The organism is Acidimicrobiales bacterium, assembly GCA_016716005.1.
In the GTDB taxonomy this organism is placed as follows: Bacteria; Actinomycetota; Acidimicrobiia; order Acidimicrobiales; family JADJXE01; genus JADJXE01.
The window spans coordinates 1,980,372-2,898,955 of the sequence record JADJXE010000001.1 but is presented as its reverse complement, the minus strand read 5'-3'; the positions used below and the strand labels follow the sequence as shown (position 1 = coordinate 2,898,955).

At 74.2% G+C, this 918,584-nt stretch carries 873 protein-coding genes, 18 tRNA genes, 1 other RNA gene, 16 pseudogenes and 4 riboswitches (2 of these 912 cut by a window edge); of the genes and pseudogenes, 384 read left to right on the top strand and 524 right to left on the bottom strand.

What is annotated here, in order from left to right:
* Both IPM45_14265 and IPM45_14260 read left to right on the top strand, forming a co-directional pair.
* Positions 1–2,095, top strand: the 3' portion of a protein-coding gene (locus tag IPM45_14265) for a DUF4012 domain-containing protein (protein MBK9180701.1). The gene continues 266 nt to the left of window position 1, outside the view; 2,095 of the gene's 2,361 nt are visible here — the last part of the coding sequence; the start codon falls outside the window, past its left edge; its stop codon occupies positions 2,093–2,095.
* A gap of 118 nt (positions 2,096–2,213) precedes the next feature.
* Complete coding sequence (locus tag IPM45_14260; GenBank protein MBK9180700.1) at positions 2,214–3,263, top strand: cell wall-binding repeat-containing protein; 1,050 nt, start codon at positions 2,214–2,216, stop codon at positions 3,261–3,263.
* A 65-nt stretch (positions 3,264–3,328) separates the two neighbouring features.
* Here the strand turns inward: IPM45_14260 and IPM45_14255 are convergent, their stop codons facing one another.
* Together IPM45_14255 and IPM45_14250 are read right to left on the bottom strand one after the other, a co-directional pair.
* Positions 3,329–4,195 (bottom strand): GerMN domain-containing protein, encoded by an 867-nt coding sequence (locus IPM45_14255; protein MBK9180699.1) that lies wholly within the window; start codon positions 4,193–4,195, stop codon positions 3,329–3,331.
* A 59-nt stretch (positions 4,196–4,254) separates the two neighbouring features.
* Positions 4,255–4,551 carry a DUF1049 domain-containing protein gene (locus IPM45_14250; protein MBK9180698.1) on the bottom strand — a complete coding sequence of 99 codons (297 nt, stop codon included), beginning with the start codon at positions 4,549–4,551 and terminating at the stop codon, positions 4,255–4,257.
* Between the two features lie 71 nt (positions 4,552–4,622).
* Between IPM45_14250 and IPM45_14245 the strand changes: the two genes are divergently transcribed.
* Both IPM45_14245 and IPM45_14240 read left to right on the top strand, forming a co-directional pair.
* Positions 4,623–4,982 carry an OB-fold nucleic acid binding domain-containing protein gene (locus IPM45_14245; protein ID MBK9180697.1) on the top strand — a complete coding sequence of 120 codons (360 nt, stop codon included), beginning with the start codon at positions 4,623–4,625 and terminating at the stop codon, positions 4,980–4,982.
* A gap of 32 nt (positions 4,983–5,014) precedes the next feature.
* Entirely contained in the window at positions 5,015–6,286 is a 1,272-nt protein-coding gene (locus IPM45_14240) for a nucleotide sugar dehydrogenase (GenBank protein MBK9180696.1), read from the top strand.
* A 56-nt stretch (positions 6,287–6,342) separates the two neighbouring features.
* Here the strand turns inward: IPM45_14240 and IPM45_14235 are convergent, their stop codons facing one another.
* The 5 genes from IPM45_14235 to IPM45_14215 form a co-directional block, all read right to left on the bottom strand.
* Complete coding sequence (locus IPM45_14235) at positions 6,343–6,888, bottom strand: hypothetical protein (protein ID MBK9180695.1); 546 nt, start codon at positions 6,886–6,888, stop codon at positions 6,343–6,345.
* Positions 6,889–6,966: 78 nt separating this feature from the next.
* On the bottom strand, positions 6,967–7,905 hold the full coding sequence (locus IPM45_14230; protein MBK9180694.1) for a hypothetical protein: 939 nt from the start codon (positions 7,903–7,905) through the stop codon (positions 6,967–6,969).
* A 107-nt stretch (positions 7,906–8,012) separates the two neighbouring features.
* A complete protein-coding gene (locus IPM45_14225) occupies positions 8,013–9,449 on the bottom strand; it encodes a hypothetical protein (GenBank protein MBK9180693.1) in 1,437 nt (478 codons plus the stop codon).
* Positions 9,446–10,222 carry a TrkA family potassium uptake protein gene (locus tag IPM45_14220; GenBank protein MBK9180692.1) on the bottom strand — a complete coding sequence of 259 codons (777 nt, stop codon included), beginning with the start codon at positions 10,220–10,222 and terminating at the stop codon, positions 9,446–9,448. The genes IPM45_14225 and IPM45_14220 overlap by 4 nt, the downstream gene beginning before the upstream one ends.
* Positions 10,222–10,887, bottom strand: a complete 666-nt coding sequence (locus tag IPM45_14215; protein ID MBK9180691.1) for a TrkA family potassium uptake protein — start codon at positions 10,885–10,887, stop codon at positions 10,222–10,224. Before IPM45_14215 ends, IPM45_14220 begins: the two co-directional genes overlap by 1 nt.
* A 183-nt stretch (positions 10,888–11,070) precedes the next feature.
* Here IPM45_14215 and IPM45_14210 point away from each other — a divergent pair, with 183 nt between their 5' ends.
* Positions 11,071–12,918 carry an APC family permease gene (locus IPM45_14210; GenBank protein MBK9180690.1) on the top strand — a complete coding sequence of 616 codons (1,848 nt, stop codon included), beginning with the start codon at positions 11,071–11,073 and terminating at the stop codon, positions 12,916–12,918.
* 66 nt (positions 12,919–12,984) lie between these two features.
* Here the strand turns inward: IPM45_14210 and IPM45_14205 are convergent, their stop codons facing one another.
* Genes IPM45_14205 through IPM45_14190 form a run of 4 tightly spaced genes read right to left on the bottom strand, consistent with a single transcriptional unit; the run spans position 12,985 to position 15,598 of the window.
* The gene (locus IPM45_14205; protein ID MBK9180689.1) at positions 12,985–13,569 is read right to left on the bottom strand and encodes a ferric reductase-like transmembrane domain-containing protein; all 585 of its coding nucleotides are present in this window, start codon (positions 13,567–13,569) and stop codon (positions 12,985–12,987) included.
* A complete protein-coding gene (locus IPM45_14200) occupies positions 13,566–14,636 on the bottom strand; it encodes an FAD:protein FMN transferase (GenBank protein ID MBK9180688.1) in 1,071 nt (356 codons plus the stop codon). Before IPM45_14200 ends, IPM45_14205 begins: the two co-directional genes overlap by 4 nt.
* Before the next feature lie 49 nt (positions 14,637–14,685).
* Entirely contained in the window at positions 14,686–15,102 is a 417-nt protein-coding gene (locus tag IPM45_14195) for a hypothetical protein (GenBank protein ID MBK9180687.1), read from the bottom strand.
* On the bottom strand, positions 15,095–15,598 hold the full coding sequence (locus IPM45_14190) for a hypothetical protein (protein MBK9180686.1): 504 nt from the start codon (positions 15,596–15,598) through the stop codon (positions 15,095–15,097). Before IPM45_14190 ends, IPM45_14195 begins: the two co-directional genes overlap by 8 nt.
* Before the next feature lie 134 nt (positions 15,599–15,732).
* Here IPM45_14190 and IPM45_14185 point away from each other — a divergent pair, with 134 nt between their 5' ends.
* On the top strand, positions 15,733–16,431 hold the full coding sequence (locus tag IPM45_14185) for a response regulator transcription factor (GenBank protein MBK9180685.1): 699 nt from the start codon (positions 15,733–15,735) through the stop codon (positions 16,429–16,431).
* A gap of 58 nt (positions 16,432–16,489) precedes the next feature.
* Positions 16,490–17,974 carry a HAMP domain-containing protein gene (locus IPM45_14180; protein ID MBK9180684.1) on the top strand — a complete coding sequence of 495 codons (1,485 nt, stop codon included), beginning with the start codon at positions 16,490–16,492 and terminating at the stop codon, positions 17,972–17,974.
* A gap of 82 nt (positions 17,975–18,056) precedes the next feature.
* Here the strand turns inward: IPM45_14180 and IPM45_14175 are convergent, their stop codons facing one another.
* Positions 18,057–19,022 (bottom strand): aldo/keto reductase, encoded by a 966-nt coding sequence (locus IPM45_14175; protein ID MBK9180683.1) that lies wholly within the window; start codon positions 19,020–19,022, stop codon positions 18,057–18,059.
* Positions 19,023–19,052: 30 nt separating this feature from the next.
* The gene (mscL, locus tag IPM45_14170) at positions 19,053–19,454 is read right to left on the bottom strand and encodes a large conductance mechanosensitive channel protein MscL (GenBank protein ID MBK9180682.1); all 402 of its coding nucleotides are present in this window, start codon (positions 19,452–19,454) and stop codon (positions 19,053–19,055) included.
* Between the two features lie 124 nt (positions 19,455–19,578).
* On the opposite strand from mscL, the gene IPM45_14165 reads away from it, so the two are divergent.
* The 6 genes from IPM45_14165 (at position 19,579) to IPM45_14140 (ending at position 25,574) form a co-directional block, all read left to right on the top strand.
* Positions 19,579–20,496, top strand: coding sequence for a TIGR01777 family protein (locus tag IPM45_14165; GenBank protein MBK9180681.1), 918 nt, complete (start codon positions 19,579–19,581; stop codon positions 20,494–20,496).
* A gap of 5 nt (positions 20,497–20,501) precedes the next feature.
* Positions 20,502–21,761 (top strand): FAD-dependent oxidoreductase, encoded by a 1,260-nt coding sequence (locus tag IPM45_14160; protein MBK9180680.1) that lies wholly within the window; start codon positions 20,502–20,504, stop codon positions 21,759–21,761.
* Positions 21,758–22,204, top strand: a complete 447-nt coding sequence (locus IPM45_14155; GenBank protein ID MBK9180679.1) for an SRPBCC family protein — start codon at positions 21,758–21,760, stop codon at positions 22,202–22,204. Before IPM45_14160 ends, IPM45_14155 begins: the two co-directional genes overlap by 4 nt.
* 167 nt (positions 22,205–22,371) lie before the next feature.
* Positions 22,372–23,409, top strand: coding sequence for a cell wall-binding repeat-containing protein (locus IPM45_14150; protein ID MBK9180678.1), 1,038 nt, complete (start codon positions 22,372–22,374; stop codon positions 23,407–23,409).
* 88 nt (positions 23,410–23,497) lie between these two features.
* Entirely contained in the window at positions 23,498–24,532 is a 1,035-nt protein-coding gene (locus tag IPM45_14145) for a cell wall-binding repeat-containing protein (protein MBK9180677.1), read from the top strand.
* Positions 24,533–24,545: 13 nt separating this feature from the next.
* Positions 24,546–25,574 carry a cell wall-binding repeat-containing protein gene (locus IPM45_14140; GenBank protein ID MBK9180676.1) on the top strand — a complete coding sequence of 343 codons (1,029 nt, stop codon included), beginning with the start codon at positions 24,546–24,548 and terminating at the stop codon, positions 25,572–25,574.
* Between the two features lie 12 nt (positions 25,575–25,586).
* On the opposite strand, the gene IPM45_14135 is transcribed toward IPM45_14140, so the two are convergent.
* Complete coding sequence (locus tag IPM45_14135) at positions 25,587–26,348, bottom strand: SDR family NAD(P)-dependent oxidoreductase (protein MBK9180675.1); 762 nt, start codon at positions 26,346–26,348, stop codon at positions 25,587–25,589.
* 98 nt (positions 26,349–26,446) lie between these two features.
* Here IPM45_14135 and IPM45_14130 point away from each other — a divergent pair, with 98 nt between their 5' ends.
* On the top strand, positions 26,447–27,781 hold the full coding sequence (locus IPM45_14130; protein MBK9180674.1) for a DUF1800 domain-containing protein: 1,335 nt from the start codon (positions 26,447–26,449) through the stop codon (positions 27,779–27,781).
* Positions 27,778–29,013: a DUF1501 domain-containing protein gene (locus IPM45_14125; GenBank protein MBK9180673.1), complete on the top strand. Its 1,236-nt coding sequence runs from the start codon at positions 27,778–27,780 to the stop codon at positions 29,011–29,013. Before IPM45_14130 ends, IPM45_14125 begins: the two co-directional genes overlap by 4 nt.
* A 136-nt stretch (positions 29,014–29,149) precedes the next feature.
* On the opposite strand, the gene IPM45_14120 is transcribed toward IPM45_14125, so the two are convergent.
* Together IPM45_14120 and IPM45_14115 are read right to left on the bottom strand one after the other, a co-directional pair.
* Entirely contained in the window at positions 29,150–30,700 is a 1,551-nt protein-coding gene (locus IPM45_14120; GenBank protein ID MBK9180672.1) for a hydantoinase B/oxoprolinase family protein, read from the bottom strand.
* Entirely contained in the window at positions 30,697–32,487 is a 1,791-nt protein-coding gene (locus tag IPM45_14115; protein MBK9180671.1) for a hydantoinase/oxoprolinase family protein, read from the bottom strand. The genes IPM45_14120 and IPM45_14115 overlap by 4 nt, the downstream gene beginning before the upstream one ends.
* Before the next feature lie 68 nt (positions 32,488–32,555).
* Between IPM45_14115 and IPM45_14110 the strand changes: the two genes are divergently transcribed.
* Positions 32,556–33,824: an MFS transporter gene (locus IPM45_14110; protein ID MBK9180670.1), complete on the top strand. Its 1,269-nt coding sequence runs from the start codon at positions 32,556–32,558 to the stop codon at positions 33,822–33,824.
* A gap of 21 nt (positions 33,825–33,845) precedes the next feature.
* On the opposite strand, the gene IPM45_14105 is transcribed toward IPM45_14110, so the two are convergent.
* On the bottom strand, positions 33,846–34,916 hold the full coding sequence (locus tag IPM45_14105; GenBank protein ID MBK9180669.1) for a ribonuclease HI: 1,071 nt from the start codon (positions 34,914–34,916) through the stop codon (positions 33,846–33,848).
* The gene (locus IPM45_14100; protein ID MBK9180668.1) at positions 34,913–35,995 is read right to left on the bottom strand and encodes a hypothetical protein; all 1,083 of its coding nucleotides are present in this window, start codon (positions 35,993–35,995) and stop codon (positions 34,913–34,915) included. The genes IPM45_14105 and IPM45_14100 overlap by 4 nt, the downstream gene beginning before the upstream one ends.
* 107 nt (positions 35,996–36,102) lie before the next feature.
* Between IPM45_14100 and aceE the strand changes: the two genes are divergently transcribed.
* The 4 genes from aceE to IPM45_14080 all read left to right on the top strand — a co-directional run bounded on the left by aceE (position 36,103) and on the right by IPM45_14080 (position 42,729).
* A complete protein-coding gene (gene aceE / locus IPM45_14095; protein MBK9180667.1) occupies positions 36,103–38,793 on the top strand; it encodes a pyruvate dehydrogenase (acetyl-transferring), homodimeric type in 2,691 nt (896 codons plus the stop codon).
* A 4-nt stretch (positions 38,794–38,797) separates the two neighbouring features.
* Positions 38,798–39,376: a Fe-S cluster assembly protein HesB gene (locus IPM45_14090; protein ID MBK9180666.1), complete on the top strand. Its 579-nt coding sequence runs from the start codon at positions 38,798–38,800 to the stop codon at positions 39,374–39,376.
* 67 nt (positions 39,377–39,443) lie between these two features.
* The gene (locus IPM45_14085) at positions 39,444–40,793 is read left to right on the top strand and encodes a hypothetical protein (protein MBK9180665.1); all 1,350 of its coding nucleotides are present in this window, start codon (positions 39,444–39,446) and stop codon (positions 40,791–40,793) included.
* A 46-nt stretch (positions 40,794–40,839) separates the two neighbouring features.
* Positions 40,840–42,729, top strand: coding sequence for an endo alpha-1,4 polygalactosaminidase (locus tag IPM45_14080; GenBank protein MBK9180664.1), 1,890 nt, complete (start codon positions 40,840–40,842; stop codon positions 42,727–42,729).
* A 16-nt stretch (positions 42,730–42,745) separates the two neighbouring features.
* On the opposite strand, the gene IPM45_14075 is transcribed toward IPM45_14080, so the two are convergent.
* From IPM45_14075 to IPM45_14060, 4 genes are all read right to left on the bottom strand, one after another.
* On the bottom strand, positions 42,746–43,507 hold the full coding sequence (locus IPM45_14075; GenBank protein MBK9180663.1) for an alpha/beta fold hydrolase: 762 nt from the start codon (positions 43,505–43,507) through the stop codon (positions 42,746–42,748).
* A gap of 29 nt (positions 43,508–43,536) precedes the next feature.
* On the bottom strand, positions 43,537–43,794 hold the full coding sequence (locus IPM45_14070; GenBank protein MBK9180662.1) for a hypothetical protein: 258 nt from the start codon (positions 43,792–43,794) through the stop codon (positions 43,537–43,539).
* 286 nt (positions 43,795–44,080) lie between these two features.
* Positions 44,081–44,536, bottom strand: coding sequence for a hypothetical protein (locus IPM45_14065; protein MBK9180661.1), 456 nt, complete (start codon positions 44,534–44,536; stop codon positions 44,081–44,083).
* Between the two features lie 92 nt (positions 44,537–44,628).
* Positions 44,629–45,744 carry an acyl-CoA/acyl-ACP dehydrogenase gene (locus IPM45_14060; protein ID MBK9180660.1) on the bottom strand — a complete coding sequence of 372 codons (1,116 nt, stop codon included), beginning with the start codon at positions 45,742–45,744 and terminating at the stop codon, positions 44,629–44,631.
* Between the two features lie 100 nt (positions 45,745–45,844).
* On the opposite strand from IPM45_14060, the gene IPM45_14055 reads away from it, so the two are divergent.
* The 6 genes from IPM45_14055 (at position 45,845) to IPM45_14030 (ending at position 50,084) form a co-directional block, all read left to right on the top strand.
* On the top strand, positions 45,845–46,447 hold the full coding sequence (locus IPM45_14055) for an MBL fold metallo-hydrolase (GenBank protein ID MBK9180659.1): 603 nt from the start codon (positions 45,845–45,847) through the stop codon (positions 46,445–46,447).
* Positions 46,448–46,497: 50 nt separating this feature from the next.
* Entirely contained in the window at positions 46,498–47,085 is a 588-nt protein-coding gene (locus IPM45_14050; GenBank protein ID MBK9180658.1) for a nitroreductase, read from the top strand.
* Complete coding sequence (locus IPM45_14045; protein ID MBK9180657.1) at positions 47,082–47,489, top strand: hypothetical protein; 408 nt, start codon at positions 47,082–47,084, stop codon at positions 47,487–47,489. Before IPM45_14050 ends, IPM45_14045 begins: the two co-directional genes overlap by 4 nt.
* Positions 47,490–47,568: 79 nt before the next feature.
* Complete coding sequence (sufC, locus tag IPM45_14040) at positions 47,569–48,306, top strand: Fe-S cluster assembly ATPase SufC (protein ID MBK9180656.1); 738 nt, start codon at positions 47,569–47,571, stop codon at positions 48,304–48,306.
* Complete coding sequence (sufS, locus tag IPM45_14035; GenBank protein ID MBK9180655.1) at positions 48,303–49,592, top strand: SufS family cysteine desulfurase; 1,290 nt, start codon at positions 48,303–48,305, stop codon at positions 49,590–49,592. The genes sufC (IPM45_14040) and sufS overlap by 4 nt, the downstream gene beginning before the upstream one ends.
* A 12-nt stretch (positions 49,593–49,604) precedes the next feature.
* Positions 49,605–50,084 (top strand): SUF system NifU family Fe-S cluster assembly protein, encoded by a 480-nt coding sequence (locus tag IPM45_14030; GenBank protein ID MBK9180654.1) that lies wholly within the window; start codon positions 49,605–49,607, stop codon positions 50,082–50,084.
* Between the two features lie 39 nt (positions 50,085–50,123).
* On the opposite strand, the gene IPM45_14025 is transcribed toward IPM45_14030, so the two are convergent.
* Positions 50,124–50,414: a 4a-hydroxytetrahydrobiopterin dehydratase gene (locus IPM45_14025; GenBank protein ID MBK9180653.1), complete on the bottom strand. Its 291-nt coding sequence runs from the start codon at positions 50,412–50,414 to the stop codon at positions 50,124–50,126.
* A gap of 225 nt (positions 50,415–50,639) precedes the next feature.
* Between IPM45_14025 and IPM45_14020 the strand changes: the two genes are divergently transcribed.
* Together IPM45_14020 and IPM45_14015 are read left to right on the top strand one after the other, a co-directional pair.
* The gene (locus IPM45_14020; GenBank protein ID MBK9180652.1) at positions 50,640–50,996 is read left to right on the top strand and encodes a zf-TFIIB domain-containing protein; all 357 of its coding nucleotides are present in this window, start codon (positions 50,640–50,642) and stop codon (positions 50,994–50,996) included.
* Between the two features lie 14 nt (positions 50,997–51,010).
* Entirely contained in the window at positions 51,011–51,898 is an 888-nt protein-coding gene (locus IPM45_14015) for a M48 family metalloprotease (GenBank protein MBK9180651.1), read from the top strand.
* 25 nt (positions 51,899–51,923) lie between these two features.
* On the opposite strand, the gene IPM45_14010 is transcribed toward IPM45_14015, so the two are convergent.
* Both IPM45_14010 and purE read right to left on the bottom strand, forming a co-directional pair.
* On the bottom strand, positions 51,924–53,009 hold the full coding sequence (locus tag IPM45_14010; GenBank protein ID MBK9180650.1) for a 5-(carboxyamino)imidazole ribonucleotide synthase: 1,086 nt from the start codon (positions 53,007–53,009) through the stop codon (positions 51,924–51,926).
* Positions 53,010–53,074: 65 nt separating this feature from the next.
* Positions 53,075–53,545: a 5-(carboxyamino)imidazole ribonucleotide mutase gene (gene purE / locus IPM45_14005; GenBank protein ID MBK9180649.1), complete on the bottom strand. Its 471-nt coding sequence runs from the start codon at positions 53,543–53,545 to the stop codon at positions 53,075–53,077.
* Positions 53,546–53,666: 121 nt separating this feature from the next.
* On the opposite strand from purE, the gene IPM45_14000 reads away from it, so the two are divergent.
* Positions 53,667–53,990, top strand: a complete 324-nt coding sequence (locus IPM45_14000; GenBank protein ID MBK9180648.1) for a helix-turn-helix domain-containing protein — start codon at positions 53,667–53,669, stop codon at positions 53,988–53,990.
* Here the strand turns inward: IPM45_14000 and sufC (IPM45_13995) are convergent.
* From sufC (IPM45_13995) to IPM45_13980, 4 genes are all read right to left on the bottom strand, one after another.
* On the bottom strand, positions 53,962–54,744 hold the full coding sequence (gene sufC / locus IPM45_13995; GenBank protein ID MBK9180647.1) for a Fe-S cluster assembly ATPase SufC: 783 nt from the start codon (positions 54,742–54,744) through the stop codon (positions 53,962–53,964). The genes IPM45_14000 and sufC (IPM45_13995) overlap by 29 nt on opposite strands.
* Entirely contained in the window at positions 54,745–55,056 is a 312-nt protein-coding gene (locus tag IPM45_13990; GenBank protein ID MBK9180646.1) for a non-heme iron oxygenase ferredoxin subunit, read from the bottom strand.
* Positions 55,056–56,111, bottom strand: a complete 1,056-nt coding sequence (locus IPM45_13985; protein ID MBK9180645.1) for a SufD family Fe-S cluster assembly protein — start codon at positions 56,109–56,111, stop codon at positions 55,056–55,058. The genes IPM45_13990 and IPM45_13985 overlap by 1 nt, the downstream gene beginning before the upstream one ends.
* 314 nt (positions 56,112–56,425) lie before the next feature.
* Positions 56,426–56,764: a hypothetical protein gene (locus IPM45_13980; GenBank protein ID MBK9180644.1), complete on the bottom strand. Its 339-nt coding sequence runs from the start codon at positions 56,762–56,764 to the stop codon at positions 56,426–56,428.
* A gap of 138 nt (positions 56,765–56,902) precedes the next feature.
* On the opposite strand from IPM45_13980, the gene IPM45_13975 reads away from it, so the two are divergent.
* Together IPM45_13975 and IPM45_13970 are read left to right on the top strand one after the other, a co-directional pair.
* A complete protein-coding gene (locus tag IPM45_13975) occupies positions 56,903–58,165 on the top strand; it encodes a hypothetical protein (protein MBK9180643.1) in 1,263 nt (420 codons plus the stop codon).
* Between the two features lie 104 nt (positions 58,166–58,269).
* The gene (locus IPM45_13970; protein MBK9180642.1) at positions 58,270–59,601 is read left to right on the top strand and encodes a hypothetical protein; all 1,332 of its coding nucleotides are present in this window, start codon (positions 58,270–58,272) and stop codon (positions 59,599–59,601) included.
* Positions 59,602–59,682: 81 nt separating this feature from the next.
* On the opposite strand, the gene sufB is transcribed toward IPM45_13970, so the two are convergent.
* The 4 genes from sufB to IPM45_13950 form a co-directional block, all read right to left on the bottom strand.
* Complete coding sequence (gene sufB / locus IPM45_13965) at positions 59,683–62,229, bottom strand: Fe-S cluster assembly protein SufB (GenBank protein MBK9180641.1); 2,547 nt, start codon at positions 62,227–62,229, stop codon at positions 59,683–59,685.
* Positions 62,230–62,325: 96 nt separating this feature from the next.
* Positions 62,326–62,868 carry a hypothetical protein gene (locus tag IPM45_13960; protein MBK9180640.1) on the bottom strand — a complete coding sequence of 181 codons (543 nt, stop codon included), beginning with the start codon at positions 62,866–62,868 and terminating at the stop codon, positions 62,326–62,328.
* Positions 62,869–62,973: 105 nt separating this feature from the next.
* The gene (locus tag IPM45_13955; protein ID MBK9180639.1) at positions 62,974–64,884 is read right to left on the bottom strand and encodes an ABC transporter ATP-binding protein; all 1,911 of its coding nucleotides are present in this window, start codon (positions 64,882–64,884) and stop codon (positions 62,974–62,976) included.
* Positions 64,812–66,692 carry an ABC transporter ATP-binding protein gene (locus IPM45_13950; protein ID MBK9180638.1) on the bottom strand — a complete coding sequence of 627 codons (1,881 nt, stop codon included), beginning with the start codon at positions 66,690–66,692 and terminating at the stop codon, positions 64,812–64,814. The genes IPM45_13955 and IPM45_13950 overlap by 73 nt, the downstream gene beginning before the upstream one ends.
* Positions 66,693–66,770: 78 nt before the next feature.
* On the opposite strand from IPM45_13950, the gene IPM45_13945 reads away from it, so the two are divergent.
* The gene (locus IPM45_13945) at positions 66,771–66,989 is read left to right on the top strand and encodes a DUF2892 domain-containing protein (GenBank protein ID MBK9180637.1); all 219 of its coding nucleotides are present in this window, start codon (positions 66,771–66,773) and stop codon (positions 66,987–66,989) included.
* 14 nt (positions 66,990–67,003) lie between these two features.
* Positions 67,004–67,852, top strand: coding sequence for a sigma-70 family RNA polymerase sigma factor (locus tag IPM45_13940; protein ID MBK9180636.1), 849 nt, complete (start codon positions 67,004–67,006; stop codon positions 67,850–67,852).
* Positions 67,853–67,869: 17 nt separating this feature from the next.
* On the opposite strand, the gene IPM45_13935 is transcribed toward IPM45_13940, so the two are convergent.
* Both IPM45_13935 and IPM45_13930 read right to left on the bottom strand, forming a co-directional pair.
* Positions 67,870–68,751, bottom strand: a complete 882-nt coding sequence (locus tag IPM45_13935; protein MBK9180635.1) for an LLM class F420-dependent oxidoreductase — start codon at positions 68,749–68,751, stop codon at positions 67,870–67,872.
* Positions 68,752–68,820: 69 nt separating this feature from the next.
* Positions 68,821–69,339: a gamma carbonic anhydrase family protein gene (locus IPM45_13930; GenBank protein ID MBK9180634.1), complete on the bottom strand. Its 519-nt coding sequence runs from the start codon at positions 69,337–69,339 to the stop codon at positions 68,821–68,823.
* Positions 69,340–69,425: 86 nt separating this feature from the next.
* Between IPM45_13930 and IPM45_13925 the strand changes: the two genes are divergently transcribed.
* Complete coding sequence (locus IPM45_13925; GenBank protein ID MBK9180633.1) at positions 69,426–71,489, top strand: S9 family peptidase; 2,064 nt, start codon at positions 69,426–69,428, stop codon at positions 71,487–71,489.
* Between the two features lie 139 nt (positions 71,490–71,628).
* Here IPM45_13925 and IPM45_13920 read toward each other — a convergent pair whose 3' ends face one another.
* The 3 genes from IPM45_13920 to IPM45_13910 form a co-directional block, all read right to left on the bottom strand.
* Positions 71,629–72,003 (bottom strand): hypothetical protein, encoded by a 375-nt coding sequence (locus tag IPM45_13920; GenBank protein MBK9180632.1) that lies wholly within the window; start codon positions 72,001–72,003, stop codon positions 71,629–71,631.
* A gap of 21 nt (positions 72,004–72,024) precedes the next feature.
* Positions 72,025–72,516, bottom strand: a complete 492-nt coding sequence (locus IPM45_13915; GenBank protein ID MBK9180631.1) for a flavin reductase family protein — start codon at positions 72,514–72,516, stop codon at positions 72,025–72,027.
* A 68-nt stretch (positions 72,517–72,584) separates the two neighbouring features.
* Positions 72,585–73,427: an MBL fold metallo-hydrolase gene (locus IPM45_13910; GenBank protein ID MBK9180630.1), complete on the bottom strand. Its 843-nt coding sequence runs from the start codon at positions 73,425–73,427 to the stop codon at positions 72,585–72,587.
* Positions 73,428–73,570: 143 nt separating this feature from the next.
* On the opposite strand from IPM45_13910, the gene IPM45_13905 reads away from it, so the two are divergent.
* The 4 genes from IPM45_13905 to IPM45_13890 are packed head-to-tail and all read left to right on the top strand — an operon-like array spanning position 73,571 to position 76,409.
* A complete protein-coding gene (locus tag IPM45_13905) occupies positions 73,571–74,440 on the top strand; it encodes an alpha/beta hydrolase (protein ID MBK9180629.1) in 870 nt (289 codons plus the stop codon).
* A complete protein-coding gene (locus tag IPM45_13900) occupies positions 74,437–75,882 on the top strand; it encodes a thioredoxin family protein (protein MBK9180628.1) in 1,446 nt (481 codons plus the stop codon). Before IPM45_13905 ends, IPM45_13900 begins: the two co-directional genes overlap by 4 nt.
* Positions 75,879–76,157, top strand: a complete 279-nt coding sequence (locus IPM45_13895; GenBank protein MBK9180627.1) for a hypothetical protein — start codon at positions 75,879–75,881, stop codon at positions 76,155–76,157. Before IPM45_13900 ends, IPM45_13895 begins: the two co-directional genes overlap by 4 nt.
* A 21-nt stretch (positions 76,158–76,178) precedes the next feature.
* Positions 76,179–76,409, top strand: a complete 231-nt coding sequence (locus IPM45_13890) for a hypothetical protein (GenBank protein ID MBK9180626.1) — start codon at positions 76,179–76,181, stop codon at positions 76,407–76,409.
* 33 nt (positions 76,410–76,442) lie between these two features.
* On the opposite strand, the gene IPM45_13885 is transcribed toward IPM45_13890, so the two are convergent.
* The 3 genes from IPM45_13885 to IPM45_13875 all read right to left on the bottom strand — a co-directional run bounded on the left by IPM45_13885 (position 76,443) and on the right by IPM45_13875 (position 78,539).
* A complete protein-coding gene (locus tag IPM45_13885; protein ID MBK9180625.1) occupies positions 76,443–77,204 on the bottom strand; it encodes an A/G-specific adenine glycosylase in 762 nt (253 codons plus the stop codon).
* A 168-nt stretch (positions 77,205–77,372) separates the two neighbouring features.
* Positions 77,373–77,888, bottom strand: coding sequence for a MaoC family dehydratase (locus IPM45_13880; protein ID MBK9180624.1), 516 nt, complete (start codon positions 77,886–77,888; stop codon positions 77,373–77,375).
* 87 nt (positions 77,889–77,975) lie between these two features.
* Entirely contained in the window at positions 77,976–78,539 is a 564-nt protein-coding gene (locus IPM45_13875) for a hypothetical protein (protein ID MBK9180623.1), read from the bottom strand.
* Between the two features lie 96 nt (positions 78,540–78,635).
* Between IPM45_13875 and IPM45_13870 the strand changes: the two genes are divergently transcribed.
* Entirely contained in the window at positions 78,636–80,372 is a 1,737-nt protein-coding gene (locus IPM45_13870; GenBank protein MBK9180622.1) for an EAL domain-containing protein, read from the top strand.
* Positions 80,373–80,405: 33 nt separating this feature from the next.
* Positions 80,406–82,013: an acyl-CoA/acyl-ACP dehydrogenase gene (locus IPM45_13865; protein ID MBK9180621.1), complete on the top strand. Its 1,608-nt coding sequence runs from the start codon at positions 80,406–80,408 to the stop codon at positions 82,011–82,013.
* A 4-nt stretch (positions 82,014–82,017) separates the two neighbouring features.
* Here IPM45_13865 and IPM45_13860 read toward each other — a convergent pair whose 3' ends face one another.
* From IPM45_13860 to IPM45_13805, 12 genes are all read right to left on the bottom strand, one after another.
* Complete coding sequence (locus tag IPM45_13860) at positions 82,018–82,290, bottom strand: hypothetical protein (protein MBK9180620.1); 273 nt, start codon at positions 82,288–82,290, stop codon at positions 82,018–82,020.
* A 114-nt stretch (positions 82,291–82,404) separates the two neighbouring features.
* The gene (locus IPM45_13855; protein MBK9180619.1) at positions 82,405–83,475 is read right to left on the bottom strand and encodes an LLM class flavin-dependent oxidoreductase; all 1,071 of its coding nucleotides are present in this window, start codon (positions 83,473–83,475) and stop codon (positions 82,405–82,407) included.
* A 41-nt stretch (positions 83,476–83,516) separates the two neighbouring features.
* A complete protein-coding gene (locus tag IPM45_13850; protein ID MBK9180618.1) occupies positions 83,517–84,392 on the bottom strand; it encodes an aldo/keto reductase in 876 nt (291 codons plus the stop codon).
* 50 nt (positions 84,393–84,442) lie between these two features.
* On the bottom strand, positions 84,443–85,513 hold the full coding sequence (locus tag IPM45_13845; protein MBK9180617.1) for a Gfo/Idh/MocA family oxidoreductase: 1,071 nt from the start codon (positions 85,511–85,513) through the stop codon (positions 84,443–84,445).
* 73 nt (positions 85,514–85,586) lie between these two features.
* Positions 85,587–86,696: an FAD-dependent oxidoreductase gene (locus tag IPM45_13840; protein ID MBK9180616.1), complete on the bottom strand. Its 1,110-nt coding sequence runs from the start codon at positions 86,694–86,696 to the stop codon at positions 85,587–85,589.
* 46 nt (positions 86,697–86,742) lie between these two features.
* A complete protein-coding gene (locus IPM45_13835) occupies positions 86,743–87,582 on the bottom strand; it encodes a CoA ester lyase (protein MBK9180615.1) in 840 nt (279 codons plus the stop codon).
* A 41-nt stretch (positions 87,583–87,623) separates the two neighbouring features.
* Positions 87,624–88,670, bottom strand: coding sequence for a CoA ester lyase (locus IPM45_13830; protein MBK9180614.1), 1,047 nt, complete (start codon positions 88,668–88,670; stop codon positions 87,624–87,626).
* Positions 88,671–88,681: 11 nt separating this feature from the next.
* Entirely contained in the window at positions 88,682–89,479 is a 798-nt protein-coding gene (locus tag IPM45_13825) for an HAD hydrolase-like protein (GenBank protein ID MBK9180613.1), read from the bottom strand.
* 60 nt (positions 89,480–89,539) lie between these two features.
* Positions 89,540–90,238, bottom strand: coding sequence for a dienelactone hydrolase family protein (locus tag IPM45_13820; GenBank protein ID MBK9180612.1), 699 nt, complete (start codon positions 90,236–90,238; stop codon positions 89,540–89,542).
* A 49-nt stretch (positions 90,239–90,287) separates the two neighbouring features.
* Positions 90,288–90,722: a pyridoxamine 5'-phosphate oxidase family protein gene (locus tag IPM45_13815; protein ID MBK9180611.1), complete on the bottom strand. Its 435-nt coding sequence runs from the start codon at positions 90,720–90,722 to the stop codon at positions 90,288–90,290.
* Between the two features lie 40 nt (positions 90,723–90,762).
* Positions 90,763–91,563 (bottom strand): hypothetical protein, encoded by an 801-nt coding sequence (locus IPM45_13810; GenBank protein MBK9180610.1) that lies wholly within the window; start codon positions 91,561–91,563, stop codon positions 90,763–90,765.
* A 25-nt stretch (positions 91,564–91,588) separates the two neighbouring features.
* Positions 91,589–92,014, bottom strand: a complete 426-nt coding sequence (locus IPM45_13805; protein MBK9180609.1) for a hypothetical protein — start codon at positions 92,012–92,014, stop codon at positions 91,589–91,591.
* Positions 92,015–92,127: 113 nt separating this feature from the next.
* On the opposite strand from IPM45_13805, the gene IPM45_13800 reads away from it, so the two are divergent.
* Complete coding sequence (locus IPM45_13800) at positions 92,128–92,616, top strand: hypothetical protein (protein MBK9180608.1); 489 nt, start codon at positions 92,128–92,130, stop codon at positions 92,614–92,616.
* A 10-nt stretch (positions 92,617–92,626) separates the two neighbouring features.
* Here IPM45_13800 and IPM45_13795 read toward each other — a convergent pair whose 3' ends face one another.
* Complete coding sequence (locus IPM45_13795; protein MBK9180607.1) at positions 92,627–94,009, bottom strand: class II fumarate hydratase; 1,383 nt, start codon at positions 94,007–94,009, stop codon at positions 92,627–92,629.
* Between the two features lie 78 nt (positions 94,010–94,087).
* Between IPM45_13795 and IPM45_13790 the strand changes: the two genes are divergently transcribed.
* The gene (locus IPM45_13790; protein MBK9180606.1) at positions 94,088–95,731 is read left to right on the top strand and encodes a fumarate hydratase; all 1,644 of its coding nucleotides are present in this window, start codon (positions 94,088–94,090) and stop codon (positions 95,729–95,731) included.
* A 3-nt stretch (positions 95,732–95,734) separates the two neighbouring features.
* Here the strand turns inward: IPM45_13790 and IPM45_13785 are convergent, their stop codons facing one another.
* Complete coding sequence (locus IPM45_13785) at positions 95,735–97,279, bottom strand: AMP-binding protein (GenBank protein MBK9180605.1); 1,545 nt, start codon at positions 97,277–97,279, stop codon at positions 95,735–95,737.
* 117 nt (positions 97,280–97,396) lie between these two features.
* Here IPM45_13785 and IPM45_13780 point away from each other — a divergent pair, with 117 nt between their 5' ends.
* Positions 97,397–97,873 (top strand): DUF2752 domain-containing protein, encoded by a 477-nt coding sequence (locus tag IPM45_13780; protein MBK9180604.1) that lies wholly within the window; start codon positions 97,397–97,399, stop codon positions 97,871–97,873.
* Here IPM45_13780 and IPM45_13775 read toward each other — a convergent pair.
* The 3 genes from IPM45_13775 to IPM45_13765 are packed head-to-tail and all read right to left on the bottom strand — an operon-like array spanning position 97,854 to position 102,504.
* Positions 97,854–98,546 carry a hypothetical protein gene (locus tag IPM45_13775; protein ID MBK9180603.1) on the bottom strand — a complete coding sequence of 231 codons (693 nt, stop codon included), beginning with the start codon at positions 98,544–98,546 and terminating at the stop codon, positions 97,854–97,856. The two genes, IPM45_13780 and IPM45_13775, sit on opposite strands and share 20 nt — an antisense overlap.
* Before the next feature lie 24 nt (positions 98,547–98,570).
* Entirely contained in the window at positions 98,571–100,478 is a 1,908-nt protein-coding gene (locus IPM45_13770) for a propionyl-CoA synthetase (GenBank protein ID MBK9180602.1), read from the bottom strand.
* Between the two features lie 16 nt (positions 100,479–100,494).
* Positions 100,495–102,504, bottom strand: coding sequence for a molybdopterin-dependent oxidoreductase (locus tag IPM45_13765; GenBank protein ID MBK9180601.1), 2,010 nt, complete (start codon positions 102,502–102,504; stop codon positions 100,495–100,497).
* Positions 102,505–102,606: 102 nt separating this feature from the next.
* Here IPM45_13765 and IPM45_13760 point away from each other — a divergent pair, with 102 nt between their 5' ends.
* Complete coding sequence (locus IPM45_13760) at positions 102,607–103,509, top strand: TIGR03564 family F420-dependent LLM class oxidoreductase (protein ID MBK9180600.1); 903 nt, start codon at positions 102,607–102,609, stop codon at positions 103,507–103,509.
* A gap of 25 nt (positions 103,510–103,534) precedes the next feature.
* Entirely contained in the window at positions 103,535–104,923 is a 1,389-nt protein-coding gene (locus IPM45_13755; GenBank protein ID MBK9180599.1) for an NAD(P)/FAD-dependent oxidoreductase, read from the top strand.
* A gap of 49 nt (positions 104,924–104,972) precedes the next feature.
* Here IPM45_13755 and IPM45_13750 read toward each other — a convergent pair whose 3' ends face one another.
* Positions 104,973–105,770: a glucose 1-dehydrogenase gene (locus IPM45_13750; protein MBK9180598.1), complete on the bottom strand. Its 798-nt coding sequence runs from the start codon at positions 105,768–105,770 to the stop codon at positions 104,973–104,975.
* A gap of 45 nt (positions 105,771–105,815) precedes the next feature.
* Here IPM45_13750 and IPM45_13745 point away from each other — a divergent pair, with 45 nt between their 5' ends.
* The 3 genes from IPM45_13745 to IPM45_13735 all read left to right on the top strand — a co-directional run bounded on the left by IPM45_13745 (position 105,816) and on the right by IPM45_13735 (position 108,556).
* Positions 105,816–106,544: an alpha/beta hydrolase gene (locus IPM45_13745; GenBank protein MBK9180597.1), complete on the top strand. Its 729-nt coding sequence runs from the start codon at positions 105,816–105,818 to the stop codon at positions 106,542–106,544.
* Positions 106,541–107,434 (top strand): LLM class flavin-dependent oxidoreductase, encoded by an 894-nt coding sequence (locus tag IPM45_13740; GenBank protein ID MBK9180596.1) that lies wholly within the window; start codon positions 106,541–106,543, stop codon positions 107,432–107,434. Before IPM45_13745 ends, IPM45_13740 begins: the two co-directional genes overlap by 4 nt.
* Before the next feature lie 183 nt (positions 107,435–107,617).
* Complete coding sequence (locus tag IPM45_13735) at positions 107,618–108,556, top strand: hypothetical protein (GenBank protein ID MBK9180595.1); 939 nt, start codon at positions 107,618–107,620, stop codon at positions 108,554–108,556.
* A gap of 31 nt (positions 108,557–108,587) precedes the next feature.
* Here IPM45_13735 and IPM45_13730 read toward each other — a convergent pair whose 3' ends face one another.
* A complete protein-coding gene (locus IPM45_13730) occupies positions 108,588–109,478 on the bottom strand; it encodes an alpha/beta hydrolase (GenBank protein ID MBK9180594.1) in 891 nt (296 codons plus the stop codon).
* An 80-nt stretch (positions 109,479–109,558) separates the two neighbouring features.
* Between IPM45_13730 and IPM45_13725 the strand changes: the two genes are divergently transcribed.
* Both IPM45_13725 and IPM45_13720 read left to right on the top strand, forming a co-directional pair.
* Positions 109,559–110,917 (top strand): LLM class flavin-dependent oxidoreductase, encoded by a 1,359-nt coding sequence (locus tag IPM45_13725; protein ID MBK9180593.1) that lies wholly within the window; start codon positions 109,559–109,561, stop codon positions 110,915–110,917.
* A 231-nt stretch (positions 110,918–111,148) separates the two neighbouring features.
* Positions 111,149–112,363 (top strand): IS110 family transposase, encoded by a 1,215-nt coding sequence (locus tag IPM45_13720; protein ID MBK9180592.1) that lies wholly within the window; start codon positions 111,149–111,151, stop codon positions 112,361–112,363.
* A 21-nt stretch (positions 112,364–112,384) separates the two neighbouring features.
* Here the strand turns inward: IPM45_13720 and IPM45_13715 are convergent, their stop codons facing one another.
* Positions 112,385–113,071 (bottom strand): rhomboid family intramembrane serine protease, encoded by a 687-nt coding sequence (locus IPM45_13715; protein MBK9180591.1) that lies wholly within the window; start codon positions 113,069–113,071, stop codon positions 112,385–112,387.
* A 96-nt stretch (positions 113,072–113,167) separates the two neighbouring features.
* Positions 113,168–113,656, bottom strand: a complete 489-nt coding sequence (locus IPM45_13710; GenBank protein ID MBK9180590.1) for a peptidylprolyl isomerase — start codon at positions 113,654–113,656, stop codon at positions 113,168–113,170.
* A 153-nt stretch (positions 113,657–113,809) separates the two neighbouring features.
* Here IPM45_13710 and IPM45_13705 point away from each other — a divergent pair, with 153 nt between their 5' ends.
* Positions 113,810–114,952, top strand: a complete 1,143-nt coding sequence (locus IPM45_13705) for a beta-lactamase family protein (GenBank protein ID MBK9180589.1) — start codon at positions 113,810–113,812, stop codon at positions 114,950–114,952.
* A 7-nt stretch (positions 114,953–114,959) separates the two neighbouring features.
* On the opposite strand, the gene IPM45_13700 is transcribed toward IPM45_13705, so the two are convergent.
* Both IPM45_13700 and IPM45_13695 read right to left on the bottom strand, forming a co-directional pair.
* Entirely contained in the window at positions 114,960–115,886 is a 927-nt protein-coding gene (locus IPM45_13700; protein MBK9180588.1) for an alpha/beta fold hydrolase, read from the bottom strand.
* A gap of 139 nt (positions 115,887–116,025) precedes the next feature.
* Entirely contained in the window at positions 116,026–116,922 is an 897-nt protein-coding gene (locus IPM45_13695) for a hydroxymethylglutaryl-CoA lyase (GenBank protein ID MBK9180587.1), read from the bottom strand.
* A 32-nt stretch (positions 116,923–116,954) separates the two neighbouring features.
* Between IPM45_13695 and IPM45_13690 the strand changes: the two genes are divergently transcribed.
* Complete coding sequence (locus IPM45_13690; GenBank protein ID MBK9180586.1) at positions 116,955–117,695, top strand: SDR family oxidoreductase; 741 nt, start codon at positions 116,955–116,957, stop codon at positions 117,693–117,695.
* A 17-nt stretch (positions 117,696–117,712) separates the two neighbouring features.
* On the opposite strand, the gene IPM45_13685 is transcribed toward IPM45_13690, so the two are convergent.
* Positions 117,713–118,858, bottom strand: coding sequence for a DUF2332 domain-containing protein (locus IPM45_13685; GenBank protein MBK9180585.1), 1,146 nt, complete (start codon positions 118,856–118,858; stop codon positions 117,713–117,715).
* 71 nt (positions 118,859–118,929) lie between these two features.
* Between IPM45_13685 and IPM45_13680 the strand changes: the two genes are divergently transcribed.
* On the top strand, positions 118,930–120,183 hold the full coding sequence (locus tag IPM45_13680; protein ID MBK9180584.1) for an acyl-CoA dehydrogenase family protein: 1,254 nt from the start codon (positions 118,930–118,932) through the stop codon (positions 120,181–120,183).
* A 44-nt stretch (positions 120,184–120,227) separates the two neighbouring features.
* Here the strand turns inward: IPM45_13680 and IPM45_13675 are convergent, their stop codons facing one another.
* Positions 120,228–121,313: a murein L,D-transpeptidase gene (locus IPM45_13675; protein ID MBK9180583.1), complete on the bottom strand. Its 1,086-nt coding sequence runs from the start codon at positions 121,311–121,313 to the stop codon at positions 120,228–120,230.
* Positions 121,314–121,459: 146 nt separating this feature from the next.
* Here IPM45_13675 and ppk2 (IPM45_13670) point away from each other — a divergent pair, with 146 nt between their 5' ends.
* From ppk2 (IPM45_13670) to IPM45_13660, 3 genes are read left to right on the top strand one after another with little or no spacing between them, the layout of a single operon-like run.
* Positions 121,460–122,314 (top strand): polyphosphate kinase 2, encoded by an 855-nt coding sequence (gene ppk2 / locus IPM45_13670; protein ID MBK9180582.1) that lies wholly within the window; start codon positions 121,460–121,462, stop codon positions 122,312–122,314.
* Between the two features lie 38 nt (positions 122,315–122,352).
* Positions 122,353–123,186, top strand: a complete 834-nt coding sequence (locus IPM45_13665) for an alpha/beta hydrolase (GenBank protein ID MBK9180581.1) — start codon at positions 122,353–122,355, stop codon at positions 123,184–123,186.
* A complete protein-coding gene (locus IPM45_13660; protein ID MBK9180580.1) occupies positions 123,179–123,742 on the top strand; it encodes a WHG domain-containing protein in 564 nt (187 codons plus the stop codon). Before IPM45_13665 ends, IPM45_13660 begins: the two co-directional genes overlap by 8 nt.
* A gap of 135 nt (positions 123,743–123,877) precedes the next feature.
* Here IPM45_13660 and IPM45_13655 read toward each other — a convergent pair whose 3' ends face one another.
* Both IPM45_13655 and IPM45_13650 read right to left on the bottom strand, forming a co-directional pair.
* A complete protein-coding gene (locus IPM45_13655) occupies positions 123,878–124,909 on the bottom strand; it encodes an alcohol dehydrogenase catalytic domain-containing protein (protein ID MBK9180579.1) in 1,032 nt (343 codons plus the stop codon).
* 352 nt (positions 124,910–125,261) lie between these two features.
* A complete protein-coding gene (locus tag IPM45_13650) occupies positions 125,262–125,822 on the bottom strand; it encodes a TetR/AcrR family transcriptional regulator (protein ID MBK9180578.1) in 561 nt (186 codons plus the stop codon).
* Positions 125,823–125,873: 51 nt separating this feature from the next.
* Here IPM45_13650 and IPM45_13645 point away from each other — a divergent pair, with 51 nt between their 5' ends.
* Both IPM45_13645 and IPM45_13640 read left to right on the top strand, forming a co-directional pair.
* Entirely contained in the window at positions 125,874–126,266 is a 393-nt protein-coding gene (locus IPM45_13645) for a nuclear transport factor 2 family protein (protein MBK9180577.1), read from the top strand.
* The gene (locus tag IPM45_13640) at positions 126,263–127,141 is read left to right on the top strand and encodes an alpha/beta hydrolase (GenBank protein ID MBK9180576.1); all 879 of its coding nucleotides are present in this window, start codon (positions 126,263–126,265) and stop codon (positions 127,139–127,141) included. The genes IPM45_13645 and IPM45_13640 overlap by 4 nt, the downstream gene beginning before the upstream one ends.
* A gap of 37 nt (positions 127,142–127,178) precedes the next feature.
* Here IPM45_13640 and IPM45_13635 read toward each other — a convergent pair.
* Positions 127,179–127,265: transfer RNA gene (locus IPM45_13635), tRNA-Leu, on the bottom strand.
* Positions 127,251–127,703, bottom strand: a complete 453-nt coding sequence (locus IPM45_13630; protein MBK9180575.1) for a hypothetical protein — start codon at positions 127,701–127,703, stop codon at positions 127,251–127,253. Before IPM45_13630 ends, IPM45_13635 begins: the two co-directional genes overlap by 15 nt.
* A gap of 114 nt (positions 127,704–127,817) precedes the next feature.
* On the opposite strand from IPM45_13630, the gene IPM45_13625 reads away from it, so the two are divergent.
* The 4 genes from IPM45_13625 (at position 127,818) to IPM45_13610 (ending at position 135,115) form a co-directional block, all read left to right on the top strand.
* A complete protein-coding gene (locus tag IPM45_13625; GenBank protein MBK9180574.1) occupies positions 127,818–128,753 on the top strand; it encodes an acyltransferase family protein in 936 nt (311 codons plus the stop codon).
* Positions 128,754–128,775: 22 nt separating this feature from the next.
* The gene (locus IPM45_13620) at positions 128,776–129,912 is read left to right on the top strand and encodes an NAD-dependent epimerase/dehydratase family protein (protein MBK9180573.1); all 1,137 of its coding nucleotides are present in this window, start codon (positions 128,776–128,778) and stop codon (positions 129,910–129,912) included.
* Complete coding sequence (locus tag IPM45_13615) at positions 129,909–130,661, top strand: enoyl-CoA hydratase (protein ID MBK9180572.1); 753 nt, start codon at positions 129,909–129,911, stop codon at positions 130,659–130,661. Before IPM45_13620 ends, IPM45_13615 begins: the two co-directional genes overlap by 4 nt.
* A 62-nt stretch (positions 130,662–130,723) precedes the next feature.
* Entirely contained in the window at positions 130,724–135,115 is a 4,392-nt protein-coding gene (locus IPM45_13610; GenBank protein ID MBK9180571.1) for an HAD-IC family P-type ATPase, read from the top strand.
* Here the strand turns inward: IPM45_13610 and IPM45_13605 are convergent.
* The 8 genes from IPM45_13605 to IPM45_13570 form a co-directional block, all read right to left on the bottom strand.
* A complete protein-coding gene (locus IPM45_13605; protein ID MBK9180570.1) occupies positions 135,112–135,702 on the bottom strand; it encodes a GNAT family N-acetyltransferase in 591 nt (196 codons plus the stop codon). The genes IPM45_13610 and IPM45_13605 overlap by 4 nt on opposite strands.
* Positions 135,703–135,706: 4 nt before the next feature.
* Positions 135,707–136,810, bottom strand: a complete 1,104-nt coding sequence (locus IPM45_13600; protein ID MBK9180569.1) for an alanine--glyoxylate aminotransferase family protein — start codon at positions 136,808–136,810, stop codon at positions 135,707–135,709.
* A 53-nt stretch (positions 136,811–136,863) separates the two neighbouring features.
* The gene (locus IPM45_13595) at positions 136,864–137,766 is read right to left on the bottom strand and encodes an exopolyphosphatase (protein MBK9180568.1); all 903 of its coding nucleotides are present in this window, start codon (positions 137,764–137,766) and stop codon (positions 136,864–136,866) included.
* A 36-nt stretch (positions 137,767–137,802) separates the two neighbouring features.
* Positions 137,803–138,210 carry a DUF501 domain-containing protein gene (locus IPM45_13590; protein ID MBK9180567.1) on the bottom strand — a complete coding sequence of 136 codons (408 nt, stop codon included), beginning with the start codon at positions 138,208–138,210 and terminating at the stop codon, positions 137,803–137,805.
* Positions 138,211–138,323: 113 nt separating this feature from the next.
* Positions 138,324–139,070, bottom strand: coding sequence for an SRPBCC family protein (locus IPM45_13585; GenBank protein ID MBK9180566.1), 747 nt, complete (start codon positions 139,068–139,070; stop codon positions 138,324–138,326).
* Positions 139,061–139,618 carry a nucleotidyltransferase family protein gene (locus IPM45_13580; protein ID MBK9180565.1) on the bottom strand — a complete coding sequence of 186 codons (558 nt, stop codon included), beginning with the start codon at positions 139,616–139,618 and terminating at the stop codon, positions 139,061–139,063. The genes IPM45_13585 and IPM45_13580 overlap by 10 nt, the downstream gene beginning before the upstream one ends.
* Positions 139,615–140,226, bottom strand: a complete 612-nt coding sequence (locus IPM45_13575; GenBank protein ID MBK9180564.1) for a DUF1707 and DUF2154 domain-containing protein — start codon at positions 140,224–140,226, stop codon at positions 139,615–139,617. Before IPM45_13575 ends, IPM45_13580 begins: the two co-directional genes overlap by 4 nt.
* 7 nt (positions 140,227–140,233) lie before the next feature.
* On the bottom strand, positions 140,234–141,400 hold the full coding sequence (locus tag IPM45_13570) for an acyl-CoA/acyl-ACP dehydrogenase (protein MBK9180563.1): 1,167 nt from the start codon (positions 141,398–141,400) through the stop codon (positions 140,234–140,236).
* Positions 141,401–141,456: 56 nt separating this feature from the next.
* On the opposite strand from IPM45_13570, the gene IPM45_13565 reads away from it, so the two are divergent.
* Positions 141,457–141,945 (top strand): hypothetical protein, encoded by a 489-nt coding sequence (locus IPM45_13565; GenBank protein MBK9180562.1) that lies wholly within the window; start codon positions 141,457–141,459, stop codon positions 141,943–141,945.
* Positions 141,946–141,968: 23 nt separating this feature from the next.
* Here IPM45_13565 and IPM45_13560 read toward each other — a convergent pair whose 3' ends face one another.
* Genes IPM45_13560 through IPM45_13545 form a run of 4 tightly spaced genes read right to left on the bottom strand, consistent with a single transcriptional unit; the run spans position 141,969 to position 145,115 of the window.
* Positions 141,969–142,751 carry an XdhC family protein gene (locus IPM45_13560; protein ID MBK9180561.1) on the bottom strand — a complete coding sequence of 261 codons (783 nt, stop codon included), beginning with the start codon at positions 142,749–142,751 and terminating at the stop codon, positions 141,969–141,971.
* A 2-nt stretch (positions 142,752–142,753) separates the two neighbouring features.
* Positions 142,754–143,071 carry an XdhC family protein gene (locus IPM45_13555; GenBank protein ID MBK9180560.1) on the bottom strand — a complete coding sequence of 106 codons (318 nt, stop codon included), beginning with the start codon at positions 143,069–143,071 and terminating at the stop codon, positions 142,754–142,756.
* On the bottom strand, positions 143,068–144,204 hold the full coding sequence (locus IPM45_13550; GenBank protein ID MBK9180559.1) for a VWA domain-containing protein: 1,137 nt from the start codon (positions 144,202–144,204) through the stop codon (positions 143,068–143,070). The genes IPM45_13555 and IPM45_13550 overlap by 4 nt, the downstream gene beginning before the upstream one ends.
* Entirely contained in the window at positions 144,201–145,115 is a 915-nt protein-coding gene (locus tag IPM45_13545; GenBank protein ID MBK9180558.1) for a MoxR family ATPase, read from the bottom strand. The genes IPM45_13550 and IPM45_13545 overlap by 4 nt, the downstream gene beginning before the upstream one ends.
* A 94-nt stretch (positions 145,116–145,209) precedes the next feature.
* Here IPM45_13545 and IPM45_13540 point away from each other — a divergent pair, with 94 nt between their 5' ends.
* Positions 145,210–145,560, top strand: coding sequence for a Dabb family protein (locus IPM45_13540; GenBank protein ID MBK9180557.1), 351 nt, complete (start codon positions 145,210–145,212; stop codon positions 145,558–145,560).
* Between the two features lie 144 nt (positions 145,561–145,704).
* On the opposite strand, the gene IPM45_13535 is transcribed toward IPM45_13540, so the two are convergent.
* The 22 genes from IPM45_13535 to glgP all read right to left on the bottom strand — a co-directional run bounded on the left by IPM45_13535 (position 145,705) and on the right by glgP (position 171,274).
* Positions 145,705–146,526, bottom strand: coding sequence for a xanthine dehydrogenase family protein subunit M (locus IPM45_13535; GenBank protein MBK9180556.1), 822 nt, complete (start codon positions 146,524–146,526; stop codon positions 145,705–145,707).
* Positions 146,523–148,910 carry a molybdopterin-dependent oxidoreductase gene (locus IPM45_13530; GenBank protein ID MBK9180555.1) on the bottom strand — a complete coding sequence of 796 codons (2,388 nt, stop codon included), beginning with the start codon at positions 148,908–148,910 and terminating at the stop codon, positions 146,523–146,525. Before IPM45_13530 ends, IPM45_13535 begins: the two co-directional genes overlap by 4 nt.
* Positions 148,877–149,392 carry a (2Fe-2S)-binding protein gene (locus IPM45_13525; GenBank protein MBK9180554.1) on the bottom strand — a complete coding sequence of 172 codons (516 nt, stop codon included), beginning with the start codon at positions 149,390–149,392 and terminating at the stop codon, positions 148,877–148,879. The genes IPM45_13530 and IPM45_13525 overlap by 34 nt, the downstream gene beginning before the upstream one ends.
* Positions 149,393–149,466: 74 nt before the next feature.
* Positions 149,467–149,853 (bottom strand): cytochrome c, encoded by a 387-nt coding sequence (locus tag IPM45_13520; GenBank protein ID MBK9180553.1) that lies wholly within the window; start codon positions 149,851–149,853, stop codon positions 149,467–149,469.
* A gap of 1 nt (position 149,854) precedes the next feature.
* Entirely contained in the window at positions 149,855–150,490 is a 636-nt protein-coding gene (locus IPM45_13515; protein ID MBK9180552.1) for a copper chaperone PCu(A)C, read from the bottom strand.
* Positions 150,490–151,140, bottom strand: coding sequence for an SCO family protein (locus IPM45_13510; protein MBK9180551.1), 651 nt, complete (start codon positions 151,138–151,140; stop codon positions 150,490–150,492). Before IPM45_13510 ends, IPM45_13515 begins: the two co-directional genes overlap by 1 nt.
* Positions 151,141–151,219: 79 nt before the next feature.
* Positions 151,220–152,017 (bottom strand): ABC transporter permease, encoded by a 798-nt coding sequence (locus IPM45_13505; protein MBK9180550.1) that lies wholly within the window; start codon positions 152,015–152,017, stop codon positions 151,220–151,222.
* A complete protein-coding gene (locus tag IPM45_13500; protein MBK9180549.1) occupies positions 152,014–152,814 on the bottom strand; it encodes an ABC transporter permease in 801 nt (266 codons plus the stop codon). Before IPM45_13500 ends, IPM45_13505 begins: the two co-directional genes overlap by 4 nt.
* On the bottom strand, positions 152,811–153,851 hold the full coding sequence (locus tag IPM45_13495) for an ATP-binding cassette domain-containing protein (protein ID MBK9180548.1): 1,041 nt from the start codon (positions 153,849–153,851) through the stop codon (positions 152,811–152,813). The genes IPM45_13500 and IPM45_13495 overlap by 4 nt, the downstream gene beginning before the upstream one ends.
* Positions 153,848–156,124 carry a xanthine dehydrogenase family protein molybdopterin-binding subunit gene (locus IPM45_13490; GenBank protein MBK9180547.1) on the bottom strand — a complete coding sequence of 759 codons (2,277 nt, stop codon included), beginning with the start codon at positions 156,122–156,124 and terminating at the stop codon, positions 153,848–153,850. Before IPM45_13490 ends, IPM45_13495 begins: the two co-directional genes overlap by 4 nt.
* A gap of 38 nt (positions 156,125–156,162) precedes the next feature.
* Complete coding sequence (locus IPM45_13485) at positions 156,163–156,555, bottom strand: DUF1622 domain-containing protein (GenBank protein MBK9180546.1); 393 nt, start codon at positions 156,553–156,555, stop codon at positions 156,163–156,165.
* Positions 156,556–156,568: 13 nt separating this feature from the next.
* Entirely contained in the window at positions 156,569–156,907 is a 339-nt protein-coding gene (locus IPM45_13480; protein MBK9180545.1) for a septum formation initiator family protein, read from the bottom strand.
* A gap of 61 nt (positions 156,908–156,968) precedes the next feature.
* Entirely contained in the window at positions 156,969–158,252 is a 1,284-nt protein-coding gene (eno, locus tag IPM45_13475; protein MBK9180544.1) for a phosphopyruvate hydratase, read from the bottom strand.
* Positions 158,253–158,333: 81 nt separating this feature from the next.
* Positions 158,334–159,782 carry a MazG family protein gene (locus tag IPM45_13470; GenBank protein ID MBK9180543.1) on the bottom strand — a complete coding sequence of 483 codons (1,449 nt, stop codon included), beginning with the start codon at positions 159,780–159,782 and terminating at the stop codon, positions 158,334–158,336.
* On the bottom strand, positions 159,779–160,783 hold the full coding sequence (locus IPM45_13465) for a peptidylprolyl isomerase (GenBank protein ID MBK9180542.1): 1,005 nt from the start codon (positions 160,781–160,783) through the stop codon (positions 159,779–159,781). The genes IPM45_13470 and IPM45_13465 overlap by 4 nt, the downstream gene beginning before the upstream one ends.
* Positions 160,780–164,334, bottom strand: a complete 3,555-nt coding sequence (gene mfd, locus IPM45_13460; GenBank protein ID MBK9180541.1) for a transcription-repair coupling factor — start codon at positions 164,332–164,334, stop codon at positions 160,780–160,782. Before mfd ends, IPM45_13465 begins: the two co-directional genes overlap by 4 nt.
* 123 nt (positions 164,335–164,457) lie before the next feature.
* Positions 164,458–165,393 (bottom strand): hypothetical protein, encoded by a 936-nt coding sequence (locus IPM45_13455; protein ID MBK9180540.1) that lies wholly within the window; start codon positions 165,391–165,393, stop codon positions 164,458–164,460.
* A 110-nt stretch (positions 165,394–165,503) separates the two neighbouring features.
* Positions 165,504–166,061, bottom strand: coding sequence for an aminoacyl-tRNA hydrolase (locus IPM45_13450; GenBank protein MBK9180539.1), 558 nt, complete (start codon positions 166,059–166,061; stop codon positions 165,504–165,506).
* A gap of 69 nt (positions 166,062–166,130) precedes the next feature.
* Positions 166,131–166,772, bottom strand: coding sequence for a 50S ribosomal protein L25 (locus IPM45_13445; GenBank protein MBK9180538.1), 642 nt, complete (start codon positions 166,770–166,772; stop codon positions 166,131–166,133).
* Positions 166,773–166,856: 84 nt separating this feature from the next.
* Entirely contained in the window at positions 166,857–167,840 is a 984-nt protein-coding gene (locus IPM45_13440; protein ID MBK9180537.1) for a ribose-phosphate diphosphokinase, read from the bottom strand.
* A 52-nt stretch (positions 167,841–167,892) separates the two neighbouring features.
* Complete coding sequence (locus tag IPM45_13435; protein ID MBK9180536.1) at positions 167,893–168,996, bottom strand: NTP transferase domain-containing protein; 1,104 nt, start codon at positions 168,994–168,996, stop codon at positions 167,893–167,895.
* A gap of 118 nt (positions 168,997–169,114) precedes the next feature.
* A complete protein-coding gene (glgP, locus tag IPM45_13430) occupies positions 169,115–171,274 on the bottom strand; it encodes an alpha-glucan family phosphorylase (GenBank protein ID MBK9180535.1) in 2,160 nt (719 codons plus the stop codon).
* A 286-nt stretch (positions 171,275–171,560) separates the two neighbouring features.
* Here glgP and IPM45_13425 point away from each other — a divergent pair, with 286 nt between their 5' ends.
* Positions 171,561–171,956 (top strand): ATP-binding protein, encoded by a 396-nt coding sequence (locus IPM45_13425; protein MBK9180534.1) that lies wholly within the window; start codon positions 171,561–171,563, stop codon positions 171,954–171,956.
* The gene (locus IPM45_13420; protein MBK9180533.1) at positions 171,956–172,612 is read left to right on the top strand and encodes a hypothetical protein; all 657 of its coding nucleotides are present in this window, start codon (positions 171,956–171,958) and stop codon (positions 172,610–172,612) included. Before IPM45_13425 ends, IPM45_13420 begins: the two co-directional genes overlap by 1 nt.
* On the opposite strand, the gene IPM45_13415 is transcribed toward IPM45_13420, so the two are convergent.
* Positions 172,613–172,975 carry a cupin domain-containing protein gene (locus IPM45_13415; GenBank protein MBK9180532.1) on the bottom strand — a complete coding sequence of 121 codons (363 nt, stop codon included), beginning with the start codon at positions 172,973–172,975 and terminating at the stop codon, positions 172,613–172,615.
* A gap of 234 nt (positions 172,976–173,209) precedes the next feature.
* Positions 173,210–173,282 (bottom strand) — tRNA-Gln (locus IPM45_13410).
* A 76-nt stretch (positions 173,283–173,358) separates the two neighbouring features.
* Between IPM45_13410 and IPM45_13405 the strand changes: the two genes are divergently transcribed.
* Entirely contained in the window at positions 173,359–173,451 is a 93-nt protein-coding gene (locus IPM45_13405) for an AURKAIP1/COX24 domain-containing protein (GenBank protein MBK9180531.1), read from the top strand.
* Positions 173,452–173,473: 22 nt separating this feature from the next.
* Here IPM45_13405 and IPM45_13400 read toward each other — a convergent pair whose 3' ends face one another.
* Genes IPM45_13400 through IPM45_13365 form a run of 8 tightly spaced genes read right to left on the bottom strand, consistent with a single transcriptional unit; the run spans position 173,474 to position 181,524 of the window.
* Positions 173,474–176,050: a PQQ-binding-like beta-propeller repeat protein gene (locus tag IPM45_13400; protein ID MBK9180530.1), complete on the bottom strand. Its 2,577-nt coding sequence runs from the start codon at positions 176,048–176,050 to the stop codon at positions 173,474–173,476.
* Positions 176,051–176,080: 30 nt separating this feature from the next.
* Entirely contained in the window at positions 176,081–176,824 is a 744-nt protein-coding gene (locus IPM45_13395) for a 4-(cytidine 5'-diphospho)-2-C-methyl-D-erythritol kinase (protein ID MBK9180529.1), read from the bottom strand.
* A complete protein-coding gene (rsmA, locus tag IPM45_13390; GenBank protein MBK9180528.1) occupies positions 176,821–177,675 on the bottom strand; it encodes a 16S rRNA (adenine(1518)-N(6)/adenine(1519)-N(6))-dimethyltransferase RsmA in 855 nt (284 codons plus the stop codon). The genes IPM45_13395 and rsmA overlap by 4 nt, the downstream gene beginning before the upstream one ends.
* A complete protein-coding gene (locus IPM45_13385; GenBank protein ID MBK9180527.1) occupies positions 177,672–178,439 on the bottom strand; it encodes a TatD family hydrolase in 768 nt (255 codons plus the stop codon). Before IPM45_13385 ends, rsmA begins: the two co-directional genes overlap by 4 nt.
* 5 nt (positions 178,440–178,444) lie before the next feature.
* The gene (metG, locus tag IPM45_13380; protein ID MBK9180526.1) at positions 178,445–179,956 is read right to left on the bottom strand and encodes a methionine--tRNA ligase; all 1,512 of its coding nucleotides are present in this window, start codon (positions 179,954–179,956) and stop codon (positions 178,445–178,447) included.
* 53 nt (positions 179,957–180,009) lie between these two features.
* A complete protein-coding gene (locus IPM45_13375; GenBank protein MBK9180525.1) occupies positions 180,010–180,309 on the bottom strand; it encodes a hypothetical protein in 300 nt (99 codons plus the stop codon).
* A 32-nt stretch (positions 180,310–180,341) separates the two neighbouring features.
* Positions 180,342–181,190 carry a 16S rRNA (cytidine(1402)-2'-O)-methyltransferase gene (rsmI, locus tag IPM45_13370; protein ID MBK9180524.1) on the bottom strand — a complete coding sequence of 283 codons (849 nt, stop codon included), beginning with the start codon at positions 181,188–181,190 and terminating at the stop codon, positions 180,342–180,344.
* A 4-nt stretch (positions 181,191–181,194) separates the two neighbouring features.
* On the bottom strand, positions 181,195–181,524 hold the full coding sequence (locus IPM45_13365) for a DUF192 domain-containing protein (GenBank protein MBK9180523.1): 330 nt from the start codon (positions 181,522–181,524) through the stop codon (positions 181,195–181,197).
* 224 nt (positions 181,525–181,748) lie between these two features.
* Here IPM45_13365 and IPM45_13360 point away from each other — a divergent pair, with 224 nt between their 5' ends.
* Both IPM45_13360 and IPM45_13355 read left to right on the top strand, forming a co-directional pair.
* Positions 181,749–182,549: an ABC transporter ATP-binding protein gene (locus tag IPM45_13360; GenBank protein MBK9180522.1), complete on the top strand. Its 801-nt coding sequence runs from the start codon at positions 181,749–181,751 to the stop codon at positions 182,547–182,549.
* Entirely contained in the window at positions 182,546–184,894 is a 2,349-nt protein-coding gene (locus tag IPM45_13355; protein MBK9180521.1) for an FtsX-like permease family protein, read from the top strand. The genes IPM45_13360 and IPM45_13355 overlap by 4 nt, the downstream gene beginning before the upstream one ends.
* On the opposite strand, the gene IPM45_13350 is transcribed toward IPM45_13355, so the two are convergent.
* Complete coding sequence (locus tag IPM45_13350) at positions 184,829–185,548, bottom strand: DUF523 domain-containing protein (GenBank protein ID MBK9180520.1); 720 nt, start codon at positions 185,546–185,548, stop codon at positions 184,829–184,831. The two genes, IPM45_13355 and IPM45_13350, sit on opposite strands and share 66 nt — an antisense overlap.
* A 266-nt stretch (positions 185,549–185,814) precedes the next feature.
* Between IPM45_13350 and IPM45_13345 the strand changes: the two genes are divergently transcribed.
* Positions 185,815–187,236, top strand: a complete 1,422-nt coding sequence (locus tag IPM45_13345; protein ID MBK9180519.1) for a DUF2252 domain-containing protein — start codon at positions 185,815–185,817, stop codon at positions 187,234–187,236.
* Positions 187,237–187,308: 72 nt separating this feature from the next.
* On the opposite strand, the gene IPM45_13340 is transcribed toward IPM45_13345, so the two are convergent.
* The 8 genes and pseudogenes from IPM45_13340 to IPM45_13305 form a co-directional block, all read right to left on the bottom strand.
* Positions 187,309–188,529, bottom strand: coding sequence for a CoA transferase (locus IPM45_13340; protein ID MBK9180518.1), 1,221 nt, complete (start codon positions 188,527–188,529; stop codon positions 187,309–187,311).
* 89 nt (positions 188,530–188,618) lie between these two features.
* Positions 188,619–189,539 carry a CoA ester lyase gene (locus IPM45_13335; GenBank protein ID MBK9180517.1) on the bottom strand — a complete coding sequence of 307 codons (921 nt, stop codon included), beginning with the start codon at positions 189,537–189,539 and terminating at the stop codon, positions 188,619–188,621.
* A 3-nt stretch (positions 189,540–189,542) separates the two neighbouring features.
* The gene (locus IPM45_13330) at positions 189,543–190,385 is read right to left on the bottom strand and encodes a MaoC family dehydratase N-terminal domain-containing protein (GenBank protein ID MBK9180516.1); all 843 of its coding nucleotides are present in this window, start codon (positions 190,383–190,385) and stop codon (positions 189,543–189,545) included.
* Positions 190,386–190,523: 138 nt separating this feature from the next.
* Positions 190,524–191,282 (bottom strand): class I SAM-dependent methyltransferase, encoded by a 759-nt coding sequence (locus IPM45_13325; protein MBK9180515.1) that lies wholly within the window; start codon positions 191,280–191,282, stop codon positions 190,524–190,526.
* 79 nt (positions 191,283–191,361) lie between these two features.
* The gene (locus IPM45_13320) at positions 191,362–191,859 is read right to left on the bottom strand and encodes a hypothetical protein (GenBank protein MBK9180514.1); all 498 of its coding nucleotides are present in this window, start codon (positions 191,857–191,859) and stop codon (positions 191,362–191,364) included.
* A 459-nt stretch (positions 191,860–192,318) separates the two neighbouring features.
* Positions 192,319–192,807: a transposase gene (locus IPM45_13315; protein ID MBK9180513.1), complete on the bottom strand. Its 489-nt coding sequence runs from the start codon at positions 192,805–192,807 to the stop codon at positions 192,319–192,321.
* 92 nt (positions 192,808–192,899) lie between these two features.
* On the bottom strand, positions 192,900–194,084 hold the full coding sequence (locus IPM45_13310) for an IS110 family transposase (GenBank protein ID MBK9180512.1): 1,185 nt from the start codon (positions 194,082–194,084) through the stop codon (positions 192,900–192,902).
* A gap of 242 nt (positions 194,085–194,326) precedes the next feature.
* A pseudogene (locus IPM45_13305) lies at positions 194,327–194,809 on the bottom strand (transposase).
* Between the two features lie 290 nt (positions 194,810–195,099).
* Here IPM45_13305 and IPM45_13300 point away from each other — a divergent pair.
* Positions 195,100–195,360, top strand: coding sequence for a hypothetical protein (locus IPM45_13300; protein MBK9180511.1), 261 nt, complete (start codon positions 195,100–195,102; stop codon positions 195,358–195,360).
* Positions 195,361–195,366: 6 nt separating this feature from the next.
* Here the strand turns inward: IPM45_13300 and IPM45_13295 are convergent, their stop codons facing one another.
* On the bottom strand, positions 195,367–196,311 hold the full coding sequence (locus IPM45_13295; protein MBK9180510.1) for a metallophosphoesterase: 945 nt from the start codon (positions 196,309–196,311) through the stop codon (positions 195,367–195,369).
* A gap of 320 nt (positions 196,312–196,631) precedes the next feature.
* On the opposite strand from IPM45_13295, the gene IPM45_13290 reads away from it, so the two are divergent.
* Positions 196,632–197,105 carry a hypothetical protein gene (locus IPM45_13290; protein MBK9180509.1) on the top strand — a complete coding sequence of 158 codons (474 nt, stop codon included), beginning with the start codon at positions 196,632–196,634 and terminating at the stop codon, positions 197,103–197,105.
* Between the two features lie 488 nt (positions 197,106–197,593).
* Here IPM45_13290 and IPM45_13285 read toward each other — a convergent pair whose 3' ends face one another.
* From IPM45_13285 to IPM45_13275, 3 genes are all read right to left on the bottom strand, one after another.
* Positions 197,594–197,899, bottom strand: coding sequence for a helix-turn-helix transcriptional regulator (locus IPM45_13285; protein MBK9180508.1), 306 nt, complete (start codon positions 197,897–197,899; stop codon positions 197,594–197,596).
* Complete coding sequence (locus IPM45_13280) at positions 197,899–198,240, bottom strand: type II toxin-antitoxin system RelE/ParE family toxin (protein ID MBK9180507.1); 342 nt, start codon at positions 198,238–198,240, stop codon at positions 197,899–197,901. Before IPM45_13280 ends, IPM45_13285 begins: the two co-directional genes overlap by 1 nt.
* Before the next feature lie 115 nt (positions 198,241–198,355).
* Positions 198,356–198,859 (bottom strand): tyrosine-type recombinase/integrase, encoded by a 504-nt coding sequence (locus IPM45_13275; GenBank protein ID MBK9180506.1) that lies wholly within the window; start codon positions 198,857–198,859, stop codon positions 198,356–198,358.
* 57 nt (positions 198,860–198,916) lie between these two features.
* On the opposite strand from IPM45_13275, the gene IPM45_13270 reads away from it, so the two are divergent.
* Positions 198,917–199,510, top strand: coding sequence for a hypothetical protein (locus tag IPM45_13270; GenBank protein ID MBK9180505.1), 594 nt, complete (start codon positions 198,917–198,919; stop codon positions 199,508–199,510).
* Here the strand turns inward: IPM45_13270 and ychF are convergent.
* Positions 199,462–200,538 (bottom strand): redox-regulated ATPase YchF, encoded by a 1,077-nt coding sequence (gene ychF, locus IPM45_13265; protein MBK9180504.1) that lies wholly within the window; start codon positions 200,536–200,538, stop codon positions 199,462–199,464. The genes IPM45_13270 and ychF overlap by 49 nt on opposite strands.
* Before the next feature lie 68 nt (positions 200,539–200,606).
* Here ychF and IPM45_13260 point away from each other — a divergent pair, with 68 nt between their 5' ends.
* From IPM45_13260 to IPM45_13245, 4 genes are all read left to right on the top strand, one after another.
* A complete protein-coding gene (locus IPM45_13260; GenBank protein ID MBK9180503.1) occupies positions 200,607–201,626 on the top strand; it encodes a PHP domain-containing protein in 1,020 nt (339 codons plus the stop codon).
* Between the two features lie 223 nt (positions 201,627–201,849).
* A complete protein-coding gene (locus IPM45_13255) occupies positions 201,850–202,515 on the top strand; it encodes a glyoxalase (protein MBK9180502.1) in 666 nt (221 codons plus the stop codon).
* A gap of 65 nt (positions 202,516–202,580) precedes the next feature.
* Positions 202,581–203,192, top strand: coding sequence for a hypothetical protein (locus IPM45_13250; GenBank protein MBK9180501.1), 612 nt, complete (start codon positions 202,581–202,583; stop codon positions 203,190–203,192).
* 61 nt (positions 203,193–203,253) lie between these two features.
* A complete protein-coding gene (locus IPM45_13245; GenBank protein ID MBK9180500.1) occupies positions 203,254–204,042 on the top strand; it encodes an enoyl-CoA hydratase in 789 nt (262 codons plus the stop codon).
* A gap of 6 nt (positions 204,043–204,048) precedes the next feature.
* Here the strand turns inward: IPM45_13245 and IPM45_13240 are convergent, their stop codons facing one another.
* Together IPM45_13240 and IPM45_13235 are read right to left on the bottom strand one after the other, a co-directional pair.
* Positions 204,049–205,020, bottom strand: coding sequence for a DUF459 domain-containing protein (locus tag IPM45_13240; GenBank protein MBK9180499.1), 972 nt, complete (start codon positions 205,018–205,020; stop codon positions 204,049–204,051).
* A 73-nt stretch (positions 205,021–205,093) separates the two neighbouring features.
* A complete protein-coding gene (locus IPM45_13235) occupies positions 205,094–206,518 on the bottom strand; it encodes an MBOAT family protein (GenBank protein MBK9180498.1) in 1,425 nt (474 codons plus the stop codon).
* A 62-nt stretch (positions 206,519–206,580) separates the two neighbouring features.
* On the opposite strand from IPM45_13235, the gene IPM45_13230 reads away from it, so the two are divergent.
* Positions 206,581–207,678 (top strand): adenylate/guanylate cyclase domain-containing protein, encoded by a 1,098-nt coding sequence (locus IPM45_13230; protein MBK9180497.1) that lies wholly within the window; start codon positions 206,581–206,583, stop codon positions 207,676–207,678.
* Here the strand turns inward: IPM45_13230 and IPM45_13225 are convergent.
* Both IPM45_13225 and IPM45_13220 read right to left on the bottom strand, forming a co-directional pair.
* Positions 207,675–210,107 (bottom strand): HAD-IC family P-type ATPase, encoded by a 2,433-nt coding sequence (locus IPM45_13225; GenBank protein ID MBK9180496.1) that lies wholly within the window; start codon positions 210,105–210,107, stop codon positions 207,675–207,677. The genes IPM45_13230 and IPM45_13225 overlap by 4 nt on opposite strands.
* A gap of 61 nt (positions 210,108–210,168) precedes the next feature.
* Positions 210,169–210,516, bottom strand: a complete 348-nt coding sequence (locus IPM45_13220) for a hypothetical protein (GenBank protein MBK9180495.1) — start codon at positions 210,514–210,516, stop codon at positions 210,169–210,171.
* Between the two features lie 48 nt (positions 210,517–210,564).
* Between IPM45_13220 and upp the strand changes: the two genes are divergently transcribed.
* Positions 210,565–211,188 (top strand): uracil phosphoribosyltransferase, encoded by a 624-nt coding sequence (gene upp / locus IPM45_13215; protein MBK9180494.1) that lies wholly within the window; start codon positions 210,565–210,567, stop codon positions 211,186–211,188.
* A 33-nt stretch (positions 211,189–211,221) separates the two neighbouring features.
* Here the strand turns inward: upp and IPM45_13210 are convergent, their stop codons facing one another.
* Entirely contained in the window at positions 211,222–212,889 is a 1,668-nt protein-coding gene (locus IPM45_13210) for a phospho-sugar mutase (protein MBK9180493.1), read from the bottom strand.
* Between the two features lie 59 nt (positions 212,890–212,948).
* On the opposite strand from IPM45_13210, the gene IPM45_13205 reads away from it, so the two are divergent.
* A complete protein-coding gene (locus IPM45_13205; GenBank protein MBK9180492.1) occupies positions 212,949–213,896 on the top strand; it encodes a hypothetical protein in 948 nt (315 codons plus the stop codon).
* 28 nt (positions 213,897–213,924) lie between these two features.
* On the opposite strand, the gene IPM45_13200 is transcribed toward IPM45_13205, so the two are convergent.
* The gene (locus IPM45_13200) at positions 213,925–214,917 is read right to left on the bottom strand and encodes an adenosine kinase (protein MBK9180491.1); all 993 of its coding nucleotides are present in this window, start codon (positions 214,915–214,917) and stop codon (positions 213,925–213,927) included.
* Between the two features lie 49 nt (positions 214,918–214,966).
* Here IPM45_13200 and IPM45_13195 point away from each other — a divergent pair, with 49 nt between their 5' ends.
* From IPM45_13195 to IPM45_13185, 3 genes are read left to right on the top strand one after another with little or no spacing between them, the layout of a single operon-like run.
* Complete coding sequence (locus IPM45_13195) at positions 214,967–217,546, top strand: M1 family metallopeptidase (protein ID MBK9180490.1); 2,580 nt, start codon at positions 214,967–214,969, stop codon at positions 217,544–217,546.
* Positions 217,543–218,715 carry a metallophosphoesterase family protein gene (locus IPM45_13190; protein MBK9180489.1) on the top strand — a complete coding sequence of 391 codons (1,173 nt, stop codon included), beginning with the start codon at positions 217,543–217,545 and terminating at the stop codon, positions 218,713–218,715. The genes IPM45_13195 and IPM45_13190 overlap by 4 nt, the downstream gene beginning before the upstream one ends.
* A gap of 46 nt (positions 218,716–218,761) precedes the next feature.
* A complete protein-coding gene (locus tag IPM45_13185) occupies positions 218,762–220,090 on the top strand; it encodes a GTPase (GenBank protein MBK9180488.1) in 1,329 nt (442 codons plus the stop codon).
* 13 nt (positions 220,091–220,103) lie between these two features.
* On the opposite strand, the gene IPM45_13180 is transcribed toward IPM45_13185, so the two are convergent.
* The 3 genes from IPM45_13180 to IPM45_13170 all read right to left on the bottom strand — a co-directional run bounded on the left by IPM45_13180 (position 220,104) and on the right by IPM45_13170 (position 225,114).
* Positions 220,104–221,648 (bottom strand): FMN-binding glutamate synthase family protein, encoded by a 1,545-nt coding sequence (locus tag IPM45_13180; GenBank protein MBK9180487.1) that lies wholly within the window; start codon positions 221,646–221,648, stop codon positions 220,104–220,106.
* A 144-nt stretch (positions 221,649–221,792) separates the two neighbouring features.
* Positions 221,793–222,431: a lysoplasmalogenase gene (locus IPM45_13175; GenBank protein ID MBK9180486.1), complete on the bottom strand. Its 639-nt coding sequence runs from the start codon at positions 222,429–222,431 to the stop codon at positions 221,793–221,795.
* A 58-nt stretch (positions 222,432–222,489) separates the two neighbouring features.
* Positions 222,490–225,114, bottom strand: a complete 2,625-nt coding sequence (locus IPM45_13170) for a cation-transporting P-type ATPase (GenBank protein ID MBK9180485.1) — start codon at positions 225,112–225,114, stop codon at positions 222,490–222,492.
* Positions 225,115–225,273: 159 nt separating this feature from the next.
* On the opposite strand from IPM45_13170, the gene IPM45_13165 reads away from it, so the two are divergent.
* The 4 genes from IPM45_13165 to IPM45_13150 all read left to right on the top strand — a co-directional run bounded on the left by IPM45_13165 (position 225,274) and on the right by IPM45_13150 (position 230,439).
* Complete coding sequence (locus IPM45_13165; protein ID MBK9180484.1) at positions 225,274–226,779, top strand: AAA family ATPase; 1,506 nt, start codon at positions 225,274–225,276, stop codon at positions 226,777–226,779.
* 22 nt (positions 226,780–226,801) lie between these two features.
* Positions 226,802–227,809: a zinc-dependent alcohol dehydrogenase family protein gene (locus IPM45_13160; GenBank protein ID MBK9180483.1), complete on the top strand. Its 1,008-nt coding sequence runs from the start codon at positions 226,802–226,804 to the stop codon at positions 227,807–227,809.
* A gap of 102 nt (positions 227,810–227,911) precedes the next feature.
* Positions 227,912–230,227: a phosphoenolpyruvate synthase gene (ppsA, locus tag IPM45_13155; GenBank protein MBK9180482.1), complete on the top strand. Its 2,316-nt coding sequence runs from the start codon at positions 227,912–227,914 to the stop codon at positions 230,225–230,227.
* A gap of 11 nt (positions 230,228–230,238) precedes the next feature.
* Positions 230,239–230,439, top strand: a complete 201-nt coding sequence (locus IPM45_13150) for a DUF1918 domain-containing protein (protein ID MBK9180481.1) — start codon at positions 230,239–230,241, stop codon at positions 230,437–230,439.
* On the opposite strand, the gene IPM45_13145 is transcribed toward IPM45_13150, so the two are convergent.
* Positions 230,436–231,038 carry a TetR/AcrR family transcriptional regulator gene (locus IPM45_13145; GenBank protein MBK9180480.1) on the bottom strand — a complete coding sequence of 201 codons (603 nt, stop codon included), beginning with the start codon at positions 231,036–231,038 and terminating at the stop codon, positions 230,436–230,438. The two genes, IPM45_13150 and IPM45_13145, sit on opposite strands and share 4 nt — an antisense overlap.
* 71 nt (positions 231,039–231,109) lie before the next feature.
* On the opposite strand from IPM45_13145, the gene IPM45_13140 reads away from it, so the two are divergent.
* The 3 genes from IPM45_13140 to IPM45_13130 are packed head-to-tail and all read left to right on the top strand — an operon-like array spanning position 231,110 to position 232,936.
* Complete coding sequence (locus tag IPM45_13140) at positions 231,110–232,051, top strand: carbamate kinase (protein ID MBK9180479.1); 942 nt, start codon at positions 231,110–231,112, stop codon at positions 232,049–232,051.
* Complete coding sequence (locus IPM45_13135; protein MBK9180478.1) at positions 232,051–232,500, top strand: universal stress protein; 450 nt, start codon at positions 232,051–232,053, stop codon at positions 232,498–232,500. Before IPM45_13140 ends, IPM45_13135 begins: the two co-directional genes overlap by 1 nt.
* Before the next feature lie 10 nt (positions 232,501–232,510).
* Positions 232,511–232,936 carry a cyclic nucleotide-binding domain-containing protein gene (locus tag IPM45_13130; GenBank protein ID MBK9180477.1) on the top strand — a complete coding sequence of 142 codons (426 nt, stop codon included), beginning with the start codon at positions 232,511–232,513 and terminating at the stop codon, positions 232,934–232,936.
* On the opposite strand, the gene IPM45_13125 is transcribed toward IPM45_13130, so the two are convergent.
* Together IPM45_13125 and IPM45_13120 are read right to left on the bottom strand one after the other, a co-directional pair.
* Positions 232,933–233,361, bottom strand: a complete 429-nt coding sequence (locus IPM45_13125) for a hypothetical protein (GenBank protein ID MBK9180476.1) — start codon at positions 233,359–233,361, stop codon at positions 232,933–232,935. The two genes, IPM45_13130 and IPM45_13125, sit on opposite strands and share 4 nt — an antisense overlap.
* A gap of 33 nt (positions 233,362–233,394) precedes the next feature.
* On the bottom strand, positions 233,395–235,281 hold the full coding sequence (locus IPM45_13120; GenBank protein ID MBK9180475.1) for a DUF4214 domain-containing protein: 1,887 nt from the start codon (positions 235,279–235,281) through the stop codon (positions 233,395–233,397).
* Positions 235,282–235,365: 84 nt separating this feature from the next.
* Here IPM45_13120 and IPM45_13115 point away from each other — a divergent pair, with 84 nt between their 5' ends.
* Together IPM45_13115 and IPM45_13110 are read left to right on the top strand one after the other, a co-directional pair.
* Positions 235,366–236,769, top strand: coding sequence for a beta-lactamase family protein (locus IPM45_13115; GenBank protein MBK9180474.1), 1,404 nt, complete (start codon positions 235,366–235,368; stop codon positions 236,767–236,769).
* 156 nt (positions 236,770–236,925) lie between these two features.
* Positions 236,926–238,902 (top strand): ABC-F family ATP-binding cassette domain-containing protein, encoded by a 1,977-nt coding sequence (locus tag IPM45_13110; protein ID MBK9180473.1) that lies wholly within the window; start codon positions 236,926–236,928, stop codon positions 238,900–238,902.
* Between the two features lie 10 nt (positions 238,903–238,912).
* On the opposite strand, the gene IPM45_13105 is transcribed toward IPM45_13110, so the two are convergent.
* Positions 238,913–240,043 (bottom strand): methyltransferase domain-containing protein, encoded by a 1,131-nt coding sequence (locus IPM45_13105; GenBank protein ID MBK9180472.1) that lies wholly within the window; start codon positions 240,041–240,043, stop codon positions 238,913–238,915.
* 141 nt (positions 240,044–240,184) lie between these two features.
* Complete coding sequence (locus IPM45_13100; protein MBK9180471.1) at positions 240,185–240,952, bottom strand: SDR family oxidoreductase; 768 nt, start codon at positions 240,950–240,952, stop codon at positions 240,185–240,187.
* Positions 240,953–241,055: 103 nt separating this feature from the next.
* Here IPM45_13100 and IPM45_13095 point away from each other — a divergent pair, with 103 nt between their 5' ends.
* Entirely contained in the window at positions 241,056–241,745 is a 690-nt protein-coding gene (locus tag IPM45_13095) for a pentapeptide repeat-containing protein (GenBank protein MBK9180470.1), read from the top strand.
* 31 nt (positions 241,746–241,776) lie between these two features.
* Here the strand turns inward: IPM45_13095 and IPM45_13090 are convergent, their stop codons facing one another.
* The 5 genes from IPM45_13090 to moaC form a co-directional block, all read right to left on the bottom strand.
* A complete protein-coding gene (locus IPM45_13090; GenBank protein ID MBK9180469.1) occupies positions 241,777–242,841 on the bottom strand; it encodes an alpha/beta hydrolase in 1,065 nt (354 codons plus the stop codon).
* 19 nt (positions 242,842–242,860) lie between these two features.
* Positions 242,861–242,933: transfer RNA gene (locus IPM45_13085), tRNA-Ala, on the bottom strand.
* A gap of 45 nt (positions 242,934–242,978) precedes the next feature.
* Complete coding sequence (locus tag IPM45_13080) at positions 242,979–243,632, bottom strand: haloacid dehalogenase (protein ID MBK9180468.1); 654 nt, start codon at positions 243,630–243,632, stop codon at positions 242,979–242,981.
* A gap of 8 nt (positions 243,633–243,640) precedes the next feature.
* On the bottom strand, positions 243,641–244,141 hold the full coding sequence (locus tag IPM45_13075) for a hypothetical protein (protein ID MBK9180467.1): 501 nt from the start codon (positions 244,139–244,141) through the stop codon (positions 243,641–243,643).
* Between the two features lie 168 nt (positions 244,142–244,309).
* Positions 244,310–244,804, bottom strand: coding sequence for a cyclic pyranopterin monophosphate synthase MoaC (gene moaC, locus IPM45_13070; protein MBK9180466.1), 495 nt, complete (start codon positions 244,802–244,804; stop codon positions 244,310–244,312).
* Between the two features lie 92 nt (positions 244,805–244,896).
* On the opposite strand from moaC, the gene IPM45_13065 reads away from it, so the two are divergent.
* The gene (locus IPM45_13065; GenBank protein ID MBK9180465.1) at positions 244,897–246,609 is read left to right on the top strand and encodes a thiamine pyrophosphate-binding protein; all 1,713 of its coding nucleotides are present in this window, start codon (positions 244,897–244,899) and stop codon (positions 246,607–246,609) included.
* Positions 246,606–247,643 carry an NAD-dependent epimerase/dehydratase family protein gene (locus tag IPM45_13060; GenBank protein MBK9180464.1) on the top strand — a complete coding sequence of 346 codons (1,038 nt, stop codon included), beginning with the start codon at positions 246,606–246,608 and terminating at the stop codon, positions 247,641–247,643. Before IPM45_13065 ends, IPM45_13060 begins: the two co-directional genes overlap by 4 nt.
* Positions 247,644–247,681: 38 nt before the next feature.
* Here the strand turns inward: IPM45_13060 and moaA are convergent, their stop codons facing one another.
* Together moaA and IPM45_13050 are read right to left on the bottom strand one after the other, a co-directional pair.
* The gene (moaA, locus tag IPM45_13055; protein MBK9180463.1) at positions 247,682–248,725 is read right to left on the bottom strand and encodes a GTP 3',8-cyclase MoaA; all 1,044 of its coding nucleotides are present in this window, start codon (positions 248,723–248,725) and stop codon (positions 247,682–247,684) included.
* Positions 248,726–248,735: 10 nt separating this feature from the next.
* On the bottom strand, positions 248,736–249,935 hold the full coding sequence (locus tag IPM45_13050; GenBank protein ID MBK9180462.1) for a molybdopterin molybdotransferase MoeA: 1,200 nt from the start codon (positions 249,933–249,935) through the stop codon (positions 248,736–248,738).
* Between the two features lie 87 nt (positions 249,936–250,022).
* Between IPM45_13050 and IPM45_13045 the strand changes: the two genes are divergently transcribed.
* The gene (locus IPM45_13045) at positions 250,023–250,589 is read left to right on the top strand and encodes a putative glycolipid-binding domain-containing protein (GenBank protein ID MBK9180461.1); all 567 of its coding nucleotides are present in this window, start codon (positions 250,023–250,025) and stop codon (positions 250,587–250,589) included.
* A gap of 6 nt (positions 250,590–250,595) precedes the next feature.
* Here IPM45_13045 and galU read toward each other — a convergent pair whose 3' ends face one another.
* On the bottom strand, positions 250,596–251,513 hold the full coding sequence (gene galU / locus IPM45_13040) for a UTP--glucose-1-phosphate uridylyltransferase GalU (GenBank protein ID MBK9180460.1): 918 nt from the start codon (positions 251,511–251,513) through the stop codon (positions 250,596–250,598).
* A gap of 101 nt (positions 251,514–251,614) precedes the next feature.
* On the opposite strand from galU, the gene IPM45_13035 reads away from it, so the two are divergent.
* Both IPM45_13035 and IPM45_13030 read left to right on the top strand, forming a co-directional pair.
* Positions 251,615–251,971, top strand: a complete 357-nt coding sequence (locus IPM45_13035; protein ID MBK9180459.1) for an FmdB family transcriptional regulator — start codon at positions 251,615–251,617, stop codon at positions 251,969–251,971.
* 70 nt (positions 251,972–252,041) lie between these two features.
* Positions 252,042–252,701, top strand: coding sequence for a hypothetical protein (locus tag IPM45_13030; GenBank protein MBK9180458.1), 660 nt, complete (start codon positions 252,042–252,044; stop codon positions 252,699–252,701).
* On the opposite strand, the gene IPM45_13025 is transcribed toward IPM45_13030, so the two are convergent.
* The 4 genes from IPM45_13025 to IPM45_13010 are packed head-to-tail and all read right to left on the bottom strand — an operon-like array spanning position 252,702 to position 257,238.
* The gene (locus IPM45_13025) at positions 252,702–253,532 is read right to left on the bottom strand and encodes an undecaprenyl-diphosphate phosphatase (GenBank protein ID MBK9180457.1); all 831 of its coding nucleotides are present in this window, start codon (positions 253,530–253,532) and stop codon (positions 252,702–252,704) included. It abuts the gene before it with no gap.
* Positions 253,533–253,542: 10 nt separating this feature from the next.
* Positions 253,543–254,256: a PHP domain-containing protein gene (locus tag IPM45_13020; protein ID MBK9180456.1), complete on the bottom strand. Its 714-nt coding sequence runs from the start codon at positions 254,254–254,256 to the stop codon at positions 253,543–253,545.
* Between the two features lie 20 nt (positions 254,257–254,276).
* Positions 254,277–255,617 carry a TldD/PmbA family protein gene (locus IPM45_13015; GenBank protein MBK9180455.1) on the bottom strand — a complete coding sequence of 447 codons (1,341 nt, stop codon included), beginning with the start codon at positions 255,615–255,617 and terminating at the stop codon, positions 254,277–254,279.
* 31 nt (positions 255,618–255,648) lie between these two features.
* Positions 255,649–257,238, bottom strand: coding sequence for a TldD/PmbA family protein (locus IPM45_13010; GenBank protein ID MBK9180454.1), 1,590 nt, complete (start codon positions 257,236–257,238; stop codon positions 255,649–255,651).
* Here IPM45_13010 and IPM45_13005 point away from each other — a divergent pair.
* The 3 genes from IPM45_13005 to IPM45_12995 all read left to right on the top strand — a co-directional run bounded on the left by IPM45_13005 (position 257,237) and on the right by IPM45_12995 (position 259,455).
* Positions 257,237–257,545: a thioesterase gene (locus tag IPM45_13005; GenBank protein MBK9180453.1), complete on the top strand. Its 309-nt coding sequence runs from the start codon at positions 257,237–257,239 to the stop codon at positions 257,543–257,545. The genes IPM45_13010 and IPM45_13005 overlap by 2 nt on opposite strands.
* Positions 257,546–257,613: 68 nt before the next feature.
* Positions 257,614–258,096, top strand: coding sequence for a hypothetical protein (locus tag IPM45_13000; GenBank protein MBK9180452.1), 483 nt, complete (start codon positions 257,614–257,616; stop codon positions 258,094–258,096).
* A 21-nt stretch (positions 258,097–258,117) separates the two neighbouring features.
* Positions 258,118–259,455: a hypothetical protein gene (locus IPM45_12995; GenBank protein MBK9180451.1), complete on the top strand. Its 1,338-nt coding sequence runs from the start codon at positions 258,118–258,120 to the stop codon at positions 259,453–259,455.
* 51 nt (positions 259,456–259,506) lie between these two features.
* Here the strand turns inward: IPM45_12995 and IPM45_12990 are convergent, their stop codons facing one another.
* The 4 genes from IPM45_12990 to IPM45_12975 all read right to left on the bottom strand — a co-directional run bounded on the left by IPM45_12990 (position 259,507) and on the right by IPM45_12975 (position 263,835).
* A complete protein-coding gene (locus tag IPM45_12990) occupies positions 259,507–260,313 on the bottom strand; it encodes a hypothetical protein (protein MBK9180450.1) in 807 nt (268 codons plus the stop codon).
* A gap of 97 nt (positions 260,314–260,410) precedes the next feature.
* The gene (locus tag IPM45_12985) at positions 260,411–262,051 is read right to left on the bottom strand and encodes an acetolactate synthase (protein ID MBK9180449.1); all 1,641 of its coding nucleotides are present in this window, start codon (positions 262,049–262,051) and stop codon (positions 260,411–260,413) included.
* Complete coding sequence (locus IPM45_12980) at positions 262,048–262,899, bottom strand: alpha/beta hydrolase (protein MBK9180448.1); 852 nt, start codon at positions 262,897–262,899, stop codon at positions 262,048–262,050. The genes IPM45_12985 and IPM45_12980 overlap by 4 nt, the downstream gene beginning before the upstream one ends.
* Positions 262,900–262,911: 12 nt before the next feature.
* Positions 262,912–263,835: a hypothetical protein gene (locus IPM45_12975; protein MBK9180447.1), complete on the bottom strand. Its 924-nt coding sequence runs from the start codon at positions 263,833–263,835 to the stop codon at positions 262,912–262,914.
* A 184-nt stretch (positions 263,836–264,019) separates the two neighbouring features.
* Here IPM45_12975 and IPM45_12970 point away from each other — a divergent pair, with 184 nt between their 5' ends.
* Positions 264,020–265,000, top strand: a complete 981-nt coding sequence (locus tag IPM45_12970; protein ID MBK9180446.1) for a flippase-like domain-containing protein — start codon at positions 264,020–264,022, stop codon at positions 264,998–265,000.
* Positions 264,997–265,830, top strand: coding sequence for a phosphatase PAP2 family protein (locus IPM45_12965; protein MBK9180445.1), 834 nt, complete (start codon positions 264,997–264,999; stop codon positions 265,828–265,830). Before IPM45_12970 ends, IPM45_12965 begins: the two co-directional genes overlap by 4 nt.
* Here the strand turns inward: IPM45_12965 and IPM45_12960 are convergent.
* On the bottom strand, positions 265,827–266,594 hold the full coding sequence (locus IPM45_12960; GenBank protein MBK9180444.1) for an SDR family oxidoreductase: 768 nt from the start codon (positions 266,592–266,594) through the stop codon (positions 265,827–265,829). The genes IPM45_12965 and IPM45_12960 overlap by 4 nt on opposite strands.
* Before the next feature lie 107 nt (positions 266,595–266,701).
* Here IPM45_12960 and IPM45_12955 point away from each other — a divergent pair, with 107 nt between their 5' ends.
* On the top strand, positions 266,702–268,570 hold the full coding sequence (locus IPM45_12955) for a 1-deoxy-D-xylulose-5-phosphate synthase (GenBank protein ID MBK9180443.1): 1,869 nt from the start codon (positions 266,702–266,704) through the stop codon (positions 268,568–268,570).
* A 136-nt stretch (positions 268,571–268,706) separates the two neighbouring features.
* On the opposite strand, the gene IPM45_12950 is transcribed toward IPM45_12955, so the two are convergent.
* The 5 genes from IPM45_12950 to IPM45_12930 all read right to left on the bottom strand — a co-directional run bounded on the left by IPM45_12950 (position 268,707) and on the right by IPM45_12930 (position 273,409).
* Positions 268,707–269,411, bottom strand: a complete 705-nt coding sequence (locus IPM45_12950; protein MBK9180442.1) for a maleylpyruvate isomerase family mycothiol-dependent enzyme — start codon at positions 269,409–269,411, stop codon at positions 268,707–268,709.
* A complete protein-coding gene (locus IPM45_12945) occupies positions 269,408–270,607 on the bottom strand; it encodes an acetyl-CoA acetyltransferase (protein MBK9180441.1) in 1,200 nt (399 codons plus the stop codon). The genes IPM45_12950 and IPM45_12945 overlap by 4 nt, the downstream gene beginning before the upstream one ends.
* Before the next feature lies 1 nt (position 270,608).
* The gene (locus IPM45_12940; protein ID MBK9180440.1) at positions 270,609–272,018 is read right to left on the bottom strand and encodes an OB-fold domain-containing protein; all 1,410 of its coding nucleotides are present in this window, start codon (positions 272,016–272,018) and stop codon (positions 270,609–270,611) included.
* 50 nt (positions 272,019–272,068) lie between these two features.
* Complete coding sequence (locus IPM45_12935; protein ID MBK9180439.1) at positions 272,069–272,701, bottom strand: NifU family protein; 633 nt, start codon at positions 272,699–272,701, stop codon at positions 272,069–272,071.
* Positions 272,702–272,797: 96 nt separating this feature from the next.
* The gene (locus tag IPM45_12930) at positions 272,798–273,409 is read right to left on the bottom strand and encodes a class I SAM-dependent methyltransferase (protein MBK9180438.1); all 612 of its coding nucleotides are present in this window, start codon (positions 273,407–273,409) and stop codon (positions 272,798–272,800) included.
* A 129-nt stretch (positions 273,410–273,538) separates the two neighbouring features.
* Between IPM45_12930 and IPM45_12925 the strand changes: the two genes are divergently transcribed.
* Together IPM45_12925 and IPM45_12920 are read left to right on the top strand one after the other, a co-directional pair.
* The gene (locus IPM45_12925; GenBank protein ID MBK9180437.1) at positions 273,539–274,078 is read left to right on the top strand and encodes a carbonic anhydrase; all 540 of its coding nucleotides are present in this window, start codon (positions 273,539–273,541) and stop codon (positions 274,076–274,078) included.
* A complete protein-coding gene (locus IPM45_12920) occupies positions 273,969–274,940 on the top strand; it encodes an enoyl-CoA hydratase/isomerase family protein (protein MBK9180436.1) in 972 nt (323 codons plus the stop codon). Before IPM45_12925 ends, IPM45_12920 begins: the two co-directional genes overlap by 110 nt.
* A gap of 59 nt (positions 274,941–274,999) precedes the next feature.
* Here the strand turns inward: IPM45_12920 and IPM45_12915 are convergent, their stop codons facing one another.
* Positions 275,000–275,776 (bottom strand): SDR family oxidoreductase, encoded by a 777-nt coding sequence (locus IPM45_12915; GenBank protein MBK9180435.1) that lies wholly within the window; start codon positions 275,774–275,776, stop codon positions 275,000–275,002.
* A gap of 22 nt (positions 275,777–275,798) precedes the next feature.
* Here IPM45_12915 and IPM45_12910 point away from each other — a divergent pair, with 22 nt between their 5' ends.
* The 8 genes from IPM45_12910 (at position 275,799) to IPM45_12875 (ending at position 287,176) form a co-directional block, all read left to right on the top strand.
* Positions 275,799–276,749: a cation diffusion facilitator family transporter gene (locus tag IPM45_12910; GenBank protein MBK9180434.1), complete on the top strand. Its 951-nt coding sequence runs from the start codon at positions 275,799–275,801 to the stop codon at positions 276,747–276,749.
* A gap of 15 nt (positions 276,750–276,764) precedes the next feature.
* Positions 276,765–276,890, top strand: a riboswitch (TPP riboswitch).
* The gene (locus tag IPM45_12905; protein MBK9180433.1) at positions 276,875–277,519 is read left to right on the top strand and encodes a thiamine diphosphokinase; all 645 of its coding nucleotides are present in this window, start codon (positions 276,875–276,877) and stop codon (positions 277,517–277,519) included. (Overlaps the previous riboswitch by 16 nt.)
* A gap of 22 nt (positions 277,520–277,541) precedes the next feature.
* Complete coding sequence (locus IPM45_12900) at positions 277,542–278,609, top strand: thiamine ABC transporter substrate-binding protein (protein MBK9180432.1); 1,068 nt, start codon at positions 277,542–277,544, stop codon at positions 278,607–278,609.
* Between the two features lie 41 nt (positions 278,610–278,650).
* Entirely contained in the window at positions 278,651–280,246 is a 1,596-nt protein-coding gene (locus tag IPM45_12895; GenBank protein ID MBK9180431.1) for an iron ABC transporter permease, read from the top strand.
* An 11-nt stretch (positions 280,247–280,257) separates the two neighbouring features.
* A complete protein-coding gene (locus tag IPM45_12890) occupies positions 280,258–281,265 on the top strand; it encodes an ABC transporter ATP-binding protein (GenBank protein ID MBK9180430.1) in 1,008 nt (335 codons plus the stop codon).
* Between the two features lie 39 nt (positions 281,266–281,304).
* Positions 281,305–285,399: an EAL domain-containing protein gene (locus IPM45_12885; GenBank protein MBK9180429.1), complete on the top strand. Its 4,095-nt coding sequence runs from the start codon at positions 281,305–281,307 to the stop codon at positions 285,397–285,399.
* A gap of 25 nt (positions 285,400–285,424) precedes the next feature.
* Complete coding sequence (locus IPM45_12880; GenBank protein ID MBK9180428.1) at positions 285,425–286,474, top strand: Gfo/Idh/MocA family oxidoreductase; 1,050 nt, start codon at positions 285,425–285,427, stop codon at positions 286,472–286,474.
* Positions 286,475–286,540: 66 nt separating this feature from the next.
* Entirely contained in the window at positions 286,541–287,176 is a 636-nt protein-coding gene (locus tag IPM45_12875; GenBank protein MBK9180427.1) for a peroxiredoxin, read from the top strand.
* A 4-nt stretch (positions 287,177–287,180) separates the two neighbouring features.
* Here IPM45_12875 and IPM45_12870 read toward each other — a convergent pair whose 3' ends face one another.
* Positions 287,181–288,140: an aldo/keto reductase family protein gene (locus tag IPM45_12870; protein MBK9180426.1), complete on the bottom strand. Its 960-nt coding sequence runs from the start codon at positions 288,138–288,140 to the stop codon at positions 287,181–287,183.
* A gap of 84 nt (positions 288,141–288,224) precedes the next feature.
* On the opposite strand from IPM45_12870, the gene IPM45_12865 reads away from it, so the two are divergent.
* A complete protein-coding gene (locus IPM45_12865; protein ID MBK9180425.1) occupies positions 288,225–292,421 on the top strand; it encodes a PAS domain S-box protein in 4,197 nt (1,398 codons plus the stop codon).
* Positions 292,422–292,473: 52 nt separating this feature from the next.
* A complete protein-coding gene (locus tag IPM45_12860; protein ID MBK9180424.1) occupies positions 292,474–293,025 on the top strand; it encodes a 2'-5' RNA ligase family protein in 552 nt (183 codons plus the stop codon).
* A 92-nt stretch (positions 293,026–293,117) separates the two neighbouring features.
* Here the strand turns inward: IPM45_12860 and IPM45_12855 are convergent, their stop codons facing one another.
* Positions 293,118–293,873, bottom strand: coding sequence for a glutamine amidotransferase (locus IPM45_12855; protein MBK9180423.1), 756 nt, complete (start codon positions 293,871–293,873; stop codon positions 293,118–293,120).
* Positions 293,866–295,146, bottom strand: a complete 1,281-nt coding sequence (locus tag IPM45_12850) for a DUF1727 domain-containing protein (GenBank protein MBK9180422.1) — start codon at positions 295,144–295,146, stop codon at positions 293,866–293,868. Before IPM45_12850 ends, IPM45_12855 begins: the two co-directional genes overlap by 8 nt.
* 116 nt (positions 295,147–295,262) lie before the next feature.
* On the opposite strand from IPM45_12850, the gene IPM45_12845 reads away from it, so the two are divergent.
* Positions 295,263–295,679, top strand: a complete 417-nt coding sequence (locus IPM45_12845) for a PaaI family thioesterase (GenBank protein ID MBK9180421.1) — start codon at positions 295,263–295,265, stop codon at positions 295,677–295,679.
* A 64-nt stretch (positions 295,680–295,743) separates the two neighbouring features.
* On the opposite strand, the gene IPM45_12840 is transcribed toward IPM45_12845, so the two are convergent.
* Positions 295,744–296,967, bottom strand: coding sequence for a trypsin-like serine protease (locus IPM45_12840; protein MBK9180420.1), 1,224 nt, complete (start codon positions 296,965–296,967; stop codon positions 295,744–295,746).
* A 67-nt stretch (positions 296,968–297,034) separates the two neighbouring features.
* A pseudogene (gene gnd, locus IPM45_12835) lies at positions 297,035–298,061 on the bottom strand (decarboxylating 6-phosphogluconate dehydrogenase).
* 110 nt (positions 298,062–298,171) lie between these two features.
* Between gnd and IPM45_12830 the strand changes: the two are divergent.
* Positions 298,172–299,110: an aldose 1-epimerase gene (locus tag IPM45_12830; protein ID MBK9180419.1), complete on the top strand. Its 939-nt coding sequence runs from the start codon at positions 298,172–298,174 to the stop codon at positions 299,108–299,110.
* A gap of 106 nt (positions 299,111–299,216) precedes the next feature.
* Positions 299,217–300,812, top strand: a complete 1,596-nt coding sequence (locus IPM45_12825; protein MBK9180418.1) for a phosphoenolpyruvate carboxykinase — start codon at positions 299,217–299,219, stop codon at positions 300,810–300,812.
* A gap of 16 nt (positions 300,813–300,828) precedes the next feature.
* Here IPM45_12825 and IPM45_12820 read toward each other — a convergent pair whose 3' ends face one another.
* The gene (locus IPM45_12820) at positions 300,829–302,994 is read right to left on the bottom strand and encodes a cell wall-binding repeat-containing protein (protein MBK9180417.1); all 2,166 of its coding nucleotides are present in this window, start codon (positions 302,992–302,994) and stop codon (positions 300,829–300,831) included.
* Between the two features lie 87 nt (positions 302,995–303,081).
* On the opposite strand from IPM45_12820, the gene IPM45_12815 reads away from it, so the two are divergent.
* Entirely contained in the window at positions 303,082–303,627 is a 546-nt protein-coding gene (locus IPM45_12815; GenBank protein ID MBK9180416.1) for a TIGR03086 family protein, read from the top strand.
* A 129-nt stretch (positions 303,628–303,756) separates the two neighbouring features.
* On the opposite strand, the gene IPM45_12810 is transcribed toward IPM45_12815, so the two are convergent.
* Both IPM45_12810 and IPM45_12805 read right to left on the bottom strand, forming a co-directional pair.
* Entirely contained in the window at positions 303,757–304,254 is a 498-nt protein-coding gene (locus IPM45_12810; protein MBK9180415.1) for a VOC family protein, read from the bottom strand.
* A 93-nt stretch (positions 304,255–304,347) separates the two neighbouring features.
* Entirely contained in the window at positions 304,348–305,127 is a 780-nt protein-coding gene (locus IPM45_12805) for a hypothetical protein (GenBank protein ID MBK9180414.1), read from the bottom strand.
* A gap of 88 nt (positions 305,128–305,215) precedes the next feature.
* Here IPM45_12805 and IPM45_12800 point away from each other — a divergent pair, with 88 nt between their 5' ends.
* A complete protein-coding gene (locus tag IPM45_12800) occupies positions 305,216–306,064 on the top strand; it encodes a methylated-DNA--[protein]-cysteine S-methyltransferase (GenBank protein MBK9180413.1) in 849 nt (282 codons plus the stop codon).
* 69 nt (positions 306,065–306,133) lie between these two features.
* Here the strand turns inward: IPM45_12800 and IPM45_12795 are convergent, their stop codons facing one another.
* Positions 306,134–306,859, bottom strand: a complete 726-nt coding sequence (locus IPM45_12795; protein MBK9180412.1) for a hypothetical protein — start codon at positions 306,857–306,859, stop codon at positions 306,134–306,136.
* 60 nt (positions 306,860–306,919) lie between these two features.
* Here IPM45_12795 and IPM45_12790 point away from each other — a divergent pair, with 60 nt between their 5' ends.
* Positions 306,920–307,651, top strand: a complete 732-nt coding sequence (locus IPM45_12790; protein MBK9180411.1) for a sulfite exporter TauE/SafE family protein — start codon at positions 306,920–306,922, stop codon at positions 307,649–307,651.
* Here IPM45_12790 and xylB read toward each other — a convergent pair.
* The 8 genes from xylB to IPM45_12750 all read right to left on the bottom strand — a co-directional run bounded on the left by xylB (position 307,611) and on the right by IPM45_12750 (position 315,573).
* On the bottom strand, positions 307,611–309,119 hold the full coding sequence (gene xylB, locus IPM45_12785; GenBank protein MBK9180410.1) for a xylulokinase: 1,509 nt from the start codon (positions 309,117–309,119) through the stop codon (positions 307,611–307,613). The genes IPM45_12790 and xylB overlap by 41 nt on opposite strands.
* A gap of 15 nt (positions 309,120–309,134) precedes the next feature.
* Complete coding sequence (locus tag IPM45_12780; protein ID MBK9180409.1) at positions 309,135–310,304, bottom strand: xylose isomerase; 1,170 nt, start codon at positions 310,302–310,304, stop codon at positions 309,135–309,137.
* Complete coding sequence (locus tag IPM45_12775) at positions 310,301–310,591, bottom strand: 2TM domain-containing protein (GenBank protein ID MBK9180408.1); 291 nt, start codon at positions 310,589–310,591, stop codon at positions 310,301–310,303. Before IPM45_12775 ends, IPM45_12780 begins: the two co-directional genes overlap by 4 nt.
* Positions 310,592–310,668: 77 nt before the next feature.
* Positions 310,669–311,361 (bottom strand): DsbA family protein, encoded by a 693-nt coding sequence (locus IPM45_12770; GenBank protein MBK9180407.1) that lies wholly within the window; start codon positions 311,359–311,361, stop codon positions 310,669–310,671.
* A 5-nt stretch (positions 311,362–311,366) separates the two neighbouring features.
* A complete protein-coding gene (locus IPM45_12765) occupies positions 311,367–312,704 on the bottom strand; it encodes a carotenoid oxygenase family protein (protein MBK9180406.1) in 1,338 nt (445 codons plus the stop codon).
* 241 nt (positions 312,705–312,945) lie between these two features.
* Complete coding sequence (gene msrA / locus IPM45_12760) at positions 312,946–313,611, bottom strand: peptide-methionine (S)-S-oxide reductase MsrA (protein ID MBK9180405.1); 666 nt, start codon at positions 313,609–313,611, stop codon at positions 312,946–312,948.
* 9 nt (positions 313,612–313,620) lie between these two features.
* A complete protein-coding gene (locus IPM45_12755) occupies positions 313,621–315,105 on the bottom strand; it encodes an SDR family oxidoreductase (GenBank protein ID MBK9180404.1) in 1,485 nt (494 codons plus the stop codon).
* A gap of 48 nt (positions 315,106–315,153) precedes the next feature.
* Positions 315,154–315,573: an isoprenylcysteine carboxylmethyltransferase family protein gene (locus IPM45_12750; GenBank protein ID MBK9180403.1), complete on the bottom strand. Its 420-nt coding sequence runs from the start codon at positions 315,571–315,573 to the stop codon at positions 315,154–315,156.
* 97 nt (positions 315,574–315,670) lie between these two features.
* Between IPM45_12750 and IPM45_12745 the strand changes: the two genes are divergently transcribed.
* On the top strand, positions 315,671–316,249 hold the full coding sequence (locus IPM45_12745) for a histidine phosphatase family protein (GenBank protein MBK9180402.1): 579 nt from the start codon (positions 315,671–315,673) through the stop codon (positions 316,247–316,249).
* Between the two features lie 7 nt (positions 316,250–316,256).
* On the opposite strand, the gene IPM45_12740 is transcribed toward IPM45_12745, so the two are convergent.
* Genes IPM45_12740 through IPM45_12725 form a run of 4 tightly spaced genes read right to left on the bottom strand, consistent with a single transcriptional unit; the run spans position 316,257 to position 319,781 of the window.
* A complete protein-coding gene (locus IPM45_12740) occupies positions 316,257–317,054 on the bottom strand; it encodes a 1-acyl-sn-glycerol-3-phosphate acyltransferase (protein MBK9180401.1) in 798 nt (265 codons plus the stop codon).
* Between the two features lie 2 nt (positions 317,055–317,056).
* Complete coding sequence (locus IPM45_12735; GenBank protein MBK9180400.1) at positions 317,057–318,088, bottom strand: NADP-dependent oxidoreductase; 1,032 nt, start codon at positions 318,086–318,088, stop codon at positions 317,057–317,059.
* Between the two features lie 59 nt (positions 318,089–318,147).
* Positions 318,148–318,993, bottom strand: coding sequence for an LLM class F420-dependent oxidoreductase (locus IPM45_12730; protein ID MBK9180399.1), 846 nt, complete (start codon positions 318,991–318,993; stop codon positions 318,148–318,150).
* The gene (locus tag IPM45_12725; GenBank protein MBK9180398.1) at positions 318,990–319,781 is read right to left on the bottom strand and encodes a phytanoyl-CoA dioxygenase family protein; all 792 of its coding nucleotides are present in this window, start codon (positions 319,779–319,781) and stop codon (positions 318,990–318,992) included. The genes IPM45_12730 and IPM45_12725 overlap by 4 nt, the downstream gene beginning before the upstream one ends.
* Positions 319,782–319,840: 59 nt before the next feature.
* Between IPM45_12725 and IPM45_12720 the strand changes: the two genes are divergently transcribed.
* Complete coding sequence (locus IPM45_12720) at positions 319,841–320,884, top strand: TIGR03617 family F420-dependent LLM class oxidoreductase (protein ID MBK9180397.1); 1,044 nt, start codon at positions 319,841–319,843, stop codon at positions 320,882–320,884.
* Entirely contained in the window at positions 320,877–322,004 is a 1,128-nt protein-coding gene (locus tag IPM45_12715; protein ID MBK9180396.1) for a YihY/virulence factor BrkB family protein, read from the top strand. The genes IPM45_12720 and IPM45_12715 overlap by 8 nt, the downstream gene beginning before the upstream one ends.
* Positions 322,005–322,046: 42 nt before the next feature.
* On the opposite strand, the gene IPM45_12710 is transcribed toward IPM45_12715, so the two are convergent.
* Positions 322,047–322,391 (bottom strand): SHOCT domain-containing protein, encoded by a 345-nt coding sequence (locus IPM45_12710; GenBank protein MBK9180395.1) that lies wholly within the window; start codon positions 322,389–322,391, stop codon positions 322,047–322,049.
* Between the two features lies 1 nt (position 322,392).
* Positions 322,393–322,737 (bottom strand): carboxymuconolactone decarboxylase family protein, encoded by a 345-nt coding sequence (locus tag IPM45_12705; protein MBK9180394.1) that lies wholly within the window; start codon positions 322,735–322,737, stop codon positions 322,393–322,395.
* 294 nt (positions 322,738–323,031) lie between these two features.
* On the opposite strand from IPM45_12705, the gene IPM45_12700 reads away from it, so the two are divergent.
* The 3 genes from IPM45_12700 (at position 323,032) to IPM45_12690 (ending at position 325,746) form a co-directional block, all read left to right on the top strand.
* A tRNA-Arg gene (locus IPM45_12700) sits at positions 323,032–323,104 on the top strand.
* 244 nt (positions 323,105–323,348) lie between these two features.
* Complete coding sequence (locus IPM45_12695; protein ID MBK9180393.1) at positions 323,349–324,995, top strand: hypothetical protein; 1,647 nt, start codon at positions 323,349–323,351, stop codon at positions 324,993–324,995.
* A gap of 52 nt (positions 324,996–325,047) precedes the next feature.
* Positions 325,048–325,746 carry an alpha/beta hydrolase gene (locus IPM45_12690; GenBank protein MBK9180392.1) on the top strand — a complete coding sequence of 233 codons (699 nt, stop codon included), beginning with the start codon at positions 325,048–325,050 and terminating at the stop codon, positions 325,744–325,746.
* Positions 325,747–325,762: 16 nt separating this feature from the next.
* On the opposite strand, the gene IPM45_12685 is transcribed toward IPM45_12690, so the two are convergent.
* Complete coding sequence (locus tag IPM45_12685) at positions 325,763–326,128, bottom strand: hypothetical protein (GenBank protein MBK9180391.1); 366 nt, start codon at positions 326,126–326,128, stop codon at positions 325,763–325,765.
* Positions 326,129–326,183: 55 nt separating this feature from the next.
* On the opposite strand from IPM45_12685, the gene IPM45_12680 reads away from it, so the two are divergent.
* The 3 genes from IPM45_12680 to IPM45_12670 are packed head-to-tail and all read left to right on the top strand — an operon-like array spanning position 326,184 to position 329,753.
* A complete protein-coding gene (locus IPM45_12680) occupies positions 326,184–326,975 on the top strand; it encodes a DUF2786 domain-containing protein (GenBank protein ID MBK9180390.1) in 792 nt (263 codons plus the stop codon).
* A complete protein-coding gene (locus IPM45_12675; protein MBK9180389.1) occupies positions 326,956–327,603 on the top strand; it encodes a hypothetical protein in 648 nt (215 codons plus the stop codon). Before IPM45_12680 ends, IPM45_12675 begins: the two co-directional genes overlap by 20 nt.
* Positions 327,604–327,650: 47 nt before the next feature.
* On the top strand, positions 327,651–329,753 hold the full coding sequence (locus tag IPM45_12670) for an EAL domain-containing protein (GenBank protein ID MBK9180388.1): 2,103 nt from the start codon (positions 327,651–327,653) through the stop codon (positions 329,751–329,753).
* 239 nt (positions 329,754–329,992) lie between these two features.
* Here IPM45_12670 and IPM45_12665 read toward each other — a convergent pair whose 3' ends face one another.
* Genes IPM45_12665 through IPM45_12655 form a run of 3 tightly spaced genes read right to left on the bottom strand, consistent with a single transcriptional unit; the run spans position 329,993 to position 336,345 of the window.
* Complete coding sequence (locus IPM45_12665; GenBank protein ID MBK9180387.1) at positions 329,993–331,024, bottom strand: phosphotransferase family protein; 1,032 nt, start codon at positions 331,022–331,024, stop codon at positions 329,993–329,995.
* Between the two features lie 38 nt (positions 331,025–331,062).
* On the bottom strand, positions 331,063–332,667 hold the full coding sequence (locus tag IPM45_12660; GenBank protein MBK9180386.1) for an N-acetylmuramoyl-L-alanine amidase: 1,605 nt from the start codon (positions 332,665–332,667) through the stop codon (positions 331,063–331,065).
* A gap of 57 nt (positions 332,668–332,724) precedes the next feature.
* A complete protein-coding gene (locus IPM45_12655; GenBank protein ID MBK9180385.1) occupies positions 332,725–336,345 on the bottom strand; it encodes an EAL domain-containing protein in 3,621 nt (1,206 codons plus the stop codon).
* 67 nt (positions 336,346–336,412) lie between these two features.
* Here IPM45_12655 and IPM45_12650 point away from each other — a divergent pair, with 67 nt between their 5' ends.
* Positions 336,413–337,081, top strand: coding sequence for an NUDIX domain-containing protein (locus IPM45_12650; protein ID MBK9180384.1), 669 nt, complete (start codon positions 336,413–336,415; stop codon positions 337,079–337,081).
* A gap of 20 nt (positions 337,082–337,101) precedes the next feature.
* On the opposite strand, the gene folE is transcribed toward IPM45_12650, so the two are convergent.
* A complete protein-coding gene (folE, locus tag IPM45_12645; protein MBK9180383.1) occupies positions 337,102–337,698 on the bottom strand; it encodes a GTP cyclohydrolase I FolE in 597 nt (198 codons plus the stop codon).
* Between the two features lie 194 nt (positions 337,699–337,892).
* On the opposite strand from folE, the gene IPM45_12640 reads away from it, so the two are divergent.
* Entirely contained in the window at positions 337,893–338,162 is a 270-nt protein-coding gene (locus IPM45_12640; protein ID MBK9180382.1) for a metal-sensitive transcriptional regulator, read from the top strand.
* A gap of 26 nt (positions 338,163–338,188) precedes the next feature.
* Here the strand turns inward: IPM45_12640 and IPM45_12635 are convergent, their stop codons facing one another.
* On the bottom strand, positions 338,189–341,677 hold the full coding sequence (locus IPM45_12635) for a tetratricopeptide repeat protein (GenBank protein ID MBK9180381.1): 3,489 nt from the start codon (positions 341,675–341,677) through the stop codon (positions 338,189–338,191).
* A gap of 127 nt (positions 341,678–341,804) precedes the next feature.
* Here IPM45_12635 and IPM45_12630 point away from each other — a divergent pair, with 127 nt between their 5' ends.
* The 6 genes from IPM45_12630 to IPM45_12605 all read left to right on the top strand — a co-directional run bounded on the left by IPM45_12630 (position 341,805) and on the right by IPM45_12605 (position 348,705).
* Positions 341,805–343,106, top strand: a complete 1,302-nt coding sequence (locus tag IPM45_12630; GenBank protein ID MBK9180380.1) for a sensor histidine kinase — start codon at positions 341,805–341,807, stop codon at positions 343,104–343,106.
* The gene (locus tag IPM45_12625) at positions 343,103–343,771 is read left to right on the top strand and encodes a response regulator transcription factor (GenBank protein MBK9180379.1); all 669 of its coding nucleotides are present in this window, start codon (positions 343,103–343,105) and stop codon (positions 343,769–343,771) included. Before IPM45_12630 ends, IPM45_12625 begins: the two co-directional genes overlap by 4 nt.
* A 95-nt stretch (positions 343,772–343,866) precedes the next feature.
* On the top strand, positions 343,867–344,628 hold the full coding sequence (locus IPM45_12620; protein MBK9180378.1) for an ABC transporter ATP-binding protein: 762 nt from the start codon (positions 343,867–343,869) through the stop codon (positions 344,626–344,628).
* A 7-nt stretch (positions 344,629–344,635) separates the two neighbouring features.
* On the top strand, positions 344,636–347,179 hold the full coding sequence (locus IPM45_12615; protein MBK9180377.1) for an FtsX-like permease family protein: 2,544 nt from the start codon (positions 344,636–344,638) through the stop codon (positions 347,177–347,179).
* Between the two features lie 62 nt (positions 347,180–347,241).
* Positions 347,242–347,634, top strand: coding sequence for a TIGR03618 family F420-dependent PPOX class oxidoreductase (locus IPM45_12610; protein ID MBK9180376.1), 393 nt, complete (start codon positions 347,242–347,244; stop codon positions 347,632–347,634).
* Between the two features lie 288 nt (positions 347,635–347,922).
* Positions 347,923–348,705 carry an LLM class flavin-dependent oxidoreductase gene (locus tag IPM45_12605; GenBank protein MBK9180375.1) on the top strand — a complete coding sequence of 261 codons (783 nt, stop codon included), beginning with the start codon at positions 347,923–347,925 and terminating at the stop codon, positions 348,703–348,705.
* Positions 348,706–348,841: 136 nt separating this feature from the next.
* Here IPM45_12605 and IPM45_12600 read toward each other — a convergent pair whose 3' ends face one another.
* The 10 genes from IPM45_12600 to IPM45_12555 all read right to left on the bottom strand — a co-directional run bounded on the left by IPM45_12600 (position 348,842) and on the right by IPM45_12555 (position 361,875).
* Positions 348,842–349,255, bottom strand: a complete 414-nt coding sequence (locus tag IPM45_12600) for a hypothetical protein (protein MBK9180374.1) — start codon at positions 349,253–349,255, stop codon at positions 348,842–348,844.
* A gap of 141 nt (positions 349,256–349,396) precedes the next feature.
* A complete protein-coding gene (locus IPM45_12595) occupies positions 349,397–349,714 on the bottom strand; it encodes a hypothetical protein (protein ID MBK9180373.1) in 318 nt (105 codons plus the stop codon).
* A 114-nt stretch (positions 349,715–349,828) separates the two neighbouring features.
* Positions 349,829–350,263: a pyridoxamine 5'-phosphate oxidase family protein gene (locus IPM45_12590; GenBank protein MBK9180372.1), complete on the bottom strand. Its 435-nt coding sequence runs from the start codon at positions 350,261–350,263 to the stop codon at positions 349,829–349,831.
* A 121-nt stretch (positions 350,264–350,384) separates the two neighbouring features.
* Complete coding sequence (locus IPM45_12585; GenBank protein MBK9180371.1) at positions 350,385–351,257, bottom strand: DUF1801 domain-containing protein; 873 nt, start codon at positions 351,255–351,257, stop codon at positions 350,385–350,387.
* Positions 351,258–351,293: 36 nt separating this feature from the next.
* A complete protein-coding gene (locus tag IPM45_12580; protein MBK9180370.1) occupies positions 351,294–352,442 on the bottom strand; it encodes an acyl-CoA dehydrogenase family protein in 1,149 nt (382 codons plus the stop codon).
* 62 nt (positions 352,443–352,504) lie between these two features.
* Entirely contained in the window at positions 352,505–353,620 is a 1,116-nt protein-coding gene (locus tag IPM45_12575; protein MBK9180369.1) for a ribonucleotide-diphosphate reductase subunit beta, read from the bottom strand.
* Entirely contained in the window at positions 353,620–356,028 is a 2,409-nt protein-coding gene (locus IPM45_12570; protein MBK9180368.1) for a ribonucleoside-diphosphate reductase subunit alpha, read from the bottom strand. Before IPM45_12570 ends, IPM45_12575 begins: the two co-directional genes overlap by 1 nt.
* 181 nt (positions 356,029–356,209) lie before the next feature.
* Positions 356,210–356,629 (bottom strand): hypothetical protein, encoded by a 420-nt coding sequence (locus IPM45_12565; GenBank protein MBK9180367.1) that lies wholly within the window; start codon positions 356,627–356,629, stop codon positions 356,210–356,212.
* Entirely contained in the window at positions 356,530–357,327 is a 798-nt protein-coding gene (locus IPM45_12560) for an Fpg/Nei family DNA glycosylase (GenBank protein ID MBK9180366.1), read from the bottom strand. The genes IPM45_12565 and IPM45_12560 overlap by 100 nt, the downstream gene beginning before the upstream one ends.
* A 12-nt stretch (positions 357,328–357,339) precedes the next feature.
* Positions 357,340–361,875, bottom strand: coding sequence for a DEAD/DEAH box helicase (locus IPM45_12555; protein ID MBK9180365.1), 4,536 nt, complete (start codon positions 361,873–361,875; stop codon positions 357,340–357,342).
* Between the two features lie 66 nt (positions 361,876–361,941).
* Between IPM45_12555 and IPM45_12550 the strand changes: the two genes are divergently transcribed.
* The gene (locus IPM45_12550; protein ID MBK9180364.1) at positions 361,942–362,595 is read left to right on the top strand and encodes a metal-dependent transcriptional regulator; all 654 of its coding nucleotides are present in this window, start codon (positions 361,942–361,944) and stop codon (positions 362,593–362,595) included.
* Positions 362,596–362,625: 30 nt separating this feature from the next.
* Here the strand turns inward: IPM45_12550 and bfr are convergent, their stop codons facing one another.
* The gene (gene bfr, locus IPM45_12545) at positions 362,626–363,102 is read right to left on the bottom strand and encodes a bacterioferritin (protein ID MBK9180363.1); all 477 of its coding nucleotides are present in this window, start codon (positions 363,100–363,102) and stop codon (positions 362,626–362,628) included.
* A 76-nt stretch (positions 363,103–363,178) separates the two neighbouring features.
* Positions 363,179–363,370 carry a (2Fe-2S)-binding protein gene (locus tag IPM45_12540; protein MBK9180362.1) on the bottom strand — a complete coding sequence of 64 codons (192 nt, stop codon included), beginning with the start codon at positions 363,368–363,370 and terminating at the stop codon, positions 363,179–363,181.
* 333 nt (positions 363,371–363,703) lie between these two features.
* Here IPM45_12540 and IPM45_12535 point away from each other — a divergent pair, with 333 nt between their 5' ends.
* Positions 363,704–363,907, top strand: coding sequence for a heavy-metal-associated domain-containing protein (locus tag IPM45_12535; GenBank protein ID MBK9180361.1), 204 nt, complete (start codon positions 363,704–363,706; stop codon positions 363,905–363,907).
* Here IPM45_12535 and IPM45_12530 read toward each other — a convergent pair.
* Positions 363,883–364,176: a CDGSH iron-sulfur domain-containing protein gene (locus IPM45_12530; protein MBK9180360.1), complete on the bottom strand. Its 294-nt coding sequence runs from the start codon at positions 364,174–364,176 to the stop codon at positions 363,883–363,885. The two genes, IPM45_12535 and IPM45_12530, sit on opposite strands and share 25 nt — an antisense overlap.
* Positions 364,177–364,224: 48 nt before the next feature.
* Positions 364,225–366,291 carry an AAA family ATPase gene (locus tag IPM45_12525; protein ID MBK9180359.1) on the bottom strand — a complete coding sequence of 689 codons (2,067 nt, stop codon included), beginning with the start codon at positions 366,289–366,291 and terminating at the stop codon, positions 364,225–364,227.
* A gap of 159 nt (positions 366,292–366,450) precedes the next feature.
* Between IPM45_12525 and IPM45_12520 the strand changes: the two genes are divergently transcribed.
* The 6 genes from IPM45_12520 to lnt (IPM45_12495) all read left to right on the top strand — a co-directional run bounded on the left by IPM45_12520 (position 366,451) and on the right by lnt (IPM45_12495) (position 373,186).
* Entirely contained in the window at positions 366,451–367,443 is a 993-nt protein-coding gene (locus IPM45_12520) for a patatin-like phospholipase family protein (GenBank protein MBK9180358.1), read from the top strand.
* A gap of 12 nt (positions 367,444–367,455) precedes the next feature.
* Positions 367,456–368,541 carry a uroporphyrinogen decarboxylase gene (hemE, locus tag IPM45_12515; GenBank protein MBK9180357.1) on the top strand — a complete coding sequence of 362 codons (1,086 nt, stop codon included), beginning with the start codon at positions 367,456–367,458 and terminating at the stop codon, positions 368,539–368,541.
* A complete protein-coding gene (gene hemH, locus IPM45_12510) occupies positions 368,538–369,455 on the top strand; it encodes a ferrochelatase (protein ID MBK9180356.1) in 918 nt (305 codons plus the stop codon). Before hemE ends, hemH begins: the two co-directional genes overlap by 4 nt.
* Positions 369,456–369,493: 38 nt before the next feature.
* Positions 369,494–370,942: a protoporphyrinogen oxidase gene (gene hemG / locus IPM45_12505; protein ID MBK9180355.1), complete on the top strand. Its 1,449-nt coding sequence runs from the start codon at positions 369,494–369,496 to the stop codon at positions 370,940–370,942.
* The gene (locus IPM45_12500) at positions 370,939–371,631 is read left to right on the top strand and encodes a class E sortase (GenBank protein MBK9180354.1); all 693 of its coding nucleotides are present in this window, start codon (positions 370,939–370,941) and stop codon (positions 371,629–371,631) included. The genes hemG and IPM45_12500 overlap by 4 nt, the downstream gene beginning before the upstream one ends.
* A gap of 64 nt (positions 371,632–371,695) precedes the next feature.
* The gene (lnt, locus tag IPM45_12495) at positions 371,696–373,186 is read left to right on the top strand and encodes an apolipoprotein N-acyltransferase (GenBank protein ID MBK9180353.1); all 1,491 of its coding nucleotides are present in this window, start codon (positions 371,696–371,698) and stop codon (positions 373,184–373,186) included.
* Positions 373,187–373,207: 21 nt separating this feature from the next.
* Here lnt (IPM45_12495) and IPM45_12490 read toward each other — a convergent pair whose 3' ends face one another.
* The gene (locus IPM45_12490; protein MBK9180352.1) at positions 373,208–373,645 is read right to left on the bottom strand and encodes a D-tyrosyl-tRNA(Tyr) deacylase; all 438 of its coding nucleotides are present in this window, start codon (positions 373,643–373,645) and stop codon (positions 373,208–373,210) included.
* 93 nt (positions 373,646–373,738) lie between these two features.
* Between IPM45_12490 and IPM45_12485 the strand changes: the two genes are divergently transcribed.
* From IPM45_12485 to IPM45_12470, 4 genes are read left to right on the top strand one after another with little or no spacing between them, the layout of a single operon-like run.
* Positions 373,739–375,025 (top strand): glycosyltransferase family 4 protein, encoded by a 1,287-nt coding sequence (locus IPM45_12485; GenBank protein ID MBK9180351.1) that lies wholly within the window; start codon positions 373,739–373,741, stop codon positions 375,023–375,025.
* A 3-nt stretch (positions 375,026–375,028) separates the two neighbouring features.
* Positions 375,029–375,772: a methyltransferase domain-containing protein gene (locus tag IPM45_12480; protein ID MBK9180350.1), complete on the top strand. Its 744-nt coding sequence runs from the start codon at positions 375,029–375,031 to the stop codon at positions 375,770–375,772.
* Position 375,773: 1 nt separating this feature from the next.
* Positions 375,774–376,844 carry a prenyltransferase gene (locus IPM45_12475; protein ID MBK9180349.1) on the top strand — a complete coding sequence of 357 codons (1,071 nt, stop codon included), beginning with the start codon at positions 375,774–375,776 and terminating at the stop codon, positions 376,842–376,844.
* Positions 376,845–376,856: 12 nt separating this feature from the next.
* A complete protein-coding gene (locus IPM45_12470) occupies positions 376,857–378,242 on the top strand; it encodes a DUF1298 domain-containing protein (GenBank protein MBK9180348.1) in 1,386 nt (461 codons plus the stop codon).
* Positions 378,243–378,258: 16 nt separating this feature from the next.
* On the opposite strand, the gene IPM45_12465 is transcribed toward IPM45_12470, so the two are convergent.
* The 4 genes from IPM45_12465 to IPM45_12450 are packed head-to-tail and all read right to left on the bottom strand — an operon-like array spanning position 378,259 to position 381,259.
* Complete coding sequence (locus IPM45_12465; protein ID MBK9180347.1) at positions 378,259–378,888, bottom strand: class I SAM-dependent methyltransferase; 630 nt, start codon at positions 378,886–378,888, stop codon at positions 378,259–378,261.
* On the bottom strand, positions 378,888–379,541 hold the full coding sequence (locus IPM45_12460; protein MBK9180346.1) for a nitroreductase family protein: 654 nt from the start codon (positions 379,539–379,541) through the stop codon (positions 378,888–378,890). Before IPM45_12460 ends, IPM45_12465 begins: the two co-directional genes overlap by 1 nt.
* Before the next feature lie 46 nt (positions 379,542–379,587).
* Positions 379,588–380,040, bottom strand: coding sequence for a GtrA family protein (locus IPM45_12455; GenBank protein ID MBK9180345.1), 453 nt, complete (start codon positions 380,038–380,040; stop codon positions 379,588–379,590).
* Positions 380,041–380,050: 10 nt separating this feature from the next.
* Complete coding sequence (locus IPM45_12450) at positions 380,051–381,259, bottom strand: glycoside hydrolase family 1 protein (protein MBK9180344.1); 1,209 nt, start codon at positions 381,257–381,259, stop codon at positions 380,051–380,053.
* Between the two features lie 17 nt (positions 381,260–381,276).
* On the opposite strand from IPM45_12450, the gene IPM45_12445 reads away from it, so the two are divergent.
* From IPM45_12445 to IPM45_12385, 13 genes and pseudogenes are all read left to right on the top strand, one after another.
* A complete protein-coding gene (locus IPM45_12445) occupies positions 381,277–382,134 on the top strand; it encodes an acyl-CoA thioesterase II (GenBank protein MBK9180343.1) in 858 nt (285 codons plus the stop codon).
* A gap of 49 nt (positions 382,135–382,183) precedes the next feature.
* Positions 382,184–383,446 carry a PQQ-dependent sugar dehydrogenase gene (locus tag IPM45_12440; protein ID MBK9180342.1) on the top strand — a complete coding sequence of 421 codons (1,263 nt, stop codon included), beginning with the start codon at positions 382,184–382,186 and terminating at the stop codon, positions 383,444–383,446.
* A 150-nt stretch (positions 383,447–383,596) separates the two neighbouring features.
* Positions 383,597–385,147: a GGDEF domain-containing protein gene (locus tag IPM45_12435; GenBank protein MBK9180341.1), complete on the top strand. Its 1,551-nt coding sequence runs from the start codon at positions 383,597–383,599 to the stop codon at positions 385,145–385,147.
* A 140-nt stretch (positions 385,148–385,287) separates the two neighbouring features.
* Positions 385,288–386,040, top strand: coding sequence for a DUF4118 domain-containing protein (locus IPM45_12430; protein MBK9180340.1), 753 nt, complete (start codon positions 385,288–385,290; stop codon positions 386,038–386,040).
* A 21-nt stretch (positions 386,041–386,061) separates the two neighbouring features.
* Positions 386,062–386,235 (top strand): hypothetical protein, encoded by a 174-nt coding sequence (locus tag IPM45_12425; protein MBK9180339.1) that lies wholly within the window; start codon positions 386,062–386,064, stop codon positions 386,233–386,235.
* Complete coding sequence (locus tag IPM45_12420; protein MBK9180338.1) at positions 386,235–386,357, top strand: potassium-transporting ATPase subunit F; 123 nt, start codon at positions 386,235–386,237, stop codon at positions 386,355–386,357. Before IPM45_12425 ends, IPM45_12420 begins: the two co-directional genes overlap by 1 nt.
* Positions 386,357–388,086: pseudogene (gene kdpA / locus IPM45_12415) on the top strand (potassium-transporting ATPase subunit KdpA). Before IPM45_12420 ends, kdpA begins: the two are co-directional and overlap by 1 nt.
* Before the next feature lie 97 nt (positions 388,087–388,183).
* Positions 388,184–390,181: pseudogene (gene kdpB / locus IPM45_12410) on the top strand (potassium-transporting ATPase subunit KdpB).
* Positions 390,178–390,752, top strand: a pseudogene (kdpC, locus tag IPM45_12405) (K(+)-transporting ATPase subunit C). Before kdpB ends, kdpC begins: the two co-directional pseudogenes overlap by 4 nt.
* Positions 390,753–390,791: 39 nt before the next feature.
* On the top strand, positions 390,792–393,311 hold the full coding sequence (locus IPM45_12400; protein MBK9180337.1) for a sensor histidine kinase KdpD: 2,520 nt from the start codon (positions 390,792–390,794) through the stop codon (positions 393,309–393,311).
* Entirely contained in the window at positions 393,308–393,994 is a 687-nt protein-coding gene (locus IPM45_12395; GenBank protein MBK9180336.1) for a response regulator, read from the top strand. Before IPM45_12400 ends, IPM45_12395 begins: the two co-directional genes overlap by 4 nt.
* Before the next feature lie 210 nt (positions 393,995–394,204).
* Entirely contained in the window at positions 394,205–396,154 is a 1,950-nt protein-coding gene (locus IPM45_12390; protein ID MBK9180335.1) for an APC family permease, read from the top strand.
* Positions 396,154–396,489 carry a hypothetical protein gene (locus IPM45_12385; GenBank protein MBK9180334.1) on the top strand — a complete coding sequence of 112 codons (336 nt, stop codon included), beginning with the start codon at positions 396,154–396,156 and terminating at the stop codon, positions 396,487–396,489. Before IPM45_12390 ends, IPM45_12385 begins: the two co-directional genes overlap by 1 nt.
* Positions 396,490–396,499: 10 nt before the next feature.
* Here the strand turns inward: IPM45_12385 and IPM45_12380 are convergent, their stop codons facing one another.
* Positions 396,500–397,291, bottom strand: a complete 792-nt coding sequence (locus IPM45_12380; GenBank protein ID MBK9180333.1) for an enoyl-CoA hydratase/isomerase family protein — start codon at positions 397,289–397,291, stop codon at positions 396,500–396,502.
* A 143-nt stretch (positions 397,292–397,434) separates the two neighbouring features.
* Positions 397,435–398,292, bottom strand: coding sequence for a DUF3097 family protein (locus IPM45_12375; protein ID MBK9180332.1), 858 nt, complete (start codon positions 398,290–398,292; stop codon positions 397,435–397,437).
* A 100-nt stretch (positions 398,293–398,392) separates the two neighbouring features.
* On the opposite strand from IPM45_12375, the gene IPM45_12370 reads away from it, so the two are divergent.
* Positions 398,393–399,202 carry a glucose 1-dehydrogenase gene (locus tag IPM45_12370; protein MBK9180331.1) on the top strand — a complete coding sequence of 270 codons (810 nt, stop codon included), beginning with the start codon at positions 398,393–398,395 and terminating at the stop codon, positions 399,200–399,202.
* A gap of 40 nt (positions 399,203–399,242) precedes the next feature.
* On the opposite strand, the gene IPM45_12365 is transcribed toward IPM45_12370, so the two are convergent.
* Complete coding sequence (locus tag IPM45_12365; GenBank protein ID MBK9180330.1) at positions 399,243–399,704, bottom strand: GNAT family N-acetyltransferase; 462 nt, start codon at positions 399,702–399,704, stop codon at positions 399,243–399,245.
* 131 nt (positions 399,705–399,835) lie between these two features.
* On the opposite strand from IPM45_12365, the gene IPM45_12360 reads away from it, so the two are divergent.
* Entirely contained in the window at positions 399,836–400,678 is an 843-nt protein-coding gene (locus IPM45_12360; GenBank protein MBK9180329.1) for a hypothetical protein, read from the top strand.
* A 42-nt stretch (positions 400,679–400,720) separates the two neighbouring features.
* Here the strand turns inward: IPM45_12360 and IPM45_12355 are convergent, their stop codons facing one another.
* Positions 400,721–401,563: a protease inhibitor I42 family protein gene (locus tag IPM45_12355; protein MBK9180328.1), complete on the bottom strand. Its 843-nt coding sequence runs from the start codon at positions 401,561–401,563 to the stop codon at positions 400,721–400,723.
* Positions 401,564–401,687: 124 nt separating this feature from the next.
* Between IPM45_12355 and IPM45_12350 the strand changes: the two genes are divergently transcribed.
* Genes IPM45_12350 through IPM45_12330 form a run of 5 tightly spaced genes read left to right on the top strand, consistent with a single transcriptional unit; the run spans position 401,688 to position 407,091 of the window.
* A complete protein-coding gene (locus tag IPM45_12350; protein MBK9180327.1) occupies positions 401,688–403,070 on the top strand; it encodes a diacylglycerol kinase in 1,383 nt (460 codons plus the stop codon).
* Between the two features lie 51 nt (positions 403,071–403,121).
* Positions 403,122–404,222 carry a redoxin domain-containing protein gene (locus IPM45_12345; GenBank protein MBK9180326.1) on the top strand — a complete coding sequence of 367 codons (1,101 nt, stop codon included), beginning with the start codon at positions 403,122–403,124 and terminating at the stop codon, positions 404,220–404,222.
* Positions 404,223–404,250: 28 nt separating this feature from the next.
* Positions 404,251–405,111 (top strand): PAC2 family protein, encoded by an 861-nt coding sequence (locus IPM45_12340; protein ID MBK9180325.1) that lies wholly within the window; start codon positions 404,251–404,253, stop codon positions 405,109–405,111.
* An 8-nt stretch (positions 405,112–405,119) separates the two neighbouring features.
* Positions 405,120–405,626: a hypothetical protein gene (locus IPM45_12335; protein MBK9180324.1), complete on the top strand. Its 507-nt coding sequence runs from the start codon at positions 405,120–405,122 to the stop codon at positions 405,624–405,626.
* Positions 405,616–407,091: a hypothetical protein gene (locus IPM45_12330; GenBank protein MBK9180323.1), complete on the top strand. Its 1,476-nt coding sequence runs from the start codon at positions 405,616–405,618 to the stop codon at positions 407,089–407,091. Before IPM45_12335 ends, IPM45_12330 begins: the two co-directional genes overlap by 11 nt.
* Here IPM45_12330 and IPM45_12325 read toward each other — a convergent pair.
* The 7 genes from IPM45_12325 to IPM45_12295 form a co-directional block, all read right to left on the bottom strand.
* On the bottom strand, positions 407,088–407,810 hold the full coding sequence (locus IPM45_12325) for an NUDIX hydrolase N-terminal domain-containing protein (protein ID MBK9180322.1): 723 nt from the start codon (positions 407,808–407,810) through the stop codon (positions 407,088–407,090). The two genes, IPM45_12330 and IPM45_12325, sit on opposite strands and share 4 nt — an antisense overlap.
* An 11-nt stretch (positions 407,811–407,821) precedes the next feature.
* Entirely contained in the window at positions 407,822–410,125 is a 2,304-nt protein-coding gene (locus IPM45_12320) for a [protein-PII] uridylyltransferase (protein ID MBK9180321.1), read from the bottom strand.
* Positions 410,126–410,228: 103 nt separating this feature from the next.
* Positions 410,229–412,202: a cell wall-binding repeat-containing protein gene (locus IPM45_12315; protein MBK9180320.1), complete on the bottom strand. Its 1,974-nt coding sequence runs from the start codon at positions 412,200–412,202 to the stop codon at positions 410,229–410,231.
* Positions 412,199–412,783, bottom strand: a complete 585-nt coding sequence (locus IPM45_12310) for a cell wall-binding repeat-containing protein (GenBank protein MBK9180319.1) — start codon at positions 412,781–412,783, stop codon at positions 412,199–412,201. The genes IPM45_12315 and IPM45_12310 overlap by 4 nt, the downstream gene beginning before the upstream one ends.
* A 180-nt stretch (positions 412,784–412,963) precedes the next feature.
* Complete coding sequence (locus IPM45_12305; protein ID MBK9180318.1) at positions 412,964–413,302, bottom strand: P-II family nitrogen regulator; 339 nt, start codon at positions 413,300–413,302, stop codon at positions 412,964–412,966.
* Between the two features lie 28 nt (positions 413,303–413,330).
* The gene (locus tag IPM45_12300) at positions 413,331–414,578 is read right to left on the bottom strand and encodes an ammonium transporter (GenBank protein MBK9180317.1); all 1,248 of its coding nucleotides are present in this window, start codon (positions 414,576–414,578) and stop codon (positions 413,331–413,333) included.
* 102 nt (positions 414,579–414,680) lie between these two features.
* Positions 414,681–416,030 carry an FAD-dependent oxidoreductase gene (locus IPM45_12295; GenBank protein MBK9180316.1) on the bottom strand — a complete coding sequence of 450 codons (1,350 nt, stop codon included), beginning with the start codon at positions 416,028–416,030 and terminating at the stop codon, positions 414,681–414,683.
* A 70-nt stretch (positions 416,031–416,100) separates the two neighbouring features.
* Here IPM45_12295 and IPM45_12290 point away from each other — a divergent pair, with 70 nt between their 5' ends.
* Positions 416,101–416,280, top strand: a complete 180-nt coding sequence (locus tag IPM45_12290; GenBank protein ID MBK9180315.1) for a hypothetical protein — start codon at positions 416,101–416,103, stop codon at positions 416,278–416,280.
* 20 nt (positions 416,281–416,300) lie between these two features.
* On the opposite strand, the gene IPM45_12285 is transcribed toward IPM45_12290, so the two are convergent.
* Together IPM45_12285 and IPM45_12280 are read right to left on the bottom strand one after the other, a co-directional pair.
* Positions 416,301–416,645: a hypothetical protein gene (locus tag IPM45_12285; protein MBK9180314.1), complete on the bottom strand. Its 345-nt coding sequence runs from the start codon at positions 416,643–416,645 to the stop codon at positions 416,301–416,303.
* Positions 416,642–417,097, bottom strand: a complete 456-nt coding sequence (locus IPM45_12280; protein MBK9180313.1) for a hypothetical protein — start codon at positions 417,095–417,097, stop codon at positions 416,642–416,644. The genes IPM45_12285 and IPM45_12280 overlap by 4 nt, the downstream gene beginning before the upstream one ends.
* 18 nt (positions 417,098–417,115) lie before the next feature.
* Between IPM45_12280 and IPM45_12275 the strand changes: the two genes are divergently transcribed.
* Genes IPM45_12275 through IPM45_12265 form a run of 3 tightly spaced genes read left to right on the top strand, consistent with a single transcriptional unit; the run spans position 417,116 to position 418,746 of the window.
* Positions 417,116–417,610, top strand: coding sequence for a DUF427 domain-containing protein (locus IPM45_12275; GenBank protein ID MBK9180312.1), 495 nt, complete (start codon positions 417,116–417,118; stop codon positions 417,608–417,610).
* Positions 417,607–417,897: a hypothetical protein gene (locus IPM45_12270; protein ID MBK9180311.1), complete on the top strand. Its 291-nt coding sequence runs from the start codon at positions 417,607–417,609 to the stop codon at positions 417,895–417,897. Before IPM45_12275 ends, IPM45_12270 begins: the two co-directional genes overlap by 4 nt.
* Positions 417,898–417,942: 45 nt before the next feature.
* Positions 417,943–418,746 (top strand): phytanoyl-CoA dioxygenase family protein, encoded by an 804-nt coding sequence (locus IPM45_12265; protein ID MBK9180310.1) that lies wholly within the window; start codon positions 417,943–417,945, stop codon positions 418,744–418,746.
* A gap of 32 nt (positions 418,747–418,778) precedes the next feature.
* Here IPM45_12265 and IPM45_12260 read toward each other — a convergent pair whose 3' ends face one another.
* The 3 genes from IPM45_12260 to IPM45_12250 are packed head-to-tail and all read right to left on the bottom strand — an operon-like array spanning position 418,779 to position 421,981.
* Entirely contained in the window at positions 418,779–420,335 is a 1,557-nt protein-coding gene (locus tag IPM45_12260) for an AMP-binding protein (GenBank protein MBK9180309.1), read from the bottom strand.
* Between the two features lie 28 nt (positions 420,336–420,363).
* Positions 420,364–421,155 carry an ATP-dependent sacrificial sulfur transferase LarE gene (larE, locus tag IPM45_12255; protein MBK9180308.1) on the bottom strand — a complete coding sequence of 264 codons (792 nt, stop codon included), beginning with the start codon at positions 421,153–421,155 and terminating at the stop codon, positions 420,364–420,366.
* Complete coding sequence (locus tag IPM45_12250; protein MBK9180307.1) at positions 421,148–421,981, bottom strand: alanyl-tRNA editing protein; 834 nt, start codon at positions 421,979–421,981, stop codon at positions 421,148–421,150. The genes larE and IPM45_12250 overlap by 8 nt, the downstream gene beginning before the upstream one ends.
* A 56-nt stretch (positions 421,982–422,037) precedes the next feature.
* On the opposite strand from IPM45_12250, the gene IPM45_12245 reads away from it, so the two are divergent.
* Entirely contained in the window at positions 422,038–423,366 is a 1,329-nt protein-coding gene (locus IPM45_12245) for an ABC transporter substrate-binding protein (protein MBK9180306.1), read from the top strand.
* A 61-nt stretch (positions 423,367–423,427) separates the two neighbouring features.
* On the opposite strand, the gene IPM45_12240 is transcribed toward IPM45_12245, so the two are convergent.
* The 12 genes from IPM45_12240 to groL form a co-directional block, all read right to left on the bottom strand.
* Positions 423,428–424,162, bottom strand: coding sequence for an ABC transporter ATP-binding protein (locus tag IPM45_12240; GenBank protein MBK9180305.1), 735 nt, complete (start codon positions 424,160–424,162; stop codon positions 423,428–423,430).
* Positions 424,159–425,043, bottom strand: coding sequence for an ABC transporter ATP-binding protein (locus IPM45_12235; GenBank protein MBK9180304.1), 885 nt, complete (start codon positions 425,041–425,043; stop codon positions 424,159–424,161). Before IPM45_12235 ends, IPM45_12240 begins: the two co-directional genes overlap by 4 nt.
* A complete protein-coding gene (locus IPM45_12230; GenBank protein ID MBK9180303.1) occupies positions 425,033–426,019 on the bottom strand; it encodes a branched-chain amino acid ABC transporter permease in 987 nt (328 codons plus the stop codon). Before IPM45_12230 ends, IPM45_12235 begins: the two co-directional genes overlap by 11 nt.
* 4 nt (positions 426,020–426,023) lie before the next feature.
* On the bottom strand, positions 426,024–427,286 hold the full coding sequence (locus IPM45_12225) for a branched-chain amino acid ABC transporter permease (GenBank protein MBK9180302.1): 1,263 nt from the start codon (positions 427,284–427,286) through the stop codon (positions 426,024–426,026).
* A gap of 217 nt (positions 427,287–427,503) precedes the next feature.
* Entirely contained in the window at positions 427,504–430,221 is a 2,718-nt protein-coding gene (ppc, locus tag IPM45_12220) for a phosphoenolpyruvate carboxylase (protein ID MBK9180301.1), read from the bottom strand.
* 44 nt (positions 430,222–430,265) lie between these two features.
* Positions 430,266–430,949, bottom strand: a complete 684-nt coding sequence (locus tag IPM45_12215) for a chlorite dismutase family protein (GenBank protein ID MBK9180300.1) — start codon at positions 430,947–430,949, stop codon at positions 430,266–430,268.
* A 27-nt stretch (positions 430,950–430,976) separates the two neighbouring features.
* Complete coding sequence (locus IPM45_12210; protein ID MBK9180299.1) at positions 430,977–433,433, bottom strand: AAA family ATPase; 2,457 nt, start codon at positions 433,431–433,433, stop codon at positions 430,977–430,979.
* Positions 433,434–433,470: 37 nt separating this feature from the next.
* Complete coding sequence (locus IPM45_12205; protein ID MBK9180298.1) at positions 433,471–434,127, bottom strand: hypothetical protein; 657 nt, start codon at positions 434,125–434,127, stop codon at positions 433,471–433,473.
* A gap of 129 nt (positions 434,128–434,256) precedes the next feature.
* Positions 434,257–436,386, bottom strand: coding sequence for a molybdopterin-dependent oxidoreductase (locus IPM45_12200; GenBank protein ID MBK9180297.1), 2,130 nt, complete (start codon positions 436,384–436,386; stop codon positions 434,257–434,259).
* 150 nt (positions 436,387–436,536) lie between these two features.
* On the bottom strand, positions 436,537–437,340 hold the full coding sequence (locus tag IPM45_12195; protein ID MBK9180296.1) for a formate dehydrogenase accessory sulfurtransferase FdhD: 804 nt from the start codon (positions 437,338–437,340) through the stop codon (positions 436,537–436,539).
* Between the two features lie 42 nt (positions 437,341–437,382).
* The gene (locus IPM45_12190) at positions 437,383–437,859 is read right to left on the bottom strand and encodes an FABP family protein (GenBank protein ID MBK9180295.1); all 477 of its coding nucleotides are present in this window, start codon (positions 437,857–437,859) and stop codon (positions 437,383–437,385) included.
* A gap of 82 nt (positions 437,860–437,941) precedes the next feature.
* Entirely contained in the window at positions 437,942–439,564 is a 1,623-nt protein-coding gene (groL, locus tag IPM45_12185) for a chaperonin GroEL (protein ID MBK9180294.1), read from the bottom strand.
* Positions 439,565–439,738: 174 nt separating this feature from the next.
* Here groL and IPM45_12180 point away from each other — a divergent pair, with 174 nt between their 5' ends.
* Positions 439,739–441,196 carry an FAD-dependent oxidoreductase gene (locus IPM45_12180; GenBank protein MBK9180293.1) on the top strand — a complete coding sequence of 486 codons (1,458 nt, stop codon included), beginning with the start codon at positions 439,739–439,741 and terminating at the stop codon, positions 441,194–441,196.
* A gap of 28 nt (positions 441,197–441,224) precedes the next feature.
* On the opposite strand, the gene IPM45_12175 is transcribed toward IPM45_12180, so the two are convergent.
* Positions 441,225–441,500, bottom strand: a complete 276-nt coding sequence (locus IPM45_12175; protein ID MBK9180292.1) for a MoaD/ThiS family protein — start codon at positions 441,498–441,500, stop codon at positions 441,225–441,227.
* A 65-nt stretch (positions 441,501–441,565) separates the two neighbouring features.
* Here IPM45_12175 and IPM45_12170 point away from each other — a divergent pair, with 65 nt between their 5' ends.
* Entirely contained in the window at positions 441,566–442,471 is a 906-nt protein-coding gene (locus IPM45_12170; protein MBK9180291.1) for a glucosyl-3-phosphoglycerate synthase, read from the top strand.
* A gap of 96 nt (positions 442,472–442,567) precedes the next feature.
* Here IPM45_12170 and IPM45_12165 read toward each other — a convergent pair whose 3' ends face one another.
* Positions 442,568–444,004 (bottom strand): amidase, encoded by a 1,437-nt coding sequence (locus tag IPM45_12165; GenBank protein MBK9180290.1) that lies wholly within the window; start codon positions 444,002–444,004, stop codon positions 442,568–442,570.
* Positions 444,005–444,075: 71 nt separating this feature from the next.
* Between IPM45_12165 and IPM45_12160 the strand changes: the two genes are divergently transcribed.
* On the top strand, positions 444,076–444,276 hold the full coding sequence (locus tag IPM45_12160; protein MBK9180289.1) for a hypothetical protein: 201 nt from the start codon (positions 444,076–444,078) through the stop codon (positions 444,274–444,276).
* Positions 444,277–444,301: 25 nt separating this feature from the next.
* On the opposite strand, the gene IPM45_12155 is transcribed toward IPM45_12160, so the two are convergent.
* Genes IPM45_12155 through IPM45_12145 form a run of 3 tightly spaced genes read right to left on the bottom strand, consistent with a single transcriptional unit; the run spans position 444,302 to position 446,164 of the window.
* Positions 444,302–445,309: a glycerate kinase gene (locus IPM45_12155; GenBank protein ID MBK9180288.1), complete on the bottom strand. Its 1,008-nt coding sequence runs from the start codon at positions 445,307–445,309 to the stop codon at positions 444,302–444,304.
* Positions 445,310–445,353: 44 nt separating this feature from the next.
* On the bottom strand, positions 445,354–445,896 hold the full coding sequence (locus IPM45_12150) for a LytR C-terminal domain-containing protein (protein ID MBK9180287.1): 543 nt from the start codon (positions 445,894–445,896) through the stop codon (positions 445,354–445,356).
* A gap of 7 nt (positions 445,897–445,903) precedes the next feature.
* A complete protein-coding gene (locus tag IPM45_12145) occupies positions 445,904–446,164 on the bottom strand; it encodes a DUF3263 domain-containing protein (GenBank protein MBK9180286.1) in 261 nt (86 codons plus the stop codon).
* A 229-nt stretch (positions 446,165–446,393) separates the two neighbouring features.
* On the opposite strand from IPM45_12145, the gene IPM45_12140 reads away from it, so the two are divergent.
* Both IPM45_12140 and IPM45_12135 read left to right on the top strand, forming a co-directional pair.
* Positions 446,394–446,466: transfer RNA gene (locus IPM45_12140), tRNA-Thr, on the top strand.
* Between the two features lie 52 nt (positions 446,467–446,518).
* Complete coding sequence (locus IPM45_12135; protein MBK9180285.1) at positions 446,519–447,514, top strand: GNAT family N-acetyltransferase; 996 nt, start codon at positions 446,519–446,521, stop codon at positions 447,512–447,514.
* Between the two features lie 36 nt (positions 447,515–447,550).
* Here the strand turns inward: IPM45_12135 and rlmB are convergent, their stop codons facing one another.
* From rlmB to IPM45_12120, 3 genes and pseudogenes are all read right to left on the bottom strand, one after another.
* Positions 447,551–448,261: a 23S rRNA (guanosine(2251)-2'-O)-methyltransferase RlmB gene (gene rlmB, locus IPM45_12130; GenBank protein MBK9180284.1), complete on the bottom strand. Its 711-nt coding sequence runs from the start codon at positions 448,259–448,261 to the stop codon at positions 447,551–447,553.
* 350 nt (positions 448,262–448,611) lie between these two features.
* A pseudogene (ispD, locus tag IPM45_12125) lies at positions 448,612–449,738 on the bottom strand (2-C-methyl-D-erythritol 4-phosphate cytidylyltransferase).
* Between the two features lie 64 nt (positions 449,739–449,802).
* Complete coding sequence (locus tag IPM45_12120; protein ID MBK9180283.1) at positions 449,803–450,282, bottom strand: CarD family transcriptional regulator; 480 nt, start codon at positions 450,280–450,282, stop codon at positions 449,803–449,805.
* A 121-nt stretch (positions 450,283–450,403) separates the two neighbouring features.
* On the opposite strand from IPM45_12120, the gene IPM45_12115 reads away from it, so the two are divergent.
* Positions 450,404–451,063, top strand: a complete 660-nt coding sequence (locus IPM45_12115; GenBank protein MBK9180282.1) for a Crp/Fnr family transcriptional regulator — start codon at positions 450,404–450,406, stop codon at positions 451,061–451,063.
* Between the two features lie 24 nt (positions 451,064–451,087).
* On the opposite strand, the gene IPM45_12110 is transcribed toward IPM45_12115, so the two are convergent.
* The 5 genes from IPM45_12110 to IPM45_12090 form a co-directional block, all read right to left on the bottom strand.
* Positions 451,088–451,741 (bottom strand): dienelactone hydrolase family protein, encoded by a 654-nt coding sequence (locus IPM45_12110; protein ID MBK9180281.1) that lies wholly within the window; start codon positions 451,739–451,741, stop codon positions 451,088–451,090.
* On the bottom strand, positions 451,741–452,925 hold the full coding sequence (gene disA / locus IPM45_12105) for a DNA integrity scanning protein DisA (GenBank protein ID MBK9180280.1): 1,185 nt from the start codon (positions 452,923–452,925) through the stop codon (positions 451,741–451,743). Before disA ends, IPM45_12110 begins: the two co-directional genes overlap by 1 nt.
* Complete coding sequence (gene radA, locus IPM45_12100) at positions 452,867–454,315, bottom strand: DNA repair protein RadA (protein MBK9180279.1); 1,449 nt, start codon at positions 454,313–454,315, stop codon at positions 452,867–452,869. Before radA ends, disA begins: the two co-directional genes overlap by 59 nt.
* A gap of 132 nt (positions 454,316–454,447) precedes the next feature.
* Positions 454,448–455,314, bottom strand: coding sequence for a hypothetical protein (locus IPM45_12095; protein MBK9180278.1), 867 nt, complete (start codon positions 455,312–455,314; stop codon positions 454,448–454,450).
* Between the two features lie 114 nt (positions 455,315–455,428).
* A complete protein-coding gene (locus IPM45_12090) occupies positions 455,429–457,945 on the bottom strand; it encodes an ATP-dependent Clp protease ATP-binding subunit (GenBank protein MBK9180277.1) in 2,517 nt (838 codons plus the stop codon).
* A gap of 134 nt (positions 457,946–458,079) precedes the next feature.
* Between IPM45_12090 and IPM45_12085 the strand changes: the two genes are divergently transcribed.
* Positions 458,080–459,075, top strand: coding sequence for a polyprenyl synthetase family protein (locus tag IPM45_12085; protein ID MBK9180276.1), 996 nt, complete (start codon positions 458,080–458,082; stop codon positions 459,073–459,075).
* A gap of 25 nt (positions 459,076–459,100) precedes the next feature.
* On the opposite strand, the gene IPM45_12080 is transcribed toward IPM45_12085, so the two are convergent.
* The 11 genes from IPM45_12080 to nadC all read right to left on the bottom strand — a co-directional run bounded on the left by IPM45_12080 (position 459,101) and on the right by nadC (position 467,352).
* Positions 459,101–459,958, bottom strand: coding sequence for an alpha/beta fold hydrolase (locus IPM45_12080; GenBank protein MBK9180275.1), 858 nt, complete (start codon positions 459,956–459,958; stop codon positions 459,101–459,103).
* Positions 459,959–459,994: 36 nt separating this feature from the next.
* Complete coding sequence (locus IPM45_12075; GenBank protein ID MBK9180274.1) at positions 459,995–460,711, bottom strand: hypothetical protein; 717 nt, start codon at positions 460,709–460,711, stop codon at positions 459,995–459,997.
* A complete protein-coding gene (locus IPM45_12070; GenBank protein MBK9180273.1) occupies positions 460,708–461,712 on the bottom strand; it encodes an NAD-dependent epimerase/dehydratase family protein in 1,005 nt (334 codons plus the stop codon). Before IPM45_12070 ends, IPM45_12075 begins: the two co-directional genes overlap by 4 nt.
* A gap of 287 nt (positions 461,713–461,999) precedes the next feature.
* Positions 462,000–462,788 (bottom strand): type III pantothenate kinase, encoded by a 789-nt coding sequence (locus IPM45_12065; GenBank protein MBK9180272.1) that lies wholly within the window; start codon positions 462,786–462,788, stop codon positions 462,000–462,002.
* A 22-nt stretch (positions 462,789–462,810) separates the two neighbouring features.
* Positions 462,811–463,218: a hypothetical protein gene (locus IPM45_12060; protein ID MBK9180271.1), complete on the bottom strand. Its 408-nt coding sequence runs from the start codon at positions 463,216–463,218 to the stop codon at positions 462,811–462,813.
* Between the two features lie 29 nt (positions 463,219–463,247).
* The gene (locus tag IPM45_12055) at positions 463,248–463,826 is read right to left on the bottom strand and encodes a copper chaperone PCu(A)C (GenBank protein ID MBK9180270.1); all 579 of its coding nucleotides are present in this window, start codon (positions 463,824–463,826) and stop codon (positions 463,248–463,250) included.
* A gap of 12 nt (positions 463,827–463,838) precedes the next feature.
* On the bottom strand, positions 463,839–464,492 hold the full coding sequence (locus IPM45_12050) for an SCO family protein (protein MBK9180269.1): 654 nt from the start codon (positions 464,490–464,492) through the stop codon (positions 463,839–463,841).
* Positions 464,489–464,998 carry a copper chaperone PCu(A)C gene (locus IPM45_12045; GenBank protein ID MBK9180268.1) on the bottom strand — a complete coding sequence of 170 codons (510 nt, stop codon included), beginning with the start codon at positions 464,996–464,998 and terminating at the stop codon, positions 464,489–464,491. The genes IPM45_12050 and IPM45_12045 overlap by 4 nt, the downstream gene beginning before the upstream one ends.
* A 47-nt stretch (positions 464,999–465,045) precedes the next feature.
* A complete protein-coding gene (locus IPM45_12040) occupies positions 465,046–465,585 on the bottom strand; it encodes a sigma-70 family RNA polymerase sigma factor (protein MBK9180267.1) in 540 nt (179 codons plus the stop codon).
* Between the two features lie 51 nt (positions 465,586–465,636).
* A complete protein-coding gene (locus tag IPM45_12035) occupies positions 465,637–466,431 on the bottom strand; it encodes a copper chaperone PCu(A)C (GenBank protein MBK9180266.1) in 795 nt (264 codons plus the stop codon).
* Positions 466,432–466,500: 69 nt separating this feature from the next.
* Positions 466,501–467,352 (bottom strand): carboxylating nicotinate-nucleotide diphosphorylase, encoded by an 852-nt coding sequence (gene nadC, locus IPM45_12030; protein ID MBK9180265.1) that lies wholly within the window; start codon positions 467,350–467,352, stop codon positions 466,501–466,503.
* A 44-nt stretch (positions 467,353–467,396) separates the two neighbouring features.
* On the opposite strand from nadC, the pseudogene IPM45_12025 reads away from it, so the two are divergent.
* Positions 467,397–467,498, top strand: a pseudogene (locus IPM45_12025) (DUF2510 domain-containing protein).
* Here the strand turns inward: IPM45_12025 and IPM45_12020 are convergent.
* From IPM45_12020 to topA, 18 genes and pseudogenes are all read right to left on the bottom strand, one after another.
* Positions 467,453–469,750 (bottom strand): annotated as a pseudogene (locus IPM45_12020) (FAD-binding protein). The pseudogenes IPM45_12025 and IPM45_12020 sit on opposite strands and share 46 nt — an antisense overlap.
* The gene (locus IPM45_12015) at positions 469,747–470,592 is read right to left on the bottom strand and encodes a pantoate--beta-alanine ligase (GenBank protein ID MBK9180264.1); all 846 of its coding nucleotides are present in this window, start codon (positions 470,590–470,592) and stop codon (positions 469,747–469,749) included. The pseudogene IPM45_12020 and the gene IPM45_12015 overlap by 4 nt, the downstream one beginning before the upstream one ends.
* Positions 470,589–471,350, bottom strand: coding sequence for a DUF2520 domain-containing protein (locus tag IPM45_12010; GenBank protein ID MBK9180263.1), 762 nt, complete (start codon positions 471,348–471,350; stop codon positions 470,589–470,591). Before IPM45_12010 ends, IPM45_12015 begins: the two co-directional genes overlap by 4 nt.
* A 3-nt stretch (positions 471,351–471,353) precedes the next feature.
* Positions 471,354–471,815, bottom strand: coding sequence for a 2-amino-4-hydroxy-6-hydroxymethyldihydropteridine diphosphokinase (gene folK, locus IPM45_12005; GenBank protein ID MBK9180262.1), 462 nt, complete (start codon positions 471,813–471,815; stop codon positions 471,354–471,356).
* Complete coding sequence (gene folB / locus IPM45_12000; protein ID MBK9180261.1) at positions 471,812–472,171, bottom strand: dihydroneopterin aldolase; 360 nt, start codon at positions 472,169–472,171, stop codon at positions 471,812–471,814. Before folB ends, folK begins: the two co-directional genes overlap by 4 nt.
* 10 nt (positions 472,172–472,181) lie before the next feature.
* A complete protein-coding gene (locus tag IPM45_11995; GenBank protein MBK9180260.1) occupies positions 472,182–472,694 on the bottom strand; it encodes a hypothetical protein in 513 nt (170 codons plus the stop codon).
* Between the two features lie 19 nt (positions 472,695–472,713).
* Entirely contained in the window at positions 472,714–473,517 is an 804-nt protein-coding gene (gene folP / locus IPM45_11990) for a dihydropteroate synthase (GenBank protein MBK9180259.1), read from the bottom strand.
* Positions 473,518–473,541: 24 nt separating this feature from the next.
* The gene (gene hpt, locus IPM45_11985) at positions 473,542–474,093 is read right to left on the bottom strand and encodes a hypoxanthine phosphoribosyltransferase (GenBank protein ID MBK9180258.1); all 552 of its coding nucleotides are present in this window, start codon (positions 474,091–474,093) and stop codon (positions 473,542–473,544) included.
* A gap of 13 nt (positions 474,094–474,106) precedes the next feature.
* Entirely contained in the window at positions 474,107–475,033 is a 927-nt protein-coding gene (tilS, locus tag IPM45_11980; GenBank protein MBK9180257.1) for a tRNA lysidine(34) synthetase TilS, read from the bottom strand.
* On the bottom strand, positions 475,030–476,097 hold the full coding sequence (locus IPM45_11975; GenBank protein MBK9180256.1) for a zinc-dependent metalloprotease: 1,068 nt from the start codon (positions 476,095–476,097) through the stop codon (positions 475,030–475,032). The genes tilS and IPM45_11975 overlap by 4 nt, the downstream gene beginning before the upstream one ends.
* Positions 476,094–476,234, bottom strand: coding sequence for a hypothetical protein (locus IPM45_11970; protein MBK9180255.1), 141 nt, complete (start codon positions 476,232–476,234; stop codon positions 476,094–476,096). Before IPM45_11970 ends, IPM45_11975 begins: the two co-directional genes overlap by 4 nt.
* A 300-nt stretch (positions 476,235–476,534) precedes the next feature.
* Positions 476,535–476,807, bottom strand: coding sequence for a mycothiol system anti-sigma-R factor (locus tag IPM45_11965; protein ID MBK9180254.1), 273 nt, complete (start codon positions 476,805–476,807; stop codon positions 476,535–476,537).
* A complete protein-coding gene (locus IPM45_11960; GenBank protein MBK9180253.1) occupies positions 476,800–477,396 on the bottom strand; it encodes a sigma-70 family RNA polymerase sigma factor in 597 nt (198 codons plus the stop codon). The genes IPM45_11965 and IPM45_11960 overlap by 8 nt, the downstream gene beginning before the upstream one ends.
* Positions 477,397–477,481: 85 nt before the next feature.
* A tRNA-Thr gene (locus tag IPM45_11955) sits at positions 477,482–477,557 on the bottom strand.
* A gap of 13 nt (positions 477,558–477,570) precedes the next feature.
* Positions 477,571–478,725 carry a hypothetical protein gene (locus IPM45_11950; protein MBK9180252.1) on the bottom strand — a complete coding sequence of 385 codons (1,155 nt, stop codon included), beginning with the start codon at positions 478,723–478,725 and terminating at the stop codon, positions 477,571–477,573.
* A gap of 52 nt (positions 478,726–478,777) precedes the next feature.
* The gene (gene tmk, locus IPM45_11945) at positions 478,778–479,392 is read right to left on the bottom strand and encodes a dTMP kinase (GenBank protein MBK9180251.1); all 615 of its coding nucleotides are present in this window, start codon (positions 479,390–479,392) and stop codon (positions 478,778–478,780) included.
* 1 nt (position 479,393) lies between these two features.
* A complete protein-coding gene (locus IPM45_11940) occupies positions 479,394–480,944 on the bottom strand; it encodes an MFS transporter (protein ID MBK9180250.1) in 1,551 nt (516 codons plus the stop codon).
* Positions 480,945–481,039: 95 nt separating this feature from the next.
* A complete protein-coding gene (gene topA / locus IPM45_11935) occupies positions 481,040–483,760 on the bottom strand; it encodes a type I DNA topoisomerase (protein ID MBK9180249.1) in 2,721 nt (906 codons plus the stop codon).
* 122 nt (positions 483,761–483,882) lie between these two features.
* On the opposite strand from topA, the gene IPM45_11930 reads away from it, so the two are divergent.
* Positions 483,883–485,103 (top strand): acyl-CoA dehydrogenase family protein, encoded by a 1,221-nt coding sequence (locus tag IPM45_11930; GenBank protein ID MBK9180248.1) that lies wholly within the window; start codon positions 483,883–483,885, stop codon positions 485,101–485,103.
* A 158-nt stretch (positions 485,104–485,261) separates the two neighbouring features.
* Here the strand turns inward: IPM45_11930 and IPM45_11925 are convergent, their stop codons facing one another.
* On the bottom strand, positions 485,262–485,762 hold the full coding sequence (locus tag IPM45_11925) for a hypothetical protein (GenBank protein MBK9180247.1): 501 nt from the start codon (positions 485,760–485,762) through the stop codon (positions 485,262–485,264).
* A 107-nt stretch (positions 485,763–485,869) separates the two neighbouring features.
* Here IPM45_11925 and IPM45_11920 point away from each other — a divergent pair, with 107 nt between their 5' ends.
* Entirely contained in the window at positions 485,870–488,107 is a 2,238-nt protein-coding gene (locus tag IPM45_11920; GenBank protein MBK9180246.1) for a DEAD/DEAH box helicase, read from the top strand.
* A 30-nt stretch (positions 488,108–488,137) separates the two neighbouring features.
* Here the strand turns inward: IPM45_11920 and IPM45_11915 are convergent, their stop codons facing one another.
* From IPM45_11915 to IPM45_11890, 6 genes are all read right to left on the bottom strand, one after another.
* Positions 488,138–488,518: a pilus assembly protein gene (locus IPM45_11915; GenBank protein MBK9180245.1), complete on the bottom strand. Its 381-nt coding sequence runs from the start codon at positions 488,516–488,518 to the stop codon at positions 488,138–488,140.
* A gap of 88 nt (positions 488,519–488,606) precedes the next feature.
* The gene (locus tag IPM45_11910) at positions 488,607–488,825 is read right to left on the bottom strand and encodes a DUF4244 domain-containing protein (protein MBK9180244.1); all 219 of its coding nucleotides are present in this window, start codon (positions 488,823–488,825) and stop codon (positions 488,607–488,609) included.
* Between the two features lie 26 nt (positions 488,826–488,851).
* Positions 488,852–489,667, bottom strand: a complete 816-nt coding sequence (locus IPM45_11905; protein MBK9180243.1) for a type II secretion system F family protein — start codon at positions 489,665–489,667, stop codon at positions 488,852–488,854.
* Entirely contained in the window at positions 489,664–490,572 is a 909-nt protein-coding gene (locus IPM45_11900) for a type II secretion system F family protein (GenBank protein MBK9180242.1), read from the bottom strand. Before IPM45_11900 ends, IPM45_11905 begins: the two co-directional genes overlap by 4 nt.
* Positions 490,569–491,540, bottom strand: a complete 972-nt coding sequence (locus tag IPM45_11895) for a CpaF family protein (protein MBK9180241.1) — start codon at positions 491,538–491,540, stop codon at positions 490,569–490,571. Before IPM45_11895 ends, IPM45_11900 begins: the two co-directional genes overlap by 4 nt.
* 275 nt (positions 491,541–491,815) lie before the next feature.
* Positions 491,816–492,514 (bottom strand): hypothetical protein, encoded by a 699-nt coding sequence (locus IPM45_11890; protein ID MBK9180240.1) that lies wholly within the window; start codon positions 492,512–492,514, stop codon positions 491,816–491,818.
* A 165-nt stretch (positions 492,515–492,679) separates the two neighbouring features.
* On the opposite strand from IPM45_11890, the gene IPM45_11885 reads away from it, so the two are divergent.
* Both IPM45_11885 and IPM45_11880 read left to right on the top strand, forming a co-directional pair.
* Positions 492,680–493,621: an HAD-IB family hydrolase gene (locus tag IPM45_11885; GenBank protein ID MBK9180239.1), complete on the top strand. Its 942-nt coding sequence runs from the start codon at positions 492,680–492,682 to the stop codon at positions 493,619–493,621.
* Positions 493,622–493,631: 10 nt separating this feature from the next.
* Positions 493,632–493,724: transfer RNA gene (locus IPM45_11880), tRNA-Sec, on the top strand.
* A 57-nt stretch (positions 493,725–493,781) separates the two neighbouring features.
* On the opposite strand, the gene IPM45_11875 is transcribed toward IPM45_11880, so the two are convergent.
* Positions 493,782–494,720 carry a sigma-70 family RNA polymerase sigma factor gene (locus IPM45_11875; protein MBK9180238.1) on the bottom strand — a complete coding sequence of 313 codons (939 nt, stop codon included), beginning with the start codon at positions 494,718–494,720 and terminating at the stop codon, positions 493,782–493,784.
* 209 nt (positions 494,721–494,929) lie between these two features.
* On the opposite strand from IPM45_11875, the gene IPM45_11870 reads away from it, so the two are divergent.
* Entirely contained in the window at positions 494,930–495,250 is a 321-nt protein-coding gene (locus tag IPM45_11870) for an antibiotic biosynthesis monooxygenase (GenBank protein ID MBK9180237.1), read from the top strand.
* Positions 495,251–495,265: 15 nt separating this feature from the next.
* Here the strand turns inward: IPM45_11870 and IPM45_11865 are convergent, their stop codons facing one another.
* The 4 genes from IPM45_11865 to IPM45_11850 all read right to left on the bottom strand — a co-directional run bounded on the left by IPM45_11865 (position 495,266) and on the right by IPM45_11850 (position 499,185).
* The gene (locus IPM45_11865; GenBank protein ID MBK9180236.1) at positions 495,266–495,841 is read right to left on the bottom strand and encodes a hypothetical protein; all 576 of its coding nucleotides are present in this window, start codon (positions 495,839–495,841) and stop codon (positions 495,266–495,268) included.
* Positions 495,842–495,845: 4 nt separating this feature from the next.
* Positions 495,846–496,676: a DUF455 family protein gene (locus tag IPM45_11860; protein MBK9180235.1), complete on the bottom strand. Its 831-nt coding sequence runs from the start codon at positions 496,674–496,676 to the stop codon at positions 495,846–495,848.
* Complete coding sequence (locus tag IPM45_11855; GenBank protein MBK9180234.1) at positions 496,673–497,329, bottom strand: hypothetical protein; 657 nt, start codon at positions 497,327–497,329, stop codon at positions 496,673–496,675. The genes IPM45_11860 and IPM45_11855 overlap by 4 nt, the downstream gene beginning before the upstream one ends.
* Before the next feature lie 131 nt (positions 497,330–497,460).
* Positions 497,461–499,185, bottom strand: a complete 1,725-nt coding sequence (locus tag IPM45_11850; GenBank protein ID MBK9180233.1) for an NAD+ synthase — start codon at positions 499,183–499,185, stop codon at positions 497,461–497,463.
* Between the two features lie 68 nt (positions 499,186–499,253).
* Between IPM45_11850 and IPM45_11845 the strand changes: the two genes are divergently transcribed.
* Positions 499,254–501,932, top strand: a complete 2,679-nt coding sequence (locus tag IPM45_11845; protein MBK9180232.1) for a bifunctional [glutamine synthetase] adenylyltransferase/[glutamine synthetase]-adenylyl-L-tyrosine phosphorylase — start codon at positions 499,254–499,256, stop codon at positions 501,930–501,932.
* Here the strand turns inward: IPM45_11845 and IPM45_11840 are convergent.
* A complete protein-coding gene (locus IPM45_11840) occupies positions 501,917–502,870 on the bottom strand; it encodes a M48 family metalloprotease (GenBank protein MBK9180231.1) in 954 nt (317 codons plus the stop codon). The two genes, IPM45_11845 and IPM45_11840, sit on opposite strands and share 16 nt — an antisense overlap.
* A gap of 66 nt (positions 502,871–502,936) precedes the next feature.
* The gene (locus IPM45_11835; protein MBK9180230.1) at positions 502,937–503,299 is read right to left on the bottom strand and encodes a hypothetical protein; all 363 of its coding nucleotides are present in this window, start codon (positions 503,297–503,299) and stop codon (positions 502,937–502,939) included.
* A 229-nt stretch (positions 503,300–503,528) separates the two neighbouring features.
* On the opposite strand from IPM45_11835, the gene IPM45_11830 reads away from it, so the two are divergent.
* The 4 genes from IPM45_11830 to IPM45_11815 are packed head-to-tail and all read left to right on the top strand — an operon-like array spanning position 503,529 to position 506,403.
* Positions 503,529–504,350 carry a hypothetical protein gene (locus IPM45_11830; GenBank protein MBK9180229.1) on the top strand — a complete coding sequence of 274 codons (822 nt, stop codon included), beginning with the start codon at positions 503,529–503,531 and terminating at the stop codon, positions 504,348–504,350.
* Between the two features lie 57 nt (positions 504,351–504,407).
* Positions 504,408–504,893 carry a low molecular weight phosphotyrosine protein phosphatase gene (locus IPM45_11825; GenBank protein ID MBK9180228.1) on the top strand — a complete coding sequence of 162 codons (486 nt, stop codon included), beginning with the start codon at positions 504,408–504,410 and terminating at the stop codon, positions 504,891–504,893.
* 17 nt (positions 504,894–504,910) lie between these two features.
* A complete protein-coding gene (locus IPM45_11820; GenBank protein ID MBK9180227.1) occupies positions 504,911–505,768 on the top strand; it encodes a fructosamine kinase family protein in 858 nt (285 codons plus the stop codon).
* Entirely contained in the window at positions 505,765–506,403 is a 639-nt protein-coding gene (locus IPM45_11815) for a TetR/AcrR family transcriptional regulator (GenBank protein ID MBK9180226.1), read from the top strand. The genes IPM45_11820 and IPM45_11815 overlap by 4 nt, the downstream gene beginning before the upstream one ends.
* Here IPM45_11815 and IPM45_11810 read toward each other — a convergent pair.
* Genes IPM45_11810 through IPM45_11795 form a run of 4 tightly spaced genes read right to left on the bottom strand, consistent with a single transcriptional unit; the run spans position 506,363 to position 510,229 of the window.
* A complete protein-coding gene (locus tag IPM45_11810; GenBank protein ID MBK9180225.1) occupies positions 506,363–507,958 on the bottom strand; it encodes a bifunctional 3-(3-hydroxy-phenyl)propionate/3-hydroxycinnamic acid hydroxylase in 1,596 nt (531 codons plus the stop codon). The genes IPM45_11815 and IPM45_11810 overlap by 41 nt on opposite strands.
* 20 nt (positions 507,959–507,978) lie before the next feature.
* The gene (locus IPM45_11805; protein ID MBK9180224.1) at positions 507,979–508,887 is read right to left on the bottom strand and encodes a VOC family protein; all 909 of its coding nucleotides are present in this window, start codon (positions 508,885–508,887) and stop codon (positions 507,979–507,981) included.
* A gap of 11 nt (positions 508,888–508,898) precedes the next feature.
* Positions 508,899–509,321 carry a pyridoxamine 5'-phosphate oxidase family protein gene (locus IPM45_11800; protein MBK9180223.1) on the bottom strand — a complete coding sequence of 141 codons (423 nt, stop codon included), beginning with the start codon at positions 509,319–509,321 and terminating at the stop codon, positions 508,899–508,901.
* A 26-nt stretch (positions 509,322–509,347) separates the two neighbouring features.
* Positions 509,348–510,229, bottom strand: coding sequence for a fumarylacetoacetate hydrolase family protein (locus tag IPM45_11795; GenBank protein MBK9180222.1), 882 nt, complete (start codon positions 510,227–510,229; stop codon positions 509,348–509,350).
* A gap of 74 nt (positions 510,230–510,303) precedes the next feature.
* Between IPM45_11795 and IPM45_11790 the strand changes: the two genes are divergently transcribed.
* Positions 510,304–510,978, top strand: coding sequence for a GntR family transcriptional regulator (locus IPM45_11790; GenBank protein ID MBK9180221.1), 675 nt, complete (start codon positions 510,304–510,306; stop codon positions 510,976–510,978).
* A 22-nt stretch (positions 510,979–511,000) separates the two neighbouring features.
* Here the strand turns inward: IPM45_11790 and IPM45_11785 are convergent, their stop codons facing one another.
* The gene (locus tag IPM45_11785) at positions 511,001–511,666 is read right to left on the bottom strand and encodes a hypothetical protein (protein ID MBK9180220.1); all 666 of its coding nucleotides are present in this window, start codon (positions 511,664–511,666) and stop codon (positions 511,001–511,003) included.
* 61 nt (positions 511,667–511,727) lie between these two features.
* On the opposite strand from IPM45_11785, the gene IPM45_11780 reads away from it, so the two are divergent.
* The 5 genes from IPM45_11780 (at position 511,728) to IPM45_11760 (ending at position 516,206) form a co-directional block, all read left to right on the top strand.
* On the top strand, positions 511,728–512,093 hold the full coding sequence (locus tag IPM45_11780) for an SHOCT domain-containing protein (protein ID MBK9180219.1): 366 nt from the start codon (positions 511,728–511,730) through the stop codon (positions 512,091–512,093).
* A 13-nt stretch (positions 512,094–512,106) separates the two neighbouring features.
* Positions 512,107–513,456: a 1-acyl-sn-glycerol-3-phosphate acyltransferase gene (locus IPM45_11775; protein ID MBK9180218.1), complete on the top strand. Its 1,350-nt coding sequence runs from the start codon at positions 512,107–512,109 to the stop codon at positions 513,454–513,456.
* 127 nt (positions 513,457–513,583) lie between these two features.
* A complete protein-coding gene (locus IPM45_11770; GenBank protein ID MBK9180217.1) occupies positions 513,584–514,156 on the top strand; it encodes a hypothetical protein in 573 nt (190 codons plus the stop codon).
* Position 514,157: 1 nt separating this feature from the next.
* A complete protein-coding gene (locus tag IPM45_11765; GenBank protein ID MBK9180216.1) occupies positions 514,158–515,555 on the top strand; it encodes a DUF2252 domain-containing protein in 1,398 nt (465 codons plus the stop codon).
* Positions 515,556–515,636: 81 nt separating this feature from the next.
* The gene (locus tag IPM45_11760) at positions 515,637–516,206 is read left to right on the top strand and encodes a DUF308 domain-containing protein (GenBank protein MBK9180215.1); all 570 of its coding nucleotides are present in this window, start codon (positions 515,637–515,639) and stop codon (positions 516,204–516,206) included.
* Here IPM45_11760 and cobD read toward each other — a convergent pair.
* The 11 genes from cobD to IPM45_11705 all read right to left on the bottom strand — a co-directional run bounded on the left by cobD (position 516,169) and on the right by IPM45_11705 (position 525,422).
* A complete protein-coding gene (gene cobD / locus IPM45_11755; GenBank protein ID MBK9180214.1) occupies positions 516,169–517,110 on the bottom strand; it encodes a cobalamin biosynthesis protein CobD in 942 nt (313 codons plus the stop codon). The genes IPM45_11760 and cobD overlap by 38 nt on opposite strands.
* 17 nt (positions 517,111–517,127) lie before the next feature.
* Positions 517,128–517,856 carry an adenosylcobinamide-GDP ribazoletransferase gene (locus tag IPM45_11750; GenBank protein ID MBK9180213.1) on the bottom strand — a complete coding sequence of 243 codons (729 nt, stop codon included), beginning with the start codon at positions 517,854–517,856 and terminating at the stop codon, positions 517,128–517,130.
* Positions 517,857–517,863: 7 nt separating this feature from the next.
* On the bottom strand, positions 517,864–518,352 hold the full coding sequence (locus IPM45_11745; GenBank protein ID MBK9180212.1) for a bifunctional adenosylcobinamide kinase/adenosylcobinamide-phosphate guanylyltransferase: 489 nt from the start codon (positions 518,350–518,352) through the stop codon (positions 517,864–517,866).
* Positions 518,349–519,026: an adenosylcobinamide amidohydrolase gene (locus IPM45_11740; protein ID MBK9180211.1), complete on the bottom strand. Its 678-nt coding sequence runs from the start codon at positions 519,024–519,026 to the stop codon at positions 518,349–518,351. Before IPM45_11740 ends, IPM45_11745 begins: the two co-directional genes overlap by 4 nt.
* 2 nt (positions 519,027–519,028) lie before the next feature.
* Entirely contained in the window at positions 519,029–520,093 is a 1,065-nt protein-coding gene (gene cobT / locus IPM45_11735; protein ID MBK9180210.1) for a nicotinate-nucleotide--dimethylbenzimidazole phosphoribosyltransferase, read from the bottom strand.
* Positions 520,090–520,677: a cob(I)yrinic acid a,c-diamide adenosyltransferase gene (gene cobO, locus IPM45_11730; GenBank protein MBK9180209.1), complete on the bottom strand. Its 588-nt coding sequence runs from the start codon at positions 520,675–520,677 to the stop codon at positions 520,090–520,092. Before cobO ends, cobT begins: the two co-directional genes overlap by 4 nt.
* Positions 520,674–521,495: an ABC transporter ATP-binding protein gene (locus IPM45_11725; protein ID MBK9180208.1), complete on the bottom strand. Its 822-nt coding sequence runs from the start codon at positions 521,493–521,495 to the stop codon at positions 520,674–520,676. Before IPM45_11725 ends, cobO begins: the two co-directional genes overlap by 4 nt.
* A complete protein-coding gene (locus tag IPM45_11720) occupies positions 521,492–522,538 on the bottom strand; it encodes an iron ABC transporter permease (protein MBK9180207.1) in 1,047 nt (348 codons plus the stop codon). The genes IPM45_11725 and IPM45_11720 overlap by 4 nt, the downstream gene beginning before the upstream one ends.
* 122 nt (positions 522,539–522,660) lie before the next feature.
* Complete coding sequence (locus tag IPM45_11715) at positions 522,661–523,650, bottom strand: ABC transporter substrate-binding protein (GenBank protein ID MBK9180206.1); 990 nt, start codon at positions 523,648–523,650, stop codon at positions 522,661–522,663.
* A gap of 106 nt (positions 523,651–523,756) precedes the next feature.
* A riboswitch (cobalamin riboswitch) is annotated at positions 523,757–523,816 on the bottom strand.
* Between the two features lie 203 nt (positions 523,817–524,019).
* Positions 524,020–524,886 (bottom strand): aminotransferase class I/II-fold pyridoxal phosphate-dependent enzyme, encoded by an 867-nt coding sequence (locus IPM45_11710; GenBank protein ID MBK9180205.1) that lies wholly within the window; start codon positions 524,884–524,886, stop codon positions 524,020–524,022.
* A gap of 86 nt (positions 524,887–524,972) precedes the next feature.
* On the bottom strand, positions 524,973–525,422 hold the full coding sequence (locus IPM45_11705) for a transcriptional repressor (GenBank protein ID MBK9180204.1): 450 nt from the start codon (positions 525,420–525,422) through the stop codon (positions 524,973–524,975).
* Between the two features lie 227 nt (positions 525,423–525,649).
* Here IPM45_11705 and IPM45_11700 point away from each other — a divergent pair, with 227 nt between their 5' ends.
* From IPM45_11700 to IPM45_11690, 3 genes are read left to right on the top strand one after another with little or no spacing between them, the layout of a single operon-like run.
* Positions 525,650–526,612, top strand: coding sequence for a zinc ABC transporter substrate-binding protein (locus IPM45_11700; GenBank protein MBK9180203.1), 963 nt, complete (start codon positions 525,650–525,652; stop codon positions 526,610–526,612).
* Complete coding sequence (locus tag IPM45_11695; GenBank protein MBK9180202.1) at positions 526,609–527,436, top strand: metal ABC transporter ATP-binding protein; 828 nt, start codon at positions 526,609–526,611, stop codon at positions 527,434–527,436. The genes IPM45_11700 and IPM45_11695 overlap by 4 nt, the downstream gene beginning before the upstream one ends.
* Complete coding sequence (locus IPM45_11690) at positions 527,433–528,278, top strand: metal ABC transporter permease (protein MBK9180201.1); 846 nt, start codon at positions 527,433–527,435, stop codon at positions 528,276–528,278. Before IPM45_11695 ends, IPM45_11690 begins: the two co-directional genes overlap by 4 nt.
* A gap of 14 nt (positions 528,279–528,292) precedes the next feature.
* On the opposite strand, the pseudogene IPM45_11685 reads toward IPM45_11690, so the two are convergent.
* The 12 genes and pseudogenes from IPM45_11685 to IPM45_11630 all read right to left on the bottom strand — a co-directional run bounded on the left by IPM45_11685 (position 528,293) and on the right by IPM45_11630 (position 541,089).
* Positions 528,293–529,541: pseudogene (locus IPM45_11685) on the bottom strand (cytochrome P450).
* 12 nt (positions 529,542–529,553) lie between these two features.
* On the bottom strand, positions 529,554–529,748 hold the full coding sequence (locus IPM45_11680; GenBank protein MBK9180200.1) for a ferredoxin: 195 nt from the start codon (positions 529,746–529,748) through the stop codon (positions 529,554–529,556).
* A gap of 48 nt (positions 529,749–529,796) precedes the next feature.
* Positions 529,797–531,086 (bottom strand): hypothetical protein, encoded by a 1,290-nt coding sequence (locus tag IPM45_11675; protein ID MBK9180199.1) that lies wholly within the window; start codon positions 531,084–531,086, stop codon positions 529,797–529,799.
* 10 nt (positions 531,087–531,096) lie between these two features.
* On the bottom strand, positions 531,097–531,975 hold the full coding sequence (locus IPM45_11670; GenBank protein MBK9180198.1) for an alpha/beta hydrolase: 879 nt from the start codon (positions 531,973–531,975) through the stop codon (positions 531,097–531,099).
* Positions 531,972–532,901: a Gfo/Idh/MocA family oxidoreductase gene (locus IPM45_11665; protein MBK9180197.1), complete on the bottom strand. Its 930-nt coding sequence runs from the start codon at positions 532,899–532,901 to the stop codon at positions 531,972–531,974. The genes IPM45_11670 and IPM45_11665 overlap by 4 nt, the downstream gene beginning before the upstream one ends.
* A gap of 10 nt (positions 532,902–532,911) precedes the next feature.
* Positions 532,912–534,525 carry a Gfo/Idh/MocA family oxidoreductase gene (locus IPM45_11660; protein ID MBK9180196.1) on the bottom strand — a complete coding sequence of 538 codons (1,614 nt, stop codon included), beginning with the start codon at positions 534,523–534,525 and terminating at the stop codon, positions 532,912–532,914.
* Positions 534,522–534,854 carry a helix-turn-helix transcriptional regulator gene (locus IPM45_11655; GenBank protein ID MBK9180195.1) on the bottom strand — a complete coding sequence of 111 codons (333 nt, stop codon included), beginning with the start codon at positions 534,852–534,854 and terminating at the stop codon, positions 534,522–534,524. The genes IPM45_11660 and IPM45_11655 overlap by 4 nt, the downstream gene beginning before the upstream one ends.
* A gap of 75 nt (positions 534,855–534,929) precedes the next feature.
* Entirely contained in the window at positions 534,930–535,910 is a 981-nt protein-coding gene (locus tag IPM45_11650; protein ID MBK9180194.1) for a YbjN domain-containing protein, read from the bottom strand.
* Positions 535,910–537,868, bottom strand: a complete 1,959-nt coding sequence (locus IPM45_11645; protein ID MBK9180193.1) for an acetoacetate--CoA ligase — start codon at positions 537,866–537,868, stop codon at positions 535,910–535,912. Before IPM45_11645 ends, IPM45_11650 begins: the two co-directional genes overlap by 1 nt.
* Positions 537,869–537,913: 45 nt before the next feature.
* The gene (locus IPM45_11640) at positions 537,914–539,629 is read right to left on the bottom strand and encodes a solute carrier family 26 protein (protein ID MBK9180192.1); all 1,716 of its coding nucleotides are present in this window, start codon (positions 539,627–539,629) and stop codon (positions 537,914–537,916) included.
* Positions 539,630–539,785: 156 nt separating this feature from the next.
* The gene (gene menC, locus IPM45_11635) at positions 539,786–540,892 is read right to left on the bottom strand and encodes an o-succinylbenzoate synthase (GenBank protein MBK9180191.1); all 1,107 of its coding nucleotides are present in this window, start codon (positions 540,890–540,892) and stop codon (positions 539,786–539,788) included.
* Positions 540,889–541,089 (bottom strand): hypothetical protein, encoded by a 201-nt coding sequence (locus IPM45_11630; protein MBK9180190.1) that lies wholly within the window; start codon positions 541,087–541,089, stop codon positions 540,889–540,891. Before IPM45_11630 ends, menC begins: the two co-directional genes overlap by 4 nt.
* A gap of 352 nt (positions 541,090–541,441) precedes the next feature.
* On the opposite strand from IPM45_11630, the gene IPM45_11625 reads away from it, so the two are divergent.
* From IPM45_11625 to IPM45_11615, 3 genes are all read left to right on the top strand, one after another.
* Entirely contained in the window at positions 541,442–541,891 is a 450-nt protein-coding gene (locus tag IPM45_11625; protein MBK9180189.1) for an SRPBCC family protein, read from the top strand.
* Positions 541,892–541,987: 96 nt separating this feature from the next.
* A complete protein-coding gene (locus IPM45_11620) occupies positions 541,988–542,437 on the top strand; it encodes an SRPBCC family protein (protein MBK9180188.1) in 450 nt (149 codons plus the stop codon).
* A 143-nt stretch (positions 542,438–542,580) separates the two neighbouring features.
* Positions 542,581–543,390 (top strand): alpha/beta fold hydrolase, encoded by an 810-nt coding sequence (locus IPM45_11615; protein MBK9180187.1) that lies wholly within the window; start codon positions 542,581–542,583, stop codon positions 543,388–543,390.
* A gap of 113 nt (positions 543,391–543,503) precedes the next feature.
* Here the strand turns inward: IPM45_11615 and IPM45_11610 are convergent.
* Positions 543,504–543,577: transfer RNA gene (locus IPM45_11610), tRNA-Lys, on the bottom strand.
* 148 nt (positions 543,578–543,725) lie between these two features.
* Between IPM45_11610 and IPM45_11605 the strand changes: the two genes are divergently transcribed.
* A complete protein-coding gene (locus IPM45_11605; GenBank protein ID MBK9180186.1) occupies positions 543,726–545,000 on the top strand; it encodes a cytochrome P450 in 1,275 nt (424 codons plus the stop codon).
* 33 nt (positions 545,001–545,033) lie between these two features.
* On the opposite strand, the gene IPM45_11600 is transcribed toward IPM45_11605, so the two are convergent.
* Positions 545,034–545,375, bottom strand: a complete 342-nt coding sequence (locus IPM45_11600) for an antibiotic biosynthesis monooxygenase (GenBank protein ID MBK9180185.1) — start codon at positions 545,373–545,375, stop codon at positions 545,034–545,036.
* Here IPM45_11600 and IPM45_11595 point away from each other — a divergent pair.
* Entirely contained in the window at positions 545,374–545,904 is a 531-nt protein-coding gene (locus IPM45_11595) for a nuclear transport factor 2 family protein (GenBank protein MBK9180184.1), read from the top strand. The genes IPM45_11600 and IPM45_11595 overlap by 2 nt on opposite strands.
* 7 nt (positions 545,905–545,911) lie before the next feature.
* A complete protein-coding gene (locus IPM45_11590; protein MBK9180183.1) occupies positions 545,912–546,880 on the top strand; it encodes a TIGR03621 family F420-dependent LLM class oxidoreductase in 969 nt (322 codons plus the stop codon).
* Between the two features lie 119 nt (positions 546,881–546,999).
* Here IPM45_11590 and IPM45_11585 read toward each other — a convergent pair whose 3' ends face one another.
* The gene (locus tag IPM45_11585) at positions 547,000–547,839 is read right to left on the bottom strand and encodes a hypothetical protein (protein MBK9180182.1); all 840 of its coding nucleotides are present in this window, start codon (positions 547,837–547,839) and stop codon (positions 547,000–547,002) included.
* Positions 547,840–547,916: 77 nt separating this feature from the next.
* Entirely contained in the window at positions 547,917–548,594 is a 678-nt protein-coding gene (locus IPM45_11580) for a hypothetical protein (protein ID MBK9180181.1), read from the bottom strand.
* A gap of 156 nt (positions 548,595–548,750) precedes the next feature.
* Here IPM45_11580 and IPM45_11575 point away from each other — a divergent pair, with 156 nt between their 5' ends.
* Positions 548,751–550,103, top strand: a complete 1,353-nt coding sequence (locus IPM45_11575) for a diguanylate cyclase (protein ID MBK9180180.1) — start codon at positions 548,751–548,753, stop codon at positions 550,101–550,103.
* A gap of 185 nt (positions 550,104–550,288) precedes the next feature.
* Here the strand turns inward: IPM45_11575 and IPM45_11570 are convergent, their stop codons facing one another.
* Positions 550,289–550,684 carry a hypothetical protein gene (locus tag IPM45_11570; GenBank protein MBK9180179.1) on the bottom strand — a complete coding sequence of 132 codons (396 nt, stop codon included), beginning with the start codon at positions 550,682–550,684 and terminating at the stop codon, positions 550,289–550,291.
* 116 nt (positions 550,685–550,800) lie between these two features.
* Here IPM45_11570 and IPM45_11565 point away from each other — a divergent pair, with 116 nt between their 5' ends.
* Entirely contained in the window at positions 550,801–551,874 is a 1,074-nt protein-coding gene (locus tag IPM45_11565) for a TIGR03857 family LLM class F420-dependent oxidoreductase (GenBank protein MBK9180178.1), read from the top strand.
* Between the two features lie 13 nt (positions 551,875–551,887).
* Here the strand turns inward: IPM45_11565 and ppk2 (IPM45_11560) are convergent, their stop codons facing one another.
* Positions 551,888–552,847: a polyphosphate kinase 2 gene (gene ppk2 / locus IPM45_11560; GenBank protein ID MBK9180177.1), complete on the bottom strand. Its 960-nt coding sequence runs from the start codon at positions 552,845–552,847 to the stop codon at positions 551,888–551,890.
* A 39-nt stretch (positions 552,848–552,886) separates the two neighbouring features.
* Between ppk2 (IPM45_11560) and IPM45_11555 the strand changes: the two genes are divergently transcribed.
* From IPM45_11555 to IPM45_11540, 4 genes are read left to right on the top strand one after another with little or no spacing between them, the layout of a single operon-like run.
* The gene (locus IPM45_11555) at positions 552,887–553,426 is read left to right on the top strand and encodes an SPOR domain-containing protein (GenBank protein MBK9180176.1); all 540 of its coding nucleotides are present in this window, start codon (positions 552,887–552,889) and stop codon (positions 553,424–553,426) included.
* A gap of 59 nt (positions 553,427–553,485) precedes the next feature.
* Positions 553,486–554,535: an aldo/keto reductase gene (locus tag IPM45_11550; protein MBK9180175.1), complete on the top strand. Its 1,050-nt coding sequence runs from the start codon at positions 553,486–553,488 to the stop codon at positions 554,533–554,535.
* Positions 554,536–554,543: 8 nt separating this feature from the next.
* Complete coding sequence (locus IPM45_11545; protein MBK9180174.1) at positions 554,544–555,353, top strand: thioesterase family protein; 810 nt, start codon at positions 554,544–554,546, stop codon at positions 555,351–555,353.
* Positions 555,354–555,357: 4 nt separating this feature from the next.
* The gene (locus IPM45_11540; protein ID MBK9180173.1) at positions 555,358–555,849 is read left to right on the top strand and encodes a DUF4262 domain-containing protein; all 492 of its coding nucleotides are present in this window, start codon (positions 555,358–555,360) and stop codon (positions 555,847–555,849) included.
* A gap of 110 nt (positions 555,850–555,959) precedes the next feature.
* On the opposite strand, the gene IPM45_11535 is transcribed toward IPM45_11540, so the two are convergent.
* Complete coding sequence (locus IPM45_11535; protein MBK9180172.1) at positions 555,960–556,763, bottom strand: Bax inhibitor-1/YccA family protein; 804 nt, start codon at positions 556,761–556,763, stop codon at positions 555,960–555,962.
* A 107-nt stretch (positions 556,764–556,870) separates the two neighbouring features.
* Between IPM45_11535 and IPM45_11530 the strand changes: the two genes are divergently transcribed.
* Complete coding sequence (locus tag IPM45_11530; protein MBK9180171.1) at positions 556,871–559,252, top strand: flippase-like domain-containing protein; 2,382 nt, start codon at positions 556,871–556,873, stop codon at positions 559,250–559,252.
* Here IPM45_11530 and IPM45_11525 read toward each other — a convergent pair.
* Positions 559,249–559,752, bottom strand: a complete 504-nt coding sequence (locus IPM45_11525) for a DUF983 domain-containing protein (GenBank protein MBK9180170.1) — start codon at positions 559,750–559,752, stop codon at positions 559,249–559,251. The genes IPM45_11530 and IPM45_11525 overlap by 4 nt on opposite strands.
* Here IPM45_11525 and IPM45_11520 point away from each other — a divergent pair.
* The 3 genes from IPM45_11520 to IPM45_11510 are packed head-to-tail and all read left to right on the top strand — an operon-like array spanning position 559,751 to position 562,064.
* Positions 559,751–560,416: a TMEM165/GDT1 family protein gene (locus IPM45_11520; GenBank protein ID MBK9180169.1), complete on the top strand. Its 666-nt coding sequence runs from the start codon at positions 559,751–559,753 to the stop codon at positions 560,414–560,416. The genes IPM45_11525 and IPM45_11520 overlap by 2 nt on opposite strands.
* Complete coding sequence (locus IPM45_11515; GenBank protein ID MBK9180168.1) at positions 560,413–560,922, top strand: hypothetical protein; 510 nt, start codon at positions 560,413–560,415, stop codon at positions 560,920–560,922. The genes IPM45_11520 and IPM45_11515 overlap by 4 nt, the downstream gene beginning before the upstream one ends.
* Positions 560,919–562,064, top strand: a complete 1,146-nt coding sequence (locus IPM45_11510; GenBank protein MBK9180167.1) for an HTTM domain-containing protein — start codon at positions 560,919–560,921, stop codon at positions 562,062–562,064. The genes IPM45_11515 and IPM45_11510 overlap by 4 nt, the downstream gene beginning before the upstream one ends.
* On the opposite strand, the gene IPM45_11505 is transcribed toward IPM45_11510, so the two are convergent.
* On the bottom strand, positions 562,033–564,672 hold the full coding sequence (locus IPM45_11505; GenBank protein ID MBK9180166.1) for a glucosidase: 2,640 nt from the start codon (positions 564,670–564,672) through the stop codon (positions 562,033–562,035). The two genes, IPM45_11510 and IPM45_11505, sit on opposite strands and share 32 nt — an antisense overlap.
* Before the next feature lie 93 nt (positions 564,673–564,765).
* Here IPM45_11505 and IPM45_11500 point away from each other — a divergent pair, with 93 nt between their 5' ends.
* Positions 564,766–565,917 carry an acyl-CoA dehydrogenase family protein gene (locus IPM45_11500; protein MBK9180165.1) on the top strand — a complete coding sequence of 384 codons (1,152 nt, stop codon included), beginning with the start codon at positions 564,766–564,768 and terminating at the stop codon, positions 565,915–565,917.
* Positions 565,918–565,929: 12 nt separating this feature from the next.
* Here the strand turns inward: IPM45_11500 and IPM45_11495 are convergent, their stop codons facing one another.
* From IPM45_11495 to ugpC, 5 genes are read right to left on the bottom strand one after another with little or no spacing between them, the layout of a single operon-like run.
* The gene (locus tag IPM45_11495) at positions 565,930–566,469 is read right to left on the bottom strand and encodes a PIN domain-containing protein (GenBank protein ID MBK9180164.1); all 540 of its coding nucleotides are present in this window, start codon (positions 566,467–566,469) and stop codon (positions 565,930–565,932) included.
* Between the two features lie 53 nt (positions 566,470–566,522).
* Positions 566,523–567,980 (bottom strand): ABC transporter substrate-binding protein, encoded by a 1,458-nt coding sequence (locus IPM45_11490; GenBank protein MBK9180163.1) that lies wholly within the window; start codon positions 567,978–567,980, stop codon positions 566,523–566,525.
* Positions 567,981–568,002: 22 nt separating this feature from the next.
* Positions 568,003–568,869 (bottom strand): carbohydrate ABC transporter permease, encoded by an 867-nt coding sequence (locus tag IPM45_11485; protein ID MBK9180162.1) that lies wholly within the window; start codon positions 568,867–568,869, stop codon positions 568,003–568,005.
* 4 nt (positions 568,870–568,873) lie between these two features.
* Positions 568,874–569,824, bottom strand: coding sequence for a sugar ABC transporter permease (locus IPM45_11480; protein ID MBK9180161.1), 951 nt, complete (start codon positions 569,822–569,824; stop codon positions 568,874–568,876).
* The gene (gene ugpC / locus IPM45_11475) at positions 569,824–570,909 is read right to left on the bottom strand and encodes a sn-glycerol-3-phosphate ABC transporter ATP-binding protein UgpC (GenBank protein ID MBK9180160.1); all 1,086 of its coding nucleotides are present in this window, start codon (positions 570,907–570,909) and stop codon (positions 569,824–569,826) included. The genes IPM45_11480 and ugpC overlap by 1 nt, the downstream gene beginning before the upstream one ends.
* 160 nt (positions 570,910–571,069) lie before the next feature.
* On the opposite strand from ugpC, the gene IPM45_11470 reads away from it, so the two are divergent.
* Positions 571,070–571,447: a TraR/DksA C4-type zinc finger protein gene (locus IPM45_11470; protein ID MBK9180159.1), complete on the top strand. Its 378-nt coding sequence runs from the start codon at positions 571,070–571,072 to the stop codon at positions 571,445–571,447.
* A gap of 17 nt (positions 571,448–571,464) precedes the next feature.
* Entirely contained in the window at positions 571,465–573,216 is a 1,752-nt protein-coding gene (locus IPM45_11465; GenBank protein MBK9180158.1) for an alpha-galactosidase, read from the top strand.
* A 96-nt stretch (positions 573,217–573,312) separates the two neighbouring features.
* Here IPM45_11465 and IPM45_11460 read toward each other — a convergent pair whose 3' ends face one another.
* From IPM45_11460 to IPM45_11435, 6 genes are all read right to left on the bottom strand, one after another.
* A complete protein-coding gene (locus IPM45_11460; GenBank protein ID MBK9180157.1) occupies positions 573,313–574,602 on the bottom strand; it encodes an ABC transporter substrate-binding protein in 1,290 nt (429 codons plus the stop codon).
* 84 nt (positions 574,603–574,686) lie between these two features.
* Positions 574,687–575,781 (bottom strand): branched-chain amino acid ABC transporter permease, encoded by a 1,095-nt coding sequence (locus IPM45_11455; protein MBK9180156.1) that lies wholly within the window; start codon positions 575,779–575,781, stop codon positions 574,687–574,689.
* A gap of 104 nt (positions 575,782–575,885) precedes the next feature.
* Positions 575,886–576,782: a branched-chain amino acid ABC transporter permease gene (locus tag IPM45_11450; GenBank protein MBK9180155.1), complete on the bottom strand. Its 897-nt coding sequence runs from the start codon at positions 576,780–576,782 to the stop codon at positions 575,886–575,888.
* A 7-nt stretch (positions 576,783–576,789) separates the two neighbouring features.
* Complete coding sequence (locus IPM45_11445; protein MBK9180154.1) at positions 576,790–578,628, bottom strand: AMP-binding protein; 1,839 nt, start codon at positions 578,626–578,628, stop codon at positions 576,790–576,792.
* A 19-nt stretch (positions 578,629–578,647) separates the two neighbouring features.
* Complete coding sequence (locus IPM45_11440) at positions 578,648–579,418, bottom strand: ABC transporter ATP-binding protein (protein ID MBK9180153.1); 771 nt, start codon at positions 579,416–579,418, stop codon at positions 578,648–578,650.
* The gene (locus IPM45_11435; protein ID MBK9180152.1) at positions 579,418–580,230 is read right to left on the bottom strand and encodes an ABC transporter ATP-binding protein; all 813 of its coding nucleotides are present in this window, start codon (positions 580,228–580,230) and stop codon (positions 579,418–579,420) included. Before IPM45_11435 ends, IPM45_11440 begins: the two co-directional genes overlap by 1 nt.
* 305 nt (positions 580,231–580,535) lie before the next feature.
* On the opposite strand from IPM45_11435, the gene IPM45_11430 reads away from it, so the two are divergent.
* Together IPM45_11430 and IPM45_11425 are read left to right on the top strand one after the other, a co-directional pair.
* Entirely contained in the window at positions 580,536–582,821 is a 2,286-nt protein-coding gene (locus IPM45_11430) for a copper-translocating P-type ATPase (protein ID MBK9180151.1), read from the top strand.
* A complete protein-coding gene (locus IPM45_11425; GenBank protein MBK9180150.1) occupies positions 582,818–583,474 on the top strand; it encodes a class I SAM-dependent methyltransferase in 657 nt (218 codons plus the stop codon). The genes IPM45_11430 and IPM45_11425 overlap by 4 nt, the downstream gene beginning before the upstream one ends.
* Before the next feature lie 52 nt (positions 583,475–583,526).
* Here the strand turns inward: IPM45_11425 and IPM45_11420 are convergent, their stop codons facing one another.
* The 4 genes from IPM45_11420 to IPM45_11405 form a co-directional block, all read right to left on the bottom strand.
* Positions 583,527–585,431, bottom strand: a complete 1,905-nt coding sequence (locus tag IPM45_11420) for an ABC transporter ATP-binding protein (GenBank protein MBK9180149.1) — start codon at positions 585,429–585,431, stop codon at positions 583,527–583,529.
* A 74-nt stretch (positions 585,432–585,505) separates the two neighbouring features.
* Entirely contained in the window at positions 585,506–586,456 is a 951-nt protein-coding gene (locus tag IPM45_11415) for a cation transporter (GenBank protein MBK9180148.1), read from the bottom strand.
* Between the two features lie 272 nt (positions 586,457–586,728).
* Complete coding sequence (locus tag IPM45_11410; GenBank protein ID MBK9180147.1) at positions 586,729–587,058, bottom strand: helix-turn-helix transcriptional regulator; 330 nt, start codon at positions 587,056–587,058, stop codon at positions 586,729–586,731.
* Positions 587,058–587,414 carry a type II toxin-antitoxin system RelE/ParE family toxin gene (locus IPM45_11405; GenBank protein ID MBK9180146.1) on the bottom strand — a complete coding sequence of 119 codons (357 nt, stop codon included), beginning with the start codon at positions 587,412–587,414 and terminating at the stop codon, positions 587,058–587,060. The genes IPM45_11410 and IPM45_11405 overlap by 1 nt, the downstream gene beginning before the upstream one ends.
* A 90-nt stretch (positions 587,415–587,504) precedes the next feature.
* On the opposite strand from IPM45_11405, the pseudogene IPM45_11400 reads away from it, so the two are divergent.
* A pseudogene (locus IPM45_11400) lies at positions 587,505–587,927 on the top strand (relaxase domain-containing protein).
* Here the strand turns inward: IPM45_11400 and IPM45_11395 are convergent.
* The 3 genes from IPM45_11395 to IPM45_11385 form a co-directional block, all read right to left on the bottom strand.
* Positions 587,927–588,016 (bottom strand) — tRNA-Ser (locus IPM45_11395). The pseudogene IPM45_11400 and the gene IPM45_11395 overlap by 1 nt on opposite strands.
* A 21-nt stretch (positions 588,017–588,037) precedes the next feature.
* Positions 588,038–588,472, bottom strand: a complete 435-nt coding sequence (locus IPM45_11390) for a nucleoside deaminase (GenBank protein MBK9180145.1) — start codon at positions 588,470–588,472, stop codon at positions 588,038–588,040.
* Between the two features lie 55 nt (positions 588,473–588,527).
* Positions 588,528–588,612: transfer RNA gene (locus tag IPM45_11385), tRNA-Ser, on the bottom strand.
* Positions 588,613–588,663: 51 nt separating this feature from the next.
* Between IPM45_11385 and ffs the strand changes: the two genes are divergently transcribed.
* The 6 genes from ffs to recR all read left to right on the top strand — a co-directional run bounded on the left by ffs (position 588,664) and on the right by recR (position 593,763).
* Positions 588,664–588,762, top strand: an RNA gene (ffs, locus tag IPM45_11380) — signal recognition particle sRNA small type.
* A gap of 124 nt (positions 588,763–588,886) precedes the next feature.
* Entirely contained in the window at positions 588,887–589,225 is a 339-nt protein-coding gene (locus tag IPM45_11375; GenBank protein ID MBK9180144.1) for a helix-turn-helix transcriptional regulator, read from the top strand.
* A 62-nt stretch (positions 589,226–589,287) separates the two neighbouring features.
* Positions 589,288–590,964, top strand: a complete 1,677-nt coding sequence (locus tag IPM45_11370; GenBank protein ID MBK9180143.1) for a SulP family inorganic anion transporter — start codon at positions 589,288–589,290, stop codon at positions 590,962–590,964.
* Positions 590,965–591,014: 50 nt separating this feature from the next.
* Positions 591,015–592,817, top strand: a complete 1,803-nt coding sequence (gene dnaX / locus IPM45_11365) for a DNA polymerase III subunit gamma/tau (GenBank protein MBK9180142.1) — start codon at positions 591,015–591,017, stop codon at positions 592,815–592,817.
* Between the two features lie 16 nt (positions 592,818–592,833).
* Complete coding sequence (locus tag IPM45_11360; GenBank protein MBK9180141.1) at positions 592,834–593,154, top strand: YbaB/EbfC family nucleoid-associated protein; 321 nt, start codon at positions 592,834–592,836, stop codon at positions 593,152–593,154.
* Positions 593,155–593,163: 9 nt separating this feature from the next.
* On the top strand, positions 593,164–593,763 hold the full coding sequence (recR, locus tag IPM45_11355; protein MBK9180140.1) for a recombination protein RecR: 600 nt from the start codon (positions 593,164–593,166) through the stop codon (positions 593,761–593,763).
* 144 nt (positions 593,764–593,907) lie between these two features.
* Here the strand turns inward: recR and IPM45_11350 are convergent, their stop codons facing one another.
* Positions 593,908–595,089 carry an acetyl-CoA C-acetyltransferase gene (locus tag IPM45_11350; GenBank protein MBK9180139.1) on the bottom strand — a complete coding sequence of 394 codons (1,182 nt, stop codon included), beginning with the start codon at positions 595,087–595,089 and terminating at the stop codon, positions 593,908–593,910.
* Between the two features lie 104 nt (positions 595,090–595,193).
* On the opposite strand from IPM45_11350, the gene ccrA reads away from it, so the two are divergent.
* The 4 genes from ccrA to IPM45_11330 are packed head-to-tail and all read left to right on the top strand — an operon-like array spanning position 595,194 to position 597,884.
* On the top strand, positions 595,194–596,531 hold the full coding sequence (ccrA, locus tag IPM45_11345; GenBank protein ID MBK9180138.1) for a crotonyl-CoA carboxylase/reductase: 1,338 nt from the start codon (positions 595,194–595,196) through the stop codon (positions 596,529–596,531).
* Entirely contained in the window at positions 596,531–596,974 is a 444-nt protein-coding gene (mce, locus tag IPM45_11340; protein MBK9180137.1) for a methylmalonyl-CoA epimerase, read from the top strand. Before ccrA ends, mce begins: the two co-directional genes overlap by 1 nt.
* A 3-nt stretch (positions 596,975–596,977) precedes the next feature.
* A complete protein-coding gene (locus IPM45_11335; protein MBK9180136.1) occupies positions 596,978–597,259 on the top strand; it encodes a hypothetical protein in 282 nt (93 codons plus the stop codon).
* Between the two features lie 7 nt (positions 597,260–597,266).
* Entirely contained in the window at positions 597,267–597,884 is a 618-nt protein-coding gene (locus IPM45_11330; GenBank protein ID MBK9180135.1) for a GNAT family N-acetyltransferase, read from the top strand.
* On the opposite strand, the gene IPM45_11325 is transcribed toward IPM45_11330, so the two are convergent.
* The 6 genes from IPM45_11325 to IPM45_11300 form a co-directional block, all read right to left on the bottom strand.
* Complete coding sequence (locus tag IPM45_11325) at positions 597,869–599,341, bottom strand: amidase (GenBank protein ID MBK9180134.1); 1,473 nt, start codon at positions 599,339–599,341, stop codon at positions 597,869–597,871. The two genes, IPM45_11330 and IPM45_11325, sit on opposite strands and share 16 nt — an antisense overlap.
* 5 nt (positions 599,342–599,346) lie before the next feature.
* Positions 599,347–599,991: an SIMPL domain-containing protein gene (locus tag IPM45_11320; GenBank protein ID MBK9180133.1), complete on the bottom strand. Its 645-nt coding sequence runs from the start codon at positions 599,989–599,991 to the stop codon at positions 599,347–599,349.
* An 18-nt stretch (positions 599,992–600,009) separates the two neighbouring features.
* Positions 600,010–600,579 (bottom strand): YqgE/AlgH family protein, encoded by a 570-nt coding sequence (locus tag IPM45_11315; GenBank protein MBK9180132.1) that lies wholly within the window; start codon positions 600,577–600,579, stop codon positions 600,010–600,012.
* A gap of 81 nt (positions 600,580–600,660) precedes the next feature.
* Entirely contained in the window at positions 600,661–601,914 is a 1,254-nt protein-coding gene (locus IPM45_11310) for an aspartate aminotransferase family protein (protein MBK9180131.1), read from the bottom strand.
* A 47-nt stretch (positions 601,915–601,961) separates the two neighbouring features.
* Positions 601,962–603,074, bottom strand: coding sequence for a patatin-like phospholipase family protein (locus IPM45_11305; GenBank protein ID MBK9180130.1), 1,113 nt, complete (start codon positions 603,072–603,074; stop codon positions 601,962–601,964).
* Between the two features lie 66 nt (positions 603,075–603,140).
* A complete protein-coding gene (locus IPM45_11300) occupies positions 603,141–603,941 on the bottom strand; it encodes a hypothetical protein (protein MBK9180129.1) in 801 nt (266 codons plus the stop codon).
* A gap of 143 nt (positions 603,942–604,084) precedes the next feature.
* Between IPM45_11300 and IPM45_11295 the strand changes: the two genes are divergently transcribed.
* The 4 genes from IPM45_11295 (at position 604,085) to IPM45_11280 (ending at position 608,341) form a co-directional block, all read left to right on the top strand.
* On the top strand, positions 604,085–604,318 hold the full coding sequence (locus tag IPM45_11295; protein ID MBK9180128.1) for a DUF3039 domain-containing protein: 234 nt from the start codon (positions 604,085–604,087) through the stop codon (positions 604,316–604,318).
* Positions 604,319–604,395: 77 nt separating this feature from the next.
* Positions 604,396–605,505 (top strand): metallophosphoesterase, encoded by a 1,110-nt coding sequence (locus tag IPM45_11290; protein MBK9180127.1) that lies wholly within the window; start codon positions 604,396–604,398, stop codon positions 605,503–605,505.
* Entirely contained in the window at positions 605,505–607,739 is a 2,235-nt protein-coding gene (locus tag IPM45_11285; GenBank protein MBK9180126.1) for an AAA family ATPase, read from the top strand. Before IPM45_11290 ends, IPM45_11285 begins: the two co-directional genes overlap by 1 nt.
* 65 nt (positions 607,740–607,804) lie before the next feature.
* Positions 607,805–608,341: a sugar O-acetyltransferase gene (locus IPM45_11280; GenBank protein MBK9180125.1), complete on the top strand. Its 537-nt coding sequence runs from the start codon at positions 607,805–607,807 to the stop codon at positions 608,339–608,341.
* Positions 608,342–608,350: 9 nt separating this feature from the next.
* Here IPM45_11280 and IPM45_11275 read toward each other — a convergent pair whose 3' ends face one another.
* Complete coding sequence (locus tag IPM45_11275; GenBank protein ID MBK9180124.1) at positions 608,351–609,670, bottom strand: GNAT family N-acetyltransferase; 1,320 nt, start codon at positions 609,668–609,670, stop codon at positions 608,351–608,353.
* Positions 609,671–609,773: 103 nt separating this feature from the next.
* On the opposite strand from IPM45_11275, the gene IPM45_11270 reads away from it, so the two are divergent.
* Both IPM45_11270 and IPM45_11265 read left to right on the top strand, forming a co-directional pair.
* Positions 609,774–609,938: a hypothetical protein gene (locus IPM45_11270; protein MBK9180123.1), complete on the top strand. Its 165-nt coding sequence runs from the start codon at positions 609,774–609,776 to the stop codon at positions 609,936–609,938.
* Between the two features lie 25 nt (positions 609,939–609,963).
* Positions 609,964–610,863: a 1,4-dihydroxy-2-naphthoyl-CoA synthase gene (locus tag IPM45_11265; GenBank protein MBK9180122.1), complete on the top strand. Its 900-nt coding sequence runs from the start codon at positions 609,964–609,966 to the stop codon at positions 610,861–610,863.
* A gap of 20 nt (positions 610,864–610,883) precedes the next feature.
* Here IPM45_11265 and IPM45_11260 read toward each other — a convergent pair whose 3' ends face one another.
* Complete coding sequence (locus tag IPM45_11260) at positions 610,884–612,614, bottom strand: MBL fold metallo-hydrolase (GenBank protein MBK9180121.1); 1,731 nt, start codon at positions 612,612–612,614, stop codon at positions 610,884–610,886.
* Positions 612,615–612,810: 196 nt separating this feature from the next.
* Here IPM45_11260 and IPM45_11255 point away from each other — a divergent pair, with 196 nt between their 5' ends.
* The 7 genes from IPM45_11255 (at position 612,811) to IPM45_11225 (ending at position 619,001) form a co-directional block, all read left to right on the top strand.
* Positions 612,811–614,043: an alpha/beta fold hydrolase gene (locus tag IPM45_11255; protein ID MBK9180120.1), complete on the top strand. Its 1,233-nt coding sequence runs from the start codon at positions 612,811–612,813 to the stop codon at positions 614,041–614,043.
* A 243-nt stretch (positions 614,044–614,286) separates the two neighbouring features.
* The gene (locus IPM45_11250) at positions 614,287–615,147 is read left to right on the top strand and encodes a flap endonuclease (GenBank protein MBK9180119.1); all 861 of its coding nucleotides are present in this window, start codon (positions 614,287–614,289) and stop codon (positions 615,145–615,147) included.
* 102 nt (positions 615,148–615,249) lie between these two features.
* Positions 615,250–615,492, top strand: coding sequence for a hypothetical protein (locus IPM45_11245; protein ID MBK9180118.1), 243 nt, complete (start codon positions 615,250–615,252; stop codon positions 615,490–615,492).
* Between the two features lie 49 nt (positions 615,493–615,541).
* Positions 615,542–616,276 carry a hypothetical protein gene (locus IPM45_11240; protein MBK9180117.1) on the top strand — a complete coding sequence of 245 codons (735 nt, stop codon included), beginning with the start codon at positions 615,542–615,544 and terminating at the stop codon, positions 616,274–616,276.
* A gap of 225 nt (positions 616,277–616,501) precedes the next feature.
* Positions 616,502–617,065 (top strand): DUF4190 domain-containing protein, encoded by a 564-nt coding sequence (locus tag IPM45_11235; protein MBK9180116.1) that lies wholly within the window; start codon positions 616,502–616,504, stop codon positions 617,063–617,065.
* 14 nt (positions 617,066–617,079) lie between these two features.
* Positions 617,080–618,354: a sensor domain-containing protein gene (locus IPM45_11230; protein ID MBK9180115.1), complete on the top strand. Its 1,275-nt coding sequence runs from the start codon at positions 617,080–617,082 to the stop codon at positions 618,352–618,354.
* Complete coding sequence (locus IPM45_11225) at positions 618,354–619,001, top strand: response regulator transcription factor (GenBank protein MBK9180114.1); 648 nt, start codon at positions 618,354–618,356, stop codon at positions 618,999–619,001. The genes IPM45_11230 and IPM45_11225 overlap by 1 nt, the downstream gene beginning before the upstream one ends.
* Here the strand turns inward: IPM45_11225 and IPM45_11220 are convergent.
* Positions 618,976–620,052 (bottom strand): ATP-dependent DNA ligase, encoded by a 1,077-nt coding sequence (locus IPM45_11220; GenBank protein ID MBK9180113.1) that lies wholly within the window; start codon positions 620,050–620,052, stop codon positions 618,976–618,978. The two genes, IPM45_11225 and IPM45_11220, sit on opposite strands and share 26 nt — an antisense overlap.
* A 76-nt stretch (positions 620,053–620,128) precedes the next feature.
* Between IPM45_11220 and IPM45_11215 the strand changes: the two genes are divergently transcribed.
* The 5 genes from IPM45_11215 to IPM45_11195 all read left to right on the top strand — a co-directional run bounded on the left by IPM45_11215 (position 620,129) and on the right by IPM45_11195 (position 624,870).
* Positions 620,129–620,854, top strand: a complete 726-nt coding sequence (locus tag IPM45_11215; protein MBK9180112.1) for an SIMPL domain-containing protein — start codon at positions 620,129–620,131, stop codon at positions 620,852–620,854.
* Between the two features lie 72 nt (positions 620,855–620,926).
* The gene (locus IPM45_11210; protein ID MBK9180111.1) at positions 620,927–622,486 is read left to right on the top strand and encodes an acyl-CoA carboxylase subunit beta; all 1,560 of its coding nucleotides are present in this window, start codon (positions 620,927–620,929) and stop codon (positions 622,484–622,486) included.
* 16 nt (positions 622,487–622,502) lie between these two features.
* A complete protein-coding gene (locus IPM45_11205) occupies positions 622,503–622,688 on the top strand; it encodes a hypothetical protein (GenBank protein ID MBK9180110.1) in 186 nt (61 codons plus the stop codon).
* A gap of 14 nt (positions 622,689–622,702) precedes the next feature.
* Positions 622,703–623,713 (top strand): metallophosphoesterase, encoded by a 1,011-nt coding sequence (locus IPM45_11200; GenBank protein MBK9180109.1) that lies wholly within the window; start codon positions 622,703–622,705, stop codon positions 623,711–623,713.
* Complete coding sequence (locus IPM45_11195) at positions 623,710–624,870, top strand: CoA transferase (protein MBK9180108.1); 1,161 nt, start codon at positions 623,710–623,712, stop codon at positions 624,868–624,870. The genes IPM45_11200 and IPM45_11195 overlap by 4 nt, the downstream gene beginning before the upstream one ends.
* Positions 624,871–624,908: 38 nt before the next feature.
* On the opposite strand, the gene IPM45_11190 is transcribed toward IPM45_11195, so the two are convergent.
* The 6 genes from IPM45_11190 to IPM45_11165 form a co-directional block, all read right to left on the bottom strand.
* Positions 624,909–625,124 (bottom strand): dodecin domain-containing protein, encoded by a 216-nt coding sequence (locus IPM45_11190; protein MBK9180107.1) that lies wholly within the window; start codon positions 625,122–625,124, stop codon positions 624,909–624,911.
* 103 nt (positions 625,125–625,227) lie between these two features.
* A complete protein-coding gene (locus IPM45_11185; protein MBK9180106.1) occupies positions 625,228–625,902 on the bottom strand; it encodes a diguanylate cyclase in 675 nt (224 codons plus the stop codon).
* 57 nt (positions 625,903–625,959) lie between these two features.
* Positions 625,960–627,915, bottom strand: a complete 1,956-nt coding sequence (locus tag IPM45_11180; protein MBK9180105.1) for a protein meaA — start codon at positions 627,913–627,915, stop codon at positions 625,960–625,962.
* Positions 627,916–627,919: 4 nt separating this feature from the next.
* Entirely contained in the window at positions 627,920–628,588 is a 669-nt protein-coding gene (locus IPM45_11175; GenBank protein MBK9180104.1) for a leucyl/phenylalanyl-tRNA--protein transferase, read from the bottom strand.
* Positions 628,589–628,620: 32 nt separating this feature from the next.
* Positions 628,621–629,478, bottom strand: a complete 858-nt coding sequence (locus IPM45_11170; GenBank protein MBK9180103.1) for a 3-hydroxybutyryl-CoA dehydrogenase — start codon at positions 629,476–629,478, stop codon at positions 628,621–628,623.
* A 61-nt stretch (positions 629,479–629,539) separates the two neighbouring features.
* Positions 629,540–629,965, bottom strand: coding sequence for a universal stress protein (locus tag IPM45_11165; protein ID MBK9180102.1), 426 nt, complete (start codon positions 629,963–629,965; stop codon positions 629,540–629,542).
* A gap of 161 nt (positions 629,966–630,126) precedes the next feature.
* Between IPM45_11165 and IPM45_11160 the strand changes: the two genes are divergently transcribed.
* Genes IPM45_11160 through IPM45_11145 form a run of 4 tightly spaced genes read left to right on the top strand, consistent with a single transcriptional unit; the run spans position 630,127 to position 633,453 of the window.
* The gene (locus IPM45_11160; GenBank protein ID MBK9180101.1) at positions 630,127–630,903 is read left to right on the top strand and encodes a tyrosine-protein phosphatase; all 777 of its coding nucleotides are present in this window, start codon (positions 630,127–630,129) and stop codon (positions 630,901–630,903) included.
* A gap of 26 nt (positions 630,904–630,929) precedes the next feature.
* Positions 630,930–631,538, top strand: coding sequence for a hypothetical protein (locus tag IPM45_11155; protein ID MBK9180100.1), 609 nt, complete (start codon positions 630,930–630,932; stop codon positions 631,536–631,538).
* Complete coding sequence (locus tag IPM45_11150; GenBank protein ID MBK9180099.1) at positions 631,535–632,200, top strand: Type 1 glutamine amidotransferase-like domain-containing protein; 666 nt, start codon at positions 631,535–631,537, stop codon at positions 632,198–632,200. Before IPM45_11155 ends, IPM45_11150 begins: the two co-directional genes overlap by 4 nt.
* Before the next feature lie 14 nt (positions 632,201–632,214).
* Complete coding sequence (locus tag IPM45_11145; protein MBK9180098.1) at positions 632,215–633,453, top strand: acyl-CoA dehydrogenase family protein; 1,239 nt, start codon at positions 632,215–632,217, stop codon at positions 633,451–633,453.
* Between the two features lies 1 nt (position 633,454).
* Here the strand turns inward: IPM45_11145 and IPM45_11140 are convergent, their stop codons facing one another.
* The gene (locus tag IPM45_11140; GenBank protein MBK9180097.1) at positions 633,455–634,273 is read right to left on the bottom strand and encodes a peptidylprolyl isomerase; all 819 of its coding nucleotides are present in this window, start codon (positions 634,271–634,273) and stop codon (positions 633,455–633,457) included.
* A gap of 52 nt (positions 634,274–634,325) precedes the next feature.
* Here IPM45_11140 and IPM45_11135 point away from each other — a divergent pair, with 52 nt between their 5' ends.
* The gene (locus IPM45_11135) at positions 634,326–635,555 is read left to right on the top strand and encodes an aspartate kinase (GenBank protein ID MBK9180096.1); all 1,230 of its coding nucleotides are present in this window, start codon (positions 634,326–634,328) and stop codon (positions 635,553–635,555) included.
* A gap of 21 nt (positions 635,556–635,576) precedes the next feature.
* Here IPM45_11135 and IPM45_11130 read toward each other — a convergent pair whose 3' ends face one another.
* On the bottom strand, positions 635,577–635,828 hold the full coding sequence (locus IPM45_11130) for an HNH endonuclease (GenBank protein MBK9180095.1): 252 nt from the start codon (positions 635,826–635,828) through the stop codon (positions 635,577–635,579).
* A gap of 53 nt (positions 635,829–635,881) precedes the next feature.
* Positions 635,882–636,493: pseudogene (locus IPM45_11125) on the bottom strand (DUF222 domain-containing protein).
* A gap of 515 nt (positions 636,494–637,008) precedes the next feature.
* Between IPM45_11125 and IPM45_11120 the strand changes: the two are divergent.
* A complete protein-coding gene (locus IPM45_11120) occupies positions 637,009–638,034 on the top strand; it encodes an aspartate-semialdehyde dehydrogenase (GenBank protein ID MBK9180094.1) in 1,026 nt (341 codons plus the stop codon).
* Here IPM45_11120 and IPM45_11115 read toward each other — a convergent pair whose 3' ends face one another.
* Positions 638,035–638,286: a pyrophosphohydrolase gene (locus IPM45_11115; protein MBK9180093.1), complete on the bottom strand. Its 252-nt coding sequence runs from the start codon at positions 638,284–638,286 to the stop codon at positions 638,035–638,037.
* Positions 638,287–638,419: 133 nt separating this feature from the next.
* Here IPM45_11115 and IPM45_11110 point away from each other — a divergent pair, with 133 nt between their 5' ends.
* The 3 genes from IPM45_11110 (at position 638,420) to IPM45_11100 (ending at position 640,610) form a co-directional block, all read left to right on the top strand.
* Positions 638,420–639,388, top strand: a complete 969-nt coding sequence (locus IPM45_11110) for an ABC transporter ATP-binding protein (protein MBK9180092.1) — start codon at positions 638,420–638,422, stop codon at positions 639,386–639,388.
* Positions 639,385–640,134, top strand: coding sequence for an ABC transporter permease (locus IPM45_11105; GenBank protein ID MBK9180091.1), 750 nt, complete (start codon positions 639,385–639,387; stop codon positions 640,132–640,134). Before IPM45_11110 ends, IPM45_11105 begins: the two co-directional genes overlap by 4 nt.
* A gap of 98 nt (positions 640,135–640,232) precedes the next feature.
* Positions 640,233–640,610 (top strand): hypothetical protein, encoded by a 378-nt coding sequence (locus IPM45_11100; GenBank protein MBK9180090.1) that lies wholly within the window; start codon positions 640,233–640,235, stop codon positions 640,608–640,610.
* A gap of 63 nt (positions 640,611–640,673) precedes the next feature.
* Here the strand turns inward: IPM45_11100 and IPM45_11095 are convergent, their stop codons facing one another.
* The 5 genes from IPM45_11095 to IPM45_11075 form a co-directional block, all read right to left on the bottom strand.
* The gene (locus IPM45_11095; GenBank protein ID MBK9180089.1) at positions 640,674–642,143 is read right to left on the bottom strand and encodes a site-specific DNA-methyltransferase; all 1,470 of its coding nucleotides are present in this window, start codon (positions 642,141–642,143) and stop codon (positions 640,674–640,676) included.
* 83 nt (positions 642,144–642,226) lie between these two features.
* Positions 642,227–642,304 (bottom strand) — tRNA-Pro (locus IPM45_11090).
* Between the two features lie 62 nt (positions 642,305–642,366).
* Complete coding sequence (locus IPM45_11085) at positions 642,367–642,783, bottom strand: response regulator transcription factor (GenBank protein MBK9180088.1); 417 nt, start codon at positions 642,781–642,783, stop codon at positions 642,367–642,369.
* A 20-nt stretch (positions 642,784–642,803) separates the two neighbouring features.
* The gene (locus tag IPM45_11080) at positions 642,804–643,883 is read right to left on the bottom strand and encodes an ArsA family ATPase (protein MBK9180087.1); all 1,080 of its coding nucleotides are present in this window, start codon (positions 643,881–643,883) and stop codon (positions 642,804–642,806) included.
* Positions 643,880–644,815: an ATPase gene (locus tag IPM45_11075; protein ID MBK9180086.1), complete on the bottom strand. Its 936-nt coding sequence runs from the start codon at positions 644,813–644,815 to the stop codon at positions 643,880–643,882. Before IPM45_11075 ends, IPM45_11080 begins: the two co-directional genes overlap by 4 nt.
* A gap of 104 nt (positions 644,816–644,919) precedes the next feature.
* On the opposite strand from IPM45_11075, the gene IPM45_11070 reads away from it, so the two are divergent.
* The 3 genes from IPM45_11070 (at position 644,920) to IPM45_11060 (ending at position 647,649) form a co-directional block, all read left to right on the top strand.
* Positions 644,920–646,251, top strand: coding sequence for a hypothetical protein (locus tag IPM45_11070; GenBank protein MBK9180085.1), 1,332 nt, complete (start codon positions 644,920–644,922; stop codon positions 646,249–646,251).
* A 105-nt stretch (positions 646,252–646,356) separates the two neighbouring features.
* Positions 646,357–646,620, top strand: a complete 264-nt coding sequence (locus IPM45_11065) for a WhiB family transcriptional regulator (protein ID MBK9180084.1) — start codon at positions 646,357–646,359, stop codon at positions 646,618–646,620.
* Positions 646,621–646,698: 78 nt separating this feature from the next.
* Complete coding sequence (locus tag IPM45_11060; GenBank protein MBK9180083.1) at positions 646,699–647,649, top strand: alpha/beta hydrolase; 951 nt, start codon at positions 646,699–646,701, stop codon at positions 647,647–647,649.
* Between the two features lie 30 nt (positions 647,650–647,679).
* On the opposite strand, the gene selB is transcribed toward IPM45_11060, so the two are convergent.
* Positions 647,680–649,407, bottom strand: coding sequence for a selenocysteine-specific translation elongation factor (gene selB, locus IPM45_11055; protein MBK9180082.1), 1,728 nt, complete (start codon positions 649,405–649,407; stop codon positions 647,680–647,682).
* A gap of 10 nt (positions 649,408–649,417) precedes the next feature.
* Complete coding sequence (selA, locus tag IPM45_11050) at positions 649,418–650,728, bottom strand: L-seryl-tRNA(Sec) selenium transferase (GenBank protein MBK9180081.1); 1,311 nt, start codon at positions 650,726–650,728, stop codon at positions 649,418–649,420.
* 62 nt (positions 650,729–650,790) lie between these two features.
* Between selA and IPM45_11045 the strand changes: the two genes are divergently transcribed.
* The 5 genes from IPM45_11045 (at position 650,791) to IPM45_11025 (ending at position 656,707) form a co-directional block, all read left to right on the top strand.
* Entirely contained in the window at positions 650,791–651,252 is a 462-nt protein-coding gene (locus tag IPM45_11045; GenBank protein MBK9180080.1) for an FxsA family protein, read from the top strand.
* 1 nt (position 651,253) lies between these two features.
* Positions 651,254–652,141 (top strand): NUDIX domain-containing protein, encoded by an 888-nt coding sequence (locus tag IPM45_11040; GenBank protein ID MBK9180079.1) that lies wholly within the window; start codon positions 651,254–651,256, stop codon positions 652,139–652,141.
* Positions 652,142–652,166: 25 nt separating this feature from the next.
* A complete protein-coding gene (locus IPM45_11035; GenBank protein ID MBK9180078.1) occupies positions 652,167–653,000 on the top strand; it encodes an MBL fold metallo-hydrolase in 834 nt (277 codons plus the stop codon).
* A gap of 21 nt (positions 653,001–653,021) precedes the next feature.
* Positions 653,022–654,386 (top strand): aminotransferase class III-fold pyridoxal phosphate-dependent enzyme, encoded by a 1,365-nt coding sequence (locus IPM45_11030; GenBank protein MBK9180077.1) that lies wholly within the window; start codon positions 653,022–653,024, stop codon positions 654,384–654,386.
* A 74-nt stretch (positions 654,387–654,460) separates the two neighbouring features.
* Positions 654,461–656,707 (top strand): dynamin family protein, encoded by a 2,247-nt coding sequence (locus IPM45_11025; protein ID MBK9180076.1) that lies wholly within the window; start codon positions 654,461–654,463, stop codon positions 656,705–656,707.
* Positions 656,708–656,720: 13 nt separating this feature from the next.
* On the opposite strand, the gene IPM45_11020 is transcribed toward IPM45_11025, so the two are convergent.
* Complete coding sequence (locus tag IPM45_11020) at positions 656,721–657,956, bottom strand: Mrp/NBP35 family ATP-binding protein (protein ID MBK9180075.1); 1,236 nt, start codon at positions 657,954–657,956, stop codon at positions 656,721–656,723.
* A gap of 40 nt (positions 657,957–657,996) precedes the next feature.
* Here IPM45_11020 and IPM45_11015 point away from each other — a divergent pair, with 40 nt between their 5' ends.
* Both IPM45_11015 and erpA read left to right on the top strand, forming a co-directional pair.
* A complete protein-coding gene (locus IPM45_11015; GenBank protein ID MBK9180074.1) occupies positions 657,997–658,692 on the top strand; it encodes a helix-turn-helix domain-containing protein in 696 nt (231 codons plus the stop codon).
* Positions 658,693–658,724: 32 nt separating this feature from the next.
* Positions 658,725–659,045, top strand: a complete 321-nt coding sequence (gene erpA / locus IPM45_11010; GenBank protein ID MBK9180073.1) for an iron-sulfur cluster insertion protein ErpA — start codon at positions 658,725–658,727, stop codon at positions 659,043–659,045.
* 9 nt (positions 659,046–659,054) lie between these two features.
* Here erpA and IPM45_11005 read toward each other — a convergent pair whose 3' ends face one another.
* Positions 659,055–659,927, bottom strand: coding sequence for a hypothetical protein (locus IPM45_11005; protein ID MBK9180072.1), 873 nt, complete (start codon positions 659,925–659,927; stop codon positions 659,055–659,057).
* Positions 659,924–660,289: a RidA family protein gene (locus IPM45_11000; GenBank protein MBK9180071.1), complete on the bottom strand. Its 366-nt coding sequence runs from the start codon at positions 660,287–660,289 to the stop codon at positions 659,924–659,926. Before IPM45_11000 ends, IPM45_11005 begins: the two co-directional genes overlap by 4 nt.
* Positions 660,290–660,398: 109 nt before the next feature.
* On the opposite strand from IPM45_11000, the pseudogene IPM45_10995 reads away from it, so the two are divergent.
* Positions 660,399–660,866: pseudogene (locus IPM45_10995) on the top strand (2Fe-2S iron-sulfur cluster binding domain-containing protein).
* Between the two features lie 1,027 nt (positions 660,867–661,893).
* Here the strand turns inward: IPM45_10995 and IPM45_10990 are convergent.
* The 3 genes from IPM45_10990 to glnA (IPM45_10980) form a co-directional block, all read right to left on the bottom strand.
* Positions 661,894–663,804: a chorismate-binding protein gene (locus tag IPM45_10990; protein ID MBK9180070.1), complete on the bottom strand. Its 1,911-nt coding sequence runs from the start codon at positions 663,802–663,804 to the stop codon at positions 661,894–661,896.
* Positions 663,801–664,301, bottom strand: a complete 501-nt coding sequence (locus IPM45_10985; GenBank protein ID MBK9180069.1) for a response regulator transcription factor — start codon at positions 664,299–664,301, stop codon at positions 663,801–663,803. Before IPM45_10985 ends, IPM45_10990 begins: the two co-directional genes overlap by 4 nt.
* Positions 664,302–664,493: 192 nt before the next feature.
* Complete coding sequence (glnA, locus tag IPM45_10980; GenBank protein ID MBK9180068.1) at positions 664,494–665,828, bottom strand: type I glutamate--ammonia ligase; 1,335 nt, start codon at positions 665,826–665,828, stop codon at positions 664,494–664,496.
* 54 nt (positions 665,829–665,882) lie between these two features.
* Here glnA (IPM45_10980) and glnA (IPM45_10975) point away from each other — a divergent pair, with 54 nt between their 5' ends.
* The 4 genes from glnA (IPM45_10975) to IPM45_10960 all read left to right on the top strand — a co-directional run bounded on the left by glnA (IPM45_10975) (position 665,883) and on the right by IPM45_10960 (position 670,473).
* A complete protein-coding gene (gene glnA / locus IPM45_10975) occupies positions 665,883–667,391 on the top strand; it encodes a type I glutamate--ammonia ligase (GenBank protein MBK9180067.1) in 1,509 nt (502 codons plus the stop codon).
* Positions 667,392–667,823: 432 nt separating this feature from the next.
* Positions 667,824–668,039 (top strand): hypothetical protein, encoded by a 216-nt coding sequence (locus tag IPM45_10970; protein MBK9180066.1) that lies wholly within the window; start codon positions 667,824–667,826, stop codon positions 668,037–668,039.
* Positions 668,040–668,856: 817 nt separating this feature from the next.
* Positions 668,857–670,065: a DUF222 domain-containing protein gene (locus IPM45_10965; protein MBK9180065.1), complete on the top strand. Its 1,209-nt coding sequence runs from the start codon at positions 668,857–668,859 to the stop codon at positions 670,063–670,065.
* A gap of 153 nt (positions 670,066–670,218) precedes the next feature.
* On the top strand, positions 670,219–670,473 hold the full coding sequence (locus IPM45_10960) for a GlsB/YeaQ/YmgE family stress response membrane protein (GenBank protein MBK9180064.1): 255 nt from the start codon (positions 670,219–670,221) through the stop codon (positions 670,471–670,473).
* On the opposite strand, the gene IPM45_10955 is transcribed toward IPM45_10960, so the two are convergent.
* The 10 genes and pseudogenes from IPM45_10955 to IPM45_10910 all read right to left on the bottom strand — a co-directional run bounded on the left by IPM45_10955 (position 670,451) and on the right by IPM45_10910 (position 683,446).
* A complete protein-coding gene (locus IPM45_10955; GenBank protein MBK9180063.1) occupies positions 670,451–671,734 on the bottom strand; it encodes an MFS transporter in 1,284 nt (427 codons plus the stop codon). The two genes, IPM45_10960 and IPM45_10955, sit on opposite strands and share 23 nt — an antisense overlap.
* A gap of 48 nt (positions 671,735–671,782) precedes the next feature.
* Positions 671,783–672,229, bottom strand: a complete 447-nt coding sequence (locus IPM45_10950) for a TIGR03618 family F420-dependent PPOX class oxidoreductase (protein ID MBK9180062.1) — start codon at positions 672,227–672,229, stop codon at positions 671,783–671,785.
* A gap of 66 nt (positions 672,230–672,295) precedes the next feature.
* Positions 672,296–673,564 (bottom strand): hypothetical protein, encoded by a 1,269-nt coding sequence (locus IPM45_10945; protein MBK9180061.1) that lies wholly within the window; start codon positions 673,562–673,564, stop codon positions 672,296–672,298.
* An 11-nt stretch (positions 673,565–673,575) separates the two neighbouring features.
* Entirely contained in the window at positions 673,576–675,189 is a 1,614-nt protein-coding gene (locus IPM45_10940; protein ID MBK9180060.1) for a hypothetical protein, read from the bottom strand.
* 47 nt (positions 675,190–675,236) lie between these two features.
* A complete protein-coding gene (locus IPM45_10935) occupies positions 675,237–675,392 on the bottom strand; it encodes a hypothetical protein (protein ID MBK9180059.1) in 156 nt (51 codons plus the stop codon).
* Positions 675,393–676,163: 771 nt separating this feature from the next.
* A pseudogene (locus tag IPM45_10930) lies at positions 676,164–676,847 on the bottom strand (polysaccharide deacetylase family protein).
* A gap of 142 nt (positions 676,848–676,989) precedes the next feature.
* Positions 676,990–678,180, bottom strand: a complete 1,191-nt coding sequence (locus IPM45_10925; protein ID MBK9180058.1) for an FAD-dependent oxidoreductase — start codon at positions 678,178–678,180, stop codon at positions 676,990–676,992.
* 76 nt (positions 678,181–678,256) lie between these two features.
* Positions 678,257–679,615, bottom strand: a complete 1,359-nt coding sequence (locus tag IPM45_10920) for an FAD-dependent oxidoreductase (protein ID MBK9180057.1) — start codon at positions 679,613–679,615, stop codon at positions 678,257–678,259.
* Positions 679,616–680,113: 498 nt separating this feature from the next.
* Positions 680,114–682,414 carry a bifunctional diguanylate cyclase/phosphodiesterase gene (locus IPM45_10915; protein MBK9180056.1) on the bottom strand — a complete coding sequence of 767 codons (2,301 nt, stop codon included), beginning with the start codon at positions 682,412–682,414 and terminating at the stop codon, positions 680,114–680,116.
* A gap of 192 nt (positions 682,415–682,606) precedes the next feature.
* Positions 682,607–683,446 carry an SDR family oxidoreductase gene (locus IPM45_10910; protein MBK9180055.1) on the bottom strand — a complete coding sequence of 280 codons (840 nt, stop codon included), beginning with the start codon at positions 683,444–683,446 and terminating at the stop codon, positions 682,607–682,609.
* Positions 683,447–683,564: 118 nt separating this feature from the next.
* Here IPM45_10910 and IPM45_10905 point away from each other — a divergent pair, with 118 nt between their 5' ends.
* From IPM45_10905 to IPM45_10895, 3 genes are read left to right on the top strand one after another with little or no spacing between them, the layout of a single operon-like run.
* Positions 683,565–684,296 (top strand): dienelactone hydrolase family protein, encoded by a 732-nt coding sequence (locus tag IPM45_10905; protein MBK9180054.1) that lies wholly within the window; start codon positions 683,565–683,567, stop codon positions 684,294–684,296.
* Positions 684,293–685,531, top strand: coding sequence for a CoA transferase (locus IPM45_10900; protein ID MBK9180053.1), 1,239 nt, complete (start codon positions 684,293–684,295; stop codon positions 685,529–685,531). Before IPM45_10905 ends, IPM45_10900 begins: the two co-directional genes overlap by 4 nt.
* 48 nt (positions 685,532–685,579) lie before the next feature.
* A complete protein-coding gene (locus IPM45_10895) occupies positions 685,580–686,809 on the top strand; it encodes a YibE/F family protein (GenBank protein MBK9180052.1) in 1,230 nt (409 codons plus the stop codon).
* Here IPM45_10895 and dut read toward each other — a convergent pair.
* A complete protein-coding gene (gene dut / locus IPM45_10890) occupies positions 686,771–687,208 on the bottom strand; it encodes a dUTP diphosphatase (protein MBK9180051.1) in 438 nt (145 codons plus the stop codon). The genes IPM45_10895 and dut overlap by 39 nt on opposite strands.
* Here dut and orn point away from each other — a divergent pair.
* Both orn and IPM45_10880 read left to right on the top strand, forming a co-directional pair.
* On the top strand, positions 687,207–687,818 hold the full coding sequence (gene orn, locus IPM45_10885; protein ID MBK9180050.1) for an oligoribonuclease: 612 nt from the start codon (positions 687,207–687,209) through the stop codon (positions 687,816–687,818). The two genes, dut and orn, sit on opposite strands and share 2 nt — an antisense overlap.
* 25 nt (positions 687,819–687,843) lie before the next feature.
* Positions 687,844–688,920: an MBL fold metallo-hydrolase gene (locus tag IPM45_10880; protein ID MBK9180049.1), complete on the top strand. Its 1,077-nt coding sequence runs from the start codon at positions 687,844–687,846 to the stop codon at positions 688,918–688,920.
* On the opposite strand, the gene IPM45_10875 is transcribed toward IPM45_10880, so the two are convergent.
* On the bottom strand, positions 688,905–689,660 hold the full coding sequence (locus IPM45_10875; GenBank protein ID MBK9180048.1) for an acyl-[acyl-carrier-protein] thioesterase: 756 nt from the start codon (positions 689,658–689,660) through the stop codon (positions 688,905–688,907). The two genes, IPM45_10880 and IPM45_10875, sit on opposite strands and share 16 nt — an antisense overlap.
* A 420-nt stretch (positions 689,661–690,080) precedes the next feature.
* On the opposite strand from IPM45_10875, the gene IPM45_10870 reads away from it, so the two are divergent.
* The 3 genes from IPM45_10870 to IPM45_10860 all read left to right on the top strand — a co-directional run bounded on the left by IPM45_10870 (position 690,081) and on the right by IPM45_10860 (position 692,184).
* Positions 690,081–690,464 carry a WhiB family transcriptional regulator gene (locus IPM45_10870; GenBank protein ID MBK9180047.1) on the top strand — a complete coding sequence of 128 codons (384 nt, stop codon included), beginning with the start codon at positions 690,081–690,083 and terminating at the stop codon, positions 690,462–690,464.
* 230 nt (positions 690,465–690,694) lie between these two features.
* A complete protein-coding gene (locus IPM45_10865; GenBank protein MBK9180046.1) occupies positions 690,695–691,288 on the top strand; it encodes a TlpA family protein disulfide reductase in 594 nt (197 codons plus the stop codon).
* On the top strand, positions 691,288–692,184 hold the full coding sequence (locus IPM45_10860) for a cytochrome c biogenesis protein CcdA (protein ID MBK9180045.1): 897 nt from the start codon (positions 691,288–691,290) through the stop codon (positions 692,182–692,184). Before IPM45_10865 ends, IPM45_10860 begins: the two co-directional genes overlap by 1 nt.
* A 9-nt stretch (positions 692,185–692,193) precedes the next feature.
* On the opposite strand, the gene IPM45_10855 is transcribed toward IPM45_10860, so the two are convergent.
* Positions 692,194–692,661, bottom strand: coding sequence for a PPOX class F420-dependent oxidoreductase (locus tag IPM45_10855; GenBank protein ID MBK9180044.1), 468 nt, complete (start codon positions 692,659–692,661; stop codon positions 692,194–692,196).
* Positions 692,662–692,708: 47 nt separating this feature from the next.
* Between IPM45_10855 and IPM45_10850 the strand changes: the two genes are divergently transcribed.
* The 3 genes from IPM45_10850 (at position 692,709) to lnt (IPM45_10840) (ending at position 696,592) form a co-directional block, all read left to right on the top strand.
* Entirely contained in the window at positions 692,709–693,332 is a 624-nt protein-coding gene (locus IPM45_10850; protein ID MBK9180043.1) for a poly-gamma-glutamate hydrolase family protein, read from the top strand.
* A 132-nt stretch (positions 693,333–693,464) separates the two neighbouring features.
* A complete protein-coding gene (locus IPM45_10845) occupies positions 693,465–693,770 on the top strand; it encodes a hypothetical protein (GenBank protein ID MBK9180042.1) in 306 nt (101 codons plus the stop codon).
* Between the two features lie 26 nt (positions 693,771–693,796).
* Complete coding sequence (gene lnt / locus IPM45_10840; protein ID MBK9180041.1) at positions 693,797–696,592, top strand: apolipoprotein N-acyltransferase; 2,796 nt, start codon at positions 693,797–693,799, stop codon at positions 696,590–696,592.
* Between the two features lie 114 nt (positions 696,593–696,706).
* On the opposite strand, the gene pdxH is transcribed toward lnt (IPM45_10840), so the two are convergent.
* The 5 genes from pdxH to IPM45_10815 form a co-directional block, all read right to left on the bottom strand.
* Positions 696,707–697,381, bottom strand: coding sequence for a pyridoxamine 5'-phosphate oxidase (gene pdxH / locus IPM45_10835; protein MBK9180040.1), 675 nt, complete (start codon positions 697,379–697,381; stop codon positions 696,707–696,709).
* A 10-nt stretch (positions 697,382–697,391) separates the two neighbouring features.
* Positions 697,392–697,682 (bottom strand): isoamylase early set domain-containing protein, encoded by a 291-nt coding sequence (locus tag IPM45_10830; protein ID MBK9180039.1) that lies wholly within the window; start codon positions 697,680–697,682, stop codon positions 697,392–697,394.
* A 123-nt stretch (positions 697,683–697,805) separates the two neighbouring features.
* Positions 697,806–698,783, bottom strand: coding sequence for a glycine/betaine ABC transporter substrate-binding protein (locus IPM45_10825; GenBank protein ID MBK9180038.1), 978 nt, complete (start codon positions 698,781–698,783; stop codon positions 697,806–697,808).
* A 19-nt stretch (positions 698,784–698,802) separates the two neighbouring features.
* Positions 698,803–699,507, bottom strand: coding sequence for an ABC transporter permease (locus IPM45_10820; protein MBK9180037.1), 705 nt, complete (start codon positions 699,505–699,507; stop codon positions 698,803–698,805).
* A gap of 1 nt (position 699,508) precedes the next feature.
* Positions 699,509–700,195, bottom strand: coding sequence for an ABC transporter permease (locus tag IPM45_10815; GenBank protein MBK9180036.1), 687 nt, complete (start codon positions 700,193–700,195; stop codon positions 699,509–699,511).
* Between the two features lie 188 nt (positions 700,196–700,383).
* Here IPM45_10815 and IPM45_10810 point away from each other — a divergent pair, with 188 nt between their 5' ends.
* Positions 700,384–701,514 carry a betaine/proline/choline family ABC transporter ATP-binding protein gene (locus IPM45_10810; GenBank protein MBK9180035.1) on the top strand — a complete coding sequence of 377 codons (1,131 nt, stop codon included), beginning with the start codon at positions 700,384–700,386 and terminating at the stop codon, positions 701,512–701,514.
* Here IPM45_10810 and IPM45_10805 read toward each other — a convergent pair.
* On the bottom strand, positions 701,498–703,990 hold the full coding sequence (locus IPM45_10805) for an RND family transporter (protein MBK9180034.1): 2,493 nt from the start codon (positions 703,988–703,990) through the stop codon (positions 701,498–701,500). The genes IPM45_10810 and IPM45_10805 overlap by 17 nt on opposite strands.
* A 181-nt stretch (positions 703,991–704,171) precedes the next feature.
* Here IPM45_10805 and IPM45_10800 point away from each other — a divergent pair, with 181 nt between their 5' ends.
* Both IPM45_10800 and IPM45_10795 read left to right on the top strand, forming a co-directional pair.
* Complete coding sequence (locus tag IPM45_10800; GenBank protein MBK9180033.1) at positions 704,172–704,882, top strand: SDR family NAD(P)-dependent oxidoreductase; 711 nt, start codon at positions 704,172–704,174, stop codon at positions 704,880–704,882.
* Positions 704,879–706,114 (top strand): cytochrome P450, encoded by a 1,236-nt coding sequence (locus IPM45_10795; protein ID MBK9180032.1) that lies wholly within the window; start codon positions 704,879–704,881, stop codon positions 706,112–706,114. The genes IPM45_10800 and IPM45_10795 overlap by 4 nt, the downstream gene beginning before the upstream one ends.
* A 25-nt stretch (positions 706,115–706,139) precedes the next feature.
* Here IPM45_10795 and IPM45_10790 read toward each other — a convergent pair whose 3' ends face one another.
* The 3 genes from IPM45_10790 to serS form a co-directional block, all read right to left on the bottom strand.
* Positions 706,140–706,544, bottom strand: a complete 405-nt coding sequence (locus IPM45_10790; protein ID MBK9180031.1) for a succinate dehydrogenase hydrophobic membrane anchor subunit — start codon at positions 706,542–706,544, stop codon at positions 706,140–706,142.
* Positions 706,544–706,933: a succinate dehydrogenase, cytochrome b556 subunit gene (gene sdhC / locus IPM45_10785; protein MBK9180030.1), complete on the bottom strand. Its 390-nt coding sequence runs from the start codon at positions 706,931–706,933 to the stop codon at positions 706,544–706,546. The genes IPM45_10790 and sdhC overlap by 1 nt, the downstream gene beginning before the upstream one ends.
* 179 nt (positions 706,934–707,112) lie before the next feature.
* Positions 707,113–708,402, bottom strand: coding sequence for a serine--tRNA ligase (gene serS / locus IPM45_10780; protein MBK9180029.1), 1,290 nt, complete (start codon positions 708,400–708,402; stop codon positions 707,113–707,115).
* 60 nt (positions 708,403–708,462) lie between these two features.
* Between serS and IPM45_10775 the strand changes: the two genes are divergently transcribed.
* Both IPM45_10775 and IPM45_10770 read left to right on the top strand, forming a co-directional pair.
* Positions 708,463–709,461: an ABC transporter ATP-binding protein gene (locus tag IPM45_10775; protein MBK9180028.1), complete on the top strand. Its 999-nt coding sequence runs from the start codon at positions 708,463–708,465 to the stop codon at positions 709,459–709,461.
* A complete protein-coding gene (locus IPM45_10770; GenBank protein MBK9180027.1) occupies positions 709,458–710,186 on the top strand; it encodes an ABC transporter permease in 729 nt (242 codons plus the stop codon). The genes IPM45_10775 and IPM45_10770 overlap by 4 nt, the downstream gene beginning before the upstream one ends.
* Positions 710,187–710,275: 89 nt before the next feature.
* Here the strand turns inward: IPM45_10770 and IPM45_10765 are convergent, their stop codons facing one another.
* The 8 genes from IPM45_10765 to IPM45_10730 form a co-directional block, all read right to left on the bottom strand.
* A complete protein-coding gene (locus tag IPM45_10765; protein ID MBK9180026.1) occupies positions 710,276–710,662 on the bottom strand; it encodes a cytochrome C oxidase subunit IV family protein in 387 nt (128 codons plus the stop codon).
* A 7-nt stretch (positions 710,663–710,669) separates the two neighbouring features.
* The gene (locus tag IPM45_10760; GenBank protein MBK9180025.1) at positions 710,670–711,287 is read right to left on the bottom strand and encodes a cytochrome c oxidase subunit 3; all 618 of its coding nucleotides are present in this window, start codon (positions 711,285–711,287) and stop codon (positions 710,670–710,672) included.
* A 7-nt stretch (positions 711,288–711,294) separates the two neighbouring features.
* Positions 711,295–713,283, bottom strand: a complete 1,989-nt coding sequence (gene ctaD / locus IPM45_10755) for a cytochrome c oxidase subunit I (protein MBK9180024.1) — start codon at positions 713,281–713,283, stop codon at positions 711,295–711,297.
* Positions 713,284–713,301: 18 nt separating this feature from the next.
* Positions 713,302–714,381 (bottom strand): cytochrome c oxidase subunit II, encoded by a 1,080-nt coding sequence (gene coxB / locus IPM45_10750; GenBank protein MBK9180023.1) that lies wholly within the window; start codon positions 714,379–714,381, stop codon positions 713,302–713,304.
* Positions 714,382–714,487: 106 nt separating this feature from the next.
* Positions 714,488–715,555, bottom strand: coding sequence for a cupredoxin domain-containing protein (locus IPM45_10745; GenBank protein ID MBK9180022.1), 1,068 nt, complete (start codon positions 715,553–715,555; stop codon positions 714,488–714,490).
* Positions 715,556–715,564: 9 nt separating this feature from the next.
* A complete protein-coding gene (locus tag IPM45_10740; protein MBK9180021.1) occupies positions 715,565–716,170 on the bottom strand; it encodes a cytochrome c oxidase subunit 3 in 606 nt (201 codons plus the stop codon).
* Positions 716,167–717,777 (bottom strand): cbb3-type cytochrome c oxidase subunit I, encoded by a 1,611-nt coding sequence (locus tag IPM45_10735; GenBank protein ID MBK9180020.1) that lies wholly within the window; start codon positions 717,775–717,777, stop codon positions 716,167–716,169. The genes IPM45_10740 and IPM45_10735 overlap by 4 nt, the downstream gene beginning before the upstream one ends.
* A gap of 169 nt (positions 717,778–717,946) precedes the next feature.
* The gene (locus tag IPM45_10730; GenBank protein MBK9180019.1) at positions 717,947–718,915 is read right to left on the bottom strand and encodes a protoheme IX farnesyltransferase; all 969 of its coding nucleotides are present in this window, start codon (positions 718,913–718,915) and stop codon (positions 717,947–717,949) included.
* 9 nt (positions 718,916–718,924) lie between these two features.
* Between IPM45_10730 and clpS the strand changes: the two genes are divergently transcribed.
* The 5 genes from clpS (at position 718,925) to IPM45_10705 (ending at position 720,146) form a co-directional block, all read left to right on the top strand.
* A complete protein-coding gene (clpS, locus tag IPM45_10725; protein MBK9180018.1) occupies positions 718,925–719,314 on the top strand; it encodes an ATP-dependent Clp protease adapter ClpS in 390 nt (129 codons plus the stop codon).
* Positions 719,311–719,784, top strand: a complete 474-nt coding sequence (locus IPM45_10720) for a DUF2017 family protein (protein MBK9180017.1) — start codon at positions 719,311–719,313, stop codon at positions 719,782–719,784. The genes clpS and IPM45_10720 overlap by 4 nt, the downstream gene beginning before the upstream one ends.
* Positions 719,785–719,846: 62 nt before the next feature.
* A tRNA-Glu gene (locus IPM45_10715) sits at positions 719,847–719,919 on the top strand.
* Positions 719,920–719,955: 36 nt separating this feature from the next.
* A tRNA-Asp gene (locus IPM45_10710) sits at positions 719,956–720,033 on the top strand.
* Between the two features lie 40 nt (positions 720,034–720,073).
* Positions 720,074–720,146: transfer RNA gene (locus IPM45_10705), tRNA-Phe, on the top strand.
* On the opposite strand, the gene IPM45_10700 is transcribed toward IPM45_10705, so the two are convergent.
* Both IPM45_10700 and pyrE read right to left on the bottom strand, forming a co-directional pair.
* Positions 720,120–721,553 (bottom strand): NAD-dependent malic enzyme, encoded by a 1,434-nt coding sequence (locus tag IPM45_10700; GenBank protein ID MBK9180016.1) that lies wholly within the window; start codon positions 721,551–721,553, stop codon positions 720,120–720,122. The genes IPM45_10705 and IPM45_10700 overlap by 27 nt on opposite strands.
* Before the next feature lie 88 nt (positions 721,554–721,641).
* Positions 721,642–722,196, bottom strand: coding sequence for an orotate phosphoribosyltransferase (gene pyrE, locus IPM45_10695; GenBank protein ID MBK9180015.1), 555 nt, complete (start codon positions 722,194–722,196; stop codon positions 721,642–721,644).
* An 89-nt stretch (positions 722,197–722,285) separates the two neighbouring features.
* On the opposite strand from pyrE, the gene IPM45_10690 reads away from it, so the two are divergent.
* Together IPM45_10690 and IPM45_10685 are read left to right on the top strand one after the other, a co-directional pair.
* Entirely contained in the window at positions 722,286–723,077 is a 792-nt protein-coding gene (locus tag IPM45_10690; protein MBK9180014.1) for a ParA family protein, read from the top strand.
* Positions 723,074–723,388 (top strand): hypothetical protein, encoded by a 315-nt coding sequence (locus IPM45_10685; protein MBK9180013.1) that lies wholly within the window; start codon positions 723,074–723,076, stop codon positions 723,386–723,388. The genes IPM45_10690 and IPM45_10685 overlap by 4 nt, the downstream gene beginning before the upstream one ends.
* Positions 723,389–723,422: 34 nt before the next feature.
* On the opposite strand, the gene IPM45_10680 is transcribed toward IPM45_10685, so the two are convergent.
* The 4 genes from IPM45_10680 to purL all read right to left on the bottom strand — a co-directional run bounded on the left by IPM45_10680 (position 723,423) and on the right by purL (position 728,720).
* On the bottom strand, positions 723,423–723,806 hold the full coding sequence (locus IPM45_10680; protein ID MBK9180012.1) for a phage holin family protein: 384 nt from the start codon (positions 723,804–723,806) through the stop codon (positions 723,423–723,425).
* An 82-nt stretch (positions 723,807–723,888) separates the two neighbouring features.
* Positions 723,889–724,920, bottom strand: coding sequence for a phosphoribosylformylglycinamidine cyclo-ligase (locus IPM45_10675; protein ID MBK9180011.1), 1,032 nt, complete (start codon positions 724,918–724,920; stop codon positions 723,889–723,891).
* A complete protein-coding gene (gene purF / locus IPM45_10670; GenBank protein MBK9180010.1) occupies positions 724,913–726,415 on the bottom strand; it encodes an amidophosphoribosyltransferase in 1,503 nt (500 codons plus the stop codon). Before purF ends, IPM45_10675 begins: the two co-directional genes overlap by 8 nt.
* Positions 726,408–728,720 (bottom strand): phosphoribosylformylglycinamidine synthase subunit PurL, encoded by a 2,313-nt coding sequence (gene purL / locus IPM45_10665; protein ID MBK9180009.1) that lies wholly within the window; start codon positions 728,718–728,720, stop codon positions 726,408–726,410. The genes purF and purL overlap by 8 nt, the downstream gene beginning before the upstream one ends.
* A 58-nt stretch (positions 728,721–728,778) precedes the next feature.
* Between purL and IPM45_10660 the strand changes: the two genes are divergently transcribed.
* Positions 728,779–729,198 carry a hypothetical protein gene (locus tag IPM45_10660; GenBank protein MBK9180008.1) on the top strand — a complete coding sequence of 140 codons (420 nt, stop codon included), beginning with the start codon at positions 728,779–728,781 and terminating at the stop codon, positions 729,196–729,198.
* Between the two features lie 13 nt (positions 729,199–729,211).
* Here IPM45_10660 and purQ read toward each other — a convergent pair whose 3' ends face one another.
* The 4 genes from purQ to IPM45_10640 are packed head-to-tail and all read right to left on the bottom strand — an operon-like array spanning position 729,212 to position 732,368.
* Entirely contained in the window at positions 729,212–729,886 is a 675-nt protein-coding gene (gene purQ / locus IPM45_10655; GenBank protein ID MBK9180007.1) for a phosphoribosylformylglycinamidine synthase subunit PurQ, read from the bottom strand.
* Positions 729,883–730,155 carry a phosphoribosylformylglycinamidine synthase subunit PurS gene (gene purS, locus IPM45_10650; GenBank protein MBK9180006.1) on the bottom strand — a complete coding sequence of 91 codons (273 nt, stop codon included), beginning with the start codon at positions 730,153–730,155 and terminating at the stop codon, positions 729,883–729,885. The genes purQ and purS overlap by 4 nt, the downstream gene beginning before the upstream one ends.
* Positions 730,156–730,167: 12 nt before the next feature.
* A complete protein-coding gene (locus tag IPM45_10645; protein MBK9180005.1) occupies positions 730,168–731,049 on the bottom strand; it encodes a phosphoribosylaminoimidazolesuccinocarboxamide synthase in 882 nt (293 codons plus the stop codon).
* Between the two features lie 14 nt (positions 731,050–731,063).
* A complete protein-coding gene (locus tag IPM45_10640) occupies positions 731,064–732,368 on the bottom strand; it encodes an adenylosuccinate lyase (GenBank protein MBK9180004.1) in 1,305 nt (434 codons plus the stop codon).
* A gap of 44 nt (positions 732,369–732,412) precedes the next feature.
* On the opposite strand from IPM45_10640, the gene IPM45_10635 reads away from it, so the two are divergent.
* Positions 732,413–732,847: a hypothetical protein gene (locus tag IPM45_10635; protein MBK9180003.1), complete on the top strand. Its 435-nt coding sequence runs from the start codon at positions 732,413–732,415 to the stop codon at positions 732,845–732,847.
* Between the two features lie 7 nt (positions 732,848–732,854).
* Here IPM45_10635 and purD read toward each other — a convergent pair whose 3' ends face one another.
* From purD to dnaK, 10 genes are all read right to left on the bottom strand, one after another.
* Positions 732,855–734,078, bottom strand: a complete 1,224-nt coding sequence (purD, locus tag IPM45_10630) for a phosphoribosylamine--glycine ligase (protein MBK9180002.1) — start codon at positions 734,076–734,078, stop codon at positions 732,855–732,857.
* An 11-nt stretch (positions 734,079–734,089) separates the two neighbouring features.
* Positions 734,090–735,370, bottom strand: a complete 1,281-nt coding sequence (locus IPM45_10625) for an adenylosuccinate synthase (GenBank protein ID MBK9180001.1) — start codon at positions 735,368–735,370, stop codon at positions 734,090–734,092.
* Positions 735,371–735,465: 95 nt separating this feature from the next.
* Complete coding sequence (locus IPM45_10620; protein MBK9180000.1) at positions 735,466–736,152, bottom strand: hypothetical protein; 687 nt, start codon at positions 736,150–736,152, stop codon at positions 735,466–735,468.
* An 18-nt stretch (positions 736,153–736,170) separates the two neighbouring features.
* Positions 736,171–736,253: riboswitch (cyclic di-GMP riboswitch) on the bottom strand.
* A gap of 110 nt (positions 736,254–736,363) precedes the next feature.
* Positions 736,364–737,686: a hypothetical protein gene (locus tag IPM45_10615; GenBank protein ID MBK9179999.1), complete on the bottom strand. Its 1,323-nt coding sequence runs from the start codon at positions 737,684–737,686 to the stop codon at positions 736,364–736,366.
* A 153-nt stretch (positions 737,687–737,839) separates the two neighbouring features.
* Entirely contained in the window at positions 737,840–739,201 is a 1,362-nt protein-coding gene (locus tag IPM45_10610; protein ID MBK9179998.1) for a hypothetical protein, read from the bottom strand.
* Between the two features lie 50 nt (positions 739,202–739,251).
* Positions 739,252–739,331: riboswitch (cyclic di-GMP riboswitch) on the bottom strand.
* Positions 739,332–739,511: 180 nt separating this feature from the next.
* Positions 739,512–741,989 (bottom strand): AAA family ATPase, encoded by a 2,478-nt coding sequence (locus IPM45_10605; protein MBK9179997.1) that lies wholly within the window; start codon positions 741,987–741,989, stop codon positions 739,512–739,514.
* Positions 741,990–742,025: 36 nt separating this feature from the next.
* Complete coding sequence (locus IPM45_10600) at positions 742,026–742,439, bottom strand: helix-turn-helix transcriptional regulator (protein ID MBK9179996.1); 414 nt, start codon at positions 742,437–742,439, stop codon at positions 742,026–742,028.
* Positions 742,436–743,635: a molecular chaperone DnaJ gene (gene dnaJ, locus IPM45_10595; GenBank protein MBK9179995.1), complete on the bottom strand. Its 1,200-nt coding sequence runs from the start codon at positions 743,633–743,635 to the stop codon at positions 742,436–742,438. The genes IPM45_10600 and dnaJ overlap by 4 nt, the downstream gene beginning before the upstream one ends.
* Positions 743,587–744,159 (bottom strand): nucleotide exchange factor GrpE, encoded by a 573-nt coding sequence (locus IPM45_10590; protein MBK9179994.1) that lies wholly within the window; start codon positions 744,157–744,159, stop codon positions 743,587–743,589. Before IPM45_10590 ends, dnaJ begins: the two co-directional genes overlap by 49 nt.
* A gap of 4 nt (positions 744,160–744,163) precedes the next feature.
* On the bottom strand, positions 744,164–745,993 hold the full coding sequence (gene dnaK, locus IPM45_10585) for a molecular chaperone DnaK (GenBank protein MBK9179993.1): 1,830 nt from the start codon (positions 745,991–745,993) through the stop codon (positions 744,164–744,166).
* Between the two features lie 130 nt (positions 745,994–746,123).
* Between dnaK and gpmA the strand changes: the two genes are divergently transcribed.
* On the top strand, positions 746,124–746,897 hold the full coding sequence (gene gpmA / locus IPM45_10580; protein ID MBK9179992.1) for a 2,3-diphosphoglycerate-dependent phosphoglycerate mutase: 774 nt from the start codon (positions 746,124–746,126) through the stop codon (positions 746,895–746,897).
* A gap of 19 nt (positions 746,898–746,916) precedes the next feature.
* Here the strand turns inward: gpmA and IPM45_10575 are convergent, their stop codons facing one another.
* The 3 genes from IPM45_10575 to IPM45_10565 are packed head-to-tail and all read right to left on the bottom strand — an operon-like array spanning position 746,917 to position 749,674.
* The gene (locus IPM45_10575) at positions 746,917–747,594 is read right to left on the bottom strand and encodes a GerMN domain-containing protein (protein ID MBK9179991.1); all 678 of its coding nucleotides are present in this window, start codon (positions 747,592–747,594) and stop codon (positions 746,917–746,919) included.
* Entirely contained in the window at positions 747,591–748,988 is a 1,398-nt protein-coding gene (locus IPM45_10570; protein MBK9179990.1) for a HAMP domain-containing histidine kinase, read from the bottom strand. Before IPM45_10570 ends, IPM45_10575 begins: the two co-directional genes overlap by 4 nt.
* Positions 748,985–749,674: a response regulator transcription factor gene (locus IPM45_10565; protein MBK9179989.1), complete on the bottom strand. Its 690-nt coding sequence runs from the start codon at positions 749,672–749,674 to the stop codon at positions 748,985–748,987. The genes IPM45_10570 and IPM45_10565 overlap by 4 nt, the downstream gene beginning before the upstream one ends.
* 254 nt (positions 749,675–749,928) lie before the next feature.
* On the opposite strand from IPM45_10565, the gene IPM45_10560 reads away from it, so the two are divergent.
* Positions 749,929–750,954 (top strand): glucosyl-3-phosphoglycerate synthase, encoded by a 1,026-nt coding sequence (locus tag IPM45_10560; GenBank protein MBK9179988.1) that lies wholly within the window; start codon positions 749,929–749,931, stop codon positions 750,952–750,954.
* A 259-nt stretch (positions 750,955–751,213) separates the two neighbouring features.
* Here IPM45_10560 and IPM45_10555 read toward each other — a convergent pair whose 3' ends face one another.
* The 8 genes from IPM45_10555 to IPM45_10520 form a co-directional block, all read right to left on the bottom strand.
* Positions 751,214–751,771, bottom strand: coding sequence for a NifU family protein (locus IPM45_10555; protein MBK9179987.1), 558 nt, complete (start codon positions 751,769–751,771; stop codon positions 751,214–751,216).
* 25 nt (positions 751,772–751,796) lie between these two features.
* Positions 751,797–753,695, bottom strand: coding sequence for a ferrous iron transporter B (locus tag IPM45_10550; GenBank protein ID MBK9179986.1), 1,899 nt, complete (start codon positions 753,693–753,695; stop codon positions 751,797–751,799).
* On the bottom strand, positions 753,692–753,925 hold the full coding sequence (locus tag IPM45_10545) for a ferrous iron transport protein A (protein ID MBK9179985.1): 234 nt from the start codon (positions 753,923–753,925) through the stop codon (positions 753,692–753,694). Before IPM45_10545 ends, IPM45_10550 begins: the two co-directional genes overlap by 4 nt.
* A gap of 331 nt (positions 753,926–754,256) precedes the next feature.
* Positions 754,257–755,237 (bottom strand): alpha/beta hydrolase, encoded by a 981-nt coding sequence (locus IPM45_10540; protein MBK9179984.1) that lies wholly within the window; start codon positions 755,235–755,237, stop codon positions 754,257–754,259.
* Positions 755,234–756,829: a CRTAC1 family protein gene (locus IPM45_10535; protein ID MBK9179983.1), complete on the bottom strand. Its 1,596-nt coding sequence runs from the start codon at positions 756,827–756,829 to the stop codon at positions 755,234–755,236. Before IPM45_10535 ends, IPM45_10540 begins: the two co-directional genes overlap by 4 nt.
* A gap of 514 nt (positions 756,830–757,343) precedes the next feature.
* Positions 757,344–758,849: an ammonium transporter gene (locus tag IPM45_10530; GenBank protein MBK9179982.1), complete on the bottom strand. Its 1,506-nt coding sequence runs from the start codon at positions 758,847–758,849 to the stop codon at positions 757,344–757,346.
* A gap of 56 nt (positions 758,850–758,905) precedes the next feature.
* Positions 758,906–759,244, bottom strand: coding sequence for a P-II family nitrogen regulator (locus IPM45_10525; protein ID MBK9179981.1), 339 nt, complete (start codon positions 759,242–759,244; stop codon positions 758,906–758,908).
* 164 nt (positions 759,245–759,408) lie between these two features.
* Complete coding sequence (locus tag IPM45_10520; protein ID MBK9179980.1) at positions 759,409–759,924, bottom strand: helix-turn-helix domain-containing protein; 516 nt, start codon at positions 759,922–759,924, stop codon at positions 759,409–759,411.
* Positions 759,925–760,016: 92 nt separating this feature from the next.
* On the opposite strand from IPM45_10520, the gene IPM45_10515 reads away from it, so the two are divergent.
* The 3 genes from IPM45_10515 (at position 760,017) to IPM45_10505 (ending at position 763,310) form a co-directional block, all read left to right on the top strand.
* A complete protein-coding gene (locus tag IPM45_10515) occupies positions 760,017–760,445 on the top strand; it encodes a cyclic nucleotide-binding domain-containing protein (protein MBK9179979.1) in 429 nt (142 codons plus the stop codon).
* Between the two features lie 62 nt (positions 760,446–760,507).
* Positions 760,508–762,754 (top strand): 4Fe-4S dicluster domain-containing protein, encoded by a 2,247-nt coding sequence (locus IPM45_10510; GenBank protein MBK9179978.1) that lies wholly within the window; start codon positions 760,508–760,510, stop codon positions 762,752–762,754.
* Between the two features lie 25 nt (positions 762,755–762,779).
* Complete coding sequence (locus IPM45_10505) at positions 762,780–763,310, top strand: hypothetical protein (GenBank protein ID MBK9179977.1); 531 nt, start codon at positions 762,780–762,782, stop codon at positions 763,308–763,310.
* A 134-nt stretch (positions 763,311–763,444) separates the two neighbouring features.
* Here IPM45_10505 and IPM45_10500 read toward each other — a convergent pair whose 3' ends face one another.
* Complete coding sequence (locus IPM45_10500; GenBank protein MBK9179976.1) at positions 763,445–764,014, bottom strand: dCTP deaminase; 570 nt, start codon at positions 764,012–764,014, stop codon at positions 763,445–763,447.
* Between the two features lie 87 nt (positions 764,015–764,101).
* On the opposite strand from IPM45_10500, the gene IPM45_10495 reads away from it, so the two are divergent.
* From IPM45_10495 to IPM45_10480, 4 genes are all read left to right on the top strand, one after another.
* Entirely contained in the window at positions 764,102–766,147 is a 2,046-nt protein-coding gene (locus tag IPM45_10495) for an EAL domain-containing protein (protein ID MBK9179975.1), read from the top strand.
* A 47-nt stretch (positions 766,148–766,194) separates the two neighbouring features.
* Positions 766,195–766,265: transfer RNA gene (locus tag IPM45_10490), tRNA-Gly, on the top strand.
* Positions 766,266–766,387: 122 nt separating this feature from the next.
* On the top strand, positions 766,388–767,533 hold the full coding sequence (locus tag IPM45_10485) for a site-specific integrase (GenBank protein ID MBK9179974.1): 1,146 nt from the start codon (positions 766,388–766,390) through the stop codon (positions 767,531–767,533).
* Positions 767,534–767,638: 105 nt separating this feature from the next.
* The gene (locus IPM45_10480; GenBank protein MBK9179973.1) at positions 767,639–768,313 is read left to right on the top strand and encodes a hypothetical protein; all 675 of its coding nucleotides are present in this window, start codon (positions 767,639–767,641) and stop codon (positions 768,311–768,313) included.
* An 11-nt stretch (positions 768,314–768,324) separates the two neighbouring features.
* On the opposite strand, the gene IPM45_10475 is transcribed toward IPM45_10480, so the two are convergent.
* Both IPM45_10475 and IPM45_10470 read right to left on the bottom strand, forming a co-directional pair.
* Positions 768,325–769,104 carry a hypothetical protein gene (locus tag IPM45_10475; GenBank protein ID MBK9179972.1) on the bottom strand — a complete coding sequence of 260 codons (780 nt, stop codon included), beginning with the start codon at positions 769,102–769,104 and terminating at the stop codon, positions 768,325–768,327.
* 64 nt (positions 769,105–769,168) lie between these two features.
* Positions 769,169–769,948, bottom strand: coding sequence for a hypothetical protein (locus IPM45_10470; protein ID MBK9179971.1), 780 nt, complete (start codon positions 769,946–769,948; stop codon positions 769,169–769,171).
* A gap of 118 nt (positions 769,949–770,066) precedes the next feature.
* On the opposite strand from IPM45_10470, the gene IPM45_10465 reads away from it, so the two are divergent.
* On the top strand, positions 770,067–770,513 hold the full coding sequence (locus tag IPM45_10465) for a helix-turn-helix domain-containing protein (protein ID MBK9179970.1): 447 nt from the start codon (positions 770,067–770,069) through the stop codon (positions 770,511–770,513).
* Positions 770,514–770,528: 15 nt separating this feature from the next.
* Positions 770,529–771,071 (top strand): PIN domain-containing protein, encoded by a 543-nt coding sequence (locus IPM45_10460; protein ID MBK9179969.1) that lies wholly within the window; start codon positions 770,529–770,531, stop codon positions 771,069–771,071.
* Between the two features lie 6 nt (positions 771,072–771,077).
* On the opposite strand, the gene IPM45_10455 is transcribed toward IPM45_10460, so the two are convergent.
* From IPM45_10455 to IPM45_10440, 4 genes are all read right to left on the bottom strand, one after another.
* Positions 771,078–771,548, bottom strand: coding sequence for a hypothetical protein (locus IPM45_10455; GenBank protein ID MBK9179968.1), 471 nt, complete (start codon positions 771,546–771,548; stop codon positions 771,078–771,080).
* 63 nt (positions 771,549–771,611) lie between these two features.
* Positions 771,612–774,800: a relaxase domain-containing protein gene (locus tag IPM45_10450; protein MBK9179967.1), complete on the bottom strand. Its 3,189-nt coding sequence runs from the start codon at positions 774,798–774,800 to the stop codon at positions 771,612–771,614.
* Positions 774,801–774,994: 194 nt separating this feature from the next.
* Positions 774,995–775,354 (bottom strand): hypothetical protein, encoded by a 360-nt coding sequence (locus IPM45_10445; protein MBK9179966.1) that lies wholly within the window; start codon positions 775,352–775,354, stop codon positions 774,995–774,997.
* Between the two features lie 40 nt (positions 775,355–775,394).
* Positions 775,395–775,613, bottom strand: coding sequence for a helix-turn-helix domain-containing protein (locus tag IPM45_10440; protein ID MBK9179965.1), 219 nt, complete (start codon positions 775,611–775,613; stop codon positions 775,395–775,397).
* A gap of 306 nt (positions 775,614–775,919) precedes the next feature.
* Between IPM45_10440 and IPM45_10435 the strand changes: the two genes are divergently transcribed.
* The 4 genes from IPM45_10435 (at position 775,920) to IPM45_10420 (ending at position 783,991) form a co-directional block, all read left to right on the top strand.
* Complete coding sequence (locus tag IPM45_10435) at positions 775,920–777,419, top strand: SAM-dependent DNA methyltransferase (GenBank protein ID MBK9179964.1); 1,500 nt, start codon at positions 775,920–775,922, stop codon at positions 777,417–777,419.
* Positions 777,412–778,602 (top strand): restriction endonuclease subunit S, encoded by a 1,191-nt coding sequence (locus IPM45_10430; protein MBK9179963.1) that lies wholly within the window; start codon positions 777,412–777,414, stop codon positions 778,600–778,602. Before IPM45_10435 ends, IPM45_10430 begins: the two co-directional genes overlap by 8 nt.
* Positions 778,599–781,607, top strand: a complete 3,009-nt coding sequence (locus tag IPM45_10425; protein MBK9179962.1) for an HsdR family type I site-specific deoxyribonuclease — start codon at positions 778,599–778,601, stop codon at positions 781,605–781,607. The genes IPM45_10430 and IPM45_10425 overlap by 4 nt, the downstream gene beginning before the upstream one ends.
* 119 nt (positions 781,608–781,726) lie before the next feature.
* Positions 781,727–783,991 carry a hypothetical protein gene (locus IPM45_10420; GenBank protein MBK9179961.1) on the top strand — a complete coding sequence of 755 codons (2,265 nt, stop codon included), beginning with the start codon at positions 781,727–781,729 and terminating at the stop codon, positions 783,989–783,991.
* Positions 783,992–784,119: 128 nt separating this feature from the next.
* Here IPM45_10420 and IPM45_10415 read toward each other — a convergent pair whose 3' ends face one another.
* Complete coding sequence (locus IPM45_10415) at positions 784,120–785,613, bottom strand: hypothetical protein (GenBank protein ID MBK9179960.1); 1,494 nt, start codon at positions 785,611–785,613, stop codon at positions 784,120–784,122.
* Between the two features lie 585 nt (positions 785,614–786,198).
* Here IPM45_10415 and IPM45_10410 point away from each other — a divergent pair.
* Both IPM45_10410 and IPM45_10405 read left to right on the top strand, forming a co-directional pair.
* Entirely contained in the window at positions 786,199–786,534 is a 336-nt protein-coding gene (locus IPM45_10410) for a DUF2384 domain-containing protein (GenBank protein ID MBK9179959.1), read from the top strand.
* A gap of 1 nt (position 786,535) precedes the next feature.
* Positions 786,536–787,072 carry an RES family NAD+ phosphorylase gene (locus tag IPM45_10405; protein MBK9179958.1) on the top strand — a complete coding sequence of 179 codons (537 nt, stop codon included), beginning with the start codon at positions 786,536–786,538 and terminating at the stop codon, positions 787,070–787,072.
* Positions 787,073–787,160: 88 nt separating this feature from the next.
* Here the strand turns inward: IPM45_10405 and IPM45_10400 are convergent, their stop codons facing one another.
* From IPM45_10400 to IPM45_10390, 3 genes are all read right to left on the bottom strand, one after another.
* Complete coding sequence (locus IPM45_10400) at positions 787,161–787,448, bottom strand: LapA family protein (protein MBK9179957.1); 288 nt, start codon at positions 787,446–787,448, stop codon at positions 787,161–787,163.
* Between the two features lie 111 nt (positions 787,449–787,559).
* Positions 787,560–787,766: a hypothetical protein gene (locus tag IPM45_10395; GenBank protein MBK9179956.1), complete on the bottom strand. Its 207-nt coding sequence runs from the start codon at positions 787,764–787,766 to the stop codon at positions 787,560–787,562.
* 264 nt (positions 787,767–788,030) lie between these two features.
* Positions 788,031–788,720: a hypothetical protein gene (locus IPM45_10390; protein MBK9179955.1), complete on the bottom strand. Its 690-nt coding sequence runs from the start codon at positions 788,718–788,720 to the stop codon at positions 788,031–788,033.
* Between the two features lie 109 nt (positions 788,721–788,829).
* Between IPM45_10390 and IPM45_10385 the strand changes: the two genes are divergently transcribed.
* Positions 788,830–789,366 (top strand): VOC family protein, encoded by a 537-nt coding sequence (locus IPM45_10385; GenBank protein ID MBK9179954.1) that lies wholly within the window; start codon positions 788,830–788,832, stop codon positions 789,364–789,366.
* The gene (locus IPM45_10380) at positions 789,363–790,544 is read left to right on the top strand and encodes an alpha/beta hydrolase (protein MBK9179953.1); all 1,182 of its coding nucleotides are present in this window, start codon (positions 789,363–789,365) and stop codon (positions 790,542–790,544) included. Before IPM45_10385 ends, IPM45_10380 begins: the two co-directional genes overlap by 4 nt.
* Here IPM45_10380 and IPM45_10375 read toward each other — a convergent pair.
* The 13 genes from IPM45_10375 to panB form a co-directional block, all read right to left on the bottom strand.
* Positions 790,510–791,223, bottom strand: a complete 714-nt coding sequence (locus tag IPM45_10375; GenBank protein ID MBK9179952.1) for an endonuclease V — start codon at positions 791,221–791,223, stop codon at positions 790,510–790,512. The two genes, IPM45_10380 and IPM45_10375, sit on opposite strands and share 35 nt — an antisense overlap.
* Before the next feature lie 57 nt (positions 791,224–791,280).
* Entirely contained in the window at positions 791,281–792,111 is an 831-nt protein-coding gene (locus IPM45_10370; GenBank protein MBK9179951.1) for an MBL fold metallo-hydrolase, read from the bottom strand.
* Positions 792,112–792,190: 79 nt separating this feature from the next.
* Positions 792,191–793,285: an ACR3 family arsenite efflux transporter gene (arsB, locus tag IPM45_10365; protein MBK9179950.1), complete on the bottom strand. Its 1,095-nt coding sequence runs from the start codon at positions 793,283–793,285 to the stop codon at positions 792,191–792,193.
* Between the two features lie 4 nt (positions 793,286–793,289).
* Positions 793,290–793,526: a TM0996/MTH895 family glutaredoxin-like protein gene (locus IPM45_10360; protein MBK9179949.1), complete on the bottom strand. Its 237-nt coding sequence runs from the start codon at positions 793,524–793,526 to the stop codon at positions 793,290–793,292.
* Positions 793,527–793,545: 19 nt separating this feature from the next.
* Complete coding sequence (locus tag IPM45_10355; GenBank protein MBK9179948.1) at positions 793,546–794,616, bottom strand: permease; 1,071 nt, start codon at positions 794,614–794,616, stop codon at positions 793,546–793,548.
* Positions 794,613–794,906, bottom strand: coding sequence for a helix-turn-helix transcriptional regulator (locus IPM45_10350; GenBank protein ID MBK9179947.1), 294 nt, complete (start codon positions 794,904–794,906; stop codon positions 794,613–794,615). Before IPM45_10350 ends, IPM45_10355 begins: the two co-directional genes overlap by 4 nt.
* Positions 794,907–795,052: 146 nt before the next feature.
* The gene (gene dnaB, locus IPM45_10345; GenBank protein MBK9179946.1) at positions 795,053–796,918 is read right to left on the bottom strand and encodes a replicative DNA helicase; all 1,866 of its coding nucleotides are present in this window, start codon (positions 796,916–796,918) and stop codon (positions 795,053–795,055) included.
* 157 nt (positions 796,919–797,075) lie between these two features.
* Positions 797,076–797,522 carry a 50S ribosomal protein L9 gene (rplI, locus tag IPM45_10340; protein MBK9179945.1) on the bottom strand — a complete coding sequence of 149 codons (447 nt, stop codon included), beginning with the start codon at positions 797,520–797,522 and terminating at the stop codon, positions 797,076–797,078.
* Between the two features lie 7 nt (positions 797,523–797,529).
* A complete protein-coding gene (locus IPM45_10335; GenBank protein ID MBK9179944.1) occupies positions 797,530–797,943 on the bottom strand; it encodes a 30S ribosomal protein S18 in 414 nt (137 codons plus the stop codon).
* Positions 797,943–798,401, bottom strand: a complete 459-nt coding sequence (ssb, locus tag IPM45_10330) for a single-stranded DNA-binding protein (protein ID MBK9179943.1) — start codon at positions 798,399–798,401, stop codon at positions 797,943–797,945. Before ssb ends, IPM45_10335 begins: the two co-directional genes overlap by 1 nt.
* A 17-nt stretch (positions 798,402–798,418) precedes the next feature.
* Positions 798,419–798,907 (bottom strand): 30S ribosomal protein S6, encoded by a 489-nt coding sequence (rpsF, locus tag IPM45_10325; protein MBK9179942.1) that lies wholly within the window; start codon positions 798,905–798,907, stop codon positions 798,419–798,421.
* Positions 798,908–798,954: 47 nt separating this feature from the next.
* On the bottom strand, positions 798,955–799,248 hold the full coding sequence (locus IPM45_10320; protein MBK9179941.1) for a DUF192 domain-containing protein: 294 nt from the start codon (positions 799,246–799,248) through the stop codon (positions 798,955–798,957).
* A 254-nt stretch (positions 799,249–799,502) separates the two neighbouring features.
* A complete protein-coding gene (gene panB, locus IPM45_10315; GenBank protein MBK9179940.1) occupies positions 799,503–800,366 on the bottom strand; it encodes a 3-methyl-2-oxobutanoate hydroxymethyltransferase in 864 nt (287 codons plus the stop codon).
* A 106-nt stretch (positions 800,367–800,472) separates the two neighbouring features.
* Between panB and IPM45_10310 the strand changes: the two genes are divergently transcribed.
* Positions 800,473–800,649, top strand: coding sequence for a hypothetical protein (locus tag IPM45_10310; GenBank protein MBK9179939.1), 177 nt, complete (start codon positions 800,473–800,475; stop codon positions 800,647–800,649).
* A 13-nt stretch (positions 800,650–800,662) separates the two neighbouring features.
* Here IPM45_10310 and IPM45_10305 read toward each other — a convergent pair whose 3' ends face one another.
* Together IPM45_10305 and IPM45_10300 are read right to left on the bottom strand one after the other, a co-directional pair.
* Positions 800,663–802,828: a PBP1A family penicillin-binding protein gene (locus IPM45_10305; GenBank protein ID MBK9179938.1), complete on the bottom strand. Its 2,166-nt coding sequence runs from the start codon at positions 802,826–802,828 to the stop codon at positions 800,663–800,665.
* Between the two features lie 205 nt (positions 802,829–803,033).
* Positions 803,034–803,402 (bottom strand): DUF5318 family protein, encoded by a 369-nt coding sequence (locus tag IPM45_10300; protein MBK9179937.1) that lies wholly within the window; start codon positions 803,400–803,402, stop codon positions 803,034–803,036.
* Positions 803,403–803,562: 160 nt separating this feature from the next.
* Here IPM45_10300 and IPM45_10295 point away from each other — a divergent pair, with 160 nt between their 5' ends.
* On the top strand, positions 803,563–804,297 hold the full coding sequence (locus IPM45_10295; GenBank protein ID MBK9179936.1) for a class I SAM-dependent methyltransferase: 735 nt from the start codon (positions 803,563–803,565) through the stop codon (positions 804,295–804,297).
* On the opposite strand, the pseudogene IPM45_10290 reads toward IPM45_10295, so the two are convergent.
* From IPM45_10290 to IPM45_10280, 3 genes and pseudogenes are all read right to left on the bottom strand, one after another.
* A pseudogene (locus IPM45_10290) lies at positions 804,294–805,744 on the bottom strand (CCA tRNA nucleotidyltransferase). The gene IPM45_10295 and the pseudogene IPM45_10290 overlap by 4 nt on opposite strands.
* Before the next feature lie 19 nt (positions 805,745–805,763).
* On the bottom strand, positions 805,764–806,876 hold the full coding sequence (locus IPM45_10285; protein MBK9179935.1) for a PilT/PilU family type 4a pilus ATPase: 1,113 nt from the start codon (positions 806,874–806,876) through the stop codon (positions 805,764–805,766).
* On the bottom strand, positions 806,869–807,894 hold the full coding sequence (locus tag IPM45_10280; GenBank protein MBK9179934.1) for a histone deacetylase: 1,026 nt from the start codon (positions 807,892–807,894) through the stop codon (positions 806,869–806,871). The genes IPM45_10285 and IPM45_10280 overlap by 8 nt, the downstream gene beginning before the upstream one ends.
* A gap of 98 nt (positions 807,895–807,992) precedes the next feature.
* On the opposite strand from IPM45_10280, the gene IPM45_10275 reads away from it, so the two are divergent.
* From IPM45_10275 to trxA, 9 genes are all read left to right on the top strand, one after another.
* Positions 807,993–808,742, top strand: a complete 750-nt coding sequence (locus IPM45_10275; GenBank protein MBK9179933.1) for a GNAT family N-acetyltransferase — start codon at positions 807,993–807,995, stop codon at positions 808,740–808,742.
* Positions 808,743–808,744: 2 nt separating this feature from the next.
* The gene (locus tag IPM45_10270; protein MBK9179932.1) at positions 808,745–810,772 is read left to right on the top strand and encodes a hypothetical protein; all 2,028 of its coding nucleotides are present in this window, start codon (positions 808,745–808,747) and stop codon (positions 810,770–810,772) included.
* A gap of 61 nt (positions 810,773–810,833) precedes the next feature.
* Positions 810,834–811,673, top strand: a complete 840-nt coding sequence (locus tag IPM45_10265; GenBank protein MBK9179931.1) for a DegV family protein — start codon at positions 810,834–810,836, stop codon at positions 811,671–811,673.
* Between the two features lie 69 nt (positions 811,674–811,742).
* The gene (locus IPM45_10260; GenBank protein ID MBK9179930.1) at positions 811,743–813,290 is read left to right on the top strand and encodes a serine/threonine protein kinase; all 1,548 of its coding nucleotides are present in this window, start codon (positions 811,743–811,745) and stop codon (positions 813,288–813,290) included.
* Positions 813,287–813,883 (top strand): RNA polymerase sigma factor, encoded by a 597-nt coding sequence (locus tag IPM45_10255; GenBank protein MBK9179929.1) that lies wholly within the window; start codon positions 813,287–813,289, stop codon positions 813,881–813,883. The genes IPM45_10260 and IPM45_10255 overlap by 4 nt, the downstream gene beginning before the upstream one ends.
* On the top strand, positions 813,880–814,656 hold the full coding sequence (locus IPM45_10250; GenBank protein ID MBK9179928.1) for a hypothetical protein: 777 nt from the start codon (positions 813,880–813,882) through the stop codon (positions 814,654–814,656). The genes IPM45_10255 and IPM45_10250 overlap by 4 nt, the downstream gene beginning before the upstream one ends.
* Positions 814,657–814,750: 94 nt before the next feature.
* Positions 814,751–815,191: a phage holin family protein gene (locus tag IPM45_10245; protein ID MBK9179927.1), complete on the top strand. Its 441-nt coding sequence runs from the start codon at positions 814,751–814,753 to the stop codon at positions 815,189–815,191.
* 58 nt (positions 815,192–815,249) lie between these two features.
* Positions 815,250–816,191 (top strand): thioredoxin-disulfide reductase, encoded by a 942-nt coding sequence (gene trxB / locus IPM45_10240; protein ID MBK9179926.1) that lies wholly within the window; start codon positions 815,250–815,252, stop codon positions 816,189–816,191.
* Positions 816,192–816,261: 70 nt separating this feature from the next.
* Positions 816,262–816,588, top strand: a complete 327-nt coding sequence (gene trxA, locus IPM45_10235) for a thioredoxin (protein ID MBK9179925.1) — start codon at positions 816,262–816,264, stop codon at positions 816,586–816,588.
* A gap of 84 nt (positions 816,589–816,672) precedes the next feature.
* Here trxA and IPM45_10230 read toward each other — a convergent pair whose 3' ends face one another.
* The 8 genes from IPM45_10230 to rpmH all read right to left on the bottom strand — a co-directional run bounded on the left by IPM45_10230 (position 816,673) and on the right by rpmH (position 821,805).
* Positions 816,673–817,566: a ParB/RepB/Spo0J family partition protein gene (locus tag IPM45_10230; protein MBK9179924.1), complete on the bottom strand. Its 894-nt coding sequence runs from the start codon at positions 817,564–817,566 to the stop codon at positions 816,673–816,675.
* The gene (locus tag IPM45_10225) at positions 817,541–818,317 is read right to left on the bottom strand and encodes a ParA family protein (protein MBK9179923.1); all 777 of its coding nucleotides are present in this window, start codon (positions 818,315–818,317) and stop codon (positions 817,541–817,543) included. Before IPM45_10225 ends, IPM45_10230 begins: the two co-directional genes overlap by 26 nt.
* 224 nt (positions 818,318–818,541) lie before the next feature.
* Positions 818,542–819,159: a class I SAM-dependent methyltransferase gene (locus IPM45_10220; protein MBK9179922.1), complete on the bottom strand. Its 618-nt coding sequence runs from the start codon at positions 819,157–819,159 to the stop codon at positions 818,542–818,544.
* Between the two features lie 13 nt (positions 819,160–819,172).
* Positions 819,173–820,033, bottom strand: coding sequence for a Jag N-terminal domain-containing protein (locus IPM45_10215; GenBank protein ID MBK9179921.1), 861 nt, complete (start codon positions 820,031–820,033; stop codon positions 819,173–819,175).
* Positions 820,034–820,039: 6 nt separating this feature from the next.
* A complete protein-coding gene (gene yidC, locus IPM45_10210) occupies positions 820,040–821,050 on the bottom strand; it encodes a membrane protein insertase YidC (protein ID MBK9179920.1) in 1,011 nt (336 codons plus the stop codon).
* 1 nt (position 821,051) lies between these two features.
* Positions 821,052–821,336, bottom strand: a complete 285-nt coding sequence (yidD, locus tag IPM45_10205) for a membrane protein insertion efficiency factor YidD (GenBank protein MBK9179919.1) — start codon at positions 821,334–821,336, stop codon at positions 821,052–821,054.
* Entirely contained in the window at positions 821,333–821,674 is a 342-nt protein-coding gene (gene rnpA / locus IPM45_10200) for a ribonuclease P protein component (protein ID MBK9179918.1), read from the bottom strand. Before rnpA ends, yidD begins: the two co-directional genes overlap by 4 nt.
* A complete protein-coding gene (gene rpmH / locus IPM45_10195; protein ID MBK9179917.1) occupies positions 821,671–821,805 on the bottom strand; it encodes a 50S ribosomal protein L34 in 135 nt (44 codons plus the stop codon). The genes rnpA and rpmH overlap by 4 nt, the downstream gene beginning before the upstream one ends.
* Positions 821,806–822,203: 398 nt before the next feature.
* Between rpmH and dnaA the strand changes: the two genes are divergently transcribed.
* From dnaA to IPM45_10135, 12 genes are all read left to right on the top strand, one after another.
* Entirely contained in the window at positions 822,204–823,571 is a 1,368-nt protein-coding gene (dnaA, locus tag IPM45_10190) for a chromosomal replication initiator protein DnaA (protein MBK9179916.1), read from the top strand.
* Positions 823,572–823,848: 277 nt separating this feature from the next.
* Complete coding sequence (dnaN, locus tag IPM45_10185) at positions 823,849–824,943, top strand: DNA polymerase III subunit beta (GenBank protein MBK9179915.1); 1,095 nt, start codon at positions 823,849–823,851, stop codon at positions 824,941–824,943.
* On the top strand, positions 824,944–826,026 hold the full coding sequence (gene recF / locus IPM45_10180; protein MBK9179914.1) for a DNA replication/repair protein RecF: 1,083 nt from the start codon (positions 824,944–824,946) through the stop codon (positions 826,024–826,026).
* Positions 826,023–826,361: a DUF721 domain-containing protein gene (locus IPM45_10175; protein ID MBK9179913.1), complete on the top strand. Its 339-nt coding sequence runs from the start codon at positions 826,023–826,025 to the stop codon at positions 826,359–826,361. The genes recF and IPM45_10175 overlap by 4 nt, the downstream gene beginning before the upstream one ends.
* Positions 826,362–826,533: 172 nt before the next feature.
* Positions 826,534–828,459 carry a DNA topoisomerase (ATP-hydrolyzing) subunit B gene (gyrB, locus tag IPM45_10170; GenBank protein MBK9179912.1) on the top strand — a complete coding sequence of 642 codons (1,926 nt, stop codon included), beginning with the start codon at positions 826,534–826,536 and terminating at the stop codon, positions 828,457–828,459.
* 8 nt (positions 828,460–828,467) lie between these two features.
* On the top strand, positions 828,468–830,951 hold the full coding sequence (gene gyrA, locus IPM45_10165; protein ID MBK9179911.1) for a DNA gyrase subunit A: 2,484 nt from the start codon (positions 828,468–828,470) through the stop codon (positions 830,949–830,951).
* 64 nt (positions 830,952–831,015) lie between these two features.
* Positions 831,016–831,366, top strand: coding sequence for a hypothetical protein (locus tag IPM45_10160; GenBank protein MBK9179910.1), 351 nt, complete (start codon positions 831,016–831,018; stop codon positions 831,364–831,366).
* Between the two features lie 17 nt (positions 831,367–831,383).
* Complete coding sequence (locus IPM45_10155) at positions 831,384–832,142, top strand: DUF3566 domain-containing protein (GenBank protein MBK9179909.1); 759 nt, start codon at positions 831,384–831,386, stop codon at positions 832,140–832,142.
* A 60-nt stretch (positions 832,143–832,202) separates the two neighbouring features.
* Positions 832,203–832,276: transfer RNA gene (locus IPM45_10150), tRNA-Ile, on the top strand.
* A gap of 34 nt (positions 832,277–832,310) precedes the next feature.
* Positions 832,311–832,469 (top strand): hypothetical protein, encoded by a 159-nt coding sequence (locus IPM45_10145; GenBank protein MBK9179908.1) that lies wholly within the window; start codon positions 832,311–832,313, stop codon positions 832,467–832,469.
* Positions 832,469–833,470 (top strand): Gfo/Idh/MocA family oxidoreductase, encoded by a 1,002-nt coding sequence (locus IPM45_10140; GenBank protein MBK9179907.1) that lies wholly within the window; start codon positions 832,469–832,471, stop codon positions 833,468–833,470. Before IPM45_10145 ends, IPM45_10140 begins: the two co-directional genes overlap by 1 nt.
* A 145-nt stretch (positions 833,471–833,615) precedes the next feature.
* Positions 833,616–834,464, top strand: coding sequence for a sigma-70 family RNA polymerase sigma factor (locus IPM45_10135; GenBank protein ID MBK9179906.1), 849 nt, complete (start codon positions 833,616–833,618; stop codon positions 834,462–834,464).
* Between the two features lie 53 nt (positions 834,465–834,517).
* Here IPM45_10135 and IPM45_10130 read toward each other — a convergent pair whose 3' ends face one another.
* The 4 genes from IPM45_10130 to IPM45_10115 form a co-directional block, all read right to left on the bottom strand.
* Positions 834,518–835,291: a hypothetical protein gene (locus tag IPM45_10130; protein ID MBK9179905.1), complete on the bottom strand. Its 774-nt coding sequence runs from the start codon at positions 835,289–835,291 to the stop codon at positions 834,518–834,520.
* Positions 835,288–835,686, bottom strand: coding sequence for a flagellar export chaperone FlgN (gene flgN / locus IPM45_10125; protein MBK9179904.1), 399 nt, complete (start codon positions 835,684–835,686; stop codon positions 835,288–835,290). Before flgN ends, IPM45_10130 begins: the two co-directional genes overlap by 4 nt.
* Positions 835,687–835,755: 69 nt before the next feature.
* Positions 835,756–836,490: a maleylpyruvate isomerase N-terminal domain-containing protein gene (locus tag IPM45_10120; GenBank protein MBK9179903.1), complete on the bottom strand. Its 735-nt coding sequence runs from the start codon at positions 836,488–836,490 to the stop codon at positions 835,756–835,758.
* A 14-nt stretch (positions 836,491–836,504) separates the two neighbouring features.
* On the bottom strand, positions 836,505–837,308 hold the full coding sequence (locus IPM45_10115; GenBank protein MBK9179902.1) for an ATP-binding cassette domain-containing protein: 804 nt from the start codon (positions 837,306–837,308) through the stop codon (positions 836,505–836,507).
* Positions 837,309–837,371: 63 nt separating this feature from the next.
* Between IPM45_10115 and IPM45_10110 the strand changes: the two genes are divergently transcribed.
* Positions 837,372–837,875 (top strand): transcriptional repressor, encoded by a 504-nt coding sequence (locus IPM45_10110; GenBank protein ID MBK9179901.1) that lies wholly within the window; start codon positions 837,372–837,374, stop codon positions 837,873–837,875.
* Here the strand turns inward: IPM45_10110 and IPM45_10105 are convergent.
* The 3 genes from IPM45_10105 to IPM45_10095 all read right to left on the bottom strand — a co-directional run bounded on the left by IPM45_10105 (position 837,846) and on the right by IPM45_10095 (position 840,607).
* Entirely contained in the window at positions 837,846–838,379 is a 534-nt protein-coding gene (locus tag IPM45_10105; protein MBK9179900.1) for a DUF1003 domain-containing protein, read from the bottom strand. The two genes, IPM45_10110 and IPM45_10105, sit on opposite strands and share 30 nt — an antisense overlap.
* A gap of 13 nt (positions 838,380–838,392) precedes the next feature.
* A complete protein-coding gene (locus tag IPM45_10100) occupies positions 838,393–839,607 on the bottom strand; it encodes a magnesium transporter (protein ID MBK9179899.1) in 1,215 nt (404 codons plus the stop codon).
* Between the two features lie 85 nt (positions 839,608–839,692).
* A complete protein-coding gene (locus IPM45_10095) occupies positions 839,693–840,607 on the bottom strand; it encodes a MerR family transcriptional regulator (GenBank protein MBK9179898.1) in 915 nt (304 codons plus the stop codon).
* Positions 840,608–840,732: 125 nt separating this feature from the next.
* Here IPM45_10095 and IPM45_10090 point away from each other — a divergent pair, with 125 nt between their 5' ends.
* From IPM45_10090 to IPM45_10075, 4 genes are all read left to right on the top strand, one after another.
* Complete coding sequence (locus IPM45_10090) at positions 840,733–842,115, top strand: PAS domain-containing protein (GenBank protein ID MBK9179897.1); 1,383 nt, start codon at positions 840,733–840,735, stop codon at positions 842,113–842,115.
* 185 nt (positions 842,116–842,300) lie between these two features.
* Positions 842,301–843,890, top strand: a complete 1,590-nt coding sequence (locus tag IPM45_10085) for a PQQ-binding-like beta-propeller repeat protein (GenBank protein ID MBK9179896.1) — start codon at positions 842,301–842,303, stop codon at positions 843,888–843,890.
* Between the two features lie 287 nt (positions 843,891–844,177).
* The gene (locus IPM45_10080; protein ID MBK9179895.1) at positions 844,178–844,324 is read left to right on the top strand and encodes a hypothetical protein; all 147 of its coding nucleotides are present in this window, start codon (positions 844,178–844,180) and stop codon (positions 844,322–844,324) included.
* A 450-nt stretch (positions 844,325–844,774) separates the two neighbouring features.
* Complete coding sequence (locus IPM45_10075; GenBank protein MBK9179894.1) at positions 844,775–845,314, top strand: hypothetical protein; 540 nt, start codon at positions 844,775–844,777, stop codon at positions 845,312–845,314.
* Positions 845,315–845,403: 89 nt separating this feature from the next.
* Here the strand turns inward: IPM45_10075 and IPM45_10070 are convergent, their stop codons facing one another.
* Positions 845,404–845,601, bottom strand: coding sequence for a hypothetical protein (locus IPM45_10070; GenBank protein MBK9179893.1), 198 nt, complete (start codon positions 845,599–845,601; stop codon positions 845,404–845,406).
* Positions 845,602–845,711: 110 nt separating this feature from the next.
* On the opposite strand from IPM45_10070, the gene IPM45_10065 reads away from it, so the two are divergent.
* From IPM45_10065 to IPM45_10055, 3 genes are all read left to right on the top strand, one after another.
* On the top strand, positions 845,712–846,575 hold the full coding sequence (locus IPM45_10065; protein ID MBK9179892.1) for a CPBP family intramembrane metalloprotease: 864 nt from the start codon (positions 845,712–845,714) through the stop codon (positions 846,573–846,575).
* Positions 846,576–846,946: 371 nt separating this feature from the next.
* Complete coding sequence (locus IPM45_10060; GenBank protein MBK9179891.1) at positions 846,947–847,246, top strand: ParB N-terminal domain-containing protein; 300 nt, start codon at positions 846,947–846,949, stop codon at positions 847,244–847,246.
* 193 nt (positions 847,247–847,439) lie between these two features.
* Positions 847,440–848,972, top strand: coding sequence for a Ppx/GppA family phosphatase (locus IPM45_10055; GenBank protein MBK9179890.1), 1,533 nt, complete (start codon positions 847,440–847,442; stop codon positions 848,970–848,972).
* Here IPM45_10055 and IPM45_10050 read toward each other — a convergent pair.
* The 3 genes from IPM45_10050 to IPM45_10040 all read right to left on the bottom strand — a co-directional run bounded on the left by IPM45_10050 (position 848,969) and on the right by IPM45_10040 (position 852,138).
* Complete coding sequence (locus IPM45_10050) at positions 848,969–850,195, bottom strand: LLM class flavin-dependent oxidoreductase (protein MBK9179889.1); 1,227 nt, start codon at positions 850,193–850,195, stop codon at positions 848,969–848,971. The two genes, IPM45_10055 and IPM45_10050, sit on opposite strands and share 4 nt — an antisense overlap.
* Before the next feature lie 72 nt (positions 850,196–850,267).
* The gene (locus IPM45_10045; protein MBK9179888.1) at positions 850,268–851,242 is read right to left on the bottom strand and encodes a TIGR03560 family F420-dependent LLM class oxidoreductase; all 975 of its coding nucleotides are present in this window, start codon (positions 851,240–851,242) and stop codon (positions 850,268–850,270) included.
* A 71-nt stretch (positions 851,243–851,313) separates the two neighbouring features.
* The gene (locus tag IPM45_10040) at positions 851,314–852,138 is read right to left on the bottom strand and encodes an RNA methyltransferase (GenBank protein MBK9179887.1); all 825 of its coding nucleotides are present in this window, start codon (positions 852,136–852,138) and stop codon (positions 851,314–851,316) included.
* 22 nt (positions 852,139–852,160) lie between these two features.
* Here IPM45_10040 and IPM45_10035 point away from each other — a divergent pair, with 22 nt between their 5' ends.
* A complete protein-coding gene (locus tag IPM45_10035) occupies positions 852,161–853,540 on the top strand; it encodes an aspartate aminotransferase family protein (protein ID MBK9179886.1) in 1,380 nt (459 codons plus the stop codon).
* Between the two features lie 67 nt (positions 853,541–853,607).
* Positions 853,608–853,681: transfer RNA gene (locus IPM45_10030), tRNA-Ala, on the top strand.
* A 41-nt stretch (positions 853,682–853,722) separates the two neighbouring features.
* Here the strand turns inward: IPM45_10030 and IPM45_10025 are convergent.
* Complete coding sequence (locus IPM45_10025; protein MBK9179885.1) at positions 853,723–853,950, bottom strand: hypothetical protein; 228 nt, start codon at positions 853,948–853,950, stop codon at positions 853,723–853,725.
* Positions 853,951–854,065: 115 nt separating this feature from the next.
* Here IPM45_10025 and IPM45_10020 point away from each other — a divergent pair, with 115 nt between their 5' ends.
* Genes IPM45_10020 through IPM45_10010 form a run of 3 tightly spaced genes read left to right on the top strand, consistent with a single transcriptional unit; the run spans position 854,066 to position 856,638 of the window.
* Positions 854,066–855,016 carry a hypothetical protein gene (locus IPM45_10020; GenBank protein ID MBK9179884.1) on the top strand — a complete coding sequence of 317 codons (951 nt, stop codon included), beginning with the start codon at positions 854,066–854,068 and terminating at the stop codon, positions 855,014–855,016.
* A 13-nt stretch (positions 855,017–855,029) separates the two neighbouring features.
* Positions 855,030–855,710, top strand: coding sequence for a response regulator transcription factor (locus tag IPM45_10015; protein MBK9179883.1), 681 nt, complete (start codon positions 855,030–855,032; stop codon positions 855,708–855,710).
* A complete protein-coding gene (locus IPM45_10010; GenBank protein ID MBK9179882.1) occupies positions 855,703–856,638 on the top strand; it encodes a Rieske 2Fe-2S domain-containing protein in 936 nt (311 codons plus the stop codon). The genes IPM45_10015 and IPM45_10010 overlap by 8 nt, the downstream gene beginning before the upstream one ends.
* Before the next feature lie 27 nt (positions 856,639–856,665).
* On the opposite strand, the gene IPM45_10005 is transcribed toward IPM45_10010, so the two are convergent.
* Positions 856,666–858,297 (bottom strand): FAD-dependent oxidoreductase, encoded by a 1,632-nt coding sequence (locus tag IPM45_10005; protein ID MBK9179881.1) that lies wholly within the window; start codon positions 858,295–858,297, stop codon positions 856,666–856,668.
* Positions 858,234–859,043, bottom strand: coding sequence for a class I SAM-dependent methyltransferase (locus IPM45_10000; protein ID MBK9179880.1), 810 nt, complete (start codon positions 859,041–859,043; stop codon positions 858,234–858,236). Before IPM45_10000 ends, IPM45_10005 begins: the two co-directional genes overlap by 64 nt.
* Here IPM45_10000 and IPM45_09995 point away from each other — a divergent pair.
* From IPM45_09995 to IPM45_09940, 12 genes are all read left to right on the top strand, one after another.
* A complete protein-coding gene (locus IPM45_09995) occupies positions 859,042–860,259 on the top strand; it encodes an aminotransferase class V-fold PLP-dependent enzyme (protein MBK9179879.1) in 1,218 nt (405 codons plus the stop codon). The two genes, IPM45_10000 and IPM45_09995, sit on opposite strands and share 2 nt — an antisense overlap.
* A gap of 34 nt (positions 860,260–860,293) precedes the next feature.
* Positions 860,294–861,415 carry a hypothetical protein gene (locus IPM45_09990; protein MBK9179878.1) on the top strand — a complete coding sequence of 374 codons (1,122 nt, stop codon included), beginning with the start codon at positions 860,294–860,296 and terminating at the stop codon, positions 861,413–861,415.
* Between the two features lie 156 nt (positions 861,416–861,571).
* Complete coding sequence (locus IPM45_09985) at positions 861,572–863,632, top strand: ATP-binding cassette domain-containing protein (GenBank protein ID MBK9179877.1); 2,061 nt, start codon at positions 861,572–861,574, stop codon at positions 863,630–863,632.
* On the top strand, positions 863,622–864,515 hold the full coding sequence (locus IPM45_09980; protein ID MBK9179876.1) for a carbohydrate ABC transporter permease: 894 nt from the start codon (positions 863,622–863,624) through the stop codon (positions 864,513–864,515). The genes IPM45_09985 and IPM45_09980 overlap by 11 nt, the downstream gene beginning before the upstream one ends.
* Before the next feature lie 12 nt (positions 864,516–864,527).
* The gene (locus IPM45_09975; protein ID MBK9179875.1) at positions 864,528–865,961 is read left to right on the top strand and encodes an ABC transporter substrate-binding protein; all 1,434 of its coding nucleotides are present in this window, start codon (positions 864,528–864,530) and stop codon (positions 865,959–865,961) included.
* A gap of 2 nt (positions 865,962–865,963) precedes the next feature.
* Positions 865,964–867,766 carry an acetate--CoA ligase gene (acsA, locus tag IPM45_09970; protein ID MBK9179874.1) on the top strand — a complete coding sequence of 601 codons (1,803 nt, stop codon included), beginning with the start codon at positions 865,964–865,966 and terminating at the stop codon, positions 867,764–867,766.
* A 41-nt stretch (positions 867,767–867,807) separates the two neighbouring features.
* On the top strand, positions 867,808–868,788 hold the full coding sequence (pdhA, locus tag IPM45_09965) for a pyruvate dehydrogenase (acetyl-transferring) E1 component subunit alpha (protein ID MBK9179873.1): 981 nt from the start codon (positions 867,808–867,810) through the stop codon (positions 868,786–868,788).
* Between the two features lie 5 nt (positions 868,789–868,793).
* On the top strand, positions 868,794–869,783 hold the full coding sequence (locus IPM45_09960) for an alpha-ketoacid dehydrogenase subunit beta (GenBank protein MBK9179872.1): 990 nt from the start codon (positions 868,794–868,796) through the stop codon (positions 869,781–869,783).
* Positions 869,776–871,218, top strand: a complete 1,443-nt coding sequence (locus IPM45_09955; protein MBK9179871.1) for a 2-oxo acid dehydrogenase subunit E2 — start codon at positions 869,776–869,778, stop codon at positions 871,216–871,218. The genes IPM45_09960 and IPM45_09955 overlap by 8 nt, the downstream gene beginning before the upstream one ends.
* Positions 871,219–871,232: 14 nt before the next feature.
* Positions 871,233–871,487 carry an acyl carrier protein gene (locus tag IPM45_09950; GenBank protein MBK9179870.1) on the top strand — a complete coding sequence of 85 codons (255 nt, stop codon included), beginning with the start codon at positions 871,233–871,235 and terminating at the stop codon, positions 871,485–871,487.
* The gene (locus IPM45_09945; protein MBK9179869.1) at positions 871,484–871,960 is read left to right on the top strand and encodes a hypothetical protein; all 477 of its coding nucleotides are present in this window, start codon (positions 871,484–871,486) and stop codon (positions 871,958–871,960) included. Before IPM45_09950 ends, IPM45_09945 begins: the two co-directional genes overlap by 4 nt.
* A gap of 13 nt (positions 871,961–871,973) precedes the next feature.
* Positions 871,974–872,402, top strand: a complete 429-nt coding sequence (locus tag IPM45_09940; protein ID MBK9179868.1) for an archease — start codon at positions 871,974–871,976, stop codon at positions 872,400–872,402.
* Between the two features lie 31 nt (positions 872,403–872,433).
* Here IPM45_09940 and IPM45_09935 read toward each other — a convergent pair whose 3' ends face one another.
* Entirely contained in the window at positions 872,434–873,798 is a 1,365-nt protein-coding gene (locus IPM45_09935; GenBank protein ID MBK9179867.1) for an RtcB family protein, read from the bottom strand.
* Positions 873,799–873,974: 176 nt separating this feature from the next.
* On the opposite strand from IPM45_09935, the gene IPM45_09930 reads away from it, so the two are divergent.
* The 3 genes from IPM45_09930 to IPM45_09920 all read left to right on the top strand — a co-directional run bounded on the left by IPM45_09930 (position 873,975) and on the right by IPM45_09920 (position 876,436).
* On the top strand, positions 873,975–874,586 hold the full coding sequence (locus IPM45_09930; protein MBK9179866.1) for a FixH family protein: 612 nt from the start codon (positions 873,975–873,977) through the stop codon (positions 874,584–874,586).
* 93 nt (positions 874,587–874,679) lie between these two features.
* Entirely contained in the window at positions 874,680–875,948 is a 1,269-nt protein-coding gene (locus tag IPM45_09925) for an aminotransferase class III-fold pyridoxal phosphate-dependent enzyme (GenBank protein ID MBK9179865.1), read from the top strand.
* Between the two features lie 203 nt (positions 875,949–876,151).
* Positions 876,152–876,436, top strand: a complete 285-nt coding sequence (locus IPM45_09920) for a DUF2516 family protein (protein MBK9179864.1) — start codon at positions 876,152–876,154, stop codon at positions 876,434–876,436.
* A 137-nt stretch (positions 876,437–876,573) separates the two neighbouring features.
* Here the strand turns inward: IPM45_09920 and IPM45_09915 are convergent, their stop codons facing one another.
* The 4 genes from IPM45_09915 to IPM45_09900 form a co-directional block, all read right to left on the bottom strand.
* Entirely contained in the window at positions 876,574–877,794 is a 1,221-nt protein-coding gene (locus tag IPM45_09915) for an ABC transporter permease (protein ID MBK9179863.1), read from the bottom strand.
* On the bottom strand, positions 877,791–878,984 hold the full coding sequence (locus IPM45_09910; protein MBK9179862.1) for an ABC transporter permease: 1,194 nt from the start codon (positions 878,982–878,984) through the stop codon (positions 877,791–877,793). The genes IPM45_09915 and IPM45_09910 overlap by 4 nt, the downstream gene beginning before the upstream one ends.
* Before the next feature lie 9 nt (positions 878,985–878,993).
* Entirely contained in the window at positions 878,994–879,905 is a 912-nt protein-coding gene (locus IPM45_09905; protein MBK9179861.1) for an ABC transporter ATP-binding protein, read from the bottom strand.
* A 65-nt stretch (positions 879,906–879,970) separates the two neighbouring features.
* Positions 879,971–881,764, bottom strand: coding sequence for an AMP-binding protein (locus IPM45_09900; protein MBK9179860.1), 1,794 nt, complete (start codon positions 881,762–881,764; stop codon positions 879,971–879,973).
* A 217-nt stretch (positions 881,765–881,981) separates the two neighbouring features.
* On the opposite strand from IPM45_09900, the gene IPM45_09895 reads away from it, so the two are divergent.
* Together IPM45_09895 and IPM45_09890 are read left to right on the top strand one after the other, a co-directional pair.
* Positions 881,982–883,142, top strand: a complete 1,161-nt coding sequence (locus IPM45_09895) for a thiolase family protein (protein MBK9179859.1) — start codon at positions 881,982–881,984, stop codon at positions 883,140–883,142.
* Positions 883,143–883,206: 64 nt separating this feature from the next.
* Positions 883,207–883,467, top strand: a complete 261-nt coding sequence (locus IPM45_09890; protein MBK9179858.1) for a hypothetical protein — start codon at positions 883,207–883,209, stop codon at positions 883,465–883,467.
* 96 nt (positions 883,468–883,563) lie between these two features.
* On the opposite strand, the gene IPM45_09885 is transcribed toward IPM45_09890, so the two are convergent.
* Entirely contained in the window at positions 883,564–883,893 is a 330-nt protein-coding gene (locus IPM45_09885) for a cell division protein CrgA (GenBank protein ID MBK9179857.1), read from the bottom strand.
* A 39-nt stretch (positions 883,894–883,932) separates the two neighbouring features.
* Here IPM45_09885 and IPM45_09880 point away from each other — a divergent pair, with 39 nt between their 5' ends.
* Positions 883,933–884,499 carry an aminodeoxychorismate/anthranilate synthase component II gene (locus IPM45_09880; protein ID MBK9179856.1) on the top strand — a complete coding sequence of 189 codons (567 nt, stop codon included), beginning with the start codon at positions 883,933–883,935 and terminating at the stop codon, positions 884,497–884,499.
* 23 nt (positions 884,500–884,522) lie between these two features.
* Here IPM45_09880 and pknB read toward each other — a convergent pair whose 3' ends face one another.
* The 6 genes from pknB to IPM45_09850 all read right to left on the bottom strand — a co-directional run bounded on the left by pknB (position 884,523) and on the right by IPM45_09850 (position 891,858).
* Positions 884,523–886,385: a Stk1 family PASTA domain-containing Ser/Thr kinase gene (pknB, locus tag IPM45_09875; GenBank protein MBK9179855.1), complete on the bottom strand. Its 1,863-nt coding sequence runs from the start codon at positions 886,383–886,385 to the stop codon at positions 884,523–884,525.
* A 64-nt stretch (positions 886,386–886,449) separates the two neighbouring features.
* Complete coding sequence (locus IPM45_09870; protein ID MBK9179854.1) at positions 886,450–887,925, bottom strand: penicillin-binding protein 2; 1,476 nt, start codon at positions 887,923–887,925, stop codon at positions 886,450–886,452.
* Complete coding sequence (locus tag IPM45_09865; protein ID MBK9179853.1) at positions 887,922–889,262, bottom strand: FtsW/RodA/SpoVE family cell cycle protein; 1,341 nt, start codon at positions 889,260–889,262, stop codon at positions 887,922–887,924. The genes IPM45_09870 and IPM45_09865 overlap by 4 nt, the downstream gene beginning before the upstream one ends.
* Positions 889,262–890,722, bottom strand: a complete 1,461-nt coding sequence (locus tag IPM45_09860) for a Stp1/IreP family PP2C-type Ser/Thr phosphatase (GenBank protein MBK9179852.1) — start codon at positions 890,720–890,722, stop codon at positions 889,262–889,264. The genes IPM45_09865 and IPM45_09860 overlap by 1 nt, the downstream gene beginning before the upstream one ends.
* Positions 890,719–891,189, bottom strand: coding sequence for an FHA domain-containing protein (locus IPM45_09855; protein MBK9179851.1), 471 nt, complete (start codon positions 891,187–891,189; stop codon positions 890,719–890,721). Before IPM45_09855 ends, IPM45_09860 begins: the two co-directional genes overlap by 4 nt.
* 9 nt (positions 891,190–891,198) lie before the next feature.
* Entirely contained in the window at positions 891,199–891,858 is a 660-nt protein-coding gene (locus IPM45_09850; GenBank protein MBK9179850.1) for an FHA domain-containing protein, read from the bottom strand.
* 72 nt (positions 891,859–891,930) lie between these two features.
* On the opposite strand from IPM45_09850, the gene IPM45_09845 reads away from it, so the two are divergent.
* From IPM45_09845 to IPM45_09835, 3 genes are all read left to right on the top strand, one after another.
* The gene (locus tag IPM45_09845; protein MBK9179849.1) at positions 891,931–893,286 is read left to right on the top strand and encodes a sulfatase-like hydrolase/transferase; all 1,356 of its coding nucleotides are present in this window, start codon (positions 891,931–891,933) and stop codon (positions 893,284–893,286) included.
* A 118-nt stretch (positions 893,287–893,404) separates the two neighbouring features.
* Positions 893,405–893,491: transfer RNA gene (locus IPM45_09840), tRNA-Leu, on the top strand.
* 192 nt (positions 893,492–893,683) lie between these two features.
* On the top strand, positions 893,684–893,866 hold the full coding sequence (locus tag IPM45_09835) for a hypothetical protein (GenBank protein MBK9179848.1): 183 nt from the start codon (positions 893,684–893,686) through the stop codon (positions 893,864–893,866).
* A gap of 126 nt (positions 893,867–893,992) precedes the next feature.
* Here IPM45_09835 and IPM45_09830 read toward each other — a convergent pair.
* From IPM45_09830 to IPM45_09800, 7 genes and pseudogenes are all read right to left on the bottom strand, one after another.
* Positions 893,993–895,163 (bottom strand): annotated as a pseudogene (locus IPM45_09830) (beta-lactamase family protein).
* A 51-nt stretch (positions 895,164–895,214) separates the two neighbouring features.
* Positions 895,215–896,369 (bottom strand): nitronate monooxygenase, encoded by a 1,155-nt coding sequence (locus tag IPM45_09825; protein ID MBK9179847.1) that lies wholly within the window; start codon positions 896,367–896,369, stop codon positions 895,215–895,217.
* Between the two features lie 102 nt (positions 896,370–896,471).
* Positions 896,472–896,771, bottom strand: a complete 300-nt coding sequence (locus tag IPM45_09820; GenBank protein ID MBK9179846.1) for an AzlD domain-containing protein — start codon at positions 896,769–896,771, stop codon at positions 896,472–896,474.
* Between the two features lie 25 nt (positions 896,772–896,796).
* Positions 896,797–897,486, bottom strand: coding sequence for an AzlC family ABC transporter permease (locus IPM45_09815; GenBank protein ID MBK9179845.1), 690 nt, complete (start codon positions 897,484–897,486; stop codon positions 896,797–896,799).
* Positions 897,487–897,591: 105 nt separating this feature from the next.
* Positions 897,592–898,455 (bottom strand): YihY/virulence factor BrkB family protein, encoded by an 864-nt coding sequence (locus IPM45_09810; protein ID MBK9179844.1) that lies wholly within the window; start codon positions 898,453–898,455, stop codon positions 897,592–897,594.
* Positions 898,456–898,558: 103 nt separating this feature from the next.
* A complete protein-coding gene (locus IPM45_09805; GenBank protein MBK9179843.1) occupies positions 898,559–900,148 on the bottom strand; it encodes a right-handed parallel beta-helix repeat-containing protein in 1,590 nt (529 codons plus the stop codon).
* A gap of 65 nt (positions 900,149–900,213) precedes the next feature.
* A complete protein-coding gene (locus IPM45_09800; protein MBK9179842.1) occupies positions 900,214–900,630 on the bottom strand; it encodes a transcriptional repressor in 417 nt (138 codons plus the stop codon).
* A gap of 108 nt (positions 900,631–900,738) precedes the next feature.
* Between IPM45_09800 and IPM45_09795 the strand changes: the two genes are divergently transcribed.
* From IPM45_09795 to IPM45_09780, 4 genes are all read left to right on the top strand, one after another.
* Positions 900,739–901,209 (top strand): DNA starvation/stationary phase protection protein, encoded by a 471-nt coding sequence (locus IPM45_09795; protein MBK9179841.1) that lies wholly within the window; start codon positions 900,739–900,741, stop codon positions 901,207–901,209.
* A gap of 46 nt (positions 901,210–901,255) precedes the next feature.
* Entirely contained in the window at positions 901,256–901,666 is a 411-nt protein-coding gene (locus IPM45_09790) for a sterol desaturase family protein (protein MBK9179840.1), read from the top strand.
* Between the two features lie 100 nt (positions 901,667–901,766).
* Entirely contained in the window at positions 901,767–902,900 is a 1,134-nt protein-coding gene (locus tag IPM45_09785) for a multicopper oxidase domain-containing protein (GenBank protein ID MBK9179839.1), read from the top strand.
* 55 nt (positions 902,901–902,955) lie between these two features.
* Complete coding sequence (locus IPM45_09780) at positions 902,956–903,633, top strand: helix-turn-helix domain-containing protein (GenBank protein ID MBK9179838.1); 678 nt, start codon at positions 902,956–902,958, stop codon at positions 903,631–903,633.
* Between the two features lie 22 nt (positions 903,634–903,655).
* On the opposite strand, the gene IPM45_09775 is transcribed toward IPM45_09780, so the two are convergent.
* Positions 903,656–905,059, bottom strand: coding sequence for a diguanylate cyclase (locus IPM45_09775; protein MBK9179837.1), 1,404 nt, complete (start codon positions 905,057–905,059; stop codon positions 903,656–903,658).
* Positions 905,056–906,405 carry a DUF2254 domain-containing protein gene (locus IPM45_09770; GenBank protein ID MBK9179836.1) on the bottom strand — a complete coding sequence of 450 codons (1,350 nt, stop codon included), beginning with the start codon at positions 906,403–906,405 and terminating at the stop codon, positions 905,056–905,058. Before IPM45_09770 ends, IPM45_09775 begins: the two co-directional genes overlap by 4 nt.
* A gap of 87 nt (positions 906,406–906,492) precedes the next feature.
* On the opposite strand from IPM45_09770, the gene IPM45_09765 reads away from it, so the two are divergent.
* A complete protein-coding gene (locus IPM45_09765; protein MBK9179835.1) occupies positions 906,493–908,457 on the top strand; it encodes an AarF/ABC1/UbiB kinase family protein in 1,965 nt (654 codons plus the stop codon).
* 64 nt (positions 908,458–908,521) lie between these two features.
* Here the strand turns inward: IPM45_09765 and IPM45_09760 are convergent.
* The 4 genes and pseudogenes from IPM45_09760 to IPM45_09745 all read right to left on the bottom strand — a co-directional run bounded on the left by IPM45_09760 (position 908,522) and on the right by IPM45_09745 (position 913,302).
* Positions 908,522–909,990, bottom strand: a pseudogene (locus tag IPM45_09760) (50S ribosome-binding GTPase).
* A 17-nt stretch (positions 909,991–910,007) separates the two neighbouring features.
* Complete coding sequence (locus IPM45_09755; GenBank protein MBK9179834.1) at positions 910,008–911,903, bottom strand: dynamin family protein; 1,896 nt, start codon at positions 911,901–911,903, stop codon at positions 910,008–910,010.
* Positions 911,893–912,198, bottom strand: a complete 306-nt coding sequence (locus tag IPM45_09750; GenBank protein ID MBK9179833.1) for a hypothetical protein — start codon at positions 912,196–912,198, stop codon at positions 911,893–911,895. Before IPM45_09750 ends, IPM45_09755 begins: the two co-directional genes overlap by 11 nt.
* Positions 912,199–912,222: 24 nt before the next feature.
* Positions 912,223–913,302 (bottom strand): hypothetical protein, encoded by a 1,080-nt coding sequence (locus tag IPM45_09745; GenBank protein ID MBK9179832.1) that lies wholly within the window; start codon positions 913,300–913,302, stop codon positions 912,223–912,225.
* Positions 913,303–913,449: 147 nt separating this feature from the next.
* On the opposite strand from IPM45_09745, the gene IPM45_09740 reads away from it, so the two are divergent.
* Positions 913,450–915,267, top strand: coding sequence for an Hsp70 family protein (locus IPM45_09740; protein MBK9179831.1), 1,818 nt, complete (start codon positions 913,450–913,452; stop codon positions 915,265–915,267).
* Positions 915,268–915,396: 129 nt separating this feature from the next.
* Here IPM45_09740 and IPM45_09735 read toward each other — a convergent pair whose 3' ends face one another.
* A complete protein-coding gene (locus IPM45_09735; protein ID MBK9179830.1) occupies positions 915,397–918,087 on the bottom strand; it encodes a DUF2791 family P-loop domain-containing protein in 2,691 nt (896 codons plus the stop codon).
* Positions 918,084–918,584, bottom strand: partial view of an AAA family ATPase gene (locus tag IPM45_09730; protein ID MBK9179829.1) — the final stretch only. 2,358 nt of this gene lie beyond the right edge of the window; only the last 501 of its 2,859 coding nucleotides appear in the window; its start codon lies beyond the right edge, outside the window; its stop codon occupies positions 918,084–918,086. The genes IPM45_09735 and IPM45_09730 overlap by 4 nt, the downstream gene beginning before the upstream one ends.

Genomic DNA, 918,584 nt, shown 5'->3' with positions numbered 1-918,584 from the left:
CACCACCCTCGCCATGGCCGGTTGGCTGGCCGTGGTGCCCGCCGCGGCGCTGGTCACCGTCGTCGTGCTGTTCCGCCTCGACCGGCGCGAGCCCGTGGTGGGCGCGGCCGTGGCCGCCGTGGTCGCCAACGCCGCCCTCCGCCTGGGCTGGGACCCGTTCGTGGGCGCCAGCGCCCTGGTGGCCGCGGCCGCGGTCCTGCCCATCCTCGCGTCGGGCTGGCGGCACGCCCGCAAGCGGGCGAAGCGGGTCGTCGGCGTCGCCGTGGGCGTGGGCGCCGCGGTCGCCGCCGTCGTGATCGTGCTGTTCACCGTGGCCCTGCTGTCCGTGCGCAGCGACGCCCAGGCCGCCATCGACGCCGCCCGGGCCGGCCTGGTGTCGGCCCGCGACGCCGACACCGCGGCCGCCACCGCCCAGTTCGACCGGGCCGCGGAGGGCTTCGCCCGGGCCGACGAGCGGGTGGGGGCGTGGTGGGCGCTGCCGGCCCGGGCCGTCCCCGTGCTGGCCCAGAACGCCCGGGTCCTCCAGGACGTGGCCGGACAGGGCGCCCAGCTGGCCTCGGCCAGCGCCGCCGCCGGCCGCAGCGCCGACGTCCAGACCCTCCAGGTGCGCGCCGGCGCCCTCGACCCCGGGCGCATCGCGGCCATGGAGCCGGCGCTGGTGAGCGTGGCCGGGTCGCTGGACGACACGTTGGGGGTGCTCGACGGGATCGACTCGCCGTGGGTCGCGGGCCCGGTGCGCGACCGCCTCGATCGGCTGGAGACCGAGGTCGTCGACGCCCTGCCCGAGGCCGAGCTGGCCATCGACGCCGTGCGGGTCGCCCCCGGCCTGCTCGGCGGCGAGGGCCCCAGGCGCTACTTCGTGGCCGTGGTCACCCCGGCCGAGTCCCGAGGGCTGGGCGGCTACATGGGCAGCTTCGCCGAGCTCACCGCGGTGGACGGCCAGCTCGACCTGGCCCGCGACGGGTCGACCAGCGATCTCGGGCAGGCCAGCGCCAACCGCGACCTCACCGTCACCGGTCCGCCCGACTGGCTGGAGCGCTACGGGTCGCTCTCGCGCAGCGTGATCTGGTCGAACCTCACCCTGCCCCCCGATCTCCCCACCGTCAGCGCCGTCACCGCCCAGCTCTACCCGCAGACCGACGGCGGCTCGCCCATCGACGGGATGATCACCGTCGACCCTGCCGGGCTGGCCGCCCTCCTCCGGCTCACCGGGCCGGTGAGCGTGCCCGGGATCCCCCAGCCCCTCACCCCCGACAACGTCGAGCAGTTCCTGCTGGTCGACCAGTACCAGCTGTTCGCCGACGACCAAGCCCAGGAGGACGCCCTCGGCGAGGTCGCCCGGGCGGTGTTCGACCGCCTCACCACCGGCGACCTCCCCGGCCCGCGGGCCCTCGGCGAGGCGTTGGGCCCCGCGGTGCGCAACGGCCACCTGCAGATCGCCACGTTCGACGCCGAGGAGAACGGCTTCTTCGACCGCTGGGGAGCCACCGGCGCCATGGCCCCGGTCGACGGCGACTTCGTCGAGCTGGTCACGAACAACGCCGGCAACTCCAAGATCGACGTCTTCCTCCACCGACGCCTCGACTACACGGCGACGGTCGACCCGAGCGGCCAGGTGCGGGCCGCGGCCATCGCCACGCTCCGCAACGACGCCCCCACCAGCGGCCTCCCCGACGAGGTGATCGGCAACAACCGTGACCTGCCGAACGGCACGATGCTCGTGGGGTTCAACCTGTACACGCCGCTGCCCCTGCAGTTCGCCACCGTGAACGGCCAGTTCACCCCGTTCGCCACCCAGGTGGAGCTGGGCCGCTACGTCCACTGGGCGTTCCTCGAGGTCCCCCCCGGGCAGAGCGTCGAGGTGCGCCTGGACCTGGTCGGCGCCGTGGCCCTGCCCGACGGGCGCTACGCCCTGGAGGTGGGCCGCCAGCCCGTGGTGCACCCCGACGAGGTGGCGGTGACCGTGTTCCCCGGCACCGGCAGCGAGCTGATCCGCCCGCGGGACCTCGATCTCGACCCGGCCACCGGCGCCGCCTCGACGTCGTTCACCCTGGAGCACCCCCAGCGGGTGTCGGTGGGCACGCGACCGGCCTGAAGGCCGTTCAGCCGCGCCCGGGACGACGATGGTGACGGGACCCCTCCCGATGGGCGATACTGAACCGGACTCGGCAAGACATCCCCCCGGGCGGCGGAGGTACGACATGGTGCGGCGCATGCTCATCGGCCTGGCGGCGGCCCTCATGCTGCTCGCCCTTCCCACCGCGGCCTCGGCCCAGTACGGCCCGATCCCGCCGCTCCCAACCCCGCCCCCGCCCGGGCCCCCCTCGCCCGTGCCGATCCCGGTGCCCACCCCCACCACCGGCCAGGTGGCCCAGATCGGTGGCACCGACCGGGCCGGCACGGCGATCCTGCTGTCGCGTGACGCCTTCCCCCGCAACGGCTCGGCCGGCGCGGTGATCCTCGCGACCGGCCTGAACTTCCCCGACGCCCTGGCCGGCACGCCGCTGGCGAGGTTCCTGAACGGCCCGATCCTGCTCGCCACCATCCAGGGCAACCGGGAGGCCAAGGCTGCCGTGCTCAGCCCCGACACCCTGGCCGAGCTCCAGCGGGTGCTGCCCGCCGGCGGCAAGGTGTACGTCCTCGGCGGCCCGGCCGCGGTGGGCGGGTCGGTCGACGGGCAGCTGCGGGGCCTCGGCTACGTGGTCACCCGCCTCGCCGGCCCCACCCGCTACGAGACCGCCGTCGCCATCGCCAACGCCCTCGGCAACCCCAACAACGTGATCCTGGCCACCGGCACCGACTTCCCCGACGCCCTCTCGGGCGGGGCCGCCGCCGCCAAGATCGGCGGGGCGGTGCTGCTCACCGCCGGCAACGTGATCCCGCCGGCGACCGGCGCGTACATCGGCGGGAAGAAGATCTACGCGATCGGCGGGCCCGCGGCGGCGGCGTCCCCGTCGTCGGAGTCGATCGTGGGTGCCGACCGCTACGCCACCGCCTCGGCGGTGGCCACCAAGTGGTTCTCGAGCCCCAGCGCCGTGGGTGTGGCCACCGGCCTCGACTTCCCCGACGCCCTCACCGGTGGCGCCCACATCGCCATCCGCGCCAGCGGCCCGATGCTGCTCACCCAGACCACGGCGCTGCCCACCTCCACCAACGGCTACCTGATGGCCAAGAAGGTGCCCATCGCCGTGGCCTTCGTCTACGGCGGCCCGGCCGCCGTGGCCGCCAACGTGGTCCAGGCGATCCAGGTGGCCATCACCTAGCACCGCCGGCACCACCGATCTCACGGGCCCCGGCTCTCCGGCCGGGGCCCGTGCGCGTCAAGCGGTCAACGCAGGGCGCCGAAGTCGGCGCAGGTGACCGGGCGGGACAGGTCGACACCGTTCAGCGAGGTGAGCGGGCGCCCCTCCACCGCCAGAGTGACCGCCTCGACGCCCTCGAAGGGGTCGACGGTGCACACCACCTGGGCGATCCGCAGGGTGGTCTCCTCACCACTGTCGGGGTTGGCGAACTCGCCGCTCAGGTCGACCTCGGCCACGCCGCCCTGCAGGGTCACGGCCAGGAGCCGGGTTCCCGGCGGCACCTGGCTGCTGTAGCCGGCGGCCTGCTCGGCCTCGCTCGGGCCGGCGAGCAGGGCACGCAGCGCCGTCGTGGCCGCCTCGGCCACAACCACCTGGCGCACCACCGGCACCAGCCTGCCGGCGGCCACCCAGAACACCTCGACGTCGACGACCGAGGGGGCCGTGGTGCCGGGCCTGGTGGTCGGCGGCGCGGCCGTCGTGGGCGGCGCGGCCGTGGTGGGCGCCGTGGTGGGCGCCGGGGTGGGCGCGGTGGTGGTCGGCCGGGGTGCCGGCGCTGCGGTCGTGCCCGGCCGGGCCGTGGTGGGGGTGGAGGTGCGGGGCCGGGCGGTGGTGGACGTGACGATGGTGGGGGTGGTCGACGGCCCGGCGCTGGTCGGCGGCGTGGTGATCACCACCGTCGACACCGGGTCGGGCAGCGTCGCCCCGGTGTCGGCGGTCGCCGGGTCGGTCGCCTCGGTCGTGGTCGACCCGCCCTCGGTGCGCACCCGCTCGGCGTCCTCGGAGCCCCCGAAGTCGGGCCCCCCCGTCAGCATCAGGGCCACCACCACCGCCACGACGGCGACGGCGACGACCTGGACCCACCGCTCCCGCCACACGTCCCGCCAGGACTGCACGGTCGACGAGCGTACGGCAGCGCGACCCGGCCGCCGGCGCGCCCGGCTACTGGGCGCGGCTACTCGTGGTCGCGGCGCTCGCGCCGGCGGCGCCACCAGAAGCCGAAGGCCCGGTCGGCGAGGACGCCGAGCACGACGCCGATCACGATCACCACCCACGCCGACGCGGTGAAGTCGAGGAACAGGAAGTTGACCTCGACCTCGTTGGTGTTCTGGGCGATGAACAGCACCAGCGCCAGCGCCACCAGGCCGCCGACCACCAGCCCGACCGACGGGCCGCGCTTCGCGTCACCGCCCGGCGTCCCCACGCCGCCGGCGTCCTTCCAGAGCCTGGGGTCTCGCCCCTCCATCGCCATCGTGCCCAGCCTCCCCGGCGGGTCCGGCGCCCCGTCGCGGCCCCGACGCTAGCCGTGGCAGGCTTGCCGCCATGGCTCTCAAGGGCTTCATGAAGCGACTCACCGCCTCGGTCCAGGAGCTGGACGCGGCCCGGCTGTCCGACCGCTACTGCGGGCTGGGGCTCACGCCCATCGCCGAGGTGCCGCTGCGCCGTCCGGTGCGGGTCGCGGGCGAGCTCCAGCGCAGCCGGGTGGTGCCCCGGGCCGGATCGCCCAGCCTGCAGATCCTGATCAAGGACGGCACCGGCGAGATCTACGCGGTGTTCACCGGGCGCCGCCGCATCGGCGGCCTCGACGCCGGGCGAGGTGTGGTCCTCGAGGGCGTCGCCCGCGAGGAGGGCAGCCGGCGGGTGATCCTCAACCCGGCGTATACGCTCCTCGGCCGCGGGTGATCGGCGGATCGCCCAGGGCGGAGGAGGCGGGCGTGACAGGTCGACCCCAGCGGGTGGCGGTCGTCGGGCAGGGCTACGTGGGCCTGCCCCTGGCCGTGCGGGCGGTGGAGGTCGGCCACACGGTGGTCGGCTTCGACGTCGACGAACGGCGGGTGAAGGCCCTGGCCGCAGGTGAGAGCTACGTGGGCGACGTGCCCTCCGACCGGCTGGCCGCGGCGCTGGGGACGGGCCGCTACAGGCCCACCGCCGACGAGGCCGACCTCGACGGCTTCGACGTCGCCGTGATCACCGTCCCCACCCCCCTGCGCGACCACGTGCCCGACCTCTCCTACATCGAGGACGCGGCGCGAACGGTCGGCCGCCACCTGCGGCCCGGCGCCACCGTGGTGCTCGAGTCGACCACCTACCCGGGCACCACCGAGGAGATGGTCGGCCCTCTGCTGGAGGAGGGGTCCGGTCTGGCCGTGGGCCCCGACGTGCACCTCGGCTACAGCCCCGAGCGCATCGATCCCGGCAACCGCACCTGGACCCTGGAGAACACCCCGAAGGTGGTGTCGGGCGTCGACCTGCCGTCGCTGCGCGCCGTCCAGCGCTTCTACGACACCGTGGTCGAGCGCACCGTGCCGGTGTCGTCGCCCAAGGAGGCCGAGCTCACCAAGCTGCTGGAGAACACCTTCCGGCACGTGAACATCGCCCTGGTGAACGAGCTGGCCATGTTCGCCGACGACCTCGGCATCGACATCTGGGAGGCCATCGACGCGGCCGCCACCAAGCCGTTCGGGTTCATGCGGTTCACCCCCGGACCCGGCGTGGGCGGCCACTGCCTGCCCATCGACCCCTCGTACCTGTCGTGGAAGGTCCGCACCACGCTGGGCTCGCCGTTCCGGTTCGTCGAGCTGGCCAACGACGTGAACGCCCACATGCCCGACTACGTGGTGCGCCGCCTGGTGGTCGGCCTCAACGAGCGGGGCCGGGCGGTGAAGGGGTCGCGGGTGCTGCTGCTGGGCCTCGCCTACAAGCCCAACACCGGCGACGCCCGCGAGTCGCCGGCGCTGCCGATCGCCCGCCAGCTCGCGACCCTGGGCGCCGAGGTGCGGGCCTGCGACCCGCACGTGGTGGAGGAGGTGGGCGACCTGCCCGCGGTGCGCGTGGCCTTCTCGGCCGACGAGCTGGCCGCGGCCGACGTGGTGGTGCTGCTCACCGACCACGCCGAGTTCGACCTGCCCATGGTGGGGCGGGCGTCGAGCTACGTGCTCGACACCCGCCACCGGGTGCCGGCCGGGCCCGGGGTCGACCACCTCTAGTGCTGCCGGGCCGGAGCAGCGGCCCCTGTCAGCCCTCCGTCGTCAGGGGCCCGCCGCTACACGCAGAAGACCTTGCCGACCTGGCTGTCGAAGGAGCACTGCGGCGGAGGCTCCTCGCACGCCCCGTTCTTGAGCCCCAGGGTGTCGACCGGCTCGCAGGGGTCGGGCGGCGGGGGGGTGGGATCCGGGATCTCGAAGAACGAGCTCGAGCCACCGGTGCTCTGACCCCCCGTGCCCAGTGAGCGGCCCTGGATCACCACCGTGACCACGGCAGGCTCCGACCGGCTGCCGTCGGCGCCGACGGCCACGATCTCGAACGAGAACTTCCCTTCGACGCCGCGGCCGATCTGCTCGACGACGTTCGTCAGCTCGGTGGTGGTGAGCAGCTCACCGTTGAGGTACACCTCGTAGGCGGCCGCCCCCGGCACCGCCTCCCAGGACACCCGCACCGAGCCGTCGGCCTGCACGATGAACCACGCGCCGGTCGGGCTGGACAGCGTGGCCTTCACCGCCGCGCCGGCCGGCGATCCGGGGAGCCCCACCGCGGCGAACCCTCCCAGGGCGAGCACCGCGATCACGATCGCTACCAGACGCCGTCGCATGGGGACCTCCTCCACCTCACCGGCCACGCTACCGGGCCGGGCCGGCGCACGCCGGCCGCAGTCGGCTGGTCGCCCCGCTCACGCTGCCCGCCCGCCGGCGCCCTCGAGGCGAACCCGCCACCGCCGGAGGTCGGCCGCCACCCGGGCCGGGGCCGCGTCGACCTGGCGCAGCGGGTAGCGCCGGAACCGCCAGCCGCCGTCCTCGAGGGCGTGCTGGCGGCGGCGGTCCTCGTCGGCGGTGGCCATCCGGGCGTGGACGGTGCGCCCGTCGATCTCGACCGCCGCGCGCAGCTCCGGATGGGCGACGTCGAGCTCGAAGCGCTCCCCGCCCGCGGCGACCAGCAGGTGGTGGACGGGCGCCGGGACCCCGTGGCGAGCGACGAGCAACGCCAGCCGGGTCTCGCCGCGGCTGTCGGGGTCGCCGTCGACCAACCGCTGCCGGTCGAGCGCCCATCGCAGGGCGGCGGTGCCCGGGCGCCCCGGCCGCCCGGCCGTCGCGAGGAGCTGCCGCAGGGCGTTCCCGTCGACCAGCCCCTCGATCAGCCACGCCTCGAGCGCCCGCTCGACCAGGCCGCGCCTGGCCACGGCACCGAGGTCGAGCAAGGCGCGGGCCGGCGTGGTCACGGGGATGCCCTGCTGGCACCCGACGTCGGCGTCGCGGAGGTCGCCGGAGCGGTGCACGATCACGCCACCCAGCCGGGGCTGGCGGGGCCGCGGCACCGAGATCTCCACGCAGGCGATGTCGAGGCGGTCGACGCCCCACAGCCACGCGGCGGAGCGGTGCGACACCACCGCCCCCTCACCGGCGGCCAGGCACGCGGCCAGCAGGCCCTGCTCAAGCGTCGGCGGCACCACGCCGAGGCGCAGAGCGCCCGGCTGGGCGGCGACGAGCACCCCCGACCGACGACGCCGGGCGATCGCCGGGTCGGACACGCCCGCTGACCGGAGCTGCTCCCGTGTGGCCAGCCATCGCTGCGGGCTGGCGATCGCGAGGATGGCGCGATCGGTGTCGTTCACCCCCCCCCCACGATGGCGCCGGGGTGTGTCACCGACCCCGCTCCCCCACCCGCTCGTCCGCGCCGGGGAGGTGACGTCGGCGGCGGCGACGTGACCCCGGCGGGGGCTCAGGCCGCGGGCAGGGCCTCGACGCGCGCCCGGACCTCGTCGAGGAGCTCGGGGCGCTGCTTCATCGCGGTGCGGGTGGCGCCGCTGCGGTAGGCGGGGCGCAGCCGGGGGATCGCCGTGCGCACCGCGGCCGCCCCCACCGCGGCGACCCCGGACGCCACCGCCCGCTCGGCCCCCACCTGCAACGACAGCGACGACACCAGCTCGGCCAGGTCGGTGGCCAGCAGCAGGTCGGACGCGGCCAGCTCGGAGAAGCCGAAGTCGATCATCCAGACGCGACCGTCGGCGGCGAGGAACAGGTTGGCCAGGCGCAGGTCTCGGTGGGCGATGTCCTTGGCCCGCAGCAGGGCCACCTGCTCCCACAGCGACGCCAGCACCTCGTCGGTGACCTCGGCCGGCTCCACACCGTCGAGGGAGCGGCCCTCGATGGCCTCGTAGGCCAGCACGAACGAGCTCGGCTCCACCCTTGCGAAGGCCGCCACCTGGGGTGTGCGCACCCCCTGGTCGTGGGCCGCGAGCGACACGAGCAGCTCGTGCTCCACGGTGCGACGCAGCGAGGTGAAGGGCTTCTCGTCGCCGAGGTCGTGGGGGACGATCCGCCGCCACAGCCGAAAGAGCGTGTCGGCGCTGCGCTCGTCGGCGCCCAGCACCTTCACGAAGAGCTTGTCGCCATCGGCGGTCCGGCCGAAGTAGGGCGTCGAACCCCGGGCGTCGACCTTGGCCCGCTCCAGCCGGGCCAGCGGGATGCCGGCCCGCACCAGGCCGGCGGCGACGGCGTGGCCCGCCGCCCGCCGGCTGGGCGCGCCCAGCAGCACCAGCACCAGGGCGCCCGCCACCCAGCCGGCCACCAGCGCCACCGGCACCGCCACCGACACGTCCGCGCCGAGCACCGACCCGACCGCCAGGCCGAACACGAGCGCCCACCCGACACGCCGCCACCGCCGGGCCACGAACGGCGCGCCCGCGGTCATCAGCCCCGCCCCCGCCGCCACGACCTCCGGCGGGAACTCGTCGCTCGTCACCGGGCCGAGCGAGTCCGACGCCTCGGCCACCGCAGGGCGCTCGTTGCCGTCGGCGAGGGCGTCGATCCCTGCGAACAGCGCCACGCCGAGGGCGGCGCCCAGGATCACGGTGAGCAGGAAGCGCAGGCGACCCCGGGCGATGGAGGCGACCGCCCCACCCACGAGCATCGCCACCGTCCCGACCCGGGTGACGACCACCACGGCGGTGAGGAGCCACGAGGGCAGCGCGGTGAGCCCCCCGAAGAGCTCGGCGAGGAACTGCGAGATGCCGTCGCCGGCCAGCCAGTGGAGCAGGGCGAGCACCACGAGGACGGATCCGGCGACGACCAGCCGCAGCACGTCGACCGGGGAGCGCTCCGTGGCCGGCGACGGGGGCTCGACGACCTCCACCGCGGCGGCGGCCGCCAGGCTCACGCCGACCCCGCCTCCGGCGACCCGGCCTCGGACGGCCCGGCCTCGGGCGACCCCGCCTCCGGCGACCCGGCCTCGGACGACCCCATCTCGCCCGGCGCGCCGAGCGCCCCTTCCCCGACGAGGATCGCCTTCACCTCGGGCTCGCTGTCGTCGGTGACGAGCACCAGCACCTCGTCGCCCACCCGCAGCAACGTGTCGCCCCGGGGCACGATCACCTTGTCCTTGCGGATCACCGCGACCACCGTGGAGTCGCGCGGGAAGCCGAGCTCGAGGATCTCGCGGTCCTGGGCCGGCGAGCCGTCGGCCAGCTTCACCTCCGACAGCCGGGCCTTGCCCCCCTCGAAGCTGAGCAGCCGCACCAGGGTGCCAACCGAGACGGCCTCCTCCACCATGGAGGTGAGCAGGTGCGGGGTGGACACCGAGATGTCGACCCCCCAGCTCTCGTTGAACATCCACTCGTTCTTGGGGTTGTTCACGCGGGCGACGACCCGCGGCACCCCGAACTCCTGCTTGGAGAGCAGGGAGATCACCAGGTTGTCCTCGTCGTCGCCGGTGACCGCGGCCACCACGTCGGCGGTCTCGAGGCCGGCCTCGGCCAGCCGGCTCACCTCGCAGGCGTCGCAGCGCTTCCAGGGCACGCCGGCGATGTCGGCCTGGTGGCGGCCGATCACGTCGCGGTCCTGGTCGAGGATGAGCACCTCGTGGCCGGCACCGTGGAGCTGCTCGGCCATGAAGCGACCCACCTTGCCGCCGCCGGCGATCACGACCTTCATCAGTGCCCACCCCCCTCGGTGCCCGCCAACCTGCCGTCGAGCTGATCGACGGCGTCGCCGGCCACCCCCACGAACACCACATCGTCCTCCTGGGCCACCAGGTCGTCCTTGGGCACCATGCCCACGCCCAGCCGCTGCACCGCCATCACCCGGCTGACCCCGGCCACGTCGAGCTCCGCGTACCTCCGGCCGGCCCACGCCCGAGGGACGGTGCGCTCCACCAGGAGCACCTTGGCACTCGGGTCGACCCACTCCACCCCGGGCTCCTCGGGCAGGATCCGGCGGAGCACCCGCTCGGTGGTCCATGACACGGTGGCCACCGTGGGGATCCCGAGTCGCTGGTAGATCGCGGCCCGGCGGGGGTCGTAGATGCGAGCCACCACCCGGTCGATCCCGAACGTCTCCCGGGCGACGCGGGCGATCATGATGTTCGAGTTGTCGCCGCTGGTCACCGCGGCCACCGCCGCGGCCCGCTCGACGCCGGCCTCGACCAGCACGTCGCGGTCGAAGCCGATCCCCTCGATGGTCGTCCCCTCGAACCCCTTGCCCAGGCGCTCGAAGGAGCTGGCGCTGCGGTCCACCACGGCCACGGTGTGTCCGGCCTCCGTGAGCTGCTGCGCCAGCTGCGAGCCCACCCGGCCGCATCCGACCACCACGAAATGCACGGGCGACACCTCCTCGGTGCTCGTCGGGTCGCGGTCCCGGTTCGGGCCGGGAGCGGGCCCGGCCGGCGATCGTAGCCCTCGCCGCGGGCCGGCTCGCCCGGCGCCGCTTCGCTGACGCGCGGATGACACGCGCCACGCCCGAGGTGCGCCCGCCCACCGGTGCGGTGGCATGCTGCGGGGCGCATGTACGCGTCGATCAAGCGACTGTTCGTCGGGACGCCGATCGCCAGCTCCGAGGAGCACCACCACCGGCTGGGCAAGGTCATCGCCCTGGCGGTGTTCGCGTCGGACGCCATCTCCTCCACCGCCTACGCCACCGAGGAGATCCTCCTCGTGCTGGTGCCCATCGCCGGCATGGCGGCGCTCGAGGACCTGGTGCCGATCGCGCTCATCGTCACGATCCTGCTGGCCATCGTGGCCACCAGCTACCGCCAGACGATCTTCGCCTACCCGTCGGGCGGCGGCTCCTACGTGGTGTCGCGCGAGAACCTGGGCGAGACGCCCTCTCTGGTGGCCGGGGCGTCGCTGCTCACCGACTACATCCTCACGGTGGCGGTGTCGGTGTCGGCAGGCGTGGCCGCCATCACGTCGGCCTTCCCCGAGCTGCGCGACTGGCGCGTGCCGTTGTGCCTGCTCGCGATCCTGCTCATGACGGTGGCGAACCTGCGCGGCGTGAAGGAGAGCGGGCGCCTCTTCGCCGGGCCCACGTACATCTACGTGGTCTCGCTGATGCTCCTGATCGGCGTGGGCCTGTTCCGCTCCTACTTCGGCGACCTCGGGCCCATGCCCGTGGACGAAGAGGCCCTGAAGGAGGTGATGGGCGACAACTTCGGCAACGCCACCGCCCTGGGGCTGTTCATCCTGCTGCGGGCCTTCTCGTCGGGCGCGGTCGCCCTGTCGGGCGTGGAGGCCATCTCCAACGGCGTCCCCGCCTTCCGCCGGCCCGAGTCCCGGAACGCTGCGACCACCCTGGTGTGGATGGCCGTCATCCTCGGCAGCACGTTCTTCGGGGTGTCGGTGCTGGCCCACCGCCTGCAGCCCACGGTGTCGGAGCAGGAGACGCTCCTGTCGATCATGGGCGGCTACGTGTTCGGGGGCGGCACGTTCATCTACTACGTGCTGCAGTTCTCCACGTTCGCCATCCTGATCCTCGCGGCCAACACCGCCTACGCCGACTTCCCGCGCCTCTCGTCGATCATCGCCCGCGACGGCTTCCTGCCCCGCCAGCTCGCCAACCGCGGCGACCGGCTGGTGTTCTCCAACGGCATCGTCAGCCTGTCGCTGGTGGCCGGGGCCCTGGTGGTCGCCTTCGGCGGCCAGGTCGCCGCCCTCATCCCCCTCTACGCCGTGGGCGTGTTCACGGGCTTCAGCCTGTCGCAGACCGGCATGGTGGTGCACCACTGGAAGGAGCGCGAGCCCAGCTGGCGGCGGGGCGTGATCGTCAACGGGCTCGGCGCCATCGCCACGTTCGTCGTGCTGCTCGTCGTGGTGGTGTCGAAGTTCACGATCGGGGCGTGGATCCCGGCGGTGCTGATCCCCTGCATCGTCGTGGTGCTCAAGCGGATCGGCAACCACTACAAGCGGGTCGCGGCCACGACGTCGGTCGAGCCGGGCTGGCGGCCGAAGCGGCGCACCCACAACGTGGTCGTGCTGGTCGGGCGGGTGAACAAGGGCGTGATGGAGGCGCTCTGGTACGCCCGGTCGCTGGCGCCCGACAAGCTGATCGCGGTCACGGTGGTGTACGACCACGAGGACGAGGAGCGGGCCCACAAGGACTGGGCCGAGTACGACATCCCCGTCGAGCTCCACACCCTCTACTCGCCCTACCGGGAGCTGACCGGGCCGGTGCTCGCGTACCTCGACGAGCTCGACGCCGAGTCGCCCGACGACATCATCACCGTGGTGATCCCCGAGTTCGTGGTCGACCACTGGTACTCGCAGCCCCTGCACAACCAGTCGGCCCTCGCCCTCAAGACCAGGCTCCACTTCCGGCCGAAGACCGTCGTGACCTCGGTGCCCATCCACCTGTAGCCGCCGGGGATCCGGGGCCGGGGACCACCGGGGGGTCGGGGGACCGGGGACCGGGGACCGCGAGGGTCAGGTCGGGCGCAACGAGGCCGTCCGAGCCGACGACGGGATCCGGCGCGAGGTGCTGGCCCGCCCGGGGCCGACCACGCGGTACACGGTGAAGAAGACCACCGCCGCCGCCGACGCCAGGGCCGACCACTGCAGGATCGGGTTCGCGCGGTCGGTGCCGGCGGTGAACAGGTGCACCGTGCCCAGCACGTACACGCCGTACGACAGCAGGTGCACGCCGTGCCAGACCCGCCGGGGCAGGCGCTTCATCAGCAGCGAGGTGACCTCCACCGCGACCAGCAGGTAGAAGGCGACGATCCCCCAGGCGACCGCCACGGGCTTCCACGCCGAGGCCAGCGGGACGAACAGGTCGGCCAGGCCCCAGTGGGTGTAGCTGTCGGCCGCCAGGCCCACGAGGTGCACGCCCACGAACGCGACCGTGAGCCCACCGAGGAAGCGGTGCAGGTCGAGCAGCCAGGGGGCGCGCGGCTTCGAGCCGAGGGCGCGGGTGGACAGCGCAAGGCCCCACAGCACCGAGGCTGCGGCCAGGGCCCAGGCCACGATGCCGCTGGCCCGGGCCACGTACCACCAGAACTGCTGACTCATCGGGGGGTGCCTTCCTGCGAGATCGGGACCGACCGCTCCCCGGCGGGGGAGTCGGCGAGCGGGCCCGAGACGACGAAGCGATCGAGACCGTCGAAGGCCAGCACCTCACCGTCGTCGGTGACGGCCAGGCCGGTGGCGCCGGCCCCGGCCAGAGCCTCGGCACCGTCGACCGGGCCGGCGAGGAACACGGCCTTGGCCAGGACCTCGGCCCAGGCGGCGGTGGCGGCGAGCACCGTGACCGACGCCAGCCCGCTGTCGGCCGGGCGGCCCGTCGACGGCTCGATGAGGTGGTGGGCGGGGCGGCCGTCGACGTGCCACGCCCGCTTCAGGCGGGTGCTGGTCACCACGCCCCCGGCGGCCAGACCCAGGCGCCCGATCTCCACGGCCGGGTCGAGCGGGTGGGGCACCCCGATCACCCAGGACGACGCGCCGGCCGGGGGGGTGCCGGCCACGCTGACGTCACCCCCCAGGTCGACCAGCGCCCCGGCCAGGCCGGCTGCGACCAGCTCGGCCACGACCAGGTCGGCGGTGCGGCCCTTGCCGATGCCCCCGAGGTCGAGGGCGACGCCGGCCGGCAGGGTGACGGCGCCGAGCTCGGGGTCGAGCTCGATGCCGGCGCAGCCCGGGGTGGGCGCGGCCGGCGACGGGGTCGACGGGGCGGCCAGGTCGCGGCCCACCACCGCTTCGTGGCTCCGGTCGTAGCCGGCCGCCTCGAGGGCCCGCAGCACGGTGGGGTCGAAGCGGCCGCCCGTCACCCGCCAGGCCTCGATGGCCAGGTGCACCAGCTCGTAGGTGTCGCGGGGCAGGAGCACGGGGGCGCCCGCCGCAGCGTTCAGCCGGCTGAGCTCGCTGGCGGGCCGGAACCGGCTCCACCGGGCGTCGAGCAGCTGGATCCGCACCTCGGCCCGGGCCAGGAGGTCGTCGGCGTCGGGCCCGCCGGGCGCGGCGACCCCCACCAGCAACGCGTCGGTGCCCATGGCGCGAAAGCGCCGCTCGGCCGCGCCCGGCCCACCCGGGCCGGCTGCGGGAGGGGCGGTCGCAGCGGCGCCGGCGGTGGGCCCGGGCACGGTCGAGGGGAGGGAGGGTGGGGAGGGCGGGGAGGGTGCCATGTCGGCCTCAGCTGCCCTGGGTCTGGGTGACCGGGGCCGGCGCGGGGGCCGCGACGACGGGCGCCGGGGCCGGCCGGGTGGTGGGCGCCGGCGTGGCCGGCGCGGGCGCCGGGGTGGGTGCAGGCGCGGCGGCCGCACCCGAGCCGGACCCCGAGCCGGACCCGGAGGGCACGGGCACGATCACGTAGCGGGGCACGACGATCACGCGGGGCTGGGCCGGGGGCAGCGTGGCGGGCACGGTGGAGGCCGGGGCCGCGGGCACGGTGACCGGCAGGGCGACGGGCGCCGCGACCGGCTCGGCCTGCGCCGCCAGGCCCAGGTAGGCGACGATCCCGAAGGCCCCGGCCGCGCTCACGCCGCCGATGGCGATGCGCGACAGGGCGGCCTGGTGGCGGCGGCGGCGGGCCGACGTGGGATCAGTCATCGTCGTCCGACCCCTCGGGGCGATCGCCGTCGTGGTCGTCAGCGGTGTCGCCCCCGTGGTCGTCAGCGATGTCGCCGTCGTGGTCGGCACCGTGATCGTCGGCGGTGACCGGGGGGGTCTCGCCGACCGCGGTGGCCACCGGCGCCGGCGCCGGCACGGCCGTGGTCGATGCCGTGGTCGATGCCGCGGTCGATGGCGCCGCCGGGGTGGAGGCGACCGACCCGGCCGGCGTCGAGGCCGCTCCCGCCCCGCCCACCGGCACCTCGATCGGCACGTCCTGGTAGACGACGATCACGCCGGGATCGGCGGTGGTCGCCGTGGTCGCGGCGCTCGACCCCGAGAGGTCGGACACGTTCGCCGCGGTCAGCTTCCCCACCGGGATCGACGGGTCGGCGGCGAAGCCGAGCAGGCCGAGGTTGGCGGCCATGGCGGCGCCGGCGGCGAGGGTCACGCCGGTGGCGGTGAGGGCGAGGGTGATGGCTCTGCGTCGCTGCATGGGTGCCACCGTACGGACCCTCCCTCCAGGGGCCTGCTAGGGCCAGGTAAGCGTTGGGCAAAGATCGCCGGGATCCCGTGCCCGACCGCCGTGGCGGTGCCGTCGCCGCCGGCGGATGTGCCACCGTGGGTGCCGTGCGGCTGCTGCTCGTGGAGGACGACGACTCCATCGCCGGCCCGTTGGCCAAGGGCCTCGAGCGGGAGGGCTTCGCCGTCACCCGGGCCGCGACCGGGGCCGCTGCCCTCCTCGCGGCCGAGGTGGAGGAGCCCGACCTGGTGCTGCTCGACCTCGGCCTCCCCGACGTCGACGGGTTCGAGGTGTGTCGCCGGCTGCGGGCCCGCTCGGCCGTGCCCGTGATCGTCGTCAGCGCCCGCGGCGAGGAGATCGACCGGGTCGTCGGCCTCGAGCTGGGCGCCGACGACTACGTGGTGAAGCCCTTCGGCCTGCGCGAGCTGGTGGCCCGGATCCGCGCCGTCCACCGCCGTGCGGGCACCGCTGCGGGCGACGCCGGCCCCCCCGACCTCGCCCACGACGGTGCGGGGCCGGTGCGGGTGGGCGAGCTCGAGGTCGACACCCGCACCCGGAAGGTCACCGTGTCGGGGCAGCCCGTCGAGCTCACGCCCAAGGAGTTCGACCTGCTCGCCCTGCTGGGCAGCGACCCGGGCGCGGTGTTCACCCGCCAGCAGATCCTCGAGGAGGTGTGGGACCCGCACTGGTACGGGCCCACCAAGACCCTCGACGTGCACGTGGCCTCGCTCCGCAAGAAGCTCGGCGACCCCGGCCTGGTGGAGACGGTGCGTGGCGTGGGCCTCCGCCTCCGGGCCGAGGCCTGAGCGCCGCGGGGCCGGGGCGGGCACGGGCACGGGCACGGGCAGCGAGGCTGACGCGACCATGACCCGGCGACTCGTGCTGTCCTACCTGGCCGTCACCCTGGTGCTGCTGGCCGTGCTCGAGATCCCGCTCGGCATCACCTACGGGCGTCGCCAGCTCGACGACCTCACCACCCAGGTCGAGCGGGACGCGGTGGCGCTGGCCACCTTCGCCGAGGACGCCCTCGACGACGTGGCCGCCGACGGGAGCAGCCCGGGCACGGCCGGCCTCACGGCCATCGCCGGGCGCTACGCCGAGCAGACCGGCGGGCGGGTCGTGATCGTCGACGACCAGGGGTTGGCGTTGGTCGACACCGACCCGCCCGCCCCGGGCGAGCGCACCTTCGCCACCCGCCCGGAGTTCGAAGCCGCCCTGCGGGGCGAGGTGGCCACCGGCAGCCGCCACTCCGCCACCCTCGACACCGACCTGGTCTACGTGGCCGTACCGGTCGCGTCGGGCGGCGTCGTGCACGGGGCCGTGCGCCTCACGTATCCCTCGTCGGCGGTCGACGCCCGCGTGCGGCGGTACTGGCTCGGGCTCGGGCTGGTGGCCGCGGTGTCGCTCGGCGCCGTGGCCCTGGTGGGCGTCGCCCTGGCCCGCGGCGTCACCCGGCCCCTGCGGCGGGTGCAGGAGGCGGCCACCCGGCTGGGCGCCGGCGACCTGGCCGCCCGGGCCCCGGCCGACGAGGGCCCCGAGGAGGTGCGCGCCCTGGCGCGGGCCTTCAACGACACCGCGGCCCGTCTCGAGGAGCTGGTTCGATCCCAGGACGCCTTCGTGGCCGACGCCTCCCACCAGCTGCGCACCCCCCTCACCGCCCTGCGGCTCCGGCTCGAGTACCTCGACGCCGACGTGGCCGAGCCCGCCCGCGAAGACCTCGACGCCGCACTGGCCGAGCTGGCCCGCCTCTCCCGGCTCGTCGACGGGCTGCTGGCGCTGGCCCGCGCCGACCGCACCGCCAGCGGCACGGGGACCGGGCCGCTCGACGTGGGCGCCGCCGTCGAGGAGCGGCGGGCCGTGTGGGCGCCGCTGGCCGCCGAGCGGGGCGTGGAGCTGTCGGTTACCCGCCCCGCCGCCGGCGGCCCCTGGGCGCTGGCCACCGCCGACCACCTGGCCCAGGTGCTCGACAACCTGCTGGCCAACGCCCTGGAGGTGTCCCCCGCGGGCGCCACGCTGGCCCTCCGGGCCTCGACCTCCACCTCAGGTTCAGGCGCAGTGGAGCTGCACGTGGTCGACGAGGGCCCCGGCCTCGGCCCCGAGGAGCGCGAGCGGGCCTTCGACCGGTTCTGGCGCTCGGATCCGGGCCGCCACCGCGACGACCTGGGGGGCAGCGGGCTGGGGCTGTCGATCGTGGCCCGCCTGGTCGCCGCCGACGGCGGCACGGTCGGCCTCGAGCCGGCACCCACCGGTGGCATCGACGCCGTCGTGCGCCTTCGGTCGGCGCCCCGCCCGCCGCAGGCCCCGACGCCGGGCGCCACCCCCGCCTCCCGATCCCTGGCCGGCGGATGACCCCGCTCGTTGCGGTTCTTCGCCAGGTCGACCACCCTGGCGGTGGCCAGCCGGGCTGAGAACGCCGACCGCCGCCCCGCCGTCAGCGCCCCAGGCGGGCGCGCACCAGGCCGGGCCAGGCCCCCACGCCCCGCACCGGCTGGAACGCTCGGGCGGCCTCGGTGAGGTGCTCGTCCTCGGCGTCGGTGAGGGTCAACGAGGCCGCCTCCACGTTGGCCTCCAGCTGGGCGACGCTCGACGCACCGGGGATGGCCACCACGTTGGGCCGCCGGATCACCCAGGCCAGCGCCACCTGCGAGGGGGTCACGACGTGGGTCGCGGCCACGTCGCGCAGGGCGTCGAACAGGCCCCTGGCCCGCTCCAGGTTCTGGGGCAGGAACAGCGGGTTGGTGGCCCGCACCCCGCCGGGCCGGTTCCCGGCGTGGTAGCGGGTGGAGAGGAACCCCTGGGCCAGCGGGCTGTAGGCGATCACCAGCCGGTCGGCCTGCGCAGCATGGGGGAGGACGTCGCGCTCGGGCCCCCGCACCACCAGGCTGTAGGACACCTGGTTCGACAGCACCGGCGCCCCGAGGAGGCGCTCGGCCCCGCGCCAGCGGTCGGCCGAGAAGTTGCTCACCCCCACGTGGCGCACCAGCCCCTCGGCCGCCAGCGCGCCCATCCCGCCCATGGTGGCGGCCAGGGGCACCACCGGGTTGGGCCAGTGCACCTGGTACAGGTCGATCACGTCGACGCCGAGGCGCCGGGCCGACTGGCGGCCCCGCCAGGCCACCACCGGCCCCACCGGCAGCACCGGAAACACCTTGGTGGCGAGGAAGGCCTCGTCGCGCCGCCCGGCGACGGCCTCACCGACGATGCGCTCGGACCGGCCGAAGGCGTACACCTCGGCGGTGTCGATGAGGTTCACGCCCAGGTCGAGGGCCCGGTGCACCAGCTCGGCCGCCGTCGTCTCGGCGTAGGCGTCGCCGTAGCCCCACTCGCGGGAGCCGAACTGCCAGGTGCCCAACCCGATCGCGGAGACGCGCACGCCCCCGGCCTCGACGTATCTCATGGCGCCACGGTACGCCCGCCGCGCCCGGGTCTACGACCCCTGCTGCTGGCGGAGCAGGTCGCGGATCTCCGACAGCAGCACGGCCTCGTCGCTCGGGGCGGGGATCTCGTCCTCGGCCAGCTGCCCCCGCTTGCGCCGCTCCTGCAGGGTGCTCACGCCCTTGACCACCAGGAAGATGGCGAAGGCCACGACGAGGAAGTTCACCACGGAGGTGAGGAACTGCCCGATGAGGATGTTGCCGTCGCCCAGGTGCCAGACGATGGAGTCGAAGCTGGGCTGGCCGAAGATCGCGGCCACGAAGTTCATGAGCACGCCGTTGGCGAAGGAGTTGACCACCGCGACGAACGCGGCGCCGACCACGACCGCGACGGCCAGGTCGAGGACGTTGCCCCGCAGGATGAAGGCCTTGAACTCGCCGATGAACTTCTTCATAGGCGCGGCAACCTACCCTGACCGGGCCGGGGCCGCCGACCGGTCCCTCCATTGAGGAGTAAATCACCGCCCAGCGGTGCTGTAGCACCCCGGACCCACCCGTGACCGAGCAAGCGAGGAAACCATGGACGTCGCCGTCACCGGAGCCAGTGGCCTGATCGGCACCGCCCTCCTCCCCGCCCTGCGCGCCGCCGGCCACCGCCCCGTCCGCCTGGTCCGCGCCACCCCGGCCCCGGGCGACGACGCCGTCGCCTGGGACCCGGCCACCGGCCAGATCGACGCCGCCAGCCTCGAGGGCATCGGCGCGGTGGTGCACCTGGCCGGCGCCGGCATCGCCGACAGGCGCTGGACCCCGGAGCACAAGGCCGCCGTGCTCGACAGCCGGGTGCAGGGCACCAGCCTGATCGCCCGGACCATCGCCGGCCTGGCCACACCGCCGGGGGTGCTGGTGAGCGGGTCGGCCATCGGCTTCTACGGCGACCGCGGCGACGAGGTGCTCACCGAGGCCAGCCCCCGGGGCGAGGGGTTCCTGGCCGACGTGGTCGTGGCCTGGGAGGCCGCGGCGGCGCCCGCCGAGGAGGCCGGCATCCGCGTGCCGCGGATCCGCACCGGCATCGTCCTGTCCCCCGACGGCGGGGCGCTGAAGAAGCAGCTGCCCCTGTTCAAGCTGGGCCTCGGCGGCCGGTTCGGGAAGGGCGCGCAGTGGCAGAGCTGGATCTCGCTGCCCGACGAGGTGGCGGCGATCCTGCACCTGCTCGACCCGGCGTGCACCGTCACCGGGCCGGTGAACCTCACCGCCCCGAACCCGGTCACCAACCGCGAGCTCACCAAGACCCTGGCCGGCGTCCTCCACCGCCCCGCGGTGCTGCCCATCCCGCGCTTCGGGCCGGCGCTGCTGCTCGGCGGCGAGCTGGCCGACAACCTGCTGTTCGGGAGCCAGCGGGTGCGGCCCACGGTGCTCGAGGCCGACGGCTTCGCCTTCCGGCACGCCACGCTCGAGGTCGCGCTGCGCGAGCTGCTCGGCAGGCCGGCCGCAGCGTGAGCGGGATCCCCGACCGGGCGCCCGTGGTGATCGTGGGCGCCGGGCTGGCCGGCCTGGCCTGCGCCCGGACGCTGCACGGCGCCGGGGTGAGCAGCGTGGTGCTCGAGGCCGGCGACGGCGTGGGCGGGCGGGTCCGCACCGACCACGTCGACGGCTTCCTGCTCGACCGCGGCTTCCAGGTGCTGCTCACCGCCTACCCGGAGCTGGCCCGCCAGCTCGACGTGGCCGCCCTCGAGCTGCGCCGGTTCGAGCCCGGTGCCCTGGTGTGGCGCGACGGCTCGCTCCACCGGGTCGCCGATCCCCTCCGCCAGCCCGGCCACGCCCTCGCCACCCTGCGCGCCCCGATCGGGTCGCTGGCCGACAAGGCCCGCGTCGGGTGGCTGCGCCAGCAGCTGCGCCGGGGCCCGGCCGCCGACCTGCTCCGCCGGCCCGAGACCACGACCGCGGACGCCCTCCGCCGGCGGGGGTTCTCCCCGGCCATCATCGAGCGGTTCTTCCGGCCGCTCGTGGGCGGGATCCAGCTCGACCCCTCCCTGGCCACGTCCAGCCGCATGTTCGACGTCATCTTCCGCACCCTCTCCGACGGCGACGCCGCCGTCCCCGCCGCGGGCATGGGCGCCATCCCCGCCCAGCTCGCCGGCGTCCTGCCCGCCGGCTCGGTGCACCTGGGCACACGGGTCGAGGCGCTCGACGGCACCGCCGCCGTCCTCGCCGGCGGCCGCCGCGTCGACGCCGACGCCCTGGTGGTGGCCGTGGAGGGCCCGGAGGCGGCCCGCCTCCTCGGGCTCCCGGCGGTGGGGTCGAAGCCCGCGAGCTGCGTCTACTTCGCGGCCGACGCCGCCGACGCCCCCGTCCACGAGCCGGTGCTGGTGCTCGACGGCGCGTCCTCGGGCCCGGTGGCGAACCTGGCCGTGCTGTCGGCGGTGGCGCCGGCCTACGCCCCCGCCGGGAAGGCGCTCGTCGCCGCCGCGTGCCCGGGCACCCTCGCCGCCGATCTGGAGGACGAGGCCCGCCGCCAGCTCCGAGGCTGGTTCGGTGCCCCGGTCGAGCGCTGGGAGCTGCTCCGCACCTACCGGATCCCCCACGGCCAGCCCGACCAGCGCCCGCCCCTGCATCCCAGGCAGCGCGTGCGGCTGGGGGGCCGTCGGTACGTGTGCGGCGACCACCGCGACACCGCCTCGATCCAGGGCGCGCTCTTCTCGGGGCGCCGCACCGCCGAGGCCCTGATCCACGACCTGCGACACACGGAGGAGCGAGCAGCATGAGCGACGAGGGAACGCGCCGGGTGACGGTCGAGCGGGTGATCGCCGCTCCGCCGGAGACGATCTTCGAGGTGCTCGCCGACCCGACCCAGCACGCGGCGATCGACGGGTCGGGCACCGTGAAGGCGGCCCGGGCCGGCGACCCGGCCCGGCTGTCGGCCGGGGCCACGTTCGGCATGGACATGCGGTTGGGCGTGCCCTACCGGATCACCAACACCGTGGTGGAGTTCGACGAGGGCCGGCGCATCGCCTGGCGCCACATGGGCGGCCACGTCTGGCGGTACGAGCTCGAGCCGGTCGAGGGCGGCACGCGGGTGGTCGAGACCTTCGACTACGCCACCAACCGGGCGCCCTGGCTGCTCGAGCTGCTCCGCGTGCCCGACCGCAACCGGCAGGGCATGGTGCGCACCCTCGAGCGCCTCGACGCCCACGTGACCGCGGCCTGACCGGCCGCGCGGCCGATCGGGGGGAGAAGGCCGACGCTGGGGCCGCGTCGCGCTCGGCCGGGACGACCCCCGCCACCGGTGGCGATCCCTCGTCACCTCCAGGGGTGTACGCGCCAGCCCGCGGGGTTCACGATGGAGTCGACACACGTCGAGGAAAGGGGTCAGTCGTGCCTCGACATCATCATCGGTTCGTCGTCCCGCTCCTGTGCGCGCTGGGGCTGGTCGTCTCCATCGTCGCCATCCCCGAGCCGGCCGCGGCCCAGCCGGTGTTCCGCATCGCCGGCCCTGACCGCTACACCACCGCCGCCCTGATCTCGGGCCAGTTCGCGCCCAGCGGGGCGCCCGTGTTCATCGCCTCCGGCGAGAACTACCCCGACGCCATCGCCGCCGGGTGGATCAGCGGCGTCGCCGGGTTCCCCGTGCTCCTGGTTCGGCGCGACTCCATCCCCACCGTCACCCAGAACGAGCTGGCCCGCCTGGCGCCGCCCGGCATCTACGTGCTCGGGGGCACGGCCGCCGTGAGTGACGCCGTGTTCGCGCAGCTCGGCCAGCCCGGCGTGGCGGTGATCCGCCTGGCCGGGGCCGACCGCTACGCCACCGCCGCCGAGATCGCCAACAACTTCGCTGCGCCGGCGATGGTCGTGAGCCAGCCCACGGTGCTGGTGGCCAGCGGCACCGACTTCGCCGACGCCATGGTGGCCGGCGCCGCCGGCGCCGTCTACGGCGGCCTCCCGCTGCTCCTCGTGCCGCCCAACGGGCCGCTGTCGCTGCCGGTGGTCAACGCGCTGACGACCCTGGCCGGGGCCGGCTACGTGAACATCGCCATCATGGGCGGGCCGGCCGAGGTGTCACCCGCCGTCGAGGCGGCACTGGCCGGTCTGGGCTTCGCCGTGGCCCGCGTGCCCGGCCTCAACGCCTACGAGCGCTCGGTGGCCATCTGGCTGTTCCTGCCACCGGCCGCCTACGACGTGGTGGTCACCACCGGCGAGAACTGGCCCGACGGCCTGGCCGGCGCCCTGTTCACCGGGCAGGCCCAGGCGGCCGGCATCACCGCCAACCAGAACGTGATGGTCCTCACCCGCACCGCCTGCGTCCCCGGCGTGGTGGCCGCCGGCATCGCCGCCGCCGCCCCCAGCCGCATCACCATCCTCGGCGGGAACGCAGCCGTGTCGCCCGCCGTCGAGGCCGGCACCGTCTGCCCGTAGCGGGGACTGGCCCTTCGCGACACCGCACGTGGTGGGGTCGTCCGCCGTCGAGGCGGGCGACCCCACCGCTGACCGAGGGAGTCACCCCATGGCCACACCGAACCGTCGCCGCCCCCTCCTCCCCGTGCTGGCCGCCATCGGGCTGGTGATGTCGATCGTCGCCATCCCCGAGCCGGCCGCAGCCCAGCCGGTGTTCCGCATCGCCGGGCCTGACCGCTACACCACCGCCGCCCTGATCTCGGGCCAGTTCGCGCCGAGCGGGTCGCCGGTGTTCATCGCCTCCGGCGAGAACTACCCCGACGCCATCGCCGCCGGGTGGGCCAGCGGCGCGGCCGGGGTCCCCGTGCTGCTGGTGCGGCGCGACTCCATCCCCGCCGTCACCCAGAACGAGCTGGCCCGCCTGGCGCCGCCCGCCATCATCGTGCTCGGGGGCACCGCCGCCGTGGGCGACGCCGTGTTCGGCCAGCTCAGCCGGCCCGGGGTGGCGGTGATCCGCCTGGCCGGCGCCGACCGCTACGCCACCGCGGCCGAGATCCTGAACGCAGGCCTGCCGGCGCCGGGCCCGTTCGCCACCGTGCTGGTGGCCAGCGGCACCGACTTCGCCGACGCCATGATCGCCGGGGCTGCCGGCGCCGTCTACGGCGGCCTCCCGCTGCTCCTCGTCCCGCCCAACGGGCCGCTCCCGCTGGCGGTGGTCAACGCGCTGACGACCCTGGCCGGGGTCGGCTTCGTGAACGTCGCCATCGTGGGCGGGCCGGCCGAGGTGTCACCCGCCGTCGAGGCCGCGCTGGCCGGGCTGGGCTTCGCCGTGGCCCGCATCCCCGGCGCCAACGCCTACGAGCGCTCGGTGGCCATCTGGCTGTTCCTGCCACCGGCCGCCTACGACGTGGTGGTCACCACCGGCGAGAACTGGCCCGACGGCCTGGCCGGCGCCCTGTTCACCGGGCAGGCCCAGGCGGCCGGCATCACCGCCAACCAGAACGTCATGGTCCTCACCCGCACCGCCTGCGTCCCCGGCGTGGTGGCCGCCGGCATCGCCGCCGCCGCCCCCAGCCGCATCACCATCCTCGGCGGGAACGCAGCCGTGTCGCCCGCCGTCGAGGCCGGAACCGTCTGCCCGTAGCAAGGAGCGCGCCATGCCTCGCCGGAACCATCGACTGCTCCTCCCCGTGCTGGCCGCCATCGGGCTGGTGATGTCGATCGTCGCCATCCCCGAGCCGGCCGCAGCCCAGCCGGTGTTCCGCATCGCCGGCCCTGACCGCTACACCACCGCCGCCCTGATCTCGGGCCAGTTCGCGCCGAGCGGGTGGCCCGTGTTCATCGCCTCAGGCGAGAACTACCCCGACGCCATCGCCGCCGGGTGGTTCAGCGGCGTCGCCAGGTTCCCCGTGCTGCTGGTGCGCCGGGACTCCATCCCCACCGTCACCCAGAACGAGCTGGCCCGCCTGGCGCCCCCCGCCATCTTCGTGCTCGGGGGCACCGCCGCCGTCAGCGACGCCGTGTTCGCGCAGCTCGGCCAGCCTGGCGTGACCGTGATCCGGATCGCCGGCGCCGACCGCTACGCCACCGCCGCCCAGATCGTGAACTCGACCCCGCCGCCGCCGGGCCCGTTCGCCACCGTGCTGGTGGCCAGCGGCACCGACTTCGCCGACGCCATGATCGCCGGGGCCGCCGGCGCCGTCTACGGCATGCCGCTGCTCCTCGTCCCGCCCAACGGACCGCTCCCGCTGCCCGTGGTCACCACGCTCACGAACCTGGCCGGGCTCGGCTTCGTGAACATCGCCATCATGGGCGGGCCGGCCGAAGTGTCACCCGCGGTCGAAGCCGCCCTGGCCGGGCTCGGCTTCGCCGTGGCCCGGGTGCCCGGCGCCAACGCTTACGAGCGCTCGGTGGCCATCTGGCTGCCTCTCGGCCCGGGCGCCTACGACATCGTGGTCACCACCGGCGAGAACTGGCCCGACGGCCTGGCCGGCGCCCTGTTCACCGGGCAGGCCCAGGCAGCCGGCATCACCCCCAACCAGAACGTCATGGTGCTCACCCGCACCGCCTGCGTCCCCGGCGTGGTGGCCGCCGGCATCGCCGCCGCCGCCCCCAGCCGCATCACCATCCTCGGCGGGAACGCGGCCGTGTCGCCCGCCGTCGAGGCCGGAACCGTCTGCCCGTAGCGGGCGGGGTGGCTACTTGGGCGCCATCCGTAGGGCGCCGTCCAGGCGGATGGTCTCGCCGTTGAGGTAGCCGTCCTCGACGATGGCGATGGCCAGCCGGGCGTAGTCGTCGGGCGTGCCCAGCCGCTTCGGGAAGGGCACCCCGGAGGCCAGGGCCGCTCGGGCCTCCTCGGGGAGCTGGCCGAGCAGCGGGGTGTCGATGATGCCCGGGGCGATGGTGCACACCCGCACCCCGACGGCCGACAGGTCGCGGGCCGCGGGCAGGGTCATGCCGACCACGCCGCCCTTGGAGGCGGAGTAGGCCACCTGGCCGATCTGCCCGTCGAAGGCGGCGACCGACGCGGTGTTGACCACCACGCCCCGCTCGTTGAACTCGAGCGGCTCGGTGGCGGCCATGGCCGCCGCGGCCAGGCGCATCGTGTTGAACGTGCCGATCAGGTTCACCTCGACCACCTTGGCGAAGGCCTCGATGGTGGCGGGCGTGTTGCCCTTGCCCACCGTGCGCTCGGCCCAGCCGATGCCCGCGCAGCTCACGTTCACGCGCAGCGGGCCCATGGCCGAGGCCGCGTCGACCGCGGCCTGCACCTGGGCGGGGTCGGTGACGTCGGCCCTGGCGAACACGCCGCCGAGCTCCTTGGCCAGCGCCTCGCCCTTGTCGACCTGCAGGTCGACGATGCAGACCTTGGCGCCCTTGGCGGCCAGCCGGCGGGCCGTGGCCTCGCCCAGGCCCGACGCGCCACCGGTGATGAGTGCGGATACCCCGTTGATCTCCATGGCGGCGCAGCCTATTGACCGGTCGGTCAAGTGTTCCAGACGGCGGCGCCGGCAACGCTCTCAGCGCGTCCTCAGCCGCGATGGGTCACCATGTCGCCATGGCGATCCCGGCCACCCGTGCCAACGCCTCCCACCTCCTGCGGCGAGCCGCCTTCGGCGGCGTCCCGGAGGAGGTCGACGCCGCCGTGGCTGCCGGCATCGAGGCCACCGTCGAGCGACTCCTGCAGGTCGGCGCCTCGCCCCCCGACACACCTCCGTTCGCGATCCCGTCGGCGCTCGACCAGGTGCGCGACCCGGCCGGGGTCCCCCGGGTCACCCGCGACCTGCAGGCCTACTGGCTCGGCCGCATGGCGGTGTCGCCCACACCGGCCCTGGAGAAGCTGGTGCTGTTCTGGCACGGCCACTTCGCCACGTCGGTGCGCAAGGTGATCGCCGACAGGTCGATGTGGCAGCAGAACCAGCTGTTCCGCCGCATCGGCGCGGGCTCCTTCCCCGCCCTGGTCAAGGCCGTCAGCCGCGACCCGGCGATGGTCCGCTGGCTCGACCTCCGCGAGAGCGACAAGGGCGCGGTGAACGAGAACTTCGCCCGCGAGCTGCTCGAGCTGTTCACCATGGGCCGCGACAACGGCTACACCCAGCTGGACGTGGCCGAGGCCGCCCGGGCCTTCACCGGCCACAAGCTCGACCCCCGGGCCGACCTGGCGTTCGTGTTCGTGCCCGCCGCCCACGACGCCGGTCGCAAGACGTTCCTCGGGGTGAGCGGCAACCTCGGCGGCGACGACATCGTCGACATCGTCGTGCGCCAGCCCCAGACCGCCCGGTTCGTGGCCTCGCGACTGTGGTTCCGCTACGCGTCGGCCACGCCGCCGGCCGGCGTGCTCGACGACCTGGCCGCCGCCTTCGCCCGGCGCCTCGACGTCACCGACCTGCTCCGGGCCCTGCTCACCCACCCCGCCTTCTACGGCGACGACGTGCGCCACGGCCTGGTGGCCACCCCGGTCGAGGTGTTCGTCCGGGTCGTCCGGGCGCTCGCCTGGGGACCCGACCAGTGGGGGCAGGGGGCCGGCGCCCCCGCCCTCCTCGGCCAGATCCTGTTCGCCCCGCCCAACGTCGGCGGCTGGGGCCACAACGGCACGTGGCTCGGCTCGTCGGTGGCCGCCAGTCGGGCCCTCGTCGCCCGCCAGGCCGGCACGCTGGCCGTCGCCCTGGCCCGAGCGGGCAACCAGGTGTGCGCCGGGCTCCGCGGGAGCGTGGGCGACGCCGACGCCTTCACGTCGGGGGTGATGGGGCGCCTCGGCGTGACCGAGGTGTCCACCGGCACCCGTGACGCCGTGAGCCGCTACGTGGCCGGCGCCCGGGGGCAGAGCACCGACCGGGTGTTCGCCGGAGCGGTCTCGCTCGCCCTCGTGGCCCCGGAGGCGGTGCTGCAGTGAACCCGATCTCACGGCGCCAGCTGCTCAAGGCCCTCGGTTGGGGGGCGGGCGCGGCCGCGGTCGCGCCGACCACGCTGGCGTCGCTCCTCGCCCAGGCCGCCCCGGCCGGCGCCGCCCCGCCCGGCCGGGTGCTGGTGCTCGTGCAGCTCGGCGGTGGCAACGACGGCCTCGACACCGTGGTGCCGATCGGCGGCCCCGACGCCGGCGCCTACGCGTCCGCACGGGGCCCGCTGGCCCGCACGCCCGACCGGCTGCTCCCCCTCGACGGCTCCTTCGCCCTGGCCGGCGAGCTGCCCCGCCTGAAGCAGTGGTGGGACGCCGGCCACCTCGCCGTCGTCCACGGCGTGCACCACGACCACCACGACCTCAGCCACTTCGGCTGCCTGGCGATCGTGTGGGCCGGCAGCACCGACGCGGCGGAGCAGACCGGCTGGGTGGGGCGCACGCTCGATCGGCTCGGTGGCGGCGCGGCCGGCGGGCCCGACCCGCTCCTCGCGGTGTCGCTCGACGGCCCCACGCCGATCCTGGTGGGCCGGACCGCCATCGGGGCGTCGGTGAGCCCCGACCCGTCCCGGGTGTTCGGCTCCCCCACCGACACCGACGCCGACCCGGCCGTGCTCGCCGCCTACCGGGCGATGAGCACCCCGGTGGTCGGCGAGCCGGCCCTGGACGCCGCCGCCCGCTCGGCCCAGGCCACGGCGCTGCACGTGGGCGAGGCCCTCGGCCCGCACCTGCCGGCGCCACCGGCGGCCAGCGCCGTCGACGCCCTCGGCACCCAGCTCGCCGCGGTGGCCGCCCTCGTCACCGCCGGGCTCCCCACCCGCGTGTACCACGTGACCCACGACGGCGACTTCGACGTGCACGCCAACGAGGCCGGGCGCCAGCCCGCGCTGCTCGCCACCCTCGACGGCGCCATCGGCGGGTTCTTCGACCTGCTCGGTGCGGCCGGAGCCGGGGTGGTGCTGGCCACGTACTCGGAGTTCGGCCGGCGGGTGGCCTTCAACGGCAGCGGCACCGATCACGGTGCCGCGGCGCCCTGGTTCGTGGTCGGCCCGGCGGTGAAGGGCGGCCACCACGGCCAGCCCCCGTCGCTCACCGCGCTCGACGACCACGGCAACCTGGTGCCCACCACCGACTTCCGCAGCGTCGGCGCCACCCTCGTGGGGCCCTGGCTCGGCGTCGACCCCGCGGCCGTGTTCGGCCCGGGCGTCCCCACCCTCGGCTTCGTCTAGGCCGCCGGGCCCCAGCCGCCGCCTCGTCGCCCCCCGGGGAGGGGCCAGTCCTCGACCGGCCTGCTCCTGGTGTCGGTCGAGGTACGCCTGACCCCCGGCACGCTCCGGAGCTGGAGGCGCCACCTGACGCCGGACCTCAACGGGCCGGCACGCCCCACCCACCTCCGCCGGGCGTCAGCATCCGGAGCACGTCGCCGGCCTGCAGCCGGATCGTGCACTTGTCGGGCAGGCGCTCGGCCCTGCTCTCGTCGCCGCCCGGCAGCAGCCAGTTCTCCCCCACCGCCCCCGGCTCGCCGCCGGCCAGCCCCCACGGCTGCGAGACCCGCCGCTCGGTGATCAGGCTCACGGTCGCGTCGGTCAGCACCTGGAGGTCCCGCTCGATGCCCTCGCCGCCCGGCGCCGACCCGGCCCCGCCGCTCCCCCGGCGCAGCCGGTAGCGCAGCACCCGCATCGGATACGCCCGCTCCAGCGCCTCGACGGGCGTGTTCTTCGTGTTCGTCATGGCCGTGTGCACGCCGCTCATGCCCGCCCGGCCGGGGCGCCCGCCCTGCCCGCCGGCGACGGTCTCGTAGTAGACCCAGCCGTCGCCCCCCACGAGCAGGTTGTTCATGGTTCCCTGGCCGGCGGCACCGATGCGCTCGGGCACGGCCTGGGCCAGGGCGCCGAGGCACACGTCGGCCACCCGCTGGCTCACCTCCACGTTGCCCGCGCCCACGGCGGCGGGCGGGCGGGCGGCCACGATCGTGCCGGGCGGGGCCACCACCGTCACCGGCCGCAGCGCGCCCCCGTTGGCCGGGATGGTCGGATCGACGGCCGTCCGCAGGGCGAACGCCACCGCCGACACCGTCACCGCCTCGACCGCGTTCACGTTGCCCCACCGCTGCGGGTCGGTGCCGGTGAAGTCGAACGACACCTCGTCGCCCCGCACCTGCACGGTCACCACGATCCGGGCCGGCCGCTGCTGGTCGGGCCGGGGCCCGCAGGAGTCGAGCACGTCGGCGAAGCGCCACTCGCCGTCGGGCAGGCCGGCCAGCGCGGCGCGCATGCGGCGCTCGCCGTAGGCCAGCACCTCGTCGAAAAGCGCGCCGGCACGGGCCAGCTCGGCCAGCCGGGCGACGCCCAGCACGTTGGCGCCCACCTGGGCGTCGAGGTCGCCCGCCCGCTCGGCCGGGGTGCGCGAGCTGGCGGCCAGCACCGCCCGGATCTCGGCGGTGAGCCGCACGGGCGGCAACCGGAGCCCCTCCTGGTGCACGTCGACGGCGTCGGCCGGCATGGAGCCGGGCGCCGCGCCCCCCAGGTCGGCGTGGTGGGCCCGGTTCGCGGCCCACCCGACCAGCTCGCCGCCGGGGAGCACGCACGGGGCCACCAGGGTGACGTCGTTGAGGTGCGTGCCCCCGGCGAAGGGGTCGTTGAGGATCACCTGCTCGCCGGCACGGGGCGGCGCGCCGAAGGCCGCGAGGGCGTCGATCGCGGCCCGCACCGACGCCGGCATCGATCCCAGGTGCACCGGGATGTGCTCGGCCTGCACCAGCATCTCGCCGTCGGCGGTGAACAGCGCGGCCGAGCAGTCGGCGCGCTCCTTGATGTTCGGGCTGAACGCGGCCCGGCGCAGCACCGCCCCCATCTCCTCGGCCACGCCGGTCAGCCGGGAGAGGAGCACCTGCAGGGCCGCCGGGTCGAGGCTCACCCGGCGTCCACCCGCCGGAGCACCAGGGCGCCGGCCGCGCCCGGCTCGCCGGCCCAGCCGGGGGGCACCCACACCGTGCAGTCGTGCTCGGCGACCACGGCCGGCCCGCGCACCGGGCGCCGGTCGGGGGCGGGCAGGTCGGCCAGGGCCACCGGCGACGGCCGCCGGGCCCGGGCCCGCAGGGCGATCACCTCCACGGGGTGGCCGGGACGGCTGGTGCCGTTGCGCCGCAGGTGCTCGGCGTGGAGCTGGTCGGTCGAGCGGACCGTGAGCTCGTGGCTCTGCCCCGCGTAGCGGCAGTCGAGGAAGGTGTCGACCTCGGCGCCGTCGCCCACCAGCCGGGCGGCCTCGGCCGCCAGCGCACCCCGGGCCGCCGGGAGCCGGCGATGGTCGAGGGGCTCGGGCCAGCTGCGGACCAGGTCGCGCTGGTGGGGGGCGCACACCAGCCCCTGCGCCGACAGCACGCCGGCCCGGGCCGGCACCAGCACCGTCGGCATCCCCACGGCGTCGGCCAGCTCGCAGGCGTGGAGGGGCCCGGCGCCGCCGAAGGCCACCAGGGCCAGGCCCCGCGGGTCGACCCCCCGCTCTACCGACACCGCTCGCAGGGCCCGCTCCATGTTCGCGTTCACCACGCGCACCACGCCCTCGGCCGACACCCCGGCGGCGTCGAGGGCCCGCCGGGCCGCGCCGACGTCGAGGCGGCCCAGGCCGGGGAAGGCGGCGTCGGCGGGGATGCGGCCGAGGACCAGGTCGGCGTCGGTCACCGCCGGGCGCGTCCCCCCTCGCCCGTAGCACGCCGGGCCGGGCTCGGCGCCGGCCGACTCGGGCCCCACGATCAGGGCGCCCCCGGTGTCGATGCCGGCGAGCGAGCCCCCACCGGCGCCGATGGTGTGGACGTCGAGGGCCGCCAGCCGCACCGTGAGACCGCCGACCACCAGGCCCGGCGCCGGTTCGGGCACCCCGCCCAGCACGAGGCACACGTCGGTGGACGTGCCCCCCATGTCGAAGGTCACGACGTCGCGCAGCCCGTTGGCCGCCGCCACCGCGGCCGCCGCGGCCACCCCGCCGGCCGGACCCGACAGGAGCAGCGCGGCGGGCAGGGCCGCGGCCTCGGCCACGCCCACCAGGCCGCCCGCCGACGTCATCACCAGCACCTCGTCGGCCACGTCGCGCAGCCCGAGCAGGTACGAGCGGCACACCGGGCGCAGGACGGCGTTGACGACCGTGGTGACCGTGCGCTCGTACTCGCGGAACTCCGGGGAGACCTGGTGCGAGCAGGTCACGTCGAGCCCGGAGTCGCGCAACGCGGCCGCGACGGCCCGTTCGTGCGCGGGGTTCAGGTCGGCGTGCAGCAGGCACACCGCCACCGCCCGCACCGCCGGGTCGACGGGCGGCAGCGAGGCCGGGTCGACCGGACGCAGCTCGGAGCCGTCGGCGGCCAGCCGGCCCTCGACCTCGTAGCGCCAGGCCCGGGGGACGAGGGGCTCCGGCCGGTCGGCCCACGGGTCGTAGAGCGACGGCCGGTCCTGGCGCGCGATCTCGATCACGTCGGCGAACCCGGCGTTGGTCACCAGCGCGACCGGCGCGCCCCGCCGCTCCAGCAGGGCGTTGGTGGCGACGGTCGTGCCGTGGGCGACCACCCCCGGTCGCCCGAGGGGGACGAGCCCCTCGATCCCCTCGCGGACCGCCCGGCCCGGGTCGGCCGGCGTCGACGGCAGCTTGGCCGACCGCCCGTCGTCGCCGACCAGGTCGGTGAACGTGCCGCCGGTGTCGGCCCCGAGCCGCATCACCGGCACCGTAGAGCGTCGGGCCCCGGCCGGGGCCGACACGGCCGGGACCGGGCAGAATGGGCGCCGTGCGCGCCCGCCCCCACCGCACCGCCGCGTCCGAGCGGCTGCTCACGCCGGGGTTCGCGCTGGTCACCGCCTCGGCCCTGGCCCTGTTCCTCACCATCGGCATGACCCTGCCGGTCCTCCCCCAGTTCATCGAGGACCAGCTGGGCGGCGGGGCGGTCGCCGTCGGCCTGGGGGCCGGGATCGTGGCCGTGTCCGCGGTGCTGGGCCGGCCCTTCATGGGCTGGATGGGCGACCGCTCGGGCCGCAAGGTGCTGATGGTGGGGGGGAGCCTGGCCGCGGCCGCGTCCACCGCGGCCCTCGCCGTCATCGACTCGTACGGCCTGCTGCTCGTCATGCGGTTCGTGCTCGGCTTCGGCGAGGGCTGCTTCTTCGTGGGGGCCGCCACCCTCGTGAACGACCTGGCCCCGGCCGACCGTCGGGGCGAGGCCGCCAGCTACTTCTCGGTGGCGGTGTACCTGGGCATCGGGGTCGGGCCGGTGCTCGGCGAGGCCGTGCTCGGCGACGGGCGCTTCCGGCTCACCTGGCTCGTCGCCGGCGCCTTCGGGGTGCTGAGCACGCTCATCGCCCTCTTCGTCCGCGAGCGCCGCCCGACCCCGCACACGGCCCCGGCCCCGCACACGGCCCCGGCCCCGCACACGGCCCCGGCCGCGCACCCCCCGAAGCGCCGGCTCGTCCACCCGGCCGGCCTGGGCCCCGGAGCGGTGCTGGCCCTCGGGATCATGGGCTTCACCGGGTTCGCCACCTTCGTCCCCCTCTACGTGGAGCACATCGGGATGACCGACTCCGGTGGCGTGTTCCTGCTCTACGCCGCCATCGTGCTGGTGCTGCGGATCGGCGGGGCGCGGATCCCCGACCGGGCGGGCACGGCGCGCACCGGGCGGGTCGCCCTGGTGGCGATCGCCGGCGGGCTCGCCCTGGCCGGGCTGTGGCAGACGCCGCTCGGGCTCTACGCGGGGACCGCGGTGCTGGCCGTCGGCATGGCCCTGCTGTACCCCGCGCTCATGGCCATGGCGGTGGCGCGGGCCCCGGAGGAGGAGCGGGCGGCCGTGGTCGCCACCTTCACCGGCTTCTTCGACCTGTCGTCGGGCATCGGGGGGCTGATCCTCGGCGGTGTCGTGGCCGTGTCGAGCGAGCCGGCCTCGTTCGTGGTGGGCGGGCTCATCGCGGCGTCGGGGCTGGTGATGCTCGGGCGGCTGGTGCGACCGGCGCCGCCCCGCGGTGCCGGCGAGCCGGGCGGCTCGGCGCTGGCGCCGGCCGCGGCCGACTGACCGCGCACCTCGACGCGGCCCTCAGGCCTCGTCGGGCACGACCACCCACACCTCGGTCTCGCCGAGGTGGTCCTCGAACGACCGCACCAGCCGACCCAGGTTGGGGTCGCGGCGGTCCCACACCACCAGGGCCTGCTGGGCGTGGCGGGCCAGCCAGGCGTCGCGGCGTCCGAGCGCCATGCCGGCCGCCTGCGGCGACGTCGGCGCCTCGGGCTCGAGGACGATCGTCTCGGCCGCACCTTCGAGGAGCGCCGCGAAGCGCCGGCGGGCCGCGGCCGGCCACTTGCCCTCGACCCCCGGGAACGCCAGCACGGCCACGTAGGGCACGCCGGCCGCCGCCGCCGCCTCGGCGCCCAGCTGCTCGGCGCCCAGGCCGAGCCCGGTGAGCACGACCACGTCGGGGTGCATCACCTTGTGGGCCCGGAGGATCTCGGTGAGGCGCCGGCGGACGAGGTCGACCAGCTGGTTCCGGGCGTACCCGCCCAGCTCCGGTGGCTTGTGCCCGGCGATCACCACGCGGTGGCCGGCGGGGCCGCCCACCCCCGGGGCCGCGGTCGGGGACGCGGTCGCCGACGCGGTCGGGGTCGGGGTCGGGCTGTCGGCCGGCCCGAGCTCGCCGGGCACCCCGACTCCGGCGCGGCCCTCCTGGCGGGTCGCGGCCTCCACCGCCAGCCGGTCGACCAGATCGTTGAAGGGGTCGCCGCCGTGGCCCTTCACCCACGTGAACGTCACGTCGCCCCGGGACCGGACCAGCTCGATGAGCGGCTCCCACAGGTCGCGGTTGGCCACGGGCTCCTTCTTGGCGTTCAGCCAGCCCCGGCGGAGCCAGGCCTCCCACCACCGGTCGCGGAAGCAGTGCACGACGTAGGTCGAGTCGCTGTGCACGGCCACCGGTCCGCTCACCCCGTGCAGCGGAAGGGCCCGCAGGGCCTCGAGCACCGCGGTGAGCTCCATGCGCTGGTTGGTGGTGCGCGCCACCGCCCCGGACTCCCACCGCCCGTGGGGAACGGCCCAGGCCCAGGCCCAGCCCCCCGGGCCCGGGTTCCCCGAGCAGGCGCCGTCGGTGTAGACGACGACCCCGTCGCCGCTCACGCCGCGGGCGCCCGGCGGAGCGACCACAGCCAGATCGCCCCGAAGTCCTTCACCCGCCGCGGCCCGATGGGCGAGCAGCGAAAGCGCGGGTCGTCGCGGAGCTCGTCGCGCAGGTCGGAGGGCACGACCACCGACCCCCGCCGGGCCAGCCCCACCAGGCGCGACGCCCGGTTGACGGCGTCGCCGAAGTAGTCGCCCTCCCGCACCAGCAGCGACCCGACGTCGAGCCCGACCCGCACGTCGGGCAGCAGGTCGTCGTCGGCGTGGGCCTCGATGAGCCCCACGCTGATCTCGGCGCCGGCGCCGGCGTCGGGCGCCACGAACATCACCTCGTCGCCGATCGTCTTCACCAGGCGCCCGCCCCGCTCGGCGATCACGTCGTGGGTGACCGCCTCGAAGCGCTGGACCAGCTCGCCCAGCTCGTCGTCGGTGAGCTCCTGGCTGAGCGAGGTGAAGCCGGCCAGGTCGGCGAAGCCCACCGCCAGGTGGGTGTCGCCCTCGAGGGGGTCGTCGCCCCACGTGAACCGCCGGGCCAGGGCGGCGATGATCTGGCGGCGGTGGACGTAGTCGAGCACGGGCGCCACCTGGTCGAGGTCGAGCCGGTCGACCAGCTCCAGGGCCGCGGCGCCGATGTCGGCCTGCCCGTGCCGCAGCACCTTGGCCTGCTCGATCAGGGTGTCGACCCACACCTCGGCCACCCGGGCCAGGGCGCCGGCGATCACCCGGGTCTGCTGCACCGCGTCCTCGACGCCGGCGTCGCGGGAGGCGAGGCGCTGCACGGTGGCCTGCAGGGCGGTGACGTCGTAGTCGGTGAACACCCGCTCACCGACGTCCACGTCGGGGAAGCCCATGGCCCGCCACAGCCGGGTGGCCACCTCGACCGACACCCCGGCCTCGGCGGCCACGTCGTCCAACGTCCAGCGGCGGGCCCCCGGCAGCACCGCCCGCTCCAGCACCAGGCCGGCCAGCCAGCGGCCGTGGCCCGCCGCCCGGATCTCGGCGTCGCTGGCGCCCCGTTGGCGCAGGAACCCGTAGACCGCCCCCACGGCCGGGGTCGGTTGCGTGGGGACGTCCGCCATGCGGTCATGTTCACACACGCCGCGTCCGCCGGCCCCACCGTGACCACCGACGGCCGGTCGGCCCGGCCGAGCCGCCGTTGCCGCCCCGACCCGGCGAGAATGGGCCCATGATCATCGACGGGTTCGTGCACCAGCTCCCCGACGTCGACCCGGTCGAGACCACCGAGTGGCTGGACAGCCTCGACGGCGTCGTGGACGCCCGGGGCAAGGGCCGGGCCCGCTTCCTGCTCTCCAAGCTGCTCGAGCGGGCCCGGCAGCTGGGCGTCGGCGTCCCCGCCGCGGTGTCGACGCCCTACGTGAACACCATCCCCCCCGAGCACGAGCCGTGGTTCCCCGGCGACGAGGGCATCGAGCGCCGCATCCGGCGGTTCATCCGCTGGAACGCGGCGGCGATGGTGATCAAGGCCAACAAGCACCACGAGGGCATCGGCGGGCACCTGTCGACGTTCGCCAGCTCGGCCGCGCTGTACGAGGTGGGCTTCAACCACTTCTTCCGGGGCAAGGACGACGGCCAGGCCGGCGACCAGGTGTACATCCAGGGCCACGCCGCCCCCGGCGTGTACGCCCGGGCCTTCCTCGAGGGGCGGCTGGGCGAGGACGACCTCGACCACTTCCGGCGGGAGATCGGCCGCACCGGCCTGAGCTCCTACCCCCACCCGCGGCTCATGCCCGACTTCTGGGAGTACCCCACGGTGTCGATGGGCCTCGGCCCCATCAACGCCATCTACCAGGCCCGCTTCAACCGCTACCTGCAGAACCGCCGGATCGACGACACGAGCCGCAGCCGGGTGTGGTGCTTCCTCGGCGACGGCGAGACCGACGAGCCCGAGGCCCTCGGCGCCCTCTCCCTCGCCGCGCGGGAGAAGCTCGACAACCTCATCTTCGTCGTGAACTGCAACCTGCAGCGCCTCGACGGGCCGGTCCGCGGCAACGGCAAGGTCATCCAGGAGCTCGAGGCCGTGTTCCGGGGGGCGGGCTGGAACGTGATCAAGGTGATCTGGGGCTCCAAGTGGGACGAGCTGCTCGCCCGCGACGTCGACGGGGTGCTGCTGAACGCCATGAACACCACCGTCGACGGCGAGTTCCAGCGCTACACGGTGGAGAGCGGCGCCTACATCCGCGAGCACTTCTTCGGGCCCGACCCCCGGTTGCGCCGCCTCGTCGAGCACCTCTCCGACGACGAGCTGCGCTGGCTGCCGCGGGGCGGGCACGACTACCGGAAGCTCTACGCGGCCTACAAGGCCGCGGTCGAGCACGAGGGCGGCCCCACGGTGATCCTGGCCAAGACGGTGAAGGGCTGGACCCTCGGCCCGGACGTGGAGGGCCGCAACGCCACGCACCAGATCAAGAAGATGACGATGGACCAGCTGCGGATCCTGCGCGACCGGCTCCACCTCGCCGACGAGATCCCCGACGAGGCCCTCACCGGCGACGAGCCCCCGTACTTCCGGCCGGCCGAGGACTCGGTGGAGATGCAGTACCTCCGCCAGCGCCGCCTGGCCCTGGACGGCTCGGTGCCCCGCCGGGTGGTGCGCACCAGCCGCCCCCTCGCCCTGCCCGACGACCGGGTGTTCGCCGAGCTCACGGCCGGCTCGGGCAGCCGGGCGGTGAGCACCACCATGGCGTTCACCGGGCTGCTGCGCTCCCTCGCCCGCGACGAGGGCTTCGGGGCCCGGGTGGTGCCGATCGTGCCCGACGAGGCCCGCACCTTCGGGATGGACGCGCTGTTCCGCGAGCTGAAGATCTACGCCAGCCAGGGCCAGGCCTACGAGCCCGTCGACGCCGACCTGCTGCTCTCCTACACCGAGGCCAGGGACGGCCAGATCCTCGAGGAGGGCATCACCGAGGCCGGGGCCACGTCGAGCTGGATCGCGGCCGGCACGAGCTACGCCAACCACGGCGTGCCCATGGTGCCCTTCTACATCTTCTACTCGATGTTCGGCTTCCAGCGGGTGGGCGACCTGCTGTGGTCGGCGGCCGACTCGCGCACGCGGGGCTTCCTGCTCGGCGCCACCGCGGGGCGCACCACCCTGCTGGGCGAGGGCCTCCAGCACCAGGACGGCCACAGCCTGGTGCTGGCCTCCACCGTGCCCGTGTGCCAGGCCTACGACCCGGCGTTCGCCTACGAGCTGGCGGTGATCGTCCGCCACGGGCTCCAGCGCATGTACCGCGACGGCGACGACGTCTACTACTACCTCACCGTCTACAACGAGAACTACCCGATGCCGGCCATGCCCGAGGGCGCCGAGGAGGGCATCGTCCGGGGGCTGTACCGCTGGGCGGCGGCACCCGACGGGCCCCGGGCGCGGGCCACGGTGCTGTTCTCGGGGTCGGCCCAGGGGGCGGCCCGGGCCGCCGCGGCCGAGCTGGCGCACCGGTGGGACGTGGGCGTCGAGCTGTGGTCGGCCACGTCGTACAAGGCCCTGCGCGAGGAGGCCCTCTCGGTGGAGCGGTGGAACCGGCTCCACCCGGGGGAGGGGCGCCGCACCCCCTACGTCACCGATCGGCTGGCCGGGGCCGAGGGCCCCGTCGTCGCCGTCACCGACTTCATGAAGGCGGTGCCCGACCAGGTGGCGCGCTGGGTGCCGCGCCCGTTCACGCCGCTCGGCACCGACGGCTTCGGCCGCTCCGACACCCGCGAGGCCCTGCGACGGTTCTTCGAGGTCGACGCCGGCCACGTGGTGGTGGCCGTGCTGTCGGCCCTCGCCGCTGCGGGCGAGGTCAGGCCCGAGACGGTCCTGGAGGCGATCGCGGCCTACGCGATCGATGCCGACGCCACCGACCCGCGTACCCTCTAGACCGATGCCCGCCACGCTCCCCGTCACCGGCGACGCCGACGCCGACCGGCTCCTCGCCACCGACCCGCTCGCCCTGCTGATCGGCATGCTGCTCGACCAGCAGGTGAAGATGGAGGTGGCGTTCCGGGCGCCGTTCGTGCTCCGCCAGCGCCTGGGCGGCACGCTCGACGCAGCGTCGATCGCGGCGATGGACACGGCCGAGCTCGAGGGCGTGTTCGCGGCCAAGCCGGCGCTGCACCGCTTCCCGGCGGCCATGGCCCGCCGCACCCAGGAGCTGTGCCGCCAGGTCGCCGACGGGTACGGCAACGACGCCGGGCAGATCTGGAAGGGCGTCCGCTCCGCCGAGGTGCTGTTCGCCCGGCTGCGCGCCCTCCCCGGCTTCGGCGACGAGAAGGCCAAGATCTTCCTCGCCCTGCTGGCCAAGCGGTTCGGCCGGGCGCCGGCCGGCTGGGAGACGGTCAGCGCCCCCTTCTCCGACTCGACTCCCCGCTCGGTGGCCGACGTCGACTCGCCCGGCACGCTGGAGAAGGTCCGCGACTTCAAGAAGCTCATGAAGGCCCAGGGCAAGGGCAAGGCGGGCTGAGCAGCCCGCAGCGGCCCGTCGCTCAACCTGACGGCCGTCGGGCCGACTGGCTAGCGTGCTGCGGTCCATGTCTCTGAGCGCCGAGCCGGCCAATCGGCGGGTTGCCGTCCGCAACCCGCTCCCCGAGGGCACCCTCGCCATCGGCATCGGCCTCATCGTCAACGGCATCGCGTCCTACGGGTTCCTGATGCTCCCGGCCCGCACCGGCCTCCTCGACGCAGCCCAGTACGCCAGCCTCACCGCCCTCTGGTTCCTGGTCTTCACCGCCGGACCGGGCGTGTTCATGCCCCTCGAGCAGGAGGCCGGCCGGGCCCTGTCGGCCCGGCTCACCAGGGGCGTGGGCGGCGCACCCGTCATCCGGCGCGCCGCCCTGCTGGGCGGCGTGCTGGCCGGCGTGCTGGTGGTCGCCGGCCTGATCGCCGGACCGCTGCTCGTCGACCACCTCTTCTCCGGCCAGACCCTGCTGCTCGTCGGGTTCCTCATCAGCCTCCCCGCCTACGCCGCCGTCCACCTGGCCCGTGGCAGCCTGTCGGGCACCCACCACTTCGGGGGGTACTCGCTGCTCATCGGCTCCGAGGGGGTGCTGCGCCTGGCGGTGGGCGTCGTGCTGGTCGTGGTGGGCGTGGCCACCGCCGGACCGTACGGCCTGGTGATGGGCCTGGCCCCCTTCGCCGCCCTGGCGCTGGTGGCCGCCCGCGAGCGCAACGTGCTGCAGCCCGGTCCGGAGGCCCGGTGGTCCGAGCTGTCGAAGGCGCTGGGGTTCCTGCTGTCGGCCCAGATCCTCGCCCAGCTGCTGGTGAACGCCGCCCCCATCGCGGCCACCGTCCTGGCCGACAACGACGCTGAGCAGGATCTGGCCGGCCGCTTCGGTGCCGGCTACATCCTCGCCCGCATCCCCCTGTTCCTGTTCGCCGCGGTGCAGGCCGCGCTGCTCCCCAAGCTGGCCGGTCTGGCCGCCTCGGGCCGCCACGACGACTTCCGCACCGGGCTCAAGCGGCTGCTGCTGGTCGTCGCGGCCGTCACCGTCGCCGCCGGTGTCGGGGCCTTCGTCTTCGGCCCGTGGGCGGTGCGCACCCTCTTCGGTCCCGAGTTCGAGCTCGGGCGCGCCAACCTGGCGATCCTGGCCACGGCCAGCGGCGCCTTCATGTTCGCCACCACCCTGGCCCAGGCGCTGATCGCCCTCGAGAGCTACCGGCGCGTGCTCGTCGGCTGGGCGGTCGGGGTCGTCACCTTCATGGTGGCCCTGGCGGTCGGCACCGAGCTGCTGCTGCGGGTGGAGCTGGCGTTCCTGCTGGGCTCCACCTCGGCGACGGCCGTGATGGGGCTGCTGCTGGCGCTGCGGATGCACCGCGGCGCCGTCCCGACCGAGCTCGACCCGCTCCTCGACGCGGTGGAGCACGAGTTCGTCGAGCCCTGATCGGCCCGCGGTCCCGGCGCCGCCAGGGCGGGCGTACCGTGGGCTCGTGAGGATCCGGCGGCTCCTCGCCGGGGCCGCGCTGGCCGCGCTGGTCGCGGCCACGGCGGCCGCGGCGTGCACCGCCCCCGACGACGGACCACTCCCCCCGGGAGCCGTGGTCTGGGGCGACCCCGCCGACGCGTGCCGCCTTCTCCCACCCGACCGCGGCGCCTACCACGCCGCCTTCCCCTTCTTCGGGAACACCGAGGACGAGGTGAGCGCAGACGCGGTCGAGGCCTTCGAGGCGCTGGCCGGGACGCCGCTCGTGTGGGCCAGCCTGTCCGACAACTGGTTCGACGGGATCCGCTTCCCGGCCGACGCGGTGGACACGGTGCGGGCCGAGGGCGTGATCCCCCTCGTGCGCCTCATGCCCTGGAACCGGTCCGCCTACGAGGACACCTGGGACGGCGACGGACCAGCCGACCCGGGGCCCTACGCCTACCAGGCGATCATCGACGGTCGCTGGGACGCCGACCTGCGGGCCTGGGCCCGGGCGGCGGCGGCCGTGCCCGGTCCGCTGCTCGTCGAGCTGGGCGTCGAGGTGAACGGCGACTGGTTCCCGTGGAGCGGCCTGGCCAACGGGGGTGGTCGCACCGACGGGTTCGGCGACCCCGCCCGGGCCGACGGGCCCGAGCGGTTCCGGGGCGCGTACCGGCACGTGGTGGAGCTGTTCCGGAGCGAGGGCGCGACGAACGTCACCTGGTTCTTCCACGTGAACGCCGACAGCTGGCCGGCCGAGTCGTGGAACACCATCAGCGAGTACTACCCGGGCGACGACGTGGTCGACTGGGTGGGCGTGAGCGCGTACGGCCGCCAGGCGCCGGGGGACGAGCCCGAGCCGTTCGTCGACGTGCTCGGCCCGGCCTACGCCGAGCTGCGCTCGCTCACCACCAAGCCGCTCGCGGTGGAGGAGCTGGGCGACGCAGACCTGGGCGACCCGGCGACGAAGGCCCGGTGGATCACCGAGGCGTACGCCGCGGTGCGGTCCGGGGACTTCCCCGGCGTGCGGGCCATGGCGTGGTGGCACGAGCGCTGGGAGAACGGCGAGGGGCAGCCACCGTCGGATCTGCGCGTCGACTCGTCGCCGGCCGCCCTGGCCGCCTACCGGGCCGCGGTGGCCGATCCCTGGTTCACGCCCCCGGTCCGGCTGTCACTCGGCTGCTGGCCGTCGCCGGCGGCGGGCGGCTGGGGTCGGTGGCGACCGGAGCCCGGTCTCACCTGGCAGCTCCAGCTGAGCGGACCGGTCGACACCTCGGTCGACGCCGACGTGTACGACGTCGACCTGGTCGAGACCCCGCAGGCCACCATCGACGCCCTGCAGGCGGCCGGGCGCCGCGTCGTCTGCTACCTGTCGGCCGGGTCGCACGAGGACTGGCGACCCGACGCCGGAGCCTGGCCGGCCGAGGTCCTGGGCCGGCCACTCGTGGGCTGGCCGGGCGAGCGGTGGGTCGACGTGCGGCGCCTCGACGTGCTCGCCCCGCTGCTGGCGGCCCGCCTCGACCTGGCCCGGGCCAAGGGCTGCGACGCCGTCGACCCCGACAACGTCGACGGCTACGCCAGCGACACCGGCTTCCCGCTCACCGCCGACGACCAGCTCCGGTTCAACCGGTGGCTGGCCGGGCAGGCCCATGCCCGGGGCCTCGCGGTGGGCCTGAAGAACGACGTCGAGCAGGTGGCCGGGCTGGTCGACGCCTTCGACTTCGCGGTGAACGAGCAGTGCTTCGCCCACGACGAGTGCGAGGCGCTGGTGCCGTTCGTCCGGGCGGGCAAGGCCGTGTTCGGGGTGGAGTACGAGGGTGACCCGGCGGCGTTCTGCCCGCAGGCCGACCGCCTCGGCTTCTCGTGGATCCTCAAGCGCCCCGAGCTCGACGCCTGGGTGCGCCCCTGCCCGACCTAGCCGGTTCCCCTCGGTGCTAGGCGGCCGCTCGGGAGCGCTCCCGCTCGAGCCAGCCGAGGAGCACGGCGACGGCCCGGGGATCGTGGCGGAGGCGGTGCCCGCCACCGACCAGCACCCGCAGCTCGGCGTCGCCGTGGGCGGCGGCCAGCTCACGGGCCTCGGCGACGGGCACGACGTCGTCGTCGTCGCCGTGGAGGACGAGCAGCGGCCGGGGGGCGAGCCGGCGTACGGCCTCGAGCGGCCGGATGGCCCGCAGCTCGCGCGACCACCGCTCGAACGACCGGGGGAAGCTGGCGTCGCGCACCGCGCCGATCTCCCGGGCGTGCTCGAGGAAGCGGCGGGGCTGCGCCGCCCAGTCGTCGAAGTCGGCCCGGGCGCCCAGCACGGCCACGCCCTCGATGGTCGGGTCGTCTGCGGCCAGCGCGATGGAGAGCGACCCGCCGGCACCGGTGCCCGCCAACCACACCCGGTCGACCGGGGCGCTCTCGCGCAGGTGGGCGACCGCGGCGGCCAGGTCGTCCAGCCACCCGGCCAGCGAGAAGTCGCCCTCGGACGGGCCGCAGCCCCGGAAGTTGAAGGTGAGGGCGAACCACCCCATCTGCGAGGCGATCCGGTCGCACAGCTCGGGGAACGTGTGGGCGGACCGCCGGGCACCCAGCGCCTCGAGGGGGAAGCCGTGGCACAGCACCACGCCGGGCTCGCCCGGGCCGAGCCGGGTCTCGGGGCGGGCCAGGTGGCAGCCGAGCCGGAGGTCACCGGATCGGAACCGCTCCTCCACGTCGGACGGGCGCCCTCGGCCGGGGGAGGTCAGGAGCCGGCCGCGGCCTTGTCGGCCAGCGCCCGCTCGCGGGCTGCGGCCTCGCGAGCACCCTCGCACCGGGTGCAGCACCGGTAGCCGCGGTTGCGGGCCTCGGCCAGCAGGTCGGGGCCGAAGCAGATGAAGGTCTCCGCCTCCATCAGCTCCTCGATGACCTCGGGCTCGGTGCAGTGGTCGACGTCGTGGACGACCTGGGTGCGCTTGTCACCGACCCAGCGGTTGTGCTCGAAGCGGGCGGGGCGTTCCATGCCCGCCACCGTACGCGACGCCGGCCGGGTGACGCGAACGAGGGGCCGGCCGGGCCGACCCCTCGCTCGTCGAGATGCTGCTGGAAGAGGCTCGGAGAGCGTTTGGGATGCCGGGCGGGACCATGTCCCGGCCGCTGGCTCCGAGGGTGTCTGGCGGGGATTCGCCGGTGGTCCAGCGGGCCGCCTAGCGGCCAGCCACCTCCGAGGTCCCACAACAATCACCGTTCAGCTGGACCACCTCCTTTCCTCGGTGCGACGAGTGTAGACGGCGGCCCGCCCGCTCACGTCACACCTCGGGGGGAGGCTCCTCCGCCGGCGCCACCGCGCCGATGCGCTCGAGGTAGGCCATGTGGGCGTCGATCACCGCCTGCACCTGGTCGGCCGTGTAGCCGGCGCCCGACAGGGTCGCCCGGTCGGCCAGCACGTCGACGGCGTCGGCCTCGTCGACCACCACCACGGGCGCCTGGGCCACCGCCGGGTCGTCGGGGTCGTCGGGCGGCGGGGTGATGCCCTGGGCCCGGAACCAGTCGAGGTGCCAGCGCAGCAGCCGCCGCACGTCGGCGTGGCTCAGCTCGGCCGCGACCTCGAAGGGGAGCCGGTCGGCCACGTCGTCGACGGCCTCGTCGAGGTCGTACACGGTACGGGGCGGGGTGCGCCCCAGGCGACGTGCTTCGCGCCCGACCACCACCGCGGCGATCGCGAACACCAGGGCCGTCGCCAGCACCACCAACAGGAGCGTCATGGCGTCCCCGAGGCTAGCGGTGCGCCGAGCGCCCCGGGCGCGCCGGGGGGCCCCGCAGGGCGCCGCCGGACGAGACCCGGCCGTCGCCGGCGTCAGATGCCGATGCGCTGGGCCAGCAGCTCGCGGTGGTACGTCGGATCGCCGAACAGCAGCTCGGCGCTCTTGGCCCGCTTGAAGTACAGGTGGGCGGGGTGCTCCCACGTGAAGCCGATGCCACCGTGGATCTGGATGTTCTCGGCCGCGGCGTGGAAGTACGCCTCGGTGCAGTACGCCTTGGCCAGGCTGGCCACCGACGGCAGCTCGTCGTTCATCTCGGCTGCGCACCACGAGGCGTAGTACGCCGCCGACTTCGACGACTCGACCTCGAGGAGCATGTCGGCGCACTTGTGCTTGATGGCCTGGAACGACCCGATCGGCCGACCGAACTGCACGCGGACCTTGGCGTACTCGACGGCCATCTCCAGCACGAACTGGGCGCCGCCCACCGACTCGTCCGACAGGCCCACGGCCGCCAGGTCGAGCACGGTCGACAGCACGTCCCAGCCCTTGCCCTCGGCCCCCACCAGGCGGGCCGGCGTGCCCGAGAAGTCGAGCCGGGCCTGCTTGCGCGTCTGGTCCATCGTCGACAGGGCCGTGCGGGTGAGCCCGGCGGCGCCGCCGTCCACCGCGAACAGGCTCACGCCCGACCCGCTGCGGGCGGCCACCAGGATCAGGTCGGCGACGTGGCCGTCGAGCACGAACATCTTGGTGCCGTCGAGCGTGTAGCCGTCGCCGCTCTTGGTGGCCTGCATGGTGATGCCGGCCTCGTCCCAGCGGCCGCTCTCCTCGGTGAAGGCGAGGGTGGCGATCGTCTCGCCCGACGCGATCCCGGGCAGGTACTCCTTCTTGGCGGCCTCGTCACCCGACTGCATCAGCGTGTTCGCACCCAGCACGACGGTGGAGAAGTACGGAGCGCAGAGCAGGGCCCGGCCCATCTCCTCGAGCACGACGCACAGCTCGACGTAGGAGTAGCCGGAGCCGCCGTGCTCCTCTGGGACGATCAGGCCCTGGAGACCGAGCTGCTCGGCCATCTGGCTCCAGACGGCCGGGTCGTAGCCGTCCTCGGTCTCCATGAGCCGCCGGACCTCGGTCTCGGGCGACTTCTGCTCGAGGAAGCTCCGGACGGTGCGACGGAGCTCTTCCTGCTCCTCGCTGAAGGCGAAGTTCACGTTGGTGCCCCCTGGGAGTGCTCGACTGAGGTGCCGTCCTGTTTACTAGACCGCACGGTCAAGGCGCACACCGACGCCCGGGCCGGCTCCCGGAGGCCCCGTGCTGCACTACCAGGACACCCTCGTCGAGGTCCACCGCCTCGTGGTCGGGCCCGTCGACAACAACGTCTTCGTGGTCCGCTGCCGGGCCACCGGCGACGCCGTGCTGCTCGACGCGGCCAACGAGCACGACAAGCTGCTCGAGCTCTGCCGCCGGCTCGGGGTGCGCACCGTGCTCGAGACCCACGGGCACTGGGACCACATCCAGGCCGTGCCCCAGGTGCGCGACGCCGGCTACGAGGTGGGCGTGACCGCCGCCGACGCAGCCATGCTCCCCGCCTACGACTTCGTGCTCGAGGACGACACCGTGCTCGAGGTCGGCCGCCTGCGGCTGCGCACGATCCTCACCCCCGGACACACCCCCGGCTCCATCTGCTTCGCGGTGGAGGGCACGCCGCTGCTGTTCTCGGGCGACACGCTGTTCCCGGGCGGCCCGGGCGCGACCAAGTTCCCGGGCGGCGACTTCCCCGCCATCATCGAGTCGATCGACCGCAAGCTGCTCACGCTGCCCGCCGACACGCTGGTGCTGCCCGGTCACGGCGCCGACACCACGATCGGCACCGAGCGACCCCACCTGCAGGAGTGGATCGACCGGGGCTGGTAGCCGCCGGCGCCCTGGTGCCGCCCGACCGATGGGGCGGCAGCGCCGGTAGCGTGCCACCCATCGACGCCATCACCGCCATCAGCACCCGCCGGTCGACCAGCCGCCTGGGCGAGCCGGCACCCACCGGCGACGACCTCACCGCCCTGCTGGAGGCCGCCGCCTGCGCGCCCGACCACGGTGAGCTCCGCCCCTGGCGCTTCGTGGTGCTGGCCGGCGACGCCAAGGACGCCTTCGGCGCCGTGCTGGAGGACGCCTACCGGGCCCGGTGCGCGGCGGCCGGCACCGAGCCGGTCGAGGCCAAGGCGGCCAAGGAGCGCACCAAGCTGGGCCGGGCGCCGCTGGTGGTGGTCGTGGCCGCGGTGCGGCGCGAGGCCACGGTGCCGTGGGACGAGCAGGTGGCGTCGGCGGCGGCCGCGTGCCAGAACGTGCTCGTCGCGGCCACGGCCCTCGGCTACGGCTCCATGTGGCGCACCGGGGAGCCGGCCCGCGACGAGCGGGTGAAGGCCGCGCTCGGCCTGCGGCCCGACGACGCCGTCGTCGGGTTCCTCTACCTCGGCACCCACCTGGCCGACAGCCCGCCCAGGCCGCCCCGCCGACCGGACCTCACCGCCCTCGTGCACGCCTGGCACCCGGCATGACCGACGGCCCCGAGCCCCACGGCGCCGCCCTCCCGGCCGACGAGCGCCCCCTCGACCACACCCCGGTCCACACCGCCGACCTCCCGCCCACGCCGATCCGCGACCGGAACATCCCCGCCACCGCCTGGATCGAGGCCCCGCCGGCCCTGCTCCACCTGGGCGACGACCTCGAGCTGGCCCAGCCGCTGCCCACCTACAAGCGCCGGATCGGGCCCTGGCTGCTGTGGCGAGCCGGCCCGGCCAGCCGGGCCGACGCCCGCTACCTGGCCGTCCGCGCCGACGACCTCGACGACCAGTGGACGTTCCGGCTGTTCCCCGACGGATCCGGCGACGGGGTCGGGCCGGACGGCTCCCGGCACACGCGGTTCCGGTCCTGGAAGGAAGCGCTGCTCCGAACCCCCTAATAGCACTACGGGAATAGTGCAATTAGGGGGCCCCGTGTAGCCTGGGCGCGTGGTCGCGCCGCTGTTCCACATCGAAGACCTGCACGTCCGGGTGGCCGAGCCCGAGGCCGCCGCGACCGCCGGCGCCGAGATCCTGAAGGGGCTCGACCTGGTGGTGCACGCGGGCGAGGTGCACGCCCTCATGGGCCCGAACGGCTCGGGGAAGTCGACCCTCGCCAGCACCCTGCTCGGCAGCCCCGAGTACGAGGTCACCGCCGGCCGGCTGCTCTACCGGGGCGACGACATCACCGACTGGCCCACCGACGTGCGCGCCAAGGCCGGCATCTTCCTCGCCTTCCAGTACCCCCAGGAGATCCCGGGGGTGCCGGTGATCCAGTTCCTCCGCCAGGCCCTCTCGGCCCGCAAGGGCATCGACCTGTCGGTGCTCGAGCTGCGGCTGGCCATCATGGACTGGATGAAGCGCCTCGACATGGACCCGTCCTTCGCCGACCGGTACCTCAACGAGGGCTTCTCGGGCGGCGAGAAGAAGCGCAACGAGGTGCTCCAGCTGGCCATCCTCGAGCCCGACCTGGCGATCCTCGACGAGACCGACTCGGGCCTCGACATCGACGCCCTGCGCGTGGTCGCCCACGGTGTGCAGGAGGTCCGCCGGGACCGCCCCGAGCTGGGCGTGGTGCTGATCACCCACTACCAGCGCCTGCTCCAGCACCTGCGCCCCGACCGGGTCCACATCCTCGTCGACGGCCGCATCGTCGACAGCGGCGGGCCGGAGCTGGCCGAGCGCCTGGAGCGCGAGGGCTACGAGGCCTGGCGATGACCGCGGGGGAGGCCACCGCCGAGGCCACCGCCGAGGCCACCGCCGAGGCCACCGAACCCCTCGACGGCGCCGCGATCCGCAAGGACTTCCCGCTGCTGCAGCGCGAGGTGCACGGCCGGCGGCTCGTCTACCTCGACTCGGCCTCCACGTCCCAGAAGCCCCGCTCCGTGCTCGACGCCATGCAGGGCTTCTACGAGCACTCCTACGCCAACGTCCACCGCGGCGCGTACCAGCTGGCGGCCGAGGCCGACGCCGCGTACGAGGGGGCCCGCACCGCCGTGGCCCGGTTCGTCAACGCCACGAGCACCCGCGAGGTGGTGTTCACCAAGAACGCCACCGAGGCCATCAACCTGGTCGCCCACTCGTGGGGCCGCACCCACCTGGGCGAGGGCGACACGGTGCTGCTCACCCACCTCGAGCACCACGCCAACATCGTCCCCTGGCACATGCTGGCCGCCGAGCGGGGGCTGCAGCTCCGCTGGATCCCCCTCACCCCGGACGGCCGTCTCGACCTGACCGACCTCGACCGCCTCCTGGACGGCGTGCGGCTGGTCGGCGTGTCGGCCATGTCCAACGTGCTCGGCACCTTCCCTCCGGTGCGCCCCATCGCCGACGCCGCCCACGCCGCCGGCGCCACCGTGCTGGTGGACGCCTGCCAGTACGTACCCCACCACCCCACCGACGTGCAGGCCCTCGGCGGCGACTTCGTCGCCTTCTCCAGCCACAAGATGTGCGGGCCGTCCGGCGTGGGCGTGCTCTGGGGCCGCGAGGAGCTGCTCGACGCCATGCCGCCGTTCCTCGGCGGTGGCAACATGATCCTCGACGTCCGCCTCGACGGCTTCGTCCCCGACGTCCCCCCGGGCCGGTTCGAGGCCGGCACCCCGCCCATCGCCGAGGTGGTCGGGCTGGGGGCTGCGGTCGACTACCTCGGAGCCATCGGCATGGACCGGGTGCGGGCCCACGAGCGCACCCTCACCGCCTACGCCCTCGAGCGCCTCCGCGAGCGCTTCCCCGACACCGTCACCGTGTACGGCCCCGACGACGTCGACGCCCGCGGCGGCACGATCTCGTTCGCGCTCGAGGGCGTGCACCCCCACGACGTCTCCCAGGTGCTCGACCAGTCCGGCGTGTGCGTGCGGGCCGGGCACCACTGCGCCAAGCCGCTCATGCGCCTGCTCGGCGTGACCGCCACGGCGCGGGCCTCCGTCTACCTCTACAACGACACCGACGACGTCGACGTCCTCTGCGAGGCCCTCGACGCCGCCCGGGACGTGTTCGCCCTCTAGCCTGGAACGACGATGCCCGGCCTCGAAGACCTCTACCGCGAGATCATCCTCGACCACTACCGCAACCCCCGGAACCGGGGGGAGCTGCCGGTGCCCCCGGCCGTGCGCGAGGAAGGCTTCAACCCGCTGTGCGGCGACGAGATCGTGGTCTACCTCGAGGTCGAAGGGGGCCAGATCGCCGACATCCGCATCGGTGGGCAGGGCTGCTCGATCAGCCAGTCGTCGGCATCGATGATGTCCGCGGCGATCAAGGGCAGGAGCCTCGACGAGGCCCGGGCCCTGGTGCGGGCCTTCAAGGCCATGATGTCGATCCACGAGCACACGCTCGAGGGCGAGGCCGACAGCCTGGCCGAGGGCCCCGAGGTGAAGCTCGGCGACCTCGAGGCCCTCCGGGGCGTGGTGAAGTTCCCGGTGCGCATCAAGTGCGCGACGCTCCCCTGGAACACCCTCACCAACGCCCTCGACCGCGCCGCCGCCTCCGCCGGCGCGTAGCCCGACGGGGCCCCGCGGCCCTCGTGCGGCTCGACCGTCCTAGGTCTCGCCCAGGGCCACGTTGATGGCGCCGGCCAGGGCCACGTCGAGCTCGGTCAGCCCGCCGGCGGCGTGGGTGGTCAGCTTGATCTCCACCCGGTTCCAGCTGTTCGACCAATCGGGGTGGTGGCCCAGCCGCTCGGCGAGCAGGGCGACCATCGACATGAAGCCGAACGCCTCGACGAAGTCCTTGAACACGAGGTCGCGGCAGAGCTTCCCGTCGACCACCGCCCAGCGGGGCACGTCGGCCAGTCGGGCCTCGATCTCGTCGGGGGGGAGCGTCTCGGGCACCCCGCCAACCTAGCCGGGGGTGCCCCCGGCCCGGCCGCGGACGCCCGCCGACCCGATCTTCGAGCGGCGTGACATTCCTGAATCTCACTGCTATGCTTCTGCCAACGAGAAGGGGAGTATCCCTCCGCAGCGGCATCGTCACCACGGCTCCGGCCCGGTGCCGCTGGCCCCCAGGGGCGGGAGAGACCTTCTGTGGATCGCAACGGATCGACAGGAGGATCCCCCATGCAGTGCCCCACCTGCGTCGACGAACGCCTGGTGATGTCCGAGCGCCAGGGCATCGAGATCGACTACTGCCCCCGCTGCCGCGGGGTGTGGCTCGACCGGGGCGAGCTCGACAAGATGATCGAGCGCTCCGCCCAGGCGGCCCTCGACGACCTCGATGCCGAGCGCCGGGCCGCGGCCCGGGTGCCCGACCGTGACGATCGCCGCACGGATGCTCGCCGCGGCGACGAACGGCGCGACGAACGGCGCGACGAGCGGCGGTACGACGAGCGGCGGTACGACGACGACGACGACTGGTCTCGCTACGGCAAGGGCAAGAAGAAGAAGTCGTTCCTGTCCGAGATCCTGGACTTCTGAGGCGGAGAACCACCATGTCGACGAACACCATCAAGACGTACACGCTCCTGGCCGGGCTGGCCGGCCTGGCCGTCGTGGTCGGCGGCCTGCTCGCCGGCACGTCGGGACTGTTCCTGGGCCTGCTCCTCGGGCTCGGCATCGTCGGTGCCTCGTACTGGTTCAGCGACCGGATCGCCCTGCGGGCGGCCGGCGCCCACCCGGTGACCGAGGCCGACGCGCCAGGGCTGCTCGCCATGGTGCGCACCCTCGCCGACCGGGCCGGCATGCCCGCGCCCACGGTGGCGGTGTCGCCGGCGCTGCAGCCCAACGCCTTCGCCACCGGCCGCAACGAGCAGCGGGCCGTCGTCTGCGTCACCCAGGGGCTGCTGCAGATGCTGCCGCCCGACGAGCTCGAGGCCGTACTGGCCCACGAGCTCGGCCACATCCGCAACCGCGACATCCTCATCGGCTCGGTGGCCGCCGCCATCGCCACCGGCATCAGCTACATCGCGCAGCTGGCCATGTTCACGTCGATCTTCGGCAGCGACGACGACGGCCCCAACCCCGTCGGCGTGCTGGCGTTCGCGCTGCTGGCGCCGGTCGCCGCCATGTTCATCCAGTTCGCCATCTCGCGCTCCCGCGAGTTCGAGGCCGACCGCTTCGGCGCCGAGCTGGTGGGGCGGGGCGAGCCCCTCGCCCGGGCGCTGCAGCGGATCGAGTCCACCGCCACCCGCGTGCCGATGGCGGTGAACCCGGCCCAGGCGTCGGCCTGGATCCACAACCCGCTGGCCGGCGAGCAGCCCGGGGGCCGGCGACCGCGCCAGCGCCAGCCGAACGTCACCAAGCTGTTCTCGACGCACCCCCCGACCAGCGAGCGCATCGCCCGCCTGCGGGCGTTCGACGCCCAGCGGCTCGTCGGCTGACAGGGGCGTCGCCGACGGGGCCCGCCTACGGGGCCGGCGGCGCGAGCCCGCAGGCGCCGAGCACGTCCGCCAGCCGCTGGTCGCGCGTGGCCTCGTCGGGCGCGGTGACGGTGACGTGCGCCAGCTTGCGGCCCGGCCGGGGGGCCTTGCCGTAGCGGTGCAGGTGCGCCCCGGGCACGGCCAGCACCGCGGCCGGGTCGGGCTCGTCGCCGACCAGGTTCACCATCGCCGACCAGCCGCGGGCGGCCGCCGACCCCAGCGGCAGCCCGCAGACCGCACGGAGGTGCTGCTCGAACTGGCTGGTCTCGGCGCCCTCGATCGTCCAGTGGCCCGAGTTGTGCACCCGGGGCGCCAGCTCGTTGGCGAGCAGCGCGCCTCCCACCTCGAACAGCTCGACGGCGATCACCCCGACGTAGTCGAGGGCGTCGAGCACCCGCCCCACCAGCGCCTCGGCCTGCTCCTGGAGCCCCCGGTGGAGCGCCGGGGCCGGGGCCGGGGCCGGGGCCGGGGCCAGCGTGAGCCGGAGGATCCCCCCCTGGTGGTGGTTCGCCACCACCGGGAACGCCGCCACCTCACCGCCAAGGCCGCGGGCGGCCACGATCGACAGCTCGCGATCGAACGCGACGAAGCCCTCCAGCAGCAGGGGGACGCCGCCGAGCGTCTCCCAGGCCGCGTCGACGTCGCCGGCGGCGCGCAGCACCACCTGGCCCTTGCCGTCGTAGCCGAGCCGGCGGGTCTTGAGCACCGCCGGCAGACCCACCTCGGCCACGGCCGGCCGGAGCCCGGCCCGGTCGTCGACGGCGACGTAGGGCGGGGTCCCGATCCCGAGGGCGGTGAACAGCCGCTTCTCGGCCAGACGGTCCTGCGCCGTCCCGAGGGCGAGGGGACCGGGCCGCACGGGCACCCGCTCGGCGAGCCACTCGGCTGCGGCGACCGGCACGTTCTCGAACTCGTACGTCACCACCTCGCAGCGCCGGGCGAGCGCGGCCAGGCCGTCGAGGTCGTCGTACGGCGCGGCGACCACCTCGGCCACGGGGCCGGCTGGCGGGTCGGCGCCGGGCTCCAGCACCACGCAGCGCACCCCGAGGGGGATCCCGGCCAGGGCCAGCATGCGGCCCAGCTGCCCGCCGCCGACGACACCGACGGTGCGGGGGCCCGGCTCGGGCGTGGCGCCCCTCACCCCTCGACGCGCGGGTCGGGGTGGGCGAGCACGTCGGCGGTCTGGCGGCCCCGCCAGATCCGCAGCGCCTCCCGCAGCTCGGGCCGACCCCGCGAGACGATGGCGGTGGCGAGCAGGGCGGCGTTGATGGCGCCGGCCTTGCCGATGGCGAGCGTGCCCACCGGCACCCCGCCGGGCATCTGCACGATCGAGAGCAGCGAGTCGAGCCCGTTCAGGGCCTGGCTCTGCACCGGCACGCCGAGCACCGGGACGACCGTGTGGGCCGCGACCATGCCTGGCAGGTGGGCGGCTCCGCCGGCACCGGCCACGATCACCTCGATCCCGCGGTGCTCGGCCTCGCGGGCGAACTGGGCGAGCAGCTCCGGGGTGCGGTGCGCCGACACCACCCGCGCCTCGTTGGGCACGCCCAGGGCGTCGAGCGTGGCGACCGCGTGCTCGAGGGTGGCCCAGTCGGACCGCGACCCCATGATCACCGCCACTAGCGGATCGCCCACGGCCGCAGCATAGGCAGTGCGGGCCGGGGCGCCGCCCGTGCGATAACCTACGAATCGTAGTTCGTCAGATGGACGACGCACGGGGAGGCAGCCGATGTCGGACGGCACGCCGGGGAACGAGGACGGCCGAGCGAGCTGGACCTTCCTGACCAACCACGCCCACGTGCTCCTGTGCATCGCCGAGGACCCGGGGGCCCGACTGCGTGACGTGGCGACACGGGTGGGGATCACCGAGCGGGCGGCGCAGAGCATCGTGGCCGACCTGGTCGCGACCGGGTACCTCACCCGGGAGCGGGTCGGCCGGCGGAACCACTACGAGATCCACCCGGCGCGTCCGCTGCGCCACCCCATCGAGCGCCACCACGACGTCGGCGAGCTGCTGGCCCTCCTCACGGCAGAGACGACCACGGGCCGCTGACCCCGGCCTCCGCGTCGTGCTCGGCGTCGGCCACGAAGGCGGCGTAGCCGCTCTCCTCCAGCTCGGCCGCCAGCTCGGGTCCGCCCGACGCCACGATGCGGCCACGCACCAGGATGTGGATCCGGTCGGCTCGCAGCTCGTGGAGCAGCCGGCTGTAGTGGGTGATGGCCAGCACCCCGAGGCCGAACTCGCCGGTGGCGGCCTCGACCCGCCGGGCGCAGGCCCGCAGCGCGTCGAGGTCGAGGCCGGAGTCGAGCTCGTCCAGGATCGCGATCTTCGGCTGCAGCACCGCCAGCTGGAGCGTCTCGTTGCGCTTCTTCTCGCCGCCCGAGAGGTCGACGTTGAGGGGTCGGGACAGGAACCGCTCGTCGAACCCGATGCGCTCGGCCTCGGCGACCAGGCGGGCCCGCATCCCCGCCGGGTCGCCCCCGCGGGCCGCCACCGACTCGGTCAGGAGATCCTCGAGGCCGACGCCGGGCACCTCCACCGGGTACTGCATGGCGAGGTACAGGCCGGCCTGGGCCCGCTGCCACGGCTCCAGGCCGAGCAGCTCCACGCCGTCGAGGGTGACGCTGCCCTCCAGGATCTCGTAGCCCGGCTTGCCCATCACCACGTGGGACAGGGTCGACTTGCCCGAGCCGTTGGGCCCCATCACCGCGTGGACCTCGCCGCCGGGCACGACGAGGTCGATGCCGTGGAGGATCTCTCGGCCGTGCACGCCGGCCCGCAGGCCGCGGATCTCGAGGGTGCTCACTCAGATCTCCACGAAGACGTCGCCGTCGCGGATCGTGACGGCGTAGACGGGCACCGGCACGGTGGCCGGAAGGGTGTCGGGATGGCCGGTGACGAGCGAGAACGTGCTGCCGTGCTTGGGGCACTCGAGCTCGCAGGTGTCGGGGTGCACCTCGCCCTCGGCGAGGGAGTAGTCGGCGTGGCTGCAGCGGTCGCCGATGGCGTACACGTCGTCACCGATGCGCACCAGGGCGACGCGGTGGCCGGGCAGGTCGACCCGCCGGGCCTCGCCGGGGGCCAGCTCGGCGAGGGCGCACACCCGCTGGGGCGCCATCAGCCGTCCCTCCGGGCCAGCTTCTCGGCGACCCGACGACGCAGGCCGTCGACGATGCCGGGCACCGGCAGCGCCAGGAGCACCTCGTCGAAGAAGCCGGTGACGATGAGCCGCTCGGCCACCTCGGTCGGCACGCCGCGGCTCTCCAGGTAGAAGCGCTGGTCCTCGTCGATCGGGCCGACGGCCGAGGCGTGGCTGCAGCGCACGTCGTTGTTCTCGATCTCGAGGTTGGGCACCGACTCGGCCCAGGCGCCCTCCGACAGCTTGATGTTGCGGTTGGTCTGGTGGGCGGTGGTGCCCGGCGCCTCCTTCCGCACCCGGATGAGGCCCGAGTAGACGCTCTTGGCGTGGCCCTCCACCGCCCCCTTGAACAGCAGGTCGCTCGACGTGTTGGGCGCGGCGTGATCCTGCAGGGTGCGGAAGTCGTGCATCTGCCCGCCCTCGCCGAAGTACACCGCCACCTGGTCGCCGGTGGCCCCCTTGCCCACCAGGTGGGCATCGGAGCGCAGGCGGGCGTAGTCGCCCCCGAGGGCGACGGTGGCGGTGCGCAGCGTGGCGTCGCGCTCGGCCCGGGCCACCTGCGAGGCGATCTGCCAGACGCGCATCCCGAGCTCCTGCGCGGCCACGTAGCGCACCCGCGCTGCCGGGCCGGCGTGCAGCTCCACCACCGGCAGGACCAGGGAGGCGACGTCGGCCGAGCCCTGGTGGTCGAGGACGGTGACGCCGCTGTCGGGCCCGGCCTGAACGACCAGACGGGGCAGCACGACCAGCCCGGCGCTCTCCACCCAGTGGGCCACCACCACCGGCCGGTCGACCTCCACGCCGGCCGGCACCCGCAGGAGCACCGGCTCGGCGCTGAAGGCGTCGTTCAGCAGGCTGAACACGTCGGTGGGCTCGCGGAGCACGGCGCCCAGGGCGGCGCCGTCCGGGTCGAGGTCGGCCAGCGCGCCGAGGGCCACCCCTCGGGCCGCCAGGGCCGGGTCGAGCTGGGTGTGCACGATGCGCCCGTTGCACACCACCACGGTGCCGGCCCGGTCGGGCACGGCGTCGAGCACGGGGCGCACCCCGGCGGGCACACCGGCGGGGGCGTCGCCGGCGGGCGCGAGCAGCCGGTAGGCGTCGAGGTCGACCTCCGCGATCCGGCTGTAGCGCCAGATCTCCTCCTCGGCCGTGGGCAGACCGGCGGCGGCCGCCTGCTCGGCGGCGGCGGTCCGGCGCGCCCGGAGCCAGTCGGGTCCGGCCAGGCCGGCGGCGGCGTCGGGGGTGAACGTTCGCAGGGTGGGCTCCTCGGGTCGCGTGGGGGGCGACGGGGCGAATAAGCACTATGAGGATAGTGGAAATGCGGGCCGCTCCGACAGCCCGGCTCGGCTCACCCCTTGCGGCGCAGGGCCCGCTTCCACCACGGGCGCCGGCCCCGCTGCACCTCGGCGAGGATCTCGGGCCCGGCCGCGTTCACGATGTCCTCGGCCTCGTCGAGGATGGCGGCGGCCCGGCCGTCGTCGAGGCCCGGGGGCTCGGGAGGCGCCTGGGGCGCCACGAGGGTGCCGTGGCTCCAGGCCACGTCGGCCAGGCGTGGGCGATAGGAGCCGCAGTCGTCGGGGCAGCGCCAGGGGGCCTCGGGGGCGAGGTCGAGGTTGCACTTCCGCACGGTCTCGCCGTTGGCGTAGGTGCGGCTCTCGTAGTTGAAGCACTCCTCGCGCATGGGCATGGCCACCAGGCTAGGGAGCCGTCCGGCCTTCGCCCAGGCGCGTGGGGCTCGACCGGACGATTGACGTGTTCTCACGGATGAACGTCGCGCCGGCGCCCGCCATGCTCTCGTTCGACCGCGATCGGCGAGGAGGACCCCGTGGCCAAGCGACCCATCCCCCGCATCGAGCGCCGGCCCGACGAGCGGCCGACGGCCACCCGCGCCACCGAGGCGGCCAAGGCCAAGGCCAAGGCCGACGCCGAGGCCGACGCGGCCAGGGCCGACGCCGAGGGCCGCCCCGACGCGCCGGGCGCAGCCGCGGCCAAGGGCCCGGACCGGGCCGCCGACCTGCTCCGGGGCAAGGGCCCAGCCTCTCCCGACGACACCGACGACACCGACGACACCCCGTCGGGCACGCCCACCGGGCCGGCCGCCGCGGCGAGCACCCTCCCCACCGTGTCCAGCCCCGCCCGAGCGCTGCGCGACGACACCGCGCTCACCGCCGACGTCACCCGGCGCCCCGCCTTCGACCAGGGCCTCGACGACGGACCGGACAAGGCCGAGGTGGCCGCGGCCGCCGACGCGTCCGGCCTCGGCCGCAACCCGGTCAGCACCCTCACCGACGGGAGCGTCGTCAGCGGCCCCCTGGCCGACGCCGCCGCCCAGGGCGACGGCACCACCGGTATCGCCGAGCAGGGCACCGGCGCCGTCGGCGTCGTCTTCAAGGGGACGACCCACGACTTCGGTGATCACCAGGTCACCACCGAGCGGGTGCTCGATGACGACGGCAGGGTGGTGAAGATCATCACCAGCGAGCGCTTCGACTCGCTCCGGACCGAGGAGAACCCGGAGGGCACCCGGACAACCACGGAGGAGGACTTCGAGACCGGGCTGACCACGACGTTCGAGCACCTCCCCGACGGAACGAAGAAGGTCACCCCGGACCCCGACGCCCCACCCGACGACTTCGCCGTCGCCATCCCGAGCGAGGACGCGCCGAACGTCGAGCGGGCCCAGCAGTTCCTGGCCGACAACCCGGCGGTGGCCGCCCAGCTCGCCCAGGCCCGCTCCGGCGGCAGCGGCGACATCGACCCCGTCGACGACGACACCGCCTTCGGCGTGGGCGCCGGCGCCATCGTCCCCGACCAGCAGGACGCCCTGCTCGGCAACCCGGGCGTCCCGGGCGGCCTGGCCGAGGGCGGCGTGCCGCAGGGCCCGGACTTCGACGGCGACCTCGGTGCCATCGACCCGGGCCCCGACGCCGTGTTCACCGGTGGCGGCATCCAGGAGGACCCCGGGGACGTCTTCGGCACCCAGCCATCCCTCGCCGTCGACCTCTCCGTGCCCTCCTCGTCGGACGACGAGGACGACACGGGCGACGACGCGACGGCCGCCGGCACCACCGACGACGGGGCCGACTGACCGACGCTCCACCCGACCCGGCCCCCGGACCCGGACCCAGGCCCCGACCCGGCCCCCCGGCCGCAGCACCGCTCGACCCGAGACGCACCGCCCAGGAGGATCCCGTGGCCAAGCGACCCATCCCCCGCATCGAGCGCCAGCCCGACGAGCGGCCCACGGCCACCCGCGCCACCGAGGCGGCCAAGGCCAAGGCCAGGGCCGACGCCGAGGCCGACACGGCCAGGGCCGACGCCGACGGCCGCCCCGACGCGCCGGGCGCAGCCGCCGCGGCCAAGGGCCCCGACCGGGCCGCCGACCTGCTCCGGGGCAAGGGCCCAGCCGCTCCCGACGACACCGACGACACCCCGTCGGGCACGCCCACCGGACCGGCCGCCGCGGCGAGCACCCTCCCCACGCTCGACAGCCCCGCCCGAGCGCTGCGCGACCAGGCCACGCTGGCCACCGACGCCACCCGGCGCCCCGCCTTCGACCAGGGCCTCGACGACGGACCGGACAGGGCCGAGGTGGCCGCGGCCGCCGACGCGTCCGGCCTCGGCCGCAACCCGGTGAGCACCCTCACCGGCGGGAGCGTCGTCACCGGTGCCCTCGCCGACGCCGCCGCCCACGGCGACGGCACCACCGGCATCGCCGAACAGGGCACCGGCGCCGTCAGCACCGGCCCCGTGGGAAAGCAGATCGTCTCCAAGCTCTTCCCCACCGAGACCAAGCCGGACGGCACGCAGGTGTCCGACAAGCCCGACGGCGGGCGGATCATCATCAAGCCCGACGGCACCACCATCGACACCAGCCCCGACGGCAGCGCCGTGATCGTCGACCCCGGCCAGGGGACGATCGACCGGATCGCCGCCGACGGCCAGCTGACGACCACCGAGATCAAGGGCCCGGACGACGTCGGCGCCACGGCGTTGCGGCGCGACCTGGAGGCCCTGGTCGACGGTGGGGACGAGGCGAAGGCGCCGCCGGCGCCGGCCGGTGGGGCCGCCCCTGTCGGCATCCCCGACCCCGAGGGCTCCGACCCGGCCCGGACCCAGCAGTTCCTGGCCGACAACCCCGCGGTCGCGGCCCAGCTGGCCCAGGCCCGCTCCGGCGGCGCCGGCGACGTCGACCCCGTCGAAGGCGACGACACCGCGTTCGGCGTGGGCGCCGGCGCCATCGTCCCCGACCAGCAGACGGGTCTGCTCACCAACCCCGGCGTCGCGGGCGGCCTGGCCGAGGGCGGCGTCCCCCGCGGCCCCGACTTCGGCGGTGACCTCGGCGCCGTCGACCCCGGCCCCGACGCCACCTTCGGCGGTGGCGGCGGCATCCAGGAGGACCCCGGCGACGTCTTCGCCGCCAGCCCCTCGCTCGACGTCGACCTCAGCCTCGACTCGTCCACCGACGACACCGCCGACGACCCAGCAGCCGACGACGCCACCACCGACGACGGGGCCGACTGACCGACGCTCCGCCCGACCCGACCCGACCCGACCCGCTCCGACCGCTCCGACCGACCCGGACCCCGACCCGGACCCCGGCCGTCAGCCGACCGAGCCCTCCATCTGGAGCTCGATGAGGCGGCTCCACTCCACCGCGTACTCCATGGGGAGGGTGCGCGTGACCGGCTCGATGAAGCCGTTCACCACCATGCCCATGGCCTGCTCGGCCGAGAGGCCGCGGCTCATCAGGTAGAAGAGCTGCTCGTCGGCCACCTTGGACACGGTGGCCTCGTGGCCGACCTGGGCGTCGCGGGCGCCGACCTCCATGTAGGGGTAGGTGTCGCTCACCGACTGCTCGTCGAGGATGAGGGCGTCGCACTGCACGTGGCTCTTGCAGCCGTACGCACCCTCGTCGACCCGCACCAGGCCCCGGTACGACGTGCGCCCGCCGTCCTTCGAGATGGACTTCGACACGATCTTGGAGGTCGTCTCGGGCGCGGCGTGCACCATCTTGGCCCCGGCGTCCTGGTGCTGGCCGGGGCCGGCGTAGGCCACCGAGAGCACCTCGCCCGACGCCTTCGGGCCCACCATGTAGACGGCCGGGTACTTCATGGTGAGGCGGCTGCCGATGTTGCCGTCGATCCACTCCATGTGGCCCTCGGCCTCCACCCGGGCCCGCTTGGTGACCAGGTTGAAGACGTTGTTCGACCAGTTCTGGATGGTGGTGTACGTGACCCGGGCCGACGGCTTCACCACGATCTCGACCACGGCCGAGTGCAGCGAGTCGCTGGTGTACACCGGGGCCGAGCAGCCCTCGATGTAGTGCACCTGGCTGCCCTCGTCGGCGATGATCAGGGTGCGCTCGAACTGGCCCATGTTCTCGGCGTTGATGCGGAAGTAGGCCTGCAGCGGCATCTCGACGTTCACGCCCGGCGGCACGTAGATGAAGGACCCGCCCGACCACACCGCCGAGTTGAGGGCGGCGAACTTGTTGTCGGCCTGCGGGATCACCGTGCCGAAGTACTGCTTCACGACCTCCGGGTACTCCCGGAGGGCGGTGTCCATGTCGCAGAAGATGACGCCCTGGGCCTCGAGGTCGTCGCGGTTGCGGTGGTAGACGACCTCGGAGTTGTGGACCACGAAGCCCTCGGCCACGAAGTTGTGGTGGCCCTCGACCGTGATGTCGTAGACCGTCTCGACGCCCAGGGGGGTGATGGACTCGACCCGGGCGTAGCCGAGCTGGTCGCTGGTGTGGGCCCGGAAGTCCGTCCCCTTCGCCGTCCGCAGCGTGTGCCGGTAGGCGCGGGCGCCCAGCCGCTCGGCGCGCCGCGGGGAGCGGACGGGCAGGCGGTCGAACCCACCGGAGAGGTGGAGGCGGAAGCCGGTGATCGTGCGCTCCGGCTGGGTCGGATGGCGGGACTCGAACGACGAGATCCGGCTCACCCCGATCCCGGAGATCTGGGCGAGGAGCCGGGCGTCCTCGAGGAGCGCCTCGTTGGCGCTGGTGAGCACCACGTTCTTCGCCGAGTCCGACCGACGCACGTACCCGTCGGCGTCCACGTAGCCAGCGAGCAGGCTGAGGCGCTGCGACCGCGGCAGCGTGAAGGCCCACTCGGGGATCCGCTTGGTGAGCGAGGTGCCTCCCACACCGTTCAGGTCGAGGAAGCGCACGAGTGCCGCCGTGCCGCGGGCCGTGAGCCGCTGCCGGTCGGGAGCCAGCTCGAAGTCGATCCCGAACAACGCGCGGCTCACGCGCACGATCTCGTCGACGAGGGCGGTGTCGTCGGCGTCGACCGCGAACTCCACCGAGAGGTGGCCGGCGCGGTTGTGGACGTAGCCGTCGCCGAGGAAGAGCCCGACCCACCAGGCGAAGTCGTCGCTCGTCACCTCGGGGCCCGTGGGGAGGGTGTCGTCGGTGTACGACAGCAGCTCGGCCGGCTCGCCCCACTCGGGGGTGTCGGTGGCCACGGCCACGTGGTCGCCGACTCGGAGGTCGTCGACGGTCACCCACTGGGGCTCGTACCGGGCACGCCGGCGGCCCGGCTCCCGGACGTCGCGGAGGACGAGGAACGGGTGGTTGCCCGAGGCGACGATGCGCCGGCCACGCGCCGTGATCTCGAAGACCTGCTTCTCGCCCGACTCGCCGCCGGCCAGCACGAGCGCCGGCACGAGCCGCTTCTGGTCGCGATCGAGAGCGAGGACGTGCTCGCCGCCCTGCAGCTCCTTGATCATCCGGGGACCACGCGTGGTCCACACCAGGGTCGAGCCGCGGAGGCACTCGTACTGCGCGGTGACGCCGGCGAGGTACTTGCGCTCGGCCTCGGGGATGCCCAGCTTCTCGTAGGTGGCCTTCACCGACTCGGGCAGCTCGTCCCAGGCGTCGACCTGCCCCTCGGTGGGCTTGATGTAGTAGTAGATGTCGTCGAAGAAGATCTCCGACATGTCGCCGCCCCAGGTGGGCATGGGCTTGCGGCCGAAGATCTTCAGCGAGCGCAGGCGGAGGTCGCGCATCCAGTCGGGCTCGCCCTTCCACCACGAGATCTCCCGGACGATGTCCTCGTCGAGCCCCCTCTTGGGCTTGAAGACGTAGTCCTCCTCGTCGGCCCAGCCCAGCTTGTAGCGACCGAGATCGAGATCGGTGACGGCCATCGGGCGTTCAGCTCCTCGCGGCGGGGATAATTTCCACTACGCCGATAGTAACAACTCCGGCTCCGATCGGCAGCCCCCGCGGAGCGGTCGGCCCCGTCAGTCGTCGTCGTCGACCTGGCTGCCGCCACCTCCGGCGGGCTGCTCCTGCACGTCGGACCACGTGGCCTCGGCCCCGCTGTGGCCGGTGTAGGCGATTCGCACGGTGGCGCCCACTGCAGCCAGCACCGCCAGCACCGAGATCACCACGCCGAGCGGCCTCACCCACGCCGGGGCGGCCACGGCCGAGGGGCGGGTCGCCGGCGACGCCGCCGAACGCTGGCGCCACAGGTCGAACAGCATCACCGCCAGGATCCCGAGGAGCAGCAGGAACGCGAACAGGTGCATGCTGTCGCCGAGGCCGGCGTGGCGCTCGACCAGGTTGGCCTCGCCCACCTGCTCCTCGAGCGACTCGCCGCTGGTCACGGCCAGCTGGCAGGCGATCAGCGAGGCCGCCGCGAACCCGACGGTGATCCACCCGATCCGGCGGCGGGCCGCCGGCCAGACCGCCGAGAGCACCGTGCCGATGGCGGTGAGCGGCACGAGAACGACCGCGGCGTGCACCACGAGCGGGTGCGCCGGCAGCCCGAACAACGAATCCATGACCACGACCTCCCGGCCCGGGGCGCTCGCCCGCGGACCGCCGGTCACCGTAGGCAACGGCTCGTCTGGGGAACCCCAGGACGAGGTGAAGAGACGGCCAAATCGTCAGCCGGCGTGGCTGCCCGCCCACGCCCGGTACAGCGCGGCGTAGGCCCCGCCCAGCTCCACCAGCTCGGGGTGCGGACCGATCTCGAGGATCCGCCCGTCGGCCACCACCGCCACCCGGTCGGCCCGCTCGGCCGTCGACAGGCGGTGGGCGATCACCAGCACGGTGCGGCCGGCCATGAGCCGGTCGACCGCGGCCTCCACCAGGGCCTCGGTGCCGGGATCGAGGCTGGACGTGGCCTCGTCCAGCACCAGCACCGCCGGGTCGACCAGCGCGGCCCGGGCCAGCGACACCAGCTGGCGCTCCCCGGCCGACAGCCGTGAGCCCCGCTCGCGCACCTCGGTGTCCAGCCCCTCGGGGAGCGCCGCGAACCGCTCGAGCACCCCCACCGCGGCCATGGCCCGCTCCACCTCCGCGTCGGTGGCGCCGGCGCGGGCCAGCCGCACGTTGTCGCGGATGGTGCCGCTGAACAGGAAGCCCTCCTGGGGCACCACCACGATGCGCTCGCGCAGCGAGCCCAGGGTGGCGGCGCGCAGGTCGACACCGCCGAACGTCACCCGGCCGTCGCCGGGGTCGTAGAGGCGGGCGCACAGCTTGGCCAGCGTGGACTTCCCGGCGCCGGTGGGGCCCACCAGCGCCAGCTTCTCCCCGGGCGTCACGACCAGGTCGACGTCGCGGAGCACGAGGTGCGGGGCCTGGCCGGTGCGGCCTCCGGCCTCACCGTCGGGCGCCTCGCCCTCGGCCGGGCGGGCGCCGTACGCGAACGACACGCCCTCCACGCGGAGCTCGCCCCGGCCGGGGAGGTCGACGGCGCCGGGGCGCTGGGGCAGCTCGGACCGGGTGTCGAGCAGGGCGTAGAGCTTCTGCAGGCCCGCCCCCGCCGACTGCAGGGTGTTGAACAGCTGGCTCAGCTGCTGCACCGGCTCGAACAGGTTCGACAGGTACAGCACGAACGCGGCGACCGTGCCGAGCGTGAGGGCGTCGCGGTCGACCATGAGGCCGCCCACCCCCACGACCAGCGCGGTGGTGGCGATGCCGGCGAACTCGATGATCGGCAGGTACCAGACCGAGATCCTCACCGACGCCATGTGGGCGTCGAACAGGGCCCGGTTGCTCTGGGAGAACCGGTCGACCTCGACCTCCTCGCGGCCGAAGGCCTGGATGACCCGCACCCCGGTGATGCCCTCCTGCAGGGTGGACAGGTTGTGGCCGATGCGGTCGCGCACCGTGAGGTACGCGCGGTTCGAGTCGCGCTGGAACTTGACGCTGGCCAGGATCACCAGCGGCAGCGACACCAGGCACAGCAGGGCGAGCTGCCACGACATGGCCAGCAGCACCGCCACAGAGAGGACGAGCAGCAGCCCGTTGCTCAAGAAGGCGAGGAGCCCCATCTGGATGAGCTCGGCCAGGGAGTCGACGTCGGAGGTCATGCGGGAGACCAGCACTCCGGCCTTCTCCCGGTCGTAGAACGACATCGACAGCGACTGGAGGTGGTCGAACACCCGTACCCGCAGGTCGCGGAGGAAGCCCTCGCCGACCCTGGCGACCACCAGGATCTGGGCCCGGTACACCCCGTAGCTCACGATGGCGACCACCACGTAGGCGGCCACGGCCTTGTTGAGCTCGGCCGCGTCGCCGGGGCGGAGGCCATGGTCGATCGCGTACCGGACCAGGGCCGGGCCGGCCAGCACGGTGAGGGTCCAGATCACCACCAGCACCCCGGCTGCCACCACGAGGCGCCGGTAGGGGCGGAGGAACTCGCCGGAGCGCCGGAGCACCTGCCTCGCGCCCCGTCGGTCGAGGCGGTCCTCGTCGGAGACGGCGCCCTGGAACCACATCAGGCGGGCACCCCCGACGGGGCCGGCGCCGGGCCGGCGTCCCCGTTGCCGCTGGCCGACCGGGCCGCCCACGCCTCGTCCTCGGCCGCGTCCAGCACGCGGCGGTAGGCCTCGCTCTCGGCCAGCAGGGAGTCGTGCGTCCCCTCGGCGACGACCCGGCCGTGGTCGAGGAGGACGACCCGGTCGGCCAGCGCCACCGTGGCCGGCCGGTGGGCGATCACGATCGTGGTCCGCCCCCGCATCACCTCGGCCAGGGCGTCGCGGATCTCGTGCTCCTTGGTGGGGTCGACCGCGCTGGTGGCGTCGTCGAGGATCAGCACCCGAGGGTCGGCGAGGATCGCCCGGGCGATGGCGATGCGCTGGCGCTGCCCGCCCGAGAGGGAGAAGCCCCGCTCGCCGATCTCGGTGTCGTAGCCCTCCGGCAGCCGGCTCACGAACTCGTGGGCCCCGGCCAGGCGGGCGGCCCGCACCACCGCGTCCATGGGGGCGTCGGGCTGGGCGAAGGCGATGTTGGCCCGGATCGTGTCGCTGAACAGGAAGGTGTCCTCGAACACGATGCCGACGGCCTTGCGGAGGTCGCGCACGCGCAGGTCGCGCACGTCCACGCCGTCGAGGACGACCCGGCCCCGGTCCACGTCGTAGAAGCGGGGGATCAGCCGGGCCACCGTCGACTTGCCGCACCCGGTGGCCCCCACCAGGGCGACCGACTCGCCGGCCCGGACCAGCAGGTCGAGCCCGTCGAGCACCGGGCGGTCGTCGCCGGCCAGGTAGCCGAAGGCCACGCCGTCGAAGCGCACCTCGCCGAGGGCCGACTCGCCCGGCGCCGGGACGGACGGCAGCGGCCGGGCGTGGGGACGGTCGACCACCTCGGGCGCGGTGGCGAGCACCTCGTGCACCCGCCCGGCCGAGGCCGCGGCCCGCTGGGCCTGCGCCACCACCATGCCGAGCATGCGCAGCGGCCAGACGAGCATCACCACGTACACGTTGAAGGCGACGAGCTCACCCACGCGGAGCGACCCGTCGAGCACCTGGTGCCCGCCGTAGGCGAGCACCAGCACCAGCCCGAGGTTCGGCAGGAGCTCCAGCGCGGGCAGGTAGGTGGCCCGCACGCGCGAGGCCTCCATGGAGCGCTCGTACACGCCGTCGGCCTCGGTGCGCAGCCGCGCCGACTGCACTCCCTCCGACCCGAAGCCCTTCACCACCCGGATCCCCGACACCGTCTCCTCGACCACGGTGGCCAGCTCGGCCGACTCGGCCTGGATGCCCAGCACGGCGGGGTGGAGCCGGCTGGAGAACCGCTTGGCCAGCACGTTCACGAACGGCAGCCCGCACAGGGCCAGCACGGCCAGCACCGGGTCGATGCTCAGCATGATCACCAGCACCGCGAAGACGGTGATGAAGTTGGAGATCGTGATGGGGATGAGCACCACGAAGGCCTGCACCTGTTGCAGGTCGGTGTTCGCCCGGCTCATGAGCTGACCCGTCTGGGCGCGGTCGTGGAAGGCGAAGTGCAGCCGCTGCAGGTGCGCGAAGAGCCGGTCTCGCAGGGTGGTCTCCGACCACCGCGCCTCGCGGAAGGCGAACCACCGTCGCAGGCCGGTGAACACGGCGACGACCACCCCGGCGCCGAGGATCAGCAGCACCCACCTGGCCAGGGCGGTCGTGTCGTCGCCCTGGATGCCCTCGTCGATCGCCTGCTGGACGAACAGGGGCACCGACACCTTGGCGACGCTCCACACCAGGCCGGCCCCCACGCCGGCCGCGACCCCGCGCCACTGCGGGCGGAGCGTGGCGCGCAGCAGGCGCCAGCCGTCGTGGCCGGCCCGCGGTCCCTCGGTCGCGCTCAGCGTCCCTCCCCCCAGGAAACTTGCAGACCGCAACCATAGCGGCCGGGTGTATCCCTCGGGCCCGCTCGTGCGTCTCCGGTGTGGCACATCCCCACCACCGGAGGACCCCCGATGCACAAGAACATGGGCACCGTCGACCGCCTCGTGCGCACCTTCGTGGTCGCGCCGCTCGCCGTGGTGCTGGCGATCGTGGCCGGACCCGGCAGCGTCGGCTTCGTCGTCGGCCTGGCCGTCGCCGCCATCATGCTGGGCACCTCGGCCATCGGCTTCTGCCCGCTCTACCCCATCTTCAAGGTGAGCACCTGCTCGCGACGCGGGGCGGCCGCCTGACAGGCTTCGCGGCGGTGACCGTCCCGCCGACCGCCGATCCCGCCGCCGGCGAGGGGTCCCGCCCCGACGTGGGATCCCTCGCCGTCACGTGCGGGCCCGCGCTGTACCGCTACGCGGTGTCGCTCACCCGCGACCCGGCCACGGCCGAGGACCTGGTGCAGGACACCTTCCTGCGAGCCCTCGAGCGCGGCGGCACCTACCGCGGCGACGCCCCGCCGCTGGCATGGCTCCGGCGGGTCCTGCACAACCTCGCGGTCGATCGGTTCCGGCGCACCGGGCGCGAGGAGCCGGTCGACGCAGCCGATGCCGTCGCCGACGACGTGGAGCGGCGGTGGCGGGCCGACGACTACACCGTCGACGCGGCGACGGTGGTCGAGCGGGCCCAGACCCGCGAGGAGCTCGAGGACGCGCTCGTGCGACTGCCGTTCGTGTACCGGGCGGCCGTCGTGCTCCACGACGTGGAGACGTGGACGGCCGCCGACATCGCCGACGCCCAGGGCATCGGGCTGGCCAACGCCAAGCAGCGGATCCGCAGGGGGAGGATGATGCTCGTGAGCGAGCTGGCCCGCGGGGCCGAGCGGCGAGTGGCGCTCACGGGCGTCGTGCTGCGCTGCTGGGACGCCCGCCGCTACGTGTCCGACTACCTCGACGGCGAGCTCGACCCCACCACCAGCCTCGCCCTCGAACAGCACCTCGAGGGGTGCCCGACGTGTCCACCGCTGTACGCGGGCCTGGTGGGCGTGCGCGCCGAGCTGGGCGCCCTGCGCGACCCCGACTCGGTGGTGCCGCCCGACCTGGCCGAGCGCGTGGCCGGCCACGTCGCCGACCGCGTGGCCGACCGCGTGGCCGACCGCCGCACCTGAACGGGCCTCGACCGGGGTCAGCCCACGAGGGCGCCGGCCAGGTCGCGCCAACCCTGGAGGGGCAGCCCCCCGGGGTCGGCGGGAAGCACCTGCAGGCACACGTGGTCGGCGCCGGCGTCGTGGTGGGCCTGCACCCGCTCCACCACCGCGTCGACGTCGCCCCAGGCGACGATGGCGTCGACCAGCCGGTCGCTCCCGCCTCCGGCCAGGTCGTCGTCGGTGAAGCCGAGGCGCATCAGGTTGTTCGTGTAGTTCGGCAACCCCAGGTACGTCTGCATGTGCTGGCGGGCGATGCGGCGGGCCTCGGCCGGATCGGCCTCGAGCACCACCGCCTGCTCCGGTGCCAGCAGCGGCCCTGCGCCCAGCACGGCCCGGGCCGCCACCGTGTGCTCCACGGGCACGAAGTAGGGGTGCGCGCCCGCGGCCCGCTCGCCGGCCAGCGCCAGCATCCGAGGGCCCAGGGCCGCCAGCACCCGGCGCGGCTCGGTCGCCGGCGCGGCGGCGAAGAAGAGCCCCCTGTCCATGGCGTCGAGGTACGCCTTCATCGTGGAGTACGGCCGGTCGTAGGCCTTGCCGAGCACGCCCTCCACCATCGGTGCGTGGCTCACCCCGACGCCGAGCAGGAACCGGTCCGGGAACGCCTCCGAGAGGGTTCGCCAGCCGGCGTTCATGACCAGGGCGCTGCGGGTCTGGAGGCTGGCGATGCCGGTGGCCACCACCATCCGCCGGGTCGCCGACAGCAGCAGGGCGCAGCTGGCGAAGGGCTCGCGGCCGACGGCCTCGGGAACCCACAGCGCGCCCCACCCGAGCTCGTCGAGCTCGGCGGCGATCTCCTGCGCCCGGCTCATGGGCTGCAGGTCGAGCTGGAACGTCCACAGGCCGACGCGTCCGAGGTCCATGCGCCGACGCTACGTGAGCCGCCGGCGTTCGGCACGCGCCGGCCCGGTCCTGCGCAGGCGCTCGTCTGTTCAGTCCAGGCGACGGAGCTGCTCGTGGTACCGCCGGGCGTTGTCGCGGTAGGTCTCGACGCCCCGCACGATCGCGATGCGGTCTGCGCTGTCGGGCAGGATCTTGGCCGGCACGCCCAGCGCCATCGCCCCCTCCGGCACCACCATGCCGCCCGGCACGAGCGCGGCCGCGCCCACGAGCGAACCGGACCGCACGACCGCTCGGTGCAGCACGACGGATCCCGACCCGACCAGCGCGCCGTCGTGGATGGTGCAGCCCTCGAGGTGCACCAGGTGGCCGACCACGCAGTCGGCCCCGATCACCGTGGCCAGCTCTGCGGTGGCATGGACGACCGCGCCGTCCTGCACCGACGTGCGGGCGCCCACCTCGATGTGGCCGTAGTCGCCCCGGAGCACCGCCCCGGGCCACACCGAGGCCTCGGGCCCGATCACCACGTCGCCGATCACGGTGGCCTGCGGGTGGACGTAGGCGGTGCGGTCGATGGTGGGGGTGCGGTCGCCGAGCGCGTAGATGGCCATGCCCCTCCGTAGCCGACCGCGACCCCGACGCGCCAGGGGGCGCAGCACCCGTGGCGTGCCCCGCAGCGCCCGGTAGCGTCGCCCCGATGCCCGAGCTCGCACCGGCCACCCCACCCGTGGCCAAGCAGGTCCCGCACACCCGGACGATCCACGGCGACGCCGTCGACGACCCCTGGTCCTGGCTCCGGGAGCGCGACGACCCCGACGTGGTCGCCTACCTCGAGGCCGAGAACGCCCACACCGAGGCGGTGCTCGCCCCCACCCGCGACCTCCAGGAGCGCCTGTTCCAGGAGATCAAGGGGCGCTGGCAGGAGACCGACCTCTCCGTCCCCGCCCGCAAGGGGGACTGGTGGTACTACCAACGCACGGTCGAGGGCCTGCAGTACCCGATCCACTGCCGGAGCCGTTCGGAGGCGGGCGACGACGGCACCGAGCAGGCGCTGCTCGACGAGAACGCGCAGGCCGAGGGGCACACGTACTTCGAGACCAGCGGCCTGCACGTGAGCCCGGACCACCGGCTGCTGGCCTGGGGCGAGGACACGAGCGGGGCCGAGGTGTACCGGACTCGCTTCCGCGACCTCGACACGGGCGCCGACCTCCCCGACGAGCTCCCCCGCACGTACTACGGCGGCGCCTGGGCGGCCGACTCGAGGACCTACCTCTACGTGGTCCCCGACGAGGCCATGCGGCCCTGGCAGGTGTGGCGCCACGAAGTCGGCAGCGACCCGTCGGCCGACGTGCTCGTGTACCAGGAGGACGACGAGCGCTTCGAGGTGGGCCTGGGCGCCACCCGGAGCGAGGCCTTCGTGGTGATCCACGCCGGCAGCCGCATCACCGACGAGGTGCACGTGCTCGACGCCCGCGACCCGACGGGCGCTCCTCGCGTGGTGGCGCCCCGCCGGGACGGCGTCGAGTACCACCTCGACCACCAGGGTGACCGCTTCCTGGTGGTGACGAACGACGGGGCGGTCGACTTCCGCCTGGTCGAGGCGCCGGTGGCGTCGCCCGGCCCCGAGCACTGGACCGAGCTCCTCCCACCCCGGGACGACGTCGCGCTGGTGACCGTCGAGGCCTTCGCCGACCACGTCGTCGTGCACGAGCGGACCGGGGCCCTCCCCCGGATCACCGTGCTGCGAGTATCCGACGGCGTGCAGCGCCAGCTGGCCTTCGACGAGGAGGTCTACGAGGTGGGCCCGGGAGCGAACCCCGAGTACCACACGTCCACGTACCGCTTCACGTACACGTCGATGGTCACGCCGCCGTCGGTCTACGACGAGGACCTCGACGCCGCGACTCGGGTGCTGAAGAAGCGCCACCCGGTCCTGGGCGGGTACGACCAGGACGCCTACGTCACCTCGCGGGAGTGGGCCACCGCACCCGACGGCACGCGGGTGCCGCTCTCGATCGTCCGTCGACGAGACACGCCGGTCGACGGGACGGCGCCGTGCGTGCTGTACGGCTACGGGTCGTACGAGGCGTCGATGCCGGCGGCCTTCTCCCCGGCCCGTCTCAGCCTGCTCGACCGAGGCGTCGTGTTCGCCATCGGCCACGTCCGCGGCGGCGGCGAGCTGGGCCGCCGCTGGTACGAGCAGGGGAAGATGGAGGCCAAGACCAGCACCTTCACCGACTTCATCGCCTGCGCCGAGCACCTGGTCGCGACCGGGTACGCCGCCGCCGGGCGCCTGGCCATCCGGGGCGGGAGCGCCGGTGGGCTCCTGGTGGGAGCGGCCACCGCGATGCGGCCGGACCTGTTCGCGGCGGTGGTGGCCGAGGTGCCGTTCGTCGACGTGGTGAACACCATGCTCGACGCGTCGCTCCCGCTCACCGTGGGCGAGTGGGAGGAGTGGGGGAAACCCGAGGAGCCCGCGGCCTACGCCCGGATGAAGGGCTACGCCCCCTACGAGAACGTGGCCTCCGTCGCCTACCCGGCCATGCTGGTCACCGCCGGCCTCAACGACCCGCGGGTCCAGTACTGGGAGCCGGCCAAGTGGGTCGCCAAGATGCGCGCCGTCACCACCGGCGACCGGCCCGTCCTGCTGCGCACCGAGCTGGGCGCCGGGCACGGGGGGCCGTCGGGCCGCTACGACGCCTGGCGCGACGAGGCGATCGTGCTGGCGTTCCTCCTCGCCGCCCTCGGCGTCGATCGCTGAGCCCCTCGCCGACCGGCCCACGGCCCCGCCCCCCCCGCCGGGTCGACCGTTCTGTGAAGGCGAATCCCGATGGGATGCGGGTTCGTCCACACAGAACGGCGCGTGCCACCCGCCGAGGTCGCCGCCGGGCCGGCCAGGCTCAGGCCGCGACGGCCGCCAGCACGGCCAGGGCGACGAGCACGGCGTTGCGGACGATCGTGCCCGGGCCGATCGGCGCGGCCGAGAGCCGGCCGAAGCAGGCGCACGGCACCCGCCGGCCCTGCACGAGGCGCGCCACGACCAGCACCGTGAACAGCACGAGGAGCGCGACGGCCGCCCAGGCGGTCCACGGGAGCGCGACGTGGACGACGAGCAGGGCGCCCAGCACCAGCTCGACCCAGGGCAGCACGGGGATCACGACGGCCGGCGCCCCGAGCCCGCGTGCCTGCGAGGGCCATGCCGGGTCGCGCAGCTTGGCGCCCCCGGCCACGAGGAGCGAGACGCCGACGGCGGCGCCCGCCAGCCAGCCGATCACGGCGCCCGGACCCGGGCCGGCTCAGCTGGCGACGCTGCCGTAGCCGCCACGGAAGAACACGAGGGGGCGCTCCGCACGCTCCACGGCCAGCGCGGTGACCCGACCCACCACGATGAAGTGGTCGCCGGCCTCGTGCACCGCGTCGATCGCGCAGTCGATCCAGGCCAGCGCGTCGGCCAGCACCGGTGACCCCGCCGGCGACGGCCGCCAGCCGAGGCCGGCGAACTTGTCGTCGCCCTTCCCCGCGAACACCCGGCACACGTGCTCCTGGTCGGCGGCCAGGACGTTCACGCAGAACACACCGGTGGCCTGGATCCTGGGCCAGCTCCCCGAGGTCCTGGCCGGGCAGAACGCCACCAGGGGCGGCTCGAGCGACACCGAGGTGAACGAGCCCACGGCCAGGCCGACCGGGGCCTCGCCGGCCGGGTGGGCGGTGATCACGGTGACGCCGGTCGGGAAGTAGCCGAGCACCTGACGGAACGAGGCCGGGTCGAGCGGGAGCTGGTCGGCCACGGAGCGGCCTCCTGGAGCGGGGGGACGAGACACCAGATCGTGCCACGGCCCGCCGGGCCGCCCACACCTCAGCCGTCGAAGGCGACGGTGAGGCCCTCGTGGGCGGTCAGCACCTCGAGGCCCACGCGCTCCCCGGCGTCGGACGCGTTGCGCGAGATCACGTCGAGGACGGCGTCGTGGTGGTCGGGGTCGTGGTGGAACAGGGCCAGGCGCCGGGCGCCCGCCTCGCGGGCGACGTGCACCGCGTACTCGACCGTGCAGTGCCCCCAGTGGGGCTTCTGACAGAACTCCTCGCGCGTGTACTGCGCGTCGTGGATCACCAGGTCGGCGCCGTCGCACAGCTCGAGCACGTCGTCGGGCACACGCAGCGACCCGTCGAGGGGCTGCTGGTGGTCGCTGACGTACGCCACCGACGCCCCGCCCCACTCCACCCGGTAGCCGCTGGTGAGGCCCACGTGGGGGACGGGGCGGGCCCGCACCTTGGCCGTGCCGATGGCCACGTCGTCGACCCCCAGGTCGTGGAAGCGCACCTCGCCGGCAAGGCCGTCGAGCTGCACCGGGAAGTACGGCGGCCGCATGAACTCGTGGAAGGCGTCCTCGACCGACGGGCTCCCCTCCTGGTGCGGGCCGTACACGTCGAGGGTGGCGCCCGGCCGGTTGATCGGCACGAAGAACGGCAGCCCCTGCACGTGGTCCCAGTGGAGGTGACTCACCAGGGCGGCTCCGTGGAAGGTGCCGTCGTCGGGCTGGGTGTGGCCCCAGAACCGCAGGCCCGTGCCCAGGTCGAACACCAGCGGGTCCTCGCCGGGCACCTCGAGCGCGACGCACGAGGTGTTGCCCCCGAAGCGCCGGTTCGCCTCGCTCGAGCAGGGCGTGGAGCCCCGCACCCCGTAGAAGCCGACCGTCAGCACCCATCCCCCCGGACTGGAAGACAACAGGGTAGTCAGGTGAACGGCAGGTGACGCAAGGGTTGGTGACGCAGGTCACGAGCGGGCGGTCGGCGGGTGGCCGACGGCCCGTGGCGACCGCCCCCACCGGCGGTTAGCGTCGATGCATGGAGCTGTTCGAGGGCCGGGTCACGGCCAACGGGGCCGAGTTCGCGTTCCTCGAGTGCGGCCGGGGCCCGCTGGCCCTCTGCCTGCACGGCTTCCCCGACTCCGCCCGCACCTGGCGCCACCTGCTGCCAGACCTGGCCGACGCCGGCTACCGGGCGGTGGCCCCGTGGATGCGCGGCTACGCCCCCACCTCGGTGCCCCCCGACGGCCGCTACCAGACGGGCGCGCTGGCGGCCGACGCCATCGCCCTGCACGACGCCCTGGGCGGCGACGGCGACGCCGTGATCATCGGCCACGACTGGGGGGCGATGGCCACCTACGGCGCCGCGGCCCACGCGCCCGACCGCTGGCGGCGGGTGGTCACCGCCGCGGTCCCCCCGGCCAGCTCGGTGGCCCAGGGGTTCCTGCGCTACCCCCAGCTGCAGCGCAGCTGGTACATGTTCTTCTTCCAGCACCCGCTGTCCGACGTGGTCGTGGGCCTGGACGACCTGGCCTTCATCGACGGGTTGTGGGCCGACTGGTCGCCGGGGTTCGACGCCTCCGCCGAGCTGCGCCACGTGAAGGCCGCCCTGCGCGACCCCGCCAACCTGCAGGCTGCCCTCGGCTACTACCGGGCGACGCTCGGCGACGGGTTCAAGGACCCGGCCCTCGAGCCCGAGCAGATCGCCACGACCCTCCCCACCCCGCAGCCCACGCTGTACCTCCACGGCGCCGACGACGGCTGCGTCGGCGCCGAGGTGGCCGATGGCGCCCTGGCGTCGCTCGGGCCGGGCAGCGAGGTGGTGATCGTCGAGGGGGCCGGGCACTTCCTGCACCTCGAGCGCCCGGCCGAGGTCAACCAGCGCATCGTCGGCTTCCTCACGGCATGAGCCCGGCCCCCGCGCCGGCCCTCCCCGACGGCCTGGCAGTGATCGTGAAGCGCGACTGCGCCACGTGCCGGCTCGTCGAGCCGGTGCTGGCCGAGCTGGCCGCGGCCGGTCGCCTGACCGTGCTCACCCAGGACGACCCGGCCTTCCCGGCCTCGGTCGAGCACGACCACGACGCCGACCTCGCCGTCTCCTGGCACTGGGCGATCGAGACCGTGCCGACCGTGCTGCGGATCGAGGGCGGCGAGGAGGTCGCCCGCGCCGAGGGCTGGATGCGATCCCGGTGGGAGGCGCTCACGGGCGTCAGCGGGCTGGGCGCCGGGCTCCCCGAGTTCCGGCCCGGCTGCGGCTCGCTCTCGGTCGACCCCGACCGGGTCGACGAGCTCCGCGCCCGCTTCTCGGGCGACCGCCTGCGCAGCCGCCGGGTGGAGCTGGCGTCGGCCGAGGACGAGATGGAGGCCCTCTTCGCTCGGGGATGGACCGACGGGCTCCCCGTGGTGCCGCCCACCCCCGAGCGGGTCCTGCGGATGCTGGAGGGCACCAGCCGGGAGCCCGATGAGGTGGTCGCGGTGGTGCCCCCCGACCTGGTGGCCGGCACCGTCGAGAAGGTGGCGGTCAACGCGGTGATGGCGGGCTGCCTGCCCGAGCACCTCCCGGTGGTGCTGGCCGCGCTGGAGGCGGCGTGCACCGACGAGTTCAACGTCCACGGTGTGCTGGCCACCACCATGCCGGTGGGGCCGGTGATCGTGGTGAACGGGCCGATCCGCCGGCGCCTCGGCATGAACAGCGGCGTGAACGCCCTCGGTCAGGGCAACCGGGCCAACCTGGCCATCGGCCGGGCCCTGCAGCTGGTGGTGCGCAACGTGGGCGGCGGGCGCCCCGGCGAGGTCGACCGGGCCACGCACGGCAACCCGGGCAAGCTCTCGTTCTGCTTCGCCGAGGACGAGGAGGGATCGCCGTGGGAGCCGCTGTCGGTGAGCCGCGGCGCGCCCGCCGGCACCTCCACCGTCACGCTGTTCGCGGGCGAGGGCCCCCGGTGCGTGGTCGACCAGCTGAGCCGCACGCCCGAGTCGCTGGCCGGCACGTTGGCGTCGTGCCTGCGCACCGTCCACCACCCGAAGCTCCCCCTCGGGTTCGACGCGGTGCTCGTCGTCGGGCCCGAGCACGCCCGTGTCTTCGCCGACGCCGGCTGGGACCGGGCCCGGATCGTCGAGGAGCTCCACGCCCGGCTACAGCTGCCCGGCGACGAGATCGTCCGGGGCGCCGGCGGGATCGCCGAAGGCGTCCCGGAGGCGTTCGCAGCGCTCACGCTGCCGAAGTTCCGCCCCGACGGGATCCTGCTGGTGCACGCCGGCGGCGGAGCGGGGCTGTTCTCGACGATCATCGGTGGCTGGGCCAACGGCGACGTGGGCAGCCAGCCCGTGACCAAGGAGATCCTCGCATGACGACCGTGATCCTGGATCCCACCGGCGAGCGGGCGCCGGCCACGCGCGAGCGGGTCCGCCGCCCGCCGAGCCTGCAGGGGCGCACCGTCGGCCTGCTCGACATCTCCAAGCCGCGGGGCGACGTGTTCCTCGACCGCCTCGAGGAGCGCCTCACCGAGCTGGGCGTGCGGGTCGAGCGCTACCGCAAGCCCACCTTCACCAAGCCCGCGCCCATCGACCTGCGCCACCAGATCTCCATCACGTGCGACCTGGTGATCGAGGCGCTGGCCGATTGAGGCAGCTGCACGTCGTGCAGTGTGCACGACATCGTCGATCTCGAGTCCCGTGGGGTACCCGGCGTGTTCGTGGCCTCGTCGGAGTTCGCCCGGGCCGCTGAGGCCCAGGCCGGCGCCCTCGGGTTCCCGTCGGTGGCGCGGGTGCTCGTGCCCCACCCCATCCAGGACCGCACCGACGACGAGATGCGGGCCCACGCCGACGCCGCCCTCGACGCCATCCTGGCCGAGCTCACCGACCGGGACCGGCCGTAGGCACGGTTCGCCGGGGCGGGCCAGCGCGGGCGGTCAGGGCAGGTGGAGCGCGCCGTCGCGCTCCACCGCCAGCCCGTCGGCCAGCACGGTGGCCGCGACCTGCTCGGCGCGTGAGCGGTCGGCCGGCCAGCCCATCACCGCGGCCAGGTCGGCCCGGGCCACCGGCCCCGCCCGCAGGGCGTGCACCAGGCGACCCCGGCCCTGGCGGTCGGACCCGGCGAACGGCGACTGCCCACCGCTCACACCGGCCGAGCCCACCGCCGGGTCGGCCCGACCGGCCGGCCCGCGGCCGCCACGCCAGGCGCACCCGCGGGCCACCGGGCAGCGACCGCAGGCGGGCGCGGTGGCGACGCAGACGGTCGCACCCAGGTCGAGCACGGCCTGGTTCCAGGCCCATCCCGCTCCGGACGGCACCGCGGCGTCGGCGAGGCCCTGCACGTCCCGGCGGCCGAGACGGCGGCCGGCGACCCTGGCCAGCACACGCGCCGCGTTGGTGTCGACCACGCCCACGTCGGCCTCGAAGGCGAACGCCAGCACGGCTCGGGCGGTGTAGGGCCCCACCCCCGGCAGCGCGAGCAGGGCGTCCAGGGCGGCGGGCAGCGAACCGCCGTGGCGCTCCACCACCGCCGTCGCGGCGCGATGGAGGTTGACGGCGCGACGGTTGTAGCCGAGGCCTTCCCAGCGGCGCACGACCTCGCCCAGCGGGGCGGCCGCGCACGCCGCCGGGGTGGGCAGGGCGGCGAGGAACGCCTCGTAGCGGGGGATCACCCGCGCCACCTGGGTCTGCTGGAGCATCAGCTCCGACACCAGCACGGCCCACGGGTCGCGGGTGCGGCGCCAGGGCAGGTCGCGCCGCTGCGCGCCGAACCACCGCAGCAGGGCCCGGTCGGGGATCAGGGTCGCCGACCGCACCCGTGCACGTCGGTGTGGTGCAGCGCCGGCGGCCCGCCGCCGGCGGTCACGCTAGGCGTCCCAGACGTCGTCGCCGTAGGGCCGACGCCGCGGCGGGGCGACCTCGCGCTTCCACACCATCACCTTGCGGCGGAAGTAGCAGACCTCTTCGCCGCGCTGGTTGAAGCCCTTCGTCTCCACCGTGACGATGCCCCGGTCGGGCTTCGACGACGACTCCACCTTGTCGAGCACGCGGGTCTCGGCGTAGATGGTGTCGCCGTGGAAGGTGGGCCGCTTGTGGGTGAGCGACTCGACCTCGAGGTTGGCGATGGCCGCGCCCGATACGTCGGGCACGCTCATCCCCAGCACGAGCGAGTAGACGAGGTTGCCCACCACCACGTTCTTCTTGTGCACGGTCTCGTTCTCGGCGAACCACTCGTTGGTGTGCAACGGGTGGTGGTTCATGGTGATCATGCAGAACAGGTGGTCGTCGTACTCGGTGATGGTCTTGCCGGGCCAGTGCCGGTAGATGTCGCCGACCTCGAAGTCCTCGAGGTAGCGACCGAAGGGGCGGTCGTAGACGGTCACGCGCCTCACCTCGCTGTGAGCGGCCGTGGGGACAGCCCCGACCTTACGAGAGGGGTGCCCAGCGCCACCAGCCCGCGCCGGGCCGGCTCACGCGCCAGCGGTCGTCGAGGTGCCCTGGTCCGCCGACGTCACCGGGACGGTCGTCTCGGTGGTGGCCGGCGGGACGGGGATCTCTCCGTGCGGCATGGGGTTGGTGACCACCTCGTCGGTCAGCGACGGGGGGTAGATCGGCTTGCACTGCTCGTTCAGCTCGACGAGGTACGTGGCCTCCGGGTTCACCGGGCCGCACGCGAAGCGCACCGGCGGGCCCAGGTTCACCATGCACGTCGCCCACGAGACGTAGCGCTGATCCTTCTCGCTCAGCTCGGACACCCGGTCGCGCATGGCCTCGAACTGGTCCGGCGACACCGAGGCCCCGGCCGTCGCCTCCTCGAGGCCGGCGATGTCGTCCAACAGGTAGGCGAGCGGGTCCTCGACCGTGGTGGCCAGCTCCTCGCACTGCGACGAGAGCTCCTCGAGGTCGACGTCGGCCGAGCCGCCGCCACCGCCGCTGTCGTCGTCGTCTCCACATCCGGCGAGCAGGGCGGTGAGCAGGATCGCGCCCAGCGCGAGCGCGCCGGCGCGACGGAGGGTGGGCATGAGCTGGGGCACCCCACGACACTACCGACGCCTCCACCCCAGGTGGGTCGCGCCCGGGTCCGGGCGACCATCCCCGTCCGGCGGATCCCGCCGGTCCACACTCGTCCGGTGCTCGCAGACGCGCTCGCCGGCGCCGTGCTGGAGAGCCTGCCCGTAGGCGTGCTGGTGCTCGGGATCACCCCGGGTCGGCCACCCCGGGTCGTGGTGACCGCCGCCAACCCGGCGGCCGGGCGCGTCCTCGACCGGGGGGCCGCGACCCTCGTGGGGCGGCCGCTCACCGCCCTGTTCCCCGGGCTGGCCGAGCAGGGCGCCGAGGCCCTGCTGGCCCACGCCGCCGCCGTCGGGGCTTGCGTGGACCTGCAGGAGGTGGCCCTCGCGGGAGCGGCCGGCGGGACCCGCCTCACCCTGCGCGCCGTCCCGGTCGACGCCGACACGGTGGCCGTCGTGCTCGACGACGAGACCACCCGCCTCGCGACCGAGGCCCGGCTGGCGCGCCAGGCCGTGCGCGATCCGCTCACCGGTCTCCCCAACCGGGCGCTGCTGGTCGATCGGCTCGATCAGGCCCTGGTGGCGGCCCGGCCGAGTCGCCCCGTCGCCCTCCTCGTGGCCGACGTCGAGCAGTTCCAGCAGGTGAACGAGACACTCGGGCACCACCACGGCGACCAGCTGCTGCGCGAGGTCGCGGTGCGCCTGGCGGGCACGATCGACGAGTCGGCAACCGTCGCCCGCGTGGGGGGCGACGAGTTCGGCATCGTGCTGCCCGGCTCGGGCCGCCAGGAGGCCGAAGCCGTGGCCGGCGCCGTGGTGGGCGCCCTGCAGTCGCCGGTCGTGCTCGACGGCCTGGCCCTGCCGGTGCGGGTGAGCATCGGGATCGCCCTCGCGCCCGACCACGGCGACGACGCCGACAGCCTGCTGCGCAGGGCCGACGTGGCTCTGGCCGTGGCCAAGCGGTCCGAGGCCGCCCAGGCCGTGTACCAGCCCGACCACGAGCGCCACAGCCGGCGTCGCCTGGCGCTGGCCGCCGACCTGCGCCGGGCCCTCGACGAGGGGGAGCTCGAGCTCCACCACCAGCCCATGCTGGCGGTGCGCTCCGGCCGGGTCGCGGGGGTGGAGTGCCTGGTGCGCTGGCGCCACCCGGAGCACCAGCTGCTCCCCCCCTCGGAGTTCCTCGACCTGGCCGCCGTCACCGGCCTGCTGGCCCCGCTCACCCGGTGGGTGCTGGCCGAGGCCATCCGCCAGTGCGCGGCCTGGCGGCGCCAGGGCCTCGACCTGAGCGTGGCGGTCAACGTGTCGGTCCGCGACCTCCACGACCCCGCGCTCCCGGGCCACGTCGGCCGGCTCCTGGCCCGACACCGCGTGCCCGCGGACCGGCTCGTCCTCGAGCTCACCGAGAGCGAGGTCATGGAGGACCCGGCGGCTGCGCTGGCGGTGCTGGTCGAGCTGGACCGGGTGGGCGTGCGCACCAGCGTCGACGACTTCGGCACGGGCTGGTCGTCGCTCGCCTACCTGCGCCGGCTGCCGCTCGACCAGATCAAGATCGACCGGTCCTTCGTGGCCGGCATGGCCGAGCACGCGCCCGACGAGGTGATCGTGCGCACCATCGTCGACCTGGGGCACAACCTGGATCTCGAGGTGGTCGCCGAGGGGGTCGAGCAGGAGGCCACCCTGGCCCGGCTGGTCGAGCTGGGCTGCGACCGCGTCCAGGGCTTCCTCGTGAGCCCGCCCCTGGAGGCCGCCGCACTCCCCCGGTGGCTGGCCGGGTACCGGCCGCCGGCCTCGCTCGTCCTCGATCTGACGGGAGTGCGGCCCCGGACCTCGGAGACCGCCGCCGACCCGCCGAGATGACCGGCCGGGTGACCCGTCGGTAACCTCGGCGTCATGACCGCTGCGCCCGATCTCGCCACCGCCGCCACGATCGTCGACCTCGCCCACGGGGTCGTGGGGCGGGCCGTCCGCCACCTGGCCGCCCAGGGCGACCTCGACGCCAACCAGGTGGTGGCCTACGACCTGGCCCACGCGGCCGCCGCCGTCGAGACCGCCCGGTCGCTGCTCGACTACGGCGCCAAGGGTGACGCCGAGCGGCGGCTGGCCTGCGCCTTCATCGCCGACGCGGTGGCCGACCTGGGCGCCAAGGTCTTCGGGCGCGAAGCCGACTGGGGCGTCGAGCCCGGCTCGCTCGACGGTGCTCGCGAGTTCCTCGCCGCGTACCGCAGCCCCGCGTTCCTCGCCGGCCTGGCCGAGGTGGAGGGGCCCCGCCACCTCGATCCCGACTTCGAGATGGTGCAGGACACCTTCCGCCGCTTCGCCGACGAGAAGATCAAGCCGGTCGCCGAGCACGTGCACCGGGCCAACGCCGACGTGCCCGAGGACATCATCGCCGGCCTGGCCGAGATGGGCGGCTTCGGCCTGTCCGTGCCCGAGGAGTACGGCGGCTTCGCCGCCGGCGGCGAGCACGACTACCTGGGCATGGTCGTGGCCACCGAGGAGCTCTCACGCGGGTCCCTCGGCATCGGTGGCTCGCTCATCACCCGGCCCGAGATCCTCACCCGGGCCCTGGTGAAGGGCGGCACCGAGGAGCAGAAGCAGCAGTGGCTCCCCAAGCTGGCCACGGCCGAGGTGATGGCCGCGGTCGCGGTCACCGAGCCCGACTACGGCTCCGACGTGGCCGGCATCAAGGTCACCGCCGCCGAGCAGGCCGGCCCCGGTGGCGAGCCCGGGTGGGTCATCAACGGGGTGAAGACCTGGTGCACCTTCGGCGCCCGCGCCGACGTGCTCATGCTGCTGGCCCGCACCGACCCCGACCGCTCGAAGGGCCATCGCGGCCTGTCGCTGTTCGTCGTGCCGAAGCCCCGCGGCGAGGGCCACGGCTTCGAGTTCACCCAGGAGGGCGGCGGCAAGATGGAGGGCCGCCCCATCGACACCATCGGGTACCGGGGCATGCACTCCTACGAGGTCGCCCTCGACGCCTGGTGGGTGCCCGAGTCGTGCCTGGTGGGCGGCCGCGACGGCCTGGGCAAGGGCTTCTACCTGCAGATGGAGGGCTTCGAGAACGGCCGGCTCCAGACCGCGGCCCGCGCCCTAGGTGTGATGCAGGCCGCGTACGAGTCGGCCCGCCAGTACGCCCTCGACCGCGTGGTGTTCGGCCACCCCATCGCCGACTACCAGCTCACCCAGGCCAAGCTGGGCCGGATGGCGGCGATCATCCAGGCCAGCCGCCAGTTCTCCTACGCGGTGGCCCGGATGATGGCCAAGGGCGAGGGTGCTCTCGAGGCGTCGATGGTGAAGGCGTACGTGTGCAAGGCCGCCGAGTGGGTGACGCGCGAGGCCATGCAGATCCACGGCGGGTTCGGCTACGCCGAGGAGTACCCCGTCAGCCGGCTCTTCGTCGACGCCCGCGTGCTGTCGATCTTCGAGGGCGCCGACGAGACCCTCTGCCTCAAGGTGATCGCCCGCCGGCTCGTCGCCGACGCCCAGCAGGCCAGCTAGGCCGTCAGGCCCCGCCGCAGGCGCCGGCCACCAGGATCCCGGTCGCCCAGGCCTCGGCCAGCGCGGCGGTCGCGGCCGCATCAGGTGGGCCGGGAGTGATCACGGCCACCGCGAAGGGGCCCGCGCCCACGGGCCGGTGCCCGCCCATCACCGCGACCGCCTCGGCCGGCTGGGAGGGCGTGAGGGGGTTGATCATCCCGTCGGCGGACACCGCCGCCAGCAGCGCGCCGTCCCAGCGGGCCGCCCGCGCACAAGACGCCGACCCCCACGTCCCCATCGCGCCCACGACGCCCCACACGCACCGCCCGCGCACAAGACGCCGACCCCCACGTCCCCATCGCTCCCACGACGCCCCACACGCACCGCCCGCGCACAAGACGACGGAGCCGGGTCAGGCGAGGGCGACCGGCTGGGGCGTGACGGCCAGCGGCGCGTGGGGCAGGTGCGGGAGCACGTAGCGGGCGACCAGATCGCACTCGGCCGCGTGCGGGTAGCCCGACAGGATGAAGGCGTCGACACCGAGGTCGCGGAGGCCCTCCAGGGTGGCCAGCACCTGGTCGGGATCGCCCACGATGGCCGCGCCGGCCCCGCTGCGGGCCCGGCCCACCCCCGTCCAGAGGTGGCGCTCCACGTAGCCCTCGTCGTCCGCGCCGGCGCGCAGCTCACCCTGCCGCCGCACCCCGGCCGAGGTGCTGTCGAGGGAACGGGCCCGGATGCGGGCACCCTCGTCGGGATCGAGGCGGCTGAGCAGCCGGCGCGCCGCCGCCTGGGCCTCGGCCTCGGTCTCCCGCACGATCACGTGGGAGCGCCAGCCGAACCGCAGGCTGCGGCCCCTGCGGGCGGCCCGCGCCCGCACGTCGGCGATCAGGGCAGCGACCCGGTCGGCGGTGTCGGGCCAGGTGAGGTACACGTCGGCCCCGGCCGCCGCGCACTCGCGCGCCTCGTGGGAGAGCCCACCGAAGTAGTACGGCGGGCACCCCCGCCCGTCCACGGCCACCCGGGGAGGGTCGACGGCGAGGCGCACGAACTCGCCGCGCACGTCGACGGGCCGGCCGTCGAGCAGGTCGCGCAGCACCGCCATCACCTCGAGGGTGCGCCGATAGCGGGCATCGGCCGGCAGCTGCTCGCCGGGCACGTCGCTGGAGATCACGTTCACGGCCAGACGCCCCTCGGCCAGCTGGTCGAGGGTGGCGAGCTGGCGGGCCAGCTGCGGCAACACCAGCTCGCCCACGCGCACCGCCAGCAGCAGGCCGATCCGCCGGGTGAGCGGGGCGATGCCGGCCGCGAACGCCACGTTGTCGATGCCCATGGCGTAGCCCGACGGGAGCAGCAGGCTGTCGAACCCGTGGCGCTCGGCGAGCAGCGCCAGGTTCCGGCAGTGCTCCCACGAGCTGCGCAGGTACGGGTCGGCGACCCCCAGGAACTCGTGGTCGTCGTCGCACAGCGCCGCGAACCAGGCCACCTCCACCGGGCGCACCCCCGGCCCCTCGCCGGACCCGGCGGTCACGGCAGCGGCTCGCCGGTCGACGCCTCGATCACGGCGTACACGTCGGCGCGGGTCAACCGGACGCGGAGGGCGGCCGTGGCCGCCCGGATCCGGTCGGGCCGCTGGGTGCCCACCAGGGCCACGGGTCGGGACGGGTGGGAGAGCACGAACGCCAGCGCCACCGCGGTGCGGTCGACGCCCTCGCGCCGGGCCAGGCGGTCGAGTACGGCCAGCAGCTCGGTCCGGACCGCGCCGTCGCCGGGCCCGGCGCCGGTGGCCAGCCGGCCGCCGGCGAGCGGGCTCCAGGCCGTGGGCACCGTGCCGTCGCGCAGGCACCGGTCGAGGGTCCCGTCGACGAGCGGGTCGAGGTGCGCGGCAGACAGCTCTACCTGGTTGGTGGCCAGCGGGAACGGCAGGTGGGCCTGGAGGGCGTCCAGGTGGGCGACGGTGCAGTTCGACACGCCGGCGGCGAGGATCTTGCCCTCGTCGCGCAGCGCCACCAGGGTCTCGGCGACCGCGGCCGGGTGGGTGAAGGGATCGGGCCGGTGGATCATCCAGAGGTCGACGGCCTCCACGCCGAGGCGCCGCAGCGACGCCTCGCACGCCGCTCGCAGGTGGGCGGGGCTCGAGTCGTACGGCACGCCCGGCACGATCCCACCCTTGGTCGCGAGCACCATGCGCTCCCGCAGCGACGGCGCCTCGACCAGCACCGCCCCGAGGCGCTCCTCGACGCTGCCGAGGCCGCGGCCGCCCCAGTCGAGCCCGTACACGTCGGCGGTGTCGACGAGGGTGAGCCCGGCGTCGAGCGCCGCCTCGACCAGCACCCGCGCCTCGGCGGTGGAGGGCGTGGTGAGGCGCCAGCACCCGAACCCGAGCGGCCCCACGGGGAGCAGCCCTGGCGCCAGCGACCGGGGGCCGGCGTCGACCAGACCCCCGCCGGCCGTCACCCCAGCACCTCGTCCATGGTGACCACCCGACCCTCGTCGATCGAACGGTGCGCGGCCACGCCCATGGCCACCGACCAGAGCCCGTCGTCGAGACCGACCGCCGGGCGGCGGCCGGCGCGGATCGCCTCCAGCAGGTCGGCGTGCTCGAGGTAGCAGGCGCCGTGATGGAACCCCTCGTAGCGAACCCGGTCGTCGGCCACCCGATCGTGCTCGACGCCGCCGATCCAGTGCTCGCCCCGACGACCGACCCGCACCGTGCCCTGGGGCAGCAGGGCCTCGACCTTGCCCCGGTCGCCCACCGCGACCAGCTCCTCGGAGTGATGGGTGGCCTCGGCGAACATGCACAGGTCGAGCAGGGCGCGCACCCCGTCGGCGAAGTCGACGATGACGTAGGCGTTGTCGAGGATGTCGGGCACCTCGCCGCCGTACACCTCGTCGAGGTGGTTGACGCTCTGCCCGCCGGAGGCCAGCAGCCTCACCGGGTCGCTGCCGGCCACCAGCCGCATGAGGTCGAAGAAGTGGCAGCACTTCTCGACCAGCGTGCCCCCGGTGTTGCGGTTGAAGCGGTTCCAGTCGCCGACCTTCACCAGGAACGGGAAGCGGTGCTCCCGGATGGCGAGCATGCGCAGCCGGCCGACCGTGCCGCCCCGCACCTCGGCCACGAACCGCGCCGTCGAGGGCATGAACCGGTACTCGAGGCCCACGGCGACGAGGGCCCGGCGCCCCTCGGCCGCGGCGGCCACCCGCCGGCAGTCCTCGACCGTGGTGCACAGCGGCTTCTCCACCAGCACGTGCACGTCGGTGGCGAGCACGTCGACCAGCACGTCGGCGTGGGTCATGTTCGGCGACGCGATCACCACGGCATCGCAGCCGCCCGAGTCGAGCAGCTCGCGGTGGTCGCCGTAGACGTGCACGCCGGCGGCGTCCTCGCCCAGCGCGGCCACCGCGGCGCCCAGCGAGGGCTCGTGCGGGTCGGCCAGCGCCACCACCCTGGCTCCGTCGAGGGCCCGCAGGCTGGCCACGTGCTCGATGCCCATCATCCCGGTCCCGATGATCCCGTACCGCACCTCGCCGGCCACCCGCCCAGCCTGCCAGGCCGGCGGGCCCTGGTCCCCGATCGGGACCGCGGCCGCACGCCCGTCAGGCGAGGGCCCAGCGGGGGTCGTGGGCCCGGTCGGCGGTCCCGTCGGCCAGGTCGGCCAGCATCCGCCCGATCACCGGGGTGAACTTGAAGCCGTGGCCCGAGCACGGCGAACCGACCACGATCGGGCCGACCCGGTCGATCACGAAGTCCTTGCCGGGCGTGCTGGTGTAGAGGCAGGTGGCCGGGTGGACGGGCTCGGGGTCGCAACCGGGCAGCCAGCGCTCGGCGTACGACCGGGCCCAGGCCAGCACGGCCGGGTCGGGCGCGAACGAGCGCCCGTCGCCCGTGGTGCGGCTGCCGGCGTGGTGCGAGGCCAGCTTCACGCCCTCGGGCCCGGCCAGGCCGTACACCTCGGGCGCCAGGTGGTGGATGTAGCTGGGCCAGGCCGCGCCGGGGTCGAGGGGGCGGGCGTGCTGCCACTGCTCGCGGGTGACGACCAGGTCGGGCAGCGACGGCCCGAGCCGCTTGAGCGCCGGCCCCAGGACGGGCTCGGCCCACGAGCCCACGGCCACCACCGCCACCGGTGCCCGCCACGACTCGCCGGGGTGGTCGCCGTCGTCGCCGGCGCGCACCACGACGCCGTCGACGCCGGGCTCGACCGTGGCCGCACCGACCGAGCTCCGCACGTCGGCCCCCAGGCCCGCGGCGAGGGCCCGGAGGGCGGCCACGGTGTCGGCGGCGCGGCAACGCCCGCCCTCGGGCTGGTGCACGACCTCGCCGTCGAAGCGCATCCCGGTCCAGCGCTCGGCCGCCTCGCCGGGGGTGAGGCGCTCGAACGGCGCACCGCACGCGGCCAGGGCGTCGGCCACCGCGGCCACCGCCACCGGGTCGCCGTGGTCGGTGGAGCCGGTGACGTCGAGCAGGGGCCGGCCGGCCTCGTCCTCGAGCTCGCGCCACAGCGGCAGGGCCTCCTGGGCCAGCCGCACGTAGAGCGGATCGTCGTAGGCGAGCCGGAAGAGGCGGGTCGACCCGTGGCTCGACCCCCGACCGTGGCCGGGCTCGAAGCGCTCGAGCAGCGCGACCGACCGGCCCCGGCGGGCCAGCCACCAGGCCGCGGCCGACCCCATCGCGCCGGCCCCCACCACCACCACGTCGACCTGCTCCACCGGGCCGACCCTACCGGTGCGGCCCGGCCCGGGGCCCGGCTCGGGCTCAGCCCTCCTCGAGGGCGGCGATGGCCTCGGCCATGGCCAGGGCCCGCCGGGCGTTGTCGACGTGGAGGTTCTCGATCATGCGGCCGTCGACCGTGACCACGCCCCGGCCCTCGGCCCGGGCCTGCTCGAAGGCCTGGATGATCCGGCGGGCCTGGGCCACGTCGGCCTCGCTGGGCGCCCACGCGGCGTTGCACGGCTCGAGCTGGCTGGGGTGGATCAGGGTCTTGCCGTCGAACCCGAAGGCCACCCCCTGGCGGCACTCGGCCGCGAACCCGTCCGGGTCGTCGATGGCGTTGTAGACCCCGTCGAGGATCACCTTGCCGGCCGAGCGCGCCGCGGCCACGCAGGCGCCGAGGGCGTAGAGCATGGGCTCGCGTCCCGGCTGGATGGCACAGCGGAGCTCCTTGCTCAGGTCGTTCGTGCCCATCACCAGCACCGTCAGCCGCTCGCTGGCGCCGGCGATCTCGGCGGCCCGCAGGACGGCCAGGGGCGTCTCGAGCATCACCCACAGGCTGGTGCCGGCAGGGGCGCCGGCGGCGTCGAGGGCACGCAGCGCCTCGTGCACGCCGTCGGCGCTCTCCACCTTGGGCACCAGCACCGCGTCGGGCCCGGCTCCGGCCGCGGCCCGCACGTCGTCGGCGCCCCACGGCGTGCCGAGGGCGTTGACGCGGATCGCCAGCTCACGCCGGCCGTAGCCGCCCCCCGTGACGGCGGCGACCACGTTGGCGCGCGCCTCGGGCTTGGCATCGGGGGCCACCGCGTCCTCGAGGTCGAGGATGAGGGCGTCGGCCGCCAGCCCCTTGGCCTTCTCCAGGGCCCTGGTGTTGGCGCCCGGCATGTACAGCACCGAGCGGCGGGGACGGATCGCGGTGTCGGTGCTCACAGCCCGTAGGCCTCCTTCAGCTCGGGGTCGCGCGCCGCCAGCAGCTCGGCCAGCTCCACCACCGACCGGCACTGCTTCACGGTCGCGTCGTCCTGCATCTTCCCGTCGATCATCACCGCGCCGGTGCCGTCGCCCATGGCGTCGATCACCCGCTTGGCCCACGCCACCTCGGCCACCGGGGGGCTGAACACCCGCTTGGCGATCTCGATCTGCACCGGGTGGAGGCTCCACGCCCCGACGCACCCCAGCAGGAACGCGTTGCGGAACTGGTCCTCGCAGGCGACGACGTCCTTGATGTCGCCGAAGGGGCCGTAGTACGGGAAGATCCCGTTGGACCGGCAGGCGTCGACCATGCGGGCCAGCGTGTAGTGCCACAGGTCCTGCTGGAAGACGGCGCGGGGGGCCGACTCGTCGTCGCCCGGGTCCTCGCGCACGAGGTAGTCGGGGTGCCCGCCGCCCACCCGGGTGGTCTTCATCCGACGGTCGGCGGCCAGGTCGGCCGGGCCCAGCGACAGGCCCTGCATGCGCGGCGAGGCCGCGCAGATCTCCTCGACGTTGGCCACGCCCCGCGCCGTCTCGAGGATGGCGTGCACCTGGAGCGGCTCGGCGAGCCCGGCGCGGGCCTCGAGCTGGGCCAGCAGGCGATCCACGTAGTGGATGTCCTCCGCGCCCTCGACCTTGGGGACCATGATCACGTCGAGGGCGTCGCCGATCTCGGTGACCAGGGTGATCAGGTCGTCGAGCACCCAGGGCGAGTCGAGGCTGTTCACCCGGGTCCACAGCTGGGTGTCGCCGAGGTCGAGGGTGCGCCCCACGTGCACCAGGCCGGCCCGGGCCGCCTCCTTGCGATCGGACGCGATGGCATCCTCGAGGTTGCCGAGCAGCACGTCGACCTGCGGGGCCAGGTCGGGGAGCTTGGCCACCATCTTCTCGTTGCCCGGGTCGAAGAAGTGGATCATCCGGGACGGCGTGAAGGGGGCCTCGCGCAATGGGGTCGGGGCGCCCACGGCGAGGGGCCGGAAGAAGTCCTTGGGGTTCCGCATCACCCTCGACGCTACGGACCGGAGGCAGGGCCACGCCAGACGGCGGCGTCGGGCGCGGACGGCGCGGGCTCGCCCGAGCGGCCGAGGCGGCCGGCGATCTCGGTGAGCGAGCGGGCGTGGGGGTGGTCGGTCGCCCGGCAGAGGCCGTAGGGATCGAGGTGCAGCGGCTGCAAGCCGGCGGCGCGGGCCCCTCCCACGTCGAACAGCGCCGAGTCGCCCACGTAGAGGGCCCGCTCGGGCGCGACGCCCAGGGGGTCGAGGGCGAACGAGAAGATCCGGGGGTCGGGCTTGGCCACGCCCACGACCTCGGAGTCGACGATGGCGGCGACCGCCACGCCGGGGCCGGGCCCGACCTGGCACAGCCCGGCGACGGCGAGGAGGGTCTCCACCGAACCGTCGCTGTTGCTCACGACGGCCAGCGGCAGGCCGGTGGCGGCCAGCGCGGCCAGGCCGGGCGCGGCACCGTCGAGCACCTTCGACCACACCAGGTGCGCCTGCCCGTCGAGGGCCCGGTCGAGGTGGCCGACGGCCTCGGCCAGGTGATCCTCGGCCACGCCCACCGCCGACGCGTAGGCCAGCTGGTACGCCGTCCAGTCGCCGGGACGGGGTCGGGCGTCGCCCTCGACGTCGACCGCGTGCATGCCCGCGTAGTGGGCCCGCTCGTAGGCCGCCGGCTCGGTGGTGGCACCGTACGGGACCAGGGCCGGAGCGAGGTGCTCGTGGTGGGGGACCACCAGCACGCCGCCGACGTCGAGGACCACGGCCTCCACCGGCGGTGCGCCCGGTCGAGCACGAGGGGCGGCCGGCACGGCAGTCAGGGTAGGGAGGCGCGCCCCCGGCCGCCACCCGGCGACCGGTGCGACCGGCGGCTAGGCCAGCTCGGACCGCAGGAAGTCGATGGTGCGGGCCCAGGCCTGGGCCGACGCCTCGGGGCTGTACACGTCGGGGCGGGTGTCGTTGAAGAAGGCGTGGTCCTGGCCGGGGTAGATGAGCAGATCGACCCGCCTGCCGTGCACCTTCAGCTCGCCCTCGAGGGCCTCCACCACGTCGGGCGGGGCGAAGGCGTCCTTCTCCGCGTAGTGGCCGAGCACGGCCACCCGACCCGCGAGCCGCGACCAGTCGGGCTTGACTCCCGGCCAGGGGATGACCCCGTAGAACGGCACCACCGCGGTGACGTCGTGGGAGCGGTGCGCGGCCAGCACCAGGGCCAGACCGCCGCCCATGCAGAAGCCGATCACGCCCACGCCGCCGGACGAGTCGACGTCGCCGTGCGCCTTCAGGCGGTCGACCGCGCCACCCAGGTCCTTGGCGGCCTGCTCCATGTTCAGGGCCATCATCAGCTTGGCGGCCTCGTCGGGCTCGGTGGTGGTCTCGCCCCGGTAGAGGTCGGGCGCCAGGGCCACGAACCCCTCGGCCGCGAGCCGGTCGCACACGTCGGTGATGTGGGGAACGAGGCCCCACCACTCCTGGATCACCACGACCCCCGGGGCCGGCCTCCCGCCCGCCGGGACGGCCAGGTAGCCGGTGCAGGTGCCGCCGTTGCTCGGGAAGGTCACGATCTCGCCCACGGAAGTGACGATAGCCACGCCGGGCCGGCGGGCTCCAGCCGTCAGCCGGTCAGTACGTGCCGCGGAGCTTGGCGTGGTCCCAGCTCACGACCTTCTCCACGTCGATCACCACCGCCACCCGCTTGCGGGCCTGCGCCTCCAGGAAGGGGCGGACCTCGTCGGTGACCGGCCCGGTGTAGCGCTCGGCCACGCTCGTGCCGACCGCCAGCACGTCGTCGAACCGATCGAGCACCCGTGCCGTGCCCACCAGCTCGACGCCGCGGAGCTCGGCGTACTCCACGCCGTCCTCGAGCAGGCAGGTGACGTGGGCGTCACGGCGGAGGTTCACGACCTTCTGCGACTTGCCGTACGTCCAGAAGGCCGGCTTGCCGTGGAGGAAGCCGTACCACATGGCCACCAGATGGATGCGGCCGTCGCCGCCGAGCGTCGCCACGTTCATCACGTGGCGCCCGTGGAGGAACGCGTCGATCTCCTCGGGGGTCATCTTGATCTGGTCACGTCGGCTCACGGCTCCCACCTCTCGTTCACAGGTTCACCTGCCGCAGCAGCTCCGGGGCCACCGGGCAGTCGGCGCCCGCCAGGGCGGCGGCCACGTCGTCGACGCCCCGGGGCCCGGCCACCCGGTCGACCAGGTCGAGCGGGACCAGCTCGTCGTCGGCCTCCCAGGGGTCGTCGGCGTCGAGGCGCTCGACCAGCGCCTCCCACAGCCGGCCGGGGAGCACCCGGCCCACGCCGGCAACGGCCCACACCGGCGTGCCGGCGTGCCGGGCGACGGCCGCCGCGGCGCGGGAGCCGGCGATGCCCACCAGACCCCCGGGGCCCAACGCCGAGGCCTCGAGCAGCACCAGGTCGGTGCGGGCAGCCGCGACGCCCAGGCCGGACACGGGCACCTCGACGGCCTCCACGTCGGAGCGGCGGAGCCGCCGCACCAGCCCCACGCCCTCGTCGAGCACGTCGACCGCGAGCACCTGCACGTCACCCCGCCGGGGCAGGGCCTCGCCGATCTGCTCGGGCCACCCGAGCACGAGCACGGTGGCGTCGTCGGGGAGGGCGTGGGCCAGCTCGAAGGCGGTCGGGTCGTCGGCGAGGTCGTCGGCCGCTCGCCACGCCTCGGCGACCGGGTCGTCGGCCACGAGCACCCGACAGGCGAGCCACCACAGAGGCCCCGACGTGGGGTGACGCTCGATGATGCGCCGGCAGGCGGTGACGATGCCCGGCGGGTCGAACCCGAGGGCGGCGAGGGCGCCGGCGGTCTCCCGGACGAGCAGCGCGTGGTCGGTGCCCGAGGCCCGGGCCACGTAGCGGAGCCGCTCGATGGGGTGCACGGGAGGCGACGGCGAGAGCCGAGGGCTACGCGCCGGGCTTCCAGATCATGTCGACGATGGCCACGAACAGCAGCAGGTGCAGCACCCCGCTGTACATGCTCACCCGCTTCAGCAGCGGGGCCGTGGCCGTGTCGCCACCCGCCCGGTCGGCCAGGTCGACGATCTGGCGCTGGGTGGGGAGGAGCAGGAACAGGGCCACGGCGATGGCGGCCAGGTTGAGGAGGAAGGCGAGCGAGATCCAGGGATCGGAGAACTCGAAGCCGAGCGCGCTCACCAGGGCCAGGCCGAACACGAACAGCCCGACCAGCCCGGGGAGCACGATCCACTGGGTGGCGCGGGGCGGCGGGGCCACCCCGCTGGCGCCCAGCATCGGGTAGACGAGCAGGGGCCCGAAGGCGGCGATGGCCGACAGGAGGTGCAGCAGGAAGAGGATCTTGTCGCTGGTCGACACGGGGTCTCCGTTCGGGGAGGGGTGCGCCGCCGTGGGGCGGGACGGCGGACGATGCAATCTAGCCGGACCAGGGGTTTCCCCGGCCCGACGTCGCTGCGCTACCTTTCGCGGCCGTGCCGATCGACCCCCCCGCCGACCTGGCGCTCACGCCGCTCCACGGGCGGGCGCGCACCGTCCAGGAGTGGCTCACCACCTTCCACCTGGCCCTGGTGGTGCTCGACCCGTACACCAACGAGAGCGCCTGGATCCTGCCCACCGCGAGCCGGATCCTCCGCGAGTTCGCCCAGGCCGACTGCCGGACCGCGTGGCTCGTCACCGCCGAGGCCGACGACACCCGCGCCTTCCTCGGGCCCCTCGCCGACGAGCTCCTCGCCTTCTGCGACCCGGACCGGGTCGCGGTGAGGGCCCTCGGGCTCGATCGCCTGCCGGCGTTCCTGCACCTGGACATGGCCGGTCACGTGGTCGGTTCGGCCGAGGGCTGGGACCCGCCGGCGTGGAAGGCGGTCGCCGACGAGCTGGCCGACCTCATGAGCTGGGCCACCCTGCTGGTGCCGGCACCCCGCGACCCGGCGCCGTTCGCGGGCACGCCGGCCGCCGGCTGAGCCCGGCACCTCAGGCCAGCAGCCCGCCCCGGGTCATCCCCAGCACGTCGAGGGCGCGATCGACCTCGTCCTCGGTGAGCAGCCCTCGATCCAGCACCACCTCGCGCACCGTCCGGCCCTCGCGGAGCGACTGCTGCACCACCGACGCGGCCGCCTCGTAGCCGATGGCCGGGTTGAGGGCCGTGACGAGGGCGGGCGACGACAGGGCGTAGCGCCGGCAGGTCTCCACGTCGGCCTCGATGCCCGACACGCACCGGTCGGCGAACAGGCGCGACACGGCCGCCAGCAGCCGGATCGACTCGAGCAGGTTGCGCCCCATCACGGGGAGCATCACGTTCAGCTCCAGGTTCCCGGCGGCGCCCCCCCAGGCCACGGCCGCGTCGTTGCCGATCACCTGGCAGGCCACCTGCACGACGGCCTCGGGGAGCACCGGGTTCACCTTGCCCGGCATGATCGAGCTGCCCGGCTGCAGCGACGGCAGGCGGATCTCGGCCAGGCCGGCCCGTGGGCCCGACGCCATCCACCGGAGGTCGTTGGCGATCTTGGTGAGCGACACCGCCACGGTGCGGCACGCCCCGCTGGCCTCGACCAGCGCATCGCGCGCACCCTGGGCCTCGAAGTGGTCCTGGGCCTCGCGGAGCGGCACGTCCAGGGACGCGGCGACCGCATCGATCACGGCCGCCGCGAACCCCGGCGGGCAGTTCAGCCCGGTGCCGACCGCCGTGCCGCCGAGCGGCAACTCGCCGAGCCGGGGCAGGCAGGCCCGGAGGCGCTCGACGCCCAGCTCGACGGCGCGGGCATAGCCCCCCAGCTCCTGGCCGAGGGTGACGGGGACGGCGTCCATCAGGTGGGTGCGGCCGGCCTTCACCACCCCGGCGAACGCGGCCTGGCGTTCGCGGAGGGCACCGGCCAGGTGCTCGAGCGCGGGGATCAGATCGTGCACCAGGCCACGGACGGCGGCGACGTGGATCGCCGAGGGGTACACGTCGTTCGACGACTGCGAGGCGTTCACCTCGTCGTTGGGGTGGACCGGGCGCCCGAGGCGCTCCGACGCCAGCGTGGCGAGCACCTCGTTGGCGTTCATGTTCGACGAGGTGCCCGAGCCGGTCTGGAAGACGTCGACCGGGAACTCGTCGTCCCAGCGCCCGGCGACGACCTCCCGGGCGGCCTCGGCGATGGCTGCGCCCACGTCGGGGGCGATCACCCCCGACCGGGCGTTGACCGCGGCCGCGGCGCCCTTGACGGCGGCGAGGGCGGCGATGAGCCCGCGGCCCTTGCGGTACCCGGAGATGGGGAAGTTCTCCACGGCCCGCTGGGTCTGGGCCGACCACTTGGCGTGGGCCGGCACCCGCACCTCGCCCAGCGAGTCCCGCTCGATCCGGTGCTGCGTCATGACCTCACGGTAGGGGCACCAGCCCTCCGACGCGCCTGCGCTTTGGCACGTCGCGGACGTGGGCGTACCCTCGCCGCCATGAGCGAGTTCGCCTTCCAGGACCTGCTGCCGCTCGGTGCGGACACCACGCCCTACCGCCTGCTCACCACCGAGGGCGTGTCCACCTTCGAGGCCGCGGGCCAGACGTTCCTTCGGGTCGAGCCCGACGTGCTCACCCTGCTCACCCACACCGCCATGCGCGACATCGCACACCTGTTCCGGCCCGGCCACCTGGCCCAGCTGCGCTCCATCCTCGACGACCATGAGGCGTCGGCCAACGACCGCTTCGTGGCCCTCGAGCTGCTCAAGAACGCCGACATCGCGTCCGAGGGCGTCCTCCCCTCGTGCCAGGACACGGGCACTGCGCTGGTGAAGGCCAAGAAGGGCCAGCTCGTGTTCACCGGTGGGGGCGACAAGCAGGCCATCGCCCGCGGGGTGTGGCAGACGTACCACACGTCGCACCTGCGCTACTCGCAGATGGCACCGATCGACATGTACCGCGAGGTGAACACCGGCACGAACCTGCCCGCGGAGATCGAGATCGAGGCCGTCGACGGGGCCGCCTACTCGCTGCTCTTCATGGCCAAGGGCGGCGGCTCGGCCAACAAGAGCTTCCTGTACCAGGAGACCAAGGCCCTGCTGAACCCGGTGAGCCTCCTGCGGTTCGTCGACCAGAAGATCCGCACCCTGGGGACGGCCGCCTGCCCGCCCTACCACCTCGCCATCGTGATCGGCGGCACGTCGGCCGAGCTCACGCTCAAGGTGGCCAAGCTGGCGTCGGCCCGCTACCTCGACACCCTCCCGACCGAGGGCAACGAGCTGGGCCGGGGCTTCCGGGACGTGCACCTCGAGGCCGACGTGCTGCGGCTGGCCCGGGCGACCGGCATCGGCGCCCAGTTCGGCGGCAAGTACTTCTGCCACGACGTGCGGGTCATCCGCCTCCCCCGCCACGGCGCATCCTGCCCGGTGGCCATCGCGGTGTCGTGCTCGGCCGACCGTCAGGCGCTGGGCAAGATCACCGCCGACGGCGTGTTCCTCGAACAGCTCGAGGAGCACCCCGCCAGGTACCTGCCCGACGTCACCGAGCAGGACCTGGGCGGCGAGGTGGTGCGCATCGACCTCAGCCGGCCCATGGCCGAGATCCGGGCCAAGCTCAGCCGGTACCCGGTGAGGACGCGGGTGTCGCTCACCGGCCCGCTGGTCGTGGCGCGCGACATCGCCCACGCCCGGATCAAGGAGCGCCTCGACCTCGGCAAGGGCCTCCCCCAGTACCTGCGGGACCACGCCGTGTACTACGCGGGCCCGGCCAAGACCCCCGAGGGCCACGCGTCGGGCTCCTTCGGCCCGACCACCGCCGGGCGCATGGACTCCTACGTGGAGGAGTTCCAGCGGGAGGGCGGCAGCTTCGTGATGCTGGCCAAGGGCAACCGCTCCAAGGCGGTCACCGACGCCTGCAAGACCTACGGCGGCTTCTACCTCGGCTCGATCGGCGGGCCCGCGGCCAAGCTGGCCCGGGACTGCATCAAGAAGGTCGAGGTGCTCGAGTACCCCGAGCTCGGCATGGAGGCCGTGTGGCGGATCGAGGTCGAGGACTTCCCGGCCTTCATCGTCGTCGACGACAAGGGCAACGACTTCTTCGCGCAGGTCGCCGAGACCTCGACGCCCGTGGCGATGCCCCGCTGATCGTCAGCCCACCTGCCGGCTGCGGCCCTCCCAGTAGGGAGCCCGCAGCCTGAACTTCTGGAGCTTCCCGGTGGCCGTTCGGGCCAGCCCGTCGCGCAGCTCCACCGAGGTCGGGCACTTGTAGTGCGCGAGGTGCTCGCGGCAGTGGGCGATCAGCTCGTCCTCGGTGGCCTCGGCGCCCGGCTGCAGCACGACCAGCGCCTTGACCGTCTCCCCCCACCTCTCGTCGGGCACGCCGATCACGGCCACCTCGGCCACGGCCGGGTGCGAGAACAGGCAGTCCTCCACCTCGATGGAGGAGACGTTCTCCCCCCCGGAGATGATCACGTCCTTCTTGCGGTCGGAGATCGTCAGGTAGTGGTCGTCGTCGAGGTAGCCGCCGTCGCCGGTGTGGAACCAGCCGTCGACGATGGCGTCGGCGGTGGCCTCGGGCTGCTGCCAGTAGCCGTCCATGACCACGTTCGACCGGGCCAGCACCTCGCCCTGGGCGTCGATCTCGAGCTCCACCCCGAGTGCCGGCGCGCCGGTGCGCCCCAACCGGGCGGCCCGCTCGGCCGAGCCGAGGCCGTCGTACTCGGCCCGGCCGCGGTTCATGGTGAGCAGGGGCGCGGTCTCGGTGAGCCCGTAGATCTGCACGAACTCCCAGCCCAGCTCCGTCTCGACGCGCTCGATGGTGCGCGTGGGGGGCGGGGCGCCGGCCACCACCATGCGCACCCGGTCACGACCGGGGATCGGGCCGTCCCAGGTGGCGGCGGCGTCGAGGACCATGGCCGCGACGGCAGGCGCGCCGCACAGCAGCGTCACCCCGTGCCCGTCGACCCGCCGCAGGATCTCGGCGCCGTCGACCTTGCGCAGCACCACGTGGGTGCCGCCCATGCCGGTGACCGCGTACGGCATGCCCCAGCCGTTGCAGTGGAACATGGGGAGGGTGTGGAGGTAGACGTCGCGGTCGCTCACGCCCAGCTGCCAGCCGAACGTGGCCGCGTTGACCCAGAGGTTGCGGTGCGTGAGCTGCACGCCCTTGGGCCGTGCCGTCGTGCCGCTGGTGTAGTTGATCGACGCGGTGGCGTCCTCGTCGGGCTCCCACGGCACGGGTTCGGCGCCGGTTCGGTACAGCACCTCGTCGCTCTCGGCCCCGATCACGAAGCGGTGCGGTGCGGTCACCCCTGCGAGCTGCTCGTCGAGCTCCGGGTCGACCAGCAGCACCGATGCGCCCGAGTGCTCGAGGATGTACGCCACCTCCTCGGCGTTCAGGCGGAAGTTCACGGGCACGATGATCCGCCCGAACGCGCTCACCCCGAACAAGCCCACGAGGAGCCGGGCGGCGTTGTGGCTCACGACCGCGACCCGTTCGCCGGGGCCGACGCCGAGGGCGTCGAGGCCGGCCGCCTGGGCCCGCGCCAGCTCGGCCACCCGCCGCCACGTGAGCGGCTCGGCCGCGCCCAGCGGCACCGCCGGCTGGTCGGGCTCGTCGACGATGCCGACGCGGTCGCCGTAGACGAGCTCGGCCCGGCGGAGGTGGTCGGCGACCGTGAGCGGAACCTTCATGCGTCCTCCCCCTGGACATGGCGGCGCGGCCGGAGGTTAGGCCGTGGCCGCGACCGGCGCGGCGCCGGGTCCCCGCGCGCAGCACCGGCGACGGCGACGGCATGCGAGACTGCACCCGTGCTGCCGGCCGGGGCCACCTCCGATCACCGGGTCGACACCGCCCACGATCACGCCCACCCGGCGGGCCGGCGGCAGCTCCCGGCGTGGACCGGCCCGGCCGCGGTGGCCGCGGGGGCGCTGGCCGGCTGCGCCCTGCTGGCCGGCGTCGACCCCAACGACGGCGGCTTCCCGGCCTGCCCGTTCCACGCCGTGACGGGGTGGTGGTGCCCCGGCTGCGGCACCCTGCGCGCCACCCACGCCCTCACCCGGGGCCACCTGGGCGAGGCCGCCGGCCTCAACGTGCTGTGGGTGCTGGCCGTCCCGGTGCTGGTGTACGTGTGGGTCGCCTACGCGCTGCGCAGCGTGGGCGGGCCCCGGCTCCCCCGCCTCGAGCGCCTGCCCCGGTCGGTGCTGGCCGGGCTGCTCGTCGTCACGGCCGCGTTCTGGGTGGCCCGCAACCTGCCCTCGGCGCCCTTCAGCGGGCTCGCGCCGTAGGGCCGCGCGCCGCCCCTCGCGGCGCCGCCGTGCCGGGCGCAGGGCCGACGGCCAGCAGGATCACGCGGGCCAGGGCGCGGGCGCCGGCCGGGGTGAGGTGCAGCCCGTCCCCGGCCACCAGGCCGGGGTTCCGCGCCGCCACGGCCCGCCAGTCGGCGATCACCACCCGGGGGTCGCGCAGGGCCACGTCCAGGATCGCGGCGTTCACGGCGGCCCGGTCGGGGTCGTCCTCGGGGTAGCCCACCAGCACGACCCGCTCGACCCCGTCGAGCCCGGCCACCAGCGCACCGAGGCGCTGGGCGAGCACCCCGGCGTCGCCGCCGTCGTTGGCGCCCAGCTGCACCACCACGACGTCGCCCACCTCGCCCCACCGGGCCCGCAGCGTCGACGCCCCGTGCCCGATCGACCGCCCGACGAGGGTGTCGACGACCACGGACCAGCCAGCGGCACCCAGCACCTGGCGGGCGGTGTCGGTGTGGCCCGGCCCCAGCATCTCCGTCACCGAATCGCCCACCAGCACCAGCCGGGCGTCGGCCGTGCGCACGGCGGGGGGGCGCGCCGGGGGCACGGCCCGGGGCACGGCCGCGGGCGCGGACACCTGCACCGGCACCGGCACCGGCACCGCGGCCGGCCCGGCCAGCAGGGCGAGCACCAAAGCCAGGCCCACGATCACCCCACCATGGTGGCGCGGCCGGCGTCAGCCCCGCCGTCGCCGGTCGTCGAGGGCCGCACCGATCTCGTCCAGGACGACGGGATCGTCGATGGTCGAGGGCACCTGGTAGGCGCGCCCGTCGGCGATGGCTCGCATGGTCGCGCGCAGGATCTTCCCCGAGCGGGTCTTGGGCAGGCGGGCCACCACCGACGCCTGCTTGAAGCTGGCGACCGCACCGATCTGCTCCCGCACCAGCCGCACCAGCTCGGCCTCCACCTCGGCCGGCTCGCGGTCGGCCCCGGCCTTCAGCACCACGAGCCCCACCGGCACCTGACCCTTGAGGTCGTCGGCCGCCCCGATCACCGCGCACTCGGCCACGTCGGCGTGGGTCGCGATCACCTCCTCCATCGCACCGGTGGAGAGGCGATGGCCGGCCACGTTGATCACGTCGTCGATGCGGCCCATCACGAACAGGTAGCCGTCGGCGTCGATCGAGCCGCCGTCGCCGGTGACGTAGAAGCCGGGATGGGCGCTCAGGTACGACGCCACGAACCGCTCGTCGTCGTGCCACAGCGTGGGCAGCGTGCCGGGCGGCAGCGGCAGCCGCAGGGCCACCGCCCCCTCGGCGCCCGCCGGCAGCTCGCGACCGTCGGGGTCGAGGATCACCACCTCGTAGCCGGGCACCGGCTTGGTGGGCGAGCCCGGCTTCACCGGCAGCCGCTCGATGCCGAGGCAGTCGGCGGCGATGGGCCAGCCGGTCTCGGTCTGCCACCAGTGGTCGACGACCGGGACGCCCAGCAGCCCGGCGGCCCAGTGGTACGTGTCGGTGTCGAGGCGCTCGCCCGCCAGGAACAGCGCCTCGAACCTCGACAGGTCGTGGCGGCGCAGGTGCTGGCCGGTCGGGTCCTCCTTCTTGATGGCCCGGAACGCGGTGGGTGCGGTGAACAGCGTCTTCACCCCGTGCTCGGCGATCACCCGCCAGAAGGCGCCGGGGTCGGGCGTGCCGACCGGCTTGCCCTCGTACAGCACGGTGGTGCAGCCGGTGAGGAGGGGCGCGTAGACGATGTAGCTGTGGCCGACGACCCATCCCACGTCGGACGCGGCCCAGAACACGTCGCCCGGGTGCACGTCGTACACGTTGGGGAGGCTCCACCGGAGGGCCACCGCATGGCCGCCGTTGTCGCGCACCACGCCCTTGGGCCGGCCCGTGGTCCCGCTGGTGTACAGGATGTACAGCGGGTCGGTGGCGGCCACGGGCACGCACGGCGCCGGATCGGCCGACGCCACCAGCTCGTGCCAGTCGACGTCGCGACCGTCGATCAGCTCGGCGTCCGGGGCGCCCAGCCCGAGATCGCCGCGCTGCAGGATCACGCAGGCCGCCGGCTGGTGCTCGGCCTGGGCGATGGCCAGGTCGAGCAGGGGCTTGTAGGGGATGACCCGCTGCACCTCGATGCCGCACGACGCCGACACGACCACCTTGGGGGTGGCGTCGTCGATGCGGATGGCCAGCTCGTGGGGGGCGAACCCGCCGAAGACCACCGAGTGGACGGCGCCCAGCCGGGCGCAGGCCAGCATGGCGATGGCCGCCTCCGGCACCATCGGCAGGTAGATGACGACCCGGTCGCCGCGCGCCACGCCCAGCGAGCGCAGGGCGCCGGCGAAGCGGGCCACCTCGTCACGCAGCTCCCGGTACGTGAAGGTGCGGACGGTGCCGGTGACGGGGCTGTCGTGGATCAGGGCCGGCTGGTCGGCGCGGCCCGCCTCCACGTGGCGGTCGAGGGCGTTGTGGCACGTGTTCAGGACACCGTCGGGGAACCAGCGGACGAACGGCGCGTCGGACGTGTCGAGCACCTGCGACGGCGGGTCGACCCAGTCGACGGCGAGGGCGGCATCCGCCCAGAAGGCCTCGCGCTCGTCGATGCTCCGGCGGTAGACGTCGTCGTAGGCTCCCACGACCGCTGAACGGTAGTCAGGCCCGCTGCACCTCGACCCGCGCGTCGTTGAAGCAGGCGCCGCCGGCCAGGTCGGAGACGTCGGCGGGCACGAGGGCGTTGGCGGTGAGCCCCCCGGCGACGTGGCGCCGCCACAGGCCCTTCGGGATCGAGCACACCCCCGGGCGCAGGTCGGCATCGACCCGGGCCGACAGGATCACCTCGGCCTGGTCGTTCCACACCCGCACCCGGTCGCCGTCGGCCACGGAGCGGGCGGCGGCATCGGCCGGGTGCAGCGCCACGACGGCCGCGGCCGGCTGCACCTCGCCGAAGATGGAGTTGACGGTGCGGTGCGTCGCCGGGCTCACCAGCGTGAGCGGGAACGGGCCGGTGCGCTCGACGGGCAGCTCGCGGTAGCGGGGCACCTCGTCGACGCCGTCGAGGCCGGGGTGGGCGAGGCGGGCCCGGCGGTCCGGGAACCCCGGGAAGGTGTCGCGCAGCTGCACGGTGGTGCCGGCGGGCCGCAGCACGGGGCCCACGTCGCCGGGCGCCGCCCCCCCGAGGCCGTCGCGCAGCAGGCGCTGGGGCGACGGGTCGTACGTGTCGGCCGGGTAGCCCAGCCGCTCCGCCAGCGCGGCGATCACCTCGTCGTTCGTCCTGCTCTCTCCCACCCGGTCGATCACCGGCCGGATCGGCTGGAGGGTGTAGCCCCCGTAGGAGTCGGCGGCGTCGTCGACCTCGAAGTGGGTGGTGGCCGGCAGCACGACGTCGGCGAAGCACGCCGTGTCGGTGAGCACCTGGTCGTGGACCACCGTGAACAGGTCGTCGCGGGCGAGGCCGGCCAGCACCGCACCCTGGTCGGGGTTCATCACCGCCGGGTTCGCGCCCTGCACGAACAGCACGGCCACCGGCGGGTCGAGGGCCGGATCGGTGAGGTCGGCGCCGAGGCGGTTCATGTTCAGCCGCCGGCGGGGCGGGCGGCCGGGGGCGACGCCGGGATCGCGCTGGCCGAGGCCCCAGGGGGAGCCCCGGCCGGTGCTGCCCAGCACCCCCCCGCCGAGCCCGCCGAGCTGGCCGGCCAGCACCGGGAGGGCCAGCACGGCCCGCACCGCCGCGCCCCCGTTGCGGTTGCGCTCGAGACCCCACCCGAGCCGCAGCATGGCCGGGCGCGTGGCCGCGTACCACTCGGCGAGGGTGGCGATGGCGGCGGCGGCGACGCCGGCCACGGCCGATGCCCGCTCGAGCGTCCACGGCTCGGCCGCGTCGAGGAACGCCTCGACGCCGGTGGCGTGCTCGGCCAGGAAGGCGTCGTCGAGCAGGCCCTCGTGGGCGAGGTGGCGGGCCGCAGCCAGGGCGACGACGACGTCGGTGCCGGGCCGCACCGCCAGGTGCAGATCGGCCCGGCGGGCCATGCCGGTGCGGCGGGGGTCGACGACCACCAGGCGCGCCCCGGCGTCCTGGGCCCGGCGCACCAGGGGCGGGAGGTGCACGTTGGACACGGTGGGGTTGGCCCCCCACACCACCACCAGGCGGGCGTGCACGACGTCGAGGGGGTCGGCCGAGAGCATGTCGCCGTACGTGAGCGCCCAGGCGGCCCCCGCGGTGGCCGCGCAGATCGTGTGCTGCACCAGCGACGCGCCGAAGCGATGCCAGAAGCGGCCGCCCAGACCCTCCTGGGCCAGCACGCCACCCGACGAGTTGTACGTGTAGGGCACCACCGACTCGGGCCCGTCGCGCTCGGCGGCCTCGCGCAGCCGGGCCACCACCAGGTCGAGGGCCTCGTCCCAGGAGGCGGCGCGGAGCTCGCCCGAGCCCTTGGGCCCGGTGCGGACCAGCGGGGTCCGCACCCGCTCGGGCGCGTACACCCGCCGGGCGTGGTGCATCACCTTCTGGCAGATGAACCCCTGGGTGAGGGGGCTGGTGTCGGCGCCGGGCGGAGCCGCGTCGACGCGCACGAGCCGCCCGCCCTCCACGAGCACCTCGAGGCTGCACGTGTCGGGGCAGTCGAGCGGGCAGGCAGTGCGGACGCGACCGTCGGGCGAGGCCATGCGGCCATGATCCCAGGCTCCACGGCAGGGTTGCCCGGGATTCGGCGCCGGCCGCGGGATACCCTCGCCCCCGGCCGTACGGCCGGCCTGGAGGAGGGCGACATGCGGATCGGCATCTTCGGGGGCGACGACGGCGGAGGCCTCGACGCCATGGTCGCCGCCGCCCGCCAGGCGGCCGCCGACGGCTTCGCCGCCTACTGGACGCCGCAGATCTTCGGCCTCGACGCCCTCACCGCGCTCGCGGTCGTGGGCCGCGAGGTTCCCGGCATCGAGCTGGGCACGTCGGTGGTGCCCACGTACCCGCGCCACCCGATGGTGCTGGCCCAGCAGGCGCTCACCACCCAGGCGGCCAGCGGCGGACGCCTGGTGCTCGGCATCGGCCTGTCGCACCAGGTGGTGGTGGAAGGCATGTGGGGCTACTCGTTCGACAAGCCGGTCCGGCACCTGCGCGAGTACCTCTCGGTGCTGCTGCCCCTGGTGCGGGGTGAGTCGGTCGCGTTCGAGGGCGACACGATCAAGGGCGTCGGCGCGGTCGCCGTCCCCGGCGCCACGCCGTTCCCGGTGGTGATCGCGGCGCTCGGCCCGCAGCTGCTCGCGCTGGCCGGGACGGTGGCCGACGGCACGATCACCTGGTGCGTGGGGCCGGCCACCCTGGCCGCCCACACGGTGCCCGCCATCACCGTCGCGGCCGAGGCAGCCGGCCGGCCGGCACCCCGCGTGATCGCCGCCCTGCCGGTGTGCGTCACCGACGACCCCGCCGGGGCCCGCCAGCGCGCCGCCCAGGTGTTCGCCATCTACGGCCAGCTGCCCTCGTACCGGGCCATGCTCGACCGCGAGGGCGCGGCCGGCCCGGCCGACATCGCCGTCGTCGGCGGCGAGGGCGAGGTCGGGGAGCGCATCGCCGGGCTGGCCGAGATCGGCGTCACCGACTTCGCGGCCGTGGAGTTCGGCGCCACCGGCGACGAGCGGGCGCGCACCCGGGCCGCGCTGCGCGCCCTCCTCTGACCACCGCTGCCGGCGGGGCGGACCCGTGGCTGCGCCGCTCGACCTGGTGATCGTCGGCCTCGGCGCCGCCGGCACCGCCGCGGCCGAGTTCGCGTCGGGGCTCGGGCTCCGGGCCGCGGCCGTCGACCCTCTCGACGATGCGGCCGGCCACGCCGACACCGCGGCGGGCGCGGCCCTCACGGCGGCCGCAGCCCTGGCCCACGCCGCCCGGCACGCCGACCGCGTCGGGCTGGCCCCGATGGACCCCGACCCCGACCTGTCCAGGCTCTGGCAGCACCTGCGGGCGGTCCGGGCGGCGTCCGAGCCGCACCGGCGGGTGCCGGTCGGCATCGAGCTGGTTCGGGGCCGGGCCAGGCTGACCGGACCCCACGAGGTGGCCGTGGGCGACCGCGTGCTGGCCGCCGAGTCGGTGCTCGTGTGCACCGGCAGCCGGCCCACCCTGCCCGACGTCGACGGCCTGGCCGAGGTGGGCGCTCTCACGCCCGACGCCCTCTGGGCCCTCGAACGCCCGCCGGCCCGGCTGCTCGTCGCCGGCGCCGACCCGCCCGCGCTCGAGCTGGCCCAGGCCCTGGCCCGCCTGGGCGTCGAGGTCACCCTGGTCGCCGCGGGGGCCCGGCTGCTCCCCGGCGACGAGCCCGAGCTGGTCGACCTGCTCACCGACCGGCTCCGGGCCGACGGGGTCACGGTGGAGCCCCACGTGCAGCTCCAGGCGGCCACGCGGGTGGGTGGCCGGCCGGTGCTGTCGGGGCGGCGCGCCGGGCGGCCCGCCACCTGGTCGGGAGCGGAGCTGCTGGCCACGACCCGTCGGCCCGACGTGGAGGGGCTCGACCTGCAGGAGATCGGCGTCGAGGTCGGCCCCGACGGCGTGGCCGTCGACGACCGGGGCCGCACGGCCGTGCCGTCGGTGTTCGCGGCCGGCGACGTGACGGGCGGCCCCGCCTCCCCGCACGCCGCCGCGCACGGCGCGGTGCGGGCCCTGCGGACGATGTTCCCGTCCTCGCCCCTGGCCGCGCTCGACCGGCGGCCCGACGTCGTGGCGTGGTGCACCGCCACCGATCCCGAGCTGGCCCGGGCCGGCGCCACCGTCGCCGAGGCCGAGGCCCGCCACGGCGACACGGTCGAGGTGTGGCGCCACGACGTGCCCCCGGCCGCCGGAGCCGGGCCGATCGGCGGGCGCGTGCTCCTGGTGACCGGCCGGAACCGCCTCGTGGGCGCCCACCTCCTGGCGCACGGGGCCGGCGAGCTCGTCCACGAGCTGGCCCTGGCCGTGCGCCAGCAGCTGAGGCTCACCGACGTGGCCGCGCTGGCGCACGTGCCCGGCACCCTCGGCGCGGTGGTCGAGCGGATGGCCACCGGCGCCGCCTCCGAGCGGGCCGGGAAGCTGCGCTGGATCGCCGGCCGGCGGCGCCGCTGAGGCCGACCCGCCCGCGGCCCGGAGGCAGCGGCGCGGGCGGGCCGACCGGCTACCGGGCCGTCCACCCTCCGTCGATCACCACCACCTGGCCGGTCAGGTAGCTGCCGGCCGGGCTGGCCAGCAGCAGCAGGGCGCCGTCGAGCTCCTCGGGCTCACCCATCCGCACCATCGGGAGGTTCGCCTGAAGGTAGCGCTGCGAGCCCTCGTCGCTCTCCATCCCGGCCGTCATCTCGCTGGGGAACCACCCCGGCGCGAGGGCGTTCACCCGCACGCCCTTGCGGGCCCACTGCACGGCCAGCTCCCTGGTCAGGTTGATCACCGCCCCCTTCGACGCGGTGTAGTGCGCCTGCTTGATCGGTGCCGCGGCCACCAGCCCGAGCATCGACGCCACGTTCACGATGCTCCCCGAGCGCTTCTCCACCATGGTGCGCCCCACGAGCTTCGACAGGTGCCACACCGCGGTGACGTTCACCTCCATCACCCTGCGGAAGTGCTCGAGCGTCTCCTCCTCCACCCCCACCGTCTCCCCGATGCCCGCGTTGTTCACCAGGACGTCGACGGTGCCCAGCTCGGCGAGGGTGGTCTCGACCAGCGCCTCGCGATCCTCCGCCGACGACACGTCGCAGCGCACGGCCAGCGAGCCGGGCAGCTGGGCCGCCAGCGCCTCGAGCCGGTCCTCGCGGCGGGCCGCGAGCACGACGCGCGCCCCGACGGCGTGCAACGCCCGCGCGAACTGCACCCCCAGCCCGGACGACGCACCGGTGACGATGGCCACCCTCCCGTCCAGCCGGAAGCGGGCGAGGGGGTCGGCGGGCGCAGCCGGGGGGTCGGGGAGCGGGGTCGTCATGGTCGGGCACGCTACGCGCCCCGCTCCCGTGGCAGCATCCCGGGCATGAGCGATCCTGCGACCGTCGTCCTGGTCCACGGCGCCTGGCACGGCGCGTGGTGCTGGGAGCGGCTGGTCGACGAGCTGGCCGGCCGGGGCGTCCCGTCGATCGCCGTCGACCTGCCCGGCCACGGTGCCAGCACCGGGCCGCTCGGCGACCTGTACGGCGACGCGGCCGAGGTGGCCGCCACCCTCGACCGGGTCGACGGGCCCGCGGTGCTCGTGGGCCACAGCTACGGCGGCGCGGTCACCACGGTGGCCGCCGCGGGCCGCCGCGACGTTGCCCGGCTGGTGTACGTCACGGCCTTCATGCTCGACGCCGGCGAGGTGGTGATGGACCTGGCCCGGCGCCCACCCGAGCCCGGCGAGATCGGCCTGCTCGGCGCGGCCGTGCGACCCCGGGCCGACGGCACCGCCGTGCTCGACCCGGAGGCGTGTGTCCCGGCGCTCTACCACGACTGCGACCCGGCCACCCAGGCCTGGGCGGTCGACCACCTGGGCCCGCAGCCGCTGGTGACGTTCACCCAGCCGGTCGAGGTCGCGGCCTGGCGGTCGATCCCGTCGACGTACGTGGTCTGCAGCGCCGACCGGGGCGTGCTCCCGAGCCACCAGCGGTTCATGGCCGGCCGGGCCGACGAGGTGATCGAGCTCGACGCCGGCCACTCGCCGTTCCTGTCCAGGCCCTCCGAGCTCGCCGCCGCCCTGGCCCGGGCCGCGGCCGAGGCCGGCCGGTGAAGGTCCGCATCGGGCTCGGCCTGGGCACGCGGACCCCCACCAACGACGACCGCTTCGGCCCCTTCGTCGACCACCTCGAGCGGCTCCGCTTCGACAGCCTCTGGCTGTCCGAGCGGGTCACCGGCGAGGCCCCCGACCCCCTGATCGGCCTGGCCGTGGCCGCCGGGCGCACCCGCCGGCTGAAGCTGGGCACCGCCGTGCTGGTGCTGCCGGGACGCAACCCGGTCCTGCTCGCCAAGGAGCTGGCCAGCCTCGACCGCCTCTCGGGTGGCCGCCTGCTGCCCGCCGTCGGCCTGGGGGCCGTGGATCCCCGAGAGCAGCAGGCCTTCGGGGTCGAGCGCTCGGAGCGGGCCGGCTGGCTCGACGAGGCCCTCCCCCTCGTGCGGCGCCTCTGGGCCGAGGACGCCGTCGACCACGACGGGCCCCGCTGGCACCTGCGCGGCGCGAGCGTGCTCCCCCGTCCGGTGCAGCAGCCGATCGAGCTGTGGCTGGGCGGCATCGCGCCCTCGGAGCTCCGACGGGCCGGCCGCCTCGGCGACGGTTGGCTGCCGTCGTTCGTGACGCCGGCCGACTGCGCCGCGGGACGACCGGTGGTGGAGGAGGCGGCGGCGCGGGCCGGGCGGGCCATCGACCCGGAGCACTGGGGCGCGCTGGTGCCCTACTCGCTGGGGCCGGTCCCCGACGGCATCGCCGCCTTCATCCGGGCCCGACGGCCCGACCTCGAGCCGACCGACCTGGTGCCGGTCGGCTTCGACGCCCTGCGGTCCCACCTCGGGGCCTTCGTCGACGTCGGGTTCTCGAAGTTCGTGGTGCTGCCGCTGGCCGAGCCGGCCGAGTGGGGCGCCCACCTCGCGGAGCTCGCCGCCGCCGTGCTGCCCCTGGAGACCTGAGCGCCGGGCCCGCCCGCGCACCGGCCGTGCTGCCCCTGGAGACCTGAGCGCCGGGCCCGCCCGCGCACCGGCCGTCCGTTCTGTGTGGACGAATCCCGATGGGATCCGGGTTCGGCCACACAGAACCGGCGCTGGGAAAACGACGGTGGCGACGTGGGCGGCGATCCGTAGCCTCACCCCGCGATGAAGCAGGTCGATGCTCGCATGCTCGGCCTCGGGGCCGGGCACCACGGCCTCCTCACCACCGCCCAGCTGCACTCGATCGGCATGAGCGCCGCGCAGATCGAGCACCGTGTCCGGCTAGGGGTCCTGGCGCCGGTCCACCGGAGCGTGCACCGGCTCGCGGCCTGGCCGGGGAGCCTCGACCAGCGGGCCCTCGCCGCCGTGCTGGCCGGTGGCACCGGCGCCGTCGCGTCGCACCGCACGGCCGCCGTCCTGTGGGGGATGCACGACGCCGAGATCGCATCGATCGACCTGGTGATCCCGCGCACCAGGACGGTGCGACTCGAGGGCGTCGAGGCCCACCGGTGCGGGCCGCTGAGCCGGACCGACGTCGTGCGACGGACCAGCGGGCTGGTCCTCACGTCGGCGCCGCTCACCCTCCTCCACGTGGCTGCGTCCGGCGACCTCGACCTGCTGGAGTCCTGCTACGAGGCCGGCGAGCACCTCGGCCTGATCACGCGCCGGCGGGCGCAGCGGGTGCTCGACCGCACCGGGGGCAGGGGCGTCGCCGGCACCGGGCTGCTGCGGGCCTTCCTCGAGGGGCGCCCGGTCGGCACCCGGCCCACCGAGAGCCCGCCCGAGCTCAGCCTCGTCCGACTCCTCCGCCGCGCCGGACTGCCCCCGCTGACCCGCCAGCTCTGGGTCGAGGTGGCCGATGGGCGCCGGTTCCGCCTCGACACCGCCTGGCCGGACCTCCGGATGGCCATCGAGATCGACTCACGCCGCTACCACGGCAGCGATCGCTCCCAGGGCCGCGACGACGACCGCGACCTCGCGCTCCTCGAGGTCGACTGGCTCCTGCTCCACCTCCGGGGGGTCGACATCCGGCGCGACCCGGCCGGCACGCTGGACCGGGTCGAGCGCATGCGGCGCCTGCGCCGAGCCCGGCTCGCGGCCTGAACGGAGGGATCGGGCGGAGGGCACCTCGGGCTCAGGCGGTGCGCCAGCGCTCCAGCAGGGCGGCCAGCTCGAGCGGGCGGTCACCCTGCACGCTGTGCCCGGCGCCCTCGACCACCACCACCTCGGCCGTGGGCTGGCGGCGCCGCAGCTCGGCCACGTCGTCGTCGTCGACCACTGGCGACAGCCCGCCCCGCACGAGCAGCAGGGGCGCGGCCACGGCCGAGACGTCGTCCCACAGCGGCGAGTGGCGGCCGTCGGCGTCGATCGGCGTGCCGTCGGGGCGGCGCCGGTCGTAGCGCCACACCCACGAGCCGTCGTCGAGCTGCCGGGCGTTGTGGAGGATCCCCCGCCTGAGCGACGACTCCGAGCGGGTGGGGTTGTGCTCGATCGTGCGGGCCAGCAGGTCGTCGAACGACGGGAACGACTGCGGGCCGGCGATGAAGTCGATGACGGCCCTGGCCTTGTCGCGGTTCACCCCCGGGGTGACGTCGACGACGACGAGCCGCGCCACCAGCTCCGGCTGGTGGGCGGCCAGGGCGATCGACGTGAGCCCGCCCAGCGACATGCCGCACACCACCGTGGCCGCGGGGGCGAGCTCGGCCACGGCCACGGCCACGTCGGCGGCCAGCGACCGGGGGTCGTAGGCGAGGTCGTCGCGCCAGTCGGAGTGGCCGTGACCGGGAAGGTCGAGCGCCACGAGGGGACGCCCGAGGGCGAGGGCGACCGTGTCCCACGTGTGGGCGTTCTGGGCGCCGCCGTGGAGCAGCACCAGCTCGGCCGGCTCGGTGCCCCACACCAGCGCGCTGACCCGCCGGCCGGGCGCGACATCCACCGCACGCCGGGCCACCACCGGCGGGCCCGCGAGGGCCAGGCCGTACTCGGCGGCGTTCTCGTGGAACAGCGCGAGCTCGTCGTAGGGGATCCGGCCGGGGGCGTCGCTCGACGTCACCGGGACATCTTGACCTGTGCGACCATCTCGTGGCGCCGACCGAGGGGGGACCGATGAAGTTCGGCATCTTCTACGAGCACCAGCTGCCCCGACCCTGGACCGCCGACTCCGAGCGCCAGCTGATCCAGGACGCGCTCGATCAGGTGGAGCTGGCCGACCGCCTCGGCATCCACTACGTCTGGGAGGTCGAGCACCACTTCCTCGAGGAGTACTCGCACTCGTCGGCCCCGGAGGTGTTCCTGGCCGCCGCCAGCCAGCGCACCAGCCGGATCCGCCTGGGCCACGGGATCATCCTCGCGGCCCCCCAGTTCAACCACCCGGCCCGCACCGCCGAGCGGGTCGCCATGCTCGACCTGGTGTCGAACGGGCGGGTCGACTTCGGGAGCGGCGAGAGCTCCAGCGAGGCCGAGCTGGCCGGGTTCGGCGTCGACCCGGCCGTCAAGCGCGAGGCCTGGCTCGAGGGCCTGCAGACCGCGATCCGATGCATGACGGAGACCCCGTTCACCGGCGTCGACGGGCAGTTCGTGTCGATGCCCCCCCGCAACGTGCTCCCCAAGCCGGTGCAGCAGCCGCACCCGCCCCTGTGGGTGGCGTGCTCGCGGCGCGACACGATCATGCTGGCCGCCGAGAAGGGCATGGGGGCGCTCACCTTCGCCTTCATCGACCCCGAGGAGGCCCGCCAGTACGTGCACGACTACGAGCAGACGATCGCCGAACGGTGCGTCCCGGTCGGTGAGGCGGTCAACGCCCAGGTCGCCTGCGTCACGCCGATGATGTGCCACCCCGACGAGCGCGAGGCCATCGCCCGCGGCCTGGAGGGCGGCAACTTCTTCGGCTACTCGCTGGCCCACTTCTACGTGTTCGGCGAGCACCGCCCGGGGGTCACCGACGTGTGGGCCGAGTTCCTGGAGCGCCGGGACCATCTCGGCTACTCGCCCGAGGCCGCGGTCGCCCTCGAGCAGGAGCGCCTCGGCGCCAAGATCGCGGCCGGCGACAACAGCGGCCTGCGGGGGGCGATCGGCACCCCCGACCAGATCCGCGAGTTCCTCCGCCGCTACGAGGAGGCCGGCGTCGACCAGGTGATCTTCGTGCTGCAGGCCGGCAAGAACCGCCACGAGCACATCATGGAGAGCCTCGAGGTCTTCGGCCGCGAGATCCTCCCCGAGTTCGCCGAGCGCGACGACGCCGCCGTGGCGGCCAAGGCGGCACGCCTGGCCCCCGCCGTCGAGGCCGCCCTGGCCCGCAAGGAGGCCGCCCGCCCGCGTCGCGATCTGGGGGACTACGTGTTCCCGGCGATGCCCCGGAAGTGGGCCGACGCCAGCGGCAGCACCGACATGCAGGAGTGGCTGCAGCGCTTCGCCGACGAGCGGGCGCTGGGCCAGCGCGACGCCGACGCCGGGATCATCGGCTGAGCCGGCCTAATGGGGTCCGATCGGTTCGGCCTTCGGGCAGGCTGGTCACCGAGCCGCCAGCAGGGCAGCACTGTTTCGGCCCGAGCCTTGAGCTCTAGTTCTAGATCGTGCCCCTGCTGGTCGGTGAGGAGGTCGACAGCTTGTGGGGTGGCGTGCCGTTGAGCACTGATCCATTAGGTCGCTGCGGAACTCCTCGAGGCTCAACAACCCATCGAGCAGAGGAGGGGTCCGATGATCTTCGTTGGCGTCGACTGGGCCGAGGCCCATCACGACGTCTGTGTGCTCGACGACCAGGGCGCTGTGCTGGGCCGCCGCCGGGTGAGCGACGGTGTCGCCGGTGTCGCGGAGCTGCACGCGCTGCTGGCTGAACACGCCGAGGACCCCAGTGACGTGGCGGTCGGGATCGAACTGGACCGTGGCCTGCTGGTCGGGGCGCTGGTCACGGTGGGCTACGAGGTCTACGCGGTGAACCCGATGGCGTCAGCCCGCTATCGGGAACGCCACGGGGTGTCGGGTGCTAAGTCGGACCGGGGCGACGCCAAGGTGCTGGCCGATCTGGTCCGCACCGACCGGCACAACCATCGCCGCATTGCCGGTGACTCTGAGCTGGTGGAAGCGGTGAAGGTGGTGGCCCGGGCCCACCAGTCGGCGATCTGGTCCCGGCAACGTCATCTGAACAGCCTCCGGTCGGCGTTGCGGGAGTACTACCCGGCTGCGCTGATCGCGTTCGGCACCGACCTGGCCAGCAGCGACGCCACGTCGGTGCTCGCCATCGCCCCGACACCCGAGCAGGGCCGCCTGCTGTCCCGGTCCAAGATCGCGTCGGCGTTGCGCCGCGGCGGCCGGCAACGCAACGTCGACGCTCGAGCCGCCGAGATCCAGGCGGCGTTGCGGTCCGAGCAGCTCGCTGCTCCCGGCCGGCTCAGCGCCGCCTACGGCGTCGTGGCCCGCTCCACGGTGGCCGTGATCGTGTCGCAGACCCGGGAGATCGCCGCGCTGGAGGAGGCCCTCGGCGAGGGGTTCGACGAGCACCCGGACGCCAAGATCGTCCGATCCCTGCCAGGACTGGGGACGGTTCTCGGCGCCCGGGTGCTGGGCGAGTTCGGTGATGACCGAACCCGTTTCGCCACCGCCAAGTGTCGCAAGAACTTCGCCGGCAGCGCACCCATCACCAAGGCGTCCGGCCGATCCCACGTCGTGCTGGCACGCCACGCCCGACCCCGCCGCTTGGCCGACGCGCTCGACCAGTGGGCCTTCTGCTCCCTCACCCACTCACCTGGGGCCCGCCGCTACCACGACCAGCTCAGAGCCCGGAACAAGACGCACCGCCAAGCGCTCCGCCAGCTCGCCAACCGCTGGGTCGGCATCCTCCACACCTGCCTCGAACGCAACGAGCTCTACCACGAGCACCTCGCCTGGGGCCACCACCTCCCCGTCGCCGCTTGACCCCTTCCAGCCGTGGGGTGTCTAGAGCCGGCCGGTCCAGCTGCCGGCCGCGTACACCGCGGCCCACGTGACCACCACCACCAGCGCTGCGCTCGCCAGCAGGGTGGGCAGCGCGGGTTCGCGTGGCCGGCCCTGCTCGCCGACCAGCAGGGCACCGGCCAGCGCCCCGCCGATCACGCCGCCGACGTGCCCGCCGACGGAGATGCCCGGCACCGCCAGGGTGAACAGCAGGTTCAGCACCAGCAGGGTGACGAGGCCGTTCTGGTTCAGCGGGATCCCGGCCCGGCGGGAGAGCACGATCGCCGCGCCGAGCAGGCCGTACACCGCGCCCGACGCCCCCACGGTGAGGGCCAGGGGGTCGATGATCAGGGCGCCGAGGGAGCCGGCCACCAGGGACACCCCGTAGACGGCGACGAAGCGGGCCGTGCCCAGGCGGGGCTCGAGCATGGAGCCCAGCCACCACAGGGCGAGCATGTTGAGGGCCAGGTGGATGAGGCCGGCGTGCAGGAAGCCGGAGGTGACGATGCGCCACCACTCGCCCTGCACGTCGACGGCCGGCCCGAACAGGGCGCCGTCACGCATCACGCGGCTGCCGGTGACGCCCTGCAGGTCGCCGCCGGTGGCCAACGACAGCGCGAACAGCGCCACGTTCAGCCCGATGAGGACCTGGGTGGCCGGTGGCGTCCGGGTGCGAAAGCGCGTCCACATGGCGACCCCCTTTGTAGGCCATGACGGACGGGAATCCACATCGCGCCCGCGGGCGCTGGCGCTCGTCGCCCGCCCCTGCCCGGGGAGCGGCCCGCCTCAGTCGGCCTCGGTGATCGTGATCGACTCGATCACGACCGGGTCGCGGGGCCGGTCACCGGTGCCGGTGGGCACCGACTGCATCTGCTCGACCACGTCGAGGCCCTTCACGACCTTGCCGAACAGCGAGTACTGCGGGGGCAGGCGGGTGCCGTCGGGGCCGCTGATGAGGAAGAACTGGCTGCCGTTGGTGTCGGGGCCCGCGTTGGCCATGGCCAGCGACCCGACCTCGTAGCGGCCCGCCTTGGGCAGCTCGTCGGCGAACCGGTAGCCGGGGCCGCCCCGGCCGCTGCCCTCGGGACAGCCGCCCTGGCACACGAAGCCCTTGATGATCCGGTGGAACGTCAGGCCGTCGTAGTAGTGCCAGCGGGCGAGGAACACGAAGCTGTTGACCGTCTGGGGGGCGGCGGCGGCGTCGAGCGCGATCACCATCGTGCCCAGCGAGGTGTCCATCGTGGCCGTGTAGCGCTTGGCCGGGTCGATGCACATCGGGGGCGGGCCGTCGAAGCGGGTCCTGCGGGGGCTGGAGCCGTCGGGCTCCGGGCACTCGGTGGCCATGTGGTCTCCTCGGTCGGGAACGACCGATCCTGCCACCCCGACCGGTCGAGCAGGACGCGCGGCGGCGTGGCAGGGTGTCGGGCCGTGACCGCCATCCTGCCCCCACGCCTCGACCCGGCCAGGGTCGAGGCCCTGCTCACCCGAGCCCACCGCGAGGTCGACCAGGGCCTGCTGCCGTCGTGCCAGCTGGCCCTGGCCGTCGACGGAGAGGTCGTGGTGCACGAGGCGATCGGCGACGCCACCCTCGACACGCGGTACGTGGTCTTCTCCTGCACCAAGGCCCTGGTCGCCGGGGCCATGTGGGTGCTCATCGGCGAGGGGCTCGTCGATCCGGCATCGAGGGTCGTCGAGCACGTGCCCGAGTTCGGGACCAACGGCAAGGAGGTGGTCACGGTGGAGCACGTGATGCTCCACACCTCGGGCTTCCCCTACGCGCCCCTCGGGCCGCCCGCGTGGTCCACGCGCGAGGGCCGCCTCGCGGCCTTCGGGCGCTGGCGGCTCGACTGGGAGCCCGGCACCCGGTACGAGTACCACGCCACCTCGGCCCACTGGGTGCTCGCCGAGATCATCGAGCGGGTGACCGGCCGCGACTACCGCGACGTGGTCGAGGAGCGGGTGACCCGGCCGGCCGGCCTGACCCGGCGCGTTCTCGGCGTCCCCGAGGACCAGCAGGACGGCGTGGCCACCCTCGTGGCCGTGGGCGAGCCGGCCACACCCGACGAGCTGGAGGCCGCCTTCGGGGTGCGCGAGCTGCCGGCCACCGAGGTGACGCCCGACGCCATGCTGGCGTTCAACGCACCCGAGGTCAGGGCCGTCGGCGTGCCGGGCGGGGGCGCGGTGATGGGTGCCGCCGACCTGGCCACGTACTACCAGGCGCTGCTGCACGACCCCGGCGGGATCTGGCGGCCCGACGTCCTGGCCGACGTCACCAGCCACGTGCGGTGCAACCTGCCCGACCCGTGGAGCGGCGTCCCCGCCATGCGCACCCTGGGGCTCGTGCTCGCCGGCGACGACGGCCGGGCGTCGCTGCGCCACAACTTCGGCAAGACCGTCTCCCCCGGCGCGTTCGGCCACGCAGGGGCGGCCGGCCAGATCGCGTGGGCCGATCCGGCCACCGGGCTGTCGTTCGGGTACTGCACCAACGGCATCGACCAGCACCAGGTCCGCGAGCCCCGGCGGGGCACCGCCCTGTCGAGCCTGGCCGCCGTGTGCGCCGGGCCCCGCTGACCCGGGCTCAGCTCCCCGTGGCCAGGGCCCGTCGCAGCGCGCCCACCACCGGGTCCAGCGCCTCGTCGACGGCCTCGGTGAACACCAGGTGGCAGTCGAGGTCGAGCTCGACCAGCTCCTTCACCGGGGCGACGATCCGCTCGAACACGCTGCGGGTGTAGTCGAGCGTGAACAGCGCGTCGCCGGTGGCGGCCACCACGACCACCGGGCAGCGGATCGACCCGTCGCCGATCCCCGACAGGTCGGCGGTGAGCAGGCCGGCCAGCAGCCCCAGCGGGTACGAGCGCAGTCCCAGCGGGTCCGACTCGAACTGCTCCCTGCTCCACTCCTCGTGAAAGACGCGGTCGGCGTCGAGATAGGCCGACACCGGCACGGCGACGTCGGGCGCCACCCGCGCCACCAGGGCCAGCAGCACGGTGAGGGTGGGGCCCACCGGCGCCAGCCACTCCGGGAAGCGGGTGACGCCGAACGACTCCGGCAGGGTCGGGTCGAGCACGTTGTGGGCGACCACGGCCGCCACCCGCTCGTCGCCGGTGGCGGCCAGCGCCACCGCCAGGATGCCGCCCTGGCTGGACCCCATCACCACCACCGGGCCCCCGAAGCGGTCGGCGGCCCAGCCCACGGCGACGCGGGCGTCGTCGAGCAGGCCGTCGAAGGTGGGGGCCACCCCCCGGGGGCTCTTGCCGTGCCCGCGGAAGTGCACGCCCACCACCGGGAAGCCGCTGGTGGCCAGGGCGTCGCACCACTCCTCGTAGAAGAGCGGGTGGGTCATGGTGCCGGGCAGGAACACCACCGGGGGTCCGGCCGAACCGCCGTCGCCGTCGGCCCTCCACACCGACAGCACGATCTCGGCCCCCCCGGCAGGCACGAGGTGCTCCTCGTAGATGCCGATCCGGGAGACGTGGTTCAACAGGCGCTGCTCTCTGGTCCGCACGCCTGCCAGGATGGCGCACCGCCGAGCCATCCGCGCGCCGCCGCCACCCGGAGGGCCGCGTCCCGCCCCACCCCGCAGTTCTCCGTCCCGATCGGCCCGGGAAGCGGGCCATCTCGGACGCAGAAGCCGGGAAGGGCCGTCAGGAGGGCGAGAGCCGCCAGCGGGGCCCGTGGGTGGCCACCCGGCCGGGGACCGGGCGGCCGACCAGGCCGGCCACCAGGGCCGCCGCCTCGAGCAGCAGCTCCAGGTCGAGCCCGGTGCGCACGCCCTCGTCGTCGAGCAGGTGCACCAGATCCTCGGTGGCCAGGTTCCCCCCGGCCCCGGCCGCGAAGGGCGAGCCGCCCAGGCCACCGACCGCGGTGTCGAAGCGGGTCACGCCCCGCTCGAGGGCGGCGTAGGCGTTCACCAGCGCCGTGCCGCGGGTGTCGTGCAGGTGCAGGCCCACGCCGGGGCCGGTGCGGGCCAGCAGCTCGTCGATGCGGCGCGGGGTGGCCATCCCGGTGGTGTCGGCGTAGGTGAGCGAGGTGGCCCCGGCCTCGAGGCACCGGCGTCCGACGGCGTCGACGGCGGCGGGGGCCAGGTCCCCCTCGTAGGGCGACCCGAAGGCGCAGGACACCACCACGTCGACCGGCAGCCCGCTGGCGGCACCGGCCGCGGCGATGCGGCCGGCCTCCTCGACCGACTCCTCGACGGTCATCCGCACGTTCCTCTCGCTGTACCCCGGGGAGGCCGACACCGTGACCGTGAGGGCGTCGGCCCCGGCCTCGACGGCCAGCTCCGCACCGCGGAGGTTGGGGACGAGCACCCAGCGCCGCACCCCGTCACGCCAGCCCAGGGCGGCGACCACCTCGGCCGCGCCGGCCATGGCCGGAACGGCTCTGGGCGACACGAAGGCCGCCACCTCCACCTCGGTGACGCCCGCCAGGATCAGGGCCTCCACCAGGGCGACCCGGTCCTCGACCGCCACGGGCGCCTCGCCCTGCAAGCCGTCGCGGGGGCCGACCTCGCGGATCGTGACCGACACCGGCAGCTCCATGGCGGCGACTGTAGGAGGTACCGTCCGGCGCCATGGATCTGGGGATCAGCGGGAAGCGGGCCGCGGTGGCGGCGGCGTCGGCCGGGCTCGGGTTCGCGTCGGCCGCGGCCCTCGTCGCCGAGGGCGCGCGCGTGGCGATCTGCAGCCGCGACGAGCGCCGCGTGCGCGAGGCCGCCGAGCGCCTCGGGCCCGCGGCCGTGCCGCTCACCCTCGACGTGTCGACGCCCGGCGGCGGCGAGGCGTTCGTGGCTGCGGCGCACGAGGCGCTCGGCGGGGTCGACATCCTCGTCACCAACGCCGGGGGACCTCCCCCCGGCACCTTCGCCTCGACCCCCCTCGACGCCTACCCGGCCGCCCTCGACCTGAACCTGCTCTCGGTGGTGGCCATGTGCAAGGCGGCGGTGCCGGCCATGCAGGAGCAGCGGTGGGGGCGGGTGGTGGCGATCACGTCGGTGGCGGTGCGCCAGCCCATCAGCACGCTGATCCTCTCCAACACGGCCCGGGCCGGCGTGACCGGCTTCCTGAAGACGGTGGCCCTCGAGGTCGCCAAGGACGGCGTCACGGTGAACTCCGTGCAGCCCGGCCTGCACGCCACCGACCGCATCCGCGCCCTCGGCTCACCCGACGACCTGGCCCGCGCCGTGCCGGCCCAGGTTCTGGGCGATCCCGCCGACTTCGGCCGCGTGGTGGCGTTCCTGTGCTCGGAGCACGCCCGCTTCCTGACGGGCACCGCGATCCAGGTCGACGGCGGCCAGTACCTCGGGCTGCTGTAGCCCCGGTCGGCCGGCGGTCAAGCCCGCCGACCGCTCCCGGGGTCGCGCCACTCGATCCACGACAGGTGGGGGTGGCACCGGGCCAGCACCAGGTCGGTCCGGGCGCCGCCCTCGAAGCGGGTGAGGGCCACCACCGTCGCGTAGCGCTCGCGGGCCGGGGCGTCGGGGGCGACCACGGGCGCCACCACCCCGGGGGCGACGCCGGGTGCCTCGATGGAGATCCACGTGAGCGGCCCGCCGGTCGCGGCCGCCTCCAGCAGCTCGACGAACCGGGCCCGGTCGGCCGGCGACAGGTAGACGAGCGCCCAGCTGTGCAGCACCACCGGCTCGGTGCCGGGCGGCAGGCCGGCGAGCACCGCCGGCAGCACGCGCAGGACGTCGCCGGCCACGATTTCGGGCGGGTCGCGCCGGACCACCCGCACGGCCCCTCTGAGCCTGGCCAGCCGATCGGGCTGCTCGGGCCAGACGCAGGCCTCCAGCCACCGCACCGCCTCCGGATCGAGCACGTCGACCGGGGCCACGTCGATGCCGGTTCGGGCGGCCACCTCGGGGGCGGGTGCGAGCGGCGGCGGGCGCAGGTCTCCGCGCACCTCGGCCCGCACCAGCACGCCGCTGCCGGCGTCGCCGGCCCGCTCACCGCCGAGGTCGTAGGCGAACCGGTCGAAGCACAGGTTGAGCCCGGCGCTGCACCCCACCTCCACCAGGGAGAGCGGTCGGCCGGCCCGCGCCGCCGCCACCCGCAGGGCGGGGAGCACGGCCGCGCACCGGTTCACCTCGTTCGTCTGGACCGTGCGGTTGGCGAGCCGGGCGTCGAGCTCGGCCCGGTGCTCGGTCACGAAGGCCCGGAAGGCCGGGAGCGGATCCTCGTCGGGCACCGCCGAGCCGGTGACCGAGGGGTAGAAGCGGGCCAGCGGCGCGTCGGGGTGGGCCAGGACCAGGTCGTGGACGCCCGCGAACAGCAGCACCGGGCCCCGCCGCTCCTCGGGCGCGGCGGCAACCAGGCCGAGCAGCCCAGGGTCGGCGGCGATGGCTGTCGACAGCCGCTCGTACAGCGGAGCGTAGCCACGGCCCTCGGTCGCGCCGAAGGTCGCGAACAGCTTGCCCAGCTCCACCGTGGGCAGCACCGGGCTGACCGCAGGGCCGGCGGGCCCGTCGGGCGTCACCCGGGCAGTCTCGTTGGTACCGTCGTCCCGCCGCACGGCCGGCGAGGCCGCACGACCTTGGGGGACGCACCGTGGACTTCTCCATCCCGCCGGAGATCCAGCAGACGCTCGACGCCCTCGACGCCTTCATCGACGCCGAGATCCGCCCGCTCGAGCAGCAGGACGACAACATGCGCTTCTTCGACCACCGCCGCGAGTGGGCCCGCACCGACTGGGAGGGCGGCGGCGTGCCCCGCCGCGACTGGGAGGAGCTGCTGGGCGAGATGCGTCGCCGCGCCGACCGGGCGGGCTTCCTGCGCTACGCCCTGCCGGCCGACCTCGGGGGCCAGGACGGCAGCAACCTGGCCATGGCGATCATCCGCGAGCACCTGGCCGCCAAGGGCCTCGGCCTGCACAACGACCTCCAGAACGAGTCGTCGGTGGTCGGCAACTTCCCCACGGTGCTGATGATGCGCGACTTCGGGACCCCGGAGCAGCGGGCCGAGTGGATGCACGCCATGATCACCGGCGAGCGGCGGCTCGCCTTCGGCCTCACCGAGCCGAACCACGGCAGCGACGCCACCTACCTCGAGACCACCGCCCACCTCGACGGCGACGAGTGGGTGCTCAACGGGACCAAGCGCTGGAACAGCGGCCTGCACTCGGCCACCCACGACATCATCTTCGCCCGCACGTCGGGAGACCCGGGCCAGCCGACCGGCATCACCGCCTTCCTCGTGCCCACCGACGCCCCCGGCTTCGAGGTGCCCTTCTTCTGGTGGACCTTCAACATGCCGACCGACCACGCCGAGGTCACCCTCTCCGACGTGCGTGTGCCCACCTCTGCCGTGTTCGGCCAGGTCGACCAGGGGCTGCTGCTCGCCCAGCACTTCGTGCACGAGAACCGCATCCGCCAGGCCGCCTCCGGCGTGGGCGCCGCCCAGTACTGCATCGATCGTGCCGTCGGGTACGCCAACCGACGGGTCACGTGGGGCAAGCCGCTGTCGACCAACCAGGCGATCCAGTGGCCCCTGGCCGAGCTGCACACCGAGGCCGAGATGGTGCGTGGCCTCGTCCGCAGGACGGCCTGGGAGCTCGACCGCCGGAACCACCTGGAGGTGACGCACCTGGTCGCCATGTGCAACTACCGGGCGAACCGGCTCGTCTGCGAGGCCGCCGACCGGGCCATGCAGGTGCACGGCGGCGTCGGGTACTCGCGCCACGAGCCCTTCGAGCACATCTACCGCCACCATCGCCGGTACCGGATCACGGAGGGATCAGAGGAGATCCAGATCCGCAAGGTCGCCCAGGAGCTGTTCGGCTTCGGCCGCCGCCCCGCCCGCTGAGCCGGTCTCGCCGGGCGCGGGCGGCAGGACCGGGCGGGGGCTGGCTAGGGGAACGAGATCGGCGGGAGCGACGCCGGCATCGACGGCTGGGTGGTGTCGCTGGCCGGCGGGTCGGTGGCGGCCGGCGCGGTGGTGTCGCTCGACGGCGGGACGGTGGTGGTCTCCGCCGGCAGCGTGGTGGTGGTCTCCGGCGGGACGGTGGTCTCCGGCGGGACGGTGGTGGTCTCCGGCGGGACGGTGGTCTCCGGCGGGGCCGTGGTGGTGGTCTCCGGGGGCGCCTCGGCGATGGCCGGCGGTGCGCCCCCGTCGATCACGTACACGGGCTCGCCCCGCTCGACCAGGCTCGGGAAGTACTCGGCGACGTGCATGGGGATCCGCACGCAGCCGTGGCTGGCCGGGTAGCTGGGCACCGAGCTGGCGCCGTGCACGGCGATGCCGCCGTTGAAGTACACGGGGTTGTACAGCCTGCCGAGCGGACCGTCCTCCCAGCCCGTGTAGCGGCGGCCGAAGCGGAACGAGCCAGGGTCGGTGACGGCGTCGCCGCAGTGGCCGTTCTCGCAGTAGGACCGGCGCGAACCCGACGAGATGTGGGTGATCAGGCGCAGCTGCCCGCCCTGGTACAGCAGCAGCACCTGGCGGGGGATGTCGACCTCGACCCGGTTGGCCCCGCCCCCCGGCACGAGCGGGGCCGGGTCGCCGCCCTGCTGCATCAGCGCCCACACGCCCAGGGTGACGACGCCGTCGGCGGAGAGGCCGTGGAGCTTCTGGAACGCCCAGACGGCCTGGGTGGTGGCCGTGCCGAACTTGCCGTCGACGGGGCCCGGGTCGTACCGCAGCTCCGTCAGCCGCCGCTGGAGCTGCTCGACGCGCGGGCCCTGCGCGCCCTCGGCCAGCACGTCGGACGGCGCCTCACTCGTCGTCGTCTCGGGCGGGGCCGTCGTGGTGGTGGTGCTGGGCGCGGTGGTGGACGTGGCCCGGCTCGTCGACGTGCTCGCGGCGGTCGTCGACGTGGTGGAGCCGGCCTCGTCGGCGCCCGACGCGGTGCACGCGGCGGCGCCGAGCCCGCCGATCACGACGAGGCCGGCGGCCGCCACCAGGCGGCGCGCAGAGAGGAGCGCAGGGCGCGACATCTCCGTCACGCTACGCGGTGGGGCTCCCCTTCTCCAGTCACCCGGCGGCCGCGTGCCCCGGCGACGGCCCGCGGCGCGGGATCCCGGCCCGCCCGCTCCGGCACCGTTCGTGCGTCGGCCCCGGCCCCGCGTGAGAAAGTGGCGTCGTGGCTCACGACAAACGCGCCCAGGCGGTCGAGACGGCGAGCCGGGTGCCGAGGAAGACGTACGAGGACGAGCTGACCAGGCTGCAGGCCGAAGCGGTCAAGATGATGTACTGGGTGCGCCACACCGGCCAGAAGCTGGTGCTGGTGTTCGAGGGCCGGGACGCGGCCGGCAAGGGCGGGATGATCAAGCGGCTCACCGATCCGCTCAGCCCCCGCATCGCCCGCATCGTCGCCCTCCCGGCGCCCAGCGAGCGCGAGACCACCCAGTGGTACTTCCAGCGCTACGTCGCGCACCTGCCCGCCGCGGGCGAGATCGTGGTGTTCGACCGCAGCTGGTACAACCGGGCCGGCGTCGAGAAGGTGATGGGCTTCTGCACCCCCCAGGAGCACCGGCTGTTCCTGCGCCAGTGCCCCATCTTCGAGCGGTTGGTGGTCGAGTCGGGGATCCTGCTGCTCAAGTACTGGTTCTCGGTGAGCGACGAGGAGCAGGAGCGCCGCTTCCAGGAGCGGGTCGAGGATCCCTCGAAGCGCTGGAAGCTCAGCCCCATGGACCTGTACGCCCGCAGCCGCTACGTCGACTACTCGCGGGCCCGTGACGAGATGTTCGTGCACACCGACATCCCCGAGGCCCCGTGGTTCGTGGTCGAGGCCGACGACAAGCGTCGGGCCCGACTGAACTGCCTGGCCCACATCCTCGAGCAGGTGCCCTACGAGGACCACGTGCCGGCCCGGCTCGACCTGCCCGCCCGCCAGTCCGACGAGGGCTACGTCCGCCCGCCCCGCGAGGCCAGCACCTACGTGCCCGACCACGTGGCCGGCCTGCTGGGCGAGGAGCACCGCCACCGCGGGGGTTGACGGCCGTGGCTAATTAGCTTAGCGTAACAGCTATGCAGATGAGCCCGGCGCCGACCGTCCCTGCCGAGACCCGCTTCCTCGCCCGCCCCGAGGGCCGCATCGCCTACGAGGTCCACGGGGACGGCCCCCTCGTGGTCTGCCTGCCGGGCATGGGCGACGTCCGCTCCGTCTACCGCTTCGTCGTACCCGCCCTGGTGGCCGGCGGGTACCGGGTGGCCCTCGCCGACCTGCGCGGCCACGGTGACAGCGACGCCGGCTTCACCCGCCATGACGGCGTGGCCGCCGGCACCGACCTGCTGGCCCTGGTGGACCACCTGGGCGGCGGGCCGGCGGCGCTGGTCGGCGGCTCGCTGGGCGCGGGCGCGGCGGTGTGGGCCGCAGCCGAGGCACCGGGACAGGTCGCAGGGCTGGTGCTGATCGGACCCTTCGTGCGCGACGTCCCCCTCGGCCTGGCCAGCCGCCTGGCGCTGCGCCTCGGCCTGTGCCGGCCGTGGGGCCCGGCCGCCTGGAGTGCCTTCTACGCCCGGCTCTACACGGGCCGCCCGCCCGCCGACCTGGCCGAGCACCGGGAGCGCATCCGGGCGAGCCTGCGCCGCCCCGGGCACTGGCGCTCGTTCGTGGCCACCGCCCGCAGCTCCCACGCAGCCATCGAGGCCCGGCTCGACGGGGTCTCGGCGCCCACCCTGGTGATCATGGGCGAGCGCGACCCCGACTTCCCCGACCCGGCCGCCGAGGCCCGCCTGGTCGGCGGCCGCCTCCGCGGCGAGGTGCTCCTCGTTCCCGACGCCGGCCACTATCCCCAGGCGGAGTGGCCCGAGGTGGTGGCCCCGGCCGTGCTGGGTCTGCTGGAGAGAGCCGAGCACCGTGCCTAGGGCCGGGCTCACCCCCGCCCTCGTCGTGGGCGAGGCCGCGCTGGTGGCCGACGACGTGGGCTACGACCACCTCACCCTGGCGGCCGTGGCGCAGCGCCTCGGGGTCAGGCTCCCCAGCCTGTACAAGCACGTCGACGGCCTCGACGCCCTCCACCGCGGTCTCGCCGTGCAGGCCACGGGCGAGCTGGCCGCCGCGCTGTCCGCTGCTGCGGTGGGCCGGGCCACGGGGGACGCCCTGGCCGCCATGGCGAACGCCTACCGCACGTACGCCACCGAGCACCCCGGCCGCTACGCGGCCACGGTGCGGGCACCCGACCCGGCCGATGCCGAGCACGTGACCGCCAGCGACGCCGTGCTCGTGGTGGTGCTCGCCGTGCTCGCCGGGTACGGCCTGCGCGGTGACGACGCCATCGACGCCACCCGCGCCCTCCGGAGCGCGCTCCACGGCTTCGTGGCCCTCGAGGCGGCCGGGGGCTTCGGGTTGCCCCAGGCCGTCGACCGCAGCTTCGCCCGGCTCGTCGCCACCTTCGACGCCGCCTTCGTCTCCTGGGCCTGATCGAGCAGTCGACGCGACCCGCGGCCAGAGGCTGGTGCGCAGGTGTCCGCTGGGCGACCACCCACGCACCAGCCTCGGCGCGACCCCGGACGTGGGCCGGCCGCACGGGCCGCCCACGCCCGGCGAGGGCACCGGTCACCCGTCGTTGGTGAAGACGATCTTCACCGCCGGGTCGGTCATGGCGTCGACGGCGTCGGCGAACGGCACGACGCGGCTGACGACGCTGGTGGGGTCGAGCCGGCCGGCGGTGACGAGGTCGAGGACGGGTTCGGCGGTGGCACGGGCGTGGACCCGGCCGATCTCGTAACGGATCCCCTTGAGGTACATCGACTGCAACGGCAGGTCGGCACTGGCGCCGGCGCCGCCGGAGACGCTGGTGCAGGTGCCGCACGGTCGGGTCGAGCGCAGGGCGTGGTTGCGGCCCTGGTCGAGGACGCAGGCGTCGACGGTGACGGCGAACTGCTCGGTGGCGGTCAGGTCGGCCAGCGCGACGGCGGCGATCTCGGCGCCGAGGGAGCGGGCGACCCGGAGGCGCTCGGGGTCCTGGTCGACGTAGACCACGCGGGGTGCCCCCAGCGCGGCGGCCGCCGCCACGGCGTAGAGGCCGACCGACTGGGCGAGACCGCCGACGACGAGCACCGCTTCGCCGGGCCACTCCGCCATGGGTCCGGCAACGCAGCGGTAGCCGTCGGCGACGTTGTCGGGGATGCCGGCCGCGGCGACCGGGTCGACCCCGTCGGGCAGGGGGAGCAGCAGGTGGTCGGCGTGGGGCACCCGGACCAGATCGGCCAGGGCCCCGCCGTGCTCGACGCCACCATGGGGTCCGAGGCCGAACGCCGATCCCGGTGGGACCGACTCGCAGGCGTTGGTGAGTCCCCGCCGGCACATCGGGCAGGTGCCGCAGCTGATCTGGAACGGCACGATCACCCGGTCGCCCACCTCGAACGGCCCGGCGGCCTCACCACGGTCCACCACCTCCCCCACCATCTCGTGGCCCATGGGGAACGGCCCGCGCATCGGGTAGAGGCCCAGCGCGATGGCGGGGTCGAGGTCGCAGCGGGCGACGGCGATCGGGCGCACCAGCGCCTGGTGATCGTCGTCGATGGTGGGATCGGCCACCTCCCGCCACTGCAGGTCGCCGGGGGCGTTGAAGACGAGGTGCCTCATGGGATCAGCTCCTGGGCTCGATGGTGGGCGAGTTCACCGGCGTCGACGGGCGCGGTGGCGTCCCTCGGGGCGCGGCCCGCCAGCCCCGCGCCCGCTCGACCACCGGCCCGATGGCCGCCGTCTGCGACCCCGCGCCTGGTGCGCAGGTGTCCGCTCGGCGACCACCGACGCACCAGGCGCGAGCAGGCGCGCCCGGGCGTCATCGGACCTGGATCGAGGGACATCTCCAGAGCATGGCCCGTCACCCGGACTCCGTCCGAGCCCCGGGGCGGGACTCGAACCCGCAGATCCTCTCGGACCGAGCGGTTCAGGACCCCGACGGGGCGTCCCGAGCCACAGGCGCAGCCAGCAGCTAGCGGATCCCGATCCTTCGGGCGGCGCGACCAGCGGCGTCGGGTCCGGCGAGCTGGCGGAGCAGCAGCAGACCGTCGAGGACGGCGATGGCGGCCTCGGCCTCGGCGCGGCGCCGTGCCGGCACGCCGCGGATGAACTCGCTGGCCCAGACGATCCAGGCTTCGACGAGCTGGGGCACGAGGGAGCGGTAGGGCTCGCGGCCGGTCGCGGCGAGGCCGCCGGCTTCGAAGAAGAGCGCGAAGACCGGGTCGGCGTCGGGGTGGGCCAGGATCGGCCAGGCCGCGCGAAGGAGCTCGAGGTGGTCGGCCGCCGGCGCGGAGAAGGTCGGGGCCAGGGTCTCCTGGAGCTCGCTCCCCATGGCGACCAGGACCTCGCTGATCAGATCCTCCTTCGTGGGGAAGTAGTAGACGACGATCCGGTCGCTGATGCCGAGCCGCTTGGCGACGCGTCCGAAGGTGAGCTGGCTCAGCCCGTCGTCGAAGGCGGCTCCGAGCGCTCCATCCAGGATGTCCGCCTTGGCGTGCTTGTGGCCCATCTCGCCCTTGATTGTAGTGATCACTGCATCTATGGTTTCGCAGCGATCACTACACACCGTCGCGAGGAGCCTCACATGACCGAACACGCTGCAGGATCGCTCGGGGTGGTGGAGGCGTTCCTCGACGCCTTCGTCGCCATGGACTTCGACACCGCGTTGGCCTACCTCGCCGACGATGTCGAGTACACGAACATCCCGATCACGACCGTGCGGGGCCACGCCGGGGTGCGGGAGGTGCTCGAGCCGTTCTTCGCCCCGATCCACGAGAACGAGTTCGTCATCCTGCGGAAGGCGGCTGCGGGCCCGGTGGTCTTCCTCGAGCGCCTGGACCGCCACCGCCTCGACCACGGGTGGCGGGAGCTGCCGGTCAACAGCGTCTTCGAGGTGCACGACGGCAAGATCACGGTGTGGCGGGACTACTTCGACCTCGGAACCGCGATGAAGATCCACGGGGCGGGCGAAGCATGAGCATCACCCCGGCAGCCGCCGCCGACCTGTTCCGCCGCGAGCCCGACCGGTTCCTCGACGTCGGGGCCGGCGAGGTGGCCCACCGTGCGGTGGGCAGCGGCCCCGACGTGCTGTTCGTCCACGGCTGGCCGGTCAGCGGGGCCACGTTCCGGACCCTCCTGCCACACCTGGCCGACCACGTCACCTGCCACGTGATCGACCTGCCGGGCGCCGGGTCCAGCCGGTTCACGGCCGACACCCCACTGACGATCGGCCAGCACATCCACAGCGTCCGCCGTGTGCTGGACGTCCTCGAGCTGGACGACGTCGCGGTGGTGGGGCACGACAGCGGTGGGCTGATCGCCCGGCACGCAGTGGCCGGCGACACGCGGCTGCGCGCCTTGGGGCTGATCGACACCGAACAGCCGAGGGGTCTGAGCTGGCGGTTCACGTCGTTCGTCGCGGCGCGTCGCGTGCCCGGGTTCGGCGCAGGCCTCGGCTGGGTCGCCGGACGACCGCGGCTGCGCCGCAACCGGTTCGTGCTCGGCGATGCGTTCGCCGACTCGTCCCTGCTCGACGGCGAGTTCGACGAGTTCTTCCTCCAGCCGCTGCACACGTCGCCGGAGCGCCGTGACGCCGCCGTGCGGCTGCTCCGGAGCTTCGACCAGCAGCTCGTGCGCGACCTGACGGAGCTGCATCGCCGGATCGACGTCCCCGTCCAGCTCGTCTGGGGCGATCGCGACCCGTTCTTCCCCGTCGGATGGGCGAAGGAGATGGTCGGGACGTTCCCCGACGCCCGCCTCCAGGTCATCGAAGGTGCCGGTCTGTTCGCACACGAGGAGCGACCGGCCGAGGTCGCCCGGGCCCTGCTCCCAGTCCTCACGGGAGCGAGCTGATCGAGTCGTCGACCGACAGGTGGCTCCAACTCACCGTTGGTGCCCGGGGCGGGACTCGAACCCGCACGTCCTCGCGGACCGAGGGGTTTAAGCCCCCTGCGCCTGCCGGTTACGCCACCCGGGCGGGTGCATCCACGGTAGGTGAACGCGGACGGCGAGGCGGCACGTCCCCGGGCTGCGGCACGTCCCCGGGCTGCGGCACCGGCACGAGCCGCCGCTCCGGCCCACCGACCCCACGAGCTGCGGCCTCGCCCGCCTGATCGTCCACCTGGTCGCCCACCGCGCCCCACAGGGCGGCCCGCACCCGGTCGGCCTCGACGCCGCCGAGCCGGTTGGCGGCCACGACCCCCTCGACCAGGTCGGCCAGCACCGCCGGCCACGGCCGCCCCCGCAGCCGCACCGCCACCGACACCGAACCGTCGGCGCGGCGGCGCAGGGTGCGGTCGACCCCGGGCAACCGGGGCGGGCTGCGGAACCCCGGGACGGCCAGGCCCAGGGCGCGAGCAGCCCGGCTGAGGGCTCGCACCGCGCCGGCGAAGCGCACGGCTGAGGACACATCCATCACGGCGAGTATGGGCCCCGGGTGTGTCACTCTCCTCGCCTTGCGGCTCGGGCCCCCACCGGCGGCCCGGTCGATCCGGCCGGGCCCGTTGGGGCGCTGCGTACCATGGGCGGCGTGGAGGACGACTGGCGGTTCGAGTCCGCTGAACCACCCGCGGTCGCGACCCGCCCGGACCGCGTCCTGGCCCCCACCGGCTCGGCCGAGTCCGCCGGTGCACTCGTCCCGGTGAGCACCCGAGCCGAGCCGGAGGTCGCGCTGGCCGACCCGCGGCGGTCCGACGTCGACGAGTGGGGGCGCTCCGAGCACCTCCGGGCGCTGGCCCGCCGGGCCTACGACCCCCTCTACCGTCGCTGGCACCGGGTGGAGTGGGAGGGCTTCGAGCACCTCCCGCCCACCGGCGGCGCCCTGCTGGTGGCGAACCACGCCGCCGCGGTGCCGTCCGACGCCCCCGCGATCATGCACGGCCTCGAGACCGAGCTCGGCCGCCCCGTCTACGGACTGGCCGACCACCTCTTCCGCGAGATCCCCGTGGTGGGCACGCTCTGGTCGCGGCTCGGTGGCGTGCTCGCCCATCCGGACAACGCCTACCGGCTGCTGCGCGAGCAGCAGCAGCTGGTGCTGGTGTTCCCCGAGGGCAGCAAGGGCCCGGCCAAGCCCTTCAGCCAGCGCTATCGCCTGCGCCGGTTCGGGCGCGGCGGCTTCGTCGACATCGCGATGCGGGCCGGCGTGCCCGTCGTGCCCCTCGCGATACTGGGCGCCGAGGAGTCGATGCCCACCCTGTTCCACCTCAACCCGCTCGCCCGGGCGCTCGGGCTGCCGTACCTGCCCGTCACCGCCAACATGCTGCTCCTCGGGCCGATGGGCCTGGCCGTGCACCTCCCGGCCAAGTTCCGCATCCGCGTCCTCGAGCCGGTCCGCTTCGACGTCGAGCCCGACCAGGTGCGGTACTCGCGCAGCAAGGTGATGGACGCCTCGGAGGAGATCCGCCAGCGGATCCAGGAGGCCCTCTACGAGATGCTCCGGAGCCGGCGCAGCGTGTGGTTCGGATGACCCCGCCGCGAGGGGACCGACCGTGAACGGGGGCGGCGGCCGCCGCGTGCTCATCACCGGTCTCGGGTCGTTCTGGGGTGGCCGCGTCGCCCAGGCCCTCGAGTCCGACCCCGACGTCGAGGTGATCGTCGGCCTCGACATCCACGAGCCCACCGTGGCCCTGGAGCGCACCGAGTACGTCCGCTGCGACGAGAGCTACTCGATCCTGTCGCGCATCGTGAAGGCCACCGGCGTCGACACGATCCTGCACACGTTCCTGGTCGTCGACTCCACGATGATGCGGGCCCGCACGATGCACGAGATCAACGTGATCGGCACCATGAACCTGTTCGCGGCGGCCAGCGCCCCCGGGTCCACGGTGCGCACGGTGGTCGTGAAGTCGGCCACGCTGGTGTACGGCTCGGCCCCGCTGGACCCCGTCTGGTTCTCGGAGGAGACCCCCCGCAGCGCGCCCCCGGTCACCGCGGTCGAGCGCTCGCTGGTCGAGGTGGAGGGCTACGTCAGCGACTTCGCCGAGGACAACCCCCACGTCAGCGTGACCCTGCTGCGGTTCTCGAACGTGCTGGGGCCCGACATCTCCACCCCGCTCTCCCGGGCCCTCGAGCAGCCGTTGGTGCCCTCGGTGCTCGGCTTCGACCCCCGGATCCAGTTCGTGCACGAGGACGACGTCATCCGCTCGCTGCTGTTCGTGATGGACGCCGACCTGCCCGGGGTGTTCAACGTGGCCGGCGACGGCCTGCTCCCGTGGAGCGAGGTCGCGGCCCTGGTGGGCAAGCGCACCTTCCCGCTGCCGGCGGTCGGCACCGAGGTCGCGGCCGGGCTGCTGCGGCGGCTGGGGGTGGTGCACCTGCCCCCCGAGACCCTCACGCTCCTCCGCTACGGGCGTGGGGCCGACAACCGCCGCCTGAAGGAGGCCGGGTTCCGCTACCAGCACACGTCGGCCGGCACCGTCGACGACTTCGCCCGGGCGCTGCGACTCCGCGAGACCGTGGGTGCCTCACCCGGCTACCGCTACCAGAGCGACGTCGAGGAGTTCTTCCGCCACTCGCCGGCGGTGATCCACCGGCTCGGCGAGCGCCACGACGAGCGCCGGCCCGTCGGGGGTCGGCCCGTCGAGGGCCGTGAGGGCCACGAGGGGATGACAGACTCGGCGCCGTGAGCCTCGTCCGCACCGACATCGCCGACGGCGTCGCCGTCGTCACCCTCGACGACCCCGACCGCCGCAACGCCCTCACCCTCCCGATGGTCGACGAGATCATCGCCGCGTTCGAGGAGGTCGAGGCCGACCCCGGTGTGGGCGCGGTGGTCGTCACCGGGGCGCCCCCGGCGTTCTGCGCCGGCGCCAACCTCGACCACCTGGGCGCGGCCAAGCGCGAGGGCCTCCGCCGGATCTACGAGGGCTTCCTGCGGGTGGGCCGGTGCCCGCTGCCCACCATCGCCGCCGTCAACGGCGCCGCCGTCGGCGCCGGCATGAACCTGGCCCTCGTCTGCGACGTTCGGCTCGCCGGCCGGCGGGCGCGCTTCGACACCCGCTTCCTGCAGCTCGGCCTCCACCCCGGGGGCGGCCACACCTGGATGTTCCAGCGCGCCGCCGGGCCCCAGACCGCGGCGGCCGCCATCCTGTTCGGCGAGGTGCTCGACGGCGCCGAGGCCGAGCGGACCGGGCTGGTCTGGCGCTGCGTCGACGACGACACCCTGCTGGAGGCCGCGCGCACCCTGGCCACCAGGGCGGCCGAGGCTCCCCGTGAGCTGGCCGTCACCGTGAAGCGCACGCTCGGAGACATGGGCAACGTCGCCGACCACGAGGCCGCGGTGAACCGTGAGCTCGATCCGCAGGTGTGGTCCATCGAGCAGCCCTGGTTCGCGGAGCGCCTCCGCGCCCTGCAGGCCAAGATCACCAGTCGGTGACCCAGATCACGGCCGTCCGCCCCTAGCCCACCGCCCCCGACAGGCCGAACATGGTAGGCGCCATGGCGCTGCTCGACCGCCTCCGCCCCGTGTACGACCTCCCCCACCGCCATCGGCGGGTGTGGGCCACGCCGGAGGGCGGCCGGGTGCACGTCGAGCTGCGCGAGCTCGACGGCGAGGCCACCGCGTCCTTCGCCGAGCACCTCGTCGGCGCCCTCGACGGCCGGCCCGGCATCCGGTGGGTCGAGGTGCTGTCGGCCCCGGGTCGGGCCGTCGTGGCCTTCGACCCCGACGTGGTCGGCCCGGCCTGGTGCGTCGCCGTCGTCGACGACGTCGAACGCCGCCTGGGCGTCGAGCACACCCCCTTCGCCAACGGCCGCCCGGACCACCCGGGCGACCACGAGCCGATCGTGCGCGACCTGGTCGCCCTGGGCGCCGACGCCACCGGCCTGGCCCTGGCCCTGGTCGGACGGGCCCTGCGGGTGCCGACGCTGCCCATCGAGGTCGACACCGCCGCCCTGCTCTCCCTGCTCGCCAACGTGCCACGCGCCCGCGACCCCATCGACCGCCGCCTGACGACCCCGGTGGCCGAGCTGGCCCTGGCCGTCGGGAACGGCATCGCCGCCGGCCTGGCCCAGGGCCCCCTCGGGCCCCTGCTCGACATCGTCCACCGGGGGTCGCTGCTCGGCGAGGCCGAGGGCCGCCGGCGGGCGTGGGTCGCCCGAGAGCCCGAGCTGTGCGCCACGCCGTCGGCCCACCCGATCGGCCCGCTCTACCCGCCCACCCGCCCGGCGCCGCTGCGGCCCGGGCCCATCGAGCGCTACGACGAGCGGGTGCTGCTGGCCTCGCTGGGCGGGTTCGCGGTCGCCGTCCCCCTCCTGCGCAGCCTCGACCGCGCCGCCGCCGCCCTGCTGGCCGGGGTGCCCAAGGCGGCCCGCCTCGGCCGGGAGGCCTTCGCGGCCCAGGTCGGGCGGCTGCTCGCCCAGCGGGGCGTGGTGATCCTCGACCCCGACGCCCTGCGAACCCTCGACCGCCTCGACGTGGCCGTGCTCGACGGGCGCCTCCTCGTGGCCGACCAGCTCGAGCCCGCGACGATCGAGGTGCTCGACGACACCGAGCTCGCCGTCGCCCGGCGCCGGGTCACCGAGCTGTTCCGCCCCGACGCTCCCACGGTCCGCCACGAGGTCGAGGGCTGGGCGCTCGGCCCGCTGACCGGCGCCGACGAGCACGTGGCCCGCCGGGCCCGTCTGCTGGCCGCCGGCCGGCCGGTGCTGCTGCTGGAGCACCACGACCGGCCGCGTGCGCTGGTGCAGCTGCGGACGGCGCTGGCCCCCCAGGCGGCCGACCTGGTGGCCGCGGTCCGCAGCGCCGGCCTCGAGGTCATCGTGACGGCCGACGACGAGCGCACCGTGCTGGCCCTGCAGCCCGACCGGGTCGTACCGCCCGTCGCCGCGGCCAGGGTGGTGGAGGGCCGCCAGGCCGAAGGGCACGGGGTCCTCATGGTCGCCATGGGGACGCACGCCGGCCTCCGCGAGGCCGACTGCGGCGTCGGGGTGCCCCGGCCGGGCGAGCCGGTGCCCTGGGACGCCGATCTGGTGGGCGGGCCCGACCTGGCCGACGCCTGCCTGGTCGCCGTGGCCGGCCAGGCCGCGCGCGAGGTGAGCCGTCAGAGTGCGGCGCTGGCCTTCGGCGGCGCCACGGCCAGCACGTTCATCGCCTTCGGCGGCCTGGTGCCCGGCACCACCCAGCGGGTCATGACCACGATCAACGTGGCGACCGCCCTGGCCCTGGTCAACGGCACCCGAGCCGGGCTCGCGCTGCGGGGTGCGGCCCTCCCGCCCCCGGCCGACGACGTGGTGCCCTGGCACGCCCTCGATGCCGACGCCGTGCTGGCGCGCCTCCGCACCACCCCGGCCGGCCTGGCCCCCGACGAGGCCGCCCGGCGACGCCCGCCGGCGCCGCCGACCAGCCCGCCCGGCCTGGCCCTCGCCCGGGCCGTGGCCGACGAGGTGATCAACCCGCTCACCCCGGTGCTGGCCGTCGGGGCCGGCCTCTCCCTGGCCGTGGGCTCGGTGGGCGACGCGGCCATGGTCGCCAGCGTGGTGGCCCTCAACGCGGTGATCGGGGGCGTCCAGCGCCACCGCACCGAGCGGGCGATCGCCCGGCTCGGACGGCGTGAGCGCCAGCACGTGACGGTGCGTCGGCACGGCCGGCTCGTCACCGTACCGGCCGACTCGCTGGTTCCCGGCGACGTCGTCCGCCTCGCCGCCGGCGACGCCGTCCCGGCCGACTGCCGCATCCTGACGGCCGAGGCCGTGGAGGCGGACGAGTCGAGCCTCACCGGCGAGTCGCTGCCGGTGGCCAAGCACGCCGAGGCCTCCCATGCCGCGTCCGTGGCCGACCGCACCTCCATGCTCTACGACGGCACGTCGCTGGCGGCCGGCACCGCCACCGGCGTGGTGGTCGCGGTGGGAGCGGCCACCGAGGCCGAGCGGGGGGCGACCGCCGGGGCCGGGAGGGCACCGGCCAGCGGCGTGGAGGCCCGGCTGGAGTCGATCACCACCCTGGTCACGCCGGTGTCGGTCCTGGCCGGCCTGGGCGTGGTCGGCTCGGGTCTGCTGCGCGCCCGGCCCCTCGCCGACCTGGTCGGAGCGGGCGTCAGCCTGGCGGTCGCAGCCGTGCCCGAGGGCTTGCCCCTCCTGGCCACCGTCGCCCAGCACAGCTCGGCCCGCCGGTTGTCGGGGCGCGGCGCGCTGGTGCGCAACGTGCGGGCCGTCGAGGCCCTCGGGCGGGTCGACGTCCTCTGCGCCGACAAGACCGGCACCCTCACCGAGGGGCACATCCGGCTGCGGGTGGTCTCCGACGGCGACTCGGAGTGGCGGGACGGTGGCACGCCGCTCACCGGCCAGCACCGCCAGGTGCTGGCCGCCGCGCTGCGCGCCACCCCCGACGTGGCCAGCGCGCCGCGCCTTCCCCACCCCACCGACCGGGCCGTGGTGCGGGGAGCGGAGGTCGCAGGGCTGGCCGCCGCCGACGCCGTCGGGGCGTGGGTCCGCGTCGACGAGCTCCCCTTCGAGCCGGGACGCGCCTTCCACGCCACCCTCGCCGACACCCCCGCGGGGCGGCTGCTCAGCGTGAAGGGCGCACCGGAGGTGCTGCTCCCCCGCTGCACCCACCGCCGCACCGCCGAGGGCGCCCGACCCCTCGACGAGGGCGAGCGCGCTCGCCTCGCGGCCGGCGTGGACCCGCTCGCCCGCCGCGGGTTCCGCGTGCTGGCGGTGGCCGAGCGCCAGGTCGACGACGCCTTCACCGTCGACGACCCGGATGCCGTGGACGGCCTGGTGTTCGCCGGCCTCCTCGGGCTGTCCGACCCGGTCCGGCCCACCGCGGCCTCGGCCGTGTGCACCCTGCGCCGGGCCGGGGTGAGCGTGATCATGATCACCGGCGACCACCCCAGCACCGCCGAGGGCATCGCCGCCGAGCTCGACCTGCTGGACGAGGCGGCCGTGCTGACCGGGCCCGACATCGACGAGCTCGACGACGACGAGCTGGCCGTCGCCCTGCTCCACACCTCGGTGTGCGCGCGGGTGACGCCGCTCCACAAGGTGCGCATCGTGCGCTCCCTCCAGCACGCGGGCCGGGTGGTGGCCATGACCGGCGACGGGGCCAACGACGCACCGGCGATCCGGCTGGCCGACGTGGGCGTCGCCCTCGGCACCCGGGCCACCACCGCGGCCCGTGACGCCGCCGACCTGGTGGTGACCGACGATCGGATCGAGACGATCGTCGACGCCGTCGTCGAGGGCCGGGCCATGTGGGCCTCGGTGCGCGACGCGGTGGCCATCCTCGTGGGCGGCAACCTGGGCGAGATCACCTTCACCCTGGCCGGCAGCGTGCTGAGCGGCACGTCCCCGCTCAACGCCCGCCAGCTGCTCCTGGTGAACCTGCTCACCGACGTGGCGCCGGCCATGGCCATCGCCGTGCGACCCCCCACGCGGACCACGCCCGAGCAGCTGCTGCTCGAAGGCCCCGACCGCTCCCTCGGCACGGCGCTGAACCGGGCCATCGCCGTGCGGGCGGTGGCGACCGCCGGTGGAGCGGGGACGGCGTGGGCGGTCGGGCGGCTCACGGGCACGGCCGAGCGGGCCTCCACCGTCTCCCTGGTCGCCCTGGTGGGCTCGCAGCTGGGGCAGACGCTGGTGAGCGGCGGGGCCAGCCTGCCGGTGCTCGCCGCCGGCCTCGGGTCGTTCGCGGTGATGGCCGGCATCGTCCAGACGCCGGGCGTGAGCCACCTTTTCGGGTGCCGGCCCCTGGGCCCCGCGGGGTGGGCGACCGCCCTGGGCGCCTCGGCCGCCGCCACCGCCGCCTCGCTGGCCCTGCCGAGCCTGCTCGACCGGCTCGGCGCGGTCGGCCCGCTGCCCACCCCGGCCCTGCCGGCAGGGCCGTCGGCCTAGGCGATCCAGGCCTCGAGGAGCTCGTCGCGGCGCTCGTCCCACTCCTCGGCGGTGATGCCGAAGCGCAGGTGGTCCTCCCACACCCCGTTGATCTCGAGGTAGCGGAGGGCGAGGCCCTCCTCGCGGATCGCCAGCTTCTCGACCACCCTGCGGCTCGACCGGTTGCGGGGGATGATCGCCACCTGGAGCCGGTGGAGGTGCAGCTCTTCGAAGGCGTGCTTGCACAGCAGCACCAGCGCCTCGGGCACGTAGCCGTGGCCGGCCCGCTCCTCGTCGATCCAGTACCCGACGTAGGCGTTCTGGAACGGCCCCCGCTGCACCGCGTTGAGGTTGATCTCACCTGCGAACTGCCCGTCGACGAAGATGGCGAAGCCGTGCCCGGCGCCCAGCTGGCGCTCGCGCTCACGGGCGTTGCAGCGCAGGGCGAAGGCGTGCGGGTCGAGGGCGGGGTCGGACGCGCCGGGCGCGCGTCGCGGCTCCCACCGGGTGAGCCAGTCGCGGTTGCGGAGGCGCACCTCGCTCCACTGGGCGAAGTCGGAGGCGACGAGGGGGCGGAGGATGACCCGCCGTCCGATGAGGCGTATCACCCGCTCACCGGCCCAGCAGCTCGCCGAGCGCCCCGAGCAGCAGGGTGACGTTGCGGGGCCGGGCGGTGTGGCCCATGCAGCCGATCCGCCACACCCGGCCGGCGACCGGGCCCAGGCCACCACCGATCTCGATGCCGTATCTCTCGAGCAGCAGGCGCCGCACCGTGGCCTCGTCGAGGCCGGCGGGGAGGTCGTCGGGCACCCAGACGGTGGTGAGCTCGGGCAGCCGGTGGCCCTCCTGGGCGAACAGCCCGAACCCCAGCTGCTCCAGGCCGTCCTGCAGCTGCTGCCCGCACGAGGCGTGGCGCTCCCACGCCCGGTGGAGCCCCTCGTCGAGCACGGCCCCGAGGCCGGCGTGCAGGGCGTACACCATGGAGATCGGCGCGGTGTGGTGGTACCGGCGGGGCGAGCCCGACGTGGCGTAGTCGGAGATGAGGCGCAGGTCGAGGTACCAGCTCTGGGCGCGCTCGACGAAGCGCTCGCGGGCGGCCTCGCTGACCGTGAGGGGCGCCAGCCCCGGTGGCACGCCCAGGCACTTCTGGGTCCCGCTGTAGGCCAGGTCGACCCCCCAGGTGTCCACCTCGACGGGGATGCCCCCGAGCGACGTCACGCAGTCGACGAGGAGCAGGGCGTCGCCCTTGGCCTCGCCGAGCGGCTCGACGTCGTTGCGGACGCCGGTGGAGGTCTCGGCGTGCACCACGGCGATCACGTCGGGTGACGGGTGGGCGTCGAGGAGGCGCTGCGGGTCGATGGCGTGCCCCCACTCGGCCTCGACGCGGTGCACCTCGGCGCCGCAGCGCCCGGCCACGTCGCACATGCGCTCGCCGAACACCCCGTTCACGCCGATCACCACGACGTCGCCGGGGGCCACCACGTTGACGAAGGAGGCCTCCATTCCGGCGGAGCCCGTGCCGCTGATCGGCACGGTGAGCTCGTTGGCGGTGAGGAAGACCTGGCGGAGCCGCTCCGACGTCTGGTCGAGGAGCGCCAGGAACTCGGGGTCGAGGTGCCCGAGGAGCGGCCGGGCGAAGGCCGCGGCCACCTCCGGGTACGGGTTGCACGGGCCGGGCCCCATCAGGATGCGGTCGCTCAGCGGCACGGCCGGCATGCTAGGCGGCGGTCCCCGGCGCGGCCGGGGCCACGCCCGACCGCACCGCCGCCTCAGCGGAGCAGGCCGGCCACGATGCCGTCGAGCAGGTCGGCCTCGCTCACGAGGAGCTCCTCGAAGCCCAGCACCCGGAACAGCTGGACCAGCACGCAGCAGCCGCCCACGATGACGTCGGCCCGGTCGGCCGGCAGCCCGGGGTTGTGGAGCCGGTCGGCGAGGGCCTCGGTGGCGAGGGTGCGGAAGACGTCCTCGACGGCTGCTCTCGTCAGCACCAGGTGGTGGATCCGGTCGCGGTCGTACGCCGCCAGGCCGAGCTCCACCGCGGCCACGGTGGTGACCGTGCCGGCCACGCCCACGAGGGTGCGGACGTCGCGCACCGCCGGCAGCTCGCGCACCACGTCGTCGAGGTGGGCCTCCACCACCGAAAGGGCCGCGACCAGCTCCTCCGGCCCAGGTGGATCCCGGTGCAGGTACGCCTCGGTGAGGCGCACCGACCCGACGTCGACCGACACCACGCCCTCGCAGGCGGTCGTCCCCACCGAGAACTCGGTGGACCCGCCGCCCACGTCGACCACGAGGAACGGGCCCTGCGCGGGCTCGAGGGCGGCGGCGGCGCCCGCGAAGGCGAGGCGGCCCTCCTCGGCGCCCCCGAGCACCTCGGGCCGCACGCCCAGGGCCTCGGCGGCGGCCTGGAGGAACACGTCCACGTCCCCGGCGTCGCGACCCGCCGAGGTGGTGACGGCCCGCACCCGCTCGGCCCCGAGGCGGTCGAGGACCTCCCGGTACTCGCGCAGGGCCGCGACGGTGCGCTCGACGGCACTCGGCGCCAGGCGGCCGGAGGCCTCGACCCCCGCACCCAGCCTGGTCACCCGCAGGAGGCGGGCCAGGTCGCGTCGGCCTCCGTCGCTGACGAGCAGGCGGGTGGAGTTGGTGCCGATGTCGACGGCCGCCACCACCGGGCCGCTCACGCCCGCCCCCTCATGCCCGGGGGCTCACGCCCAGCCCGTGCCGGCGGCGCCATCGGTCCCGGCGGCCAGGCGCTCGGCCACCCACCGGCCCACCGGGTCGTCGCCCCCGGCCAGGTGCCACGCGTAGTGGGCGTGGAGGCACTTCACCCCGCGGGCCGTGCCGCCCACGCCGCCCGACGGGCGGGGGCCCCGGTGGCCCGGCGGGAGCTCGGCCTCGCGCTCGGCCGCGTAGCGGCGGTGGGCCTCGGCCAGGGCCACCGCGTCGACGGCGCGGTCGGCCGCCCTGACCCCGCCGGCGGACTCGAGGCGGCTCACGGCGCGCTGCTCGGCGTCGCCCACCAGCCAGAAGCGGGTCGGCATCGGCGTCCCGCCGTCGAGGAGGGGCGCGTTGCGGATCACGACCGGCTGGCCCACGACATCGCGCACGACCACCGCGAACGACCCCTGGGGGGTCCGCCCGAGCAGACGGGCGACGGCGGCCGCGTCGTCGGCGGCCAGGTCGTCGGCGGCCGCGTCGTCGGCAGCCGGGTCGTCGGCGGCGAGCGTCATCGGCGGCAGCCGCGCTGGTGCCGGCGGCGGCGCCACCGCGCCCCGAACAGCAGCACGAGGAGCAGCGCCACGATCGCCGCGGGCACGAGGCGCTTGGCCACCGAGGCGCCGGCCGCGCCCACCAGGTCGACGGGTTCCACCTCGGGGTGGTCGATGCGCCGGACGGCGCTGGGCGGGGCCGCCGAGCCGAGCGCCCCGGAGGGCGGCGGGGCCGCACCGAGCTGCCCTGCGGGCCCGGCGCCCGGCTCGAGGGCGCCCGACGGGCCGGCCGCGGGCTCGAGCTCGGCGACGGGCTCCTCGGCCTTGAGGACCGTGTCGTGCAGCTGATCGACGAACTGGTCGAGCAGCTTGGCGCTGACCTCGGCCAGCACCCCGCGCCCGAACTGCGCGACCCGGCCGGTGACGTGCAGGTCGGTGAGGACGGTGACCCTGGTGCCGTCGCCGTCGGGGGCGAGGTCGGCGGTGATGGTGGCGGCCGCGTTGCCCTGACCGCGCGTCTCGCGCCCCTCGGCCCGCAACACGGCCCGGTGGTTGACGTCGTCCCTCTCGAGGAACCGGGCGACCCCCTTGTACTGCGCGGTGATGGGGCCCACCTTCACCTTCACGATGCCGCGGTACTCGTCGCCCTCGATCTCCTGGAGCTGGGCGCCGGGCAGGCAGGGGGCGATGCGCTCCACGTCGGTGAGCGTGTGCCACGCGTGGTCGATCGGCACCTCCACCCTGAACTCGTTCGTCAGCTCCATCGCGCCAGGTCCTCCACCGTGTCCACGTCGGCCGGGTTGCCCAGGCACGGTACTTCCCCGACGAGCGCAGGGCACCGGCGCATCAGCACCCGCGCCCCCTCGTCGCCGTCGACGGGCAGCCGGTCCCACACCTCGGCGCCCAGCCTGACAGGGTTGCGGCGGAGCCCGCCGTAGGTGGCCACGGCGACGGCGTCGGCCGACGCCGCCACCGCCCGCCAGGCCTCGGGCGGCACCAGGGGCTGGTCGCCCAGGCCCACCACGACGGCCAGGTGGCCCCGGGCGCGGGCGTGGCCCAGGGCCACCTGCAGCGACGTGGCCTGCCCGTCGGCCCACCGGGGGTTGGCGAGCAGCACCACGCCCTCGGGCAGCGCCGCCCGCAGGTCGACCGCACCGCCCACCACCACCGTCTCGTCGAGGCCGGCGGCGCGAGCGTGCTCGACCGCCCACCACACCAGGGGGCGCCCCCGGAACGGGACCAGCAGCTTGGCCGCGCCCCCGGCGAAGCGGGTGCTCCCGCCCGCGGCCAGCACCACGGCGGCGACGGTCACGGGCGCCGGAGGCCGCGCCGCATCCGGTGCGACCGCACCGTCGCCCCGCCCAGCACGCAGAAGGCCCGCACCCGCACCAGCGGCATGCTCGGCAGGGGCTCCATCTTCCGCACCCGCTCGTCGATGCTGCCGATCAGGGCCACCCCGCCGACCTCCACCGGCACCCCCTCGGGCACCAGCACCTCGACGCCGCCGAGGAACGTCACGACGTACACGGTGACCTCGTCGCCGACGATGTCGGCGTCGCACAGATCCAGCTGGCAGTGCCCCACCACGGCCAGCGCGTGCACGTGGTCGTCGAGCAGCCACCGCCCCCGCACCCGGTTGCCCGACAGGATGCCCAGGGCCCAGCGGCGGGCGAGGCGCCGGGCCGGCGGGCGGTCGGCCGGGTGGACCTCGGCGGCCGGAGGGTCGGGCAGGGCGGGGAGGTCGGCGGTGAGCTCGTCGAGCTCGGCGCGGGTGCGGGCCCGCCACACGTCGCCGACCCGGTCGCCGAACTCGTCGAGGTCGAGACGGCCCTCCGAGCAGTGGACGCGCAGCGCCTCGACCACCTGCTCGCGCTCGGGGTCGCCCACGCGCTCGTGGCCGGCTCGATCGGGGAGGCCCACGACCGCCTCAGTACGACCGGGGCAGGCCGAGCACGTGCTCGGCGACGTAGGCCAGCACCAGCTCCTGCGAGATCGGCGCCAGCCGCATGAGGCGGGCCTCCCGCCAGTAGCGCTCCACGTCGTACTCGGTGGCGTAGCCGAAGCCGCCGTGGGTCTGCACGGCCTGGTCGGCGGCCTGGAAGCCGGCGTCGGCGGCCAGCCACTTGGCCAGGTTGGCGTGCTCGCCGCACGGCAGGCCGTGGTCGTAGCGCCAGGCCGCCTGGCGCACCGCCAGCTCGGCCGCGTGGAGCCGGGCGTGGGCCTCGGCGAGGGGGAAGGCCACCCCCTGGTTCCTGCCGATCGGGCGGCCGAACACCACGCGGTCGTTGGCGTACTGCACTGCCCGCCGGACGGCGGCCCTGCCGATGCCCAGGGCCTCGGCGGCGACGAGGATGCGCTCGGGGTTGAGGCCGTCGAGCAGGTAGCGGAAGCCGTGGCCCTCGTCGCCCACCCGGTCGCCCACCGGCACCGGCAGGTCGTCGTAGCGCACCTCGCACGACACCACCGCGTTGCGCCCCAGCTTGGGGATCGGCCGGATGTCGACCTCGGCGCGCTGCAGGTCGGCGAGCAGCAGGGTGAGGCCGTCGGTGCGGCGTGCGCACTGCTCGAGCGGGGTGGTGCGCACCAGCAGCAGCACCTTCTCGCAGTACGGGGCCTTGGTGGTCCAGACCTTGCGGCCCCGCACGACGTAGGTGTCGCCGTCGCGCCGGGCGGTGGTGGTGATGGCGGTGGTGTCGGTGCCGGCGTCGGGCTCGGTCACCCCGAACGCCACGTGCAGGTCGCCGGACGCGACCCGCGGCAGGTAGCGGCCCTGCAGCTCGGGCGAGCCGTGCTTGACCACGGGGTTCATGCCGAAGATCGACAGGTGGATCGCCGAGCAGCCGTTCATGGCCGCGCCCGAGGCGGCCACCTCCTCCAGCACGATCGACGCCTCGGTGATCCCCCGACCCCCACCCCCGAAGGCCTCGGGGATCGCGATGCCGACCCAGCCACCGTCGGCCATGGCCCGGTAGAAGTCCCAGGGGAACTCGTGGGCCTCGTCGCAGCGCCGCCAGTAGGCGTCGTCGAAGCGGGCGCACGCCCGGCGCACCCCGTCGCGGATCGCCTCGTGGTCGTCGTCCGGGGCGAAGTCCATCGGCCCACGCTACCGACCCGCCGTCGCGGGGATCCGTCGCATGCCAGCCTGGAGCCGTGGCCACGGTGCGCTACCGCGAGGAGCAACGGCCCCGTCAGGTCTGGCTCTGGGCGCTGGTGGCGCTGACCGCGGTTGCCTCGTGGGCCGCGGCGGTGGGCCTCCTCCGCTCCGAGGCGGCCGACACGACGTGGTGGATCGCCGGGCCGGTGTGGGTCCTCTGCGGGCTCCTGATCCCTCTGCTCTTCGCCGTCAACCGCCTGGTGCTCGTGGTCGACGACGAGTCGGTGCTGATCGACTACCGGCCCCTCCGGCGTCGGCGGATCGCGCTCGACGACATCGCCTCGGCCGAGGCCGTCACGTACCGCCCCATCCGCGAGTACGGGGGGTGGGGGATCAGGGGGATCGGCGCCAGGAAGGCCTACAACGTGTCCGGAGACCGGGGGGTGCAGCTGGTGCTCACCGACGGACGGCGCGTGCTGCTGGGCTCGCAGGAACCCGAGCCGCTCGCCGCCGCCATCGTGCTGGCCAAGCAGCGCCGGCCCTGAGCTGAGCGGGCGCGCCCGCCCGGTCAGCGATGGATGGGGCCGTCGGTGTCGCGGAGCGACGGCGCGTCCCGCCCGGTGCGGCGGGCGATCACCTCGGCGCAGATCGACACCGCCGTCTCCTCGGGGGATCGCGCCCCGATGTCGAGACCGATCGGCGCCATCACCCGCGCCAGCTGCTCGTCGGTCACGCCGGCCTCCCGCAGCCGCTCGAGGCGCTTCTCGTGCGTCCGCCGCGACCCCATCACCCCCAGGTACCCCACGTCGCTGGCCAGCGCACCCACCACCGCGGGCACGTCGAACTTCGGATCGTGGGTGAGGACGCAGACGGCGTCGCGCGGCCCGAGCCGGGGGCCGAGCCGGGCCAGCAGCCGATCGGGCCACTCCACCAGCACCTCGTCGGCCATCGGGAACCGCCTGGCCGTGGCGAACACCTCGCGGGCATCGCACACCGTGACCCGGTAGCCGAGCACCTTGGCCACCCGTGCCAGCGCAGCCGTGAAGTCGACGGCCCCGAAGATCACCATCCGGGGCGGGGGTGCGAACGACTCGACGAAGACGTCGACGTCGGCCTCGTTGGCCTGGCCGGCGGCGCCGTAGTGCCGCACCCCCGTGCGACCCGCATCCAGCTCGGCCAGGGCGTCGCGCGCCACCACCCGGTCGAGCTCGGGGTGGCCCAGCGTGCCGAGCGGGGGCTCGCCCGGCCGAACCAGGAGCTTCGCCCCCAGCCCCGGGCCGCGGATCACCGTGACCAGGGCGACGGGCTCGTCGGCCCGGAGCGCGTCCCGCAGGGTCTCGTAGAGCGCCACCGCTACCAGTCGAGGGGCTCGATGAACAGGTGGATGGTGCCGCCACACGTGAGGCCCACCGCGAAGGCCTCGTCGTCGCTGTACCCGAACGTGACGAGCCGGGGCGTCCCGTCGCCGCCGAGCACCCGCAGGGCCTCCTCCACCACGGCTCCCTCGACGCAGCCGCCCGACACCGAACCGGCCACCTCGCCCTCCTCGCTCACGGCCATGGCCGCGCCCGGGTCTCGGGGCCCCGAGCCCTCCACGTTCACGACCCGGGCCACCGCGACGCGCTTGCCCGCCGCCCGCCAGCGCTCGATGTCGTCGAGCACCTCTCTCATCGTGCGATCACCTCCGCGAGCTGCTCCAGCGAGGCCACCGAGTGGCCCTCCACGAACTCGTCGACGTAGGGGAGCGCGGCCGCCATCCCGCGGGCGAGCGGCGCGTAGCCGGGTGTCGCCTTGAGCGGGTTCACCCACACCACCCGGTGGGCCACCCGCCGCAGCCGCTGCATCTGCTCGGCCAGCACCTCGGGCGCGCCGCGGTCCCAGCCGTCGGAGAGCACCACGACCACCGCGCCCCGGGCCGTGCCCCGCACCCCCCACTGGTCGTTGAAGGCCCGCAGGCCCTCGCCCAGGCGGGTGCCACCCGACCAGTCGGCCACCGCCCGACCGGCCGACGCCAGCGCCAGGTCGGGGTCGCGGCTCGCCAGCTGGCGGGTGATGCGCGTCAGCCGGGTGCCCAGGGTGAAGGCCTCGACCCGGGTGCGGCCCACCACGGCCGCGTGGACGAACCGCAGCAGGGCCCGGGCGTAGGGCTCCATCGAGCCGCTCACGTCGAGCAGGAGCACCAGCCGCCGGGGGCGGCGGTCGGGCTCGAGGTGGGCGCGCCGCACCGGCTCGCCACCCGCCCGCAGCGCGCCCCGCACCGTCCGGCGGACGTCGGGCCGGCCGCGGAGCCGCCTCGAGGGCCGGAGCCGGCGCGACCGCCGCAGGGCACCGGCGAGGCGCAGGTCGGCCATGAGCCGCTGCGCCTCCTCCAGCTCGGAGCGGGAGCACGCCGCGAAGTCCTTGTGGCGGAGCACCTCGTGGCCGCTGAAGCGCACCACGAGGGTGGCGTCGGGGGGCTCTCCGCCGTCGTCGGGCTGCTCGCCCCCACCGGCCGGCTCGTCCTCGGCGTCGAGCAACAGGGCGATGCGCTGCACCTCAGGCGGGGCCGGCGGGCCGGCGCCCGGCGCACCCTCCCAGAAGGCGGCGAAGGCCCGCTCGTACAGGTCGACGTCCTCGGGGCGTCGCACCAGCGTGGTCCGGCCGGCCCAGTAGACCGCGTCGCGGCGCGTCACGCCCACCGCCCCGAGCGCCTCCACGAAGGTGAGCACCGAGCCCACGGGGACGTCGAGCCCGGCCCCCCGCAGCACCCGCGCGAAGCCGACGGCCAGGCGCTCGGGCGCGGTGGTCGGGCCCGCGCCGCTCACGCCCCCCTCGCCATCGCCGCCCGCACGAGGTCGGGCAGCCCGTGGTCGTGCACGCGCGCCTGGTCTTCGCGGTACTTGAGCACCGTGCCGAGGGTGACCGCCACCGACCCCTCGTCGAGCTGGGACCGCCCGAGCGTGGCGAGCGCCTGGGCCCAGTCGATCGTCTCGGCCACGCCGGGCGGCTTGTAGAGCCCGAGGCCCCGCATGGTCTCCACCGCCGCCGCGACCTGCCGAGCGAGCGCATCGCCCACCTCGGGCGCCCGTACCCGCACGATGGCGACCTCGCGCTCGAAGTCGGGGTGCTCGACCCAGTGGTAGAGGCACCGGCGCTTCAGCGCGTCGTGCACGTCACGGGTGCGGTTGGACGTGATCACGACGACCGGCGGCTCGAGGGCGCGGAAGGTGCCGAGCTCGGGCACCGTCACCGCGTAGTCGGAGAGGATCTCGAGCAGGAACGCCTCGAACTCGTCGTCGGCCCGGTCGACCTCGTCGATGAGCAGCACCGGCGGGGGACCCTCGCCGTGGGCGATGGCCCGCAGCAGCGGGCGACGCACCAGGAACCGCTCGGAGTAGAGCTCGTCCTCGAGCCGGTCCGCGCCCTCGCGCGCCGCGTCGCCGGTGGCCTCGGCGGCCCGCAGGTGCAGCAGCTGGCGGGCGTAGTCCCACTCGTACACCGCCTGGGCGACGTCGATGCCCTCGTAGCACTGCAGGCGCACCAGCTCGCCGCCCGTCCACCGGCTGAGGACCTTGGCCACCTCGGTCTTGCCCACGCCGGCCTCGCCCTCGAGGAGCAGCGGCCGGTGCAGCGAGAGGGCCAGGAAGATCGCCGTGGCGAGGCCCTCGTCGGCGAGGTAGTCGTGGGCCGACAGGGCGGCGGCGACGCCGTCGGGGGTGCTGGCCGGAAAGGGCATCCGGGCCAGCGTACGGGCTCACCCCGTCCCCCGCGCCTCCCCGACCGGGCTCGCCGGCCGGCGGGGAGGCGCGCCGGCCGTCGCAGAACGTACGGTGTCGCGACAGGCCCCCGAGGGGCCCGCGCCGGGGGCCGACGAGGAGGTCGGGGTGATCCGTCACGTGGTCGTGCTGAGCTGGGTCGAGGACGTCACCGACGAGCAGGTGCAGGCCGTGATCGACGATCTGCGACAGCTCCCGGCGCTCATCCCCGAGATCCGCAGCTACCAGGTCGGTCCCGACCTGCGCCTCTCGATGCACAACGCCGACCTCGCCATCGTGGCCGACTTCGACGACGACGCCGCCTTCCGGGCCTACGACCGCCACCCCGCCCACGAGCAGGTGCGACTGGCCCGCATCCGACCCATCCTGGCGGGGCGCAGCGCCGTGCAGTTCCGGCTCGACTGACCGGCCCCGGCACACCCCCACCGCGGTTCTGCGTCCCGATCGAACCCGTCTGCGGCACCTCTCCGACGGAGAACGGCGCGGGGGCCGTGATCGCGGGCTCCGCCCGTGGTCGCCGGCCCCGCCTGCGTCCGGAGCGACCGGCGGCTACGCGCCGGCCTCCTCCAGCGCTCGGCGCACCAGCACCCGGGCCAGGTGGCGGCGGTACTCCTCGCTGGCGTTGAGGTCGGCGCCGGGCTCGGTGCCCTGATCGGCGACGGCAGCGGCCTCGGCCGCCGACGCACCGGCGGCCAGGGCGGCCTCGGCCGCGCTGGCCCGCACCGGCGTCGACCCCATGTTCACGAGGGCGATCCCGGTGCTGCCGTCGTGCACCGCCGCGACCCCGACGATGGCCCAGTCCTGGGCCCGCCGGTTGAACTTCTGGAACGACCAGCCCGCTCCCGTCACCTTGGGCACGCGAACCTCGGTGAGCAGCTCGTCGGGCTCGAGCGCCGTCTCGAGGAAGCCCTGGAAGAACTCGGTGACGGGGATCGTGCGCTCGCCGCGGCTGGAGCGGGCGACGACGGTGGCGCCCAGGGCGAGGGCCACGGCCGGGAGGTCGGACGCCGGGTCGCCGTGGGCGAGGGTGCCACCCAGGGTGCCGCGGTGGCGGACCTGCGGGTCGCCCACGTGGCCGGCGGCGTGGGCGAGCAGGGGCACGTGCTCGCGCAGCACGTCCGAGTGCTCGACCGCCGCGTGCCGGGTGAGGGCACCGATGGCGATGTGGTCGCCGGCGTCGCGGATGTAGGACAGGTCGTCCACCCGGCCCACGTCCACCAGCATCGCGGGGGCGGCGAGCCGCAGCTTCATCAGCGGCAGCAGCGAGTGCCCGCCGGCGAGGATCTTGGCGTCCTCGCCGTGCTCGGCGAGCGCGGCCAGCGCCTCGTCGGCCGACGAGACGCGCTGGTAGTCGAACGGGGCGGGGATCACTGCGAACCTCCGGCGTGACGGGCGGCCTGGATCGCCGACCACACCCGGAGGGGCGAGGCCGGCATGGGGACGTCGGTGACGCCGAGGTGCGACAGGGCGTCGACCACGGCGTTGATGACCGCAGGGGTGGAACCGATGGTGCCGGCCTCGCCGATGCCCTTCACGCCGAGGGCGTTGGTCGGGCTGGGCGTGACCGTGCTGTCGGTGACGAGGGCGGGCACGTCGGACGCGGCCGGAACCAGGTACTCGGCCATCGTCGACGTCCTCAGGTTGCCGTCCTCGTCGTAGACCGCCTCCTCGAAAAGGGCCTGGGCCAGACCCTGGATGATCCCGCCGTGCACCTGGCCCTCGACGATCATGGGGTTCACCTGGTTGCCGCAGTCGTCGACCGCGACGTAGCGCAGCACGTCGACCTGGCCCGTCTCCTCGTCGACCTCCACCACGCAGATGTGGGTGCCGAAGGGCCACGAGAAGTTCGGGGGGTCGTACGTGACGTGGGCCTCGAGGTTCGGCTCCATGCCGTCGGGCAGGTCGTGGGCGGTGAACGCCGCGAAGGCGATCGCCGCCAGGGCGAGCTCCTTGTCGGGCGAGCCCTTCACCCGGAAGGTGCCGGCATCGAGCTCGAGGTCGTCCTCGGCGCACTCGAGCTGATGGGCGGCGATGGCGCGGGCCTTCTCGACCACCTTGTCGAGCGCCATGTCGATCGCCACCCCGCCCACCACGAGCGACCGCGACCCGTACGTGTCGAGGCCGAGGGGGCTGAGTGCGGTGTCGCTGTGGAGGACGTCGACGTCGTCGGGGCTCACCCCGAGGCGCTCGGCCACGATCATCGCCCACGACGTCTCGTGGCCCTGGCCGTGGGGCGACGCCCCGGTGACCACCTGCACCTTGTTGGTGGGCAGGATCCGCACCGTCGCCGACTCCCACCCGCCCGCGCTGTAGTTCAGCGAGGCCAGCACCCGCGAGGGGGCCAGGCCGCACATCTCGAAGTACGACGACACGCCGATGCCGAGGTGCCGGGTGCCGCCCTGGGCCCGCCGGCGGGCCTGCTCGGCGCGCAGCTCGCCGTAGCCGGCCAGCTCCTTGGCCCGCACCAGGGCGCCCTCGTAGTTCCCCGAGTCGTACACCAGCCCGGTGGGCGCGGTGTACGGGAACCGGTCGGCGGTGATGAAGTTGCGCATCCGCAGCTCGGTGGGGTCGAGGCCCACCCGGGCCGCCAGCGCGTCCATGGCCCGCTCGATGGCGTACGTGGCCTCGGGCCGGCCGGCTCCCCGGTAGGCGTCGGTGGGCGTCAGGGTGGTGAAGACCGAGGTGCACGTGAACGAGTAGGCGGGCACGTCGTAGACGCCCGAGTACAAGAACGCGCCGAGCAGCGGGATGCCGGGCGTGACCAGCTGGAGGTACGCGCCCATGTCGGCCAGCAGGCGCACCCGCACCGCGGTCACCCGGCCGTCGGCGTCGGCGGCCAGCTCGATCTCCTGGATCTGCCCGCGCCCCTGGATGGTGGCCTGGGCGTTCTCGGTGCGCTCCTCGACCCAGCGCACCGGCACGCCCAGCTTGCGGGCCAGGGCCACGCACAGCAGCTCCTCGGCGTACACGTCGAGCTTGGAGCCGAACCCGCCGCCCACCGCCGGCGCCACCACCCGGAGCTGGTGCTCGGGCAGGCCCAGGGTGACGGCGGTCATCACCTTGAGGATGTGGGGGATCTGGGTCGCCGAGTACAGGGTGAGGTCGCCGCCGAAGGGCTGGGGAACGGCGGCACACGCCCGCGGCTCCATCGCCATCGGGATCAGCCGCTGCTGGACGTAGCGCTCCTGCACCGTGTGGACGGCCTCGGCGAAGGCCCGCTCCACCGCTTCGGCGTCGGTGTGGAGCTCCCAGACGTAGCTGGTGTTGGTGCCGAGCGCGTCGTGGACGAGCACCCGGTCGGACAGGGCGTCCTCGAGGTCGACCACGGCGGGCAACGGCTCGTAGTCGACGTCGATGGCGTCGAGCGCGTCCCGGGCCTCGACGTCGGTGCGGGCCAGGACCACCGCCACCCCGTCGCCGGCGTAGCAGACCGTGTCGATCGCCAGCGGGTAGTGCTCGGGGTTCTTCATGTCCTCGGTGACCGGCCAGGCGCACGGCATGGGCGCGGCCCACAGGTCGCGCAGGTCGGCGCCGGTGAACACCGCGACGACCCCGGGCATGCCGGCGGCCACCGACGTGTCGATGCCGCGGATGCGGGCGTGGGCGAACGGGCTCCGCAGCACGGCCATGCGGAGGGCGCCGGGGATCTGCAGGTCGTCGGTGAACCTGGCTTCGCCGGTGAGGAGGGCCGGGTCCTCCTTGCGCAGCAGGCGGGTGCCGATCACCCGCGCCGCCGGGGCGTCGGTGACGGCCATGGCCTAGGCCTCCGCTTCATGGCCACCGCGCCGGCCAGGACGGCCTTCACGATGTTGTGGTAGCCGGTGCAACGGCACAGGTTGCCCTCGAGGCCTTCGCGCACGGCCTGCTCGTCGAGCGTCTCGTTCTCGTCGACCAGCGAGACCGCCGCCATCACCATGCCCGGCGTGCAGAAGCCGCACTGCAGGCCGTGGTGCTCGTGGAAGGCCTGCTGCATGGGGTGCAGGGCACCGTCGCGGGCGAGATCCTCGATGGTCGTGACGACCGTTCCGTCGGCCTGGACGGCGAGCATCGTGCAGCTCTTGACCGACTCACCGTCGACCAGCACCGTGCACGCGCCGCACGACGACGTGTCGCAGCCGACGTTCGTGCCGGTGAGACCCACGACGTCGCGCAGGTAGTGCACGAGCAGAAGGCGCGGCTCGACGTCGTGCTCGTGCGCCGTGCCGTTGACCGTGACGGTCACTCGCAAGCGGACCACCCCCCCTGTCGTCGACGGGTCCGGCCGCATCATGCCCCACCCGCGGTCGGCGTGCCGCGCCCGACCGGGTGTGCTCAGCCGGCAGGCTGGCCCAGGTCGCGCAGGTACGCGACGACCAGCGCGATCTCCTCGTCGGAGAGGCCCACCGTGGGCATGATGTTGCGGTAGCCGTCGACCACCTGCGACCCGGGGTCGCGGATCGCCTGCTCGGCGTAGGCGTCGTCGAAGGTGACCGTGCTGCCGTCCGACAGCTCCACCTCCGAGCCCCACGCCTCCAGCCAGGTCGGCCCGATGCCCGAGCGGCCGTTGCTGCTGTGGCAGCTCGTGCAGCCGTACCGGCCCGCGACCTCCTTGCCCTGCTGCCCCTCGGCGCTGAGGGGCGGCTCCGGCTCGCCGCCGCAGGCGCCGAGCAGCACGGCGGCGACCCCGACCCCGACCCCGACGAACGTCCGGCGGCGCACGTCAGCCCGCCGTCTCGGCGGTCGTGGCGGTGCCGCCGTCCTCGCCCATGCCCCCGTGCCCGGGGTCGCCGCCCATGCCGCCACCCATGTCCCCCTCGGTCGGGGGCACGAGCGCGGTGACCGGCACGTCGACCGTGACGGGGTCGCCCTGGGCCAGCTCGAGCGTGAGCGTGAGCGTGTCGCCCTCGTCGAGGGCCTGCACGTCGAACAGCATCACGTGGAGCCCGCCCGGCTCGAGCACCACGTCGGTGCCGGCGGGCAGGGGGATGCCGCCGCTCACCGGCTCCATCGTCATCAGCCCGTCCTGCATCGTCGACCGGTGGAGCTCGGCCCGGGCCGCGACGTCGGTCGAGGCACCCACGAGGGTGTCGTCGGCGTCGCCCGCGTTCCGGATCACCAGGTACACGGCGGCGTTGGCGCCGGCCGGCTCGGGCAGGCGGGCATCGAGCACCTCGATGGGGGCCGGCGCCGTCTCGGTGTCGGTGGGGGCCGCCGTGGTCGTGGCGGCGCCCGGGTCGAGAGTGGTCGCCGCGGTGTCGTCGTCGCCGCCGCAGGCGGCCACCAGCAGACTGGAGCCGACCGCTGCGGCCAGGAGGAGGGTGCGGTGGGAGCGCACGGGGATCCTTTCGTCGGCCATCAGGAGGTGGGGGCGGGGTGCAGCTCGGCGAGCAGGGGGAGGTCGTGGGCCAGCTGCGTCTGGCGGGTGCCGAAGGGGTACACCACGTAGCCCTTGCCGTCCGGCGCGTAGGCGAGGAGCTGCCCTGCGTGGCCAACGGTGTAGAAGCCGTTCTCGTCGGGCTCGCCCAGGATCGCCGGCGCCACGCCGGCGGCCTCCTGGGCCGCCACCAGGGTGGCCTGGTCGCCGGTGAGGCCCACGAAGCGCGAGTCGAAGTGGTCGAGGTACGCGCGCAGCTCCTCGGGGGTGTCGCGCTGGGGGTCGACCGACACGAACACCACCTTCACGCTCTGCGCGGTCAGCGGGTCGGCGGCCAGCACCGAGGCGATGTTGGCCAGGTGGACCGGGCAGATGTCGGGGCAGTTCGTGTAGCCGAAGTAGAGCAGCGTCGTGACCCCTGCGGTCTCGGACCGGAAGTCGTAGGGCCGGCCCTCGGTGTCGGTGAGCACGAAGTCGGGCTTGTCGGCGGGAACGGCCAGCTCGGTGCCCTGGAGGGCGCCGGCGCGCTGGGCGCTCGTCCGCTCGCCACAGGCGACGAGCGCCAGCAGCGCCGCCAGGGCCCCGACGAGGCCGACGGCTCGGCGCGTCCCCGCCGTGGTGGCCCAGCGCATCCAGCCATGGTGGCCCGGCTCGTGGGGCCGATCCAAGTCGGGTGACCACGGGCACGCCCGCGCCGCGCTGCGGCGCGCGTCAGGGCACGAGGCGGCGCAGTCCCCGCGCCGCGAACGCCACCGAGACGACGCCCAGCGCCGCCAGGGCCAGCAGCCCGGGCCACACCTCGCCCCACGTCACCGGCCCCACGAACCCGGCGCGCGCCAGGTCGAGGATCTGGGTGACCGGGTTGACCGTGGCCACCGCCTCGAGCCAGCCGCTCATGGCCGACAGGGGCACCTGCGCCGTCGACAGGAAGATCGTGAGGAAGATCCCGAACTGGATGAGCGGGGCCGCCTGCTGGCTCTGGATGCGGAAGGCCAGGCCGAGGGCGTAGGCGCCGGCCACCAGGGCCGTGCCCGCCCCGGCGAGATACAGGAGCGCCACCGCGAGCGCACCGCCCGGGAGGGCGAGGCCGACCAGCGCACCGGCGAGCAGCACCACCGTCATGGGCAGGAACGCCCGGAGGACACCGGCCACCAGGGGGCCCACCACCAGGGCACCCCGCGGGGCGGGCGACGACAGCAGCCGGTCGATGAAGCGGGTCTCGATGTCGCGGATCGTGCCGTAGCCGATGGTCACCCCGCCGATGGCCGCACCCTGCACGGCCGCGAAGGGCACGAACCAGTCGGTGATCGAGTCGGTGGGGAACCCCGGCAGGTTCACGATCGCGCTGAAGGCCCCCGTGAAGGCCAGCACGAAGAACAGGGGCATCACCAGGGTGGGCACGAACGTCGACGGGACGCGCGCGATCAGCAGCAGGCTGCGCCGGGCGATCGACCAGCTCACCGGCCACAGCCGGGCCGCCGGGGCCGCCGCGCTCGTGCCCGTGCTCACGCGGCCGCCAGTCGGCGCCGCAGGGCGAGGGCGGCCAGCGACACGGTCACCACGGCGATCGCGAGCGGCACCGCGAGGGCGGTGGCCGCGTCCGACCACGAGAACCCGGAGATCACCAGGGCGCGGGCGCCGTCGATCATCCAGGTGACCGGGTTCCAGCTGGCGAGGGTGGCGTACCAGCCCGTCATGAGGTCGACCGGGAAGAAGGCCGACGACAAGAACAGCAATGCGAAGACGAGGGGGAAGGCGGCCTGCACGGCCTCGGCCGAGCCGGTGCGGATGGCGAAGGTCACCATCAGCCCGCCGAGGCCGAGGGCCACCAGCGAGGCCGTGAGCAGCAGCACCAGCACCCCGGGCACGCCGCTCGACACCCGCGCCCCGAAGATGCCGAGGATCACGATGAACACCGCGGCCTGGACGGCGCCGAGCACGGCGGCGCCGGCAAGTCGGCCGACGAGGATCGACACCCGGGAGACCGGCGAGCTGATCAGCCGCTCGAAGAAGCCGTCCTGGATGTCGACCGCCTGGTCGGCGCCGGCCTGGACCGACCCGAACATGACGCCCTGGACCACCGTCGCCGGCAGCAGGAAGTCGAGGAACGAGCTCACCTCGGGGAAGCCCGCCAGCTGGGTCGTCTTGCCGAACGAGGCCGAGCTCAGTGCGGCGAAGAACAGCGGGAACACGAAGGCCGGCGCGATCAACGCGGGCTGGCGCAGCGTGCCCTGCACCGAGCGGCGGGCCAGCGCGACCGCCTGGCGGACCGGGTGCAGCGACGCACCGGCGGCGGGGGCGGTCACGGCCGCCGGCCTCCGCCGCGCCGCGGTGGCTGGGGCCCGGACGCCGGCTCCTCGGCCGTCTCGCCCTCGGCCGCGCCCTCGGCGCCCTCCAGCCGGCGCCCGGTGGCGTCGGCGAACACGTCGTCGAGGCTGGGGGCGTTGAGCTCCATGTGCGTCACGAGCACCTCGGCGTCGTCGAGGGCGCGCACCACGGCCGGCAGCTCGGGGGCCCCACCCTCCAGGCCCACGGCCAGCAGCCCTTCCGGAGCGGCCCGCTCGGGCCCGAAGCGCCGGAGGACCTCGAGGGCCAGCTCGCGGCGCTCGCCGAGCACCGCCACGATCAGGGTCGGGGCCCCGACCTCGTTCTTGAGCGCGGTGGGCTCGCCCAACCGCACGAGCCGGCCGTGGTCGATGATCCCGATGCGGCCGGCCAGCTGGTCGGCCTCCTCCAGGTACTGGGTGGTGAGCATCACCGTGGTGCCGTGCTCGGTGTTGAGGTTGCGCACCTCTTCCCACAGGGCGATGCGGCTCATCGGGTCGAGCCCGGTGGTGGGCTCGTCGAGGAAGAGCACGTCGGGCTCGTGCACCAGCGACAGGGCCAGGTCGAGCCGGCGTCGCATGCCGCCCGAGTACGTGCCCACCCGCCGGTCCGCCGCCCCGGTGAGGCCGACCCGCTCGAGCAGCGCGGTGCCACGCTCCTCGGCCCGGGCCTTCCCGATTCCGTGCAGCACCGCCTGCAGGCGGATGAGCTCGCGCCCGCTGAGCAGCGGGTCGATCGCTGCGTCCTGGAGGGCGACGCCGATGGCGCGTCGCACCCTCGACGCGTCGCGCACCACGTCGAAGCCGGCCACGCGGGCCGTGCCGGCCGTGGGCCGCAGCAGGGTGGTGAGCATGCGCACCACCGTCGACTTGCCGGCACCGTTCGGCCCGAGGAACCCGAAGATCTCGCCCTGGCGCACCTCGAGATCGACCCCGTCGACGGCCACCACGTCGCCGAAGTGGCGGACGAGGCCCTCGGCCTCGATGGGGTGGGCGCCGGGTCGGCTGGGGCCGGTCACGACCCGGCGCGGGCGGCCTCGACGGCCCGCCACACCCGCTCGGGGGTCGCGGGCATCTCCACGTGGCGCACGCCGAGGTGGGACAGGGCGTCGACGACCGCGTTCTGGACGGCGGGCGTGGAGCCGATCGTGCCCGACTCGCCCACGCCCTTGGCCCCCAGCGGGTTCACCGGCGTGGGGGTCTCCATGTGCACGACCTCGAAGGAGGGGAGCTCGGCGGCCGAGGGGAACGCGTAGTCGGCCAGGTTCGACGTGACCGGGTTGCCGTCGTCGTCGTAGCGGACCTCCTCCAGCAGCGCCTGGGCCGCCCCCTGGGCGATGCCGCCGTGGATCTGGCCCTCGAGCAGCAGCGGGTTCAGCACCCGGCCGGCGTCGTCGCAGGCCACGTGGCGCACCAGCCGGACCTGGCCCGTCTCGGTGTCGACCTCCACCACGGCCACGTGTGCCCCGAACGGGAACGTCGGCCCGCTGGCGGTGAAGATGGTGTCGACGGCGAGCAGGCCGCTGTCGGTGGACGCGGCCAGCTCGGCCCACGTCCTGCGGGCCGCCGGCGTACCGGCCACGTGGAAGGCCCCGTCGATCTTGTCGAGCACCAGGTCGTCGGGGTTGGCCTCGAGCAGCTGTGCGGCCAGGTCGCGGGCGGCGTCGACCAGCTCGATGGCCGCCTGGTTCACGGCGCTGCCGCCGATCTGCAGCGACCGCGACCCGTACGTGCCCCCGCCCTTGGGCACCAGGTCGGTGTCGCCGTGGATCACGTCGATGCGGTCGAAGGGGATGCCCGTCTGCTCGCTGGCCAGCATCGCCCACGACGTGGCGTGACCCTGGCCGTGCGGCGACGTGCCCGTGTACACCACGGCCGACCCGTCGGGCCTCACCTCGATGCGGGCCGCCTCGTCGGCGGGCGGCGCGCCGGCGGTGATCTCCACGTACGTCGACAGCCCGATCCCGAGCTGGACGGTGTCGCCGGCCTCCCGGCGGCGCAACTGCTCGGCCAGCAGCTCCTGGTAGCCGGCCGCCTCGAGCACCAGGTCGAGCGCCCGCTCGTAGTCGCCGATGTCGTAGGTGGCACCCACCGGGGTGGTGAACGGGAAGGCGTCCTTGCCGATGAGGTTCACCCGGCGCACCTCGGCCGGATCCATCCCGATGGCGTCCGCGAACAGGTCGACGGCCCGCTCGACGGCGGCGGTGGCCTCGGGCCGGCCCGCCCCCCGGTACGGCACCGTCGGCACCGTGTTGGTGACGATCGACCGGCAGTTGCACTCGATCCTGGGGATGTCGTACACGCCGGCCGCCATCTGGCGGGTGAAGAACGCGGGCAGCACCGCACCCACGTCGGGGTAGGCGCCGCTGTCCTGGAGGACGTCGAGCCGGTAGGCCAGCACCCTGCCGTCGCGGCTGCCCCCGATCGTGATCTCCTGGCGCTGGGCCCGGCCCTGGCCCTGCGCCACCATGTTCTCGCTGCGGCTCTCCAGCCACCGCACCGGCCGGCCGGCACGCTGGGCGAGCATCCCGAGGAGCAGCTCCTCGGGGTAGATGCCGATCTTGGCGCCGAACCCGCCCCCGACGTCGGGGGCGATCACGTGCACGCCGCCCGCCGGCAGCCCGTACAGCCTCTGCAGGGCGTCGCGGCTCGACTGCGGGGCCTGGGTGCTCAGCCACTGCACCAGCCGCCCGCCGTCCCACACCGCGGCGGCGCTGCGCACCTCGAGGGGGCAGGCGGCCAGCCGCTGGTTCAGCACCTGCTGCGACACCACCACGTCGCACCCGTCGAAGAGGGTGGGATCGGAGCCGAAGCTCATCTCCAGGCACACGTTGGTGCCGGCCTCGGGGAACAGGAGGTTGCTCCCGCCGAGGGCGTCGTCGAAGTCGATCACCGCCGGCAGGGGCTCGTAGTCGATGACGACCAGCTCGGCGGCGTCCTCACCCTGGTAGGGGTCCTCGGTGAGCACCGCCACGATCGCCTCGCCCACGAAGCGCACCGTGCCCTGCGCCAGCAGCGAGCGGACCATCGCCTGGTCGAGCAGCGGGATCACCGGCGGCGTGGCCGTGAGGCCCAGGTCGGCGGCGGTGTAGACGCCCAGCACGCCGGGGGCCCGGCGGGCGTCCTCCAGCTCGACCGACGAGATCGTGGCGTGGGCCATCGTCGACCGCACGTACGTGACGTAGGCCGAGCCGTCGAGGCGCGGGTCGCGCACGTCGGCGGTGTACGTGCCACCCACGGTGAGGAACTTCGGGTCCTCCTTGCGCAGCACCCTGTTCCCGAGAATGCTCATCGAGCCGACTCCCTCCCCCGCATGCGGACGGCGGGAGGCTACCCGGCCGAGTCGGCGCTCCGCGCGCCCGGGCCGAGGAGGGCGGCGCCCCGCCTCCACGGCCACACCCCCTCGATCTCCACCTCCAGCGAGAAGCTGAGGAACGTCCGGATCGCCACGATGAGGCCGAGCACGGCCACGCTCTCGAGGGTGGGGTCGACGGCGACCGTGCGGATGATGTCGGCGGCCACCAGGATCTCGAGGCCGAGGAGGATGGCGACGCCGAGGTCGTTGCGGAGGCGCCGGTTGGCCCCGGTCGCTCCGTTGCCGCGGCGTGAGGCCACGGTGCGCCCCCAGCGCACGAACCCCACGACGAAGCCGACGACCAGCACGGCGACGCCGGCACCCTCGAACACCCGGACGACGTCGTCGATCACCTGCGCGAACGTCATGGCCCGGGCCCTGCTACCCCTCGGCGTCGACGGCGCCGAGCGGCCCGAGCAGCCCCGCCCAGTACGACGGGGGGGTGGTCACCGCCGGCGGGGGGAGCACCGCGAAGGCCTGCTCGCCCGGCCGCACCAGGCTGTACTGCTCTCGGGCGAGCCGCTCGATCTCGGCGTCGGTGTCGAGGGCATCGGCGCGCCGCTGGAGCTCGTCGGCCTGGCCGCGCAGCACGCCGAGCTGGTGCTCGGCCCGCTCGATGGCGGCGCGCTGGCCGAGGAACGTGCGGGTGGGGAACACGGCGAGGAACAGCACCCCCACCAGCACGACGGTGGCGAGCAGGGGCCACACCGCCCGCCGCATGCCCCGCACCTGTCCGAACCCCCTCTGGCCCCGGAGCCCCGGCGTCCCGGCGTCGCGTCGCCTAGGCCCCGCCGCGGGCCAGGGCGGCCCGGCCCGGGAAGGCGGCCGACTCGCCCAGGTCGGCCTCGATCCGCAGGAGCTGGTTGTACTTGGCCACCCGGTCCGACCGGGCCGGGGCGCCGGTCTTGATCTGCCCGCAGTTGGTGGCCACGGCCAGGTCGGCGATGGTGGTGTCCTCGGTCTCGCCGGAGCGGTGCGACATGACCGAGGTGTACGCCGAGCGCGTCGCCAGGGCCATCGTCTCGAGCGTCTCGGTCAGCGAGCCGATCTGGTTGACCTTCACGAGGATCGAGTTGGCGACCCCGGCGGCGATGCCCCGGGCCAGCCTCTCGACGTTGGTCACGAACAGGTCGTCGCCCACCAGCTGCACCCGGTCGCCCACCGCCGCGGTGAGCTGGGCCCAGCCGTCCCAGTCGTCCTCGGCCATGCCGTCCTCGATCGACACGATCGGGTAGCGGTCGACGAGATCGGCCCAGAAGCCGGCCATCTCGGCGCTCGACAGCACCCGGCCCTCGCCCGTGAGGTGGTACGCGCCGTCGCGGTAGAGCTCGCTGGTCGCCGGGTCGAGGGCGATGGCGATGTCGTCGCCGGGCGCGTAGCCGGCCTGCTCGATGGCCTCGATCAGCACCCGGATGGCGTCCTCGTTCGAGGCCAGGTCCGGGGCGAACCCACCCTCGTCGCCCACGGCGGTGGAGAGCCCCCGTGCCTTCAGCACGCCCTTGAGGGCGTGGTAGGTCTCCACGCCCCAGCGCAGCGCCTCCGAGAACGAGCCGGCACCGACCGGCATGATCATGAACTCCTGCAGGTCGACGTTGTTGTCGGCGTGGACCCCGCCGTTGACGACGTTCAGCATCGGCACCGGGAGCACGTGGGCGTTGGCGCCACCGACGTAGCGGTACAGCGGCAGCTCCACCTCGTCGGCCGCGGCGCGCGCCACCGCCAGCGACACCCCCAGGATGGCGTTGGCGCCGAGGCGCGCCTTGTTGTCGGTGCCGTCCAGGTCGACCAGCGCGCCGTCGACCGACCGCTGGTCGATGGCCTCCAGGCCGACGACGGCGTCGAGGATCTCGTCGTTCACGTGCTCGACCGCGCCCAGCACGCCCTTGCCGAGGTAGCGCTCGCCGCCGTCGCGGAGCTCGACCGCCTCGTGCTCGCCCGTCGACGCGCCCGAGGGCACGATGGCCCGGCCGCTCGACCCGGAGGCCAGGTACACCTCGACCTCGACCGTGGGGTTGCCCCGCGAGTCGAGGACCTCGCGCCCGACGACGTGCTCGATCGTGCTCATGCGCTGACGCCTCCGCAGTGCCCGGCCGGTGGCCGATCGGCCCGTTCGTGGCTGTTGCTGGTGTGGCCGATGTGGCGAACGTTAGTCGGCCGCGCCGGCGCCGCCCGCACCCCGCCCGCCGACCCCCACCTCGGCCCACAGCGCCTCGAGCGCGTCCCGGTCGAGTGCGGCCGCGTCGACGCCCCGGCTGGCGGCGAGCAGCTCCACCGCGCGGACGCGATCGCGCACCCGCCCGGCCGCGACCCGGAGGGCGGCCTCGCCGTCGATGCCGGCCCGCCGGGCCGCGGCGGCCAGCGCGTACAGCGCGTCGCCCACGGCCGTGTCGGTGAGCACCGTGTCGGTGAGCCCGGCCCCGCCGGGCGGCGGCTCGAGGCCGAGGGAGCCGGCCTTGCGCTGGATCTTCTGGGCGTAGACGAGCGACGGGAGGTTGCCGGGGATGCCGTCCATCACGCTCTCGCGGCCCTTCTCGGCCTGCTTGATGCGCTCCCAGTTGGCGACCACGTGCTCGGCGGTGGCCGCCTGCACGTCGCCGAACACGTGGGGATGCCGCCGCACCAGCTTGTCGTGCACCCCCCGAGCCACGTCGTCGAGCGTGAACCAGCCCTCCTCGGCGGCCAGCGTGGCGTGGAACACCACCTGGAACAGCAGGTCGCCCAGCTCCTCCTCGAGGTGCTCGGCCCCGGCCCCGGTGCCCTCGTCGAGCCCCTCGATCGCCTCCAGCACCTCGTACGTCTCCTCCAGCAGGTGCCGGGTGAGGCTGCGGTGGGTCTGCTCGCGGTCCCAGGGGCACCGCTCCCGCAGGGTGCGCACCAGCTCCGCGAACCGGGCCACCTCGGCCGCCACCGGCGGGGCCAGGGCGGGCAGCCACACCGAGGTCAGGTGGTCGGGCTCCACCGAGCGGTCGAGCTCGTCCCAGCGCAGCGGCACGACGACCTCGTCGGGCAGGCCGAGGTGGTGGAGCACCGTGACGGTGAGGGTCCCGCCCCCCGGGTGGCCCGGCCGGCGGTCCATGGCCTCGGCCAGGGCGAGCTTCACGTCGGACAGCACCGCACGGGTGTCGCACTGGGCCACGAGCAGGGGGCCCCGCTCCCCCGCGGCCTCCACGGCGAAGGCCCGGCCGTCGACGAGCCGCACGCCCAGCGCCACCGGGTCGACCCCGAGCCGGGCCCACGCCAGGTCGAGGAACGACAGGGCGGGCAGGACCTCGACGGCCACCCGCCGATCGGCGCGGAGCAGCGCCACGGTGCGCTCCGCGACCACCGGCGAGCCCGGGACCGCGTACAGCACCTCGCGCTCGTCGATGGCCGCCTCGACCAGGGCGTCCACGATCCGGCGGTAGACCTCGTCGAAGGTGGCCGCGGCGTCGTACACCGAGTCGAACGAGGTGGCGGCGGGCACCACCGACGCCGCAGGGTGGCGGGTGGTCCGCACGAAGCGGGCCGGGACGCGCTCGATCGCGGCGAGCGTGGCGCGGGTGACGAGCTCGGGCCCGGCCGGGCCGAGCCCCACCACCACGACCCGGGGCGTCACCCTCCCGGCGGCGCGGGCGGCGACAGCGGGTCGGGCAGCAGGGTGGTCGGCGGGGCCACCGTCCCCTGGTCGGCGCTCCACGTGCCGTAGCGAGGGTCGACCTCGACGTCGGCGTCGGCCTTGGCCCCGGCGAGCCACGCCGCGAAGTCGGCGTCGGCCGAGGCCAGCACGGTCTGGAGCAGCTGGTCCCTCACGTCGGCGAAGTCGGGGGTGCGGCGCTCGGTCACGAGGATCACGTGCCAGCCGAAGTCGGTCTCGACCGGCGCGGTCGGCTCCCCCACCTCGGCCGCGAAGACGGCGTCGTCGAACTCGGCCACGAACTGGCCGCGGCTCACGCACCCGAGGTCGCCCCCTTGCTCGGCCGAGCCGGGGTCGGTCGACAGGTCACGGGCCAGCTGGGCGAAGTCGGCGCCCGCGGCCAGCTGGGCCTCCACCGCCTGGGCCTCGGCCTCGGTGGCCACCAGGACGTGGCGGACGCACACCTCCTCGAACTGCTCGGCGTTGTCCTCGAAGTAGGCCTCGAGGGTCGCATCGTCGACCTTGTCGAGCCCCACGAACGACAGCTGCACGGCCAGCGCGGTGGCCCACTGCTCGACGAGGAAGTCCTGGTAGCTGGCCGGGAACTGGTCGAACACCTCCTGGCCGCCCACCGACTCGATCACCTGCTGGCGGGCCGCGGCCTCGACCGAGGGGTCGATGGTGAGGCCCTCGCCGGCGGCGCGGGCGCCGATGAGCTCCCACTCCACCTGCCGGCCGAGCACGAGCGACACGAAGTCGGAGCGGAGGCTGTTCGCGCCGGCGCCGGTGACCACCAGGCCGCCCGCGCTCAGGCTCTGCACGTAGGCGTCGTTGCCGGCGATGGCCTGCAGCTCGTCCTGGAGCTGCGACCGGGCGATGGCGTCGCCGTTGACGGTGGCCGCGTCGGGCTCGGCCGCAGCGCACCCGGACACCGCGAGGGCGCCGGCGAGGGCGAGGGCGACGAGGGCGAGCAGGCGCGTCACGACGGCGCCGATGCTAGGGAGGCGGCCCCGTCGGCACCAGTCGGCCCGTCGCCCGGGAACAGCTCGGCGAGGAACCCGAGCAGCGAGGCCACCACGTCGCCGCCCGCCCGCAGCGGCACCTGCAGCTGGCCCTGCTCCTCCTTGTAGACGGCGTCGCGCGCCAGGCGCCTCAGGCGGATCTCCTGGCTGGTGCGGAGGCGCACGGGCGACAGGCGCGCCAGCAGCCCCGAGCGGGGCCCCAGCCCGGGGGCGGTGGTGACGTTCACCTCCCGGAGCCCGAGCCGATGGCACGCGGCGCGCAACCTGGCCACGTCGAGCAGCGCCGCGGCCGGCGGGGGCACCGGCCCGTAGCGGTCCTCCCACTCCGCTCGGATGTCGTCGACCTCGCCGTCGGTGGTGACCGCCGCGAGCCGCCGGTAGGCCTCGAGGCGCAGCTCCTCCCGACCGACGTAGCCCGCCGGCAGGTTGGCGTCGACGGGCAGGTCGAGCTTGATCTCGGCCGGCTCGCGCGGCTCCTCGCCCTTCAGCTCGGCGACCGCCTCGGTGACCATCTGGCAGTACAGGTCGTAGCCGACCGCAGCGATGTGCCCCGACTGGGTCTCGCCGAGGAGGTTGCCGGCACCGCGGATCTCGAGGTCGCGCATGGCGATCCTGAACCCCGAGCCCAGCTCGGTGCTCTCGGAGATGGTGCGGAGCCGCTCGTAGGCGTCCTCGGTGAGCACGCGGTCGCGGGGGTGGAACAGGTAGGCGTAGGCCCGCTGGCCGGCCCGTCCCACCCGCCCGCGGAGCTGGTGGAGCTGCCCGAGGCCGAGCAGGTCGGCCCGGTCGACCACCAGGGTGTTGACGGTGGGCATGTCGATGCCGCTCTCGATGATGGTGGTGCAGACGAGCACGTCGAAGTCGCCCTCCCAGAAGTCGAGCACCACCCGCTCGAGGGTGCCCTCGTCCATCTGGCCGTGGGCGACGGCGATGCGCGCCTCGGGGACCAGGTCGCGCAGCTCACCTGCGACCTTCTCGATGTCCTGCACGCGGTTGTGCACGAAGAACACCTGACCCTCACGGAGCAGCTCCCGCCGGAGCGACTCGGCCACCGCCCGCTCGTCGTACTCCCCCACGTAGGTGAGGATCGGCTGGCGGTCGGCCGGCGGGGTGTGCAGCAGCGTGAGGTCGCGGATGCCGGTGAGGCTCATCTCGAGGGTGCGGGGGATGGGCGTGGCCGTGAGGGTGAGCACGTCGACGTCCATCTTCAGCTTCTTCATGGCCTCCTTGTGCTGCACGCCGAAGCGCTGCTCCTCGTCGACCACCAGCAGCCCGAGCTCCCGGAACGAGATGTCGTCGGACAGCAACCGGTGCGTGCCGATGACCACGTCGACGCTGCCGTCGGCGACACCCTCGACCACCCGCTTCTGCTGGGCCGGCGTGAGGAACCGCGAGAGCACCTCGACCCGCACCGGGTAGCCGGCGAAGCGCTCGGAGAACGTCTGCCCGTGCTGCTGGGCGAGCAGCGTGGTGGGCACCAGCACCGCGGCCTGCTTGCCGTCCTGCACCGCCTTGAACACCGCCCGCACCGCCACCTCGGTCTTGCCGAAGCCGACGTCGCCGCACAGCAGGCGGTCCATCGGCGTGGGCGCCTCCATGTCGGCCTTCACGTCGGCGATGGCGACCAGCTGGTCGGGCGTCTCGGTGAAGGGGAACGCGTCCTCGAGCTCGCGCTGCCAGGGCGTGTCCGGCGCGAAGGCGTGGCCCGGCGTGTGGACCCGCCGCTGGTACAGCACGACGAGCTCCTGGGCGATCTCCCGCACCGCCGACTGCACCCTGGCCTTGGTGCGGGCGAAGTCGCTGCCACCCAGCCGGTGCAGGCTCGGGCTGTCACCACCGGTGTAGTGGCGCACGGCGTCGATCTGGTCGGACGGCACGTACAGCTTGTCGCCACCCCGGTAGTCGAGCAGCAGGTAGTCGCGCTCGACCCCGCCGATCGCCCGCTTCACCATGCCGCCGTACCGGGCCACCCCGTGGTGGTGGTGGACCACGAAGTCCCCCGGCTGGAGGTCGTCGAAGAAGGCCTGGGCGTCGCGCCGGCGCGGGCGAGCGGCGCGGTGCGCCCGCCGGCGACCCGTCACGTCGGCCTCGCCGAGCACCGCGACCTTCACCTCGGGCAGCACGACCCCGCGCTCGAGCGGCTCGACCACGGCGTAGCCACCCGGCCGGGTGACGTCGGCCCCCTCGCCGTCGAGGCCGGCCGGCCCGGTGGCGTCGACCAGCTCGATGCCCTCGTCGCGGAGCAGCCGGACCAGGTGGGCGCCCGAGCCGGCGCCGTCGGCCGCGAGCACCACCCGGTAGCCACCCGCGACCAGCTCGCGCAGGCGGCGGGTGAGGCGCTCGCTGCCGCCCGCCCCCGCCGCCGAGTCCCACCCGATCGCGGTCACCGTGGCCACGTCGGGGCCCTCGGGAGCGGTGGTCATGGTCCACGCGGCCGCCTGCGTGTGCGCCAGCAGGCGGTCGAACGGCAGGTGCAGGCGGGGCAGGGCCGGGTCGTCGGCCGCGGCGGGGGCCACGCCCCACGTGCGGGCCAGCACCCCGGCCAGGTCGGCCTCCTCGGCCAGCAGGTCGCCGGCCCGGTCACGCAGGCGGCGGGGGTCGACCAGCACCACCTGGGCCTCGGCGCCGAGCAGGTCGACCACCAGGTGCTCGCCCTCGGTGAGCCACGGCAGCCAGCTCTCCATGCCGTCGAACACCGCTCCCTCGGCCAGGCGCTCCCACTGCTCACGGCCCCACGGCTCGAGGGCGACGAGCCGTTCGGCCCGGGCCCGCACCTCGGCCGACGCCAGCAGCTCCCGCGCCGGGAAGACCTCGACCTCGGCCACCTCATGGGTGGACCGCTGGTCGGTGACCGAGAAGGCCGTGAGCCGGTCGACCTCGTCGCCCCACAGGTCGATGCGCACGGGGCCGTCGGCCGTGGAGGGGAAGACGTCGACGATCGAGCCCCGCACGGCCACCTCGCCGCGGTGCTCCACCTGGTACTCGCGCCGGTAGCCCCCGGCCACGAGACGCTCCACCACCTCGGTGGGGTCGAACCGCTCGCCCGGGCGCGCCACGAGCGGCTCGACGTCCTCCACGTGCGGGCCGAGCCGCTGGGCGAGCGCCCGCACCGACGCCACCACGACGGCCGGGTGGTGCTCCGGTTGCCGCAGGCGCCACAGCACGCGCAGGCGCCGGCCCATGGCCTCGACGCTGGGGCTCACCCGCTCGAAGGGCAGGGTCTCCCACGCCGGGAACAGCTCCACCTGGTCGGGCCCGAGGTAGGCGGTGAGGTCGTGGGCCAGGCGCTCCGCCTCGGCGCCGGTGGGCACCGCCACCAGGAAGGGCCGCCGGCTGGAGAGGGTGGCGAGCCCGGCCGTCACCAGGGCCCGGGCCGGCTCGGGCACGGCCAGCACCGCCTGGCGGCGGCCGAGCACGCCGGCCACGGCCGGCTCGTCGCGCAGCAGTGCCGGGAGAGCGGCGAGGGGCCCCAGGCGCGACCGGGCCCCCTCGACCGGCGCGGTCGGGGGGATCACCCCGCCAGGGTACCGGCGGCCGCCGGCGCCGAGCGCCGGCGCCGCACGGCCGGCGCCGCACCCGCCGCTCGCCGCACCCGCCGCTCGCCTTCTTCGTCCACGCGACCACCCCTGCGGTGGTCAACCGGCCAGGGAACGGGTGCGGGTGGCGAGCAGGGCCGTCACGGTGGCCACCGCGCGGGCCGGCTGCTCGTCGATGTCGAGGGCGGTGAAGCGCACCGGGAGCCACGCCGCCGCGGCCACGAGCCGGTCGCGCTCGCGGTCGCGCTGGAACGCCTCGCCCACGTGGAAGCGCCGGCCGTCGACCTCGAGGTCGAGTCGGGCCTGCGGATAGGCGAGGTCGAGCCGGATCGTGCGACCCCCGACCCGGAGCGGGTACTGGCGCACGGGGCGGGGAAGCCCGGCGTCGACCAGCAGGCGCTCGAACCGCAGCTCGAGCCGGCTGTCGGGCGCCGGCCCGCCGACCAGCGGCGACGCGGCCAGCAGCCGCCGGACCGCCGCCGTGCCCGGCCGGCCCCTGGCCCCCAGCCGATCGAGCACCGCCCGCAGGCGGCGCTGGTCGACGAGGTGCTGCACGACCGCCTGCTCCCAGGTGTCGACCAGGTCGGCGAAGGGGACGACACCGGCCAGGTCGAACAAGGTGCGGCCGGGGCTCGTGAGCGTGATCCCGTCGGGCCTACCGACGACGTCGACGGGCGGGAGCTCGCGGGTGCGGTGCACCAGCACACCCGGCCGGCCCGGGCGGCGGCCCCCGGCCACGGTGAGCTCGGGCCGAGGGGGCGGACCGGTCGCGAGGCCCCACAGCCACGCGGCAGAGCGGTGCGAAAGGGCGCCGTGGGGGCCGACGGCCAGCGACAGAGCGGCCGCGGCCTGCTCGGGCGAGGGTGGCCAGGCCGCGGCCCGGTACACCCCCCGGAGCACGGCGACGAGCACCCCGGCCGCCGTGCGCCCGTCGATCTGTCGAGGGGTCACCCCGATCGCGAGCAGCTCACGACGGGTGACGAGGCCCCAGCGGGTCGACGCCAGGGCGAGGATGGCGGCGTCGAGGGAACCCATGGGCCCACGGTACGGACGCGGTGTGTCAGCAACGGCGTCTGGCCGGTTCTCCGACCGCTCGACCACCGTGGAGGTGGCCGGCCGGGCGCAGAACGGGTGGTGCGCGACCCTCAGGCGTTGTAGCGGTTCATGGCGGCCGCGACGCCGTCGACCACGATGGCCTCGACCGCGTCGGCCGCCTCCTGCACCACCACGTCGAGCTCGGCCCGCTCGGCCCTGGTGGGCCGGCGCAGCACGTGGTCGGCCCCCGCCTGCCGGCCCGGCGGCTTCCCCACGCCGATCCGCACCCGCACGAACTCCTGGCTGTGCAGGTGGGACACGATCGACCGGAGGCCGTTGTGGCCGGCCAGGCCCCCGCCCACCTTCACCTTCAGCCGTCCCACGGGCAGGTCGAGCTCGTCGTGCACCACCACCAGGTGCGCCGGATCGCCCACGCCGAACCGCCGGGCGAGGAGGCGCACCGACTCGCCCGAGAGGTTCATGTACGTCTGGGGGAACGCCAACGCCACGCGCCGACCGCTGATCGTGACCTCGCCGCTGAGGGCCCGCTCCCTGCCCCGCCGGAGCGAGCCGCCGTGGCGGGCGGCGAGCAGGGCGACGACCTCGGCGCCGACGTTGTGGCGCGTGCCGGCGTACTCGTCACCGGGGTTGCCGAGCCCGACCACCAGGAGGTCGGCGGGGGTACCTCGACGCTCGGACGCGCCGCGCCCGAGGAGCCCCACGAGGACGCCGCCGGGCTACGACTCGGCCGGCTCGGCGGCCTCGCCGCCGGCCTCGGCACCCTCGGCCTCGGCCTCGCCCTCGGCCTCGCCCTCGACGGCCGCGGCGCGGGTCTGCTCCGCCGCCACCACCAGCTCCTCGGGGTCGACCTCGGTGGTGACCCCGGCCGGGAGCTGCAGGTCGCCGACGCGGATCTGCTGGCCGAGCGTGAGCGGGGAGATGTCGATGACGATCTGCGCGGGGATGTCGCCGGGCAGGGCCTGCACCGTGAGCGACGACATCGACTGGGTCACCAGGCCGCCCTCACGCTCCACGTCGGCGGCCTCGCCCTCGAGCACGATCGGCACGTCGACCGCGAGCACCTCGTCGCGGCGGATGAGCAGGAAGTCGATGTGCGAGATGGCCCGGCGAATCGGGTCGCGCTGGAGGTCGCGCACCAGGGTGAGCTTCTTCTCGCCGTCGATCACCAGGTCGATGACGGCGTTGGCGCCCTCCTTCACCAGGATGTGGCGCAGGGTGCGGGCGTCGACGGCCACCGACACCGGGTCGGAGCCGTGGCCGTAGACCACGCCGGGCACCTTGCCCTCGTTGCGCAACCGGTTCGAGGCCCGTGAGCCGAGGGGACGGCCGGTGTCGGCGACGAGGGTGAGCTCAGGCATGGTGACGCGCTCCTGCGGGAGGTGTTCGAGGGACAGCCGGCGAGTGTACGCCAGCGCCCCGCCCCGAGCCCAGGCGACGGGGGCTCAGTGCTGGTTCTCGCCGCCGAAGATCTCCGAGACGGAGGTGTCCTCGAACACCGCGTCGAGGGCGTCGGCGATGATCCGGGCCACCGAGAGGACCTCGATCTTGGGGATCTCCTTGTCGGGCGGCAGGGGCACCGTGTTGGTGAGCACCACGCGAGAGATCGGCGCGTTCTTCAGGCGGTCGATGGCCGGGTCGGAGAGCACGCCGTGGGTGGCCATGGCCCACACCTCGGTGGCACCGCGCTCCACGAGGATCTCGGCCGCCGCGCAGATCGTGCCGGCGGTGTCGATCATGTCGTCGATGATCACGCAGTGGCGGCCGTCGACCTCGCCCACCACGTCGCGGGCGACCACGAGGTTGGCCATGCCCTTGGGGCGCCGCTTGTTCACGAAGGCCAGGTCGGCGTTGAGGTGCTGGCTGAAGCGCTCAGCCACCTTCACCCGGCCGGCGTCGGGAGCGACGACCACGATGTCGCTGCTGGCCTGGTCGCGGAGGTACTCGACCAGCACGGGCATCGCGGTGAGGTGATCGACGGGGCCCGAGAAGAAGCCCTGGATCTGGCCGGAGTGGAGGTCGACGCTCACCATCCGCTTGGCGCCGGCCGCCTTGAGCAGGTCGGCGAGGAGGCGGGCGGTGATCGGCTCGCGGCCCTCGGCCTTGCGGTCCTGGCGGGAGTAGCCGTAGAAGGGGCACACCGCCGTGATCCGCTTGGCCGACGCCCGCTTGGCCGCGTCGATCATGATCAGCTGCTCCATGATGGCGTCGTTCACCGAGAGCCCGGCGGTCGACGCGTGCACCTGGATGACGAACACGTCGGCACCGCGGATCGACTCCGAGAACCGGGGCCGGATCTCGCCGTTGGCGAAGTCGACCAGGTTGGGCTCGGCCAGCTCCACGCCGAGGTGGGCCGCGATCTCCTCGGACAGCGACGGGTGGGCGCGGCCGGAGTAGAGCACCAGCCGCTTCTTGGTCACCAGCTCCATGGGCGCCGTCCTGAGGTTGGTCCCCGTGGGGACGCTGCAGGGCGACGCCGCGTCAGCCGGCTCCGCCCTCTCCCTCCGGAGTGTAGAACGGGCCGGTCCGTGCGCCCGGAGGGATGTGCTCGCCCGGCCGGAGCGCCACGAACGGCCCCACCCGTGCCTCGGCCCCGATCTCGGCGTCGTGGGCTACCACCGCCTCAAGGTGGCAGCCCTCACCCACCACCGTGTCGACCAGGTGGCAGCCGGGCCCCACCTCGGTGCCGGCGCCGATGACGGTGCGTCCCTGGAGGATGACGCCCGGGAACAGGGTGACGTCGCGGGCCAGCTCGACGGTGGCGTCGACGTACGTCCGGCGGGGGTCGACCATGGTGACCCCGGCCCGCAGCCAGGCCTGGTTCGTGCGCGTGCGCAGGGCCGACTCGGCCTCGGCCAGCTGGGCCCGGTCGTTCACGCCGCCGGTCTCACCGGCGTCGTCGGCCACGAGGGCGTCCACCCGGTACCCGGCCTCGGCCAGCACCGCGACGACGTCGGTGAGGTAGTACTCGCCCTGGTGGTTGTCGGGGGAGATCCGGCGAAGGGCCGGCGCCACCACGCTGCGGCGGAAGCAGTAGATCGAGGTGTTGACCTCGTCGATGGCCCGCTCGTCGGGGGTGGCGTCGTGGTGCTCGACCACCCGGGCCACGCGCCCGTCCTTGCCGCGCACGACCCGCCCGTAGCCGGTGGGATCGGGCACACGGGCGGTGAGCAGGGTGGCCGCGGCGTCGCTGGCCCGGTGCCCGGCGACGAGGGCCTCGACGGTGCCGGGCCGCAGCAGCGGGGTGTCGCCGGGCAGCACCAGCAGGTCGCCGTCGTCGAAGTCGTCGTCGGGGAAGGCGGTGAGGGCCACGGAGAGGGCGTCGGCGGTGCCTCGCTGCACGTGCTGCTCCACGAACTCGACCCGCAGGTCGGGCGCGGCCAGGTCCATGACCTTCTTCGACACGCGCTCGGCGCCGTGGCCGACCACCACGACGGTGCGCTCCACGTCGAGGGGGCCGATGGCGTCGAGCACGTAGAGCAGCATCGGGCGCCCGCACAGCAGGTGCAGGGGCTTCGGCCGGGTGGACCGCATCCGCGTGCCCTCGCCGGCGGCCATGACCACGGCGCTCAGGGGGCGGCTCATGACCACCGTTCTAGCGCCAGCGGCACGCCGAGCGGTGTCCCCCCTGGTGAAGGCTCGGTGAACACGCCCCGCGGCGGACCGGAGCTCCGACCACGTGCGCTGCGGCTCGGGCCCGGGATCAGGAGGTGGGGTACACGGTGTGGACGTAGTCCTCGACCATGCGGGTCGCGGTGAACCGCGGGCCGAGCGTTCGCAGCGACGCCCTGATCCGCTCGACCCAGCCGACGGGCACGCCGTCCTCGTCGCGCTGGTAGAAGAGGGGCAGGACCTCGCCCTCGAGCAGGTCGTACAGCGCGGCCGCGTGGCGGGCGTCCTGGGCGGCCTCGTCGGGGTCGACCTCGCCGTCGATGGCCCAGCCGTTGGTGCCGTCGTAGGCCTCGGCCCACCAGCCGTCGAGCACGCTCAGGTTGAGCCCGCCGTTGACCGCCGCCTTCATCCCGCTCGTGCCGCTCGCCTCGTTCGGCGGCCGCGGCAGGTTCACCCACACGTCGCAGCCGGCCGACAGCCAGCCGGCCATGGAGAGGTCGTAGTCCTCGAGGAAGGCGACCCGCCCGGCCACCCCCGGCGCGCCCTTCAGCTGGAACATCTGCTGGACGATGCGCTTGGCGCCGTCGTCGTTCGGGTGGGCCTTGCCGGCGAACAGCAGCTGCACCGGTTGCGGTCGGTCGAGCATCGCGAGGGCCCGGGCCGGGTCGAGGGTCAGCAGGTGCAGGCGCTTGTAGGTCGCGAGGCGGCGGGCGAAGCCGATGGTGAGGGCGTCGGCGTCGAAGGTCTCGGCGGCGGCCTCGACGTAGTCGATCTGCTCGCCGCGCCGCAGCCGATCGTTGATGGCGTGACGTCGAACCCGCTCGATCAGGCTGGCCCGCACCTCGCACCGTGCCGCCCACCACTCGGCGGCCGGGATGTCGTCGACGACGCGCCAGACGCCCGGGTCGGTCGTGTGCTCGGCCCAGTCCGGCCCGGCCGCGGCGTCGAGCAGGCGGCGGATGGGCGGGGCCTGGAACGTCGGCAGGTGCACGCCGTTGGTGACGGCGGTGATGGGCACCTCGTCGACCGCGCGGCCGGGGAACATGGGCTGCCACATGGCCCGGGCGATGCCTCCGTGGCGCTGGCTCACCCCGTTGACGTGGCGGCTCATCCGGATGGCGAGGGGCGTCATGCCCACGCCCTCGCCGTGGTCGTCGGGGTGCACGCGGCACATCCGCAGGAACCGGTCGGCGTCGATGCCGAGCCGGGTCGGGCAGTCGGCGAAGACGGCGAGGAACTCGTCCGGCGAGTAGCTCTCGTTGCCGGCGGGCACGGGCGTGTGCGTCGTGAACACGACCTTCGAGCGCGCTCGGGCGATCGCGTCGTCGAAGGCCACGCCGTCGGCGACCTGCTCCGCGGCGAGCTCGAGCGCGGCGAGCGCCGGATGGCCCTCGTTGAGATGGACGATGGCGGGATCGATCCCCAGGGCCCGCAGGGCGCGGATGCCCCCGATCCCGAGCACCCCGTACTGCGCCAGCCGCAGCGCCCGGTTGCCCTCGTAGAGCCGGGCGGTGATCCAACGATCGATGGGGTTGTTCTCGGGTCGCTCGGCGTCGAGGAGGTACAGCGGGACCCGACCCACGTCGACTCGCCACACCTGGCACACCACGTGGCGGCCGGAGAGCGGCACGGTGACGAGCAGCGGCGACGTGCCGTCGGTGGTCACGCGCACGGCGGCGCTGTGCTCGGGATCGAGCTCCTCCCACGACTCGTGCTGCCACCCGGACAGGTCGACGCGCTGGTGGAAGTAGCCGCGGCGGTAGAGCAGGCCGACGCCGACGTAGGGCAGCGCCCGGTCGGACGCCTCCTTCAGCATGTCCCCGGCGAGGACGCCGAGCCCGCCGGAGTAGACCGGCAGCGACGTGTGGACGCCGAACTCCGAGCAGAAGAAGGCGACCGGGCCCGTGACCTCGTCGGCGAGGACCTCGGCCCGTCCCGCCTCGGACGGATCCCTCGGGCGCAGGCCCGCCTCGACCCGGGCCGCGAGCCCGTCGATGCGGGCGAGCAGCTCCGGCGACGAGGTGATCCGCTCGAGCGACGCCGGCGTGATCTGCTCGAGGAAGCGGACCGGGTTCCCCGACGACAGCTCCCACCGGTAGGGGTCGAGATCGCGGAACAGGACCCGTCCGTCCTCGGTCCAGCTCCACAGGTAGTTGTAGGCGACGGGCGCCAAGGGGCGCAGTCGCTCGGGGAGTCGGGCGGACAGGGCGGCGGCCGCCGCCGCGACGTCTGCGCTGCCGTCAGCTGCCATGGTCCCCCCCGAGGCTCGCTCCGGTCACCGACGCGCCGCACGCGCCGGCCTGCTCCTCGACACCGTACGCCGGGGACGGGGCCCCGTCACGAGTCGACGGTCCTTCCCGCTCCCGCTCCCCCTCCCCCTCCCGCGCCCGCGCCCGCCGCACGGCCTCGGCCAGGATCGCGACAGCGAGGACGAGGGTCAACGGCTCGACGACGGCGACGTGGACGGCTGGCTGTAGGGAAACGTCGAGTTCACAGCGAGAAGCTCTCTAAGAGCGACAGATCGCTCTAGGTCGCCCGTGGATCGCGTCCGGAACCCGTTCACGCCGGGAGCCGGGAGCCGCCCCCCTCTCTCGGTGGGCCGAGACGAGCAGCTCGAGGCGATGACGGTCGCCGTACGCCGTCTCGCGCTCGGACGCTTCGAGCGCAGCGTGCTCTTGAAGGGGTTGCGTGGCGTCGGCAAGACGGTCCCGCTGAACGGGTTCGGGCGGATCGCCGAGAAGGAAGGCTGGCTGCACACCCACGTCGAGGCCACCGATGACGTCCACGTCGCGTCGGCCGTGGCGACGCTCACCCGCCGGGTCTTGCTCGAGTTGAGCGTGGGGAGCGGACCAAGGATCGAGCCCGCCCGGCGCTGGGCGGCCTGCGGAACTTCGTGCGGGTCCGCGTCCCCGCCGGTGAGGTGGGGACGGTGATGCTCGACTTCGAGCCCCAGCCGGGACGGGCGGACTCGGGCCAGCTGGACACCGACATCGGTGGCCTGTTGACGGAGCTCGGCGAGACCGCACGTGTCGCCGGGACGGGGGTGCTCATCACCCTCGATGAGCTCCAGTACCTGCGCCGCGACGAGCTGTCGGCGCTGATCGTCGGGCTGCACCGCATCTCCCAGCTCGGGCTGCCGGTGCTCGTCGCCGGAGCGGGGCTCCCCTCCTTGCCCGGCCTCGCTGCCCGGCAGGCCCTTGTCCAGCCTGTGCTCGAGGAGGGTGCCGGCTGGGCGAACCAGGCGGTGGAGCGGGTCATCGTCGACACGCAGGGCTACCCGTACTTCCTGCAGGAGTTCGGCAAGCAAGCCTGGAACGTCGCCGAAGGCCCCGAGATCGGCACCGCCGACGTCGAGGCAGCCGTCATCCTTGCGGCCGACGATCTGGATCGAGGCTTCTTCCGCGCTCGAATCGACAAGACCACCGATGCCGAGCGGGAGTACCTGCGGGCCATGGCGGCCCTCGGCGGACCGGGCCCCTACAAGTCCGGCGACGTCTCGCGCCGCATGGGGAAGAAGACGACCCAGACGGGCCCCGTGCGACCTCCAGGCACTCGGGGCTCCGTTGGCTGGAGACCGCAGCACCCCTGATCACGTCGCGTCGAGGTCGTGTCCGGGCGGCGGTGCGGCCTCGAGCTCGCGGACCTGGATCATCAGTGCGGTCGCTCCCCGGTCGCTGCCCTTGCTGTGCAGCTCTCCGCGGCCGATGAAGGCGACGTCGCCGGAAGCGAGCGGGACGCGATGACCGTCCGCGCCTGCCACCCATCCGGTTCCGTCGAGGACGAAGAGGAGCTGACCGAAGCCGGCCTCGTGCGGTCCGATGACGCCTCCCGGTTCGAAGGTGATGAGGTGGACGTGCGCCTCGCCCTGTCCGTCGGCGATGCGGGCGCTCTCGGCTCGGGCGCTGCCGTACTGCGTGATCCGGGTCGGCTGGACGGAGCCGAGGGGCAGCACCCTCATCGCCGCGCGCCTCGGACGGCGGTCGGGTCCCCGGCCGGCGGGTACGCGGGGGACGAACGGGAGCGACCCGCCAGCATCCGGACGCAGCCCAGGCGCCGGCTCGCCGCGCGGCCCGCCGACGACGGTCTGCCGCCGCGAGCGGCGCACGCTGACATCGCGCTGACACGTTCCTCGCTCATGGCCTCTGGCCTGGCCCTTCGTACGGCCCGCTCCGCGGTGACGTCTTCGCTGGCGGGGCAGGACTCGAACCTGCAACCCCCTGATCCAAAGTCAGGTGTTCTGCCACTTGAACTACCCGCCAGGGCGCCCCCCAGCCTGACACCCCGGCCGGCCCGTTCGCACCACCTCCGGCCGGGCGGCTAGTCTCGCTCCCCGCCATGGGATCGCTGATCAAGAAGCGCCGCAAGCGCATGCGCAAGAAGAAGCACAAGAAGATGCTGCGGCGCACCCGCTTCCAGCGCCGCAAGTAGCCCCAGCCGGCGTCGGCGCCGCTCAGCCACCCACGGTGAGCTCGGCTCGGGCCGCCGGGAGCGTGTCCACCATCAGGTAGGCCCGCACGGCGGTGGGCGCCTGGCCGTCGGGAAGCGCGACGGCCACCGACGTCACGGTGCCGTCGGCGCCGGCGCTCACCGTGGTGGCGTCGGCATAGGCGAGCGGGAGCGGGGTGCCGGTGGCGGTGTCCACCAGCAGCACCCCGAGGTTGTGCTCGGCCGCCGGCAGCGACGACCCGGCCAGCGTGGCGGTGACCGCACCGGCCGACGACGCGAACGTCACCTCGCCCACGCCCGCGGGCAGCTCCCCGGCGTCGTACGGGCGCATCTCGGCGCCTCCGAACACGTCGAGCAGGTCGGTGGTGGGGTTGCAGTAGCCGAGCTGCTGCAGGAACTGCCCGTAGAAGGTGATGCGGCCGCACACGGCCTTGGCGTTGAGCGCCGGGCTGTCCGGCCGGCCGCCGCTGGCGTCGAGGCGGGTGGCCACCCGGAAGTAGTCGAACGGCAGCGGGAAGTTGTTGAACTGGACCGTGAACCCCTGCTCGTTCACGAACGTCACCAGGTCGCCGGCCGACGACACCTGCAGGGGGAACCGCACCGCCGAGGCGGGGTCGGGCTCGGCCCCGTCGCCATCGGCGACCGGGCGGCCGCCGATGGCCCAGGCCACCGCCGCATCGCCGCGTCCCTCCACCATCCCGATGAGGTAGTGGATCGAGTCGAACCCGATCTGGTTGTAGCTGGGCAGGATCGTCGGGAGCGGCGCCGCCAGCCGGTACAGCTCCACGCCCCCGGCCGGATCGCCGGGCGCAGCCGGCACGGAGAACGGGAACGCGGCGTCGGCCGGCCAGGGGCGGACCTCGAACGTGAACGTCTCGTCGACCGAGCCGCCCACGGTGCCCCCCGAGAACCGCAGGCCGTCGCGGTCCAGGCCGACGAGGTAGTCGCCGGTCACCCGGACGGTGAGGGTGCCGCCTGCGGGGCCGGCCCAGAGATCGCGGGGCACGACGGTGACGAACTTCCGGTCGCCCGACACGTCGATGATCGCCTCGACGGCGGGGTCGAGCTCCACCTGCACGCTCGCCGAGTCGAGCAGCGCCAGCTCGGTGGCCCCGGCCGACCGCACGGACAGGGTGAACGCCAGGGGCTCGTTGGCGTCGACGACGGCGGGCGGGTCGACGAGGAGCCGCCCGAAGCGCGTGGTCACGTACAGCCGGGCACCGTCGGAGGGCAGGTCCTCGCCCGGCCCCACCCGGCACCGGTCGTCGCCGCCGGCCTCGGGCCGGAGGCAGTAGTCGTACGGGACGAAGAACACCTCGCCGCTCTCCCCGGCGATCGCCACGCCGTCGGGCCCGAGGGCGGGTGAGGCGTTGAGGTCGTTGCGGTCGCCGTCGATCAGCAGGATCGACCAGCGCAGGGTGCCGTCGGGCTCGAGCACGAACAGCCGCCCCTCGCCGGAGCCGACGTACACCCGCCCGGCCGCGTCCACGGCGGGTGACGAGCGGATGGGCTCCAGCGCGTCGAACGTCCAGCGCACCGTGCCGTCGGCCGGGTCGAGGCCGTAGACGGTGCCGTCGGCCGCCGGCTGCACGATCGTGCCGTCGGGCAGCTCGGCCGGGCTGGCGTAGATGTGGTCCCGGGCACCGAACGTCCACGCCTCGGCCCCGGTGGCCGGGTCGAGGGCGCGCACGATCCCGTCGAAGCCGCCGAGCACGACCAGACCGCCGGCCTCGGGCGAGGTGAGCATCGGGCTGGCGACCATCGACCCCTTGCCCTGGGCGGCCCAGAGCTGCTGGCCGGTGGCGGCGTCGAGGGCGAACACGTTGGCCGCCAGCGGGAAGTTGCTCCCCAGGTAGAGGCGACCGGTGGCGGCGTCCACCGCCGGGAGCGACCACGTCTGGTCGGCCGTGGCGAAGCACCAGCGCTCCTCGCCGGTGTCGCCGTCGACCGCGTAGGTGCAGAAGTTGTCGTTGGGCGCGAACAGGGTGCCGTCGGAGCCGACGGCCACGTTGCCCTCGAACCAGCGGATGAAGGCCCCGGTGTCGGCCGGCGGGGCCGCCTCGAACGTCCACGCCACCGCCCCGTCGTCCCGATCGAGGGCGTACAGCGTGCCGTCGCCCGAGCCGACGATCACCCGACCCTGGTCGTCGAGCAGGGCCGCCGAGTCGATGATCTCCCCGGTGTCGACCTTCCAGCGCAGCGTGCCGTCGGGGGCGATGGCGTAGAAGGACCGATCGGCCGACCCGACGTACACCGTGCCGTCGCCACCGACGACCGGCGTGGAGAAGACCCCCTTGCCCGTGGGGAACGTCCAGGGCTCGGCGCCGGTGTCCTCCCCCGCCACGGCGCTGGCCCCGGTCTGGCGGCTGTTCGCCCGGAACTTGGGCCAGGGGCTCTGCGGGTCGAGGGGCACGTCGTAGCGGTAGGTCACGGGCGACGCCTCCGTCGTGGACGTGGTGGGCGCGGGCACCGAGCCGTCGTCGCCGTCACCCGAGCAGGCGGCCACGCCGGCCAGCGACGCGACCAGCACGGCCACGACCAGGCGCCGCCGAGCCGTCCACCCGACCCCGCTCCCGAGCACGGGCCGCAGGCTAGGGCCAGCCGTCGGCCGTCAGCGACGATCCGTGCGAGCCACCACCACCCGGGCCGGGGCGAGGGCCTCGGCCAGCGCGGCGTGGGCGCCGTCGACGAACCAGGTCGAGCCGCTGCCAGCCAGCACCGGCCTGGCTCCGGTGACGGCCGTGATGCGGTCGCGCCACTCGACCAGCCGCGGCTCCACCGCCAGGGCGGCCGGCTCGAGGTCGTTGGGGCCGTCGGCGGCCGGCCCGCCGAGCTCGTCCCACGCGCGGTAGACGGCCGCGGTGGAGACGCCGAAGGGGGGCGTCACCAGGGTGAACGTGCGCGCCCGCGGGGGCAGCGGCTCGACCACCTCGCCCACGCCGCGCACCCGGGCCCGGCCGCCCACCACGCAGAAGGGCACGTCGGCGCCGAGGCGGGCGGCCACCGCCGGGTCGGTCACGCCGGCCCAGCGCAGCACGGCCGCGGCGTCGGCCGATCCCCCGCCCAGCCCGGCACCCGCGGGGATCCGCTTCTCCAGGCGCACGTGCGCTCGCCGTCCGGCGGCCGCCAGCGCCCGGCGGACCAGGTTGTCATCGCCCCGGGGCACGTGCCCGACCCCGGCTCCGGCGTCGACCACCTCCAGCCCGTCGCCCTCGCCGATCGAGAGGGTGTCGGCCAGGTCGAGCGTGACCATCTCGGCGTCGAGGAGGTGGTAGCCGTCGGCCCGCACCCCCGTGACCCGCAGCGACACCGTGAGCTTGGCGGGGGCGCGCACGACGACGGGCGGGGCGTTCACGGCCCCATCGTGCCCGAGCGTCCGCCCGGCGCGGGGCGCGGCACCGCGGCCAGCCGGCCCCACTCCTCCACGCCGAGCTCCTCGGCCCGTGCCTCGGGTCGCACGCCGGCGGCGGCGAAGGCCTCGGGGGCGACGAGACCCGCGAGCGAGCGGCGCAGCATCTTGCGCCGCTGCCCGAACCCGGCCCGCACCAGCTCGAACAGCCGAACCCGGTCGACCTCGGCGCCCACCGCGGGCGTCGCCCGCCGCACGATGCGCACCAGCGCCGACTCCACCTTCGGCCTGGGCACGAACACCGATGCGGGCACCCGGCCCACCACCTCGGCCGTCGCCCAGTACGCCACCTTCACCGAGACCGCGCCGTAGGCGGGATCACCGGGCCCGGCGGCGAGGCGCTCGGCCGCCTCCCGCTGCACCATCACGAGCATGCGAACGATCTGGGGCACGGTGTCGAGCAGGCCGGCGACGAGGGGCGTGGCCACGTTGTACGGCAGGTTGGCGACCAGCACCCACGGACCCTCGCCCAGGAGGCCGGCCCAGTCGACCCGGAGGGCGTCGGCCTCGACCAGGCGGACGCCGGTGCCCACCAGCACCTCGGTGCGGAGCACCTCGGCCAGGCCCCGGTCGAGCTCGACGGCCGTCACGGCCGCCCCCGTCTCGACCAGCGCCAGGGTGAGCGAGCCCAGTCCGGGACCCACCTCGACCACCCGGTCGCCCGGCCCCACCTCGGCCAGGCGGGCGATGCGCCGCACCGTGTTGGGGTCGACCACGAAGTTCTGCCCCAGGGCGCGACTGGGGGCGAGCCCGTGGCGCGCCAGCAGCTCGGCGACGTCGCGGGGGGAGAGCGTCACCCGCCGGGCGGCAGGCCGTAGAGGCGCTCGGCGTTCGCCCACGACGCCGACGCCACCTCGGCCGGGTCGATCCCCTTGGCCGCGGCCACGCCGGCGCCCACCAACGGCAGCAGGGCGGGCGTGTTGGGCCGGCCCCGGTGCGGCACCGGCGCCAGGTACGGCGAGTCGGTCTCGACGAGCAGCCGGTCGAGCGGGCAGAGGGCGGCGGCGGCCCGCAGGTCGTCGGCGGCCTTGAACGTGACGATGCCGCTGAACGACAGGGAGGCCCCGAGGTCGAGGCACCGCCGGGCCTCGGCGGGGCCGCCGGTGAAGCAGTGGAACACCGTCCGCTCGGGCACCCCTTCGGCCGCGAGGATCGCGAAGGTGTCGTCCCAGGCCTCGCGGGTGTGGATCACCAGGGCCAGGCCCCGCTCGTGGGCGAGGGCGATCTGGGCCGCGAAGGCCTCGCGCTGGGCCGGCCGGGGCGACAGGTCGTAGTGGTGGTCGAGGCCGGCCTCGCCCACGGCCACCACGCCGGGCTCGCCCAGCAGCCCGACGATGGTGTCGACGCCCTGGGACGCGTCGTGCGGGTGCAGCCCGACGGTGGCCCACACGCCGTCGTGCCCGGCGGCCAGGTCCAGCGCGGCCCGGCTGTGCTCGGCGTCGGTGCCGACGACCACGAGGCGCTCCACGCCGGCCTCGCGGGCGGCGTCGAGCGCGCCGGCGGCCACGTCGTCGGCCGTGACGTGGCAGTGGTGGTCGATCCAGCGCGGGGTCCCGGCCACCGCGCTCACCCCTCGGTGATGCGCGGGAACAGCGGCGCGCCCTTCTCGACCGGCAGGCCGCCCGGGTAGCCGCCCCACGCCGCCGCGCCGGGGAGGCGCTGCTCGCCGGGCCCGCCGGGCAGGCCGATGCGCCGCCACACCTCGGCGGCGCTGGCCGGGATCGCCGGGGCGGCGAGGAGGGCGACGATGCGGAGCACCTCGAGGGCGTCGCCGAGCACGGCGTCGACCGCCGGCCCGGGCTCGGCCTTCCAGGGCTCGTTGGCCTCGAGGTGGGCGTTGGCCTCGTGCACCAGGCGCCAGGTGGCCTCGAGGGCCTCGGACGGCTGCACCCGGGCCCAGCCCTCGGCGGCGGCCCCGACCACCTCGGCGGCGACGGGCGCGAGCGGGCTGTCGGGGCTGGGCGCCGGCCCCACGCCGCCGCACTTCGTGCCCACCACGGTCGCGACCCGCGCCAGCAGGTTGCCGAGGTTGTTGGCCAGGTCGGCGTTGTAGCGGGCGACGAGGCCCTCGAAGGAGAAGTCGCCGTCGGGGCCGAAGGGCGTGTCGCGCAGGAAGTGGTAGCGGAACCCGTCGACGCCCACGGCCTCGACCAGGTCGGCCGGGGCGATCTGGTTGAGCCGGGTCTTCGACATCTTCTCGCCGCCCACCAGGAGCCACCCGTGCACGAAGGCGTGCCGGGTGGGCTCGATGCCGGCCGAGAGCAGCATGGCCGGCCAGTACACGCAGTGGAAGCGGAGGATGTCCTTGCCGATCAGGTGGTAGTCGGCCGGCCACCACCGCTCGAACCGGGCCGGCTCGTCGGGGTAGCCGACCGCGGTGACGTAGTTGGTGAGGGCGTCGAACCACACGTAGGTGACGTGGGCCGGATCCCACGGGAGGGGGATCCCCCACGACAGCGACGTGCGGGAGATCGAGAAGTCCTGGAGGCCCTGGCGGATGAAGCCCAGCACCTCGTTGCGGCGGGTCTCGGGCTGCACGGCGTCGGGGTGGGCCGCGTACCACTCGAGCAGGCGGTCGCCGTAGCGGGAGAGCTTGAAGAAGTAGTTGTCCTCCCGCCAGGGCTCGACCGGGCGGTCGTGGATCGGGCAGCGGGTGCCGTCGATCAGCTCGGCCTCGGTGTAGTACGCCTCGCAGGCCACGCAGTACAGGCCCTCGTAGGTGCCGAGCTCGATGTCGCCGGCGTCGTAGCAGGCCTGCAGGAGGGACTGGGTGGCCGCGTAGTGGCGGGGCTCGGTGGTGCGGATGAAGTCGTCGTTGGCGATGTCGAGCAACTTCCAGGCGTCCTTGAAGCGCTCGACGGTGCGGTCGGCCCACTCTCGGGGCGTGACCCCGTGCGCCTCGGCGGCCCGCTGGACCTTCAGTCCGTGCTCGTCGGTGCCGGTGAGGAAGAAGACGTCGTCGCCCAACGACCGGTGCCAGCGGCACACGGCGTCGCCGACCACGGTGGTGTACGCGTGCCCGATGTGGGGCGCGTCGTTCACGTAGTAGATCGGCGTGGTCAGGTAGAAGCGGGCCACGGGCTCACACTACCGACCCCCCTCCGGGGCCCCGCCCGGCATTCCTCGGCGGCTCAGCGCGGGGTGACGAGCGCGACCGACAGCCGGGGGTCGGGGTGCCAGCAGAACCGGACCCAGGCGTCGACCGGGGTGCGCTCCCACGGGTCGACCTCGACGATCTCGGCCGGCCTCGGGGGTTCGAAGACCTCCTGGAGCCCCAGTGCCACCGCGGTGAGCAGGGCGCCCCCGGTGAAGCGCGCTCGCCACCCCCCGACGAGGCGGGTCGCGGCGCCCGGCTCCCGGGGCGGCTCCCATGCGTCGATGGCCGCGAGGGTGTCGGGGTCGTACACCTCGCCGAGGTCGCCGGGCACCACCCCGTCACGCTACCGGTGCGCCGCCGTGGCGCTCAGCCGCGGGCGTCTCGGTCGAGTCGCACGGCCAGGTCGTACACCTCGCGCTTGGGCACGCCCAGCGCTCTGGCCACCTCGGCCACCGCCACCTTGCGGTCGGCGCCCCCGGCCAGCCGCTCGCGCAGGGCGGCCTCGATCGAGGCGGGGCCCGGGGGGGCCGGCTCCGGGGCCCCCTCCAGCACGAGGGTGACCTCGCCCCGCGGCGGCACCTCGGCCACCCACGCCACCGCCTCGGCGAGGGTGCCCCGCCAGACCTGCTCGAACAGCTTGGTGAGCTCGCGCACCACCACGACCCGGCGGTCACCGCCGGCCGTCGCGGCCAGGTCGCCGAGGGTGCGGGCCAACCGGTGGGGGGCCTCGAACAGCACGGTGGTGCGACGCTCGGCCGCCACCGCCCCGAGCCGCTCCGTGCGCGCCGAGCCCGACCGGGGGAGGAACGCCTCCACGCAGAAGCGGCCGGTGGGCAGGCCGCTCACCACCAGCGCGGCCAGCGCGGCCGACGGGCCCGGCACGACGGACACGTCGTGACCGGCCGCCACCGCGGCGCGCACGAGCCGCTCGCCCGGGTCGGAGATCCCGGGCGTCCCGGCGTCGGTGACCACCGCCACCGTGCGACCGGCGGCCAGCAGGGCCAGCACCTCGGGCACCTGGCGGGCCTCGGTGTGCTCGTTCACCACCAGCAGGCGGGGCCGCGACACCCCGGCGTGCTCCAGCAGCCGCCCGGTCCGTCGGGTGTCCTCGCAGGCGACGGCGTCGGCACCGGCCAGGGCCTCGACGGCTCGCGGCGACAGGTCCTGCAGGTTGCCGATGGGTGTCGACACGAGCACGAGGCGGCCGCGGCTCACGGGCTCATCCGCGGATCTCGACGACGTCGCCCGGCAGCAGCCGCCACCGGGCGAAGGCGCCGGCCTCGGCCTCGACCACTGCCCGCGCCCGGAGCCGGGGACGGCCGAGCCGGTACCGGCGCATGGTCACCACGTCGAGCACGAGCCCGTCGGCGGTGACGAAGGCGACGTCGATCGGGAAGCGCATGCCGATCGTGTGCACCGCCCGGGCCGGGCGGAGGAGCAGCGCCCCCTGGATGCGGTCACGCCCCAGCAGGCCCCGCCGGCGCGCCCGGCGGGTGTCGGCGATCTCGAGGGCGGCCAGCACCCCTCCGTCTCGCAGCAGCCACGCCATGGCCCCGAGGTTCCCACGCGGCGGTCGCCCTGGGCGGCCACACCGGCCCGGGCCCTCCCGCCCCGGCGCGGCGGGCGCTGCGGGCGGGGGCGCCGAGGCCCTCGACCGGCCCTCGACGGGCGCCGCCGCATCGGCGGGGCGCCGGGCTCTGGTGGCGCGGGAGCCGTCGTGGTCTCATGGACGTCAGAGGTGAGTTGTCGCGGCTCTCCTGCCGCGACACGGCCATGAGAGCGACGGCGACCGATTCGGCCACAGAGGTTGGCCGCGCCCGGCAGGCCGAGCTGGAGGCCCGAGCGGTGGCGGCTGCGGCGTCGGGGGCGCCGGCCGTGCTGCTCGACGGGCTCGGCAAGGTCTACGGGGAGGGTGACGTCGCCGTGCATGCTCTCCGAGACGTCGGGCTCCGGGTGATGCCGGGCGAGTTCGTGGTGCTGCTCGGGCCCAGCGGTTCGGGGAAGACCACCCTGCTGAACGTGGTCGGCGCCATCGAGCGACCGTCGGCGGGCCGGGTGCTGGTGGCCGGGCAGGACGTCACGGCGCTGGACGACGACGGGCGGGCCGACTACCGGCGCCACCAGATCGGCTTCGTGTTCCAGTTCTTCAACCTGGTACCGACGCTGAGCGCCCTGGAGAACGTCCAGCTGATCGCCGAGCTGACCGGACCCGACGCCGAGGCCCGCAGCGCCCTGGCCCTCGAGCACGTGGGCCTGGCGCACCTGCTGCACCGCTACCCCGGCCAGCTGTCGGGCGGTGAGCAGCAGCGGGTCGCCATCGCTCGCGCCGTGGTCAAGGAGCCACCGCTGCTCCTGTGCGACGAGCCCACCGGGTCACTCGACCTCGGGACCGGCCGCCAGGTCCTCGCCCTGCTCCGGGCCCTGAGCCGGGAGGGCCACCACACGGTGCTGCTCGTCACCCACAACAGCGCCATCGCGGCGATGGCCGACCGAGTGGTGCGCATGCACTCCGGGGTGATCGCCTCCGACGAGGAGGTCGCAGCCCCGATCGACGCCGAGCGGCTCGAATGGTGAGCATCCTGTCGCGCAAGCTGCGCCGGGACGTGTGGCGCCACAAGGGTCAGTTCGTCGCCGTCGCCGTCACGATCGCGCTCGGTGTGGCCGTCTACGGGGGGGCCAGCGACGCCTACCGGAACCTCCGACGGTCCTTCGACCGGGTGTACGCCGACCTGCACCTGGCCGACGTCGTCGTCACCGGCCGCGGCGCGGACCTGCTGGCCCCCGACGTTCGGGCCCTGGACGGCCGGCCGCTGGTCGAGGCGAGGCTGCAGGCCGACGTGCCGTTCCGCCTCGCCGGTGGGCACAAGCTGCTGGGCCGGGTGGTCAGCCTGCCCGCGTCCGGCCAGCCGGCGGTGAACCAGGTCGACGTGCGCACCGGCGCCATGCCCGGGCCCGGCGAGGTGCTCGTCGAGCAGCACCTCGCCGACCACTTCGGCCTCGGCCCCGGCAGCACGCTCGAGGTCATGGCCCCGGAGGGGTGGCGGTCGGTCCGGGTGGCCGGCGTGGCCACGTCGGCCGAGTACCTGTGGCCGGCCCGGAGCCGCCAGGAGATCCTCACCACGCCCGAGCTGTTCGGCGTGCTCTTCGCCCCCGAGCCGCTCACCCGGTCGGTCGCCCCGCAGGCCACACCCCAGCTCGCGGTCTTCGCCACCGACCGGCGGGCGGCCGCGACCATCGACGACGACGTCGCCGCGCTCGCCGACCGCGCCGGCTCGTTCGAGGTCACCGCCCGCGCCGAGCAGCCCTCGGTGGGTGCACTGGCGGCCGACGTGGACGCCGTCGGCCAGTTCTCCGTGCTGTTCCCGCTGCTGTTCCTGGCGGCCGCCAGCCTGGGCACGTACATCCTGCTGAGCCGCCTGGTGTACGCGCAGCGCTCGACCATCGGGACGTTCCTGGCCGACGGGATCCCCCGGCGGCGCGTCGTCGGCCACTTCCTGGGCTACGGCGCCCTCGCCGGCCTGGCCGGCGCCCTGCCGGGCGCCGTCGCCGGCGTGGCCCTCGGCGGCTGGTTCGCGTCCCAGTACACCCAGGCGCTGGGCCTCCCCCTGCACGTGGTCACTATCGACGGGCGCACGCCGGCCGTCGGCGTGCTCGTCGGGGTGGCCGCCGCCCTCGTCGCCGCCGGGTTCCCCGCCCGCCGGGCGGCGCGGCTCTCGCCGGCAGAGGCGATGCGCGCCGAGGCCCCCACGGGCCGGGGCGGCCCCAGCCTGGCCGAACGGCTGATGCCCCCCCTGCGCCGGCTGCCGGCCCGCTGGCGGATGGTGCTGCGCGGCGTGGGGCGCAACCGCCGCCGCGCCGCGTTCACGATCGTGGGGGTCGTCATCGCCATCTGCCTGATGCTGGTCTTCTGGGGCCTGCGCGACACCCTGAGCAGCGTCCTCGACCGCCAGTTCCACGAGACCCAGACCGAGGACGCCCGGCTCCAGCTGGCAGCCGGCGCCGCCGACGCCACCCTCGAGGGGGTGGCGGCCGACCCGGCCGTGGCCGCCGTGGAGCGCACCGGCCAGTTCGACGCCGTCCTCACGGCCGGCGACACCCGCTACGACACCCTGCTGCTCGCCTTCCCCCCGACGACCACGATGCACCGCTTCACCGAGCCCGGCGGCCACGAGCGGACGCTCCCCGACGACGGGGTCCTGCTCGGCATCGGCCTCCGCGACACGCTGGGTGTCCGGGCCGGCGACGTCGTCACCCTGACCCTCCCCGGCACCGGCCGGCAGCTGCAGGAGCGGGTCGCCGGCTTCGTCGACGAACCCATGGCCGCGGTCGCCTACATCTCCCTCGACGAGCTCCAGCGCGAGCTCGGCGACGACACGGCGACCGGCGCGCTGCTGCGGCTGGTCCCGGGCGCCGATCGGGCCGACGCCGAGGCCAGGATCAGCGCGCTCCCCGGCGTCACCGGCTACCTCGACACCGAGAACCTCGAGGCCGCGATGCGCGACGCGTTCCGCCTCTACGACACGCTCGTCGGCCTCATGCTCGCCTTCGGTGCGCTCATGAGCGCAGCCCTGCTGTACAACGCCATGGCCGCCAACGTGGCCGAGCGGACCGCGGAGATCGGCGCCCTCAACGCCGCCGGCATGAGTCGCCGGCTCACCGCCCGCCTCGTCGCCGGCGAGAACCTGCTCCTCACCGCTCTCGCCCTCCCGCTCGGCCTGCTCGCGGGATGGCAGCTCGCCCGCTGGTTCATGGCGACGTACCAGACCCAGGGCTACCACTGGAGCCTCCAGCTCCGCCCCGCCACCCCCCTGATCGCCGCGGCAGCCGTCGCCGTCGCCGCGGCCCTCGCCCAGCTACCGGCGCTCCGCGCCACCCGCCACATCGACATCGCCCGCGTCGTCCGCGAGCGCTCCACCTGACCGGCGCACCGGCCTGGCGCCGGCCGGCACCGGCGACTCGGGCCACTCGCTGCGCAGGTCGTGCTCGAACCAGGCGACGGACAGGCCACGGCGGTCGAGGGCGCGGTCGAGCGCCTCGACGAACAGACCCCGGCCGGGCCGGGCGGCGGCCGCCACGACGTGCTCGTTCATCCAGCGGCGGTCGAGGCAGCCCGGCGGGCAGCCGGCGACCGCGCCGAGGGACGACGTCACGTCGAGGGTCGTGGCCACCCCGCAGCTGGGCGAGGCGCCCACCCCGACGATGCCGACCACCTCGAAGCCGTCGGTCACGTAGTCGGAGACCTGCCGGGCGACCCGGGCGGCCAGCCGCCGGTACCGGAGCCGGGTGACCGCGAGCAGCAGCGGCAGCGCGGCCCGGACGACCGGCCGGAGGTGACGACGGCCGTAGACGTGCAGCAGGTGCCGCTTCAGCACCCCACCCCACGCCGCCTGCTCGGGACAGGGCATCTGGCAGATGCCGGTGCCGTCGCGTAGGAACGGCTCCACCACCTCGACGACCGCACCCGGCCGGAAGGCGCCGCCCAGGTAGCGGGTGTTCTCGTTGAGCAGGCAGTGCGACACGAACACCACCCGACCGCTGCGGTCGTCGGAGAGCCCCGACCGGAGTCGATCCACCCGACCGCGCCGCTCCCGCCGACGAAGCCCGACGCGACGCTCACCCACCCCCTGACTCCGTTCCCGCCGAACCGACGCGGCAAGAGGCGAAGGTCCCATCGAGGCCACCGGCACCGGCACCGGCACCGGCACGCACCGGCGGGCGCGCCGCTCCCTCGGCGACATCCGGGGTCTACGGTGGCGCCGCGGACCACAGGGAGGCGACAGGCATGCAGAGCGTGATCCTGGACGACGGGGAGGACGAGTCCGCTCCCCTCCCCGAGGGCATGCGCTACGAGCACGGCAAGGTGGTGCCCCACCTCACCACCGAGCAGCGCGCGGCCCGGGGCAAGGCGGCCCGCAGTGAGGTGCCGCGGTCGAGCCACGCCGGCTTCACGCCCGGCCCGCTCCGGCGCGACCCCGTCGAGCTGCTGGAGAGCCAGACCGCCACGCGGGTCCCCGAGCTGGTGCCCATCCGCTACGGCCGGATGCTGGTGTCGCCGTTCACGTTCTACCGCGGGGCGGCGCTCGTCATGGCCAGCGACCTCGCCGCCACCCCGCGCTCCGGGCTCACCGTGCAGGCCTGCGGCGACGCGCACCTCATGAACTTCGGCGCGTTCGCCTCGCCCGAGCGGCGCCTCGTCTTCGGCATCAACGACTTCGACGAGACCCTCCCCGGCCCGTGGGAGTGGGACGTCAAGCGCCTCGCCGCCAGCTTCGCCATCGCCGGACGTGACAACGGGTACTCGCTCAGGGAGCGCAAGAAGGCGGTCCTGGCCCTGCTCGGCGCGTACCGCTCGGCCATGCGGGAGTTCGCCGGCATGGCCAACCTCGCGGTGTGGTACTCGCACATCGAGCTCGAGGCGTTCCTCCAGCAGCAGCTGGAGCAGCCGAAGATCGACCCCGCCACCCGGAAGCGGAGCGCGGCCAACGTGGCCAAGGCCCGCACGCGCGACAGCGTCCAGGCTCTCGACAAACTCACCCACGTCGTCGACGGCGAGCGGCGCATCATCAGCGACCCGCCCCTCATCCAACCGATCGAGGAGCTCCTCGAGGGGATGGAGCGCGAGCAGATCATGGAGACCCTGCGAGCGGTGCTGCGGAGCTACCGCCGCACGCTGCAGAGCGACCGCCGCCACCTGCTCGAGGACTTCCAGCTGGCTCACGTCGCCCGGAAGGTCGTGGGCGTGGGCAGCGTCGGCACGAGGGCCTGGATCCTGCTGATGTTCGGCCGCGACGACGGCGACCCTCTCTTCCTGCAGGCCAAGGAGGCGCAGGCTTCCGTGCTGGAGCCGTTCGTCGGGCCGAGCCGCTACCGCTCCAACGGCGAGCGCGTCGTGCACGGCCAGCACCTCATGCAGGCGAACAGCGACATCTTCCTCGGGTGGGACCGCGTCGTCGGCCACGACGGCGTCGAGCGGGACTACTACGTCCGCCAGCTGCGCGACTGGAAGGGCAGCGCGCTGGTCGAGGCCATGACCCCGGCCGTCATGGCTCTCTACGGCAACCTGTGCGGCTGGACGCTGGCTCGGGCCCACGCCCGGTCCGGCGACCGCATCGCCATCGCCTCGTACCTGGGTGCGGGCGACACCTTCGACCGGGCCGTCGCCGAGTTCTCCGAGGCCTACGCCGACCAGAACGAGCGCGACTACGACGCCCTCGTGCGAGCCGAGAAGGACGGCCGCATCGCCGTGCAGCGCGGGCTCTGACCCGAACCCGACCCCCGCAGCGGGTGCCACCCCGGCGGTCGGTGGCTGGGCGACGACGCGCTCGACGGCGGATCAGCGTCGCGGGCCGCCCACCACCTGCGCGTCGTGCAGGGCCGAGATCTCCGTGTCGCTCATGCCGAGCACCGTCGACAGGATCTCGTCCGTGTGCTCACCCAGCACCGCGGCCGGTGCGGGCTCGGTGCGCTCGAAGGCGCTGAAGTCGAGCGGCGTGCCCGGCACCGGGTACCGCCCGATCCCCGGCTGATCGACCATCGAGAACATCGGGTTCTCGGGCGAGCAGTCGGGGTCGTCCCGCACCACCTCCTCGAAGGTCCGGAACTGCGACCACGTCACGCCGGCCGCGTCGAACGAGGGAGCGAACTCCTCCACGGTGCGGGCTCGGAACCAGGGCTCGAGGATCGCGGTGATCTCCTTGCGGGCCCTGAACCGATCCCCCTCGAGGCACAGGTCGAGCCCGAGGTCCCTGCCCAGGGCGTCGAGCTCGGCCTGCAGGCCGGTGCAGGCGCACAACAGGTCCCACTGCCGTCGAGTGAGCCCGATCACCATCACCCGCCGCCCGTCGGCGGTGACGAAGCTCTGGCCGTAGGCCCCGTACAGGGCGTCGCCGTACTTGGGGCGGTTCTCGCCGTTGACGACCACCTCGCCGATGATGCCGAGGTCGCCCAGCATCGCCAGACCCACGTCCTTCAGCGCGACGTCGACTTCCTGCCCCTGGCCCGTGAGCCTGCGGTGCCGCTCGGCCGCCAGCAGGCCGAGCGCCGCCATCTGCCCCGTGATGCAGTCCCACGCCGGGAGCACGTGGCAGACGGGCTCGGTCGACCCTTCGGGGCCGGTGGCGTACGGGAAGCCCAGACCGGGGTTCACGGTGTAGTCGACCGCCGGACCCCCCTGGCGGGTGCCGAGCACCGTGACCAGGATCACGTCGTCGCGGTGCTCCCGGAGGTGCTCGTAGTCCATCCAGCCGCGCACCCGGAGGTTGGTGAGGAAGATGCCGGCACCCGGTCCGGGACCGCAGATGAGGCGGGTGAGGATCTCCTGACCCTCCGGCTTCGTCATGTCGACCGCGATGGAGCGCTTCCCCTTGTTGAGGCCGGCCCAGAACAGGCTCTCGCCGTCGCTGGTGACCGGCCAGCGGTGGTGGTCGAGGCCGCCGCGCAGGCGATCGAACCGGATCACGTCGGCGCCGAGCTGCGCCAGCGTCATGCCGGCGAGCGGCGCCGCGACGAACGCGGAGCCCTCGATGATCCGCAGCCCTCGGAGGATGTCGACCATGTCGTTGCCTTCCAGTCCTTCGGTGCCGGCTCTCTCGGTGCCGGCTCTCTCGGTGCGTGCCGACGGATCGAGGAGGGGCGCTGGGGCGCTCACGGCAGCAAGCCGGCGAGGCGGGCACGCTCGACGACGGTCTCGCACATCCGCAGCGAGGCGACGTCGATCATCTTGCCGTTCACGCTGACGGCGCCCCTGCCCTCCGCGACGGCGGCCTCGTACTCGCTCACCACGGTCTGCGCCCAGCGCAGCTCCCGCTCCGACGGGACGAAGGTGCGGTTGACCGTGTCGATCTGGCCCGGGTGGATGCACCACTTGCCGTCGAACCCCATCGCCCGGCCCACCTTGCACGCGCGGGCGAGCCCTTCGGGGTCGGCGACACCGCCGAACGGGCCGTCGATCACCCGCTTCCCGTACGCCCTCGCCGCGCTCACGATGGCGTGCATCACGTAGTGCCAGCGGTGGCCCGGGTAGATCTCGTCGTGCTCGTCGAGCTCGCCGATGGAGTCCATCGGCATCTGCACCGAGGCGGCGTAGTCGCCCGAGCCGTAGACGAGCGCCTCCAGGCGTGACGAGCACGCCGCGATCTCCCGGACGTTCACGCAGCCGGCCGCCGTCTCGATCAGCGCCTCGACGCCGATGGCTCGCTCGTACCGTCGGTGGCTCTCGATCTGGGAGAGCAGCCGGTCCACGAACAGCACGTCGGCCGGGGTGTCGACCTTCGGGATGACGATTCCATCGATCCGGTCACCCACGTCCTCGACGACCTCGACGAGGTCTCGGTAGGCGAACGACGTGTCGAGCCCGTTGATCCGCAACATCCGCGACGCACGGCCGAAGTCGAGCTCGCGGAACGCCCGGCTCACGTTGGCGCGGCTCGCCTCCTTCTCGGTGACGGCCACGGCGTCCTCGAGGTCGATGCACACCGCATCGGCCCCGGCCACCGACGCCTTCTCGATCATCTTCCAGCTGGAGCCCGGCACCAGCAGCACCGAACGTTCGAGTCGCACGGCGATCAGTCACCTCCACGTGACATGAGCCCGCATGGCGATGTCGTCGGTGCCGTTCGCGGTGAACAGGTCGAACCCGCCGTCGGGCGCCCGCCGACCGGCGACGACGCACGGGTCGACGTCGAAGATCGGGCGCGCCGCCCTGAAGGTGTAGGTGGCCGGCACCGCGCCCGGGAGGTGCCGCTTGGCCGACTCCATGAGCAGCACGGCCTGCAGCGGCCCCTGGACGACGAGGCCCGGATAGCGCTCGGCCTCGGTGGCGTAGCGGAGGTCGTAGTGGATGCGGTGGCCGTTGAACGTGAGCGCCGAGAACCGGAACAGCAGCACCGGATCGACGGGGCGGGCCTCCTTCCACCCCAGGTCCTCGGGCAGCGGGTCGGGCGGGGGCGCGGCGTACGACTCGGGCATGGGCAGGTAGACGATGTCCTGGTCCTCCTCGACGGCCAGGCCCTGCGGCGACGCGATGGCGTGGCGGACGGTGACGAAGACCATCGGGCCGACCTTGCCCTGCTTCTCGGTGATCGTCAGGATCTCCGACGTCTTCTGCACCTGCTCGCCGATGTGCAGGTCGCGGTGGAACACCAGCCTCCCGCCGGCCCACATGCGACGCTCCAGCGAGATCGGCGGCAGGAACCCACCCCGTTGCGGGTGCCCGTCGACGCCGAGCCCCGACGTCGGGACGATCGGCAGGAAGTACAGCCAGTGCCACAGCTCGGGCAGCACGCTGCCGTCGAGCACCTCGAGCTCGGCCTGGTCGAGGGTGAGCGCGAGCGCCCTGGCCGGGGTCGGGTACAGGCGGTCGGAGGTCTCCTCCCGCTTCCCGACCCAGTCGCGCAGGTCGATGTCGCTCATGCCCCACATCCACTCTGCGAGGGTCCTCGCGCTCGGATCCCAGCCTGGCACCCGGAGCCCGTCGAGGAGAAGTCCGGCACCCCCGCCGCCATCAGCGAGCGGCTGGTGCAGATGATCGCCGACTCCCGGCCCTGGCCATCAGCGGGCACTCGGCGCGGTCGGGCGGTGGCCGACGAAGACGGTCCGCGGCTCCCGGTCCTCGGTGGTGTGCTCCGTGCGCGCCTCGGAGCGGAACCCGGCGTCGGCGAGGAGGCGAAGCCAGGTTGCCTGCGGGAAGAGGCCCGTCACGTGGACGTCGTGGACCACCCGCACCTCGCCGTGCTCGTCGCGCAGGAGGAAGGCGTAGTCGGTGCGGACCGTCGTGTCCTGCGGATCGGGGTCGGTGGACCACTCCAGGAACCGCACCCCCCGGCCGTCGGGGCCGTCGGAGCCGCCGTGGTCGGTGGCCGGCTCGAAGGTCTCGCGGGTGTGGTCGGGCAGCACCACGAGGATGCCGCCCGGCCGGCAGTGCTCGTAGGCCGTCCGCAACGTCGCCACGATCTGGTCCTCGGTGGTCAGGTAGTCGACCGCGTCATGGATGAGGACGGCGTCGAACGAGCGGCCGAGGCGCACGCTGGTCATGTCACCGGTGTGGTGCTCGCATTCGGGGTTCAGCGAGGCGGACACGGCCAGCATCGCCGGGGAGAGATCGACCAGCGTGAGCCGGAACGAGCGCTTCAGCCAGTACGCGACATGCCCGCCGCCGCTGCCGAGCTCGAGCACGTCGGCCACCCCGATGGAGGCCGACCGCAGATGGCGCTCGATCTCGCCGCTCTCCTCCTCGTAGTCGGAGACCGGCGAGATCAAGGGCCACCACGTGGCCAGCTCCCCGTAGAACCGCTCCTGCCCGTTGTCCATCGGTCCTCCCCGGCTCGCCGGTCGCCGGGTTCCGGCGATCGCGAGCCGTGCACCGACGACGCGGTTCAGCCTGCCCTGGTCAGCGGGCGTCGCGCTTGGCCTGCGCGCGCCGGCCGGCGGCCCGGTTGCTGGCGGCCGTCTTCTTCTCGACAGGTCGTCGTTGCCTGGCCGCCGTGCGACCGGCGGGCGCCGTCGGTTCGGCAGGGCCAGCCGACGGGGCTGCCGCGGCCCGCACACCGCGTGCGGCGGCGATGCGCTCCTCCTTGAGCTGCCTGGCGCTGGCGGCGGCCGCCGCGCCCAGCGCTCGGCTCACCCGGGCCAGGGCGTCCTCGAAGATCTCGGCCTTGGATGCCGACCGGCGGGGTGCCTGGGTGGCCTTGCCTCGAGCGCCCTTGGCCTCCACGGCCTTGGCGGCGTTGCGCCGGTGGAGCTGCACCTGCTTGTTGCGCTCACGGCGGACCCGCTCGTGCAGGGCGATGAGGCCGTCCTCGTCGAGCTCGGCGAGCCGCGTGCGCTCGGTCTCGAGCAGCAGCACTCGCTCGCGCTCGTTCAGGTTCTGGGGGGTGGCCCGCGCCATGGGGGTGCTCCTCGTCGATCGGTTCCCAGCGATGATGGCACCTCGTCGCCATCGCCGGCTGCGCCCGTGCGCACGCACGGGCGGGCGGCGGGCTGCGGTAGCGGTGGCGGACGTCGGACGCCCCCTCCTCGTTGCCGGCTCCGCCGGTGTGCTCCACCGCCTCGAGGCCGTGACACTCGTGGAAGCGTCGGGCGCGTGGTTGGCCGCGAAGGCCCGGAACCCGAGCCCGAGCGGCTGGCGGTCCGTGGCCAGAGCGAGCGGCGGCTGCCGACTCCATGGCGCCGAGTCGGCGAGAAGTCGGTGGGACTCCCGAACCGCCGCCGTCGCCAGCGGTCGCGGCAGGGTGAAGTCAGCGTGTTGCGCAGGACGTGGAGCCTTACGCTACGCGCATGCGGTTCGAGAGAGCGGGGTATGAGTCCCGCGGAGTGGTGGGGTTCGCGTGGGCGGATTCCCCGTGGCTCAGTGGGCCGATTCGAGTTCAGCGGGCTGAGCGGGGTCAGTGTCGCGCGGCTGGTTGATCGCTGCCATGGATGCTTCGGAGAGGTAGCGGCGGGCTACGGCCCACTCGTCGTGTTGGTCAGCGAGGATGGCGCCGATGAGGCGGAGGTCGTCGGCGTCGTTGGGGAAGATCCCGACAACGCGGGAGCGGCTCTTGATCTCCTTGTCGACCCGCTCGAGCGGGTTGTTCGACCAGATCTTGCGCCAGTGGGCCTGCGGGAACGCGCTGAACGCGAGCACGTCGTCGCGGGCGTCGACCATGAGCTGGGCGGCTTTGGGGAACTTGGCGTCCAGGGTGGTGGCGGCCTCGTCCCAGCGGGCGGCCACGGCGGCCGGGTCGGTGAGCGCGAACACCGACCGGAACAGGGCAGCGACCATCTCTCGGTGAGCCTTGGGGACACAGGCCTGCAGGTTGCGGGCGAAGTGCACCCGGCAGACTCCCAAGGTCAACCCTGCCCGTTTCTCGGGTCGATCGGGAGATCCGACGAGGCGCGCCGAAGCAGGCGACCTCTGGGTGACCGTTCGCGTCCCGCTGCTGCTTGTCAGGCGGTCGCAGTCCGCCGGTCGGGGTCGTAGGTGGCGTGGTCCTGCCAGCAACGCCACAGGATCCGGGCCCAGCGAGCGCCGATGGTGCGCAGCGCCCGATGGGAGTGTTGGCCGCGGTCGAGGGCGGCGAGGTAGGTGACGCGGCTGGGTTCGTCGACGCGTTCGAGGGTGTAGGCCCACCAGTTGAACGTGTCGCGCAGTCGCAGGTTGCAGGCGCGTCGGAGCCGGACTCGGGTGACCTTGCCGGACGCGTGGGTCACGGGTGCGAGGCCGGCCTCGGCGAGCAGCACGTCGACGGTGGGAAGGCGGTGGCGGTCTTCGCCGATCTCGGCGAGGAGGCTGGCGACGATGACCGGTCCGGCGGCGGGGAAGCTGTCGAAGATGGCGCTGTCGGGGTGGGCGGCGAACACGTCGGCGATGCGCGCGTCGAACGCCTTGAGCTGACGGTTGAGCAGTTCGAGTTGGTCGACCAGCGCGAGGGCGCCGAAGCGATGACCTTCGACGCTGCCCGCTCTCGCGGTGAGCAGGTGCGTGTGCAACCGCTCGACGAGAATCTCGGCGGCAACGCGGCCGGTGTAGCCGTGGCGATCGAGGAACCGTTGCATGCGCGCCGGGCCGACGTGCGCGGCCGTCTCCGGTGTCGGGTAGTCCCGCACGAACGCCAAGGTGATCGACCGGTCGACACTGGAGAACAGCTTGGCGGCGGCCGGGTGGTAGGCCTCGAGAGCCGACCGCAGTTGTGACTCCACGCCCCTCTGGTTCTCGAGGATGCGTCGTCGATCGCGCACGAGCACGCGCAGCTCGGCAAGCGTCGGAGACGGGATCGCGAGCGGGCGCCAACGGCTGTGCTCGTGACGCAACGTGTCGGCCAGCACGAACGCGTCGAACCGGTCATCCTTGCGGGCCGCGGACTGGTAGCGCTCCCGTGCTCGAGCCGAGACCCGAGGGCTCACCGGGAACACGGCGTGGCCGGCCAGTTGCAGGGCCTCGACGAGGACCCCCTCGCTGCGCTCGATCGCCACCGGTGTCGCTGTCCCGATGGCATCGAGAACGGCCAACAGCTCGTCGACGCCGTCGCTGGTGTGCGCGAACCGCTGGTTCACCTTCACGTCGCCAACGTCGTCGACGATCGCGAGCTGGTGGTGCGCGCCACCCCAATCGATGCCTGCAAACATGGACATCACGTCCTCCTTGGAGGTCGTGTCACCACCCCACGGCGTGCTCGACCTGGTCGCTCGTCACGGCGCTCGAAGCGCAACTCCCAATGGCCAGTGCGGAGCTCGCCACCGGCGGGAGGGACAGGTCTGCCGAAGGACCTCGAAGGTCACGCTGCCAAGGCCCTCTCCCGCCGGCGGGGAGCGACCAGCGGGACCATCCCGCCAGCCATACATGCTTCGACGACATCAAGCCGCCGAGGTGGATGATGCACTGACGAGCGCTGCCACGCCGCACCCTGGAAGTGCCGGCGGATGGCGTTGCGCAGCCCGGCGTGCGCGTCGGAGATCACCAGCCACACCACGGTGAGTCCCCGGTCCTTGAGCGAGCGCAGGAACCGGCCCCAGAACGTCTCGCCCTCGCTGTCGCCGATGTCGACCCCGAGGACCTCCCGGTCACCGTTGGCGGTGATCCCGGTGGCCACCACCACGGCTCGGGACACGACCTGGCCCAAGGCGTCGTCGCGGACGTTGGCGTAGGTCGCGTCGAGGTGCACGTACGGGAACGCGACATGCCCGAGGGTGCGGTTGCGGAAGGCGTTCACTCGCTCGTCGATCCCGGCGCAGACGCGCGACACCTCGGACTTCGAGATGCCCGCCTCGATGCCCATCGCCGCGACGAGGTCGTCGACCGAGCGGGTCGACACGCCGTTGATGTAGGCCTCCATCACCACGGCCCCCTCGTCGATGCGGAGCGCGTCGAGCAGCTCGGACAGAGCCATCGGTGTGTCTCCTCACGGTGAGTTCTCGCAGGAACACACCGAGGATCACGCCGATGGCTCACCTACTGGTGGACCCCGAACCTCACCACCCCACGGGACTCTGTCCAGGGCGTCCGGATAGTCTCGTGGTTCGATCGGACGCCCGACGGCGGGCCGGTGTCGTGCGACGGGTGTGATGGTCGGAGTTCGGTCTGGATCCCGCGCCCGACTACGACTCGGGATTCCTCTTGGAGCGCTCGTGCCCGGTGTGCGATCGGCACTTGGAGTTGGCCGTCTATCCCGAAGACGACTTGATCGGGGCGCGGGCCGGCGCCGGGTATGAGGAGGCCCAGGCCCGGGAGCCGGCGTTCTGGGAGGACCCGGTCGGCGGCACGCGGCTGATGGACCTGCTGTGGAAGCGCTACGCGGGTCGGATCGATCGCATCAGCCTCGAGGGTTGGGCGCTGGACTACTTCGCCGGCGACCGCATCAGCGCGGCGTATGAGTTCCTGGCGTTGCAGGACGGCCCGCAGGAGGAGTGAGCGGGCTCAGCAGGCCACGAACCTGCTGGCATCGAGCACCGGTTCGGCGTCCCAGCGGTAGGCGACCAGCGGTCCGCCCTTGCCGGCGCTGTAGTCCACACACGCCGCCCTGTCACCCTGCAGGACCGGTGTGCCGGTGAACCAGTAGTGGCCGAAGACCACCGGCACCGCATCGGTGTAGCGGGGGACCTCCCCGTCGGCGAGTTGCCGGTCAGGCAGGGCGTCGGCCGGTTGGTCGTCGGCGTCGTGCAACCGCGTCCCGCCAGGGAGCAAGGCGGCGGCTTGCAGGGTCTTGGCATCAGGGTTCCACCAGGCAGCCCGGGCCTTCGTGCGGGGGTGGCCGTCCTTGTCGAAGTAGTAGGCGCCGCCCATCGACACCTCGGGACCCTTGAGCACGTGCTCGATCGCCTGGTGGGTGCGGGTGCCCTTGGTGGTGCCCTCGACCACGACCTGGTCGGTGAGGGTGTGCTCGGGGGTGAGCAGGCCCTCGAGGTGGGCGATGTCGGCGTCGCTCCAGCAGGCGTGCACCACCCGGACGCCGTCGAGGTCGAGCCACAGCGGCAGGGTACGGAACCAGTCGATCACGGCCCGGTGGCGGGGGGAGTCCAGCCCGACTTCGTCGAGGAACTCCTGGTGCTGGCGCCGGTTCTTCGTCGTGTGAGGTCGGCAGTAGTCGAAGCTGGACGGGTTCACCGTGGCGTAGGCGACAGCGTTGAACTCGTGGTTGCCGAGCACCACCTGGGCCGACCCGGCGTCGACCATCGAGCGGACGATGCGCAGCGTGGCCAGCTGCTGTTCCTCCCGCCGGTCGATCAGGTCGCCGACGAACACGGCGGTGCGTTCCGGGTGCCGCAATGCCCCGCTGCGCTGGGCGTAGCCGAGCATCTCCAGGAGCTTCTCGAGCTGCTCGGCATGCCCATGCACGTCCCCGATCACGTCGTAGCCAGACATCTTCCCATCATGCCCGGCAAGGCCGCGCCTGACGCCATGCCGGGTCGACACGCTGCGCCGTGTGGACAGCCCGCGATCTCACCGGCCCTGCGGCGCCCGAGCGCTTGGCAACCTCCCGCGCCGCCTGTCCGTCAACGGCGGAACCCTGCGACACCCCTTCGCCATGCTGGCAGCGATGGAAGCAGCACAGTCAGGTGACCGGGTCCGGGCCACGGCGGTCGAGCGGGACGTGGGGGTGGTCGCGGGCATCCTGCACCTTCACTACGTCCCGTCCCTCGACGACGTGCAGGTGACGGTGCACCCCCAACGACGGCGGCAGAGTGGACGTCGACCCGTCCTCGGTCGAGGTGCTCGAACCCGGGGCACGGCTCCACAGCGGGCTGGAGGACGGAGACCCGCTCGTTGGCACCGCCGGATGGCGGCGCCTCACCGACCTGCGCACGGCCGCCGAGGCGGGACCGCCGCCAAGACCGCTCCGGGGCACGACACGCGCGTGGGCCGAGCTGTTCGCCGAGCTGCACCGGTTGGCGCATCCTCTGCTCGACGCCGGGTGGGTCGTCGTGAGCACCGAGACCGACGCTCACGGGACCTTCGGTGACTCGGTGTTCTACGACCTGGAGCGTGACGGTCAGGTGATCGAGCTCGAGCACTGCGACGTCGAGGGCGACCTGGTCGCCTGGCCCATGGGCGAGCCCGAGGATCCCGACGAGCCGATCGAGGCCACGCTCCGGCTGGTCAGCCCGACCGCCGACCAGTGCACCGAGGCGTTCCGCCAAGAGGCATGGTTGCCGTGACCGGCGAGGTCGTCACGGTGTCCGCCATCACCCGCCATAGGGGGTATCCACCTGACCGGACCTGGCCCCACATGCGCCGACCGTTCCTCGGTCAGGGCACACGATGTCGTGACCGAACGATGCCTTGACGGCTCCCAGCGGCATGGCCTCAACGGGACCGGTGTCGCAGGCCGGCGAGGGCGAGAATGTGCGTCCCGTGACGCCGCCTCCCGAAGTCCGCGAGAAGCACGCGATTCCCACGGACTCGAGCCGACTCGACGGACCGGATCACACGCGAAAGGCCAGGTCAGCTGCCACCTACCGGAACGCCGTAGATCGCGAAACCCCTGCTACACGTTGAAGCGGAACGTCTCGAGGCGCGGCGGAAAGGGCCGCTGAGCAGGGAGAACGTGGGTAGTCCCTGGCGTCGAGTCGGCGAAAGGTCGGTGGGGTTCTTCCAGCCGCTGCCGTCCTGCCCGGTCAACCGCGCGGCGTTGAGGACGCTTGGGTCAGCTCGCGGCCGACAGCTCGACGGTGACCTTCAGGTCGAGCGCTGCTGCCACCTTCTGGAGCGTCGTCAGCGTGGCGCCGACGCCACCGGCCTCGAGGCGGGCCACGGCCGCCTGGCTCGTACCCATGCGGGCGGCGAGCTCGCGCTGGCTCAGGCCGGCGGCCTCACGGGCGTCTCGGACCTTCTCGCCGACGTCGAGAGCCAGACGGGTCGATGCGTAGGTCTCGTCGAACACGGCGCGCTCTTCGGCAGTCATGGCGGCCAGTCGGCTGTTCTTCAGTTCGTTGATCGTCGTGCGCGCCATCAGTCGTCCTCCTCGGCGGTGTGCCCTTCGGTGATGCAGCGAGCCATCGCCCAGCGGGCGCGCCGCACCTCAGCTCGCTCGCTCTGTCGTTGCTTGCGGAACACGGTCAGCAGCACGATGCGCCGATCGGTGGCGAAGAAGTAGGTGATCCGCCACGCCACTCGGAGCAGGTCGAACCGCAGCTCGAACAGTCCGTCGCCAAGTGAACGAGACGCGGGCATCCGCAGCAGGTTGCCTCGTTCGGCCAGGCGCTCGACGTGGGGGAGCACCGCCGCGAAGTCGGTCACGCTCAGTCCGCTCATCCACTGCTCCACCTCCGTCTCCAGCTCGACGGACCACATGACACCAGAGATGATATCAAGCCGCGAGGGCTGGCCTGCGGGCAGCCGAATCATCGTTCTGCGAGGCGACCCGGGCTCAACAATGCGCTTCTCGAGTGAACCGTGAGCAGACGCATCAGCCGCGGAGGGCGGCGGCGGCTGACGTTGCCCGGAAGACGCGACCGATGGCATCGCGGACGCGGTCCTCCTCGCCGGGCCAGAGGTGGCCGTAGACGTCGAGGGTGACCTTGGCGGACGTGTGGCCGAGGGCGAGTTGCACCTGCTTCACGCTGCAGCCGGCGTAGATGAGAGCGCTGGCGAAGAAGTGGCGGAGGTCATGGAAGCTCGCTGTGGTCGGAAGCCCGGCGCGCTTGCGGGCCGCCCGGACGGACTGACCGGACTCGGCAGCGTCCATCGGCACGTGACGAAGCCAAGTGTCTAGCCTGATCGCTCGTGACCTGATCGAGCGAGCCACCACGAAGAGCGCGTGCCCGGCATGTCTGCGAACGTAAGCAGACCTGAGATCAGCTTCGACGAGGACTTCTGGCCATCGGTCCACCGCCTCGATCCCGGCGACAGTCACAGGGTCATCCAGGCCCTGAATCTGTTCGCCAGCAATCCCGATCACCCGAACCTTCACCTGAAACCACTTCGTGGGGGTCTGAGTCAACTCCTGTCTGTGCGGGCCGGTCGCGACGTGCCGATCCTCCTCGTCAAGCGGGGGGAGACGTACATCTGGCTCGAAGCTGGCCTTCGCCGAGACGTCTACGACAAGGCGGAGCGAGGCCAGTTCGTCGTCAACCCGAGCCGGCGCTTCATGGGGTTCGTGGACGCCGAGACTCCAGAGGCGGAGCGGCGACAGCCCCTTCCGACCTCGGACCGCGTGACCCAGACGACGACGGTCGGTGTCTTCGATCACTGGAGGACGTCGGAGTTAACCGAGGCCGGCTTCACCGACGACGAGATCATCCTTCTTCGATCCTGCACCGACGAGTACGCCCTCCTCGCTCTGCCGTGGGCGGAGGACCGCGTCGATCTCGCCGTCGAGATGGTCGAACTGACGCCGGAGCAGTGGCGTGCCGGCGTCGAGGCTGGTGGTGAGTCGCTCCTGCGTACAGCGATCTCTGAATTCGGCGGGCTCACCGGGATCTCGCCGCTCTTCTCGGCCGAGGAACTTGCCCGCATTGCATCGGCACCCGTCGAGGGCCACCTACCGGGAATCCGCCGATCGCGAACCCGCTGCTACACGTTGAAGCGGATCTCGAGGACGTCGCCGTCGAGGACCTCGTAGTCCTTGCCCTCCACCTTGATGCGCCCCAGCTCCTTGGCCTTGGCCCAGGAGCCGATCTCGAGCAGCTCGTCCCAGTGGATGACCTCGGCCCGGATGAAGCCGCGCTGCAGGTCGGAGTGGATCACCCCGGCGCACTCCGGAGCCTTGGCACCGGCGCGGAACGTCCACGCCCGGGTCTCCTTGTCGCCCGTTGTGAGGAACGTGCGCAGGCCCAGCAGGTGGTACGCGGCCCGGGCCACACGGGGCAGCGCGCCCTCGCCCAGGCCGAGGCCCTCCAGCAGCTCGGCCCGCTCCTCGGGCGGCAGCTGCGCGGCCTCGGCCTCGAGCTGCACGCTCACGCCCAGCACGTCGGCCGCGCCGGCCAGCTCGTCGGCGACCGGCTTCACCACCGCGTCGGCGTCGGCCAGCTGGTCCTCGCCCAGGTTCACCACGGCCAGCACCGGCTTGGCGGTGAGCAGGAAGAAGGGCGCCAGCGCCGCGCGCTGCTCGGCCGTGAGCGCCGCCCGGTACAGGGGGGTGCCGTCGTTGAGCGGGGCGACGGCCGCCTGCAGGGCGGCCACCTCGACGGCGGCGGCCTTGTCGGCCTTGGCCGCCTTGCGGCGCCGCTCGAGCTGCGTCTCGGCGCTGGCCACGTCGGCCAGCACCAGCTCGAGCTCGAGGGTGCCGAGGTCGTCGAGCGGGTCGGAGCCGCCGGGGACGTTGGGGTCGTCGAAGGCCCGCAGCACGTAGAGGATGGCGTCGACCTCGCGGATGCCCCCGAGGAACCGGTTGCCCAGGCCCTCTCCCTGCGACGAGCCCTTCTGCAGGCCGGCGATGTCGGCGAACTCGGCGTGGGTGTGCACCAGCTTCTTCGAGTGGCTCATCTCGCCCAGTGCCTCGACCCGGCGGTCGGGCACGATGGCCACGCCCACGTTGGTCTCGGTGGTCGAGAAGGGGTGGGCCGCCACCACCGCCGCGCCCCCCGTGAGCGCGTTGAAGAGCGCCGACTTGCCGGCGTTGGGCAACCCGACGATCCCGAAGCGTTCCATCCGGGCCAGGGTAACGGTGCGCTCCGTAGCCTGGAGTCGTGCCCCCCGACGACCCCCGGGCCGCCGCCCTGGCCGCGCTGGAGCGGATCGTCCACCTGCTCGACCGCGACCTGGCCGAGCCGGTGCGGGTGCGGGCGTTCCTCCGGGCCGCCGACGTGGTGCGCGGGCTCGCCCCCGCCGAGCTGGCGGCGAGGGTCGGCGCCGGCACCCTCACCGACCTGCCGCACATCGGCGACGTCACCGGCCGGGTGATCGCCGAGGCGGTGGCCGGCGAGGTCCCCGCCTACCTGGCCCGCCTCGAGGCCCAGACGGTGGTGGCCCCGACCACGCCGGGAGGGGCCGAGCTGCGGGCCCGCCTGCGGGGCGACTGCCACACCCACTCCACCTGGTCCGACGGCGGTGCGCCCGTGGAGGCGATGGCCCGGGCCGCGGCCGCCCTCGGCCACGACTACCTGGTGCTCACCGACCACTCGGCCCGCCTCACCGTGGCCCACGGCCTCTCCAGGGAGCGCCTCCTCGCCCAGCTCGAGGAGGTCTCCGCGGTGAACGAGCGGGTGGCGCCGTTCCGGGTGCTCACCGGCATCGAGGTCGACATCCTGGCCGACGGCTCCCTCGACGCCGACGACGACCTGCTCGCCCGCCTCGACCTGGTGGTGGCCAGCGTGCACTCGAAGCTCCGCATGGAGCGGCGGGCCATGACCGAGCGGCTGGTGCGAGCCGTGGCCAGCCCGCACGTCGACGTGCTCGGCCACCTCACCAACCGCAGGCTCGGGCGCGACGGCCGGGTCGTGCGGCCGGAGTCGACGTTCGACCCCGAGCTGGTGCTGATGGCGTGCCGCCAGCTCGACACGGCCGTGGAGGTGAACTGCCGGCCGGAGCGCCTCGACCCGCCCGAGCCGCTGCTGGCCCTGGCCGTCGAGTACGGGTGCCGCTTCGCCGTCAGCACCGACGCCCACGCCCCCGGCCAGCTGGAGTGGCAGCCCTACGGCTGCGACCGGGCTGCCGCCGCGGGGGTCGGCGCCGACGACGTCGTGAACACCGCCGGCGCCGACGATCTGCTGGCCTGGGCCCGCTCGCACCACCCCTGAGGGGGCTCCCGCCCGGTTCTGCGTCCCGATCGTGCCGGTTCCCGGGCCACCCGGGACGCAGAGCGCAGTGGGGGCCGGCTTGGGTGGGCCCGACCGTGGCCGGTAGCCTCGAACCCCTATGTCGAAGAAGACCAAGAAGCGCAAGATCCGCGCCCGCCGCAACAAGGCCAACCATGGCAAGCGCCCCAACGCCGGCCGCGGCTGAGCACCAGGGGGCCGCCGCGTGCCTCCCACGATCGACGAGCTGCTGATCGCCGACGACCCCGACGCCTGGCGGGCCACCGGGTTCACGGTCGACCCCGACGGCGTGTGCCGCATCGGCACCGTGCGGGTCCGCCTCGACCCCGACGCCGGGCGCAGGGGCGTGCGGGCCTGGTCGCTGCGGGGCGTCCCCGACGACCGGGCCGTGAGCCTGGCCGACGCCGGCGTCGACGGCCTGCGAACGGCGGTGAGCCCGGAGCCCCCCGCCGACCCGGCCGAGCACCCCATCGGCGCCCGCCTGATCGACCACGTGGTGGTGCTCACCCCCGACCTGCCCCGCACCATCGCCGCCGTGCAGGGGCTCGGCCTCGAGCTCAAGCGCATCCGCGACACCGACACCTACGGCGCGCCGCTCCAGCAGGCCTTCTTCCGGCTGGGCGAGGTGATCCTCGAGGTGGTCGGTCCGGCCGAGCCGCAGCCCAACGGCGGCCCGGCCCGCTTCTTCGGCATCGCCCTCACCCTCGACGACCTCGACGCGGCCAAGGCGCTCCTGGGCGACCGGGCCGGCACCCCCAAGCCGGCCGTGCAGCCGGGCCGGCGGATCTGCACGATCAAGGAGTCCGCGGGTCTCCGCGTGGCGGTGGCGCTGATGTCGCCCGAGCCCCCGGGCGCCGGCCCCGGCGAGTGAGCACACCGAGCCGGCCCGCCCCCCGGGACGTCCGCGCCTGACCGGGGCGGTACCCTCGGCCCGCCATGCTCGACCATGTCTTCACCGACGCCATCGGCGCGCTCCGCGACGCCCTCGAGGGAGCCCTGCTGGAGCGGCAGGCCTTCGAGGAGCGCTTCCAGGTCGACGTGCTGCTGGGCGACATCACGTGGGAGACGTCCTACGGCCTGCCGGGCGAGGGCCTCCCGCCCCGCATCCGCGCCGACATCACGCTCGACTGGCCCACGTGGGCCCAGAGCTCCTACCGCTCCTGGTACATCGGTGAGCCCTTCGCCGACCCGCCCCGCATCGACGTCGAGGTGGTGCTGCGCATCCAGCGCCTCACCGATCCGCCCGATCCCGACGAGGTGCTGGCCGCCCTGCCCGAGGCGTCCCCGCCCATCGGGCGCGAGCCCCTCGAGCGCTCCGGGCCCACCGTCGAGGTGGTCTACACCCGAGGCCTCGAGCTCCCCGAGCACGCCATCGAGGTGAGCTACGAGGGCACCTACGAGCTCGACGAGGAGACGCTCGCCGACGGCTCGATCCTCGACGACCACTTCGGGGCCATGGGCGGCTGGATCGCGTCGACCCTGGTGAGGCTGGGCGACCTCAAGCTGTCGTACCTGCCGCCCGACGAGGCCGACGACCTCGGCGCCTGACGCCTGACCCCGGTACCCCCGCCCCGCCCCGCCCCGCCCCGCCCCCTTGGAGGATCCCGCCGTGCCCGACGTGCTGCTGGTCGACGTGGACGACCGCATCGCCACCGTGACCCTGAACCGCCCCGAGGCCCGCAACGCCCTCAACAGCGAGCTGCTGCGGGCCGTCCCGGCCACGCTCACCGAGCTCGACCGGCGCGACGACGTCGACGTGGTGATCCTCACCGGGGCCGACCCGGTGTTCTGCGCCGGGCTCGACCTGAAGGAGCTGGGGTCGACCGGCGACAACCTCCGCGCCGGCAACGCCACCGGCGAGCCCACCCGGACCGGCAAGCGGGGCCCGTTCCCGCCGATGGCCAAGCCGGTGATCGGGGCCGTCAACGGGGCCGCGGTCACCGGCGGGTTCGAGCTGGCCCTCAACTGCCACTTCCTGGTCGCCTCCGACCGGGCCCGCTTCGGCGACACCCACGCCCGGGTCGGGGTGATGCCGGGCTGGGGGCTGTCGGTGCTGCTCCCGCAGGCGATCGGGGTGCGGCGGGCCCGGGAGATGAGCCTCACCGGCAACTTCCTCACCGCCCAGGAGGCACTGGCCCTGGGCCTCGTGAACCACGTCGTGCCCCACGGCGAGCTGCTCGCCTTCAGCCGTGGCATCGCCCGCGACATCGTCGGGAACGACCAGCGCGGGGTGCGCCGCATGCTCGAGACGTACGACGCGGTCACCGGGGTCACCGTCGACGAGGGCTGGGCGGTGGAGGGCCGGATGGCCCGCGAGTGGCAGGGCCGGGGGATCGACCCGGCGGAGGTCGAGGCCCGCCGTCAGGCGATCGTCGAGCGGGGCCGCACCCAGACCTGAGGGCCGTCAGCCCGCGGTCGACGGCGGCCGCGTCGTCGTGGGGGTGGCGCTGGGCGGGGCGAGGTCGGCGAAGACGTCGGCCAGCACCACGTCCGCCAGCCGGTCGGCGCCGTCCAGGGTGAGGTGGACGCCGTCCTGGGCGCGCATCAGGCGCTGCTCGCCCTCGTCGTCGGGCAGGTAGGCGCTGTACGCGCCGGCGGCGTCGGCGAACACCGGCATCGCGTCGACGAACGTGATCCCGGGGCGGGAGGCCGCCTCCTCGCGGTAGATGCCGTTGAGGATCCGCATGCGTGCCGTGAAGTCGGGCGACGACATGATCGGCTGGCCCACCCACCACACCCGCACGCCGTTCTGCACCAGGTAGTCCATGACGAGGCCGACCCGGCGCCGGTACTCCGCCTGCCAGGTCGGATCGTCCACGTCGACCACCCGGCCGTCGACGACCATCGTCTGGGCGTCGTTGGCGCCGAACATCGGCACCATGACCTCGGGCCGCTGGTTCTGCACCACGTCGACGATGCGCGCCGACCAGTCGAAGAAGTCGGGCCGGGTGAGCCCGGTCGACACGTGGGCGTCGAGGACGGCGTCGACCAGGCCCGTCTCCGACGCCTTCCGGACCAGCGACTGCCCGAAGGCCTGCGACATGGAGTCGCCGCCAACCCAGAGGTTCAACGGGTCGGTGGTGCTGGGGCGGCGGAGAGGCGCCAGGGTGGTGGTCGTGGTGCCGGCGGCGTCGGGCGCCGCCGCCGAGGGCGTGACGGTGAGCTCGGCCAGGTCGACCTGCTCGCGGTTGCGGCCCCGCACCGCGTCGACGGCTTCGCCGGGACGGTCGAGGAACAGGACCCGGCTCACCGTGTGGATCGGCCGGGTGATCGCCAGGTACGCGGTGCGCTGCCAGCCGTAGGGCTGGCGCTCGGCCATCTCGACCAGCGTCTCGGCGTTGAACATGGCGGCCAGGGCGAAGGCGACGGCGCCCACCAGCAGCACCTTGCCCGCCGGGAGCGGACGGTCGGGCCTGGGGGCCGTCGGCGGTCGTGGGGATCGGCGCACGTCAGAACTGGAAGTAGATGAAGGGGGCCACGCCCACGGGCCCGAGCGAGTCGATCAGCAGGAACGCCCCGCCCAGGATCGCGCCCTGAACGGCCCAGGGGAACCGCGAGTAGGCGGACTGGACGGTGAGGACGAACCTCGGCGGCACGAACTGGGCGGCCAGCATGGCGACGATCGTCGCCACCAGCAGGGGGGTGACCAGGGGGGCGGGACCCCAGGCCGTGAACAGCCGGGTGAGCAGCTGCCACGCCGCGGTGAGCGTCTCGGCCCGGAAGAACACCCACGCCAGGCACACGACGTGGAAGGCGACGAACCAGCGGAGCACGGCGCGCGCCGGCGTGTCCACCACGGGGCCCAGGCCGCGACGCTCGTGGCGGTCGGCCTGCCAGCGATCCACGCAGAGGGCCGAGCCGTGGATGCCTCCCCACACCACGAAGGTCCAGCTCGCCCCGTGCCACAGCCCCCCGAGGAGCATGGTGAGCATGAGGTTGCGGTACGTCTGCAGGGTGCTGCCCCGGTTGCCGCCGAGGGGCACGTACAGGTAGTCGCGCAGCCACCGTGACAGCGACATGTGCCAGCGCCGCCAGAACTCCTGCACCGAGCGCGAGGTGTACGGGGCGTCGAAGTTCTGGGGGAACCGGAAGCCCAGCAGCAGGGCGCAGCCGATGGCGATGTCGGTGTAGCCGGAGAAGTCGGCGTAGATCTGGATCGCGTAGGCGTAGATCGCGAAGAGGATCTCGAGCGACGAGGCGCTGGCCGGGGCCGCGAAGACCCGGTCGACGATCGCGCCGGCGAGGAAGCTCGACACCACGACCTTCTTGAACATGCCCGCCACGATGAGGCGGAAGGCCTGGGCCGAGTCGAGCCGCCTGGGATCGGGGTGCAGGGCGAACTGGGGCAGCAGCTCGGAGGCCCGAACGATCGGCCCGGCCACGAGGTGGGGGAAGAACGCCAGGTACAGGGCGAAGTCGAGCAGCGACGGCGGCGACAGCTCCCGCCGGTAGGTGTCGATCACGTAGCTCAGCGCCATGAAGGTGAAGAAGGAGATCCCGACGGGGAGCACCACCTGCACCAGGGGCACCGCCACGTCGAGGCCGACGTCGCGCAGGCCGCCCACGACCGAGCTGGCGAAGAAGCCGTAGTACTTGAACCAGCCCAGCGCAGCCAGGTTCGCGGCGACCGCCCCGATCAAGATCGCGCGCCGGCCGCGCTCGTCGCGCGTGGCGTGGATCGCCCTGGCGGCCAGGTGGTTGGCGAGGGTCGAGCCGGCGAGCAGCAGGCCGTAGTGCCAGTCCCACCAGCAGTAGAAGACGTAGCTGGCGGCGAGCATGAAGAGCCGCCAGGGCAGCGGGAAGGGCCGCAGCAGCCAGCACGCCACGAACACGATGGAGAAGAAGATGGCGAACTCGACCGTCGGGAAGAGCACCGGGCCGGGAGCCTAGGAGACGCCCCAGCCGGGCCGGCGAACCCCCCGTAGCATCGGGGTCCGTGCCCGAGGACCCGGCCGACCCGAGCAGCCACGGCCCCCTCGACGCGGGGGTGCGGACCCGCCTGGCAGCGCTGTCGGCCCGGCTGGGAGGAGCGGCCACCGTCGACGAGCTGGCCGACGCCCTGGCCGCAGGGTCGCTGGGGAACGTGGTGAGCGAGCGGGCCGTGCTGGCGGGCCGCGGCCACGTCACCCTGGCCTCGCTGGCCGAGCAGGCGGGCATCGAGCTGGCCCTGGCCCGGCGGCTGCGACGGGCCGTGGGCCTGCCCGACCCCGGCGACGAGCCGCGGTGCCACCCGAGCGAGCTGGTGGTGCTGCAGGCCGGTGCCGCGGGCCTGGCCCTGCTGGGCGAGGACGGCGTCGTCCGCCTCTCGCGGGTGCTCGGGTCGGCCATGGCGTCGGTGGCCGAGGCCGCCCACTCCACCTTCGCCACCGAGACCGCGGCGCCGCTCGACGCGGCCGGCACCGACGACATCGACTTCGCCGTCGCCGTCGCCGGCGCGGTCGACGCCCTGGAGGCGATCCCACCGCTGCTCGACGTGCTGCTGCGCCTCCACTTCGTGGCGGCCATCCCCCGCATCCACGGCACCGCCGGCGACGTGCCCCGCCACAGCACGGTGCTGGCGGTCGGCTTCGTCGACCTGGTCGGCTCCACCGAGCTGGCCGAGCGGCTGGCGGCACCCGAGCTGGCGGGCGTGCTGGGCGACTTCGAGCGGGCCGCCGACGACGCGGTGGCCGCCCACGGCGGGCGCATCGTGAAGTACCTGGGCGACGCGGTGATGTTCGTGGCCACCGAGCCCGCGGCCGCGGCCGGCATCGCCCTCGACGTCGTGGCCTCGGCCGGAGCCGACCCGCGCCTGCTGGGGGCCCGCGCCGGGGTGGCCCACGGCGAGATCCAGCACCGCAGCGGCGACTACGTCGGCCCGCTGGTGAACGTGGCCGCCCGCCTCGCCGGCGACGCCGCCCCGGGAGAGGTGCTGGCCACGGCCGAGGTCGGCGCCGCCGTGCCGGCGGCGCAGCCCCTGGGGCCGCGACGCCTGCGGGGCGTGGCCGCGCCGGTGGCGACCTGGCGGATCACCCCGGCCCGGAGGGCCGGCTAGCCCGCTCGGGTGTCGTCGCCGCCGACGGCTGGCAGGGCCTGGGCGGCGTCGCCCCGGCCCCACCAGGGCACCAGGCGGGGCCCCGCCAGCAGGGCCACGGTGGCCACCAGCAGCCCCACGCCCGGCACCCACCAGGCGCTGGTGGGCGGCAGGTCGAGGGCGAAGAACCCCCGCAGCGCCGGGATCGCCAGCACGCCCAGGTAGCAGCCGAACATCGACAGCACCAGCCCCAGCCGCCACGCCGAGAGCGGGCGGGCCAGCTTGGCCAGCACGAGGAGCGCGGCCCACAGCAGCACGAGGGTCGCAGCGGTGCGGGCCTCGTCCAGCGTCACCGTGTCGGTGAGGCGACGGCGGAGCACCCAGAAGACCCAGAACGTGCACATGCCGCACACGAACCCCGACGGCAGGGAGAAGCGCAGGACGCGGCCGATGAAGCCGGGGACGGCCCGCCTGGTGTTGGGGGCGAACGACAGCACGAACCCCGGTATCCCGATGCTGAGCGAGCCGACCAGGGTGAGGTGGCGGGGCAGGAACGGGTACTCGACGGCGGTGGCCACCACCAGCAGGGCCAGCAGCACTGCGTAGCTGGTCTTGTTGACGAACAGGTTGGCGACCCGCTCCATGTTGTTGAACACCCTGCGGCCGGCGGCCAGCACCGTCGGGAGCGTGGCGAAGCGGTTGTCGAGCAGCACGAGCTCGGCCACGGCCCTCGTCGCGGCGCTGCCCGAGCCCATGGCGATCCCCATGTCGGAGTCCTTGAGGGCGAGCACGTCGTTCACCCCGTCGCCGGTCATGGCCACCGTCTCGCCCCGGCTCTGGAGGGCGTGCACCATCTCCCGCTTCTGGTGCGGCGTCACCCGGCCGAACACCGTCGCCGCGGCCACCGAGGCGGCGAGTGCGGCCGGCTCCACCGGGAGCGTGCGGGCGTCGACCGGCCGGCCCACGTGGGGCACCCCGGCCCGCCGGGCCACCGCCGCCACCGTGGCCGGGTGGTCACCCGAGATCACCTTCAGCCGCACGCCCTGGTCGGTGAAGTACCGCAGGATCTCGGCCGCGTCGGGGCGCACCTGGTCCTCGAGCAGCACGAGGGCGGCGGGAGAACGTCGGTCGGGCAGCAGATCGGGGTCGAGGGGCCCGGCCGGCGCCCGCGCGAGCAGCACGACCCGGCGGCCGGCCTCGGCCTCGGCCGTGACCAGGGCCCGGACCCGCGCCTCGCCCGGGGGGAGCAGCACCTCGGGTGCGCCCAGCAGCCACGTGCCCCGCTCGGGGAACGAGGCCCCCGACCACTTGCGGGCCGACGAGAAGGGCACGACCTCGTCGGGCGCCCAGCCGGCCGGGGGCCCGAACCTGGCCCCAAGGGCCCGCAGCGTGGCGTTGGGGGTGGGGTCGGCCACGGCCAGCGCCCCGAGGGCGGCGGCCACCCCGTCGGCACCGTCGTCGGCACCGTCGAGCACCTGCAGCTCGCTGAAGGCGATCTCGCCGGTCGTGATGGTGCCGGTCTTGTCGAGGCAGAGCACGCTCACCCGGGCGAGCAGCTCCACCGACGCCAGCTCCTTGGCCAGGGCCTGGCGCCGGGCCAGCTCGAGCACGCCGACGATGAACGCCACGCTGGTGAGCAGCACGAGCCCGTCGGGCACCATCGAGACCGCCGCCGCGACCGTGCCCAGGATCGCCTCGGTCCAGTCGCCGTCGTGGTCGTGGAGGTCCCACAGGAGCAGCAGCGCGAGGGGCGGGATGACCACCACCAGCCGCCTGAGCAGCCAGTTGACGCCGTCGCGCAGCTCCGAGCGGACGAGGCTGAACCGCTTGGCCTCCTCGGCCAGGCGGACGGCGTAGGCCTCGGCCCCGACGCGCGTGGCCCGGAAGACCCCCGACCCGGCGGCCACGAAGCTGCCCGACAGCACCTCGTCGGCCTCGGACTTGGGCACCGGCTCGGCCTCGCCGGTGAGGAGCGACTCGTCCACCTCGAGGCCCCGACCCAGCACCACCTCGCCGTCGACCACCACCTGGTCGCCCGGCTGGAGCTCGATCACGTCGTCGGCGACGACCTCCTCCACCGCCAGCTCCCGCACCACCCCGTCGCGCACCACGCGTGCGTGCGGCGCGTTGAGCACGGCCAGGCGGGCCAGGGCCCGACGGGCTCGCGCCTCCTGCACGATGCCGATGAGGCTGTTGGCGATCACCACGCCGGCGAAGAGCAGGTCGGGGCCGGGCGCGACCACAAGCACCACCACGAACAGGCTGCCGATGATGCCGTTCACGGGTGTGAGCACGTTGGCCCGGACGATCTGGCCGACGGTGCGGCCGGGGCTCGTGGGCACGGCGTTGACGCGGCCGTCCCGCACCCGCTCCTCGACCTCGACGGCCGTCAGCCCGGTGATCCCGGCGGGCGCCCGCGTCGCGCCATCCACGGCCTCCGAGCCTGGCACACCACCCCGCAGGGCACGGGCCGCGGCGAACCCTTCACGCCGAGCCGGCCGCCCTCGGCCATCACGGACACCGCCCGGACCGTGGCGCCACCCGCCGGGTGCATGGCCGTCGAGGTCTCCACCAGGTCGGCCCCGCCCTGCTCGGCGCCCGGCACAATCCGGCCCGCCACTCGTCGTCCCAGAGGGCGCTCTCCAGGATCACCTTCACCGCGGCCACCGGGATCGCGGACCCGGCCATGGCCAGGTCGTCGACGGCGGTGGCGACCAGCGTGGGCGACAGGCACACCGCCCCCACGCCCAGCGCCACCGCCGCCCGGCAGGCGGCCCGCGCCTCGGCCGGGGTGGCCTCCGGCCGCAGCAGGGTGTGGTCGACCGTCGGGGCGACCGTCGAGCGCGTCCAGGCGTGCACCGGCCGATCCTTGCCGCCCCGCAGCCCGGAGGCGATGATCCCTGTCGCATGGAGACGCTCGTCGTGGACCACCCGCTCGTCGCCGACCGGCTCACCCGGTTGCGGGACCAGCGCAGCGAACCCGCGGTGTTCCGGCCGGTGCTCGACGAGCTGACCACCCTGCTCGTGTACGAGGCCACCCGGAACCTGCCGACGCAGGTGGTCGAGGTGCAGACGCCGGTCGGCCTCGGCCGCGGCCGGCGCCTGGCCGTCGAGCCGGTCGTGGTGCCCGTCCTGCGGGCCGGGCTGGGCATGCTCGGCGCGACCCTGCGCCTGCTGCCCAGCGCCGACACCGGCTTCGTCGGGATGCGGCGCGACGAGGTGACGTTCGAGCCGCGTCCCTACCTGAACACCCTCCCCGAGCTGGCCGGCCGCGACGTGCTCGTGCTCGACCCCATGATCGCCACGGGTGGCTCGCTGGAGCACACCATCCGGCTGATCGCCGAGGAGGGCGGGATGGGCCGGGTGACGGTGGTGTGCGTGGTGGCCAGCTCGGTCGGCCTCGACCGCCTGACCGCCACCGGCCTCGACCTGAGGGTGGTGTGCGCCGCCGTCGACGAGCGGCTCACCCAGGCCGCCTACATCGTGCCCGGCCTCGGTGACGCCGGCGACCGCCAGTTCGGCGAGGCCTGATCGCCCCGTCGGGGCCGGGGCCGGGCCGGGGCCCTATCGCACCCCGAGGAACCCAGCCGTGCCCGCCCGCAGGTCGGCCAGGGCGGCCGCGGCTCGGGCCCGGGCGGCGGCCACCCCGTCGGGGCCGACGGGCTCGACGACCTGCAGGTACACCTTCAGCTTGGGCTCGGTGCCGGACGGGCGGACGAGCACCCGGGCGCCGTCGAGCTCGACGGCGACCACGTTGGCGGGCGGCAGCTCCCCGCGCCCGGGCCGCAGGTCGACCACCTCCCGCACGGCCCGCCCCCCCAGGGTGCCGGGGGTGGCCGCGGCGACCCGCTCCAGCAGGGCAGCGGCGCGAGCGGCACCACCCGGCTCCGGCAGCGCCACCACGAGCTGGTCGGTGGCGTGCACCCCGTGGCGGGTGGCCAGGTCGTCGAGCCGGTCGAGCAGGGAGCGGCCCCGGGCCAGCTCGCCGGCCGCAGCCTCGGCCAGCACGAGCGCGGCCGACACCGCGTCCTTGTCGCGCACCACGTCGCCGACCAGGTAGCCGAGGGCCTCCTCGTAGGCGAACACGCACCGGAGCCCCGGGTGGGCCAGCCCGGCCCGGGCGATCCACTTGAAGCCCGACAGGGTCTCCACGTAGTGCACCCCGGCCTCGACGGCCAGGCTCGCCAGGAGACGGCTCGACACGAACGTGGTCGCCACCATCCGGTCGGCACCGGAGGTGTGGCGGAGCACGTGGTCGCCGAGGAGCGCGCCGAGCTCGTCACCCCGCAGCACCCGCCACCCGCCGCCCGGATCGGGAACGGCCGCGCCCAGCCGGTCGGCGTCGGGGTCGAGGGCCAGCACCAGGTCGGCACCGACCCGATCGGCCTCGGCCAGGGCCGCGCCGAACGTGGCCGGCTCCTCCGGGTTGGGGACGGCGACCGTCGGGAAGCTGCCGTCGGGCTCCCACTGGGCCGGGACCGGGTGCACCGGCGGGAACCCCGCCAGCCGGAAGGCGGCCGCGGCCACGTCGCCCCCGACGCCGTGGAGGGGCGTGAGCACCACGCGCACCCGGCGGTGGCCGGGCACCAGGGGGAGCGCCGCCACGGCCGCCAGGTACGCGGCCACGACCTCGTCACCAACCGGCGCGACCAGGGGGTCGCCGGGCGGCACCGGCCCGATGGGCTCGTCCCAGCCCACCGCGTCGATGGCAGCCGCCAGCGCGCCCTCGTCGGGCGGCGCGACCTGGGCGCCGTCGCCCAGGTACACCTTCAGCCCGTTGTCGGTCGGCGGGTTGTGGCTGGCGGTCACCATGCAGCCCGCGGCCGCACCCAGGTGGCGGACGGCGAAGGCCAGCACCGGCGTCGGCAGGGCGCGCGGCAGCAGGTGCACCCGCACCCCGGCGGCGGCCAGCACCGCGGCCAGCTCGGCCGCGAAGGCATCGGACCGGCGCCTGGCGTCCCAGCCGACGGCCACGCCGCGGTCGGCTGCCCCCGGCCGGCTGGCCAGCAGCCAGCGCGCCAGCCCGGCGGCGGCCCGCCGCACCACCAGACGGTTCATGCGGGCCGGTCCGGCACCCAGCGGCGCCCGCAGCCCGGCCGTGCCGAAGCCCACGCCGTGGGCGAAGCGCTCGGCCAGCCCGGCAGCGTCGCCGGCGTCGAGCAGCGCGGCCAGCTCGGCGCGGGTCTCGGGATCGGGGTCGGCGGCCAGCCAGGCTCGGGCCCGCGCCAGCAGCTCCCCCGGCGCGCCAGGATGGCCGGATGTCACCGCCGCCCCCCCCGACGGGCCAGGGCCTGCTGGAGCGGATCCGCACGAGCGCCGCCCACGTGGCCGCGCAGGCCGGCCAGGTGCACCTGGACCCGTCCCGGCTGGAGCCGGTGGCCTCGTCGCTCGCCGGCGGGCGCCCGTCGCCGGCCATGGAAACCGGGGGCGACTGGCCCGGCGACGGCGAGGAGCGGGTCGCCTTCGTGCTCACCTGGGCCGCCCTGAACTTCGGCTCGGGCTGGTTCCCGGTGCTCGACAAGCTGCCGGGCGCGTCGGGTGCGGTCACCGTCCTGACCCGCCTGGCCGGCCACGCGCGCGTGCACGGCCCCTGGCCCGCCGAGCACCTGGCCGCGATCGACGCGGGCGAGGTGGCGGCCGTGCTCGGCCAGGATCCCGGCGGCCCGGCCGCCGAGCTGCTGGGCCTCATGGCCGTCTCGCTGCAGGAGCTGGGAGCGCTGGTGGCCGCCCGCCACGGGGGCCGGTTCGGTGCGCTGGTCGAGGCCGCCGACGGCTCGGCCGAGGCCCTGGTGGGGCTGCTCGACCAGGCACCGACGTTCCACGACGTGCGGGCCTACCACGGCCGGGAGGTGCCGTTCTTCAAGCGGGCCCAGCTGGCGGCGGCCGACCTCGACCGGGCCTTCGCCGGTCGGGGGCCCGGCCGGTTCCGCGACCTCGGGAACCTCACCCTCTTCGCCGACAACCTGGTGCCCCACGTGCTGCGCGTCGACGGGCTGCTCGTGTACCACCCCGACCTGGCGGCGCGCATCGACGCCGGCGAGCTCATCCCCGAGGGCAGCGACGAGGAGATCGAGATCCGCGCGGTGGCGCTGCACGCCGTCGAGCTCGTCGTGTCCCGCCTCCACGCCGCGGGCCGGCCGGCCTGCCCCATGGACCTCGACCTGATCCTGTGGCGGCGGGGGCAGGCGCCCCGCTACAAGGCGGTGCCCCGCCACCGCACCCGCACCACGTCGTACTGAGGTCGGCCCCGCAGCCCGGCCCGCCCCGCTAGCCGAGCGCCTCGGCAGCCAGCTCGCCGAGGGCGCGGCTCGGCCTGGCCCCCAGGTGCGAGATCACCTCGGCCGCGGCGAGGGACCCGAGGCGGCCGCAGGTGGCCAGGTCGAGACCCTGGGTGTAGCCGTACAGGAACCCGGCGGCGTAGAGGTCGCCCGCCCCGGTGGTGTCCTCCACCCGGCCGACCGGGTGGGCGTCGATCACGTGGACCTCGTCGCCGGCCACGATCACCGAGCCCTTGGCGCTGCGGGTGAGGGCCGCGACCTCGCAGTGGTGACGGACGTGCTGGAGGGCGTCGTCGAACTCGTCGACCCGGTAGAGCGAGCAGATCTCGGGCTCGTTGGCGAACAGCAGGTCGACCTCGTGCTCGACCAGCTGCAGGAACTCGGCGCGGTGCCGGTCGACGCAGAAGCCGTCGGACAGGGTGAGCGCCACCTTGTTCCCCGCCCGGTGGGCCAGGCGCGCCGCCGTGCGGAACGCCTCCTTGGCCGCCGGCTCGTCGAACAGGTAGCCCTCGAGGTACGTGACCCGGGCCGACCCGATCAGCTCGGGGTCGACGTCGTCGGGGGTCAGGTGGCTGGCCACGCCGAGGAACGTGTTGAGCGTCCGCTGGGCGTCGGGGGTGACCAGGATGAGACAGCGGCCGGTGGGCGCCCGGCCCGAGGCCGGGGCGGTGTCGAAGGCGACGCCGGCGGCCCGCAGGTCGTGGCCGAACACCGCGCCCAGCTGATCGCCGGCCACCTTGCCCACGAAGGCGCCCCGTCCCCCGAACGACGCCAACCCGTGGAGCGTGTTGGCGGCCGAACCACCCGACATCTCGATGCCCGGCCCCATGGCCGCGTAGAGCTCCTCGGCCCGGGCCGTGTCGATCAGCTGCATGGCGCCCTTGGCCAGCCCGAAGCGCTCGAGGAACGTGTCGTCCTCGTGGCTGAGCACGTCGACGAGCGCGTTGCCGAGGCCCACGACGTCGTAGGGGAGGTCGCTCACCGGGGCGACGGTAGCCGTTCGCGTCCCCAGGGCCGTACGCTCGGCGGACGTGACCCCGGCCGCCCCCACGCCCCCCGGCGAGCTCGACCACCGCCTCCCCCGCACGGTCCGCCCGTCCCGCTACCGCCTCGAGCTCGAGCCCGACCTGGCCACCGCCACGTTCCGGGGTCGCGAGGCGGTCGCCATCGAGGTCGCGGAGCCGGTCGACGCCGTCGTCCTCAACGCGGTCGAGCTCACCATCGACGAGGCCTGGCTCGAGGGGCCCACCGGCGACCGCCTCGACGCCACCGTCGAGCTCGACGACGACGCGGGTCGGGCCACCCTGCGCCTGGGCGCCACCGCTCGGCCCGGCGACTGGACCCTCCACGTGGGCTTCGCCGGCATCCTGAACGACAAGCTCCACGGCTTCTACCGCAGCACGTTCACGGGCGCCGACGGCGCCGAGCACGTGCTGGCGACCACCCAGTTCGAGGCCACCGACGCCCGCCGGGCGTTCCCCTGCTGGGACGAGCCCGACCTCAAGGCGGTGTTCGAGGTCACCCTCGTCGTGCGGGAGGGGCTCACCGCGCTCTCCAACGCCAGGGTGGTGGCCGACGAGCCCACGGGCGACGGCCGGCGGCGGGTGCGCTTCGCCGACACCATGCCCATGTCGACGTACCTCGTCGCCTTCGTGGTGGGCCCGCTCGAGCTCACCGCCGCGGTCGACGTCGACGGCGTGCCCCTCCGCGTCGCCCACGTGCCCGGCAAGGAGCACCTGACGGCCTTCGCCCTCGACACCGCCGCCTTCTGCCTGCGCTTCTTCGCCGACTACTACGGCATCCCCTACCCGGGCGACAAGGTCGACCTGGTGGCCATCCCCGACTTCGCGTTCGGCGCCATGGAGAACCTCGGCTGCATCACGTTCCGCGAAGCGCTGCTCCTCGTCGACCCGGCGCAGGCCACCCAGGCCGAGCTGCAGCTGGTCGCCGACGTGGTCGCCCACGAGCTGGCCCACATGTGGTTCGGCGACCTGGTCACGATGCGCTGGTGGAACGGGATCTGGCTGAACGAGGCCTTCGCCACGTTCATGGAGACCCTCGCCGTCGACGCCTTCCGCCCCCAGTGGCGCCGGTGGGTGACGTTCGGCCTCGAGCGCAGCACCGCGCTCGACGTCGACGCCCTGGAGAGCACCCGGCCGGTCGAGTACCCGGTGCACTCCCCCGCCGACGCCGACGGCATGTTCGACGTGCTCACGTACCAGAAGGGCGCGGCCGTCCTGCGCATGCTCGAGCAGTACCTCGGGGCCGACCGCTTCCGCGACGGCATCCGCCACTACCTGCGGACGCACCAGCACGGCAACACCGACACCACGGACCTGTGGGTGGCCATCGAGGCCGCCACCGGGGAGCCGGTGCGGCGGATCATGGACTCCTGGATCTTCCAGGGCGGCTACCCCCTGGTGTCGGCCTCGGTCGCCGCCGGCCCCGAGCTGCGGCTGCACCAGCAGCGGTTCCGCTACGACGGGGTCGACGACCCCACGTCGTGGTCGGTGCCGCTCCTCGTGCGGGTCACCGAGCCGGCCGGCGACACCAGCGCGGCCCGCATCGAGCGGACCCTCCTCGAGAGCGGCCCGGCATCGATCCCCCTCCCCGACTCCGACCGCGCCGTGGTCGTGGTGAACGCCGGCGGCCACGGCTTCCTGCGCGTGCGCTACGCCCCCGAGCTCCTCGACCGCCTCACCCGCTCGCTGTCGATCCTGTCGCCCATCGAGCGCTACGGACTGGTCGACGACACCTGGGCGTCGGTGCTGTCGGGCGCCGCCCCCGCCAGCAGCTTCGTCGAGCTGGTCTCGCGGTTCGGCGAGGAGACCGAGCTGGCCGTCTGGCAGTCGATCCACAGCGGCCTCGGGCTGCTCGACCGGCTGCTCGAGGGCGGGGCTCGGGGCGCGCTGCAGCAGCGGGTGCGAGCCCTGGCCGGCCCCGCCCTCGAGCGTCTCTCCTGGGAGCCGGCCGAGGGCGAGGACGAGCTCACCCGAGAGCTGCGCGGCGTGCTCATCCGCATGCTCGGCGTGCTCGGCAACGACGACGCCGTCCAAGAGGAGGCCAACGCCGTCCAGCGGGCCTCCGAGCGCGAGGGCTCGTTCGTCGACGCCAACGTGGCTGCCGCCGCGGTCGTCGTCACCGCCTTCACCGGGGCCGCCGAGGAGTACGAGCGGTTCGTGGAGCGGGCCCGATCGGCCGCCACCCCGCAGGAGGAGCTCCGGTACCTGTACGCCCTGGCCGAGTTCGACCGTCCCGAGCTGATGCAGCGCACCCTCGAGGCCAGCCTCGACTGGGTGCGCACCCAGAGCGCGCCGCTGCTGCTCGCCCGATGCCTGCGCAACCGCGATCACGGCGCGTCGGCCTGGACGTTCGTGCGCCAGCACTGGGCCGAGATCTCCGACCGCTTCCCGCCCGGGATGATCGTGCGGGTCGCCGAGGGGGTGCGGGCCCTCACCCGGCCCGAGGTCGCCGCCGACGTCGAGGCCTTCTTCGCCGAGCACCCGCTGCCCCGGTCGGCCAAGACCCTGGCGCAACACCTGGAGCGGCTGCGGGTGAACGTGGCCCTGCGCCAGCGCGACGCCGCCCCGCTGGCCGCCGACCTCACGTGAGCCCCGCCCGGCGCCTGTCGGCCGGGCCGGTCCAGCGCCTCGAGGCGTTCGCCGTCGAGGACGACAGCCTGCAGGTGTGCTGGGCGTCGCTGGGCCGGGGACGTCGGGACCTGCGCGTGGTCGACCCGGACGACGGCCGGGCCGAGCTGGCCACGGCCACGGTGGACGGCGAGGGCGGGCCCGGCGCCGCGGTGCTGGCCGGGCTGCCGCCGGGCCGCAGCCTGGTGGTGGAGCTCGAGGGACAGGGCGTGCCGGCCGGCGCGGCCCTGGCCGCGTGCACCCTGGCCCCGCCCCCGGGCCGGCTCCGGTGCCGCATCGCGACGGTGAGCGACATCCACGTCGGCGAGACCGAGTTCGGGCGGTGGCCCGCGATCCGCGACCGCTCCGGCCTTCCCGACGAGCCCAACGTGCGGTGCGCCCGCGCCGCCATCGCCGAGGCCCTGGCGTGGGGCGCCGACCTGCTCGTGGTGAAGGGCGACCTGACGATGGGGTGCCGGGCCGAGGAGCTCGCCGTCGTCGCCGACCTGCTAACCGGCCTGCCGGTGCCGGTGGTCGTCCTCCCGGGCAACCACGACGGCGGGAACCACCGCCGGGCCGACCCGGCCGCCGAGCTGGCCGGGCGCGGCGTCCTGCTCACCGAGGACGTCGCGGTGGTCGACCTGCCCGGCATCCGACTGGTGGCCGTCGACACCGTCCTGCCGGGCCACGGACGGGGCCGCATCGGCGCGCGCCTCCCCGCCCTCACCGCGGCCCTCGCCGGGGCGGAGGGGGGCGCGCTCGTCTGCCTGCACCACCACCCCCAGCGCACGATCGTGCCGACCCACTGGCCCCCGGGGATCCTCGGCATCGACGGCCACCGCTTCCTCGACGGCGTGGAGCGGGCCAACCCGGCCACGCTCGTCACGTCCGGCCACACCCACCGCCACCGCCGTCGACGCCACGGGCCGGTCACGATCACCGAGGTCGGCTCGCCCAAGGACTACCCGGGCACCTGGGCCGGCTACGCGGTGCACGACGGCGGGATCCGCCAGGTGGTGCGGCGGGTGGCGGATCCCGACGCCATCGCCTGGACCGAGCGCACCCGGAGGATGGGCCTGGGCCAGTGGGGCCGGTGGTCGCCGGGCACGCTCGGCGCCCGCTGCTTCAGCCTCACCTGGCCCGCCCGCTGACCCGGCGCGTGCCCTCGGCCACGCCTCCCTCTAGCCTCACCGGCTCGTGGCGCCGCGGCGGGTCGTGATCGTGGGAGCGGGAGGCCGCGACTTCCACGACTTCCTGGTGCTGTTCCGCGACGACCCGGGGGTCGAGGTCGTCGCCTTCACGGCCGCCCAGATCCCCGGGATCGACGACCGGGTGCTGCCCCCGTCGCTCGCCGGCCCCCGCTACCCGCAGGGCATCCCCATCCGCCCCGAGGCCGAGCTCGACGCGATCGTGCGCGAGCACGCCGTCGACGAGGTGGTGCTGGCCTACTCGGACCTCGCCCACGCCGACGTGATGCACCTGGCCTCGCGCGCCCTCGCGGCCGGGGCCGACGTCCGCCTTCCCGGGCCCCGCTCGACAGAGCTCGTGGCGACCGTGCCGGTGGTTGCGGTGTGCGCGGTCCGCACCGGTGCCGGCAAGAGCCAGACCACCCGTCGCATCGGGCGGCTGCTCCGCGACGCCGGCCTGCGCGTGGCCCTGGTGCGCCACCCCATGCCCTACGGCGATCTCGAGGCGATGCGCGTCCAGCGATTCGAGTCGCTCGACGACATCGACGCCGCTCACCCCACCCTGGAGGAGCGGGAGGAGTACGAGGAGCCCGTCCGCGCCGGCCTGGTCGTGTACGCGGGCGTCGACTACCGGGCGATCCTCCGGGCCGCCGAGGCCGACGCCGACGTCATCGTGTGGGACGGCGGCAACAACGACCAGCCGTTCTACCGCCCCGACCTGCTGGTGACCGTCGTCGATCCCCTGCGGCCCGGGCACGAGCTCGGCTACCACCCGGGCGAGGCCAACCTGCGACGGGCCGACGTGGTGCTGGTGAACAAGGTCGACAGCGCGCCGCCGGGTGCCGTCGACCAGGTCCTGGCCTCGGTGGCGGCCGTGAACCCGGCGGCGATGGTGGTGCGGGCGGCCTCGCCCGTGACCCTCGACCCCGGGCCCTCGCTCGCTGGCGTGCCGGTGCTGGTGGTCGAGGACGGCCCCACCGTCACCCACGGCGGCATGCCCTTCGGCGCAGGGACCGTCGCCGCCCGGGCGGCCGGCGCGGTGCCCGTCGACCCCCGGCCCCACGCCGTCGGCTCCCTCGTCGACGTGCTGGCTCGCTACCCGGCCCTCGGCCCGGTGCTGCCGGCCATGGGCTACGGCGAGGAGCAGCTCGCCGACCTGTCCGCCACCATCCGGGCGGTGCCGTGCGACGCGGTGATCACCGGCACCCCGATCGACCTCGCCCGCCTCCTGGACGCCTCCGTACCGGTCCGGCGGGCCCGCTACGAGCTGGTCGAGGTGGGCGCGCCCACGCTCGCCGACGTGCTGACACCGCTCGTCGCCCACCTGCGCGCCGGCTGATCGCCGGCCGGGGTCACGACGGCGACGCGACGCCGGGGGTCGCCCCGGCTCGCCCGGTCATCAGCTCGGTGACGGCCAGGCGGTCGCGCTCCGACGGCAGGCCCCAGCCCGGGAGGTAGCCGAACACCCAGGCCGCCGACTGGGCCCCCATCGCGCCGTCGAGGATCTCGAACTGGTCGAGGCCCACCAGCGCCGGGTGGACCACGCCACAGGCCCGCGTGAGCTTGCCCAGCTCGGTGCGCAGGTTCACCACGTAGTTCGCGAGGCGGGCGGCCTTGTCGGTGGGGTCGAGGCCCCGCATGAGCCACTTCGACTGGGACGTCACGCCGGTGGGGCAGCGTCCCGTGTGGCAGCGCTGGGCCTGGATGCAGCCGATGGCGAGCATGGCCTCCCGCGCCACGTTGACGGCGTCGCACCCCAGGCCGAACGCGAGCAGGGCGGTGTGCGGGAACCCGAGCTTGCCCGAGCCGATCACGACGACCTGCTCGTCGAGCCCCCACGCCCGCAGAACCGGGTAGACGCGGCTGACGGCGAGCTTGAACGGGAGCGCCACGTGGTCGGCGAAGGCCAGGGGGGCGGCGCCGGTGCCGCCCTCGCCGCCGTCGATCGTCACGAAGTCGGGCCCGCCGCCGGTCTCGGTCATGCGGCGACCGAGCTCGTCCCAGAAGCCGAGCTCGCCCACCGCGGACTTCACGCCCACCGGCAGCCCGGTGGCGCCCGCGATGCGCTCGACCAGCTCGATGAGCGAGTCCACGTCGTCGAAGGCGGTGTGGCGGGGCGGGCTCACGCAGTCGACGTGGACCGGCACCCCGCGGGCCGCGGCGATCTCCGGGGTCACCTTGGGCGCGGGCAGCACGCCACCGAGACCCGGCTTGGCACCCTGGCTCAGCTTGATCTCGACCGCCCGCACGGGGGCCGACGCGCACGTGTCGACGAGCCGCTCGAGGCTGAACGTGCCGTCGGGGTTCCGGCACCCGTAGTACCCGGTGCCCACCTGCAGCACCACGGGGCCGCCGTGGAGGTGGTGGCGGGAGAGGCCGCCCTCGCCGGTGTTCTGCAGGCAGCCGGCCAGGGCGACACCCCGGTTGACCGCTTCGACGGCCGGGCCGCTGAGCGAGCCGAAGGACATGGCCGACACGTTGACGACCGAGGGCATCCGGAACGCACCCGGCCGGCGGTGGCCGGCACCGAGCACCTTGGCGCAGGGGAGCACGTCGGGCGGGCCGGGGGGCGGCGCGGCCGGGAAGGTCGCCTGCTTCACGATGACGTAGCCGGGCGTCTCGTCGAGGTCGTTGTCGGTGCCGAACGCGAAGTAGGTGTTGCGCTGCTTGGCCGACGTGTAGACCCAGCGCCGCTGGTTGCGGGAGAAGGGCCGCTCCTGGTCGTTGTCGGTCACGATGTACTGGCGCAGCTCGGGGCCGATGGCCTCGAGGATGAACCGGAAGTGCCCGATCACGGGGAAGGTCCGCAGGATCGCGTGCCGCTGCTGGACCAGGTCGTAGATCCCCAGGGCCACCAGGCCCACCAGGACTGCGAGCACCACCCAGAGCAGGGCCATCACCTCGGACGGTACGCCGACGCCCCGTCGGCAGGCAGGGTCGTTCGTCCCGAGGGGTCGGGACCACGAGGGTCCCCCAGCCGGACCGCGACCCCGACCCCGACCCGGACCGCGACGCGCCCGTCGGGTGTCAGCCCGCGCGCGTCAGACCACGAGCGATGCGACCAGGCCGGCCTGGCCCAGGTGGTACGTGACCATGATGGTGACGGGCATCCACCCTCGCACGCCGACGAACCGCCGCAGCGCGATCAGCGAGTCCGAGCCGAAGAAGAGGACGGCCCCGGCGGCGGCGACGGCGATCCCCGACCCGAAGGCGGTGGCGACCATCGCCGAGATGACCACCATGTAGGCGACCACCGGCCCGAGCAGCCCCGGGTGGGGGCCGCGGCGCACGGCCCGCAGCACGGTGGTGCCGACACCCATCGCCGCCGCCGACACCACCGCGACGCCGAGCACCAGCCAGCGGAGCTCCTGGCCGCCGACCAGGAAGCCGACCACGTAGGCCACGTGGCCGAGCAGGAACGACCCCAGCCCGAACACGAACAGGTCGTGCGGCAGCATCAGGAAGACGTCGCCGGTGAGCGACAGCACCAGGGCCACCACGAACCACGCCCGCACCGCCGGGTCGACCGGATCGAGGGTGAGGGCCACCGCCAGCAGCAAGGCGAGGGCGGCCGGCTTGGCGACGTACTCGACCCGCTGGGCCCTGGCCGCCACGGCCACCCAGTCGGTCGCCGCGGCCACGCCTGCCAGGGCGAGGAGCGTCCATGCCGCGGTCGTCACCTCGGCATCGTGCCAGGTCGGCGCCGCCGGCCCCGCACCGGCGGCGCAACTCGGCCGGTCACTCGCCGTCGGGGGGCTCGCCGGGCGACTCGCGCTGCAGCCGGCGACGCACGGCCACCTTGTGGACGGCGTCGGCGGCGAGCACCGCCGGCGCGGCCGCCACGGCCACGACGGCGCCGGCCAGCGGCGGCGGCGCCTGACCGAGCACGTCGGCCACCGGCCCGATGAACAGGAAGCCGACCAAGGCGGCCAGCGAGGTGAGCACCGCGTAGATGACCAGGGGGTTGCTCAGCCAGCCGAGCTGCCAGGGAGGCCGGACGGTGCTCCGGCAGGCGAAGGCGTTGGCACACTGCCCGATGACCACGGCCGAGAACGCCGCGCCGGAGGCCGCGAGGAGCGCCTCGCCCTCGGGGAAGGCGCCGCCCGGCCGCCACCCGGCGGCCGCCATGCCGACCATGAAGGCGGCCATCTCCATCACCGCCTCGGTGGGGCCGAGCACGCCGAACACGCGGAACAGGATCCGCCGGTCGATCAGGTGTCGGTGCAGCGGGGGCTGCCGCAGGGCCCACGCCGTGGGCGGTTCGGCCCCGAGGGCGAGCGCGGGCAGCAGGTCGGTGCCGATGTCGAGGCACAGCACCTGCAGCACGCCGATGGCCAGCGGGAACCGAGCACCGGAGAGGGCCCACACCACGAAGGGGGTCAGCTCGGCCACGTTGTCGGTGAGGTGGTACGTGAGGAAGCGCCGGACGTTGGAGAACGTCGCCCGTCCCTGCTCGATGGCGGCCACGATCGTGGCGAAGTCGTCGTCGAGGAGCACCAGGTCGGCTGCCTCTCGGGCCACGTCGGTACCCGACCGGCCCATGGCCACGCCGATGTCGGCCTCCTGGAGCGCGGGGCCGTCGTTCACTCCGTCGCCCGTCATGGCCACCACGTGCCCGCGCTCCTGCAGGGCGCGCGCGATCCGGAGCTTGTCCTCGGGGTCGACCCGGCTGACCACGACACCGTCACGGTCGAGCAGGGCGCCCAGCACCTGGAGGTCGTCGGGCAGGTCGACACCTTCCAGCACCAGCCCGTCGTGATCGGGCAGCAGGCCCACCTCCCTCGCGATGGCCCGCGCCGTCGCCGGGTGGTCCCCCGTCACCATCGCCACGCGGATGCCGGCCCGCCGGCACGCGGCCAGCGCCTCCCTGGCCTCGGTGCGGGGCGGGTCCTCCAACCCGAGCAGGGCCAGCAGCTCCAGGTCGCGCTCGGCCAGGTCGGCGGCCGCGGCCGGATCGGTGAGCCCTCCGGGGTCGGCCGGCACCAGCCCGGCCGCCGACCGGCGGGCCACGGCGATGACCCGCAGCCCGCTGGCCGCCAGCTCGTCCGCCGCATCCGATGCCTGCTGGCCGTTCGCGCACCGGGCCATCACCGTGTCGGGCGCCCCCTTCACCAGCAGGTCGGCGCCGACCACCACCGACATGCGCCGCCGCCGCGGATCGAACGGGAAGCGCCGGCCGGAGGGCCGCGCCCGCTCGTCGGCGGCCACGTCGACGCCCAGACGGCGGGCCAGCACGTCGATCGCGGCCTCCATGGGATCGCCCTGCGCGACCCAGGCGCCATCGAGGAGCACCGCCCGGCCCGTCGACGAGCGCACACCCGCGAGCGCCGCCCGCCGCGCCCGGTCGAGGGCCTCGGTCGGGCCGCTCACCTCGCCGTCGGGCTCGTAGCCGTTGCCGCTGACGAGCACCGAGCCCGCCGGTGTCCACACCGACACCACCGACATCTGGTTGCGGGTCAGCGTGCCGGTCTTGTCGGTGCAGACGAAGGTGGTCGACCCCAGGGTCTCGACCGCCTCCAGCCTCCGGACGAGGGCGTGGTGGTGGGCCATCCCCTGGGCTCCCCGCGCCAGCGACAGGGTGACCGTCGGCAGCAGCCCCTCGGGCACCAGGGCCACGGTCACGCCGATGGCGAACAGGAACCCGTCGCTCGGTGAGGTGCCGTTGAGCACGGCCACGGCGAAGAAGGCGCCACCCACGGCCACCGCGATGGCGGCGATGGTGCGCACCACGCGGTCGAGCTCGATGGCGAGGGGGCTCCGGGGGCGGTGGGTGGCGCGCGTGAGGGCGGCGATGCCGGCCAGTCGGGTCCGCGCGCCGGTGGCGACCACCTCCGCGACCGCATCGCCCTCCACCACGAACGTGCCGCCGTGGACGCGCTCGCCCACGTCCACGGGCACCGCCGCGCTCTCACCGGTGAGCAGCGAGGTGTCGAGCAGCAGGGCGTGCGCCTCGACGGTCCGGAGGTCGGCCGACACCCGGTCGCCCGCGGTGAGCAGCACCACGTCCCCCAGGACCAGCGCGGCTGCATCGACCTCGACGGGCACGCCGTCGCGCCGCACGAGGGCGCGGCGCGGCAGCAGGTCGGCGAGCTTCTCCGCGGCACGCTCGGCCCGGCTCTCCTGGATGAACGCGAAGGTGCCGTTGACCACCACGACCACGGCGATGGCCACGCCCAGCTGGGGCATGCCGGCTACGAACGCCAGGCCGGCCGCCACCCACAGCATCAGCGCGAAGAAGTGCACCAGCTGGTGGGCCAGCTCCTTCCAGGGGGAGCGCCGCGCTGGGGGCGGGAGCACGTTCGGACCGTCGCGGCGGAGCCGTTCCGCGGCCTCGGCCGACGTCAACCCTGCGGCCGTCTCGATCGTGGTGCCGTCCCCGCCCGTGGCCGGTCGGGGCTCGATCGCGGTCACGGTCCCAGGGTGCCCCCGACGGGGGCGACCGAGCAGGGCCGAAGGTCATCACCCGGGCGGCGGGCCCTTCGCCCCTTCCCGCCCGGGGGCACCCGCGCGCACCCTGGGAGCGTGACCGAGCCCGTCGCCGCGGTCGAGACCCACTCGGCGGTCGTCGTGTTCGTGGGCGATCGCGCGTACAAGGTGAAGAAGCCGGTCGATCTCGGCTTCCTCGACTTCTCGACGCCGGCTCGACGGCGCGACGCCCTCCGCCAGGAGCTGGCCCTCAACCGGCGCCTGGCCCCCGACGTGTACCTGGGCCTGTTGACCGTGCACGACGAGGCGGGCACCGAGGTCGACACCGTGCTCGTGATGCGCCGGCTGCCGGGCGACCGGCGGCTGGCCACGCTGGTGCGGGCCGGCCACGACGTGACGACGGACCTCGACGCGCTGGCCCGGGTGCTCGCCTCGTTCCACGCCCGGTGCCCGACCTCGGAGGCGATCGGCGCCCACGCCACCGTCGATGCGGTGCGGGCCACGTGGGAGACGAACATCGCCGTGCTCGCCTCCTACGCGGGCCGCTTCGTCGACGCCGGCGAGGCTGCGACCGTGGCCGAGCTGGCCCGGCGCTACCTCGACGGGCGGGCCGCGCTGTTCGCCGAGCGGATCGAGCGGGGCCACGTGCGCGACGGGCACGGCGACCTGCTGGCCGACGACATCTTCTGCCTCGACGACGGACCCCGGGTGATCGACTGCATCGAGTTCGACGCCCGCCTCCGCTCGGTCGACGTGCTCGCCGACGTGGCCTTCCTGGCCATGGACCTGGAGCACCTCGGCGCCCCCCGGGCCGCCGCGCACTTCCTGGCCCGCTACCGGGAGCTCTCGGCGGAGACCTGGCCGGAGAGCCTGGCGCACCACTACGTGGCCGAACGGGCGCACGTGCGGGCCATGGTGGGGTGCGTGCGCGCCGACCAGACCGGCGCCGACACCGCCCCGGAGGCCGAGGCGCACCTGCACCAGGCCCGACGTCACCTCGAGGCCGGCCAGGTCCGGCTGGTGCTCGTGGGCGGGGGCCCCGGGACCGGGAAGTCCACCCTCGCCGCCGCCCTGGCCGATGTCACCGGCTGGGCCCTGCTCCGGAGCGACGAGGTGCGCGACGAGCTCGTCCCCCGGGCCGGGGGTGACCAGGGGCGGGGCGGCGCACCGCAGGGCCTCGACCAGGACCGCTACGCCCCGGCCCGGGTGGCCGTGGTGTACGCCGAGCTGCTGGCCCGGGCCCGGCGCCTGCTCGAGCGGGGCGAGTCCGTGCTGGTCGACGCCTCGTGGACCGACGCCGGCCGGCGGGAGGAGGCCGCGACCCTGGCCGCGGCCTCCTCCGCCGGGCTCGTCGGCCTGCGCTGCACCGCGCCCGCCGAGGTGGTCGACGATCGCATCCGCCGCCGGCTGGCGGCCGGCGGCGACCCGTCGGAGGCCACCCCGGCGGTGGCCGCGGCCCTGGCCCGGCGGGCAGACCCCTGGCCCGGCGCCGTCGTGCTCGACACCCACGCGCCGCCCGGCGAGCTGGTCGAGCGCGCCCTGGCCGCGCTCCCCGGGGCAGAGACGGCGCCGAGCGCGAGAGGAGGGCCCACCGATGGCTGAGCGACCGACGGCTGGGCGCACGATGCGGGCGTGGGTGGTGGACCACCCGGGGCCCGTCGGAGGGCACCCGCTCCGTCTCGAGGAGCGACCGGTCCCCGAACCCGGACCGGGCGAGGTCCGGGTTCGGGTGCACGTGTGCGGCATCTGCCGCACCGACCTGCACGTGGCCGAGGGCGACCTGCCGGTCCGCCGGCCCCGGGTGGTGCCGGGCCACGAGGTGGTCGGGAGCGTCGACGCGCTGGGCCCCGGTGCGGGCCGGCGCCTGGCCGTGGGCGACCGCGTCGGCATCGCCTGGCTCCGCCACACCTGCGGTCGCTGCCGCTTCTGCCTGCGGGGCGACGAGAACCTGTGCCTCACGCCCCGCTTCACCGGCTGGGACGACGACGGCGGCTACGCCGAGCACGCCGTGGTGCACGAGGACTACGCCTACCGGCTGCCGCCCGGCTTCGCCGACGAGCCGGCCGCACCCCTGCTCTGCGCCGGGATCATCGGGTACCGGGCGCTGCGCCGGGCCCGGCTGCCCGACGGCGGCCGCCTGGGCATCTACGGGTTCGGTGCGTCGGCGCACCTGGCGGCCCAGATCGCGCTGCACGAGGGCGCCACCGTGCACGTGCTCACCCGCTCGGCCGACGCCCGCCGCCTGGCCCTCGCCCTGGGCTGCGCCTCGGCCGGCGGGGCCTTCGACGCGCCACCCGAGCCGCTCGACGCGGCCGTGCTCTTCGCGCCCGTGGGAGAGCTGGTCCCCGTGGCCCTCGCCGCGCTCGACCGCGGGGGCACCCTGTCGATCGCCGGCATCCACCTGAGCGACATCCCGCCCCTGCGGTACCAGGAGCACCTCTTCCAGGAGCGCTCGCTGGCCAGCACCACCGCGAACACCCGCACCGACGGCGACGAGCTGCTCGCCCTGGCGGCACGCATCCCCCTCCGCGTGGAGACGCAGCCGTACCCGTTCGAGGAGGCCGATGGCGCCCTCGACGACCTGGCCCACGACCGGGTGACCGGTGCCGCGGTGCTCCGCGTGACCTACTGACAACCGGACCTTCGGCCCTTCCACCCGCGGCGAACCGGCGCGTCACTGGACGCGACGCCCGCCCCGGCACGGCCCGCCGGGCGCGCTGCGGAGGAGGCCGACATGGACCGCTTGGTCGTACCGTTCGAGGAGCTGTCGAAGGACGACACACCCCTTGCCGGCGGCAAGGGCGCGAACCTCGGCGAGCTGGCGTCGGCGGGCTTCCCCGTGCCGCCCGGCTTCGTGATCACCGCACCCGCCTACCTGGCGGCCATGGAGAGCGGCGGCGTGCGCCAGGAGCTGATCGAGCAGGAGCGTGCGCTCGACGCAGCCGACCCGGCAGCGCTGGCCGAGACGTCGATGCGACTCCGCGAGCTCGTGCACAAGGTCGGCGTGGGCGACGCGCTGCGGGTCCAGATCCTCGACGCCTACCGGGCACTGGTCGCCCGTCAGGGGGGCGACCCGTTCGTGGCCGTTCGCTCGTCGGCGACGGCCGAGGACACCGCCGGCACGTCGTTCGCAGGGATGAACGAGACCTTCACCAACGTCGCCGGGGAGGACGAGCTCATCGACGGGGTCGTCCGGTGCTGGATGTCGATGTTCGGCCAGCGGGTGGTCTCCTACCGGGCGAGCCAGGGCCTGACCGACGAGCCCGCCATCGCCGTCGTCGTCCAGGCCATGGTCCCGTCGGAGCGCTCGGGTGTGATGTTCTCGGCCGACCCGTCCACCAGCGACACGAGCCGCATCGTGATCGAGGCTGCGTTCGGGCAGGGCGAGGTCGTCGTGGGCGGGCAGGTCGAGCCCGACACGTACCTGGTGGCCAAGGGCGACGGCGCGCCGCGGCTGCTCGAGGCCCGGGTGGGGGTGAAGCACCACCAGATCGTGCGGGGGCCCGACGGGGGCGACCTGGTCGTGGAGCTGTCACCGGAGGAGGGCGGCCGGCGGGTGCTCACCGACGAGGAGCTGCTCGACCTGGCCCAGCTGTCGCTCGACGTCGAGCACCACTACGGCGAGCCCCAGGACATGGAGTGGGCCTACGCCGGCGGCCACCGGTACCTGCTGCAGTCACGTCCCATCACCACCCTCGGCGAGGCCCCCGGGCCGGACGGCACGGCGGGGCCCATGCCCGAGCCGGCCCTCACCGGGCTGGGCGCGGCGCCGGGGATCGTGTCGGGCCGGGTGCGCGTGCTGTTCAACCCCGACGACGGAGCGACGCTGGCCGACGGCGAGATCCTCGTCGCCCCGATGACGAACCCCGACTGGGTGCCCACCATGCGCCGGGCCGCGGCCCTCGTCACCGACGGCGGTGGCATGACCTGCCACGCCGCCATCGTGAGCCGCGAGCTCCGTGTGCCCTGCGTGGTCGCGGCCCGCAGCGCGACCACGTCGCTCCGCAGCGGCGAGGTGGTGACGGTCGACGGCTCCGGCGGCAAGATCTACCGGGGTGACCTGGTGGCCCGCCTCACCCACGAGGGGGTGCCGGCGGCCAGCGTCCGCGAGCGCATCGGCCCGCTCCCCGTCGAGTCGGTGGAGCCGCTCGCCACCCGTCTCTACGTCAACCTGGCCTTCGCCGAGCACGCCGACGAGGTGGCCGCGCTGCCGGTGGACGGGGTGGGGCTGCTGCGGGCCGAGTTCATGATCACCGACGCCCTCGGGGGGATGCACCCGCTGCACCTGATCGCCCAGGGCCGCCGCGAGGAGTTCATCGCCAGGATGGCGGCCTCGGTGCTGCGCATCACGCGGGCCTTCCACCCCCGGCCGGTCGTCTACCGCACGGTCGACTTCCGCACCAACGAGTTCCGGGGCCTCACGGGTGGCGAGCGCTACGAGCCACACGAGGACAACCCGATGATCGGCTACCGCGGCTGCTACCGCTACGTGAAGGAGCCCGAGCTGTTCCGGCTCGAGCTCGACATGCTCACCCGTGTCCGGGAGGAGACGCCCGGCCTGGCGATCATGATCCCGTTCGTGCGCACCCGGTGGGAGCTCGAGGCCTGCCTCGAGCTGATCGACGCCAGCCCCCTCGGGCACCAGCGCGGCCTGCACCGGTGGGTGATGGCCGAGGTGCCGTCGGTGGTGTTCCGGATCCCCGAGTACGCGTCGATGGGCATCGACGGGGTGTCGATCGGCTCGAACGACCTCACCCAGCTGATGCTCGGCGTCGACCGCGACTCCGAGGTGTGCGCCGATCTGTTCGACGAGGAGGACGCCGCCGTTCTCGACGCCATCGGGCGGATCGTCGGCGCCTGCCGAGAGGCGGGCATCACCTCGTCGCTGTGCGGCCAGGCCCCCTCGAACAGGCCCGGGTTCGCCGAGCACCTCGTGCGGTTCGGCATCACCTCGATCTCGGTCAACCCCGACGCGGCCAAGGCCACGCGCCACGTGATCGCGGCAGCCGAGAAGCGGCTGCTGCTCGAGTCGATCCGCGCCCGATCCTGAAGGAGGAGCCCATGAAGGCGGCGGTAGGCGACCGCATCATCATCAAGGGCCACCACGTGGGTGAGCCCGACCGCGATGCCGTGGTGCTGGAGGTGCACGGCACCGACGGCTCGCCGCCCTGGAAGGTGCGGTGGTCGGACGACGGCCACGAGAGCATCTTCTTCCCGGGGCCCGACGCCGCGGTCGAGCACTACACGAGCGAGGAGGGCTAGGAGCCCGAGCGGTCGGGCGAGCCGGGCCGGGCCAGCCCGTCGAGCACGAGGCGCACGGCGAGCTCGATCACCGCTTCGGCCGGCGCGCCCTCGTCGAGCTCGAGCGCCGCGGCGCGGGTCACGCCGTGCACCAGCCGGGCCGCGAGCATCGGCTCGGGCAGACCCAGCTCGGCCAGGGTGGCGAGGAGCGGCTTCGACATCGGCGCGTGCACGTGGTGCAGCCGGTCGTCGGCATCGGGCGGCAGCCGCACGCCCATGAGCATGCTGCCGACCCGGTGCTCGCCGGTCGCGACCATCCGCAGCTGCACCCGGACGAACATGGCCAGTCGGTCTTCGGGCGAGGGCTCCGCGGCCATCGCCGCCGCGACCGCTTCGACCCACGCCGGCACCTCTGCCTCCGCCAGCGCCACGAGCAGGTCGTCACGTCCGGCGAAGTACTCGTACACCGTGTTGCGGGCGATGCCGGCCCGCGCCGCCACCGCGGCGAAGGTGAGGCCGTCGAGGCCCTGCTCCAGGAGGACGTCGCGCGCGGCGGCCATGAGCGCCGCGACCTGACGCTGGCGATGCTCCGCCAACGTGGGGGCACTGATCCTGGGCATCTCGCGAGGCTACCCTCCTCACCGCCGCTCGGCTCGGCGGTGCCGCCACGACCGCGGGCTAAGGTCGGTCGGTGCTCGTCGTCGTCTCGCTCGGCCGCAACGCCCTGCTCAAGCGGGGCGAGCGTCCGGATCTGGAGCCCCAGCGCGCCAACGTCGAGGGCGCGGTCGCAGCCATCGCCGACGTCGCCGCCCGCCACCAGGTGGTGGTCACGCACGGCAACGGCCCCCAGGCGGGGCTCCTCGCCCTGCAGAGCGAGTCGTGGGCGGGCGCCGCTCCCTACACCCTCGACGTGGTGGGTGCCGAGGCCGAGGGGCTGATCGGCTACCTGCTCGAGCAGGGCCTCGAGAACGCCCTCCCCGGCCGGGACGTCGCGACCCTGCTCACCCAGACGGTCGTGGACCCCTCCGACCCGGCGTTCGCGGCACCATCGAAGCCCGTCGGCCCCGCCTACACCGAGCACGAGGCCAAGCTCCTCATGGCCGAGCGCGGTTGGACCGTGCGGCCCGACGAACGGGGCCGGTGGCGCCGGCTGGTGGCCTCGCCCGAGCCGGTGGCCATCGTGGAGCAGCGCACGATCCGCACGTTGGTCGACAACGACGTCGTGGTCGTGTGCGCCGGCGGGGGCGGCATCCCGGTCGCGGTCGACGAGCGGGGCGCCTACGGGGGCGTCGAGGCCGTGGTGGACAAGGACCTGGCCGCGGCGCTGCTCGCCAGCCGGCTGGGCGCCGACGCGCTGCTGCTGCTCACCGACATGCCCGCGGTGATGGAGGGGTGGGGCGGCCCCGCCCGGCGCCCGATCCGCACGGCGCACGTCGCGACCCTCCGGGCCGCTGCCTTCGAGGCGGGCTCGATGGCCCCGAAGGTCGAGGCCTGCTGCCGCTTCGTGGGCGCCACGGAGGGCATCGCCGCCATCGGGGCGCTCGACGATGCCGGCGCCCTGCTCGACGGCGAGGCCGGCACCCGGGTGCTCCCCGGCAGCGGCGCCACCACCTACCACCCGGAGGAGGCCTGATGGCCAGGATCGTCGTCGGTGTCGACGGATCGCCGGGGGGCGACGCGGCGCTCGGCTGGGCGCTCGACGAGGCGGCGGCACGGGGGGCCACCCTCCAGCTCGTGCTGGCGTGGACGTACCCCTACGTGGCCACCGTCCCAGGCGTCACGGCCCCCGTGTTCGCGATCGACGACGTGGAGAGCGACGCCGCCGCACTCCTCGACCTCACCATCGAGCGGGTGACGGACGGCCACCCTCCCGACGTGACCATTGAGCGGCTGGTGCAGCCCGGGCCCCCGGCTCGGGCGCTGCTCGACGTGGCCGAGGGGGCCGACCTGCTGGTGGTGGGCACCCGGGGGCACGGAGGGTTCGTCGGGCTCCTGCTCGGCTCGGTGAGCGAGCAGTGCGCGCATCACGCGCCCTGCCCCGTGGTGATCGTGCCCCCGCGCCCCGAGAGGACCGACGGCTAGGGTTCCGCCGATGGCCCGGCACGATCCCTACCTCGACCATCTCGCCAGGGTGCCGCTGTTCGCGGCATGCCCGAAGAAGCACCTCACGCTGATCGCCCGGACGGCGTCGCCGCTCGACCTGGCCGCCGGCACGAGGGTGATCGAGGAGGGCACCCCCGGTCGGGAGTTCTTCGTGCTCGTCGAGGGCGAGGCCAGCGTCACCAAGGGCGGGCAGCCGGTCGCCACGCTCCACCCCGGCGACTTCTTCGGCGAGATGGCCCTCATCGAGCACACGCCGCGCCGGGCCACCGTCACGGCCGTCACGCCGGTCACGCTGCTGGTGCTCGACCGCGGCAACTTCTGGGCCCTGCTGGAAGAGGTGCCCGAGCTGGCCGGCAAGATCCTGATCGGTCTGTCGCGGCGGCTGAACGAGGTGGCCCCGCCCAGCGTGGGCTAGGACGCCGGCGACTCGCCGCCGTCGCCGCCCCGCCGGCGGCTGCTGATGAAGCGCTGCACCTCGTCGACGGCGGCCTGCACCGTGCCGGCGAAGGCATCGGCAAGGGTCGACGCCGCCTTCCCCGCCTCCTGGCGCGGCCCGGGGTCCTTCACCGTGTCACCGATCGCCGACACCACCCGGCTGGCGGCGTCGGCGATGTCCTTCAGGGCGGCGTCGATGCTGCGCTGGCTCTCGGCCAGCCGCTCGTCCTCCTTGCCTCCCTGCCACTGCTGGCGCACCTGCTCGCCCAGCGCCCGGAAGTGCTCGCCCACCTCGTCCCAGCGCGCCGAGACCTGGGCCCACCTGGCCTCGTCGGCCGCACGCTCGTCGGCCTCGCCGGCCGTTCCCCCAGCCGGCTGGGGGGTCTGGTCCTCTGCGTCGCTCATGGCTGCTCCCTCCGGACGTGTCCGGGCCGAACCCTACGCCGCTTCGACCGGGCGGAACCTGGCGGCGTACTCCCCCGACGTCACCAGCGCCCAGGCCACCTGGTCGAGCGGCGCCGGCGTCGCGCTCCAGAACGCCAGCGCGCCCGGGTCGGGCGCCCGACGGAGCAACCCGACGTAGGCCAGCGTCACCTCGGCGGTGCGCCAGGTGCCCAGCGCGTGCTCACCCGCCTCGGCCAGTCCGAGGATCACCCCGGCGCGCGTCACCCGCCCGGCCCCCAGCAGCGAGGTCCAGAACGCCAGACCTCCCGCGTCGGCCGGCCGATCCAGCACCACCTGGTAGGCGCGGTCGACGAACGCCCCGTCGTCTCCGCCGCCGAAGCGAGCCTGGACCTCCGGCGAGGCGGCCAGGCCCTCGGCGATGGCCAGGAGCGCCGTGCCCGCCCGCCGAGCGGCGAGCTGCTGGAGCAGCCAGGGCGCGTCGGGCACCCGGCCGTTGGCGGCCAGGTGGAGCCGCACGAGCGGGGCGGCCAGACCGCCGTACCCGCTCGAGCGGAGCAGCCGCACCGTCACGTCGAGCGGGCTGAGCAGCCGCATGCGCACCTGCTTGGCCCACATGGCCAGGTCGCCCGTGCTCGCGGGGCGGCCGACGAGGTCGCGGTGCTGGCGGCCGATGTAGGCCTCGACCGTCACGAACGGGTTCCCCCCGCGGCGATCGGCGGCGACCGCGGCGGCCGTCGCCTCGTCGGCGCCGGGCGCCACCGCCACCGCAGCCGACGGCTCGCGCTGGCGCTCGAGGAAGGGACCCACGGCGATCACCTGGTACGCGGAGCCGAGGCCCTGCGGTGCCGAGCGGTCGACGTACGGCGGAGCGACGACGGTCGCCAGCACCCGTCCGCTTCGGATCACCCGGTACGAGGCGGCACCGGCCACCGGCGTCCACGCCAGCCGCACCGCGCCCCCGTCGACGGCGGCGCCGAGATCGGTCACCGCCGGGGGCACGGGATGGGGTGCCAGCTGCTCCGCGCTGGTGAACGACCACGACAGCCGGCGGGCGGCGGTGGTGACCGAGACCAGGTACGTGACGCCCGGATCGAGGGGGTCACGGGGGATCACGATCACGGCGTCGTCGAAGTCGAGCAGGGCGCGGCCGACCTCCTGCCAGGACGGGTCCGGGTGGCGGTACCCATCGGCGGTGATCACGCACACCGGCAGGGCGCGGTCTCCCTGCGTGACCGACGCCGACACCGGGCCGGGGGCCTCGGGCAGCAGCACCACGATGGGCAGCCCGGCAGGCGGGGTCCACCCCGGGCACGCGGTGAGTGGGTCGGGGGTCTCGAGGTCGAACGAGGTGAGGGGCACGGTGGCATCCGGGCCGGGCCACAGGATCGGCTGCTGCTGGCGCACCTGCTGGTCGAGCCCGCGGATCACATCGAGCGTGGCGGCGCCGGTGAGGGGCGCGCCGGGGTCCCGGTACGCGCCGTACCCGACGGTGCGCAGGCCCGGGCGGAGCACGCCGAAGGCGTGGAACGGGGCGGTCATGAACGACTCGATGAAGCCCCGGTCGGTCCAGTCGGCGTCGCCCGGTCCGATGTTGCTGTCCTCGCCGGCGGCGGCCCCGGCCGGCGTGTACCACGGCGACCGGGGATCCTCACCGTGGGCGATCAGGCCGTGCTGGGCCATGTACCGGGCGTGGAGCGCGCCCCCGTCGGACCACGATGGCTCGACCCCCACCGGCGCCAGCCCGGCGGTGGCCCGGTAGAGGTTCACCACGTCGAGCCACGGCCCGTCCGGGGGCAGGGGAGCAGCCTGCGCCGCGGCGGATCCCGCCGGCGCGACCGAGGCCAGCACCAGCACCAGCACCAGCAGGGCCGCGAGCGCGGCGCAGAGCCGAGCCCGCCTCGAGACCGTCCGTCGTCGCACCGCCCGAGTCTCGCCCATGGCGGCCCGCCCCCGGGCCGCGGGCCCGCGGGGCCGTAGGCTGCCCGGTGGCCGGGAGGGGGAACCATGGCGACCCAGCACGTCCGCGACCTGCTCGATGCCGTCGTGCCGCCGCTGATCGAGCAGCACGGCGTCCCCGGCGTCGCCGTCGGGATGGTGCACGACGGCGAGGAGACCCACGCCGGCTACGGGGTCACCAGCGTGGAGGACCCGCTCCCCGTGACCGACCGCACCCTGTTCCAGGTCGCGTCGATCACCAAGACGTTCACGGCCGCCCTGGTGATGCAGCAGGTCGAGCGGAGGGTCGTGGAACTCGACGCCCCGGTGCGGCTCTACCTGCCCGCCTTCTCCCTGCGGTCCGACGCCGACGCGGTCACGGTCCGCATGCTCCTCACCCACACCGCCGGCTTCCACGGCGACTGGTTCTTCGTGCACCGCGCCCCGGCGACCGGTCGGTCGCTCGAGGATCTGCTGTCCGGCCTCCCCGACGCGCCGCAGCTGTTCGCGCCGGGAACGGCCTGGTCGTACAACAACGCCGCCTTCAGCGTGGCCGGCGCGCTCCTCGAGGCGGTGACCGGCCGCCGCTACGCCGACCTGCTCGCCGACGAGCTCCTGCGACCCCTGGGCATGGGCCACTCGGTCCTCACCGCCGACGAGGCCGTCACCCGGCGCGTGGCCGCGCCGCACCTGCGCCTCGACGGCACCACGTTCGTGCTCCGGGGGGCCGGGTGGCAGCCGGGCTGGGAGCTGCCGCCCGCCGACGGGCCCGCCGGCGGGCTGGTGTCGTGCACCGCCGATCTGGCCGCGTGGGCCCGCTTCCACCTGGGCGGGGGCGTGGCTCCCGACGGCACCCGGCTCCTCGCCGAGGCCACGGTGTCCGCCATGCGCGAACCCTGGGCGGCCACGTCGGAGGTGCACGAGCACACCGGCGCAGCCTGGTTCCTGCGACCCGTGCAGGGCGTGCACACCGCCTCGCACGGGGGCCTCACCGTCGGGTACTCGTCCCGCGTGGTGCTCGTGCCCGAGCGGCACCTCGCACTGGCCGTGCTCACCAACGCCGTCACCGGCTTCCCGGTGGTGCAGGCCGTCGTCAGGGCGGTACTCGAGGGCGCCCTCGGGCTCGACGACGCTCCGCCCGCCCCCGATCCGAGTGCCCGCCCGGCCGACGTCGACGAGCTGCTCGGCTGGTACGCCGGGCCGTTCTGGGACCACGAGGTGCGCCGCCCCGACGGCCACGACGACGCCGACCTGGTGCTGGTGACCCACGGCCGGCCGGCCGTCCCCGACGTGTGGGCCCCACCGCCGCTCCCGCCGGTGCCGGCACGGTTCTTCGCTCCCGACCGAGTGGTCGGCGAGTCCCTCGGCGAGCAGGCGTGGTTCCGGCGGGACGCAGCGGGTCGGGTCGCGGGCCTCCACGTCGGCGGCCGACTGGCCCCCCGCCTCGCCCGCGAGCCGACCGACCGGGCCTGAGGGGCCCACCGCCCGACGAGGTCCGACCTACGGTGGGGCCGTGGCCCACGAGCAGCCCGGCGCGGCCTCCCGCCCGCCCCGATGGGCGGCCCGGGTCGTCCCGGCCGGCGCCGCCGAGGCGACGCCCGCCGACGGGCCCGGTACCCTCCCGCCCCCGTGATCACCGTGTCGGGTCTGGAGAAGGCGTACGGCACGCGCACGCTGTTCCGCGAGGTGTCCTTCGGCCTCTCGTCCGGCCGGCGGGTCGCCCTCGTGGGCGGCAACGGCACCGGCAAGACCACGCTGCTCGAGATCCTGGTGGGGCTGCAGCCCGCCGATGCCGGCGAGGTGCACCGCCCTCGTGGCCTGCGGCTCGGCTACCTGCCCCAGGAGCCGCTGGGCGAACCCTCGGGCAGCGTCCTCGACGCGGTGCTCGGCGGCGTCCCCGAGCTGCGCCCGCTCGAGCGCCGCCTCCACGAGCTGGCCGAGCGCGTCGCGGCGACCACGGGCGACGAGCACGATCGCGCCCTGGCCGAGCTGGGCGAGGCCCAGCACCGCTTCGAGGACCTCGACGGCTACGCCCTGGAGGCCGAGGCCCGCCGGATCCTCGCCGGGCTCGGCTTCCACCCGGCCGACAGCGACCGGCCCCTCGCCGAGATGTCGGGTGGCTGGCGGATGCGGGCCACCCTCGGCGCGCTGCTGCTGGCCCGGCCCGACGTGCTGGTGCTCGACGAGCCGACGAACCACCTCGACACCGACAGCGTCGCCTGGCTGGAGGACACGCTGGCGGCATGGGCCGGCGCCCTGCTCTTCGTGAGCCACGACCGCGACTTCATCGACGCCGTGGCCAACCGCGTCCTGGAGCTGGCCGGCGGCACGGCCACCGAGTACGTCGGGGGCTTCGCCGAGTTCGTGGTGGCGCGCGAGGAGCGGCTCGAGCGGGCCCGGGCCGCCGCGGCCCAGCAGCACAAGGAGCTGGAGCGGGTCGAGCGCTTCATCGAACGCTTCCGGTACAAGGCCACCAAGGCCAGACAGGTGCAGAGCCGGGTCAAGACCCTGGCGAAGCTCGAGCGCATCGAGGCGCCCGACCACTCGGCGCTGGTCGCCCGCTTCGCCTTCCCGCCCCCGCGGCGGTCGGCGCGGGTCGTCGCCCAGCTGTCCGGCGTCGACGTCGGCTACGACGGGGTGCCCGTGCTGCGCGGCGTCGACCTGGTGGTGGAGAGGGGTGACAAGGTCGCCTTCGTGGGGCCGAACGGCGCCGGCAAGACCACCCTGGTGCGCCTGCTGCTCGGCGAGCTCGACCCCCTGGCCGGCGACGTGCAGCTGGGCGCCAACGTCGACGTCGCCTCGTTCGCCCAGCACCACATCGAGCGCCTGCGCCCCGAGCGCACCGTGCTCGACGAGCTCAAGGCCGCGGCCGGCCCGCGCCTCGGTGCTCGCAACCCTCGCACCGTCGCCGGGTCGTTCGGCTTCCCCGGCGAGCTGGCCGACCGCAGGGTCGGCGATCTCTCGGGGGGCGAGCGGACCCGACTGGCCCTGGCCTGCGCCCTGGTGAACCCCGTGAACCTGCTCGTGTTGGACGAACCCACCAACCACCTCGACCTGCCGAGCTGCGACGTGCTGGAGGACGCCCTGGCCGCGTACCCGGGCACGGTGATCCTCGTCACCCACGATCGGCACCTCATCCGGAACGTGGCCACGAGCCTGGTGGAGGTGCGAGGCGGTGTCGCCCGGCACCACCTCGGCGTCGACGAGTCGGTGCTGCGGCCACCAGCGCCCGACGGCACGGCCATGAACCCGCCGGGTCGCCGGCGCGGCCCCGGCGAGGGAGCGGCACGAGCGGAGGGCGCAGCCCGCAAGGAGGGGCGGCGGGTCACGGCCGGTGAGCGCGAGCGGCGCGGCGCTGCCACCAAGCAGCTTCGGGCACGCGTCGCCCGGCTCGAGCGCGAGCTGACCCGGGCCGAGGCCGACGTTGCCGAGCTGCAGCGCCGCTTGGCAGACCCCGCGCTGTACGACGACCCGGAGCAGGTGCGGGAGGCGGCGACCGCCCACGAGGCGGCCAAGGACCAGGCCGCCGCCCTCACCGACGCGTGGGTGCAGGCCCACACCGAGCTGGACGACGCCGAGGCCCGGTTCGCCCCGCCCGCACCCTAGGCCGCAGCCGTCACGGGCACTCCCACGCCCCGAGCTCGTGCAGCTCGCCCAGGTGCGGCAGCTGGCCGTTCAGGTACGCCTCGAACTGGGCCACGTAGTCGTCGACCGAGGCCTCGCTGCCACCGGTGACCACCATCCGGTAGCCCCGGGTGGTGGCGTGCCAGGCCACGGCCTCGCCGTCGTCGGCCCGCAGCACGACCAACCGCTCGACTCCCGAGCCGTCGGCGTGGTGCGCCTCCCGGCCCCACACGAGCTCGAGCGGACCCAGCGAGCGGAGCACGCGCTCGTAGGCCAGGGCCTGGGCGGCCTGGGTGCCACCGGCGGCGGTGAGCGAGGTGAGGGCCCAGTCGGCGAAGCGGTCGGCGTCCCAGCCGAGCACGCTTCCGGTGGACCGGGCGACCGTGCGCGACCACACGTCGGTGCCGTCGAAGCCACGCACCCGCAGGTGGCCGGCGGCCTCGGGGTCGACCCGGAGGCCGGCCGCGGCCAGGGCGCCCCACCACGCCGCCAGGGCCACGGTGTCGCCCCAGCGGTCGAGCGTGAGCAGGCTGCCACCCGGCGCCAGCAGGCCGGCCAGCTGGTCGGCGGGCGCGGCCCCCGACCCGCGGAGCGCCTCGTCGATGCTGCGAAGGCGGGACCACGGGTCGGCCGGGGCGCGGCTCAGCTCTGGCGCGACGTCGGCCACCAGCGCGGTGGCCACCACGACGTCGGCGGCACCCCCGAGCCGCTCCTGGTCGAGGTCGTGCAGCTCGGTCGCCTCGAAGCGCACGTTGGGCACGCCGAGGCGCCGGGCCAGCTCGTCGGCCCGCTCGACGGCCAGGGCCGACCGGTCGATCCCGATCACCTCGGTGTCGGGCGCCTCGAGGGCGTAGAAGCAGGCGGCGAGGCCGGGCCCGCACCCCACGTCGACCAGGCGCTCGGCCGGGCGCGGATGCTCGGCCCACCAGGTGAGCCAGGCCGCGTGCCGGCCGCCCACGACCGCCAGCCCGTCGATCGCCAGGTCGAGGTCGGCGAGGAGGATCGCGTCCACGTCGACCGGCTCGCCCGTGGCCCGCGCTCGGAGGGCGGTGGTGAGCTCTGCGACCAGCGCTCGCCCGTGCCGACGCTCGAGGCCCTCCAGCCACGCCTCGCCGGTGGCCACCCGCGGCAGGCCGACGCGTCGCAGGTAGCTCTCGGCTCGTTGCTGCCCGGAGGCCCGGCTGGTTGCACGACGTCGCCTGCCCATGGCAATCGCTTCGCTCGAGGGACGGGGCGCGGCACTGTAGCCGGGCACCCGCGGTGCCTAGCCGATGGCCGCGATGCCACCGTCGACCGGGATGACCGCGCCGGTGAGGTAGGCACCGGCGCGCGACGCCAGGTAGATCGCGGCACCGGCGATGTCGTCGGGCCGGCCGATCCGCTTCAGCGGCGCGCTCGACGCGATCTGCTCCCCGAAGGCCTCCAGGGTCGCCGCCATCATCTTCGACTCGAACGGGCCGGGTGCGATGGCGTTCACCGTGATCGTCGGCGCGAGCCGGCTGGCCAGGTGGCGCGTCAGCTGGTGCACCGCAGCCTTGGACGACGAGTACGAGTACGTCTCGAGCACGGGCACGTGGATGCCGTCGATGCTGCCGATGTTGATCACCCGAGCCGGCGCGTCCGCGGTGCCGGCGGCCTCGAGGAGGGGCACCAGGAACTTCGTGAGGTGGAACACGCCCTTCACGTTGAGCGACAGCACCCGGTCCCACGCCGCGTCGTCAAACTGCTGGAGGGGAGCGCCCCAGGTGGCGCCGGCGTTGTTCACCAGGACGTCGAGCCGGGGCTCACGCCCGGCGATCAGCCCGGCGAGCCGCCGACACTCGGCCTCGGTCGACAGGTCGGCCGGCAGCGAGATGCACTCCCCCACCTCGGACAGCTCGCCGGCCACCTGCTCGCACACGTCGGCCTTGCGCGACGAGATGTACACGCGGGCGCCGGCGCGGACGTACGCCTCGGCGATCATGAGGCCGATGCCCCTCGAGCCCCCGGTCACGAGAGCGGTCTTGCCGGCGATGGAGAACAGGTCGGTCATACCGGAAGCATGCCCCGCCGGCCGGGCAGGCCTGGCGACGCTGCTCGCAGCTGCGCCCCTAGGGTCGCGCCATGGCCTCCGCGGCTCCCCGCCACCTCATCTGATGGCCCGGCGCGACCGCTCCACCTCGACGCCGCTGCCCCCTCTCCCGCCCCGGCTGCCCACCGCGCTCCGGCCGGCAGCCGGCGACGACCTGCGCGAGGACCTCGACTGGGTCGGCGTGGAGGTGCAGGGCGACCTCTCGGGCCTGGTCGCCGGGGGGCTCGACGTGGCCGAGTCGAGGCTCTCCGGCGTGCTCCTCACCGGCGCCCGGCTCCAGGGCATGCGCCTCACCGACACCCTGGTCGAGGACGCCGACCTCTCCGGCGCCGACTTGGCCGGCGCCCTCCTCACCCGGGTCGAGCTGCGCCGGTGCCGCCTGACGGGCGTGCTGCTCCCCGACGCTCGTCTCCGCGACGTGCGGATCGTCGACAGCAAGCTCGACGGGGCCAGCTTCCGGATGGCGACGGCCGAGCGGCTCCGCATCGAGGGGTCGATCCTCAGGGCGGCCGACTTCACCGCGGCGAGGCTCGACACCACCCAGCTGTTCGACTGCGACCTCGCCGAGATCGACCTCTCGGGGGCCCGCGCCCGGGGGTTGCGACTGCACGGCTCCGTCCTGGAGGGCCTGCGGGGCGCCGAGCACCTGCAGGGGGTGGTGCTCGACACCACCCAGGTGCTCCCGTTCGCCCTCCGGCTCTTCGCCGCCCTGCGCATCACCGTCGACGACGACCGCGACGGCCCGGCGCCCTGACGCCGGGCCGGAACCGGGCCGGGCGGCCCGGTCACCACCAGGCTCGGATCTCCTCGTAGACGTCGGGGTGGCTGGCCAGCGCCAGGTGCGTCACCGTCGGCAGCACCCGGATCGTCGCGTCCGGGAACAGCTCGCGCACCCGGCTGTCGGCCAGCTCGCCGGTGGCGCTGGGGGCCGTCACCAGGCTGTCGCCGAGCAGGCGCGAGACGGGATGGGCCGGATCGGCCGTCAGGGTGCCGGCGACGACGAGGTAGCGGGCGCGACGCGGCGCGCGGACGCGGTGCAGGCTCGCCGGGCCGGGTGCATCCGGGTCGCGCTCCTGCCAGTCCTCGTCGAGGACCGACCCGAAGCGCAGATCCTTGATCCCGGCGCTCCGTCGGTCGAGACCCGACCCGATCAGGCGCGTCACCGGCGTGGGCACGGCCCAGAGGGCGGTGCTCGTGAGGTTGGCGAGCACCTCGAGCCACGAACCGGCGTTCGGCACGCCGATGAGCACGACTCGCCGCACCCTGGAGGGCCACGAGCGCCGCAGGGTCGACTGCCGGCGCTCGACCGTGCCGTAGTGGCACGCGCCGCGCACCACGAGCCCGCCCATGCTGTGCCCGATGAGGGTGATGTCCCGCACCCGCACCGGCCAGGCCCCCACCAGCCGGTCGAGCAGGCGCGCCAGCTCCCGGGCGTTGGTGGAGACGTGTCGGCCGGTGTTGTAGCTGGCGTAGAGCGGCGTGACCCCGAGGTCCCGGGCGAGCAGGGAGCCGTAGGTGGTCCCGGGATCGTCGCGGAAGCCCCAGACCGCCCCCGTTCCCATCAGCCCGTGCACGAGCACGCAGATCCGCCCGGTGGCGCCGGGCAGGCGCTCGGCCAGCGCGGCACGGTCGGCCACAAGCGCTGCCCCGTCGGAGCGCACCGTCAGGGGGATCGCCAGCGGCGAGCCCTGCTCGGCCAGCACGTCGCCGAAGGCCCCGTCGAGCACGGCCAGGGCCTCGTCGCTGCGGGCGGGCAGCGCGGCCAGCAGGCGCCACAGCTGCGCCGCGCTCGCCGCCGCGGCCTCGGCGTCGGAGGGGGTCGCGCTCGGCGGCGCCTTCCTCCGGCCCACCGCTCTCAGGCCGATCCGGTGGAGGTGAGCGGACTCGAACCGCCGACTTCTACGTTGCGAACGTAGCGCTCTGCCAACTGAGCTACACCCCCGGAGGGACCACGCATGGTAGCCGACCCCTGCCGGCGTCCCGGCCGTCAGCCGGGCCCGGCGTGGGCCCGGAGGGTGGCCTGCACGCGGGCATGCACGACGGCCGTGGTGACGTCGGCCCGGCTGCGCTCCAGCACCGCCCGGAGGGCGTCGAGGGTGCGCCGCAGGCCGTGGGTGACGGCGTCGGGCTCGTCGATCACCACCAGCGCGTCGTAGGCGCCCTCCATGGCGGCAAGCAGCTCCTCGGCCCGGCCGAGCTCACCGGCCCGGAGCCGGTCGAGCAGATGGCGGCGCAGCTCCGACGCAGCCTCGGCCAACCCCTTCAGCCAGGCCGCCGGCTGGACGCCGAGCTCGTCGGGCCCGTCCACCGGCGCGGCGACCACGAGCGCGGCCGTGAGGCGGGCCTCCGTGTACTCCTTCTCGGCGTCGTGGAGGAAGCCGGCGTGGGCCACGTCGGGGAAGGCGTCCAGGGCGTCCTGCGCCTGGCGCAGCGCCACCTCCGCCTCGCCTGCGAGCACGCCAGCCCGCTGCGGATCGAGGCGGTGCACGGCCCGGATCGAGCTGCCCGAGGCCCGGACCACCCGACGGCACGCGGCCAGCCCGACCTCGCGAGCCGAGGTGGCCGCCGACAGGCGAGCCGCGGCCGAGGCGACGGCCGCGTCGAGCTGGGCGAGGCGGAGCGGATCGGGAGCCGGGGACACCGGCCCGGTCAGCTGCCGGAGCGGCGGAGCAGCAGAGCCGGCTGGGAGCCGACCGAGGTGGGCAGGTAGCGCACCTTCACGGCCCGCTCCATCGACACCTGTCGGGCCCGCACCAGCAGGGCCGTGTACGCCAGGACGAGGCCCACCATCCCGGCAGCGGCAGCCCACAGGAGGATGCCGCCGCCCACGACGGCCAGGGCCACCACGAGCAGGGTGCTGGCACCCAGCCCGAACAGGATCGTGCGCCGGCGCTGCTGGGCCTGGTGGAGGGTGATGCCGGCGGCGGGGACGTCGACCGGCTGGGAGGCCGGGGTCGCGGCCCTGCGGCGCGTGGCCAGGTCGGTGACGTTCGAGCCGGCACTCGGGCTGGTGCGCTCGAGCACCGAGAGCTGGCGCCGGAACGACGAGATGGAGTCGCCGGGGCGGCTCTCCGTACGACTCCGGATCAGCGGTGGCAGCAGCACCGCAGCCCACATGAGAGCGAGGATCACCAGAACCAGCAACGTCACGCTCCGTGCCTACCTTTTCGTGTCGGGGACCGTAACCCTCGGTTCAGAACCGGTGGTGGATGGTCCGGGTGGGTCGGGGGTGCTGCGACGAACATTACGGTTCTACTACGAACCGGGGTCGGGCGCTACCCGGGTGTGGCGGGTGTCACAACGAGCCGGCGGCGGGTGTCACCGCCCGTCGGTGGCCTCGGGGCGACGGTACGTGCCGGACCGGCCACCGGTCTTCTCCCACAGCGTGATCTCGCCCAGCACCATGGAGCGATCGACCGACTTGCACATGTCGTAGATCGTGAGCGCGGCCACCGAGCAGGCGGTCAGCGCCTCCATCTCGACCCCGGTCCGGTCGAAGGTCTCGACCTGGGCCTCCACCTCGATGAAGTCGTCGTCGAGCTGGAAGTTCACGTAGACCGAACCGACCAGCAGCGGGTGGCACAGCGGGATCAGGTCGGGGGTGCGCTTGGCCGCCTGGATCCCGGCCACGCGGGCCACGGCCAGCACGTCGCCCTTGGTGACGGCGTTGGCCGCCACCTGGTTCACCGTCTCCGGACGCATGAACACCCTGCCCTTGGCGATGGCCCGTCGGTGGGTGGGGTCCTTGGGGGTGACGTCGACCATGCGGGCCCGCCCCAGCGGGTCGACGTGGGTCAGGCCGCGTTCGGTCATGGGCCTGCAGTGTAGGTGGCGGCCGGGAGCCGACGTCCGGGGCACGGGCACGGGCACGGGCAGGAGCGGGTGCCGTCGGCAAGACTGCCGGCGTGCAGACCATGACCGTGGGTGAGCTCCTCGTCCGTTGCCTCCACGCCGAGGGCGTCGACTTCATGTGCGGCATCGTCGACGGCGCCCACATCCCCTTCGTGGTGCACACGCCGGCCTACGGGATCCGGTACGTGAACACCCACCACGAGGAGGCGGCGACCCACATCGCGGAGGGCTACGCCCGCCTCACCCACCGCCCGGCCGTGGTCATCGGCAACCCCGGGCCGGGCGGGGCCAACATGCTGGCCGGCATCACCAGCGCCCAGGCCGAGGGGCACCCCGTGGTCGCCCTCGCGTGCACCCGCCGCAGCGCCACGACCCAGCCCGACCGGGGCGGGGCGTGGCAGGCGACCGACCTGGTGGAGATGGCCCGGCCGGTCACCAAGTACAGCGCCCTGGTGTCGCGCCCCGACCGCGTGCCCGAGCTGGTGCGGGCGGCCTTCCGCGCAGCCACCACCGGCCGCCCCGGCCCGGCCTTCCTGGCGATCCCCGACGAGATGCTGGGCGTCGAGGTCGACGTCTCCACCCTGCGCGTCACCCCGGCCGCCCAGAACCGCGTCGTCGACCTCGGCGCCGGCGACCCCGCCGCCATCGAGCAGGCCGCCGACTGGCTGGCCGCCGCCGCACGGCCGTTCGTCTACGCCGGCAAGGGCGTGCTGTGGTCGGGCGCCTCGGGCGAGCTGCTGGCCCTGGCCGACCACCTCGCCGCGGGCATGAGCACCTCGCTCGGGGCGCGGGGCGCGGTGCCCGAGGACCATCCGCACTACTTCCACCTGTTCGACATGCAGACCACCACAGCGGTGCGCACCGACGCCGACGTGGTGCTCGTGGTGGGTGCCCGACTGGGCGAGTACGACGGCTGGGGGATGCCGCCAGCGTGGGGCGACCCCGCCCGGCAGCAGACGATCCACATCGACGCCGACCCCTACTCGATCGGCCTCAACCGGCCCGTCGACCTCGGGATCGTCGCCGACGCCAAGGCCGCGCTCACCGCCCTGGGCAAGGCGGTGCAGGCCCGCACCGGGCCGCGCGCGGAGATGCCCGACCTGGCCCGCTACCGCGAGCTCACCCAGCAGACCGTCGCCGGCGCCGCCGGGTACGTGCTGGCCGAGACCACGGCCGGCGTGAACCCGGGCCAGATGGTGATGGCCGTGCGCGACTTCTTCCCCCGCCACGCGGTCACGGTTGCCGACGGCGGCAACACCACCCTGTGGACGGTGGCGCTGAACCCGATCTACGAGCCCGACGGCTTCCTGTACTCGGTGAAGATGGGCTACCTCGGCACCGGGCTGCCGTTCGCCATCGGCGCCAAGCTCGCCGCCCCCGGGCGGCCGGTGTACCTCGTCAGCGGCGATGGCGCCTTCGGCTTCAACGTGATGGAGCTCGAGACCGCGCTGCGGGCCGGCGCGCCGGTGATCGCCGTCGTGGCGGTCGATGACGGATGGGGGATGGAGCGCACCGCCCACCGCTTCAAGGGCTACACCGAGGACCAGTTCCAGGGCACCGACATCCTCCCCGGCACCCGCTACGACCTCCTCGCCGAGGCCCTGGGCTGCCACGGCGAGCTGGTGGAGGCGATCGACCAGCTGGTGCCCGCCCTGGAGCGGGCGGTGGCGTCGGGCAAGCCCGCCGTCGTCCACGTGCGGGTCGACCCCGCGGTGAACGCCGACGCCATCGGCTACGAGCAGTTCCAGCGGAGCCGCAGCCTGTGAGCCCGCCGCTCGAGGCCACGCGCCACCGCCGGGTGTTCATCACCGGTGCCCGCGGCTTCGTGGGCCGGGTCCTCGCCCGCCGCTACCGCGAGCTCGGCGCAGAGGTGCGCGGCCTCGACGTCGAGGCCGACCCCGCGCTGGGGGTCGTGGCCGGGGACATCACCGTCCCCGACGCCTGGCGCGCCCACCTGGAGGGCTGCGACCTGGTGATCCACACGGCCGCCGTGGTCACGAACAACGTCGACCGGGCGCTGGCGTGGCACGTGAACGTGGTGGGCACGCAGCGGGTGCTCGAGGCCGCGGCCGCCGCCGGTACCGACCGGTTCGTGCACCTCTCCACCATGGGCGTCACCCGCTTCGGCCAGGCCGAGCCGGCGGCCGTGGCCCGCTACTACCCGGGCCGCGAGATCGACGAGCGCTGGCCACTCATGCCGACCGACAACCCCTACGTCGACACCAAGATCGCGGCCGAGCACCTGGTGCTGGCCGCCCACGCCGCCGGCGAGGCGTCCTGCACCGTGGTGCGGCCGGCCGACGTGTACGGACCGGGCTGCCGGCCGTGGGTGCTGGAGCCCCTCGCCGCCATCCGCGCGGGCATGTTCCTGCTGCCGGCCCACGGCCGGGGGCTGTTCAACCTCGTCTACGTGGACGACCTGGTCGAAGGGATCGCGGCTGCCGCCGAGCGGCCGGAGGGTGCCGGGCAGATCTTCCAGCTCGGCGGCGAGGTCGAGGTCACCTGCGAGGAGTACTTCGGGCACTTCTTCCGGATGCTCGGCCGCGACGACGGGCCCCGCACCTTCGCCACGCCGGTCGCCATCGCCATCGCCGAGGCGGCCCGGGTCGCGCTCCGTCTCCGTGGCCGGCGCACCGAGATCGGCAAGGGCGCCATGCTCATGCTGTCGAAGACCCGCACCGTGTCCAACGCCAAGGCGCACCGCGTCCTGGGCTGGTACCCGAGGGTCGACCTCGACGAGGGCATGCGCCGGACCGAGGCCTGGCTGCGGGCCGAGGGCCTGCTCGACGCCCCGGGCTGAGCGCCCGGCCGGCCGGCGACGCCGACCCGGGGCCCCGGTCAGCCGCCGATCTGGCTCATCCCCCGCGCGGGCTTCGTGAAGTGGACCTGCCCGATGCTGTGGCCCGCCCACTTGGTGCCGACCGCCCGGGTGATCGCTGCGGCCAGGTCGTCGTCGGTCCCGCCGCCTCGGAGCACGGCCCGCAGGTCGAACTCCCGGGTGGCGAACAGGCAGGTGCGCAGCTGGCCCTCGGCCGTGAGGCGCACCCGGTCGCAGTCGCCGCAGAACGGCTTGGTGACGCTCGGGATGACGCCCACCGTCCCCCCGCCGTCGGCGTAGCGCCACCGGTCGGCCGGCGCCGAGCCCCGCCCGGGCAGGGGCTCCAGGTCGAACGCCGCGGCGAGGGCGTCGAGGATCTCGTCCTGGCTGACGACGGCACCCTGGCGCCACTGGCCCTGGGCGTCGAGCGGCATGAACTCGATGAACCGCACCTCGAGGCCCCACGCCCGACCCCAGGCGGCGACGTCGACGATCTCGTCGTCGTTGAAGTCCCGCACCACCACGCAGTTGACCTTGACCGGGTCGAAGCCGGCGTCCTGGGCAGCGCGGATCCCGTCGAGCACGCGGTCGAGATCGTCCCGGCGGGTGACCTCGAGGAACCGGTCGCGGCGCAGCGAGTCGAGCGACACGTTGAGCCGCGCCAGCCCGGCGGCCCGCAGGTCGTGCGCCAGGAGCCGCAGGGAGGCCCCGTTGGTGGTCAGGGCCAGGTCGGCCCGGCGACCCGGCCCCCCACCCCGCGCCGGCACGCGCAGGGAGGCCAGCTTCTCGACGAGCACGGGCAGGTGCGCCCGCACGGTGGGCTCACCGCCGGTGATGCGGATCCCGTCGAAGCCGAAGCGCTCCAGGCACACCTGCGCGACCCGCGCCAGCTCCTCGAAGGTGAGCAGCTCCGACCGGGGCAGCCAGGCCATGCCCTCGGCGGGCATGCAGTAGGAGCACCGGAAGTTGCAGCGATCGGTGACCGAGATCCGCAGGTCGCGGACGACCCGCCCGAACGGATCGACGAGTTCGGACGGCGCGCCGCCGTGGTGCGGTCCCCCCACCGGATTCACCCTACGCGAATAGGAGAATTCCGACCAGCCCGCCGGGGGGCACCCCGTCGCCGTCGGGCACGACGGCCAGGCCGTTGGCGGCGGCCGCGGCGGCCAGCTGGTGGGAGCCCTGGGCGCCGCTGGCCCGAGCGTGGTAGCGGCCGTCGTCGCCCCACGCCACGTGCACCCGCACGTAGTGGGTCTTGCCGTCGGGGCGGCGGCCGAGCCCGTCGTCGGCCACCGCAGCAACCCTGGGGCGATCGAGGTGGCGGTGGCCCATCATCTGGCGGAGCGCCGGGCGGGCCAGGAGCTCGAACGACACCAGGGACGACACCGGGTTCCCCGGAAGGCCGAACACAGGCGTGCCGGCGACGACCCCGAAGGCGAAGGGCTTGGCCGGCCGGATCGCGATCTGCATCCACTCCATCCGGCCCAGCCGATCGAGGAGCACCTTGACCAGGTCGAAGTCGCCCATGCTCACGCCGCCGCTGGTGAGCACCGCATCGCACTCGGCGACGCCCCGGCCGACGGCGGCGGTGATGGCGCCTTCGTCGTCGGGGACGAGGCCGAGGTCGACCGGGGTGCAGCCGGTCTGGGCGAGCAGGGCGAGCAGCAGACGCCGGTTCGAGTCGCGGATCTGGCCGGGGCCGAGCGGCCCGGGGCCGTCGACGAGCTCGTCGCCGGTGGAGAGCACGCCCACCCGGGCCCGGGGATGGACCGGCACCCGCCGGTAGCCCAGGCTGGCCAGCAGGCCGAGGTGGGCCGGCCCCAGCTCGGTCTGGGCCTCGATCACCACGTCGCCCGGGCGGACGTCCTCGCCCGCCCGGCGCACCGCGGCTCCGGGGCCCACCGACGACCGCACCAGCACGTGGCCGTCACCGGCCGGCTCCGTGTCCTCGACCATGACGACGGCATCGGCACCGACCGGCAGAGGCGCGCCGGTCATGATCCGCAGCGCCTCGCCGCGTCCGACGGCCACCTCGGCCACATCGCCGGCGGCCAGGGTGCCCAGGTCGCGCAGGCGAACCGGCGCGTCCGTGGTGTCGGCGGCCCGCACCGCGTACCCGTCGACGGCCGTGTTGTCGAAGGGGGGCACCGCCTCCTCGGCCACCAGTGGCACCGAGGTGACGCAGCCGAGCACCTCGTCGATCGGCAGGGCGAGGGGGTGCAGCCGAGGGCACTCGGCCAGCACCCGGGCCCGGGCAGAGGCGAGGGGCAGCACGGTGCCAACCTACTGGCCCGCCCCGACCGGCGGGCCGCCCGGTGCGGCCCGGCCGGGCGAGCCGCTCGACCGAGCCACACTGCGGCCGTGCATCGAGTCGTGCGGTGGAGCGGCTGGGGCGGGACCACGGTCGAGACCCTCACCCTCCGGGACGAGGGGGCCGGCATCACCGCCGACGGCCGGATCACCCCCACCGACGACCCGGCGACCACGCTGGTGCACTGGGCGATGCGCCTCGACCGCGGCTGGCGGGTTCGCCACCTCCTGGTGTTCACCTCCGACGACGGCGACCAGCCCGACCTGTGGCTGGCGCACGACGGCGAGGGGTCGTGGCGGCACGTGCACGGCGCCGACCGCCCCGATCTGGCCGGCTGCCTCGACGTCGACCTCACCTGCACCCCGTTCACCGAGACACCGCTGGCCCGCCGGCTCGACCTCGGGGTGGGCGACCACGCGGAGCTGGCCGTCGTGCACGTCGACGCCGTCGCCCTGGAGGCCTCGCCCGGGCGACGGCGCCTCACCCGGCTGGCGCCGTCACGGTGGCGGCACCAGAACCTCGCCACGGGATGGGCGGTGGACGTCGACGTGGACGACGACGGCCTGGTCCTGGACGAGGGTGGGGTGTCCCGGCGCCTGGCCGACCCCGCCGGCTGATCCGCCCTACTCGGCCAGCGGCGAGGTCCCACCCTCGCCGGCGTCGAGGCGCTCCCGCTCGCACACGCTGCGGAGGAAGCGGCGGAAGTCGGGCCCGAGATCGTCACGCTCGAGGGCCAGCTCGACGGTGGCGCGCAGGTAGTCCAGCTTCTTGCCGATGTCGTACCGGCCGGTCTCGAACACGTAGCCGTACACCGTCTGCTCCGCCAGCAGCAGGCCGATGGCGTCGGTGAGCTGGATCTCGCCGGCCACGCCCGGCTGGACCTTCTCGAGCGCGTCGAAGATCTCCGGCGTGAACACGTAGCGGCCCATCACCGCCAGGTCGGACGGCGCGTCGGCCACGGCGGGCTTCTCCACGATGTCGAGCACCCGCACCAGGTGCTCGCTCACCGGCTCCGGCCGGACGCAGCCGTACGAGGAGATCTCGCCGGCCGGCACCCGCTTCACCGCCACGACCGACCGGCCGTAGCGCTCGTACACCGAGAGCATCTCCTCGAGGGTGCGGGAGCGCTCGCTCATCAGGTCGTCGCCCAGCAGCACCACGAAGGGCTCGTCGCCCACGTGCTCGCGGGCGACGCTCACCGCGTGGCCGAGACCCCGGGGCTCCCCCTGGCGCACGTAGTGCAGGTCGGCCATGTCGGCGATGGCGCGCATCTCGGCCAGCAGCTCGTGCTTGCCGGCGGCCTCCAGGTAGTACTCGAGCTCGAAGGAGCGGTCGAAGTGGTCCTCGAGGCTGCGCTTGCCCCGGCCGGTGATGACGAGGATGTCACGGATCCCCGCCCGGACCGCCTCCTCGACCACGTACTGGATGCCCGGCTTGTCGACGACCGGGAGCATCTCCTTGGGCTGGGCCTTGGTCGCGGGCAGGAACCGCGTGCCGAGGCCGGCCGCGGGGATGACCGCCTTGCGCACCTTGTGGGTCATGCAGCGGCATGTTGGCACGCGCCGGCGGCTGGCGCTCGACGGTGCGACCGATACACTTCACGCCCGGCTGGGTCGAGTGCGAGCCCGTCCCGGAGGTCCCGATGCCCACGTACGAGTACCGCTGCCGCGACTGCGGCCAGTCGCTCGAGGTCGTCCAGCGCTTCACCGACGACGCCCTCACCGAGTGCCCGGCCTGCGGTGGCGACCTGCGCAAGGTGTTCGGCAACATCGGCATCAGCTTCAAGGGCAGCGGCTTCTACAAGACCGACAGCCGATCGAAGAGCTCCTCCACCACGCCCTCGTCGACCAGCCCCTCCTCGACCAGCCCCTCGTCGAGCGACGCCGCGTCGGGTTCGCCCTCCACCGACTCGTCGTCGGGTGCGTCGAGCACCCCCGCGCCGTCGACCACCCCCGCGCCGTCGAGCACCCCCGCGCCGTCGACCACCTCCGCGGCCTGACCGCGGCCCCGGGGACCGCCCGGGGCCCCTCGGCTTCCCCTCCCCGTGCATCCCGCCCGGAGGTCGCGCCATGCCCGCAGCCAGGGTCACCCCCGCACCGTCCCCTCGCCTGCTCCTCACGTCGCTCCGCCGCCGGCCGCTGCTGGCCTGGGGCGTCACCCTCACCCTCGCCGGTCTCACCGCCGCGGTCGTCGGCGGGCTCACCGCGCGAGCCGGTGCCACGCTCGATCGCTACGGCACCACCCGCACCGTGGTGGTCGCCGCGGCCGCCCTCCCGGCCGGCCACCGGGTGGGCCCCGGCGACGTCACCCGGCGCGACGTGCCCGTCGCCTTCGTGCCCGACGGCGCCCTCGCCGAGGCGCCGCTCGGCCGGCGGCTCCGCGACCCGGTGGCGCCCGGGGAGGTGCTCGTGCCCGGGCGGCTGGCCCCCGACGGGGTGGGCCCCCTGGCCGCCCAGCTGCCGGCCGACCAGCTCGGCCTGGCCGTCCCGGTCGACGCACCGGGCCTGCGCCTCGGTCCCGGCGACGTGGTCGACGTGCTGGCCACCTTCGACCCCACCGCCGCCGGCGAGGGCGACCCGACGGTGACGGTGGCGTCCGGCGCCACGGTCCTCGACACCAGGGAGGGGTCGGTCACGCTGGCGGTGGACGCGGCCGACGCGCCGCGCGTGGCCTTCGCCCTGGCCGCCGGGGTCGTGACCCTGGCCCTCAGGGGCGGCGGGCCCGGGTGATCAGCGCCAGCCTGCCGCCGCCACCAGCAGCACTGCGCCGCCGGCGACAAGCCGGTAGGCCACGAAGGGGGTGAAGGTCCGGGTGCGCAACCACGTGAGCGTGGCCCACACCGCGACCCAGCCGAAGACGGCCGAGGCGACGACGCCGGCCACGAAGGCGCCCCGGAGGTCGTCGGGGATGCCGGTCTGCAGCGCGTCGAGGCCCTTGTAGAGCAGGGCACCGGTCGTCACCGGGATGCTCATGAGGAAGCTCAAGCGGGCCGCCGACGCCCGGTCGAAGCCGATCCAGCGGCCGACCGTCATGGTCACGCCCGAGCGCGACACCCCGGGCGACAGGGCGAGCGCCTGACCGGTGCCCATCAGGAGCGAGTCGCGCAGGCCGAACCTCCCGGCCGGTCGGTTCCCGTGCAGCCGGTCGGCCCAGCCCAGCAGCAGGCCGAACAGGATGAGGTTGACGCCGATCAGCCAGGGGGCGCCCAGCTCGCCCTCGATGAACCCCTGGAGCGTGGCCCCGGTGATGGCTGCCGGGACGGCCGACAGCAGCAGCAGCCACGCCGTGCGGCCCTCGGGGCTCACGAAGCGGCGTGCGACCAGCGACGCCAGCCCGTGGCGCGCGTAGCCGAGCAGGTCGCGCCAGAAGTAGGCCACCACCCCGACGAGCGTGCCCAGGTGCAGGGCCACGTCGAAGGTCTTGGCCAGCCCGTCGTCGCCGCGGAAGTCGTCCCACCCCATGACCCAGGGGACGAGGACGAGGTGACCGCTGGAGGAGATGGGCAGGAACTCGGTGAGCCCCTGGACGGCACCCAGCACGATGGCGTGGACGATCGGCACGTCGACCCCGTCAGGTGGCCCGCGTGGACGGCACGATCCGGGGGCGCCACTGGCGCGGCCGGTCGAAGTGGTGGCCCACCACGACGGCGTCGCGCAGCGACGCGAGGAACGACTCGGGCCCGTCGAAGTCGGGCATCTCCGTGTAGGCCGAGCCGATGGCCTCGGGCACGTGGGCGTCGCTGCCGGCCCCGGCGGCCAGCCCGTACGTCGCGGCGAAGGTGGCGGCCTGCTGGTTCAGGTGCTCGAGCGACGTCTTGGCGTTGCGCACCTCGACCGCGTCGAGCAGGCCGTGCTCTGCCAGGTCGACGAGCTCGGGCTCGCGGAGGTTGGCGCGCAGGGGGTCGAAGGGGTGGGGAACGTAGACGATGCCGCCCTGGTCGCGGATGCGCCGGGCGGCCTCCCGGGGAGCGAGGCCGTACGGCAGGCGTTGACTGAGGAACAGCCCGATGATCTCGCCCGCGTGGGTTCGGAGCTCCTCGCCCACGATCACCCGGCACGGCAGCCGGTCGGACAGCTCGAGGGCGCCGTTGATGGTGGTGTGGTCGGTGATGCACAGCACGTCGATCCCTGCGGCCCGCACCGCCTCCTCGAGCTCGTCGGGGGTCGTGGTGGCGTCGCCCGACCACATGGTGTGGCTGTGGAGATCCACCCGGACCCACCCGGGCCGCAGCGGCGCCGCCAGGTGCGGATGGCGCTCCACGGCGTCGGGGGCGGGTGTGGGCACGAGGGCAGAGGGTAGGAGCCTCAGGAGCCGCTGAGCGAGACGTCGCGCAGCGCCAGGCTCACACCGGCGGTGCCGTCGTGCTCCCACTCGAGGTCGGCGCCCACGGCCACGACGTCACGGAGCATGCGCTGGAGGGCCGAGGCGATCGTGACCTCGCGCACCGGTTCGGCCAGCTCCCCGCCGCGGATCCGCAGACCCTCCACCCCGACCGAGAAGTCGCCGCTCACCGGGTTCACCCCCGAGTGGAGCCCGCTCACCGACTGCACCAGCAGACCGTCGCCGGCCTCGGCCAGCACCTCGGCGGCCGAGCGGGTGCCCGGCTCGATCTGGAGTGCATGGGCACCCACCGCCGGCGTCGAGGCGTAACCGCGGACGGCCGACGCGGTGGACACGGCACCGGCCCGACGGGCTGTGTACGTGTCGTGGAGGAACGACCGGAGCACCCCCGAGCCGATGAGCGGGATGCGCCGCGTGGCCAGACCCTCGCCGTCGTGCGTGTCGGCGCCGAGCGAGCGCGGATCGGTGGCGTCGTCGACGAGCGTCAGCAGCGGCGACGCGATCTCCTCGCCCAACCGGTCGGCGAACGGTGAGCGGCCCTTCAGCACCCGCTCGCCCGACAGCATCCCCCCGATGATGCCGAGGAACGCGGCCGTGACCCGCGGCTCGAGCACCACCGTGAGCCGCTGCGACGGCGCCTTCCTCGCCCCGAGCATGCGGGTGGCCCGAGAGACCGCCTCGGCCGCCGTGGCCTCGAGGTCGAGGCTGTCGAGGTCGCGGCCCACGTCGACCCCGTGGCCCGTCTGGGTCTCGCCGCCGTCGGCGGCCAGCGCCGACGCCGACAGCCAGCAGCTGGTGGCCCGTGAGGCCACTGCGATGCCGGTGCTGGTGGCCACGGCCGCCTCGCCCGCACCGTCGCCGTAGCTCGCGGTGCGCACCCCGATGATGCGGGGGTCGCCCGCGGTGACCAGGCGCTCGAGCTCGATCGCCAGCTCGACCTTGCGAGCGGTGGGGATCGCGGCCACCGACGGTCGGTAGAGCTCGAGCGACGGGGGCGCGACGCCGTCGGGCTCGGCGAGGCCGTACCAGGGGTCGGGCTCACCGAAACGAGCGTTGTCGCGCGCCTCTGCGAGGGTGTCGGCGATCACGCCCTCGTCGAGGGTGCCGGCGCTGGCGAACCCCTGCCGACCGTCGACGACGACGCGCACGCCGACACCGGCCGACTCGGCCTGCGTGAGCGCCTCCACCTCGCCGCGGTAGGCCCGCACCGACGTGGATCGGCCGCGTGCCACGTAGGCCTCCAGCTGCTCGCCGGGCAGCGCCTGGCCGGCGATGCGCTCGGCCAGCCCGAGCAGCTCGCTCACCGCGACCCGCCGTCGGGGCCGGGGTCGGGGCTCATCCCGCGGTACCGCCGACGGTCAGGGCGGTCACGCGCAGCGTGGGCTGGCCGTCGCCGACCGGCACCCCCTGGCCGTCCTTGCCGCACGTGCCCGGCGAGCCCATGGCGAAGTCGTCGCCGATGGCGTCGATGTTGCGCAGCACCTCGGGCCCGTTGCCGATCAGGTTGCCCTCCCGAAGGGGCTCGGTCAGGACCCCGTCCTCGATGAGGTAGGCCTCGGTCATGCCGAACACGAAGTCGCCCGACGCGGTGTTCACCTGGCCGCCGCCGAGCTGGGCGACGTAGACCCCGCGGTCGGTCTGCCGGACGATCTCGTCGGGGTCGTCGGCGCCGTCCAGCACGTAGGTGTTCGTCATCCGCACCATCGGCAGGTGCTGGTAGCTCTGGCGGCGACCGTTGCCGGAGCCGGCTCGCCCCTCCTGGCGGGCCCGCAGGCGGTCCCACATGAAGTCGGTGAGGACCCCGTCCCGGATCAGCACGTTGCGCTGTGCGGGGTGGCCCTCGTCGTCGATGGAGATGGCACCCCACTCGCCGGACATGGTGCCGTCGTCGACCAGCGTCACGAGCGGGCTGGCGACGAGCTCGCCGACGCGGCCCCGGAACACCGACGCGCTCTTGGCCACCAGGTCGGCCTCGAGACCGTGCCCGCACGCCTCGTGGAACAGCACGCCGCCGCCGCCGCTGCGCAGCACCACCGGCATCGTGCCCGACGGTGCCGGCCGGGCCGTGAGCTTGGTGAGCGCCCGGCGGGCCGCCCGGCGGGCCAGGTCGTCGACGTGGTAGCGCTCGAACAGCTCGAAGCCCACGGTGTGCCCGACCGACTCGTGACCGGTCTGCATGCCGGTGTCGCCGGTCGCCACGCACGACACCCGGAAGAGGGTCTTCACCTGCTGGTCGCCGGCGAGGAGCCCCTCGCTGTTCGCCACGAGGATCGACCGCCAGCTGTCGCCGTAGGACGCGGCCACCTGCCGGATCGCCCCTCCCTCGGCGCGGGCCGCCTCGTCGGCCCGCTTGAGGAGCTCGACCTTGCGCGCCTTGGCCACGCCGGCCGGCGGGATCGCCACCGAGCCCTCCGGTGCCACCGCGCGAGCGGACAGGGCAACGGCCCGGGTACCACCCCCACCCTGCCGGGCCACGGCTGCGGCCGCCTCCGCCGCCGCGAGCAGGCCGGCCTCGCCGAGGTCGGCGGTGTGGGCGAACCCGGTGGTCTCACCCACCACGACGCGGATGCCGGCGCCCCGGCTGCGCGACGACGTGACCTCCTCGACCTTCCCGTCGTCGAGGTACGCCGAGGTGCCACGGCGATCCTCGACGAAGACCTCGGCGAAGTCGCCCCCCGTGCGCAGCGCCGCGCCCAGGGCCCGCTGCAGCACCGACTCGTCGATCACCAGACCACTCGCTCTCCGCCCCTCGGAGGGGCCCGGACGAAGGAACCGGACGGAAGCACCGGACGGTTCGGAGCGGGGCTCTTGCGCTCGCTGGCCGAGCCCGTCGCGGCGGTCGTACTGTACCCGGGTGCCTCTGGAGCCGGGCCTGTCGGGCGAGGCCGAGCTGATCGTCGCCGAGGCCGACACCGCCGTGGCCATGCGCTCCGGCGAGGTTCCCGTCCTGGCCACGCCCCGGGTCGTGGCCCTGTGCGAGGAGGCCACGGTGGCCGCCGTCGACGGGCGGCTGGCGGCCGGCGAGACCTCGGTCGGCATGCGGGTGCAGCTCGACCACCTCGCGCCGACTGCCGTCGGGTCGCGGGTGCGGGCCGAGGCGACCCTCGAGAGGATCGAGGGTCGGCGGCTCGTCTTCACCGTGTCGGTCAGCGACGCCCGCGGCCTGGTCGCGGCGGGCAAGGTGACCCGCGCCATCGTCGACTCCGAGCGCTTCCTCGACAAGACCCGGTAGACGATCGTGCGGCCCGGCGCGACGCTCGGATCGGGTGGGGGCGCGCCCCGCCCGTTGAGGAGGCCGCGATGTCGGATGCGAGCGACACGCCCACCGACGAGACCGGCAGCTGGGACGACTACCTCGGCACCGAGGCCGAGGAGGTCCTGACCACCGACGGCGATCTGCTGGCCGAGGAGGGCGCCGGCGACCTGGCCGAGGCCCAGGCTCAGCTCGACACGGCCGAGGGCTGGGTCGAGTGGGCCGAGAAGGACGAGACGTGGGGCGACCAGAGCGCGGCCGAGGCCGAGCGTGACGCCGCCCAGGCGCTCGTCGACCTGGAGCAGGGCTGGGACGAGACGGCAGCGAAGGAGCTCGGCATGGCCGAGATCCAGGCCGAGTCGGCGCTCGGCTCCTACAGCACGGCGCTGGAGGAGACCGCCCTGGCCGAGGAGGCGCTGGCCGGGGCCGACCAGTCGCTGGCGGCCTACGACGCCGACGTCGCCGTAGCCGAGCCGTACGACGCCGACGTGGCCGTGGCCGAGCCGTACGACGCCGACCCCGAGGCCTGAGGCCCTCGGCGCACCGCGACCATGGCATCGGTCGTCGTCGAGGCGCGGCGGGTGGTCGCGGCCGGCACCGCGGCGACGCGTGCCGCCGCGGTGCGGGTCCTGGAGGACGCCCGCTTCGAGGTGGAGGCGAGCCAGCTCACCCGCCTCGAGGCCCGGCGGGGCTCCCTGCTCGGTCTGGCGAGCCGCGACCCGGACCGGCTGCCCGCCTCGGCGAGCCTCCACGTCGAGCCAGACGACGAGGGATGCACCCTCTCCCTGCGGCTGGCCGACGGCGCGCCCACGACCATCGCGGCGGGCTCCGAGACGGCTGGCGCCTACCAGGATCTCTTCGCCGGCGTCATGGCGGCGCTCGACGAGGCCCTGGGGACCCTCGACCCCGACGCCGCGTCGCACTTCGAGCCTCCTGCCGTCCAGGCGGGGCTGGTGGGCGGTGTGGCCGCGCCCCCCCGGCCCGCGGCACCGCCCCCGGGGGGTGCGCTGCGATCGCGGGTGTGGGACCCGGCCCGGACGGTCCGCTTCGACGGCCCCTCCGGCACGGCCTGCTTCACCCCCGAGGACGTGCAGGCCCACCTGGCCGTCGCCCTCATCGTCGTGAGCCACCCGGGTTCGCTGCCGACGAGCCTCGAGCGCGACCTCGAGCGGTTCGCGGCGCGGGTGGAGCAGGCCCTCGACGTCACCGGCTGGACCGGTGCCCGACTCGACGTCAGCGACGACGAGCGACCCGTCCTCGAGTTCCTCCACCAGCAGGTGCGCCTGCGCGAGCACCTACCGCTGCGGACCCTCCACCACTGCCGCACCTGCCAGTTCGAGCGGATCACCAACCCCGACTACGAACGGCTCCAGCAGCGCAACCAGTGGATCCGCAGCATCACGGGGCTGGTGGGCGCCTCCGTGAGCCGCGCCGGGGTGAGCTCGTTCGTGGTGCTGGGCGCGCTGTTCCGCCTCAAGCGGCTCGATCCCGACTACGTCTGCCCCCGCTGCCAGGGCATGGACGCCGACGAGACGTTGGTGACGTTCTGCCCGGGATGCGGCCAGCTCCGCCGCGAGGCGGTCCTGCGGGTGTGTCCGGCCTGCCAGCACGACCTGCGGCGAGCGCTGCCGCGCGAAGCCCTCTGGGGCCCGCCCCCGCTCGAACCGGTGCCGGCCCACGTGCCACCCCGACCGGCCGCTCCCCCACCACCTGCCGCGGCACCCGGGCCGCCCCGCCCATCGGCCCCACCACCGGTCGCCCCGTCGGCGCCGCCGCGGCCCGCCACCCCTCCGCCGCCGGCCCCGCCCCGGCCGGCGTTGCCGCCCCGCCCCGCGGCCCCGCCACCCGGGGCACCGCCCCGACCTGCGGTCCCACCGCCAACCCGCTGAGCCGTCGCCGGCACGACCGACACCGCCCGAACGGTCGGGCGAGCACGGCGATCAGCCCTGGCGCCGCACCTTGGTGGCGTCGACCCAACCCTCGGAGCCGGAGTCGAGGGTGGCCAACACCCAACCGCCCTCGGCGCGCTTGGCCAGGAACCAGTCACCGGGCTGGAGGGTGGCGATCACGTCCTTGCCGTCGCCCGACGACACCAGCGGCTCCGGCGCGTCGACGTAGAACCAGAAGGGCTGGTCGGTCGCCCCAGCGGGGGCGGGGGCCGGGGCCGGGACCGGGACCGGGCCGGGGGACGGGGACGGCGCCACTCCCGTGACGGGTGCCGTCCCGACCGGCGGGGGCGGCAGTGGGGCGCCAAAGGTGGGGCTCGCCGGGCGGTAGCCGGACGCGCCGCCGGCGGCCCAGGCCGACCCCTTGAGGTCGTTGCGGGTGAGCACCGCGCCGGCGACCATGCCGATCGTGCCGAGCAGCGAGAGCCAGAAGCCCACGCCCTTCGAGGGCGACAGACCCGTGCCGGTCACCTCCCGATCGACGAACCAGAAGGCCAGCATCATCACCAGCGCCGGCACCGACAGGAACAGCCGAAGCGGCACCTCGCCCATGCCCAGACGCGGAGCCAGGGGTCGAGTGCCGAAGGTGCTCATCAGCACCTCCACGATGGCGAGCACGCCGTACACCGCGACCAGCGTGGTCAGGGGGAACATCCCCCTGCTCCAGGCCGTGAAGTCGTCGATGTCGACCCCGGCGTCGCGGAACTTCCCCCAGCCGAGCCACGGCAGGAACGAGGCGATCACGGTGAGGGCCCCGGCTGCCAGGAGCACGATCGAACCGGGGCCGAGCTTCGGTCGCATGAGGACCTCCTCAGAACTCCAACCCTGCCACTAGCACCGCGCCGGTACCGCACGAGCGCAAGGGGCGAACGGCCCGCCCGCCCGGGCGACGACCGGCTCAGGCCAGGTTCGACGAGCGCGGGTAGACGTCGGCGGGGTCGGTGAGCACGTTCACCAGGTAGGGCACGCCCGCGGCGAACGCCCGGTCGAGCGCCGGGCCCACCTCGTCGGGCCGGCTGACCGTCTCGCCCGCACCGCCCAGGGCCCGCACGACGTCGTCGTACCGGCAGCCGGGCTGCAGGTCGCAGGCCACGTCGTAGCCGTACACGGCACGCATGGGGTGCTTCTCCAGGCCCCAGATCCCGTTGTTCCCGACGATCATCACCACGGGCAGCCGGTGGCGGACCAGGGTGTCGACGTCCATGAGCGAGAACCCTGCCGCGCCGTCGCCGAGCAGCAGCACCACCTGCGAGTCGGGTCGGGCCACGCGGGCGGCCAGCGCGTAGCCCGGGCCGTTGCCGAGACAGCCGTAGGGGCCCGTGTCGAGCCAGCAGCCCGGCTCGAACACCTCGACGTACTTGCCGGCGTACGACACGAAGTCGCCCCCGTCGCAGATCACGACCGCGTCGCGCTCGAGGCGTCGGCCCAGCTCGCCGTACACGCGGGTGGGCCGGATGGGGTCGGCATCGACGGTCAGCAGCTCACCGTCGGCGAGGGCGGCGACCCGCTCGGTGTCGCGCACCTTCTCGATCCAGGGCTCGTGGTCGGCCCGCGGGCCGGACCACTGCGCGAGCTCGTCGAGGATCGTGCCGAGATCGCCGGCGACCGACGCCGCCGTGGTGGCGTGCCCGGCCCGGCCCTCGGGAGCGTCGATCAGGTGCACGACCTCGGCCGCACCGAAGCGGCCGAACCCCAGGCGGAAGTCGAGCGGCGTGCCGACCACCACGACCAGGTCGGCCTCGCTCTTCAGCAGGCCACGGGTGCGATGGAAGGCCAGCTCGTGGTCGGCGGGGAGGCAGCCACGGCCCAGGCCGTTGAACCAGCACGGGACCCGTAGCTCCTCCGCGAACCGCCGCAGCGCGTCCCAGGCGCCGTCCCAGTACACGTCGCTCCCGACGATCACCGCCGGTCGCGTGGCCAGCGCGATCCGCGACGCGGCCCGGGCCAGCTCCTCCGGATCGGGCTCACCCCCCCGGGGCACCGAGGCCTCGGGCACCACCACGTCGGCCGACGCGAACAGCACGTCCATCGGCACGTCGAGGAACACCGGGCCGCGGTGCGGCGTCAGCGCCGTCATGGCCGCGTGGTGGACGGCGCGGGCCGTGTCGCCCGGGTCGGTCACGGTGGCCGCCACCTTGGTGACGCTCGACACGATGGGCACGTGGTCGAGCTCCTGGAGCGAGCCCGACCCCCAGCGACCCTGCGGGGCCCGACCGCCCAGGACGACCAGCGGGCTCCCGTTGAAGAAGGCGCTGGTGATGGCGCTCACGCCGTTCGTGACGCCGGGCCCGGCGGTGAGGACGGCCACGCCCGGCCGACGCGTGAGCTTGGCCATGGCCTCGGCCGCGAAGGCGGCGGTCTGCTCGTGCCGCACGTCGAGGATCCGCACGCCCTGCTTCACGGCCGCGTCGTACAGCGGCCAGACGTGGCCGCCGTTCAGCGTGAACAGCTCGGCCACGCCGAAGCCCTGGAGGGCGGCGAGAGCCAGCTCGCCGCTGTGTCCGGAACGGGTGGCGGAGGCGTCGTTGCTGGTGGTCACGGCTCGATCTCCTGGAGGAAGGCGCCGACAGCCTCCCACCAGGCGGCAGGGGCTTCGAACTGGGGGGCGTGACCGGCGTCGGCCACCACGGCCAGCCGGGCACTGGGGATGGCCGCGGCCAGGCGGTCGGCGTCGGGCCGCAGGGTCAGGTCGTGCTGGCCGACCACGACCAGGGTCGGCACCGCCAGCCCGCCCAGGGCGCGCCGGCGGTCGGGCTGGTCGAACAGCTCGCGGAGCACCCGCACCCACATCACGGGTGAGCAGGCCCGCAGGTTGCGGTCGAGGTACCGGGCGTAGCCGGGCCGCTCCCGCCGCAGCCGCTGGTCGGGGGCCGTCGTCAGCGGAGAGTCGGCTCCGAGGCCGGCGACCAGCTCGGCCAGCGCGTCCATCCCGCCCCGCTCCACCACCGGGATGCCGGCCTCGCTGGCGGCGCGATCGAGCGGGACCGGGCCGTGCATGGTGTCGACGAGCACCAGCGCGGTCAGCCGGCTGCCGGCTCGCAGGGCCACGAGCTGGGCGATCACGCCCCCCAGCGAGATGCCGACGAGGGCGAACCGCTCCCACCCCAGCGCGTCGGCGAGGGCCAGGGCGTCGTCGGCGAAGCGCTCCAGGGCGTACTCGGCCGGATCGGCCGGATGGTCGCTCCGGCCGTGGCCCCGCTGGTCGGGCGCCACCGCGTGCCAGCCGGCTCGGGCGAGGGGCACGAGCCAGTCGGCCCAGTCCTCCTTGGCGCCGGTGAAGCCGTGGAGGAGCAGCACCGGCCGGCGCCCGGAGCCAGCGCCGGCCTCGGCGACCGCGAGGCTCACGCCGGCCCCGCCGACCCGGCGCTCCGCCACCTGCGGCTCCACGAGGGCGCGTGCCTAGCCGCCCAGGTCGCCCACGTCCAGCACCTGGTCGCCCGGCGGCGGCGACACGTCGACCTGGGCCCCGAAGTCGAAGTACTCGATGGTGAACGACAGCACCGCGCCGGCCGGCAGGGCCTGCCCGCTCACGTCGGGCAGGGCCAGGCCCGAGAGGTCGACGACCATGGCGATCCGGCGGACGTAGCCGTCGTCGTCGATCCAGGTGTCGAACGGCAGGGGGCTCGCCAGCAGGGACTCGAGACCCTCGTCGCCGAGGATGCGCTCCAGCGAGGCCTGGTCGTCGTCGCTGCCGGCGAGGGCCTGCGGGTCGATCGCGACCGCGAAGTGCGTGGTGGGCACCCCCCGCACCTCCTCGCGGCCCACCTCGGTGACGGTGCCGGCCCCGTCGAGGGCATCGAGGTACGCGGCGGCGTCGGTCGCCCGCTGGTCGGCGCCTCCGGGGAGCGCCCCGCCCAGCTGGGCCACGTCGACCCGGATCCACTCCTTGCCGGTGGCCGCGCCGATCAGCGGGATCCGCTGGTAGACGGTGTCGCCGTCGACGATCGTCTCGAGCCGCTGGCCGTAGACGAGCCCGAGGTCGGCGGCGGCCGAGGGTGGCACCTCGCCGCTGGCGACGGCGGCGTCGGCGATCTGGGACAGGTCGATGTTCACCCGGCCCCGCCCGTGCTCGAGGTCGAAGGCGCCGTCGGCCCAGAACGACAGCTCGCCGCCGGCCACCTCGGGCACGCCGGTGAACGAGTAGGTGAGCACGAACCGCGCCGTCCGGGCCTCCTCGGTGCGGCCCGCGGCCTCCCGGACGAAGCGTGCGGTGGCCTCGACCACCACCGGCCCCGGGGCGCTGCCGCTGCAGGCCGGGGTGAACAGAAGGACCGCCAGCGACGCCAGGATCGCCCGGCGGCAGCGGTGTGATGCGGGGCCCATGGTGACCTCCTCGCCCGCGCGCGACTGGATGCTCACGGGGAAGGTCGGCGCGAGCCTACGCGATCTGAAGTCCCGGGCGGCCCTGGCACCGGCCCCGGCGGCGGGCGCGACCGGCCGAGCGGGCATACGATGGGTGGGCCCGGGGGACGCCTCGGGCAGCAGGCTCGGAGCGGGGATTGGTCGGATGACCTCGAGGCGAGCCGCCGTCCTCGGCGGCCGGGTCGCGGTGAGCGTGGCGATGCTGGCCTTCCTCCTGACGCGCCTCCCCCACCGCGACACCATCCCCGTCTGGCCCGGTTGGAGCGGGCACACGGTGCTCTGGCTGGGAGGCGCCCTCGTGCTGGTGGCGGCCTCGATGGTGCTGTCCACCCTCCGGTGGCAGCAGGTCCTCGCCACCCTCGGCGTTCGAGAGCGCGTCCGCCACCTGCTCTCGCACTACCTGGCCGGGCAGTTCGTGGGCAACGTCCTCCCCACCACCATCGGCGGCGACGTCCTCCGGGTGTCGCGGCTGGCCAAGGACACCGGCGAGGCCCCCCGCCCCTTCGCCTCGGTGGTGCTCGAACGGCTCACCGGGTGGGTGGTGCTCCCCCTGATCACCCTGTTCGCCCTGTTGGTCAACCCGGGCCTGCGCGAGCTGGGCACGGCGTCGGCGGTCGCCGCCGCCCTGGCCGTCGGCACCCTTCTCCTGCTCGGCGTGGTGCTGGCCGCGGCGGCCTCACGACACCTGGGCGGGCGCCTCGCCCAGCGCGACAACTGGCTGCGCTTCGTCGGGGCCGTCCACCTCGGTGTCGCCCGCTTCCGCCAGCGGCCCGCAGCCGCGGTCAACGTGTTGGTCGTCGGCCTCGCGTACCAGCTGGTGATGGTGGGCGCGGCCCTGATGGCGGCGGAGGCCATCGGGATCAGGGTGGGCCTCGGCCCCACAGCGGCGCTGGCGTTCGTGCCGGCCGTGATGATCGGCCAGGTGCTCCCCGTGGGCATCTCCGGCCTGGGCATCCGTGAGGGCCTCCTCGTGCTGTTCCTCACGCCGCTCGGCGTTCCGACCGAGCAGGCCATCGCGCTGGGCCTGATCCTCTACGCGCTCAACCTGGTCGTGAGCCTGCTGGGCGCCCCGGCGTTCGCCCTCGCCCCGCACCGCAAGCGTCCGGCCGTCGAGACCCCGGCGTGAGCGACGCCACCGACACCGCCCGGCCGGCGGTCGCCGCCGTGGCCGGCGCGCCCCGCCGCCTGCGCTGGTGGAAGGAGGTGCTGTACGCCGGCGCCTTCTACGTCGTGTACTCGTTCATCCGGAACCGGTTCGGGTCCGCCGCCGTCAGCCCGGCCCACGCCTTCGACAACGCCCGGCTCGTGATCGACGTCGAGCGGGCCCTCGGGCTGTTCTTCGAGGCCCACGTCCAGTCGGCGTTCCTCGGCTGGGTGCACCTCATCCGGTTCTCGAACGTCTTCTATGGCACGTTCCACTTCGTCGTCACGGCCGTCGCCCTGATCGTGCTGTTCCGGCGCCAGCAGGACCGCTACCCGCTCTGGCGGAACACGCTGGCCTTCACCACCGCCCTGGCGCTGGTGGGCTTCGCCCTGTTCCCCCTGATGCCGCCCCGCCTGCTCAACGAGAGCGGGCCCTACGGCGGGGCCGAGCTCGCGTCGGAGGACTACGGCATCGTCGACACCCTGGCCGACGTGGGCGGCCTGTGGTCGTTCGACTCCGGCACCATGAAGAGCATCTCCAACCAGTACGCCGCCATGCCGAGCCTGCACTGCGCCTGGGCGCTGTGGAGCACCCTGGTCCTCGTGCCCATGACCCGGCGGCGGTGGCTGCGGGCCCTCGCGATCGCGTACCCCGCCCTCACGGTGTTCGCCATCGTGGTCACCGGCAACCACTACTGGATCGATGCCGTCGGCGGCGCCGCGGTGCTCGGGTTGGGGTTCCTCCTGGCCCGGCGGTTCACCGCCTGGACCGACGCGCGCTGGGCGCGCCGCCACGCCGGGGCCGCCGCCTAGAAGACCAGGTACCCGCCGTCGACGACGAAGGTGTCGCCGGTGTGGTAGGCGGAGGCGTCGCTGGCCAGGTAGACGGCCACGCCGGCCAGGTCCTCGGGCGAGCCCCAGCGCCGCATGGGCACGCGGGGCAGCACCTTCTCGGCGAACCGCGGCCACGACAGGGCCTGCTCGGTCATGTCCGTCTCGACCCAGCCGGGCAGGATGGCGTTGGCCCGGATCCCGTGGCGGGCATGCTCCACCGCGATGGCCTTCGCCAGGGCCGTCACCCCTGCTTTCGACGCGCCGTAGTGCTCACCCCTGGGCTGGCCCTGGAGCGCCGACCCCGACGTGGTCACGGCCAGGCTGCCGCCCTCCCCCCGGGCCACGAGGTGACGCACCGCCGCCCGCAGGGTCAGGAACGCACCGTCGAGGTTCACCCGCAGCACCCGCCGCCACTCGTCCAGGGTCATCTCCAGGAAGGACGGCGCCGCACCGCCGACGCCGGCGTTGGCGAAGCAGACGTCGACCCGGCCGAGCTCGCCCACGGTGGCCGCGAAGGCCGCCTCCACCTCGCCCTCGTCGCCCACGTCGCACCGGAACGCCGCCACCGGGTTGCCGTACTCGGCCAGCCGCTCCACGGCCGCCGCGTTCTTGGCCTCGCTGGTGCCCCAGATGGCCACCGAGGCACCGTGGGCGGCCACCCCCTCGGCCATGCCCAGCCCGATGCCGCTGTTGCCGCCGGTGATCAGCACCACCCGGCCGCTGAGGTCGAACAGGTTCACCACGCGCGCCGACGCTAGCGCCGCGCCCGACCGGGCCGCCTCGTGGGCCAAAGCGGCCCGGACGGCGATACCGTGGTCCCCTGGACCCGACCGGGAGGACGCGACCCGCGTTGATCCTCGACACGATCACCTCGCCCGCCGACCTGCGGCGGCTCACGTACCCGCAGCTCGAGGAGCTGAGCGGCGAGATCCGCGACTTCATCGTCCAGGCGGTGTCGGAGACGGGCGGCCACCTCGGCTCCAACCTGGGCGCCGTCGAGCTCACGCTGGCGCTGCACCGCGTGTTCCTCTCGCCGCGCGACGCCATCCTCTGGGACACCGGCCACCAGGCCTACGTCCACAAGATCGTCACCGGCCGGCGGGACGGGTTCGCCCACCTCCGCCAGGCTGGCGGGCTGTCCGGCTACCCGTCGCGCGCCGAGAGCGAGCACGACTGGGTCGAGAACAGCCACGCCTCCACGATCCTGTCGTACGCCGACGGCCTGGCGGCGGCCCGCGCCGCCATCGGTACGCCCGGCCGCGTGGTGGCGATCCTGGGCGACGGCTCGATGACCGGGGGCATGGCCTACGAGGCCCTCAACAACCTCGGCCACCGCGGCCGCAACGTGATCATCATCCTCAACGACAACGGCCGCTCCTACGCCCCCACCGTCTCGAACCTGTCGGCCAGCCTCACCCGCATCCGGCTCAACCCGGTGTACATGCGCCGTCAGCGACGGCTCGAGCAGGTGATCCGCGAGGTGCCGCTGGTCGGCACCACCCTCGAGAAGGGTGTGGAGGCGGCCAAGGCGGCCGTGCGCGACCTGTGGGAGCCGGCCGCCTTCTTCGAGCCGCTCGGCATCCGCTACACGGGGCCGATCGACGGCCACGACATCCCTGCCCTCGAGGGCGCCCTGCGCAACGCCATGGAGTTCGACGGCCCGATCGTGGTGCACGTGCTCACCCAGAAGGGGCGCGGCTACCCGCCGGCCGAGGACGACGAGGAGAAGAACCTCCACGACGCCCCGGTGTTCGACCCGGCCACCGGGCCGCCGCGCTGGGCGCCGGCCGGCTACACCCAGGCCTTCGCCGAGGCCGTCATCAAGGCGGCCGAGCACGACCCCCGCGTCGTGGCCATCACCGCGGCGATGCCCGGCCCCACCGGCCTCCTGCCCTTCGCCGAGCGGTTCCCCGACCGCTTCTACGACGTGGGCATCGCCGAGCAGCACGCGGTCACGGCCGCGGCCGGGATGGCCATGGGGGGCCTGCGCCCCGTGGTGGCCATCTACTCCACCTTCCTCACCCGGGCCTACGACCAGGTCACCTACGACGTCGCCCTGCACGGGCTGCCGGTGGTGTTCTGCATCGACCGGGCCGGCATCACCGGCGACGACGGCGCCTCCCACCACGGGGTGCTCGACCTGGCCCTGCTCACCAAGGTGCCGGGCATGACCGTGCTCGCGCCGTCGAGCTACCAGGAGCTCCAGCAGATGCTGCTCGACGCCATGGAGCTCACCACCGGGCCGGTCGCCATCCGCTACCCGAAGGGCCTGGCCCGGCAGGTGGCCGAGGACCAGGTGGGCGCGGGACTGCGGGCCAGGCGCATCGCGTCGGGCGACGAGATGTGCGTGCTGGCCGTGGGCAAGCTGGTCGGCGCGGTCGAGAAGGCGACCGACGACCTGCGGCGGGAGGGCATCCACCCGACCGTGTGGGACGTGCGGGTCGCCCGGCCGCTCGACCCCGAGATGCTCGCCGACGCCCTGCGGCACCGGGTGGTGGTCACCGCCGAGGACGGCATCCGCGAGGGCGGGGTGGGCTCGGCGATCGAGGACGCGCTGGCCCGCCTGGCCGCCGAGCAGGGCGTGCCCACGCCGCGCGTCGTGGTGCTGGGCACCCCCATCGCCTTCATCCCCCAGGGCAAGCCCGACGCCATCCTGTCGTCGCTCGGCCTCGACGGCCCCGGGGTGGCCGCGAGCATCCGGGGCGCGCTCGGCCGCTGACCCCCATCGCCCGGGACCGCCCGCCCCGCCCGAGCGTTCTCCGTCCGGTCCACCACCGCCAGCGTGGTCGGTCGGCCACAGAACCCCGACCCGCGCGTTCGGGCCGGGCGCGTCCTGCCGGCGTCCCGCCCGGCGGCTATCCGACCAGGTCGACCGGCGGCGGGGGGAACACCGGCACGAGGGCCAGGTACGGCTCGGGGTCGCCGCTCCACCCCAGGGCGCGGAGCTGGGGCACGCTGCGTCGACCCATCCGGGCCCGCGTGAGCTCGAAGGGCTCGCCGGCCAGGGTGAGGGCGGGCTCGCCCCGGCCGCACACCCACTCCCGGCCACCGGCGACGACCCTGACGGCCGGCAGCCCGGCCTCGGCCACGGCCTCGCCGAAGCCCACCAGCAGCCAGTCGAGGGTGGCGAGGAGGGCGCCGTCGTCCCGGTCGCCGGGCTGGCCGAGGGCGTCCCGGAGGTCGTGCTCGTGGGTGGACACGTCGGCAACGAACATGTGCTGCAGGCGCTCGGGGGCCATGGCCACGCCGGCCTCGACCATCGGGGCCAGCTCGTTCCACCGGGCGACGATCTCGGCCGTGGGCACCTCGCGGCGGGCCTCCACCTGGGCCGCCGTCCACGGCGGCGTGGCCACCCCCTCGGTGTTGCCGGCCAGGATGTCGTCGACGGCGCCGCCCAAGTGGGCCAGCACGTCGTGGACGCTCCAGCCCGGACAGGCCGGCACCGGCGCGCCGGCCTGCTCCTCGGTCAGGCCGGCCACCAGCCCGGTGATGCGGGCGCGGCACCCGGCGTACAGCGCGCCGGGGTCGAACCCCGCGGGGTCGCCGCCGCTCACCGTCACCCGAGCTCTGTGCCCACGACGGACACGAAGCTCACGCACTCGCCCGGCGCCCCGCCCAGGTTGTGGGTGAGGGCCTTGGACTTGCCGGACGCGACGCTCGTGATCTGCCGCGCCTCGGGCGCCTCGCCGCGCAGCTGCAACCAGCACTCGAACAGCATCCGGAGGCCCGAGGCGCCGATGGGGTGGCCGAAGCTCTTGAGCCCGCCGTCGGGGTTCACGGGGAGCTCGCCGTCGAGGTCGAAGGTGCCGGCCAGCACCTCCTTCCAGCCCATCCCCCGGTCGGCGAACCCCAGGTCTTCCATGAGCACCAGCTCGGTGGGCGTGAAGCAGTCGTGCACCTCGGCCATGGCCAGCTCGGCCCGGGGGCTGGCGATGCCCGCCTGCTCGTAGGCGTCACGCGCCGAGCGCACCACCTCGACGAACGACGTGTAGTCGTACGTGGGGTCGATGGGGCCGGCCGCGGGGCCGGCGACGAACGACAGCGCCTTCACGTACAGAGGGTTGTCGGTGTAGCGGTGGGCGTCCTCGGCCCGCACCAGGACGGCGGCCGCCGAGCCGTCGCTGACACCCGAGCAGTCGAAGATGCCGAGCGGGCCGGCGACGAGGGGCGAGCAGGCGATCGTGTCCTTCGGCACCTCCTTGCGGAACTGGGCCCTCGGGTTCAGCGCACCGTTCTTGTGGTTCTTCCACGCGATCCGCGTGAGCACCTCCTTCATCTCGGCGTCGTCCACGCCGTACTTCTTGGCGTAGGCGGGGGCGAGCAGCGAGAACGAGGCGGGGGCGGTGATGCTGGCGGCGGTGCCGTCGTTGGCCGGCGGGCTCACGACCAGGCCGGAGAAGCCCGAGTCCTTCAGCTTCTCGACGCCGATGGCCATGGCCACGTCGTAGGCCCCGGACGCCACGGCGTAGCAGGCGTTGCGGAACGCCTCCGACCCCGTGGCGCAGAAGTTCTCGAGGCGCGACACGGGCTTGTAGTCGATCTTGAGCGGGCGGCTGAGCGTGAGACCGCTGAAGCCCGAGCCCATGGTGCCCAGCCAGAAGGCGTCGATGTGGTCGAGCTCGACGCCGGCCGAGGCCAGCGCCTCGGACGAGGCGTCGACGAGCAGGTCGTCGACCCCCTTGTCCCAGTGCTCGCCGAACGGGGTGCACCCCATGCCGACGATGGCCACGCGGTCGCGGATGCCGTTTGACGCCATCTCAGGAACCTCCCCCGGAGCGGTGCACGGGTCGTGCCTTCCAGAAGTAGTTGTGGACCCCGTCGACCGTGTAGAGCCGGCGGAAGGTCATCTCCACCCGATCGCCGATGGCGACCCGGGCCGGGTCGACGTCGGTGAGCTCGCACTGGAACCGGCCGCCGCCGTCGAAGTCGACGACCGCCGCGACCACCGGCGGGTTCAGCGAGTAGGCCAGGCGGTCGACCGTGTAGGTCGCGACCGTGGCCGGCACGTCGGAGAGCCGCTCCGGCTCCATCTGGTCGACCGCCTTGCAGGCGACGCACACCCGCGCCGGCGGCAGGTGGCGCGCGCCGCACCGCGCGCAACGGCTGGCCTCGAAGGCGAACTTCCACCCGTCGGTGCGCAGCGACGGCGGGGCCGACGGGCGGTCGGGGTCGGGTCGTCGCGGCGGCTCCCGGGTGAGCATGCCCCGCCAGGTGAGGAACGACGCGTAGGGGAGATCGTCGCGGCCGGCAGCGATCTGCTCGGCCACCGTCGACGCCGGCCGGTGGGCGGCCAGCGCCTCGGTGGTTCGCAACAGCCAGCAGTCGGCGCCGTCGGCCAGCTGCACGACCGCGATCACCTGCCCCGGTGTCGCCCGGTCGAGCACGTTGGCCAGCACCAGGCCCCAGTGGGCGGTGCCGGTGTTGCCCACGCTGGCCTGCAGGTCGTCGGAGAGCACCTCGGCCCGGATCGCCCGGCCGGCGCTGCGCACCGCGCGGCCGTGCAGCCCGGTCACCACCAGGTGGTCGACGTCGTCCACGCTCAGGCCCGCCCCCTCGAGGGCGTCGGTGACGGCCACCTGCACCAGCGGCAGGTAGGCGTGCTCGCCGAAGCGCTCCTCCCACTGCCGGGAGCAGGGCTCGCCCGGCACCCGCCAGCGGTCGAGGAACTCGCCGGTGGCCGACGCGCCGCCGATCGGCTCGGCCAGCACGCCCTCGTCGCCGAACAGGAGCGCGGCCGCGGCGTCGCCCCCGCCCTGCTCGTCGGCGCCCCCCGGCAGCCCGGTGCGCACGTCGGCGAACACGGCCAGGGCGGGCCCGCCGGCGCCCATCGCGGCCGACGTCGCAGCCACCGCCGAGCGGGGCGAGCCGATGACGTCGAAGGCGCCGGTGCCGACCGGCAGACCGAGGGCGGCGTGGATCGCCGTCGCGTTCGTCTTGTCGAGATACGCGGGCGCGGCCGTGGCGAAGAACAGCACCTGCGGCACCAGCCCGGGCGCGGCCCGGAGGGCCAGGCGGGCGGCCTCGACGCCCATCGACGTGGTGTCCTCGTCGTACGAGGCGACGGAGCGGGTGCCGGGGCCACCGAGCGTGCCCAGCGCCTGGCCGACCGCGGCCCGCCGCAACCGCCAGTACGGCACGTAGGTCCCGTAGGAAACGATCCCCCTCATGGGCCGACGTTACCCGCGGGCGGATCGACGGCGCCCGCCCCGACGGCGCCTCAGCGGTAGTACGGGTTGTCGCCCGACGCGTGGTCGGTGACGTCGACCACCCGGGTGACCGCGGGGAGGGCGTCCTTCAGCGCCACCTCGACGCCCTGGATCATCGTCATGCGGCTCATGGCGCAGCCCTGGCAGCCGCCACCCATGCGGAGGTGCACGTCGCCCTCGTCCAGCCCCACCAGCTCGACGTACCCGCCGTGCGCGGCCAACGACGGGTTGACCTCCTCGTCGAGGAGGCGGCGCACCTCGTGGGCCAGCTCGCTGGTCACGGTCAGGTCGTGCGCGGCGGTGCGGCGGGGGCGGTTGGGGTTGCGCAGCACCAGCCCCGACGGGTCGGGCAGGTCGAGGGTGGCGCCCTGGAGGTGGACGACGTCGTCGGCCGGCACGATCACCCGCAGCCCGCCGTGGTTGCGGACCACGTCGGTGAGCGCGGCCTGGGTGACCACCTGGAACGACAGGTCGTACAGGTACTCGTCGCCCTGGACCCCGCCGACGGCGAGGCGCAGGCCGAGCCGATCACCCTCGGGCTCGGCCTCCCGCAGCTCGAGCAGGCGCGCCCGCGCCGGCTCGGTGACCGTGATCACGGTGTCGTCGGCGACAGCGGCGTTGGCGGCGTCGAGGTCGAGGCTCATCGGAGGTGGCACCCCTTGCGGTCGGGCAGCCGGCTGACGTGGACCAGGCTACCGACGCGACTCCCGGCGTCCTCGTCCCCCCGCCGGTCGGCCAGCTCAGGACGGGCGACGCACCCGGACCAGGGTGTCGACGGCGTCGCCGGCCTGGCCCTCCTTCGTGACCGGGCGGAGCACCTGGCCGGCCCGCTCCACCACCAGGCCCGGGTCGGCCGCGTGCAGATCGGCGACGAGATCGTCGGCGGTGTGCAGCACCGAGGCCTCCCGGGGCCCACCGACCCCTCGCTCCAGGTTGTCGAGGTCGTGACCGACCCACACGAGCGTCCCGCCGGGCGCCAGCGCGGCCACCGCTCGGGCTGCGGCCGCCCGACGCGCCGGCGCCGGGAGCTGCAGGTAGCAGACCACCACCAGGTCGAAGGCGCCCGCCGGCGGGTCCCAGGCGGTCACGTCGGCCTCGACCCAGGTGACGTCGACGCCTCGGGCCGCCGCCAGGTGCCGGCCCTTGTCGAGACCGGCCGCGGAGAAGTCGACCCCCGTGGCCTCCCAGCCCTGCTCGGCGAGCCACACCGCGTTGCGGCCCTCGCCGCAGGCCACGTCGAGGGCCCGGCCGGCGGTCAGCCCGGTCACCTGCTCCACGACGAAGCGGTTGGCGTCCGCCGTCCACACCAGCTCGGTCCCCGCGTACCGCTCGTCCCAGTCAGCTCGGTCCATGCGGCTCAGCATGCACCCCCGGCCGGCGGCACACCTGCGCTGCGGCGTCGGACCCGGCAGCGGTGGCGGCAGAGGCCGGGTTCCGCCGCCCCCGCGCCCCTGCCGCCATCCGTCCGTACGCCCGCCGGTGTGACCGCCCCGTGCGCCCGGTGGCACGATCGGCCCGTGCCGAGCTTCCGCACCATCCGCGATGCCAACCGGCGCTACGCCGAGCACTTCCACGACTCGGGCCTCGACGCCAGGCCGACCCGCCACCTGGTCATCCTCACCTGCATGGACGCCCGGATCGACCTGTTCCGCGCCGCGGGGCTCGAGATCGGCGACGCCCACCTGCTCCGGAACGCCGGCGGCCGGGTCACCGACGACGCCATCCGCTCGATGGTGCTGTCGGCGCACCTCCTGGGCACTCGGGAGTTCGTGGTGATCCACCACACCGGCTGCGGGCTGGCCGGTCGCACCAACGACGAGCTCCGGGCGCTGGTGGCGGCGCGCACCGGCGCCGACGCCTCCGACATGGACTTCCTTCCCTTCGACGACCTCGAGGCCAGCGTCCGCGCCGATGTCGCCCGCCTCCGCTCGTGCCGCCTCCTGCCGGCGGACGCCTCGATCTGGGGGGCCGTGTTCGACGTGCACACCGGCCTGCTCGGCGGCATCGACCGCTCGGAGTAGCGGTACCGTCGCCGGGCAGACGGATCAGGAGGAGAGCGGCGTGGGCGAGCACGAGGGCACCAGCGACGGACCCGAGGTCCTGTACGACGTCGTGGGCCACGTGGCCACGATCACGCTCAACCGGCCCCACCGCCGCAACGCCATCTCCGTCCCCATGCTGCGCCAGCTGGGCGAGGCGTTCAGCCGGGCCGACCTCGACCGCGGCGTGCGGGTCGCCGTCCTCACCGGCGCCGGCGCGGGCTTCTGCTCGGGGCTCGACATCAAGGACGCCATGGCCGGCACGGGCATCGGCGGCGGGGGCGGCCTCAACACCGGCCCCAGCGTGTTCCAGACCCGCACCATCCCCACCGTCATCCAGCAGGAGATGGACACCCCGCTGCTGTGCGCGATCAACGGGGCGGCCGCCGGCTACGGCCTCGACCTGGCCCTCGGCTGCGACATCCGCCTGATGGCGTCGTCGGCCGTGCTGCTGCCCGGCTTCGCCAAGCGGGGCGTCGTGCCCGAGAGCGGCGGCACCTGGTACCTGCCGCGCCTGCTCGGCTGGGCCAAGGCCGCCGAGGTGTCGTTCCTCGGCCGCGACCTCACCGCCGACGAGGCACGCCACCTGGGCCTCGTCAACGACGTCGTCCCCGACGACGACCTCCAGGCCGTCGCCCGCGACTGGGCGGGCGAGATCGCCGCCAACGCACCGCTGGCGGTGCAGGCCATGAAGCGGCTCTTCCGCCACGGCCTCACCGAGGACTTCCAGAGCCACACCCACCACGTGCTGCTCCAGACGATCCAGCTGATGGGCACCGACGACTTCGGCGAGGGGCTGCGCTCGTGGATCGAGCGCCGGCCGCCCGAGTTCGAAGGTCGCTGAGCGACGACGAGCGCCGTCGCCGCGCCGGGGACGAGTGCGGGCCCGGCGCGGGTGCGTGGTCAGTACGAGCGCACCGTGCCGCCGCCGTCGACCTGGATGCGCTGGTCGGTGACGTAGCGGGCCAGGTCGGACACGAGGAAGCGCACCACGTCGGCCACGTCGTCGGGCTGGCAGACGTGGCCGAAGGGCGACACCGCGTCGAGGGCCCTGATGTCGTCGACCCCACCCGCCCTGGCCAGGCGCCGGCCCATCTCGCTCTCGACCAGCCCCGGGGCGACGATGTTCACCCGGATGCCGCGGTCGCGCTCCTCCTTGGCCAGCGTGTGGGCGAAGGCCTCCAGCGCGGCCTTGCCCATGTTGTAGGGCGCGCCGTTGGCCGAGTGCTGGGCGGTCGCCACGCTCGAGATCACGACCACGTCGCCCCGCGGCCGGGTGCGCATCGACGGGAGCACCAGCCGGGCCAGGATGTGGGCGGCCACCGCGTGGGTGCGCAGCACCCGCTCGAGCTCGGCGGTGTCGGTGTCGAGCACGCTGCGACCGCGGCTGGCGATGCCGGCGTTGTGCACGAGGATGTCGACGAACCCGAAGTCGGCGAGCACGGCCTCCACCATGGCCCGGTCCTGCTCCTCGTCGTCGACCGACGCCTGGTAGGCCCGCGCCGTCCCCCCGGCAGCCTCGATCGTCGCCACCGTCTCCTCGGCGGCCTCGCGGTCGCGGCGGTAGTTGACGGCCACGGCGGCACCGCTGGCGGCCAGCCCGAGCGAGATGCCGCGGCCGATGCCGCGCCCTCCCCCGGTGACCAGCGCGACCCGATCCTCGAGCGACAGATACGGCATGGCGGCATCGTAGGGTGGGGCCGTGCACGAGGGCAGCCGCCGGGCGATCTTCGCCGCGTTCCTCGCCAACCTCGGCATCGCGGTGGCCAAGTTCGTCGCCTTCGCCTTCACCCGGTCCGCGTCGATGCTCGCCGAGGCGATCCACTCGGTGGCCGACACCGGCAACCAGGGCCTGCTCTTCCTGGGCGGGGCTCGTTCCCGCCGTCGGCCCAGCACCACCCACCAGTTCGGGTACGGCCGGGAGCGGTTCTTCTGGGCCTTCATCGTGGCCCTGGTGCTGTTCCTGCTGGGTGGCGCGTTCGCCATCTACGAGGGCATCGAGAAGCTGCGGCACCCCCACGAGATCGAGTCGCTCTGGTGGGCCGTCGGCGTGCTCCTGATCGCCCTGGTGATGGAGGGCTTCTCGCTGCGGACCGCCGTGCAGGAGGCCGACAAGGTGCGGGGCGACCACGGGTGGGTGGCCTTCATCCGCCGGGCCAAGGCGCCCGAGATCCCGGTGGTGCTGCTCGAGGACGTCGGGGCCCTCACCGGCCTGGTCCTCGCGCTCTCGGGCGTGAGCCTGGCCAAGGTGACGGGCGACCCCCGTTGGGACGCCCTCGGCAGCCTCGCCATCGGCATCCTGCTGTGCGTGATCGCGATCGTGCTCGCGGCCGAGATGAAGAGCCTGCTGATCGGTGAGGCGGCCAGCCCGGGCGCCGAGGCCGCCATCCGCGACGCCTTCGCCGGCGCCGACGGCGTGCGGGGCATCATCCACCTGCGCACCGAGCACGTGGGCCCCGAAGACCTGCTCGTCGCGGCCAAGCTCGAGTTCGACCGCAGCCTGTCGATGGCCGACCTGGCCGCCGCCATCGACGGGGCCGAGGTCCGGGTGCGAGCGGCGGTCCCCGACGCCCGCTTCGTCTTCGTCGAGCCCGACCTGCGACGCCCCGAGGGAGCGACCGGCGAGGAGACGCCGGCCGACCCGCACGGGTAGCCTGGACGTCGACAACCGAAACCCCTGGGGAGCTCGGGAGAGCCGGGCTGAGAGGGTGGCCACGCCGTGCCGGCGCCGCCACCGACCCACCGAACCTGATCTGGGTAATGCCAGCGGAGGGAACCGTGCCGATCACGGCCATCGTCCTCGCCGGCGGCGATCCGGCGCCTGCGTCGCTCGCCGCCAGCCTCCCGCCCGACGCCCTGGTGATCGCCGCCGACGCAGGCCTCGAGCAGGCGCCGGCACTGGGGCTCACCGTGCACCTCGCGGTCGGCGACTTCGACTCGGTCGATCCGGCCGCGCTCGACGCGGCGGTGGCCGCCGGCGCGGCCGTCGAGCGCCACCGGCCCGACAAGGACCAGACCGACCTCGAGCTGGCCCTGCTCGCCGCCCGCGACCGGGGCGCCCGCCACGTGGTCGTCGTGGGCGGGGGCGGAGGCCGCCTCGACCACCTGCTCGCCAACGCGCTGGTGCTGGCCTCACCGGCCTTCGCCGGCATGCGCATCGAGGCTCACCTCGGGGCGGCGCTGGTGGTCCCCGTCCACCGCGCCGCGTGCCTGCACGGCCGGGTCGGCGACACCGTCACCCTGCTGGCCGTCGGCGGCCCCGCCAGGGGGGTGCGCACCTCGGGCCTGCTCTACGCCCTGCACGGCCAGGACCTCCAGCCCGGCAGCACCCGGGGCGTGAGCAACGAGCTGGTGGCCACCACCGCCCACGTGGCCGTGGCCAGTGGCTCGCTGCTCGCCGTCCAGCCGGCGGGAGGTCGGTGACGTGGCACGAGCGCACCTGCCGATGGCCGTGCTCGGCGCCGCGCTGCTCCTCGCCACCTGCGGGGGCGACGCAACCACCGCCACCACCGGCGCCACGAGCGCCACGAGCGACGGGACCACCCTGACCCTCATGACCCACGACTCGTTCGCCGTCAGCGAGGACGTCCTCGCCGGCTTCGAGGCGCGCACGGGCATCTCCGTCGACCTGCTCCCCGCCGGCGACGCCGGCTCCGTGCTCAGCCAGGCCATCCTCACCGCCGACGACCCGCTGGCCGACGTGCTGTTCGGCGTCGACACCACCTTCCTCACCCGGGCCCTCGACGCCGACCTGTTCGTGCCGTACCGCTCGGCCGCCCTCGACGGCGTGCCCACGGAGCTGCAGCTCGACCCCGGGCACCGGGTGACGCCCGTCGACTACGGGGACGTGTGCGTGAACGTCGACCTCGAGTGGTTCGCCGGCCGGGGCCTCGACCCGCCGCCCACGCTCGACGACCTCGCCGACCCCGCGTACCGCGGCCTGCTGGTGGTGCAGGACCCGGCCACGTCGTCGCCGGGCCTGGCCTTCCTGCTGGCCACCGTCGCCCGGTACGGGTGGGGCGACGACGGCCCGGGGTGGCAGGCGTTCTGGGAGGGGCTCCGCGCCAACGACGTGCTGGTGGTGTCGGGCTGGGAGGAGGCCTACTACGGCGAGTTCTCCGGCGGGTCGGGCGAGGGCAGCCGACCACTCGTCGTGTCGTACGCCACCAGCCCGGTCGCCGAGGTCGTGTTCTCCGACCCGCAGCCGGCCGAACCCCCGACGGGCGTGCTCACCGACACCTGCTTCCGGCAGGTGGAGATGGCCGGGATCCTCCGGGGGACCGAGCACGAGGATGCGGCCCGAGCGCTGATCGACTTCCTCCTGTCGCCGGCGTTCCAGCAGGACGTGCCCCTGCAGATGTTCGTGTACCCGGCGCGGTCCGATGCCGCCCTCCCCGACGTGTTCACCGCCTTCGCGACGCCCGTCGCCGACCCGCTCACGATGGACCCGGCGGCCATCGGCGAGCAGCGGGAGGAGCTCCTCGACGAGTGGCGGCGGGTGATCGCCGCGTGACGAGGCGGTGGGAGGGTCTCGGCCGGGCCGTGCTGGTCGCCGTGCCGGTCGTCTTCCTGGTCACGTTCTTCGCCTGGCCGGTCGCCGCCATCCTCCGCGAGGGCCTGTGGACCGGTGGGCGGCTCGACCTGGCCGCCTTCGGCGACGTGGTCGCCGACCCCTACCTGCGCCACGTGGCCTGGTTCACGCTGGGGCAGGCGGTGCTGTCGACGGTCCTCACCCTGGTGGTGGCCCTGCCGGGGGCGTACGTGCTCGCGCGGTACCGGTTCGCCGGCCGGTCGGTGGTCCGCGCCCTGGTGACGGTGCCCTTCGTGCTGCCGACCGTGGTCGTCGGCACCGCCTTCCTCGCGGTGCTGGGCCCGGGCGGCCCCCTCGGCTCGCTCGGCCTGCGGGGCACCGTGTGGGCGATCCTGATCGCCCACGTGTTCTTCAACTACGCCGTCGTGGTGCGCACCGTCGGCGGCCTGTGGGCCCACCTCGACCCGGCGGTCGAGGACGCGGCCAGGACCCTCGGCGCCGGCCCCTTGCGGCTCTTCCGGCAGATCACCCTGCCCCTCCTCGCACCCGCCATCGCCGCCGCCGGGTCCATCGTCTTCCTGTTCACCTTCACGACCTTCGGGGTGGTGCTGGTGCTCGGCGGGCCCCGCACGACCACCCTCGACGTGGAGATCTGGCGCCAGACCACCCAGCTGCTCGACCTGCGGGTGGCGGCCGTGCTGGCCGTGCTGCAGCTCGTGGCCGTCGCGGCCGTGCTCGTGGTGCAGAACCACCTGGTCCGGCGGCGGACCGTGCGGCTCCGCCTCCGTCCCGAGGCGGTGGTCGCCCGGCGGCCCACGACGCCGTGGGCCCGGGCCCTGGTCGCCGCCAACCTCGCCCTCATGGCGGTGCTGCTGGGGGCGCCCCTGGCCGTGCTGGTGGAGCGCTCGGTCTCGACGCCCTCCGGGTACGGGCTGGCCTGGTATCGCGACCTGGGCGTGCGGGCGCCCACCTCCACACTGTTCGTGCCCCCGGCCGAGGCGATCCGCAACTCCCTGGCGTTCGCGGTGCTGGCCACGGTCCTCGCCGTCACGGTCGGCGGCTGCGCCGCCGTCGTGGTGGCCCGTCGGCGAGGCCTGGCCTCGCAGGGCCTCGAGGCCTTCGTGCTGCTCCCCCTGGGCACGTCGGCGGTCATCGTCGGCTTCGGGTTCCTGGTCGCGCTGGACACCCCGCCGCTCGACCTGCGATCCCGGCCGATCCTCATCCCCATCGCCCACGCCCTGGTCGGCATCCCCTTCGTCGTGCGCCTGCTCGTGCCCGTGATCGAGGCCATCGACCACCGCCTCCGCGAGGCGGCCACCGTGCTGGGCGCGCCACCACGGCGCGTGTGGCGTGAGATCGACCTGCCCCTGACGGCCAGGACCGGCCTGGTGGCCGCCGGCTTCGCCGCGGCCGTGTCGCTCGGCGAGTTCGGGGCCACCGCCTTCATCGCCCGCCCCGACACGCCCACCGTCCCGGTGGCGATCGTGCGCCTGCTCGGGCGGCCGGGGCCGGCCAACGTCGGCCAGGCCATGGCCCTGAGCGTGATCCTGATGGCCCTCACCGCCGTCGTCATCCTGGCCGTCGAGCGGTTCCGGCTCGGCGACCTGGGCGAGTTCTAGGGGCGGCGATCGTGCTGGAGGTGGCGGGTCTCACGGTGCGGTTCGGTCCCACCACCGCGCTCGACGACGTGGACCTCACCGTCGGCGACGGCGAGGTGGTGTGCGTGCTCGGGCCCAGCGGCTGCGGCAAGAGCACCCTGCTGCGGGCCGTCGCCGGCCTCGAGGCGCCGGCGGCCGGGCAGGTGCGCTGGGACGGCGACGACCTGGCCGGGGTGCCGCCCCACCGGCGGGGCTTCGGGCTGATGTTCCAGGAGCACGCCCTGTTCCCGCACCGCGACGTGGGCGGCAACGTCGGGTTCGGCCTGCGCATGCAGCGCCGCCCGGCCGTCGAGATCGACCGCCGTGTGGCCGAGCTGCTGGACCTGGTCGGCCTGCCCGGCACGCAGCGCCGGGAGGTGGGGGCCCTCTCCGGCGGCGAGCAGCAGCGGGTGGCGCTGGCCCGCGCCCTGGCGCCTGCCCCGCGCCTGCTCATGCTCGACGAGCCCTTCGGGTCGCTCGACCGGCCGCTGCGCGAGCGCCTCACCGTCGAGGTGGGCGCCCTCCTGCGCCGGCTGGGCACCACCGCGCTCCACGTCACCCACGACCACGACGAGGCCTTCGCCCTCGCCGACCGGCTGGTGGTGCTCCGCTCGGGAGGGGTCGAGCAGGTGGGGAGGCCCCAGGAGCTGTGGTCCCGGCCGGCCACCGCCTTCGTGGCCCGGTTCCTCGGCCTCGCCAACGTGCTCGACCCGGCCGAGGCGGCCGCCCTGGAGCTCCTGCCCACCGGGGCCGGTGCCGGCGCCGGCGCCGACGCGGCCGTGCTCGTCCCGGCGCCCGCGATCCACCTGCAGGGCCCGGGCGGGCCGGGGCTGGCCGCCACGGTCCAGGCCCGGTCGTTCCGCGGCGACCACACACGCGTGGTGGTGTCGACGCACACCGGCACGACGCTGGAGGCCACCACCAGGGACTCGCCACCCGACGTGGGCGATTCCGTACGTTTGGCGGTCGACCGGGACGCGATTCGCGCGCTCAGTGGTTGAACCAACGGTTTTCGTGAGACCACCCCTAGGATCGGTCCCGTGCCTCCGCCGCGGCAGGCGACCGGTGCGTCCCCTGCGGACCCCACCCCCGCCACCGAGGGCACGGCCGCGAGCCCGCGCCGCCCAACCCTGCCGCCGGCAGATCCCCTCACGGCGGCCGCCGTCCACCTCCAGGCCGTGCAGGGCCTCCTCGCCGACATCGACATCGACGCCATGGTCGTCACGCCCGAGGGGTACGTCGCCTGGGCGTCCGACCGGCTCCGCCACCTCGGCGGCCGGCGGCTCGACGAGCTCCTCGGGGGCATGACCCAGCGGGCGCGGGCCGGCCTGCGCCGCCGGCTGGCCGCGTCCCTCTCCGACGGGGCACCCCCGCCCGCGCTCGAGACGCTGGTGACGGGACCTGACGGCGCCGAGCGCCTGATCCACTGGAGCGGCCGCGTCCTGCGCGGCGACGACGGTCGGGGCGTCGGCGCGGCCTACGCGGGGCTCGACATCACCCGGCAACGGACCGCCGAGCGCGCCCTCGCCGACCGGGTCGCCTTCCAGCAGCTCCTCACCTCCGTCTCCGCCCGCTTCCTCACGCTGCCGCCCGGCGAGGTCGACGCCGGCATCCACGAAGCGCTGAGCGCAGCCGCCGAGCTGGCCGGCGCCGACCGGGCCTACCTCCTGCTCTACGGCGACGACGGCACCGTGACCGAGACGCACGACTGGTGCAGGCCGCAGGCCGCCGCAGACGAGGCCGCGGCTGCCACGTCGTCCCCACCGATCGAGGCGGCGGCACGCTTCGCCAGCCGGGTGGCACGGGGTGAGCCGTTCCTCGTCTCCGGCGCCGACGACCAGCCGCCCGACGAGGCCGACTTCCTCCGGGGCGCAGGCCTGCGCTCGGCCGTGGTGATCCCGCTCCGCAACGGCGACCGGGTCCGAGCGAGCGTCGGCTTCGACGCCGTCCAGCGCAGGATCCGCTGGTCCGCGGAGCGGGCGGAGCAGCTGCGCACGGTGGGTCAGCTCGCGGTGAGCGCCCTCGAGCGCAAGCGGGCCCACCGGACGCTCGAGGAACGGGCCGCGTTCGACGCCGCCCTGGCCGCCATCTCCACGCGCCTCGTCGACGTGGACGTGGTCGACGTCGACCGCCGGATCAGCCAGGCGCTGGCCGCGATCGGCCGACTGGCCGGCGCCGACCGCGCGTACGCGTTCGACGTCGACCTCCAGCGGGCGACGATGACCAACACCCACGAGTGGTGCGCCGAGGGGATCGACCCCGTCATCGACGGGCTCCACGACCTCCCCCTCGACGAGCACCGCTGGCTGCTCGGCCACCTGGCCGCCGGCAGCTCGGTGGTGGTGTCGGACGTCGACGACCTCCCTCCGAGCGAGCGCGACCTCCTCGTCGGCCGGGGCGTCCGGTCGCTGATGCTGTCACCGCTCACCTCGCTCGGCCGGCTCGTGGGGTTCATCGGCCTCGACGCCGTGCGGGCCACCACCACCTGGCCGGTGGAGCGCGTGCAGCAGCTCCGCCTGTTGGGCGAGCTGCTGGTGAACGTCACCGAGCGCCAGCGGGTCGTGGGCGAGCTGGCCCGGAGCGAGGACCGGTACCGCCGGCTCGCCGAGGGCCTGCCCGACGTGGTGTTCCGCTTCCGCACGCGCCCCGAGCCGGGCATGGAGTACGTCAGCCCCACCGCCGCCGAGGTGCTCGACCATCCCGTCTCGACGCTGCTCGAGCCGGGCGGGGTCCTGCGCCACCTGGCGCCCGACGGGCGGGACGCCCTGGTCGCCATGCTGTTCGACGACACGGTGAGGTCCCACACGGTGCGGGTCCGCTGGCGCCGGGGCGACGGGCGCACCGCGCGGATCGAGATCCGCGGCAACCGGATCGTCGACGAGGAGACGGGCACGGTGGCCGTCGAGGGCATCGTGCGGGACGTCACCGAGCAGGTGCGCGCCGATGCCGTCACCCGCCTGCACACCGACGCGCTGCAGGCGCTGCTCGCCGGCGAGCCGGTCGAGGCCGTGCTCGACCGGGTGTGCCACGAGGTGGCCGACCTGCTGTGCCTCCCCGCCATCTGGGTCGGCACCAAGCGGCCCGAGGGCCTGGTCGCGGTCACCGGCCGCGGTGGTCCGCTGGCCGGCGAGCTGGTCCTGCCCGAGATCCGCTGGGACGGCGGGCCGCTCAGCGACGGCCCCGCGGCGCGGGCCGTCGCCACGGGCCGGCCCCAGCTGGTGCGGGCCGACCAGGTCCGGCCGGCGACGTCGAGCCACGCCCGTGCCACCGGCCTGGTGGCCGGGTTCGGGCTCCCCCTCACCCTCGCCGGCCCCCTCGGCCCCGAGGGCGAGCCCGTGGGTGTGCTCGCCGCCTACGCCGACGAGGCCACGGCCCTCGACGAGCCCACCCTCGCCACCCTCCGGGACCTGGGCGGCTGGATCTCGCTCCTCCTCACCCTCGCCCGTGGCCAGGAGCGCCTGCGCCTGCAGGGCGCGGCCATGGCCGCGGCCGCCAACGCCATCTTCATCACCGCCCCCGACGGCAGGATCGAGTGGGTGAACGACGCCTTCACGCGCCTCACCGGCTGGCCGGCCGACGAGGCCCTCGGCGGCACGCCGCGCATCCTGCGCTCGGGCCACCACGACGGCGCGTACTACGAGCGGCTGTGGTCGACGATCCTCGCCGGGCGTCCCTTCCACAGCGAGGTGGTCAACCGGCGCCGCGACGGCACCCTCTACCAGGCGGCGCAGACCGTCACCCCGCTGGTCGACCCCGAGGGTGCGATCCGGCACTTCGTCGCCATCCAGGAGGACGTCACCGCCCTGCGCGAGGCCGAGGCCCAGCTCGAGCACCAGGCCCTGCACGACAGCCTCACCGGGCTGCCCAACCGCTCGCTCCTCGCCGACCGCCTTCGCCAGGCCCTCACGCGGGCCCGTCGCCACGACCGCCGGGTGGGGGTGGTGCACGTGGACCTCGACGACTTCAAGGTCGTCAACGACGTGCAGGGCCTGGCCGACGGCGACCGGCTGCTGGTGGAGGTCGCCCGCCGCCTGGAGGCGGTGATGCGCCCCGGCGACACCGTGGCCCGGCTGGGTGGGGACGAGTTCGGCGTGCTCTGCGACGACCTGGCCGACGAGCGCGACGTGATCCCGCTGGTCGAGCGGGTGCGGCTGGCGCTCGACCAGCCTCGCGCCGACGACACGACGGGCATCCCCGCCACCATGGGCGTGGCGGTCACCCGCCCCGGCGACGACACCGACGCCGAGGCCCTGCTCCGCGACGCCGACACGGCCATGCACCGCGCCAAGGCCCGCCATCGAGGGCGCTTCGAGGTCTTCGACGAGTCGATCCGCGCCGACTTCCTGGAGCGCATCCGCACCACCGACGAGCTCCGACGCGCCATCGCGGAGGACGAGCTCGTGGTCTGCTACCAGCCCCAGGTCGACCTGCTCAGCCGCGCCCTGGCCGGCGTCGAGGCGCTCGTGCGGTGGCAGCACCCCGAACGCGGCCTCCTCGCGCCGGCGGCCTTCGTGGGGCTGGCCGAGGAGACGGGGCTGGTCGCCAGCCTCGACCGGGTCGTGCTCGGCCAGGCGCTCGCCCAGCTCGCGGCCTGGAAGGCCGACCCCTCGCTGAGCGCTCCGCCCGTGCTCGCGGTCAACGTGTCCGTGCACACGCTCACCGACCCCACGCTGGCCGACGACGTCACGGCCCTGCTGGCGGCCACCGGCGTGGCCCCGGGCGAGCTGTGCATCGAGGTCGTGGAGAGCGTGGTCGTGGACGAGGGGGCCGCCGCGAGCCTGGACCGCATCGCCGCGCTCGGCGTCGGCATCAGCATCGACGACTTCGGCCGCGGCTACTCGTCGCTCGGGTACCTCCGGCACCTGCCCGTGAGCCTGCTGAAGATCGACCAGTCCTTCGTGGCCGACCTGTCACGATCCGAGGGCGCCCACGCCATCGTGGCCGCTGCGGTCGAGCTCGGTCACGGCCTGGGCCTCCGGGTGCTCGCCGAGGGCGTGGAGACGCCTGTCCAGGCCGAGGCCCTGAGCCACCTGGGCTGCGACCTGGCCCAGGGCTTCCTGCTGAGCCGGCCGCTCCACATCGATGCGCTCACCGAGGTGATCCGCTCGGCGCGCACCTGGCACGACGCCTGGTAGGCACCGGGCGGTACTGTCCGGCCCCGTGCGCATGGGCTTCCTCGGGGCCGGCTTCATCGCCCGGTTCCACTCCATCTCCCTCGACGCGTCGGGCGAGGCGTTCGAGCGAGCCGGCGTCTACGACCCCGACCGCCACCGGGCCGAGGCCTTCGCCGCCGCGAGCGGGTCACCCGCCTGCGCCAGCGAGGACGAGCTGCTGGATCGCAGCGACGCCGTCTACGTGTGCACCTGGACGGCCGAGCACCCGAGGCTCGTGCGGGCCGCGGCCGAGCGGGGGCTGGCGGTGTTCTGCGAGAAGCCGCTCGCCGTCGGCGTCGCCGCCGCCCGGGAGATGACCGCCGCGGTCGAGGCCGCCGGCGTCACGAACCAGGTCGGGTTGGTCCTGCGGCACTCCCCTGCCTTCAACGCGCTGCGCCACGTGGTGCGCCAGCCCGAGTCGGGCCGGATCATGAGCATCGTGTTCCGCAACGACCAGTTCATCCCCATCACCGGTCACTACCGGTCGACGTGGCGCGCCGACGTCGCCAGGGCCGGCGCGGGTGCCCTGCTCGAGCACTCGATCCACGACGTCGACATGCTCGAGTTCCTGGCCGGTCCGGCCGATGGGGCGAGCGGCCGCACCGCCGACTTCCACGGCAACCCCGGCATCGAGGATCTCGCCGTGGCGACCCTGTCGTTCGCGTCGGGGGCGCTGGCCACGCTCACGTCGGTGTGGCACGACGTGTGGTCGCGACCGAGCCTCCGGCGCCTCGAGGTGCTGTGCGAGCGCCGCTTCGTCGTGCTGGAGAGCGACTGGTTCGGCCCGGTCCGCTGGAGCGACCCCGACGGCGGCGAGCACACCCTCGAGGGCGATGCCCTGCTCGACGTGGGGCGCGCCCAGCTGACCGGCCCCGACAACCCCGACGCCGCCTTCCTGCGGGCCGCGGCTGCGGGCGAGCCGGCGTGGCCCGACTTCGCCCTGGCCCTCCGCGCCCACGAGGTCGTCGACGCCGTCTACCGCTCGGCCGCCGACGGCGGGACGCCGGTGGCCCTCGACCCGGTGATCCCGCCCGGTCCCCATTCCCGACAATCCTGATCGTTCTGATCGACATTGCGGCCCGGGCGCCCTAGGATGCCCGCCGACCGTCACGAGGAGGACCGCATGGCCATCCGACTGGGCGACACCGCGCCCGACTTCACCGCCGACACCACCGAGGGCCCCATCAGCTTCCACGAGTGGCTCGGAGACGGTTGGGGCGTGCTGTTCAGCCACCCCAAGGACTTCACCCCCGTGTGCACCACCGAGCTGGGCTACGTCGCCAGGATCAAGCCCGAGTTCGACAAGCGCGGGGTGAAGGTGATCGGCCTGTCGGTCGACCCGGTCGAGTCGCACGTCGAGTGGGAGAAGGACATCGAGGAGACCCAGGGCACGGCGGTCAACTTCCCGATGATCGGCGACCCCGACCGCACGGTGGCAGACCTGTACGACATGATCCACCCCAACGCCAGCGACACGCTCACGGTGCGCTCGGTCTTCGTCATCGGCCCCGACAAGAAGGTGAAGCTCACCATCACCTACCCGGCGTCGACGGGCCGCAACTTCGACGAGATCCTCCGGGTCATCGACAGCCTGCAGCTCACGTCGCGGTACAGCGTGGCCACCCCGGCCAACTGGGAGAACGGCGAGGACGTGATCATCGGGGCCGCCGTCACCGACGAGGAGGCCAAGGAGAGGTTCCCGCAGGGCTGGACCACCCTGAAGCCCTACCTGCGGGTGCTCCCCCAGCCCGGGACCTGAGCCGTCAGACCTGCGCCACCGGGGCCAGCAGCTCGCCGGCGCGCGCCACCAGCTCGGGGTCGAGGTCGAGCTCGGACGCGGCCGCGTTGTCGGCCACCTGACCCGGGCGGCTCGCCCCGACGATCACGCTCGACACCATCGGCTGGCGGAGGCACCAGGCCAGGGCCAGCTGGCTGGGCGTGCAGTCCGCCTCCTCGGCCACACGACGGAGCTCGCCGACGGCATCGAGCACGTCCTGACGGAGGAACCCGGCCATGATCCCGGGATCGACCGTGGTCGCACGGGTGCCGGGCGGGAGCTCGCTGGTCGAGTGGTACTTGCCGGTCAGCACCCCCTGCGCCAGCGGCGACCAGACGACGTTGCCCATGCCGACGTCGGCGCACACGTCGAGCACCTCGCGCTCGATCACCCGCCACAGCAGCGAGTACTGCGGCTGGTTGCTCACCGGCACCGCCCACCCCTCGGACCGGCAGAGCCGCACGGTCGCCGCGATCTGGGCCGCGCTCCACTCGGAGACCCCCCAGTAGAGGACCGTGCCCTGCCGGACGAGGTCGTCCATGGCCCGGCAGGTCTCCTCCAGCGGCGTGTGCTCGTCGTAGCGGTGGCACTGGTAGAGGTCGAGGTGATCGACGCCGAGCCGCCGCAGCGACTGGTGGCACTGCTCGGTGACGTGCTTGCGGGAGAGGCCGCTGTCGTTCGGCCTGCGGCTCATGGGGAAGAACACCTTCGTGGCGAGCACGTACGACTCGCGCCGGTAGCGGGAGAGGGCCCGGCCGACCACCTCCTCGGCCGCCCCTCGGGCGTAGGCGTTGGCCGTGTCGAACAGGTTGACGCCGAGGTCGTAGGCCCGGTGGATGCACTGCTCGGCGGCCTCTGCCTCCACCGAGCCGCCATAGGTGAGCCACGAGCCGAGGCTCACCTCGGACACCTGGACCCCCCACTGCCCCAGCCGGCGGTAGCGCATGGGCGGGGACGGTACTCCGCGACGGCGGTGGCGGCGCACCGCTCCGTTGCCCGGACGGGTCGCGGGTGGGAGCATGGCGCCTCCATGGCGGCCGCTCTCGACCCCGGGCGGGACGAGCGCCCCGACCCGCTACCGGGCACCGGGGGCTCCCCTGGCGCGCCGGCCGACCCCGACGCAGCCGCGGCCGCGTCGCCGTGGGCCGACAGCGCCAGCCTCGAGCTGGACCCCGCCTTCGTGCGCCAGGTGCTCGACACCGACCCGAACCCGATCGTGGTCAAGGACGAGGACGGACGGGTGCGCTACGCCAACCGGGCCACGGCCGAGCTGTTCTCGACCACGGTCGAGGGCATCATCGGCCGCCGCCTCCGCGAGTTCCACGACGACCCCGACGAGCTGGCCCTCTACGACCGGGTCGACGCCGCCGTGCTGCGCACCCGCAAGCCGGTCACCGTGCACGAGACCGTCACCCGGGCCGACGGGCGCGTCGTCTGGTTGGAGATGACGAAGGTGCCACTCGTGCTCGGCGGGAGGATGCACGTCCTCGGCGTGGCCCGCGACATCACCGCCAAGAAGGCGGCCGAGGACGCCCTGGCCGACCAGGAGCGGTGGTACCGCACCCTCATCGCCCGGTCGAGCGACCTGGTCACCGTGGGCGACGGCGACGGCCGCTTCCGCTACGTGAGCCCGGCCGTCGAGCCGGCCACCGGGATCCGACCCGACGAGCTGCTGGGCCGTCCGGTCGACGAGATGCTCCACCCCGACGACCGGGCCGGGGTGCTCGAGGCCCTGGCCGCGATCCGCGGCACTCCCTTGTCGCAGACGACGCACACGTCGAGGATCCGCTACGCCGACGGCTCGTGGCACTGGGTCGAGTCGGTCGTGGTCAACCTGCTCGACGACCCGGTGGTGCACGGGGTCCTCAGCCACTCGCGCGACGTCACCGACCGCGTGGAGGCGGAGGCGTCGCTGCGGGCGGCCGAGGCACGCTTCCGCGCCCTGGTGCAGCATGCCGCCGACCTCGTGCTGCTGATCGACGCCGAGGGCGCGATCCAGTACGCCAGCCCGGCGAGCGAGCGGCTGCTCGGCTACGACCCCGAGGCCTACCGGGGGCGGAGCGTCCTCGACCTGCTGCACGCCGACGACCGGGCCTCGGCCGTCGAGTCGCTGGCCGGCACCGCGGCCGTGCCGGGCCGGGCCGTCCCGATCGAGGTGCGGGTGCGCCGGGCCGACGGGCGCTGGCGGCGCTTCGAGGTCGTCGCCACCAACCTGCTGGACGACCCGGCCGTCGCCGGCATCGTCGTCAACGGCCGCGACGTCACCGACCGGACCGACGCCGAGGAGTCGCTGCGGCGCGCCGAGGCCCGGTTCCGCGCCCTGGTCGAGCACTCCGAGGACATGATCGTGCTGGTCGGGCCGGACGGGCGCGTCCGGTACGCCAGCCCCTCGCTGCAGCTGCTCACCGGGCGGAGCCTCGAGGACCTCACGGGGGCCGACGCCTTCGGGCTGGTGCACCCCGACGACGCCGAGCGGGTGCGGGACCTGCTGATCTCCGGGGTGGCGCGGGGGCTGCCGGCGGCACGGGCCGAGTACCGCGTGCCCCGGTGGGACGGCACGTGGGCGCACGTCGAGACGCTGGCCACGAACCGCCTCGACGACCCCGACGTCCAGGGGGTGATCCTCAACACCCGCGACATCACCGATCGACGGCGCATGGAAGAGGCCGTCGTCGCGTCCGAGCGCGAGTTCCGCCTGCTCGCCGAGAACGCCACCGACCTGATCGTGCGCTACGACGCCGGTGGCACGCGGCGATACGTCTCCCCGTCGGCCCGGCGGGTGCTGGGCTACGCCCCGGAGCAGCTCGTCGGCCGGCCGGCGTGGGACCTCCTGCACCCCGACGACGCAGCCCCGTTCGCCGAGGCCCTCGACGACCCCCGGGCGGCGGCCCAGACCCGTCCCGACGTGGAGGTGCACCTGCAGCGGGTCCGACACGCCGACGGCCACTACCTGTGGCTGGAGAGCACGGTCCGCGTCCTGCGCGACCCCGTCACGGGCGAGGTCACCGAGGTCCAGTCGTCGAGCCGCGACGTGTCCGCACGGGTCGCCGCCGAGGCCGCCCTGCGCGACCACCTGGCCCTCCAGGACCTGGTCACCGGTGCCTCGGCGAGCGTCGCGAACCTCTCGGCCGACGCGCTTCCCGGCGCCCTGGCCCACGCCCTGGGGGAGCTGGCCCGGTTCCTCGGAGCCGACCGGGGGTGGGCCGTCCGCCTTCCCGAGGCCGGCGGCGACCCGGAGCCCGTGGCCGGCTGGCCCGAGGGATCGCCCGTCACCGAGCTGATCGGGCCGGCGCTGCTGGCCCGGCTGTGGCCCCGGGTGCGGGCCGGGGAGCCGGTGCTCGTGCCCGGCGATCCGCCCGACGCCGCACTCGCCGCCACCCTCTCCGACCACGACCTGCAGCTGCTGGTCGCGCTGCCGCTGGTGGTCGAGGGGCGCGCCTTCGGCATGATCGGCCTGGCCGGCCGGGGCGCGGCCGAGCGCGTGCCCGCCGAAACGGTGGACCTGCTCCACACCTTCGCCGACGTCGCCGGGTCGGCCCTGGCCCGCGCCGAGGCCGAGCGCGAGCTGCGAGCCGGCGAGGAGCGGTACCGCGCGCTGGTCGCCGGCGTCCCCGACCTGCTCTTCCGCCTCTCGGCCGACGGCACGTTCATCGACTGGGCGCCGTCGGACTCCATCCCTCTGGTCGCGGCGCCCGAGGAGCTCCTCGGGCGCAACGTGCGCGAGGTGCTGCCCTCCGTCGCCGGCAGGCTGCTCGACGCCGCGGCGCGCGCCCGCTCCAACGGCCAGATCCAGACGTTCTCCTACCAGCTGCCCGAGATCGGCGAGCGGGGCCACTTCGAGGCCCGGGTGGGGGTGCTGGGCGAGGACGAGCTGCTGGTGGTGGTGCGCGACGTGTCCGAGGAGATGACCGCCAAGCAGGCCCTCGAGTTCCAGGCCCTGCACGACCCGCTCACGGGCCTGGCGAACCGCTCCCTGTTCTTCGACCAGCTGGCCCAGGCGCTGGCCCGCTCGGAGCGGAGGCGGGGCCAGGTGGCGTTGCTGTTCGTCGATCTGGACCGCTTCAAGGTGATCAACGACAGCCTCGGCCACGACGCCGGCGACCGGTTGCTCATCGAGGTGGCGGGCCGCGTCCGCAGCGCCGTCCGGCCCGGTGACAGCGTCGCCCGCTTCGGGGGCGACGAGTTCGCGGTGGTCTGCGAGGACCTCGACGGCGAGCGCCAGGCCGTCGACGTGGCCGAGCGGGTCGCGGCGGCCATCTGCCAGCCGATCGCCCTGGCCGGGATGGACGTCGTGGTCACGGCGAGCACGGGGATCGTGCTCGGAGCCGGCTGGGGCACGGCCCCGGCCGAGCTGCTGCGCGACGCCGACGCGGCCATGTACCGGGCCAAGGAGCGGGGTCGGGCACGGGTCGAGGTGTTCGACCAGTCGATGCGGGCCCTGGCGGTGGCTCGCCTGGCCGACGAGAACGACCTCCGGCGGGCGGTGGCCGAGGGGCGCCTGCTCGTGCACTACCAGCCCCAGGTCGACCTGGCGACCGGCCGCATCGTGGGGGTGGAGGGTCTGCTTCGCTGGGAGCACCCCGAGCGGGGCACGCTGGCGCCGGCCTCGTTCCTGGCCGTCGCCGAGGAGACCGGCCTGATCGTGCCGATCGGGGCGCAGGTGCTGGAGCAGGCGTGCCGCGACGCGCTGCCGTGGCTGGAGACCCGCCCCGAACTGGTCCTGTGGGTGAACCTCTCGGCCCGGCAGGTTGCCGACGCCGAGGCCGCCGCGCTCCTGTCGGCGACGTGCCGGGCCACCGGCTTCCCGCCGGAACGCCTGGGCGTGGAGGTCACCGAGACCGCGCTGCTCACCGATCTGGCGGCCGTGCAGCGGAACCTGGAGGCGATGCGCGCCACCGGGACACGCGTCGCCGTCGACGACTTCGGCACGGGCTACTCCTCGCTCGCCCACCTGCGCCGGTTGCCGCTCGACGTCGTGAAGGTCGATCGGGCCTTCGTGGACGGGCTGGGCTCGGAGCCCGACGACACGGCCATCGTGGCCGCCGTCGTGGGCATGGGGCGGGCGCTGGGTTTGGCGACGGTGGCCGAGGGCGTGGAGCAGCGGGAGCAGATCGAGGCCCTCCGGGCTCTCGGCTGCGACCACGCCCAGGGCTTCTACTTCGGCCGGCCCGTGCCGGCGGTCGAGCTGGCGGCCCTCCTGCGCGCCGGCCCCCTCGGGCCCTCCTGAGCGCATCGCGCGGCGACCGACGCCGGCGGCCTGCCCGCCTAGGGTGCAGCCCGTGGGCCACGCCGTGGTGGTGCTCCTCGACGACGACCACGCACGCGAGATCGAGCGACTCTGGCAGGAGCTGGAGGACCGCTTCGGCGTGCGGGGCGCCCAGCGGGTCCCCTACCCGCACATCACCCTCCATGCCGCGGCCAGCTACCGGCCGGCCGGGCTGCGCGCCGCCCTGGCCGGCCTGGCCGCGCGCCGAGCCCCGCTCCGCGTGCGGGCCGGCGGCTACGGGGTCTTCACCGGCAAGGAGCGCTCCGGGCTGGTGCTGTTCGTACCGGTCGTGCGGTCGCTCGAGCTGTCCGAGCTCCACGCCGAGCTGGCCATCGCCCTGGCCGGCGTGGCCACCGCGGTGAACGGCTACTACGAGCCCGACCACTGGTCGCCGCACATCACGGTGGCAGACCGCGACCTGGACCCGGATCGGCTGGCCGGGATCCTCCGCTGGCTCGCCGACCGGCCCCCCCGCTCGTGGGTGCTGCCGGTCGACCACCTGGCCGTGATCCGCCAGCACGACGACCATCCCGAGGTCGAGCTGCGGGTGCCCTTCGAGGGGTGACCGGCAGGGCCGTCTCGGGCGCTCCTCCGACCAGCCGACGGCGCGGCGCACACGTGCCCTCCGAGGGGTGACCGGCGGGGCCGTCTCGGGCGTCAGCCGCGGCGGCGCCACCATCGGCGCGGCCCCAGGGCCGACCCCAGCCGCTCGGCCCGCAGGGCGTCGACGTCGGCGTCGTCGAGCGGGTCGAGCGGCCCGACCACGAACGACAGCAGGAGGTCGGCCAGCGCGGGGTTGCGGGCCAGCACCGGACCGTGCAGGTACGTGCCGATCACCCGACCGGCCACCGCGCCCTCGTCCCCCCTCCCGGCGCCGTTGCCCACACCGGCGAGCACGGTGCCGAGCGGCGTGACCCCCGGCCCCAGCTCGGTGACGCCACCGTGGTTCTCGAAGCCGGTGAGCAGCGGCAGCCCGCTGGCCACCTGGGGCGACACGACCACCTCGCCGACGGCCCGCGGACCGTCACCCCTGCGGGTGCGGGCGTCGAGCAGCCCCAGACCGGGGCGGGGCGCCCCGTCGGCACCCGGGAACGACCGGCCGAGCAGCTGGAAGCCGGCGCACACCCCGAACACCGCGGCACCCCGGTCGACGACGCGGGGGAGCACGGCCGACGCCGCCAGCTCCTCGCAGGCGAGGATCTGGGGCCGGTCCTCGCCGCCGCCGAGCAGGTACAGGTCGGCCTCGCTCGGCAGTGGGGCGCCACCCTCCACCCGCAGCACCTCGGCCGGGATGCCCCGCCACGTGAGGCGGCGCTCCAGGACGAGGGCGTTCCCGTTGTCGCCGTAGGTGCCGAGCAGCTCGGGCACGAGGAGGGCGATGCGAACCGCCGAGGGCCGCGCCGGATCAGCCACTGCCGCGCTCCCCGAGGAGGCCCTTGACCTGGTTGAAGGCCGTGTAGGTGCCGACCACGTCGGCGTCGGTGGCCCGGGCCTCGGCCAGGGCGGCGGCGAGCGAGGGCTCCCGGCGATGGGCCACACCGGCGTAGCGGAGGCGCACGGCCAGGTCGGCGCTGCGCTCGCCGGTGGCGATCACCCGCCGACCGGCGAGCCGCTCGAAGGGCACGTCCCAGATCCACGACGGGTCGCGACCGTCGGGCCCGTTGGCGTTGAGGGCGAACACCAGCGGGCGGGCGACACCCTCGGTGACGCCCAGCAGCTCGGCCCAGCCGGCCGGGTTCTTGGCCAGGTAGAGGCGGCCCTCGGTGCCCGGCCCCCAGAGGCGGCGGTAGCGCCCGTCGACGTCGCTGACGAGACCGAGCCGGGACGCCAGCGCGGCGGCGTCGAGGCCCAGGGCGGCCACCGTGGCCACGGCCATGGCCGCGTTGGCCCGGGTGTGGCGGCCGGGTAGGTCGACGGCGAGGGCGAGGTCGAGCCCGCCCGGGCCGAGAAGGCGGCCCCCGTGCAGGGTGTACGAGGGAGCGGGCCGGGCCAGGCCACAGCCCGAGCAGGCCCACACCGGGCCGTCGAACACGAGCCGGTCGCCGCAGGCGGGGCAGCTCACGGCGTCCTCCCGCCAGGCGCTGCCCGCCGCGACCCAGGTGACGCGAGCCGGGGCCGCGGCCCAGGCGACGAGCGGGTCGTCGGCGTTGGCGACCACCCGGACGTCGGCGCCCTCGAGAGCGGCCCGCCAGCGCTCGGCCGTCATGCGCACCTCGTTCATCCGGTCGAGCTGGTCGCGGCTGAGGTTGAGCAGGGTGACGGTGCGGGCGCAGGTGGCCGCGAGCATCGCGGGGAGGTGGCGCTCGTCGACCTCGAGAGCGGCGCGCGCCCCTGGTGCGGCCCGCGCCAGCGTGGAGGCGATGCCGCTCGGCAGGTTGGCGCCCACCTCCGAGCACACCGTGGGCTCCGCCCCGGCGAGGAGGGTGGCCAGCAGGCGGGTGGTGGTGGTCTTGCCGTTGGTGCCCGACACCAGGGACACCTCGTGGCCGGCAGCCAGGTGGCCGATGGCGTCGGGGTGCGAGGCGAGCAGCACCCGGCCGCCGATCACCGAGCCCCGGCCGGCGCCAGCCAGGCGCGACACCCGCGCGGCCGCCGCCGCCACCGGCACCGCGACGCGGAGCCGGAGGGGCCGGCGGGACGGGCCGTCGGCGAGCGGGGCCGGTCGGCCCGGCCGAACGTCTCCCACCTTGCTGGCTCGCCTCCTCTCGGCCGAGACGGGCCAGCCTACCGGCCGGCTCGGCGCCCTCCGGGTCGGCCGGGCCCCGAGACGAGGTCGCGGCCGGGGCGGTAGGTTCTCCGCCCGTGGCCAGCGACCCCACCGCGCCCAACGCTCACCGCTTCGGCCCACTCCCCGACGCGCGGCGGGCGGTGTGGGTCGGCTTCGCGCGCTGGGAGCGCACGTACTTCCCGAACTTCGTGGGCCTGGTCGTCGAGGAGCTCCGCGCCGACTACTGCCGGATGCGCCTGCCCTGGCGGCCCGAGCTCGAGCAGCCGGCGGGGTTCGTCCACGGCGGGGCCATCGCCACCCTCATCGACACCGTCGTCGTACCGGCGGTGGGCGGCGCGTACGACGAGCACCGCCGGCTGCTGACCCTCACGATGGACGTCCAGTACCTCGGGGCGGTGGCCGGTGTCGACGCCGTGGCCGAGGGCTGGGGTGGAGCGGCGGGGCCGCTCGGTGGTGTTCTGCGCGGCGGAGGTGAGGGTTCCCTCGGGTGACCTCGTCGCCAAGGGCTCGCTCGTCTACAAGGTGGGCGGTCCGATCGACCGGCCGGAGTAGGCGCTAGGAGATGCCGGTGATCACCCGGTACTCGGCCGACTCGGAGAACGCCGTCATCATGGCGCCCCTCGAGATCGACCCGTTCTCGATCCTGGTGGCCCAGTAGGCGTAGCCCTCGGGGTCGGGCTCCCGGTCGAGCACGTTCCCGTACACGACCTTGACGAAGTCCCCCGACGTCAGCTGCCCGTAGCGCGCCTGGAACTCGGGCGACAGGGTGAACAGCCCGGCCACCAGCTCGAGGGGCACGCCGGACCGCAGCCAGCCGAGCCAGTAGTCGAAGCCACCCTGGTCGGGGACCCGCAGGAAGGTCGCCAGGTAGAGCCGCTGCAGGGCATGGGCCACCGGCACCGCGGTCGACTCGGACGGCAGGGTGGGCCCGAGGGTGGTGCGGATCCAGCTGTCGAAGGTGGCCACCCGCGTGTACACGCCCGGCAGGGTGGCGCAGACCTCGGGCCCGAAGCTCACGATCCCGGCCACCGCCACCCGCCCCTGGAGCGTCACGCCCAGGATCGGTCCGCCACTGTCGCCCGGGCAGGTGTCCACCGCCGGCGACTGGGCGCACAGGTGTTGGCCGACGACGTACAGGTCACCCCAGGCGCCCTGGCAGACCGCGTCGCTGCGGATCAGGGTGGCGGCCTCCTGCAGATCGTCGGGGAAGCGCCCGTTCACCTCCGACGGCGTCACGCGCCCCCATCCGACGATCTGGGCCGGCGAAGCATCGGCCCAGGGGGCCGGCTCGGTGCCGGGGAACATCAGCGGCATGACCGCCTGCGACGCCGGCGTGGCCAGGCGCAGCAGGGCCAGGTCGCCGGTGAACGAGTCGGGGTCGTAGCCGGGGTACGGCAGCGCCTGCGCCACGGGGATGCGCTCGCCCCCGGACCCGCGAAGGTCCTGGCGGCCGGCGAGGACCCGGACGCGGGTGGGGTCGATCGGGAACTCGGCCGTGGGCGTGACGCAGTGCGCGGCGGTGAGCACCCACGAGGGGTCGATCAGCGTGCCCCCGCAGAACTGGGCGAGGAAGTCGTCGCCGCGGTCGGGGAGCAGCAGCGCCACCAGCTCGGGGTAGCGGCCCGGTGGGGCCGGTTGCCCCCCGACGACCTTGCCCACCGGCGGCGCCGGCGGGCCATCGGGGTCGGCCATCGCGGCGGCGCGGGCCGCGCCGGGGAGGGACACCAACGTGACGAGGGCAAGGAGCGCCCCGAGGGCAGCGACGCGTCGGCGCGACATCCCCTGCACGCTACGTGCCCCGGCGCCGTTCGACACCGCGGGTCGCCCGGCACGGGGAGGGCGGCGCTCAGGCGGACGGGGTGGCCGGCTTCTCGTCGTGGCCGCCGAACTGCTTCCGCATGGCCGAGAGCACCTTGCCCGCGAAGAGCCCCCTCGCCCTGCGAGGCGAAGCGCTCGTGGAGCGCGGCGGCCAGCACCGGGGAGGGCACGCCCTCGTCGATGGCCGCGATCGCCGTCCACCGCCCCTCGCCCGAGTCGGACACCCGCCCTGCGAACTCGGCCAGCTGCGGCGACCGGTGGAGAGCGATGGCCGTGAGGTCGAGCAGCCACGAGCCGATCACGCTGCCCCGGCGCCACACCTCGGCCACCTCGGCCAGGTCGAGGTCGAACCGGTAGTACTCGGGGTGCTGGAGCGGCGCGGTCTCGGCGTCGGCCCCCGGCGGGTGGTCGCCGATGTCGGCCCGCTCCAGGATGGCGAGGCCTTCGGCGTAGGCCGCCATCACGCCGTACTCGATCCCGTTGTGGACCATCTTCACGAAGTGGCCCGCCCCGGGCGGGCCACAGTGCAGGTAGCCGTGCTCGGCCTGCGACGGCGGGCCGGTGCGGCCCTCGGTGCGGGGGGCGGCGTCGACCCCGGGGGCGATCGTGGCGAAGACCGGCTCGAGGTGGCGGACCACGTCGACCTCGCCGCCGATCATCAGGCAGAACCCCCGGTCCAGCCCCCACACGCCACCGCTGGTGCCGACGTCGACGTAGTGCAGGCCCTTCGGCCGCAGCGACGCGGCCCGGGCGATGTCCTCGCGGTAGTACGTGTTGCCGCCGTCGATCACCACGTCACCCTGGGCCAGGAGCGGCACGAGTCCGTCAATCACCTCGCCGGTGATCGCGGCCGGGAGCATGAGCCACACCGGGCGCGGCGGCCGGAGCTTCTCGACCAGCTCCTGGAGCGTGGCGGCACCCGTGGCGCCGGCGGCCACCAGCTCGGCCACCGCGTCGGCGTGCACGTCGTACACGACGCACTCGTGGCCGGCGCGCATCAGCCGCCGTACCAGACCCGCTCCCATCCGGCCGAGGCCGACCATCCCCAGTTGCATCCGCGTCCCCTCCCAGGTCGTTCGCACTTCTTGCCGGATGTGGGGGAGGGCAGGTGGGGCAGTCGCGCCCGCGTCCCCTCCCAGGTCGTTCCCACCCTACGCTCGACGCCATGACGAACGGGCCCGGCGTTGCAGTCCGAACCTGGCTCGGCAGCCCGGCGGTCGACCTCTCGGCCGGCGACCTCACGGCCACCTTCCTGCCGAACAACGGGATGCTCGGCGTGTCGATGCGGCTCGGCCGCGAGGAGTGGCTGGCCCTCCCGGCCCGCCGCAGCGTCGCCCGCCGCCGGGGGGCGATGGCCGGGATACCTCTGCTGGCCCCCTGGGCCAACCGCATCGACGGGCGGCACTACCGGATCGCCGGCGTCGACGTCGACCTCACCGGCCAGGACGTGCCCACCGACCCCAACGGCCTGCCCATCCACGGCCTGCTGCTCGGGCGCTCCGGCTGGGCCATCGAGGTGCTCGAGGCCGGGGCGGGCGCCGCGCGACTGCGCGCCCGCTTCGACGCCGCCCACGACCCCGAGGTGCTGGCCGCCTTCCCCTTCCCCCACCGGATCACCGTCGAGGCGTCCGTCGACCCGGCGGCGCTCACCATCGCCACCACCCTCCTGGCCACCGGTGACCGGCCGGTCCCCGTCGCCTTCGGCTGGCACCCCTACCTGAGCGTGCCCGACGCCCCCCGGGCCGCCTGGGAGCTGCACCTGCCGGAGCGGGAGGAGCTGCTGCTCGACGACCGCCTGGTGCCCACCGGCCAGCGCGCCGCCCGCCCGGCCGAGCACGACCCGATCGGCGTGCGGGTGTTCGACGACCTGTACGCCTTGGGCTCCATCCGCACCTTCGCCCTGCGGGCCGGCGCGCGCCGCCTCGACGTCACGTTCGACGAGGGCTACCCCTTCGCGCAGGTCTACGCCCCCGAGGCCGGCACCTACGCCTGCATCGAGCCCATGACGGCACCCGGCAACGCCCTCGTCAGCGGCGACTGCCGCCTGCTCCCACCGGGCGAGGAGCACCGCGCGGTGTTCACCCTGGCCCCCAGCGCCGGCTGACCGCGGGGGCCGCCCCTCCCGGCCCCTGGCGCGGAGCCCCGGGCCACGTTCACCTCCACGCCACTCGCCTCCTGATCTACCGTCGCGCCCAGGGGGCCATCCGACCATCGAGAGGTGCACCGTGCTCGACCTGTCGTACCTGGGCATCCACAACGTCGCCAACGTGTTCCACAACCTGTCCACCCCGCAGCTCTACGAGGAGGCGATCCGCCGGCGCGAGGCCACCGTCGCCCACCTCGGACCGCTGGTGGTCCGCACCGGGCAGTACACGGGCCGGTCGGCCGACGACAAGTTCATCGTGCGGGAGCCCTCCAGCGAGGACCGCGTCTGGTGGGGCAAGCACAACCGGCCCTTCGAGCCGGACGACTTCGCCCGCCTCAAGCTCCGCTTGGGCGCCTACCTCCAGGGCCGCGACGTCTACGTCCAGGACTGCTACGCCGGCGCCGACCCCGAGTACCGGTTGAAGATCCGGGTCCTCACCGAGACGGCCTGGCACAACATGTTCGCCCGCGACATGCTCCTCCGGGAGTTCGACAAGGACGTACTCGAGCAGTTCGCGCCGGAGTTCACGGTGATCCACTGCCCGCAGTTCCACGCCATCCCCGACGTCGACCACACCCGCAGCGAGGCCTTCATCCTCCTCAACTTCGGGGAGAACCTCGTGATCATCGGCGGCACCAGCTACGCCGGCGAGATCAAGAAGTCGGTGTTCACGGTGATGAACTACCTGCTTCCCCAGAAGGGCGTGCTCGGCATGCACTGCTCGGCGAACCAGGGCAGCCAGGGCGACACCGCGCTGTTCTTCGGCCTGTCGGGCACCGGCAAGACCACGCTGTCGGCCGACCCGGACCGGGCCCTGATCGGCGACGACGAGCACGGCTGGAGCGACAACGGCATCTTCAACTTCGAGGGCGGCTGCTACGCCAAGGTGATCCGCCTGTCGCGGGAGGCCGAGCCGGAGATCTACGAGACGACCCGGCGCTTCGGCACGATCCTCGAGAACGTCACCATCGACCACGGGACCCGCCGGCTCGACCTCGACGACGGCTCGCTGACCGAGAACACCCGGGCCGCGTACCCCATCACCCACCTGCCCAACATCGTGCGGGACGGGATCGGCCCCCACCCGAAGAACGTCGTCATGCTCACGGCCGACGCCTTCGGGGTGCTGCCGCCCATCGCCAGGCTCACGCGGGCCCAGGCGATGTACCACTTCCTGTCGGGCTACACGGCCAAGGTGGCCGGCACCGAGCGGGGCGTCACCGAGCCGTCGGCGACGTTCTCCACCCTCTTCGGCGCACCGTTCATGGCCCTGCACCCGACGGTGTACGCCGAGCTGTTCGGCGAGCGCATCGACCGCCACGAGGTCACGACCTGGCTGGTGAACACCGGTTGGACCGGAGGCCCGTACGGCACCGGCGAGCGCATCAGGATCGCCTACTCCCGGGCGGTGATCGCGGCCGCGCTGGCCGGCGCCCTCGACGACGTGGCCACCACCACCGACCCCACGTTCGGCTTCGAGGCCCCCCAGCACTGCCCGGGTGTGCCCGACGAGCTGCTCTGGCCCCGCAACACCTGGGCCGACCAGGACGCCTACGACGCCCAGGCCCGCCACCTGGCCGAGCTGTTCACGGCCAACTTCGCCCAGTTCGCCGACCAGGCCAGCCCCGAGGTGAGGGCCGCCGGCCCCGTCGCCGGCTGAGGGCAGGCGCGCCCGTTCAGGGGCAGGGGACCAACCGCTCGACCCCGGACCCCAGCGCCGCGGTGCCCCCCATGAGGAACAGCTGCTGGGTACCCCGGCGGTCGGCCTCGGCCATGGCGGCGCTCCCGACGCAGGTGCCGGGCACGAGGAGCAGGGGCAGCCCGGCCCGGGCCGCCACCGACGCACCGGACAGGGCGTCGGGGAAGGCCTGACCGGTCGCGACGACCGCTTGGGGCACCATCGGCCCGAAGCGCTCGGTCACCCGGCCCGCCGTCTCGTAGCGGTCGGCGCCGGCGATGCGCTCCACGGCGCGGCCGCCCGCGACCCGGTCGACCAGGGCCTGCGGCACGGCCCCCTCACCGCCCACCACCACCAGGCGGCTGGCCCCCAGGCGCCCCAGCTCGGCGACGACGGCATCGGCCGGGCGGTCGCCGTCGACGAGCAGCACCGGGCCGGGCTGGCCGGCCGCTCCCGCGCTGGCGGCCAGGGCGTCGGGGAAGGTCCGCCCGGTGGCCAGGTAGGCGACCTGGGAGCCGCCGGGGAAGGCCGCCGACGACACGAACGCCGACGTCGAGTAGCGGTCGGGCCCGGAGATCCGCACCACGCCGCCGGGCAGCACGAAGGTCAGCTCCGACTCGACCTTCTGGGAGATGGCGGCCAGGCCGCCGAGCAGGGCGATCTGGCGCACCCCGAGCCGGCGCAGCTCGGAGGCCACGATCCCCGGCACCTCGTCGCGGCGGATCAGCAGCAGCGGGCCCCCGGCACGGGCGGCCAGCACCGCGCCGGCGAGAGCATCCGGGAAGTTCTCGCCGCTGGCGAGGACCGCCACCGGCGCGCCGTTCGGGTACAGCTGGCGGGACGCCACCACCGCGGTGTCGAAGCGGGTCTGGCCCGCGAGCCGCTGCGAGGCGACCGACGGGGGCAGCACCACCAGGGCGTTGCTGACCGGCCGCTCCCCGGCGCTGTCGCTGGGGCGGTTCTGGACGCCCCCACCCACCACGAAGGTGGTGGAGCCCCCACCGTCGAGGTTGATGCCCTCGACCGCTCCGAGGGACACCAGCAGCTGGGTCGCCTCCGGCAACGTCACGCCGCTGCTGTGGCCGGGCCGGCGCCCGTCGACGGCCACCCACAGCATGGTGCCGTCAGCCGTCCAGCCCACCAGCGTGCGCGGGGCCGGGGTCTGCACCTGCTCGGCCGGGTTGTCGGGCCAGAACAGGTACCGGCCGCCGAGCAGCAGGCCCGGCCGGCCCCCGACCGCCTCCACGATCCCGCCGGTGTCCACGACCATCAGCCCGTCCCCGCCCTGCCCGCCGGCGGCGGCGGCGTAGAGGCCCTGCACGGTGGCCGCGGCCTCGGGCCCGCGGGCCGCGAGGACGGCCTGCGTGGTCGCGTAGCCGGCGTCGCCGCCGGTGCGGAGCTCGCGGATGCGCACGGGCGTGCCGCCGGGCGGCGTGTCCGGACCGGGCTGGCCCAGGTCGAGCACCAGCTCCAGGGTGTCCTCGGGGGTGTCGGTGCTCGGGCCGTAGCGAGGGGTGAACAGGGTGATCTCGCCGTCGGCGGGCGCCCGGTTGACGGCGTCCAGCGACAGCTGCCGGCCGGCGGCCGCCAGCGACACCGACCAGGGGAGGTGGTCCATGATCGGCCGCCCGGCGGCGTCGAACATGAGCGGGACGGTGCCGTCCTCGGGGGTCGTGATGAGCTCCCCGTCCGAGACGAAGGGGCCCTCGGGCCGCCCGTCGCGGTCGAAGTAGTCGGCGTTGACCGCCAGCGCGCAGCTGGTGCGGCGGCACATCGAGCTGGTGGTCTCGCGGCGCGTCCCGTCGCCGGCCACCAGGTCGTTCGACAGGACGGCCCGGACCCGCACGCCCACCTCGGGGCGGATCCGGGCCACGTGGGCCACCACCGGCCCGCTGCCCCGTTCGAGCACGAGGTGCTGCACGCCGAGCGACACCTGGCTGACCGAGGTGACGGTGTAGCCCTCCGCTGGTGGCACGGCCCCGAAGTCCTCCTCGGGCACGTGGTCAGCGCGAGCCGCGGGCACGGCCGTCGCCAGCAGGGCGCCTCCGAGCAGCACGGCCGCGGCCACCCGGAGGCCGCGCCGGGAGCGGGGCGCGGGCGCGGGCGCGGGTACGGGCGCGGGCTGTCGGGGCACGACCAGGACCTCCCTCGGGGCGTCGGTCACGCCGAAGGGTAGGTGGGCCCGACCCGGCCGCGGCGTCACCCCCGCCCGGTCGGTAGGGTCGGCGCCCACACGAGCGAGGGGGCAGGCATGGGAGAGGTCTTCGACGGGTGGAAGCTCGTCAGCGAGAGCTTCGGGGAGCGGCTCGGCGCGGTGCGCGCCGACCAGTGGGGCGCGCCCACCCCGTGCGCGGAGTGGGACGTGCGGGCCCTGGTGGACCACGCCGTCGGCGCGCAGCGGATGGTGATCAGCCAGGTGCCCGGGGCCGAGGACATCGAGTGGGACCTCGGCGACGATGCCGGCGGGTCGTGGCGCCGGACACGGGCTGCCGCCATCGCCGCGCTGAGCGCACCCGGCGCGCTGGAGACCGAGGTCGACGGGCCCATGGGCCGCAGCCCGGCCGAGACGGCCCTGGGGATCACGATCGTCGACCTCTACGTGCACACGTGGGACCTGGCCCGCGCCATCGGCGCCGACGAGACGCTCGATGCCGGCCTGGCCGAGGCCTTCTACGCCCGGCTGCAGCCGCTGGACGCCATGCTGCGCGGACCGGGCTACTTCGGGGCCAGGATCGAGCCGCCGCCGGGCGCCGACGCCCAGACGCGGCTGCTGAGCTTCCTCGGGCGGGCGGTGTAGGTCGGCGCCGTCCGACCCGGCGCCCGCCCGCACCTGGTGCGCCCGTGTCCGCCCACCGACCACCCAGGCACCAGGCCCGCCGCCGGCGAGCCGAGGCGCGGCGGGGGGGTGACCTCGGCGGCGCTGGGATCAGAGCACCCGGCTCCCGTACATCTCGCCCAGGGGGTCCGCGATCAGCTCGAGGCGGGTGCCGTCGGGGTCGCGGAAGTACAGCGAGGTCCCGCTGACGTGGTCGTACGCGACACCGGCCTCGTCGAGGCGGGCCCGGGCCCGCTCCCACTGCCGGGGCTCCATCGAGATGGCCAGGTGGTTCAGCCCGCCGAGCACCTCCGCGTACGGGCCCACGTCGAGCCCGGGGAAGTCGAAGAAGGCCAGCAGGTTCTGGTGGCCGATGTCGAAGAAGAAGTGCGTCGAGCCCGGGTAGTCGCGGTTCTCGAACATGTCCGTGAGCGGGAAGCCGAGCAGGTCCTGGTAGAAGCGCACGGTGCGCTCCACGTCGGCGCAGACGAGCGCCACGTGGTGGACCCCGCGTGCCGTGCTCGCCGGCCGCTCTGCCGCATCGCGCTGGTGGGCCCCGCGGATGCGGTCGCGCTCGGCCCGCACCGCCTCGAGGTCGACCTCGCCCATGTGCCCTCGCCTCCCCCCGGTCCGGCCGGGCGGACGCGCCGGGCCGGTGCGATGATGGCCGATGTCCTCGAAGACGCCAAGTCCCAGGCGCTGCTAGGGCTGGGGGTCGGCCTCCACGTCGAGGCCCGGGTCGGAGGCGGCCGCCTGGTTGTCGCGCCGCGTGCGCGCGAAGCCGCTGACGAGCCAGGCCACCACCGTCACCAGGTAGATCTGGCCCACGAGGGCCTCCAGGCTGGCCAGCACCTGTCCCACCTCGGTGCCGGGGGTGAGGTCGCCGTAGCCCACGGTGGTCATGGTGATGAAGCTGAAGTAGAGGAAGCTGACCCGGTTCTCCGAGGCCTGGGCGAAGAACCCGCCCGAGATGGAGTCGACGGCCAGGTAGATCGCCGCGAAGCTCACCCCGAGGAGCACGTAGACCGAGATGCCCCCCAGGACGGTCTCGAGCCCGACCTGCTGGTGCCTGGAGATGCTGCGGAGCACGGCCACCGGCGCCACCATCATGAGCAGCACCGTGAGGTAGGTGATGGTGTCGGCGTGCGGGTAGCCGATGATCGCCTGCACGACCGAGTTGGCGACGGCGGCGAGGGCGATCACCTGCAGCACACGTGTGCCCCGCCCCCGCCAGCGCGAGGTGTGCAGGGCGAGCAGCAGCACGGTGCAGAAGCCGGCGGTGATCAACACCCGCGACCACGCGGTCGCGGGGAGCACGGCGAGGAGGACGTACGTCGCCAGCACGGCGACGAGGAGCAGCCCGTAGCTGTCGCCCCGGGCGAAGCGCTCGGCGAACTCCCGCCGCCGGCGCCGACGGGCGGCCTCGTCGGCGACCTGCTGGGCGCGAGGGGTGGCAGCGCCGCGCTCGCCGTTCCCGGTCACGACCGAGATCGTGCCACGGCCGCGTCCCGGGCGCGCGACCGCAAGAAGCGGGTCGACCCGCCCGCCGCCCACCCGTACCGTGGCCGCCGTGGATCGTGACTACGACGTCGTCGGACGGGCCATCGCCTACGTGGAGGCCCATCGTGGCGACCAGCCGACGCTCGCCGACGTGGCCGCGCACGTGGGGCTGTCCGAGCACCACCTCCAGCGGGTGTTCAGCCGGTGGGCAGGCGTGAGCCCCAAGCGGCTCCTGCAGGTGCTGACCGCGGCCGACGCCCGCGCCCTGCTCCGCGGCTCGGCCACCGTGCTCGACGCGGCCCACGCGGCCGGCCTCTCCGGCCCGGGCCGCCTCCACGACCTGATGGTCGCGGTCGACGGCGCCACGCCCGGCCAGCTCCGGGCGGGCGGCGAGGGGCTGGTCATCCGTCACGGGTGGTGCCCGTCGCCCTTCGGCGACACCTTCGTGGCCGTGACCGACCGGGGGGTGTGCGCCCTGGGCTTCGCCGGCGCCGGCGACGACCCGGAGGAGCGCCTCCGCCACGACTGGCCGTCGGCCACCCTGGTCGCCGACTCGGGCGTCGCCGCCCGCGTCGTCCGCCAGGCCGTCGACCCGCTGGCCGACGGGAGCGGTGCCCCGCTCCCCGTGCTGGTGAAGGGCACCAACCTGCAGGTGCGCGTCTGGGAGGCGCTGCTGGCGATCCCGGAGGGCCGGGCCGTCACGTACGGCGACGTGGCCGGGGCGGTGGGTCGCCCCGACGCGGTGCGGGCCGTGGCCTCCGCCGTGGGCGCCAACCGCGTTGCCTGGCTGATCCCCTGCCACCGCGTCCTGCGTCGGTCCGGCGCCCTCGGCGGGTACCACTGGGGCCAGGACCGCAAGCGGGCGATGCTGGCGTGGGAGACCGCCCGCACCGGGGCCGAGACGAGGGCGACGAGCTGACCGCGGCTCCCGGGATCGACCCGGAGGGCGCTCGGGCCGCTTGCGCACGGCCGCTCGCCGGCTGGTCGCTCACGGGCAGGGCACGAACACCGATCGGTCCGGGCCGAGCACCGCCGTCGTGAGCACCGCACCGGGGAGGTGGTCGCTCACGAGGCCGCCGAGGCTGTCGAGGGCGGCGGCAACGGCGTCGGCACCGCCCTCGTGCTGCGCCTCGGCGGCCAGGAGCACCCGCCGGGTGGCACCGGAGACCGCGGAGGCGGTGCTCTGGCGCCAGCACCAGCGCCGGGCGGCGACGACGTCGTCCTCGTCGACGAACACCACCTCCCCCGGTTCGGGACGCTCGGCCACGGTGCCACCGAGGTCGGCGAACCGCTCGTCGCCGGTGGCGAAGCGGACCGTGAGACCGCCGGCGACGCGGTCGAGGTCGACGACCACCACCGGCAGGGCGTGGCGGACGCTGAGGAGGTTGCCGAGGTCGACGAGCGTGCCCAACGTCGGGATGTCGCCCGCCTTGGTGAGCCGGCGGAGCAGCGCCTCGGCGGCGTTGCGGTACCTGGTGGGCGCCACGCCGAAGGCCGTGAACGTGCGCCGCCAGGCGACGATGCTCGCCAGGTCCGAGACCGGCCGGTCGGCCAGCCGGCCCAGGGCCGCCTCCTGCTCGGCCCGGAAGGCCGCGAGGAGGCCTGCGGCGGTGGGCCCGTTGCCGACGCCGCCCAGCACGGCCGCACCGGCCCGCGTGGAGGGGAACCGCTCGAGCACGGCGGGGTCGTAGGCGAGGACGGGCCGGGGGCTCACCCGCCCATCATCCACCGGGGCGGCGGTCCGCCCCGCAGGAGGGCGGTACGGTGCGCCGTCGTGCCCGCCGCCGACGCCCTCGCCGTGGCTGCGATCGTCGCGCTGGCCGGTGCCGCGCAGTCGCTCACCGGCTTCGGCTTCAGCCTGCTGGCGGTACCCCTGCTCGCCGTCGTGGTGGGGCCCGAGGCTGCGGTGCTCAGCGCCAACGCCCTGGGTAGCGCCGTCAACGTCGCGCTGGTCGCGGAGGGCTGGCCGAACGTGCGTCGCCGCACCGCGGCGGTGCTGCTCGCCGCCGCCGTCGCCGGACTGCCGATCGGCCTGCTGGTGATCGAGGTGCTCGACCCGCAGGCCCTGAAGGCGGTGATCGCGGTCGTGGTCCTGGTGCTCACCGGGCTGCTGGCCCGCGGCGTCACCCTGGGCGCACGAGGGCTCGGCGTCGATCTGGCCACCGGCTTCACCAGCGGGGTGCTGTCCACCAGCACGAGCATGAACGGCCCGCCCCTGGTGCTCGGCCTCCAGGCCCAGGGGTTCGAGCCGGCCGAGTTCCGGGCCACCCTCGCCACCGTGTTCGTGGTGAGCGGCGTGCTGTCGGTGCTGCTCCTGACGGCCGCCGGGAACTGGACGGCCACGGTGACGACGACGCTCCTGGCGGGCGTTCCCGGCCTGGTGGCCGGGTGGTGGCTGGGCCGGCTCGCCTACCGCCGGGTCGACCCCCGGCGGTTCCGAGGGGTCGTGCTGGGCATGCTGGTGGTCAGCGCGCTGGTGGCCCTGACGTCGGCGGTGTCCAGCTGACCATCTCGCCGGGAGTCGGCGCCCGGGCGGTGGCGTCACGCAGGGCGCCGTAGGCGGCCCGCACCTCGGGGCCGGCGGCCGCACCGGGGCCGGGCTCCACCAGGGGCCCGTGGCCCAGGCCCCACGCCACGGCCACCTCCTCGGGGGGGCGGCCGTGGAGCACGGCCGCGGCCTGCACGCACGCTCCCGCGGCGACGTGCTCGGCGCCGGCCGCGACCGTGACCGCCCGGCCGGCCAGGTCGCCGAGGATCTGCGGGTAGGCCGCCGAGCGGCTGCCGCCACCCACCAGCACCAGGCGTCCGCCCGTGTCCACCCCCGCGGCGCGCAGCGCGTCGAGCCCGTCGAGGAGCCCGCAGACCACCCCCTCCACCGCGGCCCGCGCCAGCTGCTCGCGCGTGACGTCGGACCGCAGCCCGGCGAGCACGCCGGTGGCACCCGGGCGGTTCGGGGTCCGCTCGCCGTCGAGGTACGGCAGCAGCACCAGGCCTCCGGCGCCGGGGTCACCGGCGCGGGCGAGGGCGTCGAGCCCGGCGAGGTCGACGCCGAGGAGCCGGGCGGCGGCATCGGTGACCTTGGTCGCGTTCAGGGTGCACACGAGGGGGAGGAACCGGCCGGTGGCGTCGGCGAACCCGGCGACGGCCCCGCCGCCGTCGGCCGTGGGCGTGGGCGACACCGCGTAGACGGTGCCCGAGGTGCCGATCGACACGACGACGTCGCCCGGCTGCAGGGCCACCCCCAGCGCGGCCGCCATGTTGTCGCCCGTCCCGGGCCCCACCAGGACCCCGGCACGCAGGCCCACGGCGGCAGCCGCCGCGGCCCCGACCGCACCCGCAACGTCCACCGGGCCGAGCACCTCGGGCAGGCGCGGACGCCAGTCGACCTCCGGGTCGACGAGGGCCAGCACCTCGGCCAGGTAGCGGCCCGACGCCGGCGACCAGTACCCCGTCCCCGAGGCGTCGCCGCGGTCGGTGACGGCCGCACCGCACAGCTGCCGGGTGAGCCAGTCGTGGGGGAGGAGCACCCACGCCGCCCGGGCCAGCACCTCCGGCTCGTGCTGGCGCAGCCACGCCAGCTTGGTGACCGTGAACGACGCGACCGGCACCGAGCCGCACAGCGCCGCCCACCGGGCCGGCCCGCCGAGCCCCGCGACCAGCACCTCCGCCTGGGGTGCGGACTCGGTGTCGTTCCAGAGCTTGGCCGGCCGCAGCGGCACGCCGGCCGCGTCGGTCACCACCAGCCCATGCTGCTGGCCCGCCACCGCCACCGCGGCCACGTCGGCGGCGCGCCGGCACCCGGCGACGGCCGCCCCCAGGGCGCCCCACCACGCCGCCGGGTGCTGCTCGCTGCGGGGCGGGGTCGTGGCCGGGTGCGGCGCCCGGCCGGTGGCGACCAGCACCCCGGTGTCCGCGTCGCGGAGCTCGACCTTGGTCGACTGCGTCGAGGAGTCGACACCGCACACGAGGGGCACGCCGGCCGCCCCGGCTCAGCGCACGCCGAGCAGCAGCTCGTTGACGAGCTGGTCCAGCCGCTCGTGGCCGTAGCCCTGGGCCGCCAGCGCGTCGACCGCGCGGGGCCCGGCGCGCAGCGCGGCGATGGCGTCGGCCCCGAGGCCGTCGGGCGAGGTGGCGACGGCCAGCTCACCCGCCCGGGCCTCGGCCAGCGCGGCCTGGATCTCCGGATCGTCGGCGAACCGGCGGGCCTTCTCCCGCAGGATCAGGTACGTCCGCATGCAGCCCCGGGCGAAGTCCCACACCCCGTCGGCCGACTCGGTGCGGTAGGCGTGGGCGTCGAAGTGCCGACACCCCTCCCACCCGGCGTCCTCCAGCAGCTTGACGGTGTAGAAGGCGTCGCGCTGGCCCTCGGCCCCGAAGCGGAAGTCCTGGTCGTACTTGCCGATGCGCTGGGCGTTCAGGTCGATGTGGAAGAGCTTCCCGTGCCACAGGGCCTGGGCCACGGCGTGCTGGAACGACAGGCCGCTCATGGTCTCGTGGGCGAACTCCGGGTTCACGCCGACCATCTCGGGCCATTCGAGCCGCCCGATGAAGGCCAGGGCGTGGCCCACGGTGGGCAGGAACAGGTCGCCGCGGGGCTCGTTGGGCTTCGGCTCGAGGGCGAAGCGCAGGTGGTAGCCGCGGTCCCGCACGTACGCGCAGCAGAGGTCGACCGCCTCCTTGTAGCGGTCGAGCGCCAGGCGCGCGTCCTTGGCGGCGTCGGCCTCCACCCCCTCCCGGCCTCCCCACATCACGTACACGCCAGCGCCGAGCTCCACGCCGAGGTCGATGGCGTCGAGCGTCTTGGCGACCGCGTGGCGGCGGACCGCGGGGTCGTTGGCGGTGAACGCGCCCTCCTTGAACACGGGATGGGAGAACAGGTTGGTCGTGGCCATCGGCACGACCATCCCCGTGGCGTCGAGGGCGCGGCGGAACCGCTCCACGATCGCCTCGCGCTCCGAGGCCGAGGCGCCCGGCGGCACCAGGTCGTCGTCGTGGAGGTTCACCCCGTAGGCGCCCAGCTCGGCCAGCCGGTGCACGGCGTCGACCGGGTCGAGCGGCGGGCGCACCTCGTGCCCGAACGGGTCCCGACCCCGGTTGCCCACCGTCCACAGGCCGAAGGTGAACCGGTCTGCCGGGGTCGGCTGGTAGTCGGCGGTCACCGGGCGTCGGGGGCCGGGCCGCCGCCCTTGCCCATCTCGCGCTCGATGTCGGCCTCGGTGATCTGGCGGTGGCCGCTGCCGTAGGCGTTCCACATCGTCCAGAACAGCCCAATGCCGGTGCCGAACAGCACCCAGCCGGGCCAGAAGTAGCCACCACCGGAGAGGGCCCAGATCACGATCATCATGACGTTCACGAAGATGAACGTCACGAGGTAGTTGCGGGCGGACTGCTTCGCCTTCAGCCGCTTGATCGCTTCCTTGCGCGCCTCGTCCTCGGCCATGGCCACACCTCCCGCGTCAGCGATTCCACGATCACCGTACCCACCGGGTCCAGCCCGGTCACCGGTCACCGGTCAGGGGACGCCTATGGCGCCGGCCTCTCGATCGTCGGCCACTGGCGGGCCTCGAGGTACGGCGCGAAGCGCGTCGCGATGTCGGCGAGCATGGCCGGCGTCTTGGGCACCTTCAGCTCGTAGAGGCCGGGGAACCGGGCCGAGCGCACCGTGAGGTCCCACAGCTCCAGCGCCGCGCTCCCGGCCGGGGCGGGCACGACGACCGGCCCGAAGATGGCGCGGCCCCACTCGAACACGATCACGGGCACGCCGAACGCGCCCCACCGGCCCACGGCCTCCTCGTGGTCGGCCCGGACCTCGTCGTGGGTGGTGGGGTCGGCCAGCGCCTGGTCCCACGCCGACGGGTCGGCGCCGATGGCCCCGAGCAGCTCCTTGGCCACGGCCTCGTCGTGGGGCCGGCGGCCCTCCACGTGGAGCGCCCGCCCGATGGCCTCGTACCAGGCGTCGAGCAGCGCCATGTCCCGACGGCGCAGCCACGCCCCCACGCGCATCGGCGTCCACCCGTAGGCGAGGGCGCGCTCCCAGGGGTGCTTCTTGCCCTCGGCCCGGTTGATCTCCTCCAGGCTGAAGAAGCGCCAGCCGATCTCCAGCCCCGTCTGGTCCCGCACGTCACGGATCCACACCGACGTCTGGTAGGCCCACGGGCAGATCGGGTCGAAGAAGAACTCCACGCGCCCCGCGGGGGCGTCGGCCTCGGCAGCCATCCCGCCTACAACCCGCTCTCGTCGGGCACCCAGTTGCCGTGGAAGCCGAAGGGCACCCGCTGGGGCAGGTGCACGGCGGCCACCTCGCTGAGGTCGCCGGCGTCGAGGATCACCAGGTCGCTCGTGTCGGTGGTGGCGTCGTAGACGACCGACATCACCCAGCCGTCCTCCTCGCCCGTGCCGCCCGGACGGGGCACGAACACCGGCTCGAGCGTCACCCGGCCCGGCCCGTACTCGTGGACCTCGGTGGTCGCCCGCTCGACGTCGTGCTTCAGCAGGGCGCCGTGCTCGGCCCCAGGTCCGAACGACGCCCCCCAGCCGATGGTGTGGCGGCGGCCGACGAGCCGCGGATCCATCCGGGGGAACTCCTGGCCCCGGTCGTCGAGAAGCTCCTGGGCGACCCGGCCGGCGGCGGGGTCGACGGTCCACCGCACGAGCACCGGATCGCCCTCGTTGGGGCCGTTGACGTCGCTCGCGAACATCTTCGGGTGGCGCACCACGTCCATCACGATGCGCCCGTCGGGGAGGTCGTAGGCGTTGAGCGGGTGGTACACGTAGCAGAGGTCGACCTCGCACCACCGCACGTCGGCCGGGCCGCCCTCGCGGGGCAGCACGCCGACCCGGGCGCCGTGGTCGGGGTTCCACCGGTAGGGGAAGTACCCGCTGCCCGCCAGCGACAGGTCGAAGTTGACCGGCAGGTCGAGCAGCACGACGCTGCGCTCGGTGAGCCCCATGTCGTGCACCATGGGCCCGTCGGCCACGGGCACGTCGACGGTGCGGCGCACCCGGCCGTCGGTGCCGACCACCACGTACTGCAGGTGGTCCCAGCCCCACCAGTACGCCACCGCGTGCAGCTCGCCGCTGACCGGGTCGAGCTTCGGGTGGGCCGTGAACGCCCCCGGCAGGGTGCCGAAGAACGGGTTGCGGCCCACGGTGTCCAGCTCGTCGGAGAGCTCCACCGGGTAGGCCCCGGCCTCGACCAGGGCCCACGTGCGCCCGGCGTGGCCGATCACGTTGGTGTTCACGGTGTCCATGCCGGCGTGGACGGGCCCCTCGGGCGGCGGCTCGCCCAGCGCCTCGGCCACCCGGCTGCTGCGCACCCAGCGGTTGCGGTACCACTCGGCCCGCCCGCCGCGCAGCCGCACCCCGTGCACCATGCCGTCGCCGCTGAACCAGTGGTACGTCACCGGGTCGGGCGGGGCGGCCGGGTTCGGGCCGATGCGCAGGTACCGGCCCTCGAGCACCTCGGGGATCGAGCCGCTCACCGTGAGGTCGGTGGCGGTGACCTCCGTGTGCACCGGCGCAAAGTTTCCCTGTAGGTAGCGGTTCTCGACCGTCGTCATCCCGACCCCCCGTGACCGAGCTGGAACAGTGCTAGCACGGTCGTCTCGCATCGTCGCACGGCAACCACGAAGGGGGCGTCGGCCCACCCCGCCGAGGAGGGCGTCGACGTGGCGCTCGACGAGGGCGTCGGGGTCGACCGGTGGGCCCGGCCCGCCTCCCGCAGCCGATCGGCCGGTGGGCACCCGTCGGTGGCCTGCCCAGCTCCCGGCCGAAGGCGTCCAGCGACGACCCCGGGGTGCGTCAGCCGGCCGGGTCGGCCGGGGCCCCGGTGCCGACCGGGCACGACAGGCCGGTGCCGCCCAGCCCGCAGTAGCCGTCGGGGTTCTTGTCCAGGTACTGCTGGTGGTACGGCTCGGCGTAGTAGAAGGGCCCGGCCTCGGCGATCTCGGTGGTGACGGGCCCGTAGCCGGCGGCGTCGAGCACCCGCTGGAACGCCCGGCGCGACGTCTCGGCCGCAGCCCGCTGGGCCGGCGTGACCCACAGCACGCACGAGCGGTACTGGGTGCCCACGTCGTTGCCCTGGCGCATCCCCTGGGTGGGGTCGTGGGCCTCCCAGAAGACCTGGAGGAGCCGCTCGTACGTCACGACGGCGGGGTCGAAGGCCACCAGCACCACCTCGGCGTGGCCGGTGAGACCCGAGCACACCTCGTCGTAGGTGGGGTTGGGCGTGAACCCACCGGCGTAGCCCACCGCGGTGGTGACCACGCCCGGCAACCGCCAGAAGGCCCGCTCGGCCCCCCAGAAGCAGCCCAGGCCGAACACCGCCACCTCGGTGCCCGCCGGGAACGGGGGCAGCAGGGGCGTGCCGAGCACCGTGTGGGCGGCGGGCACCGGCATGGCGACGTCGCGCCCGGGCAGGGCCTCGTCGGCGGTGACGGTGCGGGGCTCGGGCCGGCCGAACAGCATGGGGGCAGGCTACGCGCCGGCGGGCGGGAGCGCCTCGGCGGCGGCGGCCAGGCGGCGGGCCAGCTCTCGGAAGATCACGCCGTGGAACGGCACCAGCGCATACCAGTAGGCCCGGCCCCAGACGCCCCGCGGGTGGAACAGGGCCCGCTGCTGGAGCACGGTCACCTCCGGCTCGCCCACCACCGGGCGGATCGTCCACTCGAGCCAGGCCGACCCGGGCACCTTCATCTCGGCGCGGAGGCGCACCAGCCGGTCGGGGACGAGCGCCTCCACCCGCCAGAAGTCGACGGGATCCCCCACCCGGAGGTCGTCGGGGTGGCGCCGGCCCCGGCGCATGCCCGGCCCTCCGAGGATCCGGTCGACGAGCCCACGGATCCACCACAGCCAGTCGGCCACGTACCAGCCGCGGTCGCCCCCCACGCCGGTGACCACCCGGTAGAGGGCATGGGGCCGGGCCGTCGAGCGCACCGAGCGCACGTCGTCGAGCACGGTGCCGCCCGACCAACCGGGATCGGTGGGGAGCGGGTCGGCGGGATCACGGCCGGGGAGCTCGGCGCCGGCCCAGCTGGTGCTCACCTCCAGGCTCCGGGTGCGGGCCAGGGCCAGGCTCACCGCCTCGCGGAAGCCGAGCAGGCGGCGGGGCAGCAGCCGGGTGATCGCCGGGTCGTGCACCAGCACCTCGTTCACCAGGCTGTCCACCAGCGGCCGGGCCAGATCGGCCGGGAGCGGGGTGACCAGGCCGACCCAGAGCGACGACAGGCGCGGGCTGAGCACGGGCACGGGCACCACCAGCCGGCGCCGCAGCCCGGACACCTCGGCGTAGACCTCCATCATCCGCCGGTACGTGACGACGTCGGGCCCGCCGATCTCGAGCACCCGCCCGGTGGCGCCGGGCAGCCCGAGCACGCCGACCAGGTAGGCCAGGACGTCGCGGATGGCGATGGGCTGGCACCGGGTCTCCACCCACTTCGGCGTGACCATCGCCGGCAGCACCTCGGTGAGGGTGCGGAGCATCTCGAACGAGGCGCTGCCCGAGCCGATGATCACCGCGGCCCGCAGCTCGGTGACGGGCACGGGCCCCTCGGCCAGGATCCGCCCCACCTCGTGGCGGCTCCGCAGGTGGGCCGACAGCCGCGGGTCGCGCTCGTCGCCCAGCCCGCCCAGGTAGATCACCTGCTGGAGGCCGGCGGCCGCAGCCGCGTCGCGGAAGGCCCGGGCCGCCTGGCGGTCCCGCTCGGCGAAGTCGTGCTCGCTCCCCATGGAGTGCACCAGGTAGTACGCGGCATCGACCCCGGCCAGGGCCGGCCCGAGCGACGCCGGGTCGGCCACGTCGCCCCGGATCACCTCCACCTCGGAGCGCCACGACCGGTCGTCGAGCTTCGACGGGGTGCGGGCCAGGCAGCGCACCCGCTGGCCGGCGTCCAGGAGGGCCGGCACCAGCCGGCCGCCGATGTAGCCGGTCGCGCCGGTGACGAGCACGGTGCGGTTGGTCACGACCCCGGTCTACCGCTCCTGCGGGCGGATCACCCCTTTCACCCCTTCTCACCCCTTCGGGTGCAGGAACGGCACGAACCGGGGGGTGCGCGCCGCGTACGCCGGGTAGGCGGGGTAGCGCGCCGCCAGCATCCGCTCCTCCCACCGCGCCTTCACCGTCAGGAGCACCCAGAGGGCCGCGGTGAGCACCGCCTTCGGCCAGCTCGCCGAGTCGAGCGTGGCCCCCACCGCCAGGGCGAGCAGCCCGCCGTAGATGGGGTGGCGGACGAACCGGTAGAGCCCACCGGTCCGGAGCACCGACGAGTCGGCCGGGGTGGGCAGCGCCGTCAGGGAGCGGCCGAGGTGCACCACGCCCACGACGAGCACGGCCGCACCGACGAGCTTCAGCACGACGGCGACGAGGTGCAACCACCGCGGCACCGGCCAGTCGGCCCGTCCGGGCAGCAGGACGAGGGCGACGATGAGCACACCCTGGGCGGCGACCGCGCCGTACGCCAGGAGCCGCTCTCGCTTCGACGGACCGCTTCCGATGGCCCGAGGGTACGACGGGCTACGGTCCCCGCCGATGACCGGTCGACCGGAGATCTGGGTGGTGCGCCACGGCACCACCGAGTGGAGCGCCACCGGGCAGCACACCAGCCGGACCGACCTGGCGCTCACCCCCGACGGCGAGCGCCAGGCCGCGGCGTTGCGGCCGGCGCTCGCCGGGCACCGCTTCGGCCTCGTGCTGTCGAGCCCCCTCCTGCGGGCCCGGCGCACCGCCGAGCTGGCCGGCTTCGGCGACAGGGTCGAGCTGACCGACGACCTCCGCGAGTGGGACTACGGCGAGCTGGAAGGGCTCACGATCACCCAGATCCGCGACCGTCGGGGCGCGGGCTGGACGATCTGGGGCGGCGACGTCCCGGGCGGCGAGACGGGCGCCGAGGTGCGCGCGCGCACGCTCCGGGTGATCGGGCGATGCCTGGCCACCGGGGACGACGCGCTGCTGTTCGCCCACGGCCACGTGCTGCGCGTGCTCACGACCACGTGGCTGGAGCTGCCGCCGACCGACGGCGCCAGGTTCGCCCTCGACACCGCCACCGTGAACGTCCTCGGCTGGGAGCACGACGGCCGCACCCTCCGCGCCTGGAACGCCGTCCCCTGATCGGCGGTCAGCCCACGACGGGGCGGCGGCCCGCGGTCAGCTCGTCGGCCTTGGCCTGCATGGCCGCCCGCACCCGCTCGGCCAGGGCCGCCGGCTCCTCGCCGGGCTCGGCCCGGACCGGGTCGAGGATCGCCACCTTCATCTTGCTGGGGAGCGGCAGGTACCCGACCAGCGCGGCGACGCCGGCGTTGAGCCCCCAGGGCGCGGCGATGGAGACGGGCAGCGTCTTCTGGCGCACGATCCGGTCGAGGCGCAGCCGCGCCGCCAGCCGGCGCCCCTCGGACAGCACGAGCAGCGACTCGCCCGCGCCCACGGCGACGATGGGCACGATCGGCACGCCGGCGTCGATCGCCAGCCGGGCGAAGCCGGTGCGGCCGTCGAACACCACCTCGTCGCGGTGGGCCCACGTCTTGGACGCGTCGGCGTCGCCACCGGGCAGCACCACCACGTAGCGGCCCTCGGCCAGACCCGCTCGGGCCGGTTCGCGGCCGGCGGGCCGGAAGCCGGCCGGGCGCAGCAGCGGCCCGAGGCCGGCGGTGAACGCGAGCTGGTGGGTCAGAAAGACGGCCGGCACCGCGGCGCCGAGGCCGAGCCGGCGGAACGCCTCGGAGAAGGCGAGCACGTTCAGGTCGGTGAGCCCGCCGAAGCCGTGGTTGCCCACGATGAGCGCCGGCGGATCCACGAGCCGCTCGGGACCCTCGACCTCGAGGCGGGTGTACGCGGCCACCGCCCGCCCGAGGGCCTCGAGGACCCGCCGCACCGCGAGGCCGGCGCCCGTGACCCGGTCGTCGCCCGGCCCGGCCATCGTCAGGAGGCGATGGGTGGATCGGCCACCTTCAGCAGCTGCTTGCCCAGGTTCTTGCCCTCGAACAGCCGGCGGAGGGTGGCCGGCGCCCGCTCCAGGCCCACCTGGACGTCCTCGGCGGTGCGGATGCTGCCGTCGGCCACCCACGCGGCCAGCTGCGCCACCGCCTCGGCGAAGCGTGGGGCGTAGTCGAGCACCAGGAAGCCCTCCATGCGGGCCCGCCTGATCACCAGCTGCATGTAGTTGCGCGGGCCGGGCGGCAGCTCCTCCATCGTGTAGCCCGACGAGATGCCGCCGCACAGCACCACCCGGGCCCGCAGGCCCAGGTTGGCCAGGGCGGCCTCCAGCACCGGCCCACCCACGTTGTCGAAGTACACGTCGATGCCGCGGGGGGCCAGCTCGGCCAGCCGACGACCGACGTCGTCGGCCTTGTAGTCGATGCACTCGTCGAAGCCGGCGACGTCGCGCACCCACGCGCACTTCTCGGGCCCGCCGGCCGTGCCGATCACCCGGCAGCCCTTCACCCGGGCGATCTGCCCCGCCACCGAGCCGGTGGCGCCGGCCGCGCCCGACACCAGCACCACGTCGCCCTCCTTCGGATGGCCCAGCTCGAGCATCCCGAAGTAGGCGGTGAGGCCGGTGATGCCGAACACGCCGAGCACGGCCGTGGGCGGCACGCCCGGCGGCACCTTGGTGACGGGCAGCATCCCGGTGCCGTCGGTGGCCACGTAGTCCTGCCAGCCGAAGGTGCCCTGCACGTAGTCGCCCACGGCGAACCCGGGGTTGTGGGAGGCCACCACCTGGCCCACCGCACCGGCTCGCATCACCTCGCCGATCTGCACCGGCGGCACGTACGACGGCACGTCGTTGAGCCAGCCCCGCTGGGTGGGGTCGAAGCTGAGCCACAGCACGCGCACGAGGAACTGGCCCGGTCCGGGCTCGGGCACCGGCCCGGTGCGGAGCTCGAAGTCGTCGTCCTGCACGGCACCGATCGGGCGGCGGGCCAGGACCAGCTGGCGGTTGACGTCGGTCACGTCGGCCGACGCTACCGGCGCGCGGCCCGCTGCGCCCGGGCCAGCCCGGCGCCGGGGGGTCAGCAGCCGAGCGCGGCGGGCGAGCTGGCCTCGAGATGGGCGCGGAGGCCGTCCGGGCCCAGACCGGGCCGGTACACGATCAGCCGGTGCACGCCGGCGGCCCGGTAGGCGTCGACGACGCCGGGCGTGAGCCGCACCGAGGGCGTCACGCTGATCTCGAACGCGTCCGGGTCGACCGGCCGTCCCAGCCGCTCGCCGGCCCGGTGGATCGCGGTGACGGCCGCCGCGGCACCGGGGGGGTCGAGCAGGAAGCCGTACCAGCCGTCGGCGTGCAGCACCGCCCGGCGGAACGCGGCCGGCGCCCGGCCGCCCATGACCACCGGCGGCCCGCCGGGTTGGACGGGGCGGGGATGGGCGTCGACGCCGCCGAAGTCGACGAACTCGCCGTGGAACGCGGGAGCCTCCATCGTCCACAGGGCGCGCAGGGCGGCCAGGTGCTCCAGCGCCCGCTGGTCGCGGCGCTCGGGGGGCACGCCGACGGCCCGCAGCTCGGGCTCGAGGTAGCCGATGCCGACCCCGACGACGAGCCGCCCGCCCGAGAGCACGTCGAGGCTGGCCAGCTCCTTGGCCAGCTGGACGGGGTGACGTTGGGGCAGCAGCAGGATGCCGGTGCCCAGCAGCATCCGCTCGGTGCGGGCCGCGAACCACGCCAGCGACACCAGCGGGTCGAGCATCGGGTCCGTGGGCTCCATGGGCGAGGGGGCCACGCGAGGGCTGGGCAGCACCATGTGCTCGCCCACCCACAGGGAGTCGTAGCCGAGCTCCTCGCACCACCCGGCCGCGTCCCCCGCGAGCGTCGGGTCGAGCCAGGGCTCCATGTTCACCGCGAACACCCCGACCTTCATCGGTCACGCTCGCGGCCCGGGATCAGCCGCAGGGGGCTCCGGCCGTCGACGTAGCCCATGAACGGGGGGAACACCGCATAGCCGAGCAGCTCCTGGAGCCGCTCGGGAACCTCGGCGGCCCGCTCCGGCGGCAGCACCAGCACCTGGTTCTCCTGCTGGCGCAGCCAGCCGGCCAGGTACTCGAAGGTCACGCCCAGCCGCCGGCGGTCGGTGGTGTTGGCCCCGCCGCCGTGCCAGAGGGTACCCAGGTAGATCGCGACCGACCCTGCCTGCATCGCCGCCGCGACGGGTCGCGTGACGGGCCGGGGCGGCTCGGCCGACCGGTGGGTGCCGGGGAACAGCACGGTGGCGCCGTTGGCCGCGGTGAAGTCGTCGAGCGCCCACATGGCGCTCACCATCACGTCGGGGTGGGGCTGCGGGAGGGGGTAGATCGCGTCGTCGTGGTGCACCAGCTGCGCCTGCTCCCCCGGCTCGATGGAGATGCCCACGGTGGCGCTGATCCAGTGGTGGCGCAGCACCCGGTCGGACGCGCCGAGCACGAGGGGGTGCAGCGCCAGGGGGTCGAGGGCGCGGGTCTTGCCCAGCGCGCTGTACACCCGCCGGGTGCGGAAGCCCTCGAAGGCGTTGCGGCCCGTGGGCGTCTCGGGCAGCAGGGCGTCGAGCGCGGCCCGGGCGGCCTCGAGCACCGCCGGCGCCAGGGCCTCCTCCACGATCACCACGCCGTCGGTGCCGAGGCCGTCGACGACGGCGTCGACCCTCGCCGTGGGTCCGTGCAGGGGCGTCAGCATGACCGGACGGTACCCGCCGGCCGGGCCGGTAGGGTCGGTCGGCAGAACGAGGGGGCGCCGTGGAGCTCGACCTGATGACGGTGGGGGGACGGCTGACCGAGGTGCAGGCGCTGGCCCGGCGGGCCGAGCAGGCCGGCCTCTCGGGACTGGTCATCACCGAGGCCGGCCGCACCGCCTACCTGTCGGCCGCGGCCGCGGGCCTGGCCGCCCCCGGGCTGCACCTGGCCACCGGCGTGGCGGTGGCCTTCCCCCGCAGCCCGATGGTCACCGCGGCCACCGCCTGGGAGCTCGCCGACCTCACCGGCGGCCGGTTCCGACTGGGGCTGGGCACGCAGGTGAAGGCCCACGTCGAGCGGCGCTACGCCGCCCCCTTCGATCCGCCCGGCCCGCGCATGAGGGACTACGTGCTCGCCTTGCGGGCCATCTTCCGCGCCTTCCGGGGCGAGGAGCGCCTCGACCACCACGGCGAGTTCTACGACCTGTCGCTGCTCCCCCCGGCGTGGTCACCGGGGCCGATCGAGCACCCGCATGTGCCCGTCGACGTGGCCGCGGTGGGCCCGTGGATGCTGCGCATGGCCGGCGAGGTGGCCGACGGGGTGCACGTGCACCCGTTCCACTCCCGCCGCTACCTCGACGACGAGGTGCTGCCCGGCGTGGCCGAGGGCGCCGCCCGGGCCGGCCGCGACCCGGCCGAGGTGGCCCTGATCGTCCCGGTGTTCACCATCGTGGGCGACACCGACGAGGAGCGGGCCCCGTGGCGGGCGATGGCCCGCGCCCAGATCGGCTTCTACGGGTCCACCCGCAACTACGCCCACATGTTCGACCGGCACGGCTTCGACGGCACCTCGGCCCGGCTCAACGAGCGGCTGAAGGCCGGCGACGTGGCCGGCATGTCGGCGCTGATCACCGACGACATGCTCGACGTGTACGCGGTCACGGCGACGTGGGAGGAGCTGCCGGGGCGCCTGGCGGAGCGCTACGGCGGGGTCGCCAGCCGGCTGGTGATGTACCTCGGCCAGGCCATGTGCCAGCGCGACCCCTCGGCGTGGGACCGGTGGAGCGACGTGGCCCGGGCCGTGCGCGCCACCGGAACCGATGGCTGAGGGAGACCGCCCCGACGGCGCCGACCCCGGCGACCAGTCCGACGGCACCGACCCCGAGCCGCGGCCCGGCCCGCCCGCTCCCACCGGCCGGGTGGCGTCGGCCCGGCGGTGGGCCGGCGAGCAGTACCGCGACGTGGCCGCGGCGGCCGAGAGCCGCCTGGGCGGCACCGGCCGCGGCATCGGCAAGCGCTTCGTCGCCATGGGCGACGAGGTGCGCGACCGCCTGGAGGCCGCCCGCGCCCACCTCCCCCTGCTCGATCTGGCCATGCGGCTGTGGGACCGCGACGCCCAGATCGGGGGCTCGCTGCTGGCGGCGGCCGTCGCCTTCCGCTTCTTCCTGTTCCAGCTGCCGCTGGTGCTGCTCGTCGTGGGGGGTCTGGGCTTCGTCTCCACCGCCGACGAGGGTGCGCCGGCCGACGCGGCCCGCCAGACGGGGGTCAGCGGTGCCCTGGCCAACTCGATCTCCGACGCCATCGCCGAGTCGCAGGGCGGGCGATGGGCGGCGCTGATCGTCGGCCTGTTCGGCGTGGTGTGGGCCGGGCGTGTCTTCCTGAACACGCTGGTGGAGGTGCACGCCCGGGCGTGGGGGGTGAGCAAGCGCCAGCGGTCGAGCACCGGTCGCATCGCCGCCATGTTCTTCGCGTTCTTCGTCGCCACGTTGGTGGTGTCCGCCGCCTTCCGGGCCGTCCGGGAGGCGTCCGGGCTCACGCTCACCGCCTCGTCGTTCGTGCTCGTGGGCCTCGTCTACTCCGGGGCGTGGATGCTGCTGGCGCGCTTCCTGCCCCGGGGCACGTCGTCGTGGCTCGGGCTGGTGCCCGGGTCGGTGCTGGTGGGCGTCTCGATCGCGGTGCTGCAGTACGTGTCCCACGTGTACCTGCCCAGCCGCATCTCCAGCGCCAGCGAGGTGTACGGCGCCATCGGCGTGACGGTGGCCGCGCTGGCCTGGCTGTTCATCCTCGGCCGTCTGATCGTGACGGCCGCCGAGGTGAACGCCGTACTGTGGGAGCACTACGAGGGGCCGCTCGACTTCCTGCTGCGCATCGTGCGCATCCGCAGCGACGAGCGGCCGGGCGCGGTCGGCCCCCCCGACGGCGTGTCGGAGGGGCCGCTCTCGGGCTGACCGCGATCGTGGCGGCCGGGCCGCCGACCCCTCGCCGCCCGCTCAGCCGTTCAGGATCCGCTGCTTCTCCTGCTCGAACTCCTCGGGCGTCAGCACCCCCGAGTCGCGCAGCGCCGCCAGCTCCTTGAGCTGGGCGAGGCGGTCCTCGGTGCCGGCGCCGGCCGGCGCCGCCGGCGGCGCTGCGGGGGGCGGCGCCTGCTGCTGGGCCTGGGCGGCCATCTGCTGGGCCTCGGCGGCCTGGGCCTCGACAGCCTGCATGCGGGCCTCGTCCTCGGCTGCGGCCTGCTGCTTGTTGATGGCGGCGTTGGTGCCGGCCTTGGTGGCCCCGTACACCACGGCACCGGTGGCGGCGGCCCGCAGCAGCGGGCGGCGGCGACGCATCGGCATGTCAGTCCTCCTCGTCGATCAGGCCCAGCCCGAGGGCGATCTCGGGGGCGGCGGCCACGATGCGGGCGTTGCCCACCGTGGGGGCGAGGGCGACGAGGACCCCGACGATCTGCTCGGGGGTGACGCCGGCCTCGAGGGCCAGGCCGATCTGCCACACGAACGACGCCGGGGCGGCGTCGATGGCCACGAGGGCCGCGATCTTCACCAGGAAGTACGTGTCGGGGTCGAGGCCCGAGGCGTCCAGGTTCTCGAGCTGGGCCGCCAGGAGGCTCTCGAGCACCGAGGGGTCGTGGGTGGCGAGGCCTTCGAGGATCGCCTCGACGCTCGCGGCGGACGGGTCGCTCATGCTGTGGTTCCTCCGATCGGTGGGACGGCCGCGGCGCCGCCCCCGGAAGCGACATCGTAGGGCGCCTTCCGGTGGCGGGTCGGGCCGAGCGCGATCGGACGTGCACGGCCCGGGCGAGGGCGGGCCGCCGCGGCCGCGCCGGGCCCCTCGCCGTTCTCTGCCATCCCGACCACCTCTGCGGTGGTCGACCGGGCAGAGAACCCCGGCGGCGGCTCGCGCGCACCGCCCGGCCGCGTACGCTCGATCCCCTGGCCACCGCTCGGAGGGGCACGTGGACCTCGGCGCGGACGTCCCGCCCTCGTAGCTCAGGGGAGAGAGCAGCGGTTTCCTAAACCGTGTGTCGCAGGTTCGAATCCTGCCGGGGGCGCTGCGTGGCCAGGCTGGCGAGAGGCTCGTGCGGCGCGGCGCGTCTCGACCCCCTCGGATGGCCACCCGCGAGCTGACCCGGCCGGGGCGGTTCCGGTCCGGCACGGCGGGCCCGAACCCACCCGACCGAGTCACTACTTTCCGTGGCGCTAAAGCCGCGAAGAGCGCGCACCGATGCTCCAGTGCCCCGACACGACCGCCTGGCCCGGAGGGAGCCAGGCGGGAGGACGGGAAGGAGCGGTTCGATGCGCACTCGCCCCCACCGGGTCTCTCGGCTCTCGAAGATCCTGGCCGGCCTGCTCGTGATCGCCCTGATGGGCGTGCTCGGGCTCGACCTGTCCGGAAGGCTGGTCCCGGCCGTCGCCGACGCCGGCTGGGCCGGCCGCCCCCGGGCCTTCTTCATCCACCACGACGGCAGCCCGCTCGACGTGGCCACCGAAGCGCCCCGGCGCCAGCTGTTCACCTTCAACGCGTGGGAGGCGGGCCTGGCCCGCCAGGTGAAGGCGGCCAACCCCTCCGCCCTCGTGCTGGTGTACAAGGACCTGTCCTCGACCCGCTCCTACTCGGGCGCCTTCGACGGCACCAACGACGCGGCCCTGCTCCCGGCCGGCATCGGCTACGGCTGGGCCAACGCCAACCACCCCGAGTGGTTCCTCACCGGCTCGGCCGGCGGCCGGCTGGAGTGGGCCTGGTACCCGGGCCACTGGTTCATGGACGTGGGCAACGCCGCCTACCAGGAGCAGTGGTACCAGAACGTGTCGGCCGAGCTGGCCGCCAACGGGTGGGACGGCGTCTTCATGGACAACGCCCTGACCCACGCCGACGCCTACACCGAGGCGCCGACCCGCTACCCAAACGACGCGGCCATGCAGGCGGCCACCCGTTCGATGCTGGCCAACGTGGGGCCACGGCTGCAGGCCGCCGGCTTCGTGGCCATCGCCAACATCAGCGACGCCCGCCTGTTCCCGGGCCTCTGGGGGGACTGGCTCCAGTTCGTGAACGGCGCCCTCGAGGAGCACTTCGTGAACTGGAACAGCACCGTGGGCGGGCCCTACGTGTGGGACTGGGGTCCCGACGCGTGGGAGGCCATGGTGGGCGAGGTCGCCACCGCCGAGGCCATGGGCAAGATCGCCCTCATGCGCACCGGCGGCAACCTGGCCGACCCGGAGGCGGCCCGCTACGGGCTGGCGTCGTACCTGCTGGCCGCCGGCTCGCGATCGATGTTCAACTTCGGCGAGAAGTCCTGGATCCCCGAGCAGGCCTGGGAGCTGGGCGCGCCGCTGGGGCCGCTCGAGGACAGGGGGTCCGGCCTGCACCTGCGGCGCTTCGAGCGCGGCCTCGTCGTGGTGAACGCGGCCACCGGGCCGGTCGACGTCGACCTGGGCGGCACGTACCTCGACGCCAACGGCACCCCCGTGACCCGGGTCCACCTGGCCGGCACCCGAGCCGCCATCCTGCGGGCCGCCGCCCCCACCACCACCGCGCCGTCCCCCACCGCCGCCCCGACCACCGCCGCCCCCACCACCACCGCGCCGCCCCCCACCGCCGCCCCGACGACGGCCGCCCCGACGACCACGGCGACCGCCGCCCCCACCACCACCGCGCCGCCCCCCACCGCCGCCCCGACCACGACGACCACCGCAACCGCACCCCTCGCCGTCGCCCCGACCACGACGACCACCGCCAAGCCCACCACCTCGACGACCGTCCGACGGACCACCACGACCGTCCGACGGACCACCACCACCGTCCGACGGACCACCACCACCGCAGCGCCCACCACCACGACGGTGGCCCCGACCACGACCACCTCCGCCCCCTCCTACACGTGGGTCGATCCGATCTGGGTGCGCTGGCTGACGATGACCACCACCTGGACCTTCCGGTGGTGAGCCGACGACGGGACGGGCGGCGGCCGCCCGACCGGTCGGTCAGACTGCGGCCGTGCCCCAGGACCCACGGCCGGGAACCCCTCTCGAGGCGCTCGGCACGCTCGCCCGCGGCGAGGTGCGGCTGAGCCCGAGCCTCCGTCACCTCGAGCTCTACACGTTCGGCGGGCTGCTCACCCTCCTGTGGCACGGCGACCCCGACGCCGAGCAGGTGGTGCTGATGGGCGGGGGGGCCATGGGCGGCCTGCTCGGCCCGGCCGGAGGCCTCTACCACGACCTGGGAGAGCACCTGGCCCGGCAGGGCATCGGGTCGATCCGCGTGTCGTGGCGCGCGCCCAACGACCTCGATCGCTGCGTGCACGACCTGGTCGCGGCGGCCGAGCTGGCGGCCCGAGCCGGAGCCGAGCGGTTCGTGGCCACCGGGCACTCCTTCGGCGGGGCCGTCGCCGTCCGCGCCGGCCTCTTCCTCGACGGGATGTGCGCCGGCCTCGTCACCTTCGCCACCCAGTCGGCGGGCTGCGAAGAGGCCGACCAGCTGGGCGACACCCCGATCCTGCTGTTCCACGGCGACCGCGACGAGATCCTGCCGGTCGCCGCCAGCGAGGCCGTGCGGACGATCGCGGGGCACGGCGAGCTGGTGGTGCTGCCCGGCACCGGCCACCTGCTGGGCGAGGCGCGCGACGTGCTGTGGGAGCGCCTGGTCGAATGGATCCCCGCCCGGTTCGCCGACCACGCCGCCCGGCGCACCTCCTAGGCGATCGCGCCTCGGGTCAGCGCGCGCACCAGTCGGCCAGCCGTTCGGGCGAGCCTGCGGCCACCAGCCCACCGGCCCAGGCCAGCAGGCCCACGGCGACGATCACGAGGCCGAGCACGGCCCACGGCCACGACCGGCCCTCGCGGCGGAGCCAGGCGACCACCAGCGGTCCGGCGGCGGCGGCGACGGCGCCGGCCAGCACGAGCCACGATCCCCACCGCACGGCCCCGGCCGTGGGCACCACCGGCTCGGCCCCGTCGCGACCGAGGTCGCAGGTGGTGACCGCCGATGCCGTCACCAGGGCCGCGCCGGCCAGGCCGCTCAGGGCGCAGAGCGCCAGGGCGACCCCCACCCGCAAGCCCGTCCAGCTCGTCCAGCTCATCCGCCCACCACCGCCCATCATCGTCACTGACACACCGCGGTGCGACAGTGAGCGGGTGAGCATCCCCGGCCCCGGCGACCCCCACGACCACGACCCGGCGGCCAGGGCCGCGGAGCGTCACCGCAAAGCGGCCACGGTCCGGGGGCTGCTGGCCAAGGCCGAGTCGTGCGCCGCCCAGTTCCCCGACGAGGCCCTCGCCCTGGTGGCCAAGGCCCAGGAGCTGATGGCCCGCTACCGGATCGACGACGCGCTGCTCGCCGGTGGGCCTCCCGACGACCGGGTGGTCGAGGTGAACGTGGAGGTGGGGGCCGGCCCGTACGTCCTGGCCCGGCTGCGCCTGCTGGCCGTGGTCGCGGCCGCCAACGGGGTGCGGCTGCTCACCTCCCGGGGCTGGGAGGGCCGGATCGGGCACCTCATCGGGCACCGGGGCGACGTCGAGCGGGCCGAGGCCCTGTTCACCTCCCTGCTCACCCAGAGCGCGGCCGAGGCCCTGGCCGCGCCACCCCGGCCGGGCGCGCCGGCCGCGACGGTCCGCTGGCGGCGGGCCTTCCTCTTCGCCTACGCCGACGAGGTCGGCACGGCGCTCCGCCAGGCCGAGGAGCGGGCCGTCGCCGCCGCCGAGGCGGCGCCGCCCCAGGCCGGGACCCCGTCGGTGGCGCTGGTGCTCGCCGACCGGGGGGCCCGGGTCGACGCCTGGGTCCGAGACCGCTACGGGCGCCCCGGGTCGATGCGGCCCCCTCGCGCCCTCACCGACCCGGCCGGTGCGCGCGCCGGCCGGGAGGCCGCACGGCGAGCCGACCTGGGCCGCCCGGGCGTCGAAGGTCGCCGTGCCGCCCTCGGGCGGTGAACCCCGCCGGTCGGCCGGCCCGGGCGCGGCGGGCGCTCACGGCCGCGACGCCCAGCGCTCGCTCGTCTACGCCGCCGAGCACGCCGCCTTCGCACCCACGCTCTACTCGGTGCCCCTGGGGGGCGAAGGGCCCCGCAGCCGGGCCCAACGGCTCGAGGCCGTGCAGGCGCTGGTCGGGGCGGTGCTCGCCCACCCGTCGTGGGCCGCCATGGGGGCGGGCATCACCCTCGACGCCGGCCCCGCGCCGGCGCGCCTGGTCCGGGCCGATGCCCGATGGGTGGGCGCCAGCCACCGGCTCGAGGTCACCGCCGACGGGTGCGCACCCCACGTGGTCGCCCACGAGCTGGCCCACGCCGCCGTCCAGGGGTGGGCCGAGCGGGGCAGCCGGGCCGACGCTGCCGACCCCGGCCACGGCCCCCGCTTCGCGGCCCGCCACCTCGACGTGGCCGGCCTGGTCCTGGGCCGGACGGGCCGGCGTCTGCTGGCCCGCTCGTACGCCGCCCACGGCGTGCGGATCGACGCCGGCGTGACCACCCAGCCGGCGGTGCCCGGCACCGGCCTCGACGGGGCGCTTCGCGCCCTCGCGGTGGCCCGGGCCATGGGCGCCGGCGGCTACCGTGACGCCTAGAGGGTCGGCCGCGGCGGGGCCGGACCCCAGGGGGATGGTGGGTGGCGATGAGCCCTGACACGACCGGCGCCGAACGCCGTCGCAGCGACGAGCCCTCGTCGTCGCTGCTCGCCGCACTGGTCGACGCCAGCCCCGACATCCTCGTGGCCCTCGACCGCACCGGCCACCTGCGCTACGCCAGCCCCGCCTTCGAGCGCCTGCTGGGCTGGAGCGTCCGCAGCGTCGCCACCTTCTTCGAGGTGATCCACCCCGAGGACGTCGGCACGCTGTCGATCGAGTTCACCGACGCGCTGGCCGAGGCCGATGGCGTCGCCGGCGGCACCGACTTCCGGGTCGCCCACGCCGACGGGGGCTGGCGCTGGCTCGAGGTGGTGGCCGCCAACCGCGTCGACGACCCGGAGATCGACGGGTTGGTCGTGAGCGCCCGCGACGTCACCGACCGCGTCAACGCCGAGCAGGTCCGGCAGGCCAGCGATCAGCGCTACCGCACCCTCGTCGAGCGGTCGCCCGACCTCGTCCTGCGCTTCGACGCCGAGCGTCGGCTCGTCTTCCAGAACCCGGCGGCCGAGGCCATCCTCGGTCCGATCGGTTCCTCCGACCCCACCCGGCTGGGCGTCACCCGCGTCGACCAGGCCACGGTGACGCACTTCGGCGAGGAGCTGGCCGACGTCCTGGCCACCGGCACCCCCCGGACCTTCGAGGTCGCCATGGCCGTCGCCGGGGTGCACCGCTGGTACGAGGTGCTGCTCGTGCCCGAGCCGGCCAGCGGATCCGACGGGGCCCACGTGCTCGCCATCGGGCGCGACACCACCGACCGCAAGCGCCTCGAGCTCGACCTCACCCACCGGGCCCTGCACGACCCGCTCACCGGGCTGGCCAACCGCTCCCGCCTCGAAGCCGAGTGCCAGCGCCTGCTCGACCGGCGGGCCGACGGCGCCGGCTCGGTCGCCGTCCTCTTCGTCGACCTCGACACCTTCAAGAGCGTCAACGACACCTATGGCCACGCCGCCGGCGACGCCCTGCTGGTGGCGGTGGCGGCGCGGCTGCGCCGGGCGGTGCGGCCGGCCGACCTCCTGGCCCGCTTCGGGGGCGACGAGTTCGTGCTGCTGCTCGACCACGTCTCGGACACCGGCGAAGCGGTGGCGGTGGCCGAGCGCCTCCACCGGTCGCTGGCCGAGCCGATCCCCTTCGGCGAGCACCGCATCGCCCTCTCGGCCAGCATCGGCGTGGCCGTGGCCGTGGCCACCGACGCCGGCACCACGTCGGCCGCCCTGCTCCGTCGGGCCGACGCCGCCATGTACCGCTCGAAGCGCCGGGGCTGGGGCCAGACCACCGTGTACGACGCCGAGACCGCCGCCGACACCGCCACCCGAGACGCGGCCGCCGCAGCCCTCGAGGTCGCCCTCGGCGGGCCGAGCATCGAGGTGTGGTTCCAGCCGGTGGTGACGCTGGCCGACGGCGTCCCCACCGGCGTCGAGGCCCTGGTGCGCTGGCCCACCCGCCCCCCCGTCGTCGGCGACGTCGAGGCGATCGTGCAGCTGGCCGAGGAGACCGGTCTCGCGTCCCGGCTCGACACCAGGGTGATCGCCGAGGCGCTCACCCACCTGGCCGCCTGGCCGGCAGGCCCGGCCGGGCCCATCGGCCTGCGGCTGAACGTCTCCCCCTCCACCATCGCCAGGGAGGACTGGCTCGACGCCCTCCTCGGCCAGCTGGCCGGGCGAGCGATCCCGACCACCCTCGTCACCCTCGAGCTGCGGGAGACCCCGCTCCTCGATCGCCTCGCCAGCCTGGGGGTCCGCCTGCAGGCCGTCCGCGAGGCAGGGGTCCGCGTGGCCGTCGACCAGTTCGGCACCGGCTTCGCGTCCGTCGCCCAGCTGAAGCGCCTGCCCGTCGACGAGCTCAAGATCAGCCGGCTCTTCGTGGCCGGGCTCGGCCAGGACCGCGGCGACGAGGCGGTCGTGGCCGCCGTCCGGGGTCTGGCCGACGCGTTCGGGCTGGGCATCACCGCGCAGGGGGTCGAGACCGAGGCCCAGCGCGACGCCCTGCTCCGCCTGGGCGTCTCCACCGGCCAGGGGCACCTGTTCGCGGCACCGGTCCCGGCCCACGGGATCCCGCCCCTGCTGTCCACCCGGCTGGGCCCACTCTCCTGAAGCCCGGACGCGTTCGGGCCCCGGCGGCTCTCCACAGCGGCACCGGGGCCCGAACCGTTGTCGGTCGTCGGGTGATGCCGGGACCGGCCCCGAGCGGGGGGCCCCGGCTCAAGAGCCGGGCGGGCTCTCCTCTGCAGCGGGCGAAGCCGGGGAGGCCATCCCCACCTCCTGTGCTCGATCGCCGATCGGAGAATCGATCGTGCGCCCGGGCGGGCGATCCGTCAAGAGGTCGGGTCGCGTCAGCCGGGCAGGCGGTGCACCGCGTCCAGCGCCGACTCGGCCAGGCGCACCACCCCCTCGGCGAAGGGGCTCACGTCGACCTCGTGGTCGCCCATCGCGCCCTTCACGTACCGCGCGTACACGCCCTCGCTGATCACCGCCAGGCGCCACGACGAGAAGGCCACGTAGTAGTCGATGCCGCTCAGGTCACGGCCGGTGGCGCGGGCGTAGCGGTCGAGCAGCTCGGCCCTCGACGGGAAGCCGCCCGCGGCGGAGGGGTCGCCCTGACGGGGCGGCTCGGGGCCGCCCGGATCGGTCCAGTACACGAGCAGGTAGCCCACGTCGGCCAGTGGATCGCCGAGGGTGCACAGCTCCCAGTCGAGCACCGCGGCCACGCGGCCGTCGTCGCCCACCAGGCAGTTGCCGAGGCGGTAGTCGCCGTGCACGATCGCCGCCGGCCCCTGCTCCGGGATGCGGGCGGCCAGGCGCTCGTAGACCTCCTCGATGGCCGGCAGCTCCCGCGTCTTGGACCGCTCCCACTGCGTCGACCACCGCTTCAGCTGGCGGGCGACGTACCCCTCCTTGCGGCCCAGGTCGCCGAGCCCGACGGCGTCGGGGTCGACGCCGTGCAGGGTGGCGAGCACGTCGACGAGCGACTCGCCGGCGACGCGGCGACGCGCCTCGTCCGGGAACACACGCCGCGCCGCCTCCGGGGTGTCGAGCACGTGGCCGTCGACGTAGGCCATCACGTAGAACGGCGCGCCGTTCACGGACTCGTCGGCGCAGAGGCCCAGCGCGGGCGCCACCGGCACGGCCGTCGGCCCCACGGCCGCGATGATCCGGTGCTCCCGACCCATGTCGTGGGCGGTGGCCAGCACGTGCCCCAGCGGCGGGCGCCGCAACACGTACCGGCCGCCCTCGGCGTCGGTGACCTTGTACGTGAGGTTGGAGTGCCCGCCGGCGATGAGCTCGAAGGCGAGCGGCGGCACCACGCCGGGCACGTGCTCGACGAACCACGCCGTGACCGGTCCGGGGTCGATGCCCCTGGGCACCGCAGGCGGGGGTTGGGTTGCCGGCACGGCGCCGGAGGCTACTGCGTCGACGTGCGCCGCACGCCGGCCAGGGCCACCGCCCGAACGGGGACGCGGGTCCCGCCGAAGTCGGCGACGGAGCCGAAGGCCAGCACGCGCCCATCGGACACGAGCACGTAGTAGCCACCCCCGCCGGGCTCGGCGAGCAGCCCCCTGGCCGAGCCGCTCGGGATCCGGCCCCAGGCCGACCCGGCGAAGCCGGCGTCGCCGAAGCTGTGGACCCCGCCGGCGTCGTCGAGCACCCAGTAGCCCCGGCCCGACGGCGTGGACGCGAAGCCGGCCCCCCAGGCCCGCACCCGCCGCTCGGGCAGCGAGCCGAAGTAGCCGGCGTCACCGAAGCTGTGCACCCCGCCGACCTGGTCGAGCACCCAGTAGCCCCGGCCGGACGGCGTGGGCGCCAGGGCCGACGCCCGCGTGCGCACCTGCCGCTCGGGCAGCGAGCCGAAGTAGCCGGCGTCACCGAAGCTGTGCACCCCGCCGATCTCGTCCATCAGCCAGTAGCCCTGGCCAGAGGGCGTGGAGGCGATCGCGGGCGCCAGCACCGAGAGCCCCCGCTCGGGGAGCGACCCGACGTAGCGGGCGTCGCCGAAGGCGTGCACCCCGCCCACGTGGTCGACCACCCAGTAGCCCTGGCCCGACGGCGTGGCCGCCATGGCGGTGGCACGGGCGCTGATGCGCCGGTTGCGGAGGTCGCCGAGGGGTGCCGCGCCGGCGACGGGGTTGGGGGTGCCGTCCTGCCCGAGCACCCAGTAACCGACCAGCCCACCCTTCAGGAGGCCGTCGGCGCGGGTCCGCAGCGTGGGGATGCCGCGGTACAGCACGTCGCCCGGACACCCGGTGGGCGTGAGGTCGAGGTGGCCCACGATGTTGGGGAAGGTGCGGGTGACGCCCTCGTAGTTGGTGAACGTGTCGCTCTTCACCGCGTCGATCTGGTTGAGCGAGCACTGCCAGGCGAGCACCGCCACCAGCGCGTCCAGCGCGGCCTGGCTCGGCTGGGTGCTGGTGAAGTCGCCCAGCAGGCAGATGCCACAGGTGCCCGTGTTGTAGTTGAGGGCGTGGGCGCCGACCACGCCCCGACCGTCGGCCAGCTGGCCGGTGGGGGTCTCCCCGGCGCCGTAGTCGCGGGCCCACCGCCCCTCGTACACCACGCCCCGCTGGTCGATGAGGAAGTTGTAGGCGATGTCCTGAAAGCCCCGGTCGCGCACGTGGTACACCTGGATCGACCGGACCGTGGCGGCCGGGTCGGCCGGGTTGTTGGGCGTGGCCGCGTGGTGCACGACCAGCTTCTTCACGGGCGCATACGAGGGCTCACCGTTGCGGAGCGACTCGTCCGCTCCCCACTCGGAGCGGCGGACGATGCGCGGAGGCGGCACGGGCGCGAGCCCGGCCTTGGGCCGCAGCTCGGCCGGACGGCCGCCCAGCTCCTCGAAGACGGGCTCGTCGTTGTCGGACCCGTGCTGGTGCGGTGCCGGCTCCTCGGCGCCGGCCGGCGGCAACCGCAACGAGGGCGCCAGCAGCGAGCCACCGGCCACAGCGCCGGCCACGAGGAAGCGGCGGCGGGAGGTGGGAGACGAGGGCAGGTCGTGGCGGTGGCGCATGGACACCTCGGGAGGTGAGAGATCGGCTCCGCCCGCTCGCTCCTCGGCATGCTACCGGGTCGGTCACGTCGCGCCGTGGCGCCCCTCGACACGCCCGCCGACGGGTGCCGCGGCCTCGGCCAGGAGCCGCTGGCGGAGCGTTGCGGCAGGCACGGGCTCGCCGAGCAGGAAGCCCTGCGCCAGGTCGCTCCCCAGCCGGGCCAGCTCCACGAGCTGGTCCGGCGTCTCCACCCCCTCCCCCACGACCGTCAGGCCGAGCCGGTGGGCGAGGTCGACGACCGCGGCGACGAGGGTCGCGTCCGCCGGGTCGACGCCGAGGCCCGACACGAACGAGCGGTCGATCTTCACCTGCCCGACCGGCAGGCGTCGAAGCTGGGCGAGCGACGAGAAGCCGGTGCCGAAGTCGTCGATCGACAGGGTCACGCCGAGGCCGGCGAGGCGCTCGAACGTGGGTTGCACCCGATCGGGATCGGCCATCGCCGTGCTCTCGGTGATCTCGAGCACGAGCCGCTCGGCCGGGAGGCCGGCGACGTCGAGCAGCTCGCCGACCCGCTCCGCGAACAGGGGATCGGCGAGCTGGCGCGTCGACAGGTTGACGGAGACGGTGAGCGCCGCCGGCTCACCGGCGGCGCCCCGGCCGCGCGGCCAGCCGACGGCCTCGCGCACGGCCCGCTCCAGCACCCACACCCCGAGCTCCACGATCAGACCGGTGTCCTCGGCCACCTCGAGGAACGCCGACGGCGCCAGCAACCCGCGCTCGGGGTGCTCCCAGCGCAGGAGGGCCTCGGCCCCCACCACCTCGCCGCCGGGGAGGCGCACGATCGGCTGGAAGTGCAGGCGCAGCTCGCCCCGGGTCAGCGCCAGCGGCAGGTCGCGCTCGACGGACACCCGCATGGCGGTGTGCTCGCTCAGGGCGAGGTCGAACTCCGTCGCCCGGTTCCGGCCGGTCTGCTTCGAGCGGTACATGGCCGCGTCGGCGGCGCGGAGGAGCTCGTCGGCATCGGCCTCGCCGCGCAGGTGACCGATCGCCCCCTCGCCCGGGCCGGCGAGCACGTAGCCGACGCTGGCCGTGACCGGCACGCGACGCCCGCCCACCTGGAACGGCGCCCGGAACGCCTCCACCAGCCGCAGCGCGAGGGCCTCGGCCTCGCTGCGAGCGCTCACGTCCTCGCACACCACGACGAACTCGTCCCCACCGACACGGGCCGGGACGTCACCGCCTCGGACCTCGCGCTCGAGCCGGGTGGCCGTCTCGACGAGGACGGCGTCGCCGACGGCGTGGCCCAGGGTGTCGTTGACGACCTTGAAGCGATCCAGGTCGAGGTAGAGCAGCACCATCGGCCAGCCCCGCCGCTCGGCCCGGGCCAGGGCCTGCGTGAGGAGGTCGCCGAGGAGCCGGCGGTTGGGCAGCCCCGTGAGCGGGTCGTGCAGGGCCTGGCGGGTGAGGGCCTCCTCGAGGTGCTCCCGCTCGGTGACGTCGCGGAGGATCAGCAGGGGCTCGTCGCCGCCCACCACCCGCACCTCGACGTGGGCGGTGCGGTCGCCCACGACCAGGTCGCGAACCACGGTGGCCTGGCGCGTCCGGGCGCCCGCGAGGTCGAGCCCCTGCTCGGCCAGCGCGGGGAACAGCGCGCCCAGCGGCTGGCCGACCACCGGGGAGCCGGGCGGCAGCAGCGGGTGGCGGCCGTCGTTCACGTCCACCACCGTGCCGTCGCCCCGCAGGCGCAGCACCAGGTCGGGGAGGGCGCCGAGGAGCGAGCGCAGCCGCTGCTCGGTGGCCGCCCGGGAGCGCTCGGCCTCGGCGCGCAGCCGGCCGGCCACGAAGACGCCGGCGGCAGACCGCAGCAGCGCCACCTCGTCGGAGGTCCACCGGCGTTCGCGCACCACGCTGTCGAACCCGACGAAGCCGACGACCTTCCCGCCGAGGACCATGGGCACGGCGGCCAGGGACTGGATGCCCTGGGGCTCGAGGATCGCCCGCTCGGCCGACCACCCGGTCGGCAGGTCCCGGAGCCGGGGGACGAGGACCGGCTCCCCGCTGGCCAGCTGCTCGACCCAGCGGGGCAGCTGCGCCAGCGGCACTCCCTGGAGCCCCTGCCGCTCCGACGACACGCCGGGGGCGCACCACTCGGCGGTGTTGTCCATCACCGCCGAACCGGCCCGGTAGTCGAACAGGTAGCAGCGGTCGGCGCCGGTGTGGCGGCCGAGCAGCGCCAGCGCCTCGTGGATGCCGGCCTCGACCGCGCCCGGGTCGAGGTCGACGAACCGGGCCGCGATCCCGGTGACCACGTCCTGCAACGCCATGTGCGCAGCCAGGGCCTCCTCGGCCTCGATCCGGCTGGTCACGTCGCGGCTCGCCATCTGGAACTCGACCAGCTCGTCGGAGTCGGCGGCGAAGACCGCGTGGCCGATCGTCTCCACCCAGCACCATCCGCCCGACGCCCGCCGCATGCGGTGCACCAGCCGGTCGGAGTCGGCCCGGCGCGACAGCCGGTCGCGGCGGTCGAGCACCGTCACCAGATCGTCGGGGTGCAGGAACTCCCAGCCGGGCCGCCCGATCACGTCGTCGGGCTCGTACCCCAGCACCGTGGCCACCGCGGGCGACACGTACAGCACGTTCCAGGCGGGGTCGAGGCGGGTGATCACGTCGGTGTTGTTCTCGGCGAAGAGCCGGAAGCGCCACTCCGAGTCGGCGAGCGCAGCCCGCGAGAGGGCCTCGGCCCGCTCGTGCTGGGCGAGCAGCAGGCGGACCCGGAACACGGCGAGGGCGGCCACCGTGCCCACGTAGACCACCAGCGCCGGGACGCTCACCGAGTGCCCCTGGAGCTGGGCGCCGACCAGGATCACCGCGGGCACGAAGAGCGCGGCCGACTCGGGCACGAAGTCGCGCAGCCCGATGAGGTCCGGCCGCGCCGGCAGGGCATCGGTGACGTGCACCATCGAGGGGTGAACGCCGGCCGCCCCGACGAGCAGGGCGGCGACCAGGTACGCGGCCGAGAGCCAGGCCCAGCCGGTCTGGACGTCGAAGGTCACGAAGGACACGTCGGTGAGGTCGGCCACCACCAACGTGGCCAGCCCCGCGATCAGCAGCACGACCGCAGCCAGGGGTCGGGGTCGTCCCCGGAGGAGGGGCACGGCGGCGAACACCACCGCCGTGCTGCCCGCCAGGTACACCGATCCGGAGAACCGGTCGAACCCGCTCAGCCCACCCTGGTCGAGGAGCGGCACGGCGAGGAACTGGAAGGTCAGCACGCCCACCACCGCGGACGCGATGCCCGCCCCGAGCAGCACGCTGCGGTCGGTACCCGGGCGGCGGGCGCGCACGAGCCCCAGCGTGCCCCCGAACAGGAAGGCGTAGGCGCCGAGGTAGGGAAGGTCGGGGAGGATGCTGGCCTCGGGGTCGACGCCCAGGCCGAGGCTCAGCACGTCCCACACCACGTCGCCCACGAGCTCCAGGCCGAAGCCGGCGGCGATGAGGAGCCACGGCACCGGGTGCGCGGGCCGGTGGACGCGAACGCCCGCGACCACGGCCACCACCCCGACGGCCGCGAGGACGTCGTAGAGCACCGCCGGCAGCACCGCCCCGGGCAGGAGCGGCTGCACCGCCACCAGCGCGCCGCCCGCGACGAGCAGCACGACCGTCGCTGCTGTCCAGGGCTCTCGCCGCCCGAGCGGTGCGTGCACCTCACCCATCATCGGCCGACGAGCCGTCGGACTCAACGGACCGGCCCGTCGGCGGCAGACTGGGGGCGTGCCTCCCGGCGAGCTGGACGAGCGTCGCGACGTCGAGTGCATCGACGTGTACGACGACCTCGGGCGATGGCTGGGCACCAAGGACCGGGCCGCCGCCCACGCCGACGGCGACTGGCACCGCACCTTCCACTGCTGGGTGGTGGCCCGCCGGCCCGCCGGGGGCACCGTGGTCTTGCAGCGGCGATCGACCACCAAGCGAGCCTTCCCCGACCTGCTCGACGTGAGCGCCGCCGGCCATCTCACGGCGGGCGAGTCGCCGGCCGACGGCATCCGAGAGCTCCACGAGGAGCTCGGGATCCGCGCCGAGCCGGCGGCCCTCGTGCCGCTCGGGGTCCGCCGGGTCGTCGACGACACCCCCGAGGGGCGCAACCGCGAGCTCGTCCACGTCCACCTGCTGCGCGACGACCGCCCGCTCGAGGCGTACCGGCCCCGGCCCGGCGAGGTCGACGGGCTGGCCGAGCTGGCCATCGAGCAGGGTCTCGCGCTCCTCGCGGGAGAGGCGGACACCGTCGAGGTCGACGAGGTCGGCTGGGTGGTCGGGGAGCCGCACCGGCGCCGCCGGCGCATCACCCGGTCGGCCCTGGTGCCCTCGCTCGACGGCTACTGGGCCACAGCGCTGGTGATGGCCGAGCGGCTGCTCGAGGGCCGGCGCCACCTGGCCATCTGACCGCCCGGGGAGGCCGGCGGTCAGCGCACGCGCTGGCCGATGAGCGACATGGCCTCGGCCCGAGCAGCCACGTCGGTGCGGTAGATGCCCCGGACGGCGCTGGTGACGGTGAGCGACCCGGGCTTGCGCACCCCCCGCATGGTCATGCACAGGTGCTCGGCCTCGAGGACCACGAGCACACCGGTGGGCCGCAGCACCTCCTCGAGGGTGTGGGCGATCTGGGTGGTGAGCCGCTCCTGCACCTGGGGCCGGCGCGCGTAGCCGTCGACGAGCCGGGCCAGCTTCGACAGGCCCGTGATGCGCCCCTCGGGCCCGGGGATGTAGGCCAGGTGGGCCCGGCCGAGGAACGGGGCGAAGTGGTGCTCGCACATGGAGGCGAACGGGATGTCGCGCACCATCACCATCTCGTCGTGGTTGGCCTCGAACTGCACGGACAGGTGCTCGGCCGGGTCGGTGTGGAGGCCGGCGAACACCTCGGCGTACATGTCGGCGATCCGGCGGGGCGTGTCGAGCAGCCCGTCGCGCTCGGGATCCTCGCCGATGGCGGCGAGGATCTCCCGGACTGCCCGCTCGATCCGCTCGGTGTCGACGGTGGGGCGCCCGCCGTCGTCCACCATGCTCATCCCCGCACCTCCCGTGCGCACCGTCGGCCGGCGCCGGCCGACCCCGGCCCGCCGCCGCCCTGCTCCAACCGGCCCGCCTCCGGGTCAATTCCCGGCGCGGCGGCCGAGGGGCCCCGACTCGCGGTCACGGCGCGCACGCTACCCACCGGGCCCCCTCGGTCGATACAGGGGGGGGGTATGATGGGCCCGTGCAGCTGCCCGACGACACCCTGCGCGACGTGACCAGGCGCCTGCACCGGGCCGAGGGCCAGGTGCGCGCCGTCTCCCGCATGCTCGACGAGGGCGCGGACTGCCGAGACGTGCTCACCCAGCTCACCGCGGCGACGCGAGCGCTGCAGCAGGCCGGCTTCCGCATCCTGGCATCGGGCCTCACCACCTGCCTGCAGCAGCCCGACCGGGCGGCCGAGTCCGGCTACGACGTCGCCGAGATCGAGCGCCTCTTCCTCAAGCTCGGCTGATCCGCTCGACCGGGCGGGCTCGGCGGTCAGGTCCCACCGCCGGCCGCCAGGCGGAACGCCGTCCGCCACCCGGTCGTCCCGAGGCCGAGCCGCTCGAGCAGCGCGCCCGACTCGGCCAGCGCCCCGGGCGCGAGGGGCGAGCCCTGCGCCTCGAGGGCTTCGGCCTCGGCCAGGCGCACGAGGGCCTGGGCCAGGCGGTCCTCGGTGGCGTCGGCCTCGGCCCGAGCCAGGGAGAAGCACGCCAGCGCCTCGGCCGGGCGGCCAGCCCTGGTGCTGCCCAGTCCCAGCGCCACGCGGGCGCCCACACGGTCGAGGTACGTCGCCCGCTCGTCGGTCTCGACCGCCGCGGCCAGGGCGGCGGCCTCGTCGAGGCGGCCCAGACCCACGTAGGCCAGCGCCAGGGCGGCCATGGCCGCCACGTCGGGGCGACCGGCGGCCAGGTCCCGGGCGTGCTCGAGGGCGGCGACGGCCTCGTCGATCCGGCCCAGCTGCAGGTGTGCCACCCCCGCGGCCGTGAGCGCCTCCATCCCGCCGAGCCCCTCGGCCTGCGTCTCGCGGCCGTCGAGGGCCGCCAGGGCCGGCCCGGCCAGCCCGGCCTGCACCGACGCCTGGGCCACGACGACCAGGCCGAAGCGCTCCAGCGTGTTGCCGCTCACCAGGCTGCGGAGCCGCTCGAGGGTGCGCCGGCCCTCGGCCGTGCGCCCGAGCGCGAGCAGCGCCCGCGCTTCCACCGCCGTGGCCTGCATGCGACCCCAGCGGTCGTCGATCTCGGCGAAGAGCTGCGTCGCCGCCCGCCCCTCGTCGAGGGCGGCGCCTGCCCGGCCCTGCCACAGGTGGACCAGGGCGAGCAGGATGATCATCATCCCCTCGCCCCACCGGTCGCCCCGGGCCCCGGCCTTGGGCCGCACCAGGCGGGCCAGCTGCTCGGCCTCCTCGAACCGGCCCTGCTGCAGGCGCACCCAACCGAGCAGGCCCAGCGCCCAGCCGATCCCACCGTGGTCGCCGATCTCGGCGAACACCGTGGCCGCCTCGTGGAGCCGCCGGTCGGCCTCGATGGTGTTGCCCCGCTCGAACGAGATCCACGCCAGGTTCTGCATGGCCCACGCCTCGCCCCGGCGGTCGCCCACCTGCCGGCTCAGCGCCAGCGCCTCGGCGAAGGCCTGCTCGGCCGGAGCCTGCCGCTCGCGGAAGAGGTCGGCGAACCCGCGCAGGCGCAGGGCCTCCGCCTCGCCCCGCTGGTCACCGACGGCGCGCCACAGCGCGACGGCTCGCGCGAGGACGTCGACCGCCCGGTCGTTCTCGCCCTCCTTGGTGAGCAGGTCACCCAGCTGGGTGACGGCCCGGGCCTCGTTCTCGGCGTCGGAGACGGCGACGGCCTCCTCCAGCACCTCGGCCACGTCGGCGCGCGCGCCGACCAGGTCGCGCGCACCCGCCCGCGCCCGAGCCCGCACCAGGAGCAGCCGCCGGCGCGGCGCGGCGCCGTCGGGACCGAGCAGCGCGAGCGCCCGCTCGACCAGGCCGACCGTGACGCTGGCCCCCTCGCGCCCCTCGGAGCGCACCGCGGCCCGCTCGAGCCAGGAGACCGCCCGGCCGGCGGCGTCGTCGGCCACGCCGTCGACCCCGCCGAGCTCGGCGGCGAGCTCGGCCGCGGCCGCGGCGTGCTGGGCGATCTGCTCGGCCCGGTCGTCGGCACCCGGCTCGGCCTCGAGGAGCGCGGCCACCGCGGCGTGCCGGCGGGCGCGGTCGGCCTTGGTGAGGCGCCCGTACGCGACCTCGCGCAGCACGTCGGAGCGGAAGCGCCAGCGGTCGTCGACCACCTCCATCACGTCGGCGTTGGCCAGCCCGTCGAGCCCGGCGGCCACGTCGGCCGTGCCGGCGGTCAGCACCTGCAGGGCCTCCACCGCGCCCGTCCGCCCCACCACCGCCGCCGTCTCGAGCAGCGACCGCTCGCTGGCCGGGAGGCCGTCGAGGCGCGCCGCCACCAACCCGCGGAGCGTGTCGGGCACCTCGGACGCCGCGACCTCGGCCCCCTGTCCGCCGCCCACCCGTCCGGCCTCGAAGAGGGTCGCCAGCTCCTCGATGAAGAAGGGGTTGCCGCCGCTGCGCGCCACCACCGCCTCCCGCACCTCCGCGGGGACACCGCCCCCCAGGAGCGCCTCGAGCAGCTCTGCCGCGGCCTCCGGGTCGAGGGGATCGACGTGGAGGGCGAGGGTGTTGTGCCGGCCGGCCGGGGGCGACCACCGCCCCACCAGGGGCTCCCGCGTCGTCCCTGCGAGCACGAAGGGGCGCCCGCCCAGGTGCGCGAGCAGGCGTCCCAGCACCTCCAGCACGGGATCGTCCGCCCAGTGGAGGTCGGACACCACCAGCACCACCGGCCGGCGGCGGGTCAGCGCCTCCAGGTAGGTCTGCAGGGCCCAGGCCACCTCGTCGCGCAGGCGCGCCGGGTCGAGGTCGCCGAAGAGCTGCTCGTCGCCCAGCAGGTACTGCAGGCCGTCGACCACCCGCGACACCTCGGCCGGGTCGGCATCGGCCCCGAGCGCGGACGCGACCGCCACGCGGCAGGCCGATCGCACCCGGTCGATCGCCTCCACGGCGCCCACCCCGCACGAGCAGCGCACCGCCTCGGCCAACGGCCACCACACGTTGGCCTCGCCGTAGGGGACGCAGCGGCCCTCGAGCACCAGGGCATCCCGCTCCTCCGCCGCCCGCGACGCCAGCTCGTCGGCCAGCCGGCTCTTGCCGACGCCGGCCTCGCCGATGAGCAGCACGAGCTGCGCCCGCCCGTGCTCCACGGCCAGATCGAAGGCCCGACCGAGCAGGGCCAGCTCCGCCGCCCGCCCCACCAGCGACGCCCGCCGGCGCACCGGCCGCCACCCGGGTGGGCCGAGCGCCTCCACGGCCAGCCAGGCCTCGACCAGCTCCTCGCGGCCCTTGGCCCGGATGGCGCCGACCGGCTCGTAGCGCACCACCCCGCTCGTGGCGGCGTGCGTGGCCGGCCCCACCAGCACCCGCCCCGGGTCGGCCGCCGCCTGGAGCCGGCTGGCGGTGTTGACCACGTCGCCCATGGCCGTCACCGCACCGCCGGCCCGCAAGGCCCCCACCAGGACCTCGCCGGTGTTCACCCCGATGCGGAGCCGCAGGCTCGCCGCGCCGGCCCCGGGCGCCTCCCGGGCCAGGGTCTCCTGCATCCGCAGCGCCGCCCGGACGGCCCGCTCGGCGTCGTCCTCGTGCGCGACCGGCGCACCGAACAGGGCCACGATGGCGTCCCCGACGATCTTGTCGACCTGCCCGCCGAACGCGGTCACGTCGGCCACGAGCCGCTGGAAGCAGTGGTCGACCAGGTTCTTCACCTGCTCGGGATCCCGCGTCTCGGCCAGGCCGGTGAAGCCGACCAGATCCGCGAAGAGCACGGTGACGACGCGCCGCTCGTCGCCGGGCGGGACCAGCGCGGATCCGCACGACGAGCAGAACCGGGCCCCCTCCGGCGCCGGATGACCACACGACGGGCAGGGCACGGCCTCAGCATACGGGCGACCCGGCGGCCCTCCCCGGGTTGCCCTCCCCGGGTGTCCACCCCACGGACGACACCGGTCCCACAGGTGGAGGATGCCGGGCCCCGCCCGCCCCCGGTACCGTCGGGTCGTGGCCGCCGCCCCGTCCCCGACGACCGCGCCGCCGGGGAGACCGGCCCGCGCTCGACCCCACCGCCGGTGGTCCCCGGCGTGGCTGCGGGAGCACCCGCTCGCGGCCGACGGCCTCCTCGCGGCGGTGATGGCCGCCATCGCGGTGCCGGGGCTGTGGGTCGACCCCCTCCCGACGGTCGACACCAACCCGCCCGACGCCGTGGCCGTCGTGCTGGTGCTGTTCCAGACGCTTCCCCTGGCCTGGCGCCGCCGGCGCCCCTGCCTGGTGCTGGCGGTCACGCTGCTGGCGACGAGCGCGCACCTCGTCCTCGACTACCCGAGCACCGCCGGGACGCTCGGCTGCCTCATCGCCCTGTACTCGGTGGCCGCGCACACGGAGCGACCCGTGGCCCTGCGCGCCGGCGCCGCGTCGGTGGCCGTGATGCTCAGCGTGCTGCTCGCCGGGATGCTGATCGACCAGCCCGAGGTCACCGTGGACACGGTGATCGGCAACCTGGCGGTCTTCATCGGCGCCTGGGTCCTGGGGGACAGCCTCCGCACCCGGCGGGCCTACGTGGCCGAGGTCGAGGAGCGGGCCCGCCGCCTCGAGGCCGATCGCGAGGCCGCGGCGCGACAGGCGGTGACCGAGGAGCGGGCCCGGATCGCACGCGAGCTGCACGACATCGTCTCCCACAGCGTGAGCGTTGTCGTGGTGCAGGCCGCCGGCGCTCGCCGAGCCCTGGCCAGCCATCCCGACCGGGCGGCCGGAGCCCTGGAGGCCATCGAGGCCACCGGCCGCCAGGCCCTCGACGAGATGCGCCGCCTCCTCGGCGTGCTGCGCGACCCCTCGTCAGACGGCCGGCCGGAGGCGGCGAGGAGGGAGCCCCAGCCCGGCCTCGACCGCCTCGGGGCGCTGCTGGCCGAGTGCCGCACCGCCGGCCAGCAGGTGGCCCTGGTGCAGCTGGGCGAGCCCCGACCGCTCCCGGCCGGGATCGACCTGTCGGCCTACCGGGTGGTCCAGGAGGGCCTCACCAACGTCCGCAAGCACGCCGGTCCGGCCGAGGCCGAGGTCGTGCTGGCCTACCAGCCCGACTCCCTGGTGGTCACGATCCGCGACGACGGCCGCGGGGCGGCGGCGCTGACGCCCGTCGGCGACGGGCTGGGCCAGGGCCAGGGCCTCGTCGGCATGTGCGAGCGGCTGGCCCTCTTCGGCGGCGAGCTCCGCGCCGGGCCCCGCGTGGGCGGTGGCTACGAGGTGCGAGCCCGCTTCCCGCTCGACGGATCGCGGTCGACGGCCAGGAGCGTGCGGCAGCCGGCATGAACGTGCGCGTGCTCGTCGTCGACGACCAGGCGCTGGTGCGCGCCGGCTTCCGCATGATCCTCGAGGCCGAGGACGACCTGACCGTGGTCGGCGAGGCCGCCGACGGCCGGGAGGCGCTGGCCCTCACCCGCCGGGCTCGTCCCGACGTCGTGCTGATGGACGTCCGGATGCCGGTGATGGACGGGATCGAGGCCACGCGCCAGCTCGGTCGGCTCCCCGAGGGCGAGCGGCCGAAGGTGCTGGTGCTCACCACCTTCGAGGTGGACGACGACGTCTTCGCCGCCCTCCGCGCCGGTGCCAGCGGCTTCCTGCTGAAGGACACGCCGCCCGACGACCTGATCGAGGCGATCCGCGTCGTGGCGGCCGGGGACTCGCTGCTGTCCCCCTCGATCACCCGCCGGCTGATCGAGGAGTTCGCCCGCCAGCCGCTGCCCTCCACGTCGCCACCGCCGGCGCTGGATCTGCTCACCGACCGCGAGCTCGAGGTGCTGCGGCACCTGGCCCGCGGCCTGTCCAACGCCGAGATCGCCGAGGCGCTGGTGCTCGGGGAGACCACCGTGAAGACCCACGTGGGGCGGGTGCTGGCCAAGCTGGGGCTGCGCGACCGCGTGCAGGCCGTCGTGCTCGCCTACGAGTGCGGGCTGGTGCGGCCGGGCCGGTCCTGAGCCGCCGCAACCCGCCGGCCGTGGTGCCCGAGGTCACGCCACGATCATCCGCGAGGAGGACGACCGACGGGCCGTCCCGATCGGAGGATGGGGCCATGTCCACGACCACCATCGACAGCGTTCCCCCCACGGGCACCGTCGCCGCCCGAGCCGTCGACGCCGTGAAGGTGTACGGCCGGGGCGACACGGAGGTGCGGGCCCTCGACGGGGTCACCGCCGAGTTCGAGACCGGGCGCTTCACCGCGATCATGGGCCCCTCGGGCTCCGGCAAGTCGACGCTCATGCACTGCCTGGCCGGCCTCGACGACCTCACGTCGGGCTCGGTCTTCATCGGCGACGAGGACCTCTCCACCCTCGGCGAGAAGCAGCTGACGGTCCTGCGCCGCGACAAGGTCGGCTTCGTCTTCCAGGCCTACAACCTGGTGCCGACGCTCACGGCACGCGAGAACATCACGCTCCCCATGGCCCTGGCGGGGCGCAAGGGGGACGCGGCGTGGATCGACAACGTGATCGACACCGTCGGGCTCCGAGACCGGCTCGACCACCGGCCCAGCGAGCTGTCGGGCGGCCAGCAGCAGCGCGTGGCCGTCGCCCGAGCCCTCGCCAGCCAACCGCAGATCATCTTCGCCGACGAGCCGAGCGGCAACCTCGACTCCCGCTCGGGCGCCGAGATGCTCGACTTCATGCGCCGGGCCGTGCGCGAGCTGGGCCAGACCATCGTGATGGTCACCCACGACCCGGTGGCCGCGTCGTACTCCCACCGCGTGGTGTTCCTCGCCGACGGCCGCATCGTCGACGAGATGCCCGACCCCACCGCCGAGCGCGTGCTCGACCGGATGAAGCGCTTCGGGGAGTGACGGCCCGATGCTGAAGACCTCGCTGAAGGGCCTCGCGGCCCACAAGCTCCGCTTCGTCGCCACCGCTCTGGCCGTGATGCTGGGCGTGGGCTTCATGGCTGGCACGTTCGTGCTGACCGACACGCTGCAACAGACCTTCGACAAGCTCTTCGCCGAGACCAGCAAGGGCGTCGACGCGGTGGTGCGGGCGCCGGAGCCGTTCGAGTCCGACTTCGGGAGCAACCGGCCCCGGATCCCCCAGAGCACCCTCGACCGCGTGCTGCAGGTCGACGGCGTGGCCACCGCCGCGGGCGACATCAACACCTATGCCCAGCTGGTCGACAGGCAGGGCGACGCCATCGGCTCGCTCGGCGGCGCACCCTCGCTGGGCGTGGCGTGGACCGACAACGCCGAGCTCAACCCCTTCACCATCGAGGAGGGCCGCGCCCCCGAGGCGAGCGACGAGATCCTCATCGACAAGGGCAGCGCCCAGGACGGCGACTTCGCGGTCGGCGATCGGGCGATCGTGCTGACCCAGGGCCCGCCGGCCGAGTACGAGATCGTCGGCATCGCCCGGTTCGGGTCGAGCAACAGCCTTGCCGGCGCCTCGGTGATCGCGTTCACCCCCACCCAGGCCCAGGAGGTGGCCGGCGCCGTCGGCAAGTGGGACGACGTCGTCGCCCACGCCCAGGAGGGGGTGAGCCAGGACGAGCTGGCCGCCAACCTCCGTGCCGCCCTCGGCGGCGAGGACCTCGAGGTGATCACCGGCGCCGAGCAGGTGGAGGAGAGCCAGAACGCCGTGCAGGAAGGACTCGGCTTCTTCAACAACTTCCTGCTCACCTTCGCGGTGATCGCCCTGTTCGTCGGCTGCTTCATCATCTACAACACGTTCTCGATCATCGTGGCCCAGCGCACGCGCGAGCTGGCACTGCTCCGGGCGCTCGGCGCGAGCCGCCGCCAGGTGCTGGGCTCCGTCGTCCTCGAGGCGCTGGTCGTCGGCCTCGTCGCCGCCCTGCTCGGCATCGTGCTGGGCATCGGCGTGGCGGTCGGCCTGAAGGCCCTGCTGGGCGTCATCGGCGTCGATCTCCCGAGCGGCGGGATCGTGGTGAGCGCTCGCACCGTGATCGCGTCGATCGTCGTCGGGTTGGTCGTCACCGTGATCTCGGCCATCGTGCCCGCCCGGCGGGCGTCGAGGATCCCGCCGGTCGCCGCCATGCGCGACGTGGCCGTCGACACCAGCAGCAGCTCCCGGGTCCGGGTCGTGCTCGGTTCCGCGGTGCTGGCCATGGGGGTCGCCATCCTCCTGGTCGGGCTGTTCGCCGGCAGCGGCGCCAGCGCCCTCGCCGGCGTGGGCGTCGGCGCTGCCGTCGTGTTCCTCGGGGTCGCGGCCCTCGGACCGATCCTGGCCACGCCCCTCGCCCACCTGCTCGGCTGGCCGTTGGCCAAGCTGCGGGGCATCAGCGGCCAGCTGGCGCGCGAGAACGCCACCCGCAACCCCAAGCGCACCGCGGCCACCGCCTCGGCCCTCATGATCGGCGTGGGCCTCGTGGGCTTCATCACGATCTTCGCAGCGTCGGCCCAGGCGTCGATCGGGCGGGCGATCGACGAGCAGTTCCGGGCCGACTACGTGGTGGCCGCCCGGGGCTTCGGCGGCGGCTTCAGCCCCGAGCTGGCGCAGGAGATCGCGGCCCTGCCCGACACCGCGGCGTCGACGGGGGTGCGCTTCAACGCCTTCCAGGTCGACGGCGACACCAAGTTCCTGTCCGCCGCCGACACCGAGGTGGCCGACGCCCTGTTCGACTTCGGGGTGATCGCCGGATCGCTGCAGGACCTGCCGGTGAACTCGATCGCCGTCTACCAGGACGTGGCCGAGAGGAACGACTGGCAGGTGGGCGACACCATCGCCGCCAACTTCGCGCTCACCGGCGAGGTGCCCCTCACGATCGGGGCGATCTTCGAGAACAACGAGGCCGCCGGAAACTACGCCATCGGGCTCGACACGTACGACGCCAACTTCCAGGACCGGCTCGACTTCCAGGTGTACGTGAAGACGGCGCCGGGCACGGATCAGGACGCCTTCCGGGCCCAGCTCGACGGGATCCTGGCCGAGTACCCCACGGCCGAGCTGCAGGACGCCACCGAGTTCAAGGAGGCCCAGGCCGCGCAGATCAGCCAGCTGCTGAACCTGATCTACGCCCTGCTCGGCCTGGCCGTGATCATCGCCCTCATCGGCATCGCCAACACCCTCGCCCTGTCGATCTTCGAGCGCACCCGGGAGCTGGGCCTGCTGCGGGCCATCGGCATGACCCGCAGCCAGCTGCGGGCCACCGTGCGCTGGGAGTCGGTGATCATCGCCCTGATCGGCACGGCTCTCGGCCTGGTGATCGGGGCGTTCCTCGGCTGGGCGATCGTCACCGCCCTGTCCGACCAGGGCTTCACCGAGCTGGTGCTGCCACCCGGCCAGCTGCTCGTGGTGGTGCTGGTCGCCGCGCTCGCCGGCGTGGTCGCCGCGCTCGGCCCCACGCGCCGGGCATCGAAGCTCGACGTGCTCGAGGCCATCGCCAGCGAGTAGCGGGCCCGCTCGGGCGATTGCCCGGCTCCCCGCAGGAGCCGGGCAATCGCCATCATGGGGCCATGGCCCTCGACCCCACCGCGCTGCCCGCGGGTGCGCTGGCATTCCTCGCCGAGCGTCACCTGGCCACCCTCACCACGATGCGGGCCGACGGCTCACCCCACGTGGTGCCGGTGGGGTTCTCGTTCGACGCCGCCTCCGGGGTCGCCCGGGTGATCACGTTCGAGGGCTCGCAGAAGTACCGCAACGCCCGCCTGGGCGGGCGGGCGGCGCTGTGCCAGGTCGACGGGCGGCGCTGGTTGTCGCTCGAGGGTCCGGTGCGAGCGGTGCCCGTCGGCGACCCGGCGGTGGCCGACGCCGTGGCGGGCTATTCCGCCCGCTACCAGCCGCCGAAGGAGCGCTCCGACCGGGTGGCCCTGGAGATCAGGGTCGAGCGGGTCCTGGGCCGGGCCTGATCGGCGCGAGCCCGTGCCGATGCGGCACCCGGTCAGCGCCGTCAGGCCGACGGCACGCCAGCCCGGCCTCCCAGCGCCGTCGCGTCACACCGGCCCGGCCCACGCCGCGTCCCACCCCGGTCCGACGCGCGCCAGGCACCCCCCACACGTCGCCAGCGCGCCCGACACCCGCCGAACCCCACCCGACGCGCGCCAGGCACCCCCCACACGTCGCCAGCGCGCCCGACACCCGCCGAACCCCCGACGCGCGAGCCTGTGGCGGTGCAGCACCTGGTGAGCATCCCCAACATGGGCAGCCCGGCCGCCCTGGTGGAGCTGGCCGTCGCGGCCGAGGCCGCCGACTGGGACGGGGTCGCCCTGTGGGATCACCTCCACTTCCACCGCACGGCCGACGTCGACGTGTTCGATCCTTGGGTGGTGCTGGGCGCCGTCGCCCAGGCGACCAAGCGGGTGCGCCTCGGCACCCTCGTCACCCCACTGGCCCGGCGCCGGCCCTGGAAGGTCGCCAAGGAGCTGGTGACCCTCGACCACCTGAGCGCCGGCCGGGCCGTGTTCGGCGCCGGTCTCGGGTCCCCGGCCGACGACGAGTTCGGCGCCTTCGGGGACCCCACCGGCGACCGGGAGCGGGCCGACCGGCTCGACGAGGGCCTGGAGCTCGTGGACCTGCTGGTGCGGGGCGAGCCGGTCGAGCACCGCGGGGCGCACTTCCGGGTCGACGCCCACCTGCGGCCGGCCTCCGTGCAGCGGCCCCGACCGCCGTTCTGGATCGCCGGCATGTTCCCGAACCGCCGCCCCCTGCGGCGGGCCGCCCGGTGGGACGGGGTGGCCCCGGTCGCCACCGACGGCAACCCGCTCCCGCCTCGCGCCATCGCCGCCGTGCGGGCACTGGTCGATGCCGAGCGATCGGCGCAGGGCCGGTCCGGCCCGTTCGATGTGGTGGCGACCCGGGCCGAAGGCGCCACCGACGCCGACTACGCCGAGGCCGGCGCCACCTGGGTGGTCGACTCCATCTGGCCGGTCGGTGACTGGCTGAGCGAGCTCCGCGACACCATCACCGCCGGTCCGACCTGAGCTCGACGGCGCCTCCCCCAGCCACCGCAGAGGGCCCCGAGGCGGGAGTCGTCCGGGCCGGCCACGGTGGATGCTCGACGAGCTGCGGGTCAGCCCGCTCGTCGGCCGGCCCGCCGCGCACGCGACGACCGGGCCGTCAGGCCGACGGCGCCAACCCTGCCGACGAGAGCCGTTCGCCCACCTCGGCGGGCACCACCAGCTCCCATCCGGCCGAGACGAGGTCGGTCCGCTCGACGGTGACGGTGCCGCCGTCCTCGCCGGCGTAGCTGAACGCAAAGGTCCACGAGCGTCCGTGGTCGATGACGTCGCGCACCTCGACGGTGGACGCGGCACCTACGACCCCGACCGGGGTCCAGCCGCCGGAGCCGGGTGAGGCGAGGATCCGCAGCTCGAACGGGGTGTCGTTGCGGACGACGAGGCGGTCCACCGTGTCGGGCAGGCGGAGCAGCACGAGGGCGATCACCACCACGACGAGGGCCACCGCTGCGGCGATCACACCCTCGACGGCGGCACCGCGGTCGCGGATGCGCGGGACGGGACTGGGTCGCACGCGGAGTGGGTTCATCGGTTCTCCCGAGGGCTCGATGGGAGGTGCGGGCATCCGCCGGACCGTGCCGGCGGTTCGTCGCCCCGGTCGGCCGGGGCCGCGCGCTCGGCACTCCCCGAGGGGAGGGCGCGCCCGCCACACCACCTAGCGGGGTGGACCCCTCCGGGGGTGCCATCGCGGACCCGGCCCCGACGCCACGGTCACCACAGCGATACGCGTCGGCCGCCAGCCCAGGCCGACCACCACCATCACCAGGACGCCGACGGCGATCACACCCCGCACGACCGGCAGGTGCGACGGCCCGGCATCGCCGAGGGCGGCGTCAGCGGCGACGACGGCCGGACCACGGCCGGCGCCGACCACGCCGCCGGAGGTCGCGCCGTGCCCTCCGAGGAGGCCGGCGACCGCCAGCGACGCCACCGCGACGAGCACGGCGGCCACGAACCCGAGCCGTCGCCGCATGCCAGGACGGTACCCGACTGGCCGGGCCTGCGTCGCCGGCCAGACTCGGCCCCAGCACCGTTCTGCGTCCCGGATGTGCCGCCGAGGGGGCCAACCGGGACGCAGAACCGTCACTCAGCCCAGCGCCATCTTGGCGTAGTCGACCGTCCACCACACCTCCGGCGTGAGCCGGTACGTGTGACTGACGGCATCGGCCGACGTCGCGGCCAGGTAGGCGTCACCCAGCTCGGGGCCCAGGTAGCGGTGGGCGAGGAGGCGGAGCTCGTCGGGGCTCGACGGCCCGGTGTCGCGCACGGCGCCCTCGACGCTCACGTACGAGTACGGCGGCACCTCGTTCTGGGCGCAGAGGCTGGCCCGGCCGGCCACGCCGACGAGCCGGCCCTTGCGGGAGCCGGGCTCGGTGGCGAACCACACGTCGCCGCCGGGCTCGTACGCGTACCAGACCGGCACCGTGAGAGGCGACCGGCCGGGGGCGGCCACCGACAGGACGCCCACGTGGAGCCCGGCGAGGAACGCCTCCCGCTCCGCTCTCGTCATGGCCAGGGTCATGTCGGCACCTCCGGTTCGGCGAACGTCGGGCCGCCGGGCGGAGCCGGCTCCCGTGCACCCGCCATGATGATGCAGCCACGCCCGCAGACGGGTGCGAGCGGGATGGCCGCGCCCGTCGCGGCTACGGCTCGAACCCGCCCTCGTCGACGAGATCGGCGGCCCGCCGTGCGAGCTCGGCCACCACCGCCAAGTCGATGTCTTCGAGCGTCGAGAACCGCACGCAGCTCCGACCCACCGACACCCTCCCGAGCCGGTGGGCATTGGCCTCGGCCAGGTGGGCGCCGCCCTCGACGGCGCAGAGCTGGAGGCTCACGTAGCGCTTCCGGTTGGCGAGCCCGATCACGAACCAGTCGACCTCCCTCCCCGACGCGTACCGGTGGTGGTGGGAGCCGTAGCCGATCATGCCCTTCCACATCGCCACGGGGAGCTCGGGCACGGCCGTGCGGACGGCTTCGTGCACCCGACGGACCAACGGCTGGCGATCGGCGGGCAGCCGGTCGAGGTACGCCTCGACCGCCGGCTCGACGGCGGCGACCACGGCCAGGCGGCGGCGGCCGTGGCGGCGGGCGGCCACCGCCGGCCGCTCGGGATCACGGGGGAGGCGCGAGATCGGCTCCGCCCTGCGGAAGCGCAGCGCCGACCAGTCCCCGTCGATCGCCACCTGGCGCACCGCCTCGAACCCGAGGTCGGCCAGGGGCTGCCAGCCCCGGTCACGGCGGAGATCCGATCGGTACCGGCGCGACGCCCTCTTCGGGTACGCCATCCACAGCACCCCGTCGTCGGCGACCGCCCGCGCCGCCTTCGGGCCCCGGTCGGCCGCCTCGGCGCTCGACCGGCAGAAGGCGAGCACGAAGGGCGCGCCGCGCCGGAGCCGGTTGGCCACCGGGGCCTCGTCGGCCCACCGGCCGATCAGCGCCCGCAGCTCAGCCGGCGCGCCCAGCACCACGATCGGATCACCGTCGCGGTGCTGCAGCTTCGTCAGCAGCGGGTCCACCGGACCACGCTGGCACGTCGCGCCGCCCGGCGCCGCTCAGAACCCCATCGAGCGGCCGATGATCTCCTTCATGATCTCGGTGGTGCCGCCGTAGATGGTGGTGACCCGGGCGTCGGCGTACGCGCGGGCGATCGGGTACTCGAGCATGTACCCGTAGCCGCCGTGCAGCTGCACGCAGCGGTCGACGACGCGCTTCTGCAGCTCGGTGCACCACCACTTGGCCATGGCCGCGTCCTCGGCCGACAGCCGGCCGGCGTTGAGCGCGAGCACGCACTGGTCGACGTAGTGGGTGGCCACCTCGATCTCCGTGCGCAGCTCGGCCAGCACGAAGCGGTTGTGCTGGAAGCTGCCGATGGGCTGGCCGAAGGCCGTGCGCTCCCTGCAGTAGTCGACCGTCCACTCGAGGGCGGCCTGGGCCGCGCCCACGCCGGCGATGGCGATGGAGAGCCGCTCCTGGGGCAGGTTGGTGACCAGGTGCACGAAGCCCGCCCCCTCCGCCCCGAGGAGGTTCGCCGCCGGCACCTCGACGTCGGTGAAGAAGAGCTCGGCGGTGTCCTGGGCGTGGAGGCCAACCTTCTCCAGGTTCCGCCCGCGCTCGAAGCCGGGCATGCCCCGCTCCAGCACCAGCAGCGACATGCCCTGGTGGCGCTCGGCCGGGTTCGTCTTGGCCGCGGTGATCACCAGGTCGGCGTTGATGCCGTTGGTGATGAAGGTCTTCGAGCCGTTCACCACGTAGCGGTCGCCGTCGCGGATCGCGGTGGTGCGCATCGAGGCCAGGTCGGAGCCGATGCCCGGCTCCGTCATCGCGATGGCGGTGATCAGCTCGCCCGACACGATCCCGGGGAGCCACCGCCCCTTCTGCTCGTTGGTGGCGAGGCTCAGGAAGTACGGCAGGCAGATGTCGTTGTGGAGGGTGAGCCCCAGGCCCGAGCCGGCCACCGCGGCCCGCTGGATCTCCTCGGAGATGATCTGGTTGAAGCGGAAGTCGGCCACCCCGCCGCCGCCGTAGGCCTCGGGCGCCTCCATGCAGAGGAACCCGGCGTCGCCCGCCCTTCGGAACAGCGAGCGATCGGCGATGCCGGCCCGCTCCCACTCGAGGTGGTGCGGGCTGACCTCCTTCTCCACGAACGTCCGGAACGACTCGCGGAACAGCTCGTGCTCGGCCTCGAAGATCGTGCGCTCCATGGCGGCGATGCTAGAGGCGCCGCCGAGCCGACCGGGCCGCCGGCGACTCGACCGGACGGGCGCTAGAAGTCCTCGTCGAAGCTCACCTCGCCGGTGACGCCGATCTGGTAGGCGGCGACCGTGCGCTCGAAGAAGTTGGTGAGCTCCTGCACGTCCTGCAGCTCCATGAAGGCGAACGGGTTCTTGGCGCCGAAGCGCCGGGCCATGCCCAGGTTGCCCAGTCGCTGGTCGGCGACGAACTCGAGGTACTGGCGCATGTCGGCCGTCGACAGGCCCGGCACGCCCTCGCCGAGCAGGTCCTCGGCGAAGCGGGTCTCGACGTCGACGGCCTCCTCGAGCATGCGGGTGACCTGGGCGGCCAGCTCCCCGTCGAACAGGTCGGGCTCCTCGCGCCGCACCGTGTCGACCACCTCGAAGGCGAAGCCCATGTGGGCGCTCTCGTCGCGGAACACCCAGTTGGTGCCGGAGGCCAGCCCGTTGAGGAGGCCCTTGGAGCGCATGAAGTACACGTAGGCGAAGGCCGCGTAGAAGAACAGCCCCTCGATGCAGGCCGCGAAGCAGATGAGGTTCAGCAGGAACTGGCGGCGGTCGTCGCGGGTGGCGAGGCGGTCGAGGTGGTTCACCGAGTCGATCCAGCGGAAGCAGAACTCGGCCTTCTCGCGGATCGCGGGGACGTTCTCGATGGCCGCGAAGGCCTCGTGGCGCTCGTCGTGGTCGGGGATGTAGGTGTCGAGCAGCGTCAGGTAGAACTGCACGTGCAGCGCCTCCTCGAAGAGCTGCCGGCTCAGGTACAGCCGGGCCTCGGGGGCGTTGATGTGCTTGTAGAGGTTGAGCACCAGGTTGTTGGAGACGATGGAGTCGCCGGTGGCGAAGAAGGCGACGAGCCGGTTCACCAGGTGGCGCTCGGCCGGCAGCAGCTTGCGCTGCAGGTCGACGATGTCGTCGGAGAAGTCGACCTCCTCGACGGTCCACGTGTTGCGGATGGCGTCGCGGTAGCGCTCGTAGAAGCCCGGGTAGCGCATGGGCCGCAGGGTGAGGTCGAGGCCCGGGTCGAGGATGGCCCGCCGCCCGCCTGGATCGCCGGCGCCGCCCGGGGTCGGGGCCGGGGCCGGGGCCGGGGCGGACGAGCCCGCAGTGGCGGTGAGGTCGGTGTCGCGAAGAGCGTCGGTCAGCGCCATCAGTCGCACGCCTCGCAGGTCTCGGGGTTCTCGAGGGAGCAGGCGACCGCCTCGCCGTCGGTGTACGCGGTGGCGGCGGTCGTGGTGGTCTGGGCGATGCGCGTGGCCGGCCGGGACCGCAGGTAGTACGTGGTCTTGAGGCCCTTCTTCCACGCGTACGCGTACATCGAGGAGAGCTTGCCGATGGACGGGGTCTCCACGAACAGGTTCAGGCTCTGGCTCTGGTCGATGAAGGCCCCCCGGTCGGCGGCCATGTCGATCAGCGAGCGCTGCGGGATCTCCCACACCGTCCGGTAGAGCAGGCGGACGTCGTCGGGCAGGTCGGCGAGGTGCTGGACGGACCCCTCGGCCTTCTTGATCTCGTTGCGCACGGCCTCCGTCCAGAGGCCCCGGGCCTGCAGGTCGCGCACCAGGTAGCAGTTGATCTGCAGGAACTCGCCCGAGAGCGTCTCCCGCTTGAACAGGTTGGAGACCTGCGGCTCGATGCACTCGAAGCAGCCGGCGATGGAGGCGATGGTGGCGGTGGGCGCGATGGCGACGAGCAGCGAGTTGCGCAGGCCATGGGCAGCGATCCTCCCCCGCAGCTCGGCCCAGCGGGCCGGATCGGTGGGCTCGACGCCCCACAGGTCGAACTGCAGCCGACCGGCGGCCGCCCGGGTCTCGGCGAAGGCGGCATGGGGCCCGTCGGCCTCGGCCAACTCGGTCGACGCCCACAGGGCGTGGAAGTACATCTCCTCGGAGATCCGGAGCGACAGGGCTCGGGCCTCGTCGCTGTCGAAGGGCAGGCGCAGGCGGAACAGGACGTCCTGCAGGCCCATGAGGCCCAGGCCCACGGGCCGCCACCGGGCGTTGGAGGCGGCGGCCTCGTCGGTCGGGTAGTAGTTGATGTCGATGACCCGGTCGAGGTAGCGGACCGCGACGCGCACGACCTCGCCGAGACGCTCGAAGTCGAACCCGCCGGCGGTCACGAAGTGCCCGAGGTTCACCGAGCCGAGGTTGCACACCGCCGTCTCGCCCTGGCTGGTGACCTCGAGGATCTCGGTGCACAGGTTCGACAGGTGCACCACGTTGCCGGGCCGGCCGGTCTGGTTGCACTTGGTGTTGCTGGCGTCCTTGAAGGTCATCCAGCCGTTGCCGGTCTGGGCCAGGGTGCGCATCATGCGGGCGTAGAGCTCCCGTGCCGGCACCTGGCGCTCGAACAGGCCGGCCTCCTCGGCCTCGACGTAGGCCCGCTCGAACTCCTCGCCGTAGAGGTCGGTGAGGTGCGGCACCTTCTTGGGGTCGAACAGCGACCACACCCAGTCGCGCTCGACCCGCTCCATGAACAGGTCGGGCACCCAGTTGGCCAGGTTGATGTTGCGGGCCCGGCGGCCCTCGTCACCGGTGCCGTCGCGCAGCTCGAGGAACTCCTCGATGTCGGCGTGCCAGGTCTCGAGGTACACGCAGGCCGCGCCCTTGCGGCGACCGCCCTGGTTCACGGCCGCCACCGAGGAGTCGAGCGTCTTGAGCCAGGGGACGATGCCGTTGGAGAGCCCGTTGGTGCCCTTGATGAGTGACCCGCGGCTGCGCACCCGGTGGAAGGCCAGGCCGATCCCGCCGGCGTGCTTGGAGAGCCGGGCCACGTCGGTGTAGCGGTGGTAGATGGCCTCGAGCTCGTCGAGGGGCGAGTCGAGGAGGTAGCAGCTCGACATCTGGCTGTGGGTGGTGCCCGAGTTGAACAGGGTGGGGCTGGAGGGCAGGTAGTCGAGGCTGGAGATCAGCCGGTAGAACTCGACGGCCTCGTTGGCGGATCGGGAGAGCCCGCACGCGACCCGCAGGAAGAAGTACTGGGGCGTCTCGATCACCTGGCGGGTGTCGGGGTGGCGGAGCAGGTACCGGTCGTAGACCGTCCGCAGCCCGAAGAACTCGAAGAGCCAGGAGCGGTCGGGCAGGACCGCGTCGTTCAGCTTGCGGCTGTTGGCCGCCACCAGCCGAGCGGTGGCGTCGCCGATCAGCCCGAGGTCGTGGCCCAGCTTGATCGACTGGCTGAACGAGTAGATGTCCTGGTTGCGGACCTCCTTGTCGATGCAGGTGTTGAGCATCCGGGCCGCGAGCCGCGAGTAGTCGGGCTCCTCGGCGATGAGGGCGGCCGCGGTGCGGATCGAGAGCTGGTCGAGCTCTTCGCTGCTGGCGCCGTCGTACAGGCCGCTGATGGTTCGGGTGGCGACCCGGAGCGGGTCGACGGCGAGCCCGTCGGCACCGCGGGACACCGCCCGGACGATCTTGTTGACGTCGACCGGCTCCAGCGAGCCGTCACGCTTGCGGACCCGCATGCTGCTTCCGGGCACCGGCGTGATGGGCTCGTCGGTGACGTCGATGACGTCGATGACGTCGACCGCCCGTGCCGACGCGTGCTCGGTGACCGCCATTGCCGTGCCTCCCTCGCTCCCCGGACCCGGTCGGCCGACGGGTGGTGGAGCGACGCTCTCCCCCCGGTTCGACCTCTGGGCAACCACAACATCTGGGGGCGAACGCCTCCCGGCCCCCCAAGACGTGGGGGTATTACACCCGTGTAGTTACACGCGTGTCAAGGGCGTGTTGCGATCCGGTTCAGTCCTCGGGGCGGGGGAGGTAGGGGCAGTGGCGACACCCGGTGTCGCAGCACCGGTCGCGGTCCCACAGGAAGGCCGCGGTGAGCACGGACCGCCCGGTTCGGGGGTCGAGGTAGCCGTCGTCGCCCCGATCCAGGGCCGCCTCGTGGGCGGCGAGGATCCGCTCGTAGCCGGGGCTCCTCGGCGGGAGCCGCTGCGGATGCGGCAGCCGCAGCTCCGGGGGCAGGGGTCGACGGGGCACCGCCGGGCCCGACCCCGACGCCGGGCTCGACCCCGACCCCGACCCCGACCCCGACACGCCGGGACCGCGTCCCGGGGTCACGATCCGGCCGGCCCGGGCTCCGGCTGGCAGACGGGGCACCAGTACGTGCTCCGGGCCTGCTCGCCCTGGCGCGCTCGGCGCACCGGCGCCCCGCATCGCGGGCAGGGCCGCCCGGCCCGCCCGTACACCGCCAGCCCTCCGGGCACCGTGGCGCGGGGACCGCCCCCGAGGTTGGCGCGGAGCAGCACGTGCGCGGTCTCGAACAGGCGCCGCCGCGAGCGCCGGTCGAGCGAGCCGACGGGCGTGCCGGGATGCACCCCGCACGCCCACAGCACCTCGCTCGCGTAGACGTTCCCGACCCCGCTCGCGACGCGCTGGTCGACCAGCACGTCGGCAGCCCGCCGCCCGGGATCGCCGTCGCAGTCCAGCCGGTCGAGGGCCCGGTCGAGGTCGGGCTCGGCGGCGCACAGGTCGGGCCCGAGGTGCTCGATGCCGAGCCCTCGGCCCGGCGACCCCCGCGGGCGGTGCAGCTCCACCACGGGGGCCGAGAAGCAGACCGCCACCGCGTCGGCGACCTCGAGCACCAGGCGGGCCGACCGGGTCGGCCGGCGCCACCGCTCTCCCGGGCGGTACACGTGCCAGCTGCCGCTCATCCGCAGGTGCACCCGCAGCACGGAGCCGTCGCCCAGGCCGACGAGCAGGTGCTTGCCGTGCGCGTCCACCGACTCGACGACCGTGCCGGCCACGGGCAGGCGCCCGGCCACGCGGGGCGCCTCGATCCGCACGAGCGGCTTGTCGGCCAGCACGGCCCGCAGCACGTCGGCGACGTGGTGGACGGTGTCGCCCTCGGGCACCGGGACCGCCTGTCAGCTTCGGAACGTGAGGCCGCGGTAGCCCTCGACGAACCCGGCCGCCCGCAGCGGCTCGGCCCAGCCCGACGTCGCGGCCGGCTCCCCGTCGATCCGTCGCAGCTCGAGGCTCCGGACCCGACCGTGCTTCACCAGCCGGACCAGGCCATCGATCCAGGCGCCCGCCCCGGCGCCCGGGAACGTGAGCAGCCCGCGGCCGCCCCGCTCGACGAGCACCGCCGGCTCGCCGCCGACCAGCACCACGAAGGCCCCCGCGGCGCGCGTCGGCCGACCGCGCGATGCCGGCCACGGGAGGGCGGCACCGAAGGGCTGGGCCGGGTCGGTCGCGGCCAGCACCAGCACGCCGTCGGGCGAGCCGGGGAGGTCGACGCCCCGGTCGGGCTCACCGACCCCGGCGGACTCGTCGCCCTCGCCCGCAGCGATCTCGGCCTCGGCGCTGCGGCGGGCCGACCGGAGCCGGTCGACGGCGCCGGGCAGCGCGAACTGGGCCGCGCCCTGCCCGGCCACGAAGTAGCCGCGTCGCACCTGGCCCCGCTCCTCGAGGGCCCGCAGCACGGGGTACACCGCCGCGAACCCACCGCTCACGCCTTCGGCCAGAACGGCCTCCCGGGTGACCACGCCGTGGCGCTCGAGCAGCTGCAGCGCGAGCGCGTGCAGCGCCTCGGTGGCCGACGGCGCCGGCGCGAGCAGCGGCGCGACCGACGACCACCGGCCCGCCGCCGCCGGCGGGCCCAGGCGGGTGAGGCGGCCGGGACGGGGTCGAGCCCCGGCCGGGCGGGGCCGCCGAGCCCGGCCCGACCCCCCGACGCGGGAGCGGAGCGGACCGAGGGTGTCGTTGGTGACCTCGCCCGCCCACACCAGGTCCCACAGCGCCTCCAGCACGTCGGCCCCGTCGGTGCGGGCATGACCAGCGGCCGCCGCCGCCTCCAGCAGGTCGGGCCAGAACGAGGCGCCCCGCTCGGCCAGGCGATGCCGCAGCGCGTCGTGCAGCGGCGACGACGGCCGCTCGTCGCGGGGAAGGGCAGGGGGGAGGAGGCGGGCAGCCTGGTCGCGGAACGCGAGCCGCACCCGCCCGTCGTCGCCCGGCAGGGAGCCGGCGCCCACCCAGACCACCTCGCCGGCGGCGCACAGCGCGTCCAGGTCGGCCGGCCGGTAGCCGTCGACCCGGGCCGGGAGCAGGTCGAGCTCGAGCGACGACGCCGGCACGGCCACCCCTTGGAGCTGGGCCAGGGCGTCGACCAGCGCGTCGACGCCGCGACGACGCGCACCGATGCCGTGCCAGGCGGGGAGGAAGCGGGCGTACGTGGCCGGATCGACCGGCTCGACCTCGCGGCGCAGCGCCGCGAGGGAGCGGCGTCGGAGCACCCGGAGCACCTCGGCGTCGCACCACTCGCGGGCCGCGCCGCCCGGCCGGAACTCGCCGTGCAGCAGGCGCCCCTCGGACTCGAGCGCCCCGAGCGAGGCCGCGACCCGCTCCAGCGGTGCACCCAGCCGGTGGGCGGCGTCGGCCGCGCGGAACGGCCCGTGGGTGCGCGCGAACCGGGCCAGCAGGTCGTCGAGGGGGCGCTCGACGGGCTCGGTGAACGCGCCCGGGAGGCCGACCGGCAGGGCGACCCCCAACCCGTCGCGCAGCCGGGCGGCGTCCTCGGCGGCGGCCAGCCGCTCCTCGCCCGCCATCCGCACCGTGATCGCCCGGTGCTGCTCGAGCAGCTGCTCGACCCACCCGGCGGCACCGCCCGGGGCGACGGCGGCCCGCCCCTCGATCTCGTCGAGCCGCAGCGGCCCGAGCCGGCGCAGCAGGTCGTGGACGGCGTCGGCCGAGCGGGCCGCCCGCTCGGCGGTGAGGTGCTGCAGCTCCAGCTCGAGCTGGGCGAGCGCCTCGGCGTCGAGCAGCTCCCGCAGCTCCTCGGCGCCGAGCAGCTCGGCCAGGAGCTCCCGGTCGAGGGCGAGGGCGGCGGCTCGCCGCTCGGCGAGCGGTGCGTCGCCCTCGTACATGTACACCGCGACCCACTGGAACAGCAGCGACGACGCGAACGGCGAGGCGCGGGGCGTCTCGACCTGCACCACCCGGACCCGCCGGGCGGCCACGTCGCGCAGGAGCCCGCGCAGCGCGGGCACGTCGAACACCTCCTGCAGGATCTCCCGGGACGTCTCCAGCAGGATCGGGAACGACGGGTACCGGGCCGCCACCGCGAGCAGGTCGGCCGCCCGCTGGCGCTGCTGCCACAGGGGGGTGCGCCGCCCGGGGCGCCGGCGGGGCAGCAGCAGGGCGCGTGCGGCGCACTCGCGGAACCGGGCCGAGAACACGGCCGTGCCGGGCAGCACGGCCACCACCAGCTCGTCGAGCTCGTCGGGCTCGGGGAGCAGCACGTCGAGCGGCAGCTCGTCGACGGCCTCGGGCAGCCGGACCACGATGCCGTCGTCGCTCCAGAGGGTCTCGACCTCGAGCCCGAGACGGTCGCGCACCCGGGTCTCGATGGCGAGCGCCCACGGCGCGTGGACGCGGGCCCCGAAGGGCGTCAGCACGCACACCCGCCAGTCGCCGATCTCGTCGCGGAACCGCTCGACCACCACCGTTCGGTCGTCGGGCACCACGCCGGTGGCGTCAGCCTGCTCGTCGAGGTAGCGCAGCAGGTTGTCGACGGCTCGGGCGTCCAGGCCGTGGCGCTCCGACAGGCGCCCCTCGGCCTCCGCGCGGGGCACGGCCCGCAGCTCGCGGACGAAGGTGCCGAGGGCACGGCCGAGCTCGACCGGCCGGCCGGGGCCGTCGCCGTGCCAGAAGGGCATCTTCCCCGGCTCGCCCGGGGCGGGCGTGACGACGACCCGCTCGGCCGTGATCTCGCTGATCCGCCAGGTGGACGCCCCGAGGAGGAACGTCTCCCCGGCACGGCTCTCGTAGACCATCTCCTCGTCGAGCTCGCCCACCCGGGTGCCGTCGGGCAGGAACACGCCGAACAGCCCCCGGTCGGGGATCGTGCCCCCGCTGGTGACGGCCAGGCGGCGGGCGTCGTCGCGGGCCCGGACCACGCCGGCCACCCGGTCCCACACCACCCGGGGCCGCAGCTCGTGGAACTCGTCGCTCGGGTAGCGGCCGGCCAGCAGGTCGAGCACCGAGGTGAACAGGTCGTCGGTCAGGTCGCGGAACGGGGCCGCCCGGCGGACCAGGGCCAGCAGGTCGTCGACCTGCCACTCGTCGAGGGCGGTGGCGGCGACCACCTGCTGGGCCAGCACGTCGAGGGGGTTGCGGGGGACGCGGGTCTCCTCGACCCAACCGTCGAGCATGCGGTCGACCACCACCGCGGCCTGCAGGAGGTCGCCGCGGTGCTTGGGGAACACCTTGCCGCGGCTCGGCTCCCCCACCCGGTGGCCGGCCCGCCCGATGCGCTGCAGGCCGGACGCCACCGAGGACGGCGACTCGACCTGGACGACCAGGTCGACGGCCCCCATGTCGATCCCGAGCTCCAGCGACGACGTGGCCACCAGGCCCCGCAGCCGCCCGGTCTTGAGCTGGTCCTCGATGGCCAGGCGCTGCTCGCGCGCCAGCGATCCGTGGTGGGCCCTCACCAGGTCGGGGGCTCCCTCGGCCACGGCACCCGTCTCCAGCGCCAGCTCGTTGAGGCGGGCGGCCAGCCGCTCGGCCAGGCGGCGGGCGTTCACGAACACGATGGTCGACCGGTGCGCGAGGACGAGCTCGAGCAGGCGGGGGTGCATCGACGGCCAGATGGACCGGCGGGCCGGGCCGGCGGCGACGGGGCCGCTGGGCAGCTCGTCGGACACGGTCCCCAGCTCGCCCATGTCGTCGACCGCGACGCAGACCTCCACGTCGAGCTCCTTGCGGACCCCCGCGTCGACGACGGCGACCGGCCGCGGCTCGCCCGGGGCCCGCTCGCCCCCGAGGAACCGGGCGATCTCCTCCAGCGGGCGCTGCGTGGCCGACAGGCCGATGCGCTGGGGCGGCCGCTCGCACCGGGCCTCGAGCCGCTCCAGCGACAGAGCCAGGTGGGCCCCACGCTTGGTGGGGGCCAGGGCGTGGATCTCGTCGACGATGACCGTGTGGACGCCCTGCAGGGTGTCGCGGGCCTGCGAGGTGAGCAGGAGGTACAGCGACTCGGGCGTGGTGATCAGCACGTCGGGCGGATGCCGCAGCATCGCCCGGCGGGCTTCGGCCGGGGTGTCGCCGGTGCGCAGGCCGACGGTGGGCTCGGTGAAGGGCAGGCCGAGGCGCTCGGCCGCCAGCCGGATCCCGGCCAGCGGGGCCCGCAGGTTCTTCTCGACGTCGACGGCCAGGGCCCGCAGCGGCGACACGTAGAGCACCCGGGTGCGGCGGGTGCGCTCGGGCGTCGGCTCGTGGACGAGGCGGTCGATCGCCCACAGGAACGCGGCGAGGGTCTTGCCCGAGCCGGTGGGCGCCAGGATCAGGGTGTGGGCACCCGCCGCGATCGGCGGCCACCCCTGGGCCTGTGCCGCGGTGGGCTCGGGGAACGACGCCTCGAACCAGGCGCGGACGGCCGGCGAGAACGGCTCGAGCGCCACGCGCCCAACCTACCGTCGGTCGGTGTCGGCGGTCGGGCGGGAGCCGGGCGCCCGTAGACTCCGACCGTGCCCGAGTACCACCCCGCCTTCGAGGAGTACTGCGAGGCGATCTTCGAGCTCCACGAGGACGACGTCGAGGTGATCCAGGCGAGGATCGTGGAACGCCTCGGGGTCTCCCGGCCGGCGGTGTCGGAGATGGTGCGGCGGATGGAGGGCGAGGGCCTGGTCGCCATCGACGGCGGCAGCATCCGCCTCACCGACTCGGGTCGTGCGCTGGCCGAGCAGGTCGTCCGACGCCATCGGCTGGCCGAGCGGTTCCTCACCGACATCCTGGGCCTGTCGTGGGCGGCGGCCCACAAAGAGGCGGGCAGGTGGGAGCACGTGCTCTCCGACGCCGTCGAGGAGGCGATCGACCGGCTCCTCGGCCGGCCCACCACTTGCCCCCACGGCAACCCGATCCCCGGCTCCACCTACGCCGCGCCCGACGCCCGGCCGCTGGCCGAGGTGGCCGTGGGCGAGCCCTTCACCGTCGCCCGCATCCCCGAGGAGCTCGAGTTCACACCGGGGTTGCTCGAGTTCCTCGAGTCGTCCTCGATCACCCCGGGCCGCCGGGGGGTGGTGACCGCCGTGTCGCCGGACGGCACGCTCACCGTCGAGATCGACGGTGCCGCCGTGGGCGTCGGCTCGTTCGCCAGCGCGCGGATCCTGGTCACCGCGTAGGGGACCCGGCCGAGGGCCCCCGGCCGGGCCTCAGCCCGCAGCGAACAGCTGCTGGGTCAGGTAGTTGGCCTCGCCGATCTGGCCGATCGTCTCCAGCTGGGTCTCCAGCCAGTCGGTGTGCTCCTCCTCGGAGGTGAGGATCGACTCGAACAGCTCCCGGCTGCCGTTGTCGCCCACCTCCACGCACACCGCGATGGCCCGGTTGAGCCGCTCCAGCGCCGCGTACTCGATGTCGAGGTCGAGCCGGAACTGCTCGGGCACCGTCTCGCCCAGGCGCACCGACCCCATGCGCTGCAGGTTGGGCATGCCCTCGAGGTACAGGATCCGGTCGATCAGCAGCTCGGCGTGCCTCATCTCGTCGATCGACTCGTGCTTCACGAACTCGGCCAGGCGCAGGTAGCCCCAGTTCTGGCACAGCTTGGCGTGGCCGAAGTACTGGTTCACCGCGGTGAGCTCGGCGGAGAGCACCTCGTTCAGGAGCTCGATGACCTTGGGATCGCCGCGCACGTGGCCTCCTCGGACGACGGGATGCGGGTGAGGCTAGTAGGAGGGCCGCCCCGGGGCCCTGCCCGCCGCGAGCGGATCAGGCCGCCGACGAGGTGGCCCGGGCGCGAGAGCCGGCGGCCTCCGCGAGCAGCTCGAGGATCGCCTGGTGGCATCCGCCGCAGTCGGACCCGGCCGTGGTGGTCGACGCCACCGCCTCCACGTCGCCCGCCCCGGCGGCGACCGCGGCGCGGATCGCCCGGTCGCCCACCGCCCGGCAGTGGCACACCAGCGCCACGTCAGGCCACCCGCGCCCGGGTGCGGACCGCCACACACATGGCCGTTAGGTTCACCTATCACCCGGCGGTTGTCAACCCTCTCGCAGGGCCTTGACGGGCCCGCGCCCACCCGTTCACACGCTCGATGTTCGGTCTCCCTAACAGCTGACGTAGGGCGCCCCCGAGCCGGACCGCACCGTCGGGGCCACGGCGGCCGACGTCGCCTTCGACGGCGTGCCGGCCACGCTCCCCGCCGGCGAGACGGTCGAGTCGGTGATGACGAACGGGGAGCGCGGCATAGTCACCACCGTCGAGGTCTCCTGACGGGTCGGGCCTAGCCTGGCGCCATGACGCGCACCTACTCCGTCCCGGGCATCAGCTGCGACCACTGCAAGCACGCCATCGAGGGTGCGGTCGCCGGGGTCCCCGGGGTGGCGGAGGTGAAGGTCGACGTGGCCGCCAGGACCGTGGCGGTGGACGGCGACGCCACCGACGACGCCGTCCGGGCCGCGATCGACGAGGCCGGCTACGACGTCGCCGGCGTGTCCTGATCGGGAGGCGGGCCGGCGCCGGGGCCACTGCTACCGGCCGGCCCTCCGGGCTCCGGGCCCGGCGGGGCGAGGGAGCCGTCGAAGCCCATCGTGCGATGGGTGCCGTCGCAGAAGGGCTTGGTGGGCGACTGCCCGCACCGGCACAGGGCGACGTTCGCGCCCCCGCTCACGTCCAGCTCGGTGCCGGCCGCGTCGGTGAGCCGGAAGGGCCCGGTCACCACGTAGGGGCCGTCGGTGCGGATGCGGATCGTCACCTGCTCGTCGGCCATCGCCGCCGAGGGTAGCGGTGACCACCGGGCCCGGGACGACGACCGCCGCTACTCGGCCAGCGCGTCGGGGAGCGGCTCGGCGTGGACGACGGCCAGCCGCTTGGTGGCCCGGGTGAGGGCCACGTAGAGCGCCCGGAGGCCCTGCGCCTCCTCGGCGACGATCCGGCTGGGCTCGACGACGACGGCGGCGTCGAGCTCGAGGCCCTTCACCAGCCCGACCGGCACCACGGTGACCGGGCGCTCGAGCCCCTGGCGGTCGGCCCGGCCCACGTCGAGCCCGGAGACCTCGAGCGCCTCCTCGATGGGCCCCACCAGCGACTCGGGCACGATCACCGCCACGCTGGCCTCCCCCAGGGCGGCGAGGGCGTCGGCCGCCTCGTCCGCCACCGCGGCCCCCAGGTCGGGGCCGGCACCCCGGATGTGGGGTGGGTCCTCGCCCTCGCGCACCGAGCTGGGCGGCGCCAGACCCGGCGCGGCCACCGACAGCACCCGCGCCGCCAGGGCCATGGCCTGGCTCGGGATCCGGTAACCGATGGTGAGCTCGCGCAGGCGGGACGGCTTGCGGTCGGGCAGGTGGGCGAGCACGTCGTCCCACCGGTCAGGGGCGAACGGGCCCGTGGCCTGGGCGATGTCGCCCACGACCGTCATCGAGCCGTTCAGGGAGCGGCGAGCGAGCATCCGCAGCTGCATCGGGGTGAGGTCCTGGGCCTCGTCGACCACGATGTGGCCGTAGGTGCGCACGTCGTCGTCGCCCTTGTCGCCCCTCGTCGGCCTGGATCCCAGCAGGGAGCGGGCCTCGTCGAGCAGCGCCACGTCGCCGGCGGTCCAGACCACGTCCGCGACCGAGAGGGACCGGCCCCGGTGCAGCAGGACGAGCTCGCGATCGTCGAGCACGCCCCGGCCGGCCGAGCGCAGCAGCGGCAGGGAGCCGAACAGGTCGTGCAGGAGCTCGGCCGGGGTCAGCACGGGCCACATCCACTCCAGCGCGGCCCGCACCTCGTCGGTGCGGCGGACCCGGTCGCGCACGGTGGTCGGGTTGAGGCTGTCGCGCCCGCTGCCGGCCAGCGCCGCGAACACTGCCTGCTCGACGAACCGCCGGGCGGCGTTGTGGCGCCGGAACCGGCGGCGGGCCTGGCGCACGATCCGCGCGCTCTCGTCGGCGGTGAGCCGGAGGCTGGTGAGGCCGTAGCCCACCACCAGGTCGGCGCGCAGCGGCCGCTCCCGGTCACGGACGGCCCTGGTGAGCACCGAGCTCATGCGGGCGTCGCCCTTCACCCTCGCCGCGTCGGGGTGGTCGGTGCCGCGCACGCGCACGTCGGGCACGAGGTCGGCCAGGACGACGAGCTCGACGCCGGCCTCGCCGAGCGACGGGAGCACCCGGTCGATGTAGCGCAGGAACACCCGGTTCGGGCCGACCACCAGCACGCCCTGGTCCTCGAGCGGGAACCGGTGGGTGTAGAGCAGGTACGCCGCTCGGTGCAGCGCGACGACCGTCTTGCCGGTGCCCGGACCGCCCTGCACCACCATCACCCCACCGGGCTCCGAGCGGATGACCTCGTCCTGCTCGCCCTGGATGGTGGCGACGATGTCGCGCAGCTTCCCCGTGCGCGACTGCTCGAGAGCGGAGATGAGGGCGCCGTACCCGTTGATCTCCCGCCCGTCGACGGCACCCTCGAGGTGGTCGAGATCGAACAGCTCGTCCTCGAGGTCGAGCAGCGTGCGGCCCTTCACCATGAAGTGGCGCCGGCGCACGAGGCCCATCGGCACCCGACCCGTCGCCCGGTAGAACGGCTCGGCCACCGGCGCCCGCCAGTCGACCACCACCGGCTCCTGCCGGTCGTCGCTGACGGCCAGCCGGCCGATGTGGAACGTCTCGCCGGCCCCGCGGTCGATCCGGCCGAACACGAGGGCCTCGTCGCCCAGCTCGAGCTGCGACAGCCGGGCGCGGATGGTGTCCTCGATCACGTCGCGCTCGTAGCGGGCCTGGTGGGTGCCGCCCCGGCCGACGTCGGCCAGGCTCCGGAGCCGCACGGCCGCCTCTCGGGCACGGTCGAGACAGTCGTACGCGTGGTCGACGTAGGCCTGCTCGGCCGCCAGCTCCGGGTGGGTCCCCATCACCGTCCTTTCCCGGACCCGAGGGATGCCGACTGGGACATCGAGGATCGACCATCGTACCGGTACCCGCCGGGCTACCCGGCGATCGGGCGCTTGAGCGCACCCCGAGCGCCGGGGTGCACGACGCGGCGGCGTCCCGGTCGCGCTAGTGATGGGGGGATGGCGCCGTCGATCGGACTGGTGCTCGGCGCGGGAGGGGCCACGGGTGGCGCCTTCCACGCCGGCGCGCTCACCGCCCTGGCCGACGTCACCGGCTGGGACGCCCGCACCGCCGAGCTGGTGGTCGGCACGTCGGCGGGGGCGGCCGTGGCCTCGGGCCTGCGGGCCGGCCTGTCGCCCGCCGACCTCGCCCACCGGGCCGCCGGCCGCCCGCTGTCCCCCGAGGGCGAGGCCCTCCTGGCCGGCGCCGGGCCGCCCGTCGATCCGCTCCGCCTGCCACCGGCCCGCCACTGGTGGCCGCCGGTCCCGGCCGCGCCCCGGCTCCTGGTGACCGAGGTGCTGCAGCCCTGGCGCTGGCGAGCCGGCGTGGCCCTGGCCGCCGCCCTCCCGGAGGGCACGCGCTCCACCGACCCGCTGGCCGAGCGGGCCCGGGCGGTGCACGCCGGCCGGCGGTGGCCGGAACGACCGCTGTGGATCTGCGCGGTGCGGCTGGGCGACGGCGCCCGCGTGGTCCTCGGGCGGGACGTGCGGGTCGACGCCGACATCGGCGACGCCGTCGCGGCCTCCTGCGCGGTGCCGGGGCTCTTCGCGCCCCGCCGGATCGGACGCGACCGGTACGTGGACGGCGGCGTCCACGCGCCCACCAACGCCGACCTGCTGGCCGGGCTGGGCTTCGACCTGGTGGTCGTGTCGTCGCCGATGTCGGCCACCGCCGACGGCCTGCGGGCCGCAGCCGACCGCATCCCCAGGGCGTGGCACCGCCACACCCTGGACACCGAGGTCGCCGCGGTGCGCCGGATGCACACGCCGGTCCTGGTGCTCGAACCGACCGCCGCCGACCTGCGCGTGATGGGCGTGCGCGCCCTCGACGCGGGCCGCGCCGCGGCGGTGGCCGGCCAGGTGGAGGCGGGCGTGCGGCGGCGCCTCCAGCGGCCCGAGGCCGCGGCCGACGCCCCTGCGCTCGACGTGCTGCGGGCGGCCGCGGCCGCGTAGGGTCGGTGGGCGGTGCCCCCTCCCCCTGCGCTCTCCGACGGCCCGTTCCTGCGCGCCTGTCGCCTGCAGCCCGGCCCGCGCGTTCCCGTGTGGTTCATGCGGCAGGCCGGGCGCTCCCTGCCGGAGTACCGGGCGGTGCGCGGTGAGGGGTCGATCCTGCAGGCCATCGCCCGGCCCGACGTGGCCGCCGAGATCACCCTGCAGCCGGTCCGCCGCTACGGGGTCGACGCGGCCGTGCTCTTCTCCGACATCGTCGTGCCCCTCGCCGCCATCGGCTTCGGGGTCGACGTGGCCCCGGGCACGGGGCCGGTCGTCGACCGGCCGTTCCGGCGGGCCGCCGACCTGGACCGGCTGCGCCCCCTCGAGCCCGAGAGCGACGTGCCGTACGTGCTCGAGACGGTGCGCATCCTCGTGGGGGAGCTGGCCGTGCCGCTGCTCGGCTTCGCCGGCGCCCCGTTCACCCTGGCCAGCTACCTGATCGAGGGCCGCCCGTCGCGCACCTACGCGGGCACGAAGGCGCTGATGTACGGCGAGCCGTCGCTGTGGCACCGCCTGCTCGACTGCCTGGCCGACCTCTCGCTGGCGTTCCTGCGGGCGCAGATCGAGGCCGGGGCGTCGGCGGTGCAGCTGTTCGACTCGTGGGCGGGGGCGCTGTCGGCACCCGACTACGAGCGGTACGTGCTCCCCGCCAGTCGCAAGGTGCTGGAGGGCGTCGCCGACCTGGGGGTCCCTCGCGTGCACTTCGGGGTGGGCACCGGCGAGCTGCTGGGGTTGATGGCCGACGCCGGTGCCGACGTGGTGGGCGTCGACTGGCGGGTGCCGATCGACGAGGCTCGCCGCCGCATCGGCGCGCACCGCGGCGTGCAGGGGAACCTCGACCCGGCGGTGTGCCTGGCCCCGTGGGAGGTCGTGGCCGCGCAGGCGCGCGACGTGCTGGCCCGCAACGGTGGCCGGCCGGGCCACGTGTTCAACCTGGGCCACGGCGTGCTGCCCGAGACCGACCCGGGGGTGCTCGAGCGGCTCGTGGAGCTGGTGCACGCCGAGGGCCGCGCCGACGGCCCCGTCACCGAGGATCCGACCACCGAGGAGCACCCATGAACGACCGCGTCGGCGTCGTGCTGATGGCCTACGGCACCCCTCGCCACCCTGACGAGCTCCCCGCCTACTACACCGACATCCGGCGGGGCCGGCCCCCCACGGCCGAGCTGCTGGCCGAGCTGCGCGGGCGCTACGACGCCATCGGCGGGCTGTCGCCCCTCGCGGCCATCACCGACGCCCAGCACCGCCGGCTGCAGGCGACCCTCGACGAGCGGGCCCCCGGCCGCTTCGACGTGCGCCTCGGCCTCAAGCACACCCCGCCCTTCATCGAGGACGCGGTGCGGGGCCTGGCCCTCGACGGCGTCACCCGGGCCGTGGGCCTGGTGCTGGCGCCGCACTGGTCGGCTCCCTCGATCGGCACCTACCAGGAGCGGGCCGCCTCCGCCGGCGCCGGGCTGGGGCTGCGGGTCGTGCCGATCGACAGCTGGCACCTCGAACCCGCCTACCTCGACTTCCTGGCGGCCGGCGTGACCGAGCGCCTGGCGTCGCTCCCCGAGGGGTCCAAGGTGCTGTTCACCGCCCACTCGATCCCGCAGCGGTACGTCGACAGCGGCGACCCCTACCCGCAGCAGCTCCGACAGACGGCCGAGGCGGTGGCCGGGCGGGTCGGCCTGCAGCCGTGGTCGGGCTGGGCGGTGGCGTGGCAGAGCGCAGGCCGCACCCCGGACCCGTGGATCGGCCCCGACGTGCTCGAGGTGCTGCGCGACCTGGGGGCCACCGGCAGGGGAACCGGCGTCCTGGTGTGCCCGTGCGGCTTCGTGGCCGACCACCTCGAGGTGCTCTACGACCTCGACGTCGAGGCCCGCGCCGTGGCCGAGGGGGCGGGCCTGGCGTTCGCCCGCACCCCGTCGATGAACGACGATCCGACGGTGCTCGGCGCGCTGGCCGACCGGGTCGCCGCCGCCGCCGGGTGAGCGGCACCCCACCCCGCCCGATCGCGGGCGGCGAGGGGGTGGGCGGCTCGGCACCCACCGGCCGCCGGCACGTCGTCGTCGTCGGTGGGGGTGTGACCGGCCTGGCCGCGGCCCACGCCCTCCGGGGCGGCGACGACCCGCCCGCGGTCACGGTCCTCGAGGCGTCGGGACGACTGGGCGGCAAGATCCTCACCACGCCCGTCGACGGGATCGCCGTCGACGCCGGGCCCGACAGCGTGCTCGCCCGGGTGCCGTGGGGCGTCGACCTCCTCCGCGAGCTGGGCCTGGGCGACGAGCTGGTGTCGCCCGTGCAGGGGTCGGCGTACGTGTTCACCCGGGGACGCCTCCGGCGCATCCCCGAGGGCCTGGTGCTGGGCGTGCCCGCCGACCTGGCGTCCCTGGCCCGCTCGGGCGTGCTCTCCCCGGCCGGCGTGGCCCGGGCCGGCCTCGACCTGGTGCTGCCCCGCTCCCGCTTCTACGGGCCCGACGCCGACTCGGTCGGCGCCGTGGTCCGGGCCCGCTTCGGGCGCGAGGTGGCCGAACGCCTGGTCGACCCCCTGCTGGGCGGCATCAACGCCGGCGACGCCGACCGCCTGTCGCTGCGGGCGTCGGCCCCCCAGCTGGGCGCCGTGGCGTCGGGCTCCCGCAGCCTCCTGCTCGCCCTCCGGGCCCAGCAGCGGGCCCAGCGGGCCGCGGCCACGGCGACAGGCGGCGCCGCGCCCGTCTTCGTCACCCTGCCCGGGGGCCTCGGCCGCCTGATCGACGCCCTCGCCCTGCGCCTTCGGGGCGCCAAGGTGGCGCTCGACCACCCGGTGGAGCGCGTCGAGCGCGACCCGGCGTCGGGCACGTACGTCGTGCACACCGCCGGCCCCAACCGCCGTCGGGTGGGCGCCGACGCCGTCGTGCTCGCAACCCCGGCGCCGGCGGCGGCCGCCGTGCTCCGCGACATCGCCCCGGCCCCGGCCGCCCGCCTGGCTGCGGTGCCCTACTCGTCGGTCGCCCTCGTCACCCTGGCCCTGCCCTCGTCGGCCGTCGGCCACCCCCTCGACGCCAGCGGGCTCCTCGTGCCGCGACGTGAGGGGCTCCTGGTCACTGCCTGCTCCTTCGGCTCCAGCAAGTGGGCGCACTGGGCCCGCCCCGGCCGGGTGCTGCTGCGGGTGTCGGCCGGGCGGTACGGCGACGAACGGGCCCTCGCCCTCGACGACGGCGCCCTCGTCGACGCGCTCCTCGCCGACCTCCGCACGATGCTCGGCCTGACCGGCCGGCCCGACGAGGCGAGGGTCACCCGCTGGGAGCGGTCGTTCCCGCAGTACGAGCCCGGCCACCTCGACCGGGTGGCGGTGCTCGAGGCCGAGCTGCGAGAGGCGGCGCCGGGCGTGGCCCTGGCCGGGGCGGCCTACCGGGGCGTCGGCATCCCCGCCTGCATCCGCCAGGGCCGTGAGGCCGCCACCGCCGTGGCCGCGCACCTGGCCGGGAGGAGCGCGTGAGCCGCCACGACGAGGTCAGGTCCGGGCCCCGGCCCGCCGATGCTCCGGGTGTGAAGGGCCGCCTGCTCGCCGTCGTGGCGTCGTCGCTGCTCGTCGTGGGCGTCCTCGTCGGCCTGCTCGTCGCCGACCCCGTCGAGGGTGGACCCGACCCCGTCCTCGCGACCGACAGCCCCGTCCTGCTGGCCGGCTCGGCGGCCGGTCGCCCGGCCGCCCCGAAGGCGTCGGCCACGACGGTCGCGACCCTGCCGCCGCTGCCCCAGCCGGCCATGCCCCCCGACGACCCGTACGCCCCCGAGCCCGACGTGGTCGTGGGCACCATCGAGATCCCGAGGCTGGGCGTGGCCGAGACGCTCCGCCAGGGGCTGTCGCTCGTGACGATCGACCGGGGCCCGAGCCACTGGCCGGGCACCGCCCTCCCGGGCCAGCTCGGCAACGTCGTGGTGGCCGGCCACCGGGTGACGCACAGCAAGCCCTTCCGGCACCTCGACCAGCTCGTGGCCGGCGACCAGGTGGTCTTCACGGTCGCCGGCGCGCGCCACGTGTACGAGGTGACCGGCGCCGAGGTGGTCACGCCCGATGCCGTCCGGATCGTCAGCCAGACCCACGACCGCACCGGCACGCTCTTCGCCTGCCATCCCCCCGGGTCCGCGTCCCACCGGTACGTGGTGCACCTCCGCTACGTCGGCTGATCGCCCGCCGGGGCGGCCGGCCGACGTGCCGACCCCCCACGGAGCGGCGATCATGGACGCCCGCATGCCCCGCTCCCTCCTCGTGACGCTGGCCGCTCTCGGCGCCGGGCTCCTCGTGGCCGCGGCGCTCCCCCCGGTGGGGGTGTGGCCGCTCGCCGTCGCGGGGATCGCGATCCTCGACCGCCTGCTGGCCGGGCAGGGCGCCGCCACCCGCTTCCGCCGGGGGTCGCTCGTCGGTGCCGGCTGGCTCTTCCCCACCCTGGCCTGGATGGTCGACATGACCCTCCCCGGCTACGTCGTCGCCGCCACGGCGTACAGCGCCCTCGTCGGGCTGGCCGCGCTGGCGGTGCCACCCGGGCGGGGCCGACGCCTCGCCCTGCCGGCGGCCCTCACCCTGGTGGAGGCCCTCCGCTGGGCCTGGCCGTTCGGCGGAGTGCCCCTCTCGACCCTGGCCATGGGCCAGGCCGCCGGCCCCCTGGCAGCCGTCGTCCGGGTGGGCGGGAGCCTGCTGCTGGTGGCCGCGGTGGCCACCGCCGGCGTCGCCCTGTCCGCCGCCCTCGAACGGCGCTGGCGGCCGGCCCTCGCCGGCCTGACCGTGGTGGCGGCCCTGCTCGCGGCGGCCGCGGTGGCCCCCGACGGCCGGGGGGCGGGCCGGCTCGACGTCGCCCTGGTGCAGGGCGGCGGGCCCCAGGGCACCCGGGCCTCCTCCACCGACGAGCGCCAGGTGTTCGAGCGCCACCTGGCCGCCAGCCGCGACGTCCCCCCCGGCACCGACCTGGTGGTGTGGCCCGAGAACGTGGTGAACGTCGAGGGCCCCGTCACCGAGACCCGCGAGGGCCCCGAGCTGGCTCTGCTGGCCCGATCGCTCGGCACCACCCTGGTGGCCGGCGTGGTCGAGGGCGACGGCGACGCGTTCCACAACGCGGCGGTGGTGTGGGCCCCCGACGGCACCATCGTCGACCGCTACGAGAAGGTCCAGCGGGTGCCGTTCGGCGAGTACGTGCCCTTCCGCAGCCTGCTCGACGACCTGGTCGACCTGTCGGAGGTCCCCCGGGACGCGGTCGTGGGCGCCGGGCCCGCCGTGGTCGACTCGCCCCAGGGTCCCCTGGCCGTGGCCATCTCGTGGGAGATCTTCTTCCCTCGGCGGGGGGTCGACGGGGTCGCCAACGGCGGCGAGCTGCTGCTCAACCCCACCAACGGCTCGTCGTACCGAGGGATCCTCGTGCAGAGCCAGCAGATCGCCTCGTCGCGGCTACGGGCCATCGAGACCGGGCGCTGGGTGCTCCAGGTGGCCCCGACCGGGTTCAGCGCCCTCGTCACGCCCGACGGCCGGGTCGTGGCCCGCAGCGCGGTCGGCGAGCAGACGGTCGTCACCGGCACCGTCGAGCGCCGCACCGGCCGGACGCTGTACGTGCGCTGGGGCGACGCACCGGTGCTGGTGCTCGCCGCCCTGGCCCTCGGGCTGGCCTGGGCCCTCGCCCACCACCACCCCGGGGCGCGACGGCCGGCCCCGGCGGCGGTGCCGGCGACCCCCGAGCCGAGCCCCGCCGACTGAACCGGGCCGGGTCCGGCCCCCTCACACCTCGAGCAGCAGCGTCACCGGGCCGTCGTTGGCCAGCTCGACCACCATCTCGGCCCGGAAGCGCCCGGTCTCGACGGTGGCGCCGAGCTCCCGCAAGCGGTCCACCACCGCCTCGACCAGGGGTTCGGCCTGCTCGGGCGGGGCCGCCGCGACCCACGACGGCCGACGCCCCCGGGCGGTGTCGCCGTACAGCGTGAACTGGCTCACCACCAGCACCTCGCCGCCGGTCTCCGCCACCGAGCGGTTCATCACACCGTGCTCGTCGTCGAGCACCCGCAGGTGCCACACCTTGGCCGCCAAGCGGTGGGCGGCGGCCTCGTCGTCGCCGTGGGTGACGCCCACCAGCACGCACAGCCCGGCCCCGATCCGCCCCACGACGGCGCTGTCGACGCTCACGCGGGCCCATCGCACCCGCTGCACCACGGCCCGCACGGCCCGCCACCCTAGGCACCCCGGCGGGCACCGGTGGGGCCCCTCGCCCGACCGCACTTGACCCCCCGGTCAAGAGCCGTAGGCTGTCCCGTCGTGTCTGCTCCGGATGGCCCGCTCCGCATCGCCCTGCTCTCCTACCGGGGCAAGCCGCACTGCGGCGGCCAGGGCGTGTACACGCGCCACCTGAGCAAGGCGCTGGCGGACGTCGGGCACCACGTCGAGGTGTTCTCGGGCCAGCCGTACCCCGTGCTCGACGACCGGGTGACCCTGCACCGGCTCCCCAGCCTCGACATCTTCAACGAGCACTTCCCCGGCCGGATGCCGGCCTTCTGGGAGATCAAGACCCTCCCCGACGCGGCCGAGCTGCTCACGTTCTGCACCGGCACGTTCCCGGAGCCCCTGGCCTTCACCCTGCGCGCCTACCAGCACGTGAAGCAGCGCCCGGGCGAGTTCGACCTCGTCCACGACAACCAGAGCCTCGGGTACGGGCTGATCGGCATCCAGCGCCTCGGGGTGCCCGTGATCGCCACGATCCACCACCCGATCACCGTCGACCGGCGCCTCGAGCAGGACCACGCCCCCAACTGGCGGAAGCGGTTCTCGGTCGGGCGCTGGTACGGCTTCACCGCCATGCAGAGCCGGGTGGCCCAGCGCGTCCCCAAGGTGATCACGGTGTCGGAGAACTCCCAGGCCGACATCCACCGCGACCACGGCGTGCCCCTCGACCGCATGGCCGTGGTGCCCGTCGGGGTCGACCCCGACCTGTTCCGGCCGCTCCCCCACGTGGAGCGCCGGCCCGGGCGCATCATCACCACGGCCTCCGCCGACGTGACGATGAAGGGCCTCGTGTACCTGCTGGAGGCGCTGGCCAAGATCCGCACCGAGCACGAGCACGCCGACCTGGTGGTGATCGGCCGACCCAAGGAGGAGGGCAAGGCGGCCCGCACCATCGAGCGCCTCGGCCTGGAGCCGGTCGTGCACTTCGTGTCAGGGGTGTCCGACGAGCGCATCGTCGAGCTCTACGCCGAGGCCGAGGTGGCCGTGGTGCCCAGCCTCTACGAGGGGTTCTCGCTGCCGGCCATCGAAGCCATGTGCTGCGCCGTGCCGCTGATCGCCACCAGCGGCGGCGCCCTCCCTGAGGTGGTCGGCGCAGACGGCGACACCGCCCTGGTGGTCCCGCCCGGCGACAGCGACGCCCTGGCCGCCTCCCTCCGGCGGGCGTTCGCCGACCCCGCCCTCCGGGAGCGGGTCGGGCACAACGGCCGCCAGCGGGTGATCGACCGCTGGAGCTGGCGGGTCACCGCCGAGCGAACCGTGGCCCAGTACCGCGAGCTGCTCGCCCTCCCGAACCCCTGCGGCACGCCTGCCGGGGCCCGCTGAGCGGTGCTGACCGTCGAGTACGACCGGCTGGGCGTCCGCGCCGGCGACCGCCTGCTCGACCTCGGGTGCGGCGCCGGGCGCCACGCCTTCGAGGCCGCCCGCCGCGGGGCGCGGGTGGTGGCCCTCGACTACGACGCGGCCGAGCTGAAGGACGTGGCCGCCCTGTTCGAGGGCATGCACGAGACGGGCGAGGCCACCGGGCCCACGGCCGCGGTGAACGGCGACGCCGGGCGCCTCCCCTTCCCCGACGGCGCCTTCGACCGGGTGATCGCGGCCGAGGTGCTCGAGCACCTGCCCGAGGATCAGCGGGCCCTGGCCGAGCTCGCCCGCGTGCTGCGCCCCGGTGGGACCATGGCCGTCACGGTGCCCTCCTGGCTGGCCGAGCGGGTGTGCTGGGCCCTGTCCGACGAGTACCACGCGCCCTTCGTGGCCGGCGGCCACGTGCGCATCTACACCGAGCCGGAGCTGCGGGCGAAGCTGGAGACAACCGGGCTGCAGCTCGTCGGGGCGCACCGAGCCCATGCCCTCCACACGGCCTACTGGTGGCTGCGCTGCGCCGTGGGCCCCACCGACGACGACCACCCGCTCGTGCGCGCGTACCACCGCGTGCTGGTGTGGGACATCACCGACCACCCGCCCCTCACCCGCTGGACCGAGCGGGCACTGAACCCGGTGCTGGGCAAGAGCCTGGTGCTGTACGCCCGCAAACCCGAACAGGAGCCGTCACGTGCGATCGCCCGAGCCTGAGCTGAGGATCCCCGAGGTCGACGGCGTGCTGTCGGCAGCCGAGGCCGAGCGAACGGCCGACGCCATCGCGGCGCAGCAGACGCCACAGGGGCTGATCCTGTGGTTCCCGGGGGGCCACGCCGACCCCTGGAACCACGTGGAGGCGGCCATGGCGCTGGCCGTCGCCGGTCGCCGGGCCGAGGCCGAGCTGGCGTACCGGTGGCTCGCCGACCACCAGCTGCCCACCGGCGCCTGGCACCACTACTACCTGGCCGACGGCATCGAGGACCCCAAGTTCGACACCAACGTCACGGCCTACGTGGCCGCCGGCGTGTGGCACCACTGGCTCGTCACCCGCGATCGCGGCTTCCTCGAGACCATGTGGCCGGTGGTCGACCGGGCCATCGAGTTCGTGCTCGACCTGCAGACGCCCCGCGGCGAGATCATCTGGGCCCGCCACGCCGACGGCACGCCCTGGTCGTTCGCGCTCCTCACCGGCTCGTCCAGCATCGCCCACAGCCTCCGCTGCGCGATCGCCATCGCCGAGGAGATGGGCGAGGAGCGGCCCGACTGGGAGCTGGCCGCGGCCCGGCTGTCCCACGTGATCGCCACCCAGCCCGACGCCTTCGCCCCGAAGCACCGCTGGGCCATGGACTGGTACTACCCGGTGCTCGCCGGGGTGATCGAGGGTCGGGCCGGTCGCGACCACCTGGCCCGGCGGTGGGGCACCTTCGCCATGGGCGGGCGGGGGATCCGCTGCGTGAGCGATCGGCCGTGGGTCACCGCCGCCGAGACCTGCGAGTGCAGCCTGGCGCACCTGGCCGTGGGCGATCGCGACACCGCGCTCTCGCTGTTCGCGTGGGCGCAGCGCCTCCGCCACCACGACGGCTCGTACTGGACGGGCATCGTCTACCCGGAGGAGATCAACTTCCCCGGCGGCGAGCAGTCGACGTACACGGCTGCGGCGGTGCTGCTGGCCGCCGATGCCCTGGCCGGCGCCTCCCCGGCGGCCGGGCTGTTCCTGGGGGAGACGCTGCCCGAGGTGATGCGCCTGGGCGACGACGACCCGGATCCCGATCTCGTGTCGGACTAGCGTCGGGCGGCGATGCCGGACCGGGAGCTGCGCTTCGAGCGGTCGATGACCGACGCCGAGGCGCTCATGTGGAGCATCGAGCGCGATCCGTGGCTCTCGCCGAGCGGCGCGTCGATCACGCTGTTCGACCGCCCGATCGACTTCACCCGCTTCCGGCGCCTCATGAGCAGCGCGGTGGCCGCCGTGCCTCGGCTGCGCCAGCACGTGGTCGCCCCGGCCGCACCGCTGGCACCACCCCGGTGGGAGACCGACCACGAGCTCGATCTCGACTGGCACGTGCGCCGGGTCGGGGCGCCCGGCAGCGGGAGCCTCGACGACCTCCTCGAGTGGATGGCGCTGTTCATGCAGGACCCCTACGACCGCTCCCGCCCCCTCTGGCAGTACGTCGTGATCGACGGCATCGAGGGCGGGCTCGGCGCCATCGCCTCCAAACTCCACCACGTCGTGATCGACGGCCAGGGGGCCGTCCGCCTGGCCGAGGCGTACGTCGCTGTGGAGCGCGACGCGCCCGACCCCCCCGAGGTCGACCTCGCCGCCGCCCTCGCCGCGGACCGCGAGGCCCCGCCCGGGGTCGTCGACGGGGCTCGCGACCTGGTGGCCGGCGCGCTGCGCCTCCCCACCAGCGCCGGCCGCAGCGTGGTCGATGCCCTCACCCACCCGCAGCGGCTGCTGTCGGCCCGCCAGGAGGCCGAAAGCCTGGCGCGCGCCACCCGCGACCAGCTCCACCCGGCCGGCTCGACCCTGTGGCAGGCCCGGTCCCGGCGGCGACGGGTGGAAGCGCTGAGCATGCCGTACGACGCCGCCCACGACGCGGCCAGAGCGCTCGGCGGCACCCTCAACGACCTGTTCGTCGCCGGCGCGGTCGACGCCGGGGTGCGCTACCACGAGGCGCTCGGCGCCGAGGTCGAGCGCTTCCACCTCACCTTCGTCGTCAGCACCCGGGCCGGTGACGACGGCGCCACCAACGCCTTCACGCCGATCCCGGTCGACGTGCCCGCCGGCCGCATGGACCCCAGGAACCGCTTCGCGGTGATCCGCGACCTGCTCCACGCCCGCCGCGGCGACGTGCACGGCAGCGGACCCATGGCCACGGTCGCGGCCCTCGCCAACCTGATCCCGACCGCCGTCGTGACCAGCACGATCCGCTCGCAGGCCGCCCACATCGACTTCGCCACCAGCAACCTGCCCGGCTACCTCGGCGACACGTACGTCGCCGGCGCCCGGACGCTGCACACCTACGTGTTCGGCCCGGTGGCCGGCACCGCGTGCAACCTCACGCTGTTCACCACGGCCGGCAGCGTCGACATCGGCGTGCACGCCGATCCGGCCGCCATCACCGACACGGCCCTGCTGCGCCGCTGCCTCGACGACGCCTACGCCGACCTGCTGGCGGGCTAGGGCCCGCGCCCGGCGGTCAGCCGGCCCGGCAGAGCACCCGCAGGCTCCCCACGGCGCGCAGCTCCACGAAGCGGCCCGACCCGAGGGCCCGGCGGTACACCTCGTAGGGCGGGCGGCCGCCGTCGGCGGGGTCGGGGAAGACGTCGTGGATGGCGAGCAGCCCGCCGGGCGCCACCTTGGGCCCCCAGGCGTCGAAGTCGGCGTGGGCCGGGCCCTCGCCGTGACCGCCGTCGATGAAGAGGAGGGCCAGCGGTGTCGCCCAGTGACCGGCGACGCGCACCGACTCGCCCACCACCGCCACCACTGCATCCTCGAGGCCGGCACCGGCGATGGTGCGCCGGAAGCACGGCAGCGTGTCGAGCCGGCCGACCTCCGGATCGACGAGGTCGGGCTCGTGCCACTCCCAACCGGGCTGGTTCTCCTCCGACCCCCGGTGGTGGTCGACGGTGAAGAGGAGGGTGCCGGCGGAACGGGCGGCCGCGCCCAGGTAGATCGACGACTTGCCGCAGTAGGTGCCGATCTCCAGCAGCGGGCGGCCGGGCACGGCGGCCGCGGCCTCGGCCCCCGCCTCGTGCAGGGCCAGGCCCTCGTCGGGAGGCATGAAGCCCCGGGCGGCCTCGGCCGCCCGGCGCAGCACCTCGTCCATCACCAGCTGTCCCAGTGCACGACCCGGTCGAGCGGCACTCGGGGTGCCGGCTTGAAGTCGGTGCCCCGGGTGTGGGCCACCGGGATCAGCGCCGTCTGCATGGTGGTCTCGAAGGGGATGCCGAGCAGCTCTGCGGCCTGCTCCTCGTAGATCAGGTGCAGCGTCGTCCACGACGTGCCGAGGCCGCGCGCCCGGGCGGCGAGCATGAAGCTCCAGGCCGCCGGCAGGATCGACCCCCACACGCTGGCCTGGAACAGGGCGGGCTGGCCGTCGGTGCGCCCCTCGATGCACGGCACCAGCAGCGCCGGCGCCCGGTGCATGTTGTCGGCGAGGTACTGCGCCGACGCCGCGACCCGCTGCTGGGTGGGCGCCCGCTCGGGATCGTCGGCGAAGAGGGCACCGGCGAAGAACGGCGCGCTCTTGTAGAACTCCCAACCCTGCCGGTAGAGGTCGGCCAGGGCCAGGCGGATGGCGGGGTCGGTGACGACCACGAAGTGCCAGCCCTGCTGGTTGGAGCCGCTGGGCGCCTGCGTGGCCAGGGCCAGGCACTCCTCCAGCACCTCCCGCGCGAGCGGGCGATCGAAGTCGAGGCGCTTGCGCACCGCCCGGGTGGTGGCGAGCAGCTCATCGGGCGTGAGGTCGAGCAGGGCCATGGCGGCGTTCCCCCGGGGACGGTCGGCGATGCGTGAGCCCGGCAGCCTACCGAGGGCTCGGCGCGGGCTCGCCCCGGTGGAAGAGCACCCGGTCGAGCAGGAAGAACTTGGCCACCCACAGCAGCCCGAACGCGGTCAGGTTGGCGGCGCTCACCGCCAGGGTCGAGGTCGTCCAGTTGTCGACGATCGCCACGAACAGCGTCGACAGCAGGAGCCCGGCCAGCGCCATGCCCCAGAACGGCATGATCTCGCCCCACAGGCGGTTGCGGTCGTTCTTCCCCCACACCCAGTACCGGCTGAGGATGTAGGCGGGCACGGCCGACACGCTGACCGCCACCACGTTCGAGGCGGTGCCCGGCCACCCGAGGAGGCCGTGGGTGACGATGATCACGACCTGGGTGATAACCACGCCCACCACCGAGACCATCGAGTACTTGACCGCCTTGCGGCCCAGGTCGGAGCGCAGGTGGGCGACCACGGCCGAGGGGCGGAGATCCATCCCGGCCAGGCTACGGCGTGGGGAGCAGGGCGTTGGCCCGGGCGCACGCGCCGAGCCAGCGGGCCGACGGCTTCACCTGCCGCTCCTGGGTCGTCCGGTCGACGGCGACGATGCCGAACGTGGGCGCGTAGCCGAGCACCCACTCGAAGTTGTCGAGCAGGCTCCAGCACGTGTAGCCCAGCACGTCGATGCCGTCGTCGAGGCACCGGCCCACACCCTCGAGGGCGCGCTGCACGTACACCACCCGACGCTCGTCGTCGGCGGTGCCGATGCCGTTCTCGGTGACCAGCAGGGGCGTGCCGTCGGTGACCTGCCACGCCCGGCGGATCGTGGCCTCGAGGGCCTCGGGCCAGAACTCGTAGCCCATGAGGGTGGTCTCGACGCCGGGCTCGGGGCCGAGGGTGCCGCCCGGCCCCACGCGGGTGCGGCTGTAGGTCTGCACGCCGAGGAAGTCGTCGGAGGCGGCCGCCTCGAGGTAGACGTCCTCCATGTTCCGCCGGATCCGGTCCCGGTACGCGTCGCCGCCGTCGACGGCCTGGTAGTCGCTCATCGCCAGCGTGAGCCCCGCGGGCACGTCGGGGGCCACCGAGCGGATGGCCTCGACCGAGCGCCGGTGGGCGTCGACGAACACGTCGTTGGCCCGGCGGCGCAGGTCGGAGCTGCGCTCGCCGGGCGGGAACACACCGGCCAGGTAGCCCATGGTGGCCACGATGTTGGGCTCGTTGAAGGTGCAGAAGCGGTCGACCAGGTCGCCCAGGTGCTCGGCGGCCACCTCGGCGAAGCGGACGAACCGGTCGCCCACGTCGGGCGACAGCCAGCCACCCAGGTCGGCGGCCCAGCGAGGGGTCGTGAAGTGGTGCAGGGTGACGACGGCCTGCAGACCGTGCTCCTTGCACGCCGCGCAGACCCGCCGGTAGTGGTCGAGGGCCGCCCGCGACACCTCGCCGTCCTCGGGCTCGATCCGGCTCCACTCGATCGAGAAGCGGTAGCTCCCGAAGCCGAGCGCGGCCAGCAGGGCGACATCGTCGCGGTAGCGGTGGTACTGGTCGCAGGCGTCGCCGCTGGGCTCGACGCACGGCGAGGCCGGGTCGTGCTCCCAGGCCCACCAGTCGTTGTTCCAGTTGCCGCCCTCCACCTGGTGGGCGGCCGTGGCCGTGCCCCACGTGAAGCCGTCGGGGAAGCTGCGCTGCGTCACGGCCGCCGACGCTAACCGCCCCATCTGGGAGGATGCCGACCATGCAGTCCGCCCTCGACGACCTCGTCGCCCTGCTCGACCTCGAGGCCATCGAGGTGAACCACTTCCGCGGCACCCAGCCGAACGAGGACCGCCAGCGCGTGTTCGGCGGGCAGGTGGCCGGCCAGGCCCTGGTGGCCGCGGCCCGCACCGTCGACGCCGGCCACGTCCACTCGCTGCACGGCTACTTCCTGCGGCCCGGCGACCCCGGCATCCCGATCCTCTACGAGGTCGACCGGATCCGCGACGGGCGCAGCTTCACCACCCGGCGAGTGGTCGCCATCCAGCACGGACGGGCGATCTTCAACCTGCAGGCCAGCTTCCACGTCGACGAGGAGGGCTTCGAGTACCAGGCGCCCTTCCCGCCGGGCGTGCCCGACCCCGAGTCGCTGCCCGACTTCAAGACCCGCATGGCCCCCTGGGCCGAGCGGCTCGGCCCCTGGTACCACCGGCCCCGGCCCATCGACACCCGCGACGTCGACTTCGTGCCCCCCCACGACCACACCCCCCAGCCCCCGCACCAGCGCGTGTGGCTGCGCGCCGCCGGCCGGCTGCCCGACGACCCGGTGCTGCACACCTGCGTGCTCACCTACGCGTCCGACCTCACCCTCCTCGACACCACCCTCATGCCCCACGGCATGACCCACTCGTGGGACGAGATCATCGGGGCCAGCCTCGACCATGCGATGTGGTTCCACCGTCCGTTCCGCGCCGACGAGTGGCTGCTGTACGACCAGTTCGTGGCGTCCACCTCCGGCGGGCGCGGCCTGGCCTACGGCTCGGTGTTCGCCCAGGACGGCACCATGGTCGCCTCGGTGGTGCAGGAGGGGCTGATCCGCCCGCTGCGCCCCCGCCCGTGACGCCCGGCGCCGCGACGGCGACCGGTCTGCCCGTGGGTACCCTCCACCCGTGACCGGACCTGCACGCCTCGCCCTCGCCGCGGTGGCCGCCGTGGCCGCGGTCGCCGTCCCGAGCGCCTGCGGCGGCGACGATCAGGGCGGCACCGGCGCCAGCCCGCAGCCCTCGGCCACGGTGACGGTGACGGCCCCCACCCCCTCGACCGAGTCGGCCCCGCCCGGCGCCGGGTCCACCCCACCGGACGAGCCTGCGCCGGAGGCCGCCGAGGTCACCCTCACCACCGTCGCCCGGCTCGACGAGCCCGTCCGCCTGCTCGCCCGGCCGGCCGACGGCGCCCTGGTGGTGGCCGAGCGGGGCGGGCGGGTGCTGGTGCTCGACCCGGCCGGCGGGGAGCCGGACGTGCTGCTCGACGTCCGCGACCTGACCGCGCCCGGCGGCGAGCGGGGCCTGCTCGACGTGGCCTACTCGCCCGACGGCGCCCACCTGTACGTGTCGTACACCGACACCGAGGGCACCTCGAACCTCGACGAGTACCGGGTGACCGACGGCGGCCTCCGCGTGGACCCCGGATCCCGGCGTCAGGTCCTCCGCCAGGAGCAGCCGTTCCCCAACCACAACGGCGGCGGCCTCGCGTTCGGCCCGGACGGCGCGCTGTACCTCGGCTTCGGCGACGGCGGTTCGGGCGGCGACCCGCTGGGCTCCGGCCAGGACCTGTCCACCCTGCTCGGCAAGATCCTGCGGATCGATCCCCGCCCCGTCGGCGACGACCCCTACGGCATCCCGGCCGACAACCCGTTCGCCGGCCGGGCCGGGGCCCGGGCGGAGATCTGGCTCTCCGGCGTCCGGAACCCGTGGCGGTTCTCGTTCGACCCGGCGACCGGCGACCTGTGGGTGGCCGACGTGGGCCAGGACCGCTACGAGGAGATCGATCTGCTCCCCTCGGCCGACGGCGGGGGACGGGGGGCGAACCTCGGCTGGAACCTGTTCGAGGGCGACCAGCCCTTCGAGGGCGCCGGGGACGCCGACGGCCTGGTCATGCCGCTCGCCACCTACGAGCACGGCGACCTCGGCTGCTCGGTCACGGGGGGCGTGGTCTACCGGGGTTCGGCCATCCCGCCGCTGCGGGGGGCGTACCTGTTCTCCGACTACTGCGCCGGCGGGGTGCGGGCGCTGGTGCCCGACGGCCGGGGCGGGGCCGACGTCAGCGACCTCGGCGTGGCCATCCCGTCGGTGGTGTCGTTCGGCGTGGATGCCGACGGCGAGGTGTACGTGCTGTCGCTCGACGGGGAGATCGCCCGACTCGACCCGGCCTGACACGCCCGGCGTCGCCTCGAGGTCCTGGCGAACCCTGCTCCAGACGGTGCGCCCAGGCCCGATGCTGCCCTGACACGCCCCGCGTCGCCTCAAGGTCCTGGCGAACCCTGCCGATGGACGCCACGGCGCACTGCGCCACGGGAGGCGTGCATGCGACAGCCCCGCCGAGCACGGCCGACGGGAGGCGGGGGGACGGCGAGGGCGCACGCCTGGCGCGACGTCGCCGTCGCGGTCGCCGCCACCGCGGTGGCCACGGTGCTCCTGGTGCGGGCGCAGGTCCCCGACGGCGTGGTCGACTGGTGGGACGGCGCGCCCCGCGGGCCGGCCAGCGTGCTGGTCGCCATCCTGGTGATCCTCCCCCTCGCGCTGGGCGCCCTGGCCCTGTGGCGCTGGCGCGAGGCCCGCAGCCTCGCCGACGACCTGGCGACGGTGGCCGCCCTCGACCCCGTCACCGGCCTCCCCGGCCGCCACGTCCTCATCAGCCGGCTGGGCCACCTGGAGCAGACGAGCGGGGGGGCGTCGACGCCGGCGGCCGTGGTGGTCCTGCTGGGCGAGCTCGACACGCTGCAGCAACGGCTGGGATGGAGCACCGCCGACGAGGTGCTCGCCGCGACCGGACGCCGGCTCGGCGCCGCCACCCGTGCCGGCGACCTGGTGGGCCGGGTGGGCGCGACCGAGCTGGCGGTGGTGTGCTCGGTGACGGGGACGGCCGAGGTCGAGACCGTGGCCCGCCGGGTGGCGCGGGCGCTGGCCGAGCCCCTCGACGTCGGCGGCGACCCCATCCGCCTCGAGGCCAGCGTGGGCGCGGCAGGCGGGCGCCTGCTGGCCCGCGACCCCGCCGCCATGCTGGCCGAGGCTGCGTCCGCGGCCCGCGCGGCGCGGGAGAGCGGGGGCGACCGCGTGGTCGTGCTCGCGCCGGGCTCGGCCGCCGGCGGTCGGCGGGCCGACGAGCGGCGCCTGGCCCAGGCCTTCGAGCGCGACGAGTTCCGGCTGTTCTTCCAGCCGGTGGTGCGATCGGGCGACGGGCACGTGGCCGGGGTGGAGGCCCTCATCCGCTGGCAGCACCCGCAACGGGGGATCGTGCCGCCCGGCGCCTTCATCCCGATGCTCGAGGAGAGCGGCCTCATCGTCCAGGTGGGGGCGTGGGTGCTGCGGGAGGCCTGCTGCCAGGTCCGGGCCCTCGACGCCCGCCCGGACGCCCCGCCCCTGCGGGTCGCCGTCAACGTCTCCCCTCGCCAGATCGCCGACGGCGATCTGCAGGCGGCGGTGACCGACGCCCTCCGCGCCAGCGGCCTGCCGCCCGAGCGCCTCACCCTGGAGATCACCGAGGGCGCGCTGGTGGCCGACCCGGGCCTGGCGTGGGCCCACCTCCGCGAGGCTCGCCGCCTCGGAGTCCACCTCGCGCTCGACGACTTCGGCACCGGCTGGAGCTCGCTCAGCTTCGTGCGGAGGTTCGTGATCGACCAGCTGAAGATCGACCGCTCGTTCGTGAGCGGTCTGGAGATCAACCCCGAGGACCGGGCCATCGTGGGGGCCGTGCTCGGCATCGCGCAGGCCCTCGACATCCCCTGCGTGGCCGAGGGCGTGGAGACCGCGGGCCAGGCCGAGACGCTCCGCACCATGGGATGCCCCCTGCTGCAGGGCTTCCACTTCGGGCGGCCGGCGCCCCTCGAGCAGGCGCTGGGCATCACCGTCGCGTAGGCACCCGGCACCCGGCACCCGGCACCCGGCACCCGGCACCCGGCACCCGGATCGCCGGGGTGTGAAGACCGGGCGATCCCGCGTAGAGAACGCGTCAACCCCCTTCCCGCGCCCCATGGAGGTGGCGTACACGTCGGAGCATGACGACGACGACGTCCGGCCTCTCCGTGGGTGCGCTGGGCGCCCTGGCGGCCGTGGTGCTGGCCGGCGCACTCGTCCCCCTCCGCGACGACCTCGACAGCGCGGCCTTCGCGCTGGTGCTCGTGGTCGTCGTGGTCGGCGCCGCTTCGCTGGGGGGCCGGCTGGCCGGCGCACTCACGTCGCTGGCCGCGGCCCTCGCCTTCAACTTCTTCTTCACCCAGCCGTACGGCACGCTCCGGGTGCACGCCGGCGACGACGTGGTCACCATCGTCCTGCTCTTCGTGGTTGGGGTGATGGTCGGCGAGCTGTCCCTGCTGCGCGAGCGGGCCGTGGTCCGGATGCGGGCCCAGTCCGAGGGGCTCCGCGACGTCCACCGAGCCGCCGAGCTGGCTGCCGGTGGCTCGAGCGCGGCCGACGTGTGGGCCGAGGTGCAGCCCGCACTCGTCCACCTGCTCCACCTGGCGGTCTGCCGGTTCGAGCCCGCCGACGACGAGGGCTACCCGCTCCCCCGGCTCGACCACCGGGGCCGCATCGAGGGCACCGTGCACACGCACACGCCGGCCGGCTTCGAGATCCCACCCTCCGGCGTGGAGCTGGCGATGGACTACCGGGGCCGCCACCTTGGCCGCCTGGTGCTCGTACCCCAGCCGGGGCACGGCGCCTCGCTGGAGCAGCGCAAGGCGGCGGTCGCGGTGGCCGATCAGCTCGCCGCCGCGCTGGCCAACTCCAACGACCTGCAACCCCTGACCTGAACCGTCCCGAGGAGAGCTCCCATGGCTGACATCGTCTTCGCGGCCGTCACCGTCGCGTTCTTCCTGCTGTGCGCCGGCTACGTGATGGTGTGCGACCGCATCGTCGGGCCCGACCCCGTCGAACCGGAGCTCACCGACTCCGAGCGGGCCGCCAGCGCCGCCCACACCGTCCAGCGCGTCGAGGCGCAGCCGTGATGCTCGCTGCAGCCGTGATGCTGGCCGCGGTGTCGGCGGTGCAGAACTGGATCGGGTTGGGCCTGGCGGTGCTGCTAGCGGCCTACCTCGTGGCCGTGCTCGTGGTGCCGGAGCGGTTCTGATGTCCGTCTCCGGCTTCCTGCAGCTCGCGCTGCTGCTCCTGCTCCTCGGGGTCACGATCGGCCCCCTCGGCCGCTACATGGCCCTGGTCTACGGCGAGCGGCCCGACGCCCGCGCGCCCGGCGACAGGGTGTTCCTCCCCGTCGAGCGGCTGCTCTACCGGGCCGCCCGGGTCGACCCCCGACGGGAGCAGCGGTGGACCACCTACACCTACTCGCTGCTCGCCTTCAGCCTGGTCTCCATCGCCGTCGTCTACGCCCTCCAGCGGTTCCAGGGCGTGCTGCCCCTCAACCCCACGGACCGCCCCGGCGTCTCCCCGATGGGTGCGTTCAACGTGGCGGTGAGCTTCGTCACCAACACCAACTGGCAGTGGTACAGCGGCGAGGCGGCCATGAGCCACCTCACCCAGATGGTCGGCCTGGCCGTGCAGAACTTCGTGTCGGCCGCCGCGGGCATGGCCGTGGTCGTCGCCATCATCCGGGGCATCGCTCGGCGCGGCGGGCGCACGCTCGGCAACTTCTGGGTCGACCTCGTCCGGACCACCCTGCGGATCCTGCTCCCCATCTCCGTCGTGGTCGCCGTTGCCCTGGTCGGCCTGGGCGTCGTGCAGAACCTGCGCGGCGACACGGAGGCTCGCCCGCTCGACACCACCACGGGCGTCGAGGTCCAGCAGATCCCTGGCGGCCCGGTCGCCAGCCAGGTCGCCATCAAGCAGCTGGGCACCAACGGCGGTGGCTTCTTCAACGCCAACTCGGCCCACCCGTTCGAGAACCCGAACGGCTGGACGAACCTCATCGAGACGTACCTCCTGGTGATCATCCCGCTGGCCCTGTGCATCACGTACGGGCGCCTGGTGAAGGACAAGCGCCAGGGCTACGTGCTGCTGGGCGTGATGGTGACCATCTGGATGGCCGTCACCTTCCTCACCGTGTTCGCCGAGACGAGCGGCAACCCGCTGCTCACCGAGCGGGGTGCCGACCAGGCCGTGAGCGCCACCCAGTCGGGCGGCAACATGGAGGGCAAGGAGGTTCGCTTCGGGCCGGCCACGTGCGGCACGTGGGCGGCCGCCACCACCGGCACCTCCAACGGCTCGGTCAACTGCATGCACGACAGCCTCACGCCCATCGGCGGGGGGCTCCCGATGCTGCACATGATGCTCGGCGAGGTCTCCCCCGGCGGTGCGGGGGTCGGGCTGATGGGCCTGCTCGTCTACGCCCTGCTCGCCGTGTTCATCGCCGGGCTGATGGTCGGCCGCACACCCGAGTACCTGGGCAAGAAGATCCAGGCGCCCGAGATGAAGCTCGTGGTCCTCTACATCCTCGCCATGCCCGTGGCGCTCCTCGGGTTCGCGGCGGCGTCGGTGCTGCTGGCACCGCCCTGGCCTCCCTGCTCAACCCGGGCCCGCACGGGCTGTCCGAGGTGCTCTACAACTACGCGTCGGCGGCCAACAACAACGGTTCGGCCTTCGCGGGCATGAACGCCAGCACCCAGTGGTACACGACGACCCAGGGGCTGGCCATGCTGATGGGCCGCTTCCTGTTGATCATCCCCGCGCTCGCCATCGCCGGCTCGCTCGTGCGCAAGCCGCGGGTGCCGGTCACCGCGGGCACGTTCCCCACCGACACCGCCCTCTTCGGGGGCCTGGTGGTGGGCGTGGTCGTGATCGTCGCCGGTCTCACCTTCTTCCCCGCTCTCGCCCTCGGCCCGCTGGTCGAGCAGCTGTCGATCTGAGGAGCCGCGCCCATGGCCCGCCACCCCGGGCTCCCCGAGACCCCAGGGCCCCACCCACCCCGACCGCGGCGCCGGGTCGCTGTTCGACCCAGCCATCATGCGCACGGCGCTGCTGGACGCGTGCACGAAGCTGGATCCCCGGGTGATGGCGCGCAACCCGGTGATGTTCGTGGTCGAGGTGGGCTCGGTCCTCACCACGATCCTCTTCGTGACCGACTTCGCAGACAGCTCCTCGGCGCAGAACTGGTTCTCCGGCCTCGTCACCCTCTGGCTGTGGTTCACGGTGCTGTTCGCCAACTTCGCCGAGGCCATGGCCGAGGGCAGGGGCAAGGCCCAGGCGGCCACCCTCCGCCGCACCCGGCAGGAGACGGTGGCCCGGGTGCGCCGCCCGGACGGCCGCATCGAGGAGGTGCCCTCCACCGCCCTGCAGGTCGGCGACCTGTGCGTGGTGACGGCCGGCCAGGTCATCCCCGGCGACGGCGACGTGATCGAGGGCATCGCGTCGGTCGACGAGTCGGCCATCACCGGCGAGTCGGCCCCCGTGATCCGCGAATCGGGTGGCGACCGCTCGGCCGTCACCGGCGGCACGCGGGTGCTGTCGGACGAGATCGTCGTGCAGATCACGGCCAAGCCCGGTGAGAGCTTCCTCGACCGGATGATCGCCCTGGTCGAGGGCGCGAGCCGCCAGAAGACGCCCAACGAGATCGCCCTGTCGATCCTCCTCGCCGGGCTCACGATCATCTTCCTGCTCGCCGTCGTCACCCTGCAGCCGTTCGCGATCTACAGCGACGCCGACCAGCAGGTGATCGTGCTGGTGGCCCTGCTCGTCTGCCTGATCCCCACCACCATCGGCGGCCTGTTGTCCGCCATCGGCATCGCCGGCATGGATCGCCTGGTGCAGCGCAACGTGCTGGCCATGAGCGGGCGGGCCGTCGAGGCCGCCGGCGACGTCACCACCCTGCTGCTCGACAAGACCGGCACGATCACCTTCGGTGCCCGGCAGGCTGCCGAGTTCCTCCCCGTGCACGACGTGACCGACGCCGAGGTGGCCGAAGCCGCCCTGGCCGCGAGCCTGGCCGACGAGACGCCGGAGGGACGCTCGATCGTGGCCCTGGCCACCGAGCGCTACGGCCTCGCCGCCCCCACGACGACCCGGCGCGGTGATGGTGCCCTTCACCGCCCAGACCCGCATGAGCGGCGTCGACTTCCCGACGGGCGGCCGGTCCGCAAGGGCGCGGCCGATTCGGTGCGGCGCAGTGGTCAGAGGCCGGCGGCGTGGTCCCGCCGGAGGCTGGGCCCCGTGGTCGACAGGTTCGCCCGCCGGCGGCACGCCCTGGTGGTGGCCGACGGCCTGCGGGTGCTCGGCGTCATCCGGCTGAAGGACACCGTGAAGCCGGGCATGAGCGAGCGCTTCGACCAGCTGCGCGCCATGGGCATCCGCACGGTGATGATCACCGGCGACAACCCGATCACGGCCGCCGCCATCGCCACCGAGGCCGGCGTCGACGGCTTCCTGGCCGAGGCCACGCCCGAGGACAAGATGGCCCTGATCAAGCGGGAGCAGGCCGGCGGCAACCTGGTGGCCATGACCGGCGACGGCACCAACGACGCGCCGGCCCTGGCCCAGGCCGACGTGGGCGTGGCCATGAACACGGGCACGCAGGCGGCCAAGGAGGCGGGGAACATGGTCGACCTCGACTCCGACCCCACCAAGCTCATCGAGGTCGTCGAGATCGGCAAGCAGCTGCTCATCACCCGCGGCTCGCTCACCACGTTCTCGATCTCCAACGACGTGGCCAAGTACTTCGCGATCATCCCGGCCATGTTCGCCGGGGTGCTCCCCGCCCTCGACCGGTTGAACATCATGCACCTCGACTCGCCCCGCTCGGCGATCCTCTCGGCCGTGATCTTCAACGCCCTGATCATCGTGGTCCTCATCCCGCTCGCCCTCCGGGGCGTCCGGTTCCGGGCGGAGAGCGCGGCGGCCGTCCTGCGCCGCAACATCCTCGTCTACGGCGTGGGTGGGATCGTCGTCCCGTTCGTCGCCATCAAGCTCATCGACCTCGCCGTCTCGGCCACGGGGGTGCTCTCGTGAAGGCCTCCCGCCAACTCGTCCCGGGCCTCGTCATGGTGCTCGCCTTCACCGTGCTGCTCGGGCTCGCCTACCCGCTGGTCGTGACCGTCATCGGCCAGGTCGCCTTCGGGCACCAGGCCGACGGGTCGCTGGTCGAGCGCGACGGCGTCGTCGTGGGCTCGGAGCTGATCGGCCAGTCGTTCGCCGACGCGGCGTACTTCCACCCCCGCCCGTCGGCCGCCGGCGACGGCTACGACGGCGCTGCCAGCTCGGGCTCGAACCTGGGTCCGACGAACCCGGACCTCCTCGACACGGTCGAGGAGCGGGTGGCCGCGTACCGGGAGGAGAACGGCCTGGGCGCCGAGGCCGAGGTGCCCGTCGACGCCGTCACGGCATCGGGCTCGGGCCTCGATCCCCACATCAGCGTGGCCAACGCCCGGCTGCAGGCTTCCCGGGTCGCGGCGGCCGGGGCCTGGCGCTCGACGAGGTGCCTGGCCCTCGTCGACGCCCAGACCGACCGCCGCCCCCTCGGCATCCTCGGCGACCCGGGGTCAACGTGCTGGGGCTGAACCTGGCCCTCGACGCGCCCGGGCAGCTAGGCGGGCGGACCCTGGTCGGGCAGGCTGAGGCCGTGGCTCGGGGAACGCTGCGCATCTACCTCGGTGCCGCGCCCGGCGTGGGCAAGACCTACGCCATGCTCAACGAGGGCTGGCGGCGGGCCCAGCGGGGCACCGACGTGGTCGTCGGCTACGTCGAGACCCACGGCCGGGTGAGCACGACGGCCCAGATCCGCGACCTGGAGGTGGTGCCCCGCAGGCAGATCGAGCACCGGGGCGCCCGCTTCGAGGAGATGGACGTCGACGCCGTGCTGGCACGCCGGCCCCGGGTCGTGCTGGTCGACGAGCTGGCCCACACCAACGTCCCCGGCTCCCGCCACGAGAAGCGCTGGGAGGACATCGAGCTGCTGCTGGAGGGCGGCATCGACGTGATCTCCACCGTGAACGTCCAGCACCTCGAGTCGCTCAACGACGTCGTCGCCCGGATCACCGGCGTCGTCCAGCGAGAGACCGTACCCGACCAGGTGGTGCGCGCCGCGGACCAGATCGAGCTGGTCGACATGAGCCCCGAGGCCCTCCGGCGGCGGATGGCCCACGGCAACATCTACCCCGCGGAGCGGATCGACGCCGCGCTCTCCAACTACTTCCGCCCCGGGAACCTCACCGCGCTGCGCGAGCTCGCCCTGCTGTGGGTGGCCGACCGGGTCGAGGAGTCGCTGCAGGACTACCTGGCCGACCACGGCATCACCGAGGCGTGGGAGACGCGGGAGCGGGTGGTGGTGGCCGTCACCGGGATACCGGGCGGCGAGCAGCTGGTCCGCCGGGCGGCGCGGATGGCCGGCCGGGTCCGGGGCGAGCTGGTCGGGCTGCACGTCGTGTCGGCCGACGGGCTGGCCAGCCGGGCCGGCCCCGAGCTCGAGCACCAGCGCGAGCTCGTCACCGAGCTGGGCGGCTCCTACCGCGAGGTCGTGGGCGACGACGTCGCCGCCGCCCTCGTCGACTTCGCCCACGCCGAGAAGGCCACCCAGCTGGTGCTCGGGGCCAGCCGGCGCAGCCGCACCGACGAGCTGCTGCGCGGCGCCCTGGTGACCGACGTGCTCCGGCGGGCGGGGACGCTCGACGTGCACGTCATCTCGACCGCGCCGCCAACGGCAGAGGTGAAGGCGGCGGTGGGGCGCGGCGGGCGCCGCCGCACCCCGTTCGCGCCCATCCCGCGCCGGCGGCGGTTGGCGGCATGGGCGCTCATCGTCGCGGGCCTCCCTGCGCTCACCGCGGCCTTCGTCCCGTTCCGCGACGACCTCGGCCTCGGCACCGAGCTCCTCGTGGCCCTGGCCGTGGTGGTGGCCATCGCCGCGCTCGGGGGCCTGGTGATCGGCGCCATCGGGGCGGTCGTCGCCTTCCTGCTCGTGAACTGGTTCCTCGTCGAGCCCTACTACACGCTCGACATCGCCGACGCCGAGCACCTCGCCGCGCTGGTGGTGTTCCTCACCGTCGGGGGCCTGGTGAGCCTGCTGGTCGACCGGGCCGCCCGGCGGTCGCGCGAGGCACTGCGAGCGCGGGCGGAGGCCGAGGCCCTCGCCCGCTCCACCGGCAGCCTGGTGGGGGAGGTCGACCCCCTGCCGGTGCTGTTGGCCCAGCTGCGAGCGACCTTCGAGCTCCAGGCCGCTGCGGTGCTGGCCCGCGACGACGGGGACTGGCTGGTGCAGGCCGCGAACGGCGAGCCCGTGCCGACCGACCCCAGCGCCGGGACGGCCCTGTCGCTCGGCCGGGACGGCGACGACGTGCTCGTCGTGACGGGTGCCGGCCTCGACGCCGACGACCTGCGGGTGCTCCACACCTTCACCGACCAGCTCACCGTCGCCCTGGAGGCGCGCCGGCTCCACGAGGAGGCCGCAACCGCGGTCGCGCTGGCCGAGGCCGACGCGCTCCGCACCGCGCTCCTGCAGGCCGTCTCGCACGACCTGCGGACGCCGCTGGCCTCGATCAAGGCCTCCGTCACCAGCCTCCGCCAGGGCGACGTGGCCTGGACCGACGAGGACCGCAGCGCGTTCCTGGCCACCATCGACGAGGAGGCCGACCGCCTCAACCGCCTGGTGGGCAACCTGCTCGACATGAGCCGCCTCCAGAGCGGTGCCCTCCAGGCCGACCTGCGGCCCACCGCCCTCGAGGACGTGGTGGCGGCCGCGCTGGGCAGCCTCTCCGGGCTCCCGGACGTGGTCGACGTGGAGGTGCCCGAGACGCTCCCGCTCGTCGTCGCCGATCCCACGCTGCTCGAGCGGACGATCGCGAACGTGGTCGCCAACGCCGTGCGGTTCACGCCCGAGGGGCGTCGGGTGCGGGTGGAGGCGGGTGGGGTGGGGGATCGGGTCGACCTCCAGGTGATCGATCGCGGGCCGGGCATCCCACCCGGCCATCGCGACGCCGTGTTCGCCCCCTTCCAGCGCCTGGGTGACCGGCCCAACGGCACAGGGGTCGGCCTGGGCCTCGCCATCGCCCGCGGCTTCGTCACCGGCATGGGCGGCCAGCTCACCCTCGACGACACCCCGGGAGGGGGGCTCACGGTGACCATCGGTCTCCCGAAGGTGGAGATGTGACCCGCGTGCTGGTGGTCGACGACGAGCCCCAGATCCGCAGGGCCCTCTCGGTGAACCTCCGGGCCCGGGGCTACGACGTCGACCTGGCCGCCAGCGGCGAGGAGGCGCTCCACCTGGCCGCCTCCCGCCACCCCGACCTGGTGCTGCTCGACCTCGGCCTGCCCGGGATCGACGGCATCGAGGTGGTGCGGGGCCTGCGCGGCTGGACCTCGGTCCCGATCGTCGTCCTGTCGGTGCGCGAGGCCGAGCGCGACAAGGTGGCCGCGCTCGACGCCGGCGCCGACGACTACGTCACCAAGCCCTTCGGCATGGACGAGCTGCTGGCGCGCATGCGCGTCGCCCTCCGGCGAGCGGCACCCCCGTCCACCGACGAATCGCCCGAGATCGACACCGCGCACTTCCACCTCGACCTGGCCGCCAAGCGGGCCACCGTGGGCGACCAGGAGGTCCGCCTCACCCCCATCGAGTGGGGCCTGGTCGAGCTGCTCGTGCGGAACCCGGGCCGGCTCCTCACCCAGGGCTACCTGCTGCAGCGGGTCTGGGGCCCCCAGTACGAGCAGGAGACCGGGTACCTACGGGTCCACCTCGCCCACATCCGGCGCAAGCTGGAGCCCGATCCGGGCCGCCCCCGCTACTTCGTCACCGAGCCCGGGATGGGCTACCGCTTCGAGCCCGACCGGTGACGTCGGTCACCGAAGCCCCGATCGGGGGTCTGCCAACGGCCCGTGGAGATCGGGACGGGGCGCGTGAAGGACGCGTGAAGGCCGTTCCCCGCGGTCAGGGGTGAGGAGTACCCCGAGAAGGTGCGCACCTCCACGGCGACCCCGCCGACGTCCACCTCGCTCCTCTTCGAGGCCGTCCCCCGGCCACTGCCGCCCGGAGCCCCGGTCCCGATCCCCGAGAGCCGCCCGTACCGGCTGAAGTGCCGGCTCCTCGGCAAGCCCCTCCACACCGACCAGCTCGAGCACGAGCGCCTCGGCAACCCCACCGCCCTCGCCGTCTTCGCGTCCGACAACCTGTCGTCGTCGGCGTACGCCACCGAGGAGATCCTTCGGGTGCTGGTGCCGGCCGTGGGCGTCGCCGCCTTCTCGCTGGTGGTGCCCGTCACCGTCGCCATGCTGGTCGTGCTGTTCTTCCTGATCCTCTCCTACCGGGAGACCATCAAGGAGTACCCGACGGCGGGCGGCGCCTACATGGTCACCCGGGACAACTTCGGGCTGCTCCCCGCCCAGGTGGCGGGGGTCGCCCTGCTCACCGACTACGTGCTGACCGTCGCCGTGTCGGTGGCCGCCGGCACGGCCGCCCTCACGTCGGCCTTCGCCGTCCTGCGGCCGTACAGCGTCGAGCTCGCGGTCTTCTTCATCGTGCTGATCGCGTTCGGCAACCTGCGCGGGGTGCGCGAGAGCGGCGCCGTGTTCCGCGTGCCGACGTACTTCTTCATCGCCATGATGATCGTCCTGCTCGGCGTGGGCCTGGCCCGCATGGCCTTCGGCGGGCTCCCGGAGGCGACCCAGGGCGCGGAGGGCCTCATGCCGTTCGGCACCGGGGGTACCGGCATCTTCTACGGCGCCACGCTCTTCGTGGTGCTCCACGCCTTCGCATCCGGCGGCGCCGCGGTCACCGGGGTGGAGGCCATCTCCAACGGGGTGCCGGCGTTCCGCCCGCCCGAGTGGAGGAACGCCCGCAAGACGCTCGTGGTGATGGGCAGCCTGCTCGGCCTCATGTTCCTCGGCCTCTCGGCCATCGCGGGCCAGGTGCACGTGGCGCCCTACGCGGAGGGCACGCCGACGGTCATCTCCCAGATCGGCGAGCTGGTCTTCGGCTCGACGCCGATCGGCCACGTCCTCTACTACCTGCTCCAGGCGGGCACCATGCTCATCCTGGTGCTGGCGGCCAACACCTCGTTCGCCGACTTCCCCCGCCTGGCGTCGTTCCACGCCGGCGACAACTTCATGCCCAAGCAGCTCACCAAGCGCGGGCATCGCCTGGTGTTCTCCAACGGCATCATCGCCCTGGCCGGCGCGGCCATGCTGCTGGTGGTCGTCACCGGCGCCAAGGTCGACCGGCTGATCCCGCTCTACGCCATCGGCGTGTTCACGTCGTTCACCCTCTCGCAGGCCGGCATGGCCAAGCACCACCTGCGCAAGCAGGAGCCGGGCTGGCAGCGCGGCATCGTCGTCAACTCGATCGGTGCCGTGCTGTCCCTGATCGTGCTGATCGTCGTGGGGTTGACCAAGTTCTCCCACGGTGCCTGGGTGATCGTGGTCCTCGTGCCCTTCTTCGTGTGGGGCCTGGTCCGGCTCAACCGGCAGTACGAGACCGAGGAGATCGAGCTGGAGGCCGACGCGGCCGAGGTGGCCAGCACGCCGATCCTCCGGCGCCACGTGGTGCTGGTGTTCGTGAACAGCCTCGACCGTGCCGCCATCCGGGCGATCCAGTACGCCCGCACGCTGGTGCCCGACGAGCTGCGGGCCGTCCACATCGCCGTCGACCCGGCCCACGCCGAGGAGCTGGCCTCGCAGTGGGAGCACCTCCACCTGGCGCGCCTGCCGCTGGAGCTGGTCGAGTGCCCGGACCGCCGGGTGGAGCGGGCCGCCCTCGAGCTGGTGTCCGCCGAGCTGGCCGACGGCGACACCGAGGTCACCGTGCTGCTCCCGGTGCGGATCTACCGGCGGCTGTGGCACCGCTACCTCCACGACCGCACCGCCGAGAGCATCGCCAGCGAGGTGAGCCGGCTCTCCCACGCCAACGTCACCTCGGTCCCGTTCAACTTCGAGTCGGTCGCGTCCAAGGCGCAGCTCAAGCAGCGCGCTGCGGCCAAGGCCGACGCCGCGCAGCACTGATGGGCACGATGACGGGCGACGGGGCGAGCCCGAACGGCGAGGGCCAGGCGCCGCCGACCCCGATCGGCAACGCGCGCTGGCGCCAGCGCGTCCGGGTGCGGGGCCGGGTGCGGACCATGCGGGTGCAGCCCTGGGCGGGGGCCGCGGCGCTCGAGTGCACGATCTACGACGACACGGGCGGCCTGGTCGTGATCTTCCTGGGCCGCAAGCGGGTCGGGGGGGTGTCGCTCGGTCGGATCATGGAGGTCGAGGGCATGGTCGGCGCGCACCGCGGCTACCTCGCCATCCTCAACCCGTCGCTCACGCTGGTGGGGCCGCAGGCCGCGCCCCACTGAGGCCGGCCGATCAGCGGCCGGTGTAGCGGGGTGGGCGCTTCTCCAGGAACGCACGCACGCCCTCGCGGTGGTCGTCGGTGCGGAACAGCTCGGCCAGGCTGGCCGACACCCACGCGCCCAGCTCGGCCCAGTCGGGATCGACCGCCCGCCGCAGGCCGGCCTTCAGCCGCTGGACGGCCAGGGGCGGGTTGGCCGCGATGCGACCGGCCAGGGCCAGGGCCTCGGGCAGGAGGTCGTCGTGGGGCACGACCCGCCCCACCAGGCCGATCCGAAGGGCCTCCACGGCGTCGATCACGTCGCCGGTGAACAGCAGCTCGGCCGCCTTCTCCCGGCCGACGAGCTGGGCCAGCCGACCCAGGCCGGGGGCGTCGGACACCAGGCCGCGCAGCACGAACAGCTCGCCGAACCGGGCCCGCTCGGAGGCGACGCGCAGGTCGGCCATGAGGGCCAGCTCCATCCCCCACCCCACCGCGGCCCCGTTCACGGCCGCGACCACCGGGACGTCGGTGGCGAGGAGCGCCTCGGCGGCGGGCGTGAGCTGGGGCCCGTCCGCCCCGCCGGCGACGTCGGGCGGGCGGTCCCCGCCGCCCATCACCTGCTTCACGTCGTCCCCGGAGCAGAAGGCCGGATCCTCGCCGGTGATCACCAGGCAGCGGGCCGAGGTCGACCGCACCGCGTGCTCCAGCTCGGCGTACGTGCGGAACGTCAGGGCGTTGCGCGCCTCGGGGCGGCGGAGGGTGATCAGGCCGACGTCGCCGTCGACCTCGTACGAGAGCTCGCGGTAGGGCAACAGGTCGTCCATCGCGAGCAGGCTGTCACGTCGTCCCCACCCGGCGCGGCCCCGCCGGCCCGGTGGGGACGAGACGCCCGGCCGCTCGTTCTGTGTGGACGAATCCCTGTGGGGTGCGGGTTCGTCGACACAGAAGCAGCACCGGCGGCGCGCGCTCAGGTGCCGTCGGGCTCGGTGACGAAGTCGATCAGGCGCTCGACGGCGCCCACGAGGGCGGGGTCGAGGTCGGCATAGGAGCGGACCCGCGCCCGGATGGCGCGCCACAGGGTGGCCGGGTCGGGGGAGCCGAGGGCGGCGCACACCCCTGACTTCCAGTCGGTGCCCTTCGGGACCTGCGGCCAGCGGTCGAGCCCCAGCACCGACGGCCGCACCGCCTCCCACACGTCGACGAACGGGGTGCCGGTCACGAGCACGTGCGGATGCCGCACCTCGGCCGCGAGCCGGGCCTCCTTCGAGCCGGGCACGAGATGGTCGACGAGCACGCCCAGGCGCCGCCCGGGGCCGGGCCCGAACGCGGCGATCCACGGCGCCAGATGGTCGACGCCGTCGAGGCGCTCCACCACCACCCCCTCGTGGCGCAGGTCGTCGCCCCACACCTGCTCCACCAGCTCGGCGTCGTGCACCCCCTCCACCAGCAGCCGGCTGCCCCGCGCCGTGCGGGCCTGGTGGCGCACCGGCACCGAGCCGGACGCGGTCCGCGCCGGCCCCGGCGCCTCCGTCGTGGCGCCGCCGCCCGCCCGGCCGGGGCGGGCACCCGGCACCAGCGTCACCGGCCCGCCCTCGTGCAGGAACACCTCGCCCAGCCGGAACAGGCGCACGGTGCCGTCGGCGGCGCGCAGCTCGACGGCACCGGCCTCGACCCGCAGCACCGCCCCCCGGAACCCGCTGGCCCGGTGCGAGAGCACCAGGCCGGGCCGGGCCTCGATCGCCGGCGGCGGCCGGCGGGCGCGGGCCCGCTCGGCCTCCAGCTCCTCGAGAACGTCGCGGGGGTAGGGATCGTGGCGGCCGGGCACTGGGGCACGACCCTACCCAGGCCCGCCCGCTCGCCGGGGCACGAGCGGGCATGATCGGCGCCGGCGCATCCGCGCCGACCGGACGAGACGAGGGGGGACCGTGGGCAGGCTCGACGGGAAGATCGCCGTCATCACCGGCGCGGCTCGAGGGATGGGAGAGGCCGACGCCCGGCTGTTCGTGGCCGAGGGCGCCCGCGTGGTGCTCGCCGACGTGCTCGACGCCGAGGGCGAGGCCGTGGCCGCCGACCTGGGCGACGCCGCCCGCTACGTGCACCTCGACGTCACCGACGAGGCGGGCTGGCACGCCGTGCTCGATGCCGCCGACAACGCCTTCGGCCGACCCGACGTGCTCGTGAACAACGCCGGGATCGTGCGCATGGGCCCGCTGGTCGACCTGGACCTGGAGACGCTCCGGGAGGTGCTGGAGGTGAACCTGGTCGGGCCCTTCCTCGGCATGAAGGTGGTGGGCGGGGCCATGGCCGCCGCCGGGCGCGGGTCGATCGTGAACCTGTCGTCCACGGCCGGCATGGTGGGGATGTCGATGCTGAGCGCCTACGTGGCGTCGAAGTGGGGCCTGCGCGGCCTCACCAAGACCGCCGCCATCGAGCTCGGGCCCCGGGGGGTGCGGGTGAACTCGATCCACCCGGGGGCGGTGGCCACCATCATGGCCGGCGCCGTCGCCCCACCGCTGGCGGAGCCGCCGGCCCCGGGCACGGTCGACCCCGACCCGGCCCTGGCCGCCGGCGACGCCGTCGCCGCCGGCCAGCCCATCGCCCGGGCCGGCCGGCCGATCGAGGTCGCCCGGCTCGCGCTGTTCCTGGCGTCCGACGAGTCGTCGTACTGCACCGGCCAGGAGTTCGTCGTCGACGGCGGCTCCATCACGGGCAAGGACCTGGGCCCGGGCCTCTGATGCGGTGCGGCGGAAGCCGGCGGGCGGTGGGCCCGGCCCGTCAGCCGGCCCCGGGATCGAAGCGGTAGACGGTGCTCTCGCGGGCCACGAACCCGAGCTTCTGGTAGAGCCGGTTGGCGGCGGCGCGCGACGGGCGCGAGGTGAGGTCGACGGTGCGGGCACCCCAGCCCGCGGCCCAGTCGATGGCGGCCCGGTTGAGGGCCGCGCCCACGCCCCGACCCCGGGCCGCGGCGTCGACCACCACGTCCTCGATCCACGCCCGGCGCCCCGTGGGGATGGGGAACACCACGAGGGTGAGGGAACCGACGATCCGACCGCCGGCCTCGGGGTCGCGGGCCACGAAGAGCACGGTGGCCGGCGAGGCCGCGATCTCCCCCAGCACCTCGGCGGTGGGTGCCGGCGCCGACGACGACAGCTGGGGCACCAGACGGGCGAACGCCTCGACCACCTCGTCGGTGATCTCGTCGACCACTTCCACCTGCACGGACGCGACCTCGGCCATGGGCGGCGAGCGTACCGGCGCGCAACGACCCGGTCACCCGTAGGCTCGGCCGGTCAGCGCGCCAACCCGGGGGGATCACCGTGCCGCTCACCGACGACGACGTCCGCCGCCTCGGCCGCCGGCTCCGCGACCTGGTCGAGCCGCTCGCCGCCAACGTCTACTTCGCCCCGGAGTGCCACCAGGCCTACCAGCGGCTCGGCTTCGGCGGCAGCTCGGGCGAGCGCGACGGCCTGCACCTGCCCGACGGTCCTGCGTACTTCACCAGCCGAGGTGCCTGCCTGGGCCAGGTGCCCGGCGAGGTGGTGGCCGCCGCCTTCGGGGTGTTCAACCCTGCGGTCGTGGTGCCGTGCGTGACGTTCGGCTGGCAGGTCACCACCCGCGACGCCGTCCTCGCGGCGCGCCAGGACGGGGCCACCGCCAGCCTGCGTCGGATCCTGGGCGCCGAGCCCCCGGGCCTGGCCCGAGCCACCGAGCTGCTCCGTCGGGCCGCCGACGCCGCCACCGGCGAGGGCCGCCACCTGTTCTCGGGCCTCCGCTCGCTCGGCTTCCCCGGCGACCCCCTGGGCGACCTCTGGCGGGCCTGCGACCTCGTGCGCGAGCACCGCGGCGACAGCCACGTGTGCGCGTGGGTCGCCGCCGGCCTCGACCCGGTCGAGATCGGCCTCCTCACCGAGCTGTGGTGGCGCCTGCCGATGCGGACGTACGTGTTCACGAGGGGCTGGTCGCCCGAGCAGGTCGACGCCGCCGCCGCCCGGCTCGAGGCCAGGGGTCTGCTGGCCGGCAGCGCCTTCACCCCGGCCGGTGAGGCGTTCCGGGGGGATGTCGAGGCCGCCACCGACCGCCAGGAGCGGGGGATCGTCGAAGCCGTGGCCGACGACGCCGACGAGCTGTTCGGGCTGCTGGAGCCGTGGGCCCGCGCCGTGGTGGAGGCGCACGGCTACCCCGGCGACCCCAGCGCCATCACGCGGCCCTGAGCGACCTGCGGCGGTGAGGCCGAGGGGCCGGCCCGGGATGCCTCAGGCCGCGTTCAGCGAGAACGTGGCCGTCTGGTCGTCGGGCGCCGGCTCCCACACCCGGCTGGAGCGCAGCTCGATGGTGCTGGAGCCGGCCGGGCCGGCCCTGAACAGCAGCACCTGCTTCCCCGGGGCGCCCGGCACTGCCTCGCCGGCCCGGTAGCTGCTGCCGAGGTACGTCACGCCGCCCGTGAGCGGCGCGGCCAGGATCCACTGGTAGCCGGTCGAGGCGTTCGACTCGAGCTCGATGCCGAACTCGGCCGCCGCCGCGACCTCGATCGGGGTGGCCGGGTCGGTGAACACCTGCAGGTCGGCGGGGAGCGGGGGCTCCTCGGTCGTGGCGGTGGCCGCGGCGTCGGCGCGCACCTGCACCGCGAACACCAGCGTCTCGTCGTCGGGCTGCGGGTCCCAGGGCTGCGAGTACCGCAGCCCGACCTGGGTGTCGCCCTCGGCCACCGCCGAGAACGTGAGCGTCTGCACCCCGCCTCCGCCCTCGACGCCGACCGAGCTCGGGTCGGGGGTGTAGTCGCTGCCGACGTACGTGGCCACGGCCTCGTCCGGAGCGGCCGTCACTCCCCACTCGTAGCCGGTCGTCGGGTTGGAGGCGACGGTGATCGTGAAGCCCTGGCCGGGGGCCACGACGATGGGCGTGGCCGGGTCGGAGAGCGTCACCGCGCCGTCGGCGGCCGTGGTGGTGGTGGAGCCCGCCGTGGTGGTGGTGGTCTCCTCGGCCGAGGTCGTGGTGCCGGCCGCGCCGTCGTCGTCACCGCCGCAGGCCGCCGGGCCACCCACGAGCAGGGTCAGCGCGCCCAGCCCGGTCACCCACCGCCTGGTGCTGCGAGTCATGCGAGCACACCTCCTCGGGGACCGCACCGGACCCCACCCGGAGGGTACGCCGAGGCACCAGGGCCGGAGGGCCCGGGCGCGTCGGGGCGTGCGCCAGCCGGTAGGGGCGCGCGAAGGTGCGGACATGCCGCATGCACCCGACGACCGACCGCCGCTGCTGCACCGGGCCGCGGCCGTGCTGGCACTGGGGCTCGCGGTCGTCGCCGTTCTGATCGTCCTGATCGGGCTGTGGACCGAGCCGCTGCGGCTCCTCGGCGGCGTCGTCGGCCTGCTCGTCGCCGTCAGCGGGGCCTGGACCGCGGTGTCGCGACGGGGCCTCCTGCGGGTGGTCGGGGTGCTGGTGGGGGCGAGCGGGGTGATCCTCGCGGTCGCGATCCTGGCCCTCGCCGGTGAGGGAGGCAGGGGCGAGCTGCTGCTCGCCCTGGCCGCCCTGGCCGGCTCGACGGCAGCCGGGCGGTACGCCCTCGGCGTGGACCGCACGTCGCTGAAGCGGCTGCCCACCCCCGGCGAGCCGGTGCCGCCGGCCCGCCGGCCCGTGCTGCTCGTGAACCCCCGGTCCGGGGGCGGCAAGGCCGAGCGGACGGGGCTCGCCGCAGCCGCCCGCCGCCTGGGCGTCGAGGTGATCACGCTGGGCCCGGGGGACGACCTCGAGGCGCTGGCGCGCGACGCCGTGGCCCGAGGCGCCGACTGCCTGGGCATGGCCGGGGGCGACGGCTCCCAGGCGCTGGTGTCGTCGGTGGCCGCGGAGCACGACCTGGCCTTCGTGTGCATCCCGTCGGGCACCCGCAACCACTTCGCCCTCGACCTGGGCCTCGACCGCGACGACGTGGTCGGCGCCCTCGACGCCTTCGGGTCCGGCGTGGAGCGCCGGATCGACCTGGCCCGCGTGAACGGCCGGGTGTTCGTGAACAACGTCTCCCTGGGCCTGTACGCCACGGTCGTGCAGTCGGACGAGTACCGCGACGACAAGCTGGGCACCACCGTGCGCCTGCTGCCCGACCTGGCCGGGTCGGCCGAGCCCCCGTTCGACCTCCGCTTCGTGGGCCCCGACGGCGTCGAGGGGGGCCCGGTGCACGTGATCCAAGTGTCGAACGGCCCGTACCTGCTCACCGGCGGCGGCGGGTTCGGCAGCCGGCCGCGCCTCGACACCGGTCAGCTCGGCGTCGTCACGCTGCGGATCGCCCGAGGCGCCGACGTGGCCGCGATCGCCGCCCTGGGGGCGCTGCGGAGGCCGACGGCAGCGCCCGGCGTCGAGCAGTGGGCCACCCCCACCTTCGAGGTGCGCTCCGGCGGCCCGGTCGCCGCCGGCGTCGACGGCGAGGCCCTCGAGCTCGATCCCCCGGTGCGGTTCGAGTCGGTGCCGGGCGCCCTGCGCGTGCGCCTCCCGGCCAACGCCCCCGGGTATTCCCCCGGCGCCGTCGCGGCCATGGTCGCCACCGCGCCCGTGCGAGCCCTCCTCACCACCGTGGCCGGCCACAGCTGGCTGGCGACCGTCGCCGCCCGCTGACGGGCCCGCCCCCACGCCGGGCCCGGGAGGCCCCGCGCTACGGTGCGGTTCGTGCTCCTCACCGCGCCTCGGGTCGACCCGGCTGCGCTGGAGGCCCGCACCGGCTGGGCCGTCCGGCCCGAGGGCCTGTGCCGGGGCGACGTGTGCGTGCCCCTGCCGGCCGGGGCGCTGGCCGGCGGGCTCGTCGACGTGCGGGTGCTGAGCGAGCGGGCCGGCATGCCGCTGGTCCACGACGACGCCCACGGCCTGTGGGCGCTGGGCCCGGCCACGGCCACTGGCCGGGCGCTGGCCACGGCCGAGGCCCCCGACCTCGAGCTCCCCGGCTTCGACGGCAACCCGTTCCGCCTGTCGTCGCTCCACGGCCGCAAGGTGCTGCTCGTGGCCTGGGCCTCGTGGTGAGGGTGCCGCCACGACCTGCCCGGGTGGCAGGCCCTGCACGTCGAGCTCGAGCCCCGGGGGCTCACCGTGGTCACCGTCGCCCTCGACGTCGACCCGGCGCGAGCCCGGCCCTTCGTCGACGCCGCCGCGCCCACCCACCCGTCGCTCGTCGACCAGGCGCACGTCACCGACGAGCTGCTGGGGATCGTCAACGTGCCGATGGCGGTGTGGATCGACGAGTCGGGCACCCTCGTGCGGCCGGCCGAGCTGGCCGCCGTCACGGAGAGCCCCCTGAAGGGCCAGCCGGTGCCCGAGGGTCTCCCCGACCGGATGCGCCGGATGCTCGAAGAGGTGCAGCGCATCCCGGGTGACCCCCGGCGCTACCACGCCGCGGTGGTCGACTGGGTGGAGCGGGGCCCGGCCAGCCCCTGGGCGCTGACGCCCGACGAGGTCGTGGCCCGCTCGGTCCCGCGCCGGCGCGACCAGGCCGAGGCCGCGGCCTGCTTCGAGCTGGGCCAGCACCTGTGGCGGGCCGGCGAGCCCGACGCCGCCACCGGGTGGTGGCGCGAGGCCCACCGCCTCGATCCGGGCAACTGGACCTACAAACGCCAGGCCTGGACGTTCGCCACCACGCCGGAGGGTGCTCCCCCCGACCTGATCCAGGGACCCACCGACCTCTACGAGGGCAACTGGCTCGACGACGTCGTCGAGCAGGGGGGCGGCGGGCACTACTACCCGCCGTCGGAGCTGGCCGGCACCGACCGCACCGCTTGACCGCCGCCACCCGGTAGGTTCGCGGCCCGTGGATCACGTGCAGTGGGCTGGCCGGCCGCGCCTGCGCCGCCCGGTCCTGATCGCGGCGTTCGAGGGGTGGAACGACGCCGGCGACGCCGCGACCACTGCCGCGCGCTGGCTCCGCGATCGGTGGGACGCCAGGGCGTTCGCCTCCCTCGACCCCGAGGAGTTCTTCGACTTCACCTCCACCCGACCCCACGTGCGGCTGGTCGACGGCGTGACGCGCGAGATCGTGTGGCCGGCCGTCGAGGCGTTCGCGGGCGCGATCCCGGGCACCGACCGGGACGCCATCGTGCTGCTCGGGACCGAGCCGCAGCTGCGCTGGCGCACCTTCTGCCGCCAGCTCACCGCCCTGGCCACCACCATGGGGGTGGAGCTCACCCTCACGCTCGGTGCCCTGCTGGCCGAAGTGGCCCACTCCCGGCCCGTGTCGGTCATCGGCACGGCCGCCGACCCCGACGTGGTCGCCTCGCTGGGGCTCGCCCACTCCCGGTACGAGGGGCCGACCGGCATCGTGGGCGTCCTGCACGACGCCTTCCGCGCCGCCGGCATCCCCTCGGCCTCGCTGTGGGCGGCCGTGCCGGCCTACGTGCCCGGGGCCACCTCGCCCAAGGCGGCGCTGGCCCTGGTGGAGCGCACGTGCCACCTGCTCGACGTCCACGTGCCCACCACCGAGCTCGAGATCGCGTCGGCGGCCTACGTGCGCCAGATCGACGAGCTGGTCGAGACCGACGAGGACATGGCCGCCTACGTGCACCGCATCGAGGCACGCCAGGACGACGAGGACGACGAGGACGACGACGACGAGCTGCCCGGCGACGAGCTGGTGGCCGAGGTGGAGCGCTTCCTCCGCGGCCAGGACGGCTGAACCTGCCCGTGGCCCGTCTCACCCCCACCTGCGTGTGGCGCACGTCGCCCGAGCTGCTCGTCGCCCTCGACGAGCGCTTCGGCGAGCCCGTCGACGCCTACGTCAACGGCTCGCAGGTGTGGCTGCGCGACGACGGCCCCGGGGGGGTGGCCATGGAGTGGCGGCTCCACCCCGTGGCCGGGTTCCGGCGGCCCGCGGGGCTGTCGGCCTACGACCTGTTCCCGGCGGTGGCGCTGGCCCTCGCCCGCGGCGACGAACCGCCCGCTCCCCCCGACGAGCTGTGGGACGGGCTCGAGGCCTTCCCCGCCTACGGCGACGAGGTCGAGCCTGCCCCGCTGGCCGCGGCCGCCACCGCTTCGCTGGGCATCGCACCGGCAGCGACCGGACTCGCCGACCACGACCGGATCGCCGACGAGTGGGAGCTCGCCGGCGGCCGCCTCTCGATCATCGGCGCCCTGCTCGACCAGCTCGGCCCCGGTGGCGACCAGGCACCTCCCGCGTCCGATGCCGGCTAGGCGGAACCGCCACCGGGTGGTGGCGCGGGCGGTCATCAGGCTGACCGCCCTGCTGGCCGTCGTCGCGGCCGCGCCCGGCGCCGGCGCGGACACCTCCCCGCCGCCGGCCCCGGCCGAGCCGCCCCGGCGGATCCTGCTGGTCGGCGACGACCTGATGGTGCAGGCCGGCCCCGAGGTGGCCGCCCGCCTCGAGGCCACCGGCCGGGCCGACGTCACCCTGGTGGCCCGGGCCGGCACCGGGCTGGCCGGCACCGTCGACTGGCCCGGCGAGCTGGCCCACCTGGTCGACCAGGTGCACCCCGACCTGGTGGTGGCGCACTTCGGTGGGGCCGACGCCCCGCCCTTCGCGGTCGACGAGGCCGGACGGCCGATCCTGCCGGGCACCGGCGCGTGGCTGAACCGGTGGGGCCGGGGCGTGCTGGCCCTGATGGACGCGCTGGCCCAGCGGGGCACCCCCATCGCCTGGGTCGTGCCACCCCCGGACGGCAACGCCGATCGGGCGCCGATCACCGAGATGATCGGCCTGGGCCAGCAGGGTCTGCTCTACGGCTACGCGGCCATCAGCGACCACATCGACCCCCGCGCCGCGCTGTCCGGACACGACGGCGGCTTCACCGCCGCGGCACCCGGGCCGGCGGGCACAACGGTGGCGCTCCGCGCCCACGACGGCTTCGGGCTCGCACCCGAGGGCGCGCACCGGCTGGCGGTGGTGATCGCCGACCAGGTGACCGCCCAGTGGTGCCTCGATGGCAGCCAACAGGGCTGCGTCCCGTCGTTCGGGCGGCCGCCCGACCCGGCTGCGGCCCCGGCCGGCCGGCCGCGCGTGCTGGTGGCCGGCGACTCCCTCACGTTCCAGGTCGCACCGCGGCTGCAGGCGCTGCTCGAGGGGTCGGGACGGGCGTGGGTGCACGTGTCCCACCGGTCGACCGCCGGGCTGCTCAGCCAGTTCTACGACTGGCCGGCCAGGATCCGCAGCGAGGTCGCCCGGTTCCAGCCCGACGTGGTGGTGCTGCAGTTCCAGGGCGGGTACCGGCCCCCGTACCTGCACGACGACGCCGGCCACGAGATCCTGCCGATGACCCTCGGCTACTACGCGCGCTACGCCGAGGCCGCCCGCGCCCTCACCGCCGAGCTGCTGGCCACCGGTGCCCGCGTCTACTGGGTGCTCGGCCCCGAGATGTACGGCCGCGACGCCGGCGGCGGCCTCGTGCTCGGCCCCGTCTGGCTCGACCTGGCCGCCCGCTTCGGCGACCGCGTCGACTTCGTCGACGGCTGGGAGTCGATCGGCCTCGGCCCGGGGGGCAACCCCTTCGACCTCAGCACCGCCCCGGCCCGGGCCACCCGGCTCCCCGACCTGATCCACTTCACGCCGACGGGCGCAGACCGCTTCGCCCGGCTGCTGGTGGCGTCGCTCGACGGCGACGGCTGCCTCGCCGGCCCCGGCGCCTGCCGCGCCGCGGGCTAGAGATCGGGGAAGGTCTCGGACACGTCGCCCTCGTCGTGGTGGCCGCGCCACAGCGGGTTGCGGGGCACGTCGAAGAGCACCTCCACCGGCTCACCGCGGATGGCGGCGAAGGCCGACGGTCCCCACTGCTGCACGCCGACCGTCGGGAAGGGCAGACCGTCCTCGTGGAACCAGCCCACGTCGGTCGTCTCCAGCGGGTGGGCGCGCAGCTCGCCGCCGACCGCCCGGCAGTGGAACACCAGCGAGTACAGCGGCACCCGCGTGAAGCCGAGCCGCAGGCCGTCGAGCACCGCGATGAGCTTGACGGGCTCGCAGCGCACCCCGGTCTCCTCCTCCACCTCCTTCACCGCCACCTCGGCCGGCGAGTAGCCGACGTCGGCCCAGCCGGTGGGGTACAGCCAGACGCCCGAGTCGGCCCGCTGCACGAGCAGGATCCTCCCCTGGTCGTCGCCCACCACCGCGCCCACCGCCACCTTGGGGGTGACGTAGCCGGCCACGCCCTGGCCGACGTGCTTCATCCACTCGTGGACGAGGAAGTCGGCCTCGAAGGTGGAGCCGGCGGCCACCCGGATGTCGGCCGCCACCTTCAGCACCTCCTCGAAGCGCTCCCGCTCGTAGAGGCTCTCGGTGAACCCGAGCCCGGTGCGGGCGATGGCGGCCAGGGCCTCGCTCCAGCGCAGCAGATCGCTCTCGGTCACCCCTGTGGGCAGGTCGGCCATGGGGACGGAGGCTACCCGGGCGTGGTGAGCGACAGGCCGTGGAGCACCGCCCGCTCCAGCTCGCCCAGGTAGCCGGGGTCGGTCAGCTTGCCGCCGGCCGCGTCGCACACGTAGAAGCTGTCGACCACCTGCGGGCCCATCGTCTGCACCTTGGCATGGCGGATGTCGAGCTGCATCTCGGCCAGGGCGTGGGTGATCCGGAACAGCAGACCGATGGCGTCGGGGGCGCGCACCTCGACGACGGTGGCCGACGACGACACGTCGTTGTCGACCACCACCTTGGTGACCGCCGGCGAGGCCGCGCGGCTGCGGCGGCGACGGTAGGTGCGGGCCCGCTCGGCCACGCGGGCCTCCAGGGCCAGGCGCCCCGCGAGCGCCCGCTCCACGTCGGCCACCACCCGCGTCCAGCCCCCCCGGTCCTCGGAGAGCCCGGCCACGCGGAACACGCTGACCGCCATCCCGTCCCGCGAGTGGGCGTCGGCCTCGAGCACGTCGAGCCCGTTGATGGTGAGGGCCCCCGCGATGCGGCCGAAGAGCCCGGGCCGGTCGTGGGCGCACACCGTGAGGCGGTCGCCCTCTCCCTTCACCACCGTGCGCCGGGCGGCGACGAGGGCGAGGTGCTCGGGCCCCGGGAAGGCCGACCAGGCCACCTCGTGCAGCTCGCCCCCCCGCAGGACGTGGCCGGTGCGGTCGACCAGGTCGCGCACCAGGCTCGCCTTCCAGCTGCTCCAGGCCGCGCTGCTGGTGGCCAGCGAGTCGGCCTCGGTGAGGGTGGCGAGCAGCTCCAGGGTGAGGGGCGAGCCCACCGCCTCGGCCACCAGCCGGATCGTGCCGTCGTCGCTCACGTCGCGGCGGGTGGCGATGTCGGGGAGCAGCAGGTGGTGGCGCACCATCTCGGCCAGCACGGCCACGTCGTCCGGCCCGAACCCCATCCGGGGCCCCAGGTGCTCCACGACCTCGATGCCCACCTCCGTGTGGTCGCCGGGGTAGCCCTTGCCGATGTCGTGGAGCAGGGCGCCCACCACCAGCAGGTCGGGCCGCGCCACCCGGTCGGCCACGGCCCCGGCGTTGGCCGCGGTCTCGAGCAGGTGCCGGTCGACGGTGAAGCGGTGGTAGGCGTTGCGCTGCGGCTTGCTGCGCACCGTGGCCCACTCGGGCAGCACCCGTACCAGCAGGTCGCGCTGGTCGAGCGTCTCCAGCGGGGCGATGGCCGCGGGGCCCTCGCGGAGCAGTGCGACCAGGGCGTCGAGGGCGCCCGGCGGCCAGGGGTCGGGGAACACGGGGGTCCGCTCGGCCAGCCGGTCGAGCGAGCCCCGGTCGATCCGGGTGCGCAGCCGCGCCGCCCAGCCGGCCGCCCGCAGGCACAGCGCCGGATCGCCGGCCGGGTCGGCGTGCACGTCGACGTGGATCTCGCCGTCGCGCAGGGCCACCCCGGGGGCCAGGTCGCGGTCGCGCCCGGCGGCGTTGGCCACCGGGCCCACCAGCGTGGACCCGACCCGGCGCCACGTCTCGTCGCTCGTCCAGGCGACGGTGCGCGCCGCGGCCGCGACCCGGCCCATGAGCAGGTCGGCGTCGCCGCCCGCCAGGACGGCGGCCACGTCGTCCTGCTCCTCCAGGGTGAGCACGTCGCCGGGCCGGCCGGTCAGCCGGTGCAGCTCCACCCGCACGTCGAGGATCACGTCGTAGGCGGCCTGCAGGGTGGCGTCGTCGCCCTCCAGCAGCACCCGCTGGGCGGCCTCGGCCCAGCGCAGCGCATGGACGTCGCGCAGGCCGCCCCGCCCGTCCTTCAGGTCGGGCTCGAGCAGGAACGCCACCTCGCCGGCCCGGTCGTGGCGCTGCTCGACCGATCGCTGCAGCTCGCCCAGCCAGCGCCTGGAGCGCTTGCGCCACTGGCCCCGGGCCTTCTCGGCCAGCTCCTCGGTGAGCCGGGCGTCGCCGGCGACGTGGCGCACCTCCAGCAGCGAGGTGGCCGTGTCGAGGTCGTCGGCCGCCAGCTGCAGCGCCTCCTTCACGGTGCGCACGGCGTGGCCGAGCTTCAGCTTGGCGTCCCACACCGGGTACCAGAGCCGCTCGGCCACGGACCGGATGTCGCCCCGCTTGTGGTGCAGCAGCAGCACGTCGAGGTCGCTCTGCGGCGCCAGCTCCGCCCGGCCGTACCCGCCCACCGCCACCAGCGCCAGCCCGCCGAGGTCGTCGCCGGCCGCCTCGGCCAGCAGGCCGGTGAGCCAGGCGTCGACGGCCTCGGTGTAGGCCAGGCAGAGGGCCCGGCCCCGCAGGGCACCGTTCGCGAGGATCTCGTCGCGGGCGAGGGTCACGGCGGCAGGCTAGGCGGCGGCCGTCGCTCCGCCCCAGCCCGGGGCCGGCGCGGTGAGGGGGCGCCCCGTGGGCGCCCCCTCACCGGTGTCACGGTGGTGCGGGTCAGGCGTTGCCGGTCATCGACATCAGGAAGATGACGGGCGGCGGCGGCGTGACGCCCGGCACGATCGGCGGCCAGTTGAGGAGGATGATCAAGCCGCCCGTGGGGCCGCTGCCGGCCGGGCCCACCGAGTACATCCCCGAGAAGTCCTGGAAGGGGACCAGCCCCGGGTCGTTGGGTAGGTCGGTCTCGGCCTTGATGTTGATGGTGAGCCCGCCCGGGAAGGCCGAGCCGGCGACCGGGTCGATCACCAGCCGGCCGGTGAGGGTGGCGGCGTTCTGGTTCGCCGACGGCGCCCCCGGGATGCCGCGCCGGGTCACGGTGAGGTCGAGACGGCCCCGCTCCAACCCGGTCAGCGGGATGCCCCGGAAGTTCGCGAGGACGGCCGACCCCGCGACAGGACCAGCGGTCAGCGACCCGGGCGGCAGCGGGTAGCTCACGGTCTGGCTGCACACCTCGCCCGGCCCCAGCGGCGCGTAGCACCAGGTGAGCGGGCCGGGGGGCGGGGGGATGGCTGCCGTGCCGAGGGCCAGCTGCTGCTGGACGTTGGTGACCGCCTTGCCGTTGGACTGGGCCTCGTTGCCCGATAGCGACTGGAAGCGCACGACCATGCCGCCGAACCAGGGTGTGCCCGGCCCGCCGGGCTGGGTGAACGCCCCGGAGGCGTCGACGCACATGAACCGGCTCTGGAACGGCGTCCACACGCTGTTGGGGTTGTTGGCCACCGGGGAGGCCGCCTTGTTCTGGTAGTCCACCGGCACCGACCGGATGAACCCACCCGCCGGCGTGTAGGCCGCGATGCGGGCCACACCCAGCAGACCGTCGCGGTACACGCAGATCTTCGGACCGATCGGCAGGCCAGCCGGGGTCGACTGGTTCAGGTCGACACCACCGCCATCGTTCGAGGCGCCGCCCGTCAGGGCGATGAGCCCGAAGCCGAGGTCGGTGAAGAAGATGTCGTTGACCGTGGCCGACGGGTTGATGTCGGTCGCACCGTTGTAGCGGACCAGATCCGAATCGATCTGAGCCGGCGCATACGTCCCACCCGACAACAGCGTGCCGATGGCCTGCTCGGTCCCGGCCGAGATCGCAGCCGTCCCACCGAACACATAGCCGAAGCCACCCTGGTTGCCCGTCGGGTTCTCCGACGTCGACGTCGGATCCGGATACAGATCAGCCAGATACGTGGCCACCGCGTTGGACAGACCCGACGCCGTCGCCGTACCCGGCTTCACCAACAGGATCGGCACGATCCCACCCGGCTGGAACGTCGACCCACCGATGATCGTGTTCGGACCCCGAAGATCCCCACCCAGAGCACCATTGCGCTCGATCGGGGGAGCCTGACGGGTCGGCGCACTCACACCGGCCAGCCCCACGTTGTCCACGAACGCCGCACCAGCCAGCGCGTCCACCGCGTCCGTACCGTCGTTGCGGTCCGAACGAGCGAACCCGAACAGCGTGCCCGTGTCACCGAACTGGACGCCGGCCAACACCGCGGCCACACCCACCGAGGTCGAGTAGCGGTCAGGGCCCGCCACCCGCAACACGTCAGGCGTGAAGTCCCCCGTCTCACCCGCAGCCGACACGGCCGCATCCAAGACATCCTGGGACACCGCAGCCTCACCACCCACGGTGATGATCGAACGCGGGTTCATCACCGTCAACGCCGCCAGCGTCGCCACCGGCAGCTCAGCGGAACGGGTCAACAGCACCGGCGAGCTGTACGCCGCCGCCACCGGCCCGATCGCCAACGCATCCGCACCCTTGGTGCCCTCAGCCAGGAACACCGCATCCGCGAACGTGTCGTCCGGAGTGTCATCACCCTCCAGAGCCCACGTCCCGTTGTCGTTCACCGTCGCGTCGTACACGTCGATGTCGGGCAACCCACCAGGAGCGCCACCCGGCGACTCGGCCTGGAACAACAACAGAGCAAGCTCCGCCGCCGTCGCATACCGATCCAGAGGGATGGTCACCCCGTGGCCGCCTCGATCGAGGCCTGCAGACCCGAACCGTCCACCCGAGCCACCGCGTTGGCGATGGCGTCGACCTCGGCCGCAGCCGTCACCGACACCGCCGCCTCGCCGCCCAGGATGACGGCGTTGAACGGCTTCTGGCAGTTGTCACGGATCGTCAACAACGCCGTACGGGTACGCGGGTTCAACACCGCACCCGGGTTCCCCCGAGCCGCGTCCGTCAACAGCACCAACGCATTGGTCACGTTGGTCAACACACCCGTGTCACCCAACGGCAGGTTGGTGATGCCCTTCACACCCGACGCCGCCAACGCATCAGCCGGATTGTCACCAGCCGCGATGTGGATCGTCTCCGGGCACGTCGACAACCCGTAGGTCTCCGTCGGCACGTTGTCGTTACCCCGGGCGTTGATGCCCAGCGTCACCTGCTCGAACGGATAGCCACTCGTCTTGTTGAGGTTCAACGTCGTCACCATGGCGATCGACGCCGCTGTCTCGTAACGGTTGTCACCCTGCATCCGCAAGGTGTACGCCGTCGCACCGATGCTCGGACCGTCAGGCCAGAACGCCGGCGTGGGCACGTCCGCACCCGCAGGAGCCGCCAACGGGACCAAACCCGCCAACACTCCAGCAGACGCCAGACCACCCAGAAGCATCTTCCGCTTCCGCACGTCTCTCTCCCTCACCACGACAACCCGGACACGACAACCCGGACAACCTAGACGACCGCCCTGCCGTGACAGGGAGACCGGCCCCCGCCCCTACAGGGCGTCCTGGCCGAGCTCGCCGGTGCGGATGCGCACCAGCCGGTGGACGTCGCTCACCCACACCTTGCCGTCGCCGATCTTGTCGGTGCGGGCCGCGGCGACGATCACGTCGACGATCCGGTCGACGTCGGCGTCGTCGACGACGATCTCCACCTTCGCCTTCGGGAGGAAGTCGACCACGTACTCGGCGCCGCGGTAGGTCTCGGTCTTGCCGCCCTGGCGGCCGAACCCCTTCACCTCGGTCAGCGTGAGCCCGGCCGCGCCAGCCTCCTTCAGGGCATCCTTCACGTCGTCGACCTTGTGCGGCTTGACCACCGCCGTGACCAGCTTCATGGGGTGCTCCTCATCTGGCTCTCGGGGATCATCGGGGCTCGAGGATGTACGCGGCCTCGGCGTGCTGGCTCTCGTCGAGGCCGATCTGCTCGTCCTCCGCCGACACGCGCAGGCCCACGACCAGGTCGATCACCTTCGCCAGGACCAGCGAGACCGCCAGAGAGTAAGCGAGCACGGCCAGCACCGCGACCACCTGGTCGGCCATGAGGCCCCACCCGCCGCCGGCGAGCACGCCGTCGGCGCCGAGGGGGTTCACGGCCAGGTCGGCGAACAGCCCGAGCAGCAGCGAGCCCAGGATCCCTCCCACGAGGTGGACGGCGACCACGTCGAGGGAGTCGTCGTACCCGAACCGGTACTTCAGGCGGATCGCCAGGAAGCACACCGCCCCGGCCACCAGCCCGATGAGGATCGGCGACATGCCGCCCACGAAGCCGGCACAGGGCGTGATGGCCACCAGGCCCGCCACCGCGCCCGAGGCCGCGCCCAGCGTGGTGGCGTGGCCGGTGCGGATCTTCTCGACGATCAGCCAGCCGATCATGGCCGCGGCCGCGGCCAGGTGGGTGTTGAGCAGGGCCTGGGCGGCCAGGCCGTTGGCGGCCAGGGCCGAGCCGGCGTTGAACCCGAACCAGCCGAACCACAGGATGCCGGTGCCCAGCACGGTGAGCGGGAGCGAGTGCGGCAGCATGGCCTCGGTGGGCCAGCCCCGTCGACGCCCCAGCACGAGCACCACCGCCAGGGCGGCGATGCCGGCGTTGATGTGCACCACCGCGCCGCCGGCGAAGTCGAGGGCGCCCCGCTGGAACAGCCACCCGTTGGGGCTGAACACCCAGTGGGCGACCGGGGCGTAGACGAGCACCGACCACAGGGCGATGAACGCCACGTAGGCCACGAACTTCAGGCGGTCGGCGGTGGCGCCGGTGATGAGCGCCGGCGTGATCACCGCGAACATCATCTGGTAGGCGAGGAAGGCGAGGACGGGGATCGTGAGGGCGAAGTCGCCCACGTAGCCGGGCAGCTGCACGCTCTGGTCGGTGAGGCCCTTCATGAAGGCGAAGTCGAGGCTCCCGATCAGCGTGCCGCCGCCGCCGAAGGCCAGGCTGAACCCCACGACCACCCACAGCAGGCTGACGACGCCCATGGCGAAGACGTTCTGCATGAGCATGCCCAGCACGTTCTTGGTGCGCACCATGCCCGCGTAGAAGAAGGCCAGGCCCGGCGTCATGAACGCCACCAGTGCCGCCGACATGAGCACCCACGCGGTGTTGCCCGTGTCCATCGCTCCTCCTCCCCGGCCGGCGCCCTCCGGCGTCGACGGCCCGTCAGGCTAGTGACAGCAGGGATCCAGCCGGTCGATGCCGGACGGGTCCGCGAACCGGGCTCAGCCGGCGTCGTCGACCGCGTTGGCGGCCTGCCTGGCCGCCGTCAGCACCGGGTCCCACACGGGCGCGAACGGGGGGGCGTACGAGAGGTCGAGGTCGATCAGCCGGTACACGTCCATGCCCGCGGTGAGGGCGGTGGCGAACACGTCGATGCGCTTGGCCGCGCCCTCCTGGCCCACGATCTGCGCCCCCAGCAGCCGGCCGGTCCCCCGCTCGGCGACCACCTTCACGGTGATGGGGGTGGCGCCCGGGTAGTAGTGGGCCCGGGTGCCGGCCGTGATCGTGGCCGTGACCGGCTCGAAGCCGGCCTCACGCGCCTCGTGCTCGCCCAACCCGGTTCGTGACACCTCGGTGGCGCAGATCTTGGACACGGCCGTGCCCAGCACGCCTGGGAAGGTGGCATAGCCGCCACCCAGGTTGATGCCGGCGACCCGGCCCTGCTTGTTGGCCACCGTGCCCAGGGCCACGTGCACCTTGCGCCCCGACACCAGGTGGAGCGACTCGGCGCAGTCGCCGGCGGCCCACACCCCCTCGGCCGAGGTCCGCTGGCGACGATCGACCGAGACACTGCCCCTGGGGCCCAGGGCCAGGCCGGCGTCGGCGGCCAGAGCGGCGTTGGGCCCCACCCCGAGGCCCAGCACCACGACGTCGGCGGCGAGGGTGCCGCCGGCGGCGTGCACCACACCCGGCTCGAAGCCCTGGACCGCCTCGTCCAGGCGGACCTCGATGCCGAGGGCGCGCATGGCCCTGGTGACCAGGGCGCCCATCTCCGGGTCGAGGGTGCGCATCACCTCGGGGGCGGCCTCCACCACGGTGACCGCGGCCCCCCGGCGCACGAAGGCCTCGGCCATCTCCAGGCCGATGTAGCCGCCGCCCACCACCACCACCCTGCGGATATCGGCCGCCTCGATGCGCGCCAGGAGCGTGGCGGCGTCGTCGAGGGTCTGCACGCCGTACACGTCGGGGCCGTCGATGCCGGGCAGGGGTGGCCGGAGGGGCCGGCCGCCCGTGGCGACGAGGAGCTGGTCGAAGGGGATCGTGATGGTGCGCCCGTGCTCGTGGTCGCGCACCTCGACCCGGCGGCGGTCGAGGTCGACGGCCATCACCTCGTGCCGGAGGCGCACGTCGATGCGCTGGCGGTCCCGGAACTCCTGGGGCGTGCGGGCCACCAGCGACTCGAGGGCGGGCACCTCGCCGCCCACCAGGTAGGGGATCCCGCAGGCCGCGTAGCTGGTCCAGGACCCTCGTTCGAGGGCGATGATCTCGAGGTCGGACCGCAGGCGTCGGGCCTGCGACGCAGCCGACATGCCGGCGGCGTCGCCGCCGACCACCACCAGGCGCTCGGGCATACCCGCACCCTAGCGAGGGCCGCCCGGGCCGCTCCCCCGAGGGTGGCGTCGGGCGCGGCAGAATGCCGGGATGGCCGTTCGCGCCGACTGCCGGCACTACAGCACCCGCTCGCTCCCCACGGGCGAGGTGGTGGAGCGCTGCCGCCTGGGCGCCAACGGGGAGATGCCGTTCTCGTGCCCCGACGGCTGCGTGTTCTTCGAGCCCCGCGCCGGCATGAGCGCCGGGTGGACGGTGAACGAGCCCGACTGACCGCGGCCGTCAGGGGCCGGTCACTCGCCTGGTGGTGCGAGCAGCTCCGGCAGGCCGGCGAACAGCTCGGAGCGGGCCAGCACCTGGTCGCAGCCGGCGGCGCGCGCCGCCGCCAGCGCGGCCCGCTCCACGTGGGAGCCGTAGGCGATCACGCGCACGTCGAAGCAGTGGCCGTCGATGGCCCGGAGGGCGTCGAGCACCCCGTCGCGCGACAGGTCGGCCACCACCACCTCGGCGTGGCGGGCGGCCTCCACGAGCTCGCCCGGCGAGCCGACGAACCGCACGTCGCCGGCTGCGGCGGCCTCGACCCTGGAGCGATCCATCAGGTCGGGGGTGTAGGCGGCGATCCGCGCCGGCGGGCTCACGGCACCCTCCCCTCGGCCCGGCGGCGTTCGAGGTGCACCTTCGCCTTCCACGCCCCCCACACGAGGCCCGGCTCCAGGAGCGAGGGGTCGACGTCGGCCCACGAGGCCGGCGTCAGGTCGTAGACGTCGTCGGGGAACGCCCGCACCGCGAACCCGTCGCGGGGCACCGGGGGCACGCCCGCGCCGCGGAGCACGTCGGTGGGGAAGCGCACCGCGCTGCGCAGCACCGCCAGCGGGCTGGTGCGCTGCTCGTCGACGTCCACCGCGAGCACCTCGCGCAGCCGCCCGCCCACGTCGGCGCGGGCCCGCTCGCCGGCCTCGGCGGCCCGAGCCAGCACCTGCGGGTCGGCGGCGCCGGCCCAGGCCACCAGGCGGGCCTCGACGCTCCGCACGACCCACCGGGGCAGCGCGGCGTCGGCCGCGTCGGCCAGCGCCTTGGCGTAGGGATCCACGGCGACCATGCTGGCACGGTGCGACCGCAGAGGATCGAGCCCGGCCCCGGCCAGGAGTCGGTGTGGGACTACCCCCGCCCGCCCCGGGTCGAGCCCACCGGCGCCCACGTGGTGGTCGAGCACGCGGGGCTGGTGATCGCCGACAGCCGCCGGGCCCTGCGGGTGCTGGAGACCAGCCAGCCGCCCGCCTTCTACGTCCCCCCGGACGACGTGCGCACCGACCTGCTGCTGGCGTCGTCGACGCGCACGGTGTGCGAGTGGAAGGGCGTCGCCACGTACTGGCACCTCGACCACGGCGAGATCCACGTCGACGACGTGGCCTGGTCGTACCCCACCCCGGCGCCGGGCTTCGAGCCGATCGCCGGCCATCTCGCCTTCTACGCCCAGAAGGTCGACGCCTGCTGGGTGGACGGCGACCGGGTGCAGCCCAACCCGGGCTCGTTCTACGGGGGCTGGATCACGTCGAGGATCGTGGGGCCCTTCAAGGGCGGAGCGGGCACACTGGGCTGGTGAGGATCCGCGCGCTCTCGGTGTTCGAGGGCGTCGTCTACCACTGCTACTGCGCCGACCCGTCCAACCCGTGCCGGCCCACCCTCGAGGTGGAGGCCGTCGTGCGGGCGGGCGACGTCGACCAGGGCCCCCTGCTGGTCTCGGCCGCCGACTACCTGCAGATGGTGGGCTTCGAGGTCGGCCGGCGCTGCCTGGCCGAGCTGCGGGCCAAGGGCAGGATCGTGCGTCACCTCGGCGTCGACCACCTCGAGTTCCGCACCTGGACGCCGGTCGAGCTCGAGCACCGCTGACGTGCCCGCCGGCCCGGCGGCTCAACGAAACCAGAGCGGCTGCCGATGACCCCTTCGACGATGATGCTCACGACCGGCAGGAGCCACCTCGCGGTGACGGCGGCGGAACGCCTGGCCTTCGCGCGCGACGGCTTCGTGGTGCTCGACCGCCCGATCGTCCCGCTGGCCGACCTGGCCCGCGCCGCCGACCTGCTCGACGGGCTCTTCGTCCGGCTCGACGAGCTGCCCGCCGGCCACGTGCACGACCTGGGCCGGCCGGAGGCGGGTGGGCCCGGCCGAGCCATCCCCGAGGTGGTCGACCCGATCGGCCTGGCGCCGGCGCTGGAGCACACCGGCGTCGTCCAGCGCTGCCGGCAGGTGGCCGCCGGTCTGCTCGGTGGCTCGGCGCGCCTCAGCTTCAGCCACGCCATCTACAAGCCACCGCACACCGCCACGGCCACCGGCTGGCACCAGGACCTGGCTTTCAACCCCGAGTACTGCGAGACCGGCCGCATCCCCCCGGCGGTGCACGTGTGGCTCCCGTTGCAGGACGCCACCGAGCGCAACGGCTGCATGCTGTTCGTGCCCGGCAGCCACGCCGGGCCGCTGGTCGAGCACCACCGGCGCGGCCACGACCCCCGCGCCGACGCGCTGGTGACCGACGAGGTCGACCCGGCGACGGCCGTGGCCGCACCGGTGCACGCCGGTGGCCTCACCGTCCACCACCCGGCCACGCTGCACGCCTCGGGGCCCAACGTCACCGACCTGGTCCGGCGGGCCTGGATCCTCCACTTCGAGCCGGGCGGGCTCGTCGGGCTGAGGCGGCGCTGGCAGAGCCGGCGCCGGCGCCGGCGCCTCGCGGCCGGCTGACGGCCGACGGGCGGCCCGCCCACGGAACGAGGTCAGATGCGCCTTCCGGTGCCCTCCCAGTACGGGTCGCGCAGCAGCCGCTTGTACAGCTTGCCGGTGGGGTGCCGGGGGAGCTCGGGCTCGAAGTCCACCGACCGGGGCGCCTTGTACCCGGCCAGGTGCTCCCGGCAGTGGGCGATCAGCTCGGCCTCCAGCTCGGCCGAGGGCTCGACGCCGGCCACCAGCTCCACGGCCGCCTTCACCTGCTCGCCGTACTCCTCGTCGGGCACGCCGAAGACGGCGGCGTCGTGGACGGCCGGGTGGGTGACCAGCACCCCCTCGATCTCGGCCGGGTAGATGTTCACGCCCCCGGAGATGATCATGTCGATCTTGCGGTCGGACAGGTACAGGTAGCCGTCGGCGTCGAGGTGGCCCACGTCGCCCAGGGTGAACACGCCCGGTTCGAGGTGGGCTGCCGCCGTCTTGTCCGGGTCCTTGTGGTACTCGAAGTCGGTGCCCATCCGGCTCCGCAGGTACAGCTGGCCCTCCGCGCCGGGGCCGACGGACCGGCCCTGCTCGTCGACCACGACCACCTCCATGGTGGCGACCGGTCGGCCGACCGAGCCCGGCCGCTCCAGCCACTCCTCGGCCGAGATCAGGCTCACGATGGCGCCCTCGGTGCCGCCGTAGTACTCGGTGACGATCGGCCCCCACCACTCGATCATGCGGCGCTTCACGTCGGGCGGGCAGGGGGCGGCGCCGTGCCACACCACCTGCAGGCTGGACCCGTCGAAGGCCTCGCGATGCGCCTCGTCGACCTTCAGCAGGCGCACGAACTGCGTGGGCACGAGGTGAAGGTTGGTGACCCCGTACCGGTCGATCAGCTCCAGCACCTCGGAGGGCTGGAACGTGTGGCGCATCACCACCGAGCTGCCACTCACCAGCGGGAACAGCGAGAACGCCCACTGGGCCGAGTGGTACAGCGGCCCGCACAGCAGGGTGACGCCGCCGGAGGGCACGCCGAGCATGTCGGAGAACCCGGCGCTCATCAGCTGCAGCAACGACGGTGGGGTGCCCACGCTGACGTACCCGCTGCGCACCCCCTTGGGCCGGCCGGTGGTCCCGGACGTGTAGAACATCGGCCCGCCCACCGTCTGGTCGTCCGGCTCCTCCGGTGACCCGGACGCCACGAGCGCCTCGTAGGGCGTGAAGCCGTCGAGGGCACCGTCACCGATCAGGACCCGGCCGACCAGCCCGGGGTTGGCCGCCGCCGCCTCTGCGGCCACGCCGGCGAAGCGGGCGTCGGCCACCAGCGCCCGCGAGTCGGAGTTCTCGACGACGTAGGCGGCCTCCTCCCCCACCCAGTGCCAGTTGACGGGCACGAAGAGGAGCCCGGCGTGGGCCGCGGCCAGGTACACCTCGAAGTACTCCCGGCGGTTGCCGGCCAGCAGCGAGAACGTGTCGCCGGGCCGCAGGCCCGCCGAGCGGAAGGCGTGGACCAGCCGGTTCACCCGCCGGTCGAGCTCGGACCAGGTGGTCTCACCCCGCTCGTCGACCAGGGCCACCTCGCCACCCTTGGCCTCGGCGAACCCGCGCAGGATCTCGGCCACCGCCCCCCCTCGGTCGGACGGCCGCAGGCTAGTGGAGGGCGTCGTTGAGGTGCCCGGAGCGGAGCCCGAGCGGGTCGACGGTGACGGTGCGGTAGCCCGCCGACCGCACCGCGCCGACCACGTCGTCGAGGCGGGCCTGCGCCGCCGGCAGGTCGGCCAGGGGCACCTCGACGGTGGCGGCGTCGCCCCCGTGCCGCACCCGCAGCTCGCGGAAGCCCAGCCGCCGCACGGCCGCCTCGGCCCGCTCCACCCGCCCGAGCACCGCCAGCGTGACGGGGGTGCCGTACGGCACCCGCGACGCCAGGCACGGCGCGGCCGGCCGGTCCCACGTCGGCAGGCCGACGGTGCGCGACCAGGCCCGCACCTCGGCCTTGGTGAACCCGGCGTCGACGAGCGGGAACCGCGCACCGGCGGCGGCGGCCGCCTGCTGGCCGGGGCGGTGGTCGCCCAGGTCGTCGACGTTCACGCCCAGCACCACCACGGCCCCCTCGGCCGCGGCCACCGGGGCCAGCGCCTGCATCAGCTCGTGCTTGCAGTGCCAGCACCGGTCGCCGCCGTTGGCGACGTAGGCCGGCTGCTCGTGCTCGAGCGTGGCGACCTCCGACCAGCGCAGGCCCCAGTCGCGGGCCAGCTCGGCGCAGTGGCGGTGGTCGGCGGCGGCCAACGAGGGGGACACGGCGGTGACGGCGTGCGCGGCGTCGCGACCGAGGGTGGTGTGGGCCACCCAGGCGAGGAACGCCGAGTCGGCGCCGCCGCTGAAGGCCACGACCACCGCCCCCAGGTCGACCAGCCCGGCGCGCAGCACGCCGAGGTCAGGCATCGAGGACCTCGATGCGCAGGCGCTTGTTCGCCCTTCCCTTGCTCTCGGTCTTCACCACGCGGAACCGGCCCACCTCGGCCGTCGAGCGCACGTGGGTGCCGCCGTCGGCCTGCTTGTCGAGCCCCACGATGTCGACCACCCGGATCTCCTGCACCGACTCGGGGATCAGGTTCACCTTCGTCCGGATGAGGTCGGCGTCGACGAGCGCCACGCCGCGGGGCAGGAACGACACCTCGATGGGGCGGTCGGCGGCCAGCTCGGCGTTGACCAGCTCCTCGATCCGTGCGCCGAACCCCTCGGGCAGCGGGTCGAACTCGAAGTCCATCCGCGCGCTGAGCGGCTCCATGTTGCCGCCCGTCACCGCCCTGCCCCACTCGTTCCAGATCACCCCGCACAGCACGTGCAGCGCGGTGTGGGTGCGCATCAGCGCGTGGCGGCGCTCCCAGCCGATCTCGCCCTGCACCTCCTGGCCCACCACGGGCGAGCCGCCCACGACGGTGTGCCACACCCGGTCCCCCTCCTTGCGCACGTCCGCCACCTGCAGGCCGCCGAGCACCCCGGTGTCGTGGGGCTGGCCCCCGCCGGTCGGGTAGAAGGCGGTGCGGTCGAGCGCCACCCGGCCCCCCTCGGGGTCGACGCCGATCACCGTGGCCTCGAAGGTGCGGAGGTATGCGTCGCGCAGGTACAGCAGATCGGTGCCCACGGCGGCGCATTCTGGCGCGGTCGACGCCGCCGGGCGCACCGCCCGCCGCTCCGGACCCGGCTCCGCCGGCCGACGGGCTGTCGGGATCAGCCCCTTCTGTTCGGGCCCGGTGCCGCCTAACATCCCGCGGTTCCATCTCACGTCCATCTCACGTCCGTCTCCGCACCCACGGGGGTTCCATGCGCAAGCGCAGGCATCTGCTCCGTCTGTCCGCCGTCCTGCTCGCCGTCGGCCTGGTTGCCGCGGCCTGCGGCGACGACGACGACACCAGCAGCACCGAGCAGACCAACACGACCGAGGCGAGCAGCGACACGACCGCCGCCGCCGCCGCCGACCGGGGCAACGTCAACGGCACGCTCGAGGTCGGGGCGCTGCTGCCCGAGACGGGCCAGCTGGCCGCCATCATCGACTCGCTCCGCACGCCGATCGACATCGCCGTCGAGGAGATCAACGCCGCCGGTGGCGTGCTCGGCGCCGACGTCGTGCTCGTGGCGGCCGACGACGGCACCGACCCGCAGGTGGCCAGCGCCTCGCTCGACCAGCTGCTCAACTCCGACAAGGTCGACGTGGTCCTCGGCCCGGCCTCGTCGGGCACGATGCTCGGCATCGTCGACAAGGTCCGCACCGAGGGCGTGGTCGTCTGCTCCGGCTCGACCACCGCCGCCGAGCTGTCGACCGCCGACGACGGCGGCTTCTTCTTCCGCACGGCCCCGCCCGACAGCCTCCAGGGCCCGGCCCTCGCCGACCTCATCGTCGAGGAGGGCGCGACGGCCGTCGGCATCATCGTGCGCAACGACTCGTACGGCGTCGGCTTCGGCGACGCGCTGCAGACCGCCCTCGAGGAGGCCGGCGCCACCGTCACGGCCAACGTGGCCTACGACCCGAACGGCACCGACTTCGACGCCGACGTGCAGCAGATCATCGACTCGGGCCCCGACGCCGTGGCCGTGATCGGCTTCAACGACGACGGCGGCAAGATCATCGCCACGATGATCGAGAAGGGTGCCGGCCCCGCCGACATCCCGATCTTCACCGCCGACGGCATGCAGGGCTCCTCGTTCTTCGAGGCCGTGGACGCCACCAACCCCGCCGTCGTCGAGGGCATCAAGGGCACCGCACCGGCCGCCGCGCCGGCCACCGGCAACCCGGAGAGCCCGTTCTACGCGGCCTTCGACGCCACCGGCGTCGACCCGATCTTCTCCGCGTACTACTACGACTGCGCCATCGTCACCGCCCTCGCCGCCCAGGCCGCGGGCTCCGACGACCCCGCGGCCATCAAGGACGCCATGGTCGAGGTCACGACGGGTGGCACCACGTGCACCACCTACGCCGACTGCCTGGCCCTGCTCGACGAGGGCGAGGACATCGACTACGACGGCGCCTCGGGCTCGCTCGACTTCACCGACGTCGGTGAGCCGTCGAGCGGCGCGTACGACCGCTGGGCGTACGACGCCGCCGGCTCGCCCACCAACTTCGGCGAGCAGATCGTCATCGAGGCCAGCTCCTGAGCAGCACCAGCCGCGATCACCGAGGGGGCCCGGGCGACCGGGCCCCCTCGTCGCGTCCGGGTCAGTCGCGACGCGACAGCGTGCCCAGGTACAGCTCGATCACCTTCGGGTCGCGGAGCAGCTCGGCGCCCGAGCCCGTGTAGGCGTTGGTGCCCTGGTCGAGCACGTAGCCCCGGTCGGCGATCTGCAGGCACCGCCGGGCGTTCTGCTCCACCATCACCACCGACACCCCGGCCTTGTTGACCTCGGCGATGCGCCCGAAGGCGTCGTCCTGGGCCATGGGCGACAGCCCGGCCGAGGGCTCGTCGAGCAGCAGCACCGACGGGTCCATCATGAGGGCCCGGGCCATGGCCACCATCTGGCGCTCGCCCCCGGAGAGCGAGCCGGCCCGCTGCGAGGCGCGGTCGGCGACCACCGGGAACAGCTCGGACACCACCGCGAACCGCTCGCTGAAGCGGTGGGAGGCGAGAAACACGCCCATGGCCAGGTTCTCGCGCACCGTCAGCGCGGCGAACACGTTCTTCACCTGGGGGACGTAGCCGACCCCCTGCGAGACCAGCACGTGGGCCTGCTCGCCGGTGACGTCGTGGCCGCGCAGCCGCACCGAGCCCGATCGCACCTCCACCATCCCGAACAGCGCCTTCAGCAGGGTCGACTTGCCGGCGCCGTTGGGTCCGATGATCCCGACGAGCTCGCCCGCCACGACGTGGAGGTTGCAGCCGGTGAGGATGTTGATGCCGGGGAGGTAGCCGGCGTCGACGTCGATGGCCTCCAGGAGCGGGCGGTCGGCCGTCACATGGGCTCCTCGGGGAACGACTCCATCACCAGGGTGCCCTGGTGGTGGCCGAGATAGGCGTCGATCACCTTCTGGTTGCCGGCCACGGCCCGGGGCGGGCCCTCGGCGATCACCTGCCCCTGGGCCATGCACACCACCCAGTCGCTGATGGTCATCACCACGTCCATGTCGTGCTCGACGAAGACCACCGTCATGCCCTGGTCGCGCAGGTCGATGACGTGCTGCAGCAGCGACTGGCCGAGTGCCGGGTTCACGCCTGCGAGGGGCTCGTCGAGCATCACGACGCGCGGCTCCACCATCAGCGCCCGTGCCATCTCGAGCAGCTTGCGCTGCCCGCCCGACAGCGTGCCGGCCAGGTGGTCGGCCTTGTCGGCCAGGCTGAAGCGGGCGAGCAGCTCCATGGCCGAGGCCCGCACCTGCTGCTCCTGGGCCTTCCAGCGGCCCCGGAGCAGCGCCCCGAAGAAGCGCTCGCCGCGCTGGCCCGGCGCCGCCAGCATCACGTTCTCGAGCACCGTCAGCTTGGCCAGCGCCTTGGTGAGCTGGAAGGTGCGCACCATGCCCCGGCGGGCCACCTCGTGGGCGGCGACGCCGTTCAGCGCCAGCCCGTCGAGCGTCCAGCGCCCGCCGTCGGCGTGGTCGAACCCGGTGAGGACGTTGAACAGGGTGCTCTTCCCGGCTCCGTTCGGCCCGATCAGGGCGGTGATGGCGTGGCGCGGCAGCTCGAGGTGGGCCACGTCGACGGCGACGAGGCCCCCGAAGGCCCGCCGCACGCCGTCGACGACCACGACCGCGTCGGGCTTGGCCACCCCCGGCAGAGGCGCGAGCCCCCCCAGGGCGGCCCGGGCCGCGGCCACGGCGTCGACGGTCGCGTCAGCGCCCATCGACGAGCATCTCCTCCTTGCTCCCCAGGATCCCCTGCGGCCGGAAGATCATGAGCAGCATCAGGGCCAGCCCCACCAGAGCGAAGCGGATGGCGGCCACGTCGGACGGGTCGAACGCCGAGCCGAACCAGCCGGCGTCGAGCGCCTGGCGGAGGAAGCTGTCGGTGCCCTGCAGCACGAACCAGAAGATGATCGCCCCGACGATCGGGCCCAGCACGCGGCCCGCGCCGCCCAGGATCAGCGCCGTGTAGATGAAGAACGTGAACGCCGACTGGAAGTAGTCGGTGTTGACGAACTGGGCGTCGACCGCGATCAGGATGCCGGCCAGGCCGCCGATCACCCCGCCGACCACCAGGCTCTGGAGCTTGAACCCGAACACGTTCTTGCCGAGGCTCCGGGCCGCGTCCTCGTCCTCGCGGATCGACCGCAGCGCGCGCCCCCAGGGGCTCTGGGTGAGCAGCAGCACCAGCAGCGAGGTGAGGGCAACCAGGCCCCACCCGACGATCATCACCCACAGGGTCCGCTGGCTGAACACCAGCGAGCCGAAGCCGTAGCGGGCGATGGGCACGGGGTTCACGTCGAAGAAGGCGTTGGCGAAGCCCTGGATGCCGAACACGCCGCCGGTGAGGTCCTCGAGGCTGCGGGAGCGCACCACGAGGCGCAGGATCTCGGCCACCGAGATGGTGACGATGGCGAGGTAGTCGGCGCGGAGCCGCAGCGTCGGCAGGCCGAGCAGCAGCGCCAGGCCCGCGGCGCAGAGCATGCCCACCAGCACGCCCAGCCACAGCGGGCCGCCGTTGTCGACGGTGATCGCGGTGCCGTAGGCACCGACCAGCAGGAAGGCGACGTGACCGAAGTTGAGCAGGCCGGCGTAGCCGAACTGCACGTTGAGGCCCACGCCGGCCAGCGCGTAAGCCGCCGCCGGCACGCCGATCGAGGCGCGGATGGCGTCGGTGATGATCGTGACCGGGTCCATCAGCTCACCCCACTCGCTCGCGGACGCCGAGGATGCCCTGGGGGCGGAAGAGCAGCACCACGATCAGCACCCCAAGGGCGAACACCACCTTGAAGTCGGTGGGGAACCAGAAGGTGCTGACCTCGGACGTGACGCCGATGACGAGCCCGCCGAGCATCGGACCGTACGCCGTCCCGAGGCCGCCCAGCACCACGGCGGCGAACATGAGCAGCAGCAGCCGCAACCCGATGTCCCACTGGGCCTGCTCGGTCAGGGCGTACAGCACGCCGGCCAGGGCCGACAGGGCGCCGCCTCCCACCCACACCGCGAGGATCACCCGCTGCACGTCGATGCCCGACGCCTCCGCCAGCTCCTTGTTGTCGGCGACGGCGCGCATCGACGTACCGAGCCGGGTGCGCTGCAGCACGAGGGCCACGCCCACCAGCGCGGCCACGCAGATGCCGATGATCGCGAAGTCCTTGGGCGCGAGGGCCACCGGACCGATGCCCCACGCCCGCTGCACGGCGTAGTCGGCGAACGGACGCGGGTTCCCCCCGAAGACGGCCAGGAACACGCTCCGCAGGAACAGGGCGAGGCCGATCGACACCACCATCTGGGCGATGAGCGAGGTGCGGCGGCGGCGGAGCCGGCGCCACAGCCCGAGCTCGAGGAGGGCGCCGAGGAGAGCCCCGGCCACCACGGCCAGGGCTCCCGACACCCACAGCGGCAGGCCGGGGCCGTTCACGGCGGCGTTGAAGAAGAAGGCCACCAGGGCGCCGAAGGTGACCATCTCGCCCTGGGAGAAGTTCACCAGGCCGGTGATGCCGAAGATCAACGAGAGGCCGACCGCGGCGATGGCGATGATCAGGCCCAGCTTCACGCCCTGGGCCACGAGCTGGAGGAAGCGCTCCACCGGGCCGCGCTCGCTCCCCCCGCCCGAGCCGATCGCGAAAAGCACCGTCTTGGCCTGGCCGGCGCGCACCTCCACCTCGGGGAGGGTCGCCCGGTCGGCCTCGCGCAGCTGCACCCCCTCGGGGAGGGTCTCGACGTCGAGGGTGACGACGTAGAGGCCCGGCCCGGGGACGGGCACCGACCACCGCCCGTCGTCGTCGGCGGTTGCCCGACCGAGCTCCTGGCCACCCTGCTCGACCACGATCTCGACGTCTGCGACCGGGGCGTTGGCGTCGTCGCGGTTGGTGAGCCGGCCCTGGATGCTCTCGCCGCCCTCCTGGGCGCTGCCGCGTGCGGCCCACCCGACCAACACGATCGCGACGAGCACCAGGGCCAGGGCGGCGCGAGCGAGACGAGTGGCCGGCACGGAGGCTGGAGTCTAGGTGCTCTCGCCGGCCGAGCCGCTCCCGGCCGACTCGGGCCGTCGTGGCCGCCGCCGAACCGGGCGCACGCCGACACCTCGGCCGACTCCCGGACCCGCCGGGGTGACGCCGACGGTCCGCCCGAGACCCGGTTGCCGCGCCCCCGTCACGGACCTGCCGTCACCGGCAGGGTCAGCCGGTGTTGCGGAGCCCGGTGGCGATGCCGTTGATGGTGAGCAGCAGGGCCCGACGCACCTCGGGGTGGCTGTCGCCGGCCCTGGTCCGGGCCAGCAGCTCCACCTGCAGCAGGTGCAGGGGCACCAGGTGACGTTCCCGAACCGTGAGTGCACGCCGCAGCGTCGGGTGCCCGTCGAGCAGCCCGTCGCTGCCGGTGAGCCACCGGAGCTGCCCGAGGGTGCGGTGGTACTCGCCCTCGATGCGGTCGAACAGGCCCTGGTGCTCGGGGGCCACCAACCGTTCGACGTACCGGCGGGCCAGGCCCAGATCGGTCTTGAACAGCGCCATCTCCACGTTGGAGGTGAAGGTGGGCAGGAAGTGCCACTCAGCCCACATCTGGCGCAGCGTGGCCCCCCAGCCCTCCTCCCGGGCCGCGGCCAGGCCACTCCCCACCCCGTACCAGCCGGGGACGATCTGGCGCGACTGGGTCCAGCCGAACACCCACGGGATGGCCCGGAGGTCGCCCAGCCCGAGGCCGGACTCGGTGGCCCGGCGAGCCGGCCGCGACCCGATGTTGAGCGCTCCCATCTCCTCCACCGGGGTGGAGGTGAGGAAGTAGGGCACCAGGCCCGGATCGTCGACCAGCTCGCGGTAGGAGCGGAACGCCGCCGCCGACGCCGCCGCCATGGCATCGTCCCAGCGCCGCAGCACGTCGGGCGGATGGCGCGACTCGCGATGCAGCAGCGACGCCCGCAGCACGGCCGAGAGGGCCAGCTCCAGGTTCTGCCTCCCGAGGGCGGGGACGCTGTACTTGTCGGAGATCACCTCGCCCTGCTCGGTGATCTTGATGGCACCGTCGAGGGTGCGGAAGGGCTGGGCGAGGATGGCCTTGCCGGTCGGCCCACCGCCGCGTCCGACCGTGCCGCCCCGCCCGTGGAACAACCGGAGGCGGACCCCGTGGCCGGCGGCCACGTCGCGGAGCGCACGCTGCGCCCGGTGGATCTCCCAGGACGACGTGGTGATGCCGCCGAGCTTGTTCGAGTCGGAGTACCCCAGCATCACCTCCTGCACGCCGCCCCGGAGGTCGACCAGGTGGCGGTAGTGGGTGATGCCGAGGAGCTCGTCGAGCAGCGGGCCGGCGGTCCGGAGCTCGTCGATGGTCTCGAGGAGCGGCACGAAGCCCACGTGGGCGACGCCGGCGCGAAGGTCGACGAGCCCGGCCTCCCGGGCCAGCAGCACCGCCGCGAGCACGTCGTCGACCCCACGCGTCATCGAGATGACGTAGCTCTCGATGCAGTCCCGCCCGTAGCGCTCGAGCGCCTGGCGGATCACCGTGAAGACCCGCAGGACGTCGTCGGGGCCAGGAGGCAGGGCGGTGCCCGGCGCGGCGAAGGGCCGCGGGTTGGCCAGCTCCTCGACCAGGAGGTCGGTGCGCCCGCGGCGGTCGAGCTCCGCGTAGGGCGTCGGGCTCACGCCCGCACGATCGACCAGGGCCGCGATGGCCTCGTGGTGGCGGGCCGCGTGCTCGCGCACGTCGAGGGTCACCAGCGACAGGCCGATGGCGGCGGCGGTGCGCTGGTAGCGCTCGACCGACCCGCGCGCCACCAGCTCGCCGTGGTGCTGCAGCAGCGAGGCGCGCAGCACGTCGAGGTCCTCGAGCAGCTCTGCGGCCGAGGCGTAGTCGATCCCCGGACGGTGGGCGGTCCCCTCGATCACCCGTCGCAGCGTGGCCCGGAGGCGCTCGGAGACGAAGAGGCACGCGAGCCGATAGGGCTCGTCGGGCGTCCAACGCCCGGCGCGGACGGCGACGTCGGGCATGCGCCGGCGGAGGGACTCGAGCCGCTCGAGCAGCGCGTCGCTGGCGCCGACCACCCGCGTCGACACCGAGAGCTCCGACCGCAGCTCCTCGATCCCGTCGAGGAGCAGACCGAGGGCCCGCTCGGTCTGCAGCTGCAGCGCCTGGAGGGTGACCGAGGGGGTGACGTTGGGGTTGCCGTCGCGGTCGCCGCCCACCCACGACCCGAGGCGCAGCGGCCGCGCATCGACGGGGAGGGACGTCCCCACCGACGCGAGGGTGGCGCTGAGGTCGTCGAGCAGGTCGGGCAGCACGTCGCGGGCCAGCACCTCCACGAAGTACAGGACGCTCGACGCCTCCTCCAACGGCTCGGGGCGGCCGTGCCGCAGCTCGTCGGTCTGCCAGAGCAGGTCGATCGTCTCGGCCAGGCGGCGCTCGCGCCGCTGCCGGTCGGGGCCCTCGGCGGCCAGCTCGTCGAGGAGCTCGGCCACCCTGAGCCGCTTGGTGAGCACCGACCGTCGCTTGGCCTCCGTGGGGTGGGCGGTGAACACCGGGCGCACGTCCATGCGGGCCACGAGGGCGGCCAGCTCCTCGGCCGTCACCCCTGCGGCCACCACGTCGGCGACCGTGTCGACCAGGCCGCCTCGGTAGGTGGCCGACCGGACCGCCAGCTCGTCGGCCCGGTGGACCTGCTCGGCGATCGTGGCCAGGTGGAACGACGCGGAGAACGCGCGGACCAGCCGAACGGCCACGCCCGGCTCGATGCGGCGCAGCGTCTCCCCGAGCTGGGTCGATCGACCGCGGCCGGCGTCGGCGAGGGCCCGCACCTCGGCGACGAGCGCCGCGAGGGTCGCGCCCTCCTGGCGGGTCAGGCTCTCGACGAGGAGCCGTTCGAGGAGGGCCAGGTCGTCGTCGAGCGTGCGGGGCGCGCCGATCACCGGGACCAGGCTATGCGGCGCCGGGCCGTCGACCCCTGCCGCCGTCAGCGGGGCAGCACCCGCTCCATGGCCTCCTCGACGGCCAGCACGACGCCGGCGTAGAAGGGACCGAAGTCGGCGTACAGCGCCGAGGCCTCGTCGAAGCGCATGGTGTAGACGACCTCCTTGAGGTCGTCGGGGTGCACCGCGAACAGGGTGACGCCCCACTCCCAGTCGTCGAGGCCCGTCGAGCCGGTCACCACCTGCACCACCCGCCCGGCGAAGGCGCGGCCCGAGGCACCGTGCCCGTGCATGAGCTCCTTGCGGTCGTCGTAGGGCAGCGTGAACCAGTTGTGGCGGTCACCCCGGCGCTTCGACATCGGGTAGAAGCAGAACGCCGGCTTCCCCGCCGGCGGCAGGGTGGGGTACAGCCGGGCGTCGAGCATCTCCTGGGGCATGCCCTTGGCGTACTCGCTCACCTCGGTGAGCGACACGTAGCTCTGCGCCACCGCCAGGCCCGCCGCCTGCAGGTCGGTCTGCAGGGCGCGCAGACGGAGCCAGTCGGGCCCCACCGCCATCACGCCGAGATCGGCCTTGTGGCCGAGCAGGGCCACGGTGACGACCTGGTGGCCGTCGGCCTGGGCCGACTTCACCGCGGCCACCACCGCCTCGGCGTCGACACCGGGGCCGACCGTGCAGAACAGGTGGAGCACGCCCCACCCGCTGGTGGGGGAGACGGGATCGGACATGGCCGCCACCGTACCGGCCGGCCCCGCCTATGCCGAGCCCGAACCCGAGCCCGAGCCCGAGCCCGAGCCCGGACCCTGACCCGGCGGTTCGGCGGCGAGCACCGCCACCGCGCTCGGGACCTCGTCGACCTCGCCGGGTGCGGCCGGGTGGTCGCCGTTGAGGCGGGGCAGCGCCACCGCCACGCTCGAGTGGCCCCGGTGGGCCGCGACGGCAAGGGCGTGGTAGCGCTCGGCCACGTCGGCGAACGACGGGTCGAGGTAGGGGCGGCCGTCGACCACCGGGCCGGGCCGCCCCTCGATCACGGCCACCACGTCGTCGCCGGAGAGCGTCTTGGTGGTCTCGAGGGCGTGGGCCACGGCCAGCACCTCACGCCGGTTGGCCTGCAGCACCTCCTCGGCCCGCTGCAGCAGCTCGTGCAGCTTGGCCTCGATGCGCTCGCCCAGGCTGCCCTTCAGCAGCTCGCGGTCGTCGTCGTCGGAGGTGCCCGGACGGCCGCCTCCACCCACGCCGATCCGATGGGTGACGCCGTGGGAGGCCACGGTGGAGCCCATGCCCCAGAAGCCCTCCATGAGGGTGGCGATGGTGGTGGCCGAGTCGAGGTCGCCGGACACGCCCGAGGAGTTGTCGCCGCCGAAGAAGAGCCGCTCGCCGGCGAGGGAGGCGAGGCTCACCATGATGTCGGCCTCGTACTCGCTCCTCCAGTGGGTGAACTGGTCCTCGGGCTTGATGGAGCTCACCATGCCGAGGTACGTCCCGCCCTTCTCGATGGTCGCCAGGTCGATGGTGAGGTGCTGGCGCACCCGGTGGGCCACCACCGCGTGGCAGGCCTCGTGCACGGCGACCGCGTGGCGCTCCCGCTCGATGTACTCCACGTCCTCGGGCGGGCCGAGCTCTTTCAGGTGCTTGGCCCGCAGCACGTCCGGCCACGTGATCACCTCGCGCCCGTCGCGGATCGCGGTGATCAGCGCCTCGTTCACCATGTCCTTGATGGTGGCGCCGGTCGCGTAGGGGGTGATCGTCGCCAGCTTGTCGAGCTGCTCGTCGGTGAGCTCGTGGCGGACCTTGGCGAGGTAGCCCTGGTACGTGCGCTTGCGCCCCTCCTTCGAGGGGTAGCCGACCTTGTAGATGCGGTCGATGCGTCCGGGACGCAGCAGCGCCTCGTCGAGGGCCTGGGGCATGTTCGTGGCCATCATCACGAGGATCCGGTACTTGGGCGGCGGCTTGGGCTTCATGCCCAGGGCCCGGCGGACGTAGCGGTTCAGGAAGCCCCGGGGCTTCTTCAGGCCCGACAGCTCGGTGAGCAGCGCCTGCAGGGTGCCGCCACCACCGCCGCCACCGGCGAGGCCGCCCATCATGATGCGGTCACGGGTGCGGCCGGGCGCCTCCACGTCGTCGAGTCGGGTCGGGCCCAGGGCGGCCCGCAGCACCTCGGTCTGCGCCCACGGGCTCAGCCACCGGAGGTGGTCGTCGGCGCCGGGGGCGGTGGACCACGGGGACGCTCCCGCCATCCCCGGCTGCCCGGGGAACCCTCCGGTCAGAGCGCCCCGGTTGCCGAGCGAGTCGGCCTCGTCGAGGAACACGATCACGCCGCCGTAGCGCACCGCCAGCTTGCGGAGCTTGCGGAACAGGCTCTTCACCTTGAGGATCCCGACGCCCATGAACATGTTGATGAAGGCGCCCGGGTCGACGAACACGAAGGGCTTGCCGGTCTCGCCGGCCACGGCCTCGGCCATCAGGGTCTTGCCGGTGCCGGGCGGTCCCCACAGGAGGATGCCGCCGGGCACGTAGCCGCCCTTCTCCTCGATCCGCTCGGGCGCCTCGAGGAACACCATGTTCTCCTTGACCCGCTCGACCACCGCGTCCTGGCCCCACACGTCGGTGAAGCGGGTCTTGATGTCGTCGGGGAAGTACACGTCGACGCCGCCGCGCGACAGGAACCAGAAGATCCCGACGAACTGGAAGATCACGAAGAAGAAGGCGAAGGCGAGCTGCAGGATGAACGGCAGGGCGCCGTAGAGCCGGGCCGGCAGCTCGAACAGGGCCGTGACCGGGGGAACGTCGAACACCGCGCCGAGCACCAGGCTGAGGAGCACCACGAACGCCACGACCTTCAGGGCCCGGGCCACGCGGTAGCGGTTCCAGTCGTTCAGCCGGCCGGCTCTGCGCTCGAACCCCCCGAAGAAGGTGTGGGTCCAGAACCGGTAGTAGCGGGCGGAGTGCTCGCAGACGACGTAGTGGACCTGGCGCAGCACCTCGACCCCGGCGAGCACGACGAGCCACCACGTGCTCTGCAGGTTCTGGCTCACCGCGTCCTCGAAGGGCAGGATCGGGTTGTCGGCCATGGCCGACCACACGAAGAACCAGAACAGGCCGAACAGCGCCACCAGCCACTTCACCCGGTCCCAGATCGGGAGGGGCTTGCGGGTGAGCGGCTCCGCCGGTGGGCTCGGCGCCAGCTCGGGGGTGAGGGCCGGGTCGCTCATCGGTGCTCCGATCGGGGCGTCGGTGCGGGGCGGGCGGTCACGGTTCGACGGTCCACGAGTCGACGATCGTGTCGATCTGGTCCCGGTGGTCGCGGTAGCAGGCGGCGTCGCACTTCACCAGGAAGCGGTAGAAGGTCTCGGTGGCGGCATCGACCAGGGCCACCTGGTCGATGGTCACGAAGTCGTCGCCCTGGAGGCGCACGTTCACCACGATGCGGTTGCCTCGCAGGCCATCGGCGGTGGCGATCTCCTCGTAGTCGACCAGCTCGAGGTCGGTCGATCCCTGCTCGTACAGGTCGATCGGGTCGGCCTCGCCGTCGAGCACGAGGGAGCGCAGGTCGGCCAGGGTGAGGGTGTCCCGGCGGTCGGTGCGGATGGCCCCGATCTCGGCCTGCCCCACGACGTGCTCGGGCTGCAGCTCGTCGATGTGGTTCACCGACGGGTCGGGCGCCGAGTCGAACACGACCCGCCACGGGCCCTCGACGAGCTCGGCGCCGTCGGGCAGCGGCCGATCGGTGGGGAGGGTGTCCTGGAAGTCGACCTCGTACAGCTCCCAGCCGTCGGGCACCTTGAAGTAGGCGCCTTCGTCGCCGTTCTCGACGTACCGGTAGCCGGAGCCGGCGCACGCGGCGAGGAGCGGTGCGACCGCGGTGAGCGCCACGACCACCGGGACGGCGCGACGGAACCAGTGCATGAGGCATGCATTATCGGCGCGATCGGGGCTCCTCCACCCGTCGGCGGCCGGGCTCCCCGTTCCGTGCACCACAGATGACGCCAGGCAACCGAATCGGTGCACAGGACGGCGGCGATGCTCCCCCCGGGGTCAGCCCCGCTCGACGGTGACGACCGCGTTGTAGTCGGGCACCTGGCTGGACGGCTCGCGCGCCGCCGGGCCCGCGGCGATCAGCACGTTGCCCTCGGGCCAGTGGACCTGGAGCGTCCGCCTGGGGAGGCGGGCCAGGTGGATGCGGCCGGCCAGCTCGCCCACGTCGGAGCGCAGCAGCACCCGGTCGCCCTGCTCGAGCTCGAGGTGGGCGGCGTCGTCGGGGTCCATGTACACGGCGTCGCGGCCCGCCCCCGTGAGCGGATCGACCTCGGTGAAGACCATCGAGTTGAACTGCCGCCCACGCCGGGTCGACACGAGGAACGCCCCGATCGGGAGCTCGGCCGGGCCGGCGGCCACCGCACTGAAGCGGCCCCGGCCGGACGGCGTCGGGAACGCACCCCCGGCGCAGAGGTGCCGGCCGCCCCACTGCACGGCATCACCGGTGCGCTCGAGCCGCTCGATCCCGGCGTAGACGGGCACGACCCGGGCGATCTCGGCCCGGAGCGCACGGTTGTCGGGCCAGGCGAACCGGCCGGCCAGGTCGGGCCGCACCCGGCCGGCCAGGTTCGCGAAGATGCGCCACTCGCTGCGGGCCTCGCCCACCCGGCGCGGGATCTCGGGCGAGAAGGCCACGCGCCGCTCGGTGGTGGTCTCGGTGCCCCCGCCCTCCTGCTCGTACCGGGTGGCCGCGGGCAGCAGGATCACGTCGTCGCCGTCCAGCAGCATCTGGCTCGACAGCACGATGTCCTGGTGCACGCGCAGGGGGACGCCCTCGAGGGCGGCGGCGACCCGGGGCGGGTCGGGGAGCACCTCGAGGAAGTTGCCGCCGTCGAGGTACAGCACCCCCAGCGCACCGCGCTCGGCCGCCTCCACCATCTCGGGGGCGGTCAGGCCCGGACGGCCCGGCACCTCGAAGCCCCACTGGGCGCCGAGGGCGGCGGCGTGCTCGGGCGTCACCTCGATGCCGCCGGGCAGCGCGGTGGCATAGGCGCCCATCTCGGCGCCGCCCTGCACCCCACTGTGGCCGCGCACCGGCACGAGCCCGGCGCCGTCGCGCCCCACGTTGCCGCGGGCCAGGGCCACGTTCACGATGGCCTTCACCGCGTCGACCGCGCCCCGGTGCTGGGTGACCCCCATCGACCAGACGAGCACCGCCGACCCGGCCGAGCCGTAGAGGTCGACGAAGGACTCCACCTGGCCGGCCGTCAGGCCCGCGGCGTCGAGCAGCGGCTGCGTGGGCTGGGAGGCCAGGTGGGCGGCGAGCTCGTCCCACCCCTCGGTGTGGGCGTCGACGAAGCGACGGTCGACGAGCCCGCGGGCGAGGAGCCGCTGCAGCACGGCGTCGGCGAAGGCGGCGTCGCCGCCGGGGCGCACCGGCACGTGCAGATCGCAGATCCTGGTGCCGAACAGCGCCGACTCCAGGTTCGACGGCACCCAGTAGCGCTCGAGGCCGGGCTCCAGGTAGGGGTTCACCACCGCCACCCGGCACCCCCGCTGCTTGGCCAGGTAGAGGTACTTCATGAACACCGGCTGGTTGTTGGCCACGTTGGTGCCCCAGAGCACCACCAGGTCGCTCTCGATCACGTCGGCGAGCGAGCACGTGCTGGCCGCCACCCCGATGGTCTGCTTCAGGCCGACCGTGGACGGGGCGTGGCACACCCGGGCCGCCGAGTCGATCGAGGCCACGCCCATCGCCCGGGCCGCCTTGCCGGCCACGTAGTACGTCTCGTTGGTGAGCCCCCGGCTCGTCAGGTAGATCGCCGTGCGATCGCCTCCCGCCTGCCGGATGGCCTCGGCCGCGCCGTGGAGGGCCTCGTCCCACCCGATGCGCCGGAAGCCCCGCTCGCCCCGGCGGCGACGCATCGGGTGGCCGAGACGGCCCAGGCGCCGCAGCTCGTCGGAGCGGCGCCCCCGCAACGGGCCGACGTCGCTCAGCAGCGCCGGGTCGAAGGCGTCGGCGGTGTTCAGTTCGAGCAGCGCGAGCCGGGTGGTGCACAGGTGCACCCCCTCGATGGTCCAGTCGTGGAAGCCGGCCACACCCAGCGCGCACCCGTCGCACACGCCCTGCGAGAGCACCTTCCAGGCGTAGCGGGGGTGGGCGCGGTTGTCCCACGCGGCGCGGGCCATGTCGCGGTAGTGGTCGGGCTTCTGGCGGCCCAGCCCGTTGGGCGACAGGCCGGCCCAGAGCCTCGGGTTCCAGCGGGCCACCCGTTGCTCCTACGCCACGCGACGCCCCGGAGGCAAGCGCGACCCGCCATGCCGACCGGGCCGCGTGGTTCAGGCGGGCGACGGGGCGTACACGTTGAGGCGGCCCTCGCGGGCGAAGCCGGCGAGCGGGAGCCCGGCGGCCCGGGCCGCCCGCACCGCGAGGGCCGAGGGCGCCCCCACGGCCACCATGGCCGCGAAGCCGGCCGCCCACGCCTTCTGCACCAGCTCGAAGCCGGCCCGGCCGGAGACGAACAGGGCCAGCGACGACGCCGGCAGCCGGCCGTCGAGCAGGAGGCGGCCCACCACCTTGTCGACGGCGTTGTGGCGCCCGACGTCCTCGCGGACGACGACCGGCTCGCCCCGCGCGTCCACGGCGGCGGCCGCGTGGACCCCGCCGGTCCGCTCGAAGAGCGGCTGCTCGGCCCGCACCCGCTCCGGCACGCCGGCCAGCACGTCGAGCGCGAGGGCCGCCAGCCCCTCCAGCGGCGCGAGCCGGCCCTGCAGGTCGGCCAGCGTGGTCGAGCCGCACAGCCCGCACGAGGCCGTCATCGGCGTCAGACGGGGCGTGGGGGCGGCCGCATCGCCGCCGGTCCCCACGGTGACCACGTTGAAGCCGGTGTCGACCGCCGAACCGGTCGCGCAGTACCGGACGTCCCGGACGGGCGCCCCGGCCAGCAGGCCTTCGCCGTGGAGGAACCCCACGGCCAGCTCGAAGTCGTGGCCGGGGGTGCGCAGGGTGGTGCCGACCAGGTGGTCGTCGAGGCGGATCTCGAGGGGCTCCTCGACCGCCACCTCGTCGGCGCCCCGGCGCGGCGGCGCGCCCTCGCCCCGCAGCTCCACCACGAGCACCGTCTCCGAGCGCCCCCGACCCACCGGACCAGGCTACGGGGTCGACCCAGCGGTCCTGCGGGCGGCTCAGGCCGTCCGGTGGAGCTCGGCCGCCAGGTGATGGGTGAGGGGCACGCCCACCGCGGCCATCCGCAACGTGTAGCGCAGGTCGTCGCCGTCGACGTCGACCGTGCGAGCCACCGCCCGCACCTCCTTGGCCGTGCCGGACAGACCCACGGCCGTCGTCTCCACGTCGATCCGGCCGGCCGCCACCGTCCCCTCGGCCAGCTCGGTCACCCCCGTCGGGTGGGCGATCACCAGCTCGACGCGGCCCGGCGCCACGGGCCGCCAGTACCCGGCCTCGGCGTGCAGGGGTGCGCCCGTGTCGGGATCCCACGTGCGCTGGGCGTAGGCGAGGAAGGGCTTGCCCACGTGCCAGAACCGGACCTCCTCCCGGTACCGGAAGGGCTCGATCGTGGGGTAGCTCCCGGAGCCCTCGCCCACCCAGGTGCCGACGAGGCCGGCCAGGGGCTCGCAGAGGGGATGCAGGGACGGCTCGGTCATGGCACCGACGGTACCGACGCGGGACGGGACGCGCAGCGGGCGGCCCGGAGGCCGCCCGCTGGCGCACACGACGTGGTGAGGATCAGAAGTCCTCCATGCCCCCACCGGGCATGGCCGGGCCCTTCTCCTCGGGCTTGTCGGCGATGACGGCCTCGGTGGTGAGGAACAGCGCCGCGATCGAGGCCGCGTTCTGCAGCGCCGAGCGGGTCACCTTGGCAGCGTCGATGATGCCGGCCTTCACCAGGTCCTCGTAGCCGCCGGTGGCCGCGTTGAGGCCCTCGGCGGCGCCCTCGAGCGAGCGCACCCGCTCGACCACCACACCGCCCTCCATGCCGGCGTTCACCGCGATCTGCTTCAGCGGCTCCTCGACGGCGCGGGCCACGATCTTGGCCCCCGTGGCCTCGTCGGGGCTCAGGCTCTCGGCCCGCTTCAGGATCGCCGTCTGCGAGCGCAGCAGGGCCACGCCGCCGCCGGGCACCACGCCCTCCTCGATGGCGGCCTTGGTGGTGCTGACCGCGTCCTCGATGCGGTGCTTCTTCTCCTTGAGCTCCACCTCGGTGGCGGCGCCGACCTTCAGCACGGCCACGCCGCCGGACAGCTTGGCCAGGCGCTCCTGGAGCTTCTCGCGGTCGTAGTCGGAGTCGGTGTTGTCGATCTCGGCCTTGATCTGGTTGATCCGGCCCTTGATGTCGTCCTCGGAGCCGGCGCCCTCGACGATCGTGGTCTCGTCCTTGGTGACGACCACCTTGCGGGCCCGGCCCAGCAGGTCGAGGGTGACGTTCTCGAGCTTGAGGCCGACCTCCTCGGTGATCACCTGGCCGCCGGTGAGGATGGCCATGTCCTGCAGCATCGCCTTGCGGCGCTCGCCGAAGCCCGGCGCCTTCATCGCCACCGACTTGAACGTGCCGCGGATCTTGTTGACCACCAGCGTGGCGAGGGCCTCGCCCTCGACGTCCTCAGCGATGATCGCCAGCGGCTTGCCCGACTGCATGACCTTCTCGAGCACCGGCAGCATGTCGCGCACGGCGGAGATCTTCGAGCCCACGAGGAGCAGGTAGGCGTCCTCGAGGACGGCCTCCATGCGCTCGGGGTCGGTGACGAAGTAGGGCGAGATGTAGCCCTTGTCGAAGCGCATGCCCTCGACGAGCTCCATGTCCATCCCGAAGGTCTGGCTCTCCTCGACGGTGATGACGCCGTCCTTGCCGACCTTGTCGATGGCCTCGGAGATCATCTGGCCGATCTCCTCGTCGGCGGCCGAGATGGCGGCCACCTGGGCGATCTGCTCCTTGGAGTCGACGTCGACCGCGAGGGTCTTGACCGACTCGACGGCGGCCTCGACGGCGGCCTCGATGCCCTTCTTGAGGCTCATCGGGTTGGCGCCGGCGGCCACGTTGCGCAGGCCCTCGCGCACCATCGACCACGCCAGCACCGTGGCGGTGGTGGTGCCGTCGCCGGCGACGTCGTCGGTCTTCTTGGCGACCTCCTTCACCAGCTCGGCCCCGATCTTCTCGTACGGGTCCTCGAGCTCGATCTCCTTGGCGATGGAGACACCGTCGTTCGTGATGGTGGGCGCGCCCCACTTCTTCTCGAGCACGACGTTGCGGCCCTTGGGGCCGAGGGTGACGCGGACGGCGTCGGCCAGCTTGTTCATGCCGGCCTCGAGCCCGCGGCGGGCCTCCTCGTCGAAGGCGATGATCTTCGGCATTCGGTTTCCCTCCGTTGGGCGACCGGTCTCGGTTAGCACTCACTTGCCTAGAGTGCTAACAGGAAACCACGCCGCGCCGACGATCGCAACCCGGTCGGTCCCCGTGGTCGCACGAAGCGCCCTGCCGGTATGGTGCCCCCGTCGGCCGCAGCCGCCGATCAGGGGGGAGCGGGCATGGCGCAGGTGGCGGTGGTCGGAGCGGGTGTGGCCGGTCTCGGATCGGCGCTGGCGCTGGCTCGCCGAGGCCACCAGGTCACCCTCCTCGAGCGCGACGCCACACCCATGCCGTCGAGCGCCGACGAGGCCTTCTGGTGGGACCGCCGGGGCGCCCCCCAGGTGCGGCACTCCCACGCCCTGCTCGCCCGCCTCCGGAACCTGCTCCGCGACCACCACCCCGACGTCCTCGACGCGCTCCTCGAGGCCGGCGCCACCGAGATCCGCTTCGCCGAGCTGCTGCCGCCCACCATCGCCGAGCGCGGCCCACGCCCCGGCGACGACGACCTCGTGGCCCTGGCCTGCCGGCGCACCACCTTCGAGTGGGTGCTCCGCCGGGCGGTGCTGGCCCAGCCGGGCGTGGTTCTGCTCGACGGGGTCGCCGTCGAGGGGCTGGGGGCGGAGGCCGGCGACCCGCCCCGCATCACCGGGGTCCGGGTCCGGGTCCGGGGCGACGGGGAGGTCGCGGTGCAGCCCGCCGACTTGGTGGTGGTGGCCGGCGGGCGGCGGTCGACGCTGCCCGCGTGGCTCGACGAGGTGGGCGCCGCACCGGTGCCCGAGCAGGTCGAGGACACCGGCATCGTCTATCTGTCGCGCTTCTACCGGCTGCGGCCGGGCGCCGGCCTCCCGCCCCGCGACGGCCCGATCGGGGGCGACCTCGGCTACCTCAAGTACGGCGTGTTCCAGGGCGACAACGACACCTTCTCGGTCACCCTGGCCACCCCCACCGCCGACACCGAGCTGCGTTCCCGGCTGCAGGACGCGGCCACGTTCGACGCCACGGCCGCGCTGCTGGGCCCCACCGCCCCGTGGGTCGACCCCGCTCGGGCCGAGGCGATCACCGAGGTGCACCTGATGGCCGGCCTGCTGAACCGGCTCCGCCGCTTCGTGGTCGACGGCCGACCGGTGGCCCTGGGCGTGGCCGCGGTAGGTGACGCCGGGGTGTGCACCAACCCGCTCTACGGGCGGGGTTGCTCCCTCGCCATGGTGCACGCGCACCTGCTGGCCGAGTCGCTGCAGGCCCACCCGAGCGACGCCCTGGCCCTGGCCCTGGCCTTCGACGCCGCCACCGAGGAGCAGGTGGTGCCCTGGTACCGGGCCGCCGTCGCCCAGGACACCCAGGCCCGGGCGGCCGCCGAGGCCGCGGCGCGGGGCGAGGAGCCCCACGCCGAGGGCGACGCCGCCGCCTTCCAGCGCTCCGTCGTGCAGGACGGGCTGCTGCCCGCCACCCGGATCGATCCCGACGTGTTCCGGGCCTTCGTGCGGTCGTTCAACCTGCTCGCGCTGCCGGACGCCCTGATGCACGACCCGGTGGTGGCGGCCAGGGTGCTCGAGGTGTGGGGGCAGCGCCACGAGCGGGCACCGGAGCCGCCGCTCGGGCCGCCCCGAGCCGAGCTGCTGGCGGCGCTGGCGAGCTGAGGGCGGCCGTCGCGGCGGTCGCCGGCGTTCAGCCGCCGGCGACCGCCGGGATGATCGACACGGTCTCGCCGTCGGCCACGGGCGTGTCGAGGCCCTGGAGGAACCGCACGTCCTCGTCGGCGACGAACACGTTCACGAACCGCCGGAGCTTGCCGTCTTCGTCTAGGAGGCGGTCGCCGAAGCCGGGATGGGCAGCGTCGAGCGCAGCCAGGACCTCGGCCAGGGTCGCGCCCTCGACGGCGACCTCGGACGCGCCGCCGGTGATCGGCCGGAGGGTGGTGGGGATGCGGACCGTGACGCTCATGGTGGCGCGAGCCTATCGGCCCGGCGGTGGTCCGACCTCCGCCCGACGCGTGCGACCATGAGGGCGTGAAGACGGCAGGGGCGCGGTCGTTCCACCACGGCCAGTTCGACCCGGCGGCGCTCGCCGAGGCCAAGCGGGGCCGGGTCGTGTCGGTGTGCCTCCCGGCCCGCGACGAGGAGGCCACCGTCGGCACGATCGTGGCGGCGATCCGCGAGGCGCTGGTCGACCGGGTGGGACTGGTCGACGAGATCCTGGTGGTCGACGACGCCAGCCGCGACGACACCGTCGCGGTGGCGGCCGCCGCCGGTGCCACGGTGGTCGAGGCCAGCGACGTGCTGCCCGAGCTGGGACCCGGTTCGGGCAAGGGCGAGGCGCTCTGGAAGTCGGTGCACGCCGCCCGCGGCGAGCTGATCGCGTGGTGCGACGCCGACGTGACCAACTTCGACAGCCAGTTCGTGGTCGGCCTGCTGGGCCCGCTCCTCACGGTGCCCGAGATCGGCTTCGTCAAGGGGTACTACGAGCGCCCGGTGGGCGAGGGCCGAGCCGAGGGCGGGCGGGTGACCGAGCTGGTCGCCCGCCCCCTGATCTCCCTGCTCTTCCCGCACCTGGCCGGCATCGTCCAGCCGCTCTCGGGCGAGTACGCCGGCCGTCGCGAGGTGCTGGAGCGCCTGCCCTTCGTGGAGGGCTACGGCGTCGACCTCGGCCTGCTCGTCGACGTGGCCGACCGGTTCGGGGTGGATGCCATCGCCCAGGTCGACCTGGGTGTCCGCATCCACCGCAACCGGCCGCTGGTCGAGCTCTCGCCCCAGGCGCTGGCCGTGCTGCACACGGCCCTGCGCCGGGCCGGGCTGGCCCGCACCGACCCCGCCGGGGCCGCCCTCCTGCGCCCCGGGGCCGACCCGCTGGTGGTCGGCACCGACGAGCGGCCACCCCTGGTGGGGGTACCGGCGTACCGCCGCCGCTCGGCCTGAGGTCGATCACCCCGCCGGCGACACACCCCGAGGGCCCGGCGCCGCGACCCGATGGGCCCGGCGACACGGCCCCGAGGGCCCGGCGACACGGCGGGGTCAGGCCGAGACCGGCGGCACGTCCGCCGCCCACGGGGCCGCCCGCTCGAGTTGGGCCGCGACCCGAAGCAGCAGATCCTCCCGGCCGTAGGCGGCCACGAGCTGCACCCCCACGGGCAGGCCGTCGGCCGTCCAGTGCAACGGGAGCGAGATCGCCGGCTGCCCGGTCACGTTGAACTGCGGCGTGAACCGCAGCAGGGAGGCCACCTTCAGCAGCGCGACACCCGGGTCGGGGTCGTTCAGCTCGCCGAGGCGCGGGGGCGGGGCGGCCAGCGTCGGGGTGACGAGCAGGTCGAACCCGTCGTGCCACCACGACGCGATGCGCCGGCTCCACCGGTGCAGCCACTCGATCGACGCCACGTACTGCGGGCCCGAGATGCCCTTCCCGAGCTCGCCGTACATCCAGTTGCCGGGCTCCACCTCGTCGGGGCCGACCGGGCGACCGATGGCCTCCTCCCACCGCTCGAACTCCCGGGCCTGGGACACGGCCAGCACGTTCACGAAGTGGGACACCAGGCCGTCGTCGTCCATGCCGCTCGGGTGCGACCGCTCGACCCGGTGACCGAGACCCTCGAGCAACAGCCCGGCGGCCTCCACCGCGGCCACGCACTCGGGGTGGGTCTCGATCCCGGCGGCCTCGCTCAGCGGCTGGAGCCCGATGCGCAGCGCCCCCGGGTCGGCCCCCACCTCGTCGCGGAAGGGCCGCGCCGGGGGCGGCGCCATGTACGGGTCACCGGGCATCTGACCGGCCAGCACGTCGAGCAGCCCGGCGGTGTCGCGCACGGTGCGGGTGACGCTGCCGTCGATCGTGAAGCCGGCCCAGTCCTCGCCGAGGTCCGGCCCGAGCGACACCCTCCCCCGCGACGGCTTGAGGCCGACCAGGCCGCACTCGCTGGCCGGGATGCGGATGGAGCCGCCGCCGTCGTTGGCGTGGGCCGCGGGCACCATCCGCGACGCCACCGCCGCCGCCGACCCGCCGCTCGAGCCGCCGGTGGAGTGCTCGGTGTTCCACGGGTTCCGGCTGGGGCCGTGGGCCACCGGCTCGGTGGTGATCGTCGAGCCGAACTCCGGCGTGTTGGTGCGGCCGACGATCACCAGGCCGGCGGCACGGACCCGCTGCACCAGGTAGGTGTCGGCGCTGGCCCGCCAGCCGAGCTCCTTCAGGAAGACGGTGCCGGCGTGGTAGGGCTCGCCGGCCATCTTGGCGCCCAGGTCCTTCAGCAGGAACGGCACCCCGCGGAACGGCCCGTCCGGCAGCTCGCCCGCGGCCTCCTCACGGGCCCGGTCGAAGCGCTCGTGGATCACCGCGTTCAGCGTGGGGTTCACCGCCTCGATGCGGGCGATGGCCGCCTCCACCAGGTCGGTGGCGCTGGCCTGGCCGCTGCGGACCAGCTCGGCCTGCCCCGTGGCGTCCAGGGCCGCGAGATCGTCGGTCATGGCATCTCCCCCCGTTCCCCCGGGCACCGCCCGATGCCTGCGTACGGTACGCCCTCGCTACGCTGCGCCGCGTGGCTCCCGACGAGCGACCTCCCCCCTCGGGGGGCACCATCGTGCTGCTGGTCGTCGCCGTGGCCCTCGTGCTGCTGCTCGTGCTGCAGGCGGCCAGCTGGGTCGCCGGGGTGTTCTGGAACGTGGTCCGCCTGGGCCTGGTGGTGCTGGTCGCCTACCTCGTGGTGCGCTGGTTCCTCAGCCGTTCCCGGCGGGCCTAGCGGCGGGCGCAGGGCCGGATCGGCGTCAGCGGAGGTGACGGAGGTGGTCGGCGACCACCTCCTCCACGCACCGGGCGGTGGCGCGCATCGCCCGCTCGACGCCGGCTCGGGCCACCAGCGACACCACCGGCAGCCCCGGGTCGAGGCCTTCCTGCACGTCGCCGGCCACGATCAGCACGGGGACCCCGCACAGGGCGCCCAGCTCGGCCACGCCGCCCACCACCTTGCCGTCGAACGACTGCTCGTCGAGGTAGCCCTCGCCGGTCACGACCAGGTCGGCGCCCTCGACGAGGTCGGGGAGGTGCAGCTCGTCGGCCACCAGCTCGAACCCGGGGACCAGCCGGGCACCCACCGCAGCCAGGCCACCGGCCAGCCCGCCGGCCGCGCCCGAGCCGTCCAGCCCGCGGACGTCGACGCCGTACTCCTCCACGTAGACCTGGGCGAGCCGCTCGAGCCGGCGCTTCAGGAACTCCACCTGCGCGGGGGTGGCCCCCTTCTGGGGGGCGAACACCTCGGCTGCGTCGACGAACCGGAGCCGCACGTCGCAGGCCACCAGCAGCTCGACCCCCTTCAGCCGGTGGGGTGGCCAGATCGCCCGCAGCGCGCCGAGGCCGCCGTCGGTGCTGGCCGACCCGCCGACGCCCACGATGATCCGCTTGGCCCCCGCCTCGAGGGCGGCCGACACCAGCTCGCCCGTACCGTGCGTGGACGCCGCCACGGGGTCGTTGTGCTCGGGCCCGCCCACCAGCGAGATGCCCGACGCTCGGGCCATCTCGATCACGGCCGTGCCCTTCGCCAGCCGCCAGCCTGCGTCGACCGGATCGCCGAGCGGACCCATCACGGTGGTGGTGCGGTTCGCCCCGCCCAGCACGTCGAGGGTGCCCTCACCCCCGTCGGCCACCGGCGCCTCGTCGCAGTCCCAACCCGCGTCCCACGCCGCCCGGCCCACCGCCGCGGCCAGCTCGGCCGCGGTGGCGGTGCCTCGGAACTTGTCGAGGGCGGCGACGACACGCACCGCACCATGGTGGCCCAGCCCGGGTGGGCGGCGCGCGCCGGCGGCGGCGGGCGCCCGGGCCGCTAGGCCGGCGTGGCCAGATCGGGCCCCAGCACGATGAGGACGTTCGCACCCGCGAGATCGGGGATCGGCGGGGGGTTGGGCATCAGCGACACCGCGCCCTCGGGGGCCCCCAGCGCGGTGGCGATGGCCAGCGCGTCGGCGTTGTAGCCCTGGGCGTAGTAGATCGACGTGGTCGCCACGTTGGCGGGCGCGTTGGTGGCGCCCACCACCGTGTAGCCCAGGGCGGTGAGGGCGTCGCCGGTGCGGGCCGCCGCCCCCTGCGTACCCGAGCCGTTGGCCACCAGCACCTTCACCTCGTTGGGCGGGCGGGGCTCGGCGAGGGTGGTGGTGGGGGCCTCGGTGGTGTCGGTGGTGTCGGGCTCCGCGGTGGTGGTGGTGCGATCGACGTCGTCGCCCGACGCCGACCCGCCGCCCCCGCCGTCGAAGGCGGCCCGCAGCAGCAGGAAGCCGAGGAGGACGGCCACGACGAGCAGGGCGATGCCACGCGCCGCACCGCCGGCCAGCGGCCGCTCCCCGCCCGAGCCCGACCCGGTGGTGCTCACCTGCGCCTCATCGGGCCGGTGGCTGGCCGACGGAGGAGCCCTCGAAGCGGGCCCGACGGCGCCGGTCGCGCAGGCGGCGGAGGCGGCGCACCGCCAGCGGGTCGTAGGCGAGGGCCTCGGGCGTGTCGAGCAGCTCGCCGAGGATCTGGTAGTAGCGCGCCGCCGAGAGCTCGAACCGCTCCCGGATGGCGGCCTCCTTGGGCCCCGGCTCGGTCCACCAGGAGCGCTCGAAGTCGAGGATGGCCTTGTCGCGTTCGCTCAGTGCCATTGCCGGACAGCCTGCCCGCCTCGCCTGCGCGATACAAGCACCCCCACCCCGGGACGGGCCCCGCCGCCCTGCTCTCGATCGCGTCCACGGCGTCCCAGACGGGCCCAGCGCGCGCCCATGCGGTCCCTCCAGCCTCCATCGCGCCGCCGCCGCCTCACACGCCGGCACCGCGATGAGGACCGGCGGGTGGCGGCCCTGCGGGACCCTCTACGCTTCGTGGTCCGCCGTCGCCCGAGTAGCTCAGCCGGCAGAGCAGGCGCCTTGTAAGCGTCAGGTCGTGGGTTCGAGTCCCACCTCGGGCTCTCACGGGGCCTGTGCCCCGGCCGCCCGTCACTGGGCCTACCGTTCTCCGGCGTGGAGCTCGAGCTGCAGCCCGTGTCGCCCGCCGATGCCGCTCGCATCTGGGAGCTCGTCCACCGGTCGGAGGCCCACGACCGGGTGCCCCGGGTGCTGTCGCGGCACGAGGTCGACGAGGAGCTGGCCGAGGCCCACTTCGATCCCGAGACCGACGCCCGGCTCGCCATCGCCGGCGGCGAGGTCGTCGGCTGGGGCCGGGTGTGGCACCGGCCCTCCGGCGAAGAGCTGGAGCGGGCGTACCTGTTCGGCACGGTCGCCCCCGAGCACCGCGGGACGGGGGTCGGATCGGCCCTCATGACCTGGCTCGTGGCCCGCGGCACCGAGCAGCTGGTGGCCGGCCCTGAGCACCTCCCCGCGTACCTGCGCGTCGACGCCTACGAGTGGCAGGCCGATGCCCTCCGCCTGTACTCGCGGTTCGGGTTCACGCCCGTGCGCTGGTTCGAGGAGCTGCTCCGCACGCTGGAGGCGCCCCCGAGCGCGCCCGTGCCCGACGGTGTCGACCTGGTGCCGTGGGACCGGGCGCTCGACGAGGAGGTCAGGCTGGCCAAGAACGCGGCCTTCAGCGACCACTGGGGTTCGACGCCCACCGACGCCGACAGCTGGCGCCAGTGGGTCGAGGGCTACGGCACCCGCCTCGACCTCAGCTTCGTCGCCCTCGCCGGTGGCCGGGTCGTGGGCCACAGCCTGAACAGCCACTACCCCGAGGACGAGACCCTGCTCGGGCGACGCGACGGCTGGATCGACAACCTTGGCACCGTGCGGGAGTGGCGGGGCCGGGGCGTGGCGTCGGCCCTCATCGCCGCGTCGCTACGGGCCTTCGCCGGGGCCGGCTTCACCCACGCCGCCATAGGCGTCGACGCCGACAACCCCAACGGTGCGGCCCAGCTCTACCGCAGCCTCGGCTTCCGGCCCCTGCACCGCTCGATCACGCACCAGCGCGAGGTCACCTCGGGGCGGGCCGGCCCCCGAACCGACGCGCCGCGAACCCCGTGAGGCCGGTGGCCGGCGGGCGGCGGGCGATCCGGTGCGTCAGGCCCGGCGGCGGGCCACCTCGAAGCAGGCCACGGCCGCGGCCATCCCCACGTTGAGCGAGGTCAGCCGGCCGCGGAGGGGGATCGCGGCCACTGCGTCGCAGCGCTGCCGTACGAGCCGGCCGAGGCCCTCCCCCTCGGCCCCGAGCACGAGGGCGACCGGGCCGTCGACCCACTCGATCTCGTACAGGGTGCGATCGGCAGCGGCGTCGAGCCCCACGACCCACAGCCCCCTCGCCTGGAGGCGGGGGATGGCGCTCGCCAGCCCGGGGACGACGGCGAGGGGGAGATGCTCGACGGCACCGGCGGCCGCCTTGGTGACGGTGGCGGTGACCAGCGCGGCACCGTGTCGGGGCAGCACCACTCCGCTCACGCCTGCGCCCTCGGCGCTGCGGAGGATCGCCCCGAGGTTGCCGGGGTCGGTGATGCCGTCGAGCAGCAGCAGGAAGGGCGGCGCCCCGCCGGCACCCGGGGCGGCGGCGAGCTCGTCCAGGTCGACCTCGGGGAGTGGGGCCGCGAACGCGATCACGCCTTGGGGGGCGTCGGTGCGCGCCGCCGACTCGACCCGGCCGCGGCGGACACGCTGGACGGGCACGCGGAGCTCTCGGGCCAGCTCGACGATGTCGTCGAGGATCGCCGCCCGATCGAGGTCGTCGGCCAGCCAGACCTCCCTGGTCCGGCGCCGCCCGGCGAGGAGCAGCTCGCGCACCGCCTGACGGCCCTCGACCTGCTCGCCGCCGAGCCCCCGGGGCCCGCGGCTCGCCGGCGCGCCGGCCCCCCGGCCCTCCCGACCCCGGGCGGCGCCAGCCCGACCTTGCGCCCCCCGACCCCCGCCCGACCCGCCGGACCCGCCGCGCCCCTGCGCCCCCCGACCCCCGCCGGACCCGCCGGACCCGCCGCGCCCCTGCGCCCCCCGGCTCCCGCCGGACCCGCCGGAACCGCCGGACCCGCCGCGACCCTGCGCCCCCCGGCCCCCGCCCGACCCGCCGGGTAAGGATCGCCCGGACGGGTGGCCGCGGCCACCGGCCGGGCCCCCGCCCTTGCCCGGCTCGGCCGGGCTCACGCCCGCTCCACCAGGGCCACGGCCCAGCAGGCCACGCCCTCCCCACGGCCGAGGGCCCCGACCCCCTCCGTACGCTTGCCCTTCACCGTCACCGGTGCGCCCACGGCTGCCGAGAGGTGCGCCTCCATCTCCCCACGCCGGGCGGCCAGCCGCGGCGCATCGAGCACGACGCTGCAGTCGACGTTCGCCGGCGTCCAGCCGGCTCCACGCACGAGGGCGGCCGCCTGTGCGAGCAGGGACACGCTGTCGGCGCCGGCCCAGCGCGGGTCGGTGTCGGGGAAGTGCACGCCGATGTCGCCCAGGCCGGCGGCACCCAGCAGCGCATCGGTGGCCGCGTGGGCGATCACGTCGGCGTCGCTGTGGCCGGCCAGGCCGGGGCCGTCGAACCGGACGCCCCCGAGCACCAGGGGTCGGCCGGGGTCGGCCGAGAAGGGGTGGACGTCGAAGCCGATGCCCACGCGCCCGCTCATCGTCCACCCGCCGTCGCCACCAGGGCTCGGGCCCGGTCGAGGTCGTCCGGCGTGGTGAGCTTGCGGTTGGCGACGTCACCGGGCACGGCCACCACCCTGCCACCGAGCGCCTCCACCAGGGCGGCGTCGTCGGTCGCCTCGGCGCCGTCGGCGTGGGCCCGCCGCAGCATCCCGGCACGGAACGCCTGCGGCGTCTGCACCGCCACCAGGGTGTCGCGGTCGGGGGTGGCGAGCACCGGCCGGCTGGCGTCGCCCGGGCGGCCGCCCACCACCTTCACGGTGTCGGTGACGGCCAGCGCGGGCACCGCCCCGTCGGCACCCGCCAGCACCGCGTCGACGACGGCGTGCATCAGCTCGGGACGGGCGAGCGGACGGGCGGCGTCGTGCACGACCACGACCGCGGCCTCGACGGGCACCGCCGCGAGACCCGACCGGACCGACTCCGAGCGGGTCGCACCACCCGGCACCACGGCGTCGGCGCCCACCTCGGGGTCGCCGGCCCGATCGGGCGGCACCACCAGCACCACGCCCACCGCGACCGCCCGGACCGCGTCGAGCGACCAGTCGAGCACCCGCCGGTCGCCGAGGCGCTCGTACTGCTTGGGGCCCCCGAAGCGTGCGCCCGAGCCACCGGCCACCACCACGGCCCACACGGGCCCGGCGAGGTCGAGCGGGGCGGGCACGGCGGGCCGGGATCGGCGGGCCGGCGCGACCCGGCTAGAAGAGCGCCTCGTCGAGGCGGCGCTCGGCCTCCTCCTCGGTGACCCCGATGGCGAAGGTGAGCTCGGACACGAGGATCTGGCGGGCCTTCGAGAGCATGCGCTTCTCGCCGGCCGACAGCCCCTTGTCCTTGTCGCGCAGCGAGAGGTTCCGAACCACCTCGGCGACCTGGTAGATGTCGCCCGACTTGAGCTTCTCGACGTGGTTCTTGAACCGGCGGGACCAGTTCGTGGGCATCCGGGCCTCCTTCTTGCGGAGGACCGCGAACACCTCCTCGACCTCTTCGTCGTTGATGACCTCGCGCAGCCCGACCTCGTCGGTGTTGTCGATCGGCACCATCAGGGTGAGGTCGCCGTACGCGAGCTTCAGCACGAAGTAGTCGCGCTCCTGACCGAATGCGACCTTGCGCTCCCGTCGCTCGATCACGGCGGCACCGTGGTGCGGGTACACGACCTTGTCACCGACGTCGAACGGCATGCTGCTCCCGGGTTGGGTGGCTCGAGGGACTACCGAAGGTCAAGGGTACGGAGTGCGAGGGTGCACCTCAACTCGACCCCCGGGACGCTCAGAGGCGCCGGCCCGGTACGATCCCGCGACCATGGTCGACGTGTCGCTCCTGGTGGGCGTGCAGCTCCTCTCGGCGCTCGAGCCAGCAGAGCTCGAACGCATCGCCGCGAGCTCCACCGAGCGGACCCTCCGGCGGAGCGACGTGCTCTTCGAGGAGGGCGACGAGCCCCACGAGCTGTTCGTCGTGACCGCCGGGCGGATCGCCGTCGCCAACCGCTCCCCCGACGGCCGCGAGTCGGTGCTCGCCCTCATGGAGCCGGGCGACCTCTTCGGCGAGATGGGGCTGCTCGACGGGCTCGGGCGGTCGGCGGCGGCGCGGGCCCTCGAGACCTCGCGGGTGGTGGCCATCCCCTACGGCCCCGTGCGCTCGGTGTTCTCCGAGCGCCCCGAGCGACTCTGGGGCGTGGTCGCGCTGCTCGCCCGTCGGCTCCGATCGATGGACGAGGCCCTGGCCGACGTGGTCTTCCTCGACGTCACCGGACGCACCGCCAAGCGGCTGCTCGAGCTGGCCGGCGACGCCGACGCCTTCCAGCTCCCGATCACCCAGGAGGAGCTGGCCGGCCTGGTGGGTGCGTCGCGCGAGCGCGTCAACAAGGCGATCGCCTCGTTCGTGCGGCTCGGGTGGATCGAGCAGGCCGACCGCCGTTACCGCATCCTCGACCGGGGCAAGCTCACCCAGCGGGCCCGCTGAGGCCGCGGACCGGGCCGCACCGAGTCACGACGCGAGGAACGCGACGGCGCGGGACCAGGCGTCGGCGGCGTCGTCCGGCCGGTGGGCCGGCCTGGCCGGATCGTGGACGAACCCGTGCTCGGCGTCGGCGTACCGCACCACCGTGGCCCCGGCCCGCTCGAGCTCGGCCACGTCCTCGGGCGGGGTCCACGGGTCGGCCTCGCCGACGAGAGCGAGCACCGGCGACGCGCCGTGGTGCGAGACGCACGAGAGGGGCTCCTCGTGGCCGATGCCGCGCCACGCCACCGGCACGCGGATCATCCCGTAGAAGGCCACGACCCGGTGGAAGAAGCCGAGACGGGATGCCTTGAGGGCGTACATGCCGCCCATGCAGAAGCCGACCAGCCCGACGGTGCTGCACCCCGTGGCGTCGGCCGCCTCGACCAGGTCGCGGAGCTTGTCGTCGTCGGAGAACCGGCTGATCAGCTCGAAGCGGTCGTCGATGCCCAGGTCTTCGGCGCCGGGGAAGGGCTCGGGCGCGCACACCGCCCATCCGTGCTCGGTGGCCAGCCGGGCGCAGTGCTGGTCGAAGAGGGGCCGCAGCCCCATGATGTCGGGAGCCACCACCAGGCCCCGATCGGGTGTCCCCGCGGGGAGGGCCAGCTCGGCGGGGGTGCCGGAGGGGAGGGTGACGCGCATCAGCTGTACCGGTCGAGGATGCTCGCCTCGGCGAGACGGGACAGGCCCTCCTTGATCGCCCGGGCGCGGGTGTCGCCCACGCCCTCGACGTCGTCGAGGTCGTCGATCGTCGCTCGCATGATCTTCTGCAGGTTGCCGAACCGCCGCACGATGTGGTCGAGGATCGACTCCGGCAGTCGGGGGATCTTGGCGAGCAGCCGGTAGCCGCGAGGCTGGAGGGGCGCATCGAGGTCGGCGTTGACGCCGCGGAGGCCGAGCACCCCGGCCAGCTGGCGGGTGTCGAGCAGATCCTCGGTGGAGCGCCCGGTGAGGTCGGCCAGGGCCTCGTCGGCGGTGCGGCGCTCGATCACCAGGTAGTCCTTGATGACCTGCCTCCGATCGTCGTCGACCCCGCGCAGGAGCTCCTCGAGCTGCAGCCGCACCAGTCGCCCGTCGACGCCCAGCTCGACGATGTAGCTCTCGATCTCGTCGGAGATGCGCCGCACCATCTCGGCCCGCTGCAGCCAGTCGCACACGTCGCGGACGGTGACGAGGTCTTCGACCTCGAGCGCCGTCAGCGACCCTGCGACCGAGTCGAGCCGGTTCTTGTAGCGCTCGAGGGTCTGGAGGGCCTGGTTCGCTCGGTCGAGCAGTCGTGGGATGGGCTCGAGCGGGTGCTTCTGGTCGCCGATGTACACCGCGATCACCGACATGTCCTCGGACACCGAGATCACCGGCACGTCGATCGAGCGGGCCACCCGCTCGGCGGTGCGGTGGCGGGTACCGGTCTCCGAGGTCGGCACGTTGGGGTTCGGGACCAGGTGCACGTTGGCCCGGGCGATGCGGCTGGCGTCGGCCGCCAGGATGATGGCGCCGTCCATCTTGGCCAGCTCCGACAGGCGCTGCGGGCTGAACGCGGCGTCGAGCAGGAAGCCGCCCGAGCAGATGTTGAGCACGTCGGGGCCGTCGCCGACGACGATCAGCGCGCCCATGTTCGCCTGGAGGATGCGATCGAGGCCCTCGCGCAACGGGGTGCCGGGCGCCACCACCGCCAGTGCCTCGAGGAGGCGAGGCCGCCTGGTGACCACGACGGCATCGTAGTTCGTGAACGGGGGCCGGCGACGGGCGCACGCTCGCCGCCGGTGCTCACGCCGCCGACCGCGGCAGGGCCCACCCCGGCGTGGCGGCCCGGCCCTCGCCGCCATCGGTTGGCGGCCAGCCGTCGTGCGCGACACCGTCGACCAACGGCCCCAGCAGCCCGCACAGCCGGACGGCGCCGGCCAGGTCGTCGGCCCGCATCACCTCGAGGCCCGACGAGCCGGTCACGGCCGTGCCGGGCACGATCGCCCAGCGGAAGCCGAGCCGGGCCGCCTCCGTCAGCCGGCGGGGGGTGTGCACCACCTGCCGGAGCTCGCCGCCCAGCCCGACCTCGCCGCAGGCCACCACGTCGTGGGGAACCGGCCGGCCGAGGGCCGACGACGCCAGGGCCAGGGCCAGGCCCAGGTCGGTGGCCGGCTCGACGAGGCGCACCCCGCCCACCGCCGAGGCGAACACGTCGGCGGTCGCGAACGACAGCCCGACCCGGCGTTCGAGAACGGCCAGGAGCAAGGCCAGGCGGCCCCCGTCGACCCCCTGGGCCGAGCGGCGAGGGGTGCCGAGCGCCGACGGCGCCACCAGCGCCTGCACCTCGACGAGCAGGGGCCGGCTGCCGTCGATGGTGGGCACGACCACCGACCCGGGGACCCCCGCCTGCCGGTCGGCGAGGAACAGCCCGCTGGCGTCGGGCACGGCCCGCAGCCCCTCGTCGGCCATCTCGAACACGCCGAGGGCGCCGGTGGGGCCGAAGCGGTGCTTCACCGCCCGGATCAGCCGGAGCGCGTGGTGCCGATCGCCCTCGAAGGACAGCACGGTGTCGACCACGTGCTCCAGCACGCGAGGGCCCGCCAGCGCGCCGTCCTTGGTGACGTGCCCGACCATCACCACCGCCAGGCCGCGGGCCTTGGCCTCGGCAACGAGCCGCGCCGCACAGGCCGTGACCTGGCCGACCGAGCCGGCGGCGGAGGCGACCTCGGGATCGGCGAGGGTCTGCACGGAGTCGACCACCACCAGCGCGGGTTGCAGCTCGTCGACGTGGGCGAGGAGCCGCGGGACGCTGCCCTCGGCTGCGACCCAGAGGCAGGGGTGGAGCGCGCCGAGGCGCTCCGCCCTCCGCCGCACCTGCCCTGCGGACTCCTCACCGGACGCGACCAGCACCGGCTCACGCCGCGCGGCCACCGACCCTGCCACCTGCAGCAGCAGCGTGGACTTGCCGATGCCGGGCTCGCCGCCGAGCAGTGTGACCGACCCGGGCACGAGCCCCCCGCCCAGCACCCGGTCGAGCTCGGCGATCCCCGTGGCCCTGGCCACGGACCCACCCTCGTCGAGCTCGGTGACGGGCATGGCGGCCTCACCGCTGGCGACGGTCGGACCGCCCAGCACCGTGTCGGGCCCCTCGACCAGGGCACCCCAGGCGCCGCACCCGCTGCACCGGCCTGCCCACTTCGGCGTCGCGGTCCCGCACGCACCGCACCGGTAGGTCGTCCGCACTCGTGCCATGCGTCGACCCTACGGAGAGGGTGTGTCATCGACCCCGGGGAATGCCCTGCCGAGTCTGCGGCGACCGTTCTCCGGCAGGTTCACCACCGCAGAGGTGGTGAACCTGCCGGAGAAGGGATCGGCGGCCCGAGCTCACCCCGCCTCGGGCGGCGGCTCCTCGGGCGGCGGCTCCTCGGGCGGCGGCTCCTCGGGCGGCGGCTCCTCGGGCGACGCGGCCTCGGCGCGGCGGGCTCGACGCCGGGCGTGACGGCCCTTGGGCCGCAGGGCCCGCACCAGTCGCACCAGCAGCACGACGAGCAACGCCAGGACCGCCGCGGCGGCCACGCCGGTCCAGACGACGGTGGCCCGCCGCCACTCCTGGGCGGAGGCCTCGAGCGTGGTGGCGCCGCCGGACCCGAGCACGGGCGTCCAGGTGGCCGTGCCACCCTCGAGGTCCGGGGTGGTGGCCGACACCTCACCGGGCAGGCTCACCCGCACCGTGAGGCCCAGCACGTCGTCGAGGGAGCGGCCCGCCATGGCCTCCTCGAGCGGGGGCGCACCGAGGGCGGCCACCAGCTCGGCGTCGGTGAAGGCGTCGACGGCGCCGTCGACGCCCACGTCGGCCCGCAGCTCCCAGCGGGTCCGAGCCCAGGGGTGCTCGACGGTGAGCGACACGTCACGCAGCGGCCCCGCCGGCCCGTTGAGCTCGCCGAGCACCGCCGGGAGCTCGGCAGCCGAGGCGAACGGCTTGCTGAGCAACACCACCGCGCCCCCGTCGGGCAGCGCCGCCGGGCCCTCGACCACCCAGCCGGCCGCCTGCAGATCGTCGAACCGCAGCTGGTCGAGGAGCCCGGGCGCGCCGTCGAGGATCTCCTGGTCGGCAGCCACCGCCACCGTCGCCGTCCCGCTGCCGTCCTCGGCCACGTCGAGGTCGACCTGCACGTCGACCCGGCACGCGGCCAGGGCCACGACCAGGGCCAGCAGGCCGGCCACGCGGGCGAGCAGAGGTCGGAGCGGCACGGCTCCCGAGTCTGCCGCCTGCAGCGCGGCGACGGCGGCACCCCCGGGCGCGACGGAGGGGCGCACCAGGCGCCCCTCCGTCGAGCGGTTCGACCGGGTCACCACCCGGCCGGGTCAGTCGCTCGGACCGGCCTCGGCCAGCTCCATGGGCGGCGGCTCGAAGCCGGCCACCGCCCGGAAGGCGATGTTACGTTCACCCGTCTCGGGATCGGCCACGACGTCGACCACCACGATCTCGCCGGCGTGGAACTCCTTGTGGAGGATCCGCTCCGACAGCGCGTCCTCGACCAGCCGCTGGATGGCTCGACGCAGGGGACGAGCGCCGAGGGTGGGGTCGTAGCCCCTGTCGGCGAGGAACAGCTTCGACTCCGGCGTGAGCTCGAGGCCCAGGCCCTGGCTCTCCAGCTGCATGCGGACCCGCTTGATCATCAGGTCGACGATCTGGGTGACCTCGGCCTTGGTGAGCTCGTGGAAGACGATCGTCTCGTCGATGCGGTTCAGGAACTCCGGCCTGAAGTGCTGCTTCAGGGCGTCGTTGACCTTCTCCTTCATCCGCTCGTAGGTGATGGCCTCGTCGACCTTGGTGAAGCCGACGTTCGCCTTGCGCAGATCCTGCGTGCCCAGGTTCGAGGTCATGATGAGCACGCAGTTGCGGAAGTCGACGCTGCGGCCCTGGCTGTCGGTGAGCCGCCCCTCCTCCAGGATCTGCAGGAGGGTGTTGAACACGTCGGGGTGGGCCTTCTCGATCTCGTCGAACAGCACCACCGAGAAGGGCTTGCGCCGCACGGCCTCGGTGAGCTGGCCGCCCTCTTCGTAGCCCACGTAGCCGGGGGGCGAGCCGACCAGCCGGCTGACCGTGTGCTTCTCCATGTACTCGGACATGTCGAGCTGGATCAGGGCGTCCTCGTCGCCGAACAGGAACTCGGCGAGGGTCTTGGCCAGCTCGGTCTTCCCCACGCCCGACGGGCCCAGGAAGATGAACGACCCCGACGGGCGCTTCGGGTCCTTGAGCCCGGCGCGCGTGCGGCGGATGGCCTGGCTGACGGCCCGGATCGAGTCCTCCTGGCCGATGACCCGCTTGTGGAGCTCGTCCTCCATGCGGAGGAGCTTCTGGGTCTCCTCCTCGGTCAGCTTGTACACCGGGATGCCGGTCCAGATCGACAGCACCTCGGCGATCGACTCCTCGTCGACCTCGTCGAACAGGTCGACGCCGGATGCCTTGATCTCGCGCTCCTTGGCCGCCCTGGCCTCGAGGAACGTCTTCTCCTGGTCGCGGAGGCGCCCGGCCTCCTCGAAGCGCTGGGCCTCGACCGCGTCCTTCTTGAGCTGCTGGACGCGGGCGATCTCGTTCTCGAGCTCCTTGTACTCGGCCGGCGTCTCCATGCGCTTGATGCGCAGGCGCGAGCCGGCCTCGTCGATGAGGTCGATGGCCTTGTCGGGGAGGTGGCGGTCGGAGATGTAGCGGTCGGCCAGGTTGGCCGCGGCCACCAGCGCCTGATCGGTGATCGTCACCCGGTGGTGCGACTCGTAGCGGTCGCGCAGGCCCTTCAGGATCTCGATGGTGTGCGCCACCGAGGGCTCCTCGACCTTGATCGGCTGGAAGCGCCGCTCGAGGGCGGCGTCCTTCTCGAGGTGCTTGCGGTACTCGTCGAGCGTGGTGGCACCGATGGTCTGCAGCTCGCCCCGGGCCAGCATGGGCTTGAGGATCGAGGCGGCGTCGATGGCGCCCTCGGCCGCGCCCGCCCCCACCAGGGTGTGGAGCTCGTCGATGAACAGGATGATGTCGCCGCGGGTGCGGATCTCCTTGAGCACCTTCTTGAGGCGCTCCTCGAAGTCGCCCCGGTAGCGGCTGCCGGCGACCAGGGCGCCGAGGTCGAGGGTGTACAGCTGCTTGCCGTGGAGCGTCTCGGGGACGTCGTTGGCGACGATCTTCTGGGCCAGGCCCTCGACGATGGCGGTCTTGCCCACGCCCGGCTCGCCGATCAGCACCGGGTTGTTCTTGGTGCGGCGGCTGAGCACCTGCATGACCCGCTCGATCTCACGCTCGCGGCCGATGACGGGGTCGAGCTTCTTCTCGCGGGCCAGCTGGGTGAGGTTGCGCCCGAACTGGTCGAGCACGAGCGACCCGGAGGGGGCCGACTCGCCGCTGCCGCCCGCGGTGGCGCCGGCCGGCTCCTTGCCGGTGCCGGGACCCTGGTAGCCGGAGAGGAGCTGGATCACCTGCTGGCGCACCCGCGACAGGTCGGCACCCAACTTGACGAGGACCTGGGCGGCGACGCCCTCGCCCTCGCGGATGAGTCCGAGCAGGATGTGCTCGGTGCCGATGTAGTTGTGGCCGAGCTGCAGGGCCTCGCGCAGGGACAGCTCGAGCACCTTCTTGGCGCGCGGGGTGAACGGGATGTGCCCGCTCGGCGACGACCCGCCCTGGCCGATGATCTCCTCGACCTGCTGGCGGACGGCCTCCAGTGAGATGCCGAGCGACTCGAGCGCCTTGGCGGCGACCCCTTCGCCCTCGTGGATCAGCCCGAGCAGGATGTGCTCGGTGCCGATGTAGTTGTGGTTGAGGAGCCGAGCTTCCTCTTGGGCCAGGACGACCACCCGGCGGGCCCGGTCTGTGAACCGTTCGAACACGCCACCGCCTCCCGTGCGGGATGAGTGCTTGGCAGTGTACCCGTGGGTCCCCCGGTAGCACGCTGCGGGCCTGGTGACGTGCGACCCCCGCAAGCGGTTTCGTGTAGCCACGGTGCGCGCCTAGCCTGCACGCCGTGGTTTCTCCGAACCCTCTGCTCGCCATGCCCGGGATGGGCCATGACATGGAGCGGGTGGAGAAGGCCCTGCGGGAGTCGGTGCGGGCCGACGACGAGTTCCTGACGGAGGTCGCGAGCCACCTGATCAAGGCAGGCGGCAAGCGCCTCCGCCCGGCCTTCGCCATCGCGGCCGCGGCCAGTCGGCCGGGCAGCCAGACCACCGACGACGTGATCATGGGCGGCGTCGCCGTCGAGCTCGTCCACCTCGGCTCGCTCTACCACGACGACGTGATGGACGAGGCCGAGATGCGGCGCACCGTCGAGAGCGTGAACGCCCGGTGGGGCAACCTCCGGGCCATCCTCGCCGGTGACTTCCTGCTGGCACGCGCCTCGGAGATCGCCGCCGGCCTGGGCACCGAGGTGGCCGGGCTCCTCGCCAGCACCATCGGCCGCCTGTGCGAGGGCCAGGTCCGCGAGCTCCAGTCGGCCTTCCAGGTCGACCGCTCCGAGACCGCCTACCTGACGTCGATCGAGGGCAAGACCGCGTCGCTGTTCTCGTCGGCCTGCCGCATCGGCGCGATCGTCGGCGGCCTCCCCCGGGCCGACGTCGACACCCTCACCGAGTTCGGCCGGCTCTTCGGCATGGCCTTCCAGGTCGTCGACGACATCCTCGACGTGGTGGCGACCGACGAGCAGCTGGGCAAGCCGGCCGGCCACGACCTGGTCGAGGGCGTCTACACCCTGCCGGTGATCCGGGCCCTCGCCACCGACGACGGCGAGCTCCGAGGCCTCCTCGGCCATCCCCTCGGCCCGGGCGAGATGGAGCGGGCCCGGGCCCTCGTCCGGGCGAACGGCGCGGTGGCCGGCTCGGTTCGCACCGCCCGCGACTTCGCCGAGCAGGCCGTGGCCACGCTGGCCCCGCTGGGCGACGGCACCGCCACCGGCTCCCTGGCCGCGGCGACGCTCCACCTGGTCGACCATCTCCCCGTGGCCGACCCGGCCACGACCCGCTGACCCGCTGACCCGCTGACCCGGCCGCTCAGGCCGTGCGGGGCTGGGTCGCCTCGCCGCCGGCGGTGGCGCCGGCCGCCCGACCCAGGAAGTCGAGGAGAGCGCGGTTGAACGAGCCGGCATGCTCGAGCATGAAGCCGTGGGCCGCGCCGCTGATCACGACCAGCTCGGCACCGGGCACGAGCTCGGCGATCTCCTCCGAGTCGCCCTGGGGCGTGAGGATGTCCTGGCTGCCCACCAGCACCAGGGTGGGCACGCGCACCTCGTGGAGCTCGGCCCGCACCGAGTCGTCCATGTCGAGGATCGCCCGCACCTGCGACACGAAGGCGTGCGACGGGCAGTTCAGCGCCAGTGGGCCCACGACCGGGCCCACCAACGGGATCGCCGGCAGGAACCGCCGGAAGGAGCGGGGGCCGACCAGCCAGCGCATGGCCCGAGGCATGAACGCGTTCATGCCCTGCTCCTGGGCGACCCGGGCCCACTCGGCCAGCAGCTCGCGCCGCCAGGGGTGGTGGTGGCACGCGGTGCAGGCCAGGACCAGCGAGCGGACCCGCTCGGGGTGGCGGACGGCGATGATCTGGCTGATCACCCCGCCCATCGAGGCGCCCATGACGTGCGCCGACTCGTAGCCCGCGGCGTCGAGCACGGCCAGGGCGTCGTCCGCCATCTGCTCGAGGTCGTACCGACCGGTGGGCTTGTCCGACCGGCCCACCCCCCGGTTGTCGAGCGCGATCGTGCGGTAGCGGGGCGCGAGGGCCAGGCGCTGCAGGATCCAGCCCTTCTTGTCGGCGCCGAGGCCCTGGATCATCAGCACCGGTTCGCCGTTGGGCCGGCCGACGACCTCGTAGTGGAGGCGAACGCCGTCAGCAGCCCGGGTGAACGCCACGTGGCCGACTGTAGCCGCGCGCCCGACCGGCCCCGCCTAGCCGAACGGCCAGCGCGGCGGGAAGGCCTCGTCGAGCAGAACCTGCACCTCCGTGCGGGCGGCGTCGGCCAGCTCGGCCACCGCGAGGGGGCTGCGGCCCGGCGGACGCGGCACCTCGTCGCCGACGATGACCGTCCAGCGCCGCCCCAGCTCCCGACCGACGGCCGCCACCGGGAACACCGCGGCACCCTGGGCGAGCACGGGCGCCATGCTCCCCGGGGGGAGGAAGCCGGCCCGGCGCCGGCTTCGCATGCTTCGATCGAGGGCGACCACCACCGCGCTGCCGGCCCGGAGGAGGCCGCTCAGCTCGTCGCTGCGGCCGAGGGCCCCGCCCAGGCGCCGCAGGACCGGCCCCACCGGCGCCACGTCGGGCACGCCGAGGAACCGCACGATCCGGCCGGTCTCGCGGCGAACGGCCTGGGCCACCACGAACGGTTCCGACACCCCGACGTGGCGGTTCACCACCAGCACCACCGGCCCGTCCGACGGGATGGCGTCTGCGCCCTCGACCCGGAGGTCCCACCGGATGCCGACGAGCGGGTCGACCATGGCCAGCAGGTCGGCGTCGAGGCCCCACTCGTCGACGGTGTGGGTGCCGTTGAGGCGGCGGCGCAGCAGGTCGACCGGAGCCCGCGCCCCGACGGCGTCGACCACGTCGGCGATGCCGTGCAACGGCGTGACCCCCGCCGGGCCGGTCGTGTCGGGGGCGCTCACGCCGCCACCGAGTCGACCGGTCGGAGATAGGTGACCGACGCCCACTGGTACAGCTCCTTCACGACCTCGGGGGTGGAGTAGGCGGGGCTGACGCCGAGCACGTCGTCGGCCAGAGCGCCGTCGGCGGTGCGACCCCGGTGCAACAGCTCGAGCACGTGCTCGGGAACCGGGGCCCCGATCAGCTCGGCGGTGGGCCGGGCGAGCCACCAGCCCGGGCCGAGCAGCGGCAGGGGCACGCGCCCGCCGAGCCGGGCCGCCTGCGAGGCCGTGACGGCCCCGGGACCCACCACGTTGACCGGGCCGTCGTAGGCGCGGTTGAGCGCACCGAGGATGACGCGGGCGGCGTCCTCCTGGTGCAGGAGCGAGAAGGGCGGGTCGGCCAGCGCGCTCATGGGCACCACCGGGAGCCGCAGGTAGCGCCCCAGCGGGCTCGGGAAGTGCGGCCCCACCAGCGGGGCGAAGCGCAGCAGGGTGACGGGGACCTCGGCCGCGGCACCGGCGGCCAGCGCCAGCCCCTCGGCGTGGAGCAGGGAGTGGCCGAAGGGTGACGTTGGATCGGGGAGCACGGTCTCGTCGGGCCGGGTGGCCGCCCCCCGGCGCCGCCCGTAGATCTCGATGCCCGAGCGGGCCACGATGGCCTGCAGCGACGGGCACTCGGCCGCGGCGCCGAGCACCGCGATGGAGCCGGCGACGGTCCGCTCGAAGGCGCTGCGGGGCGAGGATCGGGCGTTGGGCTCGTACACGCCGAGGTGCACGACGGCCGTGGGCTCGAAGGCCCGCACCACCGCGACGGTGCGGTGGCGGTCACGTGGGTCGATGCGGTGGAACTCGGCCCGGCGCAGCCGGCGGCGGGGTGGCTCGACGTCGAGGCCCGCCACCGCCTCGACCGAGGGGAGCTCCTCGAGCAGCTGGGCCACGCGGGTGCCGAGCTCGCCACCCATCCCCGTGATGAGAAGCCGCACCGACACCTCCCCCAGCGCGGCGCACCGTTGCGCCGCCACCGATCCCTCGATGCTACGCCTTCGCCCCGCCCGCTGCCGACACGGCGTCGGGCCGGTGGGACCAACGGCCCTGGCCATGGGCGTCTGGTACTCGGTGGCCGCTGGGCGTGGCTCTCGATCGGCCTCAGCCCACCCTGGCGTGGGTCGTCGCCGTGGCGGTGCTCCAGGTCGGCCGGGCGCTCGGGGTCGGGTGACGGCGCGCGGCACGGCGTGATGTCACGGCCGCCGTCGCGGCCCGGCGTCGCGTCTGACGGGTACGGCCCTGACGGGTCCGGTCGCCGGACCTCTCAGGGCCGCTCGTTGCGCTCGAAGACGAGGCGCAGCCCGTGCAGCGTGAGCCAGGGCTCGTGGTGCTGGATGCTCTTCGACAGGGGTGCGATGAGGCCGGCGAGACCGCCGGTGGCCACCACCGTGCACGTGCCCAGCTCCCGTTCGAAGCGGGCGCACAGACCGTCGACCTGGGCCGCGAAGCCGTACACGGCTCCGGCCTGGATCGACTCGACGGTGCTCTTGCCGATCACGTTCCGGGGCTCCACCAGCTCCACCCGCCGCAAGGCCGCCGCCCGACCGAACAGCGCGTCGAGGCTGATCTCGATGCCCGGCACGATGGCACCACCCAGGTACTCGCCCTTCGTCGAGATCGCGTCGAACGTGGTCGCGGTGCCGAAGTCGACGACGATGGTCGGCCCGCCGTAGAGGTCGAAGGCGCCCACCGCGTTGGCGATCCGGTCGGCGCCGACCTCCTTGGGGTTGTCGTACAGGATCGGCATCCCCGTGCGGACGCCCGGCTCGACGACCAGCGCCGAGAACCCGAGGTACCGGTCGGCCATCTCCCGCAGGGCGGCCGTCACCCTCGGCACCACCGACGACACCGCCATGCCCTTGACGTCCTCGTCGAACGCGTAGTCGTGGAAGGCCAGGAACTCCTGGATGAGGAGCGCGTACTCGTCGGAGGTCCGCTCGGCGTTGGTGGCGATGCGCCAGTGGTCGAGCAGCTCACGTGCGCTCGTCGCCGGGCGGTGGTCGTAGAGGCCCACCACGGTCTGGGTGTTGCCCACGTCGATCACGAGCAGCATGGTGCCGACGGTACCCGCCGGCTCACGCCACCACGATCTCGATGTGGTTGCGAGGGTCGATCGAGCACACCCCGGCGAAGGTGCCCGCCCTGGTGAACAGCATGCGGAACTCCCGCCCGGGTCCCACCGCATAGGGGCCGATGGTGTGGACGCGATCGTCCTGGTTCCGCAGCACCAACGCCCCGCCCACGGGCACGAGGATGCGCCGGGGCACGATGTCGACCTGCTCGCCCGCGTCGACGCGGGCACCGGTGCCCGCGGGGATCACGACGACCACGTCGTCGGGCGCCGGGCCCCCGCCGCCGCCGGGGCCTGCGACCCCGAAGGCGACGGCGACCCCTCCGGCCAGCAGCAGCCCGGCCAGGGCCACGAGCACCACGACGAGCGTGCGCCGGGTGGGGCTCTCGGACGGCTCGGCGGCGGCGGTCACCCGTCCATGGTGCCACCGCCGCCGAGGGATCAGCTCTCGCGCACCTCGACCGAGACGGTCTGCTCGCCGCCGGTCTCGAAGGTGAGCGTGACGTCGAACGTCTCGCCCACCTCGAGCGGCGACGCCAGGTCGAGGAGCATCACGTGGTAGCCGCCGGGCTCGAGGGCCACCGGCTCGCCGGCGGGGAGCGCGATCGACTCGACCGGCCGCATGGTCATCTCGCCCATGCCGGCCATGGTGGTGTCGGTGCCCTCCATGCCACCGGCCATGGTGGTGTCGGTGCCCTCCATGCCGGCCATGGTGGTGTCGGTGCCCTCCATGCCGGCCATGGTCGTGTCGGTACCCTCCTCGACGGGCACGGTCTCGTGCAGCTCGACCGTGCCGGCGACGTCGGCCGGCACGCTGGCCCTCACCAGCGCGTCGTCCGACTCGCTCTCGATCACCATGTACACGGCGCCGGCGTCGGCCATGGCGGGCGAGTTCCGGGCCCACGCGTCGGTGACGCTGATGCCGTCGGCACCGGACGCGTCGTCGTCATCGCCACCGCAGGCGGCGAGCGCCCCCGTCAGGGCGACGAGGAGCAGCAGGGCGGTCAGGGTCTTTCTCATGGATGGGCCTCCTCAGGGCGTGGTCGAGCTCGACCGCTCGTCGAGGCGGTCGAGAAGGGTTCGCAGGTCGTCGGCCATGCCGTCGGCCTCGAGGCCGAACGGCCAGAAGGCGAGCACCTGGCCCTGGTCGTCGACGAGGGCGGTGCTGGCCGTGTGCGACACCTCGTAGCCCTCGCCGTCGGGATCGGGCGTGATCGACGAGCTGGCGAGGAACGCGGCCTCGACCGACTCGAGCTCGGCCGTGTCGGTCGTCCGAAGGGCGTGGTGGCGCTCGAAGAACGAGCCGATGTAGCCGTTGAGCACCTCGGGGGTGTCCCGCTCGGGGTCCACCGTCACCATGGCCACGCTGACGCGTCCCGCTTCCTCGGGTGACAGCTCCTCGAGCGCCGACCGCAGGTCGGCCATCGTCTTGGGGCAGACGTCGGGGCAGCTGGTGTACCCGAAGTACACGGCGAGCAGCTCGCCCTCCGGTGCCCGGAACGCGAACGCGGTCTCGGTCCCGTCCGGTGCCACCTCGGGGAGCGAGCGGTCGCCGACCAGCATGGGCTCGGCCGGCTCCGCCCCGTTCAGCTGCGCCCCGCCGTCACCGTCGCCCCCGCAGCCGGCCAGACCGGCCAGCAGCGCGGCGGCCAGGACCACGACGGCGACCGAGCGAACCCGGCTCATCCGCCGTCGCCCCCGTCCGAGAGCCCGTCCCCGGCGGGCACGCCGGCGACGACGGCGGCCTCGACGGCGATCGGGCCCGACCGCTCGAAGCGCAGCGTGATCGGAACCTGCTGCCCGGCCCGCAGGGGGCGAGGCAGCTCCTCCAGCATCAGGTGGGCGACACCCGGCTCCAGCACCAGCACCCCGCCCGCAGGCACGTCCAGGCCGTCGACCTCCTGCATCCAGAGCAGCCCACCCTCCTCGACCGTCTCGTGCAGGGTCACCCGGTCGGCCGCCGGCGTTGCGGCCCCCACCAGACGGTCGGGGCCGCCGCGGTTCTCGACGGTGACGTACGCGGCGGCCATCTCGCCGCCCTCCGTCAGCTGGGCCGAGGTCACCTCGAGTGCGGGCGCACGGTGATCGCCACCTCGCCCGGCGAGGAGCACGACCACGGCGGTGGCGGCCACCGCGGCCGCCAGGCCGGCAGCTGCGACACGCGGGCGCGCGCCGACAGACGAGAGCGTCACGGTGGTGGTAGTCGCCCGGCCGGGCCCCGCGGTTCCCGGCCCCGGGATCAGGGTTCGGTGCCCGTCCGGCCCCGGGGCTCGCCCAGGTGGTCGAGCAGGTCCGAGCGGGCGCGGCTCACCCGCGACCGGATCGTGCCCACCGGCACGTCGGCCACCTCGGCCGCCTCCGCGTACGACAGGCCGAGCACCTGGGTGAGGACGAAGGCCTCGCGCCGCTCCCACGCCAGCGCGGCCATGCCCTCGTCGAGCTCCACCGCCGTCCCGGCGTCGGGCACGGCCTCGTCCGGGCGACCCTGGCGCAGCCGGCCGTCCAGGCGGCGGCGGCGCTGGAGTCGGCGGATCTCGTCGGCGCAGGTCCGCCTGGCGATCACGAGCAGCCAGGTCCGGGCCGACGCCTCGGCCCGGAAGCGCGGCAGCGAGCGGATGGCGCGCTCGTAGGCCTCTTGGACCACGTCGTCGGCGCCCGCCCGGCCGACCAGGTGGACGCACAGGCGCCACACGTCGGCCTGCGATCGGCGCACCAGATCGCCGAGGGCATCACGATCGCCGTCGCGGGCCCGCACCGCGGCCCTCGTCAGATCGTCCATCGACCCGTCAGCACGCCCCAGCCTCTCATGCCCCGGGGGGCACGCCGCCACTCAGCCGACACCGGTCTCCCTCGCCAGCTGGGCCACGTCGAGCACCTCGACCGTCACCGCCACCTCGCCCGCCCGGGCGAAGGTGATCACGACGGTGAACGTGTCCCCTGGCTCCAGGGGCCGCCGGAGGCCCTCGAGCATCACGTGCGCACCGCCGGGGCTCAGCACCAGCGCGCCGTCGCCGGGCACGTCGAGGTCGGGCGCGTGCTCCATCGTCACGACGCCGTCGGCGGCGTGCATCTCGTGGATGCTGACGTGCTCGGCCACCTGGCTGCTCGCACCCGTGACGCGATCGCCGCCTCCCCAGTTCGCGACGTGCACGTAGACGGCCGAGACCCCTCCCGCCGGGGCCGCCGAGGCACGGGCGTCGACCACCCGGATCTGGGGCGGTGGGAGCGCGCCCCCGGACCGCACGGCCACCGCGGCACCGGCCGACCCCACGAGCACCGCACCCGTCACGACCGCGGCCACCGCCCGACGCCGGCCCCGCCGGCGCTGGCGTGCCGGTGCGGATGCCGGCAGGGCGACTCGGGCCAGGATGGCGTCGCTCAGGTCGGGAACGGGGTCCGCCGGCCGCAGCCGCATCCGCTGGTGCTGGCGGGCGAGCAGCCGGCGGTGCTCGGCACAGTCCCTGCAGGCCGCGACATGCCGGTCGAGCTGGCCCAGCTCGCCCCGGCCGAGCTCGCGGTCGAGCTCGGCCGACATCGCCTCCCGGGCGGACGCGCACTGCACGACGGAGTTGTCGCTCGACGGCGCCGCCGAGTTCCCGGCCGATCCGGGTTCTCCGTCCCGCATGGCCCGCTCGGCAGGACGATCGGGACCCAGAACCCGTGATCGACGGCCCGAAGACGGTCGGGACCAGCCTCAGCCTCCGAGGTCGAGCCCGATGTCGAACGCCGGCGCTGACTGGGTGAGCTGGCTGGTGGAGATGAGGTCGGCGCCGGCGGCGGCGTAGTCGGCCACCGTGTCGAGGGTGATACCGCCGGACACCTCCACCGGGATCCGACCGGCGACGAGGGCGGTGCAGGCGGCCACCTGCTCCGGTGTCATGTTGTCGAGCAGCACCATCCCCGCGCCGGCGTCGAGGGCCTCCCACACCTGCTCGATCCGGTCGCACTCCACCTCGACGGTGCGGCCCGGCCACCGGTCCCTGGCCCGCTGCACCGCCGCCGTGATCGACAGGCCCGCGAGATGGTTGTCCTTCACCAGCAGGAACTCCGAGAGGTTCCCCCGGTGGTTCACGCCCCCGCCGGCGCGCACGGCCGCCTTCTCGACGGCTCGCAACCCGGGCAGGGTCTTGCGGGTGTCCCAGATGCGGGCACGGCCGCCGCCGGCCGCGGCGGCCTCGACGAACCGGTGCGTCAGCGTCGCGACTCCCGACAGGTGGCACAGGAAGTTGAGCGCCGACCGCTCGCCGGTCAGGATCGACCGCAGCGGGCCCTCGACGACACCGATCGGCTCCCGGCCCCCGATCGGCTCACCGTCCCCCACCAGCCACGTGACGACCACGGCGGGGTCGAGCTGGGCAAAGACCTCGGTGGCGCAACGGGTGCCGGCCAGCACGCCGGTGTCGCGTGGCACGAACGTGGCTCGCCCCGGCAGGACGGCGGGCAGCAGCGACGCAGTGAGGTCGCCGAGGGGGCCGAGATCCTCGGCCAGGGCGGCCGCCACGACGCGCCGGACCTCGTGGACCGGGGGATGCAGGTCGTCTCGCATGGCCCCAGCCTGCCGCGTGCGGACGGCGGTGGGAGCATGGGGGGGTGAGCACGACCCCTCCCGGCTGGCACCCCGACCCCACCGGCCGCCATCAGCAGCGCTACTGGAACGGCTGGACGTGGACCGACGACGTGGCCGACGCCGGCCGCGTCGGCGTCGATCCCCTCGCCCCGACCGGCCCCCAGGCCCCCCAGCAGGCGGGCGGGCAGCAGCAAGCGGGCTGGCAGCAGCAGACGGCGTGGCAGCAGCAGGCGGGTTGGCAGCAACCAACCGGTTGGCAGCAGCAGGCGGGTTGGCAGCAGCAGGCCGCGGGGGCCTCGTCGAGCCCGACGGCCCGCACCGCCGGCGCCGCCCTCGCTCTGGTGGGCGGCGCCCTGCTCGCCGGCGGCACCCTGCTCCCCTGGATCAGCGGCGCGGGCGAGAGCGTCAACGGGCTCGACGGCGACCTCGACCGCGGCGTCCTCGACGTCCCCGGCTGGCTCGTGCTGGTGCTCGGCCTGGCCGTGCTGGCGTTGGCCGGCACGGTCCTGGCCACGGCCCGCAGCTCGTCGCCACAGGCCGCCGCGGCGTGGGGGTGGGGCGTGGTCGCGGCCGGTGCGCTGGGGCTGCTCGCCGCCGGGAAGGACCTCCTCGACGTGCTCGACGCCATCGACCAGGTGGGCGGCCTCGTCGACCTGTCGCCCGGCATCGGGCTGATGGCCGCCGTGCTCGGCGGCGTGCTGGCCCTCGCCGGTGGGGTGCTGGCCGCGGTGGCCCGGCCCTCGCCCTAGGAGGCGCCGGCCCCGACGCCCTCCAGCACGAGGCGCAGCCGCAGCTCGTCGCGCCGGCCGGGGAAGTCGGACCGGGTGTGGGTGCCCCGGCTCTCCTCGCGGGCCGCGGCCGCCGCCAACAGGCCACGCGCCACGTCGAGGAGGTTGCGCACCTCCCACGTCGCCGGATGATCGTCGGCGGGGTCGAGCGACACCGCCAGGGCCTCCGCCTCGGCCAGCGTCGAGCGGAGCGAGTCGGCCGAGCGGAGCACGCCCGCGCCCACCGTCATCGCCCGCTGGAGCCGCTCGCGCGCCGCGTTCGGCGCCTCGGGCACCCCGAGGGCGGCGTCGGCGGCCGGCTCGCCCACGCCCGCACCGAGGTCGACGGTCCGGCGCCGCCCGCCGATGGCCCCGTCGCCCCGCTCGGCCAGCGGACCGAGCACGGCTCGCATGGCGCCCGTGGCGTCGGGTTCCTCCTTGCCCCGCTCGATGGCCTCCACGACGCGCGGCGCGAACACCATGCCTTCCAGCAGCGAGTTGGAGGCCAGCCGGTTGGCGCCGTGCACCCCGACGCAGGCCGCCTCGCCCGCAGCCCAGAGCCCGGGGAGCGCCGAGGCCCCGTCGAGGTCGGTCACGATGCCCCCGCACAGGTAGTGGGCGGCCGGCGCGATCGGGAGCCAGTCCTTGGCCGGGTCGAGCCCGGCCGAGCGCAGCTCGGCGGCGATGGTGGGGAACCGCTCGTCGAAGCGCTCCAGGCCCGTGGCGTCGAGCCAGAGGTGGTCGACCCCCTGTGCGAGCATGCGAGCCGTCTCGGCCCGGCTCACCTCGTCTCGGGGCAGCAGCTCGTCGACGAAGCGCTCGCCGTGGGCATCGCGGAGGAGCGCGCCGTGTCCGCGCAGGGCCTCGGAGAGCAGCGGCCGCGGCATCCGCTTGTGGTGCAGCGCGGTCGGGTGGAACTGCACGAACTCGATGTCGGCCACGGCCACGCCGGCCCGCAGGGCCATGGCGACGCCGTCGCCGGTCGACTCGACCGGGTTGGTGGTGACCGCGAAGAGCTGCCCGGCGCCGCCCGTGGCCACCAGCACGTGCGAGGCCCGCACGGTGGTCCGCCGTCCTCGCTCGTCGAGCGACAGCACACCCCGGCAACGACCGTCCTCGACGAGAAGCTCGACGGCGAACCACCGCTCGAGCACGGCGGCCGCAGTGCGGTGCACGGCGTCGGCCAGGGCCCGTTCGATCTCGAGGCCGGTGGCCGCTCCGCCCGCGTGCACCACACGGGCCTGCGAGTGACCGCCCTCCCGGGCCAGCTGGAGCCGCCCGTGGGCGTCGCGGTCGAAGGCGGCGCCCAGGGCGATCAGCTCGTTCACCCGGCCCGGACCCTCGTCGACCATCACCCGCACCGCGTCGACGTCGCAGAGCCCCGCCCCGGCACGCAGGGTGTCGGCGAGGTGCAGGTCGGTGGAGTCGGGATCGCCGGCGAGCACGGCGGCCACCCCGCCCTGGGCCCAGCGGGTGGTGGCCTGCTGCACCTCGCCCTTGGTGAGCACCCCGACCCGCAGCCCGAAGTCGTCGGCGGCACGCACCGCAGCCGACAGGCCCGCGACCCCGCTGCCCAGCACCAGCAGGTCGAGCTCCTGCACCTGGTTCACGCCGTCACCCCCAGGTTGTCGATCAGGCGCGTCGAGCCGATGCGGGCGGCCGCCAGCAGGCGCAGCTCGCCGGCCAGCGGCCCGACCCCCTGCAGGGTGTCGGCCCGCACGACCTCGGCGTAGTCGAGCTCGGCCAACGGTTCGGCACCGATCAGGTCGGCCATGATCTCGCGCACCAGGGCCGGGTCGCGCTGGCCCCCCTCGACCGCCGCCCGACCGGCCAGCAGGGCGCGGTGCAGCACGGTCGCGGCGGCCCGCTCGGCCGGCCCGAGATACGCGTTGCGACTCGAGAGCGCCAACCCGTCGGGCTCGCGCACCGTGGCGCACCCCACCACCTGCACGGGCAGGCTCAGGTCGCGCACCATGGTCCGGATCACCGCGAGCTGCTGGTAGTCCTTCTCGCCGAAGTACGCCCGGCACGGCCCGACCAGGCCGAACAGCTTGGCCACCACCGTGGCGACGCCCGCGAAGTGGGTCGGTCGGGTGCGTCCCTCCAGCGGCTCCGACACCCCGGAGACGGTGACGGTGGTGTGCATCGGCTCGGGGTACATCTCCTCGGCGTGCGGCACGAACAGCACGTCGACCCCGGCGGCCTCGGCCACCGCGCGGTCGTGCTCGGGCGTCCTCGGGTAGGCGGCCAGATCCTCGGTGGGGCCGAACTGCAGCGGGTTCACGAAGATCGACGCCACCACCACGTCGCACTCGCCCGACGCCCGGCGCATCAGCGACGCGTGCCCGTCGTGGAGGGCGCCCATGGTGGGCACGAAGCCGATCGAGCCGCCGGTCGACCTCGCCCCGTCGAGGGTCGCCCGCAGCTCGCCCACGGCCGTCACGATCCTCACGGCCGGGCCCCCCCGGCATGCGCCCCGGCGCCCTCGGCCACCAGCCGCCGGGCCAGCCCCGCCATGGCCTCGTAGGCCTCGCGCTCGTCCGGGTCGAGGGCTTCGAGGTGGCGGGCCACCGTCGCCAGGTCGCCTCGGGCCACGGGGCCGGTGAGGGCCGCGTGCGGGCCGAGGAGGGCGACGTTGTCGACCGTGGCCCGCACCAGGTCGAGGTACGCGTCGAGGGGCACCCCGGCCGCAGCCGCGACCCGCGCCACCTGACCGAGCAGCGCCACCAGGTGGTTCGAGGCGATGCACGCCGCCGCGTGGTAGGCGACCCGCCTGTCGTCGGGCACCGCCAACGCCCGGCCACCGAGCGCGGCCACGACCTCGGCGGCCATCGGGTCGCCGGCCACCGCGAACCACGCTCCCGACGCCAGCCGGAGGGCCCCGACCTCGGCGTCGGGCAGCGCGACCAGCGGGTGCACGCTGGCCCGGCGGGGGTGCGGCGCCAGCACGTCGAGCCCGAGGGCCCCCGACAGGTGCGCGACCACGGTGCGGGGCTCCGGGCGGACGGCCGAGGCCACGGTGCCGACGCCGCCGTCCGGGGTGGCCAGCACCAGGAGGTCGACGCCCACGGCGGCGTCGACCAGTGGGTCGGAGCGCCCCAGCAGCCCGGCGACCTGCCAGCCGGCCCGCCCGAGGGCCGCCGCCAGCGCGCCACCCGCGCGGCCCGGACCGATCACGCGCACAGACCGCGTGGCGGGCGCGTCAGCCATCGCTCAGAGGGTACCCACTCGCTCGACCCGCCCTTCCAGGCGGTCGAGGAGGCCGGGTGGCACCAGGTCGGGGGCCACGTCGGCCAGCGGCTCCAGCACGAACCGCCGCTCGAACAGCCGGGGGTGGGGCACCTGCAGGTCGGGCTCGTCGACCTCGACGCCGTCGATCCACAGCACGTCCACGTCGAGCGTGCGCGGTCCCCAGCGCACCGTGCGCACCCGGCCGGCGTCGGCCTCGAGCCGCTGGGCCAGCTCCAGGAGCTCCCGGGCGGTCCGCTCGCTGTCGAGGGCCACCACCGCGTTCAGGTAGGACCCCTGCGCGCCCGGACCACCGACGGGCTCCGTCTCGAACACGCCCGACACGGCCACGACGCGATCGGCCCGGCGCAGACCGGACACGGCACCCCGGAGGTGGGCCAGCCGGTCGCCGAGGTTCGACCCCAGCGCGACCAGCACCCGCGTCATCGCTGCCGGGTGATCCGCACGGCCGACGACGCCAGGTCGCAGGGCACCGGCGGCCGGAGCTTGCGGACGACCACGGTGACGCCGACGACCCGCTCGTCGCGCAGCACCTCGTCGGCGATGCGCTGGGCGACCCGCTCCAGGAGCCGGTGGCGCTCGCCGGCCACGACCCGCTCCGCCAGCTCGACCAGGGCGCCGTAGTCGACGGTGTCGTCGAGATCGTCGCTGCGGCCGGCCACCCCGAGGTCGGCGGCCACGTCGAGGTCGATCTCGAACGGCTGGGCCCGCACCTGCTCCTCGGGCAGCGCCCCGTGGATGCCGACCACGCGCAGCCCGCGCAGCTCGATGAGGTCGGCCATCCCGGGCCGCTCAGCCCTCGCCGCGCACCTGGACGGCGGTCGCCACGATCGACCGGCCCAGGGGCCCGAGCTGGCGGCCGACGATCTGCTCGACCACCGTGATCGCCTGCGGCGGGCTGGGGACGAGCCCCGCCCACACCAGGTAGCCGGCCACGAGGCCCGACACCCGGTCACCGAGCTCCTCCTGGTGCACGATCACCGCCTTGCCCCCGGCCAGCAGGGTGCGCAGCTCCCCGTACAGCTGGCGCTGCAGGACCTTCAGGTCGTCCTGGGGGCCGAACGGCAGGTGGAGGCACGCCACGCCCAGCTCGTCGTAGTTGTGCAGGTTGTGCGACGCCGGGATCAGGGAGATCACCAGGTCGAACCCGTGCTCGCGGATCCAGATGATCTCCTCCTGGCGGCGCACCCGGCGATGGTTGGGGCCGTAGCCCCCCGGCCGCTCGCACACGGCCAGGCGGTCCTTCACCACCCAGGCGAAGTTCCGGGGCTGGATGCCCTGGGCCCACTTGCCCTTCATCGCCATCGCGTCGCCAGCCTCCGCATCACGCCGCCACCAGGCGGACGGCCTGCACCGTGGGGCGCACCTCGTGCACCCGCACCATCCGCGCCCCGGCGTCGAGCGCCCACGTGGCCACGGCCAGCGAGCCCTCCAGCCGGTCGTCGACCGCCGCGACCGGCGCCCCGGGCTGCTCGGACAGGGGGCGGCCGGCGTCGGAGGCGCCGAGCAGCCGACCGAGGAACGACTTGCGGCTGGCGCCGACCAGCACCGGGAAGCCGGTGCCGACCAGCTCGCCCAGCCGGGCCAGGAGCTCGAGGTTGTGCCCGGCGGTCTTCCCGAACCCGATCCCCGGGTCGATCCACACCTCGGGCACGCCCGCGGCCAGCGCCCACTCGGCCCGCTCGACGAGGAAGGCACGCACCTCGGCCACGACGTCGTCGTAGCGGGGCTCGGCCTGCATCGTGTCCGGCGTGCCCTGCATGTGCATCGCCACCCACGGCACCCCGGCCGACGCCGCCACCTCGGCCAGCGAGGCAGAGACGTCGTTCAGCATGGTGGCGCCGGCGTCGATCGCCGCCTCGGCCACCGCCCGCTTGCGGGTGTCGATCGACACGCGCCCGTGCGGGGCCAGCGCCCGGATCACCGGCACGACCCGGCGGCGCTCCTCGGCCTCGTCGACCGGCCGGGCGCCGGGTCGCGTCGACTCTCCCCCCACGTCGACGATGTCGGCGCCCTCGGCGATCAGCTCGCGGCCGTGACGGACGGCGGCCTCGGGATCGAGGTAGCGCCCGCCGTCGGAGAAGGAGTCGGGCGTCACGTTGAGGACGCCCATGACGAGCGGGAGCATCCGTGCATCGTAGTGGCGGTGGGGTCAGCGGCCCGGAAGGTAGACACGGATGTCGCGCAGGTTCCGGAAGCGCTCGGCGGCGTCGAGGCCGTAGCCCACCACGAACTCCGGCGGGATCCGGAAGCCCACGTAGCGGAGGCCGGCCGTGTCGGGATCGATCGCCTCCCGCACCAGCAGGGCACACACCTCCAGGCTCGCGGGCTCCCGGGCGAGCAGGTTGCGGCGCAGGTAGGAGAGGGTGAGGCCGCTGTCGACGATGTCCTCCACCAGCAGCACGTCCCGGTCGTGCAGGTCGAGGTCCAGATCCTTCACGATCCTCACCACCCCGCTGGAGCGGGTGCCCGACCCGTACGACGACACGGCCATGAAGTCGAACTCCACGGGCAGGTCGATCTGGCGGGAGAGGTCGGCCATGAACATGAACGCACCCTTGAGGACCCCCACGAGCAGGGGGGCCCGCCCCTCGTAGTCGGCGGTGATCTGGGCGCCCAGCTCGTCCACCCGCCGGGCCACGTCGGCCGCACCGACCACGAGCGCACCGAGATCGGGGTGGGCGGCGTCGTGCGGCTCGACCATGCGGGCCGTGAACCTAGCCGCCAGGCCCGGCGCGCGCGACCGAGAGCCGTCCCCGGCGGCGCTCGACCCGGACGCCTCTCCCCACCTCGGTGGCCCGTGAGCGGCCTGCCGCGACGTCGCGCACCCTCGCCACCGTGGCCGCCGCGGGCGGGTGGCGCTCGCCCCGGCCGGGGGCGCCGGGAGCCAGCGCGTCGTCGAGCACCACCCGGAGCCACGCCCGCACGGCCCGCCGGCCCAGCGGCGCCGGCGCGGCCGCCACGGCCCTCGCGTCCGTCGGGTCGACCGCCGAGGCCAGGCCGTCGAGCAGGTCGGCGTCGTCGCGGAGGAGCGCCGCCTGGCGGGCGAGGATCGGTGCCACGTCCCGCCCAGCCAGGTCGTCGAGCAGCGGCAGCAGCTCGGCGCGCACCCGGTTGCGGAGGTGGCGGGGGTCGGCGTTGCTGGGATCGTCGACCGGATCCAGTGCGAGCGCGGCACAGAGCGAGCGCGTCTCCCGGCGGCGCAGGGCCAGCAGGGGGCGCCGACCCGGCCGCATGCCGGCCAACCCGTCGAGGCCGGCTCCCCGGAGCAGGTTCACGAGCACGGTCTCGGCCTGGTCGTCGGCGGTGTGGCCGAGCAGGGTGCCGGGCGGCAGGGCACCGTGCCGGGCCTGGCGGGCCCGGGCCTCCAGGTTCGGACCCGGGGGCACCGAGACGGCCACCGACCGGAACCCGGCTCCGACCCGCCCCGCCGTCGCGGCCACCACCTCGGCCTCCCGGGAGGAGCCGTGCCGCAGGCCGTGGTCGACGTGCACGGCCGTGACCGCGCACCCGGCACCCGCCGCCAGCACGAGCAGGGCGAGGGAATCGGGCCCGCCCGACACCCCGCAGGTGACCGCAGTGCCTGGCGGCGGGAACGAGCACCGCGCCAGGAGCGCGGCCACCAGCTCCGCCGCGCCGCTCACGGAGCGGCCAGCGCCCCCGTGGCGCCCACCCGGGCCAACCATCGACCCGGATCGCGGATCTCGGCCAGCGACGGCAGGAGCTCCGGGCCCGCCCACACACGGTCGAAGGCCGGCTGGCCGCCGGCGGCCTCGACGGCTGCGATGAAGCGCTCGCCCTGCTCGTACTGGGCGAGCTTGGCCTCGAGACCGACCAGGCGCTGCACGAGCCTGGCCACTCCCGAAGCCGACTGGCGCCGCTCCCGCAGCACCCGGGCGAACCGCTCGGCCGACGGGATCCGCCCGGCCGACGCCCGCTCCATCACCACGTCGCCGTGACCCTCGAGGAGGCTCATCAGGCCGCTGATGCGGTCGAGCAGCTCCTTCTGCTCGGGGTTGGCCAGCACCCCGAGCAGACCGCCGTCGTCGAGCGAGCGGCCCCGCAGATCGAGGGCGCGCCGCAGCCCGTCGACCAGGCGGCCGGGGTCGGGGTCGACGCTCCCGAGAGCCGACTCGACGAGGGAGAGGAAGTGGGGGCGCAGCCACGGCACCCCGGTGAACTGCGCCCGGTGCGTGACCTCGTGCACGGCCAGCCACAGGCGGAACTCGCGGGGCGGGAAGCCGAACCGCTTCTCGAGGGCGAGCACGTTGGGCCCCACGTAGTACACGAGGTCCTGGTCGTGGGGGTTCTCCTCCTCCACGATCAGCAGGTCGTACTGACCGAGCACGCGTGTCGACATCCAGCCGAGGAGGGCGCCCACCTCCACGCCGGCGAAGCGGCGGGCGAGAGGGGTGAGCCCGCCCGGTCCGACCCGCTCGGCGAAGCGCTCGGCGAGGGGCCGCAGGAGCCGCTGGAACGAGGCGATGTTGGCCTGTGCCCATCCGGGCCGGTCGAGCACCCGGCTCCGGGCCGGGCCTGCCGTCGACCGCAGACCCGTCAGGCCGGCCACGATCACCTCGGCCTCGGCCGTGAGCTCGTCGAAGTCGGGTGCCAGGGACTCGTACAAGTACGAGGCCGAGAACGGCTCGCGCCCGCTCACCCTGACGGCGACACGCTCCGCCAGGTCCCAGTCGACCAGGTCGGTCACCGGCGCCGGTGCGGGTAGCGCAACGACTCCACCTTCACCACGTACCCGACGACCAGGGCGACGACCAGGAGCAGCCCGCCGACGACGAGGGGCACGGAGATCCAGTACGTCCAGACATTGGCGGCGAGCACGTCCATGGTCGGGCACCGTACACCGGGCCGGCGCGCGCCCTCACCTCGGCGCCGCGCCGCCGGGGGTGGTCTCAGGCGATCTTGCGGCCTCGGGTACGTGGGGTCTCCATCGGCTGGTGGAGCGAGCAGAACCGGCCGTCGTTGTAGATCGAGAGCCGGGTGTCGCACCCTGGTTCGCCGCAGACCCGCCCGGTTCGGAAGCGCCGTGACGGGCGGTCGGCGCCGAGGAGGGAGGTCGCTCCAACGGGTCGCTCGTCCATGTCCGGGACGAACCCCGTCCCGCACCGGCCTATTCCAGAATTGGCACTAAAAGAGGGCCCCTGTCCCCGGTGCCGGGTCGTCGGGGGCCACCTCCAGCCCGATCGCCTGCGCGATGCGGCTGCGCAGGTCGGGCGGGACGGCGTCGCGGCAGCGCTGGGCGATCACCTGGCGCAGCTCGGCCTCGAACTCGTAGATCTCCAGGCAGTGGCTGCACCCGTCGAGGTGCACGTGGATGGCCTCACGCACCTCGCTGGTGAGCTCACCGTCGAGGTACGTGTAGATCTCGACGAGCACCTGCTCGCAGTCGACCTCAGCCACGCTCCGCTCGCTCCGGCTCGTGCGGGACCGGTCCGGCACCGGACCCCGATGCGCCATCGCCCCGGCCCACCAGGCGCCGCTGCGAGGCGAACTCGTACAACCGCTTCTGCAGCGCCTTTCTTCCCCGATGGAGGCGGCTCATCACGGTGCCGATCGGGATGTCGAGGATCTCGGCGATCTCCTTGTAGGAGAAGCCCTCCACATCGGCCAGCAGGACGGCCATGCGGAACTGCTCGGGAAGGGCCTCGAGGGCGTCCTTCACCTCGTCCTCGGTGAACAGCTCCAGCAGCTCGTCCTCGGCGCTGCGGCCCGCGGCGGCGGCCTCCAGCCCTCCGATGCGCTTGTAGAGGTACAGGTCCTCCACCTCGCCCAGGTCGGTCTCGTCGGGCCGACGCTTCCTCGACCGGTAGCTGTTGATGAAGGTGTTCGTGAGGATCCGGTACAGCCAGGCCTTGAGGTTGGTGCCCTCCTGGAACCCGCCGAAGCCCCGGAAGGCCTTGAGGTACGTCTCCTGGACGAGGTCCTCGGCGTCGGCCGGGTTGCGGGTGAGGCGGAGAGCAGCCGAGTACAGCGGCTGCATGAAGGGCATCGCCAGGTCGGCGAACTGGGCCTGATCCGCCACGCCCCGAACCCTACCGGGCGACGCGCGCGGCCCACCCCATCGGGGGACCCGGTGGAGCCCGAGGTGGGACTCGAACCCACGGCCTGCGGTTTACGAAACCGCTGCTCTGCCGGCTGAGCTACTCGGGCGAGGCACCGCACGCTAGCGCAGCGGCTGGGACCCTCGGCCTGCGTCGGTGGCGGCGGGGGCGGGCAGCGGCGGCAGCCGGAGCAGCAGCGCCTCGAGGAGGAGCGCCTCGGCCGGGTGGAAGGGCATCCGGGCCGCCGCCTCCTGGATCGCGGCCACCGCGCCGACGGCCGCCGAGGGCGAGGTCGACGTCGCCGCGGCGTGGCCGTAGCGCCGAGCCAGCAGCGCCAGCCCCCCCTGCATCTCCTCCTCCCGGAGCCGCCGGAGCTCGCGCCGGTGCCGCTCGGCCAGGCCCCTCCGCCCGGCGCCCCGCTCCCCCAGCTGGGCCACGCGCCGTTCGAGGGCGGCGACCTCGGCCGCCTGCCGCGCGGCCAGCGGGGCAGCCGCCCCGTCGATCAGCGCGCGGAGCTCGTCGACCACCTCGGCGACCGTCGCGCCGGTGCCGTCGAGGCGCTGCGGCACCCGCCGCCAGGCCTCGATCCGCGCGGCCAGCCCGGCATCGGCGACCAGCAGCCGGGCCCGGCGGAGATCGCCACCCGCGACCGAGGCCGCCATGGCCGCCACCTGCCCGTCGGCCCCCTCGGCCACCAGCACCCGCTCCACGTCGGCCGCGGGCACCGGCTGGAACCCGATCCGCACGCAGCGCGAGGCGACGGTGACCAGCTCGGGAGGGACGTCGCTGGCCAGCACGACGAACACCGAGCTGGGGGCCGGCTCCTCGATGGTCTTCAGGAGCAGGGCTGCGGCCGCCGGCTCGGTGACCTCGAAGTCGGGGAGCACCAGCACCTTGCGAGCCCCTTCGACCGGCGCGAGCAGCGACCGCTCTCGGACCGCCTCGGCCTCCTCCCGGCGGATCGAGGCGCCCTGGTGCGTGAGCTCCCACAGGTCGGGGTGCTCGCCGGCCAGGGCCAGCCGGCAGTCCCGGCAGGTGCCGCACCCGCCCCGGTGGCACAGGAGCGCGGCCGCGAAGCCGCGCGCCGCGGCCAGGCGGCCGCTGCCCGGTGGGCCGACGAGCAGGTACGCGTGGACGGGTCGGGCGACCGCGGCCCGGAGGCGGGCGACGGCGTCGGGCTGCCCCACGACCGGCGCGAACAGCGAGGGGGCCGGCCGCTCCGCACCGGTTCCCGCCGGGTCCCCACCCGGGGCGGTGGCCTCGGCGTCGCTCGTCACGCTGCCATCATGCCGTGGCCGGGTCATGCCGTGGCCGGGCCGAGCCGCTCCCTCACGCCGTGGCCGGGCCGAGCCGCTCCCCGACGGCGGCGGCCACGCGGGCCGCCACCTCGGCCACGCCGCCCCGGCCGTCGATCACGACCCAGCGAGCCGGGTCGGCCGCGGCCTGGGCCCGGAAGCCCGCCGCGACCCGCTGGTGGAACCCCGCCCCTTCCGCCTCGAACCGGTCGAGGTCGGCCCCGACCCGGGCCGCCGCCACCTCCGGGGGCACGTCGAGCAGCAGGATCAGGTCGGGCCACAGCCCGCCGGTGGCCCAGTGCGACAGCCGCCGGATCTCCTCGGGCTCCAACCCCCGGCCGTGACCCTGGTAGGCGATCGACGAGCCGGCGTAGCGGTCGCTCACCACGTGGCGGCCGCCGACCAGCGCTGGTCGCACCACCTCGGCGACGTGCTGCGCCCGGTCGGCGGCCATCAGCAGCGCCTCGGCCCGGGCGTCGACGGACCCGGTGGCCGGGTCGAGGAGCAGGGCCCGGAGGCGGCGACCGAGCGGGGTGCCTCCCGGCTCGCGCGTCAGCACCGCGCCGAGCCGCTCGGCCAGCAGCGCGGCCTGGGTCGACTTCCCCGACCCCTCGCCCCCCTCGAACGCGATGAAGCGGCCGGGTTCCACGTCACTCGGCGGGCGCGCCGGCCGGCGGCGGCTCGAGCACGGCGGAGCCCTCGGATCGGAAGGTGCGGATCGCGAGCACGCCGGCGCCGATGATGATGAAGCCCCCCAGCCACAGGGCGAGCCGCACCCCGGGGAGCCCGAAGGCGGCCCCGCCCACGGACACCTCGCCTTCGACCAGGGTCGTCGAGATCCGGCCGAGCACCGTCGCCAGGAAGGGCCCGAACGCGAACGACACCAGCAGGCACAGCCGGACGAGGGCGTAGAGGGTGCTGAAGACGCGGCCGCGCAGATCGTCGCCGACGCTCTCCTGGAGGATGGTGAAGCCGAGCACGTAGACCGACCCGGCGCACACCCCGAGGCCGAGCACCAGCGCGAACGCCGGCCCCAGCGACGAGGTGCTCGCGGCCGCCACCAGGCAGATCCCCCCACCGAGCACGGCGAAGGAGAACACCTGGGTCTTGTCCAGGCGGCTCTGCAGCGCGGAGACGGCGACGACGCCGATGGCCACGCCGGTGCCCAGCGCCGTGAGCAGCAGGCCGAACCCGGCGGGACCGCTCCCGAGGGCGGCCTGGGCGAAGACGGGCCCGAGGGGAACGAGCATCCCGCCGCCGATCAGCCCCGTCCCGATCCCGAGCATCACGGCCCGCACCCTGGGGCTGATGGCGATGAAGCGCCACCCCTCCTTGAGCTCGCGGAACGCCTCGGCGAGGTCGATGCGCCGGCCGTCGGCCACGCGGGTCCGCCGCACCAGCGGGAGGGTGGCGATCATGGCCGCCGACACCACGAACGTGAACACGTCGAAGTAGATGGCGAGGGACTCCTGGTTGAGGTCGAGGAACCCGAGCGGACCGAAGCCGCTCAGCACCTCGGCCAGCTTGGCGAGGCCCGCGAAGACCAGGCTGGCGATCGGGAACGTGCCGTACGCCGCGACCAGCGAGAGCGAGTTCGCCGTGGTCAGGTGGTCCGCGGGCACCAGGTTGGGGACCGACGCCTCCTTGGCCGGCGACCAGAACAGCGTGCCGATCTCGAGCAGGAACGAGGCCGCCACCAGGCCCGCCACCGAGTCGATGAAGGGGAGCGTGGCCAGGACCAGCGCCCGCCCCAGGTCGGACACCACCATCACCCGCTTGCGGTCCCAGCGGTCGACGAGCACGCCGGCCACCGAGGCCAGGAAGAGCCCCGGGATGATCCGCGCGCTCATCACCAGGCCGATGGCGGCCTCGGGCGACGACCCACCCACCCGGCCGGCCACAGCCACGATGGCCACGAAGCCGATCCAGTCGCCCAACGAGGACACCACCTGCGACAGCCACAGGCGGAAGAAGGCGTGGGTCCCGAACAGGCGCACCTGCAGCGAGGGGGGCAGGCCACCGTCGCCAGTGGGCGCCGGCCGGACCGAGCCGTGCTCGGTGGCCTCCGGGTCGTCGACGCGCGGGGCCGGCGGGAGCTCGCCGGCGATCGGCGGCCCCGGCGAGAGCGCCAGAGTGGGTGCGTCGGACGGGGCGGGCGGCGGTTCCGGCGCGCTCGGACCTTCGCTGGGCTGATCCGGCACGGGTCGAGGCTAGAGGACGGGCCTGCACCCGCCGGGGCACCTGCGAGGCCCGCCCGGCCCCGACCACCGAGGTCGGCGGAGCGGCCGACCGTGCGTCAGGCCTGGCCGGGTCGGGGGGGAGCCGCCCGCTCGCCGGTGCCCGCCGCCTTCTTGGTGCCCGCCGCCTTCTTGGTGCCCGCCGCCTTCTTGGTGCCCGCCGCCTTCTTGGTGCCCGCCGCCTTCTTGGTGCCCGCCGCCTTCTTGGTGCCCGCCGCCTTCTTGGCGCCCGCCGCCTTCTTGGCCCCCGCCGCCTTCTTGGCGACCCGCTTCTTGGCCGGTCCCGCGGCGCGGCGGTCCTCCAGCAGCTCGACGGCCCGCTCGAGGGTGATGGTCTCCGGGCTGTCGCCCTTGCGGAGCGAGGCGTTGGTCTCACCGTCGGTCACGTAGGGCCCGAACCGGCCGTCCTTCAGCACGATCGGTCGGCCCGACGTGGGGTCGGGGCCCAGCTCGGCGAGCGGGGGCGCGGCCGCGCCCCGGCGGCCGTACTGCTTGGGCTGGGCCAGCAGGGCGAGGGCCTCGGCCAGCTCGATCGTGAGCAGCCGGGCCTCGGCGTCGAGGCTGCGGCTCTCGTTCCCCTTCCTCACGTACGGCCCGTAGCGACCGTTGGCGGCCACCACCTCCTGGCCGTCGGCAGGGTCGACCCCGAGCGTCCGCGGCAGCGTGAGCAGGGTGAGGGCCTGCTCCGTTGTCACGTCGTCGAGACGCATGTCCTTGAACAGCGACGACGTCCTGGGCTTGGCCCCCTCCGGCAGCGTGTCGGCATCCCCGAGCTGCACGTACGGGCCGAACCGGCCCGCCTTGGCGTAGATCGGCAGGCCGCTGGCGGGATCGTGACCGATCGGCGTGTCGCCCTTGGGCGTGGCCAGCAGCTCGAGGGCCCGCTCGAGCGTGAGCTCGTCGGGCACCAGGTCCTCGGGCACCGAGGCGGTGTCGTCGCCCCGCTTCACGTAGGGGCCGTACTTGCCGGGCTTCACCACCACCGGCTCGCCCGACTCGTCCACCCCGATGGGGATGGTGTTGACCTCGGCCGCGTCGATCTCGTCGACGTGCTCGGTCACCAGGCCCTTGAGCCCGGGCGCGCCGTTCCCGAAGTAGAACTGGCTGAGCCAGGCCACCCGCTGCTGGCGACCGTCGGCGATCTCGTCGAGGTCGTCCTCCATCCGAGCGGTGAAGCCGTAGTCGACGTAGTCGGCGAAGTGGCGCTCCATCAGGTTGGTCACCGCGAAGGCGGTCCACGTGGGGATCAGGGCGCTCCCGCGCTTCCACACGAACCGCCGCTGGATCGCCTCCATGATCGAGGCGTACGTCGACGGCCGGCCGATGCCCAGCTCCTCGAGCCGCTTCACCAGGGACGCCTCGGTGTAGCGGGCCGGCGGCTGGGTGGCGTGGCCCGTGGGCTCGATGCGCTCGACCGGCACCTGGTCGCCCTCGGCCAGGTCGGGCAGCAGGGTCTCGCGGTCCTCGAGGGCGGCGTCGGGATCGTCGGTGCCCTCGACGTAGACCCGCAGGTAGCCGGGGAACCCGATGGTGCGCCCGCTGGCGGCCGCCTCGGCCCGCTCGCCGGCAGCCGACGTCGCGACCAGCCGCACGGCGACCGACCGCCCGGTGGCGTCGGCCATCTGCGATGCGAGGGTGCGCTTCCAGACCAGCTCGTACAGGCGGAGATCGGCGCCGGACAGCTCACGGGCCAGCTGGTCGGGCGTGCGGAACGCCTCGCCCGCGGGGCGGATGGCCTCGTGGGCCTCCTGCGCGCTCCTGGCCTTGCCCCGGTGCGCTCGCGGCTGGTCGGGGAGGAAGCGGTCGCCGTACAGCTCGCGCACCTGCGCCCGGGCCGCCGACACCGCCTGCTCGGACAGCGTGACCGAGTCGGTGCGCATGTAGGTGATGTAGCCGCGCTCGTACAGCCCCTGGGCGACCCGCATCACCTGCTGCGCGCTCATCCCCAGCTTGCGGCCACCCTCCTGCTGGAGGGTCGACGTGATGAAGGGCGGCTTGGGCGACGAGCGGTACGGCCTCTCCTCCACGCTCGACACGGCGAAGGCTGCGCCGTCCAGGCGCTGGGCCAGGCCGGTGGCACCGGCCTCGTCCAGCACGAGCACCTCGGCTCGGGGCCGGCCGGACTCGTCGAAGTCCCGGCCGGTGGCCACGCGGCGGCCGTCGACCGCCACCAGCGTGCCGGTGAACGTCGGAACCGTGGCGAACGCGATCTCGAGGTCCCAGTAGCCGGCGGAGCGGAACCGCATCCGCTCCCGCTCGCGCTCGACGATCAGCCGGACCGCCGGGCTCTGCACCCGGCCGGCCGACGTGCCCGGACCGATCTTGCGCCACAGCACGGGCGACACCTCGAAGCCGTAGAGGCGGTCGAGGATGCGGCGCGTCTCCTGGGCGTCGACGAGCCCGTAGTCGATCCCCCGCCAGTGCTCGACGGCGTGCTCGATGGCGGCGCGGGTGATCTCGTGGAACACCATGCGCTTCACCGGCACCGACGGCTTCAGGGCCTCGAGCAGGTGCCAGGAGATCGCCTCGCCCTCGCGGTCCTCGTCGGTGGCGAGATAGAGCTCGTCGGCCTGCTTGAGCGCGGCTCGGAGGTTGCGGATCACGTCCTTGCGGGTGATCTCGTACGTGGGCTTGAAGCCGTTGTCGACATCGACCCCGAGGCCCTTCTCGGGCAGGTCTGCGACGTGACCCACGGACGCCTCCACGACGAAGTCGCTCCCGAGGAACCGGGAGATGGTCTTCGCCTTGGCCGGCGATTCGACGATGACGAGCTTGGCCATACCTCTTTCCCAGGTAAGGGGCAGTTCCGCGCTGCTGTCAAACGGTCTCCGCGGGCAACCCTGCGGACGGCGCCGTCGTGCCCACTACGGTGACGGCGCTCGACGACACGCAGGGGGACCAGATGGACTTCGCCATGACCGACCGGGCCGCGCGGCTCCAGGACGAGCTCCTGGCCTTCATGGACAGCCACATCTACCCCAACGAGGCCGTCTACGAGGAGCAGCTCGCGGCGTCGGGCGACCCGCACTCCCAGCCGCCGGTGATGGAGGAGCTGAAGGCCGAGGCCCGCCGGCGGGGGCTGTGGAACCTGTTCCTCCCGCACGGCGACTGGGGGGCCGGGCTGACCAACGTGGAGTACGCGCCCCTCGCCGAGATCACCGGCCGGAGCCCCATCGCGCCCGAGTCCCTCAACTGCTCGGCGCCCGACACCGGCAACATGGAGATCCTCACCATGTTCGGCACGCCCGAGCAGCAGGACACGTGGCTCCGCCCGCTGCTCGAGGGCGAGATCCGGTCCTGCTACGCCATGACCGAGCCCGCGGTCGCGAGCTCCGACGCCACCAACATCGAGTGCGAGATCCGCCGTGAGGGCGACGAGTACGTGATCAACGGCCGCAAGTGGTGGATCTCGGGTGCCGCCAGCAGCCGCTGCGCGATCTCGATCGTCATGGGCAAGACCGACCCGGACTCGCCCAGGCACCGCCAGCAGTCGATGGTGCTCGTCCCGATGGACACACCGGGCCTCACCAACGTCCGGAACCTGTCGGTCTTCGGGTACGACGACCCCGAGGGCCACTGCGAGCTCGTCTACGACGACGTGCGGGTGCCCACGTCGAACCTGCTGGGCGAGGAGGGCGGCGGGTTCGCCATCGCACAGGCCCGCCTCGGCCCGGGCCGGATCCACCACTGCATGCGGTCGATCGGCGCGGCCGAGCGGGCGCTCGACCTCACGTGCCAGCGGGCGCTCGGCCGCGTGGCCTTCGGCAAGCGCCTGGCCGACCAGGGGGTGGTGCAGGACGGCATCGCCGAGTCGCGCATCGCCCTCGAGCAGGCCCGGCTCCTCACCATGAAGACCGCGTGGCTCATGGACACCGTGGGCAACAAGGGCGCCCGGACGGAGGTCTCGGCCATCAAGGTGGTGGCGCCCCGGGTCGCCCTCGACGTGCTCGACAAGGCGATCCAGGTGCACGGCGCCGCGGGGGTGGGCCCCGACTTCCCGCTGGCCCGCATGTGGGCGAGCCTTCGCACGCTCCGGCTGGCCGACGGGCCCGACGAGGTCCACAAGATGACCATCGCCCGCCGCGAGCTGCGCCGCTGGGATCCCGACTTCCGGGCCGTGTAGCCCCGGCCAGCCGTTCGGCCTCGGCGACCTGCTGCTGGCGCCGCTGGGATCCCGACTTCCGGGCCGTGTCGCCCCTTCCGCTCGCCGTCAGCCCCCTGCCGCCCGCCCCGGGCCACCAGCCCAACGCGGTCACCGGACCGCAGGGTGCATCCTCACAGTCAGCTGAAGTACCGGATCTCGCCCTCGGAGGCCTCGATCACGGCCCGCACCGCCTCGTGGAGCCGGGCGTGCAGCTGCCGGAAGCGCTCGGTCTCGTCGTCGGCGGCGTCGACCGCGCCGGGCGGCTCGCTGCCGGCCACCGGGGCGCCGCCCTCGAGGACGGCCAGCTCGGCGTCCCAGTCGGCCTGCTCGGCCGCCAGTCGCAGCCGCATCACCGGCGCCTGGACGAGGGCCCGGTCGAGGTCGCCGACGATCGTGACGACGACGTCGGTCGTGGTGGTGACCCCCGGCGTGGCCAGCAGGTTCAGCGCCTGCAGCTTGCGCATCGCCATGGCCGCCACCAGCACCGGATCGCCCAGCTCGCGCACCGCGGAGTCGACGGCACGGAGGTCGAGGCGCACCTCGTCGGGCACCGCGAACCACCGGCGGAGGGTGTCGAACAGCTCGGCGGTCACCGAGTCGAGGGCGAGCAGCTCGTCGGGCTTCGGCAGGGTCTGCATGGTGGCGCTCGCCTCGGGCCGTGGAACAGTGGGTTCCACCGAACCTACCCGACCCCGCCGCCGAGCCCGGCGGCCGCGGCCCGGCCGCCGGAGGTGGTGGCCCACCGGTGGATCTCGACGACGCAGCCCGACTGCTCGGGGAGCTGGCCGACGGCGGGCAGCTCGTCCACCTGGCGCGGCTCCCGACCCGGCCCGCGCGCCACCGCAGCCTCCCGCTGGGAGCCCAGGCGGCTCGCGCCCTGGGGGACCGCCGGCTGTGGACGCACCAGGCCGAGGCGATCGAGCGGCTGCAGGCCGGGCGATCCGTGGCCCTCGCCACGGGGACGGCCTCGGGGAAGTCGCTGTGCTACCAGGTGCCGATCGCGGCGGCGGTCGCCGACGATCCGCCGGGCACGGCCCTCTTGGTGTTCCCCACCAAGGCCCTGGCCCAGGACCAGCTGCGGGCGTTCGCGGCCCTCGGGGTCCCCGGCCTGGTGGCGGCCACGTACGACGGCGACACCGGCCCCGAGGCCCGGGCGTGGATCCGCCGCCACGCCAACGTGCTGCTCACCAACCCGGAGATGCTGCACACCGGCATCCTCCCGCGCCACGAGCGATGGGCCACCTTCCTGAAGCGGCTCCGGTTCGTCGTGGTCGACGAGCTGCACGTGCTGCGGGGCGTGTTCGGGAGCCACGTCGCCCATGTGCTGCGCCGGCTCCGCCGGGTGTGCGCCCACTACGCGTCCACCCCCACGATGGCGTTCTCGTCGGCCACGATCGGCGAGCCCGGCGCGCTGGCGTCGATCCTGGCCGGCCTCGACGTGGCCGCGCTGACCGACGACGGCTCCCCCCGCGGCGAGCGGCTGGTCGCCGTGTGGAACCCACCGCTGCTCGACGAGGGCACCGGCACCCGGGGCTCGGCGCACGTGGAGACGGCCCGGCTCGTCGCCGCCCTGGCCGCGGCCGGCCACCGCACGCTCGCCTTCACCCGGAGCCGGCGGGCCACCGAGACCGTTGCCGCCATGGTGCGGCGGGCCCTGCCGGAGGGCTCGGCCGACGCGGTGCGCGCGTACCGGGGCGGGTACCTCGCCGAGGAGCGGCGGACGATCGAGTCCGACCTGTTCGAGGGCCGCCTGCGCGCCGTGGTGGCCACCAGCGCCCTGGAGCTCGGCATCGACGTCGGCGGGCTCGACGCGGTGGTGCTCGACGGGTTCCCGGGCACGATCGCCTCCTTCTGGCAGCAGGCCGGGCGGGCCGGGCGGGCCCAGCAGGGCGCGCTGGCCGTGCTGGTCGCCGGCGCGGACCAGCTCGACCAGTGGCTGGCCGGGCACCCGGCCGAGCTGCTCTCACGCCCACCCGAGCCGGCGGTCGTCAACCTGGGGAACCCCTACGTGCTGCATCCCCACCTGGCCTGCGCGGCCTACGAGCTCCCGCTCACCCCGGCCGACGCCACCTGGTGGGGCGTCGACCTCGACGAGGGGGTGCGGCGCCTGGTGCTCGACGACCGGCTGCGGCTCCGAGACGGACGGGCCTTCTGGGCCGGGCGGGGGAGCCCGGCGCCCGGCATCGGTCTGCGCTCGGGCTGGGGTGGCGAGGTGCGCATCGCCCTCGACGACGGCCGGCTGGTGGGCACGGTGGAACCGGCCCGAGCGCTGCGGCTGGTGCATCCGGGGGCGATCTACCTCCACCAGGGGGCCGCCTACCGGGTGCGCGAGCTCCGCCTCGACGACCGGGTGGCCGTGGTGGAGCCCACCGACGACGCCGAAGACACTCGGCCGCGCACGGAGTCGTCGATCCGGGTGCTGTCGGAGGACCGCGCCGCGACGGTCGGCCGGGCCCGCGTGGCGCTCGGCGCGGTGGAGGTGACGAGCCACGTCGTGGGCTTCCAGCGGCGGGACCTTCGCTCGGGCGAGTGGCTGGGGGTCGAGCCGCTCGACCTGCCCCCGACGGTGCTGGCCACGCGCGGGGTGTGGTGGACCGTGGACGACGAGGTGGTGGCCGAGGCCGGCCTCGACGCCGCCCGGCTGCCCGGCACCCTCCACGCGGTCGAGCACGCCGCCATCGGGATCCTCCCCCTGTTCACCATCTGCGACCGCTGGGACGTGGGCGGCGTGTCGACGGCCCGGCAGGCCGACACCGGCCTGCCCACCGTCGTGATCTACGACGGCTTCCCGGGTGGGGCCGGCATCGCCGAGCTGGGCTTCGCCGCCGGCGAGCGCCATCTGCGGGCCACCCTCGACCTGGTGGCCGCCTGCCCGTGCGCCGCGGGCTGCCCCTCGTGCGTGCAGTCCCCCAAGTGCGGGAACGGCAACGAGCCCCTCGACAAGGCCGGCGCCGTCGCCCTGCTCGGCGCGGTGCTGGCCTGAGCGGTCGAGCCTGGGACTCACCGGGACGGCTCAGCGCTCGACCCGCATGGTGACCGAGCCGCCGACGGTGACGTCGCCCACGAGCCCCCCGACGAGCGGCACGTCGGTGGGCGCCCGGTACCGGACGCGCACCCTCACCCGGCTGCCCTCGCCGCCACGGCCGTCGACCTCGACCGTGAGGCGCCCGGCCGCCAGCCCCGCCGCCCGCAGCGCGGCCCGCCGGGCCGCCCCCGGGTCGTCGTCCACGGCCGCCGCCCGTGCCCCTTCGCGCGCCGCGTGGATCACCAGCACCTGGTCACGCACCACCAGGCCCACCTGGATCAGCGCCAGCAGCAGGAGCGCCACCAGCGGGAGGACGAGGGCGAGCTCGACCGCGGCCTGACCCCGCTGGGGCGAGGCACGGCCGGCCACCGGGCTGGGGATCGGCGACGGCGGGGCCGGTCGGGACGGCACCGGCGTGCGCCCCACCGACCGGCCCCGCACCTCGCTCCGCACGCGATCAGGTCACCTGCTCGATGACCTTGTCGAGGACGGCGTTGAGGAGCCGCCCGATCCTCTCGCTGTTCGCGGCCCAGGCCACCACCAGCAGGGCGACGGCGGCCGCGCCCAGCAGCACCAGGGCGTACTCGGCGGTGGTCTGGCCCCGCTCGCTCCGAGGGCGGGACCGGGGGTCGAGGGCCCAGAGCGCGACCTGGGCGCGGACGATGAACGGGAGCATGGCTCCTCCTTGGTGCGAACGGGACGTCAGAGGCGCAGCGACCGCAACGACCCGGCGAGGAGCGGGGCCACCGTGAGCAGCGCGAAGGCGGGCAGGGTGCAGCACACGAGGGGGAAGAGGAGCTTGACGGGGACCTTCCGGATCGACTCCTCGGCGCGGCGGCGCCGATCGCGCCGGACCTCGCCGGCGAGCCGCTCGAGCCCCGCGGCGAGCGGCACGCCGTAGCGCTCGGAGGCCACGAGCGCCGCGGTGAGCGGACGCACCTCCTCGCCGAGGCGCGCCGGCAGCTCGTCGAGGGCGTCGGCCAACCGGCGGCCGAGGTCGACCTCGTGGGCCACGCGGCGGAGCTCCACACCGAGGCCCCCCGGCGCGCGGATGGCCACGGCCCGCACCGCGAGGGAGACGGTGAGGCCGGCACCCACGGCCAGCACCAGCAGGTCGACGGTGTCGGGCAGCACCTCGACCAGGGCCGCCCGCCGGCGCCGCGCGGCGCGCCGGGATGCCAGGATCGGCCAGACGAGCACGGCACCGGCGGCACCGCCGCCGACGGCCGGCCCTGCGAGCAGCCCCGCCAGCACCCCGGCGGCCAGGGCGGCACCCAGGCGGCGGTCGGCGGCCGGATCGCGGGGTCGGCGCAGCATCCGGCGCAGCGCGCCGCCGGGCCGGGCGAGGAGGGTGGCGGCGGACGCGGCCAGCCGGTCCGGCACCCGGGACGCCCGTGGCACCCCGCGGCCGGCGGCCGGCGCCACCAGCAACGCCACCCGGCGAGGCGGCCGCGGCCCCGGCGCCGCCAGGGCCACGACCAGCAGCCCCCAGGCCGCGGCCAGCAGCAGGGCGATCACCACGGGCTCCTCGTGATGCGGCCCATCCAGACCGCGGCGGCCAGGTCGAGGCCCAGTCCGAGGCCGAGGCAGGCCAGGCCCGCGGGCGTCCGCAGCAGGAAGGCGGCGGTACGGGCATCGGCGCCGAGGGAGAAGACCAGGAACGCCAGCGGGGCCAGGGCGATGAGCCAGGCCGAGTAGCGCGCCTGGGACGACAGGGCCCGCAGCTCGCCCTCGAGGGCGAGGCGGTCGCGCAGGGTGGCCGCCACCCCGTCGACGGCCTGGGCCCGGGCGCCACCCGTCTCGAGGCCCAGCGCCAGAGCCGTCACGGCCAGGCGCACCCCCCGCCGTGGCCGGCGGAGGGCCCAGGCGTCGAGGGCCGCGACCAGCGGGGTGCCGGCGGCCACCACCGCGACCAGCTCGGCCAACTCGCGGCCGAGCGGGCCCGGGGTGGTGGCGGCGGCCTCGGCCATGGCCTGGTGGAGCGACGCACCCGAGCGCAGGGAGCGGGCCACCGACTCCAGGGCCCCGGGCAGGCCGGCGGCCAGACGCTGCTCGCCCCGATGCCGTGTGGCCCGCAGGCCACCCGCCACCCCGGCGAGCACCGCTGCGGCCAACCCCGCTCCGGCGAGGGGCCCGCCCAGGCGGAGCCCGAGGACCCCGCCGAGCGCGCCCGCCGCCAGCACCCCCGACCAGGCCGGCCCCCCGGGGAGCTCGAGGCCGGCCCGCTCGAGCCCCAGGGTGAACCATCGGGGTGGGCCGAGCGCCGGGAGCCAGGCCGGGCGCGAGCCGATGCCGGCGACACCGGCCGACAACCCCGCACGGTGCCGGGCCGCCGCCCCGCCGACCGATCGGACGGCCAGCCGGGCCGCGCCCGCCGTGGCCAGCACCAGCGCAGCCGCCACCGCGGCCGGGGCGAGCCTCACGGCACGACCCAGGCGGGATCGGGTGGCGGTGCCCCGGGGGCACGGGGAGGCCGCCGGGCCAGCGACCGGAGCCCGTCGACCCCGGCGAGCAGGCGGACGCGGCCCGGGCCGGGGCCGGGGCCGCGTCCGGGGCCGGGGTCGGACCCGCCCTCGCCGACCACCTCTGCCACCTCGACCACGGCGCGGCCGCCGCCAGGGCGCCGGGCGATCTGCACGACCAGGTCGAGCGACGCCGCCAGTTGCTCGCGCACCGCGGCGAGGGGCAGGGCCACGTCACCCATGAGGATCATCGTCTCCAGGCGGCGGAGGGCGTCGGCCGGGCTGTTGGCGTGGCACGTCGACAGCGAGCCCTCGTGACCCGTGTTCATCGCCTGGAGCATGTCGAGGGCCTCGGGCCCCCGGACCTCGCCGACCACGATCCGGTCGGGGCGCATCCGCAGCGCGTTGCGCACGAGGTCGCGGACGCGCACCTCACCCACCCCCTCGGCGTTGGCCGGCCGGGCTTCGAGGCGCACGACGTGCTCGCGGGGGAGCCGCAGCTCGGCCGCGTCCTCCACCGTGACCACCCGCTCCTCGGCCGGTATCTCACCCGCGAGGGCGTTGAGCAGGGTGGTCTTCCCGGCGCCGGTCCCCCCGCTCACCAGCACGTTGCACCGGGCGCCGACCGCCCAGGCGAGGAAGGGGGCCACCCCCGGCGGGCAGACCTCGGCGAGCGTCACCGCCCGGGCGCCGAACCGGCGGATCGTGAGGCACGGCCCGTCCACGGCCAGCGGCGGCACCACCGCGTTCACCCGTGACCCGTCGGGAAGCCGGGCATCGACCAGCGGCGACGCCCGGTCGATCCGGAGCCCCAGCGGCGCCACGATGCGTTCGATCAGGTGCTCGATGGTGGGGCCGTCGAGCGTGAGCGGGGTGCGCTCGACGCGACCGCGCCGCTCGACCCAGACCGGCCCGGGCCCGTTGACCATCACCTCGCTCACCTCGGCGTCGGCGAGGAGGTCCTGGAGGGGGCCGAGCCCCCGCAGGCGCGCCACCAGGCCGGCGACCGCCGCCTCCACCGCGTCGGCCCCCAACAGCGGCGCCTCGTCGCGAACCCGACGGCGGAGCCGGTGACGCAGGCCGGCGTCGCCGCCGTCGTCGACCTCGACCCCCTCGACCAGCAGCCGCGCGTGCACCCGATCGACCAGGCCCGGCCCGGGGCTCGGGGTCGGCCCGGTCCCGGGCCCCGAGGACGCTCCGGCGCTCACGCCGCGTGCCGGAGCGAGCGCTCGAGCGTGCGGGGCAGCCGGCTGGCGAGCAGCCCGGCGTCGACGGCGCGGGCCACCGCCGGGTCGACGAGGACCTCGGCCCGCACCGGCACGCCGAGCACCTCCTCCACGTCGGCCCGGCCGAGGGCCCGGCCCGGCTCGCGCACGAGGACCACGCCGGAGGGTCGGAGCGGCGCGGCCACCGCCCGCCGCAGGGACAGATAGCAGGGGCGGGTGACGAGCAGCGAGTGGGTGGCGGCGGCGACCACCGTCAGCGCGGCGCCCACGGGCCCGGAGCCGCAGTCGGCCACCACCGCCCGGCCGTCGGTGGCGAGCAGGGCGGCCAGCACCTCCGCCCGGTCGCCTGCCGCCGCCGGACCGCAGGACAGGGCCCCGACCACCGCCGCCTCCCCGTCGCCCAGCGCGCCGACCCCTCTCGGGAGGAGCCGGAGGCGCTCGGCGGCCGGCACCTCGAGCCGGCGGAGCCCGTCGACGGGGACCTCGGACCCCGCCGCGAACCAGTCGGCCAGGCCGGCGCCCGACGGCTCCGGCAGGCCCAGCACGGCCGGGGCGTCCCCGGCCAGATCGACGAACAGGGCGCCCGTCTCCGAGGAGCGGGCGAGGAGCACGGCGAGCGACGCGGCCACGACCGTGGTGCCGCTGCCGCCCTTGGCCGACCAGCAGGCGACGAGCATGCCGACCCTCCGGGGCGCGTGGGAACGGGCCTCAGGGGGAGTGGCGGTCCGACGGTAGGGGCCGGCGGGGGCAGGGGCAACCGAATATCGCCCCGCGCGGCATCCGGCCCGAGCGCCCGGGGGGGCGCCCCGTCGGGGCCCGGGCGGCCCCGTATCCTCGCCGCAGTGGAGGCCGCCTTCTTCGATCTCGACAAGACGGTGATCGCGCGGGCGTCGATGGTGGCGCTGGGGCGCCCGCTCCGCCGAGAGGGGCTCATCTCGCGCCGCGTGCTGGTGCGGGCCCTCTGGGGCCAGCTCGTCTACCTCTACGTCGGTGCCGACGAGGCCCAGCTCGAGCGGATGCGCAGCGCCGTGCTGGCCATCACCAAGGGCTGGGACCACGCGCACGTCAGCCGGATCGTGCGCGAGGCGCTGGAGGACGTGGTGGCGCCCATCGTCTACGCCGAGGCCCTCGAGCTCATGCGCGCGCACCAGGCCGCGGGCCGCCGGGTGTACCTCGTGTCGGCCTCCCCGGAGGAGGTGGTGGCCCCGCTGGCCCGGCACCTGGGGATCGACGAGGCCATCGCCACCCGGGCCCGCCTCGACGAGCGCGGCCGCTACACGGGCGAGCTCGAGTGGTACGTGTACGGCCCGGCCAAGGCGGACATCCTGCGGATGGTGGCCGAGCGGGAGGGCATCGACCTGGCGGCCTCGTACGCCTACTCGGACTCGGCCACCGACCTCCCGATGCTCGGGTGCGTCGGCCACCCCGTGGCCGTCAACCCCGACCGCGAGCTGCTGCGGGCGGCGCGCACCAGGGGGTGGGAGGTGCGCACCTTCCAGCGCACCGTGGGGCGCCCCGGCACCGTCGAGCGCCGCCCGGGCGCGCTCGTCGTCGCCGCTGTGGGCGGCGGGCTCGCGGTGACGGGTGGGGCCGGCGCGGCCTGGTGGTGGGCGGCCCGGCGGGGCCGGGACACCTCAGCCGGCGTTCAGGCCGACCGCACCTTCTTCACCACGACGACGGCCACCGCGGCCAGGACGACGAGCACGAGGAGCTTCTTCATGGGGCGAAGGGTACCCAATCCCGCCCTGCCCGTCCCCTGGGACCGGCTCCGGACCCACCGGTAGGCTCACCCACGGAGGTGTCCGGGCACCTGGTGGGCTCCGCCGCCTTCAAAGCGGTCGGGACGGGCGATCCCCGTCCGGCGGGTTCGATTCCCGTCCACCTCCGCCGACGCGACGAGGCCCCGCCACCGGCGGGGCCTCGTCGCGTCGGCGGGGACGGTGCTCAGACGGCCAGCAGGTCGCGGGCGCCGGTGTCGCTCGACGGGTGCCGCAGCTTCGACATGGCACGCGCCTCGATCTGGCGGATGCGCTCCCGGGTGAGGTTGAAGTGCTCCCCCACCTCCTCGAGGGTTCGGGGCTCACCACGGTCGAGCCCGAACCGCAGCTTCAGGATCTCGCGCTCCCGGTCGTCGAGCGGCGCGAGGAGGCGGTTGATCTCCTCGGGCAGCAGGGCGGTGGCCGCGACCTCGAAGGGGGACTCGGCCGAGCGGTCCTCGACCACGTCGCCCAGCTCGGCGTCGCCGTCTTCGCGGAGGGGCTCGGACAGCGAGAGGGGCTCGGCCGCGAAGCGCAGGGCCTCGGTGACCTTGTCCTGGGGCATCTCGACCTCGGCGGCCAGCTCGGCCAGCGTGGCCGGCCGGCCCAGCTTCAGCTCGAGGCGGGCGCGCGCCTTCTGGAGCCGCGCCAGCGTGTCGCCGGCGTGCACCGGGAGTCGGATCGTGCGGCCGGTGTTGGCGATGCCGCGGGTGATGGCCTGGCGGATCCACCAGGTGGCGTACGTGGAGAACTTGAAGCCCTTGCGCCAGTCGAACTTCTCGACCGCGTGCATCAGGCCGAGGTTGCCCTCCTGGATGAGGTCGAGCAGCGGGAGGCCGGACGCCTGGTACTTCTTGGCGATCGACACCACGAGCCGCAGGTTCGACTGCACGAACGTGCGCTGGGCGTCCTCGCCCTCCTTGGCGGTGCGTCGGAGCTCGCGCTTCTTGGCCGGCGTGACGTCCTTGGTGCCGGCCTCCAGCCTGGCGCGCGCCTCGTTGCCGGCCTCGATGGCCTTGGCCAGGCGTACCTCGTCGTCCTTGGTGAGGAGGGGGTACTGCCCGATGTCGGTCAGGTAGAGGCGGACGAGATCTTCTTCGTCGCGCTCCACGCGCTCCTTGGCCAACGCTGCTCCGTCTCCTGGTCGTTGCTGCTGGGCGGGGCGCCGAAGACCTGGCGGGAGGAACCGCCGACCCTCCCCCGCTGATCCGCTCCCTACGATACCGGCGAGGTCAAGTGCACCCACCCGCGAATCGGCAGGAGATCAGCCACGCTGCGTGGTGTTGCGCCGGATCTCCTCACGATCTGCGGTCGGATTCCAGGCGAGGAGCCGCGGTGGCCGAGACACCCGACGTCGACCTGCAGATCGTCACCCTGGTGCTCGACACGGCCGACCCCGGTGCGCTGGCCGGGGTGCTCAGCCGGTACGTGGTGCTGAGCCGGGCCGAGCCCGGCTGCCGCAACATCGACCTGGCCGTCTCGGCCACGGTGCCCGGGCGGTTCGTGGTCGTTGAGAAGTGGGAGACGCCGACAGCGCGCCGCGCCCACCTCGACGGCGAGACCATGGTGGCCATGGCCGAGGCCTGCCGGGGGCTCTTGACCCGGCCCCCCGCCATCGATCTGCTGGAGCCGATCAGCGCCCACGACCTGCGCTGACGGCCGCGGCGGGGATCAGCCCACGGGAGCGGCGCGGGAGGGCACGGCCGCGGCCGCGGCCTCGGCCGACAGCGCCGACAGCTCGGCCCAGGTGAGGGTGTCGGCCGCCCACAGGCGATCGAAGGCGGCATCGGCGGCATCGGTGAAGCCGTGCCGGTTGCGGAAGTGGTAGCGCCACCGCTGCTGCTGGGCCGGGTGGCCGAGCCGCTCCAGGCGGCCCTCGGCGTAGGCCGTCCAGGCCGCGGCCTCCGCCGGCGTGAGCTCGCCGTCGGGCGGCGCGTCGGCGAACCCGCGCTCGCGCCGGTCCCGCACCCGCAGCAGGAGTCGCCCGATCACGTCGACGGCCCGCTCGTCGCTCAGCTGGCGCGGCCGCTTGGGATCCTCGATCGCTCCGCTCTCGATGACCACCTGCGCCGGATCGGCCGACGCCACGTGCGCCCGGGTGAGCGGCGTGGCCTCGTCGACGACCACCTCGACGTCGGTGTCGCCCATCCCCAGCTCGGCCTGCAGCCGGGTGGCGAGCTCGCGGATTCGGTCCGCGTCGAACAGGACCATCGTGAAGCTGGCCGGGGTGACGGTGACCGAGCCCACGGCGCTACGCGGTCCGGGCGGCCAGGCGGGCCCGGGCGGCCTTGGCCTCCTCGAGCGCCTGACGGGAGACCTCGGCGATCTCGTCGATCTCGTCCACGCTGAACCCGGCCAGCTCGCGGAAGCGCCGCGCCAGCCGCACCGGGCTCTCCTCGTCGTCGCCGCGGAAGCCACCGACGGAGAACAGCTTGTCGACGACCTGCTGGAACTCGAGGGCCTGCTTCTGGCGCTCGGGGTCGGTGGCGGTGAGCCGCCGGAGCCAGTCGGAGCCCATCTTCACGTGGGTCACCTCGTCGGCCAGCATCCAGTCCTCGCAGTACTCGAGCACCGGGTCGCCGGCCACCTGGCCGAACTCGCGCATGGTGGTGAACACGTCGATGGCCAGGCCTTCCAGGGCCCGGTTCACGCCCGTGAGCCGCAGCACCGGGTCGGGGTTGCACGCAGCCTCGTAGAGGAACGTGTTCTCCGAGAACTCGCCGATCTCGGTGCCCATCCAGTCGGACAGCTTCACGGAGATCTCGCAGTGGCGGGCCTCGTCCCAGCACTGGCGGGCCATGTCCAGCTTCAGCTCGAACGGCGCCTGGTCGCGGCCGGCGCCGGTGTCGAAGTCCCAGCACGTGCGCCCGGCACCCTCGAGCGCCTGGATCTCGCCCACGAAGATCCCGTGCATCAGGGCTCGGGCCGCGTCGGGCGCCTCCGGGCGATCCGGGGTCAGCCGGCCGGCGGCCCGGTTGGCGCCCGAGCCGGCCTGGCGGGGGTCGGACATGCGGGCCTGGAACGGGACCCGCACGAAGCGCTCGTCGCGGGCGAGGTCGTCGACGGGGAGGGTCTTCCTCACGCGGTCACCTCCGAGGCGACGGGGGTCGTGCCGATGGAGCCGGGGCCGGCGATCCCGCCCGCGGCCAGCATGAGCTTCTCGAGGCGGGTCTGGTGGGCGGCCGCCCGGTCGACCTCGTCCTCGGTCTCGATCAGCGACTGCAGGAGCATCTCGCCGTCGCGCCAGTCGTCGAGCTCGTCCTGGAGCGCGAAGCGCAGCGACCGGATGGTGGGCGCGTCGGTGATCGTCGACGTGTTGTTCAGGTGGTACGTGTACGCGGCGATCGTGTGGGGGATCAGCACCCGGTACACGCCGACGAGCTTCTCGATCGTGAGCTCGGGCGCCTCCGGCTCGGTCATGGCGTCGACGAAGGCCACCAGCGCCTCGTTCGGCGGCCGGGTCAGCCGATCCGGGTTCATCTCGCGCAGCTCGGGCAGGCGCTTGTGCCACAGCTCGGCGTGCCAGGCGTGGTGGTAGCAGTGGGTTCCCAGCCGGAGCTTCACGTCGAGCTCGGGCACGGTCGCGACCCAGCCGCCCAGCGCCTCGAAGAGGCGCATCTCGATCCACTTGTAGTTGCCCACGCGCCGAGCCGACTCCTCGACCCCGAACGCCCCCGGGAGCTCCCGGCGGTCCCAGGGCGCGAACGCCGGGCGCGGCTTGCTCGGGTCGGCCATGCTGCGCGCTCCCCCTCTCCCCGCGGCCCGGCCCCCCGGCGCTGCGGTGCAACGGCCGATGGTACTGCGCGGCCGGCTGCGCGGCCTGCTCGGGGCCGGCCGGCCGACGCCGCGACCGAGCGCGGGAGCGGTCAGCCCCGGTAGCCGTTGGTGATCGGCAGGCGGCGGTCCTTGCCGAACGCCTTGGGCGTCACCCGGACCCCCGGCGGGGCCTGGCGGCGCTTGTACTCCGACCGGTCGACCATCCGGGCGACCCGCCGCACCAGCTCGGGAGGGTAGCCGGCCGCCTCCAGCTCACCGGCGGTGAGATCCTTCTCGACGTAGGCCTGCAGCACGGCGTCGAGCTGGTCGTACGGGGGCAGGCTGTCGGTGTCGAGCTGGTCGGGGCGCAGCTCGGCCGAGGGCGGCTTCGCCAGCACCGACGCGGGGATCAGCTCGCGGCCGGCCTGCTCGTTGCGGTACCGGCAGAGGCGGTAGACGAGGGTCTTGGGGACGTCCTTGATGACGGCGAAGCCGCCGGCCATGTCGCCGTAGAGGGTGGCGTAGCCCACCGCCATCTCGCTCTTGTTGCCGGTGGTGAGCACGAGCCAGCCGAACTTGTTCGACAGGGCCATGAGGAGCGTGCCCCGGACGCGCGGCTGCAGGTTCTCCTCGGTGAGGTCGGGCTCGTGCTGCTCGAACGAGGGTGCCAGCATCGACAGCAGGGCGGTGTGCGCCGGCTCGATGGGGATGGTGCGCACGTCGATGCCGAGGTTCCCCGCCAGCACCTCGGCGTCGGAGACGGAGTGCCCGCTCGAGTAGCGCGAGGGCATGAGCGCGCCGTGGACCCGCTCGGCCCCCAGGGCGTCGACGGCGATGGCGGCCACCAGGGAGGAGTCGATCCCCCCGGACAGCCCGAGCACGGCGTCGGTGAAGCCGTTCTTGGCGACGTAGTCGCGGGTGCCGAGCACGAGCGCCTCGTACACCTCGGCCTCGGGGCCCAGCAGCGGCGCGATCAGTGCCGGCGCCGGTTCCGGCGCCGGCACGGCCGGCGCGCCGCCGGGGCCGGTGACGAGCACCTCGGGGAGGGGCGGGGCGACGGCACGGCCCCGGGGGTCGAGCAGGCGCTTGCGGAACACCGGGCGCACGTCCAGGTCGACGACGAGGACCGCCTCGCGGAACTGGGGGGCCCGGGCGACGAGCTCGCCGTCGGCGTCGAACACGAGCGACGCGCCGTCGAACACCAGCTCGTCCTGGCCGCCGACGGCGTTGACGTACACGAGGGCGCACGAGGCGTCCTCGGCCCGCGTGGCCAGCATCCGCTCCCGCTCGGCCAGGCGGTGCACGAAGTACGGCGAGGCGTTGAGGTTCACGACCAGCTCCGCCCCGCCGGCCGCCTGGGCGGCGATGGGCCCGTCGGGGCTCCACGCGTCCTCGCAGATCGACACGCCCACCCGCACCCCGCCGATCACGAACAGCGTGGGATCGCCGTGGCCGGGTGCGAAGTACCGCTGCTCGTCGAACACGGCGTAGTTGGGGAGGAAGCGCTTGTGGTACACGCCCTGGACGGAGCCGTGCGCGCAGACCGCGGCGGCGTTGTACAGGTCGCGCTTGGGGTCGGCGAAGCCGACCACGGCGGCGCAGCGCCCGGTGCGAGCCGCCACCACGTCGAGGGCAGCCAGGTTGTCGGCGACGAAGCCCGGCTTCAGCAACAGGTCCTCGGGCGGGTAGCCGGTGAGCGCCAGCTCGGGGAACACGGCGAGCGCGGAGCCGGCCTCCTCGGCCCGGCCCAGGGCGGCGAGCACCCGCTCCACGTTGCCGTCGAGGTCGCCGACGATCGTGTCGATCTGGCAGAGGGCCACGCGCACCCGGCTCACGGGCGCAGCGTAGGCCGGGCCCGATCGGCTGGGCGCGCCCACCGTCCGGGCTGCGAGACTGACCGGCCGTGGACCGGGTCGACCTGCAGGAAGCCATCGAGCGGTCCGCCGCCCCGGCCCAGGTCGAGGTGGGGCTCGACCGTCTCGGAGCCACCCACCCGGGGCTGGCCAAGCACCTCTCCGACGAGCCGGCGCTCCGCGACGCGGTCATCGCCGTGCTCGCCGCCAGCCGGTCGCTGACCCTGGTCCTCGAGACCGACCCCCACGCCCTCGACGTGCTCGCCGCCCTCGACGAGCGAGAGCCGCCCGACGCCGTCGACCGGCCCACCCTGCAGCGGTGGAAGCGCCGCGAGCTGCTCCGCATCGCAGCCCGCGACCTGCTCGGCACCGACCCCCTGGAGGTCACCGCAGCGGCGCTGGCGGCGCTGGCCCGCGACGTCCTCGGCGGGGCCTGCGCCCTCGCCGACGCCGGCGCCCTCGCCGTGATCGGCATGGGGAAGCTCGGCGGCAGCGAGCTGAACTACGCCAGCGACGTCGACGTGATGTTCGTCGGCCCCGAGACCGACCCCACGGTGCTCGAGAAGCGCGCCCGCCTGGTGATGGACATCACCCGCGACTCGTTCCGGATCGACGCCAACCTGCGTCCGCAGGGGCGGGACGGCCCCCTGGTGCGCTCCCTCGCCTCGTACCGCGCCTACTGGGAGCGCTGGGCCGAGACCTGGGAGCACCAGGCCCTCCTCAAGGCCCGGCCGGTCGCCGGCGACCCGGCGCTGGGCCTCGCCTTCGACGACGCCGCCCGCACCCGGCTCTGGCAGCGCGCCTTCAGCGCCGACGACCTCCGGTCGCTGCGCGCCATGAAGGCCCGGGCCGAGGAGCTCGTCGCCCGCAAGGGCCTCACCGAGCGCGAGGTGAAGCTCGGTCGCGGAGGCATCCGCGACATCGAGTTCGCCGTCCAGCTCCTCCAGCTGGTGCACGGCCGCCAGGACGAGAACCTGCGGTCGCCCACCACCCTCGAGGCGCTCGGCGAGCTGGCCGACGGCGGCTACGTCGACCCGGACGACGCCGACGACCTGGCCGGTGCCTACCGCTTCATGCGCCTGGTCGAGCACCGCCTGCAGCTGGTGGAGGAGCACCAGGTGCACGCCCTGCCCTCCGACCCGGCCGCCGTCGACCACCTGGCCCGGGTGCTCGGCTACCGCGACGGTGCCGACGGCAGCGCGTCCCAGCAGCTCGACGAAGCCCTCCGGCGCAACCGCGCCGTGGCCCGCTCGCTGCACGAGCGCCTCTACTTCCGGCCCCTGCTCGAGGCCTTCTCCGGCACCGAGGGCATCCTCTCGGCCGAGGCCGCCGCCACCCGGCTGCACGCCTTCGGCTTCACCGACGCGCTCCGCACCAAGGCGGCGGTGCGAGAGCTCACCCGTGGCCTCACCCGCTCGTCGCGGCTCATGCAGCAGCTCCTGCCCCTGCTGTTCGAGTGGCTGTCCGACACCCCCGACCCCGACCTCGGCCTGCTGTGCCTGCGCAACCTGGCGTCGGGCGCCCAGCGCTCGATGGAGCTGGCCACCGCGTTCCGCGAGTCGCCCGAGGCCGCCCGGCGGCTCTGCTTGATGGTGGGCACCAGCCGCCTGCTGGCCGACATCCTCCAGCACAACCCGGAGCTGATCGGCGGGCTGGCCGACCCGGAGCAGCTGCGGCCCCGCACCGCCGACGAGCTGCTCGACGAGGCCAGGACGGCCCTGGCGTGGCGCTCCGACCGCGAGCAGCGCCACGCCGGGCTCAAGCGGTGGAAGGACCGCGAGCTGCTGCGGATCGCCGCCCGCGACCTGCTCGGCCTGGCCGGCGTCGCCGAGGTCGGCGCCGAGCTGAGCGCGCTGGCCCAGGCCACGCTGGAAGCAGCCCTGGAGTCGCTCGAGCCACCGCTCCCCTTCGCGGTGGTGGCCATGGGCCGCTTCGGCGGCGCCGAGCTCTCCTACGCCAGCGACCTCGACGTGCTGTTCGTGTACGACGGCGAGTCGGCCGCCGACTTCGCCGAGGCCGAGCGGGTCGCCACCGGCCTGCTGCGCTTCGTGGGAGGCAGCACCCCCGTCGGTCGCATCTTCGAGCTCGACGCCGACCTGCGCCCCGAGGGCCGCCAGGGACCCCTGGCTCGCAGCCTCGACGGGTTCCGCGCCTACTTCGACCGATGGGCGCTCGTGTGGGAGCGCCAGGCCATGATCCGGGCCCGCCCGGTCGCCGGCGACCCCGCCGTCGGGCAGGCGCTGCTCGACGTGGTCGGGCCCCACCTGTGGGGCCAGCCCATCTCCGAGGCCGACGTGCGCGAGATCCGCCGCATCAAGGCCCGGGTGGAGCGCGAGCGCATCCCGCTCGCCGAGGACCCGCAGTTCCACCTGAAGCTGGGCAAGGGCTCGCTGTCCGACGTGGAGTTCACGGCGCAGCTGCTGCAGCTGGGGTCGGGGGTGCCGGCGCCGGGCACCATGGTGGCGCTCGACCGGCTGGCCGAGGCCGGCGTGCTCGACCCCCTCGACCGGGACGTCCTCGGCGAGGCCTACCGCTTCTGCGAGCGCACCCGCAACCGCCTGTTCCTCGTGCAGAGCAGCCCGGGCGACAGCCTGCCCTCGCAGGCCGACCGGCTGCGCCGGCTCGCCCGATCCCTGGGCACGACGGCGCCGGAGCTGCGCGAGGACTACCGCCGGGTCACCCGCCGCGCCCGGCGGGTGGTCGAGCGGGTGTTCTACGGGCGAGCCTGACCCTCGGGTCCGTCGACCGGCCCGAGCGCCCGCTCGAGGCGCGCCACCCGCTCGCCCAGGATCCGGCGCGACCCCAGCACCCAGCGCGACGAGCGCGTGTGCGGGTAGGCCAGCCAGAGATGATCGGTGGTGAGGCCGGCGACCCGGATCGTCCGTGGGTCGGCCTCCACCGTGCGGAGCGCTCGCAGGAGCGCCTCGGGGTTGCGGCAGTAGGCGATGGCCAGGCCGTCGGCGAGCCGGGCCCGGGCTCGCAGCGTCCACCGCCGGAGTCCGACGCCGGCGAGCACCAACGGGCTGGCCAGCAGGGCGAGGGGCACCAGGACGACGCTCAGCTCGTCGAGCCCGCCGAAGGCGCCCACCCACAGCTCGAAGGCCACCGCCGTCGACGCGTACACCACCGTGTCGAGCGAGACCTCGAGCGTGGCGACCCGGCCCAGCTCGTAGGCGAGCACCGCCTCCAGCTCGTCGCGGGAGAGGGAATCGAGGAGACCGGTCGTCACCACGATCCAGGCCGTGCCCGCCGTCCGGCCGACCGTGAGGCAGTTGGGCGCCGGATCGCCGATCACCGCCAGGTGGGGCGGCGGCACCCCGGCCGCCAGGGAGAGCCCGGCGACCAGGTTCGTCAACCGCAGCCGGCGGTCGTCGGGCACGGGTGTCACCCGCACCCCCACCGTCTCGGTGACCCGGTGCTCGGAGCGCAGCACCGACACCACGAAGAAGATCCCGCCCCCGGCCAGGCCGAGCACCAGGCTGAGCGCGGCGGCCCTCCCCAGCAGGCCCCAACCGAGATCGGTGCCGTGGGCCACCGCGATGATCGCCCCGGCGGCCCACACCAGCGGGAGCACGAGGAGGCCGGCCGACACCGCCAGCAGGGCGAGGCCGGCGGCCGTAGCGGCGAGGAGCCGGCACCGGCCGGCGCCGATCAGCTCGTCGTGCACGGCCGCACCGCCGCCGCGGCCTTCGCGGCCGGCCCCCCTCGCTGGGCCGGGGACGGGCCGCCCCGGTCAGGCGTTGGCGTCGGCGTTCGCGCAGTCGCCGGACTGCTCGATCTCGACCACGGCGCTCTGCACCGGGCCGACCTCGGCCTCGCCGTCGAGCCACGCCTGCAGCTCGTCCTGGGTGAGGTCGCCCTCTGAGACCCGCTGGAGCAGCAGCTCGGCCTCGCAGGCCGCCACCTCCTGGGTGGCGCCGGCGTCGACCAGCTCCTGGGTGACCGCATCGAGGTCGGCGCTGTCCGACGTGGCCTGGTCGGCCGTCGAGGTGCTGGCATCGTCGTCGTCGCCGCACCCGGCCAGACCACCGACCGCGAGCGCGACCAGGGCGATCACGAGGCCACGACGCAGGGCGGAGCCGGGGGCACGTCGCATGGCGGCCAGCGTAGCCCGGGCGGTCGCCCGGCCCGGCGGCGACACCCGACGCCGGGCCGGCTCCGCGGGGTGCAGACTGGCCGTGACCTTCGGTCGAGAGGAGCGCACCTGAGCCGGCGGACCGGACCCACACCGCCTCATGTCCGGCCGGCGCCGGACGATGGGAGTCGCGAGGCCCGCCACTCGGGTGGCCGGGCCCGCGCCGCTCGCGTGTGGCGGGAGACCTGAGATGGACAGCACCGACGACACCGGCCGGGATCGCCCGGCGACGCCGGTCCCCGGCCCGCAGCCCCTGCGGCGCCGCGGCCGCGACGTGCTGCCGCGCCCGCCGGCCACGGGCTACGTCGGCGACTTCGACGCCACGGAGTCCACCGCCCCCGCCGTCGGCGGACCGCCCGGCCCGCCGCCCGGCCCACCGCCCCCGCCGCCCGAGGGCACTGCCGGCTCGACCGCCGGAGGGCCGCCGCCGGGCCCGCCGCCGGCCCCTCCCGACGCCGGCGCCCCGGAGGCCCCGGCGCCCGGGCCCCAGGCCGCTCCGCTCCCCGAGCGCCGCCACCGGCGCCGGCGCCGGGAGGACCGGGAGGCACCCGCCCCGAAGCCCCCCGACGAGAGCCGGTGGGGGTTCTCGCCCCGCACCGGGCTGATCGCGGTGGTGCTGGTGGTGGCCCTCGGTGTGCTCGCCCTGATCTTCCTGACCCGAGACGACGACGGGGGCCAGGCGGCGTCGACCACCGCCCCGACCACCGGCGCCGGCGCCTCCACCACGACCTCCGAGGTCACGTCGACCAGCCGGCTCACCACGACCACCGTCCCCCGGGCCAACACCCCGTGCACGCCCGCCCAGGAGGGCGTGTCGTTCAACGTCGGCACCAGCCAGGAGCTCACGTGCCTGCCGGTCGAGGGGGGCTGGGTGTGGCTGTGGACCCCGCCCAAGGCGGGCGATGCCTGCACCGCCGCCGAGGAGGGCACCATCGCCTACCCGGGTGCGTCCGACCAGCTCACCTGCCGGGCCTCCGGCGACGAGTACGTCTGGGAGCCCTCCGCCCCCTGAGCCCGGCCGCCGCCGCGCGACGATGCGGGGGTGAGCGGCCGGGTCGACGACGCGCCCCTGCGCGTCTGCTTCGTGTGCCTGGGCAACATCTGCCGGTCGCCGACCGCCGAGGCCGTCGCCCGCCACCTCGCGGAGCGGGGGGGCGCCGCCCACCTCGTCCACCTCGACAGCGCCGGGACGGGCGGCTGGCACGCCGGCGAGGGTCCCGACCGCCGGGCCGTGGCCGAGGGTCGCCGCCGAGGCATCGCCGTCACCGGCACCGCCCGCCGGTTCGAGCAGGCCGACTTCGCCGGCTTCGACCTGGTGGTGGCCATGGACCGGGCGAACCGGCGCGAGCTGCTCGCCCTGGCGCCGTCGCGCGAGGCCGCGGCCAAGGTGCACCTGCTGCGGTCGTTCGACGCCGGGTCGCCGGCCGACGCCGACGTCCCCGACCCCTACGACGGCGGGCCCGAGGGCTTCGCGGCCGCCTTCGACCTGATCGAGGCGGCCTGCCGCGGGCTGCTCGCCGCGCACCTCGGCCCGGCCTCGGGGCCCGGGGCGTGAGCCGGCTCCCCGACACGGTGCGGGACGCGGTGGCCGCCGCCGCCGGCGGCGCGGTCGAGGCCGCCCTCCCCGTCGGTGGCGGCTGCGTCGACCCGGCCTGGCGGCTGCGGCTGGCGCACGGTCCCGACGTGTTCGTGAAGGCCGGAGACGGGCCCGGCGCCCACGACCGCTACCGGGCCGAGGCCGGCGGTCTGCGGTGGCTCGGCGCCGCCCGCGCCGTCGGCATCCCCGAGGTGCTCGCCGTCGGGTCCGAGCCGCCCGGCCCGGCGTTCCTCGCGCTGGCGTGGATCGAGCCCGGCCGGCCCGGACCGCACGCCGACGAGGCCCTCGGGCGCAGCTTGGCGGCGCTCCACCGGTTCGGGGCACCGGGCTTCGGGCTGGCGTCCGACGGCTTCATCGGGCCGCTCCCCCAGCCCAACGGGGCCCTGCCCACCTGGGCGGCGTTCCTCGCCACCCGCCGGCTCGAGCCGCTCGTGCGTCGCTGCGTCGAGCGCGGGATCCTCCCCCGGGAGGCCGGCGGGCGACTCGACCGGCTGGTGGACCGGCTCGACGACCTGGTCGGGCCCGTCGAGCCCCCGGCGCGGCTGCACGGCGACCTGTGGGCCGGGAACGTGCTGGTGGGCACCGACGGCCGGCCCTGGCTGGTCGACCCGGCCGCCTACGGCGGGCACCGGGAGACCGACCTGGCCATGCTCCGCCTGTTCGGCGGGCCCGGGCCCCGCACGCTCGCCGCGTACCACGAGGTGTTCCCGCTGGCCGAGGGCCACGAGGACCGGGTCGAGCTCAACCAGCTGTACCCGCTGCTCGTGCACGCGCTGCTCTTCGGCGGTGGCTACCCGGCCACCGCCCTCCGGATCCTGCGGCGCCTCGGTTGACCGGCACCGCCCGACCGGGGCCCCGGGCCCTGCTGATCCAGGATCGGTCCCGAGCCACGCGACGCCGCCTGGTCGACGCGGCCGCAGCCCGGTGGACGGCCGACGGCTACGACGAGGTCTCGGTGGCCGACGTGTGCGCCACGGCCGGCGTCGCCAAGGGGAGCTTCTACTTCCACTTCCGGTCGAAGGAGGACCTGGTGGTGGAGCTGCTGACCACGGCGCTCCGCGACGCGACGACCGACGTTGCGACCGCCGGGGCGGGCACCGGGGCCGAGACCCCGTCCCTGCGGGCCGTGACCGCCGCGGTCGCCGAGCAGGTGGCGCCGCTGCCCCGCTCCCTCGTCGGCAGGGCAGCGGCGGAGGCCCTGCGGTCGGGTGCCGGCGACGGGGCCCCGTGGGCCACCGCGATCGCCTCCCTCCTGCCCGGCGCGGGGGCGGTCGCGCCCGACACCGGCGCGGTCGTGGGCGCGGTGGTGCTCGACACCATCCGAGGCTGGGCCGCCACCGACGCCCCCGTCAGAAGGCGCGGCCTGGCCGCGGCGCTCCTGGCGCGCCTGGGGCTGGTGGCCCGCGGGCCGGCCGGCCCGCCCGCGATCAGCGGCCCGGCCGGAGCCGCGAGCGGAGGGACGCGGTGAGCTCGCGCCGGGCGTCCGGGCCGTGCGCCCACCCGAAGACGTAGCGATCGGGCCGCACCAACACCACCCGGTCACCGGTCAGCCAGGGGTGGACCCACCCGTCGAGGTCCTCGACGACGCCCGCCGAGCCGGCCGCGGCGTCACCCGGCGGCACCACGCCCAGCACCACCGCGCCCAGCTCCGACCAGGAGGCGGCGTCCGCGACGTCACCCGGCGGCACCACGCCCGGCCCGCAGAGCACGGCGAACCCGAGTCCGAGGATGTCGTCCAGGCGGACGACGCCGCCCCCCGCCGTGCGCACCCGGGGCTGGGGAAGCGGCGTCCCGACGGCCAGTGGCTCGTCCCTGCCACCGGCCTGCAGCAGGCCGTCGCCCAGGGGCGGCAGGGGCGGCAGGAGCGCCTCGCCGCCGGAGCCGGCCGCCTCCCGCCGGGCGAGCAGCTGCTCGTCGCGCGCCGCCGCCAGAGCGGGATCGGTGGTCTGCAGGATCTGCCCGAGCTCGACGGCGAGGCCGACGAGCCGCCGCACGTGCGGTTCGCGCTCGGTCTGGTACGTGTCGAGGATCGAGTCGTCGGCGACCCCGTCGCGCACCAGTCGCAGCTTCCACACCAGGTTGGCGGCGTCCCGTATGCCGGCGCACATGCCCTGCCCGAGGAAGGGCGGGGTCTGGTGCGCGGCGTCACCGACGAGCAGGGCCCGGCGGTCGCGCCAACGCTCGGCCACGAGGGCGTGGAACGTGTACACGGCCGACCGGATGATCTCCACGCCGTCGGGGTCGAGCCACGGCTCCAGGAGCGCGCGGATCGTCTCGGGCCGCTCCATCTCCTCGGCCGTCTCGCCCGGCATGAGCATGAACTCCCACCGGCGGTGGGCGCCCGCCGAGGGCACGAACGTCGCGGGCCGCGCCGGGTCGCACCGCTGCTCGACCACGGCCGGGAGATCGACGCCCTCGCGCCGCAGCACGACGTCGACCACCAGCCAGGGCTGGTCGAAGGCGAGGTCGTCGAGCCCGATGCCGGCTCCCCTGCGCACCGAGCTGCGCGCCCCGTCGCAGCCCAGCACCCACCGGGCGCCGACGGTCCGCTCGGCCCCGCCGGCCCGGTCGCGGACCGAGAGGTCGACGCGGTCGGCGTGCTGGTCGAGGGCGACCACCTCGTGGCCCAGGTGCAGGCCCACCGACGGGTACCGCTCGATGCCGGCCCGCAGGGCTCGCTCCAGGTCGGGTTGGTAGAACATGAAGCCGGCGGGCCAGCCGTGCGGGCCCGGCTGGTCGGGGGCGTCGAACGCCAGCAGGGTCCGGCCGTCGGCGTCGACGAAGTGCATGCCCACCACCTCGGTGGTGGCGGGCCGGACCGCGTCGGCCAGCCCGAGCCCCTGGAACACCCGCATGACCTCGGCGTCGAAGTGGGCGGCCCGGGGCAGGGTGAACACGTCGGTGCCCAGCTCGAACCCCTCGGCGTGCAACCCCGCCTGGCCGAGGAGGTTGAGCGCGGTGGCGCCGACCGGCCCCACGCCGACCACCGCGACGTCGACCAGCCCGTCCCCGTCCCCGTGCACGTCGCCGGCGCCCACTGCCGTCAGCCCGCGACGAGCTCGGCCAGGTCGTCGGGCGCGAGGAAGGACGCCGGCACCGGCGGCCCCCAGGCGTACAGCGCCCGGGCGTCGGCGAAGGCACCCGGCTCCCAGCGCTCGTCGTCGACGATCACGTCCATGTCGCTGTGGTACTCGGCGAAGTTGCCGGCCGGGTCGCGCAGGTACCAGAAGAAGTTGGAGCCCACGTAGTGGCGACCCAGGCCCCACACGTGGGCGTCGGGCCGGGCGTCGAGCACCGCCTTGGCGGCCCGACCGACGTCGTCGACGTCGTCGACGGTCCAGGACGTGTGGTGCAGGTACGTGACGGGCGCGTCCTGCACGAGCAGGTTGTGGTGCTCGGTGGAGCAGCGGAGGAAGGCCGCGATCCCGGGGATCTCGTCGCTCACCTTGAAGCCGATGGCATCGAGGAAGAACCGCTGCGTGGTCGCCTGCTCCGGCGACCCGATCACCACGTGACCGAGCTTGCGCGGGCGCACCGGCCCCGGGCGGGAGAGCACCGGGGAGCGCGCACCCACGCGGCTCACGGCCCCCGGGTGGTTGAGGTGGGCATCGGGCCCGGGCGCCAGCCGGTAGCGGGGCGCCACGGTCACCACGACCCGCGTGGCGGTGACGGGCTCGGTGACCACGACGGCGCCGCCCTGGCGAGCCACCGGCGCGCCCCACGCGGCGGCGTCGGCCGCGATGCGGTCGAGGTCGTCGGGGTCGTCGGCGCCGAGGCCCAGCTCGACCAGGCGCCGCCGGGGCGCCGCCACCAGCCGGAGCTGCTCGCCACCGTCGGTGGTGGCCAGCACGCCGGGACCCGTCTCGGTGAGGCCGAAGTCCCGGTAGAACGCCGCGACCGCGACCGGGTCGGGGACAGCCACGGAGATCTGCGTGAGCCGATGCAGTGCCATGAGGACCTCCTCTAGGACGAGGGCGCGTCGAGATGGGTCGCGCCGTAGGCGCGCTCGATGGTGAGCTCGAGGATCACCCGGTCGACGCCGGCCAGGGCCTCGTCGCTGGGAGCCTCGCCCGGCGGGCTCCCGGTGACCCGGGCGACGAGCTGCGCGGTGGGCCCGCCGATGCCCTGGGTGAGGATGCGGGCCGGACCCTCGACCGTGACGGACGGGAACGGCCGGACGTGGCCCGTCACGCAGTACGACGCGCGACCGGTGCGGATCACGTCGCGGGACTTCGCCCGCTTCGACTCGGTCGAGATCAGGATCCGGTCGCCGTCGAGCACGTGGTAGACGACCGACTGGCGAACAGATCCGTCCGGTCGGACGGTGGCGAGCACGCCGACCGGCTGCTCGGCCAGGAAGCTGCGCACGGGTCCGCTCAGCGTCACGGGTCCTCCTCGGGTCGGTGGCGGCGTCAGATGATCGCGGTCTCGGCGGGCTCGTCGACCACCGGGTTCTCGATCGCGCCGATGCCGTCGATCTCGACCCGCACGACGTCGCCCGCCTGCAGGAGCACGGGCGGGCGCCGGACGATCCCGACCCCGGCCGGGGTGCCGGTGGCGATCACGTCGCCCGGCTCGAGGGTGAAGGCGGTGGTGAGCGTGGCGATCTGGTGGAGCACGTCGAACACCATGCCGCTGGTCGACGCGTCCTGCAGCAGCTCGCCGTTCACGAAGGTCCGGATCCGCAGGTCGTGCGGATCGGCCACCTCGTCGGCGGTCACCATCCAGGGCCCGATGGGGCCATGGGTGTCGAAGGACTTGCCGATCGTCATCGTTGGCGCCCGCAGCTGCCAGTCGCGCACGGTGACGTCGTTGACCACGAGGTAGCCGGCGATCACCTCGGCCGCCCGCTCGACCGGCACGTGGCGGCAGCGCCGGCCGATCACCACCCCCAGCTCGCCCTCGTAGTCGACCAGGTCGGACGCACGGGGCTTGTGGATCGCCTCGCCCGGCCCGATCACACAGGTGGTCTGCTTGTTGAAGAAGACCGGGAACTCCGGGGTGGCCATCCCCGTCTCGGCGATGTGGTCGGCGTAGTTCAGCCCGATGGCGAGGAACTTCGGGGGCCGGGCGATCGGGGCGAGCAGGGTCACGGCGTCGAGCGCCACCCGTGCCCCCGGGGGAGGCGCGGCGGCCGCGGCCCGGGCCGCGGCCAGCCCGGCGGGCCCGGCCTCGAGCAGCTCGACCAGGTCGACGGGCAGGTCGGGGGCAGCCACCGCGAGGTCGATCACGTCGTCGCCGACGACCACCCCGAGGGCCACCCGGCCGTCACGACGGATCCGGGCCAGGCGCATCGCCAAATTCTATAATCTATAGACTTTGCGGTCAAGGGCCCCCGAGTCCCGTCGCCCGGCGCGACGATGGAGCCGTGACGACCGAGGACGGTGGACCCGCCACCCGAGCCGACTGGGTGGACCGACGACTGAAGGACGCCATCCTCCGGGGCGAGCTCCAGCCGGGCGAGAAGCTCGTGGCCACCACCCTCTCCGACCGATGGGCGGTGAGCGCGACGCCCCTGCGGGAGGCCTTCCAGCGCCTCGCCGGACAGGGCCTGGTCGACCTCGAGCCGCACCGCGGGGCGCGGGTGGCCCAGGTGTCGGCCGCCGACGCCGAGGAGATCTACGAGCTGCGGCGGCTGCTCGACCCCATGGCGCTGCGCCAGTCCCTCGCCCGCAGCGACGCCGACCACCGCGCCGAGATCCGCGCCGCCTTCGACGAGATGGAGCGGGCCGGGCGCACCGCGCCCGACGTGGTCACCGTGGCCGAGGCCCACCGCGACTTCCACCGAGCCCTCCTGGCGCGCTGCCCCTCGCAGTGGCTGCTGCGCCTCACCTCCCTGCTGGCCGACCACTCGCTCCGGTACCAGGTGCTCTCCGCCGCGCTGGGCCCCGGGCGGGGCCCGGCGCGCGACGCCCACGCCGAGCACGAGGCCCTCCTCGCGGCCGCGCTCGCCGGCGACGCCGACGCCGCCGCCGGGGCGCTCGAGGAGCACCTGCGCCACACCGTCGACACGGTGCGGGAGGCGCGGCGCGCCGGTCGCTGAGGCGCTCGGCTCGCCGACGCGCTCAGCCGCCGGCCCCCGTCTCCTCGAGGGCCTGGCGGAGGGCCTCCAGCTCGAGCACCACGTCGTCGACCTCGCCGCCGAGGCTGGCGGCCGCATCCACGTCGTCGGTGCGCATCGACAGCTCGATCCCCCGGGCGACCACCTCGTCGAGGCGAGCCTGGAGCACGCGGAGCTTGGCCAGCGAGTCCTGCTCCACGGTCGTGAGCCGGTCGAACGACGCCACCCGGCCCCGCAGGGCCTCGACGCGTGCCGGATCCGCGTCGAGCACCTCGCCGGACTCGAGCCGGACGAGCTCGGCGCGCGCCGCGTCGGCCTGCACCGCGTCGCGGGCGCGGTCGAGCTGGGCACCCCGGCGGGCCACGGCCCAGCACTCCCGCACCCCCTCTTCGAGGCGTCGCTGCACCTCCACCAGCCGGTCGCGCACGGGGCCGGACCGCACGCCCGCCACCGCGTCGCCGAAGCGGGTGCGGGCCTGGAGGGCGTCGGCCACGTAGCGCCGCCAGGGCTCGCCCACAGCGAAGGGGTCGATCCGCTCGCCCCCGGCGCCGCTCGGGCCCCTGCGGTTGGCCCGCACCGCGTAGCGGAACCCGGCGACGCCACCGACGACGAGCGCTGCGATGGCCACCAGCAGGACGAGGTTCACGACGGCCGATGCCAGCACGCCCACGCCGGCATCCTCGCGCCCCGGCTACCGTTCCGCCTCGTCCGCCGCCACGGGAGCGCCAACCATGGTCCTCGCCTCGATCGACTTCTGGGACGTGTTCTGGCTGCTCGTCATCTGGGTGCCCCTGCTGATGCTGTGGATCTTCGCCCTCGTCGACATCTTCGGGCGCCAGGACCTTCCCGGCGCCGGGAAGGCCGTCTGGGTGCTGGCCGTGCTGCTCGTGCCCTTCTTCGGGACGCTCGTCTACCTGCTGGTGCGCCCGGTGGCCACCACGCCCGAGGAGAAGCGGGCCATGGCGGGCTCGCAGGAGGCCTACGACGCCTCGATCATGGCCGACCACCTGCACAGGCTCTCGGAGCTGCACGACCGGGGAAAGCTCACCGACGACGAGTGGGAGCAGGCCAAGAGCAAGCTGCTCTCGCAGCAGTAGGCCGCCGACCGCCGTGCCCACCGCCCTCGACACCGCCCAGCGCACGATCCGGGTCGTCGCCGACCTGGCCATGCGCGGCTGGTTCCGCGACCGCGAGGTCCGCGGCGTCCACCAGCTGCTGCGCGACGCCCCCCTGGTGGTCGTGGCGACCCACGCCAACGGGTTCGTCGACCCGGCCCTGCTCTACGCCACGTCGCCCCGGCCCCTGCGCTTCCTGGCCAAGTCGACCCTGTGGAAGGCCAAGCCGGTGGGGCTGGCCCTCGACCTGGCCGGCGCGGTGCCCGTGTACCGCGCCGACGACGGCGCCACCGCCGGCAACCGCAGCACGTTCGCCGAGTGCCACCGGGTGCTGGCCCGGGGCGGGGCGGTCGCGGTGTTCCCGGAGGGGACGGTCGTGGACGAGCCCCGGATCGGCCGGCTCCACACCGGGGCGGCGCGGATCGCGCTGGGCGCCCGCGAGGCCGGCACCTCCGGGGTGCTGATCGTGCCGGTCGGCCTGGTCTACGAGGAGAAGACGTCGCCCCGCACGCGGGCGCTGGTGCGGGTGGGCGAGCCCATCGACCTCGACGCCGTGATCGGCACGCTCGCGCCCGACGGCGAGCCGGCCGGCGAGGACAACCGCGGGGCCGTCGACCGCCTCACCGACGCCGTCCGTGAGGCGCTGCGCACGGTCGCCCTCGACTGGGGCGACGTGCGCGACCTGAACGACCTCGAGTTCGCGGCCACGGTGCGGCAGCGCCCGGCCGACACCGATCCCCGCCGCGAGGTGCCGGTGGCCAGCTACGAGCCGGTCCTCAACCGGCTCACCCACGCGCCCGACGAGGTCCGCGGGCCGGTGCTCGACGCCGCCGCCGCCTACCGCCACGAGCTCGACCTGCTGGGCCTCACCGACGCCGTCGTGGCACCGGGCGAGGGGCTGCCGCAGCTTCGCCACACGGTCGCCCGCCGGCTGGTGAAGCTGGTCGCCCTCACCGCGCCGGCCGGGGTCGGCACCGCCCTGAACGGCCCCACCCTGGTGGGGCTCCGGCAGCTCTGGAAGCGCCCGATGGCCCCCGTGAGCCGGGCCAACTTCGGCCTGCTCACGTCGCTGGTCGCCTTCCCCCTCACCTGGCTGGCGTGGGCGCTGGCGCTCCGCTGGCGCAAGGTCCGGCACCCGTGGCGGTGGGCGTTCGTCGGGGGGCCGGCCTGCGGCCACGCCGCGGTGGTGTGGTGGGAGACCGCCGGGCGGTTCCGAAACGCCCGCCTGTCGGCGTCGCGCCTGGCCCGTCACCAGGACCTCCTCGCCGACCTCCGCGCCCGGCGGTCGGCGGTGGTCGACGCCGTCGACGCCGCGCTGGCCGCCAGCCCCGACGCCGCCGCCTGACGTCCCGGCCTGACGGGGCCGTCCCGAGCGGCCGGCCGCGCCGCGGCCGCCCGGCCATCGCCCGCCGGTAGTGTCGGCGGCGACGACCGTCGTCGGTCCACCGGATCCCTCCCGAGAAGGACGTGCCATGGTCCTGCGCAGAGCCCTCGCCGCCATCCTCGCCGCCGGCCTGCTCCTCGCGGTCACCGCCTGCGGTGACGACGACGACAGCTCGGGCCAGACATCATCGGCCGAGGCGTGGGCCGACGAGGTCTGCACGTCGATCAAGGACTGGGAGAGCGCCGTCAGCGAATCGGTCCAGCAGCTCGGCGACTTCTCCGGCGGCTCGATCAGCGACAACCTCCAGACCGCGGTCGACGGTGTGGTCGACGCCACCACGACGTTGGTGGATCAGGTCAAGGAGGCAGGCGTGCCGGACACCGCCGACGGCGCGCAGGCCCAGCAGGACCTCGAGGACCTCGTCGACGAGACCCAGTCGACGATCGACGACGTCAAGGCGACCTTCGACGGGCTGAGCGACGGCGGCGTCGCCGACCTGGCCGAAGGCCTCGGCTCCATCGCCACCGACCTCGGCTCGGTGCTCACCAACGTGGCCGACACCTGGAGCAGCCTCCAGGGCCTCGACCCGCGCGGCGAGCTGCGGCAAGCCATCGACGACACCCCCTCCTGCCAGGACATCGGGGTCGGGAGCGGCGGCTGAGGTGGCCGGCGCCGGCCCCACCGAGCACCGGCCGGTCGCCGACGAGCGGTTCGGGGCCGGCAAGGAGCTCCGCCGGCAGGTGCCCCGTACGGCCCATGCCACGTGGACGCCCCCGGCCGATCGCCCCGACCCCGTCGCCGTCCTCGAGGAGCAGGGGCGGACCCGCCTCCAGAGCCTCCTCCCGGTCCGCTACGGGCGCATGCTCGAGTCGGCCTTCGCCTACTACCGGGGGGCGGCGGCGATGATGGCCCACGATCTGGCGGCCACGCCCGACACCGGCCTGGTCGTGCAGGCCTGCGGCGACGCGCACCTGTCGAACTTCGGCACCTTCGCCACGCCCGAGCGCAACCTGGTGTTCGACCTGAACGACTTCGACGAGACCCTCGCCGGGCCGTGGGAGTGGGACCTCAAGCGGCTCACGGCCAGCGCCGTCGTGGCCGCCCGATCCATCGGCCTGGGCGACGCCGCCGGGCGCGACGCCGCCCTCTCGGCCGTGCGCAGCTATCGGCACGCGATGGCCGCGCTCGCCCGGATGCCGCTGATGGATCGCTGGTACTTCCGGGTCGACGCCGATGCCGTGGCCGCCCTGCTGGACACGGCGGCCACGAAGCGAGGCGAGGCCGCCGACCGCAAGCGCATCGACAAGGCCGTGCAGAAGGCCCGGCGGAACACCTCGGCCCGGGCCCTGCCCAAGCTCACCGAGCTCACCGAGGAGGGCACCCGGCGGATCACCGACCACCCGCCGCTCGTCGCCCACCGTGACGAGGTCGACCAGGACGTGGTCGAGCGCTTCCTCGAGGCGTACCGCGCCACGCTCACCGACGAGCGCCGGGTGCTGCTCGACCACTTCCGGCTCGAGGACGTGGCCCTGAAGGTCGTGGGCGTCGGCAGCGTGGGCACCCGGTGCTTCATCGTGCTGCTCAGCAGCGCCGACGGCGACCCCCTGTTCCTGCAGGTGAAGGAAGCCGACACCTCGGTGCTGGCACCCCACTCACCGACCGCCCCGGCGTGGGACAACGAGGGCCACCGCGTGGTGGCCGGCCAGAAGATCATGCAGGCGGCCAGCGACCTGTTCCTCGGCTGGGCGTCCGGTCCGGAGCACGACTTCTACGTGCGCCAGCTGCGGGACATGAAGGGCTCCGCCGAGATCAGCACGTTCGGCGCGTCGATCCTCGCCGACTACCTGGCGCTGTGCGGCGCCGTGCTGGCCCGCGCCCACGCCCGCTCGGCCGACCCGGCGGTGATCGCCGGGTACGTGGGTGAGGCCGAGGCCGTCGACACCTTCGACCGCGCCGTCGCCGACTTCGCCGCGGCCTACGCCGACCAGAACGACCGTGACTACGAGGCCCTCCAGGCCGCCGTGTCGTCGGGTCGCCTGGAGGCCGAGACCGGCGTCTGAACCGTCGGTCCCGCGGTCCCCCGGCGGCGAGCCCCGTCCCCGTAGGATGCGCGTCGGATCTCGACGAGGAGGGCGTGGGCCATGGGCACGAGCGAACAGGATCTCCGCGAGGCCGCGGGGGAGGTCGCCAGGGCCTGGTGGCTGTTCCTCGTCGCCGGGATCGCCTGGCTGATCTTCGCGTTCGTCGTGCTGTCGTTCGACTTCACCACGGTGTACGCGGTGGCGATCTTCGCCGGGTTCATGTTCCTCTTCTTCGGGGTGAACGAGTTCTTCGAGGCCGCCATGGTCGACGACTGGAAGTGGCTGCACGCGCTGATGGGGGTCATCGGCCTGATCGCCGGCATCGTCGCCTTCGCCTGGCCCCAGCAGACGTTCCTCACGCTGGCCGCCATCGTCGCCTGGTACCTGCTCTTCCGGGGCACGTTCGACGTCGTCTTCGCGCTCCTCACCAAGCAGGAGAACGACCTGTGGTGGCTCACCCTCGTCGTGGGGATCGCCGAGATCGTCATCGCCTTCTGGGCCATCGGCTACGAGGGCCGCTCGATCGCGCTGCTGGTGATCTGGGTGGGAGCCACCGCCCTCGCCCGCGGGATCATGAACATCATCGCGGCCTTCACCCTGCGCGGCGCCAAGCAGCAGCTGGCGGCCTGAGCCGACCGCGCCGCCGGCCGAGGCCGCCGGTCAGCACCAGCGCGCCGGCCAGGGCGGCACCCACGTCGGCCGAGAGCCCCACCGCTCGCCCGATGTCGGCGGCCGCCGGTGGTCGTCCCTCCCCCAACGTGGCCCGCACCTCCACCCGGTCGCCGTAGCGGTTCTCGCCGCCCAGCCGCAGGCCGAGGGCGGCGGCGAAGGCGGCCTCGGCCACCCCCGCGTTGGGAGAGGGGTGCGCCCGGGCGTCGCTGCGGACCGCCTCCCACACCGCGCCGGCCGACGCCGGTCGGACCAGTGCGACCAGGGCCGCCGCCACCCGGGCCGGCACCCAGCCGGCGGCGTCGTCGAGGCGGGCGCTGGCCCAGCCGAACCGCTCGTAGCGGGCCGACCGGTGCCCCACCATGGCGTCGAGGGTGTTGACGGCCCGGTAGCCGAGGGCGCCCGGAGCGCCCAGCACGGCGCCCCAAAGGGCGGGGGCGACGACGGCGTCGACGGTGTTCTCGGCCACCGACTCGACCACGGCGCGGGCGATCGCCCCCTCGCCGAGGCCGCTCGGGTCCCGCCCGACGAGCGCCGGCAGCAGGACGCGGGCCCGGTCGAGGTCCCCCCGCTCGAGCTCGACGGCCACGGCCAGAGCGGTGTCGCCCAGCATCCGGCCGGCGACCGCGACCGCCGTGGCCGCCGCCGTGGCCGGTCCCGGCCCCAGGGCGCGCTGCAGCGCCACCCCGGCGCCCGCGGCCAGGGCCGTGCCCAGGGCGGCGTGCACGACGCCGGCGAGCCGGGCATCGCGGTACGTGGACCGCTCGAGCCACCCGAGCACGGAGCCGAGGAGGGCGACCGGGTGCACGGCCGCGGGTGGCTCCCCCACCGCCCGGTCGACGGCGATGCCAGCCGCGGCGCCCAGGGCCGAGCCCGGCGCCGTCACCACCTCGCCGCCGCCGCGACCAGGCCGGCGGTCTCGGACAGGATCCCGACCGCCCCCAGCACGTCGCCGGTCACGCCACCCAGCCGCCACCGGGCGAACCACAGCACGGCCACGGCCACGATCGCCGCCACCGCCACGGCCGCGGCCGTCCTCGGCGGGTCGCCGACCGCCACCGCGGCGGCCACCAGGAGCAGGCCTGCGGCGCCGCTGGCCGCCGTCGGGCCGCCCGCGAACGAGGCGGCCAGCCCACCGGGGCGCGCCGGCGGCAGGGCGGCAACCCCCAGGGCCATGGCCGTGCGGGCCGCGCACCACAGGGCGGCGAGCAGGGCGACACCGTCGACCCCGGCCGGCGCCGCACCGAGCGCGGCCCACCGCACCAGCAGCACCGCGGCCACCGTCCCGATGGCGAAGGCGCCCACGTCCGGCCCGGCCATCACCTCGAGCCGCCGCGGGCGGGACAGGTGGGGGAGGAGGCCGTCGGCCGTGTCGGCCAGGCCGTCGACGTGCAGCAGCCCGGTGAGGGCCAGGTCGGCCGCCAGCACCAGCGCCGCGGCCAGGCCGCTCGGCCACACCTCGCCCGCGCCCCACCACAGCGCCCCGAGCAGCCCGCCCAGGCCGGCGCCGACCACCGCGAACCACGGCAGGGCCCGCGGGGTCGGCGGCGCGGCGCCGCCCACCACCGTCAGCAGGCCCACCGCCGACCGGAAGGGCCGCTGCCGGCTCACCGGCGCCTCACGGACGGTCGAGGCGGAGCACCCGCCCGGCCACCACCAGCACCGCCTCGTCGGCCACCGCGGCCACGGCCGCGTTCACCTCGCCCAACGCGTCACGGAAGCGCCGCCCGACCTCGGTCTCGGGGTGCACGCCGAGACCCACCTCGTCGCTGACCAGCACCGTGTCGCCCGCCCGGGCCGTCAGCGCCCGGCACAGCCCGTCGACGTCCACCGCGAACTCGGGCGTGGCGGCCAGCCACGTGCCCAGCGAGTCGACCAGCGCGGTGCCCGCCGCCTCACGCAGGGCCGCCACGAGACCCGTGCCCGCCTCCACCGTCGTCCACGAGCGCGGGCGCCGGGCCCGGTGGAGGGCGATCCGCTCGGCCATGTCGGCGTCGTCGGCCCAGCCGGTCGCCAGGTAGCTGACCGGCTCGCCCCAGCGGCCCGCCAGTGCCTCGGCCACCCCCGACTTGCCGGAGCGGGCCCCGCCCAGGACGAGGACGATCACCGGTGGTGCCCCGCGGCTCGGGCTGCGGCCGCGTCGGCCCGCGCCCCGTCGAGCACGGCGGTGTGCACGGCCCGGGCCAGGCACGCTCCCCAGGCCGAGCGGGGACCGCCGAACGGATCCGCCTCCCCGACGGTCGGGGCGGCCACCGCCACCGCGTCGGACGCGGTGCCCGTGCCCGCCACCCCTGCCTCGTGGAGGGCCTGCACCTTCGCCTCGGTGGCGGTGGCGACGGCGTTCACCAGGGCCGCGTCGGACAGGGCGGCCGGGACCACCACCCACACGTTCACCGTGCCGGGCCCCCCGACGCCGGGGTCGGCGTCAGGGGGCGCCGCCGCCCAGGTCGGCCAGCCCAGCCCCACCGTGGCGACCACCTCCACGCCGCCGTCGGCCGCGCGGCGGGCGGCGCGGACGTCGACCGCGGTGAGCATGCCGACCCCCGTCTCACCCCCCTCGTCGACGCCGCACCCGGAGGCCAGCCGGCGGAGGTACTCGGCCCCGTCGACGCGGCCGTAGTCGGCGGCCACCTGCGCGTTCAGGAACCACGACCGCTCGCCGACACCGCCGCCCACGAGGCTCGTCGACGCCACCCGGAGCGGGTGCGGCGGTCGCCACGCCAGGGCCCACAGCTCCCGGCCGGCCTCCACCCTGCGGTGGAGCTGGGCGCCGAGCCGCACCGTCACCCGGGCGGGACCACGCCCGCGTCGCCCAGGGTCGCCATCTGCCCCACCACCCGAGCCGCGGCCTGCACCACCGGAACGGCCAGGCAGGCCCCGGTGCCCTCGCCCAGGCGCATCCCGAGGTCGAGCACGGGCACGAGCCCCAGGTGCTCGAGGGCGACGGTCGCACCGGGCTCGGTGGAACGGTGGCCGGCGACCACCCGGTGGCGGACGCCGGGTACGTGGGCGTCGGCGACGAGCAGGGCGGCCAGGGCGATCACGCCGTCGACCACCACCGGCACCCCGAGGGCGGCCCCACCCACCACGAACCCGGCGAGGGCGGCGATGTCGAGCCCTCCCACCCGGCGGACCACCTCGAGCGGCCCCGCCCCCTCGGGCAGCCGGGCGACCGCCGAGACCACGACGTCGGTCTTGCGGGCGAGGGTGGCGTCGTCGATCCCGGTGCCCCGTCCGGTGCAGCGGGACGCGTCCGCCCCGGTGAGGCTCGCCACCACCGCGGCCGCCGGCGTGGTGTTGCCGATCCCCATCTCGCCGGTGACCAGCAGGCGGGCGCCGTCGGCCACCAGCCGGGCCGCGGTCTCGGCCCCGGCGTCGAGGGCCAGCACCGTCTGGTCGACGTCGAGAGCGGGCCCCACGCAGAGGTCGGCGGAACCCCGGGCGACCTTGCGGTCGACGAGCAGCGGGTGCGGCGGCAGGTCGCCGGCCACGCCCACGTCGACGACCACCAGCCGGGCGCCGACCTGGCGGGCGAGCACGGAGATGGCCGCGCCGCCGGCGCAGCAGGCCGCGACCATGCGGCCGGTGACGTCCTGCGGCCACGGCGTGACCCCGCTGCAGGCCACCCCGTGGTCGGCCGCGAACACGGCCACGGCGGCCGGCTCGGGCACCGGCGGCGGGCAGGCCCCGGCGATGCCCGCCAGCTGCGCGCCCAGATCCTCGAGGCGCCCCAGCGACCCGAGCGGCTTGGCCAGCAACGCGTGCCGGGCCCGCGCCGCGGCCACCGCGGCCCCGTCGAGCGGCCCCACCTGGGCGGCGGCCCGGGCGAAGGCGCCGGGCGCGCTCACCAGTCGATGCCCCTCTTGGCCGCGATGCCGCGCTCGTAGGCGTGCTTCACGCTGCGCATCTCGGTGACGGTGTCGGCCACGTCGACCAGCTCGCCGGGCGCGTCGCGGCCGGTGACCACGATGCTCACCCGCGGCGGCCGCTCGCGGATCACGGCCACCACCTCGGCGGTGTCGACCCAACCCCAGCGCAGGGGGTACGTGAGCTCGTCCAGCACGACCAGGCGGTGCTCCCCCGCCTCGATCAGCCTCCGGGCGTGCGACCACGCCTCGCGGGCCACGGCCTCGTCGCGCGTGAGGTCGGCGGAGTCCCACGTGAAGCCCTCACCCAGCGACCACCAGTCGACCCCCAGGCGGCGGCCCATCGCCTCCTCGCCCACCTGCCAGTCGCCCGACTTCAGGAACTGCACGACCGCGACCCGCCACTCCCGGGCCAGCGCCCGGAGCATCACGCCGAACGCCGCCGTCGACTTGCCCTTGCCGTCGCCGGTGTTCACGAGCACCAGCGAGGGCGCCGTCCGCAGGTCGCCAGGGCGGGGGCGGGGGTCGTCGACGGGCGGCTCACCGGTGGCGCCGTCGGACGTCACGGTCGACCGACCTCCCCGTCGCGGCTGCGCACCGGGACCACCACCGACATCCCGTCGATCTGCACGACGCGCACCCGCGCCCCGGAGAAGCGGCCGAGGGTGGCCTCGGTGAGCACCTCGGCCGGCGATCCCGTGGCGTGGACCCGCCCCCCCTCGAGCAGCACGAGGCGATCGGCGTACTGCCCGGCGAGGGTGAGGTCGTGCATCGTCGACACCACCGCGAGGCCGTGGGCCGAGCGCATGCGGTCGACCAGCTCGAGCACCTCCTGCTGGCGCCCCACGTCGAGAGCCGACGTCGGCTCGTCGAGCAGCAGGACGGGGGCCTGCTGGGCCAGCGCCCGGGCCAGCACGGCCCGCTGCAGCTCACCGCCCGAGAGGGTGTGCAGGGTTCGCGACGCCAGCGGGAGCAGGTCGAGCTGGGCCAGCACGTCCTCGACGGCGCGGAGGTCGGCGGTGCCCTCCCGGCCGAACGGGGGCAGGTGGGGCGTGCGGCCGAGGAGGACGTAGTCGCTCACCGTCAGGCCGGGCGGCACCACGGGGTCCTGGGCCACCAGGGCGACCAGGCGGGACCGCTCCCGCCGCCGCAGGGCTCGGCCGGGCCTGCCGATCAGCTCGACCTGGCCGGCGGTGACGTGGCCGATGCCGGCGATGGCCCGCAGCAGGGTGCTCTTGCCGGCACCGTTGGGTCCCACCACGCCGACCCACCGGCCGGGCGCCACCTGGAGGTCGACCCCGTCGAGCAGCCGGGCGCCGCCCACCTCCACGGTGAGGTCGCGGACCGACACCGCCCACCCGGCCTCCGCCTCCACCAGCGTCATCCGATCACCCGCCGCGAGGTGCGCAGCACGAGCACGAAGAAGGGCGCCCCGAAGAACGCGGTGACCACCCCGATGGGCAGCTCGGCCGGCGCCACGACCGTGCGGGCCAGCAGATCGGCGCCCGCGAGGAACGCCGCGCCGAAGAGCAGCGACAGGGGGAGGATGACCCGATGGCTCGAGCCCGCGAGGAGCCGGATCGTGTGCGGCACGATGATGCCGACGAAGCCGATGAGCCCGCTCACCGACACCGCCGCCGCCGTGCCCAGCGACGCGGCCACCACCACGAGCACCCTCGTGCGAACCGGGTGCAGCCCGAGGGCGGCGGCCTCCTCCTCGCCGACGGCGAGCACGTCGAGCGACCGGGCCGCCAGCAGCAGCACGGCGGCCGTGACGGCGACGTACGGCACCAGCACCAGCACCTCGTTCCAGCCGGCGGTCGACAGGCGGCCGAGGATCCACGAGTAGACCTCGCGGATGGTGTCGGCGTTGCGCTGCTGCACGTACGTCTGCAGCGCGGTGAAGAAGCTGGCCACGGCCACGCCGGCCAGCACCAGCGAGGCCGCCGACCGGAGCCGGTCCCCGGACGCCCCGAGGGCGTAGGTGAGCGCCACCGCCACCAGGGCGCCGCCGAACGCGATCAGGGGAACCAGGTCGACCACGCCGCCGCCGCCGCCGAGACCCGCGACGATGGCGAAGGTGGCACCGAGCCCGGCCCCGGCGGCCACGCCCAGCAGGTACGGGTCGGCCAGCGGGTTGCGGAACACACCCTGGTACGACGCCCCGGCCACGGCCAGCATGGCGCCCACGAGCAGGCCCAGCACCACCCGGGGCAGCCGCAGGTCCCACACGATGGCGGCCTGCCTCGCCGACAGCCCGGAGTCGATCGACAGCAGCGGGAGGTGATCGAGGAGCTCGGCACCCACGGCGGAGGGCGCGAGCCGCACCGGCCCGAGGGTGACGCCGGCCACCGACACGGCGAGCACGGCCACCACACCGCCCACCCACCAACGCCAGCCGACGTGGGCGGGGCGGATGGTCGGCAGCGGCTCCGGCGGGAGGGCCTCCGGGCCGGGGTGGGGGTGCGACGCGACGGAGGCCGCGCCGCGACCTGGTGGGGCCGCCAGCCGCTCCGGCGGCAGCGTGGCGGGCGCACCCTCGGCCAGCGTCACGACGCCGGCTCCGGCTCCGGCTCCGGCTCCGGCTCCGGCTGGGACGCGCCGCTCACCGCGCCCACGACGGCGGCCAGGAGGTCGACCACCCGCGGTCCCCAGCGCGAGGCGATGTCGTCGTCGAGGACGACCACGCCGCCGGTGCGCACGGCCGTCAGCTGCCCCCACCCCGGGCGGGCCGCCACCGCGGCGGTGTCCTGGCCGCAGCACCGGGCATCGGCCAGGAAGACGAAGTCGGGGTCCTCGGCGAGGATGTACTCGGCGGAGAGTTGGGGGTAGTCCGAGCCGTCGCCGGCCCCGTCGGCGATGTTGTCGACGCCCGCCATCCGGTACACGTCGCCGATGAACGTCGCGGAGGTCACCGAGTAGTAGGTGGGGTCGAGCTCGTGGTACACGCTCGGCGCCACCTCGAAGACGGGCACCTGGGCCAGCAGCTCGTCGATGCGGGCGCGCATCCCGGCCGTCACCGCGGCGGCGCCGTCCTCGTTGCCGGTGGCGATGCCGAGGCCGGCGATCTGGTCGTAGGCGCCCTCGACCACCTCGGGCGCGTCGTACAGGAGCACCGGGATGCCCAGCGCGTCGAGGCTGGCCACCAGGCCGTCGGCGTCGCTGGAGACCACGACCAGGTCGGGGTCGTAGCCGGCGATGGCCTCGACGTTGGGGGTGAACCCGCTCAGGTCCGTGGTGGGTGCCTCGGGCGGGTGGTTCGACTGATCGTCGACGGCGACGACCTGGGGCCCCGCACCGATCGCGAACAGCATCTCGGTGAGGCTGGGCGAGAGCGACACGATCGCCGTGGGGCGGGCCTCGATGGTGACGTCGCCGTTGTCGGCCGCCACGGTGACGGGGAACGCGCCTCCATCCCCCACGGCCGCGGTGTCGGACGGACCCGTGGACGCCGGCGCCGCGTCGTCGCCACCGCAGGCGGTGGCCAGCAGGGCCACCAGGAGCACCACCGCGAGAGCGGCGGGCGATCGGCGGGCCACGGGCACCTCCTGTCGGTCGAGGGATCGGGACACTCGACGACAGGGGGCTGCCGAGCGAGTCAGCCCTTCCTCGAAGGCTGGTTCTCGTCACGTCCTCAGCAGGCGACCTGGCTCGCCCTCCAGGGGAGGGACCACAGTTGCGGGACAGCGCCGGGGTCTCACCGGCTTCGCTGCTGCCGACGTCGGCCCGACCGTACCGCGTCCCGAGCGGCGGGCACCAACGTCGCGTCCGGGTCCCCTCAGGACCTGGTGCGCGCCTGGTCGCCCACCGACCACCTGCGCACCAGGATCCGCGTGACGGGGCCCGCAGGCGCACCCCCGGAGCAGGCCGACCGCAAGGGCCGCCGTGGGGATCGGCGGCGCAGCCGCTCAGCCCAGGGCGCCGGCCAGCGCCCGGTCGAGGCGCTCCAGCCCCGCCTCGTCGGGAACGGCCAGCCGGGCCGCGTCGGGCATCCCGAACGACCGGCAGTCGCGGACCAGGACCCCCCAGGGGGCGAGCCGCTCCCGGAGGCCGGGCACGCCCCGCGCCAGCAGGAACGGCGCCGACGACGGCTCGGTCGCCAGCCCGTGGCCGTGCAGGACGGCCACCAGCTCGGTTCGCAGGCCGGCGATGCGCGCCGACCACCGGGGCAGGTCGGTCGCGGCCAGCAGGTCGGCCGTCGCGGCCAGCGCGAGCGAGCCCACCGACCACCAGGGCTGGCGGGCGACGAGACGGGCGGCCATGGCCTCGTCGGGAGCCAGCACGTAGCCGAGGCGGAGACCGGGGCAGGCCCAGAGCTTGGTGAGCGAGCCCAGCGCGACCGCGCCCGGGTCGCCCCTCGTCCAGCTCCCGGTGGCCAGCGGGTAGAACGCCTCGTCCCAGACACCGGCGCGATCGTCGGCTGCGGCCAACCGGCCGGTCGGGTTGTTGGGGTTGGAGCGCCAGCGCGGGCCACCCCCGTCGGACCGGCCGAGGTGCCGGCGGTAGAGGGCGAACTCGGGCTCGTCGACCCGCCCGGCGGGCAGCTCGGCGGCCACCAGGGCGATGGCCTCGGCGCCGCCGTTGGTGAGCACGAGCCGCGCCTCGGCCACGCCCATGGCGGCGGCCAGCGAGGCGGTCGCGGCCCGGGGCTGGGGGTAGCGGCGCACCGAGTCGAGGTGGCGCCGGAGCACCGGCACCACGTCGGGTGCGACCGGGTTCCTCGTGGCGGCCAGGTCGAGCAGGGCGTCCACCGGCACCCCGAGCGCGGCGGCCACGGCGGCGGCGTCGTCGCCGTGCGGACCCGGCGGCGGTACGGCCCCGGGCCGCGGCCACGCGATCCCCCCGGGTCGCGCCGAGCCCGTCACGGGTCGTCGCGGCGGCCGACGCAGCCCTGGCACTCGCCGGCGAGGGCGAAGTGCTGGGCGACCAGACGGACGCCGTGCTCGGCCTCGAGGCGGGCCGAGAGGGCGTCGAGCGCCCCCCCGTCCACCTCCACCACCCGGCCGCACCGCTGGCACACGACGTGGGCGTGGCGCTCCGAGGTGAGGTGGTAGACGGCCCTACCGTGCCCGAGGTGGACGTGATCGACCACCCCGAGGCCCTCCAGGACCTCGAGGAACCGGTACACGGTGGAGACGTGCACGTTCGGGAGGCGCTCGCGCACCAGGACTGCCACCCGGTCGGCGGTGAGGTGCTCGTGGTCGTCGTCCGAGAAGAGCACCTGCACCATGGCCCGCCGGGCCGGGGTCACGCGGCCGCCCCGCCGCCGCAGGGCGACCAGGACACGCTGGGCTCGGTCGTCGGCCGCCACGGCCGGGGAGGTTACCGGCCGCCCCCGGAGGCCCGTGGCGCCGACCGGGCCGGCGGAGATGCGACGGCGTCGCAATAGCGCCGGAGCCGCAGTAGCGTCGCCCCGTGCACATCCCGAAGGTCCTCGCCGCCGCGCTGGTCGCCGTCGCCCTCGTGGCCACGGCGTGCGGCGACGACGAGGGCGGCAGCTCCGGCGGCGACGCCGCGACCGCCGCCGACAGCGCCGACCTGGCCGCCGAGGCCCGCGAGGCGTGCCTGTCGGGCACGCCCGTCGAGGGGGGCGCCCTCGAGGTGGTGACCACCGTGGCGCCGATCACGAGCATCGTGGCAAACGTGGCGGGCGGCGGCCTGGCGGAGATCCAGGGCCTGGTGCCCGAGGGCACGAACTCGCACACCTTCGAGCCGCCACCCAGCGCGGCCGCGGCCCTGTCCGAGGCCGACGTGGTGTTCGTCAACGGCCTCGTGCTGGAGGAGCCCACCAAGGACCTGGCCCAGGCCAACCTGGCCGACGGCGCGGTGATCTGCGAGCTGGGCACGGCCATCCTCCCCGAGTCGGAGTACGCCTACGACTTCTCGTTCCCCGAGGACGGGGGCAAGCCGAACCCGCACCTGTGGACCAACCCGCCCATGGCGGCCGCCTACGCCGAGCTCGCCGCCGAGGTGCTCGCCCGGATGGACCCGGCCAACGCCGAGGCCTACCTGGCCAACGCCCAGGCCTTCACGGCCAAGGTCGACGAGCTCGATGCCGCCGTCCGCGAGGCCACCGCCACCATCCCGGAGGGCCAGCGCCGGCTGCTCACGTACCACGACGCCTACGCGTACTTCGCCGACGAGTACGGCTGGGAGGTGATCGGCGCGATCCAGCCCTCGAGCTTCGACGAGCCCACGCCCCGGGAGATCGCCGACCTGATCGTGCAGGTCGAGGAGACGGGCGTGCCCGCCATCTTCGGCTCGGAGGTGTTCCCCAGCCCGGTGCTCCAGCAGATCGGCGACGAGACGGGGGTGCGCTACGTCGACGTGCTCCGCGACGACGACCTGCCCGGTGCGCCCGGCGACCCGGAGCACTCCTGGCTCGGCCTGATGCAGTTCGACTACATCACCATGGTCAGCGCCCTGGGTGGCGACCCGGCCGCGCTCGAGGCGGTGTCGGTCGACGACGTGGCCGAGGACACGGCGACGTATCCGCAGTGAGCGCCCGGGCAGCCGCCCCCGGCCCGTTGCTGCGCCTGGCGCGCGTCACCTGCACGTACGGGGGCCCGCCCGTGCTCGACGCCGTCGACCTGGAGATCGACCCCGGGTCGTTCACGGGGATCGTCGGCCCGTCCGGGTCGGGCAAGACCACCCTGCTGCGCGTCCTGCTCGGCTCGGTCACACCCGTCGCCGGCACCGTGCAGAGGCGCCCGGGCCTCACCGTCGCCTACGTGCCCCAGGTGGAGACCGTCAACTGGAACTTCCCCATCACCGCCGCCGAGGTCGTGCTCATGGCGTCCCGGCACGAGCGGTGGCGACCGTGGTCGACGCCCGCCGAGCGCCGGCGCGTCGACGAGCTGCTGGAGCGCCTCGGCATCGGAGGCCTCGGAGGACGCCACATCCGCCAGCTGTCGGGCGGCCAGCAGCAGCGGGTGTTCATCGCCCGAGCGCTCGTGCGCCGGCCCCAGCTGGTCGTGCTCGACGAACCCACCTCGGGCGTCGACGTCCGCACCCGCCACGACGTGCTGCACGTGCTCGAGCGGCTCCAGCACGACGGCATCGCCGTGGTGCTCACCACGCACGACCTCAACGGTCTGGCCACGCACCTGCCGGCCATCGTCTGCCTCAACCGCCAGGTCGTGGCCGCCGGCCGGCCGGTCGACGTGCTCACCCCGGACGTGCTCGAGCGCACCTACGGCGCCCCGATGGACGTGCTCGAGCACGGCGGCATGCCGCTCGTGGTCGACCGGCTCGGCGGGGTCGGCGCGGAGCCGGCGGGCGCCCGCGTGGTGCGCCTCCCCCGGCGGGCCGGAGGGCGCTCGTGAGCGCGCTGCTCGAGCCGTTCCGCTTCGAGTTCTTCCGCAACGGCCTGATCGTGGCCACGCTGGCCGGGGCGATCTGCGGGCTCATCGGCGTGTACGTCGTCCTGCGGAGCCTCAGCTACATCGGCCACGGGCTGTCCCACGCCATCTTCGGGGGCGCCGCCGCCAGCGCGGTGATCGGCGTGAACTTCTACCTCGGAGCCGGTCTCTGGGGCCTGGCGTCGGCCCTGCTGATCGGCCGGGTCGCCCGGCGGGGCCTGGTGGGCTCCGACGCCGCCATCGGGGTCATCACGACGGCCTCGTTCGCCGTGGGGCTCGCCCTCGCCAACGTGTTCGGGTCGGCCCAGCGGAGCATCGACGCCGTCCTCTTCGGGAGCATCCTCGGGGTCGGGCCCGAGGACGTGGTGGCGGTGCTGGTGGCCGGGCTCCTGTCGCTGGCCGTGGTGTGGTTCGCCTATCGCGAGCTGCTGTTCTCCACCTTCGACCCGGAGGTGGCCGGCGCGACCGGCGTGAACGTGGCGCGCGTCGAGGCCCTCCTCATGCTCGTGCTCGCGGTCACGATCCTGGTGACCATGCAGGTGATGGGCGTGCTGCTGATCTCGGCCATGCTGGTCACCCCGGCCGTGATCGCTCGGATGCTCACCAACTCGTTCGCCCGGATGCTGGTGCTGGCGCCGATCATCGGGGCGCTCTGCGGGTTCGTCGGGATGAACCTCAGCTACCACATCGACGTGTCGTCGGGTGCCACGATCATCCTGGTGGCGGCATCCGCGTTCGTGGTGGTGTTCGGCCTCACCGGCAGCCGCGGGCTGCGCCGCGTGGGCAGCGTCGCCGACGTGCACTGACGGCCGGACGGCGCTCAGGGCGAGGAAGGGCGCCCTGCCGTGGTGGTGCCCGACCCCCCGGGAGCGGTCTGCAGGAACCGCACCGGGAGCGACCGCGGGCCTCGCACCTGGCCCGCCGACCACGTGACCGCGTCGGGGTCGGCCAGCTCGAAGTCGGGCACGCGCCGCAGCCACTCCTCGAGCGCGACCCGCAGCTCCATGCGGGCCAGGTTGGAGCCCAGGCACCGGTGGATGCCCAGGCCGAAGGCGGCATGGCGGTTCTCGGCCCGGTCGAGGACGACCTCGTCGGCCCTCGGGAAGGCCTCCGGGTCGCGGTTCGCGGCCGGGAACGCCAGCAGGAGCCAGTCGCCCGGCTGCAGCACCCGGCCGCCCAGCTCGCACTCCTCGGCGACCACGCGAGCCATGGTGACCGGCGCGTAGGCCCGCAGCAGCTCCTCCACGGCGGTCGCCATCAGGGACGGGTCGGCCACCAGCCGGGCGCGGTCGGCCGGGGTGCGCCAGGTGCCACAGCGACGAGCCGATCGCGCTCCAGGTGGTGTCGATGCCGGCGATGAGCACGAGCACGAGGGTGCCCCGGAGGTGCTCGTGGGTGAGGTGTCGGCCCTCGATCTGGGCCTCGAGCAGGTAGCCGACGAGATCGTCCTGCGGGGTGCGCCGGTGCGAGTCGATCACCCCGTCGATGTACGTGATGAGCTCGGCGAACGTCTGCGCCCGCTCACCGGGTGCCGCGGTCACCTCCTCGAGGGCCACGTGGATCCAGTGCCGGAAGCGGTCACCGTCCTCGCGGGGCACGCCCAGCATGCGCGCGATCACCGACACCGGGATGTGCTGCGCGTAGTCGCGGGCGGCGTCGCATCCGCCGCGGTCGAGCACGGCGTCGAGCAGCTCGCCGCACAGGGTGCGGGTGACCGCCTCCCAGCGGTCGATCGCCTTGGGCGAGAAGGCGGGGAGCAACACCCGCCGGGCGGGGCCGTGGAACGGCGGGTCGGAGGTGATGGGCGGCGCCCCGCCGCCGGGCGGCGGCTCGACGTCGCGGACCTCGTTCACGATCACCCGCTTCGAGGAGAAGTGCTCCGTGTCGTAGGCGACCGCGGCGATGTCGTCGTGCCGGGTGGGCAGCCACACGCCCCCGTAGCGTCCGGAGTGGGCGACCGGGCAGGTGTGGCGCAGCTCGTCCCAGATCGGGAACGGGTCGGCCACCCACGCCGGGTCGGTGTGGTCGAAGTCGGTGGCCCAGTCCTCCACCCGAGGCCGATCCGCCATCCCGGCCGCCCCTCAGTCCTCGACCGTGATGGCGAACTCCGGGCAGTTCGCGGCGGCCAGCCTGGCCTGCTCCTCGAGCCCGGGCGGCACCACGCCGTCGTTCTTCGCCGACGCCGTCCCGAAGTCGTCCACGTCGAACAGCTCCGGTGAGATCGCGTAGCAACGGTTGTGCCCCTGGCACCTGTCGGGATCGACGTAGACCTTCATCCGACCTCCCCTGGTAGGCGCCACGGATCGTAGGCCCTCGCCGCCGGCTCAGCGCTCGCCGGCCAGGACCCACTCCACGCCGGCGGCAGTGTCGCGCACCTCGATCCCCGCCTCGGCCAGGCCGTCTCGCAGCAGGTCGGACAGGTCGTAGCGCCGCTCGGCGCGCACGGCGGCCCGCAGGGCGAGCGCCGCCCCCACCACCGGGGCCAGCACCTCCCGAGGATCGCGCAGGCCCGAGCGGGCCGCCTCGCCCAGGCGGACGACCATGGCGCGGAGCGCAGCCCGGGCGCGGTCGGCCTCGTCGCTCTGCAGGGTGTCGCGCGACCAGTCGACGATCGCCTGCTCGAGGTCGAGCACCGCGGCCACGGCGGCGGTGGCGTCGCGCGCGGCCAGCGCGGCCTCGAACGCCTCCTCGAGCCGGCGGGCCTCCCCGGCCAACGACGCCGGCGGCACCGCGGCCTCGACGGGCGCGACGTCGGCGCCGCGCCCGCCGACCTCGGGCGGCCCGGCCGCTTCACCCGCCACCCGCGCCGAGCGGCCCTCGCCGGCGCGCCGGAGGAGGTCGATGGGCACCGTCTCACCGCTCGGGATCTCCACCGAACGGCCCTGGCGGCGCAGGGTGAGCCGGCCGAGCCCCACCACCGTGGCCGTGTCCTCGTCGAGGTCGAGCACCACCCCGGTGTGCTCGTCGACCCCGAGCACGAAGGCGCCGGCCGGCAGCATCGTCTCCATGACGGCCAGCCGTGTCTCCCCCAGGTAGCAGAACCGGGTGTCGTGGTGGCCGCCCTCGGCGTTGTCGTAGTGCGGGATCACCGCCACCGGGAGCTCGATGGCGGTGAGCAGGTCGAGGCCGTCGAGCCAGAACGGGTCGGCACCCACCTTGTAGATCTCGTACACCGGGACGGTGCGGAGCCCGAGGGTGAGGGCGGCGGCGCTGGCGAAGGTGACGGCCCCGCCGTGGGCGAGCTTGTCGGCCAGCAGCCCGGGCAGGGGCGTGCCCGCCCACTGGCGGAGGGCGTAGCTGGGGCTGCCCGGGCCGGCGAACACGAAGCGGGCGGCGCGCACCCGGGCGAGCGCGGCCTCCACGACGACGGTGTCGGCGCCCTCGGTGCGGCGGAGCCCGGCCACGCCGAGGTCGCGCCCGACGCTGTCACGGAAGTAGTCGACGGCACGGGCCGACAGGTCGTCCGCGTTCTCCTGGAAGCCGAAGGGGGTGTCGAGCACGAGCGCCGGCACCGGGTCGGGACCGAGCCGGTCCAGCACGCCCCGGTGCACCTTGACCATCGTGGGCGCCGTCTCGCCGGAGCCCATGATCGTGAGGAGGCGGGGGAGGGCCATGGGCTCGGTGTCAGCGCCCGACGAAGGCGGGGTCGGTGGCCGCGGCCCGCAACACCTCGGCGACCTCGGCGGGGTACTGCGCGTGCACGTCGTGGTCGGCCGGCGAGAACCAGTGGACGCGCCCCCTGGGCAGGGCCGAGGCCGCGGCCTCGACCGACCGGCGCTTGTCGTCGGTCGAGGCCGGATCACCGGTGTCGGCCGGCAGCAGCAGCACCGGCACCTGGACCTCGGCGACACGCTCCTGGGGCCGGTGGCCCCAGAGGCCGTGGAGCACCTGCAGGTGCCGCTCGAAGGTGAGCCACGGGGCGACCGTGCCGTCGCGGCGCACCTCGAAGCAGGCGAGCGCCCCCTGGATGCCGCTCTCCGGCCAGTCCGGGTGGGCGTCCCTGATCCAGCCCTCGAGCACCGTCACGGGCGTGCCCTCGATCGTGGGTGGGGCCAGGGTGAGCGCGCACTCGTCCCACGTGGCGAACCGCCGCTGCAGGTCGATCGTGCCACCGTCGACGCAGGCGACGCCGGCCACCAGGTCGCGGTGGCGCCAGGCCAGCTCGAGCACGACGTTGCCTCCCCACGACTGCCCGGCCACGAACGGGCGGCCCCACCAGCCGGTTCGGAGCAGGGCAGCCAGGTCGTCGACCACCGTGGCCAGGTCGTACCCGCCGTCGGGCTTCGAGGACCGGCCGTGACCCCGAAGGTCGACCGCCGCCACGTCGTGGCCGGCCGCGGCGAGCCGCTCGGCCACGCCGTCCCACAGGCGGGCGTTCGAGGCCAGGCCGTGCACCAGCACGAACGACGGCCACGCCGCGGGTTCGCTCGGCGACCAGCGGAGCACGCGCAGCCCGATCCCGGGAGCCACGGCCACGTCGACCGACGAGGCGGTGACGCTCACGCCGCGTCCCGCAGGCGATCGAGCAGCGCCAGCAGCTCGATCGAGCGTTCGACCGGCCGGGGCCACGCGACCTCGCCCCGCACGGCCGCCGCGAAGGCGTCGACCATGCCCCGGTAGGGGTCTGCCCCGCCCGTGACCAGCTCGGTGATGCCCCCGTCCCGGCGGCGGAGCCAGAGCCGGTCCTCACCCGGTCCGGGGGTGAAGGCCCGGTCGGGAGCGAGGCTGGCCTCGCTCCCGACGAGCTCGAGCAGCTGCCGCTCGGGCAGGTCGAACGAGCACAGCACCGTGGCCGTGGCCCCCCCGCCGAAGTCGAGCCAGGCCGAGAAGGTGCGGTCGACCCCCGCCGACGTCCGGTCGGCGCTCGCCGCGACCGCGACCGGTGGGCGGTCGATCACCTCGAGGATCGGGGCCAGGCAGTAGACGCCCACGTCGAGCAGCGCGCCGCCGCCCTGGGCCGGGTCCCACCGGTAGCCGTCGCCGGTGCCGATCGGGAACGTGAAGCTGCCCCGCGCCGCGGTGATCCGCCCGAGGTCGCCGTCGCGGGCCAGCTGCACCAACCTGGCGGCCCTGGGGTGGAAGGGGGTCATGTAGGCCTCGGCCAGCAGCACCCCCGCGACCCGGCACGCCGCGGCCATCGTCTCGGCATCGGCAGCCGTGGGCGCCAGCGGCTTCTCGCACAGCACGTGCTTGCCGGCGCCGGCGGCTCGCTCGGCCCACGGCCGGTGCAGCCCGTTGGGAAGGGCCAGGTAGACCGCCTCCACGGCCGGGTCGGCCAGGACGTCGTCGTACGACGTGGGACCTGCCCGCGACCCGGCCGCCACCAGCCGGCAGCGGTCGCTGTCGTGGATCGCCGGCAGGACGGCCCGGCTGGCGACGGACGACCGGGCCCCCAGCACCCCGATGCCGACGGGTTCGAGCCGTGCCACCGTGCGCCCGTCAGCCCGGCTCGACGGCGCGACCGCCCTCGTCGGAGGATCGCTGGGCGGCCTGGAGCACGGCGACGACGTCCCTGGCCTCCGAGGGCGCCACGGCGAGGGGCTCGCCCAGCAGCAGGTGGTCGGCGAGGTTCCGATGGAACGCGGGGCCCGGATGCGCCACGGGTGGGAGCCACTGCTCGACGAGCCCGTAGCCCGCCTCGTGGCGCACCAGGCGCAGCTCCACCGGTGCCTCGGCGTGGTGCGGCCGCTCGTCGACGTAGCCCCGGCCCGGTTCCAGGCGCTCGAACCGCAACGGCCGGTAGTGGCCCTCCAGGGTCCCCTCGGTTCCCTGCACGTAGAACTTGGGGCGGCGCACGGCGGCGACGTCGCTCTGCACGAACGTGGCCTCGCGGCCGTCGGGCCACTGCAGCCGAACGGTCACCTGGTCGAGGTTGGAGACGTCGTGCCACACCCGCTTGTGGCCGGTGCACCACACGCGGGCGGGTCGCCCGCCGTGCAGCAGCAGGATCCAGTCGACGTGGTGGGAGCCCCAGTCGTAGACCGCCCCACCCGACACGGAGGCCTCGGAGTGCCAGGCCCGGCAGGGGTGCTCGAACCCGCCGACGAAGGTCTCGATGTTGAACACCTGGCCGAGCGAGCCCCTCTCGACGGCCCGGCGCAGCGCCAGGAAGTCGGTGTCCCACCGGCGGGACTGGTGGACGGTGAGCATCCTGCCGGCCGCGGCGGCCTCGGCCAGCAGCCGGTCGGCGTCGTCCAGGCGGAGGCACATCGGCTTCTCGAGCACCACGTGCTTGCCGGCGCGCAGCAGGTCGAGGGCGATCGACGCGTGGCTCACCGGCGGCGTGGCCACGATCACGACGTCGGCGTCGACGTCGGCCGCCAGCTCGGACGCGTCCGCGGTGGTGCGCACGCCCGGCAGCTCGGCCTCGGCCGCCTTGCGCCGCTCGTCGCTGGCGTCGCACACGGCCACCAGGTCGAGTCCGTCGGTGTCGCGGACGGCCAGGCCGTGCACCAGCCCCATCCCGCCGTAGGGCCCGTAGCCCACGATGCCCACGCCGAGGGGTGCCCGGGGCGGCCGCGGCGGCCGCAGGAGTCGGCGCAGCAGGCGACCGAGATCGGGGTCGGCGAGGGCGCGCTCGAGCGGGCCGTAGCCGCACGTCACCACCGCGCCGGCCCCGAGCGGCCGCTCGACGACGGTGGGGCGGTGGGCGAACCGGACGCTGGTGGTGGCCACCACCGTCGCCTCCGGCGCATGCACCGTCAGGGTCGACAGGACCGCGGTGACCCTGGGCTCGAGCGGGAGCCTGGCGGCGGCGGGGTGGGCGCCGAGGGTGACGAACCACTCGGTGTCGGGCAGCACCTCGCCCGCGGCGGTGCCGAGCAGGGCCGCGGCCGGCGACCCCGGGGGCGCCGGCCCCGCGAGCACGCGCGCCCCCCGCCGCACGGCCTGCTCCACCGCAGCCACGGTGCGGTCGTCGGCCAACTCGGGGCGGGCCCAGCGCACGACCCGGGCACCGGCGAGGGCGTCGACCGGGGAGCCGGGGCCGGGGAAGGGGCCGGGGCCGGGGCCGGGGCCCAGCTCGACGCCGACGTCGAGGTCGAGCGTGCTCACCGGCCCTCGCCTCCCGAGCCCCCGGCCCGGCCGGCCGTCGGCTCCCGGTGGGCGAGGTGCGAGAGGGCCTGCTCCAGCAGCTCGCCCACGTGGTCGCTCTCGAGTTCGTAGATCACCCGGGTGCCCTGCCGGTGCGCCCGCACCAGACCGGCCATCCGCAGCTTGGCCAGGTGCTGGGAGGTGGCCGCCAGCTGGGCGCCGGCCGCTTCGGCCAGCTCGCCCACCGACGCCGGGGCGCGCCGCAGCGCCCACACGATGCGCAACCGGGTGGGCTCGCCGAGCAGGCGGAACACCAGGGCGGCGTCGTCGACCTGCTCGCCGTCGAGCATGAAGACTGCATGCTTGCGCACATCGTTGAGCATACGAGCGGGCCGGGGGCACGGCCCACTCGTGCCCGCCGCCGCTCACAGGTAGCCGGGGGTGGGCTCCCAACGCGGCTTGGGCTCGTCGTGCACGAGGAACAGGCGGCCGCCGAGCAGCTCCTGGAGCTGTTCGTCGAGCACGTCGGCCAGCTCGGTGATCACCATCAGGGCCTCGAGCAGCTGGGAGGGCACGAACGGGTCGCCCACGAGGTCGGCGACGAGCAGGATCTGGGTGTCGGCCACCAGCAGGAACCCGAAGGGCAGGCGCCGGTTCCAGTCGTTCACGGCCTCGAGCGCGGCCGTCGCGGAGGGGACGTCGGTGAGCAGCGGGCTGAAGAGCCGCACCCGCAGCGGGTCCTCGAGCACCCGGACGAACGTGACGGCGGTGCCGTTGCGCAGCGGGATGTCCCCGTCGGCGTCGACCTGCGCGGCGCCCGACTCGGTGACGGTGCCGACCGTGTCGATCACGTGGCGCCGGAGCTCGTCGGGCGTCAGGCCGGCGAACACCTCCACCTCCGGGCCCTCGTCGGCCCGGTAGGCGACGAGCCCGAGCGCCGGGAGGGCCCGGTCGCGCCCGTCGTCGGCCGAGGCGGCGTAGGCCAGGCCGGCCGGCGCTGTCACCCCGAAGACGTCCCGCAGGGTGGCCGCGACCACTGCGGCCACCTCGGAGGGCGGCACCGGGGCGGCCCACGCCCGCCGGTGGTACTGGGAGGCGGCCGGATCGTGGCCCGGCTCGTCGACCTCGTCGGGCGTGAGCGACGGCGGCGTCCACCCCAGCTCGTCGAGGCGCTCGAGGGCCCGAGGGGAGAGCCACCGGCGCGGATGCAGCTGCTGGTTGCTGACCGCCTCGGCGCACACCCCGCCGTCGGCCGCGGCCGTGAGGCCGAGGAAGTAGGGGGCGTCGACCGTGAGCAGCAGCACCCGCTCGCCCGCGGCCATGGCCGCGACCACCCCGGCCAGCCGGCGCTCGAGGTCGTCCCAGTCGGCTGCGGGGTCGGCCGTCCCGGCCGTGTCGCCGGCCATCAGGTCGCCAGCTCGGGGACGTCGCGGAAGGCGTCGAGGGCGTCGGGGTTGGCCAGGGCCTCCCGGTTGCGGACGGGCCGTCCGGCCACAACGTCGGCCACCGCCAGCTCGACCAGCTTGCCGCTGCGGGTGCGGGGCAGCTCGGCCACGGCCACCACGCGGGACGGCACGTGGCGGGGCGAGCAGCGGTCGCGGATGCGCGCCCGGATCCGCTCGCGGAGCCCGTCGTCGAGCTCGACGCCGGGTGCGGCCACGACGAACAGCACGATGCGGGTGTCGTCGTCCCAGGGCTGGCCGATGGCGAGGGCCTCCACCACCTCGTCCATCGACTCGACGGCTCGGTAGAGCTCGGCGGTGCCGATGCGCACGCCCCCGGCGTTGAGGGTGGCGTCCGAGCGCCCGTGGATGACCATCCCGCCGTGCTCGGTCCACGAGGCGAAGTCGCCGTGGGCCCACACCCCGGGGAACCGCTCGAAGTACGCGGCTCGGTAGCGGCTGCCGTCGTCGTCGCCCCAGAAGCCGAGCGGGGTCGTGGGGAACGGCCGGGTGCAGACCAGCTCACCGGCCGTGCCGGTCACCGGCCGGCCCTCGACGTCCCACACGTCCACCGCCATGCCGAGCCCCGGCCCCTGGATCTCGCCCGCGAACACCGGGCGGGTCGGGTCGCCGGCCACGAAGCAGCCGCACAGGTCGGTGCCACCCGAGATCGAGGCGAGGTGCACGTCGGCCTTCACCCGGTCGTACACGTAGGCGAAGCCCTCGGGAACCAGGGGCGAGCCGGTGGAGGCGATGGTGCGGAGCGACGCCAGGCGGTGGCTCTCGCGGGGGGCGACGCCGGCCTTGCGGCTGGCGTCGAGGAACTTGGCGGACGTGCCGAAGAAGGTGAGGTCGCACTCGTCGGCGAGGTCCCACAGGATCGCCGGGTGCGGGTGGAAGGGCGAACCGTCGTAGAGGAGCAGCTCGGCCTCGGAGGCCAACCCCGACATCAGCCAGTTCCACATCATCCAGCCGCACGTCGTGAAGTAGAAGGCCCGGTCACCGGGACCGATGTCGCAGTGCAGCTGGTGCTCGGTGAGGTGCTTCACGAGCAGGCCGGCGGCCCGGTGCACGATGCACTTCGGTGCACCGGTGGTCCCGGACGAGTACAGGATGAACCCGGGGTGGTCGAAGGGGAGCCGCTCGTACCGTGGCCGCGCCCCCCGGTGGGGGGCCACGAACGCCTCCCAGGCCACCGCGCCCTGCACGCCCTGCAGGGTGGGCGCGGGGTCGAGCTCGCCCACCACCACGACCCGCCGGGCCGACGGCAGGCCCGCGGCGATGTCGCGGAGGCGCGCCAGGCAGTCGTGGCGGCGGCCGGCGTAGACGTAGCCGTCGGCGGCGACCAGCACCGCCGGCTCGATCTGGCCGAAGCGGTCGAGCACCCCGGCGGTGCCGAAGTCGGGCGACGTCGAGGAGAACACCGCCCCGATCGACGTGGCCGCCAGCATGGTGACCAGGGTCTCCGGCGTGTTCGGCATCCAGGCTGCGACCCGGTCGCCCGGGCCCACGCCCTCGGCCCGCAGGGCGGCCGCCAGGGCCGCGGCCTCGCCCGCCAGCTCCGCCCGCGTGAGCGCTCGGCGCACGCCGTCCTCGCGCGCGAAGCGCACCCCCGGTCGCCCGTCCGCCCCCCGGAGCAGGTTCTCGGCCAGGTTCACCCGCGCCCCCGGGAACCACGACGCGCCGGGCAAGCTGCCGTCGCCCGGGGCGGCCGCCACGTCGCCGCGCTCGCCGATCACGCCCAGCTCGTCCCAGACGGCCCCCCAGAACTCGTCGGGCCGCTCGACCGACAGCCGGTGCAGGGCGACGCTGTCGGCCAGCTCGGCCCCGGTGCGCGCCGCCACGCGCCCGCGGAACCAGCTGAGCCGGGCGGCCTCGACCCGCGGGCGGGAGGGGGTCCAGAGGGGGGCGTCGGCGCTCACGGCCGCCCAGTCTGATCCACGGCCGGGGCCAGCCGTGCCCCGCTGCTACCGGGCGGCCCCGCCCTCCTCGACCGGGCGCTCCCCGAAGGCGGCCACCGCGGTGGGGAGCGTGGGGAAGATGCGGTCGGCGCCGATCCGAGCCAGCAGGCCGGCCCGGTCGAGCTGGTCGGCCAGGTCCTGCTTCACCCGGGCCATGGTGAACACCACGTCGCGGCGTTCGAGCTCGCCGCGCAGGTCGTCGATCACGTCGCAGGCGGTGAGGTCGATCTCCACGTTGGCCTCGGCGTTCAGCACGAACCAGTCGACGTGGTACGGCGCATCGTCGACCGAGGCCAGGGCCCGCTTCTTGAAGTCGGCCGCGTTGGCGAAGCAGAGCGGTGCGTCGTAGCGGTAGACGACGAGCCCGGGCGTGCGCCGGGCCTCGGGGTAGTCGTCGACGTCGTGCAGGCCGGGCAGCCCGGGCACCTCGCCGAGGATGCCGTCGTGGGGCCGGGCGATGCGGGCGAAGAGCTCGATGATGGAGAGGCCGACCGCGATCAGGATCCCGTAGAGCACGTCGAACAGCACCACGCCCATGCCGGCGGCCAGGGCGAGCAGCAGCTCGCTCCGCCGGAACCGGGCGAAGCGGCGGAACTGGGGCACCTCGACGAGCCCCACCGCGGCCTGGATGACGATGGCCCCCAGGGCCGCCGAGGGGAACGAGGCCAGCACGCCCCGGAAGGCGACCAGCACGAGCACGAGCACCGCGAAGGTGGAGAGCGCCCATGCCTGGGTGCGCCCCCCGGCCCGCTCCCCCACGGCCGTGCGCGTGCCGCTGCTGCTCACCGCGAACCCGGAGGTGAGGCCCGCGCCCACGTTGGCCACGCCCAGCGCGAGCAGCTCCTGGTTGGCGTCGATCTCGTAGTCGTGGCGCGCCGCGAAGGAGCGGGCCGTCACCACGTTGTCGGAGTAGCCCACCACGGCGATGCCCAGGCCCGCGACGAGCAGCGGGAGCAGGTCGGACCCGCTGACCGACGGCAGCCCGACGTGGGGCAGCCCGGCCGGGATCCGCCCCACCACGGCGATGCCGTGGGCCTCCAGGTCGAACACCGCCACGACGATCGTCGAGAGGACCACGGCGAGCAGCTGCGCCGGCAGGCGCGGTGCCAGCCACTGCACGAGGAACAGGAACGCCAGGATGGACAGGCCGAAGACGAGCGTGGGCCAGTCGACCTGGGCGATGTCGGAGAAGAAGTCGCGGATCTGGGCCATCGCGGTGTCGCCGTCGACGGGGACGCCGGTGAGCTTCTCGAGCTGGCCGCTGATCATGATGAGGGCGACGCCGGCCATGTACCCGACGAGCACGGGGCGCGACAGCAGGTCGGCGAGGAAGCCGAGCCGGAGCAGGTAGCCCACCAGGCAGACGAGCCCCACGGCGATCGCGGCCCCCGCGGCCAGGGCCGCGTAGCGCGACGGGTCGCCGGCGGCGAGCGGCCCGACCGCGACGGCCACCATGATGGCCGTGGTCGACTCGGGCCCGATCGAGAGCTGGGGCGACGAGCCGAGGACGACGTAGACGAGCATCGGCGCCAGGGCGGCCCACAGGCCGACGACAGGGTCGAGGCCGGCCAGCTCCCCGTAGGCCATGCACTGCGGCACCAGGTACGCGGCGATGGTGACGCCGGCGACGAGGTCGGGGCGCAGCCAGGCCCGGCGGTACGAGCGGAGGAGCGCCAGGCCGGGCAGCCAGGCAGGCCCGCCCGGGAGCGTCGACGCCGGCACCGGCCCCGTGCCGGGCACCGGCTGATCGTCGACGTCCCGTGGCACGGCCGCAGCGTAGAGAGGCGAGCCGGCGTGTGCCGGCACGGCTCGTTCACCCGGGGTGCACCCGGCCGCCAGCCGCCGTTCATCCGTGCCGGCGGCCCGCCCGCCGACGCGCTACGGCCGGACGAGCTCCACGCCGGTGGTGAGCTCCTCGAGCACGGCCCGGTCGACCTCGACCCCGAGGCCGGGCCCGGTCGGCACGGCCAGGGTGCCGCCCTCGGCCACGAACGGCGGGGTGACGTCGCGGGGGAAGTACCGGTCGGAGCCCGAGATGTCGCCGGGCAGGGTGAAGCCCGGCAGCGCCGCCAGCGCGAGGTTGGCGGCCCGGCCGATCCCCGTCTCGAGCATCCCGCCGCACCACACGGGCACGCCGGCGGCCAGGCACACGTCGTGCACCCGGCGGGCCTCCAGGTACCCCCCCACCCGGCCGGCCTTCACGTTCACGATGCTGCAGGCACCGAGCCGGATCGCGGCCGCGGCCACCCGCGCCGAGGTGATCGACTCGTCCAGGCACACCGGGGTGCGGAGCCGCCGCGCCAGCTCGGCGTGGCCCAGCAGGTCGTCCTCGGCCAGCGGCTGCTCGACGAGGAGGAGGTCGAAGTCGTCGAGCGCGGCAAGGTGACGGGCGTCGGCGAGCGAGTACGCGGTGTTGGCGTCGACCTGCAGGAGGAGCTCGCTGCCGAAGGCCTCGCGCACGGCGCGCACCGGCTCGACGTCCCAGCCCGGCTCGATCTTCAGCTTGATGCGCCGGTACCCCTCGCCCACGTAGCCGCCGACCTGGGCGAGGAGCTCGGCGAGGGAGTCGGGGATTCCGACCGACACACCGACGTCGACCCGGTCGCGCACCCCGCCCAGGTGGGCGGCCAGCGACCGCCCGTCGGCGCGCAGCTCGGCGTCGAGGACGGCCAGCTCCACCGCGGCCTTGGCCATCGGGTTCCCCACGACCGGCCCGAACAGCGGCCTGAGCCCGGCGGCGGTGACGCGCCGGGCCCCGAACAGCCGGGGCAGCAGGTGCTGGCGGATGAGCAGCTGGGCGGCGTCGATCCACTCGCTCGAGTACAGCGGGGCGGCCATGGCCACGCACTCGCCCCAGCCGTGGCCGTCGGGGGTGCGGACCTCCACGAGCAGGGCGTCACGCACCGCCTGGGTGCCGAACGAGGTGCGGAAGGGCGTGACCAGGGGCAGGGTGACGCGCCGCAGCTCGACCGCCTCGATCCTCATGGCTCCAGGGTCCCGTCCTCGTCGACGCCCCCCGCCGTGGCCCGCAGGGCCCGCAGCCCCCACCACAGGAGGTAGACGTACAGCACGAGGAGGAGGTCCCACGGGCTCCAGCCCGACGTGATCCCCTCGCCGACGGTGGCCCCGATCACGATCAGCGCGCCCACCACGACCACCTGGCCCGCGGTCCGCTCGGTCATGTCGGTCCTCCCTCGCCGGGCGGCCGGACGGCCCGGCGCAGCCGCACGGTACCGGCCGAGGCCACGGCTCACGTCCTGTGCACCGATGCGACCGGTTCTCGAACGTCTCGGCGCGCAGAACCGCCTCGGCGGCCGCGCCGCGGGCTCCGCCGTGGGCCGCCAGGGACTCGAACCCTGGACCTGGGTCGAGCGCCGACGTCACGGGTACTCCTCGGAACTCGACCGACGTCGTCCGGGGCTCCCGTTCCGGTGGCCGGGTTCGGGCCATCTTCCTCTGGACGTCGGATCGCCGGGGGATTCCCCTGGATACGGTGCTGACGGAACGAGTGCGAGCGCGAGGAGGGGGAAGACCATGACCACGACGACGGCTGCCAGCAGTATCGAGATCGACGCCCCGGTCGAGAAGGTGTTCGCCTTCGTCTCCGACCCCGAGAAGGCCATGCAGGCCCGGACGCGCCGCAGCGCCGTCGTCAGCGACATCGAGACCGGCCCGGACGGGGCCGTCACGAGCTACAAGTGGACCACACGGTTCGGGTTGCTGCACTACGACCTGCACGCCGAGGCGACCGTGGGGGAGTACGTCCCCAACGAGCGCATCGTCGTGAAGCACTCGACCGGACCTGTCGAGACGTACACGTTCGCACCATCGGGAGACGGCACCCGGCTCACCTACACCACCGAGATCTCCACTCGGATCCCGCTGCTGGAGAAGGTGGAGATCTTCGCCGCCACCCGGGGTGAGGGGCTCCAGCAGTGGAGCGACGACTACGTGGCCGAGATCAAGAAGAAGGTGGAGGCCTGAAAGCCAGGGTCAACGGTCGCGCTCGACCGAAGGGACGGTCGCCCGCCCGATCGTTGGAGCAGCCGTGGGCAGGGAGGTGAGGTGATGGGCAGTCGGGTGTGCCAGATCGCCATCGACGCGCCGGTCGATGTGGTGTTCGGCTGCGTCGAGGATCCAGAGAACTTCAACGAGCTCATGCCGGGGGTCACCTTCAGCGACGTGGACCGAACCCCTGAGGGGGTCGGCACCACCTACCGGTTCCGCACACGGGTCGTTGGGCTACCCATCCGAGGTTCTGGTCGGTTCGTCGAGTTCCAGCGGAACCGGCTGATCCGCGATGAGTCGACTCTGGCCATGGAAGGTTCGTTCACCTGGCTCTTCGAGTCACTTCATCCGGGCACACGCCTGACGCTCGAGCACCATCCTGGGAGGTTCTGGGATGTCCCACTCCTGGGTCGACTCCTGGCCGACAGCTATCAGAGATCGGATCAGGAGGTACTCCGCCACATCAAGGCGACATGCGAGAAGGACGTCGCCGAGTCCTCCAACCACGGCAGCGTCGATTGAGGCAGCCAGACCGGCCCCATCCGTCGTCCGCACATGGCCGCTGGTCGGTCGATTCGTGGCCGGGGTGCTCCGGTGTGACCTCGGACTGAGTCGGCGTGCTCACACAGGCGGTAGACGTATGAGAGGACAGAGGACGGTACGTGATGTCGCGTGTGACGGCCGGGCTGCTGGGTGACGGCATTCCGTATCTGGCGGTCGGCGACGGTCCGCCGCTGGTCAAGGTGCAGGGCCTGACGCCGACGTGCGAAGTGCCCACGGGCATGGAGCGCCGGGTCGAAATGTCGACCGCTGCGCCGTTGAGCGGTCACTTCCGGGTGTACGTGGTCAACCGGAAGCAGGGTCTGCGCCCGGGCGAGTCCATGTCGGACATCGCCGGGCACCTGGCCACCGCCGTCGAGGAGGAGTTCGGTGGGCCGGTGTTCCTGACCGGCACGAGCACCGGTGGATCCGTGGCCCTGCAGTTGGCCGCGGATCGTCCCGACCTCGTCCGGGCCCTGGTCGTGGTCGCCTCGGCCCATCGCCTCGGACCCCGAGGCCGCCAGCTGCAGCAGGAGCTGGCCCAGTTGACCCGGGCTGGGGACTGCGCCGGTGGGTGGGCACAGGTGATGACCGCCATGATGCTGCCGACCCCACTCCGGGCCCCGGCGCGGCCTCTGGCCCGCCTGATGATGCGGTCGATGGTCCCGGAGGATCCGACCGACCTGCTGGTGACCCTCGACGCCGAGGACGCCTTCGACGTCGGTGACCAGCTGGACCGGATCACCGCACCCACGCTCGTCATCGGCGGAGCCAAGGACATCGTCTACACCTGCGAGCTGTTCGAGCAGACCGCCGCCGGCGTCCGGGACGGGCGTGCGCACATCCACCCCGACTGGGGACACGGGCGCACGAGCACGTCGTCGACCACCGCGAACATCACGCTGGGATTCCTGCTGGCTGCCCTTCGCAACTGATCCGACCTCAGGTGACGGTGTGGCGTCGCCAGTCCGTTGCCGAGCCCCGAATCCGCAGGGTCTCGTGCTGCCCCGTCCGGAGGCGAGACGGCGGACATGCAGGTCAGGCTGGGTGGGCCGCCAGGGACTCGAACCCTGAACCTGCGGATTAAAAGTCCGTTGCTCTGCCGGATTGAGCTAGCGGCCCGGGACCGGCGCGAGTGGTGGCGCGAGCTCCGGCCACGGGCACGCCCGTCGGGTGCGACGGTAGTGGGTGCGACGGCGGTGGGGCGATGGTTCGGCTGAAATCAACTGACCGGCCAGTTACTCTCCGGCAGACCCGGGAGGCATCACCGATGACCGACGTCTCGCTCGACGGCTTCGACCCGTTCTCCGCCGAGATCCAGCAACACCCCGAGCCCTACTACGCCCGCATGCGGCGCGAGCAGCCCGTGTTCCGGGTCGGCGACACGCCGCTGTTCATCGTCTCGCGCTACGACGACGTCCTCGAGGCGCTGCGCCAGCCCAAGGTGTTCTCGAACCAGTTCGCCGGGCCGTCGGCACCGTTCGGCGGCGGCGGCGACCCCGAGCTGGCGGCGATCGTCGCCGAGGGCTACCGGCCGGTGTCGACCCTGCTCACCGCCGATCCGCCCGCGCACACGCGCTACCGCAAGCTGGTCGACCGAGCCTTCACCCCGAGACGAGTGCAGCTGCTCGTGCCCTTCATGCACGAGGTCGCCGACGAGCTCATCGACGCCTTCGTCGAGGACGGCCGCTGCGAGATCGTCACGCAGCTCGCGGTTCCCCTTCCGGTGCACCTCATCGCCTTCGCGCTGGGCGTCCCCGCCGAGCGGAAGGGCGACTTCAAGCGCTGGTCCGACGACTCGATCGCGGCGATCGGCGCGGTCATCTCACGGGAGCGCCAGCTGAGCGCGGCGCGCGGCGTCGTCGAGTTCCAGCGCTACTTCGCGTCCGAGCTCGAGGACCGACGCGCCCACCCGCGAGACGACCTGCTCACGGATCTGGTCCAGGCCCGCATCGAGCACCCCGAGGCCGGCGAGGACGCGTCACCGCTCACGATGGAGGAGATGCTCAGCATCCTCCAGCAGATCCTCGTCGCCGGCAACGAGACCACCACGAAGCTGATCGCCGAGGCCTGCCGCCTCCTGGTCGAGCACCCCGCGGCGGCCGACCGCGTGCGAACCGATCCGGGCCTGATCCCCAACCTGGTCGAGGAGGCTCTGCGGCTCGCGGCCCCGACCCAGGGGATGTTCCGCGTGGTCACGCAGGACACCGTGCTCGCCGGCACCGAGATCCCGCGGGGCTCGATGTGCGTGCTCATGTTCGCGTCGGCCAACCGCGACGAGGACGACTTCGCCGATCCGGACTCGTTCGTGCCCGAGCGGCCGAACGCCAAGGACCACCTGTCGTTCGGGAAGGGCGTCCACTTCTGCCTCGGTGCGTCGCTGGCCCGGGCCGAGGCGTGCGTCGCGCTGGAGAGGCTCCTGACGCGCCTCGGCGATCTCCGCTTCGGCGCGGACAACGACTTCTCCTACGAGCCGAGCTTCATCCTGCGGGGCCTGCGGCGCCTCTCGCTCGAGTTCACGCCCGGCCCGCCCGTGCGCCGCTGACGGGGACGGGCACGGGCAGCAGGTGCGCCCGGATCAGCCCCACCAGTGCGCGTCGGCCACGAGGTCGGGGCGGTACACCGGCGCCGAGCGCGCCACGTCGTGCTTGGCGACGTCCATGGCCGAGATCGCCAGACCGCTCAGCAGCTCGAGCATGGCCCGGTAGTTGGCGTGCGCGAAGTGAGCCTGGAGCACGTCGGCGTCGGTCCACACCTCGTGCACGGCGATGCGGCCCTCGACGACGGGGTCGGCCGCGAACACGTACGCCAGGCAGCCGGGCTCGTCGCGGCGCGTGGCCTCCTGGAGCGGGATGCTGCGGGCGATCCCCTCGTCCCGCCGCTCGACGGCCACGTCGACCCACCCCGACACGATGATCATGCGGTCACACCCCGATCACGACAACCAGCGAACAGCGGCCCGAGCATGCCACCCTGGGCCACCTCTGCCGTCGTCGCACGGTCGGCGACGGGCTGACGGGGAGGACTCCGTGCACGACCTCGACGCCATACGCGATCTCGTCCACCGGTACGCCGACGCCGTCTGCCGGCGTGACCGCGACCAGTGGGCCGCGTGCTGGGCCGACGAGGCGGTGTGGGATCTGGGCGCGGGCGAGGTCAGCGGCCGCCAGGCGATCGTCGACCTCTGGGCCGGCGCCATGGGCGCCTTCACCTCGGTGATCCAGACGGTGCACAACGGCACCGCGTCGCTCGACGGCGACCACGGTTCGGGCTGCTGGTACGTGCAGGAGCACTACCTGCTCGCGACCGGCGAGCCCGGCATCCTGCTGGCCCGCTACGACGACGCCTACCGGCGACACGCGGGCACGTGGCGCTTCGCCCGTCGAGCGCTCGTGCCCTACTACCAGGGACCGCCCGACCTCTCCGCCGGCTTCCGATCGCAAGGGTGACGACCAGATGGCCCACAGCTCGTTCCGGTTCGGCGTCCAGTCCTACGCCCCGACCTCGCCCGACGACTGGCGCGACCAGGCTCGGCGGGCCGAGGCCCTCGGCTACGCCGCGTTCCACCTCGCCGACCACTACCTCGGACCGGGGCCCGCCCTCGCCGCCACCAACCACCCGGTCCAGGTGGTCGCCGCCATCCCGGCCATGGCCGTGGCCGCCGAGGCGACCTCGACGATCCGCATCGGCTGCCGTGTGCTGTGCGTCGACTACCACCAGCCGGTCGTGCTGGCCAAGGAGCTGGCGACGATCGGCTGGTTCGCCGGCGGACGCCTCGAGGTCGGCCTGGGCGCGGGCTGGCTCGCCGAGGAGTACGGCGCGATGGGCATCGCCTTCGACGCCGCCGGCACGAGGATCGACCGGCTCGCCGAGACCGTCGCCCTCCTGCGGGCGTTCTTCGCCGGCGGGCCGCTCGACATCGAGGGCACGCACGTGCACGCCACCGGGTTCGAGGCGCTGCCCGTGCCGCCGGAGCCGCCGTCGATCATGATCGGTGGCGGCTCGCCCCGCGTGTTGCGCCTCGCCGGCGAGCGGGCCGACATCGTCAGCCTCAACTTCGACAACCGCTCCGGCCGCATCGGGCCCGAGGGGTTCGGGTCGGGCACCGCCGAGAGCACGGCCACCAAGATCGGGTGGGTGCGCGAGGGAGCGGGCGCTCGGTTCGACGCGCTCGAGCTCGAGATCGCCGCGTACGTCACCGTGATCACCGACGACCGCGACGGCGTGCTCGCAGGGCTGGCAGGGATGCTCGGCCTCGGCCCCGGCCAGCTCGGTGCGCACCCCCACGTGCTGGTCGGAGGCGTCGAGCAGATCGCCGACCTCCTCGTCGAGCGGCGTGAGCGCTACGGGATCGGCTACGTCACCGTCGGCGCCGAGGTCATGGACGCCTTCGCCCCGGTGGTGGCCCGCCTGGCCGGCACCTGAGCGGCGGGGGGACCCAGCTCGCGTTCTCCGCACGGCAGCGATCGCTTTCCGGCCGATCCGGTGCACAGAACGGCGAGCGGGGCCCGCCGGCGCCACGACTCGGCGATCAGCCCGAGGCATCACCGCTCGGGCGATCGGCTCCTCGCGTGCCGGCCCGCCGCCGCCTCGACGGGCGCATCGGCCAGCTCCACCAGCAGCAGGCGGGCCGCCCAGAAGAAGCACACCGCTCCCAGCAGGGTGCCCGAGTTGGCCAGGGCCGCGTCGAGGAGGTCCCCGGTGTCCGGAGCCACGAACGCGGCCAGTGCGGAGGCCATGAACCACACGGACCCGATCAGGTTCAGGTTCGCGATCCACCACGGCGTGTCGCGGCCCGACCAGCGCCACCAGCGGTGACACACCTCGCCCACCGCCAGCCAGCTCGACACCAGGAAGCAGACCGATCCCAGGAGGTCGGGCGTCCAGACCCGGAGGTCCTGCTGGCGGGCACCGAGGCCCGAGGCCATGGCCTCGAAGGTGCTGACGTTGAACCAGAGGGTCCCGACCAGCTGCACCGCGCTGGCCCACCAGTCGATCCGCTGCGGTTGCCAGGCGAGGAGCCGGACCCGGCGCCGCCCGCCCGACGTCCTCGCCGGTGTGTTGACCGACTCCACGTACTGCAGGTAGGCGGCCGACGTGAAGAAGACCGAGCCGACGAAGTAGGTCGTGCCGACGACCCCGGCCGGCGCGACCGACGACACGCCGGGCAGGGACGCCACGGCGAAGCACGCCGAGCCGACCATGAACAGCACACCGATCCACCAGCCGAGCCGCCCCGGCGCCCACACCACGCCCCGGCCGTGCCACGCGCCGCGCGTCGGGCCCGACGCGCCGGGCGGGCGTGACGGCAGCCGCTTGCGTGCCCGCCGCGACGTGAGCTCGACCAGGCCGCCATCGCCGGCGCGGACGAGCTCGCGGGTCACGAACGGCCACGGGCCGGACCGTTCGACCCGCTCGGCCCCGTCCGGGACGGACCAGCCGACGGCGCGTGCGGCGCGGACTACGAGCCCTCGGGCACGAACGTGCCGTCTTGGTACACCCAGGTGACCTCGGTGTCGGTGCCGGACGCGCAGTCGGGGACGCAGTCGTTCTGGGAGGTCACGAGCGACCCGTCGACGATCTTCCCGAAGGTCGGCACGACCGGCCCGGCCGGGAGGTCGCCGCCGCCCTGGAAGGGCACCGACTCCCACGTGCCGCCGTCGTCGGTCGTGGCGATCACGGCGTTCTCCACCGCGTCGGCCCCCTGCAGGTCGACCAGGAACGACGGCCAGCCCGACCCGGTCAGATCGGCCGAGGGGACCGAGGAGCCCGCGATCACGCTCGGGGCGAGGGTGATCGTCTGCTGGTCCTCCCATCGCCCGAGCCCGGGGTCGAACACGTGCACCGACGCCTGCGTCCCGCTCACGAGCAGGGCCACCTCGGTGAAGGGCTGGCCCGGCGGCGCGGCGACCGGCCCCGACGACACCGTGTCCGGCCCCATGCTCTGGGCCAGCTCGTCCAGGGCGGCGGCCGGGTCGACGCCGCTCGCCGTCGTGGTGTCGGTGGCGGCCACGGTCGTGTCGCTGGCGGCCGCCGTCGTGTCGGTGACGGCGTCGTCGTCGTCGTCACCGCACGAGGCAGCGACGAGGCTCAGCGCCACGGCCAGCGCGGCCGCCAGCAGCACGCGGTGTCGGGTCATCGGTCGCCTCCTGTCACGGGTGGGGACGACACTAGGGCGCTCGCACGGTCGCGACCGGGTGGCACCCCGGCAGCCCGCGTCGCCGGTCCGCTCGGTAGGCTCCGGCGGCGGCGCCCCGGGCTTCCGGGCGGGCCGCGGCGAGGGCGGAGGTGCACGGTGACGGCAGAGCCGGGCGACCAGCGGGAGCGCATCGCCGCGGCCGTCGCCGAGCACTGCCCCGACGTGCTGGTCCTGCTCGACGACGCCTTCACCGTTCGGTTCTGCTCCGGCGCGGCGGCCGCCGCCCTCGGGGTCGACCCGAGCGCCCTCGAGGGCACCAGCGCTCTGGAGTGGGTCCATCCCGACGACCTCGCCTACGCCGCTGGCGGCCTGGCCGAAGCGCAGCGCTCCACGAGGGAGCACGCCGCGGCCCGCATCCGGCTGCGCACCCCGCAGGGATGGGCCGAGGCTGACGCCCGCCCCGGCCAGCTGTTCGACGTCGACGACCTGGGGACGGTCGTGGTGCTGGCCCTGCGCCCGACGGGCGAGCACGCCGCGTTCGCGGCCCGCCGCCTCGAGCTCGAGTCGCTCCTCGCGCGCGTGGCCGTCCGCTGCGCGGGGTCGCCCTGGCAGCTGCTGGCCGACGTCACACGGAGCGCGCTCCGCAGCCTGTGCGGAGTGCTGCACGCCGAGCTCGCGCAGCTGCTGTCGCTCGACGTCTCACCGCCGAGCGTGCAGCTGGCCTTCCCGAGCGACGCGACCGACGTCGTCCCACCCTGGTGGACGGGCGACGACGTCGCCCGCTCGCCGTGCGTGGTCGCCCCCGACGTCGACGACCTTCCGGGAGCGGTCGCCGGCGCCTTCCGCGCCGCCGGGCTGCGGATGGTGGTCGACGTGCCACTGCTCGGCCGGCGCGGCCCGGAGCACGTGCTGCGCCTCGGCTGGTCCGAGCGGACCGACGAGTGGGACGACGCCAACACCGGCACGGTCCAGGCCCTGGTCGACGTGCTCCTGTCGTCGCTGCGCCGGGCCGAGACCGACGCCATGACCCACCACGCCGCGCTGCACGACCCCCTCACCGGGCTGGTGAACCGCCGCCGCGCCGTCGACCTCATCGACGAGGAGCTCCGCCACCTGGGCTCCGGCCGCCGGCGCGGGGTCGCCCTGCTGCTCGGCGACCTCGACGGCTTCAAGCAGCTCAACGACACCTGCGGCCACGACGCCGGTGACCGCGCCCTCGTCGAGGTGGCCGAGCGGCTCTCGCGCGAGGTGCGCGCCGACGACGTCGTCGCCCGCTACGGCGGCGACGAGTTCCTCGTGCTCATGACCGACGTGACCGACGCCGACGACGTCGAGCGCCTGGCGTCGCGCCTCGCCGCGGCCGTCGCCGGCGTCGACAGCCGGGTACCGCTCGGGATGAGCATCGGCTCGGCGGCCACCCACACCGTCACCACGGCCGAGGTGCTCCTCGCCCGGGCCGACGCCGCCATGTACGCAGTCAAGCGCTCGCGACGAGACAGCCAGCGGTAGCGGGCACCCGCCTGCGGGGGCGGCGACACCCGAGGCGGACCGCCGGTGTGCTCTGATGCACCCCGTGTACGTGGGGGCTCTCCTGTTCGCCGGCATCGCCGTGCTGCTCGTGGTCGTGTTCGTGATCTTCCGGCAGCGCCAGCGCCGCTACGAGCAGGGCGACGACTCCGACCTCTGATCCTCGGTCAGGCCACCGGCTCGCGCTCGCCGTAGACCGCCAGCGCGTAGATGATCAGCACGTTGACGATGACCGCGAGGATCGACCACAGCGGCTGGAAGTAGATCCAGGACAGGCCGGCGATGCCGGCGACCGCGGCCACGATGATCCCGAACCAGCGGGCCCACTGCGCCCGCTGCAGCACCCCGAAGCCGGCGGCGATCAGCAGCAGGCCCATGATCAGCCAGATCCACCCGTAGCCGCCGAGGTTGCCGTCGAACAGCACGGCCTCGAAGCGGGGGTAGTCGTCGTTGTACTTGAACGCCCAGAAGGCGTCGATGACCCGCCCGAACCCGGCGAAGAACAGCATGATCGCCGCGAAGACGAGCCATCCCTCACCCTGACGTTGCTGTGCGGTCGCCATCACGATCCTCCTCGTGTGGACGGGCATGAACACCTCTACCGTACGACGAGACGCCATTTCTGTTCAGTGATGCGAAAGGTGGCGCTGCTCGGGCGCCACCCCCGGAGGTGCACCCCATGACCGATCCGCTGGTGGAGCTGGGCTTCTACGGCCTCGCCGGGCACGTCGACTCGCCCGTCGCGCTGCTCGACGAGGTGCGCGAGGCCGAGGCCCTGGGGCTCGGCTCGTGCTTCATCTCGGAGCGGTTCAACGTGAAGGAGGCGGCCTCGCTCACCGGGGCGGCCGCGGCGGTGTCGACCACGCTGGGCCTCGCCACCGGGGTGACGAACCACCCCACCCGGCACCCCATCGTGACGGCCTCGTGGGCCAGCACGATGCACGCCCTCACCGGCGGTCGCTTCGCCCTCGGCCTCGGGCGGGGCATCACCCCGCTCCTCGACGCCATCGGCGTGCCCCGGATCACCATGGCGGGCATGGAGGACGCCATCGGCCTCTACCGGCGGCTGTGGCGCGGCGAGACGATCCTCGGCCACGACGGGCCGGCGGGGCGCTACCCCTTCCTGCGACTCGACCCTGCGTTCGACCTCGACATCCCCGTGATGATCGCCGCCCTCGGGCCGCAGACGATGCGCTGGGCCGGGCGGGTGGCCGACGGGGTGATCCTGCACACCTTCTTCACCGACGAGGCCCTGGCCCGCTGCGTGCACCAGGTGCGCCTCGGCGAGGAGGAGGCCGGCCGCGACCCCGGACGGGTCCTGGTGTGGGCCGTGCTGGCCACCCTGTGCGACCGCTCCGAGGAGGAGCGGCTCCGCGGCCTGGTGGGCCGCATGGCCACCTACCTGCAGGTGTACGGCGACGCCCTGGTGGCCGTCAACGGCTGGGACCCGGCCGTGCTGGCCCGCTTCCGGGCCGACGACGTCGTGCGGGCCGTGCCCGGCGCCATCGACGCGGTGGCCACCGTCGACCAGCTCGAGCACATCGCCACGCTCGTCCCCGACGAGTGGCTGCCGGCGGCCGTGGGCCCGGCCGAGGTGTGCGCCCAGCGGGTGCTCGACCAGCTGGCGGCCGGCGCCGACGGCGTCATCCTCCACGGTGCCAGCCCGGCCCAGCTGGCCACGGTGGTGGCCGCGTACCGCGAGGTCAGGCCCGCCGGCCGCTTCGCCGGCCGCTCGGCGAACCCCGGCCGCTGACCCGGCCCGGACGTCAGCCCTGCCAGGTCATCGGCTCGAACACCTCGCGTGCCGGGGCCACGATCGTCGGGTCCGGCGGCTGCACCACCGAGGTGTCCTTCCCCTCGTACGGAAGGGCCGACAGCACGTGGCGGATGACGTTGAGCCGGGCCCGCTTCTTGTTGTTGGCGTTGACCACCGTCCACGGCGCCACCGCGGTGTCGGTGGCCGCGAACATGGCCTGGCGGGCCTGTGTGTAGGCGTCGAAGCGCTGCGTCGCCTGAGCGTCCATGGGGCTGAGCTTCCAGGTCTTCAGCGGATCGTCCTTGCGGGCCTCGAGGCGCCGCTTCTGCTCGCCCCTGTTGATGGCGAGCCACAGCTTGAACAGCCGGACGCCGTCGTCGACCAGCCACTCCTCGAACTCGGGAGCCTGCCGGAGGAACCGGATGTACTGCTCGGGGGTGCAGAAGCCCATCACCCGCTCGACGCCGGCCCGGTTGTACCAGGAGCGGTCGAAGAGCGCGAGCTCGCCCGCGGTGGGCAGCTGGGCCACGTAGCGCTGGAAGTACCACTGGCCCTTCTCGGTCTCGTTGGGCGTCGGGAGGGCGACGTGGCGGGCGAACCGCGGGTTCAGGTGCTCCATGAACCGCTGGATCGTGCCGCCCTTGCCCGCGGTGTCGCGGCCCTCGAACACGAGAACCACGCGCTGGCCCGTGCCGATCACCCAACGCTGGGCCTTCACCAGCTCGATCTGCAGCCGGAGGAGCTCGGCCTCGTAGTCCTTGGTCGCCATCTTGGGCGGCACGGGGAGGTCCCTCTCGTCGCGGATCGGCTCCTCCTCCCAGCTCGGGCCCGGCTTGCCGCCACCGTGCTCGTGGTCCTTGTGATGCTTGTCGTGCTCGGCCATGGGCCCATCATCCCCTGCCGGGGCGAGCGAGCGGGGGGCGCACGGTGAAGGCGGCGGCGCGTCCCGGCCCGACGGGCCGCGCAGCATCGCCGGGCACCGGCGATGCGTCCGCGAGACTCCGTCGGCGTGGCCCCGCCGCACCGCAGCCCGACCAGCCCGATCGTGTGGGTGCTCCTCGGGGCCGTGCTCGCGCTGGGTGCCGCGGTGGCGGTGCTGCTCCTCACCGGCGCCGGGGGCGAGACGGACCGCCCCGCCGCCACGACAACGGTCTCCACGTCGTTCCCGACGACGACGACGGCGGCCACCTCCTCGCCGGCCAGCAGCACCGCCACCGCCCGCCCACCGACCACCACGAGCACGTCCACCACCGCCACGACTGCGACGACGACCACGACGACCACCGCCCCGGCCCCCTCGACGACGGTGGCCCCGGGGCCCGGCACCGCGCCGGCCGAGGTGGTCGCCGGGGTGTTCAACGAGCGGGCCAACGCCGAGCGCCAGGTCGAGCGGCTGCAGGCCGACGGCTTCGAGGGCTTCGCGATGGTCGACGCGGGCGGGCCGCCCTACCCGGTGATCCGCAGCGGCCTCACCCTGGCCGAGGCCCAGGACCTGGTGACCGCGCTGGGCGACGCCGGGATCGAGGCCCGGGCCCGACCCGCCACCTGAGCCGCGACGACCGCACCTTCGGGCGCGGCCGAGCAGCGGCCACCCGGGTACGGTGCCCCATGCCCTACCGCACGCTCGGCCGCACCGGCATGAAGGTGTCCACGCTCTGCCTGGGCAGCATGATGTTCGGCCCCTGGGGGAACCCCGACCACGACGACTGCGCCCGCATCATCGACCGGGCCCTCGACGCGGGCATCAACTTCGTCGACACCGCCGACGTGTACTCGGCCGGCGAGAGCGAGGTGATCACCGGCAAGGCGATCAGGGCCCGGCGCGACGACGTCATCCTGGCCACCAAGTGCCACTTCCCCGTGGCGACCGGGCCCTTCGCCCCGCACCCGGCTCCCAACACCCACGGCAACAGCCGCCGCCACATCGTCCGGGCCTGCGAGGACAGCCTGCGCCGGCTCGACACCGACTGGATCGACCTCTACCAGATCCACCGGCCCGACCCTTCCACCGAGATCGACGAGACCCTCGGCGCGCTCTCCGACCTGCTCCACCAGGGGAAGATCCGGGCCTTCGGCTCCTCGACCTTCCCGGCCGACCAGATCGTCGAGGCCCAGTGGATCGCCGACGAGCGCCACCGCGAGCGCTTCCAGTGCGAGCAGCCCCCGTACTCCATCCTCGTGCGCTGGGTGGAGCGCGACCTGCTCCCGGCGGTGCACCGCTACGGCATGGGCGCCATCGTGTGGAGCCCCCTGAACGGCGGCTGGTTGTCGGGCGCGTACCGCCACGGCATGGAGCAGCGCACCGAGGGTCGGGCCGCCGTCCAGCCCGGCCGCTTCGACCTCTCCGACCCCCACAACCAGCGCAAGCTCGACCTGGTCGAGCACCTCCAGCTGCTGGCCGACGAGTGCGGCCTGCCGCTGGCCCACCTGGCCCTGGCCTGGGTGCTGGAGCACCCCGCCGTCACGTCGGCGATCATCGGCCCCCGCACCATGGACCAGCTCGAACGCCTGCTCGGCGCCGACGATCACCGCCTCCCACCGGCGGTGCTCGACCGCATCGACGAGCTGGTGCCCCCGGGCTCCACGGTGCAGCCCGGCGAGGCCATGTGGGAGCCGCCCCACCTGCGCGACGCCTCGCTCCGGCGACGCCACCGCTGAGCCCGGTGATGCCGGCCACTCGCTTCGACCGCGACACCGACGTCCGCTCGCGTGGCGACGGCGTCTTCGAGGGGCGCATCGACCGGGGCTGGTGGATCGAGCGCGGCCCGAACGGCGGCTACGTCGCTGCCCTGGTGCTGCAGGCCCTGGCCGGGGCCGTCGACGACCCCGACCGCAGCCCGCGCTCGCTCACCGTGCACTACCTGGCCCCGCCCCGCGAGGGCCCGGTGCGCGTCGAGACCGCCATCGAGCGCCAGGGCCGCTCCCTCACCTTCGTGTCGGGCCGGCTGAGCCAGGACGACCGGCTGCTCGCCACGGCCGTGGCCGCGTTCGCGATCCCGATGCCCGGCCCGACCTTCTCCGACATCGCCATGCCCGACGCCGTGCCCCTCGACCGGGCCGAGCCGCTCCGCCTCCCGGCGGGCACGGTGCCGATGCGCGACCGGTACGAGTCGCGCTGGGCGGTCGGCCACCCACCGTTCTCGGGCGCGCCCCAGGCCGTCGCCGGCGGGTGGATCCGCCTGGTCGAGCCCCGGCCGGTCGACGCGCCGGTGGTCACGGCCCTCACCGACGCGTGGATGCCACCCGTCTTCTCCCGCTTCAGCGAGCCCATGGCCGTGCCCACGGTCGACCTCACGGTGCACTTCCGCACCGCGCTCCCCCACCCCGGCATGGCCGACGACGACTTCTGCCTCACCGTGTTCCGCTCGCAGGTGGCCGCCGGCGGCTTCATCGAGGAGGACGGCGAGGTGTGGAGCCCCGACGGCGTGCTGCTCGCCCACTCCCGCCAGCTGGCCGTCCTGCTCCCCGTAGGGTGAGCCCATGAGCGACCCCTTCCCCGACCGGCACCTCGGCCTCCGGGACAAGATCGCGTGGATGGTCGAGACCAACGGCTTCGCCATCGAGCCGGTGCTCGCCCGCCCCGACGACGACCCCCCGCAGCCCGGCTACACGTATACGGTGGGCTTCGAGACCACCTTCGGCCACCCGGAGGTGGTGATCTTCGGGCTGACCCCGGTGGCCGCGAGCGGCCTGCTGCGCATGATCGGCGCGCACCTCGCCGGGGGCGGCGGCCTCCCCGTCGACGACGAGTTCGTGGGCCTGCTCGACAACGACCTGCGCTCGGCGCTCCTCCCGGTCGACGTGGAGGTGCGGGGCCACCTCTTCGATGGGGCATCGCTCTGGTACCGGGACCAGGGCTACCGGGTGCTGCAGTTCGTGTGGCCCGACCGCAACGGCTGGCTCCCCTGGGAGCCGGGCTTCGACCGGCGCCTCAGCCTGGCCCAGCCCGTGATCGGCGTGCGAGCCGAGTAGCTCGGTCGGCCGACAGCGGGTCGGCTCGCGTTCTCTGCACGGCAGAGGTCGGCGGTCTCCGACGGATCCGGTGCACAGAACGGCCGAGCCCGGGGCCCCCGGCCCGACGGCTACTGGCGGAGGCGGGCGATGAGCCGCAGCATCTCCAGGTAGAGCCACACGACGGTCACCATGAGCCCGAGGGCGGCGAACCACTCCATGTACGCCGGGGCCCGGCCCTCCACCCCCCGCTCGACGATGGCGAAGTCGATCATCAGGTTCAGCGACGCGATGACCACGGCGATGACGCTGAAGATGATGGCGCCGGGGCCGCTCCCGTAGACGAAGCTGAGGTCGACCCCGAACAGGCTGAGGACGAACGCGACCAGGTACATCAGCATCAGCCCCGCGGTGGCCGCGACCACCCCCATGATGAAGCGGTTCGTCACCCGCACGATGCGCAGCGCGTAGATGGCGAGCACGACGAGGAACACCGACGCGGTGGCCATCACGGCCTGCAGCACGATGCCGTCCCACTGGGCCTCGAAGGCCTTCGAGACGGCACCGAGCACGACGCCCTCGGTGATCGCGTACAGCGGTGCGGCGATGCGCGCCGCCCGCGGCCGGAAGCTCCCCCACAGCACCAGGCCGAGTGCGGCGAACAGCGGGAAGATGATCCAGCCGGGGATCTCGACCTGGCCGGCCGGGCCGGTGCTGGTGAGGGCCCAGCCGATCCCGCCGCCCACGAGGAGCAGCACGAAGCACACGCCGACGGCGAGCATCGTGTTGCCGTACGTCATCACCCGGGCCTCGGTGGCCGGCGCTCCGACACCGGCCGCACCCCACCCGGTGCTGGCTGCGGCGGTGTCTGCCGCGGCGAAGCCCGGCCGGAGGTCTTCCTCGCTGAAGCCCCTCGTCAGGACGGGGTTGGACATCACGTGCCTCCTCGGCTGCGGACCCCCTGATGCTAGGTGCGCCGCGGCCGCTTCCGGGCCTCGGAGGCGGCACCGCCACGCCCCGGGGCGCGACGATGCCTCCCGACATGGACGACACCCCCGCGGCGCCCGCCCGCTACGAGCGCCACCCCGGCGACTCCGTGCGCGTGGTGCTGGGTCTGATGCTCACCGGCACGGGGGTCCTCGGCCTGGCCCTCACCAGGGACGCGATCGCCGGGCTGGAGAGCGACCTCTACCGGCTCCTCACCGGCTTCCCCGAGCCCCTCGTCCGCATCGTGCTGGCCATCGTGCAGGTGGCCCTGCTGTCCGCGCCGGTCGCCGTGGTCATCGGGATCATCCGCTACCGGCACTGGCGCGCCGCCGTGATGGCCCTGGTCGCGGCCACCGCCACCACCGCCATCCTGTTCGGGCTCCACTCGCTGCTCGGCCGCCCGGGCGAGGCGGTGGCCGTCGGCCAGGGGGCCCTCGACCGCTCGGCCGTCCTGGCCCCCGACTTCCCCCGCAGCATCGTCGTCGCGGCCACCGTCGCCGCAGTCACGGCCGCGTCGCCGTGGATCACCCGGCCGTGGCGCCGCGCCTTCTGGGCTCTGGTCGTGCTGGCCGTGATCAGCCGGCTGCTGAGCGGCACCGAGCTCCCGCTCGACATCTTCACCGCGCTGGCCGCGGCCTGGACCATCGGGTCGGCCACCCTCGTCGCGTTCGGCTCACCCCGGCCCCGCGGCGAGTCGCCGGAGGTGGTGCGGGAGGCGCTGCGCGCCAACGGCCTCGACGTGGTCGAGCTGCGCCTGGCCCCGGTGCGCGGCCGGGCCCCGGCGCCGTTCTTCGCGTCGCTCGCCGGCGGCGAGCGGCTGTTCGTGAAGGTCCTCGGTCGCGACCAGCGCGACGCCGACCTGCTGGACAAGCTCTACCGCTACCTGCGCTTCCGCGGCATCGAGGACGAGGCCCCGTTCCCGACGGCGAAGCGGGCCATCGAGCACGAGACGCTCTGCGGGCTCTTCGCCGAGCGGCTCGGGGCCCGCACCCCGTCACCCCGGCTGCTGGCATCGGTGGGGCAGGGGTCCACCCTGCTCGCCCAGGACGCCGTCAGCGGGGAGAACCTCGACGAGGCCCCGCCCGAGCGCCTCGCCGACGCCGCCCTCCACGCCGTCTGGGAGCAGGTCGCGATCATCCACGGGGGTCGCGTCGCCCACCGCGACCTGCGACTCGCGAACGTCATCCTCGACCAGGCCGACCAGCCGTGGCTCATCGGCTTCGGCTTCGCCGAGGTGGGCGCGTCGGAGCGCCGGCTGGCCATCGACGTGGCCGAGCTGCTCTGCTCGACCGCCCTGGTGGTGGGCGCGGCCCGCGCCGTGGCGGCGGCGGTGGAGGTGCTCGGCACCGAGCCGGTGGCCGCCGCCCTCCCCTTCCTGCAGCCCCCGGCGCTCAGCACGGCCACCGCCCGCGGCCTCCGCCGCCGGAAGGGCCTGCTGGCCGAGGTGACCGAGAAGGCGTCGGCCGCCACCGGCGTCGAGGCCGTGGAGCCCGAGAAGCTCCAGCGCGTGAGCGGGCGGAGCCTGCTCATGACCGGGCTGCTGGTGGCGATGTTCTACATCCTGCTCCCCCAGCTCGGCGACGTGCCCGCGAGCATCGAGGCCCTCGAGGACGCCACCTGGGGCTTCCTGCCCTTCGTGCTGGTGCTGGCCGGGGCGAGCTACCTCTCCAGCGCCTTCGTCTTCATGGGCACCGTCGATGCCCGCCTCCCGGTGTGGCCGGCACTGGAGGCCCAGCTGGCGTCGGCCTTCGTGAACCGGGTCACGCCGGCCAACGTGGGCGGCATGGCGCTGCGGATCCGGTTCCTGCAGAAGCGCGGCATCGAGGCGGCTGCCGCGGCATCGGCCGTCGGCCTCAACTCGGGCGCCACCGGCCTGGTGAAGACCGTGCTGCTCGTGGTGTTCGTCGTGCTCACCGGGTTCGGCAGCCTCGGCGGCTTCGACGTCTCCGGCGTCGTCTGGGCCCTGGGCGGCGTCGTGCTGCTGCTGGCCGTCGGCTGGGTCGTGCTGTTCGGCACCGGCTGGGGCCGGGCCAAGGTGGTGGAGCCCCTCCTCCGCTCGGTCCGCCACGCGCTCCGCAACCTCCAGGCCGTGCTCACCTCGCCCTCCAAGGTGGTGCTGGTCGTCGGCGGCTCGATCGGCATGTACCTGGCCAACATCGCCGCCCTCTTCCTCACGGTGGAGGCCTTCGGCGGCGGGGTCTCCTTCAGCAGGGTCGCGGTGGTGTACCTCGGGGGCACGACGATCGCCGGCGTGGCCCCCACCCCGGGCAACGTGGGGGCGGTCGAGGCGGCCCTGGCCGCGGGTCTCTCGGCTGCGGGGATGGACTCGGCGGTCGCGCTGTCGGCGGTGCTCGTGTTCCGCCTCGCCACCTACTGGCTGCCCACGCTCCCCGCGTGGGGGGCCTTCCACGCCATGGAGAGGGCGGGCGAGATCTAGCCCGCCGGCGGACCGGGGCGGCCGCCCGCACCGGGCTCGCCCGGGCGGCCCGTCTCGGCCTCGCCGGTGAGCAGCTCGATGTCGGCCGCGGCCAGCTCCTCGAACCCGAGGGGCCGCATGGCCAGGTCGACGGCCGCCCAGACGAGCGTCCACGACGGGTAGGTCACGAGGGGCTCGACCACGGCGATGACCGAGCAGACGGCGAGCAACGGGACCACCGGCACCTCCGGTGCCGTCGCCGCGGCGACGGCCAGCAGGAGGGCCCCGAAGGTCAGGCAGGTGAACACGATCGTGAACGTGACGCCGCCCAGCCCGAACCCCTGCTCGCGGCGGAACCGCAGGCCGCACCCCGGGCACGTGGGCCGCAGCACGAGCCAGCGCTCGAACAGCCCCCGGCGCCCGCACCGCGGGCACCGGCGGCGGGCGCCCCGCCACAGCATCGCCACCAGGATCCTGCGGTCGGGGGGCGCCTCGCCGTAGCGCCGGCGCTCGGGCCTCATGCGGGCATGCTCGCGCTCCCGAGGGCCCCGCATCGCCGGGCTGGCGGCCGCGGCCGGGGCGGGCGACACTCCCGGCGTGCAGGTCGCCGACGCGGTCAAGGCGTTCGTCGCCGTGTTCCCGGCCGAGTTCCCGGACAAGACGATGGTGGCCACGCTGCTGCTGACGACCCGGTTCCGCCGTCCGCTCGCGGTGTGGGCGGGCGTCGCCGCCGCCTTCGCCGTCCACGTCGCCGTGGCCGTGACCGCCGGGCGCCTGCTGTCGCTGCTGCCCGAGCGCCCGGTCGAGCTGGTCGTGGCGGGGATCTTCGCGGTGGGGGCGGTCCTCCTCGTGCGCGAGGGCGCCGAGCGGGAGGACGGAGAGGTCGACCCCACCGCCACGGCGACCGGCTTCTGGGCGGTGTGGGGTGCGTCGTTCGGTCTGGTGTTCCTGGCCGAGTGGGGAGACCTCACCCAGCTGGCGACGGCCAGCCTGGCCGCCAGCACCGGCGACCCGTTGGGCGTGGCCGTCGGGGCGCTGGCCGCGCTGTGGCTCATCGCGGCGCTGGCGACCCTGGCCGGCTCCGCCCTGGTGCGGGTGCTGCCGGTGCGCACCATCCGACTCGTGGCCGCGGCCGTCTTCGCGTTGCTGGCCGTCGTCACGCTGGTCCAGGCGATCGGCGCGTGACCACGGCCCGGCCGCCCACCGCCGACCGGCCGCCCTGGCGGCGGATCGCGGCGCGCGCCGTGATCGTCGGCGTGCTCACCGTCCAGGTCGCGGTGATCCTCGCCGGCGGCGGTCCCCACCACGTGTTCGCGTTCCGGATGTTCCCCGAGGCGAGCACCTGGCAGGCCGACGTCGTGCGGGTGACGGCCGACGGCCGACGCGTGCCGGTCGAGGAGTCGTGGGCCGGGTACAGGTGGAGCGACCTCGTCACCGACGGCAGCCTGGGCACGCCCCGGGGCGAGCGACACGCCGACAACGGCCTCGACAGCGTGCTCGACGACCTGCAGCGCGCGCTCGACTGGGTGGCGGCCTCCACGCCCGCCGACACCGAGACCGTCTCGTACGAGGCGACGGTCCGGGTCTCCCGGAACGGCCACGACGAGGAGGTCGTCGTCCTCCGCAGCCGCCGCCCGGGCGGCGGCCCGGCGTCGTCGACCGAGGGCACCGGACCCGGGGCGGCCCCGTGACCGCCGTCGAGCGCCGGCCGGGAGGCGTGGGCCGGCTGCGGCGCCTCGACGCCCACGTGGACGACGTCGGGAGCATCCGGGCCGTCGCCCTGCTGCGGATCGCCCTCGGCCCGGTGGTCCTCGTCCACCTCGACCCGTTCCTCCGGCTGGTCGCCGGGGGCCGGTCGTACGACACCCAGTTCTGGTCGCCGTACTGGGCCTGGTACCCGGCCCCGCCCCGCTGGCTGTACGCGGCCCTGCTCTGGGCGGCCGCCGCGGCGGCGGTGGCCCTGACCGTCGGCCTGCTGACCCGCCTGGCGGCCGTCGTGACCACCGGCGTGGTCGCCTACAACCTGTTCCTGTCGACGACCCACTTCCACCACAACCGGGCGTTCCTGCTCGTGCTGCTGCTGGGGGTGACGATCGCCCCGAGCGGCCGGGCGCTGTCGATCGACGCCTGGCGGGCCGGACGGGCCGGCCGCCCCCCCACCGACCTGGCACCCCTCTGGCCGCTCTACCTGCTGCGAGCCGAGGTGTCCCTGGTGTACCTGGCCTCCGGCGGCAGCAAGCTGCTCGACCCCGACTGGTGGGGCGGGCGCGTCACGTGGCTCCGGGTGGTGAGGGTGCAGGACCAGGTGGCCGCCAGCCCCGTCGGCTGGGCGACCGACCTGCTGGCGGACCGGTCGTTCCACACCGGTGCGGCCAAGGTCATCGTGCTGACCGAGCTGTTCATCGGCCTCGGGCTGTGGGGGAGGCGGACCCGCCTGGCGGCCGTCTGGGTCGCCGTGGCGTTCCACCTGTCGATCGAGATCAGCGCCCACGTCCAGGTGTTCAGCATGGCCGCCCTGGCGGCGCTGGTGATCTGGGCCGTGCCCCGCACGCGCGACCGCACCCTCCTGCTCGCCCAGGGCCCCTCGGCACCCCGCGCCGCGCACGTGCTGGGGCAGACCGTCCGGGCCCTCGACTGGCTCGCCCGGTTCGACCTGCGGCCGGCCGCACCGGGCGACCCACCCGTCACCCTCGTCGACCGCGACGGCACCGTGCTCGAGGGCCGAGCCGCTGCGCTGCTGGCCCTGAGCCGCCTCCCGGTCACGTTCTGGCTGGTCGCGCCCCTCATCGCCCTCGGGCGGCTCAGGAGCGCCGGTCGCGCCGCTCGGCGATGAGGTGGGCCACCAGGCCGGTCCAGCCGGTCTGGTGGGAGGCGCCCAGCCCGGCGGCGTCGTCGCCGTGGAAGTACTCGAAGAAGAGCAGGTTGTCGCGCCAGGCCGGGTCGACCTGGAACCGCTCGGTGCCGCCGAACACCGGCCGGCGGCCGTCGGGGCCGCGCAGGAAGACCGAGATCAACCGGCGGCGGAGGTCGTCGGCGGCCGCGAGCAGATCCACCTCGTGCCCGGAGCCGGTCGGCAGCTCCACGGTGAAGCGTTCGCCGAAGTGGGCGCCGTAGCGGTGCAGGGCGTCGACGAGCAGGGCGTTGAGCGGGAACCACACCGGTCCCCGCCAGTTCGAGTTGCCACCGAACATGTCGGTGGTCGACTCGGCCGGCTCGTAGTCGATGGTGGCGTCGCCGTGGGGGAGATGGAGCGTGTAGGGGTGCTCGAGGTGCCAGCGCGACAGCGACCGGACGCCGTGGTCGGAGAGGAACGTGCGCTCGTCGAAGGCGTGGGCGAGCAGGGAGCGGAGCCGGTCGGGGTGCACGACACCGAGCAGCAGGCGAGCCGTGCCGTCCGGGCCGAGCTGCAGCTCGTCGCTGTCGACGAGCTGCTCGTACGTGCGCCGCTCGCGCCGGAGGAGGCGGTTGAACCGCTTGCCGAGCACGTCGACCTTCCCCACCAGCTCCGGAGGGAGGCCCACCGCGGGCAGGAGCGGCAGGAGCCCCACGATGGAGTGAACCTCGACGGTCCGCGTGGTCCCGTCCTCCAGCCGGAGCTGGTCGAAGTAGAGGCCCGCCTCGTCGTCCCACATGCCCTGGTCGTTCATCGCCCCCGCCACCGACGCGAAGTGCTCCAGGAACTTCACGGCGATGTCGGCGTACGCCGGGTCGTGCCGGGCGAGGGTGATGGCGATGGCCAGCATGGAGAGGCAGTAGTACGCCATCCAGGAGGTGGCGTCGCTCTGCTCGAGCTGCTCGCCCGCCGGGATGTGCGACCGGTCGATCGGCCCGATGTTGTCGAGACCGAGGAAGCCGCCCTCGAACAGGTTCGAGCCGTCGGCGTCCTCCCTGTTGACCCACCACGTGAAGTTGAGCAGCAGCTTGTGGAACACCCGCTCGAGGAAGTCGGTGTCCCGACCGCCGTCGATCATGAACACCTTGAACGCCGCCCAGGCGTGCACCGGCGGGTTGACGTCGTCGAAGCTCCACTCGTAGGCGGGCAGCGCGCCGTCGGGGTGCTGGAACCACTCCCGCACCATCACCAGCAGCTGGTACTTCGCGAAGGCCGGGTCGATGTGCGCGAACACCACCGCGTGGAACGCCAGATCCCAGGCCGCGAACCACGGGTACTCCCACGGATCGGGCATCGACAGCACGTCGGCCGCCTCGACGTTGCGCCAGCGGGCGTTGCGGCCCGTGAGGCGGCTGGCGGGCGGCGGGGGCTGGCCCGGATCGCCGTCGAGCCACCGGCTGACGTCGTAGCCGTAGTACTGCTTCCCCCAGATCATCCCGGCGAAGGCCTGGCGCATCACCATGCCCTCGTCGTCGGACGCGTCGAGGGGCGTGAGCTCGGCGTAGAACTCGTCGGCCTCGGCCCGACGCTGGTCGAGGACCTTCGAGAACCCCTTGCCCAGGCCGCCGCTGGGCGCCACCCCGTCGGCGGCGAGCGCGCCCAGGCGGAGCCGCAGCTCGACGGTGCCTCCCGCCTCCACCGGCACCTGGTACCAGAGGGCCGCCTTGGTGCCCTCCCGGGCCGGGTTCACCGTGGCCGCGCCGGACACCACGTGATCGTTGATCCCGTCCTTGGGGAACCGGGCGACGGCGGGCCCTCCGAACAGGCGAGGCACGTTCGTCTCGTTGTCGCAGAACAGCGGCGTGGGCACGGCGCCGTCGGGGCCGGGCCCGCCCCGCAGCGCGTACCGGCCGAGCTCGGGGTGATGGGCCACGACGGCGTCGCCGTCGCATCGCACCGACGGGCGGGGGGCGCCCGGCTCCCACGTCCACGTGTTGCGGAACCACAGCGAGGGCAGCACGTGGAGCGTGTCGGCGTCGGGCCCGGCGTTGGTGACGCGCACCCGCACGCACAGGTCGGTGGGGTCGGCCTTGGCGTACTCGACCTCGACGATCCAGTACCGGTCGTCGTCGAAGGCGCCGGTGTCGAGCAGCTCGTACTCGGGCTCGTGGCGGCCCCGGCGGGCGTTCTCGGCGACGAGGTCGTCGTACGGGAACGGACGCTGCGGGTAGTGGTAGCGCCAGCGGAGCCAGGCGTGGCTGGGCACGGCGTCGAGGTACCACCAGTACTCCTTGGCATCCTCGCCGTGGTTGCCCTGCGGGCCGGTGAGGCCGAAGACCCGCTCCTTCAGGATGGGGTCGCGGCCGTTCCAGAAGGCGAAGGCGAAGCAGAGGCGCTGGAACACGTCGCACACGCCGGCCAGCCCGTCCTCGCCCCAGCGGTAGGCCCGCGACCGGGAATGGTCGTGCGGGAAGGAGCTCCACGCGTCGCCGTCGGCGCTGTAGTCCTCGCGCACGGTGCCCCAGGCCCGCTCGCTGAGGTAGGGACCCCACAGGTACCAGGGCGTCGCCTCGCCGAGGGCATCCTCCGGCCGCCCGAACCCCTGCACCCGCTGGCGCTCGACGCTGCTCACCGCGCCAGGTTGCCACGGCCGACCGGCGGGCCGCTCCGGCCGCCGCCCGGCCGCGCGAGCATGGCGGCCATGCCGGCGTTCACCCCTGAGCACGAGCTGTTCCGTGCCACCGTCCGCGAGGTCGTGGCCCGCGAGATCGACCCCCACGTCGACGCCTGGGAGGCGGCGGGGGTCTTCCGCGCCCACGAGCTGTTCCCGAAGCTGGGCGCGCTCGGCCTGCTGGGGCTGGAGTACGACCCCGCCTACGGCGGCCAGGGTGCCGACCACCTCTTCACGGTGATCCTGGGCGAGGAGCTCGGGCGGGCCGGCTGCGCGGGGGTGCCCATGGCCATCTCGGTCCAGACCGACATGGCCACCCCGTCGCTCGCCCGCTTCGGCAGCCACGAGCTGAAGGAGCGCTACCTGACCCCGGCGATCAGGGGCGAGATGGTGTGCTCCATCGCCGTCACCGAGCCCGACGCCGGATCCGACGTGGCCGGGCTGCGCACGCGCGCCAGCCGCGACGGCGACGAGTGGGTGATCGACGGCACCAAGCTCTACATCACCAACGGCACGCAGGCCGACTGGCTCTGCCTCCTGGTGCGCACCTCGGGCGAGGGCGGCCACCGGGGCATGAGCCAGATCGTGTTCCCCACCGACACGCCGGGCTTCACGGTGAGCCGCAGGCTCGACAAGCTGGGCAACCGCTCGTCGGACACCGCCGAGCTGTCCTTCGTCGGCTGCCGCGTCCCGGTGGCCAACACCATCGGCGAGGTCGGCCGCGGCTTCCAGCAGCAGATGCAGCAGTTCCAGAACGAGCGGATGATCGCCAACTACCTGGCCATCGGGTCGATGAGCCGGGCGATCGAGCGCACCAAGGACTACGTGCACCAGCGCCGGGTGTTCGGCAAGCCGCTGGCCGAGAACCAGCACCTCCAGTTCCGGCTGGCCGAGCTGGTCGCCGAGGTCGACGTCCTCCGCCACTACAACTACGCCTGCGCCGACGCCTACCTGCGCGGCGAGGACACGACCCGCTTCGCCACCATCGCCAAGCTGAAGGCCGGCCGGCTGCTGCGCGAGGTCGCCGACACGTGCCTGCAGTACCACGGCGGCGTCGGGTACATGGAGGAGACGTGGACGGCACGCTACTTCCGCGACAGCCGCCTCACGTCGATCGGCGGCGGTGCCGACGAGGTGATGCTGCGCACCCTGGCCCGGCTGGAGGGGTTCGGCGGCGGCTGATCCCGGGCGGTCTCAGACGCCGACCACGGCCACGCGGTCGACGCCCCGGAGGATGTCTCGCAGCTCCTGCACGCGCCCGGTGAGCACGACGGCCGGATCGCCCCCGACGAGGGCCTCCGCCGCGACGAGCGCATCGACCGCGTCGCCCCGGCCGCCGGCCCGCTTCCGGAGCCAGCCGGCCAGCCGGGCCACGTCCTCGTCGACCACCTCCGGCCCGGCCCCGCCCATCAGCCCGCGGAGGGCGCGCTCGAGCTCGGGCTCCCGGCCGTTGGCGGCCGCCACCACGTCGGCGACCACCGGAGCCGGCACCACGACCACGCCCCCGTGCTCGGCCATCCACCGCACCCAGGCCCGGGCCCGGCCGGCCGGGCCGAGCAGGGCGAGCACGGCGCCGGCGTCGAGCACCAGCCGGGCCCCGGCGGCGGCGCCGGGCGGCCGGCGGGCCGGCAGCCAGGACGCCGCCAGCTCCACCTGGCCGCGCTCCTCGGGCTCGGGCCCGCCGTGGGCCGCGTCGAGCTCGTCGCACAGGCGGAGGAGCCGCAGGCGGGCCATGCCTTCAGATCGGCCGTCCGGGCCGGAGGGTGAGCCGACGCCCCCCTCCGCGATCAGCCCCCCGTGCCGGTGCGGCGGGCGTAGTCGGCCAGGTCGGTGTCGGCCTGGGCCTTGGTGGCGGCCATCATCTCCTCGGGCGTCATCTGGCCGGCGAACACCCGCTCCAGGTTCTGCTGCATGGCGTCGCGGATCTGGCGGTACGGGCCGATGACCGGGCCGGCGCTGCCCGGGTTGAGCGCCCCCTCCACCAGCTGGTCGTAGGCCACCCGGAACTCGGGCCGGGCCCCCCACGCCTCCTGGATCACCGGCTCCTCGATCTCGGACTCGCGGATCGGGATGTAGCCCGTTCCCACGCTGAAGTCGGCGTGGTTCACCGGGTCGTTCAGCCACTGGATGAAGTCCCACGAGGCGGCGATCTCCTCGGCCGACTTGTCGGCCACCATCCACAGGGCGCCGCCGCCCACCATCACGCCGCCGTCGACCGTGCCGTACGCGGGGAGGGGGGCGATGCCCACCTTCACGGTGTCGGGGTACGTCGACTCGGCCACGCTGAACACGGTGGCGAGGGCCGCGGTGGTGTTGATGGTCATGGCCGACGGCTCCTGCTGGTCGACCAGCTTGAGCAGGTTGTCCTGGCCGTTCACGTTGAGGCCCACGTTGATGGCGAGGCCGTCGTCGACCATGTCGTTCAGCCACTGGACCACACCGACGCCCAGCTCGTTGTCGAAGAGGGCCTCGGTGGCGCGGGCCGCCCGGCCGTTCTCCTCGTTCACGTAGAGCTCACCCGAGATGGCGAACTGCTGCTCGACCCACTCCCACGGCGTGATCCCGAACGACAGGCCGTAGGACGCGGCACCCGAGTCGACGATCTGCTGGCTCATCTGGCGGAGCTCGTCGAACGTGGTGGGGGCGACGTCGGGGTCGAGGCCGGCCCGCTCGAAGACGAGCTTGTTGTAGTAGAGGATCGGGTTGGAGACGTTGTAGACCATCGGCCACATCACGTCCTCGACCGTGTAGTACGCGAGGAGGCGGGGCAGGTAGTCCGACGTGTCGTAGCCGGACGCCTCGATGCACGACTGCACCGGCAGCGTCGTCTGCGAGTCGATCATCAGCTGGGTGGCGGTGTCCTCCAGCTGGATGATCTCCGGCCGGTCGCCGGGTGACGCGGCTCGGTACTTGTCGAGGTTCTCGTCGTAGGAGTTGTTGAGCACCAGGTTCACCTGCACCGTGTCCTGGGCGGCGTTGTACCGGTCGACGAGGGCCTGGATGGTGGTGCTCACCTCGCCGCCGGGCACGCCCCACCAGAAGTCGATGCTCACCGGCCCGCTGGCCGACTCGAGGGCGTCGACCGGGCACTCGGGCAGGGCGGAGTCGCCGCCGCCGCCCTCGGTGGTCTCGGTGCCCGACGAGCCCCCACCGTCGTCGTCGTCGCCGGAGCAGGCGGCAGCCACCAGGGTGAGGGGGAGCAGCACGCCGAGGATCACCAGCAGCAGGCGCTTGGGTCGGGGCACGGGGGACCTCCGTGGTCGGGGCTCAGCCCTTCACGGCGCCGGCGGTGAGCCCGCGGATGAGCTGGCGCTGGAAGAGCAGGAGCACGAGGAAGATGGGCAGGGCGGCGATGACCGTCCCCGCCATGATCAGGTTGATCTCGTCGATGTTGGTGGAGGCCAGCTGGCGCAGGCCGATCTGCACGGTGCGGTAGCGGTCGGTGTTGGTGACGAGGAGCGGCCAGAGGTACTGGTTCCAGGCCGACAGGAAGCTGAACACCGCGAAGGCGCCGATGGCGGGCCGGGCGAGGGGCACGGCCACCTTCCACATGAAGCCCCAGTGGCCGAGGCCGTCGAGGGCCGCCGCGTCGCGCAGGTCGCGGGGCACCGACAGGAACACCTGGCGGATCAGGAAGGTGCCGAAGGCGGCGGCGAGGAACGGCATGATCAGGGCCGGGTACGAGTCGATGACCCCGAGGCTCTGGATCGTGTCGACGTTGGCGATGATCGTGGCCTCGGCCGGCACCATGAGCGTGGCGATGAACACGAAGAAGATCACGTTGCGCAGGGGCATCTGCAGATAGGCGAAGGCGTAGGCGGCGAGGATCGCCGTGAACACCTGCGCCGCGGTGATGCACATGGCCACGATGGCGCTGTTGAGCAGGTACTGGTCGAGGTTGCCCACCCGCCAGGCCTCGCGGATGACGTCGAGGGTGAGGTTGGTGGGGAACAGCGACCGGGGGTAGTCGAGCACCTGGGCGCCGGGCTGGATGGCGCCCACCAGCGTGACGTAGATGGGCAGGAGCACCACCACGGCGACGACCGCGAGCAGCAGGTAGCGGCCGGCCAGGCGCAGCCCGTGCACGACCTGCGCCCCGCCCGACGGCCGCGGCAGCCCGCCCGCGGCGGTCACCCGGTCAGCTGCCGTAGTGGACACGACGCTCCAGCACCCGGAACTGCACGACGGTGAGCACGAGCACGATCACGAACAGCACCACCGCCTGCGCGGCGGCCGCGCCCTGGTCCACGTTCTGCCCGAAGGCGTTGCGGTAGATCGAGTACACGATCACGTTGGTGCGCTCCAGCGGGCCGCCCTGGGTGAGCAGGTCGATCTGGCCGAACGACTGGAACGCGTTGATGGTCAGCACCACGAAGCCGAACAGCAGCGTGGGCGACAGCAGCGGCAGGGTGACGTTGGTGAACTGCCGCCAGCCGCCGGCGCCGTCGATGCGGGCGCTCTCGTACAGCTCCTCGGGGATCGACTGCAGCCCCGCGGTCATCACCAGGAACGTGAAGCCCAGGTTCTGCCAGACGGTGGTGAGCCCCACGGCGAGGAGCGCCCACGTGGGGCTCCGCAGCAGGCCCGGGTTCTTCAGGATCTCGAACGGCAGGATCTGGGTGAGCAGGCCGATCGAGGGGTTCAGCAGCACCAGCCACATCAGCGACGCGACGGCCACCGAGGTGGCGACCGTCGACGAGAAGGTGGTGCGGAAGAAGCCGATGCCCCGCAGCTGCTTGTGGGCCAGCACCGCCAGCCCGACGCCGAGGGCCAGGCCCGTGGGCACCGTGTAGAGGGCGAACAGGATCGTCACCTTCAGGGAGTTGCGGAACTCGGAGGAGCCGAGCACGTCGCCGTACTGCCGGAACCCCACCCAGCTGCGGTTGCCGCCGAAGAAGTCGGTCTCGAAGAACCCGAGCCACACCGTGCGGGCCATCGGGTAGAAGACGAAGACCCCGAAGACCACCAGCGAGGGCAGGAACAGGAGCAGGCCGAGGAGGCGCTCGCGCGTGCGGCTGCGCGACAGCGGGGCCGCATCCGACAGGTCGACACCCTCCGTGGCCGTGGTGGGGATGGTGACCTGGGCCATCAGTCGATCCGGGCGCGGCTGACCGCGTCGAACAGGTGGAGGTCGTCGATGGTGGCGGTGAGCCACACCTGCTCGCCCTCGACCGGCGTCGGCCGGTGGGAGGGCACGCGGACCGTGACGGTGGTGCCGTCTTCCACGCGGCACAGCACGTGGCGCTCGTGGCCCAGCGACTCGACGACCCGCACCGTGGCCGCGATGCCGGTGTCGGGCGAGAAGCCGAGGTGCTCCGGCCGCACCCCCACCATCACGTCGGTGAGGCCCCGCTCGGCCACGGCGTGGGCGAGGCGGGGCGGGAGCGGCACGCTCCCCCCGGGGAGGGCCACCGTGCGATCGCCGTCGGCACCGACCACCGTGCCGGCGACCACGTTCATGGGGGGGCTGCCGATGAACTGGGCGACGAAGACGCTCGCGGGGCGGTCGTAGACCTCCTGGGGCGCGCCCACCTGCTGCAGCACGCCGGCCAGCATGATCGCCACCCGGCTCCCCATGGTCATGGCCTCGACCTGGTCGTGGGTGACGTAGACGAAGGTGGTGGCCAGCCGCTGGTGGAGGTCGATGAGCTCGGCCCGGGTCTGCACGCGCAGCTTGGCGTCGAGGTTCGACAGCGGCTCGTCCATCAGGAACACGGCCGGGCGCCGCACGATGGCGCGGGCCAGGGCCACCCGCTGGCGCTGCCCGCCGGACATCTGGCCGGGCTTGCGGTCGAGCAGCTCGGTGAGCCCGAGGGTGGTGGCCGCATCGGTCACCAGCTGGTCGCGCTCGGCCTTTGGGACACCGCGCGTCCTGAGGGGGAACTCGATGTTCTGCCGGGCGCTCTTGTGGGGGTAGAGGGCGTAGCTCTGGAACACCATGGCGATGTCGCGGTTCTTGGGCTCGATGCCGTTCACGACCCGGTCACCGATCGTGACCGTGCCCGACGTGGGCTCCTCGAGGCCGGCGATCATCCGCAGCAGCGTGGACTTGCCGCACCCCGACGGGCCGAGGAGCACCAGGAACTCCTGGTCCTCGATGTCGAGCGACAGGTCGTCGACCGCGATGACCGATCCGAAGCGCTTGGTGACGTGGTCGAGCAGCACCTGCCCCATCGCCGCCCGAGCCTAGGGGACGCGACCCGTCGGGGGCGTTGCCCCCGGCTGCACGGGAGGTTGCCCCCCCGTGAACGGTCCGCAACGCCGGCCGTTCGCGGGGACGCCTCCACCGCGGCCCGTGCGGCCGCCGGCGGCCCCAGGGCTAGGCTCCACGGCCGTGGAGCAGCAGGAGGCCCGGGACCGTCTGGAGGCCGAGCGGTCGAGGCTCGACTCGGTGCGGGCGAGCATCGCCGAGGACGACATCGGCGGCGAGACCGAGACGGCGAGCATCGCCGAGCTGTCGTCGGCCGCGCAGCACCAGGCCGACCTCGGCACCGAGACGTTCGAGCGCGAGAAGGACCTCTCGGTGCTCGAGCAGGTCGAGATCGAGATGGCCGACGTCGAGCACGCCCTGCTGCGCCTCGACGACGGCACGTACGGCACCTGCGAGGCGTGCGGGCGACCCATCGACGACGCCCGCCTCGAGGCGCTCCCCGCGGCCCGCTACTGCGTGGCCCACCAGCGGCAGGCCGAGGGCGGCCTGCCGCTGCGCTAGCGGGCCGCTCCGCCACCGTGCCGTTCTCGTCCGGGCGCCCGCTCGCCGTCGAGGTCTGCCGCCCCGGTGAGGCGACGGTCCGGCTGCCGCTGCCGGCCGGCGGCGCCGTCGCGGTGGGCGGCGTGGAGCTCCGGGTGGCGGTGGCCGACCAGCGGGTGGGCTGGAGCGTCGCCAACCCCGGCCCGGCGCCCGTCTCCCTCGACGCCGTCCGGCTGGTGGTCGACCTGGGCACGACCACCGGTCCGGTCCGGTTCCTCCAGCACGGCCACCAGTCGTGGTCGCCCTGCGGGGTGGGGGTGCTGGGGGTCGACCGCGACCCGTCCACGACCCCCGGCTCCATCGACCTGGTCCGGGGCATCTACCACGCCGACCCGGCCGTGGCCGGCCCCGGCGAGCTGCGCTCCGAGCTGGTCACGGTGCTGCGGGTGGGCGACGGGCACCCGCTCGTCGTCGGCTTCGAGGGAGCGGCCGGGCACGACGGCACGTTCCGGCTGCGGCCCGCCGGCCCCGCCGGCACCCCCGAGCTGGCCGCCGAGGCGTTCCTGGGCGGGGCCGTGGTGGGCGCCGGTGAGCGCCGCGACCTCCACGGGGTGGAGTGGGAGGAGGGCGCCTCGGCCCCTGCGCTGCTCGACACCTGGGCCGCCCGCTTCGGCGAGGCCGGTCGGGCCCGCGTCGCCGCGCCCTACCTGGTGGGCTGGTGCTCCTGGTACCACTACTTCACGGGCATCACCGAGGCCGCCTTCCGCGACAACCTCAGCCGGGCCGTGGAGTGGCCCTTCGACGTGTTCCAGCTGGACGACGGCTACCAGCCCGCCGTCGGCGACTGGCTGCGCACCAACGACGACTTCCCGTCGGATCTCGACGCCATCGCCTCCGCCGTGGCCGCCGCCGGCCGCACCCCCGGCATCTGGCTCGCCCCCTTCGTCGCCACCCTCGACGCCGCACCGGTCCTGGCCGATCCGGCCCACCTGGCCCGCGACGCCCGCCACGACGGGCCGAACCTGGCCATGGTGAACCCGGCGTGGGGCGGGTCCGTCTACGGCCTCGACACCACCCGCCCGGAGACGCTCGCCCACCTCGAGCACGTCGCCCGCACCCTGGCCGACGCCGGGTTCGGGTACCTCAAGCTCGACTTCCTCTACGCCCCCACCCTGCCCGGCCGCTACGCCGACCCGTCGCGCACCCCGGCCCAACGGCTGCGCCTCGGCCTCGAGGCGATCCGTCGCGGCGCGGGCGACGACACCTTCCTGCTGGGTTGCGGCTGCCCCCTCGGCCCGGCCGTCGGCCCGGTCGACGGCATGCGCATCGGCCCCGACGTGGCACCGTCGTGGCTACCGGCGGCCGACCAGTTCATCCCCCCCGGCTACGACGCGGTCGTGCCGTCGACCCGCAACGCCTGGCGATCGGCCCTGGTGCGGAGCTTCCAGCATCGCCGTCTGTGGGTGAACGACCCCGACTGCCTGATGCTGCGCACCACCGACACCGCCCTCACCCGCGACGAGGCCCGGGCCTGGGCGCTGGCCGTGGGCATGAGCGGGGGCATGGCCCTGGTGTCCGACGACCTGGCCCTGCTGGGCGCCGACGCCGAGGCCCTCCTCGAGGAGGTGGTGGAGCTGGGACGCACGGTCGACGACGCCGCCCGCCTCGGGCCCGCCCCTCGTTGCGACGACGTGCTGGAGCACGCCTGGCCCCGGCGGCTGTCGGCCGCCGGCCTCACCCTCGACGCCGACCCCGACCACCCGGAGCGCCTGCGGCTCGGGCGCTCCTGAGCGGCACCCACCGGCGCGGGGCCATCGCGAGCGACGCGGCGGGGCCCGCCCCGGAGGGCGGGCCCCGTGCTCAGCGGATGCGGTGCACCCGGACGGTCACTCCTCGAACTGGTAGTCCTCGGCGGCCGGGCTGGTGAAGTTGATGGAGTCGGGCCCGGCGGCAGCCAGGTAGCCGGGCGCGGCCAGGTCGACCTTGAAGATCGTCGTCTGGCGGGACGGGTTGCGCACGTCGGGCAGGCCGTACGTCTGGGTGCCGATCAGGTCCTCGTAGGAGAGCTCCTGCTCGGTCTCGGCCGCGGCCATGATGCCCTCACGCGACAGGCTGCCCATCTCGATCGCCCTCTCCAGCACCTGGGTCATGGCCCAGGCCTGGGCGTAGCCGAAGGCGAAGTAGATGTCGGGCTGCTGGTCGGGGGCGTACTGCTCGACGTCGGCGATCATCTGGGCCATGCCGGGGATCGACTCGTCACCCCACGCCCCGCCCTCGGAGGCGAGCAGGAAGTTGGTGGTGAGGTAGTCGGCCAGCGGCGACTCGCCGAGGCGGGTGATCCACGTCGGCGACTGGCCGATCCACTGCGGGGCGAAGCCGACGCCGAGGGCCTTGCCCAGGATGCCCCCGGTCTCGAGCGGCAGCGAGACGAGCCAGACGACCTCGCAGCCGTCGCCCTGGAGCTGCTGGATCTGGGCGGTGAAGTCGGCGTCGCCCTGGCGGAAGGTGGTCTGGGCGCCGATCTCGATGCCGGCGCCATCGGCGAACGCCTGGACACCGGCCACGCCGGCCTCGCCGTAGGGGTCGTCCTGGGCCATCGTGCAGAGCTTCTTGCCCTCGTTGCCGGCCTGCTCGTAGTACCAGGTGAGGGCGTTGATGGCCTGGACCTGGTAGGGACCGCCGATGGGCAGCAGCTGCTCCTCGACGAGCCAGAAGGCGTCGAGCGACGCCGGCGACGCCAGGATGTTGTCGGTGCTCAGCTGGGGCAGGATCGCCTGGGTGACGGCCGTGCCCAGGACCTGCACGAAGGCGGCCACGTCGCCCTTGATGGCGTTGTACTGCTGCACCGCGGTGGGCGGCTGGTACTGGCTGTCGACGACCGTCAGGTTGACCTGGTACTGGCCGGCCACCCCGCCCTGGGCGTTGAGCGCGTCGAAGAACACCTGGTTGCCGGCCGTCAGCGGGTTGCCGATGACCGCGGCAGCGCCCGTCTGGGGTGTCACCACGCCGAGGGTGATGGTGTCCTCGGTGACGCCGGGACCGGTCTCGACCGGGCCGGTGGCGCCGGTCGTCTCGGTGCCGCCCGCCGTGGTCTCCGTGCCGGCCTCGGTGGTGGCGGAGGTGTCGTCGTCGTCGTCGCCCCCGCAGGCCGCGGCGACCAGGCTCAACGCCAACAGGCCCCCGAGGAGCCGCCAGAGAACCTTGCCTCGTCTCACGTTGTTGCCTCCTTGTCGGTGTCGCTTGGTGGGAGAACCCGCTGGTCAGTACGAGAACGGCCAGGCCTTGAAGTACGCCTTCACCCGCAACCACAGGGCGGCCAGCCCCCGGGGCTCCAAGGCGAGGAAGACCACGATGAGAGCGCCGAAGATCATCTGGTTGAGGGCGAACACGGTGAGGATGCCGGGGTCGCCGGGCCCGGTCGACACCCCCGGGATCGAGCCGCTGAACCGCTCGATGAGGCGGGGGATGGCGCCGACGAAGATGGCGCCGATCACGGCGCCGAACACCGTGCCGAGACCGCCCACGATGATGAAGGCGAGGTACTGGATCGACAGGAACAGCCCGAGGGGCGGGTTCATGCCGAACTCGCTGGGGCTCACGTACTGCTGGATGCAGGCCGCGTACAGGCCGCCGGCCACGGCCGCCAGCGCCGACGAGATCACGAAGGCGCCGATCTTGTAGCGGGCCAGGCTGACCCCGATCACCTCGGCGGCCACGTCGCGGTCGCGCACCGCCTGGAGGGCCCGCCCCGGCCGGCTGCGCACGATGTTCTTGATGAGCACGGCGGAGATCGCGGCCACGATCCAGATCAGGTAGAAGACGCCCTGGGGCCGGGAGAACTCCTTGCCGAACAGTTCGAGCTGGCCGAAGTCGATGGGGCCGACGGCCAGGGGTGCCGCCGCCGACGTGCCGGCGCCACCGCCGGTCACCGACTCCCAGTTGTTGAAGATGTAGTCGCCCACGAACAGCAGGCCCAGGGTGACGATCACCAGGTACTGGCCCCGGAGCCGCAGGGCGAACGGCCCGATCGCGCCGCCGATCAGCCCGCCGACGATCGCCGCGGTGGGCAGCCACAGCAGCAACGGCCAGTCGAGGTGGTCGCCGAACCAGGCGGCGACGTAGGCGCCGGTGCCGATGAAGAAGGCCTGCCCCAGGGACACCTGACCGGTGAACCCGGTGAGCAGCATCAGGCCGAGCGCGCCGATGGCGTAGACGCCGCAGAAGTTGAGGACCACCACCCAGAACTCGGTGAGCACCAGCGGGCCGACGGCCCACAGCACCAGCAGGGCGAGCATCGCCACCTTCATGGGGCGGGACCGCCACAGCTTGAGGTCCTGGGCGTACCGGCGCACCATCAGCGGGCTGGAGCGCAGGCGCGATGCCAGCGGGGGGCGCCCGGCCCGGTGCTCGGGGCGGGCGCCGGCGACGGTGCGGGGCGTGGAGTCGACGGGGGCAGCCATCAGACCCGGTGCACCTCCTTGGTGCCGAACAGGCCGTAGGGCCGCACCATCAGGATGATGATCATCACGATGTAGGGCATGACGATCTGGAAGTTGCTCCCCAGCCACGGCGCGTACTCGGGCTGGTAGCCGGCGGTGAGCTGCTGGGTGACGCCGATGATGATGCCGCCGATCACGGCGCCTCCGGGGGAGTCGAGCCCGCCCAGGATCATGGCCGGGAAGGCGCCGAGGGCGACCAGCCCGAGGGCCGGGTTGAGCTGGGCGGGGCCGGCGGCCAGGGTGACGCCGGCGACGGCCGCCACCACGCCGGCGATGCCCCACGACACCATGAACACCCGCCGGACGTTGATCCCCTGGGCCTGCGCCGCTTCGGCGTCGAGGGCGGTGGCCCGCATGGCCACCCCCACCTTGGAGAAGCGGAAGAAGAGGAAGAAGGACACGAGGACCGCGGCCGTGAGCCCGATCGTCCAGAGGTCCTTCACCGAGAAGACGAGGTCGCCGACGTTCACCGTGCGAACGCCCCACGGGTCGTTCAGGTTCAGCTGGTCGAAGCCCCAGATCGAGGTGATGACCTGGTCGAGGAAGAACAGGAGGCCGATGGTGATCATCACCGTGGCGAAGGGGGGCTGGCCCACCATGCGCCGCAGGATCAGCCGGTCGACGAGGGCGCCCAGCAGCCCGCCGCCGGCCATGGCGATCAGCAGCGACAGGTAGAAGGGGAGCCCCCAGGTCTGGTAGCTGTTGTAGGCCAGGTAGGCCCCGAACAGCATGAAGCTGCCCTGGGCGAAGTTGATCACCCCGGTGGACCGGTAGATGATCACGAACCCGAGGGCGATGAGGGCGTAGCGGCTGCCGACGGCGAGGCCCGAGAAGACGAGCTGCAGGAAGTCCGTCATCGGCCCCTCACACCCCCTGGTACATGCTGTCGATGACGTCGGCGAACTCGCGCTCGATGGCCGCCCGCTTCACCTTCTGGGTGGCGGTGAGCTCGCCGTCCTCCTGGTCGAGCTCCTTGCGCAGGAGCTCGAACTGCTTGATGGTCTCCACCTGGGCGAACTGCCTGTTGGTCTCCGCGACCACCCCGGCGATGAGCTCGCGCACCTCGGGCTTGCCCGCCAGATCCTCGTACGTCGTGTAGACGATCCGGCGGCGGGTGGCCCAGTCGCCGACGGTGTCGGGCTCGATCCCGATGAGCGCCGAGAGGTACTTGCGCCGGTCGCCGATCACGATCGCCTCGCGGACGTACGGTGACACCTTCAGGGCGTTCTCGATCTCCGACGGGGAGATGTTCTTGCCGCCGGCGGTGATGATGATGTCCTTCTTGCGGTCGGTGATGGCGAGGTAGCCGTCGGCGTCGAGCTCGCCGATGTCGCCGGTGTGCAGCCAGCCGTCGGCGTCGAGCGTGGCCGCCGTGGCCGCGTCGTCCTTGAAGTAGCCCGTGAAGTTGCCGGGCCCCCTCGTGAGGATCTCGCCGTCGTCGGCGATGCGGATCTCGGTCTCGGGGACCGGCCGGCCCACCTTGCCGATGCGCACGTCGTCGCGCGGCGTGATGGTTGCCTGGGCCGTGTTCTCGGTCTGGCCGTAGCCCTCGAGCACGGGAACGCCGATGGCCCAGAAGTGCTCGAGCACGGCCGGGGCGATGGGCGCCGCGCCCGACAGGGCGCCACGCACGCGCAGCAGCCCCAGCTTCTCGCGGATGCTGCGGAACACGAGGAACCAGGCCAGGAAGTACGACACCCGGTCGAGGGGGCCGAGCCCGCTCCGCATGCGCTTGGCGGCCAGCTTCCGCCCCCGCTTCAGCCAGAACCGGTACGTCGCCTTCTTCGCCCGGGAGGCGTCGTTCATGCGGATCTGGATGCCGGCGAGCATCTTCTCCCACACGCGGGGAACGCCGAGGAAGAACGTCGGCTGCACCTCGCGCAGGTCCTGGACGAACGTGTCGCCGCCCTCGCCGAAGTTGACGACGTAGCCCCAGCTCACCGCGTTGATCACCGAGATGAGCCGCTCGGCGATGTGGCAGAGCGGCAGGTACGAGAGCACCTCGGCCCGGTCGTCGACGTCGAACACGGCGTCGGCGTAGCGGGCCGCGGCCTCCATGTTGGCGTGGGAGATCATCGCTCCCTTGGGTGGCCCGGTGGTGCCCGACGTGTAGACGATGATCCCGGTGTCCGCCGGGTCGATGGCGTCGACCCGGCGCCGGAACTCGGCCGGGTCGCCCGGACCGCCGAGCGCCTCGAGCTCACGGAAGGTCATCACCATCGGGTCGTCGAGGTCGCGGATCCCGCGGGTGTCGATCACGACGATCGTGCGGAGGTTCGGGAGGCGGTCACGGACCTCCATGACCTTGTCGAACTGCTCCTCGTCCTCGACGACGTGCACGACGGCCTCGGAGTGGCCGAGCAGGTACTCGACCTCGCTGGCCGGGCTGGTGGGGTAGATGCCCACCGTGACGGCGCCGATCCCCTGGGCGGCCAGGTCGCACAGCACCCACGCCGGACGGTTCTCGGAGTGCACGGCCACCCGGTCGCCGGGCTGCACCCCCAGCTCGAGCAGGCCCAGCCCGATGCGGCTGGTGCGCTCGGCGTACTCCTGCCACGTGTACTCCCGCCAGCGGCCGAGCCACTTCTTGCGCAGGGCGACGCGTGAGGGCGTGAGCTCGCCCCGCTTCAGCAGGATCGCCGGGAGCGAGCCGCCGAGGGCGGCCGGCGTCGACGGGGTGGGGCTCTCCATCACCGTGGTCATGCGGGCACCTCCCTCGTCATCAGATGGCCGCCTGGCCCAGGTAGGCCTCGATGACCTTCGGGTCGGCCTGCACCTCGGCGGGCGTGCCCACCGTGATGGGCACCCCGAAGTCGAGGGCCATGACCCGGTCGGCCAGGTCCATCACCATGTGCATGTCGTGCTCGACGAGGATCATGGCCAGGTCGAGGTGGTCCTTGATCTCGAGGATGTAGCGCGCCATGTCCTCGGTCTCCTCGAGGTTCATCCCGGCCACCGGCTCGTCGAGCAGCAGCAGCCGGGGCTCCATGGCGAGGGCCCGGCCCAGCTCGATGCGCTTCTGCACGCCGTACGGGAGCATGCCCACCGGCAGCTGGCGGTACGGCGCCAGGTCGAGCAGCTCGATGACCTCCTCGACCTTCTCCCGGTTGCGGAGCTCCTCGTTGCGGGCCTTCCCGAACCACAGGGCGCCGGCGGCGAAGCCGGTCCTCATCAGGTGGTGGCGGCCGAGCATCAGGTTCTCGACCAGTCGGAGGTTCACGAACAGGCCCAGGTTCTGGAACGTTCGGGCGACCCCCAGCTCGGCAGCCTTCACCGGCCTGATGCCGACCAGCTCGCGGCCCTCCAGGCGGATCGAGCCCTCCTGGGGCCGGTACACGCCGTTGAGGCAGTTGAAGATCGATGTCTTCCCGGCGCCGTTGGGTCCGATCACCGCGAACAGCTCACCCGGCTCCACCTCGAACGTCACGCCCGAGAGGGCCGTGACACCGCCGAAGCGCAGGGTGATGTCGGCCACCTCCAGCAGGGGCGCCATCACGCGCTCCACTTCTTGCGGCGACGGTACGTCTTGACGTCGCGGAACGACTTCCGGCCGGCCTCGCCCATCCCCAGGTAGAACTCCTGGATGTCCTTGTCGGCCAGCAGGTCCTGACCCGGGCCGTCCTTCACCACCCGGCCGTTCTCCATCACGTAGCCGTGGTGGGCGATCGACAGGGCCATGGTGGCGTTCTGCTCCACGAGCAGCACGGCGGTGCCCTGCTCGTTGATGCCGGCGATGATGTCGCGGATCTGGGTGACGATCATCGGGGCCAGGCCGAGCGAGGGCTCGTCGAGCAGCATGACCTTGGGGGAGGCCATCAGGGCCCGGCCCATGGCCAGCATCTGCTGCTCGCCTCCCGACAGGTAGCCGGCCGTGCTCCGCCGCCGGTCGGCCAGGATCGGGAAGAGGGTCATCACCCGCTCGTACGACTCCCGCACGGCCGCCTTGTTGGTCTGGGTGTACGCCCCTGTCCGCAGGTTCTCGTCGACCGTGAGCTCGGCGAAGATCCGCCGGCCCTCCATCACCTGGGCCAGGCCCCGGCGCACGATGCTGGCCGGGTCGTTGCCGTTCACGGCCTTGCCGGCCAGCTCGACGGATCCCTTGGTGATGCGGCCCCGGTGGACGTTGAGCAGGCCCGTGATGGACCGCAGCAGCGTGGTCTTGCCCGCGCCGTTGGCCCCGAGGACGGCCACGATGCGGCCGGCGGGCACCTGCAGGCTGACGCCTCGCAGCACCAGGATGACGTCGCTGTAGACGACCTCGAGGTTGCTGACCGCGAGGAGCGGCGTGCTGGCGGTGTCGCTCATGTCCCCCCGGTCGGTCGCTACGGCATGGGCGTCGCTGCGGGGGTGGGTACGAGGTCGGGTTCGGGACCACGAACGCCGGGTTGGCTGTCCCCCGTGGCGGGCCGCATGCTGCCACAGGCGGCGCCGAGCGGCAATGGTCACACCGACTCGGCGTCGCGATGCGAGCCCGGCCCGGAGCGGACTCGGACGGCGTGGAGGTCCCACCCCGCGGCGCCGGCCCGGCGCCATCCCTCTGCGGCCACGCGCCGGTGGCTCGGCTCGGCTCTGCGGGTGGCCGGCCTCGCCGCCGTCCCTATCCTGATCGCATGGCCCCTGCGAGCACCACGCGCACCCGGGTCGACCTGCCCATCGAGGGCATGACCTGCGCGGCGTGTGCGACGCGCATCGGGCGGGGCCTGGGGAGGCTCGACGGCGTCGAGCGGGCGAACGTCAACCTGGCCGCGGCCCGGGCCACGGTGGTGTTCGACCCCACCCGGCTCGACCAGGCCGACCTCACCGCTCGGATCCGGTCCCTCGGCTACACGGTCCCGGAGGTCGACGACCCGGCCGAGCGCGAGGCCCGCTACCGGCAGGTGGTGCGGCGGCGGCTGGTGGTCGCGGTCGCCCTCGGCCTGCCCGTCACGCTGGTCTCGATGGTTCCCGCCCTCCAGTTCGACGGGTGGCCGTGGCTGGCCGCCGCCCTGGCCACCCCCGTCGTCTTCTTCAGCGGCTGGGGGTTCCACCGCGCCGCGCTGGTCAACCTGCGCCACGGCACGGCCACCATGGACACGCTCGTGTCGATGGGCACGCTGGCGGCCTGGGCCTGGTCGATGGTGGCGCTGCTGTTCCTCGGTGCCGCCGACACCGACCCCGGCATGGGCGCCATGCCCGGCATGGGTGCGCCCGGCTCCTCCGACGCCGCCCACGTCTACTTCGAGACGGCGGTGGTCATCATCGCCCTCATCCTGCTCGGCAAGTGGCTCGAGGCCGGGGCCAAGCAGCGCTCGGGCGACGCCCTGCGCGCGCTCGCCGGGCTCGGGGTGCGCACCGCCCGGCTCGAGGACGGCACCGAGATCCCGCTCGACGAGCTGGCCGTCGGCACCCGGTTCGTGGTGCGACCGGGCGAGAAGGTGTCGACCGACGGCGTCGTGGTCGACGGGCACTCCGCGGTCGACGCCTCCATGCTCACCGGCGAGCCGGTCCCGGTGGAGGTCGGGCCGGGCAGCGAGGTGATCGGCGCCACCGTGAACACCACCGGCCTGCTGGTGGTCGAGGCCTCGCGGGTCGGCGGCGACACCGCGCTGGCCCAGATCGTGCGGCTGGTCGAGGAGGCCCAGGGGTCGCGGGCGCCGGTCCAGCGCCTGGCCGACCGGGTGGCCGGCGTGTTCGTGCCGGTCGTGCTGGCCGTCGCCCTCGCCACCCTGGCCGCGTGGCTCCTGACGGGCCACAGCGCCGACGACGCCTTCACCGCGGCGGTGGCGGTGCTGATCATCGCCTGCCCCTGCGCCCTGGGCCTGGCCACGCCCACCGCGATCATGGTGGGCACCGGCCGGGGCGCCCAGCTGGGCGTGATCATCAAGGGCGGCGAGGTGCTGGAGAGCACCCGCCAGGCCGACGTGGTGGTGCTCGACAAGACCGGCACGGTCACCGAGGGCCGGATGGAGCTGGTCGACGCCGTCGCCGACGACGGGGTCGACCGCGGCCGCCTGCTCCGGCTGGCGGCGTCGGTCGAGGCCGGGTCCGAGCACCCCATCGCACGCGCCGTCGCGGGCGCCGTCGCCGACCCGGCGCCCGTCGCCGGGCTCGAGGCCCTGCCCGGCTTCGGGGTGCTGGGCCGGGTCGACGGCGTCGACGTGCTGGTCGGCCGCCGGCTCCTGTTCGCCGAGGTGCCCGCCGGGGTCGAGGCCGCCACGGCCGCGGCCGAGGCCCGGGGCCGCACGGCGGTGCTGGTCGGCTGGGCCACCGACCCCGGCGCGCCCGTCGTGGCCCGCGGCGTGCTCGAGGTCGCCGACCGGGTCAAGGCCACGTCGTCGGAGGCGGTGGCCGCCCTGCACCGCCTGGGGCTGCAGGTGGTGCTGCTCACCGGCGACAACCGCCGCACCGCCGAGGCGGTGGGCACCGAGGTGGGTGTCGACCGCGTGCTGGCCGAGGTGCTCCCCGACGACAAGGTGGCCGAGGTCCGCCGCCTCCAGGAGGCCGGCCACCACGTGGCCATGGTGGGCGACGGCATCAACGACGCGCCCGCCCTGGCCCAGGCCGACCTCGGGATCGCCGTGGGCACCGGCACCGACGTGGCCGTCGAGGCCTCCGACCTCACCGTGGTGAGCGGCGACCTGCGGGGCGTGGCCGACGCCATCGCCCTGTCCCGCCGCACGCTGGCGACCATCAAGGGCAACCTCTTCTGGGCGTTCGCCTACAACACCGCCGCCATCCCGCTGGCCGCCCTGGGGGTGCTGAACCCGATGATCGCCGCGGGGGCGATGGGCTTCTCGTCGGTCTTCGTGGTCACCAACTCCCTGCGGCTCCGCCGCTTCCGGGGAGTGCGCCGGGCCGTGTCCACCGGCGGAACCCGGTTGCCGGCCACCGCCGGACCGGCGACCATCGGCGGGTGAGCACCGACCCTGTCGCCCGACCACCCGTCAACCTGTGGGGGTCGGCCGAGCACGCCCTCGCCTACCTGGGCCGGGCCGACCGCATCCCCCACCGCACCGAGGGAGAGGCCACGCTGCTCGAGCTGCTCCCCGAGCGGGTCGAGCGGGTGCTCGACCTCGGCACCGGCGACGGCCGGCTCGCGGCCCTGGTGCTCGCAGCCCGTCCCGATGCCACGGTGACCGGCCTCGACCTCTCCGACACGATGCTGGCGCGGGCGGCCGAGCGCTTCGCCGGCGACGAGCGGGTGGTGCTGCAACGCCACGACCTCGACGACGCCCTGCCCGATCTGGGCCGGTTCGACGCGGTCGTCTCCAGCTTCGCCATCCACCACGTGAGCCATCCGCGCAAGCGGGCGCTGTACGGCGAGGCGGTCTCGATCCTCGAGCCGGGTGGGCTGTTCGCCAACCTCGAGCACGTCGCCTCGCCCACCGAGCAGCTGCACACGGCCTTCCTGGTGGCCATCGGCAACGACCCTGCCGACGACGACCCGTCCAACCAGCTGCTCGACGTGGCGACCCAGCTGGCCTGGCTGGGCGAGGCCGGCCTCGACGACGTCGACTGCTACTGGAAGTGGCGCGAGCTGGCCCTGCTGGCCGGGCGGCGCCCGGCCTGACGCACCGCTGCCGGTCGCCGCGCGCCCGCCCCGGGGCCGGCCGGCGTCGCCCTCAGTCGGCCAGCGCGGGGGTGGCCTCCCCGAGGATCGCCTGGGTGGAGTCGCGCAGCAGGGTGCGGTAGAGGTCGGCGTACAGGCCCCCGGCCGCCAGCAGCTCGCGGTGCGTGCCCCGCTCCACGATCCGGCCCTCGTCGAGGACCACGATCTCGTCGGCCGACTGGATGGTGGACAGCCGGTGCGCGATCACGATCGAGGTGCGGCCCGAGAGGGCGTCGGTGAGCGCCTGCTGCACGAGCGCCTCGTTCTCCGAGTCGAGGTGGCTGGTGGCCTCGTCGAGGATCACGACCGTCGGGTCCTTCAGCAGCATGCGGGCGATGGCCAGCCGCTGCTTCTCCCCGCCCGACAGCCGGTGGCCCCGCTCGCCGACCACGGTGTCGTACCCGTCCGGGAGCCCGGCGATCAGGTCGTGGATGCGGGCCGCCCGACACGCCTCCTCGAGCTCGGCCTGGGTGGCCCCGGGCCGGGCGTAGCGCAGGTTGTCGCCGATCGACTCGTGGAACAGGTGCGGGTCCTGGGCCACCACGCCGATGGCGCCCCGCAGGCTGGCCTGGGTGAGGTGGCGGACGTCGTGGCCGTCGATGAGCACGACGCCCTCGGTGACGTCGTACAGCCGGGGCACGAGGGACGAGAGCGTGGTCTTGCCGGCCCCGGACGGCCCGACCAGGGCGACCAGGGTGCCCGGCTCGACCGTGAGGTCGATGCCCTGGAGGACCCACTCCCCGGGGGCGCCGCTGCGGGCGACGGGCCCGTCGCCGGTGGGGTTCTCGAGCGAGGCCAGGGCACCGGTGTCGGGCGGCGGGTACCGGAACCAGACGCCGTCGAAGCGGATGCGCCCGGCCGGCTCGACCAGGTCGTAGGCCCCGGGGGCGTCGTCGATGCCGAGCGGCGTGTCGAGCACCTCGAACACCCGCTCGAACGACACCACCGCCGTCATGAGGTCGACCCGCGCGTTGGTGAGGCTGGTGAGCGGCGTGTAGATCCGCGTGACCAGGGCGGCCATGGCCACCAGGGTGCCGGTGGTGATCGACGCCGAGATCACCAGCTGGGCGCCGAGCCCGTAGACCACGGCGGTGCCGATGGCGGCCACCAGGCCGAGGGCCACGAAGAACACTCGGCCGTACATGGCCGAGGTGACGCCGATGTCGGCCACCCGTCGGGCCTTGGCCGAGAACCGCCCCGACTCGGCGTCGTAGCTGCCGAACAGCTTCACCAGCAGGGCGCCCGACACGTTGAACCGCTCGGTCATGGTCGAGTTCATCGACGCGTTGAGGTTCATCTGCTCGCGGGTGATCTTCTGGAGCCGGCGGCCCACCCGCTTGGCCGGGACGACGAACAGCGGCAGCACCACCAGGGCGAGGAGGGTGAGGCGCCACTCCAGGGCGATCATCGCCGCGAGGGTCGACACCAGCACCACGGCGTTCGAGACCACCTGCCCGAGCGTGCCGGTGAGGGCGTTCTGGGCCCCGATCACGTCGTTGTTCAGCCGCGAGATGAGCGCACCGGTCTGGCTGCGGGTGAAGAAGGCGATCGGCATGCGCTGGACGTGGTCGTAGAGCGCGGAGCGCAGGTCGTAGATGAGCCCCTCGCCGATGCGCGACGACCACCAGCGCTGCACCACGCTGAGCACGGCGTCGCCCAGCGCCGCGGCCACGGTGAAGGTGGCCAGCACCCACACCAGCCGGCGGTTCTCGTCGGGGATCGCGGTGTCGATGATCGAGCGGAACAGGAACGGCGGCACCAGGGCCAGCAGGGCGGCCACGACGATGGTGACCAGGAAGCCCACGAGGGGGCCCCGGTAGGGCCGGGCGAAGCGCCACATGCGCCGCACCACCCGCCGGTCGACCGTGGCGCCGGCGACGGCCTCCGGGTCGGAGCCCAGGGCGTGGTGGGGACCCATCCGCATGGGGTGGAGGGTAGAGGCGGGGCCCCCCAACCCCACCGGTCGGGTCGTCGCGAGCGACGGGCGCCCCGCTACTCCCGCGGGTGCCGGTCGCCGGGCGACAGGTCGGAGTCCGCCCAGGAGGCCGGGTCCTCGACCGGCTCCAGGTGCGTGAACACCACCGCGCCGGGAAGGGCCTCGCCCAGCTCGGCCTCGAGGCGCTCCAGCAGGTCGTGACCCTGCTGCACGGTCCAGGCCCCGGGGACGAGCACGTGGACCGACACGAAGCGCCGGTGCCCCGACTCCCTGGTGCGCAGGGCGTGGAACTGCACCCCCTCGCCGCCGTAGTGCTCCAGCACGAGGTCGATGGCGTCCTGGTCGGCGAGCGGGAGGGCGGCGTCCATCAGCCCGGCCGACGAGCGCCGGATCAGCACGACCCCGGCGACGAGGATGTTCACGCCCACGATCAGGGCGATGGTGGGGTCGAGCCACTCCCACCCGGTGAGGCCCACCGCCAGCACGGCCACCAGCACCCCGCACGACGTCCACACGTCGGTGAGCAGGTGGCGGCCGTCGGCCGTCAGGGTGATCGAGCGGTGCTCGCGGCCGGCCCGCAGCAGCACCAGCGCCACCCCCAGGTTCACCCCCGCGGCCACCATCGAGACGGCCAGGCCGGCACCCACCCGCTCGAGCGCCTGCGGGTTGAGAAAGCGGTGGACGGCCGTCCAGATGATGGCGCCGGCGGCCACGAAGATCATCAGCCCCTCGACCCCGGCCGAGAAGTACTCGGCCTTGGTGTGCCCGTAGTGGTGGCTCTCGTCGGGCGGACGGGCGGCCAGGTGCAGCGCCCACAGGGCGACCACGGCGGCCACCAGGTTCACGGTCGACTCCATGGCGTCGGACAGCAGGCCGACGGAGCCCGTGATCAGGTAGGCGCCCGCCTTGAGGCCCATCGTCACGAGAGCCGCGGCGATGGAGAGCCACGCGTAGCGCGTGAGCGTCGGCCGCTCCCGGCCGGCTCTCGGGCCCAGCGCAGCGCTCATGCCGCCGTCACCTCCCGTCGGCGGAAGGAGTGGGATTCCCCTTCCAGCCGACGCTCTCCAGACATTGTGGCTGGCGGGACGACCCGAGCGCGCGAAGCTGAAGTCGGGCGGGAGTTGCACCGGGAGTCGCAGGTGCGCTCCCTCGCCGGCCGCTCATGTCGGTGTTCGGTCGGCCGCGCCCTCCCGACTGCTCGCCGGCCGTTCTCCTGCACGACGTTCACGACACGCCAGACGCCAGACGCCGGGCGAACCGACGACGGCAGCCGTGTCGCTCAGGCAGCGGTGCCCTTGCCGAGATGGATCGGGATCCGCCGATCCTCGTCGTCGAACACCGCGACGAGCTCCAAGCGGGCTCCCAGCGCCTCCACGTACTGGCGCAGCGTCGAGACCCGGACGTCGTCGGAGTGCTCGAGCTTGGAGATCGCCCCCTGGGTCACCTCGAGACGCCCGGCCAGCTCGGCTTGGCTGATCGCCCCCCGATGACGCAGCTCGTACAGGCGGATCTCCTCGAGCGTCTCGTCGCGTCGCGCGGCCAGACGCTCCGGCGCGCCCGGCTGGGCCACCACCTGCTCGCGGAGCTCGGAGAACTTGGTTCGTGCCATCAGGTCGATCCTTCCTCTCCGAGCTCGCGGAGGTACTCGTCATACAGCTCGTCGACGAGTGGAACCGCCCACTCGTACCAGTCGTTCCACTCGCCCGACTTGTCGCCACCCAGCAGCAAGATCGCCGTGCGACGCGGGTCGAAGCAGAACAGCACCCGCAACGCACCGCCTCTGGCCGCTCGCAGCTCCTTCATCGATTGATGCCTCGACCTGTGGATCCGATCGACCACCGGGCGACCGAGATCGGGGCCTCGCTCAGCGAGGAGATCCACCCGGTCGGTGTCTGCCTCTCGCTGATCGTCGGCGAGGGTCTGCCACCACTCGAGGAGCTGATCGGTGACCTCGACCTCCCACACCGGAGCAGTATGACTCTTCACTCATCATGAGTCGAGACTCATGCCTGGGCCACGGACCCCGGCGCCCCCGCGCCTCGCTCGACTCCGCGTATGACGGAGCTCTACCAGACCGGCCGCCGGATTCGCGGGCCGGGTGGCGCCCGGATCGGGGATGACCCCCAGAGGCGGACAGCTCCGCTCCCTTCGGCGGCGGGTGCCGGGTGCGATCTGACGTCCTCGGTCCCGAAGTCGGTGTCGGTCGTCTACGCGTTGGGCGACCCGTTGATGCAGGCAGCCGTGGTCGACGCCGGCCGGACGGCGGTGGCGGAGGCGCTCAGCTGGTTGGAGCGCGAGGCGTGCCACGTGCGGCTGGGTACCAACAACCGGGCCGCGGTGGGGGTGCCCGTGTCCCCGCGAGGGACCCGCCGCCTGCCGGGCCCCGCGTTCGCGGGGACGGCATTCCGGCATCGCACCAGTCGGGCCGGTGACCCCCAACTGCACTGGCATGTGCTGGTGGCGACCGTGACCCGCGGTGGCGGAAGGAGTGGGATTCGAACCCACGGTGGCCCGAAGACCACAACGGCTTTCGAGGCCGTCCCATTCGTCCGCTCTGGCATCCTTCCGGGCGCAGATGGTAGCCGCGCCTAGGTGCCCCTCCGCCGGGCGAAGAACCCGGCCAGGAGGGCCCCGCACCGCTCCGCCTGCACGCCCGCGGTGACCGCGACCTCGTGGTTCAGGCGGGGATCGGCGCACAGGTTGTAGAGCGACCCGCACGCGCCGGCCTTGGGATCGGGGGCGCCGAACACGACCCGAGCGACCCGCGCGTTGACCAGCGCGCCGGCGCACATCGGGCACGGCTCCAGGGTGACGACCAGGGTGACCTCGTGCAGGCGCCACGAGCCGAGGTCGGCCGCGGCGTCGCGCAGGGCGAGGAGCTCGGCGTGGGCCGTGGGATCCCCCAGCAGCTCGCGCTCGTTGTGCCGCCGGGCGACCACCCGCCCGTGTGCGACGCAGACGGCCCCGACGGGCACGTCGTCGTGGGCGAGGGCCGCCTCGGCCTCGGTCAGGGCCGTCAGCATGGCGTCGTCGTCGTCCACGGGCGGCAGGCTAGGGGAGCGCACCGGGTGACCGCGGCGGAGGGAGTGGGATTCGAACCCACGGTGGGTTGCCCCACACACGCTCTCCAGGCGTGCCGATTCGTCCGCTCTCGCATCCCTCCCTGGAGCGGGACGAGGCTATCCTGCGATGCGTGCCCGCCACGTCACGTGGCGGCCGGGTCCTGTGCAACGGCAGCCCGTGAACCGAGTCAGGGCCGGGAGGCAGCAGCTCTCAGCGGAACCTGCCGTGTGCCGCAGATCGCCTGGCCGCCACCTGAGGTGGCGGGCACCGACGCGGCCGGGCCCGGCGCTCCCGCTATCCTTATCATCACACATATGATGACATCCGCAGATGAGCAGGAGAGCAGGACAGGGTCCGCTCCGACGGCTGGCGACCTGGACGTCCCCCTGTCGGTGGTCAAGGCCGACCTCTTCAAGGCCCTCGCCCACCCGGCGCGCATCCGGGTGCTGGAGCTGCTGTGCGACGGCGAGCGGTCGGTGGGCAGCCTCCAGCCCGATGTCGGGATCGAGCCGTCCCACCTCTCGCAGCAGCTCGCGGTGCTGCGCCGGGCCGGCCTGGTCAGCACCAGGAAGGTCGGGCCCTCGGTGTTCTACGCCTTGAAGGACCCGCTCCTCGCTGACCTCCTCGCCGTGGCCAAGCGGCTCCTCATGAACTCCCTCGCCGAGACCCGCGACCTGCTGGCCGGTCTCAGCGCATCGGTCGATCGCCGGTGACCGCCGCACCGGCCACGGGGCCGCTCGATGACGACGGCGGGCCGTCCCGCGAGGCTCGGGGCCTGCTGGCCGCCGTCGGGGGCAACGTAGGCGGGCTGCTCCCCCGCCGGACCGACTACACGGGGCTCCGGCGCTCCTGGACGGCCGACGTGGTGGCCGGGATCACCGTGGGCGTGGTGGCCCTGCCCCTGGCCCTCGCCTTCGGCATCACGACCGGGCTTGGCGCCGCCGCCGGGCTGATCACCGCCATCGTGGCCGGCCTCGTCGCCGGCGTGCTCGGCGGCTCCAACGTGCAGGTGTCCGGACCCACGGGCGCCATGACCGTCGTGCTCGTCCCGGTGGTTGCCCGCTATGGCGCCGACGCGGTGTTCGTCGTGGGGTTGCTGGCCGGGGGCCTCATCCTCCTCGCTTCCCTGGCCCGGCTCGGTCGGTACCTCGCCTACGTCCCGTGGCCCGTGATCGAGGGCTTCACCATCGGCATCGCCGTGATCATCTTCCTGCAGCAGGTGCCGGCCGCGCTCGGCGTGGCCAAGCCCGAGGGTGAGAACACGGCCGTCGTGGCCGCCAAGGCCGTGCTCCAAGCGGTCCAGGGGAACGGCACCATCGCTTCCCTCGGGTTCGTCGTGCTCGTCGCCCTGGTGATGACCGCGCTCCCTCGGCTGCACCGCTCCCTGCCGGCGTCGCTCATCGCCGTGGTGGCGGCCACCGTGCTCGCCGAGGTCGTTCACCTCGAGGTGGCCCGCATCGGTGCCATCCCCGACTCCCTGCCGCTGCCGTCGCTCCCTGCTCTCCCGCCGACAGCCATCAGCAACCTGTTCGGCGCCGCGTTCGCAGTGGCCGCGCTGGCGGCCATCGAGAGCCTGCTGTCGGCCAAGGTCGCCGATGGCATGGCCGACGGCCCTCGCCACGACCCCGACCGCGAGCTGTTCGGCCAGGGCCTGGCCAACCTGGTTACCCCGCTCTTCGGCGGCATGCCGGCAACCGGCGCCATCGCCCGGACGGCGGTCAACGTACGGGCCGGCGCCCGGACCCGCGTCTCGGCGATCGTCCACGCCCTCGTGCTCGTCGCCGTGGTGTTCCTGGGCGCCGGGTTGGTGGCACGGATCCCGCTCGCCGCGCTGGCCGGGGTGCTCATGGTGACGGCGGTGCGGATGGTAGAGGTGCACAACGTGCGCGCCGTGCTGCGGTCGACCCCTGCCGACGCGGTCGTGCTCACCGTGACCACCCTGGTCACCATCGCGTTCGATCTCATCCTGGCCGTCGAGGTCGGCGTGGCCGTGGCCGCCGTGCTCGCCCTACGAGCCGTGGCCCGCAGCGCCGCCGCCCGCCCCGAGCCGATCACGCCCGAGATCGACGCCGACGTCGAGCACGACCTCCTCCACGAGCACATCCTCACCTACCGACTCGACGGCGCCCTCTTCTTCGGCGCGGCCCAGCGCTTCTTGACAGAGATCACCGCAGTGAGCGACGTGAAGGTCGTGATCCTCCGCTTCCCCGACGTCTCGGTGCTCGACGCCACCGGCGCGCAGGCCCTCGGGGAGATCGTCGCCGAGCTCGAGGCCCGGGGGATCACCGTCCTCGTCAAGGGGGCGAGCGACGAGCAGCTCCGCACGCTCGGCGCCGTCGGGGCGCTGGACCACCTCGCCCACGAACGGCACGTGTTCAGCGACCTCGACGGCGCCGTCGCCCACGCGCGCGGGCACGTGCGCCGGGAGCTGCACCACCCGGCCAGCGCCTGAGGCTCCGGGCCGCCGGGGGCCGACCCACCCCGCCGGTAGGCTCGCCCCCGGTGTCGTACACCTCCCTCTACCGCCGCTACCGGCCCCAGCGCTTCGACCAGCTCCTCGGGCAGGAGCACGTCGTGCTGGCGCTCAAGAACGCGGTGCGCGACGAGCGGGTCGGCCACGCCTACCTGTTCAGCGGGCCGCGCGGCACGGGCAAGACCTCGACGGCGCGCATCCTGGCCAAGGCGCTCAACTGCACCGACCTGCGCGACGGCGAGCCCTGCGGCGTCTGCGACTCGTGCGTGGCGATCACCGACGGCACCTCGCCCGACGTGTTCGAGCTGGACGCCGCGTCCAACAACAGCGTGGAGGGGATCCGCGACCTCTCGGCCCGCGCCTCGCTGGGCAACCCGGGGCGGACGAAGGTGTACGTGCTCGACGAGGTCCACATGCTGTCGAAGCCGGCGTCGAACGCCCTGCTGAAGACCCTGGAGGAGCCGCCGCCGCACGTGGTGTTCGTGCTGGCGACGACCGACCCCCAGAAGGTGCTCCCGACGATCCGGAGCCGCACCCAGCACCTCGAGTTCCGGCTCCTCCCGGCCGAGGTGCTCGCCGACCACGTCCGCCACGTGGCGGCCGACGCCGGTCTCGGCCTGCCGCCCGACGCCGTGGACTGGGTGGTGACGGCCGGCGCGGGCTCGGCGCGCGACACGCTCTCGGCGCTCGACCGGGTGGTGGCGGCCGGCGGGCTGCCCGACCAGGGGGCGCCCCTCGACGAGCTGGTCGAGGCCCTCGCCGAGGCCGACACCGCGGCGGCGCTGGCCGCGGTGGCGCGGGCCACGGCGGCCGGCCGCGACGCCCGCACACTCACCGAGGCCCTCGTCGGGCACCTTCGCGACGTGTTCCTCATGGCCCTGGCACCCGAGGTGGTCGAGCTGCCCGACCGCCAGCGCAGCCAGGCGGCCGAGCAGGCCCGCCGGCTCACCCCGGCCACCACCGTGCGGGCCCTCGAGGTGCTGGGCCAGGTGCTCCTCGAGATCCGTCATGCGCCCGACCCCCGCGTGCTGCTCGACGTGGCCCTGGTGCGCCTCACCCGACCCGACGCCGACACCAGCCCCGGCGCCCTGCTCCAGCGCATCGAGCGGCTGGAGCGAGCGCAGGCCGGTGGCGGCGCCCCGCCGCCCGCGCCGCGGGCCGGGGCGCCCGCCGGCAAGGCGCCGACGGCCGAGGCCCCCGCGGCCGAGGTGGCGCCGCGACCCGGCCCCGCCGAGCCGGCCGCGCCAGCGGCCAGCGGGGTGTCGCAAGCCCGCGCCGCGCTGGGCGCCCACCGGCGGGCCCCCTCCCCGCCCGCCCCGACCCCGACCCCGACCCCGGCAACTCCGGCGGCAGCGCGCCCGACCCCGACCCCGACCCCGACCCCGACCCGGGCCCCGGTTCCGGACCCGGCCGCCGGCGAACCGTCCCGCGACGAGCTCACCCTGGCGTGGGCCGACACCGTCCTGCCCGGCCTTCCCCCCCGGATCAAGGCCCTCTACAGCGCGGGACGTTTCGTCGAGACGACGACCGGTGTGGCCTTTGCGCTGCCCAACGCCATCCACTGCCAGAAGGCCGAGGCCTACCGCGCCGAGGTGGCCACCACGCTGGGCGCCCGCTTCGGACGCCCCGTCGGGCTGCGGCTCGTGGTCGACGACGGCACCACCGCGGCACCGGCCGACGCATCGTCGCGGGCCGATGCCCCGCCCCCCATCGACGACGAGGCCGTCGACCCCGACGAGCTGGTCGACGCGCCCGCCGACGCCGCCCCCCGCTCGGGTGTGGAGCGCCTCACGCAGGCGTTCCCCGGGGCCGAGCTGGTCGACGACGCCTGATCCCGAGGAGGACACCATGGCCGACTTCGGCGACCTGCTGCGGCAGGCCAACCAGATGCAGGAGCAGCTGCTCGCGGCCCAGGCCGCGGCGGCCGAGGAGGAGGTGGAGGGCCACGCCGGCGGTGGGATGGTGAAGATCACCGCGAGCGGCGGCGGGGTGTTCACCGCGGTGCACATCGATCCCCAGGTGGTCGACCCCGACGACGTCGGCATGCTCGAGGACCTGGTGCTGGCCGCCCTCCACGACACCATGGCCCGCGTCCAGGAGCTGCAGCGCTCGGCCATGGGCGAGCTCGACCTCGGCGGGCTGGGCGGGCTCCTCGGCCAGGGCGGCTGAGCCCGGCCCGTGTACGCCGCCCCCGTCCAGGACCTGATCGACGAGCTCGGCCGGCTGCCGGGCGTGGGACCGAAGTCGGCCCAGCGGATCGCCTTCTACCTCTTGAAGCTGTCGCGCGACGACGCCCTGCGGCTGGCCACGGCGATCGTCGAGGTGAAGGACCGCGTCACCTTCTGCCGGCGCTGCTTCAACGTGTCCGAGGGCGAGGAGTGCGAGCTCTGCGCCGACCCGCGTCGCGACCCCACGGTGCTCTGCGTGGTCGAGGAGCCCCGCGACATCGTGGCGGTGGAGAAGACCCAGGAGTTCCGGGGCCGCTACCACGTGCTGCAGGGGGCGATCAGCCCCATCGAGGGCGTCGGGCCGGAGCAGCTGCGCGTGCGGGAGCTGCTGGCGCGGCTCGAGCCCGAGGGCGTGGCCGAGGTGATCCTGTGCACCAACCCCAACATCGAGGGCGAGGCCACCGCGATGTACCTGGCCCGCCTGCTCAAGCCCCTCGGCCTGCGGGTCACGCGGATCGCGAGCGGCCTGCCCGTGGGCGGCGACCTCGAGTACGCCGACGAGCTCACCCTCGGCCGGGCCCTCGAGGGCCGGCGCGACGTCGACGGCTGACGGCGCACGGCGCTGTCCGGGTTCTCTGCCCGTTCGACAACCGTGGGGGTGGTGGACCCGCCAGAGAACGACCGGCGTCGGGCGCGAGGGGGGGCGCCCGGCACCCGCGCCGGGCGCCCCCCGCTCGTGCCTGCCGGCCCGGTGCTACAGCGTGCGGATCAGGATGGCGTCGCCCTGGCCGCCACCGCCGCAGAGGGCGGCCGCGCCGAGCCCGCCGCCACGACGGCGCAGCTCGTGGATCATGGTGAGGGCGAGGCGGTTGCCCGACATGCCGATCGGGTGGCCGAGCGCGATGGCCCCGCCGTTCACGTTGACGACGTCGTCGGTGATGCCCAGGTCGTCCATGGAGGCGACGCCGACGGTGGCGAACGCCTCGTTGAGCTCGAACAGGTCGACGTCGGACACCGACAGGCCGGCCCGGTCGAGGGCCTGCTTGATGGCATTGGCCGGCTGGCTGAGCAGCGAGGCGTCGGGGCCCGCCGCCTGGCCGTAGCCCACCACCTCGGCCATCGGGCTCAAGCCGAGGCGGTCGGCCGCCGCCTTGGAGGTGACCACCACGGCCGAGGCGCCGTCGGAGATCTGCGAGGCGTTGCCGGCCGTGATCGTGCCCGTCTTGCCGAACGCCGGGCGGAGGCTGGCGAGGCTCTCCATCGTGGTGCCGGGACGCACACCCTCGTCGGTGTCGACGAGGAGCGGGTCGCCCTTGCGCTGGGGAACCTCGACCGGGACGATCTCGTCGGTGAACCTGCCGTCCTTGATGGCGGCGGCGGCCCGCTCGTGGCTCTTGGCCGCCAGGTCGTCCTGGCGCTCACGGCTGATGCCCCGCGCCTCGTTGTACTGCTCGGTGCCCGTGCCCATGTGGCACGCGTCGAAGGCGCACCACAGGCCGTCCCAGATCATCGAGTCGACCAGGTCGCCGTTGCCCATCCGGTAGCCCGCCCGGGCGCCCGGGAGCAGGTAGGGCGCGTTCGTCATGCTCTCCATGCCCCCGGCGACGACCACGTCGGCCATGCCGGCGTTGATCAGCAGGTCGGCCATGAGGATGGCGTTGGCCCCGGAGAGGCAGACCTTGTTGATGGTGGTGGCCGGCACGCTCATGGGCACCCCGGCCTTGACGGCCGCCTGGCGCGCCGTCATCTGGCCCTGCCCCGCCTGCAGCACGTGGCCCATGTAGACGTAGTCGACCTGGTCGGCGCTGACGCCGGCCCGCTCGAGGGCGGCCTTGATGGCGAACCCGCCGAGGTCCATGGCGGTGAACGACGCCAGCGCACCCGAGAGCTTGCCGATCGGGGTGCGCGCCCCACCGACGATGACGGTTCCGGCCATGTTCGGACCCTCCCTGGTCTCCGTTGACCTGCCGCGTTCCGGCTGACCCTGCCCTCCAGTGTGCCGTCTGGAGCGCCGAAGTGACCAGTCGGTAACCTGCACCCATGCAGGAGCTCCTCGAAGCCATCACGTCCGGTGCCACGGGCGACGAGATCGCCGCCCTCCCCCTCCCCGAGTCCTACCGAGCGGCCGTGGTCCGCAAGGACGAGGAGACGATGTTCGACGGGGTGCCCTCCGCCGACAAGGACCCCCGCCAGAGCCTCCACGTGGACGAGGTGCCGCTGCCCGAGCTCGCCCCCGACGAGGCCGTGGTGGCGGTGATGGCCAGCGCCATCAACTTCAACACGGTGTGGTCGTCGATCTTCGAGCCGATCTCCACGTTCCGGGCCCTGGCCCGCGTGGGCCGATGGAGCGAGTGGCACAAGCGCCACGACCTGCCGTACCACGTGATCGGCTCCGACGCCTCGGGCGTGGTGGTCCGCGTGGGCTCGGCGGTGCGCAACTGGAAGCCCGGCGACCGGGTGACGGTGCACTGCAACTACGTCGACGACCAGGACCCCGGCGCCCACGACGACTCGATGCTCGCGCCCAACGAGGTGATCTGGGGCTACGAGACCAACTTCGGCGGCCTGGCCGACCTGGCCGTGGTGAAGGCCAACCAGCTCATGCCCAAGCCCACCCACCTCACCTGGGAGGAGGCGGCCTGCAACGCCCTCACCAACTCCACCACGTACCGGATGATCGTGAGCCCCAACGGCGCGCCCCTCACCCAGGGCGACGTGGTGCTCATCTGGGGCGCCGGCGGCGGCCTGGGCGGCTACGCGGTGCAGTACGCGCTGAACGGTGGCGCCATCCCGGTGGCGGTGGTCTCGTCGCCGCGCAAGGTCGAGCTGATGGACGCCATGGGCGTGGAGGCGGTGATCGACCGCAAGGCCGAGGGCTTCCGCTTCTGGTCCGACGAGCAGACCCAGGACCCGGGCGAGTGGCGTCGCTTCGGCAAGCGCATCCGCGACCTCGTCGGCCGCGACCCCGACATCGTGTTCGAGCACCCCGGCCGCCAGACCTTCGGCGCCTCGGTGTTCGTGGCCCGGCGGGGCGGCAAGATCGTCACCTGCGCGGCCACCTCGGGGTTCATGCTCGAGTTCGACAACCGCTACCTGTGGATGCACCTCAAGTCGATCATCGGCAGCCACTTCGCCAACTACCGCGAGGCCTGGGCCGCCAACCAGCTGGTGTGCGAGGGCAAGATCCAGCCGATCCTGTCGACGGTGTTCCCGCTCGACGACGTGGGCGAGGCGGCCTACCAGCTGCACCACAACCTGCACGAGGGCAAGATCGGGGTGCTGTGCCTCGCTCCCCGCGAGGGCCTCGGCGTGGCCGACCCCGAGCTGCGCGACAAGGTCGGCGAGGACAAGATCACGCTCTTCCGGAGGTTCGACTGATGTCCGTCGTCCAGCAGACCAGTGGGCAGGGCGCCGACCCGGGCCTGCTCACCGAGATCGACCACGTGGCCATCGCCGTGCGCGACCTCGAGGCCGCGATCGACTACTACCGCGAGGTGTTCGGCGCCACCGTCGAGCACCGGGAGATCGTCGAGAGCGACGGCGTCGAGGAGGCCCTCCTCCGGGTGGCCGACAGCTACATCCAGCTGCTCACGCCCACCCGCGACGACTCCCCCGTGGCCAAGTCGCTGGAGAAGCGGGGCGAGGGCCTGCACCACGTCGGCTACCGGGTCGCCGACTGCGGCGTGGCCCTCCAGGCGGTGAAGGACGCGGGCGGCCAGGTGATCGACCAGCAGCCCCGGCCCGGGTCGCGGGGGACCACCGTGGCCTTCGTCCACCCCAAGGGCGCCTTCGGCACCCTGATCGAGCTGGTGCAGGAGTAGCCGGTGGAGCACGTCGAGATCATCACCGTCACGTCCGACGTGCTCGACGAGATGGTCGACAAGATCCTCTTCTTCTCGACCCAGCCCGACATGGCCGAGCACGTGCAGGCGTGGATGGGCGGCCACGGGCTCACCCCCGACGACGACCGGGTGCCGGGCGAGTACCGGGCGTGCGCGCTGGTGGGCGACACGCTCATGTACCTGCAGACCATCCCGGAGGGCGAGTTCCCGTTCGCCATCAGCCCGGACGGCTCCGTCCAGAAGTACCGCTGCCCTCGCTCGTAGCGGCCGCGTGAGCTCCCCCACCCGTCTGGTGCGGGCAGCCTCCGCGGCCGAGGTGGCCGCCGCGCTGGGGCGGGCCTTCGCCGACGACCCGCTCCTGACGTGGGTGTTCGCCGACCCGGGCAACCGGGAGGGCCCCGTCCGGGCGTGGATGGCGGTGGTGGTGGAGGCGGCCCGACGGCGCGGCCACGCCCACGCCGCCGTCGCCGCGACCGGGACCCTGGGCGCGGCGCTGTGGTCGCCGCCCGACGTCGAGTTCTACGACCGCCGGACCGGTGAGCAGCTCGACGAGGTCGTGCGAGGGGCCGACGGCGCCCGCGCCGACACGGTGTGGGAGGGGCTGCTGGCCATCGCCGAGCACCACCCGCCCGACGGGCACTTCTACCTCAGCCACGTGGGCGTGGTGCCCGAGGCGCGGGGACGGGGCGTGGGCGAGGTGCTGCTGCGGCGGGTGCTCGACGTGTGCGACGCGGAGGGGCTGCCCGCTTACCTCGAGTCGTCGAGCGCCCGCAACGTGCCCTTCTACGAGCGGCTCGGGTTCGCCGTGACCGCCGAGGTCCCGCTGCCGCACGGGGGTCCGGTGATCCGCCCGATGTGGCGGGAGCCCCGGGCTCAGCCCGCGGGCTGAGGGGGCGCGGAGCCGGGCGGGCGGAAGCCGCCGACCAGGCCGCCCACCACGCGGGCCACGGCCAGGGGGGTGCGGTCCTCGAGGTACGGGCCCACGATCTGCATCCCGACGGGGAGCCCCTGGTGGTCGAGGCCGACCGGCACCGCCGTGGCCGGCAGGTAGGCCACCCCCACCAGGCCCGGCCACGAGGTCTGGTCGATGTAGGGCCGCTCGACGCCGTCGACGACGATGCGGCGGGCGGTGAGCGGCTCGCCGTGGTCGTGCGGGATGGCGGTGGTGGGGGTGATGGGGGCCAGCACCACGTCCCACTCGGCGAAGAACTCGCGCCAGCGCCGGCGGAGCTGCAGGCGCCGCTCGTTGGCGGACAGCCACGCCCGGTGGCGCTGGGCGACGTGCGCCACGCCCAGGCCACCCTCGGGCTCGCCTCCGGCGGCCACGGTGGCCGCCACCGCCTCCACCTCCGCCGGCGCGAGACCACCGGCGAGCGCGGCCGAGAGGAGCCGCTCGAAGGTGTCGACCGCCTTGGCCATCGTGAAGGCCGGGCGGGCCTCCGTGTCGACGGTGGCGCCGGCCCCCTCCAGCGCGGCTGCCACCCGCTCGATCGCGTCGCGCACCGCCGCGCTCACGGGGCAGGCCGGGTCGTCGGCCCACACCGCCACGCGCAGGCCCTTGGCGTCGCGCCGGCGGGCCAGCGGGAGCTCGAGCCGCCAGGCCGTGGCCTGCCAGTCGTCGGGCCCGGCCAGCACGTGCAGGCCGAGCTCGAGGTCGTCGACCGAGCGGGCCATCGGCCCGACGACCGCGATGTCGGCCTGGGTGAGGGTGCCGGGCGGGCCCGGGATCTGCCCGCGACCCGACACCACGCCGTACGACGGCTTGTGACCGAGGACCCCGCAGTACGACGCCGGGATGCGGATCGAGCCACCGATGTCGCTGCCCACCTCGAGGGGCGTGAGTCCAACGGCCAGGGCCGCGGCCGATCCCCCCGACGAGCCCCCGGGGGTGCGGCGGAGGTCCCACGGGTTGTTGGTGGTGCCGAACACCTCGTTGTACGTCTGGGCGTCACCGGCCCAGATCGGCAGGTTCGTCTTCCCCACGACCACCGCCCCGGCGGCACGCAGGCGGGCCACGCAGTCGGCGTCGGCGTCCGGCACCAGCTCGGCCAGCTGGGGCGCGCCGCTGGTGGTGCGCATGCCTGCGGTCTGGAACGAGTCCTTCACCGTGAGCGGGACGCCGTGCAGGGGGCCGAGCTCGGCGTGACCGGCCACGGCGGCGTCGGCCGCGGTGGCCTCGGCCATGGCCCGCTCCACGTCGACGGTGACCACCGCGTTGATCGGGCCGTCGAGGCGGCCGATCCGGTCGAGCATCGCCAGGGTGACCTCGCGGCTCGACAGCTCGCGGTGGCGGATGCGGTGGGCCAGCTCGCCCGCGCCCAGGTGGGCCAGCTCGTCGGCGGGCACGGTGCTCACGGCTCCAGCCGGAACGTGACCTCGACGGCGGCGGCCACGGTGAGGTCGCCGGCCTCGACGACCGGCTCGGCCGGCGCGGCCGCCTTGGCCATCATCCGCACGGCCGGCCCGGTGTCGGCCTGGGGGGTCGGCCGGTTGCCCAGGCCCGGCTCGGCCACGGCCACCACCGCGCCGAGCCGCACGCCCAGCGCCTCCGCGTACGCCTGCGCCTTGCGTCGAGCCTCGGCCGCGGCTGCTCCGCACGCCTCGAGCCGGGCCGGGTTGTCGGGAGCCACCCACCACCACGGCCCCTGCACCTCCGCGCCCGACACCTGAACGGCGCGGCGCAGGATCCGCCCGATCCCGGTCGCGTCGGGCAGCGCCACGGCCGTGCGAGCGCTGGCCGCCCACCCCCGGTGCACCAGGCGATCCTTCACCCACTCCCGCTCCTCGGCCAGGCTCACCGACTCGGTGACCCGGTCCGCGGGCGCCACGCCCTCGCCGTCGAGCACCTCCTGCACCGCCGCCAGGCGGCGGCTGGCCTCCTCCAGGGCGGCGTCGGGATCGGCTTCGAGGGCCCGCACCACCACGGCCAGGTGCACCCGGTCGGGGCGGGCTCGGGCCGTGGCCTCGCCCCTGACGATCACGGTTGAGGCGTCCATGGCCGCCACCGTAGAGCGTCAGTTCACCGACGGGTCGGGCGGGAAGTTGCCCAGCCAGCCGGTCCGGCCCGGCTGCCGCCGGAGCACCGCGTGCCAGAGGCCCTCCGGATCGGCGGTGAGCGCGTCGGCCGGCTCGGCGTCGAGGACCAGCCACGCACCGTCGTCCACCTCGCCCTCGAGCTGGCCGGCCGACCAGCCCGAGTAGCCCGCGAACACCCGCACCTGTCGCGGCTCGGGTCTGATGGAGGTCGGGTGGCGGCCCAGGTCGACGGTGCCCAACGGCCCCAGGACGGGCCGCCAGCCGTCGCCCTCGCCGTCGGGCACCTCGGCCGGGTCGACCCGACCGAGCGCGATGGCCGTGCCCGGCGCGACCGGGCCGCCCACGAAGAACACCCCGTGGCCCCCGGCGAGCGGCTCCCACTCGGGCAGCTCGCGGGCCAGGCTCACGTCGGTGGGGCGGTTGAGCACCACCCCCAGCGCCCCTTCCGGCCCGTGCTCCAGCAGCAGCACGACGGTGCGATCGAAGTTGGGGTCGTCGAGCATCGGCAGGGCCACGAGGAGCCTGCCGGCGTGGAAGGGCGCGGCCATGGCCCTCGCATGATCGCCCAGCCCGGGACGCCGGGCGACACGAGCCCCCGCACGCCCCCCTGATGCCCCTGTGGCTCGCGGCTACTCCAGGGTCGCGTAGCTCGTGGACCGGTCGTCGAGGCGCTCGCCCAGCACCTCCTCGACCGACGACCGCAGGTCCACCAGGTACTCCTCGATCACGGGGGCGTTGCCGGCGCTGACGGTGGCGTGGAGGGTGTCGGGTGGGGACTGGCGGTCGAGGAACCAGCCCCGCCGCTGGAGCGCGTCACCCACCGCGAACACGTCGAGGCGGCCCTCCCAGCCCGGCGCCACCGAGATGGCCGCCAGGTGCGCCTCGGGCTCGCCCAGCACGGTGAGGCCCGGGATGGCCCGCACCCCCTCCACCAGCCGGCGGGCCGTGCTGACGGCGATCCGGGTGAGGCGCGTGTAGCCGTCGATGCCGAGGTGGTGCATGACGGCCCACGCCGTGGCCATCGGCAGCCCCGGACGGGTGCCCTGGATGCCGGGCGACGCGTAGAAGCCGCCCAGCCAGTCGTCGAACACGAACGTCTGGTAGCGGCGGAGCTCCCTGGTGCGGTGGAGGACCACGGAGGCGCCCTTGGGGGCGTAGCCCAGCTTGTGGATGTCGGCCGAGATGGTGGTGACGCCCGGGACGCGGAAGTCCCACGGGGGCACGTCTTCGCCCAGCAGCTCCATGAAGGGCAGCACGAAGCCGCCCATGCAGGCGTCGGTGTGGAAGCTCGCACCCACGTCGGCGGCGATGGCGGCCAGCTCGGGGATCGGGTCGATCACCCCCTGCGGGTACTGCGGCGCCGACCCCACGACGAGCACGGTGTCGGCGTCGACCGCGTCGGCGGTGGCGTCGACGTCGGCCCGCCAGTCGTCGCGCACGTCGATCTTGCGCACCTCGACCCCGAAGTAGTGCGCGCCCTTGTGGAACGCGGCGTGGGCCGAGGCCGGGATCACCATGTTGGGCCGATCGACGCCGCGCTCGGCCAGGCCCCGCTCGCGGGCCGCCTTCACGGACACCAGGATGCTCTCGGTGCCGCCGGACGTCATGAAGCCGGCCGCCTCGGGTGCACCGTGGGTGAGCTCGGCGACGGCGCCCACCACCTCGCTCTGGATCTGGCCGAGGCTCGGGAACGCCCGGGTGTTCAGGGCGTTCTCGTGGAGGAACATCACGGCCGCGGCCTCGGCCACCTGGTGCACCCCGGGCCCGCCGTCGTAGACCATCCCGAACGTCCGGCCGTCCTGCCAGCGGGCGTCGTCGGCCCGCTTGGCCCGGAGCGCCTCGATCACCTGCGCCGCCGTCATGCCGTGCTCGGGGAGCCCCATGGCCGGGATGGTAGGGGGCGACGCGCCGCTAGGAGGCCAGCGCGCCGCTAGGAGGCCAGGTCGGCCGCGACCTCCTCGATGGCCAGGGCCGACCGCAGCCCGGCCAGCGCGTGCTCCCGGCCGGCCCGCATGAAGCCGGGCCACTCGGAGGTGTCGAGGAACTGCTCGTAGAACCCGACGCCCCGCACCGTCTCGTAGGGCACCGGTTCGATCATGATCAGCTCGGTCTCGCGCCGCAGCCGGCCCAGGTTCTCGCGGGCCAGCTCGACCTGCTGCGAGGTGCGGACCTGGCTGGCCACGTGCAGGATCGAGAACCGCCGCTCGTGCCAGCCGGAGGCGTCCTCGCCGACGAAGCCGGGCGGGTAGAACCCGTTGATCCCGACCACCACGTCGCAGCGCTCCTCCAGGTCGAGCACCGGGTGCACCGGGAAGATGTCGACGATGCCCCCGTCGCTCCAGGAGCGGCCGTCGAGCTCGACCGGCTCGAGGAACAGCGGCAGGGCGATGGCCATCCGGACGGCTCGGGCCACCGAGACGTCCGGGTGGGTGCGTGGCCCCAGGTACTCCACCCGGTTCTCCTCGATGTTCCAGATCGGCGCGTAGCACGGGACCTCCAGCTCACCGAGGGTGCGGTCGCCCAGGAGCCGGCGGTACGTGGCCTCGACCCGCTCCCCCCGCAGCAGGCCCGCGAACCCGCGGCCCAAGGTGAGGGGGAGGCTCAGCAGCTTGGCCCACTGGGGGTCGACGTAGTCCTCGGCCCGCAGCCGCACGGTGAAGGCGGCCACCTCGGCGGCGGGGATGCCAGCCGCGAGGGGGAACCCGAACAGGGACGAGCCCGAGCACATCGAGTACACGGCCGGCCGGATGCCCGACTCCTCCAGGGCCCGGGCCACGCCCACCACGGACGCGAGGGCGCCGCTCCCGCCGGTGGCGGCGACGCCCACCCGTCGCCCCTGGTAGCGCTCGAGGGCCTGCGGCTGGAAGGGCGGGAACGGGTTCCCGGGGGGCGGGGCGGGATCGGCCGGCAGGGGGACGAGCCCGCGCCGCACGGTGCCGACGAAGCCGAGGTCGGCGCGCACACCGTCGGCGACCTCGCGCGTCATGGTGATGGCGTTGAAGTACTGGCGAAGCCGGAAGACGTCCAGGACCGTGCTCAACATGCCTTCATGGAACGCCCGTGCCCCCGTGCGCACAAGGGGCGGAGGTCGCCGAGGCCCGGCGGCGGGTCAGCGAATCGTGAGGTTGCTCGCGTCGACCGTCCTGGTGAAGTCGACGGCCCCGTTCGTGAACCGGTACCAGCTCCCGGTGATCGGGTCCCAGGCGATCCCGTTGGGCGGACTGATGGTGGTGTTCGTGGCGCCCACCCTGACCCGGATCCGGTAGCCGGTGTCGGGCACCACGGTGAGGTACGACACGGTCCCCGTCGACACGATCGAGTAGCGGAGCAGCCCGACCGGCTTGGCCCAGTAGCCCGGGTTCAGGCCGAGCTCGGCCCACCCGGCCGGCCACCGCCCGGTGGCGTCGCGGTACGCCGTGAAGCGGCCCTGGAGCCCGGCCGAGACCGCGAAGAACTCGGTGCCGTAAGGGTTGTCCACCAGCGTCGTGGTGGTGGGCTTCACCGTGGTGGTCGTCGACGTGGTCGTGGTCGGCTTCACCGTGGTGGTCGTCGTCGACGTGGTCGTGGTCGGCTTGACCGTGGTGGTCGTCGTCGACGTGGTGGTGGTCGTCGACGTGGCCGTGGTGGTCGGCACCGTCGAGGTGGTCGGCACCGTCGTGGTGGTCGTGGACGTGCTGGTCGAGGCGGTCGTGGACGGGATCGTCACCGTGTCGGCCGTGACCTCGGTGCGGCGGTCCTCGCCGATCGTCTGCCCGTCGCGCTCGGCCGTCGCCCGGCCGGCATCGGTCAGCTGCTCGACCGCGAGCAACGTGCCGACGACGAACACGCCGACGACCACGGCGTACTCGGCCAGGGCGGCCCCTCGTGACCGCTCGGCCCGGCGGATCCGTCCGCTCCCGACACGCCCCATGCTCGCCTCCGGGAGCCACCACTCCCGCTGCAGGCATCGGCACGCCGGCGACCGGGCTGGAGCCCTGCGTCACCTGCTCCTCGAGGGTGCGGACGGGCGCACCGTGGCAGGGGGGCGCCAGCCGGCTGGCATCATGGGCCCGCATGGCGAGCCGGCTCGACACCGCACCGGTCACCTCCCCGGTCACCACCGACGGCGACGGCGACCACGACCGCTTCTCGCACTACGTGAAGAAGGCCGACATCGTGCGGGCCGCCGTGACCGGCCAGGCCGTCCAGGCCCTCTGCGGCAAGTGGTGGGTGCCCACGCGCGACCCCGAGCGCTACCCGGTCTGCCCCACCTGCGCCGAGATCATGGCCGGGCTGCGGGCCGGATGAGCCGGCCGAGCATCCGGCGTTGGTGACACACCCGCTCCGTACCATGCCTCCATGGAGAAGCGAGCGGGGCGGACCCCGTGAAGCTGGTGGTGCTGGCCGACGTGCACCTCGACCGGCCGTTCCGGTGGGCGGGGCCGGAGCTGGCCCGCCGGCTGCGTCAGCACGGGCGCGACGCAGTCGCCGCCACCGTCGACCTGGCGCTCGACGAGGACGCCGACGCCCTGCTCCTGGCCGGCGACCTGTACGAGCACGAGCTCACCGGCCCCGACACGGCTGCGTTCCTCCAGGCGCAGCTCGCCCGCCTGCAGCCGATCCCCGTGCTGGTGGCACCGGGCAACCACGACTGGCTGGGACCGACCAGCCTGTACCGGCGGGTCGACTGGTCCCCCAACGTCGTGGTGTTCACCACCGAGCGGCTCGGCGCGGTCGCGCTGGCCGAGGGGTTCACGGTGTGGGGCGGCGCCCACCTCCGGCCGGCGGGCACGCCCGGCTTCCTCGATCGCTTCCACGTGGAGGGCGGCGGGGTGCACGTGGCCCTGTTCCACGGCGCCGAGCAGGGCAGCCTGGCCATCGAGGGCGCCGACAAGGTGGCCCATGCCCCGTTTCGCGCCGAGCAGGTGCCGGCGGCCGGGCTGGCCCACGCCTTCGTGGGCCATCACCACCGGCCCGTGCACGGGCCCTGGCACTCGTACCCCGGCAACCCGGCACCGCTCGAGTTCGGCGAGGACGGCGTGCGGGGCGCGCTGGTGGCCACCGTCGCGGCCGACGGCGCCGTCACCGCCGAGCACCGCCGGGTGGCCCCGCTCGCGGCGTCCTTCGTCGACATCGACCTCGACGTCACCGGCTGCAGCTCGCTCGACGAGGTCCGGGGGCGGCTGCGCGAGCGGCTGGCCGGTGTCACGGGCGTCGCCCGGGTCACCGTCACCGGCGAGCTCGCAGCGTCTCTCGACCTCCGCCTGCCCGATCTCGAGGAGGTGGGTCGCGCGGCCGGCCTGCACGGCGTCGTCGTCCGGCCGGGAGCACTGCACCCGGGGATCGACGTCGACGCCGTCGCCGCCCAGCCCACCGTGGCCGGGCGGTTCGTCCAGCTCGTGCGGGCCCGCGAGCTGCGCCCCGACGTCGAGCGGCACGTGCTGCTGGCCGGCCTCCGCGCCCTCGCCGGGCGCGACGACCTCGAGGTGGTCTGATGCGACTCGCCGAGATCCGGGTCGAGGCCTTCGGCGCGCTCACCGACGTCACCCTGCGGCCGGCGGCCGGCCTCACCGTGGTCGCTGGCGCCAACGAGGCCGGCAAGTCCACGTGGCACGCCGCCTGCACGGTGGGGCTCACCGGCCTGCGGCGGGCCAAGGGCCGGGCCCGCTCCGACGATGCCCGCCTCCGCGAGCGGGCCCGGCCCTGGCACGACCCCCGCTGGGCCGTGGCCGCCGTGATCGAGCTGGCCGACGGCCGGCGGGTCGAGCTGCGCCACGACCTGGAGCGCGGGCTCGCCCGCGCCACCGACCTGGCGACGGGCCGCGACGTGTCGGCCGAGATCCTCGAGGAGGGCGCCCCCAACGGTGCCGGCTGGCTCGGCATCGATCGGGTCGCGTTCGCGTCCACGGCCTGCGTCTCGCAGGCCGACGTCCTGCGGGTGCACGGGCAGGGCGACCAGCTCCAGAGCTGGCTGCAGCGGGCGGCGGCCAGCTCGTCGGTCGACGAGTCGGCCGCAGCCGCCGTGGCCCGCCTCAAGGACGTGCTCGCCGAGCGGGTGGGCACCCGTCGCGCCACGACCAAGCCGCTCCGCCTGGCGGCCGACCGCCTCGAGCGGGCCCGGGCGGCCGCAGCCCGGGCCCAGGCCCAGCGAGCCGAGCTCGAGCGCCGGGTCGCCGAGGCCGACGGGCTGGTGCGAGCCGCCGAGCAGGCCGAGCAGCGCCTCCGGGCGGCGCGGGCGGCCCGGGCCGCCGACCATGCCGGCCGGCTGGCGGCACGCCTGCAGCGGGCCGAGGCGCTGTCCGCGCGGCACCAGGGGCCCCCGCCCGAGGTCGACGGCGCGGCCCACGCGGCCGAGGCGGCCGCCGCGATCCGCGCCTGGGAGGCGGCCGGATCGCCACCGGTGCCCCCGCCCCTGCCGTCGGCGGCGATCCGGGCCGCCCTGGCCGACCAGGGCGGTGCGCCGGGCACCGGCGGGCAGCCGGGCACCGGCGGGCAGCCACGCACCGCCGGGCGGTCCGCCGGCCGTCGCACCCGCCGCCTGGCCGTCGCGCTCGTGGCCGCGCTCGCGGTGGCCGCCGCGAGCGGACTCGTCGCCGCCGCCGTGGCGCCGCTGGCCGGAGCGGCGCTGGCCGTCCTCGGGCTGCTCGCCGTCGCCGTCGGCGTCACCCGGGCCCTCGCCAGCAGCCGGGCCGAGCAGGCCCATCGCCGCGACCTGCTCCAGCGCGACCTGCAGCTGGCCCTCGACCGCGAGGAGGCCCTGGCGCGATGGCAGGCCGCGCGGCGCCACGCCGAGGCCGCACTGCGCGCCGCGGCGGCCGGGGCCGGGCTCCGCGCCACCGACCCTCCCGATGCGCTCGTCGGCCGGCTCCGGTCCTGGCTGGAGCGCCGACCGGCAGAGGTGCGCGCCCAGCAGGCCGACCGCCAGGAGTGGCTCGAGCTGCAGGCCCTCCTCGCCGGCGGCACCCTGGCCGAGCTGGCCGCGTCGGCGGTTGCGGCCAGCGCCACCGCCGGCGACCTGCTCGCCCAGTGCTCCCCGGCCGAGGTGGCCGCCGCACGGGGCACCGACCCCGAGGCCCTGGCCGCCGCCGCCGCTGACGCCCGGCTGGCCGCGGCGACCGCCCGGGCGCGCCTCGACGGCGCCACCGAGCACCTCGTCAGCCCGGTCGAGGCGGCCGAGGAGCTGGCCGCCGCCGAGGCCGAGGTCGAGCGCCTCACCGCCCTGGGCGACTCGCTCACCCTGGCGGGCGAGCTGCTCACGCAGGCCGCACGCGAGGTGCACGCCGACGTGGCGCCCGACATCGCCCGGCGCGTCGGCGAGCACCTCGGCCGGGTCACCTCCGGCCGCTATCCCGAGGCGTTCGTCGACACCGGCGACCTCACGGTGCGGGTCCGCACGCCCGAGGGTGACGTCCGCCCCGCCGTCGCCCTGTCGCACGGCACGGCCGAGCAGGTGTACCTCCTGCTCCGGGTGGCGATGGTCGAGCGGCTGACACGGCCCGGCGAGGTGTGCCCCCTGCTGCTCGACGAGCCCACCGTGCACGCCGACCCCGAGCGCACCCTCGCCGTCCTCGAGCTCCTCCACGAGCTGAGCCTCGAGCACCAGATCGTTCTGTTCAGCCAGGAGGCCACGGTCGAGGCCTGGGCCGCCGAGCACCTGGGCGCACCCCGCGACCGGCTCATCCGCCTCGACGGCCCCGCCGGAACCCCGGTCGTGGCCCTCGCCGGCTGACGAGCGAGAGCCACGCTTGCGGGGCTCCGGCGTGCAAGGGTGCAGCCGTGACCGAGCGGGAGAAGATGCTGAGCGGCGAGCACTACCGGGCCGGAGACCCCGAGCTGGTCGCCGACCGCCGGGCCTGCGCGCGGCTCCTCGCGGCCTACAACGCCACGCTCGACCCGCAGACCCGCCACGAGATGCTCGACGAGCTCCTCGGCGGCGTCGGTCCCGGGGTGGAGATCCGCTCGCCGTTCTGGTGCGACTACGGCACGTACACCTTCGTGGGCGGTGGGGTGTTCGCCAACTTCGGGCTGGTGGTGCTCGACTGCGCGTCGGTCACCATCGGCGACGGCACGCAGATCGGCCCCTACGTGCAGCTGCTGGCGGCCGACCACCCGCGTGACCCAGCCGCCCGACGCTCCGGGGTGGAGATGGCAGCCCCCGTGGTCATCGGTCGCAACGTGTGGATCGGGGCCGGCGTCATCGTCTGCCCTGGTGTCACCGTGGGTGACGACAGCGTGATCGGGGCCGGCAGCATCGTCACCCGCGACCTACCCGCCGGCGTCGTCGCCGCCGGCAACCCCTGCCGGGTGCTGCGCACGCTGGCGGAGGGCTGAGCCTCACGCTCAGCCGAGCCACCAGGCCTGGAAGGGCATCGGCGGGAACAGCACGTCGAGGAGCAGGCCGCCGGCGTCGGTGCGCACCTCGCAGTCGGCCACGCTCTCGAGCAGCTGGCCCAGGCTGCGGTTGCCGAGGAGCAGGTTGCAGAAGGCGGCCCGGGGCATGCCGGCGTCGCCCCCGGACTCGCCCCCCGGCGGCGCCCACGGCTCCACCGCCGCCACCCGTCCCTCCTCCAGGCGGAGTCGGAGACCGAGCCCCGAGAAGTCGACGCGCAGCTCGCCGCTGAACCCCGGCGCCGGCGACGCGGCCAGCCGGCGTTCGAGCACCGGCCCGATGGCTGCCACCAGCGCGGCCAGGTCGGGGATGCGCACGTACACGCCGTACGGGTGGCCGGGCGACACGCCCAGCCGGGCGCCGAGGCACCGCAGCAGCGGGTGCGCCGCAGGGAGCCCGAAGGTGACCCCGACGAGCCCGCGCCGGCGCGCCTCGGCGTGCAGATGCGCCAGCACCGCCCCGGCCGGCTCCAGCCAGCCGTGCCCCGGCAGCAGCTCGACCGCCCGCACCGCCAGCACCCCCTCCCACGGCTCGTGGTGGTGCGCCAGGTAGCCGATGGGCCGGCCCGGCCCATCGGCGGGGCCCCGGCGCTCGATCACGAGCAGGGTGCACGCCTGGATCGCCCCGGGACGGCGAGCCAGCTCGTGGGCGAAGGCGGCCTCGTCGCGCACGGCCCCCAACGCCCCCCGGGCGGCCGGCCACGTGCGGTCGACCGAGGACAGGAAGGCCAGATCGCCGGCGGTGGCCGGCCGCAGCGCGACCGGGCCGCCCGTGTCCGGCGGCCGGCCCCCCGGCCGCCAGAACGGCTGGGGACGCAGGTCGAGGGCGTACTCGTACCCGAAGCGGCGGTAGTACCCGGGGATCCCGGTGATGAACTGCAGGAGGTGGCCCGCGGCCCGGCCGCGATCGTGGGCCTCGTCCATCTGGAGCCGGATCAGCCCGCGGTCGCGGTGGTCGGCCCGAGTGCCCACCAGCTCGGGGCGGCCGACCGGGAGGGTCGCACCGCCGCAGGACCACACCTGCGGGATCGTGCACATCGACGACACGACCTCGCCGGTGGCCACGTCCTCCACCACGGTGAGCTCGTCCAGCGAGAAGGTGGGGTGGTCGAGCTCGAACAGCTCGCGCGTCCACTCGGCGATGGACAGGTCGGGGGGCTGGTCGCCCGGGCTGGTGTGCAGCAACCCGTTGAGCTCGACCAGCTGCCCGACGTCGCCGGGCCGGCCGGTGCGCAGCACCAGGCCGTCGCCGAGGTCGCGCGGAACCGTCACCGGGCCAGTCCAGCCCACCCCGCCGGGGACGGCCAGCGGGTTTGCGGGCCGGCTCCTCACGGACGGGCGGGCGGCGCCGACAGGACGGGCGGAGGTGACGGCGATGACGACCTTCGGCGTGGTCTGCCAGTACCCCGGGGACGGTGGCCGGCCGGCCACCGTCGTGGTGACGGTGCGCGCATCCGGGCCGGACGACGCCGTTCGGCTGGCCACCGGCCTGGCCGCGGTGCGCCACCCCGGCGCCCAGGCGGTGCGCGTGCTGCCCTGACCCCTGGCGCCTGGTAGAAGGCGGCATGGTCTCCGAGCTGTTCGACCCCGCCGCCTGGCGCCCCGTGGAGGGGTTCGACTTCACCGACATCACCTACCACCGGGCCGTCGACCAGGGCACCGTGCGCATCGCCTTCGACCGGCCCGAGGTGCGCAACGCCTTCCGGCCGGGCACCGTCGACGAGCTGTACCGGGCCCTCGACCACGCCCGGCAGACCAGCGACGTGGGCTGTGTGCTGCTCACCGGCAACGGCCCGTCGCCGCGCGACGGCGGCTGGGCGTTCTGCTCGGGGGGCGACCAGCGCATCCGGGGCCGCGACGGCTACCGCTACGCCGGGGGCGACACGGCCGACTCCATCGACCCGGCCCGCACCGGCCGGCTCCACATCCTCGAGGTGCAGCGCCTGATCCGGTTCATGCCCAAGGTGGTGATCGCGGTGGTGCCCGGCTGGGCGGCCGGCGGCGGCCACAGCCTGCACGTCGTGTGCGACCTGACCATCGCCAGCCGCGAGCACGCCCGGTTCAAGCAGACCGACGCCGCGGTGGCCAGCTTCGACGGCGGGTTCGGCTCCGCCTACCTGGCGCGCCAGGTGGGTCAGAAGTTCGCCCGGGAGATCTTCTTCCTCGGCCTCGAGTACGCCGCCGACGACGCCCACCGCATGGGCATGGTGAACGCGGTCGTGCCCCACGACCAGCTCGAGGTGGTCGCGTTGGCGTGGGCCGGCCACGTGAACCGCCAGAGCCCGACGGCCCAGCGGATGCTGAAGTTCGCCTTCAACCTGGTCGACGACGGCCTGGTGGGCCAGCAGGTGTTCGCCGGCGAGGCGACCCGGCTGGCGTACATGACCGACGAGGCGGCCGAAGGGCGGGACGCCTTCCTCGAGAAGCGCCCACCCGACTGGTCGCCCTTCCCCTGGCACTACTGAGCGGCCCGGGCGGCGGGCCGTCAGGGTCGACGGCGCACGTCGGCGTGGTCGAAGCAGGCCAGGAGCGCCTCGACGTCGGCCACGTCGCCGTCGAGGCGGACCGACCCGGCCTCCAGGCCGTCGCGGAGCGCGGTCCGGCCGCCGGCGAGGGCGGCCCACGCCGGCAGGTCGAGGTGCACCACGACGTCTCCGGGCCCGGCCGGGCCCTCGAGCACCTCGGCCACGCCGCGGCGCACGTGGAGCCCGGCCCACGTGTCCGAGTCGGTGAAGTGCCACCGCAGCACCCGGTCGATCGAGGCCGTGGCCACCGGATCGATCCGGACGCGCAGGGCGCGCACGTAGGTGTCGGGGGGCGCGGCCAGCACGGCCCGCTCGGCCGGGCGCTGGTCGAGCCACGTGCGATCCACGAGCCCCTCGAGCTCGCGAGCCCGCGTGAGCAGCGCCGAGCGCACGTTGGCCGACGTGGTGGCCCGGGCCTGGTTGCGGAAGGCGGCGGCGCCGACCCGCCGGGCGGCGACATCCCCGGGTTCGCCTCGCAGCAGCCACGAGCCGAGCCGGGCCGCCCAGGCCACGTCGTCGTCGTCGCCGGCCAGCGCCCGCTCGGCCGCGGCGAGCACCGACGCCCGCCCGCCCATTGCCGCGACGGCGCGGCGCGCCTCCTCCGACGGGGGCAGCGCCAGCAGGTCCGCCTCGTCACGCGTCCACCAGCCGAACAGACCGGTGTGGATCTGGCGGACGTGGTGGCGCACCAGGCCGTAGAGCTGCCGGGTCCAGGGAGCGTCGGCCAGGTGCGGTGGCAGCTGGAGCCCGGCCGCCACGTCGCGGGGATCGAGGCCGCGGTTGAGGCCGCGCACCGTCTGGTCCCAGAGGAACTGCAGCGCGTCGCGGTAGTCGGTGAGCGCCCGACGGACCTCGGCCCGGCCGGACACCGGCGGGCCGTGCACCCCCACCAGGTGCTCGGGGTCCATCGCCCGGATCCGGTCGACCGCCGCCACGTGCGCCAGCGGATCCCGGTACGACTCGCCCCTGAGGGCGAACACGTTGAACAGGGCCGGCCACACGTGGTTGTTGACCACCACGCCGTGGTCGGGCAGCCACACGATGATCGTGTCGTCGCTGTCCGATGGGGCCGGCACCAGGTGGAACCGCACGCCGGCCAGACGAACCTCGGCCTCGGCGTCCACGGTGCGGGTGGGGGGCAGGTACCCGGCCGTGCGGGGGCCGCCGCGGGGGTCGAAGAACCACGGGCCGATCCCGTGGTTCGGCATGGCGTCGGGCCCGTCGGCCGGCAGGAGGCCACCGAACTGCGTGAGCACCCCCCACACGTAGGCCGGCCCGATCTCCACCGACACCCGTCGCAGGTTGGCGTCGACGCCTACGTGGCCCCAGATCTCCTGCCCGGGCCCGGGCCCGTCGGGGAAGTAGGCGCGGGTGCCGTTGGTGTAGTGGAAGTGCGTGTAGAGCACCGCCTGGACCGCCTCGCGGGTGAAGGCCGCGAACGCCTCCCGGTGATCGCGGGCCTCCTCCACGCTCTCGCCGGTGTCGATCACCACCGCCCCGTCGGGGCCGACCACCACCGTGCTGTTGGCCAGGCCGTACCCCACCGCGCAGGCGACCTCGTCGGTGACGCGCACCAGGCGAGGCTCGAACCAGGCCGAGTGCTCCACCAGCCGGCGGTTCGCCACCTCGCCCTTGGGGCCGGTGACCACCTGGTCCGGCTGGCCACCCCCGTCGCCCGCGAACCCCTCCATCGGTGCCCCCCGTCCCCGTCGTCGTCGTCGCCGTCGTCGTCCCCGTCCCCGGTCGCGGCGCCGCCGAACCTACCGGGCCCCGTCTCGGTCGCGCTGGGCCCGCCTCAGCGTCGACGGACGCGATCGGGCCGACGACGAGCAGGACTACCCTCCCGAGAGCCGACCACGCTTCCCCCGGCGTCTCGGCCATCCCGACATGCAGCTGCACCTGGGCGACGCCGAGCCGTTCCGCCACCACGTCGCGCCCGGCCGCGGCCCCGAGCTCGGGGCCACCCCGCGCCGCCGTCGCCGGCGCGCCGCGGCCGTCGCCGTCGTGGTCGCGCTGGTCGGGTTGGCCACCGCATGCAGCGACTCGCTCGACGGCGGGCCCCAGCTGGCCCCGCCGGCCACGGAGCTCACCGGGGTCGACCCGGGCGAGGTGCTCGACCAGCAGCCCCTCGAGCTCCCGCCCGGCACCCCCGGGCGCGGCCTGCGGATCACGTACGCCTCCAGCGCGCCCACGGGCGAGACCATCCCCGTCACCGGCGTGCTCCTCGTCCCCGAGGGCGAGCCGCCTCCCGGCGGCTGGCCGGTGGCCGCCTGGGGTCACCCCACCGTCGGGCTCGGCGACACCTGCGCGCCGTCGGCCTCGTCGCCCTTCCAGCTCCCCGAGGCTGACGCCCTCCTGGCCCAGGGCATCGCGGTGGCCGCCACCGACTACCCCGGACTGGGCACGCCGGGCACCCACCCGTACCTGGTCGGGGAGTCGGAGGGTCGAGCGGTGCTCGACGCGGCGCGCGCCGCGGCGGTCGTGGGCGGCACCGGGCCGGTGGTGGCGTGGGGCCACTCCCAGGGCGGCCACGCCGTGCTCTGGGCGAGGTCGATCGCGGCCCGCTACGCCCCCGACCTCGACCTGCGGGGGGTCGCCGCGGCCGCCCCCGTCACCGACCTGGCCTCGTTCGTCGCCCCGGGCCTCGAGGACCCGACCCTGTTCCCCCTCACCGCGACGGTGATCGTGTCGTGGGCCACCGTCTACGAGGACACCTCGCTCGACGACCTGCTCGAGCCCGAGTACGCCGCCGCGGCCGCCGCCGCCACCGAGGCCTGCTACGTGGAGTTCGTGGTGGCCGGCCAGGCGATCGACCCCCAGGCCGTGCTCCTCGACGACCCGGCCAACGTCGAGGACTGGCTCGTCCTGCTGGAGGAGAACTCGGTGCCCGCCACCGCCTCCGGCGGGCCCGTCCTGCTCAGCCACGGCGACGACGACGCGCTCGTGCCCGCGGTCGGTACCGACACCCTCGCCGCCGAGCTGTGCACCGGGGGCGTGGCCGTCAGGTTGCTCCGCGATCCCACCTGGGACCACGGCCAGGCCTACGAGGCAAACCTCCCCGAGATCACCTCGTGGCTCGTCGACCGCCTGGCCGGCCGACCCGCCCCCGACGACTGCTGACACGAGGCGCCCGTCGGACGTGCCCGCCCGGCCGCGGTCGCCGCTCCGCTCACCAGACCGTGAGCGGGCGCGGGTGGACGTGCTCCCGGAGGCGGGGATCCTTGGTGACGAGCTGCCAGCCGCGCTCCACGGCCGTGGCGCGGACCAGCCGATCGGCCGTCGTCCGACGAGCTGGCTACGCTCCTGGTCCGCCGCCGGGCGAATGATCCGCGCTCCTGCCACGTCGGCGGCGATCAAGGGAACATGCAGGTCCACCTGGTCGACGGCACATACGAGTTGTTCCGCTACCACTTCGCGCCCAACAACCGCGACCCCGACCTCGGGGCCACCCGGGGCGTGGTGGGCAGCCTGCTCCGGCTCGTCGCCGAGGGGGCCACCCACGTGGGCGTGGCCACCGACCACGTGATCGAGAGCTTCCGCAACGACCTGTGGCCGGGCTACAAGACCTCGGCCGGCATGCCCCCCGAGCTGCTCGCCCAGTTCCCCCTGGTGGAGGAGGCGGTGGCCGCGGCCGGGTTCTCGGTGTGGCCCATGGTGGAGCTGGAGGCCGACGACGCCCTGGCCACCGCCGCCGGTGTGGCGGCAGCCGACCCCCGGGTGGAGCGGGTGGTCATCTGCACCCCCGACAAGGACCTGGGCCAGTGCGTCGGCGGCAAGGTGGTGCAGCTCGACCGCCGGACCCAGCGGGTGCTCGACGCCGACGGCGTGCGGGAGAGGTTCGGCGTCCCGCCGGCCTCGATCCCCGACTACCTGGCCCTGGTGGGCGACTCGGCCGACGGCTTCCCCGGTGTGCCCGGCTGGGGGGCCAAGTCGGCCGGGGCCGTGCTGGCCCGCTACGGCCACCTCGAGTCGATACCCGCCGCACCCGGCCAGTGGGACGTCCCCGGCCTGCGGGGTGCACCCAAGCTGGCCGCCAGCCTGGCCGAGCACCTCGACGAGGCCTACCTGTTCCGGCGGATCGCGACGCTGGAGACCGATGCCGCGGTCGGCACCGTCGACGACTGGCGCTGGACGGGCCCCACCGAGCGGTTCCCGGAGGTGTGCGCCCGGCTGGGTGACACGCCGCTGGCCGAGCGGGCGCAGCGGGCCCGGCGCCGGGCCTAGCGGGTCCGACACCGCCTGTTCACCCCGACGTCGGCGCCCGGCCACCTCGCCCGTGCGAGCATGCCGTCGAGCCGCTCCGACAGCCGGCCTGGAGGTGACCCGGTGACCGACGACGAGCCGACGAGGGTGGCGGATGGGGGAGACGAGGCGTCTCCCCCCCACAGGCGCCCGCGCATCGACCTGACCCCGGCACTGCACGAGGCCGGTCACGAGGTGGCCGACCTCGGCCTCGAGGGCGTCCCCGACACCGGCCCGGTCGTCACCCACCACGACACCGCTCGCGAGGCCCCGGGGGTCGACGGCGACCCGGAGGCCGACGTGGCCATGGAGTGGCCGGCCGACTGATGCCCGTCGGGCGCTAGGGTCCGACGCCACACACGACCAAGGGGGACACATGACACCCGAGGAGACGGCAGCCGCCACGGCCGAGGCGATCAGCGGCCTGGGAAGCCACTTCATGCTCGACGGCGCCACGTATGCCAAGGGCGCCGCGCTGGGCTTCGAGGGGATGAACTTCTACGTGGCCGGTCGCGGGGGCGTGCTGGGCCACACCGACGGGGCCGTGGTCGCCGCGACCTTCGTGTTCTTCAACCCCGACCTCGTGGTGGCCGGCTGGCAGCAGGGCCTCGACGTCATGCCGCCGCTGCGCTCGGCCGAGGAGTTCGCCGGGTGCGCCCACGAGTGGGCCCGCACCCACCTGCCCGACGGCCTCGACTACCCCCGTCTGGCCGAGCTGGCAGGCACGGTCGTCGCCGCGGCCGCCCCGGCCATCGCGCCGCTCTTCGCCGGGTGGCGGACCCTGGCCGAGCCCGACGCCGGCGATGCCAAGGCCCTGGCCCTCCACCGGATGAACGCGCTCCGGGAGCTGCGGGGCGCCTACCACGGCGCCGCCGTGATCGCGGCCGGGCTCACCCCGATGGAGGCGGTCGTGTACCGCCAGCCCCACATGGCCCCGCTGTTCGGGTGGGTGGAGCCGTACCCCGACCCCGCCGCCCTCGAGGCCCGCTGGCAGCAGGCCGACGCCCTCACGAACCGGATGATGGGCGCCGCCCTGGCCGTGCTCGACGAGCGCGAGCGCGACGAGCTCGCGGCACTTGCCAACGCCGCCCACGACGCCACCAAGGGATGACGCGGGCAGGTCGCTCCGGCCGGCCGTGCTGCTGCGCGGCTTCCCCGGCGACGCGCTCCCGGGCGACGTGCTGGGGTGGAGCAGCGGCGACCACCTGACCGCCTCGGCCGCGGTTGACGCGCCCGGTGGTGGGGCTGGCCCCACCCCGCACACGCCAGCGGGCTGGATGGTCGGCCGGCCCCGCCGTCCGTACCGTCGGGGGTGCCCCCACCGAAAGGAGCACCGATGAGCACCCTGGAGCCGGGAGACGGCACCGAGGCCGCACCGGGCAACACCCCCACCCCTGAGCCCGCCCCTGCCCCGCAGGCCGAGATCACCCCGCCGCCGGCCGCGGCCAGGCCGCCGGGCAACGGCTACGGCACCGCCGCCCTGGTGCTCGGCATCGTGGCGCTCGTGGCCGCCGTGAACGGCTGGATGGTGATCACCATCCCCCTCGCCTTCGCCGGAGGGATCCTCGCCATCGTGTTCGGCGTCCTGAGCATCAAGGCGGCCCGCCGGGGCGAGGCCACGAACGGCGGTCAGGGCAAGGCCGGCGTGATCACCGGCAGCATCGCCGTGGGCCTGCTCGTGGTCGGTGCCCTCGTCCTCGGGATCGTGGGCGTGGCCACCGACTGGGACTTCGGCGACCGGGACGGCCGCTGGCGCGACCGCTGGCACGACCGCTGGGAGGACGAGTACGACTCCTTCGACGAGTGCCTCGACGACGCCCGCGACGCCGCCGACGTCCGGGTCTGCATCGATCAGTACCCTGCCGAGGCCCGCGAGGCCGGGCTCCGCTCCGCCGGCTGACCGACCGGCGGCCCATGGCTCGACGAGCCCCCGCACCCCCGTCGAGCGCCGACGCGACCGCCACCACCTGGTGGCGGTCGCTGGCGTTCGCCGTCACCGGCCTCGGGTGGGGGGCGCTGTGGTGGGTGATCCTGCTGTACGGGGTGGTCGTCGCCCTGGGGGCCGGCCCGCTGTGGCTGGTCGCGGCCCCGGGCACCGTGGTGCTCGCCCGCCAGGGCGCCCGAGCCGAGCGCGCACGGGTCCGCGCCCAGCTGGGCGTGGCCATCCCCTCGCCCTACCGGGCCGCGCCCGGCTCGTGGTGGGAGCGGTTCAAGGCGGGCGCGGCCGACCCCGCCACCTGGCGCGACCTCACGGCCCTGGCGCTGCTCGGCCCGGCGAGCCTGCTGGCGCTGGCCGGGGTGGTGATCACCGCCGGCGCGGCCCTCGGGCTGCTGCTGTCGCCGCTGTGGCTCGGCCCCGGCGAGGTCGAGCTGATCGGCGTCGACCTCCCCCGCCTGGCCGCGGCCGTCGCCCTGCCGCTGGCCGGCCTCGCCCTCGCCGCCGCCGTCCCGCTGCTCGCACCCCGCCTGCTCCGCCTGCCGGAAGCCCTCGACCTGGCCCTGCTCGGGAGCGATCGCGCCGCGCTGCGCGCGCAGACCCGCCGCCTCGCCCGCTCGCTCGATCTCACCGAGGAGGCCGCCGAGGCGGAGCGGCGCCGCATCGAGCGCGACCTCCACGATGGCGTCCAACCCCGGCTCGTCACCCTGGCCATGGACCTCGGCCTGGCCCGCCAGGCGCTCGACCGGGGAGACGCCGATCGGGCCGGCGAGCTCGTCGCCCGGGCCCACGAGCAGGCCAAACTGGCCATCGCCGGCCTCCGAGAGGTGGCGCGGGGTGTGCACCCCGAGGTGCTCGAGCGCCGCGGCCTCACCGCCGCGCTGGCCACGCTGGGCGAGGGCGGCGGCCTGCCGGTGGCGGTGGCGGTGGACCTCCCGGGTCGCCCCGCACCCGAGGTGGAGCGGGCGGCCTGGTTCGTCGCCGCCGAGGCCGTCGCCAACGCCGTGCGCCACAGCGGGGCGTCCCACGTGGCCGTGTCGGTCGAGCTGGCCGGGCCCCACACCATGGTCGTGCGGGTGGGCGACGACGGCCGAGGCGGGGCCGCTCCCGCCGGCGGCGGCGGCCTCGACGGCCTGCGAGCCCGGGCCGAGAGCCTGGGCGGCGCGTTGGCCGTCACCAGCCCGCCGGGTGGCCCCACGACGGTGGAGGCCACGCTCCCCTTCCCCGACCGCGACGTACAGGAGGTGACCTGATGCGGGTCCTCGTCGTGGAGGACGCCGTGCTGCTGCGCGCCGGGCTGGTGCGCCTCCTCGGCGAGGCCGGCCACCAGGTGGCCGAGCTGGGCGATGCCGAGCGCGTGCCCGAGCTGGTCGAGCGCGAGCGACCCGACCTGGTGCTGCTCGACGTGCGGCTCCCGCCGTCGTTCACCACCGAGGGCCTCCGGGCGGCGCGCGAGATCCGCGACCGGGCGCCCGGCGTGGCGGTGCTGGTGCTCTCGCAGTACGTGGAGGCCGGCGAGGCCGTGCACCTGGTCGCCGGCGACCAGGGCGGCCTGGGCTACCTGCTCAAGGACCGCGTGGCCGACGTGGCCGAGTTCCTGGAGGCCGTCGACACGGTGGGAGCGGGCGGCACCGTGATCGACCCGGAGGTGGTGCGCCAGCTGGTCGCCGGGGCCCGGCGCCGCGATCCGCTGGCCCGCCTCACGCCCCGCGAGCGCGAGGTGCTCGACCTGATGGCCCAGGGCTGCTCCAACGCCGCCATCGCCCGGCGCCTGGTGGTGTCGGACGGGGCCGTGGAGAAGCACATCTCGAGCATCCTGGCCAAGCTCGGCATCACCGGGGGCGAAGACGTGCACCGGCGCGTGCAGGCGGTGCTCACCTACCTGGACGCGCACCCATGACCGCGCCGAGGTGGAGCGGCGTCGCCACCTCCAGCTGCGCGTAGGTGCACGAGCGCGGCTCCCGGTCGTCGCGCCAGCGCACGAACTGGGTGGCGTGGCGGAAGCGGCTGCCGGCCAGCTGGTCGAAGCGCACCTCCACCACCCGCTCCAGCCGGACGGGCTCCCACGAGAGATCCTTGGCGGCGTTCCACCGGCTCACGTTGCCCGGCAGCCTGTCCTCGGCGCGGGCCTCGGGGCTCGCCCACGCCGCCCAGGGGTGGCCCACCAGGGCGCCCTCCTGCAGCGGGGCCAGCAGATCACGCAGCTCCCGGCGGAACCGGGCCGTGAACCCGGTGCACACCCCGGCGTGCTGCAGCCGCCCGTCGTCGTAGAGGCCGAGCAGGAGCGACCCCGCTCCCTCACCGTCCTTGTGCCAGCGGAAGCCCGCCACCACGCAGTCGGCGGTGCGGCGGTGCTTCACCTTCACCAGCACCCGCTCGCCCGACCGGTAGGCCAGATCGGCCGGCTTGGCCACCACGCCGTCGATGCCGGCCCCCTCGAAGCGCTCGAACCAGGTGCGGGCCGCCTCCGGGTCGGTGGTCGACGGCGTGAGGAACAGCGGGGGTCGCGCGCCCGCCAGCGCCGTGGCCAGCAGCCGGCTGCGCTCGGCCTGGGGGTGGGAGCGGAGATCGCGGTCCCCCAGCGCCAGCAGGTCGAAGGCGAGGTAGGCGGCGGGGGTCTCCGCGGCCAGCCGCCGCACCCGCGAGTCGGCCGGGTGGATGCGCTGCGACAGCGCGTCGAAGTCGAGACCGGCGGCGCCCGGCACCACCACCTCGCCGTCGAGCACGCACCGCTCCGGGAGCTGGGCCCGCAGCGGGACGAGCAGCTCGGGGAAGTAGCGGGTGAGCGGACGCTCGTTGCGGCTGGTCAGCTCGACCTCGTCGCCGTCGCGGAACACCAGGCAGCGGAAGCCGTCCCACTTCGGCTCGTAGAGCCATCCCTCGCCGATGGGCAGCTCGGTGGCGGCCCTGGCCAGCATGGGGGCGACCGGCGGCAGCACGGGCAGGCGCACGCGAGGCAGCATGCCCGCTCGGGAACCGCGGCGCGCCGGCAGGCGTCGGAAGTTGCGACGGATCCAGGAGGGACACATGCAACGCAACCTGCTCGCCGGGCTCGCAGCCGCGACCGTGGCCGCCGTGCTGCTCGCCGCGTGCTCCGACGCCAAGATCACGACGCCCGCCGGTGGCGGCGGCACGGCCGGTGGGGCGGGCATCGCGGCCACCGGCACGGGCCGGGTGACCGGCACGCCCGACACGGCCACCGTCAACCTCGGCGTGCAGGTGCGCGCCGACACCGCGGCGGCCGCCCTCGACCGGGCCAACCAGGGCGCCGCGGCCGTGATCGACGTCCTCCGCCGGAACGGCGTCGACGAGGCCGACATCGCCACGTCGAACCTGTCGATCTACCCCGTGTACGACGAGAACGGCCAGCGGGTGACCGGCTACGAGGCCAGCAACACGGTGACCGCCACCCTGCGCGACGTCGACGGAGCCGGCACGCTGATCGACGCCACCGCCCGGGCGGCCGGGGACGACGTGGTGCTCAACGGCATCAGCTTCTCCATCTCGGACACCGGCGAGATGATGCAGCAGGCCCGCCAGCAGGCCGTCGAGGCGGCCCAGGCCCAGGCCGAGGAGCTGGCGGCCGCGGCCGGCGTGTCGCTGGGCGAGCTGATCTCGCTCACCGAGAGCGGCGGGGTGACGCCGCCGGTGCCGTACGCGACCCAGGCCGACATGGGCGGCGGGGTGCCGATCGAGCCCGGCACCCAGGAGCTCTCGCTCACGGTCACCGCGGTCTACGCCATCGGGGGCTGAGGCGCCCCGCTGCGGCCCGTCCCCTGCCGGCTGGCCACGGCCCCGGGGCCAGCCGGTAGCCTTCAGGCCGCTATGACCGACGATCACCCTCTCCGCGCCCGGCTCACCGACCTCCAGCAGCGCAAGGAGGAGGCGATCAACGCCGGCTCCCCCCGGGCCGTCGAGCGCCAGCACGCCAAGGGCAAGCTCTTGGCCCGCGAGCGCGTCGAGTACCTCCTCGACCCCGGGTCGTTCCACGAGCTCGACATGCTGGCCCGCCACCGGGCCCACGCCGCCGGGCTGGAGGAGCGCCCCTACACCGACGGGGTCATCACCGGCTGGGGCACGGTCGACGGCCGCAAGGTCTTCATCTTCTCGCAGGACTTCACCGTGTTCGGCGGGGCGCTGGGCGAGGTGTTCGCCGAGAAGATCCACAAGGTGATGGACCTGGCCCTCAAGGTGGGCGCGCCCGTCATCGGCCTCAACGACGGCGCCGGCGCCCGCATCCAGGAAGGCGTGGTCTCGCTGGCCTCGTACGGCGGCATCTTCCACCGCAACGTGCAGGCGAGCGGCGTGATCCCGCAGATCTCGGTGATCCTCGGCCCCTGCGCCGGGGGGGCCGTGTACTCGCCGGCCATGACCGACTTCATCTTCATGGTGCGCGAGAGCTCGCACATGTTCATCACCGGGCCCGACGTGGTGAAGACGGTGACGGGCGAGGAGGTCACCCTCGAGGAGCTGGGCGGGGCCATGAGCCACGCCACCAAGTCGGGCGTGGCCAGCTTCGTCTCGCCCGACGAGAAGGCCTGCCTCGACGACGTGCGCTACCTGCTGTCGTTCCTGCCGTCCAACAACCTGGAGGAGCCGCCCGCGTTCGAGACCGGCGACGACCCCGAGCGCCGCACCCCCGAGCTGATCGACCTGCTGCCCGACAGCCCGAACAAGCCCTACGACATGAAGAAGGTCATCGCCGCCGTCGTCGACGACGGCGACTTCTTCGAGTACTTCCCCCACTGGGCCGGCAGCATCGTGTGCGGCTTCGCCCGCCTCGACGGGCACCCCGTGGGCGTCGTGGGCAACCAGCCGATGATGCTGGCCGGCGTGCTCGACATCGAGAGCTCGGAGAAGGCGGCCCGCTTCGTGCGCACCTGCGACGCCTTCAACATCCCGCTCGTCACCTTCGTCGACGTGCCCGGCTTCCTCCCCGGCGTCGACCAGGAGTACGGCGGCATCATCCGCCACGGGGCCAAGCTGCTCTACGCGTACTGCGAGAGCACGGTGCCCCGCGTCCAGGTGATCACCCGCAAGGCCTACGGCGGCGCCTACGTGGTCATGAACTCCAAGTCGATCGGCGCCGACCTGGCCTTCGCCTGGCCCTCGGCCGAGCTGGCGGTGATGGGCCCGCAGGGCGCGGTGGAGATCGTCTACCGCCGCGAGCTGATGCAGGCCGCCGACCCCGAGGCCCGCCGGGCCGAGCTGGTCGCCGAGTACACCGAGAAGCACGCCAACCCCTACGAGGCCGTGGAACGGGGCTACGTCGACGACGTGATCGACCCGGCCGAGACCCGCCCCAAGCTCATCGCCGGCCTGCGCATGCTGCGCTCCAAGCGCGAAGAGCTGCCCAAGCGCAAGCACGGCAACGTGCCGCTGTAGACCGGAGCCGCCCCGCATGGCCCCCAACCACCGGACCTCCGTCCCCGGCCCCGACGAGATGGCGGCCATCGTCGCCGCGGTCGAGGTGCTGTGGCCCCGGCCGGTCGTGCTGGAGGCGCCGGCCGGCCCCACGACCCCCGCCTGGCGGTTCTCCGGGCGCTGGTGGAACCGCCCGCTCCCCCGCCGCCGCGACCGGCCCTGACGCGTCGGCGCGCCATGACCCCCGAGCTCACCACCGTCGCCGACGACGAGGCCGTGCTCTTCGACGGGCCGGAGGTGACGGCCTACATCGGGCTCGAGCCCGACACCGTCTACGAGCTCGAGGGCGTCGAGGTGCGCACCCTCCCCCGTCCGCCGGGCGAGCTCCTGTGCCGCTTCGCCACCGTCAACGACGTCCACTTCGGCGAGACCGAGTGCGGGATCATCGAGGGACTCGACGCCGGGCCGGTGCTCTCCGTGCCGGAGGGGGCGACGCCCTATCCCGAGCTGATGAACCGGGCCGCCGTCCCCGAGATCGCCGCGATCGAGCCGGCGGCCGTGCTGGCCAAGGGCGACCTGACGGCAGCCGGCCGCCCCGAGGAGTACGCCGCCTTCCTCGACTGCTGGTCGGTGTTCGGCGAGCGCCTCCACCACGTGCGGGGCAACCACGACGGGTACCACGCGGCCGAGCCGTTCGGCACCGATCCGGTGCTGGTCGACCTGCCCGGCGTGCGGCTGGCCATGATCGACACCACCCGGCCGGGCCATGCCGGTGGCACCGTCACCGCCGAGCAGCTCGAGTGGCTCGACCGCGCCGCCGCCGATGCCGACCGCCCGGTGCTGGTGTTCGGCCACCACCACCCGTGGAGCCCGGACGATCCCCAGAACCGGCCGTCGGACTACTTCGGCATCGACCCCGACGCCTCCGAGGCCCTGGTGGCGCTGATCGCCCGCCGCCCGCTCGTGCGCGGCTACTTCGCCGGCCACACGCACCGCAACCGGGTGCGCCGGGTCGCCAGCACCGGGAACGTGCCGTACGTGGAGGTGGCCTGCGTGAAGGACTTCCCGGGCATGTGGGCCGAGTACCGGGTGTTCGAGGGCGGGATCCTCCAGGTCGGCCGGAGGATCTCGGCGCCGGAAGCACTCGCCTGGAGCGACCGCTGCCGGGCCATCTACGGCAACGTGCTCGACTACGCCGCCTACGCCCTGGGACCCCTCGACCACCGCTGCTTCACCGTCACCCGGTGAGCGGCCAGCCCGCGAGCCCGAGCCGGCCCGCCGACGCGGCCGGGCCCCTGGCCGGCCTGCGGGTGATCGACTGCGCCACCGTGCTCGCCGGCCCCGGCTGTGCCCGCTACCTCGCCGACTTCGGCGCCGACGTGATCAAGGTCGAGCGGCCCGACGGTGGCGACACCACCCGCGCCATGGGCTGGACCGACCCCCGCGACGGCGCCACCTTCTGGTGGAAGCTGGTCGGCCGGGGCAAGCGCGTGATCACCCTCGACCTCAAGTCGCCCGACGGGCTCGACGCCATGCTCCGGCTCTGCGACCGCGCCGACGTCCTCATCGAGAACTTCCGCCCGGGCACGCTCGAGCGCCTGGGCCTGGGCCCCGACGTGCTGCACGCCCGCAACCCCCGCCTGGTGGTCACCCGGGTGTCGGGCTTCGGCCAGGACGGCCCCTACGCGCAGCGCCCGGGCTTCGCGACCCTCGCCGAGGCCATGTCAGGCTTCGCGGCGATCAACGGAGAGCCCGACGGCCCGCCCCTGCTGCCGCCCATCGCCCTCACCGACGAGGTCACCGCCCTGGTGGCGGCCTTCGCCACGCTGGTGGCCGTGCACTCGGGCGTCGGGCAGGTGGTCGACGTGAACCTGCTGGAGTCGATGTTCCAGCTCATGGGGCCGCTGGTCTCGCTGTACGGCGTGCGGGGCGAGCTGCAGCCCCGGCTGGGATCGGGCATCCCCTACAGCGTCCCTCGCGGCACCTACCGCACGGGCGACGGCCGGTGGCTGGCCGTGAGCACGTCGGCCGAGTCGGTGGCCCGCCGGGTGCTCGACCTGATCGGCGTCGGCGAGCAGACCCGGTTCCACACCTTCGCCGGGCGGGTGGCGCACCGCGACGAGCTCGACGCCCTGGTGGCCGACTGGATCGCGGCCCGGCCCGCCGACGAGGTGCTGGCCGCCTTCGAGGCCGCCGAGGCGGCCATCGCGCCGGTGATGGACATGGCCGACGTCGCCGCCGACCCGCACTACCGGGCCCGAGGGACCGTCGCGGAGGTGGACGGCACGCCCATGCAGGGCCTGGTCGCCCGGCTCTCGGCCACGCCCGGACGCATCCGCTGGGCCGGCCGGCCGCTCGGCGCCGACACCGCCGAGGTCCTGGCCGAGCTCGACGAACCGGGCTGAGGCCGGCCGGGCGACCCGGCCGGCCTCGCGGCGGCGGCCTAGTCGCTGCCCTCGTACTTGAACGACACCCGCACCTTGGCGCGGTAGGCGAGCACGCTTCCGCTCTCGAGCTGCATGTCGAGCTCCACCACCTCGGCCACGCGGAGGTCGCGGACCGACTGGGCGGCGCGGCCGACCGCCGCCGCGGCCGCCTTCTCCCACGATTCCTCGCTGGTCCCGACGAGCTCGATGACCTTGTAGACGCTCTCTGCCATGTGAGTACCTCCTGGGCGGGCGGTGAGTCGACCGACCCCGACGCCCGCCCCGCCATTCTTCGCGCCGGGAGCCGCGAGAATCCACCTCGACGTCGGCCGACGATCAGTCGGCCAGCGCGACCTCGATGCGGTCCTGGGGCCAGTCGCGCGCCGACTGCAACGCCTCCGTGGCCTTGGTCAGCAGCTCGCCGGCCTCGAACGCGTGCGCCGGGTAGCAGGCGACGCCGGCCCGGTGGAGCTGGTGGGGCCGCTCGGCGATCAACACGCGACGGAGGCGCTCGACCGCCCAGATCGCCCCGTCGGGGTTGGTGTCCTCGAGGACGAGCCCGAACCGGCACCCCTCCATGCGGCAGACGATGTCGGACTCGCGCAGCACCCGCTGGATGGTGCGGGCCACGGGCACCGGGTCGGCCGGCGTGCCCTCGGCACCGGCCTTGCTCTCGGCCCCCTCGACCACCTCGAGTACCACCACCGCCACCGGACGGAGCTGGCGACGGGCACTGAGGATGCGACTGGACACGCTCAGGTCGAAGAACCGGGCGTTGTAGACACCGGTGACGGGGTCGGTGACGCCGTCGTCGTCGCCGGGCCGGGTGATCACCACCGGGGCCGGCGGGTGCACCACCACCAGCGCGACCACCGCAACCGCGACGGAGGCCAGACCGGCGACGGCGGCCGGCCACACCACGGCGGACACCAGCGCCACGGCGGCCGCCACCGCTCCGATCAGGCCGGCGGACCCGGCCAGCACCGCCAGTGCGCGTCGTCGAGCTCCCACGGCACCCACTATCGGCAGCCCCGAGCTCCGACTCAAGTGCGGGTGCGGGCCGGTCGCCTAGCGCGCCCGGTGCCGCTCGGCCAGATCGGCGATGTCGCTCATGATGCGCGTGAGCTGGAAGTCCTTGGGCGTGTAGACCGCGGCCACGCCCACGTCGGCGAGACGCGGCCGGTCGCCCTCGGGGATGATGCCTCCGACCACGACCGGCGCGTCGACGCCCTCGGCCCGCAGGAGGCGGAGCACCTCGGGTACCAGCTCGAGGTGGCTGCCCGACAGGATCGACAGACCGACCACGTCGACGTCCTCGTCCCGTGCCGCCGCCGCGATCTGCTCGGGCGTGAGCCGGATCCCCTGGTAGACGACCTCCATCCCGGCATCGCGAGCGGCCACGGCGATCTGCTCGGCGCCGTTGGAGTGGCCGTCGAGGCCCGGCTTGGCCACGAGGAACCGTGGCGGACCACCGGCCATGGCTCGCACGCGGGCGGCCACGTCCGCCAGCTCGCCGTTGCGCCGCCCGCCCGCGGCCGCCACCCCCGTGGGGGCGCGGAACTCGCCGAACACCTCTCGGAGCGCTCCGGCCCACTCGCCGGTGGTGCCCCCGGCGTGGGCGAGCGCGATGGTGGCGGGCATCACGTTCTCGCCGCTCTCCGCCACGCGGCGGAGCTCGTCGAGCGCCCGGCGGAACGCCCCGGCGTCGCGGCCGGCCCGCCAGGCCCGCACGTCGGCGATCATCTCCGCCTCGACGGCCGGGTCGACCTTCAGGATGCTCTCCTCGCCGCCCAGCGGCGAGGGGGCGGTCTCCACGAAGGTGTTCACCCCGACCACGGGCAGGTCGCCGCTCTCGATGCGCCGGGTGCGCTCGGCCAGGCTCCTCACCAGGCGGCCCTTCAGCTCGTCGATCGCCTCGAAGGCGCCGCCCAGGGCGAGCACGTCGTCGAGCTCGGCCCCGGCCGCTTCGACCAGCTCCGCGGTCCGGCCCTCCACCACCCGCGAGCCGTCGAAGATGTCGTCGTACTCGAGCAGGTCGGTCTCGAGGGCCAGCACCTGCTGCATCCGCAGCGACCACTGCTGGTCCCACGGCCGGGGGAGCCCCAGCGCCTCGTTCCAGGCCGGCAGCTGGATCGAGCGGGCACGCGCCTCCTTCGAGAGGGTGACGGCGAGCATCTCGAGCACGATGCGCTGCACGTTGTTCTCGGGCTGGGCCTCGGTGAGACCCAGGGAGTTCACCTGCACGCCGTAGCGGAAGCGGCGGAGCTTCGGATCGTCGACGCCGTAGCGATCGAGGGTGATCCGGTCCCAGAGCTCGGTGAAGGCCCGCATCTTGCAGGTCTCCTCCACGAAGCGGATGCCGGCGTTCACGAAGAACGAGATGGAGCCGACCACCGCGGGGAACCGGTCGGGCGGCACCTGGCCGGACTCGCGCACGGCGTCGAGCACGCCGATCGCCGTCGCCAGCGAGAAGGCGATCTCCTGCACGGGCGTGGCCCCCGCCTCCTGCAGGTGGTAGCTGCAGACGTTCATCGGGTTCCACGACGGGACGTGGCGGTTGCAGTACGCCACCATGTCGACGATCAGCCGGCGGCTCGGCAGCGGCGGGAAGATGTACGTGCCCCGGCTCAGGTACTCCTTGACGATGTCGTTCTGGGTGGTGCCGCGGAGCCGCTCGCTGGCCACCCCCTCTTCCTCCGCGTGGGCCACGTACAGCCCGAGGAGCCACGCCGCGGTGGCGTTGATCGTCATCGACGTGTTCATGTCGCCGACGGGGATGCCGTCGAGCAGCGCCCGCATGTGCCCGAGGTGGACGACGGGCACGCCCACCTTGCCGACCTCGCCCCGCGCCAGCTCGTCGTCGGGGTCGTAGCCGGTCTGCGTCGGCAGGTCGAACGCGATCGACAGGCCGGTCTGACCCTTGGCCAGGTTGGTGCGGTACAGCTCGTTGGACGCCCGGGCGGTGGAGTGACCCGAGTACGTCCGCATCAGCCAGGGCTTGTCCTTGCGAGGAGCGTCGGCCATGGCGTCATTGTCCTCTCAGGTGCCAGGGCCCCGCCAGCTGCAGGGCCTCGCGGAGCAGCTCCAGGTAGCGGGCGCGGGGCACGGCGACCGCTCCGAGCGTCACCAGGTGCGGGGTGACCCACTGCACGTCGAGCAGGCCGCCCCCTCCTTCGCGCAGCAGCTCCACCAGCGCGACCAGCGCCACCTTCGAGGCGTCGGTGCGGCGGTGGAACATCGACTCGCCGGCGAAGAGCCCGCCGATGCCCACGCCGTAGAGACCGCCCGCCAGCTCACCGTCGCACCAGGCCTCGACCGAGTGGGCCCAGCCCAGCCGGTGCAGCTCGCCGTAGGCGGCAGCGACATCGGGGGTGATCCAGCCGTGGGGGCGGTCGGGATCGCCGCACGCCCCGACGACCTCGGCGAAGGCCGTGTCGACCCGCACCTCGTAGCGGTTGCACGCCCTGCGCAGCGAACGGCTCACGCGGAGCCCGTCGAGGGGGAGCACGCCGCGCGGGTCGGGCGACCACCAGGCCAGCGGCCCACGTCGCCCGAGCGGCATGGGGAACACCCCCCGCCGGTAGGCGGCCAGCAACGTGGCGGGCGCGAGGTCGGCGCCGATGCCGACCACACCGTCCTCGTCGGCGGAGCTCGGGTGGGGGAGCTCCCACCTCGACGGAGGTGGCTCGACGGGCACGACGGCGCGGAGGCCCCCCCGGCCCTCGCCGCCTACCTGCGGCTGTAGTCGAAGAAGCCGTCGCCGCTCTTGCGGCCCAGCTTGCCCGCCGCGACCATGCGGCGGAGCAGCGGCACCGGGGCGTAGTTCGGGTCGCGGAACTCGTCGTAGAGGGCGTCGAGGATCGCGAGCGAGGTGTCGAGACCCACCAGGTCGAGCAGGGCGAAGGGCCCCATGGGGAAGTTGCAGCCGCCCTTCATGGCGGTGTCGATGTCCTGCATGGCGGCCGTGCCGTTCTCGAGCATCCGCACGGCGTTGTTGAGGTACGGGAAGAGGAGGGCGTTCACGATGAAGCCGGCGCGGTCCTTGACCTCGACCGGGTCCTTCCCGCACGACTCGACGAAGGCGCGGGCGGCGGCGACGGTCTCGTCCGACGCGGTGAGCGGCCGGACCAGCTCCACCAGCGACATCATCGGCGCCGGGTTGAAGAAGTGGACGCCCAGCACCCGGTCGGGCCGGCCGGTCTCGACCGCCATCTCGACCACGGGGAGGGTGGACGTGTTGGTGGCCAGGATCGCCTCGGGCTTGCAGTGGTGGTCGAGCTCGAGGAACAGGTGCTTCTTCACGTGGAGGTCCTCGATGACCGACTCGACGACCAGGTCGCAGTCGGCCAGGTCGTGGATGGCCGACGTGGCCGTCACCCGGCCGAGCGCGGCGTCGGCCTCGCCCTGCTCGAGCTTGCCCCTCTCGACCTGCTTGACCAGCGACCGCTCGAGCCCGCCCAGCATGGCGTCGGCCGTGGCCTGCTGCCTCGACCGCAGCACCACCTCGTGGCCGGCCTTGGCCGCCACCTCGGCGATGCCCGAGCCCATGATCCCCGACCCCACGATGCCCACCCGCTTGATCGTCATGGGCGGAGGTTACCGAGCGGTAGGGTTCCGGCTCCAACCGGCCGGGCCGGGGGGCCGGCGCTCAGTCGGCGCAGGGCACCAGCACGACGGGCCGGGTGCTGTGGTGCGCCACCTTCTGGGCCACGCCCCCGAGGAAGCGGCCGCTGAAGCCACCGTGGCCGGCCACGCCGAGCACGATGAGATCGGCACCCTCGGCCTCGCCCGCCTTGAGCAGCTCGACGGCCGGGTGGCCCTCCGTCACCCGGGTGGTGACCCGGGCGCCGGCGGCGCGCAGCGGGTCGGTCCACTCGTGGTCGAGCATGCCCTGCACCCGCTCGCGCAGCGTGTCGGTGTCGATCTGCATGGCGGCCAGGCCCCAGTCGCCCGAGGACGACATCACGTAGACGACGGTGACCTCGACCTCGGTCTCACGGGCAAACCCGGCCACCCACTCGCGGGCGCAGGTGGCGCCGGCCGAGTCGTCGAACCCCAGCACGATCTTGCGCATGCATGCTCCCGAGGTCGGGCCCGCCAGTGCACGAGCCGCTCCCGGGCTTCCTAGCCGAGACGGTGGGAGCGCGACAACACCACCGGGCCCGTCGCCGCCCGATCGTCCCCCGTTCACCTGCCCGCAGCCGCGACGTCACGATCCCCCGGTACCGTCGGACGGTGCCTCACGACGCCTCCACCGCCGTCGTCGCGCCCGAGCGGCGCATCGCCCTCGACGCCGTGTTCAACTTCCGCGACCTGGGCGGCTACCCCACCGACGACGGACGCCGCACCCGCTGGCGCACGCTCTACCGTGCCGACGGCCTGCACCGCCTCACCCCGGCCGACGTGGATCGGGTGCGCGGCCTCGGCGTGCGCACCGTGATCGACCTGCGCAGCCCCGGCGAGATCGAGGAGCGTGGCCGCTTCCCGGTCGACGGCGGGCCCGTCCGCTATCACCACCTGCCGATCCTCGACATCCTGTGGGACCCCGAGGGCGTGCCGGCCGAGCCGCCCGACGACTTCGTGGCCGGGCTCTACCTGGACATGCTCAGGAGCGGCGCGGGGGCGATCGCGGACGCCCTGCGGATCCTGGCCGACCCGGCCAGCCACCCGGCCGTGTTCCACTGCGCCGCCGGCAAGGACCGCACCGGGGTGCTGGCAGCCGTGGTCCTCGGCCTGCTCGGCGTGCCCGACGCCGTGATCACCGACGACTACGCGCTCAGCAAGGAGGCGGTGGTGCTCTGGCTCGAGTGGATCCGGGCGCAGGCGCCCGATGGCGCGGCCCCGCTCGACCGCCAGCCCAAGGTGTTCCTCGAGGCCGACCCGGCCACGATGGCCACCCTCCTGCAGGCGATCCGCGCCGAGCACGGGTCCGTCCGGGGCCTGGCCACCAGCCTCGGGGTCGGCCGCGAGGTCGTCGACGGCCTCCGGAGGAACCTGCTCGAACCGGCCTGATCATCGGCCCACTAGGGTCGGGCCCGATGCTCCGAACCCTGGCGGTCGCGCCCGGCCCGGCCGAGGTGGTGCTGGGCGAGCACCTGGCCCGGCTGACGGCCGGCGCCGAGGGACGCGTGCTGGTGCTCGGGGGCGGGCTGGCCGTCGCAGCCGTCGAACGGCTCGTGCGGGTGCCGGCGGTGCGGGCCGTCGACGTGCTGGTGGCCACCCCGGTCGACGAGCGGCTGCTCGTCGCCCCCGACGGGGAGGTACCCGTACGGGCGTGGGGGCAGGGCCAGGTCGACACGGTGATCAGCGCGTTCGGCCTGGCCGCCGCGAGCGACGCCGTGGCGCTCCTCGCCACCGTGACCCCCCTCCTGGCCGCCGGTGGTCGCGTCCGGTTCCTCGAGCCCGCTCCCGCCCGGGGGCTGGCAGGCCGCCTGGAGCGCGCCCTCGCTCCGGTGTGGACCGCCGTCGGGCCGCGCCGGCCCACCGGCGCGCCGTGGCGTCCCGGCATCGACGTGCCCGCCGCGATCCGGCGGGCCGGTCTCACGATCACCGACATCGAGAGGTTCACCATGCCCACCCTGGTCGTGCCCCTCCGCCACGTCGCCCTCGGCGTGGCCCGTCGCACCCCCACGGGGCGGACCCGATGAGCGGTCTGCTGGCCCTGGTGGGCGGCCGCGAGTTCGGCGACGGCTGCACCTTCGACCGCCAGCTGCTCGCCGCCAGCGGCGGCACCGAGGTGGTGCTGCTGCCCACCGCGGCCGCCTTCGAGCACCCCGACCGCATCGTGGCCGCAGCCACCGCCCACTTCGCGCCGCTCGGCGGCACGGTGCGGGCCCTCCAGGTGCTGGGTCGCCACGACGCGGTCGACGACGCCAACGTCGCAGCCGTGCGTGCCGCACGGTTCGTGTACCTCAGCGGCGGCTCCCCGATGCACCTGCGCTCGGTGCTCAAGGACTCCCCGGTCTGGGAGGCGCTCCTCGCCGCCTGGCACGAGGGCGCCGTGGTGGCCGCCGCCGGTGAGGCGGCCGGCGTGCTGTGCGACCCGCTCGTCGACCCCCGGGGCGGTGCCTTCACCGTCGGCCTGGGCCTGGTCGAGCAGCTCGCCGTCATCGCCCACCACGACCGCTGGCCGGAAGATCGCCGCAAGCGCACCCTGGAGCTCGCCCCCCCAGGCGTGCCCCTCGTCGGCATCGACGACCAGACGGCCGCGATCCGACAGCTCGACGGCACCTGGCTGGCGGCGGGTGTCGGCCAGGTGGTGGTCTACATCGACGGCGTCGAGGTCGGCCTCGACGCGCTCCGCGACTGAAGAGAGGCACTGCCATGTACCAGTGGTCCGACGAGCACCTGATGGTCCGCGACGCCGTGCGGCGGTTCGTGGAGGAGGAGATCCGGCCCCGCCGCGACGAGCTCGAGTTCGGCGACGTGCCGCCCTACGACCTGCTGCGCAAGCTCCTCCACACCTTCGGCATGGACGCCATGGCCCGCGAGCGGTTCAAGCACCAGATCGAGCGGGAGCGCCTGGCCCAGGAGGCCACGGCCCGTGGCGAGGAGCAACCGCCCCGCAGGTCGGCCGAGGGGGCCGACGGGGGCGCGCTCACCCTCATCCCGATCATCGAGCTGTGCCGTTGCTCGCCGGGCATGGTCACGGCCATGGGCGTGAGCATGGGCCTCACCGCCGCGGCAATCATGTCGAAGGGCACGATCGCGCAGAAGGAGCGGTGGGGCCTCGACCTGCTCACCATGGACAAGATCGGCTCCTGGGCCATCACCGAGCCCGGCTCGGGGTCCGACGCCTTCGGCGGCATGAAGTCCACCGCCCGGCGCGACGGCGACGAGTACGTGCTCAACGGCTCGAAGACGTTCATCACCAACGGGCCCTACGCCGACACCATCGTGTTCATCTGCAAGCTCGACGAGGGCAACGACGCCAAGGACCGCAAGGTCCTCAGCTTCGTCCTCGACCGGGGCATGCCCGGTCTCGAGCAGTCGAAGCCGCTCCGCAAGATGGGCATGCACTCGTCGCCCACCGGCGAGCTCTTCCTCACCGACGTGCGCGCCGGCCGCGACCGGCTGATCGGGGAGACCGAGGACGCGCCGGCTCGCTCGGGCGCCAAGGACACGTTCTCGATGGAGCGCACCGGCGTGGCCGCCATGGCCCTCGGCATCGTCGAGCGCTGCCTCGAGCTGTGCGTGGCCTACGCCAGGGACCGGGTGCAGTTCGGTCGGCCCATCGGCGAGTTCCAGCTGATCCAGCTGAAGCTGGCCAAGATGGAGGTCGCCCGCCTGAACCTGCAGAACCTGGTGTTCCGCCAGATCGAGATGGGGGGCGACGGCACCGGCATGGACCTGACCGAGGCGTCGGCCTGCAAGCTGTACGGCGCCCAGACGGCCACGGAGGTGGCGCTGGAGGCGGTGCAGCTGTTCGGCGGCAACGGCTACATGGCCGAGTTCGAGGTGGAGCAGCTCTGCCGCGACGCCAAGGTGCTGCAGATCTACGCCGGCACCGACGAGATCCAGGTGAGCCAGATCGCCCGCAACCTGCTGGCGGCGGGCGCCTGACCTACGACTCCTCGATCGTCACCGAGGTGATCGTGACCGGCGGGTTCGGCGCGCCACCGAGGGGGTTGCCCGGGTCGGCCTGGTGGGAGGCCAGGATCTGCTGCACCACGTCGAGGCCCTCGGACACGGTGCCGAACACGACATAGGTGCCCTGGGCGTCGAGGGCGGCCGCGTTGGGGCCGGCCACGAAGAAGAACTGGCCGCCCGCGCTGTCGGGGTCGGCACTCCGCGCCATCACCAGCTGCCCCGCCTCGTACGTGTAGGGCCCGCCCTCGTCGGGGATCGTGTACCCGGGCGACGCGGTGTTGTCGGCGCCGCCGCCCTGGATGATGTCGATGGAGGGGTCGGTGCGGAAGATCGGCGTCCCGTCGTAGTAGTGGAAGCGGGCCAGGTTCACGAAGTTGTTGGCGGTGCCGGGCGTGTTCGCGGTGTCGAGGGCCACGCGGATCGGGCCAGCGGTGGTGTCGAACACCGCCGTGTACTGCTTGGCCGGGTCGATGCACCGCTCCGGCGCGTCCGCGAAGTCGGTGGTCCTGGGGGCCGACCCGTCGGCCGGCGCGCACGCGCCGGTGCCGTAGGCGAAGGCGTCCTCGGCGAGCGTGGTGCTGCTGGCGTCCTCGGCCGTGGTTTCCGTGGTGACCGTGTCGTCGTCGCCACCCACCATGCGGCTCACCACGAAGGCCACCACGAGGAAGGCGACGAGGAGCAGGCCGAGGTTGATGAAGAGGCGCTTGCGCCGCGCCTTGGCGGCCGCCTCCTCGGCGGCCTGCAGACGCATCTGACGGCCCTGCTTCTGGCGCTCACGCTTGGAGGTGCCCACGGGGGCGACACGGTAGCAACGGCGGCGGCGGGCGCGGCTACCGTCGGCACCCGTGCCCCTCGTGGTCCAGAAGTACGGCGGCACCTCGGTGGCCGACCCCGAGCGGATCCGCGCCGTGGCCGACCACGTGGTGCGCACGCGCCGCCGGGGCAACGACGTGGTGGTGGTGGTCAGTGCCATGGGCAAGAGCACCGACGAGCTCATCCGCCTGGCCAACGAGGTGGCCGCCGAGCCCAGCCCCCGCGAGATGGACATGCTGCTCACGGCCGGTGAGCGCATCTCGATGGCCCTGCTCGGCATGGCCATCGAGGGCATGGGCGAGCCGGCCCAGAGCTTCACCGGCAGCCAGGCCGGCATCGTCACCGACACCACCCACGGCAAGGCCAAGATCCTCGAGGTGAAGGGTGACCGCATCCGCGAGGCCCTGGTCACGGGCCACATCGCGGTCGTCGCCGGCTTCCAGGGCGTCTCCACCGCCAAGGACATCACCACCCTGGGTCGGGGCGGGTCCGACACCACCGCGGTCGCGCTGGCCGCAGCCCTGGACGCCGACGTGTGCGAGATCTACACCGACGTCTCCGGGGTGTTCACCGCCGACCCGCGGGTCGAGCCCCGGGCCCGGCGCCTGCCGAGGGTGTCGTTCGAGGAGATGCTCGAGATGGCGGCCACCGGGGGGCGGGTGCTCGCCCTTCGCTCGGTGGAGTTCGCCCGAAACCACAACGTGCCGCTCCACGTCCGGTCCAGCTTCACCTGGGAGCCGGGCACCTGGGTGACCGAGGAGGTCCCGTCGATGGAGGCCGCGATCATCTCCGGGGTCACGCACGACACGTCGGAGGCCAAGCTCACCATCACCGGCGTACCCGACGAGCCCGGCATCGCCGCCCGGCTGTTCCGGGCGCTGGCCGACCAGGCGATCAACGTCGACATGATCGTCCAGAACGTGTCGATCGCCGGCATCACCGACATCTCCTTCACGGTGCCGATGGCCGACGTGCCCACGGCCACCCGCATCACCCAGGCCCTGGCCGGCGAGATCGGGGCCAGCGGCGTCACGGTCGACGAGAGCATCGGGCGGGTGAGCCTGGTGGGGGCGGGCATGAAGACCCACCCCGGCATCGCCGCCACCGTCTTCGAGACGCTCGCCGACGCCGGGGTGAACATCGAGATGATCTCGACGTCGTCGATCCGCATCTCGTGCGTCGTGCGCACCGACAAGGTCGAACCGGCCGTGCGCGCCCTGCACGAGGCGTTCCGGCTCGACGAGCCCCCGGCGTCGGCCTGACGACCACCGGCCCGGTGGGGGTCAGGTGGTTGGTGGGGGGCGGCCGAGGAGGCGTTGGTGCAGGGCGGGTCGGGTGGTGCCGATGAGCCGCCCGCGCTGGTCTCGCCACTCGAGGTGGTGGTCGGCGTTGCCGGTGAGGGTGAAGCCGTCGAGGTGGATGCGCTGGTGGTGGTGCCAGCACAGCCCGGCCAGGTTGGCCTTGTCGGTGGGCCCGCCGTGCTCGTAGAACTCGACGTGGTGGAGGTGCACGGCGGGGCGGTCGCAGCCCGGCACCCGGCACCTGTGGTCGCGGTCGAGCACGGCGCGGGCCAGCCAGGCGGGGACGTTGCGTGACGCCGGCCGATGCCGATGGGCCGGCCGGTCAGCGGGTCGTCGACGTGCACCTCGAGGTCGCCGTCGCACAGCAGGCCCGACAGGACCTGGCGGGCCAGGGGGGTCAGGGTCTCGGCCAGGGTGGCGGGGGTGTCGGCCTCGCCGGTGAGCTGGTCGGGGGTGGCGTGCACGACGATGGTGGCCCGCCGGGCCCTGGTCCCCTCGGGGGGCTGCTGGGCGGCCCGTTGGCAGAGCGCGTCGGCCATCCGGGCGCCCCAGTGGTCGAGGGTGTCGGCCACCGCGTCGGCCGCCACATCGGCGGCCAGCGGCTCGAGCAAGGCGCGCAGCAGCGCCCCCTCGGCCACCGGGACACGGCCGGTGATGCGGGTCTCCTGGTCGTCGTCGCGCAGGCGCAGGCACCGGCGGGCCCGGGCGTCGACCAGCTGGGCCCTCGACGGGGGGCCGCAACGACCGGGCCAGGGCCTCGAGCTCGTGGACGGACCGTCCGACGGCCCCGTCGGCCCACGCCCGCTCGGTGTCGGGGGTGACGAACCGCACCAGCTGGGCGACCTGATCGAACGACAGCACACCCGACCCGAAGGCGTCGGCCACAGCGGGCAGCCCACCGAGGGCCACGGCCACGTCGACGTGCCGGCGGGCGGTGGGCCGCGAGCAGGTGGTGGCCATCATCAGCCAGTCGACCGGGGCGGCGCAGCCATCGACCACGTGCCCGCAGCGGCGGGCCAGCTCGGCCACCGCGGCCAGCTGCTCGCGTCGCAGACCGGCCATCGCCGCCTCCAGCCGGCGGATCCCATCGGCCAGCTCGTCGAGCGTGCCGCGGGCCCAACGATCCTCGGGCCCCTCACCCAACGCACCCCAGACGGGACCGCCACCCGGATCGCCCGACCCGGCACCGTCGAGGAGCGGGTCGTGCACACCGATCGCCATGCCAGCACCTCCCGGGGCGCCCACCAGCACTGAACAGGCCAGGCGAACCCGGCGATCAGGGAAGCACCATCACCCTACGACCCACCTGTGTCACCCACCCTCGGAGCCCACCGCCGCTCGGCACGCACGTGGAGCCAGGGTCGGCGCCCCAAACCGGCCGGCTCCGCCGGGTGCGGCCGGTAGCCTGGCCGCCATGCGCGTCGGAGTGGTCGGGGCCACGGGCCTCGTGGGTGGTGTCATGCGCTCGGTGCTGGCCGAGCGCCGGTTCCCGGTGGAGCAGCTCCGGCTGTTCGCCTCGTCCCGCTCGGCCGGCCGCACCCTGCCGTGGGCGGGCGCCGAGGTCACCGTGGAGGACGCGGCCACCGCCGACTACACCGGCCTCGACGTGGTGCTGTTCTCGGCCGGGGCGACCACCTCGCGGGCCCTGGCCCCGAGGGTGGCCGAGGCGGGCGCCACCGTGATCGACAACTCCTCGGCCTGGCGCAGGGACCCCGACGTGCCGCTCGTCGTGGCCGAGGTGAACCCGCACGCCCTCGACCTGATCCCCAAGGGGATCGTGGCCAACCCCAACTGCACGACCATGGTGGCCATGCCGGTGATGAAGCCGCTCCACGCCGAGGCCGGCCTCACCCGGATGGTCGTGAGCACCTACCAGGCGGTCTCCGGGGCGGGTGTCGCCGGGGTGAGCGAGCTCGACGAGCAGGTGCGCAAGGTGGCCGACCGGGCCGTCGGCCTGGCCGAGTCGGGCACCGCCGTCGACTTCCCGCCCCACAGCAAGTTCGCCGCCACCATCGCCTTCAACGTGCTCCCGTTCGCCGGCAACCTGGTCGACGACGGCAGCGAGGAGACCGACGAGGAGCAGAAGCTCCGCTCCGAGAGCCGCAAGATCCTCGAGATCCCCGACCTGGCCGTGTCGGGCACGTGCGTGCGGGTGCCGGTCTTCACCGGCCACTCCCTGTCGATCAACGCCCAGTTCGAGCGCGAGCTCACGCCCGACCGGGCCCGCCAGCTGCTGGCCGAGGCCCCCGGCGTGGCCCTGGCCGACATCCCCACCCCGCTGCTCGCCGCCGGTGTCGACCCCACCTTCGTGGGTCGCATCCGGCGCGACCCCGGCGTCGAGCACGGCATCGCGCTGTTCCTCTCGGGCGACAACCTCCGCAAGGGGGCCGCCCTCAACGCGGTGCAGATCGCCGAGGAGCTCGTCCGCCGTCAGGGCTGATCAGCAGCGGCAGGGAACGGCGCTGCACCGCGGACAGCCCCCGGCGTACCGGGCGGCCGCGTCCTCGAACCGCAGGCCGAGCTGGTCGGCCAGCGAGGCCAGCCAGGCCAGCACGTCGCCCAGCTCGTGGAGCTGCTCGGCGGGCGTCCCCTTCCGCACCGCCTTGGCCAGCTCGCCCATCTCCTCGGCCAGCCAGGCCACCGTGGCGGGCACACCCCGCGCCCGGTCGCGGGCACCGTAGGTCTGCGCCATCAGGTCCTGGAACCCCGCCAGCGTGGTGTGGTCGGGCGGCCCGGGCGGCGGGTCGGGAGGCGGGGCCACGTCCGCAGGCTAGAGCCGGCGGCCCGGCGGGACCGCACGCCCCACGACGCCTACGCTGCCCGCGGTGGCGGTGGCGATCCAGGTCGACGGGCTCACCAAGCGCTACGGCGACCTGCTGGCCGTCGACGACGTCTCCTTCCACGTCGACGAGGGCGAGATCTTCGGGGTGATCGGCCCGAACGGCTCGGGCAAGACCACCACCGTCGAGTGCGCGCAGGGCCTGCGCCGCCCCGACGCCGGCGCCATCCGGGTGGCCGGCCTCGACCCGCGGAGAGAGCCAGCCGCGCTCCGCCGCATCGTCGGCAGCCAGCTCCAGGAGTCGGCCCTCCCCGACCGCATCAGGGTGCGCGAGGCGCTGGCCCTGTTCGCGAGCACGGGGCCCGGCGCGGGGAGCTGGCAGCACCAGCTCGAGCGCTGGGGCCTGGCCGACAAGCGGGAGGCCACCTTCGCCAGCCTCTCGGGCGGCCAGCGGCAGCGGCTGTTCATCGCGCTGGCGCTCGTCCATGACCCGCGGGTGGTGTTCCTCGACGAGATGACGACCGGGCTGGATCCCGCCGCCCGGCGTCAGGCCTGGGACCTGGTGGAGGGCATCCGCACCGACGGCACGACGGTGGTGCTCGTCACCCACTTCATGGACGAGGCCGAACGGCTGTGCGACCGGCTGGCGGTGTTCCGGGACGGGCGCATCGTGGCCACCGACACGCCCGCCGGGCTGGTGGCTGCACAGGGCGGCCAGACGGTGGTTCGGGTGCGCCTGCCCGGGCCGGGGCCGGGGCCGGGGCCGGGGCCGGGACCGGGCCCGGGAACGGGAACGGGACCGGGCGGGCCGCCCCCACTCGACCGGGCGCCCGGCGTGCGGCAGGTGGAGTGGGAGGGCGACGTGCTGACGGTGACCGGTGAGGGGCCGGTGGCCGCCCACGTCGGGCACGCCCTGGTGGCCGCCGGGTGGGAGCCCCTCGAGTTCCACGTGCGCGAGCCGTCGCTCGAGGACGTGGTGCTCCGCCTGGCCGGGCCCACGGCGAGCGGCTCGTGACGCTGCTGGCCCAGGTGCGGCGACTCGCGGCCGTCGAGCTGCGCCTGTTCCTGCGCGAGCCGGTGAGCGTGGTGTTCGCCGTCGCCCTGCCCGTGGTGCTCCTCGTGGTGCTGGGCGGGGTGTTCGGCGACGTCCCCGACCCGGGCGTGTACCGGGGGGTCGGGCCGATGACCTTCTATGCGCCCGCCTACGTCGGGCTGGTGATGGCGTCGGTGGGGCTGGTGACGCTGCCGGCCCACCTGGCCGGCTACCGCGAGAAGGGCGTGCTGCGCCGGTTCCACGCCTCGTCGTTCTCGGCCGGCGCGGTGCTCGGCGCCCAGGTGCTGGTGACGTTCGTGGTGGCCCTCGTCGGCGGCCTGGTCGTGGTGGTGCTGTGCGCGACGGCCTATGGCGCCGACCTGGCCGAGCAGTGGCCGGGCGTGGCCGTGGCCTTCGTGGCCGGCGCCCTGTGCTTCGCCGCCGTGGGCGTGCTGCTCGGCGCGGTGCTGGACACGGCCCGCGCCGCGCTCGGTGTCGGGGTGCTGCTCTGGTTCGTGATGCTGTTCATCTCCGGCGCCGGCCCCCCGCCGGAGGTGCTCTCGAGCGGGATGCGGGCGGCCGGTGCGCTGATGCCCCTGACGTACGTGGTGACCGCGCTGCAGGATCCCTGGCTCGGGGCGGGATGGAGCTGGGGCTCCCTGGCCGTCATCGTCGCCATCACCGCGGGCTGCTGGGCCCTGGCCGTCCGGCTGCTGCGCTGGGAGTGACCGGCGTCCGGAGGCCGACCACGGGGCGACCACGCCCTCCCCGCCCGCCGGTGGCGTGCCACCTAACCTCTGCCCAGCCGACCCGAGGAGGGACCCCGATGGCGCACCGTGTCGAGACCATCCGTGCCGCCGGTCGCACGCCGGCGCGACGGGCCGCTGCCCTGGCCGTCTCGGCGGCCCTGATCCTCGGCACGGCCGGGGCCTGCGGCGACGACGACTCGGGCACCGCGACCACGTCCGGGGCCGACGCGAGCACCACCACCACGCCGTCGCCGTCCACGACGACCCCGGCCGAGCTCGAGGGCTACATCGGCCTGACGGTCGAGGAGGCCGGCGCCCTGGCCGACGAGGAGGGCCGGCCGTGGCGGGTCGTCGAGGAGGACGGCGAGCCGCTCCCGGCGACCATGGACCTCATCGAGAACCGCGTCAACCTCGTCGTCCAGGACGGCACCGTGGTGGGCGCCAGCCTGGGCTGACGTCGGGGCTCGCCGGCGTGAGGCCGGCTCCCGGGCCCGCGGTCCCACAGCCACGACGCCGCGTCAGGGGCGGCGCACCAGCTCGTGTGGGGTCCAGAAGCCCGGCTGCGGGTGGTCGGTGAACCCACCCTCGGCGTACCGCCCGAGGCGCTCGCGGCCCTCGTCGGAGAGCAGCTCGATCGCGTCGAAGAAGGCGTCGGGGCCCGCCGCACGGAGGGCCGTGTCGCCCTCGCTCGGGCGTCGGGGGAGGTCGGTGGCCAGGAAGACCAGCGGGACGCCCGGGACGCGCCCTCGCAGGGCGCTCGCCCGACCGAGCGCCTTCCAGACGGTGTCCGTCCGCAGGAGGCCCCCCCGGTGGCTCGTGAACGCACCGGGGACGTCGAAGTGCCAGGTGGCTCCCTCGCGATCGGTCGCGACGAAGCTGACGGTGACCCCTGTGCTGGGGAGGCGCCGGTTGCGCTCGGTGATGGTGAAGCCCGCGTCGGCGAGGACCTCGGCGGCGAGCGCCTGCGCCGCCTTGCCCTCCCGGGTCGCACGGCTCCGGAAGTCCCCGCCGGGACCCGCGACGGGAGCGGAGATCGCCTGGGGCTGCGCGACGGGAAGAGGGAGCTGCGGGCCCGGCGCGAGGGCCTCGGCCACCCGCCTCTCTGCGATCTTCACGTAGTCGGGGTCGAGGTCGTAGCCGACGTAGCGGCGGCCCAGCCGGGCCGCCGCGACGAGTGCCGAGCCGCTGCCCATGAACGGGTCGAGCACGAGGTCGTCCCTGAACGTGTAGAGCCGGATGAGCTGCTCTGGCAGCTCGACGGGGAACGGCGCGGGGTGGCCGACACGACGGGCGCTCTCGGGCGGGATCGACCAGATGTCGAGGGTGAGGGCGAGGAAGTCGTCGGTCATCAGCGTGCTCTCGTGGGGGAGGCCCTCCGCGGCGCGCCGCTTGACGCTGCGGGCGCGGTCGAAGCGGCCCTTGCTGGCGATGACCACCCGCTCGCTGGTGTCGCGCAGCACGGGGTTGGCCGCGCTCCGGAACGAACCCCACGCGCACGAGCCGCTGGCCCCCTCGCCCTTCTGCCAGACCAGCTCGGCGCGCAGCAGCAACCCCAGGTCGTGCTCGAGGATGCGGATGACGTCGGCCGACAGGCTCCGGTACGGCTTGCGGCCGAGGTTCGCCACGTTGACGGCGATGCGGCCCCCCGGCTCGAGCTTGCGGACGCACTCGGCGAACACGTCGGTGAGCAGCTCGAGGTACTCGAGGTACGACGAGGGCACCCCCTCGCGCTGGAGCTCCTCTTCGTACTGCTTGCCGGCGAAGTACGGCGGCGAGGTGACGACCAGTGCCACCGACCCGTCGTCCACGGCATCCAGGTGGCGGGAGTCGCCGCACACGAACGGCTCCTCGATCGGCTTCGGCGACGGTACGTCCTCGTCGTCGGACAGCTCCGGCGCGCGGAAGCGGTCGTAGAAGGCCGAGGCGTCGTGGCTCTCGCGGGCACCGACGCCGAAGCTCGACGTCGACGTCCTCCGTCGCTGCCTCATCGCGCCCCTCCCCGCCTCGGCCTCCGACCGAGGCCGTGGCGCGCCCGGAACTCGCCGCGTGACACCCCCGCCCCGTCCAGGTCTGGTCGGGAAGGCGGGATTCGAACCCGCGACCTCAGCGTCCCGAACGCTGCGCGCTAACCAAGCTGCGCTACTTCCCGTGAACGCCCGATCCTACCCGACCGGCCCCGGGAGGCCGCCAGGCCGATGCGCGGGCCCTCGATCAGGAGGCTGCGTGCTCGTGCCCCGGGGGCACGCCCTCGACGTAGGAGCCCCCGTCGAGCAGGGCCCGGGCCGCCTTGCGCAGCCGGAAGGCGTCGATGGGCTTGACGAGCCAGCCGTCGGCCTGGGCCCGGTGGGCCAGGAAGACGTCGGCCTCCCGGTCGAGCAGCATCAGCACGGCCACGTGCGGTGCACGGCCGGCGCTCTCCTCGAGGCGCAGGTTCATGCAGGTGGCCATGCCGCCCATGTTGCCGATCTGCAGGTCGATGACCACCAGCTCCGGCTCGTGCTCGCGCACCGCCGGCGCGACGTCGCGGCCGGCGCGGACCTGGAGCAGGGTGGTGTCGGGGCCCGACAGGGCCGCCTCGACCTCGTCGTGGATCCAGTCGGCGTCGCTGACCACCAGCACCTCGGGCATCGCCAGAACGGTAGCCGCGCTCAGCTCGGCGGGAACAGGTGCCCGGCCACCTGGGCCAGGCCGTCCAGATCGTGGACGTCGGAGCGCAGGAAGGGCACCCGGGCCACGGGTGCCGGCGCCACCTTCTCGGCCAGCCCCCGCAGGTGCTCCTCCTCCCGCTGGGCCACCAGCTGGAAGTCGGCCAGGTTCTGGTACAGCCCGCCCAGGTCGGTGCCGGCCAGCGTGTGGGCCCGCTCCCGCGTGGCCTGGGCCAGCCCCTCGCCGAAGACCGGGTGCATGCGGTTCACGATCAGCGCGGCCACGGCCAGGTGGCCCTCGGCCAGCTTGTCGGCGAAGAACACGGCCTCGTCGACGGTGTCGCGCCGGGGCGACGCCACCAGCACGTACGCGGTGTCGGGCTCGGACAGCAGCTCCAGCACCCGGGCGGCCCGGTCGCGGAAGCCGGCCTCCATGCCCTCGAACGCCTGGAAGAAGGTGATGGCGTCCTGGATGACCTCGCCACCCACCACCTTGGAGACCGTCCGGAGGAACGCCTGGGCCGCGAAGTTGACCGCCTTCAGGTACGCCTTGGTGGGTGTCATCAGCACCCGGAACAGCCGGTTGTCGAGGAAGTGGGTGAGGCGCCGGGGCGCGTCGAGGAAGTCGAGCGCGTTGCGCGTCGGCGGCGTGTCGACCACGACCACGTCGAAGTCGGAGGCCTCGTGGAGCTCGTAGAGCTTCTCCATGGCCATGTACTCCTGGGTGCCCGACAGGCTCCCGGAGATGTTCTGGTAGAAGCGGTTGGCCAGGATGCGACCGGCCTGGTCCGGGTCGGCGGCGTACTGCTGGACCAGCGAGTCGAACGTGTTCTTGGTGTCGAGCATGAGCGCCCACAGCTCACCCGGCCACGGCCCGTCGATGCGGCTCGGGCTGTTGGTGAGGGCCTCCAGCCCGAGGGCGTCGGCGAGCCGCTTGGCCGGGTCGACGGTGACCACCACCGCCCGGCGGCCGCGCCGGGCCGCCTCGAGGGCGAGCACGGCCCCGGTGGTGGTCTTGCCCACCCCGCCCGACCCGCAGCAGACGATGATCGAGCGCTCGGCGACGATCCCGGCCAGGCTCACGGCACCACGGCGCCCTCGGGCAGGGCCTCGATGCCGGCGGTGGCCGCATCGGCCAGCATCTCGATGTCGGGGAGGCCGAGGTCCGCGTTGAACACGAAGGGCAGGTGCACCTGGGGCAGGGGGAGGCGGGCCTCGAGCCGCCCCAGCTGCTCGCGCTGGAGGGCCATGCGGTGCCGTCGGAAGTCGGCCGCGGCCCGCAGGGCCTCGGCCTCGCCGGGGCGCAGGCTGGCGCCGGCCGCGGCGGCCGCCACCTCCGGGTCGGCGTCCAGGCCGTGCACGTCCGGGTAGAGCCCGTTGACGATCACCGGGCCCAGGCTCACGCCCACCCGGTCCTCGAGCTGGTAGGCGGTGTCGACCAGCTCGTTGACCGGCGTCTCCTCCGGCAGGGTCACCAGCAGCACCTGGCACCGGGCCGGGTCGGTCAGCAGGTCGAGCACGTCCCGGGCCTGGCTGTGGATCGGGCCCACGCGCACGGCGTCGACGAGGCCGCGCGCCGACTGCAGGAACGTGATGGCGTGGCCGGCGGCGGGCGCGTCGAGCAGCACCAGGTCGGCGGGCCCGCCCCGCTCGAGCTGCTTCACCTTGCCCAGAACCAGGATGTCCTGGATGCCCGGCGCGGCCGTGGCCACCACGTCGAGGGCGCCCGAGCTGACCAGGCGGTGGCTGATGCGGCGCATCCCATGGTCCTCGAGGTACTCGAGCAGGGCCTCGTCGGGCGTGATGGTGCGGGCCCGCACGTCGGCGTCGCCGTGCGGTCCGCCCCCGGGCCACAGCTCGACCTCCTCGTAGCCGAGGGGCGGCCGGCCGAAGCAGGAGGCCAGACCGCTCTTGCCCTCCACCTCGACCACGAGGGTCGAGAGGCCGGCGCGGGCGGCCGCCACGGCCAGCGTCGCGGTCACCGTGGTTTTGCCGACGCCGCCCTTCCCGGCCACGATGGCTACCCGGGATGCAGCGAAGAACCGCGCAGGATCCAACGGTCCCCTTTCGGAGGCACCTCGTGCGCAGACTACCCACGGGGCGGCGCTACGCCGCGGCCGTGGCACTCGTGATGTCGGCCCTGGTCCTGCTCGCCCCCGCGCGGGCCGCGGCCCAGGCCGACGACGCCCCCGCCGGGGGCGCCGCCGCCGACGTCGCCCCGGTCGACGTGATCGAGGTGAGCGGCCTGGTCGATCGGGTCCTGGTCGACTTCATCGACCGCGCCCTCGACGCGGCCGCCGACGACGGCGCCCAGCTCCTCGTGATCCAGCTCAACAGCAAGGGCGCGGTCGTCTCCGACCAGGTCATGGCCGAGCTGGCCTTCCGCATCTCGTCGGCACGGGTGCCGGTCGGGGTGTGGGTCGGCCCCAGCGGCGCCCGCGCCCTCGGCCCAGCCGGCCAGCTGGCCGGCTACGCGGCGTTCGCGGGGATGGCACCCGGCAGCCGGCTCGGCGACCTCGGCGAGCCCCTGTTCCCCGAGGACGTCTTCGGCCCCGCCTTCGGCGACGCCACCGATCAGCTCCGCGACCGCACGATCGGGGCCAGCGAGGCCGAGCGGCTCGGGGTGGTCGACGTCGACGCCCCCACCCTGGGCGACTTCATCGTCAACCTCGACGGCGAGCGGGTCGGCGACACCACCCTGGAGACCGCCGCCGTCGTCCAGACCGACGACGGCCCTCGTCGAGAGCCCGTCACCCAGGTGCGCTTCTACGCCCTGCCGCTCGTCGACCAGCTCTTCCACACCGTCGCCAGCCCGCCGGTGGCCTACCTCCTGCTCACGATCGGGCTGGTGCTGATCGTGTTCGAGTTCTTCACCGCCGGCATCGGCATCGCCGGCGTCACCGGCGCCCTGGCCCTGGTGCTCGGCTGCTACGGGCTGGCCGCCCTGCCCACCCGACCGGCGGCCTTCGCCCTGCTGCTGGTGTCCATGGTCGCCTTCGCCATCGACGTGCAGACGGGCGTGCCCCGGTTCTGGACCTTCGTCGGCACCGCGGCGTACGTGGGTGCCTCCCTGACGCTCTACGACGGCCTCACGCTCTCGTGGATCACGCTCCTCGCCGGCATCGGGGGCGTCCTGCTGATGATGCTGGCCGGCATGCCCGCGATGGTCCGGACCCGCTTCGCCACCCCCACCATCGGCCGGGAGTGGATGGTCGGCCAGCTGGGCGACGCGGTGGCCGACGTCGACCCCGACGGCGTGGTGCGCATCAGCGACGCCACCTGGCCCGCCCGGACCAACCGGGCCACGCCGATCAAGGCCGGCGAGCGGGTGCGGGTGGTGTCCATCGAGGGGACGGTGCTCGAGGTGGAGCCCGAGGAGGGCGGAGCCCGGGACCACCGGGAGCGCCGGGCCCGGTCTGCCGGGCCCGGCTCGGCCAGCGACCCCACCTGAGCAGCCACCTTTCGCGAGCGCGAGCGCGCGTTCGCGAAAGTTGCCCGTTGTCCGGGCCAACCCCCGAGTTGTACCGTCCCCGAGGGGTTGAAGGGGGGATGGGGGTTGAGCGTTCTCCGATCGGAAGACACCTGGCAGCTGAGGGCGGCGTGCCGGGGTCCGCAGTCGGCCGTGTTCTTCCCGCCGGCGCAGTTCGAGCGCAAGGACGAGAAGGCCGAGCGGGAGCAGCGGGCCAAGTCGATCTGCGCCAGCTGCAGCGTGCGGGAACCGTGCCTCGAGTACGCACTGCGGATCCGTGAGCCCCACGGGATCTGGGGCGGCCTGAGCGAGGTCGAGCGCCGCCACCTGCTCTCCGACCGGGCCGGCTGACATCGCCGGGCCGCCGTCGCCCCAGGGCGTGACGCAGGCCATGTCGACGCGGGGTCGGCGCCCGGTACCCTCGCGGTGATGGCCAGCGTCGATCCGCTGCCCCGCGATCTCCCGACGAGCGGCACCCCGCGCTCGGGCGAGGCCGCGCCCCCCCTGGTCTGGAAGCGGGCGCGGGTCGACGGGCGGCCGGTGGTCTACGGCGTCGCCGGCGAGGGCCACCCCGCGCTGTTCCTGCACGGCTGGGGTCTCGGCCAGCACACCTACAAGGCGGTGCTCGGCCGGCTGGCCCACCTGGGCACTCGGGTCTTCGCGCCGGCCCAGCCCGGCTTCGGGGGAACGCCCGACCTCCCGGGTCGCGAGTTCTCCCTCGGTGGCTACGCCAACTGGGCCGGGCGATTCCTCGAGGCGGTGAAGGTGGACGAGCCGGCGCTCGTCGTCGGCCACAGCTTCGGCGGAGGCGTGGCCATCCGCCTGGCCCACGACCGGCCCGACCTGGTCCGGGCGCTGGTGCTGGTGAACTCGATCGGCGGCTCGGCCTGGAACGCCGGATCGGTGGTCAAGACCCTGGCCGAGCGGCCCATCTGGGACTGGGGCCTGCACCTCCGCGGTGACATCCTCCCCTTGCCCCAGGCCCGCAAGGTCCTGCCGGTGATCCTCGAGGACGCACTCCCCAACCTGGTGCGCAACCCGCGGGCGCTGTGGAAGGTCGGCCAGCTGGCCCGCCGGGCCGACCTGACGGCCGAGCTCGAGGAGCTCAAGCGGCGGGGCCTGCCCGTCGTCGTGCTCTGGGGGAACCGCGACACGCTGATCCCCCGGGAGTCGTTCGAGGCGATCTGCCGGGCGGTCGGCACCGAGGGCGAGGTGGTCGAGGGCACCCACTCCTGGCTCCTCGCCGATCCCGAGACCTTCGGCGAGGTCATCACCAACGTGGTGGACGTGGCCAAGGTCGCCCGGGCGATGGAGCAGGCCGGCGGCAGCGAGCCCGAGCGCCGCTCCCGCTTCCGACCCCTCGGCCACCGGGGCACCTGACTTCCCGCCGGCCCGCCGGCGTCGCAGCGATCAGCCGGGATCCGGAGGCGGCAGGCGAGGGCCGGCCACCCGCACGTCGCCGCGACGGCGCGTGACCCCGCGGGCGTCGAGCTCGGCCAGCAGCGGCACCACGTGCCTGCGCGAGCTGCCGAGGGCGTCGCGCACCTCCGACACCGTGACCCCGTCGGGCCGCTCACCGAGGAGCCGGGCCACCAGCCGGGCCGCGGCGTCGACCGCCGACGCTGCGAACCAGTGCCCGTCCCGCTCCACGACGAGCCCCCGCCGCACCAGCTCGCGGCGCTCGGCGGGGTCGACGCCGTCGGCGCCGGGCGGGGCGAACGGCGACGACGCCAGGGCCGCGACGAACGGGTGACCGGCGAGCGGGTCGTCCACGGCGCCGAGCCGCACCCGGCCCGCCTCCACCGTGATGCCGTCGAGGGTGGCCAGCACGGCGCGCTGGCGCCCGGTGAGCGTGGCGACGTCGAGGCCGAGCGGTCCGGCCCCGTCCACCGCGTCCAACGTCTCGTGACGGGCCGCCGCCAGCGCCGCCGGCGCCACCACCCACCGGCCCACGGTCGGCGGCCGTCGCTCGCCGGTGAGGGCCTCGAGCTCGTCCGGCTCCAGCCACCCCCGCTCGGCGATCACCCGATCCACGGATCGGTCGGGTCGGGCGCGGCTGGCCGGCAGGACAGGATCGACGTCGAGCACCTCGCCGCCACCCACGGTCTCGTCGCGCCCGGCTTCGCGCAGCACGAACCGATCACCGGGGAGCAGCGGGAGGCGAGCGGCCAGGCGGAGCCGCACGGGGCCCCGCTCCCCCGGCAGGATCGCGGCGCCGCCGAGCACCCGGAGCCGCACGGCCTGCTCTGCGGATCCCACGTGGAGCAGGTACGCGCCCCGTCCCGACACGTCGTGGTCGAGCGACGCCAGCACCGCCAGCTCGGCATCGACCACGGCCGTCGGCCGCCACTGCCCGGGACGCACCAGGGCATCGCCCCGGCTGACCGCGGCGTGGGCGATCCCGGCCAGGTTCACGGCGACCCGGCTCCCCGGGGCCACCCGATCGACCGGCTGCTGGAGCGACTGGAGCGACCGGACCCGCACCCGGCGCTCGCCGGGCACGAGCACCAGCCCGTCGTCGACGGCCAGCGAGCCGCCGGTCAGCGTGCCCGTCACCACCGTGCCGGCCCCTCGGGCGGCGAAGGCCCGGTCGACCCACAGGCGGGGCCGACCCCGGTCGGCAGCCGCCGGCGTGGCTGCCACCAGCCGATCGATCGCGGCCCGCAGCTCGCCCACACCCACCCCGGCCGGCGCCGCCACCTCCACGACCTCGGCGCCCGCCAGGAAGGTGCCGGCCAGCCGCTCGGCCACGTCGCACCGGGCTCGCCGGACCCCGTCGGCGTCGACCAGGTCGACCTTGGTGAGCGCCACCAGGCCACGGCGCACGCCGAGCACCTCCAGGATCCGCAGGTGCTCCTCGGACTGCGGCTTCCACCCCTCGGTGGCCGCGACCACGAACACGCAGGCGTCGACCGCCCCCACCCCGGCGAGCATGTTGCCGAGGAAGCGCACGTGGCCGGGCACGTCCACGAAGGCGACGACACGGCCGGATGGCAGCTCGGCCCAGGCGAAGCCGAGATCGATCGTGAGCCCTCGGCGCTTCTCCTCGGCCCAGCGGTCGGGGTCGGTGCCCGTCAGCGCCAGCACCAGGGTCGACTTGCCGTGGTCGACGTGTCCGGCGGTGGCGACGACCCGCAACGCCCCGCCCTCAGCCCGCTCCGGGGGCGGCCAGGGCCCGCCGGCCGGCCGCCGCCACCACGGCGTCGTCGGCCGGATCGACGGTGCGGAGGTCGAGCAGGGTCCGGCCCTCTTGCACCCGACCGACCACCGGCGGCCGGTACGACCGCAGGGCCGCGAGCAGGTCGCCCGGCAGGGCGACCCCGGCCGACGGGATCTCGAGGCCCGGGAGCGAGCCCCCGCCGGCGACCGCCGCGGTGTCGACCACCTCGCCCAGCTCCAGCGCGGCGGCCCGCTCCCGCAGGCGCTCGACCGGCACGCCGGCCATCCGCCAGAAGGGCACGGCGTCGGCGTCGCGTCGCAGGAGGGCGAGCAGGGTGCGCTGCAGCTCGCCCAGCACGAGCCCGCCGGGTCGCAGCGCTCGCGCCAGCGGGTGGCGCCCGCAGGCGGCCACCAGGTCGGCCCGCCCCGCGATCACGCCCGCCTGCGGCCCGCCGAGCAATTTGTCGCCGGAGAAGGTCACGAGAGCGGCGCCGTCGGCGAGGGCCTGGCGGGCCCCCTCCTCGCCCTGCAGCCAGGCCGGCGGCCCACCCGGCACCCACGGGCAGCGGGCGTCGAGCAGGCCCGACCCGAGGTCGGCCACCACCGGGATCCCCAGCCCGCGGAGCTCGGCGACGGGCACCGCCGACGTGAAGCCGACCACGCGGTAGTTGGACGGGTGCACCTTGAGCAGCAGCGCCGGATCGTCGCTGGAGCGGGCGACGGCGCGGCGGTAGTCGTCGAGCCGGGTCCGGTTGGTCGTGCCGACCTCGAGCAGCCGGGCCCCCGACTGGGCCAGCACGTCGGGCACGCGGAAGCCGCCGCCGATCTCCACCAGCTCGCCGCGCGACACCACCACCGCCCGGCCCCGCGCCAGGGCCGTCAGGGCGAGGAGCACCGCGGCGGCCCCGTTGTTCACCACCAGGGCGGCGTCGGCGCCGGTGAGCCGCCGCAGCAGGAGGGCCACCGCCGCCTGACGGGAGCCCCGCCTCCCCGTCGCGAGGTCGAGCTCGAGGTTGGCTGCCCGGGTGGCGGGCGCCGGCGGGGCGGGCTCGAGCGGGGCCCGGCCGAGGTTCGTGTGGAGGAGCACCCCGGTGGCGTTGACCACCGGCTGCAGCAGGAGCTGCTGCAGGGCCTCGGCCTCGGCCCTCGCCCGGTCGGGGTGGCCGGCGGCGATGGCGACCCGAGCGGCGTCGACCAGGAGGGGGTGGGGCAGGCCGACGTCGGCGATCGACCGAGCCAGGTCGTCCACCGACGGCGGCCGGTCGGCCGCCGCCAGGGGTGCCGGGGGTACCTGGGCCATGCCGTGCGAGCGTAGGGCGCCGCGGCGAGGCACGGGCACGTCGCGCCCCTACCATGGCCGCCGTGGGTCTGGTGCTGCTCCTCCTGTTCCTCGCGGTGCCGATCGTCGAGCTGGCGGTGATCGTCCAGGTGGCCGACGAGATCGGCGTGGCCCCCACCCTCGCCCTGCTGCTGCTCGTCAGCCTCACCGGCGCCTGGCTCGTGAAGCGCGAGGGCTTCGGGGTGTGGCGCCGCATGAACGAGGCGGTCGCCGCCGGGCGGGTGCCGGGCGCCGAGCTGATCGACGCCTTCGTGCTCCTCCTCGCCGGGGGGCTCCTCCTCGTCCCCGGCTTCGTCACCGACGCCCTCGGCCTGGTGCTGCTCCTCCCGCCGGTGCGCGCCGTGGTGCGCAGGCTGCTCGGCGTCCGCCTCTTCCGCCGGACCCGCCTGGTCACCGCCCAGGTGTGGGGCGCCGGGCGCACGCGCGCCGGGATCGTCGACGTCGACGAGGCCGGCGCCGTTCCCACCCGCGAGCTCGGCCGCTGACATGGACCGGCCACCCGTCGAGGTCCGGGACGCCGCCACCGTGATGCTGGTGCGCGACGGGGTGGCGGGCATGGAGGTCTTCATGCTCCGCCGCAACCTCAACTCCGACTTCGTCGGCGGCGCCTACGTCTTCCCCGGCGGGGCGGTCGACCCGGCCGACCGGCACACCGACCTCGAGCCCTGGTGCCTCGGGCGCACCGACGCCGACGCCAGCCGGGCCCTCGGCGTCGACGGCGGCGGCCTGGCGTACTGGGTCGCGGCGATCCGCGAGTGCTTCGAGGAGGCGGGCGTGCTGCTCGCCTACGGCCGGGACGGGCAGGTCGTGCGCTTCGACGACCCGGACGTGGCGAGCCGGTTCGAGGCGCACCGCCACGCCGTGCACGAGACCGGCCGGAGCCTGGTGGAGATCTGCCGGGCCGACGGGCTGCAGCTCGCCGTCGACACCATCCACTACTTCAGCCACTGGATCACGCCCGAGGGCCCTCCCCGCCGCTACGACACCCGCTTCTTCGTGACCCGGGCGCCCGAGGCCCAGGTCCCGCTGCACGACGACCGCGAGACCATCGCCAACCTGTGGGTGCGGCCGGCCGACGCGCTCGAGCGCCATCAGCGGGGCGAGCTCGACCTGATCTTCCCGACGATCCGCAACCTGATGGCCATCGGCCGCTTCGATCGGGCCGACGACCTCCTGGCCGCGGCGGCGGCCGAGACCGAGATCCCCACGATCCTGCCCCGCGTCATCCAGGACGGCCACGGCCTGCGCATCGTGCTGCCGGGCGACCCGGCCTACGACCAGCCCGGGCCGGTCACACCCCTCCCGGGCGGCCTCCCCATGGCCGGCCGGCCGGGCGGGCCTGCGATCGGGTTCCCGTCGCCCACCGAGGGCTGACCGGGTGCGCGAGCCATCCGGCCTCGTGCCCGGCGTGCCGGCCGCCGTGGCGCCCGGCGTGGTGCGAGTGCTGGCGCCGAACCCCGGCGTGTTCACGGGCCCCGGCACCAACACCTACCTCGTGGGCACCGCCGAGCTGGCGGTGATCGACCCGGGCCCCGACCACGCGGAGCACCTCGACGCGGTCGCCGCCGCCGGAGCCGGCCGGGTCCGGTGGATCCTCGTCACCCACACCCACGCCGACCACTCGCCCGGCGCGACCGGTCTGCAGGCCCGCACCGGCGCCGAGGTGCTCGGGCCCCCACCCACCAGCGGCGAGGGCCACGACGAGTCGTTCGCCCCCGACCGGCTGGTGGGCGAGGGCGACGTGGTCGAGGGGCCCGGCCTGGCGCTGCGGGCGATCCACACGCCGGGGCACGCCTCGAACCACCTGTGCTGGCTGCTGGAGGACACCGGCCTGCTCTTCACCGGCGACCACGTCATGCAGGGCTCCACCGTGGTGATCCGGCCCCCCGACGGCGACATGGCCGCGTACCTGGCCTCGCTCGAACGCCTCCTCACGCTCCCCCTCGCCGCCCTCGCGCCCGGCCACGGCCACCGCATCGACGATCCGCAGGGTGCCGTCGTCGGCTACCTGGCCCACCGCCGCCGGCGCGAGGACACGGTGCGCGAGGCCCTCCAGCGTGTCGGCCCGGCCACCGTCGACGAGCTGGTCCCCACCGTGTACGCCGACGTCGACGACGCCCGCTGGTTCATCGCCCGGCACTCCCTCCACGCCCACCTGCGCAAGCTGGCGGCCGAGGGCCGGGCCCGCTGCCAGGGCGACGACGGGCTCACCGGCCGCTGGACCGGCGCCTGATCACAGGCGATCCTGAGGCGCATGACGAGCGGCAGCGCCCCGGTCGACCGCAACCGCCTCGACGTCCTGATGGCCGCCGAGCGGCAGCGGTTCCGCGACGAGCACCCGCGCTCCGCCGAGCTGGCCGCGGCCGCCCGCGACCACCTGCTCGGCGGCGTCCCGATGGCGTGGATGACGCGCTGGCCCGGCGCCTTCCCCGTGTTCGCGGCGGCCGCATCCGGTGCTCGCGTCACCGACGTGGACGGACACGTCTACGTCGACCTGGCCCTGGGCGACACCGGCTCCATGTGCGGCCACGCCCTGCCGTTCGTGGCCGAGGCGGTCGCCGCCCAGGCCACCAAGGGGCTCGCCACCATGCTCCCCCACCCCGACGCGGTGTGGGTCGGCGGGGAGCTCAGCCGCCGGTTCGGCCTGCCCACGTGGCAGCTGGCCATGACGGCCACCGACGCCAACCGCTTCGCGCTCCGCCTCGCCCGGCACCTCACCGGGCGACCGAAGGTCCTGGTGTTCGACTGGTGCTACCACGGCACCGTCGACGAGACCCTCGTGACCATGGGGCCCGGGGGGCGCACCCTCTCCCGGCCGGCCAGCGCCGGGCCGCCGTGCGATCCGGCCCTCACCACCAGGGTCGTCCAGTTCAACGACCTGGCCGCGGTGGAGGCCGCCCTGGCCGAGGGCGACGTGGCCTGCGTGCTCACCGAGCCCGCGCTCACGAACATCGGCATCGTGCTGCCCGACGCCGGCTTCCACGACGGGCTGCGCGCCTGCTGCTCGGCGACCGGCACCCTGCTCGTGATCGACGAGACCCACACCATCTGTGCCGGACCGGGCGGGGCGACGGCGGCATGGGGCCTGCACCCCGACCTGCTGACCATCGGCAAGCCCATCGGCGGGGGCGTACCCGCAGCCGCGTACGGCATGACGGGCACCGTCGCCGAGGGGCTGCGCGCCCTGGTGCACGACGAGGGCATCGACGTGAGCGGCATCGGCGGCACCCTCACGGCCGGCGCGCTGGCGCTGGCGGCCATGCGGGCCACGCTGTCCGGCGCGCTGCGCGACGACGACTTCGCGGTGGCGATCCCCCTCGCCGAGCGGTGGGCGGCGGGCGTCCGGGGCGTCATCGACGACCTCGGCCTCCCCTGGAGCGTCCAGCGGCTGGGCTGCCGGGCCGAGTACTGGTTCTGCCCGCCGCCCCGCAACGGCGCCGAGGCCGCCGCCGCGGTCGACCACGAGCTCGACGCCCTCCTCCACCTGTGGTGCCTGAACCGCGGCATCCTGCTCACGCCGTTCCACAACATGGCGCTCTTCTCCTCGTCGCACACCACCGCTGACGTCGACCTCCACACCGCGGTGTTCCGGTCGGCCGCGCTCGCCCTCGTGGCCTGAGCCCGTCCCCGGGTCGACCGGTCCCCGCGACCTAGCATCCCGACCGGTCGACGAGCAGGCGAGGAGGGCCGACGGTGCTGACGTGCGTGGCCGACCGCGCCCTCGCCGTGCGCGACCGGCTCGGCGGCGCCATCACCGCGAGCCACCCCCGCCTGCGCGAGCGCTGGCTGGCACCCAACGGGTGGGCGGCCCGGCTCGACGACGTGGCGGTGCAGGCGTCGCAGCCCCGCGAGCTGCGTGTGGCCCTGGCCGGCTCGACGGGTGCGGGCAAGAGCACCCTCCTCAACGCCCTCCTCGGCTCCCGGGTGCTGCCCGTGAGCACGGTGCGGCCGTGCACCGCGGCGATCACCGAGCTGCGCTGGGCCGACCTCGACGGCTTCCGGGTCCGGGTGCGCTTCACGAGCCGCGCCCACTGGGAGGACCACCTGCGCGCCTGGTCGGAGCGCCTGGCCGGCGAGCCCCGCGACCGGGCCGGCGAGGCCGAGCGGCTGCTCCTGCGCCAGCAGGTGCTCGACACCCTGGGCGCGGCCTACGGGGCGGAGGCGGCCGAGCGCTTCGTGGGGGGCGGTGGCCGGCGTGTGCTCGTCGAACCGCCGCGTGTCGCCCGCGCCCTCGACCAGGGCGCGGCCGAGCGCACCGCCGGCTCGACCGACCAGCTGCGCTCGCTGCTCGGCGAGCTCCTCGACGCGTCCAGCACGCTGTGGCCGGTGGTCGAGACGGTCGAGGTGGCCGGGCGGTTCGACCTTCCCGACCCGGGACTGGTGCTCGTCGACCTGCCCGGCCTCAACGACCCCAACGCCGGCCGCGAGGCCGTGGCCCGGCGGGCCCTGACCGATGCGCAGGTGGTGCTCGTCGTCTTCAACACGGCGCGGGGCCTCACCCGCGACGTGGTCGACGTGCTCGTGGGCGGCGGGCTGGTGTCGGGCCTGCTCCTCGGGCGCCAGCTCACCGACCTGGCCTTCGTGGGCACCCACGGGGAGGTCTTCGACCCCGACGCCGCGGCCGAGGAGCTCGACCTCGACCCGGGCACGCCCCTGGGCGAGGTGGCCTCGGCCCGGAACCGGGCCGTGGAGACCGAGGTGCGGCGCCAGCTGGCGACCGTCGCTCGCCGGGTGGCCGATCGCAACCAGGCCGCGCCGGACGAGGCCGCCGCCCTCGACGCCGCCCTGGCCCGGGCGCCGGTGCTGGTGGTGGCGGCCGGCGACCACCTCCGGCTGCTCGGGGTGGGCCGGGGTCACCCGGTCTGCTTCGACGACCCGACGGCCACCGGCGTGCCCGCCCTCGACGCCCACCTGCTGGCCCTCGGCGCCCGGCTCGGCGTGCGCGGCTCGGCCGTCGCGCTCGACGACACCATCGACCGGGTGATCGTGGAGGTCCGGCGCTCGCGCTCGGCGCTGCTCGGTGCGCGCGCCCGCCACGGCGACGGCACCCGGCTCTGGCTCGCCGAGGCCATGGCGCCGGTCCTCGAAGCGCTGGACGTCGAGCTCCAGCGGGCCACCGACGCGATGAGCGAGCAGGCCACCGTGATCCTCGACGACGCCGACGGCCGCCTGGCCGAGGTGGCCGGCCGCGTGCCGGATGCCCTGCGGGCCGTGGTCGCCGGGTGGGACGGCCTCCCGCCGGCCACCCTGCACGCGGCCTCGGCCCGTGGCGGGCGCACCGCCACCACCGATCTCACCGGCACCCTGACCGACGCCCTGGTGGAGCGGTTCCTGCCCACCTGGAGCGCCGTCACCGACCGGCTCGCCGCCGAGCCGCGCCGCGCCGCAGCGGCATCCCTCGAGGCGGCCCGGCGGGCGGTGGCCGAGCTGCTGGAGGCGGCCGCCGCGGCCGGCGTCGCGGTGCCGCCCGGGTCCGACGTCTCCGGGGTCCTGGCCGAGCTGGCCGGCCCCACGGCCTCCTCCGTCGACGCCTCGCTGCAGCGGCGCCTGCGCGAGGCCGGCTTCGGCCTCGACGCAGCGCTGCACCCCCTCCTCGAGCGCGACCTTGCCGGCGCCTACCGCAAGGCCGCCAAGGTCGACACCAAGGCGACGACGGCAGAGGTGCTCCGCCTGCTCCGCCAGCGCGTGCGGGTCGCGGCGCCCGGGTGGGCGGCGGCCGCGGTCGAGGGCCTGGAAGAGCACCTCGCCGACGGCCTGGCGGCCGCCGCCGACGAGCTCCGCCTCGGCCTGCAGGCCGAGCTCCGGGCGGTGGTCGCGGCCGCCGCCGACGACCTGCAGGGTGCCGCCGAGGTGCGCGACGTGCAGACCGCGACCGCCCTCGACCGGCTGGCCTCCACGCTCGTGTCGCTCCCGCCCCGGTGCACGCCGGCCCGGGGCTGAGCCGGCAGGGCGATCAGCCGCCGGCGCCCGCTCCGGCTCCGGCCGCCTTCTTGGCGTCGAGCGCGGCGATGGCCGACTCGAGCATCCGGCTGGAGCACCCCGCCATCTGCACCGGGGGCACCGTCTCGGTCACGATGCGCTCGGCCAGGGCCCGGAACGCCTCGGCGGCGGGCCCCTCACCCAGTGCCACCGGGGCACCGGCATCGCCGCCCGCGGCCACCGATGCCTCCAGCGGCACCTTGCCGAGGAGCTCCACCCCCACCTCGTCGGCCAGCGCCTGGCCCCCTCCCTCACCGAACAGGGGGTACCGGGTGCCGTGCCCGCAGGTGAACGCGCTCATGTTCTCGATGACCCCGGCCACCCGCAGGAACGAGCGGCGGGCCATGTCGGCGGCCCGGATCGCCACCTTCTGGGCCGAGACCGCGGGCGTGGTCACGATGACCAGGTCGGTCCGCGGGAGCAGCCGGGCCAGGCCCATCTGCACGTCACCGGTGCCGGGTGGCATGTCGATCAGCAGGTAGTCCATGTCGCCCCAGCGCACGTCGCGCAGGAACTGCTCGACGGCCTTGGTGAGCATGAGCCCCCGCCACATGAGTGCGGTGCCCTCGTCCTCCACCAGGAAGCCGGTCGAGACGACCTTGAGCACGCCGGCCGGGCCCCCCGCGGGGTTGGGCACCGTCTTGGTGTTCGGCACGATCTTCCCGGAGCCGTCCGAGCCCTTCACGCCGGCCAGCCGCCCGCTCACGCCCAGCATGCGGGGCACCGAGAAGCCCCAGATGTCGGCGTCGAGCACGCCGACGGTGAGGCCGCGAGCGGCCAGGGCGGCGGCCAGGTTGACGGTGACCGAGCTCTTGCCCACGCCGCCCTTGCCCGACGCGATGGCGAGCACCCGGGTCGTGGCCGGCACCTCGGTGTCGGGGGCGTTCTCGCGGGCGTTCCACCTGGCCTTCAGCATGACCTCGGATCGCTCGTCCGAGGTCATCTCACCCCACTCGATGCGGACGTCCCGCACGGCCGGGTGGGTGGCCACCCGCGTCTCCACGTCGCGCTTGATCTGCGCCCGCAGGGGGCACCCGCCGATCGTGAGCTTGATGCGGATGGTGACGTCGGCGGCGCCACCCCCCTCGACGGGCTCCACCCGCACGCCGTCGACCATGCCCAGGTCGACCACGTTGCCCCCGAGCTCCGGGTCCATGACCCCGCGCAGCAGGTTGGTGATCTCGTCGGCGTCCGGGGCGCGTACGGGCATGGCCCTGATTTTACCGGGCTCTCCCGTGTAATCTTCGTGCGTGCACGGAAACCCGGGGTCGCGGCTCGAGGTGCTCAAGGCCCTGGGCGACAACACGCGCTACGCCATCTACCTCGAGCTGGCCCGCGCACCGGTGCCCCTCTCCACCTCCGACATCGCCGACACCCTCGATCTGCACCCCAACACCGTGCGACCCCACCTCGAGCGGATGCGTGAGGTCGGTCTCCTCGAGGTCGAGACCCGCAACGCCGGCACCGTCGGGCGGCCCCAGAACCTGTACTCGCTGGCGCCCGACGCCCCCTCGCTGGGCCTCGAGCCCCCGGTGTTCCGGATGGCGGCCCGGATGCTCGCCGCAGCCGCGGCCCGGGCCGGGGTCGACCCCGACGACGCCGCCGAGGTCGGCCGGGAGCAGGGACGGGCCGACGCGCTGGCCCGAACCCCGCCGGCGCCACGCACCCCCGCGCCGTCCTGCCTCGAGGCGCTGGTCGCCGAGCTCACCGACCTGGGCTTCGACCCGGCCGTCGCCGGCGAGCTCGACGCCGGTGGCGACGTGGCGCGCGTCGCCTTCACCCACTGCCCGTTCCGCGAGCTGGCCGAGGCCCACCCCGAGCTGGTGTGCTCGCTGCACCGGGGGATGGTCGAGGGCTTCGTCGACGCCGTCGGCGGCGCCCAGGTGGAGGAGTTCCACACGCTCGCGCACCGCGAGCCCTGTCAGGTGGAGCTGACGCACGGGTAGCCTGTCCTGATCACGCCTGCGAGGAGGACCTGTTGATCACCCTCACCGACAACGCCGCCGTCAAGGTCAAGGAGCTCATCGACCAGGAGGGCGACCCGGAGCTGGCTCTGCGCGTCGCGGTGCGACCCGGCGGCTGCTCGGGGTTCTCCTACGAGATGTTCTTCGACAGCGACGTGGCGTCCGACGACTGGAAGGCCGACTTCGGCGGGGTCCAGGTGGTGGTCGATCCGTCGAGCGCCCAGCTGCTCGAGGGTGCGACCCTCGACTACAAGGACGGCCTGCAGGACGCGGGGTTCGCCATCGTCAACCCCAACGCCAACCGCACCTGCGGCTGCGGCCAGAGCTTCAGCTAGGCCCGGCGGTCAGCCCGACCCGGGGAGCCGCCCGAGGGCGTCGGCCAGCTCGACCTGGTCGAAGATGCCGTCGAAGCGGTCGGCGATCACCCCGTCGGGGCCGGCGAGGAACAGCACCGGCTCGAACGTGAGCCGGTAGGCGTCCACCACGGGCGTGGTGGGGCTGTTGGGATCGGGGCGCGTGTAGACCTCGCCGTGCAGCAGGTGCACGCCCGGGAACCGCTCCTGCTGGGACAGCAGCACGTCGAGCACGGGCCCGCAGATCGCCGTCTGGCAGAAGGCCGGGGTGGCGATCAGCAGCGCCAACGGGCGTCCCTCCGTCAGCGCCTGGGTGAGGGTGACGTCGTGGAGCGGGCAGCTGGGCTCGGCCGTGCAGATCGGGTCGACGCCGCGGTCGTCGTCGAACGTCGGCGTCTCCACCGGGATCAGGGCGTCGCCCACCCCGGGCACGGGGTCGGCCCCGGGCGCCACGATCGTGAAGGCCGATGCCGCTTCGGTGCCGTCGACCTCGGTGGTCACGTCGTACACGCCCTCGTCGGCCAGCTCGAGGTAGGCGGGGTAGTAGGGGCGCGGGAGGCCGGCGTCGTGGCGCTCGGCCGTCACCGGACCGCCGACCGTCCGGCCGTCCCGGCTGACCAGCAGGGTGAGCGCGGCCGGGGCCCCGCTGGTGATGAGCCCCTCCGAGTCGGCCAGGCCGAGGACCAGCCGCTGGCGGCTGCCGGCCTCGAGGGTGCCGTCGGCGAAGAAGCGCACCAGGGCGAGGCTCGGCGTGCTGGAGTCGGACGCCCCCGCCCCGTCGGAGCCGCCGTTCCCGCCGCAGGCCGCCAGCAGCACGGTCCCGGCCCCGGCGGCCAGGAACGACCGCCTCGAGAGCGGTCTCACCGGCCCTCCTGGTGCCCGCCCACGTAGGCCCACGCCTCGATCTCGACGAGGGCGCCGAGCGGGAGCTCGGCGACGCCGATCGCGGAGCGGGCCGGCCGGTGGTCGCCGAGCTCGGCGACGTAGGTCTCGTTCATCTGCGGGTAGTCGTTCATGTGCCGCAGGAAGACCGTCGTCTTCACCACGTCGGCCAGCGACGCCCCCTCGGCGTCGAGCAGTGCGGCCAGGTTGGCGATGGCCTGGCGCAGCTCGCCCTGCAGGCCATCGCCGACCAGCTTGCCGTCGACGATGCCGATCTGGCCCGACACGACCAGCCAGTCGCCGGCCCGCACGATCGGGGTGTACGGGCCCACGGGCGTGCTCATGGAGCTCCTTGCGGGGTCGAGGGGACGCCGCCAACCCTAGGCTGCTCGCCGTGCCCCGCCGAAGTCGGCCCCCCGAGCCCGTCGCCGCGCACCGCGGCCAGTGAGCGAGGTGTCGTTCGAGGTCGACGGCCGACCCGTCTCGGTTCCCGACGACGGTGCCTCGCTGCTCGAGGTGCTCCGCGACCGGTTGGGGCTGCGCTCGCCCAAGGACGGCTGCAGCCCGCAGGGCCAGTGCGGCTGCTGCACGGTCCTCGTCGACGGCGCCCCCCGCGTGGCGTGCGTGACGCCCGCCCGACGGGTGGCCGGCCGCCGCGTCACCACCCTCGACGGCCTGCCCGACGAGGAGCGACGAGCATGGGGCGCAGCCTTCTGCGCCACCGGCGCGAGCCAGTGCGGCTTCTGCACCCCGGGCATCGTGGTGCGGCTGGCGGCGCTGCGGGCCGGGGGCGCGGCGCCGTCGGACGTGGCCCCGGTGGAGCAGGCGCTGCTCGCCCACCTGTGCCGGTGCACCGGGTGGCGCACGATCCTCGACGCCTGGGCGGCCGCGTCGTCGCGATCGGCCGGCGTCGGCGACGGGCTCGCCGGGCGCGACCCCGAGGCGGCGACCCGCCGGGCGTCGATCGAGGGTGGGACCCCCCAGGCGGTGGGCGTCGCGGTCGCGCTCGGGCGGGGCGGCTTCGCCGACGACGACGCCCCGCCCGACGCGCTGGTGGCGGTGCCCCGCCCCGGCGGCGGCTGGGCCGTGGCCGACACCCTCACCGCCGCCCGGTCGGCCGCGGGCAAGGTGCAGGGCCGGCGGACCACGGTCCCGGCTCGGCCACCGATCGAGGTGCCCGCCGGGACGTGGGCGCTGACGCTGCGCACCAGCTGGGTCGAGCCGGCCTACCTCGAGCCGGACGCGTCGTGGTGCGCGCCCGGAGGCGAGCCGTCATCGCCGTTGGCCAACGGCGGCGCGTTCGGGGCCAAGACCGCCTCCGTCGCCCCGGCCGCGGCCCGGGCCCTGGCCGGCGAGCACGGCCGGCCGGTGCGGGTGCTCCTCTCCCGCGAGGACGTCGTGCGCCTGGGGCCCAAGCGCCCGCCGCTGGCCGCCGGGCTGCGAGCCGACGGCACCGGGGTGGTGCGGGTGGCGAGGACGTCCGGGATCGCCGAGGCGATCCGGCTGGTCGCGCCGGGGCTGGCGGTCGAGGAGGTCGACGTGGCCGGCCCGCCCACCTCGGCCTCGCTGCGGGCGGCCGGCTGGGCCGAGGCCGCCGTGCTGCTCGCCGCCCTCGAGCACCTGAGCGCGCCGGGGCCCGGCGACGAGCCCCCAGCAGTGGGACGGGCCGCAGTGCGGTCGCCCGCCGGCGGGTACGCCGAGGCCGAGGTCGGCCCCACCGGCGTGCACGTGCGCGTCGCCTGCGGCGAGGTGCTCGACGAGGTCGTGCTGCGCTCCTACTGCGTGGGCGCGGCCCACCAGGCCCTGGGCTGGGTCTGCACCGAGGGGCTCGCCGTCGACGAGGCCGGCCAGGTCCACGACCTCACGATCCGCTCCTTCGGCGTCCTGCGGGCCGTCGACACCCCGCCGATCCACGTCGAGGTCGTGCCCGATCCGGGCCGGCCCCCCGTCAACGGCTCCGACGCGGTGTTCGCGGCGGTGGCGGCGGCGTGCTGGATCGCCCAGGGCCTTCCCCCGGCCTGGCCGAGCGGCCGTCCCCCCCGCCGGTGACGGCCGGCGGTTCTGTGCACCCCGAACGCCGGAAACGGGCCGTTTCGGTGCACAGGACGGCGGGGCGCCAGCCACGAGCGCTGGACACCAGCGCCAGCGCGCTCGCCCGGTGCAGGTCGGCGAGGGGCACCGACGCCTCCACCACGTCGCCGGCCTCGAGCAGCAGGGCACGGCCCACGCCCGGCAGGCAGCCGTCGCCGAGGGGAGGGGTGACCCAGCGGCCGTCGAGCAGCACCACCACGTTGGCGATCGTCGACTCCGTCACGTGGCCGTGCTCGTTCACGAGCAGCACGTCGTCGGCTTCCGGGTGCTGCCCCCGCCGGCGCTCGTACCCGCCGCGGTCGGTCGTCTTGTGGAACAGACGGACGTCGGCGCTGGACACGGGCTCGGACGCCAGAGCCAGCCGGACCGGTCCCTCCGGGGCAGTGGGGACCGGTCGGCAACCGACCTGGATCACCCCCGATGCAGCCAGGACCAGCCGGACGAGGGCCGGCTGGTCCTGGCCCGCCACCGCCCGGGCCAGCCCGTCGCGGGTCCGGTCGGCGTCGACGGGCACCTCCCAGTAGCGGGCCGACGCGGCAACGCGGGCGAGGTGCCGCTCGAGGTTCACCAGCCCCGCGCCCGGCTCGAACCGCAGCGTCTCGACGAGCCCGGCCGGCCGGAAGGGCAACGAGAGCACCCGGGCCTTGGCCAGCAGCTCGTCGTACTCGGCGGCGGGCTCGGAGTCCCAGGTGATGGCGCCACCCGCTCCGTAGGTGACGCAGGCCCGACGCCGATCGACCGTGGCGGTGCGGATGGCCACCGCGAAGCGGGCCTCCGGGAGGGCCCCCGGCCGGAGGGGCGGGCCGACCCAGCCGGCCGCCCCGCAGTACACGCCCCGTGGGGATCGCTCTCCCGCGGCGATGATCCTCGTGGTCGACGGCTTGGGCGCGCCCGTGACCGAGCCGCTCGGGAAGAGTGCGGCGAACACGTCGACCAGACCGACGCCGTTCCGGGGCTCGGCCTGGATGGTCGACGTGAGCTGCCAGACCGTCGGGTAGCGCTCCAGGTCGAACAGGGAGAGCACCCGGACCGTGCCCGTGCGGGCGATCCGGCCCAGGTCGTTGCGCACCAGGTCGACCACGATCACGTTCTCGGCCCGGTCCTTCTCGGAGGCCGCCAGTGCCCGGCCGGCCGCTTCGTCCTCGCCGACCCACCGACCACGAGCGCGGGTCCCCTTCATCGGCCGGCAGACCAGGCAGCCACCGGCGAGGGAGAAGAACAGCTCGGGCGAGGCGCACACCACCGCGTGGTCCCCGGTGTCGGCGTAGGCGCCGAGAGCCCGGCGCTGGGCGGCGAGCAGCTCGTGGTAGAGGCCCTCTGCGTCGCCGCGCCACGACGCCTCGAGCCGGGCGGTGAGGTTCACCTGGTAGGTGTCGCCGGCGGCGAGCCGTTCCCTGATCGCGGCCACCTCGTCGAGGTGGCGGGCCGCGCTCATCGAGATCGCCCACCGCCCCACGACGTGGCCCGGGCTCGCCGCCGCGCCGCCGGCCGGGCCGTCCACCCGGCAGCCGATCGCGAACCACGCCAGGGGCACCCCCGCGGGGTCGGCCTCGACCACGGTCAGCGATGGGTCGAGGCCGGTCGAGGCCTCGTAGGCGACGAACCCCACTGCCCACCGACCGCTGCGGGCCGCCGCCTCCACGGCCTCCAGCGCGGCGCGCACCTCACCCGGGCGGCGGGCCTCGACGACCCGCTCGACCGGTTCCAGGCGGAACGAGCCGGACCCGCCGGCGGACGTGTCGTCGATCCGGGCCGCCGGCCCGGTCACAGGCTCCAGCGGCTCTGGCCGAACCGGTAGCCAACCGACCGGACGGTCTGGATCAGGTTGGCGTGCTCCTCGCCGAGCTTGGCCCGCAGGCGCCGGATGTGGACGTCGACCGTGCGGGCGCCGCCGTAGTACTCGTAGCCCCACACGCGAGACAGGAGGGTCTCGCGGGTGAACACCTTGCCCGGGTGCGACGCCAGGAACTTGAGCAGCTCGTACTCCATGTACGTGAGGTCGAGCGGCCGACCCGAGATCGCCGCCTGGTACGTCTCCATGTTGAGCACCAGCGGCCCGTACTCCACCAGCTCGGGCCGGGTACCGCCGCTCTTGCGCCAGAACAGGTGCTTGAGGCGGGCCTCCAGCTCGGGGCCCTGGAGGGGCTCGAGGCAGAAGTCGTCGAACAGGTCCTCGCGCAGCTCCAGGTCGTCGAGCCGCTCGGCGCCGATCACCAGCACCAGCGGTTCGAGGGGCACCTCGCGCTTGCGCAGGGCCCGGCACATCGCGAACCCGGCCTCGGCGTCGTGGCTGGCGCACACCACCGCGCCGGCCCAGCCGTCCTCGGGCTCGAGGCGCGCCGCCGCCTCCTCGCTGGGGACCGCCTTCCACGGGTAGCCGGCCAGGTCGAGGACCTCGGCGACCTCGCCGGGCGGCGGATCGGGGAAGAGGAGCAGCGGTTCCACGTCGGATGGTCCCTACACGCTCGGGAGGTAGCGCTCCAGCTCGAACGGCGTGACCTGGGTCTTGTAGGCCTGCCACTCCGAGCGCTTGTTCCGCAGGAACCACTCGAAGATGTGCTCGCCCAGGGCCTCGGCCACCAGCTCGGATCGCTCCATCTCGTCGAGCGCCTCGGCCAGCGACTGCGGCAGCTGCGAGATGCCCTCCGCGGCCAGCTCCTCGGTGGTGAGCTCGAACAGGTTGGTGGCGACCTCGGGCGGCAGCTCCATGCCCTCGTCGATGCCCCGGAGCCCGGCAGCGAGGATCACCGAGTAGGCGAGGTAGGGGTTGCAGGCCGGATCGGGCGCCCGGTACTCGATGCGGGTCGAGCTCTCCTTGCCGGCCTTGGTGACCGGCACCCGCACCAGGGCCGAGCGGTTGTTGCGGGCCCACGACACGTACACCGGCGCCTCGTAGCCGGGCACGAGCCGCTTGTAGGAGTTGACCAGCTGGTTGGTGACGGCCGTGATCTCCCGGGCGTGGTGCAGGAGCCCGCCGATGAAGCCCTTGGCCACCTTCGAGAGGCGGTACTCGTCGCCCGGCTCGTGGAAGGCGTTGACGTCGCCCTCGAACAGCGACAGGTGGGTGTGCATCCCCGAGCCCTGCACGCCGGGCATGGGCTTGGGCATGAACGTCGCGTAGACACCACGTTCGAGGGCGGCCTCCCGCACGACCAGCCGGAAGGTCATGACGTTGTCGGCCATGGTGAGGGCATCGGTGTAGCGCAGGTCGATCTCGTGCTGGCTCGGTGCGTCCTCGTGGAACGAGTACTCCACCGGGATGCCCATCGCCTCGAGGGTGTGGATCGTGCGCTTGCGCAGGTCGGAGGCGACGTCGGCGGTGGTGAGGTCGAAGTAGGAGCCGTGGTCGAGGGGCCGCAGCGGATGGGTGGGGTCGCCGTCGGCGAAGTAGAAGAACTCCATCTCGGGGGCCACGTAGAACGAGAAGCCCCGCTCCCTCGCCCGGTCGAGGTTGCGCTTGAGCACCTGGCGGGGGTCGCCCTCGAACGGTGAGCCGTCGAGGTGCGCGATGTCGCAGAACATCCGCGCCGCCGGCTCCTCGGGGTCGGCCCACGGCAGGAGCTCGAAGGTGTTGGGGTCGGGCCGGGCCAGCACGTCGCTCTCCTGCACCCGGCTGAAGCCGTTGATCGCCGAGCCGTCGAACGTCATGCCCTCCTCGAAGGCGTTCTCCAGCTCGGCCGGGGTGATGGCGAACGACTTGAGCTGACCGAGCACGTCGGTGAACCACAGCCGCACGAGGCGCACGCCGCGCTCCTCGATCGACCGCAGCACGTAGTCCTGCTGGCGCTCCACGGCAGGTAGTTTCGCGCTCTGCGACGACGCCACCAGCCGGCGGCGGCCGTGTTCATGCGCCGTTCACACTTGTGCAACGGCCGGGAAATCGCCGGTCGGCAGGCTGCTCGACGGTCTACCTACCCAAGGAGGACGAACGTGTTCCAGCGCTCCCCGGCCGAGGTGCTCGCCCTGGCCAAGGACGAAGGGGTCGAGATCATCGACCTCCGCTTCGCCGACCTGCCCGGTCTCATGCAGCACTTCTCGGTGCCCACAGGCCAGCTCACCGCGGACAGCTTCGAGGAGGGCTTCGGGTTCGACGGTTCGTCCATCCGTGGGTTCCAGGAGATCCAGGAGTCGGACATGATCCTCGTGCCCGACGCAAACACCGCGTACATCGACCCGTTCCGGCAGCACAAGACGCTGAACCTGCACTGCTTCGTGCGCGACCCGCTCACCGGCGAGCCCTACAGCCGTGACCCGCGGTACGTGGCCCAGAAGGCCGAGGCCTACCTGACCTCTACGGGCATCGCCGACACCGCGTTCTTCGGACCCGAGGCCGAGTTCTTCATCCTCGACGACGTCCGCTTCAGCCAGGACACCCGCTCGGCCTTCTACCAGGTCGACTCCATCGAGGGGAACTGGAACACCGCCCGCGACGAGGGCCCGAACCTCGGGTACAAGCCGCGGTACAAGGAGGGCTACTTCCCGGTCCCGCCCATGGACCACTTCCAGGATCTCCGCTCGGAGATGACCCTCACCCTGATGCGGCTGGGCATCCCGGTCGAGGTGCAGCACCACGAGGTCGCCACCGCCGGCCAGGCCGAGATCGACATCCGCTTCGACACCCTGCTGTCGATCGCCGACCAGCTCATGACCTTCAAGTACGTGATCAAGAACGTGGCCCTCGCCTACGGCAAGTCGGTGACGTTCATGCCCAAGCCCCTGTTCCAGGACAACGGCTCGGGCATGCACACCCACCAGTCGCTGTGGAAGGGCGGCGAGCCGCTGTTCTTCGCCGAGACCGGCTACGCCGGCCTGTCCGACCTGGCCCGGTGGTACATCGGCGGCCTGCTCACCCACGCCAAGTCGGTGCTCGCCTTCGCCGCGCCCACCACCAACTCCTACAAGCGCCTGGTCCCGGGCTACGAGGCCCCGGTGAACCTGGTCTACTCGCAGCGGAACCGCTCGGCCTCGGTGCGCATCCCGCTCTACTCGCAGTCGCCCAAGGCCAAGCGCCTCGAGTTCCGCTGCCCCGACCCCAGCTGCAACCCGTACCTGGCCTTCTCGGCCCAGCTGATGGCCGGTCTCGACGGGATCCAGAACCGCATCGAGCCGCCCGCCCCCGTCGACAAGGATCTCTACGACCTGCCGCCCGAGGAGCTGGCCAAGGTGCCGCAGGTGCCGGCGTCGCTCGACGAGGCCCTGCTGGCCCTCGAGGCCGACCAGGAGTACCTGAAGAAGGGCGGGGTGTTCACCGACGACCTGATCGAGACCCACATCCGCTACAAGCGCGAGAACGAGGTCGACGCGATCCGGCTGCGGCCGCACCCCTACGAGTTCGCCCTCTACTACGACATCTGAGCCAGTGGGCCGCTGACCTGGGGAGACCTGGGTCAGCGGCCCATTCGGCCCGTCTGTGGTCCGTCGGACCGCCGGCCGATCGGCCCGCGTGGCCGGTGCTTCCAGAGGCCTCGACGCGAGTTCGGATCGCTGGCCAGGGCGTCCTGAGATCCACGGAGAAGGTCACGCCGAGTCGTTCCTCGAACCCTGAGAGGCATTCGACCAACGCACTCAGGAACAGCTGGCGGGCCGGGAGAGGCGTGCGGCGCTCGCAAGGGATTGCTACTCGGGGTAGCCGAATCGGGCGCGATCCCCGAAGACCTGATGGAGGAGGCCCGGCTGCTGTGGCGGGGCCCCACCGCCGCACCCAAGCCCCCCGCCGCAGCGCCTGATCCTCGACGGCGGTGCCGTCATCGCCCTGTCCCGCAACGACCTTCGCGCCCGGTCAATAGCGTGGTCAAGGCCGTTGGCGAGGTGACCTCCGCCGACGAGAGCACTGGGCGCGCAGCGGGCGCGCTGCTCGGTGCCGCCCGTTCGGCTTCCACGGTCGACGCGCTGGTGGTGGCCTCCGCGATCGAGCTCGGCGGCGGCGTCGTGCTCACCGGCGATCCCGACGACCTCGAGCCGCTCGCCAGCGGCCATCCCGAGATCGTCATCAGGCCGCTGTAGCGGGTCACGGCTCGGCGGGCACTCGGGCAGCGTCGAGCCAGGCAGCGATCTCGTCCGGGTCGAACCGGAGCAGGTGGCCCCACCTCACGACCGGGACGCGTCGATCGTCGACCAGGCGCCGGACCTGTCGGTGGTTCCCGGCGAGGCGGTCGGCGTGGTCGGCAGGTCCGTCAATGGCCGGACTGATCGGGTGATCGGCAGTGGTGTGGGGTGAGACGGTGACCGGTGGCTGCGCAACGAGCGTTCGCAGGCGACGGGTGCGCTCATCGGCGAGGACACCGAGCAGACCCGTGGAAGCGATGCCGCCGCGTCCGCTCTCGGGTCAGAGCTGAGACGCACGCGATCTCGTGTCGACAGCGCTGGCGAGGCTCCCGGTCACCCGAACGGGGAGAGCGACGCGCAGGCATCCATGACTGGGGCCGGGACCGTCACGTGGGGCGTGAGGTTGGAGCGCCGGCCCGGATCTGAGCCGGCAACGACCTCGCGATCGGACGATCGGCGCCAGGTGCGAAGGACTCCCGAATCGTTGTCGCTGGTGAGGTGGTGTGCGCGGCGGTGCCGGCGGTGCCGATGGGGCTGACACGAAGGGGCCGTCGCGCTCGACGACCCGCACGTGTGGGCCACCGAGCTGTTCGGCGAGTTCGTCGCGCTCGGCTATCCGCTCGGTCGGGTCGTTCGCCCGACTCCCGGGTCCAGTTGTCTGAACGCCACCCGACGGTCCTCCCGCTCGATGCCGTCGATGCTCAGCCACCAGACCGGTCGCCCTGTACCGAAATAGTCGAACATACGTTCGATCTCGTGTGGTAGGCTGGCGGGCATGAAGGCGGACGTGGCGCCCGAGCGGGACGTGGGGGTGTTGGGGGCGCTGCGCCAGGCCATCGGGCGGTGCGCGGCCATGGATCCCGAGGGGGCCCCGGCCGGGGTGCGCCACGAGATGGCGGTGGCCCTGCTGGTGGAGCGGGCCCGGCTGGACGCGCTGGCGGCCCGGTGGGCGGCGGCGTGGGACGCCAGCGGGTCGTGGGCCGACGACGGGTCTCGCAGCTCGGGGGCCCGGCTGGGTCGGGAGGCCAACGTGGCCGGGCGCACGGCCAAGGCCCAGGTGCGCCGGGGCCGGCATCTGCGCGACCTGCCGTTGGTGGGCGCCGCGTTCGAGGCGGGGGAGATCGGCGCCGACCATGTGGACGTGTTCGTGCGGTTGCACACCCCTGAGCACGAGGAGGCCCTGGCCCGCGACGAGGCGGTGCTGGTGGGTCAGGCCCGGTCGCTGCGGTTCGCGCAGTTCGAGCAGGCGGTGGCCTACTGGCTGTTGCGGGTGGACGCCGACGGTGAGACCGAGCGGGCCCGACGCGAGCGCGACGGGCGCTTCGTGAGCCTGGTGCGCACGTTCGGGGGGAGCTTCGATCTGCGGGGCCGGCTGGACGCGGTGTGGGGCACCGCGGTGCAGGGCGAGCTCCAGCGTCTGGAGGACCTGCTGTACGACGACGACGTGGCCGAGGCCCGCGCCCGGTTGGGCTGCGACCACGTGGGGTCGGCCGAGCTGGCCCGCACCCCGGCCCAGCGGCGGGCCGATGCTCTGGTGCGCATGGCCGAGCGGTCCCGCGCCGCGCCGGCTGGTGGCCGCCGGCCGGAGCCGCTGATCACCGTGGTGGTCGGCTTGGAGGACTTCGCCGGCGGGTTGTGCCGGCTGGATGACGGCACGGTGCTCGGCCGGGGCCAGTGGCTGCCCCTGCTGGAGCGGGCCGACATCGAGTCGATCGTGTTCGACTCGGCCCGGCGGGCCCTGTCGGTGAGCGTCCGCGAGCGGTTCTTCACCGGGGCGCTGCGCCGGGTGATCCAGGTGCGCGACGGCCACTGCCGGCACCCTTCGGGCTGCGACGTGCCCGCCGGCCGCTGCCAGGTCGACCACATCGTGCCGTGGGAGGCCGGCGGGCCCACCACCCAGGCCAACGGTCGGCTGCTGTGCGGCCCCCACAACCGGGCCCGCACCGCACGCCCCAGATCGCGGCCCCCACCCCGAGCCGCCTGAACGGCGGAGCGGGCCGACGGCGTGACCCAGGCCGAGGTGCTGGTGAACCTGGGCCGCGAGGACCGGCTCGATGCGGACGGGCGGTGGCGCCGGTGCCGGCACGGCGTCGTATCGTGGCGCGCTGACGCCGTCCGCCATCGTCTGGAGCTCCCCGTGCTCATCCTGGCCATCCTCGCCTTCGGCATGCTCATCGGCTGGCTCGCCCAGCTGCTCCTCGGCATGGGCACGCGGCCGAACGCGCAGTCGCTGGTCGCCGGCCTGGTCGGCTCCTTCGTCGGCGGACTGCTCGTGAGCCTCATCGCCGGTGACGGCGTGAAGCTCCGGCCGAGCGGGCTGATCGGCTCGTTCGTCGGGGCGGTCGTCGTCCTGCTCGTGTGGAACCTGATCAGGCCTGCGGCACGCCGCTGATCTCCTCGTGCGCCGCGGCCCGGTCGGGCCGGAGGCCGGTGCGGGCGGCCAGCGCGGCCACGACCAGCGTGCCCAGCGCCACGATCGCGCCCACGGCCAGCGCCCAGCGGGCGCCGGCCTCCTCGCCGATCCAGCCGACCACCGGCCCGCCGATCGGCGTCGACCCGAGGAAGGCGATCGACTGCAGGGCCAGCACCCGACCCCGGAGCTGAGGTGCGGTGTTGGCCACCAGCAGACCGCTGGTGCAGGCCACGAAGGCGGCGCCACCGGCGCCCATGGGCACGCCCAGGGCCATGGCGACGGGCAGGGTCGGGGCGAGGGCCAGCAGGCCCAGGAACACCCCCAGCACGGCCAGTGAGCCCAGCATGAACCGCACCGTGGCGTCGGGGCGGGCCGCCGTCACGAACGACCCGACCAGGCTCCCGGCGCTGATGATGGCGAGCAGCGCCCCGAAGGCTCCTGCGCCGCCGCCGAACACCCGATCCACCAGCAGCGGCAGGGTGACCTGGTAGTTGAACGTGAACGTCGACACCACGAGCAGGGTGAGCATGGTGAGCCGCAGCACCGGGTGGCTCCGCACGTAGCGCAGCCCCGCCAGCACCTGGCCGCGCGCGTCACCGACGGGCGGCACCGGGTGCACGGCGGTCCGGTCGATGGCGGCGAGGGCGAGCAGGAGGGCCGCGAACGACACGCCGTTGGCCACGAAGCACCAGCCGGTGCCGACGACATCGATGAGGAGGCCGGCCAGGGCCGGGCCCGCGATCCGTGAACCTGTCATCACCGCGGTGTTCAGCGACATGGCGTTGGCCAGCTCGTCGTGCTCGACCAGGTCGCCGATGAACGACCGCCGCACCGGTGTGTCGACCGCGTTGATCAGCCCGAGAGCGGCAGCGAGCGCGTAGACGAGGCCGATCGTCACCCACCCGCCCAGCACCGCTGCCCCGAGCACGATGGCCTGCGCGGCGGCCAGCGACTGGGTGAGGTACAGCAGGCGGCGGCGGTCGACGCGATCGGCGATGGCACCGCCCCACGCCCCGAACAGCAGCATGGGCAGGAACTGCAGGGCCGTGACGATGCCGAGCGCCGTGCCGCTCCCGGTGAGGCCGAGCACGAGCCACGCCAGCGCCGTGGCCTGCAGCCACGTGCCGACGTTCGAGACCACCAGCCCGAGGAAGTACAGGCGCGCGTTGCGGTGGCGGAGCGAGCGGAACACGCGCGAGCGGCGCGGCCCGTCGGGCGCCGTGAGCCCCTCGTCGGTCACCCGCTCATCGTCCCACCGGGCCGGCCGCAGCGCCGCGGCCGGTGTGGGTCAGGAGCCGGTGGGCTGCAGGGAGCGGTCGTCGACCCAGGGACCGAGCCCGCTGATGCGGTCGATCTCCACCCGCACCACCACCGCGGTGGGAGACGTGCGGATGGCCAGCGGGTGCCGGTCGAGCCCGAGGTACTTCATCGCCATGGCGTCCATGACAGCCGGGTCGGGGCCGCCGTCGATGGTGGCCCGCCCGTGCACGACCAGATGGCGCTGGAACCCCCGCTCGTTGCGCTCGCTGTCCTCGATCGAGAGGATCACGCGCGGGTTCCTCGCCAGGTTCTGCGCCTTGCGGCTCGCCCCGTCGGTGCCGAACAGGATCTCGTCGCCTCGTACGAGCACCCACACCACCGACACCTGCGGCGAGCCGTCCGGGTTGCTGGTCCACACGTGCGCCACGGCATCGGAGCCGAGCAACGCCTGGGCCGGAGCAGGGATCGCGACCATCGACCACCCCCCTGGTGTCGAGTTGGACAACGCTACGCCCGCGGCCGGGCCGGCGCAACGGGCCGGTCAGCCGCGCGACCGGGCGCGCAGCGGCGGGAGGGCCACGGCGCAGTCGCCGCCAGCCGGCACGCCGTCGAAGCGCCCGGCCAGCCACGTGGTGGCGATCGGCCCCGAGATCCAGGCCGCCTTGGTGTGCCCCGTTTCGCCCATCCACACCTGGCTGAGCGCCACCCCGCGCTCGCACTGGCCGCGCACGTAGCCGAGCTGCACCGGCGGGAGCACCACCGGGTCCGACAGGCCCTGGGCGATCAGGATCGGCACGTCGGTGGGCAGCCCGTCCGGCGAGTTCTCCTCGGCCACCTCCCGCCACGCCGGCTCCCCCATCGGGTCCTCGCTGAAGAGACGGCCACCGAACACGTCGATCAGCTCGGCCTCGACGGCCCCGGCGTCGATGCACCGGTCGGCCAGCCCCCGCGCGCGGTCCCGGCCCTCCTCCGTGGTGACGGCATCGACGTCGAGGGCCGGGTACTGCTGCGGCCAGGCCTGCAGCACCTCCGAGCCGAGCACCCAGGCGATCGTGGTGTCCCACTGGGCCTCGACCAGCGGCACCAGCGCGGTGGCCGGCGCCGCCGCCGCCACGGCGACCAGCTCCTCGTCGGGCAGGTACCCGCTCGCCACCTCGGCCGCGGCGTACACCGCGTGGCCCCCCTGGGAGTGGCCCCAGAGCGCGTAGCGGTCGCCGGCGCCGGCCTCGGGCAGGCCGTCGAGCATGCGGACGGAGTTGAGCACGTCGTACGACTCGGCCGCGCTGATCAGGTAGGCCAGGTCACCGTCGGTGCCGAGGCCGGCGTAGTCGGTGGCGGTCACCACCCAGCCCTGCGACAGCATCCCCTCCAGCCAGGGCATGTCGGCGATGGGGTCGACCCGGAGCGACGGGGTGCAGCTGCGGCCCATGCCCACGGTGGGGTGGGCCCAGGCCACCACCGGCCGACCGCCGGGCGGGGTCGCGCCCTCGGGGGCGAACACCATGCCGGACGACACGCGAGGCTCCCCCGACGCACCCTCGGTCCGGTACAGCACCCGCCACGCCCGGGCCGCGGCCGGGCCGCCGGGCAGCGGAGCCGACCGCAGCAGCTCGCCCGGCGCGGCGTCCTCCCACCCGGACGGGGCGTCGTAGAAGGCCAGCACCTCGGGGTCGGTGACGGTGTCCACCGTGACCGCCCGGTCGATCACGATCGCCACCACGGCGACGACCACCGAGGCGACCACGGCGAGGGTGCCCAGCACGGCCGCCACGACCACCATCACCCGGTTCAGCCGTCGGTGGTCGCGCACCCCACCCCCCGTCAACGGCTGCGCCAGATCTGGGCGAGCTCGAAGTTGCCCGCGAACAGGGGCATGCCGGGCTCGCCGTCGGGGAGGGTCCACTCGGTGATGTCGTGCACGTTGGAGGCGGCGATGACGCCCCACACGTTGTGCCCGATCCACACGGCCGGCACCAGCTCGCCCAGTCGGCGGCCGAATGCCGCGTAGGCCTCCTGGCGGGTGGCCCGATCCGGGGAGGAGCGACCGGCGTCGAGGGCCGCGTCGACCTCCGGGTCGACGAGCTGGGTGAAGTTCACCCCGCCCGAGCGCCAGTAGGGATAGAGCGAGTCGGGGTCGAGGAACTCGAAGCTGCGCCAGCCGCTGGCCTGGAAGTCCTTGGCGACGACGGCGCTGATGAGGGTCTGCTGATCGACCGGCACGATCTCGGCGTCGGCTCCGACGTCCTTCCACTCGGCCTGCAGCAGCTGCGCGAACTGGAGGGTCTGGGGAGCAGCCGGCATGTTCAGGGTGAACGCCAGGTCGGTGCCGGTCTCGGCCTCGTACTCGGCGACGAGCCGGCGGGCCTCGTCGGGGTCGAAGGCCGGGTAGCCCGTCGGGGCGTACCACTCCGAGGTGGGCGCGATGGGCCCGTCGGCGTCGGCCCGCACGCCGCCGCCGGACACCGCGTTCACCGCCTCGCGATCGGTGGCGAGGGCCAGGGCCCGCCGCACTCGCACGTCGTCGAACGGCGGTGCGGCGGTGTTGAAGATCACGTTGATCGCCTCGTTGCCGCGGTACTCGGCGACGGTGTAGTCGGGGTCGTCGCCCAGGTCCTCCATGGCCGCCCCGTTGCCCGTGACCACCACGTCGACCGCCCCCGTGGTCACGGCGTTGTAGCGCGTCCCCTCGTCGGGCAGGGGACGGAACGTGATCTCGTCGAGGTAGGGGAGGCTTTCGCGCCAGTAGTCGGCGTTGCGGACCACCGTGAGCTGGCTGTCGCGCTGCCACGACTCGAACACGAAGGGCCCGGTGCCGACCGGGGCACGGGGACCGCCGTCGCGGTCCGCGAGCTGGGCCGGCGAGGCCATGTAGCCGAACTGGCCCAGGAGGGAGGCCGGGAACGGGTACCAGGACTCGCTCATGCGGATCTCGACCGTCATCGGGTCGATGGCCTCGACCGACTCGACCGGCCCGAAGATGAGCGCACCGGTCGTCGTGATGGACGCCATCGACAGGTCGAGGTTGGCCTTCACCACAGCGGCGTCGAGGGGGGTGCCGTCGTGGAAGGTGATCCCGGGGCGCACCCGGAGCGTCCACACGGTGGCATCGTCGTTGGGCTCGATCGACTCGAGCAGGTAGGGCTGGATGGAGCCGTCGGCGGCCACCGCCACCAGCGGCTCGAAGATGGTCTTGGCGACCGCCAGGCCCGAGATCGCCCACCGGTTCTGGGTGGGGTCGAAGCCGTCGGTCTCGGCCTCGAGCCCCACGACGAGGGTCCCACCGGCCTGGGGCTCGCCCACCGTCGTGGTGGTCACGTCGGCCGCCGGCCCCTCGTCGTCGTTCCCGCCGGTGCAGCCGGCGGCCAGGGCGGCGACCAGCGCGATCGCAGCCAGGGTGCACACCATCCTCGGCCTGGTGATGCGTCTCGCCGGCACCGACCCCTCCTCCGGTGCGCGGCCCCGGGCCGTCGGCCCGGGCCGCCTCAGGTGTTGAGCTCGATCAGCTCGCTGCCGGGGTGCGTGGCTTCTCCCTCGTCCTTCAGCAGCTTGCCGAGGAGCCCGGCCACCACCGACAGCGTGATGGTGAACACGAACGGGAAGAGCAGGAGGAGGACGACCATGACGATGCCACCGGCCACGAGACGATCCTAGCCCCCGGCGGGCGGCGGGCCGAACGGGTGGACGCCCCCGAACAGGTCGACGACCGCGCCGCTGGCGCCGTCGGCACCCAGCGTCAGCGCCCGGGCCACGTCCCGACCCGGCCAGTAGCCGCTGCCCACCACCGCCGGCGCACCCCCGAACGGGTGGAGGCCCCCGTAGGCGTCCAGCACGAACCCCGACACGCCGTCCGGGCGCAGCACCACGTCGCGGAGGAGGTCCTGGCCGGCCCAGTAGCCCGACCCCGGCGCGACCGGAGCCGCCCCGAAGGGGTGGATCCCGCCGAAGGCGTCGACGACGTAGCCGGAGGCGCCGTCGGGCCCCACCACGATCCGGCGGGCCACGTCCTGGTCGGGCCAGTAGCCGCTGCCCACCACCGCCGGCGCACCCCCGAACGGGTGGAGGCCCCCGTGGGCGTCCAGCACGAACCCCGACGCACCGTCCGGGCGCAGCGCCAGGTCGCGGGCCACGTCCTGGTCGGGCCAGTAGCCGCTGCCCACCACCGCCGGCGCACCCCCGAACGGGTGGAGGCCCCCGTGGGCGTCCAGCACGAACCCCGACGCACCGTCCGGGCGCAGCGCCAGCGAGCGGGCCAGGTAGCGGCCCGGCCACGTGGCCGAGGGCTCGACGGGGGTCGCGGCGCCGAAGGCGTGCAAGCCGCCCCAGGAGTCGAGGGCGTACCCGGAGGCCGAAGCCGGCCCCACCGCGGTGAGCTCGATGCGCTCGGTGCGCGGCTCGGCCGGCGCCGCACCGCACACCGGCACGATGCGGTAGCCGGCGGCCCGGACGCCATCGATGATCTGGGGCAACGCCGCCACCGTCTGGCTGCGATCACCACCGCCGTCGTGGATCAGGATGACCGCACCGGGGCGCAGGCCGGCGAGCGCGCGCTGGGCGATGGTCGCGGCGCCCGGCCGGCGGTAGTCCTGCGGATCGACGCTCCACAGGGCGGTCGTGAGGCCCCGGTCGGCGAGCCGCTGCACCACCGACGCGTTCGACGCCCCGTAGGGAGGCCGCACACAGGTGACGGGCCGCCCTGTCAACGAGGCCAGCAGGTCGTTCGCCCGGTCGACCTGCCCGTCGAAGTCGCGCGTGCGGGTGAGGTCGGCGTGGTCCCACGTGTGCCCGCCGATGGCGTGGCCGCCGGCGGCGACCCGCCGGACCAGGTCGGGGTGCGCGGCGGCGCTCCGCCCGACCATGAAGAAGGTCGCGGTCACGCCGCGGGACGCCAGCACGTCGAGCGCCTGCGGCGTCCAGGTGGGGTCGGGCCCGTCGTCGAACGTGAGCGCCACCACCCGCCCGTCGGCCGGCGCTCCGGGGAACTGCTCGACGGTGAAGGCCGACGCGGCCCACGCGGCCGGGGCCACCGTGAGCACGCCGCCCAGGGCGAGCCCGGCCGCGACCAGCGCCGCACCGATCCGCTGTGTCGTCGACATCCGACGCGCCCTCACACCCACATCATCCCCCTTCCTGCTCCCGCCCGCCGGGGCCGGGCCCACCTCCGGGGCGTCGGACCCCGGCAGGGCGTCGACGCCGCTGGGGCCGCGCGCCTCCCTGGCCGGCGCCTCGGCCGGCGCCTCAGTCCGCCCGGGCCGCGGCGACGGCGTCGGCCAGGGGCGCCCGGCCGGCCAGCAGCCCGTGCAGGCCGAGGACGCGCTTGGGCTCGTCGAAGCCGAGGGCGCCCACGACCACTCCGTCTCGCCCGTAGATCGCGATGAAGCGGCGCTCGTCCACCGATCCCCGGGCCACCTCCACATGGTCGTCGGGTCGGACCCGGCCGACGAAGGTGATCCGTGTGCCGTACTGGTCGGACCAGAACCACGGCACCGGGGAAAAGGGCTCGGCCAGGCCGGGGTGGAGCAGGTTCCTGGCCACGGCCGCGCCCTGCTCGTTGGCGTTGCTCCAGTGCTCGACGCGGATCTCCTCGCCGTACAGCGGGTGCGGCCACCGGGCCACGTCGCCGGCGGCGTACACGCCCGGCGCGGCCGCGCCGGTCGCGTCGCAGCGCACCCCGTCGCCCAGGGCCAGGCCCGAGCCCTCGAGCCACCCCGTCGACGGCGCCACGCCCACCCCCACCACCACCAGATCGGCCTCGACCCGCGACCCGTCGGCCAGGCGCACCGCCTCCACGCGACTGCCGCCCTCCAGCGTCTCCACCGCGTTCCCCAGGTGCAGCGCCACCCCGTGGTCGCGGTGCAGCTCGGCGCAGGCCGCTCCCATCCGCTCCCCGAGGCCCCGCGCGAGCGGCACCGGCAAGGCCTCGATCAGCGCGACGTCGAGCCCCCGCTGGCGGCAGGTGGCCGCGACCTCGGCGCCGATGAAGCCCGCCCCGATCACCGCCACCCGGGGCGCCTGGGCGACCTCGGCGCTGATGGCCGAGCAGTCGTCGAGGGTGCGCAGCACGTGCACGCCCTCGAGCCGGGGCAGGCCCGCCGGCCACCGCGGCGAGGCCCCGGTGGCGATCACCAGGCCGTCGAAGGGCAGGGGCTCGTCGCCGTCGAGCAGCACGCGGCGGGCGGCCACGTCGAGGGCGACGGCCCGCCGGCCCAGCCGCAGGTCCCACCCCTCGTAGGTGGCGGCCGGCCGCAGCGCGGCCCGCTCGGGCTCCCACTCGCCCTTGAGGATCTGCTTCGAGAGGGGCGGACGGGTGTAGGGCAGGTGGGGCTCGTCGCCCACCACCGTGAGGGTGCCGTCGAACCCCTCCCGGCGCAGCGTCTCCGCCGCCCGCAGGCCGGCCAGCGAGGCACCCACCACCACGACCCGTTGCAGCGTCACCGTGCCAGCCTCGCCCGTGGGACCGCCCGCCCGCTACTCGCCCGCCGCCCGCTCAGCCCCCGCCGGCCGCTCAGCCCCCGCCGGCGAGTGCGGCCAGCACCTCGGCGGCGGCGCGGTCGCCCGACTCGAGGGCGCCGTCCATGTAGCCGCTCCACACCTCGGCGGTCTCGGTGCCGGCCCAGTGGATGCGCCCGACCGGGCGCCGCAGGTCCGGCCCGAGCTGCGTCCAGGCCCCGGGCGGGAGATGAGCGCCGTAGCAGCCGCGGCTCCACTCCTCGGCGGCCCAGTCGCGCTCCACGTAGTCGACGGGCGCAGCCGCCCGGCTCCCGTACAGGCGCACCAGGGCATCGATCACGGCCCGGCGACGATCACCCGGCGAGACCCGACCCAACGCGACCGCGTGCCGGCCCTCCACGAAGGCCAGCAGCACGCCCAGCGTGCCGCCCGGGGGCGAGTTGTCGAACGTCAGGCCCACCGGCGCGACGTCGGTGGCCCCCGAGCCGGAGAGCCCCTCGTCGCGCCACCACGGCCGCTCGTACACAGCCATGCACTTGACCACCGCGCCCATGGGCATCCGCTGGGTGAGCTGGTCGCGCGCCCCGGGCAGCGGCGGGTCGTAGGCGATGCGCCCGGCGAGGGTGGGCGGCACGGCCACGATCGCCCTGCGGGCCTCGACCTCGAGGCCGTCCGCGAACACCCGCACGCGCCCGCCCCGGTGATCCAGGCGACGGACCGGGTGGCCCTGCCGCACCCGGGGACCCAGGCGGTCGGCCAGGCCGACCGCGAGCAGCTGCGACCCGCCGACCACGCGGTCCTGCTGGGCGCCGCCGGCGGTGCCGAGCAGGCGGTCGAGGCCGCGGCCGGAGTGCACGTAGAAGAGCAGGTGGAGCAGCGAGAGCGTGCTGGCGTCGCTCGCGAAGACCGCATCGGCCACGATGCGGAAGAAGGTGCGCCCGGTGGCGGTCGCCACGTTGCGGCGGAGCCACCCGTCGAAGGTCTCGGCGTCCCACGAGCGGGCGCGGGGAGCCGCCCACGGCGCGTCGAGCGGCACCTGGCGGGCCATCCGCTCGAGGCGGCGCTGGGCCTGCAGCAGGTCGGCCAGCACGATCGGCGAGAACGGCGGCGTGCCGCCGCGGTAGCGGCGCACGTCACCCCCGACGGCAGCCAGGTGGTCCCCGGTGACATACGTCGGGAACGTCGTGAGGCCGAGCTCGCGCACGAGGGCGTTCACGCGGTCCTGTGTCGGCCCGACCCACTGGCCACCGAGCTCCACCACCGTGCCGTCGCCGAGGTCGTGCCCGAGGAGGCGACCGCCGACCCGGTCGCGCGCCTCCACCACGAGCACCTCGCGGCCGGCGTCGGCCAGGCGCCGCGCCGCCCCCAGCCCGGCCAGGCCGGCTCCCACCACCACCACGTCGCAGACGTCCACTGAGCCCGCATCATCCCACCGGTCGGGAGCCAGGACGTGCGCCGAGCGCCCCCGGCCGGGCGCGTCGGGGCCCCCGGCGGGGCCGACCGCGTCGACCGGTCCACCTCTCGGGCGGGCGGGGTTCGGGCTGCGACGTGGAGTGCGGGAACCGGGCTGCGAGCCCGTGGAACGAGGTGGCGGCGAGGTCGCGGCGGGCGGGCGCCGAGGGCCCGTCTCTACCGGCTCGAGCCGAGGACGTCGAGGGACGCTGTCACCGGGCCATCGCCCCGGCCAGGTGGCAGGCGCTCACCCCTCCGCGCCGCTCAGCCCCTGCCGGCTAACGCCAGCTGGTGCCGCGGCGCATGATGCACCACCTCCCTTCCGCACGCATCGCCACCGGTCCGGGGACCGGCTGGGCCGCATGCTAGGGCCTGTGGCTCCTGTGAGGGAAGGGGCAGATGTTGAAACTGTCGTGAACGGTCCGCGTCCTCCGGCGTGCCGTGGCCACGCTCGGCCCGGTCACCCCTGGTGCCCGACGTGGAGCCCGAGCGAGGGCGACCGCAGGAGCCGGGCGACCTCGTCCGGGTCGACCGGCCGGCTGAAGAGGAAGCCCTGGGCCTCGTGGCAGCCGTGGCGGCGGAGGAAGGCGGCCTGCTCCACCGTCTCCACCCCCTCGGCGATCACCCCCAGCCGCAACCCCCGGGCGATGCCGAGGAAGGCCGACACCAGCGGTGCGTTCCCGTCGGCCGCGGTGATGGTGTTCACGAAGGAGCGGTCGATCTTGAGGCGGTCGACGGGGAACCGGTGCATCCGGGCCAGTGCCGAGTAGCCGGTGCCGAAGTCGTCGATGGCGATGTGGACGCCGGCGTCGCGCAGCCGGGCCAGCACCTCGAACGCCCCCTGGCTCTCGCGCACCGCCAGCCCCTCGGTGATCTCCACCTCGAGCATGGCCGGATCCAGTGCCGCGGCCTCGAGCGCGTCGGTCACCATGCCGACCAGGCGCTGACCTCCGTGGAAGTGGCGCCCCGAGAGGTTCACGGCCATGCGCACCGGCGGCAGCCCGGCGTCGCTCCAGGCCCGGGCCTGGCGGCAGGCGGCGCGCAGCACGAAGGCGTCGACCTCCACGATCAGGCCGGACTGCTCGGCCAGGGGCACGAACTCGACGGGCGCCAGCAGGCCGTGCTCGGGGTGCTCCCAGCGGACCAGGGCCTCCACGCCGATGATCCGGTGGGTGCGCAGATCGACCTGCGGCTGGTACACCACGCGCAGCTCGCGCCGCGCCAGCGCGTTGTGCAGCTCGGTCTCGCGGGCCACCCGCTGGCGGGCCTCCCGGTTCATGCCGACGTCGTACAGGCGCAGGTCGTCGCCGCCCGCCTCCTTGGCCTGGTGCATGGCGCTGTCGGCGTTCCGCAGCAGCCCGGCGCCGTCGTCGCCGTGCGCCGGGAACAGGGCGATGCCGAGGCTGGCGCTCATGAACAGCTCGTGGCCGTCGTCGAGCACGAAGGGCCGCCGGAGCTCGGCCAGCAGCTTCTCGGCGACGACCAGCGCCGTCTCGGGTGAACCCACGCCGGGCAGCAGCACCGTGAAGTGGTCGCCGCTCATGCGGGCCACCGTGTCCGACTCGCGCGCCGCGCGCCGCAGCCGGGCCGCCACCTGCCGGAGCAGTTCGTCGCCGGCCTGGTGGTTGCGGCTCTCGTTCACCTTCTTGAAGGCATCGAGGTCGAGCACGAGCAGGGCGAGCTGCTCGCGGAGGCGCCGGGCCCGGGCCACCGCCTGGGTCACGCGGTCGTCGAACAGCAGCTGGTTCGGCAACCCGGTGAGGCGGTCGTGGGTCGCCTGGTGGCGGATCTCCTCGACCAGGTGCGCGTTCTCGAGGGCGGACGACCCCACCGCGGCGATGGCTTCGAGCAGCCGGTCGTCCTGCTCGCCGAAGGGCTCCGTCCCCCGCCGATCGGCCACGACGAGCCACTGCTCGCCGCCGCCGGCCGACACCATGGCCCCTCGCTCGCCGCTCCCGGGCGGGTCGTGCCCGACGCGCGACGACCGGCACCGGAGCAGCTCCTCCGCCGACCGGGTGAGCGCCGCGACCACGTCGTCGGTCCGCACGCTGGCGTGGGCCTGCACTGCGGTGCGGAAGAGCCCGTCGACGCGTTGGCGGTCGCGAGCCGCCCGCAGGTGCTCGGCCAGCACGACGTGCACCATGCCCATGGGGAGCACCGCGAACAGCGGCGCCCAGGCGTAGGCCGAGCCCCCAAGGCCGGCCAGGAGCCCGATGGAGATGGCGCTCGCCCACTGCAGCAACCGAGCGCCCAGACCGTCGAGCACCGTCGCCCGGACGGAGGTCCCCTCGGTGGTTGCGACCACGGCGGCCACCAGCCCGGTGTTCACGACGAGGAACACCAGGGCGCCGGCCACGATGGCGAGCAGCGCGAAGGGCGATCCCACCTCGAGCGGGCCCGGGCGGAGCAGGTGGACCGCGGCGACCCCCAGCGAGGCCGCGGCCGTGACCTGACCGACGTTGAACACCACCTTCGGCCACGGGGTCCGCCGGACGGTCAGCCCCGCGAGCACGCCCACCAGGAACACCGCCACCGTGCCGCACGGCGGCAGGAGCAGCGCCGACGCCACGAAGAAGGCCTCGTCGAGCTGGAAGCCCTCGGTCTCGTCGTTCTTGGGCAGGAGCAGGGGGAACGCCCAGCTGAGCGCCAGCAGGGCCGTGAAGGTGAGCAGGAGTGCGGGGTTGCCGAACCCCTCGCCGCCGGCCTCGAACCAGGTGGCGGTCGCGGCCAGCACCCCGGCGGCGCCCGTGGCCGCGACCACGGCCCGGCCGGACCGGGCGCGGGGCGCGGGCCGAGGCGTCGGCCCCGGCCCTCCCGGCTCGCTCGGCTCCCGTGAGGCCACGCGCACCCTCCACGCCGGCGGCGCGACGCGCCCGTCCCGGCCATCGAGTGCCCATCGGCCGCGGGGTCGGGGAAGTTGAGCGGCGCCGGGCACCCCGGCCCCTGGCGAGGATCAGGGGGCGCCGCGCCCCTCGACCGCGTCGTCGCCGAAGAGCAGCCGCGCCACGGCCTCGAGGTCGGGCCCGCGGCGCAGCGTGTGACCGCCGTCGATGGCGAGGCACTGGCCCGTCACCCATGCCGACTCCGGCCCGAGCAGGTAGCGCACGCCGTTCGCCACGTCGTCGGGGGTGCCCAGCCGGGCGAGGGGCATCTGGGCCAGGTAGTCGGCACGGATGGCCTCGTCGCCGGCCAGCGCCGCCGACAGCTCCGTCGGCACCAGACCCGGGCGCACGGCGTTGACCCGCACCCCGGCCCGACCCAGCTCGTCGGCGGCGTTGCGCACCAGCGATTCGAGCCCGGTCTTGCTCACGGCGTAGGCGCCCATGTAGCGGTGGGTGAGCGGCCCGGCGATGGAGGAGACGGCCACGATGGCACCCCCGCCGGCCCGGACCATGGCCGGCGCGGCGTGCTTGATGCAGAGGAACGCCCCCGTGAGGTTCGTCTCGAGCACCGCCCGCCAGGCGTCGACGGGGGTGACCACCAGCGGCCCGAGCGTGCCCGTGCCCGCAGCCAGCGCGGCCAGGTGGAGCCCGCCTGCCGGCTCGGCCGCGGCGGCGACGGCCGACCGCACCTGCTCCTCGTCGGCCACGTCGACCACGACCCAACCCACAGGGATCCCCGGCGGCGCCGACGCGCCCAGCTGCTCGGCCGCCACCCGGAGGCGCTCCTCGCTGCGCCCACCGATCGTCACCGCGGCCCCGTCGGCGACCAGGCGACGGGCCACGGCCAGCCCGATCCCACTGCCACCTCCGGTGACCAGGGCGCCTCGGCCGGCCAGGGGGAGCTCGGTCATCGACGGTCCTCCTCTGTCAGGTGGTGCGCACCGCGTCGCGCGGTGGATCGGGACGGCGCTTCGGGGCAGGCCCCTCGGACCGCACGGGCGGGGCGACGGCACCCTACGCTCGCGGCCCGTGCCCGCGCAGACGATCGAGCTCCCCACCCCTGACGGCCGGCTCCCGGTCTACGAGGCCACGCCCGACGGCCACGCCCGCGGCGCCGTCGTGGTCGTGCAGGAGGCCTTCGGGGTGAACGACCACATCGAGGACGTCACCCGGAGGGTGGCCGAGGCCGGCTACCACGGGGTCGCCCCGGCGCTCTTCCACCGGGCCGGGGGTGGCACCGCCGCGTACGGCGACATGCCCGCCGTGCTCGAGCTGTTCGCGGGGCTCGACGACGCCGCCGTGCTGGTCGACCTCGACGCCACCCTGGCGCACCTCCGGTCCGCCGGATGGGACGACCGCCGCATCGGGGTGGTGGGCTTCTGCATCGGCGGCCGCTTCGCCTTCCTGGCGGCCGTCCGGCGCGCCCTCGGCGCGGCCGTCGGCTTCTACGGAGGCGGGATCGTCGGGCGCGGCCTCCCCGGCTTCCCCCCGCTGATCGGCGAGGCCGGTGCCCTGCGGACGCCGTTCCTCGGGCTCTTCGGCGACCTCGACACCCAGATCCCCACGGCCGACGTGGAGGCCCTCCGCGCCGCCTCGGCGGCGGCCGCCGTTCCGACCGAGATCGTGCGCTACCCCGCCGCCGGGCACGGCTTCCACTGCGACGCCCGGGCCTCGTACGAGCCCCGCTCGGCCGCCGACGCCTGGGCCCGGACCCTCGCCTGGTTCGAGCGCTTCCTCGGCCCGGCGGGGCCCGTGGGATGAGCCGGGAGGTGGCCCGGGGCGACGGCCCGCTCACCGGCCTGCGCGTGCTCGATCTCAGCCGGGTGCTGTCCGGGCCGCACTGCGGCCGGATGCTCGCCGACCTGGGCGCCGACGTCATCAAGGTGGAGCCACCCGAGGGGGACCTCACCCGCTTCTCGTTCCCGCGGGTCGGCTCGCTGGCGACGTACTTCGTCCAGCAGAACTGCGGCAAGCGCAACGTGTCGCTCGACCTCCACCGCCGCGAGGGCGTGGCGCTCTTCCGCCGCCTCGCCGCCACCGCCGACGTGCTGGTCGAGAACTTCCGTCCGGGGGTGATGGATCGCCTGGGTCTCGGCCACACCGTGCTGGCAGCCCAGAACCCGCGGCTCGTGTACGCGTCGATCACAGGGTTCGGCGGCACCGGGCCCTGGGCCCAGCGCCGCGCCTATGCCGTGGTCGTGCAGGCCGAGGCCGGCATGACCCACGCCACGGCCGAGGCCCACGGGGGCCGTCCCCGCAACGATCCGCACTCCCATGGCGACGTGTACACGGCCCTGGAGTGCCTGGCCGGCATCCTCGCTGCGCTCTACCAGCGGGAGCGCACCGGGCTGGGGCAGCGGGTCGAGGTGTCGATGGCCGAGACCCTGCTGTCGGTCAACGAGCACGCGCACCACCCGCTGAGCGGCATCGACGTGGTCGACGAGGTGCCCTCGTTCGCGCCCGGCGACTACCCCGTGCTGCCGACCGGCGAGGGCCACCTGGTCACGGTGAGCGGGCACCCGGCGAGCCGGGGGACGTTCGAGCGCTACTGCACCGTGATGGGTCGGCGCGACCTGCTCGACGATCCCCGCCTCCAGACGGTGGCCGGCCGGCGCGAGCACCTCGACGTCGTCGTCGACGCCCTCTGCGAGTTCACGTCGTCGTTCGACGACCTCGACCTCCTGGTCGAGGCCTTCGCGGCCGAGGACCTGGCCCTGGGGGTGGTGCGCTCGGTCGCCGAGGTGGCCGAGACCGAGTGGGCCCGTGAGCGGGGCGTGATCGTCGACGTCGACGACCGCCACGGGGGGACCGTTCGCATCCCCGACTCGCCCATCCGGTTCTCGGCCGCCGACAGCGGGGTGCGGGGCCGGCCCGCCTATCGCGGCGAGCACAACCGTGAGGTGTTCGCCGAGGTGGGCGTGGGAGCCGCCGAGCTCGAGCGGCTGCTGGCCGACGGCGTCCTGTCGGCCCGCCGTCCCCGGAGCCTGGCCGACTGACGAGGAGGCATGGCCCGTGTGCCGGCGGGCATGGGCCATGCTGCCCCCATGGGCGGCGGTCACGCGCACTCGCACTCCCACGGCGACGGTCACGAGCCCGAGCTCGCACCCTCGGCGGCACGGCGTGCCCTCCTGGTCGCCGCGGCCGCGGTCGGCGCCCTGACCCTGCTCGGCCTGGTGCTGCTGTGGCCCCGGGGCGAGGCCGACGCCGACCTCGGAGAGCTCGGGTTCCCGGCACAGCTCGTGGACGCCACGGTCACGTCGGTGCGCGAGGGGCCCTGCCAGGGGACCGCACCCTCCGACGGGGTCGTGTGCGACGAGATCGAGGCGCGGATCACGAACGGGCCGACCGAGGGCGACGTCGCCGCCTTCGAGCTCGCCCCCGGTGCCAGCAACCCCGGCCTCGCTGCCGGCGACCGGATCGTGCTCGGCTACGCCCCCGACGCCGACCCGGGGTTCCAGTACTACTTCGCCGACTTCCAGCGCCGCGGGCCGCTCGTCGCCCTGGCGGTGATCTTCGCGGTGGCCGTCGTGGTGCTGGGCCGCTGGCAGGGCCTGCGGGCGCTGGCCGGGCTGGCCCTGAGCCTGCTCGTGCTGGTGGCGTTCACCCTCCCCGCGCTGCTCGAGGGCGACAGCCCTCTCGCGGTCGCCCTGGTCTCCGCCTCGGCGGTGGCCTTCCTCGCCCTCTACCTCGCCCACGGCGTGAACACGCGCACCACCACCGCCCTGCTCGGCACCTTCCTGAGCCTCGCCCTCACCGGCCTGCTCGGCCTGGTGTTCGTGTCCCTGGCCCGGTTCACCGGGCTCGGCGACGAGGAGGCCATCTACCTGCAGGTGTCGTCCGACCAGATCGACCTGCGGGGGCTCCTGCTGGCCGGCATCGTCATCGGCTCCCTCGGCGTGCTCGACGACGTCACGGTCACCCAGGTGTCGGCGGTGTGGGAGCTGCGCCGGGCCAGCCCCGGGCTCGGCGCCCGCCAGCTGTACCGGTCGGCCCTGCGCATCGGCCGCGACCACATCTCCTCGACGGTGAACACCCTGGTGCTCGCCTACGCGGGGGCGTCCCTGCCGCTGCTGCTGCTCTTCACCCAGGCGAGTCGCCCGCTGGGCGAGATCATCACCGGCGAGGTCGTGGCCGTCGAGGTCGTGCGGACCCTCGTCGGGAGCATCGGCCTGGTGGCGGCGGTGCCGATCACCACCGGCCTGGCTGCCCTGGTGCTCGCCGGGCGCCGGCCGGCGTCAGCGCCCGGTGTGGCCGAACCCGCCGAGCCCTCGTGACGAGTCGGGCAGCGCGACCACCGGCTGGAAGGCCACGTGCTCGACCCGCTGGATCACCAGCTGGGCGATCCGGTCGCCGCGGTGCACCTCGTAGGGCTCGACCGGGTCGAGGTTGACCAGGATCACCTTGATCTCGTCGCGGTACCCGGCGTCGATGAGACCGGGCGTGTTCAGGCACGTCACCCCGTGGCGGAGCGCCAGGCCGGAGCGGGGCTGCACGAAGCCGGCGTAGCCCGCGGGGATGGCGAGCGCGACCCCGGTGGGCACCAGGGCGCGTCCCCCTCCGGGCGCCAGCACCGCCCCCTCCCGGGCCACCAGGTCGGCCCCGGCGTCGCCCGGGTGCGCGTAGGACGGCAGCGGCAGGTCGGGGTCGAGGAGGAGCACGGGCAGGTCGAGCATGGCGGCCAGCCTAGGGAAGCGCCGTAGCATCGCCGCCGTGCTGGTGTGGATGGACCTCGAGATGACCGGGCTCGACCCGGCCCGCCACGCGATCGTGGAGATAGCCACGCTCGTCACCGACGACGACCTCGCGGTGGTGGCCGAGGGCCCGGCGCTGGTAGTGCACCAACCACCCGAGGTGCTCGCCGGGATGGACGACGTCGTCCGCACCATGCACACCAAGAGCGGCCTCCTGCCGGCCATCGAGGCCAGCACCACGGGTCTCGCCGAGGCCGGCCTGGCCACCCTGGCCTTCATCCGGGCCCACGTCCCCCAGCCCCGCACGGTGCCGCTGTGCGGCAACTCGATCGGGACGGACCGACGCTTCCTGGCCGCCTACCTCCCCGACATCGAGGAGTACCTCCACTACCGCTCCGTCGACGTCTCGAGCGTGAAGGAGCTGGTGAGGCGCTGGTACCCCGAGGTCATGGCCGGGCGACCCGAGAAGTCGACGAGCCACCGCGCCCTCGACGACATCCGCGAGAGCGTCGAGGAGCTCCGGTTCTACCGCAGGGTCGGCTTCCGCCCCCCGGGCGTCCCCGTGCCACCCGTGCCCGGCCCGACGACTTGACCGAGCGGTCAAGTAACCTGGCCGGATGACCCGGCCCCACCGCCAGGAGCAGGAGCCGGCCGGCGAGGCCGTGACCGAGGTCGCGCCCGGGGTGCGACGGGTCCAGCTCCCCATCGCGCTGCCCGGGCTCGGCCACGTGAACTGCTACGTGCTCGAGGACCGGCGAGGGGTGGCCGTGGTCGACCCCGGCCTGCCCGGGCCCGCCGCCTGGAAGGCGCTCCGGGCCGGGCTGGAGCGGGCCGACGTCCCGCTGCGCCGGGTCCACACCGTGGTGGTCACCCACTCCCACCCCGACCACTTCGGCGGGGCCGGGCGCCTCCGCCGGGAGACCGGGGCCGAGATCGTCACCCACCGCAGCTTCCGGACCTTCTGGGACCCCGACGAGACCGGCGAGGACGAGTCTCCCGAGCTGCCCGCCAACCCCGACCGCGAGCTGGCGGCCCGCGCCCGCGCCGGCCGTTCCCCCTGGCAGCGGGAGACCCCGTGGGGGGGCCAGCGCCACCGCCCGCCCCTGCGCCAGCGGGTCGTGTTCGGGTTGATGCGGGGGTCGCTGCGCCGGTGGTTCCCCGGGCCCACCCCCACGCGGCGGGTCGACGATGCCGAGGTGGTCCACCTGGCCGGGCGCGAGTGGGTGTCGCTGCACACCCCGGGCCACACCCCCGACCACCTCTGCCTGTTCGACCCGGCCGAGGGCGTGCTGCTCTCGGGCGATCACGTGCTCCCCACCATCACGCCCCACATCGGCGGCCTCGGCCTCGACGCCGATCCGCTGGCCGCCTTCTTCGCCTCGCTGGAGCGGATCGGCGAGCTCGACGGGGTCACCACCGTCCTGCCGGCCCACGGCCACCCCTTCGACGATGCCCGGCAGCGCGTCAAGGCGATCCGTCGCCACCACGAGGAGCGCCTCGACGCCCTTCGGCGGGCCACGGCCGATCTGGGGCCGGCCACGGTGGAGGACCTGTCGCACGAGGTGTTCTCGCCACGGGCCTGGGGCTCCATGGCCGAGAGCGAGACGTACGCGCACCTCGAGCACCTGCGGCTGCTCGGCGAGGCCGAGCGCCTCGACGGCGAGGGCGGGGTCCTCCGCTACGCCCTGCGCTGACCCACCTGCGCCGCGGTGACCACCGCGCCGCGATCGACGAGCCAGGCGGCCAGACCGGCGGCGCGCCCCTCGGCCGCATCGGCGGTCACCAGCTCCGGCTCGGCCCCCCGCTCCAGCGGCGACCGCCACTCGACGACCGCCTCCAGGGGCGCCCGCAGCTCGCGCCGGGGGGCGAGGGCATCCTCGATGGCCGCCCAGGAGACGGCGTTGTTCACGTGCCCGAGCGCGTCGAAGTCGGCGAAGCGCAGCGGCCAGGGGCGGGAGGTGGCGCCGGCCGGCGGGTCGGGCAGGGCGAGGCGGGCCCGAACCGTGCGGCCGCCCGCGGACTCGCCGTAGCGCTCGTGGAACCCCGGCGGCAGCCGCAGCGGCCGGCCGGTCCGAGGATCGACGTACACCCACAGGCTCGCGGCCTCGGCCCCCCCACCCTGATCCCCGACGACCGACGTCCGGCGATCGGCCCAGCGCGGGCCCAGGCCCGCGCACCACGTCGTCAGCCGGAGGTGCTCGCCCAGCACCGCGGGCCGGTCGACGCGAAGGACCGTGCGGCGGACCACCCAGGCCTGCTCGCCCGGCAGGCCGGCGGCGGCGGCGTCGTCGCCGGCCACGTCCTGGAGGTACCGGGCGAGGGCGTCGAGCCGGAGCCGGCCGGCCGGGCTGACGTCACCCAGGCGCACCACCGTGGTGGCGCCGAAGGTCCGGCCCGATCGGGGCAGGGGCACGAGGGGATCGGCGACGGGCACGAGCGCGGACGCTACCGCCGGCCCGGCCCCGGGAAACTCGGTTGACGCCTCCCGAGGGGCGTGCTGGCATTGGCGGTGCCCGGCCGCTCGGTCGGGCCTCGTTCCGATCCGAGGAGCCGGCGTGACAGAGCAGCCCCGCACCATGGCGAACCCGCAGGGTCGCCGGGCTGTCGCGCCGTCCACCGTGTGCGCAGCCGCGTGGCCCGTCGCCACCTCCGCGTCCCCCGTGGCCGACCACGGGTTCGATCGCATGGTGGCCACCGGTCTCGCCACCCCGGCCACCCCGGCCACTCGGCCTCCAGAGCTCTCGCCGTAGCCGCAGCGCACGTCGAAGCTCCTCCGGAGGCCGTCGGGACATCCCGGCGGCCTTCTTGCTTTCCCGGAACCGATCGGAACGACCACCTGGGGGGAAGGACTCCAATGCTCGTCACCATCGATCTCGAACCCGAACCCGAACAGCCCCGGGCGCCCACGGCGCCCCCGGCTCCGCAGACCTGGTGGGTGCGGGCCCGCTGCAACGACAGCAACGGCACGCTGAGCTCGCTGTTCTTCTCCGACGACCTGATCGACATCGCCCGGGCCAAGGCGATCTGCTCGCGCTGCGTCGTGCGGGAGGCCTGCCTGGCCGGTGCCCTGGAGCGGGTCGAGCCCTGGGGCGTCTGGGGTGGCGAGCTGATCGCCGACGGGCGGATCGTCGCCCAGAAGCGCCGGCGGGGGCGACCCCCGAAGCACCCGAGGCCCGAGCCCGAGGTGCCGGAGGTGCCGCTGCCCCCGGGCTACCTCGACCGCACCCGCTCGGCCTGAGCGGGGTCCACCTCCGCCGCGGCACGGACCGCTCCCCCCACCCGGGGCGGCCGTGACCGCGGCCCGCTCACCGCATCGGCAGGCCGGGGCGACGACCGCCCCCCGTCGAGCCCCGGCCTGCCTGCGGTCCACCCGCGCTCCCACGCCGGGCCGCCCGTCCCCCCGGCAGCCAACCGGGAGGTCGGCCGCCTGCCTGGTCGGGCCGGCTCGGAGTCGGTACCGTCGGTCCCGTGGACGAGCCTGTCGACCCCGCGCCGGCGAGCGCCAAGCGCCGTTCCCTGGGGCTCGGGCTGCTCCTGGGGGTCATCCTCGTCGGAGCCGTGGCCCTGGTCGTGTGGGTGGCGCGCGACGGCGGCGGGCCCGAACCGGAGCGGATCGGGGTCCCCGAGAGCAGTGCCGGCAACGGAGAGCCCGCCCCCGACACGGCGTTCGAGCGGTTCGACGGCTCGGCGGCCAGCCTGGCCGACTACCAGGGCAGGCCCTTGGTGCTGAACTTCTTCGCCTCGTGGTGTGCACCGTGCGTCCGCGAGATGCCCGACTTCGAGGCGGTGCACCAGCGCCTGGGCGACCAGGTGGCGTTCCTGGGCATCGCCAACCAGGATCGCCTGACCGACGCCCAGCAGATCGTCGACGAGACCGGCGTCAGCTACGACCTCGGTCGCGACCCCTCGGGTGACCTGCTCGTGGACGTGGGCGGGATCGTCATGCCGACCACGGTCTTCGTGAGCGCCGACGGCGAGGTGCTCGAGCTGCACAACGGCGAGCTGTCGGCCGACGAGCTCGCCGCCCGGATCGAGGAGCACTTCGGGGTGACGGCGCCCTGATGGACGCCCCGCTGGCGCTGGCCTTCACCGCCGGTCTGGTCGCCACCGTGAACCCCTGCGGCTTCGCCATGCTGCCCGCGTACCTCTCGTACTTCGTGGGCATGGACGACACCGGCGACGGCGGCGACACCGAGGCCGGCCTGGCCCGTGCGCTGGCCGTGGGGGCGACCGTCTCGGCCGGCTTCATCGTGGTGTTCGCGGTGGTCGGCACGGTTGTCCGGCTCGTCACCGCCTCGGTGATGGACGTGATCCCCTGGCTCGGCGTGGTGGTCGGCATCGCCGTGCTCGGCCTGGGCGTGGCCATGCTGCTCGGCTTCAAGCTCACGCTGTCGCTCCCCCGGCTCGACAAGGGCGGCAGGCACCGCACGCTCACCTCCATGTTCGTGTTCGGCGTGTCCTACGCGGTGGCCTCGCTCGGGTGCACGCTCCCGCTGTTCCTCAGCCTGGTCGCCGGCACCTTCACGCGCGAGAACGTGGCGTCGGGGATCGCCACCTTCGTGGCCTACGCCCTGGGGATGGGCCTGGTGCTCACCGCTCTCACGGTCACGCTGGCCCTGGCCAAGCAGTCCCTCGTCCGGGGCTTGCGCCGCGCCCTCCCCTACGTCGACCGGATCTCGGGCGCGCTGCTCGTGGTGGCCGGCGTCTACGTCACCTACTACTGGCTCTACGACCTGCTGACCGATCCGGGCACCAGCGGCGGATCCGGGGTGATCCGCTGGGTGGAGAGCCTGTCCGGCCGCCTGGCGACCAACATCCAGAACTGGGGCGCCGCCCGCGTCGGCTTGGTGCTGGTGGCCGTCGTGGCCGCAGCCGCGATCAGCGTGGTGCTGCTCCGCCGGGGCTCGCGGCGGACGGCGGTGGAGCCTGCGGCGCACGCCGCCAGCGACCCCACCTGAGCCGTCCGCTCAACCCATCTGGGTGGTGCGCTCCGGGCGAACCTTCACCACCACGCGGTGGTCGCCGGGCTGGTGCCACGGGTACTCGTCCTGGCCGAGGTACTTCTTGGCCATGCCGTTGATGAAGGCGTTCCCCTCGTCGTCCGCGATCTCGACGACCCTGCCGCGGAGCTCGAGGTAGCGGTAAGGGTTGGCCGGGTCGACGATCGAGACCGCGAGGCGCGGCTCGCGCTGCAGGTTCCTGTACTTCTGGCGGCCGGTCGTCTGGCTGAAGACCAGCAGCTCGCCGTCCCAGTCGAACCACACCGGGTTGCTCTGCGGCTCGCCGTCCGGTCCGATGGTGGCGACGTGGGCCAGCGCCTTGCTCTCCAGCAGGTCACGGTGCGAGTCGGGGATCACGGCGTCCTCCGGGGTCGGGACACCGGCCGGAGCGGCCGGCGACCCGGCAAGTCTGCCGGCGCCCGGTCGATCCTCCACCCCGCCGGCACCCCTTCCCCGCCGGCCAGCCGGTACCGTCGGTGCCCGTGCTGTTCGCGGAGCTGCTCGCCCATCCCGGGGTGAGCGAGGTGCTCGAGCTGCGCTCGCCGTTCGGCTTCATGGCCTTCCACGGCGGCAGCCTGGAGGAGATGACCGACGTCGTCGCCGCGGCCGCGGCCCAGCGCAGCGGCAGCTCGCTCTACGCGGTCCTCCAGCCGCCCGACCTGCGCTGGCACATCCCCTCGACCAAGGTGCGACCGGACGCGTCACCCGCCCTGGCCCGCTTCCTGGGCCACGTCGACGTGGCCGTCGCGGTGCACGGGTACGGCCGCGAGGGCATGTGGACCACCCTGCTCCTCGGGGGGACCAACCGGGCCCTGGCCGGCCACCTGCGCCGGCACCTGGACGCGGCCCTGCCGATGTACGAGCACCTCGACGACGTCGAGCGGATCCCCCGCCCGCTCCGCGGCCTGCACCCCGAGAACCCGGTCAACCTCCCCCCGGGCGGTGGCGTGCAGCTGGAGCTGCCGCCTCGCGTCCGCGGTCGCAGCCCCGTCTGGGCCGACTTCACCGGGCCCGGGCTGGTCCCGCACACCGAGGCGCTCATCGACGCCCTGGCCGCGGCCGCCTGCTCCTGGCCGCCGGGGGACCCGGTCGACCAGCCCATCTAGGGCGCGCCCGGTCGGCGGTCTCCTCGCCCGCTGCGCCGTCCGTCCGGCATGATCCCGCCCCGGCTGCGCCACCAAGGCCCTCCACGGCCCGCCCGCGCGGCCCGCCGTCCGCGGCCCCGTACGCTCACGGCGATGCCCGACGACGCGGGGACCGCGGCCGATGGGACACCCGAGCGACTGCGCTCCCAGCTCGACCGGGTCGCCGCCGACGAGGCGGGCATCCACCCGACGGGCAACCGGCTGGCGCACCCCGACGCGCAGCTGGTCGTGGGCGCCGAGACCGTTCCCGTCACGGCCGAGCTGGCCGATGCGCACACCTTCGATCGGCTCTGGCCGAGGCTCACCGCCATCGACGGCGGGTACGACACCCATCTCCGGCGGCTCACCGACCGCGAGCCTCGGATGTTCCTCCTCCACCCGGCGTCGCGCCGAGGATGACCGGTCCCGAGGGAGGGCGAGCGCTCGTGCCCACCGCCCTCGTCCCCGGCTGGCGGGCCGCCGGCCCGCTCCGCCACCGGGCCGAATTCCGGGCCCTGCTCGGCGGCCAGATCGCCGGGCAGGCCGCCGACGGCCTGGCCCAGATCGCCTTCGCCCAGGTGGTGCTGTTCGAGGTGGGGCAGGGCGCGACGCCGCTGGAGATCACCAAGCTCCTGGCCGTCACCCTCCTGCCCTACTCGCTGGTGGGGCCCTTCGCCGGGGTCGTCATCGACCGGTACGACCGTCGCCGGGTGATGGTCGTGGTGTCGCTCCTCCGGGCGCTGCTCGTCACGGCGTCGGTGGGCGTGCTCGTGCTCGATTCTCAGGTGCTGGCGTACATCGCCGTTCTCCTCCTCCTCTCGTCGTCGCGGTTCGTGCTGGCGGCCAAGGGCGCGGCACTGCCCAACACCGTGGGGAGCGCCGACCTGGTCACCGCCAACGCCGTGTCGGCCCTCGCCGGCATGACCGCGGCGTTCCTGGGTGCCGTGGTGGGCTCCACCTTCGTCGCCCTGGTGCCCGCCCTCGGCCTGCTGGTGGCCGGCGCCGCCTACCTGGCGGCGGCTGGGGCGTTCCACGCCCTTCCCGACGTCGGGGGCGGCAGCGTCACCGAGACCGTCACCGGCGGCGCGCGCCGGGTCGTCGCCGAGCTCGCCGACGGCCTCGCCTTCGTGGCCCGGCACGCCCAGGTGCGGCGCCCCCTGCTCACCGTGGCCGCCAACCGGATGCTGCTCGGTGCCGGCTTCATCATGCTGGTGCTGGTCGCCGACGAGCGCTACGACCTCGAGGCCGCCGGCTACGGGCTCGCCCTCGCCGTCACCGGCGTGGGCGCCTTCGCCGGCACGTGGCTGGCCCCCGTGCTCGGCGCACGCTACGAGCGGCGGGGGCTGCTCCCGCTGACGTTCCTCGTGGGCGCTGCGGCCGCGGTCTGCGCCGCCTTCTCCACCACCCTCGGCGTGCTCCTGGCCGGAGTGGGAGCGGCCGCCTTCGCCTTCCAGGTGCTGAAGGTCCTCGTCGACGCGCTCGTGCAGGAGGAGAGCCCCGACGAGGTGCGCGGCCGCGTGTTCTCGGTCTACGACCTGCTCTACAACGTGGCGTTCATCCTGGCCGGCCTGGCCCTCGTGCCGTTGTGGGAGCCGGGCGGGGAGCGAGCCCGCCTGTGGGAGCTCGCGCTCGCGTTCGTGGCCGCCGGCGCACTGGTGGCCAGTCGCCAGCGGACGTGGCCGTTCGCTCCCCGGCCGGGGACCGCCGCCGCGGCCGCGGCCGCGCCGCAGCCACCGCCCCCGCGAGCTCGGGGGCGGTGGACGGGGCGAGTCGCCGCGCTGGCGGTGGGCGTCGTGCCGGCCTTGGCCTTCCCCGCCACCGACGCGTGGCTGCTCGGCTGGGTCGGGCTGGTCCCCCTGCTCGTGCTCGTCGTCCGCGCCCCCTCGGGGCGCGAGGCGGCGATGCGCGCGTGGGCGGGCGGTGTCGGCTTCTTCGTGGTCGCCCACCACTGGCTCCTGCCCGTCGTGGGGCCCTTCGTCGTGGTGCTGGCACTGGCCTTCGGGGCGCTGTGGATCCCCTGGGGGTGGCTGGCCTTCCGGCTGCTGCGGGGGAAGCCGGCGCCCCTGGCGGTCGCGGCGGCCGTGCTGGTGGTGCCGAGCGCGTGGGTCGTGGCCGAGTACCTGCGCTCGTGGGAGGGGCTCGGCGGGCCGTGGGTCCTGCTCGGCGCCGCGCTGTGGACCCGTCCCACCCTCGCGGCGCTCGCCTCGGTCGGCGGGGTGTGGCTGCTGGGGGCCGTCCTGATGGCGACCAACGTGACGCTGGCCAGTGCGACGCTGCCCGGCCTGCGCCGGTCGACCCGCTCCGTGGCGCTCGGGCTGGCACTGCTCTCGGTCGCAGGCACCTGGGCCTTCGGAGGGCTGCGACCGACGCCGACCGAGACGGGCACGGTCGTCGTCGCCGGGGTGCAGCCCGGGCGCGTCGAACGTGGCGACGAGCGCTTCGCCGCCCACGAGGAGCTCACCCGCACGCTGGCGGGCCGCGACCTCGACCTGGTGGTGTGGGCCGAGAGCAGCGTCGGCTTCGACCTGGCCGACGAGCCGGCCTACGCCGAGCGGCTCACGCGCCTGTCGGCCGAGGTCGGTGCGCCGATCCTCGTCAACGTCGACGCCCGTCGCGGCGAGGGCGGCATCTTCAAGAGCTCGGTGCTCGTCGACGACGCCGGCGTGGTCGACCGGTACGACAAGATGCGCCTGGTGCCCTTCGGGGAGTACATCCCCCTGCGCCCTCTCCTCGGGTGGATGAGCTCGTTCACCCCGGCCGCCGCGGAGGACCGCCGCCGCGGCGACGGCTTGGTGGTGATGGATGTCGACGGCTTCCGCATCGGACCGCTCGTGTGCTTCGAGTCGGCGTTCCCCGACCTGAGCCGCCTCCTCGCCGAGCGGGGCACCGACGTCGTCGTGCTCCAGGCCGCCACCACCACGTTCCAGGGGAGCTGGGCCCAGGCCCAGCACGCCAGCCTCGGCGCCATCCGGGCCATCGAGAGCGGTCGGCCCGTGGTGCACGCGGCCGTGAGCGGCGTGTCGGCCGTGTTCGACGCCGAGGGTCACCAGCTCACCCGGCTCGGCAACCACGAGACCGGGGTGTGGGTGGCCGAGGTGCCCCTCGTGGGCGGGCAGACCCCCTACGTCCGCCTCGGCGACTGGGTGCCCGTGGCCGCCGTCCTCGTGCTGCTCGCCGCCGCCCTCGGGGCCGGGATGCGTGCCGCTCGCCGCCCCGGAGGCGCATTCGGGAGCCGCCCGTAGCCGGGGACGCTCGCGGGCGACGACCGGCCGTGTCGAGGTGTGTCGATGTGGTCGCCCGACGACCTCGGCCGCTCCTCCGCCGCCGTCGAGGCCGACCGGCTCGCCACACCGCACCTAGGGCGACAGGCGCTCCACGATCCACCCCGCCCCGTCGCCGCGGCGGTACCGGAGCCGGTCGTGGAGCCGGCGGGGCCGGCCCTGCCACAGCTCCACCCGCTCGGGGCGCACCAGGTACCCGCCCCAGTGCTCGGGCCGGGGTGGCTCGCTCCCGGCGAACCGTGCCGTCACCGCCGCGAAGCGCTCCTCGAGCGGGGCCCGGCCGGGGAGCACGGCGCTCTGGTCGGACGCCCACGCGCCCAGCCGGCTCTCCCGGGGGCGGCTGGCGTAGTAGGCGTCGCTCTCCTCGGCGGGGAGCCGCTCCACGGGGCCGACCACCCGGACCTGGCGGCCCAGGTCGAGCCACACGAGCACCAGGGCGGCGCTGGGCCGCGCGGCCAGCTGCTCGCCCTTGGTGCTCGTGTAGCTCGTGAAGAAGGTGAAGCCCCGAGGGTCGATCCCCTTGAGCAGCACCACGCGCGCGTCGGGGGCGCCGGCCGCGTCGACCGTGGCCAGGGTCATGGCGTTGGGCTCGGGCACCCCCGCGGCCACGGCCGCCTCGAGCCAACGCCCCACCTGGGCGATCGGGTCGGGATCGAGGTCGGCGGGGTCGAGGCCGCGGTCGGCGTACTCCTGGCGCAGCACGGCCAGCTCGACCGGGCGGGACCCCCCCTCCGGCTCCCAGAGGGCCATGCCGGCTCCGCTAGCAGCGCACCACGCCGTGGGTGCCGCCGTAGCCGTTCGGCTCGAACCCGTCGGCGGCGGGGTCGTCGAGGAAGGTGCCGCCCTCGGCGAGGTAGCGGAAGGCGTAGATCCTCCCCTGCTCGAGCTCGACGACCGCCGAGCGGGTGCCGTTGGACCGGCGGCGCAGCGGGTGCGCGTGCGGATCCCAGGCGTTGAAGTCGCCGACGACGGACATGGGCAGGCCCTCGTCGGGCAGGGCGAAGGTGATCTTGACGGTGCCGCCGTTGCGGACGGGCTTGCGGGTGATCACGGTCCTCCTCTCGGTCACGGTCCCCCCGGGGAGGTACAAGTCTGGGCGACCGGGGCGGCCGATGCGCGGATGGGGGCGGGACCCGCCCCGGATCCCGCCCCCCGCACCCGGCGGCAGTCCGCCCTACACGTCGAACTGCAGCCCGTAGACCTCCTCGAAGCCGAGGATGCACAGCGGTCGCTCCGGGCACTCCGGCGGACCCCCGAGCACCAGGGTGTCGGTGACGCTCGCCAGGTCGGAGATGGTCGTGAGCCCGTACTCGTCAGCGGTCTCCTGGGTGACGACCAGGGCGTTCTTGTCCTCGGCCGGCGACGGGGTGAGCGCCACCAGGCCCACGCTCTCCAGGGCGGCCTGGAGGTCGGCCAGCGACTGGTCGAGGTCGCTGGTGGGGCTCCCCTCGAGGAAGGTGAGCAGGCTGCCCACGTACTCGGGCACCACGTCCACCTCGCCGCTCTCCAGCGCCGGGTTCACCACCTCGCGGCTGCCCAGGCGGAACTGCCGGGTGACGTCGGCCCCGCGGGCTCCGAGCACGTCGGCGTACATGTTCGCCACGATCTCCTGCTCCGAGAAGTCGGCCGACCCCACGGTGATCGACGTGCCCTCGAGGGTGGCCTCGGCGTCGAGGAGGCCCTCCTGGGTCAGCCAGTCCTCGGCGACGACGGCCGGATCCTCCTTGTCGGCGTCGACCCGGCGGTTGAGCTCGGCCAGCTCCTCGGTGGTGAGGGCGGCCGACACCTCGTCGAGTGCCGCAGCCACGTCCGGGGTCAGGGCGTCGGCTCGACCCACCGGGACCAGGTTCTCGACCGGCTGCAGGCCCTGGTCGTCCTCGAGCACCACCCAGCCGTTCTGGGCGATGATCCCCTGGCTGCTGAACATCAGGGCGACGTCGATGTCGCCGCTCTCCAGCGCCGCGGTCGTGAGGGGGCCGCCGGCGTCGAGCGGCTTGAACTCGATCACGGCACCCTCGCCGCCGGCCGCCGCGGTGGTGTCGCTGCTCTCCGACGTCGTGGCCGTCGTGTCGTCGTCGTCGCCGCAGGCGGCGACCAGCAGGGTGAAGGCCAGCACGACGCCGGCGAACAGGTGGAGTCGGGATCTGCGCACGTAGGTCTCCTTGGTCGGGTCACGGGTTGCGAGAGGGAGCGGCCTCCGCGTCGCGGAGGCCCTTGGACACGACGAGGCGCTCGACGCCGGCCAGCCCGACCTCGACCCCCACCGAGAGGGCGGCCACGAGCACGGCGCCGGCGAACACCTCCACGAAGTCACGGGTGGCGATGCCGTCGACGATGTAGCGGCCGAGACCACCGGCGGCCACGACCGCCGCCAGGGTCGCCGTGGCCACCACCAGCACGGCCGAGGTCCGGATGCCGGCGAACACCACCGGGAGGGCGACGGGCAGCTCCACCCGCAGCGCGGTCTGGCTGGCCGTCATGCCCATCCCGCAGGCCGCGTCGCGCAGGTCGTCGGGCACCTGTGCCATCCCCACGTAGGCGTTGGTGAGCATGGGCGGGACGGCCAGCGCCACCAGGGCGACCAGGGCGCCGTACGGGATGCCCCACCACTCGGCCAGCCCCCAGATCTGCACGCCCAGCACGAGGAGGGCGAACGACGGGATGGCCCGGCCCAGGTTGGAGACGTTGACCGCCGCGGTGCCTCCCCGCCGGTGGTGACCGAGCACCAGGCCCACCGGCAGCGCCAGCACCATCGCCACGACGATGGCCACGCCGGACATCACCAGGTGCTGCCACAGGCGGTTGGTGATGCCGAACGTCCCCTGCCAGTTGCCGCCATCGGCGAACCACGCCGCCACGTCGCCCAGGAAGCCCATCTCAGCTCCGGCTCCGGCTCCGGCGGGACCAGGGGGTGAGGAGCCGCTCGAGCCCGACCAGCGCCAGGTCGGCGATGACCGCGAGGGCCACGCAGAGCACCGTCCCCACCACCAGCGGGGTGCGGAAGTCCCGGTTCAGGCCGTCCTTGATGAGGGCGCCCAGCCCGCCCAGACCGATCACGGCCGTGACGGTGACCAGGGCGATGGTGCTCACCACCGCGATGCGAAGCCCGGCGATGATCGTCGGGACGGCGAGCGGCAGCTCCACGCGCACCAGTCGGGCCACCGGGCCGTAGCCCATGCCCGTCGCCGCGTCGACGGTGGCCGCCGGCACCGACTCGAGGCCGATGACCGTGTTCCGCACCAGGATCAGCAGGGTGTACGCGGCCAGCGGCACGACGGCGGTGGTGCGGCTGAGGCCCGTCCAGGGGATCAGCAGGGCGAACAGGGCGAGCGAGGGGATCGTGTAGAGGATCCCCGTGACCGACAGCACCGGGGGGTACAGCCACCGCCATCGTCTCGCCGCCAGGGCCAGCGGGAACGCCACCGAGAACCCCAGCCCGACGGCCAGCGTCGTGAGCAGGAGGTGCTCGCGCAGGGCGTCGCCGATGTCGCCGAGGTGATCCCCCACCCACGACCACCAGATCCACGACTCGGGACCCGCGAGCAGCGGCGCCACGGGGCTCATGGCCCGAGGTGCCTCACCCGGGTGACGTGGCGGATGGCCTCGCGGCGGTCGTCGTCCAGTGCCTGTCGTCTCCTCCGGGAGGCCGGGGCGGTTCGCGACCCAGGTCGCCGGCGAGGACCCGACAGTAGCCTTGCCCCGATGGGTTCGCATGGGGACGCCGCCGGCGAGCGGCAGGGGCGCCGCCCGGCGTGATCACGCTGGACGGCGTCTCCAAGCGCTACCCGAACGGGCACGTCGCCGTGCGGGACCTCTCCCTGGAGGTGCCCGAAGGTGAGATCTGCGTGCTCGTCGGGCCGTCGGGCTGCGGCAAGACGACGACCATGCGGATGGTCAACCGCCTGATCGAGCCGACGTCGGGTCGGATCCTGCTCGGCGGGGACGACGTCACCCACGTCGATCCGGTGCAGCTCCGCCGCCGCATCGGGTACGTGATCCAGCACGTCGGCCTGTTCCCGCACCAGACGATCGGCGCCAACGTGGCCACGGTGCCCCGGCTCCTCCGCTGGGACCGGGCCCGGATCCGCGACCGCGTCGACGAGCTGCTCCAGCTCGTGGGCCTCGACCCACCCACCTATCGCGACCGCTACCCCCACCAGCTTTCCGGTGGGCAGCAGCAGCGCGTCGGCGTCGCCCGGGCGCTCGGCGCCGACCCGCCGGTGCTCCTGATGGACGAGCCCTTCGGCGCCATCGACCCCATCACCAGGGACCGGCTGCAGAACGAGTTCCTGCGGCTGCAGGCCGAGCTGGGCAAGACCGTGCTCTTCGTCACCCACGACGTCGAGGAGGCGGTGAAGCTGGGCGACCGCATCGCCATCCTCGCCGAGGGTGGCGTGCTGGCCCAGACGGGGACGCCGTCGGAGATCCTCGCCGGCCCGGCCTCCGACTTCGTCGCGGACTTCGTGGGCGCCGACCGCGGCCTCAAGCGGCTGAAGGTCACCCCGATCGACCCCCTCGACCTGGAGCAGCCCCTCGAGGTGACGGTGGGCACCCCGCTCGACGAGGCCCGCCGGCGGCTCGCCGAGCACCACCTCGAGGTCGCCGTGGTGCTCGACGAAGAACGCCGGCTCCGTGGGTACCTCAGCGAGTCCCGTGCCGAGGGCGGGGGCGTGGTGGGCGACCGCCTGCGACGCCTCGAGGCGTTCGTCTACGTCGACGCCAGCCTCAAGGACGCCTTCTCCGAGATGCTGCTGTACGACGCCGGCTGGGTGGCCGTGCTCGACCGCGACGACACCTACCTCGGGGTGCTGACCCCCGAGCGGCTGGTGCTCGCCGCCCGGAGGGCCGTCCCCTCGTCGGCGTCGGTCAGCCCGACGAGGTGACGACGGCCTGCTCGGCCTCGGGCACCCGGTCCGGGTGGTTGCCCCGCTGGGGGTGGAAGCGGGTCCAGCTCTGGTGCTTGTCGGCGTAGACGAGCAGCGGCGGCAGCACCACCAGGGCCGACAGCAGGGCGGCCAGCACCTTCACGGCCACGACGATGCCGAAGTCGCGCAGCAGCGGCAGGCTGGAGAAGGCGAGCACGCCGAACCCGCCGAGCAGGGTGAGGCCGGAGGCCACGAAGGCCCGCCCGATGCGGAGGCTGGCGATGCGCACGGCCTCCTCGGGATGCCTCCCCTCCTGGCGTTCCTCCACGTACCGGGTCTGGATCAGCACCGTGAACTCGGTGCACACCGCGATCACCAGCGGGCCGGTGACCGTGGTGAGCGGGCTGAGCTCGAGGCCCATCAGGAAGATCGCGATCGACGACAGGCCCACGGCGATCATCACCGGGATGAGCGGCAGCACCATCATGGCGATGCTGCGATAGAAGACCAGGAGCCACAGGGCCACCAGGCCGAGGGCGAGCCAGGTCATGGTGGTGCGGTTGGCCTCGAGGCTCTCCACCAGCTGCACGCCGGTGACGCCGAGCCCCGACGGGGTGGCCGTCACCCCCTCCGGGGGGGCCAGATCACCGTTCAGGTCGGCCTCGAACTCCTCGAGCATCACCCCCCGCTCGTCGAGCGACACCGGCCCGATCGGGAACACCAGGTTCGCCTTGGTCAGGTCGTCGCTCAGGAGCGAGATGCGGACCTGCTCCGGCGTGACCGGCAGGAGCGCGTTGAGCGACTCCTCGGTCGGAGGGACGTTGGTGGCTGCCTGCACGATGGCGGGGAGGCTCGTGTACCGCAGCAGCACCGCAGGGTGCTGGCCCACCTGGGCCGCGGCGAACTCGTTCATCCACTGCTGCACCTCGGTGGCGGTGACGTCGGGTGCCTCGATGAGCACGCCCAGCTCCGACGAGAAGCCGGTGCCCTCGCGCAGCTCCTTCAGCTCCTCGATGGTGTCGCTCTGCTGGTTCACCCACTTCTCGGCATCGGTCTGGATCGTGAACTGGCCGTCGGTGAGCACCCAGCCGACGATGATGGCCACCCCGACGAGCATGATCGGGCCCAGGGCCTTGGGCTTCATCGACGTGAGGGCGCCCACGACCCGCTCGAGCCACTTGCTCCGCACGGCACCGCGGTGCGGCACGGTGGGCTTGGCGTGCTCCCGCCAGGTGAGGAACGACGTGGGCAGGAAGATCGCGGCCGTCACCAGGGCGATGACGCCGATGATCAGCATCCACCCGAAGGTGCGGATCATCGGCACCTGCGACAGCTGGAGGGCGAGGAACCCGATGGCGGCGGCGAGCATGGCCACCAGCAGCGGCGGGCCCATGTGCATCATGGTCATGCGCCGCGACCGGTTCGCGTCGCCGTCGGAGGTGACCTCCTCCTCGAAGCGGCTGTGCATCTGGATGGAGAAGTCGACGCCCAGGCCGATCAGGATGGGGAACCCCGAGATGGTCACCATCGACAGGGGGATGTCGACGAAGCCCATGATCCCGAAGGCCCAGATCGACCCCACCGTGACGATGGCGAGCGACAGCAGCCGCCAGCGCACCCGGAACACCAGCGCCAGCACGACCACCATCACCAGCACCGCGATGCCGCCCAGCGTGGCCATGCCCCCCTGGAGGTAGTCGTTGATGTCCTTGAGGTAGCGGGGAGGTCCCGACACCACGGAGTCGAAGCCGCTCAGCGCGTTCTGGTCGACCAGCTCCCTCACCAGGTCGGAGTCGGGGCCGAGGGTCTTCAGCTCGGCGTTCCCCGGGAGCCGGACGATCATCAGCGCGTGGTTGGGGTCGGGGAAGTTGTCCCGCAGGATCGGCCGGATGTCGCCGTCGCCCTCGTAGAGCAGGAACTCCACGAACTCGGGGTTGGCGAAGGTGCGGGACTCCGGCGTGGGCGCGGCCTCGTTGAGCCGCGCCGCCTCGGCCAGCAGCTCGTCGGTGCGGACCGCCGACGCCTCGGCCGCGGCCGCGTCGGCCTCCGCCTCGGTCGCTCCACCGGCGAGGGCCTCCTGGCGGGCCTCCTCGGCCACCGTCTCGATCGTGGCCGGCAGCAGGTCGGCCTCGAGGATCGGTAGCTGGTCGGCCGCGTACTGCAGCGACTGGTAGGGCCCGAGCACGGCCGCGTAGCGGCCGTCGTCGATGAGCGCCTGCTCGACGGCCTGGATCCTGGGGAGGTTCTCCTCGCTGAAGACCTCCTCGATGGGCCCCGTCCACAGGGCGAGCATCGGCTCGCCTCCGAACTGCCCCTGGTAGACGAGGTTGTCCTTGTAGACCTGCGAGCCCGCCGGGATGATCGAGTCCTGTCCCGTCGCGAACTCCAGGCGGGGGAGCCCGAACGCCGTCACGGCGGCCAGCAGCACCGCCACCAGGATCACGACCTTGTAGCGCCGACCGATGATCTCGGCGCTGGCTCGCCAGAACTTCATGGGTCACCCCCACCCAGGGCAGAGCACGGCCGAACGGCCGGTCCGTCTGCGACCGTAGGTCGGGTGGCGGGGGTCACCCCAGGGGCAAAAGTCCCGTCAGGTCCGGGACAGTCGCACGGGATCCCGGCACCGCCGCTCCTCACGACAGCCACGGCGAGCCGGGTCGGCAAGACTGCGGGTGATGCACCTCGACGGGGTCGACGCGCTGGTGACCGGCGGCTCGTCCGGCCTCGGCGCGGCGACGGCCCAGCGGCTGGCCTCGGCCGGCTCCCGGGTGACCACGATCGACCTGCGTGGCGAGCCGCCGGTCGACGTGTGCGACCCCGACGCCGTCGCCGCCGTCGTCGATCGGCTCGGCGAGCTCCGGGTGCTGGTGTGCTGCGCCGGCGTACCCGCCGCCGGCCACCGGACGGTGCGCCGGCAGGGCCCTCACGATCTCGACGTGTTCGAGCGGATCGTGCGGGTCAACCTGATCGGCACGTTCAACTGCGTGCGCCTGGCCGCGTGGGCGATGAGCCGGCTCGAGCCGGTCGACGACGCCGGCGAGCGAGGCGTGATCGTCACCACCTCGTCGATCGCCGCCTTCGACGGCGTCACCGGCGGGGCCGCCTACTCGGCCGCCAAGGCCGGCGTGGCCGGCATGACCCTGCCCGTCGCCCGCGACCTGGCGCCCCTCGGGATCCGGGTCGTGTCGATCGCTCCCGGCTCGTTCGCCACCCCGATGGTGGCGTCGATGCCCCCCGCCTACGCCGACCAGCTGGCCGCGGAGACGCCGTTCCCCCACCGGTTCGGCCAGCCCGGCGAGTTCGCCGCCCTCGCCCAGCACGTCGTCGAGAACACGATGCTCAACGGCACCGTCATCCGCCTCGACGGCGCCCTCAGGATGCGATGAGCCGCCGGACGGAGACCACGGGCGTGCCCGACATCGACTTCCTCGATCCCGAGGCGATCGAACGACCGCACGGGTACTTCGCACGGGTGCGCGACGAGCTGGGCCCGGTGGCCTGGAGCGAGCGGCACCACGCCTGGGTCGTCACCGGCCATCCGGAGCTGGATGCTGCGTTCCGGGCACCCGAGCTCTCGACCGATCGGATCGGTGCGTTCTCGGCCCGCCTCAGCGGGTCGCGGGCCGACGCGCTGGCCAGGGCGATCGAGCTGCTGAACGGGTGGATGCTCTTCCACGACCCGCCCGAGCACACCCGCCTGCGCGCACCGTTCCAGCGGCGGTTCACGCCCAGGGCCGTGTCGTCGCTGCGCGCCGACGTGGAGACGATCTGCGACGACCTGCTCGACCGGATGGCCGCTCGCCGTGGCAGCGACACCGTGGATCTGGTCGAGGCCTTCTCGCACCCGCTCCCCGCGGCCGTGATCGCCGAGCTGTTCGGGGTGCCCGCCGACCTTCGTCCGTGGCTCACCGACTGGTCGGCCCGGTTCGGCGTGGTCGTGTTCGGCGCCACCCGCCGCCCCGACTACGAGGAGGTCGCCCGCTCGGCCGGCGAGGAGTTCCACCACCACCTGGGCGAGCTGCTGGCACAGCGCCGAGCCGATCCGCGAGACGACCTGGTGAGTGCCCTGGCCCGCTCCGGCGAGCTCGACGACCTCGAGGTGCTCGGCGCCTGCTCGCTGCTCCTGTTCGCCGGGCACGACACCACGGCGTCGCTCCTCTCGTCGGCCACGCTCGCCCTCTGCGACCACCCCGACCAGCGGGCACGCTTCGCGGCAGGCGCGGTCGACCTCGACCGCGCCATCGAGGAGCTGCTGCGCTTCGAGGGCTCGGCCAAGGCGATGATGCGCCAGGTCGCCGAACCGCTCGCGCTCGGCGGGCGGCACCTCGAACCCGGCGAGGCGGTGTTCCTCACGATCCTCGCCGCCAATCGCGACCCCCGCGTGTTCGACGCCCCCGACGAGCTCCGGCTCGACCGCTCCCCCAACCCCCACCTCGCGTTCGGGCACGGCGTCCACTTCTGCCTCGGCGCATCCCTCGCCCGCCTGGAGCTCCGGGTCGCGCTGCCGCGGCTCTTCGCCGCGTTCCCCGACCTGCAGCCCGCGGGGCCACCCACCTGGAAGCCGAACATCTCGGACCGCTCCCCGTCGACGGTCCCCCTCCGGCTGTCGGTGGCGTGACCGCGGTCGTTGCGGCGGCGCCGGGTCAGCCGAAGGTGACGATCGTCAGCGTGCCGTAGGCGAACAGACCGAAGCTCACGGCGTAGAGCAGCGCCTTGGTGGCCGCCCGCTTGCCGGGGCTGGCGATGTAGTCGTCCATGATCACGCGCAGGCCGTTGAGGCCGTGGAACAGGGCCAGGGCCAGCAGGGACCAGTCGTAGATCCGCCAGACCGGGTTGTCCCAGCGGTTGGCGACGAAGGCCGAGTCGGTGTCGGCCACGTCGTTGATGACGTGGGTGATCGTGAAGTGGCCGAGGGCGAGGAACACGAGCACCAGGCCCGACACCCGCATGAAGAACCACTGCCAGGTCTCGAAGCTCTGGCGCGGACGACGCCCCGGCTGGGCGCTGGGCGCGATCGGTGACCCGGGGCGCTCCACGGTCGAGGCCATCAGAACCGCCCCTCGAGCCACGGCCACATGATCACCCAGGCCACCGGGAGCCCGGCGGCGAGGGTGAGGAACACCACCCAGCCGGTGAGCACCCGCTCGTTCCTCACGGCCCTGGGGAAGAAGTCGACGGCGATGATCCGCAGGCCGTTCAGGGCGTGGAACAACAGGGCGAACAGGAGGCCCAGCGTGAACAGCCGGAGGAACACGTTGCCGTACAGCTCGTGCACCTCGTCGTAGAGCTCGGGGTCCACGTTCACCAGCGACACGTCGATGATGTGCAGCAGCAGGAAGAAGAAGACGAGGAAGCCGGTGGTGCGGTGGGCCACGAAGGTCCACTGCCCCGAGCGGCCCTTGTAGATCGTGCTGTTGGCGACCCTGGCTCGGCTCATCCACGCCTCCGGTACCAGCGATCACCCCAGAACGTGGTGCGGGCCACGAACACCGTGAAAGCCACGATGATCAGCGACACCACGACGAGGGCGAAGGAGAAGATCCACTGTGCCCTGGTCACGGGCTCGTACCGTAGCCGCGCCCCCCGGGCACCACGAAACCGTGGGTGGCGGCCGGCCTAACGGGCGGGGATGCGCTCGGCGCCACCCAGATGGGGCCGCAGGACGCCGGGCAGCAGGATCGAGCCGTCCGGCTGCCGGTGGGTCTCGACCAGGGCCGCCCACACGCGCGGAACGGCCAGCCCCGAGCCGTTGAGGGTGTGCAGCACCGCCGTGCCCCGCCCCTCGCCCGTCGGCCGGTAGCGGAGGTTCGCCCGGCGGGCCTGGTAGTCGCGGAACCACGACACCGACGACACCTCCAGCCACTGGTGGACGCCGGGCGCGTACACCTCGATGTCGAACGTGCGCGCCGACGACGCCGACAGGTCGCCGGTGCACAGGTCGACGACCCGGTGGGCGAGGCCGAGGTCGGCGATGATCCGCTCGGCCCGGTCGAGGATGTCGGCGTGCACGCCGGCGGCCTGCTCGGGGGTGCAGAGGGCCAGCAGCTCGACCTTGTCGAACTCGTGCACCCGCAGCAGGCCGCGGGTGTCGCGCCCGGCGGCACCGGCCTCGCGTCGGAAGCACGACGTGTACGCCATCATCCGCTTGGGGAGCTCGTCCTCGGTCAGGATCTCGTCCCGGTACATCGAGGTGAGCGGCACCTCGGCCGTGGGGACGGCCCAGAGACCGTCACGCTCCACCGCGTACAGCTCGTCGGAGAACTTCGGCAGGTGCCCGGTGGCCGTGGCCGTCTCGGTGCGGACGAGCGTGGGCGGGCGGATCTCCTCGTAGGCATCGCCGTTGCGGTCGAGCGCCAGCTGCACGAGCGCCCGCTCCAGCCGCGCGCCCCACCCCCGATAGGCGACGAACATCGACCCCGAGAGCTTGGCGCCCCGCTCGAGGTCGAGGATGCCCAGCTCGGCGCCGATGTCCCAGTGCGCGACCCGCTGGTGCGGCGCGTAGGCGGCGGGGTCGTACCCCTGGGTGCGCAGCACCGGGTTGTCGGCGGCGTCGGCGCCGTCGGGGCACTCGGGAGCCGGGAGGTTGGGGAGCCCGAGCAGCAGGGTGCGGAGCTCGGCGGCGAGCACGTCGACGCGCCCTGCGAGCGACCGCTCCTCGTCGCCCAGCGCCTTGCTCTCGTCCTGGAGGGCGGCCGCCTCGTCGGCCCGGCCCGCACCACGGAGCCGGCCGACCTCCTTCGACAGCCCCTTCACCCGGGCGCGGAGCTCGTCGCGGCGGGTGGCCAGCTCGCGCTGCTCGACGTCGAGAGCCGCGGCTCGATCGACGTCGGAGACGTCGATCCGGCGACGGGCCAGGGCGGCCTTCACCCCCTCGGGATCGGTCCGGAGCAGGTGGACGTCGATCATGGGCCAGCACGGTACTCGCCGCCCCGCCGGGCTCCCGGCGCACCGCCACCGAGCCGGTTCGTGGCCGGCGAGGGGCCACGGGTAGCGTCGCCCCCGGTGTCCGGTGCTGCCGCGATCGAGGCGCTCGACCTGGTCGTCCGCTACGGCGACCTGACCGCCGTCGACCGCCTGTCGCTCTCCGTCGAGCCGGGCGAGGTGCTGGCGCTCCTCGGGCCGAACGGGGCGGGGAAGACCTCGACCGTCGAGACCCTCGAGGGGTACCGGCGTCCCGACGGGGGAGCGGTGCGGGTGCTGGGGCTCGACCCGGTGAGCGACCACGCCGCGGTGGTGCGCCGCATCGGCGTCATGCCCCAGTCGGGCGGGCTCATGCCCGGGATCCGCTGCCGGGAGTCCCTGCACCTGTTCGCGGCCTACTACGACGACCCCACCGACCCCGACGAGCTGCTCGCCCGCGTCGGCCTCGCCGGTCGCGCCGGCGCCACGTGGCGCCACCTGTCCGGCGGCGAGCAGCAGCGGCTGTCCCTGGCGCTGGCGCTCGTGGGCCGCCCCGCGGTGGCGTTCCTCGACGAGCCGACCGCGGGGGTCGACGTGGCCGGCCGCCAGGTGGTCCGCCGCGTGATCACCGACCTGCGCGACGCCGGCGTGTGCGTGCTCCTCACCACCCACGAGCTCGACGAGGCCGAGCGGGTGGCCGACCGGGTGGCGATCGTCGACCGGGGCCGCCTCCTCGCCCTGGGCACCCCTGCGCAGCTGGCTGCCGCGTCCGAGGCCTCCGAGCTCCGGTTCGCGGCCACCGGCGACCTCGACGCGGTCGCCCTGGGCGCCGCGCTCGGCGCCGCGGTCACCGCCGAGGGCTCCGGCCGCTACCGCGTCGCCACCGCAGGCACGCCGTCGGTCGTGGCAGCGCTCACCGCCTGGCTCGCCCAGCACGACCTCCCGCTCACCGATCTGCGGACCGGGGGCAGGCTGGAGGACGTCTTCCTCCGCCTCACCTCCTCCTCGGACGACGAGCCGCCGGCGTCTCCGCCGCCGGGCCGCCCCCGGCGACGGCGCCGGTGAGACCCGTCCTGGCGCAGGCGCGCATCGAGCTGGTGCTCACCCTCCGCCGAGGCGAGTCGCTGCTGCTCACGCTGGGCATCCCGGTGCTGCTGCTCGCCTTCTTCTCGCTGGTCGACGTCCTGCCCACGGAGGGGGCCGCGCCGGACCCGGTCGACTTCCTGGCCCCAGGCGTGCTGGGCCTGGCCGTGATGTCGACCGCCATGGTCGGCCTGGGCATCGCCACGGGGTTCGAGCGCCAGTACGGCGTCCTGAAGCGCCTGGGGGCGACCCCCTTGGGACGGCCGGCACTGCTGGCGGCCAAGACGGGCTCGGTCGTGGCCCTCGAGGGGGTCCAGGTCGTGGTGCTGGTGCCCATCTCCCTGGCCCTCGGATGGAGCCCCGGCAGCCGCACCGTCCTGGCCGTGGCCGGCATCGTGCTGGGCACCATCGCCTTCGCCGGCATCGGCCTGGCCCTCGCCGGGTCGCTGCGGGGCGAGGTGAACCTGGCTGCGCTCAACGGGCTGTACCTCGTGCTGCTGCTCCTCGGGGGCATGGTGATCCCCCTGGACGAGCTGCCCGCCGGGCTCGCGGCGCTGGCCAGGCTGCTGCCCGCGGCCGCGCTCTCCGAGGTGCTGCACGGCACGATCGGGTCCGCCGACGGTGTGCCCGCCACCGCCTGGCTGGTGCTGGCCGGCTGGGCCGTCCTGGCCCCCGCGGTGGCCGCGATCACGTTCCGCTGGGACTGACCGCCCCGTCTCGCGACCGGGCCGCCCCGGAGGGCGGCCCTGGACGCGTGTGCCGGGTGCCGTGTTCGAGCAGGGAGGGGCGGAGCGGCTCAGCCCCAGAAGCGGAACGTGGTGAGCATCACGATGTACACCGCGACGGCGCAGCCGACGCCGGCCCAGAACAGCCGGCCGAAGATCTTGGCGTCGTAGCGCAGGTGCATGAAGAACAGCACCACCAGGGCGAACTTGATCACCATCAGCACCATCAGCGCCGGGATGAAGACCGGGCCGATGTCGACGTAGGAGATCGCGATCTCGATCGCGGTCAGCACCGCCAGGACGGCGGCGATCTTGACGTACTCGCCGTGGGGCGGGTGGGCGTGCTCGCCCGGCGCCCGTTCGATCTCCCACCCGTGGGTCTCCGCCTCGGGCGGCGGCTCGTGGTGGCCCTGCTGCTCGGTCTCGGTGGGCTGCTCGGTCTCGGTGGCGGTGCTCATGGCGCTCCTAGGCGGGGATCAGGTAGACGACCGTGAAGATCACGATCCACACGATGTCGACGAAGTGCCAGTAGAGGCCGACGATCTCGACCGTCTCGGCCTGCCCGACGCCCAGCCGGCCCCGGAGGGACAGCCCGAACAGCGCCAGCAGCATCATGATGCCGAAGGTGACGTGCACACCGTGGAACCCGGTGAGCACGTAGAAGGACGAGCTGAACAGGCTGGTGGTGAAGCCCAGGCCCTCCCGGTAGAAGACCGTGAACTCGTAGGCCTGCCCGGACACGAAGACGGCCCCGAGGAAGGCGGTGGTCAGCACCCACGTGCGGAAGCGCTTGAGGTCTCCCTGGGCGATCGACACAACGGCGAGCACCATCGTGAGCGAGCTCATGAGGAGCACGAACGAGCTGATCGACGTGAACGGGATGTCGAACACGTCCTCGGGCCCGGGCCCGGCGGCCACACGGCCCCGGTAGAGCATGTACGTGGAGATGAGCCCACCGAACAGCAGGCACTCCGAACCGAGGAACGCCCACATGCCCAGCTTGGTGTTGGACAGGCCCGTGGTGGTGTGGTGCCCCTCGCCGAAGTCGTCGGGGGCCACCTCGTACGCGGCCGGCATCTGCATCGCTGTGTCAGCCAACGGAGACCGCCTCCTCCTCGCTCGCCGGGGCGGGTCCGTGGGAGTCCTCGGGGGCCACGGACGGCTCGAGCACCCAGCCGAACAGGGCGACCAGCGAGACCAGGCCGCCGAGCACGGCCAGCCCAAGGTTGAAGATCATGCCCAGCCCGACGAGCGGGAGTCCGGCCGAGAACACGATCGGCCAGTACGACACCGACGGCATGTGCATGTGCTCGGCCGCGTGGTCCTGCTCGGCCTGCGCCAGCTCCTTGCGGTACACCTCGTCGCCGGTGGCGATCTGGACGAGCTGGCCGTCGTCGTCCTCCGCGTACTTGCGGTACCAGAACTCGTCGAGGTGGTGCACCACCGGGATCTCGTCGAAGTTGTGGGCCGGCGGCGGCGACGACGTCATCCACTCGATCGATCGAGCGTCCCACGGGTCGACCTCGTGGGTCTTGTGCTTTCGGCTCACGAAGATGTTGACGAAGAAGACGATGAAGCTGGTCGCCAGGATGAACGCGCCGGCCGTGCTGACCATGTTCCACAGGTTCCAGCCCATGCCGTCGGCGTAGGTGTAGATGCGTCGGGGCATGCCCTGCAGGCCGAGGATGTGCATGAACCCGAAGGTCAGGTTGAAGCCGATCACCATCCACCAGAAGTGCACGAGACCCAGGGTGCGGTTGAGCTTGTAGCCGAACACCTTCGGCCACCAGAAGTACCAACCGGCCACGAACCCGAACAGGGCGCCGCCGAACAGCACGTAGTGGAAGTGGGCGACGATGTAGTAGGTGTCGGTCTGCTGGGTGTCGGCCGGGGCGATGGCGTGGGTGACGCCCGAGAGCCCGCCGAGGGTGAACTGCAGCACGAGGGCGATGGCGAAGAGCATCGCCGGGTCGAACTTCAGCCGGCCGCCCCACATGGTGGCCACCCAGTTGATGATCTTCACGCCGGTGGGCACGGCGATGAACATGGTGGCCAGGGCGAACGCGGCCACCGACACGGGACCGAGGCCGGAGGCGAACATGTGGTGGGCCCACACCCCGAAGCCCATGAAGGCGATGGCGACGCCCGAGAACACCACGAACGGGTAGCCGAACAGCGGCTTGCGGGCGAAGACCGGCAGGACCTCGGACACGATCCCGAACGCCGGGAGGATCATCAGGTACACCTCGGGGTGCCCGAAGATCCAGAACAGGTGCTGCCACAGCAGCGGGTCGGCGCCCTGGGACACGTCGAAGAAGTTGGCCCCGAAGCGGCGGTCGAAGAAGAGCAGGAAGGCCGCCACGGTCAGCACGGGGATGGCGAACAGCAGCAGGAACTGCGTGACCAGCGCCATCCACGTGAAGATCGGCATCCGCATCAGCGACATGCCCGGCGCCCGCATGTTGAGCATCGTCACGATCAGGTTGACGGCGCCGACCGACGAGGCGATGCCGGTGATGATGATGGTGAGCGCCCAGAAGTCCATGCCGTGCGTGGGCGAGAAGACCACCCCGGTGTTGGGCGCGTACGAGAACCACCCGCCGTCGGGCGCGCCGCCCAGGATCCAGCTGAGGTTCAGGAACAGCCCCCCGAACAGGAACGTCCAGAAGCTGAGGGCGTTCAGCCGGGGGAAGGCCACGTCGCGGGCGCCGATCTGCAGCGGCACCAGGTAGTTGATGAAGCAGGCACCGATGGGCATGACGACCAGGAAGATCATCACCGTGCCGTGCATCGTCATCACCTGGTTGTACTGGTCGGCGGTGAGCACGGTGCCGTTCGGTCCGGCCAGCTGGGCCCGGATCAGCAGGGCGGGGACGCCGCCCAGGATCAGGAAGAACAGCGCAGCGGCGCCGTACATGATCCCGATGCGCTTGTGGTCGACGGTGAACAGCCAGCTGCGCCAGCCGCGCGCGTGGACAGGCCGCGAGAACACGCCCAGCGGCTCGCGCTCGCGGTGCTCCCCGTCACCCGCTGGGAGGGCGAGGGGGCCGGCGGGGCGGTCCTGCTCGACGATGGCCATGCGACAAAGCTCCCTGGTCTACTTCAGCGTGGACAGGTAGGCGACGAGGTCGTCGATCTGCTGCTCGGTGAGGCCCTGGGCGGGCATGCCCCGCCCCCCCTGCGGATACATGGGCTTCATGGCCGGCGAGTTGCGCAGCCAGGCCTCGAGCAGCGGACGGTTGAGCGTGCCGTCGGGGTTCTTCAGCGGGAACATGGCCCCGGCGAACACGTCGCGGCTCATGAGGTGCGTGAGGTTCGGCGCGACACCCGACACCAGCGGCACCACCTGCGGCTGCTGGGTGACGCCCGCACCGTCGATCATGTGGCAGGCGCCGCAGCCGCGGCCGTTGAAGACCTCGAGGCCGGCCCGGGCGTCGGCGCCGGTGGGCGCGGCCGCCGCCGTCTCCTGGTTCGCGAGCCACTCGTCGAAGTCGTCGGGCGTGAGGGCCACGGCCACGATGCGCATGTTGGCGTGCGAGAGGCCGCAGTACTCGGTGCACGCGCCCATGTAGCGGCCGGGCTCGTCGGCCTGGATCGTGATGCTGGAGGTGCGTCCCGGTACGGCGTCCTTCTTGCCGTTGAGGCCGGGGACCCAGAACGAGTGGATGACGTCGCGCGACGTGATGTTCACCACGACCGGCTCACCCGCAGGGATCACGATCTCGTTGGCGGTGACGACGTTGGTGCCCGGGTAGTCGAACTCCCACCACCACTGCTGGCCCACGACGTTGATCTCCATGGCATCCGTGGGCTTCGACGCCAGGTCGAAGATCACGCTCACGGTCGGCACGGCGATGGCCGCCATGATGATCGCCGGGAGGATGGTCCAGCCGATCTCGAGCTTCGGGTTGCCGTGCACCTGCTCGGGGACGTCGGTGGCGTGGAACTTGCCGGCGCGGTACTTCACCATCACGAACGCGACGGCGGCGAAGACGAGGAGGCCGACGACGCCGGCAACCACGAAGATCGGCACGATCAGGTTGTGGATCGTCTGCGCCTCGGGGCCCTTGGGCTGGAGGGTGTCCTGGGGAGCGTCCTCGGCACAGGCCGTGAGCACGAGCACCAGCCCGACGCCGACGGCCAGCAGCCACCGGCGGGCGTCACGACGACGCGACATCTGATCTCCCGTCCTTCGCTGTGTCCGGGGCGCACCGGCCGGGGGCCGGCTCGCCGTGATCCAACGAGCATCGCTCATGGTTCGGGGGCGCACCAAGTCCAGCCCCTCAGTTCGACGACGCCGCGGTCGTGGTCGTCGTGACGCTCGGTGGGGTGCCGATGACGACGATGGTGCCGCGGTCGTTCTCGGGGTCGGCGTCGTTCACGAACTCGTACTCGCCGGGGATGTCGATGCGGAAGGTCAGCGACTGCGCCACCGGGCCCGTGCGCAGCGGCGTGGCCGGGTCGCCGTCGACGAGCAGGTGGAGGTTGGCCTCGGCCTCGTCCTCGTTCTGGAAGATGAAGGTGACCGTGGTCGCCCTGGGGATCTCGATCCGCGTGAGGTCGAACTCGCCGTCCTTCAGCACGATCACGGCATCGGCGGCGGCCATGTCGGCGACGGTGGCCGTGCGCTCCCACTCCTCGGGGTGGGCGGAGATCTCCCGCTCGCCCACCGCGGCGCCGGTGACGCCGGCCGCGAGGATCCCGATGCCGCCCACCACGAGCAGGACGCTCACCACGTTGGCGCTGATGCGCGGGCGCAGCGAGACCATGATCCCGATGAAGAACACGATGGCGCCCAGGATCCCGAACACCGTGGTGGAACCGGTCTTGGGCATGGCCAGCAGCAGCCGGGAGAAGCCGATGATCACCACCGCGGCGACCAGCACCGCCGCGACCGGGACCTCGATCGGGTACATCACCCGGTTCCGCACCGAGCGGTTGTACGCGGGGTCCGAAGACAGGTCGTCGGCCCAGGCGGCCACCATCCACTCGAGCACCGAGATGCCGAGCAGCACGAGGCCCCCGATCAGCACCAGCGGCTCGGTGACCAGGCCGAGCACCGCCACGGCCACGGCGAACGCAGCGACCAGGGGCCAGGGGATGGGTGAGGCGGCCGGGCCGCCCGACGCCGCCGTGACCGGCGCGCCGGCGACGGCGGTGGCACCGGCGTCGCGGAAGGCGATGATGGTCCCGCCGAGGAAGCCGGACGCCGCGGCCAGTCCGATGAAGGCCACGTTGCCGAGCGGATCCCAGTCGGCGCCGACGCCCCAGACCACGAGGCCGGCGAGAGCCGCGGCGGCGATGCCGAAGAAGAGCTTCGATCCCGTCGTGAAGATCCCGGTGCTGGTCATCTGCGGCGCCTACTTGAGAGCGAACACCAACGCCCAGATCACGGCGAAGGCGACGACGGTGAAGTGCCAGAACAGGGCGGCGGCGGCCAGGCCCTCGGGCTGCCGGGACGAGTACTCGCCACCGAGCGCCCGGAAGGCGGCGACCCCCGCGTAGACCATGGCCGCCACGAACAGCGCCAGCTGCGTGCCGGTGATGGCGTACACGAGCACCGCGTAGGCCGAGTCGGCGATGGGCAGCTCGAGCCGCTGGTAGACGAAGGCCATGTTGTTGATGAAGGCCACGCCGAGCAGCAGGGTGAGGCCGAGGGCCACGTAGGTGTTGCGCCGGTCGTTGCGCGCGATGGCGTAGACCGCCCACTGCATCGTGATCACCGTCATCACGATGGTGACGAGCGCCATGTTCGCGGGCACGCCGGGGATCGAGACGCCGGCGGGGAGCCACGAGGCCGTGGTGCCACCGGCGGCGCTGCGCAGGTGCAGGTAGATGGCGAGCAGCCCGCCGATCAGCATGGCGCCGCCGGCCACGGCCAGCGCCGTGGCCACCAGCTGGGTGCGGGGCCGCGCCGGCCGAGCGGCCGGGGGCAGGGCCAGCAGGACGTCGCTCGTGTCGGTCATCGCGCGGCCTCCGCCTCACGGGCGTCGAGCACGGGTCGGTCGGACGTGACGGCCGGAAGCGGGGCGTCGAAGTCGGCCAAGGGGGGCGGCGACGACGTGGCCCACTCGAGGGTGTGGCCGCGCCAGGGGTCGGCCCCTGCGCGCGGGCTGGCCGGGTCGGCCACGGTCCGGAACAGGTCGATCAGCAGCACCGCCAGGGCGAGCAGCAGCAGCACCACCCCGACGACGGTGAGCGAGTTGAGGAACGTCGAAGCAGTCTCGCGCGGGTAGTCGACGGCACCCGCCGGCTGTCCGAGCCCGCCGGTGATCAGCGACGGGACCACGAGCAGCAGGCCGCCCAGCAGCACGGCGAACCACTGCGCGGCGGCCGCGCCCACGCTCAGCTTCCTGCCGGACATCTTGGGCACCCAGAAGTGCAGGGCCGTGAAGGCGCCGGTGACCCCCACCCCCACGACGAAGGCGTACAGCACCGCCGTGTCCCAGGTGGTGCCCCGAAGGTCGAACGGGTCGATCACGGTGACGGCGCCGCACGCCACCGCCACCAGGAGGAACGCGGCGGTGGTGAGGGCGAAGAGCAGTGCGGGCGTGAGGCGCGCCGCAGCTGCGCCGGCGGCCAGCGTGCGCCCCCACAGCCCGAGGAGCACCAGCACCGGCACGACCGCGGCCACCGTCATGCCGATGGCGAGCGGCTGCGTCCGCACGTCGGGGATCAGGCCGGTCTGGAGGAACGCCCCGAAGCCCAGCACGCCGAGCGCGCCGATCGCCACCAGGATCACCCCGGGGCTCTTCTGGCGCTGGCCCGCGAACACGGGCACCACGTCGGCGACCACCCCGACGGCGGGCAGGGCGAACAGCAGCACCTGCGGCTGCAGGAACAGCCACCCGAGGTAGCCGAGGACGCCGTCGGCACCCCCGAGGAAGACCTGCCCGTAGTGGTGGTCGAGGTAGAGCAGGACCAGCTCCGCGACGAGCACGGGCAGGGTCACCATGAGCATCACCGCGCCCACCAGCGCCGACCAGGTCTGGAACGGCACCTGGCGCAGGTCCATCCCGGCGACCCGCATGGTGAGGGCCGTGGTCGCGATGCAGATCGAGCCGAGCAGCAGCGACACGGCCAGGAGGCCGAGGGCGAGCAGGAACAGCTCGACGCCGTCCGGGTCACCTCCTCCCGGGCCGCCGTTCATCGCGTAGCTGGCGAGGAGCAGCGAGGCCGACAGGAGGTAGCCCCAGTAGCCGGCGGCCGCGGCCCGCGGGTAGGCGATGCCGTGGGCCCCGACCTGGAGCGGCACCAGGTAGGTGGCCAGGCCCAGCCAGATCGGCACCACGGCGGTGAGCACGAGGCCGATGGCGGCGAGAGAGGCGACCTGGCCGACGGCGCCGACGGGCGCGACCAGCGTGCCCGTGGCCGGGTCGGCCTGCTCGACGCCGACGATGCCGGTGAGCACGAGCATCCCCAGCAGGAACAGCAGACCGGTGACCACATACAGCAGGCCGATCCGCTTGTGGTCGGTGGTGGTGAGCCAGCCCGCCAGACCGGCCGGCTGGGCCAGCACCTCCGGTTCAGGGGGTGGCGCGGCCACAGGGGCCGCCACCTCCTCGGGTCTCATCTCGGTCATCGTCATGGGCAGGTGGACCTCAGCGGGCCGATGGCCGCCCCGGGTGCCCCTGGGGAGAGGGCCGGACCGGCGAGTTCGAGCTGACGGACGGTTCGGCGGCGACTCTAGTCAGCCGCCGCGACCCCCTTCGAACCGGGTTCGTGGTGAGCCGATCGGCTGGTCACCAGCCGTGGCGGACGAGCACGTCGACCGCCATGGCCAGGAACAGCACGGTGACGTAGGAGATGGAGAAGGTGAACAGTCGCATGGCTCGGCCGGCCGTGGGCTCGCGGCGCAGATCGACGGCGAGCGCGGTGAACAACAGCCCGACGGCGAGGGCGGTGCCGAGGTAGATCCAGCCCAGGTCCGCGACCGGCGCGAACACCAGCGACAGGGCGAACACGACCACCGTGTAGGCCAGGATCTGGCTTGCGGTGTGTCGGAGGCTGGCGACCACGGGGAGCATCGGCACGTCGGCCGCCCGGTAATCGTCGGTGTAGCGGATGGCGAGCGCCCAGAAGTGGGGTGGCGTCCAGAAGAACATCAGGGCGAACAGCACCCAGGGGGCCCAGCCCAGGCCATCGGTGACGGCCGACCATCCGATGAGGACCGGGACGGCACCGGCGGCACCGCCGATGACGATGTTCTGCCGCGACGTCCGCTTCAGCCACAGCGAGTAGACGAAGACGTAGAAGAGCATGGCGCCCAGGGCCAGCGCGGCGCTGAGCAGGTTCACGAACCCGTACAGCACGGCGAAGGCGACGACCTCGAGCGCCAGGGCGAAGAGGAGGGCGCGGCGAGGCTCCAGCTCGCCGGTCGCCAGCGGACGGCCCTTGGTGCGGTGCATGACCCGGTCGATGTCGCGGTCGATGTACATGTTCACCGCGTTGGCGCCCCCGGCGGCGAGGGTGCCGCCGACCAGCGTGGCCAGCACCAGGCCGAGCGAGGGGAGGCCCTGCTGGGCCACCACCATCGTCGGCACCGTCGTGATGAGCAGGAGCTCGATGATGCGGGGCTTGGTGAGGGCGACGTAGGCCGCCACCCGGCCCCGCGGGCGGCGGGCGGCCGGTGCCCGCGCCCCTGTCGACCGGGACGACCCGCCGCCGTGTGCCAGGCGAGAGGGCACGAGGGGGCGACCGGGCCGGGCCATACGGAGTGGATGGTACGGGGCCACGCGGTCGCTGCTCAACGTGTGCAGGTCGGAGCACTGGTCGGGCCCGGGGACGCGCGGGACACTGGTGCCGTGCCCACCCCCGGCCCGTCCACCGCTCCCGCGGAGATCGAGGCGCCGGTCGGCGACACCACCGCCGACCCCGACCTCCCCTGGATCGTGCTGGTCTGGAACGACCCCATCAACCTCATGTCCTACGTCGTCTACGTGTTCCAGAAGCTGTTCGGCTACGACAAGCCCACCGCGACCCGGCTGATGCTCGACGTCCACGAGAAGGGTCGGGCGGTGGTGTCGAGCGGCTCCCGCGAGAAGGCCGAGCTCGACGTCTTCCGGCTCCACGAGCACGGCCTCTGGGCCACCATGCAGCACGACACATGACCCCGTTCCCGCGGCGGAGGATCCGCCGGACCCGCCAGGGCGAGTTCGAGATCCGCCTCCCCGAGTCGGAGCGCCGGGTGCTGGCCTCGCTGGTGCCACAGCTGCGCGAGCTGCTCGTGATGGGCGGCGACCCGTCGCTGCGCCGCCTCTACCCCACCGCCTACCCCGACGACGCCGAGCGCGACGCCGAGTACCAGCGGCTGATGGGCGACGAGCTCCTCCGGCGGCGCCTCGACGCGCTCGACGTGCTGGAGGAGACCCTGGGCGCCGACCGGCTCGACGAGCAGCAGCTGGTCGTGTGCATGGGTGCCATCAACGACCTCCGGCTCGTCCTCGGCACCCGGCTCGACGTCTCGGAGGGGACCGAGCTCGCGCTCGACCCCGACGACCCCGACGGCCCGCTGCTCGCCGTGTACGTCTACCTGGGCTGGTTGCTCGAGCAGGTCGTGGCCGCGCTCGATCCGGGCTGAGGCACGGGTTTGGGCGGCTCCGCCGCCCCTGCTACTGTCCTCGCGCTTCCCAGGGGAGTCGAGCCCCCATCGTCTAGTGGCCGAGGACACCGCCCTTTCAAGGCGGCGGCACGGGTTCGAATCCCGTTGGGGGCGCCCAACCTCAACCGCTCGGCAACGTCACCCACACCTGGTCCCGTGGTGCAGTTTGGAGTGCACGCCGGCCTGTCAAGCCGGAGGCCGCGGGTTCAAATCCCGTCGGGACCGCCAACAACAACCGCCACGGTCGGGCCCCGGCCCGCCGTGACACGGTCGGGTAGCTCAGTTGGCAGAGCGCGCGCCTGAAAAGCGCGAGGTCACCGGATCGACGCCGGTCCCGACCACTCCTGCAGGGCGCGCACCACGCCGTCCCGCACCGCGGCATCGGCCACGGCTGCCGCCACCCTCACCGCGACGCGCTTGTCGAAGACGCTGGGCACCACGTGGTCGGGAGCCAGCTCGTCGCTGCCCACGGACCCGGCGATGGCGTCGGCCGCCGCCAGCTTCATCCGCTCGGTGACCGTGGTGGCGCCGGCGTCCAGCGCCCCCCGGAAGATCCCCGGGAAGGCGAGCACGTTGTTGATCTGGTTCGGGTAGTCGCTGCGACCGGTGGCGATGACGGCCGCCACGCCCTCGGCCTGCTCCGGCGGGATCTCCGGCTCCGGGTTGGCCAGCGCGAACACGATCGGGCGCTCGGCCATGGCGCGCAGGTCGTCGGCCACGAGCAGCCCGGGGCCGCTCACGCCGATGAACACGTCGGCGCCGGCCAGCACCTCGGGCAGGGTGCCGGTCCGGTGCTCCGGGTTGGTGTGCTCCGCGAACCACCGCTTGGCCGGGTTGAGGTCGGCCCGACCCTCGTAGACCGCTCCCTTGCGGTCGACGCCGACCACGTCGGGGACGCCGGCCTGCAGCAGGATCTTGCTGATGGCCACCCCGGCCGCACCCACGCCGGCGACCACCACCCTGAGGTCGGTCACCTGCTTGCCGACGACCTTCAGCGCGTTGCCGAGCGCGGCCAGGGCCACGACCGCGGTGCCGTGCTGGTCGTCGTGGAACACCGGGATGTCGAGCACCGCCTTGAGCCGCTCTTCGACCTCGAAGCACCGGGGGGCGGCGATGTCCTCCAGGTTGATGCCCCCGAACACCGGGGCGATGCGTCGCACCGTCTCCACGATCTCGTCGGCGGAGTCGACGTCGAGGCAGATGGGGAAGGCGTCGACCCCGGCGAACTCCTTGAAGAGCAGCGCCTTGCCCTCCATCACGGGCAGCGCCGCCTCGGGCCCGATGTCGCCGAGGCCGAGCACCGCGGTGCCGTCGGTCACGATGGCCACCGTGTTCTTCTTGATCGTGTAGCGGTGCACCTCGGCCTGGTCGTCGGCGATCGCTCGGCAGACCCGCGCGACACCGGGCGTGTACGCCATCGAGAGGTCGTCGTTGTCGCCGACCGGCATCCGGGCGAGCACCTCGATCTTGCCGCCCTCGTGCAGCTGGAACACCCGATCCTGGATCGACGTGACCTCGACCCCCTCGAGGCCGGCGACGGCGGCCGTCACCCGATCCATGTGCTCCTCGTCGGCGCAGTTGACCACCACGTCCTCGTCGAGCACCGCGCCCTTCACCTCGAAGCCGCCGAGCGCCGAGATGTTGCCGCCGGCGTCGCCGATGGCCGCGGCCAGCCGGCCGAGGGAGCCGGGTACGTTCAGCAGGCGGACGCGGAGGCGCAGCGAGTAGGCCGCCGTCGGGGTTCGCATGACCCCGGGGACGCTAGTGCGGGCCACGTGCGGGGGTCGAGCCGCAGCCGGGCGCCCCGGCAGCCCGAGGCGTGCCCGTGGGCGCCCCTCAGCCGGCGCCGCCCTCGTAGGGGAGCCCCAGGTCCGGGGCGGTCAGCAGCGGGCGGAAGGGGATCCCCTCGGCCGCGGCCAGCTCGCCGCACGTACCGCCCCGGTCGACCACGGCGAGCAGCAGCACCGGTTCGGCGCCCAGCTCGCGGACCACGCGGGCGGCCTCCAGCACGGAGGTGCCCCGACTCACCACGTCCTCGACGACCACGACTCGGTCGCCGGCCTCGAGCGCGCCCGCGAGCCGGCCCGTCACCCCGTGGTCCTTCGGGTCCTTCCGGATGCTGAACGAGCGCAGCATCCGACCCGTGGTCGCCGCGACGCCGGCGAGCCCGAACGCCATGGGGTCGGCGCCCATGGTGAGACCACCGATGGCGGTGGCCTCCGCCGGGAGCACGGCGAGGGCGGCCTCGGCCACCAGCAGCAGCCCCTCGGGCCGGCAGAGGGTCTGCTTCCCGTCGATGAACCACGTGCTGCGCCGCCCCGACTTGAGGGTGAACTCGCCCCGCCGGACGGCGTGGGTGAGCAGGTGGTCACGGAGCGCGTCGAGGGTCACGGCTCCCGACCGTATCGGGCCGGGTTCGGGTGACCGGCGCCACCACGGACCCGCACGGTCGCGCGGAGCGGCCGTCGTACACTCGCCTCATGGCCAGGGTGATCGCCGTCGCCAACCAGAAGGGCGGCGTCGCCAAGACCACCACCGTCCACTCCCTGGGCACCGCCCTGGCCGAGCGGGGCCGGCGGGTGCTCCTGGTCGACCTCGACCCGCAGGCCTGCCTCACGTGGTCGACCGGCATCGACTCGGAGCTGCTCGAGCGGTCGCTGCACGACCTGCTCCTGGGCCGGGTCGCCCGACCGGCCGACGTGGTGGTGAAGCGCGGCGACCTGTTCCTCCTGCCCGCCACGATCGACCTGGCCGGCGCCGAGGTGCACCTGCTCACCCGCACCGGCCGCGAGTACGCCGTGGCCAGGGCCCTGGCGCCGCTGCTCGAGGCGTACGACGTCGTGCTGCTCGACTGCCCGCCGTCGCTCGGCATCCTCACCATCAACGGGCTCACCGCGGCCCACGAGGTGCTCGTGCCCCTCCAGTGCGAGACCCTCTCGCACCGGGGCGTCGGCCAGCTGCTCGAGACGGTCGACGACGTGCGCTCGTACACCAACCCCGGCCTCGAGGTCCTGGGGGTCGTGGCCACGCTGTACGACGGCCGCACCCGGTTGGCCCACGAGGTGCTCGACGCCGTCCGCGGCCGCTACGGCCTCACGGTGCTCGAGCCGCCCGTGCCCAAGTCGGTCCGGGTGGCAGAGGCGCCGGGCCGGGGCCGCTCGGTGCTCGAGCACGCCCCCCGCTCCACGGCCGCCCAGGCCTACCGGGCGCTCGCGCAGCGGGTCGACGAGCTGGGCGACCCGCTGGCCGCCCGGCCGGCCGAGGCCTCGTGAACCCGGCCGGACGGCGCGACCCGCAGGGCAAGCGGGCGCTGTTCGAGGCACCGGTCGACGTCGCCCCCGACGTGCTGGCCGGACGGCTCGGCGAGGGCAAGACCGTCCTGTTCTCCACCGGCCCCCGGCGCCAGGGGACCGTGGTGGTCGAGTGCGACGCGTGCGGCGCACGGGCGCGGCTGGCGCTCGTCGACCTGGGGATGCGCATGCTGCCGGTCACCCTGTGGCTCCCGGTACGCCGCCACGCCCACTGGCTCCGCTGCCCCACCTGCGAGCGGCGGAGTTGGTGTCGGATCGGCTGGGACGAGTAGGCCCCTGGCCCCGGGCCCCGGGCCCCGCCGACGATCAGCGGGCCCGCGCCAGCGTCTTCTTGAAGATGACCAGCGGGAGCAGCAGACGGGCGCCGAGCGCGATCAGCCACACCATCACCGTCGCCAGCACCCAGGTGAGGGCGCCCGAGATCTGCAGGCCGTCGGCGACGAGCGTTGCGACGACGAGGCTGACGAGCGTCGCGACGAGGGAGCTGCTGCCGAGCAGCGCCGGTGCGCTCTTCAGGGCCGTCTGGCGCAGGAGCGGCTCGACGAAGACGCCGACGACCGTGAACACGACCACGCCGACGACGAAGCCGGTGGCGTCCAGGGTCACGTCGTCGAGGACCAGCGAGGTGACCAGGAGGGCGACGGCATCGGCGAGCAGCGCGACCACCGCCGACGCGACCAGGCGGATCACCAGCGCACTCCGGACGTCCCGACGGGCGACGCGCTCACGGCCACAAGTATGCCGCTCCGAGCAGGCGAGCGGCGCCGCACCTTCAGACGATGCGCACGTGGCCGTGACCGGGTACCAGCTCCCCCAGCTCGATGGCACGGTGGCCGGCGGTTCGCAGCACGTCGAGCGCCCGGAGCGCGTCGGACGGCGGCACCACCACCACCATGCCGACGCCCAGGTTGAACACGCGAGCCATCTCCTCGTCGTCGACGTGGCCCAGCCGCTGGATCTCGCCGAAGATGCGAGGTGGCTCCCACGACCCGCGGTGCACGACCGCGTCGAGCGAGTGGGGGAGCACCCGGGCCACGTTCCCCACGATCCCGCCTCCGGTGACGTGGGCCACGGCGCGCACGTCGACGTGCCGCAGCAGCTCTCCCACGGCCGGCGCGTAGATCACCGACGGGCGGAGCAGCTCCTCGGCCAGCGTGGTGTGGGCGCCGTCGAACGCCGGGCCGTCGAGCGGGCGCCCGGCCACGTCGAGCAGCACCCGTCGGGCGAGGGAGTAGCCGTTGGAGCGCAGCCCGGGCGACGGCAGGCCGATCAGCACGTCACCCCGGCGCGGGCGGTGCGGGCCGACCAGGCGCTCGCGCTCGACGACGCCGACGGCGAACCCGACCAGGTCGAACTCGCCGGGCTCCATGGAGCCGGGGTGCTCGGCCATCTCGCCGCCGATGAGGGCGCAGCGCGCCTGCCGGCAACCCTCGGCCACCCCCTCCACGATCTCCTCGATCTGGTCGGGATCGAGGCGGCCCACGGCGATGTAGTCGAGGAAGAAGAGCGGCTCGGCCCCCTGGCAGACCAGATCGTCGACGCACATGGCGACCAGGTCGACGCCGATGGTGTCGAAGCGACCGACCGCCTGGGCGACCAGCGCCTTGGTGCCCACCCCGTCCGTGGTGGAGACCAGCACCGGGTCGCGGTAGCGCTTGGCCGGGAAGGCGAAGAGCCCGCCGAAGCCGCCGATGTCGCCGATGACCTCCGGGCGGAAGGTGGACCGCACCTTGGCCTTGATGCGCTCGACGGCCTCCTCGCCGGCCGCTATGTCGACGCCCGACGCCTTGTAGGTCTCACCCACGCGCCGCGACGCCCTCCGCCTCGAGCACCCGCTTGCCCACGAGCACGGGCAGGTCCACCGGGTACTCACCGGTGAGGCAGGCCGTGCAGAAGCCCGCGCCGCTGGCCCCGGTGGCCGCGAGCAGGCGGTCGAGGGCCAGGTACGACAGCGTGTCGACGCCCAGGTAGTCGCGGATCTCGTCGACCGTGAGGTTGGCCGCCAGCAGCTCACCCCGCTCACCCGTGTCCATGCCGTAGTAGCAGGGCCAGCGGTAGGGCGGCGACGACACCCGCAGGTGCACCTCGGCCGCGCCCGACTCCCGCAGCATCGCGACCATCGCCCGGGTGGTGGTGCCGCGCACGATCGAGTCGTCGACCACGACGAGCCGCTTCCCGGCGATGGCCTCTCGGATGGGGTTGAGCTTCATCCGCACCGCCATGGCGCGCAGCTCCTGGCTGGGAGCGATGAACGTGCGGCCTATGTAGCGGTTCTTCACGAGGCCGTCGCCGTAGGGGATGCCGCTGGCCTCGGCGTAGCCCTGGGCCGCGGGGATGCCCGACTCGGGCACCGGCATCACCATGGCCGGCCGGTCGAGGCCGGTGGGGTCCGGCGACAGGGGCGCCTGCTCGGCGAGCAGCCGACCCATCCGCTTGCGCGCCGCCTGCACGTTGCGTCCGTAGAGCTGGCTGTCGGGGCGGGCGAAGTAGACGAACTCGAACAGGCAGAGCGTCGGATCGATCTGCTCGGCGGCGAACAGGGCGACCGATCGGGGGCCCGAGGCGTCGATGACCACCATCTCGCCCGGATCGAGCTCGCGCACGAAGTGCGCCCCCACGATGTCGAGGGCCGGGGTCTCGGACGCGAGCACCCAACCGCTGCCCAGGCGGCCGAGGCACAGCGGTCGGAAGCCGTTGGGGTCGCGCACGCCCACGATCCGCCGCTCGTCCATGAGCACGAGGGAGAAGGCCCCGCGCAGGCGGGGGACCACCTGCTCCAAGGCCCACTCGAGGTCGTGCGACTCGCCGGAGTCGTCGCCGGCGCGCACCTCGGCCGCCAGCAGCTCGGCGATGAGGTCGGTGTCGCTGGTGATGGTGCCGGGCAGCGCGCCCAGCTCCACGGCCAGGTCGTTGGTGTTCACCAGGTTGCCGTTGTGGCCGAGGGCGAAGCCACCGGCGCCGGTGTCGCGGTACACCGGCTGGGCGTTCTGCCACGTGCTCGACCCGGTGGTCGAGTAGCGGGTGTGGCCGATGGCCAGGTGCCCGGCGAGGGCGGCCAGGGTGCGATCGTCGAAGGCGTTGGAGACGAGGCCCATGTCCTTCACGACGGTGAGCAGCCGGCCGTCGCTCACCGACATGCCCGCCGACTCCTGGCCGCGGTGCTGCAGGGCGTACAGACCCAGGTACGTCAGGTGCGCCACCGGCTGACCGGGGGCGTACACACCGAAGACCCCGCAGGCCTCCTTCGGCGTGTCGGCGTCGGCGACGACCACCTCTCCATCGTAGGACCGATCAGTCATGGAGCGCCCCGGTGCCGAACGCCGTCGGCAACCGATCGCGCCACGAAGCGGTGGCGTCGGCGAGGCTCACGTCGAGCAGGCCCTCCAGCACGAGCCGGTCCCCGCCGCACCCCCCGACGAGGGCCACCGGCACCCCGGCCGCGGCCGCCCGGCGGGCGACCTCCTGGGCCACGTCGGGCTCGGCGCAGGCGATCACCTGCGAGGGCGCCTCCGTGAAGGCCTCGGCGACGGAGGCCGGGCCGACGACCCTGGCCCCCACCCCGCCCCGCACCGCCATCTCGGCCAGCGCCACCGCGAACCCGCCTCCGGCCACGTCGTGCACGCCGGCGAGGAGCCCCTCGAGCACGAGCTCGCGCACCAGGTCGAGCACGCGGGCATGGAGCGCGAGGTCGAGGGAGGGCAGCGCCCCGCCGCGGGCCCCTCGCCGCCACGCCCATTCCGAGCCGCCGAGTGCCGCCTGGCCGGGGCCGATCGTGAGCACCCGGCCGCCGTCGACGAGCCGCACGCCCGGCGGTCGTCGCTCGAGGCGGTCGATCACGCCGAGGACACCCACGATCGGGGTCGGGTCGATGTCGCGGCCCCGGCTCTCGTTGTAGAGGCTGACGTTGCCACCCACAACGGGGAGGTCGAGGGCCAGGCAGGTCTCGGCCATGCCGTCGATGGCCTCGGAGAGCTGCCACATCACCTCCGGGTGCTCGGGGTTCCCGAAGTTCAGGCAGTTGACCAGCGCACGGTGGCGAGCGCCGACGCACGCCAGGTTGAGCGTGGCCTCGGCCACCACGAGCGCGGTGCCGGCGCGGGGGTCGACGGCGCACCAGCGGTGGTTGCCGTCGGTGGTGAGGCCGAGGCCCCGGCCGGTGTCGACCCCCGTGGCCGGGTGCTTCAGCCGGAGCACGGCGGCGTCCCCCCCGGGAGCCTCGACGGTGTTCAGGAAGAGCTGGTGGTCGAACTGGCGGTACACCCACGCCGGGTCGCAGAGCATGCCGAGCAGGTCGGCGCCGGCGTCGACCCCGTCGGTCTGCGAGGCGGGGTCGACCGCGGCGGGATCCCGCTCGGGTGCCCGGCGCGGCCGGTCGTACAGGGGGGCGTCCTCGTGCAGCGACGCGGCCGGCACGTCGGCCAGCACCTCGCCGTCGAAGCCGTCCAGGATCCGCAGCTCCCACCCGTCGGTGACCCTGCCCACCACGGTGGCGCGCACGTCCCAGCGAGCGCAGATCTCGAGGACCCGGTCGAGGCCGGCCGGCTCGACGATCGCCAGCATGCGCTCCTGGCTCTCGCTGGTGAGCACCTCGAAGGGCTCCATGCCCGGTTCGCGCCTCGGCACGGCGCGGACGTCGACGTCCATGCCGACGCGGCCGCGCGACGCCGTCTCGCTGGTGGCGCAGGTGAGGCCGGCCCCCCCGAGGTCCTGGATGCCGACCACCAGGCCGGCGTCGAGCAGCTCGAGGCACGCCTCGATGAGCCGCTTCTCCTCGAAGGGGTCGCCCACCTGCACGCTGGGTCGCTTCGACGCGTCGGTCTCCTCGTCGGCGAAGCCGGCCGAGGCCAGCACGCTCACGCCACCGATGCCGTCGCGCCCCGTGGTGGAGCCCAGGAGCACCGCCAGGTTGCCGACCCCGCTGGCCTGTCCCAGCACCAGTCGCTCGGTGGGCAGCAGGCCCAGGCACAGCACGTTCACCAGCGGGTTCTCGGCGTACGTCTCGTCGAACACGACCTCCCCGCCGACGGTGGGGACGCCCACGGAGTTGCCGTAGCCGGAGATCCCGCTCACCACCCCCTCGGCGACCCAGCGGCTGCGGGCGTGGTCGAGCGGCCCGAAGCGCAGCGGATCCATCAGGGCGATCGGCCGGGCACCCATCGTGAAGATGTCGCGGAGGATCCCGCCCACGCCCGTGGCCGCACCCTGGTACGGCTCGATCGCCGAAGGGTGGTTGTGGCTCTCGATCCGGATGGCCGCGGCGATGCCGTCGCCGACGTCGATCACCCCGGCGTTCTCGCCCGGCCCGACCAGCACCCACGGCGCCTCGGTGGGCAAGCGGCGCAGGTGGAGCCGCGACGACTTGTAGGAGCAGTGCTCCGACCACATCACCGCGTACATGGCCAGCTCGAGGTGGTTGGGCGTCCGGCCGAGGATCCGCTCGATGGCGGCCAGCTCGTCGTCGGTGAGGCCGAGGGCCCGGTGGAGAGGCTGCTGCTGCGCGGGCACGGTCGCCAACCTACCGGAGGGCGCCGCCCGCGCCGGTCGGGCTGACCGGCAGCAACGGCTGGCGCGCGATCCGCAGAATCTCGACACGGTGTCGAGCATCAATGCCGGGCGCGAGCGTGCTTGCAACGAGGCAATGCCAACCGCGAGGATTCACCCGATGACCGCCACCAAGACCCGCCGTCCGCCCTCGATGACCGACGAGCACAAAGAGGCCCTCGCCCGAGGCCGTGCCGAAGGTCGGGCCGTCCGCAATTACCTCAAAGCGCTCGAGGATCACCGGCCGAAGCGAGGACGCAAGCGCACGCCGGACTCGATCAAGAAGCGCCTCGCCGGCATCGAGTCCCAGCTGTCGGGTGCCGACCCGCTGAAGAGGCTCCAGCTCGTGCAGGAACGCCAGGATCTCACCGAGGAGCTGGCGGGCATGGCCGAGACCGTCGACCTCACCGAGCTCGAGGACGCCTTCGCCGCCGCCGCCAAGGGCTACGGCGAGCGCAAGGGCATCTCCTATGCCGCATGGCGCGAGGTGGGGGTGCCCGCCGCGGTGCTCAAGCGGGCCGGGATCGGCCGGGGCGGCTGATCGGCCTCGGCGCTCAGGCTCGGGCGCCGGCCGACGCCAGGAGCGACCGCACCAGGGGCACGCCGTCCGTCGAGCCGAGCAGGGGATGGCACGCTCGCTCGGGATGGGGCATGAGCCCCACCACGTTGCGCCCGGCGGAGCACACGCCGGCGATGTCGTCGACCGACCCGTTGGGGTTGTCGACATAGCGCACCACGACCCGATCGTCGGCACGGAGCTCGGCCAGCGTCTCGGGGCTGCACGTGTAGTTGCCCTCGAAGTGGTTGACGGGGACGTGCAGCACCGTGCCCGACGCCACCTCGGCCGTCAGCACCGATGCCGACGTCTCCACCCGGACGGCCACGGTGGCACACACGAACTTCAGCCCGCGGTTCTTCTGGAGGGCCCCCGGGAGGAGACCGGCCTCGGTGAGGATCTGGAAGCCGTTGCAGATCCCGACGACCGGGCCACCGGCCGCCGCGAACCCGCTCACCGCTGTCATGACCGGGGAGAACCGGGCGATGGCCCCGGTGCGCAGGTAGTCGCCGTGGGCGAAGCCGCCCGGCAGGACCACGGCGTCGACGTCGCCCAGCGCCGTCGACCCGTGCCAGACCACCTCGGCCTCGCCCCCCAGGTCGCGCACCACCTCGACCACGTCGGCCTCGCAGTTGGAGCCGGGGAACAGCACGACCCCGACCCGGGCGCTCATCGGCGCGCGAGCCGCTCGGCGGCCGGCTCGACGGTGACCACCGCGTCCTCGATGACCGGGTTGGTGAGGAAGCGCCGGCACAGGTCGTCGACCTCGGCGCGTGCGGCGGCCTCGTCGGCCGCCTCCAGGTGGAAGCGGATGGCCTTGCCCACCCGAACCCCGCGGACGCCCGGGAACCCGAGCGTTGGGAGCGAGCGCTCGATCGTGGCGCCCTGGGGATCGGCGACCCCGGCGCGCAGGCGGACCTCGACGAGGACCGAGAACGTCATGGGGCCATGCTCTCACGGCTCCGCCGGCCCACCGGGCCAGGCGGCGAAGGACAGCCGGGTGATGCGCTCGTAGGCCTCGACGTAGCGCCGCCGGGTCGCCGCCACGACCTCGTCGGGCAGCGGAGGCGGCGGGGGCGACTTGTCCCAGTCGAGGGCGTCGAGGTAGTCGCGCACGGGCTGCTTGTCGAACGAGGGGGGCACCTCGCCGGGCACCCAGCCGTCGGCGGGCCAGAACCTCGACGAGTCGGGGGTGAGGATCTCGTCGGCCACGACCAGCTCGCCGTCGACGAAGCCGAGCTCGAACTTGGTGTCGGCCACGATGATCCCCCGCTCGGCCGCCCGCGCCGCGCCGCGCCGGTACAGGGCCAGCGACACCTCGCGGGCCCGCTCCGCCACCTCTCGGCCCACCAGGCGCTCGGCCTCGTCGAACGACAGGTTCACGTCGTGGGTGCCGTCGGCCGCCTTGGTGGAGGGCGTGAACACCGGCTCGGGGAGGCGGTCGCTCTGGCGGAGCCCCCGCGGGTACGGGGTGCCGTGGAGGGTGCCGGAGTCGCGGTACTCCTTCCAGCCGGAGCCGGCCAGGTAGCCCCGCACGATGCACTCGATCGGCAGCATCCTGGCCCGCCGCACCAGCATCACCCGTCCGGCCAGCTCGGGCCGGCGCGCCGGCTCGGGCAGGTCGGCCAGCTCCGTCGAGACGAGGTGGCTCGGCGCCACGTCGGCCAGCTCGGCGCACCAGAAGGCCGTCATGGCCGTGAGCACCCGGCCCTTGTCGGGGATCGGCTCCACCATCACCACGTCGAAGGCCGAGAGCCGGTCGGAGGCGACGATCAGCAGGTGGTCGTCACCGGCGTCGTAGACGTCGCGCACCTTCCCGGAGTGCAGGTGCGGCAGCGCCAACCCCGCGCTCACGGCACCGCCGCCAGGGCATCGAACACGCGGTCGGTGTGGCGGAGGGCCCGGTCGAGCGAGAAGGCCTCGTCGAGCTGCTCCGCCGTGAGCGTCACGCGGGGGTCGGCCTCGAGCAGCGCGCGGAACGGCACCTCCCGCTCCCAGGCGGCCATCGCCTGCTCCTGCACCACCCGGTAGGCCTCGTCGCGGGTGAGGCCCGAGGCGACCAGCGCCAGCAGGACCGGCTGGCTGAACACCAGGCCGAACGAGCGGTCGAGGTTGGCCAGCATGCGCTGTGGCCACACGCGCAACCCCTCGACCAGCCCGGTCATCCGCCGGAGCACGTAGTACGCGAGGAGGCACGAGTCGGGCAGGATCACCCGCTCCACCGACGAGTGCGAGATGTCGCGCTCGTGCCACAGGGCCACGTCCTCCAGCCCTGCCAGCACGTTGGCGCGCAGGATCCGCGCCAGCCCCGACAGCCGCTCGGCGGTGATCGGGTTCCGCTTGTGCGGCATCGCCGACGAGCCCTTCTGGCCGGCCTTGAACCCCTCCTCGGCCTCGCGCACCTCGGTGCGCTGCAGGTGGCGGATCTCGGTGGCGAACTGCTCCACCGACGCCCCCGCAGAGGCACAGGCGTACAGCAGCTGGGCGTGGCGGTCACGAGCGATCACCTGGGTGGCCGGCACCGGCTCGAGGCCGAGGGCGGCGCACACCCGCTGCTCGACGGCCGGTTCGATGTTGCTGTAGGTGCCGACGGCGCCGGAGAGCTTCCCGACGGCCATCGCCGTGCGGGCGGCCCGCAGGCGCTCCCGGTCGCGGTCGACCTGCAGGCACCACAGCGCCAACTTCACGCCGAAGGTCGTCGGCTCGGCGTGGACGCCGTGCGTGCGACCGACCGTAGGCGTCGACCGGAACTCCTCGGCCCGGCGCTTCAGCACGGCGACCAGGCCCGACGCCGCGTCGATCAGCAGGTCTGCGGCCCGGACGAGCTGCGCGCACAGCGCCGTGTCGACCACGTCGCTCGACGTGAGCCCGTAGTGGATCCAGTTTCCCGCCGGGGGGCCGATCGCGGCCTGCACCACGTCGACGAAGGCGGCGACGTCGTGATCGGTCACCCGCTCCCTCTCGCTCACCGCCCGCACGAAGTCGTCGTCGACCACGGGTGCCCGCTCCCGGCAGGCGGCCGCTTCGGCCTCGGGGACCACGCCGAGCTCGGCCCACGCCTCGGTGGCGAGCAGCTCGACCTCGAGCCAGCCCGCCAGCCGGGCTCGGTCGGTGAACACGGCCGCCATCTCGGGCAGCTGGTACCGGGGGATCACCTCGCGCCTCCTTCGCGGTCAAGGGTGGCCGCCAACATGCCGACATGCAACGGGGATCGAAGGCGGAGGAGGTCGAGGGCATGTTCCGGGTTCGCAGAGGTGGGGACGACTTCGGTGGTGCCATCGACGCTCGGTGCGCTCGGCACCCCTTCGCGCTGGCGACCGACGTGTGCGGCGAGTGCGGGGTCGGGTTCTGCGCCGACTGCCTCGTCTACCCGTTCGGCGACCGCCGCCCCGCCATGTGCCTCACCTGCGCCCTGGCCGTCGGCGGGGTGCGCCGGACCCACTCGCACCACCACGGCAGGCTCCGCCCCCGCGACCTCGAGCTGCGGCGGCGGCTCCTGGCGGAGGCCACGGAGGGAGCCGACCCCGATCCCCTGCGGATCGAGCTGGCGCCGACCACGTCGTTCGACGAGGCCGAGGCCGCCTCGCACCTCCCGAGCGTGTCGGGCACCCCCTCGATCGACTGGGCGACCTGACACCGGCTCACGCCCCGCCGGCCGCGGCCGCGATGTCGGTGCGGTGCTGGAGGCCGGGCCAGCGCAGCAGGGCCACCGCCCGGTAGGCCCGCTCCCTCGCCCCCGCCAGCGTGGGGCCCGTCCCCGTGACGGCCAGCACCCGGCCACCGGCGGTGACGAGCCGGCCGGCGGGGCCGGCGGCCACGCCGGCGCAGAAGACGGTGACACCGGCCACCATGCGAGCCTGGTCGAGGCCCTTGATCACGTCACCCGTGCGCGGCGACGCCGGGTAGCCCTCGGCCGCGCACACCACCGTGACCGCGGCGTCGGGTGACACCGACGGCGGCTCGCCGACCCGCCCGGCCGCCGCCCCGGCCAGCAGCTCGGCCAGGTCCGAGGTGATCCGCGGGAGCACGACCTGCGCCTCGGGGTCGCCGAAGCGGACGTTGTACTCGATGACCTTGAGGCCCTCGGGCGTGAGCATCAGCCCCGCGTACAGCACGCCCCGGTAGTCGATGCCCCTCGCCCGCAGCGCGGCCAGGGTGGGCTCCACGGCCCGTTGCATCACCTCGTCGACCACGGCCGGCCCGGCCACCGGCACCGGCGAGTAGGCGCCCATGCCCCCCGTGTTGGGCCCCGCGTCGCCGTCGCCGATCCGCTTGAAGTCCTGGGCGGGGGGAAGAGCCACGGCCCGCCGCCCGTCGCACACGCAGAGCACGGACAGCTCGGGGCCCCGCAGGCCCTCCTCGACGACCACCCGGCGGCCGGCGGCTCCGAAGGCGCCGCCGGACAGCTTGGCCCGCACGTCGTCGACGGCCTCGTCGAACGACTCGGTCACGAGCACACCCTTGCCGGCGGCCAGGCCGTCGGTCTTCACCACGTACAGCCCCGGCAGGCTCCGCAGGAACGCCACCGCCTGCTCGACGTCGTCGAAGGAGCCGGAGCGGGCGGTGGGCACGCCCGCCTCGGCCAGCACCACCTTCATCCACGCCTTGGAACCCTCGAGCCGGGCGCCGTCGGCGCCGGGGCCGAACACCAGCCGCCCCCGCTCCCGGAGCCGGTCGGCCAGCCCGTCGACGAGCGGGGCCTCGGGCCCCACCACGACCAGATCAGCGGGAACGTCCTCGGGTGGCGTCGCCACCGAACCGGGGATGCCCGGGTTGCCGGGCGTCACCACGACCTCGGCGGTGCGGCCCAGCGCCACCGCGAGGGCGTGCTCGCGCCCACCGCCTCCGACCACGCACACCCGCACCGGCCCGCTCCTCAGGCGGCGAACTGCACGAACTGGTCGCGGCCGGGCCCCACCGCGACGAGCCGGATCGGCACGCCGATCTGCTCCGACAGGAACCCCACGTAGGCGCCGGCCGCCGCCGGGATGTCGGCGAGCTCGGTGGCCCGAGTGAGATCGGTCCGCCACCCGGGGAGGTCGACGTACACCGGGCGCACCTTGTGCAGCACCGACTGGTGGTACGGGAGGTGGTCGAAGCGCTCGCCGTCGAGGTCGTAGGCCACGCACACCCGGAGGGTGTCGAGGCTGTCGAGCACGTCGAGCTTGGTGAGGGCCACCTCGCTCAGCGAGTTGAGCCGGACGGCCTGCCGCAGCATCACCGCGTCGAACCACCCGGTGCGCCGGCGGCGACCGGTGTTGGTGCCGTACTCGTGGCCCCGCTCGACGAGCAGGTCGCCGACCTCGTCGTGCAGCTCGGTGGGGAACGGGCCGGACCCCACCCGGGTGACGTAGGCCTTGGCGATCCCGATCACCCGGTCGACGTGACGCGGGCCGATGCCGGCCCCCGTGCACGCCCCGCCGGCGACCGGGTTCGACGACGTCACGAAGGGGTACGTGCCGTGGTCGAGGTCGAGGAACGTGGCCTGCGCCCCCTCCAGGAGCACGTGCTGGCCGGCCTCGAGGGCCTCGTGGACCAGGGTGACGGTGTCGGCGATGTACGGGGCGATGCGGGGCGCGTAGATGCCGAGGTACAGGTCGCGCAGGTCGTCGAACGACAGCGGGAGCCGGTTGTGGACGCGGCTCAGGATGGCGTTCTTCTCCTTCAGCACCACCTCGAGCTTCTCGCTGAAGATCTTGGCGTCGAGCAGGTCCTGCACCCGCAGACCCGACCGGAGGGCCTTGTCGGCGTACGTGGGGCCGATGCCCCGACGGGTGGTCCCCAGCTTGCTGCGGCCGAGGCGGCGCTCGGCCAGGCGGTCGAGCTCCTGGTGGTAGGGGAAGATCAGGTGGGCGTTGCCGCTCACGCGGAGCCGGGTGCAGTCCACGCCCTGCTCGGTGAGCAGGTCGATCTCGGCCAGCAGCACCGCAGGATCCACCACCACGCCGTTGCCGATCACCGGGGTGATGTGGTCGTAGAGGATCCCGCTCGGGAGCAGCTGCAGCGCGAAGCGGGCCCCGTCGACCACGATGGTGTGACCGGCGTTGTGCCCGCCCTGGTAGCGCACGACCAGGTGCATCTCCTTGGCCACGAGGTCGGTGATCTTGCCCTTGCCCTCGTCGCCCCACTGCGTCCCGACGACGACCGTTGCGGGCACGCGCGACTCCTTGTATCGGGGGAGGGACAGGTCAGCGTAGCGCCCACACGCCGCTGACCGCCCGACCGGGGCGGCCAGCGGGCGTGCGCTCCGGGTCAGCTGGTGCGGTCCGGTCGCGTCTCGCGGACCAGCACCAGGCCCACTGCCACCAGCACGTAGCCGCCGAGCGCCAGGCGAACCGCCTCGAGGTCGCCGCGGCCCGTGCGGGGCAGGGTCTCACCGGCCACCACCGCCGGCAGCACGGTCCCCGGGGTGACCACGACACCGGCCACCTCGGGCGCCACCGTCGAGGCCGGGGCCACGGTGACCGGCACCGTGGTCGTGGTCGGCACCGTCGTGGTGGTCACGACCGTGGTCGTCGGGACGGTCGTCGTGGTCGTCGGGATCGTCGTCGTGGTCGTCGGGATCGTCGTCGTGGTGGTCGTCGGGACGGTCGTGGGGACCGTCGTCGTCGGGATGGTGGTCGTGGTCGTCGGGATGGTGGTCGTCGTCGTCGGGATGGTGGTCGTCGTCGTCGGGATGGTGGTCGTCGTCGTCGGGATGGTGGTCGTCGTCGTCGACGTGGTGGTGGTGGTCGTGGGGATCGTGGTCGTGGTCGTCGACGTCGTCGTCGTGCTCGTCGTGGTCGTGGTCGTCGTCGTGGTCGTCGTGCACTTCGGCTGCGGTGTCGCACCGGCACCGGTCGCGCCCGGTCCGGGGAGCAGGAGCAGCGTCAGCCCCGCCAGGGCGGCGGTGGCGAGCAGGACACGCGTCGAGGGATGCGACCCGGAGCGCTTCCGCATCGCGGCCCCCTTCGTCCGGTGGACCGGGGCCGGGTTCGCTCTGGCTCCCCGCCGGCGCAGCGACCAACTCCGGCCGGCGGCTCATCGCCTCCCCGGAAGGGTGGGTCCCTCGTGGGCTCCCTTCCACCTCCACAGTAACCACCCAGCGTGGCCGATTGCAGGGTCGTTCGTCACAGGGTTCCGACGGCCGCCACGGAGTGTGGCGAGATGATCAGCGTCGGGGCCGGCGGAGGGCGGCGTTGCCCACCAGCAGCGCACCCAGCCCGACCAGCAGGGAGGCGGCGACGAGCACGGGCACCTGGTCCCCGGCGCCGGTGCGCGGCAACGAGGAGGCCGCCGAGGCCGCGTGGGCAGCAGGTGGCGACGTGGGGGCGTTGCCGGTCCCGGTCCCGGTCCCGGTCCCGCCCACGTCGCTGCCCGGGACGGTCGTCGCCGGCGTCGTGGTGCCCGGGGGTGCGGTCGTCGGGGGCACCGTCGTCGGCGGGGCCGTCGTCGGCGGCGTCGTGGTCGTCGTGGGGCCGTCGCCGGTGTTGGTGACCGTGAGGCGGCACCCGTCGGTCGCGCAGGCCACGTAGCGGTCCGCGAGCTGGATCGGACCCGACGGTTCGGCCCGGAAGCCCGCCGGTGCGGCCCGCTCGACCACCTCGAGGGTGCCGTCGGCCGCCACCGGCAGGCCAGCCAGGGCGGTGCCGGACGCGTCCGTCGTCGAGCACACGAACGCCGACCCCGCGTAGCGGCACGTGGTCGTGCCGAGGAGGCGGCCACCGCTGTCCCTGCTCGAGACGATGACCGCGAAGTCGCCGGCCAGGCCGCTCGGCGGGATCGGCGACGTCGACCCGGCCGCCACCCAGAGCTTGTCCACCCGGACGAGCGTGCGGGTGCAGTCGCCGACGCCCCCGTTGTAGGCGGAGATCAACATTTCGGGGCCGCCCGGCTTGCCGTTGGCCTCGCGGTTGCCGGTGGTGTAGTAGCTCCCGGCCGGCCCCACCACCTCCAGTGGCGGGCCGATGGCGGCATCGATCTGGTAGTTGCAGCTCACCTCGCGGGCGGGCACCTCCAGCCGGAGCTGGTAGCGCCCGTCGCTCCCGGGCGAGCAGGCGACCCCACCGGGCCCGCAGTAGTCGTAGGGGCGCAGCAGCTGCTGGTTGTCCGCCGGGTCGAAGGCGGGCGTGTTCGTCTTCTTGACCGAGAGGCTCACCCCGATGCCTTCGCACCCGGGGGCGAACCCGCTCCAGCTCATGGTCACCACGTCGCCGGGGCCGAGCACCAGCTCGCGGAGGCTCGCCCGGCTCTCGCCCCTGGCGGTGAAGGCGAGCCCCACGAGCACGCCCGCCCCGTCGACCGTGCAGCCCGGTGGGAACAACAGGTCCTGGGGGTACGTCGCGTAGTCGGTCACCGGGGGCGGGACCGGGTCGGTCGCAGCCGACGCCCCGCTCGCCGCCAGCGCCACCAGCACCGCGGCGGTGGCGGCGAACGCCGCCGCCCGCATCCGCTGCGATCCTGCTCGGCGCCGCCTGCCGTCGACGCTGCTCATGCCCCGCTCCTCGCGTCGGCCAAGCGATCGCCGGCCGGCGATGGCCTGGGGGCCCTACGCCGACACCTATCGGCACGAGCCACCGGCCCCTGAAGCGGGTCCGGCCCCGAGCAGGGTCCGGACCCGCGTGCGCGGGGGGAGCGGAGCCCGGGGCTACCTCGGCGTCCGGGCCCGGAGGAGGGTGGTGCGACGGCGGGAGTCGACCACCAGGATCAGCCCCACCGCGATCAGGGCGTAGCCGGCGAGCAGCACGCCGACCCGGTCACCGGCACCGGTGCGGGGCAGGGTGGCGCCCAGCACCGTGACCGGCGGGAGCACCGTCACCGGGGGCGGCGGGACGATCGTCGTCCCCTGCACCGACACCGTGGTGGTGGTGCTCGGGACGGTGGTGGTGGTGCTCGGCACCGTCGTGGTGGTGCTCGGCACCGTGGTCGACGTGGTCGACGTGGTCGACGTGGTCGAGGTGGTGGACGAGGTCGTGGTGGTGCTCGGCACCGTCGTGGGCGTGGTCGTCGTGGTGGTCCTGCTGTCGTTGCGCACGATCAGCACGCACGTCCCGGCCTCGTTGCACACCACGTACTCGTCCGCGATCCCGAACTGGCCCTGGGGCTGGAAGCTCCAGCCCGGCGGCGGGCTCACCTCGGTGACCTGGAGGCGGCCGTCGGTCTCGGCCAGCAGCCCGTCGGTCGAGCCGTCGCTGTTGACGTAGGTGCACTGCAGCCGGCTGCGGTCGGGCGGGTACGAGCAGGTGGCCGTCCCGAGCGTGGCCCCGAGGGCGTCGGTGGAGGTCACCACGATCCGGAAGGCGGCCGGGTCGACCGCCGCGGGCGGCGGCACCTGGGCGCCGTTCAGGAACCACTGCTTGTCCACGAGGATCTTCTTCTCGCAGATGAACCCACCGTTGACGGCGGAGATCAGCATGTCGGGACCACCCGGGTTGGGCTTGCCCGCCTGGGCCCGGACCGACGGCGAGTAGTACGAGCCGTCGGGGCCGACCTTGGCCAGCGGCGGTCCGATCACGGCGTCGACCTGGAACGAGCAGGCCACCTCGCTGGGCGGGACCCGCAGCTCGAGCCGGCGGGGACCGTCGGGCCCCTGGCTCCACACCCAGCCCGGGATCAGGGTCTGGTTGTCGTTGAGATCGAAGAACGTCAGGTTGGTGCGCTTGGCCGCCAGGCTCACGCCGATCCCCTCACAGCCCGGGGCGTAGCCGTCCCACTCCATCACCACGAGATCGCCGGCGATGAGGGTGAAGGCGCGCAGGCTCGGCTGGGTCACCCCGTTGACGGTGAACCGCAGGCCCGTGAGCACCGCGCTGCCCTCGGCCGCGCACTGGGGCGGGAAGTAGAGGTCGCGCTGGGGGTAGCTGGCGTAGTCGGTCACGGGGGGCGGCGCCGCGGCCGCCTGCGCGTCGCCCGTCGCGAACGGCCCGAAGGCCAGGAGGGCTCCGAGCAGCCCCATGGCCAGACCCAATGCCAGCGATCGCCGGCCCCGCCGCTCAGTCGCTGCAGTCATGAACGAAGTCCTCCCGCGTGCCTCGTCGGGACCGGCTCACGCCAGTCCCCCGTGCGGGGCCGGTTTCGCTCTGGCTCCCCGGCGGCGCAGCGACCAGTTCGCTCGCCGGATCACGGCCTCCCCAAGTTTCGACGGTGGATCACCACCGACAGTGGTCAGCCTACCGCTACGCGGCGTGGCCGTCCAGGGGGCATCCGCATCATTCCCGGCGCCCCCCGACCACGCGTCGTGACGACGGCCGCGCCTGCCGCCCCGAGCGCTCCGGAACGACCACGAGCCGTGGTGGCGCCGGGCGGCGCGGTCACGCCCGTCAGCCGAGGACCAGGGCCCCGTCGACGGCGTCGACGCGCACCGTGTCACCCTCGCCGTAGGTGCCCTCGAGCAGGGCCACGGCCAGGCGGTCGCCCAGATCCCTCTGGATGACCCGCTTGAGCGGGCGCGCCCCGAAGCTGGGGTCGTAGCCCCGCTCGGCGAGCAGCTCCCGGGCCCCCTCGGTCACCACGAGGGTGATCCGCCGTCCGGCCAGGCGCTCCTCGAGGGTGCGCAGCTGGATCTCCACGATGCGGGCCAGGTCGTCGCGGCTGAGCTGGCGGAACCGGATGATCTCGTCGACCCGGTTGACGAACTCGGGCTTGAAGAACCCGAGCGGGTCGCCGGGCAGGTTCGAGGTCATGATCAGCACGACGTTGGTGAAGTCGACCGTCCGGCCCTGCCCGTCGGTGAGGCGCCCGTCGTCCATCACCTGGAGCAGCACGTTGAACACGTCGGGGTGGGCCTTCTCGATCTCGTCCAGCAGCACCACCGCGTAGGGCCGGCGGCGCACCGCCTCGGTGAGCTGCCCGCCCTCCTCGTAGCCCACGTACCCGGGGGGCGCCCCGATGAGGCGGGCGACCGTGTGCTTCTCCATGTACTCCGACATGTCGAGGCGCACCATGGCCCGCTCGTCGTCGAACAGGAACTCGGCCAGGGCCCGGGCCAGCTCGGTCTTGCCCACCCCGGTGGGACCGAAGAACAGGAAGGTGCCGATCGGCCGGTGCGGGTCCGACAGGCCCGCCCGGCTCCTGCGGATGGCGTTGGCCACGGCCGTGACCGCGTCGTCCTGGCCCACCACCCGCTGGTGCAGCACGTCCTCGAGGCGGATGAGCTTCTGGACCTCGCCCTCCATGAGCCGGCTCACGGGCACGCCCGTCCACTTGCTCACGACGTCGGCGATGTCCTCCTCGTCGACCTCCTCCTTCAGCATCTTCTGCTCGCCCTGCAGCTCGGCGAGCCGCTGGGTGGCCTGGTCGAGGCTCCGCTCCAGCTCGGGGATCCGGCCGTAGCGGATCTCGGCCGCCCGCTCGAGGTCGGTCTCGCGCTCCACCTCGCCGCGGAGGGCCTCCAGCTGCTCCTTGCGCTCGCGGATGGCCCCGATCGCCTCCTTCTCGGCCTGCCAGTGCGCCTTCATCCCCGCGGCCCGCTCCTGCAGGTTGGCCAGCTCGCCGTCGAGGGCGGCCAGCCGCTCCTGCGACGCGGCGTCGGTCTCCTTGGCCAGGGCGACGCGCTCGATCTCGAGCTGGCGCATCCGCCGCTCCACCACGTCGATCTCGATGGGGAGCGAGTCGATCTCCATGCGGAGCTTCGAGGCGGCCTCGTCGACCAGGTCGATGGCCTTGTCGGGGAGGAACCGGCCGGTCAGGTAGCGGTCGGAGAGGATGGCCGCGGCCACCAGGGCGTTGTCCTGGATGCGCACGCCGTGGTGCACCTCGTAGCGCTCCTTCAGGCCGCGGAGGATGGCGATCGTGTCCTCGACGGAGGGCTGCCCCACGTACACCGGCTGGAACCGGCGCTCCAGCGCGGCGTCCTTCTCGATGTGCTTGCGGTACTCGTCGAGGGTCGTGGCGCCGATCATGCGCAGCTCGCCCCGTGCGAGCATCGGCTTCAGCATGTTGCCGGCGTCCATGGCGCCCTCGGCCGCCCCCGCTCCGACCACCGTGTGCATCTCGTCGATGAAGGTGACCACCTCGCCCTCGGAGTCGGCGATCTCCTTCAGCACCGCCTTGAGGCGCTCCTCGAACTCGCCCCGGTACTTGGCACCGGCGACCATGCCGGACAGGTCGAGGGAGATGAGCCGCTTGTTCCGCAGGCTCTCGGGCACGTCGCCCTCGACGATCCGCCGGGCCAGGCCCTCGACGATGGCCGTCTTGCCGACGCCGGGCTCGCCGATGAGCACGGGGTTGTTCTTGGTGCGGCGGCTGAGCACCTGGATGGTGCGGCGGATCTCGTCGTCGCGACCGATGACCGGGTCGAGCTTGCCCTGGCGGGCGGCCTCGGTGAGGTCGCGTCCGTACCGCTCGAGGGCCTGGTACTGCTCCTCCGGGTTCTGGCTGGTGACCCGGTGGCTGCCCCGCACCTCGCGCAGGGCCGTCAGCAGCCGCTCGCGGTCGACCCCGATACGCCCGGCCAGCGCCAGGAGCAGGTGCTCGGTCGAGAGGTACTCGTCGTGGAGCTCGGCCCGCTCGGCGTCGGCCGCGTCGAGCACCTCGCGCAGGTCGCGCCCCATGCGGGTCTCTGCGCCGTAGGCCTTCGGCAGCTTGGCCACGGCCTCGCCGGCCTGGTTGCGCAGAGCGAGCGGCGCCAGCCCCACCTTCTGGAGCACCGGTAGCACGACTCCCTCCTCCTGGCCGAGCAGGGCGGCGAGCAGGTGGTCGGGGGTGACCTCGGGGTTGTTGGCGGAGCGGGCGCCGTCGATGGCGGCCTGGATGGCCTCCTGCGTCTTCAGGGTCCAGCGGTTGGGGTCGAGTGCCATGGAGGTGGTGGGGCGTCCTTTCGATGGGCGGTGGGATCAGTCGCGGTCGCGGCGCAGGATCGGCGGGACGCGGCCGAACAGCACCACGCTCTGGGACAGCGGCACGAGCTCGCGGCGGTGGCGACGCTCGACCCGCTCGACCGCGGCGCGGCCCTCGGCCCGGACCCGATCGAGCTCGGCCTCGAGCTCGGCGACGCGCGCTTCGAGCTGGAGCACCCGCTTGACGCCGGCCAGGTTGAGGCCGGCATCGGTGAGCTCGCCGATGCGCCGCAGACGGGCGATGTCGCGCTCGCTGTACCGGCGGTTGCCGCCGATGGTCCGGGAGGGGGACAGCAGGCCCCGGCGCTCGTAGATGCGGAGCGTCTGCGGGTGCACGCCGGCCAGCTCTGCGGCCACGGAGATCACGTAGACCCCGCGCTCGTCGGTGCGGCGCGGCCCGGCCACCGTCAGACCCCCAGGTAGGCGCGCGGCGACTCGGTGCTCACCGCGGCCAGCTGCTCGACGGCGTGGCGCTCCTCGGACGACAGGCGTGCGGGCACGGCCACCTCGAAGGTGACGAGGAGATCGCCGGCGCCCCTGGACGCGGGCACGCCCTTGCCCTTGACGCGGTGGGCGCGGCCCGGGGGCGTGCCCGGCTTGAGCCGCACCGTGACCGAGCCCCCGTCGAGGGTGGGGACCGCGACGTCGGCGCCCAGGGCGGCCTCCGCGAACGTGACCGGCACCCTGATGGTGAGGTCCTTGCCCTTGCGGCCGAAGAAGCGGTGCGGCTCGACGCGGACGATCACGAACAGGTCCCCGGCCGGGCCGCCGTTGCGGCCCGGGCCGCCCCGTCCCTTGAGCCGGATCCGCTGGCCGTCGTCGACGCCGGCGGGGATGCGCACCTTCACCTGACGGTCCCGCAGCTGGGCCCCGGTGCCGTGGCACGTGGCGCACGGGTCGTCGACCACGCTGCCGGTGCCGCCGCAACCCGGGCAGACCGAGCTGAACGAGAAGAGGCCCTGGTTCTCGTCGAGCACCCCCCGACCGCCGCAGCGCCCGCAGGTGTGGGGCAGCGTGCCCGGGCGGGCGCCGGTGCCGTGGCAGGTGCTGCAGGGCGCCTCGCCCGTGAGGTGCACGGCGGTGGTCACGCCCTGCACGGCGTCGTCGAAGGGCAGGTGCAGCTCGGCCTCGAGATCGGGACCCCGCTGGGGGCCAGCACCCCGCGACGGGCCCGCGCCAGCGCGGCCGCGCCCCCGGCCGCGCCCGAACAGACCGCCGAACAGGTCGCCCAGATCACCCAGGTCGTCGGACGAGAACGTGAAGCCGCCGGCGCCGGGCCCGCCGGCACCCGGGCCGAACCCGGCGGCCATGGGCCCCAGCTTGCGGACCTCGTCGTACTCCTTGCGCTTCTCGGCGTCGCCGATCACGTCGTAGGCGGCCGAGATCTCCTTGAACCGCTCCTCGGCCGCGGCATCGCCCGGGTTGGTGTCGGGGTGGTGCTGGCGGGCCAGCTTGCGGTAGGCGCGCGTGATCTCCTTCTGGGTGGCCGTCTCGGACACGCCCAGGGCCTTGTAGTAGTCCTTCTCGAACCACTCGCGCTGCGGTGCCAACGGGTCGCTCAGCCCCTGACCTTGACCATGGCCGGGCGCAGGACCCGGCCCTTCCATCGGTACCCCGTGCGGAGCACCTCGACGACGACGGGCTCGGCCTCGTCGCCCGGCTCGTGCACCACGGCCTCGTGCTCGGACGGGTCGAAGGGGCGCCCCTCGGACTCCATGGCCTCGAGGCCCTCGGGGCGCAGGGCCGCCAGCAGCGCCGACATGATCCCGTCGGCGCCCTCGACGCCGTGGCCGATGGCCGCCTCGCACGCGTCGAGGGCCGGCACGAGGCGCTCGACCACGCGGGCGGTGGCCAGCTCGACCTCGTCGGTCAGGCGGCGCTGGGCCTGCTTGCGGTAGTTCTCGAAGTCGGCCTGGACGCGCTGGGCCAGCTCGCGGTAGCCGTCGCGCTCGGCCGCCACGGCCTCGAGGGCGGCCAGGTCGGCCTCGACCGCCGCCTCCGCGAACCCCACCTCGACCGCCGCCTCGGCGGCCTCGGCGGCCGACGCCCCGGAGGGCGCCGGCTCGAGGTCTTCGGAGATGCCGGGCCCGGCCTCGGGCCACGCGTCCCAGGTGGAGGAACGGTCGCTCACGCCGTCACTTCCCCTCGTCGTCGACGATCTCGGCGTCGACGACCTCCTCGTCGCTGGCGGCCGACGACGAGCCGGCGCCCGGCGACGGCTGCTGCTGCGACGCCGCCTCGTAGAGGCGCTGGGCGAAGGCCTGGCTGGCCGCCATCAGCTTGTCCGACGCGTCCTTGATGGCGCCCACGTCGCTGCCGGACACCGCGGCCTTGAGGTCGGCCAGGGGCCCCTCGATGGCAGCCCGCTCATCGGGGCTCACCTTGTCGCCCTGCTCGCGGAGCAGCTTCTCGGTCTGGTACACGAGGGTGTCGGCGTTGTTGCGGACCTCCGCCTCCTCGCGCCGGCGACGGTCGTCCTCGGCGTGGGACTCGGCGTCGCGCACCATCCGGTTGATCTCGTCCCGGTTGAGCGACGACTGACCGGTGATGGTCATCGACTGCTCCTTGCCGGTCGCCCGGTCCTTGGCGGACACGTGGACGATCCCGTTGGCGTCGATGTCGAACGTGACCTCGATCTGGGGCACGCCGCGCGGCGCCGGTGGCAGGTCGACCAGCTGGAACTTGCCGAGCGTCTTGTTGTACATCGCCATCTCGCGCTCGCCCTGCAGCACGTGGATCTCGACGGAGGGCTGCATGTCCTCGGCGGTGGTGAACACCTCGGTGCGGCGGGTGGGGATGGTGGTGTTGCGCTCGATGAGCTTCGTCATCACGCCGCCCTTGGTCTCGATGCCGAGCGACAGCGGGGTGACGTCGAGCAGCAGCACGTCCTTGACCTCGCCCTTGAGCACGCCGGCCTGGATGGCGGCGCCCACGGCCACGACCTCGTCGGGGTTGACGCCCTTGTGGGGCTCCTTGCCGGTGATGCTCTGCACGAGCTCCTGCACGGCGGGCATCCGGGTGGAGCCGCCGACCAGGATCACGTGGTCGAGCTGGCCGAGGGTGAGCCCGGCGTCGGCGATGGCCTGCTCGAACGGCGAGCGGCACCGGTCGATCAGGTCGGCGGTGAGCTCGGTGAACTTGGCCCGGGTGAGGGTCTCGTCGAGGTGGAGCGGGCCCTCCTGGGTGGCGGTGATGAAGGGCAGGTTGATCTGCGTCTGCTGCACGGAGGACAGCTCGATCTTGGCCTTCTCCCCCGCCTCCTTGAGGCGCTGCATGGCCATCTTGTCGGCGGACAGGTCGACGCCGTGGGCCGCCTTGAACTGCGCCACGAGCCAGTCCATGACGCGCTGGTCCCAGTCGTCGCCACCCAGCTGGGTGTCGCCGTGGGTGGACTTCACCTCGAAGACCCCGTCACCGATCTCGAGGATCGACACGTCGAACGTGCCCCCACCGAGATCGAACACGAGGATCGTCTGGTCGGCCCCCTCCTTGTCGAGGCCGTAGGCCAGGGCGGCGGCGGTGGGCTCGTTGATGATGCGCAGCACCTCGAGCCCGGCGATCTGGCCGGCCTCCTTGGTGGCGGTGCGCTGCGCGTCGTCGAAGTAGGCGGGCACGGTGATCACGGCCTGCGTGACCGTGTCGCCCAGGTAGGCCTCGGCATCGCGCTTCAGCTTCATGAGCGTGCGGGCCGAGATCTCCTGGCTGGTGTACTTCTTGGCGTCGACGTCGATCGTCCAGCCCGTGCCCATGTGGCGCTTGACGGACCGGATGGTGCGGTCGGGGTTGGTGATGGCCTGTCGCTTGGCCACCTCCCCGACCAGGACCTCGCCGGTCTTGGAGAAGGCCACCACGGACGGCGTCGTGCGGCTGCCCTCGGCGTTGGGGATGACGACGGGGTCGCCGGCCTCGAGGACGGCGACGACGGAGTTGGTGGTGCCGAGGTCGATGCCGACGGCCTTGGGCATGGTGGGTGCGCCTCCGATGGTGAGGGTGGGGTCGAGACCTTCGCGTGTCTGCCACTCTAAGAAGTTGAGTGCTTCATTGACAACCTCCTCGGCTACCGTCCCATTCCCACGGGCCGGTACGGTGTCGCCCATGACCACCACCCTCGTGCTGCTCCGCCACGGCGAGAGCGTGTGGAACCGCGAGAACCTCTTCACCGGCTGGCACGACGTCGACCTGTCCGAGAGGGGCGTCGAGGAGGCCGCGGCCTCGGGCCGGATGCTGGCTGACGAGGGGCTGTGGTTCGACGTGGCCCACACCTCGGTCCTCACCCGGGCGGTGCGCACCGCCGACCTGGCGCTGGCCGAGCTGGGCCAGCTCTGGCTCCCGGTGCGCCGCTCCTGGCGGCTGAACGAGCGCCACTACGGCGGCCTCCAGGGCCTCGACAAGAAGGAGACGGCGGCGCGCTTCGGCGCCGACCAGGTGAAGGTGTGGCGCCGCAGCTACGACGTGCCGCCCCCGGCGCTCGACCCCGGCGACGAGCGCCACCCCCGCCACGACCGGCGGTACCGGCGCCTGGCCCCCGACGTGCTGCCGGCGACCGAGTGCCTGAAGGACGTCGTGGCCCGGATGCTCCCGTACTGGTACGACGCCATCGTCCCCGACCTGCGGGCCGGCCTCACCGTGCTGGTGGCGGCCCACGGCAACAGCCTCCGCGCCCTCGTCAAGCACCTCGCCGACATCCCCGACGACGTCATCCCCGAGGTCAACATCCCCACCGGGATCCCCCTGCGCTACGAGCTCGACGACGACCTCCGGCCCGTCCCCCCCGGCCCCGTCGACGAGCACCCGCTGCTCGGGCGCTACCTCGGTGACCCCGCGGCGGCGGCCGCGGCGGCCGACGCGGTGGCCCGCCAGGCCGGCTGAGCCCCGCGCGCCGGTCGGCTCAGCCGGGCGGCACCACCGGGAGCGTCGCGTCGGCCGGCGCCGTGGTCGGCACCGCGGACGACGGCGCCACCAGCGCGGCGTAGTCGTCGCGCGACACCGAGCCGGCCACCAGCAGGCCGTCGGCTCGGGGCACGTCGATGGGCGCGCCGCCGCTGGTGAAGGCCACCCGCCCCACACCCGGGAGGCTGGTCACCGAGTACACGACCTGGGCCAGGGCGAGCAGCTGGTCGGCGCCCGACAGGCTGGTGAAGGCGTCGCCCACGTCGATCGTCACCTGGCCCCCCACCGGCGGCGTCCCGGTGACGACCACCGGGTCGCCCAGCACCGACCGGTAGCCCTGGTCCTGCTCCGCGGGGCGGGGACCGGCGGCGACCAGCTCGAGCACGTCGTCGAGGTCGGGGGGGCCGCTCAGCTGCCGGCGAACGGGCACGAGGCGGTCGTCGAGCACCAGGTAGAGCTCGAACCCGTACGTGGGCACCGGCACCAGCGCCGTCGGCGCTGGGCCGGCGGCGGTGGTGCTCGGCGACGGCGGGGTGTCGAGCAGCCCGGCCGGCACGTCGGTGGCGTCGAGCGGGCGGTCGTCGCCCTCGGTCGTGACCCCGCACCCGGCCACCGCCACCACCCCCAGGAGGGCGAGGCCCATCCCCGCGACCCGGCGCCGGGCCCGGCCGGTCACGACACCGCCTTCGGCAGCTCGACCACGAAGCGCGCGCCCCCGTCGGGCGCGTCCTCGACCCAAACCCTGCCCCAGTGCAGCCGCACGTGCTCGGCCGCCAAAGCCAGGCCGAGCCCGGTGCCGACCTGGTGGCGGGCCGCGTCCCCCCGGGCGTAGCGCTCGAAGATCCGCGACCGCTCCTCGGCGGGCACGCCCGGCCCGTGGTCCTCGACCAGCACGCGCACCCGACCGTCGCCGGCGTCGACCGCCACGCGCGTCACGCCGCCGCCGTGCTTCTGGGCGTTCTCCACCAGGTTCGCGAGCACCCGCTCGAAGCGCCGCTCGTCGACGAGGGCCAGCGCCTCGGCGGCGGCCGGGCTCACCTCGACCGGTGGCCCGTCGGGCAACAGGCCGCGCGCCACCCGTCGAACGAAGCCGGCCACGTTCCGGGGGCGGAGGTCGACGGGCACCACCCCGGCGTCGATCCGGGAGATCTCGAGGAGGTCGAGCACCATCCGCTCGAAGCGCCGCACCTGCCCCCGCAGCACGGCCACGGCAACCCGCACCCGCTCGGGCAGCTCGTCGCGGCGGGCGTCGACGACCTCGACCGCGGCCCGCATGGCCGTGAGCGGAGACCGCAGCTCGTGGCTCACGTCGGACGCGAAGCGGGCGTCGCGCTCGAGGCGCCCCTCCAGCGTCGACGCCATGTCGTTGAACGACCGCACCAGCGGATCGAGGTCGGCGTCGCCGTGCTCGTCGATGCGGGCCGACAGGTCGCCCTCCGCGATCAGCGCGGCCGTGTCGGCCACGTCGCGCAGCGGCCGGAGGACCCGGCGGCTGGCGTACCAGCCGAGCGCAGCGCCGGCGACGGTCGTGATCGTCGCGGCCACCAGCAGGGCGGCCCGCAGCGTGTCGAGCGTGCGCTCCAGCTCGGTGAGCGGGAAGGCCTCGAAGTAGGCGGCGTCGGCGTCGGGCAGGGCCACCCCCACCGCGAGATACGGCACCCCGCCGGCCGCGAAGCGCTGGCGGCTCGCGCCGCCGTCCAGCACCGTCGCCCGCAACGGGCCGGGGAGATCGTCGCGCCCGACGTTCACGACCCGGGCGAACCAGTCGCCGTCGAGCTCGAGCACCGGCTGCGAGCCGAGCGTCGTGGCCAGCGACGCCAGCAGCGCCGGCACGTCGGTATCGCCCGCCAGGAGGGAGCTCCGCACCAGGCGCGCGTTCAGGTACACCTGCGTCGTCGCGGTGGACTCGCGCTGCTCCAGCAGGTAGCGGCGGACCAGCCCGTAGGTCAGCCCCGACAGCGCCAGCGACACCGCCAGCGCACCGATGGCGAAGGCCACCGTGGCCCGCAGCCGCAGCCGCAGCCGCCGGCGAGGAACGGGCCGGGCCGCCCCCGCCTCCGCCCCGGTCATGGCACGAACTTGTAGCCGAGACCCCTGGCGGTGAGCAGGTGGCGGGGCTCGGACGGGTCGTCCTCGACCTTCAGCCGGAGGCGGTGCAGGTGCGTGTCGACGAGGCGGCTGTCACCCAGGTAGTCGTAGCCCCACACCCGCTCGAGCAGCACGTCGCGGCTCAGCACCTGGCCGGGGTTCGCCACGAACTCGCAGAGGAGGCGGAACTCGGTCTTGGTGAGCTCGACCAGCTCGCCGGCGCGCCGGACCTCGCCGGCCCCCGGCCGCACCTCGAGGTCACCGAACACGAAGGCCTCCGGCTCCGACGACGGCGCTGCCGGGAGGCTCGCCCGCCGCAGCAGGGCCCGGATGCGCGCTGCCAGCTCCTTCGGGACCAGCGGCTTGGTGACGTAGTCGTCGGCCCCCGCCTCCAGCCCGGCGACCACGTCGTGGCTGTCGGTCTGGGCGGTGATGATGATGATCGGGACCGTGGAGTGCTGCCGAAGCTGGCGGCACACCTCGAAGCCGTGCATGCCCGGAAGGCGCAGGTCGACCAGCGCCAGGTCGACGGGCTCGGCCGCGAAGCGCTCGAGCCCCTCCTCCCCGCTGATCGCCTCGACCACGTCGTAGCCCTCGTCCTCGAGGGCGAGCCGGAGCACCAGCCGGATGTCGTCGTCGTCCTCGACGAGCAGCAGGCGGGTCACCATGACCGGTCATCATCCCGCACTCGGGCTCCCCGACCGGATCGGGCCACGATTCGCGACACGGCCGCGACCGACGCGTGATCCAGCCGTCACGTTGCGCTGGCAGGCTCGCCCTCCCACGCCGACGACCCTGGAGGTGGGACGTGGACGTGTCCACGAGAGAGGACCGGCCGGCCGGCCTGACGGTGCGGGGCGACGGCAACGGGCTGGTGCTCGCCGTCGACGGCCCCGTCGACGCCGACCTGCTGGGCGCGGCCATGGCCGCCCTGGCCCGCGTGGCCGACGAGCCGGTCGAGGTGGAGCTGGCCGGCGTGGTCGCCCTGGCGGCGGGCCACGACGCTGCTCCGCTGCGGTCGGCGGCCACCCAGCCTGCTCGGGTCTTCCACCGCGACGACCTCGAACCCGCCCGCCTGGTGGCCGCCAAGCGGGGGCGGCGGGTGGCCGTGTGCCTCCCGGCCCACAACGAGGCCGCGACCGTGGGCGCCATCGTGTCCGCCATCCGGCACGAGCTCGTCGACGCCCTGCCCCTCGTCGACGACCTGGTCGTCATGGACGACCGCTCCACCGACGGCACCGCCACGCTCGCCGCCGCCGCCGGGGCGAGGGTGGTCCACACCGCCGAGGTGCTCCCCGAGCTCGCGGGGACTCCGGGCAAGGGGGCGGCGCTGTGGAAGTCGCTCGTCGTCACCGATGCCGAGCTGGTGGTTTGGTGCGACGCCGACGTCGTCGACTTCGACCCCCGATTCGTCGCCGGGTTGGTCGGCCCCCTGCTGCTGCAGCCCGAGATCGCCCTGGTCAAGGGGTTCTACGAGCGCCCCCTCCACGGCCACCGCGGTGAGGGCGGCCGCGTGACCGAGCTGGTGGCCAGGCCGGCCCTCTCGCTGCTCTTCCCCCACCTGGCCGGCATCGTCCAACCCCTGGGTGGCGAGTACGCGGGGCGTCGCGACGTCCTCGAGCGTGTCTCCTTCGTGGGCGACTACGGGGTCGAGCTCGGCCTGCTGATCGACGTGGCCGCTCTCGTGGGCACCGGCGCCATCGCCCAGGTCGACCTGGGTGTGCGCACCCACCGGAACCGGCCGCTGGCCGAGTTGGGGCCGATGGCCGCGGCGGTGCTGCGCACCGCGCTCGAGCGCTCGCGCCCCGGACCGCACCGGCTGGCGGGGACCGTCCTGCACCGGCCGGGCCACGCCCCGGTCGACGTGGCCGGGGCCGAGTGGCCGCCCCTCGGCTCGCTGCGCGCCGCGGGGCTGGTGCCGGCTGCGGGCGAGCGCCTCCCCGCCTGATCGCTCCTCGCACCGCACGCGGTGCCCCGCTGCGTGGCGGGGATTCGAGGGGATCTCCAGCCGCCGGCGTCGGGTCCCACGATGGGTTCAGCATCGGGTTGCTGGACCAGATCCTGGTCCCGTGCGATCGCGGGAAGCGGTGAGGGCGAGCACTTCGACCTCGGCGGTGCCCATCAGCCCCCTGGTCCTGGGGAAGCGGACGGTGAGCTGGTCACGGACCTGGTCCCACGTCGTCCGGGTGCTCTGCCCGAACCAACGATCAGCGCCGGCGGGGGCGGGGCAGCCAGGATCGCTGCCTGGAGGAGGCGTCCTCGAGTTGGATGCGGTGGATGTCCGGGTGGGCACGGCGGACGGCCGGCGCCACCAGGGAGTCGATGGTGCCGGCCGTCAGGCGGCACCCCCGGCACGAGCCATGCGGCCGCAGCCTCAGGACGCCGTCGTCGAGGTGGACCACCTCGAGCCGGCCGCCGTGAGCGTCGAACACCGCCGCCGCCGCCCTGTCCACCGTCTCCTGCACCGTGGCCAGGCCGATACCGGGCACGGGGCCGGTGGCCTCCGTGAGCCAGGCCGCGTTCGTCGCGAGCGCATCGACCACGGCCTCGTGTACGACCCGCACCACTGCCGACGCAGGTCGTTCCTCCACGAACCGTGCGTGCAGCGCTCCGGCGGACACCCACACCTCGGCGAGCGAGCCGGCGTCCACGAGGGCACCCATCGGCGAGCCTGGATCGGGCCGGCGCCGGCCGCCCGGGCTGGCCGCCACGGCGTGGTCGTGGCACACCCAGCGGAGCACCGCCTGGTCGGCGGTGCGCTCCACGTGCACCAGCGGGTGCGGCGAAGCCTCAGGTGACGGCAAGGACCACCGTCCGGGCGATCAGGGCGCCCACGTAGGCGAGCGCGAACATCGAGCCGAAGGCGAACACCGGCCACCGCCAGGAGTTGGTCTCCCGCCGCAGCACCGCCACGGTGCTCAGGCACTGCAGGGCGTACACGAAGAAGACCAGGATGGCCGCCACCGTGGCGGAGTCGTAGACGAGGTTCCCGTCGGCGTCCTCCATCGTCTGGAGCCGGTCGGGCAGGGCGTCCTCGCTCTCGGACGCCGTGGTGATGGCGAGGGTGCTCACGAACACCTCGCGTGCGGCAAGGCTCCCGATGATGGCCACGTTGGTGCTCCAGTCGAAGCCCAGGGGGGCGAACACCGGTTCCAACGCCGAGCCGACCCGACCGGCGAGGCTCTGTTCCATCTCGTACTGGGCCGCCTGCGCCTCCGTGAGGCCCTCGGGGGGGGTGACGGACGGGATGCTCAGCAGCACCCACAGCGCCATCGACGTCACGAGGATCACCGTGCCGGCCCGCCTCACGAACGACCAGGTGCCGTCCCACGTGGCGAGCAACACCGAGCGCAGGGTGGGCCGGCGGTAGGGCGGGAGCTCCATGGCGAACGGCGCCGTAGGGCCGGCCAGAACGGTGTGGCTGAGCACGGCGGCATAGACGAGGCCGGACACGGCGCCGAGGGCGTAGAGCCCGAACATCGTGAGGCCCTGTGCGGTGAAGGGGCCGAGCACCGTCCGGTCGGAGACGAACGCCGAGATCAGCAGCACGTACACCGGCAGGCGGGCCGAGCACGTCATCAGCGGGGCCGCCATCATCGTCGCCAACCGGCGGCGCTCACTCGGGATCGTGCGGGTGGCGAGGATGCCGGGGATGGCGCAGGCGAACGACGAGAGCATCGCCACCATGCTGCGGCCCTCGAGCCCGAAGCGGCTGAGGAGCCGGTCGGCCAGGAACGCCGCTCGCGCCAGGTAGCCGACCTTCTCGAGGAGGGCGAGGATCAGGAAGAGCAGGATGATCTGCGGGAGGAACACCAGCACGGCGCCCACACCGGCGATGACGCCGTCGGCGAGGAACTCGCCGAGCGTGCCGGGCACCAGATCGCGGACCTGGTCGGCAAGGGCGCCGAACGAGGAGTCGATCGCGTCGAGCGCAGGTGCAGCGAAGGTGAAGATCGACTGGAAGAACACGAGCATCACGGCCAGGAAGACAGCCACACCGGCCACGGGATGCAGGACGACGGCGTCGATCCGGTGAGTACGACGGTCTGGTCCGGGCCTCGTGGTGGCCGAGCGCACGACCGAGTCGACCCAGGCGGCCCGCTCGGCGCCGGTTGCGGGCGGTGGGAGGGCCGGAGTGGCCCACTCCTCGGGATGGGCCAGCATCGTGCGGAGGGCAGCCACGCCGATGCCCCGATGCCCCACCACCGGCATCACCGGCACGCCGAGCGCGGCCGACAGGCGTTCGACGTCGACCGTGCCGCCGCGAGCCTCGACCTCGTCCACCATGGTGAGGGCGATGGCGGTGGGCACGTCGAGCTGCAGCAGCTCGGCCACGAACAGCAGCGATCGTTCGAGCGCCGTGGCGTCGACCGCCACCACCAGCCCGTCGGGTCGCCGACCCAGCCCACCGCCGAGGGCGTCGACCACCACCTGCTCGTCAGGGCTGATGGCGGAGAGGCCGAACGTGCCGGGGAGGTCCACCAGCACGATCTCGCGGCCGTCGACGTGGATGAACCCCTCACCCCGGCTGACGGTGACGCCCGGGTAGTTGGCCGTCTTGAAGCGCAGGCCGGTGAGGCTGTTGAACAGGGTGGTCTTGCCGGCGTTGGGGCTGCCGACGAGGGCGATCTCGAGGTCGGCGGTGAGGTGGGGGGCGCCTCCGCCACCGTGGTGCTGCTCGTGCGTCACGCGAGTACCTCCACCTGCACCAGGGCAACGTCGGCACGGCGGACGGCCAACCGCACGCCGCGCAGCTCGTACACCACCGGGTCGCCGAGAGGTGCCCGACGCTCCACCCGGACCTCCGTACCGGCCAGGAAGCCGAGGTCCTCGAGGCGCTTGCCGAGTCCGGCGGGGCCGGCTCCGACCGACCGCACCACGGCGCGGTCGCCCACGGCGAGCTCGGAGAGCGGTACCACCCCCTGGCGCGTCGGTCGGTCGGCGGACGTGGGAGAAGGACGTTTACGCATGGTGTTAGGCATTCTTAACAGCCTGGCTCCGTTGCGCAAGGGGCGAAGGTCCCGCTCACACGCCCGGTGGTGGGAGCGGCGGTGGTGGGAGCAGCGGTGGTGGGAGCAGCCGTCGGGCACGGGCCGGTGGGGTTCCCCGGGGAACAGGCGGCGGCCATGACGGCCGCCATGGCTGCGGCGTGGGCTCATCGGGTGGCCATAGGGAGAGCCGGGCGACTCGGTCGGCGGGAGCATGGCGCGGAACCCGGCACCCCACCGGCTCCACCGGACCGATGGCGGTTCACTCGAAGCACGACCGCAGGAAGTCGCGGGTCGGTGGTGTGACCACCCGCTCCGACGGCACACCCAGCTGCGTGTTCACCTGCTCGTGGGTGTAGCTGCCGGCGTCGATGACCCGCCCTGCGGCACCACCGGCCGTCACGGCGGCGGCGAACTCGGCGGCCTCAGCCACGCGGGCTGGTGAGCCTCGGGTCACGACGAGGACGTCGGGGATCCCCGCCGGGTGGTCGCGGGCCTGCACGATGGGTGAGGCGCCGGCCAGGGTGGCGGGGTCGTCGCCGAAGGCGGCGCCGAAGAGCGGCGAGGTGCGGGCCTCGGCCGGGGTGATCAGGTAGGCCGCGCTGTCCAGCGACACCACGCAGCGCACGTCGTCCCGTGACACCCCGGCGCTCTCGAGCAGCTCGGGGTCCGTGACCACGATCGACACCAGGTGCGCGCCCGCCGAGTGACCCATGAGAGCCACCCGCTCCGCGTCGACCCCCAGTTCCGGGGCGTGGTCGATCACCCACGCCACGGCCACGGCCACGTCCTGGCCCATCACCGGCCATCGCACGTCGCCGCCCGGCGTGACCAGCCGGTAGTCCACCGACACCAGCACGGCGCCGAGCTCCCCGGCGAGGGCGACCTTGGTGTCGATCGCCTTCCCGGCCTTGTCGCCGGCGCGCCAGCCACCTCCGTGCACCCAGACGATCACCGGGCAGCCCGTCGCCCCGGGCCGCCGGTAGACGTCGAGGCTGACCTGGTCGGGGGCCGCGTCGCTCACGTCGCCGCGGTACCGCTGCGTGTCGGGCCCAGCGAGCGGCCCACCGCACTCGGTCTGCGCCCCCGCCGTCGAGGACGAGGCGACGATGCCGGTCGTGGTGGGCTGGGTCGTGGTGGTCGTGCCCGCGATGGTCGGGGACGGGCTGGTGGCGTTCCCCGGAGAGCACGCGGCGGCGATCGTGGCTGCCAGCGCGACGGCCAGGGCTGATCGGGTGGTCACGGGGAGAGCCGCACGATCCGATCGGCCGGGACGTCGCGGTGCCAGGTGGTGCCGCCACCGAAGGGGAGCGCAATCCGGACGTCGACGGTGTCCACCGCACCGAGGCCGAAGTGCAGCAGGGGCGTGCGCTTGGCCCGGTAGGAGTAGTCGGTGCGGACCTCGTCGACGGCGATCGGGTCGCCGTCGGGTTCGAACACCGTGACCACCGCGCCGATGGGCCACGTGCCGTCGGCGTCGCGGGTGTCGACGGCCACCCAGTGGCCGTCGGTGTCGGTGGTGTTCGTGAACACGAAGGTGCTCCGGGTGAAGAACACGTCATCGACGATCAGGTCGACCCGGCCGTCGCCGTCGAGGTCGGCGGAGTTGACGGCGTTGGCGTACTCGTCGAGGCCGGTCTCGGGGCCCAGCTCGGTGAAGGCCATGCCGCCGTCGTTGCGGAACACGACGATGCTCTGGACGCTGTCGGCCTCCCCGCCGTCGTCGCGGTTGACGAACGCCAGGTCGACGTCACCGTCGAGGTCGAGGTCAGCGGCGACGCCGTCGGCGAGCCGCCGCGCCCCCTTGTCGGCGGGGGGCTGGGCGTTGATCTCCGCCGGCCGTCCGCTCGACCCGGTGACGTCGACGAAGCGCAGCCGACCCGGTGTCGAGTCGTTCCGCCACACCGTGACCAGGTTCGTGTCCCGAGCGCGGGGCGGCGTCTGGTACACGACCCCGCCGGAGAACAGGTCCAGATCGCCGTCGCCGTCGACGTCCGCCGGGACCGTCGCGTACACGTGGTCGTCCTCGAGCGAGTTGCCGTTCCCCGGCCGGTCGAAGGCGGTGGCGCTGACGTCTTCGAACCGCAGGTTGCCCGGGGTGGAGACGTTGCGGAGCAGGAACACCCCCCGGTAGCTGCGCAGCGACACGAACTCCTGCTGGAAGCGGGGACAGCGCACATCGGGGAACCCGGCATCGGCATACGCGGACAGCAGCAGGTCGGGTCGGCCGTCGGCGTCGAAGTCCCGCACCACGACGCCCTTGAACCAGGTGTTCGCCCACTCCTCCCCGTCGCACGGCGAGCCGGGATCGCTCACCCGCTCGTGCCAGAACGGCGCCGGCATCACCTCGTCGATCACGTTCTCCGCCGCGAACCCGCCGCCGGGCAGCCCGACGTGGAGCTCGTTCCAGCCGTGGGAGTCCCGGAACGAGCTGCCGGACACGAACGCCTCCTGGGCGCCGTCACCGTCCAGGTCCGTCACCAGCACCGACCGTTGGATCAGGTCCGGGACATAGCCCAATCGACGCTCCTCGAAGCTGCCGTCACCGGCGTTCAGGAGAGCGAGCTGCGGTCGGTCCGCCGGACGCGTCGCCGGGATCAGGTCCAGGTCCCCATCACCGTCGAGGTCGTGCAGGCCCCACCCGTTGACCGATTCCCCGGCCGGCATGGCCACCGACGCCGGCTCGGCGAACCCCGGCCCCTCCGCCACCGCCACCGCCACGTGGAACCGATCCCTGGAAGCCGACACCAGATCCAGCCGGTCGTCACCGTTCACGTCGAGCACCGACGTCGCCAACGGCGACGTCGACAGCCGCGCCACCTCCTCGAACCTCACAGTCCCCACGGTCAACACCCCACCGCCAGGCTCCGCCACGACCGTCGATGATCCGGATCGCTCGGGAGGGCCCACCCGGTCCCGCCCCCCGACACCGGAGCACGAGGCCAGCAACACCAGCGCTCCGGCGGCCGCGGTCACACGCAGAGCCGACCCAACCATGAACCCGACGTTAGGGAGCACTCGTGATGATCCGACGAGCGGGAGTTGAGAGGCTCCTGAGAGACAGTCCGCCCCCGGCGACCAGAACCGACCTCTGCCCGCCAGGCTGCGGGCAAAGACGCCGCCGCCATCCTCAGGGCCGTTCGACGTGCGCGTCCCGGGTCGGTCACAGGGCATGCGGGGCGCCAGCGCCGTCGTCTCGTCGACCGAGGCCAGCCCCGAGGCGGCCACTTCCGGACGGCCCACACCGAGGGCCCGATCGCCCCCTGCCACGTGTTCGCACGGCACGCGCCACGGGGCGCCACCCGAGGGTGGCGCCCCGTGGGTGCGATCGGGGCCGCGGCCCCCTGGCTCATCTGTCCGGGCTCGACCCCCCGTAGCTGCCCAGGGCGCCGGCGAACTCGGGGTACGCCTGCACGCCCATCTCGGGCAGGTCGAGGCCGGCCTGCTCGTCCTCCTCCGACGAGCGGATGCCGCCCTTGGTGAGCGCGTTCTGGATCTTGAAGAAGGCGAACGACACGCCGAAGATGACCGTGCAGATCACCAGGGCGCCGAGGGCCTGGGCGCCGAGCTGGCCCCACTCGCCCTTGATGATGCCCTCCACGCCGGCCACGTCGGAGCCGTTCCAGGCGGCGCCGTAGCTGCCGTTGGCGAAGATGCCGACGGCCAGCACGCCGAAGAGGCCGTTCACCCCGTGCACCGAGATGGCGCCCACCGGGTCGTCGATCTTGAACTTCCGCTCGACGATGAAGATGGACTCGATCACCAGCACGCCGGCGATGGTGCCGATGACCGCCGCCGCCCAGGGCGCCACGAAGGCGCACGGGGCGGTGATGGCCACCAGGCCGGCCAGCATGCCGTTGGCCATCATGCCGGGGTCGGGCTTCCCCGTCCGCATCATGATCCAGAGCATGGCGACCGTCGCCCCGAAGCCGGCGGCGATCGCGGTGTTGGTGGCCACGACGGCGAACTGGATGTCGGTGGCGGCGAAGGTGGAGGCGGCGTTGAAGCCGAACCACCCGAACAGCAGGATGAACGTGCCCAGCATGGCCATCGGGATGTGGTGGCCGGGCAGGGCCCGCGGCTTGCCGTCCTTGCCGAACTTGCCGATCCGGGCGCCGAGCACGATGGCGCCGGCCAGCGCCGCCGCGCCACCCACGGCGTGCACGACGCCCGAGCCCGCGAAGTCGACGTAGCCGGCCCCGAGCCCCATGGTGTCCCAGGTCTTGGCCAGCCAGCCGCCGCCCCAGGTCCAGGCCGCGAACAGCGGGTAGTAGACGGCGCCGCAGAAGAGGCCCCAGATCACGAAGCTCTTCCACTTCCACCGCTCGGCCATCGACCCGGTGGGGATGGTGGCCGTGGTGTCCATGAAGGCGACCATGTAGAGGAAGAAGCCCAGCAGTGCCGGCGTGATGCCGCCGCCGCTCAGCGCCCAGCCGCCCTTCCACAGGAACACCCAGTTGCCCGAGCCGACGAGGGCACTGCCGATCGGGGCGTCGAGCCCGAAGGCCGAGTAGCTGAAGCCGCCGAACGCGAGCGGGAAGCCCACGAAGAAGAACCCGATCATGCCCAGGCCGAAGACGGCGAAGTTGGTGCTCACCACGTGGGCGGCGTGCTTGGCCCGGCAGAAGCCGGTCTCGACCAGGGCGAAGCCGGCCTGCATGAAGATCACGAGGACGGCGCCGATCACGACCCACAGCAGGTTCGTGGCGACGCCGAGCGACAGCACCCCGGCGTTGACGTCGTCGATCGTGACGTCGGCCTCCTGGGCGTGCGCCGGGCCGGCCAGCAGGAGCAGCGCCCCGGTGCCGGCCACCACGGCCGTGAGGGCCAAGAGCCCCTTTCTGGTTCGCGACATCGCCGCTCGATCCCTCCTCGTCGTCGGTACGCTGCTCGCGCCGGTCGCTCGCGCCCTCACAGCGCGTCGCTCCCCTGCTCGCCCGTGCGGATCCGCACGGCGGTGCCGACGGGCGTGACCCAGATCTTCCCGTCGCCGATCTTCCCGGTCCTGGCCGCGGCGGCGATGGTGTCGATCACCGCATCCACGGCCCCGTCGTCGACGAGGACCTCGATCTTCACCTTCGGGAGGAAGTCGACCGTGTACTCCGCTCCCCGATAGGTCTCCGTCTTGCCGCCCTGGCGGCCGAAGCCCTTCACCTCGGTGGCCGTGATCCCGTGGATGCCCGAGTCCTTCAGGGCGTCCTTCACGTCATCGAGCTTGAACGGCTTGATCACCGCAGTGACCAGCTGCATTCGCCCTTCCTTCCTCCGGAGGTCGACGCCGTTGTCGCCACTGCACCGGAACGATCCCGAGTTGGGATGGTGGTTGGTGGCCGGGAGCCGACCGGCTCCCGCCCGACTGGATGTCGGCAATCTGAACCGTAGGAAGGCCCGATTACCCGACCGTGTGGAGAGCGTTACGCCTCCAGCACGGCCTGCTGACGGAACTCTGAACCCTCCAGCAGGTACCCCCGCGACCGCACCGTCCGGATCGCCAGCGCCAGCGGGGCGATCCGGCGGCGGAGCCGCAGCACGTGGACGTCGAGCGCGTTGCGGCCCGGCGCGCCGTCGGGCCAACCCGCTCGGGCGAGGGCCTCCCGGCTCACCACCGCCCCGAACCGCTCGAGCAGCGCCTCGGTGAGGCGAGCCTCGACCGGCGGGAGCGAGACCCAGGCGCCGCCGACACGCAGGACCCCGTCGCCGTCGAGCGACGGGTGGACCGACAGGTGGGCACGGGCCCGCACGGCCAGCGCCTCCACCCGGGCCCGGAGGTCGGCGTCGTCGGCCGGCACCCGGATCCAGTCCTCCAGGCAGTCGACGGGCAGCGGGGGCGCGGCACCTGCCTCCACCAACAGGAGGCGGGCGCAACGCTCGACCTGGAGGCGCTCACGGCGCGACTCCTCGGCGGGCCATCGGACGAGCACGACGTCCATCGGGGGCAACCTAGGGCCCGCACGTTTCTCGACGGTTACGTCGGCATGAAGCATCCGGGCACGTCGGCGAGGCGCCTGCCTAGGATGCGGCCATGCCCGGCAAGCGAGTCGACACCCTCGACTACCTCGCGAAGGTCCCGCTCTTCTCGGCGTGCTCGAAGCGCGACCTGGACCGGATCTCCAAGGCGTCCGACCAGATCACGGTGCCGGCCGGCCAGATCCTCGTCGACCAGGGCGACGCCGGCCGCGACTGCTACGTGGTGGTCGAGGGCACGGCCACGGTCAGGCGGAACGGCCGCAAGATCGCCACGCTGGGACCCGGTTCGGTGATCGGCGAGCTGTCGCTGCTCGATCACGGGCCCCGCACGGCCACGGTGCTGGCCGACACCGACATGGTGTTGCTGGTCATCGATCAGCGGCACTTCGCCGGGTTGATCGACACGGTCCCGGCACTCGCCCACAAGCTGCTCGCCTACCTGGCGGCTCGGGTTCGCGACTTCGACCGCCAAGCCTACGGCTGACGGCGGGATTCGCCGGCTGCGTTCGTGGCGCCCGGTGACCGGCGAGTAGGTTTCGCGGCGATATGAGCACGCAGGTGGAGACCAACAAGCCGGCGCGCAAGCCGCCGATCCTGCCGAACCAGCTGTCGGTGGTGATCGGGGTGCTGTTCGCCCTCGTCGTGGTCGGTTCCGGCATCGCCGGCGCCGCCTTCGCCTTCAAGAGCGACTCGAGCACCACCCGCGAGGTGTTCGAGGGCGTCCCGGCCGCCCTCGAGGTCGCGTTCTACGTGGTCACACCCCTGCTGATCATCGCCGGCGGGGTGCTCTTCTCGTTCCGGGTGAAGAACTGGGAGCGAGGCAACCCGGACAGCCGCCGGACCACCCGGGGCAACGTGCACCGGCGCCTGCGCGACTACCGCGCCGGCGTGATGATGCAGACCCTGCTGCGCGACCCGCAGGCCGGCGTCATGCACTCGATGATCTACTTCGGCTTCCTGGTCCTGCTGGGTGTCACGACCACGCTCGAGATCGACCACCAGCTCCCGACCGACCTGAAGTTCCTGCACGGCGGCGTCTACCAGGGCTTCGCCTTCGTGGGCGACCTGGCCGGCCTGGTCTTCACGGCCGGCGTGCTGTGGGCCATCGGCCGGCGCTACGTCCAGCGGCCGTACCGCATCCGCATCAAGACCAAGCCGGAGCACGCCGTCATCCTCGGGGTGCTCCTCGCCATCGGCCTCACCGGCTTCACCACCGAGATGTTCCGCATCGCCGAGGTGGGGCGGCCCGGCTTCGAGCAGTGGTCGTTCATCGGCTACCCGCTGTCGGCGCTCGTCGAGAACGTCGGCAACCTCGACACCTGGCACCAGGTGTCGTGGGTCGTGCACGTCGTGGCGTTCCTCGCGTTCCTCGTGATCCTGCCGATCACGATGCTGCGGCACATGTTCACCTCGCCGCTGAACATGTACCTGCGCGACCGGGAGCGCCCCAAGGGCGCCATGCGAGCCATGCCGAACCTGATGGAGACCGAGCTCGAGACCTTCGGCGCGGCCACCGTCTCCGACTTCACGTGGAAGCAGCTCCTCGACACCGACGCGTGCACGATGTGCGGCCGGTGCACGAGCGTGTGCCCGGCCCACGCCACCGGCAAGCCCCTCGACCCCCGCGAGATCGTGCTCAAGACGGGCGAGGTGATGGCGGCCACCGGCTCACCCCCGGTGACGCCCCCGATCGGCGTCGACCACCAGATCACCATCACGGCCGACTCGCTGTTCGAGCGCATCACCGCCGAGGAGATCTGGTCCTGCACGTCGTGCAAGGCGTGCGACGAGATCTGCCCGGTCAACATCGAGATCCTCGACAAGATCCTCGACATGCGCCGCTACCTCTCCCTGATGGAGAGCAACTTCCCCACCGAGCTCGGCAACGCCTACCGCTCGATGGAGAACTCGGGGAACCCGTGGGGCATGAACCAGGGCGAGCGGGCCGACTGGGCCGCCAAGCTCGACGGCATCGAGGTGGTCGACCCCGGCTCGACCTTCGAGCACGAGTACCTCTACTGGGTCGGCTGCGCCGGCTCGTTCGACGACAAGAACAAGAAGGTCACCCAGGCCATGGCCCGGCTGCTGCAGCGGGCCGGCATCGACGTGGCGATCCTGGGGCCGTCCGAGCTGTGCACCGGCGACCCGGCGCGCCGCTCGGGCAACGAGTACATCTTCCAGATGCTCGCCATGCAGAACATCGAGGCGCTGAACGGCATGGGCGTGAAGAAGATCATCACGCAGTGCCCCCATTGCTTCAACACGCTCCTCAACGAGTACCCACAGCTGGGCGGCCACTTCGAGGTCGTCCACCACAGCCAGCTGCTCGAGTGGCTCATCGAGACCGGCCGGCTCGATGTGTCGGCCGCCCGGCTGGACGAGCGGATCACCTACCACGACTCCTGCTACCTCGGCCGCCACAACGACATCTACCTCGCTCCCCGCAAGGTGATCGGCTCCCTCGGCGGCGTCGAGGTCGTCGAGATGGGCCGCAACGGCACGACGGGCATGTGCTGCGGCGCCGGCGGCGCCCGGATGTGGATGGAGGAGACGATCGGCAAGAAGGTGAACGACGAGCGCGCCCAGGAGGCCATCGCCACCGGGGCCACTCGCGTCGCCACCGCCTGCCCGTTCTGCTACATCATGTTGGACGACGGGGTGAAGGGCGCCGGCAAGGAGGAGGACGAGGTGCGAGTGGCCGACATCTCCATGCACCTCCTCGACGCCATCGAGCAGGGCGAGGCCAGGCGAGCCAGCGAGCTGGCCGACCTCACCGACGCCGCGGGCACGTAGCCCGGCCGGGGACGAGGCGGCCCGGATGCCCACCTGGCGGCGCACCGACGAGGGCGCCGGGCAGCGCGTGGTCGCGACCGTGCCGCCTCGCCCCTGGCGGATCCTGCTGGCGGCCGACGATCCCGACGTGAGCGAGCTCCTCGCCCGGGTCCTGGCCACCGACGGCCACCTCGTCCGGAGGGCGGTCAACCACCAGGCCACCCTCGTCGCCCTGCTCAACGAGCCCGCCGACTGCGTCGTGCTCGACCTCACCCGGGCCGGCGCGGGGGGCAACCTCAAGCTCCTCGACGCGCTGCGCTCCAGCGAGGACGAGCACCTCGCCGGCTCCCGCGTGGTGCTGTGCGGGGGTCGCGGGTCGAACCGGCTGTTCTCCTGGGAGTCGGGCATCGACGCCTTCCTCCAACACCCGTTCCATGCCCGCGAGCTCCTCGACGCGGTCGCGGCGGTGGTCGAGCGGCCCGAGGAGGAGCGGCGCCGTCACCGGCGCCAGCAGTCCGACCGTGCCCGCCTCGAGGGCAGGTCGGCCCCTGCGGCGCCCGCTCCCGACCAGCCCTGACCCGCGTCTCCATCGCGCCCACGACGCCCCACCCGACACGAGCGCGACACGAACCCTGACCCGGCCGTCCCCATCGCGCCCACGACGCCCCACACGACACGAGCGCGACACGAACCCCGGACGCCCCCCGGCGGTCAGGGGTCGCGGAAGTTCTCGTAGTAGCGGCTGGGCGTCGGCCCCCGCTGACCCTGGTACTTCGACCCGACCTGGCGGGACCCGTACGGCACGTCGGCGGGCGTGGTCATCCGCAGGAAGGAGATCTGGCCGATCTTCATGCCCGGGTACAGCGTGATCGGGAGGTTGGCCACGTTCGAGAGCTCGAGGGTGAGGTGCCCGTCGAAGCCGGCGTCGACGAACCCGGCGGTGGAGTGGATCAGCAGCCCCAGCCGGCCGAGGCTCGACTTGCCCTCCAGCCGGGCCACCAGGTCGTGGGGCAGGGCCACCCGCTCGAGGGTCGATCCCAGCACGAACTCGCCGGGGTGGAGGATGAAGACCCCGTCGGGCTCGATCTCGACCAGCTCGGTCAGCTCGTCGAGCTGTTGCTTCACGTCGATGAAGCCCATCGTGTGGTTCCGGAACACGCGGAACAGCCGGTCGATCTGCAGGTCGACCGAGGACGGCTGGATGGACCGCTCGTCGAGCGGGTCGATCACGATTCGCCCGGCGGCGAGCTCCTCGCGGATCGACCGGTCGGAGAGGATCATCGGAGCGGCACCCTACCCGTCACCGCGGCCGACCACGACGGGCGGTCGTCGCACGACGGGACGCGGCGATGCCATGCTGGGGCAGCGATGGCTGGGAAGGCGCACAGCCGGGCCGACCGGCTGCTGGAGCACCTGATCGAGACGGTGTCGGTGCTGGCGCCGGACGGCACCCTGCTGTTCTCGAACGACGACGGCCGGGGGGTGCTGGGCTACGACGCCGACACCTTCGTCGGCCGGGCCGTGCTCGACGGCGACCTGGTCCACCCTGACGACCTCTCGTTCGTGCTCGGGGCGATGGCCGACGTGCTGAGCCGCCCGGGAGGCACGGTGTCGGGCGAGTTCCGGGTCCGCCACGCCGACGGCGCCTGGCACACGCTCGAGGCGACGGCCCACAACCTCACGGACGACCCGCTGGTGGGGGGCGTGGTGCTCACGACCCGCAACGTCACCGAGCGGGTGCGCGCCCAGGCGGCCCTGGCCGAGAGTCAGGAGCGCTTCGGGGCCCTGCTGCAGCACGCCACCGACCTGGTGCTGGTGCTGCGGAGCGGCGCTCGCGTGGGGTTCGCCACGCCGGCCGCGCTGAGCATCCTGGGCCGCTCCCCGGCCGAGCTCTACGACCTGGCGGGCTTCGACGACCTGGTGCACCCCGACGACCGGGCCTTGCTGGCGGCTGCCGCGCAGCAGGCGGGGACCACCGGGCAGAGCGTGGCCGTGCAGTTCCGCGTCCTGCACGCCGACGGCCACGACCGCACGCTGGCCGCGACCCTGTCCGACCTCACCGCGCTCCCCGCCGTCGGAGGGCTGGTGGTCAACGCCCACGACGTGACCGAGCGGGCCCGGTTCGAGGAGGCCCTCTCCCACCAGGCCACCCACGACCCCCTCACCGGCCTCCCCAACCGGGCCCTGCTCCTCGACCGACTGGAGCAGTCGCTGGCCCGGGCCCAACGGGGAGGCGGGATGGTGACCGTGCTGTTCTGCGATCTCGACCGGCTCAAGGTGGTGAACGACTCGGCGGGCCACCACGCCGGGGACGAGGTCCTGTGCGTGGCCGCGAGCCGGCTGGCGCAGACGCTGCGCCCCACCGACACCGTCGCCCGCCTGGGTGGCGACGAGTTCGTGATCGTGTGCGAGGGGCTCGTGTCGGCCGAGGAGCGCTCGGCCCTCGCGCGCCGCCTCCTGGCCACCCTGGGCCGACCGATGGACGCCGGTGGCCAGCAGCTCGTCGTCACGGCGTCGATCGGGATCGCCGCGGCCCGGGCCGACGAAACGGCCGCCGACGAGCTCATCCGCGACGCCGACGCCGCCATGTACCTCGCCAAGACGGGGGGCCGGAACCGCTTCGCCCACTTCGACGAGGCGCTGCGCACCCGCTCGGTGCACCGCCTCGCCACCGAGGTCGCCCTCCGGCGGGCCCTGCAGCACCACGAGTTCGCCCTGCTGCACCAGCCGATCTTCACCCTCGACGGGCGGATCGTCGGGGTGGAGGCGCTGGTGCGCTGGCGCGACCCCGAGCGGGGCACGGTGGCGCCCGGCGAGTTCCTGCCCGTGGCCGAGGAGACCGGGTTGATGGTGCCCATCGGCCAGTGGGTGCTCGGCACGGCCCTGGCCGACGCGCGCCGCTGGCACGCCCGCGGCGTGCGCACCTGGGTGAACCTGTCGGCTCGCGAGCTGGCCGAGCCGGGGCTTCCCGAGCGGCTCGCGGCCATGGCCGCCGGGGTCGGGATGCCGGCCGCCGCGCTCGGCGTCGAGGTGACCGAGTCGGCGCTGGTGAGCGACGCCGCGACGGCGGCCGACACCCTCCTCGCCCTCCAGCACGTGGGGGTCGCCGTCGCTCTCGACGACTTCGGCACCGGCTACTCGTCGCTCACCCACCTGAAGAGCTTCCCGGTCGACGTGCTGAAGATCGACCGCTCGTTCGTGCAGGCCCTGGCCCTGGGCAGCGACGACAACTCCATCGTCGGTGCCATCGTGGCCATGGCCCACGCCCTGGGGCTCACGGTGGTGGCGGAGGGCGTCGAGACCCGGGCCCAGCTCGACCAGCTGCGGGCCCTCGGCGTCGACCACGTGCAGGGGTTCCTGCTGGGCCGCCCGGCGCCGGCCGACGACGTGCTCGCGGCCAACACCGCACGCTGAGCCACCTTGCCCCCACCCACCGCCGGCGTGGCATGCTCTGCGTCCTCGCGGGTGTAGTTCAGAGGCAGAACATCAGCTTCCCAAGCTGAGAACGCGGGTTCGATTCCCGTCACCCGCTCCCTAGAAACCCGCAGGTCAGAGGCGCTTTCCGAAGGTCTCAAGCCTGCGGGTTTCGTCGTCTCCGGCGGTCATGTGCCACAGGCGTGCCACACCGGTTCCGGCCGTGCCATGATCGGGCACATGACGAAGGCCAAGGCGTCGTGGGGCAGCGTGCGCAAGCTGCCGTCCGGGCGTTACCAGGCGCGCTACCGCGTCGACGGGAAGTTGGTCGGTGCGCCGTCGACGTTCCGCACCAAGCGCGACGCCGAGGCGTACCTCTCCACCGTGCGGGCCGACATGGAGCGCGGGACCTGGGTGAACCCGATCGCCGGCAAGGTGACGCTGCGCGAGTACTCGACGAAGTGGCTGGAGCAACGGCCCGACCTGCGGCCACGGACGGTCGAGCTGTACGAGGGCGAGCTGCGGCTCCACATCCTCCCGGTGCTCGGCGACCTCGAGCTGGCGAAGCTCACACCGACCAAGGTGCGCGACTGGCACTCGGCGCTGCTCAAGGCTGACAAGCCCGGCAACACCACGGTGGCCAAGTGCTACCGGCTGCTTCACGCCATCCTGAACACGGCCGTCGCCGACGAGCTACTGGTTCGGAACCCGTGCGTGATCAAGGGCGCCGGCCAGGAGAAGGCCCCGGAGCGGCCGATCGCCTCGATCCCCCAGGTGTTCCAGATCGCCGACACGATCGAGCCCCGGTTCCGGGCGATGGTGCTCGTCGGTGCGTTCGTCGGGCTGCGCCTGGGCGAGATGCTGGCGCTGACCCGTGAGCGGATCGACCTGCTGCACGGGCGCATCAAGGTGGTCGAGCAGTACCAGGAGCTCAAGGACGGCACGCACATCCTCGGCCCGCCGAAGTCCGATGCCGGCATTCGCACCGTGGCCATCCCGGCGATGCTCAAGCCCGAGCTGGAGGCGCACCTCGCTACGTACGCGGCGCCGGGGAAGAAGGGCCTCGTGTTCTGCGGGCAGAACGGGCAGCCGTTGCGCCGGGCGACGTGGTACTCGGCGTGGAACCGCACGATGACCGAGCTGGGCATCCTGGGCATGAAGCCCCACGACCTACGCCACACGGGCAACACGCTGGCGGCGATGACCGGGGCGAGCACCAAGGAGCTGATGGCGAGGTTTGGCCAGTCGACCTCGCGCGCGGCGCTGATCTACCAGCACGCCACGCAGGACCGCGACCACGAGATCGCCGACGCCCTCAACGGGATGATCGAGGCGAAGCTCAAACAGCGGCCGACGGGAACGGACGGCGCAAAGCCGGCCTCCTGAGGCGACAACCTGCACAAGACTCGGCCGGTGCCACGCTTCGAAGCAGCTGTTGAATCGCCACTGGCCTTCTCGTCAGGGATCCTGCTGGAGCCCAACCATGGGCCGGTGACCATCGCGTTCGACGGACTCCGCTTCGTGTGGCACCCGAACGACGGGGTCGGCATCGAGGGCGACAGCAGCTGGCCAACGGTGACCGTCGTCAGCACGTCGACCAACCACACGGCTGAGATGCGGGCGACGAATCGCTTCCTCTCAGCCCTCTCCCATCTCTATGACGTGCCCATGGCCGTACTCGCTACCAGCGCCACCGGATACAAGGGCGAGTTCGACTCGCCGTTGCTTCGCCAGCCTCTCGGACCGTTCACCAGGATTCTCGTCCCAGCGCCATCCTCGGTCGATGTCCTGCCCGACCAACGGCTGCGACTGGTCCTCGCGCTCGAACGTGAGGCGAAGTCGGCCCGGAGCGCCTTCTACCGCTACCTCGCCTACTACAACGCGCTCGACGCGGCGTTCGACGGGAACGCGTCGGCATTGGCGGCGTTCGCCGACAGCTACATCGAGGGATCACCGCCGGGCAACGACCCGAGCTGGTCCTTCTACCTGACCAAGTCTGTGCGGCACGCACTCGCGCACACCGTCCGCGACGAAGGCCGCATGGTCCTCGACCCTGATGAGAGCGACGATCAGATCACGCTCTCCATCGCCACCGACAAGCTCCTCCAACTCCTTCGCCTACGGACCCGGGAGCGTTGGCCAGACGGCGTTCGTTCGGTTGGGTGACCGGCCGAGCATCAACCGGCGTCGGGCATCGACGGAGGGCCCGACTTCGTTTGGGTCGGAGAAGCCACCCTCGCCAGATGCTCGTCGGAGACCTTGTAGGTGGCCCAGCCCGAGCACAGCGCGAGCAGCGAGCCCGTGGCCTGAACCATCGCACCGATCAACTCCTGCCAGAACCGAACTGGGATCTCGTCGGTGGGCATCGGGAACTGGCCCAGCAGCGTTCGCTCCTCCCCGTTCTGCCACGCATTGAAGATGTGTCTCTCCGAAAGATGGACCCAGTCGTTCGACACGGCGTAGACGGGCGGAAGCCAGTCGTAGAGCGCGCCGGCCAACTCAACGAGGTAGCGATCGGTGAGCTTCTCGCCGGACACGGGATCCTTGAGCTCTCGCAAGGCCCGTCCACCCAGTACCTCGACGACCACGTGGTCCGAATCTGCTCGCTGACATAGATACGCGCACCGGACGAGGCTGTCGATCTGAAAGCGCACGAGGGGCGCAGCGACGATGACGTTCCAGTGATCCCACGCGAGCACGAAGCCCTCCACCAAGTGGTACGAGCGCTGCAGAGCGCCCGTCAGGTAGAGGTCGAGCGAGTACAGATCCGACGACAGGGTTTCGCGGAGGACATCGAGGTGTTCATCCATCGACCTCGCAAGCTGGACCCGGTCGACCACGAGCTCATCCGGATATCGCTCATGCGGCGCGAGCAAAGGCGGCCGGAACTGACGCGACGCGGGAGGTAGGCGATCGTCGGTCGAACCTTCCTCTGCGGTTGGGCTGTCGTCGTCCACACACAGAACCGTACGGGGCAAGCAGCGTTCACGTCGCCGGGGTTGTCTCGATCCTCCGATGACCTCACACGTCCGGTTCGACGGAGGTGTTGACAAGGACGTTCCACCGATCACTCCGCTCGCCGGTGGCCCGTCCCGACGGGGCGAGCGGCGTCGTCCGACCCGATCGTGCGACCTGTTCCAGCGGCATCAGATCGACGTCGACCTCGAGGAAGTCGAGAAACCATCCGAGGCGCTGTGCAACCGGCTGGGGGCGCCGGCCGGCGAGCTCGGCAAGCGCCACGCCGTCGAGTGACGGCATCTCCGCGATCACAGTGGCGACGTTCGAAGGACCGCCACCCCACCGCTGGTGTTCGACAAGGTCGACCACGGTCTGCTCCGGGGTGGAGACCACGAGCATCGTCTGGGGTCCCGCGACACGGACCACTTGGCGATCCGCCACCGACTGAGCATGATGGAACCGGAGGCGGACTCGCTCGATCCTGCGGTCGCGGACATACCGGTCGACTACGACCTGATACTCCTGAACTGCGTGGTGCGACGAGCCCCACCAGGCGGCGGCCGACAGGAAGGCGGTGTAGTAGCTGCACCCGAGGTGGCGCATCATCGGGTCGATGAAGTGCGCTGCGGGCACGACCTTCCAACTCCGGTACTGCGGAGGGATGGCCACGTACAGTCCTCGCGTCGGGGAAAAGAGCAAGCCCTTGCGCGCGGCGTTGGCGACGGCCGCACGCACCGACTCCGGGCTGGCTCCCGTGATGTCCCGGATCTCTGCGGTGGTGAAGGTGCTCCGGCCCTCCCCTTGCAGACGGTCCCAGAGCCCTTCGAAGTCGACACGCTTCACCAAAGTGAGCTTAGACTTCACATTGGTAGAGGAGTCTGTCGATCCCAGGAACCATCGCTGCACTTATTGCGTTTGGTGGTACGGTGAGACACCCCGACGAGCCAGGTAGGTGGAGACGATGAGCGATGTGCTCGAAGTCCGGCCAGGAGCAGTACGACCCGAAGATCTCGACGCGTTCGTTCGCGCGCTCGAAGGCATCGCCCCACAGGTCGGACAGACACCGCGCCTCGTCGGACCCGACGGCGTCGAGATCGAGCTGCCCGAAGGCATCCATGCCCTGCTTGTCTCCATTGTCGAGAACCTCCAGGCCGGCAACGGTGTCTCGGTCATCCCGATGCACGCCGAGCTCACGACAGTCGAGGCAGCCGAGATCCTGAACGTGAGCCGTCCCTTCCTCATCAAGCAGATCGAGGCCGGTGTGCTCCCCCACCACATGGTCGGGACGCATCGGCGCTTGCGATTGGCCGACGTGCTCGCCTACCGAGACCGGGTCGACGCCGAGGCAGAGGATGCTCTGGCCGCGATGACGGCTGAGGCCGAGGACCTCGGCCTCTACGACGAGTAACGACCGGCCTGTCCCGTGGCCGGCTATGTCGTCGTCCTCGACGCGAACGTCCTCTACGGGATCGACGTCACCGACCTGATGGCCTCGATGGCCACGCGCCGCCTGTTCCGGCCGCACTGGTCACCCCAGATCCTCGACGAGGTCGCGCGCAACCTCGCTAAACGGCCCGACCTCGACGAGGCGTCGATCGGGCGACGAATCGGGCACATGAACCGAGCGCTTCCCGACGCGCTCACGGACGTCCCAGACGAATTGATCGATGCGATGCCTGTGAACGAGAAGGACCGCCATGTCCTCGCGCTCGCCGTTCACGTGGGCGCACCGACCATCGTCACCGACAACCTCAAGGACTTCCCTCCCGAGTTGTGCGAGCCGTTCGACATCGAGGCTGTCAGCGCCGACGCCTTCACGCTGGCGCAGGTCCACCTCCACCGAGTGGACGTGCTCGCGAGCATCGACGCGATGGCTGCACGGCGAGGGCGGTTCCCAAAGACGAGGGCAGACATCATCGAGCGGCTGCGGACCCTGCTCCCGAATGCGATGGCCGAACTGGACTGATTCGGCTCAACGCATCGACTCTTCGACGAGCGCCTTCAGTTCGTGGTCGGGACTGATGTGGCGCTTGTAGAGCGGACTCATCGGGGTCTCGGCCAAGCGGACCGAGAGCGCCACGAGGTCGTCGTCGGCGCCGTGATCCTCGCGATGGACGTTGCCGAGGAAGGTGAACTCGTTCATCACGCCGAGCAGGCTGCGGCTCGCGGTCTTGGCGAAGCGACCCTCCCCCATCGATCTGATCTCGTGGTCGACGAAGCGGGGATCGATGCCATGCGCGTCGAGGACACGTCGAAGCTCATCGGGGAAGCGGACCGCCAGCGTCGCCGCTGGCGCGAGGGGCATGAACACGGGGAGCAGCGTGCGCTCGTTGACGAGGAGCGCCACCTGCGGCTTCCAGAACAACGCGGTGGCGTACCAGTTCCCCAGCTGCGTGGCCGGCTCAATCGGAGCGACGACCGGCTGCTTGACCCGATCGAGCAGCTTCTTGGTGGCATGGATGGTGAAGCCGGCTGGCGTGTCCACGTTCCTCAGCCTCGCGCGCCGTCACCCGAACAAGTCCAGGCCGAGGTCTTGCTCGATCGTGCGCTGGACAGGTTCTCGTTCTCGGGGGATGGCCATGACTTCGAGGCGGGCCATCATCTCAGCCTTCTCCCGTGGGCCGCCGAGAAGGGACGAGCGGTCTCGTTGAGCCGGGTCCCTGTCGATGCCGAGGTAGTGGCGATCGAGGATGGTGGCGCCACGCAGCCAGGTGGCCTGGTGCTCGGGGTCGGTCGGCACCGGTCCCAGGATGTGGAGGTGGTAGTCGCTCGGAGCGGCGGCGGTCCGCCACGCTCGGCTTCGCAGTTGCCGGTCGAGTTCGTGGTCGACGGCGTCGAGGAAGCCAGCCTCGTGCGCATGGTCTGTCTGGAACTGCTCGCGCTCACTCATCCCGCTGCAGGCGTCGTCGAGCTCCGTGGTGAGACGGTCGAGACCCCTCGACCGCTCGCCGATCTGGTCTCGTAGGTCCCGCATCTCGCTGCGCGTGCCGGGCCCTCGGAGCTTGCGGTCGGCGAGTTCGTTGTACCGGTAGACGAGCGGCTCGATCTCGCCTTGGAGCTCCTCACGTCGGGTGCTGAGGGCGGTGAGGTCATGGCTGCGGTCGGGTGGGCTGGCGGCGAGCACGGCGGCGAGGCGTTGCTTCTCCGCGACGAGGTCCTCGATGGGCCAGAACGCGAGGGGTTCGCCTGTGTCGATGGCGAGTCGCTTATCGCCTTGGCGGTGGAGCGTCGCCTGCACGGCCTCGACGGGATCGTCGGTGAGGGGCGGCGGGCCGTGGCCGGTGGAGTCGTCGATCTCGGAGGCGCCGATGAGGTAGAGGTGGTTCGTGATCCGACCGCGGCTGAGGGCGACGTAGCCGCGTTCGCGGAACAGCTCGTCAGTCCCCAACACAAGCCCGCGGTCGACGGTGGCGCCCTGGGTCTTGTGGATGGTGGTGGCGTACCCGTGGGCGATGTTGCCTTCGTCGAGGTAGTCCCTGGGCAGGAGAACGCGCCGTTCGTCGAGCGTGATGGTCAGCGTTCCGCGGTCGGGGTCGACGTCGTCGACGGTGGCTCGGGTGCCGTTGCAGACGCCGAGCCGCCGGTTGTTGCGGAGGCAGACGATCTGGTCACCGGCTTGGTACGGGCGGTCGTCGAGCACGGGTTCGGGGCCCGACACGTCACCGGATCGGACGAGGTAGGCGCGTGCTCGGCCGTTGAGGTCGTCGACGTCGTTCCGGCGGTATGCGGTCATGGCGACGGTGTCGCCGGCCAGCCGGTGTGACCACCAGTCGGCCACCATCGCCCGGCGAACGTCGATCGCCGTTGGCGCCTGCACGACCCGGTCGTTGTCCCGATACGCGGCGAAGGCTGAGTCGACATCACCCCACCGAAGTTCCTCGAGCGCATCGCGTTCCCACTGCGCGCGCTGGCGGCGGTTCTCCGTCAGCTCGATGGGATCGAGCCGTTTCGCGAGCCCGGTGAGCACACCTCCGGCGTCGATCTCGGGCAGCTGGTGGGGGTCGCCGACGAGCACGACCTTGGCGCCGGCTTCGTCGGCGGCGTTGAGGATGGGGGCGAGGTTGCGGGTTCCGGCCATGCCGGCTTCGTCGATCACGACGACGGTGCGGTCGTCGAGTCGGATGCGGTGGGCGTCGAGGTTGATCTGCAGCATCGCCAGGGTCATCGACTCGATGGCCGCGGTGGAGTGGAGCTCTTGGGCGGCGATCCCGGCCAGGGCGGCGCCGATCACGCGGTGTCCGCTGGCTTCCCAGGCCTCACGGGCGGCGTCGAGGGTGTAGGTCTTGCCGGTCCCGGCGGCGGCGCACACGACGTCGATGCCGTTGCCGCTCGTGCACAGCCGGGTGACCATCTCGGCCTGCTCGGCGGTCAGGGTCGGGCGTCGTTCCATCATCTCGGCGAGTACGTCGTCGGGCACGATCGCCGTTCCTTCGTCGGCCCGGGCGGTGGATCGGCCGACGACGTGTCGCTCGATCCCGATCAGCTCGGCGGTCGACCAGCGGACATCGCCGATGCCTGTCGCGGCGACGATCGTGCCGTCGGTTCGGCGGATCACGTTCGACGCCAGCAGGCCCGGCCCGTTGGTCTCGACGAGTCGGACGACCCCGGTCCGGTCGAGGACCTGGTCGGCCATCGCCTCGACATCGGCGACGGTCGCCCCGGCCGGGAGCCGGTTGCAGATGCCTCGCAGGACGTCTCGACGGTCGAACGTCGACGCCTGCTTGGTGAGGCCGTCGGCGCTCATCAGGTCGTCGGCGAGGGCTTCGATGTCGGTCTCGACGACGGCCCGCGGGACCCGATCGAGCGCCAGGGCGAGGTCGGCGGGGTCCCAACCGATCTCGGCGGCCTTGGCCTCCCACACGTCGCGCATCGACCCTTCGTCGAGCGTCACCTTCTTCGCCTTCCGGGTTGTCAGCGTGGCGAGCTGGGCGGCTCGGGCGGTGCGGAACCCGACGTCGTCGAGGTGTTCCTCGATCTCCCGGCGGCGGTCCGAGTAGTGATCCCGCACGTCGTCGTCGATCCCGACGACATCGGCGATGCCCTCCTTGATCGGTCCCCATTTGACGCCGAGACGGGCGGTGAGCTCTTGGCGGAGGTGGGCTTCGTAGAGGTAGCCGGCGGTCGAGGCGTGCAGGTACAGCCATCGAGCATCGAGTGTCCGCCAGTCCCCGTCGGCGCCTTCCGCCATGTTCGCGACGAGCACATGGGTGTGGAGGTGCGGGTCACCGGCGCGGCTGGTGCGGTGCCGGAACGCGGCAGCGACGAGCCCGTTCACCTCGACCTGGTTGACGCCGTTCTTGCCCGTACGGGATCGGGCGGCCTCGCGTTCGATGTACGCGAACGCTGCGTCGACCGCTGCTTCGTGTGACTCGCGCACGATCTGGGCCGTGTCGGGATCGCCGAGCCCTGCGAGTAGCGACACGGACTTCGGGGCGCGGAAGGTGAGGTCGAACCCGGCGACCTTGCGGTTCGGGAACCGCCCCATCCGCTCTGCGGTGGCCGGGTTCTCGCCGGCCCAGATGGCGTGCAGGTCACTCGCTTCGACCTCACCATCGAGGTCCAAGTCGTGACTCGCGGTACCGACCCAACGACCTGGTGCTTCGCCGACGCCGCGGTAGTACTCGTCGATGCCGTCGGCGACGGCGTTGAGGTAGTAGCTCTCGCCAGAGAGCTGAATCTTGCCGAGGGAGAGCACGAGGCGTGCTCCTTTCAGGTCAGTCCCGGCCGTGGCGCACAACGCCGTGGCCGGATGCGGCGACGCGGGATGGGGATGGTCCCGGCATCGGGATGCAAGTTCGTGGCTGTTCTTCGGGGGTCTGGGACGGTGTCGGGACCGAAGGGAGGCGACGCTCGACGCGAGGTGGCAGCGGGAGCGCGTCGAGGGGGTGGCTACGCCGGGCCCAGGAGGCTGAGCTGGTCGCCGGGAGTGCGCGGCAGATCTGAGGCAGTCGTTACCGGGGCGGCGTGGTGCGACACGGTGACGACGGTGAGGCCAGCAGATGCGAGATCCACGCGGTAGGTCGTTGACGAGAACCGGCCGGAGCGTTCCTCGCGGTGATCGACGCGCTGCACGATCCACGCGTCGATGAGACACCGGAACGCACGCGCCACCGAGTCCTTCGACACGCCAACGATCGCGGCGAGCGACCGCGAGCTGCACCGCACCTCGACCACGGTCCGACCGGGTGGGGCGTGCGCGGCGATCGCTTCGAGCACGAGCCAGCCGGTCGGCCCGACCTGCGCGCGCACGACGCCTGCGGTGTCCAGGTCGATTACGAGCTGCCGGCGGTCAGGCGGCATCGGTGGTGCCGAGCTGGGCGTCGATCCATGCGAGCAACGCCCGCTTGGGGACCCGCAGCGTGCGGCCGATGCGAATCGAGGGCAAGCCCTCGGCGCCGCCGGTTCGCTGGAAGGCGGCGACTTCGTCGTAGGCCCGGCTGCGACTGATCCGCAGCACCGCAGCGGCCTCGTCGACCCGGAGCATGTCGGGCAGGGTGTCGATATCCATGAGGGGTGTCTCCTGAGGGTGGGACCGCGCCATCCCCAGAGGGAGAACACGAAATTGATCCGTCTCTAGACACACCCACCCCAAAGTCGGGACGCGTCGCCAAATTTCTGAAATTTCCGGACGCAGGGTGACTTTGGAGTGGGGGGCCGTACCCCCTAACCCCACTGCCAACTCAGCGAACCGTCGCGCTCGACTTCGAGGAAGCCCGGACTTTCTGCTCGGGCCAGAACAGCCGAACGTGCCGTGTCACACTTTGCGTCGACATTCAGGTAGCGCCCCATCGCTGGGCGAACGAGGGAGACAGCCGTGGGGCCGGCAGGCGTGACCCAGCAAGAGCTCGAGAGCAGGTTGTGGGCCGCCGCCAACTCGCTGCGGGGCCCGGTCGACCCCTCGGACTTCAAGGCGTACATCTTCCCGCTGCTCTTCTACAAGCGGATCAGCGACACCTGGGACGCCGAGCACGCGGCGGCCGAGGCCAAGTGGGGTGACGACCTCGACGGCGAGATCGAGGCCGACTACCACCGGTTTACGATCCCGGACGGCTGCCACTGGGCGGACCTCCGCCGCGTGCACGAGAACGTCGGCGTCGCGCTCCAGAAGATCCTGGACCGGATCCAGCAGGCGAACCCCGAGTCGCTCGCTGGGATCTTCGGTGATGTCGCCTGGGGCAACAAGGACAAGCTGCCCGAGACGTCGCTGCTCAACCTCATCGAGGCGTTCGGCACGCTCGACCTGTCACCCGATCGGGTTGGCCACGACATCCTCGGCAATGCCTACGAGTACCTGCTCAGGCAGTTCGCTGACGAGTCGGGGAAGAAGGCTGGCGAGTTCTTCACGCCCCGCGCCGTCGTTCGCCTGCTCACACGCATCCTCGACCCACAGCCGACCGACTCGGTCTATGACCCCGCCTGCGGATCGGGAGGCATGCTCGTCGAGGCGGCGAACGAGGTCGTCGAGGCCGGCGGCTCTGTCCGCCAAATGCGCTTCTACGGCCAGGAGGTCAACCTCACCACGGCCGCGATCGCCCGCATGAACCTGTACCTCCACGACATCGAGGACGCCCGTGTCGTGCGCGGAGACACGCTGCGCCAGCCGAAGTTTCTCGACAAGCGGGGCCGCCTCGAGAAGTTCGACGTCGTGATCGCCAACCCGCCGTTCTCTCTGAAGAACTGGGGAGCAGACACTTGGGTCTCTGATGCTTGGGGGCGGGCCGGTTGTGGCGTGCCTCCGGCCGGGTACGCCGACCTGGCTTGGGTGCAGCACATGGTGGCGTCGATGGACGACGAACTCGGAAGGGTCGGAGTGGTGATGCCCCACGGTGTGCTCTTCCGCGGCGCGGCCGAGGCCAGGATCCGCCAATGCCTCATCGAAAGCGACCGGCTGGAAGCTGTTATCGGCCTCGCTCCGAGTCTCTTCTACTCAACCTCTATCCCCGCTGCTTTGCTGATCTTCAGAGCGTCGAAGGAGGTCGAGCGGCGGGGCGCGGTGCTGTTCGTGGATGCCTCCGGCCGATTCTCCAAGGGCCGGAACCAGAACTCGATGGGTGTCGATGATGTGGAGGCAATCGTCGCAGCTGTCCGCGACGGATCTAGCGATGAACTCACCAACATCGATGTTCGGCTCGTCGACCATGCGGTCATCAAAGAGAACGGGTGGGATCTGAACATAGGGCGGTATCTGTACTCGTCGGACTCGGACGCGCTCGACGCTACGGCCGCACTTGAACTCCTCGCCATGTCGCAGGCGGAGCTGCGAGACGCTGAGGAACGCCTCGCCGATCGACTCAAGGCAGCGGGATATGGGTGAGAATTGGAGCGAAGCGACCCTGGGCGAAGTCGCTGAGTACTTCAATGGCTATCCGTTCAAGCCCGCTGACCTGGGGACCGAAGGCCTGCCGGTGATCCGTATCAAGCAGCTGCTTGACGAACGCGAGCCGGTCGACCGGTCCGTGGTCGATGTACCCGAACGCTGCTTACTCGGAGACGGCGACCTCGTCTTCTCATGGTCCGGAACCCTCGCGGTCCGGATCTGGAACCGAGGGCCTGCCCTGCTGAATCAGCACCTGTTCCGCGTCGTCGAGCGAGCGGGCATCGACAAGGCGTGGCTAGCGCTCGCCCTTGAGGATGCACTCGCTGGTCTGGAGTCCAAGACGCACGGCACGACGATGCGGCACATCACAAAGGCTGAGTTGCTTCCGCATCCCGTTCTTGTCCCTCCCATGACCGACCAACGGCGGATCGTCGACGTCATCACCGCGATCGACCGAGTGGTGCGTGCTCTACACCGCGAGCTGGATTCAGCCGAGCGCCTGGTAGCAGCGCTGCGCTTCGAGCTGATTGAGGCCCCGGAGTGGGATCGCAAGCCGCTCGACGATCTCTTGACCAAGATCGACGGCGGTCGCAGCCCCGTCACGGAGGGGCGCCCACCAGCCGAGGGTGAACGCGGAGTCCTCAAGCTGAGCGCGGTCCGGCCCGGGCGATTCGACCAGCTTGAGACGAAGGCTCTAAGGGACGACACGCCAATGCCACGTGCAGCTCTGGTAAGCGTCGGCGATGTTCTGATCACGAGGTCAAATACGCCCCAAACGGTTGGGGCTGTCTGCTTCGTCGACCGGGTCCTCCGTGAGACTTACCTCAGCGACCTGACCCTGCGATTGAAGCCAGGACCTGAGGTTCAGCCTGCGTACCTTGCCGAGGCGTTGAACACCACTCGGTCCCGGTCCCAGATCATGGCATCGGCCAGCGGCACGTCAGGCTCGATGCGCAAGATCTCGAGGCGGGTCATCACGGCCTATGAGATCCCCGTGCCTCCAATCGCAGAGCAGGACAGAGTTCTGAACATCATCGGGGACGCCAAGAACCTCGTGCAGTCTGCCGAGACAGCCTTGAGGGCCGCCGAGCAGACCCGACGGAGTCTGGTCGCCGACCTGCTATCGGGTACCCACAAGATTCCCGACTCGTATGACGAGCTGCTGGAGCGCGCATCGTGAGCGACTTGGCGGAGTCCGCTGTCCAGGCTGCGCTCGTCGATCGGCTAACGAAGAGCGACCTCGGTTGGCGCTTCGCCGGTCCGGCCGACCTTCCTCGTCAGCTCGATGGCGTGATGCTCGAGGAGTACGTGAGCGAGGCACTCGTCCGGTTGAACCCCGTGATCGCCCAGCGCCCTGAGCGAATCGAGGAAGTTCTGCCTCGCCTGCGGGCCACGCTGCTCGCGGTAGCCAACGATGGCCTCGTCGCCGCCAACGAGGAGATGACGGCCTGGCTGTGCGGCCGCAAGACGATCAAGTTCCTCGACACCGAGGACTACGTGCCGGTTCGCTTGATCGACTTCGACGAGCCGAGGTCGAACCGGCTGGTCGTGTCGACTGAGGTGACTTTCGCTCCCGGTCACGAGGAACGCCGTTACGACCTCGTTCTGTTCGTGAACGGCTTCCCGCTGGTGGTCGGCGAGACGAAGACACCGATCAGCAAGCACACGTCGTGGCTGAACGGAGCCAACGACATCTACAACGGTTACGAGGTGAAGACCCCGGCCTTCTTCGTGCCCAACGTGCTGTCGTTCGCCACCGAGGGCAAGGACCTGCGCTACGGAGCCGTGCGCCAGCCGCCCGAGACCTGGCTGCCGTGGTCGAGAACGACCGACGAGCTGCTCCTGCCCGGGATGGCTTCCGTCCTGCGATCGGCTGAGCTACTCCTCGCTCCGGAGATGATCCTCGACATCCTCCGGACCTACACGCTGTTCTCTCGGCGGTCGTCCACCCAGGGCGGCTACGTCATGAAGGTCATCCCCCGGTACCCGCAGGTCGAGGCCGTCGACAGCATCGTCGAACGGGTGCGGGACACGGCGAAGCGCCAGGGCCTCGTCTGGCACCACCAGGGCTCGGGCAAGACGCTGCTCATGGCCTTCGCCGCGGCGAAGCTGCGCCAACAGCTCGACCTCGACGCGCCGACGATCCTCGTCGTGCTCGACCGCCTCGACCTGATCGAGCAGGTCCAGGGCGAGTTCGCATCAGTCGGCATCCCAGGCCTGAGGGTCGGCGAGACCAAGGACCAGCTTCGCCGACTGCTGAAGGAGGACGCCCGCGGCGTGATCGTAACGACGATCTTCCGCTTCAAGGATGCCGGCCTGCTCAACGACCGACCGAACATCGTGGTGATGGTCGACGAGGCACACCGCACCCAGGAGGGTCGCCTCGGGCTCGACATGCGCGAGGCGCTACCGAACGCCAAGTTCATCGGGCTGACCGGTACGCCGATCTCGACCGACGATCGCAACACGTGGGCGACCTTCGGTGATCCGGACGATCCGGACGGCGTGCTCAACCACTACTCGGTGGAGCGGTCGATCGCCGACGGTGCGACGTTGCCGATCCACGTCGAGACGCGCCTCGTCGACTTCCACATCGACCACGACGCCCTCGACCAGGCCTTCGCCGAGCTGGCTGAATCCGAGGGCCTCGACGAGCGGGAGACCGGCATCGTCGCCAAGCGGGCGTCCCGTGTCGATCAGATCATGAAGGCGCCGGATCGCATCGCGGCGGTGTGCGCCGACATCGTCGAGCACTACCGGTCGAAGGTCGCTCCGCTCGGACTCAAGGCACAGGTCGTGGCGTTCGACAGGGAGCTGTGCGTCGCCTACCACGACGCGATCACCGCGCTGCTCGAACCAGGCGAGGAAGCCACCGTGGTGATGACCACCGCCAAGGGCGATCCAATCGAGTGGGACGCGTGGGACCGCGATCGTGACGCCGAGGCCAAGGTGAAGGACCGGTTCCGAGACGTCGACGACCCGCTGAAGATCCTTATCGTCACCGCGAAGCTGCTGACCGGGTTCGACGCGCCGATCGAGGGCGTCATGTACCTCGACAAGCCGCTCCGAGCGCACACGCTGTTCCAGGCGGTGTGCCGGACCAACCGACGGTGGTCGAACCCGAACACCGGCCAGGAGAAGCTGCACGGCCTGATCGTCGACTACGTGGGCATGGGCAACGAGCTGGCGAAGGCCGTCGCCGTTAGGGACACGGGCGTCCGCAAGGCGCTCCCGAGCGATGTGGACGAGCTCGTGGCGCTCCTCGGCGAGTACATCGACACCTGCATGGCGCGCTTCGTGAGCGTCGACCGGCACGCTTCCGGATTCGAGCAGCTCTACGCCGCGCAGGAGTGCTTGCCCGACCAAGTGACCAGGGACGCCTTCGCCGCCGAGTTCATCCGGGCCGAGGGGTTGTTCGAGTTCCTGTGGCCCGACACCGCGCTCAAGCCAGTGGAGAGCGACTACAAGTGGCTGGCGCGGATCTACAAGTCGGTAACGCCGACGGATGCACCCGATCGGCTGCTCTGGCAGCGCCTCGGGGCCAAGACGGCTGAGCTGATCCACGAGCACCTGTCTGACGTGACCGTCGATGGCCGAGGGCTGGAGACTGTCGCCATCGACGCCGGGGTGTTCGAGGCGCTGCGCCAGCTCAACCTGTTCCCCGACATCGACGAGGGCGACGAGCCCGAACCGCCGACCGTCGAGGATATCCTCGACAAGCTCGAGACCCGGCTACAACGCAAGCTCGCCGGCGGCACGAGCCACCCGGTATGGGTGAGCCTCGCCGACCGGCTCGAAGCGCTCCGCCGGGCGAAGATCGACTCGGCCGCCGCTTCGGTCGAGTTCCTCAAGCAGCTCCTCGAACTGGCCAAGGACCTCGTCGAGGCCGAGAAGGCCGACGAGGAAGGGCGTCTCGACGACATCAAGGTGGTCGACGCAGACAAGGGCGCGCTGACGCAGATCCTCGCCGAGTACGCGCCGCCCGACGTCCCGGTGATCATCGAAACCGTCGTCGAGAAGATCGATGCCATCGTCCGGCCCGTCCGAGGCACCGGCTGGCAGGAGAGCCAGCCCGGCGACCGCGAGGTCCGCCAACAGCTCCGCCTCGTCCTTAAGGACAGCGGCCTGCCACCGCAAGGCGAGATCTTCGACCGCGCCTACGCCTACATCCGCGAGCACTACTGAGAGCGCTCGGCCATGGCGAACGCCCTCACCCCCGGACTAGGTACCTCGACTGCCGACGCGTGTGCTGTGCCTAGCGGATCGACTGCGGGCGGCGACAAGTGACTATCCCGTCGTTCGCCATGCACGACCTCGGGTGGCACGCGTTCCAGCAGCTCTGCCACACAGTGCTCCGAGAGGTACTCGGTCAAGAGGTTGTCTCCTTCCTCGACAACAACGACGGGGGCCGAGATGGAGCGTTCGCTGGGAAGTGGGCGCCCAACCCCGGCTCTCTCCTTGAGGGCGAGTTCGTCGCGCAGTGCAAGCACACGGCGAAGCCTGGAGTCACCATCGGTCCGAGCGACCTTGTCGACGAGCTCGACAAGGCAGAGCGGCTCGTGAAGGCCGGCCGATGCGACGTCTACGTGCTCATGACGAACGCAGGCGTCACCGGGCAGAGCGAGGGCAGGATCAGAGCGGAGCTGAAGGCTCGAGGCGTGAAACACGTACTCGTACTCGGATCCACGTGGCTCAACCAGACAATCGCAGAGTCGAGTCGCTTGCGCCGGTTGGTCCCACGTCTCTACGGACTCGGCGACCTCACCCAGATCCTCGACGACCGGGCCTACAGCCAAGCCCGAGCCGTCCTCGACGCCATGAGGTCCGACCTCGACAAACTCGTTCTGACCAGCACATACGAGCGGGCGGCACACGCGTTGGCGGACAACGGTTTCGTGCTCCTCGTCGGTGCGCCCGCCACGGGGAAGACAACGATCGCCGCACAGCTTTCGCTTGGGGCAGCGGACGAGTTCGACATCGCCGTCGTGAAGATCGACTCGATCGCCGACCTCCAGGACCGATGGAACCCCGACGAACGACAGCTCTTCTGGCTCGATGACGCGTTCGGTGCCACCCAATTCGATCGATCGCTCGCGTGGGCCTGGACGACGGGAGCTCAGCGAGTGAACGGCGCGATCAAGGCGGGCAGCATGTTCGTGCTGACTTGTCGCGACTATGTCTTCAAGGCGGCGTACAGCTACTTGAAGCCTGGCTCCTTCCCACTCTTCAACGAAGCACAGGTTGTGGTCGATGTGGCCGACCTCACCACCGACGAGCGACAGCAAATCCTGTACAACCACCTGCGGCACGGCCGGCAGCCGAACTCGTTCCTGGAAAGGCTGCAACCGAATCTCGAAGCCACGGTCCGCCATCCTGGCTTCACCCCGGAGCTTGCTCGCCGACTGGGTGACCCGGCCTTCACCGGTCGTGTGATGCCAGGGGTACCAGAATCTCTCGCGTCGTTCTTCGGGCGGCCGAGCGAGTTCCTGCGGGATGTGATGGCGGGCCTGGACACCGACGCACGCGCAGCACTCGGCCTGATCTTCGTCAACCACGACTGGCTTCCGAGTCCGATCATCCCAAGCACCCAAGATGAGGACCTCCTTGCTCGCCTAGGAAGCACGCTCGGAGGTGTCACGACTTCGCTTGAGGCTCTTCGAGGCAGCCTCGTTCAGCACATCGTCCGCAACGGGGCGAGCGGCTGGGTGTTCGCGCATCCCACGATGGTCGACGCGTACGCGGACCTCTTGCGGTCACCCGAGCTTCTCCACCACTTGCTGACCGGGTTCCCGCTTGACGTCCTCCTCAGCGAGGTCACATGCGGTGACGTAGGGGTCCAGGGCGCAGTCATCGTCCCCGCCACCAACTTCAGCACGGTCCTCGACAGGCTTGAGGAACCCCTTCCCAAAGGCGACGAGGCCTGGCGAGCGCGGAATCGGCGGACCAGCTTCCTGTCCACGCGCTGCGATGAGCAGTTCCTTCAGATGTGGCTCAGTCGAGACCCGGCCAGGCTCGACCGTCTCGCAGAGCCCGGGCTCATGCTCGAAGGGGACCCGGACAACGAACTTGTAGCTCGATTGAACGAGTTCGGATTGTTCCCTGAGGCGATGCGGTCGACGTTCGCCGCGGAGCTCATCCGCTACTGCATCACAGGAGTCGACCCAGCAGTTCTTTGGAACGAGCGACTCGCTTCGATCCTGTCGGAAGCCGAGCGTGCGTCTCTCCTGGAGCGAGTGAGATCAGAGCTTCTCACGGATCTGCCCAAGGTCATCTCGAGCTGCACCGACGATTGGCATCGACCCAACGGTCCCGAGTCGGCGGTAGAACCGCTCCGGGAACTCGTCTACTACTTGCCCAAGACCTTTCCTGACGACACCGATGTCGCGGCCGCTGCGAAGGAACTCGATCGGCTACTCGACGAGTGGGTTGCCAACCAGGACTGGGAGGATCCGGACGAGAGTCGAGCCTCGGGGCGCACGACCCCGTCGGTCACCGCCGGTGGGGGCACCGCATCTCAAGACCGGAGTGTCTTCGAGGACCTGCTGGATGGGAGGCGCGCTGGCACCTGAGCAGATCGACGTGCCTTCTATCCGCCAGGTACGAGCCGACCTGATCCGGTGGGTTCTGAGCATCGCCTGCGATTCACCAACCCGGCTTCGAGAAATCTGCAGCGTCTGCCGTGCCGCATACTCTCCCTCTAGCTCGTCGACGTCCAGACATCGAGGGCCGCTACTTCATCCTGGTTGAAACCGAGCAGCCGCAAGGCGTGCACACGGCAAAGCTCCTCTACTGCGGAGGCCCAAGGCCGGAGGTCATGAGCGTCGTAGTGGCGATTCCCGTGCATGAGGTCGTTTCTGAGCACTCGGATCTGAACGTCGATCGTCTTCTTGTCGTCGGCCTGCATCGACCGTCCAATCTCCGTCTGCAGTAGGTCGGTGAGTGCCTTCTGGACTTGTGGTGGAGCCATTGCGACGAGGTCGCGGAGTCGCCGATCGAGCGAGTCGATGCGCCGGCTGCTCCACTTCTCCTTGATGAACTGCAAGTCGTCCCTCGCGACCCCCGTCGACTTCAATCGTTCGAGAACGTCCTTCCGTCGCTGGGCGTAGTTCGCCTGTGCTTGCTCATCCTCGGCGGCGTGCTCAGCGGTGTGGAGAGATTCGAGCGCCTGGATGAGGAACTCCAGACGCGCGTGCTCGGGCAGCTCGGGTTGGAACAGAACCAGCCGCAGCAGCCGGAGAAAGACGTTGTCGTCGGTGTCGATATCACGCCAGCGGCTGACGATGTCGATGAAGGAATGAGGCAGCGAAGGGAACCGCACCAACGGCCTCGTCTCGTCGTGATCTGGACGAACTGCTTCGTAGGGTTCCTGCATGATTCCGGAGCCGAACAGCTGGCCTGTCACACGCTTGCCCTCCGGAGGCTCCTCTTCGACGCTCCAGCTGAGGGTGGCCCACGACAGCTCTTGCTTGACATTCGTCAGGAAGGTGACAACGCGCCAGAGTGGCTCCAGCCACCGCCGGATCCACTCCTCCGGCGTCATGGGCGCACTGGCCGTCAACGTCAACACGGGCGCGAAACGCAGTCGGTGCTGGAATCCATCGGTGATGGTGAAGCTCCCGTCGTAGCTGGCTTCGAGCTTCAACGATCCCGAGTCCCACAGGAAGTGGGCGTCGTTGTCGAGCGTCGCGCTATAGGTCGGGTCGTCCGACTCGAACGGCGTCTTCGGCCAGGTGACGGACCTGATCGGCGACACGCCGAACAGCGGCACAAGGCCAGTGATCTGGACCCGCATCTTGTTGAGCCTGAGCTCGGGTACCTCGGCGATGCCCAGTCCGGCCAGTGCCCAGCCGCCGGCAGCGATGGACCGATCAGGGAACCAGGTCGACAGGTGCGTGTCACCGATGACGACATCCTGGCCGGACCGGAGTCGCCCTCGGAGCAAGCCGATCTCGGACTCCTGCGGGAACGACCGCATCGGAGCTCCAAGGCCATCGGGTTCGCCATAGATGCCAGCTCGCGGCGACCGGCCGGCACGAGCTTCGAAGTTGCCAGCGAAGGTGCGCCCATCGAGCACCCACTCGGCCTCGTAGCTATCGGGCTTCAGCGTGAGTGATGGGAAGTCCGACATGGCTGCTCCGAGGTCGACGGCGAGGCGTGCTTGATTGTTGTCGCGTCGGGTTCCGACGCGCACAGAACCATGCCGACGGCGCTGGCCGCCGAGGCTGACTGCACCTGGCGGCGCGAGACGTGCACGACGTCGCGTCGCTCATCCTCGCCCACCTCGACGAGCGCTCGTCGCCAGCTCTACTAAGTCCTGTGGCACGCTGTGGCACGAAGCCGAATTCGGCAGCGCGAGCAGGTGCGAACTCTGCGCCAAGCTGAGAACGGCTGACCGCCTTCCGCCACCCTTCGGCGTGCCACATTCGTGCCACAACGGAAAGAGTTTCAGCGGATCGGGGCGGACGGGTTGGTACCAGGAAAACGGGTCTGAGCTGCCCGTTTGTCCATCGGCGCAGGTCAGCGAATCGGACCTGATCGAATTCCCAAGCTGAGAACGCGGGTTCGATTCCCGTCACCCGCTCGTGTGAGAAGGCCCTGGCCACGCCCGGCTTCGGGTGGCCTGGGCCTTCGCCGTTCAGGGGCCGACGCGGTGCCTTCGCAGCCTCACCAGACCGTGTCCGGAGTCGACGTCCACTGGATTGCCTCCTTAGAGCACTCGACGTATCGTATGACGTATGCGCGACGTTGCGGTACACGTTAGGGCGACGAGGAGACCATGACGACGCTGACCTCCCTGCTGGACCACCTCTACGAGGGCGACGTGGTCGACACCGCCGACCTGGCGCGGGTGAGCGACACCAATCCTCGGAGCGTGGCCCGGTGGAAGGCCGAGGCCGCGACCCCACGCCGGCAGGCGGAGGAGCGCCTGCTCGAGCTCCGCGCGGTCGTCGACCTCGCTCGACGGATCATGCGCGACGACGCAGCCCGGTTCTGGATGCGCTCGCCGAACCCCGATCTCGGCTACGAGAAGCCCCTCGACCTCATCGCTGCCGGTCAGTACCAGCGGGTGGTCGACCTCCTCCTGGCGTTGGCGGAGGGCGTGACCGTCTGACATGCCGTCGTTCGACCCGCGGGTGCTCGGCCATCTCCCCGGAACCGCCCTCTCCGCCGTCGCCTATCGGAACCAGGCGAGAGGCTTCGATCCTCGTAGCGGTGACGGCGCACGTCGACTCGGCGGGCGGTTCAACCCGCCGCACAGCTTCCCGGTCCTCTACCTCTGCGTGACCCGACCCTGCGTCGTCGCAGAACTGACCCGACGAGCCGAGCGACAGGGGCTCGACGTCGATGCTCTGCTGCCGCGCGAGCTGTTCGAGATCAGCGCCGATCTCGACAAGGTCCTCGATCTCACCGACACCGCGACCCTGGACGCGCTCGGTATCGCTCCGCCCGACCTCGTGCGGGAGGGCCACCGGTTCACCCAGGAGATCGGCGAGGCCGCCCACGAGCACGCCTTCCAAGCCATCCGCTCGCCGTCCGCCACCGGAGTCGACAACACCCTGGCGATCTTCCCCGAGAAGCTCGCGGGCGCCGTCCTCGACGTGAGACTCCTCGGCGAGTGGAGCACGGCCGCTGACCTTGCTGGCCTGTAGCGGCCCGGGCCACGAGCCTGGGGCTTCGTCGTTCCGGGCTCGGAACGCGCGGAACGGGCAGCCGGTCGGGCGGAGGCGGCGGCGCCAGTCAGTCCCGTCGGTCTTCGCGGCGCGCCTTGCGGCGTCGGTGACGGCGCAGCACGCCCAGCCCGAACCAGACCAGCGCGCCGATAAGCGCGGCCGCGAGGGTGAGCAGCCAGACCGGCCAGGTGAAGCTCCAGAACAGGAACTCGACCTTCACGTCGTCGGTGTTCTGGATCATGAAGATGACCAGCGCGGCCACGCCGGTGAGCGAGGCGATCGCGCCCCCGCCGAGTCGGAGCCCCTGGCTCCCCGCCTCGCCGCTCGTGCCGTCACCGCCACCCCGCTGGACCATGACGCCCCCCGTGGTCGTGCCGAGCCGGGCAGACAGCCCGCCCAGCGATCGGCCAGAGCGTGTCACACATCCCGGGCGCGCCGGAGCCGCACGACCGCCCACACCGTGCCGTCAGCCGGAGATCAGGCTGGCCAGCGCCCACAACGCGGCGACGAGGCCGACCGCGGCCATCACCAGGCTCCGCCCCACGGGCGCCCGGCGCAGGTCACCCTCCCCGGGCGCGGGCGGCGGCCGGAGCAGGGCCAGCACGTTGCCCACGAAGAGCGCGCCGCCCAGGGCCAGCAACAGCCACTCGAGCAGATCCTCGCCGAGGAACACGCATCCCTCCCGGGCGCCCGGCCGGCCGCGGCCGGGTCGCTCGACGGAGGGTACCGCCCCGGCCGGCCCGGCCCCACGCCGCGACCCGACCACCGAGCGTGGGCGAGCGGCTCAACTCCGGGGACGGATCGTCCGATAGGGACGCGCCGGCGGAAATCGCCCCCGCCGGCACCGCGACGGGGCGGGGGTCACTCCCTCCAAACGCATCGCCACCGGTGCTCGCCCAAGCAGGCACCACCGTGGCCTCCGCCCCGCCGCACCTCCCTACGGGGAGGGGTCGACCTGCAGGTCCGCGTCGCGCACCTCGCCCGACACGTCCACCGCCACGGTGGTGTCGACGGCCTCGGGCCGGCGGATCTCGACCTCGACCGGGGCACCGGTCGAGGGGTCGAAGCAGAACCGGGCCTCGTCGCCGTACGGGGGCGCGGGCAGCGCCACCGTCCGCGTCAGCCGGAAGCACGACTCCCCCACGGCCGTCACCGCGTAGAGCGCCGTGGGCCCCGTGACGTAGCGGCGGAGCAGGGCCACCTCCCGCCGGACCTCCTCGTCGTAGGGCCCCGCCGGCCCGCCGTCACGGCACTGCACCCTGCCCAGGGGATCGGTCGTGCACGACAGGACTCGCCCGTCGAGGCGCGACTCCGTGGACCCGAAGCCCGTGAGCAGCCGGTCGGGGGGCCGCTGCACGGCCAGCACCGGCACCTGCAGCGAGCCCCGCCCCTGCAGCGAGCGGCGCTCGAACACCGACGCCACCCGCCACGTGCCCTCGAGGCTGCGCTCCCAGGCCTGGAGGAAGGACTGCGTCGCCTCCGGGTCGGCCTCCGCGACCGGCCCGGGCCCCGGTGGCGCGGACTCCGGCGCCGACGGCAGCCAGCCCGCGACGCTGACGACGACCGTCAGCACGACCCCGGCGACCAGGCCGGCGACCGCGCCCACCGTGGGAGGACCGGCACGCACGCCGGGACGGTACCGGTGCCGGCCCCCGCTGCGGAGCGCACCCCGCCGCCGACGGCTCGCCGCCGTGGGAGACTGACCCGACCGTCGATGCCGACCTCAGGGGGGACGGATGGGCTTCCACCACGTCGCGCTGGCCACCAGGGACCTCGAGGCGACCCACCGCTTCTACACCGAGGTGATGGGCTTCCGCCTGGTGAAGGTGGTCGCCGGGGCCACGCCCGAGCAGACCGGCTGGTCGAAGCACGTGTTCTACGAGACCGGCAACGGCGAGCTGATCGCCTTCTGGGAGCTCCACGACCCGGCGATCGGCGACGAGTTCCCCACCGACCTCAACCGCTCCATCGGGCTCCCGGTGTGGGTGAACCACGTGGCCTTCGACGCCCCCACGCTCGCCGACCTCGAGGCGCACACGCGGCGCTGGCGCGAGCACGGGATCACCGTGGCCGAGGTCGACCACGACTTCTGCATCTCGATCTACGCCACCGACCCCAACGGGATCATGGTGGAGTTCTGCCACACGGTGCGGCCGTTCACGCCCGACGAGCTCGACCACGCGCAGCGGGTCGTGCTGGCCAGCGAGGTGGCGCTGGAGGCCACGCCGCCCGTGCGGATCCACCGGCCCCTGGGCGCCCCCACGCCCGCGTGAGCGGCGCGGCAGCCGATCGCCGGCCGCTCCTCGGGTACTGGCCCGACCCGGCCGACGCTCCGAAGGTCGAACCGGGCCGGGAGCCGCTCGCCCTCGTCACCCCCGACGGCATGGTGGTGCGCGGGGTGCTGTGGACGCCGCCCGGTGGCGCCCCGTGGCGGACGGCCGTCGTCCTCGCCCACCCCCGGGGCGACTTCTCGGTGCACTACGCCTGCCCTCTGCTCGCCGCCGCCGGCTACGCGGTGCTGGGAGTCGCCACCCGGTACGTCAACAACGACACCGACTGCCTGCACGAGCAGTGCGTGGTCGACGTGGCCGCGGCGGTCGACGAGCTCCGCCGGCGCGGCGCCGAGGCGGTCGTGCTGCTCGGCAACTCCGGAGGCGGCTCGCTGCTCGCCCTGGCCCAGGCCGAGCGCCGGCTGGGCGACGCCTTCATCGCGCTGGCCGCCCATCCCGGCGAGGGCGTGTTCATGCTGCAGGTGGTCGACCCCTCCGTCGCCGACGAGTCGGACCCGTTCTCCGTCGACCCCGACCTCGACATGTACGACCCGGCGAACGGCTGGCGGCCGTGGCCGGAGCCGTCGTCGTACGACCCCGCCTGGTTGGCCCGGTACCGGTCCGCCCAGCGAGCGCGGGTGGCGCGCATCGACGCTGCGGCCAGCTCGGCCCTCGACGACCGGGCCGCCGCCGGTGAGGAGGCTCGCGGGCTCGAGCGGGGATCGACGGCCTGGAACCGGGTCCGCCGCCGAGCCGTGCACGCCCGCTACCTCACGATCTACCGGACGCTCGCCGACCCCGCCTACCTCGATCCCACGATCGACCCCGACGATCGGGCCCTCGGCACCGTGTTCGCGTTCCCCGACCCCCTCGACGCCAACTACGGCTACGGCGGGCTGGCCCGGGTGATGACCGCGCGCGGCTGGCTCTCCACCTGGTCCGGGCTGTCGTCACACGCCGCGCTGGCCGACACGCTGCCGAGGGTGACCGTGCCGACGCTGGTCGTGCACCCGACCGGCGACACCGAGATCCGCCTCCACCAGGCCCGGGCCATCCGCGACGCCACCGGTTCCGACGACGTCACCTACCACGAGCTGGCCGGGGCCCCGCACTACCTCCACGGGCACCGGCGACCGGCGGCCGAGCTCATGGTGGAGTGGCTCCGGGCCCGGCTGCCCTGAGCCTGCCTCCGCCACCGGCCGAGGACCGGGCGGTGCGGGCCGCGACGCGGGCCTGACGGAGCGGCTCGGGGGTCCGGGCCCCCGTGGCCACGGCCAACACCACCTCCACGGCGGTGGTCACGTCGGTGCGCCACGCGGCGTGCACCGCCACCGGGCGCACCCCGCGCCGGGTGCAGACCCACCGGCCCACCTCCTCGCCGTCCAGCACCAGGGGTGCGGTGGCACCCCTCCGGTCGGCCGGGAACGGGCCCTCGGCCCGCAACGGCCGGTGCGTCACCCCCACCGTCGGCACGCCCAGCACCGCGCCGAGGTGGACCGCGAGGCCGCACCGGCGCGGGTGGTCACGACCGGTGGCATCGACCAGCAGCACGTCGGCCCGCACCGGCAGGGCCCGGACCGCGGCCTCGAGGGCCGGGCCCTCGCGCAGCGCGAGGAGGCCGGGAACGTAGGACGCCCCGGCCACCCCCGGCACCGCGACCGCCGCCACCAGCAGGCCCCGCCGCACGAGGGCGGCGCCACCCCAGCAGCGATCACCGGGACGCCCGGGCCCCTGCTCGCCCCGGACGAAGGCCACGAAGCACCCGGCCGCCAGCACGGACGCAGGGTCGTCCGGCCGCCACCCCGCCGGGGTCAGGGCCGCGAGCCGCCGCTGCTCGCCCTCCAGCGCGGCCGCGCCCACGGGCCAGGTGATGTCCACGATCCAAGCGTCGCGCCGCGAGGGGGAGCGTGGGACGCCTCAGACGCTGATGCTCCAGAGGTCGTGGGCCAGCACGATGTCGCCGGCGAAGTGCTCGGCCGCCTGCGCGATCCACGCCGCCTCGTCGCCGGGCTGCGGCGGGGGCACCAGGTGGGTGAGGACCAGGGTGCCCACGCGTGCCCGAGCCGCGGTGCGGCCGGCGTCGGCGCACGACGAGTGGTAGTCGAGCACGTCCTGGAGCCGGGCCGACGGGATGGCCCGGATCAGGTCGGGGCGCACCACGGTCTGGACGTACACGTCGGCGTCCGCGCACAGCCCGTCGAGCCCCGCGCAGGGCACCGTGTCACCGGCGAGCGCGACCACCGCCCCCTCCGCCTCGATCCGGTAGCCCACGGTCGGCGTGACGGGTCGGTGGTCGGTCGGTGCGGCCACCACGCGCACCCCGTCCGCCTCCCAGGCCACACCGTCGAGCACCTCGGTGACCTCGACCGGCGGCGGCCAGCCGAGGTCGTCGTGGTGGGCCAGGCGGTAGCCCACGTCGGTCTCGAGCATGGAGAGGGTCCGCTCCACGAACGTCGCCGTGCCCGGAGGGCCGGTCACCCGCAGCGGGCTGGGTGCCGGCGCCATCGCCCAACGGGTGGTGACCAGGTCGTTGAAGTCGGTGACGTGGTCGCTGTGGAGGTGGGTGAGGAGCACCCGGTCGAGGAACAGCGGCGAGGGGATGCCGGCCGCGGCGAGCCGGAGGAGCACGCCCCGCCCGCAGTCGACGAGCAGGTTCCGGCCGGCCGCCCGCACCAGCGTGGCCGGGCCGGCCCGGTCGGCATCCGGGATGGGCGAGCCCGTCCCCAGCGTGACGACATCCACGAGGATCCCCCTGGTTTCGGCAGTGATCGTGCCAGAACCCTAGGCTATCCCAGCGCCCGCCGCAGCGCCCCGACGTGCTCGGGGCTCACGTGAGCGCCTCCGCGCGATAGCGGCTGAGGCGGTTGTGGGCCCACAGCGACACGTACACCAGCCCCACCAGCACCGGGACCTCGATCAGGGGCCCGACCACGCCGGCGAGGGCCTGCCCCGAGGTCGCGCCGAACACGCCGATGGCCACGGCGATGGCCAGCTCGAAGTTGTTGCCCGCGGCCGTGAACGCCACCGAGGTGTTCCGGGCGTAGGAGAGCCCGAGCCGGTACCCGAGGGCGAACGAGCCGGTCCACATGATGGCGAAGTAGGCGAGGAGCGGCAGGGCGATGCGCGCCACGTCCAGGGGCTGCGACGTGATGTTGTCGCCCTGTAGGGCGAAGAGCACGACGATCGTGAACAGCAGCCCCCACAGCGCGACCGGGGCGATGCGGGGCAGGAACCGGTGCTCGTACCACTCGACGCCTCTCGCCCGCTCACCGATGACCCGCGTGAGCACACCCGCGACCAAGGGGACGCCCAGGAAGATCAGCACGGCCCGGGCGATCTCCCAGAGCGAGACGTCGAGCGTGGCCCCGGCGAAGCCGAGCCAGCCCGGGAGCAGCTGCAGGTAGAAGTACCCGAGGAGCGAGTACGCGACGATCTGGAACACCGAGTTGACGGCCACCAGGACCGCCGCCGCCTCTCGATCGCCACACGCGAGGTCGTTCCACACCAGGACCATGGCGATGCATCGGGCGAGGCCGACGATGATCAGCCCGGTGCGGTACTCGGGCAGGTCCGGCAGGAGCAACCACGCCAGCGTGAACATCAGCGCCGGACCGATCACCCAGTTCAGGGTGAGCGACAGGCCGAGCAGGCGGCGATCGGCCAGGACCCCGCCGACCGCCCGGTAGCGGACCTTGGCCAGCACCGGGTACATCATCAGCAGCAGACCGAGAGCGATCGGCAGGGAGACGCTGTCGAGCTCGACCCGGTCGAGGACGTCGGCGACCCCGGGCCACAACCGCCCGAGGAGGAGACCGGTCATCATGGCCACGCCGATCCACACCGGGAGCAGCCGGTCCAGCAGCGACAGCCGCCCGGCCACGCCGCCGGGGACGATCGGCGCGGCGTCGGAGTCGACGATCATGCGCTCACCGGGACCGCAGCAGGGCCTTCACGGCCTCCAACGTCGGCACGCGCCCCGACACGACGACCTCGCCGTCGACCACCAGCGCCGGGGTGCGCAGGACGCCCCACGACGCGATCTCCCCGGGGTCGGTCACCTTGTCGAACTCGGCGTCGAGACCGAGCGCGGAGGCGGCGGTCCGGGCGGCGGCTTCGAGCGTGTCGCACTTCGCGCATCCGCTGCCGAGGATCTTGATGTCCATGTCGTGCTCCTGTGGTTGGTCAGATGACGGCGTTGAAGAGGTAGCCGGTGGCGATGATGCCGGTGGCGACCACGGCGATGAAGGTGGCGATGAGTCTGGGTTGCAGGACCCGGCGCAGCAGGATCATCTCCGGTAGCGACAGCGCGACGACGCTCATCATGAAGGCGAGCACGGTGCCCATGGGCATGCCCTTGTCGTGCAGCGCCTCGACCAGGGGCATGACCCCCGCGGCGTTGGAGTAGAGCGGGACGCCGACACCGACAGCGATCGGCACGCCGAGCGGGCCGACGGCGTGCTCCGCGAACCACTGCTCGGGCACCCAGCCGTGGATGAGCGCCCCCACTCCGATGCCGACCAGCAGGTAGGGCCAGATCTTGCGGAGGATCGTGGCGACTTCTTCGCGTCCCATCGTCAGGCGGTCGTCCCACGACAGCCCCGTCGACGGGTCGATCACCTTGCCGCGCAGCTTCGTCTCGAACACGAACGGCTCCACCCACCGCTCCAGACGGAGACGGCCGATCACCCAGCCCGCAATGGTGGCGATCACGAGACCGGTGGTGATGTAGAGCGCGGTGATCTTCCAGCCGAACAGGCCGTAGAGCATCACGATGGCGACCTCGTTCACCATCGGCGACGCGATCAGGAAGCTCATCGTCACCCCGAGCGGCACGCCGGCGGCGACGAACCCGATGAACGCCGGAACCGCCGAGCACGAACAGAACGGGGTCACCACCCCGAGCCCTGCCGCCGCCGCGTTGTCGACGCCCTCGGCGCGGCCGCCGAGCACGGCACGGGTCCGCTCGACCGACATGAAGCTCCGCAGCACGGTCACCGCGAAGATGATCCCCGTCAGCAGCAGGGTGATCTTGGTGACGTCGTAGCAGAAGAAGTGGATCGACTCCCCCACCCGGGTGTCGGGATCGAGGCCGATCACGTCGAACAGCAGCCAGTCCCAGAACGGACGGTTCACGCTGTAGAGAACCCACCACAACGCCGCCGCGAGCCCCACGACACCCCACCGGCGGAGGCCTGCTCCCCCCGTCCACGCGGGAAGGTGGAGCCGACGGAGGCCGGACGGCGGGGCGCTCATGTCGCTGCGCCGACCGCGTCGAGGACGTCTATGGCGCCGAGCAGGCGGCGGAGGGCGTCGCGCTCGAGCGTGTAGTCGACCCAGCGGCCGCGGCGCTGGCCGCTCACCAGGCCGGCCTGGCGGAGGACCTTCAGGTGGTGCGACAGCAGCGGAGCCGAGACGCCGGCCGCCCGCTGGAGCTCGCACGCGCAGCGGGTCCCACCGGCCAACGACCGCACGATGGTGACACGCACCGGATCGGCCAGTGCCCGGAACCCACTCGCCAGTTCAACGGATCTTGAACCGTCCACGCCCCCACGATGCGCCCGTGGAGCGCGGTGGCCAAGGGCCGAAGGTCACGCCGGCGCGGCCGGCAGGCCCATGGCCCCGTAGCCGCTCGACCCGGGCGCCCTTCCTCGCACCCAGCCCGCACCGACTCGACTCCGGTTGCGTGAGATCAGACCCCGCGGGCCATGTTGGCGAACCGGGTGTAGTGGTCGAGGAAGGCGAGGCGGGTCATCCCGGTGGGCCCGTTGCGGTGCTTGGCCACGAGGATCTCGGCGGTGCCCCGGTCGGGCGAGTCGGGGTGGTACACCTCGTCGCGGTAGATGAACAGCACGACGTCGGCGTCCTGCTCGATGGAGTTGTGCACCACCACCCCGTCGGCCAGGAAGTTGTGGGTCCCGGGCACGGTGGCGTCGAACACCTCGTGGGCGCCGATCGCCTCCACCGACACCACCTGGTCCCAGCAGACGTCGAGGCCATCCAGCTCGAGGCGCTCCTCGCCCGGGCCGGCCCCAGCGCCCACCAGGGCCAGCTCGCGCTGCGGGGCCGGCACGCGCCGGGCCACGGCCAACGGGGTGCCCACCTCGAGCTCGTCGAGACGTCGCCAGCCGCCCATGGCGAGGAACGGGTGGTTGGCGCTGGCCCGCACCCGGCGGCCGGAGGCGAGGCGCAGCTCGAACACCTCCTTGACGCCGCTGGAGAAGGCGTGCGTCATCACGCCGGGAACCAGGCGGTAGTGGCGATCGAGGGTCCACACCGGGACGTCCCGCTCGCCCGACTCGACCAGCTCCCCCATGGTCACCGGCGTGTCGGTGTCGCAGCGGGTGACCACCGTGTCGGCCGTGAGGCACCCGGACTCGCGCAGATCGGCCAGCAGCGGGCGCTTGTCGGCCCGCAGCTCGAGCGCCCGGGACAGCTGCGACAGCGCGACCACCGGCGCCTCGAGCTCGCGAGCCAGGATCTTCAGCCCCCGGCTGATGGTGGACACCTCGACCTGGCGGTTCTCGGCCGGGTTGCTCCCGCTCATGAGCTGGAGGTAGTCGACGATGACCATGCCGACGTCGCCCACCTTGCTCTTGAGGCGGCGGGCCTTGGCCCTGATCTCCATCACCGTGAGGTTCGGGTTGTCGTCGATCCACAGCGGCGCCTCGGCCAGGCGGCCGACGGCGTGGCTGATCTTGGGCCAGTCGGCCTCGGTGAGGCGGCCGTTGCGCATCCGGCTCGAGTCGACCCGCGCCTCGGCGCACAGGAGGCGCTGGGTGAGCTCGAGGTGGCCCATCTCCAGCGAGAAGAACAGCACCGGGCGGCGGGCCTCCAGGGCCGCGTGGGCGGCCATGCCGAGCGAGAAGGCCGTCTTGCCCATCGACGGCCGCGCGCCCACCACCACCAGGCCGCTGGGCTGCAGGCCCGAGAGCAGCTCGTCGAGGTCGACGTAGCCGGTGGGGATGCCGGTGATCGAGTCGCCCCGCTCGTAGAGGTGCTCGAGGCGGTCGAGGTTGGCGTCGAGCAGCTCCCGGATGGGCGCCATGGTGTCGGTGACCCGGCGCTGGGCCACCTCGAACACGAGCGACTCGGCCCGGTCGACGGCCTTGGTGATGTCGTCGGGCATCGAGTACCCGATCTCGCCGATCTCGCCGGCGACGCCGATGAGGCGCCGCAGGAGCGCGTGCTCCTCGACGATGCGGGCGTAGCGGGCCGCGTTGGACGTCGCCGGCGTGCCGGACTGCAGGTTGACCAGCACCGCCGGCCCGCCGATGGCCTCGAGCAGCCCGGCCCGCGCCAGCTCGGCCGCGACCGTCACCGGATCGGCGGGCTCACCGGCGGCGTAGAGGCTGGTGATGGCCTCGTAGACGTGCCCGTGCGCCGGCTTGTAGAAGTCGGCCGAGCCCCCGAGGATCTCGGTTGCCGACGCGATGGCATCTCGGGACAGCAGCATGGCCCCGAGGAGCGACTCCTCGGCCGCAAGGTTGTGCGGCGGCACCCGCCCCGTGCGCTCGGGCGGGGGCCGCCGGGACAGCTCGCCACTCGTGTCGGACATCTGCTCCACCCTGACCGTGAACGCCTGTGGGCATCCAGTGGACGACCCGGTGAATGTCAGTGCACAAACCCGGGCGCGCCTGTGGAAGGCCCTGGGGACGGTGAGTCCCGGACTGTGGACAACGCCGAGAGGCCGGCCGTTGCGGGCCGGCCCCGACCTACGACGGCACGACGTCGATGGTGAGGCTGAACTCCACGTCGGCGTGGAGCCGCACCCGCACCTCGTGCGTCCCCACCGACTTGATGGGGTCCTCGAGGTGCAGCTTGCGGCGGTCGAGCTCGATCCCGGTCTGCGCCGCGACCGCATCGGTGATGTCGAGCGTGGTGACCGAGCCGAACAACCGGCCCTCGCTGCCCGAGCGGGCGGGGATGGTGATCACCGTGGGCACCAGCACCCGGGCGATCTCCTCGGAGGCTCCCCGGTCGCGCGCATCGGCGACGTCGCGGGCCCGGCGCATGGAAGAGGCCTGGTCGACGGAACCCTTGGCGGCCACCAGGGCCAGACCACGCGGGAGCAGGTAGTTGCGGGCGTACCCGTCGGAGACGTCGAGCAGATCGCCCTTCTTCCCCAGGTCGGACACGTCGGCGCGCAGGATGACCTTCATCGGCACGTCAGTCCTCGCCCTCGACGACCGCCTCCTCGGCGATCACCTCCTCGACGACCGCTGCCGCCTCCACTGCCGCCACCGCCTCCTCACGGGGCGGGCGACCACCGCGACCGCCCCGCTCGCCGCGCTCGCCCCGGCCACCACCCCGCTGCGTCGTCACCCGGCTGGAGTAGGGGAGGAGTGCCATCTCGCGAGCGTTCTTGATGGCGCGAGCGACCTCTCGCTGCTGCTGGGAGTCGTTGCCGCTGACCCGCCGGGCCCGGATCTTGGAGCGGTCGGACACGAACCGGCGCAGCAGGTTCACGTCCTTGTAGTCGACGTAGACCACGGCCTCCTGGGTCAGCGGGCTGGTCTTCTTCTTGCTGCGCTTGGCGTTGTCCTTGTTCTTGACCCGGCGGGTCGTCGCCTTGGCGGCCATCAGAACGGCTCCTCGCTCTCGTCGTAGTGCGGCTGGGCCACGGGCGCGCGGGACGCGCCGGGCGCGCCGGACGCACCCCCACCCTCGGCGGTGCGGCGATCGTTCTTGGTGATCTGGGCGGTGGCCCAGCGCAGGCTGGGGCCGATCTCGTCGGCGACGACCTCCACGACGGTGCGCTTCTCGCCGTCCTGGGTCTCCCAGGAGCGCTGCTCGAGCCGGCCGGTGACGACGACCCGGGCCCCCTTGCTGAGGGACTCGCTCACGTTCTCGGCCAGCTCGCGCCAGGTGACGACGTTGAAGAAGCTCGTGGCCTCCTCCCAGTCGCCGGTCTGGCGGTTCTGCCAGCGGCGGTTGACGGCCAGGCCGAACGTGGCCGTGGCCTGGCCCGAACCCGTGAACCGCAGCTCCGGGTCACGCGTGATGTTGCCCACGAGGGTGACGCTGTTGCCATTGGCCATGGTGAGTGCTCCGTCTGCTAGCCGGCAGCCGGGGCTGCCTCGCCGGACCCGACCAGGCCACGCCGGGCGGCCTCCTTGTCGGGCAGGCGGATGAGCTTGTGGCGGACCACGTCGTCCGCGAGCCGCAGGGACCGCTCCACCTCGTCGAGCGCGGCGCCCTCGGCGAGCACCTCGTAGACGACGTAGTAGCCCTCGGTCTTGTGGTCGATCTCGTAGGCGAAGCGGCGCCGGCCCCACGGATCGGTGCGCACCACGGTGGCGTCCTTGGCCACCACCTGCTGGGACACCCGGGCGATGCCGCTCTGGTATGCGGACTCGTCCAGGTCACCGTCGAAGATGACCATCAGTTCGTACGCTCGCACGGCGAGCTCCACCTCCCTCCGGACCCGGCGCCTCGCGCCGGGGCCCCGCGATCTGCGGAGCAGGGGCGTCTCGACAAAGACAGACAATGCTAGACGCCCGTGCCCCGGCGACCCAAGCCGGTCCACTCCTGCCCGCCCCGCCATCATGACCGGGGGGTGTGTCACCGTCGGCACCCGGGCGATCCGGCCGGTCACCTCGGGCAGTCGCCGGCCACCCGCAGCGTCGAGCCCGGACCGGCCCCGAGGGGACCCAGCCCCCCGTCGGGGACCTCGAGGGCCAGGCGGTAGGGCGCGGCGGCGCCGTGGAGGGGGCAGTCGCCGTCGGGGCACGTGGGCATGTCCGTGGCCGACACGAAGCGGCCGGAGGCGTCGAAGAAGGCGATCGACAGCGGCAGCGGCGTGTCCTTCATCCAGAAGCCCCCGCTCACGTCCTCGGGAAAGCTGAAGAGCATCCCGCCCCACTCCCCGAGGTCGGTGACGCCCATCAGGCCGCGCTGGCGCAGCGGCTCGGTGTCGGCCCACAGGAGGCAGACCTCCTCGGCCGTGCCGTCGGCCGCGACGATCTCGACGAGGGTCTGGCCGAAGGGGCCGGGCAGCGCCCCCGGATCCGCGGTCGCCCCGGCCCCGGCCCCGGCCCCGGGGTCGTCCGGCGCGTCTGCCCCGTCCGAGCACGCCGCCAGCAGCACGCCGGCGAGGAGCGCGACGCCGAGAGCCGTGGCTCGCCCTCGGGCCCGGGCGGTCACGCCGTGCGCGCCGCGCTCCCGTACAGCCCGAGGGCCTCGGCCACGTCGTCGGCGAGGCGGTAGCTCTCGTCGGGCGCCGGGAACTGGCGGGTCCGGACATCGGCGGCGAACGCCGACAGGGCCGCGACCCCGTCGGCCTTCAGGGCCGCATAGCGCCGCACGAACTTGGGCGTGATCCGATCCTCGATACCGAGCAGGTCGTGGAAGACGAGCACCTGCCCGTCGCACCAGGGCCCGGCGCCGATGCCGATCGTCGGCACGGGGACCGCCTCGGTGATCATGCGGCCGACCGCGTCGGGCACGCCCTCCACCACGATGGCGAAGCACCCGGCGTCGGTGAGCGCGAGAGCGTCGTCGACGAGGGCCCTCGCGGCCGAGGCCTCCTTGCCCTGCACCTTGAACCCGCCCAGGGCGTGGACGGACTGTGGCGTGAGCCCGAGATGGCCCATCACGGGGATCTCGGCGTCGACGATGGCCTCGATCATCGCCAGCCGCTTGCGGCCACCCTCGAGCTTCACCGCCTGGGCGCCGGCCCGGACCAGCGCTGCGGCGTTTCGGACGGTGTCCTCGGTGGACACGTGGTAGCTCATCCACGGCAGGTCGCCCACGATCATCGCCCTCGGCCGGGCCCGGGCCACGGCGCCGACGTGGTGGGCCATGTCGGCGATCGTCACCTGCAGGGTGTCGTCGTAGCCGAGCACCACCATGGCCAGCGAGTCGCCCACGAGGATGAGGTCGGCGCCGGCCTCGTCCACCATGCGAGCGCTGGGCGCGTCGTAGGCCGTCACCATCACGAGGGGGTCGGCACCGGGCTGGTGCTTGCGCGCCCGCACAGCAGGCGCCGTGACCGCAGAGGGCATCACGTCCTCCTTACCCGTCCAGCGCCACTCGGCTGCCGGCGGTGCGCGCGAGTGTAAGCACGGCGACGGCGACCGCGGTAGTCGAGCCCACGCGAGAGGAGCGACCATGACCGAGGTGTGCGACAGCTGCGGGTCCGAGACAGACGAGCGCTGGGCCGTGCACCGCATGTACGTCGAGCCCGAGGCCTGGGACGCCCCGGGGAAGGTCACGGTGCAGGACGACGTCGAGCACTGGTGCTTCGCCTGCCTCACCCACTACCCGCACGAACCGGCCGAGGCCTGACGGCCGGCACGGCCTAGCCCGGTGGCTGGGTGGTGGTCGAGCCGAAGGTGATCGAGATCGGCGGCAACGACGGTGGCAGCGTCACCGTCGTGGTCGGTGGCGCCGTGGTCGGCGGCGCCGTGGTCGGCGGGGGGCTGGTCGAGGGCGGCACCGTCGACGGGGGTGGGGTCGGCGGTGGCGCCGTGGTGCCGGGCCCGGGCGGCACCGTCGTCGTCGACGAGCCGTCGGTCGAGGTCGTCGTGCTCTCCTCGGGCCCCGTGGTCTCGGTGGTCGTCGTCGACTCGTCTCCCTGGTCGGGCAGGCGCTCGTTGAGGATCTGCCCGCGGAAGGTCGTCACCTCCGGGAACGACCCGGTGTCGATGCCCTCCGTCGCCACCACCATGAACCGGCGCCAGATCTCCGCCGGCAGCGACCCGCCGGTCACCTTCCGCCCGCGCACGTCGGTCATCTTGCGCTCGTTGCTCTCCGGGTAGCCCATCCACACCGCGGCGGTGAGCCGCGGCGTGTAGCCGACGAACCAGGCGTCGCCGTAGCCCTCGGTCGTCCCCGTCTTGCCCGCGACCGGCCGGCCGATCCGGGCTCCGGTGCCCGTCCCCGACTCGACCACGCGCTGCAACACCTCGTTCACCACGTCGGCCTGGCTCTCGTCGAGCACGCGGGTCGCCTGCGGCCGGTTCTCCTCGAGCACGCGCCCCTCGGCGTCGGTCACCTGCAGCACCACGACGGGCTCGATGTGCACCCCCCGGCCGGCCAGGGTGGAGAAGGCCGACGCCATGTCGAGCGGCGACACCTCCTGCGTGCCCAGCGTGATCGACGGCACGGGGTCGAGCGGCGCCCGCACCCCCATGCGCTCGGCCAGGGCGGCCACCTTCTCGGGGCCGTCCGGGATCGTCGTGATGAGCTGGGCGTACACGGTGTTCGACGAGACCTCGGTGGCCTCGATCAGGTTGAGGCGCCCCTGCTCGGTCTCGTCGTAGTTCGACACCCGCCAGTCGTTGCCGGCATCGGCGCCCTCGATGACCACGGTGGCCGGCGCGAGGAACGACGACTCGACCGAGTAGCCCTCGCGCACCGCTTGCGCCAGCACGAACGCCTTGAAGACCGATCCGGGCTGGCGGCCGGTGCCGCCGCCGTCGCGGCCCACGGCGAGGTTCACCTGCGAGCGGGCGAAGTCGCAGCCCCCCACCATGGCGCGGACGTGGCCCTGGTCGTCGACGGCCACCAGCGCCCCTGCAGGGTCCTCGGGCTGGTCGAGGAACCCGCACACCGCGTCGTAGGCGGCCTGCTGCATGCGGGGATCGAATGTGGTGGTGACGCGCAGCCCGCCGCCGTAGACGACTGCGGCGCCGTACCGGTCGAGGAGGTACCGCCGGACGTAGTCGACGTAGTACTCGGCGCCCATCCCGACCGGGTCGATGATGGTGTCGCGGTTCGTCTCGGGCCGGGTCAGCACGTAGCTGTCGAAGGGCAGCGCATCGACCTCGTCGGCCTCGGCCCGGGTGATGAAGCCGTTGGCCACCATGGCCTCGAGCACCGAGCCGCGCCGGAAGCGGGCCTCGTCGGGGTGCGTGGTGGCGTCGGCCGACTCCGGCCCACGGATCAACCCGGCCAGGTAGGCGGCTTCGGGCAGGCCGATGTCGCGCACCGGCTTGCCGAAGAAGGCATGCGACGCGGCCTCGACCCCGTAGGCGCCTCGCCCGAAGTAGACGATGTTGAGGTAGCGCTCCAGGATCTGCTGCTTGGAGAGCTCACGCTCGATCTTCACGGCGAGGACCGCCTCCCGGATCTTCCGGGTGAACGTCCGCTCGCTCGTGAGGTACACGTTCTTCACGTACTGCTGGGTGATGGTCGACCCGCCCTGGCGCACGCCCTCGTTGCGGAGGTCGGCCCACAGCGCCCGGGCGATGCCCAACGGGTCGACCCCCCGGTGGCTGAAGAAGTCCTTGTCCTCGGCGGACAGCACCGCGTCGACGAGCACCTGGGGCACCTCGTCGAGGGGGACATCGATGCGGTCTTCCTCGGCGTGGAGCTCGGCCAGCGGGCTCCCGTCGGCGGACACGATGAACGAGGTCTGGGCCTGGACGCGAGCCGGCGGGAGCGGGATGCTCGACAGCACGTACACGCCCCCGGCGACGGCCGCGATCGCGAGCAGCGCCAGCAGGTAGAGCGGGCGGCGCATCCGCCACACCAGGCTCCTGGTACGGGCCGGGCGGGCGGGCGGTCGGGTGCGCTTGCTCGCGGATCGCGTGTGGGGGCTCATGAGGGGAGGGCACGATCGGGTGGGTACCCGTCTCGGCGTCTGCACGTTACCGGTGCCCCCGACGCCAGCCACCGCGGGTTCGCCGCCGAGGGCGCCCCGGCGGCGCTGACGGCCGCCCGCGCTCTCAGCCGCCGGCGGCGGCGGCCGGCTTGGGGCGCCCCATCGGGAACGCCCGCAGCAGGTGGTTCCAGCAGCACTCGGGGCAGACCTCGACCATGTAGCAGGTGAGGGCGTCGGTGCGCCGGGCCAGGCGGGCCAGCTCGTCCCGGGAGGTGACGCAGCGGCCGAAGGGCGGCAGCCGGGGCCCGAACACGTACGTGACGAGCACCAGGTCGGCGTCGTCGCAGATCGGGCAGCGCTCGGCGGTGGGCTCGCCGACCTGGCGGGCGGCGCGCACCAGCTCGGGGTGGGCGTCGCACACGTCGTGGCGGGCCAGGCGGCCCTTCTTGAACGACGCCACCACCCCGGCACGCGCCAGGCGGTAGTCGATCACGCCGGCGTTGCCCCCGACGGGCGTCCCCAGGCCGGAGCCCCGCAGGGCTCGGGGGCGGAAGGTCACCCGGCCAGGCTAACCGCCAGGCCGCGGGTCACCGAGTCCGCCGGGCCGCCGGAGCATCCCCCGCCCGTCGTCGCCACGTCGCCAAGATGGGTCGATGCCAGCGGACAACGTGGCCGGGTGGGACAGGATCTCCGCCTGGTACCAGGACAACGCCCGCCTCCCCACCGACGTCGCCACCTACGGCCCCGGCATCCCCACCGAGGCCGAGCTCCGGCTGGTGGGCAACGTGGCCGGCAAGCGAGTGGTGGAGCTCGGCTGCGGCGGCGCCCAGTGCTCCATCGCGTTCGCCCGGCAGGGCGCCAAGGCCATCGGCATCGACCACTCCGCCCAGCAGCTGGCGTACGCGAGGCGCCTCGCCGAGGAGGAGGAGGCGAAGGTCGAGCTGCACCACGGCGACGTGGCCGACCTGGCGTTCCTCCGCTCCGACACCGTCGACGTGGTCTTCAGCGCCTACGCCCTCGGCTACGTCGAGGACCTCAACCGGGTCTTCCGCCAGGTGCATCGCGTGCTCAAGCCGGAGGCCCCCTTCGTGTTCTCCGTGCCGCACCCGGTGCGCCACTGCTTCGACGAGGCCCTCGAGCCTGCCCCGCTCCTTCGCCGTTCCTACTTCGATCGGGCACCGATCGACTGGTCCTGGCACGGGGTCCCCCTCACCGACCACCGCCGCACGGTGTCCGACATCTTCACCGGGTTGGTGCGCGCCAACTTCCGCGTCGACACCCTGCTCGAACCCGAGCCGTCGGGGATGCCCCCGGCGTTCTGGGCGTCGGCGCTCGACGGGTGGGTGCCGCGCACGCTGATCCTGCGCGCTCGCAAGGTCGGCAACTAGTCGGCGGGCCCCTCGTCGGCGGGCCCGGCCGCGGTGCTCGACTCCGGCTGGTCCCCCCACCAGGCGTCGAGCCGCCGGTACGCCTCGTCGTGGCCCAGCGGCCCCTCGTCGAGCCGCACTTCCAGCAGGAAGGCCAGCGCCCGCCCCACCACCGGGCCGGGGGGGACGCCCAGGTGTGCGATCACCTCGTGCCCGTCGAGGTCGGGCCGGATGGCCTCGAGCTCCTCGGCCGCCTCGAGCTCGGCGATCCGCGCCTCCAGCTCGTCCATCCGTTGGGACAGCGCCCGCGCCTTCTTCTCGTTGCGCGTCGTGCAGTCGGAGCGCGTCAGCACGTTGAGCGGCCCGAGGAGCGGGCCGGCGTCGCGCACATAGCGCCGCACGGCGCTGTCGGTCCACCCCATCCGGTAGGTGTGGAAGCGCAGGTGGAGCTCCACCAGCCGGCTCACGTCGTCCACCTCGTGGTTCGGGTAGCGGAGCGCCTGCATCCGCTCGCGCGTCATCCGCGCTCCCACCACCTCGTGATGGTGGAACGTCACGCCGCCGCGGGCGAACGACCGCGTCTTGGGCTTGCCCACGTCGTGGAACAGCGCGGCCAGCCGGGTGATCCGGAAGCCGTAGGGATCCTCGACCGGGTCGGGGCCGTCCACCTTCTCCACCACGGCGACGGTGTGGGCGAGGACGTCCTTGTGCCGGTGGATCGGGTCCTGCTCGAGACGCATGGCCGGCAGCTCCGGCAGGATCTCGTCGGCCAGCCCGGTGTCGACGATGAACCACAGCCCGGGACCCGGGCGGGGCACCACGACGAGCTTGTCGAGCTCGTCGCGGATCCGCTCCGCCGAGACGATCTCCAGCCGGTGGTGCATGGCTCGCACCGCCGCGACCAGCGCGGGCTCGGGCTCCAGGTGGTAGCCGGCGACGAAGCGGGCGGCCCGCACCATCCGGAGGGGGTCGTCGCTGAACGACACCTCGGGGGACAGCGGCGTGCGGAGCCTTCCCGCGGCCAGGTCGGCGGCGCCGTCGAAGGGATCGATGAGCCGCGGCTCGGTGGGGCCGAGCTCGAGGGCCATGGCGTTCACGGTGAAGTCGCGCCGCGACAGGTCGGCCTCGACCGCGTCGGCGAACACCACGTCGGGCTTGCGCGAGTCCTCGGCGTAGGCGTCGGCGCGGTGCGTCGTGATCTCCACCCGGCGGCCGCCGAACAGCGCGCCGATCGTGCCGAAGCGCTCCCCCTGGGTCCACATCGCCTCGGCGACCGGCGAGACCAGGCGCTTGATCTCGGGGGCCGGGCGTCGGTGGTGAGGTCGATGTCGATCCGGTCGACCGGGCGGTTCAGGAAGAGGTCGCGGACGGTCCCCCCCACCAGGTAGAGCCGGTGGCCCGCCGCCTCGAACCGCTGCCTCAGGGGGGCGACCTCGGCCAGCACCGTCGCGAGCCGCTCGGGGATCACCTCGCGAGGCTACGCGCCGTCACGCGCCGGGCACACCGGCCGCCCGGGCGGCGATGCGGAGCTCCTCGGGGTCCTCGGCGACGAGCAGGGCCTGCTCCAGGTCGAGCAGGCCCTGACGACACAGGTCGAGCAGGCTGTGGTCGAGGGTGACCATGCCGAAGTACTGGCCCTCGGCCACCGCTCCGGCCAGGCTCTCGGCCAGCGGATCCGGGAAGTGCTCCGGGTCGGCGAGCAGCTCGGCCACCCGAGGGGTGTGCACGAGCACCTCGACGGCGACCAGCCGTCCGGCGCCGTCACGACGTTCCAGCAGCCGCTGGCACACGATCCCCCGCAGCACGGTGGCCAGGGTCTGTCGCGCCTGGCGCTGCTGGTGGGGAGGGTAGAAGTCGAGCAGCCGCCCCACCGTGTCGACCACGGTCGTGGACCCGAGGATCGAGATGACCAGCCGGTCGGTGAGGGCTGCCTCCATCGCCGCGCTGATCGTCTCCGGGTCGCGCAGCTCGCCCACGAAGATCACGTCGGCGTCCTGGCGGAGCGCCCGCTGCACGCCCTCGCGGAAGGTGCGCACGTCGGTGCCCACCTCGCGCTGGCTGACCAGCGACTGCTTGTCGGGGTGGAGGTACTCGATGGGCTCCTCCACCGTGACGATGTGCACCGCCCGGCTGGCGTTCAGGTGATCGAGCATCGCCGCGACCGTGGTCGTGCGCCCCGACCGCCCCGGGCCGGCCACCAGCACCAGCCCGCGGGACTCCTCGGCGAGCCGGCACACCACGTCGGGGAGGCCGAGCTGCCCGAGGGCCGGGATGCCCGGACGCACCCATCGCACCGCCAGCCCGATGCTGCCGCGCTGGCGGTACGCGTCGACGCGGAACCGCCCCAGGCCGGCGACGCTGACGGCCACGTCGGTGCTCCCGGTCTGGGCCAGCTCGGTGGCCCGAGCCGCCGGCAGCACCTTGGCCAGCACGGCCTCGACGTCGGCCGGCGTCGGCGGCTCGAAGGGGGCCGGCTCGAGCACGCCCCCCACCCGCACGTGCGGCCGGGCGCCCACCTTCACGTGGAGGTCGCTGCCCTCGCGGGCCACCAGGTGGCGGAGGAGCTCGGTGAGGTCCATCCCCAGCGGGGCCTCAGGCACCATCGGCCGCGTCGACCGAGCGGTCGTGGAGCTGCCGAGCGGCGTCGACGACGGCCCGGCCCGGCCCGCCGGCCGTGGCCGGCTCGGGGTGGTGTCGGACCCCGGCGAGGGCGGCCAGGCAGGCGCCGGTGGAGTCGGCCAGCGCCTGGAGGTCGTACCCGCCTTCGAGGAACACCAGCCGCCGCCCCCGGGGCACGAGCTCGAGCAGCCGGGCGGTCATGTCGGCGAAGTCGCCCGACGACAACGACAGCCCGGTGAGCGGATCGCGCCGGTGGCCGTCGAACCCTGCGGACACGAGCAACCACGTCGGCTCGACGACCTGCACGATGGGCGCCAGCACGTCGTCGATGGCGGCCAGGTAGCTGTCGCCGGTGGCGCCGGCCGGGAACGGGAAGTTCACCGTGGCGCCGGCGCCGGCACCGGAACCGGTCTCGTCGAGCGCGCCCGTGCCCGGGTACAGCGGGTACTCGTGCATCGACACGTAGATCACCCGGGGATCGCCGTAGAACGCGTCCTGGGTGCCGTTGCCGTGATGGGCGTCGTAGTCGACCACCAGCACCCGCTCGCCGCGGTCCGCCAGCGCCGCCGCGACCACCGCCACGTTGTTGAAGAGGCAGAAGCCCATCGCCCGGCGGGGGGAGGCGTGGTGCCCGGGTGGGCGAACGGCGCAGAACGCCGAGCCGGCCTCGCCCCGGTCGAGGCGCTCCACGGCTTCGAGCCCGGCGCCGGCGGCCAGCAGCGCCGCCTGCCACGACGCCGGCCCGGCGTGCGTGTCGGCGTCGAGATGGCCGCCCCCGGCCGCGCAGAAGCGCTCGATCGCGTCGACGAACGCCGGGGGGTGCACCCGCTCCAGCTCGAGCCGGGTGGCCGCCCGCGGGGCCACGGGCACCAGCGCCTCCTCGACGCCGGCGAAGCGTGCGCCGGCGAGCACCGCTTCGAGGCGCGCCGGCCGCTCGGGGTGGCCCGGGCCGGTGTCGTGGTCGAGGAAGCGGGGATCGGTGACCAGCAGCACGCTCACTGCGTCGCAGGTTACTGCTCGCCGTCGACACACCCGGAGGGCTGCCCGGCCGAGCCGACCCCGTCCACCGGTGCCCCGTTCTGTACCGTGACGACCACGTGAGCGACCTGCGTGCCCCCGCGGCGCCGCCCCCCGAGCTGTTGCGCTGGGGGTCCGAGCACCTGCGCCTCTCGCCGTGGCGCGGCGACGTGACCGTCGGCCAGATCACCCCCGCCCCCGACACGCCGCCACCCTCGCGCGACGCGATCGCCCACGCGGTCGACGTGGCCGTCCGCCGCGGGTACCGCGAGGTCGTCACCTCGGCCCTCGGTCCCAGCGAGCAACGGGCCTTCCTGGCCGCGAGCTTCAACGTCCGCGAGCACCTCCACCTGCTGAGCCGCTCGCTCGGGGAGGTGCCCCCACGACCCGACGCGCCGCTGCGGAAGGGCCGGCGCGGCGATCGGGCGGCGATCGCCGCCGTCGACGCCACCGCCTTCCGCCCGTTCTGGCACCTCGACGAGGTGGGCCTGGCCGACGCCCTGGCCGCCACGCCCGCGAGCCGGCTCACCGTCGCGACGGTCGCCGGCGAGGTCGCCGGCTACGCCATCTCCGGACGGGCCGCCCGGCGCGGCTACCTGCAGCGCCTGGCGGTCGACCCGGCCCGGCGCGGCGCCGGCCTCGGCCGGGCCCTGGTGATCGACGGGCTGCGATGGATGCGCCGCTGGGGGGCCGACCAGGCCGTGGTCAACACCCAGACCGACAACGACGCCGCGCTGGCCCTCTACCTCGCCCTGGGCTTCCGGCTCGAGCCCGGCGGCCTGGCCGTCCTGACCCGCCGGCTGGCGCCCGCAGCCGACCCACCGGGGTGATCGTGCCCCGGCGCCGTCGCCGCGCCGTCGCGGTCGCCATCACGACGCTCGTGCTGGGCGTGACCGCCCTGGCGGCCGCCCCGGACCCGGACCCGGCCGCCGCCCAGGAGCAGCCCACCGCCCTCCGCCTGGTCCGCCAGACGCCGTGGGTGGAGCCCGACGGCACCCTGCAGCTCGAGCTCGCCGTCGACGGCCCGGTGCCGGCCGACGCCGAGCTGGCGCTGAGCCTGCACCAGCGCATCTCGGCGCGGAGCGCGTTCCAGCCGAGCATCGACGGCGAGCTCGGCTCGGTGCTGGCCGCGCTCACGGCCGTGCCGATCGCCGACGTCCCTCGCGGTGCAGCCGGCTCCCTGGTGGTCGAGCTGCCGCTGCGCCGACCGTCCACCCCTGCCACCCCCGGTCGCTACCGCCTGAGCCAGCCGGGCGTGTACCCGGTGCGGGTCGAGCTGCGCACCCCGGACGGCGACGCGCTCGCCGGCCTCACGACGCACCTCGTGCGCCTGCCCGAGCAGTCGATCGGGCCCGCCCTGCTCGCGGTCGCCGTGCTGCCCGTGGCCGCCCCGCCGGCCCTGCAGCCCGACGGCGCCGTCGTGCTGCCCGAGGCCGACCGGGCCCGGATCTCGGCGGTGGTCGGGGCGCTCGTCACCCAGCCTGCGGTGCCGGCGGTGGTGGCGCCGGTGCCCGAGACCCTCGAGGCCCTGAGCAACGGCAGCTCCGACGTCGACGCGGTCCTGGTCGAGTCGATGGGCGCTGCGCTCGCCGGCCGTCAGCTCGTGGCCGGCACATACGTGCCCCTCGACGTCACCGCCTGGTACGAGGCCGGCCGGGGAGACGAGGTCGCCCTGCAGCGCCAGCAGGGGGCCGACGTGCTCGCCGACCTCCTCTCGGTGCGTCCGGACGGGCGGACGTGGCTCGCCGACGCTCGGCTCACCCCGGACACGCTCGGGGCGCTCGGCGTCGACCAGGTCGTGGTACCCGAGGAGATCCTGACGCCGGTCGACCAGCCGCTCACCCTCGCCGAGCCCTTCGGGATCGAGGTGGCACCCGGTCAGGTGCGGCGGGCGGTGCAGGCCGACGGGGCGCTCGCCGCGCACCTCCCGACCTCCTCCACCACGACCGGCGACCCCGTGCTCGCCGCGCAGCACGTCCTGTCCGACCTGGCCGTGATCTTCTTCGAGAGCCCGAGCGTGCAGCGGGCCGTCGTGCTGGTCCCCCCCGCCGACTGGACCCCGACCCCCGAGCTGCTCGACACCCTGTTGTCCGGCCTGGCCGGCGGGCCCATCGTGCAGCCGGCCACGGTCGACGACGTGTTCGCGGTGATGCCGCCGGCGACCGACGACGACGGAGAGCCCCTCGTGCGGGGGCTCGTTCCCGAGCCGCCGTCGCCGCTCGGGGGCTTCCCGGCCGCCCTCGACCGGACCCGCGAGCAGGTGATCGGCTTCGGCTCGATGACGACCCTCTCCGATCCGCGGCTGGAGGGCCTGGCCAACCGGCTGCTGGTGTCGGCGTCGGACGAGCTGTCGGGGGTACGCCGCCGCGAGTACCTGGCCGCGGTCGACGCCGACATCCGGTCGGTGGTCTCCCAGGTGGGCACACCGCGCGCGCAGACGATCACCCTGACGGCCCGGGAGGGCGAGATCCCCCTCACCGTCACGTCCTCCGCCGACGAGCCGCTCACCGTGCGGGTCACGTTGGTGAGCGACAAGCTCGACTTCCCCGACGGCGCGAGCCAGGTCGTGACGCTCGCCGACCAGAACACCACCGTCCTGTTCGCCGTCCGATCACGGGCCTCGGGCACGTTCCCGCTGGAGGTGCGGCTGTCGTCGCCGGACGACCGGCTGGAGCTGAGCACCGTCCGGCTGACCGTTCGCTCCACCGCGGTGTCGAACATCGGCCTGCTGCTCTCGATCGGTGCCGGCGTGTTCCTGGTCGGGTGGTGGGCGCTCCACTTCCGGAGCACGAGGCGCGCCCGGCGACTGGCGAGCCCCCGGCCGACCCCGGCAGAGCGGGGCGCGCCGGGGCCGGTCTGACCGGGGACGGGAGCCCCGTGTAGCCTCTCGCGCCCACAGACCGCCGCCGATGGAGGGGACGATGGCCGGGATCCGCGTGGTGACCGACAGCTCGTGCGACCTGCCCCAGGGGCTCGCCGACGAGCTGGGCATCCGAATCGTGCCGCTCACGATCCGGTTCGGCGGCGACGAGCTCGTCGACCGGCGCGACCTCACCGCCTCCGAGTTCTGGCGGCGGTGCGCGGCATCGCCGGTGCTCCCCGAGACGGCCGCACCTGCGCCGGGCCAGTTCGAGGAGGCGTACCGGGCGGCGGCGGCCGAGGGAGCCGACGGTGTGGTGGCCATCTGCCTGTCGGGGGCGCTCTCGGCCACGCTGCAGGCGGCCGATGCCGCCGGTCGCGCCGTCGCCGACGTCATCCCGGTGCGCACCGTCGACTCGCGCAGCGTCACGATGGGGCTCGGGATGATCGCGGTGGAGGCAGCCCGCCGCGGGCGCGACGGCGCCGCACTCGACGAGGTGGTCGCGGTGGCGGGCGATCTCGCCGCCCGCACGAGGGTCTACGGCGCGCTCGACACACTGGAGAACCTGAAGAAGGGCGGGCGCATCGGGAGCGCGCAGGCGCTGCTCGGCTCGCTGCTGTCGATCAAGCCCATCATCGAGGTCCGCGACGGCAAGGTGGAGCCCGAAGGCAAGCAGCGCACGCGAACGCGCGCCCTGGCCTACCTCGCCGACAAGGTCCGCTCCCAGGGCAAGGTCGAGAACCTCGCCGTCATGCACGCCGACGCCCCCGACGTCGACGAGTTCGTGGCGTCGCTCCGGCCGCTCTACGCGGGCGAGATCGTCGTCGGCGACATCGGGCCCGTCATCGGCACCCACTCGGGGCCCGGCGCGATGGGCGTGGTGTTCCAGGTGCCGGCCTGACGCACCGCACGCCGTGGGCCGGCCGCCTCCGTCGCCGGGCCGCGGCCCGGTAGCGTGGCGCCGGTTCACGTGAGCGACACCCCGAGCGCCCCGCCCGCCAGGCCGACCACCGGACCACTGCTGCCCGGGAGGCTCCTGGCCGACCGCTACCGCCTCGAGCGCCACCTGGCCTCGGGCGGGATGGCCGAGGTGTGGTCGGCGGTCGACACCGTGCTCGACCGCGAGGTCGCCGTGAAGGTGCTGCTCCCCGGGCTGGCAGGCGACGAGGCCTTCCGCGCCCGCTTCGAGCGCGAGGCCCGGGCGTCGGCCCGGCTGTCGCATCCGTCGATCGTCGCCGTGTACGACGTCGTCCACGACGGCGACGTGGCGGCGATCGTCCTGGAACTGGTCCGGGGCGAGACCCTTCGCCGGCGCCTCGACGACGGGGGTCCCCTGCCACCTCGCGAGGTGGTCCGGATCGGCGCTGCCGTCGCCGACGCGCTCGACGTCGCCCACCGCGCCGGCATCGTCCACCGCGACGTGAAGCCGGCGAACATCCTCCTCACCCCCGACGGCGGCGTGAAGGTCACCGACTTCGGCATCGCCAAGGCCACCTCCGAGCTCGAGCTGACCGTGGCCGGCACCGTGCTCGGCACGGCGAAGTACGTCGCGCCCGAGCAGGTGCTGGGGCGCGACGTCGACGCCCGCACCGACGTCTACAGCCTGGCGGCGGTGCTCTACGAGGCCGCGTGCGGCCGGGCCCCCTTCGTCGCCGACACCGCGCTGACGACCGCCGGGCTGCGTCTCCACGAGGACCCGGCCCCGCCACTCGAGCTGCGGCCCGGCCTGCCGCCCGGCCTGTCGGCCACGCTGCTCGCCGGCCTGGCCCGCCGGCCCGAGGACCGCCCCCCGACGGCGGCGGCCTTCGCCCGGGCCCTCCGCGATCCCGACAGCACCGCCGTCGTCCGCCCCGCTCCGGCCCCTCCCCCGCCGGCGCCCGCACCACCGCCCGGACCACCCGGCCACGTGCCGACCGGCCCGGCGCCGGTCGCGACCGGGTCGCGCCGCGGGCCGCTCGTGGCCATGGCGCTCGTCGTCGTGGCGGTGGGCGTCGTGCTGGTGCTGCTCGGTCGCACGGCCGCCGGCCGGTGGATCGGCGACCGGCTCGACGGGTCGAGCGGCGACGTGCCCGGCGCGCCCCTCACCCCCGCCAGGGTCGACGAGCTCGACCCCCCGCCCGGAGACGGCGCCGAGCACCCCGAGCGGGTGCGCAACCTCGTCGACGGCGACGAGGCCACCACCTGGGCCACCGAGACCTACCGCAGTCGCGACCTGGGCGGTCGCAAGGCCGGGGTGGGCATCGTGCTGGTGCTGGATCGCGCCGCCGAGCTGGAGCGGCTGGACGTGCGCTCACCGACCGGCGGCTGGTCCTTCGAGGTCTTCGTGGCCGACGGGCCCTCTGACGACCTGGGATCGTGGGGCGACCCGGTCGCCGAGCGGTCCGGCGTCGACGGCGACGCCTCCGTCGACCTCGAGGGCCGGCGAGGGGCGGCGGTGCTGCTGTGGATCACCGACCTCGGCGACGGTGAGCCCGATGCCAGGGTCGAGATCGCCGAGCTGGTGCTCCTGGGCCGATGACGCCGCGCGTCCTCGACCACGCCGACGACGCCACCCTGGTGGCGGCCGCCCGATCCGGCGACGAAGCGGCCCTGGACGTGCTGCTCCGCCGTCACTACCCGCGGATCCACGCGCTGTGCCGTCGGCTCACGGGCGACGACCACGACGCCCTGGACGCCTCGCAGGAGGCCCTGCTGGCGGTCACCCGGGGCCTCGCCCGCTTCGACGGTCGCGCCGCCTTCACGACCTGGCTGTACCGGGTGACCACCAACGCCTGCCTGGACGAGCTGCGCCGTCGGCAGCGCCGGCCGACGGTTCTGGACGACGTGCGCCTCGAGCACCGGGCCAGCCGGCACACCGACCACGGACCCGGTCTGGCCGAGGCCGTCACCGACCGGCTGGCCGTCGACGAGGCCTTGGCCGGCCTCCCGCCGGAGTTCCGGGCCGCGGTGGTGCTCCGCGACCTCTGCGGCCTCGACTACGCCGAGATCGCCGACGTACTCGGGGTGCCCCCGGGAACCGTCCGCTCCAGGATCGCGCGGGGTCGGGCAGCCGTGGCCGCCGCTCTCGGGAACCCCGGGGACACCGGCGAGCGTCGGAGAGAGCGGACATGAACGACGACCTCACCCGGGACGAACTGGCCGCCGCGTACCTCGATGGCGCGCTCGGCGCCACTGATCGCGCCCGCGTCGAGGCCGATCCCGCGCTCGGTGACCGGGTCGAGCGCTTCCGCCTCGCCGCCGCGGCGGTGGCGGCCCCCGTCGAGCCGCCACCGCCGTCTGTCATCGACGCCGCCGTTCGGCGTGCGCTCGCCGAGCCGCGATCGCGGGTGGGCGTGCCGGCCGGCACGGCCGACGTCGGCCCCGGCCCCGGCCGGCGGCACCGCCGCGAGGCGCGACGCGCCTGGCCGGGTCCGCTGCGCTGGGCGATCCCGGCGGTGGCTGCGGCCGCGATCGTGGCCGCGGTCGTCGGCATCGTGCAGCGGACCGACCGCGACGCCACCGTCGCGCTCGACGCCACCACCTCCACGGCCGCGCCCGCCCAGGCGTACGAGTCGGGCGGGGCCGACGCGTCGTCCGGACCGGCCCTCGCCCTGCCCGACCTGGGCCCGATCGAGACTCGGGCCGCGCTGCGCACTGCGCTGGAGCCACTGCTGGCCTCGGCCAGGGACGACACGGCTGCGGTCGGGCCGGCCGAGCCGCGTCCACCGGGGCCATGCGTCGCCGAGGCCGCCGCCCTCGCACCCGGCGCCACCCTGAGCGAGCTGGCCCACCTCGCCTGGCAGGGCAGCCCCGCCACCGCGCTCCTCGCCACCGGACCGGACGGCGAACAGGTCCTCGTCCTCGCACTCGACGCCTGCGTGCCGCTCACCCGCCTCGCTCCCTGACCGCTCGAGCCGCACGGGGCTCCGCGCTGCGCGCCCTCCCCTGACCGATGACCACTCGTGGTGGGGCGAGGTGCGAGGGCTAGGCTGGGCGGCCGTGAGCGACGCCGAGTCGATCCACTCGCCCGCGCCCGGCGGACCAGGCCAACCCCTCCCCGTCGGGGTTCCGTCGGCGACGGCCGGCGCCCCTCCCACCGCCGCGCTCCCACCGGTGGTCGGCACCGCTCCCGGTGCCCCCGGCGGGCAGCCGCAGGACTGGGCCGCCCAGGCCACCGACACCGTGGTTCGCGTCGTCGACCAGGTCCGGGACCGTACGACCCGCCCCACCGTCACCGCTGCTCGCGGCGTGGTCTACGGCCTGCTCGCCCTCATCCTCGGCGTCACCGCCGTCGTGCTGCTGTCGGTCGGCGTCGTGCGGGTGCTCGACATCGTGCTCCCCCGGGGCGTGTGGCTCGCCTACCTCGTCCTCGGCGCGGGGTTCTGCACCATCGGTGCGGTGCTCTGGCATCGCCGTCACGCCCACGACCCCACCGCCTGAACCGCCGGCGCTCCCGAACCCGCCGGCGCCGGCCCGGCCCCCACACCCGGAGGTGTCCGTGCCCGACGTCCGCGACGTGCTCATCATCGGCTCCGGCCCGGCCGGCCTGACCGCCGCCATCTACACGGCTCGCGCCAGCCTCCGGCCCCTGGTCGTCGAAGGAGAGCCGTCGTCGACCGGCGATCAGCCCGGCGGGCAGCTCATGCTCACCACCGAGGTGGAGAACTTCCCGGGGTTCCCCGAGGGCATCCAGGGCCCCGAGCTCATGCTCCGGTTCCGGGAGCAGGCCGCCCGCTTCGGGGCCGAGCTGGTCACGGCAAAGGTGACTAGGGTCGATTTCTCGGACCGCCCGTTCCGGGCCTGGATCGGATCCGAGGAGCACCGGGCCCGCGCGGTGATCGTGTCCACCGGCGCCCAGGCCCTCATGCTCGGGCTCCCCGCCGAGGAGCGCCTGATCGGCCACGGCCTGTCGACCTGCGCCACGTGCGACGGCTTCTTCTTCCGCGATCAGCACATCGCGGTGGTCGGCGGCGGCGACTCGGCCCTGGAGGAGGCGCTCTTCCTCACCAAGTTCGCCAGCCGGGTCACGATCATCCACCGCCGTGACCAGCTGCGCGGCTCCAAGATCATGCAGGAGAGGGCCTTCTCCAACGACAAGGTCGAGATGCGGTGGGACTCGGTGGTGACCGACCTGCTCGGCGAGCAGAGGCTCGAGGGCGCGGTGCTGCGCGACGTGAAGACCGGCGCGACCAGCGTGCTCCCCGTCACCGGCCTGTTCGTCGCCATCGGCCACCGGCCGAACACCGACCTGTTCGTCGGGCAGCTGGCCATGGACGCCAACGGGTACCTCCAGACCGGGCCCGGCTCGGCGACCGACGTACCGGGCGTCTTCGCCTGTGGCGACGTGCAGGACCACGTCTACCGCCAGGCGATCACCGCCGCCGGGTCGGGGTGCGCGGCGGCCATCGACGCCGAGCGCTGGCTGGAAGGTGGCCACTGACGGCCACGTCCGGAATGCCAGGCGCCGGCCGGCGGTTGGCCCGTTCGCACCCACGCCCCAGGAGGACCCCATGGCTGACGGCATCGTGACGCTCACCGACGCCACCTTCGACGAGACCGTCCGGTCGTCGGTCGAACCGGTGATCGTCGACTTCTGGGCCGAGTGGTGCGGGCCCTGCAAGATGATCGCCCCCATCCTCGCCGAGATCGCCGAGGAGCAGGCCGGGAAGCTGGCGGTGGCCAAGCTGAACGTCGACGACCACCCCGGCATCGCCCGACGCTACGACGTCATGAGCATCCCGACCCTGCTGGTGTTCCGCAACGGGGAGCTCGCGAAGCGCCTCATCGGGGCCAAGGGCAAGGCGCAGCTGCTCCAGGAACTCGCCGAGCTCCTGTGATCCGGCCGTGTCAGCCGTCACAACAGTAACGCACACCCTGTGGTCAACCCTGTGGACGACTGACGCTCCCCTTCATCTGGAGGATCACGGCCCGTCCTCCGGACCGGCCGGCGGCCGCCCCTCGATCATGGTGCGGTAGATCCGCTCCAGGTCCTCGAGCGTGGCGAACTCGATCACCACCCGGCCACGCTTGGCCCCCATGCTGACCTGCACACGCGTGTCGAGGTGCCCGGCCAGGAGTCCCTCCAGCTCCAGCAGCCCCGGCGGCCGGAGTCGCCGGGCCGGCTCCCGCCGTCCACGCGCCGCCACGCCCTCGTTGCGCACCCGCACCGCGTCCTCGACCGCCCGGACCGAGAGCCCGTCGGCGACGGCCCGCCTGGCCAACGCCTCTTGGAAGGCTCGGTCGGGCGTGCCCAGCAGGGCCCTCGCGTGGCCGGCCGAGAGCCGGTCCTCGGCGACCAAGCGCTGGATCGACGGCGGGAGCTGGAAGAGCCGGAGGGTGTTGGTGACCGCAGCCCGGCTCTTCCCGATCCGCATGGCGACCTCGTCGTGGGTGAGGCCGAAGTCCTCGATGAGCTGCTGGTAGGCGGCCGCCTCCTCGAGCGGGTTCAGGTCCTCGCGGTGCAGGTTCTCCACCAGGGCCTGCTCCACCGAGGTGGCGTCGTCGACCTCGCGCACCAGGGCCGGGACGGTCTGGAGGCCGGCTCGCCTGGCCGCCCGCCACCGGCGTTCCCCGGCGATGAGCTCGTAGACGTCTGCGTCCCGCCGACGGACGAGGATCGGCTGGAGGACGCCGAGCTCTCGGATGGAGGCCGCCAGCGACACCAGCGACTCCTCGTCGAAGTGGGTCCGCGGCTGGTTCGGGTTGGGCACCACCTGGGTGACCGCCAGCTCCTGCAGTGCCGTCCCACTGCTGGTCGCGACCTCCGTGGGGATGAGAGCCCCGAGCCCCCTACCCAGCCCGCTTCGGCGCGCCACCGCTCACCTCCTTGGCCAGCTCCCGGTAGGCGATGGCCCCTCGGGAGAGCGGATCGAAGATCGAGATGGGCTGGCCGAACGAGGGGGCCTCCGACAGCCGCACGGTTCGGGGGACCACGTTGCGGCACACCCGGTCCCCGAAGTGGTTGCGGACCTCGTGGACCACCTGGTCGGAGAGCCGGGTGCGGGCGTCGTACATCACCAGCACGATGGCGCTGAGCTCCAGCGTCGGGTTCAGGTTGCGCTGCACCAGCTGGACGTTGTGGAGCAGCTGGCCGAGCCCCTCGAGCGCGTAGTACTCGCACTGGATCGGCACCAGGATCTCGCCCGCGGCGGCCAGGGCATTCACGGTCAGCAGGCCCAGGCTGGGAGGGCAGTCGATCAGCACGAAGTCGTAGTCGTCGAGCACCGCGTCGAGGGCACGGCGCAGCTTCAGCTCACGGCTGAAGGCGGGCACCAGCTCGATCTCGGCGCCGGCGAGGTCGAGGCTCGCCGGGGCGAGGAACAGGTGTCGCACCGCCGTCGCCTCGATGCAGTCCTCCAGCGGGACATCCTGGAGGATCACCTCGTACATCGACGACTCGAGCGCCCGGGCGTTCACGCCCAGGCCGGTGGTGGCGTTCCCCTGCGGGTCCAGGTCGATCACCAGGGTGCGATAGCCCAGCTCGGCCAGGGCGGCGCCGAGGTTCACGGCCGTGGTGGTCTTGCCGACGCCCCCCTTCTGGTTGGCGATGGCCATGACGCGTGGCAGCGGGCGGGTGAAGGGCGTGGCCCCCTCGGGGAGCGCCTCCGCCTCGACCGAGTCGGGCGCCTCGTCGGCCCTCCCGGCATGATCATCCTCGAACACGGAACCTCGCTGATCTCGGCGTGGGCCGGCGGGGGAACGGGTCCCCATCGTGGCCTCCCGAGAACCCGGCGTCAACGACCCTCACGTTCCACGTGAAACCCTCCGAGCCGGTTCCACGTGGAACGGCCCTACCACAAGGGCCGCTTGGCTGGGCGTCCCACCCCTCGCGGGTAGCGGTCGGGACACGGCGCGATCTTCGCCAGCACCACCAGCGCCGGTGGTCCCGTGTGGCGCTCCTGCACGGCCAGGCCCAAGAGGGCCAGGCCGTCGCCCGGCCACCGGGCCTCGGCCCCACCCGGCGGTTCGCTCACCACGGCCACGCCTGTCGGGACCAGCAGCGGCGCCGCACACTCGGCCGTGACCGCGGGGGAGCCGAAGGCCCGAGCCACCACGACCCCGCAGGCTTCTCGCAGCGAGCCGTCCCGCCCGACCGTCTCGGCCCGCTCCTCTCGCACCGCCACCCGCTCCGAGAGGCCGAGGCGGGCACAGGCCCAGCGGAGGAAGTCGGCCCGGCGACGCTGGGCCTCGATGAACACCCATCGCGTCCCGGGCAGGAACACGGCCAGGATCAGGCCGGGCGGCCCGCCCCCGGTGCCCAGGTCGGCCACCAGGACATCGTCGGGCACGAAGGCGCGGAACGCCGCCGCGTGCTCGAGGTGCCGCTCGACGGGACCCGGGCCGAGCAGCCCGCGGCCCTGGGCCACGGCAAGCACCTCGAGCAGGTCCTCGCCCGTCCCCCCGCCCACGGGGGAGGTCCGGCTACTCGCCAGCGGGCAGGATCACCACGCGGCGACGGGGATCCTCGCCCTCCGACACCGTGCGAACCCCCTCGAGGGTGTTGGCGGTGTCGTGGACCACCTTGCGGTCGGCCGCCGACATGGGCTCGAGGGCCCGGGGCACGCCGGACGTCCGGACCTCGTCGACGACCTGGCGGGTGAACCGGGCCAGCGCGTCGCGACGGCGGGCCCGGTAGCCACCCACGTCGACCCGGAGGCGCTGGTCCCGCGCCGCCGGCACGTGGCGGAGCACGACCGTGCGGGTCAGCTCCTGCACCGCGGCCAGCGTCTGGCCCTTCGGCCCGATCAGCAACCCCAGGTCGTCGCCGTCGACGGCCAGCTCCACCGCCCCGTCCTCACCCGTGCCGACCGTGACCACACCGGCCAGACCGAAGACCTCGACGAGCTCCTCGAGGAAGTCCGTCGCCGCCCGGCCCGCCTCGGCCGCGACCTCCTCGTCGGACGGAGCAGGAGCAGCATCGGCCACGGTCGTCACCCTCTCGTCGGTCGTCCGAGCGGCGGCCACACCGGCCACCGTCGAGTCATCATCCCTCACCGCACCGGCGGCCGCCGCATCCGGTGCCGCCGGGGGAGCGCCGGAACGGCCCTGCCGCTCACCGCCCCCTCCCCGCCTCCGACGGTCGCGCCGATCCACCTTGGGGCGGGGTGTGGCGGGGCGAACGCGAGCCCGCACCCGGGCCTCGCCCCGCATCCGCCCGAACAGGCCCGGACGGGGCTCGGCCAGGACCTCGAACTCGGCGTCGGCCTCGTCCACCCCGAGCTGGTCGAGGGCGGCGTCCTTGGCTTCGTCGATCGTGCGACCGGTGGTCTCGACCCACTGCATCGGTGGCTACTTCCGCTTCCGCCGGCCGGCCTGCCCGGGCGGTGTCACCCGACCGCTGGTGGGACGCTTGGCCGGTGTCGCCCCGCCCTTCGGCGGCGTCGACGTCCCCTTCGGCGGCGTAGTCGAGCCCTTCGGCGGCGTGCTCGAGCCCTTCGGCGGCCGGCTCGGGCCGGGCTTGGCCCCGTTGCCGTCGGTCTCGGTGGCGGTCGCCTCGACGACCTTCGTCGAGCCCTTCGGTCCCCCGCTCTCCTCACTGCCCTCCCCCGACCGGGCCAGCACGTCCTTCGCCATCGTGCGCGAGATGAAGGCCTGCTGACCGATGCGGTACAGGTTCGAGACCAGGAAGTACAGCACGATGCCCGCTGGCAGGGTGAGGGAGATCACGGCGAAGAAGGCCGGCAGCACGCGCAGGAGCATCTGCTGCTGGGAGTTCACCGGCATGGCCTGGCCGTGGCGCTGGTTGCGCACCGAGATCTGGCGCTGCTGGATGTAGCTGGTGCTGGCCACGGCCAGGACGAGGATGAGGTACGGGATGCCGTGGAGGATGGAGTCGCCGAGGGCCTTGGCCGCGCTCTCGGCCAGGTTCATGCCCAGCGCCATCATCTCGTTCGTCTTGCTGAGGTCCTGGTACATCTGGCTGTTCTTGTCGAGGTACGCCGGATCGAAGTTGCCGGTCTCCGGATCGATCTTGGTGAGGCCGTGCAGCACCCGGTACAGCACGATGAACACCGGCATCTGCAGGATCAGCGGGAGGCATCCTCCCAGCGGGTTGATCTTGTTCTCCTGGTAGAACTTCATGAGCTCTTCGTTGAGCTTCTGCCGGTCGCCCTTGTACTGCTGCTGGATCTTCTTCATCTCCGGCTGCAGCCGTTGCATCGCCATCATCGAGCGGGTGCCCTTGAGCGTCAGCGGCGTGAGCACGATCATCACGCACAGCGTGAGCGCGGCGATGGCGAAGGCGTAGTTGGGCACCAGGTCGTAGAACCACGACAGCAGGGTGGCGATGGCGTCGAACACGTCAGCCGGCCTTCCGATCGGGGACGGGGTCGTACCCCCGACCACCCCACGGGTGGCAGCGGGCGACCCGGCGGGTGGCGAGCCAGGAGCCCCGGACCGCGCCGTGGGCCTGGACCGCCTCGACGGCGTAGGTGGAGCAGCTGGGCACGAACCGGCACGGAGATGGTCGCCCGGCCCGGGCGGCCTGGTACGCCCCCAGCACGGCCAGCAGGCATCGCGCCCCGACCGAGGTCCGCGCCGGCGGGGCCCCGGAAGAACCGACCGGGGTCGTTTCTGCGGCCCTCACGGCGCCGGGGCCGGGTGCAGGGCGCCGACCGCCGCCTCGAGGTCGTTGCGCAGGCGGTCGAAGCCGGCCGTGGCGGCGCCCGGACCGACCGAGGCCAGGTAGGCCCCGGCGGGCAGACGGCCCGACCGGGCCAGCTCTCGAGCCGCCTCGCGGAGCCGCCGCCGGACACGGTTGCGCACGACCGCCCCGCCGACGCGCCGCCCGACGGCCAGGGCCAGACGCGGTGGCTCGCCCGACGGATCGGGGAGGAACGTGAGGGTCACCAGGCCCCGGCGCACTCGTTGGCCTCCACGCCGCAGCTCGACGAACGTCGCCCGGTCGCGGATGCGCCAGATCAGGCCGACAGCCGGAGCCGGCCCTTGCGACGGCGGGCCTGCAGCACCGCCCGGCCGGCCCGGGTCGACATCCGGTGGCGGAAGCCGTGGCGCTTGGCCCGCTTCCGGTTGTTCGGCTGATACGTCCGCTTCATCCATCGCCTCCTCGTGGCCCGACCGGCGCCCCCGAGTCCGCCCGGGGTCGTGCACCTCCACCGCGGGAACGCCAGCGCGCACCGCCGCGGAGCGCCCTGGCCGTGTCACCAGCGGCGGCGACCGCAGGGCGCGTCGGGGCCGTAGCCGCCCCACGCTACGACCTGGCCCGTCACACGGCAACCTCGTCCCCCCTCCGGCGCCCCGAACAACCCCCCCGGGGTCGGTGCTAGCGTCGCCCTCCACGCCCGGGGCGCGAGGCCGGGCAGTCGGGCGACAGCCGCCGGCCCTCCCCCCCGGCGGCGGCACACAGGCGAGGCGGCCGGGTCCACCGGCCGGTGCCCGCGTTGTCCACAGGTGTGGACGAGCGTGTGGACGTGGACGGTGCGAGGAGGGACAGGTGCTGGTCGAGGATGCCGAACAGCTGTGGACGGCCAGCGCCGAGCTGCTGCGGGCACAGGTGTCGGAGGCGGTCTGGCTGACCTCGTTCCAGGACGCGCAGCCGGTCGGGATCGCCGACGGCCGCCTGGTGCTGGCCGTTCCCAGCTCGCTGGTCAAGGAGCGCATCGAGGGGCGGTACCTGGCCCTGGTGCGTGACGCCCTGGCCGAGGTCGGCTTCCCGGGGGTCGAGCTGCGCATCGAGGTCCGCACCGACGCCGGCGATCTGAGCGTGCGCGCTCCCGAACCGAGCAGCGCGACGACGGCGCCGGGTGCCCGCACCGGCACGGCCGAACGTTCCACCGACGGGCTGGTGGCCCGGTACACGTTCGAGAACTTCGTCACCGGCACCTCGAACCGCTTCGCCCACGCCGCCGCGCTGGCCGTGGCCGAGACACCGGCCCGCTCGTACAACCCGCTGTTCGTCTACGGCGCCGCCGGGCTGGGCAAGACCCACCTGCTGCACGCCATCGGCCACTACGTCGACCAGAACTACCCGCAGTACACGGTTCGCTACGTCTCCACCGAGACGTTCCTGAACGAGTTCGTCGACGCCATCCGCACGAACACCACGCAGGCCTTCAAGCGGCGCTACCGCGAGGTCGACGTGCTCATGATCGACGACATCCAGTTCATGGAGAACAAGGAGGGCCTCCAAGAGGAGTTCTTCCACACCTTCAACTCGCTGCACGGGGCCGACAAGCAGATCGTCATCTCCTCCGACCGCCAGCCCGACTCCATCCCCACGCTGGAGGATCGTCTGCGCAGCCGGTTCAAGTGGGGCCTGATCACCGACATCCAGCCGCCCGACCTCGAGACCCGGCTCGCGATCCTGCGCAAGAAGGCCGAGCGGGAGCCCACCCCGGTTCCCGACGAGGTCCTCGAGTTCATCGCCACGCACATCACCGACAACATCCGCGAGCTCGAGGGCGCCCTCATCCGGGTCACCGCCTACGCCAGCCTCAACAAGACGCCCCTGAGCACGGCCCTGGCCGAGCGGGTGCTGAGCGACCTGCTCACCGGCAACCAGCCCCGGCCGGTCACCCCCGATCGCATCCTCTCCACCACGTCGGACATGTTCGGCTTCTCGGTCGAGGAGCTGCGGGGCAAGAGCCGCCGCCGTCCCCTCGTGACCGCCCGTCAGGTCGGCATGTACGTGTTCCGCGAGCTGACCGACCTCAGCTACCCCGCCATCGCGCGCGAGTTCGGGGGGCGCGACCACACGACCGTGATCCACGCGGTCGAGAAGATCAGCGGGCTCATGAAGGAACGCCGCCAGACCTACGACCAGGTCACCGAGCTCATCCAGCGCATCAAGGCCGCGGGATGACCGCCCGGCCCGGACGCCAGCCCGCACGGGCTGTGGATCACCCTGGGTACGACCGGGGGTCGACGAGGCCGGAGCCCTGTGGATGCCATCGCCCCGTCGGTGGACGGAGCTGCAGCCGGCCATCCCGCATCCCGGGTCGCGCCCCTGCCCTGTGCAACGCTGGGGACGACCTGAGGACGGCGATCGGGCCCGTGACGTGCACCGATGCCAGGCCGTCCACAATCCACACCCCTTATCACCACTCTCACCCGAGAAGCACCAAGGAAGGGGAGCGACCGTGAAGTTCCGGTGCGAGCGTGATGTGCTCGTCGAAGCGCTGGGCACGGTCGGTCGCGCCGTGGCCGGTCGCAGCATGGCCCCCGTCGTCCTGTCCGGGATCCGGATGCAGGTCGTGGGTGATCGGCTCTCGCTCCAGGCCACCGATCTCGACCTGACGATCGCGTGCGAGCTCGATGTGGTGGGCGAGCAGGACGGTGCGGTGGTCGTCCCGGCCAAGCTGACGTCCGACATCGTGCGGGCCTTCGAGCCAGCGGCGGTGACCGTCGAGGCGGGAGCGGACGACGCCCACCTGTCGGCGGGCCGCTCCCAGTTCTCCGTCCGGGCCTTCGCGGCCGAGGACTTCCCCCGTCTGGCCGAGGCCGAGGGTCCGGTGGTGGAGCTGGCGGCGCAGGCGTTCGCGGAGGCCCTGCGGCAGGTCGTCCCGGCGGCCAGCCCGGATCCGCAGCGCGCCATCCTCACGGGGGTCCTCCTTGCGGCCGAGGCGGGGGGGCTGCGGTTGGTCGCCACCGACTCGTACCGCCTCGCGCTGCGGGACCTGGCCGGTAGCGCCGTCCTCCGGGAGGGTGAGCAGGTCGTGGTGCCGTCGCGGGCGCTCGCCGAGCTGGCCCGCCTGCTCGGCGACGACGAGTCGGTCGCGTTGCGGTTGGGAGAGCGGGACGCGACCTTCACCGCAGGTGGGGTGCGGATCACGACCCGGCTGATCGAAGGGGCGTTCCCCAACTACCAGCGCCTGTTCCCCGAGGAGTACCCGAACCGCCTCGTGGTCGGCCGCGAGCCCTTCCTCGACGCCGTCCGGCGGGTGCGGCTGCTGGCGCGCGACGCCACGCCGGTGCGGCTGCTGCAGCGAGGCGACGGCCTCGAGCTGCTGGCCGTGAACCCGAGCATGGGCGAGGCTCGCGAGGAGCTCGACGCCAAGTACGAGGGGACCGAGCTCACGGTGGCCTTCAACCCGGAGTTCCTCGTGACCGGGGCCGAAGCGGCCGTGGGAGACGAGCTCATCCTCGACACGATCGACGCGCTCAAGCCGGCCATGCTCCGGTCGGTGGAGCAGCTCGACTTCCGTTACCTGTTGATGCCCATCCGCGTGTCCTGAGTGCGCGTCCGTCGGCTCTGGCTCACCGACTTCCGCAGCTACGCGTCGCTCGAGCTCGAGCTGGCCGCGGGGCTGACGGCGGTCATGGGCCCCAACGGGCTCGGCAAGACGAACCTGCTCGAGGCCATCGCCTACCTGGCCACCCTGGAGAGCTTCCGGGGCGCCCCCCTCGAGGCCCTGGTCCGCCAGGGGTGCCTGCGGGCGGCCGTGCGGGCCGAGGTCGACCAGCAGGCGCGCCGGGCCCTCGTCGAGGCCGAGATCGTTCCCGGTGGGCGCGGTCGCGTCCTCGTCAACCGCCAGCGCCTCACCCGGACCCGCGACCTCCTCGGCGTGCTCCGCGTGACGGTGTTCGCGCCGGACGACCTCGAGCTCGTCAAGGGCGGTCCGGCGCAGCGGCGCCGGTACCTCGACGACGGGCTGGTCGCTCGGCAACCCCGGCTCGATGCGGTGCGCCTCGAGCTCGACCGGGTGCTCCGCCAGCGCAACGCCCTGCTCCGGCAGGTGGCCGGGGTCCGGGCCGACCGGCTGCCGGCCGACGTGGCGGTCACCCTCGACGTGTGGGACGCCAAGCTGACGACGGCCGGAGAGGCGCTCGGCGCCGCCCGGGCCGAGCTGGTCGAGCGCTTGCAGCCCCGGCTGCGACAGGCCTACGACGACATCGCGGCCGGCCCGGTGCCGGTCGATGCCCGGTACGAGCCGGCGTGGCGGCCGGGCGGGCTGGCGGCTGCGCTGGCCGCGGCCCGGGCCGAGGAGCTGCGGCGGGGGGTCACGCTGGTGGGGCCGCACCGCGACGACCTCGAGCTCGTCCTCGCCGGCTTGCCGGCCCGCACCCATGCCTCGCAAGGGGAGCAGCGCACGCTGGCCCTGGCCCTTCGGCTCGCGCTCCACCGGATCCTCACCGACGAGCTGGCCAGCCCGCCCGTGCTGCTGCTCGACGACGTGTTCTCCGAGCTCGACACGGACCGGGCCGACGCCCTGGTGCGGCACCTGCCGGAGGGCCAGGCCGTGCTGACCACCGCGTCTGGGCTCCCGGCGCGGGTGGCACCCGACCAGGTCGTGCGCCTGCCCCTGGTGGCGGCGTGAGCGGCTGGCGCCCGCTCCCCGGCGACGAGCCCTCCCCACCCGAGCCGGTGCGCGCCCTGGTCGACCGGGTCCTGCGGGGGCTGGGGGCGCCCGCCAGCGGCACCCTCGACCTGGTCTTCTCCCTGTGGGAGGAGGTGGTGGGCCCGGCCCTGGCCGCCCATGCCCAGCCGGTCGCGGTGCATGACGGGTGCCTGGTGGTGGTGGTGGACGACCCGGCGTGGGCCGCCCGCCTGCGCTGGTCGACGGCCGACGTGCTTCGCGCCGTCGAGCGGGTTGCCGGTGCCCCGGTGGTGCGATCGGTCGAGCTGCGCGTGCGCCCGCGAACGGGCTCCTGAGGGGCCCGGGGAAGCCCGCCCGGGGGGCATGCCATCCCGAGGGAGGGCCACACCCCTCTGGTAAACTGAGGCCCATCGCGATGGCCACCGCCGCCACCGCTGGACGGCGTGCGGCGGACCCCGTGTCGCCTCGCTCATCCCTCCGTGTGGAAAGGTCGCGCCCTTGTCCCAGGTGACGTCGCCGTCCTCGTCGTACGGGGCGAAGGACATCACGGTCCTCGAAGGCCTCGACCCGGTCCGCAAGCGACCCGGCATGTACATCGGGTCCACCGGGCCCACCGGGCTGCACCACCTGGTCTGGGAGGTCGTCGACAACTCCGTCGACGAGGCGATGGCCGGGTACTGCGCCCGCATCGACGTCACCCTGCTCGCCGACGGGGCGTGCCGGGTGGCCGACGACGGCCGCGGCATCCCCGTCGACCCCCACCCCCGGTACAAGAACAAGAGCGCCGCCGAGATCGTGCTCACCGTGCTCCACGCCGGCGGCAAGTTCGGCGACGCCGGGTACAAGGTGGCGGGTGGGCTCCACGGGGTCGGCATCTCGGTCGTGAACGCCCTGTCCGACCGGCTGGTGCTGGAGATCGACCGCGACGGCCAGCACCACCGCATGGAGTTCGCCAAGGGTGGCCGCCCGCAGGGCCGTCTCGAGGTGGTCGGGGCCGCACCGCGGGGCCGCACCGGCACCACCGTCACCTTCTGGCCCGATCCCGTGGTCTTCAAGGAGGGCACCGAGTTCTCGGCCCGCACGATCACCGAGCGGCTGCAGATGATGGCGTTCCTCAACAAGGGCCTCGAGATCCGCTTCCACGACGAGCGCCCCGGGCACCAGGCCGAGGTGACGTTCCAGTACAAGGGCGGCATCGTCGACTTCGTGCGCCACCTGAACCAGTCGAAGGAGGCGCTGTTCAAGCGGGTCGCCTACTTCGCCCAGCACGACGCCGTCCAAGAGGTCGAGGTCGCGCTCCAGTGGAACACGGGCTACTACGAGGGCATCCACAGCTTCGCCAACGGCATCGCCACCATCGAGGGGGGCATGCACGAGGAAGGCTTCAAGAAGGCGCTCACCAACGCCGTGAACAAGTACGCCCGGGCCCGGAACCTGTTGAAGGAGAAGGACGACAACCTGCTGGGCGAGGACATCCGCGAGGGCCTCACCGCCATCGTGGCGGTCAAGCTGCGCGACCCGCAGTTCGAGGGGCAGACCAAGGCCAAGCTGGGCAACACCGAGATGCGCTCGCTGGTCGAGCGGGCGACCAACGAGAAGCTGGGCGAGTGGCTCGAGGAGCACCCCGCCGAGGCCAAGCAGACCGTGGCCAAGGCCATGCAGGCGGCGCGGGCGCGCATGGCGGCCCGCCAGGCCCGCGACCTCACCCGTCGGAAGTCGGCGCTCGAGGGCGCGGGCATGCCCGACAAGCTCCGCGACTGCTCGAGCCGCGATCCGCGCGAGTCCGAGCTGTTCATCGTCGAGGGCGACTCGGCCGGCGGGTCGGCCACCCAGGCCAGGGACCCCCGCAGCCAGGCGATCCTCCCGATCAGGGGGAAGATCCTCAACGTCGAGCGCTCGCGCATCGACAAGATGCTGAAGAACGCGGAGATCCAGGCGATCATCGGCGCCGTCGGCGCCAACGTCGGCGAGGAGTTCGACGTCGCCAGGGCCCGCTACCACAAGGTCATCGCCATGTGCGATGCCGACGTCGACGGCAGCCACATCCGCACGCTGCTGCTCACGTTCTTCTTCCGCCAGATGCGAGACCTGGTCGAGCAGGGCCACGTGTACATCGCCCAGCCGCCCCTCTACTCGACCGAGGTCGGCAAGCAGAAGGTCTACCTGAAGGACGATGCCGCCAAGGCTGCGTTCCTGGCCGAGCACCCGAACCACAAGAAAGAGTTCCAGCGCCTGAAGGGCCTGGGTGAGATGGACTTCCACGAGCTGCGTGACACCACCATGGACCCGGCGCGGCGCACCCTGCTCCAGGTGAGCGTCGAGCAGGCCGCGCTGGCCGACGAGATCATGAGCGTGCTCATGGGCGACGACGTCGAGTCGCGCAAGCACTGGATCCAGTCGAACGCCAAAGACGTGCGCTTCCTGGACATCTGAGGGACCCGATGAGCGACAGCACGATCACCACCGGCGGCGAGGGCGACGACGACGGCCTGGGCATCACCTTCGGTGTCATCGAGCCCATCGAGATCCAGGAGGAGATGGAGCGCTCCTTCCTCGACTACGCCATGTCCGTCATCGTGGCGCGGGCCCTGCCCGACGCCCGGGACGGCCTGAAGCCGGTCCATCGCCGGATCCTGTTCGGGATGTACGACATGGGCATCCGGCCCGACCGCAGCTACGTGAAGTGCGCCCGGGTCACCGGCGACGTCATGGGCCGCTACCACCCGCACGGCAACCAGGCGATCTACGACGCGCTGGTGCGCATGGCCCAGGACTTCAGCCTGCGTCACCCGCTCGTCGACGGGCACGGCAACTTCGGCTCCCCCGACGATCCGCCCGCGGCCGAGCGCTACACCGAGTGCCGGCTCTCGCCGATCGCGATGCAGCTGCTCGACGGGATCGACGAGGACACCGTCGACTTCGCCGACAACTACTCGGGGGAGTTCAGCGAGCCGGTCGTGCTGCCCGCCCGGTTCCCCAACCTGCTCGTGAACGGGAGCCAGGGCATCGCGGTGGGCATGGCCACGAACATCCCGCCGCACAACCTGGGCGAGGTCATCGACGCCACCGTGCACCTGATCGACAACCCGGAGGCGACGCCCGAGGACCTGATGCGCTTCGTGAAGGGCCCCGACTTCCCGACCGGCGCCCAGATCCTGGGGCGCGCCGGGATCCTCGACGCCTATCGGACCGGCCGCGGCTCCATCAAGATGCGGGCCGTCGCCGAGATCGAGGAGACCAAGCGCGGCGGCCAGCGGATCGTCGTCACCCAGCTGCCCTACCAGACGTCGGGCGGGCAGATCCTCACCAAGATCAAGGATCTGGTCGAGGCCCGCGAGCTGGACGGGGTGCGCGACCTGAACGACGAGTCCTCCGGTCACGGGACCCGGCTCGTGATCGACCTCAAGCGAGACGCCAACGCCCACGTCGTGCTGAACAACCTGTTCAAGCACACGCCGATGCAGACCAGCTTCGGCGTCAACATGGTGGCGCTGGTCGACGGCATCCCCCGCACCCTCAACCTGGCCCAGGCGCTGCAGGCCTACGTCGATCACCAGGTCGAGGTGCTCCGCCGGCGCTCCGAGTTCCGCTTGGCCAAGGCCCGGGCGCGGGCGCACATCGTCGAGGGCCTGGTGAAGGCCCTCGACGCCATCGACGCCATCATCGCCCTCATCCGGGGCTCGGACGATCGCGACGCGGCCCGCGGCGGGCTGATGGCCGCGCCGTTCGAGTTCTCCGAGGTGCAGGCCAACCACATCCTCGACATGACCCTGTCGAGGCTGACGCGGCTCGCTCGCCACGAGCTCGACGAGGAGCTGGCCAAGCTGCGCGAGACCATCGCCGGCCTCGAGGCGATCCTCGCCGACGAGGGGCGGCTGCGCGGGGTGATCAAGACCGAGCTGGCCGGGGTGCGCGAGAGGTTCGTCGAGCCCCGCAAGGCCGTGATCACCCACGATCCGGGCGACATGAACATCGAGGACCTGATCGAGGACGAGGAGCTCGTGGTCACCATGACCCGGGCCGGCTACATCAAGGCGGTGTCGGCCGACGCCTTCCGGAGCCAGCAGCGCGGCGGCAAGGGGCTGCGGGGGACCACGCTCAAGGCCGAGGACGTCATCACCCATGTCGTGCACACGACGGCGCACGCGTACCTGCTCTTCTTCTCCAACCGTGGGCGGGTGTACCGGTTGCGCGCCCACGAGATCCCGCAGAAGGAGCGGGCTGCCCGGGGAACGCCGATCATCAACCTGCTCCCCCTGTCGCCCGACGAGCGCATCCAGGCCATCATCGACACGCGCGACTACGAGACCTCGCGCTTCCTGTTCTTCGCCACCAGGCAGGGCCAGGTGAAGAAGACCCTCTTCACCGAGTACGACAAGTCGCGTCGCGAAGGGTTCATCGCCATCAGCCTCAAGGACGGCGACGAGCTGGTCTCGGTGATCCAGACGGGCGGCACCGACGACGTGTTCATGGTGAGCCGCCTGGGCATGACGATCCGCTTCGCCGAGGACGACGTCCGCCCCATGGGCCGTGACGCGGCCGGCGTGCGGGGGATGCGCCTGCGCGACGCCGACGAGGTGGTCTCCTGCGACGTGGCACGCGACGAGGTCGACCTGGTGTTCGTGACCGATGCCGGGTACGGCAAGCGCACCAAGCTCGCGCACTTCCACGCGCAGGGGCGGGGAGGCCAGGGGGTCCGGGGGATCAAGCTCACGGCTCGTCGGGGGTTCGTGGCCGGGGCCTTCATGGCCGGTCTCGACGACGACCTGCTAGCCGTCACCTCCGCCGGCCAGACCATCCGGACGACGGTGAAGCAGCTGTCGGCCCAGGGCCGCGACGCCACCGGGGTGCGGCTGGTCACCCTCGACGAGGGCGACTCGGTGGCTGCGGTGGCGCCCATCCTCGCCACCGACGACGAGGCCTGACCAACTCCCCGCGCCCTTCCCCACGCCCTTCCCCCTGTCGTTCATCCGGCAACGGAGGTGGATCGTGCGCGTGGTCGTGGACGGTGATCGGGGTCAGGTGATCCCGCTCGTGGCCGTGGCCCTGGTGGCCGCGGGCGCGCTGCTGTGGCTGCTCGCCGCCCTGGGGGCGGTCGTGGTCGACCAGGCACGGGCGCGCAGCGCCGCCGATGCGGCCGCGCTGGCGGGGGCCGCCGAGGGGAGGGAGGCGGCGGCGGCGGTGGCCGAGGCCAACGGGGCACGGCTCGAGGCGTTCGAGGCCGACGGCACCGATACCCAGGTGTGGGTGCGCGTCGGGCGCGCCGTCGCCCGGGCCCGGGCCACCCGGCGCTTCGAGCCGGCCGCGACCGGCTCGCCGCCGTCGGCGCTCGGGGGGTGATCCCCTACACTCCCTGCGTGGCTGACGACGAGGTCGTGGTCGACGAGGCCCGCGCCGGCCCCACCGCCCCGTCGCGGCGCGCCCGCGCCGGCACGGCCCGAATCGCCGCCATCACGGCCGACGAGGCCGCTGTGACCACCGTCGTGCCGGCCGTGGCCCCGGCGGAGGCCCCGCCCCAGTCGTCGCCAGAGGCCACGGCCGAGGGTTCCGAGACGGCCCTGCCGCCGGTGCCCGACCGGCCGCCGCGCGCCGAGGAGGGCGTGGCACCGCGAGGACCCGCAGCGGCCGCCCGTCCGGCGACCGTGCCGGTGCCGGTGCCGGTGCCGGTGCCGACAGGTCCGGGCGCACCAGCCACCGGGCGGTCGTCGAAGCGCTCGGTGCGGGTTCGGGCCCGTCGTGTGCATCGCGTGGTCCGGCGGGTCGACCCGTGGTCGGTGCTGAAGCTCTCGCTGGTGTTCTTCGTCTGCCTCGACGTCGTCGTGATCGTGGCGGGCGTCCTGCTGTGGAGCGTGGCGGTGTCCACCGACACGATCGACAACCTCGAGAGCTTCATCCAGGAGCTGTTCGCGCTCGACCGGTTCCAGTTCGACGGGCGCCAGATCTTCCGGGCGGCCGTGGGCGGGAGTGCGGTGCTGGTGCTCGCCGGGACGGCTGCGACGGTGGTGCTCACCGTGCTGTTCAACCTGATCAGCGACCTCGTCGGCGGGGTCCGGGTGACCGTCGTGGAGGAGGAGATCCTCGTGCCGGGGCCCGCCACACCGCCATCGAGCGGCTGACCCGCCGGGTCGCCGTCGTTCGAAGCCGCCACCAGGGATCGGATAGGTTGAGCAGGCTCCGGGGCTATAGCTCAGTCGGTTAGAGCGCACCCCTGATAAGGGTGAGGTCGCTGGTTCGATTCCAGCTAGCCCCACGGTGATGGCGACGCGACCAGCGGGGCCCGTGACGTGAGCGCTGGCTCCGTCGCAGTGAAGATGGTCCGGCGCGCCGCCGTGGCCCTGGGGATGGCGGCCATCCTCGCGGCGGTGCTGCGACTCCGCGGGTCGGGCGGCATCCCACCGCAGGAGGGGGGCTGGCGCGAGCTGTCCGGTCCCGACCTCCGCTAGTGCGCGTTGCCATCGTCGGGGCCGGGGCCGCCGGCGCGAGGGCCGCACGGCAGCTCCTCTCCACCGACGGGGTCGAGCGGGTACTCGTGCGCGACGTGGACGGCGCCCGGCTCCGCGCCGTGGTCGAGGGCCTGGGCGCCCGGGCCGGCGCCGACACAGGCCCGTGGACGAGCCCGCCGGATGCCGCCGTCGTCGTGCTGGCGGGGCCGGCCGGCACCCATGCTGGGTCGGCGGCGCGAGCGCTGGAGGCGGGCCGTCACGTCGTATCGGTGTCCGACGACATCGACGACGTGCGGGCGTTGCTCGGCCTCGACCTCGAGGCTCGGGAGCGGGGCCTGCACGTCGTGGTCGGCGCAGGCTTCTCCCCGGGGATGAGCTGCCTGCTCGCCCGCCACGCGGCCGCCAGCTTCGACGAGATCGACGAGATCCACGTGGCCAAGTCGGGAACCGGCGGGCCGGCGTGCGCCCGCCAGCACCACCGCGCCCTCAGCGGATGGACGGAGGACTGGCGCGACGGGGCCTGGGTGCGGCGACGGGCCGGGTCGGGACGCGAGCTGTGCTGGTTCCCCGACCCCGTCGGAGCGGCCGACTGCTACCGGGCCCGGCTCCCCGAGCCCCGGCTCCTGGTCCACGCCTTCAGGGGCGTCGAGCGGGCGACGGCCCGCATGGCGGCCACCCGGCGCGACCGCATGAGCGCGCCCCTGCCGATGCTCCGACCCCCTCACCCCGAGGGGACGGTGGGCGCGGTCCGCGTCGAGGTGCGCGGCCGGCGGGGCCGGGCCCGCGAGGTCGCGGTGCTCGGCGCGGTCGACCGGCCCGCGGTGTCGGCCGGGACCGTGGCCGCCCTGGCTGCGGTGTGGGCGGCGGAGCGGCGTCTGGGGCCGCCGGGGGCGGCCGGGCTCGCAGCGCTGGCCACCCCCGTGCCGTTCCTGGCCGAGCTGGCTCGGCGGGGGGTGCGGGCAGCCGTGTTCGAGGGCAGATCGGCTCCGTCGCCGGCCTGACGGCCCGGCGCGGTGACGGGGAGGCCGAGCGCCCGGTGTGGCCGCCTGGCGTGGGCCGTTCGGCTCATTTCCGACTCGAACCCTTTCAGGGCGGGGTCGGATCGGCCGATACTGCCGTGGGCGGTTCGTCGTTGGAGGGAAAACGATGGGCGAGCGCGCCGCGGTCACGGAGCTGGTCGAGCGGAACCTCCCCCTGGTTCGCCAGGTGGTGGCACAGGTGGCGGCGCACTTTCCCCGTCATGTCGACCGCGAGGAGCTTGCCCGGGCCGGCACGCTCGGGCTCGTCGAGGCGGCTCGCCGCTACGACGGGGAGCGGGGCGTGCCCTTCGAGCGGTTCGCCGCGCAGCGCATCCGGGGGGCCATCCTCGACGCGGTGCGCCAGGCCGACTGGGCCCCCCGCGCCGTGCGCACCGTCGCGCGCCGGGTCGATCTCACCAGCCAGGAGCTGGCGAGCAACCTCGGTCGTTCACCCACCCGCAACGAGCTGGCCGGTGCCCTCGGGGTGTCGCAGCAGGAGCTGTCCCGGGTACAGGAGCGGGTGTACCGGGCGGTCGTGCTCGCCCTCGACCACCCGACCTCGTCGCCCGGCGACGACGACGACACCTCGCTGGGGGACGTGCTCGCCGACCGGACCCACCTGGAGCCCCCCGAGGAGCTCGAGGCGCGCGAGCTGCTCGGCTACCTCAGGGACGCCGTGGATCTCCTGCCCGACCGGCATCGCCTGGTGATCGCCGGGTACTTCCTGGAGGGACGCACGTCGCTCGAGCTGGCGGGCTTCCTCGGGGTCACGGAGTCGCGGATCTCCCAGCTCCGCTCCGAGGCACTGGAGCTGCTGCGGGAGGGCATCGAGGCCCAGTACGAGACGGCCGGTCGGGGCGATGCCGCCGCCGCGGCGCCGGTGTCGCGGGCGCGGGCGCGGCGGGTGGCATATGCCGAGGCCATCGCCACCGCCAGCACCTGGCGGGGGCGCCTGGAGCCCGCCACCGGTCACTGACGTCTCGCTCCCTGGTCCGGACGCCGCCGGTTCGCCGGCGGCGCCGCCGCGGTTCAGCGGAGGAAGTCGGCGAGCGAGGGGAGCGGGACGCGAGACGCGTCGGCCAGGGCGCGCCGGGCGAGGAGGCCCTGGGCCTCGTGGAGCTGGGCGTCGGCCGGTTCGGCCAGCAGGGCGCTGAGCAGCTCGTCGCCGGTGTGGCGCAGGCCGCTCAGGGCCGCCTGGCGCGACGCCCGAACCCGGCGCAGGCGCGCGCTGATCGCTCGGTGAGCGAGCTGCAGGTCGGCCGCCCGGGCCTCCAGGTCGTCCCAGCGCCGCTCGGCGGCTCCCCGGTCGCCCTCGCGGAGGCGGGTGGCGAGGTCCTGCACGGCGCTCAGCAGGTCGATCGGCGTGTCGAAGCCGAAGACGGTGCGACCGTCCGGGTTGACCCGCACGACGAGGTCGGGTCCGATGCGGCGCATCACGGGACGCTGGTCGCCGACGAACCGGAACCCGTCGGGTCCTCGGGCCACCGCTCGCTCGGCCAGGCCGCCGAACAGCCGGCGCCGGCCGTGGCGCTGGTTGGCCAGCTGCACCAGACGGGCCAGCCGGCGCTCGGCCAGCCGGGCGAGGCGTTCGGGGGCATCGGCGGAGGAGCGCAGCAGCTGCAGCTCGGTCACGATGTGCAGCGCCCGGTCGAGCGCGGTCCGACCGGCGTCGAGCCAGCCGACAGCGTCGTCGGTGCCGGCCAGGTCGGTCCGGAGGCGCCGCTCGGCGGCGCGAAGCGCTCCGAGGCCGGCCCAGGGCGGCGACGCGTCATCGAGGGGAGACCCCGCACCGGGGGCCGTCACGGCCTCGCCCCGCCGACGAGGGCCGAGGGGACGTCGTCGGCTGCGAGCTCCCGGTTGAGCGCACCCACCTCGTCGATCTCGGCGAGCAGGTCGGCCAGGCTCCGCCGGTGGCCGTCGAGGATGCTCCGGTACGGCTCGGGTGACCGCTCGGCCAGCTCGGCCAGCGTCGGATTGCCGTCGGCCAGGCCCAGCCGGGCACCCACCGCCTGCACGTGGGCGGCACGGAGCAGCTCGGCCCGCCGGACCTCCTCCACGGCCGCACCGACCTCGTCAGCGGCCCAGGCCAGGAAGCGTGTCTCGCCCGCCACCAGCAGATGGTGGGCTTCGACCAGGCGGAACAGGAGCGTCTCCAGCAGCCGTTGCTCGGCGCTGAGGTGCTCGGCCAACCGCTCCATCGCGACCTCCTCGCCGGAGTGATCGGCTCGCGGCGGTCGGTACCTGAGGCACTCCCCCGAATTGCCCGGTCAGGGCCGGACCCGAGCCCGCCAGCGCTCCAGCAGCGAGGCGTCGCCGAAGACCTCCAGGTCGGCTGGACCGAGCCGCCCCCACAGCAGGAGGAGCAGCCGCCCGGCCGGGCCCCGGGCGGCCACGTCGCCCTTGGCGTGGCCGCGGGTGACGACGGGCCCCCCGGGGTCGAGGCGGATGAGCCATTCGCCCGCGATGTCGGTGGCGTGGACGTGGATCGTCTCGCCGTTCCCCCCGCTCAGGTCGCCCAGGCGGCCGGTGGGGAGGAGCACGTCGAGGAGCTCGTCGATGCCGTCGGCCCCGAGCGCTGGACGGATCGGGCCGGGCGCCCCGGCGGCGGCCTCGGCATCCCAGCGGTGCACGACGGTCTCCAGGGCCTGGCGTCGGATCCAGAACGCGGCCGTCGGTGCAGCGTCGGCCCAGACCCACAGCGGTTCGTCGGGATCGATCGCCCGCAGGGCGGCCACCAGCTCGGCGGCGGTCGCCCGGTACCACGCGAGCAGCTCGGGCCCCGCGGGGATCGGCGCCGGCTCGTCGACGGGCACGGCGTCGGTGAGTCGCCCGACCACGATCGTGGTGGCCCACCGGTGGACCCGGCCCACGTGGGCGACGAGGTCGCCGACGTGCCAGCCGGGGCAGGACGGGACGGCGGCGTCGAGGCCGGCCCGTTCGGCGGCGTCGGCGAGGGCCGCGGCGTCGGCCTCGAGGGCGTCGACGTGCTGGGCCGGCTCCACGGGGACCGCCCTGCTCACCGTTCGCTGGGCAGGGCGTCGTGGTGGTGGTCGCGCTCGGCGACCATGAGGCGACCTCCCACCCGGGACAGCACGATCCCGAACGTCTCGAGCAGGTTGGCCTCGGTGAGGACGTCGTCGGGGCGGCCGATCGCGATCACGCGCCTGGCGAGGAGCAGCACCTGGTCGGCGTGGGCGGCCTCGCCGATGTCGTGGGTCGCGGTGACGACGGCCGCGCCCCGCTCCCGCTCGGCAGTCACGGCGTCGAGGTAGAGCTCGCGGCCAACGGCGTCGAGGCCGGCGGCGGGCTCGTCGAGCAGCAGGAGGTCGGCCCCGCGGGCCAGCACCTGCGCCAGGTAGATCCGTTGCTGCTGACCGCCCGAGAGGGAACGCAGCGGCGCGTGCGCGAGGCGTTCGACGCCCATGGCGGCGAGGGACGAGTCGACGAGGGTCCGGTCGGCCGGGCCGAGGCGGCCGAGCAGGCCGTGGTGGGCGAAGCGCCCCATCCGCACCACGTCGGCAGCCCGGAGGGGCAGCACGATCGCCGACGCGTGGAACTGGCTGAGGTAGGCGACCCGAGCCGGCTGGCGCCCCGGCGGCTCGCCGAACACCTCGAGGCGCCCCTCGAGCGGGTCGAGCAGGCCCACCACCGTCTTCAGGAACGTGGACTTACCCGAGCCGTTGGTCCCGACGATGGCGAGGGTGGTGCCCGCCGGCACCTCCAGGTGCAGGTCGCCGACCACCATCCGGCCCTCGTGGCCGATGTCGAGGTGCTGGGCGCACACGGCGATGCCGTCGAAGCCGCCGGCGTGCGAGTGCATCCACCCAGCATGGCGCATCGGGGGCTTCTCATCGATTCTCACTCCCGGTGCTAGGGTCGGGGGGTGCCTTCCCGTCACGGCCAGACGGCCCGACCGGCGCCCGACCTCCATGCCATCGTCGCCACGAGGCTCCGGCGCGACGGCCAGCGCTACACCGACAACCGCCGGGCGCTGGTGGGCGTCCTGGGCGACGCCGGCCAGCCGCTGACGATCGCGGAGATCCTGCGACGCGGCGACGACCTCGCCCAGAGCTCCGCGTACCGCAACCTGGCCGTGCTCGAGCGCGCCGGGGTCGTCCAGCGGCTGCTGACCACCGACGAGTGGGCCCGCTACGAGCTGGCCGAGGACCTCACCGGGCACCACCACCACCTGATCTGCTCGGCGTGCGGGGCGGTCGCCGACGTGGCCGGCTCGGCCGAGCTCGAGCGATCGCTGGCACGAGCGATCGAGCGGGTCGCGGGCGACAGCGGCTACCGGATCGAGCGCCACCGGCTCGATCTGCTGGGGGTCTGCCCGGCCTGCTCGCGAGCGGGGCGGTCAGGCGGGGTGGTCGGCGGCCCTGGGTGAGCCGAGCCCGGCGGCGGGGTCGGCGGGGTGGTCGGCGTCACCGGCGAGGCGCTCGACCGCATCCGTGAGCCGGCCGACCTGCTCGGAGAGGTCGTCGCTGGTGACCACGTCGGCCAGCGCGAGCCGGATCGAGGCGATCTCCCGGGCCAGGAACTCGGTGTCGGCCTTGGTCCGCTCTGCGACCTCGCGGTCCTCCTCGTACTCGGACCGGTCGCGGTCGGCCTGGCGGTTCTGCGCGAGCAGGATCAGCGGTGCGGCGTAGGCGGCCTGGGTGGAGAAGGCCAGGTTCAGCAGGATGAAGGGGTAGGGATCCCAGCGGAGGCCGACCGCGGCGAGGTTGATGATGATCCAGACGATCACGACGATCGTCTGGATCATGAGGTAGCGGCCGGTCCCCAGGAGGCGGGCGATCGCCTCGGAGAAGTTGCCGAAGGCCTCGGGGTCGTAGTGGATGCCGAAGCTCCGGGGCGCCCGGGGTCGCGAGAGGTCGTCGCGACGCTTCATGGCGCGGGCCCCCTCATCGCACGCGCCGCCGCTGGCGCCAGCCGACCGGCAGGACCCGGTCGAGCACGTCGTCGATCGTGACCGCCCCCACCAGGCGGCGCTCGTCGTCGCACACCGCGATGGCCAGCAGGTTGTAGGCCGCCAGCCGCTCTGCCACCTCGAGCTCGGGGACGTCGGGCGTGATGAACGGCACGTCCTCGTCGATGCACCGGCCCACCTCCATGGCCGGCGGTTCCCGCAGGAGGCGCTGGATCCCCACCGTGCCCAGGAAGGGCCCCGTGGGCGTCACGGTGGGCGGCTGGCACACGAAGACCTGGGCCGCCTCCGACCCCGGCAGCTCCTGGTCGCGGACCCGCGCCAGCGCTTCCGCCACCAGGGTGGTGGGCGTGAGGATCACCGGTTCGGGGGTCATCAGGCCGCCGGCGGTGTGCTCCCCGTAGGACAGGAGGCGCCGCACGTGCTGCGCGTCGTCGGGATCCATGGAGTCGAGCAGCCGCAGCCGCTCCTCACCGGGGAGCTCGGCGAGCAGGTCGGCGGCGTCCTCGGCCTCCATCTCCTCGAGCACGTTGACGATCCGGTCGGCGTCGAGGCCCTCGAGGATCCGCACCTGCTCGCTCTCGGGGAGCTCCTCGAGCAGGTCGGCCAGCCGGTCGTCCTCCATCAGCTCGGCCAGCCGCCGCCGGCGGTTGAGGGGTAGGCCCCGGATCACGGCTGCCACCTCCACCGGGTGCATCGTGCTGAGGCGGGCCACCTCGGCCGCGTCGGGGCCGGCGTCGAACAGCTCGGCCAGCTCGTGCCACTCGACGATGCGGGTCGTGCGCCGGCGACCGAACGGCCCTCTCGTGCCCAGCGCGACCGTGGCGACCTCCCACGCCGAGGTGCGCCCTGGTTGGAGCCGAACCGCGAGGTCGTTCACGGTCTCGTTCCCCAGGCGGCGGTCGAGCAGGTCGGCCACCACCAGCAGCTCGCCCTGGCGCTTGCGGAAGTGGCGGAGGTCGATGGTGCCGCTCCGCAGCCGGGCGCCGTCGTTGTCGAGCTCGGCCACGCGGCCCGCGTTCACGAAGATCCGTCGCCGCTGGCTGGACGCGACGAAACCGATGACGCGCGGCGGCTCGCCGCCGTGGGCGGGCCCGATCACGATGTCGACGATGCGCCCGAGCGCGCTGCCCTCGGCGTCGAGCAAGGGCAGTCGGACCACCCGGAAGGCGTAGACGAGCTCTCCGGCCACGGGCGCAAACTACTGTCCGGCGCCCACTGCGGCGCGGTCCGGACAGGGTGCGCCCTCGCCGCGCGGTGGTGCTGGCGGCGGCGGCTCAGGCGGGGTCGGGCGCGCCGGTCAGCAGGCGCTCCAGCGCGACGGCGACGTCTCGCACCCGCTCGGGGGCGAGCGCGAACCTCCGGGCAGGGTCGGCGTCGGCCGCGTTGAAGCCCCTCCCGATCAGGAGCACCGCCACCGGACGGGGGAGGAGGGCGTCCCGCAGGAAGGCGGCGGCGGGCTCGCGGTGGTGGGCGACGACCGCCAGCAGGTCGGGGCGGATGCCGGCGACCACGTGGTTGATGGTGGCCACGGGCACGTCGGCGCCGAAGTCGTGGACCCGGAAGCCGTGCCCCTCGAGCGAGGTCACGGCCACGACCAGCCCCAGGTCGACGTGCTCGCCCTCGGGCGTGCACGTGACGGCGGAACGGACGCGAGGCAGGGTGTCGGCGGGTGCCACGCAGCGGAGGTGCGTGCGGAGCAGTTGGGCGGCGAACGAGTCCCGAGCGGATCGGGCCGGGTCGGCGTGGCGCCGGGCGTTCAGGCGGCGGACCAGCGGCACGACCACGTCGTCGAGCAGCTCGTCGATGTCCAGGCTGGCGCTGGCGGCGTCGAGGGTGGCGCCGGCGGCGCCGGCGTCGAAGCGCTCGAGGGCGAGCCACAGCCGTTCGCGGTAGCGGTCGGCCGGCGGCAGGGCCCGGTGGGCGACCAGCGCCGGGCGGGCCCGCTGGCGGCGCGCACCCGCCACCCGGCGGGCGGCCGCCCCGACGTTCCAGCCCTCGGCGACGAGTTGCTGCACGTGCAGCACCGCCTGGACGTCGCCCTCGGTGTACAGGCGGTGCCCGCCGGCGCTCCGGGTGGGCTGCAGGACGCCGTAGCGGCGCTCCCACGCCCGGAGCGTGGCCTCGCCCACCCCCGTTCGGCGGGCCAGCTCACCGATGCGCATCTGCGGCACGCTGGCGCCACCCGGCATGGCCGGCAGGGTAGCGAATCCCCTGGCTCCCCGGGGGCGCGTCGCCGAGGAGTCGGGCACTGCTCTTGCCGGCCGGCGGGGGCGGGCGAGATGCTCGCGCCGGCGGACGGCGACGGGGGCGGCCGATGGGGCGCGACAGCGATGACGGGCGACCGGGCGGGGCGGGTCTCGGCCCCTTCGGGAACGTGCTGGGGGAGCTCCTCGCCGAGCAGCGCGACCCGCTCCTCGTGCTCGACTTCGACAGCGTCGGCGAGGCCATCCTGGTGGTGGCCGTCGAGCCCGGCCCTCGCTTCCGGTACACCGCCGTGAACCGTCGGGCGGCCGAGCTGGTCGGGCTGCCGGAGGAGCGGTTGGTGGGGAGGGAGGTCCAGGTGGGCCTCCCTCCCGAGGACGCCGAGCGGGTGCTCCACAACTACCGGGAGATCGTCCGCACCGGCGAGGGGCGCAGCGTGGTTCTCGAGGTCCACGTTCCGGAGCACCGGGCGTGGGAGGTGGAGGCCCAGCCGCTGCTCGACGACACCGGCACCGTCACCAACGTGATCGCGGTGATCCGGGACATCACGGCCGAGCGCCGTGCCGTGCGCCGGGCGGTCGAGCACTTCGAGGCCTCGTTCGTCGGGTCGCCGGTCGGCCTGGCCCTGATGTGGCCCGACGGGCGGATCCAGCGGGTCAACCGGGCCCTCACCGACCTGCTCGGGGTGGGTGAGCAGGACCTGGCCGGCCGGTGGCTGCACGAGCTGACCCACGCCGGCGACCGCGATCGAGTGAGGCGCCACCTGGGCGAGCTGGTTGCCGGCACGCGCCCGTCGTTCCAGCTCGAGGTGCGGCTCGTGGGGCCCGGCGACGACCCGGTGTGGGTGCTGCTGGCGGTGACCGGGGTGCTCGACGACGGCATCGCGCTGTCGGCCGTGGCCCAGATCGTCGACGTGACCGCGCTCCGGCGGGTGGAGGGGGCCCTGCGCGAGCGCTTGGCCCTCGAGCAGGTGATCCTGGAGGCGGCGGCCGAGCTGGCCGGCGCGACCGGTGCCCGGATCGATTCGGCCGTGGAGCGGGTGCTGCGCCGGCTGGCCGAGTACGCGGGGGTGGACCGGGCCGAGGTGCTGGTGGTGGGGGAGCACGGCCGGGTCGGGCAGGTCTACGAGTGGTGCCGTCCGGGTGTGCCCTCGATCCGGGCGCAGGTCGAGGCCATGCCGGCGGCCGTGGTCGACACCCCCATCGCTCACCGCCTGCGGGCCGGCGAGGTGGTGCACGTGCCGTCGGTCGAGGAGCTGCCGACCGGGTCGCTCGAGCGGCACATCGCCGATCTCCACGGCGTGGCCGGCTTCCTCATGGTGCCGGTGCCGGCCGGCGAGCGGGTGATCGGGGCGCTCACGTTCATCGCGGTGCGATCCGAGCGCCGCTGGGCACCCGACAGCCTGGCGCTGTTGCCCATGCTCGCCCAGGTGATGGGACCGGCCCTGCTGCGCCGGCTCGGGCGCCGGCCGCCGCCATCTCGCACCGAACCTTGACATCTTGTCGAGGGTCGGGTGAAGATGCCGCCGCCGGCGGGCCGCGTGGCTGCGGCGGAGGGTCGGGCACACGGCCGGCCCCGGCCACGCGGCCCGTTCGCGCTCCGGACAGGGCGGGGTCGGTCCCGGCCGTGGTCCGGCGGTGATGTCGGGGCCTCGGCGCGGCGCCGAGGTAGGTTCGCCCCGTGCCTGGGCGCCATTCGTCCGCGGCCCCCCGGGGCCTCCGTGGTCTGCTGGTGCTGGGCATCCTCGCCGTGGTCGTGCTCGTCGTCGGAGCCGCCATGGCGCTGCTGGGCCGGGCGGGCTCGGGCGACGGCGACGGCTCCGGTGCGACGGTCGCGGCTCCGGGCGACGCCGCAGGCGCCACCGTCGTCACCACCACCACCTCCACCGTGGCCGAGACGACCACGACGGTGCCCTACGACGGGTGGGTGGACCCGGCGTCGGTCGGCCAGCCGTACGGCGACACGGTGCGAGGGCTGCTGACCTTCCGGGGCAACCCGACGCGGACGTACTACGGCCAGGGCCCGGTGCCCGCCGATCCCATCGTGCTCTGGCGGTACCCGTCGAGCGGGGGCATGTGCTCGGAGTCCACGACGGGGGGCGAGACGACCACGTGGTGCGGCACCGGCTGGACCGGTCAGCCGGCGGTGTTCGAGCGCGACGGCCGGACCCTGGTCGCCTTCGGCGCCTACGACCGGGCCGTGCACCTGCTCGACGGCGACACCGGCGCCGAGGTGCTCCCGCCCTTCCCCACCGGGGACATCATCAAGGGCAGCGTCACCATCGACCCCGACGGGTACCCGCTCCTCTACACGGGATCCCGCGACAACTACTACCGGGTGCTGGCCCTCGACCGCCCGGGCGAGATGGTCGAGCTGTGGAAGCTGTCCGCCGACGCGGTCAGCCCGGTCCTCTGGAACAACGACTGGGACGGGTCGGGCCTGGTGATCGACGACTTCCTGTTCGAAGGGGGCGAGAACAGCCAGATCCACGTCGTGAAGCTCAACCGCGGGTACGGCCCCGGCGGTGAGGTCACGGTCGATCCGCAGCTGGTGTTCAATGCCCCCGGGTGGGACGACCAGCTCCTCGCCGACGTCGGGGATCAGCAGATGTCGATCGAGAACTCTGTGGCGATCTGGGGCAACACCCTGTACTTCGCCAACTCGGGGGGGCTGGTGCAGGGCTGGGACATCACCGGGGTCGGCGACGGCGTGGCGCCGACCCGGGTGTTCCGCTTCTGGACGGGCGACGACACCGATGCGTCGATCGTGGTCGACGAGGAGGGCTACCTGTACGTCGGCGTCGAGTACGACCGCAAGACCGAGCGGGGCCGGGAGGTGGGCCAGCTGCTCAAGCTCGATCCCCGCCAGCCCGACGACCCGGTGGTGTGGTCGATCGACGACACCGAGATCGGCAACGAGGGCGACGGTGGGGCGTGGTCGACGATGGCGCTGCACGACGACCTGGCGATCGCCACGACCAACGCCGGTCGGGTGCTGGGCATCGATCGGGCCACCGGGCAGATCCGGTGGGAGAAGCGACTGCCCGGCCCGGTGTGGCAGTCACCGGTGGTGGTCGACGACGTGCTGCTCCAGGGCGACTGCGACGGGATCCTCCACGCCTTCGACGTGAGCGACACCACCGTCGACCCGCCGGCCATCTGGCAGGTCGACGTGGGGGGGTGCATCGAGTCGACGCCTGCCGTGTGGGACGGCCGCATCTACGTCGGGACCCGCAACGGCCAGTTCGTCGCCATCGGCGACCGGCCGTGACGGGCGGACCGGGCCGCTGATACCCCGGCGGGAGCAGGGTCCAGGGCCCGCCCCATGAGGCGGGTCTGGGCCCGCCGGTGAACACGAGGTGCGGTGAGCGCGGCTCCACCTTGAGGCCCTCCGCCTCGCGCAGCTCCCGCACCCGCTCGGCGGCGATCAGCTCGTAGATCTGCTCGTTGACCGCGTCGAGACCGACCATGCGGCCGAGCTGGGCGAGCAGATCGTCCAGGCCACCCTCGCCGGGGCGCCGCCCCGCAGGGGCACCGATCCGCTTCCAGGTCGCGGGCATGTCGAGCGCCTTGTCGACCATGGTGGCGAGCCAGCGGGCCAGGGCGATCGCCTCCATGACGGCGCCGCTCGTCGACGCGTCGAAGTCGGGAGGGCACCGCACGTCCATCCAGACGCTCACCATGTCGTCGACGTCCGACGTGTAGGCCCGGTGCGCGGCCCCGAGGTACGAACCGCTGTCGGCCACGACCGCGTGCACCCGCGGGTCGTCGGGCAGCTCGGGGAGCACCAGGACGGTCATCACCGCCCCGATCGGCGGGACCGACGGTGGCCGCCGTACTGCTACTTCGCTCCACCTTCGAACTTGGGCGGCGGGCCGGCCACCACGTGGGCGTGATCCGGATGGGGGGCCGTGGATTCGGCGAGGGAATCCTCCGTTGATTGCGCCGCGTCGCCGAGATGGCCGACCGTGTCCGATCGGCGCTGAAGCCGCCCTGCCGCGATTACCATTCACGGCATAAGGGCTTCGGGCTTTGGGCCATCCTGCAGTCGAGATCGGATTATCGAGCGGCATTACCGAGCGCTTCTCCGTCTGCCCTGGGCACGAGGCTGCGGTATTGTGTTTCTGCGAACCCATCGATCCGACGGAGAAGGCCATGAGTGACCCAGATGCAGGCGCAGAAGATGGTTGGAGCAGATACTATGTGAAGAGTTCAGGTATCCTGCAGCGCGATTTGTCGGTCTATCGTGACGAATCCTTCGAGAACCAGATGTTCACGATAGTCGGGGATAAGCATGGTGCCGAGATCTTGAACGCCGGCGGAACCGTGGTGATGACGGCCGTTGTCAAGAAGGCATTCTCTGCGAAGGTTGAGTACACGAATGCTGACGGCGCTTTGGCCGGAAACCTGAAGACCAATTCGGTATTCAGCAAGAAGCGTATGGAACTAACTCTCGCCAGTGGGGCTGAGTGGACTGTTGTCAAGGCCGGTGGTCTGAAGCAGTCCTACTCGGTGTTTGAAGGTGATGTACCCATAGCTAAGATGGATCTGAAGACTCTGGCACTGAAGCATGAGTATCCAGTCGATATCGCCGAGAGCGTGGATCTCCCGCTGGCACTGGGCCTTGTGTGGGCTATCAACTTCGCGCACCTTCAACGGGTCGCGGGGGCGGGCGCGGGCGCGGCGGCGGTATAGGGTTCGTCACTCGCTCGTGTCCGATGCACCGTCCGCCTAGACGTATCGCCTGCTGCTGGTGGCCTCCGACGGTCGCACCGTAGAGCGGCTCAGCCAGCGTCGTCGCCGTCGACGTGGTGGTCGCGGATCTGGAGTAGTTCGGCGAACGTCTTGACGTCGTAGTTGTTGACCATCTTGGCTTCGAGGTCGAGCGACACGTCGTGCTCTGTGTCGGTGATCGTGAGGTACTTCACGATGCCGTGTGTCTGCAGCTCCGCCTCGGTGGTCGCTCGGTCGAACTTGACCATCGGGACAAAGTAGGTCGGGCCAGATTCGCATGAGAGAGCCATGCGAGACGTAGCCGTTACACCATGCGGGGGAGTGGCAAGACTCCCCGAAGGTCTGGCACCATCGTGAGGTGACCACCTACGAGCCAGAAGTCCAGGAAAGAGACGAGCGAACGCCGATCGAGCAGGACGTGGGCGCGGTGAGGGCCCAGCCCGGCGTAAGGGTCGCCGTCTTCGTGTTCATCGGGTACATCGCCACGATCGTGATCGCGAACTTGATCTTCGCTCGTGATTTCGACTTCACGGAAGTAACCAAGACTGCGGAGAACACTCGCGATGGGATCCTGATCCCGGTTGGTGTGGCGGCGCTCTACCTCACGATCATGGCAACCGTGCTCGGGTGGTGGCGCCCGGCGTTGTTCGAGCCGCGCCAGCGGGTCCATCTGCCGCGTTGGCTGTGGGTCATTCCGATCCTTGCCGTCATCGGGTTCGCCGGTGACATCGCCCGCTCGGACAACCGTGGTGACTTCACGACGGAACACTGGTGGTACCTGACCATCGGGTTCGCACTCGTCGGCTACGGCGAGGAGCTGATGACGCGCGGCCTGCTACTGACCGGAATGCGGGCCGAGTGGGTGGAGAAGCGAGTCCTAATCGGTACCACGTTGCTGTTCGCTCTGATGCACGGGCTCAACTTCGTGTTCGGTCAGGATCTGTCCACCACCATCAAGCAGGTGGTGGGTGTGATCCCGATGGCGCTGCTGTTCTATGTCGTGCGTCGTGTGACCGGGACGCTGATCTTCTCGATGGTGGTCCACGCGCTGCTGGACTTCTCGCTGATCGTGTTCAGCGGTACGGAGGGCCAGCTGAACAACCTCGACAGTGACGCCGGTGCGCCGGTGGGGGCGTCGATCCCGCTCTTGCTCGCGATCATCGCGTTGATCGTGTACCGCAAGCGGTTCTTCAGCGGGAACACGAACCCGGCCGCCGCCTAACCGACCACGTTGCGGACATCGTGGACGTACGGATCGAGCCACCACGGCGTGGTCGCTCGGCCGTGCAGGCGTCGTGCCATGGCGACCGTCAGCGCGATGCCTGCCGCATCGAGGTCTCCCTGCCGGGCGAGGACGATTGCCGGCTCTCCGGATCTGAGCGGGGTCCGGTAGCGGGCTGAGGGGTCCGCGGGCGCGGCACAGGGGCTCAACAGGATCGGTGGTTCCTACGCCGACCGAGCCTGCGGAGCCCCTTGGAGACCCCGGCCACGCGCACTCGTGTGGCGCAAGCACCGCTGGGCCTGCCCGACCGGGGAGTGCCCGCGCCTGGCGCTGCCAACCGTGCGGGCAGGTCGGCCCGGCACCCTGAACGGGTGTCGCAGCAACCCCCCGCAACCGGGAGCAACCCGGCCGCTGTGATCGCCCCGGACCTGGCCGAGCTGGCCGCCCCCACCGACACCCTCCTGCTGCTGGCCGGCAAACCGCGCCGCGGTGACGTCGACGCGGTCGCCCGGTCGCTGGCCACGTTCGGGCAGCGCAAGCCGATCGTGGCCCGCCGGTCGGACCGCACGGTGATCGCCGGGAACCACACGCTGCTGGCCGCCCGCCAGCTCGGCTGGCCCGCCATCGCGGTGGTGTGGGTCGACGACGACGACGTGACCGCCCGCGCCTAGGCGCTGGCCGACAACCGCACGTCGGATCTGGCGAGCGACGACCCGGGTGATCTGGAGGCGATGGTGCGCTGGGTGGCCGAGCGGGACGAGGAGCTGTTGGCGGCGGCGTCGTGCCGGGTGCCGCTCGCTGATCTGGACCTCGGCGACCGACCGCCGGTCGCGCCGCCGCCTCGGCAGGCCGTACGCTCGCCGTGTGCGGATCGCCGCCCTCGACCTGGGGAGCAACTCGTTCCACCTGCTCGTGGTCGAGGCCCATCCCGACGGCCACTTCGACGCTCTGGTCCGCGACAAGGAGATGCTCCGGCTCGGCGACGTGGTGAGCCGCACGGGTCACGTGCCGCCGACCGATGCCGACCGGGCGGTCGAGACCGTCACGCGGTTCCGGATGCTCGCGGAGTCGGTCGAGGCCGACGAGGTGTTGGCCTTCGCCACCTCGGCGATCCGCGACGCCGAGAACTCGGCGGCGCTCCTCGATCGGCTCAAGACCGAGGCGGGTGTGCGCGTGCAGGTGATCAGCGGCCTCCGGGAGGCGGAGCTGATCTTCGACGCGATCCGCGCCAGCGTGGTGCTCGATCCCGGCCCCGCGCTGTGCCTCGACCTGGGCGGCGGCAGCCTCGAGGTCATGGTCGGCGACGGCTCCGGCCTGGACTGGGCGACCAGCGTGAAGCTGGGGGTGGCCCGCCTCACCGCCGAGCTGGTGCAGGCCGACCCCCTGGGCAAGGACGACGTGCGGCGCCTGCGCCAGCGCATCACCGAGGTGCTGGAGCCCATCGCCGTGCGGGTGCTCCCCCGGCGCCCGCAGCTGCTGGTGGGCTCGAGCGGCACGCTCTGCGACCTGGCCAGGATGGCCGAGGCCCAGCGCACCGGCTCGGAGCCGGCCACCGTCAACCAGCTGAGCGTGCACCGCAAGGACCTCCTCGCGGTGCACGAGCAGCTCCTCGAGCTGCCGTCGTCGGACCGGGCGCGGCTGCCCGGGATCGACCCCCGCCGGGCCGACCAGATCCCGGCCGGCTCGATGGTGCTCGCGGTGGCGCTCGAGCTGTTCTCGCTCGACTGGCTCACCACCAGCGAGTGGGCCCTGCGAGAGGGGATCGTGCTCGACGCCATCGGCCATCACGACACCCTCGACGGCGGCGGCGATCCCCGCGTGATCCGCAGCGCGTCGGTGTCGGGGCTGTGCCGGCGCTTCGGCTGGAACGAGCCCCATGCCCGCCAGGTCGCCCGCCTGGCCCTCGATCTGTTCGACGGCACCTGGCCGCTCCACCGCCTCAGCGCCGACGACCGCGAGCTGCTCGAGGCCGGCGCGTTCCTCCACGACCTCGGTGAGTACGTGGCGGTCGAGGGACATCACCGCCACGGCGCCTACCTCATCGAGAACGGGCGGCTCCGCGGCTTCGCCCCCGCCGAGGTGGACCTGCTCGCCTCGATGGCCCGGTTCCACCGGCGGGGGGAGCCCAAGCAGTCGTACGAGCCCTACGCCCGGCTGGGCAAGCGTGACCGCCAGCGCCTGGGGGTGCTGCTCGGCCTGCTGTGCGTGGCCGACGGGCTCGACCGCACCCACGCCCAGGTCGTCGACGGGATCGAGGTCACCATCAGCCCGGACGAGGTGCGGGTGGCGGTCCACGCCGAGGGCGACGCCGACCTCGAGCTGTGGGGCGCGCGGCGCAAGCGCGATGCCCTGGAGCGGCTGTTCGAGCGGCGCCTCGTCGTGGCGCCGGCGAGCTAGCCGGCCTCGCTCGCCGGCTCGGCCGCCCTCGGGACCACCAGGGGGCTGCCGGCCCGGGTCTCCTCGGCGGTGACCTCGCGCGTGTGGTGCTTGTTGATCGCCTCCATCACCGCGACCACGGCCCCGCCCATCAGCTCCGCCTTGTTGGCCGACAGGTACTCGGCCGATGCCTCGAGGGAGCGGGTGTACCCGTTGATCCTGGGCACCACGTAGCGGGCGAAGAGGTCCCAGCTCCGGTTGGTGGCCTCGGGGCTCGCCCAGTCGTGGACGAAGCCGAGTGCCGTGCCGAAGCCACCCGAGGTGGCATGGACCCTGAGGATCGTCTCGGCCACCTCTTCGGGCGTGCCGATGGCGCCGATGCCGATGGCGTTCATGCCCTCGGCGAGGGCCCGTCCGTCGTCGACGTGCTCGGCTCCGGGCCGCCCGAGGATGCGCACGTTGTACTCGTTGTGCCAGTGCGCCAGGCCGTCGGCGACCTCGGCCACGGCCTGTTCGTGGGTCTCGGCGACGTGCCAGGAGAACAGCACTCGCCAGCTGCGGCGGTCGGCCACCTGCCCGCACTCGGCCGCGTACGTCTCGGCGATGCCCCACTGGGTCGGCAGGGCGGCCAGGCCCTCGGCGGTGTTGGACGCCACCGACAGCACCCCGATGCCGTGCTTGCCGGCCAGCTTCATGCCCGACGGGCTGATGGTCGACGCCGCCGTCACCGGCAGCTCCTCTTGGAGCGGCAGCAGCTGGAGGGCGGCGTCGTGCAGCTCGAACCAGTCGCCCTGGTAGGAGAACCGCTCCTCGCCGCGCAGGAGCCGCAGGATCACCCCCAGGGCCTCGTCCTGGCGGTCGCGCAGCAGCGAGGGCGAGATGCCGTGGGTCCGTGCGTCGGACGGGAGCGCCCCCGGACCGGTGCCGAGCATGGCCCGGCCGCGCGTCAGGTGGTCGAGCTGGACGATCCGCTGGGCCACGTTGAAGGGGTGGTGGTAGGGGAGCGACACCACGCCGGTGCCGAGCATGATCCGCTCGGTCCGCTCGCCCGCGGCCGCGAGGAAGAGCTCGGGGGAGGCGATGGTCTCCCAGCCGCCGGAGTGGTGCTCGCCGACCCACAGCTCGTCGTAGGCGAGTCGGTCGAGGAGGACGGCCAGGTCGAGGTCGCGCCGGTACTGCAGGGTGGGGTGCTCGCCCAGGGGGTGGTGGGGGGCCAGGAACGCGCCGAAGCGGAGACGAGCCATGGTCCCGAAACTACTTGACCGGCCGGTCAAGTGCCCGCCGGTGAACCCGTGCGCTCGCGTGTGCGCCCCTGCTCAGCCGCCCAGCACGGTGCCCAGCACCTCGCCGGCCAGCTCGACGCTCTCGAGGTCGTGGGCATCGGGGAGGTTCACGATCAGGCCGTCGAGGCCGGCGTCGAGCAGCGCCTGCACCTGCTCGCCGACGGCATCGGGGCCGCCGACCAGGAACATGCCCTCCACGCGGGCGCGGTCGTCGTCGGGCAGCGCGGCGAGGGTGATGCCCCGCTCGGCGAGGGTGGCGTCGCGCCTGGCCTCGGCGTCGGCCTGGGTGCGGCCCGCGATCAGGGTCCCCAGCCGGGTCCGGCAGATCGTGGCCGGGTCGCGCCCGACGGCCTCGCAGTGCCCGTCGAGGACCCCCATCAGGTGGCGGACCTGGTCGGGCGTCCCGAACACGTTGCAGGCGTCGCCGTACCGGGCGACCATCCGCAGGGTCTTGCGCTCGCCCGACCCGCCGATGAGCACGGGCGGGCCGCCGGGGGTCACCGGCCGGGGCGAGTTGAGCGCGTCGCGCACCACGAAGTGCTCGCCCGAGAAGCTGGTCGTCTCGTGCACGAACATCGAGCGGATGATCTGCAGGGCCTCGTCGAGCTTCTCGAAGCGCTCGGTGAACGTGCCGAACCGGAAGCCGTAGCCGTCGTGCTCCTGCTCGAACCACGCCGCGCCGATGCCCAGGATGGCGCGGCCCGACGAGATGACGTCGAGGGTCGTGACCTCCTTGGCCAGCAGTGCCGGGTTGCGGTACGTCACCCCCGTGACCAGGCCCCCGAGCCGGACGGTGCTCGTGCGGGCGGCCAGTGCGGAGAGCAGCGTGTAGCACTCGAGCATGGGCTCCTCCGGCCGGCCGAGGAGCGGCAGCTGGTAGAAGTGGTCCATCACCCAGACCGAGTCGAAGCCGGCCTGCTCGGCCGTGGCGGCGATGGCCGCGACCCGCTCGAACAGCTCGGCGTCGGGGACGCCCGGGTAGGTGAAGCTCGGGATCTGGAGGCCCATGCGGATCAGACGGCTCATCGCGCCTTCCTACTACGCGCCCCGTCCTGATGCCGCTGCCCGGGTGCGGACGGTCAGCCGGGGCGCAGGGCCCAGAGGGCGACGGCCCCGGCCGCGGCCACGTTGAGCGAGTCGGCCCGGCCCGACATGGGGATGCGCACGCGCCGGTCGGCGGCGGCCAGGGCGGCGAGCGACAGGCCGGGCCCCTCGGCGCCCAGCAGGATCGCCAGGGGCCCCGACGGCGGGGGGTCGAGGCGGTCGATGGGCTCGGCGTCGGGGGCCGGGGTGAGCGCGAGCACCGTGAAGCCAGCCGCACGGAGCCACGCCAGCCGACCGGGCCACGGCGCCAGGCGCGTCCAGGGGACGTGCAGCACCGCGCCCATCGACACCCGCACCGACCGGCGGTACAGCGGGTCGCACGACCGGGGGTCGAGGAGCACCCCGTCGGCGCCGAGGGCGGCCGCGCTGCGGAACAGCGCGCCCAGGTTCTCGTGGTCGCCGATCCCCTCGAGCAGCAGCAGGCGCCCGGCCCGGGCGACGACCGCGGCGGGGTCGGGGAGCGGGAGGCGGTCGGCGGCCGCCAGCGCGCCGCGGTGGAGGTCGAACCCGGCCACCGCGCCCAGGATCTGCCGTGACGCCACGTACACCGGCGCGGCCACGCCCTCCAGCACGTCGCCCAGCGCCGCGGCGCGGGCGGGGAGGACCAGCAGGGACCGCACGGGGTACGGCGACGCCAGGAGCCGCCGCAGCACCGCGACGCCCTCGGCCACGAAGATGCCCCGGCCCTCGCCGCCCTCGACGGATCGCCGCAGCTCGGCGTCGCGCAGGTGCCGGTAGTCGGCCAGGCGAGGGTCGCCCGGATCGTCGACGGGGATGAGGGTGGCCACGGTGCGTAGCATCGCGGGCGAGGAGGCGATACCCATGACCACGCCGGTCGACCCCGCCACGCAGGAGCTCGTCGCTCGGGCCAAGGAGATCACCGAGCAGGAGCTCAAGGTCTTCGAGGATCGGACCCCGGGCTCGAAGGCCCAGGACGCCCGAGCCAGCAGCCGGCTGCCGATGGGGGTGCCGTCGAGCTTCCAGTTCTACGACCCGTACCCGATCGTGGTCCGCCACGCCAGGGGGACCCGCGTCGTCGACGTCGACGGCAACGAGTTCGTCGACTTCAACCTGGGCTACGGCTCCCTGCTCGCCGGGCACTCCCACCCCGTCTTCGCCGACGCCATCCGCGAGCAGCTGGAGCACGGCACCCTCTACGTCACGCCGTGCGAGGCCAACGAGGAGGTGGCCGGGCTGCTGATCGAGCGCTTCCCGTTCGACCTGGTTCGGTTCACCAACTCGGGCACCGAGTCGACGATGGACGCCATCCGCGCCGCTCGCGGCTTCACGGGGAAGACGAAGATCGTGAAGGCCGAGGGCGCCTACCACGGTCACCACGACGAGGTGCTGGTGTCGGTGAAGCCTCCCGTGGCCGAGGCCGGCGACGCCCACCATCCGCTGGCGGTGCCCTACTCGGAGGGGCTGTCGACCACGGCGCTCCGAGACGTGCTGGTCGTGCCGTACAACGACCTGGAGGCCCTGGAGGAGACGCTGGTCGAGCACGGCGACGAGATCGCCGCCTACATCCTCGAGCCGGTCGCCGAGAACATGGGCATCGTGCTCCCGGACGAGGGCTACCTGCAGGGCGTGCGTGACCTCACCCGGCGGCACGGCGTGCTGATGATCTGCGACGAGGTGAAGACGGGGATCACCGCCCACCACGGCGGGGCGTCGACTCGCTACGGGATCGAGCCCGACCTCGTCTGCCTGGCCAAGAGCATCGGCGGTGGCGTGCCCGTCGGCGCGTTCGGCGGCCGGGCCGAGGTCATGGAGGGCATCGCCAGCGGCCGGGTGATGCACCTGGGCACCTTCAACGGCAACCCGCTGGTGATGGCGGCCAGCCGGGCGGTGCTGCGCGACATCGTCACCCAGGAGGTCTTCGACGAGGCGTGCGGCAGGAACCGCCGGCTCCTCGCCGCGTGCCGGGCCGAGATCGACCGGGCCGGCCTCCCCGCCCACACCGTCGAGATGGGCGCCAAGGGCTGCGTCACGTACTCCCCCGAGCCGGTGCGCACCTACCGCGACTACAAGTCGACCGACTTCGACCTGGCGTACGCCCACTGGATCTGGATGATGAACCGGGGGATCTTCCTGCCGCCTGGCCTCGACGAGCAGTGGCTCATCTCGGTGCAGCACACCGACGACGACATCGATCGCCACGCGGAGGCGTTCGGCGGCTTCGTGGCCGCGCTCGCCGGCTGACGGGGCGAGGGCCGACGTGCCGGGCGGGACGGTGGCGTCGGACCGCACCGGTACCATCGTCGCCGACGGGGCCGTAGCTCAGCTGGCGAGAGCACCTGCTTTGCACGCAGGGGGTCGTGGGTTCGAATCCCATCGGCTCCACCGGGTGGTTCCCACCACCGCTGGTGGTCCTCCTGTCGGGATCAGCCGAACCAGCTCGACGCCGACGGCCAGTGCCGCACGGCGCGGGCGGCGGTCGCCAGGGCCTCCTGCTCCTCGTCCACCGGCGGGAGTGCGTCCGGGCCCTCCGGGAGGGGCGGGCTCACCTGGCGCGGGCGCCGGAGGGGCGTCGGAGGCGCCGGCGGCAGGTGAGCCACCGTGTCGTGGCCGCTGTGCCCACCCCGCACAGACCCACCCGATGCCCAGGTCATCACCCTCCGATCCTGATCGCTGTCGCTCCTCCCGCCAAGACGCACGCTCACCCGGCCGGCCTGGTGCACGTGCACCAGGCCGAGGTGGGACTTTGGTCCCGGCCCGGGACCGGTGGTGAGTCGCCCCCGCGCGGGCTCGACCCTCGGCGTCGCGCTCGTCTGCGGCGCGGTGGCCATGGTGTGGATCCTCGGGTCCGACCTGGTCGAGCGGCGGGTGCCCGACGCGACCCAGGCGTTCCAGGCCCTCGGGTTCGCCGTGGTCACCTCGGTCGCCCTGTACGTGCTGCTCTGGCGGCGCGATCGACGGCTGGCGGCGGCGCGGGCCGAGGAGCGCCGCCTGCTGGGCCGGCTCGTCACGGCCGAGGACGATGCCGCCCGGCGGGTCGCGGCCGATCTGCACGACGGGCCCGTGCAGGAGCTGGTCGCCATCGGGCTGCGGCTCGGCATGCTGCGGCGGCGCTGCCAGGTGGAGGAGGAGCGGCGGGCCCTGGCCGCGGTGGAGGAGGCGGTGCAGGCGACGGTGGCGAGCCTGCGCACGCTGGTGTTCGCGCTGTCCCCTCCCGCGCTGGAGCGGGGCGGTCTGGGCGCCGCGGTGCTGGAGGCGGCAGAGGCGATCTGCGCGGGCTCCGAGACCGTGGTGGTCGTGACCGAGGATCGGCTGGGCGAGCTGCCCGAGGAGACCGCGACCGCCGCCTACCGGATCGTCCGGGAGGCGCTGCGCAACGCCATGGCCCACGCCCGGGCCGAGCGGGTCTCGGTGCGGCTCGAGGGCTGGCCGAACGGGGTGCACGTGCTCGTCAGCGACGACGGTGTGGGCCTCGGCGAGGCGGGTCCGCCGGGGCCGGGCCAGGGCCAGGGGGCGCCCGGTCACCTCGGCCTGAGCAGCATGCGTGAGCGCGCGGCCATGGTCGGCGGCTGGTGCCACATCGGCGCCCGACGAGGAGGCGGGACCGAGGTCGAGGCGTGGATCCCGGCCTCCGGGGCCGAGCTGGCCGGCCCGGGGATCGAGGACGGCGGGGCCGGCGCGCCGGCGGCGCCGGCCCGGTCCGGGGACGGCGAGGCGTAAGGTTTCCATCACGATGGCGGGCGTGCAGGACGGGCGGATCTCGGTGCTCATCGTGGAGGACCACGCCATGGTGGCCGAGGCCCTCGAGGAGGCGCTCGGGGCGGAGCCGGGCCTGGTGGCCGAGGGCTGGTGCGGCTCCATCGCCGAGCTGGAGGCCCGGCTGGGGCTGTCGTGCCCGGACGTGGTCGTGCTCGACTTCCGGTTGCCCGACGGCGATGCGGGGGACGGCGCGCGGTTGGTCACCCGCCGGTGCCCGAGCGCCCGCGTGCTGGTGCTCAGCGCGTGGTCGGACGACCATGCGCTGGCCCGGGCGGTGGAGGCGGGCTGCGACGGCTACGTGCTGAAGGAGCAGCCGGTCGAGGATCTGGTGGCGGCCATCCGCCGGGTCCACGACGGCGAGGCGGTGTTCGCCCCGCAGCTGCTGCCTCGCGTGCTGGCACTGCTGTCGGGCCGCCGCCGCACCGTGGGCAACGACCTCACGCCCCGCGAGGTCGACGTGCTGACCTCGCTGGCCATGGGCGCCACCACCGACAGCATCGCCGACGAGCTCGGTCTGAGTGTGAACACGGTGCGGAACCACGTGCAGAGCGTGCTCACCAAGCTCGGCGCCCACTCGCGCCTGGAGGCCGTCGCCATCGGGCTCCGGGCTGGTCTGGTGCCGGCCGGCGGCCGCGCTCGCGAGCCCGGTGCCTGAGACCCCGCCCAGCGGGAGGAGCGCGGCGGGCCGCGAGCCCGACTGGCTGGCGGCCCGGCCGGCACGGATCGAGCGGGCGCTGGCCGCGGCCCTCGCCCGGCCCACCGGCGGCTGGTTCGTGCTGGGCTCGGTGCGCGACATCGTCCGCCGGGCCGCCGGGTACCAGGTCGCGGGGCGCCAGCTGGTGGCGTGGCGGGGCCCCGACGGCGCGCTGCTCGTGGCCCCCGACCGCTGCCCGCACCTCGGCGCCGCCCTGCGCGACGGCGCGGTGCGCGGCGGGCGGCTGGTGTGTCGCTGGCACGGGCTGGCCCTCGGCCCCGAGGGTCACGGCCCCTGGGGCTGCCTGCCGGCCCACGACGACGGGGTGCTCACCTGGGTCCGCCTCGACGACGAGGGGGGCGAGGGCGACCACCTGACCGAGCGGCCCGTGCACCTGCCCCGCCCGGAGCACCGGGTCGACGCGGTGATGCGGATGGAGGCTCGGTGCGAGCCCCGCGACGTGCTGGCCAACCGGCTCGACCCGTGGCACGGGGCCCACTTCCACCCGGCGGCCTTCGCCGACCTGGTGGTCCACGAGGCCACCGACGACCGGCTGCTGCTCGACGTGACGTACCGGTTGGTGGGGCGGCTGGGCGTGCGGGTCACGGCCGAGTTCACCTGCCCCGAGGCCCGCACGATCGTCATGCGCATCGTCGACGGCGAGGGGGCGGGGTCGCTGGTGGAGACCCACGCGGTGCCCGTCGGGCCGGCCAGGACCGCCATCGTCGAGGCCACCATCGCCACCAGCGACCGACCCGGGTTCGCCAACGCCGTCCGGGGGGCCCGGGTCCTCCGGGGAGCCATGGTCTGGGCGGCCCGGCGGCTGTGGGTGGACGATGCCGCCTACGCCGAGCGACTGTACGCCCTGCGCGCCGGCGAGGTGCGCTAGCGCCCCGAGGCCCCGAGGCCGGCGGGCCTACGGGCGCCGGCGGGCGAGGCTCGCGAGCCGCCGCTTGGCGTCGGCCACCCAGCCGAGGGGCGGTACCGACCACACCGGTTCCGGGGCCACACCCCAGCGGGCGAGCAGCTGGTTGGCGGCCAGGAACCCGGTGGTGGCGGCCCGCTCCATGAGGGCGGTGGGGAACGGGACCCGCACCAGGTCGCCGGCGAGCACCACCGAGGGATCGGGCGTGGCCACCACCGGGCGGCGAGCGCCCGAGCCGGGTGGGAACCCGGGGCAGTCGGCGTGCTGCAGGTACCGCTCGTCGAGGATCGTGGCCCCGGCCGTCTCCGGCCACACCTCGTGCAGCCGCCCCGCCAGCTCGGCACGGACGTCGGCGGGATCGCGCCGGTCCGCCGGCAGGCCGTAGGCGTGCACCTCCACCACGCTGCCGCCGTGGCGGAGGGCCCACCGGCGGCTCTCGCCCTCGAACAGGTGGAACGCGCAGAGGTTGTCGACGATGCCCAGACCGGTCGTTCCCACGAAGGGCGGCCGGCCTGCGTCGAGGGGCCGGTCGAGCCACGCTCGCCACACTGCGAACGGCGGAGCGGTGTGGAGCGCGGCCACGTCGGCGCGCCACCCTGCGTCCCCGAGGTCCGGCGAGGCGTCCACGACCTGCTGCAGCCCCTCCACGGTGAGCGCCAGCACGACCGCGTCCGCCTCGACCACGCCACCCGCGGCCTGCACGGCCCACCCGCCGCCGGGCCGGGCCTCGAGCGCCTCCACGCCGGCCTCGCAGCGCACCTCCGTGCCGTGGGCACGAAGGTGCCGGGTGAGCGGTGCCCACACCGCGTCGGCGAAGGGCTCGTCGAGCACGTCGAACAGCACGCCCTCGCTCGACCCGAGGAAGTACAGGTGGAACATGGCGAGCAGTTCGGCCGCGGAGAGGTCGGCGGGCTCGTTGAAGAACGAGCGGGCGAACACCTCGAAGAGCATGCGCCGAGCCGTCGCCGGGAACCCGAGCGAGTCGAGGTAGTCGGCGGCGCTGCGGTCGTCGAGCTCCGCGTACGTGCGGACCGGGTCGAACTCGAACATCTCCCGGGCCGCCTCGGGGTCGAGCGCAGGGAGGTCGCGCCACCCCATGGAGGTGGTGCGGGCGACGAGGGCCAGCAGGTTGAACGGTGGCCGGCCGGGCAGGCCGGCGAACGACTCGGTGACACCGCCCGGCCCGACCAGCGGGTAGTCGGCGATGGGGCGGAGGAGCCGCAGCTGCGGGTCGGCCCGCCGGAGCAGGGCCCGGAGGTTGTAGTACTGGCGGAAGAAGGCGTGGAAGCCCCGACCCAGCTCGACGGTCTCACCGGTGGCCACGCGGATCGGCCACGACGAGAGCCGCCCCCCGAGCACGGGTGCCCGCTCCAGCACCGTCACCGCTGCGCCGCGCTCGGCCAGCACGGCGGCGGCGGCCACCCCGGCGATGCCCCCGCCCGCCACCACGACCCGCTGCGGCCGGTCGAGGCGGGGGAGCAGACCGGCGTCGGAGCCGCCGTCGACGCGTCGGGCCCGCGGATCCCGCCCCGGGAGGTCCCGTCGCCGGGCCCGCCCGGTCACGAGGCCGCCTGCGGGGCCGGTCGGCGGGCGAGGAAGGAGTGGACGATGCCGCGCTGCCAGCCGCCGACCTCCTCGGTGCGCACCCCGGCGAAGCCGGCCGCCGTGAGGCGCCGCTCGAACGCCCGGACGCCGTCCCACTCGAGCACGCTTCGCCACAGGTACCGGTAGAGCCGCGTGTGGCGCGACGTGACGAGCCCGCCGGGGATGATGATGAGCCACGCCACCGCGGTCCACACGGCCCTGGCCTGGGCCGAGTCGGCCACCGAGTACTCGTGGAAGCACGCCGGGGCGCCGGGCCGGAGCAGCCCGAGGACGGTGCCGAGGCAGCGGTCGGGGTCGGGCACGTTGCGGATGCCGTAGGCCATCAGGACGCCGTCGAACGGCCCCGCGACCCCGGCGGTGGCGGGGTCCATGGCGTCGCCGACCACGAACGACACCCGCTCGGGCCAGTCCTTGGCGCGGGCCTCGGCGACCATGCCGGGGGAGGCGTCGAGCCCCACCACCTCGGCGTCCGGGTACGCGTCGGTGAGCGCGCGCGTCGACAGCCCGGTGCCGCAGCAGAGGTCGAGCAGCCGCAGCCCGCCTCCCGGCCGGGGCAGGCCGAGACGGCCGGCGCTCAGGCGCAGGTGGTCGAGGTAGCCCGGGTTCTTCGACGTGAGGAGGTCGTAGCGGTTCGCCACCCGGTCGAAGTCGGACGGCACCTCTCGCTTGCGGTCGGGGCGGACGCGGCTGGGCACCGGCCGATGGTGGCACGGACGAGCGGCTCCACCGCAACCGCGTCCGGATCGGGCCGATACTGGGGCCATGGCGACTGGACGCCCCATCGACGTCGAGCAGGTGCGCGCCGACACGCCGTCGTGCCGGGACTATGTGCACCTCAACCACGCGGGGGCGTCGCCGTCGCCGTCGCCGGTGCTCGACGCGGTGATCGACCACCTGCGGCTCGAGGCCCGGCTCGGGGGCTACGAGGCCGCCGCCGTCGCCGCCGAGCGGGTCGAGCGGGCGCCGGCGGCGGTGGCCGCGCTCATCGGGTGCACGCCTGGCGAGGTGGCCTTCGCCACCAGCGCCACCCAGGCCTGGGACGCCGCCTTCTGGGGGCTCGTACACGCCGGGTGGTTCCGCGCAGGAGACCGCATCCTCACCGACCGGATCGCCTACGTCAGCACCTACCTGGCCATGCTGCAGGCCGCCCGCCAGCTCGACCTGCACGTCGAGGTCGTGGCGAGCGAACCGAGCGGGCAGCTGTCGGTCGCCGACCTCCAGCAGCGGCTCGACGGGCGGGTGCGCCTCGTCGCCCTGACCCACGTGGGCACCCACCGGGGCCTGGTGAACCCGGTGGTCGAGGCCGGCGCCGTGCTCCGGGGCTCGGGCATCCCGTTCTTCCTCGACGCCTGCCAGTCGGCCGGCCAGCTGCCGCTCGACGTGGACACCATCGGGTGCGACGTGCTCGCGGCCACTGGCCGCAAGTTCCTGCGAGGGCCGCGGGGGACGGGCTTCCTCTACGTCCGCGATGCGCTGGCGGAGCGTCTCGACCCACCCGGTGTCGACGCCCGCTCCGCGGAGTGGGTGGACGGCTCTCGTTTCGAGCTGCGTGGCGGGGCCCGGCGGTTCGAGGCGTACGAGACCTCGTACGCGGCCAAGGTGGGCTTCGGGGTGGCCGTCGACTACGCCGTGTCGCTCGGGCTGGACTCGATCGCGGAGCGGGTGGGTGGCCTGGCCGAGGGGCTGCGCGCCCGGCTCGGGTCGATCGAGGGGGTGGCCGTGCACGACGGTGGGCGGCGGCGCTGCGGCATCGTGTCCTTCACCGTGGCCGGCGTGGAGCCGAGCGAGGTGCAGGCCGCGCTCGCCGCCGAGCGCATCCACGTCAGCACCGGCTGGCCGGCGGCTGCCCGCCTCGACATGGGCGCCCAGGGGCTCGACTCGATCGTGCGGGCATCGCCCCACTACCTGAACACCCTCGACGAGCTCGAGCAGCTCGGCGCCGCGGTCGAACGGCTTGCCACCGACCCGGCCGGCCGATAGCGCACAGCCACCCCAGCTCGGCGAGCATGGACCGGTGGTCCCGCCCTTCGTCGAGCACCTGCCGACCGACCTGGCCACCGGGCGCTTCCCGGCGGGGCCGCTGGCGCTCGCGGAGGTGCGCTACTGGCGGGCGGGTGACGGGCGGCTCCACGGCAACGCCTTCTGCCCCCGGTTCCGGGCCGACCCCGCCGGCGAGGAACGGGTGATCCTCGCCGCGGCCGACCCCTTCGACTTCTGCGCCCGCTGCTGTGATCGGCTGCCCGAACCGGGACCACCCTCGTACGCGGCCCTCCAGTCGTACGTCGATCTCGCACGCGGCGTGGCCGCCGATGCCGACGAGCTCCAGGCGCTGGTCTCGGGGGCCGACCCTCCGGCCGCCGACCGGGCCCGCCCGCTGCCGCTGGGCGAGTGGGGCCGGCTGGCGGTGCTCTCGGCGCGGGTGGTGAGCCTGGCCCGGCGCACGCCGCGGCTTCCCGAGCCGCTGCGCTCGTGGGGCCTGGCGCTCGTCGCCCGGGCCGAGGGAGAGGTGGCCCTGCGGCGCGTCGCGCTGCTGGCCGCGGCCCGGCGGGCCGAGCGCCTCGACGGCCTGACGGCCGCGCTGGCGGCCGGTGCCGCGGCCGTCCAGCCCGGTGCCCGCCGGTGGCGGGGGAGGGTGCGGCCGGAGGCGGCCGCGGGCTGGCTGGACGCCGTCGGGGCGCGCCTGCGGGCACCGGGCGAGGCCACGTCGGAGCTGGCCGAACGGCTCCGGCCGGCCGAGGCCGCGCTGGTGCGGCGGCGCGCGCCGGCGTGGGAGCAGCGCCTGGCCCGGGTGGCGGCCACGGCTGGCGTCGACGACCGCCGGGTCGTCGCCTGCCGGCTCGATCCCGCGGCCGGCTCGGCCGGCGGGGCGACCCTCGTGGTGCAGGCCACGCTGGCCCGCTGGGGCGTGCCCGTGCCCGTCGACCGGCCCTCCCGCTTCGCGGTGGTGCCGGTGCTCGCGACCGCGTGGGCGCGCTCGGCCGACCGGGCCGGGTGGCTCGTCGACCTCGGCCCCGCCGGGCCGGGCGACGGCCCTGCCACCCTGGTGGAAGCAGCCTCCCTGTGGGCGCCCGGCGCCGGTCCCTCCGGGGCGAGCGCCGCGCTCGGCCTCGCACGCGCCCACGCCGCCGCCGGCTGACCACCGGCCCGGGCCGGGTCGACGCGACAGGGTGTCGGGGTCAGCCCGGCCCGCTCGGGTCTTTCGGCCCTTCTCGACCCTGGCGGGGGCCGCTCCAATGGGGGCACGGCCGAGTGCATGCCGGCGCGCTCCGCCGGTGCACGGTCGAGAGGTGGCATGGGCCGGGTCCTTCTCCAGGGCGTCAGCAAGCGCTTCGGCGACACGGTCGCCGCAGCCGACGTGTCCCTCGACATCGCCGACGGCGAGTTCCTGGTGCTGCTGGGCCCCTCCGGGTGCGGCAAGTCGACCGTGCTGCGCATGATCGCCGGGCTGGAGGAGCCCACCAGCGGCACGATCGCGATCGGCGACCGGGTCGTGAACGACGTCGACCCGAAGGACCGCGACGTCGCCATGGTGTTCCAGACGTACGCGCTGTACCCGCACCTCACCGTGCGCGGCAACGTCGGCATGGCGCTCAAGACCCGGCACCTCACGAGCGCCGAGCGCGAGCATCGGGTGCGGGAGTCGCTGGAGGCGCTCGACCTCGACGAGCTGGCCGACCGCAAGCCCGGCGCGCTGTCCGGTGGCCAGCGGCAGCGGGTCGCGCTGGCCCGGGCCCTCGTGCGCCAGCCGGCGGTGTACCTGATGGACGAGCCGCTCTCGAACCTCGACGCCAAGCTGCGGATCGAGACCCGCGCCGAGCTGCTCGAGCTGCACCAGCGGCTGGCCGCCACGATCGTGTACGTCACCCACGACCAGGTGGAGGCCATGACCCTGGGGTCGCGGGTGGCGATCCTCGAGGGCGGCGCCCTCCAGCAGGTGGGGGCGGCCCAGGAGGTGTACGAGCGCCCCGCCAACCTGTTCGTCGCCCGGTTCATCGGGTCGCCCCCCATGAACACCGTGGCCGGCCGCGTCGTGTCCCTCGACGGGGGCCTGGCCCTGGCCGTCCCCGGCGGCACGGTGCCCCTCCCCGAGGCGCACGCGGCGGTGGTGCAGGCGGCCGGTCTCGACGCGGCGGTGCTGGGCGTGCGCCCCGAGCACCTCGCGGTGGGTGACGGGCCGCTGCCGGCCACGGTGCTCCACGTCGAGGACCTCGGCAGCGAGCAGCACCTGCTGTGCCGGCTCGACGACGGGTCGGCGACCGTCGTGCGGATGGCTGCCGCCGCGACCGTGCCGGCTGTGGGCGAGCGGGTCTCGCTCACCGCCGACCCCGCGCACGTCCACCTGTTCGACCCGGTCACCACCCGGCGCCTCGAGGTGCCGGCAGCCGTGCCGGCGGCCGTCGCCGCCGCCGTCGTGGCCGAAGCCGAGGCGCCGGTGCTGCTCCCGCCGAGCGTGCCCCGGGCCCGGCGGGTGGGCCGGCGGGCCCGGGAGGCGCTGCTCGGCTACGCCCTGCTCGTGCCGTCGATGCTGGTCTTCGGCGTGTTCGTGTTCTACCCGTTCGCCAAGACGGTGCAGCTCAGCTTCACCAAGAGCGATCCGTTCCGAGCCGGCGTCTCGACCTGGGTGGGGATCGACCAGTACCGCGACGTGCTCTCGTCGGCCGACTTCCAGAACAGCCTGAAGGTGACGGTGCTGTTCGCGCTGCTCACCGTGCCGGTCGGGCTGGCGGCCGGCCTGGGGCTGGCGGTGATGGCCAACCAGCACCTCCGGGGCATCGGCGCGTTCCGCACCATCTTCTCCAGCACGGTGGCCACGTCGGTGGCGGTGGCGTCGCTGATGTTCCTCACCCTGCTCAACCCGCAGATCGGCATGGTGAACTACCTCCTCGGCCGCACCGGCGCCAACGCCATCGACCCGCTCAACGACCCGCAGTGGGCACTGGTGGCGGTGGCCGCGGTGACGGTGTGGCAGAACCTGGGGGTCACGTTCATCCTGATGCTGGCCGGCCTCCAGGCCATCCCCGAGGAGCTCTACGAGGCGGCCGACGTCGACGGCGCCGGTGGATGGTCGCGGTTCGTGAACGTGACGGTGCCGATGGTGTCGCCCACGCTGCTGTTCGCCTTCGTGGTGCTGTCGATCAACGCCTTCCAGAGCTTCGGGCAGATCGACCTGCTCACCCAGGGCGGGCCGCTGGGGCGCACCGACGTGATCGTGTACTCCATCTACACGACCGCCTTCAAGGATCTGAACGACGCCCGGGCCGCCGTGCTGGCGGTCGTGCTCTTCTCGTTCGTGCTCGTCCTGACGATGGTGCAGCTGCGGATGCTGGAGAGGCGGGTGCACTATGGCCGCTGACGTCGTCACCGCAGAGCCGTCGGTACCCGCCCCGGCTGCGGCCGACCCCGCGGCCCGCCGCTCGACGGCCGCCACGGTGCGGCTGGTGCTGCGCTACGCGGTGCTGGTGGCGTCGGCGGTGGTGATCCTGTTCCCCGTCTACGTGACGGTCCTCAACTCGTTCCTGCCCACCGACCTGCTCGTCAGCAGGCCCAGCCTCTTCCCCCGCAGCGTGGTGTTCAACGGCTACCGCGAGGCGTGGAGCCTCGGGCACCTGCAGCGCTACCTGTTCAACAGCTTCGTGCAGGCCGGACTGATCACGGTGGGCGAGATCGTCACCTCGGTGCTCTCCGGCTTCGCCTTCGCCTACCTGCGCTTCCCGCTGAAGCGCACCCTCTTCGTCGTCTTCCTGGCCACGCTGATGGTCCCGTTCGAGGTCACCATCATCACCAACGTGGCCACCATCTCCGACCTGGGCTGGACCAACTCGTACCAGGGGCTGGTGGTGCCCTTCCTCGCCACCGCCCTGGGCACCTTCCTGCTGCGCCAGGCCTTCCTGGGCGTGCCCCGCGACCTGGGCGACGCCGCGTCGCTCGACGGGTTCGGGCACCTGCGGTTCATGACGCGGGTGGCGGTCCCCCTGATCCGCCCCGCGATCGCCGCCCTGGCCGTGTTCGCGTTCCTGCTCTCGTGGAACCAGTACCTGTGGCCGCTGCTCATCACCGACCAGGACCGCTACCGCACGGTGCAGATCGGCCTGAAGCAGCTGGCGAGCCAGAACCTCGACAAGCTCAACATGGTGTTCGCCGGCACCGTGATCGCCGCCATCCCGATCTTCATCCTGCTGGTGGCGTTCCAGAAGCAGCTCGTCCGTGGCCTCACCGCCGGCGCGGTGAAGGGCTGAGAGGAGCCCCCGATGTCCGCTCGACGCATGTCCCGCCTGCTGGCCCTCGTGGCCGTCGCCGCCCTGGCGGTGGTCGCCTGCGGCGGCGGTGACGACGACGACACCGCCGGCACCGAGCCCGGCGGAGGAGAAGCCACGGTCGACACCGAGGCCTGCGGGCTGCAGGCCTTCGACGAGGCGACCGGCCCCGTCACCGTCCAGTTCTGGCACGCCGTGCCCAGCGACAACCAGAACGCGCTCACCGCGCTGGTCCAGCGGTTCAACGACTCGCAGGACCGGGTGAGGGTGGAGGCCTCGTACCAGGGCAGCTACCGCGACGCCTTCACCAAGTACCGCACCGCCCTGCGCAGCGGCGCCGACCTGCCCGACCTGGTGCATCTCGAGGAGACCGTGGTGCAGCAGATGATCGACAGCCAGAGCGCGGTGCCCATGCAGGCCTGCGTCGACGCGTCGAGCTACGACCTGTCCGACTACGTGCCCGCGACGATCCAGTACTACACGGTGGAGGACGTGCTCCAGGCGATGCCGTGGAACGTCTCGAACCCGATGCTGATCTTCAACGGGGCCATGTTCACGGCCGCGGGGCTTGACCCCGACGACCCGCCCACCACCCTCGACGAGGTGCGGGCCGCCGCCGAGCAGATCGTGGCCGCGGGGGTGGCCCCGGCCGGGATGGCCCTGCGGATCGAGCCGTTCGTGGTCGAGTTCATGTTCGCCAAGGCCCAGCAGCTGTACGTGAACGAGCAGAACGGCCGGGTTGGCCGGGCCACCGAGTCGGAGTTCGACAGCCCCACCGGGGTGGCGATCTTCACCTGGATCAAGGGGATGATCGACGACGGGCTGGCCATCAGCACCGGCAGCCAGGAGGGCAACCTCGACCACCTGTTCGCCCTGGCCAACGGGAACGTGGCCATGACCATCGACTCGTCGCCCGTCCTCGGCCCCGCCCTCAACATCCTGGGTGCGGGCGGCTTCCCCATGACCCCCGCCGACTTCGGGGTGGGCCAGATCCCCTCGGTGACCGACACCGGCGGGGTGCCGGTGGGCGACGGGTCCCTCTGGCTGGTGCAGGGCGACGACCCGGCCAAGGTGGCCGCCGCGTGGCAGTTCGTGCAGTTCCTCAACGAGCCCGAGAACCAGGCCTACCTGTCGGTGAACACCGGGTACATCCCCATCCGCCAGAGCGCCGTCGAACTCCCCGAGGTCCAGCAGAAGTGGGCCGAGTACCCCGTCTTCGAGGTGCCGTACGACCAGCTGCTCGGCGGCGAGCGCGACGACGCCTCGGCGGGCTCGGTTATCGGCAACTACCAGGGCGTGCGCGACGCCGTCCGCAAGGCGTGGCAAGCGATGCTGAGCGAGGGCCTGTCGCCCGAGGCCGCGGTCGCCCAGGCCGGTGCCGAGGCGACGGCGGCGATCCAGGAGTACAACAGCCGCGTCGGGGGCTGACCGTGCCCTGGGCCACGATCGACAAGCCCGCCTCCCCGGCGGTGCGCCCCAATCTGGTCGACGACGAGGCGGTGCGGCGGCGCTTCCGGTGGGACGAGGCCGCGGCCGAGCTGGACGGGCTGCCCGGCGGGCGGGGCCTCAACATGGCCCACGAGGCCGTCGACCGCCACGCCGCCGGGCCGCTCCGCGACCGGGTGGCCATCCGCTGGCTCGGCAAGCGCGGGGAGCGGGTCGAGCTCACGTACGCCCACCTGGCGGCCCGGTCCAACCGCTTCGCCAACGTGCTGGCCGGGCTCGGGGTCGAGCCCGGCCAGCGCGTGTTCCTGCTCGCCGGCCGGGTGCCCGAGCTGTACATCTCGGTGCTGGGTGCGCTCAAGCACCGGGCGGTCGTGGCGCCGCTGTTCTCGGCCTTCGGGCCCGAGCCCATCGCCACGCGGCTCTCGTTGGGCGACGGGCGGGTGCTCGTGACCACGCCGCTGCTGTACCGGCGCAAGGTGGCGGCCGTGCGCGACCAGCTGCCCGGTCTGCGTCACGTGCTCGTCACCGGCGCGCGCGGCGCGCCCCCGGAGGGGACGGTGGATCTCGACGCCCTGATGGCCGGCGCGTCCGAGGACTACGAGATCGGCCCGACCGACCCCGAGGACATGGCGCTGCTGCACTTCACCAGCGGCACCACCGGCACCCCGAAGGGTGCCGTCCACGTCCACCGGGCGGTGGTGGCCCACTACTGGACCGGGCGCTTCGCCCTCGACCTCCACCCCGACGACGTGTTCTGGTGCACGGCCGATCCGGGCTGGGTGACGGGCATGAGCTACGGGATCGTCTCCCCCCTCACCCACGGCATCACCATGGTGGTGGACGAGGCCGAGTTCGACGCCGACCGCTGGTACTCGATCATCCAGGACGAGCGGGTCACCGTCTGGTACACCGCGCCCACGGCGGTGCGGATGATGATGCGGATCGGCGCCGAGGCCGTGCACGACTACGACACCTCGTCGCTGCGCTTCCTCGCCAGCGTGGGGGAGCCCCTGAACCCGGAGGCGGTGGTCTGGGGCCAGGAGGTGTTCGGGCTCCCCTTCCACGACAACTGGTGGCAGACCGAGACCGGCGGGATCATGATCGCCAACCTGGCGGCCCTCCCGATCCGCCCCGGCTCCATGGGCCGGGCCCTGCCGGGCATCGAGGTGGGCATCCTGCGCTGCGCCGAGGGGGGCGAGCCGGTGCTCGACGCCGACGGCCACGTGCAGGAGGTCGCGCCGGGCGAGGAGGGGATGCTCTCGCTCCGCCCGGGCTGGCCCTCGATGTTCCGCGGGTACCTGCACGACGACCAGCGCTACCAGCGGTGCTTCGTCGACGGCTGGTACCTGTCGGGCGACCTGGCCTGGCGCGACGCCGAGGGCTACGTGTGGTTCGTCGGCCGGGCCGACGACGTCATCAAGTCGGCCGGTCACCTCATCGGGCCGTTCGAGGTGGAGTCGGCGCTCATGGAGCACGACGCCGTCGCCGAGGCGGGGGTGTTCGCCAAGCCCGACCCGGTGGCCGGCAACGTGGTGAAGGCGGTGGTGTCGCTGCGGCCGGGCGTGGAGCCCACCGAGGAGCTGCGCGCCGAGCTGCTCGGCTTCGCCCGCACCCGGCTGGGCGCGGCCGTGGCCCCCCGCGAGATCGACTTCGACCAGCAGCTCCCCAAGACCAAGAGCGGCAAGATCATGCGCCGGGTGCTGCGGGCCCGCGAGCTCGGCCTCCCCGAGGGCGACCTGTCGACGCTCGAGACCGGCGGCGCCGACGCCGAGGAGGGACCGAGGTGAGCGTGATCGACCGGGACCACGCCTGGCACCTGTACCGCCAGATGCTCCGGATCCGGCGGTTCGAGGAGGCCTGCGCCCAGCTGTACACGCAGACGAAGATCCGGGGCTTCCTGCACCTGTACATCGGCGAGGAGGCGGTGGCCGTGGGCGTGCTCGAGGGCCTCCTCCCCGAGGACGCCGTCGTCGCGACGTACCGCGAGCACGGCCACGCGCTCATCCGGGGGGTGCCGGCGACGGCGATCATGGCGGAGATGTACGGCAAGGCCACCGGGTGCAGCGGTGGCCGCGGCGGCTCCATGCACCTGTTCCACGCCCCCACCCGCTTCTACGGCGGCAACGCCATCGTGGCCGGCGGCCTGCCCATCGCGGTGGGGCTGGCCCTGGCCGACGCCATGCAGGGGCGGTCGGTGGTGACCGCGTGCTTCTTCGGCGAGGGCGCCGTGGCCGAGGGCGAGTTCCACGAGTGCATGAACCTGGCCGCCCTGTGGCACCTGCCGGTGCTGTTCTGCTGCGAGAACAACCTCTACGCCATGGGAACGGCCCTCGCCCGCTCGGAGAGCGAGACCAACCTGGCCGTGAAGGCGGCCGCCTACGAGGTGCCGGCCTGGACCGTCGACGGCATGGACGTGCTCGCCGTCGAGGAGGCGGCCCGGCGCGCCATCGACGCCGTGCGCAACGGCGGCGGCCCCCACTTCCTCGAGCTGCGCACGTACCGCTTCCGGGCGCACTCCATGTTCGATCCGGAGCGGTACCGGGCCAAGGACGAGGTCGAGGAGTGGCGCCACCGCGACCCGCTGGAGGTGCTCTGGGCCGTGCTGGAGTCCGAGGGCATCGCCGACGAGGCCGAGCGCGACCGCGCCGAGGAGGCGGCGGCCGCCGAGGTGGCCGAGGCCGTCGCCTTCGCCGAAGCCGCGCCCTGGGAGCCCGTCGAGACGCTCGAGCGGTTCGTGTACAGCGACGAGAGCTCCGTCCACGACGTGCTCGCCTCGTCGCCGCTCGGGCCGGGCGGCAGGCGGAGGTGAGCGGGGTGACGGTGACCTACCGCGAGGCCCTGCGGGACGCGCTGCGCGACGCCCTCGTCCGTGATCCCCGGGTGTTCCTGATGGGCGAGGACGTGGGCCGCTACGGCGGCTGCTTCGCCGTGAGCATGGGGCTCTACGAGGAGTTCGGGCCCGAGCGGGTGCGCGACACCCCGCTGTCCGAGTCGGCCTTCGTGGGGGCCGGCATCGGGGCGGCCCTGGGCGGCCTGCGGCCCATCGTCGAGGTGATGACGGTGAACTTCAGCCTGCTGGCCCTCGACCAGATCCTCAACAACGCGGCCACCCTGCTGCACATGTCGGGCGGCCAGCTGAACGTGCCGCTGGTGATCCGCATGACCACCGGTGGCGGCCGCCAGCTGGCGGCCCAGCACTCGCACAGCCTCGAGGGCTGGTACGCCCACATCCCCGGCCTCCGAGCGGTGGCGCCGGCCACCCTCGAGGACGCCCGCGGGATGCTCTGGACCGCCCTCGAGGACCCCGACCCGGTGCTGCTGTTCGAGCACGGCGGCCTCTACAACCTGGAGGGCGAGCTGGCGCCCGACGCCGGGCCGGTCGACATCGACCGCGCCGCCGTCCGCCGGGCCGGCACCGACCTCACCGTCATCACCTACGGCGGCATGCTGCCGAAGGTGATGGCCGCGGCCGAGCAGCTGGCCGGCGAGAGGATCTCGGCCGAGGTCGTCGACCTCCGCACGCTCCGCCCGCTCGACGACGCCACCTTCGTCGGCTCGGTGACGCGGACCCACCGGGCGCTGGTGGTGGACGAGGGCTGGCGCAGCGTGGGGATGTCGGCCGAGATCGCGGCCCGGGTGACCGAGGGCGCGTTCTACGACCTCGACGCGCCGGTGGAGCGGCTGTGCACCACCGAGGTGCCCCTTCCCCACCCGAAGCACCTCGAGGACGCCGCGATCCCCCAGGTCGACGACGTGGTGGCCGCGGCCCGGGCCCTGGTGCAGGGAGGGCCGGGCGATGGGTGAGTTCCGGATGCCGTCCCTGGGTGCCGACATGGAGAGCGGCACGCTGCTCGAGTGGCGGGTGCAGCCGGGCGACGCCGTGCACAAGGGCGACATCGTCGCCGTGGTCGACACCGACAAGTCGGCGATCGAGGTGGAGATCTTCGAGAGCGGCGTGATCGGCGAGCTGCTCGTGCCCGTGGGCGACAAGGTGCCGGTCGGCACCCTGCTGGCCACCGTGCTGCCGCCGGGCGCGACGCTCGCCACGCCGCCAGCGGCCCCGCCAGCGGCCCCGGCCCCGGCCGAGGTTCCGGCCCCGCGAGCGGCGCCGGCCGAGGTTCCGGCCCCGCCGGCCGCAGCGGTCGCCCGGGCCGCCGCACCGCACGCCAGCCACCTGGTGTCGCCGGTGGTGCGCCACCTGGCCGAGCGCCTCGGCGTGGATCTGGACTCGGTGGCCCCCACCGGTGCCGGCGGCCGCATCACCCGTGCCGACGTGGAGCGGGCCGCCCCCGAGGTCGCGGCCCCACCCCCGGCGCCGGCCCCGGCCCCGGCCCCGGCCCCGGAGCCGTCGCCCGCGGTGGCCGCGGCGCCGGCCCCGGGCCGCCCCCGGAGCTCGCCCTACGCCCGCCGGCTGGCGGCCGAGCGGGGCGTCGACCTGGCCGACGTCGCCGGCTCGGGCCCCGATGGTGCGGTGGTGGCCGGCGACGTCACCGCCGCCCCGTCGGCCGCCGCCCCCGCCCCCGCCCCCGCGGCCCCCGCCCCGGCGGCGCCGGCGGCCAGGACGGGGGCCGATCGGCAGGCCTCCATGCGCAGGGCCATCGCCGCCTCCATGGAGCGGTCCAAGCGTGAGATCCCCCACTACTACGTGGGCCTCGACATCGAGCTGGGTGCCGCCACCGCCTGGCTCGATGCCGCGAACGCCGAGCGGCCGGTGGCCGAGCGGCTCCTGCCGGCCGTGCTGCTGCTCAAGGCGGCCGCCCTGGCGGCTCGGGCCCTGCCCGAGCTGAACGGCTTCTGGGTCGATGGTGGCTTCCGGCCGGCCGACCACGTCCACCTCGGCGTCGCGGTGTCGCTCCGCGGCGGCGGGCTGGTGGCCCCGGCGATCCACGATGCCGACACCCTGGGCCTCGACGAGCTGATGGCCGCGCTGCGGGACCTGGTCGGCCGGGCCCGGGCGGGACGCCTGCGGAGCTCGGAGATGGCCGACCCCACGATCACCGTGACGAACCTGGGCGACCAGGGCGTCACGACCGTGTACGCGGTGATCACCCCGCCCCAGGTCGCCATGGTGGGCTTCGGCCGGGTCGCGGAGCGGCCCTGGGCCGAGGGTGGCATGGTGGGGCCGAGGCCGGTCGTGACGGCCACGCTGGCCGCGGACCACCGGGTGACCGACGGCCTGCGGGGCGCCCGGTTCCTGACCACCATCGACAAGTTGCTGCACGCCCCCGAGGACCTGTGACCGCAGGAGGAGCCATGACCGACCAAGAGCTGCGCGACGTGGTCCTCGCCGCGCTGGGCCGCATCGCTCCCGAGGCAGACCTGGGTTCGCTGGATCCCGACGTCGACCTGGCCGATCAACTCGATCTCGACTCGATGGACACGCTGAACCTGGTGATCGGCATCCACGAGGCGACGGGGATCGAGATCCCCGAGCGCGACTACCCGAAGCTGGCCAGCATCGACGCCGCGGTGGCCTACCTGGCCGCCCGGCCGAGGAGCGCACCATGAGCGACATCCCCCGCGCGGAGCCCACCGAGGCGGTCGTCGAAGCGCGCCGCACTCGTGACGAGGTCCACGAGGCCATGGTCGGCCTGGAGCAGGCCATCGCCGCGCCCGCGGCCGGCAGGGGAGGCGACTGGGCCGCTGACGTCGACGCCCAGCTCGTGGCGCTCCGCCGTGAGCTGGTGGACCACGTCGAGGTCACCGAGGGCCCCGACGGCCTGTTCGCCGAGGTCATCGAGCACGCGCCGCGGCTCAACCACGCCGTCGACCGTCTCCGCACCGACCACGGCACCCTCCTCGACGTGCTCGACGGCGAGCGCAAGCGGCTCGCGGCGCTGGGGGACGACCCCTCCGGTGACGACCTGGGCGCGGCGCGAGAGGGGCTGCTGGGCCTGCTCGCCCTGCTGGCCCGCCACCGCCAGCGTGGCGCCGATCTCGTGTACGAGGCGTACGAGGTCGACGTCGGTCCGGCCGACTGAGCGGGGGCCGACCGTGACCGCCCCGGCCGCCGGCCACCGGGTCGCCCCCCATACCGCCGACGCGATCGTCGAGGCGTGGGGCCCCACCCGCGTGCTGTGCCTCGAGCAGGCCGTGGCCGGCCTGGTGGAGCTGTTCGCCGCCCTGCCCGACGCGGTGGTGACCGAGCCCGTCCCGCTGACGGTCGAGGCCGACCGCGACGAGGAGCTGCTGGTGCTGCTGCTCGAGGAGGTCCTCTACCAGCTCGAGGTGCTGGGCGTGGTGCCGGTGCACGTGGCCCTGGAGGAGACCGAGCGGGGTGGGGTGGCCGGCTACGCCCAGGTCGTGCCCGTCGGCCGGGTGGAGGAGGTGGGGGCCGTCCCCAAGGCGATCTCCCGCCACCAGCTGACCTTCGCCCCGGACGCCGCCGGGGTGTGGCGCGCCTGCGTCACCGTGGACGTGTAGCGCCCACGCCCGACGGGGCGGCAGGGGCCGCTCACCCCTTGACCACGCCGAGCGGGCGGAGGCGGGCGACGGGGCGGCCGAGGCCGGCCTGCTCCACCGTGCGGACGACCTCGTCGACGTCCTTGTACGCGAACGGTGCCTCCTCGGCCAGACCCTTCAGCGAGCCGGGGCGAACCCCGATGCCGGCCGCCTCCAGCTGGGCGAGGAGCTGACGGCCGCTCACCCGACGGGTCGCCTCGTGGCGGCTCATCGTGCGGCCCGCCCCGTGGCACGTGGAGTGGAAGGCCTCACCCGTGGGCGAGCCGGCCAGCAGGTACGAGGCCGTCCCCATCGAGCCCGGCACCAGCACGGGCTGCCCGGTGGCCCGGAGGTCGGCCGGCAGGTCGGGGTGGCCGGGGGGCAGGGCGCGGGTCGCCCCCTTGCGGTGCACGCACAGGTCGAGGTGCCGACCGCCGACCGGGTGGCGCTCCAGCTTGGCCAGGTTGTGCGAGACGTCGTACAGCAGCACCAGGTCGCGCCGGCCGGTCACCGCGGCGAAGGCGTCGCGGGCCGCTTCGGCCAACAGCTGGCGGTTCGCCCGGCCGTAGTTGGCGGAGGCGGCCATGGCGCCCAGGTACGCCCGGCCCTCGGGCGAGTCGACCGGCACGCACGCCAGCTGCTGGTCGGGCACGGTGATGCCGTAGCGGGGCATGGCGTCGAGCATCACCCGGACGTGGTCCGAGCAGACCTGGTGGCCCAGGCCGCGCGAGCCGCTGTGGATCATCACGCACACCTGGCCCAGCGAGATGCCCCAGGCCGATGCGGTGGCCGCGTCGACGACCTGCTCGACGACCTGCACCTCGAGGAAGTGGTTGCCGCTCCCCAGGCTGCCCACCTGGAGCAGGCCGCGCTCGACGGCGCGCCGGCTCACCGACGAGGGATCGGCCCCGGCGAGCAGGCCGCCGTCCTCGCACCGCTCGAGGTCGTGGGGCGTGCCCCGCCCCCGCTCCACCGCCGCCACCGCGCCCCGCTCCAGCACGTCGTCGAGCTCGTCGCGGTCGAGGGACCAGAGGCCGCCGGCGCCGAGGCCCCGCGGGACGGCGCGGCCGAGCGCGTCCAGCAGCGCGGGGAGGTGCGGCCGCAGCTCGCCGGCGACCATCGGGGCCACCAGGAGGCGCACCCCGCAGGAGATGTCGAACCCCACGCCGCCGGGGGACACCACGCCGCCGTCGGCCACGTCCGTGGCGGCGACGCCCCCGATGGGGAAGCCGTAGCCCCAGTGCACGTCGGGCATGGCGTACGACGCCTGCACGATGCCCGGCAGCGTCGCCACGTTCACCACCTGATCGAGCGACCGGTCGGCCAGCAGGTCGGGCAGCAGGGCCTCGGACGCGAACACGATGCCGGGGACCCTCATCGCTCCGGTCCTCTCCAGGCGCCACCGCCACGGCGTCTCGGCCACGGGCGGTGAGGCACGGGGGCGCCGGGGCGGCCGGGCCCGGCCGGGTTCGGTCCTGCGGGTGGCGGCCACGAGCCCGACGATACGGAGCCCTGAGCGGGCGCGCCGACCGGTGGGGGCTACGGTGCCCGGCAATGGGCCGCGCCCTCCGATCCCTGTTCGCCGTGATGGTCGTCACCGGGGTGGTCCTGGTGTCGGCCGGTCCCTCCCTCGCCCATGGCGGCAACGCCGTGATCGAGGTGCTGGCCGCGCAGCCCGACGGGGTCGCCAGCGTGCTCGTGCAGGTCCGGGTCACCTATGAGGTCGACGGGCACGAGGCCGAGGGGGCCCGGGTCGAGGTCACGGTGGTCGACCCGGCCAGCAGCCCGGTGAGCACCACGGCCCTGGCATCCGCCGGTGAGCCCGGCGTCTACGCGGGCAGCGTGCCCGTGCCCGGAGCGGGGAGCTGGCAGCTGGAGATCACGTCGGCGTTCCCGCCGGGCACCACGGCGCTGACGGTGGACGTGCCCGCGCCGCCGACGACCGCGCCGCCGACGGTCTCGTCGACGACGGCCGTGCCGCCCACGACCGGCCCGGCGATCTCCACCATCGGCACCGATCAGGCCCTCGATCCCGAGGCCGGCGACGGCGGCGACAGCGGGTTCCCGTGGGCCGTCGTCGTCGCCGTGGTCGCCCTCGGCGGGGCCGGCCTCGTGGGCGTGCGGATCTGGGGCCAGCGCCGCCGTTCCTCACCTCCCGAGGCCTGACCGGCGCGCCGCGGTCGCGGTCGCCGAGAACGGCCCGGCCCGCCCTGGCTACCCTGGACCCACCGCAGCTGTGAGCGAAAGGTCGGTCCCGCCATGGCGTCGCATCTGTCCCCCGTCTGGTTCCGGGTCACCGACCTCGAGGTGGTCTCGGGCTCCGGTTCGGTCGTCACCACGGTCGACGGCACGGAGTACCTCGACTTCACCAGCGGCATCGCCGTCACCAGCACGGGCCACTGCCACCCCAAGGTGGTGGCGGCCATCCAGGAGCAGGCGACCCGGTTCATCCACGCCCAGGTCAACTGCTACCGCCACCCCCTGCTCGAGCCCCTGGCCGCCCGGCTGTCGGGCCTCCTGCACGACGGTGTCGACACCTTCTTCTTCGCCAACTCGGGGGCGGAGGCCACCGAGGCGGCGGTGAAGCTGGCCCGGCAGGCCACCGGCCGACCCAACATCGTCGTGTTCCAGGGCAGCTTCCACGGCCGCACCGCCCAGACGATGGCCATGACCACGTCGAAGACCAGCTACCGCGCCGGCTACCAGCCGCTGCCGGCCGGGGTGTTCGTGGCGCCCTTTCCCGCCTGGTTCTCCACCGGCGAGACCGAGGACGCCGCGACGGCCCGGTGCCTGCGGGAGCTGGAGCTGCTGCTCAAGGCCCAGACGGCCCCGCAGGAGACCGCGGCCATGATCATCGAGCCGGTGCTCGGCGAGGGCGGCTACCTGCCGGCGCCGTTCGAATTCCTGCGGGGCGTCGAGCGGATCTGTCGCGACCACGGGATCCTCTTCGTGGCCGACGAGGTCCAGAGCGGCTTCGCCCGCACCGGCCGCATGTTCGCCCACGAGCACGCCGGGGTGCGGCCCGACGTGGTGGTGATGGCCAAGGGGATCGCCTCCGGCTTCCCGTTCTCGGCGATCGGCGCCTCGGCCGAGATCATGAGCCGCTGGCCGACGGGTGCGCACGGCGGCACCTACGGCGGCAACGCGCTCGGGTGCGCGGCGGCGCTGGCCACCATCGACGTGCTCACCGAGCCCGGCTTCGTCGAGCACGTCCAGGCCCGCGGCGGGCAGCTCATCGGCGGCCTGCGAGAGCTGCAGCGCCACGACCCCGGTCTCGGCGACGTGCGCGGCCTCGGGCTCATGGTGGCGTCGGAGCTGGTCGACCCCGCGACCGGCCAGCCTGACGCGGCGCGGGTGGCGGCCGTGCAGCACCACTGCGTCGACGAGGGCCGGTTGCTGCTCATGAACGCCGGCACGCACGGCAACGTGATCCGGTGGATGCCGCCGCTGGTCGTCACCGAGGCCCAGATCGACCAGGCCCTGGCCGCCTTCGGCGCCGCCCTCAAGGCCACCGCTGCCGCGGGGTGAGCGCCCGTCGCGCCGGCGCCCGGGGTCGGGCAGACTGAGGGCCCTGCACGCCCGTCGGCCGCTCGGAGGACCCGGTGGAGACCAGCCAGTCGGACAAGCCGCTCATCGTCGGGGCCCTGCTCGGCATCATGCTCGGCATCCTGCTCATCGTGCTGGTCGTCGTGACCGGCACCTTCGACCACACCTGATCGCACGCGGCGCCGATGGCCGTGTTCGCGGCGCCGATGGACGGCCTGTGGCGGCTCGTCGTCACCGTCGTCTCCATCGCCGTGTTCGCGGTGCCCCTCGCCCTGTCGGTGTGGGCCCTGCTCGACGCCGCCAACCGGCCGGAGTGGGCGTTCGCGCTGGCCGGGCGACGCCGCGTGGTGTGGATCGCCGCCCCCGCGATCGGGGTGCTGTTCCTGCTGCCGGGGCTCGTGATCGCGCTGTGGTACCTGCTGACCGTGCGCCCGCACGTGGCTGCGGCCGAGCGCGGCGACGTCCGCTGATCCGGCGCGTCCCGCTTCCCTGACCGTACTGTGTGGACGAGCCCGCATCCCATCGGGATTCGTCCACACAGTTCGAGGCGCGCCGGGTTCGGCGGGCGAGCGGGCCGCACCCTCCGGGCCGCACCATCCGGGCCGCACTAGGCCAGCTGGCGGCCCACCCGCACGACGGCCAGGCCCAGCAACGCCACGGCGAAGCCCCCCAGCACCGCCAGCTCGCGGACGATGTCGGCCAGGTGGCCGCCGTAGAAGACGAGCTCCAGCCACGCGTCCACCGCCCAGGCGTGCGGGGTGAGGTGGCCGATGGCCCGCATGGTGGGCGACACGATCTCGAGGGTCCACATGCAGCCGCCCAGCATCCCGAGCGCGATCCCGATGGGCGGCCCGAGGGCCCCGGCCTGGTCGGGCGACCGCACGAAGGTGCCGAGCAGCATGCCGGCTCCGGTGCTCACCAGGGCGAACACCACCACCAGCGCGCCGGCGGCGAGCGGGTCTCCCCAGCGCACGCCGAAGAGGAACGCGCCGACCGCGACGATGAGCAGGCTCTGGAGCAGCGCGAAGGCGAAGCGGTTGAGGGTGATGCCCGCGACCACGTCGCCGCCCGCGAGCGGGGCCGCGAGCATGCGTCGGGTCATGCCCAGGCGTCGCATCTCGGCGAAGGCGGTGGCGGCGGTGAGGGAGTTCAGGAACACGAAGAGGACCAGGTTCGTCGGTGCGGTGTAGGAGAACCTGCTGACGTCCTCCACCGCTCGGCCCACGGGCTCCACGGCGACGCCGACCGCCGGGCCCGACCGGGCCAGCTGCTCGGCCGTGTCGAGGGCGCGCTCGTAGGCTTCGCCGGTCTGGGCCGCGGCGAAGCGGGCGGCCTGCACGGTGGCCCCCTGGGCCGACGCCGCGGCCAGCACCGGGGTGCGGGCCGCGAAGCTGTCGCCCCCGGCCAGCCCCTCGACGAACCGCAGCTCGGCCGGGCTGGCGCTCCGGAGCGCTCGGCCGTAGCCGGGCGGGATCACCACCCCTGCGACCACGCCCGACCGGCGGACCTCGGCGTTGAGGGCGTCGAGCGAGTCGAACCACTGCACCGCCAGGGCGTCGCTGGCGTCGAGGTCGGCGACCAGGGCCGCCGACAGCTCGCTCCCGTCCTGGTCCACCACGCCGATCGTCACCTCGGCGTTGGCGCCGAACGTGACGCCGATGATGATGATGACGACGACCGGCAGCACGACGACGAAGAACAGCGCGGTGCGGTCGCGCGTCAGGCGGCGGAAGTCGACGCCGGCGACGGCCGCGACGGCCCGGGCCGGTGGAGTGCGCCGCAGGGCGGGTCGCCGGTCGCTCGGTGCCCCGACCTCGGTGGTGCTCACCCGGTCGCCACCAGCCGGCCGAGGCGGCTGAGCCCCAGCGTGAGGGTGACCGCACCGATCGCCGCCAGCACCCCGATGGCGGGCAGCACCTCGACCAGGCCGGCTTCGTCGGCCGACAGGTCGGTGAAGGCCCGCAGGGCCCAGCCGTTGGGGGTGGCGAGGGAAAGCCGGCGCAGCACGTCGGGGAGGGCACCGGGCTGGACGAAGTTGCCGCCGAGGAGGGCGAGGGTGAAGGTGACGGCCGCGGCCAGGGCGTCGGCCTGCGCCTCGGTGCGGGCCAGGGCGGTGACGAGCGTGCTCACCCCCGCGATGGCGAACACCGTGGCCGCGGCCACGACCACCACGGCCACCGGGTCACCCCAGCGGGCACCGAACACCACGGTGGTCACGAGCCACATCGTGACCATGGCGAGCAGACCCAGCACGAACACCGCCAGGGTCTTCCCGGCCAGGACGGTGCGGGGCGTGATCGGCGCGGCCAGCTCGCGGGCGAGGGTGCCGTCGCGCCGCTCCACGATCAGCGACCGGGCGCCGGCCCCCACCGCCAGGAACAGGAACACGATCGCCATCGACGCCCCGAAGTAGGCCGTGAACGAGACCTCGCCCCGGCCGGGTGACACGTCCACGACGGTGATCGCCGCCGCCTGGTCCTGGGCGGCCGCGGCCCAGGCCTCGAGCTGCGCGGCGGTGGGGCTCGCCCCGGTGCTGGCGGCGGCGGTGGCCACGGCCAGGCGGGTCGCCTGCAGCCGGTTGGCGATGTCGCCGGCCACGGCCCGCGCCACCTCGGCGCTCACCTGCTCGTCCGGTCTGGTCAGCACGGTGAGGTCGAGGGGCCGGCCGCCGGTGATCGACGCCCCGAAGCCGGCGGGGATCACGATGGCCGCGGCGATGTCGCCGTCGTCGACCCGGGTCCGGGCTGCGGACTCCGAGCCGATGACGGTGAACGTCACCGGCGACTCCCCGCCCGGCCCGTCGGCGCCCGTCAGGCCCCTGGCGATGGACGAGCCGAGCTCGCTGGCGTCGGCGTCGACCACGCCGATCGTGGCCCGGAAGCCCTCGGCGTTCGCGCCGAAGGCGAACGAGATGATCGTGGCGAGCACCAGCGGTCCCACGAAGGCCGTGATCACCGCCGAGCGGTTGCGCAGGCCACGGCGGAGGTCGTTCTGGGCGATCACCACCTCGGGCCGCATCGTCGCCGCTCAGTCCCGGAGCGCCTTGCCGGTGAGGTGCAGGAAGACCGCCTCGAGGTCGGGCTCGGTCACCTCGATGCCGGCGATCACCACGCCCGCCGCCGCGGCCCCGGCCACCAGCGGGGCCAGCGCGGCCTCGGCCGAGCGGGCGAGCACGTCGACCCGACCGTCGGCCACAGTGGCGGCCACGACGCCGTCCACCTCGCGGGCCCGCTGGGCGAAGGCGGCCAGGTCACCGACCCCTGCGACCTGAACCCGGTCGTGCTCGCCGATCTGGGCGACCAGCTCGCGGCGGGTGCCCTCGGCCACGATGCAGCCCTCGTCGATGATCCCCACCCGGTCGCAGAGGCGCTCGGCCTCTTCCATGTAGTGGGTGGTGTAGAGCACCGCCAGCCCCTCGCGGCCGAGGGCCTCGATGCTCTCCAGGATGGCGTTGCGGCTCTGGGGGTCGACGCCCACGGTGGGCTCGTCGAGCACCAGCAGCCGGGGCTCGTGCAGCAGCCCGACGCCGATGTTGGCGCGCCGCCTCATCCCGCCCGAGTAGGCGTCCACCCGCTCCCTTGCCCGGTCGGCCAGGCCCACCACGTCGAGCACGGTCGCCACCCGCGCCTCGAGGTGCTTCCCCGCGAGGCCCTGGAGGCGGCCGAAGAAGCGCAGGTTCTCGGCCGCGCTGAGGTCGGGGAACAGGGCGATGTCCTGGGGCACCAGGCCGATGGCGGCCTTGGCCCGCGCCGCACCCGGGTGCATGGGCTCGCCTGCCACCACCACCTCGCCGGCGTCGCGGGCGAGGATGCCGCAGACCATGGAGATGGTGGTGGTCTTGCCCGCGCCGTTGGGTCCGAGCAGGCCGTACGTCTCGCCGGCCGCGATCTCGAAGCCGACCCTGTCGACCGCCAGCCGCTCGCCGTAGCGCTTCACCAGCCCGGAGCACCGCAGCACCGGTTCCACGGGCGCGACGGTAGGCGACGGGCGGCCGCTGCCCGCCGCTAGGCGTACATGGCCTCGATCACGTCGGCGTACTTGGCGCTGATGCCCCGGCGCTTCAGCTTCGAGGTGGGCGTGAGCACGTCGGAGTCGGCCAGCCACTCCTCGCCCAGCAGCACCCACTTCTTGATCTGCTCGACCCGGGAGAACTGCTTGTTGATCTCGTCGACGCCGAGCTGCACCTCGTCGTGCACGACGGGGTTGCGGGCCAGATCCTCGAGGTCGTCGAAGTCGATGTCGTTGGCCCGGGCCCAGGCCGGTGCCACCTCGGGGTCGAGCGCCAGCAGGGCGGAGATGAAGGGCCGGTTGTCGCCGATGGCGCAGGCCTGCCCGATGAGCGGGATCGCCTTCAGGGCGGCCTCGAGGTTCGCCGGGCTGATGTTCTTGCCGCCGGCGGTGATGATCAGCTCCTTCTTGCGGTCGACGATGCGGTAGTAGCCGTCCTCGTCGACCGTGCCGATGTCGCCGGAGTGGAGCCAGCCGTCGGCGTCGAGGGCCTCGGCCGTCTTCTCCGGGTCGTGGATGTAGCCGAGGAACACGTTGCCGCCCCGGCAGACGATCTCGCCGTCGTCGGCCAGGGCCACCTCGCAGCCGTGGATCGCCGGGCCGACCGTCCCGGGCTTCACCTTGAAGGGCACGAACGTCATGGGGCCGGAGCTCTCGGACATGCCGTAGATCTCCGACAGCGGCACGCCGATGGCCCGGAACCACTCCAGGATCTCCTGGGTCATGGGAGCGGCCCCGGTGATGGCGATGTCGAGCTCGTTCAGGCCGATGAGCTCGCGCACCTGCGAGAAGGCGACCTGGTCGAGGAACTCGTAGGTGGCCAGGTCCTCGGCGCTCGCCCGGTCCCACGCCCGCGCCTGCACGATGGGCTTGGCCGCGGCGACGGCCTCGTCGAACTGCTTCTTGCGTTCGTGATCGCCGGCCAAGGCGGCGTTGACGCCCGCGTACACCTTCTCCCACACGCGGGGCACCCCGAACATGATGTTGGGCCGGACCTCGCGGGCGAAGGTGGCGACGGCGCCGGGCTCCGGGCAGGTGGTGACGGTGTAGCCGAGCAGGGCCTGCATGTAGTGGCTGGTCATCCGCTCGGCGATGTGGGCCATGGGCAGGTAGCTCACGACCTTCTTGCCGGCGTAGCTGTCGAGCTCGATCGTGCGCTTCAGGCTCTCGGCCGTGAACGTGATGTTGTAGTGGCTGAGCAGCACGCCCTTGGGCGGCCCGGTGGTGCCCGACGTGTAGATGACGGTGGCGATCCGGTCGGGCGAGATCGACGCCGCGGCCTCGGCCAGGCCCAGGGGCGCATGGCTGAGGAGCGTGCTCCAGTGCATCACCGAGTCACCGGCGACCCCGTCGTGGTCGTCGATGATCACCAGGTGCTCGAGCAAGGGCAGTTCGTCGCGCACGTCGAGGAAGCGCCGGAGGTAGACGGGATCCTCGACGACGGCGACCTTGGCGTCGCAGTGGCTTGCCAGGTACTGCACCTGCTCGGACGACGACGAGTTGTAGATCGACACCGGCGTGGCCCCGACGAACAGCGCGGCCATGTCGACCACGTGGAACTCCGGCCGGTTGCGCATCATCAGCACGACGTGGTCGCCGGGCTGCACGCCCAGGGCCTGCAGGCCGGTGGCGGCCCGGGCCACGAGGCCGGCGTACTCGGTGAAGGTCCACTCCTTCCACTCCTCGCCGTCGAGCCAGCGCAGGGCGACCAGGTCGCCGTGCTCCTCGACGGTCTTCACGAACTCGCTCGGCACCGTCTGGCCGGCGACGGCCTCGTCGATCTCCTGGATGCTCGACCAGCCCACGTTCGGTCCTCCCCCGCTGCTGTCCCTGGGACGTCCGTCATGGTGTAGCGCAGGTCACAGGGCTGTGCCTAGGGCCATCGGTTGACCGTCACCCGCGACCCCCGGCAGACTCTTGACTGTCCGGTCTAGTTCTCGTGGCGTTGCGGCGAGGGCCAGGCTCCGGACGCCCGCCTCCGCCCCTGGACCAAGGAGCACCTCACCCATGCCCACCGCCGTCATCGTCGACGCCGTCCGCACCCCCCTGGGCAAGCGCAACGGCAAGCTGCGCGACTGGCACCCGGTCGATCTGGCCGCCGAGACCCTGAACGCCCTCGTCACCCGCTCGGGCGTCGACCCGGCGCTGGTCGAGGACGTGATCATGGGCTGCGTCATGCAGGTGGGCGAGCAGAGCGTGAACGTCGCCCGCAACGCCGTGCTGGCCGCAGGCTGGCCCGAGGACGTGCCCGGCACCACCGTCGACCGCCAGTGCGGCAGCTCGCAGCAGGCCGCCCACTTCGCGGCCCAGGCCGTGATCGCCGGTGCCCACGACGTGATCGTGGCCTCCGGCGTCGAGGTGATGACCCGGGTGCCGATGGGCGCCTCCATCGCCGACGGCAAGTACGGCATGCCCTTCGGTCCCCGCGTGGGCGTGCGCTACGCCCCGCTCGGCGGCCTGGTGCCCCAGGGCATCTCGGCCGAGATGATCGCCGAGAAGTGGGGGATCACCCGGGAGGACCTCGACGCCTTCGGCTTCCGCAGCCAGCAGCTCGCGGCCCAGGCCACCGCCGAGGGCCGCTTCGAGAGCCAGATCCACCCGGTGCTCGACGCCGAGGGCAACCTCATGACCGCCGACGAGGGCATCCGCGACACCTCGCCCGAGAAGCTCGCCAGCCTGAAGCCCTCCTTCAAGGAGGACGGCGTGGTCACCGCGGCCAACTCCAGCCAGATCACCGACGGCTCGGCGGCCCTGCTGATCATGAGCGAGGAGAAGGCCAACGAGCTCGGCCTCAGGCCCCGCGCCCGGTTCGTGAGCTTCGCCCTGGCCGGCGCCGACCCGCGCCTGATGCTCACCGCGCCGATCCCGGCCACCGAGAAGGTTCTGGCCAAGGCCGGCCTCACCATCGACGACATGGACCTCGTCGAGATCAACGAGGCCTTCGCCTCGGTGGTGCTGGCGTGGGAGAAGGAGATCCACCCGGACATGAGCAAGGTGAACGTGAACGGTGGGGCCATCGCCATCGGGCACCCGCTGGGCTGCTCGGGCGCCCGCCTCATGACCACCCTGCTCGCCGAGCTGGAGCGCACCGGCGGCCGCTACGGGCTGCAGACGATGTGCGAGGGCGGCGGCATGGCCAACGCCACCATCATCGAGCGGCTCGGCTGATCCTCACCGCTCCGGGCGGTTCGCGGGGCGCCTGTCGGGGGCGTCGCTAGCCTTCGGTGCAGGTATGGTCGACAACTGGGTGTTCCAGATCGTCGTGGCGGTCCTCATCGCCGCCGTGGTGTTCAAGGTGGGCTTCGCCGTGCTCCGGGGCCTGGCGCGCCCGCTCCCGCCACCCCCGCCGGCGGGAGAGATGCGCAAGGTCGACCTGCGCTACCGGTGCTCGATCTGCGGGGCCGAGCTCAAGATGACCCTTGCTCCCGACCAGGAGCCCGAACCGCCGCGGCACTGCCAGGAGGACATGGACCTGGTCACCCCCGTCGAGTGACGGCCGTCGTCCCCAGGCTGTGGACAAGGTTGGGGAGCGTCACACGCGTGTAACTCGACGGCAACCAGGTCGACGCCCGTCCGGAACGTGAAGGCGTCAGTGCCACTGGGTGGCGGTGACGATCCCCCCGAGGATGCAGACCAGGCCGGCGAGCAGGTACCAGTTGTCGGTGGCTCCGGGCAGCAGCACGCCCAGGTAGTTGAAGACGATCACCAGCGCACCCAGCCCGACCAGGGCGAACATCAGCACCGGCACCCAGGGCGGGCTGACCTTCTTGTACTTGGGGATCGGCGGCGTGTAGCGGCTCGAGGCCTGGGAGGCGTGGTGCGGACCCGGGTCGCCGTGGGCGTCGGTGCCGGCCGGCCGGCGGGTGGCACCGCCCTTGGGGGTGACCCGCCCCCCCTTCTTCTTCGTGACCTTGGCCATCCCCGACACCCTATCCTCGGGCTCGTGGGCTCCCCGCGCGTGCTGGTCGTCGACAACTACGACTCGTTCGTCTACAACCTCGTCCAGTACCTGGGCGAGCTGGGTGCCGAGCCGATGGTGCACCGCCACGACGCCCTCACCATCGACGAGATCGTCGCGCTCGACCCCGACGCGGTGCTCATCTCCCCCGGCCCGGGCCGGCCCGAGGACGCCGGCCTGTCCACCGAGATCATCCGGCGCTTCGCCGGCGAGCGACCCGTCCTGGGCGTGTGCCTCGGCCACCAGGCGATCGGGCAGGTGTTCGGCGGCACGGTGGTGCGGGCGGCCCAGGTGATGCACGGCAAGACGTCGGTCGTGCACCACACCGGGGTGGGGGTGTTCGCCGGTCTGCCCGACCCGCTCCAGGCGACCCGCTACCACTCGCTGATCGTCGCCCGCGAGGGGCTGCCCGACGTGCTCGAGATCACGGCCACGGCCGAGGACGGCACGATCATGGGGCTGCGCCACCGCGACCTGGCGGTGGAGGGGGTGCAGTTCCACCCCGAGTCGATCCTCACCGGGTCGGGGCACGACCTGCTGCGCAACTTCCTCGCCCAGGCCGCCTGAACCCCCTCCCCGTGCCGCCGACGCTAGGGCGTCGACGTGCCCAGGTCGGGCAGGGAGATGCTCGGGGGGGTGATGGTGATGGTGGGCGGCACGGTGGCGGTGGGGGGCGGCAGCGTCGTGGTGGTGGTCGAGGTGGTGGTGGTCGACTCGGTGGTGGTCGTGGTCTCGGCCGGTCCGCCCGACACGATCAGCGTCACCACCGCCCCCGGCGAGAGCTCGGTGCCGGCCGAGGGGTCGGTGCCGATCACCCGGCCCGCTGGCACCACGTCGGACGCCTGGGTGAGCTCGTCGACGATGAACCCGTCGCCCTGCAGGGCCTGGCGGGCGGCGTCGGCGCCGCGGCCCTCGAGGTTGGGCACCACCACCAGGTCCGCGCCGGTCGACACCACGATCCGCACCGAGCCGTTCGCCGCCACCTCCTGGCCGGCCTCGGGATCCTGGCGGATGACCTGGCCGCTCGGCACCTGGTCGGACGGCTCGCGGGTCACGTCGGCCACCAGCCCGGCCACCTCGATGCGCGCCACCGCGTCCTCCTCGGTGAGGCCCACGTAGCTCTCGACCTGCACCGGGGCGGGCCCCTGGTTGACCCGGATGACCACCTCGGAGCCCTCGTCGGCGTCGGTGTTGCCCGCAGGGTCCTGCTCGAAGACGAGCCCGGGCTCGACCGCGTCGCTCTCGCCCGACTCGGTGCGCACCCGGAAGCCGGCGGCCTCGAGCGAGGCGCGGGCCGCGTCGGCGGGCTGGTTGACGACGTTGGGCACGGTGACCTGCACGGTGCTGTCGCCGCCGAGCGTGCGCGACAGGGCGACCAGCACCGCGACCAGCGCGGCGAGCAGGACCAGGAGCACCATCACGAAGGCGGCCGTGCTGCGGCGCCTCCTCGGCTCCCCGTAGCCGCCGGTGGGCGGGTACGCGCCGGTGCCGCCGGGCGGGGCGACCTGGGTGGGGTCGGGCACCGCGCCGACGGCCCGGGTGGCACCCAGTGCCACCGTGGGGTCGATGGCGTGGGCGCCGGTGGCGCCGCCGGGCGTGAGGGCCGGGTCGGCGAGCACGGCCCGACCCTCGCGGAAGCGCTTGAGGTCGCCGCGGAGGTCGTCGGCGGTGGCGTAGCGGTCGACGGGGTTCTTGGCCAGCAGCTTGAGGACGACCGCCTCGAGGCCCGGGGGCACCGACACGTCGACCTGGCGGAGGGGCACGGGCGGCTGCTGCACGTGCTGGTAGGCGATGGCCACGGCCGTGTCGCCGGCGAACGGCGGGTAGCCGGTGAGGCACTCGTACATCACCACGCCGAGCGAGTAGAGGTCGCTCCTCTGGTCGACGGCGAGCCCCTGGGCCTGCTCGGGCGAGAAGTACGTGGCGGTGCCCATGACCAGGCCGGCCCGGGTGAGGCCGTCGTCGCCGGCGTTGAGCGCCCGGGCGATGCCGAAGTCGGCGACCTTCACGTGGCCGGCCGGCGTGATGAGCGCGTTGCCGGGCTTCACGTCGCGGTGCACCACGCCGTTGCGGTGGGCGAAGCCCAGGGCCGCGGCCACCTGGTCGGCGATGTCAGCGCAGGTGTTGGGCGGCAGCGGGCCGTCGGCGCGGAGGATGTCGGCCAGGCTGCGCCCGTCGACGTACTCCATCACGATGAAGTAGGTCCCGCCCTGCTGGCCCCAGTCGTAGACGCCCACGATGTTCGGGTGGTTGAGGTTCGCCGCGGCCTGGGCCTCGCGACGGAACCGCTCGACGAAAGCCGGGTCGGCCGCGTACTCGGGGAACAGCACCTTCACCGCCACCGGACGCTCGAGCAGCTGGTCGTGGGCCAGGTAGACGTCGGCCATGCCACCGCGGCCGAGCTGGCGGGTGACCTGGTACCGGTCGTTGAAGACGATCCCCGTCTGGGTCATCGGAGCCTTTGTCGGGAGCGGGCGTGACCCGCCAAGGATACGGCCCGCCCACACGGGTCCCGGGTCACCCGCCGCGGCCCAGGGGGTCCGGGGCGGCCAGGGCCACCTCCAGCACGGCGCGGGCGATGGGCGCCGCCACCCGGCCGCCCGTCTGCTCGCTGGCCCCCGGCAGGCCCTCGACGATCACCGCGACGGCCACGCGCGGGGCCTCGGCCGGAGCGAACGCGACGACCCAGGCGTGCGAGGCCGGCGGCTCGGTGCCCAGCTGGGCCGTGCCCGTCTTGCCGGCGACGGTGACGCCGGGGATCGCCAGCCCGCCGGCGGTGCCGTTGTCGACCACGCCGACCATGGCGTCGCGCAGCGTGGCCGCGTGCTCGCTCGACAGGGCCCGGCGCCAGGTGCCGGGGGCGATGCGGCCCACCAGCCGGCCCTCGTCGTCGCGCAGGTCGAGCCCCACGTGGGGCGTCATCACCACGCCCTCGTTCGCGACCGCTGCGGCCACCAGCGCCATCTGCAGCGGGGTGGCGGCCACGTCGTTCTGCCCGATGGCCGACTGGGCCAGGGCCGGGTCGTTCTCGTCGAAGAAGGCGACCGACGGGTAGGCCGAGCGGGCCGGCACCGGAAGGTCGAGCGGGGGCGCGGCGTCGAACCCGAAGGCCCGCGCCCGCTCCACCATCACCTCGGCGCCCAGGTCGACGCCCATCTGGGCGAACGCGGTGTTGCACGACACCGCCAGGATCGTGAAGAGGGTGCCCCCGCACGCGCTGCCCCCGAAGTTGCGGATCGGCGTGGTGGTGAGGGGCGGGGTGTACTCGCGCGTGACCGGGTAGCTGGGCGACGTGGGCGTGACCTCGCCGCTCTCGAGCCCGGCCGCCGCGGTCACGACCTTGAAGGTGGAACCGGGGAAGTAGCGCTCGCGGTACGTCTTGGGCAGCAGCGGCTTGGCCGGGTCGGCCAGCAACAGGTCGCGCGCCTGCTGCACCGCCTCGAGATCGTGCGACGACAGCAGGTTCGGGTCGTAGGTGGGCCAGCTCCACAGGGCGAGCACCGCGCCGGTGCGGGGGTCGAGGGCCACCACCGAGCCCTGACGCTCGCCCAGCGCGGCGGCGGCCGCCTGCTGCACGTCGGCCCGCACGCTGAGCGTGAGGTCTTCGCGCCGGGTGCGCTCCAGGAACAGGTCGGCCCAGCCCCGGCTCTGCACCGCTTCGCCCGAGAGCTCCTGGTTGTAGCTGGCCTCGGCCCCGTCGGCGCCGTAGGTGAACGAGAACCAGCCCGTCACCTGGGAGAAGAGCGGCCCCTGCGGGTAGGTGCGCAGGTACTGGAAGCGGCCGTCGACCTCCACCGACTCCGCCACGATCACGCCGTCGGCCGTCTGGATGCTGCCGCGCGGCCGGCTGAAGGCGTCGACGATCGGGCGTGTGTTGGCCGGGTTGGCCAGGTAGTCGTCGGCCCGCAGCACCTGCACCCAGTTGAGCTGGACGAACAGCACCGCGTAGCAGACCATCAGGGCGATCCCCAGCCGGCGGATCTGGCGGTTCACGTCGCGGCTCCGGCTCCGGCTCCGGCCTGCGTCGCCCGCCGAGCCTGGCGGCGGGTGGGCGGCACCTCACCGGCCCGACGGGCGTTCTCGTCGGAGATCCGCACGAGCAGTGCGAGGAGCACGTAGTTGGCCACCAGGGAGGAGCCGCCGTAGGACACGAAGGGCAGCGTGACGCCGGTCAGGGGCACCACCCGGATCACCCCACCGATGATGATGAAGGCCTGCAGTCCGAGGATCGTGGTGAGGCCGGTGGCGAGCAGCTTCTCGAAGGGCGGGTCGGCCTGGAGGGCGGTGCGCAGGCCGGTGCCGATGAGCAGCAGGAAGGCGGCGAGCACGGCCGCCGCCCCGAGCAGCCCGAGCTCCTCGCCGATCACCGCGAAGATGAAGTCGGTCTCGGCCGCGGGGATGCGACCCGGGTCGCCCAGCCCCAGGCCGGCGCCGGTCACCCCGCCCCACGCCAGGGCGAAGATGGTCTGCACCAGCTGGAACCCCCGGCCGCTGGGGTCCTCCCAGGGGTCGAGCCAGATGTCGACACGGTCCTGGACGTGGCCGAACTGGCGCCACGCGAACCAGGCGCCGGCCGCGAACAGCGCGCCTCCCACGGCCAGCCAGGCCGCCCGCCCCGTGGCCACCCACACCAGCACCACGAACAGGGCGAAGAAGAGCAGCGACGAGCCCAGGTCGCGCTCGGCGGTCATCACCACCATCGACATGATCCAGGCGGCCAGCACCGGCCCGAGGTGGCGGGGGTCGGGGATGCCGATCGGCCCGATCCGCCGCAACGGGACCGCCAGCAGCTCGCGCCGCTCCACCAGGTAGGCCGCGAAGAACAGGGCCAGAGCGATCTTGGCGAACTCGCCGGGCTGGAAGTTGACCGGGCCGATGCTCACCCAGATGCGCGAGCCGTTGATCTCGCGGCCGATGCCGGGCACCAGCGGGAGGAGCAGCAGCACCAGGCCCACCAGGGCGAACGTCCAGCGGTACCGCTGCAGGTCGCGGGTGCGCGTCACCAGCGCGAGGGTGCCCACGTAGGCGGCGATGGCCACCGCGGTCCACGTGGCCTGGAGGCCGGCCAGGTCGGGGTCGAGGCGGGCGATCATCACGTAGCCCAGGCCGTTGAGCAGCGCCGCGATGGGGAGCAGGACGGGGTTGGCGCCCGGCGCGAACACGCGGGTGGCCAGGTGGGCGGCGAGGAGCAGGGCGAGCACCACGCCGAGGAAGGGGCCGATGTCGGCCGGGACGTCGGCGGTGCGGCCGAGGGCGGTGAGCACGTAGGCGCCGGCCACGATCACGAACACGAGGAGCAGGAGCCCCAGCTCGGTGCGTCGGCGGGCCATCAGGGCGCGGCGGTGCCCGGTGGGGCCGGCGCCCCGGCCGTGGTCGTGGGCGTCGTGGTGGTAGGTCGCGCGGTGGTGGACGGCGCGGTGGTGGCTGTGGTGGGGGTGAGCGCGGAGCGGGCGTCCTCGAGGCGGTCGGCCTCGAGGGAGATCCGGGCCACGTAGCGGCGGGCGTCCTCGAGGGTGGACTGCTGCTTTCCGGCGTCGAGGTCGGCGAGGAAGCGGGGCGGCACGTCGCTCCGGGAGAGGTCGGTGACCTCCTCGACCGTGGAGTTGAACCACAGCACGTTGTCGGACCGCCCCCGGAAGATCACGACCTCGTCGTCGCGGAACGCCACGTAGTACGTGCCGCGGGCGTACCACCAGACGGCGCCCGCGCCGAGCCCGAGCACGCCCAGGAAGAGCACGGTGAACGCCACGCTGCGCCAGGTGACCCGGCGGGGTGCGGCCGGGCGCGCCGCCGCGCGCCGCTGCTGGTGGGCGGCGGGCTCGTCGCCGGCAGCTCGGCCGTCGGCGGGTGCGGCCTCGGGCCTGGCGGCCTCGGCCCCGGCGGTGTCGGTCGCGTCGGTGTCGGTCGCGTCGGCGTCGGCGTCGAGGGTCACGACGTCGGCCGCGGTGGTGTGGTCGTCGCCCTCGGCCTCGTGCTCGGCCCGGCGCTGCACCCGGGTGGCCGGGGAGCCGCCGATGACCGCGGCCGACAGGGTGCGCGGGCGGTCGTCGGCCTCGTCGGCGTGCACCACGTCGACGACGACGGCGGTGATGTTGTCGCGCCCGCCGGCCGCGTTGGCCAGGCGGACCAGCTCGTCGGCCGCCTCCGTGGGTTCGGCCAGGCGGCGCAGGGTGGCGGCGATGCGGTCGTCGTCGAGCTCGTTGAAGAGGCCGTCGCTGCACAGCAGGTAGCGGTCGCCGGTGTGGGCGGTGAGCTCCCACACGTCGATGGGCACGTCGGGGTCGATGCCGAGGGCGCGGGTGAGGATGTTGCGGTGCGGGTGGACGCGGGCCTCGTCGGCCGTGAGCCTGCCGTCGTGCACCATCTCCTCGACGAGGCTGTGGTCGACCGTGAGCCTGCCCAGGCTGCCGTCGCGCTCGAGGAGGTAGGCCCGCGAGTCGCCGATGTTGGCCAGCACCAGGTGCGGGCCGGCGCCCCCCGCGCCGTCGACGAGGGCGACGGCCACGAGGGTGGTGCCCATGCCTGCCAACTCGGGGTCGGCGAGGGCCTTCTCGTAGACGGCCCGGTTGGCGGCCTCGACCCCGTCGAGGAAGCGACCGGCGGTGGGCTCGTCGAAGCCGGCGGCCAACACCTGCAGGGCGGTCTGCGAGGCCACCTCGCCGGCGGCGTGGCCGCCCATCCCGTCGGCCACCGCGAACAGCCGCTCGGCGGTGAGGGCGCCGTCCTGGTTGACGGCTCGCACCCGGCCCACGTGGCAGGCGGCGCCGGATCGCAGGGCCGGGGTGGTCACCGCACCTCCAGCACCGTGCCGCCGACCCGGAGCCGGTCGCCCTTGCTCATGGCCGCGGGCCCCGCGACCCGGTCGCGGTTGAGGAAGGTGCCGTTGGTGGAGCCGAGGTCTTCCACGAAGAGCCGGCCGTCGCGGCGGAAGACCCGGGCGTGCAGCTGCGACACGAAGCTGTCGTCGATGGCGATGGCGCAGCCGCCGGCGCGGCCGACGGTGAGCTCGTCGGCGAGCTCCCAGCTGCGGCCCCGGTCGTCCTTGGGTTCGACGACGACCAGGTGGGTCGGGCCGCCGCGACGCCCCTTGTGGCCACCGGCCGCCGTGCCTGCGGCGGGGGCGGGCCCGGGCCCGGCCTCGGCCCGGGGCGCGGGCGGGCGGAGCTCGGCCCACACCGCCCGGATCACGCGGAAGAAGAACAGGTAGAGCAGGCCGAGCAGGCAGATGGTGAGGAGGTCGAGCAGGCTCTCGGGCAACCCGCCGCCCTACGACGCCTCGAAGCGCATCCGGGTGGTGCCCACCGTGACCTCGTCGCCGTCGCCCAGGCGGTGCTCGGCGACGATCACCCCGTTCACGCGGGTGCCGTTGGTGGAGCCGAGGTCGACCACGACGTAGCCGTCGCCGGCGGGCCGGATCTCGGCGTGCCGGCGGCTCACGCCCGGGTCGGTGAGCACGACCGTCGACTCGGGAAGGCGGCCGATGGTGCAGACCTGGTCGCCCAGCCGGACGCGCTCGCCGGTGGGCATCACCATCGAGCCGGCGCCGGCGCCGCCCTCGCCCTCCTTCAGGCGGCTGCCGACGTCGAACGCACCGGCCCGCAGCTTGGGGTCGACGACCAGCGACACCTCGACCGGCCCCAGGAACGAGTAGCCCTCGTCGCGGGCGTAGGCCCGCGCCGCTTCGCACAGCTCCCGGGTGAGGAGCTCCTCGATCTCGGCGAAGTGCTCGTGGTCGGCCTGGCTGAGGCCGATCGTGAAGGCGTTGGGGACGATGGTGCGGCCCTTCACGTCGACCGAGCGGTTCTCGTCCATCTCGCGCACGAGCCGGCGGCCCAGCTCGACCGGGCGGAGCTCGCTGCGGAAGGCGCGTGCGAACACGCCTTCGACCATACGCTCGAGGCGCCGCTCGAAGCCCTTCAGCCCCACGGGGCGAGGATACAAGGGGGGTGTCGGGGCTCCCGGGCACGCCGCCCGGCCTCTGGTCGTACGGTGGGGCTGGTGGCCCGCGCCCCCAACGTGCTGCTGCTCCTCACCGACCAGGAGCGTCGCCGGGCCTGGTTCCCCGACGACGTGCGCTTCGCGACCCGCGAGCGCCTGGCCGCCGAGGGCCTCACCTTCCGTCGGTGCTACTCGGCGGCGTCGTTGTGCACACCCAGCCGGGCCACGATCTTCACCGGGCACCACGCCCCCACGGTGGGGATGGGCGACAACGTCGACCTGCCGTGGCAGGCGTCGCTCGACCCGGCGGTGCCGACGCTCGGCACCATGCTCGACCGGGCCGGGTGCCACGCCGCGTACCTGGGCAAGTGGCACCTGAGTCGGGGGCCCGACCTGCGTGACTCGCTCGAGCCGTACGGGTTCGCCGACTGGACCGGCCCCGACCGCCACGGCCGCCCCTACGAGGGGCGGTTCTACGACGGCCAGACGGCCTCGCAGGCGGCCCGCTGGCTCCGCGAGAAGGCGCCCCGGGACCGGCCCTGGTTCCTGGCCGTCTCCATCGTGAACCCCCACGACATCATGTTCAGCCCCCGGGCCCCTCGCCTGGGGCTGCACGACTACCGGCCGGCCCTGCCGCCGAGCTTCGGCGACGACCTCTCGACCAAGCCCACCGTCCAGCGGGCGTTCCGCTCGCTCGGCCACGTGGTGGGTGGGTTCGTGGGCCGCACCCCGGTCGGGCGGTTGCGGTGGCACGGGTTCGTGAACGACTACGTCGACCTGCACCACGAGAGCGACCGTCACCTGGGCTCGGTGCTCGACGTCCTCGACGAGACCGGCCTGGCCGACGACACGGTGGTGATCCTCACCTCCGACCACGGCGAGCTGGCCGGGGCCCACCAGCTGCGGGGCAAGGGCCCCGTGATCTACGAGGAGAACGCCAACGTGCCGCTCGTGGTGCGCTGGCCGGGGGTGACGCCGGCGGGCTGGGAGACCGAGGCCATGGCCTCGCTCGTCGACGTGGCGCCCACGGTGCTCTCGCTGGTCGGGGCGCCCGAGGCGGCCGCCCGGCACGGCCTGCCCGGCGTCGACCTGTCGCCCGTGCTGCGCGACCCGGTCACCTCGGTGCGCGACGCGGTGCTCCTGACGTACGACGCCCGCTCCACCCTGGGGAAGCCCGGTGACCACGCCCGGGGCTTCCTGCGGGGGGTGGTGCAGGGCTCGACCAAGCTGGCCCGCTACTTCGAGGCGGGCGACGAGCGCGCGCCGATGCACCGCCAGGAGCTCGAGGCCTACGACGTGCTCGACGACCGCCCTGAGCTGGTGAACCTGGCCTACGGCGGTGGGGCCCGGTCGGCCCTGGTGGGCGACCTGCTCGACCGCCTGGCCGACCTGGAGGCCCGCGAGCTCGGTTCGTGAGCCCGGCTGGTGCGGGTCGCCCGCCCCGTTCTCCGCCCGGCTCACCACCCTCACGGTGGTCGACTGGTCAACCTTCGGCGGTCGTGGCGCGACGCGCTACCCTTTCCGGCTGCTGCTCGGGCGAGTGGCGGAATTGGCAGACGCGCAGGATTCAGGTTCCTGTGTCCGAAAGGATGTGGGGGTTCAAGTCCCCCCTCGCCCACCACGAACCCCCTGCTCAGCGGGGGGTTCTTCGCGTCTGGAGCGGCCGATGCCAGCCGGAGCACCTGACGCGCGCCCTCACCTGCTGGGGCTGCGGCCGTCCGTTCCTTGCTCGGAGAACGAAAGCGGCCGAGACTCCTGCTCTGTCCGCGACGCAGCCAGCCCGGCGGAGTCGTCGTGGGGGAGGTACCTGACGATGGCCGACAGCAGCGCCGGGGCCGCCGGCGGAGGTGCGATCTACGCCCTGGGCATCTTCGGGGCCTGGGTGTGGTTCTGGCAGCAGGCGGACACCTTCTGGGGGTACGTCTTCGCGATCTTCCAGGGGCTCTTCTGGCCGGCCTGGATGGTCTACGAGGTGTTCGAGGCCCTCAGCAGCTGACGCACCGACCGTCACGGCGCGACCGGGGCGACCGCGTCCCCGCTCCGACGCGGATCGCCTCGGCGCCGACGCGGAGTCCGTCCTCATGCGAGAGGTCGCCCCGCTCGACCGCCGACGGGAGCGCCGTCAGAGCGACCGGTAGACGGCGTCGATGAGCGCCCGGTTGCGGGTGCTCTGCCATCTCGGGACGACGTGGTTCATCACGTAGCCGAAGGCGACGCCCGCATCGGGATCGGCGAACCCCACCGAACCACCGGTGCCGAAGTGCCCGAAGCTCCTCGGGTTCGGGCCGAACGGACGGCGCGACACGGTGGGCTTGAAGCCCAGGCCGAACGTGGCCTCCTCGCCGAGGACGGGGCAGTAGCCCTCGGACTGCGCGCGGGTGGCTTCTGCCAGCAGCCCGGGCGACAGCAGGCGACCGGGTTCGATCAGCGCGGCGTAGATCCGGGCGATCCCGGCTGCAGTCCCGTGCCCGTTGGTCGACGGCACCTGGGCGCCCCGCCACTCGGCCGAGTTGACGACCCCCTCCGAGGAGTAGCCGGGAGGGTTGAGGTACCCGAGGGCCACCATTCAGCGCCTCGCCGGAAAGGCCGGCGAGGTCGACGTCGCCCAGCCGGCGCTCCGGGGCCCAGATCACGTCTGCGCACCGGTGCTGCTCGGCCTCGGGGACGCCCCACCACACGTCGGCGCCGAGCGGTTCCGCCACGGCCCGCAAGCGGGCGCCGGGCATCTCCCCGGTCGTGCGCCGGACGATCTCGCCGACCAGGTGCCCGTACGTGTTGGTGTGGTAGGCGTGGCGCGTCCCGGGCTCCCACCAGGCCTCGGTGGCGGCGAGCGCGGCCGTCATGCGCTCCCAGTCCCACAGGTCCTCGTTCGTCAGCGGCTCGCGGATCGCGGGCACCCCGGCCCGGTGGCACAGCGCATGGCGCACGGTGGCGGCCCGCTTGCCACCGTCGCCGAACTCGGGCCACGCCGACGCGATCGGGTCGTCGAGGCCGACGACGCCCGCGTCGACCACCTGCAGGGCGAGGAGGGCGACGAGGGCCTTCCCGACCGAGTAGACGTTGACGAGCGTGTCGGGCTGCCAGGGTCGCACCCGGTCCTGGCCGGTCCAGCCGCCGACGAGGTCGACGACCGGCTCGCCGTCGACCACGACGCACACCGCGCCGCCCACCTCGCCCCGCTCGGCGAAGTTGCCCGCGAACGCCTCGCGCACGGCCGAGAAGGCCGTGTCGCACCGGCCGCTGATCGGGGTGGTCACGGCGACAGCGTCGTCGTTCTGCGGCCGGTGGACCACCCCTGCGGTGGTCCAGATGCCAGAGAACGGCCCCGCCGGGTTGTCGGGCGGTCAGCCGGCGTGGACGGTGGCGGGAAGCCTCCGGGTGAGGATGTCGACCGCCTCCTCGACCATCTCCTCCACGATCTCGGCCGCCGGCTTGATCTCGTGGATCAGGCCCGAGACCTGACCGGCGAACGGCCCCACGTACTCGCTCTTGCCCGCGCTGTTGAGCATGTCGACCACGGCCGAGGCGAGCAGGACCTGGAGCGGGAAGGGGAGTGGATCCAGCCCCGACTCGTCCCAGAGGTCGTGGAACTTGTTGTAGGTGGCCCGCGAGGTCTTGCCCGTGTAGATCTTCGTGCGGCGCGTGTCCTCGTCGCCGGCCGCCACGATGGCCTCCTTCTGGATCGGCAGGGCGCCGCCCTCCACCGAGGCCAGGAATCGGGTGCCGACCCACACGCCCACGCAGCCCATGGCCAGCGCGGCGGCCACGCCTCGGCCGTCGCCGACGCCCCCGGCGGCGAGCACCGGCGTCGGAGCGGCCGCGTCGATGGCCTGCGGCCAGAGCGCCATCGACCCCACGTTGCCGGTGTGCCCACCGGCCTCGTGGCCCTGGGCCACCACCAGATCGGCGCCGGACTGCGCGATGCGGCCGGCGTTGCGGGCGTTGCCGGCGATGCCGAGCACCTTGGTGCCGGCCTCGTGGGCCGCCTGCACCATGAACCCCGGGTTGCCCAGCCCTGCGCAGAACAGGGGGACCTGCTCCTCCAGGCACGCCTGCACCGCCGCGTGCGGGCGCGAGGTGGTGGTGCCGGACGCGATCGTGGCCTCGGTGTCGGGCAGGCCGAGCTCGTCCTTGACCCGGAGGAGCCAGGCACGGTGCTCGTCGGGCACGAAGTTCAGCACGTCGCGCAGCGGCGTCCGCTGCGGCCCGTCGTAGGGCTGGTCGCCGGCGGCGACCTGTTGGGCGGGCAGCAGCAGGTCGACCCCGAAGGGCTTGTCGGTGCGCGAGCGGATCTCGTGGATGGCGTCGCGCAGCTCCTCCACCGTGTAGCCGGCACCGCCCAGCACACCGAGGCCGCCCGCCTCGGACACGGCGACGACCAGCTCGACCGGCGCGCCCGTCTTCTCGCCGATGAGGCTGGGTCCCATGCCGGCGGAGATGATCGGGTACTCGATGCCCAGCAGGTCGCAGAGCGGGGTTCGCAACGTTCGCCTGGCCACGGCCGTGCCTCCTCGGGCGCCCTCGTGGCCGGCTGGGCGGCCGGCACCCGCGGGGCGCGGTGCCGACAGCGTGGCCCAGCGCACGCCACCCCCGCCACCGCGTCACACCAGCCGGACGAGTGCGGCCGTGGCGGCGGCGACGGCGACCACGGCGAGGAACGGCGCGCGCAGGCGGATGGCGACGGCGGCCGCGGCCACGCCCGCGGCGCGGGCGTCGATCGTGAGGTGCTGCCCGTCGGCGAAGGTGAGGGTGGCGGCCAGGGCCGCGAGCAGTGCCACCGGGAGCAGCACCGCCACCCGCTGGATCCGGGGGTGGTCGAGCCACCGCCGGGGCACCGACAGCCCGGCCAGCTTCAGCGCGAAGCACCCGGCCGCCCCCGACAGGACCGCCGCCCAGATCACGGCGCGCCCCTGCGGGCCGCCCGGATCACCGTGTGCCCCGACGGCCGGCCGGCAGGCCCGGCGGCGGGCGCCAGCCGGCCACCGCCGCCACGCCGGCGGCGGCCAGCACGGGGAGCCCCGGGGGGAGGATCGGCGTGAGGGCCAGCGCGGCCACCGCCGCGGCTGCGGCGGTGGCCCACACGGTCCGGCCCTGGAGCTGCGGGGCCAGGAGGGCGAGGAAGGCGGCGGCCGCGGCCGCGTCGAGGCCGAGGACCGACGGGTTCGTGAGCGCGTCGGCGCCCACGGCCCCGATCACCGTCGCCAGGTTCCACAGCACGAACACCGCCACGCCGGTCGCCCAGAAGCCGAGGCGGGAGGCCGCCCGGTCCGTGGCGCCGACGGCCATGGCCGTGGACTCGTCGATCACGAGCTGGGCGGCGGCCAGCCGGCGGGCGCCGCGCACGTCGAGCAGCGTCGCCAGGCGCAGCCCGTAGAAGGCGTTGCGGGTGCCGAGCAGCACGGCCGTCGCGGCCGCGGACGCGGCCGCCCCACCCCCGTCGAGCACGCCGACCAGGGCGAACTGCGAGGCACCGGTGAACATCGCCAGCGACAGCGTGCACGTCTGGCCCAGCGACAGCCCGGCGGCGGCGGCCAGCGCCCCGAACGAGAGCCCGTAGGCGCCGGTGGCGATGCCGATGCCGGCGCTGTCGCGCAGGATCCGCCGGCGGGCCGCCACCCACGGGGCAGCGGGTCCGGCTCCGTCCGGCTCCGTCACGCGGCCCAACCTAGGTCGGCGCGGCCCCCGGGCTCACGGGTGGGCCGGCGGCGGCACGGAGGCGGCTCAGCGGCTGGGGTGCCGAGGGCTTGGGTGCCGAGGGTTGGGGCTGCCCGTCTCGCCAGCGGCCCGCAGCACGTCGACCTGCGTGCCCACCAGCAGGGCGGCCGCGAACAACCAGAACCACACCAGCGTCACTGCCGCGCCGACCAGCGAGCCGTACGCGGCCCGGTAGCGCGCCGAGTCGGCGACGAACGACGAGAACCCGACCGACGCGGCCAGCCACACGCCCGCAGCCGTGAGCGAGCCAGCGGTCACGAGCCGGAAGGCGGCGGGTGGCCGTTCGGGCCCGACCCGCGCGAGCACCGCGAACAGCAGCATGGTGGCGAGCGCCAGCAGCGGCCACCGGACGAGGTCGATGAGGGCCTCCGCCCACCGGGGCAGGTCGGTACCGGCCACCAGCACCGGCACCACGGCGGTGAGGGTGAGGGCCGCCGCGAGCACCACCAGCAGGGCGGCGGTGAGGCCGGCGCCGAGCAGCCGGAGGCGCACGAACGAGCGCCGCTCCTGCCCGGTGACGATCAGGTTCACGGCCACCACCAGCTGCTTGACGGCGCTGGAGGCCGACCACAGCGACACCACCACGCCGACCAGGGCGGCGACGGTGAGGCCCGTGCCCGGCGCCCGCCGGATGGCGTCGAGCTGGTTGGCGAGCAGCTCGCGCACGTCGGGGGGCAGGGCCGCGAGGGGGCCGGTCTCGGGGAACGAGACCGGCTCGGAGCCCGCCAGCATCCCGTAGAGGCTCGCCAGCACCACGGTGGCCGGCAGGAAGGAGAACAGGCTGTAGAAGGCCACCCCCCCTGCGACCAGCGAGACGTTGTCGGCCCGCCAGCGGTCGAGCAGCGAGCCGGCCCACCAGCGCACACGCATGACCGCCGAGCCTTGCACCTGCCGCCCGGCGCGCCTGGTTCTGTGCACCGATCCGGGCGGAACCCGGCGTTGTCGGTGCACAGAACCGCTGGCGTGGTCGGGTTCAGGAGGCGCCGGGCTGGCCGGGCAGGTCGCGGGGCTCCCCCAGCCGGGTGTGCTGCACGGCGTCGGTGCGAACCGCCGGCAGCGAGCGCACGTCGGGCCGGTCGGGGGCGTCGCTCCAGTCGACCGGGGGCACGGGCACGGTCCGCACGGCGACGGGTGCGGCCAGTCGGTAGTCGCCGTGCTCGGGGTCGACCAGTTCGGGCTGCACGGTGTTGATGGCGTTGTCGCGCCGCAGCTGGGCGGCCGAGCAGGTGGGGTTGGTGTCGGTGCAGGCGCCGGTGTCCTCGACGCCGAGGGGCAGGTCGGCCGGCCCGTTCCAGATCACGTTCCCGGCGATGACCAGGTCGTCGTCGGCCCGGACGACCGCCGGCAGGTTCCAGCCGACCGGAGCCTCCACGGGGGCGCCGACGGCGAGGTGCTGCCACTCGCTGCGGAAGCCGGCCGGGTTCACGACCAGGTTGTTCACCACGTACACGTGACGGTCGGGGATCACCTGGGCGCCGTCGGCCACGGCGGCCGGGCCCCAGCCCCCCGCCTCGTTGTGCAGGCGGCAGGCGTCGCCGTCGCCGTCGCAGCCCCGGCTGCCGAGCACCACCTCGATCACGTGGCTGCGGCGGCCCACCCGGTACAGGGTGTTGTAGGCGAGCAGCACGTTGTACCCGCCGTTGACGCCCAGGCCGGCGCCGTCGGTGTCGTGGATGACGTTGTTCGTGATCTCGATGCCGGACGCCTCGTGGTGGAGCCAGGGGGAGGTGAGGTACTCGAACCCGCTGCCCTGGCCGGCGCTCACGCCGCCGGTGCCGCAGTGGTGCACCTCGTTGGCGTCGACGAGGAGGTGGGCCGAGCCGCCCTTCACGTAGAGGCACCAGTCGCCGCCGTCGTGGATCACGTTGCCGATCACGTGGCCGTGCTGCACCGCCACGAAGTCGATCGGGTTCTCGTACGAGCCGGAGATGTCGCTGTCCTCGATGAAGACCCACGACGACTGGTTGACCTTGACGGTCTCGTGGCTGTCGTCGCGCCCGCCGACGAGCACGGAGGAGCGCACCAGCAGGTGGTCGACGCGCTCGCCGTGCAACACGGTGTCGGTGACCGCGGGCTCGCCGCCGCCGGCCACTAGGCGCAGGTCGACGAGGTAGAGGTACGAGACGTCGAGCACGTTCATGCCGCCCTGGAGCGTGACCGTCCCCGGCCCGTCGGCAGCCTGGAGCACGATCGGTGCCTCGTAGGTGCCCCGGCGGCCCTCGTACCAGTTGTTCGGGAGGGACTCGACCGGGACCGTGCCCGGCGTGATCAGGATCCTCACGCCCGTGCCCGCGGCGGCCAGGTCGACGGGAACCCGCGACCACGCGGCGGCCATCGTGCCCAGGGCGTGGGCACGATCAGCCCCGCTGGCCCGATCGTCGCCGTGCGCCGGATCCAGCCACACGTCGGTGAGCCGCGGGCTGCCGATGTCGTAGCGAGTCCCGGCGGTCGCGGGTGTGCCGGATGTCGGACCCTGCTCCCCGCAGGCTGCGAGCGAGCCACCCGCGAGCAGCAGGGCCATGATCACGCCGACCATCTGCACCCTGCGGGCGGACCGGTGCACGACGGCTCCCTCCCGACCCCAGTGTGCGCCCGCCGACGGGACCTGGCCAGGTCGGCGCCGGACGGTCAGCGGGCCGCGCAGCCCGGGCAGAGGCCGCGGAACGTGACGTCGATGCCGTCGAGCCGGTAGCCGGCCCGATCGCCCCGCCCCAGGCGGAGCCCTCCGACTCCGGCGGGGTGCACGTCGCGGATCGCCCCGCACGAGCGGCACACCAGGTGCTGGTGCTCGTCGCCGACGTTCGGGTCGAAGCGCCGTGCGCCGCCGTCGAGCGCGACCTCGCGCAGCTCGCCCATGGCGACCAGCTCGGCCAGGGTGGCGTAGACGGTGGCCTGGCTCACCTCGGGGAGAACGGCCCGGGCCCGCTGCAGCACCTGGTCGGCGGTGAGGTGGACGTGCTCGCCGGCCAGCACCCCGGCCACCGCCCGGCGCTGGGCCGTGAGCCGCCAGCCCCGCTGGCGGAGTCGGTCGAGGAGCGCGGTCACGGGAGCAGCCTACCAAGCACCTGAGCTCTTCTGAGGTCGGAATACTTCCGAACACGGCATGGTTCCAGCCATTGACTGGTCGACGACGAGGAGAGGGAGCGGCACGCGATGAGCATCGACATCGGGATCGGGGAGGAGCAGCGGCGGGAGATCGCCGACGGGCTGGCACGGCTGCTGGCCGACTCGTACACGCTCTACCTGAAGACCCACAACTTCCACTGGAACGTCACCGGGCCCATGTTCACGACCCTGCACGTGATGTTCGAGCAGCAGTACACCGAGCTGGCGCTGGCCGTGGACCAGATCGCCGAGCGCATCCGCTCGCTGGGGTTCCCGGCGCCCGGCAGCTACACGGAGTTCATGCGGCGGTCGTCCATCGCCGAGGCCGACGGGGTGCCCGCGGCCGAGGAGATGGTGCGCCAGCTGGTCGAGGGCCAAGAGGCCGTGGCCCGCACCGCCAGGAGCCTGTTCGCGGTGGTGGAGGGCGCCCACGACGAGCCCACCGCCGACCTCCTCACCCAGCGCCTCCAGGTGCACGAGAAGACGGCGTGGATGCTCCGCAGCCTGCTCGAGGGTTGAGCGCGGCCGCCGGCGGTGGGTTCGCGGTCGCCGGTAGCCTGCCCGCATGACGGCGCTGCTGGTCGCCACCGGCGGCTTCCTGGCGCTGGAGCTGGTCGGCGCGCTGGCGCACCGGTTCCTGCTCCACGGTCCGTGGTGGTCCCTGCACCGCTCGCACCACCTGCGGCCGTCGGCCAACGTGCAGTCCGGCGACCTGGTGCCGCTCGTCCTGGTGCTCGTCTGGGCGGGCGCGCTGGTGGCCGGGCGGGCGTGGTGGTCGCCGCTGGCGTGGTTCGCAGCGGGAGCCCTCGCCCAGGTCGTGCTGCACGTCCTCGTGCACGATCTCGGCATCCACCGCCGGTTCGGCCTTCCCCGGGTGCCGCTGCTCGGCCCCTGGGTCCGGGCCCACGATCGGCACCACCGGACCCTCGGCAAGCCCTACGGGGTGCTCCTCGCGGCGTCGCGCCGCCCCGTGTGACCGCCGGCGGCTTCCCGCCCGACCTCCGGATACGCTAATACTTAGAGTCACAACTCTATTTATTGGGCCCGGACGAGGCCACCACACGAGGAGAGTCGCCATGAGCGACGTGCAGCCACCCCGAACCGGAGGGACCCGGCAGGAGAGCGAGTGGACGGGCCTCGCCTGGGCCGTGACCCTCCTGGTCGCCGTCATAGCCCTGGTCGTGGCCAGCATCGCCGTCTTCACCCCGTTGGACGACGGCAACGCCGACGGCACCGTGGTGATCGGCGACGGCGAGCTGGCGGCCGGCGCGCACGACGCCTCCGCCGCCGCGTCGACGTCGGGCGACGCCGTCATCGACTTCAACGCCGAGCCCGGCCCCGAGTGGCAGCCGTTCGACCCCGCCCTGCTGCCCGCCGACGGCGCCACCGAGCACACCCTCACCCTGCACGCCACCGAGACGGTCCTCGAGGTGGCGCCCGGGGTCACCCAGCAGATGTGGACCTTCGACGATCAGGTCCCCGGGCCGATCCTGCGGGGCAAGGTGGGCGATCTGTTCACGATCACCCTGGTGAACGACGGTGAGATCGGGCACTCGATCGACTTCCACGCCAGCCGCGTGGCGTGGAGCGACGAGATGCGCACCATCGCCCCGGGCGAGTCGCTCGTGTACCAGTACCGGGCGGAGTACGCAGGCATCTTCATGTACCACTGCGGTACGGCGCCGGCCCTGCACCACATCGGCAACGGGATGTACGGGGCCATCATCATCGACCCCCCCGTGCTGGCACCCGTCGACCACGAGTTCGTCCTCGTCCAGTCCGAGCTGTACACCGGGCCCGAGGGCGGGCCGGGCGATCTCACCAAGATGCAGGCCGACGCGTGGGACGCGGTGGTCTTCAACGGCTACGTCAGCCAGTACACGTTCGCCCCGATCCGGGTCGAGCCGGACCAGCGGGTGCGGGTGTGGGTGCTCGACGTCGGGCCCTCGGAGAACTCCTCGTTCCACATCGTGGGCACCGTCTTCGACACGGTCTTCAAGGAGGGCACGTACGACCTCCAGCCCGACGAGCGCCAGGGCGGCTCGCAGGCGCTCGACCTGCAGCCCGCACAGGGCGGGTTCGTGGAGTTCAGCTTCGCCGAGGCCGGCCTGTACCCGGTCGTGACGCACAAGTTCTCGAACGTGGGCAAGGGCGCCCTGGGGCTGTTCCAGGCCGGCGACGTGGAGATGCCCGCGGGAGCCGGCCACTGAGCGGTGGTGGGCACCGGAGAAGGGGCACGAGCAGGGGCCGGGGCAGGATGAGGCCGTGAGCACGGAGCAGGCGGGCGGGGACGGGGAGCTGTGGCGGCAGGCGAGCGCCCTGGCCGACCCCACTCGCCTGCGGCTCTACCGGTACCTGCGCGATGCCGACGGCCCGGTCGACGTGGCCGAGCTCACCGACCTGGTCGGCCTGCACCACACGGCCGTGCGCCAGCACCTGGCCCGGCTGCGCGAGGCGGGGCTGGTCGACGAGGCGCGGCAGGCCACCGGCCGGCCCGGCCGGCCGCGCCTCGTCTACCGGGCCGCCGGGGTCGAGCCCACGCTGGTCGTGACCGACGCGTACCGCCGGCTGTCGATGCTGCTGGCCGACGCCCTCCGGGCCGGCGGGCCACCGAGCGAGGCCGTGCGGGCCGCCGGGCGGGCCGCCGGGCGCCGGGCCGCCGAGGGCGTCGCGATCGACGGGGTGACGGCCTTCGAGGAGGAGGCCCGCCGCCTCGGCTTCTCGCCCCGCCGGGTGGCGCGGGGCCGGTCGGTCGAGCTGGTGCTGGAGCGCTGCCCCTTCGCCGACGTGGCCGCAGCCGACCCGGCCCTGGTCTGCGGCCTGCACCTGGGGCTGGCCGAGGGGCTCGCCGACGCCGTCGGCGGGGTCGAGGTGCTCGGCCTCACCGTGCGCGACCCGCACACCGCCGGCTGCCGTCTGCGCCTGCGCCGACTGCCGGGCTGACGGCTGCCGGGCTGACGGGCTGTCAGCGGGGCTTGGCCTCGTACATGGAGCGGTCGGCCTCGCGCAGGAGGTCGTCCGGATCGGTCGGTGCGTCCGTCCAGGCCACGCCGACGCTGGCTCCGAGTCGGAGCTCGAAGCCGTCGACCTGCCGGAGGCCGGCGACCTCGTCTCGGATGCGCTGGGCGACGGCGTGAGCCTCGGCCGGAGAGGAGAGGTCCTGGCACAGCACCACGAACTCGTCGCCGCCCAGCCGGCACACCGTGTCGGCCGGCCGCACCGCCCCCTGCACGCGCCTGGCCACCTCCACCAGCACCCGGTCGCCCACGTCGTGGCCGTGCTCGTCGTTGACGGCCTTGAACCCGTTCAGGTCGGCGAACAGCACCGCGACGACACCGCGGTGGCGGGCCAGACGTGCCAGCGCCGGGCGCATGGCGCTCCCCAGCGCCGCCCGGTTCGGTAGCCCGGTCAGCTGATCGTGGAGGGCCTGCTGCTGCAATTGGCGCTCGGCGTGCAGCCGCTGCACCGTGACCGAGAGCACGTCGCCCAGGGTACGGAGCAGACCCGCGTCGGCGTCGTCCCACTCGAAGGGGTGGGGCCGGTTCCAGCGGACCGAGAGGATGCCGATCAGCACCTGACCCGAGGTGATGGGCACGTCGGCCACGGCCCGGACGCCGAGCGCGGTGAGCAGCTCGAGCTGGTGGCCGGCCCCCGGCAGCGGCTCCCGCAGGTCCTCGACGAGCACGAACCACTCGCTGGCCCGGCTGCGTGCGTCCCACAGGAGATCGCCGAGGGGGACCTCGGGCTGGTAGGCCCGGGCCGACGGCACCCCGACGGCCGTCCACTCGTGGTCGAGGTGCACCAGGGCGTGACCGTGGTCGACGGCCTCCAGGAGGACGGAGTCGGCTGCGAAGAAGGCGCCCAGGTCGGCCAGGGCCCGGCCGATGACGGCGTCGAGGTCGGCCGACCGGGCCGCCGCGCAGGTGCGGGCGACGTCCTGCACCAGGCGCTCGAGGCGGCGGCGGCGCTCGGGGAGGAGGTCGCGGAAGGCGAGCGGCCGCAGGCTCAGCACGGCGAGCTGCTCGCCCGACGGCGCCACCGGCGTGGACGCCGACAGCTCGACGTCGACCCAGTGCCCGTCGGCGTGGCGCACGCGCAGCTGGACCGGCGCGTGCCCGCCCACCTTCCGCACCACCTCGCTCAGGGCGCCCAGCGCGTACTCGACGTCGTCGGGGTGGACCTTGTCGAACACGCTCGTGCCCAGCTGGTCGGCTGGCTCGTAGCCGAGGGTCTCGTCGATCGCCCCGCCCGCGAAGCGCAGCACGCCCCCGCCGTCGAGCAGCAGCACCACGTCGGGGAGGCTGGCCAGCACGAAGCGGCCGGCCTCGTCGATGCCGGCTCCCTGGAGCCACGGGTCGGGGCTCGTCACCCGTCCCGCTCCAGCGATCGGCGGGCCACCGCGGCCCGCTCGGCCAGGTCGGCGGCGTCGGCGGCCGCCCACGCCCCGCCGCGGGCACCGGCCACCACCAGATCGGCCTGACGGGCCAACGCCTGCCGCTGCTCGTCGGTGGTGAGGAACGGGGCGAGTCGCTCGATCGTGCGCAGGAGCCGCTCGGCCACCGCGGGGTCGGACCCACCGGCGTGGCGGATCCTGTCGAACGCGGCCAGCACGAGCCGACTGTAGGTGAGCGGCTCCTCGATCACCCGGACGGCTCCGCCGGCGTCGGCGTTCGCGGTCCAGTCGACGGGGATGGGAGCGAGGGCCCGGAGGGCCTCGCCCAGCCAGTCGACGCAGGTGAGGCCCGTGAACGTGTCGTTGACGGCGGGCGACAGCGCACGCAGGGCGATCTCCACCAGCTGGTCCACGGCCAGGCCCAGATCCTGCCTGAGGCTGCGGTGGTCGCCCACCACCATGGCGTCCTCCACGGGGTCGGCCAGGGCCGAGGCATGCTCGCCCGGCCACACTGTGGCCAGCGCGGTCCCGGTCATGACGAACTGGCCGGGGCGATAGCGGAGGCGGACCACCGCGCCCCGTGCGGCGCTGGTGGCCACCAGGCTCGGCCGGTCGACGGTCTGCAGGAAGCCGCTGGTCCGGCTGAGCACGTCGATCCCCTCGGCGTCGATCCGAGGACCGAGCTCGGCGGCCGCGACGGCCAGCACGGCCGGGTCGTGCCCGGCCCGGGCCCGTTCGACCTCGTCCCGCCGCTCGGCGATGGCCCGGTGCAGGTCGCCGTTGATGTGGGCCACGACCGCGTTCACCTGGATCGACGTGGCGATGTGGTGGATGAACACCACCAGCAGCACGATGCAGGCCACCGCGAGCGCCAGGGCCAGGCTGGCGCCGGCGTGAGGGGGGTCGCCGTTGCCCTCCAGGTCGCCCAGCACCACCAGGGCGTACGCGAACGTGGCGGTGAAGAGCCCGATCGTCACCTGGGTGATCGGGTCGCGCACGAAGACCCGCAGCAGGCGGGGGCCGAGGGTGGTCGAGGCCAGCTGGAGGGCGACGATCGTGATCGTGAGCACCAGCGCCAGGACGCCGATCAGCGACGACGCCACCGTGGCCAGCACGATGCGGATGTCTTCGGCGCTGCCGCGGTGCAGCCAGGTCGGGAGCTCGTCGGTGGCGTAGCGGTCGTCCAGCCGGTTGACGAGGTACCCGAGCAGCAGGCCGCCGGCGATCATCAGCACGGGCGCGAACCAGAGCGTGGATCGCAGCGCGACGCCACGGTGGGGGGCCCGATCGGGCGTCGTCGCGGGGCGGGCCGGTGCGCGCACGGGCCCAACGGTAGGCGGGCGCTCGTCCTGTCCGACGATCGCGGCGACGCCATGCTCGCGGGCGACCCCGGCACCTACGCTCCCCGTGTGCTCGCGGCCGTGCTCACCTTCCTCCTGACCCTCCCGGTGATCGCGGTGATCGCCCTGGTGGCCAGCCGGCTGCTCGGCGTGCGCCGCTCCTGGGTGGCGGTCGTCGTGTCGGGGGTGCTCGGGTACCTCATCGGCCATGGCGTGGCCCTGGCTGCCGCCGACGGCGACGCCACCGCCCCCGGCTACGTCCGCAACGTGCTGGTGGTGGCCTTGCTCGCCACCATGACCGTCGCCGTCGCCATCGACCTCATGGCCCGTCCCGGGAGCCTGGCCAGGGGTGACCGCGCCGGGCTCTTCGTGCTGCCGCGCCCCGTCGCCGACGTGCGGGCGAAGCTCCAGCCGTTGGGGCGCTCGCGCGAGGTGCTGGCCGTCGCCCGGGCCAACGGCTTCGGCCCGCAGCTCGGCATCCGCAGGCGCTCCGGCGAGGCCGAGGCCGAGGTCACGCCGGTGCGGGTCCGGCTCACCCTCGAGCAGTGCGGCGGCATGTTCGTGAAGCTGGGCCAGGTGCTGTCCACCCGCACCGACCTGCTGCCGCCCGAGTACTGCGTCGAGCTGGCCAAGCTGCAGAGCGGCGTGGCGCCCGCGCCGGAGGCCGACATGCGGGCGCTCCTGGAGCGCGAGCTCGGCCGGCCCACCGAGGAGGTGTTCGCCGAGTTCGACTGGACGCCGATCGCGGCGGCCTCGATCGCCCACGCCTACCGGGCCCGGCTGGCCGACGGCGAGCTGGACGTGATCGTGAAGGTGCAGCGGCCGGGCGTGGACGTCCTCGTCCAGCGGGACGCCGCCGTCGTGCTGCGCCTGGCCCGGCTGGCCCAGGAGCGCACCCCCTGGGGCCGCGACCTGCAGGTGCTCGACCAGGCCGAGGAGTTCGTCGACGGCCTCCGCCAGGAGCTCGACTTCCGCATCGAGGGTCGCAACGCCGCCGGCATCGCCCCGGTGGCCGCCCTCGACCGCGTGCGGGTGCCGGCCACGGTGACCGAGCTCACCACCCGGCGCGTGCTCGTGCAGGAGCGGTTGGTGGGACGCAGCGTCGCCGAGCAGTCCCGCTTCGAGGAGCTGGGCGTGGACCGCGGCGCCCTCGCCGACCGGCTGATCGCGTCGATGCTCCGCCAGATGCTCGACCACGGGCACTACCACGCCGACCCGCACCCCGGGAACGTGTTCCTCCTCGACGACGGCGGCCTCGGGCTCCTCGACTGGGGCGCGACCGGCCGGCTCGACCCCCTGCAGCAGTCGGCGATCCTGCAGATCATGCTGGGCGCAGGGATCGGGGACACGGGGGTGCTGCGCCAGGGCGTCGAGTCCATCGCCGTCCTGCCCCCCGACCTCAGTCCCGACGACCTGGAGCGGGCCCTGCACCAGTTCCTGGTCAGCAACGTCGCGCCCGGTGCCGGGGTGAGCGCGTCGGCCCTGAACGACCTGCTGAAGATCCTCACCCGGTTCCAGATCCGGGTCCCCCGCGAGATGACCTCGCTGGTGCGGGCCCTCGTCACCGTGGAGGGGACGCTCACCGTCATCGAGCCCGGCTACTCGCTGGCCGACGCCGCCCAGCGGCTCGCGAAGGAGCGCCTGCAGCTCCCCGAGCAGCCCGACCCGACCGCCCAACCCGAGGAGCTCGTGCAGCGGGAGCTGGTGCAGATGCTCCCGGTGCTGCGCCAGCTCCCGAACCGGATCGACCGGATCAGCAGCCTGGCCGAGCGTGGCGAGCTGCGCACCAAGGTCAGCCTGCTCGGCACCGAAGACGACCGGCGGGCGGCCACACTGCTGGTGAACCGCCTGGTGCTCGGCCTGCTCTCCTCGGGGGTCGCCGTCGCGTCGGCGCTGCTGCTGGCCGCCGACGGCGGCGTCACGTTCGCCGGGGACACGCAGGTCACCGAGCTGCTCGGCTACGTGGGCCTGGTCGGCTCGGGGGTGCTGGGCCTGCGGCTGGTGGCGGCCATCGTGCGCGACGGGTTGAACTGACCCCTCCTGGTGCCTGGGTGGTCGGTTCGCGCGCCGGTCGGGCACCAGGCGCCGCCCCGAGGCGTCAGGCGCTCGGCAGGGGGAGGGCTGCCACCATGCCCTCGCAGGTGCGCACCGCCACCCGGGCGGCGTCGACGACCGCCGGCGACGACAGGGGGTGCTCGGCCCGCCGCTGCCAGCGGGCCAGCTCGGCCAGGGCGGCCGCCCGCACCTCGGCCGGGACGGCGCCGGGCGCCAGGCCGAGGCGTGCCGCCGGCGTGCCGTCGCCGCCCCCGAGCAGCCGCTCGAGATCGGCGGCGTCGGCGGCACGCAGCTCGACGGCCCCGCTGCGGATCGCCTGGCGCAGGCGGAGCTCGGTGAGCTCGTGCGACGAGGCCCGCACCGCCTCGGCCCGACCGGCCAGCTCGTCGCTGCCGGGCACGGGGTGGTGGTGCACCAGCCGCTCGACGGCCAGCAGCGCCGACCGGGACTTCAGCAGCTCGGCCTGGGAGGCGAAGCGGGTCGCCAGCACCTCACGGAGACCGTCGATGCCGCTGGCTCGGCGGAGCTCGCCTGCGAGCCAGGGCGCCGTCGGCGCCGGGTGGGCGCGGAGGCGAGCATCGGCGAGCCGGACGCCGAACATTCCGAGCCGGTCGAGCAGGCGGCGGCGCTCCTCCTCGGCCAGTCCGAGCGGGCTGGGGCCGCCGGCGAAGCGGTCGACGGAGATCAGCAGGCCCGCGGCCTCGTCGGCGGGCAGGGAGGCCAGCCGGGCCAGGGCCTCGTACTCGGGGGTGGTGAGGGTGGCCGCCGCCTGGGCCAGCAGACCGGCGACGGGCACCACCGTCTGGCAGAGGCGGCGCACCGTGGGATCGGTGCGGTACCGGTCGGCGATGCGGGCCGCGGAGGCGAGGGCGTCGAGCCGTCCGGCACCGACCTCGTCGGCCCGGGAGAGGACCCCGACCGCGTTCACCGGGGTCGCCTGGGCGGCGTCGGCGTCGTGGAACGCCTCGAGGAACCGCACGTCGGTCGCGTGCAGGTGCCGCATGAGGTAGACGACGGCGTCGGCCTCGCTGGGCACCTCGTCCTCGGGGGCCAGGAAGGCGACGGTGCGCGCCGACACGTCGGCCGACAGCGAGCCGATGCCCGGGGTGTCGATCAGGGTGAGGACCCGCAGGGTCGCCGACGGCCACTCCACGACCAGCCGGTCGATCCGATCGGCGCCGAGGCCGCCGAGATCGGGCACCACCGCACCGTCCACCCGGTCGAACGGCACCGTGCGGAGCGGCCCCCCGCGCTCGGCGAGCAGGGTCCGGTAGGTGTGGCCGTTGCGGTACCACGTGACGATGCGCGTGCACTCGCCGGCGTCGGTGGGGCCAGCACCTCGCCCACCAGGGCGTTGAGCAGGGTCGACTTGCCCGCCTTCGCCTTCCCGGCCACGGCCACGCGGAGCGGCTCGTCGAGCCGCGCCCGGACCGTGTCGATCTCGGCCGCCGCGGTGGTGCCGGCGTAGGTGCGGGCCGCCTCGTCGAGGAGGGCCGTCACGCGGCCCAGCAGCGGCGACGGGGTGGTGGTCACGGCGCGGCCTCCACCAGGTCCAGGGCCTGCCGGCGCAACCCGCCGATCCGCCGCAGCTCGGCCTCGACGTCGGCGAGCCGCTGTTCGCGGCCGGGACCGCCGGCCCCGGCGGCCGCCTGGGCAGCACCCTGAGCAGCGGCCGCCGCCTCCTGCGCGGAGCGGGCCAGCTCCTCGGCCCTGCTGGCCAGCAGGTCGCGGAGCGTGCGTTGCACCCGGCGGAGCACGTCACGGAGGTCTTTCGACACGCTGAAGGTCACCTCGTCGAGGTAGCGGCGGGCCGCGGTGCGGGCCTGGGTCCGGCGCTGGGCCAGCTGGCGGGTCCGCTCGTCGCGCACGGTCTTGGCGCCGAAGGCCACGACCGCGAGCACGGCGACCGGTGGCGCCAGCGCCAGGCCCGCCATGCCGCCGAGCATGCCGAACATGCTCGAGCCGCTGTAGCCGCCGCGCAGGGCGGTGAGCGCCATCGCTCCCACGCCGGCCCGGCGGGCCTCGAGGGCACCATCGCGTGGGGCCAGGGCGAGCGCGTCGTCGGGGGGCCCGACCCGCAGCCGATCGGACACCTGCTGCTCGTCGACGTCGAAGGCCTCGCCGAGGCGGATCGCCAGGGCGGTGGCCCGCTCGTGCAGGAGTGCGTACGAGGCCGTGACGGCTGCGGCCGTCCGCTGGCGCAGCCAGGGCTCGAACTCGGCCCACGCCAGGGCCGGGTCGCAGCGCTCGAGGGCCTCGTCGGCTTCGCGGCCGACGTCGCGGAGTCGGCTCCGCAGGTCGTGCTCGACGTCGGCGGTGAGGTCGCCGAAGCCGTCGGCGAGACCCTGCTGCCAGCGGCCGGCCGCTCCCCGCAGCTGCTCGGCCCGCTGGCGGGCGTCCTGCAGCTCGGCCAGCACGCGGGCGGCGTGCTCCGGGTCGGCCAGGGTGGCCCGCTCGGCCTCGAAGCGGGCGGCGAGCTGGTCGGCCACCGCGGCCACCTCGGCGGCCACGCTGCGCCGCCGGCGGGTCGCGGCCCCGCCCAGCACCTCGGCGGTGAGCCAGTCGCGGAGCACCGGCAGGCCGGACTCGACGGCGAGCCGCTGGTCGTGCCGGGGCTCGGCCAGCCGGGCGAGGGTCGCGGACACGGGCAGCAGGGGTAGCCCGCCGAGGCCGAGGGTGGCCAGGTGCCCCGCGTCGATCTCTGCGATGCGGCGCCACGCCGGGTGCAGATCGGTCTTGGTGAGCGCGTAGGCGATGGTGGGGCAGAGCCGCACGCAGGTCTGGAGGAACGCGGCCTCGGCCCCGGTGAGCTCCTGGGCGGCGTCGCCCACGAACACCACCGCGTCCGCCAGGGGGAGCGCCGCCGCGGTGACCGCACCGTGCGTCGATCCCAGGCCGCCGACCCCGGGCGTGTCGACCACGACCAACCCCTCGGAGAGCAGCGGCGCCGGCACGCCCAGCTCGACGAGGGCCACATGGCGCCGGTTGCCCGGGTTGGCCCGCTCGGTCACCCAGTCGGCCACCTCGGCCGGGTCGAGGGCCGCGGCCCCGTCGTCGCCGGCGTCCTCCGCGCCGTCGGTGGCATCCGCCGGGCCGGCGCGGAGCCGCACGGCCGCGACGGGGGTCGCCGCCCACCGCAGCAGCAGGGGCGCCGAGGTCGCGATGTCGTCGTCGACCGGGCACAGATCGCTCCCCACCAGCGCGTTCACCAGGGAGCTCTTGCCCTGCTTGAACTCGCCGACGACGAGCACCCGCACCTCGGGCTGCTCGACCCGTGCGGCCAGGCCGGCCAGCCGTTCGGCCAGATCCGGCCGGCCGTAGGCCGTGGCCGCCTTCAGGCCGAGGGCGAGCACGGCCCGCTCGGGAGGTGGAGAGGGCGCGGGCGCGCCGGCCTCGGGCGCGCCGGCCGCGCCTTCAGTCGCCATCGTCTGCGCCCGGTGGGGGCTCGTCGTCAGGCGGTTCGGGATCGCCGACCCCATCGGTGTCTCCGAACAGCGGGTCGTCCGAGGGCACGCCGCCGTCGGCGGACGGGCCGAGCGGGGACGCCGCCGCCCGGTTGCCGTCGCCGTCACCGGGGGGCAAGTCGGCGCCCAGGCCCAGCACGTCCCGGGCGGCCTCCAGCAGGTCCGCCTCGGTGCCGACGAGCGGCGCCGGGGCGCCGCCCGGCCCGGGCGAGGCGCCGGCGCCGTACGCGTCGTCGGGAGGCTCCGTCGGGGCCATGGCGTCGGCTCGGCTCGGGGCTGATCAGACCGGGAGCGGCGGGGGGTCGGGGGGCAGGTCGATGTCGGGCGTGTCGACGTCGACGACGGGTTCGTCGATCTCCACGTCCGGAAGGTCGATCCCGCTGAAGTCGAGGGCGGCGGGCTGCTCGTCCGGGTAGGAGGGCTGCTCGTACGCCGGGTCGTACGGCTGGTTCGCCTCGTAGGCCTGCTGCTCGTAGGCCGGGTCGGCGGGGTGGGCGCCTCCGACCTGCTCCACCGGAACCCCCGCTTCGTGCTCCGGGGTGGCGGCGCCCGACCCGAAGGCCTCGTCGGGCAGGGCCCCGTGGTCGGGGAGGGCCTCGACGGCGAGGGCATCGACGGGAGGGGCTTCGACGGGAGGGGCCCCGTCGTCGGGAAGGGCCTCGACCGGATGGGCTTCGACGGAACCGGCCGCCTGGGCCGCGGCGATGGCGGCGTCGAGATCCCCGAACCCGGGGGTCAGGTCGCTGAGGGCGCCGTCGTCGACCTCGGCGCCGCTCCCGAAGTCCTGGAGGCGGGGGGCGTCCTCGTCGCCGCCGTCGACCCGGTTGCCACTCCCGGTCCCAGCGCCCGCCGTCGGCGCCTCGGGGGTGGCCGGCAGGCCCGGCGCGCGGCCGCCGTTGCCCGGTGCTTCGCCGCCGTTGCCCGCGCTGCCGGGCGCCGCCGCGTCGGCGGCGTCGCTGGCGCCGTTGGGCGGTTCGTCCCCGCCGGGGGTGCCGACCGGGACGCCATTCTTCAGGAGCTGCTCCGGTGGGGTGGCCTCGGCCGGCCCACCGGCGTCCGGTGCGCCCCCGCCGTTGCTGGGCGCTTCGCCGCCGTTGGGCGGTTCGTCCCCGGCGGGGGTGCCGGCCGGGACGCCGCCCTTCAGGATCTGCTCCTCGAACGCGAGTGTGTTCGAGGAGCCGTCGGTGACGTCGCTGACCGGGGTCCGCGGTGGGGTGGCCTCGGCCGGCCCGCCGGCGGGCGGCTCGCCGTCGACGAACGCGTTCGGCGGCGCCACGTTGACCGGTGGCGCCGCCGGCGCGACGGCGGGCTGGGCCGGTGCGTCGGTCGCCGGCAGGTTGGGGACGGGCGAGTCGCTCACGGGAGGATCCCTTCGCTCGGTGTCGGTCGACCGTACGGCGGGGAGGCCGGCACTTCCTCCGTGAGAACACGCATTGTTGGCCGCTGCCCTTCTCGACCGGGCCGTGCCTCGGTACGGTGCGGCGGTCGGCCGTCGACGGAGGCGCTCATGGGGTATCAGCTCGGGATCGATCTCGGCACCACCTACACGGCCGCGGCGCTGTTCCGCGACGACCGGGCCCAGATCGTCACGCTGGGGAACCGGGCGGCGTCGGTGCCGTCGGTCGTCTACCTGCGCGAAGACGACGAGATCCTCACGGGTGACGCCGCCAGCCGGCGTGCCGTCACCGAGCCCGACCGCGTGGCCCGGGAGTTCAAGCGCAGGATCGGGGATCCCACGCCGATCCTCGTGGGCGGGGCGCCGTACTCGGCCGAGGCGCTCATGGCGAAGCTCCTGCGCTGGACCGTCGAGCAGGTCACCGCCCAGGAGGGCGGCCCGCCCGACTCGGTGGCGGTCACCCATCCAGCGAACTGGGGGCCCTACAAGCAGGATCTGCTCGCCCAGGCGATCCGGCTGGCCGACCTCGAGGACGTGGTCACCCTTCCCGAGCCCGAGGCGGCGGCGACGTACTACGCCAGCACCGAGCGGGTGGAGCCCGGGCAGGTGATCGCCGTCTACGACCTGGGCGGAGGCACCTTCGACGCCGCGGTGCTCCGCAAGACGGAGACGGGCTTCGAGATGCTCGGCCAGCCCGAGGGCATCGAGCGGCTCGGCGGGATCGACTTCGACCAGGCCGTCTTCGCCCACGTCACCCGGGCCCTCGGCGGTGCCATCGAGGAGCTCGATCCTGACGACCCGGCGACCATCGCCGCTCTCTCCCGGCTCCGACAGGACTGCACCGAGGCCAAGGAAGCGCTGTCGGACGACACCGAGGCGGCGATCCCGGTGATCCTCCCCGACCTCCGCACCGAGGTGCGCATCACCCGGTCGGAGTTCGAGTCGCTCATCCGGGCGCCGCTGTCGGACACGGTCGCGGCCCTGCGGCGGGCGCTGCGCTCGGCGGGCGTCGAGCCCCAGGCCGTCTCGGCGGTGCTGCTCGTGGGCGGCTCGTCGCGCATCCCCATGGTCGCCGAGATGGTGGGCGCCGAGCTGCGCCGCCCCGTGGCTGTCGACGCCCATCCCAAGCATGCGTGCGCCCTCGGCGCCGCCATCGCCGCCGCCCATGCGTCGGGCGCGCTGGCGGCCACGGCCGCCGGGGCGGTGGCCGGGGCCGGGGCGGTGGCCGCCGCGGCCTCGCCCGCGCCGGCGCCGGCGCCGGGCGCCCCTGGCACGCCCGCTGGGGCCGGCGCCGGCCCGCCGCCGACCCCCGCGCCGCCCGCCCCGACGACCCCGCCGTCGGGCCGTTCGCGCCTTCCCCTCGTGGTCGGCGCGGTGGTGGCCGCGGTGGCGCTGGTGGTGGTGGCCGTCGTGGTGCTGGGCGGGGGCGGGGGTGGCGACGGCGGCGACCAGGCGGGGCCGGGCACCACCGACGCCGCGGGCCCGTCCACGACGGCAGAGGCCACTACCGCCCCGCCGACCAGCACGTCGCCCACGTCGCAGGTGGTGATCACCACCACGACGGCGGTGCCGCCCGAGTGCCCCGACGCCAGCGGGCCGTACATCTGCATCACCGACGTGCGGGAGGAGAACGGGGCGGTCGTGGCCGACTTCGTGCCGCTCAACGTGGTGCTGGTCTCCCCACCGGCGCCGTTCCCGGACGGCAGCGCCCACGCGCAGTTCTTCCTGGACACCACCGCCCCGGAGGACTCGGGCACGCAGAGCGCCAACCCCGGCGACTGGGTCGACTGGGGTCCGGCCGAACCCTTCGTCGGGTGGGAGGGGGGCACGGCCCCGGCCGAGGCCACCAAGCTGTGCGCCCTGGTCGCTGACGCCCAGCAGCGGACGACCCTCGGCACCGGGAACTGCATGCCCATCGCCGGCCGGTGATCCCGGCCGCTGGCTGACCCCGATGTCCTGCAGCAGCCGGCACACACCGCCCCGAGGTGCGGGATCCAGGTTCTCTGGCAGCTCGACCACCCTGGTGGTGGTGAACCTGCCAGAGAACGCGCAGGGCAGTCAGCCGGCCAGGCCGCGCCGGGTCGCGGCGACGGCCAGCTCCACCCGTGAGGACGTGCCGAGCTTCGTGAACACCCGGCGCAGGTGCGTCTCCACCGTGCGCCGGGAGAGGTAGAGCCGATCGGCGATCTGCTGGTTGGTGGCCCCCTCGGCGACCAGCGCCACCACCTGGAGCTCGGCCGGGGTGAGGGCGTCCCATCCCTCGGCCGGTCTGGTCGCGCGCGGGGGTCGCAGGCCACGGGCCCGGAGCGCGGCACGGACGCGGTCGGCGTCGAGGGTCGCCCCGACCGACGCGTAGGTGGCCAGGGCCGGCGCCAGCAGTCCGCGCAGGTCGTCGGGCCGGCCCCGGTCGGCCAGCGCGAGGGCGGCCTCGACGGCGGCCGCGGCCCGCTCCAGTGGGCGCCCGGTGCCCTCGAGCACCGCCGCGGCGGCGAGGAGGCGATCGGGGTCCCGATCCACCAGGCCCCGGCACCGATGCGCGGCCGCCACCACCGAGGGCACCGTGGACCCCTCGGCGCGCCGGTCGGTGAGGCGAGCGGCCCATGCCGCCACGTCGCCCTCGCCGCTGGCCAGGGCCAGGCGCACCACGTCGGGGGTGAGCAGGTGGAGCCGGCCGGTTCTCCCGGCGTCGGCCGCCGACTCGACGGCCGCGAGGAGCACGGCGAGGGCTCCGGCGGGGTCCCCCCCGCCCTCGAGCACCGCGGCGCGGCCCAGCGCGGCCCACTCGCCGCCCACCGTCGCCCCGGCGGCCACCTCGGCGGCGGCGCGGTCGGCGGCGGCGGCCGCCTCCGGGAGCGCCCTGCGCCCGCTGATGCGGGCCGCGACGCCCAGCAGGATGAGCACCCCGAGGGCGGCCCCTTCGCGCGACGCGTCCAGGCCGGCCGACGTCTCGGCCCAGGCGTCGTCCCAGCGGCCCGATCGTTCGTGCTCCTCGGCCGCGAAGGCATGGCGCAGGCCGGCGGTCCAGCCCGCCTCGGGCGGCGGCGTGCCGTCGGCGGCGGCGGCCAGGTCGGCGAGCGCCTCCCCACCCCGGTCGCCCAGGCTGGCCGCCAGGCCCAGCCACAGCGCCGGAGGCCACCGTCGGGCGCGGAGGGCGGGCAGGTGCCGGGCCAGGTCTCGCACCTGCGCGGCGTGCCGGCGGGCCGTGTGGTCGTCGCCCGTGAGGGCGGCCGAGGCCGCGAGCAGGGCGAGCGCCAGCGCCTCCTCGCCGGGTCGATCGAGCAGCAGGCGCGCCGGCCCGGCCGCCGCCGCCGGCTCGTCTCCCAGGAGCACGGCCACCGCGGTCTCGGGGCGTGGGTCGGTGGCCGCGGCGGCGGCCGCCCCCACCCGGCCCTGGGCGAGCAGGGCGTCGACGAGGGTGCGCCCGGCCCTGGTGGCCACGTCGGTCCCCGGGCCCGCGGCGAGGACCGCTCGAGCGGTGCGCTCGGCCGCGGCGGGGCGCCCGTCGAGAAGGAGGGCGCGGGCCAGGGCCGCGTCCAGGGCCGGGCGCGACGGGTGGCCGGCTGGCAGGTGGCTGGCGGCCTCGTCCAGCACGTCGACCGCCGGGGCGGTGGCGGCGGCCCGCTCGGCCGCGGCCGTGTCCATCCATGCCAGCAGGGCGTCGTCGACCGGGTCGCCGGCGAGCAGGCGGTGTCGCAGCACCTGGCTGGTCGGGGCCCCCGAGGCCTCGGCCGCGGCGGCCGCGGTGCGGTGCAGGTGCACCCGCACCTGCTCGGGCGTCGATGCGTAGAGCGCGGCCCGCAGCAGGTCGTGGCGGAACCCGAGCCGGTCGCCGACCTCCTCGAGGACGGTCAGGCGAAGCGCCTCCTCCACCGGCCCGACCAGACCGGCCACCGGGACGCCGAGCATCGACGACAGCTCCGACGGTGTGGCCGGCACGCCCAGCACGGCAGCGGCGCGCAGCACCTCCGAGGTCGCCGGGTCGAGGTGGGCGAGCCGGCCGGTCAGGCGCCGGTCGTCGCGGCCGGGGGACGGCACCAGCTCGACCTGGTCACCGACCCGCTCCAGCAGGCCCGCTTCGGCGACGGCGCGGGCCAGCTCGAGGACGAGGAAGGGGTTGCCGCGGGCACGGGCCGCCTCCCGCAGCAGGCGCTTGCCCGGTGTCCTGCCCAGCTCGCCCGCGAGCAGCCGGCCGACGGCGCTCGCGTCGAGCGGCCCGAGGGTGACCCGGGTGGTCCGCTCGCCGGGCAGGGCGTCGAGCAGGTCGTCGAGCGACGGCGGTCGGGGCGCCGGGCGGAACGCCAGCACGAGCAGCAGCGGGAGGCGCGCCAGGTCGGGAGCGAGCCGTTCCAGCACCCGGAGGGCCGCTCGGTCGGCCCAGTGGGCGTCGTCGATGGCGAGGACGACCGGCGCGGGCCCGGCCAGGAGCTGTCCGAGGGTGGTGGCGGGGTCCGCAGCCGTGTCGGCGGGTGCCGCCCGGTCGGCGCGTTCGCCCGCCAGGGCGGTGGCCAGCACGCCGCGGGGGCGCTCGACCCCGGGCGGGGGTGCCGCCGCCCGCCGGACCACCAGCCCCCGTGCCCGGGCCTCGTCGGTGAGCAGCTCGGCCAGCAGGGTCTTGCCCGCGCCGGGCTCGCCGGTCACCACCAGGCCGCCGCCACCGCCGTCGGCGAGGGCGCGGAGCCGGTCGGTGGCCGCAGCCCAGGCCTGGTCCCGGCCGACCAGGGCGGCCGGCGTCGGCGCTCCCGTGGTCACCGCCCGCGGCCCAGGGGTGCGGGCTGCCCCCGCCGCTGCCCCCGCTCCCGCCACCGCAGCGCCAGGGCCATGCGGTTCGTGATCCCGAGCTTGGTGAACACGTGCTGCAGGTGGGTCTCCACCGTTCGCCGCGACAGGCCCAGCCGCTCGGCGACGTCGATGTTGGAGTGGCCCTCGGCGACCAGCCCGGCGACTCGTCGCTCCGTCGGGGTGAGCGCCTCGGGCCCTGACGAGGCGCTGCGGTTGGGCCCACGTCGGCGGGCCAGGCCGGCGGACCGCAGGCGGTCGAGGTCGGCGTCGGCGCCGACCGCCTCGTAGGCGGCGGCCGCGCGCAGGGCCCACGCCTCGGCCGCTGCCGGGTGTCCGGCAGCGGCGAGGGCCAGCGCGGCGTCGGTAGCCGCGTCGGCCTCCTCCACCGGCCGTCCGGCCCCGGCGTAGGCCTCGGCCGCCGCCACCGCGGCGTCGGCGTCGCCGCGACACAGGGCCTGGCACCGCAG

Coding starts and splice junctions, on each gene's coding strand:
- IPM45_14260 (MBK9180700.1), top strand. CDS start 2,214: ATGCTCATCGGCCTGGCGGCGGCCCTCATGCTGCTCGCCCTTCCCACC.
- IPM45_14250 (MBK9180698.1), bottom strand. CDS start 4,551: ATGGCGATGGAGGGGCGAGACCCCAGGCTCTGGAAGGACGCCGGCGGC.
- IPM45_14245 (MBK9180697.1), top strand. CDS start 4,623: ATGGCTCTCAAGGGCTTCATGAAGCGACTCACCGCCTCGGTCCAGGAG.
- IPM45_14235 (MBK9180695.1), bottom strand. CDS start 6,888: ATGCGACGGCGTCTGGTAGCGATCGTGATCGCGGTGCTCGCCCTGGGA.
- IPM45_14220 (MBK9180692.1), bottom strand. CDS start 10,222: ATGAAGGTCGTGATCGCCGGCGGCGGCAAGGTGGGTCGCTTCATGGCC.
- IPM45_14210 (MBK9180690.1), top strand. CDS start 11,071: ATGTACGCGTCGATCAAGCGACTGTTCGTCGGGACGCCGATCGCCAGC.
- IPM45_14205 (MBK9180689.1), bottom strand. CDS start 13,569: ATGAGTCAGCAGTTCTGGTGGTACGTGGCCCGGGCCAGCGGCATCGTG.
- IPM45_14195 (MBK9180687.1), bottom strand. CDS start 15,102: ATGACTGATCCCACGTCGGCCCGCCGCCGCCGCCACCAGGCCGCCCTG.
- IPM45_14190 (MBK9180686.1), bottom strand. CDS start 15,598: ATGCAGCGACGCAGAGCCATCACCCTCGCCCTCACCGCCACCGGCGTG.
- IPM45_14180 (MBK9180684.1), top strand. CDS start 16,490: ATGACCCGGCGACTCGTGCTGTCCTACCTGGCCGTCACCCTGGTGCTG.
- IPM45_14175 (MBK9180683.1), bottom strand. CDS start 19,022: ATGAGATACGTCGAGGCCGGGGGCGTGCGCGTCTCCGCGATCGGGTTG.
- mscL (MBK9180682.1), bottom strand. CDS start 19,454: ATGAAGAAGTTCATCGGCGAGTTCAAGGCCTTCATCCTGCGGGGCAAC.
- IPM45_14165 (MBK9180681.1), top strand. CDS start 19,579: ATGGACGTCGCCGTCACCGGAGCCAGTGGCCTGATCGGCACCGCCCTC.
- IPM45_14155 (MBK9180679.1), top strand. CDS start 21,758: ATGAGCGACGAGGGAACGCGCCGGGTGACGGTCGAGCGGGTGATCGCC.
- IPM45_14145 (MBK9180677.1), top strand. CDS start 23,498: ATGGCCACACCGAACCGTCGCCGCCCCCTCCTCCCCGTGCTGGCCGCC.
- IPM45_14140 (MBK9180676.1), top strand. CDS start 24,546: ATGCCTCGCCGGAACCATCGACTGCTCCTCCCCGTGCTGGCCGCCATC.
- IPM45_14135 (MBK9180675.1), bottom strand. CDS start 26,348: ATGGAGATCAACGGGGTATCCGCACTCATCACCGGTGGCGCGTCGGGC.
- IPM45_14130 (MBK9180674.1), top strand. CDS start 26,447: ATGGCGATCCCGGCCACCCGTGCCAACGCCTCCCACCTCCTGCGGCGA.
- IPM45_14115 (MBK9180671.1), bottom strand. CDS start 32,487: ATGCGGCTCGGGGCCGACACCGGCGGCACGTTCACCGACCTGGTCGGC.
- IPM45_14100 (MBK9180668.1), bottom strand. CDS start 35,995: ATGGCGGACGTCCCCACGCAACCGACCCCGGCCGTGGGGGCGGTCTAC.
- aceE (MBK9180667.1), top strand. CDS start 36,103: ATGATCATCGACGGGTTCGTGCACCAGCTCCCCGACGTCGACCCGGTC.
- IPM45_14090 (MBK9180666.1), top strand. CDS start 38,798: ATGCCCGCCACGCTCCCCGTCACCGGCGACGCCGACGCCGACCGGCTC.
- IPM45_14085 (MBK9180665.1), top strand. CDS start 39,444: ATGTCTCTGAGCGCCGAGCCGGCCAATCGGCGGGTTGCCGTCCGCAAC.
- IPM45_14070 (MBK9180662.1), bottom strand. CDS start 43,794: ATGGAACGCCCCGCCCGCTTCGAGCACAACCGCTGGGTCGGTGACAAG.
- IPM45_14065 (MBK9180661.1), bottom strand. CDS start 44,536: ATGACGCTCCTGTTGGTGGTGCTGGCGACGGCCCTGGTGTTCGCGATC.
- IPM45_14045 (MBK9180657.1), top strand. CDS start 47,082: ATGACCGACGGCCCCGAGCCCCACGGCGCCGCCCTCCCGGCCGACGAG.
- sufS (MBK9180655.1), top strand. CDS start 48,303: ATGACCGCGGGGGAGGCCACCGCCGAGGCCACCGCCGAGGCCACCGCC.
- IPM45_14030 (MBK9180654.1), top strand. CDS start 49,605: ATGCCCGGCCTCGAAGACCTCTACCGCGAGATCATCCTCGACCACTAC.
- IPM45_14020 (MBK9180652.1), top strand. CDS start 50,640: ATGCAGTGCCCCACCTGCGTCGACGAACGCCTGGTGATGTCCGAGCGC.
- IPM45_14015 (MBK9180651.1), top strand. CDS start 51,011: ATGTCGACGAACACCATCAAGACGTACACGCTCCTGGCCGGGCTGGCC.
- IPM45_14010 (MBK9180650.1), bottom strand. CDS start 53,009: ATGCTGGCCCTGGCCGGGATCCCCCTCGGGGTGCGCTGCGTGGTGCTG.
- purE (MBK9180649.1), bottom strand. CDS start 53,545: ATGGGGTCGCGGTCCGACTGGGCCACCCTCGAGCACGCGGTCGCCACG.
- IPM45_14000 (MBK9180648.1), top strand. CDS start 53,667: ATGTCGGACGGCACGCCGGGGAACGAGGACGGCCGAGCGAGCTGGACC.
- IPM45_13990 (MBK9180646.1), bottom strand. CDS start 55,056: ATGGCGCCCCAGCGGGTGTGCGCCCTCGCCGAGCTGGCCCCCGGCGAG.
- IPM45_13980 (MBK9180644.1), bottom strand. CDS start 56,764: ATGCCCATGCGCGAGGAGTGCTTCAACTACGAGAGCCGCACCTACGCC.
- sufB (MBK9180641.1), bottom strand. CDS start 62,229: ATGGCCGTCACCGATCTCGATCTCGGTCGCTACAAGCTGGGCTGGGCC.
- IPM45_13960 (MBK9180640.1), bottom strand. CDS start 62,868: ATGGATTCGTTGTTCGGGCTGCCGGCGCACCCGCTCGTGGTGCACGCC.
- IPM45_13945 (MBK9180637.1), top strand. CDS start 66,771: ATGCACAAGAACATGGGCACCGTCGACCGCCTCGTGCGCACCTTCGTG.
- IPM45_13935 (MBK9180635.1), bottom strand. CDS start 68,751: ATGGACCTCGGACGCGTCGGCCTGTGGACGTTCCAGCTCGACCTGCAG.
- IPM45_13930 (MBK9180634.1), bottom strand. CDS start 69,339: ATGGCCATCTACGCGCTCGGCGACCGCACCCCCACCATCGACCGCACC.
- IPM45_13925 (MBK9180633.1), top strand. CDS start 69,426: ATGCCCGAGCTCGCACCGGCCACCCCACCCGTGGCCAAGCAGGTCCCG.
- IPM45_13905 (MBK9180629.1), top strand. CDS start 73,571: ATGGAGCTGTTCGAGGGCCGGGTCACGGCCAACGGGGCCGAGTTCGCG.
- IPM45_13900 (MBK9180628.1), top strand. CDS start 74,437: ATGAGCCCGGCCCCCGCGCCGGCCCTCCCCGACGGCCTGGCAGTGATC.
- IPM45_13895 (MBK9180627.1), top strand. CDS start 75,879: ATGACGACCGTGATCCTGGATCCCACCGGCGAGCGGGCGCCGGCCACG.
- IPM45_13885 (MBK9180625.1), bottom strand. CDS start 77,204: ATGCTCCAGCAGACCCAGGTGGCGCGGGTGATCCCCCGCTACGAGGCG.
- IPM45_13865 (MBK9180621.1), top strand. CDS start 80,406: ATGACCGCTGCGCCCGATCTCGCCACCGCCGCCACGATCGTCGACCTC.
- IPM45_13860 (MBK9180620.1), bottom strand. CDS start 82,290: ATGGGGACGTGGGGGTCGGCGTCTTGTGCGCGGGCGGCCCGCTGGGAC.
- IPM45_13835 (MBK9180615.1), bottom strand. CDS start 87,582: ATGCCGGGCGCCAACACCAGGGCCCTGGAGAAGGCCAAGGGGCTGGCG.
- IPM45_13830 (MBK9180614.1), bottom strand. CDS start 88,670: ATGCGGAACCCCAAGGACTTCTTCCGGCCCCTCGCCGTGGGCGCCCCG.
- IPM45_13815 (MBK9180611.1), bottom strand. CDS start 90,722: ATGACCCCCGAGGAGATCGACGCGTTCCTCCACGGGCGCCACGTGATG.
- IPM45_13795 (MBK9180607.1), bottom strand. CDS start 94,009: ATGACGCAGCACCGGATCGAGCGGGACTCGCTGGGCGAGGTGCGGGTG.
- IPM45_13790 (MBK9180606.1), top strand. CDS start 94,088: ATGAGCGAGTTCGCCTTCCAGGACCTGCTGCCGCTCGGTGCGGACACC.
- IPM45_13785 (MBK9180605.1), bottom strand. CDS start 97,279: ATGAAGGTTCCGCTCACGGTCGCCGACCACCTCCGCCGGGCCGAGCTC.
- IPM45_13765 (MBK9180601.1), bottom strand. CDS start 102,504: ATGGCCTCGCCCGACGGTCGCGTCCGCACTGCCTGCCCGCTCGACTGC.
- IPM45_13760 (MBK9180600.1), top strand. CDS start 102,607: ATGCGGATCGGCATCTTCGGGGGCGACGACGGCGGAGGCCTCGACGCC.
- IPM45_13750 (MBK9180598.1), bottom strand. CDS start 105,770: ATGACGACCCCGCTCCCCGACCCCCCGGCTGCGCCCGCCGACCCCCTC.
- IPM45_13745 (MBK9180597.1), top strand. CDS start 105,816: ATGAGCGATCCTGCGACCGTCGTCCTGGTCCACGGCGCCTGGCACGGC.
- IPM45_13735 (MBK9180595.1), top strand. CDS start 107,618: ATGAAGCAGGTCGATGCTCGCATGCTCGGCCTCGGGGCCGGGCACCAC.
- IPM45_13725 (MBK9180593.1), top strand. CDS start 109,559: ATGAAGTTCGGCATCTTCTACGAGCACCAGCTGCCCCGACCCTGGACC.
- IPM45_13720 (MBK9180592.1), top strand. CDS start 111,149: ATGATCTTCGTTGGCGTCGACTGGGCCGAGGCCCATCACGACGTCTGT.
- IPM45_13715 (MBK9180591.1), bottom strand. CDS start 113,071: ATGTGGACGCGCTTTCGCACCCGGACGCCACCGGCCACCCAGGTCCTC.
- IPM45_13710 (MBK9180590.1), bottom strand. CDS start 113,656: ATGTGCATCGACCCGGCCAAGCGCTACACGGCCACGATGGACACCTCG.
- IPM45_13695 (MBK9180587.1), bottom strand. CDS start 116,922: ATGGAGCTGCCGGTGTCGGTCACGATCCGCGAGGTCGGCCCCCGCGAC.
- IPM45_13690 (MBK9180586.1), top strand. CDS start 116,955: ATGGATCTGGGGATCAGCGGGAAGCGGGCCGCGGTGGCGGCGGCGTCG.
- IPM45_13675 (MBK9180583.1), bottom strand. CDS start 121,313: ATGTCGCGCCCTGCGCTCCTCTCTGCGCGCCGCCTGGTGGCGGCCGCC.
- IPM45_13665 (MBK9180581.1), top strand. CDS start 122,353: ATGAGCCCGGCGCCGACCGTCCCTGCCGAGACCCGCTTCCTCGCCCGC.
- IPM45_13655 (MBK9180579.1), bottom strand. CDS start 124,909: ATGAGGCACCTCGTCTTCAACGCCCCCGGCGACCTGCAGTGGCGGGAG.
- IPM45_13645 (MBK9180577.1), top strand. CDS start 125,874: ATGACCGAACACGCTGCAGGATCGCTCGGGGTGGTGGAGGCGTTCCTC.
- IPM45_13640 (MBK9180576.1), top strand. CDS start 126,263: ATGAGCATCACCCCGGCAGCCGCCGCCGACCTGTTCCGCCGCGAGCCC.
- IPM45_13630 (MBK9180575.1), bottom strand. CDS start 127,703: ATGGATGTGTCCTCAGCCGTGCGCTTCGCCGGCGCGGTGCGAGCCCTC.
- IPM45_13610 (MBK9180571.1), top strand. CDS start 130,724: ATGGCGCTGCTCGACCGCCTCCGCCCCGTGTACGACCTCCCCCACCGC.
- IPM45_13600 (MBK9180569.1), bottom strand. CDS start 136,810: ATGCCGGCCGTGCCGCTGAGCGACCGCATCCTGATGGGGCCCGGCCCG.
- IPM45_13585 (MBK9180566.1), bottom strand. CDS start 139,070: ATGGAGCTGACGAACGAGTTCAGGGTGGAGGTGCCGATCGACCACGCG.
- IPM45_13570 (MBK9180563.1), bottom strand. CDS start 141,400: ATGGACTTCGCCCCGGACGACGACCACGAGGCGATCCGCGACGGGGTG.
- IPM45_13555 (MBK9180560.1), bottom strand. CDS start 143,071: ATGAGAGAGGTGCTCGACGACATCGAGCGCTGGCGGGCGGCGGGCAAG.
- IPM45_13545 (MBK9180558.1), bottom strand. CDS start 145,115: ATGCCCTTTCCGGCCAGCACCCCCGACGGCGTCGCCGCCGCCCTGTCG.
- IPM45_13530 (MBK9180555.1), bottom strand. CDS start 148,910: ATGGCCGTCACCGACGCCCCGGCGGCGCGGGTGATCGGCACCCGCCTG.
- IPM45_13515 (MBK9180552.1), bottom strand. CDS start 150,490: ATGGCCGACGAAAGGATCCCCGTGCGCTCCCACCGCACCCTCCTCCTG.
- IPM45_13510 (MBK9180551.1), bottom strand. CDS start 151,140: ATGCGCTGGGCCACCACGGCGGGGACGCGCCGAGCCGTCGGCCTCGTC.
- IPM45_13490 (MBK9180547.1), bottom strand. CDS start 156,124: ATGAGCATTCTCGGGAACAGGGTGCTGCGCAAGGAGGACCCGAAGTTC.
- IPM45_13485 (MBK9180546.1), bottom strand. CDS start 156,555: ATGACGTTCGCGCAGGTGATCGACGACGTCGTCCGGGTGTTCGAGGGT.
- IPM45_13480 (MBK9180545.1), bottom strand. CDS start 156,907: ATGCGGCGGGCGGTGTGGCCCCTGCTCGCCACCGTCGTGCTGGTGGGG.
- eno (MBK9180544.1), bottom strand. CDS start 158,252: ATGAGCACGATCGAGCACGTCGTCGGGCGCGAGGTCCTCGACTCGCGG.
- IPM45_13455 (MBK9180540.1), bottom strand. CDS start 165,393: ATGGGTTCCCTCGACGCCGCCATCCTCGCCCTGGCGTCGACCCGCTGG.
- IPM45_13445 (MBK9180538.1), bottom strand. CDS start 166,772: ATGCCTGAGCTCACCCTCGTCGCCGACACCGGCCGTCCCCTCGGCTCA.
- IPM45_13440 (MBK9180537.1), bottom strand. CDS start 167,840: ATGGAGCTGGTGACCAAGAAGCGGCTGGTGCTCTACTCCGGCCGCGCC.
- IPM45_13435 (MBK9180536.1), bottom strand. CDS start 168,996: ATGAGCCGCCCCCTGAGCGCCGTGGTCATGGCCGCCGGCGAGGGCACG.
- glgP (MBK9180535.1), bottom strand. CDS start 171,274: ATGGCAGCTGACGGCAGCGCAGACGTCGCGGCGGCGGCCGCCGCCCTG.
- IPM45_13420 (MBK9180533.1), top strand. CDS start 171,956: ATGCTCGACTTCGAGCCCCAGCCGGGACGGGCGGACTCGGGCCAGCTG.
- IPM45_13405 (MBK9180531.1), top strand. CDS start 173,359: ATGGGATCGCTGATCAAGAAGCGCCGCAAGCGCATGCGCAAGAAGAAG.
- IPM45_13365 (MBK9180523.1), bottom strand. CDS start 181,524: ATGGCGTGGCTGCTGCGAGACGGAGGGGTGCTGGCCGCCCTCGAGATC.
- IPM45_13360 (MBK9180522.1), top strand. CDS start 181,749: ATGAGAGCGACGGCGACCGATTCGGCCACAGAGGTTGGCCGCGCCCGG.
- IPM45_13345 (MBK9180519.1), top strand. CDS start 185,815: ATGCGCTACGAGCACGGCAAGGTGGTGCCCCACCTCACCACCGAGCAG.
- IPM45_13340 (MBK9180518.1), bottom strand. CDS start 188,529: ATGGTCGACATCCTCCGAGGGCTGCGGATCATCGAGGGCTCCGCGTTC.
- IPM45_13330 (MBK9180516.1), bottom strand. CDS start 190,385: ATGAGCGACATCGACCTGCGCGACTGGGTCGGGAAGCGGGAGGAGACC.
- IPM45_13325 (MBK9180515.1), bottom strand. CDS start 191,282: ATGGACAACGGGCAGGAGCGGTTCTACGGGGAGCTGGCCACGTGGTGG.
- IPM45_13320 (MBK9180514.1), bottom strand. CDS start 191,859: ATGGCGCGGGCCACCCCCCAGAACCTGAACGAGCGCGAGCGAGTGCTG.
- IPM45_13310 (MBK9180512.1), bottom strand. CDS start 194,084: ATGTCCATGTTTGCAGGCATCGATTGGGGTGGCGCGCACCACCAGCTC.
- IPM45_13295 (MBK9180510.1), bottom strand. CDS start 196,311: ATGTCTGGCTACGACGTGATCGGGGACGTGCATGGGCATGCCGAGCAG.
- IPM45_13285 (MBK9180508.1), bottom strand. CDS start 197,899: ATGGCGCGCACGACGATCAACGAACTGAAGAACAGCCGACTGGCCGCC.
- IPM45_13280 (MBK9180507.1), bottom strand. CDS start 198,240: ATGTGGTCCGTCGAGCTGGAGACGGAGGTGGAGCAGTGGATGAGCGGA.
- ychF (MBK9180504.1), bottom strand. CDS start 200,538: ATGGAACGCTTCGGGATCGTCGGGTTGCCCAACGCCGGCAAGTCGGCG.
- IPM45_13250 (MBK9180501.1), top strand. CDS start 202,581: ATGCTCGACCATGTCTTCACCGACGCCATCGGCGCGCTCCGCGACGCC.
- upp (MBK9180494.1), top strand. CDS start 210,565: ATGGAGACGCTCGTCGTGGACCACCCGCTCGTCGCCGACCGGCTCACC.
- IPM45_13180 (MBK9180487.1), bottom strand. CDS start 221,648: ATGGCCCTGCTCTGGGTGGTGCTCGCAGTCCTGGTGGGCCTGGTGGCC.
- IPM45_13160 (MBK9180483.1), top strand. CDS start 226,802: ATGCGGGCGTGGGTGGTGGACCACCCGGGGCCCGTCGGAGGGCACCCG.
- ppsA (MBK9180482.1), top strand. CDS start 227,912: ATGGACCGCTTGGTCGTACCGTTCGAGGAGCTGTCGAAGGACGACACA.
- IPM45_13150 (MBK9180481.1), top strand. CDS start 230,239: ATGAAGGCGGCGGTAGGCGACCGCATCATCATCAAGGGCCACCACGTG.
- IPM45_13145 (MBK9180480.1), bottom strand. CDS start 231,038: ATGCCCAGGATCAGTGCCCCCACGTTGGCGGAGCATCGCCAGCGTCAG.
- IPM45_13135 (MBK9180478.1), top strand. CDS start 232,051: ATGGCCAGGATCGTCGTCGGTGTCGACGGATCGCCGGGGGGCGACGCG.
- IPM45_13130 (MBK9180477.1), top strand. CDS start 232,511: ATGGCCCGGCACGATCCCTACCTCGACCATCTCGCCAGGGTGCCGCTG.
- IPM45_13125 (MBK9180476.1), bottom strand. CDS start 233,361: ATGAGCGACGCAGAGGACCAGACCCCCCAGCCGGCTGGGGGAACGGCC.
- IPM45_13115 (MBK9180474.1), top strand. CDS start 235,366: ATGGCGACCCAGCACGTCCGCGACCTGCTCGATGCCGTCGTGCCGCCG.
- IPM45_13100 (MBK9180471.1), bottom strand. CDS start 240,952: ATGACCGACCTGTTCTCCATCGCCGGCAAGACCGCTCTCGTGACCGGG.
- IPM45_13095 (MBK9180470.1), top strand. CDS start 241,056: ATGGCCCGGCGCGACCGCTCCACCTCGACGCCGCTGCCCCCTCTCCCG.
- moaC (MBK9180466.1), bottom strand. CDS start 244,804: ATGACCGAACGCGGCCTGACCCACGTCGACCCGCTGGGGCGGGCCCGC.
- galU (MBK9180460.1), bottom strand. CDS start 251,513: ATGACCCACAAGGTGCGCAAGGCGGTCATCCCCGCGGCCGGCCTCGGC.
- IPM45_13035 (MBK9180459.1), top strand. CDS start 251,615: ATGCCCACGTACGAGTACCGCTGCCGCGACTGCGGCCAGTCGCTCGAG.
- IPM45_13030 (MBK9180458.1), top strand. CDS start 252,042: ATGCCCGCAGCCAGGGTCACCCCCGCACCGTCCCCTCGCCTGCTCCTC.
- IPM45_13005 (MBK9180453.1), top strand. CDS start 257,237: ATGCGCTCCGGCGAGGTTCCCGTCCTGGCCACGCCCCGGGTCGTGGCC.
- IPM45_13010 (MBK9180454.1), bottom strand. CDS start 257,238: ATGGCCACGGCGGTGTCGGCCTCGGCGACGATCAGCTCGGCCTCGCCC.
- IPM45_13000 (MBK9180452.1), top strand. CDS start 257,614: ATGTCGGATGCGAGCGACACGCCCACCGACGAGACCGGCAGCTGGGAC.
- IPM45_12995 (MBK9180451.1), top strand. CDS start 258,118: ATGGCATCGGTCGTCGTCGAGGCGCGGCGGGTGGTCGCGGCCGGCACC.
- IPM45_12990 (MBK9180450.1), bottom strand. CDS start 260,313: ATGCGACCGAAGCTCGGCCCCGGTTCGATCGTGCTCCTGGCAGCCGGG.
- IPM45_12975 (MBK9180447.1), bottom strand. CDS start 263,835: ATGGGCCCCGCATCACACCGCTGCCGCCGGGCGATCCTGGCGTCGCTG.
- IPM45_12970 (MBK9180446.1), top strand. CDS start 264,020: ATGACCTCGAGGCGAGCCGCCGTCCTCGGCGGCCGGGTCGCGGTGAGC.
- IPM45_12945 (MBK9180441.1), bottom strand. CDS start 270,607: ATGGCGTCAAACGGCATCCGCGACCGCGTGGCCATCGTCGGCATGGGG.
- IPM45_12940 (MBK9180440.1), bottom strand. CDS start 272,018: ATGAGGGGGATCGTTTCCTACGGGACCTACGTGCCGTACTGGCGGTTG.
- IPM45_12935 (MBK9180439.1), bottom strand. CDS start 272,701: ATGAGCCTCGACCTCGACGCCGCCAACGCCGCTGTCGCCGACGACACC.
- IPM45_12930 (MBK9180438.1), bottom strand. CDS start 273,409: ATGGACCGAGCTGACTGGGACGAGCGGTACGCGGGGACCGAGCTGGTG.
- IPM45_12920 (MBK9180436.1), top strand. CDS start 273,969: ATGTCGCCCGCCTCCGCTCGTGCCGCCTCCTGCCGGCGGACGCCTCGA.
- IPM45_12915 (MBK9180435.1), bottom strand. CDS start 275,776: ATGCCGTATCTGTCGCTCGAGGATCGGGTCGCGCTGGTCACCGGGGGA.
- IPM45_12900 (MBK9180432.1), top strand. CDS start 277,542: ATGGCCGTGCTCGGCGCCGCGCTGCTCCTCGCCACCTGCGGGGGCGAC.
- IPM45_12875 (MBK9180427.1), top strand. CDS start 286,541: ATGGCCATCCGACTGGGCGACACCGCGCCCGACTTCACCGCCGACACC.
- IPM45_12870 (MBK9180426.1), bottom strand. CDS start 288,140: ATGCGCTACCGCCGGCTGGGGCAGTGGGGGGTCCAGGTGTCCGAGGTG.
- IPM45_12865 (MBK9180425.1), top strand. CDS start 288,225: ATGGCGGCCGCTCTCGACCCCGGGCGGGACGAGCGCCCCGACCCGCTA.
- IPM45_12840 (MBK9180420.1), bottom strand. CDS start 296,967: ATGTCGCGCCGACGCGTCGCTGCCCTCGGGGCGCTCCTTGCCCTCGTC.
- IPM45_12830 (MBK9180419.1), top strand. CDS start 298,172: ATGACGAACGGGCCCGGCGTTGCAGTCCGAACCTGGCTCGGCAGCCCG.
- IPM45_12815 (MBK9180416.1), top strand. CDS start 303,082: ATGGGAGAGGTCTTCGACGGGTGGAAGCTCGTCAGCGAGAGCTTCGGG.
- IPM45_12810 (MBK9180415.1), bottom strand. CDS start 304,254: ATGGGCGAGGTCGACCTCGAGGCGGTGCGGGCCGAGCGCGACCGCATC.
- IPM45_12770 (MBK9180407.1), bottom strand. CDS start 311,361: ATGGCTGCCGAGGCCGACGCCCCCGCGGGGCGCGTGGAGTTCTTCTTC.
- IPM45_12765 (MBK9180406.1), bottom strand. CDS start 312,704: ATGACGACGGTCGAGAACCGCTACCTACAGGGAAACTTTGCGCCGGTG.
- msrA (MBK9180405.1), bottom strand. CDS start 313,611: ATGCTGTTCGGCCGGCCCGAGCCCCGCACCGTCACCGCCGACGAGGCC.
- IPM45_12745 (MBK9180402.1), top strand. CDS start 315,671: ATGACCGGTCGACCGGAGATCTGGGTGGTGCGCCACGGCACCACCGAG.
- IPM45_12740 (MBK9180401.1), bottom strand. CDS start 317,054: ATGGCCGGGCCGGGCGACGACCGGGTCACGGGCGCCGGCCTCGCGGTG.
- IPM45_12730 (MBK9180399.1), bottom strand. CDS start 318,993: ATGAAGGTCGGGGTGTTCGCGGTGAACATGGAGCCCTGGCTCGACCCG.
- IPM45_12725 (MBK9180398.1), bottom strand. CDS start 319,781: ATGCTGACGCCCCTGCACGGACCCACGGCGAGGGTCGACGCCGTCGTC.
- IPM45_12715 (MBK9180396.1), top strand. CDS start 320,877: ATGGCTGAGGGAGACCGCCCCGACGGCGCCGACCCCGGCGACCAGTCC.
- IPM45_12710 (MBK9180395.1), bottom strand. CDS start 322,391: ATGCCGATGCGTCGCCGCCGCCCGCTGCTGCGGGCCGCCGCCACCGGT.
- IPM45_12705 (MBK9180394.1), bottom strand. CDS start 322,737: ATGAGCGACCCGTCCGCCGCGAGCGTCGAGGCGATCCTCGAAGGCCTC.
- IPM45_12695 (MBK9180393.1), top strand. CDS start 323,349: ATGCGCACTCGCCCCCACCGGGTCTCTCGGCTCTCGAAGATCCTGGCC.
- IPM45_12685 (MBK9180391.1), bottom strand. CDS start 326,128: ATGAGCTGGACGAGCTGGACGGGCTTGCGGGTGGGGGTCGCCCTGGCG.
- IPM45_12670 (MBK9180388.1), top strand. CDS start 327,651: ATGAGCCCTGACACGACCGGCGCCGAACGCCGTCGCAGCGACGAGCCC.
- folE (MBK9180383.1), bottom strand. CDS start 337,698: ATGGTGGACGACGGCGGGCGCCCCACCGTCGACACCGAGCGGATCGAG.
- IPM45_12625 (MBK9180379.1), top strand. CDS start 343,103: ATGAACGTGCGCGTGCTCGTCGTCGACGACCAGGCGCTGGTGCGCGCC.
- IPM45_12620 (MBK9180378.1), top strand. CDS start 343,867: ATGTCCACGACCACCATCGACAGCGTTCCCCCCACGGGCACCGTCGCC.
- IPM45_12615 (MBK9180377.1), top strand. CDS start 344,636: ATGCTGAAGACCTCGCTGAAGGGCCTCGCGGCCCACAAGCTCCGCTTC.
- IPM45_12610 (MBK9180376.1), top strand. CDS start 347,242: ATGGCCCTCGACCCCACCGCGCTGCCCGCGGGTGCGCTGGCATTCCTC.
- IPM45_12605 (MBK9180375.1), top strand. CDS start 347,923: ATGGGCAGCCCGGCCGCCCTGGTGGAGCTGGCCGTCGCGGCCGAGGCC.
- IPM45_12595 (MBK9180373.1), bottom strand. CDS start 349,714: ATGCGGCGACGGCTCGGGTTCGTGGCCGCCGTGCTCGTCGCGGTGGCG.
- IPM45_12590 (MBK9180372.1), bottom strand. CDS start 350,263: ATGACCCTGGCCATGACGAGAGCGGAGCGGGAGGCGTTCCTCGCCGGG.
- IPM45_12580 (MBK9180370.1), bottom strand. CDS start 352,442: ATGGAGCGCACGATCTTCGAGGCCGAGCACGAGCTGTTCCGCGAGTCG.
- IPM45_12575 (MBK9180369.1), bottom strand. CDS start 353,620: ATGGCGCTGACCGACGCTCTTCGCGACACCGACCTCACCGCCACTGCG.
- IPM45_12570 (MBK9180368.1), bottom strand. CDS start 356,028: ATGGCGGTCACCGAGCACGCGTCGGCACGGGCGGTCGACGTCATCGAC.
- IPM45_12565 (MBK9180367.1), bottom strand. CDS start 356,629: ATGCGGGGCGCCGGTGCGCCGAGCGCGCCAGGGCGAGCAGGCCCGGAG.
- IPM45_12535 (MBK9180361.1), top strand. CDS start 363,704: ATGACGCGCACCTACTCCGTCCCGGGCATCAGCTGCGACCACTGCAAG.
- IPM45_12530 (MBK9180360.1), bottom strand. CDS start 364,176: ATGGCCGACGAGCAGGTGACGATCCGCATCCGCACCGACGGCCCCTAC.
- IPM45_12525 (MBK9180359.1), bottom strand. CDS start 366,291: ATGGGGACCCACCCGGAGCTGGCGGCCGAGCAGGCCTACGTCGACCAC.
- IPM45_12520 (MBK9180358.1), top strand. CDS start 366,451: ATGGCGCCGTCGATCGGACTGGTGCTCGGCGCGGGAGGGGCCACGGGT.
- hemH (MBK9180356.1), top strand. CDS start 368,538: ATGAACGACCGCGTCGGCGTCGTGCTGATGGCCTACGGCACCCCTCGC.
- lnt (MBK9180353.1), top strand. CDS start 371,696: ATGCCCCGCTCCCTCCTCGTGACGCTGGCCGCTCTCGGCGCCGGGCTC.
- IPM45_12470 (MBK9180348.1), top strand. CDS start 376,857: ATGCCGGACCGGGAGCTGCGCTTCGAGCGGTCGATGACCGACGCCGAG.
- IPM45_12465 (MBK9180347.1), bottom strand. CDS start 378,888: ATGGACGAGGTGCTGCGCCGGGCGGCCGAGGCCGCCCGGGGCTTCATG.
- IPM45_12460 (MBK9180346.1), bottom strand. CDS start 379,541: ATGGCCCTGCTCGACCTCACGCCCGATGAGCTGCTCGCCACCACCCGG.
- IPM45_12455 (MBK9180345.1), bottom strand. CDS start 380,040: ATGGATCTCCGCCCCTCGGCCGTGGTCGCCCACCTGCGCTCCGACCTG.
- IPM45_12450 (MBK9180344.1), bottom strand. CDS start 381,259: ATGGGGCGGTTAGCGTCGGCGGCCGTGACGCAGCGCAGCTTCCCCGAC.
- IPM45_12445 (MBK9180343.1), top strand. CDS start 381,277: ATGCAGTCCGCCCTCGACGACCTCGTCGCCCTGCTCGACCTCGAGGCC.
- IPM45_12435 (MBK9180341.1), top strand. CDS start 383,597: ATGCGACAGCCCCGCCGAGCACGGCCGACGGGAGGCGGGGGGACGGCG.
- IPM45_12430 (MBK9180340.1), top strand. CDS start 385,288: ATGACGACGACGACGTCCGGCCTCTCCGTGGGTGCGCTGGGCGCCCTG.
- IPM45_12425 (MBK9180339.1), top strand. CDS start 386,062: ATGGCTGACATCGTCTTCGCGGCCGTCACCGTCGCGTTCTTCCTGCTG.
- IPM45_12420 (MBK9180338.1), top strand. CDS start 386,235: ATGCTCGCTGCAGCCGTGATGCTGGCCGCGGTGTCGGCGGTGCAGAAC.
- IPM45_12385 (MBK9180334.1), top strand. CDS start 396,154: ATGGGCACGATGACGGGCGACGGGGCGAGCCCGAACGGCGAGGGCCAG.
- IPM45_12380 (MBK9180333.1), bottom strand. CDS start 397,291: ATGGACGACCTGTTGCCCTACCGCGAGCTCTCGTACGAGGTCGACGGC.
- IPM45_12365 (MBK9180330.1), bottom strand. CDS start 399,704: ATGGCCGAGGTCGCGTCCGTGCAGGTGGAAGTGGTCGACGAGATCACC.
- IPM45_12355 (MBK9180328.1), bottom strand. CDS start 401,563: ATGACTCGCAGCACCAGGCGGTGGGTGACCGGGCTGGGCGCGCTGACC.
- IPM45_12350 (MBK9180327.1), top strand. CDS start 401,688: ATGCCGCATGCACCCGACGACCGACCGCCGCTGCTGCACCGGGCCGCG.
- IPM45_12330 (MBK9180323.1), top strand. CDS start 405,616: ATGCCGGCTAGGCGGAACCGCCACCGGGTGGTGGCGCGGGCGGTCATC.
- IPM45_12325 (MBK9180322.1), bottom strand. CDS start 407,810: ATGGCCGACCTGCCCACAGGGGTGACCGAGAGCGATCTGCTGCGCTGG.
- IPM45_12305 (MBK9180318.1), bottom strand. CDS start 413,302: ATGAAGCTGGTCACGGCGGTGGTCAAGCCGCACAAGGTCGACGACGTG.
- IPM45_12300 (MBK9180317.1), bottom strand. CDS start 414,578: ATGGACACGGGCAACACCGCGTGGGTGCTCATGTCGGCGGCACTGGTG.
- IPM45_12295 (MBK9180316.1), bottom strand. CDS start 416,030: ATGCCCGAGCGCCTGGTGGTGGTCGGCGGCGACGCCGCCGGCATGTCG.
- IPM45_12290 (MBK9180315.1), top strand. CDS start 416,101: ATGGCCGTTCGCGCCGACTGCCGGCACTACAGCACCCGCTCGCTCCCC.
- IPM45_12265 (MBK9180310.1), top strand. CDS start 417,943: ATGACCCCTTCGACGATGATGCTCACGACCGGCAGGAGCCACCTCGCG.
- larE (MBK9180308.1), bottom strand. CDS start 421,155: ATGCCTGACCTCGGCGTGCTGCGCGCCGGGCTGGTCGACCTGGGGGCG.
- IPM45_12250 (MBK9180307.1), bottom strand. CDS start 421,981: ATGTTAGGCGGCACCGGGCCCGAACAGAAGGGGCTGATCCCGACAGCC.
- IPM45_12245 (MBK9180306.1), top strand. CDS start 422,038: ATGCGCAAGCGCAGGCATCTGCTCCGTCTGTCCGCCGTCCTGCTCGCC.
- IPM45_12235 (MBK9180304.1), bottom strand. CDS start 425,043: ATGGGCGCTGACGCGACCGTCGACGCCGTGGCCGCGGCCCGGGCCGCC.
- IPM45_12230 (MBK9180303.1), bottom strand. CDS start 426,019: ATGGACCCGGTCACGATCATCACCGACGCCATCCGCGCCTCGATCGGC.
- IPM45_12215 (MBK9180300.1), bottom strand. CDS start 430,949: ATGTCCGATCCCGTCTCCCCCACCAGCGGGTGGGGCGTGCTCCACCTG.
- IPM45_12210 (MBK9180299.1), bottom strand. CDS start 433,433: ATGAGCGACCCGGCCCTCACCCCCGAGCTGGCGCCGAGCCCACCGGCG.
- IPM45_12205 (MBK9180298.1), bottom strand. CDS start 434,127: ATGCACTGGTTCCGTCGCGCCGTCCCGGTGGTCGTGGCGCTCACCGCG.
- IPM45_12200 (MBK9180297.1), bottom strand. CDS start 436,386: ATGGCCCGCGCCGCGTGGGACAACCGCGCCCACCCCCGCTACGCCTGG.
- IPM45_12190 (MBK9180295.1), bottom strand. CDS start 437,859: ATGACCGAGCCGTCCCTGCATCCCCTCTGCGAGCCCCTGGCCGGCCTC.
- groL (MBK9180294.1), bottom strand. CDS start 439,564: ATGCCGAAGATCATCGCCTTCGACGAGGAGGCCCGCCGCGGGCTCGAG.
- IPM45_12180 (MBK9180293.1), top strand. CDS start 439,739: ATGGCGCAGGTGGCGGTGGTCGGAGCGGGTGTGGCCGGTCTCGGATCG.
- IPM45_12175 (MBK9180292.1), bottom strand. CDS start 441,500: ATGAGCGTCACGGTCCGCATCCCCACCACCCTCCGGCCGATCACCGGC.
- IPM45_12165 (MBK9180290.1), bottom strand. CDS start 444,004: ATGACCGACGATCTCGCGGCCCTGGACGCCACGGGGCAGGCCGAGCTG.
- IPM45_12145 (MBK9180286.1), bottom strand. CDS start 446,164: ATGGCACTGAGCGAACGCGACAAGGCCATCCTCGACTTCGAGCGCTCC.
- IPM45_12120 (MBK9180283.1), bottom strand. CDS start 450,282: ATGCCGTTCGACGTCGGTGACAAGGTCGTGTACCCGCACCACGGTGCC.
- IPM45_12115 (MBK9180282.1), top strand. CDS start 450,404: ATGGTCGACGTGTCGCTCCTGGTGGGCGTGCAGCTCCTCTCGGCGCTC.
- IPM45_12110 (MBK9180281.1), bottom strand. CDS start 451,741: ATGCGCGTCACCCTCCCCTCCGGCACCCCCGCCGAGCTGGCCCTCCCC.
- disA (MBK9180280.1), bottom strand. CDS start 452,925: ATGGCGGCGAGGGCCGGGCCGCCACGCCGGGGTGGGCCCTGCCGCGGT.
- radA (MBK9180279.1), bottom strand. CDS start 454,315: ATGGCACGAGTGCGGACGACCTACCGGTGCGGTGCGTGCGGGACCGCG.
- IPM45_12065 (MBK9180272.1), bottom strand. CDS start 462,788: ATGCTGCTCGTGATCGACGTGGGCAACACCCAGACCGTGGTGGGCCTC.
- IPM45_12055 (MBK9180270.1), bottom strand. CDS start 463,826: ATGAGAAAGACCCTGACCGCCCTGCTGCTCCTCGTCGCCCTGACGGGG.
- IPM45_12050 (MBK9180269.1), bottom strand. CDS start 464,492: ATGAGCCGGGTTCGCTCGGTCGCCGTCGTGGTCCTGGCCGCCGCGCTG.
- IPM45_12040 (MBK9180267.1), bottom strand. CDS start 465,585: ATGGACGATCTGACGAGGGCCGCGGTGCGGGCCCGCGACGGCGATCGT.
- IPM45_12035 (MBK9180266.1), bottom strand. CDS start 466,431: ATGCGGGACGGAGAACCCGGATCGGCCGGGAACTCGGCGGCGCCGTCG.
- nadC (MBK9180265.1), bottom strand. CDS start 467,352: ATGCGAGACGACCTGCATCCCCCGGTCCACGAGGTCCGGCGCGTCGTG.
- IPM45_12010 (MBK9180263.1), bottom strand. CDS start 471,350: ATGGCTGACGCGCCCGCCACGCGGTCTGTGCGCGTGATCGGTCCGGGC.
- folK (MBK9180262.1), bottom strand. CDS start 471,815: ATGACGCGGGTGCTGGTCGCGCTGGGGTCGAACCTCGGCGACCGGCTG.
- folB (MBK9180261.1), bottom strand. CDS start 472,171: ATGGCCGACCTCATCGAGCTGCGCGGGCTGCGCGTGGTCGGCATCCAC.
- IPM45_11995 (MBK9180260.1), bottom strand. CDS start 472,694: ATGGCGATGAAGGGCAAGTGGGCCCAGGGCATCCAGCCCCGGAACTTC.
- folP (MBK9180259.1), bottom strand. CDS start 473,517: ATGCTCCCGCTCGTCATGGGCGTCCTCAACGTGACGCCCGACTCCTTC.
- hpt (MBK9180258.1), bottom strand. CDS start 474,093: ATGGTCGAGCCGCACGACGCCGCCCACCCCGATCTCGGTGCGCTCGTG.
- IPM45_11970 (MBK9180255.1), bottom strand. CDS start 476,234: ATGGACGTGCTCGCCGCCAATGTCTGGACGTACTGGATCTCCGTGCCC.
- IPM45_11960 (MBK9180253.1), bottom strand. CDS start 477,396: ATGCCCTTCATGCAGCCGCTGTACTCGGCTGCTCTCCGCCTCACCCGC.
- topA (MBK9180249.1), bottom strand. CDS start 483,760: ATGGCCAAGCTCGTCATCGTCGAATCGCCGGCCAAGGCGAAGACCATC.
- IPM45_11930 (MBK9180248.1), top strand. CDS start 483,883: ATGGACTTCGCCATGACCGACCGGGCCGCGCGGCTCCAGGACGAGCTC.
- IPM45_11925 (MBK9180247.1), bottom strand. CDS start 485,762: ATGCAGACCCTGCCGAAGCCCGACGAGCTGCTCGCCCTCGACTCGGTG.
- IPM45_11910 (MBK9180244.1), bottom strand. CDS start 488,825: ATGCTCCCGTTCATCGTCCGCGCCCAGGTCGCGCTCTGGGCCCTCGAC.
- IPM45_11895 (MBK9180241.1), bottom strand. CDS start 491,540: ATGGTCAACGGGCCCGGGCCGGTCTGGGTCGAGCGGCGCGGTCGCGTC.
- IPM45_11890 (MBK9180240.1), bottom strand. CDS start 492,514: ATGCTCGTCGCCTGCTGGTCGGCCAAGGGCGGCAGCGGCACCACGGTC.
- IPM45_11855 (MBK9180234.1), bottom strand. CDS start 497,329: ATGGCCGACCCGAGCAAGCCGCGCCCGGCGTTCGCGCCCTGGGACCGC.
- IPM45_11835 (MBK9180230.1), bottom strand. CDS start 503,299: ATGCGACGTGCCCCCGGCTCCGCCCTGCGTCGTGGCCTCGTGATCGCC.
- IPM45_11830 (MBK9180229.1), top strand. CDS start 503,529: ATGGACAGCACCGACGACACCGGCCGGGATCGCCCGGCGACGCCGGTC.
- IPM45_11805 (MBK9180224.1), bottom strand. CDS start 508,887: ATGGCACTGCATCGGCTCACGCAGATCTCCGTGGCTGTCCCCGACCCG.
- IPM45_11795 (MBK9180222.1), bottom strand. CDS start 510,229: ATGCGCCTGGCCCGGATCCGTCGTGACGGCCGGGTGGCCCTCGGGGTG.
- IPM45_11780 (MBK9180219.1), top strand. CDS start 511,728: ATGGTCCTCGCCTCGATCGACTTCTGGGACGTGTTCTGGCTGCTCGTC.
- IPM45_11770 (MBK9180217.1), top strand. CDS start 513,584: ATGGTCCTGCGCAGAGCCCTCGCCGCCATCCTCGCCGCCGGCCTGCTC.
- IPM45_11760 (MBK9180215.1), top strand. CDS start 515,637: ATGGGCACGAGCGAACAGGATCTCCGCGAGGCCGCGGGGGAGGTCGCC.
- IPM45_11725 (MBK9180208.1), bottom strand. CDS start 521,495: ATGACGCTGGTGGAGGCGGAGGCCGGGTGGGCGGTGTCGGTCCGCGAC.
- IPM45_11680 (MBK9180200.1), bottom strand. CDS start 529,748: ATGAAGGTCTACGTCGATCCCGACAGGTGCCAGGGGCACAACCGTTGC.
- IPM45_11675 (MBK9180199.1), bottom strand. CDS start 531,086: ATGGCCCTCCCCCGCCTCCTCACGATCATGGGCTCCGGCGAGACGGCG.
- IPM45_11655 (MBK9180195.1), bottom strand. CDS start 534,854: ATGCTCGACGGCGAGCAGGTCGACGACGCCGCCCTGGTGTTCCGCCTG.
- IPM45_11650 (MBK9180194.1), bottom strand. CDS start 535,910: ATGGCCGGCGACACGGCCGGGACGGCCGACCCCGCAGCCGACTGGGAC.
- menC (MBK9180191.1), bottom strand. CDS start 540,892: ATGAGGATCGAGGCGGTCGAGCTGCGGCGCGTCACCCTGCCCCTGGTC.
- IPM45_11630 (MBK9180190.1), bottom strand. CDS start 541,089: ATGACCGAGCGGACCGCGGGCCAGGTGGTCGTGGTGGGCGCGCTGATC.
- IPM45_11625 (MBK9180189.1), top strand. CDS start 541,442: ATGACCACGACGACGGCTGCCAGCAGTATCGAGATCGACGCCCCGGTC.
- IPM45_11615 (MBK9180187.1), top strand. CDS start 542,581: ATGTCGCGTGTGACGGCCGGGCTGCTGGGTGACGGCATTCCGTATCTG.
- IPM45_11605 (MBK9180186.1), top strand. CDS start 543,726: ATGACCGACGTCTCGCTCGACGGCTTCGACCCGTTCTCCGCCGAGATC.
- IPM45_11595 (MBK9180184.1), top strand. CDS start 545,374: ATGCGGTCACACCCCGATCACGACAACCAGCGAACAGCGGCCCGAGCA.
- IPM45_11600 (MBK9180185.1), bottom strand. CDS start 545,375: ATGATCATCGTGTCGGGGTGGGTCGACGTGGCCGTCGAGCGGCGGGAC.
- IPM45_11590 (MBK9180183.1), top strand. CDS start 545,912: ATGGCCCACAGCTCGTTCCGGTTCGGCGTCCAGTCCTACGCCCCGACC.
- IPM45_11580 (MBK9180181.1), bottom strand. CDS start 548,594: ATGACCCGACACCGCGTGCTGCTGGCGGCCGCGCTGGCCGTGGCGCTG.
- IPM45_11570 (MBK9180179.1), bottom strand. CDS start 550,684: ATGGCGACCGCACAGCAACGTCAGGGTGAGGGATGGCTCGTCTTCGCG.
- IPM45_11565 (MBK9180178.1), top strand. CDS start 550,801: ATGACCGATCCGCTGGTGGAGCTGGGCTTCTACGGCCTCGCCGGGCAC.
- ppk2 (MBK9180177.1), bottom strand. CDS start 552,847: ATGCTGCGCGGCCCGTCGGGCCGGGACGCGCCGCCGCCTTCACCGTGC.
- IPM45_11550 (MBK9180175.1), top strand. CDS start 553,486: ATGCCCTACCGCACGCTCGGCCGCACCGGCATGAAGGTGTCCACGCTC.
- IPM45_11545 (MBK9180174.1), top strand. CDS start 554,544: ATGCCGGCCACTCGCTTCGACCGCGACACCGACGTCCGCTCGCGTGGC.
- IPM45_11540 (MBK9180173.1), top strand. CDS start 555,358: ATGAGCGACCCCTTCCCCGACCGGCACCTCGGCCTCCGGGACAAGATC.
- IPM45_11535 (MBK9180172.1), bottom strand. CDS start 556,763: ATGTCCAACCCCGTCCTGACGAGGGGCTTCAGCGAGGAAGACCTCCGG.
- IPM45_11530 (MBK9180171.1), top strand. CDS start 556,871: ATGGACGACACCCCCGCGGCGCCCGCCCGCTACGAGCGCCACCCCGGC.
- IPM45_11520 (MBK9180169.1), top strand. CDS start 559,751: ATGCGGGCATGCTCGCGCTCCCGAGGGCCCCGCATCGCCGGGCTGGCG.
- IPM45_11525 (MBK9180170.1), bottom strand. CDS start 559,752: ATGAGGCCCGAGCGCCGGCGCTACGGCGAGGCGCCCCCCGACCGCAGG.
- IPM45_11500 (MBK9180165.1), top strand. CDS start 564,766: ATGCCGGCGTTCACCCCTGAGCACGAGCTGTTCCGTGCCACCGTCCGC.
- IPM45_11495 (MBK9180164.1), bottom strand. CDS start 566,469: ATGGCCCGCCTGCGGCTCCTCCGCCTGTGCGACGAGCTCGACGCGGCC.
- IPM45_11480 (MBK9180161.1), bottom strand. CDS start 569,824: ATGGCCCAGGTCACCATCCCCACCACGGCCACGGAGGGTGTCGACCTG.
- ugpC (MBK9180160.1), bottom strand. CDS start 570,909: ATGGGGCAGGTGCTGCTCGACCACGTCACCAAGCGCTTCGGATCGGTC.
- IPM45_11455 (MBK9180156.1), bottom strand. CDS start 575,781: ATGGTGCGCCGGTACGCCCAGGACCTCAAGCTGTGGCGGTCCCGCCCC.
- IPM45_11450 (MBK9180155.1), bottom strand. CDS start 576,782: ATGACGGACTTCCTGCAGCTCGTCTTCTCGGGCCTCGCCGTCGGCAGC.
- IPM45_11445 (MBK9180154.1), bottom strand. CDS start 578,628: ATGACCACGGTGATGGAGAGCCCCACCCCGTCGACGCCGGCCGCCCTC.
- IPM45_11440 (MBK9180153.1), bottom strand. CDS start 579,418: ATGGCGCCCCTGCTGGAGGTGGCCGACATCACCCTGCGCTTCGGCGGT.
- IPM45_11435 (MBK9180152.1), bottom strand. CDS start 580,230: ATGAGCGACACCGCCAGCACGCCGCTCCTCGCGGTCAGCAACCTCGAG.
- IPM45_11430 (MBK9180151.1), top strand. CDS start 580,536: ATGGCCCCTGCGAGCACCACGCGCACCCGGGTCGACCTGCCCATCGAG.
- IPM45_11420 (MBK9180149.1), bottom strand. CDS start 585,431: ATGGGTCCCCACCACGCCCTGGGCTCCGACCCGGAGGCCGTCGCCGGC.
- IPM45_11415 (MBK9180148.1), bottom strand. CDS start 586,456: ATGAGCGCTGCGCTGGGCCCGAGAGCCGGCCGGGAGCGGCCGACGCTC.
- IPM45_11410 (MBK9180147.1), bottom strand. CDS start 587,058: ATGGCACGAACCAAGTTCTCCGAGCTCCGCGAGCAGGTGGTGGCCCAG.
- IPM45_11390 (MBK9180145.1), bottom strand. CDS start 588,472: ATGCTGACGGCCCTGACCGAGGCCGAGGCGGCCCTCGCCCACGACGAC.
- IPM45_11360 (MBK9180141.1), top strand. CDS start 592,834: ATGGCCGACTTCGGCGACCTGCTGCGGCAGGCCAACCAGATGCAGGAG.
- IPM45_11350 (MBK9180139.1), bottom strand. CDS start 595,089: ATGGCCGGAACCGTCATCGTCGGTGGGGCGCGCACCCCGATCGGCAAG.
- ccrA (MBK9180138.1), top strand. CDS start 595,194: ATGCAGGAGCTCCTCGAAGCCATCACGTCCGGTGCCACGGGCGACGAG.
- mce (MBK9180137.1), top strand. CDS start 596,531: ATGTCCGTCGTCCAGCAGACCAGTGGGCAGGGCGCCGACCCGGGCCTG.
- IPM45_11320 (MBK9180133.1), bottom strand. CDS start 599,991: ATGGACGCCTCAACCGTGATCGTCAGGGGCGAGGCCACGGCCCGAGCC.
- IPM45_11315 (MBK9180132.1), bottom strand. CDS start 600,579: ATGGCCGCGCCCTTCCACGCCGGCAGGCTCCTCGTGGCCCTGCCGATG.
- IPM45_11310 (MBK9180131.1), bottom strand. CDS start 601,914: ATGGGGCTCCCCGAGCACGGCATGACGGCGGCGCAGGTGATCGAGGCG.
- IPM45_11305 (MBK9180130.1), bottom strand. CDS start 603,074: ATGTTGAGCACGGTCCTGGACGTCTTCCGGCTTCGCCAGTACTTCAAC.
- IPM45_11300 (MBK9180129.1), bottom strand. CDS start 603,941: ATGGGGCGTGTCGGGAGCGGACGGATCCGCCGGGCCGAGCGGTCACGA.
- IPM45_11295 (MBK9180128.1), top strand. CDS start 604,085: ATGGCGAGCCGGCTCGACACCGCACCGGTCACCTCCCCGGTCACCACC.
- IPM45_11285 (MBK9180126.1), top strand. CDS start 605,505: ATGCGACTCGCCGAGATCCGGGTCGAGGCCTTCGGCGCGCTCACCGAC.
- IPM45_11280 (MBK9180125.1), top strand. CDS start 607,805: ATGCTGAGCGGCGAGCACTACCGGGCCGGAGACCCCGAGCTGGTCGCC.
- IPM45_11270 (MBK9180123.1), top strand. CDS start 609,774: ATGACGACCTTCGGCGTGGTCTGCCAGTACCCCGGGGACGGTGGCCGG.
- IPM45_11265 (MBK9180122.1), top strand. CDS start 609,964: ATGGTCTCCGAGCTGTTCGACCCCGCCGCCTGGCGCCCCGTGGAGGGG.
- IPM45_11260 (MBK9180121.1), bottom strand. CDS start 612,614: ATGGAGGGGTTCGCGGGCGACGGGGGTGGCCAGCCGGACCAGGTGGTC.
- IPM45_11255 (MBK9180120.1), top strand. CDS start 612,811: ATGCAGCTGCACCTGGGCGACGCCGAGCCGTTCCGCCACCACGTCGCG.
- IPM45_11250 (MBK9180119.1), top strand. CDS start 614,287: ATGCAGGTCCACCTGGTCGACGGCACATACGAGTTGTTCCGCTACCAC.
- IPM45_11240 (MBK9180117.1), top strand. CDS start 615,542: ATGACACCCGAGGAGACGGCAGCCGCCACGGCCGAGGCGATCAGCGGC.
- IPM45_11235 (MBK9180116.1), top strand. CDS start 616,502: ATGAGCACCCTGGAGCCGGGAGACGGCACCGAGGCCGCACCGGGCAAC.
- IPM45_11230 (MBK9180115.1), top strand. CDS start 617,080: ATGGCTCGACGAGCCCCCGCACCCCCGTCGAGCGCCGACGCGACCGCC.
- IPM45_11225 (MBK9180114.1), top strand. CDS start 618,354: ATGCGGGTCCTCGTCGTGGAGGACGCCGTGCTGCTGCGCGCCGGGCTG.
- IPM45_11215 (MBK9180112.1), top strand. CDS start 620,129: ATGCAACGCAACCTGCTCGCCGGGCTCGCAGCCGCGACCGTGGCCGCC.
- IPM45_11210 (MBK9180111.1), top strand. CDS start 620,927: ATGACCGACGATCACCCTCTCCGCGCCCGGCTCACCGACCTCCAGCAG.
- IPM45_11205 (MBK9180110.1), top strand. CDS start 622,503: ATGGCCCCCAACCACCGGACCTCCGTCCCCGGCCCCGACGAGATGGCG.
- IPM45_11200 (MBK9180109.1), top strand. CDS start 622,703: ATGACCCCCGAGCTCACCACCGTCGCCGACGACGAGGCCGTGCTCTTC.
- IPM45_11190 (MBK9180107.1), bottom strand. CDS start 625,124: ATGGCAGAGAGCGTCTACAAGGTCATCGAGCTCGTCGGGACCAGCGAG.
- IPM45_11180 (MBK9180105.1), bottom strand. CDS start 627,915: ATGGCCGACGCTCCTCGCAAGGACAAGCCCTGGCTGATGCGGACGTAC.
- IPM45_11170 (MBK9180103.1), bottom strand. CDS start 629,478: ATGACGATCAAGCGGGTGGGCATCGTGGGGTCGGGGATCATGGGCTCG.
- IPM45_11165 (MBK9180102.1), bottom strand. CDS start 629,965: ATGCGCAAGATCGTGCTGGGGTTCGACGACTCGGCCGGCGCCACCTGC.
- IPM45_11155 (MBK9180100.1), top strand. CDS start 630,930: ATGCTCCGAACCCTGGCGGTCGCGCCCGGCCCGGCCGAGGTGGTGCTG.
- IPM45_11150 (MBK9180099.1), top strand. CDS start 631,535: ATGAGCGGTCTGCTGGCCCTGGTGGGCGGCCGCGAGTTCGGCGACGGC.
- IPM45_11145 (MBK9180098.1), top strand. CDS start 632,215: ATGTACCAGTGGTCCGACGAGCACCTGATGGTCCGCGACGCCGTGCGG.
- IPM45_11120 (MBK9180094.1), top strand. CDS start 637,009: ATGCGCGTCGGAGTGGTCGGGGCCACGGGCCTCGTGGGTGGTGTCATG.
- IPM45_11115 (MBK9180093.1), bottom strand. CDS start 638,286: ATGGCGCAGACCTACGGTGCCCGCGACCGGGCGCGGGGTGTGCCCGCC.
- IPM45_11100 (MBK9180090.1), top strand. CDS start 640,233: ATGGCGCACCGTGTCGAGACCATCCGTGCCGCCGGTCGCACGCCGGCG.
- IPM45_11095 (MBK9180089.1), bottom strand. CDS start 642,143: ATGAGGCAGCGACGGAGGACGTCGACGTCGAGCTTCGGCGTCGGTGCC.
- IPM45_11085 (MBK9180088.1), bottom strand. CDS start 642,783: ATGCCCGAGGTGCTGGTGGTCAGCGACGCCGACTGGATCCACGACGAG.
- IPM45_11060 (MBK9180083.1), top strand. CDS start 646,699: ATGGCCAGCGTCGATCCGCTGCCCCGCGATCTCCCGACGAGCGGCACC.
- selA (MBK9180081.1), bottom strand. CDS start 650,728: ATGGCCCAGGTACCCCCGGCACCCCTGGCGGCGGCCGACCGGCCGCCG.
- IPM45_11040 (MBK9180079.1), top strand. CDS start 651,254: ATGGACCGGCCACCCGTCGAGGTCCGGGACGCCGCCACCGTGATGCTG.
- IPM45_11030 (MBK9180077.1), top strand. CDS start 653,022: ATGACGAGCGGCAGCGCCCCGGTCGACCGCAACCGCCTCGACGTCCTG.
- IPM45_11020 (MBK9180075.1), bottom strand. CDS start 657,956: ATGCCCGTACGCGCCCCGGACGCCGACGAGATCACCAACCTGCTGCGC.
- IPM45_11000 (MBK9180071.1), bottom strand. CDS start 660,289: ATGAGCACGCCCGTGGGCCCGTACACCCCGATCGTGCGGGCCGGCGAC.
- IPM45_10985 (MBK9180069.1), bottom strand. CDS start 664,301: ATGTGCCGGGCCCTGCGCAAGCGCGAGGTGCCCCTCGAACCGCTGGTG.
- glnA (MBK9180067.1), top strand. CDS start 665,883: ATGCGCCGTTCACACTTGTGCAACGGCCGGGAAATCGCCGGTCGGCAG.
- IPM45_10965 (MBK9180065.1), top strand. CDS start 668,857: ATGAAGGCGGACGTGGCGCCCGAGCGGGACGTGGGGGTGTTGGGGGCG.
- IPM45_10950 (MBK9180062.1), bottom strand. CDS start 672,229: ATGGTCGCGATCCCTGCTCCGGCCCAGGCGTTGCTCGGCTCCGATGCC.
- IPM45_10910 (MBK9180055.1), bottom strand. CDS start 683,446: ATGACCGAGCTCCCCCTGGCCGGCCGAGGCGCCCTGGTCACCGGAGGT.
- IPM45_10900 (MBK9180053.1), top strand. CDS start 684,293: ATGAGCCGGGAGGTGGCCCGGGGCGACGGCCCGCTCACCGGCCTGCGC.
- IPM45_10895 (MBK9180052.1), top strand. CDS start 685,580: ATGGGCGGCGGTCACGCGCACTCGCACTCCCACGGCGACGGTCACGAG.
- orn (MBK9180050.1), top strand. CDS start 687,207: ATGGCGGCCAGCCTAGGGAAGCGCCGTAGCATCGCCGCCGTGCTGGTG.
- dut (MBK9180051.1), bottom strand. CDS start 687,208: ATGCTCGACCTGCCCGTGCTCCTCCTCGACCCCGACCTGCCGCTGCCG.
- IPM45_10880 (MBK9180049.1), top strand. CDS start 687,844: ATGACCCGGCCCCACCGCCAGGAGCAGGAGCCGGCCGGCGAGGCCGTG.
- IPM45_10870 (MBK9180047.1), top strand. CDS start 690,081: ATGCTCGTCACCATCGATCTCGAACCCGAACCCGAACAGCCCCGGGCG.
- IPM45_10860 (MBK9180045.1), top strand. CDS start 691,288: ATGGACGCCCCGCTGGCGCTGGCCTTCACCGCCGGTCTGGTCGCCACC.
- IPM45_10845 (MBK9180042.1), top strand. CDS start 693,465: ATGCCCGACGACGCGGGGACCGCGGCCGATGGGACACCCGAGCGACTG.
- pdxH (MBK9180040.1), bottom strand. CDS start 697,381: ATGGCCCTCTGGGAGCCGGAGGGGGGGTCCCGCCCGGTCGAGCTGGCC.
- IPM45_10820 (MBK9180037.1), bottom strand. CDS start 699,507: ATGGGCTTCCTGGGCGACGTGGCGGCGTGGTTCGCCGATGGCGGCAAC.
- IPM45_10815 (MBK9180036.1), bottom strand. CDS start 700,195: ATGAGCCCCGTGGCGCCGCTGCTCGCGGGTCCCGAGTCGTGGATCTGG.
- IPM45_10805 (MBK9180034.1), bottom strand. CDS start 703,990: ATGAAGTTCTGGCGAGCCAGCGCCGAGATCATCGGTCGGCGCTACAAG.
- IPM45_10800 (MBK9180033.1), top strand. CDS start 704,172: ATGCACCTCGACGGGGTCGACGCGCTGGTGACCGGCGGCTCGTCCGGC.
- IPM45_10795 (MBK9180032.1), top strand. CDS start 704,879: ATGAGCCGCCGGACGGAGACCACGGGCGTGCCCGACATCGACTTCCTC.
- IPM45_10790 (MBK9180031.1), bottom strand. CDS start 706,544: ATGGCCTCGACCGTGGAGCGCCCCGGGTCACCGATCGCGCCCAGCGCC.
- sdhC (MBK9180030.1), bottom strand. CDS start 706,933: ATGAGCCGAGCCAGGGTCGCCAACAGCACGATCTACAAGGGCCGCTCG.
- serS (MBK9180029.1), bottom strand. CDS start 708,402: ATGATCGACGTCCACCTGCTCCGGACCGATCCCGAGGGGGTGAAGGCC.
- IPM45_10765 (MBK9180026.1), bottom strand. CDS start 710,662: ATGAGCACCGCCACCGAGACCGAGCAGCCCACCGAGACCGAGCAGCAG.
- IPM45_10760 (MBK9180025.1), bottom strand. CDS start 711,287: ATGCAGATGCCGGCCGCGTACGAGGTGGCCCCCGACGACTTCGGCGAG.
- ctaD (MBK9180024.1), bottom strand. CDS start 713,283: ATGGCCATCGTCGAGCAGGACCGCCCCGCCGGCCCCCTCGCCCTCCCA.
- coxB (MBK9180023.1), bottom strand. CDS start 714,381: ATGTCGCGTCGTCGTGACGCCCGCCGGTGGCTGCTGGCCGTCGGCGTC.
- IPM45_10745 (MBK9180022.1), bottom strand. CDS start 715,555: ATGACCAGCACCGGGATCTTCACGACGGGATCGAAGCTCTTCTTCGGC.
- IPM45_10740 (MBK9180021.1), bottom strand. CDS start 716,170: ATGACCGACACGAGCGACGTCCTGCTGGCCCTGCCCCCGGCCGCTCGG.
- IPM45_10735 (MBK9180020.1), bottom strand. CDS start 717,777: ATGAGACCCGAGGAGGTGGCGGCCCCTGTGGCCGCGCCACCCCCTGAA.
- IPM45_10730 (MBK9180019.1), bottom strand. CDS start 718,915: ATGGCCCGGCCCGGTCGCCCCCTCGTGCCCTCTCGCCTGGCACACGGC.
- clpS (MBK9180018.1), top strand. CDS start 718,925: ATGGTACGGGGCCACGCGGTCGCTGCTCAACGTGTGCAGGTCGGAGCA.
- IPM45_10720 (MBK9180017.1), top strand. CDS start 719,311: ATGACCCCGTTCCCGCGGCGGAGGATCCGCCGGACCCGCCAGGGCGAG.
- IPM45_10700 (MBK9180016.1), bottom strand. CDS start 721,553: ATGCGAACCCCGACGGCGGCCTACTCGCTGCGCCTCCGCGTCCGCCTG.
- IPM45_10690 (MBK9180014.1), top strand. CDS start 722,286: ATGGCCAGGGTGATCGCCGTCGCCAACCAGAAGGGCGGCGTCGCCAAG.
- purF (MBK9180010.1), bottom strand. CDS start 726,415: ATGACTGATCGGTCCTACGATGGAGAGGTGGTCGTCGCCGACGCCGAC.
- purL (MBK9180009.1), bottom strand. CDS start 728,720: ATGCTCGACACCGTGTCGAGATTCTGCGGATCGCGCGCCAGCCGTTGC.
- IPM45_10660 (MBK9180008.1), top strand. CDS start 728,779: ATGACCGCCACCAAGACCCGCCGTCCGCCCTCGATGACCGACGAGCAC.
- purQ (MBK9180007.1), bottom strand. CDS start 729,886: ATGAGCGCCCGGGTCGGGGTCGTGCTGTTCCCCGGCTCCAACTGCGAG.
- purS (MBK9180006.1), bottom strand. CDS start 730,155: ATGACGTTCTCGGTCCTCGTCGAGGTCCGCCTGCGCGCCGGGGTCGCC.
- IPM45_10635 (MBK9180003.1), top strand. CDS start 732,413: ATGCAACGGGGATCGAAGGCGGAGGAGGTCGAGGGCATGTTCCGGGTT.
- IPM45_10620 (MBK9180000.1), bottom strand. CDS start 736,152: ATGCGGAAGCGCTCCGGGTCGCATCCCTCGACGCGTGTCCTGCTCGCC.
- IPM45_10615 (MBK9179999.1), bottom strand. CDS start 737,686: ATGAGCAGCGTCGACGGCAGGCGGCGCCGAGCAGGATCGCAGCGGATG.
- IPM45_10610 (MBK9179998.1), bottom strand. CDS start 739,201: ATGACTGCAGCGACTGAGCGGCGGGGCCGGCGATCGCTGGCATTGGGT.
- IPM45_10605 (MBK9179997.1), bottom strand. CDS start 741,989: ATGGCACTCGACCCCAACCGCTGGACCCTGAAGACGCAGGAGGCCATC.
- dnaJ (MBK9179995.1), bottom strand. CDS start 743,635: ATGGAAGGGCCGGGTCCTGCGCCCGGCCATGGTCAAGGTCAGGGGCTG.
- dnaK (MBK9179993.1), bottom strand. CDS start 745,993: ATGCCCAAGGCCGTCGGCATCGACCTCGGCACCACCAACTCCGTCGTC.
- gpmA (MBK9179992.1), top strand. CDS start 746,124: ATGACCACCACCCTCGTGCTGCTCCGCCACGGCGAGAGCGTGTGGAAC.
- IPM45_10570 (MBK9179990.1), bottom strand. CDS start 748,988: ATGACCGGGGCGGAGGCGGGGGCGGCCCGGCCCGTTCCTCGCCGGCGG.
- IPM45_10565 (MBK9179989.1), bottom strand. CDS start 749,674: ATGGTGACCCGCCTGCTGCTCGTCGAGGACGACGACGACATCCGGCTG.
- IPM45_10560 (MBK9179988.1), top strand. CDS start 749,929: ATGGCCGCCCTGGCCCGCGTGGCCGACGAGCCGGTCGAGGTGGAGCTG.
- IPM45_10530 (MBK9179982.1), bottom strand. CDS start 758,849: ATGTCGCGAACCAGAAAGGGGCTCTTGGCCCTCACGGCCGTGGTGGCC.
- IPM45_10525 (MBK9179981.1), bottom strand. CDS start 759,244: ATGCAGCTGGTCACTGCGGTGATCAAGCCGTTCAAGCTCGATGACGTG.
- IPM45_10520 (MBK9179980.1), bottom strand. CDS start 759,924: ATGGACGTCGTGCTCGTCCGATGGCCCGCCGAGGAGTCGCGCCGTGAG.
- IPM45_10515 (MBK9179979.1), top strand. CDS start 760,017: ATGCCCGGCAAGCGAGTCGACACCCTCGACTACCTCGCGAAGGTCCCG.
- IPM45_10510 (MBK9179978.1), top strand. CDS start 760,508: ATGAGCACGCAGGTGGAGACCAACAAGCCGGCGCGCAAGCCGCCGATC.
- IPM45_10505 (MBK9179977.1), top strand. CDS start 762,780: ATGCCCACCTGGCGGCGCACCGACGAGGGCGCCGGGCAGCGCGTGGTC.
- IPM45_10500 (MBK9179976.1), bottom strand. CDS start 764,014: ATGATCCTCTCCGACCGGTCGATCCGCGAGGAGCTCGCCGCCGGGCGA.
- IPM45_10495 (MBK9179975.1), top strand. CDS start 764,102: ATGGCTGGGAAGGCGCACAGCCGGGCCGACCGGCTGCTGGAGCACCTG.
- IPM45_10485 (MBK9179974.1), top strand. CDS start 766,388: ATGACGAAGGCCAAGGCGTCGTGGGGCAGCGTGCGCAAGCTGCCGTCC.
- IPM45_10465 (MBK9179970.1), top strand. CDS start 770,067: ATGAGCGATGTGCTCGAAGTCCGGCCAGGAGCAGTACGACCCGAAGAT.
- IPM45_10440 (MBK9179965.1), bottom strand. CDS start 775,613: ATGGATATCGACACCCTGCCCGACATGCTCCGGGTCGACGAGGCCGCT.
- IPM45_10430 (MBK9179963.1), top strand. CDS start 777,412: ATGGGTGAGAATTGGAGCGAAGCGACCCTGGGCGAAGTCGCTGAGTAC.
- IPM45_10420 (MBK9179961.1), top strand. CDS start 781,727: ATGCACGACCTCGGGTGGCACGCGTTCCAGCAGCTCTGCCACACAGTG.
- IPM45_10410 (MBK9179959.1), top strand. CDS start 786,199: ATGACGACGCTGACCTCCCTGCTGGACCACCTCTACGAGGGCGACGTG.
- IPM45_10405 (MBK9179958.1), top strand. CDS start 786,536: ATGCCGTCGTTCGACCCGCGGGTGCTCGGCCATCTCCCCGGAACCGCC.
- IPM45_10400 (MBK9179957.1), bottom strand. CDS start 787,448: ATGGTCCAGCGGGGTGGCGGTGACGGCACGAGCGGCGAGGCGGGGAGC.
- IPM45_10385 (MBK9179954.1), top strand. CDS start 788,830: ATGGGCTTCCACCACGTCGCGCTGGCCACCAGGGACCTCGAGGCGACC.
- arsB (MBK9179950.1), bottom strand. CDS start 793,285: ATGATCGTCGACTCCGACGCCGCGCCGATCGTCCCCGGCGGCGTGGCC.
- IPM45_10360 (MBK9179949.1), bottom strand. CDS start 793,526: ATGGACATCAAGATCCTCGGCAGCGGATGCGCGAAGTGCGACACGCTC.
- IPM45_10355 (MBK9179948.1), bottom strand. CDS start 794,616: ATGAGCGCCCCGCCGTCCGGCCTCCGTCGGCTCCACCTTCCCGCGTGG.
- dnaB (MBK9179946.1), bottom strand. CDS start 796,918: ATGTCCGACACGAGTGGCGAGCTGTCCCGGCGGCCCCCGCCCGAGCGC.
- rplI (MBK9179945.1), bottom strand. CDS start 797,522: ATGAAGGTCATCCTGCGCGCCGACGTGTCCGACCTGGGGAAGAAGGGC.
- IPM45_10335 (MBK9179944.1), bottom strand. CDS start 797,943: ATGGCCGCCAAGGCGACGACCCGCCGGGTCAAGAACAAGGACAACGCC.
- ssb (MBK9179943.1), bottom strand. CDS start 798,401: ATGGCCAATGGCAACAGCGTCACCCTCGTGGGCAACATCACGCGTGAC.
- rpsF (MBK9179942.1), bottom strand. CDS start 798,907: ATGGCGGGGCGGGCAGGAGTGGACCGGCTTGGGTCGCCGGGGCACGGG.
- IPM45_10320 (MBK9179941.1), bottom strand. CDS start 799,248: ATGGGCGTCACCGACCTCGGGGAGTGGGGCGGGATGCTCTTCAGCTTT.
- panB (MBK9179940.1), bottom strand. CDS start 800,366: ATGCCCTCTGCGGTCACGGCGCCTGCTGTGCGGGCGCGCAAGCACCAG.
- IPM45_10310 (MBK9179939.1), top strand. CDS start 800,473: ATGACCGAGGTGTGCGACAGCTGCGGGTCCGAGACAGACGAGCGCTGG.
- IPM45_10305 (MBK9179938.1), bottom strand. CDS start 802,828: ATGCGCCGCCCGCTCTACCTGCTGGCGCTGCTCGCGATCGCGGCCGTC.
- IPM45_10295 (MBK9179936.1), top strand. CDS start 803,563: ATGCCAGCGGACAACGTGGCCGGGTGGGACAGGATCTCCGCCTGGTAC.
- IPM45_10265 (MBK9179931.1), top strand. CDS start 810,834: ATGGCCGGGATCCGCGTGGTGACCGACAGCTCGTGCGACCTGCCCCAG.
- IPM45_10255 (MBK9179929.1), top strand. CDS start 813,287: ATGACGCCGCGCGTCCTCGACCACGCCGACGACGCCACCCTGGTGGCG.
- IPM45_10250 (MBK9179928.1), top strand. CDS start 813,880: ATGAACGACGACCTCACCCGGGACGAACTGGCCGCCGCGTACCTCGAT.
- trxA (MBK9179925.1), top strand. CDS start 816,262: ATGGCTGACGGCATCGTGACGCTCACCGACGCCACCTTCGACGAGACC.
- IPM45_10215 (MBK9179921.1), bottom strand. CDS start 820,033: ATGCAGTGGGTCGAGACCACCGGTCGCACGATCGACGAAGCCAAGGAC.
- rpmH (MBK9179917.1), bottom strand. CDS start 821,805: ATGAAGCGGACGTATCAGCCGAACAACCGGAAGCGGGCCAAGCGCCAC.
- gyrA (MBK9179911.1), top strand. CDS start 828,468: ATGAGCGACAGCACGATCACCACCGGCGGCGAGGGCGACGACGACGGC.
- IPM45_10135 (MBK9179906.1), top strand. CDS start 833,616: ATGGGCGAGCGCGCCGCGGTCACGGAGCTGGTCGAGCGGAACCTCCCC.
- flgN (MBK9179904.1), bottom strand. CDS start 835,686: ATGGAGCGGTTGGCCGAGCACCTCAGCGCCGAGCAACGGCTGCTGGAG.
- IPM45_10115 (MBK9179902.1), bottom strand. CDS start 837,308: ATGCACTCGCACGCCGGCGGCTTCGACGGCATCGCCGTGTGCGCCCAG.
- IPM45_10105 (MBK9179900.1), bottom strand. CDS start 838,379: ATGAAGCGTCGCGACGACCTCTCGCGACCCCGGGCGCCCCGGAGCTTC.
- IPM45_10095 (MBK9179898.1), bottom strand. CDS start 840,607: ATGCCGGGTGGCGCCAGCGTGCCGCAGATGCGCATCGGTGAGCTGGCC.
- IPM45_10090 (MBK9179897.1), top strand. CDS start 840,733: ATGGGGCGCGACAGCGATGACGGGCGACCGGGCGGGGCGGGTCTCGGC.
- IPM45_10080 (MBK9179895.1), top strand. CDS start 844,178: ATGTCGAGCGCCTTGTCGACCATGGTGGCGAGCCAGCGGGCCAGGGCG.
- IPM45_10075 (MBK9179894.1), top strand. CDS start 844,775: ATGAGTGACCCAGATGCAGGCGCAGAAGATGGTTGGAGCAGATACTAT.
- IPM45_10070 (MBK9179893.1), bottom strand. CDS start 845,601: ATGGTCAAGTTCGACCGAGCGACCACCGAGGCGGAGCTGCAGACACAC.
- IPM45_10050 (MBK9179889.1), bottom strand. CDS start 850,195: ATGGCTCGTCTCCGCTTCGGCGCGTTCCTGGCCCCCCACCACCCCCTG.
- IPM45_10045 (MBK9179888.1), bottom strand. CDS start 851,242: ATGGGCCTCCAGATCCCGAGCTTCACCTACCCGGGCGTCCCCGACGCC.
- IPM45_10040 (MBK9179887.1), bottom strand. CDS start 852,138: ATGCTACGCACCGTGGCCACCCTCATCCCCGTCGACGATCCGGGCGAC.
- IPM45_10035 (MBK9179886.1), top strand. CDS start 852,161: ATGACCACGCCGGTCGACCCCGCCACGCAGGAGCTCGTCGCTCGGGCC.
- IPM45_10025 (MBK9179885.1), bottom strand. CDS start 853,950: ATGACCTGGGCATCGGGTGGGTCTGTGCGGGGTGGGCACAGCGGCCAC.
- IPM45_10015 (MBK9179883.1), top strand. CDS start 855,030: ATGGCGGGCGTGCAGGACGGGCGGATCTCGGTGCTCATCGTGGAGGAC.
- IPM45_09995 (MBK9179879.1), top strand. CDS start 859,042: ATGGCGACTGGACGCCCCATCGACGTCGAGCAGGTGCGCGCCGACACG.
- IPM45_10000 (MBK9179880.1), bottom strand. CDS start 859,043: ATGGCCCCAGTATCGGCCCGATCCGGACGCGGTTGCGGTGGAGCCGCT.
- IPM45_09985 (MBK9179877.1), top strand. CDS start 861,572: ATGGGCCGGGTCCTTCTCCAGGGCGTCAGCAAGCGCTTCGGCGACACG.
- IPM45_09980 (MBK9179876.1), top strand. CDS start 863,622: ATGGCCGCTGACGTCGTCACCGCAGAGCCGTCGGTACCCGCCCCGGCT.
- IPM45_09975 (MBK9179875.1), top strand. CDS start 864,528: ATGTCCGCTCGACGCATGTCCCGCCTGCTGGCCCTCGTGGCCGTCGCC.
- pdhA (MBK9179873.1), top strand. CDS start 867,808: ATGCTCCGGATCCGGCGGTTCGAGGAGGCCTGCGCCCAGCTGTACACG.
- IPM45_09955 (MBK9179871.1), top strand. CDS start 869,776: ATGGGTGAGTTCCGGATGCCGTCCCTGGGTGCCGACATGGAGAGCGGC.
- IPM45_09950 (MBK9179870.1), top strand. CDS start 871,233: ATGACCGACCAAGAGCTGCGCGACGTGGTCCTCGCCGCGCTGGGCCGC.
- IPM45_09945 (MBK9179869.1), top strand. CDS start 871,484: ATGAGCGACATCCCCCGCGCGGAGCCCACCGAGGCGGTCGTCGAAGCG.
- IPM45_09935 (MBK9179867.1), bottom strand. CDS start 873,798: ATGAGGGTCCCCGGCATCGTGTTCGCGTCCGAGGCCCTGCTGCCCGAC.
- IPM45_09930 (MBK9179866.1), top strand. CDS start 873,975: ATGGGCCGCGCCCTCCGATCCCTGTTCGCCGTGATGGTCGTCACCGGG.
- IPM45_09925 (MBK9179865.1), top strand. CDS start 874,680: ATGGCGTCGCATCTGTCCCCCGTCTGGTTCCGGGTCACCGACCTCGAG.
- IPM45_09920 (MBK9179864.1), top strand. CDS start 876,152: ATGGCCGTGTTCGCGGCGCCGATGGACGGCCTGTGGCGGCTCGTCGTC.
- IPM45_09910 (MBK9179862.1), bottom strand. CDS start 878,984: ATGCGGCCCGAGGTGGTGATCGCCCAGAACGACCTCCGCCGTGGCCTG.
- IPM45_09895 (MBK9179859.1), top strand. CDS start 881,982: ATGCCCACCGCCGTCATCGTCGACGCCGTCCGCACCCCCCTGGGCAAG.
- IPM45_09890 (MBK9179858.1), top strand. CDS start 883,207: ATGGTCGACAACTGGGTGTTCCAGATCGTCGTGGCGGTCCTCATCGCC.
- IPM45_09885 (MBK9179857.1), bottom strand. CDS start 883,893: ATGGCCAAGGTCACGAAGAAGAAGGGGGGGCGGGTCACCCCCAAGGGC.
- pknB (MBK9179855.1), bottom strand. CDS start 886,385: ATGACCCAGACGGGGATCGTCTTCAACGACCGGTACCAGGTCACCCGC.
- IPM45_09865 (MBK9179853.1), bottom strand. CDS start 889,262: ATGGCCCGCCGACGCACCGAGCTGGGGCTCCTGCTCCTCGTGTTCGTG.
- IPM45_09835 (MBK9179848.1), top strand. CDS start 893,684: ATGGCCGACAGCAGCGCCGGGGCCGCCGGCGGAGGTGCGATCTACGCC.
- IPM45_09810 (MBK9179844.1), bottom strand. CDS start 898,455: ATGCGTGTGCGCTGGTGGGCCGGCTCGCTGCTCGACCGCTGGCGGGCC.
- IPM45_09795 (MBK9179841.1), top strand. CDS start 900,739: ATGAGCATCGACATCGGGATCGGGGAGGAGCAGCGGCGGGAGATCGCC.
- IPM45_09790 (MBK9179840.1), top strand. CDS start 901,256: ATGACGGCGCTGCTGGTCGCCACCGGCGGCTTCCTGGCGCTGGAGCTG.
- IPM45_09785 (MBK9179839.1), top strand. CDS start 901,767: ATGAGCGACGTGCAGCCACCCCGAACCGGAGGGACCCGGCAGGAGAGC.
- IPM45_09755 (MBK9179834.1), bottom strand. CDS start 911,903: ATGGCGACTGAAGGCGCGGCCGGCGCGCCCGAGGCCGGCGCGCCCGCG.
- IPM45_09750 (MBK9179833.1), bottom strand. CDS start 912,198: ATGGCCCCGACGGAGCCTCCCGACGACGCGTACGGCGCCGGCGCCTCG.
- IPM45_09740 (MBK9179831.1), top strand. CDS start 913,450: ATGGGGTATCAGCTCGGGATCGATCTCGGCACCACCTACACGGCCGCG.